The 922,746-nt window shown below is 62.8% G+C and carries 805 protein-coding genes, 12 tRNA genes, 3 rRNA genes, 1 other RNA gene, 8 pseudogenes and 2 riboswitches (2 of these 831 running past the window's edge); of the genes and pseudogenes, 486 read left to right on the plus strand and 343 right to left on the minus strand.

Annotated elements, in window-relative coordinates; genetic code table 11:
* On the minus strand, positions 1-441 hold the 5' portion of the coding sequence (locus B0G81_RS30365) for a hypothetical protein (protein WP_106280051.1). The gene continues 138 nt to the left of window position 1, outside the view; only the first 441 of its 579 coding nucleotides appear in the window; its start codon is at positions 439-441; its stop codon lies beyond the left edge, outside the window.
* 357 nt (positions 442-798) lie between these two features.
* A complete protein-coding gene (locus B0G81_RS30370; protein ID WP_116119290.1) occupies positions 799-1,857 on the minus strand; it encodes a sigma-54 dependent transcriptional regulator in 1,059 nt (352 codons plus the stop codon).
* Between the two features lie 371 nt (positions 1,858-2,228).
* Here B0G81_RS30370 and B0G81_RS30375 point away from each other — a divergent pair, with 371 nt between their 5' ends.
* From B0G81_RS30375 to otsA, 6 genes are all read left to right on the plus strand, one after another.
* The gene (locus tag B0G81_RS30375; RefSeq protein ID WP_106280054.1) at positions 2,229-2,546 is read left to right on the plus strand and encodes a DUF883 family protein; all 318 of its coding nucleotides are present in this window, start codon (positions 2,229-2,231) and stop codon (positions 2,544-2,546) included.
* A gap of 46 nt (positions 2,547-2,592) precedes the next feature.
* Positions 2,593-2,859: a hypothetical protein gene (locus tag B0G81_RS30380; protein ID WP_134140449.1), complete on the plus strand. Its 267-nt coding sequence runs from the start codon at positions 2,593-2,595 to the stop codon at positions 2,857-2,859.
* Positions 2,860-3,166: 307 nt separating this feature from the next.
* Positions 3,167-4,567, plus strand: coding sequence for a sigma-54 dependent transcriptional regulator (locus tag B0G81_RS30385; protein ID WP_106280057.1), 1,401 nt, complete (start codon positions 3,167-3,169; stop codon positions 4,565-4,567).
* A gap of 118 nt (positions 4,568-4,685) precedes the next feature.
* Positions 4,686-4,961 (plus strand): hypothetical protein, encoded by a 276-nt coding sequence (locus B0G81_RS30390; protein WP_134140451.1) that lies wholly within the window; start codon positions 4,686-4,688, stop codon positions 4,959-4,961.
* A 151-nt stretch (positions 4,962-5,112) separates the two neighbouring features.
* Positions 5,113-5,325, plus strand: coding sequence for a hypothetical protein (locus tag B0G81_RS30395; protein ID WP_134140453.1), 213 nt, complete (start codon positions 5,113-5,115; stop codon positions 5,323-5,325).
* A 212-nt stretch (positions 5,326-5,537) separates the two neighbouring features.
* The gene (gene otsA, locus B0G81_RS30400) at positions 5,538-6,974 is read left to right on the plus strand and encodes an alpha,alpha-trehalose-phosphate synthase (UDP-forming) (protein WP_116119294.1); all 1,437 of its coding nucleotides are present in this window, start codon (positions 5,538-5,540) and stop codon (positions 6,972-6,974) included.
* Positions 6,975-7,125: 151 nt separating this feature from the next.
* Here the strand turns inward: otsA and B0G81_RS30405 are convergent, their stop codons facing one another.
* The 5 genes from B0G81_RS30405 to B0G81_RS30425 all read right to left on the minus strand — a co-directional run bounded on the left by B0G81_RS30405 (position 7,126) and on the right by B0G81_RS30425 (position 11,751).
* On the minus strand, positions 7,126-8,583 hold the full coding sequence (locus tag B0G81_RS30405) for an MFS transporter (RefSeq protein WP_134140455.1): 1,458 nt from the start codon (positions 8,581-8,583) through the stop codon (positions 7,126-7,128).
* Positions 8,584-8,691: 108 nt separating this feature from the next.
* Positions 8,692-9,195: a YbhB/YbcL family Raf kinase inhibitor-like protein gene (locus B0G81_RS30410; protein WP_116142542.1), complete on the minus strand. Its 504-nt coding sequence runs from the start codon at positions 9,193-9,195 to the stop codon at positions 8,692-8,694.
* A gap of 160 nt (positions 9,196-9,355) precedes the next feature.
* On the minus strand, positions 9,356-9,802 hold the full coding sequence (vsr, locus tag B0G81_RS30415) for a DNA mismatch endonuclease Vsr (protein ID WP_116119296.1): 447 nt from the start codon (positions 9,800-9,802) through the stop codon (positions 9,356-9,358).
* A gap of 57 nt (positions 9,803-9,859) precedes the next feature.
* A complete protein-coding gene (gene dcm, locus B0G81_RS30420) occupies positions 9,860-11,140 on the minus strand; it encodes a DNA (cytosine-5-)-methyltransferase (RefSeq protein WP_134140457.1) in 1,281 nt (426 codons plus the stop codon).
* Between the two features lie 284 nt (positions 11,141-11,424).
* A complete protein-coding gene (locus B0G81_RS30425) occupies positions 11,425-11,751 on the minus strand; it encodes a hypothetical protein (RefSeq protein WP_116119298.1) in 327 nt (108 codons plus the stop codon).
* A gap of 175 nt (positions 11,752-11,926) precedes the next feature.
* On the opposite strand from B0G81_RS30425, the gene B0G81_RS30430 reads away from it, so the two are divergent.
* From B0G81_RS30430 to B0G81_RS30455, 6 genes are all read left to right on the plus strand, one after another.
* Positions 11,927-12,118 carry a CsbD family protein gene (locus B0G81_RS30430; RefSeq protein WP_012432185.1) on the plus strand — a complete coding sequence of 64 codons (192 nt, stop codon included), beginning with the start codon at positions 11,927-11,929 and terminating at the stop codon, positions 12,116-12,118.
* Positions 12,119-12,314: 196 nt separating this feature from the next.
* Positions 12,315-12,536 (plus strand): hypothetical protein, encoded by a 222-nt coding sequence (locus tag B0G81_RS30435; RefSeq protein ID WP_106280071.1) that lies wholly within the window; start codon positions 12,315-12,317, stop codon positions 12,534-12,536.
* Positions 12,537-12,759: 223 nt separating this feature from the next.
* Positions 12,760-13,467, plus strand: coding sequence for a glutathione S-transferase N-terminal domain-containing protein (locus B0G81_RS30440; protein ID WP_134140459.1), 708 nt, complete (start codon positions 12,760-12,762; stop codon positions 13,465-13,467).
* Positions 13,468-13,940: 473 nt separating this feature from the next.
* On the plus strand, positions 13,941-15,005 hold the full coding sequence (locus B0G81_RS30445; RefSeq protein ID WP_166679081.1) for an acyltransferase: 1,065 nt from the start codon (positions 13,941-13,943) through the stop codon (positions 15,003-15,005).
* Between the two features lie 125 nt (positions 15,006-15,130).
* Positions 15,131-16,204: a methyltransferase domain-containing protein gene (locus B0G81_RS30450; protein WP_134140463.1), complete on the plus strand. Its 1,074-nt coding sequence runs from the start codon at positions 15,131-15,133 to the stop codon at positions 16,202-16,204.
* A gap of 151 nt (positions 16,205-16,355) precedes the next feature.
* Positions 16,356-16,574, plus strand: a complete 219-nt coding sequence (locus B0G81_RS30455; RefSeq protein ID WP_106280077.1) for a hypothetical protein — start codon at positions 16,356-16,358, stop codon at positions 16,572-16,574.
* A gap of 892 nt (positions 16,575-17,466) precedes the next feature.
* Here the strand turns inward: B0G81_RS30455 and B0G81_RS43875 are convergent.
* Entirely contained in the window at positions 17,467-17,637 is a 171-nt protein-coding gene (locus B0G81_RS43875) for a hypothetical protein (RefSeq protein WP_166679082.1), read from the minus strand.
* A gap of 95 nt (positions 17,638-17,732) precedes the next feature.
* On the opposite strand from B0G81_RS43875, the gene B0G81_RS30465 reads away from it, so the two are divergent.
* Positions 17,733-18,473 carry a YoaK family protein gene (locus B0G81_RS30465; RefSeq protein ID WP_134143257.1) on the plus strand — a complete coding sequence of 247 codons (741 nt, stop codon included), beginning with the start codon at positions 17,733-17,735 and terminating at the stop codon, positions 18,471-18,473.
* 51 nt (positions 18,474-18,524) lie between these two features.
* Here B0G81_RS30465 and B0G81_RS30470 read toward each other — a convergent pair whose 3' ends face one another.
* Both B0G81_RS30470 and B0G81_RS43880 read right to left on the minus strand, forming a co-directional pair.
* The gene (locus B0G81_RS30470; RefSeq protein WP_134140465.1) at positions 18,525-18,761 is read right to left on the minus strand and encodes a hypothetical protein; all 237 of its coding nucleotides are present in this window, start codon (positions 18,759-18,761) and stop codon (positions 18,525-18,527) included.
* A 151-nt stretch (positions 18,762-18,912) separates the two neighbouring features.
* Complete coding sequence (locus B0G81_RS43880; RefSeq protein ID WP_166679083.1) at positions 18,913-19,083, minus strand: hypothetical protein; 171 nt, start codon at positions 19,081-19,083, stop codon at positions 18,913-18,915.
* A gap of 316 nt (positions 19,084-19,399) precedes the next feature.
* On the opposite strand from B0G81_RS43880, the gene B0G81_RS30475 reads away from it, so the two are divergent.
* Positions 19,400-19,633 (plus strand): DUF4224 domain-containing protein, encoded by a 234-nt coding sequence (locus B0G81_RS30475; protein WP_134140467.1) that lies wholly within the window; start codon positions 19,400-19,402, stop codon positions 19,631-19,633.
* Here the strand turns inward: B0G81_RS30475 and B0G81_RS30480 are convergent.
* The 14 genes from B0G81_RS30480 to B0G81_RS30545 all read right to left on the minus strand — a co-directional run bounded on the left by B0G81_RS30480 (position 19,630) and on the right by B0G81_RS30545 (position 35,907).
* Positions 19,630-25,392 carry a hypothetical protein gene (locus tag B0G81_RS30480; RefSeq protein WP_134140469.1) on the minus strand — a complete coding sequence of 1,921 codons (5,763 nt, stop codon included), beginning with the start codon at positions 25,390-25,392 and terminating at the stop codon, positions 19,630-19,632. The genes B0G81_RS30475 and B0G81_RS30480 overlap by 4 nt on opposite strands.
* Positions 25,393-25,400: 8 nt before the next feature.
* Positions 25,401-26,231 (minus strand): hypothetical protein, encoded by an 831-nt coding sequence (locus tag B0G81_RS30485; protein ID WP_134140471.1) that lies wholly within the window; start codon positions 26,229-26,231, stop codon positions 25,401-25,403.
* A 29-nt stretch (positions 26,232-26,260) separates the two neighbouring features.
* The gene (locus B0G81_RS30490) at positions 26,261-28,030 is read right to left on the minus strand and encodes a hypothetical protein (protein ID WP_134140472.1); all 1,770 of its coding nucleotides are present in this window, start codon (positions 28,028-28,030) and stop codon (positions 26,261-26,263) included.
* Entirely contained in the window at positions 28,027-28,467 is a 441-nt protein-coding gene (locus B0G81_RS30495; protein WP_134140474.1) for a Bbp16 family capsid cement protein, read from the minus strand. Before B0G81_RS30495 ends, B0G81_RS30490 begins: the two co-directional genes overlap by 4 nt.
* Before the next feature lie 9 nt (positions 28,468-28,476).
* Entirely contained in the window at positions 28,477-29,133 is a 657-nt protein-coding gene (locus tag B0G81_RS30500) for a hypothetical protein (protein WP_134140476.1), read from the minus strand.
* Positions 29,130-29,957, minus strand: coding sequence for a hypothetical protein (locus B0G81_RS30505; protein ID WP_134140478.1), 828 nt, complete (start codon positions 29,955-29,957; stop codon positions 29,130-29,132). The genes B0G81_RS30500 and B0G81_RS30505 overlap by 4 nt, the downstream gene beginning before the upstream one ends.
* A gap of 70 nt (positions 29,958-30,027) precedes the next feature.
* On the minus strand, positions 30,028-30,357 hold the full coding sequence (locus B0G81_RS30510; protein WP_134140480.1) for a hypothetical protein: 330 nt from the start codon (positions 30,355-30,357) through the stop codon (positions 30,028-30,030).
* A 179-nt stretch (positions 30,358-30,536) separates the two neighbouring features.
* Positions 30,537-32,663, minus strand: coding sequence for an AAA family ATPase (locus B0G81_RS30515; protein ID WP_166679084.1), 2,127 nt, complete (start codon positions 32,661-32,663; stop codon positions 30,537-30,539).
* Positions 32,664-32,730: 67 nt separating this feature from the next.
* Entirely contained in the window at positions 32,731-33,138 is a 408-nt protein-coding gene (locus tag B0G81_RS30520) for a hypothetical protein (protein WP_134140483.1), read from the minus strand.
* Positions 33,139-33,489, minus strand: a complete 351-nt coding sequence (locus B0G81_RS30525) for a hypothetical protein (protein WP_134140485.1) — start codon at positions 33,487-33,489, stop codon at positions 33,139-33,141. It abuts the gene before it with no gap.
* Positions 33,490-33,518: 29 nt separating this feature from the next.
* Positions 33,519-33,707, minus strand: a complete 189-nt coding sequence (locus B0G81_RS30530) for a helix-turn-helix domain-containing protein (protein WP_134140486.1) — start codon at positions 33,705-33,707, stop codon at positions 33,519-33,521.
* Positions 33,708-33,786: 79 nt separating this feature from the next.
* Positions 33,787-34,971 carry an integrase arm-type DNA-binding domain-containing protein gene (locus tag B0G81_RS30535; protein ID WP_134140489.1) on the minus strand — a complete coding sequence of 395 codons (1,185 nt, stop codon included), beginning with the start codon at positions 34,969-34,971 and terminating at the stop codon, positions 33,787-33,789.
* A gap of 162 nt (positions 34,972-35,133) precedes the next feature.
* Positions 35,134-35,208, minus strand: a tRNA-Arg gene (locus B0G81_RS30540).
* Between the two features lie 507 nt (positions 35,209-35,715).
* On the minus strand, positions 35,716-35,907 hold the full coding sequence (locus tag B0G81_RS30545; protein WP_007175738.1) for a rubredoxin: 192 nt from the start codon (positions 35,905-35,907) through the stop codon (positions 35,716-35,718).
* Positions 35,908-36,251: 344 nt separating this feature from the next.
* On the opposite strand from B0G81_RS30545, the gene B0G81_RS30550 reads away from it, so the two are divergent.
* The 5 genes from B0G81_RS30550 (at position 36,252) to B0G81_RS30570 (ending at position 44,227) form a co-directional block, all read left to right on the plus strand.
* The gene (locus B0G81_RS30550; RefSeq protein WP_134140493.1) at positions 36,252-36,653 is read left to right on the plus strand and encodes a DUF4399 domain-containing protein; all 402 of its coding nucleotides are present in this window, start codon (positions 36,252-36,254) and stop codon (positions 36,651-36,653) included.
* Between the two features lie 180 nt (positions 36,654-36,833).
* Positions 36,834-38,762: an ATP-binding cassette domain-containing protein gene (locus B0G81_RS30555; protein ID WP_134140496.1), complete on the plus strand. Its 1,929-nt coding sequence runs from the start codon at positions 36,834-36,836 to the stop codon at positions 38,760-38,762.
* Positions 38,763-39,115: 353 nt separating this feature from the next.
* On the plus strand, positions 39,116-41,101 hold the full coding sequence (locus B0G81_RS30560; RefSeq protein WP_134140500.1) for a DNA topoisomerase IV subunit B: 1,986 nt from the start codon (positions 39,116-39,118) through the stop codon (positions 41,099-41,101).
* Positions 41,102-41,181: 80 nt separating this feature from the next.
* Positions 41,182-43,506: a DNA topoisomerase IV subunit A gene (gene parC, locus B0G81_RS30565; RefSeq protein WP_134140501.1), complete on the plus strand. Its 2,325-nt coding sequence runs from the start codon at positions 41,182-41,184 to the stop codon at positions 43,504-43,506.
* A gap of 262 nt (positions 43,507-43,768) precedes the next feature.
* Positions 43,769-44,227 carry a CopD family protein gene (locus tag B0G81_RS30570; RefSeq protein ID WP_012432243.1) on the plus strand — a complete coding sequence of 153 codons (459 nt, stop codon included), beginning with the start codon at positions 43,769-43,771 and terminating at the stop codon, positions 44,225-44,227.
* 5 nt (positions 44,228-44,232) lie between these two features.
* Here the strand turns inward: B0G81_RS30570 and B0G81_RS30575 are convergent, their stop codons facing one another.
* From B0G81_RS30575 to B0G81_RS30600, 6 genes are all read right to left on the minus strand, one after another.
* Positions 44,233-45,441 carry a chromate transporter gene (locus B0G81_RS30575; protein WP_134140503.1) on the minus strand — a complete coding sequence of 403 codons (1,209 nt, stop codon included), beginning with the start codon at positions 45,439-45,441 and terminating at the stop codon, positions 44,233-44,235.
* Between the two features lie 167 nt (positions 45,442-45,608).
* Positions 45,609-47,963: an EAL domain-containing protein gene (locus B0G81_RS30580; RefSeq protein ID WP_134140508.1), complete on the minus strand. Its 2,355-nt coding sequence runs from the start codon at positions 47,961-47,963 to the stop codon at positions 45,609-45,611.
* Positions 47,964-48,456: 493 nt separating this feature from the next.
* Positions 48,457-49,347: a PhzF family phenazine biosynthesis protein gene (locus B0G81_RS30585; protein WP_134140511.1), complete on the minus strand. Its 891-nt coding sequence runs from the start codon at positions 49,345-49,347 to the stop codon at positions 48,457-48,459.
* A gap of 172 nt (positions 49,348-49,519) precedes the next feature.
* A complete protein-coding gene (locus tag B0G81_RS30590; protein ID WP_012432248.1) occupies positions 49,520-49,984 on the minus strand; it encodes a RidA family protein in 465 nt (154 codons plus the stop codon).
* Between the two features lie 98 nt (positions 49,985-50,082).
* Positions 50,083-51,279, minus strand: coding sequence for a PLP-dependent aminotransferase family protein (locus B0G81_RS30595; RefSeq protein ID WP_134140515.1), 1,197 nt, complete (start codon positions 51,277-51,279; stop codon positions 50,083-50,085).
* A 72-nt stretch (positions 51,280-51,351) separates the two neighbouring features.
* On the minus strand, positions 51,352-52,053 hold the full coding sequence (locus B0G81_RS30600) for a VOC family protein (RefSeq protein ID WP_134140517.1): 702 nt from the start codon (positions 52,051-52,053) through the stop codon (positions 51,352-51,354).
* A gap of 265 nt (positions 52,054-52,318) precedes the next feature.
* Here B0G81_RS30600 and B0G81_RS30605 point away from each other — a divergent pair, with 265 nt between their 5' ends.
* Together B0G81_RS30605 and htpG are read left to right on the plus strand one after the other, a co-directional pair.
* Positions 52,319-53,776, plus strand: coding sequence for a PLP-dependent aminotransferase family protein (locus tag B0G81_RS30605; RefSeq protein ID WP_106280189.1), 1,458 nt, complete (start codon positions 52,319-52,321; stop codon positions 53,774-53,776).
* Positions 53,777-53,970: 194 nt separating this feature from the next.
* Positions 53,971-55,869 (plus strand): molecular chaperone HtpG, encoded by a 1,899-nt coding sequence (gene htpG / locus B0G81_RS30610; protein WP_134140521.1) that lies wholly within the window; start codon positions 53,971-53,973, stop codon positions 55,867-55,869.
* 163 nt (positions 55,870-56,032) lie between these two features.
* Here the strand turns inward: htpG and B0G81_RS30615 are convergent, their stop codons facing one another.
* Complete coding sequence (locus B0G81_RS30615) at positions 56,033-56,314, minus strand: hypothetical protein (protein ID WP_116119356.1); 282 nt, start codon at positions 56,312-56,314, stop codon at positions 56,033-56,035.
* Positions 56,315-56,573: 259 nt separating this feature from the next.
* Here B0G81_RS30615 and B0G81_RS30620 point away from each other — a divergent pair, with 259 nt between their 5' ends.
* Positions 56,574-58,406 (plus strand): hypothetical protein, encoded by a 1,833-nt coding sequence (locus B0G81_RS30620; protein WP_134140525.1) that lies wholly within the window; start codon positions 56,574-56,576, stop codon positions 58,404-58,406.
* A gap of 26 nt (positions 58,407-58,432) precedes the next feature.
* Complete coding sequence (locus B0G81_RS30625) at positions 58,433-60,250, plus strand: tetratricopeptide repeat-containing glycosyltransferase family protein (RefSeq protein ID WP_134140528.1); 1,818 nt, start codon at positions 58,433-58,435, stop codon at positions 60,248-60,250.
* Between the two features lie 64 nt (positions 60,251-60,314).
* Here B0G81_RS30625 and B0G81_RS30630 read toward each other — a convergent pair whose 3' ends face one another.
* Positions 60,315-60,821: an OmpA family protein gene (locus B0G81_RS30630; RefSeq protein ID WP_134140531.1), complete on the minus strand. Its 507-nt coding sequence runs from the start codon at positions 60,819-60,821 to the stop codon at positions 60,315-60,317.
* Positions 60,822-61,061: 240 nt separating this feature from the next.
* On the opposite strand from B0G81_RS30630, the gene B0G81_RS30635 reads away from it, so the two are divergent.
* The 6 genes from B0G81_RS30635 (at position 61,062) to B0G81_RS30660 (ending at position 66,640) form a co-directional block, all read left to right on the plus strand.
* Positions 61,062-61,745 (plus strand): chorismate lyase, encoded by a 684-nt coding sequence (locus B0G81_RS30635; protein ID WP_134140535.1) that lies wholly within the window; start codon positions 61,062-61,064, stop codon positions 61,743-61,745.
* Positions 61,745-62,218: a DNA-deoxyinosine glycosylase gene (locus B0G81_RS30640; protein WP_106280202.1), complete on the plus strand. Its 474-nt coding sequence runs from the start codon at positions 61,745-61,747 to the stop codon at positions 62,216-62,218. The genes B0G81_RS30635 and B0G81_RS30640 overlap by 1 nt, the downstream gene beginning before the upstream one ends.
* Entirely contained in the window at positions 62,215-63,147 is a 933-nt protein-coding gene (locus tag B0G81_RS30645) for a spermidine synthase (RefSeq protein WP_134140538.1), read from the plus strand. Before B0G81_RS30640 ends, B0G81_RS30645 begins: the two co-directional genes overlap by 4 nt.
* Before the next feature lie 429 nt (positions 63,148-63,576).
* Positions 63,577-63,816 (plus strand): DUF3311 domain-containing protein, encoded by a 240-nt coding sequence (locus tag B0G81_RS30650; protein WP_106280205.1) that lies wholly within the window; start codon positions 63,577-63,579, stop codon positions 63,814-63,816.
* On the plus strand, positions 63,816-65,366 hold the full coding sequence (locus B0G81_RS30655; protein WP_116119362.1) for a sodium:solute symporter family protein: 1,551 nt from the start codon (positions 63,816-63,818) through the stop codon (positions 65,364-65,366). The genes B0G81_RS30650 and B0G81_RS30655 overlap by 1 nt, the downstream gene beginning before the upstream one ends.
* Positions 65,367-65,515: 149 nt before the next feature.
* Positions 65,516-66,640 carry an FUSC family protein gene (locus tag B0G81_RS30660; protein ID WP_181196523.1) on the plus strand — a complete coding sequence of 375 codons (1,125 nt, stop codon included), beginning with the start codon at positions 65,516-65,518 and terminating at the stop codon, positions 66,638-66,640.
* A gap of 130 nt (positions 66,641-66,770) precedes the next feature.
* Here the strand turns inward: B0G81_RS30660 and B0G81_RS30665 are convergent, their stop codons facing one another.
* The 5 genes from B0G81_RS30665 to B0G81_RS30685 all read right to left on the minus strand — a co-directional run bounded on the left by B0G81_RS30665 (position 66,771) and on the right by B0G81_RS30685 (position 72,485).
* Positions 66,771-67,184: a VOC family protein gene (locus B0G81_RS30665; protein ID WP_134140542.1), complete on the minus strand. Its 414-nt coding sequence runs from the start codon at positions 67,182-67,184 to the stop codon at positions 66,771-66,773.
* Positions 67,185-67,669: 485 nt separating this feature from the next.
* The gene (gene tal / locus B0G81_RS30670) at positions 67,670-68,623 is read right to left on the minus strand and encodes a transaldolase (RefSeq protein WP_106280210.1); all 954 of its coding nucleotides are present in this window, start codon (positions 68,621-68,623) and stop codon (positions 67,670-67,672) included.
* Positions 68,624-69,087: 464 nt separating this feature from the next.
* Positions 69,088-70,308, minus strand: a complete 1,221-nt coding sequence (locus B0G81_RS30675) for a benzoate/H(+) symporter BenE family transporter (RefSeq protein ID WP_134140546.1) — start codon at positions 70,306-70,308, stop codon at positions 69,088-69,090.
* A gap of 51 nt (positions 70,309-70,359) precedes the next feature.
* Positions 70,360-71,535 carry a VWA domain-containing protein gene (locus B0G81_RS30680; protein ID WP_106280213.1) on the minus strand — a complete coding sequence of 392 codons (1,176 nt, stop codon included), beginning with the start codon at positions 71,533-71,535 and terminating at the stop codon, positions 70,360-70,362.
* Between the two features lie 107 nt (positions 71,536-71,642).
* On the minus strand, positions 71,643-72,485 hold the full coding sequence (locus B0G81_RS30685) for a MoxR family ATPase (protein ID WP_012432267.1): 843 nt from the start codon (positions 72,483-72,485) through the stop codon (positions 71,643-71,645).
* A gap of 481 nt (positions 72,486-72,966) precedes the next feature.
* Between B0G81_RS30685 and B0G81_RS30690 the strand changes: the two genes are divergently transcribed.
* Together B0G81_RS30690 and B0G81_RS30695 are read left to right on the plus strand one after the other, a co-directional pair.
* On the plus strand, positions 72,967-73,335 hold the full coding sequence (locus B0G81_RS30690; protein WP_106280215.1) for a c-type cytochrome: 369 nt from the start codon (positions 72,967-72,969) through the stop codon (positions 73,333-73,335).
* 59 nt (positions 73,336-73,394) lie between these two features.
* A complete protein-coding gene (locus tag B0G81_RS30695) occupies positions 73,395-73,778 on the plus strand; it encodes a c-type cytochrome (RefSeq protein WP_106280217.1) in 384 nt (127 codons plus the stop codon).
* A gap of 127 nt (positions 73,779-73,905) precedes the next feature.
* Here the strand turns inward: B0G81_RS30695 and B0G81_RS30700 are convergent, their stop codons facing one another.
* The 3 genes from B0G81_RS30700 to rsxB all read right to left on the minus strand — a co-directional run bounded on the left by B0G81_RS30700 (position 73,906) and on the right by rsxB (position 75,991).
* Positions 73,906-74,340 carry a DUF1841 family protein gene (locus B0G81_RS30700; RefSeq protein ID WP_012432270.1) on the minus strand — a complete coding sequence of 145 codons (435 nt, stop codon included), beginning with the start codon at positions 74,338-74,340 and terminating at the stop codon, positions 73,906-73,908.
* A gap of 153 nt (positions 74,341-74,493) precedes the next feature.
* Positions 74,494-75,138 (minus strand): endonuclease III, encoded by a 645-nt coding sequence (gene nth, locus B0G81_RS30705; protein ID WP_134140550.1) that lies wholly within the window; start codon positions 75,136-75,138, stop codon positions 74,494-74,496.
* Between the two features lie 19 nt (positions 75,139-75,157).
* Positions 75,158-75,991, minus strand: a complete 834-nt coding sequence (gene rsxB, locus B0G81_RS30710) for an electron transport complex subunit RsxB (RefSeq protein ID WP_134140553.1) — start codon at positions 75,989-75,991, stop codon at positions 75,158-75,160.
* 242 nt (positions 75,992-76,233) lie between these two features.
* Here rsxB and B0G81_RS30715 point away from each other — a divergent pair, with 242 nt between their 5' ends.
* Positions 76,234-76,866, plus strand: a complete 633-nt coding sequence (locus tag B0G81_RS30715) for a TetR/AcrR family transcriptional regulator (protein ID WP_012432273.1) — start codon at positions 76,234-76,236, stop codon at positions 76,864-76,866.
* Between the two features lie 88 nt (positions 76,867-76,954).
* Here the strand turns inward: B0G81_RS30715 and phaZ are convergent, their stop codons facing one another.
* Both phaZ and B0G81_RS30725 read right to left on the minus strand, forming a co-directional pair.
* Entirely contained in the window at positions 76,955-78,232 is a 1,278-nt protein-coding gene (gene phaZ / locus B0G81_RS30720) for a polyhydroxyalkanoate depolymerase (protein WP_134140558.1), read from the minus strand.
* Between the two features lie 180 nt (positions 78,233-78,412).
* Positions 78,413-80,293, minus strand: coding sequence for a glycoside hydrolase family 15 protein (locus B0G81_RS30725; RefSeq protein ID WP_134140562.1), 1,881 nt, complete (start codon positions 80,291-80,293; stop codon positions 78,413-78,415).
* Between the two features lie 241 nt (positions 80,294-80,534).
* Between B0G81_RS30725 and B0G81_RS30730 the strand changes: the two genes are divergently transcribed.
* Positions 80,535-80,780, plus strand: a complete 246-nt coding sequence (locus tag B0G81_RS30730) for a hypothetical protein (RefSeq protein WP_116119369.1) — start codon at positions 80,535-80,537, stop codon at positions 80,778-80,780.
* 255 nt (positions 80,781-81,035) lie between these two features.
* On the opposite strand, the gene B0G81_RS30735 is transcribed toward B0G81_RS30730, so the two are convergent.
* Positions 81,036-81,188, minus strand: a complete 153-nt coding sequence (locus tag B0G81_RS30735) for a DUF3096 domain-containing protein (protein WP_007175701.1) — start codon at positions 81,186-81,188, stop codon at positions 81,036-81,038.
* Positions 81,189-81,420: 232 nt separating this feature from the next.
* Between B0G81_RS30735 and B0G81_RS30740 the strand changes: the two genes are divergently transcribed.
* Complete coding sequence (locus tag B0G81_RS30740) at positions 81,421-82,716, plus strand: lactonase family protein (RefSeq protein WP_134140565.1); 1,296 nt, start codon at positions 81,421-81,423, stop codon at positions 82,714-82,716.
* A gap of 206 nt (positions 82,717-82,922) precedes the next feature.
* Here B0G81_RS30740 and B0G81_RS30745 read toward each other — a convergent pair whose 3' ends face one another.
* Together B0G81_RS30745 and B0G81_RS30750 are read right to left on the minus strand one after the other, a co-directional pair.
* Positions 82,923-87,371 carry a DNA translocase FtsK gene (locus B0G81_RS30745; RefSeq protein WP_134140567.1) on the minus strand — a complete coding sequence of 1,483 codons (4,449 nt, stop codon included), beginning with the start codon at positions 87,369-87,371 and terminating at the stop codon, positions 82,923-82,925.
* Positions 87,372-87,633: 262 nt separating this feature from the next.
* Positions 87,634-88,173, minus strand: coding sequence for an META domain-containing protein (locus B0G81_RS30750; protein WP_134140570.1), 540 nt, complete (start codon positions 88,171-88,173; stop codon positions 87,634-87,636).
* Positions 88,174-88,426: 253 nt separating this feature from the next.
* Between B0G81_RS30750 and purT the strand changes: the two genes are divergently transcribed.
* The 6 genes from purT (at position 88,427) to B0G81_RS30785 (ending at position 95,659) form a co-directional block, all read left to right on the plus strand.
* Positions 88,427-89,641, plus strand: coding sequence for a formate-dependent phosphoribosylglycinamide formyltransferase (gene purT, locus B0G81_RS30755; RefSeq protein WP_134140574.1), 1,215 nt, complete (start codon positions 88,427-88,429; stop codon positions 89,639-89,641).
* 136 nt (positions 89,642-89,777) lie between these two features.
* A complete protein-coding gene (locus B0G81_RS30760; RefSeq protein ID WP_134143258.1) occupies positions 89,778-89,990 on the plus strand; it encodes a DUF6726 family protein in 213 nt (70 codons plus the stop codon).
* Positions 89,991-90,081: 91 nt separating this feature from the next.
* Positions 90,082-90,450, plus strand: coding sequence for an MliC family protein (locus B0G81_RS30765; protein ID WP_106280236.1), 369 nt, complete (start codon positions 90,082-90,084; stop codon positions 90,448-90,450).
* A 262-nt stretch (positions 90,451-90,712) separates the two neighbouring features.
* The gene (locus tag B0G81_RS30770; RefSeq protein WP_106280237.1) at positions 90,713-92,365 is read left to right on the plus strand and encodes an acetolactate synthase large subunit; all 1,653 of its coding nucleotides are present in this window, start codon (positions 90,713-90,715) and stop codon (positions 92,363-92,365) included.
* Positions 92,366-92,390: 25 nt separating this feature from the next.
* Complete coding sequence (locus tag B0G81_RS30775) at positions 92,391-93,827, plus strand: aldehyde dehydrogenase family protein (RefSeq protein WP_121306358.1); 1,437 nt, start codon at positions 92,391-92,393, stop codon at positions 93,825-93,827.
* A gap of 359 nt (positions 93,828-94,186) precedes the next feature.
* On the plus strand, positions 94,187-95,659 hold the full coding sequence (locus B0G81_RS30785; RefSeq protein WP_116119376.1) for a DEAD/DEAH box helicase: 1,473 nt from the start codon (positions 94,187-94,189) through the stop codon (positions 95,657-95,659).
* Between the two features lie 192 nt (positions 95,660-95,851).
* On the opposite strand, the gene gluQRS is transcribed toward B0G81_RS30785, so the two are convergent.
* Both gluQRS and B0G81_RS30795 read right to left on the minus strand, forming a co-directional pair.
* Positions 95,852-96,742 carry a tRNA glutamyl-Q(34) synthetase GluQRS gene (gluQRS, locus tag B0G81_RS30790; protein WP_134140577.1) on the minus strand — a complete coding sequence of 297 codons (891 nt, stop codon included), beginning with the start codon at positions 96,740-96,742 and terminating at the stop codon, positions 95,852-95,854.
* A 31-nt stretch (positions 96,743-96,773) separates the two neighbouring features.
* Positions 96,774-97,637 (minus strand): sulfurtransferase, encoded by an 864-nt coding sequence (locus tag B0G81_RS30795; RefSeq protein WP_106280245.1) that lies wholly within the window; start codon positions 97,635-97,637, stop codon positions 96,774-96,776.
* Positions 97,638-97,968: 331 nt separating this feature from the next.
* On the opposite strand from B0G81_RS30795, the gene dnaE reads away from it, so the two are divergent.
* Positions 97,969-101,550, plus strand: a complete 3,582-nt coding sequence (dnaE, locus tag B0G81_RS30800; RefSeq protein WP_134140579.1) for a DNA polymerase III subunit alpha — start codon at positions 97,969-97,971, stop codon at positions 101,548-101,550.
* Between the two features lie 36 nt (positions 101,551-101,586).
* On the opposite strand, the gene B0G81_RS30805 is transcribed toward dnaE, so the two are convergent.
* Complete coding sequence (locus B0G81_RS30805) at positions 101,587-102,348, minus strand: glycosyltransferase family 2 protein (RefSeq protein WP_116142498.1); 762 nt, start codon at positions 102,346-102,348, stop codon at positions 101,587-101,589.
* 202 nt (positions 102,349-102,550) lie between these two features.
* Between B0G81_RS30805 and msbA the strand changes: the two genes are divergently transcribed.
* The 5 genes from msbA (at position 102,551) to B0G81_RS30830 (ending at position 109,620) form a co-directional block, all read left to right on the plus strand.
* A complete protein-coding gene (msbA, locus tag B0G81_RS30810; RefSeq protein ID WP_134140581.1) occupies positions 102,551-104,344 on the plus strand; it encodes a lipid A export permease/ATP-binding protein MsbA in 1,794 nt (597 codons plus the stop codon).
* Between the two features lie 113 nt (positions 104,345-104,457).
* Positions 104,458-105,534, plus strand: a complete 1,077-nt coding sequence (locus tag B0G81_RS30815) for a glycosyltransferase family 4 protein (protein ID WP_116119382.1) — start codon at positions 104,458-104,460, stop codon at positions 105,532-105,534.
* 347 nt (positions 105,535-105,881) lie between these two features.
* On the plus strand, positions 105,882-107,009 hold the full coding sequence (locus tag B0G81_RS30820; RefSeq protein ID WP_134143259.1) for a glycosyltransferase family 9 protein: 1,128 nt from the start codon (positions 105,882-105,884) through the stop codon (positions 107,007-107,009).
* Positions 107,009-108,355, plus strand: a complete 1,347-nt coding sequence (locus B0G81_RS30825) for an O-antigen ligase family protein (protein ID WP_134140584.1) — start codon at positions 107,009-107,011, stop codon at positions 108,353-108,355. The genes B0G81_RS30820 and B0G81_RS30825 overlap by 1 nt, the downstream gene beginning before the upstream one ends.
* 5 nt (positions 108,356-108,360) lie before the next feature.
* On the plus strand, positions 108,361-109,620 hold the full coding sequence (locus tag B0G81_RS30830) for a glycosyltransferase (protein WP_134140586.1): 1,260 nt from the start codon (positions 108,361-108,363) through the stop codon (positions 109,618-109,620).
* Between the two features lie 16 nt (positions 109,621-109,636).
* Here the strand turns inward: B0G81_RS30830 and B0G81_RS30835 are convergent, their stop codons facing one another.
* Together B0G81_RS30835 and B0G81_RS30840 are read right to left on the minus strand one after the other, a co-directional pair.
* On the minus strand, positions 109,637-109,957 hold the full coding sequence (locus tag B0G81_RS30835) for a hypothetical protein (protein WP_106280258.1): 321 nt from the start codon (positions 109,955-109,957) through the stop codon (positions 109,637-109,639).
* Positions 109,958-110,042: 85 nt separating this feature from the next.
* Positions 110,043-110,591, minus strand: a complete 549-nt coding sequence (locus B0G81_RS30840; RefSeq protein ID WP_134140590.1) for an ester cyclase — start codon at positions 110,589-110,591, stop codon at positions 110,043-110,045.
* A 219-nt stretch (positions 110,592-110,810) separates the two neighbouring features.
* Between B0G81_RS30840 and B0G81_RS30845 the strand changes: the two genes are divergently transcribed.
* The 4 genes from B0G81_RS30845 to B0G81_RS30860 all read left to right on the plus strand — a co-directional run bounded on the left by B0G81_RS30845 (position 110,811) and on the right by B0G81_RS30860 (position 115,602).
* Positions 110,811-111,737 carry a recombination-associated protein RdgC gene (locus tag B0G81_RS30845; protein ID WP_134140592.1) on the plus strand — a complete coding sequence of 309 codons (927 nt, stop codon included), beginning with the start codon at positions 110,811-110,813 and terminating at the stop codon, positions 111,735-111,737.
* 244 nt (positions 111,738-111,981) lie between these two features.
* Positions 111,982-113,391: a DUF308 domain-containing protein gene (locus tag B0G81_RS30850; RefSeq protein WP_134140595.1), complete on the plus strand. Its 1,410-nt coding sequence runs from the start codon at positions 111,982-111,984 to the stop codon at positions 113,389-113,391.
* A gap of 348 nt (positions 113,392-113,739) precedes the next feature.
* On the plus strand, positions 113,740-114,657 hold the full coding sequence (locus B0G81_RS30855) for a transglutaminase family protein (protein WP_134140599.1): 918 nt from the start codon (positions 113,740-113,742) through the stop codon (positions 114,655-114,657).
* Between the two features lie 141 nt (positions 114,658-114,798).
* Complete coding sequence (locus B0G81_RS30860; protein WP_106280454.1) at positions 114,799-115,602, plus strand: transglutaminase family protein; 804 nt, start codon at positions 114,799-114,801, stop codon at positions 115,600-115,602.
* A 90-nt stretch (positions 115,603-115,692) separates the two neighbouring features.
* On the opposite strand, the gene B0G81_RS30865 is transcribed toward B0G81_RS30860, so the two are convergent.
* From B0G81_RS30865 to B0G81_RS30880, 4 genes are all read right to left on the minus strand, one after another.
* Positions 115,693-116,904 carry an MFS transporter gene (locus B0G81_RS30865; RefSeq protein ID WP_134140601.1) on the minus strand — a complete coding sequence of 404 codons (1,212 nt, stop codon included), beginning with the start codon at positions 116,902-116,904 and terminating at the stop codon, positions 115,693-115,695.
* Positions 116,905-117,048: 144 nt separating this feature from the next.
* Positions 117,049-117,522 carry a VOC family protein gene (locus B0G81_RS30870; RefSeq protein ID WP_116142486.1) on the minus strand — a complete coding sequence of 158 codons (474 nt, stop codon included), beginning with the start codon at positions 117,520-117,522 and terminating at the stop codon, positions 117,049-117,051.
* Between the two features lie 36 nt (positions 117,523-117,558).
* Entirely contained in the window at positions 117,559-118,026 is a 468-nt protein-coding gene (locus tag B0G81_RS30875) for a VOC family protein (RefSeq protein WP_134140603.1), read from the minus strand.
* 131 nt (positions 118,027-118,157) lie between these two features.
* The gene (locus B0G81_RS30880) at positions 118,158-119,768 is read right to left on the minus strand and encodes an SH3 domain-containing C40 family peptidase (protein WP_208328568.1); all 1,611 of its coding nucleotides are present in this window, start codon (positions 119,766-119,768) and stop codon (positions 118,158-118,160) included.
* A 265-nt stretch (positions 119,769-120,033) separates the two neighbouring features.
* On the opposite strand from B0G81_RS30880, the gene B0G81_RS30885 reads away from it, so the two are divergent.
* The 3 genes from B0G81_RS30885 to B0G81_RS30895 all read left to right on the plus strand — a co-directional run bounded on the left by B0G81_RS30885 (position 120,034) and on the right by B0G81_RS30895 (position 123,198).
* Positions 120,034-120,459: a TOBE domain-containing protein gene (locus tag B0G81_RS30885; RefSeq protein WP_134140607.1), complete on the plus strand. Its 426-nt coding sequence runs from the start codon at positions 120,034-120,036 to the stop codon at positions 120,457-120,459.
* Positions 120,460-120,645: 186 nt separating this feature from the next.
* Entirely contained in the window at positions 120,646-121,146 is a 501-nt protein-coding gene (locus B0G81_RS30890) for a GAF domain-containing protein (protein WP_106280276.1), read from the plus strand.
* A gap of 354 nt (positions 121,147-121,500) precedes the next feature.
* A complete protein-coding gene (locus B0G81_RS30895) occupies positions 121,501-123,198 on the plus strand; it encodes a GGDEF domain-containing phosphodiesterase (RefSeq protein WP_134140611.1) in 1,698 nt (565 codons plus the stop codon).
* Positions 123,199-123,255: 57 nt separating this feature from the next.
* Here the strand turns inward: B0G81_RS30895 and B0G81_RS30900 are convergent, their stop codons facing one another.
* The gene (locus B0G81_RS30900) at positions 123,256-123,471 is read right to left on the minus strand and encodes a DUF2945 domain-containing protein (RefSeq protein ID WP_134140616.1); all 216 of its coding nucleotides are present in this window, start codon (positions 123,469-123,471) and stop codon (positions 123,256-123,258) included.
* Positions 123,472-123,663: 192 nt separating this feature from the next.
* Here B0G81_RS30900 and B0G81_RS30905 point away from each other — a divergent pair, with 192 nt between their 5' ends.
* On the plus strand, positions 123,664-124,473 hold the full coding sequence (locus B0G81_RS30905) for a mechanosensitive ion channel family protein (RefSeq protein WP_134140621.1): 810 nt from the start codon (positions 123,664-123,666) through the stop codon (positions 124,471-124,473).
* Between the two features lie 151 nt (positions 124,474-124,624).
* Here the strand turns inward: B0G81_RS30905 and B0G81_RS30910 are convergent, their stop codons facing one another.
* A complete protein-coding gene (locus B0G81_RS30910) occupies positions 124,625-125,737 on the minus strand; it encodes a PHB depolymerase family esterase (RefSeq protein WP_134140627.1) in 1,113 nt (370 codons plus the stop codon).
* Positions 125,738-125,827: 90 nt separating this feature from the next.
* Positions 125,828-126,253: a CopG family transcriptional regulator gene (locus B0G81_RS30915; RefSeq protein ID WP_134140631.1), complete on the minus strand. Its 426-nt coding sequence runs from the start codon at positions 126,251-126,253 to the stop codon at positions 125,828-125,830.
* 502 nt (positions 126,254-126,755) lie between these two features.
* Between B0G81_RS30915 and B0G81_RS30920 the strand changes: the two genes are divergently transcribed.
* From B0G81_RS30920 to B0G81_RS30940, 5 genes are read left to right on the plus strand one after another with little or no spacing between them, the layout of a single operon-like run.
* Positions 126,756-128,162, plus strand: a complete 1,407-nt coding sequence (locus B0G81_RS30920; RefSeq protein ID WP_116119397.1) for a class I SAM-dependent methyltransferase — start codon at positions 126,756-126,758, stop codon at positions 128,160-128,162.
* Between the two features lies 1 nt (position 128,163).
* Positions 128,164-129,501 (plus strand): ATP-binding protein, encoded by a 1,338-nt coding sequence (locus B0G81_RS30925; RefSeq protein WP_134140636.1) that lies wholly within the window; start codon positions 128,164-128,166, stop codon positions 129,499-129,501.
* A gap of 7 nt (positions 129,502-129,508) precedes the next feature.
* Positions 129,509-129,913 (plus strand): response regulator, encoded by a 405-nt coding sequence (locus tag B0G81_RS30930; protein WP_116119399.1) that lies wholly within the window; start codon positions 129,509-129,511, stop codon positions 129,911-129,913.
* Between the two features lie 40 nt (positions 129,914-129,953).
* Positions 129,954-130,097 (plus strand): ATP-binding protein, encoded by a 144-nt coding sequence (locus B0G81_RS30935; RefSeq protein WP_134140640.1) that lies wholly within the window; start codon positions 129,954-129,956, stop codon positions 130,095-130,097.
* On the plus strand, positions 130,094-131,104 hold the full coding sequence (locus B0G81_RS30940) for a response regulator (RefSeq protein WP_134140645.1): 1,011 nt from the start codon (positions 130,094-130,096) through the stop codon (positions 131,102-131,104). The genes B0G81_RS30935 and B0G81_RS30940 overlap by 4 nt, the downstream gene beginning before the upstream one ends.
* 59 nt (positions 131,105-131,163) lie before the next feature.
* Here the strand turns inward: B0G81_RS30940 and B0G81_RS30945 are convergent, their stop codons facing one another.
* The 10 genes from B0G81_RS30945 to upp all read right to left on the minus strand — a co-directional run bounded on the left by B0G81_RS30945 (position 131,164) and on the right by upp (position 140,798).
* Positions 131,164-131,826, minus strand: a complete 663-nt coding sequence (locus B0G81_RS30945; protein ID WP_134140651.1) for a dihydrofolate reductase family protein — start codon at positions 131,824-131,826, stop codon at positions 131,164-131,166.
* A gap of 209 nt (positions 131,827-132,035) precedes the next feature.
* Positions 132,036-133,505, minus strand: coding sequence for a ribonuclease G (gene rng / locus B0G81_RS30950; protein ID WP_134140657.1), 1,470 nt, complete (start codon positions 133,503-133,505; stop codon positions 132,036-132,038).
* 9 nt (positions 133,506-133,514) lie between these two features.
* A complete protein-coding gene (locus B0G81_RS30955) occupies positions 133,515-134,144 on the minus strand; it encodes a Maf family protein (RefSeq protein ID WP_134140661.1) in 630 nt (209 codons plus the stop codon).
* Positions 134,145-134,405: 261 nt separating this feature from the next.
* Positions 134,406-134,876 carry a 23S rRNA (pseudouridine(1915)-N(3))-methyltransferase RlmH gene (gene rlmH, locus B0G81_RS30960; protein ID WP_106280297.1) on the minus strand — a complete coding sequence of 157 codons (471 nt, stop codon included), beginning with the start codon at positions 134,874-134,876 and terminating at the stop codon, positions 134,406-134,408.
* A gap of 70 nt (positions 134,877-134,946) precedes the next feature.
* Positions 134,947-135,405: a ribosome silencing factor gene (rsfS, locus tag B0G81_RS30965; RefSeq protein ID WP_116142475.1), complete on the minus strand. Its 459-nt coding sequence runs from the start codon at positions 135,403-135,405 to the stop codon at positions 134,947-134,949.
* Positions 135,406-135,409: 4 nt separating this feature from the next.
* Entirely contained in the window at positions 135,410-136,150 is a 741-nt protein-coding gene (locus tag B0G81_RS30970) for a nicotinate-nucleotide adenylyltransferase (protein ID WP_134140663.1), read from the minus strand.
* Between the two features lie 25 nt (positions 136,151-136,175).
* Positions 136,176-137,099, minus strand: a complete 924-nt coding sequence (gene hemF / locus B0G81_RS30975) for an oxygen-dependent coproporphyrinogen oxidase (protein WP_134140665.1) — start codon at positions 137,097-137,099, stop codon at positions 136,176-136,178.
* Between the two features lie 283 nt (positions 137,100-137,382).
* A complete protein-coding gene (purD, locus tag B0G81_RS30980) occupies positions 137,383-138,681 on the minus strand; it encodes a phosphoribosylamine--glycine ligase (protein WP_106280307.1) in 1,299 nt (432 codons plus the stop codon).
* Between the two features lie 252 nt (positions 138,682-138,933).
* Positions 138,934-139,662, minus strand: a complete 729-nt coding sequence (locus tag B0G81_RS30985) for a YebC/PmpR family DNA-binding transcriptional regulator (protein WP_106280309.1) — start codon at positions 139,660-139,662, stop codon at positions 138,934-138,936.
* A 485-nt stretch (positions 139,663-140,147) separates the two neighbouring features.
* Positions 140,148-140,798: a uracil phosphoribosyltransferase gene (gene upp / locus B0G81_RS30990; protein WP_012432337.1), complete on the minus strand. Its 651-nt coding sequence runs from the start codon at positions 140,796-140,798 to the stop codon at positions 140,148-140,150.
* 362 nt (positions 140,799-141,160) lie between these two features.
* Here upp and B0G81_RS30995 point away from each other — a divergent pair, with 362 nt between their 5' ends.
* The 15 genes from B0G81_RS30995 (at position 141,161) to B0G81_RS31065 (ending at position 157,168) form a co-directional block, all read left to right on the plus strand.
* Positions 141,161-141,940 carry an SDR family oxidoreductase gene (locus B0G81_RS30995; protein ID WP_106280311.1) on the plus strand — a complete coding sequence of 260 codons (780 nt, stop codon included), beginning with the start codon at positions 141,161-141,163 and terminating at the stop codon, positions 141,938-141,940.
* Between the two features lie 75 nt (positions 141,941-142,015).
* A complete protein-coding gene (locus B0G81_RS31000; RefSeq protein ID WP_106280312.1) occupies positions 142,016-142,405 on the plus strand; it encodes a methylglyoxal synthase in 390 nt (129 codons plus the stop codon).
* A gap of 49 nt (positions 142,406-142,454) precedes the next feature.
* Entirely contained in the window at positions 142,455-143,429 is a 975-nt protein-coding gene (locus tag B0G81_RS31005) for a quinone oxidoreductase (RefSeq protein ID WP_106280314.1), read from the plus strand.
* 258 nt (positions 143,430-143,687) lie between these two features.
* On the plus strand, positions 143,688-143,801 hold the full coding sequence (locus B0G81_RS31010) for a hypothetical protein (protein WP_007175652.1): 114 nt from the start codon (positions 143,688-143,690) through the stop codon (positions 143,799-143,801).
* The gene (gene kdpF, locus B0G81_RS31015) at positions 143,798-143,890 is read left to right on the plus strand and encodes a K(+)-transporting ATPase subunit F (protein ID WP_007583461.1); all 93 of its coding nucleotides are present in this window, start codon (positions 143,798-143,800) and stop codon (positions 143,888-143,890) included. The genes B0G81_RS31010 and kdpF overlap by 4 nt, the downstream gene beginning before the upstream one ends.
* Complete coding sequence (kdpA, locus tag B0G81_RS31020; protein ID WP_134140667.1) at positions 143,887-145,692, plus strand: potassium-transporting ATPase subunit KdpA; 1,806 nt, start codon at positions 143,887-143,889, stop codon at positions 145,690-145,692. Before kdpF ends, kdpA begins: the two co-directional genes overlap by 4 nt.
* A 68-nt stretch (positions 145,693-145,760) precedes the next feature.
* The gene (kdpB, locus tag B0G81_RS31025) at positions 145,761-147,845 is read left to right on the plus strand and encodes a potassium-transporting ATPase subunit KdpB (protein WP_134140669.1); all 2,085 of its coding nucleotides are present in this window, start codon (positions 145,761-145,763) and stop codon (positions 147,843-147,845) included.
* Positions 147,846-147,888: 43 nt separating this feature from the next.
* Positions 147,889-148,467: a potassium-transporting ATPase subunit KdpC gene (gene kdpC, locus B0G81_RS31030; protein ID WP_134140671.1), complete on the plus strand. Its 579-nt coding sequence runs from the start codon at positions 147,889-147,891 to the stop codon at positions 148,465-148,467.
* 172 nt (positions 148,468-148,639) lie between these two features.
* The gene (locus B0G81_RS31035) at positions 148,640-151,474 is read left to right on the plus strand and encodes a DUF4118 domain-containing protein (protein ID WP_134140673.1); all 2,835 of its coding nucleotides are present in this window, start codon (positions 148,640-148,642) and stop codon (positions 151,472-151,474) included.
* Positions 151,467-152,165 carry a two-component system response regulator KdpE gene (gene kdpE, locus B0G81_RS31040; protein ID WP_106280323.1) on the plus strand — a complete coding sequence of 233 codons (699 nt, stop codon included), beginning with the start codon at positions 151,467-151,469 and terminating at the stop codon, positions 152,163-152,165. The genes B0G81_RS31035 and kdpE overlap by 8 nt, the downstream gene beginning before the upstream one ends.
* A gap of 152 nt (positions 152,166-152,317) precedes the next feature.
* Complete coding sequence (gene sugE, locus B0G81_RS31045) at positions 152,318-152,638, plus strand: quaternary ammonium compound efflux SMR transporter SugE (RefSeq protein ID WP_116119413.1); 321 nt, start codon at positions 152,318-152,320, stop codon at positions 152,636-152,638.
* A gap of 267 nt (positions 152,639-152,905) precedes the next feature.
* Positions 152,906-153,517, plus strand: a complete 612-nt coding sequence (locus tag B0G81_RS31050; RefSeq protein ID WP_012432348.1) for a DUF4126 domain-containing protein — start codon at positions 152,906-152,908, stop codon at positions 153,515-153,517.
* Positions 153,514-156,099: an FtsX-like permease family protein gene (locus B0G81_RS31055; protein ID WP_208328569.1), complete on the plus strand. Its 2,586-nt coding sequence runs from the start codon at positions 153,514-153,516 to the stop codon at positions 156,097-156,099. Before B0G81_RS31050 ends, B0G81_RS31055 begins: the two co-directional genes overlap by 4 nt.
* A gap of 27 nt (positions 156,100-156,126) precedes the next feature.
* The gene (locus tag B0G81_RS31060; protein WP_106280327.1) at positions 156,127-156,540 is read left to right on the plus strand and encodes a group II truncated hemoglobin; all 414 of its coding nucleotides are present in this window, start codon (positions 156,127-156,129) and stop codon (positions 156,538-156,540) included.
* Entirely contained in the window at positions 156,533-157,168 is a 636-nt protein-coding gene (locus tag B0G81_RS31065; RefSeq protein WP_134140676.1) for a DUF924 family protein, read from the plus strand. Before B0G81_RS31060 ends, B0G81_RS31065 begins: the two co-directional genes overlap by 8 nt.
* Before the next feature lie 161 nt (positions 157,169-157,329).
* Here the strand turns inward: B0G81_RS31065 and B0G81_RS31070 are convergent, their stop codons facing one another.
* The 10 genes and pseudogenes from B0G81_RS31070 to B0G81_RS31115 all read right to left on the minus strand — a co-directional run bounded on the left by B0G81_RS31070 (position 157,330) and on the right by B0G81_RS31115 (position 164,928).
* Positions 157,330-158,076: an SDR family oxidoreductase gene (locus tag B0G81_RS31070; RefSeq protein ID WP_134140680.1), complete on the minus strand. Its 747-nt coding sequence runs from the start codon at positions 158,074-158,076 to the stop codon at positions 157,330-157,332.
* Positions 158,077-158,100: 24 nt separating this feature from the next.
* The gene (locus B0G81_RS31075) at positions 158,101-158,685 is read right to left on the minus strand and encodes a TIGR00730 family Rossman fold protein (RefSeq protein WP_106280332.1); all 585 of its coding nucleotides are present in this window, start codon (positions 158,683-158,685) and stop codon (positions 158,101-158,103) included.
* Positions 158,686-158,687: 2 nt separating this feature from the next.
* Positions 158,688-159,413 carry a TetR/AcrR family transcriptional regulator gene (locus tag B0G81_RS31080; RefSeq protein WP_106306725.1) on the minus strand — a complete coding sequence of 242 codons (726 nt, stop codon included), beginning with the start codon at positions 159,411-159,413 and terminating at the stop codon, positions 158,688-158,690.
* 202 nt (positions 159,414-159,615) lie between these two features.
* Positions 159,616-160,263 carry a diacylglycerol kinase gene (locus B0G81_RS31085; protein ID WP_134140683.1) on the minus strand — a complete coding sequence of 216 codons (648 nt, stop codon included), beginning with the start codon at positions 160,261-160,263 and terminating at the stop codon, positions 159,616-159,618.
* Positions 160,264-160,283: 20 nt separating this feature from the next.
* Positions 160,284-161,315 carry a glycosyltransferase family 1 protein gene (locus B0G81_RS31090; RefSeq protein ID WP_106280336.1) on the minus strand — a complete coding sequence of 344 codons (1,032 nt, stop codon included), beginning with the start codon at positions 161,313-161,315 and terminating at the stop codon, positions 160,284-160,286.
* A gap of 36 nt (positions 161,316-161,351) precedes the next feature.
* Positions 161,352-162,293, minus strand: coding sequence for a UDP-2,3-diacylglucosamine diphosphatase (locus B0G81_RS31095; protein ID WP_106280338.1), 942 nt, complete (start codon positions 162,291-162,293; stop codon positions 161,352-161,354).
* A 334-nt stretch (positions 162,294-162,627) separates the two neighbouring features.
* Positions 162,628-163,153: pseudogene (locus B0G81_RS31100) on the minus strand (RDD family protein).
* Positions 163,154-163,167: 14 nt separating this feature from the next.
* Entirely contained in the window at positions 163,168-163,923 is a 756-nt protein-coding gene (locus B0G81_RS31105; RefSeq protein ID WP_134140686.1) for a DUF3106 domain-containing protein, read from the minus strand.
* Positions 163,924-163,939: 16 nt separating this feature from the next.
* Positions 163,940-164,368 carry a DUF3619 family protein gene (locus B0G81_RS31110; protein ID WP_134140689.1) on the minus strand — a complete coding sequence of 143 codons (429 nt, stop codon included), beginning with the start codon at positions 164,366-164,368 and terminating at the stop codon, positions 163,940-163,942.
* Positions 164,365-164,928 carry an RNA polymerase sigma factor gene (locus B0G81_RS31115; protein ID WP_012432361.1) on the minus strand — a complete coding sequence of 188 codons (564 nt, stop codon included), beginning with the start codon at positions 164,926-164,928 and terminating at the stop codon, positions 164,365-164,367. The genes B0G81_RS31110 and B0G81_RS31115 overlap by 4 nt, the downstream gene beginning before the upstream one ends.
* A 362-nt stretch (positions 164,929-165,290) precedes the next feature.
* Here B0G81_RS31115 and B0G81_RS31120 point away from each other — a divergent pair, with 362 nt between their 5' ends.
* The 6 genes from B0G81_RS31120 to B0G81_RS31145 all read left to right on the plus strand — a co-directional run bounded on the left by B0G81_RS31120 (position 165,291) and on the right by B0G81_RS31145 (position 172,432).
* On the plus strand, positions 165,291-167,054 hold the full coding sequence (locus tag B0G81_RS31120) for an acetolactate synthase 3 catalytic subunit (protein ID WP_012432362.1): 1,764 nt from the start codon (positions 165,291-165,293) through the stop codon (positions 167,052-167,054).
* A gap of 127 nt (positions 167,055-167,181) precedes the next feature.
* On the plus strand, positions 167,182-167,673 hold the full coding sequence (gene ilvN / locus B0G81_RS31125; RefSeq protein WP_012432363.1) for an acetolactate synthase small subunit: 492 nt from the start codon (positions 167,182-167,184) through the stop codon (positions 167,671-167,673).
* A 121-nt stretch (positions 167,674-167,794) separates the two neighbouring features.
* The gene (ilvC, locus tag B0G81_RS31130; RefSeq protein WP_074763518.1) at positions 167,795-168,811 is read left to right on the plus strand and encodes a ketol-acid reductoisomerase; all 1,017 of its coding nucleotides are present in this window, start codon (positions 167,795-167,797) and stop codon (positions 168,809-168,811) included.
* A 132-nt stretch (positions 168,812-168,943) separates the two neighbouring features.
* Positions 168,944-169,582 carry a phosphatidylserine decarboxylase gene (locus tag B0G81_RS31135; protein ID WP_012432365.1) on the plus strand — a complete coding sequence of 213 codons (639 nt, stop codon included), beginning with the start codon at positions 168,944-168,946 and terminating at the stop codon, positions 169,580-169,582.
* A 23-nt stretch (positions 169,583-169,605) separates the two neighbouring features.
* Entirely contained in the window at positions 169,606-170,472 is an 867-nt protein-coding gene (gene pssA / locus B0G81_RS31140) for a CDP-diacylglycerol--serine O-phosphatidyltransferase (RefSeq protein WP_012432366.1), read from the plus strand.
* Between the two features lie 412 nt (positions 170,473-170,884).
* Positions 170,885-172,432 carry a 2-isopropylmalate synthase gene (locus B0G81_RS31145; protein WP_106280347.1) on the plus strand — a complete coding sequence of 516 codons (1,548 nt, stop codon included), beginning with the start codon at positions 170,885-170,887 and terminating at the stop codon, positions 172,430-172,432.
* Between the two features lie 131 nt (positions 172,433-172,563).
* Here the strand turns inward: B0G81_RS31145 and B0G81_RS31150 are convergent, their stop codons facing one another.
* From B0G81_RS31150 to B0G81_RS31160, 3 genes are all read right to left on the minus strand, one after another.
* Entirely contained in the window at positions 172,564-174,144 is a 1,581-nt protein-coding gene (locus tag B0G81_RS31150; RefSeq protein WP_134140691.1) for a SulP family inorganic anion transporter, read from the minus strand.
* An 87-nt stretch (positions 174,145-174,231) separates the two neighbouring features.
* Positions 174,232-174,870: a carbonic anhydrase gene (locus B0G81_RS31155; protein WP_134140696.1), complete on the minus strand. Its 639-nt coding sequence runs from the start codon at positions 174,868-174,870 to the stop codon at positions 174,232-174,234.
* Between the two features lie 226 nt (positions 174,871-175,096).
* Positions 175,097-175,648: a hypothetical protein gene (locus B0G81_RS31160; protein ID WP_116119424.1), complete on the minus strand. Its 552-nt coding sequence runs from the start codon at positions 175,646-175,648 to the stop codon at positions 175,097-175,099.
* A 183-nt stretch (positions 175,649-175,831) separates the two neighbouring features.
* Between B0G81_RS31160 and B0G81_RS31165 the strand changes: the two genes are divergently transcribed.
* The 30 genes from B0G81_RS31165 to B0G81_RS31310 all read left to right on the plus strand — a co-directional run bounded on the left by B0G81_RS31165 (position 175,832) and on the right by B0G81_RS31310 (position 204,206).
* Complete coding sequence (locus B0G81_RS31165; RefSeq protein WP_134140698.1) at positions 175,832-177,211, plus strand: branched-chain amino acid ABC transporter substrate-binding protein; 1,380 nt, start codon at positions 175,832-175,834, stop codon at positions 177,209-177,211.
* Positions 177,212-177,386: 175 nt separating this feature from the next.
* Entirely contained in the window at positions 177,387-177,659 is a 273-nt protein-coding gene (gene rpsO / locus B0G81_RS31170) for a 30S ribosomal protein S15 (protein ID WP_011487489.1), read from the plus strand.
* A 344-nt stretch (positions 177,660-178,003) separates the two neighbouring features.
* Positions 178,004-180,160, plus strand: coding sequence for a polyribonucleotide nucleotidyltransferase (gene pnp / locus B0G81_RS31175; RefSeq protein ID WP_208328570.1), 2,157 nt, complete (start codon positions 178,004-178,006; stop codon positions 180,158-180,160).
* A gap of 151 nt (positions 180,161-180,311) precedes the next feature.
* Positions 180,312-181,328, plus strand: coding sequence for an NAD(P)H-quinone oxidoreductase (locus B0G81_RS31180; protein ID WP_106280359.1), 1,017 nt, complete (start codon positions 180,312-180,314; stop codon positions 181,326-181,328).
* Positions 181,329-181,448: 120 nt separating this feature from the next.
* Positions 181,449-182,228 (plus strand): triose-phosphate isomerase, encoded by a 780-nt coding sequence (gene tpiA, locus B0G81_RS31185; RefSeq protein WP_116142450.1) that lies wholly within the window; start codon positions 181,449-181,451, stop codon positions 182,226-182,228.
* A gap of 82 nt (positions 182,229-182,310) precedes the next feature.
* On the plus strand, positions 182,311-182,688 hold the full coding sequence (gene secG, locus B0G81_RS31190) for a preprotein translocase subunit SecG (protein ID WP_095419939.1): 378 nt from the start codon (positions 182,311-182,313) through the stop codon (positions 182,686-182,688).
* Between the two features lie 113 nt (positions 182,689-182,801).
* Positions 182,802-182,886, plus strand: a tRNA-Leu gene (locus B0G81_RS31195).
* Between the two features lie 162 nt (positions 182,887-183,048).
* The gene (locus B0G81_RS31200; protein ID WP_013339872.1) at positions 183,049-183,408 is read left to right on the plus strand and encodes an NADH-quinone oxidoreductase subunit A; all 360 of its coding nucleotides are present in this window, start codon (positions 183,049-183,051) and stop codon (positions 183,406-183,408) included.
* Positions 183,409-183,471: 63 nt separating this feature from the next.
* A complete protein-coding gene (locus B0G81_RS31205) occupies positions 183,472-183,951 on the plus strand; it encodes an NADH-quinone oxidoreductase subunit B (protein WP_006052903.1) in 480 nt (159 codons plus the stop codon).
* Between the two features lie 21 nt (positions 183,952-183,972).
* On the plus strand, positions 183,973-184,575 hold the full coding sequence (locus B0G81_RS31210) for an NADH-quinone oxidoreductase subunit C (protein WP_106280363.1): 603 nt from the start codon (positions 183,973-183,975) through the stop codon (positions 184,573-184,575).
* Between the two features lie 9 nt (positions 184,576-184,584).
* Positions 184,585-185,838, plus strand: coding sequence for an NADH-quinone oxidoreductase subunit D (locus tag B0G81_RS31215; protein WP_134140702.1), 1,254 nt, complete (start codon positions 184,585-184,587; stop codon positions 185,836-185,838).
* A gap of 131 nt (positions 185,839-185,969) precedes the next feature.
* Positions 185,970-186,455, plus strand: coding sequence for an NADH-quinone oxidoreductase subunit NuoE (gene nuoE / locus B0G81_RS31220; protein ID WP_106280364.1), 486 nt, complete (start codon positions 185,970-185,972; stop codon positions 186,453-186,455).
* Complete coding sequence (gene nuoF / locus B0G81_RS31225; RefSeq protein WP_116142448.1) at positions 186,452-187,780, plus strand: NADH-quinone oxidoreductase subunit NuoF; 1,329 nt, start codon at positions 186,452-186,454, stop codon at positions 187,778-187,780. Before nuoE ends, nuoF begins: the two co-directional genes overlap by 4 nt.
* 131 nt (positions 187,781-187,911) lie before the next feature.
* Complete coding sequence (nuoG, locus tag B0G81_RS31230; protein WP_134140708.1) at positions 187,912-190,245, plus strand: NADH-quinone oxidoreductase subunit NuoG; 2,334 nt, start codon at positions 187,912-187,914, stop codon at positions 190,243-190,245.
* On the plus strand, positions 190,246-191,310 hold the full coding sequence (gene nuoH, locus B0G81_RS31235; RefSeq protein ID WP_116119428.1) for an NADH-quinone oxidoreductase subunit NuoH: 1,065 nt from the start codon (positions 190,246-190,248) through the stop codon (positions 191,308-191,310).
* A gap of 15 nt (positions 191,311-191,325) precedes the next feature.
* Complete coding sequence (nuoI, locus tag B0G81_RS31240; protein WP_012432383.1) at positions 191,326-191,814, plus strand: NADH-quinone oxidoreductase subunit NuoI; 489 nt, start codon at positions 191,326-191,328, stop codon at positions 191,812-191,814.
* A 183-nt stretch (positions 191,815-191,997) separates the two neighbouring features.
* Positions 191,998-192,687 (plus strand): NADH-quinone oxidoreductase subunit J, encoded by a 690-nt coding sequence (locus B0G81_RS31245; RefSeq protein ID WP_106306767.1) that lies wholly within the window; start codon positions 191,998-192,000, stop codon positions 192,685-192,687.
* A gap of 20 nt (positions 192,688-192,707) precedes the next feature.
* Complete coding sequence (nuoK, locus tag B0G81_RS31250) at positions 192,708-193,013, plus strand: NADH-quinone oxidoreductase subunit NuoK (RefSeq protein WP_013339863.1); 306 nt, start codon at positions 192,708-192,710, stop codon at positions 193,011-193,013.
* A gap of 17 nt (positions 193,014-193,030) precedes the next feature.
* A complete protein-coding gene (gene nuoL / locus B0G81_RS31255; RefSeq protein ID WP_134140713.1) occupies positions 193,031-195,112 on the plus strand; it encodes an NADH-quinone oxidoreductase subunit L in 2,082 nt (693 codons plus the stop codon).
* A gap of 14 nt (positions 195,113-195,126) precedes the next feature.
* Entirely contained in the window at positions 195,127-196,617 is a 1,491-nt protein-coding gene (locus B0G81_RS31260; RefSeq protein ID WP_116119430.1) for an NADH-quinone oxidoreductase subunit M, read from the plus strand.
* 24 nt (positions 196,618-196,641) lie between these two features.
* Complete coding sequence (nuoN, locus tag B0G81_RS31265; protein ID WP_106280378.1) at positions 196,642-198,114, plus strand: NADH-quinone oxidoreductase subunit NuoN; 1,473 nt, start codon at positions 196,642-196,644, stop codon at positions 198,112-198,114.
* A complete protein-coding gene (locus B0G81_RS31270; protein ID WP_007175603.1) occupies positions 198,114-198,410 on the plus strand; it encodes a DUF2818 family protein in 297 nt (98 codons plus the stop codon). The genes nuoN and B0G81_RS31270 overlap by 1 nt, the downstream gene beginning before the upstream one ends.
* A 41-nt stretch (positions 198,411-198,451) precedes the next feature.
* Positions 198,452-199,036: an NUDIX hydrolase gene (locus B0G81_RS31275; protein WP_106280380.1), complete on the plus strand. Its 585-nt coding sequence runs from the start codon at positions 198,452-198,454 to the stop codon at positions 199,034-199,036.
* A gap of 341 nt (positions 199,037-199,377) precedes the next feature.
* Positions 199,378-199,623: a hypothetical protein gene (locus tag B0G81_RS44865; RefSeq protein ID WP_106280382.1), complete on the plus strand. Its 246-nt coding sequence runs from the start codon at positions 199,378-199,380 to the stop codon at positions 199,621-199,623.
* A gap of 54 nt (positions 199,624-199,677) precedes the next feature.
* The gene (locus B0G81_RS31285; protein WP_116119431.1) at positions 199,678-200,202 is read left to right on the plus strand and encodes a DNA-binding protein; all 525 of its coding nucleotides are present in this window, start codon (positions 199,678-199,680) and stop codon (positions 200,200-200,202) included.
* Between the two features lie 228 nt (positions 200,203-200,430).
* On the plus strand, positions 200,431-200,856 hold the full coding sequence (locus B0G81_RS31290) for a DUF1178 family protein (protein WP_106280386.1): 426 nt from the start codon (positions 200,431-200,433) through the stop codon (positions 200,854-200,856).
* A gap of 48 nt (positions 200,857-200,904) precedes the next feature.
* Positions 200,905-202,101, plus strand: a complete 1,197-nt coding sequence (locus B0G81_RS31295) for an acyl-CoA dehydrogenase family protein (RefSeq protein WP_106280388.1) — start codon at positions 200,905-200,907, stop codon at positions 202,099-202,101.
* Positions 202,102-202,111: 10 nt separating this feature from the next.
* Positions 202,112-203,239 carry an acyl-CoA dehydrogenase gene (locus B0G81_RS31300; protein WP_134140717.1) on the plus strand — a complete coding sequence of 376 codons (1,128 nt, stop codon included), beginning with the start codon at positions 202,112-202,114 and terminating at the stop codon, positions 203,237-203,239.
* Between the two features lie 35 nt (positions 203,240-203,274).
* Complete coding sequence (locus B0G81_RS31305) at positions 203,275-203,733, plus strand: MaoC family dehydratase (protein WP_121306315.1); 459 nt, start codon at positions 203,275-203,277, stop codon at positions 203,731-203,733.
* Positions 203,730-204,206, plus strand: a complete 477-nt coding sequence (locus tag B0G81_RS31310; protein ID WP_134140719.1) for a MaoC family dehydratase — start codon at positions 203,730-203,732, stop codon at positions 204,204-204,206. Before B0G81_RS31305 ends, B0G81_RS31310 begins: the two co-directional genes overlap by 4 nt.
* Before the next feature lie 99 nt (positions 204,207-204,305).
* Here the strand turns inward: B0G81_RS31310 and B0G81_RS31315 are convergent, their stop codons facing one another.
* From B0G81_RS31315 to B0G81_RS31340, 6 genes are all read right to left on the minus strand, one after another.
* Positions 204,306-205,007, minus strand: a complete 702-nt coding sequence (locus B0G81_RS31315; protein ID WP_134140722.1) for a glutathione binding-like protein — start codon at positions 205,005-205,007, stop codon at positions 204,306-204,308.
* 153 nt (positions 205,008-205,160) lie between these two features.
* On the minus strand, positions 205,161-206,420 hold the full coding sequence (locus B0G81_RS31320; protein WP_134140725.1) for an acyl-CoA dehydrogenase family protein: 1,260 nt from the start codon (positions 206,418-206,420) through the stop codon (positions 205,161-205,163).
* A gap of 92 nt (positions 206,421-206,512) precedes the next feature.
* Positions 206,513-207,619 carry a phosphotransferase gene (locus B0G81_RS31325; RefSeq protein ID WP_134140729.1) on the minus strand — a complete coding sequence of 369 codons (1,107 nt, stop codon included), beginning with the start codon at positions 207,617-207,619 and terminating at the stop codon, positions 206,513-206,515.
* 21 nt (positions 207,620-207,640) lie between these two features.
* A complete protein-coding gene (locus B0G81_RS31330) occupies positions 207,641-208,357 on the minus strand; it encodes a histidine phosphatase family protein (protein ID WP_134140731.1) in 717 nt (238 codons plus the stop codon).
* An 11-nt stretch (positions 208,358-208,368) separates the two neighbouring features.
* A complete protein-coding gene (locus B0G81_RS31335; RefSeq protein WP_134140733.1) occupies positions 208,369-209,157 on the minus strand; it encodes an enoyl-CoA hydratase in 789 nt (262 codons plus the stop codon).
* Positions 209,154-210,719, minus strand: a complete 1,566-nt coding sequence (locus tag B0G81_RS31340) for a 3-hydroxyacyl-CoA dehydrogenase (protein WP_134140735.1) — start codon at positions 210,717-210,719, stop codon at positions 209,154-209,156. Before B0G81_RS31340 ends, B0G81_RS31335 begins: the two co-directional genes overlap by 4 nt.
* A 125-nt stretch (positions 210,720-210,844) precedes the next feature.
* Here B0G81_RS31340 and B0G81_RS31345 point away from each other — a divergent pair, with 125 nt between their 5' ends.
* Positions 210,845-211,492, plus strand: a complete 648-nt coding sequence (locus B0G81_RS31345) for a glutathione S-transferase (RefSeq protein ID WP_116142436.1) — start codon at positions 210,845-210,847, stop codon at positions 211,490-211,492.
* 106 nt (positions 211,493-211,598) lie between these two features.
* Here the strand turns inward: B0G81_RS31345 and B0G81_RS31350 are convergent, their stop codons facing one another.
* Positions 211,599-212,771 carry a pyridoxal phosphate-dependent aminotransferase gene (locus B0G81_RS31350; protein WP_134140738.1) on the minus strand — a complete coding sequence of 391 codons (1,173 nt, stop codon included), beginning with the start codon at positions 212,769-212,771 and terminating at the stop codon, positions 211,599-211,601.
* A 142-nt stretch (positions 212,772-212,913) separates the two neighbouring features.
* Positions 212,914-213,411, minus strand: a complete 498-nt coding sequence (locus tag B0G81_RS31355; protein WP_134140740.1) for a putative toxin-antitoxin system toxin component, PIN family — start codon at positions 213,409-213,411, stop codon at positions 212,914-212,916.
* Between the two features lie 57 nt (positions 213,412-213,468).
* Between B0G81_RS31355 and yaaA the strand changes: the two genes are divergently transcribed.
* Together yaaA and B0G81_RS31365 are read left to right on the plus strand one after the other, a co-directional pair.
* Positions 213,469-214,251, plus strand: a complete 783-nt coding sequence (gene yaaA / locus B0G81_RS31360) for a peroxide stress protein YaaA (RefSeq protein WP_134140745.1) — start codon at positions 213,469-213,471, stop codon at positions 214,249-214,251.
* A 33-nt stretch (positions 214,252-214,284) separates the two neighbouring features.
* On the plus strand, positions 214,285-215,439 hold the full coding sequence (locus B0G81_RS31365; RefSeq protein ID WP_134140747.1) for a M14-type cytosolic carboxypeptidase: 1,155 nt from the start codon (positions 214,285-214,287) through the stop codon (positions 215,437-215,439).
* Between the two features lie 111 nt (positions 215,440-215,550).
* Here B0G81_RS31365 and B0G81_RS31370 read toward each other — a convergent pair whose 3' ends face one another.
* From B0G81_RS31370 to B0G81_RS31385, 4 genes are all read right to left on the minus strand, one after another.
* Entirely contained in the window at positions 215,551-216,207 is a 657-nt protein-coding gene (locus B0G81_RS31370) for a hypothetical protein (RefSeq protein ID WP_134140751.1), read from the minus strand.
* Positions 216,208-216,375: 168 nt separating this feature from the next.
* On the minus strand, positions 216,376-217,050 hold the full coding sequence (locus tag B0G81_RS31375; protein WP_134140756.1) for an energy-coupling factor ABC transporter permease: 675 nt from the start codon (positions 217,048-217,050) through the stop codon (positions 216,376-216,378).
* A 112-nt stretch (positions 217,051-217,162) separates the two neighbouring features.
* Entirely contained in the window at positions 217,163-218,041 is an 879-nt protein-coding gene (locus B0G81_RS31380; protein ID WP_134140760.1) for a response regulator transcription factor, read from the minus strand.
* A 236-nt stretch (positions 218,042-218,277) separates the two neighbouring features.
* A complete protein-coding gene (locus B0G81_RS31385; RefSeq protein WP_106280423.1) occupies positions 218,278-219,492 on the minus strand; it encodes a DUF2863 family protein in 1,215 nt (404 codons plus the stop codon).
* 270 nt (positions 219,493-219,762) lie between these two features.
* Between B0G81_RS31385 and B0G81_RS31390 the strand changes: the two genes are divergently transcribed.
* The 9 genes from B0G81_RS31390 (at position 219,763) to B0G81_RS31430 (ending at position 233,228) form a co-directional block, all read left to right on the plus strand.
* Complete coding sequence (locus tag B0G81_RS31390; protein ID WP_134140764.1) at positions 219,763-220,878, plus strand: AI-2E family transporter; 1,116 nt, start codon at positions 219,763-219,765, stop codon at positions 220,876-220,878.
* Positions 220,879-221,365: 487 nt separating this feature from the next.
* Positions 221,366-222,896, plus strand: a 16S ribosomal RNA gene (locus B0G81_RS31395).
* An 80-nt stretch (positions 222,897-222,976) separates the two neighbouring features.
* Positions 222,977-223,053, plus strand: a tRNA-Ile gene (locus B0G81_RS31400).
* 85 nt (positions 223,054-223,138) lie between these two features.
* A tRNA-Ala gene (locus B0G81_RS31405) sits at positions 223,139-223,214 on the plus strand.
* Between the two features lie 300 nt (positions 223,215-223,514).
* Positions 223,515-226,396, plus strand: a 23S ribosomal RNA gene (locus B0G81_RS31410).
* Between the two features lie 207 nt (positions 226,397-226,603).
* Positions 226,604-226,717, plus strand: a 5S ribosomal RNA gene (rrf, locus tag B0G81_RS31415).
* The 16S, 23S and 5S rRNA genes sit together here with 2 tRNA genes alongside, the layout of an rRNA operon.
* Positions 226,718-227,099: 382 nt before the next feature.
* Positions 227,100-227,939 (plus strand): translesion DNA synthesis-associated protein ImuA, encoded by an 840-nt coding sequence (gene imuA, locus B0G81_RS31420; RefSeq protein WP_134140766.1) that lies wholly within the window; start codon positions 227,100-227,102, stop codon positions 227,937-227,939.
* Positions 227,839-229,647, plus strand: a complete 1,809-nt coding sequence (locus tag B0G81_RS31425; protein ID WP_134140769.1) for a DNA polymerase Y family protein — start codon at positions 227,839-227,841, stop codon at positions 229,645-229,647. The genes imuA and B0G81_RS31425 overlap by 101 nt, the downstream gene beginning before the upstream one ends.
* Positions 229,648-229,652: 5 nt before the next feature.
* A complete protein-coding gene (locus B0G81_RS31430; protein WP_134140771.1) occupies positions 229,653-233,228 on the plus strand; it encodes an error-prone DNA polymerase in 3,576 nt (1,191 codons plus the stop codon).
* A gap of 119 nt (positions 233,229-233,347) precedes the next feature.
* On the opposite strand, the gene B0G81_RS31435 is transcribed toward B0G81_RS31430, so the two are convergent.
* A complete protein-coding gene (locus B0G81_RS31435; RefSeq protein WP_134140773.1) occupies positions 233,348-234,268 on the minus strand; it encodes an SDR family oxidoreductase in 921 nt (306 codons plus the stop codon).
* 13 nt (positions 234,269-234,281) lie between these two features.
* On the minus strand, positions 234,282-234,521 hold the full coding sequence (locus B0G81_RS31440; protein WP_134140775.1) for a cation transporter: 240 nt from the start codon (positions 234,519-234,521) through the stop codon (positions 234,282-234,284).
* Between the two features lie 123 nt (positions 234,522-234,644).
* On the opposite strand from B0G81_RS31440, the gene cueR reads away from it, so the two are divergent.
* The 4 genes from cueR to B0G81_RS31460 all read left to right on the plus strand — a co-directional run bounded on the left by cueR (position 234,645) and on the right by B0G81_RS31460 (position 237,563).
* Positions 234,645-235,067: a Cu(I)-responsive transcriptional regulator gene (gene cueR, locus B0G81_RS31445; protein WP_116116426.1), complete on the plus strand. Its 423-nt coding sequence runs from the start codon at positions 234,645-234,647 to the stop codon at positions 235,065-235,067.
* A 304-nt stretch (positions 235,068-235,371) separates the two neighbouring features.
* A complete protein-coding gene (locus tag B0G81_RS31450) occupies positions 235,372-235,518 on the plus strand; it encodes a DUF3563 family protein (RefSeq protein ID WP_012432419.1) in 147 nt (48 codons plus the stop codon).
* A 230-nt stretch (positions 235,519-235,748) separates the two neighbouring features.
* Positions 235,749-236,099, plus strand: a complete 351-nt coding sequence (locus tag B0G81_RS31455) for a hypothetical protein (protein ID WP_134140776.1) — start codon at positions 235,749-235,751, stop codon at positions 236,097-236,099.
* Between the two features lie 420 nt (positions 236,100-236,519).
* Entirely contained in the window at positions 236,520-237,563 is a 1,044-nt protein-coding gene (locus tag B0G81_RS31460) for an ABC transporter substrate-binding protein (protein WP_106285037.1), read from the plus strand.
* Between the two features lie 172 nt (positions 237,564-237,735).
* Here B0G81_RS31460 and rlmJ read toward each other — a convergent pair whose 3' ends face one another.
* Positions 237,736-238,581 carry a 23S rRNA (adenine(2030)-N(6))-methyltransferase RlmJ gene (gene rlmJ / locus B0G81_RS31465; protein WP_134143263.1) on the minus strand — a complete coding sequence of 282 codons (846 nt, stop codon included), beginning with the start codon at positions 238,579-238,581 and terminating at the stop codon, positions 237,736-237,738.
* Positions 238,582-238,799: 218 nt separating this feature from the next.
* A complete protein-coding gene (locus tag B0G81_RS31470) occupies positions 238,800-239,771 on the minus strand; it encodes an aldo/keto reductase (RefSeq protein ID WP_134140778.1) in 972 nt (323 codons plus the stop codon).
* Positions 239,772-239,993: 222 nt separating this feature from the next.
* Between B0G81_RS31470 and B0G81_RS31475 the strand changes: the two genes are divergently transcribed.
* Entirely contained in the window at positions 239,994-240,791 is a 798-nt protein-coding gene (locus B0G81_RS31475; protein WP_106285035.1) for a 3-hydroxybutyrate dehydrogenase, read from the plus strand.
* A gap of 10 nt (positions 240,792-240,801) precedes the next feature.
* On the plus strand, positions 240,802-242,040 hold the full coding sequence (locus B0G81_RS31480) for a patatin-like phospholipase family protein (RefSeq protein WP_106285034.1): 1,239 nt from the start codon (positions 240,802-240,804) through the stop codon (positions 242,038-242,040).
* A 216-nt stretch (positions 242,041-242,256) separates the two neighbouring features.
* On the opposite strand, the gene B0G81_RS31485 is transcribed toward B0G81_RS31480, so the two are convergent.
* A complete protein-coding gene (locus B0G81_RS31485; RefSeq protein WP_134140779.1) occupies positions 242,257-243,456 on the minus strand; it encodes an amino acid aminotransferase in 1,200 nt (399 codons plus the stop codon).
* Between the two features lie 456 nt (positions 243,457-243,912).
* Here B0G81_RS31485 and uvrB point away from each other — a divergent pair, with 456 nt between their 5' ends.
* The 5 genes and pseudogenes from uvrB (at position 243,913) to B0G81_RS31510 (ending at position 249,709) form a co-directional block, all read left to right on the plus strand.
* Positions 243,913-246,006 carry an excinuclease ABC subunit UvrB gene (gene uvrB, locus B0G81_RS31490; RefSeq protein WP_134140781.1) on the plus strand — a complete coding sequence of 698 codons (2,094 nt, stop codon included), beginning with the start codon at positions 243,913-243,915 and terminating at the stop codon, positions 246,004-246,006.
* A gap of 333 nt (positions 246,007-246,339) precedes the next feature.
* Positions 246,340-246,888, plus strand: a complete 549-nt coding sequence (locus tag B0G81_RS31495) for an iron transporter (protein WP_116142416.1) — start codon at positions 246,340-246,342, stop codon at positions 246,886-246,888.
* Positions 246,889-247,051: 163 nt separating this feature from the next.
* On the plus strand, positions 247,052-247,384 hold the full coding sequence (locus B0G81_RS31500; RefSeq protein ID WP_134140785.1) for a cupredoxin domain-containing protein: 333 nt from the start codon (positions 247,052-247,054) through the stop codon (positions 247,382-247,384).
* 75 nt (positions 247,385-247,459) lie between these two features.
* Positions 247,460-248,306, plus strand: a pseudogene (locus B0G81_RS31505) (FTR1 family protein).
* Complete coding sequence (locus B0G81_RS31510) at positions 248,303-249,709, plus strand: 4Fe-4S binding protein (RefSeq protein WP_116116439.1); 1,407 nt, start codon at positions 248,303-248,305, stop codon at positions 249,707-249,709. The pseudogene B0G81_RS31505 and the gene B0G81_RS31510 overlap by 4 nt, the downstream one beginning before the upstream one ends.
* Before the next feature lie 291 nt (positions 249,710-250,000).
* Here the strand turns inward: B0G81_RS31510 and B0G81_RS31515 are convergent, their stop codons facing one another.
* The 4 genes from B0G81_RS31515 to B0G81_RS31530 all read right to left on the minus strand — a co-directional run bounded on the left by B0G81_RS31515 (position 250,001) and on the right by B0G81_RS31530 (position 252,378).
* Positions 250,001-250,264 (minus strand): hemin uptake protein HemP, encoded by a 264-nt coding sequence (locus B0G81_RS31515; protein ID WP_134140788.1) that lies wholly within the window; start codon positions 250,262-250,264, stop codon positions 250,001-250,003.
* A gap of 191 nt (positions 250,265-250,455) precedes the next feature.
* Positions 250,456-250,938, minus strand: coding sequence for an SRPBCC family protein (locus B0G81_RS31520; RefSeq protein ID WP_106285027.1), 483 nt, complete (start codon positions 250,936-250,938; stop codon positions 250,456-250,458).
* A gap of 24 nt (positions 250,939-250,962) precedes the next feature.
* Entirely contained in the window at positions 250,963-251,361 is a 399-nt protein-coding gene (locus tag B0G81_RS31525; RefSeq protein ID WP_134140791.1) for an OsmC family protein, read from the minus strand.
* Between the two features lie 138 nt (positions 251,362-251,499).
* Positions 251,500-252,378, minus strand: coding sequence for a pirin family protein (locus tag B0G81_RS31530; protein ID WP_134140795.1), 879 nt, complete (start codon positions 252,376-252,378; stop codon positions 251,500-251,502).
* Between the two features lie 122 nt (positions 252,379-252,500).
* Between B0G81_RS31530 and B0G81_RS31535 the strand changes: the two genes are divergently transcribed.
* Entirely contained in the window at positions 252,501-253,490 is a 990-nt protein-coding gene (locus B0G81_RS31535) for a LysR family transcriptional regulator (protein WP_134140798.1), read from the plus strand.
* 353 nt (positions 253,491-253,843) lie between these two features.
* Here the strand turns inward: B0G81_RS31535 and B0G81_RS31540 are convergent, their stop codons facing one another.
* From B0G81_RS31540 to B0G81_RS31580, 9 genes are all read right to left on the minus strand, one after another.
* On the minus strand, positions 253,844-254,263 hold the full coding sequence (locus tag B0G81_RS31540; RefSeq protein WP_116142413.1) for a biopolymer transporter ExbD: 420 nt from the start codon (positions 254,261-254,263) through the stop codon (positions 253,844-253,846).
* A gap of 16 nt (positions 254,264-254,279) precedes the next feature.
* Positions 254,280-255,011 carry a MotA/TolQ/ExbB proton channel family protein gene (locus tag B0G81_RS31545; protein ID WP_106285023.1) on the minus strand — a complete coding sequence of 244 codons (732 nt, stop codon included), beginning with the start codon at positions 255,009-255,011 and terminating at the stop codon, positions 254,280-254,282.
* A 26-nt stretch (positions 255,012-255,037) separates the two neighbouring features.
* On the minus strand, positions 255,038-255,775 hold the full coding sequence (locus B0G81_RS31550) for an energy transducer TonB (protein WP_134140801.1): 738 nt from the start codon (positions 255,773-255,775) through the stop codon (positions 255,038-255,040).
* A 258-nt stretch (positions 255,776-256,033) separates the two neighbouring features.
* Positions 256,034-256,270 (minus strand): (2Fe-2S)-binding protein, encoded by a 237-nt coding sequence (locus B0G81_RS31555; RefSeq protein ID WP_012432441.1) that lies wholly within the window; start codon positions 256,268-256,270, stop codon positions 256,034-256,036.
* 215 nt (positions 256,271-256,485) lie between these two features.
* Positions 256,486-257,373 (minus strand): glutamate racemase, encoded by an 888-nt coding sequence (murI, locus tag B0G81_RS31560; RefSeq protein WP_134140805.1) that lies wholly within the window; start codon positions 257,371-257,373, stop codon positions 256,486-256,488.
* Between the two features lie 143 nt (positions 257,374-257,516).
* Entirely contained in the window at positions 257,517-257,996 is a 480-nt protein-coding gene (bfr, locus tag B0G81_RS31565; protein WP_106285020.1) for a bacterioferritin, read from the minus strand.
* A 189-nt stretch (positions 257,997-258,185) separates the two neighbouring features.
* Complete coding sequence (locus B0G81_RS31570) at positions 258,186-259,709, minus strand: fumarate hydratase (protein ID WP_134140807.1); 1,524 nt, start codon at positions 259,707-259,709, stop codon at positions 258,186-258,188.
* 55 nt (positions 259,710-259,764) lie between these two features.
* Positions 259,765-260,334 (minus strand): TIGR00645 family protein, encoded by a 570-nt coding sequence (locus tag B0G81_RS31575; protein ID WP_219907300.1) that lies wholly within the window; start codon positions 260,332-260,334, stop codon positions 259,765-259,767.
* Positions 260,335-260,647: 313 nt separating this feature from the next.
* Positions 260,648-261,541, minus strand: coding sequence for a DMT family transporter (locus B0G81_RS31580; RefSeq protein WP_134140812.1), 894 nt, complete (start codon positions 261,539-261,541; stop codon positions 260,648-260,650).
* Positions 261,542-262,043: 502 nt separating this feature from the next.
* On the opposite strand from B0G81_RS31580, the gene acs reads away from it, so the two are divergent.
* The 5 genes from acs (at position 262,044) to B0G81_RS31605 (ending at position 268,504) form a co-directional block, all read left to right on the plus strand.
* Complete coding sequence (acs, locus tag B0G81_RS31585; RefSeq protein WP_134140815.1) at positions 262,044-264,026, plus strand: acetate--CoA ligase; 1,983 nt, start codon at positions 262,044-262,046, stop codon at positions 264,024-264,026.
* Between the two features lie 147 nt (positions 264,027-264,173).
* Entirely contained in the window at positions 264,174-264,548 is a 375-nt protein-coding gene (locus B0G81_RS31590) for a DUF4212 domain-containing protein (protein WP_134140820.1), read from the plus strand.
* 4 nt (positions 264,549-264,552) lie between these two features.
* On the plus strand, positions 264,553-266,571 hold the full coding sequence (locus B0G81_RS31595; RefSeq protein ID WP_106285015.1) for a sodium:solute symporter family protein: 2,019 nt from the start codon (positions 264,553-264,555) through the stop codon (positions 266,569-266,571).
* A 60-nt stretch (positions 266,572-266,631) separates the two neighbouring features.
* Positions 266,632-266,722: transfer RNA gene (locus B0G81_RS31600), tRNA-Ser, on the plus strand.
* Between the two features lie 510 nt (positions 266,723-267,232).
* Positions 267,233-268,504, plus strand: a complete 1,272-nt coding sequence (locus B0G81_RS31605) for a hypothetical protein (protein ID WP_134140823.1) — start codon at positions 267,233-267,235, stop codon at positions 268,502-268,504.
* Between the two features lie 84 nt (positions 268,505-268,588).
* Here B0G81_RS31605 and B0G81_RS31610 read toward each other — a convergent pair whose 3' ends face one another.
* From B0G81_RS31610 to B0G81_RS31620, 3 genes are all read right to left on the minus strand, one after another.
* Positions 268,589-269,167 carry a hypothetical protein gene (locus B0G81_RS31610; RefSeq protein ID WP_134140828.1) on the minus strand — a complete coding sequence of 193 codons (579 nt, stop codon included), beginning with the start codon at positions 269,165-269,167 and terminating at the stop codon, positions 268,589-268,591.
* Positions 269,168-269,687: 520 nt separating this feature from the next.
* Positions 269,688-270,263: a hypothetical protein gene (locus B0G81_RS31615; RefSeq protein WP_134140832.1), complete on the minus strand. Its 576-nt coding sequence runs from the start codon at positions 270,261-270,263 to the stop codon at positions 269,688-269,690.
* 282 nt (positions 270,264-270,545) lie between these two features.
* Entirely contained in the window at positions 270,546-271,142 is a 597-nt protein-coding gene (locus B0G81_RS31620) for a recombinase family protein (RefSeq protein WP_134140834.1), read from the minus strand.
* A 274-nt stretch (positions 271,143-271,416) separates the two neighbouring features.
* Between B0G81_RS31620 and B0G81_RS43885 the strand changes: the two genes are divergently transcribed.
* The 15 genes from B0G81_RS43885 to B0G81_RS31690 all read left to right on the plus strand — a co-directional run bounded on the left by B0G81_RS43885 (position 271,417) and on the right by B0G81_RS31690 (position 290,453).
* A complete protein-coding gene (locus tag B0G81_RS43885) occupies positions 271,417-271,563 on the plus strand; it encodes a hypothetical protein (RefSeq protein WP_166679085.1) in 147 nt (48 codons plus the stop codon).
* Between the two features lie 46 nt (positions 271,564-271,609).
* Positions 271,610-274,195, plus strand: coding sequence for an AAA family ATPase (locus B0G81_RS31625; protein WP_134140836.1), 2,586 nt, complete (start codon positions 271,610-271,612; stop codon positions 274,193-274,195).
* 27 nt (positions 274,196-274,222) lie between these two features.
* Positions 274,223-274,687 carry a hypothetical protein gene (locus B0G81_RS31630; protein WP_134140838.1) on the plus strand — a complete coding sequence of 155 codons (465 nt, stop codon included), beginning with the start codon at positions 274,223-274,225 and terminating at the stop codon, positions 274,685-274,687.
* Between the two features lie 82 nt (positions 274,688-274,769).
* The gene (locus B0G81_RS31635; protein WP_134140841.1) at positions 274,770-275,291 is read left to right on the plus strand and encodes a hypothetical protein; all 522 of its coding nucleotides are present in this window, start codon (positions 274,770-274,772) and stop codon (positions 275,289-275,291) included.
* A 323-nt stretch (positions 275,292-275,614) separates the two neighbouring features.
* On the plus strand, positions 275,615-276,283 hold the full coding sequence (locus B0G81_RS31640) for a hypothetical protein (RefSeq protein ID WP_134140845.1): 669 nt from the start codon (positions 275,615-275,617) through the stop codon (positions 276,281-276,283).
* Entirely contained in the window at positions 276,283-276,987 is a 705-nt protein-coding gene (locus B0G81_RS31645; protein WP_134140847.1) for a hypothetical protein, read from the plus strand. The genes B0G81_RS31640 and B0G81_RS31645 overlap by 1 nt, the downstream gene beginning before the upstream one ends.
* Positions 276,988-277,423: 436 nt before the next feature.
* Positions 277,424-278,167: a hypothetical protein gene (locus B0G81_RS31650; protein ID WP_134140851.1), complete on the plus strand. Its 744-nt coding sequence runs from the start codon at positions 277,424-277,426 to the stop codon at positions 278,165-278,167.
* Between the two features lie 508 nt (positions 278,168-278,675).
* The gene (locus tag B0G81_RS31655) at positions 278,676-279,611 is read left to right on the plus strand and encodes a M50 family metallopeptidase (protein WP_134140855.1); all 936 of its coding nucleotides are present in this window, start codon (positions 278,676-278,678) and stop codon (positions 279,609-279,611) included.
* Entirely contained in the window at positions 279,608-280,561 is a 954-nt protein-coding gene (locus B0G81_RS31660; RefSeq protein ID WP_132374016.1) for an IS5 family transposase, read from the plus strand. The genes B0G81_RS31655 and B0G81_RS31660 overlap by 4 nt, the downstream gene beginning before the upstream one ends.
* Before the next feature lie 1,287 nt (positions 280,562-281,848).
* Entirely contained in the window at positions 281,849-284,581 is a 2,733-nt protein-coding gene (tssI, locus tag B0G81_RS31665; RefSeq protein ID WP_134140860.1) for a type VI secretion system Vgr family protein, read from the plus strand.
* A gap of 39 nt (positions 284,582-284,620) precedes the next feature.
* Entirely contained in the window at positions 284,621-286,594 is a 1,974-nt protein-coding gene (locus tag B0G81_RS31670) for a phospholipase D-like domain-containing protein (RefSeq protein WP_134140861.1), read from the plus strand.
* Positions 286,587-288,260, plus strand: coding sequence for a DUF6396 domain-containing protein (locus B0G81_RS31675; RefSeq protein ID WP_243856651.1), 1,674 nt, complete (start codon positions 286,587-286,589; stop codon positions 288,258-288,260). The genes B0G81_RS31670 and B0G81_RS31675 overlap by 8 nt, the downstream gene beginning before the upstream one ends.
* A gap of 49 nt (positions 288,261-288,309) precedes the next feature.
* Positions 288,310-288,573: a PAAR domain-containing protein gene (locus B0G81_RS31680; RefSeq protein WP_134140863.1), complete on the plus strand. Its 264-nt coding sequence runs from the start codon at positions 288,310-288,312 to the stop codon at positions 288,571-288,573.
* 921 nt (positions 288,574-289,494) lie between these two features.
* Entirely contained in the window at positions 289,495-289,785 is a 291-nt protein-coding gene (locus tag B0G81_RS31685; protein WP_134140867.1) for a hypothetical protein, read from the plus strand.
* Positions 289,786-289,919: 134 nt separating this feature from the next.
* Positions 289,920-290,453, plus strand: coding sequence for a hypothetical protein (locus B0G81_RS31690; RefSeq protein ID WP_134140871.1), 534 nt, complete (start codon positions 289,920-289,922; stop codon positions 290,451-290,453).
* 141 nt (positions 290,454-290,594) lie between these two features.
* Here the strand turns inward: B0G81_RS31690 and B0G81_RS31695 are convergent, their stop codons facing one another.
* On the minus strand, positions 290,595-290,987 hold the full coding sequence (locus B0G81_RS31695) for a helix-turn-helix domain-containing protein (RefSeq protein ID WP_243856653.1): 393 nt from the start codon (positions 290,985-290,987) through the stop codon (positions 290,595-290,597).
* 140 nt (positions 290,988-291,127) lie between these two features.
* Between B0G81_RS31695 and B0G81_RS31700 the strand changes: the two genes are divergently transcribed.
* The 3 genes from B0G81_RS31700 (at position 291,128) to B0G81_RS31710 (ending at position 294,024) form a co-directional block, all read left to right on the plus strand.
* Positions 291,128-292,165, plus strand: coding sequence for a hypothetical protein (locus tag B0G81_RS31700; protein ID WP_134140873.1), 1,038 nt, complete (start codon positions 291,128-291,130; stop codon positions 292,163-292,165).
* Positions 292,166-292,448: 283 nt separating this feature from the next.
* Positions 292,449-292,949 carry a hypothetical protein gene (locus tag B0G81_RS31705; RefSeq protein ID WP_134140875.1) on the plus strand — a complete coding sequence of 167 codons (501 nt, stop codon included), beginning with the start codon at positions 292,449-292,451 and terminating at the stop codon, positions 292,947-292,949.
* A 169-nt stretch (positions 292,950-293,118) separates the two neighbouring features.
* Positions 293,119-294,024: a hypothetical protein gene (locus tag B0G81_RS31710; RefSeq protein ID WP_166679086.1), complete on the plus strand. Its 906-nt coding sequence runs from the start codon at positions 293,119-293,121 to the stop codon at positions 294,022-294,024.
* 221 nt (positions 294,025-294,245) lie between these two features.
* On the opposite strand, the gene B0G81_RS31715 is transcribed toward B0G81_RS31710, so the two are convergent.
* The 4 genes from B0G81_RS31715 to B0G81_RS31730 form a co-directional block, all read right to left on the minus strand.
* Positions 294,246-295,082 carry a hypothetical protein gene (locus tag B0G81_RS31715; RefSeq protein ID WP_134140879.1) on the minus strand — a complete coding sequence of 279 codons (837 nt, stop codon included), beginning with the start codon at positions 295,080-295,082 and terminating at the stop codon, positions 294,246-294,248.
* A gap of 421 nt (positions 295,083-295,503) precedes the next feature.
* On the minus strand, positions 295,504-296,136 hold the full coding sequence (yfcF, locus tag B0G81_RS31720) for a glutathione transferase (protein WP_134140881.1): 633 nt from the start codon (positions 296,134-296,136) through the stop codon (positions 295,504-295,506).
* Between the two features lie 128 nt (positions 296,137-296,264).
* Positions 296,265-296,993 carry a transporter substrate-binding domain-containing protein gene (locus B0G81_RS31725; protein WP_134140883.1) on the minus strand — a complete coding sequence of 243 codons (729 nt, stop codon included), beginning with the start codon at positions 296,991-296,993 and terminating at the stop codon, positions 296,265-296,267.
* Between the two features lie 179 nt (positions 296,994-297,172).
* Positions 297,173-297,925 (minus strand): SDR family oxidoreductase, encoded by a 753-nt coding sequence (locus B0G81_RS31730; protein ID WP_134140885.1) that lies wholly within the window; start codon positions 297,923-297,925, stop codon positions 297,173-297,175.
* A 315-nt stretch (positions 297,926-298,240) separates the two neighbouring features.
* Here B0G81_RS31730 and B0G81_RS31735 point away from each other — a divergent pair, with 315 nt between their 5' ends.
* From B0G81_RS31735 to B0G81_RS43890, 3 genes are read left to right on the plus strand one after another with little or no spacing between them, the layout of a single operon-like run.
* On the plus strand, positions 298,241-298,498 hold the full coding sequence (locus tag B0G81_RS31735; RefSeq protein ID WP_134140886.1) for a hypothetical protein: 258 nt from the start codon (positions 298,241-298,243) through the stop codon (positions 298,496-298,498).
* The gene (locus B0G81_RS31740) at positions 298,458-299,264 is read left to right on the plus strand and encodes an IS5 family transposase (protein WP_116146006.1); all 807 of its coding nucleotides are present in this window, start codon (positions 298,458-298,460) and stop codon (positions 299,262-299,264) included. Before B0G81_RS31735 ends, B0G81_RS31740 begins: the two co-directional genes overlap by 41 nt.
* Before the next feature lie 45 nt (positions 299,265-299,309).
* Positions 299,310-299,453 carry a hypothetical protein gene (locus B0G81_RS43890; protein WP_166679087.1) on the plus strand — a complete coding sequence of 48 codons (144 nt, stop codon included), beginning with the start codon at positions 299,310-299,312 and terminating at the stop codon, positions 299,451-299,453.
* A gap of 260 nt (positions 299,454-299,713) precedes the next feature.
* Here B0G81_RS43890 and B0G81_RS31745 read toward each other — a convergent pair whose 3' ends face one another.
* The 5 genes from B0G81_RS31745 to B0G81_RS31765 all read right to left on the minus strand — a co-directional run bounded on the left by B0G81_RS31745 (position 299,714) and on the right by B0G81_RS31765 (position 305,300).
* Positions 299,714-299,974: a hypothetical protein gene (locus tag B0G81_RS31745; protein WP_134140888.1), complete on the minus strand. Its 261-nt coding sequence runs from the start codon at positions 299,972-299,974 to the stop codon at positions 299,714-299,716.
* A gap of 714 nt (positions 299,975-300,688) precedes the next feature.
* Complete coding sequence (locus tag B0G81_RS31750) at positions 300,689-301,915, minus strand: phage/plasmid replication protein, II/X family (RefSeq protein WP_134140890.1); 1,227 nt, start codon at positions 301,913-301,915, stop codon at positions 300,689-300,691.
* 502 nt (positions 301,916-302,417) lie between these two features.
* Complete coding sequence (locus B0G81_RS31755) at positions 302,418-303,281, minus strand: helix-turn-helix domain-containing protein (protein ID WP_166679088.1); 864 nt, start codon at positions 303,279-303,281, stop codon at positions 302,418-302,420.
* Between the two features lie 181 nt (positions 303,282-303,462).
* On the minus strand, positions 303,463-303,807 hold the full coding sequence (locus B0G81_RS44870) for an AlpA family phage regulatory protein (RefSeq protein ID WP_243856655.1): 345 nt from the start codon (positions 303,805-303,807) through the stop codon (positions 303,463-303,465).
* Between the two features lie 323 nt (positions 303,808-304,130).
* Positions 304,131-305,300, minus strand: a complete 1,170-nt coding sequence (locus B0G81_RS31765) for a site-specific integrase (protein WP_243856657.1) — start codon at positions 305,298-305,300, stop codon at positions 304,131-304,133.
* A 301-nt stretch (positions 305,301-305,601) separates the two neighbouring features.
* Between B0G81_RS31765 and B0G81_RS31770 the strand changes: the two genes are divergently transcribed.
* Positions 305,602-306,735 (plus strand): acyltransferase, encoded by a 1,134-nt coding sequence (locus B0G81_RS31770; protein WP_134140895.1) that lies wholly within the window; start codon positions 305,602-305,604, stop codon positions 306,733-306,735.
* A 114-nt stretch (positions 306,736-306,849) separates the two neighbouring features.
* The gene (locus B0G81_RS31775) at positions 306,850-308,112 is read left to right on the plus strand and encodes an MFS transporter (RefSeq protein ID WP_134140897.1); all 1,263 of its coding nucleotides are present in this window, start codon (positions 306,850-306,852) and stop codon (positions 308,110-308,112) included.
* 18 nt (positions 308,113-308,130) lie between these two features.
* On the opposite strand, the gene B0G81_RS31780 is transcribed toward B0G81_RS31775, so the two are convergent.
* Positions 308,131-309,042 carry an EamA family transporter gene (locus tag B0G81_RS31780; protein ID WP_134140899.1) on the minus strand — a complete coding sequence of 304 codons (912 nt, stop codon included), beginning with the start codon at positions 309,040-309,042 and terminating at the stop codon, positions 308,131-308,133.
* A 126-nt stretch (positions 309,043-309,168) separates the two neighbouring features.
* On the opposite strand from B0G81_RS31780, the gene B0G81_RS31785 reads away from it, so the two are divergent.
* The 3 genes from B0G81_RS31785 (at position 309,169) to B0G81_RS31800 (ending at position 312,819) form a co-directional block, all read left to right on the plus strand.
* Positions 309,169-310,098 (plus strand): LysR family transcriptional regulator, encoded by a 930-nt coding sequence (locus tag B0G81_RS31785; protein ID WP_134140901.1) that lies wholly within the window; start codon positions 309,169-309,171, stop codon positions 310,096-310,098.
* Between the two features lie 93 nt (positions 310,099-310,191).
* On the plus strand, positions 310,192-311,283 hold the full coding sequence (locus B0G81_RS31790) for an asparaginase (RefSeq protein ID WP_134140903.1): 1,092 nt from the start codon (positions 310,192-310,194) through the stop codon (positions 311,281-311,283).
* A 339-nt stretch (positions 311,284-311,622) separates the two neighbouring features.
* Positions 311,623-312,819, plus strand: a complete 1,197-nt coding sequence (locus tag B0G81_RS31800) for an IS4 family transposase (RefSeq protein WP_134140905.1) — start codon at positions 311,623-311,625, stop codon at positions 312,817-312,819.
* A 112-nt stretch (positions 312,820-312,931) separates the two neighbouring features.
* On the opposite strand, the gene B0G81_RS31805 is transcribed toward B0G81_RS31800, so the two are convergent.
* A complete protein-coding gene (locus tag B0G81_RS31805; protein WP_134140907.1) occupies positions 312,932-313,909 on the minus strand; it encodes a chemotaxis protein in 978 nt (325 codons plus the stop codon).
* Positions 313,910-314,321: 412 nt separating this feature from the next.
* Between B0G81_RS31805 and B0G81_RS31810 the strand changes: the two genes are divergently transcribed.
* From B0G81_RS31810 to B0G81_RS31820, 3 genes are all read left to right on the plus strand, one after another.
* Positions 314,322-314,891 carry a DUF4142 domain-containing protein gene (locus B0G81_RS31810; protein WP_116116467.1) on the plus strand — a complete coding sequence of 190 codons (570 nt, stop codon included), beginning with the start codon at positions 314,322-314,324 and terminating at the stop codon, positions 314,889-314,891.
* A gap of 169 nt (positions 314,892-315,060) precedes the next feature.
* On the plus strand, positions 315,061-316,785 hold the full coding sequence (locus B0G81_RS31815; protein WP_134140909.1) for a tetratricopeptide repeat-containing glycosyltransferase family protein: 1,725 nt from the start codon (positions 315,061-315,063) through the stop codon (positions 316,783-316,785).
* A gap of 109 nt (positions 316,786-316,894) precedes the next feature.
* Entirely contained in the window at positions 316,895-317,920 is a 1,026-nt protein-coding gene (locus tag B0G81_RS31820; protein WP_134140911.1) for an aldo/keto reductase, read from the plus strand.
* Between the two features lie 261 nt (positions 317,921-318,181).
* On the opposite strand, the gene B0G81_RS31830 is transcribed toward B0G81_RS31820, so the two are convergent.
* Positions 318,182-318,925: an SDR family oxidoreductase gene (locus B0G81_RS31830; protein WP_134140913.1), complete on the minus strand. Its 744-nt coding sequence runs from the start codon at positions 318,923-318,925 to the stop codon at positions 318,182-318,184.
* A gap of 162 nt (positions 318,926-319,087) precedes the next feature.
* On the opposite strand from B0G81_RS31830, the gene B0G81_RS31835 reads away from it, so the two are divergent.
* Positions 319,088-319,999, plus strand: a complete 912-nt coding sequence (locus tag B0G81_RS31835) for a LysR family transcriptional regulator (protein ID WP_134140915.1) — start codon at positions 319,088-319,090, stop codon at positions 319,997-319,999.
* On the opposite strand, the gene B0G81_RS31840 is transcribed toward B0G81_RS31835, so the two are convergent.
* Complete coding sequence (locus B0G81_RS31840) at positions 319,912-320,979, minus strand: glutathione S-transferase family protein (protein WP_243856662.1); 1,068 nt, start codon at positions 320,977-320,979, stop codon at positions 319,912-319,914. The genes B0G81_RS31835 and B0G81_RS31840 overlap by 88 nt on opposite strands.
* A 229-nt stretch (positions 320,980-321,208) precedes the next feature.
* On the opposite strand from B0G81_RS31840, the gene B0G81_RS31845 reads away from it, so the two are divergent.
* From B0G81_RS31845 to rfbC, 22 genes are all read left to right on the plus strand, one after another.
* Entirely contained in the window at positions 321,209-322,132 is a 924-nt protein-coding gene (locus B0G81_RS31845) for a LysR family transcriptional regulator (protein ID WP_134140916.1), read from the plus strand.
* A 126-nt stretch (positions 322,133-322,258) separates the two neighbouring features.
* Positions 322,259-322,576, plus strand: a complete 318-nt coding sequence (locus B0G81_RS31850; RefSeq protein WP_106285001.1) for a single-stranded DNA-binding protein — start codon at positions 322,259-322,261, stop codon at positions 322,574-322,576.
* Positions 322,577-322,811: 235 nt separating this feature from the next.
* Entirely contained in the window at positions 322,812-324,368 is a 1,557-nt protein-coding gene (locus B0G81_RS31860) for an amino acid racemase (RefSeq protein WP_134140918.1), read from the plus strand.
* 265 nt (positions 324,369-324,633) lie between these two features.
* Positions 324,634-330,570 carry an excinuclease ABC subunit UvrA gene (uvrA, locus tag B0G81_RS31865; protein WP_134140920.1) on the plus strand — a complete coding sequence of 1,979 codons (5,937 nt, stop codon included), beginning with the start codon at positions 324,634-324,636 and terminating at the stop codon, positions 330,568-330,570.
* A gap of 1,039 nt (positions 330,571-331,609) precedes the next feature.
* Positions 331,610-332,275 carry an energy transducer TonB gene (locus B0G81_RS31870; RefSeq protein WP_134143267.1) on the plus strand — a complete coding sequence of 222 codons (666 nt, stop codon included), beginning with the start codon at positions 331,610-331,612 and terminating at the stop codon, positions 332,273-332,275.
* Between the two features lie 76 nt (positions 332,276-332,351).
* Positions 332,352-333,257 carry a MotA/TolQ/ExbB proton channel family protein gene (locus B0G81_RS31875; protein WP_116116482.1) on the plus strand — a complete coding sequence of 302 codons (906 nt, stop codon included), beginning with the start codon at positions 332,352-332,354 and terminating at the stop codon, positions 333,255-333,257.
* Between the two features lie 12 nt (positions 333,258-333,269).
* Positions 333,270-333,692, plus strand: a complete 423-nt coding sequence (locus tag B0G81_RS31880) for a biopolymer transporter ExbD (RefSeq protein WP_012432473.1) — start codon at positions 333,270-333,272, stop codon at positions 333,690-333,692.
* 24 nt (positions 333,693-333,716) lie between these two features.
* A complete protein-coding gene (locus B0G81_RS31885; RefSeq protein WP_011487696.1) occupies positions 333,717-334,145 on the plus strand; it encodes a biopolymer transporter ExbD in 429 nt (142 codons plus the stop codon).
* Positions 334,146-334,154: 9 nt separating this feature from the next.
* Positions 334,155-335,339, plus strand: a complete 1,185-nt coding sequence (locus B0G81_RS31890) for a tetratricopeptide repeat protein (protein ID WP_134140922.1) — start codon at positions 334,155-334,157, stop codon at positions 335,337-335,339.
* A gap of 298 nt (positions 335,340-335,637) precedes the next feature.
* A complete protein-coding gene (locus B0G81_RS31895; RefSeq protein ID WP_012432476.1) occupies positions 335,638-336,213 on the plus strand; it encodes a cupin domain-containing protein in 576 nt (191 codons plus the stop codon).
* Between the two features lie 302 nt (positions 336,214-336,515).
* Positions 336,516-339,260 (plus strand): TonB-dependent receptor, encoded by a 2,745-nt coding sequence (locus B0G81_RS31900; protein ID WP_134140924.1) that lies wholly within the window; start codon positions 336,516-336,518, stop codon positions 339,258-339,260.
* A gap of 291 nt (positions 339,261-339,551) precedes the next feature.
* A complete protein-coding gene (locus B0G81_RS31905; protein WP_134140926.1) occupies positions 339,552-341,480 on the plus strand; it encodes an extracellular solute-binding protein in 1,929 nt (642 codons plus the stop codon).
* A gap of 8 nt (positions 341,481-341,488) precedes the next feature.
* Positions 341,489-342,541 carry an ABC transporter permease subunit gene (locus tag B0G81_RS31910; RefSeq protein WP_134140927.1) on the plus strand — a complete coding sequence of 351 codons (1,053 nt, stop codon included), beginning with the start codon at positions 341,489-341,491 and terminating at the stop codon, positions 342,539-342,541.
* A complete protein-coding gene (locus B0G81_RS31915) occupies positions 342,495-343,610 on the plus strand; it encodes an ABC transporter permease (RefSeq protein ID WP_121308464.1) in 1,116 nt (371 codons plus the stop codon). The genes B0G81_RS31910 and B0G81_RS31915 overlap by 47 nt, the downstream gene beginning before the upstream one ends.
* Positions 343,607-345,274, plus strand: a complete 1,668-nt coding sequence (locus B0G81_RS31920; protein ID WP_134140929.1) for a dipeptide ABC transporter ATP-binding protein — start codon at positions 343,607-343,609, stop codon at positions 345,272-345,274. The genes B0G81_RS31915 and B0G81_RS31920 overlap by 4 nt, the downstream gene beginning before the upstream one ends.
* Complete coding sequence (locus B0G81_RS31925; protein WP_134140931.1) at positions 345,267-346,703, plus strand: TldD/PmbA family protein; 1,437 nt, start codon at positions 345,267-345,269, stop codon at positions 346,701-346,703. Before B0G81_RS31920 ends, B0G81_RS31925 begins: the two co-directional genes overlap by 8 nt.
* Entirely contained in the window at positions 346,703-348,064 is a 1,362-nt protein-coding gene (locus B0G81_RS31930; RefSeq protein WP_134143268.1) for a TldD/PmbA family protein, read from the plus strand. The genes B0G81_RS31925 and B0G81_RS31930 overlap by 1 nt, the downstream gene beginning before the upstream one ends.
* Before the next feature lie 4 nt (positions 348,065-348,068).
* Positions 348,069-348,650, plus strand: coding sequence for a GNAT family N-acetyltransferase (locus tag B0G81_RS31935; protein WP_134140932.1), 582 nt, complete (start codon positions 348,069-348,071; stop codon positions 348,648-348,650).
* Between the two features lie 4 nt (positions 348,651-348,654).
* The gene (locus tag B0G81_RS31940) at positions 348,655-349,203 is read left to right on the plus strand and encodes a GNAT family N-acetyltransferase (RefSeq protein ID WP_134140934.1); all 549 of its coding nucleotides are present in this window, start codon (positions 348,655-348,657) and stop codon (positions 349,201-349,203) included.
* A gap of 13 nt (positions 349,204-349,216) precedes the next feature.
* Positions 349,217-352,429, plus strand: a complete 3,213-nt coding sequence (locus B0G81_RS31945) for a multidrug efflux RND transporter permease subunit (protein ID WP_134140936.1) — start codon at positions 349,217-349,219, stop codon at positions 352,427-352,429.
* A 728-nt stretch (positions 352,430-353,157) separates the two neighbouring features.
* Complete coding sequence (locus tag B0G81_RS31950; RefSeq protein WP_134140938.1) at positions 353,158-354,153, plus strand: helix-turn-helix domain-containing protein; 996 nt, start codon at positions 353,158-353,160, stop codon at positions 354,151-354,153.
* Between the two features lie 110 nt (positions 354,154-354,263).
* Positions 354,264-354,815 carry a dTDP-4-dehydrorhamnose 3,5-epimerase gene (rfbC, locus tag B0G81_RS31955; protein WP_134143269.1) on the plus strand — a complete coding sequence of 184 codons (552 nt, stop codon included), beginning with the start codon at positions 354,264-354,266 and terminating at the stop codon, positions 354,813-354,815.
* A 66-nt stretch (positions 354,816-354,881) separates the two neighbouring features.
* Here rfbC and B0G81_RS31960 read toward each other — a convergent pair whose 3' ends face one another.
* Positions 354,882-355,772, minus strand: coding sequence for an EamA family transporter (locus B0G81_RS31960; protein WP_134140940.1), 891 nt, complete (start codon positions 355,770-355,772; stop codon positions 354,882-354,884).
* A 106-nt stretch (positions 355,773-355,878) separates the two neighbouring features.
* Here B0G81_RS31960 and B0G81_RS31965 point away from each other — a divergent pair, with 106 nt between their 5' ends.
* Complete coding sequence (locus B0G81_RS31965) at positions 355,879-356,784, plus strand: LysR substrate-binding domain-containing protein (protein ID WP_134140942.1); 906 nt, start codon at positions 355,879-355,881, stop codon at positions 356,782-356,784.
* A 104-nt stretch (positions 356,785-356,888) separates the two neighbouring features.
* On the plus strand, positions 356,889-357,518 hold the full coding sequence (locus tag B0G81_RS31970) for a GNAT family N-acetyltransferase (RefSeq protein ID WP_134140944.1): 630 nt from the start codon (positions 356,889-356,891) through the stop codon (positions 357,516-357,518).
* Positions 357,519-357,727: 209 nt separating this feature from the next.
* Here the strand turns inward: B0G81_RS31970 and B0G81_RS31975 are convergent, their stop codons facing one another.
* Entirely contained in the window at positions 357,728-357,889 is a 162-nt protein-coding gene (locus B0G81_RS31975; RefSeq protein WP_007182451.1) for a DUF1328 domain-containing protein, read from the minus strand.
* 401 nt (positions 357,890-358,290) lie between these two features.
* The gene (locus tag B0G81_RS31985) at positions 358,291-359,163 is read right to left on the minus strand and encodes a spherulation-specific family 4 protein (RefSeq protein WP_134140946.1); all 873 of its coding nucleotides are present in this window, start codon (positions 359,161-359,163) and stop codon (positions 358,291-358,293) included.
* A gap of 54 nt (positions 359,164-359,217) precedes the next feature.
* Positions 359,218-359,297: riboswitch (cyclic di-GMP riboswitch) on the minus strand.
* Positions 359,298-359,547: 250 nt separating this feature from the next.
* Between B0G81_RS31985 and B0G81_RS31990 the strand changes: the two genes are divergently transcribed.
* The 11 genes from B0G81_RS31990 to B0G81_RS32040 all read left to right on the plus strand — a co-directional run bounded on the left by B0G81_RS31990 (position 359,548) and on the right by B0G81_RS32040 (position 374,680).
* Positions 359,548-359,727 carry a hypothetical protein gene (locus B0G81_RS31990; protein ID WP_134140948.1) on the plus strand — a complete coding sequence of 60 codons (180 nt, stop codon included), beginning with the start codon at positions 359,548-359,550 and terminating at the stop codon, positions 359,725-359,727.
* A gap of 208 nt (positions 359,728-359,935) precedes the next feature.
* Positions 359,936-362,734, plus strand: a complete 2,799-nt coding sequence (locus tag B0G81_RS31995; RefSeq protein WP_134140950.1) for a sugar ABC transporter — start codon at positions 359,936-359,938, stop codon at positions 362,732-362,734.
* Positions 362,724-366,716, plus strand: coding sequence for a tetratricopeptide repeat protein (locus B0G81_RS32000; protein ID WP_134140951.1), 3,993 nt, complete (start codon positions 362,724-362,726; stop codon positions 366,714-366,716). The genes B0G81_RS31995 and B0G81_RS32000 overlap by 11 nt, the downstream gene beginning before the upstream one ends.
* Before the next feature lie 37 nt (positions 366,717-366,753).
* Positions 366,754-367,305, plus strand: coding sequence for a hypothetical protein (locus B0G81_RS32005; protein ID WP_012432521.1), 552 nt, complete (start codon positions 366,754-366,756; stop codon positions 367,303-367,305).
* An 84-nt stretch (positions 367,306-367,389) separates the two neighbouring features.
* Positions 367,390-368,823 (plus strand): PelD GGDEF domain-containing protein, encoded by a 1,434-nt coding sequence (locus B0G81_RS32010; protein ID WP_166679089.1) that lies wholly within the window; start codon positions 367,390-367,392, stop codon positions 368,821-368,823.
* Positions 368,816-369,826 (plus strand): hypothetical protein, encoded by a 1,011-nt coding sequence (locus tag B0G81_RS32015; RefSeq protein ID WP_134140955.1) that lies wholly within the window; start codon positions 368,816-368,818, stop codon positions 369,824-369,826. The genes B0G81_RS32010 and B0G81_RS32015 overlap by 8 nt, the downstream gene beginning before the upstream one ends.
* Positions 369,823-371,475 (plus strand): GT4 family glycosyltransferase PelF, encoded by a 1,653-nt coding sequence (gene pelF, locus B0G81_RS32020; protein ID WP_134140957.1) that lies wholly within the window; start codon positions 369,823-369,825, stop codon positions 371,473-371,475. Before B0G81_RS32015 ends, pelF begins: the two co-directional genes overlap by 4 nt.
* Positions 371,475-372,848 (plus strand): exopolysaccharide Pel transporter PelG, encoded by a 1,374-nt coding sequence (gene pelG / locus B0G81_RS32025; protein ID WP_134140959.1) that lies wholly within the window; start codon positions 371,475-371,477, stop codon positions 372,846-372,848. Before pelF ends, pelG begins: the two co-directional genes overlap by 1 nt.
* Before the next feature lie 102 nt (positions 372,849-372,950).
* On the plus strand, positions 372,951-373,862 hold the full coding sequence (locus B0G81_RS32030) for an endo alpha-1,4 polygalactosaminidase (RefSeq protein ID WP_243856664.1): 912 nt from the start codon (positions 372,951-372,953) through the stop codon (positions 373,860-373,862).
* Between the two features lie 249 nt (positions 373,863-374,111).
* Complete coding sequence (locus tag B0G81_RS32035; RefSeq protein ID WP_121308449.1) at positions 374,112-374,462, plus strand: hypothetical protein; 351 nt, start codon at positions 374,112-374,114, stop codon at positions 374,460-374,462.
* The gene (locus B0G81_RS32040; RefSeq protein WP_116142368.1) at positions 374,462-374,680 is read left to right on the plus strand and encodes a hypothetical protein; all 219 of its coding nucleotides are present in this window, start codon (positions 374,462-374,464) and stop codon (positions 374,678-374,680) included. Before B0G81_RS32035 ends, B0G81_RS32040 begins: the two co-directional genes overlap by 1 nt.
* 262 nt (positions 374,681-374,942) lie before the next feature.
* Here the strand turns inward: B0G81_RS32040 and B0G81_RS32045 are convergent, their stop codons facing one another.
* A complete protein-coding gene (locus tag B0G81_RS32045) occupies positions 374,943-375,560 on the minus strand; it encodes a LysE/ArgO family amino acid transporter (RefSeq protein WP_134140962.1) in 618 nt (205 codons plus the stop codon).
* A 97-nt stretch (positions 375,561-375,657) separates the two neighbouring features.
* On the opposite strand from B0G81_RS32045, the gene B0G81_RS32050 reads away from it, so the two are divergent.
* Positions 375,658-376,551, plus strand: coding sequence for a LysR family transcriptional regulator ArgP (locus tag B0G81_RS32050; RefSeq protein WP_116142367.1), 894 nt, complete (start codon positions 375,658-375,660; stop codon positions 376,549-376,551).
* A 35-nt stretch (positions 376,552-376,586) separates the two neighbouring features.
* Here B0G81_RS32050 and B0G81_RS32055 read toward each other — a convergent pair whose 3' ends face one another.
* From B0G81_RS32055 to B0G81_RS32075, 5 genes are all read right to left on the minus strand, one after another.
* Positions 376,587-377,213: a carbonic anhydrase gene (locus B0G81_RS32055; protein WP_134140964.1), complete on the minus strand. Its 627-nt coding sequence runs from the start codon at positions 377,211-377,213 to the stop codon at positions 376,587-376,589.
* Positions 377,214-377,401: 188 nt separating this feature from the next.
* The gene (locus B0G81_RS32060; protein ID WP_116116527.1) at positions 377,402-378,817 is read right to left on the minus strand and encodes a heavy metal sensor histidine kinase; all 1,416 of its coding nucleotides are present in this window, start codon (positions 378,815-378,817) and stop codon (positions 377,402-377,404) included.
* A complete protein-coding gene (gene irlR, locus B0G81_RS32065; RefSeq protein ID WP_106284967.1) occupies positions 378,814-379,497 on the minus strand; it encodes a heavy metal response regulator transcription factor IrlR in 684 nt (227 codons plus the stop codon). The genes B0G81_RS32060 and irlR overlap by 4 nt, the downstream gene beginning before the upstream one ends.
* Positions 379,498-379,519: 22 nt before the next feature.
* A complete protein-coding gene (locus tag B0G81_RS32070) occupies positions 379,520-379,906 on the minus strand; it encodes a hypothetical protein (RefSeq protein WP_243856665.1) in 387 nt (128 codons plus the stop codon).
* A gap of 395 nt (positions 379,907-380,301) precedes the next feature.
* Positions 380,302-381,708, minus strand: a complete 1,407-nt coding sequence (locus B0G81_RS32075; RefSeq protein WP_134140966.1) for an NAD(P)/FAD-dependent oxidoreductase — start codon at positions 381,706-381,708, stop codon at positions 380,302-380,304.
* 157 nt (positions 381,709-381,865) lie between these two features.
* Between B0G81_RS32075 and B0G81_RS32080 the strand changes: the two genes are divergently transcribed.
* The 3 genes from B0G81_RS32080 (at position 381,866) to B0G81_RS32090 (ending at position 386,173) form a co-directional block, all read left to right on the plus strand.
* Entirely contained in the window at positions 381,866-382,846 is a 981-nt protein-coding gene (locus tag B0G81_RS32080; protein ID WP_134140968.1) for a LysR family transcriptional regulator, read from the plus strand.
* A 280-nt stretch (positions 382,847-383,126) separates the two neighbouring features.
* Positions 383,127-384,713: a cytosine permease gene (locus B0G81_RS32085; protein ID WP_134140969.1), complete on the plus strand. Its 1,587-nt coding sequence runs from the start codon at positions 383,127-383,129 to the stop codon at positions 384,711-384,713.
* Positions 384,714-384,781: 68 nt separating this feature from the next.
* On the plus strand, positions 384,782-386,173 hold the full coding sequence (locus B0G81_RS32090; RefSeq protein ID WP_134140971.1) for an FAD-dependent oxidoreductase: 1,392 nt from the start codon (positions 384,782-384,784) through the stop codon (positions 386,171-386,173).
* A gap of 113 nt (positions 386,174-386,286) precedes the next feature.
* Here B0G81_RS32090 and B0G81_RS32095 read toward each other — a convergent pair whose 3' ends face one another.
* Positions 386,287-386,658: a cupin domain-containing protein gene (locus B0G81_RS32095; protein WP_012432544.1), complete on the minus strand. Its 372-nt coding sequence runs from the start codon at positions 386,656-386,658 to the stop codon at positions 386,287-386,289.
* A 212-nt stretch (positions 386,659-386,870) separates the two neighbouring features.
* Here B0G81_RS32095 and B0G81_RS32100 point away from each other — a divergent pair, with 212 nt between their 5' ends.
* Positions 386,871-388,307, plus strand: coding sequence for an aldehyde dehydrogenase family protein (locus tag B0G81_RS32100; RefSeq protein WP_134140972.1), 1,437 nt, complete (start codon positions 386,871-386,873; stop codon positions 388,305-388,307).
* Between the two features lie 23 nt (positions 388,308-388,330).
* On the opposite strand, the gene B0G81_RS32105 is transcribed toward B0G81_RS32100, so the two are convergent.
* Entirely contained in the window at positions 388,331-389,281 is a 951-nt protein-coding gene (locus B0G81_RS32105; protein ID WP_134140974.1) for a LysR substrate-binding domain-containing protein, read from the minus strand.
* Positions 389,282-389,399: 118 nt separating this feature from the next.
* Here B0G81_RS32105 and B0G81_RS32110 point away from each other — a divergent pair, with 118 nt between their 5' ends.
* Together B0G81_RS32110 and B0G81_RS32115 are read left to right on the plus strand one after the other, a co-directional pair.
* A complete protein-coding gene (locus B0G81_RS32110; RefSeq protein ID WP_134140976.1) occupies positions 389,400-390,572 on the plus strand; it encodes a M20 aminoacylase family protein in 1,173 nt (390 codons plus the stop codon).
* A 67-nt stretch (positions 390,573-390,639) separates the two neighbouring features.
* The gene (locus B0G81_RS32115; RefSeq protein WP_134140978.1) at positions 390,640-392,001 is read left to right on the plus strand and encodes an MFS transporter; all 1,362 of its coding nucleotides are present in this window, start codon (positions 390,640-390,642) and stop codon (positions 391,999-392,001) included.
* A gap of 180 nt (positions 392,002-392,181) precedes the next feature.
* Here the strand turns inward: B0G81_RS32115 and B0G81_RS32120 are convergent, their stop codons facing one another.
* From B0G81_RS32120 to B0G81_RS32130, 3 genes are all read right to left on the minus strand, one after another.
* Entirely contained in the window at positions 392,182-393,321 is a 1,140-nt protein-coding gene (locus tag B0G81_RS32120) for an IS481 family transposase (protein WP_134138426.1), read from the minus strand.
* Between the two features lie 816 nt (positions 393,322-394,137).
* On the minus strand, positions 394,138-395,391 hold the full coding sequence (locus tag B0G81_RS32125) for an MFS transporter (RefSeq protein ID WP_116116547.1): 1,254 nt from the start codon (positions 395,389-395,391) through the stop codon (positions 394,138-394,140).
* Positions 395,388-396,368, minus strand: a complete 981-nt coding sequence (locus B0G81_RS32130; RefSeq protein ID WP_134140980.1) for a PRC-barrel domain-containing protein — start codon at positions 396,366-396,368, stop codon at positions 395,388-395,390. The genes B0G81_RS32125 and B0G81_RS32130 overlap by 4 nt, the downstream gene beginning before the upstream one ends.
* A 450-nt stretch (positions 396,369-396,818) precedes the next feature.
* Between B0G81_RS32130 and B0G81_RS32135 the strand changes: the two genes are divergently transcribed.
* The 4 genes from B0G81_RS32135 (at position 396,819) to B0G81_RS32150 (ending at position 400,025) form a co-directional block, all read left to right on the plus strand.
* Positions 396,819-398,201, plus strand: coding sequence for an NCS2 family permease (locus tag B0G81_RS32135; RefSeq protein WP_116116550.1), 1,383 nt, complete (start codon positions 396,819-396,821; stop codon positions 398,199-398,201).
* A 278-nt stretch (positions 398,202-398,479) separates the two neighbouring features.
* Positions 398,480-398,905, plus strand: a complete 426-nt coding sequence (locus tag B0G81_RS32140; protein WP_106285950.1) for a metalloregulator ArsR/SmtB family transcription factor — start codon at positions 398,480-398,482, stop codon at positions 398,903-398,905.
* On the plus strand, positions 398,812-399,240 hold the full coding sequence (locus B0G81_RS32145) for an SRPBCC domain-containing protein (RefSeq protein WP_134140981.1): 429 nt from the start codon (positions 398,812-398,814) through the stop codon (positions 399,238-399,240). Before B0G81_RS32140 ends, B0G81_RS32145 begins: the two co-directional genes overlap by 94 nt.
* Before the next feature lie 47 nt (positions 399,241-399,287).
* The gene (locus tag B0G81_RS32150; protein WP_134140983.1) at positions 399,288-400,025 is read left to right on the plus strand and encodes a thioredoxin family protein; all 738 of its coding nucleotides are present in this window, start codon (positions 399,288-399,290) and stop codon (positions 400,023-400,025) included.
* Positions 400,026-400,146: 121 nt separating this feature from the next.
* Here B0G81_RS32150 and B0G81_RS32155 read toward each other — a convergent pair whose 3' ends face one another.
* Entirely contained in the window at positions 400,147-400,329 is a 183-nt protein-coding gene (locus tag B0G81_RS32155) for a hypothetical protein (RefSeq protein ID WP_012432554.1), read from the minus strand.
* 109 nt (positions 400,330-400,438) lie between these two features.
* Positions 400,439-401,344: an NAD-dependent epimerase/dehydratase family protein gene (locus B0G81_RS32160; RefSeq protein WP_134140986.1), complete on the minus strand. Its 906-nt coding sequence runs from the start codon at positions 401,342-401,344 to the stop codon at positions 400,439-400,441.
* A 106-nt stretch (positions 401,345-401,450) separates the two neighbouring features.
* Between B0G81_RS32160 and B0G81_RS32165 the strand changes: the two genes are divergently transcribed.
* The 8 genes from B0G81_RS32165 (at position 401,451) to hutG (ending at position 410,980) form a co-directional block, all read left to right on the plus strand.
* The gene (locus tag B0G81_RS32165; protein ID WP_134140988.1) at positions 401,451-402,347 is read left to right on the plus strand and encodes a LysR family transcriptional regulator; all 897 of its coding nucleotides are present in this window, start codon (positions 401,451-401,453) and stop codon (positions 402,345-402,347) included.
* Positions 402,348-402,719: 372 nt separating this feature from the next.
* Positions 402,720-404,243, plus strand: coding sequence for a histidine ammonia-lyase (hutH, locus tag B0G81_RS32170; protein WP_208328572.1), 1,524 nt, complete (start codon positions 402,720-402,722; stop codon positions 404,241-404,243).
* Positions 404,244-404,268: 25 nt separating this feature from the next.
* Positions 404,269-404,964 carry a histidine utilization repressor gene (gene hutC / locus B0G81_RS32175; RefSeq protein ID WP_012432558.1) on the plus strand — a complete coding sequence of 232 codons (696 nt, stop codon included), beginning with the start codon at positions 404,269-404,271 and terminating at the stop codon, positions 404,962-404,964.
* Positions 404,965-405,026: 62 nt separating this feature from the next.
* Positions 405,027-406,715: a urocanate hydratase gene (hutU, locus tag B0G81_RS32180; RefSeq protein WP_012432559.1), complete on the plus strand. Its 1,689-nt coding sequence runs from the start codon at positions 405,027-405,029 to the stop codon at positions 406,713-406,715.
* Positions 406,716-406,732: 17 nt separating this feature from the next.
* A complete protein-coding gene (locus B0G81_RS32185) occupies positions 406,733-407,356 on the plus strand; it encodes a HutD family protein (RefSeq protein ID WP_134140990.1) in 624 nt (207 codons plus the stop codon).
* A gap of 100 nt (positions 407,357-407,456) precedes the next feature.
* A complete protein-coding gene (hutI, locus tag B0G81_RS32190) occupies positions 407,457-408,692 on the plus strand; it encodes an imidazolonepropionase (protein WP_134140992.1) in 1,236 nt (411 codons plus the stop codon).
* On the plus strand, positions 408,689-410,095 hold the full coding sequence (locus B0G81_RS32195) for a formimidoylglutamate deiminase (RefSeq protein WP_134140994.1): 1,407 nt from the start codon (positions 408,689-408,691) through the stop codon (positions 410,093-410,095). Before hutI ends, B0G81_RS32195 begins: the two co-directional genes overlap by 4 nt.
* A gap of 69 nt (positions 410,096-410,164) precedes the next feature.
* Positions 410,165-410,980, plus strand: a complete 816-nt coding sequence (gene hutG / locus B0G81_RS32200; protein WP_134140995.1) for an N-formylglutamate deformylase — start codon at positions 410,165-410,167, stop codon at positions 410,978-410,980.
* A 256-nt stretch (positions 410,981-411,236) separates the two neighbouring features.
* On the opposite strand, the gene B0G81_RS43895 is transcribed toward hutG, so the two are convergent.
* Positions 411,237-411,377 carry a hypothetical protein gene (locus tag B0G81_RS43895; protein ID WP_166679090.1) on the minus strand — a complete coding sequence of 47 codons (141 nt, stop codon included), beginning with the start codon at positions 411,375-411,377 and terminating at the stop codon, positions 411,237-411,239.
* Positions 411,378-411,711: 334 nt separating this feature from the next.
* On the opposite strand from B0G81_RS43895, the gene B0G81_RS32205 reads away from it, so the two are divergent.
* Both B0G81_RS32205 and B0G81_RS32210 read left to right on the plus strand, forming a co-directional pair.
* On the plus strand, positions 411,712-412,377 hold the full coding sequence (locus tag B0G81_RS32205; protein ID WP_134140997.1) for a hypothetical protein: 666 nt from the start codon (positions 411,712-411,714) through the stop codon (positions 412,375-412,377).
* A 338-nt stretch (positions 412,378-412,715) separates the two neighbouring features.
* The gene (locus tag B0G81_RS32210) at positions 412,716-414,632 is read left to right on the plus strand and encodes a DUF3857 domain-containing protein (RefSeq protein ID WP_134140999.1); all 1,917 of its coding nucleotides are present in this window, start codon (positions 412,716-412,718) and stop codon (positions 414,630-414,632) included.
* A 53-nt stretch (positions 414,633-414,685) separates the two neighbouring features.
* Here the strand turns inward: B0G81_RS32210 and B0G81_RS32215 are convergent, their stop codons facing one another.
* From B0G81_RS32215 to glgC, 5 genes are all read right to left on the minus strand, one after another.
* The gene (locus B0G81_RS32215) at positions 414,686-415,837 is read right to left on the minus strand and encodes a branched-chain amino acid ABC transporter substrate-binding protein (RefSeq protein ID WP_134141001.1); all 1,152 of its coding nucleotides are present in this window, start codon (positions 415,835-415,837) and stop codon (positions 414,686-414,688) included.
* Positions 415,838-416,248: 411 nt separating this feature from the next.
* The gene (locus tag B0G81_RS32220; RefSeq protein WP_106285990.1) at positions 416,249-416,710 is read right to left on the minus strand and encodes a hypothetical protein; all 462 of its coding nucleotides are present in this window, start codon (positions 416,708-416,710) and stop codon (positions 416,249-416,251) included.
* 229 nt (positions 416,711-416,939) lie between these two features.
* Positions 416,940-417,806 carry a pyridoxal kinase PdxY gene (gene pdxY, locus B0G81_RS32225; RefSeq protein ID WP_116116575.1) on the minus strand — a complete coding sequence of 289 codons (867 nt, stop codon included), beginning with the start codon at positions 417,804-417,806 and terminating at the stop codon, positions 416,940-416,942.
* Positions 417,807-418,098: 292 nt separating this feature from the next.
* A complete protein-coding gene (glgA, locus tag B0G81_RS32230; protein WP_134141002.1) occupies positions 418,099-419,559 on the minus strand; it encodes a glycogen synthase GlgA in 1,461 nt (486 codons plus the stop codon).
* A 64-nt stretch (positions 419,560-419,623) separates the two neighbouring features.
* Positions 419,624-420,886 (minus strand): glucose-1-phosphate adenylyltransferase, encoded by a 1,263-nt coding sequence (glgC, locus tag B0G81_RS32235; RefSeq protein WP_134141004.1) that lies wholly within the window; start codon positions 420,884-420,886, stop codon positions 419,624-419,626.
* A 403-nt stretch (positions 420,887-421,289) separates the two neighbouring features.
* Here glgC and B0G81_RS32240 point away from each other — a divergent pair, with 403 nt between their 5' ends.
* Positions 421,290-422,423, plus strand: coding sequence for an alpha/beta hydrolase (locus tag B0G81_RS32240; protein WP_134141006.1), 1,134 nt, complete (start codon positions 421,290-421,292; stop codon positions 422,421-422,423).
* An 87-nt stretch (positions 422,424-422,510) separates the two neighbouring features.
* On the opposite strand, the gene B0G81_RS32245 is transcribed toward B0G81_RS32240, so the two are convergent.
* A complete protein-coding gene (locus B0G81_RS32245) occupies positions 422,511-423,506 on the minus strand; it encodes an LLM class flavin-dependent oxidoreductase (protein ID WP_134141008.1) in 996 nt (331 codons plus the stop codon).
* Between the two features lie 754 nt (positions 423,507-424,260).
* Between B0G81_RS32245 and B0G81_RS32255 the strand changes: the two genes are divergently transcribed.
* Both B0G81_RS32255 and B0G81_RS32260 read left to right on the plus strand, forming a co-directional pair.
* Positions 424,261-425,862, plus strand: coding sequence for a rhodanese-related sulfurtransferase (locus B0G81_RS32255; RefSeq protein ID WP_134141010.1), 1,602 nt, complete (start codon positions 424,261-424,263; stop codon positions 425,860-425,862).
* A gap of 105 nt (positions 425,863-425,967) precedes the next feature.
* Positions 425,968-426,288: a hypothetical protein gene (locus B0G81_RS32260; RefSeq protein WP_134141011.1), complete on the plus strand. Its 321-nt coding sequence runs from the start codon at positions 425,968-425,970 to the stop codon at positions 426,286-426,288.
* 185 nt (positions 426,289-426,473) lie between these two features.
* Here B0G81_RS32260 and B0G81_RS45445 read toward each other — a convergent pair whose 3' ends face one another.
* Positions 426,474-426,605 (minus strand): hypothetical protein, encoded by a 132-nt coding sequence (locus tag B0G81_RS45445; protein ID WP_279590509.1) that lies wholly within the window; start codon positions 426,603-426,605, stop codon positions 426,474-426,476.
* A gap of 152 nt (positions 426,606-426,757) precedes the next feature.
* Here B0G81_RS45445 and B0G81_RS32265 point away from each other — a divergent pair, with 152 nt between their 5' ends.
* Together B0G81_RS32265 and B0G81_RS32270 are read left to right on the plus strand one after the other, a co-directional pair.
* Positions 426,758-427,309 carry a hypothetical protein gene (locus B0G81_RS32265; protein ID WP_116116581.1) on the plus strand — a complete coding sequence of 184 codons (552 nt, stop codon included), beginning with the start codon at positions 426,758-426,760 and terminating at the stop codon, positions 427,307-427,309.
* 28 nt (positions 427,310-427,337) lie between these two features.
* Entirely contained in the window at positions 427,338-428,291 is a 954-nt protein-coding gene (locus tag B0G81_RS32270; RefSeq protein WP_106285970.1) for a patatin-like phospholipase family protein, read from the plus strand.
* Positions 428,292-428,315: 24 nt separating this feature from the next.
* Here the strand turns inward: B0G81_RS32270 and B0G81_RS32275 are convergent, their stop codons facing one another.
* Together B0G81_RS32275 and B0G81_RS32280 are read right to left on the minus strand one after the other, a co-directional pair.
* Positions 428,316-429,596 (minus strand): HipA domain-containing protein, encoded by a 1,281-nt coding sequence (locus B0G81_RS32275; RefSeq protein ID WP_134141013.1) that lies wholly within the window; start codon positions 429,594-429,596, stop codon positions 428,316-428,318.
* The gene (locus tag B0G81_RS32280) at positions 429,586-429,873 is read right to left on the minus strand and encodes a helix-turn-helix transcriptional regulator (RefSeq protein ID WP_208328573.1); all 288 of its coding nucleotides are present in this window, start codon (positions 429,871-429,873) and stop codon (positions 429,586-429,588) included. The genes B0G81_RS32275 and B0G81_RS32280 overlap by 11 nt, the downstream gene beginning before the upstream one ends.
* 506 nt (positions 429,874-430,379) lie before the next feature.
* Here B0G81_RS32280 and hisQ point away from each other — a divergent pair.
* The 10 genes from hisQ (at position 430,380) to astE (ending at position 441,100) form a co-directional block, all read left to right on the plus strand.
* Positions 430,380-431,069 carry a histidine ABC transporter permease HisQ gene (gene hisQ, locus B0G81_RS32285; RefSeq protein ID WP_134141015.1) on the plus strand — a complete coding sequence of 230 codons (690 nt, stop codon included), beginning with the start codon at positions 430,380-430,382 and terminating at the stop codon, positions 431,067-431,069.
* Between the two features lie 4 nt (positions 431,070-431,073).
* Positions 431,074-431,787 (plus strand): ABC transporter permease, encoded by a 714-nt coding sequence (locus B0G81_RS32290; protein WP_106285972.1) that lies wholly within the window; start codon positions 431,074-431,076, stop codon positions 431,785-431,787.
* Between the two features lie 81 nt (positions 431,788-431,868).
* A complete protein-coding gene (locus tag B0G81_RS32295) occupies positions 431,869-432,660 on the plus strand; it encodes an ABC transporter ATP-binding protein (RefSeq protein WP_106285992.1) in 792 nt (263 codons plus the stop codon).
* 25 nt (positions 432,661-432,685) lie between these two features.
* Positions 432,686-433,735, plus strand: a complete 1,050-nt coding sequence (locus B0G81_RS32300) for a GlxA family transcriptional regulator (RefSeq protein ID WP_134141017.1) — start codon at positions 432,686-432,688, stop codon at positions 433,733-433,735.
* 140 nt (positions 433,736-433,875) lie between these two features.
* Entirely contained in the window at positions 433,876-435,111 is a 1,236-nt protein-coding gene (locus tag B0G81_RS32305) for an aspartate aminotransferase family protein (protein WP_134141019.1), read from the plus strand.
* A 41-nt stretch (positions 435,112-435,152) separates the two neighbouring features.
* Positions 435,153-436,211 (plus strand): arginine/ornithine succinyltransferase subunit alpha, encoded by a 1,059-nt coding sequence (gene aruF, locus B0G81_RS32310; RefSeq protein WP_134143273.1) that lies wholly within the window; start codon positions 435,153-435,155, stop codon positions 436,209-436,211.
* A complete protein-coding gene (gene astA / locus B0G81_RS32315) occupies positions 436,208-437,248 on the plus strand; it encodes an arginine N-succinyltransferase (protein ID WP_134141021.1) in 1,041 nt (346 codons plus the stop codon). Before aruF ends, astA begins: the two co-directional genes overlap by 4 nt.
* 2 nt (positions 437,249-437,250) lie before the next feature.
* The gene (gene astD, locus B0G81_RS32320; protein ID WP_134141023.1) at positions 437,251-438,714 is read left to right on the plus strand and encodes a succinylglutamate-semialdehyde dehydrogenase; all 1,464 of its coding nucleotides are present in this window, start codon (positions 437,251-437,253) and stop codon (positions 438,712-438,714) included.
* 9 nt (positions 438,715-438,723) lie between these two features.
* Positions 438,724-440,064 (plus strand): N-succinylarginine dihydrolase, encoded by a 1,341-nt coding sequence (gene astB, locus B0G81_RS32325; RefSeq protein WP_106285977.1) that lies wholly within the window; start codon positions 438,724-438,726, stop codon positions 440,062-440,064.
* Complete coding sequence (gene astE, locus B0G81_RS32330; RefSeq protein WP_243856668.1) at positions 440,048-441,100, plus strand: succinylglutamate desuccinylase; 1,053 nt, start codon at positions 440,048-440,050, stop codon at positions 441,098-441,100. The genes astB and astE overlap by 17 nt, the downstream gene beginning before the upstream one ends.
* A 67-nt stretch (positions 441,101-441,167) precedes the next feature.
* On the opposite strand, the gene gstA is transcribed toward astE, so the two are convergent.
* A complete protein-coding gene (gstA, locus tag B0G81_RS32335) occupies positions 441,168-441,788 on the minus strand; it encodes a glutathione transferase GstA (protein ID WP_134141025.1) in 621 nt (206 codons plus the stop codon).
* A 126-nt stretch (positions 441,789-441,914) separates the two neighbouring features.
* On the opposite strand from gstA, the gene B0G81_RS32340 reads away from it, so the two are divergent.
* Positions 441,915-442,823, plus strand: a complete 909-nt coding sequence (locus B0G81_RS32340) for a LysR family transcriptional regulator (RefSeq protein WP_134141027.1) — start codon at positions 441,915-441,917, stop codon at positions 442,821-442,823.
* A 246-nt stretch (positions 442,824-443,069) separates the two neighbouring features.
* A complete protein-coding gene (locus B0G81_RS32345; protein WP_134141029.1) occupies positions 443,070-443,864 on the plus strand; it encodes an ABC transporter substrate-binding protein in 795 nt (264 codons plus the stop codon).
* Positions 443,865-443,958: 94 nt separating this feature from the next.
* Here B0G81_RS32345 and B0G81_RS32350 read toward each other — a convergent pair whose 3' ends face one another.
* Positions 443,959-444,717 (minus strand): acetoacetate decarboxylase, encoded by a 759-nt coding sequence (locus tag B0G81_RS32350; protein ID WP_106285981.1) that lies wholly within the window; start codon positions 444,715-444,717, stop codon positions 443,959-443,961.
* A 265-nt stretch (positions 444,718-444,982) separates the two neighbouring features.
* Between B0G81_RS32350 and B0G81_RS32355 the strand changes: the two genes are divergently transcribed.
* Entirely contained in the window at positions 444,983-446,353 is a 1,371-nt protein-coding gene (locus tag B0G81_RS32355) for an EAL domain-containing protein (protein ID WP_134141031.1), read from the plus strand.
* A 136-nt stretch (positions 446,354-446,489) separates the two neighbouring features.
* Here the strand turns inward: B0G81_RS32355 and B0G81_RS32360 are convergent, their stop codons facing one another.
* A complete protein-coding gene (locus B0G81_RS32360; RefSeq protein WP_134141033.1) occupies positions 446,490-447,947 on the minus strand; it encodes an HDOD domain-containing protein in 1,458 nt (485 codons plus the stop codon).
* Positions 447,948-448,050: 103 nt separating this feature from the next.
* Positions 448,051-449,865 carry a sensor domain-containing phosphodiesterase gene (locus B0G81_RS32365; protein WP_134141035.1) on the minus strand — a complete coding sequence of 605 codons (1,815 nt, stop codon included), beginning with the start codon at positions 449,863-449,865 and terminating at the stop codon, positions 448,051-448,053.
* A gap of 300 nt (positions 449,866-450,165) precedes the next feature.
* On the opposite strand from B0G81_RS32365, the gene B0G81_RS32370 reads away from it, so the two are divergent.
* The 3 genes from B0G81_RS32370 (at position 450,166) to B0G81_RS32380 (ending at position 452,841) form a co-directional block, all read left to right on the plus strand.
* Positions 450,166-451,503 (plus strand): EAL domain-containing protein, encoded by a 1,338-nt coding sequence (locus B0G81_RS32370; protein WP_134141037.1) that lies wholly within the window; start codon positions 450,166-450,168, stop codon positions 451,501-451,503.
* A 198-nt stretch (positions 451,504-451,701) separates the two neighbouring features.
* The gene (locus tag B0G81_RS32375; RefSeq protein ID WP_106285986.1) at positions 451,702-452,265 is read left to right on the plus strand and encodes a peroxiredoxin; all 564 of its coding nucleotides are present in this window, start codon (positions 451,702-451,704) and stop codon (positions 452,263-452,265) included.
* Between the two features lie 108 nt (positions 452,266-452,373).
* Positions 452,374-452,841, plus strand: a complete 468-nt coding sequence (locus tag B0G81_RS32380) for a hypothetical protein (RefSeq protein WP_134141039.1) — start codon at positions 452,374-452,376, stop codon at positions 452,839-452,841.
* 239 nt (positions 452,842-453,080) lie between these two features.
* Here the strand turns inward: B0G81_RS32380 and B0G81_RS32385 are convergent, their stop codons facing one another.
* The 8 genes and pseudogenes from B0G81_RS32385 to B0G81_RS32420 form a co-directional block, all read right to left on the minus strand.
* Positions 453,081-454,346 carry an IS256 family transposase gene (locus B0G81_RS32385; RefSeq protein ID WP_134141041.1) on the minus strand — a complete coding sequence of 422 codons (1,266 nt, stop codon included), beginning with the start codon at positions 454,344-454,346 and terminating at the stop codon, positions 453,081-453,083.
* A 545-nt stretch (positions 454,347-454,891) separates the two neighbouring features.
* A complete protein-coding gene (locus B0G81_RS32390) occupies positions 454,892-456,619 on the minus strand; it encodes a ShlB/FhaC/HecB family hemolysin secretion/activation protein (RefSeq protein WP_134141043.1) in 1,728 nt (575 codons plus the stop codon).
* Between the two features lie 115 nt (positions 456,620-456,734).
* A complete protein-coding gene (locus tag B0G81_RS32395) occupies positions 456,735-457,202 on the minus strand; it encodes a hypothetical protein (protein ID WP_134141045.1) in 468 nt (155 codons plus the stop codon).
* A gap of 120 nt (positions 457,203-457,322) precedes the next feature.
* Positions 457,323-457,670 carry a colicin immunity protein gene (locus B0G81_RS32400; protein WP_243856670.1) on the minus strand — a complete coding sequence of 116 codons (348 nt, stop codon included), beginning with the start codon at positions 457,668-457,670 and terminating at the stop codon, positions 457,323-457,325.
* Positions 457,661-458,041 (minus strand): colicin E5-related ribonuclease, encoded by a 381-nt coding sequence (locus tag B0G81_RS32405; RefSeq protein WP_243856671.1) that lies wholly within the window; start codon positions 458,039-458,041, stop codon positions 457,661-457,663. The genes B0G81_RS32400 and B0G81_RS32405 overlap by 10 nt, the downstream gene beginning before the upstream one ends.
* Before the next feature lie 65 nt (positions 458,042-458,106).
* A pseudogene (locus B0G81_RS32410) lies at positions 458,107-462,146 on the minus strand (hemagglutinin repeat-containing protein); the annotation flags it as partial.
* Positions 462,147-462,287: 141 nt separating this feature from the next.
* Positions 462,288-462,389, minus strand: a pseudogene (locus tag B0G81_RS45450) (ESPR-type extended signal peptide-containing protein); the annotation flags it as partial.
* A gap of 294 nt (positions 462,390-462,683) precedes the next feature.
* Positions 462,684-462,920, minus strand: a complete 237-nt coding sequence (locus B0G81_RS32420; RefSeq protein ID WP_134141051.1) for a hypothetical protein — start codon at positions 462,918-462,920, stop codon at positions 462,684-462,686.
* Positions 462,921-463,814: 894 nt separating this feature from the next.
* Here B0G81_RS32420 and B0G81_RS32425 point away from each other — a divergent pair.
* A complete protein-coding gene (locus B0G81_RS32425) occupies positions 463,815-464,570 on the plus strand; it encodes a hypothetical protein (protein ID WP_134141053.1) in 756 nt (251 codons plus the stop codon).
* Positions 464,571-464,836: 266 nt separating this feature from the next.
* On the opposite strand, the gene B0G81_RS32430 is transcribed toward B0G81_RS32425, so the two are convergent.
* The 11 genes from B0G81_RS32430 to B0G81_RS32480 form a co-directional block, all read right to left on the minus strand.
* Positions 464,837-465,775, minus strand: coding sequence for a S49 family peptidase (locus B0G81_RS32430; protein ID WP_134141054.1), 939 nt, complete (start codon positions 465,773-465,775; stop codon positions 464,837-464,839).
* 34 nt (positions 465,776-465,809) lie between these two features.
* Positions 465,810-466,637, minus strand: a complete 828-nt coding sequence (locus tag B0G81_RS32435; protein ID WP_134141056.1) for a hypothetical protein — start codon at positions 466,635-466,637, stop codon at positions 465,810-465,812.
* 154 nt (positions 466,638-466,791) lie between these two features.
* A complete protein-coding gene (locus B0G81_RS32440; protein ID WP_134141058.1) occupies positions 466,792-467,676 on the minus strand; it encodes a hypothetical protein in 885 nt (294 codons plus the stop codon).
* 180 nt (positions 467,677-467,856) lie between these two features.
* Positions 467,857-468,951, minus strand: a complete 1,095-nt coding sequence (locus tag B0G81_RS32445; protein WP_134141060.1) for an AAA family ATPase — start codon at positions 468,949-468,951, stop codon at positions 467,857-467,859.
* Positions 468,948-469,232 (minus strand): hypothetical protein, encoded by a 285-nt coding sequence (locus tag B0G81_RS43900; RefSeq protein WP_121308408.1) that lies wholly within the window; start codon positions 469,230-469,232, stop codon positions 468,948-468,950. The genes B0G81_RS32445 and B0G81_RS43900 overlap by 4 nt, the downstream gene beginning before the upstream one ends.
* 419 nt (positions 469,233-469,651) lie before the next feature.
* On the minus strand, positions 469,652-470,473 hold the full coding sequence (locus B0G81_RS32455; protein ID WP_134141062.1) for a hypothetical protein: 822 nt from the start codon (positions 470,471-470,473) through the stop codon (positions 469,652-469,654).
* Between the two features lie 160 nt (positions 470,474-470,633).
* On the minus strand, positions 470,634-471,863 hold the full coding sequence (locus B0G81_RS32460) for a site-specific integrase (RefSeq protein ID WP_121308411.1): 1,230 nt from the start codon (positions 471,861-471,863) through the stop codon (positions 470,634-470,636).
* Positions 471,864-472,156: 293 nt separating this feature from the next.
* A complete protein-coding gene (locus B0G81_RS32465) occupies positions 472,157-475,477 on the minus strand; it encodes an efflux RND transporter permease subunit (protein ID WP_106284521.1) in 3,321 nt (1,106 codons plus the stop codon).
* 3 nt (positions 475,478-475,480) lie between these two features.
* Entirely contained in the window at positions 475,481-478,615 is a 3,135-nt protein-coding gene (locus B0G81_RS32470; RefSeq protein WP_134141063.1) for an MdtB/MuxB family multidrug efflux RND transporter permease subunit, read from the minus strand.
* Between the two features lie 18 nt (positions 478,616-478,633).
* Entirely contained in the window at positions 478,634-480,031 is a 1,398-nt protein-coding gene (locus B0G81_RS32475; protein WP_134141065.1) for an MdtA/MuxA family multidrug efflux RND transporter periplasmic adaptor subunit, read from the minus strand.
* Positions 480,032-480,396: 365 nt separating this feature from the next.
* Complete coding sequence (locus tag B0G81_RS32480) at positions 480,397-481,233, minus strand: IclR family transcriptional regulator (RefSeq protein WP_116142306.1); 837 nt, start codon at positions 481,231-481,233, stop codon at positions 480,397-480,399.
* 742 nt (positions 481,234-481,975) lie between these two features.
* Between B0G81_RS32480 and B0G81_RS32485 the strand changes: the two genes are divergently transcribed.
* On the plus strand, positions 481,976-482,260 hold the full coding sequence (locus B0G81_RS32485) for a hypothetical protein (RefSeq protein ID WP_106284525.1): 285 nt from the start codon (positions 481,976-481,978) through the stop codon (positions 482,258-482,260).
* 34 nt (positions 482,261-482,294) lie between these two features.
* Here the strand turns inward: B0G81_RS32485 and B0G81_RS32490 are convergent, their stop codons facing one another.
* Positions 482,295-483,443 carry an MFS transporter gene (locus B0G81_RS32490; RefSeq protein ID WP_134141067.1) on the minus strand — a complete coding sequence of 383 codons (1,149 nt, stop codon included), beginning with the start codon at positions 483,441-483,443 and terminating at the stop codon, positions 482,295-482,297.
* A gap of 588 nt (positions 483,444-484,031) precedes the next feature.
* On the opposite strand from B0G81_RS32490, the gene B0G81_RS32500 reads away from it, so the two are divergent.
* Positions 484,032-485,495, plus strand: a complete 1,464-nt coding sequence (locus B0G81_RS32500) for a mechanosensitive ion channel family protein (RefSeq protein WP_116116613.1) — start codon at positions 484,032-484,034, stop codon at positions 485,493-485,495.
* Between the two features lie 287 nt (positions 485,496-485,782).
* Here the strand turns inward: B0G81_RS32500 and B0G81_RS32505 are convergent, their stop codons facing one another.
* Entirely contained in the window at positions 485,783-486,706 is a 924-nt protein-coding gene (locus B0G81_RS32505) for a LysR family transcriptional regulator (protein ID WP_134141068.1), read from the minus strand.
* 174 nt (positions 486,707-486,880) lie between these two features.
* On the opposite strand from B0G81_RS32505, the gene catA reads away from it, so the two are divergent.
* The 5 genes from catA (at position 486,881) to benD (ending at position 491,606) form a co-directional block, all read left to right on the plus strand.
* Positions 486,881-487,816: a catechol 1,2-dioxygenase gene (gene catA, locus B0G81_RS32510; protein WP_134141070.1), complete on the plus strand. Its 936-nt coding sequence runs from the start codon at positions 486,881-486,883 to the stop codon at positions 487,814-487,816.
* Positions 487,817-487,928: 112 nt separating this feature from the next.
* Positions 487,929-489,287, plus strand: a complete 1,359-nt coding sequence (locus B0G81_RS32515) for a Rieske 2Fe-2S domain-containing protein (RefSeq protein ID WP_134141072.1) — start codon at positions 487,929-487,931, stop codon at positions 489,285-489,287.
* Positions 489,284-489,772 (plus strand): benzoate 1,2-dioxygenase small subunit, encoded by a 489-nt coding sequence (gene benB / locus B0G81_RS32520; protein WP_134141074.1) that lies wholly within the window; start codon positions 489,284-489,286, stop codon positions 489,770-489,772. Before B0G81_RS32515 ends, benB begins: the two co-directional genes overlap by 4 nt.
* 38 nt (positions 489,773-489,810) lie before the next feature.
* Positions 489,811-490,833: a benzoate 1,2-dioxygenase electron transfer component BenC gene (gene benC, locus B0G81_RS32525; RefSeq protein ID WP_134141076.1), complete on the plus strand. Its 1,023-nt coding sequence runs from the start codon at positions 489,811-489,813 to the stop codon at positions 490,831-490,833.
* Positions 490,830-491,606: a benzoate diol dehydrogenase BenD gene (gene benD / locus B0G81_RS32530; RefSeq protein ID WP_134141078.1), complete on the plus strand. Its 777-nt coding sequence runs from the start codon at positions 490,830-490,832 to the stop codon at positions 491,604-491,606. The genes benC and benD overlap by 4 nt, the downstream gene beginning before the upstream one ends.
* Positions 491,607-491,640: 34 nt before the next feature.
* On the opposite strand, the gene B0G81_RS44185 is transcribed toward benD, so the two are convergent.
* From B0G81_RS44185 to B0G81_RS32560, 4 genes are all read right to left on the minus strand, one after another.
* Positions 491,641-492,063 carry a hypothetical protein gene (locus B0G81_RS44185; protein WP_208328574.1) on the minus strand — a complete coding sequence of 141 codons (423 nt, stop codon included), beginning with the start codon at positions 492,061-492,063 and terminating at the stop codon, positions 491,641-491,643.
* Positions 492,064-492,181: 118 nt separating this feature from the next.
* Entirely contained in the window at positions 492,182-492,382 is a 201-nt protein-coding gene (locus B0G81_RS43905; protein ID WP_166679091.1) for a hypothetical protein, read from the minus strand.
* Positions 492,383-492,778: 396 nt separating this feature from the next.
* A complete protein-coding gene (locus B0G81_RS32550) occupies positions 492,779-493,063 on the minus strand; it encodes a hypothetical protein (protein WP_134141080.1) in 285 nt (94 codons plus the stop codon).
* A 908-nt stretch (positions 493,064-493,971) separates the two neighbouring features.
* On the minus strand, positions 493,972-494,190 hold the full coding sequence (locus B0G81_RS32560) for a hypothetical protein (RefSeq protein ID WP_106284537.1): 219 nt from the start codon (positions 494,188-494,190) through the stop codon (positions 493,972-493,974).
* A gap of 449 nt (positions 494,191-494,639) precedes the next feature.
* On the opposite strand from B0G81_RS32560, the gene B0G81_RS32565 reads away from it, so the two are divergent.
* The 3 genes and pseudogenes from B0G81_RS32565 to B0G81_RS32575 all read left to right on the plus strand — a co-directional run.
* Entirely contained in the window at positions 494,640-494,834 is a 195-nt protein-coding gene (locus B0G81_RS32565; RefSeq protein WP_241974619.1) for a hypothetical protein, read from the plus strand.
* Positions 494,835-495,012: 178 nt separating this feature from the next.
* Positions 495,013-495,633 (plus strand): hypothetical protein, encoded by a 621-nt coding sequence (locus B0G81_RS32570; protein WP_243856673.1) that lies wholly within the window; start codon positions 495,013-495,015, stop codon positions 495,631-495,633.
* Between the two features lie 100 nt (positions 495,634-495,733).
* A pseudogene (locus tag B0G81_RS32575) lies at positions 495,734-495,961 on the plus strand (LysR family transcriptional regulator); the annotation flags it as partial.
* Positions 495,962-495,972: 11 nt separating this feature from the next.
* On the opposite strand, the gene crcB reads toward B0G81_RS32575, so the two are convergent.
* Together crcB and B0G81_RS32585 are read right to left on the minus strand one after the other, a co-directional pair.
* The gene (gene crcB / locus B0G81_RS32580) at positions 495,973-496,353 is read right to left on the minus strand and encodes a fluoride efflux transporter CrcB (protein ID WP_106284541.1); all 381 of its coding nucleotides are present in this window, start codon (positions 496,351-496,353) and stop codon (positions 495,973-495,975) included.
* A 78-nt stretch (positions 496,354-496,431) separates the two neighbouring features.
* Positions 496,432-496,493, minus strand: a riboswitch (Fluoride riboswitch).
* A 182-nt stretch (positions 496,494-496,675) separates the two neighbouring features.
* Positions 496,676-497,863: an ammonium transporter gene (locus B0G81_RS32585; protein WP_121308384.1), complete on the minus strand. Its 1,188-nt coding sequence runs from the start codon at positions 497,861-497,863 to the stop codon at positions 496,676-496,678.
* A 402-nt stretch (positions 497,864-498,265) separates the two neighbouring features.
* Between B0G81_RS32585 and B0G81_RS32590 the strand changes: the two genes are divergently transcribed.
* On the plus strand, positions 498,266-500,014 hold the full coding sequence (locus tag B0G81_RS32590) for a sensor histidine kinase (protein WP_134141088.1): 1,749 nt from the start codon (positions 498,266-498,268) through the stop codon (positions 500,012-500,014).
* A gap of 3 nt (positions 500,015-500,017) precedes the next feature.
* Here B0G81_RS32590 and B0G81_RS32595 read toward each other — a convergent pair whose 3' ends face one another.
* Complete coding sequence (locus tag B0G81_RS32595; protein WP_134141090.1) at positions 500,018-500,341, minus strand: hypothetical protein; 324 nt, start codon at positions 500,339-500,341, stop codon at positions 500,018-500,020.
* A gap of 142 nt (positions 500,342-500,483) precedes the next feature.
* Positions 500,484-501,065: a DJ-1/PfpI family protein gene (locus B0G81_RS32600; RefSeq protein WP_106284545.1), complete on the minus strand. Its 582-nt coding sequence runs from the start codon at positions 501,063-501,065 to the stop codon at positions 500,484-500,486.
* Between the two features lie 300 nt (positions 501,066-501,365).
* Here B0G81_RS32600 and B0G81_RS32605 point away from each other — a divergent pair, with 300 nt between their 5' ends.
* From B0G81_RS32605 to B0G81_RS32620, 4 genes are all read left to right on the plus strand, one after another.
* Complete coding sequence (locus B0G81_RS32605) at positions 501,366-501,839, plus strand: hypothetical protein (RefSeq protein ID WP_134141092.1); 474 nt, start codon at positions 501,366-501,368, stop codon at positions 501,837-501,839.
* Between the two features lie 87 nt (positions 501,840-501,926).
* Complete coding sequence (locus tag B0G81_RS32610; protein WP_116116642.1) at positions 501,927-502,382, plus strand: Rrf2 family transcriptional regulator; 456 nt, start codon at positions 501,927-501,929, stop codon at positions 502,380-502,382.
* Between the two features lie 145 nt (positions 502,383-502,527).
* Complete coding sequence (locus tag B0G81_RS32615; RefSeq protein WP_134141094.1) at positions 502,528-503,175, plus strand: NAD(P)H-binding protein; 648 nt, start codon at positions 502,528-502,530, stop codon at positions 503,173-503,175.
* Between the two features lie 190 nt (positions 503,176-503,365).
* Complete coding sequence (locus tag B0G81_RS32620) at positions 503,366-505,996, plus strand: mechanosensitive ion channel family protein (protein ID WP_134141096.1); 2,631 nt, start codon at positions 503,366-503,368, stop codon at positions 505,994-505,996.
* Positions 505,997-506,193: 197 nt separating this feature from the next.
* Here B0G81_RS32620 and B0G81_RS32625 read toward each other — a convergent pair whose 3' ends face one another.
* Complete coding sequence (locus tag B0G81_RS32625; protein WP_134141098.1) at positions 506,194-506,862, minus strand: cysteine dioxygenase family protein; 669 nt, start codon at positions 506,860-506,862, stop codon at positions 506,194-506,196.
* 144 nt (positions 506,863-507,006) lie between these two features.
* Between B0G81_RS32625 and B0G81_RS32630 the strand changes: the two genes are divergently transcribed.
* Both B0G81_RS32630 and B0G81_RS32635 read left to right on the plus strand, forming a co-directional pair.
* Positions 507,007-507,474: an Lrp/AsnC family transcriptional regulator gene (locus B0G81_RS32630; RefSeq protein WP_181196667.1), complete on the plus strand. Its 468-nt coding sequence runs from the start codon at positions 507,007-507,009 to the stop codon at positions 507,472-507,474.
* A gap of 200 nt (positions 507,475-507,674) precedes the next feature.
* The gene (locus B0G81_RS32635) at positions 507,675-507,884 is read left to right on the plus strand and encodes a hypothetical protein (protein WP_116116650.1); all 210 of its coding nucleotides are present in this window, start codon (positions 507,675-507,677) and stop codon (positions 507,882-507,884) included.
* Positions 507,885-507,910: 26 nt separating this feature from the next.
* Here B0G81_RS32635 and B0G81_RS32640 read toward each other — a convergent pair whose 3' ends face one another.
* On the minus strand, positions 507,911-510,466 hold the full coding sequence (locus B0G81_RS32640) for an FUSC family membrane protein (protein ID WP_134141101.1): 2,556 nt from the start codon (positions 510,464-510,466) through the stop codon (positions 507,911-507,913).
* 235 nt (positions 510,467-510,701) lie between these two features.
* Here B0G81_RS32640 and recC point away from each other — a divergent pair, with 235 nt between their 5' ends.
* From recC to B0G81_RS32655, 3 genes are read left to right on the plus strand one after another with little or no spacing between them, the layout of a single operon-like run.
* Positions 510,702-514,076: an exodeoxyribonuclease V subunit gamma gene (gene recC / locus B0G81_RS32645; RefSeq protein WP_134141106.1), complete on the plus strand. Its 3,375-nt coding sequence runs from the start codon at positions 510,702-510,704 to the stop codon at positions 514,074-514,076.
* Positions 514,073-517,765 carry an exodeoxyribonuclease V subunit beta gene (recB, locus tag B0G81_RS32650; protein ID WP_134141111.1) on the plus strand — a complete coding sequence of 1,231 codons (3,693 nt, stop codon included), beginning with the start codon at positions 514,073-514,075 and terminating at the stop codon, positions 517,763-517,765. Before recC ends, recB begins: the two co-directional genes overlap by 4 nt.
* Complete coding sequence (locus B0G81_RS32655) at positions 517,762-519,849, plus strand: AAA family ATPase (RefSeq protein WP_134141116.1); 2,088 nt, start codon at positions 517,762-517,764, stop codon at positions 519,847-519,849. The genes recB and B0G81_RS32655 overlap by 4 nt, the downstream gene beginning before the upstream one ends.
* A gap of 136 nt (positions 519,850-519,985) precedes the next feature.
* Here B0G81_RS32655 and B0G81_RS32660 read toward each other — a convergent pair whose 3' ends face one another.
* Positions 519,986-520,627 (minus strand): VC0807 family protein, encoded by a 642-nt coding sequence (locus B0G81_RS32660; protein ID WP_134141119.1) that lies wholly within the window; start codon positions 520,625-520,627, stop codon positions 519,986-519,988.
* Between the two features lie 153 nt (positions 520,628-520,780).
* On the opposite strand from B0G81_RS32660, the gene arfB reads away from it, so the two are divergent.
* Positions 520,781-521,185: an alternative ribosome rescue aminoacyl-tRNA hydrolase ArfB gene (arfB, locus tag B0G81_RS32665; protein ID WP_012432640.1), complete on the plus strand. Its 405-nt coding sequence runs from the start codon at positions 520,781-520,783 to the stop codon at positions 521,183-521,185.
* Here the strand turns inward: arfB and B0G81_RS32670 are convergent.
* Positions 521,182-522,516, minus strand: a complete 1,335-nt coding sequence (locus B0G81_RS32670; protein ID WP_243856674.1) for an EAL domain-containing protein — start codon at positions 522,514-522,516, stop codon at positions 521,182-521,184. The two genes, arfB and B0G81_RS32670, sit on opposite strands and share 4 nt — an antisense overlap.
* Before the next feature lie 514 nt (positions 522,517-523,030).
* Here B0G81_RS32670 and B0G81_RS32675 point away from each other — a divergent pair.
* The gene (locus B0G81_RS32675; RefSeq protein ID WP_134141122.1) at positions 523,031-523,321 is read left to right on the plus strand and encodes a putative quinol monooxygenase; all 291 of its coding nucleotides are present in this window, start codon (positions 523,031-523,033) and stop codon (positions 523,319-523,321) included.
* An 86-nt stretch (positions 523,322-523,407) separates the two neighbouring features.
* Here B0G81_RS32675 and B0G81_RS32680 read toward each other — a convergent pair whose 3' ends face one another.
* The 3 genes from B0G81_RS32680 to B0G81_RS32690 all read right to left on the minus strand — a co-directional run bounded on the left by B0G81_RS32680 (position 523,408) and on the right by B0G81_RS32690 (position 525,048).
* Positions 523,408-523,665: a hypothetical protein gene (locus B0G81_RS32680; RefSeq protein WP_007182306.1), complete on the minus strand. Its 258-nt coding sequence runs from the start codon at positions 523,663-523,665 to the stop codon at positions 523,408-523,410.
* Positions 523,666-523,920: 255 nt separating this feature from the next.
* The gene (locus B0G81_RS32685) at positions 523,921-524,160 is read right to left on the minus strand and encodes a hypothetical protein (RefSeq protein ID WP_106284560.1); all 240 of its coding nucleotides are present in this window, start codon (positions 524,158-524,160) and stop codon (positions 523,921-523,923) included.
* 249 nt (positions 524,161-524,409) lie between these two features.
* Positions 524,410-525,048, minus strand: a complete 639-nt coding sequence (locus B0G81_RS32690) for a YdcF family protein (RefSeq protein WP_134143277.1) — start codon at positions 525,046-525,048, stop codon at positions 524,410-524,412.
* A 346-nt stretch (positions 525,049-525,394) separates the two neighbouring features.
* On the opposite strand from B0G81_RS32690, the gene B0G81_RS32695 reads away from it, so the two are divergent.
* The gene (locus B0G81_RS32695; RefSeq protein ID WP_091794922.1) at positions 525,395-525,718 is read left to right on the plus strand and encodes a hypothetical protein; all 324 of its coding nucleotides are present in this window, start codon (positions 525,395-525,397) and stop codon (positions 525,716-525,718) included.
* A gap of 314 nt (positions 525,719-526,032) precedes the next feature.
* Here the strand turns inward: B0G81_RS32695 and B0G81_RS32700 are convergent, their stop codons facing one another.
* Positions 526,033-526,287, minus strand: a complete 255-nt coding sequence (locus B0G81_RS32700; protein WP_134141126.1) for a hypothetical protein — start codon at positions 526,285-526,287, stop codon at positions 526,033-526,035.
* Positions 526,288-526,572: 285 nt separating this feature from the next.
* Positions 526,573-526,974, minus strand: coding sequence for a transposase (locus B0G81_RS32705; protein WP_006052969.1), 402 nt, complete (start codon positions 526,972-526,974; stop codon positions 526,573-526,575).
* Between the two features lie 405 nt (positions 526,975-527,379).
* Here B0G81_RS32705 and B0G81_RS32710 point away from each other — a divergent pair, with 405 nt between their 5' ends.
* The 9 genes from B0G81_RS32710 to truB all read left to right on the plus strand — a co-directional run bounded on the left by B0G81_RS32710 (position 527,380) and on the right by truB (position 540,449).
* Positions 527,380-528,282 carry a LysR family transcriptional regulator gene (locus B0G81_RS32710; RefSeq protein ID WP_134141129.1) on the plus strand — a complete coding sequence of 301 codons (903 nt, stop codon included), beginning with the start codon at positions 527,380-527,382 and terminating at the stop codon, positions 528,280-528,282.
* Positions 528,283-528,586: 304 nt separating this feature from the next.
* Positions 528,587-529,813 (plus strand): pyridoxal phosphate-dependent aminotransferase, encoded by a 1,227-nt coding sequence (locus B0G81_RS32715; RefSeq protein WP_134143278.1) that lies wholly within the window; start codon positions 528,587-528,589, stop codon positions 529,811-529,813.
* Between the two features lie 368 nt (positions 529,814-530,181).
* Positions 530,182-531,378 (plus strand): SMC-Scp complex subunit ScpB, encoded by a 1,197-nt coding sequence (gene scpB, locus B0G81_RS32720; protein WP_134141130.1) that lies wholly within the window; start codon positions 530,182-530,184, stop codon positions 531,376-531,378.
* A gap of 64 nt (positions 531,379-531,442) precedes the next feature.
* Positions 531,443-533,317, plus strand: a complete 1,875-nt coding sequence (gene rluB / locus B0G81_RS32725; protein WP_134141135.1) for a 23S rRNA pseudouridine(2605) synthase RluB — start codon at positions 531,443-531,445, stop codon at positions 533,315-533,317.
* Between the two features lie 535 nt (positions 533,318-533,852).
* Positions 533,853-534,311: a ribosome maturation factor RimP gene (gene rimP / locus B0G81_RS32730; RefSeq protein WP_106284567.1), complete on the plus strand. Its 459-nt coding sequence runs from the start codon at positions 533,853-533,855 to the stop codon at positions 534,309-534,311.
* A complete protein-coding gene (nusA, locus tag B0G81_RS32735) occupies positions 534,308-535,783 on the plus strand; it encodes a transcription termination factor NusA (RefSeq protein ID WP_012432652.1) in 1,476 nt (491 codons plus the stop codon). The genes rimP and nusA overlap by 4 nt, the downstream gene beginning before the upstream one ends.
* Positions 535,784-535,876: 93 nt before the next feature.
* Positions 535,877-538,837: a translation initiation factor IF-2 gene (gene infB, locus B0G81_RS32740; RefSeq protein ID WP_116116663.1), complete on the plus strand. Its 2,961-nt coding sequence runs from the start codon at positions 535,877-535,879 to the stop codon at positions 538,835-538,837.
* 216 nt (positions 538,838-539,053) lie between these two features.
* On the plus strand, positions 539,054-539,419 hold the full coding sequence (gene rbfA / locus B0G81_RS32745; RefSeq protein ID WP_007182294.1) for a 30S ribosome-binding factor RbfA: 366 nt from the start codon (positions 539,054-539,056) through the stop codon (positions 539,417-539,419).
* A gap of 94 nt (positions 539,420-539,513) precedes the next feature.
* Entirely contained in the window at positions 539,514-540,449 is a 936-nt protein-coding gene (gene truB / locus B0G81_RS32750) for a tRNA pseudouridine(55) synthase TruB (RefSeq protein ID WP_134141140.1), read from the plus strand.
* Between the two features lie 120 nt (positions 540,450-540,569).
* On the opposite strand, the pseudogene B0G81_RS32755 reads toward truB, so the two are convergent.
* From B0G81_RS32755 to B0G81_RS32770, 4 genes and pseudogenes are all read right to left on the minus strand, one after another.
* Positions 540,570-542,144, minus strand: a pseudogene (locus tag B0G81_RS32755) (DHA2 family efflux MFS transporter permease subunit); the annotation flags it as partial.
* Between the two features lie 19 nt (positions 542,145-542,163).
* On the minus strand, positions 542,164-543,447 hold the full coding sequence (locus tag B0G81_RS32760) for an EmrA/EmrK family multidrug efflux transporter periplasmic adaptor subunit (protein WP_134141146.1): 1,284 nt from the start codon (positions 543,445-543,447) through the stop codon (positions 542,164-542,166).
* A gap of 81 nt (positions 543,448-543,528) precedes the next feature.
* On the minus strand, positions 543,529-545,037 hold the full coding sequence (locus B0G81_RS32765; protein ID WP_134141150.1) for an efflux transporter outer membrane subunit: 1,509 nt from the start codon (positions 545,035-545,037) through the stop codon (positions 543,529-543,531).
* Between the two features lie 49 nt (positions 545,038-545,086).
* Positions 545,087-545,602, minus strand: a complete 516-nt coding sequence (locus tag B0G81_RS32770) for a MarR family winged helix-turn-helix transcriptional regulator (RefSeq protein WP_106284572.1) — start codon at positions 545,600-545,602, stop codon at positions 545,087-545,089.
* 319 nt (positions 545,603-545,921) lie between these two features.
* On the opposite strand from B0G81_RS32770, the gene typA reads away from it, so the two are divergent.
* The 6 genes from typA to B0G81_RS32800 all read left to right on the plus strand — a co-directional run bounded on the left by typA (position 545,922) and on the right by B0G81_RS32800 (position 555,782).
* The gene (typA, locus tag B0G81_RS32775; RefSeq protein ID WP_007182288.1) at positions 545,922-547,748 is read left to right on the plus strand and encodes a translational GTPase TypA; all 1,827 of its coding nucleotides are present in this window, start codon (positions 545,922-545,924) and stop codon (positions 547,746-547,748) included.
* A gap of 380 nt (positions 547,749-548,128) precedes the next feature.
* Positions 548,129-550,990 (plus strand): 2-oxoglutarate dehydrogenase E1 component, encoded by a 2,862-nt coding sequence (locus tag B0G81_RS32780; protein ID WP_106284573.1) that lies wholly within the window; start codon positions 548,129-548,131, stop codon positions 550,988-550,990.
* Positions 550,991-551,129: 139 nt separating this feature from the next.
* A complete protein-coding gene (gene odhB, locus B0G81_RS32785) occupies positions 551,130-552,416 on the plus strand; it encodes a 2-oxoglutarate dehydrogenase complex dihydrolipoyllysine-residue succinyltransferase (RefSeq protein ID WP_106284574.1) in 1,287 nt (428 codons plus the stop codon).
* A 138-nt stretch (positions 552,417-552,554) separates the two neighbouring features.
* Positions 552,555-553,985, plus strand: a complete 1,431-nt coding sequence (gene lpdA, locus B0G81_RS32790; protein WP_134141154.1) for a dihydrolipoyl dehydrogenase — start codon at positions 552,555-552,557, stop codon at positions 553,983-553,985.
* Between the two features lie 89 nt (positions 553,986-554,074).
* Positions 554,075-555,172, plus strand: coding sequence for a cell division protein ZapE (gene zapE, locus B0G81_RS32795; protein ID WP_106284576.1), 1,098 nt, complete (start codon positions 554,075-554,077; stop codon positions 555,170-555,172).
* Between the two features lie 160 nt (positions 555,173-555,332).
* Entirely contained in the window at positions 555,333-555,782 is a 450-nt protein-coding gene (locus tag B0G81_RS32800; protein WP_134141159.1) for a transposase, read from the plus strand.
* 111 nt (positions 555,783-555,893) lie between these two features.
* Here B0G81_RS32800 and B0G81_RS32805 read toward each other — a convergent pair whose 3' ends face one another.
* The 4 genes from B0G81_RS32805 to B0G81_RS32820 form a co-directional block, all read right to left on the minus strand.
* Entirely contained in the window at positions 555,894-556,379 is a 486-nt protein-coding gene (locus B0G81_RS32805) for a DUF2147 domain-containing protein (RefSeq protein WP_116142184.1), read from the minus strand.
* Between the two features lie 257 nt (positions 556,380-556,636).
* Positions 556,637-558,346: a POTRA domain-containing protein gene (locus tag B0G81_RS32810; protein WP_134141164.1), complete on the minus strand. Its 1,710-nt coding sequence runs from the start codon at positions 558,344-558,346 to the stop codon at positions 556,637-556,639.
* A 286-nt stretch (positions 558,347-558,632) separates the two neighbouring features.
* Positions 558,633-560,024 carry a collagen-like triple helix repeat-containing protein gene (locus B0G81_RS32815; RefSeq protein ID WP_134141169.1) on the minus strand — a complete coding sequence of 464 codons (1,392 nt, stop codon included), beginning with the start codon at positions 560,022-560,024 and terminating at the stop codon, positions 558,633-558,635.
* Between the two features lie 178 nt (positions 560,025-560,202).
* Positions 560,203-561,684, minus strand: a complete 1,482-nt coding sequence (locus B0G81_RS32820) for a collagen-like triple helix repeat-containing protein (RefSeq protein WP_134141172.1) — start codon at positions 561,682-561,684, stop codon at positions 560,203-560,205.
* 656 nt (positions 561,685-562,340) lie between these two features.
* Here B0G81_RS32820 and B0G81_RS32825 point away from each other — a divergent pair.
* From B0G81_RS32825 to B0G81_RS32890, 14 genes are all read left to right on the plus strand, one after another.
* A complete protein-coding gene (locus B0G81_RS32825; RefSeq protein WP_134141176.1) occupies positions 562,341-562,529 on the plus strand; it encodes a Flp family type IVb pilin in 189 nt (62 codons plus the stop codon).
* Positions 562,530-562,667: 138 nt separating this feature from the next.
* Positions 562,668-563,168, plus strand: a complete 501-nt coding sequence (locus B0G81_RS32830; protein ID WP_134141180.1) for an A24 family peptidase — start codon at positions 562,668-562,670, stop codon at positions 563,166-563,168.
* Positions 563,074-563,664, plus strand: a complete 591-nt coding sequence (locus B0G81_RS32835) for a TadE/TadG family type IV pilus assembly protein (RefSeq protein ID WP_243856675.1) — start codon at positions 563,074-563,076, stop codon at positions 563,662-563,664. Before B0G81_RS32830 ends, B0G81_RS32835 begins: the two co-directional genes overlap by 95 nt.
* A gap of 100 nt (positions 563,665-563,764) precedes the next feature.
* Entirely contained in the window at positions 563,765-564,715 is a 951-nt protein-coding gene (cpaB, locus tag B0G81_RS32840; RefSeq protein WP_134141184.1) for a Flp pilus assembly protein CpaB, read from the plus strand.
* A 44-nt stretch (positions 564,716-564,759) separates the two neighbouring features.
* Entirely contained in the window at positions 564,760-566,166 is a 1,407-nt protein-coding gene (locus B0G81_RS32845; RefSeq protein ID WP_134141188.1) for a type II and III secretion system protein family protein, read from the plus strand.
* 132 nt (positions 566,167-566,298) lie between these two features.
* Positions 566,299-567,540, plus strand: coding sequence for a fimbrial protein (locus B0G81_RS32850; protein WP_134141191.1), 1,242 nt, complete (start codon positions 566,299-566,301; stop codon positions 567,538-567,540).
* A gap of 3 nt (positions 567,541-567,543) precedes the next feature.
* On the plus strand, positions 567,544-568,944 hold the full coding sequence (locus tag B0G81_RS32855; protein ID WP_116116696.1) for a CpaF family protein: 1,401 nt from the start codon (positions 567,544-567,546) through the stop codon (positions 568,942-568,944).
* Positions 568,937-569,965, plus strand: coding sequence for a type II secretion system F family protein (locus B0G81_RS32860; RefSeq protein ID WP_134141196.1), 1,029 nt, complete (start codon positions 568,937-568,939; stop codon positions 569,963-569,965). Before B0G81_RS32855 ends, B0G81_RS32860 begins: the two co-directional genes overlap by 8 nt.
* Positions 569,966-569,967: 2 nt before the next feature.
* On the plus strand, positions 569,968-570,990 hold the full coding sequence (locus B0G81_RS32865; protein ID WP_134141201.1) for a type II secretion system F family protein: 1,023 nt from the start codon (positions 569,968-569,970) through the stop codon (positions 570,988-570,990).
* Positions 570,991-570,999: 9 nt separating this feature from the next.
* Entirely contained in the window at positions 571,000-571,854 is an 855-nt protein-coding gene (locus B0G81_RS32870) for a pilus assembly protein (RefSeq protein ID WP_134141205.1), read from the plus strand.
* A 94-nt stretch (positions 571,855-571,948) separates the two neighbouring features.
* Positions 571,949-572,311: a DUF3613 domain-containing protein gene (locus B0G81_RS32875; protein ID WP_243856803.1), complete on the plus strand. Its 363-nt coding sequence runs from the start codon at positions 571,949-571,951 to the stop codon at positions 572,309-572,311.
* Between the two features lies 1 nt (position 572,312).
* A complete protein-coding gene (locus tag B0G81_RS32880) occupies positions 572,313-574,103 on the plus strand; it encodes a TadG family pilus assembly protein (protein ID WP_134141213.1) in 1,791 nt (596 codons plus the stop codon).
* Between the two features lie 10 nt (positions 574,104-574,113).
* On the plus strand, positions 574,114-575,505 hold the full coding sequence (locus B0G81_RS32885) for a sigma-54 dependent transcriptional regulator (protein WP_106284593.1): 1,392 nt from the start codon (positions 574,114-574,116) through the stop codon (positions 575,503-575,505).
* A 48-nt stretch (positions 575,506-575,553) separates the two neighbouring features.
* Entirely contained in the window at positions 575,554-576,282 is a 729-nt protein-coding gene (locus tag B0G81_RS32890) for a DUF2968 domain-containing protein (RefSeq protein ID WP_134141215.1), read from the plus strand.
* A 392-nt stretch (positions 576,283-576,674) separates the two neighbouring features.
* Here the strand turns inward: B0G81_RS32890 and B0G81_RS32895 are convergent, their stop codons facing one another.
* Complete coding sequence (locus B0G81_RS32895; protein WP_106284595.1) at positions 576,675-576,863, minus strand: hypothetical protein; 189 nt, start codon at positions 576,861-576,863, stop codon at positions 576,675-576,677.
* A 331-nt stretch (positions 576,864-577,194) separates the two neighbouring features.
* Between B0G81_RS32895 and B0G81_RS32900 the strand changes: the two genes are divergently transcribed.
* Positions 577,195-577,425, plus strand: coding sequence for a hypothetical protein (locus B0G81_RS32900; protein ID WP_106284596.1), 231 nt, complete (start codon positions 577,195-577,197; stop codon positions 577,423-577,425).
* Between the two features lie 20 nt (positions 577,426-577,445).
* Here the strand turns inward: B0G81_RS32900 and hfq are convergent, their stop codons facing one another.
* Positions 577,446-577,949: an RNA chaperone Hfq gene (gene hfq, locus B0G81_RS32905; RefSeq protein ID WP_106284597.1), complete on the minus strand. Its 504-nt coding sequence runs from the start codon at positions 577,947-577,949 to the stop codon at positions 577,446-577,448.
* 154 nt (positions 577,950-578,103) lie between these two features.
* On the opposite strand from hfq, the gene B0G81_RS32910 reads away from it, so the two are divergent.
* The 7 genes from B0G81_RS32910 to B0G81_RS32935 all read left to right on the plus strand — a co-directional run bounded on the left by B0G81_RS32910 (position 578,104) and on the right by B0G81_RS32935 (position 582,799).
* On the plus strand, positions 578,104-578,307 hold the full coding sequence (locus B0G81_RS32910) for a hypothetical protein (RefSeq protein WP_106284598.1): 204 nt from the start codon (positions 578,104-578,106) through the stop codon (positions 578,305-578,307).
* 50 nt (positions 578,308-578,357) lie between these two features.
* Positions 578,358-578,495 carry a hypothetical protein gene (locus B0G81_RS43910; protein WP_166679092.1) on the plus strand — a complete coding sequence of 46 codons (138 nt, stop codon included), beginning with the start codon at positions 578,358-578,360 and terminating at the stop codon, positions 578,493-578,495.
* A 14-nt stretch (positions 578,496-578,509) separates the two neighbouring features.
* The gene (locus B0G81_RS32915) at positions 578,510-579,040 is read left to right on the plus strand and encodes a sigma-70 family RNA polymerase sigma factor (RefSeq protein WP_106284599.1); all 531 of its coding nucleotides are present in this window, start codon (positions 578,510-578,512) and stop codon (positions 579,038-579,040) included.
* A complete protein-coding gene (locus B0G81_RS32920; protein WP_134141218.1) occupies positions 579,040-579,891 on the plus strand; it encodes an anti-sigma factor in 852 nt (283 codons plus the stop codon). Before B0G81_RS32915 ends, B0G81_RS32920 begins: the two co-directional genes overlap by 1 nt.
* Before the next feature lie 274 nt (positions 579,892-580,165).
* Positions 580,166-580,636, plus strand: a complete 471-nt coding sequence (locus B0G81_RS32925; RefSeq protein WP_134141221.1) for a hypothetical protein — start codon at positions 580,166-580,168, stop codon at positions 580,634-580,636.
* A gap of 92 nt (positions 580,637-580,728) precedes the next feature.
* Positions 580,729-582,306: an FAD-binding oxidoreductase gene (locus tag B0G81_RS32930; RefSeq protein WP_106284601.1), complete on the plus strand. Its 1,578-nt coding sequence runs from the start codon at positions 580,729-580,731 to the stop codon at positions 582,304-582,306.
* Positions 582,307-582,346: 40 nt separating this feature from the next.
* Positions 582,347-582,799 carry a hypothetical protein gene (locus B0G81_RS32935; protein ID WP_134141223.1) on the plus strand — a complete coding sequence of 151 codons (453 nt, stop codon included), beginning with the start codon at positions 582,347-582,349 and terminating at the stop codon, positions 582,797-582,799.
* Here B0G81_RS32935 and B0G81_RS32940 read toward each other — a convergent pair.
* From B0G81_RS32940 to B0G81_RS32975, 8 genes are all read right to left on the minus strand, one after another.
* The gene (locus B0G81_RS32940; RefSeq protein WP_134141226.1) at positions 582,796-583,878 is read right to left on the minus strand and encodes a DUF1571 domain-containing protein; all 1,083 of its coding nucleotides are present in this window, start codon (positions 583,876-583,878) and stop codon (positions 582,796-582,798) included. The two genes, B0G81_RS32935 and B0G81_RS32940, sit on opposite strands and share 4 nt — an antisense overlap.
* Positions 583,879-583,915: 37 nt before the next feature.
* Complete coding sequence (locus B0G81_RS32945) at positions 583,916-585,736, minus strand: AMP-binding protein (RefSeq protein WP_134141228.1); 1,821 nt, start codon at positions 585,734-585,736, stop codon at positions 583,916-583,918.
* 135 nt (positions 585,737-585,871) lie between these two features.
* The gene (locus B0G81_RS32950; RefSeq protein WP_134141230.1) at positions 585,872-587,173 is read right to left on the minus strand and encodes an acetyl-CoA C-acetyltransferase; all 1,302 of its coding nucleotides are present in this window, start codon (positions 587,171-587,173) and stop codon (positions 585,872-585,874) included.
* A gap of 149 nt (positions 587,174-587,322) precedes the next feature.
* Positions 587,323-588,258 carry a MaoC/PaaZ C-terminal domain-containing protein gene (locus B0G81_RS32955; RefSeq protein ID WP_134141232.1) on the minus strand — a complete coding sequence of 312 codons (936 nt, stop codon included), beginning with the start codon at positions 588,256-588,258 and terminating at the stop codon, positions 587,323-587,325.
* A 2-nt stretch (positions 588,259-588,260) separates the two neighbouring features.
* Positions 588,261-589,673, minus strand: a complete 1,413-nt coding sequence (locus tag B0G81_RS32960) for a 3-oxoacyl-ACP reductase (protein WP_134141234.1) — start codon at positions 589,671-589,673, stop codon at positions 588,261-588,263.
* A 158-nt stretch (positions 589,674-589,831) separates the two neighbouring features.
* On the minus strand, positions 589,832-592,330 hold the full coding sequence (locus B0G81_RS32965) for an acyl-CoA dehydrogenase (RefSeq protein WP_134141235.1): 2,499 nt from the start codon (positions 592,328-592,330) through the stop codon (positions 589,832-589,834).
* Between the two features lie 420 nt (positions 592,331-592,750).
* Positions 592,751-593,617, minus strand: coding sequence for a TetR/AcrR family transcriptional regulator (locus tag B0G81_RS32970; RefSeq protein WP_134141237.1), 867 nt, complete (start codon positions 593,615-593,617; stop codon positions 592,751-592,753).
* Positions 593,618-593,976: 359 nt separating this feature from the next.
* Complete coding sequence (locus B0G81_RS32975; RefSeq protein WP_134141239.1) at positions 593,977-595,197, minus strand: MFS transporter; 1,221 nt, start codon at positions 595,195-595,197, stop codon at positions 593,977-593,979.
* Between the two features lie 480 nt (positions 595,198-595,677).
* On the opposite strand from B0G81_RS32975, the gene B0G81_RS32980 reads away from it, so the two are divergent.
* From B0G81_RS32980 to B0G81_RS32990, 3 genes are all read left to right on the plus strand, one after another.
* Positions 595,678-597,009: a chloride channel protein gene (locus B0G81_RS32980; protein ID WP_166679093.1), complete on the plus strand. Its 1,332-nt coding sequence runs from the start codon at positions 595,678-595,680 to the stop codon at positions 597,007-597,009.
* Between the two features lie 302 nt (positions 597,010-597,311).
* Positions 597,312-599,810, plus strand: coding sequence for a glucose/quinate/shikimate family membrane-bound PQQ-dependent dehydrogenase (locus tag B0G81_RS32985; protein ID WP_134141242.1), 2,499 nt, complete (start codon positions 597,312-597,314; stop codon positions 599,808-599,810).
* Positions 599,811-600,154: 344 nt separating this feature from the next.
* Positions 600,155-605,665: an ATP-binding sensor histidine kinase gene (locus tag B0G81_RS32990; RefSeq protein WP_134141244.1), complete on the plus strand. Its 5,511-nt coding sequence runs from the start codon at positions 600,155-600,157 to the stop codon at positions 605,663-605,665.
* 60 nt (positions 605,666-605,725) lie between these two features.
* Here B0G81_RS32990 and B0G81_RS32995 read toward each other — a convergent pair whose 3' ends face one another.
* From B0G81_RS32995 to B0G81_RS33005, 4 genes are all read right to left on the minus strand, one after another.
* Complete coding sequence (locus B0G81_RS32995) at positions 605,726-606,067, minus strand: response regulator (RefSeq protein ID WP_166679094.1); 342 nt, start codon at positions 606,065-606,067, stop codon at positions 605,726-605,728.
* 209 nt (positions 606,068-606,276) lie between these two features.
* Complete coding sequence (locus tag B0G81_RS33000; RefSeq protein WP_116116718.1) at positions 606,277-606,924, minus strand: response regulator; 648 nt, start codon at positions 606,922-606,924, stop codon at positions 606,277-606,279.
* Positions 606,925-607,150: 226 nt separating this feature from the next.
* Entirely contained in the window at positions 607,151-607,279 is a 129-nt protein-coding gene (locus B0G81_RS45455; protein ID WP_258193729.1) for a hypothetical protein, read from the minus strand.
* A 54-nt stretch (positions 607,280-607,333) separates the two neighbouring features.
* Positions 607,334-607,792 (minus strand): hypothetical protein, encoded by a 459-nt coding sequence (locus tag B0G81_RS33005; RefSeq protein WP_134141248.1) that lies wholly within the window; start codon positions 607,790-607,792, stop codon positions 607,334-607,336.
* A gap of 1,242 nt (positions 607,793-609,034) precedes the next feature.
* Here B0G81_RS33005 and B0G81_RS33015 point away from each other — a divergent pair.
* Positions 609,035-610,057: a LysR family transcriptional regulator gene (locus B0G81_RS33015; protein WP_134141255.1), complete on the plus strand. Its 1,023-nt coding sequence runs from the start codon at positions 609,035-609,037 to the stop codon at positions 610,055-610,057.
* A gap of 114 nt (positions 610,058-610,171) precedes the next feature.
* Here the strand turns inward: B0G81_RS33015 and B0G81_RS33020 are convergent, their stop codons facing one another.
* Positions 610,172-611,086, minus strand: a complete 915-nt coding sequence (locus B0G81_RS33020) for an enoyl-CoA hydratase/isomerase family protein (RefSeq protein ID WP_134143281.1) — start codon at positions 611,084-611,086, stop codon at positions 610,172-610,174.
* 416 nt (positions 611,087-611,502) lie between these two features.
* On the opposite strand from B0G81_RS33020, the gene B0G81_RS33025 reads away from it, so the two are divergent.
* Positions 611,503-612,828 carry an epoxide hydrolase family protein gene (locus B0G81_RS33025; RefSeq protein WP_134141257.1) on the plus strand — a complete coding sequence of 442 codons (1,326 nt, stop codon included), beginning with the start codon at positions 611,503-611,505 and terminating at the stop codon, positions 612,826-612,828.
* Positions 612,829-612,966: 138 nt separating this feature from the next.
* On the opposite strand, the gene B0G81_RS33030 is transcribed toward B0G81_RS33025, so the two are convergent.
* The 4 genes from B0G81_RS33030 to B0G81_RS33045 all read right to left on the minus strand — a co-directional run bounded on the left by B0G81_RS33030 (position 612,967) and on the right by B0G81_RS33045 (position 618,207).
* Positions 612,967-614,505, minus strand: coding sequence for an efflux transporter outer membrane subunit (locus tag B0G81_RS33030; RefSeq protein ID WP_134141261.1), 1,539 nt, complete (start codon positions 614,503-614,505; stop codon positions 612,967-612,969).
* Positions 614,502-615,587 carry an HlyD family secretion protein gene (locus tag B0G81_RS33035; protein ID WP_134141263.1) on the minus strand — a complete coding sequence of 362 codons (1,086 nt, stop codon included), beginning with the start codon at positions 615,585-615,587 and terminating at the stop codon, positions 614,502-614,504. Before B0G81_RS33035 ends, B0G81_RS33030 begins: the two co-directional genes overlap by 4 nt.
* A 12-nt stretch (positions 615,588-615,599) precedes the next feature.
* Positions 615,600-617,072 carry an MFS transporter gene (locus tag B0G81_RS33040; RefSeq protein WP_134143282.1) on the minus strand — a complete coding sequence of 491 codons (1,473 nt, stop codon included), beginning with the start codon at positions 617,070-617,072 and terminating at the stop codon, positions 615,600-615,602.
* A gap of 460 nt (positions 617,073-617,532) precedes the next feature.
* Positions 617,533-618,207, minus strand: coding sequence for an antibiotic biosynthesis monooxygenase (locus B0G81_RS33045; RefSeq protein ID WP_106286481.1), 675 nt, complete (start codon positions 618,205-618,207; stop codon positions 617,533-617,535).
* Between the two features lie 93 nt (positions 618,208-618,300).
* On the opposite strand from B0G81_RS33045, the gene B0G81_RS33050 reads away from it, so the two are divergent.
* Together B0G81_RS33050 and B0G81_RS33055 are read left to right on the plus strand one after the other, a co-directional pair.
* Positions 618,301-618,507, plus strand: coding sequence for a hypothetical protein (locus B0G81_RS33050; protein ID WP_134141266.1), 207 nt, complete (start codon positions 618,301-618,303; stop codon positions 618,505-618,507).
* Between the two features lie 179 nt (positions 618,508-618,686).
* On the plus strand, positions 618,687-619,643 hold the full coding sequence (locus tag B0G81_RS33055; RefSeq protein ID WP_134143283.1) for a LysR family transcriptional regulator: 957 nt from the start codon (positions 618,687-618,689) through the stop codon (positions 619,641-619,643).
* 56 nt (positions 619,644-619,699) lie between these two features.
* On the opposite strand, the gene mug is transcribed toward B0G81_RS33055, so the two are convergent.
* Both mug and B0G81_RS33065 read right to left on the minus strand, forming a co-directional pair.
* Positions 619,700-620,266 carry a G/U mismatch-specific DNA glycosylase gene (mug, locus tag B0G81_RS33060; protein ID WP_134141269.1) on the minus strand — a complete coding sequence of 189 codons (567 nt, stop codon included), beginning with the start codon at positions 620,264-620,266 and terminating at the stop codon, positions 619,700-619,702.
* Between the two features lie 55 nt (positions 620,267-620,321).
* On the minus strand, positions 620,322-621,350 hold the full coding sequence (locus B0G81_RS33065; RefSeq protein ID WP_134141273.1) for a GlxA family transcriptional regulator: 1,029 nt from the start codon (positions 621,348-621,350) through the stop codon (positions 620,322-620,324).
* Between the two features lie 497 nt (positions 621,351-621,847).
* Here B0G81_RS33065 and B0G81_RS33070 point away from each other — a divergent pair, with 497 nt between their 5' ends.
* Both B0G81_RS33070 and ilvB read left to right on the plus strand, forming a co-directional pair.
* Complete coding sequence (locus B0G81_RS33070; RefSeq protein ID WP_166679095.1) at positions 621,848-624,679, plus strand: 2-oxoglutarate dehydrogenase E1 component; 2,832 nt, start codon at positions 621,848-621,850, stop codon at positions 624,677-624,679.
* A 312-nt stretch (positions 624,680-624,991) separates the two neighbouring features.
* A complete protein-coding gene (ilvB, locus tag B0G81_RS33075; RefSeq protein ID WP_208328576.1) occupies positions 624,992-626,857 on the plus strand; it encodes a biosynthetic-type acetolactate synthase large subunit in 1,866 nt (621 codons plus the stop codon).
* A 60-nt stretch (positions 626,858-626,917) separates the two neighbouring features.
* Here ilvB and B0G81_RS33080 read toward each other — a convergent pair whose 3' ends face one another.
* The 18 genes from B0G81_RS33080 to B0G81_RS33165 form a co-directional block, all read right to left on the minus strand.
* The gene (locus B0G81_RS33080) at positions 626,918-628,537 is read right to left on the minus strand and encodes an MlaD family protein (protein WP_134141277.1); all 1,620 of its coding nucleotides are present in this window, start codon (positions 628,535-628,537) and stop codon (positions 626,918-626,920) included.
* 156 nt (positions 628,538-628,693) lie between these two features.
* Positions 628,694-629,641, minus strand: a complete 948-nt coding sequence (locus tag B0G81_RS33085) for a DUF2950 domain-containing protein (RefSeq protein ID WP_134141280.1) — start codon at positions 629,639-629,641, stop codon at positions 628,694-628,696.
* Between the two features lie 23 nt (positions 629,642-629,664).
* A complete protein-coding gene (locus tag B0G81_RS33090; RefSeq protein ID WP_134141283.1) occupies positions 629,665-630,987 on the minus strand; it encodes a DUF3300 domain-containing protein in 1,323 nt (440 codons plus the stop codon).
* Positions 630,988-631,696: 709 nt separating this feature from the next.
* Positions 631,697-631,969 carry a hypothetical protein gene (locus tag B0G81_RS33095; protein WP_243856677.1) on the minus strand — a complete coding sequence of 91 codons (273 nt, stop codon included), beginning with the start codon at positions 631,967-631,969 and terminating at the stop codon, positions 631,697-631,699.
* An 883-nt stretch (positions 631,970-632,852) separates the two neighbouring features.
* Positions 632,853-632,939: transfer RNA gene (locus B0G81_RS33100), tRNA-Leu, on the minus strand.
* A gap of 319 nt (positions 632,940-633,258) precedes the next feature.
* Positions 633,259-633,471: a helix-turn-helix domain-containing protein gene (locus tag B0G81_RS33105; protein WP_134141286.1), complete on the minus strand. Its 213-nt coding sequence runs from the start codon at positions 633,469-633,471 to the stop codon at positions 633,259-633,261.
* Between the two features lie 52 nt (positions 633,472-633,523).
* Entirely contained in the window at positions 633,524-633,901 is a 378-nt protein-coding gene (locus B0G81_RS33110; RefSeq protein ID WP_134141290.1) for a hypothetical protein, read from the minus strand.
* Positions 633,902-634,318, minus strand: a complete 417-nt coding sequence (locus B0G81_RS33115; RefSeq protein ID WP_134141292.1) for a hypothetical protein — start codon at positions 634,316-634,318, stop codon at positions 633,902-633,904.
* Positions 634,315-634,884, minus strand: a complete 570-nt coding sequence (locus B0G81_RS33120; protein ID WP_134141294.1) for a hypothetical protein — start codon at positions 634,882-634,884, stop codon at positions 634,315-634,317. Before B0G81_RS33120 ends, B0G81_RS33115 begins: the two co-directional genes overlap by 4 nt.
* Positions 634,881-635,690, minus strand: a complete 810-nt coding sequence (locus B0G81_RS33125) for a hypothetical protein (protein WP_134141296.1) — start codon at positions 635,688-635,690, stop codon at positions 634,881-634,883. Before B0G81_RS33125 ends, B0G81_RS33120 begins: the two co-directional genes overlap by 4 nt.
* A 12-nt stretch (positions 635,691-635,702) precedes the next feature.
* The gene (locus B0G81_RS33130; protein ID WP_243856678.1) at positions 635,703-636,863 is read right to left on the minus strand and encodes a site-specific DNA-methyltransferase; all 1,161 of its coding nucleotides are present in this window, start codon (positions 636,861-636,863) and stop codon (positions 635,703-635,705) included.
* A 142-nt stretch (positions 636,864-637,005) separates the two neighbouring features.
* A complete protein-coding gene (locus tag B0G81_RS33135; protein WP_134141303.1) occupies positions 637,006-637,866 on the minus strand; it encodes a DUF2303 family protein in 861 nt (286 codons plus the stop codon).
* Positions 637,867-637,902: 36 nt separating this feature from the next.
* Entirely contained in the window at positions 637,903-638,247 is a 345-nt protein-coding gene (locus B0G81_RS33140; RefSeq protein WP_134141307.1) for a hypothetical protein, read from the minus strand.
* A gap of 21 nt (positions 638,248-638,268) precedes the next feature.
* Entirely contained in the window at positions 638,269-638,523 is a 255-nt protein-coding gene (locus tag B0G81_RS33145) for a hypothetical protein (RefSeq protein ID WP_134141311.1), read from the minus strand.
* A 228-nt stretch (positions 638,524-638,751) separates the two neighbouring features.
* Positions 638,752-638,955, minus strand: a complete 204-nt coding sequence (locus tag B0G81_RS33150; RefSeq protein WP_134141316.1) for a hypothetical protein — start codon at positions 638,953-638,955, stop codon at positions 638,752-638,754.
* Positions 638,956-638,967: 12 nt separating this feature from the next.
* Positions 638,968-639,291, minus strand: coding sequence for a hypothetical protein (locus tag B0G81_RS33155; protein WP_166679096.1), 324 nt, complete (start codon positions 639,289-639,291; stop codon positions 638,968-638,970).
* A gap of 166 nt (positions 639,292-639,457) precedes the next feature.
* A complete protein-coding gene (locus B0G81_RS33160; protein ID WP_134141325.1) occupies positions 639,458-639,688 on the minus strand; it encodes a hypothetical protein in 231 nt (76 codons plus the stop codon).
* 317 nt (positions 639,689-640,005) lie between these two features.
* A complete protein-coding gene (locus B0G81_RS33165) occupies positions 640,006-640,524 on the minus strand; it encodes a hypothetical protein (RefSeq protein WP_134141329.1) in 519 nt (172 codons plus the stop codon).
* On the opposite strand from B0G81_RS33165, the gene B0G81_RS33170 reads away from it, so the two are divergent.
* Positions 640,523-640,891 carry a Cro/CI family transcriptional regulator gene (locus B0G81_RS33170; RefSeq protein ID WP_208328577.1) on the plus strand — a complete coding sequence of 123 codons (369 nt, stop codon included), beginning with the start codon at positions 640,523-640,525 and terminating at the stop codon, positions 640,889-640,891. The genes B0G81_RS33165 and B0G81_RS33170 overlap by 2 nt on opposite strands.
* Positions 640,892-640,939: 48 nt before the next feature.
* Here the strand turns inward: B0G81_RS33170 and B0G81_RS33175 are convergent, their stop codons facing one another.
* Positions 640,940-641,497 (minus strand): hypothetical protein, encoded by a 558-nt coding sequence (locus B0G81_RS33175; protein ID WP_134141331.1) that lies wholly within the window; start codon positions 641,495-641,497, stop codon positions 640,940-640,942.
* A gap of 174 nt (positions 641,498-641,671) precedes the next feature.
* Between B0G81_RS33175 and B0G81_RS33180 the strand changes: the two genes are divergently transcribed.
* The 37 genes from B0G81_RS33180 to B0G81_RS43920 all read left to right on the plus strand — a co-directional run bounded on the left by B0G81_RS33180 (position 641,672) and on the right by B0G81_RS43920 (position 675,811).
* The gene (locus tag B0G81_RS33180; RefSeq protein ID WP_134141333.1) at positions 641,672-642,067 is read left to right on the plus strand and encodes an XRE family transcriptional regulator; all 396 of its coding nucleotides are present in this window, start codon (positions 641,672-641,674) and stop codon (positions 642,065-642,067) included.
* A 480-nt stretch (positions 642,068-642,547) separates the two neighbouring features.
* Positions 642,548-642,817, plus strand: coding sequence for a hypothetical protein (locus B0G81_RS33185; protein ID WP_134141335.1), 270 nt, complete (start codon positions 642,548-642,550; stop codon positions 642,815-642,817).
* Positions 642,814-643,071: a hypothetical protein gene (locus B0G81_RS33190; protein ID WP_134141337.1), complete on the plus strand. Its 258-nt coding sequence runs from the start codon at positions 642,814-642,816 to the stop codon at positions 643,069-643,071. The genes B0G81_RS33185 and B0G81_RS33190 overlap by 4 nt, the downstream gene beginning before the upstream one ends.
* Positions 643,072-643,204: 133 nt before the next feature.
* The gene (locus B0G81_RS33195) at positions 643,205-643,597 is read left to right on the plus strand and encodes a phage protein NinX family protein (protein WP_166679097.1); all 393 of its coding nucleotides are present in this window, start codon (positions 643,205-643,207) and stop codon (positions 643,595-643,597) included.
* On the plus strand, positions 643,534-644,706 hold the full coding sequence (locus B0G81_RS33200) for a hypothetical protein (protein WP_134141343.1): 1,173 nt from the start codon (positions 643,534-643,536) through the stop codon (positions 644,704-644,706). The genes B0G81_RS33195 and B0G81_RS33200 overlap by 64 nt, the downstream gene beginning before the upstream one ends.
* 46 nt (positions 644,707-644,752) lie before the next feature.
* Positions 644,753-645,034 carry a hypothetical protein gene (locus B0G81_RS33205; protein WP_134141347.1) on the plus strand — a complete coding sequence of 94 codons (282 nt, stop codon included), beginning with the start codon at positions 644,753-644,755 and terminating at the stop codon, positions 645,032-645,034.
* A 15-nt stretch (positions 645,035-645,049) separates the two neighbouring features.
* The gene (locus B0G81_RS33210) at positions 645,050-645,511 is read left to right on the plus strand and encodes a hypothetical protein (RefSeq protein WP_134141350.1); all 462 of its coding nucleotides are present in this window, start codon (positions 645,050-645,052) and stop codon (positions 645,509-645,511) included.
* A 16-nt stretch (positions 645,512-645,527) separates the two neighbouring features.
* A complete protein-coding gene (locus B0G81_RS33215; protein WP_134141354.1) occupies positions 645,528-646,577 on the plus strand; it encodes a tyrosine-type recombinase/integrase in 1,050 nt (349 codons plus the stop codon).
* 316 nt (positions 646,578-646,893) lie between these two features.
* Positions 646,894-647,637 (plus strand): terminase small subunit, encoded by a 744-nt coding sequence (locus tag B0G81_RS33220; RefSeq protein WP_134141359.1) that lies wholly within the window; start codon positions 646,894-646,896, stop codon positions 647,635-647,637.
* Complete coding sequence (locus B0G81_RS33225; protein WP_134141365.1) at positions 647,615-649,159, plus strand: terminase; 1,545 nt, start codon at positions 647,615-647,617, stop codon at positions 649,157-649,159. The genes B0G81_RS33220 and B0G81_RS33225 overlap by 23 nt, the downstream gene beginning before the upstream one ends.
* A gap of 32 nt (positions 649,160-649,191) precedes the next feature.
* The gene (locus tag B0G81_RS33230) at positions 649,192-649,383 is read left to right on the plus strand and encodes a hypothetical protein (RefSeq protein ID WP_166678907.1); all 192 of its coding nucleotides are present in this window, start codon (positions 649,192-649,194) and stop codon (positions 649,381-649,383) included.
* Between the two features lie 114 nt (positions 649,384-649,497).
* Positions 649,498-650,151: a hypothetical protein gene (locus B0G81_RS33235; RefSeq protein ID WP_134141368.1), complete on the plus strand. Its 654-nt coding sequence runs from the start codon at positions 649,498-649,500 to the stop codon at positions 650,149-650,151.
* Between the two features lie 26 nt (positions 650,152-650,177).
* Positions 650,178-651,887: a portal protein gene (locus B0G81_RS33240; protein WP_134141374.1), complete on the plus strand. Its 1,710-nt coding sequence runs from the start codon at positions 650,178-650,180 to the stop codon at positions 651,885-651,887.
* A gap of 247 nt (positions 651,888-652,134) precedes the next feature.
* A complete protein-coding gene (locus B0G81_RS33245; protein ID WP_166679098.1) occupies positions 652,135-652,272 on the plus strand; it encodes a hypothetical protein in 138 nt (45 codons plus the stop codon).
* A 22-nt stretch (positions 652,273-652,294) separates the two neighbouring features.
* Positions 652,295-652,543, plus strand: a complete 249-nt coding sequence (locus B0G81_RS33250; protein WP_134141381.1) for a hypothetical protein — start codon at positions 652,295-652,297, stop codon at positions 652,541-652,543.
* A gap of 3 nt (positions 652,544-652,546) precedes the next feature.
* Positions 652,547-653,242 (plus strand): glycosyltransferase, encoded by a 696-nt coding sequence (locus tag B0G81_RS33255; RefSeq protein ID WP_134141383.1) that lies wholly within the window; start codon positions 652,547-652,549, stop codon positions 653,240-653,242.
* Entirely contained in the window at positions 653,211-653,567 is a 357-nt protein-coding gene (locus tag B0G81_RS33260) for a hypothetical protein (RefSeq protein ID WP_134141385.1), read from the plus strand. The genes B0G81_RS33255 and B0G81_RS33260 overlap by 32 nt, the downstream gene beginning before the upstream one ends.
* Positions 653,560-654,348 (plus strand): hypothetical protein, encoded by a 789-nt coding sequence (locus B0G81_RS33265; RefSeq protein WP_134141386.1) that lies wholly within the window; start codon positions 653,560-653,562, stop codon positions 654,346-654,348. The genes B0G81_RS33260 and B0G81_RS33265 overlap by 8 nt, the downstream gene beginning before the upstream one ends.
* Positions 654,349-654,445: 97 nt before the next feature.
* On the plus strand, positions 654,446-655,486 hold the full coding sequence (locus tag B0G81_RS33270; protein ID WP_134141388.1) for a major capsid protein: 1,041 nt from the start codon (positions 654,446-654,448) through the stop codon (positions 655,484-655,486).
* A gap of 65 nt (positions 655,487-655,551) precedes the next feature.
* Positions 655,552-655,986, plus strand: a complete 435-nt coding sequence (locus B0G81_RS33275) for a Bbp16 family capsid cement protein (protein ID WP_134141390.1) — start codon at positions 655,552-655,554, stop codon at positions 655,984-655,986.
* A 69-nt stretch (positions 655,987-656,055) separates the two neighbouring features.
* The gene (locus tag B0G81_RS33280; protein WP_134141392.1) at positions 656,056-656,313 is read left to right on the plus strand and encodes a hypothetical protein; all 258 of its coding nucleotides are present in this window, start codon (positions 656,056-656,058) and stop codon (positions 656,311-656,313) included.
* Between the two features lie 29 nt (positions 656,314-656,342).
* On the plus strand, positions 656,343-656,672 hold the full coding sequence (gene gp10, locus B0G81_RS33285) for a capsid staple protein (protein WP_134141394.1): 330 nt from the start codon (positions 656,343-656,345) through the stop codon (positions 656,670-656,672).
* Positions 656,673-656,675: 3 nt separating this feature from the next.
* The gene (locus tag B0G81_RS33290) at positions 656,676-657,392 is read left to right on the plus strand and encodes a hypothetical protein (protein ID WP_134141396.1); all 717 of its coding nucleotides are present in this window, start codon (positions 656,676-656,678) and stop codon (positions 657,390-657,392) included.
* A 1-nt stretch (position 657,393) separates the two neighbouring features.
* Positions 657,394-660,444 carry a hypothetical protein gene (locus tag B0G81_RS33295; protein WP_134141397.1) on the plus strand — a complete coding sequence of 1,017 codons (3,051 nt, stop codon included), beginning with the start codon at positions 657,394-657,396 and terminating at the stop codon, positions 660,442-660,444.
* A gap of 56 nt (positions 660,445-660,500) precedes the next feature.
* Complete coding sequence (locus B0G81_RS33300) at positions 660,501-660,902, plus strand: hypothetical protein (protein WP_166679099.1); 402 nt, start codon at positions 660,501-660,503, stop codon at positions 660,900-660,902.
* 5 nt (positions 660,903-660,907) lie between these two features.
* Positions 660,908-661,345 (plus strand): hypothetical protein, encoded by a 438-nt coding sequence (locus B0G81_RS33305; RefSeq protein ID WP_166679100.1) that lies wholly within the window; start codon positions 660,908-660,910, stop codon positions 661,343-661,345.
* Between the two features lie 2 nt (positions 661,346-661,347).
* Entirely contained in the window at positions 661,348-661,938 is a 591-nt protein-coding gene (locus B0G81_RS33310; protein WP_134141403.1) for a hypothetical protein, read from the plus strand.
* Positions 661,939-661,946: 8 nt separating this feature from the next.
* Entirely contained in the window at positions 661,947-664,235 is a 2,289-nt protein-coding gene (locus B0G81_RS33315; protein WP_134141407.1) for a transglycosylase SLT domain-containing protein, read from the plus strand.
* Positions 664,235-671,068, plus strand: coding sequence for a hypothetical protein (locus tag B0G81_RS33320; RefSeq protein ID WP_134141409.1), 6,834 nt, complete (start codon positions 664,235-664,237; stop codon positions 671,066-671,068). Before B0G81_RS33315 ends, B0G81_RS33320 begins: the two co-directional genes overlap by 1 nt.
* A 1-nt stretch (position 671,069) precedes the next feature.
* Entirely contained in the window at positions 671,070-673,070 is a 2,001-nt protein-coding gene (locus B0G81_RS33325; RefSeq protein WP_134141411.1) for a hypothetical protein, read from the plus strand.
* Between the two features lie 11 nt (positions 673,071-673,081).
* Entirely contained in the window at positions 673,082-673,249 is a 168-nt protein-coding gene (locus tag B0G81_RS43915; protein WP_166679101.1) for a hypothetical protein, read from the plus strand.
* 64 nt (positions 673,250-673,313) lie between these two features.
* Complete coding sequence (locus B0G81_RS33330) at positions 673,314-673,508, plus strand: hypothetical protein (protein WP_134141413.1); 195 nt, start codon at positions 673,314-673,316, stop codon at positions 673,506-673,508.
* Positions 673,508-673,732 (plus strand): hypothetical protein, encoded by a 225-nt coding sequence (locus tag B0G81_RS33335; protein WP_134141415.1) that lies wholly within the window; start codon positions 673,508-673,510, stop codon positions 673,730-673,732. Before B0G81_RS33330 ends, B0G81_RS33335 begins: the two co-directional genes overlap by 1 nt.
* Positions 673,725-674,231 carry a glycoside hydrolase family protein gene (locus B0G81_RS33340; protein ID WP_134141416.1) on the plus strand — a complete coding sequence of 169 codons (507 nt, stop codon included), beginning with the start codon at positions 673,725-673,727 and terminating at the stop codon, positions 674,229-674,231. Before B0G81_RS33335 ends, B0G81_RS33340 begins: the two co-directional genes overlap by 8 nt.
* A gap of 1 nt (position 674,232) precedes the next feature.
* Positions 674,233-674,793: a lysis system i-spanin subunit Rz gene (locus tag B0G81_RS33345; protein ID WP_166679102.1), complete on the plus strand. Its 561-nt coding sequence runs from the start codon at positions 674,233-674,235 to the stop codon at positions 674,791-674,793.
* Between the two features lie 395 nt (positions 674,794-675,188).
* Positions 675,189-675,665 carry a hypothetical protein gene (locus B0G81_RS33350; RefSeq protein ID WP_134141421.1) on the plus strand — a complete coding sequence of 159 codons (477 nt, stop codon included), beginning with the start codon at positions 675,189-675,191 and terminating at the stop codon, positions 675,663-675,665.
* Complete coding sequence (locus tag B0G81_RS43920) at positions 675,662-675,811, plus strand: hypothetical protein (RefSeq protein WP_166679103.1); 150 nt, start codon at positions 675,662-675,664, stop codon at positions 675,809-675,811. Before B0G81_RS33350 ends, B0G81_RS43920 begins: the two co-directional genes overlap by 4 nt.
* Positions 675,812-675,841: 30 nt before the next feature.
* Here the strand turns inward: B0G81_RS43920 and B0G81_RS33355 are convergent, their stop codons facing one another.
* Positions 675,842-676,798: a tyrosine-type recombinase/integrase gene (locus tag B0G81_RS33355; protein ID WP_243856680.1), complete on the minus strand. Its 957-nt coding sequence runs from the start codon at positions 676,796-676,798 to the stop codon at positions 675,842-675,844.
* Positions 676,799-677,024: 226 nt separating this feature from the next.
* Positions 677,025-677,111 (minus strand) — tRNA-Leu (locus B0G81_RS33360).
* A 338-nt stretch (positions 677,112-677,449) separates the two neighbouring features.
* Between B0G81_RS33360 and rnr the strand changes: the two genes are divergently transcribed.
* The 6 genes from rnr (at position 677,450) to B0G81_RS33390 (ending at position 684,184) form a co-directional block, all read left to right on the plus strand.
* Positions 677,450-679,951 (plus strand): ribonuclease R, encoded by a 2,502-nt coding sequence (rnr, locus tag B0G81_RS33365; RefSeq protein WP_134141428.1) that lies wholly within the window; start codon positions 677,450-677,452, stop codon positions 679,949-679,951.
* A 186-nt stretch (positions 679,952-680,137) separates the two neighbouring features.
* Positions 680,138-680,881 (plus strand): 23S rRNA (guanosine(2251)-2'-O)-methyltransferase RlmB, encoded by a 744-nt coding sequence (gene rlmB, locus B0G81_RS33370; RefSeq protein ID WP_134141430.1) that lies wholly within the window; start codon positions 680,138-680,140, stop codon positions 680,879-680,881.
* 70 nt (positions 680,882-680,951) lie between these two features.
* Positions 680,952-681,647 carry a ribose-5-phosphate isomerase RpiA gene (rpiA, locus tag B0G81_RS33375; RefSeq protein WP_106283640.1) on the plus strand — a complete coding sequence of 232 codons (696 nt, stop codon included), beginning with the start codon at positions 680,952-680,954 and terminating at the stop codon, positions 681,645-681,647.
* 423 nt (positions 681,648-682,070) lie between these two features.
* A complete protein-coding gene (locus B0G81_RS33380) occupies positions 682,071-683,267 on the plus strand; it encodes a glycosyltransferase (RefSeq protein WP_134141433.1) in 1,197 nt (398 codons plus the stop codon).
* A gap of 57 nt (positions 683,268-683,324) precedes the next feature.
* Positions 683,325-683,765, plus strand: a complete 441-nt coding sequence (locus B0G81_RS33385; protein WP_241974614.1) for a type II toxin-antitoxin system HigB family toxin — start codon at positions 683,325-683,327, stop codon at positions 683,763-683,765.
* Positions 683,762-684,184: a transcriptional regulator gene (locus tag B0G81_RS33390; protein WP_106283637.1), complete on the plus strand. Its 423-nt coding sequence runs from the start codon at positions 683,762-683,764 to the stop codon at positions 684,182-684,184. Before B0G81_RS33385 ends, B0G81_RS33390 begins: the two co-directional genes overlap by 4 nt.
* A 203-nt stretch (positions 684,185-684,387) precedes the next feature.
* On the opposite strand, the gene B0G81_RS33395 is transcribed toward B0G81_RS33390, so the two are convergent.
* The 7 genes from B0G81_RS33395 to B0G81_RS33425 form a co-directional block, all read right to left on the minus strand.
* Positions 684,388-685,785 (minus strand): undecaprenyl-phosphate glucose phosphotransferase, encoded by a 1,398-nt coding sequence (locus B0G81_RS33395; protein ID WP_134141437.1) that lies wholly within the window; start codon positions 685,783-685,785, stop codon positions 684,388-684,390.
* 36 nt (positions 685,786-685,821) lie between these two features.
* Complete coding sequence (locus B0G81_RS33400) at positions 685,822-686,556, minus strand: Crp/Fnr family transcriptional regulator (RefSeq protein ID WP_006048767.1); 735 nt, start codon at positions 686,554-686,556, stop codon at positions 685,822-685,824.
* Positions 686,557-687,187: 631 nt separating this feature from the next.
* Positions 687,188-689,836 carry a glycoside hydrolase family 2 protein gene (locus B0G81_RS33405; RefSeq protein ID WP_208328578.1) on the minus strand — a complete coding sequence of 883 codons (2,649 nt, stop codon included), beginning with the start codon at positions 689,834-689,836 and terminating at the stop codon, positions 687,188-687,190.
* A gap of 40 nt (positions 689,837-689,876) precedes the next feature.
* Positions 689,877-690,941 (minus strand): DUF1839 family protein, encoded by a 1,065-nt coding sequence (locus tag B0G81_RS33410; protein WP_134141442.1) that lies wholly within the window; start codon positions 690,939-690,941, stop codon positions 689,877-689,879.
* Positions 690,938-692,002 carry an amino acid--[acyl-carrier-protein] ligase gene (locus tag B0G81_RS33415; protein ID WP_116116739.1) on the minus strand — a complete coding sequence of 355 codons (1,065 nt, stop codon included), beginning with the start codon at positions 692,000-692,002 and terminating at the stop codon, positions 690,938-690,940. The genes B0G81_RS33410 and B0G81_RS33415 overlap by 4 nt, the downstream gene beginning before the upstream one ends.
* A 1-nt stretch (position 692,003) precedes the next feature.
* Entirely contained in the window at positions 692,004-693,290 is a 1,287-nt protein-coding gene (locus B0G81_RS33420) for an acyl-CoA dehydrogenase family protein (protein ID WP_116141022.1), read from the minus strand.
* Positions 693,287-693,538 (minus strand): acyl carrier protein, encoded by a 252-nt coding sequence (locus tag B0G81_RS33425; protein WP_106283631.1) that lies wholly within the window; start codon positions 693,536-693,538, stop codon positions 693,287-693,289. Before B0G81_RS33425 ends, B0G81_RS33420 begins: the two co-directional genes overlap by 4 nt.
* 344 nt (positions 693,539-693,882) lie before the next feature.
* Between B0G81_RS33425 and B0G81_RS33430 the strand changes: the two genes are divergently transcribed.
* From B0G81_RS33430 to lepB, 7 genes are all read left to right on the plus strand, one after another.
* Entirely contained in the window at positions 693,883-694,416 is a 534-nt protein-coding gene (locus B0G81_RS33430) for a GNAT family N-acetyltransferase (protein ID WP_116116741.1), read from the plus strand.
* Between the two features lie 216 nt (positions 694,417-694,632).
* Entirely contained in the window at positions 694,633-695,466 is an 834-nt protein-coding gene (locus tag B0G81_RS33435; protein WP_116116742.1) for a class I SAM-dependent methyltransferase, read from the plus strand.
* Positions 695,467-695,568: 102 nt separating this feature from the next.
* On the plus strand, positions 695,569-696,774 hold the full coding sequence (locus B0G81_RS33440; protein ID WP_134141444.1) for a sugar phosphate nucleotidyltransferase: 1,206 nt from the start codon (positions 695,569-695,571) through the stop codon (positions 696,772-696,774).
* Complete coding sequence (locus B0G81_RS33445) at positions 696,749-697,339, plus strand: flavin reductase family protein (RefSeq protein WP_134141447.1); 591 nt, start codon at positions 696,749-696,751, stop codon at positions 697,337-697,339. Before B0G81_RS33440 ends, B0G81_RS33445 begins: the two co-directional genes overlap by 26 nt.
* A gap of 334 nt (positions 697,340-697,673) precedes the next feature.
* Entirely contained in the window at positions 697,674-698,399 is a 726-nt protein-coding gene (locus B0G81_RS33450; RefSeq protein WP_116116745.1) for an FCD domain-containing protein, read from the plus strand.
* Between the two features lie 147 nt (positions 698,400-698,546).
* Positions 698,547-699,545 (plus strand): Gfo/Idh/MocA family oxidoreductase, encoded by a 999-nt coding sequence (locus tag B0G81_RS33455; protein WP_134141452.1) that lies wholly within the window; start codon positions 698,547-698,549, stop codon positions 699,543-699,545.
* A 120-nt stretch (positions 699,546-699,665) separates the two neighbouring features.
* Complete coding sequence (gene lepB, locus B0G81_RS33460; protein ID WP_134141456.1) at positions 699,666-700,364, plus strand: signal peptidase I; 699 nt, start codon at positions 699,666-699,668, stop codon at positions 700,362-700,364.
* A gap of 20 nt (positions 700,365-700,384) precedes the next feature.
* Here lepB and B0G81_RS33465 read toward each other — a convergent pair whose 3' ends face one another.
* The 6 genes from B0G81_RS33465 to B0G81_RS33490 form a co-directional block, all read right to left on the minus strand.
* A complete protein-coding gene (locus tag B0G81_RS33465) occupies positions 700,385-701,044 on the minus strand; it encodes an amino acid ABC transporter permease (protein WP_134141458.1) in 660 nt (219 codons plus the stop codon).
* Positions 701,045-701,161: 117 nt separating this feature from the next.
* Entirely contained in the window at positions 701,162-701,956 is a 795-nt protein-coding gene (locus tag B0G81_RS33470) for a cystine ABC transporter substrate-binding protein (RefSeq protein WP_134141460.1), read from the minus strand.
* A 193-nt stretch (positions 701,957-702,149) separates the two neighbouring features.
* A complete protein-coding gene (locus B0G81_RS33475) occupies positions 702,150-703,172 on the minus strand; it encodes a quinone-dependent dihydroorotate dehydrogenase (RefSeq protein ID WP_134141462.1) in 1,023 nt (340 codons plus the stop codon).
* 122 nt (positions 703,173-703,294) lie between these two features.
* Positions 703,295-704,116 carry an arginyltransferase gene (locus B0G81_RS33480; RefSeq protein WP_106283621.1) on the minus strand — a complete coding sequence of 274 codons (822 nt, stop codon included), beginning with the start codon at positions 704,114-704,116 and terminating at the stop codon, positions 703,295-703,297.
* Between the two features lie 102 nt (positions 704,117-704,218).
* Positions 704,219-704,956, minus strand: coding sequence for a leucyl/phenylalanyl-tRNA--protein transferase (aat, locus tag B0G81_RS33485; protein WP_116141036.1), 738 nt, complete (start codon positions 704,954-704,956; stop codon positions 704,219-704,221).
* Positions 704,957-704,965: 9 nt separating this feature from the next.
* Positions 704,966-705,511, minus strand: a complete 546-nt coding sequence (locus B0G81_RS33490; protein ID WP_106283619.1) for an NUDIX hydrolase — start codon at positions 705,509-705,511, stop codon at positions 704,966-704,968.
* 243 nt (positions 705,512-705,754) lie between these two features.
* Here B0G81_RS33490 and B0G81_RS43925 point away from each other — a divergent pair, with 243 nt between their 5' ends.
* Positions 705,755-705,919 carry a hypothetical protein gene (locus tag B0G81_RS43925; protein WP_166679104.1) on the plus strand — a complete coding sequence of 55 codons (165 nt, stop codon included), beginning with the start codon at positions 705,755-705,757 and terminating at the stop codon, positions 705,917-705,919.
* Here the strand turns inward: B0G81_RS43925 and B0G81_RS33495 are convergent.
* A tRNA-Met gene (locus B0G81_RS33495) sits at positions 705,898-705,974 on the minus strand. The genes B0G81_RS43925 and B0G81_RS33495 overlap by 22 nt on opposite strands.
* Positions 705,975-706,214: 240 nt before the next feature.
* On the opposite strand from B0G81_RS33495, the gene B0G81_RS33500 reads away from it, so the two are divergent.
* On the plus strand, positions 706,215-706,712 hold the full coding sequence (locus tag B0G81_RS33500; RefSeq protein ID WP_116148415.1) for a heme-degrading domain-containing protein: 498 nt from the start codon (positions 706,215-706,217) through the stop codon (positions 706,710-706,712).
* Positions 706,713-706,716: 4 nt separating this feature from the next.
* Entirely contained in the window at positions 706,717-707,055 is a 339-nt protein-coding gene (locus B0G81_RS33505) for an SMR family transporter (protein ID WP_116116753.1), read from the plus strand.
* Positions 707,056-707,086: 31 nt separating this feature from the next.
* On the opposite strand, the gene B0G81_RS33510 is transcribed toward B0G81_RS33505, so the two are convergent.
* Together B0G81_RS33510 and B0G81_RS33515 are read right to left on the minus strand one after the other, a co-directional pair.
* Positions 707,087-707,479, minus strand: a complete 393-nt coding sequence (locus B0G81_RS33510; RefSeq protein ID WP_134141465.1) for a hypothetical protein — start codon at positions 707,477-707,479, stop codon at positions 707,087-707,089.
* 74 nt (positions 707,480-707,553) lie between these two features.
* Positions 707,554-707,745 carry a hypothetical protein gene (locus B0G81_RS33515; RefSeq protein WP_106283616.1) on the minus strand — a complete coding sequence of 64 codons (192 nt, stop codon included), beginning with the start codon at positions 707,743-707,745 and terminating at the stop codon, positions 707,554-707,556.
* 289 nt (positions 707,746-708,034) lie between these two features.
* Here B0G81_RS33515 and B0G81_RS33520 point away from each other — a divergent pair, with 289 nt between their 5' ends.
* A complete protein-coding gene (locus B0G81_RS33520; protein WP_134141467.1) occupies positions 708,035-708,313 on the plus strand; it encodes a hypothetical protein in 279 nt (92 codons plus the stop codon).
* A 176-nt stretch (positions 708,314-708,489) separates the two neighbouring features.
* On the plus strand, positions 708,490-708,774 hold the full coding sequence (locus B0G81_RS33525; RefSeq protein ID WP_134141470.1) for a DUF1488 domain-containing protein: 285 nt from the start codon (positions 708,490-708,492) through the stop codon (positions 708,772-708,774).
* A 242-nt stretch (positions 708,775-709,016) separates the two neighbouring features.
* Here B0G81_RS33525 and B0G81_RS33530 read toward each other — a convergent pair whose 3' ends face one another.
* Entirely contained in the window at positions 709,017-710,015 is a 999-nt protein-coding gene (locus tag B0G81_RS33530; protein WP_134141474.1) for an NAD-dependent epimerase/dehydratase family protein, read from the minus strand.
* A 135-nt stretch (positions 710,016-710,150) separates the two neighbouring features.
* Between B0G81_RS33530 and B0G81_RS33535 the strand changes: the two genes are divergently transcribed.
* Positions 710,151-711,077, plus strand: a complete 927-nt coding sequence (locus B0G81_RS33535) for a TetR/AcrR family transcriptional regulator (RefSeq protein WP_134141480.1) — start codon at positions 710,151-710,153, stop codon at positions 711,075-711,077.
* A gap of 46 nt (positions 711,078-711,123) precedes the next feature.
* Entirely contained in the window at positions 711,124-712,248 is a 1,125-nt protein-coding gene (locus B0G81_RS33540) for an enoyl-CoA hydratase/isomerase family protein (RefSeq protein WP_134141482.1), read from the plus strand.
* 96 nt (positions 712,249-712,344) lie between these two features.
* Here B0G81_RS33540 and B0G81_RS33545 read toward each other — a convergent pair whose 3' ends face one another.
* Positions 712,345-712,770 carry a hypothetical protein gene (locus B0G81_RS33545; protein ID WP_106307847.1) on the minus strand — a complete coding sequence of 142 codons (426 nt, stop codon included), beginning with the start codon at positions 712,768-712,770 and terminating at the stop codon, positions 712,345-712,347.
* A 504-nt stretch (positions 712,771-713,274) separates the two neighbouring features.
* On the opposite strand from B0G81_RS33545, the gene ssuD reads away from it, so the two are divergent.
* From ssuD to B0G81_RS33565, 4 genes are all read left to right on the plus strand, one after another.
* Positions 713,275-714,435 (plus strand): FMNH2-dependent alkanesulfonate monooxygenase, encoded by a 1,161-nt coding sequence (ssuD, locus tag B0G81_RS33550; RefSeq protein ID WP_106283611.1) that lies wholly within the window; start codon positions 713,275-713,277, stop codon positions 714,433-714,435.
* Between the two features lie 69 nt (positions 714,436-714,504).
* Positions 714,505-715,347: an aliphatic sulfonate ABC transporter permease SsuC gene (gene ssuC, locus B0G81_RS33555; protein WP_134141483.1), complete on the plus strand. Its 843-nt coding sequence runs from the start codon at positions 714,505-714,507 to the stop codon at positions 715,345-715,347.
* Entirely contained in the window at positions 715,344-716,345 is a 1,002-nt protein-coding gene (locus tag B0G81_RS33560) for an ATP-binding cassette domain-containing protein (protein WP_134141485.1), read from the plus strand. Before ssuC ends, B0G81_RS33560 begins: the two co-directional genes overlap by 4 nt.
* Before the next feature lie 49 nt (positions 716,346-716,394).
* A complete protein-coding gene (locus tag B0G81_RS33565; RefSeq protein WP_116116762.1) occupies positions 716,395-716,610 on the plus strand; it encodes a molybdopterin-binding protein in 216 nt (71 codons plus the stop codon).
* A gap of 23 nt (positions 716,611-716,633) precedes the next feature.
* On the opposite strand, the gene B0G81_RS33570 is transcribed toward B0G81_RS33565, so the two are convergent.
* Positions 716,634-716,927, minus strand: a complete 294-nt coding sequence (locus tag B0G81_RS33570) for a hypothetical protein (RefSeq protein WP_134141487.1) — start codon at positions 716,925-716,927, stop codon at positions 716,634-716,636.
* Between the two features lie 151 nt (positions 716,928-717,078).
* Here B0G81_RS33570 and B0G81_RS33575 point away from each other — a divergent pair, with 151 nt between their 5' ends.
* Positions 717,079-717,276 carry a hypothetical protein gene (locus B0G81_RS33575; protein WP_041758893.1) on the plus strand — a complete coding sequence of 66 codons (198 nt, stop codon included), beginning with the start codon at positions 717,079-717,081 and terminating at the stop codon, positions 717,274-717,276.
* A gap of 113 nt (positions 717,277-717,389) precedes the next feature.
* The gene (locus B0G81_RS33580; RefSeq protein ID WP_134141488.1) at positions 717,390-717,662 is read left to right on the plus strand and encodes a DUF6566 family protein; all 273 of its coding nucleotides are present in this window, start codon (positions 717,390-717,392) and stop codon (positions 717,660-717,662) included.
* 143 nt (positions 717,663-717,805) lie between these two features.
* Here B0G81_RS33580 and B0G81_RS33585 read toward each other — a convergent pair whose 3' ends face one another.
* Complete coding sequence (locus tag B0G81_RS33585) at positions 717,806-718,072, minus strand: hypothetical protein (RefSeq protein WP_106283605.1); 267 nt, start codon at positions 718,070-718,072, stop codon at positions 717,806-717,808.
* A 626-nt stretch (positions 718,073-718,698) separates the two neighbouring features.
* On the opposite strand from B0G81_RS33585, the gene B0G81_RS33595 reads away from it, so the two are divergent.
* The 7 genes from B0G81_RS33595 (at position 718,699) to B0G81_RS33625 (ending at position 725,787) form a co-directional block, all read left to right on the plus strand.
* The gene (locus B0G81_RS33595) at positions 718,699-718,944 is read left to right on the plus strand and encodes a hypothetical protein (protein WP_134141492.1); all 246 of its coding nucleotides are present in this window, start codon (positions 718,699-718,701) and stop codon (positions 718,942-718,944) included.
* Between the two features lie 116 nt (positions 718,945-719,060).
* Positions 719,061-720,062, plus strand: a complete 1,002-nt coding sequence (gene dusA, locus B0G81_RS33600; RefSeq protein ID WP_134141493.1) for a tRNA dihydrouridine(20/20a) synthase DusA — start codon at positions 719,061-719,063, stop codon at positions 720,060-720,062.
* A gap of 88 nt (positions 720,063-720,150) precedes the next feature.
* Positions 720,151-720,226, plus strand: a tRNA-His gene (locus B0G81_RS33605).
* Positions 720,227-720,319: 93 nt separating this feature from the next.
* Complete coding sequence (locus B0G81_RS33610; RefSeq protein WP_134141495.1) at positions 720,320-721,162, plus strand: hypothetical protein; 843 nt, start codon at positions 720,320-720,322, stop codon at positions 721,160-721,162.
* Positions 721,163-721,203: 41 nt separating this feature from the next.
* Positions 721,204-722,151, plus strand: coding sequence for a patatin-like phospholipase family protein (locus tag B0G81_RS33615; protein ID WP_243856684.1), 948 nt, complete (start codon positions 721,204-721,206; stop codon positions 722,149-722,151).
* A 107-nt stretch (positions 722,152-722,258) separates the two neighbouring features.
* Positions 722,259-723,272 (plus strand): acyltransferase, encoded by a 1,014-nt coding sequence (locus B0G81_RS33620; RefSeq protein ID WP_134141497.1) that lies wholly within the window; start codon positions 722,259-722,261, stop codon positions 723,270-723,272.
* Positions 723,273-724,908: 1,636 nt separating this feature from the next.
* The gene (locus B0G81_RS33625; RefSeq protein ID WP_134141499.1) at positions 724,909-725,787 is read left to right on the plus strand and encodes a sialidase family protein; all 879 of its coding nucleotides are present in this window, start codon (positions 724,909-724,911) and stop codon (positions 725,785-725,787) included.
* A 258-nt stretch (positions 725,788-726,045) separates the two neighbouring features.
* Here B0G81_RS33625 and B0G81_RS33635 read toward each other — a convergent pair whose 3' ends face one another.
* Positions 726,046-726,279 carry a hypothetical protein gene (locus tag B0G81_RS33635; RefSeq protein WP_134141502.1) on the minus strand — a complete coding sequence of 78 codons (234 nt, stop codon included), beginning with the start codon at positions 726,277-726,279 and terminating at the stop codon, positions 726,046-726,048.
* Positions 726,280-726,631: 352 nt separating this feature from the next.
* Here B0G81_RS33635 and B0G81_RS33640 point away from each other — a divergent pair, with 352 nt between their 5' ends.
* From B0G81_RS33640 to B0G81_RS33650, 3 genes are all read left to right on the plus strand, one after another.
* Complete coding sequence (locus tag B0G81_RS33640; protein ID WP_134141504.1) at positions 726,632-728,242, plus strand: sulfotransferase; 1,611 nt, start codon at positions 726,632-726,634, stop codon at positions 728,240-728,242.
* Positions 728,239-728,778: an adenylyl-sulfate kinase gene (cysC, locus tag B0G81_RS33645; protein ID WP_134141506.1), complete on the plus strand. Its 540-nt coding sequence runs from the start codon at positions 728,239-728,241 to the stop codon at positions 728,776-728,778. Before B0G81_RS33640 ends, cysC begins: the two co-directional genes overlap by 4 nt.
* A gap of 133 nt (positions 728,779-728,911) precedes the next feature.
* Complete coding sequence (locus B0G81_RS33650; RefSeq protein ID WP_208328579.1) at positions 728,912-729,562, plus strand: TRIC cation channel family protein; 651 nt, start codon at positions 728,912-728,914, stop codon at positions 729,560-729,562.
* Positions 729,563-729,621: 59 nt separating this feature from the next.
* On the opposite strand, the gene B0G81_RS33655 is transcribed toward B0G81_RS33650, so the two are convergent.
* Complete coding sequence (locus tag B0G81_RS33655; RefSeq protein WP_106283597.1) at positions 729,622-729,867, minus strand: hypothetical protein; 246 nt, start codon at positions 729,865-729,867, stop codon at positions 729,622-729,624.
* 205 nt (positions 729,868-730,072) lie between these two features.
* Positions 730,073-730,285, minus strand: a complete 213-nt coding sequence (locus B0G81_RS33660) for a DUF3820 family protein (protein ID WP_106283596.1) — start codon at positions 730,283-730,285, stop codon at positions 730,073-730,075.
* A 154-nt stretch (positions 730,286-730,439) separates the two neighbouring features.
* On the opposite strand from B0G81_RS33660, the gene B0G81_RS33665 reads away from it, so the two are divergent.
* Positions 730,440-731,492, plus strand: coding sequence for an NADP(H)-dependent aldo-keto reductase (locus tag B0G81_RS33665; protein WP_134141508.1), 1,053 nt, complete (start codon positions 730,440-730,442; stop codon positions 731,490-731,492).
* A 132-nt stretch (positions 731,493-731,624) separates the two neighbouring features.
* Here the strand turns inward: B0G81_RS33665 and B0G81_RS33670 are convergent, their stop codons facing one another.
* Together B0G81_RS33670 and B0G81_RS33675 are read right to left on the minus strand one after the other, a co-directional pair.
* The gene (locus B0G81_RS33670) at positions 731,625-732,908 is read right to left on the minus strand and encodes an MFS transporter (protein WP_134141510.1); all 1,284 of its coding nucleotides are present in this window, start codon (positions 732,906-732,908) and stop codon (positions 731,625-731,627) included.
* A gap of 63 nt (positions 732,909-732,971) precedes the next feature.
* On the minus strand, positions 732,972-734,375 hold the full coding sequence (locus B0G81_RS33675) for a M20 family metallopeptidase (protein ID WP_134141512.1): 1,404 nt from the start codon (positions 734,373-734,375) through the stop codon (positions 732,972-732,974).
* Positions 734,376-734,601: 226 nt separating this feature from the next.
* On the opposite strand from B0G81_RS33675, the gene B0G81_RS33680 reads away from it, so the two are divergent.
* Both B0G81_RS33680 and B0G81_RS33685 read left to right on the plus strand, forming a co-directional pair.
* Complete coding sequence (locus B0G81_RS33680) at positions 734,602-735,564, plus strand: LysR family transcriptional regulator (protein ID WP_134141513.1); 963 nt, start codon at positions 734,602-734,604, stop codon at positions 735,562-735,564.
* 317 nt (positions 735,565-735,881) lie between these two features.
* Entirely contained in the window at positions 735,882-736,304 is a 423-nt protein-coding gene (locus tag B0G81_RS33685; protein ID WP_116141074.1) for a hypothetical protein, read from the plus strand.
* Between the two features lie 82 nt (positions 736,305-736,386).
* On the opposite strand, the gene B0G81_RS33690 is transcribed toward B0G81_RS33685, so the two are convergent.
* Both B0G81_RS33690 and nodI read right to left on the minus strand, forming a co-directional pair.
* The gene (locus B0G81_RS33690) at positions 736,387-737,214 is read right to left on the minus strand and encodes an ABC transporter permease (protein WP_134141515.1); all 828 of its coding nucleotides are present in this window, start codon (positions 737,212-737,214) and stop codon (positions 736,387-736,389) included.
* A gap of 93 nt (positions 737,215-737,307) precedes the next feature.
* Positions 737,308-738,222 carry a nodulation factor ABC transporter ATP-binding protein NodI gene (nodI, locus tag B0G81_RS33695; protein WP_106283589.1) on the minus strand — a complete coding sequence of 305 codons (915 nt, stop codon included), beginning with the start codon at positions 738,220-738,222 and terminating at the stop codon, positions 737,308-737,310.
* A 296-nt stretch (positions 738,223-738,518) separates the two neighbouring features.
* Between nodI and B0G81_RS33700 the strand changes: the two genes are divergently transcribed.
* Positions 738,519-738,983: a universal stress protein gene (locus tag B0G81_RS33700; protein ID WP_106283588.1), complete on the plus strand. Its 465-nt coding sequence runs from the start codon at positions 738,519-738,521 to the stop codon at positions 738,981-738,983.
* Between the two features lie 164 nt (positions 738,984-739,147).
* Here B0G81_RS33700 and B0G81_RS33705 read toward each other — a convergent pair whose 3' ends face one another.
* From B0G81_RS33705 to lexA, 3 genes are all read right to left on the minus strand, one after another.
* Positions 739,148-739,810 (minus strand): DUF2939 domain-containing protein, encoded by a 663-nt coding sequence (locus B0G81_RS33705; RefSeq protein ID WP_134141517.1) that lies wholly within the window; start codon positions 739,808-739,810, stop codon positions 739,148-739,150.
* A gap of 101 nt (positions 739,811-739,911) precedes the next feature.
* Positions 739,912-740,256 (minus strand): hypothetical protein, encoded by a 345-nt coding sequence (locus B0G81_RS33710; protein WP_106283586.1) that lies wholly within the window; start codon positions 740,254-740,256, stop codon positions 739,912-739,914.
* A 105-nt stretch (positions 740,257-740,361) separates the two neighbouring features.
* Positions 740,362-741,012 carry a transcriptional repressor LexA gene (gene lexA / locus B0G81_RS33715; protein ID WP_012432789.1) on the minus strand — a complete coding sequence of 217 codons (651 nt, stop codon included), beginning with the start codon at positions 741,010-741,012 and terminating at the stop codon, positions 740,362-740,364.
* 314 nt (positions 741,013-741,326) lie between these two features.
* Here lexA and B0G81_RS33720 point away from each other — a divergent pair, with 314 nt between their 5' ends.
* The 6 genes from B0G81_RS33720 (at position 741,327) to B0G81_RS33745 (ending at position 747,803) form a co-directional block, all read left to right on the plus strand.
* Positions 741,327-742,367 (plus strand): sulfate ABC transporter substrate-binding protein, encoded by a 1,041-nt coding sequence (locus B0G81_RS33720; protein WP_134141519.1) that lies wholly within the window; start codon positions 741,327-741,329, stop codon positions 742,365-742,367.
* 161 nt (positions 742,368-742,528) lie between these two features.
* A complete protein-coding gene (gene cysT, locus B0G81_RS33725; protein ID WP_106283584.1) occupies positions 742,529-743,431 on the plus strand; it encodes a sulfate ABC transporter permease subunit CysT in 903 nt (300 codons plus the stop codon).
* Positions 743,428-744,456 (plus strand): sulfate ABC transporter permease subunit CysW, encoded by a 1,029-nt coding sequence (cysW, locus tag B0G81_RS33730; RefSeq protein WP_134141520.1) that lies wholly within the window; start codon positions 743,428-743,430, stop codon positions 744,454-744,456. The genes cysT and cysW overlap by 4 nt, the downstream gene beginning before the upstream one ends.
* The gene (locus B0G81_RS33735; RefSeq protein ID WP_012432793.1) at positions 744,456-745,514 is read left to right on the plus strand and encodes a sulfate ABC transporter ATP-binding protein; all 1,059 of its coding nucleotides are present in this window, start codon (positions 744,456-744,458) and stop codon (positions 745,512-745,514) included. The genes cysW and B0G81_RS33735 overlap by 1 nt, the downstream gene beginning before the upstream one ends.
* 94 nt (positions 745,515-745,608) lie before the next feature.
* Complete coding sequence (locus B0G81_RS33740) at positions 745,609-746,535, plus strand: CysB family HTH-type transcriptional regulator (protein WP_106283582.1); 927 nt, start codon at positions 745,609-745,611, stop codon at positions 746,533-746,535.
* A 224-nt stretch (positions 746,536-746,759) separates the two neighbouring features.
* Positions 746,760-747,803 (plus strand): asparaginase, encoded by a 1,044-nt coding sequence (locus B0G81_RS33745; RefSeq protein WP_134141522.1) that lies wholly within the window; start codon positions 746,760-746,762, stop codon positions 747,801-747,803.
* A gap of 135 nt (positions 747,804-747,938) precedes the next feature.
* Here the strand turns inward: B0G81_RS33745 and B0G81_RS33750 are convergent, their stop codons facing one another.
* The 4 genes from B0G81_RS33750 to gcl all read right to left on the minus strand — a co-directional run bounded on the left by B0G81_RS33750 (position 747,939) and on the right by gcl (position 752,591).
* Positions 747,939-748,340, minus strand: coding sequence for a DUF3597 domain-containing protein (locus tag B0G81_RS33750; protein WP_116141084.1), 402 nt, complete (start codon positions 748,338-748,340; stop codon positions 747,939-747,941).
* 556 nt (positions 748,341-748,896) lie between these two features.
* Positions 748,897-749,805, minus strand: coding sequence for a 2-hydroxy-3-oxopropionate reductase (locus B0G81_RS33755; protein ID WP_134141524.1), 909 nt, complete (start codon positions 749,803-749,805; stop codon positions 748,897-748,899).
* A 95-nt stretch (positions 749,806-749,900) separates the two neighbouring features.
* A complete protein-coding gene (gene hyi, locus B0G81_RS33760) occupies positions 749,901-750,710 on the minus strand; it encodes a hydroxypyruvate isomerase (protein ID WP_134141526.1) in 810 nt (269 codons plus the stop codon).
* Positions 750,711-750,815: 105 nt separating this feature from the next.
* Positions 750,816-752,591 carry a glyoxylate carboligase gene (gene gcl, locus B0G81_RS33765; protein WP_134141528.1) on the minus strand — a complete coding sequence of 592 codons (1,776 nt, stop codon included), beginning with the start codon at positions 752,589-752,591 and terminating at the stop codon, positions 750,816-750,818.
* 163 nt (positions 752,592-752,754) lie between these two features.
* Between gcl and B0G81_RS33770 the strand changes: the two genes are divergently transcribed.
* From B0G81_RS33770 to B0G81_RS33815, 10 genes are all read left to right on the plus strand, one after another.
* A complete protein-coding gene (locus B0G81_RS33770; RefSeq protein ID WP_012432799.1) occupies positions 752,755-753,669 on the plus strand; it encodes a LysR family transcriptional regulator in 915 nt (304 codons plus the stop codon).
* A gap of 152 nt (positions 753,670-753,821) precedes the next feature.
* Positions 753,822-754,556 (plus strand): RNA polymerase sigma factor, encoded by a 735-nt coding sequence (locus B0G81_RS33775; protein WP_134141530.1) that lies wholly within the window; start codon positions 753,822-753,824, stop codon positions 754,554-754,556.
* Positions 754,546-755,487 carry a zf-HC2 domain-containing protein gene (locus tag B0G81_RS33780; RefSeq protein WP_106283576.1) on the plus strand — a complete coding sequence of 314 codons (942 nt, stop codon included), beginning with the start codon at positions 754,546-754,548 and terminating at the stop codon, positions 755,485-755,487. The genes B0G81_RS33775 and B0G81_RS33780 overlap by 11 nt, the downstream gene beginning before the upstream one ends.
* A 290-nt stretch (positions 755,488-755,777) precedes the next feature.
* Entirely contained in the window at positions 755,778-756,152 is a 375-nt protein-coding gene (gene rpsF / locus B0G81_RS33785) for a 30S ribosomal protein S6 (RefSeq protein WP_006048823.1), read from the plus strand.
* A 51-nt stretch (positions 756,153-756,203) separates the two neighbouring features.
* A complete protein-coding gene (gene priB / locus B0G81_RS33790; RefSeq protein ID WP_035550556.1) occupies positions 756,204-756,503 on the plus strand; it encodes a primosomal replication protein N in 300 nt (99 codons plus the stop codon).
* A 2-nt stretch (positions 756,504-756,505) separates the two neighbouring features.
* Positions 756,506-756,781 carry a 30S ribosomal protein S18 gene (gene rpsR / locus B0G81_RS33795; protein ID WP_007182109.1) on the plus strand — a complete coding sequence of 92 codons (276 nt, stop codon included), beginning with the start codon at positions 756,506-756,508 and terminating at the stop codon, positions 756,779-756,781.
* A gap of 27 nt (positions 756,782-756,808) precedes the next feature.
* Positions 756,809-757,261 (plus strand): 50S ribosomal protein L9, encoded by a 453-nt coding sequence (rplI, locus tag B0G81_RS33800; protein WP_106283575.1) that lies wholly within the window; start codon positions 756,809-756,811, stop codon positions 757,259-757,261.
* A 133-nt stretch (positions 757,262-757,394) separates the two neighbouring features.
* Positions 757,395-758,780, plus strand: a complete 1,386-nt coding sequence (locus tag B0G81_RS33805) for a replicative DNA helicase (protein WP_074763850.1) — start codon at positions 757,395-757,397, stop codon at positions 758,778-758,780.
* Positions 758,781-758,918: 138 nt separating this feature from the next.
* Positions 758,919-759,545, plus strand: a complete 627-nt coding sequence (locus tag B0G81_RS33810; protein WP_012432805.1) for a DUF47 domain-containing protein — start codon at positions 758,919-758,921, stop codon at positions 759,543-759,545.
* Positions 759,545-760,555: an inorganic phosphate transporter gene (locus B0G81_RS33815; RefSeq protein ID WP_116116820.1), complete on the plus strand. Its 1,011-nt coding sequence runs from the start codon at positions 759,545-759,547 to the stop codon at positions 760,553-760,555. The genes B0G81_RS33810 and B0G81_RS33815 overlap by 1 nt, the downstream gene beginning before the upstream one ends.
* Positions 760,556-760,614: 59 nt before the next feature.
* Here B0G81_RS33815 and B0G81_RS33820 read toward each other — a convergent pair whose 3' ends face one another.
* The 12 genes from B0G81_RS33820 to B0G81_RS33880 form a co-directional block, all read right to left on the minus strand.
* Positions 760,615-761,421: an SDR family oxidoreductase gene (locus B0G81_RS33820; protein WP_134141532.1), complete on the minus strand. Its 807-nt coding sequence runs from the start codon at positions 761,419-761,421 to the stop codon at positions 760,615-760,617.
* Between the two features lie 358 nt (positions 761,422-761,779).
* Positions 761,780-763,006 carry a C40 family peptidase gene (locus B0G81_RS33825; RefSeq protein ID WP_134141534.1) on the minus strand — a complete coding sequence of 409 codons (1,227 nt, stop codon included), beginning with the start codon at positions 763,004-763,006 and terminating at the stop codon, positions 761,780-761,782.
* 205 nt (positions 763,007-763,211) lie between these two features.
* On the minus strand, positions 763,212-765,062 hold the full coding sequence (locus tag B0G81_RS33830; protein ID WP_134141536.1) for a PhoH family protein: 1,851 nt from the start codon (positions 765,060-765,062) through the stop codon (positions 763,212-763,214).
* Between the two features lie 353 nt (positions 765,063-765,415).
* A complete protein-coding gene (locus B0G81_RS33840) occupies positions 765,416-765,877 on the minus strand; it encodes a peroxiredoxin (RefSeq protein ID WP_073426815.1) in 462 nt (153 codons plus the stop codon).
* 142 nt (positions 765,878-766,019) lie between these two features.
* Positions 766,020-766,913 carry a polysaccharide deacetylase family protein gene (locus B0G81_RS33845; protein ID WP_134141538.1) on the minus strand — a complete coding sequence of 298 codons (894 nt, stop codon included), beginning with the start codon at positions 766,911-766,913 and terminating at the stop codon, positions 766,020-766,022.
* Between the two features lie 10 nt (positions 766,914-766,923).
* Entirely contained in the window at positions 766,924-767,970 is a 1,047-nt protein-coding gene (locus B0G81_RS33850) for a bifunctional UDP-4-keto-pentose/UDP-xylose synthase (protein WP_012432812.1), read from the minus strand.
* The gene (locus B0G81_RS33855; RefSeq protein ID WP_116116825.1) at positions 767,967-768,902 is read right to left on the minus strand and encodes a formyltransferase; all 936 of its coding nucleotides are present in this window, start codon (positions 768,900-768,902) and stop codon (positions 767,967-767,969) included. Before B0G81_RS33855 ends, B0G81_RS33850 begins: the two co-directional genes overlap by 4 nt.
* Entirely contained in the window at positions 768,899-769,951 is a 1,053-nt protein-coding gene (locus B0G81_RS33860) for a glycosyltransferase (protein WP_116116826.1), read from the minus strand. The genes B0G81_RS33855 and B0G81_RS33860 overlap by 4 nt, the downstream gene beginning before the upstream one ends.
* 6 nt (positions 769,952-769,957) lie before the next feature.
* Positions 769,958-771,109, minus strand: coding sequence for a DegT/DnrJ/EryC1/StrS aminotransferase family protein (locus B0G81_RS33865; protein ID WP_134141540.1), 1,152 nt, complete (start codon positions 771,107-771,109; stop codon positions 769,958-769,960).
* 248 nt (positions 771,110-771,357) lie between these two features.
* On the minus strand, positions 771,358-771,729 hold the full coding sequence (locus B0G81_RS33870) for an SMR family transporter (protein WP_106283566.1): 372 nt from the start codon (positions 771,727-771,729) through the stop codon (positions 771,358-771,360).
* A 25-nt stretch (positions 771,730-771,754) separates the two neighbouring features.
* Entirely contained in the window at positions 771,755-773,506 is a 1,752-nt protein-coding gene (locus B0G81_RS33875) for a glycosyltransferase family 39 protein (RefSeq protein ID WP_134141541.1), read from the minus strand.
* A 407-nt stretch (positions 773,507-773,913) separates the two neighbouring features.
* Positions 773,914-774,288, minus strand: a complete 375-nt coding sequence (locus tag B0G81_RS33880; RefSeq protein ID WP_116116829.1) for an Mth938-like domain-containing protein — start codon at positions 774,286-774,288, stop codon at positions 773,914-773,916.
* 404 nt (positions 774,289-774,692) lie between these two features.
* Here B0G81_RS33880 and B0G81_RS33885 point away from each other — a divergent pair, with 404 nt between their 5' ends.
* The 6 genes and pseudogenes from B0G81_RS33885 to B0G81_RS33910 all read left to right on the plus strand — a co-directional run bounded on the left by B0G81_RS33885 (position 774,693) and on the right by B0G81_RS33910 (position 781,162).
* Entirely contained in the window at positions 774,693-775,943 is a 1,251-nt protein-coding gene (locus tag B0G81_RS33885) for a pyridoxal phosphate-dependent aminotransferase (protein ID WP_106283651.1), read from the plus strand.
* Between the two features lie 98 nt (positions 775,944-776,041).
* Positions 776,042-777,374, plus strand: a pseudogene (locus B0G81_RS33890) (homoserine dehydrogenase).
* 8 nt (positions 777,375-777,382) lie between these two features.
* Positions 777,383-778,837, plus strand: coding sequence for a threonine synthase (thrC, locus tag B0G81_RS33895; protein ID WP_134141543.1), 1,455 nt, complete (start codon positions 777,383-777,385; stop codon positions 778,835-778,837).
* A 263-nt stretch (positions 778,838-779,100) separates the two neighbouring features.
* On the plus strand, positions 779,101-780,345 hold the full coding sequence (gene glp, locus B0G81_RS33900; RefSeq protein WP_134143289.1) for a gephyrin-like molybdotransferase Glp: 1,245 nt from the start codon (positions 779,101-779,103) through the stop codon (positions 780,343-780,345).
* 30 nt (positions 780,346-780,375) lie between these two features.
* The gene (gene moaD, locus B0G81_RS33905; RefSeq protein WP_012432823.1) at positions 780,376-780,633 is read left to right on the plus strand and encodes a molybdopterin converting factor subunit 1; all 258 of its coding nucleotides are present in this window, start codon (positions 780,376-780,378) and stop codon (positions 780,631-780,633) included.
* A gap of 52 nt (positions 780,634-780,685) precedes the next feature.
* Complete coding sequence (locus B0G81_RS33910; RefSeq protein ID WP_134141545.1) at positions 780,686-781,162, plus strand: molybdenum cofactor biosynthesis protein MoaE; 477 nt, start codon at positions 780,686-780,688, stop codon at positions 781,160-781,162.
* A 156-nt stretch (positions 781,163-781,318) separates the two neighbouring features.
* Here the strand turns inward: B0G81_RS33910 and B0G81_RS33915 are convergent, their stop codons facing one another.
* The gene (locus B0G81_RS33915; protein ID WP_134141547.1) at positions 781,319-781,861 is read right to left on the minus strand and encodes a group III truncated hemoglobin; all 543 of its coding nucleotides are present in this window, start codon (positions 781,859-781,861) and stop codon (positions 781,319-781,321) included.
* A gap of 304 nt (positions 781,862-782,165) precedes the next feature.
* On the opposite strand from B0G81_RS33915, the gene B0G81_RS33920 reads away from it, so the two are divergent.
* Positions 782,166-782,666, plus strand: coding sequence for an Rrf2 family transcriptional regulator (locus tag B0G81_RS33920; RefSeq protein ID WP_134141549.1), 501 nt, complete (start codon positions 782,166-782,168; stop codon positions 782,664-782,666).
* Between the two features lie 119 nt (positions 782,667-782,785).
* Positions 782,786-785,383: an ATP-dependent chaperone ClpB gene (gene clpB / locus B0G81_RS33925; RefSeq protein WP_106283557.1), complete on the plus strand. Its 2,598-nt coding sequence runs from the start codon at positions 782,786-782,788 to the stop codon at positions 785,381-785,383.
* A gap of 155 nt (positions 785,384-785,538) precedes the next feature.
* Here clpB and B0G81_RS33930 read toward each other — a convergent pair whose 3' ends face one another.
* Together B0G81_RS33930 and B0G81_RS33935 are read right to left on the minus strand one after the other, a co-directional pair.
* On the minus strand, positions 785,539-785,970 hold the full coding sequence (locus tag B0G81_RS33930) for a YidB family protein (protein ID WP_116116833.1): 432 nt from the start codon (positions 785,968-785,970) through the stop codon (positions 785,539-785,541).
* A gap of 218 nt (positions 785,971-786,188) precedes the next feature.
* A complete protein-coding gene (locus tag B0G81_RS33935) occupies positions 786,189-786,785 on the minus strand; it encodes a helix-hairpin-helix domain-containing protein (protein WP_134141551.1) in 597 nt (198 codons plus the stop codon).
* 315 nt (positions 786,786-787,100) lie between these two features.
* Here B0G81_RS33935 and B0G81_RS33940 point away from each other — a divergent pair, with 315 nt between their 5' ends.
* Both B0G81_RS33940 and B0G81_RS33945 read left to right on the plus strand, forming a co-directional pair.
* Positions 787,101-787,595 carry a MerR family transcriptional regulator gene (locus tag B0G81_RS33940; RefSeq protein ID WP_134141553.1) on the plus strand — a complete coding sequence of 165 codons (495 nt, stop codon included), beginning with the start codon at positions 787,101-787,103 and terminating at the stop codon, positions 787,593-787,595.
* Positions 787,547-787,996, plus strand: a complete 450-nt coding sequence (locus B0G81_RS33945) for a carboxymuconolactone decarboxylase family protein (RefSeq protein WP_134141555.1) — start codon at positions 787,547-787,549, stop codon at positions 787,994-787,996. The genes B0G81_RS33940 and B0G81_RS33945 overlap by 49 nt, the downstream gene beginning before the upstream one ends.
* A gap of 190 nt (positions 787,997-788,186) precedes the next feature.
* Here B0G81_RS33945 and B0G81_RS33950 read toward each other — a convergent pair whose 3' ends face one another.
* The 7 genes from B0G81_RS33950 to trxA form a co-directional block, all read right to left on the minus strand.
* Positions 788,187-789,566: an MATE family efflux transporter gene (locus B0G81_RS33950; RefSeq protein ID WP_134141557.1), complete on the minus strand. Its 1,380-nt coding sequence runs from the start codon at positions 789,564-789,566 to the stop codon at positions 788,187-788,189.
* 2 nt (positions 789,567-789,568) lie between these two features.
* Positions 789,569-791,326, minus strand: a complete 1,758-nt coding sequence (locus tag B0G81_RS33955) for a glycosyltransferase family 39 protein (protein ID WP_134141559.1) — start codon at positions 791,324-791,326, stop codon at positions 789,569-789,571.
* Between the two features lie 295 nt (positions 791,327-791,621).
* A complete protein-coding gene (locus tag B0G81_RS33960; RefSeq protein ID WP_007182076.1) occupies positions 791,622-791,888 on the minus strand; it encodes a type B 50S ribosomal protein L31 in 267 nt (88 codons plus the stop codon).
* Between the two features lie 239 nt (positions 791,889-792,127).
* On the minus strand, positions 792,128-792,961 hold the full coding sequence (locus tag B0G81_RS33965) for a M90 family metallopeptidase (RefSeq protein WP_134141561.1): 834 nt from the start codon (positions 792,959-792,961) through the stop codon (positions 792,128-792,130).
* A gap of 14 nt (positions 792,962-792,975) precedes the next feature.
* Positions 792,976-795,078: an MFS transporter gene (locus B0G81_RS33970; protein ID WP_347877469.1), complete on the minus strand. Its 2,103-nt coding sequence runs from the start codon at positions 795,076-795,078 to the stop codon at positions 792,976-792,978.
* Between the two features lie 223 nt (positions 795,079-795,301).
* Entirely contained in the window at positions 795,302-796,570 is a 1,269-nt protein-coding gene (rho, locus tag B0G81_RS33980; protein ID WP_006048863.1) for a transcription termination factor Rho, read from the minus strand.
* A gap of 239 nt (positions 796,571-796,809) precedes the next feature.
* Positions 796,810-797,136: a thioredoxin TrxA gene (gene trxA, locus B0G81_RS33985; RefSeq protein WP_006048864.1), complete on the minus strand. Its 327-nt coding sequence runs from the start codon at positions 797,134-797,136 to the stop codon at positions 796,810-796,812.
* Positions 797,137-797,578: 442 nt separating this feature from the next.
* Here trxA and ffs point away from each other — a divergent pair.
* From ffs to B0G81_RS34025, 8 genes are all read left to right on the plus strand, one after another.
* Positions 797,579-797,677, plus strand: an RNA gene (ffs, locus tag B0G81_RS33990) — signal recognition particle sRNA small type.
* Positions 797,678-797,903: 226 nt separating this feature from the next.
* Positions 797,904-800,588, plus strand: a complete 2,685-nt coding sequence (locus tag B0G81_RS33995; protein ID WP_134141565.1) for a DNA polymerase III subunit gamma/tau — start codon at positions 797,904-797,906, stop codon at positions 800,586-800,588.
* A 67-nt stretch (positions 800,589-800,655) separates the two neighbouring features.
* Entirely contained in the window at positions 800,656-800,982 is a 327-nt protein-coding gene (locus B0G81_RS34000) for a YbaB/EbfC family nucleoid-associated protein (protein ID WP_007182071.1), read from the plus strand.
* A 267-nt stretch (positions 800,983-801,249) separates the two neighbouring features.
* Positions 801,250-801,846, plus strand: coding sequence for a recombination mediator RecR (recR, locus tag B0G81_RS34005; RefSeq protein ID WP_106283547.1), 597 nt, complete (start codon positions 801,250-801,252; stop codon positions 801,844-801,846).
* A gap of 152 nt (positions 801,847-801,998) precedes the next feature.
* Complete coding sequence (locus B0G81_RS34010; RefSeq protein WP_106283546.1) at positions 801,999-803,240, plus strand: CaiB/BaiF CoA-transferase family protein; 1,242 nt, start codon at positions 801,999-802,001, stop codon at positions 803,238-803,240.
* A 74-nt stretch (positions 803,241-803,314) separates the two neighbouring features.
* Positions 803,315-804,352 carry an ABC transporter substrate-binding protein gene (locus B0G81_RS34015; protein WP_134141567.1) on the plus strand — a complete coding sequence of 346 codons (1,038 nt, stop codon included), beginning with the start codon at positions 803,315-803,317 and terminating at the stop codon, positions 804,350-804,352.
* Between the two features lie 124 nt (positions 804,353-804,476).
* Positions 804,477-805,289, plus strand: coding sequence for an ABC transporter ATP-binding protein (locus B0G81_RS34020; protein WP_106283544.1), 813 nt, complete (start codon positions 804,477-804,479; stop codon positions 805,287-805,289).
* 53 nt (positions 805,290-805,342) lie between these two features.
* Positions 805,343-806,167, plus strand: coding sequence for an ABC transporter permease (locus tag B0G81_RS34025; protein ID WP_134141568.1), 825 nt, complete (start codon positions 805,343-805,345; stop codon positions 806,165-806,167).
* Between the two features lie 146 nt (positions 806,168-806,313).
* On the opposite strand, the gene B0G81_RS34030 is transcribed toward B0G81_RS34025, so the two are convergent.
* A complete protein-coding gene (locus B0G81_RS34030; RefSeq protein WP_134141570.1) occupies positions 806,314-807,288 on the minus strand; it encodes an NADPH:quinone oxidoreductase family protein in 975 nt (324 codons plus the stop codon).
* Between the two features lie 224 nt (positions 807,289-807,512).
* On the opposite strand from B0G81_RS34030, the gene surE reads away from it, so the two are divergent.
* The 6 genes from surE (at position 807,513) to rlmD (ending at position 813,780) form a co-directional block, all read left to right on the plus strand.
* Positions 807,513-808,271 carry a 5'/3'-nucleotidase SurE gene (surE, locus tag B0G81_RS34035; RefSeq protein WP_134141572.1) on the plus strand — a complete coding sequence of 253 codons (759 nt, stop codon included), beginning with the start codon at positions 807,513-807,515 and terminating at the stop codon, positions 808,269-808,271.
* Positions 808,268-809,320: a protein-L-isoaspartate(D-aspartate) O-methyltransferase gene (locus B0G81_RS34040; protein WP_134141574.1), complete on the plus strand. Its 1,053-nt coding sequence runs from the start codon at positions 808,268-808,270 to the stop codon at positions 809,318-809,320. Before surE ends, B0G81_RS34040 begins: the two co-directional genes overlap by 4 nt.
* Before the next feature lie 5 nt (positions 809,321-809,325).
* Positions 809,326-810,270, plus strand: a complete 945-nt coding sequence (locus B0G81_RS34045) for a peptidoglycan DD-metalloendopeptidase family protein (protein ID WP_134141575.1) — start codon at positions 809,326-809,328, stop codon at positions 810,268-810,270.
* Positions 810,271-810,281: 11 nt separating this feature from the next.
* Positions 810,282-811,364 carry an RNA polymerase sigma factor RpoS gene (gene rpoS, locus B0G81_RS34050; protein WP_106283539.1) on the plus strand — a complete coding sequence of 361 codons (1,083 nt, stop codon included), beginning with the start codon at positions 810,282-810,284 and terminating at the stop codon, positions 811,362-811,364.
* 4 nt (positions 811,365-811,368) lie between these two features.
* Positions 811,369-812,145: a 3'-5' exonuclease gene (locus tag B0G81_RS34055; protein WP_134141578.1), complete on the plus strand. Its 777-nt coding sequence runs from the start codon at positions 811,369-811,371 to the stop codon at positions 812,143-812,145.
* Positions 812,146-812,361: 216 nt separating this feature from the next.
* Positions 812,362-813,780 carry a 23S rRNA (uracil(1939)-C(5))-methyltransferase RlmD gene (gene rlmD, locus B0G81_RS34060; protein ID WP_121307850.1) on the plus strand — a complete coding sequence of 473 codons (1,419 nt, stop codon included), beginning with the start codon at positions 812,362-812,364 and terminating at the stop codon, positions 813,778-813,780.
* 120 nt (positions 813,781-813,900) lie between these two features.
* On the opposite strand, the gene B0G81_RS34065 is transcribed toward rlmD, so the two are convergent.
* Positions 813,901-814,761 (minus strand): outer membrane protein assembly factor BamD, encoded by an 861-nt coding sequence (locus tag B0G81_RS34065; protein ID WP_106283536.1) that lies wholly within the window; start codon positions 814,759-814,761, stop codon positions 813,901-813,903.
* A 38-nt stretch (positions 814,762-814,799) separates the two neighbouring features.
* Here B0G81_RS34065 and B0G81_RS34070 point away from each other — a divergent pair, with 38 nt between their 5' ends.
* The 14 genes from B0G81_RS34070 (at position 814,800) to B0G81_RS45460 (ending at position 830,203) form a co-directional block, all read left to right on the plus strand.
* Positions 814,800-816,086, plus strand: a complete 1,287-nt coding sequence (locus B0G81_RS34070) for an RluA family pseudouridine synthase (RefSeq protein ID WP_134141580.1) — start codon at positions 814,800-814,802, stop codon at positions 816,084-816,086.
* Complete coding sequence (gene pgeF / locus B0G81_RS34075) at positions 816,083-816,940, plus strand: peptidoglycan editing factor PgeF (RefSeq protein WP_134141582.1); 858 nt, start codon at positions 816,083-816,085, stop codon at positions 816,938-816,940. The genes B0G81_RS34070 and pgeF overlap by 4 nt, the downstream gene beginning before the upstream one ends.
* Before the next feature lie 640 nt (positions 816,941-817,580).
* Positions 817,581-819,398, plus strand: coding sequence for a class I poly(R)-hydroxyalkanoic acid synthase (phaC, locus tag B0G81_RS34080; RefSeq protein ID WP_134143290.1), 1,818 nt, complete (start codon positions 817,581-817,583; stop codon positions 819,396-819,398).
* Positions 819,399-819,534: 136 nt separating this feature from the next.
* Complete coding sequence (locus B0G81_RS34085) at positions 819,535-820,716, plus strand: acetyl-CoA C-acetyltransferase (RefSeq protein WP_106283648.1); 1,182 nt, start codon at positions 819,535-819,537, stop codon at positions 820,714-820,716.
* A gap of 173 nt (positions 820,717-820,889) precedes the next feature.
* Positions 820,890-821,630 carry a 3-ketoacyl-ACP reductase gene (locus tag B0G81_RS34090; protein WP_106283532.1) on the plus strand — a complete coding sequence of 247 codons (741 nt, stop codon included), beginning with the start codon at positions 820,890-820,892 and terminating at the stop codon, positions 821,628-821,630.
* Positions 821,631-821,761: 131 nt separating this feature from the next.
* On the plus strand, positions 821,762-822,391 hold the full coding sequence (gene phaR, locus B0G81_RS34095; RefSeq protein WP_106283531.1) for a polyhydroxyalkanoate synthesis repressor PhaR: 630 nt from the start codon (positions 821,762-821,764) through the stop codon (positions 822,389-822,391).
* Between the two features lie 280 nt (positions 822,392-822,671).
* Positions 822,672-823,694, plus strand: coding sequence for a tRNA-dihydrouridine synthase (locus B0G81_RS34100; RefSeq protein ID WP_134141584.1), 1,023 nt, complete (start codon positions 822,672-822,674; stop codon positions 823,692-823,694).
* Positions 823,695-823,775: 81 nt separating this feature from the next.
* On the plus strand, positions 823,776-825,161 hold the full coding sequence (gene rimO / locus B0G81_RS34105) for a 30S ribosomal protein S12 methylthiotransferase RimO (RefSeq protein WP_116116855.1): 1,386 nt from the start codon (positions 823,776-823,778) through the stop codon (positions 825,159-825,161).
* A gap of 3 nt (positions 825,162-825,164) precedes the next feature.
* Complete coding sequence (locus B0G81_RS34110; protein WP_134141586.1) at positions 825,165-826,115, plus strand: sugar kinase; 951 nt, start codon at positions 825,165-825,167, stop codon at positions 826,113-826,115.
* A gap of 67 nt (positions 826,116-826,182) precedes the next feature.
* Entirely contained in the window at positions 826,183-827,367 is a 1,185-nt protein-coding gene (bktB, locus tag B0G81_RS34115) for a beta-ketothiolase BktB (RefSeq protein ID WP_134141587.1), read from the plus strand.
* A 47-nt stretch (positions 827,368-827,414) separates the two neighbouring features.
* On the plus strand, positions 827,415-828,071 hold the full coding sequence (locus B0G81_RS34120; protein WP_134141589.1) for a hypothetical protein: 657 nt from the start codon (positions 827,415-827,417) through the stop codon (positions 828,069-828,071).
* A 138-nt stretch (positions 828,072-828,209) separates the two neighbouring features.
* The gene (locus B0G81_RS34125; protein WP_134141591.1) at positions 828,210-829,394 is read left to right on the plus strand and encodes a cystathionine beta-lyase; all 1,185 of its coding nucleotides are present in this window, start codon (positions 828,210-828,212) and stop codon (positions 829,392-829,394) included.
* 177 nt (positions 829,395-829,571) lie between these two features.
* Positions 829,572-830,021: a hypothetical protein gene (locus B0G81_RS34130; protein ID WP_134141593.1), complete on the plus strand. Its 450-nt coding sequence runs from the start codon at positions 829,572-829,574 to the stop codon at positions 830,019-830,021.
* 50 nt (positions 830,022-830,071) lie between these two features.
* Positions 830,072-830,203: a hypothetical protein gene (locus tag B0G81_RS45460; RefSeq protein ID WP_258193421.1), complete on the plus strand. Its 132-nt coding sequence runs from the start codon at positions 830,072-830,074 to the stop codon at positions 830,201-830,203.
* 52 nt (positions 830,204-830,255) lie between these two features.
* Here the strand turns inward: B0G81_RS45460 and serB are convergent, their stop codons facing one another.
* Positions 830,256-831,095, minus strand: a complete 840-nt coding sequence (serB, locus tag B0G81_RS34135; RefSeq protein ID WP_134141595.1) for a phosphoserine phosphatase SerB — start codon at positions 831,093-831,095, stop codon at positions 830,256-830,258.
* A 434-nt stretch (positions 831,096-831,529) separates the two neighbouring features.
* Between serB and B0G81_RS34140 the strand changes: the two are divergent.
* The 4 genes and pseudogenes from B0G81_RS34140 to B0G81_RS34155 all read left to right on the plus strand — a co-directional run bounded on the left by B0G81_RS34140 (position 831,530) and on the right by B0G81_RS34155 (position 837,329).
* Positions 831,530-832,782, plus strand: a pseudogene (locus B0G81_RS34140) (cytochrome P450).
* A 132-nt stretch (positions 832,783-832,914) separates the two neighbouring features.
* Complete coding sequence (locus tag B0G81_RS34145) at positions 832,915-833,925, plus strand: Ku protein (protein WP_134141597.1); 1,011 nt, start codon at positions 832,915-832,917, stop codon at positions 833,923-833,925.
* A gap of 43 nt (positions 833,926-833,968) precedes the next feature.
* The gene (ligD, locus tag B0G81_RS34150; protein ID WP_134141599.1) at positions 833,969-836,983 is read left to right on the plus strand and encodes a DNA ligase D; all 3,015 of its coding nucleotides are present in this window, start codon (positions 833,969-833,971) and stop codon (positions 836,981-836,983) included.
* Between the two features lie 40 nt (positions 836,984-837,023).
* Complete coding sequence (locus B0G81_RS34155) at positions 837,024-837,329, plus strand: hypothetical protein (protein ID WP_116116864.1); 306 nt, start codon at positions 837,024-837,026, stop codon at positions 837,327-837,329.
* A gap of 39 nt (positions 837,330-837,368) precedes the next feature.
* Here the strand turns inward: B0G81_RS34155 and B0G81_RS34160 are convergent, their stop codons facing one another.
* Entirely contained in the window at positions 837,369-838,331 is a 963-nt protein-coding gene (locus tag B0G81_RS34160) for a LysR family transcriptional regulator (RefSeq protein WP_134141601.1), read from the minus strand.
* Positions 838,332-838,494: 163 nt separating this feature from the next.
* Between B0G81_RS34160 and B0G81_RS34165 the strand changes: the two genes are divergently transcribed.
* A complete protein-coding gene (locus tag B0G81_RS34165; protein ID WP_134141603.1) occupies positions 838,495-839,517 on the plus strand; it encodes a zinc-binding alcohol dehydrogenase family protein in 1,023 nt (340 codons plus the stop codon).
* A 354-nt stretch (positions 839,518-839,871) separates the two neighbouring features.
* The gene (locus B0G81_RS34170) at positions 839,872-840,429 is read left to right on the plus strand and encodes a DUF6013 family protein (RefSeq protein ID WP_134141605.1); all 558 of its coding nucleotides are present in this window, start codon (positions 839,872-839,874) and stop codon (positions 840,427-840,429) included.
* Positions 840,430-840,472: 43 nt separating this feature from the next.
* Here the strand turns inward: B0G81_RS34170 and fetB are convergent, their stop codons facing one another.
* Positions 840,473-841,279 carry an iron export ABC transporter permease subunit FetB gene (fetB, locus tag B0G81_RS34175; protein WP_134141606.1) on the minus strand — a complete coding sequence of 269 codons (807 nt, stop codon included), beginning with the start codon at positions 841,277-841,279 and terminating at the stop codon, positions 840,473-840,475.
* Positions 841,276-842,016: an ATP-binding cassette domain-containing protein gene (locus B0G81_RS34180; protein WP_134141608.1), complete on the minus strand. Its 741-nt coding sequence runs from the start codon at positions 842,014-842,016 to the stop codon at positions 841,276-841,278. Before B0G81_RS34180 ends, fetB begins: the two co-directional genes overlap by 4 nt.
* Before the next feature lie 193 nt (positions 842,017-842,209).
* Between B0G81_RS34180 and B0G81_RS34185 the strand changes: the two genes are divergently transcribed.
* Positions 842,210-844,711 (plus strand): AsmA family protein, encoded by a 2,502-nt coding sequence (locus tag B0G81_RS34185; protein WP_134141610.1) that lies wholly within the window; start codon positions 842,210-842,212, stop codon positions 844,709-844,711.
* A gap of 269 nt (positions 844,712-844,980) precedes the next feature.
* On the opposite strand, the gene B0G81_RS34190 is transcribed toward B0G81_RS34185, so the two are convergent.
* Positions 844,981-845,475 carry a hypothetical protein gene (locus tag B0G81_RS34190; protein ID WP_106283513.1) on the minus strand — a complete coding sequence of 165 codons (495 nt, stop codon included), beginning with the start codon at positions 845,473-845,475 and terminating at the stop codon, positions 844,981-844,983.
* A 414-nt stretch (positions 845,476-845,889) separates the two neighbouring features.
* Between B0G81_RS34190 and B0G81_RS34195 the strand changes: the two genes are divergently transcribed.
* From B0G81_RS34195 to B0G81_RS34205, 3 genes are all read left to right on the plus strand, one after another.
* Positions 845,890-847,509: an ATP-binding protein gene (locus B0G81_RS34195; RefSeq protein ID WP_134141612.1), complete on the plus strand. Its 1,620-nt coding sequence runs from the start codon at positions 845,890-845,892 to the stop codon at positions 847,507-847,509.
* Between the two features lie 79 nt (positions 847,510-847,588).
* Positions 847,589-848,095, plus strand: a complete 507-nt coding sequence (locus tag B0G81_RS34200) for a response regulator (protein WP_134141613.1) — start codon at positions 847,589-847,591, stop codon at positions 848,093-848,095.
* Positions 848,096-848,176: 81 nt separating this feature from the next.
* The gene (locus B0G81_RS34205; protein WP_134141615.1) at positions 848,177-850,150 is read left to right on the plus strand and encodes a response regulator; all 1,974 of its coding nucleotides are present in this window, start codon (positions 848,177-848,179) and stop codon (positions 850,148-850,150) included.
* A 107-nt stretch (positions 850,151-850,257) separates the two neighbouring features.
* On the opposite strand, the gene mscL is transcribed toward B0G81_RS34205, so the two are convergent.
* The 4 genes from mscL to mfd all read right to left on the minus strand — a co-directional run bounded on the left by mscL (position 850,258) and on the right by mfd (position 856,752).
* Complete coding sequence (mscL, locus tag B0G81_RS34210) at positions 850,258-850,704, minus strand: large conductance mechanosensitive channel protein MscL (protein ID WP_106283509.1); 447 nt, start codon at positions 850,702-850,704, stop codon at positions 850,258-850,260.
* An 88-nt stretch (positions 850,705-850,792) separates the two neighbouring features.
* Entirely contained in the window at positions 850,793-851,827 is a 1,035-nt protein-coding gene (locus B0G81_RS34215) for a threonine/serine dehydratase (RefSeq protein WP_134141617.1), read from the minus strand.
* A 54-nt stretch (positions 851,828-851,881) separates the two neighbouring features.
* The gene (gene argE, locus B0G81_RS34220) at positions 851,882-853,108 is read right to left on the minus strand and encodes an acetylornithine deacetylase (protein ID WP_134141619.1); all 1,227 of its coding nucleotides are present in this window, start codon (positions 853,106-853,108) and stop codon (positions 851,882-851,884) included.
* Positions 853,109-853,269: 161 nt separating this feature from the next.
* Positions 853,270-856,752, minus strand: coding sequence for a transcription-repair coupling factor (mfd, locus tag B0G81_RS34225; protein WP_134141623.1), 3,483 nt, complete (start codon positions 856,750-856,752; stop codon positions 853,270-853,272).
* Positions 856,753-856,873: 121 nt separating this feature from the next.
* Here mfd and ispD point away from each other — a divergent pair, with 121 nt between their 5' ends.
* Positions 856,874-857,590, plus strand: a complete 717-nt coding sequence (ispD, locus tag B0G81_RS34230) for a 2-C-methyl-D-erythritol 4-phosphate cytidylyltransferase (RefSeq protein WP_106283505.1) — start codon at positions 856,874-856,876, stop codon at positions 857,588-857,590.
* A gap of 46 nt (positions 857,591-857,636) precedes the next feature.
* Positions 857,637-858,116 carry a 2-C-methyl-D-erythritol 2,4-cyclodiphosphate synthase gene (gene ispF / locus B0G81_RS34235; protein WP_116141200.1) on the plus strand — a complete coding sequence of 160 codons (480 nt, stop codon included), beginning with the start codon at positions 857,637-857,639 and terminating at the stop codon, positions 858,114-858,116.
* Between the two features lie 87 nt (positions 858,117-858,203).
* Here the strand turns inward: ispF and B0G81_RS34240 are convergent, their stop codons facing one another.
* The 3 genes from B0G81_RS34240 to ompR all read right to left on the minus strand — a co-directional run bounded on the left by B0G81_RS34240 (position 858,204) and on the right by ompR (position 860,983).
* Positions 858,204-858,752: a peroxiredoxin gene (locus B0G81_RS34240; RefSeq protein WP_106283504.1), complete on the minus strand. Its 549-nt coding sequence runs from the start codon at positions 858,750-858,752 to the stop codon at positions 858,204-858,206.
* 111 nt (positions 858,753-858,863) lie between these two features.
* Positions 858,864-860,213, minus strand: a complete 1,350-nt coding sequence (locus B0G81_RS34245) for an ATP-binding protein (protein WP_028196599.1) — start codon at positions 860,211-860,213, stop codon at positions 858,864-858,866.
* A gap of 44 nt (positions 860,214-860,257) precedes the next feature.
* Positions 860,258-860,983 (minus strand): two-component system response regulator OmpR, encoded by a 726-nt coding sequence (gene ompR, locus B0G81_RS34250; RefSeq protein WP_033379433.1) that lies wholly within the window; start codon positions 860,981-860,983, stop codon positions 860,258-860,260.
* Between the two features lie 238 nt (positions 860,984-861,221).
* On the opposite strand from ompR, the gene B0G81_RS34255 reads away from it, so the two are divergent.
* The 3 genes from B0G81_RS34255 to B0G81_RS34265 all read left to right on the plus strand — a co-directional run bounded on the left by B0G81_RS34255 (position 861,222) and on the right by B0G81_RS34265 (position 864,698).
* A complete protein-coding gene (locus B0G81_RS34255; RefSeq protein WP_106283503.1) occupies positions 861,222-861,542 on the plus strand; it encodes a hypothetical protein in 321 nt (106 codons plus the stop codon).
* Positions 861,543-861,723: 181 nt separating this feature from the next.
* Complete coding sequence (locus tag B0G81_RS34260) at positions 861,724-863,361, plus strand: DUF1800 domain-containing protein (RefSeq protein ID WP_134141624.1); 1,638 nt, start codon at positions 861,724-861,726, stop codon at positions 863,359-863,361.
* A gap of 92 nt (positions 863,362-863,453) precedes the next feature.
* Complete coding sequence (locus B0G81_RS34265) at positions 863,454-864,698, plus strand: DUF1501 domain-containing protein (RefSeq protein ID WP_134141626.1); 1,245 nt, start codon at positions 863,454-863,456, stop codon at positions 864,696-864,698.
* A 49-nt stretch (positions 864,699-864,747) separates the two neighbouring features.
* On the opposite strand, the gene B0G81_RS34270 is transcribed toward B0G81_RS34265, so the two are convergent.
* Entirely contained in the window at positions 864,748-865,572 is an 825-nt protein-coding gene (locus B0G81_RS34270) for a squalene/phytoene synthase family protein (protein WP_134141628.1), read from the minus strand.
* A 338-nt stretch (positions 865,573-865,910) separates the two neighbouring features.
* Here B0G81_RS34270 and B0G81_RS34275 point away from each other — a divergent pair.
* Positions 865,911-865,997 (plus strand) — tRNA-Leu (locus tag B0G81_RS34275).
* A 123-nt stretch (positions 865,998-866,120) separates the two neighbouring features.
* Here B0G81_RS34275 and B0G81_RS34280 read toward each other — a convergent pair.
* Positions 866,121-866,804 carry an ureidoglycolate lyase gene (locus B0G81_RS34280; protein ID WP_134141630.1) on the minus strand — a complete coding sequence of 228 codons (684 nt, stop codon included), beginning with the start codon at positions 866,802-866,804 and terminating at the stop codon, positions 866,121-866,123.
* Positions 866,805-866,899: 95 nt separating this feature from the next.
* Complete coding sequence (locus B0G81_RS34285; RefSeq protein ID WP_134141632.1) at positions 866,900-867,514, minus strand: TetR/AcrR family transcriptional regulator; 615 nt, start codon at positions 867,512-867,514, stop codon at positions 866,900-866,902.
* An 85-nt stretch (positions 867,515-867,599) separates the two neighbouring features.
* On the opposite strand from B0G81_RS34285, the gene B0G81_RS34290 reads away from it, so the two are divergent.
* Positions 867,600-868,730 carry an MBL fold metallo-hydrolase gene (locus B0G81_RS34290; RefSeq protein ID WP_134141634.1) on the plus strand — a complete coding sequence of 377 codons (1,131 nt, stop codon included), beginning with the start codon at positions 867,600-867,602 and terminating at the stop codon, positions 868,728-868,730.
* A gap of 24 nt (positions 868,731-868,754) precedes the next feature.
* Here B0G81_RS34290 and B0G81_RS34295 read toward each other — a convergent pair whose 3' ends face one another.
* On the minus strand, positions 868,755-869,663 hold the full coding sequence (locus tag B0G81_RS34295) for a LysR family transcriptional regulator (protein WP_134141636.1): 909 nt from the start codon (positions 869,661-869,663) through the stop codon (positions 868,755-868,757).
* Positions 869,664-869,834: 171 nt separating this feature from the next.
* Here B0G81_RS34295 and B0G81_RS34300 point away from each other — a divergent pair, with 171 nt between their 5' ends.
* Complete coding sequence (locus tag B0G81_RS34300; RefSeq protein ID WP_134141638.1) at positions 869,835-870,539, plus strand: SDR family NAD(P)-dependent oxidoreductase; 705 nt, start codon at positions 869,835-869,837, stop codon at positions 870,537-870,539.
* 85 nt (positions 870,540-870,624) lie between these two features.
* Here B0G81_RS34300 and B0G81_RS34305 read toward each other — a convergent pair whose 3' ends face one another.
* The 9 genes from B0G81_RS34305 to B0G81_RS34345 all read right to left on the minus strand — a co-directional run bounded on the left by B0G81_RS34305 (position 870,625) and on the right by B0G81_RS34345 (position 879,050).
* A complete protein-coding gene (locus B0G81_RS34305; RefSeq protein ID WP_134141640.1) occupies positions 870,625-870,978 on the minus strand; it encodes a RidA family protein in 354 nt (117 codons plus the stop codon).
* A gap of 76 nt (positions 870,979-871,054) precedes the next feature.
* Positions 871,055-872,227 carry an FAD-binding oxidoreductase gene (locus tag B0G81_RS34310; RefSeq protein ID WP_134141642.1) on the minus strand — a complete coding sequence of 391 codons (1,173 nt, stop codon included), beginning with the start codon at positions 872,225-872,227 and terminating at the stop codon, positions 871,055-871,057.
* Complete coding sequence (locus B0G81_RS34315; protein WP_134141644.1) at positions 872,220-873,626, minus strand: FAD/NAD(P)-binding oxidoreductase; 1,407 nt, start codon at positions 873,624-873,626, stop codon at positions 872,220-872,222. Before B0G81_RS34315 ends, B0G81_RS34310 begins: the two co-directional genes overlap by 8 nt.
* Positions 873,616-873,996: a (2Fe-2S)-binding protein gene (locus tag B0G81_RS34320; RefSeq protein WP_134141646.1), complete on the minus strand. Its 381-nt coding sequence runs from the start codon at positions 873,994-873,996 to the stop codon at positions 873,616-873,618. The genes B0G81_RS34315 and B0G81_RS34320 overlap by 11 nt, the downstream gene beginning before the upstream one ends.
* A 7-nt stretch (positions 873,997-874,003) precedes the next feature.
* A complete protein-coding gene (locus tag B0G81_RS34325; RefSeq protein ID WP_134141648.1) occupies positions 874,004-875,140 on the minus strand; it encodes an FAD-dependent oxidoreductase in 1,137 nt (378 codons plus the stop codon).
* Positions 875,137-875,934, minus strand: a complete 798-nt coding sequence (locus tag B0G81_RS34330) for an ABC transporter permease (protein ID WP_134141650.1) — start codon at positions 875,932-875,934, stop codon at positions 875,137-875,139. The genes B0G81_RS34325 and B0G81_RS34330 overlap by 4 nt, the downstream gene beginning before the upstream one ends.
* Before the next feature lie 16 nt (positions 875,935-875,950).
* Positions 875,951-876,823, minus strand: a complete 873-nt coding sequence (locus B0G81_RS34335; protein WP_121307882.1) for an ABC transporter permease — start codon at positions 876,821-876,823, stop codon at positions 875,951-875,953.
* Positions 876,810-877,889 (minus strand): ABC transporter ATP-binding protein, encoded by a 1,080-nt coding sequence (locus B0G81_RS34340; RefSeq protein WP_134141652.1) that lies wholly within the window; start codon positions 877,887-877,889, stop codon positions 876,810-876,812. Before B0G81_RS34340 ends, B0G81_RS34335 begins: the two co-directional genes overlap by 14 nt.
* 93 nt (positions 877,890-877,982) lie before the next feature.
* Complete coding sequence (locus B0G81_RS34345) at positions 877,983-879,050, minus strand: ABC transporter substrate-binding protein (protein WP_134141654.1); 1,068 nt, start codon at positions 879,048-879,050, stop codon at positions 877,983-877,985.
* Between the two features lie 157 nt (positions 879,051-879,207).
* Between B0G81_RS34345 and B0G81_RS34350 the strand changes: the two genes are divergently transcribed.
* Together B0G81_RS34350 and B0G81_RS34355 are read left to right on the plus strand one after the other, a co-directional pair.
* Positions 879,208-880,176: a LysR substrate-binding domain-containing protein gene (locus B0G81_RS34350; RefSeq protein ID WP_134141656.1), complete on the plus strand. Its 969-nt coding sequence runs from the start codon at positions 879,208-879,210 to the stop codon at positions 880,174-880,176.
* Positions 880,177-880,271: 95 nt separating this feature from the next.
* On the plus strand, positions 880,272-880,949 hold the full coding sequence (locus B0G81_RS34355; RefSeq protein ID WP_134141661.1) for an alpha/beta hydrolase: 678 nt from the start codon (positions 880,272-880,274) through the stop codon (positions 880,947-880,949).
* A 16-nt stretch (positions 880,950-880,965) separates the two neighbouring features.
* On the opposite strand, the gene B0G81_RS34360 is transcribed toward B0G81_RS34355, so the two are convergent.
* Entirely contained in the window at positions 880,966-881,253 is a 288-nt protein-coding gene (locus B0G81_RS34360) for a hypothetical protein (protein WP_106283485.1), read from the minus strand.
* 291 nt (positions 881,254-881,544) lie between these two features.
* Between B0G81_RS34360 and B0G81_RS34365 the strand changes: the two genes are divergently transcribed.
* Positions 881,545-884,949 (plus strand): DUF2339 domain-containing protein, encoded by a 3,405-nt coding sequence (locus B0G81_RS34365; RefSeq protein ID WP_134141666.1) that lies wholly within the window; start codon positions 881,545-881,547, stop codon positions 884,947-884,949.
* Positions 884,946-886,481, plus strand: a complete 1,536-nt coding sequence (locus tag B0G81_RS34370) for a DUF3999 domain-containing protein (protein WP_134141670.1) — start codon at positions 884,946-884,948, stop codon at positions 886,479-886,481. Before B0G81_RS34365 ends, B0G81_RS34370 begins: the two co-directional genes overlap by 4 nt.
* Positions 886,482-886,507: 26 nt before the next feature.
* Here B0G81_RS34370 and B0G81_RS34375 read toward each other — a convergent pair whose 3' ends face one another.
* Both B0G81_RS34375 and B0G81_RS34380 read right to left on the minus strand, forming a co-directional pair.
* The gene (locus tag B0G81_RS34375; RefSeq protein ID WP_116119484.1) at positions 886,508-886,957 is read right to left on the minus strand and encodes a MarR family transcriptional regulator; all 450 of its coding nucleotides are present in this window, start codon (positions 886,955-886,957) and stop codon (positions 886,508-886,510) included.
* Positions 886,958-887,019: 62 nt separating this feature from the next.
* Positions 887,020-888,165, minus strand: a complete 1,146-nt coding sequence (locus B0G81_RS34380; protein WP_134141674.1) for a glycerate kinase — start codon at positions 888,163-888,165, stop codon at positions 887,020-887,022.
* 592 nt (positions 888,166-888,757) lie between these two features.
* On the opposite strand from B0G81_RS34380, the gene tig reads away from it, so the two are divergent.
* The 8 genes from tig to B0G81_RS34420 all read left to right on the plus strand — a co-directional run bounded on the left by tig (position 888,758) and on the right by B0G81_RS34420 (position 897,934).
* Complete coding sequence (gene tig, locus B0G81_RS34385; RefSeq protein WP_106283481.1) at positions 888,758-890,104, plus strand: trigger factor; 1,347 nt, start codon at positions 888,758-888,760, stop codon at positions 890,102-890,104.
* 190 nt (positions 890,105-890,294) lie between these two features.
* Positions 890,295-890,948: an ATP-dependent Clp endopeptidase proteolytic subunit ClpP gene (gene clpP / locus B0G81_RS34390; protein ID WP_007182010.1), complete on the plus strand. Its 654-nt coding sequence runs from the start codon at positions 890,295-890,297 to the stop codon at positions 890,946-890,948.
* Positions 890,949-891,131: 183 nt separating this feature from the next.
* Positions 891,132-892,403, plus strand: a complete 1,272-nt coding sequence (gene clpX / locus B0G81_RS34395) for an ATP-dependent Clp protease ATP-binding subunit ClpX (protein ID WP_007182009.1) — start codon at positions 891,132-891,134, stop codon at positions 892,401-892,403.
* Positions 892,404-892,605: 202 nt separating this feature from the next.
* Positions 892,606-895,029: an endopeptidase La gene (lon, locus tag B0G81_RS34400; protein ID WP_106283480.1), complete on the plus strand. Its 2,424-nt coding sequence runs from the start codon at positions 892,606-892,608 to the stop codon at positions 895,027-895,029.
* A 338-nt stretch (positions 895,030-895,367) separates the two neighbouring features.
* On the plus strand, positions 895,368-895,640 hold the full coding sequence (locus B0G81_RS34405) for an HU family DNA-binding protein (RefSeq protein WP_106283479.1): 273 nt from the start codon (positions 895,368-895,370) through the stop codon (positions 895,638-895,640).
* A gap of 81 nt (positions 895,641-895,721) precedes the next feature.
* Positions 895,722-895,797, plus strand: a tRNA-Val gene (locus tag B0G81_RS34410).
* Positions 895,798-895,833: 36 nt separating this feature from the next.
* Positions 895,834-895,910, plus strand: a tRNA-Asp gene (locus B0G81_RS34415).
* An 86-nt stretch (positions 895,911-895,996) separates the two neighbouring features.
* Positions 895,997-897,934, plus strand: coding sequence for a SurA N-terminal domain-containing protein (locus B0G81_RS34420; RefSeq protein ID WP_134141679.1), 1,938 nt, complete (start codon positions 895,997-895,999; stop codon positions 897,932-897,934).
* A gap of 96 nt (positions 897,935-898,030) precedes the next feature.
* Here the strand turns inward: B0G81_RS34420 and B0G81_RS34425 are convergent, their stop codons facing one another.
* Both B0G81_RS34425 and B0G81_RS34430 read right to left on the minus strand, forming a co-directional pair.
* Positions 898,031-898,372 carry a hypothetical protein gene (locus B0G81_RS34425; RefSeq protein ID WP_116141242.1) on the minus strand — a complete coding sequence of 114 codons (342 nt, stop codon included), beginning with the start codon at positions 898,370-898,372 and terminating at the stop codon, positions 898,031-898,033.
* A gap of 117 nt (positions 898,373-898,489) precedes the next feature.
* Positions 898,490-899,167: an arylesterase gene (locus tag B0G81_RS34430; protein ID WP_243856689.1), complete on the minus strand. Its 678-nt coding sequence runs from the start codon at positions 899,165-899,167 to the stop codon at positions 898,490-898,492.
* 28 nt (positions 899,168-899,195) lie between these two features.
* On the opposite strand from B0G81_RS34430, the gene B0G81_RS34435 reads away from it, so the two are divergent.
* Positions 899,196-899,882: an ABC transporter ATP-binding protein gene (locus B0G81_RS34435; RefSeq protein WP_106281089.1), complete on the plus strand. Its 687-nt coding sequence runs from the start codon at positions 899,196-899,198 to the stop codon at positions 899,880-899,882.
* A gap of 132 nt (positions 899,883-900,014) precedes the next feature.
* Here the strand turns inward: B0G81_RS34435 and pgi are convergent, their stop codons facing one another.
* From pgi to B0G81_RS34450, 3 genes are all read right to left on the minus strand, one after another.
* Entirely contained in the window at positions 900,015-901,637 is a 1,623-nt protein-coding gene (gene pgi, locus B0G81_RS34440; protein WP_134141687.1) for a glucose-6-phosphate isomerase, read from the minus strand.
* A 234-nt stretch (positions 901,638-901,871) separates the two neighbouring features.
* On the minus strand, positions 901,872-903,461 hold the full coding sequence (locus B0G81_RS34445; RefSeq protein ID WP_134141689.1) for an NAD(P)H-hydrate dehydratase: 1,590 nt from the start codon (positions 903,459-903,461) through the stop codon (positions 901,872-901,874).
* Between the two features lie 117 nt (positions 903,462-903,578).
* Positions 903,579-904,877, minus strand: a complete 1,299-nt coding sequence (locus B0G81_RS34450; protein WP_134141693.1) for an FAD-dependent oxidoreductase — start codon at positions 904,875-904,877, stop codon at positions 903,579-903,581.
* Between the two features lie 415 nt (positions 904,878-905,292).
* Here B0G81_RS34450 and purL point away from each other — a divergent pair, with 415 nt between their 5' ends.
* The 3 genes from purL to B0G81_RS34465 all read left to right on the plus strand — a co-directional run bounded on the left by purL (position 905,293) and on the right by B0G81_RS34465 (position 911,278).
* The gene (gene purL, locus B0G81_RS34455; protein WP_134141696.1) at positions 905,293-909,378 is read left to right on the plus strand and encodes a phosphoribosylformylglycinamidine synthase; all 4,086 of its coding nucleotides are present in this window, start codon (positions 905,293-905,295) and stop codon (positions 909,376-909,378) included.
* 333 nt (positions 909,379-909,711) lie between these two features.
* Positions 909,712-909,996 carry a helix-turn-helix domain-containing protein gene (locus tag B0G81_RS34460; protein WP_134141701.1) on the plus strand — a complete coding sequence of 95 codons (285 nt, stop codon included), beginning with the start codon at positions 909,712-909,714 and terminating at the stop codon, positions 909,994-909,996.
* A complete protein-coding gene (locus tag B0G81_RS34465; protein WP_134141705.1) occupies positions 909,986-911,278 on the plus strand; it encodes a HipA domain-containing protein in 1,293 nt (430 codons plus the stop codon). The genes B0G81_RS34460 and B0G81_RS34465 overlap by 11 nt, the downstream gene beginning before the upstream one ends.
* A 99-nt stretch (positions 911,279-911,377) precedes the next feature.
* On the opposite strand, the gene B0G81_RS34470 is transcribed toward B0G81_RS34465, so the two are convergent.
* The 5 genes from B0G81_RS34470 to B0G81_RS34490 form a co-directional block, all read right to left on the minus strand.
* Positions 911,378-912,157 (minus strand): peptidylprolyl isomerase, encoded by a 780-nt coding sequence (locus tag B0G81_RS34470; protein ID WP_106281103.1) that lies wholly within the window; start codon positions 912,155-912,157, stop codon positions 911,378-911,380.
* Positions 912,158-912,168: 11 nt separating this feature from the next.
* Positions 912,169-912,489 (minus strand): BolA family protein, encoded by a 321-nt coding sequence (locus tag B0G81_RS34475; protein ID WP_106307434.1) that lies wholly within the window; start codon positions 912,487-912,489, stop codon positions 912,169-912,171.
* Position 912,490: 1 nt separating this feature from the next.
* Entirely contained in the window at positions 912,491-913,021 is a 531-nt protein-coding gene (locus B0G81_RS34480; RefSeq protein ID WP_134141711.1) for a septation protein A, read from the minus strand.
* 167 nt (positions 913,022-913,188) lie between these two features.
* Positions 913,189-913,611 carry a peptide-methionine (R)-S-oxide reductase MsrB gene (gene msrB, locus B0G81_RS34485; protein WP_012432931.1) on the minus strand — a complete coding sequence of 141 codons (423 nt, stop codon included), beginning with the start codon at positions 913,609-913,611 and terminating at the stop codon, positions 913,189-913,191.
* Positions 913,612-913,708: 97 nt separating this feature from the next.
* Positions 913,709-915,265 (minus strand): protein adenylyltransferase SelO, encoded by a 1,557-nt coding sequence (locus B0G81_RS34490; RefSeq protein ID WP_134141716.1) that lies wholly within the window; start codon positions 915,263-915,265, stop codon positions 913,709-913,711.
* A 202-nt stretch (positions 915,266-915,467) separates the two neighbouring features.
* Here B0G81_RS34490 and B0G81_RS34495 point away from each other — a divergent pair, with 202 nt between their 5' ends.
* The 3 genes from B0G81_RS34495 (at position 915,468) to B0G81_RS34505 (ending at position 920,664) form a co-directional block, all read left to right on the plus strand.
* Positions 915,468-917,153, plus strand: coding sequence for a 3-(methylthio)propionyl-CoA ligase (locus tag B0G81_RS34495; RefSeq protein WP_134141721.1), 1,686 nt, complete (start codon positions 915,468-915,470; stop codon positions 917,151-917,153).
* Positions 917,154-917,313: 160 nt separating this feature from the next.
* The gene (locus tag B0G81_RS34500) at positions 917,314-919,398 is read left to right on the plus strand and encodes a 3-hydroxyacyl-CoA dehydrogenase NAD-binding domain-containing protein (RefSeq protein ID WP_134141723.1); all 2,085 of its coding nucleotides are present in this window, start codon (positions 917,314-917,316) and stop codon (positions 919,396-919,398) included.
* A gap of 87 nt (positions 919,399-919,485) precedes the next feature.
* Positions 919,486-920,664 (plus strand): acetyl-CoA C-acyltransferase, encoded by a 1,179-nt coding sequence (locus B0G81_RS34505; RefSeq protein WP_106281112.1) that lies wholly within the window; start codon positions 919,486-919,488, stop codon positions 920,662-920,664.
* A 114-nt stretch (positions 920,665-920,778) separates the two neighbouring features.
* Here the strand turns inward: B0G81_RS34505 and B0G81_RS34510 are convergent, their stop codons facing one another.
* Both B0G81_RS34510 and B0G81_RS34515 read right to left on the minus strand, forming a co-directional pair.
* Positions 920,779-921,282 carry an LEA type 2 family protein gene (locus tag B0G81_RS34510; RefSeq protein ID WP_134141725.1) on the minus strand — a complete coding sequence of 168 codons (504 nt, stop codon included), beginning with the start codon at positions 921,280-921,282 and terminating at the stop codon, positions 920,779-920,781.
* A 69-nt stretch (positions 921,283-921,351) separates the two neighbouring features.
* A complete protein-coding gene (locus tag B0G81_RS34515; RefSeq protein WP_134141728.1) occupies positions 921,352-921,726 on the minus strand; it encodes a hypothetical protein in 375 nt (124 codons plus the stop codon).
* Positions 921,727-921,904: 178 nt separating this feature from the next.
* On the opposite strand from B0G81_RS34515, the gene B0G81_RS34520 reads away from it, so the two are divergent.
* On the plus strand, positions 921,905-922,746 hold the 5' portion of the coding sequence (locus tag B0G81_RS34520; RefSeq protein WP_134141730.1) for a PLP-dependent aminotransferase family protein. It continues 655 nt past the right edge of the window; 842 of the gene's 1,497 nt are visible here — the first part of the coding sequence; it begins with the start codon at positions 921,905-921,907; its stop codon lies off the right edge, out of view.

Here is a 922,746-nt window from a genome sequence, read left to right on the forward strand (position 1 = left end):
GACGATTTCCTTGCAGTCGAGCGCGCCCGCGCTGATTGTGCGGCTGACAGTAACGCGGCCGTGCTCGTCGTCTTCGATCGGCATGGAATGGGTCACACTCCACGGGGCGATTGCGCCGACGTCGAGCGGCCCGGCGATTTTTGCGATGCCGTCCTGCGTATTCTTGTGAACCACGCGCTCCGAGTACTGGACGCCCGCACGCGCCGCGGCCACTGCGCCAAGACCGATGCCGGTCGCGACGGCCGCGTTGCTGGTGACTTTCGCCGCGAGCGCGGCGCCTGCGATACCGGCGCCGGCGGTCGCGCCTTCTGAATAGAGCGAGCTACAGCCGCTCAGCGCCGACGAGATCACCACGGCTAGAGCGACGAGCGCCGTTGCATTGGGACGTCCGCGCCCGGCTGTTCTTTTTGCCCATTCGGCCCACACCATACTTTTTTGCATTTCCCTGTCTCTGCTCCTGCAAGTGCCTTTCATTCGCGCTCGACAACCGTTACGCGAACGAGCAACACGCGTTCCCCACCTAGCAATGCGTGTGCCGCATTTTGCAGGATGCTATTTGTAATTGGCAGAGGGAAAATGCAAGCAATTGCAAAAGATGGTGCGAGACAAAAGGGTTTCTGTTTGGGCAGAACCCATTTTGATTGGCGGTGCGAACGGATTTGGTTTGCTTTTCAAGACGCACGAAGCACGCTTGCTTGCAGCGGTTGGCCAGCCGCTGAAGCTCGCGCGCACTCGATCACTCCGGCACGCGAGGCACGCACTCACGCCGCTTCACTCCATGAGTGCCGCGGCATAAGTTTATTGGTCGGGGTCTTCTTCGGCGCTTTCGTCGCCGTAAGCGCTCAAGCGGTTGTACAAGGTTTTCAGACTCACGCCGAGCGCTTTGGCCGCGCGCCGTTTGTCGCCGCCGCAATATTTGAGCGTGCCGAGAATGATCTGCTTTTGCGCGTCGGCGAGCGGTGTGCCGATCCATACGCTCATCGCGTCGCCCTGCGTCGTCGGCTTTTTCACGCGCGACGCGAGATGCGGATGCGGCAACTCCACGATCTTTTCCGCAAGAATGAATGCGCGATAGACCGCGTTCTTCAACTCGCGCACGTTGCCCGGCCATGACCAGGTGCGCAGCGTTTCGATCGAGCGCTTGCTGAAACTTTTGCTCGTGCCTTCCTGCTGATTCAGCAGCGCGAGGAAGTGTTGCGCGAGCAGTTCGCGGTCGTTCTCGCGCTCGCGCAGCGGCGGCGCGCGCAGCGGAAAAACCGCGAGCCGGTACATGAGGTCTTCACGCAGACCGTTTTCCTTGACGGCCACCGCGGGGTCGCGATTGGTCGCGGCGATCACGCGCACGTTGCCGCTGATCAGGTCGTTGCCGCCGACCCGATAGAAGGTGCCGGTTTCCAGCGCGCGCAGCAGCTTGACCTGGCGCACCGGCGCCATCTCGGTAATTTCGTCGAGGAACAGCGTGCCGCCGTTCGCGTGTTCGAAGTAGCCGACGCGGCCCTGGACCGCGCCTGTGAAGCTGCCTTTCTCGTGGCCGAACAGTTCGGCTTCGATGAGTTCGTCGGGAATCGCGCCGCAATTCACCGCGACGAACGGTGCATCCCTGCGGTTGCTTTGATCGTGAATCGTGCGGGCGATCAGCTCCTTGCCGGTGCCCGATTCGCCGATGATCAGCGCGGTCGCGTCAGTGCCCGCGACGCGCTCGATCTGCTGGTATAGATCCAGCATCACCGGCGACGAGCCATACAGCAAGCCGTACGATTTGAGTCCCACGATGCCGTCCGCGACGCGCTGCTTCGCCATTGCCGAAGCATTGCCTCCGCCGGTGACGGTGGGCGAGGCGAGGTCGATTGACGCCATAAACGGGGGTCCTGTGCAAATGAATGTGTTGTTACGGCGCGCAGGCCTGGAACGAGATTTACCAGCGAGGCCGCTATCTCTCAAACGTTGATTTAACCACTTTGGCACCGTTTTCGGCAAACGATCTGAGGGTTGGAAAACTACGTGGCGCCAGATCGGTCGAAAGTGCGCGGCTCGGGGTTTGCTTGCTACGAACAAGGCGAACTTACCGGGCACGGCGTTTGCGAGACCGATCCGACACGCGTGTGCTTTTTCATGCGATCGCATGGCATATGTTGCGCGACGGCGGCGATCGGCATTCGCCAATTTGCAGCGTTATGCGCACTCGCCGGAACGCACACGCAACGCCGAACTCAGACCAGGAGTGAATGATGACTGACACCACGCAACAGCTTGCACTCGGCGGCCAGAAGATTGTCGAGGATCTGCGAGTGCTGCTGAAGGACTCGGAAGAAATGCTGCGTCTTGCCGCCAATGTACCGGGCGAAGGCGTCGGCGCATTGCGCGACAAACTCGGTACGCACGTCGAAACCCTGCAATCGGCGCTTGGCGACGCGCAGCAGAACGCGCAGCGGCGTTATCGAGCCGCCACCATCAATACCGAACGCTACGTGCGGCACAACCCGTGGCGTTCGATCGGCATTGCCGCGGGCGTCGGCTTTGTGCTCGGCGTGCTCACTGCGCGCTAAGGCGCTTCACAGTTTTAATCCGCTTCATGACGACAAGGAGTTCACGATGGCACGACCCAAGATCGGCATCTTCGGCGCACTGATGGCGCTCGGCGGCTTTCTGGCAGTGCGCTACGTGCAGCAGCGCAACCGCGCCGCGCAAATCCCGGTGGCGCGCGAGTTGAACCGTTGGGAAAACGAGGGCGGTACGGTCGCGGCGCCGACGGCCAATCAGGCGACTACGGCGGGTAGCGCAAGCCCGAGCGCGCACGGCGCCAACGGCTCGGCTTACCCGAACGGCAATGGCGGCCCCTGGCCGTTCCCGCGTAGTTGAGCCACTTGTCCGCACTGCATCGCCGGCTCGCCGCAGGGACTGGCGGCGCCCGGTATGCATTGCTAACTTGTCTCTGTAAAGCCTTATAATAGGTAAATAAACAACAATGACGGTTTGGGCGGGTGGGTTTGCCCTCATATTGTTGCAAGATTGAATCAAGTCGTTCGGCTTGGCGTGTTGGGTTGGAGTTGGTGGGTGCTCACATTAGCGCCCGCGGCAACGGCTAGGCGACAGGTCGGCGGCACGCATTTCAACATGCGCCTTTGCATGTTTTCCCACACCCACGCTTGCAGGCTTTCGAGACGCGATGCCACATGTACTGATTGTCGATGACGATGCCGGTACCCGCGAGGCACTTTCCGCCATCATCGGGGAAGACGGCCTGACCACCGCCACCGCGGGCGATTTGCGCGAAGCGCGCATTCAACTGGTCCGGCAGATGCCGGACGTCGTTTTTACGGACCTGAAGCTGCCGGACGGCAGCGGGGTCGACCTGTTCGAAGATCTGGATCCGCGCTCCGGCGTGGAAGTGATCGTGATTACCGGCCATGCCACGGTGGAGTCGGCCGTCAACGCGCTAAAGATGGGCGCGACCGATTATCTGGTCAAGCCGATCAACATGCAGCGCGTCAAGGCGATTCTCTCGCGCTTGCCGCGCGCCGGCGACCTGAAGGCGGAAATCGGCACGTTGCGCGGCGAACTGCGCCGCATGGGCCGCTTCGGGCTGATGCTCGGCAATTCGCCGGCCATGCAGGAGGTCTACGACCAGATCGGCCGCGTCGCGCCGACGGCGGCCTCGGTCATGCTGGTGGGCGAGTCGGGCACCGGCAAGGAAGTCGCCGCGCAGACGCTGCACCAGCTCAGCTTGCGTCGCAAGCACGCGTTCCTCGCTGTGAATTGCGGCGCGATTTCGCCGAACCTGATCGAATCGGAAATGTTCGGCCACGAGCGCGGCTCGTTCACCGGCGCGGATCGTCAGCACAAGGGCTATTTCGAGCGGGCGAACGGCGGCACGCTGTTCCTCGACGAAATCACCGAGATGCCGATCGAGTTGCAGGTGAAGCTGTTGCGCGTGCTCGAAACCGGCATGTTCATGCGGGTCGGTACGACCAAGGAAATCGAAACGGACGTGCGCCTGATTGCGGCGACCAACCGCGATCCCGAGCAGGCCGTGCTGGAAGGCAAGCTGCGGCTCGACTTGTACCACCGGTTAAACGTGTTTCCGATCAGCCTGCCGCCGTTGCGCGAGCGGGGCAAGGATGTGGAACTGCTGGCCCAGGCTTTCCTTGACGAACTCAACGAACGCCACAGCACGAAGAAGCATTTCCCCGCCGCCGTGAAGGACATGCTGATGTCCTATCCGTGGCCGGGCAATGTGCGCGAATTGAAGAACTACGTGCAGCGCGCGCACATCATGTCCGGTACGGATTCGGACAGCACGGCGACGGTGCCGCTGCAGATCACGCTGTCGAAGCCCGCGGCCGGTACGGCGATCACGATTCCATTCGGCACGTCGCTCGCCGAAGCGGATCGTCAACTGATCCTGGCCACGCTCGAGCAGTGCGGCGGCGTGAAGACGCGGGCCGCTGAGATTCTCGGCATCAGCTTGAAGACGCTGTATAACCGCCTCGTCGAATACGGCAACGACGCGCGTGAAGACGGCGACGCCGCCGACGAGTCGCGCGCATTGGGCGGCGCGGACGCTTAACGCCGCCAGCGCCGCTGACACATCCGGCGCAACCAGCCGGTGCAACCAGCCGGGGGGCGCATCCGTGACGGCACAAGCCTTGCTGCGAGCCAGTGGAACGCAAACGAGGATAAATAATATGCCGGACTACGCTGCCGCCCCCGCGCTTCCCCTGCCGATTCACGCTCATCGGCCCGAGCCGATCGAGCCGCCGTCGCCGCCTCCGATTGCGCCGCCGAGTCCCGGCGAACCCGACACCATTCCGGTTCCAGGTCCCAGTCCCGATCCCAGTCCGCAACCGATCGAACCGATCGAGCCTGTCGCTCCGCCGATCGGCGATCCGCCGCCGCAGCCGACCCAAACGCCACAAGCCGGTCAGCGTCAGCCGTCGCAAACACTGCGTATGCAACTCTGACACGTTCTTCGGTTGCGCCGCAGTATGGCGCGCCGAATTTATGTATTTGTTACAAAGCCGGCGCATCTTTTACCGGCAATTTACCGTGGCGACCCCTAGACTGTATTGGTGCCGCCAATCTGGCGGCGGGCTTCCTGCGGAGGCGTGGATCATGAGACATCCAGCATTGCGACGTTCAGCACGCCATTCGAAGCGCGACTCCCGGCCGGCCGACAGCAAGGAAAGTCCGCCGGAATTGCACGATCCGGCAGGGCAGAACCGCGTCGCGCCCGATGCGCCGCCGGACGGCGAGCACAACCAGGGCGGCGTGCGTCAGGAAGGGCTGGAGTACCAGCGCGACCTCGGCTCGGAGCAGGATGCCTGAGCCGATTTGACGGTCGGTAAAAGGCCGTCTGGTTTCGTCATATAAAGCAGAAAAAATTTCTTCGCGGCCGAGTGGAGTCGCGTGTTTTTGCTCGTCGGTCACATTTGCATACATTTTTATTTCTGCGATTGTTAAAAACGGCACGCGATTTGCATGCACCTTTTCGACACATATCCGTATGCAACGAAACAACTGAACTAGGTGGAGCACCAATGAGCAGACTGATCGTGGTATCGAATCGTGTCGCGCCGACTCAGGAAGGCCGTCCCGCAGCGGGCGGTCTCGCTATCGGCGTGCTGGACGCGCTGAAGGAGAGCGGCGGGGTCTGGTTCGGCTGGAGCGGCGAAACGGTGAGTGAGCCCAGCGCTCCGGTGATAGAAAAACAAGGCAATGTGACGTACGCGACGGTGGGCCTGACCAAGCGCGACTACGACCAGTATTACCGCGGTTTTTCCAACGCGACGCTGTGGCCGACGTTCCACTATCGCAATGACCTGTCGCGCTACGACCGGCAGGAATACGCGGGCTATCAACGCGTCAACGCGACGCTGGCCAAGCAGCTCAAGGCGCTGCTCAAGCCCGACGACATCATCTGGGTTCACGACTATCATCTGCTGCCGTTCGCGCGCTGCCTGCGCGAACTCGGCGTGAAGAATCCGATCGGCTTCTTCCTGCATATTCCGTTTCCGGTGCCGGAAGTGCTGCGCACGATTCCGCCGCACGAAGAACTGGTCAAGGCCATGTGCAGCTACGACGTGATCGGCTTCCAGACCGATGCGGATCGCCAGTCGTTCGTCGACTTTATCGAGCGCGGCCAGCACGGCACCTCGAGCGAAGACGGCATGGTGCACGCGTACAACCGCTTCCTGAAGGTGGGTGCGTATCCGATCGGGATCTACCCGGATGCGATCGCGAAGGCCGCCGAGCAGTTCACCGACCGTAAGCCAGTGCGCAGCCTGCGCGATGGCATGCGCGGACGCAAGCTGATCATGAGCGTCGACCGCCTCGATTATTCGAAGGGTCTGGTGGAGCGCTTCCAGGCGTTCGAGCGGTTGCTGCTGAACGCACCGGGTTGGCACGGTCGCGTGTCGCTCGTGCAGATCGCGCCGCCGACGCGCGCCGACGTCACGACCTACCAGCGGATTCGTCAGACGCTCGAGGGCGAAGCGGGCCGCATCAACGGTCGCTTCGCGCAACTCGACTGGACGCCAATCCAGTACCTGAATCGCAAATACGAGCGCAATCTCTTGATGGCGCTCTTCCGTCAATCCCAGGTCGGCTATGTGACGCCGCTGCGCGACGGTATGAATCTCGTCGCAAAGGAGTACGTGGCGTCACAGGATCCGGCTGACCCGGGCGTGCTCGTGCTGTCGCAGTTTGCCGGCGCGGCCGAGCAGCTGCCTGGCGCACTGGTCGTCAATCCGTTCGATCTGTCGCAGATGGCCGAGGCGCTGGAACGCGCGCTCTCGATGCCGCTCGCCGAGCGTCAGGCACGGCATGCCGACATGATGGCGCCAATGCGCGAGAACAATCTGTCGGTGTGGCGCGATACCTTCCTCGCGGATTTGCGCAACGTCGCGACGGCATCGTCGGTGGCGGCCAAAGCGGTAAAGCGCGCTGACGTGACCGCGTCGTCGTTGCCGGAGTAACGGTCGCGCGGCTAGCGTTAGAGCCGCGCGTGCTGGTCACGTCATCTGATTGGCGGTGTGAAAGTAGAAGCGCAGGGCGTGGCTCGCACAACGTGAGCCACGCCCTTTTCGCATTCGTGCGGCTGAACAAAATCCCTTGCGCTGAACTCAGTTAGGCCGGCTGCGCATTGGCCCGGTGCATGACGCGCATCGTGCTGATCACCGCGGCGACCGCCGAAAAACACGCGGCCACGTAGAGCGCGATGGTCGGTCCATGTTGTGGCGCAATGCCGAAAATCAGCGCGACCAGCGCCGCGCCGAGCGTCTGGCCGGTCAGGCGCGCGGTGCCGAGCATGCCGCTCGCGCCGCCGCTGCGCTCGCGCGGCGCGGCGGACAGCATGGTGCGATTGTTCGGCGACTGGAAGATGCCGAAGCCGGCGCCGCACAAGGCCATGCGCCAGGCGATTTGCATGGCGTCCGGATGCGCGCCGAGTGTGGCGAGCAGCAGCAACCCGGCGGTCATCGCGGCAAGTCCGACGCCGCCCAGCCATCCCGACGACACCTTGTCCGACAGTACGCCCGCAATCGGCGCCGCGATGATGATCACGGCAGGCCACGGCGTCATGAGCAGACCGGTTTCCACCTGCGACAAACCCAGCGAGTCCTGCAGCATGAACGGCAGCGACACGAAGGCGAGCATCTGCGCGCAGAACGAACAGACCGACGTGCCGATCGAGAGCGCGAAGATGGGAATCCTGAGCAAATCGATCGGCAGCAAGGGCGCGGGCTGCGTCAACTGACGACGCACGAAGAAATAGCCAATCACCAGCGCGCCGAGCGCTTCCAGCGCGACGTAGCGGAATCCTTCGCCGTGGCCGAGTCCGTCGACGGCGAAGATCAGCAGGCCGAAGACGAACGCGTTCATCACCGCGCTCAAATAGTCGTAGGGCGATTCGTGGCCGGGGTTCATCGGCAGCGCCTTGAAGCCGCCGACGATCGCCGCGATGCCGATCGGCACGTTGATGGCGAACAGCCACGGCCATGAGGCGACCGCGAGTACGCCGGAAGCCACGGTCGGTCCCACCGCCGATGAAACCGCGACCACCATCGCGTTGATGGAGACGCCGCGTCCGAGCTGCGCGGGCGGATAGATCATGCGCACCAGCGCCGTATTCACGCTCATGATGCCGGCCGCGCCGAAGCCTTGAATCACGCGAGCGAGCGCGAGAGTCGGCAGCGAAGTCGACAACGCGCAACCGAACGACGCCACCGTGAACAGGATCAGCCCGGCCAGATAAATGCGCCGGTAGCCGATGCGGTCGCCGAGCGAGGCGAGCGGCAACAGCGAGATGGTGATCGCGAGCTGATAGGCGTTGACGACCCAGATCGAGCCGGCCGCGCTGGCGTGCAGGTTGCGCGCGATAGTCGGCAGCGCCACGTTGGCAATCGCGCTGTCGAGCACCGCGAGTGTGAGGGAGAGCGCGATAACCAGCATCGCCCAGTAGCGCTGCGGAATCGGCAAACCTTGTTCGGTGTCTTTGCGCAGCGATGTGTCGGGGGCGAGGGTGTCGGCCGCTTCGGCGGCGATGGTGCCGTCGGTGCTGTCCTTGCGCGGTGGTTGTGCGTGCATCGATTGTTCGAGTTGTAGTGGGGCGGTTCGCCGCTCGCGCGCGCCGCGTGCCGCTTTCAAGGAGCCGGCCGGCGCAGCCTGAGCGCGCCGGCCGGCGCGTCTTCCGCGTTATTTGAGTTCGTACAGGCCGGTGTGAGTGGTCGAGTCGAGTTCGTTCAGATGCGTCATGAAGCGCGCCACCGCGTTGGTGGTATCCGCGTTGATCGGCAGATTCGGCACCCGCAGCGCATGCAGACGGAAGATGTAGCGATGCGCCTTGTCGCCCCGCGGCGGCGCGGCGCCGCCGAAGCCGACCGTGCCGTAGTCGTTGCGCACCTGCAGCGCGCCTTGTGGCAGCAGCGAGCCGTCCGCCTTGCCGGCGTTGCGCGGCAGCGAACGGGCGTCACCCGGAATATTCACCACGACCCAGTGCCAGAACCCGCTGCCGGTGGGCGCGTCGGGATCGTGAACGGTGAGCGCGAAGCTTTGCGTGTCGGGGGGCGGCGCCTCCCAATGCAACGCGGGCGAGATGTTCTCGCCGTCCACGCCGAAGGCCTTGTCGTGATATTCGTGGGCTTTCGGCATGAAGCCGTTGGTGGGAAATTCGTCGGACCAGAGACGGAAATCTGCCATGGTGTGCCTCCCTTCTTGAGTGGTTCTGGGATGGTCGGGGCGTGCGGTTTTGCGGCCGGTTTGCAGGGCAGGGCGCCGTGCGGAAGTACCCCGAGTTAGCCAATCGAGTGTATCACCAGCGGCTGAAGATTCGTGCGGCCGGGCGGACTACAAGCGGCTTTCAGCCGCGTTCCTCGAAGCTCGGCGCGTCGCTCTTCAGCCACTCGACGAGCCGCTGCAAGACACCTTCGATATCACGATTGGCGCCACGCAAAGCGCATTCCCATACCACCGCGACGCGCCAGCCGCTGGCGAGCAGCGCCGCGCAAACCTTGTCGTCGTTGCTGCGATTGCGGCCGATCTTGTCGCGCCAGAATTCCGGCCGCGTTTGCGGCCATTTGAAAAGATGACAGTCGTGGCCGTGCCAGAAACAGCCGTGCACCAACACCACGGCGCGGTAGCGCGGTAAGACGATGTCCGGGCGTCCGGGCAGATCGCGCGCATCCAGCCGGAAGCGAAAGCCCTGTCGATGCAGCAGGCTGCGGATCAGAATTTCCGGTTTGGTGTTGCGGCCGCGAATGCCGGACATCATCCGGCTGCGGGTCGCGCTATCGACGATGTCGACCATCTCTTCTAGCGCTTGAAAAGCGGCTCGGCGCGCCGGCTATTCACACCGACTGACCGTTCACGCGTAGAGCGAGAGCGTTTGCTTCGAAGCATGGCGAGTGTCCTCGGCGAGCAGGGTTTGCACGTGCGGCAGCATGATGCGCGCCACTTCGCGCATTACCGGCATCACGACGCTGTTGCCGAACTGCCGGTAGGCTTGCGTATCGCTCACCGGGATTCTGAAGGTATCGGGAAAGCCCATCAGCCGCGCGCATTCACGCGGCGTGAGACGGCGCGGGCGCAGCGACTCGCCCTGATAGACCAGGATCTCGGAGCCGTCCTTGTGATAACGCGCCGACAGCGTGCGCGTCACGCTGGTCGGATAAGCCATGCCGAAGCCGAAACCGTTGCCCGCCGCGCGATGTTTCTCCGCGTAGTTCTGCAGGTAAGTCCAGAGATTCGGCGTGAGTGTGTACTTGGGTTGCACGCGTCGGCCGGCGTGGTCGAAGAAACGGTCGTGATCCCACGGCAGCACCGGCTCGCTGCCATCCGTGCGATGCAGAATCGAGCCGAGACGCGGGCCTTCTTCCGGCAGGCGCAGGTCGTCCCACGAAAACGAAGTGTTACCGCGAAAGCCGACGATGATGATCCGTTCCCGATGCTGCGGCGTGAAATGCTGGCCGTCGACCACGCGATAGTGCACTTCGTAGCCGAGTTCGTCGCGCAAGGTTCGCAGGATCACGTCGAAGGTGCGGCCCTTGTCGTGCGAGAGCAGGTTCTTCACGTTCTCCAACAGGAACGCGGCGGGTCGTTTGGCGGCGATGATCCGCGCGACGTCGAAAAAGAGCGTGCCCTGGGTCGTGCATTCGAAGCCGTGCGGCCGGCCCAGCGCATTCTTCTTGCTCACACCCGCGATCGAAAACGGCTGGCACGGGAAGCCGCCGAGCAACACGTCGTGGCTCGGCACGTCTTCAGCCGGAAACGAGACGATGTCGCCGATCAGCGCATGCTCGGCGCCGCCGGGATAATTCTCGCGGTAGGTCCTGGTCGAAAAGTCGTTCCACTCGCTCGTAAAGACGCAGTCGCCGCCATGCGCCTCGAAGCCCATGCGAATCCCGCCGATGCCGGCGAACAGATCGATAAAGCGGAACTGAGCGTCGCCGCCCACGCTGCCGCGGGTTCGCACGCGGTTTCGCAGCAGATCGCGCAAGGCCGGTTCAAGCATCGCCGGGCACTGCGTTTCGCCTTTTTCCCAGCGACGTACCGTCTTGATGTCCTTGCCGACATGCGCGGCGATTTCGCGTTGAGTGAAGCGGGCGCGCGCTTGCTTGAGCAGTGCGAGCGGTGCGGCGACGGTCACGGGTATCCTTGCTGGGAATTTTTGCGGACATTATGACCTAAGGTCGTCCCATTTCCCTATTTTTTGCGTAGCTTGGGCAGAAAATTTCGCACGTTTGAAACACTGCACAGGCGAGTCCACGGCTAAATGCGGCTGTCACAGTTGCGCGTGTACGCTTATAACGTGACGCGAATTCCCCGCGTTGCGACGTGTTGAGGCCGCGGCATGGTTCGCGGCCTTTTTTTATCGCGAGCAAATGGAATGCCGCCGGCCCGGAATAAACCGGAGTTCAGGCTCTCAGCCGGTCAGACCCGATGGCTGGCGCTGACCGGGTAGGGCGGCGGGAACAACGCGGCGGAGGCCGGCGCCAGTGCGTCCCAGGCCAGTTGAGGTTCGGCTTCGTACTGATCGAGCTGGAGCAGGAGGCTGTCGACCGTGCACAGTTGCGCGTGGGAAAGATTGCCGGCGTCAAGCAATTGGTACAGACGCTTGCGCCAATACCCGGCGGGCAGGATCGGGCCGCCCAGATCGCCGTGTAAAGACGGCCGCATCACCCGCGCAATATGGGTAATGTCGCGATCGATCAAAGCGGCTTGGGATGATCCCGAAACGGTGATGGCTGTGCGATCCATGGCGCCTCCTTGGCAGCTTTACGGCACGCCGCAGCGGGACTTTAGGCCTGTTTGAAAATATTTTCTTGCGATACGTTCTGAAGAAACCCAACCACGCGCGGGCACGGGCACACCCGTTGCTCACTACGGATACTGGCGTAATGTCGCGCCGGCATTCCAAATAGTGGAGCCGAACATGAACAAAGACCAGGTGAAGGGTGTGGCCGAGCAGGTTAAGGGCAAGGTCAACGAAGCAGTCGGCAAGGCCACGGACAACCCGGGCAAGGAAATCAAGGGCGATCTGCAACAAGGCGCGGGCAAGGTGCAAAAGGCCTATGGCGACGCGAAGGAAGACGCCAAGGACAATGCCAAGCGCAACGCGCCGTAATTTGGTTTGCGACGGGGGTCGACGGAAAGGGCGCTGCGGCGCCTTTTCCTTTTGCCGGTCCTTTCACGTCGCACACCGGACTTTTTCGGCCGATGGCGGATTTCGCCTGGGAGTAACCCGGGGTTGGGGTCGGGAGCATTCCGCATGCGGTGCGCCGCCTTTAGACTTGGCGCATCCAAATACGGAGACGGCGCCCATGACACCCGAAAAAGTTCTTTCGATGTTCGAACGGCAATACCTCGAGGGCAAAACGCCCGTCGACCTGGAACAGACCTGTGCGAGCTTCGCCAGTTGGCTCGCGGCCGCCTGGGATCTGCTCGACGGCGAGCAGAAGACGCTGTTGCTGAGCGTCGGCGCGTCCTTGTGGCGCGAAGGTTATAACTCGCGCGCCGGCACCGCGACCAAGGATCTGTGGTGAATGCCGGTTAGCGCGCACGTTTTGCGTTCGCGAGTCGCCGGTAACGTCGGCTGTAAAACCTTGAGTGCCGATATACGCGTTGGGCCGCGCCCGCACGCGTTGCGCCGAGTCGGTTTATATTTGGCGATCCTGGGTTGGGATCTTCGCCACCGGTCGTCCGGCCGGCAGCGGACGCCCGATTCTCTTTTCAGTCGCCGCATTCGCACAAGGGTTACACCGTCAGATGACCGACCTATCCGCTTTTCCGATCACGACGAAATGGCCTGCCGAGCATCCGGACCGGATTCAGCTTTACTCGCTGCCCACGCCCAACGGCGTGAAGGTGTCGATCATGCTCGAAGAAACGGGCTTGCCGTACGAGCCGCATCTCGTGCGCTTCGATACCAACGATCAGATGACGCGGGAGTTTCTGTCGCTCAGTCCGAACAACAAGATTCCGGCGATCATCGATCCGAATGGACCTGACGGCAAGCCGTTGCCGCTGTTCGAATCCGGCGCGATCCTGCTTTATCTCGCGGACAAGAGCGGCCAGTTGATTCCACAGAATGCCGCCGGCCGCTATGAGGCGATCCAGTGGGTGATGTTCCAGATGGGCGGCATCGGGCCGATGTTCGGCCAGGTGGGTTTCTTCCACAAGTTTGCCGGCAAGGAGTACGAAGACAAGCGTCCGCGCGACCGCTATATCGGCGAAGCGAAGCGCTTGCTCGGCGTGTTGGACCGGCAACTCGAAGGATGTGACTGGATTCTGGGCGATGCGTACTCGATCGCCGATATCGCGACGTTTCCTTGGGTACGCAATCTGATCGGCTTCTATGAAGCAGGCGATCTCGTCGGCATTCAGGACTTTTCGAACGTGACGCGCGTGTTGGCCGCGTTCGTCGCGCGTCCGGCCGTGGCGAAGGGACTGGATATTCCTAAGCGTCCGTCGTAATCGATTCATGCGGCCGGCTGCGAGTTTCGTCGGCCGGCCGCCATTAGGCTAAATCCGCCACGAGTTCTTTTGCGTGGATCTTGCGTTGCCTCTCTTGTCTTCTGTCGTTCGCGTGGCGGCGCGTCGACTGCGTCATCATTGTTCGCGAAGTCCTCAACCATGTGATCGACGAACGCCCGCACTTTGTTTGCGGCGGAGATAACAGTTCTCTTCGAATCGGCAATAGAAAGTCTGAGCGTAATTTGCACTGATCGCCCGGCGCTCGTTGCCATCCTCAGTGACCTTACGTAGAGCAGGTAGCTTTTACGACTATTGCCCAGCGAGAACGAAAACATTTCCGCGCAGTGGAGAAGCGAGATGATTTGTTGAACTTCTCGTAGCCGAATCCTTACCAACCGTTTCAGAGCTTATCGGCTATCAATACCCGCGCGGCGAGCTATCCGCCCCGCCTTCTCCAAACAGGCATGAGTCACATGCAACACACCCGGATTGCCGGCCTCGACGGCTTGCGCGCGCTTTCCGTCATCGCCGTATTTCTTGCGCATACGGGTCTCGCAGGCGTCGTGGGCGGCGGGTATGTCGGCGTCGACGTATTCTTCGTATTGAGCGGTTACCTGATTACGAGCCGACTGATCGCGGAGCATCACCGTAACGGCCGCATCGATTTGCCGAGATTCTACTGGCGGCGCGCTCGCCGGCTTTACCCGGCCTTGTTACTGATGCTTGCCGGGGTAACGCTTTATTGTCTGGTGTTTCCCGGTTCCTTGAAAGTGGGGTTCGAAGTCCTGCCCGCTTTCTTCTATGTGATGAACTGGGTCCGCGCGTTCGGCATTTACGACGCGCATCTCACGGGGCATACGTGGACGCTCGCGATCGAAGAGCAGTTTTACCTCGTCTGGCCGCTCATCCTGTTGGGCTTGTTGAAATTCTGGCCACGCCGGCTCGTGCTCGCAGTCGCACTCCTTGCGGTTGCAGTGATCGCGTGGCGCTCGTTTCTGATGTCGCAACACCTTTCGATGGCGCGCGTTTACTGTGGCTTCGATACGCATTCCGACGGGCTGCTGATGGGGGCTTTGCTGGCGGTGATGCCGCGCCAATGGACGGCTCGGGCCGGCAAGTTCTGGCCCCTTGCCGTAGCCATTCTGTTGATCGTGACGTTGAGCGAAAACGCACTCGAATTTACGTTGCTGGCGTGGGGTTACCCACTTACGCCGTTAGCCGCGGCGCTCATTATTGCGAAGGTCGTCACGGCGCAGCAGTCCGCGTTGGTGCGCTCGCTCGACATCGCTCCGCTGGCCGGGCTCGGGCGAGTTTCGTACGGGTTTTACCTGTGGCACTACGTTGTCCTGCAGTCGATGCTTTACGGTGGGCATGAGAGGATGGGCGCATTTTTCGGTCGTTTCTCTCACCCGAATATCGCCATGGTGACAATCACTTTTGTCATATCAATGGCGCTCACGTTGGTCTCCTGGTTTGCCGTCGAAAAACCGGCGATGCGATTGCGGTTTCCGTGGCGGCGAAACGCGGCGATGGCCTGAACGCGGCGATGGCCTGAGTCGGCGCCGCGGCGAGAAACGGAGTCAGCCGCGAGTTGATTGCTTCAGCGGCGGTGTACGACGTGCCAAGTTGCACTGTTGCCTGTTCTAACGCCGAGAGGTGGTTCATGAATCTGGTTACGACGCTGCGCCGCGGGCATCTGCTGAAACATACCGATCTATCGGGAGTCGGTCTTGAGATAGGACCGTATGATCAGCCGACCGTCTTCAAGTCGGAAGCAGACGTACGATATCTGGACTGGAAAGACAGGGAGCAACTGGTCCGGGAATGCACGCACCCGGACATGATCGCCGACATACCCGAAATCGACTACGTGGTTCATTCGAACCGGTACGGCGAGTACATCAGCGACAAGTTCGACTACGTTATCGCGAATCATGTGATGGAGCACGCGCCCAACATGATTCAATGGCTATCCGATCTATGCGACATGATGCGGCCCGGCGCAGTGCTATTTCTTGCCCTGCCCGACAAGAAGTTCAGTTTCGACAAATACAGACAGGACACGGCGTTAAGTCATTTCGTGGCCGAGTATGTCGCGAGTGTCGAGGACATCCCGCGTGAACATCAAATCGAATGCGAGATCTATTACGACGAAGCATTCGTCAACAAGCCGATGCACGTGGCCGATAAACTCGATATGAACCGTATCAGGCACAAGCTGCAGGCGCCTCCGCATGTGGGCATTCACAGCCACGTTTTCGAGAGCAGCACGATTGTTTCCAAAGTCCTGAAGCCGATCCTGATGATGGGTTTCTTCGAATTCAATCTCATCGATTTTGTGCCGGCGCGCGGCGAAACCGGCGGGGAGATGATCATTGTGCTTCGCAAGGAACCGCCTCGCGTTGAACTCACGACTGCGGAGTTCTACAGCGCCCCTGTGGATGCTGAGACAGCGGAGCGCCTCGCCGAAGCCGAGACAGCGCTTGCGGAAACGCGTCAGAAGTTCGTGGCGACGCAGGAGCAGGTTGCGACGATGCAAGAGACGGCTGCTGTCATGCAGGAGAAAGTTGTCGCGATGCAGGGCGAAATTGTCGCGATGCAGGAGCAAATTGCATCGAAGGATTCGACGATCAGGGCGCTGGAGTCGTCGACGTCGTGGCGGATCACGGCGCCGTTGCGCGCCGCGGTAACTAGGCTTCGAGGGCGTGGCTCGAAAGGGCGAAACATATCGTATTGAATGCGCGCGTGGGCTTGTCTTTCAATTCTCCACGTCTCATGGCCGTCCCGCGATCGACGCGGATCGCCTTCGCTGGAGATGCTGGCACTGGCAATACCGCTTCTTTGTGTGATATTTGCTGAGACATCCTTCACCATTTATCGGAGAGGCCATGAAACCGATCAAATTGCGCGTGCCGCGCGAGGAAGCGGCCGATCTGCCGGACGATCTCACGGCGTGGGCGAGCGTGTCCGGTATCGATCCCGGACTGACCGTGTTGAGCGAGCCCGGCTCCGCGACCGACCGTAGTTCGCCGGTCCTGTATCAGATCTACGTGAGTCAAAGCTTCTTCGAGCAGTTTCCGGAATGGCGCATGTATATCGAGCAGTAGCGGACCACGGTCCCAGGAAGTGTGCGTCGCCGCCGCGCGGTAGAAATGCCGCGACCTACGACCGTACTGCCGGCCGATTGCAACCATCATACGAAATCCCTGGTTATATTTGCCGATAGGTGTATGTAAGATAACGGTTCACATCAGCGCCCCGAGCGCGGTGTGTGTGTTTTGAGCCGCAGCATTGCTGCGGCTTTTTTTTGGCCGCTTTTTTGCGCAGTGGCTTTGAGCGCGAGTGGTGTTTTCCCTGGCGTTCAATCCTGGGGCACGCGGGTTGCGCGACGTTGACTGCATACGCGGACCGCCGCGTCGGGAGAGTGATCATGCCTTGCCAATCCTATGCACCGTATCGCGGGTTCGGAATCGACGTTCAGGTCACGACCGGGAAGACGTTGTGTTTGCACAATGTCGGACGCCGGTACAAAGTGTCCTGGACTATCAGTTCGTCCAGTCAGCCCGCACAAAAGGTTGCAAGTTTTCCAGAGCAACTGGAATTCGTGTCTGAGGTAGATGCGTTCAGGTATGCCGAGAAGCGTGCGCGGACGTTCATCGACTGCATGCTCTCGGGGAATTCGGCTGTTGGGTCCGGTCGTGACTGGGGTGGCGTTCGCGAGGAAGCGCCGCGCGTTTGACGTTGATGTCTGTGTTTGGCGGGATGCGAGCGTTCGGCGTGGCACGTGGGTGTTCGTGTGCCGGCGTGAGTGGACGATTTGGCTTTGTTTATTCGGGCAAGGATGGCGGGCAGGAAAAGGCCTCGTAGTGCGAAGGCTTGCGCGGGCCTTTTTCTGGGCAAATCTGGTAGATGCTGGACGCTATCTGGTCCGCTGACAGCCGCTGCCCGCGCGCTGGGGCTTTTTCATTTATGCCTGCGATTACGTGTGTATAGTCGCGATCAGCCCGACCCGTACGGTTCGTCATCCATCGCCCTGAGCAGATCACGTGGGAATTCATTCGTGGCGTCTTCGCGATCGGCCGAGCCGGCCGGAAGGTCTTCGGGATTCCGTTTCCCTTGCGCGCCTCTGGCCGGCGGCGAAACGCGATGCCGGATGCCGCCTTCACGCATGTTACGATCCTCGGCGTCAGGCCGTCCGACGGACGGTACGCACACGCGGCACAATTGAGCGTTCAATATGCCCATTAACTATCTTCGTGGCTTTACTGCACCTGAACGTTCGTGGCTTTACTGCACCTGAACGGACGGACGCGAGCAACCGTCGTTTGGGACGTTCGCTGGCATTTGTCGCCGGAGCGGCGAATGCGGGCGGATTTCTGGCCGTTGGTCAATACACTTCGCACATGTCCGGGATCGTCTCGTCGCTGGCCGATAATGCGGTGCTCGGGGATGCAAGCCTTTTCGTTTCCGGGCTCAGTTCACTTTTTTCGTTTCTTGTTGGCGCGGCTGCATCTGCCATCCTGATCAATTGGGGGCGTCGGCGGGATTTGCAGAGCATCTACGCGACACCGCTTGCGATCGAGGCAATTCTGCTGTTGTGCTTCGGGCTGCTGGGCTCCAACCTTGAACACCATCGGGTTCTTTTCGTGCCTGCGACCGTCTGCGTCCTGTGCTTTGTCATGGGCCTACAGAATGCGATGATCACGAAGATTTCGCGATCGGAGATTCGTACGACCCACGTCACCGGGCTGGTAACGGATGTCGGCATCGAACTGGGCAAGATGCTCTACTGGAATACGCGGTCGATTGCCGGGGAAGGGGCCGTCAGGGCGGACAAGCAGAAGCTCGCGCTGCTCGGTTCGCTGCTTCTTTCGTTTATTGCCGGTCTGGCGGGGGCCATCGGTTTCAAATATCTCGGATTTATATCGAGCGTGCCGCTCGCTATCGTTCTGCTCACGCTAACCGTTGTGCCTCTGGTCGATGACGTGCGTGGTACGCGCTGCTAGTGCGCCTTAGCGACCGTGCCCATGGCTCCCGCGTAAGTCCGAACGTCTCCATTAGCTGCGCGCCAGATCACCCGCTATCTGCCCGAGCGCGATCCGCTGCTGCCAATCGAAGCGCGCTCCATTTGCCTTGCGCCAGATGCGCCCCGATTCAACCAGGTGATCGGTGCGCAGCCAGTCGCCGGTGCGGGCCATCGCGACGAGTTGCGCGACGACGAGGTAGCAAAGTAGCTCAGCGCGTAAGTCGTCACCGAGGTTATTCGTTGGCGAAATCAAGTTCTTGTTGACCACCGAAATGAGCGGTGATCTTCCATTCGCGAACTTGGGATCTACTGGGACGCTATCTGGTCCCCTGACAGGAACTCAATTCGAGTCCGTGAACCTTACAGGATAAGGGTTTCGGACTCGGCAGCAAGAAATATACCCCCGGATATACCCCCGCTCACAACTGACAACGCCAGAACCCCGTGATCTGCCCGTCTTCGTTGTACGTCAGAACATCCCCGACGCGCAGCTTGTCGCTACGAAGGTGCTCAAGCATTTCGTTTGTTACTGGCACGAGCTGGTCGTTGGCACTCGGCGTATTGCGGCCGGCATAATTGGAAGTGTTCATTTGGATCTCCGTATGCATTGACGCCATGCCCGCTGCTAAACGGGTGAGCGACGATGACAGGGTTAGCAGACCGGGGCATACGGAACCCGGCAGACCGAAGTCTCCCCACCATCGCCGCCCATTGAAGGCGCGAAGTACAGACGAAAAAATACCGCCGTTGGCGGTAATCCGCCGCATGCATTCAGGCTGCTAAACCCGATCAACGTTGTTGCGTCGATGGATGAAGCATAGAGAAACCTGCGGCATAATACAAGAAAAATACGTTTATTTTCAACAGGTTAGGCGTTTCTGAACAACTGTACGGAGTTGCCCGACAATGAATCCGCATTTGCTATCGCCTGAAGACCTAGTCCACATTACGGGCGCAAAGCGTTACTCCAAGCAGCGCCGGTGGTTCAAGGAGCAATTCGGCATCGACGTTACGAGTCGGGATAACGGTAGCATCGTCATGGCGTGGGCAACTTTCGAAGGACTTCTCCTCAAAAAATGCGGCTTGCCCGTCGGGAACTCACCGGCCCCAAGACGTGAAGTAAAACTGTGCTTCGACTAGTGCGCGTCTGCGCGGCCTGACACGAGTCCGTGGAACCAGCCGGCGATGTCTTGCGGGCGCTGCTGACCGTCTGTCGCGTCCCACAGGAAACGACCGGTCGTCGTGGCCTGTCCAACGGGCAGGCCGAACGCATAGCCGGCCGCTTGCACCGCATGCGCGACAGGGTGCTGCACCTTGCCGCCCGTCGCCGCGTGCGCGCCGTCCTTGACCACGTTTGAGATCGCCTGCGCTGCCTGCGCGAGCGGCGTCGCGGAGAACTGCTGATCGTGTAGCAGCGTCGGCGCAATGTCGCGCACAAGAGGCACGCCGGCCAGGCCGAGCCCCGCCAGCTCTTTCGCAAAGTGTGCGACGAAGCTCTCGCTATGCGGCGTGCCCTTGATCAGCGTGTCCCATGCGGCGACAGCGGCGAAGTACCAGAACGACTTGGCGAGCACGCGGGCGAAGTCACCACCGGCCGCCTTGAAATCTCCCTGTTGCACGTTCCCGAATCCACTCACCACAGAACGTCCGATGTCGCGCTGGCGGTTATAGAAGTGATTGAAGAACGAGTAAAACATCGTGATCGCCTTCTGAAACTCACTGCCGCGTTGGATCGCCGCCTGGTCCTTCGTACCGCCGCCGCCGTGCGCGTTGCGCACCGCCTTGTCGGCGTAGTAGATCGCTTCCTGTTCGGTCATGTTCTCGTGCAGCCCCTTCGTGTAGGCGCCCATCCACGTTGGCATCGCCGACGCCATGTCGATCATTGAGATGCCGTAATAGCCGTAGCGGCGCGCTGCGTTGAGCGTCTTGGTCGCCGCGCTGACCGGCCCCGACTGGCTGTCGATCTGCACATTCCGGATCAGATCGCGCACGTCGCGGTCGACCTGCTCCATGCGGTGGCGCATCTCGCCGCTGCGCTCGAAGACGAAATCGCGCGTGCCGGCCATGTCCTGCCGGAACGCGTTGACGCCGGACGCCATCCACCGCGGGCCGATCTCGCCGACTGAGTTCAGCGCTGCGGCGCCGCCGTGTTTCAGGATCGTCGTCAGGCGGTAGCCCAGCCCGACCATCGTCGCGTTGGTGCGCGCGGCCCGGATGAAGTTTTCCCAGAATGCGACTTCGCGATTGTCCACGTTCCGGTCGTTCGCGATCGCCTTAAGCCACGGCGTGAACTGGGCATAATACTCGCGGCCGAGCGTGTTCTCGACGCCTTCGCGCACCTTCGAATCCGACAGAAAGCGGTGCGCGTCCATGATCGCCTCGCGATATGCGATGTCGTGGATCACCTGGCCGACGTGGCGCGGCAGCACTTCCATGCTCAAATAGAGCGGCGCCTTGTATTCGTCGATCCGCTCGTTCGTGTAGCCGTGCCGGGTCGTCGCCTTCGTGTAGTTCGCGGCGAACAGGTCAGCTTCGCGGCCTTTGTTCCGGTCCGCGGTGAAGCTGCGCAGCGGGTCATAGACGACCGGGTAATAGCCACCTTCATAGGTGCCGTGCGGCGTTCGCACGGCGCGCGGCTGAACCTTCGGTGGCGCAACGCCGGACACGCGCTTTTCGAGCGCTTCGATTTCCGGCCAGAGCGTGTCGATCGTGTGCCAGATGCGCTGCACGAGATCCCAGTCGCCTTTCGACATATGCCGGTTCAGCACGCGCTGCACGGCCTGATCCGACCAGCCTTTGCCTTCGAGCAGCTTTGAGTAGTTCGACTCGTTGCCCGTGTTCAGCGCCATAGCAATGACTTCGCTTTTCAGCATCGACGTTGGCTCGCCCGTCTTCTCGTCGCGCAACTCGGGCATCGTGTAGCGGTTCGAAAAGTCCTTCGTCACTTCGTCGGGCACTGCGTCGAACGCGTCCTTGAACTTCGCGGTGATGTCTTTGCGCAGGTCGTTCTCGCGCGCTTCGGCATCGGCGATGCGCCGGAAAACGACCCGATTGAACACGCCTTGCGGGTCGTGGTTGTCGAGCCAATCCATAACCTGTTCCATCTTCAGCAGCGACGCGTCGCCAGACTTCACGGCGCTCTTGAACCGCGCGTTCATGGCGCGAATCGCGTCGGCACCTTTGCCACCTTCGCCGGGGTTCAGTACGTCGTCGGGCGCGCGCTGCTTAAGCTGTTTCATCTGCGCAACAGCTTCTTCGCGGATCGCGTCGAATTCACGCGCGTCCTGGTTGTCGAGCAACGTCTGCTTCAGCCGGCCGAGATGGTCGATTGACCGTATCGAGTCGGCGAGGCCGCGGAACGCTTCGAGCGTCATATCCTTATAGTGGCCGCGCATCGCCTCGTTAAGCAGCGACGACGGGATTGCGGGCTCGAAACCCTGCGCCTCTTGCGACTGCACCCAATCGAGCAGCGAGAGCCGGCGCGCGCGTTCCTTCGCCGTGATGCCTGTGCGCAGATCCCACCGGTCGAGCAGGGCGTCGATCTGCTCCATGTAGTCGGCGCCGATCGCCGCGCGAGTCGTCTTGTTGCCGAACCGCTTCAAGTATTCGAGCGTGCGCTGCACTTCCTCGGCGGCGTCGGTCGCCACCTTGGCGAGCTGGTTATTGAGCAGCTGGTCGCGCTTCGCTTTCGCGGCGGTCGGAACATCGCCCGCCATGCGGGCCTTTTCGGCCTGCTTTGCCGCACGCGTCTCGGCGGCGGTGTACTGCGCCGGGCGCAGATTCTTGACGCGCGTGGTGGCGATCGTACGCTCGGCGGCGTCCTTCGCTGCGCGGGTAATCTCACGCACCGGTCCGGTTGCCTTGTTCAGCGCGCGGAACTCCGTTGCGATGAAGCGTGCGCGCGCCTCGTTGTGGATCGCGGCGTCGGCCGCGCGGCTCATAGCGTCGGGCGACGTGATGTCGCCGTGCTTTTCGAGCATCCGGCGATCGGTTACGGCCTGCACGACATCGCGGAACGGTTCAGCAGCGAGCAGATTGCGCACCAGCTCGTCGCCCGAGCCGAAGCCGAACAGGTCGGCCAGCGTGTCAGGGTGAACGCCTTCGGTCGCCGCGAGGCCATGTTTGCCCGTCGGCAGATAGCGCCAGATCGCCGCCTCGCCTTCGCCGTACATCTCTTTCAGGTCGGGCAAGGATAGCTTGGTGCTGCCCATACTCGTGTCTTCGAGCGTGCGGCGTTGCTTGTTGGTGCGGTCAGCTTCAATCAGCGAGCCGTTGCGGATGAACTGATCGGCCTGATAGATCGGCTCGGCTGCGATCTCGCGCTCAACTTCGGCTTCGGCTGCGTCGCGCTTCGCGGCGACATCACTTTGCACATTGCGCAGCGCGTCGGCCTTCTTTCCTTCAAGCCATTTCATGTCGCGCAGCGTGCGCGAGCCGAGCTTCTGAACCGCGTCGAGCGTCGCCTCGTTGCCTAGCTCACGGTACTGCGCATAGTCGTCGGGCGTCATGCCGGCTTCGTCGGCCGACTTGAACAGCGGCATGTATGCGCGGGCTGTCTCGGCCGACACGATGTCGTCGTTCGTGGCGAGCAGGCGATCGAACACGCCGCGCACTTCGGGCGACAGTTGCACCTTCAGATCGCCGATCGACTTGTAAACGTTCACGAGCCATGCGCGGAAGCGCTGGAACACTCCCTGCATTTCGAGCGACGGCGATTTGCCTTCGCGCAGATACGCTTCGAACCCGCGCGCAAACTGTTCGTGCATCGGGCGCTTCTGTTCAAGCGTCATCGCGCGCCACGCATCCGGCGTTGTGCCGAACCAGTCGGCCACGTGTTGCATGTCGGCCTTCAGCGTGTCAGGCCCATTCTGCGACACGTGATCGAGCACGTTCAGGAAGTGATGCCCACTTTCGTGCAGGAACGTCGACAGGTCCGCGCCCTTGAGCAGCGTGATCGTGCTCGGCCCGCTGCTCACATCGTCGGGAAACGACAGCTTGCCGCGCGCTTCCTGATCGAGCGCATTCGCGCCTGGCACGCCTTCGCTGATGCGCAGCGGATAGGCCGCGAACATCTGTTCCGGTGTCATGCCGAGCCGCCCGGCCGTCGTGCTGTAGAACGACTGCACAAGCTTAGAATAGGCGTCGTTGGTCTCAGCCGGAAAACGGTTTGCGGTGTCGAGCTGGTTGCGCACATTGTCGCCGACGACCTGCGCGCTCAACTCGTGCGCGGTCTGCATCTCGTCGGCGTTGAAAACGTTCTGCGCTTCGTTCCTGAACTGGTCGGCGTGCGACTGATAGAACGCCTGCGCCTCGTTCTGCGTCATGCCTTCAGGATCGGTGCGCAGATTGGGGATCAACTCGCCGGCCAGCTTCGGATCTGCGAAGTGCGTGGCGAAGTCTTCGACCGGGATGCTCACCTGGCCGTTCGTCTGAAGCGCCGTTTGCAACTGCTCGGCCACGTCGGGCAACTTCTGGTTCAGTTCGTCCGCGGTGATGCCCGACTGGTTGAGCGCGTTCGCGAGCACGGTGCCGTCGACATAGACGTTCTGGATCGGGCCGTTGTCGCTCGCCTGTTTAACGAAATCGCTGAACGCCTGCGGATCGCGCGTGCGCAGCTTCGATGTTGCCGCAGTTCCCACGAGGTTCGACAGGCTCGCCGCGTCGCTGGTCGCAATGTCGGCTTTCGCCGCATCGGTGAGCCATCCACCACCCGCGCGGCCTTGGCCCTGAAGCGAGAACATCGTATTGAGCGCGTAGTCGAATGCCTTCTGCGCGGTCGGGCGACTGTCGAACGGATTCGTTCCGTTCAGCGCGTCCATTGCGGCATTCACGCCCAGCACGCGGGCCGTCGTTTGCAGGATGGTGTTATCGGGCAGTGTGCGGCCGGCCACGCCGAAGACGCCGCCCATGGCCGCGCCGCTCGCTCCAGCACGTCCGATCGAGGCAAAGGCATCGGTGCCGCTGGTCTGGTTCAGCGAGTCGCCGACCGATGTCAGGGCGCTCGCGGTGCCGAGAGTGGCGGCTTGCCCTGCGACGTCCTTGACCGCGGCCTTGGCGAACGACTCGCCGGCCGCATGCTCGAGCAGCGATCCGCCGACGCGCTCGACGGCGCCTTCGGCGAGCTTCAGCGGTGCGCCCGTGATGAAGCCCGCGAGATTGCCGGCGCCGGCCGCCACGTCAGCGGTCGTGTTACCGCTCGGCGCTGCGTCGGGCGTCGCGCCGGCAAGGAACGAATGGAAGAAACCGCGTGCGAAAGAGACGGGCGCGGGATTCATACCGCCGACAGCTTCGCGCTGATCGTCGAGTGGCGTGCCGGTCTGGTTAGCGAAGACTTGGGCCGATGCCTGCGCGGCGCCAGCGCCCTGCGCGTTGCCTGTCTGGTCGAGCCCGACCAGGCTGCTCGCATCGGGGCCAATCAGGTTGCGCGCCCAATCTGCGATGCGCGTGCGCAGCGGCAGCGGGCTATTGTCGGGCTGGAAATAGCCCGTCGTGCCAGGGGCCAGCGGCACGCCGTTGCCGTTCGCCGCGGCTTCGACATTTGCCAGGTTGTGAACGTCGTCGTGCGCGATTAGCGCGTTGTTTTGGGACTGGTAGAACGCTGCGGTGGTCGGGAACTGCTTGGCAAGTGTCTGCCAGTCGGTGCCAGCAACGGCGGCTTTCTGCTTCACCTGATCCGGGAACGCTTTCACGCTGTCGACCGGCACGCCCGTTTGCCGGGCGAGTTGTTGCATCTCGGCTTCGTAGTCGGGATTCGCGCCGATCGCCAGCGCGACATTGCTTTGAGCTGCGCCTGCCGAGCTTTGCAGATACGCCGCGGCGGGCGTGGGTGCCGTAGCCGGCTGCGGCGTTACCGGGCCCGCGAAAGAGGTATCGGAATTCGGGACGATCAGATCGGCCATGTTTTTCCTTACGGCAGTTGGACGATGCTCAGATAAAGCTGCTTAGCGGTAGTGGCCAACGGCTGCGCACTACCACTGTTTTGCAACAGATTGATCGTGATAGTCTGTGCTGCACTGACGAAGACGTCGGCACACCCGGAAACGGTGTTGTCTGTCACGGTGGTGGCTGCGACCGGGGAATTGGCAACTGCCCATGCCGATCCATTGGCGATGATCGACATATCAAGTACGCCATTGTTAACACCGACCCCGTTCGTAACCAACTGCACGCATACGAGATAGTCTGCCGTAGTTGGCGCCGTGAAGACGCCAGTCGATGCGACGAAGTTGCTATTGGCGTCCCGCACAGTCGTCCAGCCTGTGATGGTGGTAGACGTCGTGTTCGGAATGCTTTGACCGGACGTGTTGGTGGCGAACACCTTCGCCAGCGAGTTGCCCTTCAGCGTGGTGAACGCGCCAGCCGCAGGCGTCGTACCGCCGATTGCGGCGTTATTGATCGTGCCACCCGAGATCGTCGGCGTGTTGATTGCCGCGGTGCCGATCGTCGCGCCCGTGCCGAATACAAGGCTACCCGACCCGGTTTCGTCAGAGATGACGGCGGCCAGCTGCGCCGACGTGGTTGCGGCGAACTGCGCGAGCGTGCCTGATAGCGGCGCGAGCGTTGGGATATCGGACGCAACGAGTTGCCGGAACGTCGGCACGCCTGCGGCTCCATTCGGTGCGGCAAAGACGTATTTCGCCGTTTGACTCGGCGCGCTCGGCGCGGTTACCCAGTTGATCAGCGACGAAGGAATGGTCGTCTGAGCGAACGCGGTCGCGGCAAGGAGAGTGGCAAACATCCCGATCAGGCATCTTTTCATTTTGTTGATCATGTAGTTGAGTCCGTGAAGAGGCCAATAGCCGAAAGGGCGTTCATCAAAGAGGCGGCCCAAGCTGCGCTACCTTTAACGCCAGTGATGGTTTGCTTGCTGGCCGGCGTTTGCCCGTAAAACGACAACGCGGGTGTTGAGCCCGACTTTTGCGCAGTGAATAAAATCGATCCAACGCCGGGCGCCCCACCCGCGATGAGGTTTAGTTCGCTACCTGTTTGCACCTGGCATAGGTTGAAGTTTCCGCCCGCGTCCAGTTGAATTCGCCCGCCCAATGCACGGCCAAACGCGTTAGGTTGAAAGAACATGTCCAAGGACTGGCTACCGCTCGCAGTGCCTGCAACACTCGCCGCGCCAATTTCGACGCCCGTAATCGCCGCGCCATCGTCGACAAATAGCCCCTTAACCCATCGTTTCGGCGGCGAAGCAAACGTCCCGAGCGGGCCCACCCATAATCCGTAGGTGCCCTGCGTAGGCTCGACGGTCGAGCCGCCCACCACGTTCACGCCGAACGCGGCCGAGGCAGCGTTAGAGAGGTTGATATCGATCTCAGCACCCCAGATCGTGCTCTTGAATCCGTTGTCGATTGAACGGCTGTTGAATCCCCACACAAGCGCGTTAGTGGCCTCGCAATCGGCCTGACCATAGATGGCAACGCCCGGCGAGTTCGCGCTGGCGTTTTTGGCATAGCCAGATACGCCCGTCATGTTTGCAAGCCCGACCGATGTCGAGGGAATATTGATAGCCCCCTCGATCGCGGAGACATTCGGGAATCCGCTGAAGCTGCGAGGACCGTAGCTGCCGATATCGACGCTGATACCGTTGAGGTTGTTGCCTGGGGTATTCGGCGAGTTCGCCCACGCAGAAAAACCACTTGGGTTGTACGCGAGAGAGATAGCGGGTTGAAACGCGCCAGCGCCCGAAACGTCTAACTTCGAGCCGTCAATAACGCCCGGTGCGATCGAAGCTTTTACTACGCTCGATTGCGCGGGGACAAATGCCGACAGGCTGGTGCCTGTGCGGATATACACGCGGGTGATGCCGACGGGTGGGGGCGCCTTAAAGGTCAACACGTTGCCGTTCAGGTTGAAGCCGAACTGCGGTGCGCCGTCCCACCACGCCCACACGTTCGCGGTAGAACCGGGCGCGCGCGACAGATTGAACACGGTGGTTGTACCGGCAACAAAGTCAGTACCCGCGAGAAAGCCGCGCTGCCCGTCGCTGCCAAGTTCATCGCGAAGATCACCCGCGCCGATGCTGGCAGGCAGCGGAAGCACAACGAGATTTCCAGCCGCGTCAAAACCGACGATCATGTTGGCGCGCCCGGCCGGCGTCGGCAGAGACGGCGCCGCACCTTCGCTTTCGTTCATGACGATCGCGCGTGACGCGATTTCTTCGAGTTGCTGGATCTGGATCGTCGAGCGGTCCGACATCTGCTCGACGATCTTGGGATAAAAGCCGCCGCTGTTCGTGATACTTGTCGGCTGTTCATAACTCAGGTCGCCCAGCGCCACAAGCTGGTATCCGGTCGGCATGGGGTTACCGCTGATCGGGTACGTGATACTGCCGCCCGGCGCGCCGGTCTGGTCAGTGTTGACCGAAACTGAAAAATCGGAGTCGAGCGTGAGGGTCGACGAAGTGCCGTTTGCGTTCACGAGCACGCACTTCACATCGGTCTTGTCGAAGATCGCGAACGTGAACGGGAAAACGGTCGTAATGCCGTTGCCGGCAAACGGTCCGGCTTTGCGAATGGTGTTGGAAATGGTCATACGCTGAACCCCTTCGCGAACTGATCGGTGGTCATCACCGAAGGCAAATCTTCTGCGATGCCGGCGAGAACAGAACCCGCGGTCATGGTGCCCACGACTGTGTAGATCACGCCGAGATATCGGCGCAGGCGCTGCGGCGGAATGCGCGTGGCTGCGAGCATCGATTTGGCCGTGAGGCTTGCGAGTGCAATCGGGCCTGAGTTCCAGTGCGTGATCAGGTTCGAACTCAATGCGGCGTCGTCAGCGGACACCAGCGAGATCGCTAGTGACGTGCCGCCCGCGAAGGTCTGCATACAGCGCACGAATAGCGCGCCTTGCGATGTCTGACCGATAAGCCCGGTCATCGCATTCGGCCCCTGGTCGATCACGTTCGACGAGTTCGCGGTGATCGTGATCAGCTGCGAGTCGCTGAACAGGGATTGGGTGTCGAAGAGCATGGTTGTTCCTTAGCCGCGCATCTTTGCGCTGCGAGCCAGTTGAGCAATCTTCAGCACGGTCTGCGGATCATTGCCCAGGCGCGACTGATCGAGCATTCGTGAGAGGCGAGGGTCACGCGCAATCATTTGCTGCGCGTCCGCAAGCGCGCTCTTCGCGTCATTACCGAAATGCTGGTTGAGCAGCTCAATCGCGGTGTTCGTGTTCGATGCGTCGCGCTCGGTCGTCATGGGTTCGGCCGTGAAGCGTGAGGCGGTAGCAACGAGTTCATGCGCGTCCTGCGGACTCGCGCCGAGGTCGGCGAATATCTCGCGAAACTCCGTCGCGGCCGCGGTCTTGATAGCCGGATCGAGCGCGACGTCCTTCATGCTCTCTTCGAGCTGGACGCTTGCGTACGTGCCTTGGGGCGAGAACATGCGGCGCAGTGGGTCGTCGCGCAGTTCGCGGATCGCATCGGGCAAGTCACCGCCTGCGGCCGGCGTCTCGGTTGCAGGTTTTGCTTCCGCTTCTGCCTGCGTGGCCTCTGCGGGCTTGGCGGCTTCGACAGGTGTCGACTGCTCGGCCGGTGCGCTCGTAACGCTGGACTTGCCGAACAGACGATCGGCGATCGCATTGAGGTCGGGGCCGCTCTCGGCCGGCGCGGCACTAGTGGTTTCGACGTCGCTCATTGCTTCGCGCCCCACACGACTTCCGCCGCGTCGCACGTGTACGGCGTGCCGTCCGCGTTTTCCAGCCCATCGACGACCTGCGGCAGGGGGATCGCAGGCTCGGCTTCCTCGACGGGATCAGGCGGCAGGATGCCGACTGACTTGTGCAAGTGATCGAGCGAATAGGAGATCGCGCGAGTCGACTTGGTGACGGCGGCGGCCAGACCGTCGCGATTGCCGTGCGCGAGATGATTCGCGTTGAGGAATTCGAGTTCGCCAGTCAGATCGAAACCGAGTTCACCGAGCCCGGCGTCTTTCAGCGCAAGTACGAGCGACGAGCGAAGTTCAGCGGTGAGCACACTGACGATTGCGCCGACGCGCTGTCCAAACATGACCGCGTGGTGGGCCATGTGAGGCGTGTCCGGTTCTGCACCCTGCGTGGCTTCGTAGATAGCCTGCAGTGTCGCGTCGTTCGCTGTCTCGAAGCCTTTGAGCGCGGCGGCCAGCATGTCGATTGCCGATTGCAACGCCTCGGCCTGTTGGGCTCGTGCGGCCGAGAGTTCGACGGCGCGGTCGCGGGCAGCTAGCCAGCCTGCGCGGCGAGCGTCGATAGCGTCGATGCGGTCAAGACGTTCAGCTTCGTGCAGTGCGCTTTCGAGCGCTTCGACCTTTTGCTGCCATACCGGCACAGCGGCTATCGCGGCGTCGAGTACGGCGTGAGCTTTGTCATCGGCGGGATTGCGGCTCACCGCGACGAGCGAGTCAGCGCGCGAGTTGCGCGCGAGCTGCAACTGGTGTTGCGCTTGCCCGAGTTTGGTTTTCAGGACAGTGGAACGACGTTGCATGGTGCACTCCCGATTGGATGATTCAAGAGTACCTGGCCGCGCGCGCGGCTCCTATTCCAGTCTCAATTGACTAACAGGTCGGTTTGTAAGTCGCGACGCCCCTTTCCCATTTGACGTGAAACCGCAACGCCACAGCGAGGCGCGGCGAGATCGCGCCGATGGAATCAGCCGCTCGATGCAGTTTCGTGATCGCACCGTTACGCGAGAGTCCAAGTCGGTCAGCGATCGGAATCGGGCGATAGGGGTTCGTGTACAGCTCCCACAGCATGAGCGTGCCCATCGTGCGGGGGACGAGTATTCCGTCGAAGTCGAGCATGGTGTCAATTTTGAGTTCATGCGCGCACTCGCGCGTATTGCTATCGGTTGCCTCGCGTGCGCGTGCGCGCGAAGCGTGACGCATTGACTTCCTCGCGCGCACGCGCGTATTGGTCCGGATTGCCTCGCGTGCACGTACTCGCGAAGCGTCTGAAAACCGCCGTGGGTGTAAAAAATCGCGTTTTCACCCCCAAAATCCCGAATCCGCTTTCCCCAATTCCCCATGCCTATAGGCATTTGGGGAATTTGGGGAAGATCAGCGGCTTATTCCCCATTTCCCCAAACGTCCCCAGGGGAAGGTTGGGGAATCTGGTGACGCACTTTCCCGTCGAACACGTCGAAGATTTCGAGTTTGCTGTCACCGCTGACCCAACGCCGAATGTGATAGCGCGCGTTTTTCGACGCGTTCGGGTACAACTCAAGCACGCGGTCGATCACCTGCTCGACGTCGACCCAGCCGTCGGGAGAGAAGTCGGCAAGCTCGATAACGGCATCGAGTGCGCGCGCGGCGTCTTTGCTCTGTGGTTTGTTTACAACAACTGGCTTGTCGTCCGAAGGCACCGCGACAGCCGAGCAAACCGTATCGCCGTCCTCGTCGACCCCGACTTCAACAGACGTGAGCGTGAAGCCGAACTCAACGCCGTCGACGTCATCTTTCGATTTGGTGAGCTTCAGACAGCGCCACTGTGTTTCCAGATGGCGAGTCACGGCCAGCTCGAAATCAGCCGCGGCACGCAGCGTCGACGACCCCCGCACGCCCTGATCCTTATCCTTCCCCGCGTGCGCGATCACGATCACCATGCAGCCCGTGGCACGGCCGAGCATCTGGCAGTTCTCGATGACCTGACTCATGTCCTTGGCCGAGTTTTCCTCGACGCCGGGGATCGAGCGCGACAGCGTGTCGATGAAGATCACACCGGGCTCGCCGGCCGCCAGCTCGTTGATGTCTTCCGCAGCCCGCACCCAGCCGTTCTTTGCATGCATGTTGATCGGCCGCTCACGGGTGTAGAAGGGCGTCAGCGCGTCGACGCCGTGGTGCAGGGCGTAGGCCTTGGCGCGGCGCCGGACCCCGTGCGCGCCTTCTGCGGCGATGTAGAACACGTCCCGTTGCTTGACCTTCCGGCCGCGCCACGGGCGCCCCTGCGCAAGGTGGTAGCCGAGATCAATCGCGGCGAACGACTTGCCGGCGCCCGACGACCCGTAGATGATCCCGAATTCGGCGTCAGGAATAACGCCCTTGATCAGGTCGGACCGTATCGCCTCTTCGGCGCGTTTGAGCGCGAGCTGGAACGAGTTGACGCGCTGGCCCTCCGTGTCAGTTTCTGGCTGTGCGTCGAAGTCCGCTTCACGGTCATCAGAAACCCCCAACTTTTCGCGGAACGCCGCGTCGGTTCGATCGGCGCAGTGAGCGTGCAGGCACTTGAAGTGCCCATCGTGATAGCCACCAGTGTGCGCAGGATAGTAGACCGTCGCCGAGTCAGCGCTAGGCCCGCTGTGCTCGTCGTCAAACGGGCAAATGATATGCAAGCCTTCGCCGGTCGAGCCACTCTTAAGCATGCCCGCGTTGTTCAGCGCCTGCGCTGTCGGATCACTCGCCGCGGCATTCGACAGCATTTGTAAGCGCGACGGTTTTTCGATGACAGGCACGTCCGTAATGTCGAGCGCAACCGAGTCGCGCGCCTTGCGCTCGAAGCCGTGGCGCACCGGCACGGGATCGGCCACGCCATCTTCGAAGATGGGATCCGCCGTGTAGTGAACCTGGATCGTGTCGAACAGTGCCTTGTCGACGGTGTAGCGTGAAGCGTTTGCCCACGCGCGCAGGGATGCGGAAGTTACCGGATCTTCGAGCCAGAACCACACGTGCGCCTTGAGCACGCCCTGGTTCTTCGTGTGGCCGGCGCTGCTCGATAGCTGCCAGTAGTAGCTCGCGCTGGCGAAAGCGCCAGGCAGGCAGCACAGAATGTATTCTTCGATCGATTCGACGGGCTCAGTGACCGGATCGGCTTCGAAAGGCTGATAGCCGTCGATGTCGATCAGCACGGTATGAAGCGCTTGATCGGCAAAGCAGTTCTTACGCCGCAACACCTGGCCGCGTTTGAAGTCGCGTCCGTTGTGTTCCAGCTGCGCTGCGTCGCCCAGGTAGCGCCCGCGGATCAGGCATTCGCGTGATCGGGTGGCTTGTACCGTTAGCAGGGCGGCCAGCGCTTCGATCCCCGCGACGCTGACTTTCCGATACCCGAAGTATTTCGGGTCGTCGTAGGCCGTGACTTCGCCGCTCCTGGTCCATTTCTTCGTCAGCAGATTCGACGAGTGTGCAAGGATCGTCAGTTCGTCGGTCGTCACAGATGCATGCAAGTCCTTGAATTCAGGACTCCTTTCGAGTACAGTCATATCGATGCCTTTTATTCGGGGTGTCAGCCATAGCTTTACTTTCAGCCCGCCACCGCGCGGGCTGTTTTTATTTCCACTTCTGCGCGAGCTTCCGTGCAGCCCTGTACTCTTCGAGTGACTGCACAGTGCCATCGCTGAAATGGATCGCACCGTCGGGCATCGCGATCACCGTAAAGCTGTCGATCTCGCCGTCGATTCCGATGGGCATCGTCTGATAAACATAATCCTTATAGCCGTCGACGCGGATGCGTTCATGCATCTCGACGGCGAAGGCGATGATGGGCTCGACGCTTTCGACGCCATCGTTATCGAAATAAGCGATCGTGCCCGGCGCGGCCGGAACTTGCAGCGGTAGGCCCACGCGCGCGATATGGGTGTGCCGGGCGCTTCGTTGCTGGATGCTCTCGACGGCATTCAGGTCATCAATAGAATGCGTCAGTTTTTCGAGGCCGGTCGGATCGTTTTGATTTGTCATTTAGAACATGCTCGCAGTAGGACTGAGAAAGAGATCAAGGGATGCGACCAGCTTGATCAGAGGCGCGAAGTCGTCGATCAGCGGCGCAAGCAGCGGCGCAGCGTCTGACATTGCGAGCTGGCGTGACTGACGCGGTAAGACGTGATCGATTGCCCGGATCAGCCGACGGGTCTCATCCTGGGCTTTGCCCATGCGCTCGATTGCGCCAGCGTCGTTTAGGAGCACCATGCCGTCGATCGCCTTCTGCGCTAGACAGAGCAGGTAGCGGACTTCAGACAAAGCGTCTTCAGTGCTGCCGCAGCGATCAAGGATCTGTTGCTGCAGTGCTCGGTCTGCCTGCGCGAGACGCACGATAGCCGCCGCGATCGGGGCTTTGTACGTCATGCTGCCACCTTCGACTCACGTTCCGAGATGAATGCTTCGATATAGGAAGCGCGCCATCCGGTCGTGCGCGAAGTGATTTTGATAGGGGGCGCCAAAAGCCCCTTACGGACCCATTTGTAAAGACAGTCCTTCTTTACGCCGAGGCGTTCGGCGACTTCGCGCGGGCGCAAAATTGAATCGTTCATGGCAATCCTAGGGCGGCGGTTGGTATAAGCCAGAATCCTAGGTGACGATTGCCAAGGTATGCGTACACTAGGCGTAGCCTTACATCAGTAGCAGACCATCGAGATAGGTCGCCCAGGCCTGCATCATCTTGCGCCTTTCGGGCAGAAACTCAGCGTAGTTATATGCCGCACGCACGGTGTCGCGGTCTCCGTGCGCGAGCTGGCGCTCAATCCAGTCGCGGTTATAGCCTTGCTCATTGAGCAGCGTTGAAGCCATTGACCGAAAGCCGTGACCGGTCATCTCGTCGGTGGCGTAACCGAGCCGGCGCAAGGCAGCATTGATTGTGTTTTCGGACATTGGGCGCTTCCGGCCGCGCACGCCCGGAAAAACATATCCATCGTCGCCGGTAAGCGGTTTGAGCTTTCGCAGGATCGCAACAGCCTGCTTAGACAGAGGCACGATGTGCGGCGTCCGCATCTTCATCTTTGCGCCCGGTATCCGCCACTCTGCGCCGTCGAGATCGATTTCGGTCCACTCGGCTTTGCGCAGCTCACCGGGGCGCACGAACACCAGGGGCGCAAGCAGAAGGGCGCTCTTCGTTATGAATGAACCGTCGTAGCCTTCGATCGCTCGCATCAGCGCCCCAATTTTTTCCGGGTCGGTGATGGACGCGTGGTGCGTTGTGACAACCGGATGCAGGGCGCCTAGGACGTCGGCCGCGACGTCGCGCTCCGCTCGACCCGTTGCGATGGCGTATCGGAAGACATGCCCGCAGTCCTGGCGAGCGCGATGCGCTGTCTCGTATACGCCACGGGCTTCGATTTTTCGCAACGCCGCTAGCAATTCCTGCGCGGTGATCTGCGAAATTGGCCGGCCGCCGATGGCTGGGAAAATGTCGCCGCGCATGCGCCGCTCGATCTTGTCGGCATACCCGGCCGTCCACTTTGGTTTCTGGCGGTCAAACCATTCAATTGCGATCGCCTCGAAGCTGTTCACGCTCGCTACGCTCGCAGCGCGCTTGGCCGCTTTTTTCGCCTCGGACGGATCTGCGCCCTTCGCCAGCAGTCTGCGCGCATCGTCACGGGCTTCGCGCGCGCCGGCCAAGGAAACGTCGGGGAAGACGCCAAGCGCAAGCAGTTTTTCCTTGCCAGCGAATCGGTATTTGAAGCGCCAGTACCGGCCGCCCGCCGCGGTGATCTCAAGGTACATACCTTTCTCATCGGCGAGACGGTAGGTTTTTTCTTGCGGTTTGGCAGCACGGACAGCGGCGACGGTCAGGGGCATGGGGGTATCTCGTAGAAAGGGGTGTTTTGTACCCCCGGATATACCCCCGTTTGAGGGTATCTTTTAAGCTTCTTACGGATTCTAAAAGATACCACAGAAACGACGAAGCCCGCGCGGGGCGGGCTTCTCGGCTACTTCGTTATTCTGGCTAATTTCGCTTTTTGGTCCCCCTGACAGGAATCGAACCTGTATCTAGCGCTTAGGAGGCACTTGTTCTATCCATTGAACTACAGGGAGATGGATATCTGCAATGGGACGACTGAGCCCTTGCTCCTATTGGCTCAGGCCTTGTCCCGTGGGCGTTTCCGGCTTTTATGCTTCTTCCTAAATGAAGCGCCGCGACCGCCCGCGAAGCCAGTTTACAGCAGTCTCTGCTACCGTTTCGCTACTGCGTGACCCTGTAGCCACGAAACGAGGCTTGGCACTGCAACAGTTCGGAACGAGGTAAACACGGCTTCAGTCCTGCCAGTCGGCAGTTGCTGGCGTGCCGCAGTACGCCAGCGAGGGCAGAGTATAACAAAATGCGATTAAATCTAGAGACGCCGCAATAGCCCGGACGCGGCGAGCGAGGTCGAGACCGGTGCTCACGGAACAGGGCGGCCACTTCTTCAGATCTAGCCGCGACAAAGCCGCCCCACAAAGCAAACAGCCCAGCAGTCAACGCCTGCTGGGCCGCACGAACCTCCAACGCCTGCAACGAACCAAAACAGTAAAGCAGCGTGCCGGCAATCCGACAAATCCGGCTCAGAACTCCACGACGGCGAACTCCGCCTTGCCCACGTCGCACAGCGGGCATCGCCAGTCTTCGGGAATCGCGGCGAAGCGCGTGCCCGGTGCGATGCCTTCCTCGGGCAGGCCTTCTTCCTCGTTGTAAATCCAGCCGCAAATCAGACAGACCCAGCTCTTATATTCAGTCACTTCAATTACTTCGCTCACGACGCACTCTTCTCTAGTTCAATGCAAAACCCGCTCAGTCTGCCCCTTTTTTGGGCACGGCGGCGACCCGCAATATTACCGGAATTCGTCAATCCGGCAGAAAACTCCCGATGCGGCAACGCCACAGAGCGCTCGCGTCAAGGCCGTACACGCTTGACGAACCCGGTCATACACAGCGTGTATGCTCTGATCCGCAGCTGATCTTTTGGACCGGCGCGCCGGCGCGCCCGGCATGAACTGCGACGATCGGCCTCAGGCTGCTCAGGCCACTCAGGCCACTGAGGCGCCGTCGTCGCCGGCATGGCCCGCGCGTGACTCTCGTTTCCCAAAAAAGGAGAAAAACGATGTTCAAGAACAAATGGTTGGTCGGTGCGGCATTGGCCGGATTGCTCGCGGTATCCGCCGCGGCGCAGGCCGCCGGCGTGTCGTTCGTGCAGCCGGCGGACGGCGCGACCGTCAGCAATCCCGTCCACGTGGTGTTCGGCGTCGACGGCATGAAGGTCGCGCCGGCCGGCACGATGACGGAAGGCACGGGCCATCATCATCTGCTGGTGGACGGCAAGCCGCTGCCCAAGGGCGAGGTCATTCCCGCGAACGACAAGTCGCTGCACTTCGGCAAGGGCCAGACCGAAACCGATCTGACGCTGCCGCCGGGCGACCACACGCTGACGCTGCAGTTCGGCGACGGCGCGCATCGGTCGTACGGTCCGGAAATGAGCAAGACCATCACGGTGCATGTGAAGTAAGCCGCCGCACGAGACAGCCGGGCGCGTGCCGACGTGCTCCGGCTTCTGGACCCCGCGCAGCGGGCTTGTTCGCGGTCCGCAAGCCGGCCATTCGATCTATCTCTTCCGGCATACGGGCACCCGCCCGCGCGCCCGGTACAATGGGCAGTTCCGACCCATCGCTGTCTTCTCCAATTCTCCATGTCGCTTTACACCATTACCGGAGCCCAACTGGCGTTCGGTCACGTCGCGTTGCTCGATCACGCGGATTTCTCTCTCGAAGCGGGCGAACGCGTCGGCCTGATCGGCCGCAACGGCGCGGGCAAGTCGTCGCTGCTGAAGATCGTCGCCGACCTGAGCAAACCTGACGACGGCCTCGTCACGCGTCAGCAGGGCCTGACTTCGGTCTACGTGCCGCAGGAGCCGGAGTTCGACACGGACGACACGGTGTTCGACGCGGTCGCCGCCGGCCTCACGCACGCCCGCGCGCTGCTGGACGAATACGACGCGGTCGCCAACCAGCTTGCCGACGAGCCGGAAGGCGCGGAGCACGACGCGCTCATGTCGCGCATGAACACGCTGCAATCGTCGCTGGACCATTCGGACGCCTGGAACTGGAGCACGCGCGTGGCGACCACGCTGCAACAGATCGGCCTGAACGGCGAGGCACGGGTGGGCTCGCTGTCGGGCGGCATGCAAAAGCGCGTGGCGCTGGCGCGCGCGCTGGTCGTACAGCCCGACGTGCTGCTGCTCGACGAGCCCACCAATCACCTCGACTTCGACGGCATCCGCTGGCTCGAAGACCTGCTGGTCTCGCTGCGCGCGGGCCTGCTCTTCATTACCCACGATCGCGCGTTTCTCGATCGCGTCGCCACGCGCATCGTCGAACTGGATCGCGGGCGTCTGCTCTCGTATCCGGGCAATTTCTCGGCATATCAGACGCGCAAGGCGCAACAGCTCGAAATCGAGCAAGTGGAAGCCGCCAAGTTCGACAAGCTGCTCGCGCAGGAAGAAGTGTGGATCCGCAAGGGCGTCGAGGCGCGCCGCACGCGCAGCGTCGGCCGGATCGCGCGGCTCGTGGAGATGCGCAACGAGCGCGCGGAACGCCGCAACGTGCTGGGCAACGTCAAGCTCGACGTCGGCCAGGGCGAGAAGTCCGGCAAGATCGTCGCCGAATTGACCGATGTGACCAAGCGCTACGGTGCGCGCACGGTGGTCGACAGCTTTACGGCCACGGTCATGCGCGGCGACAAGATCGGCTTTGTCGGTCCGAACGGCGCGGGCAAGACCACGCTGCTCAAGATGATCCTCGGCGAATTGGCGCCGGACGAAGGCACGGTGCGCATCGGCACGAATCTGCAGGTGGCGTATTTCGACCAGATGCGCGCGCAGCTCGATCTGGAAAAGAGCCTCGCCGACACCATCAGCCCGGGTAGCGAATGGGTCGAAGTCAACGGCCAGAAGAAGCACGTCATGAGTTATCTCGGCGACTTCCTGTTCGCGCCCGAACGCGCGCGTTCGCCCGTCAAGTCGCTGTCGGGCGGCGAGCGTAACCGTCTGCTGCTCGCGCGTCTGTTCGCGCGTCCGGCCAACGTGCTGGTGCTGGACGAACCGACCAACGACCTCGACATTCCCACGCTCGAACTGCTCGAAGAGCTGCTGACGGAATACGACGGCACGGTGCTGCTGGTCAGCCACGACCGCGCGTTCCTCGACAACGTCGCGACCTCGGTGATTGCGTCGGAAGGCGGCGGAAAGTGGCGCGAGTACGTCGGCGGCTTCACCGACTGGCAGATCCAGCGCGACCGTTCGCAGCAAATGGCGCTTGACGCGCAGAAAGAAGCGGGCAAAGACACGGCCGCGGCCAAAGACAGTTCCGCGGTCCGCAATGCGCCGCAACGCGCCGTGAAGCTGTCGTTCAAGGAGCAGCGCGAACTGGATGCGCTGCCGGAAAAAATCGCCGCGCTCGAAGCCGAGCAGAAAACGATAGGCGCACAACTCGAAGACGGCTCCGTGTTCGCCAAAGACGCGCAGGAAGGCACGCGTTTGACAGAGCGCTATGCGGCGATCGACGAAGAACTGCTGGTCGCGCTCGAACGCTGGGACGAGCTGGAAAAGCGGCGCAAATGAGGTGCGGGGGGCGGCGCGGGATTGGACCGCGCCACCGCCGTCCCTTATCCAGACGGCCAATCCCGTGCATCGTGAATTGCCGCGCGGATCGAAATCAGTAAAATACCCCGCGAACAGGCTTCCCCGGCGTTCGCACCAGCGTCGACGTTGCCCGCCCTGCTAGATGCGGGACAGGCTTCGAGCCGCCGTCGAGCGCGCCAACGGGAGGCCATGCGACAAACAGTTGCCCGCACGGCGGGCACCCCACCTAACCCCGTTGTTTCGTTTCGCTTTTTTTGAAAACTCAACGCATTGTCCACAGCTTTCTGAACAGGACCTGTGGACAACGATGAACCGACGCATCCGAGTCAACCATGTCTACGAAAAAGCCAAACGCCGCGTATAGCGAAGCGTCGATCAAGGTGTTGAAGGGCCTGGAGCCGGTCAAGCAACGGCCCGGGATGTACACCCGCACCGAGAATCCGCTGCACATCATTCAGGAAGTCATCGACAACGCATCGGACGAGGCCCTCGGCGGACACGGCCGGCAAATCACCGTGACGCTGCACGCGGACCATTCGGTCTCCGTCGAAGACGACGGCCGCGGCATTCCATTCGGTCTGCATCCCGAAGAAGGCGTGCCGGTCGTGGAAATCGTGTTCACGCGCCTGCACGCGGGCGGCAAGTTCGATAAAGCCGCCGGCGGCGCGTACACGTTCTCGGGCGGCTTGCACGGTGTCGGCGTGTCCGTCACCAACGCGCTGTCCACCCGCCTCGACGTCACCGTGTGGCGCGACGGCAAGATCGCCGAATTGAGTTTCGCCAACGGCGACGTCGCCAAGGAACTCGAAGTACGGCCCGCCACGAAGGGCGACAAGAAATCCGGCACGCGCGTCACCGCGTGGGCCAATCCCAAGTACTTCGATTCGCCGAACCTGCCGCTCGGCGAACTGCAACGTCTGCTGCGCTCGAAGGCGGTGCTGCTGCCGGGCGTCGAAGTCACGCTGATCAACGAGAAAACCGGCGAACAGCAAACCTGGAAATACGAAGACGGTCTGCGCGGCTATCTGCTCGAAGGCATGAACGGCAGCGATCTGCTGATTCCGCTGTTCGAGGGCGAGCGTTATGCCGAAAACTCGCGCGCCAGCGAAGAGACGTTCGCCGAAGGCGAGGGCGCCGCATGGGTCGTCGCGTGGAGCGAGGAAGGCACGCTTATGCGCGAGTCGTACGTGAACCTGATTCCCACGCCCGCGGGCGGCACGCACGAATCCGGCTTGCGCGACGGTCTGTATCAGGCGGTGAAGAGCTTCGTCGAACTGCATAACCTGCAGCCGAAGGGCGTGAAGCTGCTCGCTGAAGACGTGTTCGCGCGCGTGTCGTTCGTGCTGTCGGCGAAAGTACTCGATCCGCAATTCCAAGGGCAGATCAAGGAACGCCTGAACAGCCGCGACGCGGTCAAGCTGGTGTCGTCGTTCGCGCGGCCGGCGCTGGAATTGTGGCTGAATCAGCACGTCGAGCTCGGCAGGAAACTCGCCGACCTCGTCATCAAGCAGGCGCAGGCGCGCACGCGTGCCGGGCAGAAGGTCGAGAAGCGCAAGAGCTCGGGCGTCGCGGTGTTGCCGGGCAAGCTGACCGATTGCGAATCGACGGAAATCGGCCGCAACGAACTGTTCCTCGTCGAGGGCGACTCCGCGGGCGGCTCCGCGAAGATGGGCCGCGACAAGGAATATCAGGCCATTCTGCCGCTGCGCGGCAAGGTGCTGAACACGTGGGAAACCGAACGCGACCGGCTGTTCGCCAACAACGAGGTGCACGACATCTCGGTGGCGATCGGCGTCGATCCGCACAGCCCGGACGACAAGGTCGATCTGTCGAACCTGCGCTACGGCAAGATCTGCATTCTGTCGGACGCTGATGTCGACGGCTCGCACATTCAAGTTCTGCTGCTCACGCTGTTCTTCAAGCATTTCCCGCAACTGATCGAACGCGGACATGTGTGTGTGGCGCGCCCGCCGCTGTTCCGGGTCGACGCGCCCGCGCGCGGCAAGAAGCCGGCGCAGAAGCTGTATGCGCTCGACGAAGGTGAACTCGAAGCGATTCTCGACAAGCTGCGCAAGGACGGCGTGCGCGACACGCAGTGGTCGATCAGCCGTTTCAAGGGCCTCGGCGAAATGAGCGCGGAACAGTTGTGGGACACCACGATGAACCCCGACACGCGGCGCTTGAGCCCGGTGGCGCTCGGCGCACTCGACTACGACGCCACGGTCGCGCGCATGACGATGCTGATGGGCAAGGGCGAAGCGGCATCGCGCCGCAGCTGGCTGGAAGAAAAGGGCAACGAAGTGGAAGCGGATATCTGAGCGAGCGCTTTAGCGGGCAATTTTACCCGCGCCCTGACTTCGCCTGACAACTTCACGCCAAACACGGATACGGAATCTAGATGGACGACGATAACACTCTCGACCTTTTCACCGAGCCGCCGCCTCCCGAAGGCGACTTTCTCACGCTTGGCAATTACGCGGAGCGCGCGTACCTCGACTATGCGGTGAGCGTGGTCAAGGGCCGCGCGCTGCCGGATGTGTGCGACGGCCAGAAGCCGGTGCAGCGCCGCATCCTGTTCGCGATGAACGATATGGGGCTGTCCGACAACGCGAAGCCGGTCAAGTCGGCGCGCGTGGTCGGCGACGTGCTCGGTAAGTATCACCCGCACGGCGACCAGTCCGCGTACGACGCGCTGGTGCGTCTCGCGCAAGACTTCTCGATGCGCTATCCGCTGATCGACGGCCAAGGCAATTTCGGTTCGCGCGACGGCGACGGCGCGGCGGCGATGCGCTACACGGAAGCGCGCCTCACGCCGATCGCGAAACTGCTGCTCGATGAAATCAACCAGGGCACGGTCGATTTCATGCCTAATTACGACGGCTCCTCCGAGGAGCCGCGGCTGTTGCCCGCGCGCTTGCCGTTCGTCTTGCTGAACGGCGCATCCGGTATCGCGGTCGGATTGGCCACGGAAATTCCGTCGCACAATCTGCGCGAAGTCGCGGCAGCGACGGTTGCAATGATCCGTAATCCGAAGATCGAACACGCGGAATTGATGCAGCACATCGCCGGGCCGGATTTCCCGGGCGGCGCGCAAATCATTTCGAGCGACGCCGAGATTTCCGCCGCGTACGAAAGCGGCCGCGGCAGCCTGAAGGTACGCGCACGCTGGAAGATCGAGGAACTCGCGCGCGGCCAGTGGCAACTGGTGATCACCGAACTGCCGCCGAACACGGCTGCGCAGAAAGTGCTCGAAGAAATCGAAGAGCAGACCAACCCGAAGATCAAGCTCGGCAAGAAAGCGCTCACGCCCGAACAACTGCAAACCAAGCAGACCATGCTGGCGCTGCTCGATGCCGTGCGCGACGAATCGGGCCGCGACGCGCCGGTGCGTCTCGTGTTCGAGCCGAAGTCGAGCCGTATCGATCAAACCGATTTCGTCAACACGCTCCTTGCGCATACGAGCCTCGAATCGAATGCGTCGCTCAATATGGTCATGGTCGGCGGCGACGGCCGACCGCGTCAGAAGGGCTTGAGCGAAATCCTGCACGAGTGGATCGCGTTCCGCTTCGCCACGGTGACGCGCCGCACGCGGCATCGTTTGAGCAAGGTCGACGACCGGATTCACATCCTCGAAGGCCGGATGATCGTCTTTTTGAATATCGACGAAGTCATCCGCATCATTCGCGAATCCGATGAACCGAAGGTCGCCTTGATGGCCGCGTTCGGCTTGTCCGATCGTCAAGCCGAGGACATTCTTGAAATCCGGCTGCGTCAGTTGGCGCGGCTTGAGAAGATCAAGATCGAGAAGGAACTCGCCGAACTGAAGGACGAGAAGGCCAAGCTGGAAGAACTGCTCGGCAGCGAATCGGCGATGAAGCGTCTGCTCATCAAGGAAATCGAAGGCGACGCCAAGCAGTACGGCGACGAGCGCCGCACGCTGATCCAGCAGGAAAAGCGCGCGACGTTCGAAGCGCGCGTGGTCGACGAGCCGGTGACGGTCGTGGTGTCGCAGAAGGGTTGGGTGCGCGCGTTGAAGGGTCACGGACTCGACGTCGCGGGCTTCACGTTCAAGGCCGGCGACGGGCTCTATGCGGCGTTCCAGTGCCGCACGCCGGACACGCTGGTCGCGTGGGGCAGCAACGGCCGCGTCTATTCGGTCGCGGTGGCGACGCTGCCGGGCGGCCGCGGCGACGGTGTGCCGGTCACGTCGCTGATCGAGCTGGAGTCGGGCAGCCATCTGATGCATTACTACGCGGCGTCCGCGGAGCAAGCGTTGCTGCTGGCGTCGAGCAACGGCTTCGGCTTCGTCGCGAAGGTTGGCGACATGGTGAGCCGCGTGAAGGCCGGCAAGTCGTTCATGACGATCGACGCCGGCGCCGTGCCGCTCGCGCCAATGCCGATGCTGCCGGACGCGACGCACATTGCGTGTCTTTCGTCGGGCGGACGTTTGCTGGTGTTCGGCCTCGACGAGATGAAGACGCTCTCGGGCGGCGGCCGCGGCGTCACGCTGATGGCGCTCGACGACAAGGAAACGCTCGTACAGGCGCTCTCTATCAACCACGCGGGCGTTGTGTTGATCGGCACGCGACGCGGCGGCCGTGTCGATGAAGAGAAGGTGAGTGGCGCCGCGCTCGCGCCGCATATCGGCAAACGGGCGCGCAAGGGCCGCGCGCCTGAGAGCAAGATGAAGCTCGAAGGTATGCGTCCGGTGCTGGCCGCTTAACGAAGATTGACGTTGGAACATGGCAAGCGTCTGCTAGCATGCGAGACGCTTGTCGTGCGTAGTTCGTGCGTAGTGAGAGTACAAAACCGGGGAGCAGCATGGCCATCAAGGTGGACATGCTGCGATAACAACTACAAAAACGGCGCGAAAGCCACGAGCGTCATGGAACTGCGTGCGTAGTGCGCGGTCGAATGCGCTCAATAGCCGCTTGCTAATAGCACTCGTTATAAGCGGCGTGGCGTCGTCGGGAGAGGAAAACAACATGAACAAGGCTATCGAACTCGCGCTCTTTCTCCATTTGCTCGCGGTTGCCGTGTGGGTAGGTGGGATGGTGTTCGCGCATTTCTGTCTGCGCCCGGCCATTGCCGATCTCTCGCCGCAATTACGCTTGCCGTTGTGGGAATCGGTGTTCGGCCGCTTCTTCAATTGGGTCGCGGCCTCGGTGCTGGTGATTCTCCTCACCGGCGGCTTCCTGCTCATGCAATTCGGCGGCGGCCATGCCACCTGGCCGCTGCATGCCATGGCCGGCCTCGGCATCGTAATGATGCTGATCTTCGGGCATATCCGCTTTGCCGTGTTCCCGCGCATCCGCCGCGCGGTGCAGGCGCAAAAATGGCCGGATGGCGCACGCGCCGTCGGCACGATCCGCCGTCTGGTGCTGATCAATATCGTGCTCGGCGTGGTGACGATCGGCGTTGCGGTGCTGTCGCGCGGTTTTTAAGGCGTCTAGATCAGCGAGCCATACGCGAGCCACAGCCCGCACACCACCGCTACCGTCCCGTACACCAGGTACACCGGCACCTTCAGCTTGGCGAAGCACATGGCGGAGAACAGTGCGGTCAATAGATAGATCGGTTTGAACGGCACATGCGCGGCAATGCGTAGCACGGCCACCGCGAGAAATGCGGTGGTGACCGCGCGCAGAATCCGCATGCCGTGCTCGAAGCGCGGATTGGCCTTCAACTGATGCAGATGCCGCTGCGCCAGCACGACGAGGCACCCCGACGGTACGAACAGCGCGAGCGTGGCAATCAGCGCGCCCACCCAGCCATCCACCAGATAGCCGAAGAACGGCACCACGTTCAACAGCGGTCCGGGCGAGAGCGGTGACAGCGAAAACGCCAGCGTGAAGTCGTTATCGGAGACGCCGATCGCCGGCGTGACGAACAGCGTCTTGAGCACCGGCAGCGCCGAGAAGCCGCCGCCGAACAACGTCATGCCGGCGCCCGCCAGCCGCGGCCACAGTAGCGCCAGCTCATAGCGATGCGGCAACGGCATCGCGAACAACGCGAGGAAGACGGACAGAGCGCTCAGCATCTGCCAGTCGCCGCGCGCGAACGACACGACGACGCGCGCATTGCGCACCGGGCTCACGAACCACCCGGTGCCGAAGGCCGCCCCGAGCATGACGACATAAGCGGCCGGACTGCGCGCATAGAACAGCGCGATGCATCCCAGCACCGCCGCGCCCCATTCGAGCTTGCCGCGCACGAGCGCACGCGTCTGTTTGTACCAGGTGATCGCAATCAGCGTGGCCAGCACGACGCTGAAGTGAGCGAGCAAGGTTTGCGAGGCGGCGGCGCGCACGAACGGCGTGCGGTAGAAGATCGCGAATAGCGTCATCAGCATGAAGAAGGGCAGGACGCTGGCAATGCCCGCAACCCAGGCGCCGGCGCGTCCGCGCAGCGCATGCCCGAGTTGCACGGCGACGTTGCAGCCTACCGGGCCGGGCACCATCCAGGCGAGCGCGATCAGATCGGAGAAGGCGATGCGTGAGAGGCGTCCTTCACGCTCGACATAATGGTTTTCAAGTTGCGCCATGAGCGCGAGGCCGCCCCATGACAACGCGGACAGGCCGAACACGACCCGGAACAACGTCCACAGCGGTTCCCGTTCGCCTCGTCTGGCGGCATCGTGGCTCGTGATCGTCTGCATGGCGCCAAGAGCGCCCGGTACGCGGGCGCTAGTCCTTTGAGATCATCGTTTAGTGGTCCGACGCGGCCGGCGGGCGGCATCGCGCTGTGATGCAGTACAGCGAGAATGTAGCCGGTTTTGCGGCGCTGCGGGTGACGACCCGCGACGACCCGTAACGGGCGCCGCGCTCAGGTGTTGGTGCTGGATACGCTGCTGGTGCTGTCGGCTTCGTGCGCGATGCGGCGGCCCGTCATGCCGCACACGCCGAAGCGGTCCAGCAGCGCCGCAATCGCGTCCACCGGCACGGGGCGCGAGAATAGGAAGCCCTGTGCCTCGATATGACCGAGCGCGGCGAGCCACGCAATCTGCTCTTCGGTCTCCGTGCCTTCGACCACCACGGTGAGGCCGAGCGAACGCGCCAGATTGACGATCGCGGTGACCATCACGCAGACGCTGCGGTCGCCCGGAATTGCCTGGATGAACGAACGGTCCACCTTCAGCGTGTCCACCGAGAAGCGGTTCAGATAGGACAGCGACGAATAGCCGGTGCCGAAATCGTCGAGCGCGATGCGCACGCCGAGGCGCTTCAACGCGAAGATTTTCTCGGAGACCAGTTCGGGATACTCCATCATCGCCGTTTCGGTGATTTCGAGTTCGAGGCGGCGTGCGGAGATGCCGCTCTCCTCGATGGCGTGCGAGATCGTTTCGTACAGGTCGCCGCGCCAGAATTGCACCGCCGAAATGTTCACCGCGAGCGACAGCGTGTCGTAGCCCTGTTGCTGCCACAGCGCGAGTTGCCGGCAGGCGGTCTCGATCACGAAGTCGCCGATCGGCACGATCAGGCCGGTCGATTCCGCAACCGGAATGAACTCGTTGGCCGGAATCAAACCGTGTTGCGGATGATTCCAGCGCACCAATGCCTCGAAGCCGGTAATGCAGCGGCGCGTCAGATCGATCTTCGGCTGATAGGCGAGGAACAGTTGCCCTTCGGCGAGCGCCACGCGCAACTGCTGTTCCCACTTCATCAAGTGATCCGCGCGGTGTGACAGTTGTGGCGAATAAAACTGATAGCAGTTCTTGCCCGCGTCTTTCGCGCTGTACATGGCGAGGTCGGCTTTCTTCAGCAGGTCGATCTCGCTTTCGTTGGCGACCGAGTAGAGCGCGATGCCGATGCTCGCATGCAGCACGAACGAACTGCCGCGCACGTCGAACGGCTTGGCGAACGCTTCGGCCGCGGCTTCGGCAAGCGCGACGGCGCGCTTCTCGACGTCGTCGCCCTTGATCACGACGACGAACTCGTCGCCGCCGATGCGGCTCAGCGCACCGCCTTCGCCGACCGCGGCGGCGAGCCGCGAGGCCGTCATTTGCAGCACGATGTCGCCGGCATTGTGGCCGAGCGTGTCGTTGACGGTCTTGAAGTTGTCGAGGTCGATAAAGAGAATCGCGAGGCGGCCGAGGTTGGTCTGCTGCGCCACGTCGTGACGCAGTGTCTGCAACGTCGCGTAGCGATTACGCAAGCCGGTGAGCAGATCGTATTCGACCAGATGCGTCATCTCGCGCTCGCGGCCGAGCAGCTTGCCGATCAGGCCGGTGGCCACGGCGAAGAAACTCAGCATGGCGAACGAGATGAAACCCGCCATCATCAGATAGACGTTGCGCGTGTGGTTGTAGTCGGCGAATTCCTCGGCTTGCGAGAGACCCACCAGCACGCCGAGCGGATAACCGTCGATATGCCGGTACGACACGATGCGCGTGACGTTGTCGATCGAATCGACGTAGGTGCCCGACACATGTTCCGAGTTCGGATACGAGCCGCTCGCCGAGAACACGCCGTTGGCGGTTTCGGTGCTGCCGGTGCGCCGCGCGAGCACGGTGCCGTTGTCCGAGATCACCGCGATCACGCCTTCGCGGCCGATCGCCGCGTTGTTGTAGAAGTCGGTGGTGAAGTAGCTGGGATCTTCCGAGACCACCACCACGCCCGCGAACGAGCCGTCCGGATGATTCAGACGCCGCGTCATCTGCAGGGTCCAGTGGCCGGACACACGGCCGAGCACGGGCTTGCTGATAAACAACTGGTCGTCGTTCTCGTGTTCGTGGACCTTGAAGTGTTCGCGGTCGGACAGGTCGATGCGCTTGGGGTTGAGTTCCGCCGTGTTGGCGATCAGCGTGCCGTGTTCGTCGATCAAGGACACCTGCACCAGCGTCTCGCTTTGCACGACGCCTTTTTCCACCGTGCTCGCCAGATCGAAATGATTCGGCGTTTTCTCGAACTCGAATTTGACGAAGCGGGTGATCTGATCGACCTGGTGAATCGCCTTGACCGTGTGCTGCTCCAGCGCCGCGGAGAGTATTGCAGCAGAGGCCATGGCCTCGCGATACGTGGCTTCTTTCTCGACCGACAGGCGCGCGAAGATCACGGTCCAAAGCAGGATCAGGACCAATACGCCGAGCGCGGGAATGGCGAGCAACGCACGCCGGCGCGACACTGCGGGGTCGCGGCGGCCTTTGGCATCGCGCTGGTCGGAGAAGCGGGATTGGCTCATCGGGCGGCCCGTGCCTGGGTGCCGGCCGGTTGCAAACGAGCGAACGTCGACTGCGCTGAATTCATGGGTGGCTGCATGGTGACCAAGGTGCCGGAACTGCTGCGCAGAAGAAATAAGCGTGGCGCCGTGCCTGACCATCCGCAGGTCATCGGGTACGTCTTGATATTACTTAATGCCACTGGATTAAGGAAGAGGCCGGGCATCGGGTATACGAGGGCGCGGCCAGATGCCCGTTGCGACGAATTTGGCATCCTGTGCAATCGCTCTCGAGGCCGCCGCATCGCGGTCATATTCGGATATTTCATCGGGATTCGGCGGCGAGGCGCGCCAGCATTCAGGTGTGCCAGGCCTTTAACAGGCCTCTCCCGATGCGAGGCGCATTTAATAGTGCAAACGATGCGGCGTTTTGTGGTCAAGCGCGGCCAGGCAGGGCGAACCCTATGCCGCTTCCTGTTGCGTGCCCGGCGCACAAGCAAGGCAAGGGGCGTGCCGGTCAGGGCAGGCGAAACGTGCCGTCGACAATCGTCACCGACGAGCCGCCAATCCATGTCTTGCCGCGCGCGTCGTCGTAGTGCACCGAGACCTGGCCGGCCCGGCCCAGGGCGGTGCCTTGACGGGCTGAATAGTGCGTGCCCGGGCGCAACCGCTGGGCGCTCAGCAGGCCTGCAAGCGCGGCATTGGCGCTGCCTGTCACCGGATCTTCGCCGACGCCGAAACCGCCTCCGGCCATCAGGCAGCGCACCTCGAAGGTCGCCGGCCCGTTAGCCTCGTGCGGACCGTACACAGCGAGGCCGTGCGTACCCACCGAATGCGCAATGTCGGCGAGCGCGCCGGCATCGGGTGCTAACGCGAGGCATTCACGCGCCGAACTGACGCGCACCACGAGCCACGGCGCACCATTGTCGACCGCGCAGGGCGGCGCGCTGAAATCGATTGCATTGCTACGTAAAGCCGTAGACAGTGCCGCGTAGCGATCCTCGGCAAGCGGCGTGACGCGCGCGGGCGGCGCGGCGAAGGCCCACGCGCCGTCCGAGCCCGGCAGCGCCTCGAGTTCGACGAGTCCCACGCCGCATTGCTGCACGAGCTTGCCGGCCTGCTTCGGCTGATAACCGCTTTCGAGCAACGCGTGCGCGGTGCCGAGCGTCGGATGACCCGCGAACGGCATTTCGCCGAGCTTACTGAAGATGCGCACACGATAGTCGGCGGCCGGGTCGGTCGGCTTTACCAGGAACGTCGTTTCGGACAGATTGGTCCAGTGAGCGATGGCCTGCATCTGAGTCGTATCGAGTGCGTCGGCGTCGAACACGACGGCAAGCGGATTGCCTTTGAACGGCACCGACGTGAACACGTCGACTTGTTTGAAACGGACAGTGTGGGCGGGCATCGGGCGCAGTCCAGCGAATCAAACGAATGGATAGGATTGGCGGATTCTATCCGTTGACGACGTAACGATCCACCTCTCACAAATGCAAAACGCGCCGCGGGTGGCTGACACCTCGCGACGCGTTGCTGTCTCGCTGCGCCGGACGGCCGGCGGCTCCGACTGCGTTACCGCATTACTCGACTTCGGCGATCATCTCGATCTCGACGCACGCGCCGAGCGGAATCTGCGCGACGCCGAATGCCGAGCGCGCATGCTTGCCGCGTTCGCCGAACACGTCCGCGACCAATTCGGACGCGCCGTTGGTGACCAGATGCTGTTCGGTGAATTCGAGCGTCGAGTTGACGAGACTCATCAGCTTGACGATGCGCGTGACGCGGTTCAGATCGCCGACATGCGCGTGCAGCGTGGCGAGCAGGTCGATGGCGATCGAGCGAGCGGCGGCTTTGCCTTCTTCGGTGGTGAGCGTGGCGCCGAGCTTGCCGGTCCACACCTTGCCGTCCTTCTTGGCGATATGTCCGGAGAGATACACCGTGTTGCCGCTTTGCGCGCTCATCACATACGCGGCAGCCGGCGCGCCGGCGGTCGGCAGTTCGATGCCCAGTTCCTTGAGCTTGTCGTACACATTCGTTTGAGCCATGGTGTGTCCTTGGTCAGTAGTGGAATTCCGTGGATGCGGGCCGGGCGAAAATCATGCAAACGACGCGCATGAAAAACGCCCTCAGCGCGCGGCGGCGTTCAGAGCTTCGCGCGGATCAGCGCGCCGAGACGCGACACGCCTTCGTCGATTTTTGCCGGCGGCACCGTCACGAACGACAGGCGCAGCGTGTTGTGTTGCGGTTCGTTCGCGAAGAACGGACCGCCCGGCACGAACGCGACGTTCTGCGCGACCGCTTCTTCCAGCAGCTTCATGCTGTCGATCTGCGCGGGCAGATTCACCCACACGAACATGCCGCCTTCCGGGCGATTCCAGCTCACGCCTTCCGGCATGTAACGTTCGAGCGAAGCCAGCATCGCGGCGCATTGATCACGATACAGTTCGCGGATGGTCGGCACGTGCGTGTCGAGGAAGCCGTCCTTGATCACTTCGTACACGATGCGCTGCGTGAAGCTCGGCGTGTGCAGATCGGTCGCTTGCTTGGCCTGCACGAGTTTGAAGATCAACTCTTCGGGCGCGATGATGTAGCCGACCCGCAGGCCCGGCGCCAGCACCTTCGAGAACGAACCGAGATGGACGACGTGGCCCGGCGCCATCGACAGCATGGTGGGCAGCGGTTCGCCGGCGTAGTCGAGCGCGCCGTACGGGTCGTCTTCGATCACCGGGAACGGCGCGGTCTTCGCGAACTCGGCGAGCGCGCGGCGGCGTTCGACCGGCAGACGGCGGCCCGTGGGATTCTGGAAATTGGGTTGCGCGTACAGCAGGCGCGCGCCGGCGGTTAGCTCGGGCGTGAGGCCTTCGGGAACGAGGCCATGTTCGTCGGTCGGCACTTGCACGTAACGCGGCTCGTACATCGAGAACGATTGCAGCGCGCCGAGGTAGGTCGGCGTTTCGACCAGCACCGGGCTGCCCGGGCACACCAGCACCTTGCCGAGCAGATCGAGCGCCTGCTGCGAGCCGGTCGTGATCAGCACCTGAGTCGGACGGGCCTGCGCGCCGTTCACCGAATAGCGCTTCGCGATCCATTCGCGCAGCGGCAGGAAACCTTCGGTCGCGCTGTATTGCAGCGCCGCGGCGGGTTCGTCGCGCAGAATGCGGTCGGACGCGGCGCGCATGCGTTCGGCCGGAAAGGTAGCCGGCGAGGGCAGGCCGCCCGCGAACGAAATGACTTCGGGCCGCTCCGTGACCTTGAGAATCTCGCGAATCGCCGAGCTCGTGAGCTTGCGTGCGCGTTCGGACAACTGCCACGTGGGGGCTTTCAAGTCGCTTTGGTCCATGGTCTCCTCTGCTGGTACTGGAACCGGTCAAAACTTCGATTATCGCGCGAGTCGGCGACCCGCGCGCGCTGCTTATTTAAGGGTCCGTAGACCGTCGGGCGTTTCAAATTCGGCGATGAGCGCCGGCGCGCCTTCCGTGGGCTGCAACGCGATCAGATGCGTCGCGCCGAGCCAGCGCAGTTGCGCCGCCACCGTGTCGGCTTGCGGATGCAGGCCTTTCAAGGCTTTCAGCGAAATCCCGGTTTCCGGCAAGGACGTCGACGGATGCTTCGTCGTGTCCCACTGAATCAGCGAGGGCAGCACGCCGTCGCCGATGCCTTGCCAAGTGGGAAACGCGCCGTCGTCCGGCACCGTGAGGCCCCACGTGAAATCGCCGCGCGTCAGCGGCACGACGGGGGGAATGCGCTGCGGATACTGCGCTTGCCACGTCGGCAGGTGTTTCGGCCGCTCGACCCGGGCAACCCAATGCGATAGATACGGCCCGTTTTCGAGCCGCGCGTGTGTTGCCGGGTCGTCGAGCGCGAACAGACGGGGGCGCGGCGCACTGCCGTCGGCCGGCGCATTGTCCAAGGCTGCAGCTTGCGGATCGATCGCGATCACTTCCAGATACACGCCGCCCCACAGGTTCAGCAGGCGGTTATGCGTGCGCATCAGCGGATGCGCGCCGCCGCCGGACGGGGCGACGCCGAGCGTATCGGCGACGTACTGCGTGCCTTCGTCGAGGGTGCGGGCGGAAATGACGAGGTGATCGAGGCGGAGCGGATGAGCAGTCATGACGGAGCGGGGAAACGGTTTTCTGCGGTAAACCGGGGCGGGCCGGGTGTCGCGGCAACGCTGCCGGGGCCGTTAGCATAACCGTTTGCCGGATCGGCGGGCCATGCGGATGGTGTTTGGCAGGGTTTTGCCGGAGAGCGTAGGCGGCGTCGTAAAACCCGCTGTGCCGCCATCCCATCCTTCACTTGTCTCAAATGTAGCGACGCCGACCGGCACAGTAACGGTACAATCAATTCGATACTGTTCGGTACAGTTGGAGCCCGTCATGTCCGTCCCGCTTGCCCAGATTCCCACCCCGCACGACACTGCGTCGCTCACGCTGGTCGAGCAACTCGTCCAGTGGGCGCGCCGCCGCATCGAGGAGCGCGTGTTCCGCCCCGGCATGCGCATGCCGTCGATCCGCAAGCTGGCGCTCGACAAGGGCGTGTCGCGCTTCACCGTGGTCGAGGCGTACGAACGGCTCGTGGCGCAGGGTTTTCTGGAGTCGCGGCGCGGCTCCGGGTTTTACGTGCGCGAGCGGCTGGGCGGCGCGGCCAGCGCTACCGCCGAGATTCATCCGCACGCCGCGGCGCCGGCGCCGGCCACGATCGACGTGGTCTGGCTGCTGCGCAACATGCTGCACACCGGCGCGCGGCCCGAGCGCAGTCCTGGGCTGGGTTATCTGCCGGCGCGCTGGCTCGACGGCGACCTGATCACCAACGCGCTGCGCACGCTCGGCCGGCAGAGCGGCGCGCAGATGCTCGGCATCGGCACGCCGCAGGGTTTTCTGCCGCTGCGCCAGCAGTTGCAGACGCGGCTCGAGGAACTGGAGATCGGCGCGTCGCCGGATCAGATCGTGATGGTGTCCGGCATCACGCAGGCCATCGACCTGATCTCGCGCATTTACGTCAGGCCGGGCGATGCGGTGATCGTCGGCGATCCGGCGTGGTTTCAGATGTTCGGGCGTTTCGCGTCGCAGGGCGCGCGATTGGTGGGCATGCCATACACGCCGGACGGCCCGGATCTCGACGCGCTCGAGTCGCTGGTGCAAACCTGGCGGCCGAAAATGCTGGTGATCAATTCGGTGTTGCAGAACCCGACCGGCACGTCGCTCACGGCGGCCCAGGCGTTCCGCATTCTGCGCCTTGCCGAAGCGTACGATTTCATCGTTGTCGAGGATGATATTTACGGCGATCTGTGTCCACCGAGCTATCCGGGCACGCGCCTCGCGAGTCTTGACCAGTTGAAACGCGTGATCTATCTCGGCAGCTTCTCGAAGACGCTCGCGCCGAATCTGCGTGTCGGTTTCATTGCCTGCGCGCCAGAAGTGGCGACCGCGGTCAGCGACCAGAAAATGCTGGTCGGCATGACGAGCCCGGAACTGAACGAGCGTGTGCTGTACAAGATTTTGACCGAAGGCCACTACCGGCGGCATGTCGAACGGCTGCGCGTGCGGCTGGACGGCGTGCGCGAAAAGTCCGTGCGGATGCTGGAGAAGACCGGCCTGAAGCTGTTCCTCACGCCCATGGCCGGGATGTTTTTGTGGGCCGACACGGGCGTCGACGCCGACGCGCTGGCGGCCGCGGGTCACGAAGCCGGCTTTCTGCTGACGCCCGGCAGCCTGTTTTCCCCGCAACAGTCGTCGACCACCTGGATGCGCTTCAATATTTCCAACTGCGGCGATCCGGAACTGGCCACATTTTTGTGCCGCTATCTCGACAGCGTGGCGCGCCGCGCCTCTTGAAACCGCGCCGGCTTGCCCCCAATTAGGCGGACAATCCGGCGGGCCGCGCATCCAGCGGCCGATGCATCGGCCTAGTGCCGGCCCACCGGCCTGCAGACGGCAGGCCGACGGCAGGCCGAGGCCGCCGGCGAACCGCAACGCACGGCGCCGCGCCCGACTTGAACCCCCATTCGCAACAGAGAGGAAGTCCGACCATGGCACAAGAAACCATGAGCTTTCAGGCAGAAGTGAAACAGCTTCTGCACCTGATGATCCATTCGCTGTACAGCAACAAGGAAATTTTCCTGCGCGAGCTGATTTCGAACGCCTCCGACGCGGCCGACAAGCTGCGCTTCGAAGCAATCGAAAACAGTGCGCTGTACGAAAACGATCCGAATCTGCGGATTCGCGTGTCGTACGACAAGGCCGCGCGCACCATCACGCTCGACGACAACGGCATCGGCATGAGCCGCGACGAAGCGATCGCCAACCTCGGCACGATCGCCCGCTCGGGCACCAAGGAATTCTTCGGCAAGCTCTCCGGCGACCAGCAGAAAGATGCGGCGCTGATCGGCCAGTTCGGCGTGGGCTTCTATTCGGGCTTCATCGTCGCGGACAAGATCACGGTCGAAACGCGCCGCGCCGGTTTGCCGGCCTCGGAAGGCGTGCGCTGGGAAAGCGCGGGCGAAGGCGATTTCGCAGTCGAGCAGATCGAGCGTGCCGCGCGCGGCACGACCATCACGCTGCATCTGCGTGCGGATGAAGACGACCTGCTGTCGTCGCATCGTCTGAAATCGATCATCCAGAAGTACTCCGACCACGTTGCGCTGCCGATCCTGATGCAGAAGGAAGAGTGGGACGCGGAAAAGAGCGAGATGGTCACGAAGGACGAGGACGAGACCGTCAATCAGGCCAGCGCGCTGTGGACGCGCTCGAAGAACGAGATCACCGACGAGCAGTACAAGCAGTTCTATCAGCACCTCTCGCACGACCATCAGGATCCGCTCACGTGGACGCATAACCGCGTGGAAGGCCGCAGCGAGTACACGCAATTGCTGTACGTGCCGACCCACGCGCCGTTCGACATGTTCAATCGCGATTATCGCGGCGGCCTGAAGCTGTATGTGAAGCGTGTGTTCATCATGGACGACGCCGAGCAACTGCTGCCCGCGTATCTGCGCTTCGTAAAGGGCGTGGTCGATTCGGCGGATCTGCCGCTGAACGTGTCGCGCGAAATCCTGCAGGAAAGCCGCGACGTGAAGGCGATCCGCGAAGGCGTAACCAAGCGTTCGCTGTCCATGCTCGAAGAGCTGGCCAATTCGGATAACGAGGCCGACAAGGAAAAGTACGCCGGCTTCTGGAAGGAATTCGGCCAGGTGCTGAAGGAAGGCATCGGCGAAGACTTTGCCAACCGCGAGCGGATCGCGAAACTCGTGCGTTTTGCGTCGACGCATACGGAGACGCCGGAGCAGACCGTGTCGCTGGCCGACTACGTGGCGCGCATGAAGCCCGAGCAGACCAAGATTTACTATGTGACCGCCGACACCTGGCAGGCCGCGACCCACAGCCCGCACCTCGAAGTGTTCCGCAAGAAGGGCGTGGAAGTGCTGCTGCTGACCGATCGTGTGGATGAGTGGATTCTCTCGTTCCTGAACGAATTCGAAGGCAAGCCGCTGCAAAGCGTGGCGCGCGGCGATCTCGATCTGGGCGCGTTGAACGACGAAGAAAAACAGGCACAGGAAAAGGTCGGCGAAGAGTTCAAGCCGCTCGTCGAGAAGATGAAGGAAGCGCTGAAGGACAAGGCCAAGGACGTGCGTCTCACGTTCCGCCTCACCGATTCGCCGTCCTGCCTCGTTGCCGACGACGGTGAAATGAGCGGCTATCTGCAGCGCATGCTCAAGGCCGCGGGTCAGACGGCGCCGTCGTTCCATCCGATTCTCGAAGTGAATCCGGAGCACGCGCTGGTGAAGGGCCTGCACGCGGACAGCGCGAATTTCGACGACTGGTGCCATCTGCTGTTCGATCAGGCATTGCTCGCCGAAGGTGGCGCGCTGGACGATCCGGCGAGCTTCGTGAAGCGCACCAATGCGCTGCTGCTGGCGCGCGCGAATTGAGCGTGGGTCGAGTTTGATGCCGCGGCGTCGCACTGACGCTCGAGGTTGAAAAATGCGCTGCTTCGGCAGCGCATTTTTTTTGCCACGGCGTGTCATGGGGCGTCACTCGGCGTGACTTGGCGAAGTGCGCTTTGCTCCGCCTCGTCCGCTTCAGGGCGACCGGTCAACGCGCCGGCGCCGGCCCCTCGAGATGACGTACTTGCGAGAGCACGCTACCGGCCAATTCCTTGGCCTCGTGACAGGAAGTGTGATCTGCCAATACTTTCGCAGCGAGACTGCCGATAGCCCTGCTGGTCTGTTTCGACGTGTGATGTTGCGCCAGCGCTGAGCCCGCCAGTTCTTTCTCCAGTTGCGCGACGCCCGCGCGCCGTAAAACGACCGCAGCGAGATGAGCAATGCTGTCGGATGTTTCCTTCGATTTTCCAGTATTCAAAGCTTGCTCCATGTTGTAGTTGATCTATCGGATCGACTAACGGCGGCTACTCATAGTCGATTTGAATTAATTATGGTTAACTAACTAAACACAATCAACGGAATTAAATCGAGATTGGTTTATGAGATGTAAAAGCGCGGTTTTGTCTTATGCTCGCGCGATTTTCATTCGGATACTTGAAGGGTTATTTCCAGTCTTTAAGCATTGAAAGCACCAAGTCCTATTTTTGTGATTACGCCTTCGCATGCCAACCACAACACACTGAAATCCCATGTCCGATTCCGCTCTGGCAGTCCCTCTCGATTCCGTTCATCTCCTGTGGTCCATCCTGCGCGAGCAAGGTTTCGACGCCGCCGCGCGGCACGCAGTCGAAATGGCCGTGGCAGGCGCGACGGCGCAGTTGCACGCCGACCTGTGCGCGAGCGCCGGGCGTTTCGAAGAGGCGTATCACAGCGCGTCGCAGGCGCAGGCGTGCGCTAACGGAGCGCGCCATGGGCGAGTCGCGTTGTTCGCCGACGCGCTCGGCTATGCCGCCGTCGCGCAGCGAAACAGCGAGCGGGCGGTGGCCGCGCAGCCGGTCGAGACGACGATCGACTGGGTCGCCTGGCTGATGTCCACGTGCGGCGCGCACTCGGCGGCCGCGCGAATCTTGCGTGCCTATGAGCGTCGCGCGCCGCATGACGCGCGCGCGCCGTGGTGGTTGTCGATCGCGTTGGCGGCGCTGCCGGAGACGAGCGCGCGGGACGAGCGTCGTGCGGCGTTGTTGCGGGCGTATGCGCTCGACCCCGCGATCGATCCGGCGTTGCCCTTGCAACTCGTGCTGGCGTTGCGCGAGGTTCGCGATTGGCCGATGGTCGAGCGTATCTGCCGCGAATGTCTTGCGCGCAATCCCGCCGATGCGGAGATGGCGTGGCAGCTTAGTCACGCGCAATGGCAGTGCAACGACGCTGCGGCAGCGGAGACCACCATGCGCGCCGTGGACGCCGTCGCGCCCGGCAATGCGGACGTGCTGGCGGCCATCGGCATGTATCTGAACGAGCAGGCGCGCTATGAGGACAGCGAGGCGGCGCTGCGCGCGGCGCTCGCAATCGATCCGTCAGCGGTGCAGGCGGCGGTCGATCTGGCGGACCTGGAACTGCGGCGCGGCGATTGGTCGAGCGCGTGGCCGCGTTTCGAGGCGCGTCTTGCGCGCGAAGATCGCGAGCAGAACAATGTCGTCAGCGTCATGACGCGCTTGTGCCCGCGCTGGCATGGCGAAGCGCTCGCCGGCAAGACCCTGGTCGTGCACAGCGAGCAGGGCAACGGCGACGACATCCAGATGGTGCGCTTCGTCCCGCAACTGGCGGCACGCGTGCGTGACGAAGGCGGACGGCTGGTGCTGGCCGTGCGTCGCGCGCTGCAACCGCTGTTCGCTCGTTGCTACGCGAATTGCGTGTCGATCGAAGAAGGCCCGCTCGGCGCACCGGAGTACGCATTGCCGCTCATGAGCCTGCCGCTCGTGCTCGGTCTCGAACCGGAGCAGGTTCGCGGCGCGCCCTACCTGCAGGCCGATACAGCGAAGGCGGCGGCCTGGCGCGAACGGATCAGCGCGCACGCACCTGATGCGACGTGGCACGTTGGTCTCGTCTGGTCGGGCAGCCCGACGCATCGGCGCGACGCCATGCGGTCGATTCCGCTTGCGGCGCTGACGCCGCTGCTGGCGCTTCCGGATGTCGTCTTCCATCCGCTCACGCCCGGACGTCACGCCGATGTGACGGCGCTCGCCGCGCAGGGATATCGCCTGTGCGATCTGACCGGCGATTACATAGACGGCTTCGACGACGTGGCGGCGCATCTCACCGCGCTGGACGCGCTGGTGACGATCGACAGCGCGCCGTTGCATCTCGGCGGCGCACTAGGGCATCGCGTGCTGGCGATGCTCGATCACGTCTCGCATTGGTCGTGGGGCAACGACGAGGCGCAGCCCTGGTATGACTCGGTCGAGCTGTTCCGGCAGCCGCGGCCTGCGCAATGGGCGCCGGTGGTCGAGCGGGCCGCCGCGCGTCTGAAGACGATGATGGCGGCGAACCGGACGGCCCGAGCGGCGCAATCCACGCCAGCTTGAGTCACTCACGCAACTGATCCACGTCGATGCACGAACCCGATTTCTCTCTCCCCACCAGCGTCTCCAACGATATCGGTGCAATCAACGCGCACGCCGACGCCTGCTTCGCGGCAGGGCGTCATGACATGGCGATTGTCGACTACGAACGCGTTCTCGCGACGCAGCCGCACAATGTGCACGCGCTCCATCGCCTTGGCCTTGCCCTGTTTCGCGTCGATCGGCTCGACCGTTCGCGCATGTATTTCGATCAGGCATTGAATGTCGCACCTGAGCGCGCGGACATCTGGGAGCATCGCGGCTTGATCGCCGCGCTGGGCGGCGAGTTGATCGCGGCCGAAGCGTTCTACCATCGCGCCGTGGCTTTGAGTGGCGGCACTGCGAGCCTGCATCGCAATCTGGGCGATTGCCTGAAGCTTTCGAAGCGTCTCGTCGAAGCACGCGGACACTATCTCGAAGCGCTTGAACTCGAACCGACCTTACATCATGCCGTTCGCTCGCTCGCACGAATCAGTACCGAGCTCGAACGCTATCAGGACGCAGCGGACTACTGGCTGCGCGCGTGGTCGCTCGAGTCGACGCATCTGCCGGACGCGCTCGAATTGATAGCGGCGTTGTCGAAAGCGCGGCGCGGCGCGGAGATCGACAGCGTGCTCGCTGACCTGCGCATTCGCTTCGCCTCAGATGCGTCCGCGTTGCAACAGTTGGCCTTTGCATTGAACGAGGCAGAGCGTTTCAGGGACGCGATCAGCGTCGCCATTGCAGCGCTTGCCGTCGATCCTCTCAATGGCTGGCTGCATCACAACGTGTCGTTTGCGTTCAACATGCTGGGCGACTTCCCGGCCATGCATGCGCATGCCGTCGAAGCCGCGCGGCGGATGCCCGGTCATCCGCTGATGCAATTCAACCTCGCAGCCGCGCAACTGCGCGCGGGCGACTACGAAAACGGCTGGAAGCAATATCGATGGCATGAAGCCCTGCCGGAAAATCACGATCTGGTTCGCCCCGCTTACCCAGAATGGCAAGGCGAGCGGGTAACGGGCTGCCGCTTTCTGCTGGTCGGCGAGCAGGGGCTTGGCGATCAATTGCAATTCTTGCGTATGGCTGACTGGTTGCATCGGCGCGGCGCACAGGTCGACGTCTGGGTCGAGGCTCCGCTCGGCGAAGTGGCGCGAAGCGCGGCCGGCGTGCGTGCCGCGTGGACGAGCGCGCCGCCCGGTCCGTACGACTACTGGTGCCGCATGCTGAGCATGCCGGAGTCCATGAAGCTGGAGTTGCCGATGTTGCCACTCGCGACGTCTTATCTGCGAGCGGAACCGGCGCAGGTGCAACGCTGGCGGACCCGGCTCGACGCAATCGGTGCAGCCGATGCGCGCGATCGGCCCGGAAAACGCGTCGGCATTGTCTGGGCCGGCAATCCGGCGTACGAGCTCGACCGTTATCGGTCGATTCCGTTGCGCCAATGGCTGCCGGTTTTGCAGCAGACCGGCGTGCAATGGTTCGCGCTGCAAAAGGGCGAGACGCAGAACGACGTGGTGGCGTCGCATGCGGATAGCAGCGTGCACAGACTCGGGCCGGAAATCGGCACGTTTTCCGACACGCTGGCGATCGTGCAGTCGCTCGATCTGGTGATTACGGTGGACACGGCGGTTGCGCATCTGGCCGGCGCCTGCGGCACGCCCGTCTGGGTGCTGGTGCCCACGTTCACCGACTGGCGGTGGATGACGGCGCGCGACGATAGTCCGTGGTATCCGTCCGCGCGACTGTTCCGGCAGCGCGAGTTGGGGCGTTGGGATACGGTGCTCGACGAGGTGGCGCAAGCATTGCGCGATTTTGTCGCTGACTGAAAAACCGGGCGGTCTGACAGGCGCCCGGTTTTTTCAGTTGAAGGTGGCCGCGAAATAGCTTTGCTTACTTCTTGCCCATCAAGGTATCCATCGTCTCGCCACGCACGACGATCTCGGTACGGCGGTTCAGCGCGCGGCCTTCGGGGGTATCGTTGGCCGCTACCGGGTTGTTGTACGCGTTGCCCTTCGTGCGAATGCGGTCCGTTGCGATGCCGCGCGCTACGAGCGCATAACCCACCGCGGTCGCGCGCGCTTCGGACAGTTGCTGGTTGTATTCGAGCGTGCCGACGTTGTCGGTGTAGCCCTCGACCACAATCGGTTTCTTGCTGCGCTTGAGCAGCACGGCCGAACGATCGACGACTGCGGCCGCGTCGCCGCGCACATCGGATTTGTTGAAATCGAATAGGGCGGTTTCGGGCAGCTTGACCGCGACTCCGCCGGCGACCGGCGCCACCTCGATACCAACAGCCTTGTTCAACGACGTCTCCGTGTCGCGGTTCAGTTGCGCCGCGCAGCCTGTCACCAGCAGGACCGAGATCGCGCATGCGGTTGTGCTCAGAATGTTCTTCATCTTCGTGTCTTTTCCTTGGTTGTGCGTTCATGTGGCGCGCCGTTCGATTGCGGGCGGCCGGCTTTGCAAAGCACGGAGGTTTTATCGCGCGACGCGAGTCGTGGAGAATCGGAACTATCTGAAATCGACACGCCGATGAGAGCGCTTCGCTACCTCTGTCGTAATGGATGAAATCTGCTGAAGGGCGACACCTGGGCGGTGGCGAATGGCCCGACAGCCGCGCCGTTATAATCCGACACCATGTCCATCCGTTTCGATGCCGCCGACGCCCACTGGCGCGTCACGCCCCTTCCCGGCTTCAGCGCCGCCCAGAAAGACTGGCTGACCCGTGGCGGTTCACTGACTGCGCATCTGCGTGCGCTCGGTGCCGTCGCGGTACGCGTCACGCACGAAGGCGTCGCGCTGCCGTGGGCCGACGAGCGTGCCGCGCTCGGCCTCGTGTCGCGTGCGCCGGTCTGGGTTCGGGAAGTCGCGCTGTCGGTCGACGGCGTACCGTTTGTCGCCGCGCATAGCGTCGCGCCGCTCGCCGCGAGCGCCGGTGTCTGGCAGGCCATGCGGCGTCTGCGCACGCGGCCGCTGGCTGAGTTGCTGTATAGCGATAGCAGCGTGGCGCGTTCGTCACTGGTGAGCCGCAGGTTGACCGCGCGGCATCCGCTTCATGGTCTGGCCGCGCGTGAAATTGAAGGGTTGCCGCCGCACGCGTTGGTCGCGCGCCGCTCGGTATTCGAGCGCCATGGCGCGCCGCTGATGGTCACCGAATGCATGTTGCCCGCGCTATGGACGCATTTGGCGACCTTGTCCGGCGCGAGCCGGTCGGACGAGTGGCTCGCGCATCCACGGGTGCGCGAACACGGCCGTCCGCTCGAGCACACCGCATCGCGCGCGCATCCCGCGATGCGCGCGTCCGACGAAGGGAGCCGCTGATGCTGCGCGGTTTTCCTCCGGTCGCCGCCGCGGATACGCATACGCTGATTCTCGGCAGTTTTCCCGGCGAGGCGTCGCTCGCCGCGACGCAGTACTACGCGCATCCCCGTAACCAGTTCTGGCGCCTGCTCGGCGCCGTGCTCGACGAGCCGCTCGCCGAACTCACTTACGAGGAGCGTCTGCGCCGCCTGCTCGCGCACGGCATCGGCGTGTGGGACGTGCTGGCCGCCTGCACGCGCGAAGGCAGCCTCGATGCCGCGATTCGCAACGCCAGTCCGAATGATTTCGCTTCGTTGCGCGCGCACGCGCCGAAGCTCGCCAAAGTCTGCTTCAACGGCAAGACGGCGGGACGCTTTGCGCCGGTGATCGGCGCGGCGGGCTATGCCACCCTCGTATTGCCTTCGTCGAGTCCGGCGAATGCTATGCTCTCGTTCGACCAGAAATTGCGTCTTTGGCGCGACATCCTTACATGACGAAATTGATCAGGCGCGCTTCGGCTGAAGCGCGTGCCTTCCGCAACCGCGACGCTGACGCCGCCGGTGGAAAACAGAAAACGCAGAAATCGCAGAACGCCGCGCGCAACAAAACGCGCGTTTCGCACGACGACGATCTGCACGACGCGCCGCAAATCGAAGCGCCGCGCAAGCCGCGCTTCGCGCCGGTGACGTTCTCCGAAGAAGGCGGCGTGCGCTTTCTGCATTTCGGCACGGAGTGGGTGCAAGGCGCGATGCGTCTGCGTAAGCCGGATCACATCGAACTCGAATACGCGCAGCAGATGATGGCCTGGCTGCTGTTTATCGAAACGCCCAGGCGCATCGTCCAGCTCGGTCTGGGCGCCGCGGCGCTGACCAAGTTCGCGCATCGCTTCCTGAAACGCGCGAAGGTCGAGGCGGTGGAAGTGAACCCGGCGGTCGTCGTGGCCGCGCGCACGATGTTCGAGCTGCCGCACGACGACGCCCGTCTGACCGTGCACGAAGCCGACGCATGGGATTTCGTCAACGACCGCGCCAACCACGGCACGATCGGCGCGTTGCAGATCGACGTCTATGACGCGACGGCGCGCGGTCCGGTGCTCGACAGCGTCGGCTTCTATCGTGCGGTGCGTGCGTGCCTGACCGACGCGGGCGTGGTGACGGTGAACCTGTTCGGCGATCACCCGAGCTTCGTGCGCAACATGAAGCGTCTGAACGAAGCCTTCGACGGCCGCGTGGTCGCGCTGCCGGAAGTGCACGACGGCAACCGCATCGCGATCGCGTTTTCGGGCCCGGCGCTCGAGGTGCCGTTCGCGGCGCTGCAGGCGCGCGCCAAGCTGATCGAAGCGGAACTCGGCCTGCCTGCGCGCAAATGGATCAAGGGTCTGCAGGAATCGACCGGGCAAAACGGCGCCGCGTTCTCGATCTGATTGCAACGACCCATCCGGTCGGGCCGCGCAAGCCGGTCCGATACAAAGCAGTGCATGGACCAAGTGTCGCAGGTGGCGCGCCGTGCGCCGCGCGCCGTTGCGCCCACGCGACGTTCACGGCTCTCATCCATCGCGCATTGAACAGCCGGCCCTCTTCCTCGCGATGCGGGCCGGCCTGCCAGACCCAAGCGGCACGGCCTGATGCGCCTCGCCGCAGCGCTTTTACTCCTCTTGCTGGAACACCTCCGCGCCGACCTCGAAAGCGCGATCGTGCTGGGGTCGCCCCTGCTTGACCGCGCTCTCGCCGCTCCTATACTCTTTCGAAGCTTTCGGGGCGCCCGTGGGCATTCGCGGGGCCACCCCTCGCAGCGGGATCCACCACCCGTCAAACACGGGCCAACATTTCAATAATAGGGAAGAGGAGACGTCATGGCTCACGACGCCGACGCGAACAAAGCCAGCAAGCACTGGCTCTGGTTGCTGCTGTTGCCCTGGATCGCGATGATCTGGGTGCCGTCTTATAACAAGGTTGAACCGGTGCTGTTCGACTTTCCGTTCTTCTACTGGTACCAGCTCCTGTGGGTGCTGATCAGCGCAATCATCACGGCGCTCGTGTACTTCAAGACCAAGACGCGCTCCAGCGGCCGTCCGCAGGGGGGCGCACGATAATGAACGCCATCGCAACTTTCGTCTTCGTTCTGTTTTTCATCGGCGTCACGATTCTCGGCTTTATCGCGGCCCACTGGCGGCGCGGCGATCTGGCGCATCTGGAAGAGTGGGGCCTCGGCGGCCGGCGCTTCGGCACCATCGTCACGTGGTTCCTGCTGGGCGGCGACCTGTACACCGCGTACACCTTCATCGCCGTGCCGGCGCTGGTGTTCGGTGCGGGCGCAACGGGTTTCTTCGCGCTGCCTTACACGATCCTGATCTATCCGTTCGCGTTCGTCGTGTTCCCGAAACTGTGGAGCATCGCCAAACGTCAGGGCTACGTGACGTCGGCGGACTTCGTGTCGGCGCGCTATGGCAGCCGTATGCTCGCACTGGCGATTGCCGTGACCGGCATCGTCGCGACCATGCCGTACATTGCGCTGCAACTGGTCGGTATCGAAGTGGTGATCGGCGCGCTCGGTTTCGACACCAAGGGCTTCGTCGGCGATCTGCCGCTGATCATCGCGTTCGCGATCCTGGCGGCGTACACGTACACCTCGGGTCTGCGCGCGCCGGCCATGATCGCGGTGGTCAAGGACGTGCTGATCTACATCACGATCTTCGCCGCGATCATCGTGATTCCGCCGCAACTGGGCGGCTTCGGTCACATCTTCAGCGTGGTGCCGCCGGCCAAGCTGCTGCTGAAGGCGCCGGACGTCTCGAGCCTGAACGGCTACAGTGCGTACGCGACGCTCGCGGTGGGTTCGGCGCTCGCGCTGTTCCTGTACCCGCACTCGATCACGGCAGTGTTGTCGTCCAAGTCGGGTAACACGATCCGCCGCAATATGGCGATGCTGCCGGCTTACTCGCTGGTGCTCGGCCTGCTCGCGCTGCTCGGCTTCATGGCTTTGGCTTCGGGCGTGAAGGACATGCCTGAGTTCGCGCCTTACTTCAAGGCGTTCGGTCCGAACTTCGCGGTGCCGGCGCTGTTCCTGCATTACTTCCCGTCGTGGTTCGTGGGCGTGGCGTTCGCGGCGATCGGTATCGGCGCGCTGGTGCCGGCGGCGATCATGTCGATTGCGGCGGCGAACCTGTACACGCGCAACATCCACAAGGAGTTCGTCAACCGCAACATGACGCATGAGCAGGAGACCAATGTCGCGAAGCTGGTCTCGCTGATCGTCAAGGTTGGCGCGGTGGCGTTCATTCTCGGCCTGCCGCTCACGTATGCGATCCAGTTGCAATTGCTCGGCGGTATCTGGATCATCCAGACGCTGCCGGCCATCGTGCTCGGTCTGTACACGCGCGTGCTCGACTATCGCGGCCTGCTGGCGGGCTGGGCGGTCGGTATCGCAACCGGCACGTGGATGGCAATTTCGCTGAAGCTGGCCGGTTCGATCTTCACGATCCACCTGTTCGGCATGGCGATTCCGGGCTACGCCGCGGTGTGGTCGCTGATCGTGAATCTGGTGGTGGCGGTGGTGGTGAGCTTGCTGGTGCGCGCGGTCGGCATGCAGCGCGCCGAAGACCGTACCCGTCCGGAAGACTATCTGGACGTGGTCGAAAGCTGATCAAGGCATGCTTCATGTCGTGCCGCTCTACGCGGACGACAGCCTGGAAACAGCAACGCCCGCACACGAAAGTGTGCGGGCGTTTGTCTTGATGAGGCACTCCAGGGCAGGATAGCGGAACCGTCCTTCACCGTATCGAGCGCGCCGCCATGGCTTCTGCCGGTTCCCACACTGTGATTCCACGCCGCTCGGCGCTCAGCCGGATGGTTCGCGCGGTTACGTCGCCTTACTACCGCTATCGCCACGCCAAGGTGCTGCACAGCCTGCGTGTCGGGCTGGCCATGCTGGTGTCGATTCTGGCGACCACCGGCATCGACATTCCGCACGGCATCTGGTCGTCGGTCACTTTGCTGGTGGTGATCGGCGGCTTGCAGCATCACGGCAACATCCGCAAGAAGGCGGCGGAGCGGGCGGCGGGCACGCTGCTCGGGGCGTCGATCGGGCTCGCACTGATCGTGTTGCAGAACCTGACCGACTCGCCGCCGCTCACTTACGTGCTGATGTCGATCGCCGCGGGCATCTGCGCATGGTTTGCGATCGGCTCGTCGGGCTATATCGGGCTGTTGACGGCGATCACCATGTGCATCGTCGCGGGCCACGGTGACAACCAGATCGACGTCGGCTTGTGGCGCACGGCGAACGTGCTGATCGGCATTGTGATTGCGCTGGCGTTTTCGTTTGCGCTGCCGCTGCATGCCACCTATTCGTGGCGCTATGGGCTCGCGACCAATCTGCGCGAATGCGCGCGCATCTACACGCGGCTGCTGGAGGGCGAGACCATCAGCGAGGAAGAGCAGGTCAAGCGCTTTCTGGCGATCAACAAGCGGCTCGTGCAATTGCGTTCGCTGATGCCTTCGGTGGCGAAGGAAATCGAGGTGCCGCAGTCGAAGCTCGAAGAGATTCAGCGGCTGCACCGCTCGGTGCTCAGTTCGCTGGAGTTGCTCGCCACTGGTCCGCTGATGCACGCCGACGCCACGGCGCGCGCCGCGTACGCCGAGCAATGCGGCGTCGAGGTGCGCACCGTGCGCGCGATTTTGCTGGCGATGGCGCGCGGCCTGCGCTTTGGCCGGGCGACGCACTTCGGCATTCCGTCCGCGTCGGCGCTCGCGCAGACGCACGGCGACGCGGCGCTGAGGCTGCCGCCCGAATTTCAGGGGCCGTACTGGCTTGGACAACGGCTTGCCGAACAGGTGGACCGCCTGCGCGAGCGGTTGCTGGAAACCGAGCCGAACTGGAACATCGAACGCCGTGCGCGGCCCTTACTGAAGATTTGAGCCGGTCGGCGCCCACTCCCAGGGGCGCCGTGGTCGCCTGACCGAACCGAGCGCGGCAACCGCGGCAACCACCGCAATCACCGCAATCACCGCGAGCGCACGCGCTCATTGCCGTGCACGGCGCCGTGGCTCAACCTTCCGGCACTGTCACCATCCACATGAGACCGAAGCGGTCGACCACCATCCCGAAGCCTTTGCTCCAGAAGGTTGGCTGAAACGGGAATGTCACCTGGCCGCCGTCGGCAAGCGCGTTGAAGAACTGTTCGGCGGACTTGGCGTCGTCGGCGGTTAGAGAGAGGCTGAAGCCATTCATGGTGGCGGCGGGATCGCAATGACCGTCGGAGGCCATCCAGTCGGTCGAGCCCATGCGCACATTGGCGTGCATGATCTTTTCTTCGAGACCGGGTCGCGGCTGGTTTTTCGGATCGGGCGGCGCGTCCTTGTAGCGCATCTTGAGGGTTACCTGAGCGCCGAGCTTCGCGCAGTAGTAGTCGAGCGCTTCCTCGCACCGTCCATTAAAAAATACGTAAGGCTGAACCACCATGATCGTCTCCCAAGGGTAAGCGACTATCTCCCGACAAAGAACAACGGAAGGGCCAATGGTTATATGAAGTACCGCGACGGCGCGCGCAGCGCCGCCGGAAGAATGAGCGCCTTGTCACTGACGCGGAGTGTGCGAGGACACAGATTCCAGATGCGCCACTACCGCAACTGCGCGAGGGGCCCGCTTGTAGGCTGGCGGTGTGAAGCGGCTTTCTTTGCCTACTTTCTTTGCCGCGGCAAAGAAAGTAGGTGCCGCCCCGCACAGGGGCGACGCTAATAGACCACCATAAAGCGCCCATGCAGAGGATTCTAGACGCCGACCAGCGTCCAATTGTGACTAAATGTCGTAAGCCCAGCGACGCGCCCACCGCGCTTCAAATGCAACAGCAAACCGACGCCGCAGGCGAGTAAACGACACACGGCCCTGAACCGCAAAGTCCAAGGCCGCGTATACGCAGCGCCGACAAAAAGCAGCGCAACCGAACCTTACCGCAATGCTTCGATCAACTTCTCCAACTTAACCGCATCAGCGGCAAACGCCCGAATCCCTTCCGCGAGCTTCTCAGTCGCCATAGCCTCATCATTGACGAGAAACCGGAACGACGCTTCATCAACCGGCACGCGTTCAATATCCGCATCTTTAGCGCTATCCGGCGACAGCTTCCGCTCCACCTTTTCCGTGCTCTCATGCAGCTTCTGCAACAAATCCGGACTGATAGTCAGCAGATCGCACCCCGCCAGCTCGAGAATCTGCCCCGGCGTGCGAAAACTCGCGCCCATCACCTCAGTCTTGTAGCCGAACTTCTTGTAGTACGCGTAAATACGGCGCACCGATTTAACGCCCGGATCATTGGCGCCGCCGTCTTTCGCTTCGTCCCACGCGCTGCCGGCGTTCTTCTTGTACCAGTCGTAAATCCGCCCGACGAACGGCGAGATCAACTGCGCGCCAGCCTCAGCACAGGCCGCCGCCTGAGCGAGCGAGAACAGCAGCGTCATGTTGCAATGAATGCCTTCCTTCTGCAGCACTTCAGCCGCGCGGACACCTTCCCACGTGGAAGCCAGCTTGATCAGCACGCGTTCGCGGCCGATACCGTGCTCCTTGTACAGCGAGATCAGTTCGCGGCCCTTGGCAATCGACGCTTCGGTGTCGAACGAGAGGCGCGCGTCCACTTCCGTCGATACGCGGCCCGGAATGATCTTGAGAATTTCGGTGCCGAAGGCGATCAGCAACTGGTCGATGATTGCGCCGACCGGTTTCGACGCGTGAGCCTTCACGGTCTTTTCCAGCAGCGGCTTGTAGTCGTCTTTCTGCACCGCTTTCAGAATCAGCGACGGATTGGTGGTCGCGTCCTGCGGCTTGTACTGGGCAAGCTGCTGGAAGTCGCCGGTATCGGCCACGACGGTGGTGTATTGCTTGAGTTGATCGAGTGCGGTTGTCATGTTCGAGCCTTCAAGGCGCGTGCGCGCCGTGGTTCAGGAGAAATGAGGTTGCCACCGGTCTGAAACGCAAACCAGTTCCGGCGGCCGCGGGTCACGCTGCAGCGCTGCCCGTCATCGTGCCGAGGAATTTTGACGGAAAGCGCTGCCGGATGCTTCTATTCTATGGCGGATCGGCTGATGCAGTGTTGACACTTGCCCATGCCGATCCGTTCACATCGATTTCACGCGGCATTTTCCGCCGAACGATCCAGCGCTGACCGATTCTGCCGAGCGGATTTTACCGGCTGATTATTGCCAACCGATTTTGCCGGCAACAGGCAACAGGCGAAAGGCGGCGGGACGCCGAGCCGTTGTCTCGCGCAGCGGGCGCATCAAGCGCGCAGGGCGTTCAACACCCACTCCGCGGCAGCGCGGCTGTCGCCCGTCGCCGGATCACCAGGCCGCCGCCTCGCGCCGCAGGCGCATCAAGGCCGCCGCGCATTCAACACCACCTGCGTCAGCACACCTGCCACCAGGCCCCAGAAAGCCGAACCGATGGACAGCAAAGACAGCCCCGACGCCGTCACCATGAACGTGACCAGCGCCGCCTCGCGCTGCTTCAGGTCCTGCATCGCGTTGGCGAGGCCACTCATGATCGAGCCGAACAACGCCAGCGCCGCGACGGACACCACCAGCGCCTTCGGCAAGGCCGCGAACAGCGCGGCGATGGTCGCGCCGAAAACCCCGGCGATCAGGTAGAAGATGCCGCACCACACCGCCGCCATATAGCGCTTGTTGCGATTTTCGTGCGCTTCGGGGCCGGTGCAGATCGCCGCCGTGATCGCTGCAAGATTGATGCCGTGCGAACCAAACGGCGCGAGCAGCAACGAGGCGATGCCGGTGGTCGAAATCAGCGGCGCCGAGGGCGTGGTGTAGCCGTCCGCGCGCAACACGGCGATGCCCGGCACGTTCTGCGACGCCATCGCCACGACGAACAGCGGAATGCCGATGCTGACGCCGGCCGCTACCGAAAACGCCGGCATCGTGAACACCGGATGCGCCAGCGCGACGTGAAAGCGGCTGAAGTCGAGCAGCCCGAGCCCGCCGGCAGCCGCGGTGCCGACGATCAGCGTCGTGACGATCGCGTAGCGCGGCGCGAGCCGTTTGACGATCAGATAGGTGAAGAACATCGTCAGCACGAGCGCGGTCTGGAATTGCGCGGCGCGGAAAATCTCGATGCCGATCTCGAACAGGATGCCCGCCAGCAAAGCCGAGGCGATGCCCGCCGGAATCTTCTTCATCAGCGTGTCGAACCAGCCGGTCAGGCCGACCAGCGTAAGCAGCAGCGCGCAGACGATAAACGCGCCGATCGCCTCCGCATACGGCACGTGCGGCAGCGAGGACACCAGCAGCGCCGCGCCGGGCGTCGACCAGGCGATCACGATCGGCGCGCGAAAGCGCAGCGACAGCCCGATCGTGCAGACGGCCATGCCGATCGACAAGGCCCAGATCCACGACGAAATCTGCGCGTCGGATAGATGCGCGGCCAGGCCGGCCTGGGACATCAGCACGAGCGAACTGGTGTAGCCGGTCATCATCGCGACAAAACCGGCGACGATGGCGGACAGCGACGTGTCGGCGAAAGGATTGAGGCGCCCGGGCGGCGCGGCGGCCGGGGACAAATGGGGCGTGCTGGACGGACTCATGCAGATGCTTTCTTATCGAAGATGGTAAGGCGAAGGTAGAACGCGACCCGGTTATTTGCTCAGCATGCGCATGGCGGCCTCGAGGCCGGCGAGCGTGAGCGGGTACATGCGATGGCCGAGCACTTCGCGGATCGCGCTGACCGACTGCCGGTACGCCCACAAGCCTTCCGGTTCGGGATTGAGCCACGCGTGATGCGGGAAATGATCGGCGAGCCGGCGCAGCCACACCGCGCCGGCTTCGGCGTTGTTGTACTCCACCGAGCCGCCCGGCTGCAGGACTTCGTACGGGCTCATGGTCGCGTCGCCGACGAAAATCAGCTTGTAGTCCGAGGTGAATTTGTGCAGCACGTCCCACGTCGGCATGCGCTCGGCGTGACGGCGGCGGTTGTTCTTCCACAGGAAGTCGTACACGCAGTTGTGGAAATAGTAGAACTCCAGGTGCTTGAACTCGGCTTTGGCGGCGGAGAACAGCTCCTCGGTGCGCTTGATGTGATCGTCCATCGAGCCGCCCACGTCGAGCAGCATCAGCACTTTCACCTTGTTGTGCCGCTCGGGCACCATCTTCAGATCGAGCCAGCCGGCGTTCGCGGCCGTGCTGCGGATCGTGTCGGGCAGATCGAGCTCTTCGGCGGCGCCTTCGCGAGCGAAGCGGCGCAGGCGGCGCAGCGCGATCTTGATGTTGCGCGTGCCGATTTCCACCTGGTCGTCGTAATCGCGATAGGCGCGCGCTTCCCAGACCTTGACGGCGGTGCGGTTGCCCGCCGCGTCGCCGCCGATGCGCACGCCCTCCGGGTTGTAGCCGCCATTGCCGAACGGCGACGTGCCGCCGGTGCCGATCCACTTGCTGCCGCCTTCGTGCCGCTCCTTCTGCTCGTCGAACAGTTCCTTCAGGCGCTCCATGAGCTTGTCGAGGCCACCCATCGCCTCGATCTGCGCTTTTTCTTCCGGCGACAGGTCGCGTTGCAGCTTCTTTTTCAGCCAGTCGAGCGGGATGTCGAAGGCGAGCTCCGAAGCTTGCGCCACGCCTTTGAAATACGCGCCGAACGCCTGGTCGAACTTGTCGAAGTACTGCTCGTCCTTGACCAGCGTGATGCGCGCGAGATAGTAGAACTCGTCGAGCGACGGCGCGATCACGTTGGCCTTGAGCGCCTCGAGCAGCGTCAGGTATTCCTTCACCGACACCGGCAGTTTGGCGGCGCGCAGCGAGTAGAAGAAGTCGATCAGCATGCTGGGTCCTCTGCGGCGGCGGGTTGTCGGGGCGGCGCGCTTTTCAGTGGCGGCCTCGCGACCATCCGGCTCTTGGTCACGATCATCGGCGCTCGTTGAACGCTCGATCAACGGTTATTGCGGTTCATGAAGATCAGCCGCTCGAACAGGCTCACGTCCTGCTCGTTTTTCAGCAGCGCGCCATGCAGCGGCGGAATGATCTGCTTCTGGTCGGACGAGCGCAGCGCTTCCGGCGGAATGTCTTCGGCGAGCAGCAGCTTGAGCCAGTCGAGCAGTTCCGAGGTGGACGGCTTCTTCTTCAATCCGGCGACGTTGCGCAATTCGAAAAAGCTCTGCATGGCGGCCGCGAGCAGTTCCTTCTTGATGCCGGGGTAGTGCACCTCGACGATCTGCTGCATGGTGACCGGATCGGGGAACTTGATGTAGTGGAAGAAGCAGCGGCGCAGGAACGCGTCCGGCAGCTCCTTCTCGTTGTTCGACGTGATGATCACGAGCGGGCGCTGTTTCGCGCGGATCAGCTCGTGCGTCTCGTACACGTAGAACTCCATGCGGTCGAGTTCGCGCAGCAAATCGTTCGGAAATTCGATGTCGGCCTTGTCGATCTCGTCGATCAGCAGCACGGTTTGCTCGTCCGACTCGAACGCCTGCCACAGCACGCCCTTGACGATGTAGTTGCGGATGTCCTTGACGCGCTCGTCGCCGAGTTGCGAATCGCGCAGGCGCGACACCGCGTCGTACTCGTACAGACCCTGCTGCGCCTTGGTGGTGGACTTGATGTGCCATTGCAGCAGCGGCATGCCGAGCGCGGCGGCGACTTCTTCGGCGAGCATGGTTTTGCCCGTGCCGGGCTCGCCCTTGATCAGCAGCGGGCGCTTGAGCGTCATCGCGGCGTTGACCGCGAGCTTGAGGTCGTCGGTGGCGACGTACTGCGATGAGCCTTCGAAACGCATGGCGAGCTGCTCTTTTTTGGGAAAAAACCCAGTATAAGTCAGAAGGCCTGTTGGCCTGAAACCGCCTCGCGTAAGGTGTCTTCCGCGGTGGCGTGGCGTGAAGCGAGTGCGCACGCGGCGTCCGCGAGCGGGCCGAATGCTCGCCCGGCGCGCCCGGTGGGCGGGCGAGCCGGGCGAGAGCGGGCTGGGCGGGCGTCGGTTGCCGTGCTGGCCGCGGTATCGAACGGGTGCGCACCGGCGCAAGCAGCCCAGATGCAACGGCGGCCGCCATGCCCCGCGGATTGGCTGCTGCGAAGCAAAGCGGCGCTAGCCGTGGCTTTGCGGCGGCTGGACGCGCCGCCGCCCCGCGCGGTGGACGTTCGGCGCGGCGTCGCGGTACAATTAGCCCGATTTTTTTGGCCTGCGTGGCTACCCTATAAGAATAACGGCGCGGGCCGTTGCCTTCTGGTCGCCCGTTTCCCCTCAAGCCAGGTTACATGCTATGAATAAATTCGTTGGCAAAAACGTCGTGATCGCAGCGCTGTCGGTGCTCGCGGGCTATACGGCCAGTGCGCAGGCAGCGGATGTCGTCGGCAACGCGAAGGCGGGCCAGGGCAAGGTCGCGATGTGTATTGGCTGCCACGGCATCCCTGAATACCGCACGGCTTACCCTGAGGTCTACCGCGTGCCAATGCTCGGCGGGCAGAACCAGGCGTACCTCGAGAACGCCCTGCATGGCTACAAGAAGGGCGACCGCCATTTCGAAACAATGCGCGCCATCACCGCGTCGCTGTCGGATCAGGACATCGCCGACATCGCGGCCTACTACGCAGCACAAAATTCCTCTTCGAAGAGCAATCCCGACAAGTGACCGGCTGCGGCTCGTCCATCCAGTCACTCGGCTAATAAATTCGCGGGATAGGAGAATTCATGAATAAGCCCCAACAGGCACTCCACACGGTGTTCAAGGCTGCATGCGCGTCGGCGGCAGTGATCGGTCTGGTTGCAGCGAACCTCGCGCACGCGGCCGACGCAGGCAACGGCAAGGTGCTGTCCGACAGCCACAACTGCGCGGCGTGCCACGGCGTGAACCTGAACAAGCCGGTGAGCCCGGAATATCCGAAGCTCGCGGGTCAGCATTCCGACTATGTCTACTTTGCGCTGCGTCAGTATCAGATGGGCAACGGCAACCCGCATTTCGGTCGCAACAACCCGATCATGCAGGCGCAAGTGCAAAGCCTGTCGCAAAGCGATATGAAAGACATTGCGGCTTATGTCGAATCGCTGAACGGCGATCTGGTGCAGAAGAAGTAAGCGCGTCGCACCATCTTCGCGCTGCTTTCGGATTGAACGACACCCCGCTTCGGCGGGGTGTTGTGCTTTTGGAGCCGCGGTCTTTGCCCGCTCGCCCCCGCTCGCCCTTGTACGCGCGACGCCGGCCTCAATCGCGCGTGGCGCGCCGCTCGATGCGTTGCAGATACGCGTCCGTGTCCGGCGGCGTGCCGGTGCGCTGTGCTTCCCAGATGGTTTCGCCGAGGCAGTCCATGATCGCGTGCTGCGCTTCGTGGGTCGAGCCGAGGCGTGCGGCAAGCCGTTCATGCGCCGCGCGAATGCCGGGCGGCTGGTCGATCGAGAGCTGTTCGGTGATCGCCAGATGCATCGACAGATGCAGAAACGGGTTGGTCTGGCCGCGTTCGGGCGAGTAGTCCTGCGCCTGGGCGGCGTCGCCGTCGGTCAGGTCGGCGTGGTATTCGGGGTGTTCGACGATCCAGTCGGCGGCAATGGCCTCCAGCGGCGTCAGAATTTCGCCTTTGCGCTGCTTGCGCCAGGTGTCGGTGAAGAAGAGACGGACTTCGTCGCGGCTGGGATTGAACATCGTGAGACCGTTGCGTTGAGTGGGCGTGGGACGTGAGCCTGTGAAGGCGTCAGTTCGCGAAGCGGACGAGCCGACGAGGCAGGGCGTCATTTTACGCCGGGGCGGCGCGGGCTGCTGGCGGCGCTCCGGCGCTGCGCGAGGCGCCGGTTGCGCTTACAGATCCGGCGGCGGCGTTTTCGGCCGAAACTCGCACAGCGGCTCGATCACGCAATGCCAGCATTCAGGCCGGCGCGCCTTGCACACATAACGGCCGTGCAGGATCAGCCAGTGGTGCGCGTCCTGCTTGAACTCGGCGGGCGTGAATTTCTCCAGCGCCACTTCGACCGCGCGAACGTCCTTGCCCGGCGCGAGGCCGGTTCGATTCGCAACCCGAAAGATGTGCGTGTCGACCGCAATGGTCGGATGACCGAACGCCGTGTTCAGAATCACATTGGCCGTTTTCCGGCCCACGCCCGGCAGACTTTCGAGCGCTTCGCGATCCTCGGGCACTTCGCCGCCGTACTGGTCGAGCAGAATGCGGCAAGTCGCGATGACGTTCTTCGCCTTGGTGCGATAGAGGCCGATAGTCTTGATGTAGCCGGTCACGCCTTCCTCGCCCAGATCGAAAACCTTCTGCGGCGTGTTCGCGACCGGGAACATCTTGCGCATGGCCTTGTTGACCGACACGTCGGTGGCCTGCGCTGACAGCAACACGGCGATCAGCAGTTCGAACGGAGTGGTGTACTCGAGTTCGGTTGTCGGATGAGGATTGAGACTCTGAAGCGTCTCGTAGATGGCGCGGCGTTTGTTCGCGTTCATGCTGGGCGTGACGGTGCGGTTAATGCTTGTCGGACGGCGTGCCGGTGTCGTCCGCGGCGAGGCCGAGACGGCGGCGGCGTGCTTCGGCGGCGTCGATCTGCGCCTGCACATCCGCGCTCACGCGCTCGGTGTTGAGCGGGCCCTGGCCTTTGGCGGCCAGTTCCTCTTTCTTCTTGCGGGCACGTTCGAGCGCGGCCTGGATGATCGCGCGTTTCTTTGCATCGGCGTCGTCGGCGGCGGGTGCAGCCGATGGCGTCGCCTCGCTGGCCGCAGTTGTTTCGGTAACCTGAGCAGTGAGAGTGCTGCCTGCTCGCCGCGCTGCAGCACGTGCTTCGGCAGCCTCGCGCTCGCGTGCGAGACGCGCTTCGCGCCGGTCGTGGCGTGCGCGCGCGGCGTCGGCCTGCGCCTGGCTCCATGCATTCCAACCGGTCGCTTCACCCGTGACCGGCGGCAAGGCGATGCAGTCGACGGGGCAGGGCGGCACGCACAGGTCGCAGCCGGTGCAGAGCTCGACGATCACCGTATGCATCTGTTTCGGTGCGCCAACTATTGCATCGACTGGACAGGCCTGCATGCACAACGTGCAACCGATGCAAACTTGCTCGTCGATAACCGCCAACGGGCGCGGCCTTTCGACGCCATTGGCGGAATTGAGCGGGATGACCGGCTTGCCGAGCAACGCGGCAAGCCGCGCGATGCCTTCGGCGCCGCCCGGCGGGCACTGGTTGTAATTGGCCTCGCCGCTTGCAACGGCTTCGGCATAGGGACGGCATGCGGGGTAACCGCACTTGGTGCATTGCGTCTGGGGGAGCAGATCTTCGATGCGGTCTGCGAGGGTTCTGGTATCTGTCACGGTCACGGCGTGGGGCTCTGACTGGTGCTTTGGCTTGCGGCCGCACAGCTTGAACTAAATAGCACATTATCGCCGATTTCCCCAATTGCCATCCGCAATCCATGTGCCATAATCGAAGCGCTTTTTCGAAAGACCGCAGAAGGGTATTCCCCCAACCAGCCCGTTCAGTGCTGTCGGTGCAAGGCCCGAGGAGAGGCCGGCGGCGCGATCCGGATAACGCGGCTCACGAAGACGATGCCACCATGAATCAGCCGAAAATCAAAAGAGATCCTGAAGGCACACGGCGCCGCATTCTGCTCGCGGCGGCCGAAGAGTTTGCAAATGGTGGGCTATTCGGCGCGCGCGTCGATCAAATCGCTCGCCGCGCGGAAACGAATGAGCGCATGCTCTATTACTACTTCGGTAGCAAGGAGCAACTGTTTACCGCGGTACTCGAGCACGCGTTCAGCGCGCTCAACGAAGCGGAGCGTACGCTCGAACTCAATGGCATTGCCCCGGTCGAGGCCATCACGCGTCTCGCGCATTTTGTTTGGGATTACTACCGCGATCATCCCGAGTTGCTGCGTCTCATCAATAACGAGAATCTGCACGAAGCACGCTATATGCAGAAGTCCACGCGCATCCGCGAAATGATCTCGCCGATCGTCGCCACGCTCGGCGGCATTCTCGAACGCGGTCAACGCGCGGGGCTGTTTCGCACCAATGTCGATCCGCTGCGCTTCTATGTCACGCTGTCCGGCATGGGCTATTACATCGTGTCGAACCGCTTCACGCTCGAAGCCACGCTCGGCCGCGATTTCAGCAGCGCGAGCGAGCGCAGTGAAGTGATTCAAATGAACACCGAGTTGCTGCTCGCCTATCTGTTGCGGAAGTAACCTCGCGCCGCGCACCGAGGCTTCGGGATCCTCATAAACGACAACGGCCTCCGAAGAGGCCGTTGTTTATCGACTATGCGTGCGACGCTCAGGCTTCGACTTTTTCCTTCGCAACCTTCGGCGCCTTGTTGTGTTCGAGGATGAAGTCGCGCAACTGCGGATAGATGATGGTGCGCCAGCGGCGCCCTGAGAAAATGCCGTAGTGCCCGCACTTTTCCGCGGTGAAGTGACGCTTGTTCGCTTCCGGAATGCCAGTGCACAGATCGTGTGCGGCATAGGTCTGGCCGTCGCCGGAGATATCGTCCAACTCGCCTTCGATCGTGAAGAGCGCGGTCTTCGTGATGTCCTGCGGTTTCACCCGTTCGCCGGAGACGTCCCACGTGCCTTCGGCAAGGCTGAATTCCTGGAAGACCACGCGGATCGTGTCGAGGTAATAGTCGGCGTCCATGTCGAGCACGGCGTTGTACTCGTCGTAGAAGCGGCGATGCGCTTCCGCGTCGTCTTCGTCGCCGCGCAGCAGGCTCTGGTAGTAATCCCAGTGCGACGCCGCGTGGCGTTCCGGATTCATGGCCACAAAGCCGGTGTGCTGCAAAAAGCCCGGGTAAACCTTACGGCCCACGCCCGGATAATTCGGCGGCACCGTGAAGATCACGTTGTTCTCGAACCATTCGTACGAGTGCTGCGTGGCGAGCGAGTTGACCGAGGTCGGGCTTTTGCGCGCGTCGATCGGGCCGCCCATCATCGTCATGGTGCGCGGCGTGTCTTCACCGCGGCTCGCCAGCAGCGAGATGGCGGCGAGCACCGGCACGGTCGGCTGACACACCGAGATCACGTGCAGATTCTTCGCGCCGATGTGACGGATGAATTCCTGAATGTAGGCGACATAGTCGTCCAGACCAAACTCGCCGGCTTCGAGCGGCACCATGCGTGCGTCGATCCAGTCGGTCAGGTAGACCTTGTGATCCTGCAGCAGCGTTTTAACGGTGTCGCGCAGCAGCGTGGCGTGGTGTCCTGACAACGGTGCGCACAACAGCACGACCGGCTCATCTTTCAATTGGGTAACAGCGTCGCTGTCGTCGGCGAAACGCTTGAAGCGCATCAGGCGGCAGAACGGCTTCTCGATGATCGTCTGTTCGATGATCGGGATGTTATGGCCGTCTTTGACAATCTGATGAAGATTGAACTCAGGCTTTTCGTAATCTTTACCAAGCCGGTAGAGCAGTTCGTAACCGGCTGAGAGGCGCGTGGCGCCAGGCACGTAGGCCAAAGGGCTGGCGGGATTCGCAAAGGATTTCGATGCGGCCTGAGCCCAGGCGGTGAGAGGGCTCAACATCGCCCGTTGGAATTCGTGCAGTTGGTAGAGCATGGGTGCTCCGTTTTAAGCGGTTCGCATGGGGCTTCGCAAACACGCCTGTGGCGTTGCAGCGGGCCAAATTGTTTGTAGGCACATTGTTTTTCGGCCGACAGTCTCGTGGATCATATCGAACAAAGCGTACTTGTGCAATGCAGCATTTTGCGCGCACAGGGCACGCAAACTGTCATTAAATCATGCTACTGGCGATGTTGCCGCGCCGCTATCCGGGGTTGCAGCAGCATCAAGTTCCGTTCCTCCGGTGCCGTTATGGGAGGGGTGCCCGGTCGCCTGCGCCATGGCCTGTTCATGTTTCATCAGGTTCAGGCCGGTGTGGACCAGCGCCACGTGCGAAAACGCCTGCGGAAAATTGCCGACAAGACGCTTCGCAGCCGGGTCGTATTCCTCCGCGAGCAAACCGACATCGTTGCAGAGCGCGAGCAGCCGTTCGTACATCGCGATTGCTTCGTCGATACGGCCTTGCAGCGCCAGGTTGTCCACCATCCAGAACGAACACGCTAGAAACGTGCCTTCTCCCGGCGGCAGGCCGTCGTCGTATTCGGTCGTGCGATAGCGCATCACGAAGCCGTCGTGCATCAGGTCGCGTTCGATCGCCGCCACGGTGCCTTTTACGCGCGGATCGTTCGGCGGCAAGAAGGCGACTAGCGGCATCAGCAGCACGCTCGCATCGAGCTGGTCGGTGCCGTAGCACTGCGAGAACGCGTTGAGCGCGGGATTCCATGCCTTCTCGCAGACTTCCGCATGAATTTTCGCGCGGGTGGCGCGCCATTCGTCGAGCGGCCCGTCGAGCTTGAACATTTCCGCCGACTTGATGGCGCGGTCGTAGGCGACCCACGCCATGACCTTCGAGAAGGTGAAATGCTGCCGGCCGCCGCGCGTTTCCCAGATACCTTCGTCGGGTTCCTGCCAGATCGTGTCGAGGTGCTTCAGCAGCGCGCGTTGCACGTTCCATGCGGTGTCGTCCGCCTGCAGGCCGCCGACGCGCGCCAGATGCAGCGCATTCATCACTTCGCCATAGACGTCGAGCTGGCGCTGGCCGACCGCGTTATTGCCGATCCGCACCGGTTTCGCGTCCTGATAGCCCGGCAGCCAGTCGATTTCGAATTCGGGCAGGCGCCGCTCGCCGGCGATGCCGTACATGATCTGCAACTGGTCCGGCGCACCGGCCATCACGCGGCCGAGCCAGCTGCGCCATGCGCGTGCTTCGTCGTAGTAGCCGCCGCGCATCATCGCGAGCAGCGTGATGGTGGCGTCGCGCAGCCAGCAGTAGCGGTAGTCCCAGTTGCGCGTGCCGCCGAGCTGCTCCGGCAGCGACGTAGTGGGCGCGGCGACGATGCCGCCGGTCGGCTCGTAAGCGAGCGCCTTCAGCGTGATCAGCGAGCGGCGGATCGGTTCGGCCCAGCGTCCTTCGACCGTGCTGCGCGCCGACCATTCGAGCCAGTGATTCTCGGTGCGCGCCAGCGAGGTGTGCGCATCGCGCGCCGGCGGAATGCGCAGATGCGAGGCCGCATAAGCCAGCGAGAACGGCACCCGTTCGCCTTCGCTGACGGTGAATTCGGCGACTGTCTTCATGTCTTCGCCGCGCAACTCGACCGGCGTGCGCAACACGGCGGTGTCCGGTCCGACGATCGCCTTGATGCCGCTGTCGTGCTTCAGGCGGTCAACCCACGGAATCGAAAAGCCGTAATCGAAGCGCAGCACCAGTTCCATTTTCATGGGCACCCTGCCGCGTCTACCGACCACGAGCCGCACCATTTCCGACCAGCCGTTACCCGGCGGCATGAAATCGATCAGCGTGACGGCGCCCTCGGGCGTCTCGAAGTCGGTTTCGAGGATCAGCGTCTCGCCGCGATAGCGCCGGGTGATGGTCGGCGGCGTGTCCGAAACTGGCGAGATCAGCCAGCGGCCGTTTTCGGGCGTGCCGAGCAGGGCGGCGAAACAGGCGCCGGAATCGAAGCGCGGCCAGCAGAGCCAGTCGACGGATCCCTCGCGGGAAACGAGCGCGGCCGTATGGCCGTCGCCGATGAGCGCATAGTCTTCGATAAGTGCGGGCATGGGGAGCGAGTCAGTAGTGCGCGCGGCGAGTCGCGCCCGCGCGAGGTGTCGTTGAAGTGTCGTTGCCTTTACCCGACTGGCTGGATGCGTTTTGGTTCATCACGCAACGCAGCACAATGCGGGTTGGTAATTGTCAAATCAATGCCTACAATCAGATTTCATACCGACGCCCGGAGCTTTCCGGATTATGACCCAGCCCCGCCCATGGCGCATACAGACGCCGTTTCCGAGGACTAAAGCTATGCTGAACCCGTCGAAATCTGATTGCATCACGATTCTCTCGGCCGCCAGCGAACTTGCCGACGATTCGATGCTGCCACTCGATCATGGCCGCCTGGGTCTGACCCGCAACGGCTTGATGACAGCCGCCGCGTTTCTGGTCGAACGGGCCTGCTTCCGCCGTTACCAGACAGGCGACGGCCATTATGCCGTCGGCGCGCTGTCGCTGCAGGGACGGCTGCGTCTCGACCAGCTTTCGAACGGTTGACTGACGGCGCTTCATGCACACCGGACGGTGACGTCACCGCACTGACCGCAAACTCACCATGCATCGGCCGAACGAACAGTGCTTCGCCATGCCGTCCGGGTTCATCGCTTGCATCGAGCTTCACGGCCAGTCGGCGCGTGAAGCTTTCGCACATCTCATGTCCTGACTCGATGCGCGGCGCAGCCGGGCCGGCGCTGCGCCCGGTCGCGCGTTGCATGCTTGCGTAACCCTTGCGTAAGCGCTTGCCGCCGCCGCTCAGAAGTGCGACGACCCCACGCCGAAGATCCCAATGATGCCGATGATGATCAGATAGAGCGCGACGATGTAGTTCAACAGGCGCGGCATGACGAGAATCAGAATACCGGCGATCAACGAAACCAGCGGGCCCAGGCTGAGTGTGACGTTCATGAAGACTCCGTAGTGTGAGACGCGATTAAAAAAACGCCCCGTCAGGCGGGACAATTGCTACTCATGCTGCCGATTGCCGTCGGACCGGATGCCGGTCAACGGATTCGCTGCATGATGCGACACAACGCTTTTATACTTCTTTCGATAAGAACAACGCTCGACCGATTGCGCGGCAGACCAGCGACACCATGACAACCGATTCAACCAAATAACCGCTGTCCGAGGAGGTCATATGCTTCGTCGTCACCGAGCCGCCGCGATGCGTGCTGTTGCGGATTCCCGCTTGCCTTCTGCTGCTGATCCCACTTCACGGCGCGTAACGCATGCTCCACTGCGCTCCGCCCGCTCGATAATAAAAGGTTTCGTGCTCATGGTCTCGATTGTTGCTTCGCATGCGTTTGCGCAAGATTCCGGCCCGGCTCCCGCCGACGGCGTCTATGACATGCTGGTCGGCACCTATACCGGCCCAAAGAGCGAAGGCCTGTACGTCTATCGCTTCGACACGAAGACGGGTGAAGCGACACGTGTCTCGGTCGCGCAGACGGTCAACCCGTCCTACGTCGTGGTGAGCCGCGACCGCCGCTTCGTCTACGCGGTCAACGAAATGCCCGGCGACAACGGTCCGGCCACGCAGCGCGGCGGCATCAGCGCGTTTCGTTTCGACGCCGCGAGCGGCCAGCTGACGTTTCTCAACAAGGTCTCCTCGGACGGCAACGATCCGTGCTATCTGAGCCTTTCGCCGGACGGTAAGTATTTGCTGACCGCGAACTATTCGGTGGCCGCGGATCCCGGCGGCAGCTTCGCGGTGTTCCCATTGCAGGCTGACGGGCAGGTCGGCGCATCGGTGCTCACCGTGCATCACGAAGGCGGCGGCCCAGTGAAGGGACGTCAGGACAACTCGCACGTTCACTCCACGGTGTTCTCGCCGGATGGCCACTATCTGTTCGCGCAGGATCTCGGCGCGGACAAGCTGTACTCGTATCGCTACACGCCTGACGGCAGCCGCGGCCTGTTCGGCCCGACCGACTGGCGCTACAACCAGGAAAAGGCCGGCTCGGGTCCGCGCCATCTGGTGTTCGGCGCCGACGGCAACCACGCATACCTGACGAGCGAAATGGCCGCCACGGTCAGCACGTTCAATTACAACGACGGCAAGCTCACGCAGGTGCAAACGCTGCCGCTGACCGAACCCGGCTTCAAGGGCGCGGTGGGCGCGGCGGCGATTCATCTGTCGCCGGACGGGCGGTTTCTGTATGCCACCAATCGCGGCGACGCGAACGACATCGTGATCTTTTCGGTCGATCCCACCAACGGGCACCTGAAGAAGATCGGTCATCAATCGAGCATGGGCAAGTCGCCGCGTGAATTCGCGATCGACCCGACCGGCAACTGGCTGATCGTCGGCAATCAGAACAGCGATACCGTGTATGTGTTCAAGCGCGATCAGCAGAGCGGTTTGCTCGAAGCGAATCCGAAGCATTTCGAACTCGGCGCGCCGGTGGATTTCAAGCTGGTCTCGCCGTCTTGACACGAGATGCCGACGCCGCGGTGAAAGACGAGGCGCGTGATGTCGACGCGCCGCGCGCGGGATGAAAAACGGGCCGCTTTTGTGAAGCGGCCCGATTCCTTTTTTGTGGTCGATTTCGCGGCGAGGTTGTTTGCGCTTGCGTCTTGCGGCCCTCGGAAGCGCCGGCGATCAACTGCAATCAGCGGCGTTCACCGGCCAGTCGCCGCTTATTCCGCCGGCCCAGGCGCCAGCACTTCGCGGCTGCCGTTGATGCCCATCGCCGACACGAGGCCCGCGGTTTCCATCTGCTCGACGAGCCGCGCCGCGCGGTTATAACCGATGCGCAACTGCCGCTGCACCGACGAGATCGACGCGCGCCGCGTGCGCACCACGAAGGCGACGGCTTCGTCGTAGAGCGGATCGGCTTCCGCATCCGGCGACTCGCCGAACAGGTCTTGCGCCGCGCCGCCGTCGGTGGCCGGGCCGTCGAGAATACCTTCCTCGTACTGCGGCTCGCCGAACTGCTTCAGATATTCGACGATCCGATGCACTTCCTCGTCAGCGACGAACGCGCCGTGCACGCGCTGCGGATAGCCCGTGCCGGGCGGCAGGAACAGCATGTCGCCCTGGCCGAGCAGCGACTCCGCGCCCATCTGATCGAGAATCGTGCGCGAGTCGATTTTTGACGACACCTGGAAGGCCACGCGCGTCGGAATGTTCGCCTTGATGAGGCCGGTGATCACATCCACCGAAGGACGCTGCGTCGCCAGAATCAAATGGATGCCGGCGGCGCGCGCCTTCTGCGCGAGGCGCGCGATCAGCTCTTCGATCTTCTTGCCGGCCACCATCATCAGGTCGGCGAGTTCGTCGATCACGACGACGATCAGCGGCAGCGGCGCGAGCGGTTCGGGCGCTTCCGGCGTCAGCGAGAACGGATTGCCGAGCTTCTTGCCCTTGGCCTCGATATCGCGGATTTTCTGGTTGAAGCCGGCCAGGTTGCGCACGCCGACCGCGGACATGAGGCGGTAGCGCTTTTCCATTTCGCCGACACACCAGTTGAGCGCGTTGGCCGCCAGCTTCATGTCCGTGACGACGGGCGCGAGCAGATGCGGAATGCCTTCGTAGACCGACAACTCCAGCATCTTCGGATCGATCATGATGAGGCGGACTTCTTCCGGCGTCGCCTTGTAGAGCAGCGAGCAGATCATCGCGTTGATCGCCACCGATTTGCCCGAACCGGTCGTGCCGGCGACCAGCATGTGCGGTGCCTTCGCCAGATCGGCGACGACCGGATGGCCGGTGATGTCCTTGCCCATGGCGAGCGTCAACTGCGAATGCGAGTTCTGATAGACGCTGGCTTCGAGGATTTCAGAGAGGCGGATCGTCTGGCGCCGGGCGTTCGGCAATTCGAGGCCCATGCAGGTCTTGCCGGGAATCGTCTCGACCACGCGGATGGACGTGAGCCCGAGGCCGCGTGACAGATCCTTCATCAAGCCGACGATCTGACTGCCGCGCACGCCGAGCGCCGGCTCGACTTCGAAGCGCGTGATGACCGGGCCGGCCGACGCGCCGACGACCGTGACCGGCACCTTGAATTCCTGCAGACGCTGTTCGATCAGCAGGCCGGTTTCGATGAGTTTTTCTTCGGAGACCGGTTCGACGTCGATGTCCGCGGGCGCGAGCAGGTCGAGCGTGGGCAATTCGACCATCGATGCCGCGGGCGCGCGGAACTCGAAGCCGTTGGCGGGGCTGTGGCCGCGCAGCGGCGAGCGCGGTTGGACGGCGGGTTCAGTGGGCTCTGTGGCCTCGGTTGCTTCGGTTGCTTCTACGGATGGGGCCGCGGTTGTGAATGGCGCCGCGAGCGATGCCGATGCTGCCGGCGCTTGCGGCGGGATAGCCGCGTCGTTGGTACGTTCTTCAACGGCGAAAGATTCGTCGTCAGCGACATCGGATGCCACGGGCGCCGTCTGAACCGCAAAGCCCGGAAAGCGAACCACGTTCGATGCTTGAGGCGCGAGGCTTTGCGGCGGCACCGCGATGGGCAGGTTTGACGCATGCGCGTTAGCCGACGAGCCCGAAGCCTGCGGCGCGATGCTTTGCGGCGCCGCTGCGGTGCTTATGTTTGCCGCGTGCGCGGCGGCCGGTGTCTCCGAGACGTGCGGCATGACATTCTGCGGCGGCGTTGCGGCGGTTATGTTCGCCGCGTGCCCAACGGTTGCCGAGTCCGATGCTTCAGCTACGCCTGACAGGGCAGGGGCGTGCGCCGTTTCGGTTTCGACGGGCGTGGCGGACTCGACCGCGCGCGCCATGTTCAGCGATGGCATGGCGTCATGCGTCGGGCCGCCCTCGCTCGACACGCCGACGCGGCTAACACCCGGCAAGCTCGAAGACGAAGCCGTGTGTTGCGCCAGTACCGCGTCGAGTTCGGCTTCCCAAGGCGCGAGAGTTTTATCGATCACCACTTCAGCAGCCGACGCAGGCGCGGCGGGCTGCGGTTCGACGAACGGTGCTGCCCCTTTCACCTGTTCGGCAATTGCTGGCGCAGCGAACTGCCCGGCGACGCGCGGTGCGATGACTTCTGAATGGTCCGCAGGCTGGCTGAGCGTCCGTGCGGTTTCAACGCTCGGACTCGTGTGATGGTCGGCGTGTGTTGTCGCGACAGTCGGATCGTCTTCGAACGGCGTTTCATCCTCGTGCGCTTCGCTTGCTTGCAACTGCGCCGCGAAAACCTGGAACGGCGTCGGTGTAGCGGCCGGCGGCACATGCTGCGATCCAGGTGCAGGTGCAGGTGCAGGTGCAGGTGCAGGTGCAGGCGAAGCAATCGGCGCGTGCTCAACCACTGGCGCAGTTATTGGCGCAGACGTAGACACGGACACTTGCGCAGGCGCAGATGTCGGCGCTGGCGTAGCAACCGGCCCGTGCTTAACCACTGGCGCCGCCGTCAACGGCGGTCGAATAATCGGCGGCTCGATCGGCCACTGCACGACGGGCTCGTGGCTCACTTCGGGCGGCACCTCGACCACTGCTTCCATGCGCGGCGCGTCGGACGGCGCCTCTGACGCGTGATCGGCCGGCGCGTTGTCTGCAGCTTCAAGCGAAGGGCGATGCGCATCCGGCGTCAAAGCCGCTTCAGCCGCATCCGTTCGTTGCACATCGACAATCGACTGCTCAGGCTCGAACGACGGCGCCGCGTTCGGCGCATCCGTCACTTTCGCATTTTCCGAGCCGGTGCTGCGCGCAAGGCTCACGCCGGCAATATCGGTCCAGCGTGCGGCGTTTTCCGCGATGCTGCGAAGAGTCTCCTGGACGCTGGCAGGTGGCGTGACTTTCTGCGTCACCGGCATTGGACGCGTGTAGCTCGGTGCCGGACGGCTCGCTGCTCGCGTCGGCGTGACTTCGTTCGAACGCGGGGCGGGCGAGAAAGCTTGCCGCGACGCGGACGTGCGGTTGATGGGACCCGCCGAGGCCGCTGTGTCGTGGGCCATTGTCGAAGGACGGCCCGCGCCGGCCGCTGCGTTTCCAACTGAACCTGCGGCGGAATGAGAGCCCACGCTGCCCGACGCGGCCCGCGCTGTCGCTGACGCGTGCACGGCTGCCTGAGTTACCTTGGCCGCAGCACCCGCAGCACCCGCAGCACCCGCAGCACCCGCAGCACCCGCAGCACCCGCAGCACCCGCAGCACCCGCAGCACCCGCAGCACCCGCAGCACCCACAGCGCCCACAGCAAAAGCGCCCCCGGCCGCCGATCCCACGTGCCGTTGCTCGCCGGCCGAACGGCGTCCAACCTGCGACGCGCCAACGCGAGCAGAAGCTCCGGAAGCTCCAGACACCCCCGACCCTGCTGCCGCACCCGAGACCGATCCCGCCACCGATCCTGTTCCCGGCGCAGCCGCTCGCGACCCCGACTCGCGCAACCAACCGGCCGGCGCAACCGGTTCAGCCGGCATCCAGGCAGCCTTGTCCGCTTTGAGTGGTTGCGTTTGCATCGGCCCATGTCGCGGCGGTGTGGCCGCAGCGCCGGTGCGCAGCACCGGCTCGGCCTGGGTCGCCTGGCTACGCGGCGCGGCCGCGCCTGTGCGCCAACTCGCTGCACCGCTACGCGCCGCCGCATCCTTGCCCGCCACGCTCGCCGCGGCGCCAACCGCAGCCGCGTCGCGTCCACGCGCCGGCGGACGCCAGACCGTCGGGCGCGCGTAACGACCATTGGTTTTAGGCGCCATCGTATTGGTGGCCGGCGAAACATGCGACGGCAAACCGTCATCGACGCTGCGATGACGGCGCGCTTCCTCGTCTCGTTTCGCGAGACCGCGTGACAGGCCGAGGCCGAACGCGCCGTCGGCCCAGGCAGCGAAATCGCGCCAGCGGAAGTCGATCAGCCACGGCAGGCTGATGAAAAGCAGCGCGAGCGCCGCGAGGGGCGTGCCGATATGCCCGAGCAGATGGCCGAAGCCCGTGGCCAGCGCATGGCCGAAGCCGTTCACGCCGGCCACGCCGATCAGCGATGCCTCGAGTGTGCAGCTCGCCACCAGCACGCAGACAAAGCCGAGCCACAGCCGGATCGTGCCGGGGCCGCGCAGACCCGCGCCGCCCGGCAGAACCGACTTCACGAGACGCCACAAAAGAGGAATGAACCAGACGGCTGACCCGCCGAACCAGCCGAAAACTACCGTGTGCATACTAGACATCAACGAATGACGGACGCGCAAAAACGCAATCCGTCGAGTTTAAACCGGCGAAGCCCGATGCTTCGAAGGCAGACGCAAGTATGCTGGCGTCCAATTGAAAAACAGACCGGCGCGCGGCGTGCCGTCGGTGAAAAACAACGGCTGTCGGGACAGCCTTCACCCGTCATATGGACCGTCCGGCACGCGGCGCCGCTGTGCAGCCCGCTTCGGTCAGCGGCGCGCCAAGGTATCGACGGGAGGATCCGCGACGCGTTCATTTCGTGCTGCTGTCGAAGGTCAGCGTGTCGCCGTTGTCGAGCACCAGTTGCATCTGCTGCGGCGCGCGCATCTGCACGCCGGTGCGGTCGATGTGCGTGAGCGCATTGAGATACGCCCCTTCGATCTGTCCGCCCGGCGTCGCGCATGCCATGCGCGTGCCGCCGAGCGTGCCGAAGCTCAGCTTGCCATCTTTCAGCGCGTACGAGCCCATGTAACGGTTGCAGCCGGAAAAGCCGCTGGCGTGGCGCTGGCCGGTCGAGGTCGAAAGCGTGAGGGTAATCGGCGCGCCCTGGTCGGCGGACGGAATCGCGCGCGCCGTGCCGTCGGCCTGTTTCCAGGCGCTCAACACCCAACTGGTGTCGTCGAGCAGTTGCGCGGCGGCGGGATTGAATGGATCGGGCGCGGCGGCTTGCTCGTCGGGATGTTTCGGGATCGCACAGGCGCCCAACAGCGCGGCGACGCTCAACGCGGCAATGGTGGTGCGCAAATACGGGGTGAAGCGCGCAATACGTCGCGCGGAGGAGCTTTGGAGCATGGCGTCGTTCCTCTTCAAACTGGCGAAGGCGTAAGGGTAACGCACTAAGCTCGCCGCACGCGAGAGCAACGGCACGCGAAAGCGCTGATTCGGAGCGCCGCGGCGCCCTTGCGCGCCGCCTTCTTGCTACGCCGTTGCCCTGCACGCGTGAAGCATGGTGCGGCCGCCGCGAGCAAGGCGCGGCGAGGGGCCCGCATGTTAACATCGTGCTCTACCCAATCCCACCCTCATCCGACTTTTATCTGGAGACCTCATGCAGATCGGCCAACGGATCGGCACACCCCTTTCTGAATTCGCCACGCGCGTCATGCTGCTCGGCGCCGGCGAGCTCGGCAAGGAAGTGATCATCGCGCTGCAGCGGCTGGGCGTAGAAGTGATCGCCGTCGACCGTTACCCGAATGCGCCGGGTCACCAGGTGGCGCACCGCGCGCACGTGATCGACATGACCGACCGCGCCGCGTTGCGCGCGCTGGTCGAACAGGAGCGCCCGCACCTGATCGTCCCCGAGATCGAGGCAATCGCGACCGACGCGCTCGCGGCCATTGAAAGCGAAGGTCTCGCCGAAGTGATCCCGACCGCGCGCGCCACGCAGCTCACCATGAACCGCGAAGGCATCCGCCGTCTCGCCGCTGAGGAACTCGGCTTGCCGACCTCGCCGTACGCATTCGCCGATTCGCTCGACGAACTGCGCGCGGGCATCGCCAAAGTCGGGTATCCGTGTGTGGTGAAGCCGGTCATGTCGTCGTCGGGCAAGGGGCAGTCGGTGCTGCGCAGCGACGCCGACGTCGAACCCGCATGGCAATACGCGCTGGCCGGCGGCCGCGTGAACCACGGCCGCGTGATCGTCGAAGGCTTTATCGACTTCGAATACGAAATCACGCAATTGACCGTGCGCGCCATCGATCCGGCGAGCGGCGAAGTCAGCACGTATTTCTGCGACCCGATCGGCCACGTGCAAGTGGCCGGCGACTACGTCGAATCGTGGCAGCCGCAGCCCATGAGCCCGCTCGCGCTGGAACGTTCGCGCGAGGTCGCGCACAAGGTAACGGCCGCGCTCGGCGGCCGCGGCCTGTTCGGGGTGGAACTTTTCGTGCGCGGCGATGACGTATGGTTTTCGGAAGTGAGTCCGCGTCCGCACGACACCGGTCTCGTCACGCTGTGCTCGCAACGCTTTTCGGAATTCGAATTGCATGCGCGCGCGATTCTCGGTTTGCCGGTGGATACGTCGCTGCGGGCGCCGGGTGCGTCGGCGGTGATTTACGGCGGGCTCGACGAGGCAGGCATTGCCTTCGAAGGCGTCGCCGCGGCATTGGCGGTGCCGAACGCGGACTTGCGTCTGTTCGGCAAGCCGGAGAGTTTCATCAAGCGCCGCATGGGCGTGGCGCTCGCCACCGGCGAGAACACGGACGAAGCCCGTTCGCGCGCGAAGCAGGCCGCGGCGGCGGTGCGGCCGGTGTCGGCAAAGTAAGTCAGCGCGACGCACGGGCGAATCGCTGTAGTGAGGCGATTCGCCACGCGCTGCCCGGCCCGCGTGCCCGGCACCATTGCCCGCGCGCGCAATCTGAATGATCGGGCTCGTTGGGCTCATCGGAGTAGAGCTACGTATGGCGCTGGAAATCCGCAACACCACGCGGCGCGGTTGGACCGGCCGTCTCTGCGCACTCGGCGTGCTGCTCGCGCTGTGCGCGGGATTGTCGGGGTGCGGCCTCGCGGCGGCGCCGTGCCGGGTCGCCTCGGCAGGCTTGAAGATCGTGCCGCTGGTGGGGCATGTCGCCGCTGCGCCGACCGACGCGTGCGCCGACGTGATCGATCCATAACCGATCCGTCGTCGGACGTTTAGCCGCAGCGCGAGGCGCAAGGGGCGGCGCGTGACCCGTGTTAGATTGGTAGCAACGATCGAGGCATCTAATGAAGAAATGGCTTGTTGCAGTCGCCACGGCGGCGGGTCTCGCGGCGCTATACAGCGAGGCGTGGGCCGCGCCGTTGCAGTTCTCCGAGATTCAGACCAAAAACCGTCAGACGCACAAATACACCTGCGCGACCGGCAAGATCCTGCAAGTCACCTACTGGAACACGGCGAACGGCCAAAGCTTCGCGCTCGTTCCGGTGAAGGGCAAGCAACTGCTGTTCGTCAACACGCTGTCGGCGTCCGGCGCGAAATATCAGGCCGGCAGCTACACGTGGTGGACCAAGGGCCCGCGCGCCGACCTGTATGACGCCATGGCCGGCCAAGACGCGCCGCCCATGCTTTCCGACTGCATCGCCATCAATCGCTGAGTGCGACATACGGCGGCATTCCCCACCCATGTCGCCGTTTCTTCTTTCCCCCTGCCTTGCGGCGTTGTCCGTCGGCGCACACCGTTTCCATTCGAGTAGTAAGCTGTCCCGCATGGCATTGCCGCCGTGCCGCCGCGTCATGCCATCGTAGTCATGCCGGGCATTGCCGGCGTCGTTTTCGATCGTCCGTTTTTGATCGCCAGTTTCCGGGCCCCGGCGACGGGGTCGCGGCCCGCGTCCGTATCATCAAGCGAGACCCTCAATGAAAGCATCGGACCTGTTCGTCAAATCGCTGGAAGCCGAAGGTGTCGAGTACGTGTTCGGCATTCCCGGTGAAGAAAATCTCGATCTGCTCGAATCGCTGCGCCGCTCGAAAATCCGTCTGATCCTCACGCGTCACGAACAGGCGGCTGGCTTTATGGCCGCCACGTACGGCCGTCTCACCGGGCGCACGGGAGTGTGTCTGGCCACCCTCGGGCCGGGCGCGACCAACTTCGTGACCGCCGCGGCCTACGCGCAACTCGGCGGCATGCCGATGCTGATGGTCACCGGGCAAAAGCCGATCAAGTCGAGCAAGCAGGGACATTTTCAGATCGTCGACGTGGTGCGCATGATGGAGCCGCTCACCAAGTACACGCGTCAGATCGTATCGATCGCCAATATTCCGGCGATGGTGCGCGAAGCGGTTCGTCAGGCGGAGGAAGAGCGGCCGGGCGCCACGCACCTCGAATTGCCCGAAGACGTCGCGCATGAAGAAGGCGACGGCAAGCCGATTCCGAAGAGCTACAGCCGCCGTCCCGTCGCCGAGGAAAAAGCCGTGGCGCGCGCGGTCGAGGCGATCACCAGTGCAAAGCATCCGTTGCTGATGATCGGCGCGGGCGGCAATCGCAAGACCACCACCAAGATGCTGCGCGAGTTCGTCGACCAGATCGGCATTCCGTTCTTCACGACGCAGATGGGCAAGGGCGTGATCGACGAATCGCATCCCATGTGGCTGGGCAATGCGACGCTCTCCGACGGCGACTTCGTGCACCGCGCGATCGACCACGCGGACTGCATCATCAACGTCGGTCACGACGTGATCGAGAAGCCGCCGTTTTTCATGCGCAGCGGCGACGCGGGCGAGAAAACGGTGATTCACGTCAACTTTCTCGGCGCGGAAGTGGACACCGTGTACTTCCCGCAGATCGAAGTGGTCGGCGATATCGCCAACGCGGTGTGGCAACTCAAGGAAAGCCTCAAGGAGCGGCAGGAGCATTGGGACTTCACGCGCTTCAAGGAAATCAAGGAGCACTTCGAGGCGCATCTGGCCAAAGGCCAGCACGACGACCGCTTTCCCATGTATCCGGTGCGCGTGGTCAACGACGTGTACGAGACCACGCCGGTGGACGGCATCGTGTGTCTGGATAACGGCATGTACAAGATCTGGTTCGCCCGCTACTACCGCGCGCACGAACCGAATTCGCTGCTGCTCGACAACGCGCTGGCGTCGATGGGCGCGGGCTTGCCGTCCGCGATCGCCACCAAAATCGTGCACCCGGACCGCAAGGTCATGGCCGTGTGCGGCGACGGCGGCTTCATGATGAACTCGCAGGAACTGGAAACGGCGGTGCGTCTGAAACTGGATCTGGTGATCCTGATCGTGCGCGACGACGCCTTCGGCATGATCCGCTGGAAGCAGGAAAACATGAACTTCCCGGACTACGGCATGACGCTGAGCAATCCGGATTTCGTCGCGTATGCCGAGAGCTACGGGGCGAAGGGGCACCGCATCGAAACGGCGGGGGAATTCGCGCCGCTGCTGCGCGAATGTTTCGCGACGCCCGGCGTGCATGTGATCGATCTGCCGATCGACTATTCGGACAACGAGCGCGTGCTGAATCGCGAAATCAAGCGGCTTTCGGCGCAATTGTGAAGGCATCGGATCAAGGAGACGCGTCATGTTGCAGAAGACTTACCCGTACTACCTGGCGAACGTTGCGGTGGCCGCCAACACCGACCTGGAAGTCACCGATAAATTCAGCGGCGAAGTCGCGACCCGCGTCGCGATGGCCGACGCCGCCGCGATCGACAAAGCGATCGGCCATGCCGTCGACGCCATGCCCGCTTTGCGCGCCTTTCCGCCGTTCAAGCGCCAGGCGGTGCTCGAACATTGCGTGAAGCGCTTTCGTGAGCGCTACGACGAGCTGGCGCTTGCGCTGTGCATCGAAGCCGGCAAGCCGATCAACGACTCGAAAGGCGAGGTCACGCGCCTGATCGATACGTTCAAGGTGGCGGCGGAGGAATCGGTGCGCATCGACGGCGAGATTGTCAATCTGGAGATATCGCCGCGCGCCAAGGGTTATCACGGCTATGTGAAGCGTGTGCCGATCGGCCCGTGTTCGTTTATTTCGCCGTTCAATTTTCCGTTGAACCTGACCGCCCACAAGGTCGCGCCGGCCATCGCGGCGGGCGTGCCGTTCGTATTGAAGCCGGCGAGCCGCACGCCGGTTGGCGCGCTCATCATGGGCGAGATTCTGGCGGAAACCGATTTGCCGAAAGGCGCGTTCTCGATTCTTCCCGCCCATCGCGACGGCGCCGATCTGTTCACCACCGACGAGCGCTTCAAATTGCTGTCCTTCACCGGTTCGCCCGCGGTGGGCTGGGATCTGAAGAAGAAAGCCGGTAAGAAGAAGGTGATCCTGGAGCTGGGCGGCAACGCGGCCGCGATCGTCGACGGCGATCAGGGCGACAAGCTCGACTATGTGGTCGACCGGCTCGCGTTCGGCGCGTTCTACCAGTCAGGGCAGAGCTGTATCGGCGTGCAGCGGATTCTGGTCCATGCAAAGGTCTACGATGCGCTGCGCGAGAAGCTGATCGCGAAGACGAAGACGCTGGTGATGGGCGATCCGAAAGACGAGAAGACCTTCGTCGGGCCGATGATCTCCGAATCGGAGTCCAAACGCCTCGCCGGCTGGATGGAAAGCGCGGTGCAGGCGGGCGCGAAGATCATCGCGGGCGGCAAGGTGGACGGCGCGATGTTCGAGGCCACGCTGCTCGAAGGCGTGAAACGCGACACGGATCTGTATCGCAAGGAAGCTTTCGGGCCGGTGGCGATCCTGGAGCGCTTCGACGATTTCGGCGCCGCGCTCGCAACCGTCAACGACAGCGATTTCGGGCTGCAAGCGGGCGTGTTCACGGATTCGCTCGCGCATGCGCATCGCGCGTGGGACGAACTCGACGTGGGCGGCGTGGTGATCAACGACGTGCCCTCGTTCCGGGTCGACAACATGCCGTATGGCGGCGTGAAGGATTCCGGGCTAGGGCGGGAAGGCGTGCGCTACGCGATCGAGGACATGACCGAGCTGCGCTTGATGGTGATGCGCGAGACGTGGTGAGGCGCCGAACCCACACGCTGTCACACAACTGTCGTCCCCACGAACTACGCTGCGAGCGGGGCGCACCATGGCTTTGCCGCGATTCTCCGGCGGCTGCGGAGCGTCTCGGCGGCTGGCTTTCGCGGGCGTAAGCAGAAAGCCGCCGCATGCGCCATGAGTGTTTTTGCTGAAGTGCTACAATACCGGCCTTTCCGGCGGGTGTTTCCGCCGGCCGGAGCCGGCCGCAATTTTTCCCGCCGTACCGACAGTACCAACGGGTCCCGTGCGGAACGCCGTGGCTCCGCCTTCATCACAATGCCCTCTGCGGTTCCGACCGCTGCCGCGCGCACGCGCGAAGCGCATTTTTAGCGAAAGCCACCATGTCCGACACAGCCGTCACGCCCAGTACTGCGACTTTTGATCAATTCGGCCTCGCGCCCGACATCCTGAAAGCCGTCAAAGAGTCGGGCTACACCATCCCCACGCCGATCCAGGAGCAAGCGATCCCTGTCGTGCTGGCCGGCCGTGACATGATGGGCGCCGCGCAAACCGGTACCGGCAAGACCGCGAGCTTCTCGCTGCCGATCATCCAGCGTTTGCTGCCGCAGGCCAGCACGAGCGCTTCGCCCGCGCGTCACCCGGTGCGCGCGCTGATCCTCACGCCGACCCGCGAACTGGCCGACCAGGTCGCCGCGAACGTGCAGGCGTACGCGAAGCACACCGCGCTGCGCAGCGCGGTGGTGTTCGGCGGCGTGGATATGAATCCGCAATCCGAGCAACTGCGCCGCGGCGTCGAGATTCTGATCGCCACGCCGGGCCGTCTGCTCGATCACGTGCAACAGAAAACGGCCAATCTCGGCCAGGTGCAGATCCTCGTGCTCGACGAAGCCGACCGCATGCTCGACATGGGCTTCCTGCCGGATCTGCAGCGCATCCTGAACCTGCTGCCGAAAGAACGTCAGACCCTGCTGTTTTCGGCCACGTTCTCGGGCGAAATCAAGAAGCTTGCCGCCACGTATCTGCGTGACCCGCAGACCATCGAAGTCGCGCGCAGCAACTCGACCGCAACCAACGTGACGCAGGTCGTGTACGAAGTCGCCGAGGGCGACAAGACCGGTGCGGTCGTGCAACTGATTCGCGAACGCGGTCTCAAGCAGGTGATCGTGTTCTGCAACAGCAAGATCGGCGCGAGCCGCCTGGCGCGCAGCCTCGAGCGCGACGGCGTGGTCGCGACCGCGATTCACGGCGACCGCACGCAGAATGAGCGGATGCAGGCGCTCGACGCGTTCAAGCGCGGCGAGATCGAAGCGCTGGTGGCAACGGACGTCGCCGCGCGCGGCCTGGATATCGCCGAATTGCCGGCGGTGATCAACTTCGATCTGCCGTTCAATGCGGAAGACTACGTGCACCGGATCGGCCGTACCGGCCGCGCGGGTGCTTCGGGCGATGCGTTGTCGCTGTGCAGTCCGAATGAGCGCAAGCAGTTGGCCGATATCGAGAAGCTGATCAAGCGTCCGCTGGATGTGCAACGCCTGACGGTGGAAGCGCCGGTGCGGCATCACCATGAAGAACGGGCGCCGCGTCGCGAGCGCAGCAGCGAGGGCCGTGAGGATCGCGGCAGCCGTCGGCGCACGGGTGCGTCGTCGTCGGGTTCGTACGACCGGCCGCATCATCATCGCGCGCAGCCCGTGGATGATTTCTTCCTGAAGCCTTATGAGCCGTCGCCTTCTTCGGTTCGCAAGATCGAGGAGGCCGCTGCTTCCGCCGCGCCGCAGAAGGCGGCGTCCAAGCAGCCGCTGGCAGCGCTGCTGGGCGGGTTTGGGATGCCGCGGAAGTCGTCCTCGTCTACCTGATTTGTAGTTCGCTGCTTGCGGCTCGGTTTATCTCAAGGGACCGGGCTCGGGCGCAAGCAGGGCGCCGTTTGAAGCGCGGCAAAATTTGAAGCGTGTCGAATACTTACGCCGCACCGCACGCCGTGCCGGTTGCCGCAGCCGGTTTGCGCAATGCGGGCCGCGCACGGCAAGATTTTCAGACGCGAATCGCGTTCACGCTTTCGGTAAGCCCATCCGTTTTGACCATGCTGCCGTGGCGGCAGCATAAAAGCCGTCTAGCGTCGTATAGGTCGCAGCGTTTCCCAGATCGAGCCCAAGATGCCGTGCCGCGGCGCTCAGCGCTTCAAGCGGCTTGTCATGGTCCAGTGCTGTGGCTCCGTTCTGCTTGCTGAGTTTTTCGCCCTCCTCATTCGTGACGACGGGCACATGCAGATATTCGGGTGTCGGCACGGCCAGGCAGCGCTGCAAATAGATCTGCCTGGCCGTTGAATCCATCAAATCCGCGCCGCGCACGATGTGCGTGATGCCCGCGTCCGCGTCGTCGACGACCACCGCCAGTTGATACGCCCATTGGTCGTCCGCGCGCTTCAGCACGAAGTCGCCGACCTCGGTGGCCAGATTTTGAGTCTGTTTGCCTTGCCAGCGGTCTTCGAACGTGATGATCGCCGGGTTGCCGTCCGGCACGCGCAAGCGCCATGCGCGCGCCGGTTTGCCGTGCAGGCCGTTGCGGCAGGTGCCGGGATAGGCGAGCGTCGTATTGCGCGTGTGCGCGTTGAGCAGCGAGTCGGCGATTTCCTTGCGCGTGCAGCCACATGGATAAATCACGCCCGTCGCTTTCAATTGCTCCAGCGCTTCCTGATAGCGCGCCATCCGCGTGCTTTGCCAGGCAGGCGGTTCATCCGCATGCATGCCGAAGCGTTGGAGCGTGGCGAGGATGTCTTCCGCGGCGCCGGGCACTGTGCGCGGGCCGTCGATGTCTTCAACGCGAACGAGCCATGCGCCGCGATGAGCACGTGCGTCCAGCCAGCTTGCGAGCGCGCTGACCAGCGAGCCGAAGTGCAATGGCCCGGTGGGCGAGGGCGCGAAACGTCCGCGATAGGTCATGGGCCAGTGGTGGCGTGGTACGCCGCCGCCATCACGCGGCGCGCGCCGCCTTGCCGTCCGGATGGCATTCCGGACACGTCTTGCCCGCCACGTACAGCGGCGATTCTTGCGCTTGCGGCGGGACCACCGCGCGGCAGCCGAAGCATTGCGTGGTCTTGCTAGGCTCGAGCTGCGGATTGAGCGCGGTGCGGTAGTCGAATACGAAGCAGTCGCCGTGATAATGCGCGCCGCCCACTTCCTCGAAGTACTTCAGAATGCCGCCTTCGAGTTGGTATACGTTCTCGATGCCGACTTCCTTCATGTGGATCGCGGCCTTCTCGCAGCGAATCCCACCCGTGCAGAACGACACGACCGTCTTGCCTTCCAGGTCCGCGCGATTGTGCTCGATCACTTCGGGAAACTCGCTGAATTTCGTAATGCGGTAATCGAGCGCGTTGTCGAATGTGCCGACGTCGACCTCGAACGCGTTGCGCGTGTCGAGCATCACGACTGGACGGCCCTGGTCGTCGTGACCGCGGTCCAGCCAGTTTTTCAGCGTGGGCGCGTCGACGAACGGCGCGCGGCCGAGTTCCGGCCGGATGGCCGGCTTCTTCATCGTGATGATCTCGCGCTTGAGCTTGACCAGCATACGGGTGAACGGCTGCTTGTCCGACAGGCTTTCCTTGAACTGCAGATTCACGAACTTGCCTTCGAACAGCGCGTCGTGGCGAATGTAGTGGATGAAGGCGTCGGTGTTTTCGCGCGTGCCGGCGACGAACAGGTTAATGCCTTCCGGCGCGAGCAGAATGGTGCCCTTCAGGCCGAGCGCATTGCAGCGTTCCGTGACGAACGGGCGCCATGCAGCGGTGTCTTCGATAGTCGCGAAATGATACGAAGAGAGATTAACGATACTCATGAGTGTCCAGCGGTAAGAAGTGACCGGCCTCGCGGAAAACGGGGCGCATTGGGCTGCCCGCCTTCAAACGCCATGCGGCGCGGCCACCTCGAATAGGGCGAAACCCGTATTATCCCTCAACCCGGCGCTTTACCCGACTCGGCCGAATGGGCAAGGGTTTGCGGTAGCGCAAATCGTTCGTCAACTTGCTGTCGATTCGCTCTGCGCGAGCGTCCGCTCGCGTGCCCGGCCAACGTAGAAGCGCCTGTGCAAGCGGCTTGCCAGTATGTGTCCTAAGCCCATCGGCTAACGCGCTGCTTTGGCCTGAAAACTCCGGAAGGGTGGAGTTACAATGTCGCCCATGTCAGATCCCCGCTTCGTTCATCTCCGCGTTCACTCCGAATTCTCGATTGCCGACGGCATCGTGCGTCTTGACGACATCGTCAAGGCCGCTGCCAAAGACGGTCAGGGCGCGCTCGCCCTCACCGATCTCGGCAACGCCTTCGGCCTCGTCCGTTTCTACAAGGAAGCCCGCGGCAAAGGGGTCAAACCCATTGCCGGCTGCGACGTCTGGATCACCAATCCGGACGACCGTGACAAGCCTTCCCGTTTACTGCTGCTAGTGAAAGACCGGCGCGGCTATCTGAATCTGTGCGAACTGCTCAGCAAGGCCTCGCTCACGAATCAGTATCGCGGCCGCGCAGAGGTCGAGGCGAGCTGGCTGGAATCCGGTCTCGGCGAAGGGCTGCTCGCTTTGTCCGGCGCGCAGCAGGGCGACATCGGTCTCGCGCTCGCGGCGGGCAACGAAGAAGCGGCAAAGCGCAACGCGTTGCATTGGGCGAAAGTGTTCCCGGGCGGCTTCTATATCGAGTTGCAGCGCTGTGGTCTGCCCGGCGGCGAGCAGTATGTGCAGCAGGCGGTCGCGCTCGCGGCGTCGCTGAAATTGCCGGTGGTCGCCACACACCCCATGCAGTTCATGACGCCGGACGACTTCACCGCGCACGAAGCGCGCGTGTGCATTTCCGAAGGCGACATTCTGGCGAATCCGCGCCGCTCAAAGCGCTTTACGTCCGAGCAGTACTTCCGCACGCAGGAAGAGATGGCGGCGCTGTTCGCGGACATTCCGTCGGCGCTCGCCAACTCGGTTGAAATCGCCAAGCGTTGCAACCTCACGCTCGAACTCGGCAAACCCAAGCTGCCGCTGTTCCCGACGCCCGACGGCATGTCGCTCGACGACTACCTCGTGCAGCTGTCGAAAGAGGGGCTCGAAAAGCGTCTCGAGCAGTTATATCCCGACGCGGCCGAGCGCGAAGCGCAACGCGAAACGTATTACGCGCGCCTCGAATTCGAGTGCGGCACGATCATCAAGATGGGCTTTCCCGGCTACTTCCTGATTGTGGCGGACTTCATCAACTGGGCCAAGAACAACGGCGTGCCGGTCGGACCGGGCCGCGGCTCGGGCGCGGGTTCGCTGGTCGCGTACGCGCTCGGCGTGACCGACCTCGATCCGCTGCGCTACAACCTGCTGTTCGAACGTTTCCTGAATCCGGAGCGGGTGTCCATGCCCGACTTCGACATCGACTTCTGCCAGCACGGCCGCGATCGCGTGATCCAGTACGTGAAGGAAAAGTACGGTGCGGACGCCGTGTCGCAGATCGCCACCTTCGGCACGATGGCGGCAAAGGCGGCGGTGCGCGACATCGGGCGGGTGCTCGACCTCGGCTACATGTTCACGGACGGCATTGCCAAACTGATTCCGTTCAAGCCGGGCAAGCACGTCACGATTGCCGACGCGATGAAGGAAGAGCCGCTCCTGCAGGAGCGTTTCGACAACGAAGACGAAGTGCATCAGCTGCTCGAACTCGCGCAGCGCGTGGAAGGGCTGACGCGTAACGTCGGCATGCACGCGGGCGGCGTGCTGATCGCGCCCGGCAAGTTGACTGATTTCTGCCCGCTATATACGCAGGGCGATGAAAGCGGCGTCGTGAGCCAGTACGACAAGGACGACGTCGAAGCCGTCGGCCTCGTGAAGTTCGACTTTTTGGGTCTGACCACGCTCACGATTCTCGACTGGGCCGAGCGCTATATCCGCCGTCTCGATCCGTCGAAGCAGGACTGGTCGCTCGGGCAGGTGCCGCTCGACGATCCGGCGTCGTTCTCGATATTGAAGAAAGCGAATACGGTCGCCGTGTTCCAGCTGGAAAGCCGCGGCATGCAAGGCATGCTGAAAGACGCGCAGCCTGACCGCTTCGAGGACATCATCGCGCTGGTCGCGTTGTACCGTCCGGGCCCAATGGATCTGATTCCGAGCTTCTGCGCGCGTAAGCACGGCCGGGAAGTGGTGGAGTATCCGGATCCGCGCGTCGAATCTGTTCTGAAAGAGACCTACGGCATCATGGTCTACCAGGAGCAGGTGATGCAGATGGCGCAGATCATCGGCGGCTACTCGCTGGGTGGCGCCGACTTGCTGCGTCGCGCGATGGGTAAGAAGAAGGCCGAAGAAATGGCCGAGCATCGCGAGTTGTTCCGTCAGGGCGCCGCGAAGAACGGTCTGACCGCGGAAAAAGCGGACGAAATCTTCGACTTGATGGAGAAGTTCGCGGGCTACGGCTTCAACAAGTCGCACGCGGCCGCATATGCGCTGCTCGCGTACTACACCGCGTGGCTGAAGGCGCACCATCCGGCGGAATTCATGGCGGCGAATATGTCGCTCGCCATGGACGACACGGACAAGGTCAAGATCCTGTTCGAAGACTGTCTCACGAACAAGATGGCGGTGTTGCCGCCGGACGTGAATCTGTCCGCGTACCGCTTCGAGCCGGTTGCCGAGCCTGACGGCAAGCGTTCCAAAACGATCCGTTACGGCCTTGGCGCAATCAAGGGCAGCGGCCAGAACGCAATCGAGGAAATCCTGCGCGCGCGTGAAGAAGGACCGTTCATCGACATCTTCGATTTCTGCAACCGGGTCGACCGCCGCATCGTCAATCGCCGCACGGTCGAAGCTTTGATCCGCGCCGGCGCGTTCGACACCTTGCATGCGAATCGCGCGCAACTGATCGCGTCCGTGTCGCTCGCCATGGAAGCCGCCGAGCAGGCGAGCGCCAATGCCTTGCAGGCCGGTCTGTTCGACATGGGCGACGCGCCCTCGCAAGGTCATGAACTGGTGGACGAAGCGGAGTGGCCGGAAAAGAAGAAGCTGCAGGAAGAGAAGGCCGCGCTCGGCTTCTACCTGTCGGGCCATCTGTTCGACGCCTACAAGGGCGAAGTGCGCCGCTTCGTGCGCCAGAAGATCGGCGAACTGAAGGAAGGGCGCGACAAGCTGATCGCGGGCGTGATCGCCTCGCTGCGCACGCAGATGACCCAGCGGGGCAAGATGCTGATCGCGTTGCTCGACGACGGCACCGGCCAGTGCGAAGTCACGGTGTTCAACGAAACGTTCGAGGCGCACAAGCAGCTGTTCAAGGAAGACGAACTGCTGGTCGTGCAAGGCCAGGTGCGTAACGACGCGTTCACGGGCGGCATCCGCTTCACCGTCGACACGGTCATGGACCTCGGCCGTGCGCGCTGCCGTTATGCGGAGGCGGTCAAGGTGCAGATGAACGGCAATGCGGACGCGCTGGCGTTGCGTCGCGTGCTCGAAGCGCACAGCGCGGGCAAGGACGAACCGCAAGCTGTCGCGGCGCCGGCGGCATCATCGCGTGGGGGAAATGGCGGTGGCAACGGCGGCGGCCGTAATGGCGGCGGCTATGGCGGAGGTGGCCAGCGTCAGGCGGTACAGATTCCGAACGGGCTCGCCGTGCAGGTGGTCTATCGCAGCCAGAATGCGGAAGGTGAAATGCGCCTGGGCGACGCATGGCGCGTGAAGCCGACCGACGAACTGCTCGCAGCGTTGCGCGGCGAGTTCGCGGGAAGCTCGATCGAGATCGTCTATTGATCGGTGATGCTGCCGGCGCGGCTTACGTCCCAGAACCTACCGCCGCGCCTTCTCCCCCAGCCGCGCCAGCTTCAAAAACCGGTAATACACCGTCTCCGCATTGAACACCGCGATCATAAAACCGGCGCGGCCGTCCAGGAAACCGCGGCGCAGCAGGTAAGTCCGCACGAACGCCCACGCGCCGCGCCCGAGCGCCTTGCCAAAGCTGCCGCGTTGCCCCGCCGCGTGACGTTGCTGGGCGCCCGCCGTCGAATATGCGTCGAGCTTGCGCAACACGCCTTCGAAGTCCTCGTAGGAGTAATGCATCAGCTTGCCGTCGAGTCGCTGCGCCGGCGTGTCGAACACCAGTCGCTCATGCACCAGGTCGTCGGAGAATCGCGCGGCGCCGCGTTTGAAGAGGCGCGGAATCCAGTCCGGATACCAGCCGCTGTGATGAATCCAGTGGCCGCAAAAGCTCGACAGCCGGTCCACCGCGTAGACCTCCGCAGTGGGAGTCGTCATCGCGGCGCGAATCGCGGAGGCCAGTTCCGGCGAGACGATCTCGTCGGCATCGATCGAAAGAATCCAGCTTGTGCTGAGCGCGTCGACCGCGCGATTCTTTTGCGGGCCGAAGCCCGGCCAATCGGTTTGCTCGATCACGCGTGCGCCGTGCGCGCGGGCGATCTCGGCGGTGCCGTCGGTGCTGCCGCCGTCGATCACGACGATCTGATCGGCGAAGGCCACGGCTTGCAGGCATTCTGCCAGCCGCGCCGCCGCGTTTTTGGTGATGATGGCGACGCCGAGGGTGGTTTCTTGCATACCTGAAGTAGCGTGGTGGGCGGGATGACGGAACAAGTCGCGCAAGCGGAATGCGCCAGGCGAGTTGCACGAGGAGTATACACAGCCGGTTCTCAACCGCCGACGCTCACCCCCAAGCGTTTACAATGCTCTTTTTCGATATTCCGCCCGGTCGGCTTTCCGTCCACCGCGCGGCTGCCGTTCCGCCTTCTCAGAGGATTCCTTGAGCGCGAAGCCAACGTTAAGCAAACCCATCGGTTCAGGCGAGGCGTCGTCGGCCGCCGTCGTCTTTAAACGACTGTGGCCGTATATCCAGCCGCTGATCTGGGTTCTCCTCGGCGCAATTGTCGCGATGGCCGTCAGCGCCGCCACCGACGCGGCGATCCCCGCCTTGCTCAAGCCTCTGCTGGACAAGGGCTTCGGCGCGCACGCCAACGACAAGACCAAGTGGTTCGTGCCGGCCGCGGTGATCGGTCTCGCCCTGGTTCGCAGCCTGTCGCAATACGCGTCCGGCTATCTGCTCGCCTACGTGACGAACAAGATCCTGCTCGACCTGCGCCTGAAGATGTTCAGCCGCATGATTCACACGAGCGTTGCGTTCTTCCAGCGCGAAACCGCGAGTACGGTCATCAATGCGATCGTCTTCGAGGTGAACCAGATTCTCAACGTGCTGCTGAGCGTGCTGGTCACGCTGGTGCGCGATTCGCTCACAGTTGTCTTTCTGCTCGGCTATCTGTTCTATCTGAACTGGCGTTTGACGCTGATCGTCGCGGTGCTGCTGCCGGCCATCGGCTGGCTGGTCGGCAAGATCAACCGCCGCTTGCGCCGTCTGAATCGTGAGCATCAGTTGCTGACCAACGAGCTTTCGTACATCGTCGAAGAGTCGGTGGGCGGCTACAAGGTCGTCAAGGTGCACAACGGCGAGCAGTACGAGATGGACCGCTTCGAGGCAATGAGCAAGCGTCTGCGCGGCTACGCCATGCGCATGACCGTGTCCGGCGGCCTCGCGCAGCCGTTGACGCAGTTCCTCGCGTCGATTGCGCTCGCCGTCGTGATCACGATCGCGGTGGTGCAGTCGTCGTCGGATCAGACCACGGTCGGCGGCTTCGTCGCCTTCGTCACGTCGATGCTGCTGATCATCTCGCCGCTCAAGCATCTGATGGACGTGAACCAGCCACTGCAACGCGGCATGACGGCGTGCGAACTCATCTTCGGTCTGATCGACGAGCCGTCCGAACCGGCAGGCGGCGGCAAGCCGCTTGAGCGCGCGCGCGGTGAAGTGGAATTCCGCGGCGTCTCGTTCAACTACAGCGCCAACGCCACGCACAACCGCCACACGCTCGACCAGGTGTCGTTCAAGGTGGCGCCGGGCGAAATGGTCGCGCTCGCGGGCCCGTCGGGCAGCGGCAAGACCACGCTGGTGAATCTGCTGCCGCGCTTTTTCGATCCGACCGCCGGCCAAATTCTGGTCGACGGCGTGGCGATCCCCGAATACGATCTGCACGCGTTGCGCAGCCAGATCGCGATGGTGAGCCAGGACGTGGTGCTGTTCAACGACACGGTCGCCAATAACGTCGCCTACGGCCAAACCGCCGATCCCGACAAGGTCAAGGCGGCGCTGCGCGCGGCCAACCTGTGGGACACCGTAGAGGCCATGCCGAAAGGCATCGACACATTGGTCGGCGACAACGGCTTGATGCTCTCGGGCGGCCAGCGGCAGCGCCTGGCAATCGCGCGCGCGATCTACAAGGACGCCCCGATCCTGATCCTCGACGAGGCGACCTCGGCGCTGGATTCAGAATCCGAGCGGCACGTGCAAGCCGCGCTGGAAACCTTGATGAAGGGCCGCACGACACTCGTCATCGCGCACCGCCTCTCGACCATCGAGCGCGCCAACCGGATTCTCGTTATGGAAGCGGGGCGCATCGTCGAGAGCGGCAGCCATCGTGAACTGCTGGCGCGAGACGGGCTGTACGCGCATCTGCACCGCATCCAGTTCCAGCAGACCACGGCCTGACGCGCGCGACACGTCGATCCGCCATTCGGCTTTCCATTCACGCGGTCCGCTGGCCCGGACCGCGCACGACTTCCCCCTTAACATTTGACGAGGCGCAGGCGCGCGCGGTCTGAATGAAGAAACTTGGACTCTCCAGTAACGCCCTGCGGCACAGCGGCGGGCTCGAGCGCTACGCCATGGATCTGGTGCGTGGCTTCGCCGCGCTCGGCGTCGAACCGGCTTTCTTCGCGCGCCGCTTCGACGCGTCGTTGCCCGAATTCAAACTGGTCGAGCCGCACCGTATCAACGTCTCGTTCCTGCCGGGCAAACTGCGCGATCGCTGGTTTTCGTGGCGCTTGCGCGCGGCGCGGCGCGCGGCGCAGGTCGATGTGCTGATCGGCTGCAACCGCGTGGACTCGTCGGAGCTGGCGATCTGCGGCGGCACGCATCTTGGTTTTCTGCGGGCCACGGGGCGCGCGCAGAAGCCTTCGGACGGCTGGCAGATCGCGCTCGAGCGCCGTCAGTACGAGCGCTCGAAAGTGGTCGTGGCGCATTCACAGTTGATGCACGACGAACTGCGCGAGCTGTACGGGGTCGACGAAGCGAAGATTCGCGTGCTGTATCCGCCCGTCGATGCCACACGTTTCGCGCCGACCGACGCCGCCACGCGCGCCGCGTTGCGCCACAAATATGGTTTCGCCGACAACGAAATCGTCCTGTTATTTCCGTCGAGCAGCCATGAGCGCAAGGGCTTGCCGCTCATCGAAGCCGCGCTGCGTGACACGTCGCTGCCCGTGGTGGTGGCCGTGGCGGGGCGGCCGCCCGCGCGCACATCCGAACGGCTGCGCTATATCGGCTACGTGAAAGAGCTCGCGGAGTGCTACCAGGCTGCGGACTTCACGATCCTCGCATCGACGTATGAGCCGTTTGGCCTGGTCGGCATCGAATCGGTGATGTGCGGCACGCCGGTCATTTTTCCGTCGAGTATCGGCTGCTGCGATGCGATCGCGCCGCACGCGAAGTTCGTTTTCGCGCCGGACGACCTCGCCGACCTGCGTGCCACTCTCGAGCGGGCAGTTCGCGCGCATCGCGACGGCACACGTCGCGCACCGTCCGAACTTGCCCGCGACGCGGTGCTTTACGACGCAAGTGTGGCCGCTCACGCAAGCGCGCTGTTGACGCTGGCGCGGCAGATCGACGCCGCGCGTTAGGACTCGCCGCTGCCTTGCCGTGTAAGGCGCGGGCGGCCCTGCTGGCGCGGTTTTGCGTCGTTCGGCGGCAGGGCCACATGTTATAATTTCGAACTACCAACGCTCGAACTCAAATCGAGCGGAACGCCCCATTTTATTTCATCGAGCTTTCCATGCCGGCCTGGACAGGCGGCGGGCCAAAGGCGCCGCGTCCCGAGCCGCGCCAGCCCGTCGTGACGGGACCGTCGCCGCTGCACTGGAGGCCTTCGGGAAGAATACCGCTGGAGATTGTGCATGGCGAACGCGACCTCACGCCGAGTATCGGCGTACTGCAAGATCGCGGCGGGAACCCACGCGCCGATGAGCCTATGAGTCGGCTTGCCGGGCGTCTTCGTATTTTTGCGCGGGCTATCCCGCGACTGCTGATCAAGCCACTGCGCCGCGAGTCGCGGCATCCGCGCCGTATCCTGATTGCGCATCATCTGTTGCTGGGCGACACGCTGCTGCTCACGCCGTTGCTCGCCAAGTTGCGCGAGCAATACCCTCAGTCGCAGATCGTTCTCGCCTGTCCGAAAGCGATCGTGCCGCTGTACGCCGGCCGGCCCTTCGACGTCACGGCCTTGCCGTTCGATCCGCGCGATTCGAAGTCCGTGCGCGACGTTCTACTTTCCGGCCCTTACGACCTCGGCATGGTGCTCGGCGACAATCGTCATAGCTGGCTCGCGCTGGGCGCGGGCTGCCGCTGGATCGTCGGACACTCGGGCGATCGGCCGGCCTGGAAAAACTGGCCGCTCAACCGCAGCGTGCCGTATCCCGACACGGCGGCGGCCTGGGCCGACCTCGCCACGGAACTGATCGACGGGCCGCCGCCGCGCGCTTATCGCCCGGCCGACTGGCGCGCGCCGCAACACGCGGCGCTGCCCGAGCCGTCGCTGCTGACCCAGCCTTACGTCGTGCTGCATCCGGGCGCGAGCACCAGCGTCAAACGCTGGCCCAACGCGCGCTGGCGCGAGCTGGCGCAACGCGTGGAAGCACTCGGCTATCTGCCGGTATGGACCGGCGGTCCGGGCGAGGCGGAACTGATTCGCTCGATCGACCCGGACCCGCATCATCCGAACCTGGCGGCACGGCTCGGCCTCGGCGAGTTGTGGCATCTGTTTGCCGGCGCGCAAGCCGTGGTTTGTCCCGATACCGGCGTCGCGCATCTGGGGCGTCTGATTGGGGTGCCCACGCTCGCGCTGTTCGGGCCGGGCAACGCGCTGATTCACGGCGCGGGCCGCTATTGGCGCGAGGTGCCCTTCGTGCCGATTACGATCGCTGACATGCCGTGCCGCGATCAGCCTTTTATTTTCCGCCGAGAGGTAGCATGGGTGCGACGCTGTGATCGCAACGAGACAACCTGCGTCGCGTGGCGCGGCGACCATGCCGACTGCATGGGCCGGCTGTCGGTCGAGTCGGTATATAACGCATTGCAAAATGTTCTGGTGAAAGTGTAATGACTCACACGGCTGCGCGAGTGGAGCGCGTGTTCTGGGTTGCCTGTCCGGTCATTCTGTTCGTGGTGATGTTCGGCCACATGACGGCGATCGTCTTCAACGCGCTCGCCCTGATGGCGCTCGGCGTGGCGGCGGCGGCCTGGTCGCCCGAGCGGCCCTCGCCGCGGCACTGGCCGCTGGCGCTGCCCATCGCGGGCTGGGCCGGCTGGAGCCTCGCCTCGGTCGCGTGGTCCATGTATCCGATGATCAGTCTGCACGCGTGGTGCGACGAAGTGCTCTATCCGCTGGTGTCGTTCTGGGGCTTCTGGCTATTCGGCACCCAACTGCGGCGGCCCGAGCCGGTGGTGGCTGTCAACTGGATCGCCTGCGTGGCGGTCGCCGTGATCAGCGCGCTCAACTGGGGGCATTTGCAACCGCCCACCGCCAATACCTTCCCCATGCATTTCTATAACCGCGTCGGCCACACCAGCACGCTCGCGGTATTTGCCATGGCGCTGTTCGCGGGCTTCATGCTGCGGCCTCGTTGGCGCGTGATCGGCGCGAGCGGCATCGTGCTGTGCCTCTTCATTGGCCTCGCAACGCTCAACCGGTTCTTCTGGCCGGCCGCCGCCGCGACGCTGCTGGTCGCGTTGTTCCCGCTGTACCGGCGGCGCCTGCCGCTGGCGTTGCTGGTCATTGCCGTGGTGGGCGCGGCCGGCGTCGGCACGCTCGAACTTAGCTCCCGCCTGCGCACGGCTGCTCTGCCTCCTTCCGTGCAGCAGCCGCACGATCTGGCGATCGACGGTCATCCGGTCTACGTGCCGGGTTCGCTTTCCGCGATCGGCGACACGGTATCGGCCGACACGCGTCCGAAGCTATGGGCGTTCTATATCCACGAGGCCGAGCGCCACCGGTGGATCGGCGTGGGTTTCGGCAAGCCGCTGCCGGGTATCGTCTATCGCAGCGAAATGCCGGCCAGTTTGCTGGCGGTCGAACCGCAAGCGCTGACGCATGCGCACAACCTGTTCATCAACACGTGGTTGCAGACCGGGTTCGTCGGCGTGGTGCTGCAGACCGTGCTGTTGCTGTGCCTCGTTTTGCGTTTCTGGCGGCTGCGGCGAGTCAAGCCCTGGCAGTGCGCCGCGGGCGTTGCGCTGGTGGCCGGTATGATCGCGAAAAATTCGACCGACGACTTCATGTGGCAGACCACCATGCTGGCATTCTGGGCTTTTGCGGGCCTGCTGCTAGGTTGCGCGGAACAGGCGCGCGCGCCGGGCGCAGCGTCGAGCGGGACCGCACATGGGCAATCCACGGTGGCACGCAGTGAACAGCGGCGCGAAGCGCCAACGGCCAAGTTGGGCGAATAACCAGGATGACGAACGTGAACCCCCGCTCTATCGAAGCCGACCGCACCCCGCTGCGCATCCTGTTTCATATCAACGATTTCGGCAAAGGCGGCACCGAGACCGCGTTGCTCGCCTGGCTGAAGACGCTCGACCGGCGCCTGTTCGCGCCGAGCCTGTCGGTGGCGTATCCGACCGACGACCTGGCGTTCTGGCGCGCGCAGTCCATTCCCGAAGACGTTCCCGTCCACGTGCTCGCCTCGTCGAAATGGATGTACGCGCTGCATGACGCGGCGCGCCGGCGCAAGCTGGGCACCGGCGAGAAGTTACTGCACAAGCTGTCGACCTACGGCGCGATCCGGCCGCTGCTGGCGTTGCGTATGCGGCATCTGGTCAAGCAACACGATCTGGTTTGCGATTTCGATTTTTCGCTGCGCCATATGGCGGGCAGTGGCAATGTGCCCTGGTTCGGCGTCAACCATTTCAGCCTGGCAGCACGGCTCGGCGGCAAGAGCGCGCGGTACATCGCCCGGCGCGTGCGGCATTACGCGCGCTACTCGGCGATCACCGTGCTGATCCCCGCCATGCTGCACGAGGCACGGGAACTCTTTTCGACAACCGGCGTGGAGATGGACATTGTCGAGTTGCCGAATGTGATCGACGTCGACTCGCTGCGGCAGGCCGCGCGCGCGGAGATCGAACGTCCGGCTGAGTCGTTCATCGTTTCCGTGGCGCGTCTGGACGAAGGTCAGAAGGACCACAAGACCCTGTTGCGAGCCTACGCCCAGTTGCGCGAGCGCGGCCGCTGCGAGGCGGCGCTCGTTCTGATCGGCGAAGGGCGGGACCGGCGCGAGCTGGAGCAACTCGCCGACCAACTGGGGATCGGTGCATCGGTACAGTTTCTTGGCTTCTGCGCCCATCCGTTGCCCTATATCCGGCAGGCAGAAATGCTCGTGCTGAGCAGCCGCTATGAGGGTTGCGCCGTGGTGCTCGGCGAGGCGATGGCGCTCGGCACGCCGGTGCTGTCGACGGATTGCCCGACCGGTCCGCGAGATATGCTGGACGGTGGCAAGGCCGGCCTGCTGGTGCCGATCGGCGACGTGGACGCCATGGCGCTCGCCATCGAACGCCTGCTGACGGACACCGAACTTCGCCGCAGCGTCGCGCAAGCCGCGCTGCAAAAAGTCGAGACGTTCACGCCGCCACGCGCCAATCAGCGGATGCTGGAACTGGCGGAGCGCCTGCTGGCGAAGCAGGGCTCGCCGTCGGGCGTGCTGGAGCCTCGCTGAAGCGCAAGCCCGAGATTCACACGCCGCCAGTCACCAGCGGCAACACTGTCAGGTCTGGATGCGTGCCATCCACAATGCTGCGGCCCACGTGCACGGCTTCATACACGGCTTCGTCCTCGCCGGCAAAGCTCTCTTCGCCGTCGGGGTGAAACGGCACCGCATGGCCGGGAATGGCCGGGTCAGCGCCCGGATGGCAAACGTAGCCGATATACGTGTAGCGCTGATTCGCCGCGCTCGGCGTGTGCCCTTCACTGGGCGGGTTCTTCAGAAACGGCGCTACGTGAATCTCGAATCCCTCGTACTCCACCATCTGCCAGGCTGCGGTTTGATCGGCCATGGCCGCCTCCGTCTAGTCACGCGCTTGTCAAAAAGTCTAGGTGATTTCAATGCGAAGCGCGCTCAAAACGGCTACGGCTAAACCACTACGGCTTGATGGCGCCGAGTTGCTTGAGCAGCGTCAGATTGTCTTCGAGGTGCCAGTTTTCGACAATGCGGCCGTCTTTCACGCGATATAGATCGAAGGCCTGGAAATCGACGGTCTGGCCGTTGCCTTTGAGGTTCTGGAACTGCCCGGTGAAATGACCATGGAAATGCAGATGAACCGAGGCGCGATCGCCGGCCACCACGAGATCGTCGATTTCCGCGTGCAGGTCGGGCACGGCCGCGCGAAAACCCTTCGACGCCTGCAGCGGACCGTCAGGACCTTGCGGGCGTCCATCCGGCAAGGTGCGGTCGATGAAGGCGGGCGAGAGTGCGAGCTTCGCGTAGGCCTCGTCGCCGGTATTCCAGAAGGCGGCATAGCGGCGGGCGGTTCGCACGACTTCGGCGCTTTGCGCCGAGTTCGACGCGACGGCGACGTGGTGCGGCACGGGCAGGTCGGCGTCGCTGGCGGCGTGGGCGCTCAAGGCGCCAGCGAGGCTCGCGGCGATCAGCACGTGGCGGCCGATTCGCGAGATGGATGAGGTGGACATGGTGCGCTCCGGAGAGAGTTGAAGTGGATGAAGCGTATTCTCCGGAGTAAGGCCGTGTTTGATAATCGGTCTTTCGCTTAAAGGATTATCTGTTTTTATTTGAAAATGATCGCGACGCCGTGAAGGCTTGGGCGACGAAGTAACAGAGTCCTTCCAGCCGACCACGCGACATCTATCGTCAGATAGAATGGTGCGCTTTGCCCGTACACGACTCCGCCCATGTGGTTCAAAAACCTTCAGCTTCACCGTCTTCCCGCTCCGTGGTCCGTCACTCCGGAACAGATGCAGAAGTGGCTCGCGCCGCACGCGTTCGCGCCCGGCAACAGCGTCGAGATGCAAAGCCATGGCTGGGCATCGCCGCGCGATAACGACTCGCTGATCTATTCGCTCAATGGCCAGATGTTGCTGGTGTTTCGTGCCGAAAAGAAACTGCTGCCGGCGTCGGTCGTCACGCAGGTGACCAAGGAGCGCGCGCTCGAACTCGAAGATCAGCAGGGCTTCAAACCCGGCCGCAAGCAGATGCGCGAACTCAAGGAACAGGTCACCGACGAACTGTTGCCGCGCGCTTTCAGCATTCGTCGCGACACGCGCGTGTGGATCGATTGCAAGAACGGCTGGCTCGTGATCGACGCGGCTTCGCAAGCAGTCGCCGATGAAGTGCGCGGCCTGCTCGTCAAGTCGATCGATCAATTGCCGCTCGGCACGGTGCGCGTCACGCATTCGCCGGTCGCGGCCATGACCGAATGGCTGCTGTCAGGCGAGGGCCCCGCCGGCTTCACGCTCGACCAGGACACCGAGTTGCGTTCGCCCACCGAAGGCAACGCGACCGTGCGCTATGTGGGACATACTTTGGATGCCGAAGATATGCGCCGTCATATCGAAGCCGGCAAGCACTGCATGCGTCTCGCGATGACGTGGAACGACCGCGTGTCGTTCGTGCTGACGCCCTCGCTGACGATCAAGCGCATCGCGCCGCTCGACGTGCTGAAGGAAGCGAGCGACCCCACCGCGCAAAACGACGACGAACGCTTCGACTCCGACGTCACGCTAATGACCGCCGAGCTCGACCGCATGCTGAGCAATCTGCTCGATGCGTTGGGTGGCGAGCAGGGCGGTGAGGCGATGCCCCAAGCCAGGGCGGCGTAAGCGGTTTCTGGTTTTTTGCCTGATTGCGGGCCGGCGCGTTGAAGTCATTTCCGCGCCGGCCTTTTTTGTGGCCGATCGATCTGGGCGCGAAAGCGCATCGGCATGAGCGGCACAAAGATGCACGAGCGAGACGTGGCAAATGTGCGCTGTCGCTTCGTGGGTCACGCCGGAGCCTCGCGCGCCCGCGCCGCCAAAGTGGTTAAGATGGCGATCAGCAGAACGCATCAGTAACGGAGGACTCGCGATGGTTCGTCTGGTCATGATTCTGTTGGGCGTCGATTATCTGCGCACGCGCTGGCGATCGTTGCGGATCGCCGGTTACATCAGTTTTCTGCTCGGCGTGTTCGTGTTCACCGACGCGCTCGATAGCGCGCTCTATTTTCCCATCACCCCGTTCGTCTCGTTGCTGTTGCTCGAAGGCCTTGCCACGCTGGCCGTCGCCTGGACCGGCATGGGCGGGCAACGCACGCTGCGCTATGTGAAGGGCATCGCGTTCACCACTGCCGCGGCGCTGATTCTGATTGGCCACGAGCATGGCAATTTCATTCTGTCGATGATCTTCGGCACGCTCTTTTTCGCCGATGGCCTCCTGCAGATCGTCGCGGCAAGAGTGGTCCGCTTTCGCACATGGCGGCTCGCGATGATCGGCGGCGCCGTCGAAATCGCGCTGGCGATTTTCTTCTATCAACCCTATCCGACCCACTACGTGGGCACGGTGCCGTACTGTGTCGGACTTGGGCTGATCTTTGGCGGATGGAACATGATCCTGCTGAGCACGCGGGTGCGGCGGCTCGCGTCGAACCCGGCGGTCGCCGCCGGCGACTCCGCGGCCGACGCCGGCATTGCCGCCGCGAGCGCGCTGGCCGCCAGCCGTCTGATCGCGCACGAATGGGACGGCCCGCCGGCCGCCGACGAAGCCGCGTTGACCGTGCATGTGTGGACGCCGGTCGGTTCGGCCAAGGGCGAGGCGCGCCGGCAATTGATCGTGGATCGCTATATCGCGGCGGTGGATCGCAACGGCGTGATATCGACCGGCCATGCCGCGCTCGAATCGCCCGAGGGCGTCTATATCAGCCTGTATCCCGGCGTCGAGATCGATCGTTCGCCGGACGATTTCGCGCGACTGCTGCGTGCCACGCGCGAGAACGACATGCCGGGGCTATTCCAGCCCGATTACCCGACCGAAGCGAAAGCGTGGTGCCCGTCGACGGTTCAGGTGCGCATCCGCAACTACGATCCGGTTCGCCTGAGCCGCTTCTGGGAGACATATCGGCAGGACACGACTTACAACCTCACGCACCGCAACTGTTCGAGCAGCGTCTCGCGCGCGCTGGAAGCCGCGATCGAAGGCGCCTCGTCGCGCGTGTGGGGCAATCTCGGCGGCTGGCAGCCGTTTTTGCGCGTGATCTCGACGCCGGAACTGTGGGTCGCCGCGCAAGTGCGCAAGCGAGCCGCGACGATGGCGTGGACGCCCGGCCTCACGCTCGACTACGCGCGTGCGCTGAGCATGCTGGCCGACCCGCGGCCTTCGGGCTGGGTCAAGATGGCACGGCTCGCGGTGCGCAGAATGGTTCGCTCGCGTCAGCGGTGGCGCGAAGAGGCCCGTCACGCGCACGTTGCCGACGACGCGGCGCGCGGCACAGTGCGCGAATGACGCGCGCCGGGTGCATGCACTGCCTAACTTCGGCGTCGCGGCAGAAACGGCAATCGCATCAACGGCTTGCGCTTTTTGCCGGATAGTTATGCACAGATTTGCGAACAGATTCTGTTGATAACTTCCCCGCGCGATGCCGCGGCCAAATGAGTACTTTCAACCAATATGGCGGGTGTATGCTCAACCCGTCAGTTTCTGTTTGAGAGCACTCGACCACACCGCAACCCGGCCGTGGCTCATTGAAGATCAAAACCGCGCCGCGCGCTTTTTGTCCGCAGCGGCAGCGGCTTTTTACAAGCGCGAACGCGATGGACACGATGAACCCGGCGGCATCCATCGGGCGGTCGGATGAATGAGCCGCAGCGTTTCACGGTGCGCCACGTCAGCGTCTACCGTTACTCGGAACCCGTGCGCTTCGGCGAACATCGCATGATGTTCCGGCCGCGCGCGAGCCACGATCTGCGGCTCGTCACGAACAAGCTGGTGATCACGCCCGAGCCGTCGCGGCTGCATTGGCTGCACGACGTGTTCGACAACTCGGTGGCGGTCGCAAGTTTCGCGGGCAAGGCGAGCGAATTGCGCTTCGACAGCGAAGTGACACTCGAGCACTTCGAAGCGCCCATGCCCGATTATGCGCTCGAGCCGTATGCGGTGAACTGGCCGTTCGCGTACACCAACGAGGAAGCTTCAGATCTCGTGAACGCGCGCAGCCGCCAGTATCCGGACAGCGACGTGGACGAATGGGCGCGCCGCTTCGTGCCGATCTTGGGCAGTTCTGCGAAGACCGGCGGCAAAGGTGGCAAAAGCAGCGCGGGCAGTGGCGGCACGATGGCGCTGCTGCGTGCCATGACGCTCGAAATCAAGAGCACGTTTTTCTATGTGCGCCGCACGGAAAAAGGCGTGAACCGTCCCGGCGACACATTGCGCAGCCGCAGCGGCAGTTGTCGCGATTTTGCCGTGCTGATGATGGACGCGGTGCGCTCGCTCGGCCTCGCGGCGCGCTTCGTGAGCGGCTATCTGTTCGTGCCCGAGCACGACGCCACGCAAGGCGGCGGCGCGACGCACGCGTGGTTGCAGATTTATTTGCCCGGCGCCGGCTGGGTCGATTTCGATCCGACCAATAGCATCGTCGGCAATCGCCATCTGATTCGCGTGGCGGTGGCGTGGAACGCCTATCAGGCGCTGCCGTTGTGGGGCACGTGGCATGGCGCGCCGCATTCGTTTCGCGGCTTGCAGGTGGACGTGAGCGTGACCGAAGGCGAATGACCGCCAAGCAACGCGAATAAGACGAATGAACGCGCGCCGAAAATCACGGCGCGTCGAATCGAAACGTGTTTGCGGGAGTGACGCTGCGGGCGGCTCGCCGTGCGCGTCAATTGAATGTTTCAACTGGAAAAGGGCGCTGCGATGAAATTGCGCGTTGGCTACGAGCTGGTCTATGAGTGCGTGCAACCGACGCCGATGTTGCTGATGTTGAACACCCACTATTCGCACGCGAAAGAGGTGCTGAATCCTGATGTGCTGGTGGTCGATCCGCCGGTGCCGATCAGGCAGTATCGCGACTCGTTCGGCAATCTGTGCAGCCGGCTGGTGGCGCCGCCGGGAAAAATCTCTTTTTCGACGAGCGCGGTGCTGGAGGTGTCGTCCGAGCCGGAGATGCGGCCGCCGTACACCGAACAGCATCCGGTGGAAATGCTGCCCGACGATACGCTGGTCTTTCTGCTCGGCAGCCGCTATTGCGAAACCGATCTGCTCTCCGAATTCGCGTGGCAGACCTTCGGCAAGCTGCCGCTCGGCCGCGGGCGCGTGGATGCGATCTGCGACTACGTGCACAACCACATCGTGTTCGGCTACGACTTTGCACGGCCGACCAAGACCGCCTGGCAGGCGTGGCAGGAGCGCAAAGGCGTGTGCCGCGACTTCGCGCATCTGGCCGTGGCGCTATGCCGCGCCATGAATATCCCAGCGCGTTATTGCACGGGCTATATCAGCGACGTCGGCCTGCCGCCGCCGTACGCGACGATGGACTTCGCCGCATGGTTCGAGGCCTACATCGGCGGATGCTGGCAAACCTTCGACCCGCGCAACAACGCGCCGCGCACGGGACGTGTGCTGATGGCACGCGGCCGCGACGCCGCCGACGTCGCGCTCAGCAATGCGTTCGGGCCCACGCAGTTGTTGAAGTTCGCGGTGGTATGCGAGGCGGTCTAGCTGTGTTGCGGATAAAGACCTCAAGCCAACCGGGCGCTGCGTAGCCCGCGCCCGCTATTGATCAGGGCATTCGGGCAAGCCAACGCGGCTTCATTCCCCGAGCGCCAGTGCGCGCTTCCGCCTTCTCACCAGCGCCGCGCCGACCGACACCGCCGCGCCGATGCCGCCCATCGTCAGTGAAAGAATCACGATCAGCGGGCCGGTTCGCGCGCGCGCCGAGAACACGCCGACCAACAGACCCGCGAGGGGCTGCGTCATGTTGTTCAGAAGGATCACCACGCCGGTCGTCTTGCCGTAGTCCTGGGGCGGAATGATTCGTTGCCGCGCGCTGCGGATGTAGACGTTGAACATCTTGTCGAAGCCGACGATCAGCAGAAAGCCGAGCGCATAGCCCCACGGTGCCGCGCTCGCGCCGGCGATTACGCCGCCCGCGCAAATCGAGACGAAGGCGACCAGTCCCAGCGTGCGCGCCGGCCATGCGGCGCGTGCGATCGTCAACAGGATCAGCACCGTGGCGACGGCGCCCGCTGTTTGCAGTCCGGCATAGTAGCGATTCGATTGCGCGTGAAGGCCGGTCACCATGGCCGCGGACGTGGCGAGTGTCACGCCGATCACCAGATTTTCGGCGGCGGCGAGCAGCACGACTTTCTTCAGGCCCGGCAGCACCAGCACATGACGCAGCGCGATGCGCAGTGGCAGCGTCCAGTGGCCCGGCGCCAGAGGCGGCGGCTCGGCGGCGCGAAAACCGCTGGTGCGTTGCCACAGCAGCAGAGCGGCATCGGCGAGAAGAAACAGCATGCCGGTTACGCCAACCACCCATTCCCAACGCCACAGGCCGAGCAGCAGCGCGGCGAGCATCGGACCGAGCACGAAGCCCAACTGGTCGGCCAGCTGCGAGTAGGCGAGCACGCGCTGGAACTGCTGCGTGCTGAAGATCTGCGGCAGCATGACTTCACGTGCGACGAGGCCCTGGCTCGTCAATACGCCGCACACCGCCGAGAGTGCGATCAACCAGCCGATGCCGCCGAACAACGCATAAGCGAGTATGCCGCCGAAGCATGCCAGCGCCCGCACCGCCTGGCTGACGCGCATCAACCTGAGCGGCGAGATGCGATCGCACAACGCGCCGAAGAAAGGAAACACCAGATAGCGCGGCAGCGTTTCGATAAAGAACGCGAGGCCCGACCACGAGACTTGATGCGTGGTCTGGAAGACGACGAGCGGCACGAGAAACAGCAGGACCTGATCGGCGAGACGCGCGACAAACAGCGAGCAGAAGAAAGCCTGATGGTTGACGCGCACCGTTGATGTCCCGCCGTTAATGGGTCGAGACCGATCCTATCAAAGATGGAGCTCTCGCGCCCTTCGTCCGCTCGCTGCGCTGTGAATGCACAGCGCATGCAAGCAGCCCGCGCGCCGACGGCGGCGCGCGGTCAGGGGCGCACTTCAATCGCCGCGATAAGCCGCTTCGAGCGGCGCGATATCGAGCTTGACCATGCTCATCATCTGTTTCATCACGCGGCTCGCCTTGACGGTGTCCGGGTCGCGCAGCATCTCGCCGAGTACGTCGGGCGCGATCTGCCACGAGACGCCGAACCGGTCCTGAAGCCAGCCGCATTGCCACTCCTTGCCGCCGTCCAGGAGTTTCGTCCAGTAACGGTCGATTTCCTCTTGCGACTCGCAGTGCACGAACAGCGAAATTGCCGGTGTGAAGGGAAACTGCGGGCCGCCGTTCAGGGCCATGAACTCCTGGCCCTCGATCTCGAACGTGATGGCCAGCACGTCGCCCGCCGGCCCGGGTCCGGCGTCCGTGTAATGCATCGTGGTGGCAATGCGGGAATCGGAAAACACGGACGTATAGAAGCGGGCCGCCTCTTCGGCATTGCCGTCGAACCACAGGCACGGCGCAATCTTTTGCATGACGTTTCTCCTCCTTCTCACCGAACGGACGGCGCCTTACTTCATGCAGTCCATCATGGCTTTCTGGATTTCTTCCGGGCTCAGGTCGCGCTTGTGCGTGGCCAACGACCAGCTATGGCCGAACGGGTCTTTCACCTGGCCGTACCGGTCGCCCCAGAACATGTCGGTGACGGGCATGACGACGGTCGCGCCGGCGTCGACGGCCTGCTTGAAGCTGGCGTCGACATCTTCCACATAGTGGTGAATCGTAACCGGCGTGCCTTTCAGCGTGTTCGGGCCGAACGACTGGTGCTCGGGCCATTCGTCGGTCAGCATCAGCATGGAATCGCCGATCTTCAGCGTGGCGTGCATGACCTTGCCGCCGGGGCCGGGCAGGCGGACCTGTTCGACGGCGTTGAAGGCCTTGGTGTAGAACGCGATGGCGTCCGCGGCGTTGGCGCAGATCAGATACGGGGTGAGCGAGTGCATCCCGTCGGGGATCGGTTTGACAGCGTTGCTGGACATGACGGCGACTCCTTGAAGTAACAGGTTCGTGAGTTGAAAGACCGACTCGGTCGAGTCAGGTCTTCAACGTTACGACGGTTACGTGACCGATGAATCGACACTCCGGGAAAAATATTTTTTAGGCGCGCGTCTCAACCGGCCGGATTGTCCTCGTCCGGCGGCGCGGCGGACGGCGCCGGCGTGCCGCCACGCGGCGCGCCGAGGATGCTGATCTGGAACGTCGGCGTCGCCGCGAGCGATTGCAACGTGGCGTCTTCGGGAATGTGTTCGAACAGCGGCAGAATCACCGAGCCGCCGATCACCGCGCGCCGGCTGTCGTCGGCGGGCCGCAAGCCCCATACGTCCTGGTAGACGACCGGCACCGCGTTGCCGTTGCGGGTGGTGTTGCCGATATACAGCATCACATGCCCACCGATGTAGATCAGCGTGCGCAACGGCTCGCCGTGCTGCGCCAGATAGTCGAGCCGCTGCGCGGGCGTGGACGACGACAGGTCGATCATGCGGCCGGCGCTCATCTGCGTGGACGAATGGCGCGGCAGCCAGACGCCGAACGCGGCGAAGATGCTTTGCAGTTCCGACGAACAGTCGTTGTAGAGCCCGCTATTGCCCCAGCCGTAGGGACGGCCGATCAGCGTTTTCATCAGCATCGCCAGATGGCGCGGCGTGGCGGCGAGCGGCGCCGGCGCGATTTGCGCGTCGCTCAGGGCGGCGGTGCGGATCAGCGCCCGGCCGTCCGCGTCGCGCGCGGGGACGAGTATTTGACGCGCCGCTGCCGGCTCGGTTGCGGCGCCAATGTCTCTCGCGGCAGGCCTGGTTTGCGCCGGCCGAGCGGCGTTGGCGGGCACGATCGGCAGCAGCGTGCCGGCCGGCGCGTCGAAGCGGAACACGCCGCGGTTGTCGCGCACTGGCGCCGACGCCACGATCACCGCACCGAGCGCTTTGCCCGTTGCGGCGCGCCACGTATCGACGAAGCGATCGTCGGCCATGCCGACGCCGTCGCTGCGCACCCAGCCTTGCACGTCGGGCGTCTGCACGTAATGCCACGCGCCGTCGACACTGCCGCCGAGCACGTAAAGCGGCGTGCCGGGACGCACGGCCGAGATCTGCAGGTTGTCGAACGGATAGCCTTCGCCGGCCAGGCGGTGGTCGTAGAACGACGGGTCGGTGGTCGGCAGTTCGCGCACCATCAGATTGTTGGTGGCGATTGCGCGGCGCTGCGGCTGATAGACGGCCGTCTGCGTGAACTGCGCGACATTCATGTTTTGCGCGATGGCGTCGATCCACGCCTTGTCGTGCGGCCGGAAATTTTCGCCGTAGCCGATGTCCGCGCCGCTTTTGCCGGCGTTATCAAACCTGGCGATGCGCCGCTGCTGCAACGCGGCAATGTCCGCGCCTTGCTGGCGATAGACGCGCATCGTCACGAAACTGGCATTCCACGGCGAGGGCGCCGCGGTGCCGGTGCCGAAGTAGCGCGCGTAGAGCGCCTTGAAGTGCGCCTGCTGTTCCGCCGCGCTCAGGAACGGCTGGTCGTAGCCCGGGCTGTCCGGTTCGAGCCAGTGATCGACGTTCTGGTCGTAATGCGCGATGGGGAACAGCGTGACGGTGTCGAGTTGGGTGTGCGTGTCATGCGTCGGCGACGGGTTGCTGCACGCGGTGATCGCGGCGAGCATGGCGCATAGCGCGGCGCCGCGACGGGCGCTCGGCCAGGCGGCGGCAAGGCGGGATGGAACGGCAACGGGCATAGGGTTCGGCGAAGAAGGTCCAGGGCACGATGATACGGTGTCGGCGCATTGTGCGGCACGTTCGACCGGCGCCGCGCTGTGCACGCCCATGCATAATGCTTATGTGGTTTCATTGGGCGTTCGCATTGTTGATGGCGGCTGCGCGATACCGCGCTCTACGCGCAGCTTTCCGCAACCGGCGAGCATTTCACGACACTCACCGCTCAACCCGACAGATGGCTTCCAACCAACGTTCGTACGAGGTCGCCTGAACAAGGAGAACAACATGCAAACCAGCGCGCGCAATCAATTCGCCGGCGAAATCACCGAACTCAAGCATGGCGCCGTGAACGACGAAGTCACGCTGCGCACCCAGGACGGCCTGGAGATCGTCTCGATCATCACCCATGGCAGCGCAACGTCGCTCGGTCTCGCGGTGGGCAAACAAGCCTTTGCGCTGGTCAAGGCGTCGTCGGTGATCGTGATGGTCGACGTCGCGAAAAATCAGGTGTCGGCGCGCAATTGCATCGCCGGTACGGTGTCGGCGCTCACGAGGGGCGCGGTGAATTCCGAAGTGTCGATCAGCGCGGGCGGCGCGCAGATCGCGGCGATCATCACCAATGAAAGCGTCGATCGCCTCGCTCTCGCGAACGGCAAAGCGGCGACGGCGATCTTCAAGGCATCGAGCGTGATCATCGGCGTCGATCAGTAGTCGTCGTGTGGTTTTCCCGTTGGTTTCCGCCTTGCGCGGAGGCGGGCGGGTCTGACGGAACCGGAAGGAGAGCGAGCGTTGCTGTGTGCCTGGCGCCGTGCGTGTGCGCGCCGTGAAGGAAACGGCGGCTTGCTTTAAACTGCACGACTCGCTGTTCCTCCTTCCGCTTTCATCACGGACGCCGTCATGTTCGAAGTCTCCTCCGCCTCGCATCTGCCCAAAGCCGCGCACTACGAAGAACTGGTCGCGCAGGCCCGCTCGCTGCTCGCCGGCGAAACCGACTGGATCGCCAACGCCGCGAATTTTTCCGCCTTCGTGTTTCATTCGCTCAGCGATCTGAACTGGGCCGGCTTCTATTTCCACGACGGTCGGGAACTGGTCGTCGGACCGTTCCAGGGCAAGCCCGCGTGCGTGCGAATTCCACTCGGCAAGGGCGTCTGCGGCACGGCCGCGCAGACCCGCGAGACGCAGGTGGTGCGCGATGTCCACGAGTTTCCCGGCCATATCGCCTGCGATTCGGCCTCGCAATCGGAAATCGTCGTGCCGCTTGTCGCCCCGGACGGCACGCTGATCGGCGTGTGGGATGTGGACAGCCCGAGCGTCGCGCGCTTCGACGAAGAAGACGCGAAGGGCATGGAAGCACTGTGCGCGGTGTTCATCGAAGCAGCGCTTCCGCGCGCCGCGTAAAAAACGGAACCGCGGCCGTATGCTTTTCCGTACATAGAGTTGATGCAGTTCCGCGGATCGGTCGGCGGGTCTCATCCCGCCATCGTTCTCTCTAACGCGCTCGAGACGCTCACGAGCGCGACGAACCGCCACCAGGTTCTGGCGACACGCATGCGTTCCGCCACCGCTGCCACCGCCAGCCCGCTGACATTTCAACGTCCCCCGCCGCGGCCAATTCGGCGGGGGCGCGAAAGCCGTTATCATACGCACGGTTGCCCGCAACATCGGACCGGAATTTCGGGGCTACTGGTTGCGCCCGCGCGTCAAGAAACGCTCGATCGCTTTCACTACTCAGGAAAATCAAAGGCCGGCGCGATGCACATCCCCCTCTACGCTGAAACGCGTACGCGCGATGCCGCGCTTGCGTCGGCGCCTTATGGCATGTTTACCTGCACCGCGGACGGCACGTTCGACTCCATCAACGCCGCTTTCGAGAAGCTGACGGGATTGGCGGCTGAAGAACTGATCGGTCGCCGCACCTTCGAGTCTTTGTTCGATCCAGCCGAACTGGCCAAACGCCGCGCCGAATTGCCGCCGCTTGCCATGGTGACTTCGCGCTATGAAGGCGAGTGGAGCTTTTTGCGGCGCAACGGTACGCCGGTTCGCGTGGTGCTGGCGTTGGCGCCGCTCGTCACCGGGCCCGCCCAGGCTGCTTGTGCGGCGCTGTACGTGGGCATCGCCATCGACATGACGCGTTACGCGCAATCGGAAGCGCGTCTCTGGTACGTCGCGCATCACGACGGCGTGACCCGCCTGCCGAATCAAACGCTATTCACCGAACGGCTGGAACTGACGATCGCGCGTTGCGAGCGTAGCGGCAGCGGTTTTACCGTGCTGATCGCCGAGCTCGATCATCTGCGCAAACTGCGCGACGCGCTCGGCTTGCACGCGGCTGAACTCGTGCTGCAGATTGTTGGTGAACGCTTGCGCGGTCTCTTTCCAAACGACGGCACGATCGCTTCGATCGGCGGCACGCAGTTCGCGTTGCTGGTCAACGAAACCGGCCCGGCGGCCGATGCGTTCGCCGCCGAAGCGCTAGGCCGCATCGCCGAGGCGATCGACTACGCCGGCACCGCGTTGACCATTACCGCGAGCATCGGCATCGTGGCTTATCCGGCCGACGGCGGCGATGCGCCTACGCTGATGCGCCGCGCGGGCGTGGCGCTGTCGGCGGCTTCGGCGGTGAACGGCAATGCGGTGCGGCGGTTTTCCACGGCGCTCGAAGGCCAGGCCGCGCGCCGCTTCGAACTGCAGACCATGTTGCGCGACGCGATCGAGCGTCAGCAACTGCATCTCGTGTATCAGCCGCAGGTTACGCTTTCCAACGGCCACATTGCGCAAGTGGAGGCGCTGCTGCGCTGGAACCATCCGCAACGCGGCCTGATCAGTCCCGTCGAATTCGTGCCGGTTGCGGAGGAGGCGGGTTTGATCGAGCAGATCGGCGAGTGGGTGATCCGCACCGCGTGCCGCGACGCCGGCAAGTTGCTGCGGCTGACAGGCAACTTGCCGCGCTTCGCGGTGAACGTCTCGCCGCAGCAGTTCCAGCGGCACAATCTGTTCGAAACGATCCGCGAGGCATTGGAAGATGCCGCGCTCGACCCCTCGTATCTTGAAGTGGAAATCACCGAGGGCGTGCTGCTCGGTGACACCGAGCAGGCTTTGCAAACGCTTTTTGCCCTGCGCGATCTGGGCGTGGAAGTCGCAGTGGACGACTTCGGCACCGGCTATTCGAGCCTCGCTTATCTGACGCGTTTTCCGCTGAACCGTTTGAAAATCGACCGCTCGTTTGTGATGCGCATGAGCACCGATCCGCAGTGCGCGGCCCTGGTGGGCGCCATCATCGCGATGGCGCACGCGCTCAAACTGCGCGTGACGGCCGAAGGCGTCGAAACGGCCGAGCAGGCCGCCCAACTCGAAGCGCTCGGTTGCGATGAAGCGCAAGGCTTCTGGTTCTCGCGACCGGTTACTGTCGCAGCACTGCGTAATCTGCTGAGGCCTTTGGGCACTGTTTGAAGCCGGGTTGCCGGCAGCATGGATCGCCGTGCGCGCGGATGTGCTTAGCCATCCGTATCAATTCTTCAATCGATGCAACGCGTCGCCGCGATGAACGGCATGCTTGCCACTCTTCTCGCTTTGTACCTCGTAATGTGGGTCGGATGTCGAGGCATCGACGATTCTGCCATCCACGGTGGTATGGGTAGAAATGACACGCACGACTTTGCCGCGCGTGACGCCTTGCGGCGTGTTCCAACTGACACGGTCGCCAGACTTCAGATGTTGGGACATGTGGCGCTCCTTTTTGCCGGACCAAGGGCAGCAGTGAAACTGCCTCGCTGATCAGGCTTCGCATGATTCGCACAGGTACTGTTCGCACGGGTGAGCAAGCCGCGTGCCTTCGCACGTGAAATGTAATGGGTGGGAACGTATCCTGCTTCGGTGCGTCAGCGTACTTACACCGTAACGGAGCGAAGACTCGTGATGAACGATCTCTTAACCCGACTCTTTCACTTCCAGCCGTCGTTGCTCGTCACGCTGACGCACGACGCCCTTCATATCGTGCTGGCCGTGCTGATCCTCGCGATCGGCTGGTGGCTGTCGAACCGCATCGGCTCCATGTTTGCGCGCACGCTCGCGCGTACGCATGCTGACCCGACGCTCGCACCGATGCTGGCCGCCATGAGCACCTGGGCCGTGCGGGTGCTCGTATTCATCGCGGCGCTGAGCGAAGTCGGCATCGCCACTGCGAGCGTGCTCGCGGTGCTCGGCGCCGCCGGTCTCGCGATCGGACTCGCGCTGCAAGGCACGCTGCAAAATATCGCGGCCGGCATGATGCTGTTGATGCTGCGTCCGTTTCGCGTCGGCGACGTGATCGAGGGCAGCGGCGCGGCAGCGGGCATTGTGCGCGAAGTGGGGCTCTTCACCACGCGCATCGAACGCGGCGACGGCAATGCCGTGTTCGTGCCGAACAGCCAGATCTGGAGCAATCCGGTGATCAACTACAGCAGCGGCGGCACGCAGCGCATCGAGGTCGAAGTGGGCCTCGCGCAGCGCAAGGACGTCGACGCCGCGATCGGCGAGTTGAAGAAACTCGTCGCCGACGAACCGCGCGTGCTGAGCGGCGCCACGCTCGCGCCGATCGTCACGGTCGCCGACTATCCGGACGATGGCGGCGCGACGCTGCGCATCGCGGCGTGGGTGCGCACGCCGGACGCGTCGCTGACCAGCGGCGACCTGCACGAGCACGCGCAGGCCGCGCTCGAACAGGCCGGTTGCCCGGTTGCGGCTTAGGTCGCGGCGCTGTCTTTAGCGGGGCCTTTTACTGTCCGTCAGCGCCGGTATAGAGCGAGGCGTCTGGTGTCATCAGGCCACCGTCTCTACAGCAAGCCAGCTGTTACTCATGTTGAACGCGATCGGTCTCGCTCGACGCCGCGGTCCATGCTCAATGCGTACGCGGATGGGCGAGAAAGAATCGCACCATTTCCGCGGCGGCGTCGGGGCCGGACGGGTCCGTGTACGAACCGCGCTGACTGCCGCCGGCCCACGCGTGACCCGCGCCGTGAATCGACCACGACTCCGCTTCCACACCGTTCGCCGCGACATGCCGTTGCCGCGTATACGCGCGCCGGCCGCTTGCAGCGCCTGATTCCTCGCTGACGGTAGTGGTGCCCGCGTCGAAGGCCGCGACGATCTCGGCCGCATTCGACGGATGGACGGTCGTGTCAGCGTCGCCATGAAACACGATCAACGGACGTTGCGGTGTACCATGCGCGCGTTTGCGTTGCGCCTTGCCGCCCTTCATCGCGCCGAGCGCCGAAGGCAAGTCCTTCGCGCAACCGTAGGCGAGGCCCGAATGCACGCCGGCCGCGGCGTAGAGATCGGGCGACGTCTTCAGCGTGATCTCCGCCATCGCGCCGCCCGCCGACAGACCCGCGACATATACGCGCGCCGGATCCACGCGATAGCGGCCCATCACTTCTCGCGTGATGCCGGCGATCAACGACGGCTCGCCCTGATCGCGTAGTTGATCGGCAGGCTTGAACCAGTTCCAGCATTTCGAATGATTGGCCGCTTGCGCCTGATTCGGATACACGACGATAAAGCCATGACGCTCGGCCATTTCGTTCATGCGCGTGCCGGCGGCGAAATCGTCCGCGTTCTGCGTGCAGCCGTGCAGCATGACGATCAGCGGCAATGGTTCGCTGTTGTAGACAGCCGGCACGTAGAGTTTGTACTGGCGTTGCCCGGCTGCGTTGCTGAACGTGTGCGTGCTGAAGGTGCCCGGCGAGTCGGCGTCGAAAGCCGGCGCGGCAGGGGCGTGCGGAGCGGGGCGCGCCTGGGTCTGCGCCTGGGTTTGCATCTGCGACCACGCTTGCGCCCATTCGCTCGCATTCGACGGCGTGTTCGATGTCCGTACGTGGTCCGCGCGGGCCTCGTTCGCTTTGCCGCCCGCGAGCGCGCGCTGAACCGCCGCGGTGGCTTCCTGCGGGCCCTTCGTGCGCAATAGCTCGAAGGCGTCTGTCATCGATTTCAGGAAATCTTCGTTCATTTTCATGATGGTTTGCAGTGGCCTGTGTGGGGCGTGGATGAGCGAGTCGACTGATGAGTCGCTGCTTCAGCCACGGTAATGAGTCGAGCGCCGCGCCTAGCTGATGCGGCCGGCGAGCGCCGCCTTGACCGCGGGCGACGCGTGAAAGGCGCCGAGCACCACCACCGATGCAATCGTGGCCGCCGCGAGTTCGGGCGGCACATCGGCTGCGATGCTGGCGAGGCCTAGCACGTGAATGTCGAGTCGTTCGTGCGCGGCCTGGGCCGCCTCGAGGTCCTGCCGCGAGAAGTGCTGCATGCCCAGCACCATGGCGCGCCGGGTCACCGTCTCCGCGACGACCTGGGCATGCACCGCGATCTGGTTGCGGATCGCCGTGCGGATCAGGTCGGTGCGGTTCGAGTAAAAGCCTTCTTCGACCAGCAGGTCGATCTGGCCGAGGTCGATCGGACCCAGATTGATGGTGATTTTTTCGGTCTCGCCGCCTTTGGGGCGTGAGGCGTCGACGAGCTTGAGTTTCGGCATTTGCACTCCCGGTGGCATCCGTAGACCATCCAAATAACATCCAATGGGATGGTTATACGCTTGTCGGCGGAGCGCGGTCAAGGAGGGAATTGGGGGCTCGTTCGGGAGTCGCCCGGCAGTTGGCCGATGAATTGGCGTGAGACGACAGCATTCTTTTTTATCAGTAGAATGCTGCAATCGCAAAGGGCCGTATTGTCCCGAAGCCGGCCTTCAGGGCCACCCGGCTAACAAGTCTCACTGAAGCCGTGGTGTCATTAGCACGCGCGCTGTCGCGAGATGAGCGGACAGGTCGAATGCATAACTTGTCCGGCCAATGCAGTTCGGGAGGAAGGGGTACGCCACCCGGAAAACGGGTTGCTGCGGCGACAACTGAAATATCCATGGCGACGCTTCGTCACCGGGACCTGAGGAAACCATAGACGCTGAACCGGCCGACCTGCTGGCCTGGTATCGCACCAGATTCCAAACCAACTTCTCGTGGTACTTTCCTGGCCGCCATACTGTGTATTCCAAAACGCAAATCGATCCGGTAGTGAGCTTCCTCAACTCGCAGGGCGAGCAGGTGCGGGGCACGATCATCAATCTCCAGCGAAAGTCCCTGGTGATGGAGGTCTACAACCCGTACTCGATCGTCCAGGTCAGTGAGGTACTGAGCGACCTGTCGGTCAAGATGGGCGTGGAACACGCCTATTCGGGCAAGGCGGTCGTGATCAGCATGGTCAACACGGGCCTGACAGCCATTGTCTCAGTCACGCTGATCGCCGAGTGGCGGGAACTGAGTGGCGGCGTGCTGGAAGCGCGCGCGGTCGGGGAAGAGGCGCGCCGGTTCTCGCAGGACTGGGCCGAGCGCTTCAAGATCCGTCGTGACTACCAGATCGCGGTCAACCAGATCCGGGCTTTTCTCTCAGACATGTCCCGCTGGGTCGAGCAGGCGGACCTGGCCGACACCATGCCGAAGGATGGCAAAAGCCTGCGCGAGGATTTCTTCCTCGAACTGGCATCGCCGCTGATGGAAAGGACCAAGGTCTACTTCGACGAATTCGAAGGCGAGGCGCGCCTGGTCGACGAAGAACTGGCGCCGGCACACCGTGCCTTTGCCCAGGCCGCGCTCCATCCGCTGCTGCTGCGTTCGCCCTTCGTCTTCCGCACTTTCACCAAGCCGCTGGGCTATGCCGGCGACTACCAGATGGTCAACCAGATGCTCGACGATCCCCGCCAGGGCCCGAGCACGTATTTCCAGATCGTCAACGCGGCCTTCCTGCAGACGGCCGTGGCACGCGCGCACCGCAACCGCGTCGAGTTGCTGGTGGACTACCTGACCCGGCTGGCCAATGAAGCGCGCGCCGCGCGGCGGCCGTTCCGGGTCCTGAACGTGGGTTGCGGCCCCGCTCAGGAGATTCAGCGGTTCATGCGTGAATACGACGAACCGGAGTGGCTGACGTTCGAACTGCTCGACTTCAGCCAGGAGACACTGGACTGGACGCGCGACCGCCTCGCGGCGATTGCACAGGAAACGGCCAGGCGCATGACCATCAGCTACACGCACGACTCGGTCCACCACCTGCTCAAGCGCCGGATGGATGCGGACGCGCCGGACGTCCGCGAGTTCGACGCGGTCTATTGCGCCGGCCTGTTCGACTATCTCTCGGACAAGGTCTGCGCTCGGCTGAACCAGCATTTCGCCAGCCGCACCAGACCGGGCGGCCACCTGCTGGTCACCAATGTCCACGCCGACAACCCGGAGCGCCTCAGCATGGAGCACGTGCTGGAGTGGTACCTGATCTATCGCAACGAGGCACAGATGGCCGAAATCATGCCGGAAAACTGTGGCGAGCCGCGCCTGTACACGGATGCGACCGGGGTGAACGTATTCGCCGAGGTAATGATCGGCCGGCAACAAGTAGCCTGAGATGACGACATCCCTGGCTGGGCTGCGTTCGAACTATCGTGAAGAACTGCGCGACTACCGGTTGCTGTGCAGCAAGGCTGGCGGCCTGACCGTGATCGTGCTGGTGCTGATGGGCGTGGCGCTGGACTATGTCGTGTATCCGGCCGAGCAGAAGCGCTTTGCCATCGTTCGGGTGCTGACCAGCGCGGCCATCGGCCTGGCATTGCTCTCGCTGTACACGGAAACGGGCAAACGCCAGGTGCAGGTCATCACCTTCTTCTGGCTGCTGCTGCCGCAGGCCATGATCTCGTGGATGATTTATGTCACGCAGGGCGGGGAGTCGCTGTTCTATGCCGGGCTTATGCTGACGATCTTCGCGGTCGGGATCCTGTTCCCCTCCGGCTACTGGCAGACGCTGGCATTCGGCCTCGCCACCGTCTTGCTCTACTACGTCGCCTGCGCGGCGCATCCGGGCGGCATACAGAACCCAAGCAAGTTTCAGTTCCAGCTCATCCTGATCTTCTTCTGCGCGTTGGCCAGTTCCATTTACACCTACTTCAACGAGAAAGGCCGCTTCCAGCTTTTCCGGCTGAAGGACGAGGTAGCGCACAAAAACGAGCAGCTCGCGCTGACCAATGAAAGCCTGTCGCAGATCAAAGGCCAGTTGCTGCAGCAGGAGAAGATGGCTGCAATCGGTACGTTGTCCGCAGGGCTGCTCCACGAGGTCAACAACCCCGTGAACTTCTGCCTGATGGCCATCGAAATAGCCATGGAAGAACCGGAGGTCAAGGACAGCCCGTCGCTGCAGGAGTGCCTGACGGACGTCAAGCAGGGCATGCACCGCATCCAGCATATCGTGTCGGACCTGAAGACCTTTGCCTACCGCAAGCCCGGTGCGGCGGCAGACGACGTGCCGTTCCTGTTCGAGAAGGCACTTGACTCGTCGATCCGGCTGAGCGCGCATGAACTGCGCGGCGTGAGCGTTACGCGCGAGCTGCCCGGCGATACCCTCGTGCTGGGCGACGAAGCCGCCATCATCGGCGTGCTCATCAACCTGTTTTCGAATGCCGCGCTCGCCATGCACAAGGCCGGCACCGTATCGCCGAAAGTCCATGTCACGGCGCAATGGCGGGACGACCGGCTGCACGTGAATGTGCGCGATAACGGTCCGGGGATCGCCGCGGAGAATCTGGCGCGGGTGTTCGAACCATTCTTCACCACCCGCGAAGTCGGCCAGGGCTTAGGCCTTGGTCTGTCCATCAGTTATGCGGTGGTGGAGCGGCACGGCGGCACACTGTTTGCGGAAAGCCAGTTGGGCGAGTGGACGGCGTTCAACTTCGACCTGCCGCGTCTGGAGTGATGTGGAAATGAGAGAGACCCAACAAGCGCGGCAGACCGTCGTTTATGTCGATGACGAGGAGTTGGCTCGCAAGTACTTTGCGCGCTCGGCGGGTCGCGATTATGACGTGCTGCTCGCCGGCAACGCGGACGAGGCCATGTCGATCCTGCGCCGCGAAGGTGCGCGGGTGACGATTTTGGTGACCGACTTCCGCATGCCGGGCCGACACGGCGACGACCTGCTGCGGCAGGTCTCGCAGGAGTATCCGCATATCGTCCGAATCCTGGTGACGGCCTATGCGGACAGCAACGCGCTCCTGGGCGCGGTCAATTCCGGCGAGGTATTTCGAATCCTGGAGAAGCCGCTAGGCGTGGCCACGGTCCGCGAGGTGCTGGCATCCGCGGCTACGGCCCCGGTGTCGCGCCCGAAGTGATGCAGCGCATGCCGGTCGGCCCGTTATCACGAACGCGGGCGTGAGCGGCTGGGACATGATTTTCTGCAACCGCGTCATGCAGTCCTGCGGCGAGCGTATCAGGGGCGCGTCCGCGTTCGGCGCCGGCATGACCGTGACGCTGGAATTCCCAATTTTCAAGGATCGAATCAGGAGTTACCCATGAGCGATACGATTGCCAACCAGACACCGCCACCGGCGATTCTATTCGTCGATGACGAAGCCACCGCGGTCAAATATTTCGAGCGCGCCATCGGTGCAATCGCGCCGGTCGTGACGGGCGCCTCCGTGGAGGACGGCAAGGCAATGCTGGATGCCCACGCCGGCAGCCTCGCTGTGCTGGTGTCCGATCAGCGCATGCCGGGCGAATATGGCAACGAACTTTTGCGCTATGCGCGCGAGCGCTATCCCCACATCGTCCGAATCCTGACGACGGCTTATTCGGAGCTGGACCAGACCGTCGAGGCCGTCAACCAGGGCCAGATACATCGCTATATCAAGAAGCCGTGGGACATCAGCGCGCTGCGCATGGAGATGAAGCAGGCGCTGGAGTTGTCGGGACTGCGCAAGGAACGCGACCAGCTCGTGCGCGAGAAGCTGAGCGTCCTGCAGACGCAGACCGTGGCTACTCGCATAGGCATCGTGCAGACGTTGTGCGTCAGCCTGATCGGGCCAGGGCGCTTTCAGCCGGTGGAGACCTATCTGGCCGGTGCCGATCTGGCCGGTACGCGCAACGTGGAGCCGGACTGGCAGCGTATGGATTACGCCGATCTGGTACGGGTCGAGAGCGAATGCAGCGGCAGTTTTGGCCATGCGGTTGGCACGCGCCTGGCGGAACTGCGTACGCGGAATGCGGGGCGCAGCGCTGCCGATGCGGTGCAAATTTTCGCTGACGTTCTCGGCGCCACAGTACGCGGCGATGGCGATGCGCTGATCTGGACTTCGCCGGCCACATTGAGTGAGTTCCTCACCCGGCCCGTGGCTCAGGCTGTATCGGCGGAGCACGCTGGCTGGCTGGCTTGCCTGCTGTGGCTGGAAGAAGCTGGCGGCGCCCTGCGGTTCGCGCGTGAAGGTGAGACCATCGTCTGCCGCGCCGGCACACGCGCCGCCAGTTTTGCGGCCGACCGCCTGGCGCTCTGGATCGAGCGGTTCTCGGAGCGGGCGTTCGACTAGGCGAAGGAGACGATCCGCTGTGCGAGAACCCACGCGTGACCGGCCGCGGCAATCAGTGCTTAGACGTGCGCGCGCCCCTGACGCCGCAGGACCATGTGCGTGGCTTTCTCCGACGCTACGAATTCGACGCATTCGTATCCTAGAGCCCGCAAGTCAACCCCTTCGAACAGCCGTTCTCCTCCGCCGAGCAGGACGGGTGCGATAGCAATGTGCAGTTCGTCAATGAGGCTCTCGCGAAGATACTGCTGAATCGTTTTCGCTCCACCGCCGATGCGCACGTCCATTCCGCCGGCCGCCTCGCGTGCCCTTTCGAGCGCTTCGCGAATGCCGCCCGTGACGAAATGGAACGTCGTGCCGCCTTCCATCTCGATGGGTGGACGTGCATGATGCGTCACGATGAAGACCGGAACGTGATACGGCGGATTGTCTCCCCACCAGCCTTTCCAGCTCATGTCCGGCCAGGGCCCGCGAACGGGGCTGAACATGTTTCTGCCGAGAATCCAGGCCCCGACATTCTCAAAACCGCGAGCCGCGAAGCCGTCGTCCACCCCGGTCGTGCCGCCGTCCTTGCCGAATAAGGCCCGCTGGAACGTGCGTGTTGGAATCAGCCAATGGTGCAGATCCGTCCCGCCAATGCCCAGCGGATTGTCGATGTCCTGGTTTGGGCCTGCTCCGTATCCGTCGAGCGAGATGGTGAAGCCGTTAACGCGAACTCGTGTCATCTTGTGTCTCCGCTTGGACGCCTAACTATTCGTTCTGGGACAGTGCCGTGTAGGAACTCTACAAGTGGCGCGTCTGGACGTGTTTGTTTGCAGGCGTTGAAGTGTTCAAGTACGACGGGTATTGCATTCGGGAAGGGAAGAACGGTAGCCAGAGGAGAGGCTGGCTGCCGATCTATTTATAGATGTTTGTTCTAAGCGAAAAAACACTTTCACATCAGCACAATATCGTACTGCTCCTGGCTCAAATTCGACTCCACCTGCAGCGACACCGGCTTGCCGATGAAATCAATCAGCATTGCCAGATGCTGCGATTCTTCCTCGAGAAACAGGTCGATCACCTGCTGCGACGCCACCACGCGAAACTCGCGTGGATTGAACTGGCGCGACTCGCGCAGAATCTCGCGCAGCACGTCGTAACACACCGTGCGTGGCGTCTTGACCTGCCCCTTGCCCTGGCAAACCGGACAAGGCTCGCACAGCACGTGAGCAAGAGATTCTCGCGTACGCTTGCGCGTCATCTCCACAAGGCCGAGTTGCGAGAACCCATTCACCGTCGCACGCGTGCGATCGCGCGACAACGCTTTCTTCAGTTCGCCCAACACCTGATCGCGATGCTCGACGTTCTCCATGTCGATGAAGTCGATGATGATCACGCCGCCCAGATTGCGCAGACGTAATTGCCGCGCAATGGTGTGCGCGGCTTCGAGGTTGGTCTTGAAGATCGTATCGTCGAAGTTGCGCGCGCCGACGTAGCCGCCGGTATTCACGTCGATGGTCGTCATCGCTTCGGTCTGGTCGATCACGAGATAACCGCCCGACTTCAGATCCACCCGGCGCGACAACGCGCGCTGAATTTCCGCCTCGATGTTGTACAGATCGAAGAGCGGCCGCTCGCCGGTGTAGTGGTGCAGCTTCGACGACACCGCCGGCGTGAACTCGGCCGCGAAATCCGCCAGCATCTGATACGTCTCGCGCGAATCGACCTGAATGCGCGACGACTCGTCGTTGACGAAATCGCGCAGCACGCGTTGCGCGAGATTCAGATCCTGATACAGCAGGCTGGTGGGCGGCATGCGCTGACCTTGCGACAGAATCGTCGCCCACGTCTTGCGCAGATACGCGACGTCGCCGGCCAGCTCCTCGCTAGTGGCATCTTCGGCGATGGTGCGCACGATGTAGCCGCCTTTTTCGTCGGCGGGCAGCACCGCGGTCAGACGCGCACGCACGGCTTCGCGCTCGGCTTCGCTCTCGATCTTCTGCGAGATGCCGATATGCGGCTCCTGCGGCAGATACACGAGCGTGCGCCCGGCGATGCTCACTTGCGTGGACAGTCGCGCGCCCTTGGTGCCGATCGGATCCTTCACGACCTGCACCATCAGCGTTTGCCCCTCGAAGACGATTTTTTCGATCGGCTGATGCGGTGTCTGATGCTGGGGCTCGCCGGCAATGCGCGGGTGCCAGATGTCGGCGACATGAAGGAACGCGGCGCGTTCGAGACCGATGTCGATGAAGGCGGACTGCATGCCCGGCAACACGCGTACGACCTTGCCGAGATAGACGTTGCCGACGCGGCCGCGCGACAGCGTTCGTTCGACGTGAAGTTCCTGGACGGCGCCTTGCTGGACCAGCGCGACGCGCGTTTCCTGCGGCGTGACATTGATCAGGATTTCTTCATTCATGGTGTTATTTTAGAAGTCGATGCGCGCTGCACGCAGGAGGGCAGCGGATTCAAAAAGCGGCAAACCCATGATACCTGAATAGGACCCGTCGATATGCTCGATAAACTCCGCGGCGCGCCCCTGCACACCGTACGCGCCCGCCTTGCCGAGCGGCTCGCCGCTCGCGGCATAGCGGCGGATCGCGTCTGCGTGCAGTGCAGCAAAACGCACCTTCGACACGGATAGCGCGGCCGGCAGTAGCGCGCCTTCGGCATCGACCACGGCCACGGCCGTCAGCACTTCGTGAGCGCGTCCGGCGAGGCGCTTGAGCATCGCGACGGCGTCGTCGGCATCGACGGGCTTGCCGAGAATCGCGTCGTCGATCGTGACGGTTGTATCCGCAACCAGAATCGGCCGCGCGGCATGGCCGCCGGCCACGAGGCGCGCGCGCGCCGCATGCGCCTTGGCGACGCACACCCGCTGCACGTAGTCGTGCGCGCGTTCACCGGGCAGTTCGGCTTCGAGTGCTTCGGCGTCTTCATCGGGGCGCGGCAGCAGCAGCTCGAACCGCACACCGAGCTGTTGCAACAACTCCTGGCGGCGTGGACTTTGCGAAGCGAGGTAGACGAACGGATGCAGCGAAGCGGCGGACGTGGACATGAACAGGTCTCGATGAAGCGGATTGCGTGAGGGCGCGACGGGTGTCGAGCGTCGATCAGTGCGGTGGGAAACCAGCGGTGCGAGCATGACGACGCGTGCCATGCGCACGTTGTTGTGCACGCCAGCATGCACGTCGGTTAGCGCCGCAAATGCGACCCGAAAAACACGGCGAAGGCGCGACTGCAACATGCGACGACGACGCGCGACTTGGCGTCGCGACCACCAACCGCGCCCGCGCATTCTCAGCGCCCCCTCATTCGCTCACACGCGATGATAGGGGTGATTTTGCGTGATGGTCCACGCGCGGTAAAGCTGTTCGGCAAGCAGCACGCGGACCATCGCGTGCGGCAAGGTCAGGCTGGAGACGCGCAGCAGCATATCGGCGCGCGCTTTCAACTGAGGATCGAGTCCATCGGCGCCGCCGATCAGGAACGCCACGTCGCGGCCGTCCTGCTGCCAGCCGGGCAGGGCGCCGGCGAGCTGCATGGTGGTCCAGTCCTTGCCGCGTTCGTCGAGCGCGACAATGCGCGCGTTCTTCGGCAACGCGGCTTCGATTTTCAGCCGCTCGGCGGCCATCACGCTTTCCGCGGGCCGTCCCGACGAACGCTGCTCGGGTTTGATTTCGCGCAACTCGATGCGCAGCTCGGGCGGCATGCGCTTCGCGTATTCGTCGAAGCCGGTGGCGATCCAGTCCGGCATCTTGTGGCCGACGGCGAGGATATGCAGTTTCATGACGGATCGAAGATCGCGAATGTCATCGCGGACCGGAACGGTGTGAGTCGCCCAAAGCCCGCCGGCTGACTTACTTGCGGCGCGCGGCCGTCTTGCGCGCGGGCTTCTTCACGGCCGGCGCTGCTTCGTCTTCGTCCTCGTCTTCATCGGGTTCGCTCGAACGCGCGCCGCCAAACGGGTCCGGCGTGGACAGCTTGATGCGCACCGGCTTGTCGCCCCAGATTTCCTCGAGGTTGTAGTACTGGCGCAGGGCCGGTTGCAGGATGTGCACGATCGCGTCGCCGCAATCCACCAGCACCCATTCGCCGATGTCCTCGCCTTCGGTACTGATGATGTCGCCGCCGTTTTCCTTGACGCTCTCGCGCACGCTAGAAGCGAGCGCCTTGGTCTGGCGATTGGAGGTGCCGCTCGCGACGATCACGCGATCGAACAGCGCGGTCAGGTGGCTGGTGTTGAACACCTTGATGTCTTGCGCCTTGACGTCTTCGAGAGCGTCGACGATCACGCGTTGCAGTTTGCGAATATCCATAGGGTTACCGGTGGTACAGATGATGTTGAAGAATATAGTCCCACACCGCGGTGGGGACATGGCTCGCCGCCTGGTCTTGCTGTTCGTCGCCCGCGAGGGCGAGCCGCTGGCTCACCTGTTCGCGCAGATGCGCGCGAATGTCGGTGGCCGAAACGTTGAACGCAAGCGTCGTATCGATCAGCAAGTGGCCGCAGGGCGTGGCTTGCAGAACGTCGGCGCGGGCACGGCGCGCGTCGATTTCTTTTGCGACCACGGGCGGAATCGACGCGAGGTCGAAGCCGGGCCGCGTGGCCGCGCAAATATGCGCAAAGTCGAACAGGCGCCGCCAGTCGTGCCATGTGTCGAGATGCACCAATTGATCCGCGCCGATCAGGAGCGCAATCGAGGCGTCCTCACCTTCGCGTTCACGCCAGCGTTGCAGCGTGTCGACCGTGTAGGTCGGGCCGTCGTGCTCGATCTCGTCGGTCGCGACACGCACGGTCGCGCCCGGCAGCACCAGCTCGCTGGCCGCCGCGCGCGTCATGGCCAGCCGATGCACGGCCGGCGAGACGTCGGCTTTCTGCCAGGGCTGGCCGGCCGGCAACAGCACGAGTTCGGTCAGATGCAGCACATGCGCGAAACGCCGCGCGAGCGCGAGGTGGCCGTTGTGGATCGGATCGAAAGTGCCGCCGAGCAGTCCGATCCGGCGAGGCAGGGCAACAGGATGAGCGTTCGGCTTCAGGTGAAGATCCTTTGTCGTGACGATGCGCGGCGCGGTGCGGGCCTGAGCCTCACACCCACTCGCGCGGCACGAGAAAATCGCTATAAAGACGCGCTTCCGGCGTGCCCGGTTCGGGGTGCCAGTTGTAGCGCCAGTTCACCACAGGCGGCATGGACATCAGGATCGATTCCGTGCGCCCGCCGCTCTGCAGCCCAAACAGTGTGCCACGGTCGAAGACCAGATTGAACTCGACGTAGCGCCCACGCCGGTACGCCTGGAAATCGCGCTCGGCCTGACCATACGGAATGTTGCGGCGCTTTTCGATGATCGGCAGGTACGCTTTGAGGAATGCGTCACCCACGCTTCTGAGCATCGCGAACGATTGATCGAAGCCCGGCGCCGAGAAATCGTCGAAGAAAATCCCGCCGATGCCGCGCGCTTCGTTGCGGTGCTTAAGGAAGAAATACTCGTCGCACCAGCGCTTGAAACTCGGGTACAGGTCCGCGCCATAAGGTTGCAGCGCGTCGCGGCAAGTGCGATGGAAATGCTGCGCGTCTTCCTCGTAGCCGTAGTACGGCGTCAGATCCATGCCACCGCCGAACCAGAACACCGGCTCTTCGCCGGCCCTGGTCGCGATCAGCAGACGCACGTTCATATGCACGGTCGGGCAGTGCGGATTGTGCGGATGCAGCACGAGCGACACGCCCATCGCTTCGAAACCGCGGCCGGCCAATTGCGGACGCGCGGCGCTCGCCGAACCCGGCAGGGCGTCGCCGGCCACGTCCGAAAAACCGATGCCGGCCCGCTCGAAGAAGTTGCCGCCTTCCAGAATCCGCGTGTAGCCGCCGCCGCGCAGCTTCTCGCCGGGCCCGCGCTGCCATGCGTCGGTGGCGAACGGCGTGCCGTCGAACGCGCCGAGCGTGTCCGCGATATGCGTTTGCAGGCCTTGCAGCCAGCTGCGCACGGCCTGTGCGTCGTAGCTCGAATCGGTCATGAATGCAGATGCTGAGGGCGGCACGCTCGTCGTGCCGCGGGTTCATCGTGAAGGGCGACGGCCGGGCCGGCGTCAGGGGGAACCTGCGAAGGCGCGGCCATACGGTTTTTCGCTTCGGGCGGAATACTGCCGCCGCGTCGGGCTTCGGTCAGGCCACGTCGGGCCTGCGTCGGTTCATATCGGCCCAGGTCATGCCGCGGGCGTGGATAGCGAAGCGAAACTCGCCGCGAAAACCCGCAGTGTAGCGCCGTTGGCGCCGCACGCGGGCGAGTGGGGTCGTGGCTTAGTGCTTGCCGTCGGTCTTGACGTCGTGCTTGCGATTCAACGCACGGTAGCCGATGTCGCGGCGATACTGCATGCCGTCGAACGAGATCTGGTTGATCGTCTCGTACGCGACCGACTGCGCGCTGCGCACCGAATCCGCCAGTCCCACCACGCACAGCACGCGGCCGCCGGAGGTGGTCAGCTTGCCGTCCGCCAGCGTAGTGCCGGCGTGGAACGTGACCGAATCCGCGGTTTCAGCCGGAATGTCGTTGATGCGGTCACCCTTGCGCGGCGTGTCCGGATAGTTGTACGCGGCGAGCACGACGCCGAGCGCGGTGCGGCGATCCCACTCCAGTTCCACCGTATCCAGCGTGCCGGCAATCGCCTGCTCGACCACCTTCGAGTAGTCGCCCTTCAGACGCGCCATGATCGGCTGCGTTTCCGGGTCGCCCATGCGGCAGTTGAATTCGAGCGTTTTCGGGTTGCCTTGCGCGTCGATCATCAGACCGGCGTACAGGAAACCCGTGTAGCGGATGCCTTCCTTCTCCATGCCGCGCACGGTGGGCAGGATGATTTCGCGCATCACGCGGGCGTGCAGTTGCGGCGTGACGATCGGCGCGGGCGAGTAGGCGCCCATGCCGCCCGTGTTCGGACCCTGGTCGCCGTCGAGCAGACGCTTGTGATCCTGGCTCGACGCGAGCGCCAGCACATGCTTGCCGTCCACCATCACGATGAAGCTCGCTTCCTCGCCGGTGAGGAATTCCTCGATCACGACACGCGCGCCGGCGTCGCCGAGCTTGTTGTCCGACAGCATCATGTCGACGGCGGCGTGCGCTTCTTCCAGCGTTTGCGCGACCACCACGCCCTTGCCCGCGGCGAGGCCGTCGGCCTTGATGACGATTGGTGCGCCCTTGGCGTCGAGATACGCGTGCGCGGCGGCGACGTCGGCGAAGGTTTCGTATTCGGCCGTCGGGATCGCATGGCGCTTCATGAACGCCTTGGCGAAGTCTTTCGAGCTTTCGAGCTGGGCGGCTTCTTTGGTCGGCCCGAAAATCTTCAGACCGCGTGAGCGGAACAGATTGACGATGCCGGCTGCCAGCGGCGCCTCCGGCCCGACCAGCGTGAAGGCGATCTGTTCCTGTTCGACGAAATCGGCGAGCGCAGCCGGCTCGGTGATGTTGACGTTGCGCAGACGCTCGTCCTGGGCGGTGCCGCCGTTGCCCGGAGCAACGTAGACGAGCTGAACCCGCGGCGATTGCGCGAGCTTCCATGCGAGTGCATGTTCGCGACCGCCGGAACCGACGACGAGTAACTTCATGTGAATCCCCGAGACTTAAAAACCATAAACGGCTGACGCAGCACGCTCAGCCGTGGAATGACAGCAAGGTTCGCAAGGAGCCCGCAGCAGCCGGTGGCGGCGCGCAGGGCACAGTACGAACCCGGGTGGTCGCGCGATGTGAGGCCACACGCACGCCCGCTCAGCAACGACACGAGGGCCGGCCGGCGGCGCGGGCGTGGGTGCATGCAAGTGCAAGTGCAAGTGCATGCGCCACGCGCTGCCGTGGCACGCTCATTCGTCGGCGATCGCGGCGTTTGTATAGACTTCCTGCACGTCGTCCAGATTCTCCAGCGCGTCGAGCAGCTTCTGCATTTTCACGGCGTCTTCGCCGGTGAACTCGACTTCCGTCTGAGGTTTCATCGTCACCTCGGCCAGTTCGGCCTTGAAGCCGGCGGCTTCCAGCGCCGACTTCACTTTCGGGAAATCGTTCGGCGGGCACAGCACTTCGATACTGCCGTCTTCATTCGTGACGACGTCGTCGGCGCCGGCTTCGAGCGCGGCTTCCATCAGTTTGTCTTCCGCCGTGCCGGGCGCGAACAGGAACTGGCCGACGTGATCGAACATGAACGACACCGAGCCGTCCGTGCCCATGTTGCCGCCGTTCTTCGAGAACGCGTGACGCACTTCCGCCACCGTGCGCGTGCGGTTGTCGGTCATGGTGTCCACGATCACCGCCGCGCCGCCGATGCCGTAGCCTTCGTAGCGGATTTCTTCGTAGCTTGCGCCGTCCACGCCGCCCACGCCACGCTGGATCGCGCGGTTGACGTTATCTTTCGGCATGTTGGCGTCGTACGCCTTTTCGACGGCGAGCCGCAGGCGCGGGTTCGAGTCGATGTCGCCGCCGCCCATGCGCGCCGCGACCTGGATTTCCTTGATGAGCCGCGTCCAGACTTTGCCGCGCTTGGCGTCGGCCGCTGCTTTCTTATGCTTGATGTTGGCCCATTTCGAATGACCCGCCATACCTGTTCTCCATCGCGCGCGCCGGTGGGGCGCACGCATTGTGCAATTGTCGTTGCGATGTCGGGCGCTTGCTCGTGTTCGCGCGCCTGTGCGCGCGTTCGCGGTATTGTGCGCCTCGCTGTCAAACCGCCCGCTGCCTGACTGTCCGGCTCAACTGTTCGTGGCCAACCCGCCGTGGCTGTGCGTATCGAGCCTGATCGCGGCCAGCCGGGCCCGGTTGGCGGGACCGCGAGTCGGCAGCGCGATTGGGACGGGGCGGTGCTGCTCGCACGCGGCAAACGCCGCGCCGGCCTGCCAGGCCCCGCGAAAGGCGCGATGCGCCAGGCGGTGTGGTCGACGGTAATGCGAATTGAGCCGCTCTTTGAGCGGATTCGAATTTTATCACGCCGCAGGGGCGCGGCAGAGGACGAGATAGCGGCGAACGCCGCGAAAAGTGCGTGATGACGGCGGCCGGCGCGCGCCGTCACGCGCTTTTCAGGCCGCTTTCAGTTTTTCGTGCCGAACAGGCGGTCGCCGGCGTCGCCGAGACCCGGCACGATGTACGCGTGCTCGTTCAGATGCGAATCGAGCGAGGCAACATACAGCTTGACGTCCGGATGGGCGTCCTGGAACACCTGCACGCCTTCGGGCGCGGCGACCAGCGCGAGGAACATGATGTTCTCGCCGGCCACGTTGCGGCGCTTGAGCACGTCGACCGCATGCACCGCGGAGTAGCCGGTCGCGACCATCGGATCGCACAGGATGAATACGCGGTCTTCGAGGTCGGGCAGACGCACCAGATATTCAACCGGGCGATGGTCTTCGGCACGGTACACGCCGATGTGGCCCACCCGCGCCGACGGCACCAGTTCCAGCAGGCCGTCCGACATGCCGATGCCGGCCCGCAGCACCGGTACGATCGCCAGCTTCTTGCCGGCGATCACCGGCGCGTCGATCTCGACGAGCGGCGTGGTCAGGCGGCGCGTGGTCATGGGCAGATTGCGGGTGATCTCGTAGCCCATCAGCAGCGTGATTTCACGCAGCAGTTCGCGGAACGTGCGAGTCGAGGTATCCCGGTCGCGCATATGCGACAGCTTGTGCTGGATCAGCGGGTGATCGAGGATGAAGAGATTGGGAAAACGGCTGTCCTGGGTCATGGCGGGTGCGCACGGGGCGGCTAGAGGGATCGGTTCGGCGCGCCGCGCGGCCGGGAAACCGGCTGGCTGGCGGACGCGCCACGGCGCAAGTTTACCGAAAGAGTGCCGCCGGAAGATACCGGAGATTGCAGCGGCCCGCCGCAGTCCGGCACCGATTCTTCTAGAATCGGGGAAACTTGCCGCGCGAGGGTCCGGGAGATCTCGCCAAGGCCGAGGCCGGGGGAGAGCCCTCGAGGCGGTGCGCGGTTTCGCCAGAATGCGGCCCCGGACCTGTCGCTTTACGCCAGGCCTCTGAGGAACGTAAGAAAACTTGCGGCGGCCCGGTGTCTCGCACGCGGCACAACTTCACGAGGAGCACACATATGGACATGGGAATCGCAGGACGCACCGCGCTGGTCTGCGCGGCCAGCAAAGGCTTGGGGCGCGGCTGCGCGGAAGCGCTCGCCGCCGAAGGCGTCAACCTGACGATCGTCGCGCGCACCGCCGAGACGCTGGAGGCGACCGCCGCCGAGATTCGCAAGCAAAGCGGCGTGGAAGTGAAGACGGTGGCCTGCGACATCACCACGCCGGAAGGCCGGGCTGCGGCGCTCGCCGTCTGTCCGCAGCCGGACATTCTGGTCAACAACGCGGGCGGCCCGCCGCCGGGCGACTTCCGCGACTTTACGCACGAAGACTGGATCCGTGCGCTCGAGAGCAACATGCTCACGCCGATCGAGCTGATACGCGCGACCATCGACTCGATGAGCGCGAAAGGTTACGGGCGCATCGTCAATATCACGAGTTCGGCGGTGAAGGCGCCGATCGACGTGCTCGGGCTGTCCAATGGCGCGCGCTCGGGGCTGACCGGTTTCGTCGCGGGACTGGCGCGCAAGGTCGCGCCCACCGGTGTGACCATCAACAACCTGCTGCCGGGGCTGTTCGATACCGACCGCATCGGCGTCACGTTCGCGGCGCAAGCCAAGGCGCAGAACATTTCCGTCGACGAGGCGCGCAAGCAGCGCACGAAGACGATTCCCGCCGGCCGTTTCGGCACCCGCGAGGAATTCGGCGCTGCCTGCGCGTTCCTGTGCAGCGTGCATGCCGGCTATATCACCGGACAGAACTGGCTGATCGACGGCGGCGCCTACCCCGGGACGTTCTGAACGGCACGTCCTAAAGCATCACCACAAGCACCACCACAACAACGACAATCACAACGGTTTCAGGAGTCTTACGTCATGACCACCCGCATCGCGCTGATCGCGCACGATCACAAGAAGGACGATATCGTCAAACTGGCCGGCGAATACGTCGACACGCTCAGGCGCTGCGACATCGTGGCGACCGGCACGACCGGCGGGCGCATCGCCGACGCGCACGGCCTCGTGGTCGAGCGGATGTTGTCCGGTCCGCACGGCGGTGATCTGCAGATCGGCGCGCAACTCGCGGAAGGGCGCGTGGACATGGTGATCTTCCTGCGCGATCCGATGACGCCGCAGCCGCACGAGCCGGACATCAACGCGCTGGTGCGCGCGTGCGACGTGCACAACATTCCGTGCGCGACCAACATTTCGACGGCGCGCATGGTGCTCGACTCGCTGACCTTGCGCCTCACGCAACAGGTTTGAGCTGTCGCTTCCGGCACGCCTGAATCAAAACCAACCTCAAGGAGACGTGATGGTCAAAGCAATCCGATTCGATAAAACCGGCGGTCCCGAAGTGATGAAGTGGGTCGACGTCGAAGTCGGCGAACCGGGCGCGGGCGAGATCCGCGTCAGGCAGACGGCGGTCGGGCTGAACTATATCGACGTGTACTTCCGCACGGGTCTCTATCCGTTGCCGTTGCCCGGCGGTCTCGGCATGGAAGCGGCCGGCGAAGTGACGGCGCTCGGCCCGGGCGTCAGCGGTCTGAAGGTGGGCGATCGCATCGCGTACGTGGGACGTCCGCCCGGCGCGTATGCGCAGGAGCGTGTGCTGCAGGCGGCGCAGGCGGTGAAAGTACCCGACGCGTTGAGCGACGAGCAGGCCGCCTCGGTGATGCTGCAAGGCCTCACCGCGCAATATCTGCTGCGCCGCACGTATCCCGTGAAAGCCGGCGACACGATCCTGATCCAGGCCGCGGCGGGCGGCGTCGGTCTGCTGGCGTGCCAGTGGGCGAAGGCGCTCGGCGCGACGGTGATCGGCACGGTCGGCTCGGATGAGAAAGCGGAGATCGCCAAGGCGCACGGTTGCGATCACGCGATCGTCTACACGCGCGAGAACTTCACCAAACGCGTGCGCGAGATCACCAACGGCGCGGGCGTGCCGGTGGTGTACGACTCGATCGGTAAAGACACGTTTACGGGCTCGCTCGATTGCCTCGCGCCGCTCGGCATGTTCGTGAGCTTCGGCAACGCGTCGGGGCCGTTGCCGCCGATCGATTCGTCGGAATTCGCCGGACGTGGCTCACTGTTCTTCACGCGTCCGACGCTCTTTACCTACATCGCCAAACGCAGCGATTACGAGGCAATGTCCACCGAGTTGTTCGATGTGCTGGTGTCGGGCAAAGTCAAGACGAGCATCAATCAGCGTTACGCTTTGTCCGACGTTGGCCGCGCGCATGCGGATCTCGAAGGGCGCCGCACAACGGGCTCGACGGTGCTCCTGCCGTAACGGACGACGATGACCTGAGCGCGATAGCGACGGCCGTATAAAAACGAAGCTCATTGACGGACGCGCCCAAGCCCTGGTCAAACCGGCGCCGCACGCCGCAAAGCCTGACGCAGCCCACCCAAGGCTGTTCCATCGCAGGATGGAACAGCCTTGTTCGTTTACGCGATTTTTATACACGCCACTCCATCTTTGACCGGGCCTTTACACGGATCGGCATAACGTTGCGGCTATCCAAAGTCCGTGTAATGGAGAACAAAAATGGATGTGCTGTATGTCGGGGGGCTGGTGCTGTTTGCCGCGCTGACCTTCGCGTTGATTGCCGGCTGCGAGAAGTTGATGCAGTTCCGCCGTGGGCAGGGAGCGCGCTCATGAACTGGATTCTGTGGTTATCGGGCGCGGCGACCGCGCTGCTGTTCGCCTATCTGGTCTATGCGCTGTTGCGCGCGGAGGACATTGAATGAACTCGAACAATGTCCTGCAAGCGGGCCTCTTCATCGTCGTGCTGCTGGCAGCCGCGGTGCCGATGGCCCGCTATCTGAGCGCCGTGATGGACGGCAGTTCGCGCGTGGTCCGCTTCGGCGGTCCCGTCGAACGTCTGCTGTATCGCATCGCGGGCGTCGATCCGTCGAAGGAAATGAGCTGGAAGCACTACGCGATCGCCACGATCGCCTTCAACGTGCTCGGCGTCGCGTTTCTCTACCTGCTGTTGCGCGTGCAAGGCTGGCTGCCGGGCAACCCGCAGCAGTTCGGCCCGATGACGGTCGACGGCGCGTTCAACACGGCGATCAGTTTTGTGACCAACACGAACTGGCAGGATTACACGCCCGAGCAGACGGTAGGTTATCTAACGCAGATGCTCGGTTTCACCGTGCAGAACTTCTTCTCGGCGGCCACCGGCATCGTGGTGGTGATTGCGCTGATTCGCGGCTTTGCGCGTCACACGGCACAAACCATCGGCAACTTCTGGGTCGATCTGACCCGCGTGACGCTGTACGTGTTGCTGCCGATGTCGGCGATCGTCGCGGCGCTGTTGATGAGCCAGGGGGCGATTCAGAACTTCAAGACCTATCAGGACGTGCCGACGCTGCAAACCACCACGTACGCCGCGCCCAAGCTCGACGCGCAAGGCAACCCGGTGAAGGACGCCAAGGGCAATCCGGTCACGGTGGATACGCCCGTGAAGACGCAAACCCTCGCCATGGGCCCGGTCGCGTCGCAGGAAGCGATCAAGATGCTCGGCACCAACGGCGGCGGCTTCTTTAACGGCAACTCGGCGCATCCGTTTGAGAACCCGACACCGTTCTCGAACTTCCTGCAGATCTTCTCGATCCTGATTATCCCCGCGTCGCTCGCGCTGGTGTTCGGCCGCATGATTGCGGACCGCAAGCAGGGCGTGGCCGTGCTCGCCGCCATGACGATCGCGTTTGCGGTCTGCGTGTTCGGCGAGATCAGCGCGGAGCAGGCCGGCAATCCGGCCATTGCCGCCTTGCATGTCGACCAGTCGGCTAACGCGCTGCAATCGGGCGGCAATGCGGAAGGCAAGGAGACGCGTTTCGGCATCGCGCAATCGGGCATCTTCACGGTCGCGACCACCGCGGCTTCGTGCGGCGCGGTCACCAACACGCACGACTCGCTGACGCCGATCGGCGGCCTCTATCCGATGCTGCTGATGCAGCTCGGCGAAGTGATCTTCGGCGGCGTGGGTTCCGGCATGTATGGGATGCTCGTATTCGCGATGCTGGCTGTGTTCGTGGCGGGCCTGATGATCGGCCGCACGCCGGAATACGTGGGCAAGAAGATCGAAGCGTACGAGATGAAGATGGTGTCGATCGTCGTGCTGCTCACGCCGCTGCTGGTTCTGGTCGGCACGTCGATCGCGGTATTGAGCGACGCGGGCAAGGCGGGCATCGCCAACCCCGGCGCGCACGGTTTCTCCGAAATCCTCTACGCGTTCAGCTCGGCGGCCAATAACAACGGCAGCGCATTCGCGGGCCTCACCGTAAGCACGCCGTTCTACAACTGGCTCACCGCAATCGCGATGTGGTTCGGCCGCTTCGGCACGATCATTCCGGTGCTCGCGATTGCCGGTTCGCTGGCCGCGAAAAAGCGCATTGGTGTAACGGGCGGCACGTTGCCCACGCATGGACCGCTCTTCGTCGTGCTGTTGCTCGGCACGGTGCTGCTGGTCGGCGCGCTGACTTATGTGCCCGCGCTCGCGCTCGGTCCTGGTGTCGAACATCTGATCATGATGGGCGCCCATTGAGGCGGCCCGTCGGGATGGCACACGCGGCCAACGACTGAGCAGGCGCAAACGGGAAATTCGAGGATTCAATGACTGAACATAATGCAACCCGGTCCATGTTCGACCCAGCGCTGCTGCGCCCGGCGATCGTGGACTCCTTCAAGAAGCTGACGCCGCGCACGCAGTTCCGCAATCCGGTGATGTTTTGCGTGTACGTGGGCAGCATTCTCACGACCATTCTCTGGATCGCCGCGCTCGGCGGCCAGGCCGAGGCGCCCGCGGGCTTCATTCTCGCGGTCACGCTGTGGCTGTGGTTCACGGTGCTGTTCGCCAACTTCGCGGAAGCGCTCGCCGAAGGCCGTTCGAAGGCCCAGGCGGCGTCGCTGCGCAGCGCGAAGAAAGACGTGATGGCCAAGAAGCTGAACGAGCCGCATCCGAAGTCGCCGATCCGCATTCTGACGGCTTCCGATCTGCGCAAGGGCGACGTGGTGCTGGTCGAAACCGGCGACGTAATTCCGGCCGACGGCGAAGTAATCGACGGTGTGGCGTCGGTCGACGAATCGGCGATCACGGGCGAATCCGCGCCGGTGATCCGTGAGTCGGGCGGCGACTTTTCGTCGGTGACGGGCGGCACGCGCGTGCTGTCGGACTGGATCGTGGTGCGCGTCACGGCGAATCCGGGCGAAGCGTTCCTCGATCGCATGATCGCGATGGTGGAAGGCGCGAAGCGTCAGAAGACGCCGAATGAAATCGCGCTGACGATTCTGCTGGTCGCCTTGACGATCGTGATGCTGCTCGCCACCGCGACGCTACTGCCGTTCTCGATGTTTTCCGTCGAAGCGGCGAAAGCGGGCCACGTGGTGACGATTACCGCGCTGGTCGCTCTGTTGGTGTGTCTGATTCCAACCACGATCGGCGGTTTGCTGTCGGCGATCGGCGTGGCCGGCATGAGCCGCATGATGCAGGCGAACGTGATCGCAACCTCGGGTCGCGCCGTGGAAGCCGCCGGCGACGTCGATGTGCTGTTGCTCGACAAGACCGGCACCATCACGCTCGGCAATCGCCAGGCTTCGCAGTTCGTGCCGGCACCGGGCTTGACGGAAGAAGCGCTCGCGGATGCCGCGCAACTGTCGTCGCTTGCCGACGAAACGCCGGAAGGCCGAAGCATTGTCGTGCTGGCGAAGCAGCGCTTCAACATCCGTCAACGCGATATGGCCTCGCTGCATGCCACGTTCCTCGGGTTCACCGCGCAAACGCGCATGAGCGGCGTCGATCTGCCGGGCCGCGAAATTCGCAAGGGCGCGGCCGACGCGGTGAAGAACTACGTCGAAGCTAACGGCGGCCGTTTCCCGAATGAAGTGAGCAACGCCGTGGCCGACGTCGCGCGGCGCGGCAGCACGCCGCTGGTGGTCGCCGAGAAAGGCGAGCAGGGCGCGCGCGTGCTCGGCGTGATCGAGTTGAAGGACGTGGTGAAGGGCGGTATCAAGGAACGTTTCGCCGAACTGCGCAAGATGGGCATCAAGACCATCATGGTGACGGGCGACAACCGTCTGACGGCGGCGGCGATTGCCGCGGAAGCCGGGGTCGACGATTTCCTCGCCGAAGCCACGCCGGAAGCGAAACTCGCCACGATTCGCGCGCACCAGGCCGAAGGCCGCCTCGTGGCAATGACCGGCGACGGCACCAACGACGCCCCGGCGCTCGCGCAGGCCGACGTCGCGGTGGCGATGAACACCGGCACGCAGGCCGCGAAGGAAGCGGGCAACATGGTCGACCTCGATTCGAATCCGACCAAGCTGATCGAGATCGTGGAGATCGGCAAGCAGATGCTGATGACGCGCGGTTCGCTCACCACGTTCTCGATTGCCAACGACGTCGCCAAATACTTCGCGATCATTCCGGCCGCGTTCGCCACGACTTATCCGGCGCTGAATGCGCTCAACGTGATGCATCTGGCCACGCCGACCTCGGCGATCATGTCGGCGGTGATTTTCAACGCGCTGATCATCGTGCTGCTGATTCCGCTGGCGCTCAAGGGCGTGCGTTATCGCGCGCTGGGCGCGGCGATCCTGCTGCGCCGCAATCTGCTGATCTACGGTTTGGGCGGGATCATCGTGCCGTTTATCGGCATCAAGCTGATCGATATGGTGCTCGCCGCGTTCGGTTGGGTCTAAGCGCCAGTTCGCCAGTTCGCCAGTTCACAAGGAATCATTCATCATGAAAAATCTGTTCCGTCCGTTGATCGTGATCTTCGCGGTGCTCGCCGCCGTCACCGGCCTTGCTTATCCCGCCGTGATGACCGCGGTCGGTCAGGCGGCCTTCCACGATCAGGCCAACGGCAGCATGCTCGAGCAGGACGGCAAGGTGGTCGGCTCGAAGCTGATCGGCCAGCAGTTCGATGCGCCGCAATACTTCTGGGGCCGCCTGTCGGCCACCAGCCCGATGCCGTACAACGCGCAGGGTTCAGGCGGCTCGAACCTCGGCCCGACCAATCCGGCGTTGCTCGACGAAATCAAAGGCCGCCTCGACGCGTTGAAAGCCGCCGGCACCGATATGTCGAAGCCGGTGCCGGTCGATCTGGTGACGTCGTCGGGCAGCGGTCTCGACCCGGAGATCAGCCCTGCCGCAGCGGCTTATCAGATCGAACGCGTCGCCAAGGCACGCAAGCTCGCAGCGAATGACGTGCAGGCGCTGGTGGATCGTTATACGAGCGGCCGTCAGTTCGGCATTCTCGGTGAGCCGCGCGTGAACGTGCTGCAACTGAACCTGGCGCTGGATGAGATGAAGCACGGTTGATCGACGTAACGCAACAGCGCTTCGCTTCACAAAGGCGGCGTCCGCGCGACTCCGCCTTTGCCTTTTGACGGCGCGACGCAATAGACGCAACAGTGCCCGCTATTTGCGGCCGCGCCGACGCCGTGCCACCATGCATACACCGACGCTCGTCCAACGATGAAAACCATTGAGCATGAACCGCCCCGATCCCGATGAGTTGCTCGACAAGCTGCAACGCGACGAAGAAAAACGTCAGCGAGGCAGGCTGAAGATTTTTTTCGGCGCGTCGGCGGGCGTCGGCAAAACCTATGCGATGTTGCAGACCGCGCGCCGCCGTCATGACGAAGGCGCGGACGTGGTGGTCGGCATTGCCGAAACGCATGGGCGCACTGAAACCGCGGCGCTGCTCGACGGTCTCGACGTACTGCCGCTCGCGCATATCGAATATCGCGGCCGCAAGCTCAACGAGTTCGATCTCGACGCCGCGCTGGCCCGCAAGCCGGCGCTGATTCTCGTCGACGAACTCGCGCATTCGAACGTGCAGGGCGCGCGGCATCTGAAGCGCTGGCAGGACGTGTATGAGCTGCTCGACGCGGGCATCGACGTCTATACGACGGTCAATGTCCAGCACCTCGAAAGTCTGAACGACGTGGTCGGTCAGATCACCGGCATTCGGGTCTGGGAGACGGTGCCGGACCGCGTGTTCGACCGTGCCGACGAAGTCACACTGGTCGATTTGCCCGCCGAGGAATTGCTCGACCGGATGCGCGACGGCAAGGTGTATATGCCGCAGCAGGCCGAGCGCGCGGTGCGCAACTTCTTTCGCAAAGGCAATCTGATCGCGCTGCGCGAGCTGGCGTTGCGCCGTACCGCGGATCGCGTCGATGCGCAAATGCACGAGTACCGCGCTGACCGTTCGATTCAGCGCATCTGGCAGGCGCGCGAGCGCTTGCTGGTGTGCGTCGGCCCCGGCCCGGAAGCACCGATGCTGGTGCGCGCGGCGGCGCGCCTCGCGGCCAGCCTGAAGGCCGACTGGATCGCCGTCTATGTGGAAACGCCGGCCTTGCAGCGTCTGCCGGATGCGCGCCGCGAACGCACGCTCAATGCGTTGAAGCTCGCCGCGGAACTCGGCGCCGAAACCGCCACGCTCGCGGCCGCCGACGCGGCTGTCGCGTTGATCGGCTATGCGCAGGCGCGCAACGTGTCGAAGCTGGTGGCCGGCGCGTCGGCACGCACGGGCCTGAGGCGCTGGCTGCGTCGTCCGCTCGGCGAACGGATCGCCGAAAAGGCGGGCGATCTCGATCTCACGTTGATTCGCGCCTCGTCCGAGCGCGACGGCGGCGAGCATCGGCATCTGTTGAACACGACGGCGAACGCATGGCGCGAGGCGCTGAGCGCGGCGCGCGAGCGCCGCTCGCCGCCGCGCGCCTACGGCTTCGCGCTGTTGATCTGCGCGGCCATCACGCTGCTGGCGAGCCAGTTGATCGACCATATCGATCTGACCAATCTCGTCATGCTGTATCTGCTCGGCGTGATCTTCGCGGCGGTGAAGCTGGGGCGCGGGCCCGGCGTGCTGCTGTCGTTCATGAGCGTGGCCGCGTTCGATTTCTTCTTCGTGCCGCCGCGCATGTCGCTGTCGGTCTCCGATACGCAATATCTGCTGACCTTCTTCGGCATGCTGCTGACCTCGCTGGTGATCAGCCATCTCACCTCGAGCCTGCGCCGCGAGGCGAGCGTGGCGCGGCGCCGCGAGCAGCGCACCGGCGCGATGTACGCGATGGCGCGCGAACTGGCCGCGGCGCTGACCATGGAACAGATCGTCGGTATCGGCAGCCGTCATGTGAGCGAGGTGTTCGGCGCGCGCGTGGCGATTCTGTTGCCGGACAGCGCCGATCAGGTGAAGCAGAAGATCGAGGATCCCGACGCGGCGATCACGCTCGAAGGCGAGATGCTCGATAGCGATGTCGGCCAATGGGTCTACGATCAGCAGAAGCCGGCCGGCCACGGCACCGACACGCTGCCGGCCGCCGCCGCGCTCTACCTGCCGCTGAAGGCGCCGATGCGCACGCGCGGCGTGCTCGCTGTGGTGATGCGCAACGAAGGCGAGCTCGACGTGCCCGAGCAGCAGCGCATGCTCGACGCGTTCGCCGCGCAGATCGCGTTGGCGCTGGAGCGGGTGCATTACGTCGATATCGCCCGCGATGCGCTCGTCAGCATGGAGTCGGAGCGCTTGCGCAACTCGTTGTTGTCGGCGATCTCGCACGATCTGCGCACACCGTTGACGACCATCGTCGGTTTTTCGTCGATGCTGGAGCAAGCGCCCGAGTCGCAGCCCAACCGCGAGTTGGTCGAAGCGATTCACGAGGAAGCGCTGCGCATGACCGGCATTGTCACGAATCTGCTCGACATGGCGCGCTTGCAGGCAGGCAGTCTGCAACTGAACCAGCAATGGACGCTGCTGGAAGAGACGGTAGGCGCCGCGCTGCGCGCGTGCAAACGCGTGCTGGCGGATCATCCGGTGCAGGTGAAACTGCCCGCCGATCTGCCGCTCTTGCACCTCGACGCCGTGCTGATGGAGCGCCTCTTCTCCAACCTCTTCGAGAACGCCGCCAAATACACCGCGCCGGCCACGCCGCTGACGATCGGCGCGCAGCGGCTCGACGCGGACGGCAAGTCGTTCGTGCGCGTGAGCGTCGACGATGGCGGCCCGGGCCTGCCCGCCGGCATGGAAGCGCGCGTGTTCGAGAAATTCACGCGCGGCGAGAAGGAATCGGCCAAGCCGGGCATCGGCCTGGGACTCGCAATCTGCCGCGCGATCGTGGAAGCGCACGGCGGTACAATCGGCGCGCTCAATCGCGTTGCGGCGGACGGCCGTGTCGAGGGCGCGCGCTTCTGGTTCACGCTGCCGGTGGAAACACCGCCCGACGCACCCGATGCATTGGAAAACGAAGGCGCCGATTCCTTGACCCACGCCGACACCGGCAGCGATTCAACTCTTAATTCGCTTTCCAAGCCTAGTCATGAGTGACCCGAGCATCACCGTCGTCCTGATTGAAGACGAAAAGCAGATTCGCCGCTTTGTGCGAACCGCGCTGGAGGGCGAGGGCATCGTCGTGCACGATGCCGAAACCGGCAAGCAGGGTCTCGTCGAAGCCGCGACGCGCAAGCCGGATCTGGTGATCGTCGATCTCGGCCTGCCTGATACCGACGGTCTCGACGTGATCCGCGAATTGCGCGGCTGGAGCGAGCTGCCGGTGATCGTGCTGTCGGCGCGCACCCAGGAAAGCGAGAAAGTCGCCGCGCTCGATGCCGGCGCGGACGACTATCTCACCAAGCCGTTCGGCGTGTCCGAATTGTTGGCACGGATTCGCGCGCACATGCGGCGGCGCAATCAGGGCGGCGCGAACGAAACGCCGCAAGTGCGCTTCGGCACGGTCATGGTCGATCTGGCCTTGCGGCAGGTGAGCCGCGATGGCGCGGCGGTCCATCTGACGCCGATCGAATACCGGCTGCTGGCGACGCTCGTGCGCCACGCCGGCCGGGTGCTGACGCATCGCCAGTTGCTGCGCGACGTGTGGGGGCCGTCGCATGTCGAGAGCCATCACTATTTGCGCATCTATATGGCGCATCTGCGCGGCAAGCTGGAGCGCGACCCGGCGCAGCCTGAACACATCGTCACGGAGACGGGTGTCGGATACCGGCTGGTGGGCGCGATTTGAGCATGCGGCGACAATTTGCCACGGCGGCACGCGTGTCTCCGCAGCGAGCGGCCGCCGGCGGCCTCGGGCGATGTTGGTATAATTACAGATCGTAAGGACGACCTTGCGGTTTCACAAACGGGGACGGCCCCATCTGACCATGGAGCTGTCTTATGTCCTGGATTCTTCTGTTGATTGCCGGTTTGCTCGAAGTCGCGTGGGCAGCCGGTCTCAAAACCTCCGAAGGTTTCACCCGCCTCTGGCCGTCCGTGTTCACGATCGTGACGGCGCTCGGCAGCTTTGTGCTGCTCGCCATGGCCATGCGTCAGTTGCCGCTCGGCACCGCGTACGCGGTATGGACGGGGATCGGCGCGGTCGGCGCGTTCATCTTCGGGATCGTGATGATGGGCGAGGCGCTGAGCGTCGCGCGAGTCGCCAGCGCGGCGCTGATCGTGATCGGATTGATCGGCCTGAAGCTGTCTTCCGGGCACTGAGTCCCGCACTTCAAACCGCCGCCGGGCGTCATCAGCCATCTGTCTGCGCCCGGCCCGCACCTCCACGCACCCCCATTAAAGCCGCCCATTTATTCGCCGCTCTGCGTTCTGCGAATTAACGTGGCTATAATGAGATCGAATCCAACCTGAAATTGTCCGCGGCCCATTTGGCGCGACCGGCTTGGCGCGGGTCTGACGACTTCGATGCGCGGCCCCATTTGTGGCCCGTCGAAACGCCCGGCACGCACAGCGCGCCTGGAGGCGGCCATGCTTGAATCACTTTCGCTCGCGGCGGGGCTCTCATGGGGCAGCGGCCTGCGCCTCTATCTGACAGTCCTGCTGGCCGGCGTGTTCGCCCGTCTCGGCCTCGTCCATCTCCCCGATACGCTGTCCGCGCTGTCCTCGCCGTGGGTCATCGGCGTGGCGGGCGTGCTCACAGTCACCGAATTCCTCGCCGACAAAATCCCCGCGTTCGATTCGCTGTGGGACGCGGTCCATACCTTCATTCGTATTCCGGCGGGCGCTGTGCTGGCCGCCGGTGCGCTCGGCCATGCCGATCCGGCGCTGCTGACCGTGGCCGCGCTCGCGGGCGGCACGCTCGCCGGCACGGCGCACCTCGCCAAGGCCGGCACGCGCGCATTGATCAATCTGTCGCCGGAACCAGTGTCGAATGTGGTGACCTCCACCGCTGAAGACGGGCTCGTGTTCGGCGGCATGCTGCTCGCGCTGTTCGTGCCGCTGGTGTTTCTGGTGCTGATGATCGGTTTTTTGATGCTGGCCGGCTGGGCGTTGCCGCGTCTTTGGCGCGGGGTGCAGGGCGGTTTTCGTGGTATGGCGACGCACATGGTGTCGCGCTTCGCCAGGAGCAGGCACGATTGAGCGATACGGTACGGGGTTCCGCCGCGCGCAGAGCGTTACCGACGACGACGCGCCGGTTCGGTGGCATGGATCTGGTGCGCCAGTCCATTCGCATGACGTCGCGCGACTGGCGCGCGGGCGAGTTGACGATGCTTCTGCTGGCGTTGGTGCTGGCCGTCGCGGCGCTGTCGAGCGTCGGCTTTCTGGCCGACCGCTTGCACCAGGGGCTCGAGCGCGACGCGCGGCGCATGATCGCCGCCGACTTCATCGTGCGGGCCGATCATCCGGTCGATCCGCAATTCGCCGGGCAAGCCAGGGCGCTCGGCCTGAATACCGCCAGCACGGCGATCTTTCCCAGCATGATCAATTCGACCGGGGCGCAGCCGGTCTCGCGGCTCGCCGCCATCAAGGCGGTGTCGCCGGGTTATCCGCTGCGCGGCGCGTTGCGCATTGCGTCGGCGCCGGGCGCGGCGGACCATCCTGCGCGCTCGATTCCGCCGCCGGGTGTTGTGTGGGTCGATCAGGCGCTGCTCGACGCGTTGAAGGTGCATGTCGGCGATAGCGTGAAAGTCGGCGGCCGCAACTTCACGATCGGCGCGGTGATCACGCGCGAACTCGACCGCGGCTTCTCGTTCGTCAATTTCTCGCCGCGCCTGATGCTGCGCGCCGACGACGTGCCGTCCACCGGTCTCGTCACCTACGGCAGCCGCGTGACGTACCGCCTGCTGGTCGCCGGCGCGGACGAGTCCGTCAAGCGTTTCGCGCAATTTGCGCATGAGCGCGTGGACGGCGGCAAGATGCGCGGCGTCGCGCTCGAATCGCTGCAGGACGGTCAGCCGCAAGTGCGCCAGACGCTCGATCGCGCGAGCCACTTCCTCACGCTCGTCTCGCTGCTCACCGCGTTGCTGGCGGCCGTGGCGATCGCGATGGCCGCGCACAGGTATATGCGCCGTCATCTGGACGGCTGCGCGGCGATGCGTTGCCTCGGCGTCAGCCAGTCGACTTTGCGTGCGCTCTTCACGCTCGAATTCGTCGGGCTCGGGTTGATCGGCGGTGCGCTGGGCGTGGCGCTCGGTTTTCTGGGGCATCTCGCGCTGCTCACGTGGCTCGGCAGTCTGATCGACGTCGCGCTTCCCTATCCGACGGCATGGCCGGCGCTCGAAGGCATCGCGGCCGGCCTCGTGCTGCTGCTGGGCTTCGCATTGCCGCCTCTGTTGCCGCTCACGCGCGTGCCGCCGGTGCGCGTGCTGCGCCGCGAGTGGGGCGAAGCAGGGCGCACGGCGTGGGCGGCTTACGCGCTCGGCATCGCGCTATTCGCCGCGCTGCTGATCATCGCGGCGGGCGAGTTGAAGCTCGGCGGAATCGTTGCGGGCGGGTTCGCGGGCGGGATGCTGGTGTTCGCGTGCATCGCCCGGCTGGCGCTGTGGGGCGCGGCGCGGGTCGTGCGCAGCGAGCGCGTGAATGCGAGCATCGGCTGGCGTTACGCGCTGGCGTCGCTCGAACGGCGCAGCAGCGCCAGCGCATTGCAGATCACCGCGCTCGGCATCGGCCTGATGTGCCTGTTGCTGATCGCGATGACGCGCAACGACCTCGTGGCCGGCTGGCGCAAATCGACGCCGCCCGATGCGCCGAACGAATTCATCATCGACATCCAGCCCGACCAGCGCGACGCCGTCACGCAGTATCTGAGCACGCACGGCGTGCCCGGCACGGTGCTCGCGCCGATGGTGCGCGGACGGCTTACGGCGATCAACGGCAAGCCGGTCAACCCCGATTCATTCAAGGGCGACGACGCCAAACGTCTGGTGGATCGCGAATTCAATCTGTCGTACACCACCGAGCTGCCCGACGACAACCGCCTCGCCGCCGGCACCTGGTACGGCGACACGAAAACGCCGCAGATTTCGATCGAGCAGGGCCTTGCCAAACTGATCAACGTGAAGCCCGGCGACATGCTGCGTTTCGACGTGACCGGCTTGCAGATCGACGCGCCGGTCACGAGTGTGCGCAAGCTCGACTGGGGTTCGTTCAAGGTCAACTTTTTCGTGCTGATGCCGCCCGCGGCATTGCAGGATTTCCCGGCGACGTTCATCACGAGCTTCCATTTGCCGCAGGAAAAACAGTCGACGGTCGACGGCCTGATCGCCGCCTATCCGAACCTCACGGCCATCGACACCGGCCCGATTCTCGCGCAGGTGCAGCGCGTGTTGCAGCAGGTGATCGGCGCGGTGCAATTCCTGTTCGCGTTCACGCTGGCGGCGGGCGTGCTCGTGCTGTACGCGGCGCTCGCCGGCACGCGCGATGAGCGTATGCGAGAATCCGCGCTGCTGCGTGCGCTGGGCGCCTCGCATCGACAGGTGCGGGCGGTGCAGATCGCCGAATTCGTCGCGGTGGGCGCGCTGGCGGGCTTGATGGCGGCGGCCGGTGCGCAGGCCATCGGCTACGTGCTGGCGACGCGGGTGTTCGAGTTTTATCTGAGCTTCAATCCCTGGCTGTTGCCGGCGGGCGTTGCCGCCGGCATCGCGTGCGCCGGCGTGGGCGGCTGGCTGAGCCTGCGGCATGTGCTGGCGCGGCCCGCGCTGCAATCGCTGCGGGACGCGTGATTATTTCTTATCGGTTAGTGAGCAGGTATGAGTGATTTGAACGACGAAGTGTCCGCGGCCCAGCCGACGGCCTTCGAACTGGTGGGCGGCGAAGCGCGTGTGCGCGAACTGGTCGACCGCTTTTACGACCTGATGGATCTCGAAGCGGACTTCGCCGGCATCCGCGCGCTGCATCCCGAATCGCTCGACGGCTCGCGCGACAAGTTCTTCTGGTTCCTGTGCGGCTGGTTAGGCGGACCCGATCACTACATTAGCCGCTTCGGTCATCCGCGTTTGCGCGCGCGGCATCTGCCGTTCGCGATCGCGTCGAGCGAGCGCGATCAGTGGCTCAGATGCATGGCGTGGGCGATGGAAGACGTCGGCCTCAGCGAGCCGCTGAGGGAACGGCTTCTGGGCTCGTTCTTCGAAACGGCTGACTGGATGCGCAACCGGAATGGCTAACGCGTCGGGCTCGGCATCCGGCGCGGCATCGCCGGACTACGCTGACTTGCCTCAGGAAGGGCGCGAGGTCCTCGACTGCTGGTTCGGCGTACCGGGCGCGCCGGAATACGGCACCGAGCGCAAAGTCTGGTTTTCACGCGATGCGGCTTTCGACGCGATGCTGCGCGAGCGCTTCGGTGCGCTGATCGACGCGGCGCGTGAATCCGCCCTCGATAGCTGGATGCAAACGCCACTCGGCGCGCTGGCGCTTGTCATCGTGCTGGATCAGTTCTCGCGCAATTGTCATCGCGGCACAGCGCGCGCGTTTGCGGCCGATCAGAAGGCATTGCTCGTCGCCCGGCAAATCGTCGCCAGTGGCGCCGACCGCGAGTTGCCCACCGTGCACCATCGCGCGTTCGCCTATCTGCCGTTCGAGCACGATGAAACGCTCGAAAGTCAGCGCGAGTCGCTGCGTCTATTCAGGCAACTCGAAGCTGAGCCGGGTGGCAAATCGTACTACCGGTTCGCGGTGCGGCACGCGGAAATCGTCGAGCGTTTCGGGCGCTTTCCGCATCGCAATGCGACGCTCGGGCGTCCCTCGACGGCTGAGGAAATCGCCTTTCTGCGCACGCCCGGTTCATCGTTCTAGGCGCGCGGCGCCGGTACTATTCGTCGATCACCGCTCTCGCGGCCCTTGGGGTAAGCACGCAAATCACGCCAGTTCGTTCGCGTTACTCGCGAAAGGCAAAGCGGGCGCTCGTGCATGCATGCGGCCGGTTATAACGGGAAAAGCGGGAAGCGGGCGGGCGCCTAGCGTCCGCCGGACACGTCGAGCAGCGCGCCCGTCACATACGAGGCGGCATCGCTCAACAACCAGACGATGGTCTCGGCCACTTCATCAGCCGTGCCGGGGCGGCCCAGCGGCGTGGTCGCGCCGAGCTGCGCGGCGCGCTCGGGTTTGCCGCCGCTCGCATGAATCTCGGTGTCGATCAGGCCGGGGCGCACCGCGTTCACGCGCACGCCGCGCGGGCCGAGTTCCTTGGCGAGTCCGAGCGTCATTGTGTCGACGGCGCCTTTCGAGCCGGCGTAGTCGACGTATTCGTTCGGTGAACCGAGACGCGAAGCCGCCGACGACACGTTGACGATCACGCCGCCCGCGCCGCCGCGGTCCGTCGACATTCGCCGTGCGGCTTCGCGCGCGCAGAGATACGCGCCGAGCACGTTGACGTCGAACATGCGTTTCAGGCGCGCGACGTCCATATCGGCGAGCTGGCTGGACGGCGCGACGATGCCGGCGTTGTTGACGAGCGCGTCGATCCGGCCGAACTTCTGCTCAAGCGCGTCGAACATTGCGAACACGTCTGCTTCATTCGCGACGTCGCCCGCAATCGTCAACGCCTGGCCGCCTGCGCGCTCGACTTCGGTGGCGGTGTCCTGCGCGGCAGCGAGATTGCGCGCGTAATTCACGCCGACGGACCAGCCGCGCGCACCCAGCAAACGCGCCGTCGCGCGGCCAATGCCGCGGCTGCCACCGGTGATCAGAACGGCTTTCGTCATCGCAACCTCGACGTTAAGGGAAAGTCAGACCGCGTCGCGCTTGATCGCCCACTTGTCGGCGACGGGCGGCTGATAGCGTTGCAGCTTGCCGATCAAGGCGACAGGATCGGCGTCGATCTGCAGGATGTCGAAATAGGTCTGGCGCATGAAGCCTTCGTCGACCGTGTGCTGAAGCATGTTGATCAACGGATCGTAGAAGCCGTCGATATTCAGCACTGCCACCGCCTTCTGGTGATAGCCGAGTTGCGCCCACGTGTAGACCTCGAACAGTTCTTCGAGCGTGCCCGCGCCGCCAGGCATCGCGACGAACGCGTCGGACAGGTCGGCCATCATCTTCTTGCGATGATGCATGTCGGGCACCACATGCAATTCGGTCAGGCCGTTATGGCCGACTTCCTTGTTGACCAGCAGCTCGGGAATCACGCCGATCGCGCGGCCGCCTTCTGCCATCACCGTGTCGGCGATCACGCCCATCAGGCCGACCTTGCCGCCGCCGTACACCAGTGCAAGATCGGCTTGCACCAGCGCGCGGCCGAAGGCGCGCGCCGCTTCCGCATACAAGGGTTTGGCTCCGTTGGAAGAGCCGCAATACACGCACACCGACTTCATGCTCAAACGTCCTTCGGTTCGTTGCGGGGCGCGGCGCCTTCCTTGGGCGGCAGGTAGTCGTAAAACTCGCGCTTGGGCAACTTGCCCGACACGAGGTCGTCGAAAATCTGCCGTGAGCGGCCGCGCAGATAAGGCGCCATCAGCGATACGATCTGCACGCTCACCTGATGCAGTTCCGCGCGAATCGCTTCCTGCTCGTTGTATTTGCGCGGATTCATCACGAACTGATACGAGAGCCAGTACGTGCCGATCACGCCGACGTTGGTGGCGATCACATGAAGCTCTTCCGGCGTGACGACCATTTCGCCGTCGGCCACGAGCTGTTCGCAGAACTGGCTTGCAAAACGCACCTTGTGGCTGATGATCTGCTTGAAGTGCGTTTCGAGCGTGCGATTGCGCGCCAGCAGATCGTTCAGATCGCGATACAGGAAACGATAGCGCCACGTGAAATCGACCATGTACTGCAGATACGACCACATTTCGTCGATGGTCGCGCGGTGGTCTTCGGGGAAACGCAGACGCTTTTCGATCTCCTGCTCGAACTGGCTGAAGATGCTGTTGATGATGTCGTCTTTGTTGCGGAAGTGGTAGTACAGGTTGCCTGGACTGATTTCCATTTCCTCGGCGATCGTCGTCGTCGTGACGTTCGGCTCGCCGATTTCGTTGAACAGTTTCAGCGACAGTTCGAGAATCCGTTCGCGCGTGCGGCGGGGAGGTTTGGCTTCCATGTCGTCCGGCCCTGGTTACGCCGGGGGGCACACGGCGGCGTGCCGCTCTTCGCGTGATCCGCCCGGACGCGGTTGGTGTATCGGACGATTATAAACCGAGCGTTCTAATCTCAAACGGATAGTCAGGGTTTTCATTCCCGCGACCATTTCGCGCGTCGCTCGAACCCGCTTCCACGGCGCTAAAACAGCGTGTGGCGCGGCTTCACAGCCATGCCTGAACCCAATGCACGACGAGCGGCCCGACGATCAACAGCCACGTCATCAGGCACATGCCCAGCGCGACCATCACGGCCGCGCTGCCGAGATCCTTCGCGCGGCGCGAAAGTTCGTGGCGTTCGAGTGAAATCCGGTCGATGGCCGCTTCCACGCTCGAATTCAGCAACTCGACGATCAACACGAGCAGCACGGAGCCGAGCAGCAACACGCGCGACACCGGCTCGACCGGCACCAGCACGCCGCAGGGAATCAGGATCGCCGCGAGCGTGAGCTCTTGGCGAAACGCGCTTTCCTCGCGAATCGCGACGCGAAAGCCGGCGAGCGAATTTTTCATCGCGTGCCAGGCGCGGGTGAGGCCGCGATTGCCTTTGTAGGGATTGAAAGGCAGTGGCGCGAGCGGATCGTCGGGACTGAGCGGTTCGTTCTGCGTGTCGTGTTGGGTGCCGTTCTGTTGCGCGCCGTTCGCAATGCTCGCGCCGTTCGAACCATGCGCGTGATCTGCATGATTCAGCGTGCCTGGTTCGCTCACGTCGTCGAACGGTTCGATGCTCGCGGTGTCGTTGGCGTTGCTGGTTTCGACGGCACGCAGCGCGCCGTTCGACGCGCGCCCCACGGTGGATGGTCTGGTTCGCATGGACGGCTCGGCACGCCGCATCACGCGGCGGCGCTTTCCTCGCGATACGAGGCGCGCGGCAGCGGTTTCAGATGCGCGGCGAATTGCTCGGAGGCCGCCGCCCACGAAAAGCGTTCGGCCCACGCGCGCGCATGATTGCGATCGATCTTCAAGGCTTCGAGGCAGGCTTCGCGCAGGTCTTCATGCATCGCGCCCGCGCCGCCGTCGCCGAGTACATCGATCGGACCGGTGACGGGATACGCCGCGACCGGCGTGCCGCAGGCGAGCGCTTCGAGCAGCACGAGTCCGAATGTGTCGGTGCGGCTCGGGAACACGAAGACGTCTGCCGCCGCATAGACCTTCGCCAACTCGGCCTGGGTCAGCACGCCCAGATAATTCACTTGCGGATAGCGCGACTTCAGTTCGGCCAGTGCCGGACCTTCTCCGGCAACCCACTTCGAACCGGGCAGATCGAGCTTCAGAAAGGCCTCGACGTTTTTCTCGACGGCCACGCGTCCCACGTACAGAAAGATCGGCCGCGCGCTATTGAGCACCTTCGAGTCCATCTGGTGAAAGATGTCCAGGTCGACGCCGCGCGTCCACAGCACGACGTTGGTGAAACCGAATTTTTCGAGGTCGCTCTTGACGACCGGCGTGGGCGCCATCACGGCCAGTGACGGCTTGTGAAACCAGTGCAGGAACTTGTAGGTCGCGGCGAGCGGAATGCCGAAGCGCGCCTGCACATACTCCGGAAAACGCGTGTGATACGCGGTGGTGAACGGCAGCTTGTGCTGGATTGCGTAGGCGCGCGCGGCCATGCCGAGCGGACCTTCGGTGGCGATGTGCAACGCGTCGGGCGAGAAGGCGTCGATACGCTCGCGCAGTTTGCGGCGCGGCAGCAGCGAGAGGCGGATCTCCGGATACGTCGGGCAAGGGATCGTCTTGAATTCGAGCGGCGTCAGCAGATCGACGTGATGGCCGAGCGCGCTGAGTTCGCGCGTGGTGTTTTTCAGCGTGCGCACGACGCCATTGACCTGCGGTTCCCATGCGTCGGTGACGATCATGATCTTCATCGGTTTCGGCCCAATAGAGAAGTTAACAAGCAGGGACTACGCGGTTGCCCGGGCCTTTTGCACGCCCACTTCCGGGGAGCGCATCACGGTCCAGTAGATCACCTTGAGTTCGCCCTCGTACGTCTCGACGAGGGCCGACAGACTTTCGACCCAGTCGCCGTCGTTGCAATACAGGACGCCGTCGATATCGCGTATCTCGGCTTTATGAATATGCCCGCAGACCACGCCGTCGCAGCCGCGGCGGCGCGCTTCGTCGGTCATCACGCGTTCGAACGAGGAGATGAAATTCACCGCGTTCTTCACCTGATGCTTGAGGTACTGGGACAGCGACCAGTACGGAAAACCGAGCCGGCTGCGGATCCGGTTGAACCAGCGGTTCAGGATCAGGATCATGGTGTAGAGCGTGTCGCCGAGATAGGCGAGCCACTTGGCGTGCTGGATCACGCCGTCGAACAGATCGCCATGCACGATCCACAGACGCTTGCCGGCGAGCGTGGTGTGAAACGCCTCGCCGCGCACGTGGATGTCGCCGAACGCGAGGTCGCAGAACTGGCGCGCGGCTTCGTCGTGATTGCCGGGCACGTAGATCACTTGCGTGCCTTTGCGCGCCTTGCGCAGCACCTTCTGCACGACGTCGTTGTGAGCCTGCGGCCAGTACCAGCCTTTCTTCAACTGCCAGCCGTCGATGATGTCGCCCACGAGATACAGATACTCCGACTCGTTGTGACGCAGGAAGTCGAGCAGATAGGGCGCCTGGCAGCCGCTCGAGCCGAGATGGATGTCGGACAGCCAGATGGTGCGGTAGCGATGCGGCTCGGCGTGATCGTCGTCGTGCTGGCCGGTATGGGCGTCGAGCGGCAGTGGCGCCACGGGCAACGGCAAGCCGTGACTAGGGTTGGGTTCCGGGCGGAACGCGACGGGGTCGACGCTCGGGCCGGTCTGGCGGAACAGGGAAGTCGCGGACGTTTTGGGGTCCATGGCTCACGCGTCGAGTTGCGGTGCCCGTATTGGGCCGGGTGTGCGTGACTGTGCCGTGACAGTCATGAGAAGTTCTTATTACTGCGGGGCGGGGAGGCGGGGAGCGGAAAGAGTGATGACCGCGCTGGGCGTAGCTCGCGCGGCGTGGTGACTGGCTATGGGGTGATGATCGAAAGATCAGCACGACTGCCACCGGCGCGGCGCCCAGTGTTGTGGCGGCCCGACAGCAAAGCGAATTAGCCGGCCGGTCGGCACGGCCGCGAACGGCATGATGTGCCTGGCGTGACGGCGGCCCGACAGGCGGGTGACATCCCGACCGGGAACCCGGCGCGGGTCAGCGCAAGACGCTGACGACTCGCGTGCCGGCGAGGCGGTCGTGCAGGAATTGGCGCTGCGGATCGAAACGGCCGGTGGCCGCCCACAGCAGGAACCAGATGCCGGCGATCATCAGCGTCTGCGGCAGCTTGAGTCCGAGCAGCGGATGCAGCGCCAGCGGCGGCAAAAAACCACAGCCACGCAAGCGCGTAGCGGGCAATGGCGCGGCCGGTGGAGAGCGGCGCGCCATCGGCGGCGACCACGCGCAGACGCCAGGTTTTCATGGGTAAGGTCTGGCCGCTATGAGTCCAGAACCAGACGAAGTACAGGCCGAGCACGAGGCCGATCCACGCGGCCAGCAGGTTGTGATGAGTCAGGCCGTTGCGCTGCTGCGTCAGCGTGCTGAACAGATAGCCGGCGACGAACACTACGCCGAACAGGATCAGCGCTTCGTAGAGCAGCGCCGCGAGGCGTCGGCGGACGGTGGGTGCGTTGCCGTTGCTGCTGTCAGCGGCGATGGTCTGGCCCGCGAGCGGTTGGGACACGGCGGCGCTCGGGCTCAGGAGCCGTTGAAAATCGACGGCGCTTCGGCTGGCGAAACCGGCAGCGGCGTAGCAGGCACGAAGCTGCCGGCGGCGGGAATCGGCGGCACGGCGACGGGGCTCGGCAGCGAAGCCGCGGCGGCGCTGGCCGCTGTCACGTGGCTTGCGCCGTGCTCACGCGCGTTGACGAGCCGATCGATCCCCTTGATTTCAGTGCGGCCTGAGGGCGGCGCGCTGACCACGCTGGGGCGCCGCTTGCGTTCGCTGGCGGCAAGGCGTTCTTTCTGCTCTTCCGGTAACTGCTGATAGGCTTTCCACGCGTTCTGACGGGTTTCGCGCGGCAATTCCTTCGATACCTGATAATTTTCACGCGCGACGCGCCGCTGGTCGGGCGTCATGCGGGTCCATTCAGTCATGCGGTCGTGCAGGCGTTTTTGCGCATCGGCCGACATCTTCGGGTAACGCGACGCGATCTTGACCCATTTTCGCTTGCGTTCTTCGCTGAAGGAGTCCCATTGGGCCTCGAACGGCGCCAGCGCCATATGCTCGGCCGAAGTCAGCCGCGACCACGCCATCGGGCTGTTGCTGCCGGGCAGGCTGGGCAATTCGACGGCAAGCGTGGGCGCGGGCGCCTTGGCGGTGACGTTGCCGCCCGCAACAGGCGCGCTGGCCGGAGACGGGCTCGGATAAAAGCGCGGATAAGTCGCGGCAAACGACACCAGGGCCGCGATCGTGCATCCGAAAACAACGGCCAGGCCGCGCTTGTAACTCACCCGAAGAATCTCCCGCTCAGTGGGCGCGTGAAAGGTACGCGTTGAAACCGTGGTCGAGATAGGCATTGAGCGGCAGGTCGTCGCTTAGCATGGCAGCATCGATATCGGCGAGTTCGGCGGTGCGTTGCTGATCTTCCCAATAGGCAATGCCCACGAGGCTGATGACCAGCGCGGCCAGCGGCCACGCAAGCGCGAAGCGGCGCAGCGGCGACCGGCGGCGCTGCGGCAGTTCGACCGGCGGCATGCCGGCTGCCATGCCCGCGCCGGCGAAGGCCGGCACGAACACCGGCGCGCTCACGGTTTCGGGCTTCTTGCGGGCGAGCGCGGCACGGCGCGCCGCGGCGAGCCGATCGGCGGTGGCGGACGGAATGCTGGCAGCGTTTTCGTCGAGCGCGCGGCGCACCTGGCGGGCGAACTCGAGTTCTTTAGTTTCTAGGGAGCTCATAGCGTGATTCCTTTGGCCTTGAGCGCTTGCGCCAGCGTGTGGGTGGCCCGCGAGCAGTGCGTTTTCACACTGCCTTCGGAGCAGCCCATAGCGGCGGCAGTCTCGGCGACATCCATATCTTCCCAATAACGCATGAGAAACGCCTCCCGTTGACGTGCCGGTAACTTTTGGATCTCGTCGTCGATTAACTGCAGGACCTGTTCGCGTTCGAGCTTCTGTTCGTTGCTCTCCGAGCCCGCCGAGCCCTGCTGGGCTTCGAAGGTTTCGAGCGGGTCGAAATCTTCGTCGTCGGCGTTGCCGAGCGACGAGAACAGACTGACCCAAGTATTGCGTACTTTGGCACGACGGAAATAGTCGTGCATCGCATTCTGCAGAATACGCTGAAACAGCAGCGGAAGTTCGGCCGCCGGACGGTCGCCGTATTTTTCGGCGAGCTTGATCATCGCGTCCTGCACGATATCCAGCGAGGCGTCGTCGTCCCGCACGGCGTAGACCGTCTGCTTGAATGCGCGCCTTTCGACGCCCGCCAGAAAATCGGCGAGTTCCTTGTCTGATGCCATCCGTTGGGGGTCGGCGCAGCGAGCGTGCGCGTAATCGGTCGAAAAATGTCGTAAAACTCGCGGATGCTAACAAACTTTTGCGCTGCTGGGGCGAAACGTGATGCACCTTGCATGTCTACAACAAGATTTCGGTCGCTTCTGGTGAGCTAGCGAGATTTGACTGATGGCGGCACGGCAAGATTTGCTTGACCGCGCGGGCGTCTGCAGATATCGTCGCTGGTTCGCAACATAAGTGACTTGTCTCAATTGAGGTGTGGCCCAAGAAGCTCACCTGTCAACTGGACGCGCCGCTTGAACCCGAGCCACAAGCCCGGCAGAGAGCACCCGATCAAATTTTTGCCGAAATTTCGAAAGGTGAATTAATGAATATGCCCAGCGCGGAATTCTCCACGTCGGATACGACACCCCATCCTGAAGCTGACTCTATCGGCGCCACCGTGCTCATGAAGGCACTGGCCGACGAAGACGTCGAGTTTGTGTGGGGCTATCCCGGCGGCTCGGTACTCTACATTTACGACGAGCTGTACAAGCAGGACAAGTTCCAGCATATCCTCGTGCGCCACGAGCAGGCCGCGGTCCACGCCGCCGACGCTTACTCGCGTTCCACCGGCAAGGTCGGTGTATGCCTCGTCACCTCCGGCCCCGGCGTCACCAATGCGGTGACCGGCATCGCCACGGCATACATGGATTCGATTCCCATGGTCGTGATCAGCGGCCAGGTGCCGACTGCCGCGATCGGCCAGGACGCCTTCCAGGAGTGCGACACGGTCGGCATCACGCGTCCTTGCGTGAAGCACAACTTCCTCGTGAAGGACGTGCGCGACCTCGCCGCCACCGTCAAGAAAGCGTTCTTCATTGCCCGTACCGGCCGTCCCGGCCCGGTGCTGATCGACATTCCGAAAGACGTGTCGAAAGCGCCTTGCCAGTACGAACCGCTCAAGACTGTTTCGCTGCGCTCGTATAACCCGGTTACCAAAGGCCACTCCGGGCAGATCCGCAAGGCCGTGTCCTTGCTGCTGTCGGCCAAGCGTCCGTATATCTACACCGGCGGCGGCATCATTCTCGCGGATGCATCGCGCGAGCTGAACCAGTTCGCCGATCTGCTCGGGTATCCCGTCACCAACACGTTGATGGGTCTGGGCGGCTACCGCGCGAGCGACAAGAAATTCCTCGGCATGCTCGGCATGCACGGCACGTACGAAGCCAACATGGCGATGCAGCACTGCGACGTGCTGATCGCGATCGGCGCGCGTTTCGACGACCGTGTGATCGGCGACCCGGCGCACTTCTCGTCGCGTCCGCGCAAGATCATCCACATCGACATCGATCCGTCCTCCATCTCCAAGCGCGTCAAGGTCGACATTCCGATCGTCGGCGACGTGAAGGAAGTGCTGAAGGAGTTGATCGAGCAGTTGCAAACGGCCGAGCATGGCCCGGACACCGCGGCGCTCGCCGACTGGTGGAAGGACATCGAAGCCTGGCGCGCGAAAGACTGCCTGAAGTTCGACCGCAAGAGCGACATCATCAAGCCGCAGTACGTGGTGGAAAAAGCGTGGGAACTGACCGACGGCAATGCCTTCGTGTGTTCGGACGTCGGCCAGCACCAGATGTGGGCGGCGCAGTTCTATCGCTTCAACAAGCCGCGCCGCTGGATCAATTCCGGTGGCCTCGGCACGATGGGCTTCGGCCTGCCGGCGGCGATGGGCGTGAAGATGGCGCACCCGGACGACGACGTGCTCTGTATCACGGGCGAAGGCTCGATCCAGATGTGTATCCAGGAGCTCTCCACCTGCAAGCAGTACGAGACTCCGGTGAAGATCATTTCGCTGAATAACCGCTATCTGGGCATGGTGCGCCAGTGGCAGCAGATCGAATACAGCAAGCGCTATTCGCATTCCTACATGGATGCGCTGCCGGATTTCGTGAAGCTCGCCGAAGCGTACGGCCACGTCGGCATGCGTATCGAACGCACGGCGGATGTCGAGCCGGCGCTCAAGGAAGCGCTGCGCCTGAAGGATCGCACGGTGTTTCTCGATTTCCAGACCGATCCGACCGAAAACGTCTGGCCGATGGTTCAGGCCGGCAAGGGCATCACCGAGATGCTCATGGGTTCGGAAGATCTATAACGACGGCGCGTTGAGTTAAAAAACGCGGTGCCGGCTTCGTCATGCGCGCCTCCATGAAAGGCGATAAGCGGACGAAGCGGCGCGAACCGTTCGCAGACATCGACAAAACATCTGGAAGAAGCGAATCATGAGACACATCATTTCCGTCCTGCTGGAAAACGAACCGGGCGCGTTATCACGCGTGGTGGGTCTGTTCTCGGCACGCGGCTACAACATTGAAACCTTGACGGTGGCTCCGACCGAAGACCGTTCGCTGTCGCGCATGACCATCGTCTCCATTGGCTCGGACGACGTGATCGAACAGATCACGAAGCATCTGAACCGCCTGATCGAGGTGGTGAAAGTGGTCGACCTTACCGAGGGCGCCCACATCGAACGCGAGCTGATGTTGATCAAGGTGAGGGCGGTCGGCAAGGAGCGTGAGGAGATGAAACGGATGTCGGATATTTTCCGCGGCCGCATCATCGACGTCACCGAAAAGACCTACACGATCGAACTGACGGGCGCGAGCGACAAGCTCGATGCCTTTATCGAAGGGCTCGACGCCACAGCGATTCTCGAAACGGTCCGTACGGGCGGCTCGGGGATCGGTCGCGGCGAGCGCATTCTGAAGGTGTGACGCGCGAGCGTTCAACCGTCTCGATCCAGGCCGGGCCGTGCCTGCACCAACCCGGCCACGCAACACACTATTTGCAGCATTTGAATTTCATTGAATCATCGAATTTAGCCAAGGAACCGACATGAAAGTTTTCTACGACAAGGACGCTGACCTCTCCCTCATCAAGGGCAAGCAAGTCACCATCATCGGCTATGGCTCGCAAGGCCATGCGCACGCGCTGAACCTGAAGGAAAGCGGCGTGAACATCACGGTCGGTCTGCGCAAGGGCGGCGCATCGTGGAGCAAGGCTGAGAACGCCGGCCTGCAAGTCAAGGAAGTGGCGGAAGCCGTCAAGGGCGCGGACGTGGTCATGATGCTGCTGCCGGACGAGCAGATCGCCGAAGTCTATGCGAAGGAAGTGCACGCCAATGCCAAGCAAGGCGCAGCGCTGGCATTCGCACACGGCTTCAACGTTCACTACGGTCAAGTGATTCCGCGAGCCGACCTCGACGTCATCATGATCGCGCCGAAGGCACCGGGCCACACGGTTCGCGGCACCTATTCGCAAGGTGGCGGCGTGCCGCACCTGATCGCTGTCGCGCAGGACAAGTCGGGCGCAGCACGTGACATCGCCTTGTCATACGCAGCGGCGAACGGCGGCGGCCGTGCCGGCATCATCGAAACGAACTTCCGCGAAGAAACGGAAACCGACCTGTTCGGCGAACAAGCCGTGCTGTGCGGCGGTACGGTCGACCTGATCAAGGCCGGCTTCGAGACGCTGGTGGAAGCGGGCTACGCGCCGGAAATGGCGTACTTCGAATGCCTGCACGAACTGAAGCTGATCGTCGACCTGATCTATGAAGGCGGCATCGCGAACATGAACTACTCGATCTCGAACAACGCCGAATACGGCGAGTACGTGACGGGTCCGCGTATCGTGACGGCTGAAACGAAGAAGGCGATGAAGGCTGTGCTGACCGACATTCAGACGGGCGAGTACGCGAAGAGCTTCATCATCGAAAACAAGGCTGGCGCACCGACGCTGCAATCGCGGCGCCGTCTGACGGCTGAACACCAGATCGAAACGGTCGGTGCCAAGCTGCGTTCGATGATGCCGTGGATCGCCGCGAACAAGCTGGTCGACCAGTCGAAGAACTAAGCTGCTTTTCCAGCTGATGTCCGGTGCGGCGCTATGCCGTAACAGCCGGACAGATCAAAAAGCCGTCCAAGGGTGCTGAACCCTGGGCGGCTTTTGCTATCCTACGGTTTTACAAAAACACAGAAGCCATTCATGAATTACCCTCATCCGATCATCGCGCGAGAAGGCTGGCCGTTCATCGCCATCGCGGCCGTCGTTGCATTGCTGGTTCACTTCATCGCGGGGTTCGGCTTTTCATGGCTGTTCTGGCTCCTCCTGATCTTCGTCGTGCAGTTCTTCCGCGATCCGGCACGTCCTATCCCCACGCAGGCGAATGCCGTGCTGTGCCCGGCCGACGGCCGTATCGTCGCGGTCGAAACCGCGCATGATCCGTATGCCAATCGTGAAGCGCTGAAGATCAGCGTGTTCATGAACGTCTTCAACGTCCACTCGCAGCGCTCGCCGGTGGATGGCGCGATCTCCAAGGTCGAATATTTCCCGGGCGCGTACCTGAATGCCGCGGTGGACAAGGCTTCGACCGAAAACGAGCGCAATGCGGTGGTGATCGAAATGGCCGGCGGCCAGACGGTGACTTCGGTGCAGATCGCCGGTCTGATCGCGCGGCGCATTCTTTGCTACGTACGGGCAGGTGAGCCGCTCACCCGTGGTCAACGTTACGGATTTATCCGCTTCGGTTCGCGCGTCGACGTGTATCTGCCGGTGGGCAGCCGTCCGCGTGTGTCGATCGGCGAGAAGGTTTCGGCGTCGTCCACGATCCTCGCTGAACTATAAAGCGGCACCAAGGAGGTTTCCGAATGGCCGCATTCAAACCGCGTCGACCCCGTAACAGCGGACCGCTTCCGCGTCCGTTCCGCCGTAACAAGCCGATGGTGACGGAGGCGGCGGTCGACAGCCGGCGCGCCCAGCGTCAGCAGTTCCTGAGAAAGCGCGGCATTTATCTGCTGCCGAACGCCTTCACCACGGCCGCGCTGTTCTGCGGCTTCTTTGCCGTGGTGCAGGCCATGAACGTGCGTTTCGAGGTCGCGGCCATCGCGATTTTCGTGGCGATGGTGCTCGACGGCATGGACGGCCGCGTCGCCCGCATGACGCATACGCAAAGTGCGTTCGGCGAGCAGTTCGACAGCCTGTCTGACATGGTCTCGTTCGGCGTGGCGCCGGCGCTGGTCATGTACGAGTGGATTCTGAAAGACCTCGGCCGCTGGGGCTGGCTCGCGGCGTTCGTCTACTGTTCGGGCGCGGCATTGCGTCTCGCGCGGTTCAACACGAACATCGGCGTGGTCGACAAGCGTTTCTTCCAGGGCATGCCGAGCCCGGCCGCGGCGGCGCTGATCGCCGGTTTCGTGTGGCTCGCTACGGACAACCGCGTGCCGCTCAAGCTGGTGTGGTTGCCGTGGGTTGCTTTCGTGCTGACGATTTACGCCGGCGTGACGATGGTGTCGAACGCGCCGTTCTACAGCGGCAAGGCGCTCGACGTGCGGCATCGCGTGCCGTTCGGGGTGATTCTGCTGGTGGTGGTCGCGTTCGTGCTGGTGTCCTCCGACCCGCCGCTGATGCTGTTCGGCCTGTTCGTGCTGTACGGCTTGTCCGGCTACGTATTCTGGGGTTATCAGGCGGTGCGGGGCAGGGCGAATCCGGCCCGGTCGGTGTCCGTCGACCGGTAACAGCCGGTAGCGAGCGGTTTGCGCGCGCTGCCAGGCACGGCATGGAAAACGGCGGCCTTCAGGCCGCCGTTTTGCTTTCGGCGAGGCCGCACCGCGGCGCTCCGCGGGCCGTCTCACGCAGGTCCGGCGCTAATTGCACGGCAGCGGGAATGTCGCTATAGTCGTTGGATCAATGCGTCTACATTCCTTGCCGAGCCGCGCAACGAGTCTCGACACGCGGCGCGCCGCTGACCGTGCTTATGCTGGAGCGTGCGCCGCGCGGACCGTCGCGCCGAACGTCACGCTTTTGGTCACGCTGATCGTTTTTGTCCCCGGTTCGCTTCGTCCGTGATCGAGCGTCGCCAGTGGTAGCGCAAACAGCCAATTCCAATATCCCCTCCCCATAATTGAACGACTCCGCAGGAGACTCGACATGTCCGACAAACTGATCATATTCGACACCACGTTGCGAGACGGCGAACAATCGCCCGGCGCGTCGATGACGAAAGAAGAGAAAATCCGTATCGCGAAGCAACTCGAGCGGATGAAAGTGGACGTGATCGAAGCAGGCTTCGCGGCAAGCTCGAACGGCGACTTCGATTCAATTCACACGATCGCGAGCCTGATCAAGGACAGCACGGTCTGCTCGCTCGCGCGCGCGAACGACAAAGACATTCAGCGTGCGGCCGACGCGCTCAAACCCGCCGATCACTTCCGCATCCACACGTTCATTGCAACCTCGCCGTTGCATATGGAAAAGAAGCTGCGCATGACACCGGACCAGGTGTTCGAGCAGGCGAAGCTGGCCGTGCGTTTCGCCCGCAAGTTCACCGACGACGTCGAGTTCTCGCCCGAAGACGGCAGCCGCTCGGATATGGACTTCTTGTGCCGCGTGCTGGAAGCGGTGATCGCCGAAGGCGCGACCACGATCAACATCGCCGACACAGTGGGTTACGGCGTGCCGGAGTTGTACGGTCAGCTCGTCAAAACGCTGCGCGAGCGCATTCCGAACTCGCATAAGGCGGTGTTTTCGGTGCATTGCCACAACGACCTCGGCATGGCGGTGGCGAATTCGCTGGCCGGCGTGCAGATCGGCGGCGCGCGTCAGGTCGAGTGCACGATCAATGGCCTCGGCGAGCGCGCGGGTAACACGTCGCTCGAAGAAATCGTCATGGCGGTGAAGACCCGCAAGGATTACTTCGGCCTCGACATCGGTCTCGATACCACGCAGATCGTGCCGGCCTCGAAGCTGGTATCGCAGATCACGGGTTTCGTCGTGCAGCCGAACAAGGCCGTGGTCGGCGCGAACGCGTTCGCACACGCATCCGGTATCCATCAGGACGGCGTGCTGAAGGCGCGCGATACCTACGAAATCATGCGCGCCGAAGACGTAGGCTGGAGCGCGAACAAGATCGTGCTCGGCAAGCTGTCGGGCCGTAACGCGTTCAAGCAGCGTCTGCAGGAACTGGGTATCGCGCTGGACAGCGAAGCGGAATTGAACACGGCATTCGCGCGCTTCAAGGAACTGGCCGATCGCAAGTCGGAAATCTTCGACGAAGACATCATCGCGATCGTCACGGAAGAATCCGCCGAGGCGCAGGAGAGGGAGCACTACAAGTTCCTGTCGCTGTCGCAACATTCGGAAACCGGCGAGCAGCCGCACGCAAAGATCGTGTTCACCATGGAAGGCAAGGAAGTGACCGGCGAAGCGCGCGGCAACGGCCCGGTCGACGCCACGCTGAACGCGATCGAAACAGAAGTGGGCAGCGGCTCGGAACTGCTGCTGTACTCGGTGAATGCGATCACCACCGGCACGCAGGCGCAAGGCGAAGTGACCGTACGCTTGTCGAAGAGCGGACGCATCGTCAATGGCGTCGGCACCGATCCGGATATCGTCGCGGCGTCGGCGAAGGCGTATATCTCGGCGCTCAACAAGCTGTATTCGAACGCGGACAGGTTGAATCCGCAGCGTTCGGAGTGAGCGGCGTGGCAGCCGCGCGCTAACGGCGTGACGGCGTAGACGTCGTTGTACCGTTGTCGTTATCGTCGGCGTATGAATCGGAAAAGCCCCGTGCCTTGATTGGCACGGGGCTTTGTTCATTGCGAGCAGCGTTACTCCGTCGCCGCGCGCCGCACCGACCAGCCGCGTGACGCGCGCGCCTGTGCCTGCACCTGATGCCGCACTTCGACGGCGATGCCGCGGCGCGGCGCATCGGCCACGAACGTGTCGAGCAGTTCGCGCACATCGTGATCGACGAAATCGGCGCGCGTCGCATCGACGATCACGGTGGCGCCGTCGGGAATCTGTTGCAGGTAGTGCTTGAGCGGCACCTTGCCGAGAAACGACACGTCCTTGCGAAACGACAGCAGATAGTGGTCGCCATGTTGCGCGAGCACGATCGGACTGCGCAGATTCGCATACAGCGCGAGCAGCACACTGCACAGAATGCCGAGCACGATGCCGATCAGCAGATCCGTCGCGAGCACGCCGACGAGGGTGACGATAAACGGCGCGAACGGCGCAAAGCCCTGTTTCGCGATGGCGACGAACAGCGACGGCTTGGCGAGCTTTATCCCCGTGAAGATCAGAATCGCCGCGAGACAGGCGAGCGGAATCAGGTTGATGACGCTGGTGAGCGCAAACACGCTGACGAGCAGCAGCATGCCGTGAATGATCGCCGAGAGCCGGCTTTGCGCGCCCGCATGCACGTTGGCTGAACTGCGCACGATCACCGACGTGATCGGCAATCCGCCGATCGCACCGGCAATCAGGTTGCCGATACCTTGCGCCTTCAGTTCGCGATCCGGCGGCGCGGCGCGTCGCTCGGGATCGATCTGCTCGACGGCTTCGAGGCTCAGCAGCGTTTCGAGGCTCGCGACGATCGCCAGCGTGATGGCGACGCGCCAGACATCGGGATTGATCAGTTGCGCGAAGTGTGGCCCGAAGTCGGCCCATTCGAGAGCGACCCGCAACGCGGCGAACGATTCCAGCGGCGGCAGCGCCACGCGATGTTCGGCGGGCGGCGCGAGCGACGGCGCCAGCACGCCGAGCAGCAACGTCGCGCCGATCCCCAGCAGAACGACGGCGAGCGGCGCCGGTACGCGGCGCACCAGTGCGAAGCGGCGAAATGCGCGAGTCTCCCAGCCGATCAGAATCGCCAGCGACAGCACGGTGATCACGCAAGCCGCCAGCGAGATCGAACCGAATGGCGTGGCAATCGCCGCTGCTGTCTGCGCGGTGGCTTGCGCACCGGACGCTGCATCCACGCGGGACAGTCCCAGCGCGAGCGGAAACTGCTTGACGATTAGCAGCACGCCAATCGCCGCGAGCATGCCCTTGATCACCGGCGACGGCACATAGGCTGCAAAACGGCCGGCCTTGAGCATGCCGAAACCGAACTGGATTGCACCGGACAGCAGCACGGCCGCCAGGAACGCGGAGAAACTGCCGAGCTGCGCGATCCCATCGACGACGATCACGACAAGGCCCGCCGCCGGTCCGCTCACGCTCAGACGTGAGCCGCTCAGCACGGCCACCACCAGCCCGCCTACGATGCCCGAGACGAGCCCGGCAAACGGTTCGACGCCCGATGCGTTGGCGATGCCCAGACAGAGCGGCAGGGCGACCAGAAAAACGACCGTGCCTGCCAGCAGGTCGCGCTGAAATGTGGAGAAAAAAGCTCGAAGGTTCATGGTGTCGGTGCAGTAAGGAGTGGCGCCTGGTATGCGGCGAAAGCTGAACCGGATCGGATTCGCATAAGGTCTCGCGCGGCTATCGCGCTAGGCTGCCGCGCTGTGGGCGGCGGTCGCGCAGGTCATGGCGTCGTCGGCGTCGTAGCCCGACGTGAGGACCTTGAGGCGGCCGTCTTCGAGCGCGAAGATCCAGCCGTGCACGAGCGGCGTCGGATCGGCGTCCCGCACGACGGGGTGTGCGCGCAGCCCGCGCACCTGTTCGAGCACGTTCAGCTCGGCGAGATGATTGACACGCTCACGTTCGCTCTCGAGGTCCTGCAGTTCTTCGCGATGCGCGTTGGCGAGCGAGCAAAGCGGTGCGATCCGCCGATTCACATGCGGCAGGCTCGGCTCGGGCGGCAGCAGCGCGGCGCGCACACCGCCGCATCCGTAGTGGCCGCAGACGATCACGTGGCCGACCTTCAGCACCTTCACCGCATATTCGAGAACGCTCGCCGAATTGTCGTCGTCGGGCTGAAAAAGGTTGGCGATGTTGCGGTGGACGAACAGGTCGCCCGGCTCGCAATGCGTAATGGTCTCTGCGGGCACGCGGCTGTCCGAGCAGCCGATCCACAGTACGTGGGGATTCTGACCTCGCGCCAGATCACGGAAAAACTGGGGGTTGCGCACGGCGGTTTCATGCGCCCAGGCAACATTGGCGACTAGCAGGCGTTTGGGACGGTTCATCGAGAGCGGCTCCGTAAATGGGGCGTATTCATTCGGCGCCGAAATTCACGGCTAAGCCGTGCGGCCTCATGTGAGGCCAGCGCCGAATCAATGCTTACGAAAGCCTTTCTATCAAAAAATAAATCGTCTGTGCACGAAATAATATTCGCCGCGATGCGCAATAAATAAAAAAAAGCCGCCCGAGAAGGCGGCTTCGTAGATTCATGCGGATTGGTTCGCGGGGCGCTCAGAAGAGGCTTCGACGATCCGGATCGTGCAACGGATCGGGCGTTTTCTGCGTGAGCCGCACGATGCCCTGCTCGTCGAAATAAAAGCTGTACATCATGTACCAGACGTTGTCTTCCAGGTAGCGATAGGTCCAGACTTCGCGCTTCATCAGCGGGAAATACGAGGTTTCGACCGGTCGGCCAAAGTTCACCAGCACGTCGCTCTTGGTCCATTTGCCGATTTCGGCGCGATAGAACTCGTTCGGTTGCAGCACCTGGCGCACGTTGACGATCTTGCCGGCCGCGTCGATGTCCGCTGCGGTGGTGGTTTCGCCCATCGGCTGGGTCGGCCACATCAGCCGCTTGCCGCCGTTCGGCAGGTCGTAGCTTTCGCGCGGCGGGCCGAGGCGCGCGACGATGGTCGATTCGTCCGCGCCCTGGGTGTATTGCTGCCACGGCTGCACGCAGCCGGCGAGCGCCAGCGCGCTCAGGCAAACAAGCGCCGCGCGGCGCAGGCGCCCTGCGGCCGGCGCTCCGATCGAGGCCGCCGTGCTGTGATGGCGGTTGAACATGTATTCCTCCGATGGCGTTTGAGTAGCGGTTTTTATCATCGAGACGCATTATTTTGACACGCGCTGCGGCAAAAGATTGCGCTGCGTGCAGAGCCGGCCCGGCAATACGACAACGCTTGCGCCAGCTTGCTTATTCCATGTTGAACGACCTATGATCCGCGCTTTCACCAGGCAGGCGGGGCGATGACGATGGCGAAGTGGCAACGGAGCGCGGCAGCGGCGCTGGCGGCAGTGTCGATGGCCGTAGCGGCAGCGGTTGCGTATGCAGCAAGCGAGCCGGGCGCGACGGCGACTAACCAGGCGGCTAACGCGGCGGCCGGCCCAGCGGCTAGCCTGGCGGCAAACGCAGCGGCAAAACCCGCGAGCAAAGCCGCCGGCGCGCCGATCCAGCTGGCGCTAATCGAAGGCATGTCGGGCCCGTTCGCCAACGCGGGTGCGGCGGTGGAGCGCAACCTGCGCTTCGGCGTCGAACAGGTCAATGCGCATGGCGGCGTGAAGCTCGCCGACGGCGCGCATCCGTTCGAACTGGTCGTGCTCGACAGCAAAGGCGGCACCGAAGAAGCGCTCACGCAACTGCGCGCGGCCGCCGACCGCCGTATCGGCTACATCATGCAGGGCAACAGCTCGGCGGTCGCCGCCGCGCTGATCGGCGCGATCGACAAGCAGAACCGTCGAGAACCGGGCAACCGCGAACTGTTTCTCAACTATTCCGCCGACGACCCGGCGCTGACCAACGGCAACTGCAGCTTCTGGCATTTCCGCTTCGACGCGCACGCGGGCATGCGCATGGATGCGCTGGCCGACGTGATCCAGCGCGACAAGGCCGTGAAGAAGGTCTATCTGCTGAACCAGGATTACAGCTTCGGGCACGACGTCAGCAGCCTCGCGCGCTCGACGCTGGCGACGAAGCGTCCGGACATCGCGGTCGTCGGCGACGAATTTCATCCGATCGGCCGCGTGAAGGACTTCGCGCCGTATATCGCCAAGATCCGCGCGAGCGGAGCGGACGCCGTGATCACGGGCAATTGGGGCAACGATCTGACGCTGCTCGTCAAGGCCGCGCGCGAGCAGGGGCTGGACACGAAGTTCTACACCTTCTACGGCAACAGCCTCGGCGCGCCGGCAGCGTTGGGCGACGCCGGCGTCGGTCACGTGATTGCGGTGGCCGACTGGCATCCGAACGTCGGCGGCGCGGCGTCCGACGCGTGGTACGCGGCCTTCCGGACCCGTTTCCCGGCCGCGCAGGAGGATTACTCCGTGCTGCGCATGCCGCTGATGCTCGAAACCCTGGCCGCGGCGATGACCCGCGCCGGCAGCGCCGACCCGACGGCAGTGGCGAAAGCGCTGGAAGGAATCCGCTTCGACAACGGCTTTCACGCCTCGCGGATGCGCGCCGACGACCATCAACTGATTCAGCCCCTTTACGTGATGGAGATGGACAAGGCCGGCACGCCGGGCGTGCATTTCGATAATGAAGGCTCTGGCTACGGGTTTCGCACGGTGCTGGCGTTGCCGCCCGAGCGCACCGTCTTGCCGACCGTCTGCAAGATGAAGCGGCCGTAATGCGGATCGGGCGCGCGCCATCGCCCGGCACAGCCGGGTTCGCGGCCGGAATCGGCTGTGCTACAATACGCGTCCCGTTATGAGGCAAGCCTGTATCCAGGGCGTGTCAAATACGGGTAACCCACGGCACGGCCTTTCTTCCGTGACCGCCTGTCTAGTTCTTAAGGAAATCGACATGTCCGCAGTTGAAACAAGCAAGAAGTCCGAAGTCGTTGCGCAATTCGCACGCGCAGCCAACGACACCGGCTCCCCCGAAGTTCAGGTCGCGCTGCTCACGACCCGCATCAACGAACTGACCGTTCACTTCAAGGCACACACGAAAGATCACCACAGCCGCCGCGGTCTGCTGCGCATGGTGAGCCGCCGTCGTAAGCTGCTCGACTACCTGAAGGGTAAGGACGCGGATCGTTACCGCGCACTGATCGAGAAGCTGGGTCTGCGTAAGTAATCGGCCAGTCGTTCAGCAAGATGCCTGTGTCAGTTCCACTGATACAGGCATTTTGTTTTTGCACGGTGCGCTTCATGTGATGCGCGCCGGCTGTTCTCCGCAGTAGCGTGCCGGTTCATGCGGCGGGAGCAGCGAAGCAGTAATCAGGCAGTAGAGCAGGCAGTAAAGAAGGGATTCACGGCCGGGCTTCAGGGGCGGAGCTTTGTGTCATTCCAGCGGTTCGCGCGTACTCATCGTAAGGCGTGGTTCTCTGGAATGGCATAACACTACTCTTCCCATGCGGCGCCGGTCCTGGCGTTGCCGCGCCGCTTCTGGTCCGCGCGGCATTACGAAGAGGAAAAGCAATGACTATGTTCAATAAGATCGTCAAAGAATTTCAGTGGGGACAACATAAGGTTCGCCTCGAAACCGGCGAAATCGCTCGCCAGGCGAGCGGTGCCGTGATCGTCGACGTCGAAGATACCGTGGTGCTGGCCACCGTGGTCGGCGCCAAGACCGCCAAGCCGGGTCAGGACTTCTTCCCGCTGACCGTCGACTACCTCGAAAAGACCTACGCCGCCGGTAAGATTCCGGGTGGCTTCTTCCGCCGTGAAGGCCGTCCGTCGGAAGGCGAAACGCTGATCTCGCGCCTGATCGATCGCCCGCTGCGTCCGCTGTTCCCGGAAGGCTTCTACAACGAAGTTCAGGTCGTGATCCACGTCCTGTCGCTGAACCCCGAAATCCCCGCTGACATCCCCGCGCTGATCGGCGCGTCGGCGGCGCTCGCCGTGTCCGGTCTGCCGTTCAACGGCCCGGTCGGCGCAGCACGCGTGGCCTACATCAACAATGAATACGTGTTGAACCCGACGCGTCCGCAAATGAAGGAATCGGCGCTCGACCTGATCGTCGCCGGTACGGAACGCGCGGTGCTGATGGTGGAATCGGAAGCACAGCAACTGAGCGAAGAAGTGATGCTCGGCGGCGTGGTGTTCGGTCACGAGCAAATGCAGATCGCGATCGACGCGATCCACGATCTGGTCCGTGAAGGCGGCAAGCCGGAATGGGATTGGCAACCGGCGGCGAAGAACGAGCCGTTGAACGCACGCGTGACGGAACTGGCGCAAGCCGACCTGCTGGCTGCGTATCAACTGCGCGACAAGCAAGCCCGTTCGGCCAAGCTGAAGGAAGTCTACGCGGCGACGTCGAAGAAGCTGGAAGAAGAAGCTGCCGCGGGCGGCACGGTGGCGGCCGACAAGGCAACCGTCGGCAACGTGCTGTTCGATATCGAAGCGAAGATCGTCCGTACGCAGATCCTGAACGGCGAACCGCGTATCGACGGCCGCGACACGCGCACCGTGCGCCCGATCGAAATCCGTACCGGCGTGCTGCCGCGTACCCACGGTTCGGCACTGTTCACGCGCGGCGAAACGCAAGCGATGGTGGTGGCCACGTTGGGCACCAAGGGCGACGAGCAGAACATCGACGCGCTCGAAGGCGAGTACCGCGAACGCTTCATGCTCCACTACAACATGCCTCCGTTTGCGACCGGCGAAACGGGCCGCGTCGGTTCGCCGAAGCGCCGTGAAATCGGTCACGGCCGTCTGGCCAAGCGCGCGCTGGCTGCATGCCTGCCGAGCGCCGACGAATTCGGCTACTCGATCCGCGTCGTGTCGGAAATCACGGAATCGAACGGTTCCTCGTCGATGGCTTCGGTGTGCGGCGGCTGCCTCGCGCTGATGGACGCCGGCGTGCCGATGAAGGCGCACGTCGCCGGCATCGCCATGGGCCTGATCCTGGAAGGCAACAAGTTTGCCGTGCTGACCGACATCCTCGGCGACGAAGATCACCTCGGCGACATGGACTTCAAGGTGGCGGGCACGGAACAAGGCGTGACCGCGCTGCAGATGGACATCAAGATCCAGGGCATCACCAAGGAAATCATGCAGGTCGCCCTCGCGCAAGCGAAAGAAGGCCGTATGCACATCCTGAGCAAGATGACCTCGGCGGTGTCGGGCGCGAACACGGTGCTGTCGGACTACGCACCGCGCATGATCACCATCAAGATCAATCCGGAAAAGATCCGCGACGTGATCGGCAAGGGTGGTTCGGTGATCCGCGCGCTGACCGAAGAAACCGGCACGACGATCGATATTTCGGACGACGGCGTCGTCACCATCGCCAGCACGAGCAGCGAAGGGATGGCCGAAGCGAAGAAGCGTATCGAGAACATCACGCTGGAAGTCGAAGTGGGCCAGGTGTACGAAGGCACCGTGCTCAAGCTGCTCGATTTCGGCGCGATCGTGAACATCCTGCCGGGCAAGGACGGTCTGCTGCATATTTCCGAAATCGCCAACGAGCGTATCAAGGACATCAACGACTACCTGAAGGATGGCCAGCAAGTGAAGGTCAAGGTCATCCAGACGGACGAAAAGGGCCGCGTGCGTTTGTCGGCCAAGGCGTTGCTGAACGAAGGCGCGAATGGCGCAAGCGGCGCGCCGCAAGGCGAGCCGACGCCGCAGTAATGCGGTAGCGGAACAACGGCCGGCAGCGCGAATGCGCGCCGGCCGTTTTTTATGAAGGCTGCAGGGTGGATTGCGTTGCAGGTAATTAGAAACGGGTACTCTACCTGTTCATCCCGGCATGCAACGCAATCCAATCTTGGAGTAGACGCAGATGAAAGCGATCGAAATCACCGAATTCGGAGCGCCGGAAGTCCTGAAGCTGGCTGAGCGGCCCACGCCGCAGCCTAAAGCAGGCGAGGTGCTGATCAAGGTGGCCGCATCCGGCATCAACCGTCCGGACGTGTTCCAGCGCAAGGGCGGCTATGCGCCGCCGCCGGGCGCGTCGGATCTGCCGGGGCTGGAAGTGGCGGGCGAAATCGTCGAAGGAAACATCGACGAGAAGAACAACCCGTTCGGTCTGAAGGTAGGCGATCGCGTGTGCGCGTTGCTGGCCGGCGGCGGCTACGCGGAATACGCGGTCGCGCCGTTGCTGCAATGCTTGCCGGTGCCGGCCGGATTGTCCGATGTCGAAGCTGCTTCGCTGCCCGAAACATTCTTCACGGTGTGGAGCAATGTGTTCGACCGTGCGCAACTCGGCAAGGGCGAAGGCGCGCCGAACGAAACGCTGCTGGTGCAGGGCGGTTCGAGCGGCATCGGCGTGACGGCGATCCAGATTGCGCATGCGCTCGGCTTTCGCGTGTTCGCAACCGCGGGCTCGGACGAGAAGTGCCGCGCATGTGAAGCGCTCGGCGCCGAGCGCGCGATCAACTACAAGACTGAAGATTTCGTCGAAGTGATCAAGTCGCTGACCAACGATCGCGGCGTCGACGTGGTGCTCGACATGGTGGCGGGCAGTTATGTGTCGCGCGAACTGACGGCCTTGGCGGACGGCGGCCGTATCGTGCTGATCGCGCTGCTGGGCGGCGCGAAAGCGGAGCTGAATCTGAACGAAGTGTTGCGCCGCCGTTTGACGGTGACGGGTTCGACGCTGCGTCCACGGCCGATCGAATTCAAGGCGAAGATTGCCGCGCAGTTGAAAGAGCACGTATGGCCGCATCTCGAAGATGGGCGCATCAAGCCCGTGGTGCATCGCGTATTTCCAGCCGCGCAGGCTGCCGATGCGCACACGCTGATGGAGAGCAGCACGCATGTCGGCAAGATCGTACTGTCTTGGGGTCAGGACGCTTGACAGGTCGGTTTGACCCGATCCACCCCACGCAGTAAAATTGCGCGTTTTGCGCACGCCGCATGAAACCGAAAGGCGGACTGTAAGCGCAAACGAAGTCCGCCGCCAAGACAAGACGAGACGATGTCGAAACAACGAGCCAAGCTGGTAGTCGGTAACTGGAAGATGCACGGGCGCCTCGCCGAGAATGCCGCGTTGTTGCAAGCGGTGGCACAAGGCGCGGGCGAATTGCCGGCCGACGTGCGCGTCGGCGTCTGTGTGCCGAGTCCGTATCTCGCGCAGTCTCAATCGTTGCTGGACGGCAGCCGCGTCGTGTGGGGCGTGCAGGACGTATCAGCGTTCACGCACGGCGCCTATACCGGCGAAGTGGCCGCGCCGATGGTGGCGGAGTTCGGCGCCACGCTCGCGATCGTCGGGCACTCGGAGCGCCGTGCCTATCATCGCGAAAGCGCTGAACTGGTTGCGGTCAAAACGCAGCGCGCGCTGGAAGCGGGTCTGACGCCGGTCGTTTGCGTCGGCGAAACGCTTGAGGAGCGCGAGGCCGGTTCGACCGAGCAGGTGGTCGGCACGCAGCTGGACGAAGTGCTGGCGAAATTGTCGGTGCAAGAGGCGGCGAAGCTTGTCGTCGCGTATGAGCCGGTTTGGGCGATCGGCACCGGCAAGAGCGCAAGCGCGGAGCAGGCGCAGGCGGTTCATGCGTTCCTGCGTGCGCGTCTGGCGGCAAAGGGCGCGGCGGTGGCGGATGTGCCGTTGCTGTACGGCGGCAGTGTGAAACCGGAGAACGCGGAAGAACTGTTCCGCCAGCCGGATATCGACGGTGGCCTGATCGGCGGCGCGTCGTTGAAAGACCAGGATTTCCTGGCGATCTGCAAGGCGGCGGCCGCAACGAGCGTCGCCGGTTGAGCAGGGCGCCTTGGCGAGGATGACCCCATCCCGTGCAACACGCAGTGTGTGGCGCGGTTAAATAAAGACTCAGGTGAGTGTGATGCTGTATTTGAAAACATTGATTATCGTCGTTCAGCTGTTGTCGGCACTTGGGGTGATTGGCCTCGTTTTGCTGCAGCACGGCAAAGGCGCCGATATGGGCGCGGCTTTTGGTAGCGGCGCGTCGGGCAGTCTGTTCGGTGCGACCGGTTCGGCGAACTTTTTGTCGCGTACAACCGCGGTGCTCGCAGCGGTGTTTTTTGTCACCACGCTGACGCTGACTTACCTCGGCGCGTATCGTGCGAAACCTTCCGCAGGCGTGCTGGGCGCGGCTGTCACTGCACCGGTCGCGGCCTCGGCTGCGTCGGCACCGGCAGGTGGCTCGGCTGTTTTGCCGGCCTCGGCTGCGTCCGTCCCGGCGACCGACGTGCCGAAATAAATTTTCGTTCAAACGTGCTTTTGTGCGTTGAACAATCTGTTTAGACCAGTTACAATCTAAGTCTTGAAGCGATTCGCGGGTTTTATAAGTTGTTTTCCCGGATTGCATGCAGTGCCGACGTGGTGAAATTGGTAGACACGCTATCTTGAGGGGGTAGTGGCGAAAGCTGTGCGAGTTCGAGTCTCGCCGTCGGCACCAAAATGTTATCTAAATGCCAGCCGCTTGCTTCGCTTCGGCTGGCATTTTCACTTCTGGCGTGCGGCTTGCGTTGGGCTTGCGGCATGTGCGTTTCGGAAGTGATTTCGCGTCAGGAGTGCTATGCTCCTGACGGCACTCAGAACCAACCGATTGAGGATAGTCTTGAACCTCGCAGCCTATTTCCCCGTCTTGTTGTTCCTCGTTGTGGGCACCGGTTTAGGCGTAGCACTGGTCAGTATCGGCAAGATCCTCGGTCCCAACAAGCCCGATACCGAGAAAAACGCACCGTACGAGTGCGGCTTCGAAGCATTCGAAGATGCGCGCATGAAGTTCGACGTGCGCTATTACCTCGTCGCCATTCTCTTCATCATTTTCGATCTTGAAACCGCGTTCCTGTTTCCGTGGGGCGTCGCCCTGCGCGACATCGGCTGGCCCGGCTTCATGGCAATGATGATTTTCCTGCTCGAATTCCTGTTGGGCTTCGCCTATATCTGGAAGAAAGGCGGCCTCGACTGGGAATGATGGATTAATCGCCGGTTTGCGTGGGTGGCCAAGGCTTGCCGCCCCGTCTGGAGTGGAAAGCAAATGAGTATCGAAGGGGTCTTGAAGGAAGGGTTTGTCACCACCACAGCTGACAAACTGATCAACTGGACGCGCACCGGCTCGCTGTGGCCGATGACGTTCGGTCTTGCGTGCTGTGCGGTCGAGATGATGCATGCGGGCGCTGCCCGTTATGACCTCGACCGTTTCGGCGTGGTGTTTCGTCCGAGTCCGCGTCAGTCGGACGTGATGATCGTCGCCGGCACGCTGTGCAACAAGATGGCGCCGGCTCTGCGCAAGGTCTACGACCAGATGGCCGAGCCGCGCTGGGTGATCTCGATGGGCTCGTGCGCGAACGGCGGCGGCTATTACCACTACTCGTATTCGGTGGTGCGCGGCTGTGACCGGATCGTGCCCGTGGACGTCTACGTGCCGGGTTGTCCGCCCACGGCGGAAGCGCTGGTGTACGGCGTGATCCAGCTGCAGGCCAAAATTCGCCGCACCAACACAATCGCCCGTCAATAAGGCCAACGCCTCCCCCACAATATGGCAAGCAAACTCGAGACCCTGAAAGCGAACCTCGAGGCGGCCTTTGGCGGCCTCCTGCTGAACCTCAGCGAAGCAATCGGTGAGTTGACGATCGTCGTGAAGGCTGGCGACTACCTCAACGTGGCAACGCGTCTGCGCGACGACCGCTCGCTCGGTTTCGAGCAATGCGTGGATCTGTGCGGCGTCGACTATCAAACCTACGCCGAAGGCGCTTACGACGGTCCGCGTTTCGCGGCCGTGCTGCATTTGTTGTCGGTGCAGAACAACTGGCGCCTGCGCCTGCGCGTGTTCGCACCGGACGACGAAGTGCCGATCCTGCCGTCCGTCGTCGAAATCTGGAATTCGGTCAACTGGTACGAGCGCGAAGCATTCGATCTGTACGGCATCGTCTTCGAAGGCCACCCGGATCTGCGCCGCATCCTCACTGACTACGGTTTCATTGGTCACCCGTTCCGCAAAGATTTCCCTGTCTCCGGTTATGTCGAAATGCGTTACGACCCGGAAGAGAAGCGCGTCGTCTATCAGCCTGTGACGATCGAGCCGCGAGAAATCACGCCGCGCGTGATCCGCGAAGATCGCTATGGCGGTCTGAAACACTAAGAGAACGCCATGGCAGAGATCAAGAACTACACGCTCAACTTCGGCCCTCAGCACCCGGCAGCGCACGGTGTGCTGCGCCTCGTGCTCGAACTCGACGGCGAAGTCATTCAGCGCGCCGATCCGCACATCGGCCTGCTGCATCGTGCGACTGAAAAGCTCGCCGAAACCAAAACATTCATCCAGTCGGTGCCGTACATGGACCGTCTCGACTACGTGTCGATGATGGTCAACGAGCACGGCTATGTGATGGCGATCGAAAAGCTGCTCGGCATCGAGGTGCCTGTGCGCGCGCAATACATTCGCGTGATGTTCGACGAAGTCACGCGCGTGCTGAACCACCTGATGTGGATCGGCGCGCATGCGCTCGACGTCGGCGCAATGGCGGTGTTTCTGTACGCGTTCCGTGAGCGCGAAGACCTGATGGACGTGTACGAAGCGGTGTCCGGCGCACGGATGCACGCGGCTTACTATCGTCCGGGCGGCGTCTATCGCGATCTGCCTGACGCAATGCCGCAATATAAAGCGTCGAAGATTCGCAATGCCAAGGCATTGGCGAAGATGAACGAGAACCGTCAGGGTTCGCTCCTCGACTTCATCGACGATTTCTTCACGCGTTTCCCGAAGTGCGTCGACGAATACGAAACGCTGCTTACCGACAACCGGATCTGGAAGCAACGTCTGGTCGGTATCGGCGTGGTCAGCCCGGAACGCGCGCTGAATCTCGGCATGACCGGCGCGATGCTGCGCGGTTCGGGTATCGAATGGGATTTGCGCAAGAAGCAACCGTACGAGGTCTATGACAAGCTCGATTTTGACATCCCGGTGGGGGTCAACGGCGACTGTTATGACCGATATTTGGTACGCGTCGAAGAAATGCGCCAGTCCACACGCATTGTGAAACAGTGCATTGAGTGGCTGCGTAAGAATCCCGGCCCCGTGATGATCGACAATCACAAGGTTGCGCCGCCGTCGCGCGTGGGCATGAAGTCGAACATGGAAGAGCTGATTCACCACTTCAAGCTCTTCACGGAAGGCTTCCATGTGCCGGAAGGCGAGGCATACGCCGCGGTCGAGCATCCGAAGGGCGAGTTCGGCATCTATCTGATTTCCGACGGCGCCAACAAACCGTATCGCCTGAAGATCCGCGCACCGGGCTACGCGCACCTGTCCACGCTCGATGAAATGGCGCGCGGTCACATGATCGCCGACGCCGTGACGATCATCGGCACGCAGGACATCGTGTTCGGCGAAGTGGATCGCTAGGACGTATTCATCAGAGCGCGCCTTCAGATTGCACCGAAGCGCGCGTCAAGCAAAGGAACGCCGGGTCTGTCGCATCATGCAGCGCGCGACAGGTTTTCGTTCGGTAGGAATTGAAAGAGTCGTGTCTGAAAATGATCTCAGCTGAAGGCCTGAAAGAAATCGATCGCGCGATCGCGAAGTATCCCGCCGATCAGAAACAGTCCGCCGTGATGTCGGCGTTGGCCACTGCTCAGGAAGAGCATGGCTGGCTGACGCCCGAACTCATGCAGTTCGTCGCGGACTATCTCGGCATGCCGGCAGTCGCCGTGCAGGAGGTGGCTACCTTCTACACGATGTACGAGACCTCGCCGGTCGGCAAATACAAGATCACGCTCTGCACCAACCTGCCGTGCCAGCTCGGCCCGGACGGCGGCTCGGACAGCGCTGCTGAATATCTGAAGCAGAAGCTCGGCATCGACTTCGGCGAAACCACGCCCGACGGCAAGTTCACCCTGAAAGAAGGTGAGTGCATGGGTTCGTGCGGCGACGCGCCGGTGATGCTGGTGAACAACCATCGCATGTGCAGCTTCATGAGCCGCGCGAAGATCGACCAGCTGCTCGAGGAACTTTCGAAATGACGTCTTTACACGATCGTCACATCAAACCGCTGATTCTCGCCGGCCTGAACGGCGACAACTGGCATCTCGAAGACTACGTGGCGCGCGGCGGTTATGCCCAGCTGCGCCGTATTCTTGAAGAGAAGATTCCGCCGGAGCAGGTGATCGCCGACGTCAAGGCGTCGGGTCTGCGTGGCCGTGGCGGTGCAGGCTTCCCGACCGGTCTGAAGTGGAGCTTCATGCCGCGTCAGTTCCCTGGCCAGAAGTACCTCGTCTGCAATTCGGACGAAGGCGAACCGGGCACGTTCAAAGACCGCGACATCCTGCGTTTCAACCCGCATTCGCTGATCGAAGGCATGGCCATCGGCGCGTACGCGATGGGCATTACGGTCGGCTACAACTATATTCACGGCGAGATTTGGGAAGTCTACAAACGCTTTGAACAGGCGTTGGACGAAGCTCGCCGCGCCGGGTTCCTCGGCGAAAACATCATGGGTTCGGGCTTCTCGTTCGAACTGCATGCGCACCACGGTTACGGCGCCTATATCTGCGGCGAAGAAACCGCGCTGCTCGAATCGCTGGAAGGCAAGAAAGGCCAGCCGCGCTTCAAGCCGCCGTTCCCGGCGAGCTTCGGCGTGTACGGCAAGCCGACCACGATCAACAACACCGAGACGTTCGCCGCAGTGCCGTTCCTGCTCGCAATCGGCCCGCAGAATTACCTCGAAATCGGCAAGCCGAATAACGGCGGCACGAAGATTTTCTCGGTCGCCGGCGACGTCGAACGTCCGGGCAATTACGAAATTCCGCTCGGCACGCCGTTTTCCACGCTGATGGAACTCGCCGGCGGCATGCGCGGCGGCAAGAAGATCAAAGCCGTGATTCCTGGCGGCTCGTCGGCACCGGTGATTCCGGGCGACATGATGATGCAGACCGACATGGACTACGACTCGATCGCCAAGGCCGGCTCGATGCTCGGTTCAGGCGCGGTCATCGTCATGGACGAGACGCGTTGCATGGTGCGTTCGTTGTTGCGGCTGTCGTATTTCTATTACGAAGAATCGTGTGGTCAATGCACGCCTTGCCGCGAAGGCACGGGCTGGCTGTACCGCGTCGTGCATCGTATCGAGCATGGGCTCGGCCGTCCGGAAGATCTGGATCTGCTGAACTCGGTTGCTGAAAACATCATGGGCCGCACGATCTGCGCGCTAGGCGATGCAGCGGCCATGCCGGTTCGCGGCATGCTCAAGCACTACTGGGACGAGTTCGAATATCACGTCGCCCACAAGCATTGCCTCGTCGGCGGTCATGCCGGCGCAGCGGCGGCGTCGGAAACCGTAGCGGCTTGAGTCTGCGAATCAGTAATCGGATAAGCAGATAAGCACGCAGAAGAACACGTCATCCGCGGGATTCATCGCCTGAAACGGGCGATGAACGGGCGAACGATTGAGCGGTAACAGGTTAAGGAAGATTGACCATCATGGTTGAACTTGAAATAGACGGCAAGAAAGTAGAGGTGCCTGAAGGCAGCATGGTGATCCAGGCTGCGCATAAGGTCGACACGTACATTCCTCACTTCTGCTATCACAAGAAGCTGTCGATTGCGGCCAACTGCCGGATGTGTCTGGTCGATGTCGAAAAGATGCCGAAGGCGGTGCCCGCATGCGCCACGCCGGTATCGGCCGGCATGATCGTGCGCACCAAGTCGGACAAGGCGGTGAAGGGCCAGCAAGCCGTGATGGAATTCCTGCTGATCAATCACCCGCTGGATTGCCCGATCTGCGATCAGGGCGGCGAGTGCCAGTTGCAGGATCTGGCCGTGGGCTACGGCAAGTCGGGATCGCGCTATAGCGAAGAAAAGCGCGTGGTGTTCCACAAGAACGTCGGCCCGCTGATCTCCATGGAAGAAATGTCGCGCTGCATTCACTGCACGCGTTGCGTCCGTTTCGGTCAGGAAGTGGCCGGCGTGATGGAACTCGGCATGCTGGGCCGCGGCGAGCATTCGGAAATCACATCGTTCGTCGGCAAGACGGTGGATTCGGAGCTGTCGGGCAACATGATCGATCTGTGCCCGGTCGGCGCGCTGACCAGCAAGCCGTTCCGCTACAGCGCCCGTACGTGGGAACTGTCGCGCCGCAAGTCGGTGAGCCCGCATGATTCCGTCGGCGCGAACCTCGTTGTCCAGGTGAAGAACAATCGCGTGATGCGCGTTCTGCCATTCGAAAACGAATCCATCAACGAATGCTGGATTTCGGATAAAGACCGCTTCTCGTACGAAGGCCTGAACAGCCCCGAGCGTCTGACCCAGCCTATGCTCAAGCAAGGCGGCAAGTGGGTCGAGACCGACTGGCAAACCGCGCTCGAATATGTGGTGAAGGGACTGAAGGGCATCAAGGGCGACCACGGCGCGAATGCGCTGGCCGCGCTCGGTAGCGCCCACAGCACCGTCGAAGAACTGTTCCTGTTGAAGCAATTGGCGCAAGCGGTCGGCACGCCTAACGTCGACTTCCGTCTGCGTCAGTCGGATTTCTCCGCACCGGTCAGCGGCACGCCGTGGCTCGGCACGGCGATCGCCGATCTGTCGAACGTCGACGCCGCATTGGTGATCGGCTCGGATCTGCGTCGCGATCATCCGCTGTTCGCCGCGCGTCTGCGTCAGGCCGCGAAGGGCGGCGCGAAGCTCACGCTCGTGCAATCCACTAACGACGATGCATTGATTCCGCAAGCGGAGCGCGTGGTGGCAGCGCCGTCCGCATGGCTCGAGGCACTCGCTGGGATCGCCGGCGCGGTGTCGGAAGCGAACGGCGTGGCACTGCCGGAAGCCTTCGCCGGCACGCAGCCCGCGGATGCGCACAAGAAAGTCGCCAAGTCGCTCGCCACGGGCGAACGTCGCCTGGTGTTGCTGGGCAACAGCGCGGTTCGTCATCCGGACTTCGCCGTCATTCACGCAGCCGCCCAATGGATCGCGGACGCGACCGGTGCGACGCTGGGCTTCCTGACGGAAGCGGCCAACACGGTCGGCGCGCATCTCGTGAACGCGTTGCCGGGCGAGGGCGGTCTGAACGCTCGCGAAGTATTCGAGCAACCGCGCAAGGGTTATGTGCTGCTGAACGTCGAACCGGAGTTCGACACGGCCAATCCGGCGCAGGCTTTGGCCGCGCTGAAGCAGGCTGAAATGGTTGTCGTGATGTCGCCGTTCCAGACTGGCGCGGAATACGCCGACGTGCTGCTGCCGATCGCTCCGTTCACGGAGACGGCCGGCACGTTCGTCAACGCCGAAGGTACGGTGCAGACGTTCAACGGCGTCGTGCGTCCGCTCGGCGACACGCGTCCGGCATGGAAGGTGTTGCGCGTGCTGGGCAGCCTGCTGGGCCTGCCCGGTTTCGAATTCGACACCTCGGAAGAAGTGCGCGCGGCCGCTCTCGGCGACGGCGGACTGAATTCGCGTCTGTCGAACAAGACGGGCGTCACGGTTGCACGCGGCAAGGCGGCGAAGGCAGCGGAAGGCAAGTTCGAACGTATCGCGAACGTGCCGATCTATCACGCCGATGCGCTGGTGCGTCGCGCCGAGTCGTTGCATCTGACCGCTGCGGCGCGTGCGGCGAATATGGTCGGCTTGCCGGCCGGGCTATTCGACAAACTGGGTTTGAAGGAAGGCGACGCGGTGCGCGTGCGCCAGGGCGAGCAATCGGTGCAGTTGCCGGCCGTGCGCGACGCTAATCTTGCGGAGACGGTCGTCCGCGTATCGGCGGCTACGCCTGCCGGTGCAGCGCTGGGCAGCCTGTTCGGTGAACTGGTGGTGGAGAAGGCGTAAATGAGCTTGTTCGATACGATCAACTCGGGCGGCACCCAGCTTCTCGGTGTGGCATGGCCCACGGTGTGGGCACTGGTGCGCATCCTGGTGGTGGCCGTCGTGATCCTGCTGTGCGTGGCTTACCTGATTCTGTGGGAGCGTAAGCTGATCGGCTGGATGCACGTGCGTCTCGGCCCGAACCGCGTCGGTCCCGCAGGTTTGCTGCAGCCGATCGCCGACGTGCTGAAGCTGTTGCTGAAAGAAGTGATTCAGCCGGCGCAGGCGAGCCGCTGGATCTACCTGATCGCGCCGATCATGGTGGTGGTGCCGGCCTTCGCGGTCTGGGCGGTGATTCCGTTCCAGGCGGGGGCGGTGCTTGGCGACATCAATGCAGGTCTGCTGTACGCGATGGCGATCTCGTCGATCGGCGTGTACGGCGTGATTCTGGCGGGTTGGGCGTCGAACTCGAAGTATGCGTTCCTCGGCGCGATGCGCGCCGCGGCGCAGATGGTCTCGTACGAAATCTCGATGGGCTTCGCGCTCGTCGTCGTGCTCATGACCGCCGGCACACTGAACCTGTCGGGCATCGTCGCTTCGCAGGAGCATGGCATCTTCGCGTCGTACGGCTTGAACTTCCTGTCGTGGAACTGGCTGCCACTGCTGCCCATGTTCGTCGTGTACTTCATCTCGGGCATCGCCGAAACGAACCGTCACCCGTTCGACGTGGTGGAAGGGGAGTCGGAAATCGTCGCGGGCCACATGATCGATTACTCGGGTATGGCGTTCGCGCTGTTCTTCCTCGCCGAGTACATCAACATGATCGTGATCTCGGCATTGGCTGCAACGCTGTTCCTTGGTGGCTGGAGCGCTCCGTTCGGGTTTCTGTCGTTCATCCCGGGCATCTTCTGGCTGGTCCTCAAGGTTTTCTTCCTGTTGTCGGTGTTCATCTGGGCGCGTGCCACATTCCCGCGCTATCGCTATGACCAGATCATGCGTCTGGGCTGGAAGATTTTCATTCCGGTCTGCGTGGTGTGGCTGGTGGTGGTCGGCTTCTGGATCATGTCGCCGTTGAACATCTGGAAATAAAGGGCGGATGAACCCATGACCGCAATCCAAAACTTTTTCAAGACCTTCTTCCTCACGGAACTGCTCAAAGGCCTCGCGCTGACCGGACGTTATACGTTCCAACGCAAGGTGACCGTGCAGTTCCCGGAAGAGAAGACCCCGATTTCGCCGCGTTTCCGCGGCCTGCACGCGCTGCGCCGCTATGAAAACGGCGAAGAGCGCTGCATCGCCTGCAAGCTGTGCGAAGCGGTGTGCCCGGCGCTCGCCATTACCATTGAGTCGGAAACGCGCGCGGACAACACCCGTCGCACCACGCGTTACGACATCGACCTGACCAAGTGCATCTTCTGCGGTTTCTGCGAAGAAAGCTGCCCGGTCGATTCGATCGTCGAAACGCACATTCTCGAATATCACGGCGAGAAGCGTGGCGACCTGTACTTCACGAAAGACATGCTGCTGGCCGTGGGCGATCGCTATGAAGCGGAGATCGCGGCGAACAAGGCAGCCGACGCACCGTATCGTTGAAGCGCTTTATCCAGTTAAAGCAGTAAAAGCAGCAATCACGGCCTGTTGTCGGGCCGGGCGCCGCGGCCCGAACGCCGCGGCACGGCGCACCTGTGCGGCTGTTCTGGCGGTATGCCAGCGGTATGCCAACCACAAGTGCCAAAGAACAATGCCTGACGATGGCCTAACGATGAACCGGTAATCATGGAATTCACGACCGTACTGTTCTACATCTTCGCGCTGCTCCTGGTGGTTTCAGGGCTGAAGGTGATCACCTCGCGCAACCCGGTGTCGTCCGCACTGTTTCTGGTGCTGGCGTTCTTCAACGCAGCCGCGATCTGGATGCTGCTGCAGGCCGAGTTCCTTGCGATCCTGCTGGTGCTGGTCTACGTCGGCGCGGTGATGGTGCTGTTCCTGTTCGTCGTGATGATGCTGGACATCAACATCGACGTGCTGCGTAAAGACTTCAAACGCTTCGTGCCAATGGCCACGCTGGTGGGCGCGATCATCGTGATCGAAACCGCGCTGATTCTCTGGCACGGTTACGGCGCGACCGCCACGGCGCTGCGTGACACCACGGCCGCCGCGAACGGCATGGGCGACTGGTCGAACACGCGCCTGATCGGCAAGGTCATCTACACCGACTACATCTTCGCGTTCGAAGTGGCCGGTCTGGTGCTGCTGGTGGCGATCATCGCGGCGATCGCACTGACCACGAGTCATAAGAAAGACAGCAAACGACAGAACGTCAGCGAACAGGTCAAGGTACGCGCTCAAGACCGCGTGCGCGTCGTGAAGATGAAATCGGAAAAGACCGCGGCAACCGTCGCGGCGGAAGAAGCCGCGGCAGCGGCAGCAGCAGCGGCCGACTCGGCACCAGCCAAGAACAGCTGAGCGGACAGGAGATAGAAATCATGTTGACCCTTGCCCATTACCTTGTCCTCGGCGCGATCCTGTTTGCGATCAGCGTCGTCGGCATTTTCCTGAACCGTCGCAACGTCATCATCATTTTGATGGCGATCGAATTGATGCTGCTCGCGGTGAACACCAACTTCGTCGCGTTCTCGCATTACCTCGGCGACGTGCATGGTCAGATCTTCGTCTTCTTCGTGCTGACGGTTGCAGCGGCGGAAGCGGCAATCGGCCTCGCGATTCTGGTGACCCTGTTCCGTAGTCTCGACACGATCAATGTCGAGGATCTCGATCAGCTCAAAGGTTAATTTCAGGAAAAGCGGTTATGTCCACGATACTCAATGAAAACCTGCTGCTGGCGATCCCGCTGGCACCGCTGGCCGGCTGTCTGGTTGCCGGTCTGGCCGGAAAAGCGGTAGGGCGAGCCGGTGCGCATTCGGTCACGATCCTCGGCGTCGCGATCTCGTTCATCCTGTCGGCCATCGTCTTCTTCCAGGTACTGGACGGCGCGAGCTTCAACGCGACCATCTACGAATGGATGTCGATCGGCAAGACGAAGTTCGAGATCGGCTTTCTGGTCGACTCGCTGACGGCCATGATGATGTGCGTGGTGACCTTCGTGTCGCTCATGGTGCACATCTACACGATCGGCTACATGGCCGGCGAGGACGGCTACCAGCGCTTCTTCTCGTACATCTCGCTGTTCACGTTCTCGATGTTGATGCTCGTGATGAGCAACAACTTCCTGCAGCTGTTCTTCGGCTGGGAAGCGGTGGGTCTGGTGTCGTACCTGCTGATCGGCTTCTACTTCACGCGTCCCACGGCAATCTACGCGAACATGAAAGCGTTCATCGTGAACCGCATCGGCGACTTCGGCTTTTTGCTGGGTATCGGCCTGCTGTTCGCGTTCGCCGGTTCGATGAACTACGGCGACGTGTTCGCGAAGCGCACCGAACTCGCGGCACTGACCTTTCCGGGTACGGACTGGGGTCTGCTGACGGTGGCGTGTATTTGCCTCTTCATCGGCGCGATGGGTAAGTCGGCGCAGTTCCCGCTGCATGTCTGGCTGCCGGATTCGATGGAAGGCCCGACGCCGATTTCCGCACTGATTCACGCGGCAACCATGGTGACGGCCGGTATCTTCATGGTCACGCGCATGTCGCCGCTGTTCGAACTGTCGGATACGGCGCTGTCGTTCGTGATGGTCATCGGCGCGATTACCGCGCTATTCATGGGCTTTCTCGGGATCATCCAGAACGACATCAAGCGCGTGGTGGCGTATTCCACGCTGTCGCAACTGGGTTACATGACGGTCGCGCTGGGCGCGTCGGCCTACTCGGTCGCCGTGTTCCACCTGATGACGCACGCGTTCTTCAAGGCGCTGCTGTTCCTCGGCGCGGGTTCGGTGATCATCGGCATGCATCACGATCAGGACATCCGCAACATGGGCGGCCTGCGCAAGTACATGCCGATCACGTGGATCACGTCGCTGGTCGGTTCGCTGGCGCTGATCGGCACGCCGTTCTTCTCAGGCTTTTATTCGAAAGACTCGATCATCGACGCAGTGAAGCTGTCGCATCTGCCGGGTGCGGGCTTTGCGTACTTCGCGGTGGTGGCGAGCGTCTTCGTGACCGCGCTGTATTCGTTCCGTATGTACTTCCTGGTGTTCCACGGCGAGGAGCGCTTCCGCGGTCCGAAGCATCCGGAATCGCCGATGGGCATCGAAGCCGCGGCACATGCACATGACGCGCACGGTCACGACGCGCACGCCCACGATGCGCACGGCCATGGTCACGACGACCACGCTCACGAGCCGCACGAAACGCCGTGGGTGGTCTGGCTGCCGCTGGTGCTGCTGGCGATTCCGTCGGTGGTGATCGGCGCGATCGGCATCGGCCCGATGCTGTTCGGCGACTTCTTCCAGCACGGCGTGGCGTTCGACAAGGTGATCTTCATCGGCGAAAACCATCCGGCGCTGCATGAGATGGCTGAAGAGTTCCAGGGCTGGGCATCGATGGGCCTGCACTCGGTTGCTGGTCTGCCGGTCTGGCTGGCGCTCGCGGGTGTTGTGGTCGCGTGGTTCCTGTACCTGGTTCGTCCGGACCTGCCGGCTGTCATCAAGCGCGCGTTCGGCCCGATCTACACGCTGCTCGATAACAAGTACTACATGGACAAGATCAACGAAGTCGTGTTCGCGCGGGGCGCCGTGGCAATTGGCCGTGGTCTCTGGAAAGAAGGCGACGTCGTGGTGATCGACGGCATCGTCAACGGCAGCGCACGCTTTATCGGCTGGTTCGCCGGCGTGATCCGCTTCCTCCAATCCGGCTACATCTATCACTACGCGTTCGCCATGATTATCGGCATGCTGGGGCTCCTGACCCTGTTTGTAACGCTCGGCGGCAAATAAGGCGAAGGACACTAATGCACGCTTATCCGATTCTCAGTATTGCGATCTGGTTGCCGATCCTCGTCGGCCTCCTGGTCCTGGCCATCGGTTCCGACCAGAACCCGGCTCCCGCGCGCTGGATTGCGCTGATCGGTTCGGTCGTCAGCTTCCTCGTGACAATCCCGCTGATTACCGGTTTTGATTCGAGCACCGCCGATCTGCAGTTCGTCGAAAAGGCGAACTGGATCGAGCGCTTCAACATCACGTACCACCTGGGTGTCGACGGCATCTCGATGTGGTTCGTCGTGTTGACCGCATTGATTACAGTGATCGTCGTGATCGCCGCGTGGGAAGTGATCACGAAGAACGTCGGCCAGTACCTCGCCGCGTTCCTGATCCTGTCGGGCATCATGGTCGGCGTGTTCAGCGCGGCCGACGGCATGCTGTTCTACGTGTTCTTCGAAGCGACGCTGATTCCGATGTACATCATCATCGGCGTGTGGGGTGGGGCGAACCGCGTGTACGCGGCGTTCAAGTTCTTCCTGTACACGCTGATGGGCTCGCTGTTGATGCTGGTCGCGTTGCTGTATCTGTACATCGAGACCGGCACGTTCGACCTCGCTACGTGGCAGCATGCGCAGATCGCCATGACGCCACAGGTGCTGATATTCATAGCGTTCTTCATGGCCTTCGCCGTGAAGGTGCCGATGTGGCCGGTTCACACGTGGTTGCCTGACGCCCACGTGGAAGCGCCGACCGGCGGCTCGGTGGTGCTGGCCGCGATCATGCTGAAGCTGGGCGCATACGGTTTTCTGCGCTTCTCCCTGCCGATCACGCCGGACGCGAGCCACTTTCTGGCGCCGGTCGTCATCACGTTGTCGCTGATCGCGGTGATCTACATCGGCCTCGTGGCAATGGTGCAGGCCGACATGAAGAAGCTGGTCGCGTATTCGTCGATCGCGCACATGGGTTTCGTCACGCTCGGCTTCTTCATCTTCAACCAGCTCGGCGTGGAAGGCGCGATCGTGCAGATGATCTCGCACGGCTTCGTGTCGGGCGCGATGTTCCTGAGCATCGGCGTGCTGTACGACCGTATGCATTCGCGTCAGATCGCCGATTACGGCGGTGTCGTCAACGTGATGCCGAAGTTCGCGACGTTCGTGATGCTGTTCTCCATGGCGAATTGCGGCCTGCCGGGCACCTCCGGTTTCGTCGGCGAATTCATGGTGATTCTGGCGGCTGTCCAGTACAACTTCTGGATCGCGGGTGGTGCGGCAGTTACGCTGATTCTGGGTGCGGCCTACACGCTGTGGATGTACAAGCGCGTGTACTTCGGCGCGATCGCCAACGATCACGTGAAGGGTCTGCTCGACATCAACCGTCGCGAATTTTTCATGCTGGCAGTGCTTGCCGCACTGACGCTGTTCATGGGCCTGTATCCGAAGCCCTTTACCGATGTGATGCACGTATCCGTGGAAAACCTCCTCGCCCACGTTGCGCAGTCAAAGCTGCCGTTGCCTCAGTAACGCCGAGCGAGGAATTTAGAGACCATGCAAAACGCCCCTATGACTGCTCTGTTGCCCGACGCGCTGGTGATGCTCGCCGTTGTCGTCGCGTGGCTCAACGACACGTTCGTCGGCCAGGCCGGTCGCCGTACCACGTACTTCATCGCGTTCTTCTCGACGCTGGTCGCCGGCGTCTGGTTCGCGATGAACGCGTTCGACCCGCAAGTGCGCTACTACTTCGGCCATATGTACGTGGTGGATTCGTTCGCCAACGTGATGAAAGCCGTGGTGACGCTCGGCTACGCTGTGTCGATCGTGTATTCGCGCCGTTACCTCGAAGATCGCGGCCTGTTCCGCGGCGAGTTCTTCCTGTTGGGTATGTTCTCGCTGCTCGGCCAACTCGTCATGATCTCCGGCAATAACTTCCTGACGCTGTATCTCGGCCTGGAACTGATGTCGCTGTCGCTGTATGGTGCGATCGCCCTGCGTCGTGACGCGGCGCCGTCGAACGAAGCGGCCATGAAGTACTACGTGCTGGGCGCGCTGGCTTCCGGTTTCCTGCTGTACGGCATCTCCATGCTGTACGGCGCGACCGGTTCGCTCGACCTGAACGAGGTGTTCAAGGCGATCGGCACGAGCCACTACGACCCGAGCGTGCTGCTGTTCGGCGTGATCTTCATCGTGGCGGGCGTGGCGTTCAAGATGGGCGCGGTGCCTTTCCACATGTGGGTGCCCGACGTGTACCAGGGCGCGCCGACGGCGATGACACTGATGGTCGGCGGTGGCCCTAAGGTTGCCGCGTTCGCCTGGGGTCTGCGTTTCCTGGTGATGGGCCTGTTGCCGCTGGCGGTGGAATGGCAGCAAATGCTGGTGATTCTCGCGGCGCTCTCGCTGATCGTCGGCAACATTACCGGTATCGTGCAACGCAACGTCAAGCGCATGCTCGCGTATTCGGCGATCTCGAATATGGGCTTCGTGCTGCTGGGTCTGCTGGCCGGTGTGGTCGACAGCAAGACCACGGGCGCCGCCAATGCATACGGCTCGGCGATGTACTACAGCATCGTCTACCTGATCACGACGATGGGCACGTTCGGCGTCATCATGCTGCTGGCGCGCCGCGATTTCGAAGCGGACACGCTCGAGGACTTCAAGGGTTTGAATCAACGCAGCCCGGTGTTCGCGTTCGTGATGATGATCATGATGTTCTCGCTCGCCGGCATTCCGCCCGCGGTCGGCTTCTACGCGAAGCTCGCGGTGCTGCAGGCCACCATGAACGCCGGCTTGACCTGGCTGACGGTGCTGGCCGTGATCACGTCGCTGTTCGGCGCGTTCTACTACCTGCGTATCGTCAAGCTGATGTATTTCGACGATCCGCAAGACAAGTCGCCCATTCTCGCTGACACCAGCACGCGTGCCTTGCTCGCGTTCAACGGTGTGGCCGTACTGGTGCTCGGTATCGTGCCGGATCCGTTGTTGAAGGCCTGCCTGCAGGCTATCCAGCACACGCTGCTGCTCTGATGTCGGCAGCGGGTTGGTTTATCGTGCTGTTGGCGCTGGTCGGCGCCAACCTGCCGTTTCTGAATCAGCGCCTCTTCGCCGCCGTGCCGTTGAAAGCGGCGAAGAAAAGCGCCTGGATCCGGATTGCCGAATTGATCGTGCTGTACTTCGTGGTCGGCGCGCTTGGGTTTCTGCTGGAAGCGCGCGCGGGTAACCGCTTTGAACAGGGTTGGCAATTCTACGCGATCACGTTCGCACTCTTCGTGGTGTTCGCGTTCCCTGGCTTCACCTTCCAGTATCTCGTCAAACGCCGCTGACGGCGTCTCGCCGTCGGCGCACCCTGTCCTAAGGTCCGCATATGGCTGAACTTCCCGATCACGACGCCGCGCTCAAAGAGACCTGCATTGAGAGCAAAACGATCCATCAGGGACCGTTTCTGACGCTCAAATGCGATACCGTTCGCCTGCCGGATGGTAAGCACGCCACGCGCGAATATGTTCAGCATTCCGGCGCCGTCATGGTGATTCCATTGTTCGACGACGGCCGCGTGCTGCTCGAAAGCCAGTATCGCTATCCGATGGGCAAGGTCATGGTCGAGTATCCGGCCGGCAAGCTCGATCCGAACGAAGGCGCACTGGCCTGCGCGATACGTGAACTGCGGGAAGAGACGGGTTATAGCGCGCGCGAGTATGTTTATCTGACGCGCATTCACCCGATCATTTCCTATTCGACCGAATTCATCGATATCTATCTTGCGCGCGGTTTGACCGCCGGCGAGCGCAAGCTCGACGAAGGCGAGTTTCTCGAACTGTTCACGGCGACTGTGCCGGAGATGTCCGAGTGGGTACGCACGGGCAAGGTGACTGATGTCAAGACGGTGATCGGCACGTTCTGGCTGGAGAAAGTGTTGTCGGGTGCGTGGCCGTTGGCGGAGCCTGAATAACGCTGCAGCGAAGAACACGCGCGCGCTGCTAGCCGCTTCGGAAGTCTGAGAAAAGCCCTTGTTGGTCTGAGACCGGCAGGGGCTTTTTTCATTGCGACGCGTGCGAAATTGCGCAATTGCCGGCATGTTGGCCGGCGTCTTAAAAGTGTGTCGTTTGCCTTATGCCATTCGACAGTCTCGTCCCGCGGCCTTTGTCCCTCTAGTATCGACCTTCGAGATCGACTTCCACTGTTCGTTTTATTTCGGATGACGAAGTGGTGGTGGGCGCATTTTGATTTTGGGTATGGATCAGGTTGTCACTTGACAACCTGATCCATACCCGCTAAATTGGAGGACATCAGATGGTTCGAGGAACCCATTCCAAGAAAGAGGTTGAGGCCGCGTTGGTGTACGCCGAGAAAAACGGCTGGCGTGTTCAGGGTGGTGGCAAAGGTCACGCTTGGGGACGGATGTACTGTCCTGATAAAGACGCGGAGTGTCGGTGTGGCGAGTTCTGCATATCGAGCGTCTGGAGCACGCCGAAGAATCCCGGCAACCACGCCAGACATCTGAGGCGCATCGTCGACAACTGCACGGCTCGCCGGTAGCAAATCCGTTCTTTGGGCGAAAGCTTTGGGACTGAATGAAGGCAGGAGTAATTTATGGAATATGTATTCACGCTGAAGTACGGTCTCGCGGTTGAAGACTGCGATCTTGACGCGATCGTCGAGCGTCTGGGCGAAGCCGGGTGCGACGACGCCACCGTGGGTATCGGGCAACCGGGCCGCATCTCGCTGTTTTTCACTCGCGAAGGCGAGTCCGCATTCGAGGCGGTGGTCAGCGCTCTCCAGGACATCAAGCGGGTGGTGCCGTCCGCGCGTCTTATCGAGGCCGGCCCCGATTTCGTCGGACTGACTGACGTCGCGGAAGTCGCCGGCGTGTCGCGGCAAAACATGCGCAAGCTGATGCTGAGTCACGCAATCGACTTTCCGCCGCCGGTCCACGAGGGCAGTGCGTCGGTATGGCATCTGTCGGACATCCTTGACTGGCTCGCTGCGCGCGGTGGCTATGAAATCAAGCCAGACGTGTTCGACATTGCGAGAGCGGTCAAGCAGATCAACCTCGCGAAAGAGGCACGCGAGCTCGAGCCACGGCTTGGCCGTCAACTGGAATGTCTCGTCGCGTAAAAGCGCTACGGCAGGCAGCGTGCTAAGCCGCGCAAGCGTAGGTGATCGGCAAGCCTGTTTGCCTTCAGGAGCGCCTTCGGCAGGCCTTTGCGCAAAGCGTTAAAATCGCCCACCGCGTTCGGATTGTCCGCAACTTCCGGCGCCGGTACCTTTGTCCGTAAAAATTTACGAACGACCGTTCACAAATTTACGTTTTGCGCTAAACTGGCACGCAAGCCCTGATTCCACATGAAGGTCCTCGATTTACAGTGTCCGCATGGCCATCGGTTCGAAGGCTGGTTCGCTTCGACTGATGACTTCGAATCGCAGCAGTCCCGCAAGCTCGTCGAATGTCCGATCTGCGGTGCGAACGAGGTGAGCCGTTTGCCGTCGGCCCCGCGCCTGAACCTGTCGGGTGCGACCGAAACGAAGGCGCCGGCGGGCGCAGGGGAAATGCAGGCGCGTGTCATGCGCGCCTTGCGCGAGGTACTGGAAAAGACCGAGAACGTGGGCGACCGCTTCGCCGAGGAAGCACGGCGCATTCACTACAATGAAGCGCCCGCACGCAATATTCGCGGTGTCACGACACCGGAAGACGCGAAAGCCTTGGTCGAAGAAGGCATTGAAGTGATGCCGCTGCCGGTCCCGGCTGCCTTGAAGGAACCGCTGCAATAGCGCAGTGGCTCGCTGGCGGCGGATGGTGGCGGCCAGGAGACACGACGCATGGATCTGGACTATTCCGCTGCTGATAACGCGTTCCGCGCAGACATCCGCGCCTGGCTCGAAGCGAATCTGCCTCGTGAGCTGAGCGACAAGGTACTCAATCACAAGCGTCTTGCCCGCGAAGACTTCGCAGGCTGGCATAAGCTGCTCGGCACGCGCGGCTGGTCGGCGATCGCGTGGCCGAAAGAGTATGGCGGCCCGGGCTGGGACGCGACCCAGCGGCATATCTGGGACGAAGAGTGCGCGCGCATCGGCGCGCCGTCAGTGCTACCTTTCGGCGTCTCCATGGTGGCGCCGGTTCTGATGAAGTACGGCAACGAGGCGCAGAAGCGTCACTATTTGCCGCGCATTCTCGACGGTACGGACTGGTGGTGTCAGGGTTATTCCGAGCCGGGCTCGGGTTCGGATCTGGCCTCGCTGCGCACACGCGCCGAGCGCGTCGGCGACCATTACGTGGTTAACGGTCAGAAAACGTGGACCACGCTCGGCCAGTACGCCGACATGATGTTCTGCCTGGTGCGCACGGACAGCGGCGCCAAAAAGCAGGAGGGCATCTCGTTCCTGCTGATCGACATGAAAACGCCTGGCATCACCGTCCGGCCGATCATTACGCTCGACGAGGACCACGAAGTCAACGAGGTCTTTTTCGAAGACGTGAAGGTGCCGGTCGAGAATCTGGTTGGTGAAGAGAATCGCGGCTGGACTTACGCGAAATATCTGCTCGGCCACGAGCGCACCGGCATTGCGCGGGTCGGCCAATCGAAGCGCGAACTCGTTTTTCTGAAACGCCTAGCGCTGAATCAGAGAAAGAACGGCAAGCCGCTTCTGCAAGACCCGGTGTTCGCCGCGAAAGTCGCGAGCCTCGAGATCGAGTTGATGGCGCTCGAAGTCACCGTGCAACGCGTCGTCGCTAATGAAACGGGCGGACGCGGACCGGGACCGGAAGCGTCGATGCTGAAGATCAAGGGCACGGAAGTGCAGCAAGCACTGACCGAACTGATGTTCGAAGCAGTCGGGCCGCTCGCCGCACCATTCGACGTTCCGTTCCTCGAAGGCGAACGCGAACACAGCCTGGCCGGCGATGACGATGCCGCGCCTCTCGCCGCGTACTACTTCAACTTCCGCAAGACGTCGATTTACGGCGGCTCGAACGAAATTCAAAAGAACATCATCGCGCAGATGATTCTCGGACTCTGAGGAGCGGCGCATGGACTTCACTTTCAACGACGAACAGCAGCAATTCGCCGACGCGCTGCGCCGCTATTTGGACAAGAACTACGGGTTCGAAGCGCGCCAGGCGATCGTGCGATCGGAAACCGGCGTGTCGGACGCGCATTGGGCCGCGTTTGCGGAGCTGGGTCTCACAGCGTTGCCGGCGCCGGAAGCGCAAGGCGGCTTTAACGGCGGACCGATCGACATGCTGGTCGTGATGCAGGAACTCGGCCGTGCGCTGGTCGTCGAGCCTTATTGGGCGACTGCGGTCGGTATCGAGGCGTTGCGCCTTGCAGGTAGCGACCAGGGCGAAGACGCGTCGCTGCTCGAACGTGCTGCTCAAGGCGAGATCAAGCTGGCCATGGCATTTCACGAACCGCATGCGCGTTACGACCTGTTCGCGGTCGAGACAAGCGTAAGCGGGCAGGGCGAGCAGCAGACATTGAGCGGCACGAAGTCTGTGGTGCAACACGGCGGCCAGGCGGATCACTGGATCGTCCCGGCCAGGCTGAATGGCGAGATCGCGCTCTTCGTCGTGGCGCGCAATGCGGCCGGCGTCAGGATTACGGACTATCGCACGATCGACGGCCAACGCGCCGCCACACTCGAGTTCAACAACACGCCCGCGCGCCGGCTTGCCGGCAAGCACGCCGGCGCCGCTGCGCTCGAACATATTGCGGACTATGGCACGGTGCTGTTGTGCGCCGAGGCGATCGGCGCGCTCGACGCCCTGAATCTCGCCACCGTCGACTACACCAAGACACGTCAGCAGTTCGGCCAGCCGATCGCGCGGTTTCAAGCCTTGCAGCATCGCATGGTCGAGATGCTGATTCACGCCGAGCAGGCGCGCTCGGTCACGTATCTGGCCGCGATGCGCTACACGAGCACGGATGCGGACGAACGTCGCCGCGCGGTTTCCGCCGCGAAGGCGAGAGTCGGTCAAGCCGCGCGTTTCGTCGGCCAGCAGGCGGTTCAGTTGCATGGCGGCATGGGCGTCACGAATGAGGTGGCCGCGGCGCATCTGTTCAAGCGGCTTGCTATCATCGAAACCACACTGGGCGATGTCGATCACCATCTCGCGCGGTTCGCCGCGCTACCTGGCTTCGTGACTGCCGAAGCCTGATCGGACGTTCGAATCGGATACATGGAGGTGCGAGGATGGGCTTGAGTTACGAAGACTTCATAGTCGGCACGAGCATCGAAATCGGCAAGCACACGTTCACGCGCGAAGAGATCGTCGAGTTTGCACAGAAGTTCGATCCGCAACCGTTTCATCTGGATGAGGCCGCAGCCGCCGAGTCGCCATTTCGCGGCTTGGTCGCGAGTGGCTGGCATACCTGCTCGGTCATGATGGGCATGCTGGTGCGCAACGCGTTCGCGGGTTCCACGTCGATGGGCTCGCCCGGTATCGACGATATCCGCTGGTTGAAGCCGGTGCGTGTCGGTGACACGATCACCATGATGAACGCCGTGCTCGACAAGCGCGTCTCGGCGAGCAAGCCGGATCGCGGCATCGTGTCGACGCAGTGGGAAGGCATCAATCAGCATGGCGAAACGGTGATCACGGTGCGCTCGAAGGGGCTATTCGGCCTGCGTAATCCAGGCGCCGCGTCATGACGGGCAGCGCGGCGCCCGCCGCAACCTGCGGCAGCGCGGCGGCATTGCGCGCGTTGGTGGGCGGCGAGCCGCTCGTGAGCGAATGGCTGACGGTGGATCAGGCGAGCGTCGATCGTTTCGCCGAAGCGACCGGTGACCATCAATGGATTCACGTCGACCCGGAGCGGGCGCGGCGCGAGTCGCCGTTCGGCGGTCCCGTGGCGCACGGTTTCCTGACGCTATCGTTGATTCCGGCGCTGCTCGGTAAGACGGTGGCGCTTGAGCAGCGCATGGGCGTCAATTACGGATTGAATCGCGTGAGGTTTACGTCGCCGGTGCCTGTCGGCTCACAGTTGCGCGCTAAATTCGCGGTCGAATCCGTTACGGAAGTCGATAACAACGGTGTGCAAGTGGTGTGGAACGTGAAGCTGGAGCGGCAGGGCAGTGAGCGGCCGGTGTGTATCGCGGAGTTCATTACGCGGCATTATTTCTAGCGTTTCGGCTTCGCATGCGAGTTAAAAAGCGCGAGCCGGCATGAATGCGGTTCGCGCTTTTTCACAGAGGCAAACGCAGATTCAGACGTGGCTGCACATTCAATGTTTCGCGTATTGCGTCGCACCGAACAGTATTTCCTTCGCCTTGTCGTCCATGAGCGGTTGACGCGCGGACGCCAGCACTTCAACCCCGCGCACGACCGCTGGACGTGCAGCGATCTCTTCATGCCAGCGCTTCACATTCGGAAACGCATCGAGTTCCAAACCCTGGTTTTGCCACGAGCGCGTCCACGGGAACGCGGCGATATCCGCGATCGTATAGTCGTTGCCCGCGAGATACTTCGTCTTGCCGAGTTGCGTGTCCATTACGTCATAAAGGCGCTTCGTTTCGTTCGTGTAACGGTTGACCGCGTATTCAATCTGCTCCGGCGCGTAGTTGCGGAAGTGGTGAGTTTGCCCGAGCATCGGACCCAGACCGCCCATCTGAAACATCAGCCACTGCAGCGTGGAATAACGCGCGGCCGGATCAGTCGGCAGAAACTTGCCGGTTTTCTCGGCGAGGTAAATCAGGATCGCGCCCGATTCGAACAAGGCGAACGGCTGGCCGTCGGCCCCCTTGGGGCCCTCGGAATCGACGATTGCCGGGATCTTGTTGTTCGGGCTGATGGCGAGAAACTCGGGTTTGAACTGGTCTCCCGTGCCGATATTCACGCCGTGAACGTTGTACGCGAGGCCCGTCTCTTCGAGCATGATGTGAATCTTGTGGCCGTTCGGGGTTGCCCAGCTATAAACGTCGATCATCGTAGTTCCTTTGTCTCGTGAAAGCGGCGCCTCGAAGGGCGCCGCTATTGACGAAAATTAGAGCATAGATCGCGCGATGCTGCTGGCGGCGCTGCAAGTCAGTCGCGGCTTCGCGGCGCCGCGCTGAACTTCCGGGCTGGGCTCAGCCCAGCATCAAACCCGCGTGATCGGCGTCTCCACACGAGCCGCCGCGCCCGCGTCCATATAACGCGCGAGCTCGAGCTTGGCGATCGCATTGCGGTGCACCTCGTCGGGGCCGTCAGCGAAACGCAGGGTTCGTGCCGACGCGTACGCATACGCGAGCGGAAAATCGTCGCTGACGCCGCCGCCGCCGTGTGCCTGAATCGCCCAGTCGATCACCTGACACGCCATGTTCGGCGCAACGACCTTGATCATCGCGATCTCGCCGCGCGCGCCTTTGTTGCCGACAGTGTCCATCATGTAGGCCGTTTTCAGCGTGAGAAGACGCGCCTGCTCGATCATGCAGCGCGCTTCGGCGATACGTTCCTGCGTGACGCCTTGCGCGGCGACCGGTTTGCCGAACGCGACACGGTGCAGCGAACGTTTCGACATGAGTTCGAGCGCGCGTTCGGCAAGACCGATCAGACGCATGCAGTGATGGATGCGTCCCGGCCCGAGTCGGCCCTGCGCGATCTCGAAGCCGCGGCCTTCGCCGAGCAGCATGTTGCCGACCGGTACGCGCACATTCTCGAGCGTGATTTCCATGTGCCCGTGCGGCGCGTCGTCGTAACCGAACACGGTGAGCGGACGATGCACGGTGATGCCGGTGGCGTCGGCGGGAATCAGGATCATCGACTGCTGCTGGTGACGCGGAGCTTCCGGATCGGTCTTACCCATGACGATATAGATCTTGCAGCGCGGATCGCCTGCGCCGGACGACCACCACTTGTGGCCGTTGACCACGTAGTAATCGCCGTCGCGCACGATGCTGGTCTGGATATTGGTCGCATCCGACGACGCCACTTCAGGCTCCGTCATCAGAAACGCCGAACGGATCTGACCTTGTAGCAGCGGTTCGAGCCACGCGCGCTTGTTGTCGTCACTGCCGTAGCGCTCGATCGTTTCCATATTGCCGGTGTCGGGCGCGTTGCAGTTGAATACTTCAGGCGCCCAGGGCACGCGGCCCATGATCTCGCACAGCGGCGCGTATTCGAGATTCGTCAAACCGGCGCCGCGCACGGAGTCGGGCAGGAACAGATTCCATAAGCCGGCGTCGCGCGCTTTCTGCTTGAGTTGTTCGATCAGTTCGGTTGGCAGCCATGCGTTACCGCTTTGGCGATTGCCTGCAATCTCTGCATAGAATGCCTGCTCGTTCGGATAGATGTGCTCGTCGAAGAATGCGAGCAGCTTTTCGCGCAACGCCTGAACCTTCGGGGGGTAATCGAAATTCATGTAAGACCTCGCGAATGACGGGTAACGGACGACGTTTGTTCGGAGCGCAGCAGAACGCACAACCCGATGTGCGATTCAGCACGCGATGCCAGTCAGCGCACTTTCTGCGCGTAGCGCCAGGCGAGTTCGGCCATCGGCTTCGCGCGGCGGCCGGCATCGAGCGCCTGAGCGCTGGCTGCCGTACCGTCGACGACGCGTTTCATGATCCCTTGCAGGATCGCGGCAATGCGAAACATGTTGTACGCCAGATAGAAATTCCAGTCGCCGTGAATCTCGAGGCCTGTGCGTTGGCAATAGCGCTCGACGTATTGGCGCTCGTCTGGAATGCCGAGGGCCGTCCAATCGAGGCCCGCGATGCCGCGGAATTGCGCCGGGTCCACGTGCCACGCCATGCAGTGATACGCGAAATCGGCGAGCGGATCGCCGAGCGTCGACAACTCCCAGTCGAGCACGGCGAGCACGCGTGGCTCCTCGGGATGAAAGATCAGATTGTCGAGCCGGTAGTCGCCATGCACGACCGATGCGCGCTCGCCCGTTTCGGCCGGCATATGCTGCGGCAGCCATTCGATCAGGCGCTGCATAGCGTCGATAGTTTCGGTCTCGGATGCGATGTACTGCTTGCTCCAGCGGCCGATCTGGCGCGCGAAGTAATTGCCTGGCTTGCCGTAGTCGGCGAGACCCACGGCCGCGACGTCGACGCTGTGCAGCGCCGCGATCACGCGGTTCATTTCGTCGTAGATGGCGGCGCGTTCGGCGGGCGTCATGCCCGGCAACGATTGATCCCACAGCACGCGGCCCTCGACGAACTCCATGACATAAAACGCGCGGCCGATCACGCTTTCGTCCTCGCACAAGGCGAGCATCTTCGCGACCGGCACGTCGCTGTCGGCGAGTGCGTGCATCACGCGGTATTCACGTTCGACAGCATGCGCCGACGGCAGTAACTTCGCCGCCGGCCCCGGTTTGGCGCGCATCACATACGAGCGGGACGGCGTGAGCAGCTTGAACGTCGGATTGGATTGACCTCCGGCGAATTGCTCCAGTGTGAGGGGGCCGGAAAATCCGTCGACATGTTGGGTCAGCCAGGCGGCGAGCGCGCCGGTGTCAAAGCGTTGCCGCTCGCTGACGGGGCGCGTCCCTTCGAAATCCGAATAATCCGGTTGGTGTTCTGGTTCGCCGGTCTGTGTGGCTTGCACCATCTGTCTCCTCCAGTTCGGGGTTCAGCTACGCTTGTATTGAATGAACTGTGCGTAGAGCATTTCCATCGTGGTGTTGCGGACGTCGCGATGCAACGGCGACGGCGGTGAATAGTTGATCGTGCGCAGCACCCAGTCACGCGGCTCGGCGCCCACGTCGAGCGCGTTGATGCAGCCGGTGGCTTGCGCCAGATGGCCGAAGAACGTGCGGCCGCCGGCCGTAAGAGCATGCGACAGGATTGCCCGGTTCACGCCGCCATGCAGAACCAGCAGCACGGTGTCCCACGACCTGTCTTCGCGCAGCGCCGCGACCGCCGGCAAGACGCGATCGAACAGCGCGCCGATGGTCTCGCCGTCGAGAAACCGCGTGCTTTCCGGCACGATACCGTCGAACACGCCAAGAAACGCCGCTTCTATGTCCTGCAGCGGAATATTGCTGAGCCTGCCGCCGCGAATCTCTTCCCAGGCGGGTTCGATTTCGAGTTCGATCTGCTGGCCGGTCTCGGCCAACACGCGCCGCGCGGTTTCGATGGTGCGCGGCAAACCGCTGACGATCACCCGGTCGAAACGGACCTGCTGTTGCGCGAACACGCGGCCCGCCGCGCTGGCCTGCTCGCGGCCGTTAGCGTTCAGCGGCACGGTTTCGGGATCGATCGCGCGGCCGGAGTCGTCGAAGTACGTGACGTCGCCGTGACGCATCAAAAAGATGCGGCGGCGCTTGGGCAGTTGATAGTCGGGCATCGTTCCTTCGTTCACTTATAGACCGGCGCGCGTTTCTCGAGGAACGCGGAAATCCCTTCAAGCCCGTCACGGTGATGCAGCGAGGCGACAAAACTGTCGCGCTCCGCCACGAGATGATCGGCGAGCGGCTGCGTGCCGGCTGCGCCGATCAACCCCTTGATGCGCGCGACCGAGTTGGGCGAAATCTTGCCGAGCTCGTCGGCCCAGGCGACCGCGGCGTCGCGCACGGTGCCGGTCTTGACCAGCTTGTTGACGACACCGAGTTCATGCAGGCGTGTCGCCCCGACCGGTTTGCCTTCGATCAACACTTCCGTGGCCAGTTGACGCGGCAGGGCTTGAGCGAGAAACCACGACCCGCCGCCGTCGGGCGTCAGGCCGACGCGTGCATACGACATGACGAATTTGGCTTCGTCCGCGGCCGCGATCAGGTCGCAGGCCAGCGCGAGCGAGAATCCCGCGCCGGCCGCGGCGCCATCGACGGCGGCGATCACCGGCTTCGACGAAAGACGCACCGCCGAGATCCATTCGCCGAGCAGATCGATGCTCTCCGCTTGCACGGACGGATCTTTCGCGCGGTTCTCCAGCAAGCGGTTCAGATTGCCGCCCGCGCAGAAGAAGTTGTCGGCGCCGGTGATCACGACGGCGCGAATCGACGGATCGCGTTCCACCGAGTCGAGCGCCTCGATGCCGGCGGCGTACATGTCCGGGTGCAGCGCGTTGCGTGCGCCTGGGTTCGAGAGCGTGAGGACTAGTGTCGATTCGCTTTCGGTGGGGCGCGAGGTCAGCAGTTCGGCGCTCATTGTTGTGTCTCCTGAGTCTTCGTTTCGATGTCGGCCGCGTCGCGCTGGGTCAACGACATGCCAAGTTGCGCTCGCCGCGCGAGCCATGGAGACGGACGATAGCGCGGATCGCCGAGCACACTGAACATGTTGCGCAGGATGGCCAGGATCGTGGTCGAACCGAGCGCGTCGCCGAGGGCTAGCGGGCCGCGCGGGTAGCCGAGGCCGAGTGTCACGGCGAGGTCGATGTCTTCCGGCGTGGCGATCTGTTTTTGTGCGATATCGCAGCCGATGTTGACGATGGTCGCCACCACGCGTTGCGCGACGAAGCCGGTGGAATCGCGGATTACGGTGACGGGCACGCCGTCGGCGGCAAAGAGCGCGTGCGCCGTGTCACGCGCGCTGCGCGCGGTGGCGGGCGTTGTCATCAGCGTGCGGCGTTGCGCGCCGACCAGCGGGAAGAGCGCATCGATCGCGACGACGCGGGTTGCGTCCAGCGCTTCATCGACCGCGGCCGTGGTCACATCGTGACCGAACGGTGTGACGACGATCAGCGAATTCGCTGCGGGCGTGGCGCCGTCGTCGAGCTTCACACCGGCTTTCTCGATGAGTTGCACGACCGCGTCGCGGGCTTGCGGATAACGCTTGCTGACCCAGACGCTTGCCGGCAGTCCGGTCGGTATGGGCGCTTCGGCGGCCACTTGCTGCTTGCCGTCTTCGTAGCGATAAAAGCCTTCGCCCGTCTTCCGGCCGAGCAGTCCGCCGGCGAGCCGCGTGCCGGTAATCGGCGACGGCGTGAAGCGCGGCTCTTCATAGAACTGATGGTAGATCGACTCCATCACCGGATGCGAGACGTCCAGCGCCGTCAAATCGAGCAACTCGAATGGGCCGAGGCGAAAGCCGGCCTGCTCGCGCATGATGCGATCGATGTCGGCGAAACTCGCCACACCTTCACCGGCCACGCGCAAGCCTTCGGTATTCATGCCGCGGCCCGCGTGATTCACGATGAAGCCGGGCATATCTTTCGCGCGCACCGGCGTGTGACCCATGCGGCGCGCGAGATCCATCAGCGCGTCGCCTGCCGCGGGGTCGCTGCGCAGACCGTCGATCACCTCGACGACCTTCATCAACGGCACGGGATTGAAGAAGTGATAGCCGACCACGCGCGACGGGTCACTGCAGCCGGCGGCAATTGCCGTAATGGACAACGAAGACGTGTTGGACGCCAACACGCAGCGGCCGCTCACGACGGTCTCGAGTTCGCGGAATAGCGCCTGCTTCACGTCGAGTTTCTCGACGATCGCCTCGACGACCAGATCGCAGCCGGCCAGTTCGCCGATGCTCTGCGCGCCGCTCACGTTCGCGAGCGCCGCAAGCGAGCGGGCCTGATCGAGCTTGCCTTTAGCCGTCAATTTGGCGAAAGTCTCGGCGAGGTAGTCGCGCGCGGCGCCGATCGCAGCAGGGTTAGTGTCGTACAGACGCACACTGAGACCGGCCAGTGCGGCGATCTGGGCGATACCGCGGCCCATTGCTCCGGTTCCGACAATGCCGATAGTCTCGATGCTGAAATTGCGAGAGGTCATTGGAAACTCGACTCCATGGTTATTTTAGAATAGCACGATCGTGCAATTTACTGGATGATTGATCGAAGGCCGCTGTTGTGACGTCGATGAGCGGTCGCAGACAACTTAAGGGAAGGAGACACCCAATGATCAAGCTGTGCGGTTTCGCGCTCTCTAACTACTACAACAAAGTGAAGTTCGTGCTGCTCGAACACGACATTCCGTTCGAAGAAGTGTCCGTGAAGCCGAGCCAGGACGAGGCCATGCTCGAGCATTCGCCGCTCGGCAAAGTGCCTTATCTGCAGACTGAAGACGGCGATCTGAGTGAATCGCAATGCATTGTCGAGTATCTGGCCGCGCGCTTTCCCGACAAGGCGATTTTCTCCGCCGACCCATGGGAAGCGGCCAAAGAGCGCGAACTGATCATGTTCGTCGACGTGCATCTCGAACTGACGGTGCGCAATCTCTACAAGGAAGCATTCTTTGGCGGCACCGTGACCGAGGCGACCAAAGGGCGTGTCGAGAAACTGCTCCGGCATCACATTGCCGGCTTCAAACGGATCGCGAAGTTCGGGCCGTATCTGAGGGGCGAGCGTTTCAGCGTCGCGGATACGGCCGGCTATGTGAGTTTGCCGCTGGTGGGCATGGCGACGCAGACCATCTACGGCAGCGATTTTCTGCTCGACGCAGGGATCGACTGGAAGAGCTATATGAAAGCCATCAACGTGAGACCTGCCGCGCAGCGTGTGACCGAGGACCGCAAGGCGTATGTCGCGGCGTCGCGCCCGGTTTGATGGGCGCGGCCCGGAACCAGGTGAACCGGGGCGTGCCGCGCACGCCCGGGCCGCTACGCGCGATGGCGAGGAACGTTGGTTCGTTCTCAGCATCGCGCAGGACATGCTAGAGGCGCGCCAGCCGCTCGAGCGCGGTGGCCAGCGTGCTTTCCTGCTTGGCAAAGCAGAAGCGCACCACGCCCGATTCATGGGCCTCGTGATAGAAGGCCGAGACCGGAATGGCCGCTACGCCGATCTCGCCGGTCAGCCATTGCGCGAATTCGGCTTCGGGCAAGTCGCTGATCGCAGAATAATCGACGCACTGGAAGTATGTGCCCGTGCACGGCAACAGTTTGAAGCGTGAGTTCGCGAGGCCGGCGCGGAAGAAGTCGCGCTTCTTCTGATAAAACGCGGGCAGGCCGAGATATGGAGCGGGGTCGTTCATGTAATCGGCGAGGCCGATCTGCATTGGCGTGTTGACCGTGAACACGTTGAACTGGTGCACCTTGCGGAACTCGGCGGTGAGCGCGGCGGGCGCGGCCACGTAGCCGACCTTCCAGCCCGTTACGTGATACGTCTTGCCGAAGCTCGACACCACGAAACTGCGATGCGCAAGTTCGGGATAGCGCGCCACGCTCTCGTGCGGCGCGCCGTCGTAGACCATGTGCTCATACACTTCGTCGGACAGGATCAGCACGTTGGTGCCGCGCACGATCTCTTCGAGCTTGCGCATGTCTTCCGCGCGCCACACCGTGCCGGTCGGATTGTGCGGCGTGTTGATCAGCAGCAGCCGCGTTTTCGGCGTGATCGCGGCGGCGAGCTTGTCGAACGGGATTGCGTAGTCGGGGGCGTCGAGCGTGACGAACACCGGCTTGCCGCCGGCCAGTTCGATGGATGGCAGGTAGCTGTCGTAGGTCGGCTCGACCACGATCACCTCGTCGCCCGGGTGGACCGTGCAGAGAATCGCGGTCAGCAACGCCTGCGTCGCGCCCGCTGTCACGGTGATCTCAGTGGTGGCGTTGTAGCGGCGGCCGTACAGCTTTTCGATCTTGTCCGAGATCGCCTGACGCAGCGGCGCGACGCCGGCCATGGGCGGGTACTGGTTGTGGCCGTCGCGCATGGCGTTCGCGACCGCATCGACGATGCGCGGATCGCAGTTGAAATCGGGAAAGCCCTGACCCAGATTGACCGCGCCTTTTTCGGCGGCGAGCGCGCTCATCACGGTGAAAATCGTCGTGCCGACGTCCGGCAGGCGAGACGGAAACGTGGGACTCGAAGGCGTGTCGTGCGGTGCATTCATGGCGCTGTCCGGAGCGTGGGCAAATGGGTTAGACAAAGGCGTCGGGTGAAACGGGCGAAGCCTGATTGTAGGGAATCGCGGCGCGCTGTGCGCACCATGGAACTCACGTTAGCCGTCTGGCCAGGGCCATGCGGCTGGCGGGTCATGCGGTTAAAGGCTCGCCGGCCGCGTTCAGCGACATGCCGATGGCGGCGACGAACGGCGCCGGTTGTGCGATCTGAAACCCGAAGTCGCGTGCAATCCGCTTGGCCAGCTTCAACACGGCGCGATCCTTCGAGACCAGCCAGTCGGCCTGCGCGGCGTGCGCAAGCTCGAGAAACTTCTGGTCGTCGCGGTCTTTGCATTTGGGCAAGGGCCTGGCATCTTCCGCTTGCGCTTCGGGTTCGACCAACTGCGCGAGCCGTGAAACGACCGCTAGCGCCGCGGCCTTGTCCACATTCCGATGCACGAATTGCGGATAGTCGAGCACATAGGTAAGTTCGGCGAGGCAGCGTGCGTCAATCAGCGCGGTCAGCGCGCCGCTTTCGAGCGCGGCCGCGATCGGCCGCGTGTGCGGGTCGTCGAACACGAGAATGTCGATCCACACATTGGAATCGAGGACGACACGCAAAGCGTCGGGTGAGGCATGGGAACCGGGCATTCGTTACAATCTGGCTTTCGTCTTTGACCGCCAGGCACGGCGTGCCTGCAAGCCTCTATGATAATCGTTCTGTCGCCGGCGAAATCGCTCGACTACGAAACCCCGCCTCACGTCAAAAAGCACACGATCCCCGATTTTGTCGACGACGCGGCCGAATTGATTGGCGGATTGCGTCGTTTGTCGCCGCAGCAGATCGCCTCCCTGATGGACATTTCGGATCAACTCGCGCACCTCAATTTCCAGCGTTACGCGGAGTGGTCGCCCAAGTTCGGCACGCACAACGCCAAGCAGGCGGTACTGGCGTTCAACGGCGACGTGTACGAAGGCTTCAATGCGAAGACGCTCTCGTCGGCGGATCTGGACTATGCGCAGAATCACGTGCGCGTGCTGTCCGGCCTGTACGGTTTGCTGCGGCCGCTCGATCTGCTGCAGCCGTACCGGCTCGAAATGGGTACGCGTTTCGCTAATCCGCGCGGCAAGGATCTGTACGCGTTCTGGGGCGAACGGATCACGCAGGCACTGAACGCGCAACTGAAGAAGAACGCCGTGGCGTCGCGCATGCTGGTGAACTGCGCATCGGGCGAATATTTCAAGTCGGTCAAGCCGAAGCTGCTCGAAGCGCCGATCATCACGCCCGTTTTCGAAGACTGGAAGGGCGGCCGCTACAAGATCATCAGCTTCCATGCAAAGCGCGCGCGCGGTCTGATGGCGCGCTATGCCGTGGAGAATCGCCTCGACAGGCCTGAGCAACTGAAGGACTTCGACGCCGACGGCTATGCGTTCGACACCGAAGCCTCGAACGATTCCACTTACGTATTCCGCCGCCGCGTCGCTGACTAAGCGTCGCCACGCGGACAAGCAGGGAAGAACATCATGACGTTATCGATTACAAGCAACTTCGACGCGGGTGCGATCGAAGTGCTCTCCTGCGAAGAAGCAGGCAACATCCGCTTGCGCGTGCGGCCGGACAGCCATGCCGAGTTCGCGCAATGGTTTTATTTCCGCTTGTCGGGCGCGGCGGGCGAACGCTGCGTGATGACTTTCGAGAATGCGGCCGCGTGTGCCTTTGCCGAAGGCTGGCGCGACTATCAGGCGGTGGCGAGCTATGACCGCGTGAACTGGTTTCGCGTGCCTACGTCGTACGACGGCCGCGTGATGACGATCGATCACACGCCGGATTTCGACCGTATTTACTACGCGTACTTCGAGCCGTACAGCGAGGAACGCCATTCGGAGTTTCTCGGCGCGGTGCAGCAGATGCCGCAGACCACGCTCACCGAATTGGGCGCGACCGTCGAAGGGCGGCCCATGTCGCTACTTACGCTCGGTACGCCGCAAACCGGCGACACGCCCAAGAAGAAGATCTGGCTGATCGCGCGCCAGCATCCAGGCGAGACGATGGCCGAATGGTTTATCGAGGGTCTCGTGAAGCGGCTCGCGGGTTGGGGCGATTGGGCGGGCGACCCGGTCGCGCGCAAGCTTTACGATCACGCGGTCTTTTACATTGTGCCGAACATGAATCCGGACGGCAGCGTGCACGGCAATCTACGCACGAATGCGGCCGGCGCGAATCTGAATCGCGAGTGGATGGCGCCGGATGCCGCGCGCAGCCCCGAGGTGCTGGTGGTGCGCGACGCGATTCACGCCACTGGTTGCGATCTGTTCTTCGATATCCACGGCGACGAGGCGCTGCCTTACGTTTTCGTGGCCGGCTCCGAAATGCTGCCGGGTTTCACGGAGCGGCAAGGGCAGGAGCAGAAGGCGTTCATCGAAGCGTTCAAGCAGGCGAGCCCTGATTTTCAGGACAAGTATGGCTATGCCGCGAGCAAGTATCGCGAGGACGCACTGAAGCTGGCGTCGAAGTATATCGGCAACGAATTCGGCTGCCTGTCGCTGACTTTGGAGATGCCGTTCAAGGACAACGCCAATCTGCCCGACGAACGAGTGGGCTGGAACGGCGAGCGCAGCGCCGCGCTCGGCGCTGCAATGCTGCAGGCGATCTTGCGGCACGTGGAAACATTTGCCTGAACGTCGCCGCACATAAAACGAGGCACACACTTCACAGTGTGTGCCTCGTTTTTCATTAGGGCGCGTGGTTCACTTGGCGCACTGGCAGGCGGACGCCGCCAGCGTGACCCGCTAATAAGTTTTCTTCTTCGCCACGGCCTTCTTCGAAGCTGCTTTGTTCGAGCTCGGTTTCGATGATTTGCCCGAGCTTGGCTTGGACGACTTGGTGGTGGCTTTCTTCGTTGTCTTGCCGCTCGCCGAGTGCTTGCCTTTGGCGCTCTTGTGCTTGCCCGACGATGCACGCGACCCCGACGGTTCCGAACTGCGCGCGCGGGCCGGCGGCACCGGATCGTTCCAGCTGAACGCGAGCATCTGCGCGCCGACGTAGCCGCAGCGGAACTTGAGATCCGCGGGATCGCCGCTGCCGCTCTGGCGGATGCCGAGCCCTTCGACGGTGACGATATTGTCTACCTTGACGCGCTGCTTGCCCTCGTCGAACGAATCGTTCCACGGCGTGACCGACGCATGCGCGCTGTCGAACGAACTAGGTGGAAATTCGACGTGGTCGAAGGCGGTTGACGTGCTGGCGACAAAGTTGCCATGGGCGGCGCAGTCCGCAACGAGCGGGTCCGCGTGCAGGTCATTGACAAATTTGTTGACGAGATCGTTGTGCTGTTCGAGTTGATCGGCGAATGCGGGAGCAGAGCATATGAGCGAGAGACTCGCCGCACATGTTGTCAACCGGCCGACCAGCCGCAGCAATCGGCGCGGTACGTTGGTGCGATCCATCTAGTTAGTTAGACGCTAATGAGACATGAGGCACGTAAGATGCCCGGCAAGAGGGTGGAGTTCAATCCTGACACAAATATTTTCCTGTTGGGAGTGTGTGGGCCCGGGCGGCTCGACGAAGCCGAGTCGCTGTTCGCCGTCAATACGCGTTCGGTGCCCGCGCGAGTGTCAGGTGCGTGGTCCGCCCAGCCGGTATCTCCGGACATCATAGGTGGTGACCCACGCCGGACGGTAGACCGAAATCAACGCCGTGGACATGCCGGTGAACCACGATTCCCCGGTGGCAAGCAGGAACACGCTGAATGCGTAGCCCGCGGGCACCACGGTCATCGAACCGTCGGCGAGCGCGATATGAATGCCGAGGGCGGCGGCCGCCGTGAGCGACACGGCGACGGCCGGCGAAACAAAGCCCTGGCCGAGAATGAACATGAAGAGATTGCGTGGCAGCCACGCGATGCTGATGCGCTGAAGCAAAGTGGAAATGCCGACCGGCAGTGCACCGTACACGAGGAACGTAAGTGCGATGCCCTGCCATGGCGCATCGAAGACGACGGCGGCAAGACCCGTGACCACCGCCATGGCGATCAGCGCCAACGCCCAGTCGAACAACGTGACGACTAGCGTGGCGCCGAGCAGATGCATGACCGTGCCGTCGTCGAGCCACGCATTACTTGCCCACAGCACCGACACTGCGACGATGATCGCAAGCCAGACATGCTGCAGTGTGCCGTCCTGAAGTCGTTTGAAAGGATTTTTCCACAGCGCGAGCGCGACCACTATCGCAGTGGCGATCCAGCCACCGACAGCGACCCAGAACGGAAGCGGTGTGTAGAGGAAACCCATGAGTCTCATATTACTCGTTGGACGAGAAAAGGTGTGAGCGGATTCCATGCCAGCAGGCGCAAACGCTGCCGGAAAGTGCTCACCCGGATTCCGTTGCGCGCGCCGGCGGCGTTCATCCAGGGCCTGGTGCGAGCGGGTCCGGTGCGGGTCCAATGGACGGCGCGTCTCCATACGGTGCGCCTGGTTCTGCCGCCATGGGCAACAATGCAGCGGTGTCGTTAGCCGGCAACGGATACTGGAAGCGCCGCCGCGCGCGACGCCGTAGCGGTACCACGCCGGGCTGGCCCATGATCGGGCGCACCGGGCCGTCGCCGCCGTTGCGCAGCACCTGCAAATGGTTCGACAGCCAGCCGTTATAGAGCGCGACCGCGGCCGCGCGATTGGGCGCGCCGAGCTGCTGGAATATGCTGGTCAGATGGATCTTGACCGTGCCTTCGCTGATGCCGAGCGTGCGCGCGATCATCTTGTTGGTGCTCCCCATGTGGACGCAGCGCATGATCTGCTGCTGACGGGGCGACAGTACGTTGGCCAGTCTGGCGCGACGCGGCGGTGGGCTCTTTTCGTCGAACGGCCGGATAGTGATGTCCGGTGGCAGCGGAGGATCGAGCGCCAGCGCGCCAGGCGGCACGTAGTGACCGCCCAGCAGCACCATTTCGAACGCGCGCACGATCAAGCAGGGATCGGTGTCGCGCGGCACGACGCCGAGCACGCCTTCGTCCATGAGATCTCGCACGGCGGTCGGCGAGATCTGGTCGGACAGCACGGCAATGCGCAGATCGGGGTAATGGCTGAGCAGATGGCGAATATCGGCGATCGACATCCAGTCCTGCCAATCGACCAGCAGCAGGTCGGGCCGCTGACGCTTGAGCGTGCGTTCGACCTGACGCCAGTCTTGAGCTTCGTTGAAACGCGCCAGGCGGTCGATTTGCCGCAGCAGTGCTTTGAGCCCGTCACGTCGTTCCGCGTCTGAGTTGAGTATCGAGAATCGCATGCATGTCTCCAGATGAGTCGGGCGAAGTGGCGCGATGCGTGCGCACGGCGCGTGAGAGCCGGATGCGTTCGCGATGCGTCGCCATACCTATGATGACAAATTCCCTTCTGTTTGACGGCCTGTCCAAAAGGCATAAGAGGAATGACGTAAAACCGGGCGAGCACAAAAAAAGCCCCGCGCGCGGCGGGGCTTTTCAACGTCGACTCCGACGCGCAAAAATGCGCCGGCGAAGAGGGTCAATGGAAGTGCGGCTGCGCGGGTTCCGCGTCCTCCGGCATTTCGGCGTGGACGATTTCGCCGAGCGGATCGGCATACAGCGGTACGCCGCAGTCGTCGCAATATTCCGGCTCGAAGCGGCCGGCGTGGCGGCGCACTTCGGTCACCCCGGTTTCCTTGAGCAACGCGACGATTTCTTCGAGCGGGTCGTCCGAAGCGGCGGTTTCCTGCGGTTCTTCGTCGATGCCGGGTTCGCCGTTCTCACGGCCGTACAGCGGCCACACGACGCCGTAGATCACGTCATTGCTGCCGCGGCGCGTGAAGCCGACGCGGTATTCGTCGATACGGCGCTCGCCGAAGCCTGCGACGACGGCGCGCAACTCCTGCGGCGCGGCGCCGATCGTGTCGAACAGATAGCGCACGGCAGTGCGCACTGTATGAGGACGCACGCGTTCGTCGGCGTCGCGGCAGGCCGAGTAATAGGCGTCCGGCAGCAGGCACTCGAATTCGCAGCCCGGCAACACCAGCGACAGATTGGCGCCGCCTTGCGTAGCCCATTGTTCAAGGCACTGCCCGCGTTCGATCCGGTTGCCGTGTTCTTCTTCCTGCCAGCGGAATGTCGGTTCGCCGACCGGCGCCGCGACCACGGCCAGCAGGAAGCGTGGGTCGGCCAGTATCGGCGAGGTTTCTGGCAACTCGCCGAAATTCAGTTTGACGTTGCCGCCAGCCATGGCTGCCTGCGCGAGTTGCTGGGCAATGCGCCAGGTTTCGACATGATGACGCGGCAATTGATCGATGCTGTACAGGAACGGCGCCAGGGCGACCCGCGTGTTGGTCGCGAGCACGTGCGCTTGCAGATGTGCGCGCAGGGCGTCGGCGGCATCGGCCTTGAGCGGGCCGGACGGGATCATGTAGCGCGTCCACGCGAGCACCGGCGCGGCGATCAGCAGCGCCTCGTAAGGCACGCCTTCATGTTCGACGATGAACGACTCGCTATGGGTTTCCGCCATATCGGCGAGCGCCCCGTAGGCATCGGGATGATTTTGCTGCAGATGGTCGAGCGCGGCATCCAGCGTGGTCTGGTTGGCGTTGCGAACGATTTTGGCCAGCAGCGCATCGAGCTTCGCTTCCCAGAAGCGGTCCTCGGTGCGGCTGCCCGACGCGAAAAGCGCGAGCGAGAGACCGACAAGCTTGTCGGCATCGGGGGGGAGACGTTTGGCGATTCGCGAGCGCATAAATCCGGAAATTGGGGTGCACAGAACCTTATATTCTAGTCTTTTCTATGCCGCCATATTGTTTGGCCGGCAATGCCGGATGAATTAAGACGTTTTTACACTAAAAATCAGAGCTGCCGAGCGGACCTATTTGGGCCTTTGCATGGCGACCTGACCTGATGATATAAGACGCCCCGGGCGCATGACTCGCTCCTATACTGACCCTTTCAGGGCGCTTCGACAAACCTACGTCCGCTCGTCACTGGAGCTTGGCGTAACAGGAGATTCATCGTGAAATCGGACCAACTGATCGAACGTCTTGCCGCGGTTTTCGCGCTGATTATTCTGGTGGGCGGCTCGCTGCTGGTGCTGGCGCCCTTTACGACCGCGCTGCTGTGGGGCGCGATTCTCAGCTATAGCTCGTGGGGCTTGTACCGGCGGCTGACCGCGGCCCTGGGCGGCCGTCGCAAAGGGGCCGCCACCTTGATCGTGTTGATCATTCTGATTGTGGTGCTTGGCCCGTTTGTGTACGCGGGCTTTGCCTTTGGGGCGCACGTGCATGAGATCGTCGCGCTGGTGCAGCGGCTCTTCGAGGCCGGCTTGCCGGATTTGCCACCGTGGGTTGCCCGGATTCCGCTGGTGGGTTCTAACGTCGAGGCATTCTGGGAGCGGCTCACAAGTAGCAATTCGGAACTGATCGCGCAATTGCGTACGCTTGCGGCGCCCGCCGGCAAGTGGATTCTGGCGGCCGCGATTGCTATTACGCACGGTCTCGGACTGCTGGCGTTGAGCATCGTGCTGGCTTTCTTTTTCTACACAGGGGGGGAGGGCGCGGCCGCCTGGCTGACTGCGGGCATGCGGCGTATTGCCGGCGAGCGCGCCGATTATCTGTTGGCACTCGCCGGCAGCACGGTGAAAGGCGTTGTCTACGGAATTCTCGGCACGGCGCTCGTGCAAGGTATTCTGGCTGGTTTTGGATGCTGGATCGCCGGTGTGCCGGCGCCGGCGTTGCTCGGGTTGGCGACATTCTTCCTGTCGGTGATACCGGGCGGCCCTGTTGTCGTCTGGTTGCCCGCGGCAATTTGGCTGTACCACGGCGGTGCGACGGGGTGGGCGATCTTCCTGGTGGTGTGGGGCGTACTGGCCGTCGGCATGTCCGACAATGTCATCAAGCCGATCCTGATCGGCAAGAATAGCGACATGCCTCTGATTCTGGTGATGCTAGGTATCTTGGGCGGTGCATTTGCTTTTGGATTCCTTGGGGTTTTCATCGGACCGACTTTGCTGGCGGTCGCGTATACCGTGCTTCACGACTGGACGATCGGCGCGCCCGCTGCGCGCGCCTCGACGCCCGACGTAAAGGCGCTCGTTGTCGATGAGCCGGGCGCCGTAAAAGAGGTGCCCTGAATAAATTCCAGATAACGCTTGCAAGGCGGGTTCGGGCTCGCTAGAATCTCGCTCTTTCGTGCTTCGGACAACGGGCACGGGAGGCGGGAGAGCCAGCAGTGGCAAGGCTTTCAGCGAAGCGGGCAGGTTCAGGAAGTTAGAAAAACCTGTTGACGGCGTAGCGGAAGTTCTTCATAATCTCGTTTCTCTGCTGCTGATGCAGCGACGCAGAACGAAGCGGTGCCGGGTGGTTGTGATGTTGACGACTGGCGGTACGGGTTCGGTGGTGAATGCGTACTCGATCTTTAAAAATTAACAGCCGATAAGTGTGGGCGCTTGATGCGCGACACGCCGGCGGGCCCTTCGGGATCTGCCGGATGAAGCGAAAGTATCAAGTCTCACACAGTAATGAAAGGAAGGTTTTTCCATTGAAAGATGGAAGGATCATTCGTCAGTACGTTGAGTGAGCGACCGGTTGGTAAAACAACCGAAAAACAGTAACAGGTTTGAACTGAAGAGTTTGATCCTGGCTCAGATTGAACGCTGGCGGCATGCCTTACACATGCAAGTCGAACGGCAGCACGGGAGCAATCCTGGTGGCGAGTGGCGAACGGGTGAGTAATACATCGGAACGTGTCCTGTAGTGGGGGATAGCCCGGCGAAAGCCGGATTAATACCGCATACGATCTGCGGATGAAAGCGGGGGATCTTAGGACCTCGCGCTACAGGGGCGGCCGATGGCAGATTAGCTAGTTGGTGGGGTAAAGGCCTACCAAGGCGACGATCTGTAGCTGGTCTGAGAGGACGACCAGCCACACTGGGACTGAGACACGGCCCAGACTCCTACGGGAGGCAGCAGTGGGGAATTTTGGACAATGGGCGCAAGCCTGATCCAGCAATGCCGCGTGTGTGAAGAAGGCCTTCGGGTTGTAAAGCACTTTTGTCCGGAAAGAAAACCTCTTGGTTAATACCTGAGGGGGATGACGGTACCGGAAGAATAAGCACCGGCTAACTACGTGCCAGCAGCCGCGGTAATACGTAGGGTGCAAGCGTTAATCGGAATTACTGGGCGTAAAGCGTGCGCAGGCGGTCCGCTAAGACAGATGTGAAATCCCCGGGCTTAACCTGGGAACTGCATTTGTGACTGGCGGGCTAGAGTATGGCAGAGGGGGGTAGAATTCCACGTGTAGCAGTGAAATGCGTAGAGATGTGGAGGAATACCGATGGCGAAGGCAGCCCCCTGGGCCAATACTGACGCTCATGCACGAAAGCGTGGGGAGCAAACAGGATTAGATACCCTGGTAGTCCACGCCCTAAACGATGTCAACTAGTTGTCGGGTCTTCATTGACTTGGTAACGTAGCTAACGCGTGAAGTTGACCGCCTGGGGAGTACGGTCGCAAGATTAAAACTCAAAGGAATTGACGGGGACCCGCACAAGCGGTGGATGATGTGGATTAATTCGATGCAACGCGAAAAACCTTACCTACCCTTGACATGTATGGAATCCTGCTGAGAGGTGGGAGTGCCCGAAAGGGAGCCATAACACAGGTGCTGCATGGCTGTCGTCAGCTCGTGTCGTGAGATGTTGGGTTAAGTCCCGCAACGAGCGCAACCCTTGTCCCTAGTTGCTACGCAAGAGCACTCTAGGGAGACTGCCGGTGACAAACCGGAGGAAGGTGGGGATGACGTCAAGTCCTCATGGCCCTTATGGGTAGGGCTTCACACGTCATACAATGGTCGGAACAGAGGGTCGCCAACCCGCGAGGGGGAGCCAATCCCAGAAAACCGATCGTAGTCCGGATCGCACTCTGCAACTCGAGTGCGTGAAGCTGGAATCGCTAGTAATCGCGGATCAGCATGCCGCGGTGAATACGTTCCCGGGTCTTGTACACACCGCCCGTCACACCATGGGAGTGGGTTTTACCAGAAGTGGCTAGTCTAACCGCAAGGAGGACGGTCACCACGGTAGGATTCATGACTGGGGTGAAGTCGTAACAAGGTAGCCGTATCGGAAGGTGCGGCTGGATCACCTCCTTTCTCGAGCGAACGTGTCAGTTGCGTAAAAGCAATGCGTTGAGCGCTCACGCTTATCGGCTGTGAAATCAGAACAGACTCAGGGGTCTGTAGCTCAGTCGGTTAGAGCACCGTCTTGATAAGGCGGGGGTCGATGGTTCGAATCCATCCAGACCCACCAAAGTCTTGTCTGGTGTGCTGATCGCCGAGTTTGGCGACTAAGACCCCTGGGTATCAATGCAGGTAGAGATTATCTGTTCATGACTGGGGGATTAGCTCAGCTGGGAGAGCACCTGCTTTGCAAGCAGGGGGTCGTCGGTTCGATCCCGTCATCCTCCACCAATCCTCAATGCGTAGCGTTCTGCGGGTAGTAAAAGCAGAGCACTGTGCATTGGCGATTGAGCCAGTCAGAGTGATATGAAGCAGAGCTTTATATCGGCTGTCGTTCTTTAACAATCAGGAAGAAGTAGTAAAGAGATTCACGAAAGATCACTTAGAGATGGGTGGTTGAGTAGGTGAATCAGGGTTGTGATTGTATCAATGTATGAAAAGAGAGATCGAAAGATCGCTTTTGGAATACGGCGCAACACGAATACTCAACCTGTAGCGGCATGTGAATCGGGAGAGACACACCCGTTATAGGGTCAAGCGAACAAGTGCATGTGGTGGATGCCTTGGCGATCACAGGCGATGAAGGACGCGGTAGCCTGCGAAAAGCGGTGGGGAGCTGGCAAACGAGCTTTGATCCACCGATATCCGAATGGGGAAACCCGGCCCGTATGGGTCATCCGTAGCTGAATACATAGGCTACGCGAAGCGAACGCGGTGAACTGAAACATCTAAGTAACCGCAGGAAAAGAAATCAACCGAGATTCCCAGAGTAGTGGCGAGCGAAATGGGACCAGCCTGCATTCTTTATCTGAACTGTTAGCCAAACGCTCTGGAAAGTGCGGCCATAGCGGGTGATAGCCCCGTAGGCGAAAACAGATTGGAAGAACTAGGTATGCGACAAGTAGGGCGGGACACGTGAAATCCTGTCTGAAGATGGGGGGACCATCCTCCAAGGCTAAATACTCGTGATCGACCGATAGTGAACCAGTACCGTGAGGGAAAGGCGAAAAGAACCCCGGGAGGGGAGTGAAACAGATCCTGAAACCGCATGCATACAAACAGTCGGAGCCTTTGAAAGAGGGTGACGGCGTACCTTTTGTATAATGGGTCAGCGACTTACATTCAGTGGCAAGCTTAACCGATTAGGGCAGGCGTAGCGAAAGCGAGTCCGAACAGGGCGATTCAGTCGCTGGGTGTAGACCCGAAACCAGGTGATCTATCCATGGCCAGGATGAAGGTGCGGTAACACGTACTGGAGGTCCGAACCCACTAACGTTGAAAAGTTAGGGGATGAGCTGTGGATAGGGGTGAAAGGCTAAACAAACCTGGAAATAGCTGGTTCTCTCCGAAAACTATTTAGGTAGTGCCTCGTGTATCACCTTCGGGGGTAGAGCACTGTCATGGTTGTGGGGTCCATTGCGGATTACTACGCCATAGCAAACTCCGAATACCGAAGAGTGCAATCACGGGAGACAGACATCGGGTGCTAACGTCCGGTGTCAAGAGGGAAACAACCCAGACCGCCAGCTAAGGTCCCCAAATATTGCTAAGTGGGAAACGAAGTGGGAAGGCTAAAACAGTCAGGAGGTTGGCTTAGAAGCAGCCATCCTTTAAAGAAAGCGTAATAGCTCACTGATCGAGTCGTCCTGCGCGGAAGATGTAACGGGGCTAAGCAATATACCGAAGCTGCGGATGCACATTTATGTGCATGGTAGGAGAGCGTTCCGTAAGCCTGCGAAGGTGCACTGGAAAGTGTGCTGGAGGTATCGGAAGTGCGAATGCTGACATGAGTAGCGATAAAGGGGGTGAAAAGCCCCCTCGCCGTAAGCCCAAGGTTTCCTACGCAACGTTCATCGGCGTAGGGTGAGTCGGCCCCTAAGGCGAGGCAGAAATGCGTAGCTGATGGGAAGCAGGTTAATATTCCTGCACCATTGTTAAATGCGATGGGGGGACGGATCGCGGAAGGTTGTCCGGGTGTTGGAAGTCCCGGTCCTTGCATTGGAGAAGGCGCTTTGGCAAATCCGGGCGCAGGATTCAAGGGTGCGAGGCCATTCACTTCGGTGAAGAAGCAATCGGAAGTGGTTCCAAGAAAAGCCTCTAAGCTTCAGTTTAACAAGACCGTACCGCAAACCGACACAGGTGGGCGAGATGAGTATTCTAAGGCGCTTGAGAGAACTCGGGAGAAGGAACTCGGCAAATTGGTACCGTAACTTCGGGATAAGGTACGCCCCTGTAGCTTGATGCCCCTGCGGGCAGAGGGTGAAGGGGTTGCAATAAACTGGTGGCTGCGACTGTTTAATAAAAACACAGCACTCTGCAAACACGAAAGTGGACGTATAGGGTGTGACGCCTGCCCGGTGCCGGAAGATTAAATGATGGGGTGCAAGCTCTTGATTGAAGTCCCGGTAAACGGCGGCCGTAACTATAACGGTCCTAAGGTAGCGAAATTCCTTGTCGGGTAAGTTCCGACCTGCACGAATGGCGTAACGATGGCCACACTGTCTCCTCCCGAGACTCAGCGAAGTTGAAGTGTTTGTGATGATGCAATCTCCCCGCGGCTAGACGGAAAGACCCCATGAACCTTTACTGTAGCTTTGCATTGGACTTTGAACCGGTCTGTGTAGGATAGGTGGGAGGCTTTGAAGCGTGGACGCCAGTCTGCGTGGAGCCGCCCTTGAAATACCACCCTGGTTTGTTTGAGGTTCTAACCTTGGTCCGTAATCCGGATCGGGGACAGTGCATGGTAGGCAGTTTGACTGGGGCGGTCTCCTCCCAAAGTGTAACGGAGGAGTACGAAGGTACGCTAGGTACGGTCGGAAATCGTGCTGATAGTGCAATGGCATAAGCGTGCTTAACTGCGAGACCGACAAGTCGAGCAGGTGCGAAAGCAGGTCATAGTGATCCGGTGGTTCTGTATGGAAGGGCCATCGCTCAACGGATAAAAGGTACTCTGGGGATAACAGGCTGATACCGCCCAAGAGTTCATATCGACGGCGGTGTTTGGCACCTCGATGTCGGCTCATCTCATCCTGGGGCTGTAGCCGGTCCCAAGGGTATGGCTGTTCGCCATTTAAAGAGGTACGTGAGCTGGGTTTAAAACGTCGTGAGACAGTTTGGTCCCTATCTGCCGTGGGCGCTGGATATTTGAAGGGGGCTGCTCCTAGTACGAGAGGACCGGAGTGGACGAACCTCTGGTGTACCGGTTGTCACGCCAGTGGCATCGCCGGGTAGCTATGTTCGGAAGAGATAACCGCTGAAAGCATCTAAGCGGGAAACTCGCCTTAAGATGAGATATCCCCGGGGCTTCGAGCCCCTTGAAGGGTCGTTCAAGACCAGGACGTTGATAGGTCAGGTGTGGAAGCGCAGTAATGCGTTAAGCTAACTGATACTAATTGCCCGTAAGGCTTGATCCTATAACAGGTGTGTTTTGCGATGATCGTTAGTGCTTCAGCACTGACGGGCATCCCACCCCCGAAGGGGGCAAGGACACTCAGGTTAAGTGATCGTGTTGTGCCAGAAACAACACAACCCCAACAGCTTTACCTCTGGTGAGCATCACCAGAAACTACTTCTTCCCGATTGGCTGCATTGCTCCACGAGCAGTGCAGCAACAAGTCATGCCTGATGACCATAGCGAGTCGGTCCCACCCCTTCCCATCCCGAACAGGACCGTGAAACGACTCCACGCCGATGATAGTGCGGATTACCCGTGTGAAAGTAGGTAATCGTCAGGCTCCCCAGCAGCAAACAGAAACCCCACCCCGAAAAGGTGGGGTTTCTGCGTTTACAACCCCCGCCGTATAACCCCCTTCACTCCCGCCCCATCCGCCGCGCATCCGCGTAGCCCGTCAGTTCCAGATACGCCCGTCCGGCATCCACACCTTCACGCCGCAGGATCCGTCGATTGCGAGGTAGGGGTCGGCAAACCCGTCTTGGCGGATGGAGCTAGCCAACGATCTCAGTCGGTTGCCAGTGCCCTCCCCGCGCCAACTTGTCAGCATCCCTCTGTCTTAACATTCATCCCAAAATACTGTATAAATATACAGTAAAAACTCGTCACCTCATGCTTGCTCGATGCCGGCAGGGCGGAGCATTCCCTAATTCAAGAGCGTGTCTATGACAGCAGCAATTCAGCTTGCGACGACCGCCCTGACGTCCCAATTACGGCGTCAGGTATGGCAGGGCAATGAACTTGCCGAGGCAGATTCGCGTGTGATTTCCAGCGGCTATGCCGCGCTGGATCGGGTGTTGCCGGGACAAGGTTGGGCAGCTGGCGGTCTGACGGAATTGTTGATCGAGCATGGTGGAGTTGGTGAAGTACGTCTGCTAGCCCATGCATTGTGTCATCTGACGAAACACGTCAAGCGGCATGTCATGCTCGTGGCGCCTCCGTATCAGCCGTGCGCCGCCGCATTGAGAGCTTGGGGTGTCGATGTCGAGCGAATCTTATGGGTCCGCTCGAGTGAAGACCAGGCCTTGTGGGCCGCCGCTCAGGCCTTGAAGCAGGACGGCATCGGCGCGGTCCTGGTTTGGCTGCCGAATGCTCGTGCCGACAAAGTCAGGCGTCTGCAAGTGGCGGCTCAAGAATCGGCATCGCTGGCATTTTTGATTCGGCCTGTCGAGGCCGCCACGCAATCTTCCCCGGCGCCATTGCGAATGATCTGCGAGCCGCTGCTGCCGGCCAATGCGCAGACGATCAATCGTCGTCAATGGCTGCAGGAGATTGGTTTGTCGATCGACATCTTCAAGCGTCGCGGGCCGCCGCTAGCCGAGCCTCTTCGTCTCGTTTTACCTTTACAAAGCGTCTTGTTGCCGGAAAACGGAGTCGGTGGCCATCAAGGGCCAGAGATCAAACATGCTGTGGATCGCAGTCACATTGCCACTCTTGTCGCTGGAAGCGGTGAAGCCTCTCGCGCCGCTCCCGGATGGTTCGCTCGCGAAGCCGAATCGGCGTGAATCGAGCGATGAGACAAGCCAACTTCACGATGCCGACAACATCGTCGAAGAGCGCTGTTACGCGCTAGCCGACCACGCGCACATCCTGATGCCGGATTTCGACGCACTGCGTGCCGGCGTGCACGCGGGGCATTCGCGTTCGTATGCCTTGGCGTTGGCGCCGGGGCTCGAACTGCTTGCTGCCGATGTCGCCCGCGAAACTCAGGCATTCGAAGCCATAGCGCTTGCCTTGCTGACGTACACACCCAAAGTGTCGCTTGCCGACGCGCACACCCTGCTGCTGGAAGTCGGCTCCGGGTTGAGGTTGTTTGGCGGCTTGCGCGCGTTGTTGTCGCGGGTGTCTGCCACTGTGGCGGAATTCGGCTATACGGCGCGCATCGCCTGTGCGCCGACTGCCTGGGGCGCGTGGCTATTGGCGCAGGCCCGCGCCGTTCGGCAGAAGAATCGTTGGCACGTGGTCAAGGAGACCTCACTCGCGCGTGTCCTCGATGGCTTATCCGTATCGCTGCTGCCGGTCACGCAAACGCATCGCGAGGCGTTTGCGCATGTCGGCTGCGCGACGCTGGCCGATTTGCGTCAATTGCCACGCTCCGGTGTCGTGCGACGTTTCGGCGGCGGCATTCTTGATTTGCTGGCACAGGCGTACGGCACGCGCCCGGATCCACGCGAATCGTTTCGTGCGCCGGCGTCGTTTCATGCGCAACTGGAGTTGCCCTCCCGGGTCGATAACGCGGATGCGTTGCTGTTCGCCGCGCGTCGACTGATCGTGCAGTTGGCCGGCTGGCTGAGCGCGCATCATGCGGCGCTCAGCGGCTATACGTTGCTGCTCGAGCATGAATTGGCGTCGCGTCATGCACCGAAGACATCAAGCCTGAAGGTCGCGTGGGCCATACCGTCACGCGATGCCGAGCATCTGATCTGGTTGCTGCGGGAAAAATTGAATCAGACCGTGCTGGCGGCACCGGTTATCGAGTTGAAGCTGATAGCGGATCAAATCGGCGAATATGCCGGCCAGTCGGACACCTTGTTTCCCATGCCCGAATCCGATGGCGATTCGATTGCGCGTCTGCTCGAACGCCTGAGCGCGCGATTGGGACCGGAGAATGTGCTGCAGATGTCGGTGCAGGACGATCATCGTCCCGAGCGGGCAATGCGCGTCGAAGCCTACGAGGCGCAAGCATTTTCGCGCAAGAAGCGTTCGCCGGCGAAAGCCCGGACAAAAATTAAAGCAGACAACGCCTGGCTGACCGATGCATTGCAGCACGCCGCATCGGCGGAGGAGGGGGGCGCGGACGGAGATGCGCTTGCGCGAGCGACACAAGCGACACAAGCGACACAAGCGACACAAGCGACACAAGCGGTCCAACAGCCCAACGAAACCGCCAACGCAAGAAAACATCACCAATCCGGCGCGCAACCGGCCAGTACCCAAACTTCGCTCGATCTACCCGACAGTGCGCTGCCGTCGCAGCCTCGCCCGTTCTGGATGCTCGACAAACCGCTGCGCCTGATGATGCGCGACCAGCGGCCGATCTATCGTCGGCCATTGAAAATGCTCACGCGCACCGAGCGGATCGAAGCGGGGTGGTGGGACGGCAACCGGGTGGAGCGCGATTACTATGTCGCGGCCGACGACCGGGGCCACATGTTCTGGGTATACCGCGAACGCCTTAGCGGCGAGTGGTATCTGCAGGGTTTGTTCGGCTGATTATCATGTCACTAACCCAGCCGTCGTTCCTCGCGCAACAGCCACTCGCCACTCAGTTGCCGGCGTATGCGGAATTGCATTGTCTGACTAACTTCTCGTTTCTGCGGGGCGCATCGCATCCCTATGAACTCGTCGAACAGGCGATGTCGCGCGGCTACAGCGCGCTTGCCATTACCGACGAATGCTCGTTGGCCGGCGTCGTGCGCGCTCACACGGCGTTGAAGGAAATCAAAGAGGAGCGGAACCGTCAGCAGAAAGAGCGCGAGGACAGGGCCAAAGCTGCGCAATCGGAAGCGCCTTCGGAAGACGCGACAAAAATCGAAGCGTCGCAGCAGGAAACCACGGAAGCTGCGGAAACTGAGGCACTAAAACCCCTCCCTCACCTGATCATCGGCAGCGAACTCAATCTGACCGACGAAACCGGCGAACCCTTCTGCACCCTGGTTGCGCTTGCAACCAACCGCAACGGTTACGGCAATCTTTCCGAACTGATCACGCTGGCTCGATCACGAGCGGACAAGGGCAGCTATCGCCTTAGCCCATCCGACTTCACCGATTCACTCCCCCATCTCGAGCATCTAAAAACCTTACCCGATTGCGTCCTGATGCTCGTGCCGCAGCGCGCGGCGACGCTCTCGCATACGCTGCGTTGCGCGCATTGGCTCGCCTCGTTCGCTGCACAACGGGCGTGGATCGCGCTCGAACTCTGGCAAACGGGCAGCGACGATCTCCAGATCGACGCCTTGCGCATGATTTCAAAAGCGAGCGGTTTGCCGCTGGTCGCGGCAGGCGGCGTTCTCATGCATGCCCGATCGCGCAAGCCGTTGCAGGACACGATGACCGCCATCGGCCTCGTCACGCCGCTATCGCAATGCGGCCATGCGCTCGAGGCGAACGCGGAGCGGCACATGCGTACACGTGTGCGGCTTGGCAAACTGTATCCGCGCGATACGCTGGAAGAAACGCTGCGTATCGCCGCGCTATGCCGTTTCTCGCTCGACGAACTCAAGTACGAGTATCCCGAGGAACTGGTGCCCGCCGGCGAGTCGCCATCGAGCTATCTGCGCAAGCTGGTCATGGCCGGCGCGATGGAGCGCTGGCCCAAGGGCATGGACCTGAAGCGAATCGGTCAGATCGAAAAAGAGTTGGGGCTGATCGCCGATCTGAAATACGAAAAGTATTTTCTGACGGTGCACGATATCGTGAGTTTCGCGCGCTCCAGAAACATTCTCTGCCAGGGGCGAGGTTCAGCGGCGAATTCGATCGTTTGTTATTGCCTGCACGTCACGGAAATCGATCCGGTGCAGATGAACATGCTGATCGAGCGTTTTATCTCGCGCGCACGCAACGAGCCACCTGATATCGACGTCGATTTCGAGCATCAGCGGCGCGAAGAGGTGATTCAATATATTTACACGAAGTACGGCCGTCATCGGGCGGCGCTGACTGCATCGCTGATTACGTATCACGCACGCAGTGCGCTGAAAGACGTTGGCAAGGCGCTGGGTCTCGAGGTGTCCTTGATCGAGCGGATCAGCAAGTCGCAACAATGGTGGGACGGCACGGATGCGGTTGCCAAATATCTCGCCGAAGCGGGCTTCGACGCCAACTCGCACATCACGCAGAATCTGATTCGCCTCACGAAGGAGTTGCGCGCATTTCCGCGTCATCTGTCGCAACATGTCGGCGGTTTTGTAATTGCGAAAGACAAGCTGTCGCGACTCGTGCCGATCGAGAACGCGACGATGAAAGACCGCAGCGTGATCGAGTGGGACAAGGACGATATCGACGCGCTCAAACTGCTGAAAGTCGACGTGCTGGCGCTCGGCATGTTGTCGGCGATCCGGCGCGCGCTGGAATTCGTCGCGTTGAGGCGCGGCTTTCCGAAGTTCAGGGTGCAGGATATTCCGCGCGAGGATCGAGCCGTCTACGAAATGTGCGGCCATGCCGATACGATCGGCGTATTCCAGATCGAATCGCGGGCGCAGCAAAGCATGTTGCCGCGTCTGAAGCCCAACAAGTACTACGATCTCGTAATCGAAGTGGCGATCGTGCGGCCCGGGCCGATTCAGGGCGGCATGGTGCATCCCTATCTGCGCCGTAAGCAGGGGCTCGAGGCGGTCGACTACGCGAAGGATGAATTGCGTCCCGTGCTCGAACGCACGCTCGGCGTGCCGATTTTCCAGGAACAGGTCATGCATCTGGCGATGGTTGCGGCGAAATATACCGGTGAGCAGGCCGATCAGTTGCGGCGCGCGATGGCCGCATGGCGGCGCAGCGGCAACCTGGCAAAGTATCAGAAGGATTTGAACGAGCGGATGCTCAAACGTGGTTATGAACAGGAGTTCATCGACCGTATCTGCAAACAGATCGAAGGCTTCGGCGAATATGGTTTTCCGGAGAGCCACGCGGCGAGCTTCGCGCTGCTCGTCTACCTCAGCGCGTGGTTGAAGCGCTATGAACCGGCTGCTTTTCTGGCGGGTTTGCTGAACAGTCAGCCGTTGGGGTTTTATTCGCCGTCGCAACTCGTTCAGGATGCAAAGCGTCACGGCGTCCAGGTATTGCCGCCCGACGTGACGCTGAGCGATTGGGAGTCGACATTCGAAAGACGTGGTCATGAAGGAGAGCGGATCTCAGCGGACGAAACCTGTTTGCATCGTCAGCAGGCCGTACTATCCGCGCAGCAATTGCGCGATCTTTCGCTGCGGCGTCTGACGGTGAGCAGGACGGTCCGGCGCGCGGCACAGCGATTGACTGCCCGCGTGTTTCAACCGTCGAACACGTATGGCGCGCGCGGCCCCGCTGTGCGCATCGGCATGCATCTGATCAAAGGCTTCTCGCAAGCGGCCGCTGAACGCATCATGGCCGCACGGAACGAGACACCGTTTACGGATGTCGACGATCTGGGCCGCCGCGCGGCCCTGACGCGGCGTGATCTCGAAGCGCTTGCCGCGGCGAATGCGCTGGTCAGTATCGCGGGACATCGGCGCGAGGCATGGTGGGCCGTGACGGCGCAGCACACGGTGCCCAAACTGCTGCGCGATGCGCCGATCGCCGAAGCGCCGCTGACATTGCCGCAGGCAGCCGAAAGCCGCGAAATCGTCGACGACTACGCGAGTATTGGCCTCACGCTCAATCGACATCCGCTTGCGCTATTGCGTGCACGCCTTGCAAAGCATCGTTTTCGCACGGCCGCGGAACTCGCCGCGTGTCAGCACGGCACGCTGGCGCGAGCGTGCGGCATTGTCACCGTGCGGCAGCGTCCGGGCACGGCAAACGGCACGGTGTTCGTTTCCATCGAAGACGAGACCGGTTCGATCAACGTGATCGTCTGGCCGTCGCTGGTGGAAAAGCAGCGCAAGGTTCTGCTGGGCGCATCGTTGCTGGCGGTCTACGGTGTTTTGCAGCGCGACGACGGCGTAGCGACCGGCGGGGACAATGCCGGCAACCGAGTGAGCGCGAATCAGGCTAAGGCGAAACGGAAAAACAAGGGCGAGGTGATCCATCTCGTCGCTCATCGCCTCGAAGATCACAGCGAATGGCTGGGTGAATTGGCCACGGCGAGCCGCGACTTTCATTGAGGGCGGTTCGCGGTAGCCAAGCGCGCCGGCTCGACGTAGGACCGTCGTGCCGACGCGCATCGACCGAATAACACATGGGCGACTTGCCGCGTTCAGATCTGGCTGTCAGACAAAACGTTCTACGCTTGTGCGGCGCCGCGCCACGGAAACGCCGCTAACACTTGGCGAATCGCCGTATCGAACGGTGTGCGCCGGCCTATGCCGAGCGCTTCGAGGCGGGTCGATGCCAGGTGGCAGTTATGAGGGCGAGGCGTCGAATCGGTCGGCACAGGTTGCGGCGTCAGATGCGCGTCGAGTTGCAGCGCTTCGGCGAGGCGCAAGGCGATCTCATACTTGTTCATCGGTTCGTCGCCGGACCATTGCACGATGCCGCGGATCGCATCGCCTTGCACGTGCCGTTCGAGCATCTGCCGGATCACGAACGCCACGTCCGGCGTGAAGGTGGGATAGCGGATCGCCCACGCATCCATGACAGCGGGTTTGCTCCCGGTCGCGGCCGACCCGGCGATCGCCGGCACGAGACTCGTCACCGCCGACTCCGCCCAACTGACAATGGGCCCGTACAGCAGCGGCAAACGCAGCACGCAGCCTAGGTCGGTCGATTCAGTCAGCGCTCGCTCGCCCTCAAGCTTGCTGTGCCCATAGGCGTTGAGCGGCGCGGCCACGGAATCGTGCTGGTAGGGCGGGTGCGTGCCGTCGAATACGTAATCGGTCGAGATCGATAGCGTCCATGCGCCGCGCCGGTTCGCCGACGTGGCAAGGGTGCGCACCGCATCCACATTCAGCGCGCGGGCCAGCGCGGGGTCATGCTCGCACACGTCCGGCCGACGCTCTGCCGCGGCGATCACGAGCGCATCCGGCGCTTCGCGCTCGACGAACTGCTCGACCGCCCGCGTGTCGCGGATATCCAGCGCGACCTTGCCCGGCGCCGGCCGGCTGAACGCTGTGGCGACGACTTGCCAACCGGTCTGCCGCGCCAGTTCGTCGACGAGCGCGCGGCCGAGCAGCCCGGATGCACCAATGACGGCAATTTTGAACATGACGTGAACTCGCTTAACGGGCCGCGCCGGACGAGCTGCTAGTCGTGCCGTTTGCGACGCTCGTTACGGTGTAGCCGGCTTCGTCGATGGCAGCCTTCAGCGTCTCGGCCGGTTGCGCCGATTCCACGGCGACGCGCCCGGACGCCAGATCCACGCGGACTTGCGCGGTGTCATCAAGTTCGCGGATTGCATTCGTGACCGCCGTCACACAATGCTGGCAACTTATGCCTTCAACCTGAAATTCGATCGTCATCGGGATTGCCTCGAAAAATTGGATAGTGCGACCGTTGAATTATGCCTGCCGATACGCAATTCCGTGGATGACCTTCCCACCATGGGAAGGTGTACGATCGACGCACACACTGGAGAAACGGCCATGAATATCGGTGAAGCGGCCCGCGCGTCGGGCCTCACGGCGAAAATGATCCGCTACTACGAGAGCGTCGGTTTGCTGGCGGCGAAATCGCGTACCAGCGCCAACTACCGCGTATACGGTCCGCAAGAGGTTCACTCGCTGCGCTTCATCCGCCAGGCGCGCCGGCTTGGCTTTCTGATCGAAGACATTCGACGGCTGCTGGCACTGTGGCACGATCGCTCGCGGGCCAGCGCCGAGGTGAAAGCCATCGCCTTGGAGCATGTCGCGGAACTTGATCGTCGCATCGCCGAACTGACCGACATGCGCGACACGTTAGCGCACCTCGCCGACCATTGTCACGGCGACGAGCGTCCTGATTGCCCGATCATCGAACGTCTTGCCGACACCGATCTGGTTTCGGGGCAGGGTTGTCATCCTGTTTGAGATTGTGTTTTGCGGAAGGTGCAACCTTTTGCTGTGATTTATCGCAACCGCGACCGTATTTGCACCGCAATCGTGCATAAAAATATGGGGCGGCATGAGCTAGAGCGACAAATTGAAGTCAATCCGAGTTAAATCAATCACTTGACCGCACCACGCGCGTGCACCATTCCAAAACGGAATGCACGTCATGCGGGCATTTCACTAGTCAGGTTGCACTATAGGGCTATAATCCGGGTTAACCCTTTTACGGGAAATCCCTGATGCCCAATCCACCGGGGATTCAATCTGATCCTTGGAGAACATCATGTTTGCATACGTACTGGAAAAGCTGAGCACCTGGTTTGAAACCGCTGAACGCACCCGTCGTGAAGCCTACCTCGCATCGTCGTCGGATATCGTCCAGCTCGAACAACGCATCCGTTCGCTCGAAACCAACGGCTACTCGCTGTAAGTTTCATCGGCATCGCGTTTGATCCGGCAGCGCTCATTGCGCAGCCACGGCAGTAAAAGCGTCAAGCCCCGTCTATACGGGGCTTTGTCACATCTGGACTACGAGAATTGCAGTCGGGCGGCGTTTGAATGCTACGCGTGGCGAATATCGACTAGCCTCGCGGCGACCGTCGCGGTAAGGTAAAGCGTTTTCCGCGAAATCCGGCTTTCCCAAACTCAACCGGTCCGCCCATGCCATCTGTCCGCCCGCTCAAATCCATTCTGGCCGTGACCATTGCAGCCTCGCTGACCTCGATCTTCGCCGGGTCGGCTGCTTATGCTGCGTCGACCAGCGCGCGTAAGCCGGTGATTCTCGACTCGCAGAACGGCATCAACGACGGACAGAGCGGAACCGTTTTGCAGACCGCGCCGCTTTCGCATCAGCCGATCGTCGAAGCGCAGCCCATTGCGACGCCGGCCGAACTGGCACCGAATTCGTCGATCCCTATCGTCGTTGCGCCTTATATCCAGTTGCCAGCAGGCGGAGGTACGCCGCCGCCGCGACTGCAACCGCCGCCCCGCCCGGCGCCTCGGCCGCAATAGGCGCTCGCTTTCCGTTTCAGATCCAGCCGGTGTATGCGGCGGACCGCCACCGCCGCCGTATCGTCCACTGCGTGGACCTTGGCAAAAGCTGGAGACGCGAGCGCTTCCGGCAGTGCTTTTCCATTTCAGTCAATGCCTGTCCGTGCATGGTCAGCTCGTCGACACACGGGCGCTCGCGCGAGCGCCTATCTGATTGACCCAATTCCCCTTTTCGATCAACGCTCACAGTGCGCTCCTGGGCGCGAGCGCAGACACGACTCATGCGCCGACGCGTCGCGTGCGCCATTGGGGTTTGGGCGCATGGCGCACGCGCAGCCGTCCGACGACAATCATCGCGCGCGGTCTCTCCCCAGCGACTCGGACGAGACATCGAGCCCGGCCCGACCGCATCGAATGAAAAACAGAACGAGGAGACATCGAATGCCGACTACTCAATGGATGCGGCAGGCCGCCTGCGCCTGCGTCACGCTGCTTGCACTGGCCGCGCTGCCTGGCGCCGCGCTTGCCAAAGACACACCGGAAAAACCCGCGCTGACCATGGCAGTCGGCGGTCTGCCGGGCCTCTACTATCTGCCGGTGCTGGCCGCGCAACAGTTGGGCTATTTCAAGGACGAAGGCCTCGACGTCACGCTAGAGGATTTCGCGGGCGGATCGAAAGCATTGGAAGCAGTCGTAGGCGGCAGCGCCGATGTGGGCGCCGGCGCATTCGAGCACACGCTGTTCATGCAGGAGAAAGGGCAGCATTACCGGGCGTTTGCGTTGATGGGGCGCGCGCCGCAAATCGTCGTTGCCGTGCTGAAATCGAAGGCCGATCAGTTCAAGACGCTCGCGGACTTCAAAGGCGCGAAAGTCGGCGTGAGCGCGCCGGGTTCGTCGACGGATCTCGTGCTCACCGTGGCTTTGCGCAAAGCCGGCGTGCAGCGCAACGAAATTTCGGCGATCGGCGTGGGCAGCGGCGCCTCCGTGCTCGCGGCGGTAAGCGGCGGCCAGATCGACGCGCTCTCCAACGTCGATCCGATGATAACCAAACTGGCGCGCAGCGGCGCGATCAAGGTGCTGGTCGATACGCGCACCGTGAAGGGCACGCAGGAGGTGTTCGGCGGAACGATGCCGGCGGCGACGCTGTATGCCTCGGACAATTTCATTCAGAAGTATCCGAAGACGACGCAGGCGCTCGCCAACGCAATCGTGCGCGCGGATCACTGGCTGCAGTCAGCGAGCGATGCCGATCTGCTGAAGATGGTGCCGCCGGCCTATCTGCTCAACGACTCTGCGCTTTATGTCGAGGCCTTTCACAACGTGCGCGACGCTTATTCGCCTGACGGCTTGATGCCCGCGGACGGCCCGGCGACCTCGTTGCGCGCATTGTCCTCGTTCGATAACCGGCTCGATCCGAAAAAGATCGACCTGAACGCGACATATACCAACGACTTCGCCCGCAAGGCCGCGGCCCAGCTGAAGTAATCGGCGGCTTGGGCTGACTGAGCACCCGGACCGGCCGCGCGCGTCGGGCGCGCGTGGCGGGCGAAAACAACGTTAGCCCGGCTCGGCGAACTGCGTGCGGCTCAGTGGCCGCGAAAGCGTGAAGGCTGCAAAAAGCTCGCGGCCAACAAAATCTCGTAGCTCAACACAAAACTCAGTCGCCGCGATACTCCACCTTAAACTGCGCAGCCTTATCTTCGCCAAGCGCCTTGACGAGCCAGGGCATCTGGTCCTTCAGCGTTTTTGCCAGCGTATACGGCGGGTTCAGAATGAACATGCCGCTGCCGAAGAGCCCAAAACCATCCTCTGGCGGATTGCTGACAGTCAGGCTCACGTGCAGCCAGTTCTTATCCTGCAGTTTCTTCAACTGCTCGGGGAAGCGCTGCGACTCCGGGCGCCTCACCTGTGGATACCACACGGCATACGTGCCGGTCGGAAAACGCTTCAGGCTTTCTTCGACGCAGCGCAGCGTGCGAATGTAGTCACGCTTGTCCTCATACGATGGATCGAGCAGCACCAACGCGCGACGCGGAGCCGGCGGCAGCAAGGCAAGAATGCCGTCGAAGCCGTCGCCCGCGTACAACATGGCGCGACGGCCCGCGTCGCGGAAATTGTGGCGCAATACGTCGATTTCGGTGGTGTGCAGTTCGAACAGGCGCATGCGGTCCTGTTCGCGCATCTGCCGCCACGCGATATACGGCGAGCCGGGATAGAAGCGCAACTGACCGTCCGGATTGAGCGCGCCCACTTCGTCGACATAGTCCGCGAACATCGGCGGCAGGTCGTCGCGTCCCCACAGTTTGCCGATGCCGGTCCGGAACTCGCCGGTCTTGGTCGAGTAACCTTCCTTCAGCGAGTAGACGCCGGCGCCCGCATGCGTGTCGATATACCAGTAGGACTTGTCCTTCTGGCCGAGGTAGCGCAGGAGCTGCAACACGACGGCGTGTTTCAGAACGTCGGCGTGATTGCCTGCATGAAAGGCGTGGCGATAGCTGAGCATGATGAGGAGACGCTGAAAGAGGGCACGCCGCTCCAGGGCGGATTCGGCGATGCGGATGCAATGCGGCTGCACAATGGGCATACGGCGCCGGTGTGCAGCGCGGTCGCGTATTGTACGCGACGCCGCGTTGCGCACCGTGCATGACAGCGGGTTGCACGCGTGACGCGACCATGGCCGCGAGGCTGCCACGGCCATGTTACGCGCTCACGCGAGTCCGGTCAGTCGTGCGCGTCGCCGATAATTTCCTCGATTCGCGTTTTGATCTCCGGCGTGATGCGCTCGGCCACCTCGGCGGACTTCATGTTCTCGCCGATCTGTTCGACCCGCGATGCCCCCGTGATCACCGTGCTGACATTCGGGTTCTTCAGAATCCAGCCGATCGCAAGCTGGCCGATCGTGCAGCCCAACTCGTCCGCCACTTTGCCGAGCTTGCCGACCACGTTGTTCTTGCCCGCGTCGGTGACCTGCGTGCGCAGCCAGTCGTAGCCCTGCAATTGCGCGCGGCTGTCGGCCGGCACGCCGTCACGGTATTTGCCGGTCAGCAAGCCGGATGCAAGCGGGCTCCAGGTGGTCAGGCCGAGGCCGATATCCTCGTAAAGCCGCTTGTATTCCTGCTCGACGCGGTTGCGATGGAACAGGTTGTACTGCGGTTGCTCCATGACCGGCTTATGCAGATGATGCCGCTCCGCGATGTCGTAAGCGGCGCGGATTTCATCGGCGTTCCATTCGGACGTGCCCCAGTACAGCGCCTTGCCGCGGGTAATCATGTCGCTCATGGCCCAGACGGTTTCCTCCACGGGCGTGTTCGGGTCCGGACGATGACAGAACACGAGATCGACATAGTCGAGTTGCAGCCGTTTGAGCGACGCGTCGATTGCGTTCAGCAGATATTTGCGGTTCAGCGTGTGGTACTGGTTCGGCGCTTCCGCGAGTCCCCAGAAGAATTTCGTCGACACCACGTACCTCACGCGCGGCCACGCCAGTTCCTTGAGCGCCTGGCCCATGATTTCTTCGGATTTGCCGCCGGCGTACACCTCGGCGTTGTCGAAGAAATTGACCCCCGCGTCGCGCGCGGCCGCGAGCGATTCGCGCGCCGCGTGGGTGTCCACCTGATTGCCGTACGTGACCCACGAGCCGATGGACAGCTCGCTGACCTGCAGGCCGGAACGGCCCAGACGTCGATAATTCATGCATGCCTCCTTGTTGGTGATGCCACCGGAATCCCGCCGAAAACGTCCAGTTTAAAGAGATACGTTTCGACGTGCTTTTAACCGGTGGAGTTCACACGGTTCATGCACAATAGCAGCGTTGGCCGCAGTGCAGCATTCAGCCGAACGGCCTATGCCGTTTGGCTGACTTCACGCCGCCCGCGGCCCGTGGTCTCATTGTCATCAACTGCATGGAGGTTCTGGATGTCGTCAACGAACACGAATCTGAGTGGCAAAGTCGCCGTGGTTACCGGCGCCGCAAGCGGCATCGGCAAGCAGATTGCGCTGACTCTTTCCGCAGCAGGCGCGGCTGTCGCGATCGCCGACCTGAATCAGGACGGCGCGAACGCCGTCGCTGAGGAAATCAAAAAGGGCGGCGGCAAGGCAATCGGCGTGGCGATGGACGTCACGAACGAAGACGCCGTCAATCAGGGCATCGACAAAGTGGCCGCGGAACTTGGCTCGGTCGATATTCTTATTTCCAACGCCGGCATTCAGATCGTCAATCCGATCGAAAACTACTCGTTTTCGGATTGGAAGAAGATGCAGGCAATCCACGTGGACGGCGCGTTCCTGACCACCAAGGCGGCGCTCAAACACATGTACAAGGACGATCGCGGCGGCATCGTGATCTACATGGGCTCGGTCCACTCGCACGAAGCGTCACCGCTCAAATCGGCTTATGTCACGGCCAAGCATGCACTGCTGGGACTCTCGCGCGTGCTCGCCAAAGAAGGCGCCAAGCACAACGTGCGCTCGCATGTGGTGTGTCCGGGTTTCGTGCGCACGCCGCTCGTCGACAAGCAGATTCCCGAACAGGCCAAAGAACTGGGCATTAGCGAGGAAGACGTGATCAAGCGCGTCATGCTGGGCGGTACGGTCGACGGTGTCTTCACCACGGTGGAAGACGTCGCGCAAACGGTGCTGTTCCTGTCTACCTTCCCGACGGCGGCGCTGACCGGCCAGTCCTTTATTGTGAGCCACGGCTGGTACATGCAATAAGGAGGTGCCTATGGCGCAACGCAATCTCAAGCGGGCGCGGGTCGGCGCGCCCGGCGACGGGGAAGGCGAGGGCGCCGGTCCGGCGCCCTCCGCGCATCCCGGCCGGCACCTCCATTTGCCCAAATACGAAACCGTCGCCTTGATGCTGCAAGGGGGCGGCGCATTGGGCGCCTATCAGGCCGGTGTCTTTCAGGGACTTTACGAAGCGGGGATCGAGCCGAACTGGCTGGCGGGCATTTCGATCGGCGCGTTGAATACGGCGGTCATCGCCGGCAATCCGCCCGAAAAGCGGGTTGAACGGCTGCTGCAATTCTGGGAAACGATTTGCCAGCCCGCCTTCGGGCCGCCGTTGCCTGCGTTTATCGAGCACGCGCTCTTCAATTCCAGCGACGCCATACGCAAGGCCTTTACGGCAACGCAGGCCGTGGGCGCCATCGTCGAGGGGCAGAAGGGCTTTTTCGTGCCGCGCTTTCCGCCGCCGTTGCCCACGGTGTCCGGGCCGCCGCAATTGGCCAGCTACTACGACACCACGCCGTTGAAGGCCACGCTCGAAGCGTTCTGCGATTTCGACCGGATCAATTCGAAGGAAATGCGCGTCTCGGTGGGGGCGGTCAATTGCGGCACGGGGAATTTTGCGTACTTCGATAACACCCATACAACGCTGAGGCCCGAGCATTTCATGGCGTCAGGCGCGTTGCCGCCCGGCTTCGCGGCGGTCGAGATCGACGGTCAGTACTACTGGGACGGCGGCTTGATGTCGAACACACCGCTTTATGAGGTGATCCAGTCCACGCCGCGTCGCGACACGCTCGCCTTTCAGGTCGATCTCTGGAGCGCGATCGGACCGGTGCCGGACAACATCACCGACGTCCAAGGGCGCATGAAAGACATTCAGTATTCGAGCCGCACGCGTCTCGTGACCGATATGCTGCAGCGGTCGCAGCGTTTCCGGCACGTGTTGCGTGAAGTGCTGGATCGCGTGCCGTCCGATCAGCGTGACGATCCGTGGTGCAAATTGGCCGAGGATCTGTCGTGTTCGAAGCGCTACAACGTGGTGCATCTGATCTACCGGCACAAGGAATACGAAGGGCACTACAAGGACTTTCAGTTCGGCCTGTCGACGATGCGCGAACATTGGCAAAGCGGTTTGGAAGACATCCGCCATTCGCTCGCGCAACCCGAGTGGCTCGACATGCCGGATAACGACGCGGGCTTTGTCACGCACGATATCCATCGGGATGCGCGCTGAAAGAGCGACGAGCCTGAGCGCCGCGTGACCGAAGCGGGTTGCTGCAATTGTGGCAGTCCTTGCGGTATCGAAAGCGGCTTTGTTCTAGCAACAAGCAGCAGGCACGTTGCAAACTGCAATCGGGCCACAAATAGAAACGGCGCCCTGAAAAGGGCGCCGTTTCCTCAATCATTCGCAGCAGAGCGCGCGCAATGAATGCCCGCGCCCGCCAACACCTTACTTCAGCACGTGAGCGACCGCACTGGCCACCACGTCGAGGTTGCGCGTATTGAGCGCAGCCACGCAGATGCGACCCGTGCTCACGGCGTAGATGCCGAACTCTTCGCGCAGACGGTCCACTTGCGGCGCCGTCAGACCCGAGTACGAGAACATGCCGCGTTGCGCGTTCACGAAGCTGAAATCGCGATCCACGCCGCTAGCCTTCAAGCGTTCGACCAGCCCGTTACGCATGGCGCGAATACGGTCACGCATTTCAGCCAGTTCAGTTTCCCACGTGGCGCGCAGTTCCGGCGAGGCCAGCACGGCCGCGACCACCGAGCCGCCATGCGTTGGCGGGTTCGAGTAGTTCGTGCGGATCACGCGCTTGAGTTGCGACAACACGCGAGCGGCTTCGTCCTTGCTTGCCGTGATGACCGACAGCGCGCCGACGCGCTCGCCGTACAGCGAGAACGACTTCGAGAACGACGACGACACGAACACGTTCAGTTCCGACGCAGCGAAGAGACGCACGGCTGCAGCGTCTGCTTCGATGTTGTCGCCGAAACCCTGGTAAGCGATGTCGAGGAACGGCACCAGATTGCGCGCCTTGACCACTTCGACAATCTGCTTCCATTGCTCGACGCTCAGGTCCACGCCGGTCGGGTTGTGGCAGCACGCGTGCAGCACGACGACGGTGCCCGCTGCGTAGCTGTTCAGCGCGCTCAACATGGCGTCGAAATTCACGCCGTGGGTGTGCGCGTCGTAGTACGGATACGACACGACTTCGAAGCCTGCGCTTTCGAACAGCGCACGGTGGTTTTCCCAGCTCGGATCGCTGATCGCGACCTTCGCGTTCGGGTTCAGGCGCTTCAGGAAATCCGCGCCGATCTTCAGCGCGCCCGTGCCGCCCAACGCCTGCGCCGTCACGACGCGGCCGGCTGCGATCAGCGGCGAGTCGTTGCCGAGCAGCAGTTTCTGCACGGCGGCATCGTAAGCGGCAATGCCTTCGATCGGCAGATACCCGCGCGGCAGCGCAGCTTCGACGCGAGCCTTTTCGGCGTCGCGCACGGCGCGCAGCAGCGGAATCTTGCCTTCTTCGTTGAAGTACACGCCGACGCCAAGGTTGACCTTGGTGGTGCGCGCATCGGCGTTGAAGGCTTCGTTCAGGCCCAGAATCGGGTCGCGGGGAGCAAGTTCGACGGCGGAGAACAGAGACATGATGGGTGGGCAGCAGTAGTGAGAAGAGGGCGGCCTCGATCGCGGACGGCCAAGCCAGCGGCGTCCGGCGCAAAACTCGGACACGCTGTGGGCGGTGGCGACCGGGCGCAGCTTCGCATTGTAACGAATTCGCGACCGTTTTTCGGACGGCAACGCCGCTCGTAGGGAATTTTTTGCTTGAAAAACAGGCACTCCGGCGCCACTTGGCAACAACGGGGCTCCCCGCCAAGCTGCCGGGAGAAAGCCGGAAAGCGGCCCGCAGCCGGCGAAATCAAGGCTCGTGGCGGCAGTGCCGTCGTCGTGCGCCAATGCCGTGCGACTGTGCCCAAAGGGCCACACCATTGCGTCCGCATCTGCCCGCGCGACTCCCCAAAACCCTACGCAGACGCGCTCGATCTTCGATTCACGCAACCCGTTAGAATAGTTCTTTGCCCCCAAGGCCCGGTACCGCCCCCCATGTCCGAACAACATCTGACTGAAGCCGACGAAACGCTGGACGAATCCAAATTTGTCCGGTTCGAAGGCTCGCCGTTCCAGCTCTACCAACCGTATCCGCCCGCCGGCGATCAGCCCACGGCGATCGACACGCTCGTCGAAGGCGTCGAAGATGGCCTCTCGTTCCAGACGCTGCTCGGTGTCACCGGTTCCGGCAAGACCTTCACGATGGCCAATACGATCGCGCGGCTCGGCCGCCCGGCCATCGTGTTCGCGCCGAACAAGACGCTCGCCGCGCAGCTTTATTCGGAGTTCCGCGAGTTCTTCCCGCGCAATGCGGTCGAGTACTTCGTCTCGTACTACGACTATTACCAGCCGGAAGCGTACGTGCCGCAGCGCGATCTGTTCATCGAGAAGGACTCGTCGATCAACGAGCACATCGAGCAGATGCGGCTGTCGGCCACCAAGAGTCTGATGGAGCGGCGCGACGTGGTGATCGTCGGCACGGTCTCGGCGATTTACGGTATCGGCAACCCGTCTGAATATCACAAGATGATTCTGACGCTGCGCACCGGCGACAAGCTCGGCCAGCGCGACATCATCGCGCGGCTGATCGCCATGCAGTACAACCGCAACGAGGCCGACTTCCAGCGCGGCTCGTTCCGCGTGCGCGGCGACACGATCGATATCTTCCCGGCCGAGCATGCCGAGATGGCGGTGCGCATCGAGTTGTTCGACGATGAAATCGAAACCCTGCAACTATTCGATCCGCTCACGGGCCGCGTGCGTCAGAAGATTTGGCGCTTCACGGTGTATCCGTCGTCGCACTATGTGACGCCGCGCGATACCGTGGTGCGCGCGGTCGAAACGATCAAGGCCGAACTGCGCGAGCGGCTCGAATTCTTCTATAGCGGCGGAAAACTGGTTGAAGCGCAGCGGCTCGAGCAGCGCACGCGCTTCGACCTGGAAATGCTGCAGGAACTCGGCTTCTGCAAGGGCATCGAGAACTACTCGCGGCACTTTTCCGGCGCGGCGCCGGGCGAGCCGCCGCCTACCCTGGTCGACTATCTGCCCTCGGACGCGCTCATGCTGCTCGATGAATCGCACGTGCTGATCGGCCAGCTGAACGGCATGTACAACGGCGACCGCGCGCGCAAGGAAAATCTGGTCGACTACGGTTTCCGCCTGCCGTCGGCGCTCGACAACCGCCCGCTCAAGTTCAACGAGTTCGAACGCAAGATGCGTCAGGTGGTGTTCGTGTCGGCCACGCCGGCGGACTACGAGCAGAAGACAGCAGGTCAGGTGGCCGAGCAACTGGTGCGTCCGACCGGCCTCGTCGATCCGGAAATCGAGGTGCGCCCGGCGCGCAGCCAGGTCGACGACGTGCTCGGCGAGATCAACGAGCGCGTCAAGGTGGGTGACCGCGTGCTGGTCACGGTGCTGACCAAGCGCATGGCCGAACAGTTGACCGAGTTTCTGGCCGACCACGGCGTCAAGGTGCGCTATCTGCACAGCGATATCGACACCGTGGAGCGGGTGGAAATCATCCGCGATCTGCGTCTGGGCACCTTCGACGTGCTGGTCGGGATCAACCTGTTGCGCGAAGGGCTGGATATTCCGGAAGTGTCGCTGGTCGCGATTCTCGACGCGGACAAGGAAGGCTTTCTGCGCGCCGAGCGCTCGCTGATCCAGACCATCGGCCGGGCGGCGCGCAACGTGAACGGCAAGGCGATTCTCTACGGAGACAAGATCACGGACTCGATGCGCCGCGCCATCGACGAAACCGAACGGCGGCGCAACAAGCAGATTGCCTTCAACCTCGAGAACGGCATTACGCCGCGCGGGGTGGTCAAGCGTATTCGCGACATTATCGACGGCGTGTACAACGTCGACGACGCCCGCGCCGAACTGAAGGAACAGCAGGCGCGCGCGAAATTCGAGGACATGTCCGAGAAGCAGCTTGCCAAGGAACTCAAGCGTCTCGAAAAGCAGATGATGGAGCACGCCAAGAACCTCGAATTCGAGAAGGCCGCGCAGACCCGCGACCAGCTCGCGTTGCTGCGCCAGCGCGTGTTCGGCGCGAACGTCGGCGATCACGTGTCGGGCGTCGATTAAGTCGTCCGCGCGCTTGGGGCGCGGCAATGCGCCGCGCCCGGTCGATCCATGCCGGGCACTCGCCCGCCATCGCCTCAGTTCCTCCCACCGCTTCCTTAAGTCTGCCTTAAGACCCTGCTGCCACAAGGCTTGCAGCGCGCTCTCATTTGTTCTCCCTCGCGATCAATGATAAACTCGACCAATATTGAGAATGGTTCGCATTAACGTTCGTAACGGCCAGCCCGCCGGCGAGCGATCGGGGCGCTCACGCGCCGCAGCCGCTGCATCGCAAGGCGTGCGCGACGCACTGTTCCAATGGGTTCGATTCCAGTCTGATAAAAACAAGGAGTTTCAATGCGGATTTCTTCATTTGTGCGTGGCGGCGCGGCAGCGGTGGCCGCGGTCGCGGCTTTCTCGGCAGCGGCGGCGGAATATCCCATCGGCAAGCAGCAGATTCACGGCGGCATGGAAATCAACGCGGTCTATCTGCAGCCGATCACGATGGAACCCGAAGGCATGATGCGCAAAGCCTCGGATTCGGACATCCACCTCGAAGCTGACATTCACGCGGTCAAGAACAATCCGACCGGTTTCGCGGAAGGCGACTGGATGCCGTATCTGCAAGTGCACTATGAACTGACGAAGGCCGGTTCGACTCAGACGCAAAAGGGCGACCTGATGGCGATGGTCGCCAACGACGGCCCGCACTACGGCGACAACGTCAAGCTGCAAGGCCCGGGCAAGTACCACCTGAAGATGATCGTCGAGGCGCCGATGCAAACGGGCCATATGGCCTTCGGCCGCCACGTCGACAAGGAAACCGGCGTGGGTCCGTGGTTCAAGCCGATCACCCTGGAATACGACTTCGCCTATGCCGGCATCGGCAAGAAGGGTGGCTACTGATCGCCGCGCATCATCACGCGCGAGCACGCTTTGCCGCGTGGCCGCGCGTGCGCTGGCGATCAACGAGTGATCAATGAGCGACCGAACGAGGCTGAACAAGCCAGTGCAGCAGACGGCGCGTCGGCGGTCGACCGCCAACGCGCTGCGTTTTCCGGAAGGGCTAATGAGAATCAACCGAAAGATCGCGACCTTCGCCGCCACGATTTTGCTGACAAGCGCGGCCCATGCAGCCGACCTGCCGACCTTCAAGCTGGAAATGAACGACGGCAAGCTGAACCCGGCACGCATCGAAGTGCCGGCCGGGCAGCGTATCAAGATCGAAGTGCGCAACACGGGCAAGGGCGCGGCCGAGTTCGAAAGCGTGCAGTTGCGTAAAGAAAAGGTGCTGGCGCCGGGCGCGGATTCGTTCGTCGTGATCGCGCCGCTCGAACCGGGCGAGTACAAGTTTTTCGACGATTTCCACCAGCAGGCGCAGGGCGTCATCGTCGCGAAGTAAGGGCTTGGGACGCGAGTGCAGGTCGTGAACGGCCCGTCGTTCGCACAAGCAGTAGAAGGGCAGAGGGAGAGCTTGATGGGACAGATTCTATTCATCGTGTGGCGGGAAAGTGTCGAGGCGCTGCTGGTCGTCGGCATCCTGTACGCGTGGCTGAAAAAATGGCGATGACGACGCGCGCCGCGGTTTGCCGTACCTGTGGGGCGGCGTGGCGGCCGGTTTGATTGCGGCGGTAGCGCTCGGCGCCGCGCTGGTCGGTTTCACCGAAGTGCTCTCCGGCGACGCGCAGGATTATTTCCAGACCGCGATGGTGCTGGTCGCCTGCGTGCTGATCGTGCAGATGGTGCTGTGGATGAAGCAGCACGGCCGCACGCTCAAGCGCGACATGGAACAGTCGCTGCAGAAAAGCCAGCGCGATTCGAACTGGTGGGGTGTCGCGTTGCTGGTGGCCCTGGCGATCGCGCGTGAAGGCAGCGAGACGGTGATCTTTCTGTACGGACTCGGCTTCGGCCAGTCGGGTCACGTGGACGCCAGCCAGATGCTCGCGGTCGTGATCGGCCTGGTGCTAGCGTTCCTGACCTTCTACGCCCTGCAACTGGGCGGCAAGATCTTCTCGTGGCGGCTCTTTTTCCGTATCACGGAAATCATGCTGCTGTTCCTCGGCGCGGGTCTGTTTCAGACCGGTGTGGACAAGCTGATCGATAAGGAAATCCTGCCGACCATCGTCGACCAGATGTGGAATTCGTCGGCGATCCTCGACGATTCGAGCACCTTCGGTTCGCTGGTCGCCACGCTCACCGGCTATCGCGCACACCCGGCGTTGATGAATCTGATCGCCTATGCGGTGTACTGGGGCGTGGTTTATCTGCTGCTACGCCGGGCGAATCGCAAGCCGGCACGGCAAACCGCCGGGCGCGCGGCATGAGCACGGTCATGACCCGTCCGGGCCGCCTCGCGGCGGCCGGGCAGTGGATGCAGCGTCACGGTGCCGCGATTCGCGGCATTCAGTGGGTCGTGGTGGCGGTGTATGCGTTTCTGATTCTGGTGCCGGCAGTCATGCCGCTGCCGGACGACACGGCGCACTTGTGGAACAACCTGACGCTTGCCGCGCAGTTCGTGTTCTGGGGGATCTGGTGGCCGTTCGTGTTGCTCTCGATGGTCATGCTCGGCCGCGTCTGGTGCGGCGTGCTGTGCCCCGAAGGCGCGCTCGCCGAATTCGCCAGCAAGTATGGGCGAGGCTGGGCGATTCCGCACTGGATGCGCTGGGGCGGCTGGCCGTTCGTCGCGTTCGGCATCACCACCATCTACGGACAGATGGTGAGCGTCTACCAGTATCCGAAGGCCGTGCTGCTGGTGTTAGGCGGCTCGACCTTCGCGGCGATGATCATCGGCTTGCTCTACGGGCGTGAGAAGCGCGTCTGGTGCAAGTATCTCTGCCCCGTCAACGGGGTTTTTTCGCTTCTGGCGCGGCTTGCGCCGTTCCACTACAAAGTTGATGAAGAGGCATGGCGCCGTTCGTACAAGAACGGCGAGCATGGGCATCGCGTGATTCCGATCAATTGCGCGCCGCTCGTGCCGTTGCGCAACATGAAGGGCGCGTCGGATTGCCATATGTGCGGCCGTTGCAGCGGCCACCGCGACGCGATTGCGTTGACGTGGCGCGCGCCGTCGTCGGAAGTGGTGCAGTTGGGCGACAAGCAGGCCAACCCGTGGGACACCGCGTTGATCCTGTACGGCCTGCTTGGTATCGCGATCGGCGCGTTCCACTGGACCGCGTCGCGCTGGTTCGTCGATCTGAAGATTTTCCTCGCGAACTGGCTGGTCGATCACGACATCACATGGCCGCTCGACACCAACGCGCCGTGGTTCCTGTTTACGCATTACCCCGAACAGAACGACGTCTTCTCGTGGCTCGACGGCACCATGCTGATCGGCTACATCCTCGCCACGGCGCTGGTGTACGGCACCGTGCTGCTAGTGCTGCTGATGGGCGCGACGCGCATGCTGGGGCGCTTCGATGGCGTGCGTCTGCATCATTTGACGCAAGGACTGATTCCGATTGCCGGCGCCGGCGTGTTTCTCGGCCTGTCCGCGACCACGCTGTCGCTGCTGCGCGCGGAGCATCTGTCGTTGTGGTGGGCGTCGGATATGCGTATCGCGATTCTGGCGATTGCCAACCTGTGGAGCGCATGGCTCGCCTGGCTCGTGACGCGCCGCTACAGCGAGCGTTTCGTTCAACGCGGCCTCGCGATGGTGTGGTTCGCCGCGGCACTCGCCGTGGTCGACAGCGCCTGGTGGCTGATGTTCTGGGGCTGGGCTTCCAAGTAACTCATTCGACGCATTGACGCGCTTGCAGTAGTCCGCGCCTGCCCAAACAAAAAGCCGTGGAGATGAAATTCATCCCACGGTTTTTTCATTTTCCGCATGATCGACGCACGTTCAAGCGTGTCGCCGTATCGAGTGAGAACCGAAAAAAGCGGCCTGGCTTGCTGCGACGGCTGGCTTGGTGTCTGCACGAAGGGGTCTAGTTCTCACGTGCAAGCCGTCGTGGCTGGCTACTGCCCAACACCTCTCTGGGAGGTGGTCCCCACAATACCCGGTACTAACTGCTATTCGTTCCTACTTCGTCAGGATCAGCTTGCCTAAGCGCGTTGCCCGCAGCTGGTAGGTCTCGCCGTTATGGACGATGCTGACGTGGCTATGTCCTTGCAGCAACGCGTCGCTGTGAACGACTCGCTGCGACGTCTCGCCCGAACCGTTGGTGCGATCCGCCGCGCCGGGCTTCTGGCCGGTCACCGTTGCCGTCGACGTTTTCGGACGGCTGGTCAGCGCGGCAGCCGGGCGGCGCAGGCTGAGTGTGGAAGGGCGCGTGAGATCGGTCATTCGTTTTAGCTGTTAGTCGATTCGATGGACTAATTCTAAATGATAACTATTCCTATTTACAAGAAAGAGAAATTGATCGGATTTTAGTTTCGATAGTGAGAGAGGCTTTAAGGCGGGACAGGGTCGGGACAACGACCGCCTGGTCGTTCGGCGGTCTTACGCTCTACGGCGGGCAGGGATGCCCGCGATGTTCAATGCAACGTGCCGGGCTCCTGCTTCGCCTGCACGTATTGACGAATCAGCCGAACGGTATCGATATCGTTCTCGCGATACGCCGACTTCACGATCTCCTGCGTCTGATGCGCGTCGGGATCGGTCGATTCGGGCAGCGTGGTCGCGTATTCGAAACGAAGGAACAACTGCAGCTCGTCCGGCTGCTCGATGGTCATGGTGAGCGAGCCGCCCACGTAGTCGGCCGTCGGCAGAATGTCGTAGCGCACGCTCTGGCTTTCCTCGAGCGTGACGCGGTCGCGCACCGTGGCCTGGCCGTAGTGCAATTCCCGTTCGAGTACATTGCCTTCGCGCGAAAGAATCGTGCAACTGTCGAGCCCCATCACGAACAACTGCGGCTGTTCGGCGCGCAGCACGAGACCTTCCCACAATTGCGCGCGGGTCATCGATTCGACAAACGGATTCAACGGGTCGTTGATCTGGATAAGGTGTTCGAAATTCAAAACGACAGCTTCCTATGAAAGCGTTTAAGCGACGGCGAGCCCCGAACGGATCGTGATCGAATGCGTGAGGATCCTGTGAACCGGGCACTGGTTGGCTATTTGCAAAAGCCGTTCCCGCTGCTCGTCGGACAGATCGCCTTCGAGCACGATCTTACGGTCGATGGTCGTGCCCGCGTCGCCGGTTTCGAGCGACAGCGTCACGCGCACGTCAGCGAGCGGCCAGTCCTTGCGCTGAGCGTACATCTTCAGCGTAATCGACGTGCACGCGCCGAGGCTCGACAGCAGCAGCGACACGGGCGTCGGCCCGCGATCACCGCCGCCGAGCGACTCGGGTTCGTCGGCCAGCCATGTGTGCTTGCCGTCGTCGAAAAGAACCTGGAAATTCGTCGAGCCGATGTGGGCGGTGACGGTGGACTCTGCCATGCGCGCTCCTGAACAGGGACGGAAACTGCCGCGCGCCACGGCCCGTTATCAGTGAACGGCGTGGCGCGCGGCCTGAATTGCTATTGTGAACGAATTTACCGGCCTTCGCGCCTTAGCTGCGACACGCCCGCTGGCGATTCAATGCGTGATCGCGCCCATGCGCCCAGCCTGATAGTCGACGACGGCCTGGCGGATCTCGTCTTCCGTGTTCATCACGAACGGTCCGTAGCGCACCACGGGCTCCTTCAGCGGCACGCCGCCTAGCAGCAGCACCTCGAGCGGCTCCGCGCCGGCGGTGAGCGTCACCGAGTCGCCATCGTTCTGAAACACGACCATTTTCTGCGCGTCGATTTCCTGACGCGCTTCGCCTTCGCCGTAAAAGCCCTTACCGGACAAGCTGTACGCAAACACGCGATAGTCGTCCGGCACGGGCTGCTGGATCGTCGCGCCCGGTTGCAGCGAGAAATGCTGGTACAGGATCGGCGTACGCGTTTCGATTGCTGCTTTAACGCCGAGCGCTTCGCCGGCGATCACCTTGACGCGCACCTTGCCGTCCGCGGATGTCGCCACGGGAATGCTCGCTGACGGCATTTCCTGGTAGCGCGGCGCGATCATCTTGTCGCGACGCGGCAGATTCACCCAGAGCTGCAGGCCGTGCACACGTCCGCCCGTGCGCACGAACGACGGATCCGGCATCTCGCTGTGCACGACGCCCGCGCCCGCGGTCATCCATTGCACGTCGCCGGCGTGCAGGGTGCCGGAGTGGCCGGCCGAATCCTTATGGCCGAACTGGCCCTCGAGCACGTAAGTGACCGTTTCGAAGCCGCGATGCGGATGGTCCGGTGCGCCTTTTGCCTCGCCCGGCGCGTAGTCGATCGGACCCATTTCGTCGAGCAGCAGGAACGGATCGAAGTCCATCAACAGGCGGGTCGGAAACGGGCGGTGGACGATAAAGCCGCCACCCTCAGTCGTGCGAACGGCCGGAAACGTACGTTCGATCGTGCGGGTCGTGCTCATCAAAGTCACCTCAAAAAATCGGGAATAGCGTTATTTTTGAAACATGGAGCTATTATAGGGACCGTTTTCGGGGGTGCCAGCCGTCCTCACGCAATGGATTGTTCTATTACTGGAACGATGAGATGAAGATCGATTCACACAATCTGAATGACCTGATGTATTTTTCGCAGGTCGTCGAACACGGCGGTTTTTCCGCCGCCGAACGCGTGCTGGGAATTTCCAAGTCGCGCCTGTCGCGCCGGCTGACCGAACTGGAGGCGTCGCTCGGCGTGCGGCTGCTGCAGCGATCCACCCGCAAGCTGGCGTTGACCGAAGCCGGTCAACTGTTCTACCAGCATTGTCAGGCGATGTTGAGCGAGGCGCAGGCGGCCGTCAACGTCGTCCAGCAACTGCGCTCGTCGCCGCGCGGCACGGTGCGCGTCAGCGTGCCGGTCACGGTTTCGCAGACCATCCTGTCGCAGATCCTGCCCGAATTCATGCATCGCTATCCGGAAGTGCGCGTGGTGATGCGCGTGACGAACCGCGTGGTCGATCTGTTCGAGGATTCGATCGACGTCGCGCTGCGCGTGCGCTCCGATCCGCCCGAAAATGCCAACATCGTCGTGCGGCCGCTGTGGCGCACGGAACAGATGCTGGTCGGCGCGCCGAGCCTGTTGCAACAGAATGCGCCGCCGTTGCTGCCGGCCGACCTGAACGGTTTCGAAACGCTCGACGTGCCGACCGGCGACGGGCGCCACGTCTACAACCTGATCGCGCCCGACGGCACGCGTCACGCGCACGAACACGAGCCGCGCCTCGTGACCGCCGATCTGATGACGATTCGTGAAGCGGTGCTCGCCGGCGTCGGTATCGCGGCGTTGCCGGAGATGATGTATGGCGCTGCGCTGCGAGCGGGGCAATTGTCGCCGGTGATGCCGGGCTGGACCTTTCCGACGCCGCAGTTGTACGCCGTATTCGTGTCACGCCAGGGAATGGTGCCGGCCGTGCGTGCCTTTGTCGATTATCTGGTCGAGATGCTCGATCCCGACGAGGGTAAGCACATCATGGGCGAGTGTCCGGCGCGCGAGGAAAAGGTCGTTCTTGCGCAGCCGGTGTTCGCGATCGCGTCATAGCAGTTCTCACGGGCCGTGGCATCGCTTTTAGCATTTAAGCGTGGCCTGTCATGAGTACTTTCAATGGCTGTTTGCTTGATTGCGCGGGCTCACGGGCATATAGTGAAATCCCTTCGCTAAGGAGTCTCTTATGCGGAAACTCATGGCCGCTATGATAGCCGGCCTGATAGGGCTGACCGCGCTGTCCGTGTCGATCACGGCTGTCGCATGCGGTGATTCGAGTAGCTATCAATCTTCGACCGATGGCAAATGATCCCGCCGCCCGAAGGCGCCGAGTGCGCACAAAAAAGGCCTTCATCTGACGATGAAGGCCTTTTACTTTTTGGCCCTTGTTTCAAGGGCTTTTCACCACATTACCTGCTTTTCGGCTGGGTCACGAAGCCGATCTTAGTGAGGCCGCCGGCCTGTGCGGCCGCCATCACTTGCGCCACTTTCTCGTACGGGACCTTGCGGTCCGCGTCCAGATGCAGCTCAGGCTGTGGGTTCGCTTGCGCGGCTTCGGCGATCTTCGCGCTCAGCGCGGCTTCGTCGACCTTCTTGTCGTCCCACGTGACGTTGCCGTCCGCGTCGACTGTGACCGTGACTTGCGCGGGCTTGGTGTCTTCCTTCTGACTGCTTGCGTGCGGCAGATCGATTTTCACCGCGTGACGGATCACCGGAATTGTCACCATGAAGACGATCAGGAGAACCAACATCACGTCGACGAGCGGCGTCATGTTGATTTCGTTCATCAGGCCGTCGTCATCGTCGCCGGCGAAGGGGCTCATTGCCATCGGAATGCCTCGTCGATCAGTTCGTGCGTGCGGCCAGGCGCAAGCCGTCGCCGCGCTTGGACGACGACAGGCGCGCGCCCGTCACGAAGAATGCATGCAGGCCATGCGCAAAGCGGCTCAGTTTGGCGACCACGGCCTTGTTGGCGCGCGTCAAGGCGTTGTAGCCGAGCACCGCCGGAATCGCGACGAACAGGCCGAACGCGGTCATGATCAACGCTTCGCCGACCGGACCCGCGACCTGATCGATCGACGACTGACCGCTCGCGCCGATGGCCAGCAGCGCGTGATAGATGCCCCACACCGTGCCGAACAGACCGACGAACGGCGCCGTGCTGCCGATCGACGCGAGAATCGCAAGACCGCTCTGCATGCGCGCGACGCTTTCGTCCATCGTGTCTTTCAGGCAGCGCGTGACCCAGTCCGACACGTCCATGCGGTCATGCAGATGGGGCTGCGTCTGATGATGATGATCGGCCGCTTCCTGGCCCGACAGCGCCAGCGCGAGGAACGGATTGTCCTGCGGCGTCGACGAACCTGCGCCGAGCTTCTTCACGCCGTCGGCGAGATCATCCGAATGCCAGAACGCCTGTTCGGCATTCTTCGTGAGGCGGTTCAGGCGCATCACATTCCAGCCTTTGATGACGATCACGCTCCACGACATCACCGACATGATCAACAGCGCGAGCGCGATGCCGCGCGTCACGAAATCCCCTTGCGCCCAGACGTGCGCCAGTCCGTAGTTTTGCATTGCAATTCCTTTTTTTAAAAGCTGCCTCAATCGTTCAGATTGAAGTCGTAACGCTGGGTGGTCGGGACCCGTACCGGCTGCCCGTTCTCAAGATAGGGTTGGCAGGCGCTCGCGCGCACCGCTTCGAGCGCGGCGTCGTCGAGGCGGCTGAAACCGCTGCTCTTTTTCAGAGCGACGTTTTCGAACTTGCCGGTCACGCCGACCACGAGACTCACGATCACCGCGCCAGTCTCGCCGCGGCGCCTGGACAGCGCCGGGTAATCAGGCTTGACGATATTGCACGTGAGGTGCGATATGTCTTTGGGCGCGCTGACCTCCATCGTCTGACGGCCGATCGCCGGCGCAGCAGGTGCGGGCGGCGCAGCCGGTGCGGCAGGCGCGGGCGGCGTCGGATCGGGTGCGGCGACGGGTGTGGGTGACGGCGCGGCGGCCATCGGCAGAGGCGTGGGCGTCGGTTTGGGCGTGGGAGTCGGTTTCGGCTGAACCTTCGGCTTGGTGCGAACCGGTGGCGTCGGCGTGGGTGGCGGCGGCGCGATCGACTGAATCGCGACCGGCGCGGCAACCGGCGCCGGCGGCAGCAACTGCGCGGTCATGACGCGCGACTCGAGCACGGGCTGCACGGGCTCATGACGCAGGGTCATGACCACGGCAAGCAGCGCGACGTGAATCGCTGCAACCACGGCGGTTGCGGTCAGGACGCGGGAGTTCAGTCGGGTAGACGAAGCCGGCACGGCGCCGGCTGAAACGATAGGCGAGGCCGGCATGTTAACGTGGTGGCGCGCTGTCGATGCAGCGCGTCAGACAGGACATCGTCATGTTCGAAAAATCAGCAGCGAAATGAACAAAGTAGTCACGAAACCAATCAGCAATTCCATCTCGAACTCCTGTGACGGGTGAGCGGGTAGCTGGCTGGTACGAATACTGGCTTGCTGACGGCAGTGGGATAACGCTGGAACAGCGAGAACGACATTGGGCGCGAGAGGTGCCCGAGGCGCGGAGTGAGCCGCGCCTTAAGGGCTGTATTAGGCCGCTTTGCGTTCGTAAAACGTCAGCGGTACAGCTTGCGGGTGATGCTCGAAACCACAGCGGCTCGCACAGACGCCGCTTTTCATCATGACGTCGCGCACGGAATCGGCGCACTTGCCGCAGCAGGATGCGACGCCGAGCTCAAACTGGAGCTCGTCGAACGAATCCATGCCTTCCTCGATCGAAGCACGGATCTTTCGGTCAGAAACAGACTTGCAGACACAGACAATCATGGCGGGCGTCATAGCTAACGTTAATGCGAATTATTATCATTTTGTTTGGGCCGTTTGGCAAGCGTCCTGCGTGATTTTTTGTAACAAAACCAGACTCTTAGAAGGGTTTCGTCTATGGAGCGATGGCGCGCGTAGTTGGCGGGCGGCGCGGGAAATGGCCTAAAAAGCCGCCGAAGAACCGCCCGGTGCCCTGAAAAAACGGGCTTGGGCGGCAGTTACGCGGCTTGGGAGTCCGGCGCTGCCGTGCGGCGCGAGGGAATGGACACCTGTTCGACCGTGGCGTCGATATGCAGCAGGGTAGCGGCCAATTGCTGCTGATGTGTGCCGTCGCCCGTGGAAAAAAAGCGGGGCAGAACGGTGGCCGCACTTTGCCGCGCCGCGCGCAAACCATGCTGGTCGAGCACGCGTTCGAGCTGCCGCGCAATGGCGACGCTCGTGTCGATCAGCATCAGTCGATCGCCGACGATATCGCGAATCGCCGCGTCGAGAAACGGGTAGTGCGTGCAGCCGAGCACCAGCGTATCCGCGCCCGCGTCGAGCATGGGCTGCAAGTAGCCGCGCAGCAGCTCACGTAACTCGGCGGAGCCAACGTCGCAGCGTTCCACGGCCTGCACGAGCCCATGGCCCGGCTGACAGAGAAAGCGGCAATCCGCGGCATAGCGTTCGAGCAGCGCCTGAAAGCGGGCGCTGCGCAGGGTCACCTGTGTGGCGAGCACGCCGGCCACACGGGTTCTGGATTGCAGCGCCGCGGGTTTGACGCCGGGTTCGACGCCGACCAAAGGAATAGGCAGCTTTTCGCGAACCATCGCGATGGACTGCGCGGTAGCCGTATTGCAGGCGACCACCAGCGCCTTCGCGCCTTGCTTGACGAGCCATTCGCCGATGGCGAGCGTGCGGTCGGCGATGAAGTCGTCGTCGCGCTCGCCGTAGGGCGCGTAGAGCGAATCGGCGACATACAGGATCGCTTCGTCAGGCAGTTGCGCCCGGACCGACCGCAACACCGACAAACCGCCCAGCCCCGAATCGAAAATGCCGACCGGTGCGCGCGATCCGGCGCCCGACGTGAACGTTCCTGTATTCGCGGAGGAGGATTCTGCGGGCATAGACGGAGAGGACGCGTGCGGCACAGCGCTCAAGGGAGACTCGGAAAAACGGCAAGGTGCGCAAGTATATCGCCCGCGCGGCGTGGGTCATCGCAAATAAGCTGAGCCATGAACGGCGCGCGGGTGGATGCGGCTTGGAACGATCAGGACTCGACCGAGCCCATTGCGGTTTGCTGGTAGTTCTGGATGCCGACCTTGTCGATCAGGTCGATTTGTGTTTCGAGCCAGTCGATGTGTTCTTCGGTGTCGTCGAGAATCTTCGTGAAGATTTCACGCGAGATGAAATCGCGCACCGATTCGCAATACGCGATCGCTTCTTTACAGGTGCTCTGCGAAATCTGTTCGAGCTTCAAATCGCATTCGAGGATTTCTTTCGTTTCCTCACCGATGAGCAATTTGTGCAGGTCTTGCAGATTCGGCAGACCGTCGAGCATGAAAATGCGTTCGATGAGCCAGTCGGCGTGCTTCATTTCGCCGATCGATTCGTCGTATTCGTGCTTGCCGAGTTTCTCGAGACCCCAGTGCTTATACATCCGCGCATGCAGGAAGTACTGATTGATGGCGGTCAGTTCGTTCTTCAACTGCGAGTTGAGATATTCGATGACCTTCTTGTCGCCTTGCATGGTGTGTCCTTATAGGGGCTTTGAATTTCCCAGAACAATAAACGGCGAAACGCAAAAAGCCAAGGCAAAAAATCAGATTTACGCCTGATTTCAGAGGGTTTTTCGCGTGATGCGTACCGTTCTCATTTCATCATAAAAAAGCCGGGGTTTGAGGCCCCGGCTTTGAATTATTCAGCGGATGTCAATAGTTCAAACCGTCGCGACTGGAATCTTGCCGATCTTTGCTTGCCATTCCTTCGGCCCGGTTTGATGAACGGAAGTGCCGTTCGAATCGACGGCCACCGTCACCGGCATGTCCTGCACGTCGAACTCATAGATCGCTTCCATGCCGAGGTCTTCGAACGCGAGAACCTTCGCGCTGCGAATCGCCTTCGACACGAGGTACGCCGCGCCACCCACCGCCATCAGATACGCGGCCTTGTGCTTCTTGATCGCCTCGATGGCGACAGGACCGCGTTCCGCCTTGCCGATCATCGAGATCAGGCCGGTTTGCGACAGCATCGTCTCGGTGAACTTGTCCATGCGCGTTGCCGTGGTCGGGCCTGCGGGACCGACGGCTTCGTCGCGCACCGGATCGACCGGGCCGACGTAGTAAATCACGCGGTTCGTGAAGTCGACCGGCAGCTTCTCGCCCTTCGCGAGCATGTCGGCGATGCGCTTGTGAGCGGCGTCGCGGCCCGTCAGCATCTTGCCCGACAGCAGCAGCGTCTGGCCCGGCGTCCACGCAGCGACTTCTTCCGGCGTCAGCGTGTTCAGATCGACGCGCTTGCTCTTCTCGGTGTCCGGTTCCCACTGCACCTTCGGCCATGCGTCGAGCGACGGCGCTTCGAGCTTGGCAACGCCCGAACCATCCAGCGTGAAGTGAGCATGACGCGTAGCCGCGCAGTTCGGGATGATCGCGACCGGCTTGGACGCGGCGTGCGTCGGCGCGGCCATGATCTTCACGTCGAGTACGGTGGCGAGACCGCCGAGACCTTGCGCGCCGATCCCGAGCGCGTTGACCTTCTCGTGCAGTTCAACACGCAACTCTTCGATCCAGTCCTTGGGACCGCGTGCGATCACGTCCTGAATGTCGATCGGATCCATCAGCGATTCTTTCGCCATCACCATCGCTTTCTCAGCGGTGCCGCCGATGCCGATGCCGAGCATGCCGGGCGGGCACCAGCCCGCGCCCATGGTCGGCACGGTCTTGAGGATCCAGTCGACGATCGAATCCGACGGATTCAGCATCGCGAACTTCGACTTGTTTTCCGAGCCGCCGCCCTTGGCCGCGACCTGCACGTCGACGGTATTGCCCGGCACGATCTCGTAGTGGATCACGGCCGGCGTGTTGTCTTTCGTGTTCTTGCGGCCACCTTCCGGCGGGCTCACGATCGACGCGCGCAGCACGTTGTCCGGGTTCAGGTAACCGCGGCGCACGCCTTCGTTGATCATGTCGGTGACGCCCATCGTCGCGCCGTCCCACCGCACGTCCATGCCGACCTTCACGAACACCGTGACGATGCCGGTGTCCTGGCAGATCGGGCGCTTGCCTTCGGCGCACATGCGGCTGTTGGTGAGAATTTGCGCGATGGCGTCTTTCGCGGCGGGGCTCTGTTCGAACTCGTAGGCGCGGCCGAGTGCCTGGATGTAGTCGAGCGGATGGTAATAGCTGATGTACTGAAGCGCATCAGCAATGCTCTGAATCAGATCTTCCTGTTTGATGACGGTCATGGCTAGCTCAGTGGGGACGGTGGCGCTTGTTGTCGGACTCGCCGGGCAGGGCGGGTCAGTCGCGCGCCTTCAGGGGAGTGGAACCTTTAGCGGAGCCCACGGCGTGCAAAACGGCGGGCTCTTCGAAATGCTTTGGATGCGTGTGCGTGGTGAGGCGGTCGACCAGCGCCATCACGAGCGCCGAAACAAGGAACGCGACGTGGATGATCACCTGCCACATGATCGTATGCGTCGAATTCTGGTCGGGGCTGATGAAGGTTTTCAGCAGATGGATGGACGAAATGCTGATCAGCGCCATCGACAATTTGACTTTGAGGACGCCGGCGTTCACGTGATCGAGCCATTCCGGTTCGTCCGGATGACCCTCGACGCCGAGGCGCGACACGAACGTTTCATATCCGCCGATGATCACCATGATCAGCAGGTTCGAGATCATGACCACGTCGATCAGGCCGAGCACGACCAGCATGATGTTGGTTTCGTCGAGCGTCATGGAAGCCGTGACGAGATGCCAGACTTCCTTGAGGAACAGCACGACGTAGACGGCCTGGGCCACGATCAGGCCCAGATAGAGCGGCAACTGCAGCCAGCGGCTCATGAAGATGATGGAAGGGATCGGGCGCATCGGGCGGCGCTGATGGGCGAAGTCGGATCGCGGAGCGGTCATGGGCAAGAGTCAGACGAAACGCAGGTGACGGAACATGGACTAAATGCGCGGACTATATGCAGCCTGTGCGCGGCAGACCAGGCGCGCAAACCCCGGAGTGGACGGCGCGACCCGCGGCCGGAGAAGACCGGAAAAGCTCGCATCAGGCGCGCTATTGTACAGCGCCGGGTGAATTTGCTGCGTTGCGGCGGGCAGGATGGCGGCGCTGCGACAGGCGGGGCGCTCGACCCAGTACCTTGCGAACGGCGGCTGGCGGCCCGCACTTAAACAGTCACGACGCCACGGGCGGCACCCGTTTAACCTTCAGGCTGGCCAGCCCGATCCCCGTGACCACGCAGGCGAGCGCGATGCCGTGCGCGAAGGTGGGCCGCTCGCCGAGAAACGCGATGCCGTAGATCGCGGCCGCCACGGGCAGCACGGCGCTGAACACGCCCGCGAGACTGCCCGGCACATGACGGATGCCCTTCATCCACAACCAGAACGAAAAGATGCTCGCCGACAGTCCGTACCACAGCACCAGCGTCCAGACGCTGAGCGGCACCGCGCGATAGTCGAAGTCGAGCAGCGCGCTCGCGCCGAGCGGCAGCATCAGCAGAAGGCCGAAGAGATGCGTGTACGCGCAGATGTCGATCGGTGCGAGCGTTTGCGTGAGACGCCGTGACAGGATGATGTAAAGCGATTCGCAGCACACCGCGCCGAGCACCATCAGGTTGCCCGCGAACGAAGTCTCGCCGCCCGAACTCTGATCCACGTGCGCGAGATTGATGACAACCACGCCGACGATCGCCAGTGCGATCGACGCAAGTGCCCGACCGTTCGGACGCTCTTTGAGGATGAGCCACGCGAGCAGCGCGACCACCGCGGGGATCGTGCTCATGATGACGCCGGCCGCGAGCGCGCTCGTGCGTTGCACGCCGCCGAGCATCAGCAGCGTAAACCCGAAGGTGCCGAACAGGGCCTGCAGGAAAAGGTTGAACCACTCGTCACGCTTCACGCGGCGCAGTCTGGACACGCGCAGAAGCGGCCACAGTACGACTATCGCGATTACGAAGCGCAGTAGCGCGAACAGCGGAACGGGGAGGAACTCGACGATCGATTTACCGATTCCGACATTGCTGCCGACCAGCAGCATCGAGGTGATGAGAAGCAGGGAGTAACGATTCAAGCTGGAATCCGGACGGCTAGTTCAGTTAGCATTGTAAGAGGCCGTGCGAGCCAGCGTAAAGGCGCGCCACGGGTATGCGAGGTTCGCACGGCGTCACGGCATGCGGCGTGTTCGGTCCGCGCTGGGTCTATGCGCGGGCTCGGATACATGATCGTCGTGGAACGCGTAGCATGCGTTGCTTCGCGCTGCATGCGTCGCTCGCTGCTGGAGTCACAGGAGCGGCGTTAGGGTTTTCGCTGGCTATCCGGCGCGTTGCGCGTAAGTGGCTGGTAAGTTGCAGCGCTTATGTTTGAGCGTGAGGGCGGAACGTCGTCTGACATGCATTCATGCTGCGGTGCCGCATGAGTCATCGGTGCAGACGGACGGCCCGTGGCGCAATGATCGGCGATCGGCGCGCGAGGGTTGGAGACAGCGCCGCTCGTTGCGGCGTCAACAAGACAGAGGGCGCGCAATCGGCGCGCCGGCACAGGTTTTACGTTTCATCTTCACCAAGGGGTTGTCGATGTCTGCGATTGAATCGGTTCTTCACGAACGCCGTGTTTTCCCTCCCTCCGCTGAAGCAGCGGCAGGTGCCGCGATCTCCGGCATGGACGCGTACCGCGCGTTGGCCGCCGAGGCGGAACGCGATTACGAAGGTTTCTGGGGACGCCTCGCTCGCGAGACGCTAAGCTGGAACACGCCCTTCACCAAAGTGCTCGACGAATCGAACGCGCCGTTCTACACGTGGTTCGAGGACGGCCAGATCAACGCGTCGTATAACAGCATCGACCGTCACGTCGAGGCCGGCAACGGCGAGCGCATCGCGATCATTTTCGAAGCCGACGACGGCACCGTTACCAACGTCACGTATCACGATCTGCTGCAGCGTGTATCGCGCTTCGCGAACGCGCTGAAGAAGCGCGGCGTGAAGAAGGGCGACCGCGTGGTGATCTATATGCCGATGTCGATCGAAGGCATTGTCGCGATGCAGGCATGCGCGCGGATCGGCGCGACGCATTCGGTGGTGTTCGGCGGCTTCTCGTCGAAGTCGCTCAACGAACGGCTGGTGGACGTGGGCGCGGTCGCGCTCGTCACCTCGGACGAACAGATGCGCGGCGGCAAAGCCTTGCCGCTGAAGAACATCGCCGACGAAGCGCTGGCAATGGGCGGTTGCGAAGCAGTCACGAGCGTGATCGTCTATCAGCGCACCGGCGGCAAGGTCGCATGGAACGAAGGCCGCGATCTGTGGATGCACGAACTCGCGCAGGCCGAATCGGATCAATGCGCGCCCGAGTGGGTCGGCGCCGAGCATCCGTTGTTCATCCTGTACACGTCCGGTTCGACGGGCAAGCCGAAGGGCGTGCAGCACAGCACCGGCGGTTATCTGCTGTGGGCCGCGCAGACGCTGAAGTGGACCTTCGACTGGAAGGCGTCCGACGTGTTCTGGTGTACCGCTGACATCGGCTGGATCACCGGCCATAGCTACATCACGTATGGTCCGTTGACGCTCGGCGGCACGCAGGTCGTGTTCGAAGGCGTGCCTACGTATCCGAACGCCGGCCGCTTCTGGGACATGATCGCGAGGCACAAGGTCTCGCTGTTCTATACGGCGCCGACCGCGATCCGCTCGCTGATCAAGGCTGCTGACGCCGACGAGAAAGTGCATCCGAAGAGCTACGACCTGTCCACGTTGCGCATCATCGGCACGGTTGGCGAGCCGATCAATCCCGAAGCGTGGATCTGGTATTACGAGAACGTCGGCGGCAGCCGTTGCCCGATCGTCGATACGTGGTGGCAAACCGAAACCGGCGGGCACATGATCACGCCGCTGCCGGGCGCGACACCCCTGGTGCCGGGTTCATGCACCTTGCCGCTGCCGGGCATCATGGCCGCGGTCGTCGACGAAACCGGCCAGGACGTGCCGAACGGGCAGGGCGGCATTCTGGTGGTGAAGCGTCCGTGGCCGTCCATGTTGCGTAACGTGTGGGGCGATCCGGACCGCTACAAGAAGAGCTACTTCCCCGACGAACTCGGCGGCAAGCTGTACCTTGCGGGCGACGGCGCGGTGCGTGACAAGGACACAGGCTACTTCACGATCATGGGCCGTATCGACGACGTGCTCAACGTGTCGGGCCACCGGCTCGGCACGATGGAGATCGAGTCAGCGCTCGTGTCGAACCCGCTCGTCGCGGAAGCCGCTGTGGTGGGGCGCCCGGATGCGACGACGGGGGAAGCCGTGTGCGCGTTCGTCGTGCTGAAGCGCGCGCGTCCGGAAGGCGAGGAAGCGGTGAAGCTCGCCAACGAACTGCGCAACTGGGTCGGCAAGGAGATCGGTCCGATCGCCAAGCCGAAGGACATCCGCTTCGGCGAGAACCTGCCGAAGACGCGTTCGGGCAAGATCATGCGCCGCCTGTTGCGTTCGCTCGCGAAGGGCGAGGAAATTACGCAAGACGTATCGACGCTGGAGAACCCGGCGATTCTCGATCAACTCGGCGAGTCGCTTTAAGCTTGCATGGGTCTGTGTAAAGGGCAAGGGTTTGTCGACGGCATACCCTTGGTCGCACGCAGATTGCTGGTCATGAAGCCACGTTGTTGAAGCCACTGGGCGGACAATCCCGATTGCCTGGCCGGTGGCTTTTTGATACATAGGCGCATGGCCGCGCCGCATCACTCCTCTCACGCCACGCTCAATCCCTTGCCCGAACCGCCCGCGGTCTCGGCAGCGATGGCGCGCGCGCATCAAAAGTATTGGCGCTTCAACCTCGCATTGATCGCGACGTTGATGACCTTGGGCTTCATCGTGTCGTTCGTCTTGCCGCTGATGGCGCCCGCTCTCGCGCAGGTGCGGGTCGGCGGCTTCAGGTTGCCGTTCTACTTCGGCGCGCAGGGTGCGATCCTGATCTATCTCGCGCTCATCGTCGTGTATATCGTGCTGATGCAGCGCGCCGACCGCCAGTTGAAACGCGCCTTTGACGCGGACGCAAGCGCCAGCGTCGGCGCCGACGCGTCCGTCGCGCGCGGAAACTGAGCCGATGAAGCTCACGAACCGGCTGATCTCCTCCTACGCCCTTTACACGCTCGGCTTCCTGCTTTTCATTTATGTGATGTGGCGCATCGAGCGCACCACCGGCCCCGGCGTATGGATCGGCTATGTGTTCCTGTTCGTGCCGATCGCGGTCTATGCGGTGATCGGCCTGCTGTCGCGCACGTCCGATCTGGTCGAATACTACGTGGCCGGGCGGCGCGTGCCGTCGGCCTTCAACGGCATGGCGACGGCGGCCGACTGGCTTTCAGCAGCCTCGTTCATCGGCCTTGCTGGGTCGATCTATGCGACCGGATATGACGGTCTCGCGTATCTGATGGGTTGGACCGGCGGCTATTGTCTCGTCGCGTTCCTGCTCGCGCCGTATGTGCGCAAGCTCGCGCGCTACACGATTCCCGATTTTCTCGGCACGCGTTTTTCGAGCAACGCCGTGCGCGGCCTTGCCGCGCTGGCGGCGATTCTGTGTTCGTTCGTTTATCTGGTCGCGCAGATCCAGGGTGTCGGCCTGATTGCGACGCGGTTTATCGGCGTGGATTTCGCCGTCGGCATCTTCTGCGGACTGGCGGGCATTCTGGTGTGTTCGTTTCTTGGCGGCATGCGCGCCGTGACGTGGACGCAGGTCGCGCAGTACATCATCCTGATCGCGGCGATCCTGATTCCGGTGTCGATGATCGCGCACAAGGACGGCCTTGGCTGGGTGCCGCAATTCAATTACGGCCGCTTGATGGAACGTGTCGAAGGCCTCGAAAAGCAGGTGCGCGACGCGCCGCTCGAGCAGACCGTGCGCGACGATTATCGCCGCCGTGCCGCGCTGATGCAGATGCGGCTCGACACCTTGCCGCAATCGTTCGTCGACGAGAAACTGCGTCTCACGCAGGAAGTCGCCGATCTACGCCGCCATAACGGCCCGCTGCGCGAGATCAAGGAGCGCGAGCGGTCGCTCGAACAGTTTCCACGCGATGCCGCCGCCGCGCAGATCGTGTGGACCCAGCGACGCGATGAAATGCTGATGCGCGCGGCCGCGCCCGTGCCGATGCATGAGCCGTTCCCCGCCGTGAGTGATGAAGACCGACGCATTCACGAACGCAATTTTCTTTCGCTGCTGCTGTGCCTGTCGCTCGGCACGGCGAGCTTGCCGCATATTCTGACGCGCTATAACACGACGACCTCGGTGGCCTCGGCGCGACGCTCCGTCGGATGGACGCTGTTCTTCGTCGCGCTGTTCTATCTGACGGTGCCGGTGTTGGCGGTGCTGATCAAGTACGAGATATTGACGAACCTGGTCGGCCATCACTTCTCCGACTTGCCGCAGTGGCTCATGCAATGGCGCAAGGTGGAGCCGAGCCTGATCAGTCTTGCCGATACGAACGGCGACGGCATCGTGCGCTGGAGCGAGATTCAGATGCAGCCTGACATGGTCGTGCTTGCCGCGCCGGAGATTGCGGGGCTGCCGTATGTGATGTCGGGGCTGATCGCGGCGGGCGCGCTGGCCGCGGCGCTTTCCACCGCGGACGGTTTGCTGCTCACCATTGCCAATGCCTTGTCGCACGACGTGTACTACCACATGGTGGATCCGAATGCGTCGAGTCAGCGGCGCGTGACGATCTCGAAGATTCTGCTGCTGGGGGTGGCGCTGTTCGCGTCGTATGTAGCGTCGCTGAATACGGGAAACATTCTGTTTCTGGTGGGCGCGGCGTTTTCGCTGGCGGCTTCGAGTCTGTTTCCGGTGCTGGTGCTGGGCGTGTTCTGGAAGCGCACCACGCGGCTCGGCGCGGTGGCGGGCATGGTGGCGGGGCTGGTGGTGTGCATCTATTACATTGTCTCCACGTACCCGTTCTTCACGCAGATGACGGGTTTCGCCGGCGCGCGGTGGTTCGGGATCGAGCCGATCAGCTCAGGCGTATTCGGCGTGCCGGCGGGGTTTCTGGTGGCGATCGGCGTGAGCCTGATCGACCGGAAACCGGACGCTTACACGCGGGCGCTGGTGGACTATATCCGGCATCCTTAGGCCGGTTCGCGCATGGGTATGGCGCGGCGCGCGAAGTTTGCTATAATTCGGCTCCCCGCCGGAGAGATGGATGAGCGGTTTAAGTCGCACGCCTGGAAAGCGTGTATAGGTTAATAACCTATCCGGGGTTCGAATCCCCGTCTCTCCGCCAGAAATGAATGATAAGCCGTTGAATCCAAAAGAGATTCAACGGCTTTTTGTTTTTTGACGTGCAAAACGACTATCAAACCAATCCGGCGAACTCTTTTTGCCGCGTAGCATATGAATCACATACACATTGGAATCACATACACATTGGAATCACATACACATTGGAATCACATACACATTGGAATCACATACACATTGGAATCACATACACATTGCTTGCGCAAATGGTTCGCGGTCGCTACGCTCCTCCGAATGCTTGCATAAAGCGATTGATCCGCGAACGTCGGACGCTCGCGTAACCTACGTGGAGGGATGCGCCCTGAGGGAGCAGCCTCACCGGGAGATCGACTCGGGGGATTCGGTCAAAGTGGGATAAAACAAATTGCTGCTGGCAAAAAACCGAAACCTAGCCCGCTGAGGCTCCAGATTTTGGTCGAACTTTCACAGAAATTGAGCCCTGAAACGGGCCGTTTCGACAGCGAAAAAAATAGTGCTCTTGCAGACATCTGAGATGACGAAATCCCATACCCAGACCCCGCAGCCCAAAAAAGGCGCACCCAGAGCTTTGATCTGGACGCTCATTGCCGGGGTCGGTTTCATTGCCGCGATCCTCATTGTTATTAGCGTTGAAACTCTCACGAGCAAAGAAAGCACTCTGCTGGGCACGCTCCTTACGCTACTTGCAGTAGGAATCGGCTGGGGCATCTCTCATTACTATGCTTCGATGGACAAAGCGGCGGCAGTGGCTGAAGTTCGCGAGTTCGAGCAGCGGAACCTTAGAACATACGCACTCAAGGCTGCGGAAAAGGTCACAAACTTATCGAAGGAGTTAAGCAGGCTTTCGACTTATTTGCAGGAAGAGTTGCAGTACACGGAATATCGGAACGCCGAAGAGGAGCTCTTTGCAAAGGAGGAAAGGATCGAAAGCGCCATCCATATTCTGGGTTCACTTCGGTCTATCAACGACACGAGCTTGAGCGATTGGCAAGGGGTAATCGGCGCGGAGTTGGACGAGCAAAGACAAACTGAAGAGGTGCGAGCCGAGGCCCTCGGCGAATTGACGGATCGGCTCGCAGCCCTCGAACGTGCCTCAACGGAAAATGTTCCTGTAACAGAGGACCTTGAAATAAAGGCGCTTAAACGCGAAGTTCGGGCTCTTGCCGCAGACATCAACGGAATCTCGTTCCGTCCTAAGAAGGCCCGGCCGCCCTACCAAGAAGTAGTCGCGCTTTGTCCAGTCTGCAACGTAGATGTGAGCTTTCGGCTTCGTGAGCGAGATGGGGAAATCAAAGCCGTTCAATGCAAGCACTGCGAGTCAAACCTGATCGCTGAGTACCGCGAAGATAAAGGCGTTATCGTACGCCAACGACAAGAACTTCCTGAACCCATCCACTGTCCAGAGTGCAACTTTGAATTTTCCGTTGACTTGGATGAGTGGCCGTCAGCCTCCTCGAATGCCACATGTCCTCAATGCCAAGAACCAGTTCGGGTATCACGAGCTGACGCTGGCAAGGACCTTCGTGTTGTGCCTCGGCAGCCCAAGGCACTCCAGCCAGTCACACCTGAGATCATCGATCGAGTACGGCAAGCGCTTCCGACACAGCCTTGGCCAAAGGGGGTACACCAGTCCGTGGCGGCGCAGTTGCAACTCAGGCCGCAAACAGTTCAAAAGGCAATGCAGCATCTCATCCGCACTGGCGAGTTCTCGGATCAGGTCGACGGCGTTTTGTGCACGACCGCAGAGAAGCTCGAGCTGATACGATCGGCTGGTCAGTATCTATGACGCGTGTCGATCATCTATACGGCACTCGAGCTACGAGCGATAAGCATTTCATCGAATAGCAATAGATCGACCACGCTCCAACTCCTACGGAGCGATGCGTGTCTTGTGTGCCTGCATCGCCGCCCACAAGCGGTCCAAGACGTCTGGGGCCGGCTTTGCCTTCGCGACAACGCCGACGCTGGTGAAGGCGTTTAGGCGCAATTTATCCAGCCGTTCCCGACTCAACAAGATTTCATCAAAGAATCCTTCCTGCTCGACCAGTTGGAACCATCCGCTATTCCGGCCCGCTTCGATAAAGAACGTCACACTTTGCCCGTGCTGCAACGTCGCGGGCAAGCGCGGATTCTGCGCGTACTGAGCCGGAGAATCCACGTTCTGATAACCGGCAACCTTTGCCCGGCGCGACGGCTTCCACGAAAAGCCTTCGACGGTCGCGGGCGTAATGCCCAGATTTACTATATTAATGCACAGGAATTCAGGCCACGGTGGCCCGGGCAATCCTCCGCCGAGTAGAATTCTCAGCCCGACTGTCAGCCGAAGTTCGGGTTTGGGCTTTCGATTGGCAAGCCAAAGGGAAACGATGACCGCACCGCATGTCCCGATGGCGGATGCAATTTGCGCGCAGTCGACGACGTACTTCCACCACATTGGTTGATCTAGCATGTTCGCTGGCTTCTCTGATCGTCGATTTTCTGTGGTTGAGTGCGACCAGTGTATAGGCAACGCCGACTCCACTTGTGGCGGTGCGGTCGAACGTCATCGTTACGCGAGCTACTTGTCCTTCGCACTCACCGCAGCCATTGCAATCGCAGTTGCCACCGTCACGCCTATTTTCAGCGCAGCTTTCCCAACCTCGGCCGCGACATTGCTGGCTGTTTCAGTGCATGCAGGGCACAGTTCATGGTCGTAGACCGATGTTCCCTTTGCATAGTCGTGGCAACTCGGGGAACGACACAAGTAAATCGTCTCTCGACATTCAGGGCAGCGACATTTGTCTCTGCGAACGGTGTTCTCCTCGATCACGTCGGGTTCAACTGCGTTCGAGCAGAATGGGCACTTACCTTTTTGTTTTTTTGTCATTTCCAGACCCCACGGCGAAAAGAACTCGCTGTCAATACCACGGAGAAGTACGGACCTGTAGTTTTTGGATGCTGCTGCGACTACCGCATTTAAATCGACGAGGCTAACCGTGACACAAGATGCACAGCTTGCGTCGATCCTTGGGGCGACGCCACAGCTTCAAATCGAGTTCTGCACGATGCAACCTCAACTGTCGCGCGAGCAAGCTCGCGCTCGCCTGAAACGCCGAATTCCTTTCCTGATCAAGGGCGCCTATCGTTGTCCAGTTCAACTTCGTCATCGCGCCATGCTTTCTGCATCGTTCGAAGGCCATCAAGCCTTCTGCGACATGGCGGTCCAAGGGAATCTCAAGCAGCTTGTCAAACCGATTCAAGCTGTATCGTTTCCGGATTTCGAAGTCTCTGGAACACAAATAGAGAAAAATGTTTAAGAATTTGCGCGCATGCCCCCAGCTCTTGCTTTGCAGTTTGCCGCTCAACGCAGCAGTCCACCGCTCCAATACTGTCTCGAAGTCTGCAGGACTAGCGAGTTCGCTTAGAGTCGCAAGGTCGATGCGAATGAGAAAGCCTTGCGCGGCGATGATCGTGCCTTCCGGCTGGCCGCGCGCAGATGAACTTGTTACCGTGATCCTGCTCAGTCGCTCTCGATATAGGGAGAGCCTGTGCTCATCGTTCTTCATAGGGTGATCGTCTGGCGGACTGATGAGGAAGGACTGACTGATATAACGGCACAACCTGCGCCATGCTTTAACCTTTCTTCGCGTAAATGTCGTTCAGCAGTGATTGGCTCCACTAGATCGGTGCACTAGCATTGGGTTTCTTGCGGCGACCACGTAACATGGTGGACGAGCGCGCGACCGGAAAGGGGATGGGGGATACCTTCGATCGATCTGAACTGCCATGGGCCGTAGTAGCAAGCACCCACTCGATCTCGGTGTGCTTGCTCAATGCATTGCACTGATTCAGTCATTAATTTCGGCACACGCCCGCTTTACCGTCGCCGCTGCAACGCCGAACTTCTCGGCGGTTTCCCGGATGCTTGCTCCGGTTTCCGCGCGCCACGCCTTGATGGCGGCGTAGTCGTGGGATCGGGCGCGCCCCTTGTATTTCCCTTCTGCCTTCGCGATCGCTACGCCGCGCCGCTGCATTTCGGCACGGTTCAGATAATCGGCTTCGCCCTGCGCGGACATGAACGCAAGAACCGCGTCGCGCATCGCTTTATCGATGGCGTCCTCGGCGTTACCGTCAAACACCATCCCGTTGAGCGTACATTCAACGCGCACGCCAAGGTCCATGAGCCGACGCATAGTTCGATACAGTTCGTCGTAGCGACGACTGATGCGGTCGAGCCAGCGCACGATGAGAATGCCGCCATGCCGTAGATCGTGCTCCGCTTTGCGCCACTGTTCCCGCTCGCCGGGCGCGACGTGATAGCCGCTCACGCCCTCGTCAATGAAAACGTCCTTGTCCTGCACGCCGTGGGCTTTGGCGTCATCGTACTGACTCACTGAAGACTGGCCGTCTGTGGTGGAAATCCTCCCGTAATAGAGTTTTCGCATGGTTTCGATTGGCTCTTTTGAATAGATGGCTCAATTTTACCATAGCTCAAATTGACGGTTGATCCTAATGAGCCGGTAGAACCCGGCGCAGCCCATGGCGCGACAGGGTGTACCGAAATGAGCCATCGTCGCGGGCTAGTGCGAGAGGGCGTTGACGGGTGCTTATCTGAGTTCGACTATCAATCGTTGTTTCGCTTGTCAATCGCGGCGCAAGGACATACGATCATCGCAAGTCGGTAGAACCGACCGAACAAAAATATTCTGAGAGGCGACCATGGCAACAGGCAAAAAAGCCGCGTCTGACGCGGCGAAGATTCTGCGCGATCCGAAGGCCTCGAAAAAAGAAAAAGAGGTGGCGGCTTCGGACCTGTCCGGGCGCAAAGGCGCGACAAAGGCGAAACCGAAAACTAAATCGCGTTGACGCGGTTCGGCACAGCGTGCCGAACACGGAACTCCTTGGGGGCAAGATGAGTAAGACGTCATTTGAGGACTGGCTGGCCGAGCGCCCGCGCTGGATGCAAACGGCAGCAGCGCGGTTGCTCGGATCGCAGCGCCCACCGGAAGACAAGGATATAAACATCCTTGCCGATCTCTGCCTCGCTGAGGCGTCAAAAAATCCCGCGGCTGTATTCGAGGCGGTGCCCGCAGGCGCATTTACCGCTGCGGTCGCATCGCTGCATGTCAGGTTGTCCAAGATCGAGAAGGTGAGTGGAGTTAACGCAATCCGGCAGGATGCAACGCTCGATCTCGACAATAAAGATTTCGCGATTGTCTATGGCCCGAACGGTGCCGGGAAGTCCGGCTTTGCGCGGCTGGTGAAAAACGCGTGCGGCGCGCGAACGCGCACAGACCTTCTTCCCAACGTCTTCTTAGCGAAGCCCATTCCGCCTTCAGCAGAATTCGTTGTGGTGCAGAATGGTGCGACCGAGCCCGTTGAATGGACGGCAGCAGCAGGGCCAGCCGCAAAGCTCCGGCATATCCACGTTTTCGATTCTGCCGTCGCCGCATCATACGTCAACGATAAAAATGTTGCGTCTTATGAGCCGCGCCGCATGCGGTTCATCTCGCGGTTAATCGAAATATCGGAACGGGTGGCCGCCGAGTTATCGCGGCGGAAGAACGCGTTGCCGACAAAGCTTCCGCTAATGCCGCCGGACCATACCGACACGAAAGCGGCGGTATTCTGGGCCGCGATTAAACCTGCGACAACGCAGGCTGCCGTTGATGCCGCGTGCGTTTGGACGGCAGCGGACGCGGACGAGCGCCTCAAGATCGAGACGAGCCTGAAGCAGCAAGACATTTCCGGTCGTCTGAAAGAACTGGAGCGCCAGAAGAAGCTCCTCTTGCAGCTTGCAAATGAAGTGAAGAGCCTTCGTGATGCGCTGTCCGACGACACGCTGCTTGCGGTTCTGAATGCCCGACGTGACGCGGCCGAAAAGCGGAAGGCGGCTACCGACGATGCCGAGCGCGTATTTGCTAATGCGCCGCTCGATGGTGTTGGTAAACAAAGCTGGCGCCTGATGTGGGATCAGGCACGGCAGTATTCGGAAGAGTTGGCTTACCCAGATAGGTCCTTCCCTGCTGTCGATGAAAGCGAGGATAAATGCGTCTTGTGTCAGCAGCCGCTTGATGATGTGGCGCGTGCCCGGCTGTCGAGCTTCGAGACGTACGTGAAAGGTGGACTTGAAACTGGGGCGAAGACTGCGGAAAAGTTGCGTGACTTCTTGATCAAGGCTTTGCCTGTATTGCCGTCCGTCGCCAAATGGCGCTTGGATGTTGGGCTCGTGAAGATCGAGGCAACCGACGCTGACAGCTTGCTCGAGGCTATTCAGGCTCGCCGCGCAGCGGCGGAGACAGCCGCTGTCGTTGCCGACATGCCGCCAGTCGGCTGGGTGCAGTTGGATGAGGGAATCGCCGCTCTCACGGCATCGCTGGTGAAAGAGGAGGCGATCCTTACTGAGTTGCAGAAAGATGGGAAGAAGGCCGAACATGAAAAGACGCTGAAGGAGCTTCGCGCGCGTGAATGGATGATGCAACAGAAGACTGCTCTGGAAGCAGAAATTGTGCGGAAAGGCATCATCAGTAACATTGACGAAGCGATCCGCTTGACGGGCACGAATGCTCTCACCCGCAAGAAAAACGATCTCACGGACGAGGAGCTTGCGAAGGGCTATCAGGAAAGATTTCTCGCCGAGATATCGTCGCTTGGCGGAAAGCGTCTACTCGTCAGTCCAGAGCCTTTGCAAGAGGGCAAGGGCCGAATTTCGTTTGCGCTTAAGCTACGCGACACGAAACAGAACGCCGCAGCCCATGCCGTTCTGAGTGAGGGAGAAAGCCGAATTGTTGCGCTGGCAGCCTTCCTCGCCGATATCACCGGCTCGGGGCAGTCGACGCCGTTCGTTTTTGATGATCCGATTTCATCTCTCGATCAGGAGTTTGAAGAGCGCGTCGCTGATCGGCTGGTTAAGCTGTCGCGCACACGGCAGGTGATCGTTTTCACACACAGACTTTCATTGCTGGCCCTTCTAGAAGATGCGTTGGATAAGGCCAGCAAGAATGCGGCGACCACGGGCGGTGATTCCCCTACACGAGCCTTCATATCACTGCGGCGGCTGGGCACGCTGGTGGGCGTCGTGGATACGCTTGATGTAAGGCGAGAACGGCCCGACAAGGGCTTCGCGAAGCTGCGCGACCATCGGTTACCCGCTTTACGCAAGCTTCTGGACGCGGGCGATGTAGGGTACGACAATGATATGAAGGCGGTTTGCGGCGACTTCCGAATACTCGTCGAGCGGTCTGTCGAGAAGGTTATGTTGAGTGGATTGATCGAGCGCTTCCGGCGCTCCGTCCAGACCCAGCAGATTCGATCGCTGGCGAAGATCACGCCGGACGACTGTGTGCTCGTCGATCAGATGATGACGAAATATTCACGCTTTGAACATTCGCAATCGGACGAAGTCGACGCGAACCTTCCAGGAGTTGACGAGCTTGCCGACGATCTCAAACTTATGATCGATTGGATTGGGGAATTTGATAAGCGCGCAGCGGCGTAGGTCAGAGATGGGCACAGTGATCGGCAAATGCGAATACTGACCTACAAGCGAACTCACACGGGTGATCCAGATCGTTCGGGGCGATTCGGTATCAACGACTGCATGGGGAGGATTCGTGATTTTCATTTTGATGCCGTGATCGGTGTGGGAGGCATCGGTGCCGAACCAATGAGTTTAGGAATCGCGCAGAAATTGACTTGGATCGGCGTCGGTCCTCGACGCAGTTCGGACAACAAAGGTCGCCGTGGCGACATCGTTACGTTTGACCGCTTCCTGTTGATGGACGCCGAAGGCCTGGAATTGAGAAGTGTTGCGCCAAACCTCGCAGGACGCATGTATCACGGACGAAGCCGATTCGTGCTTGACTCATATTCCGATGCGGAACGCGTCGAAGCTCTTGCCCTCCTGAAGTGGGCCAGCAATGTAACGGTGACTCTCCCAATGTCTCGGAAAACTCACGGTCGGTGTCGTCCCAACGTTTGCTCTTGCTGACGTCACTAAAGATAGGCGGTGCTTGACCAGTCTCCGCCCGATTTCTGGCGCTCGAAGACACTGCGACAGCTAAGGAAATGAAATGAGTCTTGATCGCGAATACCAGCATGAACTTCTGAAGCAACTCGCCGAAAGTTATCCGCTTCCATTCGATATTCGCCAAATTGCCCGTGCGTGGGACGACGCCGCCGAGTTTCGATATGCAGCAAATATGTGTTACCTCGAGGAACACGGACTCGTGGAAGCGAACGTTACATATGGGCTCGATCACCATCTGTCGTTCTCACTGCCCAAGATTACGGCCCGAGGTCTAGACTTTCTCGCGGACGATGGTGGATTGTCGGCAATACTCGGTGTAGTCACCGTCAAGATTCATGAGGAATCCCTTCGTGCCCTTTTGCTCGTCAAGGCCGAAGGGCTTCCCGACTCGACCCCTGAAGAACGATCCGCGGTGGCAGAGGCAGTTCGAAATCTCCCAGCTCGATCAATCCAGACAGTCGCAGATAAATTGATCGCTTTGGGCGTCGAGCATCTACCAACGGGCGCGCACCAACTGCATATCTGGTTGGATCAAGCAATTTCGTCGCTGCGTGGTGCGGTCTAACGGATGGGCCTAGAGCGTCGACAAGGGAATTCCGTTCGACGTGTCGAAGCGGGGCACTTTATCTTCGACATCCTATCCAAGCGCTTCGAGCATCTTCGTCTCGATGCTGGGCGTCGAGACGAGTGTGCTCCCCGCAATCTTGGCTCTGCGTACACTTCGGACCGCCAGCGTGCCACATCCTGCCAACGATGATGATGGAACCACGAGTCAGGATGCTAAGATTGCTGGCCGCATATAGGCGACGATTGCTTGCAAAGGCGCGACTGTCGCGACCTGCTATTCACTAGAAGGACATACCGCGCTAAGCGCGTTGAGGATGACGTATGAGCAGCATGCCGACAATCCGGGTCTTTCAAGACCTTTCGGTCATTGCCGTAGACAAAGACGCTCCGGCACTGCGTGACAAACTGATTGCAACAGCGCGGAAGCCTTGGTTCCACGATCCCGAAGCAGAGTCGCGCATCGTTGGCGCAAAATTGCTTCCCGGCGAAGGGATGGTCGCGTTTAGGCGCGAACGCGACCTCGATGCCGAAGCTGCACTTGTGACCCTTTGGCCCAACGGCGCGGGTGGCTACAAAGTGACAAACATCGTTCCGCGCGAGGCAAACTCGCTGAGTGAGCAGCAGTACAACGTCATCCTGCGAGACTTTGCAGAGACAGTTGTAAAGGCTGCGGCTCCGGATAGCTCAATCGAATTGTCCCCGGACCACGAAGGTCCGCTCGACTGGACCAGCCAATCGGCTGCAAACGCGCTATGGGAATTTTGTGCCTCGGCAAATAAGGCAACCGGAGCCAGCCATCCGAGCGACCGACAAAGCTGGATGCATTTCCTTGTCATGCAGCACGAAACGGGACATGGAAGACTCACCCCTTCCCGTCTTGCGCAGTGGTTAGTGAAAGCGGACAAGTGGCCGGAAGACGTCGCGAATGATCTCGCGATTGAATACGAATCGGCCATCGAACTCCTCGACTATTACGATGGACACAAGTAATGGGGCTCGTCGCATCTGAAGTGCAACGATTGGTCGCGCTCGGTGCGCCCGTCCTTTGCGCTGATACCTGTTCCATCTTGGATATCATGCGTGATCCGACGCGCGAGGAAGCTCGATCGCATAATTTTCAGGCCGCACTAGACTTGGTCGCCAAAATGGCGAGCCATGGGAAATTGGTTAGCCTCTTAGCACCACAAGTACAACGAGAGTTAAATGCAAACACGGCGGAAGTTGAGGACGTAACAAAGTCCAAAATATCCAAATTTAAACAACAGGCCGATAGAGTTTTTGCAATTGCCCGGATTTTCGGCGTCACGGGAACGGTCGAACTTAGTGACCTTCCTAGGTTTGCGGTAGGGGCTCGCTCTGCGTTTGACCGCTGGATCGCGGCGTCAACGCCTACCGTACAGAGCGCAGGCGTTGCCGATCGCGCAATTGCTCGCATGGATATAGGCAGGACGCCGGGGAAACCTGGTGGTGGCCTGGTGAAGGATTGCATCGTCATTGAGACGTATCTCGAAGCCGTGACCGAATTGCGGGACGCGGGCTTGAAGTCTAAGATAGTCTTCCTCTCGTCCAATACGAGAGACTATGCGGGGAGGGATGACTCCGGTCTCAACCACGATCTCAAGGCCGAATTTGATCCCCTCGAAATTGTTTACGCAAGCAATGCCAGCCACGCAAAAGTTCTGCTCGGGGTCTAGTCAGTCGAACAACCGGACGACAACGGTTGCCAGAACCACAAGCCACTCCCACACCTCGTGATCACTCGGGGCCAGAAAGACGATGCTATGAACGGAATCAGACACTCCCCTGCAGTGCAGCCGTGTCACGAGCGAAACGGTGAGAGTGCGCAAGGGTGTGCCAAGCATTAAAACGGACGGTCGCATTGGTCGCGGCGGTCTGCTTTGCGTTGTGTAACCGGTGTTTGTTCATAGGGCGTGAACGTCGGATATCATTGCAACCGACCGACGGCAGGTGAAGAGTTTCATTTGATTTGACGAGGGGAAGACACGCAGTTAATGCGCCGTTAGCTGCTTTCGACCCGGACTTGAATGCAACCACAGTCAACATGACCGTGTCGAACAACCGAATATTGCAGGGGTGCCACTTATGTCTGGGTTTTCACTGGAAATCCGAATGCAGTTATATATGGCTGCGGGATGTGTTTGTATGCGTGAAGGCTGCAACAACAAGCTCGTCGCCCCAATAACTCCAGGAAAGCAATTGATCATCGGTGAAGGCGCTCACATTGTCTCGGGAGCAACCAATGGTCCACGTCATCGAGTGTTGGCTGCCTACGATACCTTTGAGAATGGCATTGCTCTTTGCGCTAACTGCCATCGCGAGGTTGATAATCGTCAGCTTGCAGGTACTTATACCGAGAACGTCTTGCGTGCCTGGAAAGCCCAAGCAGTTGTCGCTGCGAGCCAAGGTATCGGCAAGCCCGTCATCACTGGGGGCTTCAATCGTCGTGACGAGTGGGCGATTGTCGATAGCTTCCGGGAGAAGTTGGGCACGCTCCTGGCCGAACTTTGGCCTTTTACCGACGGCTGGGAGATTTCCGATGAGGGGTTAAATCAGATCAGTACAGGAAGTCGTGGATTTGATCCGTTCAGCCGCTGGGGACAACGCCATCCGCTTAGGTCGGTCGATCCAGGATATGCCCCGCGCCAAGACGCGATTATCGAATGCCTAGAAACGCTTCAGGCAATCGTTCGAAGGAAAAAGTGGGACTACTCTAGGACGAATACTCCTCGTATCAAACGCTTTCTTCCTGAACTGACTATTCGTAGCAACGAAGATCGGGAATACGCTGCCGAAATCGCAAACGGAATCGCAGTGTTCAAACGTCTTGCCCAAGAATTTATCAACGGCCATTGACAGGCACAACGACCAGTTTGCTGATCTCATTTCTAACCGGCGGGACCGCGACAAGCCGCTAGAGGCAGCTTTCCGATCAGAAATGTATCTTCTACCGTGGCTTACTCTGCGGCAGCGCCAAATGAACACACGAGGTATCTGCAAGCCCATGCGGGAAACGCTTTTCGCATGTTCTGGCGGCAAGTGTGTTTTCGCGTTGAGCGGTCGTTTTGAAACAAACCGTGAAATGAAATGGGTCCGTGCGAGGCGTCATGGCAGCCTGAAAACGGCCAAAACGAGGCAGTCAGGGCCGCATGATTCATTCACTGGATGAGCTGGCGCGCGATGCCGATGATCTTTTGACTAAAGCAGAGTCATGGACACCGTCGAACTCGGACAAAGAGCTGAAGACCGCAGGCGAGGAACCGGGGGAACGAATCCGGGACCGAGCCGTTAGCGTCATTCGATGTGAAACCGCGGAATCGTTGAGAATTGCTTAACCCTTAACGGCTCACTAAAAACCAAAACTATGAGTCAACCAATCCGAATCTCCGAAGTAGCCTATCAGTGCTTCCATGAGGCTGGCCACGCTGTTGCAACATATTTGTTCGGGGGCAGCGTCGCGTATATGGAACTACTCCACGACAATAAGCAACGCTCAGCAGTGACGCGCGCTATTCGACCGCCTGAATCGAAACAATTGATCGCACTGGCTGGCTTTGCAGCCGAGTATCTACTCTTTAAAGCGGGCCTGCTCGTTGCTCAGAATGGCACTACGCTCACTGAGGCGGCGTTCATCGACCAATCGATGAAGAACGCTCGCGACGACAGGATTTCATACTTCGGCAACGACTATTCGCTATCTGATGGCACTTGGCCTAAACATCTAGACGAACGGTTCATGAGAGTTGCGATGTATCGAGTTGCTCCGCAGCTCGAGCTAAAGCTTTCCCAGCTGGACGAATTGGCGAAGACCTTGGAAACGCAGGGGAAGGTGGAGCAAGACCAGATCGAACGAATATTGGAAATTGCTGTCGATGTTAGGCAGCGGGGATATGCTATAGCGAAGCGCGACGCCGCGCCGAGCAAGCTAGTCACCGGAAATATCCGGACCTGCATCGCGTTCTATGGTAAGGACGATAAAAACGGCGTGACATTCCTTAGCCATTTTGATAGACCGTGCAGCGTTTTTGGTCTTTCCGAACTGATAAAGGACCTGAAGCGGTCTGGCTGCGACTTGCGCCAATGTAAGCTATACACGGTTTCAGGAGTATGGCCTTACACGCAGATAATTCTGTTCCTGATCGCGGGGGTGATTGCCGCCGATCCGAATTTTTGCCCAAACTTGGCGCACTGGTGGCGATATATAGTGATTGGCACACTAAGGAAAGTCTGCAAAAGTCCTGGCGTTGAAGTCTGGTTGGCCTATCCTGGGAGAACGCGAGTTAAAGGAGTTCGTCGATGACACAGCTCGGTCTTGGTCTGGATCTTTCAACGAAACGTACGCGCAAGCGGGAATTTCTCGATGAGATGAGGCGCGTTGTGCCATGGTCAAGGTTGATTGCGTTGATCGAACCGCACTATCCGAGGGGCAAGACTGGAAGGCCACCATTTCCGGTTGCGACGATGCTGCAGATCCACTTCATGCAGCAGTGGTTTGGTCTGTCAGACCCTGCGATGGAAGAGGCGCTTTATGACGTGCCGCTGTATCGCGAGTTTGCGGGGCTGAACGAAGGTATGACGCGTTTGCCGGACGAGAGCACGATTCTGCGGTTCCGGCACCTTCTCGAAACGCACGGCCTGGCCGCGCAGATGCTCACGCTGGTCAATGAGATCCTGACCGAGAAAGGCTTGATGTTGAAGGCAGGGTCGGCGGTCGACGCGACCTTGATTTCCGCACCCAGTTCGACGAAGAACGGCTCCGGTACACGGGACCCGGAGATGCACCAGACGAAGAAGGGAAATCAATGGTACTTCGGGATGAAAGCCCACATCGGCGTGGACGCGGAGTCGGGTCTGGTCCACACCGTCATTGGTACGGCGGCCAACGTCCACGACATCATTGCGGCCGAAGCGCTGTTGCACGGCCAGGAAAAGGATGTGTACGCTGACGCCGGATATCAGGGTATTGAGAAGCGCTGTCAGGCGAACCCGGTACGCTGGCATGTAGCGATGCGACCAGGCAAGCGTCGACAACTGGACCTGAACAATCGTCTGGACGCGATATACAACCAGATTGAGCGTCTGAAGGCTGGCGTGCGCGCCAAGGTTGAACATCCGTTCCGCGTGCTCAAGCAGCAGTTTGGCTATACGAAGACGCGGTACCGGGGATTGTTGAAGAACACCGCGCAGATCACGACACTGTTTGCGCTGGGCAACCTCTGGATGGCACGCAAGGCATTACGCAAGGCGTGAAACGCTCGGAGGTAAAGGCCGTGAGTCTCGGCAAACGGAGGTCGTCATACCTGAAAAGCCAGACGAACAACCTGCCAGCAGACGCTTACGGCTGATACGCCCCAAGTGTCAAAAAATCAGCGCTCTGAAAACGAGTTGTGCAGACCTTCCCTAACTCTTAGTGCAGTGTACTTTGCAGGAACGTTGCCATTCCTATACTTGTACTGGTTCGTAAAAACCGGGAGCTTTCGAAATTGCCCAAAATTCCTCGGTTATAAGGCATGGCTACCGGCGTGGATAAGAACCCGCGTGCGCGTGGACGCGAAAGAAGGTGTTGAACCGAACGTCGAGACATATCGAGAAACGCAAAGTGGACGCTGGTTGCCTCTGCCTGGAGGCTGCAGAGAATTGACAAAGGCTAAGGGCTCAGTTTGATAACGTCGAGTTCTGGAGGGGGCATGCACGGGGAGAGTGCATCGCAAGGCGTGGCCATCAATTCAAAAAATGTATGACCACGCCTTCCGTAGACATTGTTGAATCTGTCACCGTTGTATCAGCCGAAGTGTCAACTCGCGACACGCCGCACATGAGATCAACGAATTCGTGACCAGCGCCCAGCGTCGCCGTGGTGACAGCCGCATCCGGGCTGTACCTCTTCCGGCCCCCCCGCGCGCGCATGGGTAGTACCGTCAAGCCACGCGATGCCGAGCATCAGCACGCATGGCGCAACCAGTTTCCACCGGACGGGCGGTCCCAGGCGCACCGGCCGTTCAACGAGCGCGGTTGTTAGCCACGCCAGCACGACGCTCACGACGACAATGCCGGTCCGCACGCCCACTGGCGGTTCGCAAACAGAGCGATAGCAGCTGCGATTTCCCGTTGTTCAGAATGTACTTTGCACCGGATAAGTCGACTTCCGCATACAGACACCTGAAGTTGGACCACGACTTGAACCCCGCGAGGCGGCGTATTCTAGGGCCACGCCCCCGCTGTTGCCGTGAGCCGCACACACCTCGACTGAGATTTATCTACCCAGCATAAAATCTGTTAATTCATGTCATGAAGTTGACTTGAAGTTGCAGCGCGGCTGATATGATCAGACTAGGCCCTTCCTTTTTCGTGTCCGGTCAGCTCGCCGGGAATGGTCCTCTATATTTCGTCAAACCTACACCATGGCTCGGGGTGTGCCGGTGCCATCGTGAACCTCGTATCGGGGAATCGAGATAGCCAGCAATCGATCGGCTGCCGGGTCATCAAAATCCTCGGTCGCTCACGACAAAAAACACGTTAAAAGTAACTGGGGTGGAAATGAATGCGCAGGATATTGTGAGAGCCATTCAGAGCGGACTGATCCAGCAGGACCGTTTGCTGAAACTGGATACACCGCTCGGGAACAGTGTGCTGTTACCGCAGCGGGCGGCGGGCTGGTCGCGAATCGGGCGACATTTCGAATTCACGCTCGACGTCCAGTCAACAAACGGCAATATCAAGCTTAAGAAACTGATCGGCCAGCCAGTAACCCTGTGGCTTCAGCAGGCAGATAAATCCTATCGCCCCTTTCACGGCTATGTGTTCGGCGTGCGGAGACTGGGATCAGATGGCGGATTAACCAGCTATTCGATCCGTTTTGCCTCGTGGATGAATTTCCTCAAATTCCGCCGCGACCAGCGTATCTGGCAGGATAAGTCCGCCGATGCCATCCTGACCGATGTGTTCAATACCCACCCCCAGGCGAAAGGGCAGTTTCAGTTCAAACTCTCGACACCGTTACCGCCGAGGTCTTATTGCACGCAATATGAAGACGACTGGAATTTTGCTCATCGGCTGATCGAAGAGGAGGGACTGTTCGGCTTCTGGACACAGAGCGAGGACGGCAAGTCGCATACGCTGACGATTACGGACCGGCTTGACACGTTTGAACCGCTCGCCCCGCAGACGGTGCAGTTTTCCCGTTACGGTACGAGCAGCGAACTGGACGCGTTGGTTCACTGGTCGAGCGAACGCACCCTGCACAGCGCGGTGCTGACAACCCGTACAGCCGACTACAAAAGCCCGTCGTCGCTCGCCAATCCGAAAGGCACCAGCATCCCCACGGTGTCGCACGAATTGCCGGACGAGCTGGAAGTCTACGAATACACAGGACCCTATAGTTACCTGAAGCAGGAACGCGGCGAGCACCTGTCGAAGATTCGCATGGAGCAATGGGAGTCGGAGGCGAAGCGGTTTTACGGTGTCGGCGGTGTGCGCGGCATCGATGCCGGTCGCTGGTTCGAACTCACCGGGCATCCCGAGCACGACCCCGACGCCGCCGACAGGCGGCAGTTCGCGATCATCGAGACGGTGTGGCTGATCGAGAACAACGTTCCGGCGTCGAGTCACCATGCGAACTTCCCGCACAGCTTGCAAAACCGGATAGCCCAAGCGCGTGAAAGCGCCCAGGACAGTCCGGCTTCCAGCGTGCCGCACGCAGATGGCTCGGGCGGTTTTTTCCGCGTCGAGATAGAGGTCCAGCGCAAGTCCGTGCCGTTCCGCAGTCCGTTTGAACATCGCAAGCCGGTCATGCAGTTACAGACGGTGACCGTGGTGGGACCGGGCGGACAGGAAGTTTATACGGACGAACTGGGCCGCGTGAAAGTGCAGTTTCATTGGGACCGTATCGGTCAGCGCGACGACCGGAGCTCGTGCTGGGTGCGTGTTGCGCAGCCGTGGGCGAGCGGCGGCTTTGGTGGTATCCAGCTGCCGAGAATTGGCGACGAGGCGGTCGTTTCGTTTCTCGACGGCGATCCGGACAGGCCTCTCATCACGGCGCGCGTGGGCAACGGCACGAACCGACCGCAGTGGAACCTGCCCGATCAGCACATGCTGTCGGGGTTCGTCAGCAAGGAAATCGGCGGCAGCCAGAACAACGTCTGGCTCAAGGACGACACCACCGGTCAGGTGCAAACGCAGATACGCAGCGATCACCTCGAATCGGGCCTGCACGCGGGCTATATCACGCGGGTAAGTGAGCCGTCCGGTCGTGCCGAAAAACGCGGTGAAGGCGTGGAGCTGCGCACCGATGGGAATGCGGCCGTGCGTGGTGCGCGCGGGCTGCTGCTGACGACTCATCCGCGCTCGGGCGCAACCGGAGACGCATTCAGCGTTGATGAGGTGAACCTCCAGTTGGCGAGCGCCCAGGATACGGCAGCGAGCCTCGCGCAGTCGGCTCAGACAGCGGGGGCACAGGATGGCGAACAGAAGGCGGTCGCCAGTACCCTGAAAGCGCAGGCGAAGGCCATCCAGGGTGGCGGTGCGCTGAAGCAGTTCGAGCAACCCCATCTCGTACTGGCAAGTCCCGCTGGTGTCGCCACCAGCACGCCGGAGCAGATTCACCTGAGCAGCGGCAAGACTACCTCGGTCACGACCGGCGCGCACGTATCGATCAGCACGGGCGGTGGCTTCTTCGCCAGCGCGCGAAAAGCATTTCGCCTGTTCGTCACCGAGGCGGGCATGCGGCTCATCGCGGCTGCAGGTGACATCGATGTGAAGGCGCTGAAGGACAGCATCAATCTCCTCGCGAAGCTCAATGTCACGGTGACCGCCACCAAGATCACGATCAGCGCGCAGCAGGAAGTCGAGATCAACGGGGGCGGCAGCTATACCCGATGGACGTCCGGGCAAATCAAGCATGGGACGTCCGGTGGCTTCGAGGTGCACTCGGCAAACCGGACGTTCACCGGGCCGGACAGCGTGAGCACGCCGACTATTCCGGCCTTGCCGCCTGAGAAGGAGCAGTTGCATTTCGCGCTCGGAGCGTTGCCGGGCGAAGCACATCAGTTCGCTAGTGAACCCTTTGACCTCTACAAGGGCGGCGCAAAGATCGGCGAAGGCGTCACCGACGAATTCGGGCGTGTCGTCGTGAAGGATCATCAGCCCGGTACGCCAGCGTACCAGGTCAAGCTCGCCAACGGCAGTCACTACGATCTGAACGTCAAAGATGCCCTTCAGGGCGATCCGGACCATGCCGACCAGCGGACCAATCGTGGCGAACGGCTGGCCTGATACGTTACACCCAGACACACTGATGACAAGGACCCGAAAGTGGCCGACAGCACCCTGAAGTCTCAGAATCCGACAACCGTCGCGATTGACGAACAGGCCCGTACCGCACAGGGATCGGTGCAATGGCTACTGGAAAAACGCCAGGACATTGCCCCGATTACCTACGAGAACACTCTCGATTTCATGATCTGTGGCGAAGATGGATTCAGATCGATCGCGAAGGACCTGAAAGACGCGAAATCAACCGTGGAGATCATCTGCTGGGGGTTCGACCCGGGTATGGAACTCGTGCGCGGCGGCGACACGTGGCCGCGTGGCCAGACCTACGGTGAATTGCTTGAAGAGATCACGACCCGCAAGGAGAACCCGGTTACGGTCAGGCTGATGGTCTGGTACGCCGAAACCGCCTCGGCCAAACAGAACAATGTACCCGGCTATTCCGACAACGGTCACAATCCATTCACGAATCCGGCCGCCTGGGCGGTCGGTACGTCATCGTCTCCGTACGAGAGCAAGAAGCGCCAGGAATACTGCATCCGGTGGTGGAAAGACAATCTGCCGAAAGGCAACGTCAGCGGGAAGAATCCGCGCCTTCAGGTTGCATTCCGCTCCATCGAGACCGCGGATGCCAAGCACGCGCTGGCCGACGAGGAAGACAAGCCGGTCTACGTGGCGGGGAATCCGACTGATGAAACCGGTCTGATGGAGAATTATCCAACGCACCATCAGAAACCGATTCTGATCGACTATGCCTACGAGGAAGGCCGTTACGCAGTGGGTTATGTCATGGGGCTGAACTCAGTGACCGACTACTGGGACACCACCGCCCATAAGATCGACGATCCGATACGGGAGGCGTTAGCCAAGGGCAAGCTCAAGGACGAGCAGGCGCATGAGGAGGCAACGCAGGGACAGCCCGCGACGAAGGGCTACGTGCATGGCAGACCTTACCAGGACTATGCGTGCCGTGTGGTGGGTCCCGCGCTCAAGCGGTTGCATCACAACTTTGTGAGCGACTGGAATATCTTCGCGCCAGACCATAAGGTCGATGAGCTGACCGACGTCCCGGCCAACATCCCGAAGGCGCCCAAAAATCCAGCTCACGGTGTGCAGATCGTTCGCACCCATCCGCGTGAGAACGACAAGACGATCAAGGAACTGTACTATCAGGCCAGCAGTTTCGCCCGTAACTACATCTATATCGAGAACCAGTATTTTTTCTATTCCGCATTCGCACGTCATCTGAAAGAGACGCGACAAACGTTCTGCGAGGCGTGGGCGGCAAAGTCTGGTAAACCCGTTTCACAGATGCCGATGCTACATCTGTTCATCGTCATCCCGCATCCAGAAGACGACGGAATGATTCCACGCACGTATGACATGCTTACCGAGCTTGGCGCGAGCGATGGAATGTCGGACCAGAGAAAGTACGTGGATGACGGCAATATCAGCCAGAATTATGCGGACGCAAAAACCATCACCGATACCGTCGACACGCCCGACGGTCCGATAAGCACCCAGCGCAAGGTACTGGATCGCCCCAGCGCGCAGCAGCTTGCGGCCACCTATGGACTGAAAGTGAGTGTCGCCCGGTTGCGCTCGAGCGGGCCGCACGGCAATGGCATGGCGTACCGCGAAATCTATATTCACTCCAAACTGATGATCATCGACGACGTGTTCCTCACGGTGGGTAGTGCGAACTTGAACCAGCGCAGCATGTCGTCAGACAGCGAAATAAATATCGGCGTGACCGGACTGGAATATGCCGGTTCGCTACGCCAGAACGTTTTCAAAATGCATTGGGGAGCCACTATTCCCGATAGCGATGGTCTTGCCCATATGCCTGACGTATTTGAAGCATGGAACAGGCGTATGGCCAAGAACCGCAATGTCTGGAAAGGGGGAACAGAGGCTCTCACGGGCTTTCTGCTGCCCTTTGAAGATCACCGCGCCACGAACACGATGCACGCGTCAGTGACCATGCCTTTTTCGGGAAACTCGGAATATGCCTGACGTGTATCAATTCCGCGCAGCATTTATTGCCCTCGTTCTGCGATTTCTGGTCGTCAGCCTCGGTATAGTGGCCGCCGACTCGCACGCCAGCCCCTTCACTGCCCTCACCAGCAAGCTGAGCACCGCCATGTCCGACCTGCCACGCTACGAAAAACTGCTGCCGTTCAATCCACACCGCAAAACCTTCACTTGCGTGTATCAGGACCAGCACCTGCCCTCGGTCGATCCACAGAGCGAACTGTGGTTCCAGCAGGCGCTGGCGCTCGATGACCCGAATATCTACGCCACAAAACGTGATTACCCGAAGATTTACCAGTTGTACACGCAAGCGGCCGAACGCAATCACTGGAAGGCTATGCTCAATCTCGCCTCGCTGATCCTGAGCGACAATCCGGGCGTTCCGGAACACGATCCGGAAGCAGCAATTCGCTGGGTGGAGAAAGCGATGAAACTAGGCGTGCCCGACGCGTACGACATGATGGGCACTTATCACCAGAACGGAATAGTCAGGGGAGGAAGTGCTACCAGCGCCTATGCTTTCTTCCAGCGTGCCGCTGATATGGGTAGCCCATCTGCGCAGGTCTTCCTTGGAACAAAGACGGATGCTGCATATGACGATCCGGGAGGTGAATTCTGGGGTAACGAACTCGTTGCAACGCAGATGCTGGAATGCGCTCTTGCTCAGGGATACGGAGATGCAGCCGATGAACTGGGTCTTCTATATGCTCGGTCGCATACTGCAGAAGGTAAGGCGCGCGCACTCAAGGTCCTGCACGACGGCGTGAAGCTCGGAAGTGCGAAATGCGCACATAGTCTAGCACCAGAGTTTCGTGGCCTCGATCTTGCCGACGGCACCAATCTCGTTGGACACATTGACAAGGCGCGTGCCGAACGGTACAGCAAGCTTGGCGACGCGCTGGAATTTTACGGTGGCCGTCTGAAGCTTCCTAATCTCGACAAGGTATTGCCCCTGCCTCCGGCCCCATTGCCCAAATGGGACGGCAATGTGCAGACATTGATCGACGGCGCAAAGGCCGTGACACCACCGCCCAAACCGCAACAAGGCGCAGCGCTGCAAGGACGTGAATTCATTCCACACGGATACGCTGTGTCGTCAGTGGAACAAAGCGCGATGGCGGTTGCGGGCAACCAGATCGTGCCGCGCGACGGCTACTGGCTCGCGCTGTACGGTCCAGCATCTGCTCCCAAGACCCAACTGATTCCCGCCCGTCGGAACACGCCGGAGCGCTACCAGGCGGGTGAGCGCTTCGAGGCATCGTCATCCGACTGGCTCGCCCCTGACCAGGTGCAATGGCATTACCTCGGTGAAGCCTATGTCCTACCCCCACAGCGGGACGATCTCCTGAAGCACATGATTGACGTAGGATTCCTGCGCGAGATTCCGCAACCGGCTTCGCAAGTCAGGTGCAGTGGACAGCAGCGCTGTCCGCGAACCGGCATATGGGAAGGCCGTGTTGCCAGTGATCATCCGATGGCCGTGCTGTACAACCGGTGGGATCAGCAGGCGTTTGTCGAGAAAGATCACGCATTTCCGCATCCCGGTGAGCGTTTCATCGATGCGGCGATCGTCGATGTGCAATGGACGTATCTCGGCAATCCGAACGCGGAAACTGGGATGCCCGGTGTACGTGAGATCGATTTGTGATTAAGTCGGACCGGCAGACCGTAGCACCGGCCAAAGTGGGAGAAAGTTGATGGTTCGTCAGGTCATTGTGGTTGGCGATACGCTGGCCCCGCACGGAGGCACCGTATCGACCGGTTCGAATGCCGACATCGTGGACGGCAAACCTGTTGCCCGCAAGGGCGATACAGTCGAATGCAAGCAGCACGGTACCCAGACGATCGCGGAAGGTGACGGGAACAGTATGTTCGGCGGTGCACCGGTTGCACTGCATGGACATCATGCGACGTGCGGCTGCACGCTGCTGAGTCGCTGTTCGACGGTTACCATGCTTTGACCTCGGGCGCGGTCGGTCATCGCAGCTTGAATGGGAATGCGCACGCGAACATCGATGGTGGGCGCGGCCAAGGCAGATCACGTCGGAGACTGGTGCGCGCAGCGCCATTTCCTCGCCCATGTCAAGCGCGAGACGACGCGTCGCAGACGCCGCTACGAACCCGCGAATACGCAGGAATCCTAGGTTTTTATTTTCGTGTCACAGCCAACTGGCACGAATGACTACTGTCCAGCCTTGCTTGGGTCGCATAGCACGCACGCCGAAGCGTCACAGCAAGGTCCAGCCTAAGTTTCGGGCTGCCAAACACCTAAAATCGCCTGAAATTGTTTGGTTTGCACAAAAAATGGGCAGCTCGCCCGTTTTTCCTGCCGAGAATGTGCCCGGAATGGGATGTTGCATTGCAATATTAATTACAAAGCTTTCATTGTCGCCGAGCCGAGGATATGAAGCCGCTGACGTTTCGACTCCATGCATTCCCCTTGGCGTGGAAGGGGTAGCCCGCTGGTGGGGCTGCAATCCGGTCGGAGAGCGACTTTTGCGTCTGAAGTCCCGAGGACAATCCCTCGCGACACCCGGATCGGCCAAAATAGCGGGCCGGGACGGCATTTGACGGTCCCTTTTTACTGATTCAGCCGTTTGTGTTACATTTTACCGAAAGATGGTCGATTTTTGGTGATTTTTAGTCACTTATGAACAAAAATGCCGGTTTTGAGGCGTTTGCCTAACTCCCGCAGGTCATTTGATCATCAACCTCGACTCCCGACATCTTCACGCTCGGTAACCGCCCTCAATAACGTCTCCGCTGAGCCGAAACGCACTGCTGCAGCCTCGCGTTTCAGCTTTTTCACCAACTTGAGCCTTTGATACCGGAACTCAGCCGGGGATGATGCTCGCATAAAACATTCAGGATGCCTGATCATTATGAAAAGCAACCGTAGATTTCTTTTTCCGCTAGGCCGCACCCTGATGACGCTCGGCGCGCGCGAACTGATGCACCGCACTGGAACTCAACCCTTCCAACTCCTGCTGCGACACCAGTGCGGCGACTGGGGCGTGCCGGACGCAGAGGATCGCGCCACCAATGATCGTGCCGTGATTGAGGGCGCGCGTGTTCTCAGCGTGTACGAACTGGGGGACAGCAGGGAAAAAATCTGGATCATCACTGAAGCCGACCGGGGCGCAACTACTGCACTTCTACCGAGCGAGTATTGACCGTGGGCTTCGTCGTCCAGCGGTTTCATCCGTTCATTCGTCCCGGTCTATGTCTCGGCACAGTCCGATCGAGGATTGCTGTCCATAGCCAGCAAAGTCGCCTCGATGCGGCGTGTGTGATGCACTGCCTTGTAATGGTGTTGCAGATTGCTGGCATCATCGACGACCCGTCGCGGATTGCCACGAGGCGGCGACGGCTCGAAGCCATGATTTGGCGCAAGACGGCAGAGGTCTTCCTGAACGGCATGACGCTCTCCGAACTCGCAGAGTTGATCACCAAGCTCGACTGCGGCCTGCGCACGAAGGCGCTTGAACACGGCTCACACCGCGAAGTCGTCGCCTTCGTCGAACGCGAACTCACGCGGGGGCTCCTGGTTATCTGCTGCGTGCGCGCGGTCGGCGACGCGCAGACTCATGCGGTTCTTGTGATCGGCGTTGAGGGGTGTCAGACATCGCGGCAGTTCGACGGCCGCACGCTGCTGATCCTCGATCCGGCGGAAGGGCCACCTACAGCGATGGCAACGTGCAATGCACGGCTTCACTACGCGGGCAGGCACTCCGGCGAGTTGCCACGCTACGCGAAGTACGCCACAGCCAGCGCGACGTATTCGGTGGTGCTGAACGGAGCGGTTTCGGTTGACTTTGACGGACCGACGAAGCCCCCGTAGTGGCACCAATCTACCGCGGCGCTCTACGCCAACGCTGAGGTGCAGTACGGCAGTGACACCTTCTGGGCTGCTTTAGGCAAGACGCTTCTGGACCGTGCAGGTACGAGAGAGTTTCGGCGCCCACCCGGCAACGGACAACGATCACGTTCCTTTTTTGCCCGATTTCATAGCTACTCGCTGAGCACGCCGTCCGTGTGTAGTTTCCAGAAGGGCAAGAGCGTCGTCGACCAACCGCTCAACGATTTCCTGTTGTGCAGGAGTTAGGGACGAAAGCTTTTCATGGACTCTCGATGCACGGTCATGCGAGCTGACACCGGCCGTACTGAACAGGTCCGCGAGCCGACACTGAAGACTGTCCGCGATACCCGCGAGACGCTCAAGGCTAGGAATCAGGGTTCCGCGTTCCATCCGCGAAAGCGACGACTGTTCGATCCGGATCAACTCGGACAACCTTTCTTGAGTCATGTCGAGCGCCTTCCTGCGCGCCGCGATGGCCGCCCCGACCGACCGCGCAAGCTCATCTATGTTGCTCAAGCCTGAAGTCCTCCTCGTTTGACGGGGGAAGTGTCAGTCGCCACCGCACTACGAGAGAAGGACGTAATAAGGAATATTATTCCTCATATAGAATATTCATGCGAAGTAGACGGACTTTTGATCACAACCGGGGAATTACCATGATGAAGCTCACACGCATTTTTATTGTTGCTGGCGCCTTTGCTGCACCGGCTGCGCATGCCCAGATCAGCCAGATTTTCGGGACGATCCATACGGGCCAGTACGCCGTGACCCAGGCGAAGCAGTCGCTGCCGCAGCAAGGAGCGGCACAGCAGCCAGTGCCGCAATCCCAACCGGCCGGCAACGGTTCTGACAGTCCGACACAGGCAGTTACGCAGCACCTTGGAGGTTCAACGCCGAGCGCGTCCACCAACGGCAACCCTCCCTTCGGCATGTTGTTTGGTTGCGCTCAACCCGCCCGGACTCCGCTACTATCCGCGTTTGCTCTCCATGACATCAAACTCGGCGACGTTTGCGCACAACCCGAACTAACGACGGGCGAGCCCCAAGGCATGGTTAGCGGGGTGGAAAACGACATGAGACGGCTCGCGCCAACCGACAATATTGCGGTCACACGATTGACCGGTAGCAACACTACTGTGTCGCTGGCGACGTTGCGCGCAAGTGCCCGCCCGCCGGAACTCGCAAAGTCGGTCGTTATCGCAGTCGAAGAACATGTGAAGGCGGCCGACGTGACGAACTCGCTGCAACCCGGCAATTCTTTTCGCGTGGCGCTTGAGCAGCGGTACGGCAAACCTTCCACAGTGATTGGCGCACGCGAGAAGCTCGCTGCGGATCACAAGACGGCTGCGAAGGGCATCGAGAGTCGGGCAAAAGCACTCGGAATCGAGAGCCGTGAGGCAATCACCAAGAGCGTTGTGGTTGAAGACCGGATCACGCAGCAATGGGTCGCATGTCATCCTGCGGATACAGTCTACGCATTGCGCTGGGCTAACCCGGACGGCACGGTTCTCGTAGCAAGCCTCGCAGACGGTGAGTGCGGCGCGCGCCCGTCCTTTGATCTTTCGCTGATGCCCAATCTTGAGCTGCCGAAGGAATCGCAGTTCCTCATTGCGCAGTGGACCGAGCCCGCTCTCGCATACAGCAAGGCGCAGACCCAAGCTCGGTCAGTCAGCGCATCGACACCGAAATTCTGATCAGAATCGGACAACGGGGCAGCGGAGCGCAGTGCGTTTCACTGCCCCTCGAAAGAGTGGCCTATCCAATTGGATATACAGATGAATCACCAACGAAAACGTACTCGCCTCGCAGCATCTTCGTACACCTTCGCCGCGCTGCTACTGGTCCTTGCAGGATGCTCGAAAACTTCCCCGACTGCAGAGGCCGCTCCGGCATCGTCGCCGGCCGTGTCCGCATCAAGTCCGGCACCGTCAGCTTCGTCGCCTGCGACACCCGAGACACCGAACGCGCAGGCCGCAAATGAAGACGCAGGCGAGAACGAGGCCGACGAGAGCGGCGCGGGGGTCGGCTCGGTCGTGGTCAGCGAACCGGGAGGCGATCAAGCGTGCAGACACGCCTTTCGGCAAGCTCAGCGCCAACGATAACAACGTACTCTTGCTTGACGGCAAACCCGTCAGTCCGCGGATTCAGGCCAATAACTCGCTGAGTTTCGCGGCTCAGGTGGCCCTCAAAAACCACCGCGCCGTACTGATTCAGAACAATGGCGGGACCGCTTGCCCCGCCTTGTATCACTGGATCATTCTGTCTGAAGGCAGCTACGTCGTCAGCCCGGAGTTCGGTTCGTGTTCCGATCTGCCGAAGGTCTCGACCGTATCCGGCAGGCTGATTGTGACGATGCCCGATTTTGTCGGAGATGCTGCCTCGGAGGCGGAGCGGAAGCGCGTTGCAAAGAGGACGAAAAAATACGTGTACGACGGCAGGGTCGTGACCGAGAACGGCAAACCGGTCCGTGGCGGCTGACGGATCGGGGACGACTGCCGAGCGTCAAGGTGCTTCCATCATCTGATTTCCGATTGCTGCGTGGACATATGCAAGCTCGCTGAAGCTGGCGACGCGCTTCGGCAGGGCATCTGTACGACAATCTTTCCTTGTCGCGATGGCACAAAGAGGCCCGATAGCGGGCAAAGTCATGAACAATCCGAAGATGCCGCCGAACGAGGCCGCACTCGATGTAACGTTGTGGGAAACGGGGCGGGCTGTCCTGAATCCGGGTGCTGACAATGACATGCCGTTAATTGTCGTCTCCACGAGTGCGCGCGTAGGTCTGAACAGTGCGTTGACCGCAAATCGTATAGAAGGAGACATTCGCTACTTGTACGCATTGCCGACGACTGCCGGAAGGTCACCTCCAATTCCACCATTCGACAGCGCTATCGCTATTTCACTAGCTACGTTCGTAGAGGTGGGACTGGTGTTCATCGCCGTCGACCCGCAAGTCGAAGGCGACCTTTCCGTCGCGTCCTCGGTCTCGCGTGTCGCGCGCGAAGCCGGCCTGTTCGTGGTGGCGCTCATTGCTCAAACAGCAGAACCTTCGTCCGACGGCCGGATGCACGAACGCGATCTTCTTCGAGCATTTGACTCGGTGATCGCTCTACGGGCCTCATGGCCAGAGGCAAAACCGCTTGCGTGCAACATCATCAGGCATATTGCGGGTGGACTGAAAGTCGCTCCGCCTGTTTGCACCGATCTCGCTGACGTGCAAGGAATACTCAGGGGAGCCATCGTATCGGTCGGCGTGGGGGAGGCTGAGGGATCAGCCAGCGCTGGTGACGCGGACCGTGCATCGGGCGCAGCAACTCGTGCGATTGTGGATGTCGGGCGTTCTCGCATAGCAGCCGCGACGGGTCTCATCGTAGCCATCGCAGGCAACCATTCGGTGCGTCTCTCCGAGATATCGCGCGTGACGCATCTGGTCGGCGATCTGGTCGAGTCCGCTGACGCGCTCGTGATTCCAACGGTACACGTGGATGCAAGAGCACCTGACGGATTCCGTGTGTTGGTGTTTGTGGCGTACCGTTCCCACAGCCTCATGTAAGGAACGACCGGCAAGGATCGACCCGTTTCGGCCCTTCGGGCCGCCGCCCCGTCAAGGGCGGCTTCCAAAGGTACAACGGTCGTTCCTGCGGCCGTGTCTGCCGTCTAGCAATCGGCGGTTGCGCCCCTATCGAGTCAGCGAAGATGGGCAGATACCTATCTCGTTTGATAGGTAGGGCCAAACAAGATGATGACGTCGCCGCGCGATGCGACGATGAACCGTTACTTCTCAAAGCATGAGGCAAGCAAGTTTGAATTCGGGTTCTTGGGTGTGCTCATCGTTGGCAGCCATTTTTCCGTAGATTCATTCCGCTGCTGCCGGAATTCTGGGAGATTGTTTGCCCACGTCTGTGAGTCGAGGGACCACTGCGCCTGAGTAAGGGAATACGTAGACTCAAATCGAATCACGCCTTTATTGTTCTCTGCCTTAATCCTTAGCGCCGAGGTGTACAAGCCTATATATACGCTGTTCGGATCATCGCTAAGAATTACCTGCGTAAAAATTGAAAATGATTCTTCCGAACTGGCGTAAGAGAGCGCTGCAGTCACAAGATTTTCTACACCATTCTTGATCGTATCGATATCTTGGTCGGCCACGCCCTCAAAGCGGTTCACAAAGGCAGCGATCAAGTCGTTCGCGTTCGTGCTTGAGCAATCGATAGGATCTGTCCTCTGAGACACCAAGGTTAAAAATGGTGCAGTGTTCAACTCGTCAACGAAAGCGCTGAAATGCGCGTTATCTCCGGCATAGGCTCCGCCACCCTGGGGTGGCTGCGCAAGCGGATCATATCCTGCCTGTACTCTAGCCGACGTTAACGTGGCCTGAATGCCCTCGTAGATCGTCGTGGGTGGTCGAGATTCCGGATTATCGACGCCCGCGGCTGCATTGGCCGCCGCTGCGCTACTATCGGCATTCTGTCTATAACTGTCCGTTAGTTGTGCCCCCTGTGGATTCTTGATCTGTCCCGGGTTTCCGTCCAAGCGAAGGCCGGAGGAAAACGGGTTAATGTGCGCTCCAACAACGCTGGTCATGTCATGCTCCACATTTAACGCTTTCACGTAAGCAGTCCGCAGGAAATGCGCCGCAGTCGACTCGCCAATGTTCAGAGTTTGTAATGGAGGTTGGCGTGGGAACTGCGGGTTTGTGCGGTCCCGTGACCACGACGGCCCTTCCGCAAACGCGAGGTGGGTCAGCAATGATCATACGAATAATGGCGGAGCCAGTACATCGGAACAACCTGTCGATGTTGCTAGGTAGGCAAATCCTCGGCCCTGCGGCCTCGCGGAATGACAATCCCGGCAGTCTCATCAATTCTGTCTTTCCGGTCTCCCTCGACTCGCCTTCAGGCTCAAGAATTCCCGGCATCTTCATCCAAAGCCAAGCGAAGCGGTCGCCCGAACGTCCAGTCGCTGGCAGAGGCAAACGTCGCTTGATGGCCGGCTGCCGTCTCACGCGGGAGTCCGACCAATCCGCACGTGGTCAGAGCGGAGGTCGGTCCAGCAAAACCCACTGCTGCACTGACGCCCGTTCCCATTGACGCGTCGCATACGACGCTAGCTTGGCGGGAACTTCATCGCCATTCATGACAAGGCGATTCAACATCAACGCCAAATCTGCGTCGGCGATACACCAATCACCGAAGAGGTTAGATGCATCCTGCAGGAGAAGCCGGTCGGCTGCAAAGTACAACTTCCGCACTGCCAACTCCGCGGCGGTAGTAAGAGTCGGAGCCTCTTTTTTATAGAACACAACCTCCGTCGAGCGCTCCTGACGGATGGGCAACAGGTCGCTTCTGAGCCACGCCTGGAGTTGGCGCGCCCTCGCGCGGAGATGTCGGTCCCGCGGATAAACGAGCGTTTCAGGGAAAGTTTCGTCCAGGTACTCAGTAATCGCCGATGACTCGGATAGCGCGAACTCGCCATACGCTAATGTGGGTACGCGCTGAGTCAACGATTCGAAGGCGTAGCTCTCTTCACGATTGGCGCCACTCCCAAGGTCAACCGTGATCAGCTCGAATGGCAGTTGTTTTTCTCGGAGGGCCACGAACACACACATCGCATACGGGCTTGCGAACTGTGCATCGGCATATAAACGAAGCTGGGCCTCAGGCATGGCGCTATCCCTGCTGGTTAGTTAACGTTGAGGCTCGACGATAGCGAGCCAGAGGGGGAACTGGGCAATTGTCAGCGATCTCGGACCTGATGTCGAACGGCCGCTTCTGGCCGAAGCCCGTCCCCCACTCAACGAGCGAGGACCGGATCGATCTCATTGCGTGTCAGCCCGAATTTCGCCATGCGAGCGCGATGGTCTGGCGAGCCCAAATATGAACGAAGCTGCGAGTTCACCGCATTGCGCAGATCGTTGTTTCGTTTGCCAAACGAGAACGCCCCGAATGGAACCTCTTGTCGCTTGCCGTTCGTTTCCGGTTTGTGCTCCACAGCCTCAAAGATCGAACCTTTGATACGATCCGCCATTATGCGGTTTCCCAAGGCTGTGCTCGCATACGCGTCGATCGCCCCCGAGCGAACGGCATCGATCGCCTCGGCCTGATGCTCGAAGATTGCTATCTGATTCTCACGGACACCTGATGCTCTCGCCGAGTCGTGTTGCACCTGTCCGGCAATGATGCCAAGGCGCGCATCGTCGCGTTTGGCGAGTGACGCATAACTGTCGAGCGCCTTCGGATTCCCAGCCCGAACCAGGAACCCGTCCCCTATCGCCCACACTGGCACGCTGAACGCGACCAGATTGGCACGGTCTGGCGTAACAAACAGCGGAACATTCATATCCCAGCGGCCGGTTTCAACGCCGGGCAACAGTTCACTGAACGTCGTTGGATGATGCTCGATCCAGGTAACTCCTATCGCTCGAAGAACTACTTCTGCGAGGTCAATATCCGCGCCAATTGCGGTGCGGTCTTCCGTCCAGCCGAACGGAGGTTCGTCGATGTACGCAATCGTTACCTTCATCGCTGTTCCTCGCGAAATGTGAACGGCCATCAACTTTGGAGCCGATTGTTGACGAATCTACTTGCGTGCGCGGACGTCGCTTTTTGGCCGCCCAGAGACAGATCGCGTGCGGATCGGATCGATCGCTAGACGGACGATCAACGTGCAGCGGGCGCGGGCGGTGCTTCGTCGCGTTTTGATTACGTGAGATTCAAACCGCCGTCCGAGAGCAAAATTTCGCCCGTCAGATAATCCGAAGCGATCAACAAGGCAACCGCCTGAGCAACATCATCGGGGCTTGCGGCTCGCCGCATCGGTGAACGCTCCTTCCAGAGTTGCTGAGCTGGCGTCCACTCTGCCGTGAGAGGTGTATCGACCAAGCCTGGCGCGACAGCGTTTACGCGGATGTCAGGGGCAAGTGAAAGCGCAAGCAAGCGCGTCACATGGTTTAACGCTGCCTTGGTTGCTGCGTAAGGGATCGATGCACCTTTAGGTCGCACTCCGGCATGCGAACTCACGTTCACGACGCACCCCGCCTTTCCTCGCGCGGCAGCTTCACGCAGCGCCGATTGCGCTTCGGCTACAAGACGAAACGGCGCGACAACATTGACTTCGTGCAACTCCTGCCAAACGTTCGGCGTGACAGCCGCCAGATCGTTATGGGGGATCACTCGACTGATACCGGCGTTATTGACCAGAACGTCGAGTCGGCCCCAAACGCCGATTGCCTCGCGGATGAGATTCACTCTCTCTGCATCGTTGGCTAGATCGGCTTGCACGTACGCGGCGGAGCCGAGCTCGCGGGCCAACACGAGCCCCGCATCGCCGGAACTGCGCGAATGGAGAACAACAGAGAATCCATCCTTTGAAAGCCGTCGCGCGATTGCAGCGCCAATCCCGGAGGTCGAACCGGTTACAAGAGCGACTGGGGCATAGGTCTTCGCAGTGGCCATGCGATCCTCGAAAGGCCATTCGTTGATTGGCGATTGTCGGCGATTCAGGGTCCTGTGTCGAATGTTTCAAAGTGGCCGAACTGAGGCGAACGGTAACCGGCTCAGGTCGACCCACTGCCGCCGGTCGCGGCGTCAGTGGGTCAACGGCTGGTAACAGAGTGGTCCGGTCATCAGAGCCGGCCTCTCGGGGACAGCAGATCGGCCTCATAGATAGCTTCGTGCGGAAGGGCACACTGGGGCTCGGGGAAACGGGTAAGATCGCGCGTAGAACCTCAATGGAAACGGCTACGCCGGCGCAAAAACGTTACGAGACCCATGAAAAGACTGCTCGCTTTCATCACCCTCGCCGCATTGTGCGCGACCGCACAGGCCAGCTTCTTTCTCGACGGCAACGCCTATCGCCAACTCAGTGGTCCGCAGAAGCTCGGTTACATCGCAGGCAGCATTGACGGACTACTGTCCGCGGGCGCGATGGCGCGTGTGAAGCTAGAGGGTGTTAGGCACTTTTTGTCGGACCTGGTATCCTGGTGGGATGAAAAAACGCAGGCCTTACCCAACGGATGTATCGGATGAAGAGTGGTACTTCGCCGCTCCGTACCTGACCTTGATGAACAAGGACGCACCGCAGCGCCGCTACGAACTGCGTGAGATGTTCAACGCGCTTCGCTGGATCGTACGCGCGGGTGCACCGTGGCGTTTGTTGCCCAATGACTTTCCACCGTGGGAACTGGTCTACCAGCAGACGCAACGCTGGATTCAGGCCGGCTGTTTCGAGGCCATGGTGAATGACCTGCGTTCGATCATCCGGATCGCCCAGGAGCGTCGTGGTCAACCCAGCGCGGTCATTCTCGATGGGCGGACCCTGCAGTCGACCTGCGAGAGTGGACCTCGCGCCGGTTACGACGGCTACAAACGCAAACGTGGCAGCAAGGTCCACATGGCGGTTGATACGTTGGGGCAATTGCTTGCTGTGCATGTTACGCCGGCCAACGAACAGGAACGTGCGCAGGTCGGAGAACTGGCGCGTCAGGTTCAGCAGGCCACGGGCCAGACGGTCAAGGTGGCGTTCGCCGATCAGGGATATACCGGCGAAGAGCCTGCGCAGGCAGCACTCGACGAAGGAATCGAGCTTCAGGTAATCAAGCTGTCGGAGGCGAAAAAGGGCTTCGTGCTGTTGCCGCGCCGCTGGGTGGTCGAGCGCAGCTTCGGCTGGCTCAACCGCTTCCGCCGGCTGGCCAGAGACTACGAGCGATTGCCCGAAACCTTGGCTGGTTTGCACTTCGTCGTATTCTCCGTGCTTATGCTTGTCCACTTTGCAGCCCTTAACAAAAGTGCCTAACACCCTCTAGGGCGCGTTGACCAGCTCGATCAATGCCTTGCGACTATGCGCGCCAATTCGATACAAGTCAGAGCCATTATTGATCGTTATGTCGAAGCGAACCCCGAATACTGGGGCGATGGCATGACCAATACCGTGTGGCTGGCGATGCGTGATGCCTGTCAGAAAGCGGGCTCGCCACTCGATTGAACCTCTGGCCGTTCCTCTCTGCGTTGTGCTGACGCGCACCTAAGAAACGTCGATCTTTTTCGAATCGACGCTACGTCCGCCTCAGCCACTTACATTTGAAATCGGTGCAACTGGAAGGGTGAGGAAAGGCTTCAATGCTTGAATAGAGCCCTCTTTCGCGCGCAGGCCGCTTTCTCGAATACAGAGCCTGATTTGGCGCCCGCAACCACCAACGTAGTCGGTGACGGGGACTCGGGCGTCACTCGTAGCCTGTCTACATATCAGTAGCAGTTGGTGTAGACCTGATTGCCGTAGCGCTGCGATGTGCAATTGCGCGTCGACGTGTGGCCTTGGGCGTCGTTGTAAGTCTGATTGGTATAGGCCGTGTTGCCGTATTGCTGCGACGTGGAATTCATCGACTGGCCATTCGGACCGGAGTAGTTACCGTAGGTCGTGTTGCCGTATTGTTGCTGCGAGCCTTGCCACTGTGCTTGGGCCGCCATCGCCGGCAGAATGGCAGCAAGTAGAATTAACTTCTTCATTTGGTTCCTCGTCTTAATAGTAGTTGTCATCGAAATCTGTTTGATTTTATTGCGCGCTGAAAATAGCAGCAAGGCGTCGTATGTGCGGTAGGCAGCAGCTGATCGCGAATCCACCGACGCTCGCAGCATGAAAGTCCGCTGCTTGATGCGTAGCGGCCGCTCGAGTGACCACATGACTGAGATGGCGAGTGCCGGCTAGTGGCCGAAGCTTGCCGGTCGTAGTAGAGAACAAGCCCTCGCTAAGCGGCGGGCGGCGATCGCCCGCGCCAGCATGTCTCCCGCAGGTCGATTCAGACCTGCCCGCGAAGTTGCTTTGTTCGACGGCTGACTGCTTGCGCATCGTTCGGCTACCCGCTTACGGAATGAGGCACGGCAAGTATAGTACGTCGATCGCTCGGCGCGAGCCGCGAGCCGCGAGCCGCGATCGAGCACCTGCAACGAGAGATCGATGTTGTGAGAATGGTTCCCCCGCCTGAAACTCCACGAATGCTTCCGTCGGAAACAACCCGGTCCGACGCAGCGCCGCGCATGCGTCCTTTCACATCGGTTCCGGCTGCCACCAGCTGATGAGTTCAAGAAGTGCTTCGCTCGCGCTGCTTGAGTGAAACATTACGCGGCAGCCATGTTGTTTCGGAAATGTGCGGTCCATTGATGCGCTTGCCTTGCCCTACCGAACAGCGGGCCGGGGGCGTTCGAGCCCCGGCCCGCAGGTGATTAATCGTCCCAACGCGATGCTCTTACCCGCAAAGATTCTGCACGGCGGGCGCTTCGACCGCCGTGCGATGCGGCAGGTGAGCGGAATGCAGTGGTCGCAGCGTCCGCGGCCAGACCGTCGGCTACGTCTCCACGGTGACGGCGGGCTTCGTTATTTTGCGGTTGATCCATGGCTGAATTCGGCGAGGCAAACCCAGCAGTGGGATAGTCGCGGACCCAGGCAGGAAATGCACCGAGACAATTGTCCCGCGCAAAAATCTCAGAAAGAGGCAGTGGCTCGATAGTCGGGCGATTAAGAAGAATATCGATACCGGTTTCAGCCTTGATCTTGGCGCGGTGCGTTGCCAACGTGCTTTCTGCGAACAGTTCGTTGAGTGGTGAACCTGCGCGCCAGAGTTCGAGCGTGTGTCTCAAGGTACGATTGCTAACACCGGAAATGGCGTCACGCAGCACGTCGATCGATCTGTGCGACTGGAAGCACAGGCGATCCAGCTCCTTGAAATAGACGTCCTGAACGCATTGCAGATTCCAGGCGGAACCGCGGTTAAGGCCATTGTTCACGAGGTACGCCCCACGCAACTTCAGTTCCGCACGAATACTCTTGCTGGCCATGTCCGACAGCAGAGGCCAGATTTCATCAGCCGCGTCCCCAGCAACGGCTCGCAAGTGTTTTTCGGCTTGCTTGCGCTTGTCGCCCAACTCCTGATGCTTGTCGTAGAAGGTCCAGATTGCATTGCTGCGAGGCGCTTCCATGCGGCTCCCGATGCCCGATTTGAACCAAGCCGTGCGAAAGGCCGTGTCCATGTTCCGGTGCAGGTAGGTGCAGAGCATCTGGCTGCTAACGTTCTCGGGGAGCGGGAAGCGATGGGTAAGGTCGATCATCGTGATGTCGTATTCACCCGCTTTCCACATCGCTTCCTGTTCGGGATCATAGGGCAGTTTCATCTTGCGCAGCACACCGCAAATCAGCGCGAAGCACAGTAGGCGCACACTGTTCGATCCGAACACGTTATGCCCTTGAAGCGGTTTCAGCGGGCAGCAGTGGATCGCGATTTTCGTTCCCTTTCGCAAAGACATGACGTCGATGAGGCTGCCGCCGTCCGAAAGGCGAATCTGCTTAGAAAATTGCATCGAAGACTCGCTGCCCGACCCTTCGATGCGCTTGATGCGCTCGTTGCCAAAAGGTTTGTGGTCGAACGGAAATTCGATGTGGATGAGATCGATCATGGATACGGTACCGGCTGAAGGAAGTGGTTAGCTGCGAGTTGCAGCAGGAGACTTGCTTCAGCCTTTACAGTATTCGGTAGGGTAGTAATCTGGGGTATATAGACTAGTATCGTGTGCGGCAGTAGGGGATGGAGCGAGGCAACTCACCGCGCACTCAGCGACAGATTGGTGACGCCCCTGCAGTCTTGCATCGCTTGCATCCTCATCACTGATCGGGCCAAATCGATGCAAGCGATGCAAGCGATGCAAGCGATGCAAGCGATGCAAGCGATGCAAGCGATGCAAGCGATGCAAACGCGTTGATTTCCGTCAGAAACTCGCCCGGTTTTGGACGAGCATCAAAAGCAAGCGGCTCTGGCTGCGGGGGACCTGGTGGGACAGTCAAACCGATGCTCGGTTCATGCTTGAACAGGTGCTCGAAAAAAAAAGGGTTGCGCGGGGCAACCCTTAAGATGATTCATGGCAGCGGGATTCGTTTTTTCGTGCAGGTCATCGGTATCCGCTAGTCCGGCAACGGCACGCCGTTCTTCATCTCCCGCAACTTCTTGATCGTACGCGACACAGTAGCAGTGCTGACGCCCAGTTTGTCCGCGATGGCTTGCAAGCTCTTGCAGCTCTTCGCAAGTTCACCCACAGCCCGGTCGCGAGCTGACGACGAAGTGAAGGGTGTTTCCGTGGCCGTCCACCGTCCGTCGCTAAGATAGATGTCGTACATAGACTTGTCGATGCCTAGCGCACGACCGTCGGCCAGCGCGGGGACTTCAACAGAGAAAGTTACGACGCTGTCACTGTCAGGATCAGGCTCGCACGCGTCGACCTCAATGTATTCGTCCGCGAATTCGTGCAGCTTCGAGTTTGCATGGCCCATCGTGCACACCACAAAGACGATGACGAGAACACCGCTACGTTCGCCTGCAGCCGCATAACGCTCAAACGCCTGAGCCATGTCGGTCGTAACCGGCAGTCGGCACGGTTGTGCCATCGTGATGCACGAGTACTGTCCCGAGTCGATCATTGGAATGGCCACAGCCTGCCCTTCATCGCTGCACCAGTCGAAGTTGTCCTTTCTTCCGACCACGTCGACGCTAAATTGGGCGGCGGAATCCGGCGCATTCTCCCAGCGCGTGAGCCCCGTAACGGCAGACAGCTTGCGTTTACTTCCCGAGTGAAGGGCGTGCACGTTGGCGAGCGAAGGCATCGGCAGATGACCGACGCTACCTTCGGTTCGGGCTTCAAATTCGATAAGGGGTCGAACGTACGGTAAGAGATGCGGACGAAGCACCGCAACCAGCAGCAGGCCGCTACCAATTGGCTCCTGAGCGACCGCGCCGGTAGGGCTGACGGCGGAACGGCGACCGGCAGACATGGGATCGCTCTGACGGCGTTGAGCGCGGTTAGGACGTGTAGCCCAGGACTTGGTCGGTGTTTTCGGGCTAATCGACCTCGGCGGTCGCAGCGGTTCTGCTTCAGCAGTAAGTCGATTGTGCGGACGCAACTTCTCGCGGTCGGCAGCTCCTAGGGCGTCGGGTCGGCCCTTCTTGGGGAATTCACGACGCATCCCGACTCTCCTTTTCGCGCGCCTCGATGTAGGCGAGAACAGCGCAGATTCGCCACCCGCGAACGCGAGGCGAAAGATGCAGCGGAGCCGGAAAGCGGCCTTCGCGTACCATTTTCAGCAGCGTTGTTCTGCCGAGACCCGTTATCAGGAGAACCTCGGGTAAGCGAGCAATACGGTCAATAGGAGCTGCTTCGGCGACAGGCGCGGACATGCGACCGTACTCGTCGTTATGTTTGCGGGCCATCACGCTGCTGTTCGGTTCAGACTTCGCCGTTTGCGGTGCCGCGACGAACGGCGGCAGCGCACGAGAAATGCGCAGGTGCTTCAAAGCCATATTTTATTTACCTGAAAAACGCCAACTCGCATCTGAAGATGCGATGGCAGACGTAAAAACGGATAGGTAGATCAGGGTGCGTCGAAAGACGCTAGTCGTGTAAGCGACGGCTCAAATGGCCAGCCGCATTTCTCGTCGTTTAACACAGCGTCTAGGTACCGCTGCGTTTCGCGCCGCTTAAGGGCGCTGCACGGCAACCCCGGGGGCTGTCGGCATACGGCTCCAATCCAGTAGATTCGAGGAGTCGCAGAACCGTCTTTGTACAGGCGAATTGACCGGGCGTCAATCCTCCAACTTTCGCTGAAATCTAAGCTGCTGTTTTGCTATGGGTGCGCGTCGGGCCGTGCGTAAGTCGCCCAGTCCTGCATCAAGGCCGCGCGCTTTGTGAATAGGTCTCCTCGCGCATATGCTGCTTCCGCCTTGTCCTTGATGCCGTGCGCGAGCGCCGCCTCGCAGACTTCGCGTGGGTAATGAGTTGTCTCGCCCGCCCAGTCGCGGAACGTCGATCGAAAGCCGTGAACGGTAATGTCAGTGCGTCCCATGCGCCTAAGCAATTCGAGCATGGCCATGTTCGACAACGGCTTGCCGTACCGGGCGCCTGGGAAGACATAGTCATTCTGTCGGATCGCTTCCTGCGCCTTGATTATCTCAATCGCACGAGCTGACAACGGCACTCGATGCTCTTTGCCCATCTTCATCCGTTCGGCTGGAATCGTCCAGACGCCTGTATTCAGATCGAACTCCTGCCAAGTCGACGCGATTACCTCGTTTGTTCGGGATGCGGTCAGAATGACTAGCTCGAGCGCACGAGCAGCTGCGCCGTCCTGCGCGCGAACCAGTCCTACGAACTTTCCCACCTCGCCGTAGGGAAGAGCGGGGTGATGCGCCACCTTTTGAACCTTAGACCGCTTCGGCAACAGATTGTCAAGGTGACCTTTCAGTCTGGCCGGATTTTCACCAGATCGATACCCGCTCACAGTGGCCCAGTCAAGAACAGATTCAATGCGGCCGCGAACCCGCGTCGCTGTTTCGGTTTTGGTCGTCCAGATCGGTTCGAGCACCTTCATGACAAGTGCCGTATCAATCGCTGATACCGGCAACGAATTGAAGACGGGGTAGGCGTACGTCGTGAGCGTGTTGATCCACTGATCAGCGTGCTTTGCATTTTTCCACCCAGAGCGGTGCGCAGCTATGTATTTTTCCGCGCACTTTTCGAAAGTCATCTCGCCAGTTGCCGCGAGCTGAGCTTGGCGTTCGTCTTTGCGAGTATCGATGGGGTCTTTGCCGTCAAGAAGTAGCCGGCGACAGTCCAAAGCCTTGGCACGGGCTTCGGCGAGCCCAATGGTGTGGAGCGGGCCAAGTCCCATGCCGCGTGCTTTTCCCGCGCGCATGTATCGGAAGAGCCAAGACTTCGCGCCGGTGGAAGTGATTTGTAAGTAAAGGCCGCCCCCATCCGCGTACAGGCCCGTCTTCGTAGTCTTGTTGATCTTCAACTGGTTCAGTTTGTTAATGGCTCTTGGCATCTCGAACTATCAAATTGACTATCAAATGGATGCCGGATTATACCGTCTCGAAACGAACGTGGGTGAACTTGATTTTTGTGGAAGACCAATGCGGGAGCGGGGTTGACGGCTGGCTGCGAATTTCGCCGATCGCTAATCAAACGGACCGTCTCTCCGCCAGGACCGAATGATAAGCCGTTGAATCCCCAAGGATTCAACGGCTTTTTGTTTTCTCGCCAGCCTTGCTGGCATCTCGCCGACGCAAACATTCTGTAATCTGTAGAATGCGCGGATGGAGACACATAGCATCCGAGACGCAAGCTCTTTGCGCTACGTGACCGGCCTCGATGGACTCCGAGCCATCTCGATGATGCTGGTCGTTCTATTCCACTACACGAGCTATTTTTCCAGCGGCCTCTCAGAGTTGGGCGGCGCATGGTCCGGCATCGTGCGTATCGCGTCGACCGGCTGGATAGGCGTGGACGTGTTTTTCGTGATCTCGGGCTTTCTCATCACCACGACGCTATTAAAGCGGCCCGTCAATTCAGTCGCGTCCTACGCAAAATTCATCCAGCGCCGGGCCGTCCGGTTGCTGCCGGCCTACGTCGCGAGCCTGCTGATATTCACGCTTGTCGCGCTGCTGATCGACCCGCATAGCAAGGTGTTGAAAAACGAGTACCTGCTATGGACATTCACGGCCAGTCTGCAGTCGCTGTTCGGCGATCGAGTCGCGCTGGCCGATCAACATTTCACCATGGCGCATTTCTGGACGCTGGCCGTGGAATGGCATTTCTATATTGTCTTCCCGATTCTCGTCGCCCGTTTCCATTCGTACTTTCGCCCGGCCTTGGCGCTCCTGCTGGTGGCGATATCGTTCAGAGTGGCGTGCCATTTTGCCGGAATTTCCGATAACGGCATCTATACTTTCACGCTTTGCCGGATCGACTCGATTGCAGTAGGCTGCCTGCTGGCGCTCGTGCCTTCCCACCTTCGTTTCAGGCAGTCCGCAGCGGCAGGCGTACTCGGTGCGGCGATGTTCATGGCGATCTGGATTGCGTTGGCATGTTCAAATGTCCCGTTCAAAACCCTGGCGTGGCTTCAGACGTTCGGATATACGCTGCTAGCCGTGTCAGTCGCATTGATGATTTACCGGGTCATCCATTCCTCTCCGCGTTCGCCGATCGTGCGTGCGCTGGAATTCAAGCCGCTTGCCTCAATAGGGCGCGCGAGCTATAGCCTGTACATCTGGCACGTGCCTTTTTATCCCGCCATTGCGCTGCTGGCGCAACGCAATTTCGCGGACATCCGGCTTGCGTATCTGGTCGCGGTAGCGGCCGGCGTCGTGGTGACGGCGGCGCTCGGCGGCCTCTCGTATCTGCTCGTCGAATCCCGATTCACCCGGGCGCGTCCGCCGGTTCTCGCCTGAAGGCACCGAGCCGTTTTGTCGCTGCCGGCGCCGCGCGAGGCCGTAAACCAAAACAAATCATCTTGCTCTAAACTGGCGGCCGTCCAAGCCCGCCCAGTCAACAGCACGAACACCATGCCTCCAGCGCCCGCCGAACCGCCCGGCTCTTCATCCGTTAGTTTGCCGAAACACCCCGCCTTTCAACGTTTCTGGTGCGCTCGCATCCTCTCGTCGCTGTCGTTCCAGATGCTTGCGGTGGCAATGGGTTGGCACATTTACGCGCTCACGCATAGCGCCTTCGCACTCGGCCTCGTCGGCCTCGCGCAATTTCTGCCGATGTTCGTGCTGACGCTCGTCGTCGGCCAGGTCGCCGACCGTTACGACCGCCGCCGTATCGCGGCCATCTGCCAAAGCCTCGAAAGCGTCGCTGCGTTGTTATTCGCTGTCGGCACCTTCGGCGGCTGGATCAGCGCACCCATGATTTATGTGCTGGCCGCATGCGTCGGCGCGGCGCGCGCCTTCGAATCGCCCGCGGTCGCTTCGCTATTGCCGGGCGTCGTGCCGCGCGGGCAGTTGCCCAAAGCGACGGCATGGGCCACTTCGGCGAATCAGACTGCGCAGATCGCGGGCCCGGCGTTGGGTGGTCTGCTCTACGGCATCGGCCCCGGCGCGGCCTATCTCGCCTGCACGCTGTCATTCGCGGCTGCGGTCGCAGCCGTGTCGGGCATCTCGCTACAGGCGAAGCCGGCAAACCGCGCACCCGTCACGCTTGAATCGGTGTTCTCGGGCATTGCCTTCATTCGCCGCGAACCGGTGATTCTCGGCGCGTTGTCGCTCGATCTGTTCGCCGTGCTGTTCGGCGGTGCGACCGCGCTGTTGCCGATCTTCGCGCGCGATATCCTGCACACGGGGCCGCTCGGACTCGGCCTGCTGCGTTCGGGCACCGCCATCGGCGCACTCGCGGGCACTATCTGGCTCGCGCATTTCCCGCTGCGCAACCGGCCGGGCGCGGCGATGTTCGGCGGCGTGATCGCGTTCGGCGCGGCCACGGTCGTATTCGGTCTATCGCATCAATTTCTCGCGTCGCTCGTCGCGCTGATGGTGCTCGGCGCCTCCGACACCATCAGCGTGGTCGTGCGTCTGTCGCTCGTGCAACTGCGCACACCGGAAGAAATGCTGGGACGCGTCAGCGCGGTCAACTCGCTTTTCATCGGGACGTCGAATCAATTGGGCGAATTTGAATCCGGCGTGACGGCGGGGTGGTGGGGCGCGCAACCGGCCGTGCTGGTGGGCGGCGTGGCGACCATCGCGGTCGCTTTGCTCTGGATGCGCTTCTTCCCGGAACTCAGACGCACGCGCTCGCTGGAGCGCGAAGCGGACCTGGCGCCGAGCCGTTGATCGACGCAACACCCTGCTTCAGGCCTGCGCGGCGCTCACGCGCAGCGCGGTCCATCGCACCGTCGCCAGAATCGATGCCGCAACGATCAATGCCCCGCCGACCCACGCGGTCACGGAAATCCGCTCGCCCAACCAGATGCAGGCAAACAATGCCCCAAACGCCGGTTCGCTGCCCATCAGCAACGAGACGCGCGTCGGGCTGCTGCGCTTGATCGCGAAGTTCTGCGCGAAGAACGCGAACAGCGTGCACGCGATCACCAGATAACCGACATAGCCCCAGAACGCCGCATGATCCGCAATCGAGGGCACACGCTGCCACTGCTGCGGCGCGAACAGCCAGGCGGCCGAGGCGCTGCCGAACGCCACCACGCCAGACTGAACCGCTGTCACCGACAGCGGCGGCAGCGCCGAATCGCGCATCACGCGTTTGGTCACACACACCGTCAACGCTCGCAACAGCGCGGCAAGCAGAATCAGCGCGTCGCCGGGATTGAGGCTCAGTTCACCGTCGCCGGCGAGCAGCCATGCGCCCAGCAGCGAAAGCGCCACCGTCAGCCATTCGATGCGGCTCGGCTTGCGCTTGAGCAGCAACCATTCGACGAGCGGCGTCAACACCACGCACAAGCTGATCAGAAACGCGGCGTTGGCCGCACGCGTCATCAGGATGCCGAAGGTTTCGCACAGAAAGATGCCGAGCAGCAGCACGCCGGCGACCAGCACGCCGCGCAGCGTGCGGGCGTCGGCCGCGCGCAGGTGGCGCAGGGCAGGTGACAGGATCACGAAAGTGATGCCGAAGCGCAGCGCAAGCAAACCGAGCACCGGATAAAACACCAGCGCGCTTTTGACGACCCCGTAACTGGTGCCCCACACGACGGCGACGGCGAGCAGCATCAGATCGGACAACATGAGCAGGCGTTCTTGTTTCGACATGGACGGGCCTCCAGCTAATAAGGCCGTATTGTCGAACTTTGCGCCAAGCGTGATAATCGGGTCTCGACGCACAGCATTTGTGTCGAAAACGCATCAATGCATAACCACACTCACGGACCCGGAACGATGACCCCAAGCGAGCTTTTCGCCTTGCTGCCGGACATGGCGGTTTTTGCGCGCGTCGTCGACGCCGGCAACTTCTCGGTGGCGGCGCGGCAACTCGGCAGCACGCCGTCGACGGTCAGCCGTCAGATCAAGCGGCTCGAAGACGCGCTGTCGAGCCGGTTGCTGGAGCGTTCCACGCGCACGGTGCGGGTGACGGAATCGGGCGCTCAGGTGGTGCGATTCTGTCGCGACATGGTGAGCGCCGCGTCGGGCGCGGTCGACGCCGCCGGGCAATTGGCGGGCAGGCCGCAAGGCAAGGTGAGCGTGAGCGCGCCGACCCAGTTCGCGAGGTCGGTGATCCACCCGCTGATTGCCGGCTTCTTGCGCGCTTACGACGAAGTGGACCTGCAACTCCTGTTCACCGATCACGACGTCGACCCGCTCGCCGACGATGTCGATCTGGTGATCCGCCTGACCGAGCATCCGCCACAGGGACTCGCGGGGCGCCGGTTGGGCGCGGTGCGCTGGCTGCTGGTGGCGACGCCGGCGTATTTGCGTGAGCGCGGCACACCGGCGCAGCCACGCGATCTGCAGAAGCACGCCTGCATTCACCTGGGCGAGACCGCCGACGACAACCGTTGGCGCTTTCGCCGCGGCACGGAGACACAGAGCGTCGACGTGAAGGGTCGCTACATTGCCAATCATGCCGGCGCGCGACTCGAAGCCGCGCTGCAGGACTTCGGCATAGCGTGTGTACCGGAATTTGCAGCCGTTGAATCGCTGCAGAGCGGCGAACTCGTGCAGGTGCTGCCCGACTGGAATCTCGAAGCGCGCGCCTACGTCGGTTCGGTGTGGCTGCTGTATCCACCGAATCGTTTTCTGCCGCCGAAGGTGAGGGCATTGATCGACTACCTCGTCGAGCATCTTCACGACACGCTCGATACCGCATGAGAACCACCGCGCGCGCGACGAAAGTGGAATCGCCCGCGTAATTCATGATTCAATGCAGTCCCAGTGATTCGATCGATGACGAGGAGAACCAGCATGAGCACGCGCGAAACCGGGCCGATTGCGGCGACTGTCTACCGTGGCGCTTCGGTTGAGAACACACATGTGGCGCACGTCGCGGTGGTCGATGCGAGCGGCCGCGTATTGGCGTCATTCGGCGATCCGTCACGCGTGACGCTGGCGCGTTCCGCGGCGAAGCCTGCGCAAGCGTTGGCGGTGTTAGAGACCGGCGCACTGGAGCGTTTCGGTTTTGACGAAGCCGACCTTGCGCTGATGTGCGCCTCGCACAGTAGCGAAGCGCGCCACATCGAACGCACGCGGCAGATGCTGGCCAAGGCGCAGGCGAGCGAAGCCGATTTGCGCTGCGGCGGCCATCCGCCGTTATCCGACGCCGTCTACGTCGACTGGCTCAAACGCGACTTCAAGCCGGACGGCGTATGCAGCAACTGCTCCGGCAAACACGCGGGCATGCTGGCCGGCGCGCAATCGATCGGCGCATCGATGGAGGGTTATGAGCGGCCCGATCACCCGATGCAGGTGCGCGTAAAACACACGGTCGCGGACGTCTGCGATTTACCCGACGAAGCGGTGCAATGGGCGACAGACGGCTGCAATCTACCAACACCGGCTTTTCCGCTCGATCGCCTCGCACGCCTGTTCGGAAAACTGGCCGCCGCACAAGACGACGTATCGTCGAACGCACGGTCCGTCACAGCGCGCACGACGGCGCTCGCCCGAATCTACCGCGCGATGACAACGTATCCCGAATGGGTAGCGGGCGAGGGCCGTTTCTGCACGCAGCTGATGCGAGCTTTCGACGGCGCGCTGGTCGGCAAGGTCGGCGCGGACGGCAGCTACGCGATAGGCGTCCGTGCATCGGAGCAGACAAAGAAGGCGGGCGCGCAAGGCGCGCTGGGCCTGGCGATAAAAGTCGAGGATGGTAACGCCGGCATACTGTACGCGCTAGCCGCGGAAGTACTCGCGTTACTAGACATCGGAACGCAGGAGCAACGAGCGAAACTCGCGGCGTTCCACGCCCCGAAGATGTTGAACACAATGGGCATCCAAACGAGCCGAATAACATACTCGATCGCACTCACCCGCGCACCGAACGCCGCCGCTCGCTGAACGACCGCAACGGCGCGCGCAGCGCCGCCGGAAGAATGACGCCCTTGTCACCGAGGCGGAATGTGCGAGAGCACAGATTCCAGATGCACCACTACCGCGGCTGCGCGGGGGACCCGCTTATGGGCTGGCGGTGTAAAGCCGCTTTCTTTGCCTACTTTCTTTGCGGCAGGCAAAGAAAGTAGGTGCCGCCCCGCACAGCAATGCTCTCAACTTAAGCCTCGAAGGGCTTGTAAACGAGGCATGGCTCCGGTAAACTCGATCGCATAACTCACTGATAAATCAACGATATGAACTCAAATACGAGCGTCCTCAAGGCTTCTGGCTGAGTTCTCCGAATTCCTGTTCGATCCGGCGCTCGCCGATCGCGTGCGTCGTTCTCCCACCGCCTTTACCCGCAATCGCACACTGACCTTGCCGCGCATGGCCGCGCTGATGATGTCGGGCATGTGCGCCAGTGTGCAGGCCGAACTTGACGCGCTATTCGGCGCACTGGGAAGCCGCGGCGGGCGCACCCGCGCTGTGAGCGCACAGGCCTTCAGCAAGGCGCGACGGGGCGTGTCTGCCGAACTGTTCGAGCTGGCCCGCGCCCGCCTGATCTCGCTGGCCCAACCCCATATCGATTCGATGCGCTGGCACGGCCTGAGGCTGGTCGCCGCTGATGGCAGCCGCCTGCGTGTGGGCACGCGTCGCGGCCATGAACTGCGCGCCGATCACTACGCGTTTGCGCTATTCCTGCCGGGTTCCGAACTGACCCTGCACGCTGCACTTCATCCCGCCGACGGCGGCGAGCGGCAGATGCTGTTCGAAGCCCTCGATGTGCTGCAACCGCATACCGACCTGCTGCTGCTCGATCGCGGCTATATCGGCAACGCGATGGTGGCGGCGCTCGCACAGCGCGAAATCCCGTTCTGCATGCGCGTCGATGCGCGTAACTGGAAATGCGTCAGCGCCTTTGCCCGCAGCGGTAAAGCCGAGCGTGTGGTGACACTGGACGCGCCCAGCGAACTGGATGCCCGCGACTATGAACTGGCGCGTACGCCCACCACTGTTCGCCTGATCCGCGACGTCACGCCGGGCGGTCGCGTGCGGGTGCTGATGACCTCGCTGCTCGATGGCGGGCGTTATCCGGCGGCATCGTTCGGCGCGCTCTATCACCAGCGCTGGCGGGTCGAGGAAGCGTTCAAACGACTCAAGCACCGGCTGCGGCTGGAAGCCGTCACAGGCCTCGATTACCTGGCGTTACAGCAGGACTTCGGCGCAAAAATCCTCGCCGACAACCTGTTCACCCTGCTCAGCGATCTCGATGCGCCGCACGACGACAGACATGCCAGCCGTCCTAACCGGGTGTATGCACTGGGCGCACTCAAGCCCATCCTCGGCGCGTGTCTTCTGCGCATCCAGCGCTGCCTGGACGGCCTCGCCGGTGTGCTGGAAATGATCCAACAGACCCGATGCCGGATACAGCCCTCACGCTCCTATACAAGACCACCCAGAAAAGCCAAGCCCCACTTCCATCTCGCGTACAAACTCGCATGATCCAGCGGAGCTTAAGTTGAGAGCATTGCCCCGCACAGGGGCAACGCCAATAGACCACAAAGAACTCAAGGAAAGGCCAACAAAACTTAGGAAAACAGACAAAAAACCCCACTCAAGCAGCAACCCCACACCCCACAACCCCAACCGCATTCCGAATAGCATCCGCCAACTCCGCCGCAGCAAACTTCGCCACATACCCATTAGCCCCAGCATTCTTCACATGCGCCTCATTAGCAGCACCAGTAAGAGAAGAATGAATAATGACTGGAATATCCCTCATCCGCTCATCAGCCTTGATCTGCCGCGTGAGCATAAACCCATCCATCTCAGGCATCTCAAGATCCGTCAAAACAAGCGCAATGCTATCCTTGACACGAGTCCCATTAGCCTGCGCCTCACGCGCAACCTGCTGCAAAGTATTCCAAGCCTCTTCTCCAGTCTTGGTCATCACATAATCCGCGCCGATAGCACTCAAAGCCTGCTCAATAAGCTTCCGGGCAAACCCGGAATCATCCGCAGCAAGAATCTTCGCCCCGCGCGGAATCCCCAACGCATCACCAACCGAAGTCGGATCCACACTAGGATGCTGTGACGGAAACACATCCCGCAAAACCTGCTCGACATCGATCACTTGCGCCAAGCGTGAATCCCCGGTATTCCCATCGATCCGCGCAATGCTGGTAACCAGATTGCCCCCCGCCGCACCTTCGGCTGACAACACCTGATTCCACTCCAGCCGCACAATATCGTCGACCTCTTCAACCGCAAACGCCTGGGTCGATCGCGCAAACTCCGTCACCAGCAAAATATTCAGCCCGCGCGTGGGCTCACACCCCATCAGCCGCGGCAAGTCGATTACGGGAATGATCTGGCCGCGAATATCCACCGCGCCCATCACGAACGGCGACGAACCGGCGATCGGCGTAACCGTCGGCATCGTCGAGATTTCCCGCACCTTGAAGACGTTGATGCCATAAAGTTCGTGCGCGTCGCTACCGGGCACCGAGCCCAGGCGGTACAGCAACAACTCGAACTTGTTGGAACTCGTCAGATTGCTGCGTTCATCGTTCGCGCGGTTTTCTACTGCCATCGAATCTCTCCAGGATTGCGGTGCGTGTGATGCGCCATCCAACCGTGTCCTTCGATCCTGGCGCGCGCCCTACCTTTCTGTTATCGGCGCGGCGGACGGAAAGTTCAGCGATTCCGCACGGTTTTCCTTACATCCTCTGGTTAACACGCAACCGATATCGAGGACGCGAGGCGACACGAACACGTTGGCCGCAATACAGGCCTGTCAAGGCATTGATATGAAGGTTACCTGCCGTTACAGAAGCGACAGCGTCGTATCACATGCCGCGCGGCGTGCCTCATAGAATTCACAGCGATTAAAGCGTGGCGCCGTCAGCGGCCCGCAAGCTGACTGCAAGGAAATCGCGTAGTCGGCCCGACGCCTGGGACGCACACGCATCGTCGTCGTTTCGCTTCCACCCCAAGGAGAACGTATGATCCGCTTGCCTCTCGCCACTATCACCAGCGCCTGCATGGCTGGACTGCTCGTCGTCGCCGGCGCGGCCAACGCTCAAACAACGCCGGCGGCACCGGCAACGGCCGCGGCAGACGCCGGCCGTCTGCATGCCGCCGACCAGACGTTCATCGCGGACGGCACCAAGGCCGTCGCGACGCAACGCGACGCCGCGCGCATCGCGACCTCGCGCTCTACCGACCGCGACGTCAAGGCCTTCGCGGAGCGCGTCTCCACTGACAACGCGAAAATCTCCGACGCACTGCGTGCGGCGAGCCCACGCGGCGTCGACGTGCCGAAGAACGATCCCGACGCAGCCGTGCTCGCGAGCATCAACAATCTGCGTGGCGCCGATTTCGACAAGGCGTATATCGAACAGGTCGCGCTCGCCGGCGAACAGAAAGCGCTGTCGGCATTCCAGGCGGAAATCGCGTCGGGCCGCGACGAGCAGTTGAAGGATGCGGCGAAGAAGGCATTGCCGACGATCCAGGAACACTACGCCATGGCACAGGATCTCGCCAAGCGTAAGCACCTGCCGACCGCCCAGTAAGCGGTTGAACGCGCGTCACGTTGCGGCGTGACGCGCGGCCGTCCGGATGCATGGTTTTCGGCGATAATCGGCTTTGCTCTTTCGAGTCCGCTGCGCGCCTGGTCTTGCACGGTGCCCGCAACCCGAAAGCTCTCACGATTTTCACGCGCATTCGATCGAAGCTCTCCGCATGAGCAAGCCCGCCAATTTGCCGCAACAGTTGGACCATATGCTTCGGCAAGCCGTCGCGCTTCAACAGAACGGCGCATTCGCCGAGGCCGAAGAACTCTATCGCGAGATTCTCGAACTCAAGCCCCGTCATTTCGACGCGCTGCAATTGCTCGGCGCGTTGGCGCTGCAAGCGGGCCGCCTGCAAGAGGGCGTCGAGTTGCTCAGAAAAGCGCTTGCCATCAACGCGAAACAGGCGCCGCTTCATTCGAATCTCGCCTATGCGTTGAACGCCTTGCAGCGTTTCGACGAAGCCCTCGCGAGCGCCGATCGCGCACTGGCTTTACAGCCGCAATTCCCCGACGCCCTGAATAACCGCGGCAACGCGCAAGCCGGTCTGAATCGTCCGCTCGATGCGCTCGGCAGTTTCGATCGTGCGATTGCACTGACGCCGGATTTCGCGCCGGCCTGGAACAATCGCGCGTGCGTGCTGCGCGATCTAGGGCGTCCCGCCGATGCGCTCGCAAGCTGCGATCACGCGCTCGCGCTGCAACCGAATTATCCCGACGCGTGGAGCAATCGCGGCAATGCGTTCAGCGACCTGAATCAGCCGGAGGAAGCGGAACACTGCTACCGTCGCGCGCTCGAGTTGGCACCGGTATTCGCCGATGCCTGGAACAACCTCGGCCTCACGCAGATCGATCTCAACCAGCACGCGCTCGCGCTCGTGAGTTACGAACGCGCACTAGCCGTGAATCCTGATGCTGCGGAAACGCATTGGAACGAAGCACTGTGCCTGCTGCAAATGGGACAGTTCGAAGCCGGCTGGCAGAAATATGAATGGCGCTGGGAGCGCAGCCGCATCAAGGCGAGCCGGCGCAGTTTTGCGCAGCCGCTGTGGCTGGGCGATTTTTCGATCGATGGCAAGACGATTCTGTTGCACGCGGAGCAAGGTCTCGGCGACACGCTGCAGTTCTGCCGCTATGCCGCGCAAGTGTCGAAACTCGGCGCGAAGGTCGTGCTCGAAGTGCCGCGCGAGTTGATGCGTCTCATGGCCACGCTCGACGGTGTGGACCAATTAATCGAAGCCGGCCAAACACTGCCGTCGTTCGATTGTCACTGTCCGCTGCTGAGTCTGCCGCTCGCATTCAGGACCGGCCTCGACAGCATTCCATCGGCAACGCCCTATCTTTTCGCGGACGTCGAAACGGTTCGCCAATGGCGCGACCGCCTTCACGCCCAAGCAGACGCGCGCCTCAAAGTCGGACTCGTGTGGGCGGGCGGAAACCGTCCGCATGTCGCGGAACTGCGCAAGAACGACGCGCGCCGTTCGATCGCTTTCGCGCAACTCACGCCGCTTCTCGACGTGCCGAACGTGCAGTTCTTCAGCCTGCAAAAAGGGCCGGCGGCGCGGCAACTCGACAGCGCCGCGCGGGGCGAACATGTGATCGACTACACGGAAGAACTCGACGACTTCGCGGACACCGCGGCATTGGTGGCGAACCTCGATCTGGTGATTTCCGTGGACACGTCCACCGCGCATCTGGCTGGCGCACTCGACAAACCGGTCTGGATTCTGAACCGCTTCGACACCTGCTGGCGGTGGATGCTGGAGCGCACGGATACGCCCTGGTATCCGCGCGCCCGGTTGTTCCGGCAACCGGCGCTCGGCGATTGGGACAGCGTGATGCAAGCCGCGCGTGATGCGCTGAACGCATGGGCAGTGGGCGCGGCGCATTCACGATAAAGACCCCGTTCGCACCCGCCACGATCCCTGCTCGCTGGCCGACGCGATTGCTCTGACGCGCGTAGACTGAACGTCCGTTTATCGACGGCTAAGCCATGGGGAGTTATCAATGGAATACAGACATCTGGGTGCGTCCGGTTTCAAGGTGCCGGTGCTGAGTTTCGGCACGGGCACGTTCGGCGGCAAGGGCGAGTTCTTCCAGGCGTGGGGCGCGACTGACGTCGCCGAAGCGCGGCGTCTGCTCGACATCTGCTTCGATGCCGGCGTCACCATGTTCGACACCGCGGACATCTATTCGACCGGCGCGTCCGAGTCGGTGCTCGGCGAGGCGCTCAAGGGCAAGCGCGACAAGGCGATCATCTCGACCAAGGCGACCTTCCGTTTCGACGACGGCCCGAACAGCGTCGGCTCGTCGCGTTTCCATCTGATCCGGGCCGTGGACTCGGCGCTCAAGCGTCTGCAGACTGATTACATCGATCTGTTCCAGTTGCACGGCTTCGACGCCAGAACGCCGATCGCCGAAGTCATGTCCACATTCGACGATCTGGTGCGCGCGGGCAAGATCCGCTACACCGGCGTGTCGAATTTTTCCGGCTGGCATCTGATGAAATCGCAGGACGTGGCGGATCGCTACGGCTATCCGCGCTATGTCGCGAATCAGACCTACTATTCGCTGGTCGGCCGCGATTACGAGTGGGAGTTGATGCCGCTCGGCGTCGATCAAGGCGTGGGCGCGGTGGTGTGGAGTCCGCTCGGCTGGGGGCGCCTCACCGGCAAGATCAAGCGTGGCCAGCCGCTGCCCGATTCGAGCCGCCTGCATAAAACCGCCGGCATGGGACCGCCGGTGCCGGACGAATATCTGTTCCGCGTGCTCGATGCGATCGATGAGATCGCGGCGGAAACCGGCAAGACCGTGCCGCAGATCGCGCTGAACTGGCTGCTGCAGCGGCCGACAGTGTCGACCGTGCTGATCGGCGCGCGCAATGAGGAACAGTTGCGGCAGAACCTCGGCGCGGTGGGTTGGAATCTGACGCCCGAGCAGATGGCGAAGCTCGACGAGGCGAGCGCCGTGCGTCCCGCTTATCCGTACTGGCATCAGGAAGGATTCGTGGAGCGCAATCCGAAGGCGGTGTAAGCGGGCCTTCGCCCGAAGGCAGGCTGGCTGAACATGCCGAGTTCGAGCGGATGCAACTGGATGCCCTGCGCTTTCGCGAACTCGCGCATCGTCGCGTAGACGATATGTCCGGCTTCGGCGAGAGACTATGCGCCGAGTTTGCCGATACCCGTAGCGGCGCCCGTCACGAAGGTGATCTGCTTCTGCATTTTTTTTCTCCGATCGATGAGAGTGGGGCGGCTCGCCGGAGCCCGCCCCCAGACAAAAAACGTATCGAGCGCGTCAGGCAATGCCGCCGTTGGCGCGCAGAATCTGGCCGTTGACCCAGCCCGCGTCCGAACCCGCGAGGAACGCCACCACCGATGCGATGTCGCCCGGCTGGCCGAGGCGTTGCAGCGGCGGCATCTTCGCGAAGGTCTGAATCTGTTCTTCGGTCTTGCCGTCGAGAAACAGCGACGTCGCGATCGGACCCGGCGCCACGGCATTGACGGTGATGCCGCGGCCGCGCAGTTCCTTGGCGAACACATGCGTGAACGCCTCGACGGCTGCCTTCGTCGCGTTGTAGATCGCATAGCCCGGCATGTTGAGCGCCAGCGTGGTGCTCGAAAAATTGACGATGCGGCCGCCGTTGTTCAGGCGCGCCGCAGCTTCGCGCAAGGTGTTGAAGGTGCCGCGTACGTTGATGTCGAAGGTCTGGTCGAAGAGCGCGTCGCTGGTGTCGGCGAGCGGCACGGTCTTGAGCACGCCCGCGTTGTTGACCAGCACGTCCACCTTGCCGAGCCGCTGTTCAGTGAGTTCGAACAGCCGGCGCACCTCGTCGGCGTTCGATACGTCGGCTTTCACCGCGATGGCTTTGGCGCCGGCCGCCGTAAGTTCGGCGACGAGCTGCTCGGCTTCGGCCGAGCTGGATGCGTAATTGACCGCGACGGCGAAACCGTCCTTGGCCAGACGTTGAGCAACCGCTGCGCCGATGCCGCGCGATGCGCCGGTGACGATTGCGACCCGAGCGTTGTTGAGCATGTTCACGATTCGCTTCCTTGAGTCCGATGAGTGGGTGAGATGAATCATGGACGTTTTCGACACCTGGATAATCGGGTTAGACTGGGTATCACCATTCCATTTTCTTTAACAATAGGCCGCGCCGACCTCCCGACTGACGTCACACGCAGGCAACAACAGGCACCGACCATGGATCGTTTCGAGGAAATGCGGGTTTTCATCCGGATCGCCGAGCGGCAAAGCTTCACGCGCGCTTCGGATGATCTGCAGATCCCGCGCGCCACCGTCACCAACCTGATGAAGCGCATGGAGCAGCGGCTCGGCGCGCGGCTGCTCGAACGCACCACGCGCACGGTGCGTCTCACGCACGACGGCGAGGCGTACTACCGCCGCTGCGTGCGTCTCATTGCCGACATGGAGGAGGCCGAGGGCTCGTTTTCGAACCTCGCGCCGAAGGGTTTGTTGCGGGTGAATTTGCAGGGCACGCTGGCGCGGCATTTCGTGGTGCCCGCGCTGCCGGCGTTTCTCGCGCGCTTTCCGGGCATCGAACTGACCATCGGCGAAGACGACCGGCTCGTCGATCTGGTGCGGGAAGGCGTGGACTGCGTGTTGCGCGCGGGCAATCTGCAGGATTCGTCGATGGTGGGGCGCCGCGTCGCGCAACTGGCGCAAGTGACGGTCGCGAGTCCGGCGTATCTCGCCGCGTTTGGCGAGCCGGCCGAGCCCTCGGCGCTGTCCACGCATCGGGCGGTCAACTACGTGTCGAGTGCGACCGGCAAGGCCGTGCCGCTCGAATTCAGCGTGGCGGGCCGCGAGGTGGCGATGGTCCTGCCGTCGGCGGTATCGGTGAGCGGCACCGAGCTCTATACCGGCTCGGCGCTCGCCGGGCTCGGCATCGTGCAGGTGCCGCAATACCGGGTGGCGGCCGAACTGGCGACGGGGCGGCTAAAAATCATCCTTGCGGACTTTCCGCCGCCGCCCATGCCGGTGTCCGTGCTGTATCCGCAGAACCGTCAGTTGTCGTCGCGGGTGAGGGTGTTCGCGCAGTGGCTGCGTGATATTTTCGAAGCGGCTGCGGCGACGTCGGGCGGCGCGCTGTGAACGCGCTCGCTTAGGCCGCCGTGCGGCGCGGAGAAATCCTGAACCGGGCCGAGCGGCACGATGCCGGTCGGGTTGATGCCGCGATGGCTCTCGTAATAATGCTGTTTGATATGCGCGAAATCGACGGTCTGCGCAATGCCGGGCAACTGGTAGATGTCGCGCGTGTAGGCGGACAGATTCGGGTAATCGGCGATGCGGCGCAGATTGCACTTGAAGTGGCCGACATACACGGCGTCGAAGCGGATCAGTGTCGTGAACAGCCGGATATCGGCTTCCGTGAGCTGCGCGCCAGTCAGATAGCGCTGTGTGGCGAGTTGCGCTTCGAGCCAGTCGAGCGTTTCGAACAGCGGCGTAACGGCTTCTTCGTAGGCTTGCTGCGTGGTGGAAAAGCCGGCCTTGTAGACGCCATTGTTCAGCGTGTCGTAAACGCGCGCATTGATCGCGTCGATTTGCGGACGCAACGGCGCCGGATAAAAATCGCCGGGCTTCGTGCCGATGCCGTCGAACGCCGAATTCAGCATGCGAATGATTTCCGACGATTCGTTGCTGACGATCGTGGCCCGTTGTTTGTCCCACAGGATCGGCACCGTGACGCGGCCGCTGTAGTGAGGATCGGCAGCGGTATAGACCTGGTGGAGCAGCTTTGCGTGATTGACGCTGTCGGGCACGACGCCGGGGCCGTCCGCGAAGGTCCAGCCGTTCTCCAGCATCAGCCAGTGCACGACCGAGACGTCGATCATTGCTTCGAGGCCCTTGAGCGCCCGCATGATCAAGGTGCGATGCGCCCACGGGCAGGCGAGGCTCACGTACAGGTGGTAGCGTCCCGCTTGCGCTTCGAAGCCGCCGCTGCCGCTCGGACCCGGCGAGCCGTCGGCGGTGACCCAGTTGCGGAACGCCGCGTCCTTGCGCACGAAACGGCCTCCGGTCGAGTGGGTGTCGTACCAGCGGTCCTGCCATTTCCCGTCCACTAAAAGTCCCATGTCGCTGCTCCTTGTGCGTGCGCGTCGGCATGCTACGGCCGTGCGCAATGAATGTTCCAGACGCGGCGCCGGCGGCGTTTGCGGTGACGCGTCGGCGGCTCGTGCGGCTTTTCCGAAAGCTTACGCGAACTGTGCTCGCCGCCGACGTTGCCGTCATATCACCATAGTGGACTGGCGTCGACGCTTTGCCGTACCATCGTTTCGTCGAACTCGTTCGAAGGAATGGAACATGTTGTCGGAAGACGAACTGGCTTTGCTCGACGCGATTCGCGAGACCGGCAGCCTGTCGCGCGCGGCGGCGCGTCTCGGCAAGGCGCCGTCCACGGTCTCGCACGCCGCCCGGCAACTGGAGACGCGCTTCGACGCGCTGCTGTTCGACCGGCGTCGCTACCGCTTGCAACTCACGCCCGCCGGCCAGCTTCTCGCGGATGAAGCCGCGCGTCTGATGCTCGACATGTCGCGCATGACGCAGCGCGTGAAGCAGATTGCGAGCGGCTGGGAAGACCGTCTCTGGATCGTCACGGACGAGATCATCGAATTCGAACTGCTGATGCCGGTGGTGCGCACATTCGATGCGCTGAACTCCGGCGTCAAGCTGCGCTTTACGCACGAAGTATTGAGCGGCACCTGGGAGGCGCTGCGCGACGGCCGCGCGGATCTGATCGTGGGCGCGACCAACGAGCCGCCGGCGATTCCCGGCCTGCGCTGGTTCGAACTCGGCGTGATGGAATGGGTGTTCGCGGTGTCGCCGCGCCATCCGTTAACGGCCGTCGAGGGACCGCTCGGCCGCGAACGAATCCTCGAACATCGCGCGGTGGTGGTGGCAGATTCATCGCGTGCGACGGCGGGGCGTGCTTACGGTTTGATCGGCGGACAGGCGTCGCTGGCCGTGCCGTCAATGCGCGCAAAAATCCTGGCGCAGCGCGACGGCCTGGGCGTGGGCTGGTTACCGCGTCAGCGCGTCGCATCGCTATTGAAGCAGGGCGAACTGATCGAAAAGGCCACGGCCGATCCGCGCGAACCGAACGTGCTGTACGTTGCGTGGCGCGGCGATCATGAAGGGCGCGCATTGCAGTGGTGGCTCGAACAGTTGCGCCAGCCGCGGCTGGCGAAGCGCCTTGTGCGCGGCGTCGATATGACGATCGGCGCGTGACGCCCACGCCGTTGGTTCGCGCCTGAGCGGCGTTTTTATGCAGCCACAGCCGCTTCTCGTGGGATCATACGCGCCGTGCTGGGCGATTCTGCTTTCCGCACGGTACGCAACAAGAGGAGCAGGGCGATGATCGATGGACTGGTGGGCGGGCGGTTGTACGGCGAGGCGCAGATTCGCACGGGGCAGAACGGCAGGCGTTTCGTGACCTGCAAGGTGCGCGCGGCCACCAACGACGGCGACACGATTTTCGTCAACGTAATCGCCTTCGACGACGACGTGCAAACCGCGCTGCTCGCATTGAGCGACGCGGACAGCGTCGCGCTGAGCGGCACCTTGACGCCGAAAGTCTGGACCGACAAGAACGGGCTCGTCAAACCGGCCGTGGACATGGTCGCCCACAAGCTGCTGACGGCTTACGAAGGCCGCCGCGAAGCGGACGAATGAGCGCTGCCCGGCGGCTTGCCGCCGGCGTCCCTCAGATACTCGACGAAGCGGTCCGCCACAGGTTCCGCGTCGCCGCTCCGGCGCACTGCGCGATGATCAGATCGGGAACACGAGGTAATTCGTCGGTCGTGGTTAACCCCATGTCATAGTCCGCCCACATAATGTCATCCTCAACCGCGCAAAAGCCGCCTACCATCAAGGCGGGCGGCAAAAAAAAACGTCGGGGGAATTCATCATGAATCGCTATCGTTCGCTTGGCGTAGTGACGGGCGCGGCGCAGCTCGCCAGCGCCGATGTTCTGTGCCGCTTGACCGCTGCCTGGGACCGGCCAGGCGCGGCGCGGCCCTACGATCTGATTCTCGAGCAGCGGTCCTGGCAAGGGCCGGCCTCGCAGAGCGAGGCGAACGTCCAGTTCAAGATTCACGTGTTCGACACCATGCGCGCGTTTGAAAAGCGCGGCGTCGAGGCAATCGTGCTGCCGTGTTTCCTGAGCCATACCTTCATCGATGAACTCTCGGCGAACGTCGTCGTGCCGGTCGCCAACATCATGACGGCGCTGTCGGCGCACGTGCTCCGCGCGTTTCCGTCGGTGCGGCGGATCGGCGTGCTGACTTCGGACGTCATCCGCGATAACGGTCTTTTCGAGCGTTATTTCGACGCCACGCGGTTCGACGTGCTGCATCCACGCAACGAGGCGGGCGTCGATTGCGTGACGAGCGCCGTCTATGGCGATGAAGGCATCCGCAACGGCCGTCTCCATGGAGGCCCGGTCGAGTTGCTGCGCGCGGCGTGCGCGGACCTCATCGCACAGGGCGCGGAAATCATTCTGCCGGGCCTCGCTGAAATCGCGCTGGTCGCGCGCGCGCTCGGCCGACTCGACGTGCCGCTCGTCGACGCCAATCTGGTCTACGCGCGCTATGTCGCGGCAGCTCAGTTTTCGCAGCACGAGCGGCGCTTCAAGGTGGGCGTGTTGGGCGGCGTCGGGCCGGCGGCAACGGTCGACTTTCTGGGCAAGCTGGTGCGCAATACGCCCGCCGCGTGCGATCAGGACCACATCAAGATCATGGTCGAGCAGAATCCGCAGATTCCGGATCGCACGGCCGCGCTGCTCGGTAACGGGGACGACCCGACGCTCGCACTGTATGCCGCCTGCAAGACGCTCGAGGACGGCGGCGCGGATCTCATCGCGATTCCGTGCAATACGGCGCATGCGTTCGTCGAGCGGATCCAGCCGTCGCTCAGCATTCCGATTGTGAATATGCTGACCTGTACCGTGGATTATCTGCACGAGAACTTTCCGGGGCTGCGTGAAATCGGCGTGCTCGCCACTTCAGGGACACTAGCGAGCGGCGTCTATGAAAGGTCGCTTGAAGCGCGGGGGCTCGTGCAGGTTGCGCCCGGCGAGGCGGCGCAGGCGCGGCTGATGAATGCCGTCTATGGGCCGAAAGGCGCGAAGGCGGGCTTCACGTCGGGCGAGTGTTGCGACGATCTCGCCGCTGCCGTCGACGATCTGGTTGCGCAAGGCGTGCAGGTGATCGTGCTGGGCTGTACCGAGTTGCCGCTGTTGCTGCGCGATGCGACGCTGGCGCGCGCGGGTGGCCTGGTCGTCAGGCTGGTCGATCCGACCGAGGTGCTCGCCAGACGGTGCGTGGCGTATGCGCTGGGGGAAAGCGGTGCGCTGGATGCGACGCCGGCAGCTACGATGCTGTCAGTGGGCCGATCAGCGCGGAAAGCGTTTGGCGTCAACCGCGACGCGCTCGGGCCGACCTCTCGCCGGCTTGCAAAAGCCTAGCGCGACAGAGGCACCCACTCCCGCACCGCTTCAAGCGGCTCTAAACCCTTCTCGTCCCGATCGGCACAACGCTTGCTGCCGTGCTCAGCGGCGCGCGTTTTTCGCCGCCGGCCACCGCCTGACGCGCCTCCCAGGCACCGCCCTGCCGCGTCGTGGAAAACTGTATAAATATACAGTATAGTATCCCGTTGCGAGCAGGGCTCCGGCGTGCGTCTCCGCCGGCCGGCCGCACCGAACTTGCGCGGTCGCGAGGCGTCCGTGAGAGGTGGTCCACTCATTCAGACGGTCGGAAAAATTGGCATCTAACGGCAAACACGGCACAAACGGCACTATCAGGATTCGCGGCGCACGCCAGCACAACCTCAAGAACGTCAACCTCGACGTACGAACCGGCGAAATGACGGTCGTCACCGGCCCGTCCGGTTCCGGCAAGTCGAGCCTCGTGTTCGACACGCTGTATGCGGAAGGGCAACGGCGCTACGTCGAAACATTCAGCGCTTACGCCCGGCAGTTTCTCGACCGTATGGACCGGCCGCAAGTCGACCGTGTCGACGGCGTGCCGCCGGCCATCGCGATCGACCAGACCAATCCGGTGCGCAGTTCGCGTTCCACCGTCGGCACCATGACGGAGCTCAACGATCACCTGAAGCTGCTCTACGCGCGTGCCGCCGAACTGTTCGACCGCAAGACGGCTCATCAGGTGCGTCACGACACGCCGGAAACGATCTACGCGGAGTTGCTCGAACGCACGGCGGAGAACGAACCGAAACTCGTCGTCACGTTCCCGGTCGAGTTGCCGGAATCCGCGTCGGAGCAGGAAGTCGAGCAATGGCTATCGGCCAGCGGCTACACGCGCGTGCAGGCGCAGCGCGAAGTCGATTCGCCTACCGGCAAGCGCAAGCTGCTCGACGTGGTGGCCGACCGCTTCCGGCTTCGTTCGGTGGACAAGCAGCGGGTGGTCGAGGCAATCGAGGCCTCGCTCAAGCGCGGCGGCGGGCGCGTCAATATTTATGTGCTGCCGGCTTCGTCGGAAGGGCCGGAAAGTCAGGAAGCCGAACCGAAAATCTGGCGTTTCTCCACCGGCTTGCACAGTCCGGAAAGCGATCTGCGCTACGCCGACCCGCAGCCCGCGCTGTTTTCGTTCAACTCGGCGTACGGCGCGTGTGAAGTCTGCCGCGGCTTCGGGCGCGTGATCGGCGTCGACCTCGGGCTGGTGATTCCGGACGCGCGCAAGACGCTGCGCGACGGCGCGATCAAGCCCATGCAAACACCCGCATGGAAGGAGTGCCAGGACGATCTGATGCGCTACGCGGCGAAAGCCGATATCCGTCGCGGCACGCCGTGGGGCGAGTTGACGGACGCCGAGCGCGACTGGGTCATCAACGGCTCGCCGGACTGGAACGGCAAATGGCAAAGCCACTGGTACGGGGTCAAACGCTTTTTCGAGTATCTCGAATCGAAAGCGTACAAGATGCATATTCGCGTGCTGCTGTCCAAGTACCGCAGCTATACGCCGTGCGAAACCTGCGGCGGCGCGCGCCTGAAAACGGAATCGCTGTTGTGGCGCCTCGGCAGCAAGGCGAACGCGGACGAGGTGCTGCCGCCCGGCAAGCGTTTCCTGCCGCGCGGCGTCGACTGGACGCGCGGGCAACTCGAAGCGTTGCCGGGTCTGACCGTGCACGATCTGATGCTGATGCCGATCGAGCGCATCCGGCGCTTCTTCGACGAAATCAGCTTGCCGAGCGCCTTGCTCGACGACGCACTCAAACTGCTGCTCGCCGAAGTGCGCACGCGCCTCAAATATCTGTGCGACGTGGGCCTCGGTTATCTGACGCTCGACCGGCAAAGCCGCACCTTGTCGGGCGGCGAGGTGCAGCGGATCAACCTGACCACGGCGCTCGGCACCTCGCTCACCAAGACGCTCTTCGTGCTCGACGAACCGAGTATCGGTCTGCATCCGCGCGATCTGAACCGCATCGTCGAGGCCATGCACCGGTTGCGCGATGCGGGCAATACGCTGGTGGTGGTCGAGCACGATCCCTCGGTGATGCTCGCGGCGGATCGTCTGATCGACATGGGTCCGGGGCCGGGCGAGCGCGGCGGCTCGATCATTTACGACGGCGTGCCCGAGGCGATCCGTTCGTCAGGCACGCTCACTGGCGAGTACCTCGGCGGCCGGCGGCATGTGGCCGACGCGGCGCATTGGTCGCAGCGGCCGGTGGATGCCACCACGCCGCGCATCGTGCTCGAAGGCGCGACCGAACACAATCTGAGCGATGTGACGGTGGAGATTCCATTGGAGCGGCTCGTCTGCGTGACGGGCGTGTCGGGTTCCGGTAAATCCACGCTGCTGCAAGACGTGCTGTATCCGGCCATGGCGCGGCACTTCGGGCTCGCCACGGAATCGCCCGGCGCGTTCAGAAGCCTGAGCGGCGCCGATCAGGTCACCGACGTCGTGTTCGTCGACCAGTCGCCGATCGGCAAGACGGCGCGCTCGAATCCCGCGAGTTACGTCGGCGCGTTCGACGAAATCCGCAAACTGTTCGCCAAGGCGCCGCTCGCACAGCAGCGCGGCTACGGCCCGGGCATGTTCAGTTTCAATTCGGGCGAAGGCCGTTGCCCGACCTGCGGCGGCTCGGGTTTCGAACATATCGAAATGCAGTTTTTGAGCGACGTGTACCTGCGTTGCCCCGATTGCGACGGGCGCCGTTATCGCGCTGAACTGCTCGAAGTGAAGATCGAACGTGACGAACCGGCGCGCGCGCTGAGCATTGCCGACGTGCTGGAGTTGACGGTGAGCGAAGCCACCTCGTACTTCGCTAAAGACGCCGAAGTATTGCGCGTGCTGCAGCCGATCGTCGACGTGGGCCTCGAATATGTGAAGCTCGGCCAGCCGGTGCCCACGCTGTCGGGCGGCGAAGCACAGCGGCTCAAGCTCGCCGGTTTTCTCGCGGAATCGGCGCAGGCGCGGACCGCGCGCAGCGCGAAGCAAGCGGTCGCGAAACGTTTGTTCATGTTCGACGAACCGACCACCGGCCTGCATTTCGACGACATCGCCAAGCTGATGCAGGCGTTCGGCAAGCTGCTCGCAAGCGGTCATTCGCTGATCGTGATCGAACACAATCTCGACGTGATCCGCGCGGCCGACTGGTTGATCGACCTCGGTCCCGAAGGCGGCGACGGCGGCGGGCGCGTGCTGTGCGCCGGCACGCCGGAAGACGTCAAAACATGTCCGGAGTCGCATACCGGCGAAGCGCTGCTGCAATACGACCGCGCCATGGGCGCGGCGGCCGAACCGGCGTCGCAAGGCATTCCGCTGCAAAAGGCGCTGAGCGCCGCGCGCGCGCGCCGGGCGATCGAAGGCGAGGACGTGGTGCGCATCGTCAACGCGCGCGAGCACAATCTGAAATCGCTGGACGTGGACATTCCGCACGGCAAATTCAACGTGATTACCGGCGTGTCCGGCTCGGGCAAGTCCACGCTCGCCTTCGACATTCTGTTCCACGAAGGGCAGCGCCGTTACCTCGAATCGCTGAACGCCTACGCGCGCTCCATCGTGCAGCCGGCGGGACGTCCCGAGGTCGACGCCGTGTACGGCATTCCGCCGACCGTCGCGATCGAACAGCGGCTCTCGCGTGGCGGCCGCAAGAGTACCGTGGCGACCACGTCCGAGGTGTGGCACTTCCTGCGTCTGCTGTACGTGAAGCTTGGTCTGCAGCATTGCATTCACGACGGCACGCCGGTCACGTCGCAGAGCGTCGAATCGATCGCGGCGCAGTTGCTGCGCGACCACAAGGGGCAGCATGTCGGTTTCCTTGCGCCGCTGGTCGTGAATCGCAAGGGCGTCTACACGGATCTGGCGAAGTGGGCAAAAGCGCGCGGCAATACTCATCTGCGTGTGGATGGCGAATTCGTGCCGGTGGACCCGTGGCCGAAGCTCGACCGTTTCCGCGAACATACGATCGAGTTGCCGGTGGCCGATCTCGTCGTGTCGCCGGACAATGAAACCGAACTGCGTCGGGCGCTCGATCAGACGTTGGAAGTCGGCAAGGGCGTGATGCATCTGCTGGCGCCGTTGGACGGGTTGCACGACGCGATCAGCGGTGGCCGCGCCACGGCGAAACTCGGCGCGGTGAAGGTGCTGTCCACCAAGCGCGCGTGTCCGACGTGCGGCACGAGTTATCCGGAACTCGATCCGCGCATGTTCTCGTACAACAGCAAGCATGGCTGGTGTACGACCTGCGTCGGCACGGGCCTCGCGCTCACGCGCGAACAACGCGCGGTGTACGACGATACGATCGTCGTCGACGACAATCGTGGCCGCGAACAAAGCCTGCCGTCGGAAGAGCAGGAGCCCGAAGGGCTTGTCGACGAACCGTGTCCGGATTGCGCCGGCACGCGTTTGAACCCCACCGCGCGCGCGGTCACGTTCGGCGCGCAGGCGATTGTCGATGTCGCGCAATGGACCGTGTCCGACACGCGCGCCTGGGTCGACACGCTGGAAATGACCGGTCGCGATGCGGAAATCGCGCGTGACGTGGTGAGCGAAATCGGCAGCCGTCTGCAGTTTCTCGAAGAAGTGGGGCTCGGCTATCTGAGTCTCGATCGTGCGGCGCCGAGCCTGTCGGGCGGCGAAGCGCAGCGCATCCGGCTTGCCGCGCAGCTCGGCAGCAACCTGCAAGGCGTCTGCTATGTGCTCGACGAACCGACCATTGGTCTGCATCCGCGTGACAACCAGATTCTGCTGAACGCGTTGCGCAAGCTCGGTGACAAGGGCAATACGCTGGTGGTCGTCGAGCACGACGAGGACACGATCCGCCGTGCCGATCACATCATCGACATTGGGCCGGGCGCGGGCAAACGCGGCGGCACGCTGGTCGCGCAGGGCAGTGTGGCGGATCTGTCGGCGCAGCCCGATTCGCTGACCGGACAGTTTCTTGCACAACCGATCGTGCATCCGCTGCAGCCGCGTCGCGAAGTGGTCGCGCCGGGCAAGCGCGCGGCCGCGGTGCCGGAGAACTGGCTGACCGTGCATGGTGGCAAGCTGCATAACCTGCGCAACGTTACGGTCGGCATTCCTTTGTCGCGACTCGTCGCGGTCACGGGCGTCAGCGGCTCCGGCAAGTCGACGCTTGCACGCGACGTGCTGATGACCAATCTGCTGGATGCCGTGGGGCGTTCGGTGTTGTCATCGCCGGCCACGCGGCGCGCGCGCGCCGCGGCCGAAGAAAAACCGGCAACGAACCGGCGCTCCAGCGTGCTGGCGCGCACGGCGCCGCGCGCGCCCTTGAACGTAACGCATGCATGGCAGGGCTGCGATTCGATCACGGGCTGGGAAACCATCGACCGGGTACTCGAGGTCGATCAAACGCCGATCGGCAAGACGCCGCGTTCGTGTCCGGCCACCTACATCGGCGTGTGGGACGCGATCCGCAAGCTGTTCGCCGGCACGCTCGAAGCGCGCGCGCGTGGCTACACGGCCTCGCGTTTCTCGTTCAATACCGGCGAAGGCCGTTGCCCGGCTTGCGAGGGGCAGGGCGTGCGCACCATCGGCATGAGCTTCCTGCCCGACGTGAAAGTGCCTTGCGATGTGTGTCACGGGCAGCGCTTCAATCCGGAGACGCTCGCGGTCACGTGGCGCGGCAAGAATATCGGCGACGTACTGACCATGGAGATCGACGAAGCCGTCGAATTCTTTGCGCCCATCACGAACATTGCTCATCCATTGCAGTTGATGAAAGACGTCGGGCTCGGCTATCTCACGCTGGGTCAACCGTCACCCACGTTGTCCGGCGGCGAGGCGCAACGGATCAAGCTCGTCACCGAATTGAGCAAGGTGCGCGACGACATCACGCGGCGCGGGCAGAAGCCGCCGCATACCTTGTATGTGCTGGACGAACCGACCGTGGGCCTGCATATGGCCGACGTCGCCAAGCTGATTAGCGTGCTGCATCGTCTCGCGGACGGCGGCCATAGCGTTGTCGTCATCGAGCACGATCTGGATGTGATCGCCGAGGCGGACTGGATCATCGACCTCGGTCCGGAAGGCGGCGTAGGCGGCGGGTCGATCGTCGCTGCTACGGATCCCGAAGGCTTGTCGCGCATTGCGGCGAGTCACACGGGCGCCGCGTTGCGGCCGGTTCTCGCGCGATCATCGCGCGACAACAACACTGTCGCGGCGGGAGAGGGCACGAACGGCTAATGCAGCAGAGCGGCGCGATCGAGGGCGCGCCGCTCCTGCCTGCTCGTTTATTTGTTTGTTGAACCCGCGGGAGTTCGCCGAGGCGTGATTCATGTCACTCTGGCGAGGCCATTCGGTCCGCGCGGAATTGCTCGGCTTGTCACGTTCACGTCGCGCCGACCTCGCTTGTCCCCGCCATCCTTCGCTTTGTCGGCTTAATGTAATTTATTGGAATTGTTTTGTAATTCAATTCAGCGTGTAATTGGGATGCGTATAAAGAGTGTCGTAAATACCGCTAAAAATATTTTTAAAGGTTTCTTCCCTTCTGCTATCGTCTCGCCGTCGGCGGCGGTCATACCCCCGCGCCGGATTACCACGACAACGTCCTGCCCACGATCCACGCAAGTCACGCTGCGAGGGCGTCTAAACGCCTGCCCACTGGGACCTCCGCATTCCGGTTTAGACGTTCGTCCGGTAGTTTTTCGTGCATCGATGCACGCCGGAAGTGCAGTAAATTCCCAATTGTCGGGCAGAAACATCCGAATGCTTATCTGCTCCACAAACGCTTATTCTTTTAAAGCGGCGCGAATTTGGCATGAGTTAGAGTTACCTCTCTAAACTAAGTATGCCGTCATCAAAAAAAGTTTGACCGTACATTTTTTGTCCTGCTATTGTTGCCTCCCATGAAACGCGTGTGACGTTTGCGCAAAAAGTTCCAGGCGCTACGAGTTATAGAGATCAGGTTCTCTCCAGCGTTCATGCAAGGCAGAAGCGAACGGCTCAAATTTAATCTATTAGTAGTTCTACTTAGATCGGTTATTCGGCTCGCATGACGCACGGCCACCGTCTTCCAGAGAGGCGTCCGTGTCGTCGGATCGGAGCCGGGCAGTGTCACGTCCGTTTTGGACTCCGAATCAAAGACCACTGGTTGCCAGATGGTTGAAGTGAATGCTGTTTGCGGCAGGTAAGCGCACTGCAGTTACAGAAATGGACGGTTCACGCCGGAGGAGTAAAGGTGGGTACGAAAGTCGAAGGGCATTTTCCGGCAGCAGCGGCCCGTATGGAGAGGCCAGGGCGCCCGCGCGAGTTTGGGCGCAAGCAGCAAAACCCAGTACGCCGCTTTGGCGGCATCGCAGTTGTTCTGCTTCTGCACATCGTGCTGATTTATGCGCTGATCAACGGCCTCGCCACCAAGGTCGTGCAGGTCATTCAGCATCCGATCGAAACGAAAATCATCGAACCGGTGAAGCCGCCGCCTCCGCCGCCATTGCCCACGGTGCAGTTGCCGCCGCCGAAGTTCGCGCCGCCGCCGCCATTCGTGCCGCCGCCGGAAGTGCAGGTGCAGACGCCGCCGCAGCAGCCGACTATTACGCATCAGGCCGCACCGGTCGTCTCGGCGCCCGCGGTGGCGCCACCCGCACCGCCGGCGCCGCCCGCGCCGACGAAGCCTGTGAGCACCGAAGTCGGAGTGGTGTGTCCGAACTCGGATCAGATCCGTTCGTCGATCCGCTACCCGAAGGAAGCGCAGGAAAACAACGTGACGGGTGATGTTGTTGTTGAATTCGTCGTCGACCCGCAGGGCCATATTACGAATGAACGCGTTGCCAAATCCTCGGACGACTCCTCACTGGATCGTGCCGCATTCAACGCAGTCAAGCAGTTCACGTGCGTTTCCCAAGGCCAGGCTGTCCGTGTGCAAGTTCCGTTCTCGTTTAACCTGAACTGAATTCACAGGCTGTTCGGTACCGGTAGCGATTTATCAGTCTTAGTTTAGAAGTTGTACTAATGAACTTGGAGCAGGCATGAAGAAGCGTACTCTCGCCGCACTGGCGGCAAGCATGTTGATCGCCGTGACCACGGTGGATTTCGTTGCACCGCAGATGGCCCACGCGCAGGCCAGCGACGCCGCGGCGTCGGCTGCCGCGGCACCGGCCACCGCCGCGCCGCAAACCGCCAGCGCGGCCGCCGACGAAGCAGTGCCGCCGCCGGCACCGGCTACGTCTGAAACGGTCAGCAACCCTTATGGGCTCAGCGCCCTCTGGAATAACGGCGACTTCGTCGCCCGCTTCGTGCTGATTCTGCTGGTGCTCATGTCGATGGGCAGCTGGTACATCATGATCACCAAGTTCGTCGAACAGTTCCGCGCGAACCGCCGCGCGAAGAGCGCGGACGAGCAGTTGTGGACCGCGCCGTCGCTGGTGGAAGGCGCAAAGCTGCTCGACGAAACATCGCCGTTCCGCTTCATCGCCGAAACGGCTATCGAAGCGGGCGAGCATCACGAAGAAGCACTGCTTGAGGCCGTGGACCGCAACACGTGGATCGATACCTCGGTCGAGCGTGCGATCACCAATGTGTCGAACCGGCTGCAAGACGGTTTGGCGTTTCTCGGCACGGTGGGTTCGACGGCGCCGTTCGTCGGCCTGTTCGGTACGGTGTGGGGGATCTATCACGCACTGACGGCCATCGGCATTGCCGGCCAGGCGTCGATCGACAAGGTCGCGGGTCCGGTGGGCGAGGCGCTGATCATGACGGCGATCGGTCTTGCGGTGGCAGTGCCCGCGGTGCTCGGCTACAACTTCCTGGTTCGTCGCAACAAGTCGGTGATGGAGCGTGTCCGTGCATTCGGCGCACAACTGCATACCGTGTTGCTGGCCGGCAGCCGTCGCCCGGCGCGTGCTACGGCTCGCGAAGCGTCGCTGGTTCAATAAGCGGAGTCCGTCATGGCAATGAGCGTTGGGCAGGACGACAACGACGAGGTCATCTCCAGTATCAACACCACGCCGCTCGTCGACGTGATGCTGGTTCTGCTGATCATCTTTCTGATCACGATTCCGGTCGTGACGCATACGGTGCCGGTGCAATTGCCGAAGGAGACGATTCAGCCGCTGCAGACCACGCCAAAGAGTATCGTCATCGCGGTGAATCGTGACGGCGACTTCTTCTGGAACGAGAAGCAGGTCGATGCCCCGACGCTGCTGGCGCGTTTGAAGACCGTGTCGGTCATGACACCGCAGCCGGAAGTGCACGTTCGCGGCGACCAGAGCGCGCGTTATGAGTTTATCGGCCGGGTCATCACCGAGTGCGAGCGCGCCGGTATCGCCAAGGTTTCGTTTATCACTGAGCCGCCCGCACGCGGTGGCTGATTTTGAGCCCGAAAGGAGCCAAAAATGGGAATGAACGTATCGTCGGGCGGCGGCAGCGAACCGGATGTGATGGTCGACATCAACACCACGCCGCTAATCGACGTGATGCTGGTGTTGCTGATCATGCTGATCATCACGATCCCGATTCAGACGCACGCCATCAAGATGAATCTGCCGGTCGGCAATCCACCGCCGCCGATTACGCAGCCTGAAGTGGTGCAGATCGATATCGACTTCGACGGCACCACGACCTGGAACGGCCAGCCCGTGCCGAATCGCGCGGCGCTCGAATCCAGACTCGCGCAAGTGGCCGCCGAACCGGTTCAAGCCGAGATCCATCTGCGGCCGAATAAGCTGGTGCCGTACAAAGATGTCGCGGAAGTCATGGCGTCCGCGCAACGGCTCGGCGCGACCAAGATCGGCCTGATCGGCAATGAGCAGTACATGCAATAGGGAAGGGCAATGCAAACGATTCACCACCGCTTCAAGCGCGCCGTCATCGCGGCCGCTCTCGCGCTGCCGCTCGCCGCTCATGCCGCTGACACCTTGCGGCCGGACGTGGCGAAGCCGCTGAATGCCGCGCAGGATCTGTATCGCGCGCACAAGTTCAAGGACGCGCTGACAAAGATCGATCAGGCGGCGGCCGTGCCCGGCAAGACGCCGTACGAAAGCACCATGATCGAGCAGATGCGTGGCGCGGCCGCGGCGGCGGCGGGTGAAACCGGCGTGGCTTCTCAGGCCTACGAAACGTTGCTGAGTTCCGGCAAGCTGAGCGGCGCGGACGAACAGCGCACGTCGGCGGCATTGGCGGGCATCTACTTCCAGCAGAAGAACTATGCGCAGGCGGCGAAAGTCGCGCAGCGCTATCTGAAGACCGGCGGCAGCGATCCGGACATGCGCACGCTGCTGGTTCAGTCCTACTACCTGTCGAACGATTGCGCGAGCGTGGTGAGCCTGCTCAAGCCCGGCATCGATGCACAGGTGCATGCGGGTCACGCGCCCGACGAATCGCAACTGCAATTGCTCGGCACGTGTGCGCAACGCGTGAAGGACGATGCCACGTACCGCAGCACGCTCGAGAAGCTGGTTGCCTATCATCCGAAGCAGTCTTACTGGGACGATCTGTTCTCGGCGATTCGCAACAAGCCGGGCTATTCGTCGAAGCTCGATATCGACACGTATCGCCTGCGCCGCGCTACCGGATCGCTCTCGACCGCCGACGACTATATGGAAATGACCCAGTTGGCGATCGTGGCGGGCACCACGGCGGAAGGCAAGCAGATTATCGATCAGGGCTTTGCGTCGGGCATTCTGGGACGTGACGCGCAAGCGGAGCGCGAAAAACGTCTGCAGGCGCTCGCGGCCAAACGCGCGCAAGCGCCCGCCGATCCGGCAAATCCCGTTGCCCCCGTCGACATGGGTTTCAACCAGGTTTTCGCGGGGCAGGCGAAGCAGGGTCTGGCGGCGATGGATGCCGCGATCGCCAAGGGTGGACTCGACCATCCGGACCAGGCGCAGCTGCATCTCGGCGAGGCGTACTACATCGCGGGCGACAAGGCTCGCGCGGTGCAAACCTTCCGTGCGGTGAAAGGCACCGATGGTTCAGCCGACCTCGCACGTTTGTGGGTTCTGGTGGCGTCGAAATAAGAGCATTCCGCTCCCTTCAGGTTCTCTCAGATGAGGCGCGTCCCCTCACGGCGGACGCGAGGGAGTGCGCGCGTTCCAATTAACGTGGGCTCGTCTTCGATGTCGATGTGTGGTTGCAGCCGCAACTATCAAAAGGATTGTTGGGAGCGGGCAAAGTCTTCTGGATAACAAATTGATGCGGTTATCCATGGCGGACCGTCAGCAGGGTTATCAGGGACGTTTTAGGGAGAACGTTGCGCTCGACGAAACATAATTTGCATATATCAAACTATTTTTGACTACGGGATTCTGTCTTGCTATGGTCTTGCCACTCAATAACAAGGCACATGTTGCAATCTCTATAGGAAGCAAAATCCGCGCGCTGCGCCAACGGCTCAGTCGCACGCTGGATGAAGTGGCAACGACCGCGGGTATTTCCAAGCCCTTTTTGTCGCAGGTGGAACGGGGTCATGCAACACCTTCGATTACCTCGCTAGTCGGTATTGCGCGAGCTTTGGGTGTCACGGTGCAGTACTTCGTCGACACGCCGACCGAAGACAAGTCGGTGCGCAGAGGAAGCGAGTTGAAGTACTTCGGATTTGACGGAACCGCCAATCTGTTTGGAAGGCTGACGAACCTGTCGGTCGGCGGCAAGCTGGAAGTGATCCTCGTCAGGATGCCGGTGGGACAGAACCCGTCGGAAGTCACAACGCATGCCGGTGAAGAATTCTTGTATGTGATGAGCGGTCAGATCTCGCTCACGCTGGAAGGCACAACGTTCGTATTGCAGGCAGGCGACACCGCGCATTACGAGTCTACGGTGCCGCACTCCTGGTCCAATACCGCGCGTGAAGAAGCGGTGGTCGTGTGGGTCGGGACGCCGAGATTGTTTTAGTGCCACAGGCCGCGCTTTAGAAAAAGCAGTCACTCGATATTTGTAAGCATTACTTAAGTGTGTGCCCGCGATTTGGGAAGCCGGACCGACGCATGGCGGAGCCCACTCGCGCGGCAGTAGATATGTAATCGATTGGAAAGCGCTGCGCATTCCGATTGCAATAAATTAGTAGTCCGACGCTGACTTATTTGAAGTTGCTTTAACGGAACGCGGCGCAAGATCGCCGTATATCGAGTAGAGCGGTTCACGAGACCACTCTTCACATACTGCTGTGGCCTTACTGACGAGCGAGAAGGGGAAAAATGAAACAAAGGGCATTGGCGCTGGCCATTAGAAGAATAGTCTGGGCTGAACTGGCGTTGTCGGCCGCAATCGCCGTACCGGCGTTTGCGCAAAGCCAGCCGGCGACCACCGGCACCGCGGCAGGCGCGACGACGACGGAAAGCACCCCGGCAACGGGCACGGCCGCCACACCGTCTGCGGACAACACCACCGCGACGCCGACGGGCAAAGGGGTCCAGCAACTCAAGAAATTCGAGGTGACCGGGTCGCTGATCCGCACGGCGGACAAGGTCGGCAACACGGAAGTTCAGACCATCACGACCAAGGAAATCCAGCAAAGCGGTTATACGACCGTGGCCGACTTCCTGCGCGGCACGTCCGCGAATTCGGGGAGCAGCTGGGGTCAAACGACAATGAATAGCTCCGCGCAAGGCGGCGGCGGTATTGCATTGCGCGGTCTGAGCGAGAAGTACACCCTGGTGCTAGTGGACGGGCAACGGGTAGCGAATTACGGCAAGGCGGTGAACTTCACCGACACGTTCTTCGACGTGAATTCGATCCCGCTCAACATGATCGACCACATCGACATCGTGAAGACCGGTGCGGTCTCGGTGTATGGTTCGGATGCCATTGCGGGCGTGGTCAACATCATCACCAAGAAAGACTTCCAGGGCTTGCAGATCGATGGCCAGCTCGGCAAGGCGCAGCATCCGGGCGACGCGCAGGGCAACTTCAGCGTGCTCGGCGGTATCGGTGACCTGAATGGCGACCGCTTCAACGTGACAGCCGCCGCGAGCTACTACCGCGACACCGGCTCGTCGCTCGGCGATCGCGACATGACCGCGGGTCAAGACTTCAGCCAGTTCCCGGGTGGTCTCGCGGGCCCGCTCGGTCCGAACCAGCAGTCGTACTGGACCACGGCCGACGGCACCAACATGGCGCTCAATCCCTGTCCTCCGGGCAGCGTGTCGGCGAACGGCGCATCTACGTGTAAATCGAATCCGGCCAGCACCACCTCGCTGGTGCCTGCGATCACGCGCCTGAACGCGAAAGTGCGCGGCACGTTCAAGATCAATGACGACATGCAGGCTTACGCCGATTTGTGGGTGAGCCGCAACGAAACCGTGCAGAACGAAGGTCCGGCCGTGCTGAGCAGCCAGACCAACGCGTTCAACCCGGCCACCGGTTCTGCGTTGCCGATCTCGCGCACGGTCTCGGGTACCAATCCGTACAACCCGTTCGGCGTGCCCACGCTGATCAACTATACGTTCCCGAATACCGTCTCGGCGGATACGGTGTCGACGTTCTGGCGCGCATCGACCGGCGTGAAGGGCTCGTTCACCACCCCGAAATTCGGCGATTGGGATTGGTCCGCGGATTACGGCCATTCGCAGAGCACGGTCGACACGACCTACGGCAACGCGATGAATGTTGCAGGCCTCGAGAACATTCTGCAGAACGGCGTATTCAACTTTTCGAACCCGTCGGCCACGCCGAACGGTTTGAACGGCGTCTTCCAGAACGACTATGAGCAGGCGATCTCGAAGCTCGACAGCGTCACGGCGAAGACCTCGACGACCAACCTGTTCACGCTGCCGGGCGGTCCGGTCGGTGTCGGTTTTGGTACGGAATTCCGTCACGAAAGCAACATCATCAACTCGCGTACGTATAGCGCGCTCGGCATTACGGCGCCGGCCAACGTGCAAACGGTCGACGGTGAGCGCAATGTGGCCGCCGTCTACTATCAGGTGGATATTCCGATCATCCACAACCTGACGTTCACGCAGGCGGGCCGTTACGACCACTACAGCGATTTCGGCGGTGCGTTCTCGCCGAGCTTCGCGTTGCGCTTCCAGCCGGTGCGGGCTCTCACGGCTTTCGCATCGTATAGCCGCGGCTTCCGCGCGCCGACGCTGGTCGAAAACTCGCAGGCAACCTATCTGGCTCACCAGAACCTGGTGGACCCGAACGACCCGAGCGGCACGCCGACCAAGCACTTCACGACGGAACAGGTCAACGGCAATCCGGCGCTGCAGCCTGAGCGCACCAAGAACTACAACATCGGCTTCCAGCTTTCGCCGGACTCGTCGACGGATATCGGTGCGGCGTTCTACAAGATCCACATTGACGGTGTGATCGGCACGGACGATCCGAACGCGGTGATGGATGCGAACAACCCGTCGAACGTGATCCGCAATCCGGACGGCACGGTGGCGTACATCAAGGAACAGTTCGTCAACCTCGGTTCGCTCGACACCGACGGCTTCGACATGAACTTCCGCAAGTCGGTGGGCACGAAGTACGGCACGTTCACGCTGGCGGGCGATTGGGCCTATGTGTGGCACTTCAAGCTGAATAGCCCGGGTGCGCCGACGCAGGACTTCGCCGGCAACAACCTCGCGCTGTTGCAACCGTTCGGTGCGTCCAATCCGCGCTGGAAGGGTAATACCAGCCTCTCCTGGGATTACCGCAAGCTGACCACCACGCTGACGTGGCAGTACACCGGCCCGTACACCAACGCGGTGGCGTCCGAGTTCGGCGACGGCGGCACGCTGTCGGTGGCGTCGTATAGCCAGTTCAACCTGATGGCCACGTATCGCGGCTTCAAGAACTGGACGATCTACGGCGGCATCAACAACATCTTCGATCGCAAGCCGCCGTTCGACGTCGAGTGGCAGGCCACCCCGGATATCACGGGCTACGACCAGTCGCTTTACACTAACATCGGCCGCTTCTTCCAGGTCGGCGCGTCGTACCGCTTCTGAAGTCCTCGATGTTTGTGATGCACCCGCTGTCTGTCCAGGCGGTTGGCCGCTCCGGCTTCCATTGTTGGTGCCGGAGCGGCGCAAATTTGTTAGCGATGTACCGAGGCATGCCGGCGTGCACAATGCTCGTTCAGAACCAAGGCGAGCGGCGGCGAGCGGCAACGAGTTAGCGCGCAGAGCAGCGCTAGCGGGAGAAAGCTACGAGAGCGAAGGCGTCATGCCGGCACTCTTGCCGATTCGATTTACCGCGCGCCGGCCTGAAGCCGGCGCGCGTTCTTACGCATTCCGAAGATGAGACTTGTGAAGTTTCACTGGTCGCGCGCCGTGCGAACTGCAGCGGCCGCGGTGCGCCTGCCTGGCAATGCCGCGCGAATCGCGCTGTGCACAGGGGCGTGTCTGGCATTGGGCGCGGTCTGCGCGCAGGCGCGGCCCTCGATTGCGCAGTACGACGAGCCCAAATATCCCGCCGGCTTCACGCACTTCGACTACGCGGATCCCACGGCGCCGAGCGACGGCAAGCTCAGCTTTCAAAACTTCGACGAACTGCAGAGCTACGATTCGCTGAATCCGTTTCTCGTGCGCGGCGCGCCCGCGCCGGACATTCAGCATCTGATGTTCGATACGCTGATGCAGCGCAGTTGGGACGAACTCGCTTCCGAGTACCCGCTGATCGCCGACGATGTCGAGGTCGCGCCGGACCTGGGTTCGGCCACCTTCCACATCAATCCCGCCGCGCGCTTTTCGAACGGCGATCCGATCACCGCGGCCGACGTCAAATACTCGTTCGACACATTGACGAGTCCAAAGGCCTCGCCGCTCTTCAATGCGCAGTTCTCGGTCATCAAAAGCGCGACCGTGATCGACAAAAACACGATCCGCTTCGAATTCAAGCACGCCGAACGCGACGCAGCGCTGATCGCCGGCGATTTACCGATCTTCTCGCCGAAGTGGGGCATGCGCGCGGACGGCACACGTCTACCGTTCGACCAGATCGCGAACGAACCGCCGATCGCGAGCGGCCCGTATCTGATCGAGTCGCGCAAGAACGACAAGCAGATTACTTATCGCCGCAACCCCGATTACTGGGCCGCGAATCTGCCGTCGCGGCGCGGCATGTTCCGCTTCGCGAGCATCACCTTCAAACTGTATCGCGATCATTACACGCAACTGGAAGCGTTCAAGGCCGGCGACACCGACGTGCTTGTCGAATACAGCGCAACGCAATGGGCGCGCAAATACGTCGGCAAGAACTTCGACAACGGACTACTAAAGAAAGGCGAATTCGCCGACGGCCCCGCGCAAATGCAGGGCTTGCTGATGAACCTGCGCAAGCCGATGTTTCAGGACCCGCGCGTGCGTCACGCGCTGACAATGGCATTCGACTACGACTGGATGAACCGCATGATGTTCTACGGTCAATACCGGCGCACCAGCAGCTATTTTGCGGCGAGTCCGTTCGGTGCGACCGGCATGCCCGGTCCGAAGGAACTGGCCTTGCTTGAGCCGTTGAGGGCCGACGTGCCGCCGGAAGTATTCGGCTCCATGTTCAAGCAACCCACGACGATCGCGCCAGATTCCTTGCGCGGCAACTTGCGCGTGGCGCGCGATCTGCTGGCGCAAGCGGGCTGGCACTATCGCGACGGCGCCTTGCGCGACGCCAACGGCACGCCGATGACGATCGAGATCATGGACGATCAGCCCGGTATGGATCGCCTGATCCTGCCGTATATGCAGGCGCTCGGCATGCTCGGCATTCAGGCGCATATGCGCGAGATCGACAGCGCGCTGTATCAGAAGAGGCTGGATAACTTCGACTACGACATGACCACGTTCATCTATCCGCCGGTGACGATTCCCGGCGCGGAATTGACGCGCCGTTTCGGCAGCGCGGCGGCGTCGGAAGTCGGCTCGGAAAACTATCCGGGTATCCGCTCCAAAGCGGTCGACTCGCTGATTCACTCGGCGCTCTCCGCCGACAATCTCGACGACCTCGAAGCGGCAACCCGTGCACTCGACCGCGTGCTGATCTATTCGTTCTACATCGTGCCGGAGTATTACGCGCCGGGCGCGCGGATCGGCTACAAGTCTACGCTCGGTCATCCGGACAAAGTGCCGACGACGTATGTATACGAAGACTGGGTGATCGACTACTGGTACAGGAAAACGCCGGTCGCCCAGACCGCATCTTCCACCGCGGCTAAGGCCGCCACGGCTCACTGAGGCACAGCATGCTTGCCTACATTCTCAGACGCTTGTTGTTGATGGTGCCGACCCTGCTCGGCGTGGTCACGCTGACCTTTGTCGTCACGCAGTTCGTGCCGGGTGGGCCGGTCGAACAGGTGATGACGCAACTCCGCCACGGCGCTGGCCGTGGCGGAGAGGCGGGGGCGGGCGGCGGCGGTTATCACGGCAGCCAGGGCGTCGATCCGCAGCAGTTGGAGCAGATCAAGAAACAGTTCGGCTTCGACAAGCCGCCGCTCGAACGCTATCTGCTGATGCTCAAGCACTATGCAACGTTCGATCTCGGCCAGTCCTACTATCAGCACGACAGCGTGTGGGACGTGATCAAATCGAAGCTGCCCGTGTCGATCACACTCGGCTTATGGACGGTGCTGCTCACCTATCTGATATCGGTGCCGTTGGGGATCGCGAAAGCGGTGCGCAACGGCTCGCGCTTCGATACCGTCACGAGCGTGCTGGTGCTCACCGGCTATGCGATTCCCGGTTTCGTGCTCGGCGTGCTGTTATTGATGTTATTCGGCGGCGGCACGTTCTGGCAGGTGTTTCCGATGCGCGGTCTCACCTCGGATAACTTCAACGATCTCAGCGCGTTCGGCAAACTGCTCGACTATCTGTGGCACATCGTGTTGCCGGTCACGGCTTCGGTCGTCGGCAACTTCGCGATCGTCACCATTCTGACCAAGAACACGTTTCTGGAGGAAATCGGCCGGCAATACGTGCTGACCGCGCGCGCCAAGGGCGCACCGGAGCGCGACGTGCTGTGGAAACACGTGCTGCGCAATGCGGCGATTCCGCTGCTCACCGGTTTGCCGGCGGCCTTCGTCGGTGCGTTTCTGAACGGCAATCTGCTGATCGAAACGCTGTTCTCGCTCGACGGCATGGGCCAACTGTCGTACGACTCCGTGATTCGCCGTGACTATCCGGTCGTGCTCGGTTCGCTGTTTCTGTTCACGCTGATTGCCCTCGTAACCAAACTCATTGCTGACGTCTGCTATGTCCTCGTCGACCCCCGCATCCAATTCAACCGCCTGGACCGCTGATGCGGCCGGCGCGGCGCACGCGGCGTCGCCGTCTCCGTGGCGGCGTACGTGGCTGCGCTTCAGGCGGCAGCGTCTCGGTTACTGGAGCCTCGTGATTTTCGTGTCGCTGTTCGCCATCAGCCTGCTCGGCGAGGTGTTGTCCAATGACCGTCCGTTGCTCGTCCGTTACGACGGGCACTACTACTTCCCGATCGTGAAGGACTATCCGGAGACGCTGTTTGGCGGCGACTTTCCGGCGCGTGCCAATTACCTCGATCCGTATATCCGCTCGCGGCTCGAATCGAATGGCAACTTTGCGATCTATCCGCCGAATCATTTCCACTACGACACGATCGACTATTTCGCCGCGCATCCGTATCCGGCGCCGCCCACCGCGAGCAACTGGCTCGGCACGGATCAGTTCGGGCGCGACGTGCTGGCGCGGCTGCTGTACGGCTTCCGCTTGTCGGTGCTGATGGCGCTGGCGCTCACGGTTTCCGGGGTGGTGGTCGGCGTGCTGACTGGCGCGGTGCAGGGTTTTTACGGCGGACGCACCGATCTGATCGGTCAGCGCCTGATCGAAATCTGGAGTTCGATGCCGGACCTGTACCTCCTGATCATCTTCGCGTCGATCTTCGAGCCCACGTTGTGGTTGCTCTTCATTTTGCTGTCGATGTTCGGTTGGCTCGTCCTGTCCGATTACGTGCGCGCTGAATTCCTGCGCAACCGTTCGCTCGATTACGTGAAGGCGGCACGTACCATGGGTCTCACCAACTGGCAGATCATGTGGCGTCATGTTCTGCCGAATAGTTTGACGCCGGTGATTACCTTCCTGCCGTTCCGCATGAGCGCCGCGATTCTCTCACTGACCAGCCTCGACTTTCTTGGCCTCGGCGTGCCGCCGCCGACACCTAGCCTCGGTGAACTGCTGCAGGAAGGCAAGAACAATCTTGACGCATGGTGGATCTCGATGTCGGCGTTTGCCGCGTTGGTGATCACGTTGCTGTTGCTGACCTTCATGGGCGACGCATTGCGCAATGCGCTCGACACGCGTTCGCGCGGTTCAGCTTTCGGCGGAGGTCCGCGATGACCGCCACTCAGGCGTCGATCGCTCGGCCGTTGCTGGAAATCGATCGTTTCTCCGTGCGTTTCGGCGACAAGGTCGCTGTGCATGAACTCAGCCTCTCAATCGCACGCGGTGAGCGCGTGGCGCTGGTCGGCGAATCGGGCTCGGGCAAGAGCGTCACCGCGCTGTCCATTCTGCGGCTCGTCGAGCATGCCGAATTGAGCGGCCGCATGTTGCTCGACGGCGAGGACCTGCTGCAAAAAACCGAGCAGCAGATGCGCGGTCTGCGCGGCGCCGACGTCGCAATGGTGTTTCAGGAACCGATGACGGCGCTCAATCCGCTCTTCACGATCGGCAAGCAGATCGCCGAGAGCCTGCGTCTGCATGAAGGTCTGAGGCCGAATGCGGCGCGCGAGCGCGGCATCGAGTTGCTCAGGCGCACGGGCATTCCCGAGCCGGAGCGGCGCATCGACAGCTTTCCGCATCAGTTGTCCGGCGGCCAGCGGCAGCGCGCGATGATCGCCATGGCGCTCGCCTGCCGTCCGCGTTTGCTGCTCGCCGACGAACCGACTACCGCGCTCGACGTCACCGTGCGCCAGCAGATTGTCGATTTGCTGATTTCGTTGCAGGAACAGGAAGTGGCCGAACGCGGCATGGCCGTGCTGTTGATTACGCATGACCTGAATCTGGTGAAACGTTTTGCGCAGCGCGTCGCGGTGATGGAAAAGGGCGTGCTGGTCGAAACCAATACGACCGAAGCGCTATTCGCGAGCCCGCAACATCCGTACACGCGGCGGCTGCTCGACAGCGATCCGCAACGCGCGGTCGAACCGGTCGAGGCGGGCGCGCGCCGGCTGCTCGAAGTGCAAGGACTGGCCGTCGATTACCGCACGTCGGCGAAAGGCTGGCGGTCCATGTTTGGGCGCTCCACGTTCCGTGCGGTGCACGATGTCGACCTGAGCGTGCGGCGCGGCGAAACGCTCGGCATTGTCGGTGAATCGGGTTCGGGGAAATCGACTTTGGCCGCGACCGTCCTCGGTCTGCAACAGCCGGCCGCCGGCCATATTCATATCGACGGTTTGCCGCTGTCCACGCTCAAGACGGCGAACTCGCGCCGCGCGCTGTATTCGCGCATGCAAGTCGTGTTTCAGGACCCGTTCGGCTCGTTGTCGCCGCGCATGACGGTGGAGCAGATCATCGGCGAGGGTTTGGCCGTGCATCGGCCGGAAGTGGATGCGAAGGCACGGCGCGCGCGCGTCGGCAGCCTGCTCGAAGAGGTCGGCATGCCGGCCGACGCGATGCTGCGCTATCCGCACGAATTCTCCGGCGGCCAGCGTCAACGTATTGCGATTGCGCGCGCACTGGCCGTCCAGCCGGAATTGATCGTCCTCGATGAGCCCACCAGCGCGCTCGACGTGTCGATCCAGAAACAGGTGCTGAATCTGCTGACAAATCTGCAGAAAAAGTACAAGCTAAGCTATCTGTTCATTACGCACGATCTGGCGGTGATGCGAGCCATGGCGCATCGCGTGATCGTAATGAAGTCGGGACGCATTGTGGAGGCGGGCGACACACTCGATGTGTTGCATGCGCCGTCGCATCCTTATACCCAGTCGCTGCTCGCCTCGTCGCTCAATGTGCCGGAGCCCGGCACGGCCGCGACTCATACGGGACCTGCCAATGATTGACGAACGTTGGGCGCGGGCCGCCCAAACGCTGAAAAGCCGCGCGGCGTTCTGGTCGCTGCGCATTGTGGACGAACAGGTCGACGACCACGAGATTCGCAACGACATCGCGCAGCCGCTGCGCACCGTGCGCGATCGCGGTGCGATGCTGATCGCGTGGGTGGGCGCGGGGGCGGGTTATGCCGCGACTGCGAATCTCTCGGCGGCCGGTTTGCAGGCCGCGCTCGATTTAGCCACCGCACGCGCTGAGGCGAGCGCGGCCTTGTCGCTGATCGACCATCGGGAAGTCGCGCGACCCGCGGCGAGCGGCCAGTACGTGTCGCCGAATGCGCAACGCGCATTGCCGAACCGTGCCGAATGGCTCGAGCTTCTCGGCGCGGAATGCGCGGGCGCGAACCTCGATGCAAAAATCGTCGAACGTGTGGCGGCAGTGCAGATCACGCACACCGATCAACTCTACATCACCGGCGACGGTGTACGTATCGACCAGCAGTTCCGTTTCGTGATGCCGCAATTGAGCGTCGCCGCGCACGCGAACGGCGATACGCAAGTGCGCACGCTGGGCGGCAACTACGGCACGCTCGGCCAGGGCGGTATGGAAGTGCTGACGCGTTTCGGCTTCGAAGGCTCGGGCGCGCGCGTCGCGAACGAAGCGCTGCAATTGCTGGCCGCGCCGAATTGCCCATCGGGCAAGCGCGATCTGTTGCTGATGCCCGACCAGATGATGCTGCAGATTCACGAATCGATCGGCCATCCGCTCGAACTGGATCGCATTCTCGGCGATGAACGCAACTTCGCGGGCTGGAGCTTCGTCAAGCAGGACATGTTCGGTTCGTATCGCTACGGCTCGGAACTGCTGAACGTCACCTTCGATCCGTCGCTGCACGAAGAAGCCGCAGCCTACGCATTCGACGACGACGGCACCGAAGCGCACAAGCAATATCTGATTCGCAACGGCGTGCTGGAACGTCCGCTCGGCGGCGCGTTGTCGCAACAGCGCGCACGCATGCCGGGCGTCGCGAACTCGCGTGCTTCGAACTGGAACCGGCCACCCATCGATCGCATGGCGAATCTGAATATCGAGCCGGGCGAGAGTTCGCTGGAGGCGATGATCGGCAATATCGAACATGGCATTCTGATGCGCACCAACACGTCCTGGTCGATCGACGACCATCGCAACAAATTCCAGTTCGGCTGCGAGTTTGGCCAGTTGATCGAAAACGGCAAGCTCACGCAGGTCGTCAAACAGCCGAATTACCGCGGTATTTCCGCGAATTTCTGGCGCAGCCTGAGTGCGGTGGGCAACGCGAGCACGCGCGAAGTGTATGGCACGTCAATGTGCGGCAAGGGCGAGCCGGCGCAGATCATTCGCGTCGGCCATGCGTCGCCGGCTTGCGTGTTCAGCAACATCGACGTGTTCGGAGGCGCATGATGAGCCAGTTCATCTCTTCGCGCGCCGCCACGTCGGTGGATTGGGAGCGGCATTTCACTTTGCTCGCCGATGCGATCGAGCGCCTGCAGCAAGGCGGCGAAACCACGCTCAGTTCATTTGCCGGCGAGCAGTCCGACTTCATCCGTTTCAATTCGGGCAAGGTGCGGCAGACCGGCAGCGTGTCACAAGGCAAGCTGACCTTGCGTCTGATCGACGGCGCGCGTCAGGCCTATTCCACGCTGACGGTATGCGGCGATCTGCAACAGGATCTCGATGAAGTGAGCGCCGCGCTCGCCACCTTGCGCGAAGGTCTGCGCGATGCGGCGGACGACCCGCATCTACTGTTCGACACGTCGAAATGGCAGCGCACCACGCAGCGCTCCGGCAAGCTGCCGAACCCCGACGGGCTCGCGCACATCGTTGCGGAATGCGCGCGAGGGCTCGACTTCGTGGGCTTCTATGCGGGCGGCACCATCGTGCGCGGTTTCGCATCGACGAACGGCAGCCGCGGCTGGTATGAAGTGGACAACTTCAATTTCAGCTGGTCGCTGTACGACCCGAGCGGCCGCGCGATCAAAACCACCTACGCCGGCGACGACTGGAGCGATGCCGTGTTCGCGGGCAAAGTGGAACAGGCCGCGACACGTCTTGCCGTTCTGGCGCGCACGCCGCGCACATTGGCGCCGGGACGTTACCGCTCCTATCTGGCGCCCGCCGCGCTCGCGGAACTGCTCGGCGTCACCGCATGGAGCGGCTTTTCCGCTCGCGCTCAGGCGAGCTCGCGCAGCGAGTTGTACAAGCTGCATGTGGGAGAAGTCGTAGTCGACCCGCGCGTGACGATCAGCGAAGATCTCAGTCTCGGCATCACGCCAGGATTCAATGACGACGGTTACCTGCGTGACAGCGTCCCGTTGATCGAGGCCGGCCGCAGCGCCGAACGCCTGACCAACGCACGCAGCGCACGCGAATACGGTTTGACGCCGAACGGCGCGTTGGCCAGCGAATCACCGGCCGCGCTCTCGATGCAAGCGGGCGACTTGCTGGAAGAAGAGGTGCTCGCAAAGATCGACACGGGTCTCTACATCGGCAACCTCTGGTACGTGAACTTCTCGGACCGCATGAATTGCCGCCTCACCGGCATGACGCGCTTCGCGACGTTCTGGGTCGAGAACGGAGAAATCGTCGCACCGCTGGAAGCCATGCGTTTCGACGACAGTCTGTACCGCTTGCTCGGCAGCGAACTCGAACAACTCGGCGCGCAAGCGGAACTGCTATTGAGCGATTCGACATGGGGCGAGCGCGCCACGGGCGGCATGCAATTGCCGGGCATTCTGGTGAGGTCATTCGAATTGACGTTATAAGCCTATGGATCAACACGAAAAAACAAAATCAAAACCTGAGAGCTTGCCCGAGGGCCTGACGCTGCGCGCGTTGCGTGTGGCCGACGCGGAACAGTTTCACGCCATGCTGCAATTGCCCGTGGCGATGAACGGCAATCCGCAGGTGCCGTTTCGGACCGTTGCCAGCACACGCGAGCACCTGGAAAAATTCGAGGCCCCTGGCATCGCGATCGCGGCGACGGTCGGCGACACGCTGGTCGGTCAGGCCAGCCTCAGTCCTTTCAAGGGACGCCGCGCGCATGCCGCCTCGCTCGGCATTGGCGTGCACGACGCGTGGCAGCGGCGCGGCATCGGTCATGCGCTGATGGCGGAGCTGCTCGATCTGGCGGACAACTGGCTCGGTCTGCGCCGCGTCGAGTTGCATGTCTACACCGATAACCGCACGGCACTCGCGCTATACCGCAAGTTCGGCTTCGAGATCGAAGCGCATCAGCGCGGTGCCATATTGCGTCGCGGCGTACTGATCGACTGTTACTTCATGGCGCGGCTGCGCGAACCGGCGCCGTGGATGTCGCCGCCATCTGTCGCCCGTCTCGCAGCGGAATAAAACCATGAACGAAACAAGGTTGCGGGACGACGCCGTACATTACAAATGTATTATGGTGCGCGCGTTCGAATCGTCGGACATGGATGCGTTCGCCGAGATCATGAGCTTGCCTGGCGTGCGGCGCGGCACGCTGTCGGTCGGCTATCGCAGTCCTGAACAACTCGCGGCGTGGCACGAGCGGAGCCTCAAAGGCGGCGTGAACGTGTGCGCGGTTATCGACGGACGCGTGGTCGGCCACGCGGGCCTGGAGGTCCACCGGTCGAGCCGCGCGCACTGCGCGCATTTAGGCGTCGCCGTGCACGACGCGTATCATGGCCGCGGTGTCGGCACCGCGCTTTTGCAAGGCTTGATCGACTGCGCGGATGCGTCGCTCGGCTTGCGCCGCATCGACCTCACGGTGTTTGCCGACAACGCGCCGGCCATCGCGCTGTATCGCAAGTTCGGCTTTGTCGAAGAAGGCCGCTCGCGCGGTTTCGCCATGCGTGACGGTGTGCTGGCGGACGCGCTGCATATGGCCCGCCTCGTCGACGCACCGCGCCTCCAGACAATCTGAACGGATTCATTGAGTGCCATTTTTCTTCATCGACCGCCCGGTCTTCGCATGGATCGTCGCGCTCGCCATTGTCGTGGCGGGCGCGCTGGCTATTCCGCAACTGCCGGTGGCGCAGTATCCGCGCCTTGCGCCGCCGCGCATTGTGATATCCGCCATGTATCCGGGGGCGTCGACTGAAGTTGTGGACGAGAGTGTCGGCAGCATCATCGAGGAGAGTCTCGATGGCGCCGACAATATGATGTACTACCAAACGACCAGCGACAACCTGGGCGAACTCGAAATCGACGCGACCTTCGCGCCCGGCACCAATCCGGATCTCGCGCTGGTCGACATCCAGAACCGGCTCAAGCAGGTCGAGCCGCGTTTGCCGCAACAGGTGGTGCAGCAGGGCATCAGCGTATTCAAGGCGGCCAACACGTTCCTGATGCTGGTCGCGCTGAGTTCCACCGACGGCACGCGCGACTCCGTGCAATTGAGCGACTATCTGAGCCGCTACGTGTTGCGCGAGTTGAAGCGCGCGCCCGGCGTGGGCTCAGCCCAACTCTGGGACGCCGACGAAGCGCTGCGCATCTGGCTCGACCCGATGAAGCTGCGCGAATACGGCCTCGGCGCCGCCGAAGTGAATGCCGCCATCGCCGCACAGAACGCAACCGTGACGGCGGGCACGCTCGGCGACGCGCCATTCGTGCCGGGCCAGCAATTGACCGCCTCGGTGAGCGTGAAAGGCCAGTTGATCTCGCCGGCGGAATTCGGCCAGATCGTGCTGAAGGCGCGGCCGGACGGCTCGGCTGTGCGCCTGCGCGATGTCGCGCGCGTCGAACTCGGGCGTGACAACTACTCGTACTATTCGCGCCTGAATGGCAAGGCTGCTGCAACGGTCGGGATTCAACTCGGGCCGCGCGGCAACGCGCTCGAAACGTCGAACGCGATTCGCGCGCGGCTTGCCGAACTGGCGAAAGGCTTGCCTTCGGGCGTCGCCATCGAAATCCCCTTCGACAACGCGCACTTCGTGAAGATCGCCATTCACGAGGTGCTCGTCACGCTCGCGGAAGCGGTCGTGCTGGTGTTCTTCGTGATGTGGCTGTTCCTGCGCGATCTGCGCTATACGTTGGTGCCGACCGTCGTGATTCCGGTCACGCTGATGGGCGCGTTTCTCGCCATGTATGCGTGCGGTCTGTCGATCAACGTGTTCACGATGTTCGGCCTCGTGCTCGCCATCGGCATTCTGGTCGACGACGCGATCGTGGTGGTGGAGAGCGTGCATCGCGTGATGGAAGAAGAGGGCTTGCCGCCACGCGAGGCCACGCGCAAAGCCATGTCGCAGATCGGCGGCGCGATTGTCGGCGTGACGGCGGTGTTGACGGCGGTGTTCGTGCCGATGGCGTTCTTTCCCGGCGGCGTCGGCGGAATCTACCGGCAATTCGCGGTGGCGATGATCGCGTCGATGCTGGTGTCGTCGTTCATGGCCTTGTCGTTGACGCCCGCGTTGTGCGCGAATCTGCTGAGGGCGCACACGCAATCGGTGCGTCAACGCGACGCGCGCCGCGGCATTCGCGGTTTCGCGGCGCGCGCGGCGAGCCGTTTCACGTCCGGCTTCGATCGCGCCGCGCGTGGTTATCGCGGGTTGACCGCGCGCACGTTGCGCCGTATCGGCCCCATGCTGGCCATCTACGCGGTGCTGGTCGGCGTGTGCGGCGTGCTCTACTGGCAGATGCCCGGCGGTTTCCTGCCAAGCGAAGACGAAGGCCAGTTGCAGGTCATGATTCAATTGCCCGCCGGCGCCACCCAGGCGCGCACGCTGGCCGTGGTGCAACGCGCGGAAACGATTCTCCATGCCGAGCCCGCAATCGCGAACGTCACGAGTGTGATCGGCTGGAGCTTTTCGGGCAGTGGTCAGAACGTGGCGATGGGATTCGTCGAACTCAAGGACTGGGGCAAGCGCGATATCGATGCGCTGGCCCTGCGCGACCGGCTCAACGCAAAGTTCGATCAGATTCTGGACGGTAGCGTCGAGGCTCAATTGCCGCCTTCGGTGCCGGGACTCGGGCATTCGGACGGGTTCGTGTTCCGCCTCGAGGATCGCGGCGGCGTGGGGCTCGACGCGCTGAAGGCCGCGCGCGAGCAACTGTTCACGCAGGCCAAGGCGAGCCCGGTGCTGGCCTCGGTGCACTCGGAAGATCTGCCTGACGCGCCGCGCGTCGAGCTTATCGTCGATCGCGCGAAGGCTTATGCGCTCGGAGTGTCGTTCGACCGCATCGCGGACGTGCTGGGCAGCACCTTCGGCTCGACCTATATCGACGATTTCCCGGCCGGCGGCCGCATGCGCCGCGTCATGATCGCCGCCGACGCCGCGGCGCGCATGACCGAAGAGGATTTGCTCGCGCTTTCCGTGCCCAACTCGACGGGCGGCATGGTGCCGCTCTCGGCTATCGCAACGCGTCAGTGGACGATCGGCCCGGTGATGCTGACGCGCTACAACGGCTATCCGTCGCTCGACGTGAGCGGTCACGCGGCGCCAGGCTACAGTTCCGGCGCGGCCATGGCGGAGCTGGAGCGACTTGCGGCTTCCCTGCCGGTCGGCGTGAGCTACGACTGGGTCGATGCCGCGCGCGAGGAAACCGCGGCCGCGAGACTCACGCCGCTGTTGATCGGCCTGTCGTTGCTGGCGGTGTTCATGGCGCTGGCCGCCCTGTACGAAAGCTGGACGATTCCGCTTGCCGTGCTGATGGTCGTGCCGCTCGGCGTGATCGGCGCGGTTGCGGCGGTGCTGTTGCGTGGCATGCCTAACGATGTGTACTTCAAGGTCGGCATGATCACGGTGATCGGCCTCGCGGCGAAGAACGCGATTCTGATCGTGCAATTCGCCCGCGATCTGTACCAGGGCGGCATGCCGTTGACGCGTGCGGTGACCGAGGCCGCGGGCGCCCGGTTCCGGCCGATCGTGATGACCTCGGCGGCGTTTCTGCTGGGCGTCGTGCCGCTCGTGGTGTCGAGCGGCGCGGGTGCCGAAAGCCGCCGCTCGATCGGCACAGGCGTCTTCGGCGGGGTGCTGGCTGCCACGCTGTTCGGGCTGGTGTTCGCGCCGGTCGCGTTCCATGCGGTCGCTTCGCTCACGCACGGACGGCGGCGGCTGGCGGCACTGCATCGCAGGCGCGCCGAGCGGCAGGGCCGCCGTGCCGCGACCGGGATCGAACGCGAGTCGCTCGACGAGTCGCCGACGGCCTGAGCGTTCGGATAGCTGCGTCGTGACCGGCGTGGTGCGCTGGGCGGCGCCGTCAGGCGCCGGCCAGCGCAACTTCAAACGCGCCCGATTCTTCGGGCGCGACAAGCCTTCAATCCTCCGATGTTTATAGTTATTGTGCACTGCAAGCACGAATTGTTCATACGTATAAAACCGCCAATGTTTCAATATAGAAACATTTTCGGACGTTCGAAAAACGCGTTTAGAAACGATTAATAGCGATCGATTCGTTAAATGCAGGCCGATTGCACCCGGTGGCCAATAAATTCTCGATTTGCGAATAAATCGGCTATTGAATGGTCATTATTTGCGAGGTTTGTATTTCAAGTTTGAAACACTTTTGGATGCCGCTTTGCCATACGCAGGTCATAATCCGGATGCGTTGCGGCGCCCCGGCACGCGCTCCGTCAGTGCCTGGAAAGCCTTGCTAGCAACGGTTTGGCGGCGAGCTGCCGGGAGCGCCGGGTGTGCGCGGCTGCGGCGCGGACTCATCCCGCCGTTGTCATATCAAACGCGAGATAACGGTTTTCTTCATACATTCTATTTCTCGACAGTAATTTGTTTTTCAAATTTACTATAGCGATCCATTCCGCTACCATCACGCTTAATCCGTTAAGCGGCCAGCTGCGATTTCCGCTGGCAATAATCATTCCGTCATAACGGCGGCTAACGGCGATCGGGGTCCACAATGTACGACAGTTTGGGGAAATATCATGCCGCACATGCACCTTGATACTGCGAGGATCACCTGGTTACATACGCCGACGCTGAACGTGCGTAGTGCGACGCGGCGCATCGGCGTGTTGCTGTTCGACGGCTTCTGGCTGCTCGGCCCAGGCACGGTGGTGGAGATGTTCCAGACGGCGAACGAACTCTCGGGTTCGCGCGCCGGTGAAGAGCAGCCCTACGAAGTGCAATTCCTTTCCATGGACGGCGGCAGCGTCGCCAGTTCTTCTTCCGCGCGAATCTGGACGGACCGTATCGACGCGCGCTTCGCCAGCGGTTTCGACGTGTTGTTCATCGCGGGCGGCTACGGCGCGCATGTGGCCGCGCGCGACGAGCGGGTGCTCGGCTGGCTGCGCGCGGTGCAATCGCGCACGCGTGCGATCGAAACGATCGGCGAAGGACGGCTCGTGCTGGAAGCGGCCGGCCCGACGGATGGCGACGGACCGCAGGTGAACCGCTATCTCAGCAGTGTCACGGGCGAGTCCGCGCTCAACGCGTCCAACGACCGTAACGACTGTGCCCGCAGCGCGCTCATGTTTATCAAACGCGATCTCGGTGCGGAGCTTGCCCGCAGCGTCGCCGACCGCGTGATGCCCGGCATGGCTGCCACCTGGGTGCCGCTACCGGCGGAGGGCGGCACGCTCAGCGTGGCCGAGAAGATCCGCGCGGCGGCGCGCTGGATGGAGGCCAATTGCGACCGTCCGGTTTCGGTGGCCGACGCCGCGCAGGTCGCGGCGATGAGCGAGCGCAATTTCCTGCGGCGTTTCAAGCATGAAATGCAGGTCACGCCGTCGGACTATCTGCTGCAGGTTCGCTTGCGCATTGCCTGCAACTTCCTCACCGAGACCGAATTGCCTGTCGACAAGATCGCGCGGCGCAGCGGTACGGGCAATGGCGATCGTCTCGCGAAGATTTTCCGCAAGCGCATGGCGCTGTCTCCAACCGAATATCGCGCGCGCAGCCGCGTGGCGAGCGAGGCGTAACATCATGCAGGCGCCCGAGCCGGCGGCGGGGCGCCTTACGACACGTGGACGCGTTCTCCGTCGTGGCGGCAGCGTTTTCGCCGGTCAGGCTTCTTACGAGCACAGCGGCAATGGGCAACAAGGTGATCGCAACGACATTGCCGGAGGTGAAACTCATCGAGCCCGAGGTGTTTTGCGACGAGTTCGGCTTCTGCTTCGAGAGCTTTAGCGCGGACGAGTTTGCCGACGACGTCTCGCAAGCTTTTCAATGGGTGCAGGACCGGCATTCGCGTGCGGTGCGTGGCGTGTTGCGGGGCTTGCACTACCAGGTGCAACGCCCTCAGGGCCGGCTCATGCGGGTCGTGGTGGGCGAAGTGTTCGCCGTCGCTGTCGACGTGCGGCTCAATTCGCCGAACTTCGGCAAGTGGTGCGGGGAGTATCTGAGCGCGTCCAATTACCGGCAAATCTGGGTGCCTCCCGGCTTCGCGCACGGTTTCGTGGTGCTGTCCAATACCGCCGAGTGTTTGTGGAAGACCACGGAATACTGGTTTCCCGAACTGGAGCGCTGCATTCTGTGGCGCGATCCCGACATCGGCATCGAGTGGCCGATCGATTTCGAGCCGACCCTTGGCGCGAAGGATGCCGCGGGCCGGCGTCTGTACGAAGCGGAAAACATCGCCTGAGCCAGGCGCACGGTCTTGCGCGCCGAGGTGTGCGCCGAGGTGCGCACACGACCGTGCCGCGGATTTTCAGCGCGCCACCATCACGGCGCCGACGCTTGCGGTCACCACCAGCAGCGTGCCCATGATCTGCAGAATCCCCATCGGCTGATGCAGTACGACGAAGCCGGCCAATGCGCCGATCGCCGGTTCGACGCTCATCAGGATGCCGAATGAAGCGGCCGGCATGTGCCGCAACGCCACCATTTCCAGCGCGTACGGCAGCAGCGGGACCAGCAGCGCGAGGCCCGCTGTCGCCATGACCTGGGCCGCCGCTACATGCAGACCGCTTTGCGCCAATCCGAATGGCGTAGCCACGAGTGCCGCCGCGATCAGCGACACGGACAGTCCTTCGAGTCCCGCGAACAGGGTGCCGGTCTTCTTCATCAACACGATATAACTGCCCCAGCCGAGCGCCGCGCCGCAAGCGAGCAGCACGCCGAGCGGTTCGCCGATCCAGCCGGCGCGATCGCGCGAGAGCAGGATCACGCCGACGATTGCCAGCGCGGGCCAGAGCAGTGCGCGCGCGCGACGCACGGCGAAGGTCGCGACGGCGAGCGGCCCAAGAAAGTCGATCGCGACCGCGAGTCCTAACGGAATGCGCTGAAGCGCCGCGAAAAAGCACAGCGTCATGCCCGCCATCGCCGCGCCGAGCACGCCGGCGGCGGTCCAGTGCGCGCGCGAGTAACTCATCAAGCGCGGACGCACCAGCAAGGCGAGCACCAATGCGGCCCAGCACAGACGCAGCCAGGTGGTGCTGAGTGAACCGTACGTGGCCATCGTCGGCGCGGAAAGTGCGGCGCCGAACTGCACGCACGACATCGACAGCACGCACAGCAGGGCCGCCCCGGCCGCGCTGCGAGCGGGTTTCACGCTGGTTTGCGCGGGATTCAACGCGGGTTGGAGAGTGGTGTCCTGCATGGTTGTCGGCGAGTTGGCGTTCGGTCGGGGTTCGTCATCGCTATCTTATCGGTGCTCGCGGTATTAAGATAAGTTGATATTTCTTATGCCGACTTCAAGAATCGTTATGACCCGAGATCTCGACAGCAGCCTGCTGCGCGCCTTTGTCACCGTGGCGGAGACGGGCGCGGTCGGCGTGGCGGCGACGCGCCTCGCGCGCACTCAGGCCGCGGTGAGCATGCAACTGCGCCGGCTCGAAGACGAACTCGGGCAGCGCTTGCTCGACCGCTCGCCGCGCGGCGTGCAACTCACCGAAGCGGGACATCTGCTGTTGCCCTATGCCCACACGATACTCGGCGCGGGCGCCGATGCGCGCCGCGCGTTGAGCGCGGGGCAGGTGTCCGGCACCGTGCGGCTCGGCATGCTGGAGGACATTGCCGTCGGCCGATTGCCGCGGGCGTTGCGGCGCTTTTCGATTGCTTATCCGCAAGTGGCGTTGGAGATCGTCGTCGACAGCAGTGCGGCGCTGTCGAACCGGCTCGCGGATGGCAGCCTTGATGTAGTGGTCGGCGATCCGGCGCTGGTCGACGCGGCGCCGCATCTCACGTGGAAGCAGCCGCTCTTCTGGGTCGGCGCGCGCGGTTTCAATCGCGACGCACAGGTGGCGTTGCCGGTGGTGGCGTTCGGCGACGCGTGCCTGTGGCAACAGCAGGTGTTGACGGCGTTGCGGCGCGCGGGGATCGCGTGGCGCATCGTGTGCACGAGCACGAGTCTGCCGGCCGTGCAATCCGCGGTTGAAGCGGGGCTCGGTGTGTCCGTGCTGCTCGACGGCAACATTCGCTCGGAGTCCATGCGCGTGCTCGGCCAGGCCGACGGTTTGCCCGACGCGCCCACCGCGGACTTCGGTCTCTTCATGCGCGAGGTTTCCGGCGCGCAGGCGGCCGCCGTGCAAACCTTGCAAACGTTCCTCTGCGAGGAATTGCATCTCGGTCTGCGCGAAGGCGAACCGCAGCTTGCGCCGGCCTTAAGCTAACGCGTCCGCAGCGGCTCTCATGTGAGTTTTTACGACATTTTTTCTTGAGACGCACCCACGCGAAATCTACACTTCGGGCATCTTGATACCGCGAGGTGCTCAACGTGAAGCGACGTGCAGCGAAGCAACAATCCGTTCGTATCGACTACGTGTATCACGGTGTGGGCCGCGCCGAATTGCGCCGCTTCGATCCGGCGCGCGATTCGTTCGTCGCATTGACGGCGCTGTTGCATCGGGCCTTCACACCGCTCGGCGCGATGGGCCTCAATTGCACGTGCGTGGATCAGACCGTCGAGACGACACGCCTGCGCGCAACGCGCGGCGATTGCTATGTGGCGGTGTGCGACGGGCGCATCGTCGGCACGATGACCCTCTACGCGACAGATCGTGGATCGGCATGCGAGCTATACCGGCGCGACGGTATCGCGAGCTTGCGCCAGTTCGCGGTCGAGCCCGCGTGGCAGGCGCGCGGTATCGGTACGTTGCTGATTGCCTTCGCCGATCATTGGGCCGCGACGCGCGGTTATGCGGAGCTTGCACTCGATACGCCGCAACCGGCCACGCATCTGATTGCGTTTTATCGCGGGCAGGGGTTTCGCATCGTCGATTTCGTACGCTTTGATGGCAAGAATTACGACAGTGCGATCCTGAGCAAGCCGTCGGTGGCGACGCGTACGCTCGCTAACTGGTCGCATCGGTTGACTGCGCGTACGCCGATTGCGCGCGCGGCGTGAAGACAAGGAAGGTCCAACGAAGCGATAAAGAAAACGAGGAAGTGGTGCAGTGCAATGCGTGGGTGAAAACGTCTGGATGCAGGCTAGCCTGAAGTGAGAACCCCGGCGCGGTCAGCAACAATTGCAATACGGTACGGCAAGTATTGCAACGGAGTGCCGGTTTGCGCGCCGGGGCAAGTGTGATTCAACCTAGACAGTCGACGCGTTCATCAGCGTCGCATCACGCCCATCAGCAAGGTAACGAGGAAGATCACCACGAAGATGAAGAACAGGACCTTGGCGATTTCAGTCGCGCCTGCGGCAATGCCGCCAAAGCCGAATACCGCGGCGATGATCGCGATGATGAAGAAGATTGCAGCGTATCGAAGCATGGGGCCTCCCACCGATGGATTGCTGGATTAAATGGAAAACGGCGACTCGTTGTGGGCACTGCGTGCTTTGACGGGTTATTTGCCGGCGAGCGGAATAGAGCAATAGGTGTGCCCAGACCGAACGCACCAGAGGGAGACCGTGCGCATGGTGGCGGCAGCTTCGCGTTTCTGCCCGGCCGCGTGATGCACGGCGTCAAGATCGATCTGCCGCTGCGGAGACAACCCGATCAGGTGAAAAGCGATCCGCTATACCGCGAGTACGTTCTGCGGTTGTCGAAAGGGAGGGTGTGTTCTGGTCACGATCGCGATCACGACGCGGCGGCTGCGTCGTTCACGAACTGCCGCGGCCGGCCACGCCGGCCGCGGCAAACGTCATGTCGATGTCGATATAAATCAGCTCATCAACGCGCGGCGGCGCCCGTGACTTCATCGTTCCAGTAGGGCGGTAATGCCTTATACGGATTGCCGCCGGAGAGCGACGTGACATACACGCCACCCGCGCCATGTGTCTTCGCGTATTGCACGACACCCGGCAACTGGGCAGCGGTCGCGCCGTACACCATGTGCACGAAGCGGCTCTTCGGATAGGCGGCCTGCCAGCTCATCGGCTGATATTTCGCGTAACTCTTCGCGGTACTTTCGAATACGACGAACTGGTCGGCCGTCGGCAAGCTCGCGTAAAGCTCGGGAATGTTGGTGCCCGGATTGGCCGTCACCGAGTAGGTGGCGTTCAATCCTTTGATGTAGTTGTAGATCGACTGATAGAACTGAATGTGCGACATCTGGCTGTCGGACGTCATCTCGTCGATGAAGAAGCCGTCCACCTTATACATCGCGACGTAGGCGTTGATGTCGGTCACGACCGCGGAAAGCGAGCGCTTGCCGTACGAGGTGGAGATATAGCCCAGCACCTTGCCGCCGGCGGCGCGAAGCTTGGCGGCGGCCGCCGCGTAGTTGGGATCTTCCTTGGCGCCAGGGCCGCTGTTGGGATTCAGGATGGCCGTGGTCGGCACCTTGCGCGCCGAGGTCACGAGACTGTTCCAGTTCGCAACGCTGCTGGTGGCATTGAAGTAGGAAGGTACGACGAGACTGGTGGTTGTCGTGATTGTCGTGGTGGCCGCGAAGGCGGTGCCGTTCAGGCAACCCACAACTAGCAGGCCCGCGATCAGTCCGGCCCGTTTCAGACTTCTACCTGTGCGGCCCAAAAGACGGATTGCTTCCGCCGATTCCGAAGCCACAAACGCAACTGCACCCATTCCCCGATTGTCCAGCATGTAGCCTCCTGACGCGGTGTGGTCACCGCTGTCGATTGGCCCGCCGTGGATACGGCGGGCAACTGGCAAACTCCCGCGAGGGAGTCCCTGTAGTTTTGCGTCGCCGGATCGCTCCGGGTTTGCCCAAACTGCGCTTACGGCATCCCCTGAATTTTCTTTAGGGGGCCGATTTATTTATTCGCAGCATTCGAATCGAATGCCCGAGAAGGATATCGGAAAATTAATTTCTGTCTACGAATTTCGGTACTTATTGCTGGGTGCGGTGTCGACCCGAGCCGGCAAGCAGTCATATGCGCGTGTTAGGCGGGCCTTAAAAAGATTTGGACGATTTGAAAAGTACCGCAGCGCACGTTTGTAATTTAATGATCGGAAGAATTGCCGCCGATGCGCCTGATCGAACACTCTGCGGCGATTTTCCAACACGTTGCCGATTCGCTTGACGAATTAATTTCAGGCCGCGCCGTCATTACTATCCGGCTCGCAGAGGCGCGCAATCGTTTGCCTTTGAATTCAAGCGGATGCATTTGCCTTTATTTAACTATTGGAATTCACGCAACGGCATAAGCGAGCTTGAGACACCCCATGTCATGTGATATCTTCCACCGCCTTACCAGTAAACAAACAAAAAGTCGGTATCGCATCCGCCGCAACGCTACTTTTGCGCGATGTAAATAATGCCGACGGGCCGGCTAGAAAATCCGCAAGCGGAAACTTTCTCCCCGTAGGGAGAACGCCGCTCGCGTTCAGACTGAACGGGGAAAAGATTTTGGCGATGAAGAAGCGGACCCGGGCATGCGCCGGCGGGGACTCTTGCGGGGTTGTCGAACGTGCGGGCGAGAGATTTCTTACGCGAACCTTGATTGCGGTAGTGCTTGGCGCGGCCGGCATTGCACCGCTTGCGGCACACGCGGTGACTCAAGCAGCGACGCAGGCTGAAGCTGCACCGTTGCAGTCCACTGCGGCGGCTCACTCCGCCGCGTCTCAACCCAACCTCGCTTTCTTCTATGCAGCCAATCCGCCTGTCGGCGAATTGCAAGCATTCGACGCCGTCGTGATCGACCCCGCCACGGGTTTCGAACCGGCGGCTCATCCGCTGGCGCACACCACGTGGATCGCGCGCACCAGCGGCGCCGAGTCCGCCGGTTCGGCCGAGGCGTTCCTCTCCAGTCAGATCGAGCCGTTGTGGCAGCGCGGCTACCGTGGCTTCCTGCTCGACACGCCCGTGGCTGTGGCCGCAGCCGGCCGCATTCATCAAGCTCATCCGGACGCGCGCCTCGTAGCGGGCGGCGCCGACGTCATGCGCAATGCGCTGCCGGTGGCGAAGTCGCTCTACGCGGTAGTCGGCGATTCGCTGGTGCGCGGTATCAACGACAGCGGCCAGCTTCTGGAAGTCTCCGAAGCGTTGCGCGCACAACGCATTGCGGATGCACGCGCGTTCACGCAACAAAGCGGTGTGCCGGTGGTGTCCGTGGAATATTGCGCGCGCAACGACCGGCAATGCGCCCGCGACACCGCCGCGCGCGTCGTGTCGGCCGGCATGCTGCCTTACGTGACGAGCACGGCACGCGACGTGGTCGGCATCGGCAAGATCGAGGTCCTGCCGCGCAAGATTCTCGTCGTGCAAGACCGCGATACCAAAGATCCACTCGATCTGAGCGCCGGCGTGCGCGATCTGGCCACGCCGCTCAACTATATGGGTTACGACGTCGAGTACGCCGACTTCTCGTCGCGTCTGCCCGACGCCATTACGCCGGACCGTTACGCCGGTGTCGTCGCGTGGATCCAGCGCGGCGCGGTGCCGGATCCCGAGGCGTGGCAGCGCTGGGTCGCGGCTCGCATGGCAGATCACGTGCCTGTCGCCTTCCTCGGCGCGTTCGGCTTCGACGCGGCCGGTTCGGCAGGCGCGGCGCTCGATCTGCAAGCCGTGGGCGGCACGCTGGCCGCGCCGGTCACCGTGGTCAAGAGCGACCCGATGGTCGGCTTCGAAATCAGCCCGAAACCCGAGCCGCGCGATCTGCAAGGCGTGCGCGTGGGCTCGCGCAGCCAGCCGTTGCTGCGTGTTTCGGCCAACGGCGTGCTGGTCGATCAGGTCGCGCTCACACCGTGGGGTGGCTACGCGCTCAGCCCGTACACGGTGGCTTCGCTCGACAGCATCGAGCAGGAACGCTGGGCGATCCAGCCTATGGCGTTCATGAAAGCGGCACTGCATTTGCAGGACATGCCGTCGCCGAGCGTCACGACTGAAAACGGCCGGCGTCTGCTCATGTCCCACGTGGACGGCGACGGTTTCGCCTCGCGTGCCGAATTCCCCGGACCCGACTATTCCGGCGAAGCGCTATACCAGCAGATCTTCACCCGCTATCAGGTGCCGATGACGCTCTCGGTGATCGAAGGCGAAGTGGGTCCCAAAGGGCTGCATCCGGATATCTCGCCGCGTCTCGAAGAGATCGCGCGCAAGATGTTCGCGCTGCCGAACGTCGAGATCGGCACGCACACGTACTCGCATCCGTTCCAGTGGGAGCAGGTGGACAGCAAAACCGGCGCACAGGTGGATCGCGGAGGCGGCGACGCGGCGTTCTCGCTGAACATTCCGGGGTATCACTTCAATATCGACCGCGAGATCACCGGTTCGATCGACTACATCAACACGCGCCTCGCGCCGCCCGGAAAGAAGACCGTGCTGCTGCAATGGTCGGGCGACTGCCGTCCGCCGGGTTTCGTCGTGCGCAAGGTGTACGAAGCCGGGGTCTACAACTTCAACGGCGGCGACACGGTCATCACCCGATCAGCCAATAGCTGGACCAATATCGCGCCGATCGGCGTGGACAAGGGGCCGGGCGCTTATCAGGTGTATGCGCCGAATCAGGACGAGAACGTTTATACGAACGACTGGCAAGGGCCGTTCTATGGCTTCACGCGCGTGCTCGAAACTTTTTCGATGACCGACAAGCCGCTGCGCTTCAAGCCGATCGACATCTACTACCACATGTATAGCGGCACGAAAGTGGCCTCGCTGCGCGCGCTCGACCAGATCTTTTCGACGGTGCTCAAGCAGCCGGTCATGCCGGTCTACGTGAGCGAGTACATCCGCAAGGTGCTCGACTGGCACACGTTCGCGGTGGCGAAAGAAGTGGGTCCGCAAGCCGGCGAGTGGCTCGTGCGCGGTAATGGCGAGGTGCGCGAATTGCACTGGCCGCAAGCAACCAAACCGGTGCTGGCCGACGCATCGGGCGTGACTGGTTTTGCAACGGGCCCCGACGGCACCTATGTCCATATCGACGGCGGCAGCGCCCGCTTTGCGATCGGCGCTGTCGCGAACGCGGCGCCGTATATCGGCGAAGCCAACGGTTTCGTACGCAATTTCCAGCGCACGGCACAGGGCATGCGTTTCGAGTTCGCCGGTCACTACCAGCCGTTCGTCAAGCTGGCCAACGCGCAGCAGTGCAAGGTCAGCGTCGACAGGCAGGCTGTCGACACGCGTCGTGAAGGCGAACTCCTGCGTTTCGATACGCGGGCTAACGTCGGATCCAAATTGAACTACCAGTCGATCGAGGTCGCTTGTGGTCGATAATCGCCCTCGCATCGCGCCCACCTGGCTCGTCCTGCTGCTCGCGGGCGTCGTGTTGATCACGCTCTATCTCGTGCATCCACGCGGCGGTCTGCGCAGCCGGATGACGTCGACCGACGCGCCGAGCGATCTCAGCATCGCGTATCTGGAAGCATGGCTGCGCGTGCAGCCTGGCAACCCGGAAATTCTCTCGGTGCTCGGCACGCAGTACGTGCGTCTGGGCCGCAATGAGGACGCGCGCCGTATCGCTGCCCGCATGGAGGCGATTCCGGACGATCACCTGCGCCGCGCGGCGCAGTTGCTTCGTCTGACCGTCGACACGCGCGAGACGTTCGCGCTGCCCGCCAACGATCCGGGCCGCGAGGCCGCGCTCGGCCGTTTGCGCACGCAGCTCACGAATGCGGCTGCGCTGACGTGGTCGAATGCCGATCTGCAGATGCTGGCTGAAGCAGCCGCTTCGGTGAATGCGCAACAGCTTGCCGGGCAGCTCTATGCTCGCCTCGCCGAACAGGATCCCGCGCAGCAAACGCGCTGGAACCGCGAAGTCGTGCGCTTCGCCATGTATGGCGGCGACTATCGCGGCGCGGCGAACGGCTGGTTCCGTTTGCAAGCCGGCGCGGCGACGTTCGATGCGAGACGTCAGTGCTTTATCGAAGGCATCAAGGCCTTGCAGTCGGGCAGTCTGCTCGATGACGCGCTTGCTGCCGCCGATCAACACGGTGCCGAATTCAGGCACGATCACGAAACGCTCGTGGTGCTGCTGAATCTGGCGCGCGCGGCGCATCGTCCGGATCTCGTGGACCGTTACGCGAAGGCGCTGGCCGGCTACGCGCAGGCTCAGCCTGAAGAGGACGGCGCGCTGCGGCTCGTCGACTTTATCCGCGAGCGTGCAAGTGAAGAGGGCACGCAGGGGCAGTACACCTATATGGATGGTCCGCAAGTTCGGGGCGGTTTTGCCATGCGCGCGAGTACCCATGGCTCGCGCGAGGTGCATGTCGTGCGCGTCGCGGCGTCCATCGCCGCGCCGGCGTCGGCGAAACCCGCTGCTGCGGCGCCCGGCGCAACGGCATCAGGCGCCGCGGCTGCGCCGGCTGCCGCGTCGAACTCCACTGCTTCCAACGACGTGCCGGGCCTCCTCTATCAGTCGTTCCTCGAATCGGGCGATCTGCCCAACGCTCAGCGCGTGGCGGCGGAGCAGGTCAGCAAGAACCCAGGTTCGCCGATCTGGACCAGGCGCCTCGCTCAGGTCGCCGAATGGAATCACGCGTCGCCGCTCGCCTTGCAGATGTGGCTCGCGTACGCTCAAGCCACGCACGACCCCGAAGGCTGGAAAAACGTGATGCGCCTCGCGCCGATGCTCAACGACGACAACGCCTATCTGGCCGCGTTGATCCAGGCATCGAATGCTTCGCCCGGCGACCTGAAGTTGGTCGACTCCGTAGTCGCAGCTTACGAACGCCTCGGCCGTCCTGACGACGCGCTGGCATTCCTGCGCGGCCGCCAACGCAATTCGCCGGCGCAAGCGATCGACGCGCGTCTGGGTCAGCTCGCCGAGCGCTCGGGTCACGACGACGAAGCGCTGGCCTACTACCGCAAGCTGAACCAGCTTTATCCGTCGAACACGCAATACGCGCTGCGCACGGCGAGCCTTCTGTATCGTCACGGCGACTACAAGGGCGCGCTCGACACGCTGCTCGCCGCGCGCCGCGGCGCAAGAGACGACGACGTGCTGTTCTGGCGCAACGCCGCGCAGCTCGCGCGCCTGCTGCAGCGTGACGACATCGCGAACGACGCCTACAAGCATTTGCTGGCAAGCGGCCAGGCGGCGCCTGAGGACCTGAGCGCGATGACGTACTTCTACGACGCCTATCCGGTCGACGCGGCGCGTACGTCCGAGCTGCAGTTCCATCGCGATCACTCGCAGCGCGCGCTGCAGAGCGCGATTCACTATTACACCGATGCCGGGCAATACGACCGCGTCGACGCCTTGCTAAAGAGCCTGACGCCCGAACAATTGGCGGCTGGCGAAGCCGACCCGGCATTCCTGCGCGTGCGGGCCGAATACTACCGCCAGATCGATCGTCCGTTCGACGCGCTGCACGATTTGCAACACGCTGTGTCGCTGCCCGGCGCGACGCTCGACTTGCGCGCCGCACTGCTCTGGACGCTGGTGGACTACGGCAGCGAAGCGCAATTGCGCGAGGCGGTCGCCGAATGGCGCGATGCGCCCGCGCAGGCGCCCGTTTTGTGGGGGCCGCTTGCCGCCGCGCAGATGCGTTTGAACCGGCCGGAAGCGGCGCTCAAGTATCTGCGCCTGCAGTCGGCCTCGATGTCGCGCGATCCGTTGTGGCAACTCGCCTACGCCGAAGCGCAGGAAATGGCGGGGCGCAGCGATCTCGCCTGGTCGATCCGCCGCAACGTCTGGCGCCAGATGCAGCGGGAAGAGGCCGAGGTTCGCGCCAACAGTGCGCAAGGTCAGATCGTGCTGCGCACGCGCGCCTCGCAGGGCGGCGAAGTGCGTGAGCAGATGCTCGGCCGCCGCGTCACGCTCGCGTCGATCTTCGAAAACGCGGACGTGTCGAAGGCTTTCCTGATCGATCTGCTCGTGAGCGACGCGGGCCGCAACGACAACACCGAAGCCCGCCGCACATTGCTCGGCGACGCGGCCGGCCTGCCGCCCGCGCAGCCCGTGAAGACGCAACCGGCGAAGTCGCCGGATCAGGCGCAATTGACTTCGTCGGTGGCGCGCGACGTGGCGCTCGCCTGGGCGATGTCGCATGAAGCGAGTCCGCTGGCGAAGCGCTGGCTGGCTCGCCAGTACGCCGACGTGCTGATGCAGCCTTCGGAACAGTTGATCGCGATCGCACTCGCTGAAAACGACAAGCCCGCGATGGAGCGTCTGCTCGACCAGCAAGGCGCACGCTTGCCGCTCTACAACCGTATCGATGCTTCGATCGCGGTGGATCGTCCGGGCGCGGCGGAAAACCTCGCGTTTCAGGGCCTGGAAGGCGCGCCCTACGATTCGGAGTTGCACAGCCGCCTGCAGCAAACCGCGCTGACCTGGCCACAATCGCTCGACGCGACCGTGACGAGCTTCGTCGAACATCCGCTCGACTATATCGAGCAGACGTTGGCGGGCAGCATCAAGGTCGCCGATCTCTACATGGTCGGCGTGAACGGTGTCCAGCGGTTTCAGCACTCGACGGATGAGTCGCAACTGACCAACGTGCCTTCGGTGGATCGTTCGGTGGAGTTTTACGCGCGCCGTCAAACGTACGACACCGCCTTCATGGTGACCGCCGGCCGCCGCGAAGCACTCGACAGTTTCTACAGCGTGTCGGTGGGCGCGGAGTGGGGCAGGAACTCGCCGCTGTCGATCGCGCTGAAAGCGGGCCGCAATCAGACGGCACGCGAATCGCAGGCACTGCTGGTCGGCGGCATGAAGGACAACGTGGTCGGCACGATCACGTATCGCGCGACGCAGCATCTGTATGCGACGGGCACGGTCGAAGCCGATCGTTTCTATAGCCAGGCGCGCAACTACCTCGGCAGCGGCGTGCTCTCGACGGGTGAGATCGGTTATCGGATCCGCACGAACTATCCGGACTTTACGGTACGTCTGATCGGTACGCATGGCGACTACGGTGCGAGCGGCTCCGCCGACGGTCTGATTTCGCGGCTGATTCCGGCGAGCGCCGGGCCGGTCGATGCATCGACCTTCGTCCCGCAGACGTACTCGCAATACGGGGCGTTCTTCGGTTTCGGCAACGATCTGATCGACCAGTACACGCGCGCATGGCGGCCGTTTCTCGACGTCGGCGTGCTGCACGACTCGTTCCAGGGTTGGGGACCGTCGATCAGTCTCGGCCTCGCGGGCACCGTGTTCGGCGGCGATCACGCGGCACTTTTTTTCTCGCATCAGCGCGTCTCGCGTCTCGGCACGCCGGTGACCCAGATCGGCGCGCGCTATAGCTGGTTTTATTGAACCGGATTTCGCATAGTTATCCCAAGGAGAATTCTTCATGTACGGCATTAAACGATTGGCTCGTACGAGCGCCTGGTGTGTCGCGGCAGCCGCGCTGGCCCTGATGGTGAGCGCCTGCGGCACGGTGCGCCAGACCTCGGGCCCCGCGCTCGCGCGCGGCGACAAGGTGGCGGTGGTGTCGATCGCCAACTACACTGAAACGCCGGATGCCGGTCACAGCGCCGAGTCGATCGCGGCCAACACGCTGCGCGCGGGCGGGATCGCCGATGTGCGCATCGCGCCGGCCGATTCGAACCGCAACTCGCTGTTCGATACGACGCAGCGCGCCGACAGCGACAAGGCCCTCGAATGGGCGCGTTCGCAGAACGCCCGCTATGTGCTGTCGGGTGCGGTCGAAGAATGGCGCTACAAAACGGGCGTGGACGGCGAGCCGGTGGTCGGCGTCACGTTCGAACTGATCGACGTGTCGAACGGCGCCGTGGTGTGGAGCGCGACGGGCACGCGTACGGGCTGGAGCCGTTCGGGTCTGTCGAGCGTGGCGACCTCGCTGATCGCCAAGGTTCTGTCGCCGTTGCAAGCGCGTCAGTAAAAGCATCGATAAGCATATCCCCAAGGTTGCCTGTTTGCGCCCGAAGTGCGGGCCGCCAGCCGCAACCCGACATGTGAAAAGGAAATGGCCGTGAATACCGCAGCCGTGGAAAACAACCCGGGCGCCTCGAAGCCGCGCCATGCGCATCCGTTCGGCAATCTCGGACGCGTGCGCCGCTTTCTGGCGCCCGCGGTGGCGCGGCCGTTCGCGATCGTGGAGACCGTCGTGCTCGTGCTGGCCGTATTGGCCGTGGCCCGCTGGCTTCATCCTGAAGACCCGCTGTTGCTGCACAATGGTTTTCCGTGGCTGTGGCTGGCGTCGCTGCTGGTGGCCTTGCGCTACGGCAGCCTGCTCGGCCTGCTGAGCGGAGCGTTGATGCTCGGCGCGTGGGCGCTCTTTTATCCGCACGGCGGCCCGTTCCCCACACTGTATTTCGCGGGCGGTTTGATCCAGACGATTCTCGCGGGGCACTTCGGCGATACGTGGGGCAGCCGCGCCGAGCGCGCGTCCTCGCTGAACGATTACCTGAACGACCGTCTCGTCGCGCTGACCAACAGTCACTATCTGATGCGGCTCTCGCACGAGCGGCTCGAAAAGGATTTGCTGTCGCGTCCGACCACGTTGCGCGATTCGATTACCGAGTTGCGCCGACTGTCGGTCGCCACGGATACGGCACTTGCCGTGCCGGCCGCGGGCAAGGAAAACGATCCGCCGGGCGGCGATCCGCTCAGCGGCGCGAGCGGTCTGCTCGAATTTGTCGCGCAAGCCTGCCAGATCGAAGTCGCAGCGTTGTATCCGGTGCATCACGGCAAGCTCGGCGCGCAGGCCATCGCGCGGATCGGCGATCCGTTCGAACTCGCCGTGCATGACGAACTCGTCACGCATGCGCTGAATACGCTGAGCGTCGCGCATCTGAAGAACGAAGACACGGTAGTGGCGGTCAGCCAGTACCTGGTGTGCGCGCCGCTCGTATCGGCGGACGGTGAACTGCGCGCGCTGCTCGTCGTCAAGCGCATGCCGTTCCTGTCGCTCAACTTCGACAACCTGCAATTGCTGCTGGTGCTGCTCGGCTATTACGCGGACGGCGTCGAGCATTCCGCATTCGTACAGCGCATTCTCGACCGCGTGCCGAACTGCCCGTACGAATTCGCGCTCGACCTTAGCCGCCTGACGCGTCTTCAACAGAAGGCGGGCGTGGCGTCGTCGCTCGTGGCGCTCGCGTTTCCGCGCGATGAAGAGGGCGACTCGCTGTTCGAGCACGTCATGCGCCGCCGCCGTTCACTCGACGTGATGTGGCCGGTGCAGACCGCGAAGCAGTCGGTGCTGGTGAATCTGATGCCGGCCACCGATACGACCGGCATCGAAGGTTATCTCGCGCGGATCGAAGCCAGCCTGACGGCCCAGTTCAACACCGACCTGGAACGCGCGCGCGTCGGCGTTCATACGCTCCACCTCGAGGGCGGCGAGCCGGGCGCGGCGCTGATGCGTCTTCTCAAACGAAGCGGCCTCGATGTCTAAGACCCTTTCTCTCATCGTCGGCGCGCTCTCGGCCGTGGTGGCCGTGATCGTGCAATATCTGGCGATCGCGAGCCTGCTGCAACCGGCCGTCGCGATCGATCCGCTGCTGCGCTTTTTCGCGTTGCAGGCGTTGGCGGGACTCGCGGAGGCGGTCGCGTTCCGCTCATGGCTGCCGTTGAATTATCGCGAGCCGCGCGGCGTTACGTTGCTGTTCCTGTGGCTTGCCTGCACCGTGGTGCCGCTGTTCGGCGGCCTCGTGGTGCTGATCAGTTGCGTGTGGGCGGCGCTCTTTCCGGGCAGCAAGGAGAGCGATCAACTCGCCGATGTGCCGCGCCCGGAATTCGTCACTTACCTGGTGTCGCGCGTGTCGCACGGCGGCGGCGCGCGTCTGCAGGCGCGCCTCGCCAACACTCAGGTGTCGCCTACCGACCGGCTGTCCGCGCTGGTGGCGATCCAGAACATGCCGACCCGCACCACGGGCACGTTGCTGCGCGAGTTGCTTGCCGATCCGCTCGAAGACATTCGCCTGATCGCTTACGGCACGCTGGATCACGCCGAAAACGAGATCATGCAGAAGATCTTCCGCACCAGCAAAGCGCTGGAGGCGGCCGATAACGACGCCGAGCGCCGCGCGCTCAACCGCCTGCTCGCCGAGTTGTACTTCGAACTCGTGTATCAGAACCTGGTGCAAGGCGCGGTTTACCGCCATACGTTGCAACAGGCCGACCGCTACGCCCAGGCAGCGCTCGAAACCGATCCAAGCGATGCCGCGCTGTGGCTGATTCGCGGCCGTCTTGCGCTGGCGAACGGCTTGCCCAATGCCGCGCATGAATACATTGGCCAGGCGCTCGCACTCGGTTTCCCGCGCGAACGGCTGGTGCCGTGGCTCGCGGAAGCCGACTTCCTGCGCGGCGACTACGCTCGCGTCAAGCAGCTTCTCGCATCGCTGGGCAATGCGGCCGCGTTGCCCACACTCAAACCGGTTGTGAAGTACTGGTCATGATGAAAGAACTCCCGATCCGCCGTGCCGCCGATGCCGATGTCTGCCTGCTGCTCGAAGGCACGTTCCCGTTCGTGCGTGGCGGCGTGTCGAGCTGGGTCAATGAAATGATCCGCTCCTACCCGGAGACCCGCTTCGCGATTGTGTTCATCGGCAGCCGGGAACAGGACTACAACGGCGCCGCGTATGCGCTGCCGGACAACGTGGTGCATATCGAAACGCACTTCCTGTACGAGCAGGTCGTGGCGGATTTTCAGCCGCGTGCCGTTGCCGGCGACACCGCGGCGTTCGCGCGCTCGCAGAGATTGCACGACGCCTTGCGCGATCCGCGCGGCGGGCTGGATGTCGGCGCTCTGATGGCGAGCATGATTCCGATGCTCGGGGCGAATGGCGCGCTGAACGAAGAGCAGTTCCTGTCGAGCCGCGCGGCCTGGGACACGATCGTCGATCAATATCAGAAGTACTGTACCGATCCGTCGTTCACCGATTACTTCTGGACCGTGCGCATCATGCACAAGCCGCTGTGGCAGCTCGCGCGCGTCGCGGAGAAGCTGTTGCCGGCGAAGGTCTATCACACGGTATCGACGGGATACGGCGGCTTTCTCGGCGCATTGATGCATTACCGCACGGGCCGTCCGCTGCTGATCTCCGAGCACGGCATTTATACGAAAGAACGCAAGATCGACCTGTTGCAGAGCCAGTGGATTCGCGACAACCGCGGCGTGTTCGAACGCGATATTTCTCGCGTCAGCTATTTCCGCGAACTGTGGGTGCGTTTCTTCGAAGCGATCGGCAAGCTCGCGTACGATGCCGCTGACGACATCGTCGCGCTGTACGAAGCGAACCGCCAGCGCCAGATCACGGACGGCGCGCGCGCCGAGCGCACGCAATGCATTCCGAACGGCATCGACGTCGACGCGCTCGCGCCGCTGATAGCCGAACGCAAGCCGCGCTCGCACCGCGTGGTCGCGTTGATCGGCCGCGTGGTGCCGATCAAGGACATCAAGACCTTCATTCGCGCGATCTTCATTGCGTCGCGCACCATGCCGGATCTCGAAGGCTGGATCATCGGGCCGGAAGAGGAAGATCCCGCTTACGCGCTCGAATGCCGCGCGCTCGTGGAGAGTCTCGGCTTGAGCCGCAATGTGAAATTCCTCGGCTTCCAGCGCATCGACGACATGATGCCGCAGATCGACGTGATCGCACTGACCTCGATCAGCGAGGCGCTGCCGCTGGTGGTGCTGGAAGGTTTCGCGGCCGGCGTGCCGGCCATCACGACGGACGTTGGCTCGTGCCGTCAACTGATCGAAGGCGCGGACGAGGAAGATCGCGCGCTCGGCTCGGCGGGCATGGTGGTTCAACTCGCCGATCCGGCGGCCTTCGCGCAAGCCGTGCTGGCGCTGCTCGCCGATGAAACCCGCTGGAAGGACGCTCAGCAGGCCGGCCTCGCACGCGTGCGCCGCTATTACACCAGGAAGCAGATGATCGACAGCTATCGCACGCTGTATGAGCGTCTCGCCGCCATGCCGGATCGCGAGCGCAACTATACGGCCGCCGATGCGGCGCGCTGCCCGATGCACCACGGCACCCAATCAAAGGCGGAGCCGCACGCGGGTTCGGCGCAGCCCGTTCAATCGCAGGAGACACGCTGATGGCGGGTATCGGCTTCGAATTACGCAAGATCATGCGCCGCGACACGCTGGTGGGCGTGGCGCGCGCTTACGCCTACGCGGGCCTGATCAGTTCGGGACCGTTGATCCTGTCGATCTTCGGCATCCTGATCATCGGGCTGATCAGTCTGACCTCGGTGATTCCGAGTTTCGCGATCGTGCAGTTTCAGGTGTCGGTCACGTATCTGATCGCGCTCAGCCTGATTCTGACCGGGCCGCTGCAACTGTCGTTCACGCGCTTCATCTCCGACCGGCTGTTCGAAAAGCGCGACGACCTCGTGCTGTCGAACTATAACGGCGTGGTGCTGGTGTCGTCGGTGCTGGCGAGCGTGGTCGCGCTGGTCGCGATGCTGGTGAGCTTTCGCGAGGAGCCGCTGATCTACCGTTTGCTGATGATTACGGGCTTCGTGGTGGTCAGCAATATCTGGATCGCTGTGATCTTTCTGTCGAGCGTGAAGCAGTACCGGCAGATACTGATGGTGTTCGCAGTCGGCTATGCATGCGTGGTGTGCCTCGCGCTCGCGTTGAACGGCTATGGACTGGTCGGCCTGCTCGGCGGCTTCGTGGCGGGGCACATCGTGCTGCTCGCCGGTCTGTCGGGTCTGATTTACCGCAACTACCGCAGCGAGCGTTTCGTTTCGTTCGAAATGTTCGAGCGGCGCTTCGCTTATCCGAGCCTCGCGCTGGTCGGTCTGCTATTCAATATCGGCGTGTGGCTCGACAAGTTCATGTTCTGGTACGCGCCGGGCACGGGCACGCACGTGATCGGACCGCTGAACGCGTCGGTGATTTACGACATTCCGATTTTTATCGCCTACGTGTGCGTGATGCCCGGCATGGCGACGTTCCTCGTGCGCATCGAGGCGGATTTCGTCGAGTACTACGATGCCTTCTACGACGCCGTGCGCAGCGGCGCGACGCTGCGCCATATCAACGAAATGCGCGACATGATGGTGGGCAGCGTGCGGGCCGGCCTGTATGAAATCATCAAGGTGCAGGCGGTCGTGCTGCTGCTGATCATCGCCTTCGGTGAGCGCGTGCTCGGCTCGCTCGGCATTTCGCCGCTGTATATGCCGCTGCTTGTTGTCGACGTGGTGTCGGCGAGTCTGCAGGTGTTGCTGCTCGGTCTTCTCAACGTGTTCTTCTATCTCGACGGACGGCGTATGGTGCTGCGGCTCACGGGCGCATTCGTCGTGCTGAATGGACTCTTCACCGGTATCACGCTCAGGCTCGGGCCGGATTTCTACGGCTATGGATTTGCGCTGGCACTGCTGGTCGTGGTGGTGGCAGCCGTGAAGGTGCTGGACCGCAAATTCATGTCATTGGAATACGAAACGTATATGTTGCGGGGTTGAAGGGCGATATATCGTTTCCGTGGCCGATCGACGGCATGATCGCGGAACAGGTCTTCTTGCCGTCGACGGCGTTGCCTGAATAACATGACAGGGGAGCCGGATTTGTCCGAGCACGATCACGACCGACGTTTCAGCCTGCGTGCGCTGCTGCGTCATGTCAGCCGGTTCGCGCGCATGGCCGTGCTCGGCGCGCTGGCTTCGGTGCCGCACGCGCAGAGCGCGGCGCACGCGCCAGCGGGTCCGTCGGTAGCGCTGTACTACGGCACGAATCCGCCCGTCGAGGAACTGGCCGCATTCGATATCGTGGTGGTCGACCCCGACGCGCACTTCGATCCGCGCGCTCACGCGAGCGCGCATCCGGCGTGGTTCGCATATGTGAGCGTCGGCGAGGTGAACCCGCATCGCGCGTATTACCGCGCCATGCCGCGGCAGTGGCTGCCAGGCGTCAACGAGGCATGGGCCTCCCATGTGATCGATCAGACGGCCGCGCAATGGCCGGCGTTTTTCGTCGACAAGGTGATCGCGCCGTTATGGAAAAAGGGCTATCGCGGCTTCTTCCTCGACACGCTCGACTCCTACCACCTGATCGCCAAAACCGATGCCACGCGCGCCGCGCAGGAAGCGGGGCTGGTGCGGGTCGTCCGCGCGATCAAGAAGCGTTATCCCGACGCGAAGCTGATTTTCAACCGCGGCTTCGAAATCTTGCCGCAGGTCCATGATCTCGCCTGCATGGTGGCGTTCGAATCGCTGTATCGCGGTTGGGATGCCGGCAAGCAGCGTTACACGGAAGTGTCGCAAGCCGATCGCGACTGGCTACTGATGCAGGCGGCAACGATCCGCGATCAATACAGGCTGCCGGTGCTGTCCATCGACTATTGCCCGCCCGCCGACGGCGCATGCGCAGCCGCCACCGCGGCACGGATTACGGAGGCCGGCTTCGTGCCCTACGTCACCGATAGCGGACTTGCGACAATCGGCGTGGGTGCGGCCGGAACCGGCAACGCACGGCCGTGACAAGCGGATTGAATCAAGACGGCTTCTCTGCCTGCCAAAGCCCACTCACAGTTTGCTAGTCGCTCGCCATCCAGGCGGCGGCTAGGTTCTCATCCTCAGTACGCATGGGCGTCATGCCCGGAGCGCAAACTGCTCTGCGACGATCATTGGATTGCGCAAAAACCTGTATGAATGTACAGTACCCTGCATGAAATCTCGTCGCGCTGCTGCAACGGCGGCGGCGCGTGCGGCGGAGCATAGGGAGAGAACATGTTTCGATTTTTGGGCTTGGGCATCATGCTGTGCGCGGCGGCTTCAACGGCAATGGCCGGCGAGCACTATGTCGAGGTCTGGAACCCACCGGAAGCGCGAGTTGGCAAGCCGCATTGCGCAGTCGTTGCCCGTCGGCCTGTCGCGAGTCGGCACATCGTTCCCCACGCAATGAAAGCTCGCACGCGCACCGCGCCGGCGCCGGTTGGGAGACTCGTCGCGAAATCGGATCGGCGCGAAAGCGTGCCCGCACATGCACCGGACATGTCCGAGATTCCGCGGCAGATCACGCCCGAGGGCAATGTGCTGCGAGTCAGCTCGGGAGGTGTCACGCCTGGGGTGACACGTTAATGGAGTCCCAGACTTATCACGGCTACACCGTCTGGGGTCACGCCATCTTGCAGCAGGAGGACATTTTGCAGCCCGAGCGGTACGGCGCTAGCGGAACCATCACGCTCGCCGGCAAGCTGGTCGAAGCGTCGGGCATTCTCGCCTACTTCGATACCGAAGACGAAGCGCAACGCGCGGGTCTCGAATGGGCGCGTGCGTGGATCGACGGTCACGGGTGAGCAGCGCGAATCCGATGCGCGGACTTCTGACTCGTCGAGCGCGACCACCGGCCGCGGTAAGGCGTTCATCGCACGCATGTGGAAAGCGTTTTTCGTAAGCTCGAATGTTCTACGCGCGCCGCGCCTACATTGAAGGCGTCCGCGCTCGGGTGCATCCAGGCGGGAACGCTATATACGGCTCGCCGTGGCGCAGGGCGCTTCGTACTGTCGGGCGTGCTGTGTGCTCACCGACATCGTGCAACGACGACCGCGCCCACGCCACTTACCGCAACTGCGTCACCGCGAGCAGGAGCACCATGCTGCCGATCGCGCCATCCAGCACGCGCCATGCCGTCGCCCGCTTGAAGAGCGGCGCGAGAGCGCGCGCACCGTAACCCAGACCGATAAACCAGATTCCGCTGACGGCCATCGCACCCAGCGCAAAGGCGACCCGCGCGCCTTCGGGTTCGCGTGCGCCGGCCGTGCCGATCAGCAGGAATGTGTCGAGGTACACGTGCGGATTGAGCCATGTGAACGCGAGCGTCATCAGAATGATCGGCACGGCGCGCTGCACGGGCGCCGCGCTGACGTTCTCGCCATCCAGCACCGCATGCTCCGGCCGCACCGCGCGTCGCAATGCGTTGATGCCGAACCACGCCAGATAGGCGAGCCCGACATACAGCATCGCGTGGACGAACAGGGGATAGCGCTCGACCAGCAGCGATGCGCCGCCCACGCCCGCGCCGATCAGAATGAAATCCGACAACGCGCACAGCACGACGATCTTGCCGACATGCGAGCGCATGATGCCCTGACGCAGCACGAAGGCGTTCTGCGCGCCGATGGTCACGATCAGGGATGCGCACAAGGCGGCGCCGTGGGAAAAAGACAGCCAATTCATAATCGATCCAGTAGACGGGAGCCGCGAACGAAGCTAGTCTGCGGGTTTGCCGATCATAAGAGAAGCTAATTCACTTAATGCCGATTAAGGAACGCTAATGCTCGACTATGCGTTGCTCGACGCGCTGGCCGCCGTGGTGCGCCACGGCTCGTTCGACCGTGCCGCCGGCGAACTGAATGTGACGCCGTCCGCGGTATCGCAGCGGGTCAAACTGTTGGAGGAGCGCGTGGGCAGCGTGCTGGTGAAGCGCGGCCAGCCGTGCGTCGCGACCACCTCGGGCGCGCTGCTGTGCCGCCACACCGAACGCGTGCAATTGCTCGAAGCGGAACTGACCGGCCGGCTGCCGGCGCTGCCCGGCGCGCTGGTCGAACCATGGCCGGCGCTGCGCATCGCCGTCAACGACGACAGCGTGGGCACCTGGTTCATCGACGCGGTCGCACCATTTTGCGTCGAGCGGGAGATGTTGCTCGATCTGGTGATCGACGATCAGGACCACACCGCGCAGCGGATTCGCGACGGCAGCGTGCAGGGCGCGGTCACCACGCAAGCCGAGCCGGTGCAGGGTTGCCGCTCCACGCGTCTCGGCCGGATGCGTTATCTGGCGGTCTGTTCACCGGACTTTCTCGCGCGTCACTTTGCCGACGGCGTGACGCGCGAGAGCTTGCGGCGCACGCCCTGTGTCGATTTCAATCCGAAGGACCAGTTGCAAAAGCGCTTCATGCGCCGCATCACGCGCGCGGAAGTCGATCCGCCGTTGCACTGGATTCCGCACGTCGCCGGTTTCTTGCGCGCCTGCGTCACGGGTCTCGGCTGGGGCATGTGCCCGGAGCGCATGATCGCCTCGCATCTGACTAGCGGCGAACTGGTGGAGATCGCGCCGGGCAAGCATATCGACGTCGATCTCTACTGGCAGAGCTGGCGTTTGTCGATCGGCTGGCTCGACGACTTCGGCGCGATGCTGCGCAAGCGGGCGACCGAGTTTCTGGACTGACCTGCAGGGACGCCGACCGGTTGGCGCAGAGGCAATCAGCCCGCTACGGCCTCGGCATTGGTGTCGTAGTTCGCGGGCCAGGGCGTGTCCGTCAATGTCTTCAAACGTCCTTCGTGCATGGAGAAGATCCAGCCGTGAATCCGCACCGGGCGCGGTGCGCGCTGAATCAGCGACATGGCTTGCAGCGCCTGCACTTGCGCCAGCACGTTGAGCTCGGCGAGTCGATCCGCGCGCGCCTCGAAGCTCGGCAGCTCGCGCAATTCGGCGGTGTGCAGCGCGCACAACCGGCGAATTCCTCCTATGCGGCGATTGACGTTCGGCAACTCGGGCGCGGGCGGTCGCAATGCCGCCTGCACGCCGCCACAGCAGTGATGCCCGCAGACAATCACATGTTCCACCTGCAGCACGGTGACCGCGTATTCGAGCACGCTCGACAGGCTCTCGTCGTTATCGGCGACGAGATTCGCGATGTTGCGATGTACGAAAATCTCGCCGGGCTTCGCCCGCGTAATGGCTTCCGGCACGCGGCTGTCGGAGCAGCCGATCCACAGCACATTCGGTTGCTGATTGCCGGCGAGGCGCCGGAAATAAGCGGGATCGCGGGTGATGATTTCGTCGGACCAGGCGAGGTTTTCGACGAGCATGTGTTTCGGAGATGTCATGAACGGGCTTCTGTTGATGCAATATTCGCGTTGGGGAGTGCGCTTGTGCAATGTTTCATCGACCCCTCTGCGGGTTGATTGGGATGACTGAGCAATATCGAACAGGCACGGACATTGTGCGGGACGCGGGATGAGACCGTAGTGATCACCGCATGATAGTTTTGTCATCGTGCGGGCGCGTGCTTCGCCTAGCTGATAGGCGGATGCTTCGGAAAGCGCAGGCTGAAGGTGGTGCGCAAGTGCGGTACGCTTTCCACGCTGCATTCGCCGTCATGTTCGTCCATGATCGACTTGACGATGGCGAGTCCGAGGCCGGTGCCGCTCGCCGAGTTATGCCGCGATGGATCGACCCGGTAGAAACGGTCGAAGATGCGCTCCAGATGCGGCGTCGCAATGCCGGCGCCGGTGTCCGACACCGATATGTGCGCATGGCGCCGGCGTTCCGCGCATCGCACGTCGACAATGCTGCCGCGCGGCGCGTGGGTCAACGCGTTTGAAATCAGGTTGCTGAGCGCCCGCTGCACCATCAGCACGTCGCCTTCGAAACGCGCGTTGCCCGAGACGACGATCTCGACGCCTGCGTCGGCGGCCATGACTTCGTAATAGCCGGCAATGCGCAGCGCTTCGGCGCCGGCATCGACACACTGCAGCGTCAAGCGGTGGCGAACGCTGTCCGCGCGCGCGAGAAACAGCATGCTGTCGATCAGGCGCGCGAGGCGCTGGCATTCGTCCACGCTCGATTCGATCACGCTGCGATATTCGTCGGCGGAGCGGGGTTGAGAGAGTGCTACTTGCGCTTCAGCCAGTAGATTGGTGAGCGGAGTGCGCATGTCGTGCGCAAGGTCGGACGAAAATTGCGTGAGACGCGTGAACGACTCATGCAGGCGCGCGAGCATCCGGTTGAACGCCCGGCTCAGTTCCTTCAGTTCACCGGGCATCTCGTGTTCGGGCAAGGGCTCCGCAAGATGGCGGCTGGAAATCTGCTCGGCGCGCGCCGTCAAACGGGCCAGCGGCCGCAGTCCGAAGCGCGCGATCGACCATGCAAGCAGCGCATTCACCAGCGTGCCCGTCACGATCACGACCAGAACGTTGAGCGCGTAAGCGCGCAACAGCGCGCGTTCGCCGCTCGCGTCGTATTGGACGACCACTCGCACCTGCGTGCCGGCGCCATCGCCGAGCGGCGCCATCGCCACCAGAAAGCGCAGCGGCAGATTTGCGATCGACACGCGCACCGGCGCGAGGTCGGTGCTGACGGTCATCGTTTGCGCATTCGGCCAGTAGCCGTTGGTGCGGATGAGCGGTGCGCTGTGCGCGTCGAATAGCGCGATATCGAGGTTCTGATGACCATATAACTGGTTGTGCCATGTCTCGCGATCCGCGCTGACCGCCTGGATACTGGGCATGGTGTGGAGACGCAATTGCAGCGCGGCGAGGGTCGTGGTCATCTCGCGAGCCGACGCCGCTTCGATACGCGTTTTCAGGCCGTGATACAGCAATACGCCATTGAATATGAGTAGCACTGAGGTCGAAAGTGCGAACAGGATCGACAGCCTCGCGCGTAAAGTCCGCGGCACGAGCAGCGCCGCGAGTAGACGTCGAATCATGGCTGCGCCGGGCCGCGCTCTTCCAATACGTAGCCCATGCCTCGCACGGTGTGGATCAGCTTGGGTTCATAGTTGTCGTCGACCTTTGCGCGCAGACGGCGGATCGCGGCGTCGACGACATTGGTGTCGCTGTCGAAGTTCATGTCCCACACCTGGGAAGCGATCGTCGAACGCGGCAGGATTTCGCCCTGACGGCGCATCAGCAGCCATAGCAATGCGAATTCCTTGGCCGTGAGCAGAATCATGTCGCCGTGGCGCGTGGCCTTGCGGCGCGTCAGGTCGAGCACCAGATTCGATACTTGCAGCGAGGCGGCGTCGCGGGTTTGGCCGCGTCGCAGAATGGAGCGCACACGGGCCAGCAGTTCGGCGAAGTCGAACGGCTTGACGAGATAGTCGTCGCCGCCCATGTTGAGGCCGCGCACCTTGTCGTCCACCTCGTCGCGCGCGGTGAGCAGCAGGACCGAAGTCGAATGAGTGCGGCGCAGGTTTTTCAGCAACGTCCAGCCGTCCTGGCCGGGCAGCATGACGTCGAGCACGATCAGATCGTAGTCCTCCGTCAACGCCCGGTGCTGGCCGGTCACGCCGTCTTCCACCCAATCGACGATAAAGCCCGCTTCGGTCAGGCCTTTCCGAAGATACGTGCCGGTTTTGATTTCGTCCTCGACGATCAGGATGCGCATGATGTTCTTTCAGTGCTGCCGGTCAGCGGCCGACGCGGGTGGGCGCGCATGACGCGGACGCATTGGGTGCATCGAGTTCGTGATGCGCTGCGGCGGGTGGACCGGAGGGCCGCGGCATGGTGCGCGTCATCGTGGAAAATACCTCGAGCGAGAGCAGGCCTCGCTCGATGAACGGCTCCTGCGTACCCGCCGGCGGTCCATATGCCGAAGGACAGGCGGGGTCGCCGCCGTCGAACAGCCCGTCAGGTTGATTCCACCAGAACGCCAGCGAACTGAGCGCAATGACGAGCAGCGCGGCCCCGAGCGAGACCGGATGATCGATACGCAGTCGCTCCCAGCGCTCCGGGACGTTCGCGCCGAAATGCGTGATGCGCGTCGTCAGGCTTCGCATTCGTTGAAAGTGGCGCATACGGTTCACTTTGAGGACGGGACGCACCTATCGTACGGATACCTGATCGCTGCCAGCATGAGATAAACATGACAATTCCGTCATATATGTCGTGTGCATCTTTTGTTGCGGTGCGTGACACGCGTGACAGGATCGTCATGGCGCGATCGCGTTCAGCGAGTGGCTCCGACCTGGCATGAGGACTGGATCGAACGGAAACGGAGGTTGGATTGTGCGGAATGCGAGGGGGGTGACAGGCGTCGCCGATACGGCGCCGAAGACGTGAAGCGCGAGCGGGCCGTGGCGCGCGCGTTCCGCTGCGGACGCGTTTCAGATGCGGTGGATTGAAGCAGGGAACAGGCCGCTCACTTGCCGAACCGATCGCATCGGCCGGCGCGTGAGCAGCGAAGTGTTATTTAGTGCAGACGGATCACCGGGTGCACGCGTCTGCGCAGCCAGTGGCTCGCCGAATCGAGCGCCATGCGCGCGAAGCCGGTCAGCGTCATCACGTGCCGCCGATAGATGAGCTTGTAGACCGCGGTGGCCAGCCATCCGTCGACGAACACCGGCTGCGTCAGCAAGCTGCTGCTGAGGCTGCCTATAGTGCCTTCTCGCCCGAAACCGACCAGCGTGCCGGCGTCGCGGTACACGAACTCGGGCAGCGCTTCGCCCGCAATCCGGCACTTCAACGCACGCGCAAGAAACAGCGCCTGCTGATGCGCGACCTGCGCGCGCGGCGCGAGGAACGCGCCGGCGTCGTCGGCGGGACAGGCCGCGCAGTCGCCGAGGCCGAATACGTTTGTGTCGTTCGTGCACTGCAAGGTGCGATTCACCTGAATCTGCGCGTTGCGATTCACCGCGATGCAGTCCAGCGTGCGCAACACAGGCGGTCCCGAGATGCCCGCCGTCCAGATCGCGATGTCGCTGGCGAGCGGAGCCCCGCCGTCGGTCAGCACGGCGTCGGCGCGCACTTCGGTGACGCGTGTTGCGCTCAGCACGTCCACACCGAGACTGGCGAGCATGCGCTGCGCGCGCGCTGAAATCGTTTCGGACAAAGCGGGCAGCACGCGCCCGCTGCTTTCGATCAAACGGATGCGGAAGTCGCGTGCCGGATCGAGCGAGAAGGGCGTGTAGCGATTCAGCAGACGTACCGTGTCGCGCACCGCGGCGGCGAGTTCGACACCGGTCGCGCCCGCACCGATGATGTTGATCGACACCGGCGTGTCCGCCTGCGCGGTCCGCGCCCGGCGTGCGTGATTCGCACGCAGACAGGCATCGAGCAGCTTGCGGCGGAAAGCTTCCGCATGCGCGACCGATTCGAGCGGCAACGCATGTTCAGCGGCACCGGGCACGCCGAAATATTGCGTCACGCTGCCCATGGACAGCACCAGCGTGTCGAAAGCGATCTGACGCGACGGCAGAATTTCGCGACCGTCGGCGTCATGCAATGCACTCAGCGTGATATGCCGCTCCGCGCGATCGAGCGCGGTGAGTTCGCCCTGTTCGAATTCGAAGCCATGGCGTTGCGCCTGCACTGCGTATTGCAGTTGATGGGTCGCGGGATCGAGCTGGCCCGAAGCGGCTTCGTGCAGCAGGGGCTTCCAGAAATGCGTGGGCCAGCGGTCGACCAGCACGATCTGCGCGAGACCCGCACGCCCGAGCGATTCGGACAGACGCGTGGCCAGCCCGAGCCCACCCACGCCACCGCCGACGATCACGACCCGATGCGCCGCCGTCTTGTCCGTGCGTTGCGCGGACTGCGCGTGGTGCGCCCGTTGCGCCTGTTGCGTTGTCGTGCCTGCCGGCTGATCGATTGCGGCCATGATCGCTATCCTCCTGAGGTTGTTCGTGCCGGGCCGGTGCTGGCGCCGCGTTGCGCGCGATTCCATACATTTCCCGGCTCATCTGTCAGGCCAGTATAGAATCGGCGGAAACCGCAGCACAATTTAATGTTTATACGAAACATATAGGTTTTCACTTATGTTAAAAGCCGCGACGTTTCGTCAGTTGAAGACCTTGCATACGATTGCGAAGCTCGGCAGCGTGTCGCGCGCGGCCGAGGAATTGCGGCTCACGCAACCGGCTGTTTCGCTACAGGTGCGGCTGCTGGAAGAGGCGGCGGGCGCACCGCTCCTGCAGCGTGTGGGCCGTGGCGTGCAGTTGACCGCGGCCGGTGAGATCCTCGCCCGCTATGCGCTGGAGATTCTCGACCTGTGGAACGGCGCGGCCGACGATCTGGCCGCGTTGCACGGTGAGCAGGGCGGCACGCTGCGCATCGGCGCGATTACCACCGCCGAGTATCTGATCCCGCCGTTTCTGGTGCGATTCACCGAATCGCGTCCGCAAGTGAAAGTGCAGTTCAAGGTCGGCAATCGCGCCGACATCATCCGTATGCTGGCGACGCATGAAATCGATCTCGCGGTGATGGGTAGCGCGCCGCGCGAATTGCGCACGGCGGCGACCGCGTTCGCCAAACATCCAATGGCATTCGTCGCCTCGCCCGCGCATGCGCTGATGAAGAAAAAACGGTTGTCGCTCGACGATCTGCAAAGCGCGAATCTGTTCGTGCGGGAACGCGGTTCGGGCACGCGTTCGACCGTCGAGAATCTGTTTCGCCTTGCGGGCCTCAAGCTTCATATCGGCTCTGAACTATCGAGCAACGAGGCGATCAAGCAGCTGGTCGAAGCGGGACTCGGTATCGCTTTCTTGTCGCTGCACGCCTGTTCGCTGGAGTTTCAGGCGGGCTTGCTCGCGTTGTTGCCTATGTCCGCCAATCCGATCGAACGCGACTGGTATGTGATGCACGTTTCGGACAAACGCCTGCCGCATGTGGCTGGGCTGTTCCGCGATTTTCTGATCGAGCACGGCATGTCGGGCGCGGTGCGGGTGCCGCTGCCTGCTGTGGCCGCCGCCAAAAAACGCCGCCAGGCGCGCCAAGCGGGCGGCGCGGACGCGGCGTAGAGCCGGCAAAACGGCGTGGGGATTCCCGCTACTCGCTTCGACGTTTGCGCTTCGCCAGTGCTGCGGGAAGTCCCTATACGGCCTTTCCGTTGCCAACGGAGCCTTACCGAACAGGGCTTTCGACTTACATCGCCGGAGATCGAAGTAAAGGTTGGGCAGACGATATTTTTGCCCGCGCCGATTGTCTTTACAGTGGCGTCCAGACATCTGAGAAAAGTGGACGCCGCATCCCCGTGGCGAGCCATTGTGATTGACCTGGCCGTTACAGGAGTCGGAGACAATGAGCAGCAACAGCATCACTCAAGTCGAAACGTTCGGTTTCGAACGCATTCCGGATCGCTCGCGCGATGCGCGGCCGATCGATCTGTTCCGCTTGCTGTTCGGCGGGTGCAACACCTTTTCCACCTCCGTGCTCGGCAGCTTTCCGGTGCTGCTCGGTTTGTCGTTCAAGGCGGGGGTCTGGTCGATTGTGCTCGGCGTGCTGATCGGCTCGTGCATTCTCGCGCCGATGAGCCTGTTCGGTCCGCGCAACGGCACCAGCGACCCGGTTTCGTCGGGCGCGCATTTCGGCATTCACGGGCGGATCGTCGGCTCGTTTCTGGCGGTACTGACAGCAGTGGCGTTTTTCTCGCTGGCGGTGTGGAGTTCGGGCGATGCGCTCGTGGGCGGCGCGAATCATCTGCTCGGCTTGCCGGTCAACTGGATGACGCTGAGCTTCGCGTACGGCCTGTTCGCGGTGCTGGTGCTGACCGTATGCGTGTATGGCTTTCGCTTCATGCTGTGGGTCAACAAGATTGCCGTGTGGGCGGCGAGCATTCTCTTCGTGGTCGGTCTGTTCGCCTTCACCAAGTCGTTCGATGGCGCATACGCCGGCAAGGTCGCGCTCGGCTCGGTGGGTTTCTGGCCCGCCTTCGTGAGCGCCGTGCTGGTCGCGATGAGCAATCCCGTATCGTTCGCCTGCACGCTCGGCGATTGGGCCCGCTATATTCCGGAGAACACGCCGAGAAAGCGCACGATCCTCGCGGTGATGCTGGCGCAACTGGCCACGTTCGTGCCGTTCTTCTTCGGTCTTGCCACGGCGACGATCATCGCCAGCAAGGCGCCGGATTTCATCGCGTCGAATAATTACGTGTGCGGTTTGCTGGCCATCTCGCCGAACTGGTTCTTCCTGCCGGTGTGCCTGATCGCAATCATCGGCGGCATGTCGACGGGCACGACCGCGCTGTATGGCACCGGCCTCGATATGTCGAGCATGTTTCCGAAATTCCTGAACCGCGTGCGCGCCACGTTGCTGATTGGCAGCCTCGCGATCGGCTTCATTTTCGTCGGCCGCTTCGCCTTCAATCTGGTCGAAAGCGTGTCGACGTTCTCGGTGCTGATCAATGTGTGCAGCTGCCCGTGGATGGTGATCATGATCATCGGCTTCGTCACGCGGCGCGGTTTCTATCTGTCCGACGACTTGCAGGTGTTCAATCGCGGCGGCCGCGGCGGTCACTACTGGTTCACGCACGGCTGGAACTGGCGCGCGATGGGCGCGTGGATTCCGAGCGCGGCGATCAGCCTGTGCTTCGTCAATCTGCCGGACCAATTCGTCGGTCCGTTGGGCCAGCTCGCTGGCGGTCTCGACATCAGCATGCCGGTTTCGCTGACGCTCGCGGCCGCACTGTATATCGCTTTGTTGCAGTGCTTTCCGGAACCGGACGGCGTGTATGGACCGCAAGGCCGACGTTGGCTGCGTGGTGGTTCGCAGCACAATGTGACCGTGCATCCCGTGGTGCCGGCGACTAAGCTTAAGGTAGTCGCGCAGTCGCGGGCGCGTGCGGAGCGCGAGCGTGAGGCAGAACTGGATACGCAGGACGCGGGTTGAAACACACGCTAACGTGTGCGGCTTCGCGCAGTACGAGCAATGGTATTTAATTTGAGTAGGCAAACAGCATGAGCGAGTCAGTAAAGCGCGCGTTTGAAGGGGTAAAACTGTTTCCGTTCTGGCTGGACAATCCGCGCGCGCCGGCTGTCGAACGGGAATTGATCGGTCCGACCACCGCCGATCTGGTCGTGGTGGGCGGTGGCTTCACCGGCCTCTGGGCCGCGATTCAGGCGAAAGAAGCCGACCCGTCGCTCGACGTCGTGCTGGTCGAGGCGGGTAAGGTGGCCTATGGCGCCTCGGGACGTCCGGGCGGCATCATCTCGACTTCGGTGATGCACGGCCTGCCGAATGCGACGCGCGTCTTTCCGCAAGACCTGGATGTACTCGAAAAGCTCGGGCAGGAGAATCTCGACGGCTTCAAGGAATCGTTGACGCGCTACGGTATCGAGGCGGACGTCGAATGGAACGGCGAGATGACGGTCGCGGTCGATCCGGGCCACCTTGGTCATCTGAAGGGCGATTACGAGCTGCACGTCGCCCATGGACACGACGTGGTTTTACTCGACAGCAAAGGCGCACGAGAGCAACTCGATTCGCCGCTTTTTGCCGGGGCGATGTGGTCGCGTAATCGCAGCGGCACGATTCATCCGGCGAAGCTCGCATGGGGTTTGAAGGCCGCCGCGCTGAAGCTCGGCGTGCGTCTGCATGAACATTCGCCGATCACGCGTCTCGAAGATTGCGGCGCGACGATGATCGTGCACACGCAGGCGGGCCGCATCGAAACGCCGCGCGTGCTGCTCGGCACGGGCACCGCGGACGTCGGCGTGACCGACATCAAGCGCCGCGTGATGCAGGTGCGCGATCACATCATCGCGACGGCGCCGTTGAGCGAAGAACAGATGGCGCGCATTGGCTGGAAGAACCGTCAGGGCATTTACGACACACGTACGCAGCTCAATTACTTCCGGCTCACCAAGGACAATCGCATCATCTTCGGCGGACGGGTGAGTTATCACTTCGGCGGCAATCCGAACCCCGCGGAAGATCGCGACGAAAGCACCTATTACAAGCTAGCCGAAGCGTTCTATCGCACGTTCCCGCAACTCGACGACGTGCGCTTCACGCATGCGTGGGGCGGCCCGATCGATTACTGCTCGCGCGGCGCGGTGTTCGCGCGTCGGTATCACGGCGGCAAGAGCGTGTTCGTCGCCGGTTATACGGGCTTTGGCGTGGCGGGCAGCCGCTTCGGTGCGAAGATGGGCCTCGATATGCTGTGGAATCGCGAGACGGTGATCACGTCGCTCGATATCTCGCGCAAAGGGCCGTCGTACATTCCGCCGGAACCCGTGCGCTGGATCGCCGCGAAAATTACCTTCAACGCCTTCGACGGCGCGGATGATCGCGGTGGTTGGCGTCGTCTGTGGATCAATTCGATCAAGGCGCTGGGTTTTCCGATGTAATGCGAAGGCGTCCGCGCAATGTGCGTGGACGCAGTTCTTTTCTCGGGCATAAAAAAACCGCACCTTGAAAGATGCGGTTTTCGATGAAGCAGCAGTGCAATGCAGTACTCGAATCAACCGCAGTACACGATGCTGTACTTCTTGGTCGCCACCGGCATATGCCACGTGCCCGAGAAGCCTTTGTGCAGGATGAAGGCGTCGCCGGCGGCATAGCGTTCGCTGCGGCCGTCGTCGCTGGTGATCACGACTTCGCCTTCGATCAGCACGCACACTTCGTGAATGGGCAGGTCGGCCAGCTTCAGCGTGCCCGCATCGCATTGCCATACGCCGGCGGACAGCATGTTGGTGGCGTCGGAGTAAGCGTTGAGGGCGTGCGGTGCCTTGGCGCCGTCGAGAATGACGTCGGCCGGATCGTGCAGCGCCGGGTTCAGACCGGAAGCGCCAGGGCCTTTAGCGTCGATGCGGGTGAAAGTAATGTTGCTCATGTGTCTCTCCTGGTTGATCGGATCGAAGTCGCACTCGTTGAGACGAGGCGAAAATTGGATTCGAAGCCGGAGTCTGAGCCAAAGCTGCGTAGCGATGAATTTCGATTTGAAGACATTCAGATTGAGCGGCGTCGATGTATAGCAGGCGATGCCGCCGCGGGTGCGATTTGCTCCGCGTCTGACCTGAAACTTTCATATAGAGGACAAGCCCCATGCAACACGCCAAACAGTTTTATATCGACGGTCAGTGGGTCGATCCCATTGAGCAGACCAAAGCCGGCACGCTGGACGTGATCGATCCGTCCACCGCTGCCGCGTTTGCGCAGATTTCGCTCGGCAGCGCGGCGGATGTCGATCGCGCCGTCGCCGCCGCGAAGCGCGCGTTTCCCGCCTACAGCGAAACGACGATCGCGCAACGCATCGACTTGCTGCAAGCGATCCTCGACGTCTATCGCAAGCGCTATGACGACATGGTGCATACGATCAGCCGCGAGATGGGCGCACCGCTGCAGTACGCGAACGATGCGCAAGCCTGGACCGGCGTCGCGCATCTGGAGACGATGATTCGCACGCTCGACACGTTCGAGTTCGAGTATGTGAAGAGCGGCATTCTGATCCGCAAGGAAGCGGTCGGCGTGTGCGGGCTGATTACGCCGTGGAACTGGCCGGCCCTGCAGATCACCACCAAGGTCGCGCCCGCGCTCGCGGCTGGCTGCACGATGGTGCTCAAGCCTTCGGAACTGGCGCCGCTGTCCGCCATCATCTTCGCCGAGATTCTCGACGAAGCGGGCGTGCCGGCCGGCGTGTTCAATCTCGTGAACGGCGAAGGCCGCACGGTGGGCGAAGCGATGTCGTCCCATCCGGATATCGACATGGTGTCGTTCACCGGTTCCACGCGCGCGGGCGTGCAGGTCGCGAAGGCCGCGGCGGATACAGTCAAGCGCGTGCATCAGGAACTGGGCGGCAAATCGGCCAACCTGATTCTCGAAGACGCCGATCTGAAAGAAGCCGTGATGCGCGGCGCGCGCGCGTGTTTCGACAACAGCGGCCAGTCGTGCGATGCGCCCACGCGGATGTTCGTGCCGCGTGCGCGCGAAGCCGAAGCGCTGGCGTATGCGAAAGAAGCCGCGCAAGCATTGAACGTCGGTCCCGCGGATGCGAAGGGCACGGACCTCGGCCCCGTGATCAGCGAACAGCAGTTCGACAAGATCCAGCGGCTGATCGGCGTGGGCATCGAAGAGGGCGCGACGCTGGTGGCCGGCGGCGCGGGCCGCCCCGAAGGATTGAAGGACGGCTACTTCGTGCGTCCGACGGTATTCGGCAAGGTCACGCCCGACATGACGATCGCGCGCGAGGAAATCTTCGGGCCGGTGCTGTCGATCCTCGCCTACGACTCCGAAGACGAAGCGATCGCCATGGCCAACGACAGCCTTTACGGTCTCGCAGGCTACATTCAATCCGGCTCGATCGAGCACGCACGTGCGGTGGCGAAGCGCCTGCGCACCGGCACGATCTATCTGAACTACGCGGACTACAACCCCGAGGCGCCGTTCGGCGGCTTCAAGCAATCTGGCAATGGCCGCGAGTACGGTGAGTTCGGTCTGGAGGACTTTCTGGAGATCAAGGGCGTGGTCGGTTACGAGGCTTGAATCTCTACCGCGCGGCGAAATCACTAAAGCAGCAACTCGATCGAATGAAACAGCCGGCGCTGCTCGGGCTCTTGCGAGCGCGCCCCTTCGTCGATCACTTCACGCAGGCATTCGAGAAAGCACGCGGCCGCCGGACTCGTCGGCGCGCCGCGGCGTGAGGTGATGCTGACGATGGTTTCATCGACCGTCTCGCGCAGCGGCAGCGCCCACAACTGCTCCTTCGCGAGCGTCACTTCGACGAGCGGCCACGGAAAAATGCTGAGCATGTCCGTGTGCGCAAGCAAACCGAGTACGACCGCCAGCGAATGCGCGAGCAGAATGGTATGCGGCACCTGCATGCCACGCTTGCGGAACACATTGTCCGAGATCGACTCGCGACTCGCCGGATCCCAGTTCAATATCCACTCCGCGTCTTCCAGTTCGAGCAGCGTGCGGCAACCGGCCTTGGGATGATCGCGCCGCGCGACCACGGCCGAATGCGTGGAAAACAGCGGTACGTTGTGAAACTCCGATTGCGGCGACGCCGGTGGCGGGCGGCCGATTGAAAAGTCCAGGCTGCCGTCGCGCAAACGCGGCTGAACGACCGCGAGCAAACCCTCGAAGAACTCCAGTTGCACTTCCGGCATGCGCTGCCGGAAGCGCTGCACTGCGGGCGGCAGAAACGTCAACGCGACCCATGGCGTGACGCCGATCGACAGCTTGCCGGCCGCTGCGCCGCGAAGTGCTTCGATCTCCGCTTGCGCCCGCTGGAGTTGTCCCAACACCAGACGCGCATGCACGACCAGCGCGCGACCGAACTCGGTAAACGCGACGCCGCTCGCGCTGCGTACCACCAGCGGCGCTTGCAGATCGGCTTCCAGTTCGCGCATCGCCTTGGTCACGGCGGCCGGCGACAGGTCGAGCGAACGGGCCGCGGCCCGGATACTTCCAGTATCGGCAACGGCCGCTAAGGTGCTGAGTTGATGCAGTTTCATCTGACGAGGCGGTCGGTAAGGTGGCAACCACGAGTTGCTGCCGCAACGATTCTACGCCTGCCACTGGAATTTCGGCATCGTTATGCTGGGTTCACGCTTTCAATGACGGAGACATGACGTGAACACCATGGCCATTCCGGCGGGCATCGCCGAACTCGAAGACGAAATGATCGCGCTGCGCCGCCAGATCCACGCGCATCCCGAACTGGCTTACGAAGAGTTCGCCACCGGCGACCTGGTCGCCGAACGTCTGCAGGAGTGGGGCTACACCGTGCATCGCGGGCTGGGTCAGACAGGTGTTGTCGGTCAATTGAAAGTAGGCAATGGCACGCGCAAGCTTGGGCTGCGCGCCGACATGGACGCGTTGCCGATTCACGAAACCACCGGCCTGCCGTACGCGAGCAAGCTGCCTGGCAAGATGCACGCATGCGGACACGACGGCCACACGGCCATGCTGCTTGCCGCCGCCAAACACCTGGCGCAGGAAAAGTGCTTCGACGGTACGTTGAACCTGATTTTTCAGCCTGCCGAAGAGGGCCTGGCCGGCGCGAAGAAAATGCTCGAGGACGGCCTGTTCGACAAGTTTCCGTGCGACGCGGTGTTCGCGATGCACAACATGCCGGGCTATCCGACCGGCAAGTTCGGTTTCCTGCCGGGCTCGTTCATGGCTTCGTCGGATACGGTGATCATCAAGGTGACCGGACGTGGCGGTCATGGCGCGGTGCCGCATAAGGCCGTCGATCCAGTGGTGGTGTGCGCGCAGATCGTGCTGGCGTTGCAGTCCATCGTGTCGCGCAATATCGCGCCGCTCGATATGGCGATCATCACCGTCGGCGCGATTCACGCGGGCGAAGCGCCGAACGTGATTCCTGAAACCGCCGAGATGCGCCTTTCCGTGCGCGCATTGAAACCCGAGGTCCGCGATTATCTGCAGGAACGCATCACGGCGGTGGCTTGCGCTCAGGCGGCCGTGTTCGGCGCGCAGGCGCACGTGGACTATCAGCGTCGCTATCCGGTGCTCGTCAACGATGCGGCCATGACCGGGCTCGCGCGGCAAGTCGCGCTCGACTGGCTCGGCGACGATGGCCTGATTGCCGATATGCAACCGCTCACCGGCAGCGAAGACTTTGCGTTCCTGCTCGAGCGTTGCCCCGGCAGCTACCTGATCATCGGCAATGGCGATGGCGAGGGCGGTTGCATGGTCCACAACCCTGGCTACGATTTCAACGACGCTTGCCTCGCCACCGGCGCCGCCTACTGGGTGAGGCTCGCGCAGACGTTTCTGGCCTGAGGCCGCAGCGTTTGCATAAGCGGGCAAAACCGCCGCGCATCAGCAGGAAGACATCAAGGAGACACAGATGGACTATTCCGCCGCACCGCAACCCGCCGGCACCGACGCGTTGAGCATGCAGAGCACGACGGCCGCGCAGCCTGTCGAACGTACGAGCCACGCCAAGGCGATTGCCGCGATCACGCTCGGCAACGGCCTCGAGTTTTTCGACTTCACGATTTACAGCTTCTTCGCGACGATCATCGGCAAGCTGTATTTCCCGGTGGAAGGGCAACTCGCGCAACTGATGCTGGCGGTCGGCACGTTCGGCGTCGGTTTCATCATGCGGCCCGTGGGCGGTATCGTGCTTGGCGCGTATGCGGACCGCGCGGGCCGCAAGGCCGCGATGAGTCTCACGCTGTGGCTGATGACGCTGGGCTCCGCGATCATCGCATTTGCGCCGACGTATGCGGCGATCGGGGTTGCCGCGCCGTTGCTCGTGATTCTCGCGCGGTTGATTCAGGGGTTTGCTTTGGGGGGTGAGGTCGGTGCGTCGACGTCGTTGCTGCTGGAGTATGGAAGCAATAAGACGCGCGGGTTCTACGGCAGTTGGCAGTTCGTGAGCCAAGGGTTGAATACGGTGTGCGGGTCGTTGTTGGGCGTCGCGTTGGCGGCGGCGCTCTCGACCGCGGCGCTGGAGAGTTGGGGGTGGCGCGTGCCGTTCGTGATCGGCATGGCGATGGGGCCGATTGGGATCTATATCCGGCGGCATTTGAATGAGACGCTGCCTGGTGTGGAAGATGGCGCCGCGGGTTCGCAGCCAAGTTCACAGCCTGCCTCGCAGCCGGTGCGCAAGTTGTTTCGCGACCATTCGCGAGTGATCACGACGGGTGTGTTGACGACGATCGGTGGGACCGCGGCTAACTACATCGTGCTGTTTTATCTGTCGACCTACGCGATCAGGATTTTGCATTTGCCGATGTCGTCGGCGTTGTGGGCCGCCTGGACCGCTGCCGTGGTGACGGTGATCTGTTCGCCATTCGCCGGCGCGTTGTCCGATCGCGTTGGACGCAAGCGTGTCTTGTGGATTTCGCGCGTGTTGCTGATTGTGGCGGTGTATCCGGCATTCATGATGATCAATGCTTCGCCTACGGTGCCGGTTCTGTTATCCGTGGTCGCCGGATTGGCCGTGCTTGTTGCTTTTACCGCTGTGCCTAATATCGTTATGTTGCCGGAGATGTTTCCTCGCGAGATTCGCGCCACTGGGATGTCGATTGTCTATTGTCTCGGGGTTTCTATCTTTGGTGGGTTTGCGCAGTTTTTCGCTACTTGGTTGATTCAGGTTTCTGGCAGCAACCTCGCGCCGGCTTGGTATCTGATTGGGTGTGGGGTGGTTTCTTTGTTGCCGTTGCCGTTTATGCGGGAGACCGCGGGGCAGGATATTGGTTAGGTTTTTTGCCGGCGTGGCGGGTTGGGGTGTGTTCTCGCTGGTGTTGGCCTTTCCGTGCTTTGTTAGCGGTCTATTAGCGTTGCCCCTGTGCGGGGCGGCACTTACTTCTCTTTGCCGGCCGTGTATGGACCGGAGACATGGGTAACAGGTGTGCGGAGACATGGGTAACACATGATCCGCTCATTCCTGCTGGTTCAGGTTGATGGTTCCGAAACGGTGATGCGCAAAAAACAGGTCGTAGCAGCTCTCTTCATCGACGCGCTCGCGGATGGCTACGGGCAGGTTCTGCAATGCGTTCGATACCTTGAATCGCCGGTTCCTGAAGCGTAGTTCACCGTTCCACTTCACGCACTGCACGTGGTCGTTTGCGCCGTACTCGATCGGCGGCAGGATTTCGGGGTAGGCGCGTGGACTCGGTCGATAGCGCGTGCCCGGGGTCGCCATGTCCAGCGCCTGATGCGGGCGTTGATGGTTGTAGACCGGGCGCCACTCATCGAACGCCTGCTGGGCGCTGGGCAGGTCCCTGAAATGGCGCCCGGCGATCACCTCGGCCTTCAGCGTGCGGTGAAACCGCTCCTCCTTGCCGTTGGTCTGCGGATGCGCCACGCGGCTGTGCGACAGTCGCACGCCCAGCCGGATGAGCCAGATAGCCAGTTCGGTCAACTGGCCCGGCTGGCTGGGGCTGCCCCACGGCGAACCGTTGTCCGCGTTGATGCGCAGCGGCAGCCCGTAGCGGCGGAACGTGCGCTCCAGATGATGCTGGACGATCCGGGTGTCGGTGCAGATGCAGGCATCGAGTGTCACGTTGTAGCGCGAATGATCGTCCAGCATGGTCAGTGGTGAACAGTGCCGTCCGTCCTGCAGGTCGAACCAGCCCTTGAAATCCATCTGCCAGAGATCGTTGGGCTGCGCATGCTCGAAGCGCTGCCAGGCCGTGGCGGCATCGGAAGCGGCCGGGTCGATCAACCCGTGGCGATGCAGGATATCGGTCACAGTGCTGGGAGCGGGCACGTCCGTGTGACCCAGATCGCACAGACGTCGGCTGATCTTGCGTCCACCCCAGGCCGGATGCGCCCGCCGCAGTTCGACCACGCGCTGCTCGACCGACGCTGTCGTGCGTGCCGGACTCTGCCGGGGCCGTCGCGAATGATCCGTCAGCGCGGTGGCTCCGCCCTGCGCGTGGCGATCGAGCCACTTGTAGCCGGTCTTCGGGCTGATGCCAAAGCGCCGGCACAGTTCACGACGGTTGGCGCCTTCCTGCGAGGCCAGCTGAACGAATTCCAGACGCAGATTCATGGTGTCTCTCGGGTTCCAGGGCATAACCGGCTCCAGGCGATTCGCTCGCCCAGAGTGTTACCCATGTCTCCGCACACCTGTTACCCATGTCTCCGGTCCATACACCGGCCGCAAAGAGAAGTAAGCAAGAGAAAGCGGCTCACACCGCTAATTCTTAAGCGGGTCCCCCGCACAGATGCGGTAGTGGCACATCTGGAATCTGTGTTCTCGCACATTCCGCTTTCGTGACAAAGCGCTCATTCTTCCGGCGGCGCTGCGCGCGCCGTCGCGGTCGTTCAGTACCGTTGACGGCTTTGCGGTTGAGCGTCTCGTCGAGACGTTGGCAGTTTTCTCGCGGGCAACTCTTAGGGCGCGCGGTCGGAATGTCTATTTGTGCGTGACCCTTCAAACTGCCATTTTTTGCTGCCTCGTCTACTCTTTCAACGTGGTACCGGCCGCCCCCGCGCGGATAATGCAGGAATCCATACAAACCGATCACGCGTCATCCGATGCAAACACCGCGCCGATCGAAAAACAGTGGACCAACCTCGAGCGGCTCGCAGCTGAAGCACCGCGACGGCGCGCGTAGCGCCGCCGGAAGAATGAGCGCCTTGTCACTGACGCGGAGTGCGCGAGAACACGGATTCCAGATGCTCCACTACCGCGACTGTGCGGAGGACCCGCTTAAGAATTAGCGGTGTGAGCCGCTTTCTCTTGCTTACTTCTCTTTGCGGCCGGCAAAGAGAAGTAAGTGCCGCCCCGCACAGGGGCAACGCTAATAGACCACTAACAAAGCAAGGAAAGGCCAACACCCGCGAGAACACAACCAACCCGCCACGCCGGCAAAAAACCTAGCCCCAATCACCGCACCGCCGACTCCCCTCCATCCGCCACCGGCGCCTCATCCTCAGCCGCCGCATCGCGGGTTTCGGGCATCGCCGCCCACACCAGCAAAACAGCCAACGCGCCAGCCGCAGCCAACCCGAAAAAGCTGACAGCATTGCCGAAACGATCGGCGATGAAACCCGCAGCGGTAGTACTCAACGTAGCCCCAATCCCGGCCGCCAGCCCAAATAACCCGATACAGAGGTTATAACGCCCCTTACCGCCAGCCACATCGGCGGCAATCAACGGCAGCATCACGCCGAACACCGCGGCACTCAACCCGTCGAGCATCTGCACCGGCACCAGCAAATAAGGGCTGCTAATCCCGGCAAACAACAACGCCCGTATCGGCAACGCCGAAAACCCGAGCAGCAGAATCGGCCGACGCCCCCATCGCTCGGCCGAACGTCCGACCCACGGCGACATCATCGCCACGATCGCCTGCGGCACGATGATGCACGCCGCGATCACGAGCTGCACGTTGTCGCCCATGCCGGCCGTCACTTCGCCGGCCGCGAGATTCAGCATCGCCGCATTCGACAAATGAAACAGCACGATGCACGCCGCGAACAACAGCATCCGCTTGTCGCGCAGCAACTCGCGCAGACTCTCGCGCCGCTCGATCTGCTGCGGCGTCGGTCCGGCCTTGGGAAGCTCGACGGTGTCGGTGCGTTGAATCATCGTCAGCGCGAACAGCGCGGGCACGGCGAGCGCGGCGGTCAGCCAGAACACCGCGCGCGGCGAATAGTATTCGCCGAACACGCCCATCAGCCCGGCCGCGACCGCGCTGCCGATCGACGCCCAGCGCGCGTTGCGCCCCAGCCGGTCGCCGAGATTCGCGCGTCCGACCAGCGCGAACGAGATCGCGGCGAGCGCCGGCGTCAGCATGCAACTCGCGAAGCCGTGAAAGACTTCGGCGGCGATCACCGGCAGCACCGTCGGACTGACGGCGAGCAGCACCGCGCTCAGGATGATCGCGAAGATCGCCCAGGCCGCGGCGCCTTTCTTGTTGCGTAAGGCATCGACAGCGGCGCCGCCGGGCACCTGGCTCACCATCGCGCTGATGGTACCTACGGAGAGCGCCATGCCGATCTCGCCCTGCGTCCATTTATGCGAGGCGAGATAGGAGGCGATGAACGGTCCAAATCCCGTTTGCACGTTGGCGACGAAAAAATTCAGCCAATCGAGCGCGCGCAAGCTGCGCGCCGTTACCAGAGTGCGGCCTGTCATCGGGCCGCCCGTGCGTTGGACACCGCCGTGGACGTAGCCGCGGCGGCCGGCGCCGCAACAGCGGCGGGCACGGAAGCAGGAGCGGGCGACGGTGGTGGCGCCGGCGACACCGCGCGTATCGGTTTGTCGCTCGCGTAGGGCGGTGTCGCGTTGATCTGCGCATCGCTCAGATCGATGAGCGGATGCAATTCCTTGTCCTTCGTGACGAAACGCAGCGCCGACCAGTTGGCGGCAATCGTGCGCCGTTCGGTGCTGACCATGCCGTTGACGTCGAGCACGACCGCCTGCGGTTGCGCGTTGGCATCGATCAGCACGTCGATCACGCGGCCTACCTTGGCGCCGTTCGAGCGCTCGACAGTGGCGTCGATCAGCGGCAATTGCACGGCAACCGCGGCCGCCTTGGCCGCGTTCGCCGGAACCGCGGCGGCATTGAGCGTAATGGGAGCGGTTTTCGCCGTTGGCGTGAAGCGGAACGCGTTCCACGGGAAGGTCACCTTGCGGTCGCCGACACCCAGGAAGCCTTGCAGGTTCACGACCATCTCGCGCGGCTTGCCGCCGGCGTCCGCGATCAGATCGACCGCGCGCCCGACCACCTTGCCATCTGGCTTTCGCACTTCGCTATCGAGCAGCGCGTGCGCCTCATTGCGCTCGATGGTGCGCAGCACGATCAGCGGCGGAGGCGGCGGCGGAGGCGGCGGAGGCGTCGTGACAACAGGCGGCGGGGGCTCGACTTTGTGCGGCTTGACGACCGGCTTCTTCGGCCTTTTCGATTGCTCGGGTTCGGCCGCTTCGGTCTCGACAGGTTCGGGCGCGGAGGCGGCCACGGGCGCGCTGGCGGGCTCGACGGGCATCACCGTGGCTTCGACGATCGGCGCCTGCTGCGGGCCCCACAGCAGGCTGCAACCGGACAGCGCGAACAGCGCGAACACAGCGAGAAGCAAGAGACGCCAGGCAGGACGCGAAAAACCGCCGCTCATCAAGAAAGACTCCATGGGCCGGTGCGGGCGGGCGCAGTGGGCCGCCGCAGTTAGACAGGTACGGGCCAGAGTGTAACCCGCGGCGTCGGGCGGCCCCGGTTTGCAGGCGATCTGACAGGTTGCCCCAAGCACGGTTTGTGCCGCGGCTGGCCGATTGACCGGCTCGTCGAATTCCGTTTTCAGGCGTGAAAGCCCTCAAAAGCCTTTGAGATCTATGTGACCCACCGTAGGTGTAAACGCGCGGGCCGCAAAGCTGCTTTGGCGTCCGCTAAAGGATATAAGCATCGCGACATGTCAGGCATGCCATCCATGCGATGGGAGATATATTTGTGTTGCCCTACATTTCGAGACAGCAGAAAGACTCACTCACATTAAACCAACGCAACGAGACGACCCTGATGGCGGCCGCACCGCGACCGCTTCAGCGCGCTGATAAAGGAGGCACTCATCATGATGGAACCCCACGCCCAACCGATTTCTGACGTCGGCGCCGAATCATTCGACGGAAAGGGCTTTCTCGACCGCTACTTCGAAATCTCGTCACGCGGCAGTTCGCAGCGCCAGGAAATCGTCGCGGGTATCACGACCTTCCTCGCGATGGTCTATTCCGTGTTCGTCGTGCCGGGCATGTTCGGCAAAGCGGGCTTCGACACCAGCGCGGTGTTCGTTGCCGTCTGTCTGACCACGGCGTTCGGCTCGCTGCTGATGGGCGTGTGGGCGCGCCTGCCGATCGCGATCGGCTGCGCGATTTCGTTGACCGCGTTCACCGCGTTCGGCCTCGTGCTCGGCAAGGGTCTGCATCCGAACGTCGCGCTCGGCGCGGTGTTTCTGATGGGCGTGGTCTTCACCGCGATTTCGGTGACGGGTGTGCGTTCGTGGATTCTGCGCAATCTGCCGACGGGCATCGCGCACGGCACGGGGATCGGCATTGGCCTGTTCCTGTTGCTGATTGCCGCCAACGACGTGGGCCTCGTGGTGAAGAATCCGGGCGCGGGTTTGCCGGTTGCGCTCGGCAATATCACGGCGCTGCCGGCCATCATGTCGGTAGCGGGTCTCGCGGCCATCTTCGGTCTGGTACGGCGCCGCGTGCCGGGCTCGATCCTGATCGTGATCGTGGCGATTTCGGCGATCGCGTTCGTGATCGATCCGGCCATGTCGTTTCACGGCGTGTTCGCGGTGCCGTCGCTGAGCGCGCCGGGTCACGCTTCGCTGATCGGTGCGATGGACATCAAGGGCGCATTGTCCATGGCCGTGCTGCCTAGCGTGCTGGCCCTCGTGATGACCGCGGTGTTCGACGCTACGGGCACGATCCGCGCCGTTGCGGGACAAGCGGGGCAACTCGATGAAAACGGCCGCATCATCAACGGTGGCCGCGCCTTGACGGCCGACTCGCTGAGCTCGATTTTCTCCGGCCTGCTCGGCGGCGCGCCGGCTGCGGCGTATATCGAATCGACGGTCGGCGTGGCGGCAGGCGCGAAGACCGGCATGGCCGCAGCGGTGGTCGGTCTGCTGTTCCTCGTGGTGATGTTCTTCTCGCCGCTCGCCGCCCTCGTGCCTTCGTATGCAACGGCGCCCGCGCTGATGTACGTGGGTCTGCTGATGCTTTCGAACGTCAGCAAGCTGCATATGGACGACATGGTCGACGCCATGTCGGGCCTGATGTGCGCGGTGTTCATCGTGCTGACCGCCAACATCGTGACGGGCATCATGCTCGGCTTCGCGACGCTGGTGATCGGCCGCGTGGTCAGCGGCGAATATCGCAAGCTGAACGTGGGCACGGTTGTCATCGCGATCGTGCTGGTCGGTTTCTATCTCGGCGGCTGGGCGATCTGATCGTTATGTCGTGAACTGGGGCGCTGCCTGGGTCTCGCCGGGTCGCCGTATCGGACTGTTGAATTTGTGCTGGAAAGCGAGAGCAGGGCGGTGCGTTTCTGGCTGCTTTGCTTGAGCCTGTAGTCGTTTGTTCTCCACCTTTGACGCGGCGCGTTGCAGGCTTGATCTGCGGCACGCCGCGTATCTTTTTGCCGTGCTCCCCACGTTACGTTTCGCGTGCTTTACGAAAACGCGCACCTGTCCTTGACTTTAGTTGCTTCGTTTCTATACTTAACCTCATGGTTAAGTTTAACGAAGCGCTCCTGGATCGCACCTTTGCCGCGCTGTCCGATCCGACACGGCGTGCGTTGCTCGCGCGTCTGTCGTCGAAGGATCTGTCGGTCAGCGAACTCGCCGAGCCGTTTGCGATGTCCTTGCCCGCTGTGATGAAACACCTCGACGTGTTGAGCGAGGCGGGTCTGATCACGCGCAGCAAAACCGGCCGCACAGTGGCGTGCCGCCTGTCCGCCGGGCCCATGGAAGAAGCCATGGAGTGGCTTGGCCGCTATCAACGCTTCTGGTCCGAATCACTCGATCGTCTTGCCGCTTTCGTCGAAGAGGAACAAGCTCCATGTCCACCCAGCCCAGCCTCACCCTCCAGCGGCGGCTCAACGCCGCGCCCGCCAAAGTCTTCCGCGCCTGGACGGAACCGGCGCAATTCATGACGTGGATGCATCCGGGCGGAGCGGACGTGGTGCGCGTGGAAATGGATGTGCGCGTCGACGGACGTTATGTGATCGTCTATCGCAAGCCGGACGGTAACGAGGTCGAGGTCGGCGGTGTGTATCTGGAGGTGGTGCCCGACCGCAAACTCGTTTTCACATGGGTGTGGCGCTACAACCCGGAGCATGAATCGCGGGTCACGCTGCTGCTGGAACCGGACGGCGACGCCACATGGCTCACGCTCACACACGAACGTCTCGCCGACGACGCGCAGTGCGACGATCATCGCCGCGGCTGGGCCGATGGGATCGATTCGCTGGAACGCTACATGGCGTGAGTTCGTTTGTTGTCGTTAGTCTGCTCGATGCAGGAAAGGAGACGCATATGGAACCGCAACACCGTACGGGATCGAGAGAGGAATGGCTGGCCGCCAGCAAGGCATTGTTAGCCGAAGAGAAAGCGCACATGCGCGCGGGCGACGAACTCGCGCGCAAACGCCGCGCGCTGCCGTGGGTCAAGGTCGACAAGACGTATATGTTCGACACGCCGCAGGGTCGCAAGACGCTGGCCGATCTGTTCGATGGACGCAGCCAGTTGATCGTTTATCACTTCATGTTTGGCGCGGATTGGGAAGAGGGCTGCGTCGGCTGCTCGTTTCTGTCGGATCATATGACGGGGATCGTCACGCATCTGGAGCATCACGATGTATCGTACGTGACGGTGTCGCACGCGCCGCTCGCGAAGATCGAGGGTTTCAAAAAGCGCATGGGCTGGACCTTCCCGTGGGTGTCATCGGCCGGCAGCGATTTCAATTTCGACTATCACGTGTCGTTCACGCCCGAACAGTTGGAGAGCAAGAACGCGTTCTACAACTTCACCGAGCAGGACGTCGGCATCGACGAGCAACACGGCCATAGCGTGTTCTACAAAGACGGGAAGGGCGACGTATATCACACGTATTCCGTCTATGGCCGCGGTGACGAACGCTTCATCAACACCTACGCGCATCTGGACGTCACGCCGAAGGGCCGCAATGAAGATCACAGTCTGACCGATTGGGTCAGACATCACGACCGGTATGAAGAGAAGATGCAAGGCGGCTGCGCCGCATGTGGTTCTTGATGGGGTGCAACGCCAGCCTCGATCTGCGCGGTTAGAGGGGGACGTCATGCACCTTGACGTCCCGCTTCGTAAAACAGCGCGAACATGTGTCGCGGCTCGATGGAACGGCTAGCACCCAGTTTCAAAGCGACATGTCGAAGGCGGGCCGGAGAAACAGTTCGATCGCCATCACGACGAGTCCCATCGCGGCCGCTGACAGCGTCAGCGTGCCGTATTCGTCGTAGCGTGCATCGTAGAGACACGCCACGACGAAGAGAATCGCCAGCAGATTAGTTAGCCAATCGAAATTCAGCGCCAAAGTCATCGATCAAATCCGGGCTCATGTGCGGCTCGGATTGTCGAATCGCACCATCAGGTGAGCGCGATTCTATCGAGTCGAGCTTACGGATTCGCAACGACAACGCTTACACTAATTACGCCCTGGACATCATGTCGTGTTCGATCCAATCGATCACCGACGTGCGCTTCGGTTCCCATCCAAGCAGCTTGCGGGCGCGTTCGCCGCGCACGCGGCTATTCGAGCCGAGGCCGTACGAGGCCATTTCGTAACCCCATTCTTTTTGCGCGTCTTCGAGCGGCCAGTCTTGCGGCTCGCCGAGCTTCATCGCGCGTGCAATCGCAGCGCTCATGTCGCGGAACGACGCCTCGCCGCTTTCGACGAAGTAGAAGGTGCCGGCCGGCGTTTTATCCAACGCGAGGCGATACAGTTCGGCGACATCGTCGATAAACACGTTCGACCAGATATTGCCGCCGCTGCCCACATGACGCACCACGCCGCTCTTCTGCGCCTGACGCACGAGACGCGGCAGTTGCACGCTCGCGCTGCCCGGCACCACGCCATGGCCGTAGATCAGCGTGTTGCACAACACGGCCGAGCGGATATTCAGCTTGGCCGAATTGAGCACCAGCAGGTCGATCGCGACGCGCGCCACTTTGTCGGGAGTCGGCTCGGGCAGCGCGTCTTCGTGATAGATGCGCGCCTGACCCGCTTCGCCGCCCGATGCATCGCCGACGATGCTCGAACCGCTCGTATGCAGAAACGTTTTGCCGGAGCCGGCGAGTCCGTCGATCAGCGCCTTCACCGCGCCTTCATGATCGCTGCTCGCGGCGTTGATGACGGCGTCGGCGGCTTGCGCTTCGGCGATCAGCAACGCGCGGTCGTCGAGCGTGCCGATCACGGGTTCGATGCCGAGGCGTTGCAGCTCGGCGCTATGTTCGGGGTTGCGGATCAAACCGCGCACGGAGTGGCCGGCGCGCGCCAGATGCGCTGCAATCGAACCACCGATAAAACCGCTTGCACCTGTGACGAAAATCTTCAAGACGTTCTCCTTGATGAGAAACACGATGACATGCACGCAGTATCCGCCGACTTGATTCTCGCAAAAACCGTGTTAGTCTCAAATCAATCTTGATTTCAAATCAACAATGAAAACTTCGACGGACGAGTTGCTGGTGTTCGTCACGGTGATCGACAGCGGCTCGATCACCGCGGCAGCGGAGAAATTGAATCAAACGGTCTCCGGCGTGAGCCGCGCGCTCACGCGCCTCGAAAAGAAACTCGACACCGCGCTGGTGCGGCGCACGACGCGCCGTCTGCAACTGACCGAGGAGGGCGAGACCTTCCTGCAGCGCGCGCGAGCAATTCTGGACGCGATGGAAGAGGCCGAGGAGTCCGTCACGCGCGGACGCGCGCGGCCCTCGGGGCGCCTGCGTGTCGATGCCGCGTCGCCCTTCATGCTGCATTGCGTGGCGCCGCATATGACGGCGTTTTCGGCGCTGTATCCGGAGATCAAACTGGAATTGACCAGTAATGAACGGATCGTGGACTTGCTGGAGCAGAAGGTGGACATCGCGATCCGCATCGGCGAATTGCAGGATTCGACCTTGCATGCGCGCGCCCTCGGCACCAGCAAGCTGCGCGTGCTCGCGAGTCCGGCGTATCTGGCCGAATACGGCGAGCCGAAATCGGTGGAAGCGCTGCGCGAACATCGGCTGATCGGTTTTACGGCGCCAGAGCATCTGAATCGCTGGCCGTTGCGGGAGGGGCGCAAGGGCGGCGCGGAATCGCTGAAGATCGAGCCGGCGATCACCGCCTCGAGCGGCGAGACATTGCGGCAACTGGCGCTATCGGGCTGGGGCATCGCCTGTCTCGCCGATTTCATGAGCGCGGCCGACGTGCGCGAAAAACGTCTCGTGCCGATTCTCGGCAACGTGCTGGCGGACGAGCGGCAACGGGTGAGCGCGGTGTATTACCAGAGCGCGTCGTTGGCGGGGCGCGTGCAGTGCTTTCTGGATTTCATCGCGGCGCGTGTGAAGCTTTAGCGATGCTGTTTCATCACTAGTCCGATCAGCAAAAGCCTGCGGCTCGCCTGGGCGCGCCGGCTTTTTGCGTCGTATCGAGTTGCCTCTTCTATAACGCTTTTATTGGCGCCAAACGCGCCGTTTCTGGGCGGAGATGTTTTTGTCCGTCTCGCGCCTGCCATTTTGAACGTGTATATACAAGCAGAGACACGCGGGCGGTGGGAACACCATCCGCAATGCGCAGCCGCACGAAATTGCGGCAGTGGCAAGATCCACGCCAAGCTTGCGTTTCGCCCTAATGGAAACCCCTAGGCCAAATCCTCAAAAAACAAGTTGTATATACAAGCCGACGCCGCTAGACTTCTCTCAAATTGTATAGACAGGACGACAACCATGATGACTCTGAAGCCCGGCTACCTGACCCTCGCGCAACTGCGCCAGATCGCTCGCGAACACGTCGCGTTGCAGCTCGATCCCGCCAGCCACGCCGCGATCGACGCGTGCGCGAAAGCCGTGGCCGACATCGCCGCGAAGGGCGAGCCGGCCTACGGCATCAACACGGGCTTCGGGCGCCTCGCCAGCACGCACATCCCACACGACCAGCTCGAACTGCTGCAGCGCAATCTGGTGCTCTCGCATGCGGTCGGCGTGGGCGAGCCGATGTCGCGTCCGGTTGTGCGTCTGCTGATCGCGCTGAAGCTATCGAGCCTCGGCCGCGGTCACTCCGGCATCCGCCGGGAAGTGATGGAAGCCCTGATCACGCTGTACAACGCCGACGTGCTGCCGGTCATCCCGGTGAAGGGTTCGGTCGGCGCATCGGGCGACCTCGCGCCGCTCGCGCATATGTCGGCCACGCTGCTCGGAGTCGGCGAAGTGTTCGCGAAGGGCGAGCGCATGCCGGCCACCGAAGGCCTCGCGCTCGTCGGCCTCAAGCCGCTCACGCTGCAAGCCAAGGAAGGTCTGGCGCTGCTGAACGGCACGCAAGCTTCGACCGCGCTCGCGCTTTACAACATGTTCGCGATCGAAGACCTGTACCGCACCGCGCTGGTGTCGGGCGCGTTGTCGGTGGACGCGGCCATGGGTTCGGTCAAGCCGTTCGACGCACGCATTCACGAACTGCGCGGCCACCAAGGTCAGATCGATGCGGCTGGAGCGTACCGCTCGCTGCTGCAAGGCTCGGGCATCAACGTTTCGCACGCCGATTGCGACAAGGTGCAGGATCCGTACAGCCTGCGCTGCCAGCCGCAAGTGATGGGCGCGTGTCTGGATCAGATGCGCCACGCCGCCAACGTGCTGCTGCTCGAAGCGAACGCCGTCTCCGACAATCCGCTGATTTTCCCGGACACTGGCGAAGTGCTGTCGGGCGGTAACTTCCACGCAGAGCCGGTCGCGTTCGCCGCCGACAACCTCGCGCTCGCCGCCGCCGAAATCGGCGCGCTGGCCGAACGCCGCATCGCGCTGCTGATCGACGCGACGCTGTCAGGTCTGCCGCCGTTCCTCGTACGCGACGGCGGTGTGAATTCGGGCTTCATGATCGCTCACGTCACGGCCGCCGCGCTCGCTTCGGAGAACAAGACGCTCGCGCATCCGGCATCGGTCGACTCGCTGCCCACGTCGGCGAACCAGGAAGACCACGTGTCGATGGCCACGTTCGCTGCGCGCAAGCTCGGCGACATTGCTGAAAACACCGCGAACATTCTGTCGATCGAACTGCTCGCCGCCGCGCAAGGTGTCGATCTGCGCGCGCCGCACAAGACCAGCCCGAGCCTGCAGAAAGTGATGGACGCAGTGCGCAAGGACGTCGCGCATTACGAACTCGATCACTACTTCGCACCGGACATCGCCGCGGTCACGCGTCTCGTGCAGGACGGCACGATCGCGAAGCTGAGCCCGCTCTCCTTCGCGTCCGAACAGTAAGCAGTCAGCGAGGCACAGCAAGCCAATGAACGCACCGGCCTATCAGGGCATCAAGGACTTCATCCTCGCGCGCATTCATGCGGGTGAATGGGGTGAAGGCGACCAGGTGCCCTCCGAGAACGAGCTCGCGCGCGAATTCAATGTGGCGCGCATGACGGTCAACCGCGCGTTGCGCGAGCTGACTTCGGAGCAGGTGCTTACGCGTGTGCAAGGTTCGGGCACCTTCGTGGCCCGTCCCAAGTACGAATCGACGCTGGTGGCGATCCGCAGCATCTCCGACGAAATCGTGGCGCGCGGTCATCGTTATCAGGCTAACGTGCTGCACATCGGCGCGAGCATCGCCGACGAAGCGCTCGCCGAGGAAATGCAGGTGAGCGCGGGCAGTCCGGTGTTTCATTCGCGCGTGTTGCATTTTGAAAACGACGAGCCGGTGCAACTCGAAGAGCGCTGGGTCAATCCGGCGGTTGCTCCCGAGTACGCTTTGCAGGACTTCACGAACACCACGCCGAATCAGTATCTCGTGCGCGTCGCGCCGTTGCAGCGGGTCGAGTACCGCATCGAGGCATTGGCCGCCGATGGCGACACGCGCGAGTTGCTGACCATGGACGAACTCGAACCGTGCCTCGTGCTGCATCGGCGCACGTGGTCGCAAAGCCAGGTCGCTTCGATCGCGAATCTCTGGCACCCCGGCAGCCGTTATCGCTTCACCGGACATTTCTGACATCGCCGTTTTTGCCGTACCCGAATCTTTTTCGACCATCTTCAAGCATTCCGAGGGCCATCATGAACAACCCGAAACACATCGACCCGCGTCTCGATCCCACCCGCACGATCCGCGCACCGCGCGGCGCGGAGAAGACCTGCAAGACCTGGATTGCGGAAGCCGCGTACCGGATGATCCAGAACAATCTGGATCCGGAAGTCGCCGAGCATCCGCATGCGCTGGTCGTGTACGGCGGTATTGGCCGTGCCGCGCGCAACTGGGATTGCTTCGATCAGATTCTCAAGTCGCTGAAGGATCTCGAAGAAAACGAAACGCTGCTGATTCAATCGGGCAAGCCGGTCGGCGTGTTCCGCACGCATGCCGACGCGCCGCGCGTGCTGCTGGCGAATTCGAACCTGGTGCCGCATTGGGCAACGTGGGAACACTTCCACGAACTCGATCGCAAGGGCCTGATGATGTACGGCCAGATGACGGCGGGCAGCTGGATCTACATCGGCAGCCAGGGGATCGTGCAGGGCACCTACGAGACGTTCTTCTCGGTGGCGAACCAGCATTTCAACGGCGATCCGTCGGGCCGCTGGATTCTGACGGGCGGCCTGGGCGGCATGGGCGGCGCGCAACCGCTGGCGGCGACCATGGCCGGCTTCTCGATGATCGCGGTGGAATGCGACGAGACGCGCATCGACTTCCGTCTGAAGACGCGTTACGTGGACAAGAAAGCAGCCACCCTCGACGAGGCGCTCGCCATGCTCGAGGAAGCGAAGAAAGCAGGCAAGCCGGTGTCGATCGGCCTGCTCGGCAACGCAGCCGATGTGTTCGCTGAATGCGTGACCCGTGGCATCACGCCGGATTGCGTGACCGACCAGACCAGCGCACACGATCCGATTCACGGTTATCTGCCGCAAGGCTGGAATGTCGAAGACTGGCGCGAGCGTCAGAAAACCGTGCCGGACAGCATCGTATTGCCGGCCAAGCAGTCGATGGCCAAGCAGGTCCAGGCCATGCTGACGCTGCAGGAACGCGGCGCCGCCACGCTCGACTACGGCAACAACATCCGTCAGATGGCGCTGGAAATGGGCGTGGAAAACGCTTTCGATTTCCCGGGCTTCGTGCCGGCATATATCCGGCCGCTCTTCTGCGAAGGCAAGGGCCCGTTCCGCTGGGTCGCGCTGTCGGGCGATCCGGAAGACATCTACAAGACCGATGCGAAGGTCAAGGAACTGATCCCCGACGATCCGCATCTGCACAACTGGCTCGACATGGCGCGCGAACGCATCGCGTTCCAAGGCTTGCCGGCGCGGATCTGCTGGGTCGGCGTGAAGGACCGCTATCGTCTGGGCCAGGCGTTCAACGAAATGGTGAAGAACGGCGAGCTGAAGGCGCCGATCGTGATCGGCCGCGATCACCTCGACACCGGTTCGGTGGCGAGCCCGAATCGCGAAACCGAATCGATGAAGGACGGCTCGGACGCGGTGAGCGACTGGCCGTTGCTCAACGCACTGCTGAATACGGCAGGCGGCGCTTCGTGGGTGTCGCTGCATCACGGCGGCGGTGTGGGCATGGGCTTCAGTCAGCACTCGGGCGTCGTGATCGTCGCTGACGGCACGGATGCAGCGAAGGAGCGTCTTGGCCGCGTGCTGTTCAACGATCCGGCGACGGGCGTGATGCGTCACGCGGATGCGGGCTATGAGCTCGCGCAGGAAACGGCGCGCGAGGCAGGGCTGAATCTGCCGATGCTGGGCCGTTGAGCGTGGTGTTTCAAAGCATGCCTGTCGGCAACGGCACAAGCCTCACGCTGATTCGCGGCGCCGACCTCGTGGCGGCGCCGTGGAAGAACGGCGGCGGTGTCACGCGCGAAGTGGCGGCGTTTCCCGAAAGCGCGGGGCTCGATGCCTTCGTGTGGCGGGTGAGCGTGGCCGATGTGGCGCAAGCCGGGCCGTTCTCGCGCTTTGCCGGCATCGATCGCACGCTTGTGCTGTTGTCCGGCGCGGGCATGTTGCTCGACGAAGCGGGCGGCGCGCAGGGCATGCTAGGTGTGAAAACGCACGCGTTGACGCAAACGCTCGTCATGGCTCGCTTCGCCGGCGAGGCGCAAATCGACGCGCGTCTGGTCGATGGCGCGACTCGCGACTTCAACCTGATGGTGCGGCGTGACGCGGCGCAGGGTGAGGTAGAAGTGTGGCGCGGCGCGACGCAACACACGCTTTCCGCCGACGCGGTCCTGCTGTATTGCGCGGAAGGTTCAGTGTCGGTCACAGCAGGCGACGCTCAACCGCTGCCGCTCGTAACTGGCGACACGCTGCGCATCGACACGCCGGGCGCACTCTCATGCGCGGTTGAAGGCAAGGGCGCGTTGCTCGCAATCAGCATCCGCTACACGCAACGATGACGACGATTCGCGTGCGTGCTCGCCGCCGCTTATGTCATGGCAGCCGCGGCTCGCGCACGCGAACCACCACAGACACGCAACAAGCTGCAAAGAGCACGCGATGAAGCAAACCGTCTGGCATCACCTGAAACTTTGCCCGCAGGGCGATCCCCAACACACGCTGCCCGACGCCGCGATCGCCGTTGAAAACGGCACGATCGTCTGGCTCGGCGCGGCTTCCGCATTGCCCGCCGACTACGCCGCGTGGCCGCACGAAGATCTGCACGGCGCGTGGGTGACGCCGGGGCTCGTCGATTGTCATACGCATCTCGTGTACGGCGGGCAGCGCGCGGACGAATTCGCGCAACGCCTCGCGGGCGTCAGCTACGAAGAGATCGCGCGGCAGGGCGGCGGCATCGTCTCCACGGTGCACGCCACGCGTGCCGCGGACGAAGCCTCGCTTTTCCGCCAGTCGGCCGCGCGCCTCGAACCGTTGCTCGCGGAAGGCGTGACCACGGTCGAGATCAAATCCGGCTACGGCCTCGACCTCGCCAGCGAGCGCAAGATGTTGCGCGTCGCGCGGCAATTGGGCGAACGTTATCCCGTGACGGTCTACACGACGTTTCTCGGCGCCCACGCGTTGCCGCCCGAGTTCGCCGGCCGCGCCGACGCGTACATCGATGAAGTCTGCAACACCATGCTGCCCGCGCTCGCCCACGAAGGCCTCGTCGACGCCGTCGACGTGTTCTGCGAGCGCATCGGTTTTTCGCTGGAACAAAGCGAGCGCGTCTTCGTGGCAGCGGAACGTTACAGGCTGCCGGTGAAAATGCATGCCGAGCAATTGTCGAACGGCGGCGGCACGGCACTCGCGGCGCGCCATCATGCGCTGTCCGCCGATCACCTCGAGTTTCTCGACGAAGCCGGCGTCGCCGCGATGAAGGAAGCGGGCACGGTGGCCGTGCTGCTGCCGGGCGCGTACTACTTCATCCGTGAGACGCAGTTGCCGCCTTTGGAATTGCTGCGGCGCTATCAGGTGCCGATCGCGATTTCGACCGACAGCAACCCCGGCACATCGCCCACCACTTCGCTGCTACTGATGATGAATATGGCCACCACGTTGTTCCGCATGACCGTGCCGGAAGTGCTGCAAGGCGTGACGTCGCATGCAGCGCGCGCGCTCGGCAAGGCGGATCGCCACGGCTTGCTGGAAGCGGGACGCGCGGCCGATTTCGCGGTGTGGTCGGTCGACTCGCTGGCCGAGCTGGCTTACTGGATTGGACGTCCGCTATGCGCGCGAGTCGTGCGCGCGGGCGAGACCGTTTATACGCGGCGTGAATTGAGCCAGGGCCTGAAATGACTGAATCGCACAAGCAATCGAATCGATCGCTGTTCGCCGAGTACGCATACCTGCCGGATGGCTGGCGCCGCAACGTGCTGCTGGAGTGGGACGCAACCGGCACGCTCACCGCCGTCACGCCCGATACGCCGACGCCGCCCGCCGGCGCGCAGAAGGCCGTGGGTCCGGTACTGCCTGGCATGCCGAATCTTCATTCGCACGCGTTTCAGCGCGCGATGGCCGGCCTCACCGAATATCGCGCATCCGGCGCGGGCGCTACGGATAACTTCTGGAGCTGGCGCGATCTGATGTATCGGTTCGCCGCGCGCATCACACCGGAAGGCCTGGCGAGCGTCGCGCAATGGCTGTACATCGAAATGCTGAAAGCGGGCTATACGTCGGTGTGCGAATTCCATTACGTGCATCACACGCCGCAAGGCAGCCGCTATGCGAATCAGGCGGAACTCGCGCAACGCGTAGTGGATGCGGCGTCGGCGAGTGGCATCGGCATGACCATGCTGCCGGTGCTGTATCAGTACAGCGGCTTTGGTTCGCGTGCGCCGCGTGAAGATCAGCAGCGCTTCATCAATACGCCGGAGCGTCTGCTCGATCTGCTCAGCACGTTGCGCGCGGCGCGCCCCGAGACTGGCGCGTTGCGTTATGGCGTGGCGCCGCATTCGCTGCGCGCCGTCTCCGCGGAGTCGTTGCATACGCTGCTCGGCGGTATCGAGGGCACGGCGCCCGTTCATATCCATATCGCCGAGCAGACCGCCGAAGTCGATGCCTGCGTCGAAACCGAAGGCGCGCGTCCGGTGCAATGGCTGCTCGATCGTTTCGATGTCGACAGCCGCTGGTGCCTCGTGCACGCCACGCATGTCGATGCGAACGAAACCCTGGCGCTCGCGAAGAGCGGCGCGGTGGCCGGTTTGTGCCTGACCACCGAAGCCAATCTCGGCGACGGCATTTTTCCGGCGCAGGAATATCTCGACGCGCAAGGGCGCATCGGCGTGGGCTCGGATAGTCATATCGGCGTCGATTGGCGCGCGGAACTGCGTTTGCTCGAATATGGCCAGCGTCTCACGCGCCGGCAACGCAACGTGCTGGCGTCGGCGCAGGCCACGCATGTCGCCGATCGTCTGTTCGACGCCTCGCTCGAAGGCGGCGCCCACGCAACGGGTCGCGCGGTCGGCGCGCTGCAGGCGGGCCGCCGCGCCGATTGGCTCGTGCTCGACGCGGATCATCCAAGCATCGCTGAGCATGCGCCGAACGCCTGGCTCTCGGGCGTTGTATTCTGCGAGCATGGTGAAACGCCGATTCGCGACGTCTACGCGGGCGGCGACAAGGTCGTCGACAATCGCAGGCATCGCGATGAAGAGGGCGCTTACGCGCGCTATCGCGTGGCGCTGGCGGACCTGCTCAAATGAATGGCGTGCCAACGTTCCGCGCATTGACTCGCTGAACCGGCCCTTCGACTCTATCGATTCCGGACTGACATGACTGCTTCGAACACTCCGCCGGTCTTCTCGCTGCATCAGGGAAGCCTGCCACTGCTCATTTCGATTCCGCATCTGGGTACGCAAATTCCGGCCGACATCGCCGCGACGATGACGCCCGCCGCGCAGCGCACCGACGATTGCGACTGGCATCTGGACCGTCTCTATGCGTTCGCAAAACGCATGGGCGCGTCGATTCTCGCGCCCAGCTACGCGCGCTATGTGATCGACCTGAACCGTCCGCCCGACGGCGCGAATCTGTACCCGGGCCAGGACACCACCGGTCTGCTACCCGTCGATACGTTCGACAAGGAACCGTTGTATCTGGACGGCCATCTGCCGGACGAGGCCGAAGTCGCGCGCCGTCGCGAGGCTTACTGGAAGCCTTACCATGAGGCGCTGCAAGGCGAGCTCGCAGCGCTGAAAGCAAAACACGGCAAGGTGCTGCTGTGGGAAGCGCATTCGATCCGCTCGCACGTGCCGCGTTTTTTCGAGGGACGTCTGCCCGATTTCAATTTCGGCACCTCGAACGGCGCGAGCGCGGTGACGGGACTGGCCGAGGAGATGGCCGCTACTGTCGAGCGATACGACGGCGGCTATACGGCTGTCGCCAACGGGCGCTTCAAGGGCGGGTATATCACGCGCGAGTATGGCCGGCCGTCGCAAGGCGCGCATGCACTGCAACTCGAACTTTCGCAGATCACGTATATGGAAGAGCACTTGCCGTATGCGTATGACGAATCGCTGGCCGCGAAAGTGGAACCTCTGCTGGAAGCGCTCGTCGTGAAAGCATTGGAACGCGTCAGGACGGCGTGACACGCCGCTCGTTTTCTCTTCTTTTCCACGCGCTTCAGGATCGCCACGCAAGCTGCGCGGCACGGTGAAGCGCGTCGGCTGACACCGCAAAGGTGTAACAGCATGTGTCCGTGATTGCATGCTGCCGTTTTCGCGCAGAACGTATAGAGCGCGTTGAAGCAATCTGCCTGCTCCGCATCGACTCGATTGCGAAAAAAAGCCCCGCATTTAGCGGGGCTTTACGATGTGCCGTGCCGGTCAGAGCGTGGCACCGCCATTAATGGCAGCGTTTTTCCCAGTGATGATGAACGCGCACCTTGTGGCACTCAGGATGATGATGATGCTCATAAGCTTGTGCGGGAGCGATGGCGCTCAGGGCTGCGACGGCTGCGGCGATGGCGAGGACGATCTTCTTCATTACAGAATCCTTAAATCGGTGTTGGGGTACAAACGGTTCAGCACGGGGCGTGCCGCGACCGCCCGCAAGCATGCCACATCGCACGCGTGGAGCGGAGGAACGCCGAGCAGATGCAGGTGTCAATTCAGCACGACGATCGTTGCGAGCCGCCACCGGCAATGGATGGCGAGCAACGCCGCGCAATCGCGCAGTGGCGTGTATTTACGACAGATCGGCGCTCACGCAACGGCATTCCGGGATTGCGCGCCATGCGGTGAAGCGTCTACCCTTTCAAAACGATAACGCGCGCAAGCGTGTGATCTCTACAGCGGGCAAAAAGATGGAAGACCCAGCGATGGAAGATTCCGACGAATTGCTGCTCCCGGTCTGGCGAGCAAACCTGGTGCTGTTGACTCGCGAGGTCGGCGCGGCGACGCGACTCGCGCGCATGATGACCTTCTCCGCGAGCTATCTGAAACTGATGTTGTCGGGCCAGCGCGAATTCAGCGAGGAATTCGTGCGCGGCATCGAAGCGGTCACGGGACTGCCGGGCGGCTGGATGAACGTGCCGCATACCGAGCAGGACGTCCCGCTCAAGGCGCGTGAAGCGATCGACAATGAACAACCGCTCGCGCGGTTTCGGGGCACGGCGCATCCGGTGCGAAAGAAGTCGGTGCTGCGGCCGCCCGAACCGATCTTCGGCCAGCCGGGGCCGGCGAGGCGCGTCGAGGAAGAAATCCTCGACGCGGAAGCGCATCGGCGTCAGGCGTACTTTCGCAAGGTCCGCGATCTGGCGATCCAGGACGTGCGGCGTTTCGAGCGGCATCTGACGCACGCGCCGGTCGAACTGGCAACAATGCGCGCCAAGGTGGAGGACGTGATGGCCGCCGCCGATCTCGACGACCCGATCCAGGCCGACCTCGCGGGACGGCTGGAGCAGATCGAAAAGCATCGGCATCTGCTGCTCAGGCACGTCGAGCGATTGCAGGCTTTGCTTGGGCAACTCGGCGAGACGGAATGAGGCGGCGCGCCGCGAGCTAGTACTCGCTTACGCCGGCTGATAGGCACTCCTGCGGCGGACGTGAAACTCGGCCTTGAGTGTCCACATCACGCCGTCCTGCGCGAGCGCCTCGCCGGTCCAACGGAACGAATCCCGGGTGATGCCGATAGAGGTTCATCGAATCGGCGTGCCGTCGCATCGATCGGCGTCGGCGCAGCGAGCCGGAACGCGCGGCCATCATGTGCTAAAACCACGATACGGACTCAGCCGAGGTGCATCTTGGGGAAAATTGCCGTCACGCTGCAGCGGGCGCTTGCCCGCAGTCGACAGGATGGCGCGCGGGGCAGGGCGCGGCGCACATGACGCGGTGCATGGCGTTTGTTCTCAGGCTGGCCGGTGGGTCGGCGCTGGGCGCGTGCGTCGCGTTGAGCGCGTTCGCCGACGACGGCGCGGCTACCGCATCCGGCGACGATCGCGCGCCTTCCACGATCGAGCGCGACGTCCATCTCTTCACGATCCAGAAAGACGGCTCCGTCGAGGAGCATGACGACACCGTCTTGCGCGCCAACACGACGAGCGGCGTCGACGATATCGCGCAACGCTACGTGTGGTTCAACAAGGACATCGAGCAGGTGCAGTTGCTGGCCGCCGAAACGATCGACCTGAACGGCGTGGCGCATCCGGTCGGTCCCGAGGCGATCCGCGACGTGCAGGAGCCGCGCTCGGCAGGCGCGCCGAGTTTCGAGGACGGCGTGTTGCGCACGGTGATCTTCCCGGGCGTCGAGCCGGGCTCGCGCGTGCATCTGGCGTTCCGCAAAACGCGCACGAAGCCCTTGCAGGCGGGCACCTTCGCCTACCTCGTCGAGCCGACCCGCGACCCGGTCGAACTGCAGCGCCTGATTTTCGATCTGCCTGCCGACGTGCCGCTTTACGCCGACGCGCGCGGCTACGTCGCCGTGCCGCCGGTCACGGCAAACGGCCGTACCCGCTACGAGTTCGACTACCGGCACGGACCGTATGCGCCGCTCGAAGCGGGCGCGGTTGGCTACGCGAACTGGGGCGATCGCCTGATGGTATCGACAGTGCCGGACTTCGCGAATTTTGCCGCGCGCTATCGCGGCCCCGCCACCGACGCGACGACTGGCGATCCGGCGATTGTCCGCCTCGCGCAAGCGCTGAGCGCCGGCACTGACGATCCGCGCGTGAAGGCGCAACGGCTCTACGACTGGATGCGTCTGAATATCCGCTACGTCGCGTTGTTTCTCGGCGAAACGGCGGCGATCCCGCACAAGGCGACCGACATCCTGCGCAACCGCTATGGCGACTGCAAGGACCACGTCGCGCTCTACGGTGCGTTGCTGGCCGCGGTCGGCATCCATAGCGAGGCGGTGCTGCTCAACCTCGGGCCGTACTACAGTTTGCCGGACGTGCCCGGCTACGGATCGAGCGCGATCAACCATGCGATTGTCTGGATTCCTGAGTTGTCGTTGTATGCGGATACGACGGCGGGCGGCACGGCATTCGGCTATCTGCCTCCGAGCGTGATGGACCGGCCGGTATTGCTGGTCGGCGAGGGCGTGCTGTCGCGCACGCCGGCCACGCAGTTGCGCGAACGCAGCGCGCGCGTGCAGATCGACATCGATGAAAACGGCGCGGCGAATTACGCTTACCGGGTCGAGGACGCGGGTTTTACCGCCGAGATCGAGCGCAATACCTTTCGGCGCTCGACGCGGCAACGCACGCAGCAGATCGCCGCGAACCGTCTGTTGCAGACGGGTTTGCACGGCACGACGCAATTGCGCACGGCGGATCTCGGCGCCACGACCGGACCATTCGCCACGTCGATGCAAGGGAAGGTGGAGCACTTCGTCTGGACCGATGGCACCACGGCCGTACCCGCGTTGACGAGTTTCTCAGGCGGGATGGGCTCGCAGGTGCAGGCGTGGCTCGCGGAGCCTGCGAGGACTCAGCCCTGGACGTGCATCGGCGGAGAGTTCGACGAGACCCTGGAAATGACGCTGCCGCGCTTCGTACGAGTGACGGATTTGCCGTCCGACACGGCGGTGCAAGACCGCTTTCTGACCTTTTCATCCAGCTACGTCTACGATCCGGCCGCGCGGGTCTTGCAGGTCAGGCGGCACCTGCGCGCCGCCTTTGATCATCAGATGTGTTCAGCGAGTGAATTCGCCGGGATGCACGACGATCTCGTGCGAATCCAGAGAGACCTCGATGCCGAACTGGTGGTCAAGGTCGCAAATTCGAAGAAGCCACAGTGATTCCACCGGCACGGGCGCAAACGGGCAAGCCCGTGCCGGAATCGGAACCTGGCTTAACTTCCGCTCTTGGTCACGATGGGCACCCACGCTCCATTCTTGACCTGATAAAGCGTTGACGCGCCGCTCTTCAACGCGCCGGTGTTGTCGAAGGAAATCCTGCCGGTTACGCCTTCGAAATCGATGGCCTTGAGCGCGGGCCTGTAGTCGTTCGGCGAGCTGGACTTGGCCTTCTGCATCGCCTTGATCGCGGCCCACGCGCCGTCATAGCCGAACGGCGCATAGGACAGGATATCCACGCCGAAACGCTTCTTGAACTTCACGGAGAAATCCTTGCCGCCCGGCAATTGTGCGAGGGGCCGTCCATATTCCCAGGCCATCACGCCTTCAGCGGAATCGCCCGCAAGCTTGATGAAGTCCTGATCCATCACGCCGCCGCCGCCCACCAGTTGCGCGTTCATGCCCAGTTGCTTCATGCGCTTGGCGAAGCCCGCGGCCTGCGTGTCCAGGCCGCCGAAAAAGATCAGATCGGCATTGGTCGATTTGATCTTGGTGATCTGCGTGCTGAAGTCGACCGCTTTATTGTCGGTGTACTCACGCGCCACGAGATTGCCGCCGTGCGCTTTGACGGCTTTCTCGAACTCGTCCGCCTCGCCCTGGCCGAATGCGGTGCGGTCGTCGATGATCGCGATGCGCTTGGCCTTGGTCACTTCCACGGCATAGACGCCTGCGTTGCCGGCGTTCTGCGCGTCGGTGGAAATCACCATGAAGGTGTTCGCGAAGCCGCGTCCGGTGATGATCGGATTGGTGGCGGCCGGGTCGATCACTGGAATGCCGGCCTGCTCGTAGACCTGCGAAGCGGGAATCGTCGTGCCCGAGTTGAAGTGGCCCACCACGGCCGACACGCCCGCGTCGACCAGTTTCTGCGCGGCTTGCACGCCGATGCGCGGGTCGGCCTGGTCGTCTTCGGAGACGATCTGGAATTGCGCCACCTTGTCGCCGATCTTGATCTTTTGCGCGTTGGCTTCCTCGATTGCGAGCCGGACGCCGTTTTCGAGGTCCTTGCCGTAGCCGGCGTTGGCGCCGGTCAGCGGGGCGGCGAAGCCGATCTTCACCGGCAGGTCGTCGGCGAAGCTGGCCGGCGGCGCGATGGCGAAGATAGCGCCAACGAACAGGGCAAGCGGTTTCAGCGTGTAGCGAAGACTCATGGTCTCTCCTTCCATCGACAGTTTCAGGTAGTGAAAGCGGCAAGGCGGTAACGCTGGATCGACGCGCGCGCATGGACTTCGCATGGCGCGCATCGAGAGACTACGAATGATCGGTCGCTTTGAACAATGCGGGAATGCGCGCACTTGCGCGCATTCGCGTTCAAGCGGCGATCAATCTGGCGCGAATATAGAAAGCCAAATTGGCACCGTCTTGGCAGTTCGAGGCGCTTTGAATGAGCATTTCGGCATAACCCGCGCAGCGCGTTGGCTGGCGGCGTCCCGGCGCGGGCGCGCGGGTGCGGATTGCTGCATATGAACAATGCGCGGGCAGCGTGGCCGCCGCGCTGTGGCGGAGCAAGGTCGCTGCCGCCTGTCGGAGTGGAAACTCGTAACGGCTTCGAAACCAGCCGTTCAACGCTCGCCTTGCTGGCGCAACAACTCCTCGCGCAGACGCAGAAGCGGCGCCTTGGTGTCTTCGTCGGCCCATGTGTCGAGATCGTCGAGGGCGCGCTGGCAGCCGTCGAGTACAAGGTCGATATCCACCGGCACGCCGTTGTTCAGCGCGAATTCGATGGTCTCGGCGAACTGCTGGCATTCGTCTTCGCCGTACGAGATGTCGAGGTTGTCCGCGATCACTTCGGCGATATTGCTGCGCGCCTTGTCGTCCGGCGTCACCATGTCGACGATGCCGCGCGCCACCGCCGGCGAATAGTACAAAGCGATGTCGAGCCACTGCGCGGGATCGAAGTCGGCCTGGTCGAACTGGCTCTCGAAGAACTCGATCGCTTCCTGTTCGTGCGCCTCGTCGGCGTCGACGCTGATGCACAACTGCTCAAAAAATTCTTCCCGCTCGCTGCGGATATAACCGTCCATCGATGCCTCGTCTGCTGAAAACTGAATGCCGGATACCTGAAAAAAAATGCGGTGCGGGCGGGCAGGTGCCTGTCCACGCGGCACGCATTATAGGACGGCCGGCTGACAGTCGAGAGACGCGGCGCGAATCGATTGCCGCGACGCGCACAGGAGACGGTTTGCGTGGGCTGCTCGAATCTGCGCTTTTCTAGCGCTGAGGATTGCCTGAAACCTCTTGCGCGCCCGCCACCTACGCCGTATCCGCCACCCACGCATCGAACCACTCGCGCGGCTGCGCGATTTCGTTCTGTGCGGCCACCAGTTCGAGCTCATAACGCCCGGCCTGCCAGGTCGTCTTGACCACCGCGTTCACGGCGGCGAGCGTGTGCTCGAAGGCCGCGCGAATCGAATCGCCGAGCAGCGTACGCGCGACGAACACCGCGCTCGTCAGATCGCCCACGCCCACCGGTTGCCGCGCGAACGGATAGAGCGGGCGTTGCGCCATCCACGATTCGCGCTCGGTGACGACCAGCATGTTGAAGCGGTCGGCGGGACTGTTTCGATCGAGCAGATGCTTGACCAGCACCAGCTTCGGCCCGCGCGCGATGAGCTCGCGGCATGCCGTCACGGCTTCTTCCAGCGTTTCGATCTCGCGTCCCACGAGGCGCTGCAATTCGGTGTGGTTCGGCGCCATGGCGTCGGCCATCTCGGGCATGGTGCGCACGAGAAACTCCTGGATGCCCGGTTCCACCTTGCAGCCGCTCGCCGCGCCCATCACCGGGTCGCAGAAGTACCAGGCGCGCGGATTGACGGCCTTCACGGCCTTGACGATTTCGAGCACCGACTGCGCCTGTTCGGGCGTGCCCAGATAGCCGGATAGCACGGCGTCGCAACGCGGCAGCATGCCGATCGCGCCGATGCCGTCGACCAGATCTTCCATTTGCGAGCCGTCGATCGCGCTGCCGGTCCAATGGCCGTATTGCGTGTGGTTCGAGAACTGCACGGTATTGAGCGGCCAGACGTTGACGCCGAGCCGACGCATCGGAAACACCGCCGCGCTGTTGCCGGCGTGACCGAAGACGACATGTGACTGGATGCTCAGAACGCTTTTGGTCATGGTATGGCCCGCGCAACGGGTCTGCGCGATCAATGAAAACGGGAAGGGTGCACCGCGGCGGCGATCCGGCAAGCACCGGACGCCTCATGTGGCAGGAATGCTTCAGATGGTGCAGGAAACCCGCACGCGCTGCATTGTCAGGAAACAATACATGACTTTGCCGCGCGCGAGTCGATCCGTCCCCGAGTTGTTGCGCCGAACCATCACACGCGCACGCGGCGGAGGACGGCTGCGAAGCCAGCCCCGGCTCGCGAAATGCTGCGGGCCTGCTTGCTCAACGGCTTTTTCGAACTCATGCGAGCTCGCGGTACAACGCCAGATAACGCTCCGCCGAGGCGCCCCAGCCGAAGTCCTGGCGCATCGCGCGCCGCTGGGCCGCCTTCCATTCGGTACGGCGCCCATAGAGGGCGAAGGCGCGGCGGATGGCTGCGCCGATTCCCTTCGGTTCGAATCGTTCGAACACGAAACCGGTGGCGAGGTCGTCGGCGAGATTTTCGAGCGACGCGTCCACCACCGTGTCCGCGAGACCGCCCACGCAATGCACGAGCGGCAGCGATCCATACGCCAGCGCATACAGTTGCGTGAGGCCGCACGGCTCGAAACGCGAGGGCACCGCTATCACGTCGCTGCCCGCGACGATCGTATGCGCGAGCGTTTCATCGAATCCCAGCTCCACCGCCACGGACTCGGGGTGCGTGTGCGCCACGCGTTTCAAACCGTTCTCCAGCGCCGGGTCGCCGGTGCCGAACACGACCAGCTGTCCGCCGTGTTTGATGATTTCCGGCACGGCTTCGAGCAGCAGGTCGAGGCCTTTCTGCTCGGTCAGCCGGCTCACCACGCCGAACAGCAGCGCGTCGCTTTTCTGCGCGAGGCCGAAGCGTTTTTGCAGCGCGTCCTTGCACGCAAGCTTGCCGGCGAGCCGCGTCGCGGTGTAGTGGTTCTCGAGCAGCGTATCGGTGCCGGGACACCAGACCGTGTAGTCGACGCCGTTCAGAATGCCGCTCAGATCGTGCGCGCGATGGCGCAGCAAACCGTCGAGGCCGCCGCCCTGGGCGAGCGTCTGGATTTCGCGTGCATAGGTCGGGCTGACCGTGGTGATGCGGTCGCTGTAGTAGAGGCCCGCCTTGAGAAACGACATTTGCCCGTAGAACTCGACGCCATGCACGCTGAAAAAATCGTCCGGCAGGCCGAGCTGACCGAACTGGTGCGCGGGAAATACGCCTTGATACGCGAGGTTGTGCACCGTGAAGACGCTGCGGGCGAAGGACCTGCCATGCTGGCGTTCGGCCGCCTTCAGATAGGCCGGCGCGAGCCCCGCGTGCCAGTCGTGCGCGTGAACGATCTGCGGCGACCACGCCGGGTCCAGTTGCTGCGCAAGTTGCGCGGCGACCCAGCCGAGCAGCGCAAAGCGCTGCGCGTTGTCGCCGTAGGGCACGTGCTCGTCATTCAAATACGGATTGCCGCGCCGGTCGTACAGCGTGGCCGCGCGGATGACGTAGACGACCAGGCCGTTCGACGCCAGCGTGCCCCGTTCGAGCGTGACGCCCGGCGCGTCGAAGCGGCGGCCCAGTTGCGCGACCGGCGTCAGGTCGGTCAATCCGGCAACGACCGCCGGAAAGCCTGGCAACAGGACCCGCACATCGGCGCCGCGCTCGATCAGCGCGGGCGGCAACGCGCCCGCGACGTCGGCGAGACCGCCCGTTTTGAGGAGGGGATATAGCTCGCTTGCGACGTGCAGGGCGCGAATCGTCATAGGCTCAGTCTCTGTCCTGTTGGTTCGGGTTGGGCGCGGCTGAGCCGGCGGCAGCCGGCCCTGACTAGATCTTCTGCCGCAGCGCCTCCGGCGTGACCAGCACGACGCCGTCCTCGGTACGGTAGAAGCGCTCGGCGTCGCTCACCGGATCTTCGCCGATCACCGTGCCCTCCGGTATCGCGCAGCCGCGGTCTATCACCACTTTCTGCAGCCGGCAGCTCGCGCCGACGGTGACCTGCGGCAACAAGACTGCCTCATTGATGTTACAGAATGAACTCACTTTGACATCCGACGAAAGCACCGAGCGCGAAATCTGCGAGCCCGAGATCACGCAGCCGCCGCACACGATCAGATTATTGCCCGAGCCTTGCAGCCCCTTCATGTCGCGCACGAACTTGGCGGGCGGCAACTGTTCCTGGTACGTCCAGATTGGCCAGTTGCGGTCGTAGAGATCGAGCGTCGGGATGGTGGAGGCGAGGTCGAGATTGGCGGCCCAGTAAGCGTCGATCGTGCCGACGTCGCGCCAGTACGGCTCCACGTTCGGATCCGACGACACGCACGACATGCTGAACGGATGCGCGATCGCCATGCCTTGCGTGACCACACGCGGCAGGATGTCCTTGCCGAAGTCGTGATCGGTGTCGATGGTGGAGATGTTCTCTTCGAGCAACGAATACAGGTAATCCGCGCTGAACACGTAGATGCCCATGCTGGCCAGCGCCGTATCCGGGCGGCCGGGAATGCAAGGCGGGTCGGCGGGCTTTTCCAGGAAGTCGGTCACGCGGCGGTTTTCATCCACGTGCATCACGCCGAAGGCCACCGCCTCCATGCGCGGCACCTCGATACAGCCGACCGTGCAATCCGCGCCGCTCTCCTCGTGGTCGGCGATCATGCGCGTGTAGTCCATCTTGTAGATATGGTCGCCCGCCAGCACCACCACGTATTTCGGCCGGATCGAGCGGATGATGTCGAGGTTCTGGAACACCGCGTCCGCGGTGCCGCGATACCAGTGCGCGCCTTCCACACGCTGCTGCGCGGGCCACAAGTCGATGAATTCGCCCATCTCGCCGCGCAGGAAACTCCAGCCGCGCTGCAAGTGGCGCAACAGCGAGTGCGCCTTGTATTGCGTGACGACCGCGATGCGGCGGATGCCGGAGTTCAGACAGTTGGAGAGCGCGAAATCGATGATCCGGTATTTGCCGCCGAAGTGCACCGCCGGCTTGACGCGTTTGTTGGTAAGCGGCCCGAGCCGCGTGCCCCGTCCGCCCGCAAGGACGATGGCGAGGGTGGTGCGTTGCAGATCGTTCAGCCGTGCCGGAGTGTGCATGTCTGTCTCCTGATTAGTATGCCCCGGATGCGTGGGTCGCTTGTTCTCCACTGATGAATCGTGCTGCGCGCCGGCTCCGTCTTCGCGGGCCCGTCTGCTAGTTCTAGCACTGATTTGCCGCGGACGAGTAGTCTGAATTGTGCCCATGCCGCGCGAGCGCCCATCTTGCGCACGATCACCTGTTGCACCGCGGCGATCCGTGCGCCACGACACATATAAAGCGTGCGGTGCCGAGCCGCAATATGCGTGCCACGAGCGCCGCGCCGCTGTCAGCCGGCGCCGGCGGCGGCAGAGTCAGGCGGCGCGTCGTAGAATCGTGCGCTCCCGGCCGGGGTTTCGGCGATGGTCGCGCCGTGCGTTTGCCCCGCATACCTCCTGTGCTTTTCCCTTCAGAAAAAACTCGATGAATTTTCGCCGCCTGTCCTTGTTCGCCATGTTGAGCGTTTGTGCGCTATTCGCCGCTTCCGCGCCCGCCGTTTTTGCGGCTTCCGCCGCCACGCCTGCGAGTGCCGCCGCGTCCGCGGGCGTCGACGCACGGAGTCCGGGCAGCCCCGCCGCTTCAGCCGCCACGAGCGTCGCGGGCGATACCGGCCCGGCGTATGGCCCCGAGTTACAGGGCTTCAACTACCCGGCACCGGTCAGCCAGTACGACTTCACCTCGCAAGGGGTGGCGCTGCATATGGCGTACATGGATATCAAGCCGGCCAAGGCGAACGGCCGCACAGCGGTGCTGCTGCACGGCAAGAACTTCTGCGCAGCGACGTGGGACGTGACCATTCATCGGCTGAGCGATGCCGGCTTTCGCGTGATCGCGCCGGACCAGATCGGCTTTTGCAAGTCGAGCAAGCCCGAGCACTATCAGTACAGTTTTCAACAGCTCGCGCGCAATACGCATGCGTTGCTGGAATCGCTCGGCGTGACCGACGCGACGGTGATCGGGCATTCCACCGGCGGCATGCTGGCGATCCGCTACGCGCTGATGTATCCGAGCGAGACGCAGCAACTGGTGCTGGTCAATCCGATCGGCCTGGAAGACTGGAAGGCGAAGGGCGTGCCCTCGCTATCCGTCGACCAGTGGTACGAGCGCGAGTTGAAGACGACCGCCGAAAGCATTCGCCGCTACGAGCAGTCGACTTATTACGCGGGGCAGTGGCGCGCGAACTACGAACCGTGGGTGCAGATGCTGGCGGGCATGTATCGCGGTCCGGGCAAGCAGATCGTCGCGTGGAATTCCGCGTTGCTGTACGACATGATTTATACGCAGCCTGTTGTTTATGAACTCGGTCAGGTGAGCGTACCGACGCTGCTGCTGATCGGCCAGAAGGACACCACGGCGATCGGCAAGGACGCCGCGCCTCCCGACGTACGCGTGAAAATCGGCCATTACCCGGAACTCGGCAAAGCCGCCGCCAAGGCAATTCCGCACGCGACGCTCGTCGAATTCGCCGGACTGGGGCATGCGCCGCAGATGCAGGATCCGCAGGCGTTTCATAAAGCACTGCTGGACGGTCTCGCGGCGGTGCCGGCGAACCATTGAATTGATGACGCGGTCGAGTCGCGCCGATCGACAAACAAGGGCGGCCACCGGCTACCCTTTTTGCATTCGTCGACGAAGTTACCGGTCTTATTTGCCGCCCGCCAACTCCTCACGCACTTGCGCGCCGATCTCGAATGAGCGCAGCCGCGCCTTGTGATCGTAGATCTGCGCGGTGAGCATCAATTCATCCGCACCGGTTTGCTCGATGATCGACTTCAAGCCTTCGCGCACCGTATCGCGATCGCCCAGCGCCGTGCAGGCGAGCGAGTGCGCCACGCCGTTCAATTCCATCTCCGACGCCTCGAGCCGTTCGACCGGCGGTTGCAACTGACCCGGCGTGCCACGTCGCAGATTGATGAATTGCTGCTGCAGCGAGGTGAAGAGACGCTGCGCTTCTTCATTCGTATCCGCGGCGAACAGATTCACGCCGACCATCGCATACGGCTTGTCGAGCGTAGCCGACGGACGGAATTGCGAACGATAGACCTGCAACGCCGTGAGCATGTAATCCGGCGCGAAATGCGAGGCGAAGGCGAACGGCAGACCGAGCGCCGCCGCGAGTTGCGCGCTGAAGAGCGACGAACCGAGCAGCCACAGCGGCACGTTCAGGCCTGCACCCGGCACGGCGCGAATGCGCTGCCCTGGCACGGGGTCGGCGAAATAACGCTGCAATTCGACGACGTCGTCAGGGAACGAGTCCGCGCTGTTTTGCAAGTCGCGGCGCAACGCGCGCGCAGTGCTCTGATCGGTGCCGGGCGCGCGGCCGAGGCCCAGGTCGATACGGTCGGGATAAAGCGACGCGAGCGTGCCGAACTGTTCGGCGATGACAAGCGGCGCATGGTTCGGCAGCATGATGCCGCCCGAGCCGACGCGGATCGTTTTCGTACCGCCCGCGACATAGCCGATCACCACCGCAGTCGCGGCGCTGGCAATGCCCGTCATGTTGTGATGTTCCGCGAGCCAGAAGCGGCGATAGTTCCAGTTTTCCGCGTGCTGGGCGAGGTCGAGCGTATTCCTGAACGCGTCAGCCGGCGTGGCGCCCGCGGTGACCGGCGAAAGGTCGAGGACCGAGAAGGGGATCATTGTCTGTTCACTTGTTGTTTCCGGCGCTGTCGCGCGATGGGGCATTCTCGCAAAGCTTGCGCTTTTCTGCTGACGGGGTCGCGATGTCCACGTTCATGAAAGGGGGTTTGCTCGCGCGGGCGTGGCAAGGGCGAAAACGCCGAACTGGAACCGCTCAGGCGTTACATGCAAACCCGCATCGCAGCGCGAGCGAGCAGCGGGTGGCCGATATCTTCGCACGTGGCGCCGTGATCGAAGGGCGTGCCGATGTGTCGCACTGTTGTTGACCGACACCTTCAACGCCGCACTCGCTCGTGGTGCGTAAGCGCCGTCGATCAGCGCCATCCAAACCTGCCTTCTCAAGCTTAAGTATCGATGATCCGAGCCCTGAGGCCCGACCGCTTGCGCGCGTTCGCCGGCCGGATTACAGCGCTCGTCGCGATCACACCGTGCGGAGCCTGATGCGCGTGCCGCGTGGCGCGGAAATTGCGCAGCATCACCGTATTGCCGAAGGCGGCACGCTAAAAAAACAGCGCGGCCAGGCAGTTCGACGCCAGCGCGGCGGATGTGATGTCGCCGCGCATCGGCGATATTCATCCTGTGAGCGACGCTTTTAGTGACCGTACGTTGATCAGCATTCACGTGTACGGTGCAAATATCGGTGCGCTGACACGGTCCGTCTATCCGGGCGGTGCGCCCGCAAGCCGCCTATCTCCGGCTACGCGAACGACGTGTTGCCGAACATCTGGAATGTGGCAAAGGAGTCCTTCATCTCATGAGTTTCGTTCAGGCATTTCGTACCCGATCATTCGAAGACGTGCGCCGCACACTGCTCGATCGCGAGGAAATCGCGCTCGTGGACGTGCGCGAGGAAGATCCGCACGCGCGCAGTCATCCGCTGTTTGCCGCCAATTTGCCGCTGTCGCGGCTCGAACTCGACGCGCCCCTGCGCTTGCCGCGCCAGGCCGTGCCGATCGTCGTATTCGACTCCGGTGAAGGACTCGCCGAACGTGCCGCGCGTCGTCTGGGCGAGTTGGGCTATACCGACGTCGCCTTGCTCGAAGGCGGTTTGCAAGGCTGGCGCGAGGCTGGCGGCGAGCTGTTCCAGGACGTCAACGTGCCGAGCAAGGCGTTCGGCGAACTGGTGGAAAGCGTGCGGCATACGCCGTCGCTCACGGCGCCGCAGGTGCAGGCGCTGCTCGATCAGGAAGCGGACGTGGTGGTGCTCGACGCGCGCCCCTTCGACGAATATCAAACCATGAATATTCCCGGCAGCATCAGCGTGCCTGGCGCGGAGTTGGTGCTGCGCGCGCGTCAGCTTGCGCCGAATCCGGCGACGCGGATCATCGTCAATTGCGCGGGGCGCACGCGCAGCATCATCGGTGCGCAGTCGCTGATCAACGCGGGCCTGCCGAATCCGGTCGCAGCGCTGCGCAATGGCACGATCGGCTGGACGCTGGCCGGCCAGGCGCTGGCGCACGGCAGTTCGCGCCGCTTCGAGCCGATTGCCGACGATCAACTGCGTCTGGCTGCTGCCGATTCCGCACGCGCCGTGGCGGATCGAGCGAGAGTGGGCCGCACGTCACGCGACGAAGCACGCCGCTGGGCCGGCGAAGCGGTACGCACCGTATATCGCTTCGACGTGCGTACGCCGGAAGAATACGAAGCGGGCCACGTGCCCGGGTTTCGCAGCGCGCCGGGCGGCCAGCTCGTGCAGGAAACCGACATGTTCGCGCCGGTGCGCGGCGCGCGCGTGATCCTCGCGGACAATGACGGCGTGCGCGCGAACATGACCGCGTCGTGGCTCGCGCAGATGAACGTCGAGGTGTACGTCGTCGATGGTTTGATGGCGGCGGACTTCGGCGAGAAGGGTGCGGCGCCCGCGGTCCGCCATGCGCCCACGCCGCCCGACGCCGATGAGCTTACGCCGGCGGGCTTGGTGACGCTGCTGCAATCGCGCGGCACCGCCGTGCTCGACTTCACCAGCAGCGCGAACTATGTGAAGCGTCATATTCCCGGCGCGTGGTTCGTGATTCGCAGCGAACTCGAGAAGGCGCTGCACAAGCTGCCGGATGCGCAGCGGTATGTGGTCACTTGCGGCAGCAGCCAGCTCGCGCGCTTCGCCGCGCCCGACGTTGCGGCATTGACCGGCAAACCGGTGCAGGTGCTGAGCGGCGGCACGGCGGCGTGGATCGAAGCGGGCTTGCCGGTCGAGAGCGGCGAGACACGCATGGCGTCGGCGCGCATCGATGGTTACCGGCGGCCTTATGAGGGCACCGACAACGCGCGCGAAGCAATGAACGCGTATCTGGAATGGGAGTATGGTCTCGTCGCGCAACTCCGGCGCGATGGCACGCATGGGTTTCGCGTGATCTGAGCGCGTCAGGCCGCGCGCGGCGCGCGTGCTTGCCTGAACCGCCGCGCGTGAGCGCGTCGCGCCGCGCAAGAAAATCTCGCATATTTGCTTAGCAGAATAACGCGTTTGTCTTATACAAAGGCCTGCCTTATTGTCGATGGCAAATCCACTCGTTGCCGCGACGTGCGCGTTGCCCATGACCACCTCCCGTTTTTGTTTCGCAATCCGATCTGTTCTGGAGCGCGCGTTATTCGCAACGCCCGGCATTGCGGCGCTCGCAGCATCGGCCTTGCCGTGCGCGACGGATTCACACATCGCAGAATGACTCGGCGCTGCAGGCGGTGGGATGCGCTGCCTTTGCGTCGATTTCGCGCGCTTGAAACGCGCCGTCAAAAAGGTGCTGAGAACCTCGCGGCCCAGCGCAAATCATCTGCCGATTTGGTGTAAACGCGCTCTCGTCTAATCCCGCCAATGCGTTTAGATTAGTCACACTTGGAAGGCTTATCGAGGGACCAGGGCGGCCAATCAAGCAGCGGTTTGCCATTCCGGCGATGGCGCAAGGTGAGCAGCCAAGGTTGCTCACCGCTTCGTCCGGAACCAGACCGCTGCGCGTCGTCCGCGGTGCTTCGTTGTCAGGCGGCCGAAACGGCCGCTTCCACTTTCCGGTTGACCGTATCGACCGACCCGGCGACGCTTTGCACAGCGTCGCCTTTTTGCTTGTGGCGACGGTTTTTAACGTGCTTCGCCGCGTGAACACCCGCCATCGCCGCCTCTTGCCTCCGCCATCGTGTACGACGGCCCACACCGCCGTGCCGCGCCCGCTCGCGGTTTTCCTCGTGCGCGGTTATCCTGTAGCAGACACTACACAACGGGATGCGCGCCTTCGCGGCCTGCGTCCGTACAGGAAAAACTCGCTGTGAGCCTCAAACTGCTGACTGTCGCCATGCTGGCCGCGTGCGTTGCGTTGACCGGTTGCGACGACCAATCGAGCGACCGCGCCGTGCAAAAACTCAAGGAATTCTTCAACGCCGTCAAACCGGATGCGTTGCTGCTCAAGGACATGACGCCGGGCGTCACGACCGAAGCGCAGATCCGCGACCAGATGGGCAAGCCGGAAACCGAGCGCACGTTCACGGACGGTTCCAAACGCTTCGAATATCCGCGCGGCCCGCAAGGCCTGAATACGTATATGGTCGACATCGATCGCGACGGCAAATTGCAGGCGATCACCCAAGTGCTGACGGCGGCCAACTTCGCGAAAATCCGCATGGGTATGAGCGAGGACGAAGTGCGCCGGCTGCTCGGCAAGCCCGGTCAGGTGGCGGTGTTTCCGCTCAAACCGGAAACCGTGTGGAGCTGGAAGTGGCGCGAAGGCGGCGTGACCGAAGAAGGCATTTTCAACGTGCATTTCGACCAGTATCAGAAGGTGTACACGACATCGCGCTCGGACGTGATCCGGGGACGGTAGAAGTGAGAAGACACAAGCGGGGAAGAAGATGATTCGTCGACGTCGATACAGCCGGATCGGGCTGGTGTTAGGGGGCGGCGCCGCGCGCGGCTGGGCGCATATCGGCGCGATTCGAGCGTTGCACGATGCGGGCATCAAGCCCGATGTGATCTGCGGCACGTCGATCGGCGCGCTGGTGGGCGCGGTATACGCGAACGGCGACCTCGACTGGCTCGAGGAGTGGGTCTCGCGGCTCACGTGGCAGACGGTGGTGCGCCTGCTCGATCTGCGGCTCTCGGGCGGCCTGCTCGGCGGCCGCAAAGTGATCCAGCTCTTCGCCGATAAATTCAATGGCCGCTCGATCGCGCAACTGAACATGCCGTTCGCGGCCGTCGCCACCGAACTCGATTCGGGCCGCGAGAGCTGGTTGCAGGACGGCAGCGTGGTCGACGCGGTGCGCGCCTCGATTGCGATTCCCGGCATTTTCACGCCGGTGTGGCACAACGGCGTCTGGCTGGTGGACGGCGGCCTGAGCAACCCGGTGCCGGTTTCGGTGGCGCGGGGCATGCGCGCGGACTGCGTGATCGCCGTCGATCTGAACAACGACATTCTGAACGGCCGCGATTTCGGCGGCGCGGTGGTGGATACGCCCGCCATCGATCCGACGGCGCCGCCGCCGCTCGCGCTGCGCCGCAACGGCAAACCCTGGCCGAAGTGGCTCGCGCCCGCCGACGCACGCACCACCGACGACGTGCGCGTGCCGCCCGCGCCGAGCGCCCGCGTGCCGTCCATGCTGAGTTCGATCGCGCAGAGCATCGACATCATGCAGGTGCGGATTACGCGCAGCCGCCTCGCGGGCGAGCCGGCGGATATCCTGATCCAGCCGCGTCTGGGCGGCATGGGGATTTTCGACTTTCACCGCGCGGCGCCGGCCATCGAGGAAGGGCGCGCCGCGGTCGAATATATGCTGCCGGCGATCCGCGCGAGGCTGGGGATCGATTAGGGAGATGCGGCACCGCGGCCGAGTCTAACGGAGCAACGCCGCAAGCGTCGGCGGCGCATTTTCAAATACGAACGGATTGAGGAACTGGCGCCGCCACATCAGATTGCGATCCACTTCGCTCAATTGAGCCTCGGCGCAAACCGGGTTCCACCGATCGCAGATCACCTCGATCTGATGCTCGGCCAGCGCAGCGGCTTCGTCGGCGGAGAGCAGAAATAGCGGCGCCGCCTTCAGGCAGGTTTCAATCCTGCTGAAGCGATCATTGCCGACGATCAGCATGGCCTGGGTGGCTTCGTTGCCGGCTCGCGCCTGTGGACAGATGTCGTACGCCGGCGTGAGCGCCAACTCCTTTCCATTCCAGTAGGCTGCGTGGTTGCGCGCATGGTCGTCGGTATTGCCGCACAGCACGTTGAAGAGCATGCGCGCGAACAGTTCTTTGAGCGTAGCTTTCGGGGCACTGAAGCGATGGCGGATCAGCGTGGCGAAGTCCTCATAACTTGCATAGCGCGCCATCATTTCGTCGAGCCCGAATAGCGTCAGCGCCGATACCATCGCGCGGCGTTGCCAGCCGTCTGCTGCTCGCACGCGGTCGAACCGTTCCACGAGCAATACATCCTTGCCGCCGACATGCTTGAGCGTGACCGGCGCGGCGTGAATGCCGACTTCGGACGCAAGACGCATGGCAATGTATTCGGCTTTCACGACGCTGTAGACGTCGCTTTGGGAAGAAAACTTCGCGATGAATTTCCGGTTGTGCGTGGTGATCAGCGCTTTGGGACGCGCGCCGCCGATCGAACTTCCATGAAACAGCGCGCGCTCGAGATCGGGACTCAGCGGCACGCCTCGTTCGACACTTGCAACTGCGTTCAATAGATCGCTGAAGGATGCAGTGGCCGTTTCCCGAGGCACGTACTCGGTTGGCGACAACTGGAAGTCCAGGGCCCCGATTCGATCCGAGCCCGACTCGAGCAGATACGTCAACTCGTCGAGGTCGGCGGTGCCGATCTGGGAACCCCGCACGCCAAGCTTGCGACTGATGATGACCCGCCGGCCCCACGCGTCCGGGGCTCCGTCGCGGATGCTTCCCGGAATCGATAAACCGTCGGACAGAGGGATCGTCCCGCGTTGCAGCGGCAGCTCGGGCGCATAGAGCGGGATGGCGTCGTCGCGTCCGAGGTAACTTTGGCCGTAGTTGAAGAGAATCCGGTCGCCGACGACGGCCAGGCGCCCAGCGACCACGGGTTCGGCTGCGCCCGGGAGCCAGAACCAGACAAAGGCTTCCTTATACGAGGCTTCAGAAATCATCTTTTGTTTCGATGCGAGGTGCGCGCGCGGCGCGTGGCAGCAGCGTCAACATGTCTGCGTTGGCCTGAATCGCATTTGCCAGACTCGTGCGGTCGGCATCGAAAAGACGTACGCCGACCACGGCGGCTGCTTCGAACACCGCACCGATCGAGCAGGATGGATCGCCTTTCTCGATCCGCTGTATGAGGCTGCGGGACAATCCTGTGCGCTCGGCTAACTGGACCAGGGGGATTTTTCGTTCGAGGCGCGCGCGGCGAATCAATTGCCCGAGCAGCAAGGCAGCTTCCAGACTGTAGCGCGAGGCGGGACGTGTCACCGAGTTAGGCATAAGAGCGGTATGGTTCATATATGAGTCACAAAGGGCCTTCGTGACTCGTTTGTGAACCATTATGGGTCAGTTTAAAGCGAAAAACAACGAATGACTCGTATATGATCCACGAAGGCCCTTCGTGGATCATATACGAGTCGCCGAAGCCATTTCCGAGCGGCCTATCGCCTCGCGCCGACCGCCCGTGATCTATCGAAAAAGCGACCCGAAACTTGCTAATTCGCGGCGGCGCTCGCCCCGCGCGTCCCGCCTTGCCAACGCCAATTCCCTGCAAAACCAAGCCCTGCAAGCCGCACCGCGCGCCACAGCACGTCTTGCTGCATCGCAACAAAGCTTCCGCCCGCCTTTGAGAAATTAATTTTCGCTTGCGAGACTGCGCGCCATGCTGGACGAGTGGGGCAGATACAAGCCGACGCCGTCCGAGACATCCTCAAACAACCTGGATGGAGACACGCGTGTTCCTATATGGCTTTGGTCCGGTGTTGCTGGCCGGCACGATCCAGACGATCGAGCTGTCCGTCCTGTCGCTGGCGGCCGCCGTGCTGCTCGGCCTCGCGGGCGCGGCGGCGAAACTCTCGTTCAACCGCCCGCTGCGGGCAATCGCGACCGGCTACACGACACTGATCCGCTCGGTGCCCGACCTCGTGCTGATGCTGCTGCTGTTCTACAGCATCCAGATCGCGGTCAACAATCTCACCGACGCGCTGAATCTGCCGCAGTTCGATATCGATCCGTTCGTGGCCGGCGTGCTGACGCTCGGCTTCATCTACGGCGCGTACTTCACCGAGACCTTCCGCGGCGCCTTTCTGGCGGTGCCGCGCGGCCAGCTCGAAGCGGGCAGCGCCTACGGCATGAGCGGCGTGCGCGTGTTCACGCGCATCCTGTTCCCGCAGATGATGCGTTTCGCGCTGCCGGGCATCGGCAACAACTGGCAGGTGCTGGTGAAGGCGACGGCGCTGGTGTCGATCATCGGTCTCGCCGACGTGGTCAAAGCCGCGCAGGACGCCGGCAAAAGCACCTTCAACATGTTCTTCTTCATCCTGGTCGCCGCGTTGATCTATCTGGCGATCACCACCGCGTCCAATCTCGTGCTGATCTGGCTGGAAAGGCGCTATTCGATCGGCGTGCGGCACGCGGAGCTCTAAGACCATGATCGACATCCTCAATCAATTCTGGCGCGCGTTCCTGTACTGGGACGGCCAGCGCATGTCCGGGCTCGCCGTCACGCTGTGGCTGCTGGTGGCGTCGATCGGCATCGGCTTCGTGCTGGCGATTCCGCTGGCGGTGGCGCGCGTGTCGAAGAAGCGCTGGCTCTCCACGCCGGTGCGTCTCTACACCTACGTGTTTCGCGGCACGCCGCTGTACGTGCAACTGCTGCTGATCTACACCGGCATGTACAGCCTTGAATTCGTGCGCTCGCATCAGGTGCTGGACGCGTTTTTCCGCAGCGGTTTTCATTGCGCGATTCTTGCCTTCGCACTGAACACCTGCGCGTACACCACGGAGATTTTCGCCGGCGCGATCCGCTCGACCTCGCACGGCGAAGTGGAAGCGGCGCGCGCCTACGGCATGAGCTGGTTCACGATGTACCGGCGCATTGTGATACCGTCCGCGCTGCGCCGGGCCTTGCCGTTGTACAGTAACGAAGTGATCCTGATGCTGCACGCCACCACGGTCGCGTTTACGGCCACGGTGCCGGACATCCTCAAGGTGGCGCGCGACGCGAACTCGGCCACCTACCAGTCGTTCGATGCGTTCGGCCTCGCGGCGCTGATTTACCTCGTGGTGTCGTTCGCGCTGGTGGCTTTGTTCCGCCGCGCCGAGCGTCATTGGCTGGGTTACCTGGCGGTGCGCACGCATTGAAACGCGCCGTGTTTGCACAGGATGGCGCGCGCAATGTGTGCCGTCACGAAGATTGATCCGTATTTTCAAAGGGAGAGCATCTTGCTCCACACGACTCAAACCGAAGCTTGCAAGCTCGCCGTACAGGACATCCACAAGCGCTACGGCGATAACGAAGTGCTCAAGGGCGTGTCGCTCAATGCGAACAAGGGCGACGTGATCAGCATCATCGGCGCGAGCGGGTCGGGTAAGAGCACCTTCTTGCGCTGCATCAATTTCCTCGAGCGGCCGAACGCGGGGCAAATCGTCGTCGACGGCGAGATGGTGAAGACGAAAACCGATCGCGCCGGCAATCTCGAAGTCGCCGATCACAAGCAGTTGCAGCGCATCCGCACGAAGCTCGCCATGGTGTTCCAGCACTTCAACTTGTGGGCGCACATGAATGTGCTCGAGAACATCGTCGAAGCACCGATTCATGTGCTGGGTCTGAAGCGCAAGGAAGCCGAAGACCGTGCGCGCGAATATCTCGAGAAGGTCGGTCTCGCGCCGCGCCTCGAAAAGCAGTATCCGTCGCATCTGTCGGGCGGGCAGCAGCAGCGTGTGGCGATTGCCCGCGCGCTGGCTATGGACCCGGACGTGATGCTGTTCGACGAGCCGACTTCCGCGCTCGATCCCGAACTGGTCGGTGAAGTGCTGAAGGTCATGCAGAAGCTTGCCGAAGAAGGCCGCACGATGATCGTCGTCACGCACGAAATGGGTTTCGCGCGCAACGTGTCGAACCATGTGATGTTCCTGCATCAGGGACGTACCGAAGAAGAGGGCTTGCCCGCCGAAGTGCTCAGCGCGCCGCGCAGCGAGCGGCTCAAGCAGTTCCTGTCCGGCAGCCTGAAGTAACGCGCGGCTCGCGCGGACTCACTCGATGCCTCGCACGTCCAGCCCGGCTCGCACCACGCAGGTCGCCATCGTCGCCTTGCCGCCCGTGTCGATGTCGGGCGTCGGGCCGATTGTCGACGCGCTCAATCTCGCCAATGAAATCGACGGCCGCGCGCTGTACCGCGTGCAGGTGTGCTCGTGGGACGGCCGCGCGGTGCCGCTCGCGGGCGGCGCGCAGTGGCCCGCGGACGCCGCCTTCGGCGACGCGATTGCATGCGACTGGCTGATCATCGTCAGCGAGCGCTTTCAGCAATTCGCCGACTATCGCCTCTTTCTCGCCAGCCTTTCGCGCGTCGGCCAGCGCACGCCGCTCGTCACCGGCATTCATCACGGCGTCTGGTGGCTCGCCATGGCAGGGCAGTTGTCCGGCTATCGCGTGAGCGTCAACTGGGAAACCTATCAGCAGTTCTCGGAGCAGTTCGAGCGCTCCATCGTCACGCAGCAGATCTTCGAAATCGACCGCGATCGCGCCACTTGCGCGGGCGGCCAGGCGACCGTCGACTTCATGCTGGCGATGATCGGCCGCGAGCACGGCCCCGAACTCGCGGACCGGATTGCCGACACGCTCGGCGTCGGCGTATTGCGCGCGGGCGAGGAGCGTCAGCGCATCCCGTTCGTGACCGCGCCGGGCGAGCGTCATCCGCGCCTGAACGACGCGTTGCTGCTGATGGAAGCGAATATCGAAGACCCGCTCACCACCGACGAGATCGCCGGTCTGGTCGGCGTGTCGCGGCGGCAGTTGGAGCGCCTGTTTCGCCAGTATCTCGGCTCGATGCCGTCCAAATACTATCTGGGGCTGCGGCTTTCGAAAGCGCGCACGCAATTACAGCGCACCAGTAAGTCCGTCGTGCAGATCAGTCTCGCTTGCGGGTTTTCGTCGGCGGCGCACTTTTCGAATGCGTACCGCGAACGCTTGGGTGTCACACCGCGAGAGGATCGTCGTAACTGGATCGACAAGCAGACGGGCGCAAGCGGCGCGGCGGCCAGCGAGCCGCGGCCGGGTGCGCTGATCGAGCGGCCGGATCAGGCGGATTGAAGCGAACGAGCGGGTGGCCCGGGCTCAACCCCGGCCGATTCGCGTGGAACCTCATAGAAAGCGTCGCGTATGCGCAAGACGTATCGCGTGCGGTTTCCTACACTACCTGTATTACCTCTCACCTGTAACGAGGATTTGCCATGAACGACCTGACAGTGACACGCCAGACCTTCGACGAAGTCATGGTGCCGGTGTTTTCGCCCGCCGCCTTCGTGCCGGATCGCGGTCTCGGCTCACGCGTCTGGGATACGCAAGGCCGCGACTATATCGACTTCGCCGGCGGCATCGCCGTCACCGCTCTCGGTCATGCGCATCCCGAACTGCTGAACGTGTTGCACGAGCAGGGCGGCAAGCTGTGGCACATCGGCAATGGTTACACCAACGAGCCGGTGCTGCGCCTCGCCAGACGCCTCGAAGACCTGACATTCGCCGACCGCGCGTTCTTCGCCAACTCGGGCGCGGAAGCGAACGAGGCCGCGCTGAAGCTGGCACGCCGCGTCGCGTTCGACCGCCACGGCGCGGATAAATACGAAATCATCTCGTTCACGCAGTCGTTCCATGGCCGTACGTTCTTCACGGTCAGCGTCGGCGGCCAGCCGAAGTATTCGGAAGGCTTCGGCCCGGTGCCGGCCGGCATCACCCACTTGCCGTACAACGACATCGAAGCGGCAAAGAAAGCCATCGGCGCGCAAACTTGCGCGGTGATCGTCGAGCCGATTCAGGGCGAAGGCGGCGTGATTCCGGCGGATCCGGCGTTCCTGAAAGCACTGCGCGAAGCCTGCGATCAGCACGGCGCACTGCTAATTTTTGACGAGGTACAAACGGGTGTGGGCCGCAGCGGCTATTTCTACGCGTACGAGGAAACCGGCGTGACGCCGGACATCTTGACCACCGCGAAGGCGCTCGGCAATGGATTCCCGATCGGCGCGATGCTGACCACCAACGAACTGGCCGCGTATTTCAAGGTCGGCGTGCACGGCACGACGTACGGCGGCAATCCGTTGGGCGCGGCGATCGCTGAGAAGGTGGTCGAGTTGGTCAGTGACACGAAGCTGCTGGAAGGCGTGCGCTCGCGCAGTGAAGCGCTGAAAGGCCACTTGGCAAAGTTGAACGAACGCTTCGGTCTGTTCACGGAAGTGCGCGGCCGGGGTCTTCTGATCGGTGCGGAATTGACCGATGCATTCAAGGGCCGCGCGAAAGATTTCGTCACGGCGGCAGGCCAGCACGGCGTGATCATGCTGATGGCCGGTCCTGACGTGCTGCGTTTCGTGCCGTCGCTGATCATGCCGCTCGACGACATGAACGAAGGCTTCGAACGACTCGCCAAGGCCATCGAAAGCATTGTCGGCGCGAAGGCCGAAGCGGCGTCGAACTGATCCACGGCATTGATCATGCGTCACATTCAACAGGAACGATGATGCTCTTTGTACGCCCAGGCCGCCTCGCCGATCTCGACGCGCTCGAACATATGGCGCGCACCGCGCAACCGGTGCTGCATTCCCTGCCGCACGACCGGGGTGCGCTCGAAGCGCGCGTCGCGTTATCGGAAGACTCGTTTCGCGCGGAAGTCGATTTTCCGGGCGAAGAGTTCTATCTGTTCGTGCTCGAAGATGCGCAGAGCGGCAAGCTGATGGGCACGGCGAGCATTGTCGCCGCGGCCGGTTATTCGGACCCGTTCTACGCATTTCGCAACGACGCGCTGATTCATGCGTCGCGCGAACTGCACGTGAACCGCAAGATTCACGCGCTGACCATGTCGCATGAGTTGACCGGCAAGAGCCGCCTTGCGGGCTATTACATCGATCCGTCGCTGCGTGGCGACGCCGCCGCGCATCTCATGTCGCGTGCGCGAATGATGTACATCGCCGCCAATCGCAAGCGCTTCACGCCCGAGGTGTTTTCGCTGCTGCTCGGCGTGACCGACGAGAACGGCGTGTCGCCGTTCTGGGAAGCGGTGGGGCGCAAGTTCTTCGGTCGCAACTTCGCGGACATCGAGATCGAATCGGGTGGCCGCAGCCGCACATTCATCGCCGAAGTAATGCCCACGTATCCCATCTATGTGCCGTTGCTGCCCGAGGCGGCGCAGCGCGTGCTCGGCGAGCCGGATTCGAAGGCCTTGCTCGCGTATGACATTCACCTTGAAGAAGGCTTCGAGACGGATCGTTACATCGATATTTTCGACGCGGGTCCGGTGTTGACCGCGCAGGTGGATCGCAGCGCTTGCGTGACGCGCAACGAAACGCGTGTGGTGCACGAGAACGATGCGCCCGCCGACGGTTCGACGTATCTGATCGCGCATAACGGCGCCGATGGCGAATTCCGCTGTGTGCTCGGCGAATTGACGGCAGGTAAAGAAGCCGGCGCGTCGTTGCCGCACGCGGCGCGAGCGGCGCTCGGCGTCGAAGAAGGCGACACGGTGCGCTGCGTGCCGCTGCACCAGCCGCATCAGGATGAACAATCGGGAGAGGCACGATGATCGTCGTTCGCGTTGTGCAACGAGGCGATGTGGACGCGCTCATGCGGCTTGCGCAGGAAACCGGCCCGGGTCTCACCACCTTCAAGCCGGACCGCGACGCACTGGCGGCACGCGTGGAACGCGCGCGCCGCACGATGGAAGACAAGGCCGAGCCGCATGAAGCCGGCTACTTCTTCGTGATGGAAGACACCGACACGGGCGACATCGCCGGCGTGTGCGGCATCGAAACCGCAGTCGGCCTGCAACAGCCGTTCTACAACTACCGCGTGAGCACCGTGGTGCACGCGAGCCAGGACCTCGGCATCTGGACGCGCATGCGCGCGCTGAATATCTCGCACGACCTGACGGGTTATGCCGAAGTGTGCTCGCTGTTCCTCAGCCCGCGTTATCGCACGAGCGGCGTGGGCGGTTTGCTGTCGCGCTCGCGCTTCATGTTTCTCGCGCAGTTTCGCGAGCGTTTTCCGCAGCGTCTGTGCGCGGAATTGCGCGGCCACTTCGACGCCGAAGGCACCTCGCCGTTCTGGCGCGCGGTCGGCTCGCATTTCTACCAGATCGATTTCAATGCGGCGGACTATCTGAGTTCGCATGGCCGCAAGGCGTTCCTCGCCGAGTTGATGCCGCGCTATCCGGTGTATGTCGAGCTGTTGCCGGAAGAGGCGCAGGAGTGCGTCGGCCTTACGCATAACGACACGATTCCGGCGCGCCGCATGCTCGAATCGGAAGGGCTGCGCTACGAGAATCACGTCGATATCTTCGACGCGGGTCCGGTGCTCGAATGCCATATCGCCGACTTGCGCACGGTGCGCGAGAGCGTGGTGGTGCCGGTCGAGATCGCGGCGTCCAGCACCTCGGGCGCGCCGCAGGATGGACCGAAATCGATGGTGTCGAATACCTCGTTGGGCGATTTTCGCGTCGGCGTGGTGGCGGGCGTGCCGCAGGACGGCGTATTCCGTCTGAGCGCGATTGAAGCCGCGGCACTCGACGTCAAGGCAGGCGACCTCGTGCGCGTGCTGCCGCAGAAACACAAACAGGGATGATCATGAGCGAGCTTTTCATCGACGGCGAATGGGCCGCCGGCACAGGACCCGCATTCGCGTCGCGCAACCCGGGCACGGGCGCGACGGTGTGGGAAGGCAACAGCGCCTCGGCGGACGACGTCGACCATGCGGTGCGCAGCGCGCGCCGCGCCTTCGCCGCGTGGTCGGCGTTGAGCCTCGACGAGCGTTGCGGCGTGGTGCGCCGCTTCGCCGCGCTCGTGACCGAGCGCAAGGAAGCTCTGGCTGAAGCGATCGGCCGCGAAACCGGCAAGCCGTTGTGGGAAGCGCGCACGGAAGCGGCTTCGATGGCGGCCAAGGTCGAGATCTCGATTCAGGCCTATAACGAGCGCACCGGCGAAAAGCGTTCGGCGATGACGGACGGCACAGCCGTGCTGCGGCATCGTCCGCATGGCGTGGTGGCGGTGTTCGGGCCGTACAACTTTCCGGGGCATTTGCCGAACGGGCACATCGTGCCGGCGCTGATCGCGGGCAATGCGGTTGTCTTCAAGCCGTCGGAACTCGCGCCCGGCGTGGCCGCGCTCACCGTGCAGATCTGGCGCGACGCGGGCTTGCCCGCGGGCGTGCTGAATCTCGTGCAAGGCGAGAAGGACACCGGCATTGCGCTCGCGAATCATCGGCAGATCGACGGTCTGTTCTTCACGGGTAGTTCGGATACCGGAACATTGCTGCACAAGCAGTTCGGCGGCCGCCCGGAAATCGTGCTGGCGCTCGAAATGGGCGGCAACAATCCGCTCGTGATCGGCCCGGTGGCCGACGTGGATGCCGCCGTGCATCACACGATTCAATCGGCGTTTCTGTCGGCGGGTCAACGCTGCACGTGCGCACGCCGCATTTTTGTGCCGAACGATGCGGGCGGCGATCGCTTCATGGAACGCTTGACCGAAGTCACGTCGCGCATCACGGTTGGCGAATACAACGCCGATCCGCAACCGTTCATGGGCGCGGTGATCTCGGCCCGCGCGGCGTCGCGGCTCGTTGCCGCGCAGGAACGTTTGCTGGCTGACGGCGCAAGCGCTTTACTGAAGATGGAACAGCGCGACCCGAAGCTCGGCTTCGTCACGCCCGCGATTCTCGACGTCACGAGCGTGAAGAATCTGCCCGATGAAGAACACTTCGGTCCTTTGGCACAAATCATCCGCTACGGCAGCTTCAATGAAGCGCTGGAGCAGGCCAACGACACCGAGTTCGGTCTCTCCGCCGGCCTGCTCGCCGACGACGAAGCGCTCTGGACGCATTTCCAGCGCACCATCCGCGCGGGCATCGTCAACTGGAACCGGCCGACCAACGGTGCATCGTCGGGCGCGCCGTTCGGCGGGCCGGGCCGCTCGGGCAATCACCGGCCGAGCGCGTACTACGCAGCCGACTACTGCGCGTTCCCGATGGCATCCGTCGAAAGCGCGCAACTGCAAATGCCCGCGAGCGTCTCGCCGGGCCTTCAATTCTAAGGATCGACGATGCAAGCCACTGAAGCCAATTTCGACGGCCTGGTCGGCCCGACCCACAACTACGCGGGACTCTCGTTCGGCAACGTCGCGTCGCAGAACAACGAGAAGTCGGTTGCGAATCCGAAGGCGGCGGCGCGGCAGGGCCTGCGCAAGATGAAGCAATTGGCCGATCTCGGCTTTCATCAGGGCGTGTTGCCGCCGCAGGAGCGTCCGTCGATGCGTCTGTTGCGCGAACTCGGTTTCTCCGGCGACGACGCCACCGTAATCGCGCGCGTGGCGAGAGACGCGCCCGAACTGCTGGCCGCCGCGAGTTCGGCTTCGGCGATGTGGACCGCGAATGCGGCGACCGTGAGTCCGTCCGCCGACACTCACGACGGCCGCGTGCATTTCACGCCGGCCAATCTGTGCAGCAAGCTGCATCGCGCGATCGAACACGAGTCGACGCGCCGCACATTGCGCGCGATTTTCAACGACGCCGACCGTTTCGTGGTGCACGAGGCGTTGCCCGGCACGCCCGCGCTCGGCGACGAAGGCGCGGCGAATCACACGCGCTTCTGCGCGGACTATGCGGCACGAGGCGTCGAATTCTTCGTGTATGGCCGCAGCGAGTATCGGCGCGGGCCGGAGCCGAAGCGCTTCCCGGCGCGTCAAACCTTCGAGGCGAGCCGCGCGGTCGCGCATCGTCATGGCCTTGCGGAATCGGCTACGGTGTACGCGCAGCAGAACCCGGACGTGATCGACGCGGGCGTGTTCCATAACGACGTGATCGCAGTCGGCAATCGCAATACGCTGTTCTGTCATCAACTGGCATTCGTCGAACAGAACGCGGTATACGACGAACTGCGTTCGAAGCTCACCGGCCTGAAGGCGGACTTCAACGTGATCGAGGTGCCGGACGCGCAGGTGAGCGTGGCCGACGCCGTCACCTCGTATCTGTTCAACAGCCAGTTGCTGACGCGTCCGGACGGCAAGCAGGTGCTGGTGGTGCCGCAGGAATGCCGCGAAAACCCGCGCGTGGCGGCATATCTCGACGATCTGGCATCGCATGCGGGCCCGATCGACGACGTGCTGGTGTTCGATCTGCGCGAAAGCATGAAGAACGGCGGCGGCCCGGCGTGTCTGCGTCTGCGTGTCGTGCTCGACGACGCGGAACGCGCGGCCGTCACGCAAGGCGTGTGGATCAACGACACCTTGTTCGGCCGACTCGATACGTGGATCGAAAAACATTATCGTGACCGCCTCGCGCCCGCCGATCTGACCGATCCGCAATTGCTCGCCGAATCGCGCACCGCGCTCGACGAACTGACGCAGATTCTCGGTTTGGGCTCGCTGTATGACTTCCAGCGCTGAGCGCGATATGCCGGTTCCGATGCTCGACGATTTTCTGGCCTATACGCTGGCGGGCACGCGACCGGCCGCGAATGAAACACAGGGCACGTGTGCCGGCGGCGTGCGCTGGTCGTGGCTGGACGACGGCGTGCTGTTGATGGAGCCGGCGGCGCAGGAAGAGGGCGTGCGCAGCGTGCTCGTCTCCGCCGGTGTGCACGGCGACGAGACCGCGCCGATCGAGCTGCTGGGTTTTCTGGTGCGTGACATCGCGCAAGGCACGGCTGCGCTGACTTGCCGCCTGCTGGTGGTTCTCGGCAACGTCGACGCCATGCGCGACGCGTGCCGTTATCGCGACGACGATCTGAACCGGCTCTTCAGCGGGCGTCATCTGCAAGTGCCGCAGAGTTATGAAGCACCGCGTGCCGCCGCGCTCGAACAGGCGGCGACGCAGTTCTTCGCGGCGGCGTCGGGTGAGCCGGGCGCGCGCTGGCATATCGACATGCACACGGCGATCCGCGCGTCCGCCTTCGAACAATTCGCGTTGCTGCCGCATACCGGCAAGCCGTTTTCGCGCGCGATGTTCGACTGGCTCGGCGAGGCGCGTATCAGCGCGGTGCTGTTGCATACCACCAAGGGCAATACGTATTCGCATTTCACCGCGCAGGCGTGCGGCGCCGAAGCGTGCACGCTGGAACTCGGCAAGGTGCGTCCGTTCGGTCAGAACGATCTGACGCGTTTCGCCGGCGCCGATCACGCGGTGCGTCATCTGCTGGCGGGCATGCGCGGCGAGGTTCGTGCGGATCTGCCGCGCGCTTTCACGGTGATCGATCAGATCACCAAGCAAAGCGCCGCGTTCGAATTGCTGGTCGCCGCCGATGTCGCGAATTTCACGCCGTTCGCGAAAGGCACCGTTCTCGCGCGCGACGGCGAATACCGCTATGTCGTGCAGCACGACGAGGAACGGCTCGTGTTTCCGAACGCGACGGTCAAGCCCGGTTTGCGCGCCGGGTTGATGGTCGTCGAGACGACGCAGGACACGCTCTCGAAGCTCGTGTAGTTCACTACTGTGCAAGACCCTAACGTTGCGCGCCAGGGCGCGCAACGTTTCTCACGTTCGCGGCCGTTTAAGCCGCGTTCGCGCGGATCAAACCTTCCGCCACCATCGCCTGCCGCACCTTCGGCCGTGCCGCAACGCGCTCCAGATACGCCTCCAGCTTCGGATAGGCGCCAAGATCGATCGACAGCATGCGCGCCCAGCTCAGCACGGTGAACGCATACGCATCGGCGACGGAGAACCGTCCCGTCAGATAGTCGCGTGCCGCGAGCACCTTGTCGAGTTCGCTAAAACGCGTGGCGAGTTTCGCGCGGCATTCAGCCTTCGTCGACTCGGCCGTCTCCTGATGCCAGAGCCACGGGCTGAACGTCTTGTGCAATTCCGTGCTGATATACGTGAGCCAGCCGAGCGCTTCGAGCCGTTGCGGCGATCCCGCGGGCGGCAGCAGATCCGACTCGGGCGCAAGATCGGCGACGTATTGCAGCAGCGCGGCGCCTTCGGTGTGGCGCGAGCCATCGGCGAATTCGAGGAGCGGCACATAGCCGCGCGGCGAGATCGCGTAATAGTCGTCGCCGTTGGCGAGCTTGTGCGTTTGCAGATTGACCTTGATGCCTTCGAAGTCGAGATCCGCTTCGCGCAATGCAATGTGAACCGCCAACGAACAGGCGCCCGGCGAGTAATAGAGTTTCATGGTTTCACCGCTATAAATGAGGATAAAGTCCCGGCAGGTGCCGGTGGCAAAGCTGGTCGGCCGACAAGTCCATGTGGTAAAAGTAGCCCGGATCGCATTCCGGATAAACAGGCGGCTTGCCAAACCATGCGTGCAAAAACGCAATACGAACTGACTTCGGCGGATACGCAGACCATTCTCGCGCTGGTGCGCGCCGGCACGCTCGCGGAAGCCGCGCAGCGTTTGGGTATCGACGCCTCGACCATCTTCCGCTCGGTGCAGCGGATTGAACGCGGGCTAGGGCAGCGTTTGTTCGAGCGCTCACGCAGCGGCTATCACGCCACGCCGCTCGGCGCGCAACTGGCGCGTCACGCCGAGCGCATTGAAAGCGAACTCGCGGCGGCGCGCTCGACGGTGCAGACGAGTAGCGATCGCGTGTCCGGCAGCGTCCACGTGACGACCACCGATACCGTGCTATACGGCCTGCTGTTGCCCGCGCTGCATGATTTCGTGGCGCTGCATCCGGCGTTGTCGTTCGAGCTGACGGCGACCAACAGTCTCGCGAGTCTCACCAAACGCGACGCCGATATCGCCGTGCGCGCCACGCGCCGCGCGCCGGATCATCTGGTCGGCAAGCACGTGGGCCCGCTGCGTATCGCGGTGTTCGCCGCCAGGAGCCGCGGCATCCAGGCGAGTGATGTCGATGCGCTGGCGCGTTGCGACTGGGCGGCCCTGGACGCCTCGCTCGGCGACCATCCTTCCGTGCTCTGGCGCAAGCGTCATTGCCCGACAGTCGAGCCGCGCTACAAGACCAACAGCGTGATGGCGGTGTTCGAACTCGTGGTGCGCGGTTTTGGCGTCGGCATCTTGCCGACCTTTCTCGCGCGCGGCCGCGACGATCTCGTGCAATTGACACCGCCGCTCGACGAAGCCGAGTCGCAGGTGTGGGTGCTTGCGCATCCGGAATCGCGTCATTTGCCGCATGTGGCCGCCGTCTATACGCACCTGTCGCAACAACTCAGCGGCGACTTCGCAGCCGGCGACGGCGCGCTCTAACACGTTCGGCTTTGCCTGAACGCGACAGCTATTTACACCTTTGCGCGTGAGCCCAAGGCGCGTGCGTAGCGACGCGCCACGCGGCGCGCCCGCAGGCGCGGCAAACGCAGCCTGTACAATCGCGGCCTCGCGGCTGTTGCGCTGCACCACACCGGCCGCACGAGTTTGAAGCGCAATTTTGGCCGGGCAATCATGCTTGCCCGAAGTCGGCTACGTCTTATTCAATACCGTAGAGGAACACCCGTAATGAAGATGAATTGGCGAAACATGGCTGCGCTCGCGCTGTTCGCGGCGGCTTCGGTCACGGCCGGCACCGCAGCGGCGGCCGATATCAAGGAAGTGCATTTCGGCGTCGAGGCGTCGTATGCACCGTTCGAATCGAAGTCGCCGTCGGGCGAGCTGCAGGGTTTCGACATCGACGTCGGCAATGCCGTGTGCGCGAAGCTGAAGGCCAAATGCGTGTGGGTGGAGAACTCGTTCGACGGTCTGATCCCGGCCTTGCAGGCGCGCAAGTTCAACGCCATCAACTCGGACATGACGATCACGGATCAGCGCCGCCAGGCGATCGACTTCACGGATCCGATCTATACGATCCCGAATCAGATGATTGCAAAGAAGGGCAGCGGTCTGCTGCCGACGCCGGCATCGCTCAAGGGTAAGCATGTCGGCGTGCTGCAAGGCACGATTCAGGAAACCTACGCGAAGGCGCGTTGGGCGCCGGCCGGCGTCGAAGTCGTGCCGTATCAGACGCAGGATCAGATTTACGCCGACCTCGCGTCGGGCCGTCTCGACGCCGCGTTCCAGGACGCGGAAGCCGCGTCGAAAGGCTTCCTGAAAAAGCCGCAAGGCGCGGGCTTCGAGTTCGCCGGTCCGGCCGTCACCGATGAGAAGCTGCTCGGCCCGGGCGTCGGCTTCGGCGTCCGCAAGGGCGACAAGGCTCTGAAGGACGCGCTGAACCAGGCGCTCAAGGAACTGAAAGCTGACGGCACGATCGACCGTTTCGCAGCGAAGTACTTCGATGTGAAGGTGGTGTTGAAGTAACGCGCGTCTTAAGTGATTCGTTGTAGCTGATGCAAACGGCCGCTAATCGCGGCCGTCTGCATTTGAGGCGTTGCGAGAGCCGACCGCCAATCGATCAACGCACGTTTGCTTCCGGCTGATCGAGATAATCGAACACGACTTCGCCGAGACCGAGCGTGAGATCGGCAAGCAGATGGCGTGCTTCGACGATCTCCAGCACCGGCAATTCCGCGACCGGCGCGAGCGCGTGCGGCGCCAGTTCGAGTGCGGCCGGGCCGGTCCATGCGCCTTTCAGATCGATGTCCTGCAGGTAGTAGCGCACCAGTTCGCAGATACGCGGCGTGCCGTCCACATGCGGAATCACCTTGAGCAAAAAGTTCGGCGTTTCGAGGCGCTTTTTCTGCTGCGCCAGATCGAGTTGCCGATGCTTGTAGCCCATGGTGCCGGTGGCGATGCGCACCGGGCCGTAGTCGAGCGTGCCGACAAGCGTGTCGGTATGCACGGCGAGCACCGGGTTCGCGAGCTTCTTCGGAAAGCCCCACAGTTCGCGGCCGCCGGCAATGGGCGGATGGTCGTCCAGATACATGGCCAGCGTGTAGCCGCCCGCCACGCCCTTGTACGACACCGGGATCACCTGGCCGCTTTCCGTGTAATCGCCGAAGCCCGTCGAATCGGGCATGCGGATGAACTCGTAGTGCACCAGCGGCTCGCCGATCTCGAGCGGCTCGGGCACCACGGCGCGCAGTTTGTCCGGATCGGTGCGGTAGGTGATGATCAGAAATTCGCGGTTGATGAACCGGTACGGACCCATGGGGAATGCCGGGCTCGTGATCGGCATGGCGAAGGCATTTGACAGCACGCTTTTGACGTCCATGTTTTTCCTTGGTGGTTAAACGCGGGTGGAACGCTTCTGCACTGCACAAGAGTATCGGCGATTTTGCGTCGCCTCGCTTTCAGACTGATCTCCAATTATTTCCAGATATTGCCTCACGGACGTGTCCACGCATGGCGGCCTGCGCTAAAATTGCCGAGCCCATCGCGGGCGCTACAGCCTTCATGGCTTGAGACGCGCGCTGGCGGTGCGGCGAAAATCAAAATACAGCAGTCAGCGCCGGGGCGGCGCTTAGCGGGGGAGTGCAATGACCACCATCGCAGTCGAGAATCCGGGCCACACGGGTGCAACGGACAATGCGCAATTGAATGCCAGTTTCGCGCGGCAGCCTATTCTGAATCGGGACGGCATGCTGTGCGGCTACGAGATCAAGGTGCGGGCACCGGAATGGTCCGCGCAGACGGCGGACACCGCACATGCCGCGGGGCATGAGAGCAGCGATGCCGGCGCGTCATCGCACCGCGCGCCCGATCCGGCGCAACGCGTGGCGCAAGCCATCCTTCACGGCCTGCTTCAGGGCAATGTGCGTGGTGCGCTGACCGGGCATCCGGCTTATGTGGACGTCAGCCGCGAGATGCTTTTCGACGAGGCGATTCTGAGCTTGCCCGCCGAGCGCTTCATGCTCGAATTGGCGCCCACCATCGAGATCGACGACGCGCTGGTGGCGCGTATCGTCCAGTTGCACGGGCGGCGCTATCGCTTCGTGCTCGACGAGGTGACTCAGCCCAACGAAGGCTTCGCCAGACTGCTGCCTTATGCCGAAGTCGTCAAGATCGATTTCATGCACGCGCCACGCGCGCTGCTGCCGAAACTGGCGAGCGTGCTCAAGTCGGCGGGCAAGCTGCTGGTCGCCTCGGGCATCGACGCGCAGGCCGATTTCGAAACGGCGCATGGACTCGGCTTCGATCGCTTTCAGGGCTACTTCTTCGCGCGCGCGCAGAACTCGGCGACGCGCCGTGTCAGCGCGCCGCGCCATGCGTTGCTGAACCTGCTGCAACTGCTCTCGGGTGATCCGACCGTTGCGCAGCTCGAAGCCGAACTCAAGCTGAACCCGGTGCTGGTGATGCATCTGATGAAGCTCGCTAATTCGAGCGGGCTGGCCGTCGGCCACAAGGTCACGACGCTGCGCGAAGCGATCAACGCGACCGGCACCAACCGCATCGCGCGCTGGACCCAGCTGCTGCTCTACGCCGACGGCCGCAAGGTCGCGCTCGAGGACGATCCCCTGCTGCAACTCGCCGCGACCCGCGCGCGCTTCATGGAACTGGCGATCGAGCGTCTGCCCGAAGCCGGCCGCGACGAAGCCGACGCGGCGTTCCTGACCGGCGTATTTTCATTCGTCGACGCGGTGTTCGGCGGCTCGCTCGAAAGCACCTTGAACGTGCTGACGCTGTCGCGTCCTATCCAGGCGGGCATTCTGCATCGGCAGGGCGCGCTGGGGTTGCTGCTGAGCGCGGTCGAAGCGCTCGAATGCGGCGCGTGGGATGAGATCGACGCGCTGTGCGAACGCTTGCAGCCGTTGACGGTGGAAGAGGTGGCGGAACTGGGTCTGGTGGCCGGCGCGTGGGCCGGCGTCGCGGACCGCAGCGCGCAAGGTCTGGAAAGAATCGAGGATTGAGTTCAGCGATTCAGCCGGAGACCGCTGCATGTCAGGCGTGGCGGTCCCGGCGGGACTGGCTCAATTTCAACTTGGCGTCGGGCAAACACAGAACAGGTGAGAGTGAAGCGTCGTGATCAACGATCACGCCAGGTCTTCACATCATCTCCATTTCCCGCATCTGCCCCAGGCCGAAAAAACGGCCTAACTCCTTGGCCAGTTCATTCAACACGCTCATCTCTTTCTGTGAGATGCGCCGTGGCTCCTGACTATGCGACCAGTCGCCGTAGAGCAGCGCCACCGTCGTGTCGCTTTCATCGACGACTGGCAGCAGCACGAAGGCGCGGGCATCGTCGAAGGAGCGGCGGAACCATTCGGGCAGCCGCGCGACCATCTTCGGATCGCGTGCGTTCTCGATGAAGATGCCCACCGAGTTCGCGATCGCCAGATGAAACACGTCGGGTTCGAAGGCGGTACTGAACGTTAGTTTCGGCAACGCGGCGTCGATCTTCGGGCCGAGACCGAGGCGCGCCTTGAAGGTGCCGTTGCTGTGCTTGACGAACACCACGGTGCGCGCAAAGCCGAGGCCGGCTAGCAGCGTTTCCGCGGCCATCGCCAGCGCCGGCGCGAGCGGACTGCCGCCCGGCAGCCCGCGCAGATCTTCGACGCCCACCGCGATACGCGCCTCGGGATTGAGCGCCTCGCGCGCGATCGCATCCGCATTCGCGCGCAGTTCGACGATTTCGCGCATCACACCGTCGCCGCCTTCTTCGCGGGCGAGCGCCACGCTCATTTCGAGCAGCACTTCGGGATCCGTGTTCAGCGCGCCGCAATATTCCTGCGCCAGTTCGGCGATGCGTTCCTCGCGCTCCCAGTCCGGCATGTTCTGCTGGGTGAGCACGTCGGCGACCGCCGTCGAGTAATTGGTGATGGCGCGCAGCCACTGCACCTGGCGCGGCTGCGTGACGTCTTGCGGGTCGAACTCGCCCATGCCGGAGCGGATCATGTCGGGCAGCCGCCAGCGCACGGCGGCTTCGGCGCCGATTTCGTCGAACGTGACGCCGAGCACCAGCACGCAGGCATCGGCTTCGAGCGCGCCGTCGTCGATATGGCGGCGAATCTGGTCCCATTCGGCGTCGAGATAGAACACCACCAGCAGTTTGCCGATCTGCCGCATCAGCGTGCAGACCACGGCTTCTTCGCCGGCGCGCAGATCGCCGCGCTCGGTCAGCTTGCGCGCGACGCAGCCCGACAGCAGCGTGCGGTTCAGTTCGAGTTTCGCGTCGATGCGGCGCGGCGCGCTGTGATGAAAGTGATCGACGATCTTCAGGCCGACCACGAGATGGCCGACCGCGTCCATGCCGAGCACCATCAGCGCGCGCGACACGGTCGTGATGTTGCCGCCGAACGCCATGTACATGGCGGAGTTGGCGAGCCGCAGCACTTTTTGCGTGAGGGCGAAGTCCGACAACACCACCTGCACGAGTCCGGTGAAGTCGAGGTCGTCATTGTTCATCGCCGCCATGGTGGAGCGCAGCGACTGCGACAGCATGGGGAAATCGCCGCGCTCGCTCATTCGTGTCCAGAGCCGGTCGAGCACCGCCGCCTTTACCATGTGAGTCCCGCCAAAGCCATACATGTTCCAATGAGTGCCACGCCGGCCAGAGACCGGCTTGTTCCGCTGCATGATTCAAGACATGAGCGCTTCGCCTGCATGGCTAGGCGCTGTGCAAATGAAGCGTGCGTGCTTCGAAACGCTGCGCGAGTTCGTCGGAGGGCAGCGCCTTGCAGACGAGCCAACCCTGAATGTGGTCGCATCCCATCTCGGTGAGCAGGGTGCGCTGCGCTTCTGTTTCGACGCCCTCGGCCACCAGCTCGAGATCCAATGTCTGAGCGAGGCCCACGACGGCACTAACGATTGCCTGATCGTTCCGGGAGGTTAGCAGATTCTCGACAAAACTCCTGTCGATCTTGAGCTTGGCCAGCGGGAAGCGTTGCAGGTAAGCCAGGCTCGAATAGCCGGTGCCGAAGTCGTCGACCGCGAAGCGAATGCCCATGGCGGTCAGTTCTTCGAGCAGACCCTTGGCATGCGCGGGGTCGTGCATCAGCAGGCTTTCGGTGATCTCGAACACGAGCCGGCGCGGATCGATGCCGGTCAACTCGATCGCCTCGCGCACGGAGTCCTTGAAGCGCGGATCGCGGAACTGCTGCGGCGACACGTTCACGGCCACGTATTGCAGCGAGATGCCCTTCGCATCCCACTGGATCAATTGCATGCAGGCCACCTTCAACACCCAGTTGCCGAGGAAGTTGATCAGGCCGATCGACTCAGCAAGTGGGATGAACATGGACGGCGGCACCAGCCCATGCACCGGATGCAACCAGCGAATCAGCGCTTCCACGCCGACCACGCCGTGCGTGCGGCTGCTCGTGATCGGCTGGAAATGCAGCGAGAACTCGCCGTTGCGCACGCCGTCGTAAAGGTCGGCCTCCAGCTTCAGGCGTTCCGCGTCGGCGGGGTTGTCGTCGGGGACGTAGAAGGCGAGCGTGTTGCCGCCGGCCGCCTTGGCCTGCAGGAGGGCGTGGTCGGCCCAGCGCAGCAGATGGGTGTCGTGGGCGGCGGTGTCGTTGGCGTGGCGCACATCCGGATAGAGCGCGATGCCGATGCTCGCCGACAGATGCACCTGCTGGCCGTTGAACACATACGGCTGCTGGATCGCGGTCAACAGGCGCCGCGCCAGCGTTTCGGCGGCGGCCGCCGCGTCGGTGCGGCTGGCGGCGGGCTTCACGAGAATCGCGAACTCGTCGCTGGCCACGCGCGCCACGGTCTCGCTCGGGCTCGTCATGTTCAGGATGCGGCGCGAGGTGTCGCGCAGCATTTCGTCGCCGGCATCGTAGCCGAGCGCGCGGTTCACGCGCTGATAGTCGTCGAGGTCGAGCAGCAGCAGCGCCGCCGGCGTGCCGTGCGCGTCGGCTTGCTGCTGGGCGTCGAGGAGCGCCGGAATCAGCGCCGACTGGTTGGCCAGATTGGTCAGGCGGTCCAGATGCAGCGCCTGGGTCAGACGTTCTTCGGTGGCGCGCCAGGCGGACACGTCGAAGCCGGCGATCGCATAACCCGCGGTGCCGTCGTGACTGCTGCGCACCACGCGCAGCTCGACTGTGATCGGATAAGTCAGCGACTTGATGAGGCTGAGCGTGGCCTTCTCGACGTTGCCCGAGACGGCGGCGCGCGTCAGCAGGGTGTCGAGGCGCGGCACGTCGGCCGGCGCCACGAGGTCGTGCAGCGTGATGGTCTCGAGATACTCGCGGTGATAACCGATGAAGCGCAGGCTGGCTTCGGACACATAGATAAAGCGCAACTCGTCGTCGACGTGCGCCAGCAGGTCGACGGCGCCGACCACCTGTTCCAGTTGCGCAGCGCGGCTTGCGGCCGTCTGCGGCTTGCCGTCCACGCGCCGGCCGAACGCACGAAGCCGGTCCATGACCGTGCGCAAGGAGCCCCGGCGGGGCGCGGTGATCCTGTTCGCTTCCATGTTTATCGCTGGCAACCTGTATTCGTCTGCAGGCGGGCGGCTCACCTGCCCGCCAATCAGGGCGGTCGGGAGGTATCACGCCGCCCCATCAGAACGAGATAACGACCTTTGCGGCGAAATCTTTAGCGCCCGGCGCAAAAAACATCCGGTAAGGAAACGCTTGCACGGCCTGGCGGCGGCGCGGGAACGATTCAGTTAAAGTGCGGCTGTGCGACGTCCGTTAATAGGACAAACCTGTTGTGCAGTACCGGCTGAGACGTCGCTGCTGCGTAGCTTACCGAAGACTTCCCCCGATGCTCCATGTCTCAACGCCATCAAGCCAAGGCCACTGCCCGGCATAACGAGGTGCTCGACGCAGCTGCCGACGGCGCCGAACCGTGGCCCGCCACGCAATTCGTGTATCTGGGCCGTCAGCCGATCCTCGATCGCGACGGCGCGCTGAATGCTTATGAATTGTTGTTTCGAGCCGGCGCGCATAACTACGCCGAAGTCACCGACGACGCCCAGGCGACCGCGCAGGTGGTGGCGCGGGCGATCGGCGGGATCGGCGTGCCGACGGTGTTGGGCCCGCATCGCGGTTTCGTCAATATCGACCGTGCGCTGCTGTTCAACGACATCGTCCATCTGATGCCGCCCGAGCGCTTCGTGCTCGAAATCCTGGAGACCGTGAAATTCGACGCGCAACTGGTCCGCCGTCTGGGCGAGTTGCGCCGCGCCGGCTTTCAGGTGGCGCTCGACGACGTGAGCGAACTGTCCGACGAGCTGAGCGGCGCGCTGCCGCATGCCGACATCGTCAAGATCGACTTTCTGCAGACCGACCGCGCCGTGCTGCCGAAGCTGGCGTCGCTGGTGCGTGGGCAGGGCAAGACGCTGATCGCGGAGAAGGTCGAGACGCGCGAGGATTTCGCGCTCGCGCGGGATCTCGGCTTCGATCTGTTTCAGGGCTACTTCTTTGCGCGGCCGCAGGTGCTGGCCGCGCCGCGCAACCGTTCGCTGCGGCCGGGCCTGATGCGCCTGCTGGCGTTGCTCGCGCGCGATGCCGGCATTGTCGAACTCGAAGCGGAACTCAAGCTGAACCCGAGCGTGGTCGTGCAACTGCTGCGCCTCGTCAATTCGGGTGCATTCGGGCTGGGACGCAATATCGCGTCGTTGCGCGAGGCGATCATCGCCACCGGCACACGGCAGATCGCGCGCTGGGCGCAGCTGCTGTTGTACGCCGACAGCGGCGAGCTGCCGTGGCGCGCCGATCCGCTGGTGCAACTGGCGGGCACGCGCTCGCGTTTCATGGAGCTGGCCGCGGCTTGGCTGCGTCCCGCCGACGACGAATTCGCCGATGCCGCCTTCATGACCGGAATTTTTTCGCTGATCCACGTGGTGCTGGGCAGCACGCCCGGTGCGGCGCTGGAGAAACTCAGCCTCGCGCCGCAGATTCGCGAGGCGATCGTGTCGAGGCGCGGCGAGCTCGGCACCTTGCTGCGGCTCGCCGAGGCGGCGGGCGAGGGCGTGGACGCGGCATCGATCGCACTGGGCCCCGACGCGCCCGCCGGCTTCGTGGCCTTTACGCCCGACGTGCTGGCCGAGCTGAACCTGTCGGCCGCTGCCTGGTTCGGCGCGCATATCGAGGAAGCGGTCGCCTGACGGGCGGGGCGGCGGCGTCGCGGGCTTGCAGTTGCTTGCCGTGGCGCGTTCATGTCAGCGACTCTGCATCCTTCAGGCCGGTTCTTACGTACCTTGTGAGTACGTGGTCCAATAGCGGAGTTGGCCGGCATTCTCATGAACGCGGCGGCCCTGGGTTCTTTGGACGAACCGCGTGCATCCACGCCTGGAGAAAAGCAGATGAAGAAGAAATTCATATCGGCGGCACTGGCCGCAGCCGTGTCGGTGGGATTCGCCATGCATTCGCTTACCGCCTCGGCGACTCTCAAGCCGGGCGACGTGGCGCCGTCGTTCACCACTCAGGCTTCGTTGGGCGGCAAGACCTACACCTATTCGCTTGCCGACGAACTGAAGAAGGGGCCGGTGGTGGTGTATTTCTATCCGGCGGCCTTTACCACGGGCTGCACGATCGAAGCCCACGAGTTCGCCGAAGCGGTCGACGAGTACAAAAAATACGGCGCGACGGTGATCGGCGTGTCGCACGACAACATCGACACACTGACGAAGTTTTCGGTGAGCGAGTGCCGCAGCAAATTCCCGGTGGCGGCCGATGCCGATTCGAAGGTGATCGGCCAATACGACGCTGGCATGCCGATGCATGCTTCGATGGCGAATCGCGTGTCGTATGTGATCGCGCCGGATGGCAAGATCATTTACGAGTACACGAGCCTGTCGCCGGAGAAGCATGTCGAGAATACGCTGAAGGCCGTGAAGGATTGGGCGGCGGCGCATAAGCAGCCTTGAGGTTAAGCGGAGCGTCTGCGCAATTTTCGCAATGGTTTTTTGCGGTGTTCCTGCGGCGAGCGGTGAGCATCGCTCGTGCTAGGCTGCGTTTTTTCTTGTGAGCTTGCGATGCCGATTGTCGTTGCGTTGATTGCGCTGATCGCGCTGGGGTATGGGGCGGTGCGGGCGTTTGATGCCTTGCAGGCGGATTTTGGGTTGGGGGTTGCTGTTGGCGTTGCTGTGCTGGTGGGTTTGTTGCTGATTGCCGCGTTGGGTTATTGGTGGTGGCGTCGCAAGGAAGTGGCTTCCAACGTCCGTGACGGAGATTGGACTCATGAACTCAAGGGGAGTTGGGGGGGGGCCGTGCGGCTCGCTGCCGATAAGCGGCTTTGTGAGATTCGGTTGGGCCAGGAGCAGGGGGCCTATATTTTTGCCGACCTGCTAGGGGCGGAAGTGCAGCGGCCTGGCGCGCAGTGGCAGGTTGTTTTGAAAGTCAAGGATCCTAAGCATCGGGTTTGGGTTTTGCCCATGCGGGATGAGAGGCAGGCTCGGCAATGGGCGAGGGTTTTTGAGCTTGCTGTGGGGCAGAGGCTTTAGGTTTTTGGTTTTTTGGTCTCTGGAGTTGGCCTTTTCTTGATTTGTTTGTGGTCTATTAGTGTTGCCCCTGTGCGGGGCGGCACTTACTTCTCTTTGCCGGCCGCAAAGAGAAGTAAGCAAGAGAAAGCGGCTCACACCGCTAGTTCTTAAGCGGGTCCCTCGCGCAGCCACGGTAGTGGTGCATCTGGAGTCAGTGCTCGAACCTGTCCGCATTTTTGTGTGCGAGGCGGTTAGCGGAGTTACCCGCGTGCGTTGGTAAAACGCTCGCCAAACAGAATAGCGAACTGGTTCATGGCGGAGGACCAGTCGAATGCCGCCCGTACAGACTTCGTCAGCACGTTGCGCAATGCCAGCCACAGTAGCTTGATGGCGGCCTCGTCGTTGGGGAAGTGGCCGCGGGTCTTGATGATCTTGCGTAGTTGCATGTTCAGACTCTCAATGGCATTCGTGGTGTAGACGACACGGCGTATGTCGGGCGGAAACACGAAGAACGGTGTGACGTTCTCCCACGCCCGTCGCCACGACTGCACGATGGTCGGATACTTCGCACCCCATGGCCCTTCGGCAAAGGCCTCCAGGGCCTGCTGCGCGGCCTGTTCGTTCGCGGCGGCATAGACCGGGCGCAGCGCTGCGGCGACGCTTTTGCGGTCCTTGTAGCTGGCGTATTCCAGGCTGTTGCGGATCAGGTGCACGATGCAGGTCTGCACGGCCGTGCGCGGGTACGCCGTGCCGATCGCCTCGGCCAGCCCCTTCAGGCCGTCGACCACCGCGATCAGGATGTCCTGGCAGCCCCGGGTTTTCAGTTCATTGAACACCTTCAGCCAGAACTTCGCACCTTCGGTCTGCTCGATCCACAGGCCGAGCACGTCGCGCTGGCCGTCGGCCTGAATGCCCAGCGCCAGATACACCGCCTTGTTGCTCACCACACCGTCGCCACGGATCTTCACGCGCAGCGCGTCGAAGAACACCACCGGGTACATCGGCTCAAGCGGACGGCTTTGCCAGGCAAGCGTTTCGGCCATCACCTCATCGGTGACCGAGCTGATGAAGTCGGGTGAGACCTCGGTGCCATAGCTCTCGGCCAGAAACGCCTGGATCTCGCGCACGCTCATGCCGCGCGCGTACATGGCAATGATGCGTTCGTCAAAGCCCGTGAAACGGCGCTCGTGTTTGGGAATCAGGATCGGCTCGAAGCTGCCTTCACGGTCGCGCGGCAGATCGACCCGCACCGGGCCACGCTCGGTGATGAGTGTCTTGCCGCTGGCGCCGTTGCGTTCATTGGTCTGCTCCGCAGGCTTGGGCTGGCCGGGCCGGTAGCCCAGATGCATGTTCATTTCGGCGCCCATCGCGCGTTCGATGAGCGCCTTGTTGAACGCCAGCATCAGGTCCTGAACCTCGGCGGGCGTCATCGGACCCTTCACCAGTTCATCCAGCAGCGCTTCAGGCAGTTCAGGCAGCGGCCCGCGGGCCGCTGCCTGAGACGCGACGGTGCGTTTCTTTTTCATCGGCATATCCATGACCTTGATCCCTCATGATATGCCCCGCCCACGAAATTAAGGATAGGTCCCAGTGCTCTCGCACATTCGGCGTGAGTGACACAGCAGTCATTCTTCCGGCGGCGCTCCGCGCGCCGAAGCGCCGTTCATAACGCCCCCCGTACATTCAAATTGACAGTGCCCACGACGCTTTTGCTGCCGCTGTTTGACGTGCTGCGCTCACCAAAACCTTAGGTTTCCCAGGCATACCCGTCCGCGACGCACGCAGTGCGGAGCGGGAGCTGATGAGCCCTTGGTCACTGGCGCGGAGTGCGCGAAAACACTGATTCCAGATGCACCACTACCGTGGCTGTGCGGGGGACCCGCTTAAGAATTAGCGGTGTGAGCCGCTTTCTCTTGCTTACTTCTCTTTGCGGCCGGCAAAGCAATTATCTCCGTACAACCCTTATGGATAGGCGCTTTCAGCGATTAATGCAATTCGCTACCCTCAATCCTACCCCCAATACAATTTTTGACGCATTGACGCAAAGTTACGAGCTGTCCGGCGCTTTCGCCTAGAACTGCGCGGTCATTTGAAAGCCGACCGTTGCGCGTGCGGTCGGAAAGCCTGACGGCTTGTAGATCGGTGTTCCGGCGAACAGGTCGTAGGACAGGCCTGCAATCTTTGCGGGCACACCACCGCGAATGCCGATCACCGCGCCCGCCAGTTGCGTCCCCGCCAGAAATGCCGTGTTCGGCCCGAACACGCGCCCGTAGTCGATCCCCGCATACAACGTCTGACCCGTCTGGAAGACCGGCCACTGCAGTTCGTTGCGCCAGTAGAAGCCTTTCTCTGCTGCGAGCATCGTTTCGCCGTCGAAGCCTCGCACCGTGTAGCGACTGCCGATGGTCAGGTCGTCCAGATAGAACAGCGTGTCGTTGGTGAACTGGCCGTGAACCGTCGTCACGTAGCGGAAATTCTGTGTTGCGACGGCGAACGGCACCGACAGGTTCGCGTCGAGCACGGCCATGTGAAAGCGGTACGTCGGGCCGTCCGGGTACGGGTTGGGCGTCGCGCCGAGTCCGCCGATGCCCTGACGGTATGCAAGCGTGCCGTCGAACTGCGCCGCGCCGAAGTAATGCCGGTCGGTCGCGCCGAGTTCCAGAAACGTGTTGTTGCGCGCCTGTGTCCGAATGCTCGCATCGTCCATGAAGCTGTCGCCGAAACGCTTCGATAGCTGCGCATATCCGCCCAGCACGTCGTTCTGGCCACGCGAGAGAACGCGTGCGATGCGCAGCGCGGCCGTCTGTGAATTGCCGCTCGATACGACAGTATCGTTCACGACGGCGATGTTCTGATAGTACGTGTTGGTGTTGCCTGACAGGGTCGCCGTCCAGTAGCCGAACGGAATGGAATACGAACCATTGAATCCGTGCGAGCCGAGTGCCTTGTTGCCGAACGACAGATCCTGATTCGCGCCGACCGTGAACACGTCATTGAGCCCAAGCGGGTTATCAATGCCAAGGCTGACATTGCCTTGCCACTTGCCCGCCGACGACGTGCCCGAGTTATCGACCGAAGCGACGAACGTCCAGGGCTTCGCGCGCCTCACTGTCACGACGACATCGCTTTCGCCGGGGATGTCGGTCGGTTCGATCTTCATGTCCACGTCCTGACTTGCAACGCGCTTCATCTGCTCCAGACCTTGCTCCAGATCGCGCATGTTCAGCAGGTCACCGCCGCTGACCGGAAACGCGTTTTTCCACGTTCCCCACATGGAAGGATCGGCCAACCGGACCTGCCGAACCAGACCCGGCACGAGCGCAAACGACAACGTGCCCGCCGTCAAGTCCTGCTGCGGCACGAGTACACGCGTGGTTACATAACCACGGCCAAGAACCGCTTGCTGCAATCCCTTTGTGAGCGCGTCGATACCTGCCTTGCCTATACACTGCCCTTTGTAGTGGTCAAGCCACTCGCGTGCAAATGCGAACGGATCGAGCGGCAGTGCGGACGCGCCTTTCGTGTGCGCCGCGGCTGACAGTGTGCCGGGCACGTCGAGCGCGAACCGGTCGATGCGAAAGCACGGCGTTTCAGCCGGAAGCGCCGGAAAGGCTTCGACCTTCTGCAAGGTCGAGCGCACGGCCGGCGCCTGTACTGCCGCTTCGCGCTGCTGTGCGTCGCGCCGCTGCTGCTGGTTCTGTTCGGTTTCGATACCGCCGAGGCTTTGCCCCTGCACATTAAACGCGAGCGCGACCATAGCCGTGAGCGGCAGCGCCGCCAGGCTCTTTATGATTTTCATACTGTGATCGTTGTGGCAGGGCGCAAAAAAAGGATCGCACCCAGAAATTTTTTAACTTTGTAGTGTGCGGAGTTGGCGGGCGGCACATGGCCGCCCGCACTACGTCTACCGAAACTCAGGCCTTGCCATCTGCCGATGCCTCGCAAAAGCTTCCAATAGTGACGAATACTTCACCTGAATCTTCCTCAAAAAAGGCACTCGCCTTGGCCGCAGAGTTGGGAAAATTCTGGCTAAGTTTTCCGTTCCATAGTTCCGTGATGATTGCAGCGAACTGCTGAGCCTGACCGAATGAAATTCCCTGAAAAATGTCGGTCAGTTCAACCATATTTACCCACGCTTGCGCTTGTTCCGGTTTCATTCCACTTCTTCGATACTTCCGATATCTCGCTTCGTCAAACCATTCAGCAACGACTATTACGTTGTCGAACATAGTCATTGTCGGAGCAAACAAACGCGCCATACAGAGTGCAAAGTCCGGTGGCAGAGCGACCTTTGCGGTGACAGCATGTATGAAATCCAGAGCGGAGAACTGCCCGTTATTTGCTTTGACGAAATCGTCGTACTTCCAGTTTTCGATAGTCATCTTATCGTTTGCACGCCAGTGCAGCGATGACACGCGCAAACGCAACTCGGTCGTTCTCGGAAAGAACCATCGCCTTCTCTGCGAGGTCCGGCGCTTCAATATCAAGCCTGCTAGATGTGTTCATTCCGTATTTTCGACGGAAGAGGCAGTGATGATGAAGGTGTCGTGCTCCGGCTGTTCGGAGATGATGAATTCAATGGCAGCAAGATTGTTTTCGTGAGCGGCTTGCATGTTAGTCGATATCGTCGAACTGTCCCAGATGCAATCAACCCGCGCTTCAAAGCCGGGGTGGTGCCATATCCCACCTTCGATACGTGAAATAGCAAGTCCTCTTTTGGCAGCTTCTCTACATACCGCAATAGCGGCATCAGTGCTTAGTCGCATTACTACGCTGCCACAGAGCTCAAAAAAATCTTTTGCTGCTTCATACCGCTTTTGACGATTGATTTCCATAATGTTTACTTCCATTTAATACGACTATCCGGAATCCAGTCTGGATCGTTTTTCCCGCTAACCTGTACTACCTCGCCAGTCCTGTCGTTTACAACGACATAGCCAGTCGGCGATCCGTAAACGGATGCTGTATCGCTCCGAGGCAGTCCGTCAGGAGTTTTCGCCGCAGACCGATTGTCAGTGGTTGTCCCTACAGGACCGGCATCGACCACCGCTTTGATATCGTTAGCTGTCCAACCGCGACCAGGCAGTTGGCTTCCAATCTTGCTGTCGACTATGACCTTACCATTTATCGCCGACGCTCCTGCGATGAGTCCATTAGCAGGCACGGTTGCCGACTGCGCTTCAGCGCCCTGTGGCACTTTCGCACCGGTTTGACCAAGCATCGCTTTCTCGCGGTCAAACTGCGCGCGAATCTCGGCGGCTTGCCAGTGCTGCCACCGAAGCCCACGCCCGCGCTGACGCCGTTGCTGTTAGCGCTGTAGTGCGACTGGTTCTGGATATCGCTATACGTGAGCGTGCCGGTCGTCAGGCTGTTCTTCGAAGCATCCGCCGCGCTAGATATCACGCCGCCCGTCAGGCCCGTATTGCCCTTGACGTTGACGTTGAATCCGCCATCGCCCGCATTGATACCGGCCTGTTCGTTCACGCCCGCATAGTGCGAATCGGCATGGCCGTTCTGCGCGCTGAAACTCGCGCTGCCGCCGCCCTGGCTGATGGTGAAACCGCCGCTCACGCTGCTCTGGTGCGCGGCGCTGTTCGTCACGTCCTGAACGCTCGTGATGTTCAGGTTGCCGCCCACGTCGGCCGCGATCTGCTTGCCGTTGATCTGCGAGCCGATGATATTCGTATCGCCGACCGATATCACCCTGACGCTGTTCGCGCCGTTCACATGCGAAGCATTCTGGATTGACGCGTCGCTGTTCGCATCGCCATGCGCGTTCGCCATCGCAGCAGAGACGCCGAAGCCGCCGCCCAATGTGTACTGCACGCCGACACTCGCGCTGCTGGAACTGTTCGAGCTACGCGTCGAATCGGTGTCGGTCGTGTTGATGACGTTCACCTTATTCTTCGCTGCGAGAATGACATCGTTCGCGTTCACGTTCGATCCGGCGATAGTCAGGTCGCCGTTCGTCGCCACGAGTCCGGCTGTGCCGCCTGCCTGCACATTGGAGCCGCGGTGCGTCGTCTGGTCTTCGGACGACTGGCTTTCGCTCCTGCTTGATCCAATGCTGACCTTGATGCCGATGTCGGGCTTACCGTCCGGTGTCATACCGGCTTTGGTTAAGCCCGCCAGACCGATATCGCCCGCTGCGGCGATACTGTGCAGCGCCGCCGCACGGTCGTTGCCCGTACTGGTCGAATTCTTCGCCGCCTGACTTTCCGAATACGCGTTATTGATCGCGTCGCCGACCGAACCCGCCAGGCCTATCGTGAGGCCGCTGCTGCTGGTCTTCTGCGTCTGCGCCTGGTGCGAGGTATCGGTTGCCGCGTCGATGATGACGTTCGCCGCCGTACCCGCGAGATTCCCGCCCGCGACGAGGTCGCTGCCTGTGACGTGCAGGGTGTTGCCCGCATTGATTGACAGGTCGCCGTTGATCGACCCGACCGTGCTCGCGTTGTTCTTGACGCTCGATGCCTCACTGGTCGTCGCGAGTTTGTTGGTGCCAATCGTCACGTTCAGGCCGCTCGTTCCCAGGCCCGTACGCGTTTCCTGATAGCTGCTGGACGACTGCATGGTGTCCTGCGTCGTCGTGATGCTCACGTCATGCGCAGCATTGAGCGTCACGTCGTTTGTCCCGACAATCGTGCTGCCTTTCACGTTGATGTCGTTGCCGCTCGCGATTGTCACCGCGTCTGCGGAAACCATGCTGCCTTGTGAGAGCGTGGCGCTGGTGTTGCTCGAACTCGCCACTTCCTTGCCGCTCACGACATTACTGTGCTTGTGCTGCTCCTGCGTATTCTCGACGTGCGTTTCCGTTGCCGCGCCGATGTTGACGTTGCCCGCCGCTGCAAGGGTCGCGGTTCCCTTGTCGAGCGTGACCGCGCTGCCTGTGACGTTGATATCCTTGCCCGATGCCACGGTCAGCGAATTGCCCGCGTTGAGCGTGGTTGCGGTAAGCGTGTCGTCCGAGCGGTGCAGCGATTCCGAATAGCTGCCGTGGCTGTCGCTGCCTGAACTGTTGCTATCCGTCGTTGAGGTCGCCTTGGCGGCCTGCAAGGTCACGTTGCCGTTCGCCGCAACGACGCCACCGCCGCCAAGATTGATATTCGCGCCGGTCGCCGTCAGGTCGCCGCCGACGCCAATCTGCGAAATGCCACCGACCTTGATGGAACTGCCGGTCGTCTGGTTGATGTCGGTGTTCGACACGCCGTTCGCACGCTCGACGATCTTGTGTTCGCCGGTCTGTACCGAGCCGATATCGTAGTTGCCGCCCACGGCCATACCGAGATTGCCGCCGACGTTCAGATTGCCCGCGTTCTGGTCAACGTTGCCGCCCGTCACAATGACCGCATTGCCCGCCACGTTCAGGTTCGCAATGGGGCCAAGCGTGGTCGTGGTGCGCGTCGCACCGGTCGCGCTGACCTGGTCGACAGTTTTGACCGCCGTATTCAGCAGCAGGTCGCCGCCTGCGTTCAGCGCGAGACTGCCGGCGTTCACGGTGGCCGAAGTCAGGTCGACGTTACCCTTGGTCGTCAGCGACATAAGCCCGCCGCTTTGCAGCGTGCCGAATGCGTTACTGATCTGGTTGCCCTGGATCGACAGCGCATTGCCTGCCTGTATCGTGCCGCTATTCGTGAACGTCTGCGCGTTCCGGATGTCGATGTCGGTCGCCGCAATCAGCGGCCCGTTCATGTTCTGCTGGCTGGCCTTCGCGAGATAGACGACCGGCACCAGCACGGACTGACCATCCACGACTTCCGTCTGCATGATGATGACGTTGCCCGTAAGTGCCGCCACCTGTTCAGCCGACAGACTCATGCCGAGCGGCAGATCGAGCGACTTCGACAGCGACGCGCCCGCCTCCAGCAGCGACTGATACATTCCCTGAAGATCGGTATAGGGACCGAGTACCGCCTTGCCGGTCAGCGACGTAATCTGGTTGCGTACAAGCTGCTGCTCGTAGAAGCCATCGCCCAGGCGCTTTTCGGTCGTCTGCGGATTCAGGCCAAGCTGTTGCAGGTAGTAGTCGCTCGAAATGAACGTCTTCTGGTTCGTGAATGCCGGGTTCGTTTCGATCAGGTAAGTGACGCCCGGTGCGGTCGCGGGGCTGAACAGTCCGCCTTGCGGAATCGAGAGGTTTTGCAGTACGTTCTGCGCCGTGGCGCTCGCAATCGCCGGATTGACCATGCTGCTGCCGCCATTCACCGACGCCGCGCCAGATTTCCCGCCGCTCGCGTTACCGCTCACTCCGTTGATATTGACGCCAGACATGGCCTGACCCGGTGCGAGACCGAGCGAAGGAATGCCGGCGTTGCCCGCCGTGTTGTCGATGCTGATGCCGTTGCCCGAGAGCGTGCCGCCCGCGACAAAGCTCGACTCATGGGACGGCAGCGCGTAGTTGCGGATATCGGCGGGTGCTGCCTGCGTGTAGCCGCCCGGAGTGGAGCCCGTGAACGGCGCATCGCCAAACGGCAATGTCCAGTCCGCAATGCTGTGGTCGTAGTTCGTGTAGTGGTAGTAGCCTGAATACGTGACCTGCACACCAGGCGCCGTCTGACCCTGCCAGCTATTCTGGTCGAGCGAGACGGGCGCTGCGATGCTGCCGACCGCCGCGACCGCGCTCCAGTAATTCTGGAACAGACCGACCGACGAGGCATCGAGATTGCCTCCGGCGATGATCTGTCCTTGCGGGCTGATGCCTGCAATCAGGTTCGCGACCGCTACACCGGTATAGGTCGTGTACTGGTAGCCGCTGTTCCACTGAGCGTGTTGTAATCGACGCTGTTTGCGCCGGTCACCACGTTCAGACTGGTCTTCGCGTAGACCGCCGCATTGGCCTGCACGGCGCGAGACAGCAAATCAACCTGATCGACGTTCGACGCGTTCAGACCGGCGCCGCTGATCGCGATGTTGCCGCCCGTGACATTAAAGCCAGACACGGAGCCGTCCGCTGCATAATTCGGAATGCCGGTTGTCAGCGTCGCGCGGCTCGTGTTGATGAATGTCCCACCGTTGACGGAAATCCCTGACGGATTTGCCAGAATCACGTTTGCGCGTTGGCCCGCGACTTCGAGCGCGCCGTTGAACTGTGACGCGCTCGCGCTATTGACCTGGTTGACGATGATCTTCGCGGCCTGTCCCGGCGCGAAATTCGGATTGCCGTTAATCATGCCGCCGAGTTGCGACTGAACCATCGTCGGCGAGTTGTTCAGGATGGCGCCGCGCTGCTGTACGTCGAACTGGTTGTAGGTGTTGACCGACACGCCCGCACCAGACGGACGGTTGATATTCACCTGACCCACGCCGTTCGGCGCCTGGATGACGGACGGGGCGTGCGCGCCGCCCGGTACGATCTGCGCGGCCGTCCACGACGGCAGCGCACCGAGTAGCGCGAGGGCGGCAAACGCAATCTGCCGCAAGGTGAATAGCGCGGTATGACCCGCTGGATTGCCGTGGCTGAAAACCTTGGTCTGCCCGTTTTCTTTTGCTGTCGCCGTGGCGGTTTCCTCGACGGCGACAAGCATGTTTCTCAGCCGGCTGAATACGAGCCGGTAATTATTCCTGTTCATCTGGCCTGTTCGTTATGCTAATTTGTATCGCCGGGTAAACTAGCGCCAGATGAAACGGAAAGCTCGAACTGACGGTCAGTCTTGCGCTGGAAGCAACGCTTCATGTCAAATCGGATTTGTCCTATCGAACATTGGCCGGATATGGAATAGCCAGAACAGGCAAGAAAAAAAGCCCGCGCAAGGCGGGCATAAAAAGGCTATCGACGCAAGGTACGAAAAGCGGTCAGCAATGTGGCGCGCAGAAGTGTCTGTGCCGGTCGCCTGTGAATGTTGCGGTTTATCTAGCGTGTCACGTCATCGGCTGAGCCGTTGTGCGCTGCTTGCGCAGCGGGCCATACGAACATCGGACAAGGCACTCTCGAACAGACCGAAAATCGACACCTGCCCAACTGTGTCGAGTCCAGTGAACTGCTCGGCGACTTCTTCAAGGCTCAAGAGTCCCGCCAGAGCCTGCAACTGGTCAACGCGAATGACGGCGGCATCGAATGCGGCATCGTTTTGCTGCCGGTCTGCGTGCAGAAATTCAGCCATGACGCACCTCAGTTGCGCTGTTACAAGGCTCAATTAAGGCGCGTGCTGAGACGCGGCGCGCATTGATGGACTCAAGAAAGGCGAATTGCGTCAGCCTGGAATGCGCGGGGATTGCATGCATGATGCGGCTTCCTTTTGCGGGTTGCATGACCCGGCTCCGACGCCAATCGGGTGGCCGGGCACAAGGCAGGGTTGGCGTACCGGCGCAAAAGGAAACCGGCGAGCGCGAGCGCTCCCCCACCAAGGCCCGACCATAAGAGGCGCAAGGTGTGCGGACGCAAAAAAACCGCCAGTCGGCGGTTGTCCGCCTTTTGCTTTCCGGGACGCCAATCCCGCATCGCTGCTGTTTCAGCGACGCTCAAGTATAGCGCTCCGCCGGCACGGTGCAAGAGCAAACGCAAATCCGAAGTTCGCGCACGAGGTCTACAAGGTCGGGACAGGCCGCTTCACCGACGGGAAAGCGTGCTTCATAGATACCTATCGAGTCGTTGATGACGAGCGACACGTACTGTTTGTAGCTGTCTATCGCCGTGTGTGCATTCGAGATGCGAACCCTGCCAAGCCAAACCCTTCCGATTTGGATCGGTATTCACGACCATCTTTGTGACTGGTTTGCGACGCTAGCTTCGTGCGAACGGCATCACCTTCTGTCTTTTAATAAGGTCGCTCTGCTTGAGACCCGCGCGTCCGCGATGAATGCGTCCTGTCCCTCACAGCTAGCGCCACGCCGGATGGTTTGCAAAGGCCGCTGCAAAGTGCAAAGGCTTTTGCAAATCCATAACTAGAGGAAAGACGTGGTGCGCAATTGCCCGCGATTTAAAAAGGCTTGGAAAGTACCTTTGGAATGCCATAGAGTTCAACCTCTGACGCTTAACCTTCACCCTTAAAGGTTCCATGGCTATCGCACGTCCTTACAAGCGCACATGCCGTCAGCTTGCCGATGGGAGTTATGCCGGCAACGGCAACGGCCGTTACGTGGTGCATGAGGCATACGCGCAGGCGCCCGAGCACTACATTCGGGCATTCCAGATCATTCAGAAAGACTTGCAGGCGCTATTCGATTACGTCGAGCCGTCAGACGGAAATCTCGGATGCCATTCCTACCGCATTCCTGAACTTCTTCTTCGTTCATGCATTGAGGTAGAGGCAAACTGCAAGGCGATTCTCACCGAGAACGGCTTCGTACTGCCTCGATCTCCAAACATGGGCGTCTACTCAAAAGTAGAGGTTTCCCACATGCTGTCGGGCTATGAGGTTGCGGTACCTACGTGGCACGGCAATGACGCGCGTAGAAAGCCGTTTCGCAACTGGGCAAACGCGGATGCAACGGATCGGTTTCTACCCTGGTATCAAGCCTATAACGCGACCAAACACAATCGGGCGACGGCCTTCGAACAAGCGACGTTCGAACACATGCTCGATGCTGTCTGTGCAGTTGTCATTTTGCTATCCGCACAGTTTCATACCGAAGACTTTTCGAACGACAATACTCTCTCTGCTGTCGGCCAAAGTCGGGACGGATTGGAGACTGCAATCGGTGGGTATTTTCGCATCGGCTTTCCAACGTGGCCCGACGAGCAGAGGTATGAGTTCGACTGGCACCAACTCCAAAATAACGGCGAGCCGTTCGCCAGCTTTCCGTACGCGTGACTCGACAGCGGGTTGTCACCGGGCCGTCGTCATAGCCTTCGCCAGTTCCGCACCAAAGACGCGATTGAAGTTAGCCGACACGACAGCCTGCGCTCGATCACCGTAGTGCAGGATGCTCTCCGGAAATTTCTAATCGCCGCTCGCGAACGTTTTTAGCGCGCGAAGATAGTCATACCGCCCGCACACGCGGCGTCGATATGCCGCTCGGATGCGCCAATACGTTGGGGCGTCAAGTAGCCGCCGTGGACGCAGAGCGGCGCGCATTGTTACCACAGCGCTGCCTTCAGTTCTGCGCAATACGCAAGCTGTCCCCACGACCGCCTGCGTTCGGACGGTGGGCGCGCGGGTGCGACGTTGCGCACTGTTCCCAGTGACGGCTTTCCCAGTTCCTGTCGCAAAGCCAGAAGCGCTTCATCCGGCGGCATCACGGCGTCCGCCAGTCCGGCACGGACGCTGGCCGCGCCAAGGTACGTCCCGCCATCCATGTTACGTACCTGCGCGTTAGACAGGCCGCGATTGCGCGCCACCGTCGCCGTAAGCATCTTGCCCACGGCGTCGATATCCGCTTTGATGCGCCGGTACGCCTCACGTGCGAGCGGCCGGTACTCGCTACCGTCAGCCTTGCGCTCGCCGGAAGTAATCAGCGTGACCGCGATACCTGCATCGGTGAGCGCCTTCGAGAAGTCCACATGCGCGACGAGCACGCCGACGCCACCAGTGCCGCCCGTGCGCGGTACCGTGACCTGTTCACATGCGGAGGCGATGCAATATGCAGCGCTAAAGGCGCACTCGTTACAGACCGCGAGTAGCGGCTTGCGCCGACGCGCCGCGCAGATCGCATCGGCGAGGTCCAGCAGGCCCGCTATCTCACCGCCGGGACTGTCGATATCGAGCACAATGGCCCGCACGGCAGAATCGGCGAGTGCGAGACTCAGGCTCGCGCGGATACCGTCGTAGCCCGTCACAATGTCGGCGCCGGCCATCAGGCACGGCGCCGCTGTGCCGGTCTTGCTTAACAGCATCCCCCGCACCTGAATGACCGCAATGCCCGTGACCATCGCATACGGCGGTCGAGGTCCGACTTGCGCAACGTCCGCGTCGACCCTGCCACCAATAACCGCGACGCGGGGTGTCGCACAGGCGGTCGCCGCGATGGCTGCGAACCTGCCTGGCTCGATCGCGAGCGGCGTGTTGAGCAGGCGCATTGCGAGGTGCTGATAGCCAGGCGTCACAGATGCCTCAGCGAATGACGGTTTCGCCAGTGGGCCGGCTGCGTGGACCGCTTTCGGTGATCACCTCGGACTTGACCCGATAAGGCTGCGGGCGCTTGTCCAGACGAACATAGCGTACATGCGAGCGTGTAGCCCGCAGCGCTTTCGCGACGGGTTCCATCGCCGCATGCACCGCAGCCTTCGCCGCCTCGGTCTGTACGGTTGTCACCAGCAGCAGGTTTGGCGCGTCGTCGCTACCGCCGCAGTGCGGAAAATAACGCATCAAGCTTCGGCGCGGATCCGACAGGTGGGCGCTTATCATGAAATCCTGCACGGAGCGGATCGGCACAATACCCGTTAGCGCAACAATTTTCGCGTAGACGGCTCGCACTGGCACGAGGCTTACATCGAGTTCAGCTGCGAGCGCATCCAGCACTCTCCCAGCGATATCGGCGGCATCGGTGCTCACAATTCGGATTTCGACGGAGATCTCTTCATCGATCACCGCCGCCTGTTCTTCCAGAGCGTCGAGCCGCGCCCGCAACCGGCGTTCAAGCAGTTCCGCTTCAACTTCCTGTTTCGCGAGCGCAGCCAACGCTGCTTCATGCCTTTCGAAGTCAATGGGCGCCGGTTCCGCCTCGGCGCCGACCAGTTCAATCTCTGCGCCCGTCGCCTCGGCCTGGAGGGCGGCCACCGTATCGTGCGCGTGCGTGATCTCGGCCGGCAGCGACTCGATCCGCGCGACCAGTCGCCGCTTTTTTTCAAGTAGGGCGTCAAGTCGCTGGAATGACTCGCAAGGAACGACTATTTTCGCGAGGGCGTTCGTGTCCGCACTCGTATTCGGGGTGTCAGTCATGACGATTGCTCCTTTTTTAGCACTTCAAGTTGTCGGCGATCGGCGCAGGCAGTGCCATGGTTTGCCAGTCGCCTGCCGGCTATAGTTCTCCTGATGTAGCGGGAAAAACGTCCTCACACAGGTTCTATTCAAAGACCGGATGGAAAATAGAATGTCAAGGCGACGATGGCCTGCCTAGCGCCCGTTTCCAGTCACCCATGATTCGCTGCATCGACTCCGACTCGACGCGCTCGATTTCGACCATGTGATTCCACGCGTCGATATCAAGATGCTGGACAATCGAGTTCCGGACGCGCCTGCGCAGATCGTTCGAATTCATCGCGTCAACTTCCCAGCACTTCTCACCGTACTTGCGGATAAACCATCGATAGCGCGCATCGCTTTTTTTGGTCTCAGCCAGAAAGTACGGCAGCGCGTCCGAAGAGACGTCGACATGCGTGAGCGCGATACGGCATAACTGGAACCTGCCTGGATCGGCGCCGTAGCGCTCCAGCCGGTCTGGCAGGTCTTCCTCGCTCATGAACATTCCACTCGGGTCCCAGTCGCCGACATAGAGCAGCACGGTCGGCTTCTCACGGTGGTTGATGGATCCGGCCATGTCGTTCGTCGCGGTTGCGCTGGCAAAGCCATGCATCACCCGGAACGGCACACCAAATTCTTCAAGTACCGCCGCCAGTACGCCGCGTACCGTACCCTTCTCACTGACCAGTTCGACGTTATATGGCTGGTCCTGCCAGTAGTCCTTGCGATACTGACCGACCAGCGATTGAATGAAGTGCGCGCCGTCGCTCCATTGCGCGACCTGTTCGACCTCACGCGTTTCGTCAACAATCCAGCTCCATTCAATCTGGCCGTGCTCGCGCGCCCACGTGAGCAGGCGCGACACGTTGCCGGTTTCATTCCTGCCCATGTTTTCGATAAGCCCGCGTGTGAAAAGTTGGTAACAGACGCTGCGCACCGTCGTTGGCTTGATTTCTTCGAGCACGCGGACCGCCGCGTCGACAAGTTTGACTGACTGGATGTGCAGGCCGCGTCCCATGATTTCGCCTCCTTGTGTCCAGTTGGTTGACGAAGTTAATAAGGTAAATAGGTTAAGTAGCTCAACAACTCATACGGTCTGGTAAGCATTGCTAACCTGTTTAACCGAAGTAACCTACTTAAAAAAATAAACACTATTGATCTACTTAACCTTCTTTCTACTGCTGCTACGCCACTACCGCTAGGCAGCGGTATCGACGATCTGCCGCCCCATTACCGTAAGCGTCAGCATGCCTCCCGGTCTGCGAACCAGGCCAGCCTCCAGCAGACGTGGCACCATCTTCGACACAGCCGCGTAGCTAACTCCGAGCGCCTGCGCTACCTGGTTCTGCAATCCGGCGCCGTTCGCGATCGCCCGCAGATAAGCCAGTTGCTCGTCCGTGACCATCGCGTCGGCATCACATATGAAGCGGAATTGCAGATCTTCGCCGAGACGCAGCATGAACCGGCTGTCCGCTATGTCGCGACCGGTCGTGTGAAGCACGCGCCGGTCGTCCGCTTCCTTGCGAAGTACGAACAGCGCATCGGCACCGCCGGCTACCGCAGTGCTGCCGCCGATCTGCGAATACACGTCGCCGAGATCGCTCTTGGTGGTGTGACCGACGCAGACAATCGACATTGCCCGCTCGTTCGCTTCGTGGGCGAGCCACGCCAGTTCTTCGCCCTCCTGTTCGTACTGGTCCTGCCTCTTGTCGAGCGGCGGGCGGAATTTAGGCCAGGTATCAGTGACGAGCATTTTCACCGGCATCCGGTCGAGAGCAGCCGTCAGCGCGTTGCGGTTGCCGCGTCGCCACTCGAAAGTCCACGCGAGATTCGGCACGTGCGCTGTGTCAATGCCTGCCTGCTGAAGCCGGTCATGCACACGCCAGCGCGCGTTTTCCACATCGATATACCAGCACCGGCCCGCATCCACATCCCGGCCCCACAACGGCTGACCACTCGCCACCGCGACGGTCATTTGCAACGCGAGCAGTGATTTGCCTTGTTTTGGCCGTCCAGCGAGATAGGTAAGCCCAGTGGGCAGCAGGCCATCGATCACGAATTTCGGCCGCGTGGGCGGCGCCGCAAGCAGTGTGTCTGTCATCACGATTTCCGGCTCCCATATCTCGATGGTCTTGCCGCTGGCATCTGGCATCTGCCCGTTCGCTTTCGCGATTGCCTTCGCTGCACGCCGCTGGGCAACCTCACGCTGTTCGCGCCGGTTGCCGTTACACTCGATCTGGGTCGCGTACCACGCTGCATCAACCGAACCCGGTACGTCGCGTTCAGCATTCATAGTTCACCCCGCGCAGCACGACGCTCGACGGCCTCTCGCAAACAGACGCGGGCATGTTCCTCAATCCAGTCGCGATGCTCGATCCAGTTGGCTTCGCTCATACAGGCGCGGCAGCTTTGGAGTTCACGTCCAATCAACTCTTCGAAGTACTTCCGCAGCGATTGCGTCGTCCAGATGCGCGGCTTGTCCGGACCATGCGTGACCCCTGTTGTGTTCGACCTCCCGTCCGACGTTACTTGAGAGCCCGCTACCTGGCGGACGCTTCCGTCCCTGGCGTTCATGCCGCGCCGCCGGCGGACGGACGGGTCGCTTTCATGGTGTGCTCCCGCCTGAGCCGGTCGCCAGGACCTGCCGGATCTCGCCGACTTTCCATCGCGTCGAGCTTCCAAACTTGTGGGGCTGCGGCAACAGGCCGAGTTCGACGCGCCGCCAGACGGTTGAGACTGATACACCAAACAACGCGGCGACCACCCTGACACCGACAAGGCCGGCGCCAGGCATCTCGTCAAAGCAGGTGAGAGCAGGCGGGAGAGTTTGTGGCTTCATGATGTACGCGCTCCGTATGGTCTGGCGCGATACAGGAAACCCTAGGTCCAGTCGCACCGCGCTAACGTGAAATAGCACAAGGCGATATGAATATAGACTCGCAAAGATGGCCGTTTTGCCAGTTGGCAAAAGTTGTTGCCAACTGGCATGTCACTCAACGTTCAAGCAGCGATAGGCCCGCGCTTATGCTGTTACGAACGCTCGTCGAACTCATTCCGCGTGTGTTCGCATCGGGAAGTGCTTCCATGATTTTTGCAACGGCGTCACCGATCTGCTTTGCGTTCGGTTTCCCGCCACGCCTGTAAATACCGGCCTTTTCCGAAAGCAATAGCGCCAGCACACCAATCTGCTTGAGCAGCGTCTCACGCTCCCGAGCCCCGATCGTCACTGACGTGGCCGGCATTGGCGGCGATGCCACTAGCGCAAACAGATCCGCAGATGCAATCTGCAAATCAGCGCTCGGTGCGGGTAACTCAATGTCCGCGATGAAGTTGCTTACATCGAATGACGCTGGGTCGCTGTTAGGGAGGCGCCGCACCAGCTTGAGGATCGTCTCTCCGTCGTCATCGTAGACGAGATGGCCATAGAGCAAATGGATCGAGCTGTGCTGGGTATCGGCACCGGGCCCGGACACCAGATCGCTCCGATCAACGTTAGCGAATCGGTGCCGCCCGGTCAGCACACTCACGGTTTCGTCGCCATCGAACCAGACTTCGCTGCCGCGTTTGAGCAACGCAAGCTGGTCCGGCGAAGGTTTTTCGATTAACGGGAAGAATGGATTTTGCGATGGATCGGTGAAATAGATGCATCCCGGATTTATCCGCACGGCATAGCGACCGCGTGCGTCAATCCACGCAGTCAGCTCGCCCGCGTTGATACGGTCAAGCACGTCGCGCTCGGTAATGGGCTCCTCGCACATGCGCTGAAGGAGTGCTGCGGCTTCCGCCACCGTATACCACTTCTTGAAGGAACTCATCGTCTGGCCCGCGCAGCTGCCCTGTTAGGGGCGCCATCGAGGCGGACAGGGCAACTCCGCCACGGCGCTTAAGAACGACAGCGTAGCAGGTTGCCGCGAACCTGGGTGCCACCGCGCGCGACGGCTTGCGCCGCACAACGACAGCCGCTCAAGTCCCCATTCAGGCCGCCTGTTCCAGCGGCAGCACCGTTGCGGGCTGTGCGAAGGGTGCGTCCAGGAATTCGGCCCACTGCTGCATCAGTGGTATCCGCGCCTCAAAATGGCGCGTGCGTTCGTAAGCCTTCTGCACGTCACCGCGCGAGTCGTGAGCCAACACGGATTCAGCCACCCGCTCTGACGCGCCCGCACTTTCGGTCAGCCAGGTCCGTAACGAGCTTCTCGCACCATGAACCGTCAGTTCCTCGCGCGCATATCCAAGGTCCCGCAGCAGGTCGCGCAACACGGTGCCTGTAATCTCCTTGCCCTTGACACTATCGAAGAGCCTGTCGTCGGGCCTGTGCGAACCCGGCAGCCGGCGCAGCAGGTCACAGGCGGCGTCGCTCAATGGCACCGAGTGGGCGCGCCCGGCCTTCATCCTGGTCTCAGGGATGTTCCACACCTTCGCGGCGAGATCGACCTCACGCCAGGTTGCGCCAGTCGCCTCGGCGCTGCGCGCGCCGGTCAGCACAATGAACGCCATCGCCTTTGCTACCGGGCCGCTATTCGAACGCAGTTTCTTCATGAAGGCGGGCATCGCCTGCCACGGCAGCGCAGCCCGGTGTCCCGCTTTTGCCAGCACTTTCGGCAGCAGGTTTTGCAGGTGATTATCCCAGCGAGCAGGGTTCTCCCCCGCGCGATGACCACCCGAGGTGGCCCACGCGAGGATCGCTTCGAGGCGGGTTCGCAACTGCACGGCTGTCGGATTTCTGGTGAGCCAGATCGGTTCAAGCACGCGAAGGATATCGCCTGTCTCGATCTCCGAAACATCGAGACGGCCTATCGGCTGATCGGCGTACAGCCGGATCGTACTGCGCCACTGCTCCGCGTTCGTCGGGCTCCAGCCGGCTTCGCGCAGTTCGATATATTTCGCCGCCGCCTCCCTGAAGGAAAGACGGCGCTCCTGCGCGCGCTGCGCCGTTTTGCGGGCGTGCTGCTTCTGGCCCAATGGATCGATACCTGCCGCCTTCAGACGGCGCGCCTCGGCCGCCTTTTCGCGAGCCTCGCTCAGCGAGACGGTTGGATACCCACCCAGGCCCATCTCGCAGGATCGCCCGCGCAACTGGTATCGATAAATCCATGACCGGCTGCCGCCACGCGCGACTTGCAGGTGCAAGCCGGCGCCGTCGGGGTGATAGCCCGGCTTGGTGATGGTCCTGACGGCGACGGCTGTGAGGCGGTGGATGCTGCGCATCTTGTTCGTTCCGGAATCAAAATCTGCGCAACTTTACCCCCAAATTTACCCCCATGCAAACGTGCGATGAGTTGAAACGACATGGGTCGGATTGATACGAAAATCTGGACATAAATCTTTTTAAATCAATACTTTATGTGTCTCATGTCGCCTCATTCGAGAGCGGGCCGTATCACGCTTGTATTTGCGGCGGCAAAGAGAAGTAAGTGCCGCCCCGCACAGGGGCAACGCTAATAGACCACAAACAAATCAAGGAAAGGCCAACAACAAAAAATCACGCACCACAACAAACATCAACTAGCAGCCGCCCCAGCCCGCCGACCCTTCCGGCCCTCCCACCTGACCCGAACCCGATCCATATAAAGATACACAACCGGCGTCGTATAAAGCGTGAGCATCTGACTAACAATCAACCCACCCACAATAGCAATCCCAAGCGGCGCCCGAAGCTCAGCCCCTTCCCCGCGCCCAAACGCCAACGGCAACGCCCCCAACAAAGCAGCAAACGTCGTCATCATGATCGGCCGGAACCGCAGCAAACAAGCCTGATGAATCGCATCCCGCGAGGACAAACCATGCCGCGAAGCTTCAATAGCAAAGTCCACCATCATGATCGCGTTCTTCTTCACGATGCCGATCAGCAGAATCACCCCGATCAACGCGATGATGCTGAACTCCGTCTTGAACAGCAGCAATGCCAGCAACGCGCCCACGCCCGCCGAAGGCAGCGTCGACAAAATCGTCAACGGATGGATATAGCTTTCATACAGCATCCCCAGCACGATATACACGGCGGCCAGCGCAGCCAGAATCAGAATCGGCTGATCGGACATCGACTGCTGGAACGCCTGCGCGGTCCCCTGGAAACTGCCGTGGATAGTCCCCGGCATGCCGATCTGCGCCATCGTGTCGTAAATCGCCTGAGTCGCCGTCGACAGCGAAACGCCCGGCGGTAAATTGAACGAAATCGTCGAGGCCACGAACTGGCTCTGGTGGTTCACGGAAAGCGGCGTGCTGCCCGGCCCGAAGCTCGCGATCGCCGACAGCGGCACCATCGTTTCCTTCGCCGTCGAGACCGCCGCGCCCGACGACGCGCTCGACTTGCCGCTCGCCGCAATCGAGTTGATCGCCTGATTGCGCGCGGAGTCGGCGGCAATGCTCGCCGCGCTCGAAGCGGTCGTGCCCGCCGTGCCGCCCGTCGTCGCGCTCGTGGACGTGGTTGTCGCGGCGCCGGTCTCCTTCGTCACCGTGCCTGCCGGAGCGTTGGTGGTCTGCGCGCCGCTCGCGCTGCCGCCCGACGTGCTGATGTAAATCTGCTTCAGCATGTCGGGACTCTGCCAGTACTTCGGCGCGACTTCCATCACAACGTGATACTGGTTCAACGGGTTATAGATCGTCGACACCTGGCGCTGGCCGAACGCGTCATACAAGGTGTTGTCGATCTGCGCCGGCTTGATGCCAAGGCGCGCCGCGGTGGCGCGGTCGATCGTCACCATCGCTTCGAGGCCGCCTTGCTGCTGGTCGGAATTCACGTCCGCGAGTTCGGGGCGCGCCTGCAGCGCCTCGGTGAGCTTCGGGCCCCACAGGTACAGGTCGGGCGTCGAATCGGCCAGCAGCGTGAACTGGTACTGCGCGTTCGATTGCCGTCCGCCGACGCGAATGTCCTGCACCGCCTGCAGGAAAGTCCGCGCGCCGGCCACGTCGCCGAGCGGCTCGCGCAGTTGCTGGATCACCTGATCGGCAGAGGCCTTGCGCTCGGACTTCGATTTCAGCGTCACGAACATGAAGCCGGAATTGGTCTGCCGTCCGCCGGTAAAGCCGGCCACGCTTTCCACCGCCGGATTCTTGCCGACGATCTCCATCATCTGCGCGAACTTGCCTTTCATGGACTGGAACGAGGTGGACTGATCGGCCTGAATGCCGCCGATCAGCCGGCCCGTGTCCTGCTGCGGAAAGAAACCCTTCGGCACGATGATATACAGCCACACGTTCAGGCCGATGGTCAGCAGCAGGATCGTCACGATCAGGCGCGGATGCAGCAACGCCCAGCCGAGCGTGCGCTCGTAACCACGCTGCATCGACGCGAAGCCGCGTTCCAGCCAGCGGCCGAAACGTCCTTCTTCTTTCTGCTCGTGCGGCTCGCGCAGAAGGCGCGAGCACATCATCGGCGTGAGCGTGAGGGAGACGATCAGCGATACGCCTATCGCGAGCGAGAGCGTAAGCGCGAATTCGCGGAACAGGCGGCCGACAATCCCGCCCATCAGCAGAATCGGCAGGAACACGGCGACCAGCGAAATGCTGATCGACAGCACGGTGAAGCCGACTTCACGTGCACCGAGGAAAGCCGCTTTCATGCGCGGTACGCCATTCTCGATATGCCGCGAGATGTTCTCCAGCACCACGATCGCGTCGTCGACCACGAAGCCGGTCGCGATGGTCAGGGCCATCAGCGAGAGGTTGTCGATCGAGAAACCGAGCATGTACATCGCGCCGAACGTGCCGATGATGGAGATCGGCACGGCCACGCTGGGGATCAGCGTGGCGCGCCAGTTGCGCAGGAACAGGAACACCACCATCACCACCAGCGCGACCGCGACCACCAGCGTGAACTCGGTGTCTTTCAGCGAGGCGCGGATCGTGGTGGAGCGGTCGGCGGCCGGCGCGATGTCGACGTCCGCAGGCAGCGACGCGTGCAGTTGCGGCAGCATCGCCGTGACACGGTCGATAGTGTCGATGATATTCGCGCCCGGCTGGCGGTACAGGATCACCAGCACCGAACGCTTGCCGTTGAAGAGGCCGAGGTTGCGCAGATCTTCGACCGAATCGACCACCTCGGCCACGTCGGAGAGCTTCACCGCCGCGCCGTTGCGATAGGCGATGACCAGATCCCTGTATTGCGACGCCTTGCTGGCCTGGTCGTTGGTATAGATCTGCACGCGGTTCGGGCCGAATTCGATCGAGCCTTTCGGGCTGTTCGCGTTGGCCGCGGCGAGCGCCGCCCGCACGTCTTCGAGACCGATGCCGTAGTGCGAGAGCGCATTCGGCTCCAGCTCGACGCGCACGGCCGGGTTGGCCGAGCCGCTCACGTCCACTTCGCCGACGCCGTCCACCTGCGACAGCGACTGTTGCAGCACGGTGGCCGCGGAGTCGTACAACTGGCCGGCCGTGAGCGTTTTCGACGTGAGCGCGAGAATCAGAATCGGCGCGTCGGCCGGATTGACCTTGTGGTACGTCGGATTGCTGCGCAAGCTCGCCGGCAAGTCGGCGCGCGCCGCGTTGATGGCGGCCTGCACGTCGCGCGCGGCGCCGTCGATATCGCGATTCAGGCCGAACTGCATGGTGATGCGCGTCGAGCCGACCGAACTCGACGAGGTCATTTCGGTGACGTCGGCAATCGAACCGAGATGCCGTTCGAGCGGACTGGCGACACTGGTCGCCACGGTATCCGGACTCGCGCCAGGCAGAGAGGCCTGCACCGAAATGGTCGGGAAATCGACCTGCGGCAGCGGCGCGACCGGCAGCTTGGTGAACGCGAAAATGCCGGCCAGCGCGATGCCGATCGCCAGCAGCGTGGTGGCGACCGGGCGGGAGATAAACGGACGCGACAGATTCATCGCTCAGTTCCCTGCATCGCTGACGGGCGGCGTGGCGCCTTTGGACGGCCCGCCGCGATTGAAGCGCTCACGCGCGCGGCGGCCGAGCGAGTCGAACGCGAGGTAGATCACCGGCGTGGTGAACAGCGTCAGCAACTGGCTGACGATCAGGCCACCGGCAATCGCGATACCGAGCGGACGGCGCAGTTCCGAGCCTGCGCCGGTGCCGAGCATCAGCGGCAGCGCGCCGAGCAGGGCGGCGAGCGTGGTCATCAGAATTGGCCGGAAGCGCAGCAGGCACGCCTGGTAGATCGCTTCGCGCGGCGGCTTGCCTTCCTCGCGCTCGGCGTAGAGCGCGAAGTCGATCATCATGATCGCGTTCTTCTTCACGATACCGATCAGCAGCACGATCCCGATGATGCCGATGATGTCGAGATCATGCCCGGTGATCAGCAGCGCCAGCAGAGCGCCGACGCCGGCCGAAGGCAGCGTCGAGAGAATCGTGATCGGATGGATGAAGCTCTCATACAGTACGCCCAGCACGATATACATCGTGACGATCGCCGCGAGAATCAGGAACAGCTCGTTCGACAACGACGCCTGGAACGCCAGCGCCGCGCCCTGGTAGCGCGTCTGGAACGACGCGGGCAAGCCGATGTCCTTCTCCGCCTGATCGATCGCCTTGACCGCCGCGCCGAGCGACGAACCCGGCGCGAGGTTGAACGACACGGTGGTGGCCGGGAACTGGCTCAGATGCGTGACGAGGAGCGGCGCGGGCTTTTCGATGAAACGCGCGATCGACGACAGCGGCACCTGGCCGCCCGTGGAGGTGGAAGAGGGCAGATAGATCGACTTCAGCGATTCGGTGTAATGCTGCATCGCCGGTTGCGCTTCCAGAATCACGCGGTACTGGTTCGACTGCGTGAAGATGGTGGAGATGATGCGTTGGCCGAACGCGTCGTACAGCGCACTATCCACAGTGGCCGGCGTGATGCCGTAACGCGATGCGGTGGCGCGGTCGATTTCGATGTAGACCGACTGGCCGTTGTCCTGCAAGTCGGTGGCGACGTCGGCGAGTTCGGGCGACTGCTTCAGCCGTTCGACCAGCTTGGGAACCCACGTAGTGAATTCGCCGATGTTCGCATCGGTCAGCATGAACTGGTACTGCGTCGGGCTGACGGTCGAGTCGATCGTCAGATCCTGCACCGGTTGCATGTACAGCGACGCGCCGGCGATATGCGCCACGTCCTGCTGCAACTGGCGGATCACTTCGCTCGCGGTGTTGCTACGGTCGTCGCGCGGCTTCAGATTGATCAGCATGCGGCCGCTGTTCAGCGTGATATTGCTGCCATCCACGCCGATGAACGAGGTCAGGCTCTCCACGTCCGGATTCTTCAGGATCTGCGCGGCAAGTTCCTGCTGACGCTCGGCCATCGACGCATACGACACCGACTGCGGCGCCTGCGTGATCGCCTGAATCACGCCGGTGTCCTGCACCGGAAAGAAGCCCTTCGGAATGAACACGTACAGCACGCCGGTCAGCACCAGCGTGAGCACCGCAACGACCAGCGTGGAGCGTTGCCGGTTCAGCACCAACGTGAGCGCGACCGCGTAACGCGCGATCACCCAGTCGATCGCGCGGTGCGCCTTGGCTTCGAAACGATGGCTCTCATGCGGCGGCGCGTGACGCAGCAGTTTGGCGCACATCATCGGCACGAGCGTGAGCGACACGACCGCCGAAATCACGATCGTCACGGCAAGCGTAATGGCGAATTCGTGGAACAGGCGGCCGACCACGTCGCCCATGAAGAGCAGCGGAATCAGCACGGCGATCAGCGAGACCGTCAGCGAAATGATCGTGAAGCCGATCTGTTTCGAGCCCTTCAACGCGGCTTCGAGCGGGGCTTCGCCTTCTTCCACGTAACGCGCGATGTTCTCGATCATCACGATCGCGTCGTCCACCACGAAGCCGGTCGCGATGGTCAGCGCCATCAACGATAAGTTGTCGAGCGAGAAGCCGCACAGGTACATCACGGCGAGCGTGCCGATCAGCGAGAGCGGCACCGAGAGGCTCGGAATGATGGTCGCGTAGACGTTGGCGAGGAACAGATACATGACCAGCACGACCAGCACGACCGACATGGCCAGTTCGAACTGCACGTCGCGCACGGACGCGCGGATCGTGGTGGTGCGGTCGGTGACGACTTCCACGTCGAGCGCGGCGGGCAGTGCCTGTTGCAACTGCGGCAGCAGCTTCTTGATACTGTCCACCACCTGGATCACGTTCGCGCCCGGCTGGCGCTGCACGTTCAGAATGATGGCGGGCGTGCCGTCGACCCACGCGCCGAGCTTGGTGTTCTCCGCACCCTGCACGATGTTGGCGACGTCGGTCAGCATCACCGCGCGGCCGTTCTTGTACGCCACCACGGCGCTCTTGTAGGCGTCGGCGTCGGTCAACTGGTCGTTCGCATTGATCGTGTAATTGCGCGTGGGACCGTCGAAGTTACCCTTCGGCGTGTTGACGTTCAGGTTCGAAATCGTGGTGCGGAGGTCGTCCAGGTTCAGACCGTACGCAGCGAGCGCGCGCGGGTTCGCCTGAATCCGCACGGCCGGGCGCTGGCCGCCCGACAGGCTCACCAGACCCACGCCCGCCACCTGCGAGATTTTCTGCGCGAGCCGCGTGTCGGCCAGATCCTGCACCTGCGTGAGCGGCAGCGTCTTCGAGGTGATCGCGAGCGTGATGATCGGCGCGTCGGCCGGATTGACCTTGGCGTAGATCGGCGGGGCGGGCAGGTCCGACGGCAGCAGGTTGCCGGCCGCATTGATGGCGGCCTGGACTTCCTGCTCGGCGATATCGAGCGGCAGGTCGAGGCTGAACTGCAGCGTGATGATCGACGAGCCGGCCGAGCTTTGGGACGACATCTGATTGAGCGACGGCATCTGCCCGAACTGACGCTCGAGCGGCGCGGTGACCGATGACGTCATCACGTCCGGGCTCGCGCCCGGATAGAAGGTCTGCACCTGGATGGTCGGATAGTCGACCTGGGGCAGCGCCGAGAGCGGCAAGAAGCGCAGCGCGACGAGACCGACCAGCATGATCGCCGCCATCAGCAGCGCGGTGCCGACGGGACGCAGGATAAAGGCGCGAGATGGATTCATGCGGTAAGTGCCGTGCCTTTATTGCGAGGCTTGCGCCGCGTGTTTGCCATGATGCGCGTGGGCGCCGGATGCGCCCGACGCAGCGGCCGCGCCACGGGCGCCCGAGGCGCCTGAGGCACCACGAGGCTTGTCGGCCGGAATCGTGATTTTCGCGCCTTCCTTCAGACGGTCCGAACCGTCGATCACGACGCGCTCGCCGACGGCCAGGCCGGACTTGATGCTGGTGCGCTCGCCATCCACGGGGCCGAGCTTGACCGGGCGCACCGTCACGGTGTTATCCGCCTTCACGACGTACACGAACGGGCCCATCGAACCGTTGAGCACCGCCGGCGTCGGCACGATCACCGCGTCCTTGATCGTATCGACCAGCAGGCGCGCATTCACGAACTGATTCGGGAACAGCAGGTTCTTGCTGTTCTGGAAGATCGCGCGCAGCTTGACCGTGCCGGTGGTGGTGTCGATCTGGTTGTCCAGCGTTTCGAGCATGCCGCCTTCGAGCGACGTGGTGTTGCTGCGGTCATACGCGGTGACCGAGAGCTTCGCGCCCGACTGGGTCTGCTGGATGATCTGCTGAAGGTTGTCTTCAGAGGTCGTGAAGATCACGCTGATCGGCTGCAGTTGCGTAATTACGACGATGCCGTTGGTCAGGCTCGGCGTGACGTAATTGCCCGGATCGACCTGGCGCAGACCGACGCGTCCCGACACCGGCGCGGTGATGCGCGCGTAGACGAGGTCGAGCTTGTAGGTGTCGATATTGGCTTTGTCGGACTTCACCGTGCCTTCGTATTGACGCACCAGCGAGGCCTGCGTGTCCACCTGCTGGCTCGCGATGGAGTCTTGCGAGAGCAGCGTCTGATAACGCTTCAGGTCGAGGCGGGCGGTTTGCAGCAGAGCCTCGTCGCGGGCGAGCGTGCCTTGCGCGTTATCCAGCGAGATCTGGTAGGGGCGGGGGTCGATCTGGGCCAGCACGTCGCCCTTCCTGACCATCTGGCCTTCCTTGAAATACACGTCCTGCAACACGCCGCTCAATTGCGGCAGCACGGTGACGTTGGCCAGCGGCGTGACCGTGCCGAGTGCGGTCAGCACCACAGGCATTTCGCCCTGGGTCGCGGCCGCCACGTGAACGGGCTGCGGCATATTGCCCATCGCTGCACCGCGTCCAGCGCGCCCGGCGCGGGCGCCGCTCGCATCGCCCGCGCTCGCTGCGCCGCCGGGACTGCCCCACGGATGCCAGCGCCACAGCACGACCCCGAGGATGACCAGTGCGGCGATGATCAGCGCGATATTGCGGCCGCGATGCCGCTTCACCATGCCTGGCGGCGGGTTCGGTGTGCCGGTGGGGCCGCTGCGGGAGGACGGTTGGGAAGCCGGAGGAACAGGGCGTGTGGTTTCCGAATGCTGTTGTTGTTCGTCCATCGGTTCGGTCAGGTGACTGGCTTGGATGTGAGCCGCGTGCGCGTTCGCGCCGTTTCGACAGTTCGGCGGAGCGGCACGCGAATGGCATGACAGGCGGTTTCGACAACGGGTGCACCGCGCTCGTTCCGCGCGATCCTACCCAAGGCGCGGGACAGCGATGTTAGCGCAATGCGGCGTCGAAACAGGCGGCCGGAACGTTATCGAAGGAGAAAACCGCAAGCCGGGCGCGCGTCTCGCGACAGGAAGGCATGATCCTACGTCGCGGACTCTGTAACAGTCCACCCGCGTATTTTTCTGTTGATTACGAAGGTTACAGGATTGCTTGCAAAAGCCTCCGCCGCTCGCCGGCGAGCCCTGCGGCCGCTTCAGGTATCCAGGCGGCGCCCCGGCGTGCCGCCGATCTCCAGCACGATTCTCGCGACGCACTCGAGCAGCGCCGGGGCGGCTCGCGAGATCAACCAGTCGCGTGGGCATTGGTCGGCTGAACCGCCGCAATTGACCGCATAGCGTTCGCCCGACGGTCCTGTGAAACCGAGTGCGATCGCGTTGAGTCCGTCGTGCCATTCGCCCGTTGCAATCGCGAAGCCGCGCTCGACGGTTTCCTGCAATGCGCTGTCGAGCCGGCTGCTGAGGTGGCCCCAGTCGTCGCCTTCAGCTGCCTGCAAGCCGATCAGCAATTTTTCCCGCTCCGGTGCTTCGAGCGCGGCCAGATAGGCGCGGCCGACGGCGGTGCGGCTCAGATTCATGCGCGAGCCAATCTCAAGGCGTGACACCAGCACTGCCGAACGCGGCCGGATCGCGTCGATCACCACCATGTCGAGGCGGTCGCGCACGGCCAGATGAACGGACAACGCCGTGCGTTCGGCCAGCTCGATCAGGAACGGCCGCGCGCGAGCGCGGATATCGAAGTTGCGCAGGAAGCCGTTGCTCAGCTCGAGCACCGACGAGGTCAGCACGAAACGCTCGCTGTCGGGCAGCCGGAACAGAAAGCCCGCGCTGACCAGCGTCGCGGTGATGCGCGAGACGGTGGGCTTGGGAATGCCGGTCAGTTCGGTCAGTTCGCGGTTGCTGAGCGGCGCGTCCGCGGCGGCGACCGAGCGCAGCACGGTCAGGCCGCGCGCGAGGGCGGTGACTTCGTCGCCGGAGCCGTCTTTGTCTCTGGTCGGGTCCGCGGCAGCTTGGGAGCGCGTGGGTCGGTTCATGTGTTTTTTTGGAACTTTATTTCAATTTCTTTCTTCGTAGGCCAAGCTGGAGCCCTCTCTCAAAGCGCCGGCGGCGGCCCCAACATGGGGCATCGAAGTGATTTTTCATCGGAAGATTCATTGTATCGGAATATTTTTCCGCCACGAACGAAGCCTCTTTAGATTTTGCTTGACTTAGTCAGCATAACCATAAAAAATGGAATCTCATTTCGAAAGACGGTTTCAGGTTCCGCATTTTGAAGTTCCGAACCTGCCGTGGCCCGCACAATGTCTGTGCCGAGTGTCTTCTCATAGTCCACCGTAACGGTCTGCGCGCTCTGTACAGGCGCCGCATCGCAGGCCCAACTTTCGAATACCGTCTCTCAGGTTCTAGCACGGCCCTCGGAATGGCTAGAACTTTTTAAGGCGTCACGGCAACGTGACGCCTTTTTTTTTCGTATGAGCGCACACAAAGTTTGCTTCCGGAAGCTCTTCCAATTCTCTACCACGCATCCTTCCAGTGGGCGCTGGTGAACTTCAACTACACAACGCAGCCGCCGGTCCAGCTCGGTGAGCGTGTTCATGTCTCGCGCGACTCCCTGAGCGTGTCGTAATCAGCCTCTAAAACCGGCGAGATTTTCCGATTACCGCCTGTTACAGAATTGACAATCCGGCTGCACCTGCTACGGCTTGGCCCCCCTACAATCCGCCTCGTTCGTCGTTGTCTGGCATCCGCCAGAACCGGGCAGGACTGGAGAACTTCATGAAGCGCGCTACCCTTTTTCTCGCGGTGGGAATTCCCGCTGCCTGTGCGTCCAGCGCGGCTTTCGCTCACGCGGACATCGGCGTTTATCTGGGCGTTCCTGGTCCCATGTATGTCGCGCCACCCCCGGTCGTGTACGAGGCGCCGCCGCCAGTGGTCTACGCGCCGGCCCCGGTCTATGGCTACGGATACCGCTATGAAGGCGACTACGGCGACGAGCGCCGATGGCATGACCACGGTCGGCACCGTGGATGGGAACACCATCGCCATGAAGACGACGACTGATTTGTCACTCGCGGCTCGTCAAGTAGCCGCCAGGTCATGTCCTGCTGTCGCGTGTCAATGGCCGGGTCGCCAGCGCGAACAGCGTTGCGATACAGAATCCCGCCCCGGCATAGAACGTCGTACTCGCTCCGAAGCGGTCCCAGAGTTGACCGGCAACGACACTGGCGACAAGCATCGCTAGTCCGCTCATCAGGTTGAAGAAGCCGAATGCAGTGCCCTTCAGCTCGGGCGGTGCCGATTGCGCGACCATGGTCGCCAGCAGACCTTGAGTCAACCCCATATGCAGCCCCCAGAGGGCTACCCCGAATATCACAACCGGCCATGAGTTGCCATGAGCCAGCACGATGTCAGATGCGACGAGCACCAGAATGCCGGCGGCCAACAGCCTGGTGTGACTCATCGAGTCAGCCAGTTTTCCGAATGGGTACGCCGACAGCGAGTACACGACATTCATTGCCACCATGACGAGAGGCACGAGGGCTATCGGGATACCACCCTGCATCGCACGCAACACCAGGAAGGCTTCGCTGAAGCGTGCGAGCGTGAAGACTGCACCGACACCGACGACCCACCAATAAGGCCCGCTGAGTTTCTTCAGGCTGTCGAGCTTAATCGGGTTGACGCGCTTTGCTCCCGGCTGCCGTGCAGGTTCCCTGATACCGAAAGCGAGTAACGCTACGGCAACAAGTCCCGGCGCCACCGCGACCCAGAATACCCGACGGAAGTTGTCCGCCCACAACAGCATCAGGGCGACCGCGAGCAACGGTCCAACAAAGGCGCCGATTGTGTCGAGCGATTGCCGCAGGCCATAGGCCACGCCACGCAGATGGGCGGGAGTGATGTCAGCCACGAGCGCGTCGCGCGGCGCACCCCGAATGCCTTTTCCCACCCGGTCGACCACACGTGCCGTCAATACGATGCCCGCGGTGGGCGCCAGCGCAAACAGTGGCTTGCTTAACTCTCCCATGCCGTATCCGATGACCGCGAGCCACTTCCGGTTACCAAGGTAGTCGCTCAGCGCCCCTGAAAACACCTTGACGATGGGCGAAGCCGCCTCTGCCGCGCCTTCAATCAGGCCGACCATCGTGGCGCTCGCACCGAGACTTGTCACGAGGAACATCGGCAGAAGGCTATGGATGATTTCGGACGAGATGTCCATGAACATGCTGACGAAGCCCAGCATCCAGATGCCGCGTGGGATCTGGCTGAGCGTACTGGCACGCGGGGGGGAATCTGTCTGCACGTGTCCTCGGATGAGTAATGGACTGTGTCGATCCCAGTATTGTCACACCGCCGGGCAATGGTGATAAACGCAATCAGCCCGAGAGACACACGGCACAGTCAGGGCGGGAGTTCTCGGACTCTGACCCGCCCGCTGTGTCATGATGGCAAGTGTGACAATGCAAACGCGTGGTCACCTGACCCGGAGCACGCACCGGAATTACTGAGAACACTCGCCGAATATCTGGAGCGGTCGCTCGATAAAGCCACGAGCGTAGCGATGATGCGACACACGGCCAGTGCCAGGGCCGATTATCCAGGCGACCCTGCAGGTCCGAGCGAAGCCCTGAAAACAGATTGGCACGATTGCAACTTCGCTCGCAAACGACATGCTCGAATGGACCTCTTCGGATGCGAATCATCTGCATATCGGCGGCAGGGGTCTTTTCCGCAGATTAGCCGCAAGTCATCACTCGCAAGTTGAACCTGCAGCGGTTGTGAGTCGTAGACGAAGAGATATCCTCCCAAGGTCGCCTGCTGAGGAACGTCTGTGAAATATCCACTGATTCTGGGATTCGGTATCGTCGCTCTCGACATCATCGTGTGGCGTTTCCGACTCCCTGCGCATGAGTTGGCTCGGCTCCTGATACGGCTTACGCTTTTTTCGGTGTTGAGCTGGGTACTTTTCGCGTCCGGCCTGAGCCCATTCACCCAGGCGCCCTACGCGGACGCCGTCGAATTGCACTGGGTCGGGCAGGTGCTTGAAATAATCTGGTGGCTGATGGCAGCGCGTCTGCTTACGCTTTCGCTCGATACGCTGCTACTACCAAGCGCCTGGCGACGGCAGCGGCTATTCTCGGACGTATTCGGCGCGGTGGTATTCCTCGCTGCGGTCGTGGCCGCCCTTGGGTTTGTCCTCGAGCTGCCGGTGCGCGGCCTCGTTGCTACGTCGGGTGCCCTCGCCATTGTGCTTGGCCTCGCAATCCAGAGCACACTCAGCGACGTCTTTGCGGGAATCGTACTCAATACCACGGAGCCGTATTCTGTTGGCGACTGGGTGGAGATTGACGATGTTGAAGGCAAGGTCGTCGAGATGAACTGGCGCGCCACGCATCTGCTGACCGGTCAGGGCAACACCCTTATTGTTCCCAATGCCGTCGCCGCAAAGGCAAAAATATCCAACAACAGCAGGCCGACGAATGTTCACGGCCTCTCGCTGGTCCTGGAGATTGAGCCGGAGGCACGGCCGAAGACCGTGCTCGACGCCTTGAGCCGCGCCCTGACCGGGTGCAACGCCATCCTTGACGTTCCCGCTCCCTCCGCTCGCATGAAACGCACCACGTTGAACTCGGTGCAATACGAGGTGGTTGGCTTTGTCGACGATATGTCCAAAAAACTATCTGCATCTAACGAGCTTTTCGATCTCTGTTATCGGCATCTCGCGGCATCAGGTGTGGCACTGCGTGCACTGGGGATGCCCGCGCCAACCGCTACCGCACATGACGCCAAGGAAGCACTTCTAAAACGAGTGAATCTATTCGAAAGCCTGACAAGCGATGAAGTCACACGGCTTGCAGCGCGACTTTCCAGACACGAATACCAGGCTAATCAACAGGTCCTGGCGTCTGAAACGGTCCCGGATAGTCTGTCCATTGTCCACTCCGGCGTACTGGCCGTTACCTATACTGAGTCGTCTGGCGCGCGTGAAATTGCCCGTATCGGGCCGGATGAAACATTTGGCGAAACGGGGCTGCTCGCCGGACTTCCTATGCACGTTTCCATTGCGACACTTACCCCTTGCCTGCTATATCAGGTAAGCAAGGAGGATATGACTTCGTTCCTGAAGGAGCATCCGCAAGTGGCGAAGCAGATGTGTGAACTGCTGGCCTATCGTCAGAATGCAATCAGCAAGCTGATGACACCGATTCCTGCGGAGCAGGAGACAGACCATTCAGTTTTCCAGTGGCTTTTCGACAAGGTTCGGCAACTGCACTCTCTGCGTAACGATTCGTGAGTCCCTTCGTCGCACACGGAAAATAGGTTTCCACTTCAGGAAGCTGCGCTATAGGCAAGACGTTTTCCCGGTCGAGCACTCCGGTAATCTTCTAATCTGTGTAACCGTATGCGTGAGATTTTGTTGTGCGGCTCTGAATATCTCGAGGGTAGTCGACCAACCGCCGCAGGCATTTCGTCGCAACGCGCGCATATTGGAGTAAAGGGGTTGCTGAAGTATCGCGTGCCCAATAACGGGCTGTCGGACACCGTCGACGTCTGCTCCCAAACCCCGGTGCATGGCGGATATCACCGCCCCGAATCGTTACGGGGTGCAAAGCTTATCTTTTCCTCCTCGTACAGCCGATAGATGAGTTCAAGCATTTCCCGAATGTCGCGCGACTCGTCGAGCGCACGCATGCTCATGATGATTGGCGATACCAGAGTAGGGTCGTCCAGTTCCTTGTAGCTCACATCGTCGCGCTTCAGGCCGTACACGCTACTTGGAACGACAGAAATGCCTTCCCCCGCTGCTACGAGGCCTAGCGCAATCTGCAACTCCCGCACTTCATAGATCCGGCGCGGCTTGAGACCGCGGTCTTCGAATGCCGACAGCACCTGGTCTGCATAACTGGGGCGCGGCGCCTTAGGGAAAATAATCAGCGTTTCGTTGACCAGGTCGCTGAGAGCGAGGACGGGTTTGGCTAGTGAGAGTGGATGGCCCTCCGGGAATGCAACGATCATCTTCTCCTCGCGAAGAATCACCCGGCGGATGTTGGCGTCCTCGTGCCGAATACGACCGAACCCGACATCGATCTGACCGTCTTTTAGCGCTCGGATCTGGTCCATTGTCGACATCTCGTGAAGGCTGAGTTCGACGGTAGTGTTCTCGTCGCGGAAGCGCCGGATGATTTTGGGCAGCATTCCATACAACGTCGAACCCACGAAACCGACAGAGAGGCTGCGCTCGATGTTACCCACGCGCCGCGTCATGGATTCGAGTTCGGACGTCTGGGCCAGTAACTGCACGGCGTGCGCATAGAAGAACTTACCCGTCTCGGTGAGCTTCAACGGACGCGAATCACGCTGAAATAGCTGCACCTCGAGTAGCTCTTCGAGCTGCTGGATCTGCCGGCTCAAAGGCGGTTGCGCCATGTTGAGCCGCTGTGCCGCGCGCGTGAAATTGCGTTCCTCGGCTACGGCGACGAAATAGCGAAGATGCCGCAGTTCCATGTCAATACCTCACAGATATAGACCGATACCAAATCAGTGTTGGACGGCGCCTTCCCGGGTCAATTATTCTGCATTCACACTCTGTTTCAGCACTCATTATACCTCTCAGGCATATTCTGGAGGGCGCTAAACCGAGGGTTTACCCGATCAGAAAATAGAGATTCAGGAGAAGACATGAGCGTCAAAGTGTTCGATACGAAGGAGGTGCAAGACCTGCTGAAGGCCGCTACCAACGTGGGTAGCCAGGACGGCGGTGCTCGCGCAAAGCAGATAGTCAATCGACTGCTCGGCGACCTGTTCAAGGCCATCGACGACCTCGACATGACGCCCGACGAAATCTGGGCCGGCGTCCACTACTTCAACAAGCTCGGCCAGGACGGCGAAGCCGCGCTGCTGGCTGCCGGCCTCGGTCTGGAGAAATACCTCGACATCCGCATGGACGCGGAGGATAAGGCGGCTGAAATTACTGGCGGCACGCCGCGTACCATCGAAGGTCCGCTGTATGTCGCCGGTGCGCCGGTGCGCGATGGCGTGGCGAAAATCGATATCGATCCGGACGATGACGCCGGCCCACTGGTTATCCGCGGCACGGTAACCGGCCCGGATGGCGAGCCCGTAGCGGGCGCGTTGGTCGAATGCTGGCACGCGAACTCGAAAGGCTTCTATTCGCACTTCGACCCGACCGGCGCGCAGAGCGACTTCAATCTTCGCGGCGCCGTCGGCACCGGCTCCGACGGCAAGTACGAGTTCCGTACGCTCATGCCAGTCGGCTATGGCTGTCCGCCGCATGGCGCGACCCAGCAACTGCTGGACGTGCTCGGCCGCCATGGCAACCGCCCCGCGCATGTGCATTTCTTCGTCACCTCGGACAAGTCCCGCAAGCTGACGACGCAAATCAACATCGAGGGTGATCCGTTGATCTGGGACGACTTCGCTTACGCCACTCGCGAAGATCTGATTCCCCACGTGGTTGAAAAGACCGGCGGCATTGCGCTGGGAATGAAGACCGATGCGTATAAGGAAATCCAGTTCGACATCGAGTTGACTCCGCTGATTCAGGGCAAGGATAACCAGCTCGTGCATCGTCTGCGGGCGTCTGCCAACGCCTGAGCGCTGAACGCGGCCGCTGCGTCGTACCACTGCTGCCGCCCAATCCTTCGCAAGAATCTTTCGACACCGATGCGCGTGCTCCATGAGCTGAAGCACGCGTAGGAGAGCACTCATGTCCGCAACTTTCGACAAAACTTCGCAACTCGATGAACTGCTGCACACCGCGGTTCAGGACGACAAACAAAACGGCGTATTCCGTTGCCGCCGCGACATCTTCACGAACGCTGAATTGTTCGAGCTCGAAATGAAGCACATTTTCGAGAGCAACTGGGTCTATCTCGCGCATGAAAGCCAGATTCCCAATAACAACGACTACTACACCGCCTGGATTGGCCGTCAGCCTGTCGTGGTCACTCGTGACAAAAGCGGCGAACTGCACGCGGTCATCAATGCCTGCGCGCACAAGGGCGCGATGCTGTGCCGTAAAAAGCACGGCAACAAAGGCACTTTCACGTGTCCTTTCCACGGCTGGAGCTTCGCCAACACCGGCAAGCTGCTGAAAGTGAAAGACGTGAAGACCACCGAATATCCGGTGCAATTCAATACCAACGGTTCGCATGATCTGAAAAAAGTCGCACGTTTCCAGAGCTATCGCGGCTTCCTGTTCGGCACGCTCAACGCGGACGCGATTCCGCTCGAGGACTACCTGGGCGAGACCCGGGTCATCATCGATCAGATCGTCGACCAGGCTCCGGACGGGCTGGAAGTGTTGCGCGGCAATTCCTCGTATATCTACGACGGCAACTGGAAGATGCAGATGGAGAACGGCTGCGACGGCTACCACGTCAGCACCGTGCACTGGAATTACGCCGCCACGATGGACCGGCGCAAGGTCGAGGGCACCAAGGCCGTGGATGCAAATAGTTGGAGCAAGTCGGTCGCCGGCGTGTACGGGTTCGAGCACGGCCACATTCTGCTGTGGACCAGGACGATGAACCCGGAAGTGCGACCCGTCTATCAATACCGCGACGAAATCAAGGCACGCGTGGGCGAGGTGAAGGCGGACTTCATCGTCAACCAGACGCGCAATCTTTGTCTGTATCCGAACGTGTTTTTGATGGACCAGTTCAGCACGCAGATTCGCGTCGTACGTCCGATCAGCGTGGATAAGACCGAAGTCAGCATCTTCTGTTTCGCGCCGAAGGGCGAGAGCGCATCCGACCGGGCTACGCGCATTCGCCAGTACGAAGACTTCTTCAACGTCTCGGGCATGGGCACCGCGGATGACCTCGAAGAATTCCGTGCCTGCCAGGCGGGTTATGCCGGCACCACTGCAATGTGGAACGACCTGTCGCGCGGCGCGCCGCTGTGGGTCGAAGGGGCCGACACGAACGCAAAAAATATGGGTCTGAAACCGCGCATTTCAGGCGAGCGAAGCGAAGACGAAGGCCTGTTTGTGTGTCAGCACGAGTACTGGGTCCATGTGATGCGCGACGCACTCAGGAAGGAACGAGGGGAGGCTTTGGCATGAGCTTCGATCACCAGAAAATTTGCGCCGCGCTGTTCCGCGAAGCGCGCCTGCTCGACGACCGTCAATGGGACGACTGGCTTGCCTGCTATACCGAGGACGTGACGTACTGGATGCCGGCGTGGGATGACGATGACCAACTCACCGACGACCACGAGAGTCAGATTTCGCTGATGTTTTACCCGGACCGTGGCGGCCTGGAAGATCGTGTGTTCCGTATCAAGACCGAGCGCAGCAGTGCCTCGATGCCGGAACCGCGAACCAGTCACAACGTGACCAATGTGGAAGTGCTGGCCGAGCGCGAGAACGAAGTGGACGTGCGCTACAACTTCAACACGCTCAGCCACCGTTATAAAACCACCGACCAGTTTTTCGGCACGATGTTCGTCACTCTGCGCAAGGTCAACAATGAACTGTTGATCTGCTACAAGCGCATCGTATTGAAGGACGACTACATCCGTCAGGTACTCGACGTCTATCACGTTTGAGCGCAAACACCGCGGAAATGAGAAGTACAGGAGGCAAGATGTCCAGCTACAACATTGCACTGAATTTTGAAGACGGCGTGACCCGCTTCGTGACATGCAAGGCGGGGGAGAAGGTGCTCGACGCCGCCTTCCGCGCAAAAATCAATCTGCCGATGGATTGCTCCGACGGCGTGTGCGGCACCTGCAAGTGCCGCGCGGAGAGTGGAAGCTACGACCTGGGCGACGACTACATTGAAGACGCGCTGAGCGACGATGAAAAGGAAGGTGGTCTCGTGCTCACCTGCCAGATGGTGCCGCAAAGCGATTGCGTCATTGCGGTGCCGGCATCTTCCACTGCATGCAAGACCGAGCAGAGCAAGTTCGCCGCGACCGTATCGAAGGTCGAAGCGCACAACGATGCGGCCATCGTGCTTGAACTGGATGTGGATGCCACCGCGCCGGTATTTCTGCCGGGCCAGTATGTCAACATCGACGTGCCTGGCAGCGGTCAGCACCGTTCGTATTCTTTTTCGTCGGCGCCGGGCGAATCGAAAATCAGTTTTCTGATCAAGAAAATTTCCGGCGGTGTGATGAGCACGTGGCTCGAATCCGCGCAGGCAGGCAACAAGGTGGAACTGACGGGACCGCTGGGCAGCTTCTATCTGCGCGCGGTTGAGAGACCCTTGCTGTTCCTCGCCGGCGGCACGGGCCTGGCACCGTTCCTTTCGATGCTTGAAGTGCTGGCTCGCACGAATTCGCAGCAGAAAGTCCATCTGATTTACGGCGTAACGCGAGACCTCGACCTCGTGCAGGTCGATGCAATCGAAACCTACCTGGCGAAGTTGCCGAACTTCACTTACAGCACGGTCGTCGCTGACACGGAGTCGACCCATCCTCGCAAAGGTTGGGTGACGCAGCATATGCCGGCGGAGGCCGTCAATGACGGCGACGTGGACGTGTACCTGTGCGGACCCCCGCCGATGGTCGACGCAGTGCGTAAGCATTTCGACGACAACGGTGTGAAGCCCAACAGCTTCCACTACGAGAAGTTCACGCCTAACGCCGCCCCGAGGACCGCATGAGCACGCAACGATTCGCCGGCAAGGTCATGGTGGTCACCGGCGCCGCGCAGGGCATCGGTCGCGCGGTGGCGCTTCGCGCAGCCGCCGAAGGCGGCAAGGTGCTGTTCGTGGATCGCGCGGAGTTCGTGGCGGAGGTCGCCGCCGAAGCGCGTGGCGCAGAAACAGCCGGGTTTGTCGCCGATCTCGAGGCGTACGAAGGCGCCGCGTCGGCGATGGCCTTCGCCGCGCGCACGTTCGGCGGCATCGACATTCTGATTAACGGCGTGGGGGGCGCGATTCGCATGCGTCCCTTCGCCGAGTTCGAGCCTGCGCAGATCGATGCGGAAATCCGCCGCTCGCTTATGCCGACGTTGTACGCATGCCATGCAGTCTTGCCGTACCTGCTCGAGCGCGGAGGCGGGACCATCGTGAACGTGTCCTCGAATGCGACTCGCGGGATCCGCCGCGTGCCGTATTCGGCGGCCAAGGGCGGTGTCAATGCGATCACGCAGTCGCTGGCGATGGAATACGCGGAGCACAACATCCGCGTAGTCGCCACTGCGCCGGGTGGGACCGATGCGCCGCCGCGACGTGTGCCGCGCAATGCTGTCGGCGACAGCGAGCAGGAAAAAATCTGGATGGGCGAAGCGGTGAAGCAGGTCACTGAATCGACCTTCCTGAAGCGCTACGGCAGCATCGACGAACAGGCCGCGCCGATCCTGTTCCTCGCCTCGGACGAGGCGGGTTATATCACCGGCACGGTGTTGCCAGTAGCCGGCGGCGACACGGGTTGATTCGTCACGCTTACCGGTCAACGGGCTCGCGCAATCAGCAGGGCAGGCGGCAACGCGCAGCTCGCGTTGTTCGCGGGAGCATCGGCTGGCGTGCCTCGTGAGACGAAGCCTCCTCGAGGCTCTCGTAAATATACATAGCGACACTGCGCCGCTGCAGCGCGTCCCTCAGTTTCATGCGAAGGAAACTGCTGGTCGTGTAACGCGTCACGTCCGAGCAATATCGGCCGACCAGGCCGTTCACCATTTCAGAATAGGCATCGATGACTTCGGGCGCGATCGTCGGCGGCGGCCGAGTCGAGGCACAGCTATTCCAGTGCCACGGCGATTTCGCTCCGTCGTAAGAGTACGCCTCTCGCGCGGTCTCTTTTCGAACCTTGTGGGAGTCGGCCGCGGGTTGCGCGAGCACATCGCGTTGCCTTTGCGCGGCGCGCTGCTCAGCACAGAACAGGTGCTTCACAGCTCACTTCCGTGCATCCGACAAACACAATCGCCCCCCAACCAGGCGGCCCGCAAATGCGCGCCGGGCAAAAGCTCGACTATCGGGCGTTTGCTCTGTCCGGCATGCAACTTGCGTATCAAATGCGCAGCATCATCAGCAAAACCTCGTCTTCGTCGCTGACTCGGCGGGTGGATGCAAACGTCCCGGCTATATTCGTTTTATTCGGGAGAGCCAGTTCACGAGCATTCGCTTTTGCAGCCAGAAATCGCAGGAGGGCTTCATGCTTCGGTCCACGCCAGTCGTCGCCAGCAAAACCGTCGGCGATGAGGAGATTCACGCTGAGTTCCTCAGCGATACGGGACGACTGCGAATCATCGGCGGCGCGACAGTGCGAGCAGAATGGTTTCCGCCGCATTCCTGGTTCGCCATTGCGTCGGTTGCGGGATACAGCCGATGGGGTACGCGGCCGGATGAGACGGACTTGCTGCGGCTCATCGAAAACTTCATGCGCTTGCCAGTGCAATTGGCGAAATGAAGAGGCGACGAGCGTAATCGGCTATTACGCCTTCCGGCTGGCCCGAGTAACGTTTTTCTGGCCCGGCAGCGGCGCGAATTGTCGGTATGTGAAGCCGGGCGCGGGCAGCGGCATTCCCACCTGAGGTAGCGCGCCATTCAAACATGTTGCCGGGCGCGCAGACGATGAACCGCCTCGCGCCGGCAAACTTTCAGGCATTCATTGCACTGTTTTATCCGGCACAGTGTTGTAGTTGGGAGTCATGCCGGGCATATCCTGATGCGCCGTGTCCGCGCTCTTGCTCATGTCGCCAGGAACCCGGTTCCAGGGACTCGAGACGGGCTCGCTGTGGTACGTCATGCCTGCGGTCGCGGCACCGTGAGCACCGCCGCCGCCAGACCCGCCATTGCCATTCCCGCCAGCCTGCGCAAGCGTCGCGGCGCACGCGCAAAGCGACACGATAGCGACACGCGCAAACAGAAGTTTCGTCGCCGACTTTTCCATGGTGATTCTCCTTTGATGCAGACGCGTGCGTCAGCCGCGCCGAAGTCTCGTATGCCGCTAAAAGCTGACCGGTTGCGCAGCGGCGATTCGCAAGCAGCTACTCCAGCGCAATCAGGGCGGACATTGGCTGCGTCCCGATGCGAGGCATGCAGATGAGTCGTGGCCCGGCACCGAAAATGACAGCGTTACGCCGAATTCGAGCGCCTGAGGTCGATTGCGTGTCCTGTTACTTCGGCATCGGCAGACGGCGCGACAGCGACGAACATAGACCCGTATTTCAAGATGTATTCCTCCAGAGTTGCCACGCGTAATCGCGCGGATCTGACTGCATATACGAGGAATACTCGCGACTGGATTCGAAAAGGGTGTGCGCCTGTTCACGCCGCGTTGCTGCGCGCCAATTCTCCTGGACGGTTACCGCGCCGCAGCGCGACCGTCATGCTCGCGCGAGGCGAGTCGAATCGTTGGCGGGACAACGCGATGTATTGTCATATTCAGTTGCTATACAGGATGGGCAATCCACGAAGGAGGTTGATTTGGACGTTCGAAAGTCAGCGTTACACGTCGAGAGCATAACGAAGCATCCATTTGAGAGCTGCTTCGTCGACCTGGGTGGGCACTCCGCAGAACGAGCCCTCACCGTGCTTACCGCGGCGGTGCATGCCGCTCAACGTGAAATGAATGCCTTTGATTGGATTACTCACGCACTGCCCGGTGCCACTCTCAAACCGGCCCTGGCATTCGGCACGGTTGGCGAGTTGTACCGCTCATACACGAGGCCCGCTGAACTGGGGCGCTTGAAAGGCGTACTGCGCTCCTGACAGCGAATTGGATCGGCGTCGCGGTAGCTCGCACGTAAACGAGCAGCGCAAGGCTGCGGCGTTCGCGCCTGCTTTACGGCTGGCGGTTCAATACGCACTTGCGACACGCTTCACATAAGCGTCGACTTGCATGTCGATTAACGGCGTCGCCGTCACTGCGACGGCCACGTCATCCGACTCGGGCAGCAACCCGACAAATGCTGCGATGCCGGCGCCGCAGACCACCACGACAGAGATGGCAGCGGCGGCGACAAGTGAAGACGCACGCAGCGGAATGGCATTAACGAAACCCTGCAAGACGCACATGATGGCAACCTCCGTTGAGGCAGCCATATTTGCAACGATCGTGCCGACGGAGAGGTCGTTTCCGCAGAGCCATTCGAGTCGGGGCTGCAAGCCTTGTTGATGCCGATTTGGCCGGGCGAAGGCATGATCCGATGTTGGGTTCAGGCGAACATTTCAGTTTGTCTGCTGCCGTCGGGGCCAACACTTGCGCGAACCGCATGCATGGATAGGGCGGCAATCGTCGGTTCAGAGGTGATGTACGTTAGAACTCAGTCGCGTCGTCGAGCCACCGACGTCGGCAGCGTTGGAAAGTCTTGCGCTAAACTCTTCGAACAATCGACCACGGTGACTAATCGACCACGGTGACTCATGGGGCAAGTTTCATGGACCGTACTGAATTCCTCCAGGCCACTCGACAGCTAGCAGCAGCCGCCGAGATTCTAGCCAGGGCGGGTCCTAAGGATTCGCGATTGGATGCGTCGCAAATGCTCGAATTCTTTCGCCGGTACGACCGTCCCGGTCCCGAGGCGAGTGCCGTCGTAACATCTGACGACGATCTGTTCGTTCGCACAGGCAAAGCGGCGCTGACGATGGCAGGGCGCAATGAGTTCGCCGCGTCGCAAGCTCTCCTCGAGCAGGCGAGGTCTCTTTTAACCCTGACATGAAATCAGCGACTGCGAGCCAGATTCGGTAAGCTGCTTCGAGTGCCACCTCATGCGGCGGCACTTTGAACGGTCTCGTGACCCTGCCGCAGGCATAGGGAATTTCGCTCGCGAGCTACCGCACTTTTAACAAGGCAACGACATTCAAGGAGGGCCGGTGCATTTAAAGCGATTTCTGCCAATGCTGCTGTCAATGGCGGCTTTGGGTCCAACCGGAGCATGGGCAAGCGATATTCAATGTGCAACCACGCGACAACCGGCTGAACGCGTCATATGCGACCACGCCATCCTGAACAACGAATACGACGATATCTCCGCGCAACAACAGGCTCTGTTGAGCAGCGGCAAGCTTTCGCGCGAACAGGTCGCTCAGTGGCGGCAATTGCGCAACGCATGCAGCGACGTTCACTGCATTGATACGGTATTCGCCAAGTGGAAGGCGTTGGCCAGATCGGCCGAAGCGAGTTCTAACGCCGCACAGGCTCCGGCCATGGCTTCATCCACTGACAGTGCTCCTGTTGGTCCGATTGGGGATGCCGTTCCCGCGGTCGCATCTCAGGCGTCCCCGACGTCGGAGGCCTCTCTCGTGCGCCAGGGGAGTGCCGCCGGTGTGGCGCTCCCGAAGCCGGTTGAAACGCCGAGCTCTTCGCCTGCTGCCGCTTCCGCTGCTTCCAGTCCGGATGAAAGGCGCGGCACGATGGGCATGAGCGCCGGTCTGATAGTGGCCTTGCTTGTCGCGCTTGGATTCGCTGTGCTCTTCAGGCGCCGGGCGAAGAGTGGTGGAAAACCGAGGGATCGCTAAATAGCTCAAGGCGCAAGCTCCATGCGTCTCAACCGTAGCCAAGGAGCGCTTCAGCTCAAAATTTGATGGACCGGAACCGGCGTCGCTATGAGCGTCGATTTTGTCGCCAGCCCACTCGCAATACGGTGCCGATAGCGGCCGGGTCTTCGGATTCGGCCGTACGCGCGCCGCTGACCAGTTGAACATCGCGCAACCCGCGCTGAGTCAGGCGCTCACGCTCACCAAAAAGGAACCGGGCGTCAAGCTGTTCAACCCGACGCGGCGTGGCGCGGACCTGACCGCCGCCGGACTGGCGATCGTCGAAGACGTGCGGGTGAGCGAATCGAGACGGGTGCGCCTTCAGCGCGACAGCAGCGACACCGTCGCAATACCGAGCATGGTCATCAGAAGCGACGCGGCCACGTGAATCACGATCTCGCCCGCCGCCCAGCCGAGCCGGCCGTCCTGGAGGCGCTGCACCACTTCCGCTGAAAAGGTCGAGAAAGTCGACAGGCCGCCCATCAAGCCGGTGATGACGAAGAGCCGCCATTCGGGCGCGATCTGCGGCGCCCGCGCAAAGCCTGCGACCGCGACGCCGATCACATATCCGGCAATGACGTTGGCGGCGAAAGTGCCGAGCGGCAAGCCGCTGAAGACGCCGTTCAGGCGAATGCCCAGAAACCAGCGGAATAACGAACCGAGCGCGCCGCCGATGCCGACAGCGAGTATGGACCAATACATGAGAGGAGGCCTGGCAAAACCGGAGGGTCGACAAACCGGGCAGAGCGAGGAGCACGACGCCGACTCCGCGTTCATCCGGACGAAGCAGGCATCATCAGCCACGAGGGCGGTTAAGGGAGAATGCCATCTCCAGCGCGGAAGTCTAACAGCGGCGCGCGCATGCGGGGACAGGTCGGGGCGTTCGCAAACGGGTTGCTGCGGAGTCCGGCCCGATGGAATGCCGCAGGTTGGGCGCCGGCGCGATCCGTGCGCCGGAGCTGAAAAGCCACCGGCGCGACGCGTACGCGAGACGAAAGCGCCGACCGGCGCTCGCGGTCGGATTTCACTCCGAGGTCGCCGAAATCTTATGGATCGACAGATCGGCGCCGTTGTATTCGTCTTCCTGATCGAGCCTTAGCCCCACCGTCAACCGGATCGCACCGTACACAAGCGTGCCGCCGAGCGTCGCGACCACGATTCCTCCCAGCGTGCCCACCAGTTGCGCGCCGAACGAAACGCCGCCCAGACCGCCAAGCGCGCGCAGGCCAAAAATGCCTGCGGCGATGCCGCCCCACGCGCCGCACAAGCCGTGCAACGGCCACACCCCGAGCACGTCGTCGATGCGCCAGCGGTTCTGCACGCAGGTGAACATATAAACGAACAGCACCCCGGCGATGCCGCCTGTCACCAGCGCGCCGAGCGGATGCATCACGTCGGAGCCCGCGCAGACCGCCACCAGTCCGGCGAGCGGCCCGTTGTAAGTGAAGCCGGGGTCGTTGCGGCCCGCGAGCCACGCGGTCAGCGTGCCGCCGACCATCGCCATCAGCGAATTGACGGCGACGAGGCCGCTGATCTTGTCGATGGTCTGCGCGCTCATCACGTTAAAGCCGAACCAGCCGACCGCCAGCACCCAGGCGCCGAGTGCGAGGAACGGAATATTCGAAGGCGGATGCGCGGCGATCCCTCCGTCGCGATGATAGCGGCCGTGACGGGCGCCGAGCAGCAACACGGCCGGCAACGCGACCCAGCCGCCGAACGCATGCACGACCACCGAGCCGGCGAAGTCGTGGAACGGCACACCGAACACGTGGGCAAGCCAGTCCTGGACGCCGAAGCGGTTGTTCCACGCTATTCCTTCGAAGAACGGATAGATGAAGCCGACCAGCACGAACGTCGCGAAGAGTTGCGGGTTGAACTTCGAACGTTCGGCGATGCCGCCGGATACGATCGCCGGAATCGCGGCGGCGAATGTCAGCAGGAAGAAGAAGCGCACCAGTGCATAGCCGTTGTGCGCCGCCAGCGACTCGGCGCTGCCGAAGAACTGCACGCCGTACGCGATGGTGTAGCCGATAAAGAAATACGCGATCGTCGAGACCGAAAAGTCCACCAGAATCTTGACCAACGCGTTGACCTGATTCTTTTTGCGCACTGTCCCAAGTTCGAGAAACGCGAACCCTGCGTGCATGGCGAGCACCATCGCGGCACCGAGCAAAAGAAAGAGGGTGTCGGTGCCAGTTTTCAGACTTTCCATCGATATGTCCCGCGTATGCCAAAAAAGCGGGCATTGAACGCAAGAAGCGGGCCAAATTTGTGCGCGAGCCGCGTCGGAAAGGTGCAAATCGGCACCGGTGAAGGGATTGCTCGTGCATTTCGAGCAACACGGACGTCGTCGCGGCCGCACCTGAGTTCGCACAAAACGCACAATTAATGTGCATATGATCTCCGTGACGAAAACTACGAACCAAATCGGGGCGAATTATTCGATTTGATTTACGTTTAGGTCAGAACACTGACGTTTTGCGTACGACTGCGGTGCACGCTGGCGGCGCAAACCTGGCCGATGGCGGGCGCGCTTTGTTTTCCTGCACAACGCCGACATAATGTCCCGTCCCCGAGCATGATCTGTCGGGCCACCGACCCCCAATGCGCACGCATGAGACTGACCACTAAAGGCCTGTTGCTGATCGCGATTCCGGCCCTCTTCGAGTTGTCGCTATTGTCCGGACTGGTCAAGGCGCAAGCGGATGCGACACAGGCGGAGCGCTGGGCTGTCCATAGCCAGGACGTGCTGCGCCAGACCACCGCGATTCTCGAACCGGTGCTGGGCGAGTCGGTTGCGCTGCGCGGCGCGGTGCTTGCCAACGACGCCCGCTTTTCCACGCCCGTGTCGGTGTGGATGGACGTCGACCGGCGTATCGATCAATTGGCCGAACTGGTCGCCGACAATCCGGCGCAAGTCGAGCGCGTAGTTCAGGTGCGCCAGTCGGTGCAGGCTTACCGGCAATGGTCGGATCGCATCCAGGACCTGCTGCATTCGGGCCGACGGCGCGACGTGCTTGCGCGCTTCCGCGACCTTGCGCCGTCCGATGTGCTCGACCGCTTTCGTCAGCAAATCGCGGCGTTCCAGACGGAAGAGCGGCGTCTCGACACATTGCGTTCGAATGCGGCCGACGCCGCCCGCGAGCGGCAGCAGACCCTGGTGGTCGCGGCCGTGCTGGGCTCCCTGCTGTTCGTCGCGCTGGCTGTCTGGTTGTTCACGCGCGGCGTGCGCGGCCGGCTTGCGCTCCTCGCCGACAACGCCGGGCGCCTCGCGGGCAATGAACCGCTGGCGCCCATCGGCCCTGGCCGCGACGAGATCGCGCGTCTCGATCTGACCTTGCACGAGACCAGCCGGCGCCTGCTCGAAGCCGAGCGCATAGAGGCGCGCTTCCGGGCCGATCTTGCGCGCCGCACTGGCGAACTGGCGCGGATCAACGAGACCTTGCGTCAGCAGACCCAGGAAAACGAAATGTTCATCTACAGCGTGTCGCACGATCTGCGTGCGCCGCTGGTGAATCTGCAAGGCTTCTCGAAGGAGCTGATTCGTTCGTGCGACGAACTTCGCGCCGCCGTGCGCGAGTCGTCGCTCGCGGCCGAGACGCGGCAGCGCATCGAACGGGTGGTCGACGAGGACATCGGCGAAGCGTTGCATTATCTGCAGACGGCGGTGCTGCGCGCTTCGCACATCATCGACGCGTTGTTGCGGCTGTCGCGCGTCGGCCGGGTCGAGTATCGGCAGCAGAAGGTCGAGGTGCGCGATATCGTGCCGCGCGTCATCGACGCGATGCAAGCCTCGATCCGCGCGCGCCGCGCTCCGGTCAGCGTGGGCGAATTGCCCGCCGTGTGGGGCGATCCCACTGCGCTGGAACAGGTGTTCGCGAACCTGATCGGCAACGCGGTGAATTATCTCGACCCTTCGCGGGAAGGCCGGATCGAGATCGGTACGACGCCCGCGCCGCCGGGTGTGCACTCGCTGCGGATCTTTTACGTGCGGGACAACGGCCTGGGGATTCCGGCGGTCGCCTTGCCGCGGCTATTCAACGCGTTTCAGCGCTTGCATGGCAATGTGGCGGCGGGTGAGGGCATCGGCCTCGCGCTCGTGCGCCGCGTGGTGGAGCGGCACGGCGGGCGTGTGTGGGCGGAGTCTAAAGAAGGCGTGGGCACGACGTTCTATCTGTCGCTGCCTGAGGCCGAGGCGCGGATCGCGCAGCAGGCGGTGGGCACGTCGGCGCCACCAGTGGTGACGAGTGCTCAAGTCATTCGCGAGGCCCGCCCGGGCGTGGAAGATCGCGATCGCAGGAGTGGGAGTGATGGCGGCGCCGCACATGTGGCGGACGCGCGGCCCGGCATCAGTACGCCGTAGCCGTTACGCGGTAAAGAGACGGCGTGGCTTGAGCATTTTTCTACCGCGAATCGACCAGTAGCAGCCGCACGCTATCAGGATCGTAACGCCCGTCAGGGCTTCCAGCGGCGCCGGATGCAGACCCGGCAACCCGTCCAGGGCGAAGAGGCCGCGCGCGGCGAGCAACAGCGCAGCCCATACCGAACACGCGGCCTGAACCAGCATGCGCGTGCCCGCCAGACGGCGCGCGCGGTTTTCGCGCGACCAGTTGGCCGGCGTGCGTCCGCAGAAAAAGGCAATTGCCATCAACACGACGGCGAGAATGACGATCCAGTCGGTCAGTTCCATTGAAAAAGCTCTCCCAAGTCAGCCGGCGACTATAGAAAAGCCTTGCGCTACGAACTATCGGACGAGTCTCAATTACGGGAAGTTTTGGCGAGCGCGCGTTGCCGCAAGGACAAGGCGCTCGCCGATGGATCAGGCAGACAGATCAGAGTTCGATGCGCGTGCCGAGCAGCACGAGGAATTGGCGCAGCCATTCGGGATGCGCGGGCCACGCCGGTGCGGTGACGAAATTGGCGTCGGTGATCGCGGCGTCGACGGGAATGTCGGCGTATTCACCGCCCGCCAGCTTTACTTCGGGCGCGCAGGCCGGGTAGGCGGAAATGCGTTTGCCGCGGATCACGTCGGCGGCGGCCAGCAGTTGCGCGGCGTGGCAAACGGCCGCGATCGGCTTGCCGGCTTCGGCGAATTGCCGCACGAGTTCGATCACCTTGTGATTGAGCCGCAGATACTCCGGCGCGCGGCCGCCGGCGATCGCGAGCGCGTCGTATTGGCGCGGGTCGGCGTCGTCGAAGGTGGCGTTGAGTGTGAATTGATGGCCGGGCTTTTCAGTGTAGGTCTGATCGCCTTCGAAATCGTGAATCGCGGTCTTGATCCGGTCGCCCGCCTTCTTGTTCGGGCAGACCGCGTCGACTACATGGCCGACCGCCTGCAGCGCCTGGAACGGCACCATCGTTTCGTAATCCTCGGCGAAGTCGCCGGTCAGAAACAGAATCTTCTTTGCCGCCATCGTATGCCTCCAATTGATCAACGGAACACAGCGAATGAGCTGCGACGCTCACTCGTTGACGCACATCAGCTCAGGGAGTCTACTCCACTACGTTTGACAGAACCGCGACGGATCATGCGGTGGACACGACCGGACGCGCGCGTCCGGGCCGTGGAACTCAGCGCCGGCGTAAGGCTCGGCGCGCGGCGCTGCTTAGAGCGAACCGCCTTCCAGGCGCTCGTTAAGGCGCGTGCAGCGCAACGGCGTATCATTGGCGCGTTTTCGCATTCGGAAGCCGCTCGACGCGGCTCACACACAATCATGATTTTATCCATCCGTTCATCCTTGCTGCGCCGTGCCGCGTTCGTTGCCGTCGTGTTCGGCGGCCTCGCCGCCTGTCAGAAGAACGACGCGTCCGCCGGCCAGGTTGCCGGCAAGCTCAACGACGCGGCCCAGGTCGCCGGCCAGAAGCTCGATCAGGCGGCCAGCTACGTCGGCCAGCAGGTCGACGCGACCAAGTCCGCCGCGCAGCAGAACCTCGACTCGGCCTCGGCGCCCACGATCAAGATCGACCCCAACGCGTTGGCTTCGACGGCGCAAGCGAACCTGCAAAGCGCGGCGAGCGCCACCAATGCGCAACTCGGCAAGGCCGCGTCGCTGACCGGGCAGGGGCTCGAATCGGCGGGGCGCAAGCTCCAGGAATGGTCGGCGCAAAGCTCGGCGTCGTCGACGAGTGCGGCGGCTTCGTCGTCATCGGACGATTCGGGCGATGCGCAAAAGCAGATGGACAAGTGACATGCCGGCTGGCTCGCCATATCGTTTGACAGTCGGATTAAATGTAATTACTATGGTTACACATTGTCGTCGCCGGGCGGGTTTGTTGTGAACACGAGCAGCCGGTTTGCATTCGCGGTGCATGTGCTCGCGCTGCTGTCGTTGCAGGAGGGCGCGCCGTTGTCGTCGGACATGATCGCGGGGAGCGTGAATACGAATCCCGCGCTGATCCGGCGGCTTCTGAGCATGCTGGCGGAAGCGGGCCTCACCACGTCGCAGCTCGGCGCGGGCGGCGGCGCGCTGCTGGCCCGGGCGCCGGAGCAGATCACGCTGCTCGAGGTGTATCGTGCGGTAGACGACGCGCAACTGTTCGCGTTGCATCGCGAGGAGCCGAATCCGGCGTGCATGGTCGGGCGCAATATCCAGGGCGTACTGCGCGGCATCATCGACGAAGCGCAGCAAGCCATGGAAGCCTCGCTCGGCGCGCGCACGCTGGCCGACGCCACAGCCGACGTGGTGCGTGCCGAGAAGCAGCGCGAACGCAAGAAGCGCTCGCACGGGTGACGTAGCAGAAAAGCAGTACGGAAGGGCGCGTGGCGGTCAATCGCAACATGCGCCTCTCAACGAACGGGGGGCTCAAGCCCCTCTTTTTTCCGCGTTATATGTAATCGGTGTAGTTACATATATGCTAACGACAGGAGCAGTGAAAATGAGCAAACAGTTGAAGATCGCATTGTTCGGCGCCACCGGCATGATTGGTTCGCGGATCGCCGCCGAAGCAGCCCGCCGCGGGCATCAGGTGACGGCGCTGGCGCGCAATCCGGCGCGCGTGCCGACCGACGTGGCGAATCTGAAAGCGGCGCAAGCGGATCTGCTCGATGCCGCGAGCGTCGGCGCGGCGGTGCGCGGCCACGACGTGGTGGCGAGCGCCTATGCGCCGCCGCAAGACGATCTCGCGGCGCTCGGCAAAGCGACTCGCGCGCTTATCGAAGGCGTGCGCGCGGCGGGCCTGAAGCGCCTCGTCGTGGTGGGCGGCGCGGGTTCGCTCGAAGTGGCGCCGGGCAAGCAACTGGTCGATTCGGAAGGTTTTCCTGACGCCTACAAGGCCATCGCGCTCGAGCATCGGAAAGTACTCGACGACTACCGCAGCGCGACCGACCTCGACTGGACCTTCTTCGCGCCGGCCGCGATCATCGCGCCGGGCGAGCGCACGGGCAAATTCCGCACGGGCGCGAACGCGTTGCTGGCCGACGCCGAGGGCAATAGCCGCATTTCCGCGGAAGACTACGCCGTTGCTTTCGTCGATGAACTGGAGCAGGGCCGTTTCATCCGTCAGGTCGCAACGGTCGCTTATTGAGCCGGAAACGAGGCTGAACGGGCCGTGCGCGGGAACTGCCAACGCCAACGCCAACACGACGTCAGGATTCGCGCGCGGTCCTCACAACGCTTGAGCCCGCGCAAGCGTCCTAACATTCGGTTACGCAAGTTCGGTCGCTCCCGATAAAAGTGCGGATACACTGGCGTCTCCCGTTTTCTTACGGATTGCCATGCAGTCATGCCCGTCGCGGCGTGAGTCCGAGGCTGCGCCGTCCAACGGCGGGCAGCTGGCGACCCACGCCGCCTTTCATTTTTCTTCTGACCGTAGCGCATGCGACACCCGCCGTGGCGCGCGCCCGCCACTCGCCGCACGGTTCGGCGCATGGGCGGCCGCAGTTTTTGTCGCGCTGATCCTGAGTGTCGTCGGCTGGTTGCCCGCGAACGCGTTTGCCGCGGGCGCCGCCACCGGCACGCCCGTCATCCCGGCCTTGCAGAGCCTGATCAACAGCGCGACGGTCTCGGCGACCCCCGCGTCCTCCGCTTCAGGCGCATCGGCCGCGGAGGAGGCGTCCGCGCCGTCGCCGGCCAGCCAGGCGGAATTGGCGCGCTCGCTCGATAGCGTGATCTCCACGCTCGACAACGACCGCCAGCGCACCGCGCTCGTCGCCCAGCTCAAAAAATTGCGCGACGTCTCGCAAAACGTCGCGCCGCCCGCGCCTGCGCAGCCGAGCGCCGGCCTGCTCGGCGCGATCGCGTCGGGCATTGCGTCGTTCGAATCGGACGTGCATCAAGGCCGTACGCCGGTCCGCTATTGGGGCGGCCGCTTCAACGCGGCCGGCAATGAGCTCTACACGATCGTCTCCGGGCAGGGGCACGAGAGCTTCGGCCGGATTCTGTTTTCGATGGCGGCAATGCTGGCCGGCTGGGGTGCCTGCGCCGGCGCGCTGATCTATGTGCAGCATCGCCTGTACCGGCGCTTCGGCATTGTCATGGGATTGCAGCCGAATCCCACCACGCGCGAACTGCTGATCTTCGCGCTGCGTCGCGTCGGCCCCTGGATCATCGCCTTCGTGGCCGCGCTGCTGTTCGTGCGCGCCATGCCCGACGCGCTCGGCCGTACGCTCGGCATGGTGGTCGCGTATGCAATCGTCGCGGGCGCGGCGTTTTTGGCGATCTGTCTGATCATGTTTTCACTGTTCGGCTCGGGGCACCGGCGGATCGCCGTGCGCCTGCTGATCGATCATGCGCGGCGCGTGCTGTTCGTGGTCGGCGTGTGCGGCGCGCTCGGCGACGCCGCCGTCAATTACGACGTCGCCCATCAACTCGGCTCGAACCTCGCCGCCTTGATTTCGACGGCGGCCAACATGACGGCCGCTGTGCTGACCGGCTATTTCGCGCTCGCGTTTCGCCGGCCGGTCGCGCATCTGATCCGGAACCGGCCTTATGAGCAGCGCACCAATCACAAGGCCGCGACCGACGCCTTCGAGGTGCTCGCCGCGCTGTGGCACGTGCCCGTGCTGGTGCTGGCCACCGCTTCGGTGGTCGCGACGCTCGGCGGGTCGGGCTCCAGCGAGAACGTGCTGCAGATTTCGGTGGTAACCGCGGCCCTGCTGGTGCTGGCGTTTTTCCTGTCGGCCATCGTGCTGCGTCTGACGCGTCCGCGCAGTGCGCGCGCGCGTCGCCGCTCGCCCTATCTGACACGCTTGCTGCGCTTTTTCGGCACGCTGCTGACGCTCTTCATTTGGCTGTTCTTCTTCGAGCTCGCCGCGCGTTTGTGGGGCGTGTCGCTCGCCGCGGTGGTCGAGGAAAACGTGGCCGCGCGCGGGATCGCGCATGCGGTGACGGCGATCGTCGCCACCGTGTTCATCGCCTGGCTGTTGTGGATTCTGGTCGACACGGCGATCACCGAGGCGCTCAATCCCGCCGGGCCGCGCAACAAGGCGCGTGCGCCGAGCATGCGCGCCCGCACGATGCTGCCGCTGGTGCGCAACGTGCTGCTGGTCTCGATCATGACGATCGCCGGCATCGTGACGGCGGCGAATCTCGGCATCAATGTCACGCCGCTGCTGGCGGGCGCCGGCGTGATCGGCCTCGCGATCGGCTTCGGCGCGCAGTCGCTCGTGACCGACCTGATCACGGGGCTGTTCATCATCATCGAGGATACGATTTCGGTGGGCGACTGGATCGACGTGGACGGCGGCCATGCGGGCACGGTCGAGCATCTGTCGATCCGTACCGTGCGGCTGCGCGACGGTCAGGGCGCCATTCACGCGATCCCGTTCTCACAGATCAAGATCGTCAAGAACCTCTCGCGCGACTTCGCGTATGCCGTGTTCGAAGTGCGCATGTCGTTCACCACCGACGTCGATCAGATCACGCAACTGATTCGCGAAGTCGGCGCGGATCTGATGGCCGACTTCCGCTACCGGCGCGAGATGCTGGGGCCGATCGAGGTGTGGGGGCTGGACCGTTTCGATCCGAACTGGATGGTCGTGAAAGGGCAGATCAAAACGCGGCCGTTGCAGCAGTGGAGCGTGGCGCGCGCCTTCAATCTGCGTCTGAAGCTCAAGATGGACGAAGCGGGCATCGAGATTCCGGTGCCGCAGATGCGTGTGTACACGTCGTCGAAAGATAGCGAAGGGCAGCCTTTGCAGGACGATGAAGTGTCGGGATTCGCGCATCCGCATGAGCATGAGCATGCGCAGGCTGGCGCGGCGTCGGCGGCGCGGGCGGTGCATGCGCCGCTCGCCGTGGCACGCGATGTATCGCACGAACCGCGGCCGGCGCCGCCGCCGACCGGGCAAACCGCGCCGATTCCGCCGCAGATTCCGACGGCAGGCGAGGCGGGCGGGAAGAGTTGATAGCTGCCGGGAGCGGGAAGTTGGTCTTTCGTGCCCGCGTCGTGTCCATGCGAGCGTACCGAGGTCACACGCTACTTCTGGATGTCCTGCTTGCGACGAGGCCGCGCGGTTCACGCTGGACGTGAGTTTCAGCGGGCATGCCAGGCGTGCCCGTTTTGCGTATCACAAGGTTCGGGGCGCCCGTGCCGCGTGTCGTTTCAGGCCAGCGCCGGCACATCCGCCGTACGCACGATGTCATTGACGTGTGTCGCGATCTGCGCGCCCGCGACGCCGTAAATATGCAGCGAAACGGCCGGCGCTTCGCTGCGATTACCCAGCTGATGAATCCCGCCACGCCCGCCTCGCACGAACGACACCGCGCCCGCTTTGCGCGCTTGTGTGCGCGTGGCGCTCGCGCAATGCTGCGCGCCGTTCCATTCGAATACTGTTTCGCTCAGCGTGCCGTCCACCACGGCGTAGCCGCACCACGTGTGGTGCGCATGCACGGGGCTCGCCTGTTGCGGCAACCACACCAGCGCGGCGATCGCGTAACGGCCGTGCGGATCGGCAGCCAGCAGATGACGCCGGTATTTCTCGACCGCGCCTTCGCGTTGTGCCGCCGTGAGCAATTCCGGGTTTGCCGCCGCCTCGGCGAGCGCCACGCGCATGCTGCGCGCGAAAAAGGTCGAATCTGAAGGTTCGGGGAAATGGGCGCAGGCGTCGAAAATCGCGTCCAGGGTGTCGCAGAGGCGCGCGAGCGGCGCGTTGCGCACGGCGCGCGACAACATGTCCACCTGCTCGCACGAGGCCGCCTGAGCCGCGTCGACGGGTAGCAAGCGTTGGGCTGGGAGGCATTCGAGGGATGCGGAGCGAAGGTCTTGACTCATGATGATCAGGCAGCGGTTGGGCTGCTCATCGGTTGTTTTCGGATAGGGATATTTATACCGGTTTGCCTGGAGAAAGAGTTTCCATATAATTCCCTCTGGAATCTGAAAAGTAGAATAATTTCCTATGGGGATGTCATGACGGGAATGGATATCATCGACCGGAAGCTGCTGGAGTTGCTGCAAGCGGACGCGACCATGCCGATCGCCGAACTGGCGCAACGCGTGAATCTGTCGCAAACGCCGTGCTGGAAGCGGCTGCAGCGTCTGAAAGAGGCGGGCGTGATCCGCGCGCAGGTCGCGCTGTGCGACGCGCGCAAACTTGGCGTGGGCACGACGGTGTTCGTCGCGGTGCGCACCAATCAGCACACCGAGGAGTGGGCGCGAACCTTCACGCATGCGGTGCAGGAGATTCCGGAAGTGGTGGAGGTGTACCGGATGAGCGGCGAAACCGATTACCTGCTGCGCGTGGTGGTGTCCGATATCGACGACTATGACCGTGTGTACAAGCAACTGATCGCCGCAGTGCCGCTGTACGACGTGAGTTCGAGTTTTGCGATGGAGCAGATCAAGTATTCGACGGCGTTGCCGGTGAGACCGGCCATGGTGAGGTAGGCGGGGCAGCGGGTGCGCCGTTTGCTGCTTCTCAGACAGCGAATCGTACGACGCAGCCGGCGGCAGTCGAGGCTCTTCCGCAAGCTCACATACCCATGCCATTGAGCCCGCCCGCTGCAAGCTGTGTGCAAGCTCAGTGGGCGTAGAATGCCGCCTTCCCAGACACCATCCGCGACTGCTTCGCGAACCGAGCCCGCCTCATGAACAAACCGCCGCGCAAGAAGAACCCGACCTTTGGCATTGCTGCGTTCATCGTGGTCGCGGTGTTGCTGGTGATCGCCACACTCTTCTATAACGCCATCAAGGAAAAGCACGACTTCGACCGCCAGAATGCAGAGGCGCCGTCGATTTCGTCGGGTGCGGCCGCAGCGGCGACTGCCGCCAAACCGGCAAGCGGCGTTGCTCAATAGGGCGACGCGCACGTCGACGCCATTTTTCACTCGTCCGGCAGGCGAATCACGCTCGCATCCTTGCGAATCTGCGCCGCCGCTGACAGCATCTGCTTGCACTGATGCGCAAGCAATTTCATGTCATGCACGGCATCCGCCGAATAGTCCGGCGATTTCTCCGTTTCGACCACCATTGCATCGAGTTCGCGGCCCAGCAGTTTGATCTGCTCGCTTTGATCGGCGGCCGGCGCGGTGCCGGTTTCAGCCTCGGTGAGATTGTCGCGCACGACGCTCAGCGCGCGCTGCAGCGGTTGCAGCGAGACGCCGTCGACCTGCTGTTGCGCCGAAGTACGCAGCAGCGGCGCGGCCGCGGTGATCTGCGAGGCGAGCACGTGGCTGCGCACCAGCAGGCCGTTCAACTCCGGCACGAACTTCTGCGCGGACTTCGGTTCGAGCATCATGCGCTGAAATGCCTGGCCCAGATTGGCGAACGCCACGTGAACGTTCTTGCGGGCGAGCCGGTAGCGGTAGTCGCGATCGAGCGCAGTCGCCGCCGCGGCAGCGGCAGCGGAGGCGCCGGAGACGGGCTTCGCGGTCGGGTTGCTGACCGTGGTCGTGCCCGCACTGGCGCCGGAGTCGGGAATTGGTTTCGCCGTTGCGCCAATGGACGCTGTCGCCGCCGCATTAGCGACACCGTTAGCGCCAGCGTTCGCGCTGCCGCCCGCACCAGCGCTGGCGTGACCGTTTGCAACGCTGCTGCCGCCGCGTGCCCCGCCACCGGCCGCCGCCAACACAGGCTTGCCGAAGTCGATCGCCGGATCGGCCATCGCCGCCGCCGGCGCACGCGCCCCGGCTTCGGTCACGGTAGCGACCACCGCGGCGGCCGGCTTGCCGCTCCACCACCAGCTCGCTTCCAGATACTGCCGCGTCGCGTTGATCATGTTGTTGACCAGCTTGCCCATCAAGCGATATTCCCAGTACGGGAACAGATGGCTCGCCGCGATCGCGATCGCGCAGCCCACCACGGTGTCGATCGCGCGCTCGCCGATTATGCGCATGCTGCCCGGCGCGAGCAGATGGAACATCAGCAGCACATATGACGAGGTGAACACCACGCTCGCCGTGTAATTGAACAGCAGCAGGCTATAGCTCATCACCATCGACGCGAACATCACCACCAGCAGGATGTGGGGCTCCTTGACGAAGATCATTAGCGCGATACTCGCCGCGCAGCCGATCAGCGTACCGACAATCCGCTGTCCGTTGCGCTGTTTGGTCAGCGAATAGCCGGGCTTCAGAATGATGACAGTAGTCATCACGATCCAGTAGGCGTTGGTGAGCGGCAGCAGCCGCCCGAGCCAGAAGCCGACGGCGACGGCAATCGTTACGCGCAACGCGTGGCGGAAGCTCGGCGAGGCCATGGTCAGATTCGAGAAGATCTGCCCGAACGGCACGCGCCGGCTCGATACGAAACGCGTGAGCGCCTGATCGAGCCGCAGTTCGGTCTCGCTCGTGCTGGGCTCGCTGGAGAGACTCTTGCGCATCTTGTCGATCAGACGCGTGGCGCTCCAGACGCGCCGGAAAGTCGACGAGATCGCCGAATAAGCCTCGTGGTTTTTTGCCGGCAGATCCTGCTTGCGCATCAGCTCGATTTCGAACTCGATGGCGCGCAATTCCGCCTTCACGTTCACGCGCCCACGCGGCGCCTGGTTCTGCAGTACCGCGAGGCCGATCTCTTCCAGATCGGCAGCCGCCTTGCGAATCAGATCGCGGTAGAACACCAGCAGATCCGAGCCGCCGAAGGTGGTGCGCACCAGCGGGTAATCGGTATGGGCGCCAACGAACAGCTCGTGAAGATCGACCGTGTTGATGAAAAGATTGAACAGCATGGCGCGGCGTGGTTCGAGCTTGCCGCTCTTGAATCTGGGCAGATTGCGCAGCACGATGTCGCGCGCGGCGTCCTGGCGCTCCACCGCGGTGATCTGCTTGTCGACCAGGTTGCGATAGCACTCGTCGAGATCGTTATCGAGGTCGTAGAACTCGGCGCGCGCCAGCAGATAGTCGGCGCACGCGAACACGCTTTCGGCCAGCGCCTGCTGTTCGATGCGATGCATCATCCAGCGGCTCACGAAGGTCGACCAGTAGGTGTACCAGAGGCCGCCCACCAGAATCCACGAAGCGTTGACGAGCGCCTGCATGGGCGTGAAGTGCTCTTCCAGCGTCATGATCATCATGAACAGCGTGGCAAAGCTGATCTGAGGCCAGCGGTTGCCGTACACGACGATCAATGACAGCAGGAAGGTGAGCGGTACGACCGTGCACCACAGCGCTACCGCGTTCACGGTGGCGAGCCCGGTGGCAAGCGCGGACAGGAAGCCGATCACCGTGCACGCCAGCATCTCGTTGTGCTTGTACTTGAGCGGCCCCGGCATATCCACCACGCACGCGCCGAGCGCGCCGGTCGCGATCGTGAAGCCAAGCTCTCGATTGTGAAACACGATCAGACACAGAACCGCCGGTAACGACACGCCGACTGCGATGCGCAGGCCGCCATAAAAGTACTGGCTGTAGAGGAATTTTTTTATTTCAACCGAATAACGCATCGACTGCCTGGATTCCATTCACTGAGAAAACCGCGGTTGATGGGGCGGACCCGGGCAAACCCGGGGAGCCCCGGGGCAGCCCCGAACTGCCGTCGAGTCTAACTGATTTTATGGCTGATCTGACCTCGTCCGTTCGGCCAGGTTCTGCCCTGGGGATGCGTTTGTTATGCTGTCGCTTCAATGTCTGTCGCGGCTTGGGGCGTTCCGCCCGTGCCGCTCGCAAGCCCCAGGATCCATGCTCCAGCTCTTCTACTCGAATCGCTACGAAACCCTTGTCGGTGCGCTGCTCGACGACCTGGCACAGGCGCCGTCCGATCCGTGGACCGCGCAGCCGGTGATCGTCCCGAGCGCGGCGGTGCGGCGCCGGCTCGAACTGGATATCGCCGCGCGCCAGGGCATCTGCGCGAATGTCAACTTTGGTTATCTCGCGCAATGGCTATGGGCGCAGATCGGCGGCGTAATCGAGGTGCCGAAGCATTCGCCGTTCGCGCCGGACCGGCTCGTGTGGCGTTGCTACCGGCTGTTGGGCGAGGCTGACGAAGCGCTACCATGGAATGAGTCGCCGCGTCTACGCACGTATCTGGATGCAGCGGACGCGTCGATGCGCTATGAACTCGCGCGCCGGGTGGCGACCGTGCTCGACCACTATCTGACCTATCGCCCGGAATGGCTGCTGCAATGGCAGAAGGGCGGCTCGATCTTCGCGAGCGGCGCGGCTGACGACACCGGTCCGCGCCTTGTCGGCGCGAGTGAAGCGGCGCGCGAGGACGAGCGTTGGCAAGCGGCATTGTGGCGGGCTGTGCTGACGGAACTCTCAGGCGACGCGCAAACGCCCGCGGCTGCGTTGCCGCCGGCTTATCGTTTTCTCGACGAAATCGGCACGCTCGACCTCGAGGCGATTTCGAATGCGCAGTGGCCCGAGGCGGTCAGCGTGTTCGCGCTGCCGACCATGCCGCCGTTGCATGTGGCGTTGCTGCGCGCGCTCTCGCGTTGGATCGACGTGCGGCTGTACGTGATGAATCCGTGCCGCGAGTTCTGGTTCGACGTCGTCAGCGCGGGGCGCGTCGAAGCGCTCGACGCCGCCGGCCAGCTCGACTATCAGGAAGTCGGCCATCCACTGCTTGCCGAGTGGGGCCGCCAGACCCAGGCGCAGTTGCACATGCTGCACGAGTTGACCGAGAGCGCTGCTTCAGGCGAGGCCGGCGATTTCACTGAGAACCCGGAGCCGAGTTGGCTCGCCGCCGTGCAGAACGGCATTCTCAATCTGCAGGACGAGACTGAGGCTGACGAATTGCCGATCGAGAGCGGCATCGAAGTTCACGTCTGCCACAGCCTGTCGCGCCAACTCGAAGTGCTGCACGATCGTCTGCTCGGCTGGTTCGACGAGCTCGACGACCTCCAGCCGTCCGACGTGCTGGTCGCCGTGTCCGACCTCGCGGCGGCCGGTCCTCTGATCGACGCCGTGTTCGGCACGACGCCGCCCGGCGACACGCGCCGCATTCCGTATCGGATTACCGGCTTGCCACCGTCGCAGGCCAATCCGGTTGCACGTTTGCTGCTCGATTGGCTGGCCTTGCCCGAGCGCACCGTGGGTGCGCCGGATCTGATCGAATGGCTGCGCGTCGACGCGATTGCGGTGCGTTACGGCATTGACGCCAGCTCGCTCGAAGCCGCGCAGGAATGGCTGGCGGCGGCGGGGGCGCGTCGCGGGCTCGCGCCGGTCGAGCCGTCCGGCGAGCATGTGCCGATTGCCCGTCACACGTTCGCGGATGCGCTCACGCGTCTCTATCTCGGCTACGCGATTCCGGACGGCGGCGAACCGGTCGATGCCTGGCTGCCGGTCGAAGGCGCGGACGGTTCGGAAGCGGAATTGCTCGGCCGCCTGTCGCGTTTCGTGGACGACATCGAGAGCTTCGCGGCGAATTGCGCGATCGAGCGCACGCCCTCCGAATGGACGCAACTGCTGCTCGAAACGCTGGCGCAATGTTTTGACGGCGGCGTCGAGTTCGCCGATTCGCTCGCCGCCGTGCGCGATGCGATCGACAAGATGGGCGACGCGATGCAGGCCGGCGCGCAGGAAGTCGCCATGGCCGCCGCGGTGGTGCGCGGCGCACTCACCGAGGCACTCGACGACCCCGCGCGCGGCGGCGTGCCTTGGGGCAGCGTGACGTTTTCATCGTTGACGAGTTTGCGCGGCTTGCCGTATCGCGTCGTCTGCCTGCTCGGCATGGACGACGGCGTGTTGCCGAGTCTTGCGCGCGCCGACGAGTTCGATCTGATGGCCGCGTTCGGCAAAGCCGGCGACCGTCAACGGCGTGACGATGAGCGCAATCTGTTCCTCGATCTTTTGCTCGCGGCGCGCGATCGTCTCTTCATCGCTTATACGGGCCGGAGCATTCGCGACAACGCGCCGTTGCCGCCGGCCGCGCTGGTCGACGAATTGCTCGACCATCTCGCGCAGGTGTCGGCGGGCGAGGGCGCGAGTCCCGCTGAAGTCGAGAGCGCGCGGCATGCGTTTATCGTCGATCATCCGTTGCAGGCGTTCGCGTCGGACTATTTCTTGTCGCAATCCGGGCTGTTCAGCTACGACGCGGATCGCGCCGAACTGGCCACGTTGCTGGCCGCGCCCACGCACGCCGCCGCGGCGCCGTTCTTCGATCGACCGTTGCCTCCCGAAGAACCCGCGCCGATTGCCTTCGACGAATTCGTGCGTTTCTGGCGGCATCCTGCGCGCGCGCTGTTGCGCGACCGCTTGGGCATCGTGCTGTCGGAAGCACAAGGCGAACTGCTCGACACCGAGCCATTCGACCTGGATTACGCGGGGCGCGATGCATTGGCGGACCGTCTGTTGCCCGTGCTGCTCGACATCGACACGGACGATGACGTCGTGTTCGAACGCGTGCGCCGCGTGGCGGCAGCGAGCCCGGAATTGCCGGGCGGCGCGACCGGCGCGGTGTGGAGAGCGCGCGAACTCGGCGCGTTGCGTCAACTTGCCGACAGCGTGCGCCGCGAGGTGGCTTCGGGTGTCGAGCGATTGCCATTCATGCTCGACATCGTGCCGCGTTGGCCCGACAGCGCCGGGATGGCCGGTGCGCTGTTCGGCCCGCATGACGCGCAGCTCCGTCAAGCCGCCGAAACGCCCCTGGAACTGCACGGCAGTCTGAACCTGCTCACCGAAACAGGACAAGTGATTTTCCGCTACGCCAAACCTACCGCCCGCGACTATCTCTCGGCATGGCTCGCGCATCTGGTCTATTGCGCCGCGCAGCCAAACGGTCCGCGCCGCACCGTATGGCATGGCAGCGGCGAGAGCTTCGAGCTCGCGCCGGTCTCCGCGCCGCTCGACGAACTGGCGCCGCTCGCCGCGTTGTTCAAGGCAGGCCGCATGCTGCCACTGCGCTTCTTCCCGAAGAGCGCATGGGCCAAGGTCAGCGAAAGCGATTCCGCGGCGCAGGGTGTGTGGATCAACGACCGCGTGCGCGGCGAGTCCGACGACCCCGCCCTGCGCATCGCATTGCGCGGCACGCCGCTCACGCTCGACGAGCCGTTCGGCAGCCTCGCCGCGATCGTGTTCAAGCCGCTCCTGCAACATCTGCGGAGCGCATCATGAGCGACGCCACGAAGCATCACGCGCTGGTCGCCGAAGAGCTCGACGTCTTCGCCTGTTCGCTCGACGGCGTGAATCAGATCGAGGCGTCGGCAGGCACCGGCAAGACCTGGAATATTTGCGCGCTGTACGTACGGCTGCTGCTCGAAAAGAACCTGAACGCGGATCAGATTCTCGTCGTCACGTTCACGAAGGCGGCGACCGCGGAATTGCACGAGCGCATACGCGGGCGCCTCGCGGAATTGGACCGCGCCATCGACCTGGACGACGACGGCGGCGACCCGTTCATCCGCCGTCTCTTTGAAACGACGCTGGCGCCGGAGCGGGGCATCGCGCGCGAGAACGCGTTGAAAGTGGTGCGGCGCGCGCTGCGCACCTTCGACCAGGCGGCGATCCACACCATCCACGCATTCTGTCAGCGCGCGTTGCAGGAAGCGCCGTTCGCCGCCGCCATGCCGTTCGCCTTCGAAATGGAAGCCGATGATGCGGCCTTGCGCTTCGAAATGGCGGCTGACTTCTGGCGTGAGCAGGTGGAACCGGTGGCGCACGCACATCCTGCGTTCGCCGCGTGGCTGGTGGCCAAACGCGCCGGCCCCGCGTCACTCGACGAACAACTCGCGCGTCGGTTGAAAAAGCCGTTGGCGCAATTGCGCTGGGGGAAGGTCGAGGCGAGCGGCGCAGGTGCCGATCCGCAAGCCGGCTTCGACGCTGCCTGCGAGCTCTGGCATGCGGAGCGCGACGCGATCGTCAGTTTGCTGACGCAGGCGCAAGACCGTCTGAGCAAGACATCGCACAAGCCCGATCATGTGAGCGCCGCGATCGCCGCATGGACCGAGTACTTCGCGCAGGGCGATTGTCATGCGCCGCCGCCGAAGGCCGCGTTGAAGCTGACGGCTTCGGCGTTGAAGAAGGCCACCAAGGTCAAGTTCGAGCCGCCCGAACATGCGTTCTTCGAGCATGCCGAAGCGTTGGCGGCGGCCGTGGTCGCGGCCGAAGCCGCGCAACGCGCGCGCTGGCTCTCGCTCGTGCAGACCTGGCTCGACTACGCACCCGCCGAACTGGTGGCGCGCAAACGCACGCGCCGCGTGGTGTCGTTCGACGATCTGCTGTCCAACCTGTATCGCGCGCTCGCCGCGCATCCATGGCTGGCCGATGCGTTGCGCACGCGTTATCCCGCCGCACTGATCGACGAGTTTCAAGACACCGATCCGCTGCAGTTCGCGATCTTCAGCCGGATCTTCGCACCGGCCGGTCCGCTGTTTCTGGTCGGCGATCCGAAGCAGGCGATCTACAGTTTTCGCGCGGCGGATCTGCATACTTATCTGGCGGCGCGCGAGGCGGCATCCGCGTGCTACACGCTGGCTGTGAATCAGCGCTCTACCGCGCCTATCGTCGAGGCGTGCAACCGGCTTTTCGAAGCCAACCACCAAGCGTTCGTGCTGGAAGGTCTCGACTATCAGCCGGTGCGCGCGGGCGAACGGCGCAGGCCGCCGTTCACCGATCCGGACGCGAGCGCCGGCGACTTCCGTATCTGGACCTTGCCGCAAGGCGACGCCGCGTTGACCAAGCGCGAGGCCCAGCGCGAAGCGAGCGAAGCGTGCGCCGCCGAAATCGTGCGCTTGTTGCGCGGCGCGCGCGAAGGCGCGGTGACGATCGGCGACGAGACGCTCGCGCCCGGCAACATCGCGGTGCTGGTGCAGACGCACAAGCAGGGCAGTCTGATCAAACGCGTGCTGGCCGCGTGGGGTGTCGGCAGCGTGGAATTGGCGCAGGCGTCGGTGTTCGCGACGCTCGACGCCGAGCAGATCGAGCGTGTGCTGGCCGCCGTCGATACGCCCGGCGATCTGCGCCGTCTGCGCGCCGCGCTGGCCACCGACTGGCTGGGTCTCGACGCCGCCGCGTTGTGGCGACTCGAGCAGGTCGCCGACGCGCCATCGGTCGCCGACGATCCCGCGCACGCCGCCGACGCGATGGGCTGGGTCGAGCGTTTCTTGCGCTATCGCACGCTGTGGCACGAGCGCGGTTTCGCGGTGATGTGGCGCACGCTGATGCGTGAGCTGCGCGTCGCGCAACGGCTGGTTGCCGCGGCGGATGGCGAACGTCGTCTGACGAACGTGAACCATCTGGCCGAACTGGTTCAGGCGCGCGCCGCAACGCAGCCCGGCATCGCGCCGACCTTGCGCTGGCTCGCCGCGCAGCGCACGCAGGGCGGCGGCGAAGACGCGCAGTTGCGTCTTGAGTCCGATCGCAACCTCGTGCAGATCGTCACGGTCCATAAATCCAAAGGGCTCGAATACGCGGTGGTGTTCTGCCCGTTCCTGAACGACGGCGGGCTGCGCGAGCCGCCGTCGTCCGGTTTGCCGGATGCGCGCGAGTATCACGACGACATGGGCGACGCGGTGCTGCACTACGGTTGCAACGACGAAGAAGCGGAGCACGCATCGCGCTACGCAGTGCGCGAACAGGCGGCGGAACGGGCGCGGCTCGTCTACGTGGCGTTGACGCGCGCGGTCTATCGCTGCTATCTGGTGGCCGGTACGTATCAGTCCTCGCGCTCCACCAAGGAGTCGCGCCGCAGCGTGTTGAACTGGCTCGTGGCCGGCGAGGGTCATGAGTTCGGCGACTGGCTCGCCGAGCCGCCCGACGAAGCCGCATTGTCGGCGCGCTGGCAGGCGCTGGCGGGCGGCCCGATCACGCTCGCTGCGCTGCCGAGGCCGGCGCGCCGCGTGCCGCTCGAAAGCCTTCAGGACCGCAGCGCGCGCATGCAGGCGCGAGCCAATCGCAGGCCGTTGCGCGATCAGTGGCGCATGGCGAGTTTTAGCGGGCTGATCGCCGCCGGCAGTAAGAGCGAAGAGACGCACGCGCCGGTGGAAGAGGTGCGTCCCGATCACGACGAGATTGCCGATGCGCTTGTCGTCGTGCCCGCGCCCACGCCTCAGGCTACGGCCTACGCCGAGGACGACATCCTCGCGTTCCCGCGCGGCGCCGCTGCGGGCGACTGTCTGCACCGCATGTTCGAACTCGCTGATTTCACCGAGCCGCATACATGGACCGACGCCATTCGCGGCGCGTTGCGCGAGCGTCCGGCGCCGGCTGTGCCCGAACTCGCCGCACGCCTGCCGGCGATGATGCACAACCTGCTCAGGGACGTGGTCACCACCGAACTGCAGCCCGGCATGACGCTCGCCAAGCTGAACCCGCGCCGGCGCCTGAACGAGCTCGAGTTTCTGTTCGCCGCGCCGTCGCTGGATTTCCCTGCGTTGCGCGAACTGCTGATCGAACATGGCTATCCCGACGTCGCGCTGGAACCCGGCGTGTTGCGTGGGTTTGTCAAAGGATTTATCGACATGATCGTCGAGTACGACGGGCGTTTCTGGATCGTCGACTGGAAGTCGAACCATCTGGGTGACACCGCCGCCGACTACGCCGCGGCTCCGCTCGAAGCGGCCATGGCGAGCCACGCGTATCATCTGCAGGCACTGCTTTATACGGTTGCGCTGCATCGTTATCTGAGAACGCGGGTGCGCGATTATTCGTACGACACGCATATCGGCGGCTATCTATATCTGTTCGTGCGCGGCGTGCGCCCGCATTGGCGCGATGCCGATGGTCCAGCAGGCGTGCATATGCGGCGTCCCGCATTCGAGCTGGTCGCGCTGCTCGATGCGGCCATGATCGGAGGTGCTCAATGAGCACGTTCGAACAGAGCGCATCGGCGCCGCCTTTGCTCGACGACATCGGCGTGAGTCTGCCCGCGCCGGCGGATTTCAGTATTGCGCTCGCCGAAGGTTTCGCGCGCCGCATCGGTGCGCTGGCGCGGCGTGGCGGCGCGTCGGCCGAGGCGGTCAAGTGGGCGGCGCGGAGCGCGTTTGCCGCGAGCCGCGCGACGGCCGAAGGGCACGTATGCGTGCCGCTTGCGGTGCTGGCGCGACGCTTCGAGGCGTCGAGCGCTGAAGTGCGCGCCGCGCTGTTCGCCAGCGGTATGGCGAGCGATGGTTCGCAAAGCTCGGCGGCGTTGCGGCCGCTGGTGGTCGATGGGCAAGGGCGGCTGTATCTGGCTCGCTACTACGACTACGAGCGGCGGCTTGCGCGCGCGTTGGTGGCGCATGCGCGGGCGGGAGAGGGTGTCGGGCGATTGGCCGATGCCGGGACACTCCACCAGCGTCTCCTGCGCTACTTCGGTCCGCCGAAGGACGACCAGGTCGACTGGCAACGCGTCGCGGCGGTCATGGCGCTGTCCGGGCAACTCACCATTGTCAGCGGTGGACCGGGCACCGGCAAGACCACGACCGTGGTCGGCGTGCTTGCCTGCCTGCTCGATGCCCGCGCGGATCTGCGCGTCGCACTCGCGGCCCCCACGGGCAAAGCCGCGCAGCGCATGCAGGAGGCCTTGCTCGCGCGCGCCGGCGATTTGCCGCTCGAACTGGCCGCGCGTTTGCCGCAGACGTCGTACACGTTGCACCGTCTGCTCGGCTCCGGGCCCGGAGGACGCTTCCGGCATCATCGGGACAATCCGCTGCCTTACGACGTCGTCGTGATCGACGAGGCGTCGATGATCGACGTCGCCATGGCCGCGCATCTGCTCGACGCCATCGCCCCGCAGACTCGTCTCGTGATGCTCGGCGACAAGGACCAGCTCGCCGCCGTCGAAGCCGGCGCGGTGTTCGCCGAACTCAGCGCGCGCCCGGCTTTCACGCAAGGTGGTTTGCGGCGCATCGCCGATGCGCTCGGCATCGACGAAACGCAACTCACGCAGGCATTGCCCGGCGCATCGCGAGGCTTCGGCGGAGAGCCCGCGGATTTTTTCGCGCAGCCTGATGCACCCGACGGCGATCTGTTTGCGCACACGGACTCGCCTGGTGCTTTCGACGAACTGCCCGTTGGCGACCTTTTCGAAAGCGTCGCGCCACCACCTTCGCACGTGGCCGCCGCGTCGCCCATGCAGAACCCGCTCGCCGATTGTGTTGTCTGGCTCGAGCGCAACTATCGGTTCGGCCTGGAATCGCCCATTGGCCGTCTGTCGCTCGCGATTCGCCATGGCTCGGCGAGTGCCGCGCTCGAAGTTCTGCGCACAGATCCGACAGAACCGTGCGCTGCGGCGCTTCACGAAGATACGCACGCGACGCTTGCCGAGCGCACCGTCGCACGGCTCGCCACAGGTTTCGCGCCGTACGCCGACGCGCTTGCCACAGCGCTGGCAGCCGAAACGCCCGACCCATTGCCACTGTTCGACGCGTTGAACCGTTTTCGCATTTTGTGCGCGACCCGTTCCGGACCGCGTGGCGTCGATCAGGTGAATGCGGCGATGGCGGCGCAGGTGCGGCGCGCGGCGGGCGTGACGCTGGCGGTGGGCGTGCAGTGGTTCGCCGGCCGTCCCGTCATGGTGACGCGCAACGATTACGCGCTCGGTCTCTTCAACGGCGACATCGGTATTGCGCTGCCGGGCGCGAACGGCGCGTTGCGCGTGTATTTCCGGACCGGCGACGGCGGCTTGCGAGCGGTATCGCCGGCCGCGCTGCCGCCGCACGACACAGCGTTCGCGCTCACGGTTCACAAATCGCAGGGCTCCGAGTTCGAGCACGCGGTGCTGATGCTGCCTTCCGTATTTAGCCGGGTGTTGTCGCGCGAACTGGTGTACACGGCGATCACGCGCGCGCGTGAACGGGTCGAAGTGATCGGCGCGCGCGCCGTGCTGGCGCAGGCGATTGCGACGCCGACACAGCGCGACTCGGGGTTGGCGGCGCGGATAGCGGAGATGCGGCGTGGGGCTGAATAGCGGATTCGGACGGCGGGAGGCTGCTTCGCGAGCTGGTCGCGCGGGTTAGGCTGCAGGACGGCAGGACGGCAGGACGGTTGGAAGGCGGAAGGTAGATTGGCGCCACGGCCCAAGCGCCCACTTCGCGCCGAACCCCTCAACCAGCCGCGCCACCCGACTGCACACGCGCCTCGACCCGGCCAGGCATGGTCTTCCGATACCAGAACGTCCACAACGCGAGGCCGCCATAAATGCCGTAGCCGATAAACGGCGATACCACGAGGAAGCGCTCGATCGGCCACGTGAGCGCCATCCACGCACGCAACGCCGTCTCGCCGGTCAGGCCGACGCCCCACACCAGCGTCATCAAGCGCATCGCGCTGACGAGAGCCGGCCGCTCCTGCCACAGGGCCTCGAAGCGCGCCGCGCCCCCTTCCATTTCGCGCGCGACGGTGGCGCGCGCGAGATAAAAGATCAGCGGGCGGCGCATCGGCAACGAGAGCAGAAACACCACGCCGATCGCGCCGGATACCAGCGACTCGCGCAACAGCAGCATGCGCGGACTGCCCCCGAGCGCCATGGCTGCGACCGAGAGTACGATGCCGGCCAACACCATCACGCTGAGCGCGTCCACGCGCCGAAACCGCACGAGTTCGATCAGGCTCCACACGATCGGCGGCACGGCTGACGCGATCAACGCGCCGGTCTCGCCCAGATACGGCAGCGCAAGCCGGTAGGCGAGCCACGGCAACAGAAAGTTGACAGCCAGTTCCAGCACAAACCCTGGGCGGAGCTTCATGTGAATTTACGCTGTAAGCGAAAAACGCAGTATCGATGAACTACCCGCCTCGACGCAAATAGTTTTTCGCATTGGCAGTCGCGCTCGATAGTCCGTAGTCGGTGATCGGTCACGCGCTGTGTACACTCATGTTTTCCGATTCAAGCTCGTGTCATGACATCCCGCTATCCGATCCCGCCGAACGAAATCGAACTGACCGCGGTGCGCGCGCAAGGAGCGGGTGGCCAGAACGTCAACAAGGTGTCGAGCGCCATTCACCTGCGCTTCGATGTGCAGGCATCGTCGTTGCCGGAAGTGTTGAAAATGCGCCTGCTCGCGCTGTCCGATCACCGGCTCACGCGCGACGGCGTGGTGATCATCAAGGCGCAGGAGCACAGGACGCAGGAGATGAACCGGGCGGCAGCGCTGGCGCGGCTCGATGAACTGATCGAAAGTGTCAGCGTCACGCGCAAGCCGCGCGTCGCAACCCGGCCGACGCGCGCGTCGAACCTGCGGCGTCTCGACGGGAAAGCCAAACGCAGTGAGATCAAATCCGGCCGCGGCCGCGTCGACGACTAGCGCTTGCTGCCGCGTCCCGAAGGACCGGGTCCAGAAGGGCGCGCCACGGCGGTCGTGGCGGTCGGCACGAAATCGACGCACAACACATGCGGGCCGTCGTGCTCGAAGGCGAGGGCCGCGGTGTAGCAGTCCTGACCGTCGGCGAGCGAATAGTGCGGGCCCATCATGGCGACGCGTCCCGGCGCGGCGAGCGCGTGCTTGAAGTAGGCGCGCCGCGACCAGTTGCTGCGCGTATCGGTGTAGAGCGGCGCGAGCCGTAGCGGAGGCGGCGGCACCGAGGCGGCCGTCACGGAAGGCAGAGTTTGCTCACCCAGCCCGTTGGTGACGAATACGCGGCGTGCCTCGCGCAGATGCCAGACCTTTTGCGCCGCCTGGCGCAGATCGCCGGTGGCCTTGTAGGTCTCGGCGGCACTCAGCACGGCTTCTGCGAACCCTTCAAAACCGAGCCGCTGGTGGCCGGCATGCTCGCGTTCGTACTCCGCGAACTTGCTCCACATCGATTCGATCACCGCCGGCACCTTGGCGCAGGCCGCCTTCACGGAACTCTTCGGCTGGCCGAGCCAGAAACCCTGCACGAAATCGACATCGGCCTCCATCAGGATCATCAGCTCTTCATCGGTTTCGACGCCTTCGGCCAGCACCAGCGTGCCGGACTGATGCAGCATCGAGACCAGATGGCCGATCATCGAGTCGTCGCCTTCGCGCCTGCCGGCGCGCGCGACCAGTGAACGGTCGAGTTTGACGATGTCCGGGCGGAAGCGCCACACGCGGTCGAAATTCGAGAAGCCAGTGCCGAAGTCGTCGATCGCGATCAGGAAATCGCGCGGCTGCGACGCGGCGAGCATGCTGGCGACTGCGGATTCGTCGTCGGCGGGCTGCTCGAGCACTTCGATCACAATGCGTTCCTGCGGCAGACCGAAATGCGACGACAGTTCGTCGATGAACGCGCGTTGCGGCCAGCCGGTTTCGAACACCTGCGGGCGCGTGTTCAAAAACAGCCAGCCGGTGCTGATGCCTTGCTCCATGAAATTCGCCACATGCAGGCAGCGCGCGATGCGGTCGAGTTCGCGGGCGTCCGCGGCCGAGCGGGTGCCGGAAAACAGCACGTCGGGCGAGACCGGCAAACCGACCGGATCGAAGGCACGCAGTAAGCCCTCATAGCCGACCACGCGCTGGTGCGTCACCGACAGCACCGGCTGGAACACGCTATGCAAAGTCAGCGCGCGCCACGTCGCGGTCCAGCCGGACTCGTCCCGGACCAGATGCGGGAGCAGGCCGCTCAGGGTCAATTCGCTGACGGATGGCATAAAGGCGGGTAAGAGAGCGGACATGGCGACATCGCGGCAAACGGGTGACGGGACGCGCCAGGCAATGCGACGCGCAACGGATGCACGGCCCACGCGTGCGCAGGGCAGCTCGGATACAGCCCGGGAACGCGGAGAGCGATGCCAGCCATGCTGGACTCCGGCGAATTAGTCAAAACCAGTCTATCAGTTTGCAATTCGCGTGAATGTGCGGGTAATCACAGACGCAGGGTCATATCGGCGGTGATGCCGATCTCCACGCCGACCGGCCGTCCGGCGTGAGTTTTGCGCGCGTTTGCCGCGCAAACCCGGTTGCGCCTCGCGCAATCAATCGCCTGTATGAAACCGAGCGTAACAGGGCGGCGAGCGGACACCCGCCAAACTCCAGGCAAGGACGGTACTCAGACGGAAGGATGCTGAACCGGTTATGAGTCGGTGCAGGCGATGCCTGAACGCGCGCGCCGCTCATTTGCGCGCAGGCCGCCTGCAGCTTTGACGAGCGCCCGGTATGCTGCTGCTTTTCGTGAAAAGGAGGTCAGGCATGTCGGAAATCGCGGTGGTCGCAATCTCGGTGGCGAAGCCGGGCTATGAAGAGCAACTGCGGCAGGCGCTCGAAGGGCTGGTCGGGCCGACGCGCAACGAGCGGGGAGCGCTTCAGTACGATCTGCACCGCGACCTGCAGGAGCCGCGCCGGTTCGTGTTTGTCGAGCGTTGGGAAAACCAGGAAGCGCTCGCGATGCATGCAAAATCGGCACACATCGAGGCGTACAGGAAAGCGGTGGCAGACTGGGTGGAACACGCGGAGATTCGCGGCGTGTCGAAAATCGCCTGAACCTTCAGGCGAATTGCACAACGAAGAGCGCGCTGCCGGGCACGAGCGGCCCGGCGCGACGTTCGCCGTTTGTGCTGTTTGTGCCGTTAATGCGTGGCTTGCGGAACGTCGAGAATCAGGATGATGGTCCAGTCGGCGTCGCCGTCATGGTGATACTGGCGTTCCGCGACGATGAACGGCTGTTGCTTGCCGTCCGGGCCGAGAAACAGCACATCGCCTTCCATCGGCAGGCATTCGACGGGCGGCAGCGCCAGAAACGCTTCCTGACCGCCGCGCGGCATCAGTTTTTCGATTTTGCGAGATGCTGCTTCAGTCCATTCGATATCAAGCTGAATGTTGCTCATGCTGTCCTCCGCACCAAGGTGCGCACGGGTTAGGGGATTCCGGCCAGGCGCCGGTCGGTGCGCGACTTTAGCACACCGCCCGCCGGGCGCCGCAAGGCTCGAGCCGCCGGCGCGGGCCGGCTCGGCGCGCCGCGCTGCTCCGCGTCTGGCGAGTCTTTCGCCAACCCATTAAACAACAAAAAGCCGAAGCCGGCGGCGCCGGCTTCGGCTTTTGCTCGCTCGCGGCGGGGCCGCGGGTGAGTTGGGTGGCTATGCTTACGAGCCGGCGTCGGCCTTGGGCGCTTTCTTGTGATGCATGCTTCCCTTGTGGTGCTTCATCGGCATGGCCGGTGCGCTGTCCATTGCTTGCTGACGGTTTTGCAAATCTTGCGCACGCTGCTCGACGTCGGCGGCCTTGGCCGGATCGGTGCTCATCATGACGCCGTTGTCCTGCGCATAGGCCGCGCCCGTTACGGCACTGAGGGAAACCAGGATCGCCAGGGACACTTTCTTCATTGCTACCTCCGCAGAGTGGTTGTGGACCTGAGTACTTGCCTGTCCAAACGGAAAGACAATGCATTCTAGCCAGCAATATCCGCTCCAACAGAGGGTTTTGTGACTCCAATGACAATTCGTTACATTTGGTTACGTTCGGGGTGCCGATTGCGATGCGTGTTGACTGGCGCGGGAGGTCGTCACGACGTATCACCACTCAGGCACATGGTTGGCATCTCTAAATAATCGTTTTGTCATGCGACTCGAATTTCAGAACCAGCCAATCGCGCGATAGACGTGAAATTGCGCGATGCCAATCAATTCGTGCAACGCGATCTCCGCGCTCGCCAGATTGTCATATCGCGGGAGTACACCAAGACGTGCGCCGATCGCGTTCGAGATCATCGGCTGCGGCGCGAGGCCGAAGCGGTGGAAGTCGAGCAGAGCGCGCGGCATCTGATAGGCCGAGGTGATAAGGATCAGCGAATCGTAACGCGAGCCCTGCAGAATGCTGGAGACGTTGCGTGCATTCTCGTAGGTCGTGCGGCTGCTGTTTTCCAGCACGATGTCGGCGCGCGGCACTTGCCGACGCAGCAGGTAAGGCAGATACGTGTCGGCTTCGGTCGCGCGATGCCGCTGCGGATTGCCGCCGCTCACGATCACATGGCACGTATGGGCCGCGCGTTTGCAGGCGGCGTAGTACTCGGCGCTCGCCGCAATGCGCGCCAGCACGTCGCGTGGAGGCATGAGGACGTGGTCGTCGCCGTAGATTGTGCCGCCGCCCAGCATGATGATCGCGGTGCGCGGCGCGAACGTGGCCGGCGTCTCCGTCCGCCAGTGCGGCTGCGCCAACCGTAGCAAGGGTGCGGTGAGCCAGCCTGAGGCGAGCAGCCAGAAGAAGGCGACCATGCAGATGGCGAGAGGGCGGCGGGCGCCCTTCCATAGCACGATTGCTGCAAAAAAAAGCGCTAATAAAGTGAATAGAATCAATTTAAATGGGGTAACGTATGTCTTTCGGGACAAATCCATGGGCTTGCTATCGCGCCGCAGCGGTTGCATCGTCGGCTCGTGGACAGAACGCTAACATGCCGTTCAGACGGGGGTTCCGAAACGAGACCAGGCAGCACCTGGCGGAATTCGACTGCACACGTTGCAGTCAGCTTCCAGCCAAGGGCGGGTGCTACGCGCGTCACTGGTGGCGCGGTGACGTGTTGGGCATAAATGTGTCATAGCTGCACTTTAAGAAAGAAGTGAGATGACCACGTATTCCAACGAAGCGGTACTTGAAGCGCTGCGGCGGGCGCAATATCGCCAGGTCCCATGGGCTAGAAGGCCGGGTGTTTTCCAATATCTTCGCGCACTAGGCTTGATGGACACCGTTCGGCAGCGCACTGTCGCGCCGGCTCCGGGCTTTCACGCACCTGTCGATATCGCCGTGCTCACGGAGCGCGGCAGAGCCGAGTTTGCACGACTCGCCCATGACGAACGTCTGCTCAGCTGGACAGCGCAGCGCATGAACGACTACGTCGTCGCCACCGCCGACACGCGGCCTACCGCCGCGCTCGAAGTCCGGCCTTAGGTCAGGCGGGCTGGCAGGCGTTGTTACCGGCCGCCTCGAGCGGCTGGCGGCGTCCCCATTGCTCGGTCTTCGGTTCATTGCGCTGCGTTGCGCCGTGTGTCGTGCGTGCCCGCGGGCGGTGCGATTTGCGTAAGGACAGCGCAAAAAAAAGCCCGTATCGCGAGGATACGGGCGTACCGGAATTACTACTGCCACGCTGTGCTAATGGCGTTAAATCAGACTGGTACGACGCGCGGTGGTTCCCCCAATTACTCAATATGCGCTGCGGAACTTCGCCGGCACTGCGCACGGCCGCTGCGCACGTCCGGCTCCGCCTAACGCCGGCGTGTCGGATCCGGGCGAGGCGGCTCCGGCCGCGTACGCACATTGCTGGCGATATCGCCACGCAAATCCCCACGTGGCGCCGGCGGTGTGAAGTCGCGGGCGCGGGTATCGCTTTGCTGCCAGGCTTCGATGGTAGCCGGACGATCCGGCCTCCAGTTCCAGGCCTGTTGGCGCTCTTGAGCGAGCGCCGGTGCGGCCATTGATGAAACGACAATGCCGCACAGAAGCAGTGACATTGGTTTCATGCTGAGCTCCCGTCAAGCCGATCAACAAGGCCTGTTTGCATACATATAAGGTATGCCCAGTCACGAAAGCACGCTGTAAGTAATAGTAAATGGATGTTTCACCCGCAACGATGGCGCCGCTTCAGACGTCTGAAGCAGCGCGCAAGCTGGGTGCGGCGGGAAGGGACGACTGTGTTGGGCGCGCCGGGAGCGGTGCCCATATCAGGCAGGCGTGCACGAAGACGCGCGACCTGGGTTTGATACATGCCGGGCGCCCGCAGGCGCCCGGAGGAAAAGCAGTATGCGTCAGGCCATCTTGACCGGCGCGCGCCACGATTCCGGATTGGTCCAGAATGCGCCACGCAGGCGGTCACGGCTCGGCGGTGCCGGCGGTTTCGCGGCGGTCGCGCCAATCCGGCCGCGCAGCGAAATTTCACGGCCGCTCGTGCCGAGTCGCTTAACTATTTCGGCGAGCGTACCATCGGCTTGCCACTCGTCGAAACGGCGGCGGCAAGTCGGCGGCGACGGATAGCGGCCCGGCAGTTTGGACCAGCCTTCGCCCGTCGACAGCACCCACAGCACGGCGTTGACAACCGCGCGCGCTTCCACGCGTGGCCGACCGCGCCGTTCGCTCCGTGCGGGCTCCGCACAGAACAACGCCTCGACCAGCGCCCACTCGTTGTCTCTCAAATCGTCGAACAGCATCATGTTTCACCTCAGCGAAGCTAACTCCGGTGCGCTGCCCCGCGCCGCGCACTCTCCATGCACTCGATAGGCGAGTGCCAAGGAGGGTCGGGCTTGCCACGGTCTGCTATGCAGTCAGAATCATGGCGCCGACCCTTGTGTGCATGTAAATGCAGGAAGTGTGCCAAGTTGAGTCCAACCGCCTGAAAGCCCTGTGACAGCGGGCCAGCGCGGGCGCTAGCTAGGGGCGTATAAGAATCCAAAAAACCCATCTCGCAAATCGGGACAATCACCAATCTTGTGCAATCAGGCCCGACCAGCGTGCGTTTGCGCCTTATTGCTGCATTGCAGCGAACCTGCGAAAAGGAGGTGGGTACTGTCTTTAGCCTTACAATGCGCATCAAATGATGCAATTGATGAGGTCGGTAAATGAATGTCACGCTGCGCCAGCTAAGGGTTTTCATCGAGGTCGCCCGTCTGCAGAGCTTCAGCCGCGCCGGCGATGAAATCGGCCTGACGCAGTCAGCAGTCAGCCGCTGCGTGCGGGAACTGGAGAGCGAGATCGGCCTGAAGCTGATCGACCGCACCACCCGGGAAGTGCAACTCACGGATGTCGGCGCCAACCTGGTGTCGAGCGTGTCGCGTCTGCTGACCGACCTTGACGACGCGCTGCGCGAAATCCGCGAAATCGGTGAACAGCGCCGCGGGCGCGTGGTGGTGGCCGCCAGCCCGACGGTGGCATGCCGGCTCATGCCGCGCGTGGTGGCCTCGTGCGGGCAGCAATTCCCCTACATCGCGCTCGGCTTGCGCGACGACGTGCAGAGCGACGTAGTGCGCAAGGTCAAGTCGGGCGAGGTGGACTTCGGCGTGGTCATCGGCCCGTTTTCCGCGGACGACCTGCTAAGCGAATCGCTGATGACGGATTCGTTCTGCATCGTTTCGCGCGACGATCATCCATTAGCGGCGCAGGAGCAGGTGGCGTGGACTGACCTGGACGGCCAGCAGCTCGTAATGCTCGATTACGCATCGGGCAGCCGGCCGATCATCGACGCGGCGATGCAGGAATACGGCGTGAGCGCCACGGTGGTGCAGGAGCTGGGGCATTCCGCGACCGTTTTTGGGCTGGTCGAGGCGGGTGTCGGCGTGAGCGTGCTGCCCTGGCTGGCCTTGCCGCTACCTGCGGGCGCGGCGCTGGTAGCCCGGCCGCTCGAGCCGCGCGCGGAGCGTACGGTCGAGCTGGTGCGGCGGCGCGACCGCTCGCTGTCGCCGGCGGCGGAGGCGGTATGGGGACTGATTCGCCAGTTGCCGGGGAGGGCGGAGGATTTGAACTAGTTCGTGGTTGTCGAAGGTGCGCGATGTTCCAGGGAGTGGCGAATGCGCGGCCGCGTAGGGAGTGCGATGTTCCCGTGGGTAGAACGCGCGGCGGCGCGACGAGTGCGATACCCTGGGCTCGGGCGGTGCGACGGGGCGACCGGCGCGGCTCTCGAAGCATGGCGCCTGGCCGCGCCCCATCTGCGACCAATCGTCCGCCACGCATTCTCATCCGGCGGTTTCGCGTTCCCGAAAAGACGCACCAAGCTAAACTATCGCCTCTGCTGAAGTTCAACCCATGCCCTTCACCCGTCTGGAAGACTCGATGAGCGAATCGGACCTGCCTGTGCCATCCATCCCGAACGCGCGCGATGCCGTGCGCGCACTGCGTCCTTCGCAGATCCGCGAAGTCGCCAACGCCGGTTTCGGCGTCGCCGACGTGCTGCCGTTCTGGTTCGGCGAATCCGACCGCGTCACGCCCGCCTTCATCCGCGACGCCGCTAGCGCGTCGCTCGCGGCCGGCGCGACGTTCTACACGCACAACCTCGGCATCGCTCCGCTGCGCGCCGCGCTGGCGGGCTATGTCAGCGACCTGCACGGCGCGACGTCGGCGCAGCACATCGCGGTGACGAGCGCGGGCGTGAATGCGCTGATGCTCGCGGCGCAACTCGTAGTGGGCGCGGGCGACCGCGTCGTCGCGGTCACGCCGCTCTGGCCGAATCTGGTCGAGATTCCGAAGATTCTCGGCGCGCATGTCGAAACGGTCGCGCTCGGTTACGGCGAGCGCGGCTGGCAACTCGACCTCGGGCAACTGCTGGCAGCGTTGACGCCCGACACGAAAATGCTCCTGATCAACTCGCCGAACAATCCGACGGGCTGGGTGATGAGCCGCGACGAGCAGCGTGCCGTGCTGGCGCATTGCCGGCGCCACGGCATCTGGATCGTCGCGGACGAGGTCTACGAACGCCTTTACTATGCGGACGCCGAGCCCGGCGCGGCCGGGGCGCCCTCGCGCACGGCGCCGTCATTCCTCGATCTGGCCACCCGAGACGAACGCGTGATCTGCGTCAATTCATTTTCGAAGGCCTGGTTGATGACAGGCTGGCGGCTCGGCTGGATCGTCGCGCCGGCCGCGTTGATGGACGATCTGGGCAAGCTCGTCGAGTACAACACTTCGTGCGCGCCGGCCTTCGTGCAGCAGGCGGGCATTGCGGCCATCGAGCAGGGCGAGCGCTTCACGCAGGAACTGGTGCGCGATCTGAAGGCGTCGCGCGACCATCTGGTGAGCGCGCTCGCCCCGATGCCCGGTGTCGACGTCAAGGCGCCGCCCGGCGCGATGTATCTGTTTTTCTCGATGCCGGGCGCCTCGCGCAGTCTGGAGCTTTGCAAGGCGATGGTGCGTGATGTCGGGCTCGGCGTGGCGCCGGGCAGCGCGTTCGGTCCGCAAGGCGAGGGCTTCGTGCGCTGGTGCTACGCCTGCGACACGGCGCGGCTGGACGCCGGCGTCGAGCGCCTGAAACGGTTCTTGAGGGAACATGCAACGGCACAATGAACACGTGGCGGAAAAGGTGGCCGCCTGAAGCTATTGAGCCAACCAGGCGAAGATCGGCGAAAAAAAGGGTTTTTACCAAATTAAGCCCGCTTTTTCACTAAAGCACGTCCGCGAGGCCGTGGTTGGAAAATGCGCGGGGGATTTCGTCTTTACGCACTGATTGTTTTTGCGTAATATGGCGCTCAGTCACGCGGTTCCCTTCAGGAATATCGCTGCTCCGTCCGGCTGGGTTTGGTTCGATTGTCTGTTTCGCCTCCCCCCGGTGCGTGCTCCCATCAATATGACCGATCAGAATCGGGCGAGCGCGTCTTCAGTTCCACATCGTCTGTTTGATCCGGTTCTTTGACCACAGGGTCTGACCTAGCTGCATGAATACCCAAGAGGCGAAGATCGTCCTCGAGACTGCCTTGATCTGCGCGCAGGAGCCGTTAAAGCTCGGCGAGTTGCGCAAGCTCTTTGCCGACGGCGTGTCGGCAGACACCGTTCGGACGTTGCTCGAAGACCTCAAGCAGGACTGGTCTGGGCGCGGTGTGGAGTTGGTCGGGCTGGCGTCGGGCTGGCGATTTCAAAGCAAGCCCGCGATGCGCTCGTATCTGGATCGTTTGCATCCTGAGAAACCGCCGAAATATTCGCGCGCGGTACTCGAAACGCTCGCGATCATTGCATACCGGCAACCGGTGACGCGTGGCGACATTGAAGAGATTCGCGGCGTCACGGTGAATACGCAGGTCGTCAAGCAGCTCGAAGATCGCGGCTGGATCGAAGTGATCGGTCATCGTGACGTGCCGGGTCGCCCGGCACTGTACGCGACCACGCGGCAATTCCTCGACGACCTCGGGCTGACGGCGTTGGACGAATTGCCGCCGCTCTCCGATCCGTCGGCGCAGTTGAACGCGGATCTGCTCGGCCAGCACGCGATCGAGTTCGCCGACGCCGATGTCGCGCAGGTTTCGGCTCCGGAAGAAGAGCAGGTGGATTCCGGTGTGATAGTTGAAGCAGGCGCTGTTGCAGATGAGCTTGTGAGCGCAACTGCCGATGGCGAGCCGGAGAATATTCCGCAAGCCACGAGCGAAGCGCCGCAATCCGACTCCGCCGACGCAGTTGGCCATGCCGCTGACAGCCCGCTTGGAGCACTGAACAAGGCGTCAGGAACAGAAATCGCTGACAAGCTTGCTGAAGCGCACGAGACGCAGCACGCTGAGCCGGTGGAATCGGCACAGGCGACCGACAGCGCAGTGGAAGTCGCCGCGCAAAACGCATCGGCATCATCCGGAGCGCATACGGACGCCGCTGCCACGCCGGCCGCGCGGGAACAGACTGAGGCTGCGCACCCGGCGAACGTTGTACCGCAGACCGGCGTCGCCGAGTCCGCAGAGAATCACGATCCGGTCTCCCAGGCCGATCCGGCAATACCCGCGCACGACTCGGGCGTACTCCGCAATACGGAGCACGCCGCCGAGCCGAACCCGACCAAGGCGGCGCACGGCGATCCTCTGGATCGTCGCGATGCGGCGCAGGACGCAGGCATTCTGACCGACGACGAACCCGAGTCGCGCAGCGCCTGACGTAACCGAACTTTTTTTGCCACGCCCGCAATGGGCGTGCGCGACCTGACATTTTGAGGTTGTTTTGACACATACCCACGACACCGATTCGTCCGAATCCGAGCGCGCCGTGCCGTCGGCGCGCGCTGACGAAACGCGCACCAAGCAAGCGTCGGCAGGCGAGGGCGAACGCCCGGCGCAGACCACGGAAGCAGACGGCGAAGACCGTCCGCGCCGCGGCCTGCGTCGCGGCCCGCGCAGCCTGATCGCCCGGCGTCGCGCCGGCGCGAAGACGAAGGGCGCCGAAGGCGCGCCCGCGCAAGGGGCGCCGGTCGTCACCGAGGCGCCGCCGGACGGCGAAGTCGTCGCGCAAGTGCGTATGCCGCGCAAGGACGCGGGCGCCAAGGGTCAAGGGCCGCGCCGCAATGCGGGCGGCGCGAAGCGCGAGGGCGCACCGCGTGACGGTGCGCCGCGCGAAGGTCAGCGTGAAGGTCAACGCGAGCGTCAGCCGCGTGAAGGCGGCCAGCGTCAGAACAGCCGCCGCGGCGGTGAAGCGCCGGCGGCCGCGGCAGTCGCGGGTCAGGACGATCTGTTCTCGTACGTCACATCGCCCGCGTTCGACGCGGACAACAGCACCACCGGCGGCGTGCGCGCGCCGATGCTGCGCCGTGGCAAGCCGGCCGCGCCCAAGCGCGTGCTCGCCGCTGACGACGACGCGCCGAAGCTGCACAAGGTGCTGGCCGAAGCCGGCATGGGTTCGCGCCGCGACATGGAAGAACTGATCGTCGCCGGCCGCGTGTCGGTGAACGGCGAGCCGGCTCACATCGGCCAGCGCATCATGCCGACCGACCAGGTTCGCATCAACGGCAAGCCGGTCAAGCGCAAGCTGGCCAACAAGCCGCCGCGCGTGCTGCTGTATCACAAGCCGACCGGCGAAATCGTCAGCCACGCGGATCCGGAAGGTCGTGCGTCGGTGTTCGACAATCTGCCGCCGATGAAAACCGCCAAGTGGCTCGCGGTCGGCCGTCTCGACTTCAACACCGAAGGTCTGCTGATGCTGACCACGTCGGGCGATCTGGCGAACCGTTTCATGCACCCGCGTTATAGCGTCGAGCGTGAATATGCGGTGCGCGTGGTCGGCGAACTGGCCGAAGGCATGCGTCAGAAGCTGCTGAACGGCGTCGAGCTGGAAGACGGCCCCGCGAACTTCCTGCGTATCCGCGACGGCGGCGGCGAAGGCACGAATCACTGGTATCACGTCGCGCTCGCCGAAGGGCGCAACCGCGAAGTGCGTCGTATGTTTGAAGCGGCCGGCCTGATGGTCAGCCGCCTGATTCGTACCCGTCACGGCCCGATCTCGCTGCCCAAGGGTCTCAAGCGCGGCCGCTGGGAAGAGCTCGAGGACAACCAGGTGCGCGCGCTGATGGCGTCGGTCGGCCTGAAGGCTCCGGCGGAAGAAAAGGGCGGTCGCCGGGAAGCGCCGGAGCGCAAGCAGCCGGATCCGATGCAGACGTCGATGGGCTTCATCGGCCGCGAACCCGTGCTGATGTCGCATGGCCGTTTCGACCAGCAACAGCCGCGTGGCCAGGGCCAGGGACGGCGAGGTGCGGCGGGCGGTGGCTTCGGTGGTGGTGCGGGCTCAGGTTTCGGCGGTGGCTACGGCAATCGCGGCGGCGCGCGCGGCGCCGGTGGGTTCAGTGGCCCGATGGGCGGCGGCGCGGGCGGCCCGCGTGGCGGCCGTGAAGTCGATGGCAATCGCGCACCGTCCGGCAGTGGCAACCGTGCGGCTGGCGGCGGCAAGCGCGCCGGCGGCAGCGGCGGTCCCAATCCGGGTAGCGGCGGTGGCAATCGCGGGCCGGGCGGGAATCGCGGCGGTGCCGGCAACCGTGCGGGCGGCGGCAACGCCGGCGGCGCCAATCGTAGCGGCGGCGCCCCTCGCGGCCGTTCGCGCGGTCGTTAAGCACCACGCCGGTCATGCGTGGCGGTCAGCCGCGGATCTTTTTCAAGGATCTTTCGCCAGCGACCGGCAGAGTCGATCGACGAAAGGCATTAGCCCGGCGCCGCTCACATTTCATGTGACGCATAAAACCGCGGTGTAAAGAGAAGTGGGGGCGGATTTCATCTGCCCCGCTTGTCCGGTGCGGGTTCAGGGCGGCGTCAGCCGCCTTGCAAAAGCCCCGAAGCGCCGTCATATCGTTGAAAGATTCCCATGAAATCAAGCGGAAAAGCGCGTTGGGCGGCGTTCTGCGGTTTGCGTTTGTCCCGAAAAATGGCTACAATCGCGGAGTCGCTGGGCGTGCGGCTTTTTATGTGCGGCTCAGGTGCGACCACCGGCAATAAGATGATGGGCGTTTAGCCCATTTTTTTTTGCCGCGCAGTTCTCAGTGGTTCGGCATCTCGGGTAGCACGAACGTGCGCCGGCTTGGCGCGCGGCCCGCATTGGTTGTTTGCAAAACAAGCGGCAGGCTCGCTGCGCGAACATCTAAGAGGGCACTGTGCAACTGACGGAACTGATTGAAACCACGGTCGTGGGACTCGGCTACGAGCTCGTCGATCTCGAGCGCACCGGGCGCGGCATGTTGTGTATCTATATCGACCAGCCGGCCGGCATCGCGATCGAAGACTGCGAGAAAGTCACGCGTCAGCTCCAGCACGTTTTGACGGTCGAAAATATCGATTACGAGCGGCTTGAAGTATCGTCGCCGGGGCTCGACCGCCCGCTGAAAAAACTGGCGGATTTTGAACGCTTCGCAGGCAGCGAAGTGGTAATCACATTGAAAAAGCCATTGGACGGACGGAAATCGTACCGGGGCATCCTGCATGCTCCGCAAGACGAGACGATCGGTCTGGAATTTGAAGGGAAGGAAGGCGCCGCGATGCTCGATTTCACGCTCGCGGATATCGATAAGGCACGCCTCGTTCCGAAGTTTGACTTTAGGAGCCGCAAACAATGAGTCGCGAAGTGTTGATGCTGGTGGATGCGCTGGCACGCGAGAAGAACGTCGACAAAGACGTGGTATTTGCCGCGCTCGAGGCGGCCCTCGCTTCGGCCTCCAAGAAACTCTTCGAAGAAGACGCGGATATTCGCGTCCAGATCGATCGTGAAAGCGGCGAACACGAAACGTTTCGACGCTGGAAAGTGGTGCCGGACGAAGCCGGTTTGCAGGAGCCGGATCAGGAAATCCTGCTGTTCGAAGCACGCGAACAGAAGCCCGAGATTCAACTCGACGAGTTCATCGAGGAACCGGTGCCGTCGATCGAGTTCGGCCGTATCGGCGCGCAGGCCGCCAAGCAGGTGATCCTGCAGAAGGTGCGCGACGCTGAACGTGAACAGATTCTGAACGACTTCCTCGAGCGCGGCGAGCACATCATGACCGGCTCGGTGAAGCGTCTCGACAAGGGCAACTTCATTGTCGAAACCGGCCGTGTCGAAGCGCTGCTGCGCCGCGACCAGCTGATTCCGAAGGAAAACCTGCGCGTGGGCGACCGCGTGCGCGCCTACATCGCGAAGGTCGATCGCACCGCGCGCGGTCCGCAGATCGAACTGTCGCGTACGGCGCCCGAGTTCCTGATGAAGCTGTTCGAGATGGAAGTGCCGGAAATCGAACAAGGCCTGCTGGAAATCAAGGCGGCCGCGCGCGATCCGGGCGTGCGCGCCAAGATCGGTGTGGTCGCGTACGACAAGCGTATCGATCCGATCGGCACCTGCGTCGGCATTCGCGGTTCGCGCGTGCAGGCGGTGCGTAACGAGCTCGGTGGCGAAAACGTCGACATCGTGCTATGGTCGGAGGATCCCGCACAGTTTGTGATCGGCGCGCTCGCGCCGGCAGCCGTCCAGTCGATCGTCGTCGATGAAGAAAAACATTCGATGGACGTCGTCGTAGACGAAAACGAACTGGCGGTCGCGATCGGCCGCAGCGGCCAGAACGTGCGTCTTGCCAGCGAACTCACCGGCTGGCAGATCAACATCATGACGCCGGACGAATCTGCGCAAAAGCAGAATCAGGAACGTGGCGTTTTGCGTGACCTGTTCATGGCGCGTCTCGATGTCGACGAAGAAGTCGCTGACATCCTGATCGACGAAGGCTTTACGAGCCTCGAAGAGATTGCCTATGTGCCGCTCAACGAAATGCTCGAAATCGAAGCGTTCGACGAAGACACCGTCCACGAACTGCGTAATCGCTCGCGCGACGCGCTGTTGACGCAGGCAATCGCGAATGAAGAAAAGGTCGAAAATGTAGCGCTCGACCTGAAGAGCCTGGACGGCATGGACGCCGACCTGCTCGCCAAGCTGGCCGAACATCAGATCCAGACGCGCGACGAACTCGCCGAGCTGGCTGTGGATGAACTGGTCGAGATGACCGGAATGGAAGAGGATGCCGCTAAGGCGTTGATCATGAAAGCACGTGAACACTGGTTCCAGTGAGAAATGACCATGGCGCACTAAATTGAAGCGGCCGTCAGGCCGCATGACCCGATGCTAACCGCAAGGAATCGGTCCTTGCACTAAGAGGAATGAATGGCGAGTAACAACGTAGCCCAATTTGCCGCGGAACTGAAAATGCCTGCAGGCGTGCTGCTTGAGCAGCTGCAGGCGGCGGGCGTCACAAAAGCGAGCGAAGACGATAGCTTGTCCGAAACGGACAAGGCGCGTCTGCTCGACCACTTGCGCAAGTCTCACGGCTCGACTGATGCTGACAAGCGCAAGATCACGCTGACGAAACGGCATACGTCGGAAATCAAGCAATCCGATGCGACGGGCAAAGCTCGCACCATTCAGGTCGAGGTGCGCAAGAAGCGCACTTTCGTCCGCCGCGACGAAACCTCCGCTGAAAACGGAGATGCATCGAATCATGTGGCTGAGGCCGACATCGACGATCTGGAACTCCAGCGTCGTGAAGAGGAAGCTCGTCACGAAGCCGAGCTGCTCGAAAAGCAGGCTCAGGAGCTGAAGGCGCGTCAGGAACAACTCGAGCGCGAAGAAGCGGAACGTCAGGCGCGCGAAGCGGCTGCTGAAGCCGAGCGTCGTCGCGCCGAAGAAGAAGCCGCGAAGAAGCGTGCTGCGGCCGAGGCGGCAGCTCGCGAGCAGGCGCAGGCTACCAAGCCGGCACAAGCTGCGCAGCCTGCGGCCGCGAAGGCTGAGCCGGTCGCCGCCAAGGCTGCGGAGCCGGCGGTCGCCAAGCAAAGCGAGCAGGATGACGAGCGCGCCGCAGCAGAGCGCGCCGCGCAACGCGAAGCCGCAAAGAAAGCAGAAGACGCAGCGCGTCAGGCTGCTGAAAAAGCGCGTGCCGAGCAGGAACAGATCGCCAAGCGCCGTGCCGCGGCTGAAGCCGAAGCGCGCGCGATTCGCGAAATGATGAACACGCCGCGCAAGGCGCAGGTCAAGGCGCCGGAACCGGCACCGAAGCCCGCTGAGCCGGCCAAGGCCGCGGAAGCGAAGGGCACGCTTCACAAGCCGGCGCGTCCGGCTGGTGAAGCACCGGCGCGTCCGGCAGCCAAGAAGCCGGCAGCTGCGGCTCCGGCAGCCACGACCACGCCTTCCGCCGGCGACAAGAAGAAGCCGGGCGGCGGCAAGGGCGGTTGGCAGGACGACGCCGCGAAGCGCCGCGGCATCAAGACGCGTGGCGATACGAGCGGCGGTGTCGATCGCGGCTGGCGCGGTGGCCCGAAGGGTCGCGGCAAGCATCAGGATCAGAACACCACGTTCCAGGCGCCGACCGAACCGATCGTGCGTGAAGTGCACGTGCCGGAAACCATCACCGTCGCCGATCTGGCGCACAAGATGGCCGTGAAGGCGTCGGAAGTCATCAAGTCGATGATGAAGCTCGGCCAGATGGTCACGATCAACCAGATGCTGGACCAGGAAACGGCGATGATCATCGTCGAGGAACTGGGTCACCACGCGGTTGCGGCCAAGCTGGACGATCCGGAAGCCATGCTGGTCGAAGGCGAGATTTCCGATGCGGAATCGTTGCCGCGTCCGCCGGTCGTCACGGTCATGGGTCACGTCGACCACGGCAAGACGTCGCTGCTCGACTACATCCGCCGCGCCAAGGTTGCAGCGGGCGAAGCGGGCGGGATTACGCAGCACATCGGCGCTTACCACGTCGAAACGCCGCGCGGCGTCATCACGTTCCTCGACACGCCGGGTCACGAAGCCTTTACGGCCATGCGTGCCCGCGGTGCGAAGGCAACGGACATCGTGATTCTGGTGGTTGCAGCCGACGACGGCGTGATGCCGCAGACGAAGGAAGCAATCGCCCACGCGAAGGCAGGCGGCGTGCCGCTCGTCGTCGCGATCAACAAGATCGACAAGCCGGATGCCAATCTGGAACGCGTGAAGCAGGAACTCGTCGCGGAAGGCGTCGTGCCGGAAGAATACGGCGGCGAATCGCCGTTCGTGCCGGTGTCGGCCAAGACCGGCGCGGGCATCGACGATCTGCTCGAAAACGTGCTGCTGCAAGCCGAAGTGCTGGAATTGAAGGCACCGGTCGAAGCGCCGGCCAAGGGTCTCGTTATCGAAGCCAAGCTCGACAAGGGTAAGGGTCCGGTTGCAACGATCCTGGTCCAGTCGGGTACGCTGAACCGCGGCGACGTGGTGCTGGCAGGTAGCGCCTACGGTCGCGTGCGAGCCATGCTCGACGAAACCGGCAAGCCGACCAAGTCGGCGGGCCCGTCGATCCCGGTCGAAATTCAGGGTCTGTCGGAAGTCCCGCAGGCAGGCGAAGAAGTCATCGTCATGCCGGACGACCGCAAGGCGCGTGAAGTCGCACTGTTCCGTCAAGGCAAGTTCCGCGACGTCAAGCTGGCCAAGCAACAGGCCGCGAAGCTCGAGAACATGCTGGAGCAGATGGGCGAAGGCGAAGTGGCGTACATGCCGCTCATCGTCAAGGCCGACGTGCAAGGTTCGCAGGAAGCGCTGGTGCAGTCGCTGCTCAAGCTTTCCACCGACGAAGTACGCGTGCAGATCGTGCACGGCGCCGTGGGTGGCATCAGCGAGTCCGACGTCAACCTGGCAACGGCCTCGAAGGCGGTCATCATCGGCTTCAACACCCGTGCGGACGCGCAGGCGCGCAAGCTGGCGGAAGCCAACGGCGTCGATATTCGCTACTACAACATCATCTATGACGCAGTGGATGAGGTGAAGGCCGCGATGTCGGGCATGCTGGCACCGGAGAAGCGCGAAATCGTCACGGGTACGGTCGAAGTGCGTCAGGTCTTCAAGGTACCGAAGATCGGCGCGGTGGCCGGCTGTATGGTCACGGACGGTTTCGTCAAGCGCTCGTCGTCGGTGCGCGTGCTGCGCAACAACGTCGTCATCTTCACGGGCGAGCTCGATTCGCTCAAGCGCTTCAAGGACGACGTGAAGGAAGTCCGTCAGGGCTTCGAGTGCGGTATGTCGATCAAGAACTTCAACGACATCGTCGAAGGCGATCAGTTCGAAGTCTTCGAGATCACCGAAGTCGCGCGTACGCTGTAATTCACGCGGCACGGCTCTAGGGGCGGAGCGGGCTTTAACGCCCGCTCCGCCCGTTGTTTTTGGGGCCACACGTTTTGTTCGTGTCCGTCGCGCAGAGCGCCTGCGTGCGAGTTTCTTCAGGTCATCCCGGACCGTTTGAATGCCGCGAGGACAAAGCCCGAAACGCAGCGGCGCGAACCACTTTTTTGCATCCGTCACAACGGGTCACATCACACCATGCCTAAAAAACGTTCTTCACCCAATCGCAACGTGCAGATCGCCGATCAGATCCAGCGCGATCTGTCCGAGCTGCTTCGCGAGGTCAAAGATCCGCGCATCGGCATCGTCACGATTCAAAGCGTCGAATTGACGCCGGACTACGCGCACGCCAAGATCTATTTCACGACGCTCACTGGCGATCCGCAGCAGACGCTCGAGGCGCTCACGCACGCGGCCGGCCATCTGCACAATCAGCTGTTCAAGCGCCTGCATATCCACACCGTGCCGACGCTGCATTTCCATTACGACAAAACGATCGAGCGCGCCGTCGAGATGTCGCGTTTGATCGACGAAGCCAACGCCAATCGCGCGAAAGAAGACTGAACGCGCTGTTTGCCGCGGCGCTCGCTGCCATGCCTGAGCCGCCATGCGCTCAGTGCTGTTTTCCGCACCCTTCGAAGACTTTCGTCTTTCTGACATGACCGCACCTCAACGCCCCCGCGTGCCGCGTCGCGCGCTCGACGGCGTGCTGCTGCTCGACAAGCCGCTCGGCCTGTCGAGCAACGACGCGCTGATTCGCGCGAAGCGTCTCTATCTGGCGAAAAAGGCGGGCCACACCGGCACGCTCGATCCCTTGGCCACAGGCTTGCTGCCGCTCTGTTTCGGCGAAGCCACCAAGTTTTCGCAAGACCTGCTCGAAGCCGACAAGACTTATGAGGCGACCATGCGCCTCGGTATCCGCACGACCACCGGCGACGCCGAAGGCGAAGCGATCGACACGCGTGAAGTCACGTGCGACGAAGCGGCGGTTCAGGCGGTTCTACCGAAGTTCCTCGGCGAAATCACGCAAGTCCCGCCAATGTATTCGGCGCTCAAACGCGACGGCAAGCCGTTATACGAATACGCGCGCGCGGGCCAGACGGTCGAGCGGGAAGGGCGTCAGGTGACGATCCTCGCGCTCGAGATGCTCGCCTGCGCGCTGCCGGACGTAACGTTTCGCGTGACGTGCAGCAAGGGCACGTATGTGCGCACATTGGCCGAGGATATCGGCGAAGCGTTGGGCTGCGGCGCGCATCTGGTGGCGCTGCGGCGCACCGGCGTCGGCGCACTGACGCTCGACAATTCGGTGACGCTCGACGCATTGTCCGACGCAGCCGAAAGCGAACGCGATGCATGGCTGCAACCGGTCGATGCGTTGCTGTCGACATTCCCGCTGGTGCGGTTGAACGAAGACGAGACCCGCCGCTTCCTGCACGGCCAGCGGTTGAAACTGTCCGAACTGACCATCACGGGCGATGCGGTGAATGCGCCGCGCGTCCGGGTGTACGCGGCGCAAGGGCGTCTGCTTGGCGTCGCCAGACAAGGCGAGGGTGTGCTGGCTCCCGAACGGCTGGTCGTCACGACGGCGAGCTGAAAACCATGCAGGTGGCAAGCGCGCGACAAACGCGCTGCAAAGAAAAAGGCGGGACCGCTCAGAAGAAGCGGTCCCGCCTTTTTTATATCGTTCTGCCGGATACGGACTTGCGCCGAAAACTCAGTGCGCCGCCGCGGCCGCCGCGCCCGCGTCGCCGCCAGCACGTTCTGGCTTCGTGATCCAGATCAACGCGATCAGCGCGATAAAGATGCCGGCGGACACGAAGAACAGGTCGTTCACACCGAGTTGCGCGGCCTGCTGCGTCGCCATCGTGTTGAACAGTCCGTATGCCTGCGGTTGACTGAAGCCCGCCGCGCCCATCTGCCGGATCGACTGGTCGAACACCGGGCTGTATGCGTTGGCCTGTTCGGCCAGTTGCGCGTGATGCATGATCGTGCGGTGGTCCCACGCCGTCTGGAAAATCGATGTGCCAATGCCGCCGCACATGATCCGCACGAAATTCGACAGGCCCGACGCCGCCGGAATCCGGTTGCCCGGCAGTCCCGACAGGGTGATCGACACCAGCGGGATGAAGAACCCGGCCATGCCGATCCCTTGAATCAAGGTAGGCACCAGCAGCGAAAACGTATCGACGCCGGTCGTGTAACGCGAACGCATCCAGAAACATAGTGCGAACACGAGGAACGACAGGGTCGCGATATAGCGCGGATCGGTGCGCGGCAAAATCTTGCCGGTGATCGGCGACAGCAGCACGGCGAACAGGCCGACCGGCGCCATCACCAAGCCGGCTTCGGTCGCGGTGTAGCCGATGTCGGTTTGCAGCCACAACGGCAGCAGCACCAGATTGCCGAAGTAAAGTCCGTAGCCGATCGACAGCGCGACGGTGCCGCCGGTGAAATTGCGCCGGCTGAACAGCGACAGGTCCACCACCGGGTGCTCGGCCGTCAATTCCCACACGATAAAGAACGCGAGCGCGATCACCGCCACCAGCGCCAGGACGACGACGGTCGTCGACGAAAACCAGTCCAGATCCTTGCCCTTGTCGAGCATGACCTGCAGAGAGCCAACCCAGACGATCAGGAGGCCTAGACCGACACCGTCGATCGGCGCTTTTCTGATGACCGAATCGCGATTGCGGAAGATCGTCCACGTGGCGACGGCGGCAATCGCGCCGACCGGAATGTTGACGTAGAAAATCCACGGCCACGAAATGTTATCCGAGATCCACCCGCCGAGAATCGGGCCGGCCACCGGCGCGATCAGCGTGGTCATCGCCCACATGGATAACGCCATGGGCGCCTTGGCGCGTGGATAGCTTGCGAGCAGCAGCGTTTGCGACAGCGGAATCATCGGACCGGCCACCGCCCCTTGCAACACGCGCGAGGCGAGCAGAAAGGGCAGGGTCGGCGCAAGGCCGCACATCCACGACGAGATCACGAACAGGATGATCGACGCCATGAACAGCCGCACCTGGCCGACGCGTTCGGTCAGCCAGCCGGTGAGCGGCACCGAGATCGCGTTGGCGACCGCGAACGAGGTGATCACCCACGTGCCCTGATCCGACGACACGCCGAGGTCGCCCGAAATCGAGGGAATCGACACATTGGCGATCGACGTGTCGAGCACGTTCATGAAAACGGCGAGCGACACCGCGATGGTGCCGATCACCAGTTGCGCGCCCTGGAGCGGCGGATGAGGGACTTGCGCCTGAGCCTGAGCCATTAAAGAAGCCTTGTCTGAATCGTCGCGTGCCTTACATCACCTTCGCTGCGACAGGCTTCGCGCCGTCGGCCTGGGGCGACTTTTGCGAGCCGCCGTTCGGACCTGCGTTTTGCGAAATGATGCGGGCGATTTCCTCGTCAGCCTGGTCGCCGTACTTCTCGAACACGTTGGTCTGGTAGACCGTGTTCGGCGCCTGGCCGAGCTGGCCGCCGTTGTCGTCCTTGATGCTGACGTCGGCTTGCATGGACAGGCCGATGCGCAGCGGATGCTGCTCCAGTTCCTTCGGATCGAGCGCGATCCGCACCGGCAGACGCTGCACCACCTTGATCCAGTTGCCGGTCGCGTTCTGCGCGGGCAAAAGCGAGAACGCCGAACCCGTGCCCGCTGAGAAGCCGACCACCTTGCCGTGATACACGACCGACGAACCGTACACGTCGGCCGTCAGTTCGACCGGCTGGCCGATGCGCATGTGCTTGAGTTGCACTTCCTTGAAATTCGCGTCGACCCACACGCCGCCGAGCGGCACGATCGCCATCAACGGGGTGCCCGGTGAGACGCGCTGGCCGACCTGCACCGAGCGCTTCGCCACGTAGCCCGTGACCGGCGCCGGCAGGTTGTTACGCGCGTTGTTCAGGTACGCGTCGCGGACCTTCGCGGCGGCCGCCTGCACGTTCGGGTGATTCGCGATCGTGGTGTTGGCGGTCAGCGCGCGGTTCGAGTTCAACTGCTGCTGGGCGGCATCGACGGCGGCTTGCGCACTCTTCACGGCGTCGCGGGCATGCGAGATTTCTTCCTGCGACACGGCACCGGTTTGCGCGACCGTCATACGGCGCTTCAGGTCGTCCTGGGCGCGCGACAGGTCGGCCTGGCGCTCGGCTACTTGTGCCTGGTATTGATTGTCGTCGGCGAACAGGCCGCGCACCTGGCGCACCGTCTGCGCGAGGTTCGCTTCGGCCTGATCGAGCGCGACGCGGGCGTCGGCCGGATCGAGCACGACGAGCGGGTCGCCCGCCTTCACCGTTTGCGTGTCGTCCGCGTTCACGGCGACGACCGTGCCGGTAACTTGCGGCGTGATCTGCACGACGTTGCCGTTCACGTACGCGTCGTCGGTGTCTTCATGGAAGCGCGCGACGAGGAAGTAGTAAAAGCCGTAGGCGATCGCGGCGATCAGGATCACGATGACGAGCAGCGTCATCATGAGTTTGCGTTTGCCGTTGTTCGCCGAGGGTTGTGCCGGCGGCTGCGGGGCCGACTGGGTCGGCTGGGTCGGCTGAGTCGGCTGAGTCGTAGCCGCGGGCTGTTGGGTGGTGCTCATTAATGTGCTCCGGGTTCTTTCAGACGTCGTCGTTTATTCGGATGTTCGTGCGTGTGTTCGATCTGGCCGTGGTTCGCGCGCTCAGTTCGCCGCGGTGGTCGCGGCGGAGGCCGATGCCGGAGCGTCGGTCGGCACCACGAGGCCGGTCTGCGTTGCGTCGAAGCCGCCGCCGAGCGCCTTGATGAGGCCGATCTGCATGTCGCGGCGGCGCATCTTGAGGCCGGTTACCGTCTGGTCGGCGGCAAGGCGGTTCTGGTCGGCGGTCAGCACCTGCAACTGCGGCGACAAACCGGCCTTGTAGCGGATCACAGCCAGCTCATATGCCTTGGTCGATGCGTCGAGCGCGCGTTGTGCGTCGCCTTGCTGCTGGTCGATCGAACGGATCGAGGACACTTGCGTCGCGACGTCCGAGAGGGCGCTGATCAGCGTCTGGTTGTAGTTCGCCACGTCCAGGTCGAAGTCGGCGAAGCGGCCCTTCAGCTGCGAGCGCAGCGCGCCGGCGTCGAAGATCGGCAGGTGAATGGCCGGGCCGAATTGCATCTGGCGACTGCTGGATTTAAGGAAGCGGCCCCAGCCGAACGCGTCGAAGCCGAAGCCGGCCGCGAGGTTCACGTCGGGGAAGAATTCGGCTTTGGCTTCCTTCACGTCGTGCATCGCGGCTTCGACTTGCCAGCGCGCGGCGACGATATCCGCGCGGCGCGCGACGAGATCAGCAGGCAGGTTGTTCGGCAGCGCCACGACGTTGCCGTTGGTCAGCGCGGGCTGCGCGATCTGCAGGCCGCGATCCGGACCCTTGCCGAGCAGTGCGCCCAGTTGATAGCGCACGACCGTGATCTGACCGTCGAGGTCGGTCAAATTGGACTGGCTGGTCGCAATGTTGCCGTTCGCGGTTTGCCGTTCGACATTGGTGTCGAGGCCGGCCGTCACGCGGCCGTTGGTGATGCGGCCGATATCCTGGCGGTTGGCGATTTCGCGCGCGGCGATGTCGCGGAACGCGTACAACTGCGCGAGCTGGTTATACGTGCTCGCCACCGACGCCGCGAGCGTCACGCGCGCCTGCTGCATATCGGCCTCGGCGGCCTTTTCCTGCGACACGGCCTGACCCAGCCGCTCACGATTCTTGCCCCACAGATCCAGATCCCACGACGCACTGGCCAGCACGTTGTTCTCGCTATACCAGGTGCCGCCGTACGGAGGCGGGTAGAGCGCGTTGGCCGAGAACAGTTCGCGGGTCCACGAATAGCTGCCGTTCACCTTCGGGTACAGCGCCGCGCGCGAGCTCTCGATATACGACGAGGCCTTGGCAAGACGCGCTTGCGCCTGCGCGATCGACGGGCTGCCTTCCAGCGCTTCGGCGATCAGCTTGGGCAGTTGCGGGTCGCCGAACTGGTTGGCCCAATCGAGCGACGGCCACTGGCCGCCCTGACCGGCGAGGCTCTGGGCGGACTCGTACTGAGCGGGCGACGAGATCTGCTTGTCGCTTTTCATACCGAAGTAGTTCGCGCACCCCGTGAGGACGAGCGCCGTCACCACGGCGGCGACGGCGGCCCGGCTCGAAAGCGCGGGCGCGGACAGGGAAAGGGATTTCATCGCTCGACTCTTTGAGTGGAATGTAATGATGGACACTGCAAGCAATTTCTTACGATTTGCTGTCAAAATTGCTTGCTGCATCACGGGTTAGTCCCGTTTGATCGCCGGAGTTGACGAGCACGCGACGCAGCATGCTCTTCAGAAAACCCACTTCTTCCGGGGTGAAGCCGCCTAGCAGACTGTCCAGCACGCCGGTGAAAATAGCCGGCATTTTGGCGGCGATGGCGTGACCTTCCGGCGTCAGCGCGAGGCGCACGACTCGTCGGTCTTCATTGCTGCGAACCCGCGTCAGCAGACCGCGTTTCTCCAAGCGGTCGATCAACCGCGTGACGGCGCTCGCGTCGATGCCGTATTCGCGGGCCAGTTCCGCCGCCAGCAGGCATTTGCCGCTGGCCACCATAAACAGGATGCTGCCCTGCTGGCTGGTGATGCCGAGTTCGGCCATGCTGCGCTGGGTGACCAGGTTCGACAGGGTCGATTTCACTCGCGAGATCAGATAGCCGACGCTTTCGCCTAGCTGGTATTCGCTGATCTCCGGTGGGGGTGTAGCGGACGGCTCCGTCATGATTCTCGTGCGAATGCAATGGTTGACTAGGCAGGATTATAGAGGTCGGTTGGTTGACGCGGCAAGTGTTATTACAGCTTAGGCAAGGAACTTTCTCCGCTCAAGTCATAATCCGCGTGATTTTGCGTAGGATTTCGCCCGCCTGCTTACGTTTCATTTCTGACGGCCGCCGCGCCGCCGACCCCGGCCCTATCAGGGAATACCAGAAAGCTTCATTTGCACGTGCTACAATATTGGGTTCCCAAAAGTGCGCTTTGGGCTTTGTTGGTTTCGTTCACACAATGCTGCTGCTGGCGCACTCAACTGTCTCCAGGTTCCTATGACTCGCGCCCTACGCAACATCGCCATCATTGCTCACGTCGACCACGGCAAGACCACGCTCGTCGACCAGCTCCTCCGCCAGACCGCCACGTTCCGTGACAACCAGCAGATCGCTGAGCGCGTGATGGACTCGAACGACATCGAAAAAGAACGTGGCATCACGATCCTTTCGAAGAACTGCGCGGTCGAGTACGAAGGCACGCACATCAACATCGTCGACACGCCGGGCCACGCCGACTTCGGCGGCGAAGTGGAGCGCGTGCTGTCGATGGTCGACTCGGTGCTGCTGCTGGTCGACGCCGTCGAAGGTCCGATGCCGCAAACGCGCTTCGTGACCAAGAAGGCGCTGGCGCTCGGCCTGAAGCCGATCGTCGTGATCAACAAGGTGGACCGTCCGGGCGCGCGTATCGACTGGGTGATCAACCAGACGTTCGACCTGTTCGACAAACTCGGCGCCACCGACGAACAACTCGACTTCCCGATCGTCTACGCATCGGGCTTGAATGGCTACGCAGGCTTGACCCCGGACGTGCGTGAAGGCGACATGCGCCCGCTGTTCGAAGCCGTGCTGCAACACGTGCCGGTTCGCCCGGCCGATCCGTCGGCTCCGCTGCAACTGCAGATCACGTCGCTGGACTACTCGTCGTATGTCGGCCGTATCGGCGTGGGCCGCATCACGCGCGGCACGATCAAGCCGGGCATGTCGGTCGCCGTGCGTTCGGGTCCTGACGGCGCGATCCTGAATCGCAAGATCAACCAGGTGCTGTCGTTCAAGGGTCTCGAGCGCGTGCAGGTCGACTCGGCTGAAGCCGGCGACATCGTGCTGATCAACGGTATCGAAGAAATCGGCATCGGCGTGACCATCTGCGCACCGGAACAGCCGGAAGCGCTGCCCATGATCACCGTCGACGAACCGACGCTGACCATGAACTTCCTCGTCAATTCGTCGCCGCTGGCCGGCCGCGAAGGCAAGTTCGTCACGAGCCGTCAGATCCGTGACCGCCTGATGAAGGAACTGAACCACAACGTCGCGCTGCGCGTGAAGGAAACCGGCGACGAAACCACGTTCGAAGTGGCAGGCCGCGGTGAACTGCACTTGACCATTCTGGTGGAAAACATGCGCCGCGAAGGCTACGAGCTGGCCGTGTCGCGTCCGCGCGTGGTGATGACGGAAGTCGACGGCGTGAAGCACGAGCCGTACGAAAACCTGACGGTCGACATGGAAGACGGCCACCAGGGCGGCGTGATGGAAGAACTGGGCCGCCGCAAGGGCGAAATGCTCGACATGGCGTCGGACGGTCGTGGCCGTACGCGTCTCGAGTACCGTATTTCGGCGCGTGGCCTGATCGGCTTCCAGTCGGAATTCCTCACGCTCACGCGCGGCACGGGCCTGATGAGCCACACGTTCGACTCGTATCAGCCGGTCAAGGAAGGCGCGGTCGGCGAGCGTCGCAACGGCGTGCTGATTTCGCAGGACGACGGCGCGGCAGTTGCGTACGCACTGTGGAAGCTGCAGGATCGCGGCCGTATGTTCGTGTCGCCGGGCGAGCCGCTGTACGAAGGCATGATCATCGGCATTCACAGCCGTGACAACGACCTGGTCGTGAACCCGATCAAGGGCAAGCAGCTGACCAACGTGCGTTCGTCGGGTACGGACGAAGCGGTGCGCCTCGTACCGCCGATCCAGATGTCGCTGGAATACGCAGTCGAGTTCATCGACGACGACGAACTGGTCGAAGTTACGCCGCAGTCCATCCGTCTGCGCAAGCGCTACCTCAAGGAACACGAGCGTCGCAGCGCGAGCCGCAAGGGCGCGGTGGACTAAGCAGGCGGACATCGGCTTTGGCCGGTGCAGCGCACGCTAGCAGTCAGGCAAAAGCCACCTTCGGGTGGCTTTTGTCGTTTCCGGCCTTCCAGTCGTCGCCGATATGCCGCGCCTGGCGCCGCTTTGACCGTTTGTCCCCGATTTCCGCAGAAGACTGTTGCGACTCCCGAAAGTGGCCCGAAAGCCCGTCGCGACGGGCTTCAGCGGCAATCCGTCTGCTATCTGCACTATCCGTTCTGTGATATGCTCCCCGGGTGCAAAGTTTTAGGTCCTTCCAAGCAAGACTTGATTCGCGCAATCCGCTAAACGGTCAGGCCGTGTCGCGGAAGGTTCTGTAACCCGCTATTTCTCGAGAAACTCGAAGAAAGGTGAGCGTAAAAATGATGAAGCAATTCCAGTCGAACTCTTATCTGTTCGGCGGCAATGCTCCGTACGTAGAAGAAATGTACGAAGCGTATCTCGATAATCCGGCGTCAGTGCCCGAGAACTGGCGCAGCTATTTCGACGCGTTGCAGAACGTCCCTGCATCGGATGGCAGCAATGCCAACGACGTGGCCCACGGCCCGATCGTCGAATCGTTTGCACAACGGGCCAAGGCTAATGCCTTCATCCCGCGCACGGCAGCCGGCGGCGAAGATCTCGCTACCGCTCGCAAGCAGGTCTATGTGCAGTCCCTCATCGGCGCATATCGCTTCCTCGGCTCGCAATGGGCCAATCTCGATCCCCTGAAGCGCCGCGAACGTCCCGCTATTCCCGAACTCGAACCCGCGTTCTACGACTTCACCGAAGCCGACATGGACCAGGAGTTCAGCGCCACGAATCTGTATTTCGGATTCGAGCGCGCGTCGCTGCGTGAGATCGTCAAGGCACTGCGCGACACGTACTGCGGCACGATCGGCGCCGAGTACATGTACATCAGCGATCCGGAACAGAAGCGCTGGTGGAAAGAGCGGCTCGAGTCGATCCGCTCCACGCCGAACTTTTCGAACGAAAAGAAAAAGCACATCCTGAATCGCCTGACGGCCGCTGAAGGCCTCGAGCGCTTCCTGCACACCAAGTACGTCGGCCAGAAACGCTTCTCGCTCGAAGGCGGCGAAAGCTTCATCGCGTCGATGGACGAAGTGGTGCGTCATGGCGGCGCCAACGGCGTTCAGGAAATCGTCATCGGCATGGCTCACCGTGGCCGTCTGAACGTGCTGGTCAATACGCTCGGCAAGATGCCGGCTGACCTGTTCGCCGAATTCGAAGGCAAGCACCACGACGACCTGCCGGCCGGCGACGTGAAGTACCACAAGGGTTTCTCGTCGGACGTCTCGACCGAAGGCGGCCCGGTTCACCTGTCGCTCGCGTTCAACCCGTCGCACCTCGAAATCGTCAACCCGGTGGTCGAAGGTTCGGCCAAGGCCCGTATGGACCGTCGCGGCGACGACAGCGGCCTGCAAGTGCTGCCGGTGCAGATCCACGGCGACGCGGCTTTCGCGGGCCAGGGCGTCGTGATGGAAACGCTGAACCTCGCGCAAACGCGCGGTTACGGCACGCACGGCACGCTGCATATCGTCATCAACAACCAGATCGGCTTCACGACGTCGGACCCGCGCGACTCGCGCTCCACGTTGTATTGCTCGGACGTCGTCAAGATGATCGAAGCGCCGGTGCTGCACGTGAACGGCGACGATCCCGAAGCGGTCGTGCTGGCTACGCAACTGGCTATCGACTTCCGGATGCAGTTCCACAAGGACGTCGTTGTCGACATCGTCTGTTTCCGCAAGCTGGGCCACAACGAGCAGGACACGCCGGCAGTCACGCAGCCGCTGATGTACAAGACGATCGCCAAGCACCCGGGCACGCGCGCACTCTATGCTGAAAAGCTGGTGCAGCAAGGCGTGATCACCGCGGAAGAAGGCGAGGAGTTCGTCAAGGCCTACCGCAAGGCCATGGACGAAGGCCACCACACGGTCGATCCGGTGCTCTCGAACTACAAGAGCAAGTACGCGGTGGACTGGGTGCCGTTCCTGAACCGCAAGTGGACCGACGCTGCGGACACCGCAGTGCCGCTCGCTGAACTGAAGCGTCTGGCCGAGCGCGTCACCACGGTGCCGGAAAACTTCAAGGTTCACCCGCTGGTCGAGCGCGTTCTCAACGACCGCCGCGCGATGGGCCGTGGTGAAGCGAAGCTCGACTGGGGCATGGGCGAACACCTGGCTTTCGCGTCGCTGGTTGCGTCGGGTTATGCAGTGCGCCTGACCGGTCAGGATTCGGGCCGCGGCACGTTCACGCACCGTCACGCGGTGCTGCACGATCAGAACCGCGAACGCTGGAACGACGGCACGTATGTGCCGCTGCAGAACATCGCCGAAGGTCAGGCGAAGTTCACGGTGATCGACTCGGTGCTGTCGGAAGAAGCGGTGCTGGGCTTTGAATACGGTTACTCGACCGCTGAACCGAATACGTTCGTCGCGTGGGAAGCGCAGTTCGGCGACTTCGTGAACGGCGCGCAAGTTGTGATCGACCAGTTCATCTCGTCGGGCGAAGTGAAGTGGGGCCGTGTTTCGGGTCTCACCATGCTGCTGCCCCACGGCTATGAAGGTCAAGGTCCGGAGCACTCGTCGGCACGTATCGAACGTTTCCTGCAATTGTGCGCAGACCACAACATGCAGGTCGTTCAGCCGACCACGCCGGCGCAGATTTTCCACCTGTTGCGCCGTCAGATGATCCGCCTGTTCAGGAAGCCGCTGATCGTCGCCACGCCGAAGTCGCTGCTGCGCCACAAGGAAGCCGTGTCCGATCTGTCGGAACTGGCAAAGGGCGCGTTCCAGCCGATCCTCGGCGAAGTCGACGAAGCCATCGACGCGAAGAAGGTCAAGCGCGTGATCGCCTGCTCGGGCCGCGTGTATTACGACCTGCTGGCGCATCGCCGCGAATCGAAGTCGAACGACGTCGCGATCATCCGTATCGAACAGCTCTATCCGTTCGCGCACAAGCAGTTCGAAGCGGAAATGAAGAAGTACGACAACGCGACCGAAGTGGTCTGGGTGCAGGACGAGCCGCAGAATCAGGGCCCGTGGTTCTACATCGAGCACCACCTGAAGGACGGCATGAAGGAAGGGCAGAAGCTGGCATATAGCGGACGTCCGGCTTCGGCCTCGCCGGCAGTCGGCTACTACGCGAAGCACTACGAGCAGCAGAAGGCGCTGGTCGAAGGCGCTTTCGGCCGCCTCAAGAGCGCGTCGATCGCTAAATAATCACAAGAGCTGAACCGGGAAAGCGCAGGGCGCTTTCCCGTGCCGCATCTGAAAGATCAGCGCGGCAGTCAAGGTTCGCAGGCGGTGACGGGTCCATGGATCGCGCGCCGTCACCCGATACGTATTCAGGATATTCATAATGGCTATTGTTGAAGTCAAGGTTCCCCAGCTTTCCGAGTCGGTCTCGGAAGCCACGATGCTCCAGTGGAAGAAGAAGCCGGGCGAAGCGGTTGCTCAAGACGAAATTCTCATCGAAATCGAGACCGACAAGGTCGTGCTCGAAGTGCCGGCACCCTCGGCCGGCGTGCTCGCGCAAGTCATCGCGAACGACGGCGACACCGTCACGGCGGATCAGGTCATCGCCAAGATCGACACCGAAGGCAAGGCAGGCGCCGCCGCTGTCGAAGCTGAAGTGAAGCCCGCTCCGGAAGCCGCACCGGCACCTGCCGCTGCACCGGCTCCGGCGGCTCAAGCTGCATCCGCAACGGGTGCGAACACCGCTGCTTCGCCGGCTGCCGGCAAGCTGATGGCCGAAAAGGGCCTGGGCGCGGGTGATGTGTCCGGCACGGGCCGCGACGGCCGCATCACCAAGGGTGACGTGCTGACCGCGGGAGCCCCGGCTGCCAAGGCCGCACCGGCACCGGCTCCGGCCGCCGCACCGAAGGCCGCGAAGCCGTCGCTGCCGGACGTCAAGGCACCGGCTTCGGCTGACCAATGGCTGAAGGACCGTCCGGAACAACGCGTGCCGATGTCGCGTCTGCGCGCGCGTATCGCCGAGCGTCTGCTCGAGTCGCAGCAAACCAACGCCATCCTGACCACGTTCAACGAAGTGAACATGGCGCCGGTGATGGACCTGCGCAACAAGTACAAAGACCGCTTCGAAAAGGAACACGGCGTGAAGCTCGGCTTCATGTCGTTCTTCGTGAAAGCCGCGGTTCACGCGCTGAAGAAATTCCCGCTGGTGAACGCGTCGATCGACGGTAACGACATCGTCTATCACGGCTACTTCGACATCGGTATCGCAGTCGGTTCGCCTCGCGGTCTGGTGGTGCCGATCCTGCGCAATGCGGACCAGTTGAGCCTCGCCGAAATCGAGAAGAAGATTGCTGAATTCGGCCAGAAGGCCAAAGACGGCAAGCTGTCGATCGAAGAAATGACCGGCGGTACGTTCTCCATCTCGAACGGCGGTGTGTTCGGTTCGATGCTGTCGACCCCGATCATCAACCCGCCGCAATCCGCGATTCTGGGCGTGCACGCCACCAAGGAACGCGCTGTGGTCGAGAACGGCCAGATCGTGATCCGCCCGATGAACTACCTGGCGCTGTCGTACGACCACCGCATCATCGACGGTCGCGAAGCGGTGCTGTCGCTGGTCGCCATGAAGGATGCGCTGGAAGACCCGGCGCGCCTGCTGCTCGACCTGTAAGCGCGGCTCGGCTGGCGTCGGCTTGCCTTAGCGCAAACCGACGCCATATAAGCATCACGTCTTTCGCATTCCGCAGTACAGGAACGCCGTGCGCCACGAAGCGTGGCCGCGCGCCGTTCCGCCATCAAAAGGATTGTCATGTCCAAAGAATTTGACGTCGTCGTGATCGGCGCAGGCCCTGGCGGTTACATCGCCGCCATCCGCGCAGCGCAGCTCGGCAAGACCGTCGCATGTATCGAAAAATGGAAGAACCCGGCCGGCACGCTGAAGCTCGGCGGCACGTGCCTGAACGTGGGTTGCATTCCGTCGAAGGCGCTGCTCGCGTCGTCGGAAGAATTTGAAAACGCGTCGCATCACCTCTCTGACCACGGTATCTCCGTGGAGAACGTGCAGGTCGATATCTCGAAGATGATGGCCCGTAAAGAAGGCATCGTCGAGAAAATGACGAAGGGTATCGAATTCCTGTTCCGCAAGAACAAGATCACGTGGCTCAAGGGTCACGGCAAGTTCACCGGCAAGACGGACGCCGGCGTGCAGATCGAAGTGAGCGGCGAAGGCGAAACTGAAGTGGTCACGGCTAAGAACGTGATCATCGCCACGGGTTCGAAGGCACGCCATCTGCCGAACATTCCGGTCGACAACAAGATCGTCGCCGACAACGAAGGCGCGCTGAGCTTCGACTCCACGCCGAAGAAACTCGCCGTGATTGGCGCGGGCGTGATCGGTCTGGAACTGGGCTCGGTGTGGCGCCGTTTGGGCGCGGACGTGACCGTGCTCGAAGCGCTGCCGGAATTCCTCGGCGCGGCTGACCAGGCGCTCGCGAAAGAAGCGGCGAAGCAGTTCAAGAAGCAGGGTCTGGACATCCATGTCGGCGTGAAGGTCGGAGAAGTGACCACGACCGATAACAGCGTGACGATCAACTACACGGACAAGGACGGCAACGCGCAGAAGCTCGAAGCCGACCGCCTGATCGTGTCGATCGGCCGCGTGCCGAACACGGACAACCTCGGTCTCGAAGCGATCGGCCTGAAGGCCAACGAGCGCGGCTTCATCAACGTGGACGACCACTGCGCGACCTCGGTGCCCAACGTGTACGCGATCGGCGACGTGGTGCGCGGCCCGATGCTCGCCCACAAGGCGGAAGACGAAGGCGTGCTGGTCGCTGAAATCATCGACGGTCAGAAGCCGCATATCGACTACAACTGCATTCCGTGGGTGATCTACACCGAACCGGAAATCGCGTGGGTCGGCAAGACGGAACAGCAGCTCAAGGCCGAAGGCCGCGAGATCAAGACGGGCCAGTTCCCGATGATGGCGAACGGCCGCGCACTCGGCATCAACAAGGCGGAAGGCTTCGTCAAGATGATCGCCGACGCGAAGACCGACGAAATTCTCGGCGTGCACATCATCGCCGCGGATGCATCGGACCTGATCGCGGAAGCCGTGGTGGCGATGGAATTCAAGGCGGCGTCGGAAGACATCGGCCGTATTTGCCATCCGCACCCGTCGCTGTCGGAAGTCATGCGCGAAGCAGCACTCGCCGTGGACAAGCGCGCGCTGAACATGTAATTCCGCGCACGCCTGACTGACAGTACTCCGGCATTACCACGAAGGCGGGCGGGTTCACTCCCTCCCGCCTTTCTATTTGCAGCAACACGATGAACGTCACCGAATACTACGAAAAAGAACTGCAGACGCGCGGCTACCAATCGGATCCGGCGCAGCGCGCGGCGGTCGACCGTCTGCAGCGGTGCTATGAAGAGTGGGTCGAATACAAGTCGCGCCGCTCGAACGCGTTCAAGAAGCTGATCATCCACCCGGACCTGCCGCGCGGCGTGTACATGTGGGGCGGCGTAGGGCGCGGCAAGAGCTTTCTGATGGACAGCTTCTACATGATCGTGCCGGTGCAGCGCAAAACGCGTCTGCATTTCCACGAATTCATGCGCGAGGTGCATCGCGAACTGGAAGATCTGAAAGGCCAGGCCGATCCGCTCGACGAACTCGCGCGCCGCATTGCCAAACGCTACCGGCTGATCTGTTTCGACGAATTCCACGTGTCGGATATTGCCGACGCGATGATCCTGTACCGCCTGCTCGACAAGCTGTTCGAAAACGGCGTGCAGTTCGTGATGACCTCGAACTACGATCCGGACACGCTGTATCCGGACGGCCTGCATCGCGACCGCATGTTGCCGGCGATCGAACTCATCAAGCAGAAGCTCGACGTGATCAACGTCGATGCGGGCATCGACTACCGGCAACGCACGCTGGCGCAGGTCGAGGTGTATCACACGCCGCTCGGCGCCGCCGCCGACAAAGCCTTGCGCGACGCGTTCGCGCGTCTTGCCGCGGTGCCCGACGAAAGCCCGATCCTGCACATCGAAAAGCGCGAGTTGAAGGCGCTGCGCCGCGCTGACGGCGTGGTGTGGTTCGACTTCGCGACCTTGTGCGGCGGACCGCGCTCGCAGAACGACTATCTGGAACTGGCGAGCCGCTTTCACGCGGTGGTCCTCTCCGGCGTGCCGCAGATGTCCGCGCGCATGGCCTCGGAAGCACGCCGCTTCACGTGGCTGATCGACGTGTTCTACGATCACAAGGTGAAGCTGCTGATGTCCGCTGCGGTGCCGCCCGATCAACTGTATACGGATGGTCCGATGGCTAACGAGTTCGCGCGCACGGTGTCGCGCATCGTCGAAATGCAATCGAAGGAATATCTCGACACGCCACGGCGGATCGTCGATACGTCGCTGACCTGAGGCGCCGCATGCCGTGGCCGGCGGCGCTTTTGCGATAGATCACGCGCCGTTCACCGACAGCGCGGCGTCGTCCGGCGTAATTTCAAGATTCGGATTGGTCTTATATTCCGTGCGCGGACGACTGGATATCTTTTGTCAAGGTTTTGACAAAGGAGAAACCATGAATCCTTACCGTGATATCAACGACGAAGAATGGCAACGTGTCGCACCGTTGCTTCCCGAATTACGTCCGCGCTCCGAACTGCGTGGCCGGCCGCTCGCCAATACGCGCTCGGTGCTCAATGGCGTCCTGTGGGTCATGTACAGCGGCGCCACCTGGTCCGCCATGCCGCGCAAGTACCCGTCCTACCAGACCTGCCATCGCCGCTTCAAGGCGTGGTACGAATCCGGTGTGCTCGACCGCGTCATGGAGCAACTGTTCGGCGCGGCGAGCGAAGAGCTTTGCGGCCTGATGGAAGCGCGCATGCGTACGCACGTGAACGAGAAGCCGAAGAGCGGTGAAGCCGAAAAGGCTCCGGTTGTCGCACCAGCGGTGTACAGCCCGCCCACCAGCCAGCCACTGCCGTCCTCGCCGTTCCCGTTCCATTCGCCCTTCAAACACGCTGCATGACCCACACAGCGCAGCGTCTTCCAATAAAAGAAACGGCCGAACGATTGCGATCGTCGGCCGTTTTTTATCGTCCCATGCGGGCTCTGTAACGAGCCCCGAGCTACCCGTGCATCATTGCTGACGAATCCACGTCTGCGAGCGGCCCAGCAGCGACACGCCGATATACCCTCGCACGACCAGTTTGTTCCCACCGTCTTCCAGGTGCATCTTGCACTTGTAGAGCTTGCCATTTTCCGGGTCGAGAATCTGCCCGTGATCCCAGGCGTCGCCGTCCTTCTTCAGATCGCTAAGGATCGTCATGCCGAGAATCGGCTGATCCTTGCGCGCATCGGTACAGGCCGTGCAGCGGCGATCCGGCTGGTCGTTTGCGCCGAGACCCTTGATGACCTTGCCGCTGAGCGCGCCGCTGCCGTCCTGCGAGATCTGCACGAGCGCTTTGGGCTGGCCCGTATGATCGTCGATGGTTTGCCAGGTGCCGACCGGACTGTCGGCCTGCGCCATGGCCGTCACGGCACTGGCGAGCAGGACGCCGGCGAGCGCCGCATGTCGGGCTGTGCGAAGCGCGACTGCGCGCGCGCGGTGGGTGAATTGCATCATTGTCTTCCTCCTTGATTAAAGACGGCGCGATCATGGTCGCGCGGCGTTATTGGCATCTCGGGCGGTCCTCAGATCACGGCCGCCGTGATGCCTTGCATGGCCCCTCAGGTTCGACTTCTGCTGCCCTCGTGTGCCGCCCGCGGCTTGTGGATTGCTGCTTGCCCGCCGCCGGCGACACATCGTCAGCGCAGAATACGTGAAAGTGCGCGCGTCGTTTGATAGTGGATACTCTAATCAGGACGCGGCACTTCCACCGATCAATTCAGCTGATACGAAAACGTCGCGTTGATGCGCGGACTACGCGACGCGCTTTCCACCGGCGCGTCGCCGATCGCTTTGGCCACCGAGAGATCCAGGCTGTAGTACTTCGCGTCCGAGATGCGGAAGCCGAACGCGATCGACGAAAGCTTCGAAGGCGAGGGCGTGCCCGCATGCAGATAGACGCGCGCCATATCGAACGAAACGTAAGGCGTGAGCGTGCGCAGATAGGTGAAGCCCGGCGTGAACGCACGGTTGACTTCCAGTATCGCGCCCCAGCCCGAATCGCCTGATGCCTCGCCCGGCTGATAGCCCTGCGCGAAACGCTGCGCGCCGAACGAAATCTGCTCGGAGGTCGGCAGCGATACGCCGCTGTATTGGCCTGTCAGCGAGACCGCCGTGCCGATCTTCAACGGCCACTCGTTGGTTTGCGAGAAGCTCGCGCCGGTGCGCACGAAGTTGATCGACGCCGGATTGGTGACGGGCGAGCCCGGCACATTCGAGTCGCCCGACTTGGACGCGCCCAGAATGTCGAACGCTTTCGCCACGTTGACGCTCGCGCGGCGGACCTGGCTCGTCTGCACGCTGGTGTAATCGGCCTGCAACTGCATGACTCGCACTTGCGAGCGGAAGCCGATCTGGGCGCCGGTGTCGTGGTTGTGGTAGCGATCCTCGTCGTGCGACGCATAGACCGACGCCGTGCCGATCACGCTTTGCGTGTTGCTCAACAGGATCGGATACGCCAGCGAACCGCCGATCTTGTCATTGATGACCGTGCGTTCGATGGAAGAGGGCAGGCCGGGATTGTCGGTCGGATTGCCGCGATAGTGCGAGGCGTCGATCTTCGCGATCAGCCCGTTGCTGCCGATCGGCACCGCGCCATGCGCGGCGAGATAGGTGACGTTGTCGCGCCCCTTCGGCAGCAAGGCCGACACGCTCAACTGTTCGCCGAACGAGGTCAACCCGTTTTCAGTGGCGGTCAGAAGCCCCTGCACGCCGGGGTGATTGAAGTCGATGCCGGTGCTGACGTCGAACGGTTTGCGCTCCACGTTCAGTTCGAGCGTGGTGGCGCCGTCGGTGTTCTGCGGCGGCGGCACGTTGGCCGCAACCTTCACACCCGGCAGCAGGCCGAGCACGTTGATGTAGCGCTCGAACGTAGCGCGCCGCAACGGTCGGTCGGCGGTGATGTGATCGGCAATCGCGCGGATCTTGTCTTCCACGGCGCCGGCCTTGCCCGTCACCTTGACCGCGGACACGTAGCCTTCCACCACCGTCACGCGCACCACACCGTCTGCGAATGTCTGCGCCGGAATGAAGGCGAACGAGAGCGCGAAACCGCGGTCCTGATAGAGCTTCGTGACACCGTTGGCGACCTGGATCAGATCGCCGATCGTCGTGTCCTTGCCGACGAGCGGCGTGAAGCGCTGCGCGACATCGTCGAAGGGAATGGACTTCACGCCCTCCACCTGCACGCGCGAAGGCGTGATATGGCGCGCAAGCAATTCTTCGAGTTGAGGGGCTTGCGGCGCGACCTGCACGGTCACGTTCGGGCCTTTGTCGGGCGCCTTGATCTGCGGCAGCGAGTCCAGCGGATTGCCGCCGACCGCCGAGCCGCCAGGGCGGGACTGCGCATGCGCTTGCATTGGCAGAGTGCCCGCCGCAAACGCTGCGAGTACCACGGTCCCTAGGCTGCTGTACCCGAGTTTCATCGGATGTTCCTCGTATATCGTTCTTGTGTGTCGCGGACGCACCGCCTGGCCGGGCGGGTCGCGAGCGCTTATATGCGGCTCGACGTGTAGTGCGATGCTTATGTGTATTACGTCACGTACCAAGTGGGGCTTGAGCGCTCTGGGCAACCGCGCGAAGCACGTGACGAGTCGGACTGTTAGTGCGCATTGCGTCACTCGCTGCGGCTTGCATCATTCAATGAACAGCCGCGCGGCAGTTCTCACCGGGTGGCTGATGCACGCCGCAGCGATTGAATAGTTAGGCTAACTACTTATGGTTCACCGGCGCCAGGCCACCTAGCAGGGTCGTCAGGCCGCTCGTCGCCGTGCCCGAGCCGCTCGTCGAACCTGCGGCCGAGCTGAGCGTGCCGGTCAACTGGCCGACCAGCGCGGTCACTGGCGCGAGCGCCTGGCCGCTGCCGCCCGAACCCGAGCCGCCGTTCGTGACGCCGGAGAGCGCGCCCGGCAACGTCGACAACGGATTCGATGCGTTCCCCATGCCACCGAATGCCGAAGTCAACGAGCTCAGTGGCGAACCGCTCAAACCCGAGGAAGTCAGCGAACCCAGCGGCGTGCCGCCGAGCGCCGAGGTCAGCCCGGCCAGCGGTGTGCCGCCGAGCAGCGTCGACAGTGAGCCGAGCGGATCGCTGCCGAGCCCAAGACTCGCCAGCGAACTTTGCAGCGGGCCGAACGGATTGCTGCTGGCGGGCGGCCCATTGGCGACGCTAACGCTCGTGGCGCCGACGAGGCTCGTCAGCAGTCCGGGAATCGGTAGCGCGCCATTCGGGCCATTCGGATTGACCAGGCCGCCTGCGTTGGTGACGGTGTTGCCGAGCGAGCCGGCCAGCGTGCCGAGATCGCCGCCGACCGGATTCTTCGTGGCGCCGCCCACTTGCGAGCCGGCGGAACTCAATGCGCCGCCCACTTTCGCGAGCACGCCGCCGAGGGGCGCGCCGAGGCCGGTCTGCGTACCGACCGCTTGCGTGACGAGTCCTGCCGTCGTCACGATCGGCGTGATGGCGGTGCTGATCGGTTGAGTGATCTGCTGCACGGGCACCGAGCCGAGCGCGTTGCCGAGCGTCGCGCCACCGGCGTTGAGTGCGCCCGCAGCGGTGGAGAGCGTGCTGGCCAATGGTGTCGTGAGCGGCGCCAGCGGCGCGAGCTTGCCGCTGCCGAGGCCGCCGACGGCAGTGCTCAACCCTTGCACGACGCCGCTCGTCGAACCGACCACCGAGCCGAGTCCGGCGACCGTGGTGCCGACCGGATTGGCCGTCGTGCCGGTCTGGCCGACGCCGTTGCTGACGGCGTCGGCCAGCGAGTTCAGCGTGCCGCTCGTACTCGACACTGCGTTGCCGAGTCCTTGCGTGACTTGCGGGCTGAGGCCCGGAATGGTCTGCGAGGCGATCGCCGTGCCCAGGTCGCTGGTGGTCTGCGCGGCCGCGGTGGCGACGCCGGTCGTGCCCGTCTTCGCGGTGGTGCCGCTGCCGGTATCGGTCGAACCCGAGCCGCTGCCGGTGCTTGAGGTGGTGGGCGGCGCGCTGACGGTGCTGCCGCCGCACGCCGCGAGCAAGCCGGCGACCGCCACGGCAATCAATGGCGCGCGCAACGACAACACCGTCGCGCACGTCGCAGGGAGAGAGAAAAAACGTTGAATGGACATGTGTGCTCCTCTGTGTCTTCTGGATGTCGTGTGCGTTGATATCAGTGCGCCGTTGCAACAGATGTCTGAGCGGCGCGGCCCAGTTCAGCCAGGTTTCGGGAAGCGCCGGGGCGCGGCTGGCGGGCCGCGTTCCGGCTGGGTCTCGCTCAACGTTTTTCGCTGTTCCCGAGAGGGCTGCTTACTTCTTGCCCAACCCGCCGAGCAGGCCGCCGACGAGCGACGTCACTGGTGCGAGCGGATTGTTCGACGTGCCTTTGCCCGTGCTGGTCGACAGCGACAGGCCCGCGCCTGAGTTGGTGGGCGCGGCGGCGGTCGTGGTGGTCGGCGCGGCGCTCGCCGTGCTGGTGACGCCGCCGAGTGCGCCGGTGACACCGGACAGCAAGCCGGTGACCGGTGCGAGCGGGCCGCTGCTGCCGCCGGCCGCGCCGGAGAGGCTGCCTGTCACGGTAGAGAGCAAGCCGGTGACGGGAGCGAGCGGGCTGCCGCCGCTCGATGCGCCACCGACGGCGCCAGTCAAGCCACCGAGCGCGCTGGTGAGCGGCGCGAGCGGGCCGCTGCCGGCGCCACCGGTCAAGCCACCGAGCGCGCTGGTGAGCGGCGCTAGCGGGCCGCTGCCGGCGCCACCGGTCAAGCCACCAAGCGCGCTGGTGAGTGGCGCAAGCGGATTGCCGCCGCTGCCGCCCGTGAGCAACCCGCCGACCGAAGCGACCGTCGTGCCGGTGTCGGTGACCGTATGGCCGAGTGCGGCCGTGACCGGGTTGCCGCCGGTCGCGGTCAACAGGGCGCCGGCCTTGCCGAGTCCGCCGCCGACCGTCGAGAGCAGGCCGTTGAGCGGCGCGCCGAGACCCGTAGTATTGCCGACCGTTTGCGTGGTCGCGGCGACCATCGACGTGATCGGCGTGATGGCGGTGCTGAGCGTTTGCGTGACTTGCTGGACCGGGCCCGTCGAGAGGGCGGTGGTGAGCGTGCTGCCGCCGTTGGCGACCGCGCCGCCGAGCGTGTTGACGACGCCGCCGAGCGGCGTGGTGATCGCCGACAGCGGAGCGAGCGGACCGCTGCCGAGACTCGTCACGAGGTTGCCCGTGTCGGTCACTGCGCCGCCGACATGATTCAGCACACCGCCCACGCTAGAGACTGTCGTGCCGACCGCGTTGCCGCCGGTGCCGAGTTGGCCGGGCCCTTGCGACACGCCGTTGCCGAGTGTCGAAACGGCCGAGCCGACTTGTTGCACGATGCCGCCGGCGGACTGGGTGGTTTGCGAGCTGACGCCGGGCAACGTCTGCGAACCGATCACGGTACCGATGCCGGTGACCGCCGAGCCGGCGTCGCTAACTACACCGCCCGTGTTGCCGACTACCGTGCCGAGCGCGTTGGCGACGGGCGTCGTGCCTGTACCCGTTCCCGTGCCTGTTCCCGAACCGTTGCTGCCCGTGGTCGTGTTCGCACCTGCGCCCGCACCCGAGCCCGAGCCCGAGCCGCCCGCACCCGTCGAGCCGCTGCCGGTCGTGGAAAGTGTGCCGCCGGCGGAGCCGCTGCCGCTGCTGCCGGTGCCGGAACTCAGGCTCCCGGAGCCTCCGCAAGCACCAAGAGAAAGCATCGCAGCCACGCCGGCTGCAATCAGGGTTGCCCGTACTGTCGTGTTGGTCGTTTGAATGTTCATGTCGCCCTCGCATCGCATGTGTTATTGGATGTTGCTGCGTGCCTATCTCTGCACGAGCCGTGCCATTTCGGCTGAACAATGCGAGGACTTTTTCGGAGCGAGCCGCGGCGCTATATGCGATAAGGCTTTGCGAGGAACTGACGGAGCGTGCGCTAAACCAGATTGCGCTCACATAAGGCACTGCGCGGCGCATTCGCGCGACCGGCGTAACGTAACGAGCCCCGCGCGCCGTTACGATGTACGGCGTAACGCGGGCGGGCGAAACTGGTGGGCGCGCTTGAAACGTTCTGTTCAAACGAATAATTAGTGGAGCGAATCTAACTCATGGTTATTCCTATGTGCTGCAACGCACGAACTGCCGTTAACTAGAGTGAATGGTAAAAATGCATACGGGATGAGATTCGGCGCAGCGGACAATTGCTTAAAAATGATTGTTCGGCTATAAAACCAGAAAGCATTGGAGATTGATCACGGAGGTGGGTTATCGAACAGACAACTCATGCGTGGGTGTTTTATTGAAGGGCGGCTGCAGGGCATGGCACTGCGATGCAATAAACGAGACTGGGAATGAGAGCTCAACGGTCCGCGCATCCAAGGCACATGGTCGAGAATTGCAGAACGTATACGAACGAAATAAATGAAGTTCGAGGGTTCAAATGAAAAAATTCGCACAACGCTTTCTGGCCGATAACAAAGGCGTAACGGCTATCGAATATGGCCTTATCGCAGGCCTCGTCGTGCTCGTGATCGCTACCGCGGTGACGAATGTCGGCACGAACGTCTCCAATGTTTTGCAGCAAGTCGCGGATAAAATCTCGCCGTCCACCACGAAGACCGGATCGTAAAGGCAAACCGTAAGCGCTGCGCGAAGCAGCCGGCGTTTCGACGTCCGCCCGCTTCGTGGGCGTAATAACGCATCGCTGAATCGTTAATGTGGATTGCATTGCAATCCACATGGCGCAGCTTCGCCTGTCGAGTTCGAGATGAATGTTTCCGTGGGCATGTTGTTATTTATCGCGTGGGCAGTGGCTGTCGCAATTAGCGATTGCCGTTGGCGGCGTATATCCAATTCAGTAGTTGTCGCCGGCCTGGCGGCGGCATTTTGCTGCGCGTTTTTTCAATGCGGGCCTTTCGGCATTTCGCTGACTCAGGCAGGCATTGGTGCAGTAATCGGTCTTGCTGTATTGCTGCCGTTTTTCGCGCTCGGCGTGATGGGCGCCGCGGATGTCAAAGTCTTCGCCGTTCTCGGCGCATGGTGCGGCATGCACGCGCTGCCCGGTCTATGGATGGCCGCGAGTCTCGCGGCCGGTCTGCACGCAGCGTGGCTTCTGATTACCACCCGCACGCGGCTCGCCGGCCTGGTCCGTCGATCTGGCGCCACGTTCGAACTTGCCGGCAAAGCAGCCACGCCTTACGCTGCGTGTCTCACCGTGGCCGCGAGCGGCTGGCTCGTTCTGCACGGCATGGCGGGAAGCGTTCGATGAAAACCGTCATGACACCACGCGCGCGCTCGCCGCATCGGCGCATCAACGTGCGCCGCGCGCGCGCGCGCAACGCGGCGCCACGGCCGTCGAATTCGCGCTGGTGTTCCCGCTGTTCTTCACGATCCTGTACGCGATCGTCACCTTCAGTCTGATTCTCGTCGCGCAGCAGAATCTGACAATGGCCGCGGAAGAGGGCGCACGCGCCGCGTTGAACTGGCAGAGCAACACCTCGATGCAAAGCGCGTTGACCAATCGCGGCAACGCGGCCTGCGCGGCGGCGAAACTGGTAGCCGCGACGCTCGTGCAGTCGATGCAATGCACGCCGTCTTCCAAGGCATGCGGGCCGAACAGCGCGATGCAATGCGTGAATGTCCTGGTGAGCTACGACTACCAAACCAATCCGCTGATACCGAGCTTGCCATTGCTGGGGTTCGCGCTGCCGAACACGCTCACGAGCAGCGCCACGGTCCAGCTCAATCCGGAGAACATACAGTGACGCACGCGCCGGCACCCGGCTCCCTCGACCTCCTGGTCCGTCCACGTGTGATCGAACGCGCGCACGGCATGGCATTGTTTAACCGAAGCAGTCAACCTTCATGCCGAATCTGACCAAAATTCTGGCCGGCGTCCTGATCGCGGTCGCGCTCGTGCTCGGCCTGTTCGCGTGGTCGCTGTCGCACCGCCCGGCGCCGGTAGCCGTCACGCCCGCCACGCAAGCAAGCTTCCCAGTCGTGGTGGCGACTCACACGCTGCCGGCGGGCAAAGCCATCACCGTGAACGATGTGCGTGTGCAGTCGCTGCCGATCAATCCGAACGGCGCCTTCACGGACCCGGCGCAACTGGCCGGCCGCGTGCCGAACGCAGAGATCGGCGCGGAATCGCCGGTGCTGGAAAGCCAGTTGTCCTCCGGGCTCGCCGAGCGCGTCGAACCGGGCGAGCGCGCGCTTGCTGTCCGGGTAGACGAAGGCAACGCGGTCGGCAACCGCTTGCGGCCGGGCAATTTCGTCGACGTGTTTTTCACGCTCAAGCGCGACGGCAGCCTGGGTAACGGCGGTGAAATCGATCGGACCCAGGCGCGTTTGCTGATGTCGAAGGTGCGCGTGCTCGCGTTCGGTAATGCGACCGCGAGCGGCGACAGCGCCGGCGATCCGAACGGCATGGTCCGCACTGCGGTGCTGGCGGTGCCGGTCGCCGATATCGACCGGTTGACGCTCGCCGAGAGCGCCGGCCGCCTGATCTTCGCATTGCGCAATCCCAAGGATCCCGAAGTAATCGACCAAACCGTGCTGCCGGCCTATCCAGGCGTGCTGAAGACGGCGGCGCATGCGGGCGCGGCCGAGCCGCTGCGGGACTCGACGCGCGCCGCAGCCGGCGTCGCGCTCGACACGTTGTCGGGCACCGCCAATGCGAGTGTCGCGGGCGCCGCCGCGAGGCCGTCATTGCCGCATATACCGCTGCCGCCCACGCGCGTGGCGGGCAATACAAACAGTACAAAAAGCGGTATCGAAGTGATACGGGGTGGGCGCGCCGAAACGGTCGCCTGGTAAGCAGTGGTTCCAGGAGCGGACGGCCAGTCGCGTCCAATAACTACATGACAGAACGGATTTTTGTTTTCAGGAAGGCGGCGTGCGTGGGCCTGGCTTTGCTGGCCGTATCGGCGGCGACCGACGCAGCCGGTCCGGCGCAGCGGGGCCAAGCCGCGCCAGCGGCGCAGCCGGCTCAGGCCGCGTTTGCCGCGCCGGCGCAAAGCATCGACCTGACGGTGGGCGCGCAGCGGCAACTCGCGGTCGGCCACACGTTGCAGCGGATTGCGATCGGCGATCCGTCGGTGGCCGACGTGCTGATCATCAAGGGCGACAAGCGCGGCGGCGTGCTGCTGGTCGGCAAGGCCGCGGGCACCACCAACCTCATGCTGTGGGCGCGCGATCGTGACGCGCCGCTGCAATACACCGTCAACGTCACCACGCCGGCGGCTGCGTCGCTGCTCGGCGCTGATACGCCGGCCGTCAAGGTGCTCGGCGGCACGGCGATCGTGTCCGGCACGTCGGCGACGATGGAGGCGCACCAGCGCGCCGTGGTCGCGGCGGAGGGCTCGCTCGGCAAGGACGGTGCGGTATTCGATACGTCGACGGTCGCAAGCCGCGCGGTCGTGCAGGTGGATGTGCGGGTCGTCGAGTTCAGCCGTTCGGTGCTCAAGGAAGTGGGCTTCAACTTCTTCAAGCAGAACAACGGCTTTACGTTCGGCTCGTTCGCGCCGTCGGCGTTGAGCTCGGTATCGGCGACGGCGGGACAGGCGCCGAGTATGACGGCTGTGACGCCGATCTCGTCGGCGTTCAACCTGATCTTCAACTCCGCTACGCACGGCCTGTTCGCCAATCTGAGCCTGCTGGAAAGCAACAACCTCGCGCGGGTGCTGGCCGAGCCGACGCTCGTGGCCTTGTCCGGCCAGAGCGCGAGCTTCCTCGCCGGCGGCGAGGTGCCGATTCCGGTGCCGCAGGCGCTCGGGTCGACGTCGATTGAATTCAAACCTTATGGGGTGGGACTCACGCTCACGCCGACCGTGCTGAGCCCGCAGCGCATCGCGCTCAAAGTCGCGCCGGAGGCGAGCCAGCTGGACTTCGCCAACGCCGTGACGATCAGCGGCGTGTCGGTGCCCGCGTTCACCACGCGGCGTGCCGACACCACCGTCGAACTCGGCGATGGCGAGAGCTTCGTGATCGGTGGGCTGATCGATCGCGAGACGGCGTCGAATGTCTCGAAGGTGCCGTTGCTCGGCGATCTGCCGGTGATCGGCACGTTCTTCAAGCAACTGAACTATCAGCAGAACGAGAAGGAACTGGTGATCATCGTGACGCCGCATCTGGTCTCGCCGCTCGCCAGGGGCGCGACCTTGCCGTCGACGCCGGGCGAGCAGTCCGAGCAGCGCAACGGGCCGGTGTGGCGTTCGCTGATCGGCGGCGTGGTGGCGCGCGATTCGTCGCCGGGATTTTCCAGGTGAAGCCGGCAGGTGCCATCGCGGCGCGGCGGCTGACTACAGGTGTGAGCCGGCGCGCGCGCGAACTGCGTGCACCCACCGGCAAGCAGTACGACGTGGGGGCTTTGCCGCCTATGCGGCATAAGGACGTGCAACATGAACGCGAGAACGCATTCATTGACTGAAAGGGCGGTCACCGATTATTTCGTGTTCGCGTCGCTGGCCGACGAACACGTGCATTGGCTCGCCGATACGCTGGCAGGCGCCGGCGTGGTCGAAGCGGCCACGCTCGATCCGTCGATGCTGATGCAGCGCATCGCGACGCTCAATCCGTCGCTGGTATTCGTCGATTTTTCAGGCGGCCGTGCCGCGGCGGCGAGTGCTGCCGCGAGCGCGGTACGCACTGCTTATCCGGGCATGCAGATCGTCGCACTGGGCTCGCTCGCCGAACCCGAAAGCGCGTTGGCGGCGTTGCGCGCCGGCGTGCGCGATTTCATCGATCTGTCGGCGCCGGCCGGAGACGCGTTGCGCATCACACGCCAGGTGCTCGACAATCTCGTCGAGCCGGTCAGCCGCCATGGCCATGTCACCGCGCTGCTGGGCGCACGCATCGGCATGGGCGTGAGCACGCTGGCCGCGAATCTCGCGGTGCTGCTGCAGCGGCGCGACATCGCGCAGGGCCGGCAAGCCGCCTTGCTCGATCTCGGCCTGCCGGCCGCCGACGGCTCGCTGCTGCTGAACACGCGCAGCGAATTCAACTTCGTCGAAGCCGTGCGCAATCTGCGCCGCTTCGATCAGACCTTCGTCCATACCGCGCTGTCGCATCACTCGAGCGGCCTCGCGCTCACCACGTTGCCGCCGAATCTCGCCGACATGCGCGAGGTCTCGTATTCGTCGTCGATCGGTTTGCTGAACCGTCTACGCGCGTTCTTCGACCAGCAGATCGTCGACCTCGGCGGCTTCACCAATAGCGAGTTCATCGCCCATGTCGTGCAGGCCGCCGATGAAACCTGGCTGCTGTGCGACCAGGGCGTAGCTTCGATCGTGTCGGCCGTCGGCGTGCTCGACGCGCTGCGCGAAGAGGGCGTGGATACCGCGAACGTGCGTCTGATCGTCAACAAGTTCGACGCCGATCTCGGCCTTGCCGCCGCGCAGATCGCGCAGCGTCTGGATATTGCGCTGCTCACCGCCTTGCCGGAGCGGCGCATCGCGCTCGGGCAGGCGGTCAATCAGGGACATCTGCTGGTCGATACCGCCGCGCGCGATCCGTATGTGCGCGCACTCGAGCCGTTGATCGAGCGGCTCGGCGGCGGCGAGCGCGCGGTGGCGAAGGCACGTGGCAAATCGGCACTCGGCGCGCTCAGGCGCTTCATTCCAACTACTCAAAAGCGGTCATAGACGATGGCAAAAGAGATCGAATTTGCCGACGACGCGGCTTCGTTCGCGCACAGCCAGCAGTTCCAGGACATCAAGAACGCGGCGCACGAACATCTGCTCACGCGCATCGAAGAGCTCGGCTCCGAGTTCGGCCGCTGGTCGCGTAACGCGATCAACCAGTTCGTCGATCTGGAGATGGACAGCTTCGTCAGGCTGCGCCGGATACCGATCAACGAGAGCGAGGTTCGCCTGATTGCCGAGGCGCTGACCAAAGAGCTCGCGGGCTTCGGTCCGATCGAGGATCTGCTCGCCGATCCGGCCGTCGAAGACATTCTGATCAACGGCTACAACGACGTGTACGTGTCGCGCCACGGCATTCTCACGCGCATCCAGGTGCGCTTTGCGGACAACGCGCATCTGCTGCGGATCGTGCGGCGCATTCTCGCGCCGATCGGCCGGCGTCTGGACGAATCGAATCCGATGGTCGATGCGCGTCTGCCGAACGGCGGCCGCGTGAACGTGGTGATCGAACCGCTGTCGATCGACGGCCCGATCGTCTCGATCCGCAAGTTCCGCAAGGATCCGATGCGGCCCGACGATCTGCTCGGCAACGGCACCTATAGCCCGGAAATCGGCGCGCTGCTCGAAGCGGCGGTGGCGGCGCGCTGCAACGTGCTGGTGTCGGGCGGCACGAGTTCGGGCAAGACCTCGCTGCTCAATGCGCTGGCCTTTCACATTCCCGAGCCGGAACGGGTCGTGACTATCGAGGACACCGCGGAACTGTCGCTGAACCATCCGCATGTGGTGCGGCTCGAAAGCCGGCCGGGCGGTTTCGACGGCTCGGGAATCGTGACGATTCGCGACCTGCTGCGCAATACGTTGCGGATGCGGCCGGACCGCATCATCGTCGGTGAAGTGCGCGGCGGCGAAGTGCTCGAAATGCTGCAGGCGATGAACACCGGCCACGACGGCTCGATGGGCACCGTGCACGCCAGCTCGCCGCGCGAATGTCTGTACCGGCTCGAAATGCTCGCCGGTTTCGCGGGCTTCCAGGGCACCGAGTCAAGTCTGCGCCGCCAGATTGCCAACGCGATCGACTTCATCGTGCAGATCGGCCGGCTTTCCAACGGGCGTCGGCGGATTCTTTCGATCACGGAAGTGACGGGGCTGTCCGACAACATCATCGCGACTCAGGAGCTGTATCGCTATGAGCCGATCCTGACGGCCGAAGGCGATGAACTCGACAACTGGGTGTCGCTCGGCATTCACCCGCACTCGCCGAAGCTGGCGCGTTTCCGTCAGGCGCTGGGCGGCGGCGAGGCAAGTCATGCGTTCGGCAATGCGGGCTTCGGCGGCTCGGGGGGCGGGTTTGGCGGCGGCGGTGGCTTCGGTGGCGGTGGGTTCGGCGGAGGCTTCAATGTCTAGCGCGGTTCTGGTCTTCGCGGCGCTTGCGCTGCTCTGCGCGGCGCTTGCCTTGCTGCTCTGGCAGCGCGGCGCGCAACGCAAAGGCCAGGCGAGCGCGGAACGTTATATCGACAGCCGCATGGCGATGCCGGCCGGCGCTGCCGTGGGCGGCATGGGCGGCGGCGCGGCAAGCACTGCGCGCGTCGCCCCCGCGCGCGTCGCGGCGCAGCACGCCGTGATCGCGCCGCAGGCACCGCCGGCCGATGCAGGCTTGCTCGCGCGTTGGCGCTACGGCCAGGCACGCGTGCGCTTCATGGTGCAGCACGCGATGGCGCGCGCCGGTATTGTCAATGCCAAAGGGCCTGCCGCGATCGCCGGCACGATCGTGGTGCTGCTGTGCGGCTGGGCCGCCATGATGGGTGGCGCGCTCGCGGCCTGCGTCGCGTTGCTCGCCTGCGTGATGTTCTTCTATTTTCTGCTGACGATGCGAGTGAACAAACGCCGTCAGCAGATCGTGCGGCAGTTGCCGCTTTTTCTCGACGGCATCGTGCGGCTGATCACGCTCGGCAACAGTGTGCCGGCGGCTTTCCAGGCCGCGCTGCAAACCACCGAGGCGCCGCTGCGCGAATGCCTCGACTACGTGTCGCGGATGCTGCGCACCGGCGTCGAAATCGATCGCGCGCTCTCGCAGGTGGCCATGATCTACGGCGTGCGCGAACTCGAACTGGTCGGCGCCGTGCTGCGTCTGTCGGTCAAATACGGCGGCCGCGCCGACGTGATGCTCGAGCGGATGGCTTCGTTCATGCGCGATCTCGAACACGCCGAGCGCGAGCTGGTGGCGATGTCGTCGGAAACCCGGCTGTCGTCGTGGGTGCTGGCCATGTTGCCGATCGGCATCGGCGGTTTTCTGATTCTCTCCAATCCTAAGTATTTCGCTTCGATGTGGTTCGACCCGATGGGGCGACAGCTCGTCTATCTGGCGTTCGTGCTGCAGGTGGTCGGGGCGTATCTGCTGTACCGCCTCGCGAATCTGAGGAATTGACGATGCAGACCCAACAACTCGCCGCGCTTGCACTGGCTCTGACCGCGCTCGCTTTGCTGCTGATCGCCGGCCTGGTGCTGGCGCGCGTGGCGGCAGCGCGGCGCAGCGAACGCACGCTGCGCAACGCACTCGACGAGCGCGCGTTGCAAAGCGCGGCGCTCGCGGCCGCCGCGGCGCGTGGGGCAGAGGGCGCGCAGGGTGGTGCGAAGGCTGGCGCAAACGCTGCCGTGCGCAGCGCGCCGCCGGCGGGTTTCAAGGGCCTGCTCGAACGCTTCGCGCATACCGGGATTCGCTGGCTCGACACGCCGTTCGGCCGCCAGGTCGTCGCTGAAGAAGACCGCCGGCTGCTGGAGCAATGCGGCTTCGTGGATACGCGCACGCGCGGCCTGTTTCTGCTGGCGCGGCTGCTCGGCGCTCTGGTGCTGCCGGTGCTCGCCGGCACGCTGGCGAGCGCCCATCTGGACGGAGCCCGTTATGTGGCGCTGGTGATCATCGCCGTGATGGCGGGCTTCATGTTGCCGAAGTTCGTGTTGCAGCGGCGTGCCGGCAAGCGCCGTCGCGCGGTGGTCGACGAATTGCCTTTGCTGGTCGATTTGCTGCGTCTTCTGCAAGGCGTGGGGCTGTCGCTCGATCAGAGCTTGCAGGTGGTGGTCAACGATTTTCGCGGCATGCTGCCAGTGCTCGCCGGCGAACTGGAAATCGCGCAGCGTCAGTTCGCTGCCGGCCGCACGCGTGAGCAGTCGCTGAACCGGCTCGCGTCGAGTTACGACAACGAAGATCTGCGCGCCGTGGTGCGTTTGCTGGTGCAGGTCGACCGGCACGGCGGCGCCGTGCAGGAACCGCTCAAGCAGTTCGGCGACCGCCTGCGCGAGGCGCGCCGCGCGATTCTGCGCGAACGCATCGGCCGGCTCGCCGTGAAGATGACGGGCGTGATGATCGTCACGCTGTTGCCCGCGCTGATGATCGTCACGGCCGGACCCGGCGTGCTGGCTGTCCAGCATTCGCTGGGCAAGGTGAAGCACTAAGGATTTGCCATGACTCACAGTCTCTCATTCGATTCCGTTAAACCGGGCGCGCGCTGCGCGGCGGCGCTGGCCGCGTTGTCGCTGCTCGGCGCGTGCGCGTCCAAAGACGTCATGGGCTATGGCGTCGGGCCGCAGGCGGAACGCGCCGTGATGGCGCAGCAGGCCAGCAAGGATCCCGCGCCGGACACGCCGGGCATGTACCTCGGCCTGATCGATCAGATGCAATCGCAAGGGCTGTACTTCGCGTCGCTCGCGCATATCGACGCGTACGACAAGCAGTACGGCGCAAGCCCCGACTCGATTCTGCTGCGCGCCGACGCGCTGCGCATGACCGATCAGCCGGCCGCCGCCGCGAACGCATACGGACAACTGCTGAAGACGCCGCTCGCCACGCGCGGCTACCGCGGTCTCGGCCTGATCGCGGGCGCGGCCGGCGACTTCGGGCGCGCCGCGCAGGAATTGCAGCAGGCCGTCCAGCTCGCGCCGACCGATGCCACGACGCTCTCGGACCTCGGCTATGCGCGATTGCGCGACGGCGATGTGGACGGCGCGCGCGTCCCGCTCATGAAGGCGGCGGAACTCGACCAGACCAATCCGAAGATTGTCAGCAACGTCGCGCTTTATCTGCTTGCCAATGGCAACCAGGCGCAGGCGCTGGCGGTCATGAACCAGCAGAAGCTCGCACCGGACGTGCGCGCCGCGATCCGCAGCGATGCGGCGAAGGTGGCCGCGGCGGCGCGCGTACAAATACGCGGAGCGCCGCTGCAACAAGACTCGGGCGCGCTCGGCGCGGGCGCGCGCACGGTCGCGAGCGCGCAGGGCATCGAGCCCGCGCCGCGTCTGTTGCAGCGGTTCGCGCAATGAGCGCGCGACGACCTCGTGGCGATGCATCAGGGAATCAAGGAATCAGGGAACAGCAATGAGAAACACAACAACGAAGCGGGGCTGGAGCGCGTCGATGCCGTGCCGGTGGTTGGCAACGGCTGCGGCGGCCGGTGCGCTGCTGGGCGCGTCCGTCTCGGCCATGGCGCAGACGGGCGAAATGACCCCGGCCGATCAGAGCGCGCCGCCGGCAGTGCAAGCCAGCGAAGTGGGTCACGCGACCCGCGCATGGCGCGACCTGCAGAGCAGCAACACGGAAGCCGCGCCGGCGCTGCCGATGCTCGGCGCCGAAGCCGGGCTGGCCTACCGCCGCTACATGGAATCGTTCAAGAGCAAGATTCCCGATCTGTACGGCTCCGCGTTGAACGCGGGCAGCGGCGGCAATGGTGCGATGGCTGTCAACAGCGGTCTCGGCGGAAGCGGCGGCGGATCGAACTGACATGCGCCAATTGCCTTGCGCCATGACCCGTGCCGCGCGCTACGCGCATCCTCTGTGGATGCGGCGCGCGGGCGCGCGCCGTCAGCATGGCTCGGTCGCGGTGGTCGCGGTGATCTGGCTGAGCGTGGCGATCGCGGCGCTCGGCGCGCTCGACGTCGGCAACGTGTTTTTCGCGCGCCGGCAGTTGCAGCGCACGGCCGATCTGGCGGCGCTGGCGGCGGTCCAGATGATCGGCTCCACGGGCGGCTGCGCGACCGCTACCACGGCTGCGCAGCAGAACGCGGCGGCCAACGGTTTCACGGCCGGCGGCACGACGACCATCAATACGACATGCGGCCGCTGGGATACCAGCAAGAGCACCTATTTCGGCACTAGCGGCAATCCGCTGAATGCGGTGCAGGTGACGACGACCCAGGTCGTGCCGTATTTCTTCGTCGGACCAAGTCGTAATGTCTCGGCGACGGCCACCGCGTTCGCTTCCAACATCGACGCGTTCTCGCTGGGGACCGGCATTGCGTCGATCAATACGCAGCAGTCGGCGCTGTTGGATGCGATTCTTGGCGGCTTGCTGAAAACCAGCGTGTCGCTGAGCGTAGGCGATGCTCAAAGCCTCGCCACGGCGCACATCAAGCTGCAGGATCTGATGGTTGCGCTCGGCGCGTCGACCATGCAGGGTTTGCTCGGCACGACAGTGAGCTTTCAGCAACTGATGGTCGCCATGGTCACCGCGTTGCAGACGGGCGGCGACACCATCCATGCGTCGATTCTGCAGAAGGTGGCGGTGGCTATTCCCGGCGGGCAGAACATCACGATCGGCGACGGCGGCGCGTCTTCGCCCGGGCTGCTCGCGCTCGGTCTCGCCAATCCTGATGCCGCGGCGACCGCGACGGTCAACGCGTTCGATGCTCTGCTGGTGGCGGCGCAGATTGCGCAACGCAGTCCGGACGGGACCAAGGGCAACGCGCCGGTGATCAATGTGGCGACGGGTCTCGCGGGAGTGGCGGGGATTTCGCTGCAGGTCATCAAGCCACCGGTGCTGGCGGTCGGCGAGGGCGGCATGTTGCCCAATGGGACGTATCGCACGATGGCGCGCACGGCGGTGGTGAACGCGAGCGTGAATCTGCTGCCGCTGACGTTCGCGCCAATCAGCCTGAATCTTGGCATCGGCTCGATCAGCATTTCCGCCTTGAGTACACCGATCATGCTTTCGCTGACGAGCGCGCAGGGCACAGCCGCGCTCAGTTCGGTCGACTGCGAGTCGACCAGGGCAGCGACCAATGCCACGATTCTGGTGCAACCGAGCGTCGCGACGGTCTGCGTGGGGGCGAATCCGGCTTGCGGCGGAACGATCAATGTCGCCGACGTTACGGTATGGACCCTGCCAACCGGCACGAACGAACTCACGAAAATTGCGATCAACGGAACGGAGCAATTGCCCTTGGCGCCGCCTTCGTCCCAGCCCGTTACGTTCAACGGCGCATTCGGCAGTTTCGATTCGTCGGTCACCATCAATTCCAATGCCGTTGGCAGCGATGCGTCGACGCTGACCGCGCAGCTACTCAAGGTGTTGCCCAACACACTACAGGTGACCGCCTTGGGACTCAATCTGACCGCGGTGATCCAGCCTTTGCTCTCCGCCCTTGCGCCGGTGCTGTCGGCTGCTCTACAACCTGTCTTCGCGCTGCTCGACGCGGTGCTCGTGCCCACGCTAGCGCTGCTCGGCGTTCAGGTCGGCACCGCCACCGTCCACAACATGTCGCTGACGTGCGGCGTTTCGCAACTGGTCAACTAGCCAATCCAAGATGAGAACCACCACCAAAATCGAGGAACTCGATATCTACGTCTGGGAGGGCAAGGCCGACATCGTCGACCGGGTCGCGCGCTGCATGGCGAGCTTCGATGTCGAAGTGATCCGTGCGGACGACATCGCGATCTCGCCCGAGCGGACCGCGCTGCGGCCGTCGCTTGCGATCATCAGCGTGTCGGTGATCGACAGCGGCGCGCTGATCCTGCGCGACTGGCAGGCCGCGCACGGCATTCCGGTGGTCTGGGTCGGCGCCGCGCCGCGCGAGCACGATCCGGCCGCCTATCCGTCCGAGTACTCGCATATTCTGCCGCTCGACTTCACCTGCGCCGAACTGCGCGGCATGGTCATGAAGCTCGTGCTGCAAATGCGCGCGCACAGCGCCAAGACGCACGAGTCCGATGCGATGATCGCCAACTCGGAGTGCATGCAGGCGCTGCTGCACGAAGTCGACACCTTCGCCGATTGCGACACAAGTGTGCTGGTGCACGGCGAAACCGGCGTCGGCAAGGAGCGCATCGCGCAACTGTTGCACGAAAAACATAGCCGCTACGGACAAGGCCCGTTCGTCGCGGTGAACTGCGGCGCGATTCCCGACGGCCTGTTCGAATCGCTGTTCTTCGGTCACTCGAAAGGCTCGTTCACCGGCGCGGTGGTTGCGCACAAAGGCTACTTCGAGCAGGCCGACGGCGGTACGCTGTTTCTCGACGAAATCGGCGATCTGCCGCTCTATCAGCAGGTCAAGCTGTTGCGCGTGCTCGAAGACAGCGCGGTCACGCGCATCGGTTCGGCGACGCCGGTCAAGCTCGATTTCCGGCTGGTGGCGGCGACCAACAAACTGCTGCCGCAACTGGTGAAGGACGGCACGTTTCGCGCCGACCTTTACTACCGGCTCGCCGTGATCGAATTGAAGATTCCGTCGCTGGAAGAGCGGGGCGCCGTCGACAAGATTGCGATCTTCAAGGCGTTCATCGCGCAGATCGTCGGCGCGGAGCGTCTCGCGGCGTTGCCCGATCTGCCGTACTGGCTTGCCGACGCTGTCGCCGACACGTATTTCCCCGGCAATGTGCGCGAGCTGCGCAATCTGGCCGAACGCATCGGCGTGACCGTGCGGCAAATCGGCGCGTGGGATGCGGCGCGCCTGCAACGGCTTCTCGCGCTCGCGCGCACCACTCAGCCGGTGCCGGCGGAGAGCGTAGCCGAGGTGCTGGTGGACCGCAGCAAATGGGACATGGCCGAGCGGAATCGCGTGCTCGCCGCGCTCGACGCAAACGGTTGGCGCCGCCAGGATACGGCGCTCTATCTCGGCATTAGCCGCAAGGTGTTATGGGAGAAAATGCGCAAGTATCAAATTTTCGACGAGGAGCCCGAAACGCGGGAAAGTGAGTAATAATGGGATGGTTGTACTAAAACAAAAAACTGTTCGAGCATAAATTACATGGACCGAAAGTCGAAACTGCGACAGATTGCGCTCGCCGCATTGATCGCGATGGGCACGGCGCAAGGCGTCAACGCGCAAGCTCTGCAGAACAGCGGCGCAAGCGGCGGCGCCATCGGCGGTGTCGTTTCCCAGCCAGGCACGACAGCCGCGTTGCCGGCTACCTCGCCGGCGGGACAGGCGCAGACTTCCGCCCTCACGTCGGACGAAGCGAAGCAGTCCGCGGCAGGCAACGTGGCGGAATTGCAGCAGATGATCCACGGGTCGGATCTAAGCGAACTGCGCACCACGTATAACGGCAGTTACGGCGCGAGCTTGCTGTTTTACGGCAAGGAAATGACGTACTACGTGGCGCTGTTCCAGCAGAAAAATTTCTGGCGTGTCATCAAGACGCAGGACGCGACACGTGCGGACATGATCTACAAGGATTTCGTGCGTCAGACGGTGCAACTGTCGGACGTCGAGATTCGCCGCACGCAACTCGAAGCGCAAAAAGCGTTCACGGAGCGGATGATCGCGTTGCAGCAGGACAATGCGAACCGCTTGCAGGCGGACCTCGATGTCGCGCGTCAGCAGCAGAGCATCGTGGCGACCCAGCAGCAGCAAACTCGCGCCGAAGCGACTTCGCTGGCTCAGCAGAAGGCTTCCGCGCAAGATCAGCTGCGTGCCGCGCAGCGCCAGGTGCGCGATCTGCAACGCCAGTTGGAAAGCGGGTTGCCCTCGCGCTGAGCGTTACGGGCTGAAGAGCATCCGGTGGGCAGGGCGGCGCGGTGTTGACCGTTTCGCTCGGCTTCACCGCAACGATGGCTCGTTGTTCAACTGCATTCGTGCAACGCGCATAGTTCGCGAGGCCCACGCGAACGCCATTGCTCGTTCACGCACTCGCCGGATTTTCCATTCCTGCAGCAGTAATAGCCACCCACGTTTATCAGGCGCGTTCGCGCGAAGTCTCACGCGCGGCAGGCGAGCGGCTCGGCGCAAATCTTCCCAATTGTTTTGCACGCGCACTAGCGGTCGCGCTTAACGCACCGCCTCCACCCGCCCGATGGCGATAGCGGCGGCCACGCTTTGGCTGCTGCTTCGTTTTCCCTGTGCTCCGCCAGCCGATAACGCGGCCAGCTCTAATGCCGCTTCTTTCCCTCCGAAGCCCCCTCCTTGTCCGACGCGTGATGCGGGTCTCCCACGTCGACGGCGATCGGATCGCTGGCGGGGAAGCTTTCCTCGAGCGCCTCATCAAGACGGTTGTCGTCGGATTCGGCGGGCGCTTGCGTTGCCGCGGGAGGGGATTCGTGTTGCTTCTTGCTGGTCATGACGTGCTCCGTGAGAAGAGAGTCTGCAAACCAGCATAGCGCAAAGCAGGCTTCGGCGAACATCGGCTGAACGGTCCAAGACCGTGCGCCGTAAGCGCCCGCTGCAAACCCGTGAGCCGAACGATGCGCGAACCGGTGCGGGTTTATCAGCCGAAACTTAAAAACCATTGCGCATCAACTCGTTTTCCGTGTGTCGACACAGTGCGGCGCGCGAAAGAAAAGCAGGCACCGGCTGCGTGGGCCGGTAGACCGCAACGCATGCCGCGAACCGGCAATGTCGCGCTCGGGAGGGGCGCAACCAGAACCCGTGAACAACAAGGCAGCGAATAACATGAACCGGAAAAAAACCGCGTGCGCGTCGCAGCGCCTCAACGCGTCGCACGTCGTGGAAGCTGAGCTGGAACACCTGGATTGGGCAACGAAGCAACCGGCGCAGCGCTGGCTGGACGCCGTGTATTGGCGCCGCCGCGTGCTGGCGGTCAAATGCGGATTTGAACTGACAGACCTGCAGGTGATGCGTCTGGAGAAGATATTGCAGCGGCTCGGCCATTCGCCGGAGTAGCCGAGCGCCGCCGCGGCGGCTTACTCGCTGCCGCCATTACCGCCATGATTGCCGCCACCGTGGTTACCGCCGCCGTGGTTGCCACCGTCGCCGCCCGTGCCGAACAGACGCCGGCGGCGCGTAACGACCACGGGGCCGTCCGACGTGCCGCTGCTTCGATCCGACGCAGGCCGGTCCGAAGACGGCGCGCCATACGACTCGCGCGGTTCACGCGGTTCGCGCGGCTCACGATGATCGCGCGGTTCACGCGAGCCGTGCGGGCCACGCGTGGTGTGCTCGCCGTGCGCGGGACGCCCCGCGCGCGGAGCCGGACGCGTGCCGGTGTCGAGCTGGATCGTCGAGATCGCGCGCTTGTAGATGCCTTGCAGGCCGACAGGCGTGCGCAGCATCACCAGATACTGATCGAACGACTCGATGCACCCGGTCAGGCGGATGCCGTTGACAAGGTAAATCTCGACGCGCTTTCGTTCTTTGCGCGCAGCGTTCATGAAGTCGTTTTGCGGATGCGATTCTGCGGAAGCCATGGACAATTCAGGTTAGAAAGACGGTTGTTCGCCGCGATTCTACCCTGTGTGGGGGCGGAACGCGTCGGCGGGCGAACTGCGTCCACTATAACGGCTTGTGGGCGCATAAGCATCTGATAACTATTGACTGTAACGTTGAGTTACGAATCTGCGGATGAATGCCGCGTTCTTCCGCCACGCGCGGCCCTGCGCGGCGCGGATGGCGGAAAAAGATGGCGGGCGCGGTGTATCGGATGGAATAAAGCGCCGCCCGACCGCGTTATATCAGGCATGGCGACACTGCATCGTGCGCGTCGCCGATCGGCTTGTGCCGGCCGCACCGGATGTTCGGGCGCTCATCCGCAAGCTTCTCGCATGAGAGCCGAGTCAGGCGCGAAAGCGCCAGCTCTGACCGACAGGAGACTCACCATGAAAGTATCGCGCATCCTTTCCGCTGTTTTCGTTCTGCTGGCGCTGGCGGGGGGAACCCTCGCGACGAGCGCGTGCACGTCCGCGACCGATAGCGGCGCCTCGAGTTCGAGCGGCGGCGGCAGCGGCGGCTACTGAGCGCCGCTCGCCGGGTGAATTTCGAAGCCGAAGTGATTTCGTGGCTCCCGCAGCTGCGCCGCTACGCGCGCGCACTGACGGGCGACCGCGCATGGGCCGACGACCTCGTACAGGATACGGCGGAGCGCGCGCTCGCCCGTTGGGCGGCGTTCCGGCCGGACAGCAATTTGCGCGCATGGCTCCTGACGATCCTGCGGCATCTCTACATCGATCAATTGCGCGGCCGCCGCGAGATTGCCGTCGATGAAGAGAGCGCGCCCTGGCGCAATCTCGAAGCGCCGCAGGGCGAGGTCGACGGCCTCGTGCTGCGCGATCTGCAACGCGCGTTGTACTGTCTGCCCGTCGAACAGCGTGAAGTGCTGTTGCTGGTCTGCGTGGAGGAGCTGTCTTACCAGGAAGCGTCGCGCGCGCTCGGCGTGCCGATCGGCACGGTGATGTCGCGGCTCTCCCGCGCGCGCGAACACATGCGCGCGTTGCTGACGGAGGGACCGGCGCAGGGGCCGGCGCGTAAAAGTCCACCGTTGAAAGTAGTGAGAAACCCGTGATGAACAGCGACGACTACGATTCCAGCTTGCCCGAAGGGCTCGATCTGCGAGCGCTGTCGGCGTATGTCGACGGTGAATTGCCAGGCGCGGAGCGTGCCGCGATCGAGGCCCAGCTGGCGCAGCATCCGCAGGCCGCCGCGCGCGTGGCCGCTTGGCGCGCGCAGAAAGCCGCGTTGCGCGTGCTGTGCGGCGCGCCGCAGCGCAGCGAGCGCGATGAGCGCAACGAGCGTCATGAACGCGAGGCGGCCGATGAACCGGCCTTCATCGTGTTGCGGCGCAGGACCGCCTGGTGGCAACGCGCGGGCGTCGCGGCCTGCTGGCTCGCGGCCGGCGCCGGGCTCGCGCTCGCCCTTGGGCCGCTCGCGCCGCGTCTGACCGGCGGCGCGTGGGGCGGTCTGGGCGGCAGCCCGCCGAGCTTCGCCGAGCGCGCCGACATCGCTTATGCGGTGTACACGCCGGAGCGGCGGCATCCGGTGGAAGTCGCCGCGAACGAAGAAGAGCATCTGATCAACTGGCTCTCCAAACGGCTGAACCGGTCGCTCTCGGTGCCGTCCTTGCAGGAATACGGCTACTCGCTGGTGGGCGGCCGGCTGTTGCCCGGCGAAGCGGGTCCGGCGGCGCAGTTCATGTACGAGAACACCAGCGGCGCGCGGCTCACGCTCTACGTCACCGGCATCTCGCGCGACGAAACCGCGTTCCGCCTGTTTCGCGACGGCAACCGCCGCACCTTCTACTGGGTCAGCGACGGCATGGGCTACGCGCTCTCCGGGCCGATCGCGGAAGGCAAGCTGCGCACGATCGCCATCGACGTGTGCAGCGCGCTCGGCGGCAAACCGGAGTCGTGGCAGTAGGGCGTGTGCGAGTTCGCGCCACGCGACTGTCGTGTCGGTAGGCAGAGGCCGTGCAACACCCGGTAACAGAACCGGCGTGCGCTTGCGCCGCGCGGACGGAATAGCGTCGCGCGGCGCTGCGTTTACTTGTTGCTGGATCGTGCCGTTCCCGCGTGCGTACATGGGTACGTGGCAAGGTCTTCAGCGAGGCAAACGACGGCGTCTTCACAGTGCCGACACGGTTCTTGCGGTCGCAACGCCGGTGCGCATCGGACAGCATAAAGGCAGCAAAATCATGCTCACATTTCATCAATTCGGCAGCGGGCTGTATGGCGGCTTAGCTTGTGTGTGCCTGTGCGCCGCGTGCGCGGCGCCGGTCGAGGCGCAAGCGGATGCGCCGGTGTGCCGGTTCGTGGCGGGGCAGGCGGAAATCGACGGCGTCATGCAGCAGATCACCGGCCGCGCATGCCTGCAACCGGACGGCACGTGGCAGATCGTCGAGGACGATGCCGCCGCGCAGGCCTTGGCGGATGGCCCGGTCTACTACTACGATCCATGGTATTGGGGGCCGCCGGTGGTGTTCGGGGTCGGCGTGTCGTTCGTGTTCGTCGACCGCTTTCATCATTTCCATCATATGGATCATGTGCGCTATGTGCATGGCGTGCACGGATCGTTCGGCGCGGGCGGACGCGGCGGTTGGCACGGCGCGGCGCCCATGCACCCATGGGGCGGCATGTCGCACGGCGGCGGAGGAATGCGCCGCTGACTCGTGTCGCTGATTCGTGCGAATGACTCGCCGCCAATGACACGTGCCGCTGACTCACTGCCGCGGATTCGCGCGGCGGCCAGGGAGACGCTTTGATTCGTAACTTGCCGCCAAAAGTGTCCGCCGCGCAGTTCGACCGCGCGCTCGCCGGTTGGCGTTCGATCGTCGGCGAGCCGCAGGTGGTGACCTCGGCGGACGGCCTCGCCGCGTATCTCGATCCGTTCGCGCCCGGCGAGCGCGAAGCGTTTTCGGCAAGTGCCGCCGTCTTGCCCGGCTCCGTCGATGAAATCCGCGCGGTGCTGCGCATTGCCAATCAATTTCGCATTCCGCTGTGGACCGTTTCGACCGGACGCAACTTCGCGTATGGCGGCGCCGCGCCGCGTCTTGCCGGCTCGGTCGTGCTCGATCTGCACAGGATGAACCGCATCATCGAAGTGAACGAGGCCATGGCGTACGCGCTGGTCGAGCCGGGCGTCAGCTACTTCGATCTGTACGCGCATCTGCGCGACAAGGGCTACAAGCTGTGGGTCGATCCGCCCGCGGCCGGTTGGGGCAGCGTGGTCGGCAATACGCTCGAACGCGGCTTCGGCTATACCGCGTACGGCGATCACGCGGCGTCGCAGTGCGGCATGGAAGTGGTGCTCGCCAACGGCGATGTGTTGCGCACGGGCATGGGCGGCATTGAAATCGGCACCGCGTGGCAGTTGTACCAGCCGGGCTATGGACCGTCGTTCGACGCGATGTTCATGCAGTCGAATTACGGCATCGTCACCAAGCTCGGCGTCTGGCTGATGCCCGCGCCGCCCGCGTATCTGCTCGGCGAAATCCAGTTTCAGCATGAAGCGGATCTCGAAGCGATCGTGGAGATCTTGCGGCCTTTGCGGCTCGATGAAACGATCCGCAATCACGCGGTGATCGAGGGTGGTTTGCGCCGCGCGGCTGGCTTGTCGGCGCGCGCGCAGTGGTACGACGGACCCGGCGCGATGCCCGGCAGCGCGGTGGACGCGATGCTCGAGAAGCTGAATGTGGGCCGCTGGAATCTGCATTACGCGCTTTACGGTACGCCTGAATCGATCGACGCGCGCCATGCGATCGTGCAGCGCGCGTTTGCGCGCATACCGCGGGCGCGCTTTCTGGCGGCGCGCTACGCGGGCGATGCGCAGCCCACGGCCGGCGGCGACCGCAACCTCGCCGGCATTCCGGCGATGAGCGCGTTTCGCATGCTCGACTGGCGCGGCGGCGCGGGCGCGCACGTGGACTTCGCGCCGGTGTGTCCCGCGACCGGGCGCGACGCGTTGCGTCAATACACGATGGTCAAGGCCCGCGCCGCGGAATACGGCTTCGATTACTACGGCGGTTTTACGGCGGGCGTGCGCCATCTGCATCACATTTTCGCGGCGATCTTCGACCGCGACGACGCGAACCAGGTCGAGCAGGCCGGCGCGCTATTGCGTTCGCTGATGAGCGACGCGCGCGCGGCGGGCTACGGCGAATACCGCGCGCATCTCGCGTATATGGATTTTGCCGCGGCCCAGTACAGCTTCAACGACGGCGCGTTGCTGCGGTTCTCGGAAACGATCAAGGACGCGCTCGACCCGAACGGCATTCTCGCGCCGGGCAAGCAGGGCATCTGGCCGGCGGCGTGGCGCGACCGGCGCGGCTATACCTGAGGGCGCGGCCGCAAACGAGGCATGACGACAGGAGCGATGCATGGACCGGCGCACTTTCATGATGACCGGCGCTTGCCTCTCGACCGCGGCAGGCAGCGCGTGGCCGTGGCTCGCGCATGCGGCGGCGCGTAGCAATACGGTGGCGGTGGTCGACTCCACGCTGGCGTTCGGCGCCGCATTCGCCGGCTATGCAGCACACCGGCAGTTGCCGGTTTTCGAAACCGGCGACGATATCGGCGCGCTTTGGTACACGACACTCGCACCGCTGCTTTGCGCAACGCCGACACGTACACCCACACCCACGTTCCTGTCGGTTTCGCTAATCGGCCTCACGCGCGCGTCCGACTACTTCGTGCTGAACCAACTCGCTAGAAGCGCGGGACAGGTGATCGAAAACGAACACAGTCACGAGCAAAGCGCGGGCTCGGACAGACAGCATGGTCACGTCGCATTCGCCTTCGCCTTCGCGCCGCGCGTATTGCACGAGAGCTAGAAGCTGTACGCCTTGTTCTTCGGATCGAAGGTCGAGTCGTCGAATGTTTTCGGCGTGATGGTTTCGAACACGATCTTCTCGAAGATCTTGCCGTCGTTGTCATAAGACTCGACGGTGCGGAAATATGGATGCCGCAGATCGAGGCCGAGCGTTTCTTTCTTCGCGTAGAACTGCGGCTGGCCGGTCGGCGTTTCGAAGGTGAACGCCACCACGCGCACGCCGTCGACCGTTTTGACTTCCACCTGGGTCGAACGCGGCAAGCCGGCCTCGATGTATTTTTTGCCTTCGCTGAGGTACTGGTTCGCGATGTATTCCGTGCCGAGATCGCGCACCTGATGGTTCGATTGCGCGCGGGCGAGGGCGCCGGTCAGCGAGGTCCACACCGGCATCACATTCATGATGCCGCCCAGATGCCCGTACATCTCATCGGTCCGTTTGGATTCGTCGTAGATGATTTCCTGGCCGGCACGCGCACCGTCGGGCAGCCATTTCGCGTAGATGCGCAACGGGTCGTGCGCGACGCGCACCAGCATGTGATCGGGCTTGTCGGGCCATTGGCCGTGAATGCGTTCCGAGCGCGCCATGGTGAACTCGTACGACGGATAGCCGTTCGGCCCTTCCTTGATATAGCGCGGCAACGCGAGTGGATCGAGCGACTGGAACAACGCGACCAGTTGCGCGTCATTGAGCTTTTCCATCGCGCCGCTTTGTTGCGCGGCGCGCAGCCACTTGACCTGCTGATCCAGCGTCAGCTTGCCGACCTGCGTGGAGGGCGTGGACGGCGCCTTGACGCCGCTGGCGCTGTCAAGCGAGGGCGGCGTGTCGTCGTTTTGCGCGAACGCCACCGGCGTGGCCAGTGCGGCCGCTCCCGCCACCAGCGCCGCGATCAGGAGCTTGCGCGACGGCACGCTTTGCAACGACGCACGCAAGCATGCGAATAAGTCCGCACGCAAACCAGCGGTCCGCGGCGGCGAATGCGACGACAGCGACGAATGCGACGACAGCGACGAAGGCAACAAACCGGCGAGGCGCATGAAGACGGGCGTGCGGCGTGATCGTGCGGACAGGCGGTGCTTCATGAATCTCTCCGAAAGGTGACGCGAAGCGCCTTCCCTGTCAGGCAGGCTTTTGCTTCGCGAGTTCCTCGTCGCGCAGGGCGCGGCGCAGAATCTTGCCGACATTGGTTTGCGGCAGCTCGTCGCGGAACTCGACGAGCTTCGGCACCTTGTAGCCGGTCAGGTTCTTGCGGCAGTGGGCGATCACCTGTTCCGCCGTCAGGGAAGGATTGCGCTTGACGATGAATACCTTCACCCGTTCACCCTGCGCGGCGTCGGGCACGCCGATTGCGGCGACTTCGCGCACGTCCGGAAGCGCCGCGATCACGTCTTCCACCTCATTCGGATAGACATTGAAGCCCGACACCAGAATCATGTCCTTCTTCCGGTCGATCAGCCGGATAAAGCCGCGCGAATCCATGACGCCGATGTCGCCGGTGGCGAGCCAGCCGTCGTCGTCGATCACCTTGGCGGTTTCTTCCGGACGATTCCAGTAGCCTTTCATCACCTGGGGTCCCTTCACGCACAATTCGCCCGCCTCGCCGATGTTCGCCCAATGGCCGTCGTCCTTCCTGAAACGCACTTGCGTGGACGGGGCGGGCAAACCGATCGAGCCTTCGAAGTCACGCATATTGGAGAGGTCGACCGGATTCATCGACACGATCGGTGAGCATTCCGTGAGCCCATAGCCTTCGATGATCGGCTTGCCGGTCACCGCCTTGAAGCGCTCGGCCACCGACTTCTGCGTGGCCATGCCGCCCGCCATCGCCAGCTTGAGATCGGAGAAGTCGCGCTTGCAGAATTCCTCGTTGTCGAGGAACGCGTTATAGAGCGTGTTCACGGCGGTCATGCCCGTGAATTTTTCGTGACGGATGATCATCATCACGCGCTTCATGTCGCGCGGATTGGCGATCAGAATGTTGCGCCCGCCCAATCCCATGAAGATCAGCGCATTCACCGTCAACGAATAGATGTGATAGAGCGGCAGCGGCGTGAGCACTGTTTCGACCTCGCCGGTCAGTTGGCCTTCTGACCACGCCTTGGCCTGCAAGAGATTCGCAATGATGTTCCTGTGCGTGAGCATCGCGCCCTTGGCGACGCCGGTCGTGCCGCCTGTGTACTGCAGGAACGCGATGTCGTCGTGGGTGGGCCGCACGGGCGTCAATGGCCGCGAGTAGCCCGTTGAAAGCGCGTCGAGCAGCGGCACCGCCTTGGGCAGGTTGTACGCGGGCACCATCTTCTTCACGTGCCGCAGCATGAAATTGAGCAGACGTCCCTTCAGATTCAGGCCGTCGGCGAGCAGATCGCCGAGTCCCGTCACGATCACGTTCTGCACTTTGGTGCCGGGTAGCGCGTCTTCGACCGTCTTCGCGAAGTTCTCGAACACGATGATGGTTTGCGCGCCGCTGTCCTTCAACTGATGCGCGAGTTCGCGCACCGTATAGAGCGGATTCACGTTGACCACCACGCCGCCGGCCTTCAGTACGCCGAACAGCGAGACCGGATACTGGAACGTATTCGGCAACATGATTGCCACGCGTTCGCCCGGCTTCACGCCGATGCTCTGCAGATACGCCGCGAACGCGGTGGCCTTGCGGCCGAGTTCACCGTAGGTCATGCTCGCGCCTACGCTCACATACGCGACACGCTCGCGGAACTGCGCGATGCATTCGTCGAAGAACTGTACGACCGACTCGTATTTCGACACGTCGATTTCACGCGGCACATCCGCCGGATAGGACGCGTACCAGATGCCGTCGGTGTTGGGCGCGTGGTGCGGCGCGTGAGCCTGCGCCTGCGCGAAGGCCGGCGCCGGATCCGCTGCGTTCTGCGCCGCCGATTCGCCGCCGGGCGCAAGCGTGGTTTGAGTGGGCTGGGTCATGGTCGTCTCCTGAAGCTGTGGCTTCATCTCTTTGTGTGCCGGCCCGGTGGCCGGTCATCGAAGCAATCAACGCGAGTGTGGCAGCGTGTGAAGCAAAAGCATGCGGCGAAGCAAACACTGAAACGCATGTCAGGTTCAGCGTTCCAGAATCGCGACCACCCCCTGGCCGCCCGCCGCGCAGATCGAAATCAGCCCGCGCGCGGCGCTGGCCGGTTTGTCGAGTTGCGCAAGCATTTTCGCGAGGCCGGCGACGATGCGTCCACCCGTCGCCGCGAACGGATGGCCGGTGGCGAGTGAACTGCCGTTCACGTTCAATTTTGTCCGATCGATCGCGCCGAGCGGGCCCGGTAAGCCGAGCTGCGTGCGGCAATACTCGTCATCCTGCCATGCCGCGAGCGTGCACAACACCTGAGCGGCGAACGCTTCGTGGATTTCATACAGATCGAAGTCCTGCAACGTAAGCCCGGCGCGCGCCAGCATGCGCGGCACGGCGTAGGCGGGCGCCATTAGCAGGCCTTCTTTCTTGTCGAAGAAGTCGACGGCGGCGGTTTCGGACCAACTCAGGTACGCGAGCACCGGCAGTCCATGACGCGCGGCCCATTCTTCACTCGCGAGCAGCACGGCGGAAGCGCCGTCGGTGAGCGGCGTCGAATTGCCCGCGGTCAGCGTGCCGGCGTCGCGGTCAAATACCGGTTTCAGGCTCGCGAGTTTTTCGAGCGTGAGGTCGGAGCGCAGATTGTTGTCGCGCGCGAGACCGCGGTACGGCGTCATCAGATCGTTGACGAAACCGCGCGCATACGCCTCCGTGAGCTTGCGGTGGCTGTCGTAGGCGAGCACGTCCTGGGCCTCGCGGGAGATGTTCCAGCGCTTGGCCATCAGTTCGCAATGCTCGCCCATCGAAAGGCCCGTGCGCGGTTCGCCGTTGCGCGGCAGAAGCGGCTTGAAAAACATGCCGGGCCGCAGCTTGCTCAGCGCGCTGACGCGTTGCCCGGTGCTCCTGCCGCGATTGGCTTCGAGCAGGATCTTGCGCATCCGCTCGTTGACGCCGATCGGCGCATCGGAGGTCGTATCGACGCCGCCCGCGATGCCCGCTTCGATCTGCCCCAAGGCGATCTTGTTGGCGACGAGAATGGCCGCCTCGAGTCCGGTGCCGCAGGCCTGTTGCACATCGTAAGCGGGCGTTTCTTTGGCAAGCGTGGTGGACAGCACGGATTCGCGCGTCAGATTGAAGTCGCGCGAATGCTTGATGACGGCGCCCGCAGCGACTTCGCCCAGACGTTCGCCGTGCAGGTTATAGCGGTCGATCAGCCCTTGCAGCGTGAAGGTCAGCATGTCCTGATTCGACGCGGTCGCGTAGGCGGTGTTCGAGCGGGCAAACGGAATCCGGTTGCCCCCGACGATGGCGACTCGGCGTACGGCTGGCAGCGGGTGGGACATGCTCGGCTCCTTCGGGTCGTTCCCTGAGTATTGAATGGTGCGAATGGTCTAACAATGGTCTGACGGCCGGTCGCGACGGCCCTGATTCAACAACGATTCAGCCGCCCGCAATTCCACGATTCCACGACTCGGCGCACGACGCGCGCACCTCATTGCAACCTCCATTGCATGCGGCCGCGCAAGTGCGGTTTCTGCCCCGCGATATCGCGCACTTCGATGTCGCGTTCGATCAGCGAAGGCGACGCGCTCCACAGCGACGCCTCGCCGGGCAGCCGCATCGGCAGTTTGAATTCGGCGCTGAGGGTGGCTTCCGCAAGCGGCTTCGGCGGTTGCAACGCGGAGGCGGCGCGCGCCAGCGTCCACATGCCATGCGCGATCGCGCGCGGAAAGCCGAAGGCCTTCGCGGACAGCGCGCTCAGATGGATCGGGTTGTAGTCGCCGGACACGCTCGCGTAGTCGCGGCCCAACTGCGACGCGAGTTGCCAGCGCGCGACGCGTTGCAGCGCAACGGCTCCGGGTTCGAGCGGATCGAGCACGCTGCCGCTCGCCGGCACGCCGCGTTTCAGATAGACGCTGTCGCCGTCCCAGACCGCTTCGCCGCGCCGGTACATGCGCGTATGCAGCACGAACGCCTGGCCTTTGTCGTGGCGCAGCAGCGCGCCGAATTCCACCTCGACGCGCAGCATCTCCTTGTAGGCGAGCGGCCGGCGCAAACGCACATGGTTGGCCAGATGCACGAGCCCGAGCGCCGGCCATGGAAACGCCGGGTCGGTCAGCATCAGCAGATGCAAGGGAAAGGCGAGCAGATGCGGATACGTGAGCGGCACGCCGTGCTCGGGAATAAAGCCGCACACGCGCGCATAACGCCAGATCGGCCCGGGGTCGAGGGCGACGGCGGGGCGCACCAGCCGCAGCGGCGGCAGATGCGTCTCGCGCCCGCGTTTGACGAGGCCGGACAACGCGCGCGCATAGAGCTTGGCGGGCGCGGGCAAGGTCTCGATCACGACGGTCTTGGGCCGCACCGCATCCGGCCGCGCCGGGTTCGATAGAGGACTGCCGTCGAACGGATCACCGGGCTCAGCCATGGTCACGCTCCAATCAGGCTTTGTCCGCACACGCGCACGATCTGGCCGCTCACGCCGGCCGATCCCGGATGGGCGAGCCACGCGATGGTCTGCGCGACGTCGACCGGCTGGCCGCCCTGGCTCATCGAATTCATGCGGCGTCCGGCTTCGCGGATGGTCAGCGGAATCTTCGCGGTCATCTGCGTTTCGATGAAGCCGGGCGCGACCGCGTTGATCGTGATGCCGCGCGCACGCAGATGCGGCGCCATGCTCTGCACGCGGCCGATCACGCCGGCCTTCGACGCGGCGTAGTTGGTCTGGCCGAGATTGCCGGCAATGCCGCTGATCGACGACACGCCGATGATCCGGCCGCCGTCGCGCAGAATGCCAGCGGCGAGCAGGGCGTCGTCGATCCGCTCCTGCGCGGACAGGTTGATGTCGATCACGCTTTGCCACGCGGCCGCGGTCATCTTCGCGATGGTTTTGTCCTTCGTGATGCCGGCGTTATGCACGACGATATCCACGCCCTGTTCGTCGAGCGCGGCCGCGATCTGCGCGGGCGCTTCGGGTGCGGCGATATCGAAGGCGAGGGCGGTGCCGTTCAACTGGCGCATGGTTGCGTCGAGCGCGTCGCGGGCCGTCGGGATGTCGATGCCGATCACGTGCGCGCCTTCGGCGGCGAGCACGCTCGCAATCGAGGCGCCGATGCCGCGCGCCGCGCCGGTCACGACGGCGCGCCGGCCCGCGAGCGGTTGCTGCCAATCGAAGGCGGGGGCCGTCTCGCCGCCCGCGCCGGCAGCGACGCGCACGACCTGGCCCGACACATAGGCCGAGCGCGGCGACAGAAAGAACCGCAACGTCGCTTCCACCCGGTTTTCCGCGCCTCGCTCCACGTACACGAGATTCGCGGTGATGCCGCGCCGCGCTTCCTTGCCGAGCGAACGCGTGAAGCCTTCGAGCGCCCGTTGCGCGGTCCATTGACGCGGCGTCGCGCAGGTCTCCGGCGGCCGTCCCAGCACGATGATGCGGCCGCACTTGCCGAGCGAGCGCAGCGTGTCGTGAAAGAAGCCGTGCAAGGGTTCGAGCTGGGTGCTGTCTTCGATGCCGCTCGCGTCGAACAGCAGGGCCGCGAGTTTGCCTTGCGAACCGGAGTCGGCCGCTTCGAAGCGGCCCGTCATGAGGCCGTGGCGGTTGGCGAGCGGCACCCACAAGCCGGCGCTTTCATGCGCGACGCTCGTTACGCCGATGCTTGCCACGAGGTTCGCGAGCGCGTCGAGCAGATGCGGTTCGCGGCCCGCACCGAGCGCGACCAGTCCGCCGAACTCGGGCTGATCCGCGCGATAGCGGCGCAGCACCTCGGGCTTCGGCAGGCCGACCGAGCGCGCGAGGCGCGCGCCGAACGGCGAGTTGACGAAGTTCAGATAAGAGTCGTTCATATTATTAGTCGCTCCGCTGGCCACGCCCGAGGGAAGTGCCCTTGAGAGACGCCCCCGCAGGAAGTCTCTCTGAGGGACGTCGAACGTGTGTCAGTGTGCACCGAGTTCGACGCTCGCGGCGCGCCTTCCCCGCATGTTTTTTTAAGCCGGCGCCGAACTCAGGCCGCGAGCTCCAGCGCCTTTTCCAGCGCCTCCTTGCGCTTTTGCAGGTTGGCGAGCATGTCGAAGTCGGCGGGGAAATCGTCCACCTTCACGACTTGCGCGCCGTAACGCGCGTAGTCGTCGAGCACGCGCCGGTCGTCGGCGTCGAGCAGGCCTTTTTTCTGTGCGGTGTCGGTCCAGGCGGCTAGTTGCGGCAGGCTCTGCGGCATCGGTTCGAGCAGCCCTTGCTTGACCGCGTCGCGCAGCTTCTGCTCGATCTGCGTGAAGCGCGGATTCAGTTCGAACACCAGCTCGCCGTAGCCGAGCGCGTCGACATCCGGATGTGGCACGTACGAATCGGATACCAGACGTTCGCGCGCGGCGCCTGGCGTTTGCATCAATGCGGCGATCTCGCTGCCGAGCTGATCGGACGGCTCGCGGTGCGGCAGTCCGAACGGAAACGCGAGCACGCGCACGAGGCCCGCGGCGAGCCGGTTCGGATAGTTGGCGAGCACGCCGTCGAGCGCGTGTTGCGCCTTGTACAGCGAGTCCTCGACACCCCAGCGCACCAGCGGCAGGTCTTCTTCCTGACGGCCTTCGTCCTCGAAACGTTTGAGCGTGGCGGAGATCAGGTAGAGCTGCGACAGCACGTCGCCCAGACGCGCGGAGATGCGCTCGCGGCGTTTCAGATCGCCGCCGAGCACGAACATGGAGACATCGGCGAGCAGCGCGAACGCGGTGGAGAGCCGCGTGGCCGCGCGATAGTACGCATGCAATGGCGCATGCGCCGTGCGCGGTTTGGCGATGAACGCGCCGCCCGTCACGCCATAGACGAAACTGCGCACCACGTTGGAAAGCGTGAAGCTGACGTGGCCGAAGAACGCCTCATCGAAATCGCGCAGCGCCTTGGCGCGATCCGTTTCGCGCGTGGCGGCCATTTCCTTCAGCACATACGGATGACACCGAATCGCGCCTTGCCCGAAGATGATCAGGCAACGCGTGAGAATGTTCGCGCCTTCCACGGTGATCGCGATCGGCACCTGCTGATAGGCGCGCGCGAGAAAGTTCGACGGCCCCATGCAGATGCCCTTGCCGGCGGCGATATCCATGCCGTCGTTGATGACCATGCGGGCGCGCTCGGTAATGTGATATTTGGCGATCGCCGAGATCACCGAAGGCTTTTCGCCGAGGTCCACCGCGTGTGCCGACAGGCGGCGCGCGGCGTCCATCACGTACAGATTGCCGCCCATGCGGCCGAGCGCTTCCTGCACGCCTTCGAACTTGCCGACGGCGGTGCGGAACTGGCGGCGAACCGCGGCGTAGGCGCCGGTGCCGCGCACGGCGATCTTCGCCATCCCCACGTTCGACGAAGGCAGCGAAATCGCCCGGCCCGCCGCGAGACATTCCATCAGCATGCGCCAGCCGTTGCCGACCTGGGCGCGGCCGCCGATCACCCAGTCGAGCGGAATGAACACGTCCTTGCCCGAGTTCGGACCGTTCTGGAACACAGCGTTCAACGGCCAGTGACGGCGGCCGATGTTCACGCCTGGATGGTCGGTAGGAATCAGTGCGCAGGTGATACCCGGTTCGTCGTCATTGCCGAGCAGATGCTCGGGATCCAGCGCGCGAAACGCGAGGCCGAGCACGGTCGCAATCGGGCCGAGCGTGATATAGCGCTTGTCCCATGTGACGCGAAAGCCCAGCGTCTCGCGGCCTTCAAACCGACCCTTGCACACGATGCCGACGTCAGGAATCGCCGCCGCGTCGGAACCCGCATACGGGCTGGTCAATGCGAAGCACGGTATTTCCTCGCCGCGTGCGAGGCGCGGCAGGTAGTGGTTTTTCTGCTCGTCGGTGCCGTAGTGCATCAGCAGTTCGGCGGGGCCGAGCGAGTTCGGCACCATCACCGAAACGGCGGCGGCCGAGCAGCGCGTGGCGAGCTTCATGATGACCTGCGAATGCGCGTAGGCGGAGAACTGTTTGCCGCCGTACTGCTTCGGAATGATCATGCCGAGAAAGCCGTGCTCCTTGATGTACCGCCAGGTTTGCGGCGAGAGGTCCTGCCAGACCATGGTGGTTTCCCAGTCGTTCGCGAGGTCGCACAGCTTTTCGCATTCGACGTCGAGGAACGACTGTTCTTCCGCCGTCAGCGTGGCCGGGCCGTAGCCGAGCAGCTTGTCCCAGTGCGGACGTCCCGAGAACAGTTCGGCGTCCCACCAGACCGTGCCGGCTTCGATCGCATCGCGCTCGGTCGGCGACATCTCCGGCAGGATGTTGCGGAAAATGTCGAGCACGGGCTTGGCGAACCATGTGCGCCGCAGCGGTTTGAGCGCAAGCACGAGGGCGGGGAGGACGAAGACAATGGCAAGCAGCGTGGTGGCCACCGGCCCTGCCGCTCCGCTGACATGCGCGGCCGCCACCCAGACGATCATGAAGGCAAGCCACCATGCCGCGCGCGCCTGAACATAGACGAGCGCGAAGGCGGCAATCACTAACACCAGGATGAACCACGGCATGACGTTTCCTCCTCTTTCGATGGTGCGTGCGGACGCATCCACGCAGCGCGGATGGTTCGCGTTCTATTGATTTTCTGCTTCACGCTCGCGTTGCCTCGTCGCGCGTACCGCGTTTGCGCGGCGTGTGTGCAGTTGGACAGCGCGGCGTTGCTTAGGTGCGTAACTTAGACGTGCTGCTCAGGTATGCGGCGTTCATCATGTTCGGCTGCCTTCCTGCTGAGGGTTGACTGAGTACTTGTTGCCTGTTTCGCGCTGACCTGCGGCGTAGGGATTGCCGGTTGGCTACGGGTTCGATATTGCGGCATGCTAACCATCTTGTGACTTGCTCGCATGGCGAGGTACTGATTCGCTCGCCTGCTCGCGCAGGCACCGCATGCGGGCAACGGCTGATAACGGCGCGTTGCCCGCAGCGTTAGATCGTCAAGCCGCGCCGTGCAATGCGTGCTGGCGCGAACCTGCCTCCAGGGTGCCGCCGCGATGCTCGCCTTCCGATACGGCCGGCGATGTCGGCTCCGATCCACCCTCTGTGCGTGCCGCGCTCGCAGTTTCAGCACCGCCGATGCCGGCGCACTCCGAGCCGCCTTCGCTGGCGTCGCCAAGGACTGCGGCGAATGCGGCCAGTTGCGTGCCGTCAGGCAACGGTGCCTTGAGCGCGGCCACCATCAGCGAAGCGAGGCGGGCAATGAGTTGCAGGTCGTTCATCGACTTGCCTTGCGAGAACTCGGAAAGCAGGCTGTCCGTGTCGGTGCCGGCCAGCACGCCCGACAGCGCGCCGATCGCGAAGTGCAGACGCCAGCCCAGTTCCTCGCGCGGCAGATGCGGCAGCGCGCGCTGAAAGGCATCGAAAAAACGCACCGCCACAGAAGCGTAGTGTCCGTTGAGAAAATCACGAATGAACGACGACGGGTCGGTATAAGCGCGGCCGAGCAAACGCAGAAACGCCTTGCCGCCTACCCGCGGATCGCGCGACAGGCGCAGCGCCGGAATGAACATCGCGCCGAGCACATGCTCGCAGGTCAGGCGCTCGCCGAGCAGGTTATCGAAGCGGTCGAGCAGCTTGAGCCGCTCCTGGTTGAGATGGTCGAGGCGGCGCGACAGCATTGAGTGAATCAGCGATTCCTTGCTGCCGAAGTGATAGTTCACTGCCGCGAGATTCACTTCGGCGCGCGAAGTAATCTGGCGCAACGACATGGCCTCATAACCGCAGTCGATGAAGAGTGTTTCGGCGGCGTCGAGGATGCGGGACTTCGTATCGCCGGCATGCCGGCCTGTTGTGCGAACTGCCATGTTGCGTCTCCCAGTTGCCGGGCGTCCGGCCCGCAAACAAGCGATTCAAATATTGATTTGAAACGGCCGTTTTTTTCAGGATAAGAAGAAATGATGTGTGCGATCAAGGGGTCACAGTCGACTAACTCCTCTAGAAGACCTGACGAAGGTCCGTCTTTCCATGCGCGCGGCACGTCAAACCGCGCGGAAATAAAAAAGGCCGTTCCGATGGAAATCGGAACGGCCTCGTATTGCTTGCTGCCCTGTTTGGCCCTGCGTTTGCTGGCTGACGCGTACTGTGCGTCGCGGCGGTTCGAGCCGCCTTTGCTGTCTATTGTGCCCGATAATGCGCCGGCAAAATAGCTGTTTGGTTCGAACGCTTAAAGCTGCGCCGCGACCTGTTTCGCGGACTGCGTCATATCGATGCCGCGGCGCTCACGGCTGAACGGAATCAGCGCGGCGATCACCACGGCCACGATGCCGATCACGACGGCCATGATGAGCGCGTAGTTGTTGCCGTGCGCTTCGGCGGCGCTCGCCTGCAACGGACCGTTCACCGACGCGATCAGATTGCCGAGCTGATACACGAGGCCGGGGAAGGTCGCGCGAATTTCATCGGGTGAGATTTCGTTCAGGTGTACTGGAATCACACCCCACGCGCCCTGCACGGAGATCTGCATCAGGAAGGCGCCCACCGCGAGCAGCACCGGCGTGGTCGAGAAAGCCCACAGCGGCAGCACCGGCAACGCGATCAACGCCGCAATGAAGATCGCGCGCTTGCGGCCGATCTTCTCCGACAAGGCGCCGAAGAACAGCCCGCCGCAAATCGCGCCGATGTTCAGCGTGATCGTGATCCACGACACGGTGTGCGCGTCGAACTGATGCTGCACGCGCAGGAAGGTCGGATACAGATCCTGCGAGCCGTGCGAGAAGAAATTGAACGCGGTCATCAGAATGATCGCGTATAGCGACAGCTTGACATTCTGCCTGAGCGTGGCGACGAGACCCGGACGCGCTTTCTTTTCGAGTGTCTTGAAGGCGGGCGACTCCGGCACGTGCGCGCGCACGTACAGCACGAGCAAGGCAGGCAACACGCCGACGAAAAACATGCCGCGCCAGCCGATGTATTGATAGAACACGCCGAACACGACCGAAGCGAGCAGATAGCCGCTCGGATAGCCGGCTTGCAGCAGACCCGAGACAATGCCGCGCGATTTCGGCGGCACGGTTTCCATGGTCAGTGCGCCGCCGACGCCCCATTCGCCGCCCATCGCGATGCCGAACAGCGCGCGCAGCACGAGCAGAGTGGCAAGATTCGGCGAAAAGCCGGACAGCAATTCCAGCAATGAGAAGCACGCGATGTTGACCATCAGCGTGGGACGGCGGCCGTACTTGTCGGCGAGCCAGCCGAAAATCAGTGCGCCGAGCGGACGCATCACCAGGGTCAACATAATACCGAAGGCGACTTCGGGAATTTTTGTATTGAACTCCGCCGCAATATCTTTCAATACGAACACCATTAGAAAGAAATCGAATGCGTCGAGTGTCCAACCCAGATAGGCAGCGATCGTGACGTTTCTCTGTTCCCGTGTCCAACTCATTGATTGTTCTCCTGGTTCTCCATTCACCCATATTCAACGACCGGTGGCTCCGCAGCCCCGCACGCCCCCGGGCGTAAGCTCCGAGCGAGTGTACGCCGACTGTTAAACGCTTGCATGGATGAAGGCGCGTTTATCCGTATTAATCCCTGGGACGGAGTTCACGCAGAATAGCGGCGTGTGCATCGTGTCGGGTAAATGTAATTGGTGTATTAACCGCGCGTGCAATTTCGTTTGTTATTTGTAATCCATTTAGAGTTTGATTTCGCGCTAATCCGGTCACTTTTACGCGGACGTATATGTGAGCTGTCGGTCGAACGAGGCGACGCGGGTTGCAATGCAAGCTTTGACAGTGCCCGGAAAGGCTCTCTGTTCGATATATGCAGCATGCGCATCAGTCGAGCTGAAAAATCAATTGGATTCATGCTGCGGCGCGGAATAAGATGGTCGCCATCCTACTCATTCCGCTTTTGTCGACGCACCATGTCAGTCAAATCAATCACTTCCGAGCGTGTACGCCGCGAGCGGAGTCCATTTGCCGTGGTCGCCGCTGTCACGCTGCTTACAGGCCTCGGTGCCGGGCTCGGCGGCATGCTGCTCGCGCTGCTGCTGCACGGCATCCAGCATCTTGCCTACGGCTACAGTGTGACGCAGGTGATCAGCGCCGAGAGTTTTCTGCAGGGCGTCAGCGCTGCCGCGCCCGAACGCCGCCTGCTCGTGCTGACCATCTGCGGCCTCGTCGCGGGGATCGGCTGGTGGGCGCTGTATCGGTTCGGCCGGCCGCTCGTGAGCATTCGCCAGGCCGTCAAGTCCGACGATCCGCAAATGCCCGTCATGAGCACGACGATTCACGCGGTGCTGCAGATCGTCACCGTGGCGCTCGGCTCGCCGCTCGGCCGCGAAGTCGCGCCGCGCGAAATCGGCTCGGCGTTGGCCGGCTGGCTGTCGCGCCGGGCGGGTCTGTCGGTCGCGCAGAGCCGGATCATGGTGGCGTGCGGCGCAGGCGCCGGTTTGGCCGCTGTCTACAACGTACCGCTCGGCGGCGCGGTGTTCGTGCTCGAAGTGCTGCTGGGCACGTTCGGCTGGCCCGCTTTGGTGCCGGCCATCGTGACCTCGTCGGTGGCCGCGCTGGTTGCGCAACTGGGATTGGGCAACGAGCATCAATACCTCGTCCCGTCGATGACGTTGAGCCCCACGCTGGTGGTCTGGTCCGTGGTGTGCGGTCCGATTTTCGGCGTGGCGGCGTGGAGCTTCGCGGAACTGATGAAGCGCTCGCGCGCGGCGGCGCCGAAGAACTGGCGCTTGCCGGTGTTGTCGCTGCTGAACTTCGCGATGATCGGGGTCCTCGCGATGCATTTCCCGCAGTTGCTCGGCAATGGCAAGGGACCTGCGGGGCTGGCATTCGACGGCGGCCTGACCATCAGTCTCGCCGCGATGCTGCTGGTGTTGAAAGTGGTGATTTCGGCGAGCAGTTTGCGCGCGGGCGCCGAAGGCGGGCTGCTCACGCCGGGACTCGCTAATGGCGCGTTGCTGGCGATCGTGCTTGGCGGCTTGTGGAGCCTCGTGTGGCCGGGGGCGTCGCTGGGCGCATTCGCGGTGGTCGGCGCAACGGCGTTTCTCGCTGCCTCGATGCAGATGCCGATCACGGCCGTGGTGCTCATGTTCGAATTCACCCGCGTGAGCCAGGACTTTCTGATTCCCGTGTTGTTTGCCGTGGGCGGCGCGCTGCTGGGTTTTCGTGCGTGCGCGAAGTGGGCGCCCGCGTTGCAGTCAAGCTTCGGGTTTGGCTGGAGTGATGCAAGCAGGGCGCGATAAGGCATGGTCGGCTCATCGTGACGCGGACGGCGAAAAAACGAAAGGAGAGCGAAAGGAAAGCCGGCGTGCGCCCCGCATTGATATACGCCAACTAGAACGACCGCAGGAGCGGTACGTTCTCGAAGCTCGCGACTCGGCGTGCTTCGTCCCGAGCGACGAGCCCGCGCGCCGGCTAATCGCGAATGCACAGTTACAGCAGATTAATGCGCACCTTCTGATATGCTTTTTCCCGTGCTCCGGCGTGGGAATTCGGCGTCGGTACCGACGGCAGGCGGTATCCACTCAAGAGGGTTGCGATCATCATGACCAGTCAGTCGAATTCCCGGGGCGTCATCGGCGTCATCACCTTGCTCTTCACCGTGCTCACCGCGCTTTATTTGTTGATCGGTGGCGCGTGGCTTCTTGCGGTCGGCGGCTCCGCCTACTATCTCATCACGGGCATTGTGCTGCTGGGCGTGGCCTGGCTGCTGTGGCGGCGCAGTCCCGCCGCGCTGGTGCTGTATGCGCTGGTGCTGATCGGCACGGCGATCTGGGCATTGATGGAGTCGGGTCCCGACTTCTGGGCACTCGCGCCGCGCTCCGGCGTGCTCGTTATCTTCGGCGTGTGGTTGCTGCTGTTCGTGAGTTGGCGGCTCGTCGGCGAGCGCAAGCTGGGTGTGGTGTCACTCGTCGTCGCGCTTGTGGCATGGGCGGGCGTGCTGGTGTACGCGAACTTCAACGATCCGCAACTGGTCAACGGCACCTTGAGTGCTTCCGCGCCCGCGAGCGGCGCGGGCGCCGGCAGCGGGATCGACCCCGCCGACTGGCCCGCCTATGGGCGCACCCAGGAAGGCACGCGCTACTCGCCTTTGCAGCAGATTACACCTGAGAATGTGAAGGATCTCCAGGTGGCCTGGACCTTCCGCACGGGTGACATGAAGGGGCCCAACGATCCTGTCGAGATCACCGACGAAGTCACGCCGATCAAGATCGGCGATCTGCTTTACCTATGCTCGCCCCATCAGATTCTGTTCGCGCTCGACGCGAAGACGGGCACGCTCAAATGGAAGTTCGATCCGAGGCTGAAGTCCGATCCGTCGTTCCAGCACGTGACTTGCCGCGGCGTGTCGTATGTCGATTTGTCGGCCAGCACAGCGGCGGCCGCGCCCGCGGCGGCGCCGGCGAGTGATACCACCGCAGCAGCAGCGGCACCGCCGAGTGATGCCACCGCAGCCGCTGCCACGTCTGCGAGCGATGCCGCCTCAACCACTGCCGCGCCAGCGAGCGATACCACCGCAGCCTGCACACGCCGCATCTACCTGCCGGTCAACGACGGCCACCTCTACGCGCTCGACGCGCTCACAGGCCAACGTTGCGACGGCTTCGCCAACCACGGCGACCTCGACCTCCAACACGCCCAGCCGGTCACGACAGCGGGCATGTACGAGCCCACCTCGCCGTCTATCATCACCAGCAAGGTGATCATTGTGGCGGGCTCGGTCGAGGACAACTTCTCGAACCGCGAGCCGTCGGGTGTCATTCGCGGCTTCGACGTGCGCACGGGCGAATTGCTCTGGGCATTCGATCCGGGCGCGAAGGATCCGAATCATATTCCGGGCGCGGGCGAGCACTACACGTGGAACTCGCCCAACTCGTGGGCGCCCGCTGCCTACGACGCGAAACTCGACATCGTCTATCTGCCGATGGGTGTCACGACGCCGGACATCTGGGGCGGCACCCGCACGCCGGAGCAGGAGCGTTACGCCAGCGGCCTGCTCGCACTCAACGCTTCGACCGGCAAGCTCGCCTGGTTCTACCAGACCGCGCACCACGATCTGTGGGACATGGACCAGCCGTCGCAGCCCACGCTCGCCGACATCACGGGCAAGGATGGCCAGACCGTACCGGTCGTCTACGCGCCTGCTAAAACCGGCAACCTGTTCGTGCTCGACCGCCGCACCGGTGTGCCCGTCGTGCCGGCGCCCGAAACGCCCGTGCCGCAAGGCGCCGCCCCCGGCGACCACGTATCGCCGACGCAGCCGTTCTCGCAGCTCACCTATCGCCCGTCGAAGAAGCTGACCGACGCCGACATGTGGGGCGCAACGATGTACGACCAGCTCATCTGCCGTGTGATGTTCCACAAGCTGCGGTATGAGGGCACGTTCACGCCGCCGTCGCTGCAGGGCACGCTCGTGTTTCCGGGCAACCTCGGCATGTTCGAGTGGGGCGGCATTGCCGTCGACACCGATCGCCAGATCGCCATTGCGAACCCGATCGCGCTGCCGTTCGTCTCGCGTCTGATTCCGCGCGGCCCCGGCAACCCAATGGAGCCGGTGCCGGGCGCCAAGGGCAGCGGCACGGAGTCGGGCATTCAGCCGCAATATGGCGTGCCGTACGGCGTGGTGATCAACCCGTTCCTCTCGCCGCTCGACTTGCCGTGCAAGCAGCCGGCGTGGGGCTACATCTCCGCGATCGATCTGAAGACCAATGAGATCGTGTGGAAGAAGCGTATCGGCACGACGCGCGACAGTTCACCGATTCCGCTGCCGTTCAGGATGGGCATGCCGATGCTGGGCGGCCCGATAGTCACCGCCGGCGGCGTCGCGTTTATCGGCGCGACGGCGGACAACTACATCCGCGGGTTCGACGTCAACAACGGCAAGCAGGTCTGGGAGGCCCGCCTGCCCGCGGGCGGCCAGGCCACGCCGATGAGTTATTCGATCGACGGCCGTCAGTACGTGGTGATCGCGGCGGGCGGCCATGGCTCGTTCGGCACGAAGCTCGGCGACTATGTGATTGCCTACGCGTTGCCACAGCAGTAAGGGGTACGCGCCGCCGCGGTTGCTCCAGTGCGGCTCGCCGGAAGGCGCCTGCCTCATGCAACGGCATGCCGCGCGCGCGGGAAGCGCGCCGCGCATGCCGTTTTTCTTGCGGTCCTTCTTTGCTTCGCGCCGGCTGCTGTTCAATAACTGGGACGGCCGCGCACGCGATAGCCGGGAAGGCGCGAAGCGCGGACAATAATTTCTAAATGGAATTCGCAGCCTTACAGCAACCTCTTTACGTGGGATCGAAGTGAACGCTATGCGCCAAGCTCCGGTCGACCGCGTTCTGCGTGGGACCGGAGCCAGTGCCGAAGCGCTGGTTCCGCTCGACAGTGGAGTCCGCCGTGGATCTCACCGGATACGAGTTGGAGCCGCTGCACGACGACGGCGACTTCTCTCTCTATCGCGCCAGGAGACCCCGCCATGCCGTCTCGGTGCTTGCGCTGGTCGTCACGCGCCCGGCCGCGCAGAGCATCACCCGGCTCGAGCACGAATACGGATTAGCCCCGCTGCTCGATGCCAGCTGGGCAGCTCGGCCGCTCGCGCTGTACCGGCGCAGAGAGCCGCCCATGCTGGTTCTCGACGACGACGGCGGCGAGCCTCTCTATCGCTTGCTGGGCCGTCCGCTGGAGCTCACGCGCTGGTTGCGCATTGCCGTCAATCTGGCGCGGGTCATCGGCCACGTTCACCGATGCGGGCTCGTTCACAAAGACATCAAGCCGGCGAATGTGCTCGTCGACGGGAACGGCAACGTACGGCTCACCGGCTTCGGCATCGCCTCGCAATTGCCGCACGAACATCAGCCGCCCGCGCCGCCGGAGATCGTGGCCGGGACCTTCGCGTACATGGCGCCGGAACAGACCGGCCGTATGAACCGCTCGATCGACACGCGCAGCGATCTCTACTCGCTCGGCGTCACCCTGTACGAGATGCTCACCGGCGCGCTGCCGTTCACCGCATCGGACGCGATGGAGTGGATTCATTGCCACATCGCGCGCAGGCCGACACCGCCAGGCGAGCGCGTCGACGCTCTGCCGAAGCCGGTCGAAGGGATCGTGCTGAAGCTCCTCGCCAAGGCCGCCGAGGACCGTTACCAGACCGCGGCGGGTGTCGAAGCCGACCTGCGGTCGTGCCTCGTGGCATGGGAGGCGCACCATCGCATCGAAGCGTTCCCGCTCGGTGCGCACGACGCATCCGACCGCTTGCTGGTGCCCGAAAAATTGTACGGACGCGAGGCGCAGATCGAAGCGCTCGTGACCGCGTTCGATCGTGTCGTGGGCAGCGGGGCGGTCGAACTGGTGCTGATCTCGGGCTATCCGGGCATCGGCAAGTCGTCGGTCGTCAATGAGTTGCACAGGGTGCTGGTGCCGCCGCGCGGCCTGTTCGCGTCCGGCAAGTTCGACCAGTACAAACGCGACATCCCTTATGTGCCATTTGCTCAAGCCTTCCAGACGCTCGTACGCAACCTGCTGAGCCAGAGCGACGCGGAGGTCGAGCCGTGGCGGCACGCGCTGATGGAGGCGCTGGGGCCCAACGCTCAGTTGATGGTGAATCTGATTCCCGAACTTGCGCTGATCATCGGCGAGCAGCCGCCGGCGCCCGTGCTGCCGCCGCAGGATGCGCAAAACCGCTTCCAGATCGTATTTCGGCGTTTTCTCGGCGTCTTTGCGCGGCCTGAGCATCCGCTTGCGCTGTTTATCGACGACCTGCAATGGGTCGATACGGCGACGCTGGATCTGCTCGCGCATCTGGTCACGCATCCGGACGTGAAGCACGTTCTGCTGGTCGGCGCGTACCGGGACAACGAGGTGGACGCATCGCACCCGTTTGCGCGCACGCTCGAGTCGATCAGCCACGCCGAAGGGAAGGTGCAGCAGATAGAACTCGCGCCGCTCACAGCGGAGAACGTCACGCAACTCGTCGCTGATTCGCTTCATTGCGACAGCGCGACTGCCGGCCCGCTTGCGCAACTGGTGCACGAGAAGACGGGCGGCAATCCATTCTTCGCGATCCAGTTTCTGACCGCACTCGCCGATGAAGACCTGCTCACCTTCGATCAGCGCGCCGCGGCGTGGCGCTGGGATCTGCCGCGCATTCGTGCGAAGGGCTTTACCGAGAACGTCGCCGATCTGATGGCCACGAAGCTGAGCCGCTTGCCGGCGCCCACGCGCGACGCATTGGGGCAACTGGCGTGCCTCGGCAACATTGCCGAAGTGATCGCACTGACGTGGGTTCAGGGCGGTTCGGAAGAGACGATGCACGCGAACCTGTGGGAAGCCGTGCGGATGGGGCTCGTTTTTCGCCTGGCCAATGCCTATGCATTCGCACACGACCGCGTGCAGGAGGCCGCTTATGCGCTAATCCCCGCCGACGAGCGTGCCGCCGCCCATCTGCGGATCGGCCGGGCGCTGGTGTCGCGGACCCCGTCAGAAGCGCTGGAAGATGCCATCTTCGACATCGTCAACCATCTCAATCGCGGCGCCGCACTGATCGTGACGGAGCCGGAGCGCGAACAGGCCGTTGCGTTGAATCTCATCGCGGGGCGGCGCGCGATGAATTCGACGGCTTACGCGGCCGCGCGCAGCTATCTGGCGCAGGGCGTGGCGCTGCTGTCGCCCGATGCATGGACGCAGCGCTACGACAGCACGTTCGATCTCTATCTCGCGTTTTCGGAGTGCGAATATCTGGTCGGCGATTTTGCGAAAGCCGACGCGCTGGCCGACATGATGCTCGCGAGAGCGCGCTCCAATCTCGATCGTGCAAAGGTCTTCAGCCTGCGGATCGAGTTGTATCAGCTCGCCGGGAGATATGACGAGAGCTTCATGGTCGCGCTGGTTGCGCTGCGCGATTTCGGCATTCTCTTTCCTGAGACCGATCAGGACATCCAGGCAGCACTCGACCATGCATTGCGGGACGTTCACGTCAATCAGGCCGGGCGCGCCATCGGCGAACTGGTTGAAGTGCCGGTGGCGACGGATCCTTCGATCCGTGCGATCGTCAACCTTCTCCTTCAGGCGATGAACTGCGCTTTCGCCGCGCGGCCCGCGTTCTATCCGCTCATTACCCTCAAGGCGGTCAACCTTTCCTTGCAGCACGGCAATACCGAGAACTCCAGTTTTGCTTACGGCAATTACGCGTTGATGCTGGTGTCCCTGATCGGCGATATCCCCACCGCGGTGCAATTTTCAGAGATGTCGCTCAAGCTCAACGAGAAGTTCGGCAATCGGCGCCTGAAAGGCAAGCTGTTGCATCTGTACGGCGCCCATGTCAATTTCTGGCGCTGCCACATTGCAGCTAATCTGCCGGTTCTCGAACGGGCCACCGCTGCGTGCCTGGAAGCGGGCGACCTGGTTTTCGCAGGCAACGTCGCCTTCAACGCGGTTTGGCAGACGATCGAGAAAGGAGCTACCCTCGAAGACGTGCAGACGCTCGCGGAAAAGTACGCGGCGCTCGCGCGCGAAAGTCACAACGACGCGGTGTATGAGTTGATCCGGGTCGAGCGGCAATTCGTCATCAGTCTTCGCGGCAAGACGACCGAACCGTTGAACCTGAACGACGAGACGTTCGACGAAGCAGCCTGCTTCGAGGCCATCATCAAATCGAATTTCGGCTGCGCGATCGGCGTGTATCGCATCATCAAGGTCATGCTCGCTTTTCTCGATGGCCGGTACGCCGAGGCATTGGAGGCGGCCGGCCGGGCGGAGGCGGTCCTCAGTTCCGTCATGGCATTGGCGATCGAACCGACCTTTCACTTCTTTCATGCGCTCATCATGACGGCGCTTTTTCCGCAGGCATCCCCGGAGCAGCAGCAAGTCTATAAGCCCGTTCTTGCAGCGAAACTCAGGAAGCTCGAAAGATGGGCTGAGCACTGCCCGGAGAACTATCAGAATCGCTACGCGCTCGTTTGCGCGGAGCTCGCGCGCGTGGAGGGCCGCGATCTCGACGCCATGCGCCTTTATGAACAAGCTGTCCACTCCGCTCACGAGAATGGCTTTCCACACCACGAAGGCATCGCCAACGAACTCGCCGGTCGCTTTTATCTAGGCAGCGGTCTCAGGACGAATGCCGATGCGTATTTGCGCAACGCGCGTCATTGCTTTGCCTTTTGGGGCGCGGAAGGCAAAGTCGCGCAACTCGACGCGGAGTTTCCCCGCCTTGCCAATCAGGACGGGAGGACGGCGACGTCGACGCTCAGCTTCGATTGGCGGCAGTTCGACGCCGCGACGCTGCTCAAGGCGTCGCAAGCCCTTTCCAGCGAGATCGAACTGGATGGCCTGATCGAGCGCCTGATGACGATAGCGCTGCAGACCTCAGGCGCCGACCGAGGCCTGCTAGTCGTGCCGCAGCAGCCGGACGGCTACCGGATCGAGGCGGAGGCGCGCATCGATGGACGCGGGATCGCGTTGAACCGGCCGCCGCTTGCCCATTGCGCAGTTCCCGCCGCCATTCTGCGTTACGTGATGCACACGCAAAAGAGCGTCATCATCGACGATGCCTTGACACCCAATATGTTCTCGCAGGACAGCTACCTGGCAAGTGGCGCGACACGCTCCCTGTTTTGCTTGCCGCTGGTCAGGCAGGGCACACTCAGCGGCCTGCTGTATCTGGAGAACACGGCCACGTCGCACGTTTTTACGGCACGCCGCTCCTCGCTGCTCGATTTGCTGGCGTCACAGGCGGCCATTTCGCTCGAGAACACGCGTCTTTATGCCGATCTTCAGGAGCGCGAGGCAAAGGTTCGGCGGCTGGTGGATTCCAATATCATCGGGATCCACATCTGGGATTTCGAAGGCAATGTTGTCGAAGCCAACGACGCTTTTCTGCGCATCGTGGACTACAGCCGGGACGATCTTGTCTCAGCGCGTATCCGCTGGCCCGATCTGACTCCGCCTGAGTGGCGTGATCTCGACGAACGGGTGAGGGCGGAATTGACGACCACCGGAAGCGCCAAACCGTTCGAGAAAGAATACATCCGCAAGGATGGCAGCCGCGTGCCCGTGCTGGTCGGCGCGGCAGCGTTCGGCGACCGCGAGGGGCAGGGCGTCGCTTTCATACTCGACCTGACCGACCAGAAGCAGGCGCAACAGGACGTGCGCGACAGCGAACGACGATATGTCGGACTCCAGATGGAGCTCGCGCATTCCAATCGCGTGGCGACGATGGGCCAGCTATCGGCGTCGATTGCCCACGAGGTGAAGCAACCCGTTACCGCAACCATCGCCTACGCCAGCGCGGCCTTGCGCTGGCTGGCGGCGCGCCCGCCGAATCTGGACGAAGTGCGTGAGGCGCTCAAGCGGATCGTCGCGGATGGCGGCCGCGCCAATAACATCGTCGACCGCACGCGCGCTTTCTTTAAAAAGGAGCCGCAGCGAAAAGACGGCCTCGACATCAACGAAACCATTCTCGAGTTGATCGCCTTCATGCGCAGCGAAGCTCGCAAGCATGGTGTCGAGCTGACCGTGCAACTGGCCGATGGGTTGCCGCAGATTCAGGGCGACCGGGTGCAGTTGCAGCAAGTCATGCTGAATCTGATGATCAACGCCCTTGAAGCGATGAGCGCCACGGATATCCGCGAGCGAGTGCTTCTGATCCGATCCGGCAGGTCCGGCGTCGACGAACTCTGCATCAGCGTGGAGGATTCTGGGCCGGGTCTCGACGCAGAGCATCTGGAAGGCGTTTTCGAAGCGTTCTTTACGACCAAACCCAACGGGCTGGGGATGGGACTGCCGATCTGCCGCTCGATCGTGGAAAGTCACGGTGGACGGCTATGGGTAACATCGAACGCAGCGGGAGGCGCCACGTTCCAATTCACGTTGCCCGCGCAAGGCAACCTGGCGCATCCGGGCAGCGCCTAGCGCGCGACGCGACCGCCACCGCGACGCGCACGCTGAAGAACCGACTGATTTTCAGCCGACTCACTTCTGCAATATCTCGCCGATCAGCGCGAGTAGCCGCGCATCATCCACTGGCTTCGAGAAGAAGCCGGAGGCTCCGCTAGCTTCGGCTCGTTCGAGAAGCGCTTGCGTCGCGTAGGCGGTAATGAAAATAACAGGAACAGGCCGCTTCCATAGCTTGATCGATTCAAGCAGCGCAAAACCGTCCATGCCGGGCATGTGAATATCCGCGACAACAAGTTTCAGTGCCGAGCGGCGCGTATCACCTAGAAGATGGCTGGCGGACTCGTAAACAATCACTTTCCAGTTTGCCGAACGAAGCAGACTGGATGTCGCCATCCGGACGAATTCGTCGTCGTCCACTACCCCAATAACTGCAGGAGAGCGCTTTGTTCTCATCTCGAGTCCGCAGGGCATCGAAAGGATTCAGAAAGGCTGAATCCTCTAGGCAAATTACAGGCCTACGGAACCGGCGACAATAAGACCTTAGAATGGTTTTAGTGACAGTTCGTATTAGACGCGGCTCGACCTGGCGCGGAAAGCGCGCGGTGAATCCGCATATTGCCGACGCCTCAGTGCAACGGCAGAACCTGTTGCAACTTCCTGACGACATCAGGCACTGAGCGCGCCTGCAGCTTATGCATCGCTTGCGCGCGATGGATCTTGACCGTCACTTCGCTCAGGCACAGGAGGTCGGCAATCTGCTTGTTCAACAGTCCGTCGGCGACCAACCTGATGACTTCCCGCTCGCGCGCTGTCAGCGAGTCATAGGTTTGACGGATGCCCGCCACGATCCTCTCCTGGCGTTTCAATTCGCCATCCCTTTTGAGCGCCGCGGCAATCGTGTCGATCAGATCCTGGTCCCTGAACGGCTTGGTCATGAAGTCGAAAGCGCCTGCTTTCATTGCCTTGACGGACATCTCGATGTCGCCATGCCCGGTCAGAAATATGACCGGAAATCGAATACTTTCCTTGAAGGGATCCTGCTGCAACGTCAGGCCGCTCGTGCCGCGCAGACGCACATCGAGAATGAGACAACTCGGCACGTCCGGCATGTCCGCGGCGAGAAAATCGTCGGCCGATTCGAATGCTCTCACGTGAATGCCAACCGACATGAGCAGGGAAGTTAGGGCGCCGCGAATGGACTCGTCATCGTCGACTACATAAACAAGCGAGTCCGGCAATGATTCTCTTCCCGCCCCAACATTGTCATGTTTCATCGCTCGATCTTCGAAAAGTTCGTCACGCTAAGCTGACGCCGATACTTTTCGTATAGTAAGCAATGCTCGCGCTTATCGCTACCTGTTGCGCATGGTCTTCGCTGGTTTCATTCCGTCGCTGTTATTTCGTTGCCGGGAAGCCTGGGCGGTCATCCGCAACGATGCTGTTTCTTCTGATGAATCGAGTGATGCTCGTGAAAGAAACACCCCGGATTGGCGGATTGAATCACTGCAGGCAGACGCGGCTCAGATCCACTGTCCGCCGGTACACGTTCTTGTTGAGCCATGGCACGAAGGTGTACTCGTCGTAGGCGTTGCTGCCGACATAAATCCAGTTGTGCAATACGCGAGACATATTCACCTCCTCAATCAAGTGCGTCGACGCGCAACCGCATTCCTGTCGAGGACGCTATCGCTCGCGTGAAAGTTTGTCTCGCGACGATGCGACGGCGAATGCCAATACGCACGCGGCCTTGCTGGAGCATTCGATCGAAGAAAAGATTGCTATCGCGAAGGAATGGTTGAATTCCATCGGTAGTGCGGGTGCGATGGCCAACACGCTCGCACCGCAGAGAAACGCAAACGTTCCGCGAGCGAAGCGTGCTTTGGCAACGGCAGCGAGACCGGTGCCGACCACGAGAAGCTTCGACAGGAGCAGGGCAAGCAGCCCGGCGTGAGCGTCGGTGCCGTTTAACTCCAGCGGCGCTTCAATGAGGGACCATCCACAGACGACAAGCACGAGTATTTTGAATACCCGCTCGGAGAGCGCATTCACGGTAGCGCTGTCGCTATGTATTTGGAGCGCTGTCGACTGGAGTGCATCGCCGTGCAAGCCGATCCCTGAATCTGCTGTTTCTCTTGCATTCACGACTCGCCCTCCAGGTGACGGCGCGCGAGACAGCCGTCTTGCCATGAAATTAAGGTACACGGCCTTGCAGATGAAAACCATTGTGCGAAAGGGTGGAGTTGCCTCTGAAAAAGCGTGGTGAACTCATACGGCCGTATATCCGATGGGACCGAAATCTGGTCTCGCGGATATCGACACGAGCAGACCGCGCGCCATCCGTGCGCAAAAACGAAGGCGGGGAAAGAATCGGGCCAATGCCGGAAACATTGCCGAGGAAAAAGAAAAAGCCCTTTTCCTGCGCGCGCATTCTGTTGAACCTTCAATGGCCGTATCATGGCTTCGGAGCAAACACGCAGACGCATGGATTGAGAGATGGACAAGCGGTAACCGTCCTTGGGCGTTTGAGTCACCGACCGTCTGTTCGGGTGCTTACCGTGTTGTTGCCGGCGGTGGCGTCCCATTCAACGAGAGTGAAACATTACGTTTCGATTCATAAGGAGCGCGGCCATGCTGGTTAGCCGAATCGACCCGTGGAGTCAAACGATACGACTGTTGTCGTCCGGATTTCGACGCGCCAATGTGGACGCTGGTGCGCAGTCCGTGCCGGAACGCGCGACATCCTGTGGTTTCGAGGCGACGCCAGATACGAGTCACTTACCTCATCTGAAGGTAAGTCTGATCGAGCGGACTACCTCGCTCACCGTGACCATTGCGTGGCGCGATTCCACGAGTTGCTTTTACGGCGCACAGGTCTGGCGGGTCGCGAACGCCAAGGTGTCAGGGACATGCGTGTTGAGCGGGCAACGGATCAGGCGCGGGGACCGCATATTCCATCCGCAGCGCTCGAAACCCTCGCCGGTCAATGCCCGCGCGATGATCCTCGAATCGGCCCTCAATGCGCTAGAGCCGTTGCAGATAAGCCCGATCTAGATTCTTTCATTTGCTAGTCGATTCGCTCCTGTATTTTCGCCCTCCCGAAGCACCACGACATCTCGCCACCACATGAAGCGTTGCGATCGCCGCGTCCTGAGACCGCGCAAAAGTTACCGGACGAGCATTCAGGCCGGATAGGTGCGCGCATCCGAACGTATTAGGCGGGCACGCGAGTGCACGATGCGTTACACCATATCGAACGATGGTGCCCCGCAGCGTTCGCGCTTACGCTTCATTCGTTCTCCGGCTGTTTGAATTGTCTCCCCGGTGACGATTCGAGGCATCTGGATTCTCTGCTCTACATCTCTACATTGACTAGTGAGGTGCGAGATGGACCAGCTTTACATGTTGCGTGCATTCGTTGCGGCCGCGCGGTATCAAAGCTTCAGCAAGGCTGCGGAGTCGCTGAACGTGACCACGGGGTCGGTCTCAAAGGCGATCGCCAAGCTCGAAGGGTGCATTCAGACGAGGGTCTTGCTCAGGACGACAAGGTCCGTTTCCTTGACTGAAGCGGCGCAACCCTACTATCAGAGTTGCTGCCGCTTGCTCGAAGAACTCGACGAAGCGAATCGTCGCATTACACGCTCGCGTGAAGTCGATAGCGGAAAGCTGCGGCTGATCGTGCATCCGATGCTGATGAGCGAAACGTTTTCGCGCCTGGTACGCGGCTATCACGCCATTGCCCCCAATGTGAATCTGATCGTCTCCGTTCAGGAGGGGGCCGCCAACCTGTACGACGGCCGGTTCGATATGGCGATTCTTCCGCCGCATCTTGTCGAGCAGTCTGCCGTGATTCGCCGTACGTTGTCGAAGTCGCTGCGCATCTTCGTCGCAGCGCCTGCCTATCTCGAGCAGTATGGAACTCCCGAAATGGCCGCCGAGTTGAGTCGCCACTTTCTCCTACTGGACATGGATTCACGGAAGAAGGGCGTGGACGTCGTGGAACTGCTCGAGAACGACACACGGGTGAGCGTGTCTCCCATGTCGTCGATGGACGGAAACGAAATCTTGCTCAGGGCAGCGGCCCTCATGGGGACAGGCATTGCCGCATTGCCTGAAACGATGGTGCGTGAGGATATCGAAGCCGGGCGGCTTACGCATATCTTGCCGCTGTGCACGACATTCGACAGCAAGGTTGAAATCTGTCTGTTCTACTCGCACAGGGAACTGCTTCCGGCGCGGCTCAGGACATTCGTTGATTATTGCACGCAGTTCTTCAGATCGTCGGCTCGATACGACGTCAAGGATGCAGCGACTGTTTTGCCGTTGAATGACTACCGCGAAGATTACAGCCGGCGGCCAGTTGAGGCTCGGCATGCGCGGCCATCGCCGTTCGAATCGGTAGGCCGGTGACCCAGGCAGCGTTGGAATGAAGGTTCTTCTGCGCTGACCGGATCGACGTAAGCAAGCAGCCGCCGAAATAAAACCAGGCGGCTGATGGCACGACAAGCTACGAGGCGCGTGGAATTATCTGTCTGGTTGATTGACCTGGCCGGTGTACCGGTCGAGATGAATCTCCACGTCAGGATTCTTCTGCAGTCCGAGTTCCATTAGCTTGCTGATATCCCGCTGTGCAGCAGGACGTTGTACGGAGGTAATGAACGCTTCCCACTGTGGCCCAACCTCGCTATCGGGAGGGAGAGTGGCAACGTTCACGAAGTGCTTGATCTCCCCGATGGTTTGCTTGTCGAAGGATGCGATGCGGCGAGCCAGCGCATCGACGAACTCATCCAGTTCGGCATCCGGAAAGGAGCGGTTGACATAGCCGTAGCGTTCGGCGAGTTCGCCGTTGATGTCGTTACCGCTCAGCAGTATTTCCAGTGCGCGGCCTCGCCCCATCAGACGGGAAAGGCGGGACATCGGTCCGCCGCCGGGAACGAATCCGGCGCCCACTTCGAATTGCGAGAGCACGGCTTTTTCACGGCTGGCGAAGCGCATGTCGGACGCAAGGGACAATTCACTGCCAACGCCCGTAGCCCGGCCCCGGATAGACACGATCGACACCACGGATGAGCGGCTCAGACGCGTGAGCATATCGGGTAGCGGGGGCATGCCTGTGGGACCGGGCGGCATGCGCGTCGTGACTTCGAGAGGCGGTACGAAGTCGTAGTGAGTCAGGAAGAAACCGGGTACTGCGCTATCGAACACCACGACTTTCAGTTCAGGATCGTTCTCTATCTGCGTGATCACGCTATTCAACTGCGGTATGGATTCCGGACCAAAGATATTGAAAGGAGGGTGGTCGATGGTGACGCGCCAGTATGCCGGCGTCACGCGCTTGATTGTGAACTCCGGCTTCGTGCCGGCTTCCGGTTGCGCATTTCGATTCGCGGCGGTGCTTGCCTGGTCGCTCTGCGCGATTGTCGATTGGGTCTGTTTCATGTTGCTTCCTTTTAAGGCTGAGGAAAGTCGCGGAAGAAGGAATGCACGGGGCATCCGGTCCACACGAATTAGTGTAGGCAGCCGTTCGGCAGATACCAATGAGCATGACTGCACAGTCAATCAAGAATCAGGGCGAGATATTGAGCGATGCGAAGGAATGCTGGATTTGTTCGCGGCCGACACAACTGTTGTTCTAACCTGACCGTTTACCCGGCGGGCGGGCTTCCACACAATCGGAACAACTACCGCGAACTACGGTTTGCGGTCGGTCGAAGCGATAACGATGCGAGGCCTGCCAACCGGCTGCCTCTACAGGCGGCTCAATTGGACAATCGTGAAGGTGCTTGCCCAAAATATTGCGTTGCTGCCGCACTCATCGCTTCGCCTCATTGGACTCTTTGCCAACAGGAGCTTGTATGGCAGACAATATTCTTCCCCAGACCCCGTCGCGCCGGCGGTTTATCGGCGTGGCCGCGGCGGCCGCCGTTGCGGGCTCGTTGAGTCGACTCGCTTTCGCGCAGACGAGTCAACCAATCACGGAAGTCACGAAGTCGAGTGGCGGTGACAAGGCTGCCATTCGTCCACTTCGTGTGCACGCGCCGGAATCGCAACTCATCGAATTGAAGCGGCGCATCAAGGCAACCAGGTGGCCCGACCGCGAGACGGTAACGGATGCGTCACAAGGCGTGCAGCTCGCGACCATGCAGAAGCTCGCGCGGTATTGGGCGACCGACTATGACTGGCGCAAAGTCGAAGCGAGGCTGAACACGCTGCCGCAGTTCGTCACCGAGATCGATGGGGTCGACATTCATTTCATCCACGTTCGTTCGAAGGATGCCAATGCGTTGCCGATTATCGTCACGCACGGGTGGCCCGGTTCGATCATCGAGCAGTTGAAGATCATCGGTCCGCTGACCAATCCGACCTCCCAAGGCGGAGCTGCGTCGGATGCATTCGATGTGGTGATTCCGTCGCTCCCCGGTTACGGGTTCTCAGGCAAACCGACAGCGACCGGTTGGGATCCCGTTCGGATCGCACGCGCCTGGGTCGTACTGATGAAACGGCTCGGCTACACGCGATATGTGGCGCAAGGCGGCGATTGGGGCAATGCTGTCACGGAGCAGATGGCTCTGCTGGCACCGCCGGAACTGCTCGGCATTCACACCAATATGCCGGCAACTGTGCCGGACAACGTCGCACAGGCACTCAAGCTCGGAGAGCCGGCGCCAGCAGGTCTCTCGCCCGATGAAAAGCACGCGTTCGATCAGCTCGACTATTTCTACAAACACGGCTTGGGCTACGCATTGGAGATGGCGAACCGCCCGCAGACGCTGTACGGCATCGAGGATTCGCCGGTCGGTCTCGCCGCGTGGATGCTCGACCACGATTCGGCCAGCCAGGCTTTGATCGCGCGCGTGTTCGACGGCCAGCCCGAAGGGCTCACGCGAGACGACGTGCTCGACAACGTGACGCTCTATTGGCTCACGAGCACGGCGATCTCGTCAGGCCGGTTGTATTGGGAAAACAAGCTCAACTTCTTCGCGCCCAAACACGTTGCCATCCCGGTTGCCGTCAGCGTCTTTCCGGATGAAATCTACGCTGCCCCGCAGAGCTGGACAGTGAGCGCGTATCCGAAGCTGATTCACTATAATCGCCTGCCCAAAGGCGGACATTTTGCGGCCTGGGAGCAGCCGCAAGTTTTCTCGGAAGAGGTTCGCGTGAGTTTCCGGTCGCTGCGTTGAAAACAGGAATATAGGTGATGCTGCAACGGTTGGCGGGGTCGTAAAGATGCATGCTCGCCGGCCTCCTGTTTGCGGGAGGCCGGCGACGGGAACATGGGGTTCATAGACACATCTTGTTGTACGCGGCAGGGCACGGTTTCAATGACGACTGTCCTGCCTGGCATACGTTGACTCCCATCCACCACCCAGCACCTTGCACAGCGTGATGAGGTTCGCGTCGGCTTCAGCCCTGCTTTGCTCAAGATTGCTCTGCGCTTCAAGCAACTGTCTCTGCACATTCAGCACGTCGAGGAAATCGACCGCACCCGCCTTGTACCGTTGCTGCGCAATCGACAGCGCGCGCTGGTTCAGACCGACAACCGTTTTCAACCGGTCGCGCCGCCGCTGTTCGGCGTCATAGACGACCAGCGCGTCGTCCACCTCGCGCCATGCCTGAAGCACGGTGTGCTGGTAGACAATCGCCGCCTCCTGCTGCTGTGCCTCGCGCAGATGAAGCGTGCCCTTGAGACGTCCGCCTTCGAAAATCGGCAGCGTGATCGACGGCCCCACGACAAACTGGCCGGACGCCCAGTCGGCGAGATTCGACAGTTGCAGGCTCTGGAACCCGGCGCTGCCGTTCAGCGAGATGCGCGGATAGAAGTCGGCCTTCGCCATGCCGACCGTCGCGGTGGCCGCATGCAGCTGGGCCTCGGCTTTGCGGATGTCGGGCCGGCGCTGCACCAGTTCGGACGGCACGCCGATCGGCACCTGATCGGGCAGTGCCGGCACATCGCGCGGCTCGGCGAGCACCGCTTGCAACGCGCCCGGTTCCTTCGCCAGCAGCACGCCTATCGCGTTGATCGTGGTCGTGCTGCGCGATTCGAGTGTCGGGATCAGGCTTTCGATCGACTCCGCCTGGGCCATCGCGTTGGCCACGTCCAGGTCCGTCGTGACGCCTTCATGCACGCGGTTCTGCGTGAGCTTCGTGGCGTCATGGGCGATGTCGAGGTTCTGTTTGGCGATCTGCAGCAGCGCCTGCGTGTCGCGCAACTGGATGTAGTCGCGCGCGAGTTCGGCGCGGGCGGACAGCAGGATCGCGTTACGGTCCTCGTACGAGGCATCGGAGAGCGCCGAGGCGGCCTCGACACCGCGTCGCACGCGGCCCCAGAAGTCGAGCTCCCATGACGCGTCGAAGCCGAACTGGTACAGGTCGTAAGCGGGCGAGCCCTTGGCGCCCGGCAACGGCGCGACACCGAGCGGCGCGCTGCCCGAGGCCGACTGCGTCTGACTTGCCGTCGGCGTGACGCCAAGCAGCGACAGGATGCCGTTCGGACTGCCGCGCTCGCGATTGTAGGAGGCGGCGCCAGTCAGCGTCGGATATTCATCGGCACCGGCAATGCGCTGTTGCGCCCGGCTTTGCCGCAGACGCGCCGAGGCCGCCGCGACATCCAGGTTTGCGTCGGTCAACTGCTGTTCCAGCGAGTCCAGTATCGGATCGTTGAACAGCGTCCACCATTGCGACGTGAACCCGGATTCGACGGCCCTGCTCGCGGCCTGCGCGCTCCGGGTGCGGTTGAACACATCGGGCGTGGCCGTCTGCGGAGCTTCGAAGTTCGGGCCCACCAGACAGCCCGTGAGCAGGGAGCACAGCAGCAATGCGAGCGCCGGCGTGCGCAGGGAGAAGTCGCTCGCGTTCATTTCGCGTCCGCTCCCGCGATCCGCGCGATCCGTGCATCGGCATGCTTGCCGACGGCGACCTCCGTTTCCACCGACAACCCGACGCTCAATGCAGACGCGGCCTGCTGTCCGTGATCGATGGTGATCCTGACCGGCACGCGCTGCACGATCTTGGTGAAGTTGCCCGTTGCGTTGTCGGGTGCGATAGGCGCGAAGCTCACACCCGTAGCGGGCGCAAGACTATCGACGTGTCCGCGGATCGTCACATCAGGCATGCTGTCGACCTTGATCCGCACGCTGTCGCCGGGGCGCATCCGGGCGAGCTGGTTCTCCTGGTAGTTGGCGACGATATAGGCGTCCGACAGCGGGACGATCGCAAGCAGCGGTGCGCCGGTCGTCACGAATGCACCGACACGTGCCGAGCGCCGTCCGACCTTGCCGTCGATGGGCGCATGAATCTCCGTGTACGACAGGTTGAGTTTCGCCTGTTCGAGCATGGCTTCGGCGTGGGCCAACGCACCCGCCGCCTTGTCGCGCTGTGTCTTCAGAACGTCGAGGTTCTGCCCGGTCGCCACGAGTGCGGCGCGGTTGCGCGCCTGCTGCGCGAGTTCCTCGGCCAGCGCGCTCGCGGCATGCTGCTGCTCCTGTGTCGTTCCCGCACCGGTCTCCGAAAGATTGCGGTAACGCGCGGCGTTGGCGCGCGCGAATTCGAGCGTCGCATCGTCTGCGCGCAGCGTGGCGCGCGCCTGATCGACGAGCGCGGGCTGCCGTGCGATTTCGGCTTCATAGTTCGCCACCGCTGCTTTGGCGGCCACCACGTCCGCCTCGGCACTCATCAACGCGGCGCGAAAGTCGCGATCGTCGATGCGAACCAGCAATTGACCGGCCTTGACCTGCTGGTTGTCTTCGACGAGCACCTCCGAAACCTGACCCGCGACACGCGGTGCAACCAGCGTGAAATCGGCCGTCACATACGCATCGTTCGTGGTCTCACTGGATGAACTGGAAAACAGCCCTATACAGGCCAGCACGGCAGCGCCGAGTATGACCGCGAACGCGGCAAGACGAATCGTTCCGGGAGAAAATCGGGTAGCGGATGACATGGATAGCGTCGCTTAACGGGAGGAGGGCTGCGTCGTGCTCCAGGGCGGATAGACCCGCACGGGCAACACCGGGATAACGAAAAGAAAGGCGACGGCGATGCCCGCCATCACGCGATAGAGATCCGCCGATGTGAGCACGACGGCCTGCTCGTGGATCCGGTGTGCGAGTTCACCGAGACCGTGAGCGGCATCGAGGCTCTGGCTCGTGACCAGCGCGTTGTTGCCCAGGTGGTCCACCAGCATGCCCGAATGAAAATGCTCGCGCGCCGTGCCGAGCCCTTCAATGAGACCGCTTGCCGCGGCGCCGGAAAATGTCTTGACTGTGTTGAACATGGCCGAGGCAAACGGGCCTTCCGTTGGCGGCAAACCGGTCGTGACGCCCATCAGGATTCCCATGATGACCATCGGTTGCGCGAGGATCTGTAACGACTGAAGCCAGTAGAAATTATTGCGAATCCAGTCGGAGGTGACGAAGCTCCCCAGAAAGCAGGAGATGGCCATCAGGCAAAGTCCGGCGGCCATGACCCAGCGGTGGTCGACCTGCTGGAGATTGAGCAGCGCGGCGGTCGCGGGCAGCGCAATCAGAAGGGGAATGGCCACCAGCAAAAACAGCGGCGTGGTTTGCAGCGGCCTGTAACCGTGAATCTGTGCGAGATACTGACTGGGTATGGCGGCCACGCCCACCAGCAGGATTACCGCGCCCACCAGGGTCAGCAGCCCATGCGCGAAGTTCCTGCGGGCAAGCAGCTGAAGCCTGAAAAACGGCACAGGATGAAACCACTCGTTGACCAGAAACGCCGCGAGCAACAGCGTCCCGCCGCAAAACATCGTGGAGATAAAGGTGGAGTTCAGCCAGTCGAGGCGATCACCCTGCAGCAGGCCGATCACGAGCATGGCGATGGCGGGATACCCGAGCAGGAAGCCGGTCCAGTTGAATGAACGCAACCGTTCGAGTCTGGCGGGATCCGCCGGCAGTCCCTGATAGATTGCCACGCAGCTGACGAGTCCCAGCGGCACGATCTGCCAGAAGGCCATTTGCCAGCCGATATATTCCGTCCACAACGCGGCGAGAGGCGTGCCGAGCGCCGGTCCGAAGGTCGCGGTCAGCGCATAGCCCGCGAGCCCGTATAACTTGACCTTCGGCGGCAGATAACGCAGCGCGACGATGATCAGCATTGGCGGCAGACAGCCGCCGGCGACGCCCTGCAGCGCGCGCAATACATAGAGCGTCAGCAGGTTCGGTGCAAACGGGCAGAGCAATCCAAGGACCATCACGGCGAGCACGGCGCCGATCGTGAAGCGCCTGAGCGTGAACGTCACGCCGAACCATGGCGCGAATACCATGGTGGCGACGTTGGTCGCTTCGAACAGGGTGGTCAGCCAGGTTCCGTCGTCCCGTCCGATCGAGAACGCGCCGCGAATATCCGCGAGCGCGACTGCGGTGACCTGTTCGTTCAATATCGCCAGCAGAGAGGCCAGCAACATGCCGAGCAGGCCGATGGCGAGGCGTAGGGGCAATGTCGCTTGGGTCGGCGCTTGCTGTACCGGAGTCCCCGAGGCCGGCGTCGACGATGGCGCGAGCTTCGTTTCTCCTGTTCCAGTTATCGGTGGGTTGGCGATGTTCATAAGGGTCCGGCTACCAGTGTTCATTGCGGCATGTCGTTGGGAAATCTCCGTGTTGCGCCCGGCGCTCGCAAAGCATTGCTGCCGCGCATTGGGTTTATGAATTCTAGGAGGAGGCCCGGCTTTCTAACAGCCGATACAGGTCGCGTATCAGGCCATTTCATGCGCAAATCTGGCCAATGTCAGCCTCGCTGAAAAGACCAGGACAACACACTCACCCCGAGTTGATGAATCTGCTCTTTAGACGGAACAGATTTCATCAACCAGGGGCAGCGCGAGCAGTTGCATCGTGACGAGATGCCGGTATTGCCCTACGTCCGGCTCATGCCTTGGGCTGCACCTCTGCGAAGTATTGAGGCGCTTCGCGGCGATCGAACATTCCGTACTCCCGGACAACGCGAATGTGCCGCAAGCGCACGGACTTCGGCAGCGTCGTATTGCGCTCGAAGGCTTCAGCGGCCGCAAGGTCGTCCCACGTCGCTACCGCAATGACGTCGCCCGGCGTTATCAGCGCGTCGAATGCGTCCCAGGCGACGAGGCCGGGTGCCTTCGTATCGAGTCCGAGCGCCTGAGCAACCGCCTCCGCACCCGCCTGCTTGACCCAGTCCGGCGCGTGTTGCGCATCGAGTAGCGTAACCGCCTTGCCAAGTCCCGTTTCGGTTGCATCGAGGCGTTGCTCGACCAATGTCTGCCCGGCCGGCACGCACGTATCCGCGACGGTCTGGCCAATGCGCAGCCGATAGTCGGCAAACACGCGGTCGCGCGCCGCCTGCTGCACCTTGTGATGGTTCGTCGTCACTCGCCAGCGAACCAGCGACTTCTCATCGCGCCAGCTTGATAGCGAGAGCAGCCATCCCTGGCGTGTCAGGCTCGCGTAGCGGGTGTTGTCGACGAAACCATCGATCGCATCGAGCTCCGGGCGCAGCATCCTGGCCATGCCGAGATAGGCGTCGAATTGTTCGGATAACGGATTGACTTCGAGCATTGCAGAAAACATGGATTCCTTGGTCTGGTTGAGGACGCCTGGCCGTGTGGCAGGACATGGAGTCGCAGCGATGCAGTCGATTCATCACCATGTGACTGCCGCGCGATGGGTGAGCTGATTGTCGGAGAAGCAGAGGGTTTCTTGAAGCACCAGCAGGCCGCGTATTGGGCCATTCCATGCGCGAATTCTGCCAGGCTGTCGTGGATAACCAGGCGCCGCGCCGATCCGGAAACAGTCACTTTCCGTTTGCTCAACAAAGCCAATGCCAGCGGGAAGGAATATCGCAAAGGCCGTTTTCGTTTGCTGGTTTAAAGAGTTCGAAATTGGGCCATTTGTGGTCTTCTTCGTGCCAACCACATAAAGAGCGCGTCTCCATGCAAGGCATGGCGCTTAATATCGCGGCATCTCCCTGGCGTCCGATGACGCGACGTCCCTATAACGAGGGCGCAGGTCTAGCGGCAAGCTGCAAACACATTGAAGTTGGAATCAGGATGGACAGATTACGTGAGATGGAGGTGTTCGTAGCCATCGTCGACGGAGGCAGTTTTACCAGCGCGGCGGACAAACTTGGCATGTCCGCCCCCGCGGTGTCGCGGGCGCTCACGTCGCTCGAAGCCCGTTTGGGTGCGCAACTGCTTGCGCGAACAACCCGTTCAGTCAGGCCGACCGAGGCGGGTATGTCGTACCTCGATGCCTGCCGCAAGGTGTTGGATGCCGTCACGGACGCGGAAGCCGATGTCGCAGCGTGTCAGGACAATCCGGTGGGCACACTGACTATTTCCGCGCCGGTGCTGTTCGGCCAGCGCTTTATCGCCCCGTTAATCGATGCGTACGCCCAGCGTTATCCGGACGTCAGCATCAACGCGGTGTACGTCGATCGCACCACGCGACTTCTCGAGGAGGGCGTGGATGTCGCCATCCGCATCGGCCACCTGGGCGATTCGTCGATCTATGCTATTCCGCTGGGTTTTGTACGACGTCGAACCTACGCGGCTCCGGCTTATCTCGCAGCGCATGGCGAACCGGTTCATCCGAGGGAGCTTGCGGATCACCACTGCGTGTCCCTCACGGGCGTGACGAATCCGCAGGAATGGACGTTTTACGAGAATGGCTCGCGGCTATCGGTCCGGGTTCAGCCGCGAATGACCGTCAATCTGGCGCCCGCGGCCGTGATGGCCGCCGTCGATCGGGTGGGAATAACGCAACTGTTTTCCTACCAGGCGGCGCCCGAGGTACTCAATGGAACGCTGCTGCCGGTCTTGACGGCATTCGAACCCGAATCGACACCTGTCAACTTGCTGCATGTGGAGCGGCGCGGCGCGAGCGGTAAGATTCGCGCCTTCGTGGAGTTCGTGACCGAGACCTTGCGCAGAAACGTGCATCTTCAACAACATATGGAGACAGCGACGGCTCTGAATGAAACTTCTGGAATTTTGCGTTCTGTGTAATAGGGTGTCCGAATTCGCGAGTCTTTTTATGCGGGCTCGCCGATACTGCGAGTCGTTCAAGCCGACCTGACCGAGCCCGCCGGCGCGACGGCAAGACGAAGTTCGCGGTAGGCAGTCACCAGCGCATCGAGGCTGAATGTCCGGTTCAGGCCGCTGGGATTGGGCAGCACCCACGCGCGGGCCCCGCCGAATGCAGTGGGCTGCGGCCCCCACTCGATGTCGCGGCTGCCCGACATTGCGCTGAGCGCCATCTTGCCGAGGAAGGCCACGCATTGCGGCGCATAGCCTTCGATCTTCCGCTCGAACTCCGTCGCGGCCGCCTTGAATTCCCATGAGGACAGCTGGTCCGCTCGCGCCGTCGGACGCGAGACCACCGTGGTGAGACCACAACCGTGCTGCAGAAGCGTGTAGTCGTCGTCGGGCCCGATCTGTTCGGGAGTGAAACCCGCCAGATGAATGGTCCGCCAGAACCGATTGCCTCGGCCGGCAAAATGACGGCCGGTCGACGCCGCTTGCACGCCGGGATTGATACCGCAAAATACAACGGATAAACCCGGCTCAAGGAGATCAGGAAGAGATTGATGCAGATGGGCGCGAGTCACGGAGGGTGTAAGTCTGTTCATTACATAGAGTACATTCGAGGCGTCGGGCGGCAACAAACCTGCGTGGATCCGCGATCTAGTCGACCAGTTCCAGTTCCACTGTTTCGATCTGTTCTTCCACGTCGCTCGCTACCCGCTGCTGGCCGGCCACCGTACCACGGAATCGTTGGCGATACTGTCTGGGCGTGACGTTGAGGCGTCGGAAGAAAGTGGCTCGCATATGCGTGGCACTGTGAAAACCACAATTGAACGCCACGGTCTTCAGAGGGGCATCGGTCTCTTCGAGCAGTTTCCTCGCGGTGTCGACGCGAACCTGTTCGACAAACGCCGACGGCGTCACCTTCGCATACTTCGCGAACAGGCGCGAGAAGGTACGGCGGCTGACCGACACAGCGCTGGCAAGCTGTTCGATCGACAGCGCATCGGTTATGTGCTCGGTCACGTAGCGCAGCACCTTGCCGACTATCGGATCCTGGTCCTTGCGCACTCCCACGTAAGGACTGTACTGAGACTGTCCGCCTTCCCGCTGGATGTAGACCACCAGACGTTTCGCAACCCGCACCGCCAGTTCGTGCCCCCAGTCTTCGGCCACGAGCGCAAGACACAGGTCGATGCCCGCCGTCACGCCGGCTGAGGTGAACAGGCGTCCATCGCGGATGAAGATCCGGTCGGGCTGCACAGAGGCCTGCGGAAACTCGTCGGCGAGCCGGCTTGCATCGGCCCAGTGCGTGGTCACTTCCTTGCCGTCGAGCAGCCCGGCGCGCGCGAGCACGAATGCTCCGTTGCAAACGGAACCGAACCGGCTTGCGCCGCCTGCCTGGTCTTGCAGCCACTTCAGAAATTCGGGCCGTGGCTCGACATCCGGCAAGCGTGGTCCGCCTGCCACCAGCAGCAAATCGAACGGCGTGTCGAAGTCCGTATACGCGTGGGGAACCGTGAGTTGCATCCCGTTCGAGCAGGCCACGGTGCCGGCCTCGTTTGCTACGAGAACGACCTCGTATTGCTGGTGCTCGGGCAAAAATGTGTTTGCTTCCGCGAATACGTCCAGCGGGCCAGCGACATCCAGCGCCTGCACATCATCGAATATAACAATGGCGACTTTCATGGCGTGACCCTCGTTCCTCGTTGCTGGCGTTCATGCGCGCGTCCGGTGAGCGGTTTGCCCGCCGGTTCGCGACACAGGTGTCTCTTCGCTGCACCTACTATAAGAGCGAAGCGCCACGGGATAAATGCGCTGGGCCGAAATTCACTTGTTACACCAGGTGAGGGTATATAGACCACGCAATATTGCCAGGCAGCGCGCAGACACGTTCGTTCGCCGTCGCGCATGGCGCCACCGGCTACGTGGCCCAAACCTCATCTTTATTGGCCAGCGACGGCGCTAACCATGCACACAGTCGCTGCGCCGACTACCTATGCTTGTTCTCATCAATGCGGCTGGGAACGTGGAGCCCTGGCGCACCAGAGAATCTGTCGCCGGCGAAATGCACGTCCGTCCCTAGCCCCTGGTTGCGCGCCGGACTGGCCACGATGGGGCGACAGCCGCCTCACACATGCCACGGTCGAAGTTCGGACCTGACGCGAATGGAGGACAGATTCATCATGCTGACGGAAAAAATTCAAAGCTCTTTTCTGTTCGGGGGCAATGCGCCCTACGTCGAGGAGCAATATGAACTCTACCTGGCCGACCCGGCATCGGTCGCGCACGAATGGCGCGCGTATTTCGATGCGTTGCGCGAAACACCCGCCATCGACGGCAGCGATCGCGACGACGAGCCGCACGCGCCCGTGGTTTCCACCTTCGTCGATCTGGGCAAGCGCTCGCGCGCCACGGAGATCAGGCTCGACGACGGCCTGGCGATCGCCAGAAAACAGGTGGCCGTGCAGTCGCTGATTGCCGCGTTCCGCTTGGTCGGCACCCGCAAGGCGAAACTGGACCCGCTGCTGTGGACGCCGCCACGGGCTTCGGTCGAACTGACGCCGGCGTTCTACGGTTTGTCGGCAGCCGATATGTCCACGCGATTCAGCACCGCCGACACGTTTCTATTCGACGAAGACGCCACGTTGCAAGACATCGTCACGGCACTCGAACAGACCTATACGGGCGCACTCGGCGCCGAGTTCATGCATTTGACGGATGCGGGCGAACGCCGTTGGTGGCAGATGCAACTCGAGTCGACCCGCGCAAAACCTTCGTTTTCGGTAGCGGAGAAAAACCGCTTTCTCGAACGTCTGACGGCTGCTGAAGGACTGGAGAAGTACTTGCACACGCGCTATGTCGGGCAAAAGCGCTTCTCGCTGGAAGGCGGTGAATCGTTGATCGTGTTGCTGGATGAACTCGTCCGCTATGGCGCATCGAAGAAGGTCAACACGGTGGTGATGGGCATGGCGCATCGCGGGCGTTTGAACGTGCTGGTGAACATTGTCGGCAAGCCTTTGCGCGCGCTCTTCGACGAGTTCGAGGGCAGGAGCGGCGACCCTTTGCCGGCCGGCGACGTCAAGTATCACAAAGGCTACAGCAGTGTCACGCAGACGGACGACGGGCCGGTCGACGTCGTGCTTGCGTTCAATCCCTCGCACCTGGAAATCGTCAACCCGGTCGTGCAAGGCATGGCTCGCGCGAAGGCAGACGCTTCGGATGAAGGCGACAGCAGCGGCGTGCTGCCCGTAGAAATTCACGGCGACGCGGCAATGTCCGGGCAGGGCGTCGTGATGGAGACGTTAAGCCTGACTTACACACGCGGACACGGCACGGGCGGAACCGTCCACGTGGTCGTCAACAACCAGATCGGCTTTACGACCTCGGATCCGCGCGATACGCGCTCGTCGTTCTACACCACCGACATCGCGAAGATGATCGAGGCGCCGGTTCTGCACGTCAACGCGGACGACCCGGAAGCGGTGGCCATGGCGGTGCGCCTCGCGCTCGACTATCGCACGGCGTTCGGGCGCAGCGTGGTGATCGATCTCGTCTGCTTTCGCAAGTACGGACATCAGGAACAGGACACGCCCGCCATCACGCAGCCTCTCATGTACCGTGCAATCGCCAGCCATCCGGGCGTGAGGACCGTGTATGCCCAGCGGTTGATCAAGGAAGGCGTGGTGACGCCGGATCAGGTCAAGGACTACTTCGACGCGCAGCGCGAAAGTCTCGAACACGCGAGAGAGAGCAACGCGGTCGAGGCGGCCGTTCAGCCGGACGACATACCCGCATGGCCGACGTTTCTCGAAGATTATGCCGGCCCGGTGCAGTATGGCCCGCCGTTGCCTGAGCTGGTGCATGTGCTGGCGCAGCAGGTCTCGACCGTTCCGGACGGCTATGAGTTGCATCCGCTGGTCGGCAAGATGATCGCAGCACGCCGCGAAATGGCCGCCGGCAAAAAGCCGCTGGATTGGGGCATGGGCGAGCACCTGGCATTCGCCTCGTTGCTGGACGCCGGGATCGATGTCCGCCTGAGCGGGCAGGATAGCGCGCGAGGCACGTTCAATCATCGACATGCGGTTCTGCACAATCAGACGCGCACGAGCCGCTCGGCGGGCGTCTACATTCCGCTGGAGCATATCGGCGAGGGGCAAGGCCGGTTCACCGTGACGAACTCCATTCTGTCGGAGGCGGCCGTGCTGGCTTTCGAATATGGCTACTCGACGGTGAACCGCAATGCGCTCGTTATATGGGAAGCGCAGTTCGGGGACTTCGCGAATGGTGCGCAGGTCGTGATCGATCAGTTCATCGCGGCGGGCGCCGCAAAGTGGGGGCAACTCAGCGGGTTGACGCTGTTCCTGCCACACGGACAGGACGGGCAGGGACCGGAACACGCGTCGGCGAGGCTCGAGCGATATCTGCAACTTTGCGCGCAGGACAACATGCGGGTCGTCCAGCCGACCACGCCCGCGCAACTGTTCCACTTGCTGAGAATGCAAGCGGCTGTCTTCGATCGCCGGCCGCTCGTCGTGATAACGCCCAAGTCGCTCTTGCGTCATCCGGAAGCCGTCAGCACGCTCGACGATCTCGCCAGGGGTGGGTTCCGCGAGATCCTGGCGGATACGCAGGCCGAGGCGTCGCGGGCGTCGAGTGTGGAGCGCGTGATCGTGTCTTCAGGCAAGGTCTATTTCGATCTGCTGGAACATCGCCGCTCGTCGGATGCTGCCGATACGCCGCTCATCCGCGCCGAACAGTTGTATCCGTTTCCGTGCCGGCAACTCGCCGCGGAGTTCGCGCGTTATCCGAATCTGAAGACGGTGGTCTGGTGTCAGGAGGAGTCGCGCAACCAGGGCGCGTGGAGCTTCGTCGAACCGCAGTTGCGTGAGATCCTGCCTTCGTCCGCGCAACTGCGGTACGCGGGGCCGGCGGCTTCCGCATCGACCGCGCCCGGTTATCACGCGGTCCACGCAGCGAGGCAGGCAGCGCTGATTTCGAGTGCATTCGCGGGCTGACGGCGGATACGTATTGCGGTGATGCCGGCGCATCATCGCAATGGCTCAAATCCGGCCTATCCTGGCCCGGATACAAGCTCTTTTATGCGTGTGCGCAGCCTCGATCGTTGTCAGAATGAATAAAGCCGTTTCTCACGATACTTCCAGACGCACATCATAAAAGTGCTAGATGGGTTGCGCTTTGTACGGAGAACCCGTCGAAGCAATCGCCCATAGGCTGGTAAGGAACATACGCTGTTCTCGAGTTGGAAGGGAAATCGTCCTTAAATTGGCCGCTGATATTTTCAGCGCCCGTTTCCATGCGAGTCAGCCATGACCCAAAACCCAAACGTTGCTTTAGACGCTCTCATGAAACCGCCGGCTGCCGGCGAATTGATGTCGGGTGCCGACATCATCCTGCGCGTACTTAGCGAACAGGGCGTCGATACCGTATTCGGCTATAGCGGCGGCGCAATTTTGCCGACGTACGACGCCGTGTTTCGCTTCAACGAAATGCACGCGCAAACGCCCGAGCGCCAGATCAAACTCGTCGTGCCCGCCAATGAACAGGCCGCCGGCTTCATGGCCGCCGGTTACGCGCGGGCGAGTGGAAAGGTCGGCGTATTCATGGTGACGTCCGGCCCCGGCGCGACGAACGCGGTGACGCCGATCGCCGACTGCAACGGCGATTCGATCCCCGTCGTCCTCATATGCGGACAGGTGCCTCGTGCCATGATCGGCACGGATGCATTTCAGGAAGCGCCTGTCTTCAACATCATGTCGGCGTGCGCGAAACAGGTTTTTCTGGTGACCGACCCGGCGAAGCTCGAACAGACGCTGCGGACTGCGTTCGAAGTCGCGCGCACCGGCCGTCCAGGTCCGGTCGTCGTGGATGTGCCGAAGGACATCCAGAACTGGACGGGCACTTATCGCGGGCGAGGTACGCTGGAATTCAGAGGCTATTCCGACCGTCTTCGAATGGTGGCGAATGGCGCCCGCCTCGACGAGGACAAGCGCACCCGCTTCTTCGATCTGCTGGCGCAAAGCAGGCGGCCGCTGCTGTATGCCGGCGGCGGCATTATCACGGCCGGCGCGACGGCTGAACTGCGTCAGTTTGCCGAGCGTTTCGGCATCCCCGTGGTGACCACGTTGATGGGTCTTGGCGCCATCTCCGTGAAGCACGAACTGGGACTCGGCATGCTGGGCATGCACGGCGCAGCGTGTGCGAACTACGCGGTGGAAGATTGCGACTTCCTGATCGCGGTGGGCGCTCGCTTCGATGACCGGGTCGCCGGTGCCCGGCCTGATGCCTTTGCGCCCAGAGCGCGGTATGTCGCGCACATCGACATCGACGAGGCGGAAATCAACAAGGTGAAACGCGCGCACTGGACGCACGTCGGCGACGCTAAGGATACCTTGCTGTCATTGATGAAGCATGGACCAGCGGCGCCGCGGACGGTGGAATGGCTCGATCGTATCAAGGAATTGAAGCGGGTCTACGGGATGAACTACGACCGCAATAGTCCGGCAATTCAGCCGCAATTCGTCGTCGAAAAGCTCAGTGACCTGACGGGCGGTCGAGCGATCGTCACCACGGGCGTCGGCCAGCATCAAATGTGGGCGGCGCAGTTTTTCGACTTCGTGGAACCGCGCAGTTTCCTGACTTCGGGCAGCATGGGGACCATGGGTTTCGGACTGCCCGCGGCTATCGGCGCTCAATTCGCGCGGCCGGATGCGCTTGTCATCGATATCGACGGTGACGGCAGCATCCGCATGAATATCGGCGACCTGGAAACGGCCACCACTTACGGCGTGCCGGTCAAAGTCCTGTTGCTCAACAATCTCGGTGACGGGATGATCCGGCAATGGCAGCGTCTCTTTTACGACGGACGCCTGTGCGTGAGCGACAAGTCGCTGCATCGCAAGGATTTTGTCATGGCGGCACGGGCCGACGGATTTGAGTTTGCGCGTCGCGTTGCAACCATGAGCGAACTCGAGGAGCAGCTCAAGGCCTTTGTGGAATTCGACGGACCGGCCTTCCTCGAAGTGATGGTCGACGAGAACGCCGATGTGTTTCCGATGGTGGGGCCGGGGCAAAGCTACGCGAACATGGTCACCGGGCCGTTTATCCTGTCCCGGCCGGAGCCGGAAGCCAAAGGGAAGGGCGCGGGGCGTCGGGCGGCCACGGATATGTTCTAGCCATACGAGACGCACGCCGTCGCTGTCACGCGAGCCAGGCAGAGGAGGGCCGCGAGGAAGTCATGGCTTCTCTCCTGGTTTGCCGCGCACCAGCGACTCCGGATGGCGCTCCAGATAGTCCGCCAGCGCGTTCAGCGATTGGAGCGTGCGGGTCAACTCCTGCAGAGCCTGATGCACATCCGACTGCATTGGCGAGTCCTGCTGCAAAGTCGCCTCGGCCGAGCCGAAGGTTTGCCGCGCGGCGGCGAGCGTGTCGCGCGCCTGCGGCAGGACCTCGTTGTTCAGCCGGTTGAACAGCGCGTCGGCGTTTTTCAGCGACGTGTTCAGATTCGAGCCGATCTGATCGAATGGAATCCGATCGAGTTTCTTCGCAATGTCGGCCACCTGCGTCTGCAACGCGTCGAGCGTGTTCGGAATGGTCGGCAACTGGATCGGCTCGCTGTTGGTGTCGAACTTGACGGGCGCGGCGTTGGGGAAGATGTCGAGCGCGATATACAACTGGCCCGTCAGCAGGTTGCCGGTGCGCAATTGCCCACGCAGGCCGCGCTCGACGAGGCGCCGCAATAGTTCGTGGCTGGCCGCGCTACCCGCCTCGGGCATCGTCGCGCCACGGGAGCGCCGGCGCAGCCGGTCGGGGTACAGATCCAGCGTTACCGGCATGACGAAGCTGCGCGCGTCCGGATCGTATTCGACGCCGATGTCCGTCACCTGGCCCAGCACGATGCCCCGGAAGTCGACTGTCGCGCCCACTGACAGCCCACGCAGCGACTGATTGAAGATCATCACGGCGCGTACCGGCGCGCCGTCCGGCGCGCGCATGGCATCCACTTCGTCGGCGGCGAGCCGGAAGCCGGTTTTCTCCGCGGCGAGTGTACCCATCGGCTGGCCTGGTGGCGTCTGGAATGCGAGGCCGCCGACCAGAATCGTCGCGAGCGACTGCGTGTTGACGACGAAGCCGTCCGAATCGAGCCGCACATTGACGCCGCTCGCATGCCACCAGCGCGAATTGGTGCCGACGTACTGATCGTACGGCGCGGCGACGAACACCTGCATCGTCACTCCCGTGCCGTCCTTGTCGAGCGAAATACCGTAGACCTGGCCCACCTGCACGCGCCGGTAGAAAATCGGTGAGCCGATGTCGATCGAGCCGAGCGAATCGCCATGCAGCGTGAAGCGATGGCCTTTCTGGTTTGCGGTGATGGGCGGCGGCGCCTCCAGTCCGACGAACTCGGTTTGCGTTTGCGCGGAGCGGCCGACGTCCACGCCGATATACGCGCCCGAGAGCAGCGTGCCGATGCCCGATACGCCGGCGGCACCCACGCGCGGGCGAACCACCCAGAAGCGGGTGTCCTTGACCGCGAAGCGCTCCGCCTGCTTGGTGAGTTGCACGGCGATCTGCACGTGGGTCCGATCCGGCGACAGTGTGATCGACTTCACCGAACCGATTTCGACGTCCTTGTACTTGACCTGGGTCTTGCCGGGTTCGATGCCTTCGGCGTTGTCGAAGACGATCGTGATCGCCGGACCGCGCTCCGTGACCGCCTTGATGACGAGCGCGAGACCGATCAACGCCGCGATCAGCGGCACGACCCAGACGAGCGAGGGCAGCCAGCTGCGCCGTGGCGTGATGTCGGGATCGGGCAGCTCGGGCGGCAGGGCGGGTCCTTGTTGGCTACTCATGGCGAGGTTCCGAAGCATGGCTGCGGCTTGCCACGCGGGTCGGCGAGCGGGCGCGGGGCGGGCATGGATCGAACCGCCTCGTCATGCCTGGCCTAGTCCCGGGCGCCGTGCACCTGGTGCCGCCTGCGGGTGGCACCGATGGTGCCGATGCCGCGCTCAGGGCTGCACGGCCTCCCACGACGAGTCCGGATCAAACGATTTGAGCGCGGCAGCGGCGCGCGCCGACTGCGGGCCGAGGTTCTTCTGGTAGATCTGCCCATCCTGATTGACGATAAAACTCATCACGCCCGTCTTGCCATAGTCGGCGGGCCACGCGACGAGGCCATAGCCTTTCGTCAGCGTACCGTTCTCGACGTAGTCCTGACTACCGCCTTTGGCATGCGGTCCTTGCGCGGTCAGGATGCGGAAGTGATAGCCATGATAACCGTCTTTCGAGACGGACTCGGTGTGCGGCATCGTCGCGGCGAGCGGGCCGAGCGGACTCTCCGCTTCACCCGGCGCGCTCGGCCAGTACAAGCCGTCGCGCTTTCCCGGTGTGCTGAGAATGCGCTGCGCGTAATGCTGGGTCAAGCCTTGATAGGCGCGTTGCGCGTCGAGATAGGCGAGCGAGGTCTGCATCGCCGCGCGCTCGTTGCGGCCGATGCGGCGCGTCGCGATCTCGTCGCGGCCGGCTACGGGATCGAAGCGCCAGCCTTTGGAAGTCTGCACGAGCGGAATCGGCAGCGACCAGCCGCTGGTGCCGACCGTCAGATGCTTGCTCGCGTGACCGCCGACCGGCGCGGGATCGTCGACGATCTGGTGTCCTGCCGACCACGCGCCGAGAAAGTCGTAGATGTCCTCTTCGCCGACGTCTTTGGTCGGGATAAAGTGGGTGAAGTCGTTGCCGAGCACGTGCTGCATCGCGCCGTGATCGTTGCTGGCGAGCGCGTCGACAAACGCGTTGGCCGCGGCTTCGGGCGTGGGGTAGACAGCTTGCGCATGCGCCGCCGATGCGCCGAACACAAGCATGGCAAGCGCGAGCGCGGCAGCGACGAGACGCCGGTTGAGCGCGGGGGCGCCGGCATGAGGTGCGCCGGCGGTATGGAACATGCGGATGCGGATCATGAGCGGCTCCTGTGAGATCGGTTTCAACGTTGCCGGCCGAAGTGACGCTGACCGCCGCCTGCGCCCAGCCCACCGCCGGCGCGTTGTCCGCCGCCGCCCGCGCCGAAACCGCCGCCACGCTCGCCCGCGCCTCCCGCGCCCAGATTGCCACCACGTTGCTGAGCACCGCCATTCGCGCCGAGGCCGCCGCCGCGGTTGTTCGCCTGCGCCTGCCGGCTGGCTTGCCCGCGCTGCATGTCCCGCTGCGCGTCGCCGCCATTGCCCGCGCCGCGCAAGGCGTTGTCACGGTTCACGTGCTGCGCGCTGTCGCGCAGGCTGCCGGTCGAGTTGCCGCCCTGGTGGATGCCCTCCACGCGCTGGCTGGCAGTGCCGCCCAGATTCTGGCCAGTCCTGTTCTGCAAGGTCTGCTGCGCCTGCGCGCGCGACGTTGCCGCTGCCGACGTATCGCGCCCGCGATACGCATCGCGTTGCGCGCTGCCCACGTTGGCCGAGGTATTGCGGTTGAAGGTCGAATTCCGGTTCCAGTTGGTCGTGCTGCTATTCACGTCGAGCCGCCGGTTCACATTGATGTTGTTGTATTGATTCACGTTGATGTTGACGCTGTGATTGTTCCAGTTGACGTTGCTCCACAGCGAACTGGTGATGGCGACGCCGACGCCGAACGCGAGGCCCGCGGCGAGACCGCTGGCCACGGCATAGCCCGGTGGAGGCGGCACGTATACGGGCGGGTAGGCCGGATAGGGCCACGCGCCGTAGACGACCGTGGGGTTGTACGTCGGCACATAGACGACCTGCGGGTTGACCGGCACGATCTGGATCGTGCTCTGCTCGACCACCACTTTCTGCTGCGGGTTGGTCTCCAGGTTGCCGGCCTTCTGCGCCTGTTTGCGCAGCCGTTGCACGGAGTCCATCACGTCGTCCGGCTGCGCGAGGAAGGCGTTGCCGAGTTGCGTGACCCAGTCTGGTTTGGACGCCATGGTGGCCAGCACCTGCGGAAACGCCACCAGCGATTGCACGCTCGGGTCCCAGGGTTCCGACGCGACCGCCTTCACGGCGTCGTCGCCCTGGAGTTTCGGATTGGCTTTCGACCATGCCGCCGCCGCCGGCACGTCCTGCGGAAAGGTGGAGGCCATCAGCACTTGTGCGAGGAGGGCGTCGGGGTAGAGCGCGATCGGCGCGGTCAGCGAGTCCAATTGCTGATTCGAGATCTTCGCCGGCGTCTGCGCGGCAGTTTGTGCATGCGCGACCGGGACCGCGACCTCGAGCAAAAGCGGCGAGCCGGCCAGTGCGGTCAATGCGGCCAGAAGAATTCGCGATCCTCTCTGGTATGCCCTGGAGCGTTTCACGATCAGGTCTCCCCTGTTGGAAGTTGTTTGAGGCGCAGCGCTGCGCTGTGTGAGACGTCGACGCCGTGACCGTGCCGCGAAGCGGCCGGTCGCTTGAGACGGGGTCGATCACCCGTGCGGCAACCGGTGATGCAAGGCCCCTCGAAAAACGGACTTCAAATGGACTCCGAATTGTGTAGCGGGCAACGTGTGGCTGATCGTCCGGGCCATGCATTCGTGGCACGTTCATGACGACACACTAAACCGCGCCCCGCGCGCGCAGAGAGCGTGATGCGTGCGTGCGAGACACCGTGCATCTTACGCAATGGCGACTACTAATAAACCTTTTCCGCGAACATGTGCAAACTTTTGCTCAAATAAATTCTAGTTGAATTTCTTTTGCTCATGGATTAATGGGGCGATGCTTGCTGGGTTTTTTCGGCGTTTGGCGCTTCTGACAAGCTCCTTGCCTTGCGCGCAATATCCATTGGGATCGCTGCAGTCGCGGCGCATGGATCAAGTCTTGCACATAAGTTGCATAAGTTGCATAAGTTAGTTATGCATTGGGTCATAACGTTCTCAAAAAAAAGCGTGCGTGCGACCGGACAATGAAACGGGCTAGAGTCATTCGATCCAGTTGAAAAGGCGCTTCCGTTGACGCGTGATGCGGCGGCGTCTCGCTCAGCCCGGTTGATTGACGCCGCCGCCGGCTTCTCTGGACATCCGCATATCACCACCCGCGACGCGGCTCCGGCGCTACAGATCGTCGCCGACGAACCAGCGCAATAGGGGGCGGCTGCGCCTGCAAAGCATCGCGAATCTCGCGAGAGCACGCCTCACGTTTGCCGCGATACGCGTCGAGGCCAGCGGCATAGAAACTTTGCAGCGCGCCGCGTTGCGCATTCAGGCTCGCGCGGAAAGTCTCATCGGCATGCAGCAAGGGCGGCTCGCCGCGCAGCGCGAGCAGATGCGTCAACGTATCCGCAAAACTGTTCTGCCGCACTCACGCCGCATATTCGATGCGCGGCGCGATCCGCGGCCCACCCAGTTTGATCGGTTGCATCGAACCATGCGCCCGACCGGGTGCGGGTCGACAAGAAGAAGGGCCGTGGCACAACCGAGGTGATCGAAGCGGCGTCACAACCGGGCGAGGACGCATGGCTGCGTAACTTGAACACATCGGCCGCCGTGTTTCTGCAACAGCGTTTTGAACAGGAATCCTCAGGGAAGTCGGGAGGCGCGCCGTGAAGCGATTTTGTACGGCGTTGCAATGCTGGTTGCTTTATTCGCGGCTGCATCCACGCCGGCCGATCCCGCGCCGCGCATCATGGCGCGCGCATCTCGAACGTTCAGCGTGTCGAGCGTGCGCTAACTCGCGCGTGGCAACGCTGGTTGGCCAGCGATACGCTCACCTGGCGCAAGCTCGCGGCGGCCGCGCGCGAAGGAGAGTGGCGGCGGACCATTCCGGCCTTGGATGCGTGGATTGATAGAGCAGGCGACTTCGGCCGTCCCGCGCGGTACTCGCCGGAGTGCGGATCGGACGCGGACCAAGGGAAAGGAGGACAGCTTGGCGGGCCCGCTGAACCGATATTAGGCGGCCGTCGATTTCCACGCGCACTGTCGCGCGCTGCATCACTTTTCGAACGATATGAACCGTCCCTTAAAGGCTCAGGATTACCCACTGCTTGCAAGCGAGCGGTTTCCGCTGCCCATTCGTCGCGTTTGAAGTCGAGCCAGCGCTGGGCCATGCGATGAAAGGCAGCCTTCGACTGCGCAAAAATCGCCGATCCGTGGAACGCAAAGAATCTATAGAAAACAAAAAACCCCGTAAGACGTTGATCTTACGGGGTTTCTCGAACTGCTTCGGCTTACGCCGGAACTACTGATGGTGCCCAGGAGAGGACTCGAACCTCCACGGTGTTGCCACCGCTAGGACCTGAACCTAGTGCGTCTACCAATTCCGCCACCTGGGCACGTCTTCAAGCTAGACCGCTATTTTAGCGTGGTGATTTAGCGTGTCAATCCCCGCCTGCAAACTAACTCCGCTTCAATCAACCGCCCGGATATCGCTTGCAGTAAAGCGATTCTTCACCACTCGACAACCGTCCTGCCAACCGCTCAATCCACCCAATAATCCGCGCTGTTAAACAGCGGCGTATCACCAGGCTTCACACAAAAAGTAAAGCCGCTCGTAAGCGGCTTTACTTTTGAATCTGGTGCCCAAGAGAGGAAGCCGAAATCTATATGGGACAGGGCTCTGATGGTCTGTGCGTAAAAAAATGGGGAGAGAAATCACTCCGCCATCAAAAGCCGGTCAACCTGCTCAATCGGGATCAGGCCGCATCCGTTGAACGAAAGCTTGCCAGCTTTCATCAGATTTCGCACGGTGGGCCGGCTCAAACCGAGCATTTGTGCAGCTTGCGTAATCGTCACCTGGACGGGGCGCGGGTGACGCGCGGCATAAAGCTCGACGGCGCGTACTGCTGTTTTCAGTTCTTCAGTCATTTGATACCCCATGGTTCCCGTGTTGTACGAATAACCCGTTTCGCTGCCTCAATCACCGCGGCCTCGCCATCATGCAGAGCGCTGCGCGCCGCGCGATATCAGCTTCGTAGCCAGTGAGTTGGCCGGTCAGCACCGAGAACGTTCGCGGCGCCGCGATGGTGGCTGGGTCAATCTCGGCGGCGCGCTTCGCCTGCTCGATGCGGTGCGGGGCGGCATTCTCGGTCCCCGCCAGCAAGAATTGCGAGATCTTTTTGCCGGGGAATTTCACTTTGGTGATCACCCCCTGATCAGCCATGGACTGCAAGAGGGGTTTCACATCGGCGGCGAAGACACCGAACTTCGCAGCGATCGCGTACGCGGCGTACGCATAGCCGGGGCGCATCACGGCGAGGATTCGTTCGGGCGTGGGAATAGCGGTGGCGTAAGGCATTTACCCCTCCTGCATTGGCTGTTGAGATAGGGCGGCACCTGACTCCGGTTCGTCATAAACGCAGCTCAATTCCCAGTCGCCGACGATCGGCTGCATGCGCTCTCTCAGCTTGTCGTCTGTCGCCATGGACGCGAGAGCCCAGCCAGCGCACAGATCGGTCGGGATGCCTTTAGCATCGAACTGCTGGTGACAGTGGAACGGTGTGCCGTCGACGACACACTTGAGGGCGTCCATGACAGTTGGGAAGCAGCCATTCGGCATGGTGCCCGCGGTGAATGCGCAACTCTTGCAACGGCGTGCGTGATTCGGGAACTTGGCGCGCGCTTCCTGCTCGGCCTTGTCGGTGAGTCGTGCAAGCTGCTCGCCCAGCATGCGACCCTCAGGCGATGGGCGATTCGGAGTGAGTTTCTCGGTCACGACGCCTCCTTCTGTTGAAACAGAGCGGCCGGTGCTGCGGGCAGCGGCATCCAGTGCGAAGGGCCTCCCGGGCCATCAACGGCGCGATTGAGCATCCACGTAACGCCATCATTCGTGTCGATAAATTGCCACGGCCACGCCCAACCCGGCGTGAATTTCGCCTGCGACACCCCATCTAGGCCAAAACGGATCAGGATATTCGTCCCATCCTTCGGCGCCGTCTCAATCGGCTGCCACGCATCACTAGCAGTGGGGGCAGCGTAAAGCGGGCGCTTCTCATACTTCAGGCCGGACTGCTTGCCGTAGAAGTCGGCATCGGATTCGAGGCGCGTGTACGTCCATACATCGCTATCACCAATCCGCAGCATCCACGCCACCGCCCCCACAGTCGCCTGAGCGCTGGCAGCGGCTTCGAGTTCACGGATGCGCGCGGCTTCTTGCTGCTCGATCAGGTCGGCGGCCATCTTGAAATCGTGGCGTGCCCAAGGCGTGAGAGACATGCGCTCATTTCGGCGCAGTTGCTTAATCAGTTCCTCGCTTACCGATCCGGTGTCTTTTGTGGTCATTTCGGTTCCTTTGCGCGGGCGGCGTCCATCATTGCGCGCGTTTCATCGGCGGCATTTTTTCGCCAGTTTTCCGGGTCTCGCATGTAGTGGCGCAGCATCCAATCCAGCGTCGCTGCCTGCTCGGATTCAGCCTTATTTGGAATCGAGTGGCCGCCGGCACGCAACGCCTTCGCATACTCGATGCATTGGAAGCAAATCAATCCGAGAATCCATTTCAACTCGTCAGTGAACTCCGCCGGGTAACTCAACGTCACCGCCGCGTCTGCGACTGGCCGAGTGGCTTGCGGAGTGGCGCGATCCAAGCCTGCACGAACACCCGCGTCGAATGCTTCCTGCTCGGACGGCATACGCCCTACGATGTTGACGTGCGCCGCTGCGAATCCCGCGAACGTCTGAGGTGATTTCACCTCCCGCTCGTCTGTCGGCGCTACTGGAGCGGGAGCGGCGGCGTATGTACGCTTTGCCCATTCGCTGAATTTTTCTCCGGGCAAACGTTCTGGCACACCCCCACTCGCGCTCTGGTCTGCACTGGTGGCGAGAGCAGCTATCTGGTCTTTGTGGTCGAGGAAGTGGCGATACGCGCCTTCGGAAAATCCTTGCCTAATCATGGCGGCGATTCGCGTCGCGCGCTCGTCGGGGTCGGCGATGGCAGCGAAATGTTTTGCGATTTCATTCAAGCGCACTTCTGCCGCCCAAGTCGCGGCCATCGTGTCGAGCGCGGCCAAGCCCTTGTCGAGCGCGCGGCGCTGGTTCGGCGTCATCTGGTTGAGCATTTCATCGTCCGCTTCGGGTTGGTTGGTTTTCATGGCAGGGGTCCTTTAGGCGGTGGCGAAGAGGTCTTGCTGCATGCTGGCAAGACGCTCGACTTCTTCGGTGCGCGCCAGTTCGTGACTGATGCGCGCGCGGGCGATGTCGATGTATTCCGGCGTCATGTCGATACCGATAAACCGGAACCCTTCACGCATTGCGGCTTTGCCGGTGCTTCCCGAGCCCATGAACGGGTCCAGCACCAAGCCATTCGGCGGCGTTACCAAGCGGCAGAGGTAAGCCATCAAGTCAGTGGGCTTGACCGTAGGGTGGAAGTTGCCGTTGCGTTCCGGCCAATCGGCCGTTTCGCGATCCCGCATCGTCGCCTCGGTCTGCACAACCGGCGTCTCGCTGCCGCCGATGCCTTCGTTGCGATCGGCGCGCGATGCCTTAGCGCAGTAGAAAAAGCGGGCTGCGGTCCCGGCGTCGAGTCGCCGCGCGCCCGGTTTCATCGCGAAGTTGGTACCGCCGTTGTCTGTATAGACGCGCTCGGCGCTTGGCTCATGGGCGCGGTTCATTGCACCGTAGACGTTCTGTGTCGTGCGTGCGCCGGCCTGGTAGCTGACGTCGGCCAACTGGCCTGGCGCGTCAGGGAACCGCTCGAGTACTTCGTCCGATCCGTCGTGAATCACGTTCGCTGGCCAGCGGCCGAGGCCTTCGCCGATACGACAGCCGTAGATGTTCAGCGCGCCGGTACCGTTAGCCAGCACGTTAGCCAGCAGAGTGCCGACCATCGGCTTGCGCGCCATGCAGATGGGTTCATGAGCGGGCTTGATAGCCGAGCCCCAGCCAGCGTGCTCGCCGTGCAGGTTGCGCGACTTTGGGAACCCGCTGCCGTAGATCCACATGATCTGGTCGCGCACCTCGAAGCCGGCGTCCTCGATCGCGCAGGTCATCCGGTGGTAGGTCCGGGAACCAGCGAATGCAAGCAGATGGCCGCCCGGCTTGAGTACTCTCAGGCATTCCTCCCAAAGCTCGACGCGCTGCGCGATGTCGCCGCCGTCCCAGACCTTGCCCATAAATCCCTTGTCGCCGATGCGATGTCGGCCATGCGGCATTTCCGGATTGTTCGTGCGGGCGTGGCCGCCGCGCGAGGCTTGCGTCAGATGGTAGGGCGGATCGGTGACGATCGAGTCAACCGACGCGTCGCCGAGCGTGCGCAGCACGTCCATGCAGTCGCCAAGGTGCAACTCAAATCGATTACCAACTTCGCTCATATCGTCTCTCTCAGCATGTCGCCGAAAAAAGACCGGCCCCTACTGGCGCCGGCCAAACACACACCGCGCGCCAGGGCATGCCGCACGGATTCGGGGGTTACTCGCCGCTAAACGGGTCGCCGAAGAAGAAAGGCGAGCCGGTTTTTTCCTTGATGGTGCTGATGACGGTCGTGGCTGCTGCTTCGAGCACCTTGTCGGCCCGGATCAGTTCGAACCAGAAGCTAAGCTTGCCGTCGCGTACGCGGTAACGCAGGCGCGCATCGATCTGGTACGCATCACCGTTCCAGAAGACCGGCACGCCGATCGAGAATCGTTCGAACACCTGCATCTTTTGCAGGGTCTGCGCGTCGTCGTCCTGGACGAACGACAGATTCACGCCACCGTTTTGCAGGCGGACCGAGCTTTTGAAGCGCATGTCCTGCACCGCTTCGAACGCGAGCGCCATTTCGAGCATCGCGGAGCCGCTCGGGAGATTCGAACCTTCCGGACTGGCAATGTCCTTCAGGTTTTCTTCGATGAACGCGCCAAACTCGACCTGCGTGAACGGCTTTTTGTTGACGGCATTCCAGCGGCGCCACTCCTCGCTAAACTCGGGAGTGAAGAATGCGCGGTGATCACGCCACGCTGCGGCGGCTGCATCTTCGCCGTGGTCATTGATGATGCCGGTGAAGGCGATCTTGCCCTGCACGTAGTCAGCGAGACACCAAACCGTCGAGTCAGTGAGCGAGCCATGGCGCTTCACGTAGTCGATGAAGCTCTCAGCATCGCGCACGCGAACGACTGCACGCTTGCGCAGCGGCGCGGCAAGCGTCTTCGACTCGTCTTTCTCGGCGAGCGTCCAGCCCGGCGGCAGTGCGATGCGCTTCATCGCAGTTGCGGTATTCGAACCGATGTCGATCGGCTGCTTGATCTCGCGCGCGAGGGTCTCGGCAAAGTTGTCGGATTCGTTGAGTTCCATAGTGATAGGTCGGTCCTTCGGGTGGTGGGAGGGTGGTTAGGCCGTCTTGAGTGCCGACGGCGGAGCGTCCGAAGCGCCTTCGACGCGCTTCAGATCAAGCTTTTGCTGGCGGGGATCGTCCGCGATCAGGTTGCCTTCCGGCGTCGCGAACAGCATTGCTTCCATCGGTTCGTCGGCCGGCTTCTTCAGCGTGACCTTGCCGGCGATGTGCATGGCGCCGCCGCGGGTGGCTTTCTTCACCGCGATGACGAGCGTCAGCGTTCCGGCTTTGCCGCTTGCGTCGACGGCGTTGACCAGCTCGGCCATCTTGTCGCTAGCGAGGTCGATGAACACGCCACCGCCGATGTGGCGAAACGTGTCCGTGATGGGTCTTGCGCTCATAAGTCCCCCATGGGGTTGTGGTTAGTCGAGATCGTTGGCGGCGAGCCGCTTGGCATCGACGCCTGCATTGCGCGGCTCGGGAAGCGGCCGGCGTGCTGCCGGAATTCGTTGCGCCGTGGCGGCGCGGGCGCGCGGGTTCGGATCGATCTGCGCGCGAACGGCGGCGAGCAGGGCGGCGCGTACTGCGGGGTGGACCTTGTCGGGCGTGCCAACGCATCCCTGCGCCTTGAACTCGCGGGCGAGCATGTCATCGGTGATGGGGATGGCGGCGCGCATGGTTAGCGACTCCGGCGACGGGCGGCGCGCAGCTGCGCACGCAACAGGCGGTAACCTGCCCAGCGGGAAAGCGAGCCGTTGGCGATGTCTTCGACGATTTGCCAGAGGGTTCGCATCAGGTACCCCGCGCCGTAGCCGCGCGCCCGTTGTGTGCCCCGACCTCGTCGCATTGCTGGACGGCAACGAGCACGACGAACACGCGGGCCCAAAGGATCAGCAGGGCCTTCATTACCAGGCACCCGCGAGTCGGCAGATCGCTTCGGTGATGAACGGCGCCAACAGAAGCACGGCGAAGCAGATCAGCGGGCGCTTGGTGGTGCGGCGGGCGTACTGGGCGAGCTCAGCGTCACTCATGCCACCGCGCGCGTAGTAGTCCAGCTCGTCGGTAGTGCGGGATTCGGCCGTAAAGCGGAAGGCGGTGCGGGTTGTCATGGCGCGCCTCACTTAACCGTTCAGGCCAAGTTGCTCGGCCTCGAGTTCGCGATAGACCGCGAGCGCTTCAGCGTTCACAGCTGCGCTGATGCGTCTGGCCTCGGCACGTGCGGCGACCATGCGCTTCTGCCAGCGAACGCCTTCGGCGGCGCGGATCGCGTCACGCACGAGCTTGCGACCCTTGCGCTCACGCTTGGCTGTTGCCTTCGCGATCATCTGGAAGTCGTGGGCGGTGCGCGGCCGGTTCGTCGCGACGGAGCGGGAATGGCGCGTCCTGCGCGGCAGATCGATTACTGGTACCGAATCGAGGGGGCGACCGAAGATGGAGCCGAACACGGCGGCGACTGCCGCACTGGTACTGATAGCAATACGACGATTGAGCATGGTCTCTCCGTATGTGATGACGGTGCGTCGAGACAATGCTACTACAAGTAGATCTTAAGTCAACTATTGGTAGTAGATTTGTGGGGCGAAGAAAAGCCCGCGGGCGGCGGGCTGTTTTTTATCGGCGGTTTGCGAGCCGGATCAGAATGTCACGGCCAAAGTGAATTACGATAAGTAGCGCGATGGCGAAAATGAACTTTCCGACATCGTTCCAGACAGTCTGTATGCGTTCCCCGATGGTGTCGCCGGCGCCAGAACTGCAAAGTCTGATCAGCACCCACACTGTGGCGCCGACCAGACACAGCGTCACCAGTGCCTTCTTCCTTCCATCCGGATCATTGAATGCCATCGATCTATCCACTTTTCCGCATCATCTGGAACGTTTCGGCTACTGCACGAAGGAGGGCTGAGGTGAGCCGGTACGCGTTCGAGTGCGTAACTCCATCCATTTGGTAACTAACCTTTCCACCGCGTCGCAGTTCGATGCGTATCGATGCGATTACATCACCCGTTGGGGGGAGTTCGATCACTTTCGCCGGCTTGTCCGCAGTTCCGCGATGGCGTGTCCGGATATTTGTGATGGTGGCCGTGTTGCTGGTCTCTACAGCTGTCGTTTGCATTTATATAGGCTCCAGATTTTGAGTATCTGGACGCACGCATCGGCTCTCATCCCGATAGTTTTTTTACGCGGTCCAGATCTTCATCTGAATCCGATCTATTTAGCGCCCGTTTCAATTTCAACGCAACGTCTAGGGTCATCTGCATCGCCTCGATCAGTCCATCCGGCAGGTCTCCATCGCGCTCAGCCTGGACCACTTCCAAAACGAAACGTCTCACAGAGTACCTGACATCCGTCAAATCCTCGGCGCGATTAGTGGCGTTTTTCCTCGCTTGATCAGGGAATCGCAGCTCGGCGGCACTCTTGCCCAACGCCGCAGCCAGCGCGTCCAATTTCGCTGCGTCTGGCAATTGGAAACCGTTCCGGTAGCGGCGCACCATTTCGCCCTTCACGCCCGCGCCGTTTATCTGCATCAGGTCAGCAACCTGATTGTTTGTGTAGCCGAGCTCAACGATCGCCGCGTCTACCGCAGCGCCGAACTCCGGATATTTGACCTCCATAACCTGATGTTTTCTTCCAGTTTCTACCGTAGGTAGCAATTTATCAGTGACGAAGACTTGGGTCATGGCAATTATTAGTAGCTTGTTAAAAGCTACTACCGGTAGTATTCTGCTGGCTATGGAACGCACAGCTACCTCTCTCGACACGGCGGCGCTGCCCGTCGGCGCTGGCGAAGTTGCTCGCGCGATCGATCATCTCGGCGGCGACAGTGCTGTCGCACGTCTACTCAATCTCACGGCTTGGGCTGTGTCGAAGTGGCGCCGCCGGTTACCCGAGCGGCGAGTGCTTTGGCTTGCGGAGCGGACAGCGTGGAAGTTCACACCGCATCAACTGTGCCCCGAGCTGTATCCGCATCCGGACGACGGATTGCCAATTGAATTGCGCGGGGTCGTACGTACTGACTGCAAGTCAGTAGCTGCAGCAGCGGCATGAGGTTAGCGACGTGCATGTGATCTCCTTTTATTGGACTAAGTGATGAAGCTATCGAGCCATCCAGCTGTGCGGTCCGTTGTCCGCGTCGTCTTCAGTGATCGCGCGGCCGGGCCGTTCCATCGCTTTGAACTTGCCGGTCAGGTATACGAAGCGGCACTCCGGGCAGACAAGGTTGAGCGCGCCATGCTCTTTCTGTCGCTGCAGCAATCCGCGTTTGCCGTTTTCTACGCACGTCGGGCAGCGGTGGTGCACAGGTTCGCCGTCGGCCTCGGCCGCTTTCAATCTGTATGCGAACACGTCCTCGGAGAGCGCCACCAGCTCGTATCGCGCAAGGTCCTGCTTCTTCAGTTGCAAATCGCGAATCTCATCTTGGGCGGCCTTGCCGGCCTCCTGCAGCGCGGAAATCTTTTCAACGAGCGCCACATTCTTCTCTTGAGCCTGAAGTACGGCGAAGTTGAGTTCCCGGAGGCGGTCGTCAAGGGCTTGGGCGGCTTCTTTGATTTTCGACTTGTCACCGATGTCTGCGGCGGTCTTCACGGCTCCAACCGCTGTACTGACAGCACTCATCAAGGGCGATACGTACGGCAGAAATTCATTAAGGCTCACGGGGATGCCTCCAATAAAGGATCGGTCGGTGTAGGAACCTCCGATTCTAAATTGGGTTGAGTGCATCCCCACCTCTTTGCAGTAACTATTGGTCGGCCCAAAAATTTTGGCAGCCGAGCAAGTGCAAATTCAAGAACAAAAGCGATTGTTTATCGCAATAGGGAATACCTCGCTATGGGAATTATCCGCCTGTTCCAGACCGTTACGCGGCCTCGACCTGTAGTGCCGAAACGTACGGATCTCGTCTTTGTGCCACCCGAGTTAATAGCGCAGTGCGCGACTTACCGCGATGCGTGCCGTCTTGCGTGGGAATGGCGAGAGGTCAAGAACCTGACGAAGCTGGGCGTTGCTGAGCGCTGTGATCTTCGCGCGTGTTTTGTGACGGACTACTTCAACGAAGAACCGAAAGACCGCAAAGGTCGCCGGCGGCGCGAGCTGCCCGCCGACAAGATCGATGCGGTGGAAGAGGAGTTAGGCAACAACGCGATCAGCCAGTACCTCAATCGGAAGAAGGGCTTCCGGATCTGGGAAGAGGTCAAGGCCTTCGCTGATCGCATGGTTGCCGCTTAACGATTGCGCTACACGACCGTATTGCACATGCGGCGGGTTCGCCTGACAGGCAGGCAACCCGGCACCCGAACCGGTCTTCACGACGGTAACCCCGCGCGACAGGGAAATGTGCTGAGTCGATGACTGCCGGGGAAAGACCGGCAAGAACAACAGGACCGGAAGGTGATCGCTATGAATGCTTCGGGGAATCCGGCGCCTAGGTGCCGGGACTGTCAACACGTACGTCCCGATAACGGGATCGTCTCGCTTTTCGGTCTCCTGCCGTCCAAATGGTTCCTCGCTGAGTGTGCGCGGCCGACCACTGCGCGCGGCATGCCTGTATTCGTCGAACGCGCTATTGAGCTTGATACGCACTGCGGCGCGGCGGCGCGCTTTCACCTTCCCAAGCCAACTGGAGCGACCCGTGGACGCTGACCTTCTCACGTTCGGCATGGTGGCGTTCGTCGCCCTGTCGATCATCTTCTGCCTGAGGAACCCCCGATGAGTTTGCATCACGAAAACTTTGTCTGGCCGATCGAGCTTCCAGGGCTGAAAAAGCTTGTGCTCGCGTTCATTGCGCGCGAAGCGAAGCTGCCCACCGCCGAAGGCTTCCTGACGCACCAAAACATCGCGAAGTCGTGCGGCATGAGCGAGTCGGCGGCGCGCAAGTTCGTTGGTGAGCTGGAGCAGGAGGGCTATTTCGTCCGCATGCGCGTGCCAGGCCGCGGCGTCTCGTATCGCCTGACACTTCCGCAGATGGTGGCGCCATGAATGCACTCAACCCGAATCACGAAGTCACCCAGCACGCGCAGAGCAACTGGCAAGCGCTGATGGCTACGCTGCTATGCCAGATCGGCGAGTCGGCCACGCTGACGATCGCCGACATCGAGCGCCTCAATATGCGTTTCCCGGGCGATCAGCCGGTGGTGATGGTGCATTACCACGCTGACACGATCGAGCTGCGCCTTGTATCGCGCACCGAAGGCGAGCGGCTCGCGCGCGAGCATGGTGGGTTGCCGCAATGAATTGCCTTCAAGAGGGATTCTGGTTTCGCGTGGGCAGTGAACTCGGCGCGTTTGCGGTCGGTGTGTCAGCTGTCCTGATCCTCGTCGCGGTCATCTGTGCGATTTCGTTCGTGGGGTCGCGGCGATGACCCCCATGCGAGTAAGTGACCTGTCGGGCGATCTGCTCGACTATTGGGTGGCACGTGCTGAAGGCATCGAACACGGCCCGGATCTGCGTGCAATGCGACCGGGCAGCGTGCTGGTCAGGGTGTGGTCCAAGGAGGGTTTCACCTTCTACACGGCCTATACGCCGTCGACGGACATTGCGCAGGCGTGGCCGATCATCGAGCGCGAGCAGATCTCGATCTGCTACTCCGGCATCGAATGGAACGAGGCCGTTGGAAAGCTTGTGAAAATCGCCCCGTGCCAGTGCGTTGCAATGTGCAAGGCTGTAATGGGCGTTTCGACGGTCGTGCTCGAGGCATGCATGCGCGCCTACGTTGCCAGCAAGTTCGGCGAGACGGTGCCCGAGGAGATGGTGGTATGAGGGCGGCGGACGTACTGCGTGAATTGGGCCGTCCAATCGCCTATTACCCCTTCCTCAGCCGCTACCTCGGCGGCGTCAATGCGTCGGTGTTCTTCTGTCAGATTTTCTACTGGCAGGACAAGGCAGCGAGCGAGCTGGGCGTTCATAAAACCGTCGAGCAGCTTGAGGAAGAAACAGGCCTCTCCTACGAGGAGCAGCGTACCGCGCGGCGCGCGCTTCGATCCAAGGGCGTTCTAATCGAGACCGCAAAGCGTATCGAGCACAAGACCTATTTCCGCATCGACGACGACGCGCTCGAGCGGCTTCTGTCGTCGACTCCGGCGACCGAAAAACAGCGTTCGAAAACCTCGGATACCAAGTCGGGAAAGTCCACTTCCCGAAATGGGGAAAGTCCATCTCGGGAGATAGGGAAAGTCCATCTCGCGAACGCGGGAAACCCTGACTCGCGGGATGGGCAAACCCTTGCTCGCGGGAGTGCAGATCCCCATTCCGTTAACAGTACAGAGACTACAACAGAGACTACAGCAGCAACGCGCGCGACCGACGCTGTGGATAAGTCTATTGCTGCTGCTGCTGAAAATGAGAAACCGAACCCAAACCCCGAGCGCGAACTCACCGACTTGCTGGTGTCGCTTGAGCGAGCCCGGGGGAAGGAACTGTCGATCGACCGGAGCCGCGACCGCGTCCATGTGCTGACGTGGTTAGGCAACGGCGTGACGCTCGAGCGATTGCGGGCCGCGCACGCTTTGGCAGTAGCGGCGCGTGGCCGCGACGGCGACGACCGGCCGACGTATGCGGGCTTCGTGACGACGTTTATCGACGCGGAAGCATCCGTAGCGACCACGCCCGCCGTCACGTTCGATCGCGCCGAGTGGTATCGCTCGCCGGAAGGCGTCAATGCGCGAGCCGCTGAGCTGCCCTTCCGTCCATGCAAGCCCGACGAGAACTGGCTGTACTACCGTGTGCTTGTGGCGAAGGCCTCCCGCGAGCAGCGGGCAATCGGTTTCGTGCTGGCCGACGCCGAGCGCTTCAACCAGGTCGATCTGTACCAGTTCGCGCGCAAGACGATCGGCGACGCGCTGATGCCTGTGGACGACTACGCGTCATGAGCGCGATTCGTCGCGTGAAAGGTGAGCACATTCGGGAGGGGTTCTGATGCAATCGAAGAACAAGCGCAAACCAACCGTGAGCGAGCAGGCCCACATCGTCGCCGTCAAGGAAATGGATTGCGGCGTATGCGATCTTTCCGGACCGTCCGAGGCCCATGAGATCGAGCAGGGTCAGTGGTTCACTTCGATTCCCTTGTGTCCGGACTGCCACCGTGGCGCTTTCAACGGCATCCACGGCCAGGCGCGGATCTGGAAGGTGAAGAAGCTCGACGAGCTCGCGGTGTTGAACCAGACCATTGCAAAGATGCTGTACGGCCGCGCGGCGTAAGTGCGCGACTGATTGATGACCAGACAAAAGGACCGTGATATGGGCATGCTGGGGGCGTGGATGCGTGACGGGGGGAGGGTGCAGATGGGCGCAGTGCATCCCGCGCGGCCCGATCTGGTGCCGGATGTGCTGCTTGACTGGTACGAAGTGCAGGACTCGTATCGTCCGAAGCTTGGCTTCGACCGCGCGACGCGCAATTCGAAAGACTTCCGAATTAGCCGGCAGTGGATGGAGGAAAACGATTTGGACGATGACATCGACGCGCAGCTGCGCGCGGGCCGTGCCGAGGTAGTCGAGAAGTGTGTCGCCTCGCTTGAACTGCAATTCCGCGTTGCGATCCAGACCGAGATGCGAAACCGGCTCGCGGGCGCATCAGTTTTCGCGAATGGGCGAAGCAGCGGCCAGCACGAAACAGACTTTCGCGCGGCCTGCGCGCTGCTCAAGCCGATGCTCGCGGCTCACGGTCTGTTGGACTGACCGCGAGGCGCTGCGGATGGGACCAAGCCTCTTTCAAGTAAAAAAAATCTGGCACTACCGGTTTCAAATCCACGGTGCCCGTGTTCAACGAACCACCGGTGAGGCGTCCAAGCGTAAGGCGGAGCTGATCGCGGCGCGCGCGTACGACGATGCCCAGCTGGCCACGCGTGGCATGGAGCCGATCCCGGTCCTGCGCGAACTGGTCCAGCAGTGGCTCAAGGTGCATGAGTCGACCGTAAGCGACTCGCACCTTCGCGGCATGGAGCAGTTTGGCCGGCTGCATCTTTATGACCTGGCTGATTTGCGGCTCGATCAGATCACGACCGCGCTCGTCGAAGCTGCCCGGGTCAGTCATCTGGACAGTCACGCTCCCTCGACCGCGAACCATTGGGCTCGCTTGCTGCGTCTGGTTTTCAAATGGGCGGTACGTCGCAAACTCATCGCCGAAGTCCCGTGGATTCTCAAACCCCTGAAGGTTCAGAAAAAGCCGCGCGCCATGCTCCCGGCCCGGCAGGCACTCGATTGGCTCGACGCGATAGATGCGCAGCAGCGCCCGGCGATCTCGCGAGCGATCCGTCTGATGCTGGGTCTCGGGCTGCGCGAGGTGGAAGCGCGGACCGCCCAATGGGAGTGGATCGATTGGGAGCGACGGACCTATACCCCGGGCCGCACGAAGGGGCGCGAAGCGGTTCCTGTTCCGATGCCCGACTGGCTGCTTCACTACCTTGCACCGCTTTGCGCATCATCCGGGCTGATCGTGGCGAACCGTCGTGGTCATGGATTCGCCGCAGGCTTCACGAGCAGATACATCAAGGCGGCCAATGCAATGACCGGTGTCGAGGGCCTGACGCCTCATCGTTTGCGCGGCACGTTCGCGACGATGCTCAGTGAGGCCGGCGTTCCGGTTCAAACCATCCAGCGGGTGCTTCGCCATAAGAGTGTGCTCACGACCATCGGCTACCTCGAGGTAGACATCGAGCAGGCCGTGCGCGGACAGGATCAGGTCGCTCGCAAGCTTGGCTTTCATCGCGACGATGGATCGGTCCGCAGTGGCGAAGACGGGTGAAAAAGTGGCGAGCGCAACCATCCAGCCCCTCGAATTTACTGAATCGGCAAATAACAAAGAGTTGTCACCAACTGGATATCCGCGCATGGTGCCAACCAGAAAATTGTTGACGGTTCGTGATCCATTGCCATATGCTCTTTTTGTGGGACGTTTCGCACGTCCATAGAAAACGCAAAGCCCGCTCTAACCCAGCGGGCTTTTTGCATTCCACCGTGTCTCCTTCAGGGATTTTTTAGCGAGGGTCCCTGAACTTGAAGCGCCCGTTCCGGCTTTTGCTGGCGCGGGCGTTTCCTTTTTCTGGACCTGAAAACGCGCCATGGCAAAGAAACTGACCGAACAGCAGCAGCGCTTCGCTGACGCGTTCCTCGTCAGTCTCAATGCGACCGCTGCGTACAAATCGGCTGGTTACAAAGCGAAAGGCAACGCTGCCGAATCGGCGGCGTCGCGGCTGTTAAGAAACGTTCAGGTAGTCGCATATCTCGCCGAGCGGCGCGCGGCGCGCATCGAGCGGACCGACATCACGCAAGACGACGTGCTGCGCGAGCTGCGCGCCATCATGACTGCGGACACGAACGAGATCGTTCAATACCGCCGCCTGTGCTGCCGTTTCTGCTATGGCACCGACTTCAAATATCAGTCGACGCCTGCCGAGCAGGAAAAGCGCAGGCGCGAGCACCTTGTGGAATCCGGGAAATTGCAGGCGCAGGGTTTGAAGCCCGAGCAGATCCCAGCGTTCGACGAGCTGGGCGGGATCGGCTTCGATAAGCGCCGAGATCCGCATCCGGATTGCCCCGAGTGCTTTGGCGAGGGCCACGGAAGCATTTTCGTCAAAGACACGCGCAAGTTGCCGCCCGCGCTCAAGTCGCTTTACGCGGGCGTGAAGCTAGGCAAAGACGGGCTCGAGGTGAAGCTGCATTCGAAGGACAACGCGACGCAGCTGGTCGCACGCCACCTGGGCATGTTGAAGGACAAGGTCGAGATCGAAATCAACGACAAGCTCGCTGAACGACTCGCGGCCGCACGACGTCGGCGTGCCAATGGCGACGAAAGCGGAGCTTGAAGAGCAGCTAATTGACGAGATCGGAGCCTTTGCGAACGACCCGCTTGGCTTCGTTCTTTTCGCGTTTCCGTGGGGCGAGGGTGAGCTAGCGAAGCATCCGGGCCCTGACGAGTGGCAAATCGATTTGTTGCGTTCGATCGGCGAAGGCCTGATCACCGCGACCGAGGCGATCCAGATAGCTATCTCTTCTGGGCACGGCATCGGCAAATCGGCGTTTGTGTCGTGGCTGATCTTGTGGGCGGTAGCAACGTTTGAAGACACGCGCGGCGTGGTGACGGCGAACACCGACACGCAGCTGCGCACGAAGACATGGCCGGAGCTGATGAAGTGGCACCGGCTCTGCATTTGCGAGCACTGGTTCACGGTCACCGCGACCGCGATCTTTTCGAAGCAGCCGGCACACGAAAAGACCTGGCGCGTGGACATGGTGCCCTGGTCGGAGACGAACACCGAAGCGTTCGCCGGCCTGCATAACCAGGGCAAGCGGATCCTAGTGATCTTCGACGAGGGCTCAGCGATCGCCGACAAGATCTGGGAAGTGACGGAGGGCGCGCTGACCGACGAGGATACACAGATCATCTGGTTCGTCGCAGGCAACCCGACGCGGAACACCGGCCGGTTCCGCGAGTGTTTTGGACGTATGAAACATCGCTGGCTGCGCCGACAGATCGATTCGCGAACTGTGCGAATGACCAACAAGCGGCAGCTGGCTAAGTGGGTAGAGGATCACGGCGAAGACAGCGACTTTGTCCGTGTGCGTATCAGGGGCGTGTTTCCAAGGGCGGGGACCATGCAGTTCATTTCGAGTGAGTTGGTCGAGCAGGCACAGAAGCGCGAGGCGGTGGCGGGTCTGCATGACCCTTTCATCATCGGCGTGGACGTCGCTCGCTTTGGCGATGACCGCTCAGTGATCGCATTCCGTAAAGGCCGCGACGCGCGTACGACGAAATGGATCGAGTGCCGCGGGCTCGACAACATGCAGCTGGCCGCACGTGTCGCCGTTGAGTTTGACCGGTACCGCGCTGATGGCGTGTTTGTCGACGAAGGCGGTAATGGCGGTGGCGTGGTCGATCGCTTGCGCCAGCTTGGCTATCCGGTCATCGGCGTGCAGTTCGGGTCGAAAGCCGACCGCTCGATGCCTGGCACCGAGCTGGTGACGTACTTCAACAAGCGCGCCGAGATGTGGGGCGAGATGAAGGAGTGGCTGAAGGGCGGTGCCATCCCTGATGACATCGAGCTAGAGCAGGACCTGATCGGCCCGGAGTACTCGTTCAAGTTGCTCGAAGGCAAAGACGCGATTCTGCTCGAGTCGAAGAAGGACATGAAGGATCGCGGGCTTGCATCGCCGGACGCTGGCGACGCGCTCGCACTGACATTTGCGTATCCGGTCATGCCGCGTGCCGATGCTGGCCGTGCTGGCTATCCCGGTGGCGTGCAGCGCGGCCACGCGGCAACGGACTATGACCCGTATGCCGAAGCACACACGAATCAGGTCCAGACGGACTACGACCCGTACAACTGATGGAGCAACACATGGGCTTTGGAAAACCTTCGATGCCGAGCACAGCCGCGCCGCTTCCGCCGCCGCCGGCACCGACTGCGCAATCCGCGACGGGTGCCGATGCAGCCAAGTCTGCGCAGCAGCGTGCGGCTCTTGCGGGTGGACCGTCCGGCACGATCATCACCGGCGCATCGGGCTTGACCAACACCGCCAGCACGACGACCAAGACCGCGCTGGGTAGCTGATATCCGGCCTGATGGCCTAACCGAGTTCCGCGCGGAGAGCGCCCCACGGGGATTAATCGCTGCGATACACCGACAGACGGCTTGTCGCGCGGAACACACCAGATGGAGTTGGACATGTCGACGTTGAAGGAAAAGCTGCAGAAGCTGAAAGACATCGTGGCGCGCGCCATCGATTATGCGAATCCGGTCGAGCTGATCGAGAAGGCGCTGCATGGCCTGGTAGAGCATGCGGTCGAGGAGATTGACGCGTTGAAGGATCGCGTCGCTGAGCTCGAGCAGAAGCTGCAGCAGCTGGTTGACCCGACAGCCAGCGTGGCAACGGAGGCTGGCGCGGCCGCGACGGGGGAGTCTGCACAGGGTGCATCGACGGGTGCTGCGACGGTGGACCAGACTGCATCGCAGAGCCAGACGAATCTTGGCGAAGCGACTGGTACAGCCTCTGACGTGAGAAACGTCGGTGCCGCTGGTGGTGAAGCGGGAAACGGTGCCCCTGCCGCCGTGGATTTGTCATCCGCACCGGTCCCGGCCGCTTCGACTGCATCGTCTGCGGCCGCGTTTGGCGCTGACGCGGGAAACGCTGCCAGCAGTGCCAGCGCCGCATCGGCGGACTTCTCCACTGGCGACGCCGCGGCTATCCAGTCGCCTGCCCTTGGTGCGGCAACGTCCACGCAGCCGGGGGAAAGCGATGCGAGCGGTGCAGCTGCCGCGTCGTCGACGGGCGATGCTGCTGTGGGTGAAGTGGCGCCCGCGCAGTCGACCGCATCGTAACCAGCTGCTGACCGGAGACCGCGCGCATGGGAGCCACGCCGAAGATTCTGTCCATGATGCTTTCGCAGACCGAGATTGTCCGGCTGCGTGCGCACGTGGACCAGCGCTTGGTTGGCTTGCGCGTGGAACGGTATTCGTGGTGGCAGCACTGGCGCGAGATCGCCGAGTACCTGCTGCCGCGTCGCTATAACTGGCTCGTCACACCAAACAAGGTCAATCGCGGCAGCCCCATCAATCAGCGCATCATCGACAGCTCGGCAACGAAGTCATGGCGCACGCTCGCGTCGGGGATGATGTCCGGCATGACGTCGCCGGGCCGCCCGTGGTTTCGCCAGACCCTCGAAGATCAGGATCTGGCCGAAGCGCCGGGCGTGAAGCTATGGCTGGATCAGGTCACGAAGCGGATGGAGCGCGTGTTCGCTTCGTCCAACTTCTACAACGGCATGGCGACGCTGCACGGCGATCTCGGGTCGTTCGGCACGGCGCCGATGATCATCTATGAGGACTTCGAGTCCGTCATCCGTTGCTACAACCCGTGCGCCGGCGAGTACTACCTCGCGATCGGCCCGCGCGGCGACGTCGACACCTTCTATCGCGAGTTCGTCTATACGACGTACCAGTGCGCGAAGGAGTTCGGCGTTCAGAACTGTTCGCCTACCGTGCAGCAGGCGATTCGCACCGGCGGCGCCGCGCTCACCCGCGAGATTGTCATTGGTCACGCAATCGAGCCGAACGAAGATTTCCTGCCTGGCGCAATGGGTTTTCGCGGTGCTGCGTACCGCGAGATCTTTTGGGAGCTTGGCTCCGCTGAGATCGAAGTGCTGCGCCTCCGCGGCTTCAGCGAGCGCCCCTTCATCGCGCCGCGCTGGGATGTGTCCGGCAACGACGCATACGGCCGCAGCCCGGCCATGGACGCGCTCGGCGACATCAAGCAGCTGCAGATCGAGCAGAAGCGCAAGGCGCAGGCGATCGACAAGCTGGTCAATCCGCCGATGGTCGGCGACGTGCAGCTGAAGAACCAGCCCGCGTCCCTGCTGCCTGGTGGCGTCACGTACGTGAACATGACCAACGGCAACGTTGGGTTCAGGCCTGCGTACGAAATCAACCCGCAGATCCAGCACCTACTCGCCGACATCGAAGACGTCCGCAAGCGCATCGGCGATACGTTCTTCGAAGATCTGTTCATGATGATCAGTCAGCTCGACACGGTTCGCACCGCGACCGAGATCGACGAGCGCAAGGAAGAAAAGCTGATCCAGCTGGGCCCGGTGATCGAGCGCTTCGACAACGAGGCGCTCGATCCGTCCATCAACCGGACGTTCAACATCATGCTGCGCAAGGGTCTGTTGCCTCCGATTCCGGACGCGCTGCGCGGCCAGCACATCCAGATTGAGTACATCTCCATGCTCAGCGAGGCGCAGAAAGCTGCTGCGACCGCGAGCGTGGAGCGCTTCGCCCAGTTCGTCGGCAACATCGCTGGCGCCGTGCCGGACGCCCTCGACAACGTTGACTGGGACGAGATGATTGACGAATACGCCGAGATGCTTGGCGTGTCGCCGAAGATCGTCGTGCCGCTGGCCAAGGTGTTGCAGATCCGTGCGCAGCGCGCGAAGCAGCAGGCCCAGCAGGCACAGGGCGCGAATGCGATGGCCGCCGTGCAGGGCGCGCAAGTGCTTTCGAACACGGACGTTGGCGGCGGCGTCAATGCGCTGCAGAAGCTGACCGGGAATGCTTGATCGATGCGGGTTCTTGCCGACCGCGAGATCGCGGCGCTCGAGCGGGTCGCGCAGGATCGAACGCTGTTCGTTGACGGGCATACAGCCGCGTCGCTTGTAGCGCGAGGGTATTTGAGGCGTCTGGACTGTTCGACGCAGGTCACATGGGAATTAACCGATGTCGGGCGTCAGACGCTCGACGACGCAAGCGGGGGAAGCAATGCCAGACATTCCAAGCGCAATACCGGCCGCCGTGATGCAGGCGGCAATGCAACAGGCTCAGCCAAACCTCGCCGACGCGGCCAAGCAGTCAGGTGGAAAAAAGAAAAAGCCGGCGGGTAAGACCGCCGCGCAAACCATGTATCCGTCGCTCCCGTCCGCTCAGGACGTGGGCGCAGTTAGCTGAAACCCACGAAGGAGGGCACGCAATGCCGGACCAAGCAACAGCCACCGACACCGCACAGAACGGGTGGCTGATCGAGATGAACGATGCAGGCGTGAAGTCGGCGCTGTCGCTAAGTGAGGGCCGCGTGATCGGTCGCGCGCTCGGCGCGTGGTCGCCCGACAGATCGCTCGCGCTGCGCTTCGCGCGCCAACAGGACGGCCAAGACTTCGTCAAAGCTTTCCTGCGCAACGAAGCACCGTTCATCAACGTCGTGCCTTATGCGGGAGCCTGACACATGCCGAAAATCGAACTTCCGTATGAAGGCTCGTTCGCCGAGAACCGTCCGAAAGGCGTCGCGATCTGCGTGCCGTCGAACGATATGGTGCATGCCGACTTCGCGATGTGCCTCGCCGCGCTGACCTATTCGACCCGCATGCCGATCGCGATCCTGAACACCAAGGGCTCGCTGGTCGTCACGAACCGCAATGCACTGGTCGACCAGGCTGCCGCGCTCAATTGCGAATGGCTGCTGTTCCTCGATTCCGATCTGCTGTTCCCGCGCGACACGATCCCGCGTCTGCTGGCCCACGACAAAGACATCGTCGGCGCGACCTATTGCAAGCGAGTCCCGCCGTATGAGGTCCTCGGCCGCACGCTCGACGGCGAGCGCCTCGAGGCAGCGAGCGGACTGGTCGAGGTCAGCGGCCTGCCGACTGGTTGCCTGCTCATTCGCCGCAGCGTGTTCGAACACCTTCAGCGTCCGTATTTCCGCACGCCAGCGCACGAAGACAACGAGGTCCCGGGTCTGCCGGCGCACATCGAGGGCGAAGACTACTACTTCTGCCGCGTCGCGCGCGATGCTGGTTTCAGCGTGTGGCTCGATGTGGATCTGACGATGCAGACCGGCCATATCGGCCAACAGGTTTTCCAGATTCCCAATCATGAGGAAGTGATCGCAGATGCCGAAGGACGAATCCAGCTCGCGCACTGACCTCGACGACGGCGCCGAAGCTGGCGCCACTGAGTTCAATGCCGGCGATGCAAACAAGGTAGGCGAACGGCGCTCGAAGGCGAAGCAGCTCGACGACCGCCGTCGCAACGGGCTGCGTCAGATCATGGCGACGCCGGATGGCCGCGCGTGGATGTGGGCGTTGCTCGGTGACTGCGGAATCTTCCGTTCGTGCTTCACCGGCAACTCGACCACGTTTTTCAACGAGGGCAAGCGCGAAATTGGTCTGCCGATCATGGCAGACCTGACCGAGCACTTCACCGAGCAGTACCTGTTGATGGCGAAGGAGGCCAAACAGAATGTTTAAGCGACTGATGCAACGCTTCGTGCTTCTCGAAGGCGAGGGCGCGAGTGACGCGCCCACTGGTGGTGCTCCTGCTGCAGCGCCGACGCCCGCACCATCGCCAGCACCGGCGCCCGCGCCAACTCCGTCGCCTGCGGCGGCACCTACGCCGCCGGGAAATCTGGTCGCTGATGCAGTTGCGCCGGCGGCCGATGCAACTGCCGCCGCTGCCGCAGCCAAAGCCGACGGCGCGGAAAAAGCTGGCGAGGCCGATGCGGCCGGTAAGGAAGGTGGCAAAGAGACCGGCGAAAAAACGCCCGTCGAATATACAGATTTCAAGTTGCCCGAGGGCGTTGAGGTCGACGAAGCGAAGCTGAACGATTTCAAGGCGAAGGCCAGCGAAGCTGGTTTGACCCAAGAACAGGCTCAGCAGCTCGTCGATCTGCACGCCAACACACTGAAGTCTGCGACCGATGCCAGCACGCAACTCTGGTACGACACGCAGAAGCAGTGGCAGGAAGCGGTGATGAAGGACCCGGAAATCGGCGGCAAGAACTTCGAGCCCATGAAGGCAGTCGTCGCGAATGCGATCGATGTCATCGGTGGAGAAGACGCCGCGAAAATCCGGCAGGCCTTCGAATACACCGGCGCCGGGAACAACCCGGAAGTGATTCGTTTCTTGTATCGCCTCGGGCAAACAATCGGCGAGGGCGGTTCAGTCGCGAGCGGCGCACCAGCTGCAAGCGGCCAACCGAAATCCGCAGCCGAAAAGCTGTACCCCTCGCAGTCTCAAACCAACCAGTAATCCTGTTCGTTCGCTGACTCGGGCACACACTTAACACTGCCTAAACCGCGACCAGACAGATCGATAAGGAGAGCGCTATGAAGATCTAGGAGCTTGAATGGCAACGATCGGAGCACTCGCCCTTACCTACGCGGATTGGGCAAAGCGTGTCGACCCGGACGGCAAGATCGCCGTGGTCGTCGAAATGCTGTCGCAGAGCAACGAGGTCATGGATGACATGCTTCTCGTTGAGGCAAACCAGGCATCCGGCCATAAGACAACTGTTCGCACGGGCCTGCCGAAGGCAACGTGGCGGATGCTGAATTACGGGGTGCCGAAGGGTAAGAGCACCACCGCGCAGATTATCGACAACATCGGCATGCTCGAGGTGTATAGCGAGATCGACAAGTCGCTGGCTGACCTGAACGGTAATAGCTCGGAGTTCCGTCTGTCGGAAGATCAGCCGTTCATGGAAGGCATGAATCAGCAGATGGCGTCGGCGCTTTTCTACAGCAACAGCGCCGGCACGCCTGAGCAGATTCTCGGCCTCGCGCCGCGGTTCAGCACGGTCAACACGGCGAACGCAGCGAGCGCGCAAAACGTGATCGATTGCGGCGGTACCGGCTCGACCAACACGTCGATCTGGCTGGTGTGCTGGGGCGCCAATACCGTTCACGGCATTTTCCCGAAGGGTCAGCCGACCGGTCTGCAGCATCGCGACCTGGGCGAGTGGACGCTGCAGGACGGCAACGGTGGCCAGTATCAGGGCTACCGCACCCACTACAAGTGGGACATGGGCATCTCGGTTCGCGATTGGCGTTATGTCGTCCGCATCTGCAACATCGATGTGGTCAACCTGATCAGCGGCACGGCGCCGAACCTGATCAACGCTTTGATCCGTGCGGTGCACCGTCTGCCGACGCAACCGCGCGCCGCTGGTCCGGTGCAGACGTCAGATGCAAAGAACGGCATGCCTCAGGTTCGTGCCGCTTTCTACTGCAACCGCACGATCAGCACGTATCTCGACATGCAGGCGGTCAACAAGCAGAACGTGCTGCTCAAGCAGGACGAGTGGGACGGCAAGCCCGTGCTGACGTTCCGTGGCATTCCCGTGCGTACCTGTGACGCGCTCGTATCGACCGAGGCTCGTGTCGTTTAAGCGCGCCCGATCGTAGCGAACTGTTGAACCAGCAGGCCTAGGACGGCCCGCCACCGGAGATAGACATGCTTCTCGATGGAAACCTTCTGTTCGATACGCAGAGTGCAGTCACGAACTCGCGCGCGTCGACGAACGTACTTGACCTGGGAGCCGCGCGCGACATGGGCGTTGGCGACGATCCGTCGCTCAAGCTGCTTGTGTTGTGCCCGACGGCTTTCACCACCACCAACGCTGCGACGCTGCGCGTGCAGTTTCAGGCCAGCACGGACAGCGTCACATGGAACACGATCGCGCAGTCTGATGATCTGCCGGTTGCGTCGCTCGGAGCCGGCGCCAAGATCGCCAAGATGGACGTGCCGAACAACGGCCTCACACGCTACCTGCGCCTGAACTACCTCGTCAGCACGGGTGTGTTCAGCGCTGGCGCCGTGACGGCCGCAATCGTGCTCAGCCGCGATGACAGCCCGCAATACCAGGCGAACTACAACGCCGCGAACTAATCGGCGTGCCGGGGCGGCGTTGCTGCCAACCGCCCCGGCTTTTCCCGGCAGCGCACCTAAGGAATCGACATGCCCGACCCACTCGACAAGACTCAGGCTGGCGACTCGCAATCGCGGGAATGCCCGCGTTACGAACTCACCGAGCAAGCCTATCTGCGGACCGAGAACGACAACTTCGAGCGGCTGCACGAAGAAGGCGCAACTATCGAATTTCGTGGCGTTCCGGGCTACCACATGGTGCCGTTGAACGACGCAGCGAAGGCGATGATCGCGAAGCACAAGCCGAAGCAGTTCGACTTCAACAAGCTCGCGCCACTGACGGCGTAAGCGCACCAACGTAAGCGGGAGCTGCCCACATGAAGCTCGTCAGCATGGAGCGTACCGAGGCTGAGAAAAAGGCCGCGGAAGATCGCTGGAAAGAGCAGGCCGACGAAGGTCCGGACTATCCGTACGGGCTGTGCATCAGCCTCGGCAGCGACGAGCTCGCGAAGCTCGGCATCAAGGATCTGCCGTCAATTGGTGCCGAGATGAGTCTCACGGCGACCGTGAAGGTGACGAGTGTGAGCAGCTCCGAATCGGAGCGCGGCGACGGCTATAAGTCGGTCAGCCTGCAGATCACGCAGATGGCTCTCGACGACGGTAAAGGTCCGTCGGCAGCCGAAAAACTGTACGGCGCGAAGGAGTAACGCGTGTCGACCAATCAAGTCCAGATCTGCAATCTTGCGCTCGCGGCGGTGGGCACACGCTCGACCATTGCGTCCCTCGACGAGGGCAGCGGCGAATCGAATCAGTGCTCGCTGCACTATGACGTCGCGCTAGAGGCGGCGCTGCGCGGTGTGCATTGGAACTTCGCGCGCAAGCAGGTGCAGCTCGCGCTGATCGCCGACGCTACGCAGGGCCAAGCGGTACCGCAGCCATGGACGTACGAGTACGCACTCCCGGCGAACTGCCTGCTAGCGCGTTTCGTGCTGCCGCAGATGGCAATCACCGGTGCACCGTTTCCGGTCGCACAGCAGCGTCCGGTGCCGTTCATCATCGGCTCGGATGAGGACAGCGACGGCAACGACATCACGGTGCTGCTGACGAACGAGCCGCTGGCGCAACTGGTGTACACAGCACGCATCACGAATCCGGCAATTTACGATCCGTCGTTCGTTGACGCGTTCGTGCCGGTGCTCGGCTCGAAGCTGGCCATCCCGCTCACCGGTGATAAAGGCACGCGGCAGACGCTGATTCAGCTCGCCCAGGCTTTGCTCAATGGCGCACAGGTCAGTAACGGTAACGAGGGGCTGACGGTCATCGATCACCAGCCGGACTGGATGCGCGTACGCGGTTTCGCCGCTGACTGGATTCCGGACGGATCGCAGTGGTTCAACGCGCCGATCGCGCTCACACCTTACGACTGATATGGGCCAACCAGTTATCCAGCCGTCATTTGCCGCCGGCGAGTTAAGCCCGGCGCTATGGTCGCGTGTCGATCTGGACAAATATCACGTCGGCGCGGCGCTCATGCGCAACTTCTTCGTCGACTTTCGCGGCGGCGCATCGAACCGCGCCGGCACCGCTTTCACCGGTCCGTGTGTCAGCGCAGCGACGGCGAACCGGCTGATCCCGTTCACGTTCTCGACGGTCCAGACGTATTCGCTGCTGTTCGGCAACCACACGATGCGCGTGGTGATGAATGGCGGCTTTGTGCTCGAGCCGATCGTCACGGTGCAGTCCGTGTCGAATAGCAATCCGTGCACCGTCGGAGCGACCGGGCACGGCTATAACAATAGCGACACAGTCGAGTTGTATGTAGGTGGCATGGCGTCGCTTTATGCACGGCTCTTCATCGTTCAGAACGTAACCGCCAACACCTTCACGCTGACCGATCTGTTTGGCAACCCGGTCGACTCGACGACGGCAGGTACGTTCACCAGCGGATACGTCGCGCGTGTGTTCACTGCCGTCAGCCCGTACGCAGCGGCCGACCTCGCCACACTGAAGTATGTGCAGAGTGCCGACGTCATGACGCTGACGCATATCGGCTATCCGGCATACCAGCTGACGCGCACGCAGCATTGGGTTTGGACCTTTACGCAGATCACGTTTCAGTCGAAGACGCCCGCACCGACTGGCATCACCGTCACGGCACCGATCGCACCGAGCTCATTCAACATCTCGAGCGTCGGGCAGGCCAATCCCGGCACATTTACCGTGCCCCGCAACGACTTTGCCAATGGGGACCAGGTGATCGCGACCATAGCGCCGGATGGGGCGGGCAGCACGTGGAACGCGTCTATGAACGGCAACGCGTACACGATCACGTCGGCGATGACAGACGGTTCGTTCGCGCTTCAGAAGGCGGATGGTACGCAGCTAGACACGACGACATTCGGAACATTTCCGGGCGGCAGCTTTACACACGCTGCGACCGAATATTCCTATGTCGTGACCGCGGTCGGCACAAATGGGACGACGGAGAGCCTGCCATCGACTGAAGCCCAGTGTTCCGGCGCCACGCTGTCTCGCGTGAGCGGCGCGCGCAATATACTCGCGATCCCAGCTCAAGCTGGACCGACCATGTTCAATATCTACCGGACAGCGGAAAACGCCGGAGGCGTTCCGCCCGCAGGTTCGCTATTCGGGTTCGTTGGTTCGCTTACCGCTCAGTCGACAGATATGACGTTCGTCGACAACAACATCACGCCGGACTTCTCGAACTGTCCGCCGCAGGGCAACAACCCGTTTGCGAGCGGTAACAATCCGGGCACGAGCACCTATTTTCAGCAGCGTCAGGTGTTCGCCGGTATGGCGAACCAGCCCGACGGCATCTCGCTGTCGAAGTCGGGCGACTTCCTGAACATGGACTACTCGAGCCCATCGAAGCAGGATGACGCGATTCAGGCGACGATCGCTTCGCAGCAGGTCAATGCCATCAAGCACCTGCTGCCGATGACCTCGCTGATTGCACTGACGGCGAGCGGCGCTTGGCGTATCGACGGCGGCACGCAGTCGAGCGTGATCACGCCATCGCAGTTCGATGCTGTGCCGCAGGCCTACAACGGCTGTTCGGACGTCCCGCCGATCGTCATTAACTACGACATCCTGTATGTGCAGGCGAAGGGCGCGACAGTGCGCGACCTGTCGTACAACTTTTACGTGAACATCTACACCGGCAGCGACATGACGGTGCTTTCGAAGCATCTGTTCGACGGTCACCAGATTGTCGAGTGGGCCTATTCGGAGGAGCCGTACAAGGTCATCTGGGCGGTGCGCGAGGACGGCATTCTGCTGTCGTTCACCTACATCAAGGAACAGGACGTTTATGCATGGTGCCGCCACGACACGGACGGCCTGTTCAAGTCGGTTTGCTCGATATCCGAGGGTAATGAGAACGCGGTTTATTTTGTCGTCCAACGGATGGTCAACGGCCAGCTGGTGCAGTACGTCGAGCGCATGGCAAGCCGCATCATGGGCGGCGATCCGTCGGTCGGCGTGCCGGCGGATCTGAGCAAGGCATGGTTCGTCGACTGCGGCCGCCAATATCCGCTGACCTACCCGGCAGCAACGCTTTGGCCGACAGCCCTGTCGGCGACGCCTGGTATCTACGGCGCGAACGTGGTCAATGGTGGCCAGAACTACACCAGCCCGACGGTGGTGGATGCGAGCGGCAGTGGCGCTACGTTCGCCGCGACGGTAGTCGCCGGAGTCATCACGGCCATCGCAGCGACCACGCCCGGTGCCGTCGCAACCCGGCCAAACCTTGTTATATCCGACTCAACCGGGTCGGGCGCGACCGGCACCGCCATCGTGCAATCTCGCGTCACGATGAACGCGGACACGGCGGTGTTCGGTGCGCAGCACGTTGGTGCCATCCTGCGTGCGGCTAACGGTATGGGCACTGTCGTTGCCGTGCCGTCCGCGAAGCAGATCATCGTCAATGTGACGACTGCGCTCAGCTCGTTGTGGCCGCTGTCGTCGGGCGAGTGGTCGCTAACGGTGCCCGTCAGCACTGTCAGCGGCATGGACCATCTCGAAGGGCAGACCGTCGCGCTGCTGGCCGACGGCAACGTGCTGCCGCAGCAGCAGGTCATCAAGGGTGCCGTGACGCTGCAGCGTGCCGCCACATCGGTCGTCGTCGGGCTCCCGTATCAGGCGCAGCTCAAGACTCTGTATCTGGATATTCAGGGTGGCCCGACGATCCAGAGCAAGCGGAAGAAGGTGAGTGCGGTCACGGTGCGCATGCTGAACAGCCGCGGCATGAAGGTCGGGCAGACGTTCAGCACCCTGCACGAGTTCAAGGAGCGCAACACCCAGCCGATGGGGCAGCCAATCCAGCTCATCACCGGCGACGAACGGATCACGCTCGATCCGCTCTATGACCTCACCGGGCAGATTTGCATTCAACAGGATGATCCGCTGCCGTGCACCGTGTTAGGCCTGATCCCCGAAATCACTGTGGGAGATAGCTGATGGAATCGCGCGTCGTCCCTGCAAGGTTTGAGCACGCGGTCGCAATGGCGCCGCGCATGCGTGCGGCCGACTGCGCCGAGTGTTGGGCCATCGCGAACGTTGAGCCGCTTGAGGCGCTCCGTATCTCGCTCGAGTGGTCGCTGTATGCCTGGACGTGGCTCGTCGATGAGCAGCCCGCGTGCATGTTCGGCATCGGGACGACCTCGCTGATTGGTAATGCTGGATCACCGTGGCTATTGTCGACGGACCTCGTGGCCGAGCACCGCGTCACGTTCCTGCGCGGTTGCAAGCCATACCTCGCGCACCTGCGCGGCAAGTTTCCGTATCTGCACAACGTTGTCGACGCGCGCTATGTCACGTGCGTGAAGTGGCTCAAGCGCCTTGGTTTCGTTGTGCACGACGCTGAGCCGATCGGCCCGGCAGGCGCGCTCTTTCACCGCTTTGAAATTGGGGAATGAAAAAGATGGAAGTCGTTGCTGGCGACATGATCGGTTACGTGAACCGGCTCGAGGCGGAAATCAACAAGCTGCCTCAGGCCGAGTGTCCGGTGTGGCATCACTTCGCGCCCGGTCTCTATGCGCGGCAGATGTTCATTCGGGCGGGCACGGTCTTGACCGGCGCCGTGCATAAGTCAGAGCACCTCTGCATCGTTTCTGGCGATATCGATGTGACGACCGACGAAGGCGTGCGCCGCATCACAGCGCTGCAACTCATCATCAAGTCGAAGCCGGGCGCCAAGCGCGCGGGCTGCACCTATCGCGACACGTTTTGGACCACGGTCCACGCGACCGACGAGACAGACCTCGAAAAGCTTGCGATGGAACTTTTCGAATCCACCAACCAGCAACTACTCGGCGGTAGCGAGAACGTGCAGCTTCTAAACAATCGGCTGGAGGGCTAGTCATGTCTGCGGGACTTTCAGCAGCAGCTATCGCGTCAATCAGTCTTGCCGTCTCCGCAGTAGGTGCGGGCGTTTCCGCGTACGGAGCAGTCCGACAGGGACAGGCGGCCAGCGCTGCAGCCAGCTATCAGGCAGAGGTCGCAAAGAACAACCAGATCGTCGCAAATGCGTACTCAAAGCAGGCAATGGACGATGGTGAGAATCAGGTCGCGGCGAAGCAGCAGCAAACCTCGCAGATGATTGGAGCCGAGCGCGCGGCGATGGCCGCGAACGGTGTTGATCTAGACAGTGGCAGTGCGCTGCGCATCCAGGGCGACACGGCGAAGTTGGGCGACGTCGACGCCATGACCATCCGTAACAACGCGGCTCGCCAGGCGTACGGCTATCAGCTGCAGGGCCTGAGCTATAGCCAGCAGGCGAGCCTCGACGAGGCCTCGAGCTCGAACGCGCAAACAGCGGGCTATGTCAACGGGTTCTCGTCGATTCTCAGCGGTGCGTCCAGTGTTGGCAGCAAGTGGGCACAGTACAAGACGAACGGTCTGTTCAGTAGCGGATACGACTCGTCGTTTGATAACCCAGCTGATTACGGTTGATTCAGGTCATGCCACAAGTTCCTCTCCAGACGACCCAGACGCAATTTGGCCAGGTGCACGCGGCCTACGACAACGCGAGCGCCTCTCCCGATGCGTTCGGCGCACAAATCGGCGTGGCGGCGCAGCGCATCGGAGCCGCGACCGATCAGGTGTCAAACACGATGGCGCAAGCGGCTGTCGCGTTTCAGGGCCTACAGAACGAAACGCTCGCGAAGAACGCTGATATTCAACTGGCGTCGAAGCTGACCGATCTGCAGTTCGACCCGCAGAATGGCTATGGCACGAAGCTCGGCAAAGACGCGGTGGATGGCTATCAGGACTATCAGCAGTCCGTTCAGCAGGCCTATCAGGACGCCCGCTCCGCTCTGCCGAACCCTGCCGCTCAACGCATGTTCGATAGTGCCGGCGTGAAGCGGGTCGAATACGCTCTGTCGAGCGGCGCCCAGCACGCGGCCCAGCAAAACAAGATCTGGCAGGTCGGCACCGCTGATGCGCGCGCTAACTTGGAGATGAATACTGCCGCGAACTATTACAACGACGATAACCGCTTCGGACAGGCGGTCGCGACCATCAAGGATGAAGCGCTGCAGATGGGTGAGTTGCAGGGCTGGTCGCCGGAGCAGGTCGCGGCGAAGCAGTCCGACTACGTCAGCAAGGCGTGGCAGCAGCGGATCATGCGCTATGCACAGAACGATCCGGTCGCTGCGCAAAACATGTACAGCGATAACCAGCAGCAGATCAGCGCTGCGGACCGACCGAACCTTGAGCACTATCTGAAAGCGAATGTGCGGCCGGTGCTCGCGCGCAACATCGTCTCGAACATCATGCAGGGTGGCGCGACGATCAATGGGTCCACGATCGACGCTCTGCACGCAGCAGTTCAAAACGCCGAATCCAGCGGTAACCCGTCTGCTGTCGGCCCTTATGTTGCTGGGCAAGGAACCGCAAAGGGCGACATGCAGGTTATGGATGCCACCAACTGGAGTCCCGGTTACGGCGTTCGTCCGGCCGCTGACAACAGCCCTGCGGAACGCTCGCGTGTTGGCAACGACTATCTGGACGCGATGGGGGCGCACTACGGCGGCGATCAGACGCTTGCGCTGGCGGCATACAACTGGGGCCCCGGCAACGTTGACAAGCTGGTTCAGGCATCCAAGGCGTCTGGGGTGCCGCTCAATGACGCTTCGTTGGTTGCGAAAATGCCGGCGGCGACGCAGGCTTATATCTCGAAGATCAACGCGGCCGTACCGCCTAAGGCCGGCACTCCGCCGACAAGTGATGACCCTCGCGCGCATCTCGCCGACTGGCAGGATCAGGCCAGCACGCTCGCTACAAGCCTTTACCCGAACGACCCCACATTCCGCGATGCAGTCGTCGGAAATTTGTTCAACGAGACGAACAAGATTGTGGCCGGTCAGCAGGGTCAGCAGATGGCAGCGCGTGACTCGCTTGTTTCGGCTGCGATCGGCTCGAGCGGCAGTGGCAAGCCGACAACTCTGAGCGACCTTCTGTCCACGCCGGATATGAAATCGGCTTGGGCGATGCTGCGCCCCGAGCAGCAGGTCGGCATCATGGACCTCGTCGACCATAACGCGAAGAACACGGATCCGCCCGTCAATCAGGCGTCGCTCGCGACTTTCTACAAACTGAAGGGCGAGGCAGCGAACGATCAGACGGCGTTTGCGAATGAGGATCTGACGAAGTATTTCGGCCAGCTGCCTCACAGCATGACCGAGCAGCTCATCAACCTGCAGGCCGCCGCGACCGGCCGCGCTGAGCGAGACCAGACGAAGGCCTTGAACCTCGAGCATGCGATGGCTGTCGCGCGCGCGCCCCTTCAGGCTGCTGGCGTGCATATCCCGACGGCGAAGGATTCGCCGGACAAGGCGCAGGACTACAACACGTTCACCGGTCGCCTGTCGCAATCGCTCGATGACTTCTATTCGGCCAACAAGCGCGCACCGAATGACGGCGAGCTGCGGGACATGGCCAATGGTCTGTTGCAGCAGGGCGTCGACAGCAGCAAATCGTCGGGCCATTTGTGGTGGTCGGGCCCTGCGCCAGCGCGTGCCTTCCAGACCGATCCGGGCAACTTCCAGATTCCCGCACCAGATACCGAGAGGGCGAAGATCGTCGGCGCCTTCCAGCAGGTGCATCCGGGCCAGACGCCGAGCGACACCGTCATCAACCAGATCTATACGCAGTCGCAGCTCACGGCGAAGAAGCCACGTGGCGGCCGTGCAGCATCAGCGCCGGTGACCTCGACCGTCGATAACCCCTTCGCGAACGACCGTTAATGCCAGATTACGCCGACATCATCCAGTCGATGGAAAGCGCGACGCCGCAGGGCACCACGCCTGCCGCGGCGCCTGCCGCTCCGCAACCTGCAGAGAGCGCTAATCCATACGCCGACATCGTGCGACAGATGGGAGATGCGACGCAGCGCACCGCCACCGACAATCTGCTCGCAGCTCAGACCTCGAAGCCAGACACGGCGGCACGCGCGATGCAGGTCGCGCCGCAGGTGGGCGTGCCTGCGCCGGCCGTCGAAGCCAATCTGCCGATGTACGAGCAGCAGGCGCAGCTGCAGCAGAACCGCCAGATCATGCAGACGAACCCTGTGCTCGCCCAGTGGGTCGCAGCGAACCCGCCGGCGGCACGGGTGGCGCAGGACGACTTCGATAACCTTGACATGGTATCGAAGGCGCTAGCTTCCCTGAAAAGCGGCGCGGTGTCCGCGATCGCGCAAAACCAGCTCGGCCGGCTATATAACACGAAGCAGGGCGCTGGCGTGGCAGGTATGGCGACGCCTGACACCGACCAACAGATCAAGCAAGCCGAAAACACACTCGCGCAACAGCCGCACGCCCAAGGCCTGTATGGAACGGCCCAGACCTTTAGCTCGTTCGCTGCGGGTCTAATCGACAACATCGTTTCCGGCGCACCCGAAGCTGCAGGCGGCGCGGCGATCGGTGCCGGCGCAGGCGGCATCGGCGCTATCCCGGGCGCGATCGCTGGCGGCATTGTCGGCATGAAGGCTGACATGGCGCGAGTTAGCGCCGGCCTTACCTACCGTGCACTTACAAACGTGCGCGATGACGGCGGCGGTGAGCTGTCCGAGCCATCCAAGCAGATCGGCGCATTGATCGCGGGCGCGCTTACCTATGGCGTAGCCGGCATTGGTGGCGGCGCGGCGGCAAAGGTCGGCAGCGAAGCGATTGCGCCTTTCGTCTCCGAAGCGGTCAGCCAAGCGATGACGCGTCCGACGGTTGCTGCGGCGCTCCGCACGGCTACGCTTGCGGCGGCCAAGGGTGGTGTGCAAGGCGCGGCATTGAATGCGGCCATGGACGGTGCGCAGATCCTGGGCGAAGAAGCCGCAAAGCAGATCAGCCCAGGCGATTTCCATACCGTTTTCAACGATGACGCGACGCGCCAGCAGGCGATCACGCGGCTAGCCGACGCCGCTGAGTCGGGCGCGTTGTTGTTCGGTGGCATGCACGGCGTCGGCGCGGGCGTGCACTTCGCCGGCGACATGCTGAAGGTGCGGCAGGCCCAAGCCGACATGCAGAATTTCCAGCAGCTGCAAGACGGCGCGGCCGACAGCGCGACGCGCGCACGTTCGCCAGACGCATTTGCCAGTTTCATGCAGTCGCAAACAAACGGCACGCCGGTCGAGAGCCTGTTCGTGCCCGCCGAGCGCATCGCTCAGCTGTATCAATCGAAGGGCGTCGATCCGACCACCGGCGCCGATCCACTGTTCGGCTGGATGCCGGACATGCGAAAGCAGATGGACGAAGCGCTGCCGCTCGGCGGTGACGTGGTTATTCCGACGGCGGATTACCTGACGCACATGGCCGGCACCGACGTGTCGCGCGAGCTGCTGCCCGACATCCGCGTGCGGCAGGACGGCATGTCGCTCAACGATGCGAAGACTTTTCAGCAGTCGGCGACCGACGGCCTCGCGCGCGACGCGCAGCAAATGGTCGGCGTCGATGATCCGGTTCGCCAGATCTATGACGACATCACGAAGCAGGCACAGGACGCCGGTTACACGCCGGATGCCGCGCAACAGTACGGGTCGCTATTTGCAGCCCGCTATACAGCCCGGGCGGAACGGCTCGGCGTTGACCCGATGCAGCTGTATCGCGAGGCCAGTGTCGAGATTCGACCCGGCGATGCGCCGGAGCATGCTTCGTTCGAACAATCTGGCAAGAGCCGCAGCGGCGCGGAAGCGCAGCGCGCGCGGCTCGAAGAGTCGGACCCGTTCCTCGGATTTCTGGGTAAGCACGGCGTCGCGCTCGATCACAAGAGCGATATCACTGGCGAGAAGGGTCGCGCCGGAAATCGCCTGATCCCAGGCTATGGGCCGATGTTCCGCAAGAACGGGGTGGCGCTTGATGACCTTGCGCAACGGGCCGTCCAGGAGCACTACCTCACGAAGGCCGACATCGACGCGGAAGATGATACGGGCGGTACACGAAAGCTCGCGGACATGATCCAGCGGGCCCACGGCGGTGAGGCGATTTTCCCGATTGATCGGCAGCACGAGGAAGCGCAACGTCGCGTGGCTGAGGAGTGGGAGAATCATCAGCCGGAACCGACCGGTATCGCCGACCTCGAGCTGAAACCCGAGGATTTCGCCGATGCGGGTCTTTTCGAAGGCGAAGCCGATCCGCGCGCCGTCGATTCGCTCGTTGCCGCGCTGCGCGACAAACTCGGTGATGACGACGCTGAAGCGAAGCTTGAAGAACTCGCGAAAGCCCATGAGAATAGTGGTACCGGCGATTTTGCCGACGCTCTCAAATCGGAACTGAGCAATGGCGAAAACAAAGCAGAACAGCAAACCGAAGGAACCGGACTTGAAGGATCTGGACCTGTCGACGATTCCCGGCATGGACAAGCTGACACCGGAGCAGCAGGCGGCGACGGTGAAGGTGGCGGCGGCGCTAATGGCGAAGCACAACGCGAATCGTCAGGCGAAGGACAGCGACGAGGCGTAGCCAATTCCGCTCCCGGCGACGGTGTTCGCGGCAGCATCACATTGGGTAACGGAAAGGCGCTGATCGAGCTGTTCCGCGCGCGCGATCTTTCGACGCTGCTTCACGAATCGGGTCACCTCTGGCTCGAAGAGTTGCGAGCCGATGCCGCGCGACCAGACGCGCCGAAGCAGTTGCGCGATGACTTTGCTGCCGTCCGCGCGTGGATGGGCCTGGAGGGCGATGAGCCGGTGAAACCCGGCTTCGTTCGTATGTACCACGGCGGCACAGAGTACTCCGGTGGCTCGCGTTGGCTAACGCCCGATCGCAGATACGCCGAGGGATATGCAACGAAGGACGGCCGCACGGAAAAGGTCTACTACGTCGACATTCCCGAAGACAGCCCCCACCTGAAGAAGGCCTTCGACGACGAGGGCACGTCCTTCAAAGCGCCTTACATTCACTTCGACGCGCCGGAAGACATTGCTAAAAATCTCCGCGAATCGAAGGAAGCCGGCGGTGACATAAAGGTCGAGCACCACGAGCAGTTCGCACGGGCCGCTGAAGCGTACTTCATGGAAGGCAAAGCGCCCAGCAGCGCGCTCGCTTCCGCTTTCTCCAAATTCAAGTCCTGGCTGACCGCGATCTATCGCTCGGTTTCCCAACTCAACACGCCGATCAACGACGATATCCGTGGCGTGTTTGACCGCCTTGTCGCCACCGATCAGGAGATCGAGAACGCGCGGCGTGCGCAGCACTTGCGCGCGGCGTTCGACGATCCGGCGACCGCAGGTATGACGGAGCGCGAGTTTGCCGAGTACCAGAAGACCGTTGCGAGCGCTGGTACGGCCGCCGACAGCGCGCTGCTGCCGAAGGTCATGGAGCACGTGCGGAAGAAGCGCACGACCGACTATGAAGCCTATCGCGCCAAGGTGAAGGCTGAAGTCACACGGGAGGTCGATGCGCGTCCGGACATTGCCGCGCTTGAGACGTTGCGTACCGGGCAGCTGAGCGACGGCGCCGAGGGCATCAAGATCGGCAAGCTCTCGGCGAAAGACATCGACGCGGCGTACGGCGAGGGCACGTCGGAAAAAATGCCGAAAGGCACAACAGTCAAGCGCGGCGGCGTCCATCCGGACGACATGTCCGACGTGCTCGGGTTTGGCTCCGGCAACGAGCTGGTAAAGGCGCTGACCGCGCTCGAGCAGCAGGAACGCGATATCCGGCAGACGCCTGACGAACGCCGCACCGCGCGCCAGTACATCATCGACCGCCGCACCGACTTTCGCATGTCGGAGGAGCGACCGGACATTCTGACAGACGGCTCGATACGCGATGAAGCGATCGACGCTATCCACAATCAGGAGATGCAGAAGGCGCTTCAGATCGAGCTGCGCGCGCTCGGCCGGCGGATCCACCAGGAGGCGTTTTCCGCTGACGACGTTCGCCAGTGGGCGAAAGACCAGATTGCCGGAAAGACAGTGCGCGACGTGCAGCTGACGGGCAAGTACTCCCGCGCGGAAGCAATCGCTGCGCGCCGGGTCGAGCAGGCGCTCGTTGATGGTGACCACGCCGGCGCATATGCGGCGAAGCGTCAGCAGGTTCTCAATCATCATCTGTTCGTTGCGGCGCGCAACGCTGCCGAAGAAATCCAGTCGGGCGCGAAGGAACTGAACCGATACGCGGAAAAGCGCACGATCAAGGGCATCTCGCAGGAGTATCTCGACCAGATCCACGCGCTGCTCGACCGTTTCGACTTCGGCGATGCGTCCCAGAAGGAGATTGGCCGGCGGCGCTCGCTGCGCGAGTGGGCCGATCGCAAGCAGGCTGACGGCGAAGAGATCTACGTGCCGACCGAGCTGCTGAACGAGGCCTATCAGAAGCATTATTCGGAGCTCACGGTCGACGAGTTCCGAGGCCTGCGCGACACCGTCGAAAACATCGCGCACATCGGCAAGCTGAAGCAGACGCTGCTTGACGGGGCCGACGAGCGCGACTTTGATTCGGTCGTTGCTGAGGCCGTCGCCACGGCCGACAAGCTGCCGGCAAAGAGCATCCCGCTCGAGCGAAACCCGGGCGAGGGCGGCCGAGGGCTCGATCGCGTCAATGCGAAGTGGCTGAACGCCAAAACCAGCTTGCGCTCGCTCGACGCATCGATGCTCAAGATGGAGCAGGTGTTCGACTGGCTCGACGGCCACGATTCCAACGGCGTGTTTAACCGCGTGGTGTTCCGCCGCCTGGCTGACGCTGGTGTCCGCGAAAACGATCTGCGCTCGTACGTTGTGAGCCAGATGCGCGCGCTGCACGACAAGCTGCCCGCCGAGGTTACAAAAGACTGGCTTAACCGGTACGAGCTGCCCGAGCTGAAGGATTCCCGCACTGGCGAGCCGTCACGCATGCTCAAGAAGGACATCATCGCGATGGCGCTGAACGTGGGCAACGACAGCAACTTCGCGAAACTGATGGAAGGCGAGGGCTGGACGCGCCAGTCGATCTGGGCCGTCCTAAATCGGCATCTGACGAAGCCAGACTGGGACTTTGTCCAAGGATCGTGGGACCTGATCGAAACGCTTTGGCCGCATATCGAGGCGATGGAAAAGAGGCTGTCCGGCGTTGCTCCGGACAAGGTCCGGCCGACCGAAGTCGCCACGCCTTTTGGGCGGTACCGCGGTGGCTACTACCCGGCGATCTATGACCCGCTGCGTGCGTACGATGTCGAGCTGAACCGTCAGCGCTCCGGCGATCGCCTGTTCGAAAACAACTACACCCGCGCGACGACCGACAAGGGGCACACGATCGAGCGGATTCAGGACTACTCGCGCCCGTTGTATCTGAACCTCGACGTGCTGCCGCGTCACCTGACCGGCGTCATTCATGATCTAGCCTATCGCGAAGCGATCATGGACGCCGATCGCTTTCTCGGCGACGAGCGCGTGCGCGAAGCAGTCGAGACGACGATGGGGCGCGAGATATACAAACAGTTCCGCCCGTGGTTGCAGGCAATCGCCAACGACAAGGTGTACGACCAGCGCGGTCTCGCGTGGTGGGACCGTGCCGCGCATTTCGCGCGGACCAACGCGACCATGGTCGGCCTCGGGTTCCGTTTCACGACCATGATGATCCACGGCGGTAGCGCGCTGTCGAACTCGATCGGCGAGATCGGCACGCGTTGGATGATGTCCGGCATTCACGCATTCGACACGCCGGCCAAGTGGGCGGCAACTCGCGACTTCGTGTTCGAGCGATCTGGCGAGATGCGCAACCGTATGAACGAGGTTGATCGCGACGTGCGCGACGCGCTGCGTGAAATGGAAGCCCACGGCAACCGCAACCCAGCGCAGAAGGCATACGACGGCGCCCGCCGGTTTGCGTACTACGGCATCTCGATGCTCGACATGGGGTCAGCGATGCCGACGTGGGTCGGCGCGTACAACAAGGGCCTGCACGAAGGACTCTCAGAGCAGGACGCTGTCTATTCGGCTGATAAGGCGGTTCGCAACGCGCACGGCGGTGGCGGCTCCAAAGACCTCTCAGCGATCCAGCGCGGCCCCGAGTTTCAAAAGCTTTTTACGATGTTCTACAGCTTCTGGAACCACTTCTATAACCGGCAGCGCGATATCGGTCGTCGTGCGGGTCAGGCGCTCGATGCCGCACGCCAAGGCGACTATCGGCAGGCAAGGGGCGATTTCGCAATGGTGATGGCGCGGTCGTGGTTTTACTTTGTGATTCCCCAGCTTGTGCACGCTGCCCTCAAGCCCGCGGCGAGCCAGAAGCAAGCAGAGCAGCAATCCTGGCCTACTTGGGCGGCCGAAGAGATCGGGCTAGGTCTGATGTCCGGCATTCCGGTGTTTCGCGATATCGCCAACTCGGCAATGTCCGGTCGCGACTACGAGGCGACGCCGGCCGCGCAGATGGTGAACAGCGTCCTCAAGTCTGGCAAAGACATCGCGGCCGCAACCGGACTATCCGATCACGACGTGTCCGACAAGTGGGTGAAGCATGCGGTGCAAAACGCTGGATATGTGTTCGGCCTTCCGACAGGGCAAGTGTCTGGCAGTGCGCAGTTCGTCTGGGACTGGGCGCACGGTGACCAAAACCCGAAAGACATCTCGGACTGGCTGCACGGGCTCGTCTACGGCAAAGTGAAGGAGTGACATGACTATCTCGAGCACCGCCAACAAGGCGATCCGCTACGGCAATGGGGTAGCGACCAGCTTCCCGTACGGCTTCCTGATCCCGAACCAGAGCCAGCTGACAGTGATCGTCACTGATCCACTGGGCAACCAGACAACGCTCTCTCCGTCTCAATACAGTGTCTCGGGCATTGGCAACAAGACCGGCGGCGCGGTGACCTACCCACTTTCCGGTGCAGCGCTGGCAGCGCTGTGGTCGATCACGATCCTTCGCACGCTGCCGATCGTTCAGCAGACGGACATCGTCAACCAGAACGGTTTCTATCCGGATGTAGTCGAGTCTGCGATGGACTATCAAACGATGACGCAGCAGCAGCTAGCTGAGATACAAAGCCGCTCGCTCGTCTTTCCGGTTGTCGACGACCAGACTGCGATCAGTCCGGTGATGCCGGCGGCGGCGGTGCGCGCCAATAAGGCGATGGCATTCGATGCTCTTGGCCAACCAACCGTGATGGTGCCGGTCTCGGGCAGTGCGGCTGATGTTCTGATTATGCTGGCGGGCTCGGCTGGCTCCTCCATGGCCGGCTTCATACAGTACGGCGTTGGCGCGATTTCACGCACCGCGCAAGACGAATTGCGGAACGTCATCAACGTGGCGCAATTTGGGGCTCTCGCAAACGTAGCTTCCGATCAGGCTCCCGCCATTCAGCTCGCAGATACGGTCGCCACTGCACTGGGATGGGAACTCGAATTCGAGAAGGGCCAAACCTATCACGCAAGTGAGCTCTATCTTTCTTCGCCCCGTATTAACTTCAACGGTGCCACGCTCCTTAAAACATCAACGACCAGTCTGGGATTTGTGAACTGGGGCAACGCCGCAAACAAGACTGTAGGCATCACTGACGGCCTTGTTCGCAATGTCACCATCGACGCAAACGGCCAGAACAACGTTGTCAATCTTCGCCTTTACGGGAATCACACGCGACCGAAGATCCGGAACCTGCGGCTCTTGAACTCCGATTTTTACGCGTTCGGTGTTGGCTCGCTAACGGGTCCCGGAGACAAGCTCGACCAGATCAACGGTCTCGACATCGACGGCGTGTATGTCGAGTCTTATCGGGGCAACGCCGCGTTGGGCTGGGGTTACAGCATGGGCCTCGAGTTTTTCCCTGGCGTGACGTGTTATGACTGGAACATCCGCAACGTCAAGACCAAAGGCCTCGTCGTCAACAAGGTCCACGCGACGATCGGTGTAAAGCTCCACAACATCGACTGCGAGGCCACCGCGGAATTCAATCCGCTATCGAGCGCGTACTTTGAGATCAACAACTGCGACGACGTGGACGTGTCGTCGACGTGCAGGTTCCGCAAACCAGGCACGACGTACTGGGCTTGCAAGATAGCCGGTGATCGGATCACGGGGTATGGCGGGACCGCGACCAGCAACAATTTCCAGGCGTATGCGGACCAGATGGCGGTCGGCGGGGCCGCGAGCGTGACGCTGGGTAACGATGCGCGGGTAACAGGTAGCTTTAACATCCTCGGGGCGAGCCAGAGCCTGTATCTCAATGGCACCTTTACTGGCGAGATTGCTACTGCAAATGGGCAGACCCTCGCCACCCTGGATATGACCGGTGCGCGGGCGCAAATTCTTCGGCTTAACACCGGCACCATCACTAACTTCCGCTGGTCTGGCGGCCGCTGGTCGATGAACGGGAACAACTCACAGTTCATAGGTGTGACATCCGCGCGCATTACGCACGTCGAGATTCTGCTGACAGGCGCGCCGCAGCCCTATGCCATCGATGTTGACGGTACGACTGCAACAGATTTCCGACTGTCCCGATGCACGATGGATGGCGCTGGCACATGGAACAGACCGCTTTACATTTCAAACGGCGGGGTGATGCGCGTCACTTCGAACGACATCACCAATTTCACATCATCGACGTTGCTCGCATCGGGCAGTCAGGCGCTCACGACCGTTGCGAACAATATGGTCAATGACGTGCTCGTTCCTTAAGGGGAAGGCAAATGGACATTCCGGATTTCGAATTGGTTATGCAGTTGGCGGCGCCGTTGGTAGGGGCGAAAAACGCTGCCGGGCTGCTCGCATTGCGCGATCAGCATGCGTCGCAGACCGGCGACGAGTTGCAGTTTGCGCTTTACGACCGCCTGACGGAACTGGCGCAGCAGGCGTAATGCGGCCCACGCAGGCTTAGGGCGAAGACAAGCAAAGAGTCAATAAACGCGCGGGGGATAACGAATGGAAGATAAACGAAACCTGACCGATGAGGACGTAGCCGCGATCGCGAAACAAATCGAGGACGGAATCCTTCAGCGCTTCCAGCTCAACGTCGGACGCGGCGTACTGGCGATCGCGTGGAAGTGGATTTTGACGGGGCTTGTCCTGCTGGCCGCGTACGGTGCCGGCGGCGGCTTCAAGAAATGGGGGGCGTGATGTCAATTCGCCCCGTTTCATACTGGCGCACCGCGCACAAGCGCAACAGCGTACGCGCGCTGATTGTCGGCATAGTCGCGCCGCTTCTGACCGCCATATGGTCGACGTTGCCCGAGAGTATGGTCAGTCGTCTTCCGTTGTGGGCGGCGCTGCTCGTCAGTGCAGCGATTGCAGCGCTCGGCCTGATCGGCGCATACACGAAGCAGGGAGGCCTTGATGGCTGACGTCAAGCGTACGGGCCGACGCTCACTTGCCGCAGTCGTGGGCGCTGCGTGTGCCACTGCTTGCATCACTTTTACGAGCTCGCATGAAGGCGTGTCGCTCAAGCCCTATGACGATCGACTCGCTGGCAACGTACAGACCGTGTGCTTTGGTGAGACGCAAGTCGAAATGCACCTCTATGCGTTGACCGAGTGTAAGCAGATGCTCGATGGCAGTCTGGCTGGCTATGCCGATGCGGTGCGCACCTCGACGCCCGGTTTCGATTCGCTCACGCAAGGCCAGAAGGTCGCGGCAATTGACCTGGCTTACAACGCCGGCCTCGCCAATTACCGCGGCTCGACATTGCGCCGACGTTATATCGCCCGCGACTTTCCCGGCGCATGCAATGAGTACCTCAAATGGCGGTTCGCTGGCGGCCGCGATTGCGCGATCGCCTCGAGCGGCTGCTCCGGAATCTATCGCCGTCGCGTCGCCGAGCGCGCGGCTTGCCTTGGAGAATGATATGTCGCCGTATCTAATCACCGGCTTGGCCGCGGCCCTTTTCGGAGTCGCTATCGGCGTCGGCGGCGCGCATGAGTTTGATGCGAACCACTATGGCGCGCAGCTCGGCGCTGAAAAGGCCGCGCATGCTCGGGACAACGAGCAACACGCCAACGACCTGAACGCCATATCGAAAACCGCGCTCGATGCAGAGCAACGCGCCATCGATGCCCACACCGTGGCTGAAGGAAAGATCGCCACGCTCGACGATCAACTCATGATGGAGAAGCAAGCCCATGAAGCCGACAACGCTAAAAATCGTGCTGCTATCGCTGACGGTACTCGCCGGCTGCGCATCGCAGTGTCCAACTTCCATCCAGCCAGTGGCAACCAAGCCAGTTCCGCCGCCAGCGCCAGCGGCGTGGGCGATGGTTCCAGTGGCACAGCCGAGCTATCACCAGCGTTTGGAGCTGCTCTTTTCGGAATCGTCGACGATGCCGACAACGACGCCCGCGAAAAAGTAGCGTACCTGCAAGGCTATGTGTGCACGATCCGGCCGGAGACGGACAGTTGCATGCATTGATTGACGTTCCTCGAGGAGAACCAGATGCAAGAATCCGATAACACAGTGCCGTCGTGGCCGTTCAGGGCCAGTGGCAAAGGGCAGGCGATCGCAGCGACGACCACCAGCGCCAAGATTACAATCGCGGCCGGTGAGTTGCTCGAGGGAGCGCTAGTTGCGAACTTGTCTTCGTCATGGGCATGGGTAAGCTTTGGGCAAGGCGGCAGCGCGACGGCGGCATTCCCCACCGCTGGCAATCCTAGTCCCGGCGTCCCTCTCGCGCCCAGCTCCGCGATGACGGTCCGTCCACCTAGCGCACCGTCCGACTCAAGCGCGCAGGATGCCATTTTCGACACCGTAGCGGTGGTGCTACAGTCAGGCACCGGCACGATCCTTGTCACTCCGGGGATCGGCCTATGACGGCCATCAAGAACACAGCCGGGGGTGGCCATGGCGTCCCGCAGATCATCGCGCAGTCCGCTGTTTCGTCGTCGGTAACTGGGACGCTCGCCGAAACCACGCTTGCCACGATCGCACTGCCGGCGCTTCAGGCCAATAGCATCGTTCGGATCACGCATGATCATACCTTTACGAACAATGCGGATACGAAGACCATCACGGCGCGCATCAACGGCACCAGCGTGGGTGCCTACAACATTGCGTCCAACGCGACCTCGTCGATGCAGCGGCGCCTGGCGAATCGCAATTCGAAGAGCTCGCAACTTGTTACACCGGCGACCGCAGGCACGTCGTTTGGATCATCGACGTCGGGCTATCTGACGGCAACCATCGATACGTCGGTCCCGACGACGTTGACTCTGACCGGCACGCTGGCGAACGCGGCGGACACGATCACCCTCGAAAGCTACATAGTGGAGGTTTTGAACCCATGATTGCGATCCCTGTGGCGACCGACGATAACGGCACGCTCTACCCCTCCGATCCGATCCCGCCGGACGCGATAGCGGTCGTGTGCGACGGCACGAACTACACCGTCTATCAGCCGGGCGACACGCTTCCGTCTGTGGCGCCCCAATGAAAAAAGCCGCCTTTAGGCGGCTTTGCTGTTTCAGAGGCGTGCCGCGATTGCCTCGGATGACTCGCGGTAATAGACCTGTTGCAGGATGCGCAGGTCTTTGTGTCCGCTGATCTTTGCCAGTGTCATCACGTCGACCTTGCGCGAGAGACGTGTGAGCGCCTCGGCGCGCGAGTCATGGAAATGCAGATCCTCGATCAGCAACTTGTCGCGGGCCTTGCGAAAGATCGCGTCGAGAGTCCCCGACGAAACGGTAAAGCACTTCTCACGGGACGCAACCGGGCGCAATAGCCGGATCGCATGCTTCGATAGCGGCACCTCGCGCGGCCTGCCTGTCAGGTATTGCATCTTGTGCTCGACCACCGCGACGCGCCGCGTCAGGTTGAGAGTGCGCGAACCCAAACTCAATATCTCGCCCGCGCGCATCGCCGAGCGCAGCCCAACCAGAAACGCTAGAGCCACCTCCTGACTTTTCGTCACCGGCGCATGTCCGCTTCGATAACCCAGCGCGCGACAGATCAGCCTGACCTCAGGCGGCGACACGCGACGTATCCGAGGCGGCGTATCGGCTGGCAACCGGAAGCCGTCAAACGGGCTGTGATCCAGCCAGTGCCATTCCTTTCGGGCGATATTGAATGCATTACGCAACCAGTTGATATCCCGCTGAACGGACGCAGGGGTGACGCCTGATACCTGCTCGCCGTCAGGATCAGCGAATCCCTTCAGGCGCGCATCCCGCCATCTGGCGAGGTCGGGCGTCTTGACTTGCGAGAGCGTAAGACCGGCGATATCGGGGAAGTCTCGAATGAATGCCTGGATGCGCAACACCTCGGCGCGCTCGCCGCGCTTCTGTGGGGAGATTTCCTCCCCATAGCGCTTGAGCATCTGACCGACGGTATGCAGGTCACCGGCCGGCGTGGTTTTTCGCTTGCGGAGTTCAATCTCGCGCGCGCTCGACCATGCTTTCGCCTCGCGCTGCGTGCGGAACACTTTGGAATCTCGTTCGCCCGACACATATACCTGCGCTCGCCAACCGTCTTTGTGCGGGGTGATTGAGGCCATCGTGGGGAGGTCCGTGCGGAGAAAATGGGGACCCGATTATACGAACAATGCCGGTTAACGGCAAAACCGTACTGTATGGATGATCAGAGGAGGGGGATTAAGTGACTGATTTTCCGGGCTTTCTCAAACATCGGGAAAGCCCGGAAATGTGTCTTGGTGCCCAAGAGAGGACTCGAACCTCCACAGTGTTGCCACCGCTAGGACCTGAACCTAGTGCGTCTACCAATTTCGCCACCTGGGCAGGTGATGAACAGCAAAGAACGCCATTATAGCGACAGATTAGAGACTGTCAAGCGTTTCTCAAAACTCACTTAAACATCGTCGTGGCGAGCGTGCGCACGTCCGCGGACAACCGCCCGGCATCTATTGACAGGGCCGCTTGGCGCGCAAGACGGGTGTTAGAATGCCTCGCAGTAGTTCGTTGGCACGGTGCACACGCCCGTCGGACTCAGCCTTGAACGAGCCGGACCCGAGCAGTTTTTTTCTGTGCATTTGCAGGTGCAATTCAAGCGCAGCTGAAGCGCAACCGGAGCGCACTGTAATCGCTTCCCAAGCCGAGCCACATCGCGATCGACGTCCATGCAACGAGAAAAAATCATCGACAAGCCCTTGAGCAAATTTCCGTACCCGATTCCAAGCCGCGAGGAAATCCTCGGCGTTCTGCGCACGAGTGAAGCGCCGCTTGCCGCGAACGACATCGCCGAAGCCCTGTCGATCAAGCGCCAGGAGCGCGAAGGATTTTTCAAGCGCCTCGGCGCGATGGAGCGCGACGGCCAGATCCGGCTCGATCAGCGCAATCTCTATCAGCTGACTCATCCGTCGAACTTCGTCGCGGGCCGTGTGCAAGGCCATCGCGACGGCTACGGCTTTCTGATTCGCGACGACGGCCAGGACGACCTGTTCCTGCCCACCGCCGAAATGCAGAAGGTCATGCACAACGACCGCGTGCTCGCGCGCATCGTCGGTTATGACCGGCGCGGCCGTCCGGAAGGGCATATCGTCGAGGTTACGGATCGCGCCAACAAGCGCGTGATCGGCCGCCTGCTCAACGAGAACGGCGCGCTGATCGTCGCGCCCGAAGACAAGCGCATCGGCCACGACATTCTGATCCAGCAGAACACGAAGAAGGCCAAGGTCGGCCAGGTAGTGGTGGTCGAGCTGACCGATTTCCCGAGCCGTCATTCGCAGCCGCTCGGCCGCGTGGTGGAAGTGCTCGGCGATATCGACGACCCCGGCATGGAAATCGAAATCGCGGTGCGCAAGTACGGCGTGCCGCACGAATTCAGCCAGGCCGCGCTCGACGAAGCCGCGCGCCTGCCCGACGAAGTGCGCCCGGTCGACGCGCGTCATCGCATCGATCTGCGCGACGTGCCGCTCGTCACGATCGACGGCGAAGACGCCCGCGACTTCGACGACGCCGTGTACTGCGAGCCGGTTCAGGTCGGCCGTGGCGAGGGCTTCCGCCTGATCGTCGCGATCGCGGACGTCTCCCACTACGTGCACCCGAAGAGCGGGCTCGACGCCGACGCGATCGAGCGCAGCACCTCGGTGTATTTCCCGCGCCGCGTGATTCCCATGCTGCCGGAGAAACTGTCGAACGGCTTGTGCTCGCTGAACCCGCACGTCGACCGTTGCGTGCTGGTGTGCGACATGATCGTCACCGCGCGCGGCGAAGTGAAGGCCTATCAGTTCTATCCCGGCGTGATGCACTCGGCCGCGCGTCTGACCTACACGGAAGTCGCCGCGGTCCTGAAGAACACCAAGGGTCCGGAGGCCACGCGCCGCGCCGCCTTGCTGCCGCAACTGCAGAATCTGTACGGCGTCTATAAATCGCTGTTCGCCGCGCGCCAGAAACGCGGTGCGATCGACTTCGATACGACCGAGACGTACATCGTCTGCAATGCGCAGGGCAAGATCGAACAGATCATTCCGCGCACCCGCAACGACGCGCACAAGCTGATCGAGGAATGCATGCTGGCCGCGAACGTCTGCGCGGCCGACTTCCTCAAGCGCAACAAACATCCGGGGCTGTTCCGCGTGCACGCCGGCCCGACTGCGGAAAAGCTCGAGAATCTGCGCACGTTCCTGCGCGGCATGGGCCTCACGCTGGCCGGCGGCGACAAACCGCACGCGAGCGACTACGCGGCATTGATGGCGCAGATCCGCGAACGGCCCGACGCGCAGATGCTGCAAACCATGCTGCTGCGCTCCATGCAGCAGGCGGTCTATAGCCCGGACAACATCGGCCACTTCGGTCTCGCTTACGAGGCGTATGCGCACTTCACGAGCCCGATTCGCCGTTATCCCGATCTGCTCACGCACCGCGCGATCTACGCGATCCTGCAGGGCCGCAAGTATCAGCCCGAGCCGCCGCAAGGCGTCGAGTTGAACACGGCGCTCTCGCCGCGCGCTCGCGCCATGCAGCAGGCCGACGACGAAAAACGCGGCCGCGTGCGTGGCAACAACGTGGCCATCTGGGAAGAGCTCGGCCTGCATTGCTCGGCCAACGAACGCCGCGCCGACGAAGCCTCGCGCGACGTCGAAGCCTGGCTGAAGTGCTACTTCATGCGCGACAAGCTCGGCGAAGAGTACGGCGGCATGGTGAACGGCGTGACGTCGTTCGGCATCTTCGTGCAGCTCGATTCGCTCTTTATCGAAGGCCTCGTGCACGTCACGGAACTCGGCTCGGACTACTTCCAGTACGACGAGATCAAGAACGAGTTGCGCGGCGAGCGCACCGGGATCCGTTATCGCCTGTCGGACCGCGTGCGCGTGCAGGTGAGCCGCGTCGATCTGGATGCACGCAAGATCGACTTCCGGCTCGTGCGCGACACGCCGATCAAGCCGCCTCTGGTGCGTGGGCCGTCGGCCGACAAGTCATCCGGTGAAAACGGTGGCGCGCGTGTGCGCGCGTTGCCGCCGGTGGAAGGTGGCGCGGCATCGCCGGGCGCGCGCCGCAAGAAGGCCGCGCCCGCGCAAACCGCGGCGGTCAAGGAAGCACGCGCGGCGCGCGGCGCGGCGAAGAAGCACGGCGCCGCGACCAAATCGGCACAGAAGCCGCAGGCACGCAAGAAGCGCTGAAGCGGCCTGCTTGCTCAAACCGCGCGCATCGGGCACATAGCAACGTGCCGGTTGCGCGCGGTCTGCGTTTCATCGCCGTCAGGCATTCGAACACGGCAGCCGCGGCATCGGAACAGAAGCACGCAGGCTCGTATTCATCACAGTAGCGCGCGTCGAACGTGCGCTCAATCAAAGGTTGCATCAGTCATGGCACGTCTCAAGGTTTTATACGGTTTCCACGCAGTGACCGCACGTATGCGGCATGACGCGTCGACGGTCGAAGAGGTCTATTACGACGCCACGCGCAAAGACCGTCGCATGACCGAATTTCTGCACGCGGCGAAAGACGCCGGCGTACGTCTGATCGCCGCCGACGAAACGCGTCTCTGGGGCCTCGCGCATACCGAGCGTCACCAGGGCGTGGTGGCGCGCGCGGGCGACATGCCGCTCGCGCAGAACCTGGCCGAACTGCTCGACGGCATCAACGGTTCGCCGCTGATTCTGGTGCTCGACGGCGTGACCGATCCGCACAATCTCGGCGCCTGCTTGCGCGTTGCCGACGCCGCCGGTGCGCACGCGGTGATCGCGCCGCGCGATCGCGCGGTGGGCTTGAACGCAACGGCCGCCAAAGTTGCAAGCGGCGCGGCCGACACCGTGCCTTACATCACCGTGACGAATCTGGCGCGCGCGCTGCGCGAGTTGAAGGACGCCGGGGTGTGGGTCGTCGGTACGGCCGGCGAGGCCACCAAGAGCCTCTACGACACGGAGCTGGACGGACCGGTCGCATTGGTGATGGGCGCCGAAGGCGAGGGCATGCGCCGCCTCACGCGCGACACGTGCGATGTGGTCATGCAGATCCCGATGGCGGGCACGGTGGAAAGCCTGAACGTGTCCGTGGCGAGCGGCGTGTGTCTGTTCGAAGCGGTGCGCCAGCGGGCGGTGAAGAAGTAATCCCGACACCACCCGCGCTAGTCTGCCGCTCCGGTAAACTAGCGCTTTTTACTGCTTGCCTGCCTTTTCCATGACTCAAGACGAACTCAAGCAACTGGTCGGCCAGGCCGCCGCCGACTACGTGACCGCCACCGTGCCCGAAGGCGCGGTGATCGGCGTCGGCACCGGCTCCACCGCGAACTGTTTCATCGACGCGCTGGCCGCCAACAAGGCGCGCTATCGCGGCGCGGTGTCGAGTTCGCTCGCCACCACCGCGCGCCTGCAAGCGCACGGCATCAAGGTGTTCGACCTCAACGAAATCGATTCGCTGCCGGTGTACGTGGACGGCGCCGACGAGATCGACCACAGCGGCGCGATGATCAAGGGCGGCGGCGGCGCGCTGACGCGCGAGAAGATCGTCGCGTCGGTGTCGGACGTGTTCGTGTGCATCGCCGACGCCAGCAAGCTGGTGGAGACGCTCGGCAATTTCCCGCTGCCGATCGAAGTGGTGCCGATGGCCCGTACGGCGATCGGCCGCCGCGTCACGGCGCTCGGCGGCGTGCCCGTGGTGCGCGTCACGAAGGAAGGCGCGCCGTTCATTACCGACAACGGCAACGAAATCATCGACGTCAAGGGTTTGCGTATCAGCGACCCGCGCACGCTGGAAATGCACGTCAACGCATGGCCGGGCGTGGTCACCGTGGGGCTGTTCGCTGGACGTGGCGCCAATCTGTGTCTGCTCGGCACGGACACCGGCGTCGAGACGATCGAGTACAGCAAGGGCTGAACCACGCTGCCCGAACATCGCGCGCGGGCCTGGATCGACCGGCTCGCGCGAACCTCGAATGCATGACTCGCGTCTTCCTCACTAGCGTGCGGCCTGGCTGCTGACTGCTCACCGCATCCGCTGTCTATATCACCTCACTGAAAATTCCATTCGCGCATCGCCCAATGCTTGTCCCGCAAGACGTTGTGCCGACGCCATGACATCCCCCAGTTTGTAGGGAATGAACGAGTGCCGAAGCGTCGATCGCCGGGCGCATTTGAAGGCGAAGTCATGGGATCCGCAGATTCGCAATAGGCGAACGGCGATGCCTATTATTCGCGAGCTGTCGCGCGTCGAATGTGGGCACGCGCACGCACAGCAAACGTCGCGCCACATACACTCGTTGCTAGGCACAAAAGGCGTCAATTAAAAAACGAGGGGATCATGAAAGTGGCGATCGTGCACGACTGGCTGGTCGCGCCGGGCGGCGCGGAGAGGGCGCTCGAGCAGATCATCGAATGCTTTCCCGACGCCGATCTATTCAGTCTCGTCGACTTCCTCGCAGACCGTAAGCCGCTACGCGGCAGGCCGGTGACGACTTCATTCGTTCAGCGACTGCCGTTCGCGCGACGCCACTATCGAGCTTACTTGCCGTTAATGACGCACGCCGTCGAACGCCTCGATCTGTCCGTCTACGATCTGATTATTACGAGTTCTCCTGCGCTCGCCAGGAGCGTGCCGGTTAGACCGGATCAGAGGCTCGTCAGCTTTGTGCATTCATCGACGCGCTTCGCGTGGGATCTGCAACATCAGTCCCTACGCGAAGCGCATCTAACGCATGGGCCGAAGTCGTGGGCGGCGCGCATCTTACTCCACTATCTGCGCGGCCGGGAATCGCAACCGGCGAACGGCGTCGACCGTTTGATCGCGGACTCGCATTTCGTTGCACGTCGTCTGATGAAAACCTGCCGTCTGGATGCGGCCGTGATTGCGCCGCCCGTCGACGTGCATCAATTCGAATTGTGCGCGCGCAAGGAAGATTTCTATCTGACTGCTTCGCCGATGGTGCCGTACAAGCGCATCGATCTGATCGTCGAAACTTTCAATGCCACACCCCACCGTCGGCTGGTCGTGATCGGCGACGGTCCGGAGATGGCGTCGATTCGTGCCAAGGCCGGTCCCAATGTGACGATCCTCGGCGATCAGCCCTTCGAGGTGCTGAAGGACCATCTGCAACGCGCGCGAGCTTTCGTGTGCGCCGCCGAGGAGGACTTCGGCATCGTCGCACTCGAAGCGCAGGCATGCGGCACGCCGGTCATCGCATTCGGCAAGGGCGGCGCGCTCGAAACCGTGGTGCCGATCGGCGAGGCGCATCCAACCGGCGTGTATTTCGAGCGCCAGACGGTGGTGTCGATGCTCGACGCGATCGATCGTTTCGAGCGGCAGCGCGACCAGATCACGCCGGCGGCATGTCGCGCGAACGCTGAACGCTTTTCGCCGGTGGCATTCCGGCGCGCGTTCATGGCCGAGGTCACGCGGACGATCGTAGCGGCGAGCCGGCGCAGAACAGCAGTTGGGGTCGCTGACATGGTCGAAGGTGATCACGTCAGCGGTCTTTGCATGTTGACGGGACGACGCTAGGCAGCAAGCGGGCGTCTCATTATTCGCATATTGCGAACTTCGCAAGATGCGAATAAAATGCTTTCGTCGTACTGCGGTAAGCAGCAAAATAGCCGTTCGGACTATGCCATCCGGCCGGCTATCGGTGTCGATCCGTCCCGTTTAGCCTTGCACGTAGAGCGCGCACATTCAGCGCGCGAACACGTGCGAGGAAATCCGATGCGGGTCATTTCAAAGAAAGCGTTGCTGGACTTCATAAAGAGACATCCGGGGGCGCGCAGTGCGCTATTGACGTGGTACTCACTGGCGCAGGCGTGCCTCGCGTATGGCTATAACGACCTGAAGCAGACGTTCGCCGGAGTGGACTACGTACCGCCTCAATACACGGTTTTCGACGTGGGCGGCAACCGGTTCCGGATCGTTGCGGCGATTCACTACAACAGGCAGTCGTTATTCGTTCGTCATGTACTGACGCACGCGGAATACGACCTTTGGACGAGGAAGAATCTAAACTCATGAATGCCGATCGCCTTCCGGGAGCTTTTCCCGACATCGCTCAAACGTGGGCCGCGCTGCAAACGCAGTTGCCGATCACGCCCATTCGCAACGAGCAGGATTACCAGACCATGGTGCGGCTCGCCAACTCGCTCGCTGATCATCTGAACGGCAACGAAGAGGATCCGCTCTCGGATCTGTTCGCGATCGTGACCGACCTGATCGAAAGCTGGGAAGCGCACAACGTGACGATTCCAAAAGCGGAGCCCCGCGAGGTATTGCGGCATCTGCTGGAAACGCACGGACTGAAGCAGAAGGACCTGATAGGTATCGCGTCACCCACGGTGGTGAGCGATATTCTTGCGGGCCGCCGCGCCATCAGCAAGAAGGTGGCCAAGGCGCTGGCCGTGCGTTTTCATACCGACGTCAGCGCGTTTCTGTAAAAGGCGCGCAGCGCCGGCCCGGCGCCGCGCGGTACGCGGTGCTGGCCGGCAAGCTTCCCGTTGCTCACCTCGTCCATTCGACACCGAGCCGGCGGCATGTTTCAGGCCGTCGTCTTCGGTACTTGCCGTATTGGTGTCGCTGCGTTTTGCCGAGAGAAATCAGCTCCGAGCCGCGTGTTGCAGGTCGAGACGGATTGGGGCAATCAGAACGCGTTGCGGCCGACAAAGCCCTTGAAGATCGTGATAAACACGATCTTCATGTCGAACCAGAACGACCAGTTGTGAATGTAGAAGAGATCGAACTTGACGCGCGCTTCCATCTTTTCCACCTTGGTGGTGGCGCCGCGATAGCCATTGACCTGCGCCCAGCCGGTGATGCCAGGCTTGATCCGGTAGCGGTGCATGTAGCCGTACACCTGATCCTTGTAGAGGTCGTCGTGTTCCACTGCATGCGGACGCGGGCCGACCACGGACATCTGCCCGAGCAGCACATTGAGAAACTGCGGCAGTTCGTCCAGACTGGTGCGGCGCATGAAGCCGCCGAGCTTCGTGACGCGCGCGTCGTTGCGCGAGGCCTGGGTGAGCTGGCCCTGCGCTTCATGATGCACGGTCATCGAGCGGAACTTGTAGATCGCGAACGGCTGGCCGTCCACGCCCTTGCGCGTCTGACGAAAGAACACCGGTCCCGGCGAGCCGAGCTTGATGCCGATCGCAAGTATCACGAAGAGCGGTGCGAGCGCGAGCAGCGCGGCCGCCGCGAACACGCGGTCAAAGATCAGCTTGGGCCACATCTGCGGCGATGAGAACGGCGTCGCGCTGAGATTCAGCGTCGGTAAACCCACGACATCGACCAGCGCGTGATTGAAAAGCGAGAGGCTGCGTACATCGGGAATGAAGCGCAGATTCACGAAGTCATGCCGGAACATGCGTGTGAACCGGTAGATCGTATGTTCTTCCGACAGCGGCAACGCAAGCCACACTTCGTTCACGTGATCTTCGCGCACCTTGGCGGCGAAGGCGTTCAGATCGGTCAGGACCGGCAGGCGGTTCAGCCGCGCGCCGTACGTCTGAACCGTTTCCAAACCGGTGTGGCAGCTCGTATCGAGCATGCAGACGGGTTTGAAGCCGGCTTGCGGCGCATGTTCGAGATGGGCGAGCAGTGTACGCGCGAAACCCGGTGCGCCGACGATCGCGACGGTGCGGGAATTCATCCCGCGACGCCGCACCATGCGCAGCACCGCATGCACGAGGCACTTCGTAACGATGATCAGTGCGCCGGAAATCAGCGTCGAGTAACCGAACCACAAGCGCGACACCGCATCCATGCGATGCAGCGTGAACGCCAGCACGAGTGCGGTGAAGACCACCACCATCCACGCGGCCGCCACTCTCGCCAACATCGAGGGCAGCGGTTTGCCGCGCCAGGTTTCATACACCCCGAAGCCGGGGAACAGCAACAGCAGGAGGACGCAGTTAAAGGCAATCAGAAGCCGTTCGGTGTCCGACAGCGGGATCGGCGTCGAGAACCGCATCCTGTGAGCGAGCAGCCCTCCCGCAATCACGAAGAGTACGTCGAGGAATCGCGCAGTATTCCTGAACATATTTGACTCTATACATTAGTCAGACGAACCAGAACTTTACTCGACGGTCTCAGCCTGACGCAGACGCGGCAGAAGGCGGTCGAATTCGCGCTTGACGAGGCCGTAGCATTCGCAGGCGCGTGCTTCGAGTCCTTTACGGTCGAGCACCTTGATATGGCCGCGGCTGTGATGGATCAGGCCTTCGTCGTGCAACTTGCCGGCCGCTTCGGTAATGCCTTCGCGGCGCACGCCCAGCATGTCGGCGATCAGCTGCTGGGTCACGGTCAGATCATTCGATGCCACACGGTCCACTTCGATCAGCAGCCACCGGCACAGTTGCTTGTTGAGCGCGTGATGGCGGTTGCAGGCAGCCGTCTGCGCGACTTGCGTGAGCAGGGCGTGCATGTACAGCAGCATCAGGCGGCGCAGGAAGTCAGAGCGGGCGAATTGCTGCTTGAGTGCCTGTGCGCTCATGCGGTAAGCGAAGCCGGCGCATTGCACCTGCACGCGGTTCGGCATGGTCTCGCCGCCCGTGAGCACCGGCACGCCGGTCATGCCTTCGCGGCCGACTGCGGCGATTTCGACCGAGCTGCCGTCTTCCATTGTCGAAAGCATGGAGATGATGGCCGTGGTCGGGAAGTACACGTGATGAATCCGCTGACCGGAGTCGCACAGCAATTGCTCGGTGCGCAGATGAACCAGTTCGAGATGGGGAGCCAGTGCCTGCCATTCATGGGACGGCAATGCGCCGAGCAAATGGTTACCGTGCAAATCGGATTGAAGTGTCAACATGATCGGTCCTCGCGTGAAAGTCGCGCTCCGCGTGACTTTCTGTCTTTGATCCGATGCCCGCATCCCTTATGAACAGCGTGCTGCCTGGCTAGCAGCGCGGGATGAACAGGATCGGCCCCGTATTGGCCTTTGTCGTGCCGCCGCCGTTGTTGTGAATCTCTCTGCGGTGGCGCGGTGTTGCGCTCTTCTATTAGCGAGGAGCGTGCCAGCGGGAGGCAAACCGAGGACTGGTGCGGGGTAACGCACTAAGGCTTAGCGCCGCGCGAAGGCAAACGGAGCTTTTTGTTTCATATCTGCACAACGTCCTCGCCGCCAGCGAGCGCTCCGCAGGCGCTGCCTGTTTTCCGCAAGTCCTTGATGGAATTGGGTTGGCGGGTTCTGGGAGGGGCTGGACGGCTCCTGTCTCAGCGCTGAATCGGCCCGTTGGTGTACGTTCTCACGCGGCGTCCGGGATGTGCCGGAATTGATTCAGATGTGTTCAACAGGCTTGGTACGGTGCCGCACGGATGATGATTTTGGCGAGTCAAAAGTCTGAGAAAAACCAACAGTGATTCTGCAGATCAGACAGGTGCGGGCGCGCTGCGCGAGGTTTTACGCGCCTCGCGAAGGAGTAATTAGATCAGGGAGACAATCAGCCGTAGAAGATGGCGGATATCGCATTGACCGCGCGGACTTTTCCTGCGGGCGACGCGTATGTTGCATCAGCTTTAACCGCGCCATTCGATGCCGATGCAACGAATCTCTCCTGCGGCGTGAACGGGATGAGCGGCACGATGCATGGCCGGTTCGGCGGCAGATGAAACCAGTCCCGCGCGGCCCTGTAGTGTGTGTCAACGATATGAACGAAGCGCACAAAACGCTTCGCTTCGATCACGAGTTGCCAGCTGTCGCCGTTGCGCTCGAGAGTCACCGTCATGCCCAGATCGTGGCGCTCGCTCACGCGCCGCTCCGGCAGATGAAACGCTTCCGCAACGATCCGGCCGCTCGTCTGTTCGCGCAGCGTGGCGATCGTCACGTCGTGCGCACGCGGTCCGAAGCGGTACGCGTGGGTGAAATCGAAAAACTGGCCGAGGCATGCCGCCGCACTGAGACGTTGCACGCTGTGCGGCGCCAGTTCGACTTCACGACTGGCGGAGGCCACCTTGACGCTGCCGTCGCGCAGGCAAACGAGTTCCAGTTGTGCGCGCAGCGGTTGCGCACGTTCGTTCAGCAAATGGATATCGAGGCCGTTAAGGCCTTCGTCGGTGATGCTGGCCTGAATGGGTTGCAGCGCTTGCGCGAGCCCCTGCAGGGCGCTTTTAGGCCGTCCAGTGGCGTCGATCAAGCCCCAGCCCGCTCCGGGGCGCAAGTCCTGAAGCTGCCAGACCAGCGCGCCGCCGCAGGTTGAACCGGCGCGGCGCCATTCGGCGAACACGTCGCCCATCAATTCGGCGACCACCGCGCGCGACAAGTCCAGATAACGCTCAGGGTCTTCGTAGCGCAAGCGTGCCGGTTCGACACCGTATAACGTCTGCAGATAATGATCGCGCACGTCGTCGAAATCCCAGCCGGCACCTGGGTCGCGCGGCACCGCGGCTTTCCAGCGCGGATCGTGCAGATGAATTGTGCCGAGCGCGCCGTGCAGCGTGGCGTCGTCGGGCACGTTGGCGAAGGCGAGGCATTCTGCGGCGAAGCGCACCTGCGAGCGGCGCACGTCGTCGAGCGGACGCTGATAGGCGCCCACGCCGTAGTAGTGAGTGATGCCCTCATTAGTTGAAAACGGCCACACGCCCCCCGAAGGCGAGTTGGCGACATACAGCACGTCGGACCGTTCGCGCGCCACGATGGCCGGCAGTTGTTCAGTAAAGAGTGGTTGCGCGCGCATCGAAGGCGGCAGGCCGAACATGGCCGCCTGCTGATCGACCTCGCTGCCGCCGCACAGCACCGCGAGCGAAGCGAAACGTCGTGTGCGCGTTAAGAATTGTGTGGCTTCGCGCTCGATCGACGCGCTGAATGCGGCATCGTTCGGATAGTCGAAATTCGCCAGGGCGAAGTCTTGCCAGATGAGTATGCCGTACTCGTCGGCGAGCGCATAAAAAGCGTCGGACTCGTAGACCATCGTACCGCCCACGCGCAGCATGTTCATGCCCGCATCGCGAGCCAGCGTGAACGCGTGGCGCAGTTGCGCCTCGCTGCCGGCGAGCGTGACGAGGTCCGCGCTGGTCCAGCATGCGCCTCGGCAGAACACCGGCAAGCCATTAACGCGTAGGGTGAAGCCCATGCCGTCCGCGCCGTGGTCCACTTCAATCGTGCGGAAACCGACCGAACCCAATCCGTGAGATGTCGCGTGCCCGTCATCGAGCTGCAACGTCAATGGATATAAAGTGGGCTCGCCGTGCGTATGCGGCCACCAGCGCTCCGCACCCGGCACGCGTACGCTGCCGGTCAGTGTATATGCATCGCTCCATTGCAAAGACGAAACAGCGTCGCCGCATTTAAGCGAAGCGCGGCAGGCCGTGTCATCGTGCGGATGAACGAAACGTAGCGTGAGCGTAACAACACCAGAAGCAACGCTAGAAGCAAGGCCGTCGTCGGGATCGAGCCGGCTCGACACGTCGACGGTATCGAAAGCGTGGGGCGCGTCGCTCAGCAGTTCGACAGGACGCCATGGGCCGACCGCCTGCACCGAAGGACACCAGCCGGGCATGTGGCCGAGCAGGGTGGTGCGCACGTTGCGCAAGGTGGGTGGCGACACGAGCCGCGGACGCCAGCGCGCGCGTGAACGTTTGGCCGTCAACGCCGGCGTGAGCGAGCGGAAGCACAGCGCGAGCGTCGCGCTGCCGTTTAGTTCGATGTCCAGATCGTGCGCGACGAACATCGAATCGGAATCGAGACGCTTCGCACCGTCGAGCCAGACTTCGGCGATGCTGGCGAGGCCATGCAGACGCAAACGACGGCGGCCGGTGCCTTCGAGCCTCACGCGATACCAATGGTCGTCGAAGGCGAGCGGTGGTGGATGCGCGATGTCCAGCAGACCTGCGGCACGACGCGCGCTCGCGACGGTGCCGGGCACTTGCGCGGCGAGCCAGCCGTGCGCGGGCAAATCGGCGGGCGACGCGCACGCGCCTGCGGGCGTGCTGACGCACTGCCAGCCGGTGTCGAGGCGCAGCGGCCAGAGCGTGTGCGATACGGCTGGCAATGCGCCATCGGCACCGGTTTGCGCGGCCTCGTCGGGCGCGGGCGCGAGCAGATCGCTCGCGCCGCCTTCATCAGGCACCAGGTCCATCGTCAGTACATCCACGGCAAGTCCCCGAGAAGTCCGCGACGCCGCGCAAGGCCTGTTACAGCACGAGCGCGGCGAGCGGCGGCAGCGTCTTTTCGTAAGCGCTTTCGATCACGTCAAAGCAGTCTTCGCACAGATCGCGGCGCCCGCGGGTAATCGCCCGCACGAGCCGGAACTGCATCACCATCGACTCCGACGCGATGCTCTGCGCCGCTGCCGGAATCGACGCCGGCACCTCGAAGCCTTGCGCGGAGAGCCACGTCAGATACTTCGAGAGAAACTCGAAGTTCGCGCCGAGCTGCCGCATCAGGTTGAACGAGTACGGGTGGAAGAACTTTTCGCCACGCTCGAGCAGCGTCTCGAGATGCGCAGGAAAGGCGACACGCCACTGCGCAATCGGATTGCTGAGCGGCCGGCGGTGCAAGTGCGCGCGCAGCAATTCTGCCGACGCTTCGGCAAGCGCGGTGCCTTCCAGCGCGGGCCGCGACTGCTTGGCAAACTCCACATACGGAAACAGCAGATCGGCCTGCTGCTGGAACTGCGGCAGCTTGCGGAACACGCCGTCGTAGTCTTCGCCGTCGAGCAGGTGATAGCCGGTGTTATGGAAGTAGCCGAGACGGCGCGCGTCCGGATCGATGAAGTCGATGCCCACCGTGGTCTTCGGATGCTCGCGCCGGTACGACGTGGCGCGCGTATTCGGCAGGTAGTAGCCGTCCACTTCCACCAGCACGGTATGGCCGCGCAAGGTCTGCGCGAGCACGCGTGCTTCGAGGGAATCGTAGATGGCCAGTTCCTGCACCTGGGTACCGTAGAGCCGTTCGAGGTCTTCGAGCGGAAACTTGAAGAACGTGAACTGGTCGCCTTCGAAATCCTGCGTGACGGTAAAGCCGAGCGCCGCGCGCGGCTCGAGTCCGAAGCCGTGCAGCAGTTCGATCCACAGATCGACGTAGCAGTTGGTCTCCTGCCATACGCGCTCGCCCTGATGCAGCGCATGCGGTGCATGCTCGCGCAAACGCGCTGCGGGAGCGGAAACCGCGCCCCCCGTGGCGGGCAGATCGACGTGGCGGTTCAGCGTAAACGCGCCATTCGCGCCGTTTGGCGCCGGTGTCAGAGACGGGTTCATACGCGCTCTCCGGAACCTTGCCGCGTTTCGGTGGACACCGTTTGCATGGTTTCCATGCCATGCGCCACGCGTGCTTCGGTATCGCCCCACAGCAGCGCGCGCACATCGTCCGGCCACGCGTTCACGTCGAGCCCATGATGACGGAATAGCGCGAGCGTGATCCGTTCCATGCCGAAACCGACGCAGCCCGTATGCGCGATCGTGCTGTCTTCGCACTGGATCTTCCAGATCGCGCCGAAGTGTTCCATGTGATAGTTGAACGACAGGCACGCGGTCTTGCCGCGCGGATCGGCGACCGGGATCAGCAGTTCGAACTTGAGCGCCTGGGCGCGCTGGCTATCGGCGACGATCTTGCCGCCGCGGCCGAAGAACGGGTCGTTGGCGAGATCCACTTCGACCGGCAATTGCAACAGATTGATGAGCAACGAGCCGCGATCGATCCACATCTGCCGGAACGCCATGACCTGTTCCGCGTTGCCGAGGCGCACGTATTCGCGCTGGCGGAACATCTGCATGCGGCCCGGATCGAGCGACGGTTCGTGACGGAAGCAATACGACAGCACGTCGATCGTGCGGCCGTTGGCGGGCAACGGACCGCGCCGCGCCATCACCGGATAGATCGGGTAGCAGGCGGCTGGCGTGAGCACCACACGGGTCGGTTTCTGCTGCGCCATCCAGTCGTCGGCGCGGTCGTCGTCGCGTTCGGTCATGGCGTCGTCGAGCGCGCGCAACAGGCGCTGGTGGCCCATGTCGTTGCCGCAGAACGAGTGGATGGTGCCGGCCAGATTCGGGAAGCTCTTCAGATACTCGCTGTCTTCAAAGTCGGTGCGGCGCATGGCGGGCGGAAAGCGCAGCAGTTCGGGCTGCTGGTCCGCGCCCAGATGCGTGATCGCCACGTTCAGCCGGTCCACCACGTCTTCGAAAATCTGGCTGCGGCCATACAGGCCGTTTTCGCCGGTGTCGATCAACAGGCCTGCGGCCAGCAGTTCATCGCGAAAGCTCGGCGCTTCGGCTGCCTGAGCAGCGGCGGCAAGGGCGGCGGTATCGGTCATCGTGTTCATATCAGGCTCTCCCCGGGGCGGCAGGTCGTTGCGCGAGCAACAGGCTCGCGGTGTTCTGCGCGATGCGGTCGTTATTGATCATCAGCGGCGCCGAATGCAGGTCGCGCAAATGGCGCCCGACGCTGTACGGCGTGCCGTTCTTGTAGCCCGCCATGCCGCAGATCATCAGCACTTCGTGCACGACCTGCAGCGCGGTGGTGGAGATGCTCGTCTTCAGTGTGTTCATGTCGGAGGCGAAGCCGAGCATGGCCGCGAGCGGCGCATCGGCTTGCGAGCCGCCGTTACGCGCGTGATGAGCGGTGCGCGCCGCCTCCAGCGCGACTGCGAGGCGCGCCTGCATCATCTGCAGCAGACCGACCGCTTCAGCGAGGCGCAAACCGGCTGGCGGAACCACGCCTGGCTTCGCACGCGCCTGCGCACGGAAGAACGCTTTCGCGCGATTCACCGCGTCGGCGGCGACGCCGGTCCAGACCGAGGCCCACAGCGTGTGCGAGACCGGCAGCATGGTTTGATCGGCGATCTCGGCGAACGGCGTTGGCAGGATCTGTTCGGCCAGACCCGTGGCGACGAGCCGGAAGCCCTCGCTGCAGGTGCCGCGCATCCCCATCGAGTCCCAGCCGCCGCGCTTTTCCAGTTGCGTATCGGCGCGCAACGCGACGATCAGCACCTGGTCGGCGGCCGCCGATTCAGCGGTGCGGCGGGCGGTGACGAGAATGCCGTCGGCGTGCGCGCCATACGAAATCGTCGGTGCGAGCTTTTCGATGCGAAAGCGCGCACCGTCGAGTTCGACCGAGCAGGCGCTGGTGCGCATATTGCCGCCGATGGTTTCCTCGGAAGTCGCCGACGCCAGCAGCCATTGCTGCTTGACCAGTTGCACGAGCAACTGTCGATGCCATACCGCATCGCTGCCATGCGCCTCGATACACGCCACCTGGATCTGGTGCATCGCGTACACCATCGCGGTGGAGGCGCAGCCTTGCGCGAGCGTTTCGCAAATCGCGCCGACGTCCGCGAGCGACAGGCCGGCGCCGCCGAACTCGGCCGGCACCAACACCGAGAGCAGGCACTCGCGCTTGAGTGCCTCGAACGCTTCGCTCGGAAAGCGCGCCTCGCGATCCACGGAGTCCGCGAACTGCGCGGCCACCGCCGCACAGCGTTGCGCGGCGGCGCGCCAGCCCGGTTCGGTTTCGACCGCGGTCAAGCCGAGCGACGTGTCGGCGCCTTCCGCCGCATTGTGCGCGTGCCTAGAGGCGGGCTCTGCCGCCGCATCCAGCAGCGGGGCGTTCATGCTGCCGCCTTCGCCTGTTGCAGCTCGGTGATTGCCGCGGCCATCGAATCGATGCTGGAGAACAGGCGCCGCGTCAACAGACGGTCCGGAATCTCAATGCCGAATTCGTCTTCGATTGCCAGCATCAGATGCACGGTCGCGAGTGAGGAGAGGCCTGCGGCGTAGAGGTCGGCGTCGTCGGCCAGCGTTTGCGCCGGGACGTCCAGGCGAGCGGATTCTGAAAGGATGCGGCGCAAGGCGTTTTTCATGATGTGGTCCCCTAGTTGTTCAACGTTCTCGGATGGTGCGGACATCGATCGCACGTGATCGTTTTTGTGTCCATTGTCACAACGCATGCCAGCGTGGTCCTTGTGCCGGGCGCGGCGCGTTCAGATTGACCGCGTGCGGTTACTGGCGGCGTGCCGTGATGCCGTGCCCCGACGTCCGTATTTAAGAATTGTCAAAGCCCAGCGTCAGTGCGATGGCGCACGGAAACGCGCGATTCACGGACGTACCGTGTAGCCATCACAACGGGCCAGCCCATGCAGCGAGGCCGTCAAAGCCGGCGCGCGGTGCTCGGCGTCGTTGAACTTATTGACTGCTGGGGAAGGCGATGAACTGGAAAACGCTGGAATTCGATCAGCTTTCGGCGCGCGAGTTGTATCTGGTCTTGCGTGCGCGCAGCGCGGTGTTCGTGGTCGAACAGTCGCACGTTTGTCTCGACGCCGATGGCCGGGACGAAAACGCGGTGCATGTGTTCGCGGTGGAGGACATGTCGCGGCCCATGCCGATTCTGGCCTACGCGCGCTTGCAACCCGGCGACGCGGAAGATCCGGAGATCACCATCGACAAGGTACTGACGAGCCCGCTGCGGCGCGGCGACGGCACCGCCGAACTATTGCTCGAACGCGTGCTGCAGGCGATTGCCGACCGCTGGCCGGGGCATGCCGTGCGTGTGAGCGCACCGCTCGGTCTGCGCGGTTTCTATGAGCAGTTCGGTTTTCGCAAGACAGAAGGGCCATATCTCGAACATGGTGTGCCCTTCATTGGCCTTACACGTCAGGTGCGCGGCAGTCAGCCGCTTTTCGGCGGACGGCGCCGTGAGCGCGACAGCGCGGTGCTTGTCAATACGTTCGAAATGCTGTGATCGCGTGGATGCTCCTCACGCCCGTCAGCGCTGACGTGTACGACGTGCATTCGCCGTTGCGTCGGACTCCGAGACAATGTGGCGGGACGTACATATCGATCATGCAGCGTTTGTTGTAATGGCTTGAAAGCGTTCGCGCAGGTTTCGTTTATTCGGGGAAAGCGTAATGCATGCGCAAGGATTGTCCCAGCGCACATACGCTTAAGGGGAGCGTTTGTGAACAGTCAATCCAAGTTGGATCGTGTCAACCGAGTTGCATGGAATTCGTCTGATGCCGAACGCGTGATGACGTTCGGTAAAACCTACTCCGACCCCGGCGAGCAGGCTGCGTTCAATTGGCTCGCACCGCGTTGCGCGGGCCAGCCCTTACTCGATATCGGGATCGGCGCCGGCCGCACGATTCCGCTGATGACGGCCATCTCCGCCGACTATATCGGTGTCGACTACACCCAGAAACTGCTCGATCTCGCCAAGGCGCGCTATCCCGAACGCGACCTTCGACATATGGACGCACGCGACATGTCCGCGCTGCCTTCGGATCATTACGCGCTCGCCGAGTTCAGCTGGAATGGTATCGACTGCGTCGACTACGACGATCGCGTGAAGATTCTCGAAGAGATGTATCGCGTGGTGCGGCCCGGCGGGTATGTGCTGTTTTCGTCGCACAACCGCGGCGGCCCCGGCTACCGCGAGAATATCTGGCAGCTGTTGCCGCAATTTTCGTTTAATCCGCTGAGACTCGGCTGGCGCACGCTGCGCTCCATGCGACGCTTCCAGCTCGGCACGCTGAACTATCTGCGCAACGTGAAGCTGAATCATGATTACGGCGGCTACGCGGTGAAGACTGCCGCGGCTCACAACTTCGGCATTGTGATCGTCTACACGACGCTGCGGGAGCAGCGCCGGCAACTGGCGCAGGTCGGCTTGCAGATCGACGCCGTGTTCGGCAGTAGCGCGGGCGATCGCATTCCCGACGAAGTGGAAGAGAGCGACGCGTGGTGGTTTCACTTCATCGCGCACAAGCCGCTCGCCGCCTGCCGCTTCGACTGACGACGGCCACGGGAAAAGCACGACTGTAGGCGGAGCACGGCAATACGCACGACAACATAGAACAATGAACCGGGCCAGTTGGACCGGATAGGGGACCCGCACATGAATCGCATCGTAGAACCAGGCAATCCGCTTGCGTCGGTCGGGGGCGTCGGCGAAACGGCCACGCGTTTATCCGTGCAGCCGGTGATTCTCGCACAGGGCTCGGGCACACGATCGTCGCCGTTATCGCGCGAACGCGATCCTAAACGCTCGGTGGACCTCACGGGCGACGCGTCACGGCTCGAAACTACGCTGAGCCGTCTCAACGCGTCGTTCGCCGTCGCGCAACACACTACACCGTCATCCATCGCGCGATCCTTTGCGGTGCCGCTGGTGATCTGCTGCGAGGACCTGCATCAGCAAACGCGCGAATCCGGGGAGCGGCTCGCACGCTCGGGCCGGCCGGTACGCATGGTGCTCGAACCGATGTCGCGCGATACCGCGCCCGCGCTCACCGTTGCAGCGCTCGCCGCGTGCGCGCCGGCTGTGGAGGGCGACGATCCGCTCATCGTCGCGCTGCCTGCTGACTACCTGATTGCCGATCACGTTGCGTTCGGCGCGGCGCTCGCTGAGGCGCTCGAGCACGCGACGCGTGGCGCGATCGTCACGCTCGGCGTGCCGCCCAAGCGCGCGGAGACCGGCTGCAGCTATATCCGTACGGGAATGGCGCTCGGCAAGCGGGGTGCGCGCGCCATCGAACGGCTGGCCGAAAAGCCCGATCCCGAACTGGCCGAACGCTATGCCGCCTCAGGCAATTACTGGTGGAACAGCGGCATGGTCGTGGCGCGCGCTTCGGTGTGGCTCGCGGCCGTCGCGCTCTGCCAGCCGGCGATCGCCGAGGCCTGCGCGGCCGCGTTCGAGCATGCCATGGTGGATGGGGACGGCACGCTGCATCTGTCTCGCGATGCGTGGGCCCTGTGTCCGTCCGCTTCGATCGACTGTGCGGTAATGGAGCGAATCGGCACCGACGCGCGGCTCGCAGGCGTCGCCGTGCCGTTGGTTACGGGACACGCCGAGACGAGCGCACGGGATCCGGTGATGCGGGTCACGCGCGGCGAGGAATGCTTCATGCTCGCGGCGAAAAACCCGTCGACATATGTTCCTCCCGGCATCGCGCATCGGCTTGAAAAGCTGGCCATGACGCCGCGAGAAATGATCGAGGTCCAATCAGGCGGCTACCCGGGTGAAGACGACATCGTGCGTCTCGAAGACCCGTTCGCTCGCAATCTGGAGAGCGCTCATGCACGCAAAGCTGCATCACGCTGAGACGCCGCACCTCGTGCAGGCGTCTTTCGACGAGCGGCGTTTTCGTCACGCGTTGGGACGCTTCGCGACCGGCGTCGTGGTGATCTCGACCGGCAGCGGCGACGATCTGCATGCGATGACCGCCAACGCCTTCATGTCGGGTTCGCTCAAGCCGCCGCTGATCGTCGTCTCGGTCGGGCACCGGGCGCGCATGCACGAGCGTCTGATGGATAGCGCGCTGTTCGGCGTGAGCGTGTTGTCCGAGGCGCAGGAGCCGCATAGCCGTCACTTTGCCGGCGAGCCGCAGAGCCGGCTCGCGCCGCGCTTTGTGGCGGTCGAGGGGCTCCCGGACGTGGTGCTGCTCGAACATGCGGCGGCGCGTTTCGCGGCGCGCGTGGTGGACCGGCACCCTTGCGGCGACCATACGCTGTTCGTCGGCGAGGTGCTGGTGTTCTCGCTCGATGAACACGCGCCGCTGATCTTTTTCGGCGGGCGTTACGGATCGGTGGCGGCGCCTGAGTCGATGCAGCGATCGACGGCGGTGTCCGCGCAGGACTCGCCGCCACTCGCCGCGAGCGCCTCCTGATGCGCGCGTCAGCCGTCATTTCCCGCCAGTTCCTTTCCGCCGACGCGTGGTGGATCAGACAAATCGTCTTGCAACGTGCGTCTTCGCACTATGCAAACAGTGCAATGCAGGCACGCTTGAGACGCAAGCTTATGGCCCATGGAAATATGCGGCGTTACAAGAAAGAAACAATTCTTCAGAGGGATAACCCTGTTAGGACGTTTCCCGACTGGCGCAAGCGTTTCGAAGCTAGCAACGTATCGTAGAAGAACTAAGTGACGTCAATAAAACGAGACATAAGGGCCGCACGATCAACAGGCTACGCGGGGGCAAACACCGCTTCGGGGAGAGTTTCATGGAACAGGCAAACAAAGATCGATCGCTCGTGAGCAAAGTCATGGACGGACTGGTCACGGGCATCGTCGAAGAGAAATACGGTGCCATACTGCCACCGCAGGATGTGCTGTCGAAGGAGTTCGACGTCAGCCGCACCGTCATGCGCGAGGCGCTGTCGATGCTGCTCGCGCGCGACATGCTGGACGTGCGGCCGAAAATCGGCACGCGCATCCGCTCGATGAGCGATTGGCGCATGATCGACGAAGACGTCGTGAACTGGCGTTTTCGCGCGAAACCCGATCCGCTGTTTTTGCGCGACGTGATCGAGTTTCGTATCCTGATCGAACCGCGCGCCTCGGCGCAGGCGGCCGCGCGCGGCAGCGCGGCGGATATTGCCGCGATCCGCGAGGCGTTCGAAGCATTCCGCGCGATCCGGCCGGGCGAGCCGGGCTATCAGGAAGCGGACGAACTGTTCCACACCCGCATCGTGGTGGCGAGCGGCAATCAGTTCTTCAAGCAGATGGCGGCGATCATTCGCGGCGCGCTATCCACTGTCAATCCCATCGTGACCGAAAGGGACGGGGAGGGACTATGGGAAAAGGCGGTGAAAACCCATCAACGTGTGGTCGAAGCGATCGAACGGCGCGATCCGAAGGAAGCGGAACTCGCCTCGCTTGCAATGATCGACTACACCACCGAAGAAATCAGCGGCCAGTTTTCCCCGGAACCGCCGGCACACAGTTGAGCGTCGCCGCTGCAGCGGCACGCTGGGTCTTTAATCTTTCCTTGTGAGACTGTGCGATACGAGAGGGCGCGCGTTCACGCCCACGCGAGAGCGTGCGGCATGCGCGACAATAGCGCCTGTTCTGATCTGCATGGACTCGAAGGAACGATGACAATCGCAACGCAGGAAATCCCCTCGGACGGCACGATCCGCTGGGGAATCGTCGGGACGGGCCGGATTGCCCGTCGCTTCGCACAAGGCCTCGCTCACGTGCCGCACGCGCAACTGACCGCGCTGTGGTCGCGCCGCGCGGAACCGGCTATGGCATTCGCCGGGGAATTCGGCGGCGAGGTGTGCGCGAGTTTCGACGCGCTGCTCGCGAGCGGTATCCACGCGCTCTACATCGCCACCGTTCAGGACAGTCACGCCGACTACGCGATCGCCGCGCTGCAAGCCGGCCTGCACGTGCTGTGCGAAAAACCCGCCACCATCAATCAGCCGCAGCTCGAACGCGTGCTCGATGCCGCGCGCGCCGCGCAACGGCTATTCATGGAAGCCATGAAGCCGCCCTTTTACCCGCTCTACAGAAAGTTGCGCGCGCATCTAGATGCCGATCCGATCGGTGCGGTCGGTCTGGTGCGGGCCGGCTGTTCGGTGCCGGGCGTGCCGGACGATCATCCGGCGCTGTCGTTCGAGCACGCGGGCGGCGCGCTGCTCGACATCGGCATCTACGAGATGTTTCTCGCCGTCGACTGGCTGGGCGCGCCGCTTGAGGTGCAGACACTGGGGCGGCTCGGCGCAACCGGCGTCGATACGTTCGCGAGCCTGAACAGTCAGCACGAGGGCGGCATCGCCCAGTTGTTTTGCGGGCTCGATCTGCACGGCAAGGGCGACGCGCTGCTGATGGCCAAAGGGGGCCACGTCACGATTCACGAACCGTGGTGGAATCCATCGCGCGCGACGATCCGTTATACCGACGGACGCGTGGTCGAACTCGACGAGCCGTTCGAAGGCGGCGGCCTGAACTACGAGACCGCGCACTTCTGCGAACTGATCCGGGCGGGGCAGACGGAAAGTCCGGTGATGCCGCATGGCAAGTCGCTGCAGATGATCGCGATGGCCGACGCGGCGCGCGCGGCGCTCGGCTTGAAGTTCGCCGGAGAGTAGCGTCGCCGGCGTTGCCGCATTGCGCGCGGCAGCGGTGGTAGGATTCGCGCGGGCATGCGGAGAGAGAAAACGCTCCACGTGTCCACCGCTTTCGAATTCCTTCCAATGGAGCCGCCTGCCATGCGCATGCTCGGAAAACTGTGGCGCGACAACAAGAGCGTCGTTGCGTTTCTCTTCCTGATGGTGTTGTTTCGCAGCGCCGTCGCCGACTGGAACGTCGTGCCGAGTGGCTCGATGCTGCCGACGATCCGCGAGGGCGACCGGATCTTCGTTGACAAGATGGCCTACGATTTGCGCGTGCCGCTCACGCATATCGCGATCGCGCATCTGCACGATCCGCAGCGTGGCGATATCGTGACGATCGATTCATCGGCGGCGCGTGAGTTGATCGTCAAGCGTCTGATCGGCTTGCCCGGCGACAGCGTGGCGATGCGCGAGAACGTGCTGTACGTGAACGGCGTGCGCGCCGATTACCAGCCGCTCAAGCTCAAGCCGCTGCCCGGCGACGCCGCATCGCCCGGCGATTATCTAACCGAACGCTTCGACGGCGTCACGCATTCCGTGCGGCTCGCGCCGCAGGCGCCGAGCCCGCGCGATTCGTTCGGGCCGGTGGTCGTGCCGCCCGGGGAGTATCTGATGCTCGGCGACAATCGCGACGACAGCGCCGATTCGCGTTACTTCGGCTTCTTTCCACGCAAGGAACTGATGGGCCGCACGCGCCGCGTCGCGTTTTCGCTCGACCCGGACCACTACTACACGCCGCGCTTCGAGCGCTTTGGCGCGCCGCTGGATCCGGCGTCTTCTGTCGCCCGCCGCTAAATCAGAAGCGCGCGGGGTGCTCAGTGGCGCGACGGCAGCGCAAGGCGCCGTTCGTACCAGCGTTGCACGCTCTCGAGCACCTGACACAACCCCCAATAAACGGCGGCCGCGGCCAGATACAACGGCAGCGGCTGATAGGTCGACGCGATGATCTCCTGCGCGCTGCGCAGCAGTTCCGTGACGGTAATCACCGACACCAACGAGGTGTCCTTGATCAGGCTGATGAGACTGTTCGACAGACTCGGCACGGCAATGCGCAACGCTTGCGGCGCGATCACGTAGCGCAGTGTCTGGCGCCGCGAGAGTCCGAGACTGTAGGCGGCGAGCCATTGACCGTTCTGAATCCCCAGGATCGCGCCGCGCATGCTCTCCGACAGATACGCCGCCACGTTGGCGGACAACGCGATCACGCCGGCCGGCGTCGGATCGAGCGATATGCCGAAACTCGGCAAGCCGTAATAGATCACGAAGATCTGCACCAGCAGCGGCGTGCCGCGCATCACACTCACGTAAATACGCGCGATCCAGTTCAGCACGCGGTTGTGGCTGACGCCCATCAACGCCAGCACGGCGCCGGCGATCAGGCCGAAGATCATCGACAGAACCGCGAACTTGACCGTCAGGACGGCGCCCTGCGCGAGCACAGGCAGCGATTCAACGAGCAGGGAAGTGGTGGACATGAGCTGAGCGGTGGGCGGGTTAGGCACGCAAAAAAAAGCGCACATCATAAACGTTGCTGTAGAAGCGCGAAGGGCGGCATCGTCGACGATGCCGCCCTTCCTTTCAGTCAGCGCGCACTACTTGATCGGCTTGCTGACGTCGATGCCGAACCACTTGTCCGAGATCTTCGCAAACGTGCCGTCAGCTTCGAGCTGGGTCATTGCGTCGTCGATCGCCTTGGCGAACTTCGGGTTGCCCTTCCTGAACGGAATGCCGGAAGGATTGCCCGCGCCGACATTCGCTCCCGTGCGCAGCGGCAACTGCGAGTTCTTCATCAGGTAAGCGAGCATCAGGCGGTCGTTGAGCGCCGCGTCGAGGCGGCCGGCGGCCAGATCGCGCAGATATTCGGGCGCGCCCGGGTACGTCTTCACGTCGATGCCCGGCACCGACTTCGCCATGTCCATGTAGTTCGTGCCCAGACCGACGCCGAGCTTCTTGCCCTTCAGGTCGTCGAGCGACTTGAACTGGCGCGTGTCGTCCTTACGCTGGATTAGTTGCGCGGCCGAATACGTGTAGGCCGGCGAGAAGTCGAGCGCCTGCTTGCGTGCGTCGGTGATGCCGACCTGGTTGACGATCACGTCGAACTTGTTCGCCTGCAGACCGGCGATGATGCCGCTCCATTCCGTCGTCACAAATTCCGGCTTCACGCCGAGCTTGGCCGCGACAGCTTTCGCGATGTCGACGTCGTAGCCGACCAGCTCGCCCGACGGCGCTTTCGAATTGAACGGCGGGAAGGTGCCTTCCAGACCGATGCGCAGTGTGCCGCGCTGCTTGACCTGATCGAGGAGGTCGTCGGCGTGGGCGGCGACCGCGGTGAACGACGCGCCGATCAGACCGGCGACGAGAATCTTTTTAAACAAGCCAAATTTCATCGAGTTCCTTTTTTGTTCGTCCGGCGTTTTAGCAGACGAAAGCATAGCAAAGCAGACTATCGAAATCTAAATATCGTTTGTTTATGTCTATATTCCGGGCGCGGGGCGCGCACGCAGGACGGAGCACACCGAGGGTGCCGCACCGCGCGCCGCCGTAGGGCGGGCGCTGGCGCGGCGTTCAGCGCAACCGGGTTCAACGCAGCGCTTGCGCGCATTCCGCGACCAGCGCCGGTCCGCGATAGATAAACCCGGTATAGAGCTGCACCAGCGACGCGCCGGCCGCGAGCTTGGCGCGCGCGTCCTCGCCGGAAAAAATCCCGCCGACGCCGATGATCGGCACCGCTTCGCCGACTTCCGCGCGCAGCTTGCGGATCACTTCGTTCGACGCGTCGAACACCGGCTTGCCCGACAGGCCGCCGGCTTCGTCGCCGTATTGCATACCGGCGACGGCCGTGCGCGAGAGCGTGGTGTTGGTGGCGATCACGCCTTCGAACTGGTGGCGCAACAGCGTGTCGGCGATCGACTTGATCTGTTCGTCGTCGAGGTCCGGCGCGATTTTCAGCGCGAGCGGCACGAGCTTGCCGTGCATGTCGGCGAGACGCTGCTGCTTCTCCTTGAGCGCCGCGAGCAGCGCGTCGAGTTCGCCCGCGCCTTGCAACTGGCGCAGATTCTTCGTGTTCGGCGACGAGATGTTCACCGTCACGTAGCTGGCGAACGGATAGACGCGTTCAAGACAGTACAGGTAGTCTTCGGCGGCGCGTTCGATCGGCGTGTCGGCGTTCTTGCCGATGTTCAGGCCGAGAATGCCGCGATAGCGCGCGGCCTGCACGTTCTTCACGAACTGGTCGACGCCCGCGTTGTTGAAGCCCATCCGGTTGATCACGGCATTCGCCTGCGGCAGACGGAACATGCGCGGGCGCGGATTGCCCGGTTGCGCGCGCGGCGTCACCGTACCCACTTCGATAAAGCCGAAGCCGAGCGCGGCGAGGCCGTCGATGCAGGCGCCGTCCTTGTCGAGGCCCGCGGCGAGTCCCACCGGGTTGCGAAACGTCAGCCCCATCACGGTGCGCGGCGCATCCGGCACGCGCGGCGCGAGGGCGCCGGCGAGACCGGTGCGGCCGGCCGCGCCGAGCATGCGCAAGGTGAGATGGTGAGCGTCTTCCGCGTCCATGCGAAAGAGTTGGGCGCGTACAAGCGGGTAGAGGGAACTGAACACGGGACGAAGCCGGGCGGCCGGAAAATGGGAACCCGCTATTTTACCGGCTTTGCGCTTTTAATGAGACCGTCTGACGGGATTGGGCGGCGGCCTGAGCGGATCGCCTGCTTGCCGTGACGCGGCTACGGCTTGAGCGGCGGGCGCTTGCCGTGTATCGCGAGATCGACCGGCGGCAGATCCACGCCGGTGGGATCGAGCACGCGCCAGGCGCCGTCGATCAAACCTTCGAGCGGACGGAAATTCGCCTTGTACGCCATCTTCGGACTCTCGCGAATCCAGTAGCCGAGATACACGTAGGGTAGCTTGAGACTGCGCGCCTGCTCGATCTGCCAATAGATGTTGTAGGTGCCGAAACTCGTGTTCGGCAGCCCCGGTTCAAAAAACGTGTAGACCGAAGAGAGCCCGTCGCCGAGGATATCGATCATGCTGATCATGCGCAGAATGCCCGGCGCATCCGGCCGGTCCGGCAGCGGCTCGCGGAATTCGACCAGCCGCGAGTTGATCCGGCTCTGCAACAGGAACTGTTCGTATTGGTCGCGGCTGTCGCGATCCATGCCGCCGCCCGCATGCCGCGCCGACTGATAGCGCATGTAGAGCGCGTAGTGCTCTTCGTCGTAATGGAGCGGCGCGACGGTGGCGACCAGTTCGCCGTGCTTCTTCCAGACGCGGCGCTGCGTGCGGTTCGGCTCGAACTGGTCCACCGGAACGCGCACCGGCACGCAGGCGCGGCAGCCGTCGCAATATGGCCGGTACGTGAACACGCCCGAGCGCCGGAAGCCGGCCTTGACGAGGTCGGTGTAGACGTCGGAGTTGATCAGGTGACTGGGAGTGGCGACTTGCGAGCGCGCGATGCGGCCGTCCAGGTAACTGCAGGGATAGGGCGCTGTTGCATAAAATTGCAGCGCCGAAAGCGGGGAAAGAGGCAGCTCGTTGGGATGAGTCACGTTGGCAGCTCTCGAAGCGTCTCTGGTAATGCAAACCCGGCGCCCTGCGGTCGACGACCCGCGGCTCGGTGGGCGAGGGATCCGGATTCGGCCTGATTCTTCCTACGACGCTGGCGCGACGACCTCGAGCAACGCGGTCTTGTCGAAGCGCCAGGGAATCGGCGGCGCCGCGACCGACGCGCGAACATGCGCGATGAACGCCTTGCGCGCTATCTCGCGACCGCCTAGCGACGCCAGATGCGACGTGTTCTGCTGGCAGTCTATCATTTCTATTTCGTGACGGCGCAAGTGTCCGACAAGCGCGGCCAGCGCCATTTTCGACGCATCCGTGACCTCCGCGAACATGGATTCGCCGAAGAACATTTTGCCGAACGACACGCCGTACAAACCTCCCACGCGCTTGCCTTCGAACCAGGTCTCGATGCTGTGCGCATCGCCCACACGATGCAGCGACGAGTACGCTTCGACTACATCAGCGGTGATCCAGGTGCCGCGCTGTCCGCGTCGCGGCGCCTGCGCGCAGGCGCGCATCACGGCGGCGAAATCATGGTCGACGCGGATTTCCCACGCGTCTTCGCGCAGCACGCGCCGGAGCGTTTTGCGCAGCGACGGCGCGACCTTGAATTCGGCGGGGCGCAGGATCATGCGCGGATCAGGACTCCACCACAACACCGGCTGGCCGTCCGAATACCAGGGGAAGATGCCGCGCCGATAGGCGTCGATCAGCCGTGACGGCAGCAGGTCGCCGCTGGCGGCGAGCAGGCCCGGCGCGCCGCTGGTCGCGCCGAGCGCGCGTTCGACGGGCGGAAACGGGTCGTCAGGGCCGAGCCAGGGAACCATGCGCGCCGCTCAACCTTCGCGCAGCGAGCGGAAGATGTCGCCCGTGTGCAGGCCGAAGCTGCCGGCGGCGCGGTCGGCGAAAAAGAAACGCAGGGTCTGGCCGACGGTGGGAAAGGCAATCTCGTCCCAAGGAATTTCATGTTCTTCGAAGAGTTTCACTTCGAGGCTTTCTTCGCCGGCGGCAATGTCGAGATCGAGCAGACGCGCCATGTAGAACAGATGAACCTGATGCACGTGGGGCACGTTCAGCAGCGAGAAGAGGTTTTGCACTTCGACGCGCGCGCCGGCTTCTTCCAACGTTTCGCGCGATGCCGCTTCGGCGGTCGTTTCACCCATTTCCATGAAGCCCGCGGGCAGCGTCCAGTAGCCGTAGCGCGGCTCGATCGCGCGGCGGCACAGCAGCACCTTGTCGTCCCACACCGGAACGGTGCCGACCACGTTGCGCGGATTCTGATAATGCACCGTGCCGCAACTGCCGCATACGAAGCGCTCGCGGTTGTCGCCGGGCGGAATGCTCAGGCTGACACCCTGGCCGCAGACAGAACAGAATTTCATAGGAAGGGGACGAGAAAGGGTGACAGGAGTTTATCACCGGGGCGAAGTTTTTCTCAGGTCGCAAAATCACGGCGAGCGGGATTGGGTGGGCGACGAGGCTGGTGCGGAGGAACCAGCGCGCAAATCGCGCACGGCCCAACCGTTTGGTTCGGAATCCCGAGCATTTCGCGCGTGAGGGCCGATCCGTGGGCGCGCATGGTGTCGCGGACGAATGATCCGTGTTGCAAGCCGATGCTGGGATGGATGCTGAAAGAACAGCAATACAACGCGGGTGGTGCGCTACGCGGTGTAAAACTTGTCAAACCGTTTGGGGAAAACAAAAAAGGCCTGCCGGTTTGGCAAGCCTTGAATGTTGTTTTCGACGTCTCCAACCGACTTGATGAACTTGGTTGCGGGGGTAGGATTTGAACCTACGACCTTCGGGTTATGAGCCCGACGAGCTGCCAGACTGCTCCACCCCGCGTCCGTCGAAGAAAAGATTATAGAACAAAGCCAGTAGGGTTGCAATACCTATTTAAGAGCCGGCTTCAATCCACGAGACATGCGTCGGCGCGTGCGTGAGTGCCGAAGTCGCTGCGCGCATGGCTTGCGTCGCATGCCGGAAGGCGCGCGTAAGGTGCTGCGCTAGAATTCAGTTTCCCCTCGCGACGCTGCCTGCCCGCACGGCGGCGCGCGCTCCACCTCTTACCTCGCTCTGAACTCCATGGATATCGCTCACGACCTGCAGGTGATTGCCGCTCAGGAACACACGCTGGTGTTCCCACAATTCGACGCCGACCGCGCGTGGCAAGTCGGCGCCTATCTGCACGAGGTCGCCAAGGCGCGCGGTATCCCCGTCGCGATCGACGTGCGCACCTTCGGTCAGCCGCTGTTCTTCAGCTTGCTCGACGGCGCGACGCCGGACAATATCGATTGGGTGCGCCGCAAGAGCAACACGGTCGCGCATTTTCGCCGCAGTTCGTACGCGATCGGCCTGAAGTTGCAGCAGGCCGGCGGCACGCTCGCGGACAAGCACGCTTTGGCTGCCGCGGAATATGCGTCGCATGGCGGCGCGTTTCCGTTGACGGTGGCGCACGCGGGCGTGATCGGTTCGATCACGGTGTCCGGTCTGCCGCAGCGCGCCGATCACGAGCTGGTGGTGGAAGCGCTGTGCGCGCATCTCGGCCACGACTACAGCAAGCTCGCGCTAGCAAAGGCCTGAGCCGATGCGGCTGCCTCCTTATGCCTTGCTCGGCATTGCGATCGTGGCCGAAGTGATTGCGACCTCCGCGATGCGGGCGTCGGAGGGCTTCTCGCGGTTCCTGCCTTCCGCCGTGGTCGTAGTCGGCTATGGCGTGGCGTTCTATTGTCTGTCGCTCACGCTGAAGAGCATTCCGGTCGGCATCGTCTACGCGGTGTGGTCCGGCGCCGGCATCGTGCTGATCACGCTGGTCGCGGTGCTGCTGTACCGGCAGGTGCCCGACGTGCCGGCCGTCATCGGACTCGGGTTGATCATTGCCGGCGTTGCCGTGCTGAACATGTTTTCGAAGATGCAGGCGCACTGAGCCGTTGCATCGGCACCGGCGCCGCAGCCGTTTATTTGCAGCGCACGATCATCGAGCGGTTTTTCACGTTGGCCGAGACGACATTCGTGACGCTGCCGCCCGCCGTGCCGCCTTCGTCATTGTCTTTGGAGACGATGTCGTAGCCCGTCGCGCCGCACGCCTTGCCGGCCTGCACGTAGCACGAAGCCCAGCTGGAAGCGGCGTCGGCGCCGCTGCAATTCACGGCGAAGCCGGTCTGGCCGTTCGGCAGGTTGATCAGCGAGGTGGTGTTCGACGATGCGCAGCCGGCAAGGCTCGCCGCGCCGAGCAGCACGGCGGCGGGAAGGGCGGCCGCGAGCAGGCTGCGGCGAACGAAAGCCGGCGCTGCGCCGCTTCGAAGGCGGTTGAAGCGGCCGGCGCGGCGCAGTTGCGTCATGAAATGCATCGTGATGTTTCCTTTCAGATTGATATTCGGGTCGCCACGTGGATCGGGAACGCCTGTCGACGCTCGAGATAAGCTCAGGGTGTTTCGATCGTAATGCCCGCCGCGCTGACCATCCGGCGGCTTTGCTCGCCTTCTTTGGTGGCTGCGTCTTCCCAGATGCTGATGGCTTTTGGAATGTCGATGCCATGGCTCTCGGCGTACGCAAACCAAGTGTTCGCCGCATCCGGTTCGGGCAATTCGTGGCTTTGCAGAAAATATTTTCCCATATTGCGCTCACTGAACTCGAAAAGGCGTCGTCGTGGCAGCACGGACCGTGCCGATGATCCGGTTCGACCGGAGCGGGCCGAACAAGTGCGAACGGCTGCATCGCCGGGTCGCGCTGCAGAACTAATCGGCTCGCGACGCGCCTTACTTACTGGTTGGCCGTGCACCGGCGCGCGCGCCGCTTTCGCACGCACGGACGCAGCCGGCGATATGCAGGTCGACGCACGGGCAGACATATCGCACGCGGTTCGACGCGGCGCCCACTCATGAATTGCAACAAGGAGAACGAATATGGCTGAACGGGTCAGCGGCCCTTACCGCGGTTATTACATCAGCGCCACCGCGCGCCTCGTGCCGGCGGCCGACGCGCCGGCCGCGACCGCGGGCAACGCGAGCGGGACTTACGTCGGCTCGGTGAGTCTGGCTGAACACGGTCCGGACGATCCTCACCGCATGGAAACCTTGCTCGAACTCGGCGACGGCCAGCGCTTCGGCAGCGAAGAGGAGGCGCTCGTCTTCGTCGAGCAGGCGGCGCGCGATTACATCGACCGCCTGCTGGGAAGCGCTTGATGGCGGTGCGCAAGGTGAAGAAAAGCGTCGCCGGGCCTGTCGGCAAAACCGCTGATGAAAGCGCTGCGGCAGGGTGGACCTCGGTCCGGCCGCGCGAGTACCATAACGACGTTCTCCGGGGCCGGCCGGTTATCGCCTGCGCCGGTTTCCCGTCGGATCTTTCTGATGAGGCAGCCATGGAAATTCGGTTTCCCGCGGACGCGCCTGCCTACCGCGACTCGAATCTGACCGTTGTCTTTCCCGCGCTGGTGGACGGCGAACCAGTGCCGTGCGCGATCTCGGTCGAAGCGCTCGAAGATCACTTCGGCGCCTACTCCGAGGACATGGAAGGCTGGATGCGCGCTTTCGACGCCGGACGTCCGCGCATCGAAGCGGTCGCGCGCGAGCACTTGCAGATCAGCAACGGCACGCCTGTGTTGCTGAAGAGTGGCCACTTTCCGCCAGGCAACGTGGCGGGGTAGTCGCGCTGCCCGAGTGAGCATGCGGTCATGCGGACTCCGTCGCAACGGCAGCGGGTTGGCGGGGCGGACGCGCTGCGGCGGTGAGCAATCCGCCACAGAGCGGGCCGTGCGAGCCACGGCGAGTTCGCATGCGCTGACCCGATGCGCCGGACGCTGCACAATATCGCGCAACTCGCCGCACAACTCGCAAACGCAACTCGCAAACGCCACGCGCGCAACCCCGACGACCTCTGCGCTTTCGTTCAAGCCGCGCTCGCCGCGCTTCCGTTTGCTCCCGCATTTGCCGATGCCGCCTCGCGCGCGGCATCGAATGCATGGCGAATGCCTTCTTCGTAAGACGTTCTGGCGATCGGGCCGATCAGTTCGGTCAATGCCGAGTCATCGAGCACGAGCGGTTCGGTCATCAGGTAATTCATTTCCACCAGTTCCCGCATCAACGGGTTGAACAGACCGAACACGCGCAGCAGGGTCTTGCCGGCGACCATCAGCTTCGGTTGGCGGCCGGCTAGCGCATAAGCCTGCCGCGCCACTTCGCGTTGCGTGATGGTGCCCGCGCCGGCGAGGTGCCACCAGCGTCCATACGCCTCGGGCGTGCGCGTGAGCTTTTCGACCACCGGTCCGATGTCCGGCAGATAGATGAATTCATGCGGCACATCCACCGGGCCGATCACCTGCGCGCGCTTGCCGGTCGCCGCGGCTTCGAACATGCCGTTCAGCAGACTGCGCTCGATCTTCGGGCCGTAGAAGTCGGGCAGGCGCAGCACGAGCGCCGAGAGACCATCGCGTCCATGTGCCGCCAGCACCAGATTTTCCTGCGCGAGCCGCATTTGGCCCTTGAACGTGTGCGGCTCGCGCGGATGATTTTCGCGGATCGGATTGCCGCGCGCGCGGCCGTACGGATACACCGTGCCGATCAGAATGAAGCGTTCGACGCCCGCCGCCGTCACGCCCGCCAGCGTTCTCTCCATGAGCGGCGGATGTGCGGCGAACTGATCGTAGGGCACGCCGACCAGATAGATCACCGTCTGCAGATCCTGCGACGCCGCGCGGATCGAAGCGGGGTCGTCCGGATTCCACGTGACGATCTCCGCGTGCGGATCGTGGCCGAACGCGGCCTCGAGCGGCTCGCGCGAGCGGCCGACCACCCGGTAATCGCGGCCCGCCGCGCTGAGCGCCGCTGCGATGATCTGACCAGCTGCGCCCGCGGCGCCGAATAAACCCACCTTGCCCGTGACTTGCATGACGACTCCTTGAAGCGGCGCCGTGTCGCGTCCGCATGGATTGTGACTGATGATATAAAATTTAATGAACACTGTTCAGTGAACAGTGTTCAGTTTAATTTGACTTTTCAGTTTGTCAACCCGAGAATGTTCGTCATGGGAATCGCTGAACGAAAGAACCGCCAGAAACAGGCACTGCGCGAACGCATCCTCGATGCCGCGCGGCGCATCGTGATGCGCGAAGGTTTTGCCGCGCTGTCCATGCGCAAAATCGCCGACGCCATCGAATATTCGCCGGCCACGCTGTACCTGCATTTCGCAAGTCGCGACGAGATCGCGCAAGCGTTGTGCGCGGAAGGCTATGCGCAACTGCTGGAGACATTCGTGCCGCTCGCGGGCATTGCCGATCCGGCGGAGCGGCTCAAGGCGCTCGGCCGGGCCTACGTGGCGTTCGGTGTTGCGCATCCGGAAACGTACCGGCTGATCTTCATGGAAGATCCGAGCTACACCGGCGCGGCGCTGGGCGGCGCGGCGAAGGGTAAGGTGGTGGCGAATCCGGCTAATGCCGGTGCGGCGCTAAGCGGTGCGGCGGCGGGCGCCGCAGTGCAGAGCGCGGATCCGAAAACCACGGCGGCTGACGGAGCAAACGGCGAGACGGCCGTTACCGGAGACGATCCCGGCGAGGCCGCGTTGCACATCATGATTTCCGCGCTCGAAGAACTCAAAGCGGCGGGGCGTCTGTCGGCGTCGATGGACGTGGCGGTGTGGGCCGAGGCGTTCTGGGCGAACTTGCACGGCATCGTCGCGCTGAATCTGACGTGTCCCGTGTTCCCGACCGCGCCGCTCGACACGTTGGTGGGCATCGCGCTCGACGCCTGGTTGGGCGCATCGCACGCAACGCAAGCGCCGGGCGCCGCGGTCACCGCTGGCGCACGCAAGAAAAAATCCCCTGAAACGCGTAGCGGGTCGCCGGCGCAACCGGACAACGATCCCGCCGCGCAGCCTTTAGCTAAAAAACCGGCCAAAGCCACAGCGAGCGATGTCGCCGCTCCGGCCGCGAGGCGCAAAAGCACAACTGCGTGATAACGTTCAACTCCACCTCAATTTGCGCGGTTGCGCTTAGCTCACCATGTCCATTTCCGCCTCGCCCGCCGTCAGCGACGAAGTCGCGACTTTCGTAGCCAACCGTATCGGTTTCATCGAACTGGACAGGCCAAAGGCGCTCAATGCGCTGTCGACCGGCATGATTCGCGCGATGCACGCGGCGCTCGATCAGTGGCGCGAAGATCCGGACGTGCTCGCCGTCGTGGTGCGCAGCCGGCACCCGCGCGCGTTCTGCGCGGGCGGCGACATCCGCTTTCTTTATGAGTCGGCGCAGCGCGGCGAACAGGATGTGCGCGACACGTTTTTCATCGAGGAATACCAGCTCAATCACGCCATCTTCACCTTTCCAAAGCCGTATATCGCATTGATGAACGGCGTCGTGATGGGCGGCGGCATGGGTATTTCGCAGGGCGCGCATCGCACCGGCGGTCTGCGAGTCGTCACGAATTCGACGAAGATGGCGATGCCGGAAACTCGCATCGGCCTGTTTCCGGACGTCGGCGCGGGTTGGTTTCTGGCCCGCACGCCTGGCGCGATCGGCCGCTATCTGGCAGTGACCGGCGAAACGATCGGCGCGGCCGACGCGCTTTACGCGGGCCTCGCCGACGCCTATATCGACGACGCGGCCTTGCCCGCGCTGGTCGACACCTTGCGCAGCGAACGTTTCGAGCGCGGCGCGGACGTGGTGGCGTGCATCGAACGCGCGGCGCTCGCGCATCAGGTCGTGCCGCGGCCGGAGGCGTCGGCGCTGGCGAACGGGCGGGCGCTGATCGATCGTCACTTCGCGTTGCCCGACGTCGCGCGGATTCTTGCTTCGCTCCAAAGCGAGCGCGAAGCCGCCGATTGGGCCGAACAGATGATCGCGGTCTTGCGCGAACGCTCGCCGCTGTCAATGGCGGTGTCGCTGGAAGTGGTGACGCGCGCCGAGGGTTCAATGGCCGACGTGCTGCGTGGCGACCTCGATCTGACGCGCTCGAGCTTTCTGCACGGCGACACGATCGAAGGCATTCGCGCGCGCATCATCGACAAGGACAACGCGCCGCGCTGGCGCTTCGCGCGCATCGAGGACGTGATTGCCGCCGACGTCGAGAAGATGTTCGAGAGCCCTTGGCCGGCGAACGAACATCCGCTGCGGGATTTGCGCGGCTAAACCCGAAGAATTGAAGCCAGGCGGGAAGCTATGACGCGCGTAACGCGCGGCATAGCGCCGTTTGTCAATGACCAGCGGCCAAACCGCCCAAGCCGTTTATTCCTCGTCTTCGCTCGCCATGAACGCGCGCATGAACACCAGCGCGCCCCAGCCCCACATCGCATTCGCAGCGAACCCCACGGAGAGGCGCGGCAGCATGTTGCCGCTCGGCCAGATTCCGCGCAGCGGGTCGATCACGAACACGCTCGCCGCCGTCAACGCAATGCCGCCGAACACGAAGGCCGGCACCCACGGCGCACGCCGATGCGGCGCGACGCGCAACAGCCACGCCATCAGCACGGCCCAGAACGCGCTCCAGATCGCGTTGGCAATGAACTCAGGCAAGCCGAGCGGTAAAAACGGCGCAGTCGAAAAACCGGTCGGCTCGATCATCCCGGCTGCGTGCAGCAGCGCCAGCGTCGATTCGTGGAAGAACAGGGAAGCCAGAAAACCGGCGACGAACGGCAGGATGAGTTTTTGCATGCATTGCACCGCCAGGATACAGGCGGCGTGGTTCGCATGGCCTGTACCGGATTATTCGGAAAACGTGCGCCATTATATCTAGACGTACCCCTTTTCCAGCGTACACGCCGCGCAACATCCGTATGCTTTAGCGTCGGGCTAATCACGAAAGTGGAAAACCTAAGCTAAAAAAAATCGTTCAAAAGCCGCAGCCCGATCCATAGACTGTTTCTCCATGCAGACGGCGTTTGCCGCTGTCGCCGTTTAATCGAGCGCATGACGCGCACGTTTGGTCGAGGGAAGCCGTCGCGATGTCCTGCCTGATGCCGATCTTGATCCGCCGCATGGCGCACGCGCGCCGGCCGGTCCGTTGTCGCCGCTAGCGCGCAACGACACCGCATTTTTCCGTCTCTTTGCGCTGCACTGTCCGGCTGTGTGCCGGAGGGATGCGCGCGGCCGGCGTGTGCGCGATCGCTCGACGCACCGTCTTCATTCAATCCAGTTTCGTCCATGCAGGAGCAGCAAATGAATGTGTTCTGGTTCATTCCGACTCACGGCGACAGCCGCTATCTCGGTACGTCCCAAGGCGCACGCGCAGCCGATTACGACTATTTCCAGCAGATCGCCGTCGCCGCCGATACGCTCGGCTACGAGGGCGTGCTGCTGCCGACGGGGCGCTCGTGCGAGGACGCATGGGTCGTCGCGTCGAGCCTGATCGCCGCGACCAAACGCCTGAAGTTTCTGGTGGCGATCCGCCCGGGCATCTCGTCGCCGGGTCTGGCCGCGCGCATGGCGGCGACCTTCGACCGGCTGTCGAACGGGCGTCTGCTGATCAATGTCGTGACCGGCGGCGATGCCGCGGAACTGGAAGGCGACGGCGTGTTCGTCGACCACGACACGCGCTATGAAATCACCGACGAATTCCTGCACATCTGGCGCAAGCTGCTGAGTGCCGCGCATACCAACGACGCGATCGATTTCGAGGGCAAGCATCTGAGCTCGAAGGGCGGCAAGGCGTTGTATCCGCCCGTGCAGAACCCGCATCCGCCGCTGTGGTTCGGCGGTTCGTCGCCGGCCGCGCATGAGATGGCGGGCGAGCATATCGACACCTATCTGACGTGGGGCGAGCCGCCCGAAGCCGTGGCGAAGAAGATCGCCGACATTCGCGCGCGCGCCGCGGCGCATGGCCGCCAGATCAAGTTCGGGATCCGTCTGCACGTGATCGTGCGCGAGACCGAAGAAGAAGCGTGGGCCGCCGCCGACAAGCTGATCAGCAAGCTCGACGACGAGACCATCTCGCGTGCCCAGGCCTCGTTCTCGAAGATGGACTCCGAAGGCCAGCGCCGCATGGCCGCGCTGCACGGCGGCAAGCGTGGCGGCCGCGCGGAACTCGAGGTCTATCCGAATCTGTGGGCGGGTGTGGGCCTCGTGCGCGGCGGCGCGGGCACGGCGCTGGTCGGCAATCCGGAGCAGGTGGCGGCGCGCATGAAGGAGTATGCCGAACTCGGCATCGACACCTTCATTCTGTCGGGCTATCCCCATCTTGAAGAGTCGTATCGCTTTGCCGAACTCGTGTTTCCGTTGCTGCCGAATCGTCGCAACAAGGTGTCGAATGGACCGCTGTCAGGGCCGTTCGGCGAGATCGTCGGCAACAACTATCTGCCGAAGGCGGCGAGTTCGAGCTAAATCTCGAGCCTGGTGCACGTGCCGCACCGGGCACGCTCGGTCATCGACAAGCAATGAGGAACGCGAAACATGGCTGAATCCACTGTGAGCGCCGGGCGGCACGAAGGCGCCGAGGCCGGCGCGGCTTTGCACACGTTGCGCCGGATCGGCGCGCATCTTGCGCCGTGGCTCGCGCCGCTCGCGATTCTGCTGGCGTGGGAATTCGCCGCGAGAAGCGGCGTGCTGTCGACGCGTGTGCTCCCTGAACCGCTCGCGGTCGTCAAGGCCGCGTGGTCGCTGATCCAGTCCGGCGAAATGTGGGCGGACGTGAAGGTCAGCACATGGCGCGCCGTGTCGGGTTTTGCGATCGGCGGCGGCATCGGCCTCGTGCTCGGACTCGCGACCGGCTTGTTCAAGCCCGCCGAGATCGCGCTCGACTCGACCGTGCAGATGATCCGCAACATCCCGGCGCTGGCGATGATTCCGCTCGTGATTCTGTGGTTCGGCATCGAGGAGGAGGCGAAGGTGTTTCTCGTCGCGCTGGGCGTGTTTTTCCCGATCTACGTGAACACCTTTCACGGCATCCGCTCGGTGGACGCCAATCTGATCGAGATGGCGCGCAGTTATGGCGTGAAGGGTTTCGCGCTGTACCGGCACGTGGTGCTGCCTGGCGCGTTGCCGTCGATTCTCGTCGGCGTGCGTTTCGCGTTCGGGCTGATGTGGGTCACGCTGATCGTCGCCGAAACCATTTCCGCGCAATCGGGCATCGGCTACATGACCATGAACGCCCGTGAATTCCTGCAAACCGATGTGGTGGTGGTCGGCATTCTGCTCTACGCGGCGCTCGGCAAACTCGCCGACGTGCTGGCGAAAAGCCTCGAACGCGTCTCGCTGCGCTGGCATCCGGCTTATCAACGAGGAGCGAAATCATGAGCGCCACGATCTTGTCCGCGTCGTTCGGCGGGATTGCCGGCAGCGATCTCGAAGCCGAGTTGGCACACGCCCGCAACGTCGATCATGACGCGTACGAAGCGGCTGCTCTCGAATATGCCGATGCGGTGCGTCATCATCGGCCGCGTGTCGATGCGGGACTATCGGCCGGCGCGCTGTCACGCAACGGCGCACGCCGTGCCGCGGATTATTCGGTGGAGTTGCGCGGCGTGGGCAAAAGCTACGGCGAACGCCAGGTGCTGTCCGACTTCAATCTGTCGATCGAGCGCGGCAGTTTCGTGGCGATCGTCGGCCGCAGCGGCTGCGGGAAATCGACCTTGCTGCGCCTCGTCGCTGGATTGGAAAAGACCAGCTCGGGTGTGCTCGAAAAGCGCACCGAAGACGGCGGGCCAATCGACACTCGCATCATGTTCCAGGACGCGCGCCTGCTGCCCTGGAAGAGCGTGCTGCAAAACGTGATGCTCGGCCTCGGCCGCGGCGCGCGTGAGGACGCGCGTGCCGTGCTCGCCGAAGTCGGCTTGCTGGAGCGCGCCAACGATTGGCCCGCGCAGCTTTCCGGCGGTCAGCGTCAGCGGGTGGCGCTGGCGCGGGCGCTCGTGCATCGGCCGCAACTGCTGTTGCTCGATGAACCGCTCGGCGCGCTCGACGCGCTGACGCGCATCGAAATGCACGCACTGATCGAGCGCCTGTGGCGCGAGCATCAATTCACCGCGCTGCTGGTCACGCACGACGTGCACGAAGCCGTGGCGCTCGGCGACCGGATTTTGCTGATCGAAGAAGGGCGCATCGCGCTCGATCAGCCGGTGCCGCTCACGCGTCCGCGGGCGCGCGCGTCGGCCGGTTTCGCCGCGCTCGAAGAGCATGTGTTGCAACGCGTACTGAAGACGGCGCCGAATGACGACGCGCTGTCCCATCACGCGTACGACGCACGTGACGAAGGCCGTCTCAGGCGGCCGACAGAGGTCCGTTGGGCCGTCTGACATTTGCTTGCCTGACTGTTTCTAAATCGCTTTTCTGGAGTCAATCGATATGGGCATTTCCGCAATCAACGTACGCAATCAGTTCAAAGGCAAGGTCAAGGAAATCATCCGCGGACCGGTCGTGTCCGAAGTCGATGTGGATACGCCGTTCGGTATCGTCACTTCGGTGATCACCACGCGCTCCATCGACGAACTCGAGCTTGCGGTCGGCTCGGAGGTGATCGCGCTGGTGAAGTCGACGGAGGTGTCGATCGCGCGGCTCTGAGGTTCTCGCAATTCAGCCTCGCGCTATTTCGCGTTCGCGCCGCTGGCGGGCGGCTCGTGCGTCATTTTGTCGTTGGTCGGCTTGCTCGGGCGCTTGATCGGCATGTTGTCGGGATTGCTTGAGCCGCCTGAGCCGGAAGCGGCCTCGGGCGGCTTGGCCATCGACGAGTTGTCGTTTTGCGGCGCTGTCTGCGCCGGCTTTTGCTGCGTTTGTGCCGGTTTCGCCGTCTGTGCGAATGCCGCCATGGTGCCGCTTATGCCGAGGCCTGTCGCCAGCGCGACGCCCGTTGCCCATACCGCCCATCTGCTTCGCTTCATATCCGTCCTCCCGGGCGATATCGCCTTACGGTTCGGCGCCGCCGCGCGCTGGTTGAATCACGTTTTCCACGCATTTCGCGTGCCGCGACGCGCCCCTGCATACGTCCCCGAAACTTGCTAGGATGAATTGAGCATGCAGACGGAGACGGCCATGTCAAAGTCATTGAGTCCCGAAGCGGTAGAAGCCTTGCGGCGTCTGAACGACGTCGGTGTCGGACAGGATGCGCCGAAGCTGGCGCAGTCCGTGACAGCCGAATTGCTGGCCGGCGGCCTCGTCGCCGAGGCGAGCGGCGGCGACGTCGAAATCACCTGCAACGGTCGGCAATATCTTTCGGGCGATTGCGATTAATCGTCAGCGCGAGGGCGGCCTGACGTTCGGGCCGGATCGATCCGCGAGCCGTCGAGCGTGCTCGCCGGGACAAGTCTGGCCGTCGCATTGGCGGCGCCACTATGGAGGCGAAGATGGAGCCGAAGGGCCTGGACATGGGGGACTACCAGGAGCGCTATCAGGACTACGACATCGAGGTCGCGGTCGAACAGGTGCTGACGGGCGTCAAAGCGCATTTTCGGGTGTTGCGGGGTGAGGCTGTGGTGGTCGACTGGCGGCTCGTGCATATCGACACCTTATGGTGCACCGAGCATGCCGCAGCCGAGGCGGGGTTCCGCGCGGCGCGCGAAGTGATCGACACGGGCGGCCTCGACGCCGCGCCGCACGTGCCTTCCGCACTTGGGTGAAAGTGCGCACGCGTCCGACTAAGCCGGCTGTCCCGATGCGGTCGCAATGATGTAAACGCAACTGGGCGCCGGCATCCATACTGCATGCGCGGCGCCCAGTTTCCCGGTTGCCCTCGTGAGGCAGCCGGTTCAACGGCAACTGCTTAGTGGCCGAAGAAAACCGATTGCGGGCCCGAAACCGGCTCTTTGGCACCCGATTGCGACGACACGTTGTTCACGCCGCCGTAGGCATTCGATTCAGCGTTGGCACGTTCAGCTGCCACGGTTTGTGCGTTCTGTCCTTGTTGCGAAGCCGGTGCGCCGACCGACGGACGATACGACGGCGCCGGGCCGTAGCCGCTAGCAAAAGCGGGAGCGGCGATCGAGGCAGAAACAGCAACCAGCAGGGCGGCGATGAGCTTGGTCTTCATGGTGTGACTCCGATAACGTTTCGACTTCAATTCAGGAAGGCGTCGCAGGGGGCAGTGAGATGTGTCTGCAACGTCGATGGAAGGCAGTGTATACCCCTACTATCGAAAATTTGTATCGATAATCTGAAAGTACTGTTCTTGGATTTGAAATAATCGGCTGGAAGCAGGCGGAGCAAGCGTCCGCAGTGGTTCGACCCCACGGGCCAGTGGTTTGGGACGTCAAAGACCCGGGTAGCGGTGGGGGTTAATCGCCATGGATAGCATGGCGCGAATCGAATTTCGTTTGGATTCGTCGCCTTGGAGGACGCCTCGATGGACCTGTGGATTCAGCCGTGCGCGGACTGCTTCGAGCTGTATGGCCTGCCTTCCGCGCATCTCCCGCATGACAACCTGACGTTGAACAGTCGTGGGGCGGTGAAAGGCGGGCGCGCGGAGGAGCATTACACGTGCGCGCGTTGTCGAGCGGCGTTCGCGCGTGTCGTTGCCGGTGAACCTCGACAGCAGGTATGGCTGCTGTTGAACGCCGGGCAGCATTGATGGCCTGACCGTCGTGCGAGGGGCAACCGTTTCACGTGCTCTCGTGAATCCGCTGTAAAGTTTTCGGCGCGGCTGCCGAAAACGGGAGCATGAAATACTTCTTCGACTCCAGGCTTGCCGATCGATACGGCTATGGGATGGCTGTGTATATCGCCGCCGAGACTTCCGATCTGCAGCGCGCCATCGATTTGACCAACGCGCGACGCTTGCGCGCCGGCCGGCACCTGCTCGAAGACGCGCGTATCGAGGACGTGCTTTCCGCCATGCTCAATACCGGCTTGCTGAAGGCTAAAACGGATGAAGGCGGAACAAACGTTTCGGGGGCGACTCGCTGAAGCTCGGCGGGTGGTGTTAAACAACTGAAGCGTGGGCGACGAGTATCGCGCCCCGGCCGGCGGATTTGCGCCTTGCGGTAAAATCGGTGTTTTGAATCAAGCCGTCCGACCGCCCCATGTCTTCACCGCACACTCCCAGCCCGCGCCGCGTATCTGTGGCACCCATGATGGACTGGACCGATCGTCATTGCCGTTCCCTGCATCGCGTGATCTCTCGCCATACGTGGCTTTACACGGAAATGGTGACGACCGGCGCGCTCTTGCACGGCGATGTGCCGCGCCATCTCGCCTTCACGCCCGAAGAAGCGCCGGTCGCTCTGCAACTCGGCGGCAGCGAGCCCGACGACCTCGCGCGTTCGGCGAAGCTGGGCGAGCAATGGGGCTACGATGAAATCAATCTGAACTGCGGTTGCCCGTCCGAACGCGTGCAGCGCGGCGCATTCGGTGCGTGCCTGATGAACGAGCCGCAGCTCGTTGCCGATTGCGTGAAGGCCATGCGCGATGCGGTGTCGGTGCCGGTCACCGTGAAGCACCGCATCGGCGTGGATGCCGTGGAAGAGTATGAATTCGTGCGCGATTTCGTCGGCACGATTGCGGACGCCGGTTGCAACGTGTTCATCGTGCACGCTCGCAACGCGATTCTCAAGGGCTTGAGCCCGAAGGAAAATCGCGAGATTCCGCCGCTCAAATACGAGTACGCGTATCAGTTGAAGCGCGATTTTCCGCATCTGGAGATCATCATCAACGGCGGCATCAAGACGCTCGACGAAGTCGAGACGCATCTTCGACACGTCGACGGTGTGATGCTCGGGCGCGAGGCTTATCACAATCCGTATGTGCTGGCCGATGTCGATGCGCGCTTCTATGGGGCGACGCAAACGCCGCTCACGCGCGAGCAGGTCGAAGCGAAGTTGATCGAGTATTGCGCCGCTGAGATGGCGCGCGGCACGTATCTCGGCGCCATCACGCGCCATGCGCTCGGACTCTATCGTGGGGAAGCGGGCGCGCGTGGCTGGCGTCGCGTGTTGTCCGATAGCAAGCGTCTCGCCGCGCGCGATCTGACCATCTTCGATGAGGCAAGACAGCATCTGCGCGAGCCGATCGAAATTTTTGAATAAAGGACTAGGCAAACGAGATTCTTGTTCGTATAATCTCGTTTCTTCATCGACGAGCCAGGTTTTACGGCAAGTCAAGCAGATGTCAGTGGTGGCTGTAGCTCAGTTGGTAGAGTCCAGGATTGTGATTCCTGTTGTCGTGGGTTCGAGCCCCATCAGCCACCCCAAAGAATTTTGCAGTATCAAGCACTTAAGCATCGAGAGCCGTTCCGGATTATAAAATTCGGAACGGCTTTTTTGTTTTCGGAACGGGGGTCCCGATGGGCGGCAAGAGAACGCGGCGTACAACCACAAAAAGAATCTTCGCGGAAAAGGCGACATTCGAGTCTCGAGGCAACTCGGACTTCGGCACAAAACGGCTGCTTGGCAGCGCGGAAGGAAGCGGTACAACACTGATCTATAAGCCCACCGGTGACGACGGATCGATCGCTGAATTTCGGCCTATCGCGTCGATGGACCGTGAGGTGACGCTTTACAAATACCTCCCGCGTCGATATGCCGAAGATCTTGTGCGAGACGGGTCTACGCGGGTGGGGACGCTGTACGACTTCAGACGGATAGAACTTGGCGCTGGTGTGGCGGACCCGAACGAGGGACAGTTGAGGGTCAATCGAAAAATTGGCGGTCAGCTTCACTATTTCCCAGCGGGAACCCAAGAAGCAGAGGCGATGAAGTTTTTCGGCATTTCGGGTGAGGGCGCGGTCCAAAATATTAGTTTTCGACGGGATATTGAGCATCCAGGCGTCTTCGTCTGGTGCTGTTCTACTGAGTTCTCCGCAGATGTCGAAAGCTCGTTAGAAGGTGCTGACGCATGCGTTGAGATTCGCAATGCTGGACTTTTTTTTGACGAACTGACGCGTGCGATCCATGCGGTGAGGCCAGTTGAATTTCTGGGTTTCAGGAAGGTCACCTATACCCCGCGCAATCAGAATTGGGAATCTTATTCGCCAGATATGTCCGCAGCGTTCGTGAAGGATCCGGGGTCGTACGGCGCTCAGAACGAAGTTAGGGCTGTATGGCGTTCACTCGACGGGAATCCTATAAAGGCTGAGTTCCCACGCAGCGCCGCCCTCACTGAATTCTGCGCAATTCGCGAGCTATAAGGACCTCGATGTCGCTTTGAGCGAATAAGGCGGGGCGGCAGTTGAAAGTCATTCTGTTGGGCGCGCGGCTTTTGCCTTACGTCGGTCGTAATGGCGACCGGCATCAACACCGCGCTATCGATACAGCCGTCGACGTCGACCACGACGCCAGCGGTTGCGAGCGGGACTATCGCATCATGAGCAAGCCGATCCGCGTGGCATTCAGCGGATCGGGCTTCAAGGTGCCGGCGCACGTCGGCGCCTTGCAAGCGATCGCCGACGCCGGCTACCAACCCATCGAGCTCGCGGGGACGTCAGGCGGGAGCATTTGCGCGGCGCTCCATGCTGCAGGCATGTCTCTGTCCGACATGAAGACGCTCGCGCTCACGCACGACTGGTCGAACATGATGTCGTTCAGCCCATTCGCTGCGCTGCGCATGCGCGGGTTCTGCGACGGCAAGACGTTACTGGCATGGATGCGGGATCACACGGGCGGCAAGACGTTCGCCGAACTGGCCATCGACCTGACGGCCGTCGCGTCGAACATCGCGAACGAGGGGGCTTTCGACTTCTCCCGCGCGTCGACGCCTGACGTTCCGGTCGCGATCGCTGTCCGCTCGTCGACGTCGATCCCGTTCGTCTTCGAGCCGGTGGTGGTCGGCGCCGCGTTGCTATCGGACGGGGGAATGGTCAACAACATTTCGGTGGATCGCCTGAAGGTGGATGCGGTGCCGCGGCTCGGAGTGCAGCTCGTGAGCATGGAATTGCCACTCAAGCCGAAGGTTCAGCTGTGGCCGCACCAGTTCGCGATGCGACTGATCGACCTGATGCTATCCGCGTGCGAATCGACGCATGTCGGTGCGGCGCAGGCGGCCGGCGCATGTATGGCGTTCGTCGAGACGGGCTATGCGTCGACGCTCGACCGTAACATGCCGCTCGAGATCCGGCAGTGGTTGTTCCGCGATGGCTACGCAGCAGCTACCGCAGCGATCAAGGCGATTGAGGCCTGAATGGCGGTCAGAGCTGACATTCGCGGGCCGCTTAAATAACTTGACACAATTTGCAAGTTTCCGTAATACGTAAGCCGCGCAAGCGGTTTATCTATTTCGGAGTGGTTATGTCAGGTGGTAAGGAACGGATCGGAGGCCTCGACGGCCTTCGCGCGTTGTCGGTGCTGGCGGTCTTCCTCGGGCACACAGGGCTTGTGCCGGTGCCGGGCGGCTTCATTGGCGTCGACGTGTTTTTTGTTCTGAGCGGATTTCTGATCACGCGTATCCTGACGGCCGAGTTCGCGGCGTCGCGCGATATCAGCCTGATGGCATTTTATGCGCGCCGCGCACGCCGTCTTTATCCGGCGTTGATTCTCGTGCTCGTGGGCGTTGCGGTCTACATCTGGAGTTTTAATGCGCCGCAGTCCGCCGAAATGGAAACCCTGCCGGCGCTGTTCTACGTTATGAACTGGGTACGTGGCTTCAAGATCTACGATGCGGCATTCACCGGCCATACCTGGTCGCTGGGGATCGAGGAGCAGTTCTATCTCATCTGGCCGATCATGCTGCTCGTACTTTTGCGCATGTCCGCGCGCCACGTTGTGCACAGCTTGTTCGCCCTGATCGGGGTCGTGATCGTCTGGCGCTGCTACCTGATGAACGTCCACTACATTCCGGCGCGCGTCTATTGCGGCTTCGATACGCACTGTGACGGCCTCCTTGCCGGCGCTCTTCTGTCGATGGCGTCGCGGGAGACGGCGCGCAAGCTCGGCGCATTCTGGCCGCTGGCCGCACTTTACGTGGCCGCAGTGCTGGTCAGTAAAGCTGGCGCGCACGTCGCGTATTCCGAGTTCGGTTTTACGCTGACCGCGCTCGCCGCAGCCAGTCTGATCGCGAAGGTCGTGACCGATCAGGGCGGCGCTGTCGTGCGCGTGCTGAACACTTGGCCGCTCGCCGCGCTGGGCCGTGTGTCCTACGGGTTCTACCTGTGGCACTACGTCGTAATTCACGTCCTGCTGTATGGGGGGGCACGACAGTATCATGGGCTGGTTTGGCAGCACGCCTTATCCGCGAGTCGCGATGGTGGCCTCGGCATTCGTTGTGTCGCTCGCGCTTACGCTGCTGTCGTGGTTCGCGCTTGAGAAGCCGATCATGAAAATTACTTGGCCGACAAGGCGCGAGCATGAAACGACTGGCGCGGTCCATTCTTAAGTTTCTCCTGTCGCCGGAAGGTCCGGCGTACACCTTCCCTGACGGTGTCGAGATCGCGCAGGCAGACGCGTAGGTGTCACGGGTGGCGTACCCCGAAGGGTACGATGCGGGGGAAGCCTGCACGGACGGCAACCCTTATCCGGCGAAAACCGTACAGGCCCGCTCATGGGAACGGGGTTTCAAGGAACGTCAGCGCTATGAAATGAACATCTGGTAGCTGTATCGCTTCCGCTGCATGTTCGACCCGGCATTTCGACTACCAGATTGGATTAAGACCGAATGAGTACCCAGGGTGGCCCCACGGCCTGCAGTTCGCTGAGCGCGGCTTTCGCGCGCGTACGCGCGTAGCGGAGGTGTGAAAAAAATAGGCGTGTTTGGTTCCGACCGGGGTCACGCGCGTGTGGCATGCGTCTTTTTATGGACTCGGAAAACACTGCGCTTCTTCGGCTGCCGCCCAAGACTGGCGAGGGTTGCACGGTCGAAGTAGTGCACTTCGCTCCATTTGGGCCGCGGTCCTCGATGTACTTCGCCTAGGCATCGGCCAGCGTCACGTATGTGGGTGGCGTGTAGGCAAATAATGTGACAATGAATCACGTCGGTCAGCAGGATTGTGTAGGCATAAGTCACCAAAAGTACTGTCACAGCTAGGATTTCGTAGATTTCAGTTAACGCGGATAGACATGGGATGTCTAGGATTGTGATTCGTGTTGTCGTGAATTCGAGCCCCATCAGCGACCCCAAAGAATTTTTGCAGTATCGTTCGCGATATAAGGCAGTTGAAGATTGAAAGCCGTTCCGGATTAAAAATTTGGAACGGCTTTTTTGTTTTCGGAACGGGCTCCGGATAGGCGGAAAGAAAACGCCGCGTATAACCACTAAAATACTTCGCGGAAAGCGGTATTTGAGGCGTGCCCAGGCCACTCGGTTTTCGGCAAAAAACGTCTGCTCGGGAGCGTTGAAGGGCGCGGGGAAATATTAGTTCATAAGTCTACTGGTTGAGGCATCGACCGCGGAACTGCGGCCTACCGTGCCCCATGGACCATGAAGTGACGCTTTACAAATACCTCGCGCGTCGACATGCGGAGGATCTTGTGCGAGACGGGGCTACCCGAAAGGGGACGCTGTACGAGGACGACCTCGCCGTCGACGACATGCCGCAGGCCCGCGATATCTATCCGTATCCAATGACACGGCGCTTCACCCGACCGCCCATAGCTTGCGCGCACCGGCGCCACCAATCAGCGACCTGATACGAACTACGAACGATTCGGCACGTCGGCCTCGATCCGAAGAACAGCGCAACCGTTGCGCGCGCAGGCTGTCCAGGCGCGCTCGCTCGATCGAAAATACCATTCCAAATCCGGCAAACGCTGTTTGACGACGGCCACGCCGCCACAACGTCAGCGTGGAGAAACACGCTGACACTGCAATACTTCAGTTTAAACCGCCGACATTACAAATAAATTTCCGAAAATAAATCCGGCTTACTCCGAAAAAAATATTCGGATCGGTTACCATTCGCCGTCTCAAAATACCAGTTGCTAACCATGCCAGCGGTTTAATCGTATGATTTTTCATCTGTTGTCATATTTCAGACATATAACTTTCGTTATCCTTTCTTTTTCGCTGATTCAAACTACCGCTGGCCGTGAAAATAATTCTGACGCAATCCTTTCGGCAGATATTATAAATCCTCCGCAGAAAATCGCGTTTTGTCATGCTTCGACGATTGCCTTTTCGAAAGGGCATTTGGTGGCGGCGTGGTTGGCTGGCAGCAAAGAGGCCGCTAATGACGTTGGTGTTTGGGTAACGCAATACTCCGGAAAACAATGGGGTGCGCCAGTCCGGGTCGTAGACGGACGTTCGCCTGACGGTGAGGCTCTAACAGTAATTAATCCAATTCTTTTTTCTCCCAGGCACGGTCCGTTGATGCTGTTTTATAGTCGTGGGAAATTGCCGGCGGATTGGCATCCTTTCCGGATGACCTCGCTTGATGGGGGAACCTCCTGGTCGAAGCCGGCTGCTCTTGGCCCTGGTATATCTGGGCCGGCAAAAGATAAACCCGTCGAGTTATCAAATGGAATTGTAATAGCCGGGAGTAGTACCGAACATGACGGATGGAAAGTTCATTTCGAACGGTCCACGGATGGAGCGGCTACCTGGGAAGTCGAATATCCGGCGGCGAGCCCGCGTGCAATTCAGGCAATTCAGCCAACAATTCTCGACCATCGTCACGGCCAGTTGCAGGCGCTAGTCCGGACAAAAAACGGCTTTGTATTCAGCACCAGGTCGAGTGATTGGGGAAAGACGTGGACTGCTCTTTCGCCGGTGGATATTCCCAACTCAAATTCGGGTTTGGACGCCGTGACCCTGATCGACGGGCGCGACGTGATCGTCGCCAATCCGCTACTTACGTCGAAGGTCGTTGGGACCGCCACAGACTAACGGTCCTCATTTCATCTGATCACCAGACTTATCACGAAGTTCTTGACCTTGAGAACGAGGCAAATCAGGAATTTTCTTATCCGGCCGTTATCCAGTCGCCGGACGGGCTGGTTCACGTCACGTACACATGGAAAAAGATTCACATAAAACATGTCGTGATTGATCCAAGCCGAATCCATTAATCCGATCAAACTTCGCTTCTGCGTCTGAGGCGCTGTGAGAAATCACAGCGCCGTTTCTGTTTTTGGGTTTGCGTGTTCAACGCCCATGTCCCCCATGGCCGCCACCGCCGCTGCTCCATGAACTTCCCCCGCCGCTGGCGCTGCTGCCGCCGTGAGATCCGCCATATCCGCCGCCGTGCCAGCCACCGCCGCCGCCGTAGTCAGGGTAATACGGTTGTGCATAGCCGTAGTCGTATCCCGGCGCGACTGCGCATCCGGTCAAACCGGCCGTCACCGCCAACAGTGCCATTGATGCAATGAGCCTGCTCACGATTTTCTCCTTCGTATGTGATTGAGAAAAAACGCGTGCTCAAGAGTTCAGCGGCATTTGTGTCCGCAAATTACCGTTTGCGCATGCTATGGCGTGCCAATCCGGCATGCATGGCGATCGAAGACCGTAGCAGTGAGGCGCGGTGCGAAGCTTTCTAGACCTTCCATGCATGCGACGCTGTAACAGTTAGTTAAATTTTCGAAACGAAACTGTAGGGCGCGACTGTTAAGTTTGCTTCAGACAATTACCTTCGACTCCCGACCGTGCCGCTTGCTTGCCGGGCTGGATGAAAAGATCGCACTCGCCACTGTCAGGACCGCTCGATGCGAAGCCTGCAAGAATCCAGCCGTCAATGAAGCAAGATCCACAGCCGGCTGCCGCATCGGAATTGCGCGCCGAAGCCGACGCCTGCGCCGCGCTCGGCGAACTCGACGCCGCGCTCCAACATTACGAAACCGCCCGTGCGCTCGATCCCACCGACGCGCTCGTCCAACAGCGCTTCGCGGCCACTCTCGCCGCGCTGAACCGTTTTCCCGAAGCCGTGGTCCGCTATCACGAGGCGATCGCGCTCGATCCGCACGACACGGATTCGCATCACGGCCTCGGCTGGACGCTCGAGCAGATGCATCGTCTCGAACAGGCGGTGGACGCCTATCGCGAGGCGACGCGTGTGAATCCGCAAGCCGACGGCTCGCACAACAACTTAGGCAACTGCCTGCAGGCACTCGGCCGTTTCGACGAGGCACACGAAGCGTATCGCCGCGCTATCGAAGCCGCGCCGCAAGTGCCGCTGTACTACCGCAACTTCGTGCAATCCAGGCGCCTCGCCGTCGACGATCCGGTGTTCCTCGCGATGGAGCGTCTCGTCGGCGACGCCGGTTCGTTCACGCCGGCCGATCAGGCGGAGCTTCACTTCGCGTACGGCCAGGCGCTGTCCGATGTGGGCCGCAACGACGCGTCGTTCGAACACTTCCTGAAGGGCAATGCGCTGCACCGCGCCGGCGTGCGTTACAACGAAGCGGAAACGCTAGGCCTGTTCGCCCATTTGCCCGAACTAATGACTTCCGATCTGCTGGCGGCAAAGCGCGGTCTCGGCGACGTATCGCAGACGCCGGTTTTTATCATCGGCATGCCGCGCTCGGGCTCGACCCTGATCGAGCAGATTCTCGCGAGCCATCCTCAGGTGTTCGGCGCGGGCGAGCGCACGGAATTCGGCGAGGCGCTGGTGAGCTGCATTCGCCGCGATCCGGGTGATCCGTTGCGGATCGATATCGAAGCATTGGAAAACGTCGGCGCCGTGCCATTGCGCACGCTTGGCGCGGACTATCTGCGCCGCATGCGCAACGCGCTGCCGGAACTTCAGAGCCTGACTCCAAACGACGCACGCAATCCGGCTGCGAACTACACGCACTTCACGGACAAGTATCCGTTCAACTTCATCAACCTCGGCCTGATCCATCTCGCGTTGCCGAATGCCCGCTTCATTCACAGCCGCCGCGCGCCGTTGCCAACCTGTCTGTCGATTTTTTCGCGGATCTTTCACGACGTGCCGTTCAGCTATGATCTCGGCGAACTGGGCCGCTACTATCGCGCGTACGACGCGTTAATGGCGCACTGGCAACGCGTGCTCCCCGAAGGTGTGATGATCGAAGTCAAGTATGAGGAACTGGTCGACGATTTCGAAGCCAATGTGCGCCGCCTGCTCGCGCATTGCGCGCTCGACTGGGACGAACGCTGTCTGTCGTTTTATCAGACCGCGCGCCAGGTGAATACGGCCAGTTCCGCGCAGGTGCGGCGTCCGCTGTACAAGACCTCGCTGCAGCGCTGGCAGCCGCGTGACGCGTTGCTGCAACCGTTGTTCGACGGCCTCGGCGCGGTGTTGGCGCCGGCGCATCGCCAGGAGGCCGGCGAGGTCGGCGAGGTTGGCGAGGTCGGAACAAGCGGCACGGAGCATCGCTCATGAGCGCGTCGCGTGGCGCCGTGATCTGGATGACGGGACTTTCCGGCGCGGGCAAATCGACGCTCGCCAACGCGTTGCATGACCGCCTGAAGGAAGCGGGGCACGCCGCGATCGTGCTCGACGGCGACGTGCTGCGGCGCGGACTGAACGCCGACCTTGGCTACGCGCCCGAGGACCGTACCGAGAACTTGCGGCGGGTCGCGCATGTCGCGGCGCTGTTCATGCAGCAGGGCTTCGTTGTGATTGCCGCGGTGATTTCGCCTGAGCATCGGCATCGGCGCTCGGCGCGTGAAATCGTCGGCGACGGTTTCGTGGAAGTGTTCGTGAATGCTCCGCTGAACGTCTGCGAAGCGCGCGATGCCAAAGGGCTTTACGCTCGCGCGCGGCGTGGCGAGATCCCGCATTTCACAGGAATTTCCGGACCTTTCGAAGCACCGATTGCGTCGGATGTCGTGATCGAGAGCGACCGGATGCCGATCGACGAGTCTGTCGATCGCCTGCTTGCGCATCTGGTCGCGACGGGGCGTCTGAGCGGTTAGCGCGCGTCGTCCTGAAGCGTCGCGCGCCACGCGCAGCGCGTAACCGTACACGCAGATTTTTCACCCCGCCCGCCGCGTTTCCCTATACCGTTTCGATTTCTCGTGGACAGAAAGCAGAAAGGGTGAAGCGTCGATGCCGACATTGTCGATACGAAAAATCAGACTGAACGTCGAAACACTGGTGCTGGCAGCGGACCTGGCGGGCACGGTGGTGTTCGCGGTCGAGGGTGCGCTCAGCGCGATCCGCGGCGGTCTCGACCTGTTGGGCGTGATGGTGATTTCGTTTGTCGCGGCGCTCGGCGGCGGCGTGATCCGCGATCTACTGATCGGCGATTCACCGCCGAACGCGATCCGTGACTGGCGCTATCCGGCGCTGACCTTCGTCACCGGGTTGCTGACCTTTGTGTTCCATTCGACGGCGCAGCAGTTTCCCGTTGCGCTAGTCACCATGCTCGACGCGGCGGGCCTCGCGCTCTTTGCCGTGGCGGGTGTGGAAAAAGCGCTGCTGTTCGGGATCCGTCCGTTTATCGCCATGTTGATGGGCACACTCACCGGCGTGGGCGGCGGCGTGATACGCGACGTGCTGCTGGCGCGCGTGCCGCTCGTCCTGCACGCCGACATCTATGCAACGGCCGCGTTCGCGGGGGCGTTCATCGTGGTTGTGGCGCGCCGCGCCGGTTTGTCGCCGGGCCCGGCGGCGCTGGCGGGCGGCGCGGCGTGCTTCGTCTTGCGGATGCTCGCCGTGACCCATGGCTGGCATCTGCCGAAGGTGTCGCCGGTTTGAGCGATGAGCGGCGTCGTATGCACGCGCTCAGGCACGGCGCGCTTCGAAGCCGCTTCGCGTTACCGTAACCACCCAGCCGAATGATGCAGCGCCGGGTACACGCCGATAATGAACGCCGCATAAATCGCTGCCATGGTCACGCCGGCAGCGGTGCCCCAGATGTCGCGCGAGGCGGGCCCCTGACGGAAATGCAAAGGCAGTCCGACGACGAGATAGCCGATCAGGAAGAAGATGATCACCGCCCTGACAGGCGAGAGGTCGTGGCCGATAAATTCGAGCAGTGCGGACAAGCTGAATTCAGACATGGACGGACAGGCAAAATGACATGCGGACGATGGCGCGAAGCATGGAGTTCGCGCGAAGACCTACGTGGATTAAAGTCCATTCGGCGGCCAAGGTACAAGCAAAATACCGTGTAAATTTGTGCAGGCCGGCATTGCTTGCACGATGCCTACAGGGCGACTTTCATCCACGCTTCAGGCGCTTCCCATCGCTTTCACCGCGAGGCGATCAACGCTTGCGCAAAGGCTCGAGCAGCGACTTCAACCCGTTGTGATCGATCTCGTGCATTAACGCCAGCAGCCGGCCGATTTCGCCGGGCGGAAAGCCCTGGCTAGCAAACCAGTTTAGGTAATGACCGGGCAGGTCCGCAATCACGCGGCCTTTATATTTCCCGTAAGGCATGACGCGCGTGACCAGCAGTTCGAGATGTTCGGGATTCATGGCAGGCAGGTCGGCGCAGGGAAGCCGCAGCGAAAGATTGTGCGCGAAAAAATGGGTGACGCGCGCTGGAGCGGCATTTTAGCGCGCCAGGCAGAGCTCGGGCGGACATGGTAACGTCAGCGCTTTTCGTCAACCAATCAACAGGACAAGTTCGATGGAATACCGCAGACTCGGCGACTCCGACGTGCAGGTTAGCCTGATCGGTCTCGGCACCATGACGTGGGGCGAGCAGAACACGGAACAGGAAGCGCACGCGCAGCTCGATTACGCACTCGATCACGGCATCAATCTGATCGACACCGCTGAAATGTACCCGGTGCCGCCGCGTGCCGAGACGCAAGGTTCGACGGAGCGCTATATCGGCACATGGCTCGCGCGGCATCGCAGCGCGCGCGAGAAAATCGTGCTCGCCACCAAGATCGCCGGCCCGGCGCGTCAACCGCACAACCCGACCCATATTCGTGGCAAAGGCAACCAGTTCGACCGCAAGAATCTGACCGAAGCACTCGACGATAGCCTGAAGCGTCTGCAAACGGACTACGTCGATCTGTATCAGCTGCACTGGCCGGATCGCAGCACGATGACGTTCGGCCGCCCGGCGTATCCGTGGGTCGACGACGCCTATACGGTGCCCATCGAAGAAACGCTGTCGGTGCTCGCTGAATTCGTCAAGGCGGGGAAGGTGCGTCACATCGGCGTGTCGAACGAAACGCCGTGGGGCGTCGCGCAATTTCTGCGCGCGGCCGAAAAGCTCGGCTTGCCGCGCATCGTCAGCATTCAGAATCCGTACAGCCTCGTGAATCGCACGTACGAAGCGGGGCTGTCCGAATACGCGCATCGCGACAACATCGGCTTGCTGGCTTATTCGCCGCTGGCCTTTGGCTGGCTGACGGGCAAGTATGAAGGCGGCGCGCGTCCGGCCGGCGCGCGCATTTCGCTGTTCGAGCGTTTTCAACGCTACAGCAAGCCGCAAGCGGTGCTGGCGATCACGCGTTACGTGGAGTTGGCGAAGCGCTACGGTTTGTCGCCCGCGCAATTCGCGCTCGCGTTCGTCAATAGCCGGCCGTTCGTGACGAGCAATCTGATCGGCGCGACTTCGCTCGATCAGTTGAAGGAAAACATCGCCAGCGTCGAGGTGAAGCTCTCACCGGAAGTGCTCGCGGAAATCGATGCGCTGCACGAGTTGCAGCCGAATCCGGCGCCTTGATGCGCGAGTGTTGCACGCATGGCTCGAGTGCGGATTGAGTCATGCGGCAATTCGAGTGCCCCGGCTGCGTGGTCGGGGCGTCCGCGAGGTGGTGAGGGTTCGCCTCGGCAATTCTTCCACCTCAAGTATCTTTCAGCGGATTTTCAACTTCCCGCGCACCGCATAAAGCGCGAGCAAACTCGCCACCGCACAGAACATCAGATAGAAGCCAGGCGCGAGCTTATTACCACTTGTGTCGATCAGCCACGTGATCACGAACGGCGCAAAACCGCCGAACACCGTCACGCCGATGTTGTAGCTCACCGCCAAACCGGTCGCGCGCGTCTGCGTCGGGAAAATCTCCGACATCAACGCGGGCAGCGCACCGAAATACGTCGCCTTCAATACGCCGATCCAGATCAGCGCGAGCAGCATCGTCACGAACGAGGGATGCGCGTTCATATACACAAAAGCCGGATATACCGTCACCAGCATCAGCACGGCGGCCGTCGCCATGATACGGATGCGTCCGAGGCTGTCGGACAGATGACCCGCGAACGGCGTCAGCACCGTGAGCACCACGCCCGTGGCGAGCGTCGCCGCGAAGCCGGTCGAGGCAGGCAAGTGCAGTTGCTTGATCGCGTAGGTCGGCATGTACAGGATCATGTAGTTGGCCGCCGTCGAAATGATCAGCGAGCCGACCGCCAGCAGCATGCGGACCTTCTGCGTACCGAACAGATCGCGTAGCGGCGTGCGGGCTTTGGGCTCGGCACTGAACTCGGCGCCTTCATCCACGTAACGGCGGATATAGAAACCCACCGGGCCGATCGCGAGGCCGAACAGAAACGGCACGCGCCATCCCCATGATTCGAGTTGCGCGCTCGTGAGCTGGCTCGTCAGCAGCGCGCCGAAACCGGAAGCGAGCAGCGTCGCCATACCTTGGCTCGCGAACTGCCAGCTACCCATGAAGCCACGGCGCTCGGGCGCATGTTCGACCAGAAACGCAGTGGACGCACCGAACTCTCCGCCCGCCGAAAAACCTTGCACGAGCCGCGACAGCATGATGCCCGCCGGCGCCCACAGACCGATCACCGCATACGACGGCATCACGGCGATCGTCAGGGTGCCGATCATCATCAACGCGATGGAGAGAAGGAGCGACGCCTTGCGTCCGGCGCGGTCCGCGAGCGAACCGAGCACGAGTCCGCCGAGCGGCCGGATCATGTACGAGATGCCGAAGGTGCCGAGCGTGAGCATCAGCGAAATGGCTTCGGTGCGCGCCGGAAAGAACAGCTTCGCGATGGTCACCGCGAAGAATCCGTAGACGACGAGGTCGAACCATTCGAGCGCGTTGCCGATCGACGCCGCGAGAATGATGCGATGGACCTTCGCGGCGGACGGCCGCGCGGCGCTGGCTTGCAGTGTGGACGTGCTCATCGTGGACGTGCCTCGTGACGGATGCGATAACGGCGTGATGCGCCCGATTCGTGCGGGCGTCGCTCAGATAGCGGGGGTGTTTGTCGCGCGCGGCGAGTTTTCGCCGAGATCCCAGAAGAGGCCCGCCATGATCTGCAGACCTTCACGCACGACCGGTCCGAGCAGATGCTCGTTGGGCGCGTGCTGCGAACAGGCCGGGTACGAGTGCGGCACCCAGATGGTCGGCAGGCCGAGCGTGTCGGCGAACACTTCGTTGGGCAGCGTGCCGCCCAGATTCGGCAGCACGGCGGTCTTCTTGCCGGTGGTCTGTTCGAGCGAGGCAATCGCCCACGTGACCCACGCATCGTCCGGGTTCAGACGCGTGGCGGGGGCGCCGCGCTCAAGGTCGATCTGCACTTGCGAGAAGCCGTGCGCATCCAGATGCTTGCGCAGATGCCGTTCGAGGTTGTCCCAATCGGTGCCGACCACGAAGCGCAACTGGCAATGCGCGAACGCCGACGACGGAATCGCATTGACCGGGTTCTCCGGGTTGCCGGCCTTGAACGCGAGTATTTCGAAGCTGTTCCAGCCGAACACGCGCTCGGGTGCGGTAAGGCCTGGCTCGCCCCAGTTTTCGTCGACGTCCGGATCGCCCGGGCCGCCGCCTACCGTGATATCGGCGAGCGCACGGCGCACCGCCTCGGGAATCGGCGGCGGGCGCAAACCGTCGACGGCGATCACACCGCGCGCGTCGACGAGGCTCGCCAACGCATTCGCCAGTACCGTCGCCGGATTGCGCAGCAGGCCACCCCAGTTGCCCGAATGATGCGCGCCGTCGCGCAGATTCAACGACAGCCTGAAATTCACCGAACCGCGCGAGCCGAGGAACACGGTGGGGCGGCGCGCGGCGAGACGTGGACCGTCGGAGGCGATCAGCACGTCGGCGGCCAGTTCTTCACGGTGCGCGTGGCAGATCGCGTCGAGTCCGGGCGAGCCGGTTTCCTCGCCCATCTCGATCAGCAGCTTCGCGTTGAAGCCGAGCTTGCCGTCGCGCGCGGCCAGCACGCTCGCCAGCGCGGCGAGGTTGATGCTGTGCTGACCTTTGTTGTCGGCGGTGCCGCGGCCGAACCAGCGTTCGCCTTCGACGGTCACGGCCCACGGCGTCAGCGGCGCGCGCCACTGGCTGTCGTAGCCGCGCACCACGTCGCCGTGGCCGTAGATCAGCACGGTGGGAAGATGGTCGCCCTCGTGGCGCTGCGCGATCAGGAAAGGCCCGAAGCCGTCCACCGGATTGGTGACGATGCGCGTGCTGAAACCGAGGCTTTTTGCTTCCGGCGTGATCTCGTCGGTCAGATACGACAGCAGCGTGGCGGCGCGGTCGTCCTCCTGACTTTCGGTGCGAAAACCGACGCGGCGGTTGAGGGTTTCCAGAAAGGCGCCGGATTCGAAATGGTGGGTGGCGTGCTCGATGGCCTGAGTGCGGCTCATGCGTGTCTCCAATGCGGGCAAATGTGGGGGCGGGCGGCGCGTGGTCGTTTGTCTGATGACGCTCGACGCGGCCTGCATCTTCGAACCGATTCTAGGAGGCCGTTTTTTTTGTCACAATGATCGTCTTTCGAAGCTTGCGTTGCCGAAAAGGCAAAGCTCGCCGCGCGTACAGAAGGCGCTTGCGGATATCGGCGCGCCTGCGCTGACGTTGAATGGGACATCACACATGGCACTTTCGCTGCATGGCATCGCGCTGCGCTATTTCGTCGAAGTCGCGCGCACCGGTTCGCTCAGCGACGCGTCCGCGCGGCTGCATGTCGCCGTCTCGGCGATCAGCCGGCAGGTGGCGCGGCTCGAAAGCGATCTCGGCGTCGCGCTATTCGAGCGGCGTCCGCGCGGCATGGCGCTTTCCGAAGCCGGCGAGCGCCTGCTGGCCTACGCGCAGCGCAGCCTGCTGGAGGCGGAGCATGTGATGAAAGAGATCGGCGGCCTCGAGACCCTGCACGGCAGCATGATCAAGGTGACGAGTTCCGAAGGTTTCGCCGCCGACTTCCTGCCCACCGCGATGGCGAGTTTCCGGGTTCAGTATCCGGGCATCGACTTCACGCTCTCGGTCATGTCGCCGGGCGAGGCGACCCGTCAGGTGCGCGACGGCGACGCCGACCTCGCGTTGACCTTCAGCCTCGCGCCGGAAAAGGGCGTGAAAGTCGAGCACACGGAGCGCGCGCCGGTGCTGGCGCTGCTGCGCGCCGATCATCCGCTGGCCGCGCGCGCAAAGGTGTCGCTCGCCGACTTGCAGCGCTATCCGCTCGTGCTGCCCGAGCCCGGCACGACGATTCGTCAGTTGATCGACATTACCTGCGCGCTCGAAGGCGTCCTGCTCGAACCCGAGCTGACCTGCAACAACAGCGGCGCCATGTATCGCTACGCACAGAAGTCCGGCGCGATCATGTTCACGGGTCTGCTGTCCGTGCGTGACCGTTACGCCGGCGATGGTTTCGTCGTGATGCCACTGACGCATCCGCAGATGCGCCAGCGCAGCATCCAGGTGCAGACCATGGCGGGGCGTGAACTGCCGCAGTCGGTGAGGGCGTTCCGGGATCATCTGATCGCGGAAATCGCGGGTGTGAAGCCGGCGGATGCGACGGCCTCGAAGGCCGCGCGAAAGCGCGGCAGAGCCAAGGGCTGACGGCCGCTGTGGCTGGAGAATCCACGCGGCATCAGGCCGGCGAGACTGCGATCACGACGGCCCGCGCACGACCAACCAGGCCGGCGGCATGCGTGCGATAGCGATCGATTCGCGACCGATTGAAAGGCAAATGTTGCAGCCGGATCGCGAATCACGACCTAAACTGTGGTGGACGGGGTGGGCTGAAAGCGCCGCAGTGCATGACCGGCAATGCTGCGGTGCATGGCGATGGTAGGATTCAGCCCGAAAAATGGAGAGCGGCGCGCGCTCGAATTCGCGCGCCGTCCACAACAGAGCGATAGGACCCAGGACATCGAATGGCGCAACAAAAAACAAACCCAAAACTTGAGCAGGCGCTGACGCGCGGGGATCTGGCCATCCGTCAGGCGAATTCGGCGCGGGCCACGGCATTGCTGCGCGCGTTGGGCAAGATGATCGTGGACGCGTCGGCCACTATCGGCGTGGAAGCCTTCACCCTGATTCCCGACGGCGACAAGATCTACGATCCGGCCGATGGGCTGTGGCCGCAGGAACTGCAGGTCTCGCTCGATGGCCCCGTCGAAGAGGCCGATCCGGATGAAGTGCGCACGGTCCGCCTGATCGCCGACGATCCCGGCACGGTGTTCCGGGTCGAGTGGCAGCGCGCCGACGGCAAGATCGGGCGCCAGGACGGCGGCCCGTTCGCCACGGTGGCGTTTATCTCCGACGTGGACATTCCGTGGACGGATGACGAGGACTGAGCGGGCCCGGCTCGCGGCACTGATGTTTCGTCGGGCGCGGCGATCAGCGCCTGGCGTTCGTTATGGTTGACGGCCGGAAAACCTACTTCATCATCCGGCGGCGAAACAGAATCGCCGACACGATAAACCCGCCGAGCGCATACGCGGCCAGCACAGCGATATGCAACAGCGCATTATCGACGGGCCGACCCAGCATGGCCGGCCGCATCAGGTCGACCGCATGCGCCAACGGCAACATCTGGGTCGCGCCCCGCGCGACGGCAGGCAGCTGCGAGACCGGAAAGAACACGCCCGATAGCAGCAGCATCGGCGTCAATACCAGCGTCTGGTAAAACATGAAGAAGTCGTACGAAGGCGCGAGCGCCGTCACGACCATCGCGATGCTCGCGAACGCAAGCCCGGTCAGCACGATGACCGGCAAGGCCAGCAGCATCGACGGGAAATTCGCGTAGCCCAATGCGCCTGCCACCAGCATGATCGCGGCGCCCGAGAGCACTGACTTGCTGGCTGCCCAGATCACCTCGCCGAGCACGATGTCGCCGAGCGTCAGCGGCGTATGCATGATCGCTTCCCAGGTGCGCTGCACATGCATGCGCGAGAAGCCCGAATACATCGACTCGAAACTCGCCGACATCATCACGCTCGAGGCCACTGTGCCCGCCGCGAGAAACGCGATATACGACACGCCGTCGACATGGCCGACCATCAGCCCCAGCCCGAAGCCGAGGCCGAACAGATAGATCATCGGGTCGGCCAGGTTGCCGAACATCGAGGCGATCGCGAGTTTCTTCCACACCAGATAGTTGCGGCGCCACACCGCGATCCAGTTGCTGGCGTTCGCGGGGAAGGCGGCGAAGGTTTCCTGATTGGATGGCGTGTCGCCGGCGGTTTCGTAGGTGCGTGCGTCCATTGCGTGTCTCGTGCGTGTCCCTGCGTGGTTTCTGTCAGGGCGTCGTTATGGTTGTACCGCGTTGCGTGCGATGCCGGTCTCGACCGATGCGCTTCAATCCTGCATCTCGCGGCCCGTGAGCCGCAGGAACACATCTTCCAGATTCGCCGGTCGATGCAGATAGCGCAGATCCGCGCGCTGCTTGAGCCGCGCATGCACCGGCTGCGCGTCGTTGACATAGCAGAACAGCGTCTCGCCGCTGATCTCGGTGCGCTCGACGAGCGGCGCCAGTTCATCGCGCAACGCGACGGGATCGGGTCCGAAGATCTCGATCACATCGCAACCGATCTCGGAAGCGATCAATGCGCTCGGCGCGCCTTCGGCGATCTTGCGTCCTTCCTCGATCACGCACAGCCGGTGGCAGAGGCGTTCGGCTTCTTCCATGAAGTGCGTGGTCAGCAGAATGGTCTTGCCGCGCGCGAGCAGCGAGCGCAGCCGCTCCCAGATCAGATGCCGCGCCTGCGGATCGAGGCCGGTGGTCGGTTCGTCCATGATCAGCACATCGGGATCGTTGACGAGCGCGCGCGCCAGCGTGAGGCGCCGCTTCATGCCGCCGGACAACTCGCTCACGCGCGCGTCCGCCTTGCTTTCGAGCCGCGCGAATTCGAGCAGCGAAGGCGCCATCGCACGGCATTGCGCGGCGCTCAAACCGAAGTAGCGGCCGAACACCAGCAGGTTCTCACGCACCGTGAAGTCGGGATCGAGATTGTCGAACTGCGGCACCACGCCGACGCGCGCCCGTGCCACGCGCGCGCGGCCGGGGATCGGCTCGCCGCACAGACGGATCGTGCCCGCGTCCGGCGCGGCGATGCCGAGCAGCATACGCAACGTGGTGGTCTTGCCCGCTCCGTTCGGGCCGAGCAGGCCGAAGCATTCGCCGGCGTTGACATGAAACGACAGTCCATCGACGACCGTTTTTTCGCCGTAGCTTTTTTTGACTTGATGAAATTCGATGGCGGCTTCGGGCATGGATCGAACGAGTCTCCAAGGAGGGCGTGAATGACGTGAATGACGTGAGTGGCCGGGGGAGGCGGCCTATTCTAGGGCATCGGCGCGACACTGTTGGTTCGCCCCGACAATCCGAAGCCGGTTTCTTGCACTGCGGCATCGACGCGCGGAGACCCTCCCAGCGGCTCGCGCACCTGTTTAGGGCGTGGTTAGAGGGTGGTCAGCGCACACTTAGCGTTTTCCATCCCTTGCAACCTGAATTGCGGCGCACCATGATTAATTGAGAATCGCGCGTCCCGCGCGAAGGGAGAAAAATCATGGCGAGCTACCAGAAAATCCTGCTGTGCTACGACGGCTCGCGCGAAGGCCGCAAAGCACTCCGTTGCGGCGCCGACTTGGCGTTGGATCTGAAAGCGGAAACGCATTTGCTGTCCGTCGTTGACATGCGCTCGAGTATTGCGCAAAGCGCGGGCCTGCTGACCGACGTGGCCTGCGGCAGTTTCGAAAAGACCGCACGCGACATCCTGCAGGAAGGCGTTGATTGGCTCACCGAGCGAGGCGTCACCGCACAAGGGCATTTTGCATTCGGCCATCCGATCGATGAGATCGCCACTCTCGCCAATGAACTGCATGTCGACCTGGTCGTGGTCGGCCACCGTTGCCGCACGGGTTTGTCGCGATGGTGGATGGGCGCGGGCAATACGCCGCTGCTCGACCGTGTCTCGTGCAGCATTCTGGTGGCGTGTTCTTCGGCGCAGGAGCAGCAGCAAGCGGCGGCTTGATGCGCATGTCGGCCATTGAGGGCGGTTGGCTGGGGGTCGGGTACTCCGGCCTCACTACCCGATGGCCTTGACGTCATAACGAAGTCGCTGCACGACTCGTCACGACTCGCCGAATAATTGGCGCGATCAAGGGATCCGCGCCATACAAAGCCGACGTGCCGCGATCACTCGTTCAGATTGACCGCGGCCAGCTTCCACGTGAATATCCCTTCGCGCCGAAAGATCGCCGAGTAACGCGCGTCGCCGGCGCCATGCTGGTACGTGACGACAAACTCGTTGAGCCCACGATAGCCCGCCGTGGTCTGCGGCGGTTGCGGGGGCGTGGTGTTGGCATTCCCGTTCGCCGCGTTGCCGGCAGGAGGCGCTGCCGGTGCCGGTGCGGTCGCGGCGGCGTCGGACGGATTGTTCGCGGCCGGCGGCGCGGGCGGCCGCTCACCCGGATCGCCGCGCGGCGGCATGCCGTTCAGCAAGGCCGCGACACCGTCCGGTGTGGCATAGGCATCCACGAGCGGGCCGATCAACGCGACGCCGATCATCGCGCCGATGGCGGCCAATGGATTGCCGTTGCTGTGCGCGCCAAGCCGGCGTGTCAGCAGGCCGGCGACCTGTTCCTTCAGGCTCTCACGCAACGCAGGGAAGTCGACGTACTGATTGACTGTTTGCGCGTCGCGCGCATCGGCCGCGCGTTTGAGATTGTTCAGCGCGATGTACGGCGACGCATAAGCAAACCCCAGTGCGGCGATCACCACGCTCACGATTAGCGTGACGATCAGCGGCTTTGTGGCGCCGCCTCTGCTGCCGCGTTGGGTATGTTTCGGAACTGCCATCGAGTGGGACTCTCCATCAGGTGTGATCTAACGTGGACCGCGGCCACGCGAAAACGATCCCACGCAATGCAATCTCTCGCCGCCCGCTCAAGACAGGGTCATCACGACTCGAACACCGCGCCATGGACGTTGGCTTCGTCGGCGATGCAGCGGTCGATCATGCGGCAAACCGCGTCCATCGTGCCGACCATGATGAGACGCGACGGCCCGTGATAGACCCGCACCGGTGCGCGACGCGCGGGTTCGGCCGTATTCAGGCCGGAATTCAACGACACGCGGGCAAACGCCGGCAACGACGAAGGCAAGCTCGACGCAGCCTCGGGCGAGTCGAACAGCGACGGTGTGCTGCGCGTGGCCGCCTCGATCAATGAGCAGGGCACCAGCTTGCGAAGGTGACGCAGACGACCGAACTGGCGAAAGGGCAGCAGGCGGGCAAGACGTTCCATGAGACTCTCCAGACGATGCAACGTTGATGCGGCGTTGATGCAGTGTCGATGCGACATTGACGCGGCTTTTTATTCTGTTGAACGCGCAAAAGGGTTAGAACTGGGTTAGAACTCGCCGGGGCGGATCAGCCCCACGGCGATACCCTCCAGCGCGAACTCCGCACTGCCGGTTTCAACGAAGATGTTTTCGTAATCGGGGTTCTCGGCGATCAGTTCGAGCCCGTTCGGCCGGCGCTTCAGGCGCTTGACCGTGACGTCGTCGCCGAGCCGGGCAATGATGATCTGGCCGTCTTTTGCTTCGCTGCGCTTTTGCACCGCGAGCAGGTCGCCGTCGAAGATGCCCGCGTCGCGCATGGACAGTCCGCGCACCTTCAGCAGGTAATCGGGCTTGCTCGAGAACAGCGCCGGGTCGCACGCGTAGTGCTGCGAGATATGTTCCTGCGCGAGGATCGGGCTGCCGGCGGCAACGCGCCCGATTAGCGGCAGCGACAGTTGCATGATGCTGGCGTGCGGCAGCGTGAACTGGTGCGGCGAGTCTTCCGGACCGGCCAGCAGGCGAATGCCGCGCGATGCGCCGGCCGCGAGTTCGATCACGCCCTTGCGGGCGAGTGCGCGCAGATGTTCTTCTGCCGAATTGGCCGAGCTGAAACCCAGCTCGGCGGCGATCTCCGCGCGGGTGGGCGGAAAGCCGGTGCGTTCGATAGCCCTGCGGATCAGATCGAAAACCTGCTGCTGTCGTGCGGTGAGTTTGGTCATGGCGCCACTGTATGTATGAACAGGTGACTGTATTTTTATACAGTATTCGGCGCAATTCAAGCTTTACTTTAAGTTCGGGGCGAAGGGCGGCGTTCCAGCGCCGTCAAACGATGCTTTAACAGCCGTTTTCGTTCAGCAACGCCTTATCCAGCTGTCGTTACCACTTTTGAGTATTAAAAAATGAAGAAACATTATTTTTAATGATGAAAGCCCTTCGATAGACTGGGCCTCCAGTTGACGTTCATGTGCACGTGACCGCGACACAAGAAAAGACACCACACGCTGTTTCAGCGGACAACGCGGAGAAAGTTGACATGAATCACCAAGGTACGGGGCTGGCAGGCAGGACGCAGAAACTGATCGCGGCGCTCGCATTGAGCGCGGCGGGCGCGCTCGGTGTGATGGCGCAGGCGCACGCCGCCGACACGACGCTGCTGAACGTCTCCTACGACCCGACGCGTGAGCTGTATCAGGACGTCAACCAGGCGTTCGGCAAGGAGTGGAAGGCGAAGACGGGCGAGACGATCACCTTCAAGCAGTCGCACGGCGGCTCGGGCGCCCAGGCGCGCTCGGTGCTCGACGGTCTGCAGGCCGACGTGGTGACGCTGGCGCTCGCCTATGACATCGACGCACTGGCGAACAAGGGTTTGCTGGACAAGGGCTGGCAGAAGCGGTTGCCGGATAACGCCTCGCCGTACACGTCGACGATCGTGTTTCTGGTGCGCAAGGGCAACCCGAAGCACATCAAGGACTGGGACGATCTGATCAAGCCGGGTGTGTCGATCGTGACGCCGAACCCGAAGACGTCGGGCGGCGCGCGCTGGAACTACCTCGCGGCTTGGGCGTACGCCGAGCATCAGCCGGGCGGCAATGATCAGAAGGCCAAGCAATTCGTCGGCAAGCTGTACAAGAATGCCGGCGTGCTGGATTCCGGCGCGCGCGGCGCGACCACCAGCTTCGTGCAACGCGGCATTGGCGACGTGCTGATCGCATGGGAAAACGAAGCGTTTCTGTCGCTGAAGGAATTCGGTCCGGAGAAGTTCGAGATCGTGGTGCCGTCGGTGAGCATTCTGGCCGAGCCGCCGGTCGCGGTGGTGGACAAGGTGGTCGACAAGCACGGCACGCGCAAGGTCGCCGAAGCTTACCTGAACTTCCTGTATAGCGAGCAAGGCCAGGAGATCGCGGCGAAGAACTTCTACCGTCCGCGTTCGAACAAGGTGCCGGCCGAGCTGACCGCCAAGTTTCCGAAGCTGAAGCTGTACACGGTGGACGATTCGTTCGGCGGCTGGACCAACGCGCAGAAGACGCACTTTGCCGACGGCGGCGTGTTCGATTCGATCTATCAGCCGCAGTAACAGGCCCGCTGCCGGCATCGGCAAAGGCATAGGCATAGGCACAGGCATAGGCAGCACGACGCGGCGACGCGTCACTCCCGAGCGCGCCCCATGGGGCGCGCTTTTGGCCGCCAGGGCCCGGCGGCCGGCAATACGAGCATCAACCTGAACGAGTAACGAGCATGACGACGTTGACCTTCCGAAAACCGAGCGCGTTGCCCGGTTTTGGCCTGACACTCGGCATCACGGTGGCTTATCTGAGCCTCGTGGTGCTGATTCCGCTTGCGGCGACCTTTCTCAAGACCGCCACGCTCGACTGGAGCCAGTTCGTGCGCGCGGTGAGCTCGCCGCGCGTGCTCGCGTCGTATCGGCTCACCTTCTTTTCCGCGCTCGGCGGCGCGCTGATCAATGCGGTGTTCGGCTTTCTGGTGGCGTGGGTGCTGGTGCGCTACACGTTTCCGTTCAAGCGCATTGTCGATGCCGTGGTCGATCTGCCGTTCGCGCTGCCCACCTCGGTCGCGGGTATTTCGCTCGCGGCCGTGTACGCGGGCAACGGCTGGATCGGGCAGTTCCTCGAGCCGCTCGGCCTGAAGATCGCGTTCACGCCGGCGGGCGTGCTGGTCGCGCTGACCTTCATCGGTTTGCCGTTCGTGGTGCGCACGGTGCAGCCGGTGCTCGAGGAGTTCGAGCGCGAGCAGGAAGAGGCGGCGGCGTGCCTGGGCGCATCGCGCTGGCTGACGTTTCGCCGCGTGGTGTTGCCGGCGGTGTTTCCTGCTCTGCTGACGGGCTTCGCGCTGGCATTCGCGCGCGCGCTCGGCGAATACGGCTCGGTGATTTTCATTGCCGGCAATGTGCCGATGAAGTCGGAAATCACGTCGCTGCTCATCATCACCAAGCTCGAGCAGTACGACTACGCGGGTGCGACTGCGATCGCGGTCGTGATGCTGGTCGTGTCGTTCCTGATGCTGCTCTTTATCAATACCTTGCAGTGGTATCTGCAGCGCCGCACGAGTCGTGGGGGCGCGGGCCCGGCGCCTGCTGCCGCGAGTGTCGCGGCGATCGGTGTCGGCGGAGGTGCGCAATGAGCCGCGATTCCGTGAAGAATGCAGGTACTTCCGCAGCCGTGGCCGTGGCGCCGCGCGCGCCGCTGAACGTCGCGCGCCGGCCCGATCCGGTCACCGAACCGCCTGTCGTGCGCTGGATTCTCACCGGCGTCGCGCTGCTGTTTCTCGCGCTGTTTCTCGTCGTACCGCTCGCCGCCGTGTTCTATCAGGCGTTGAACAAGGGGCTCGGCTTCTATCTGGAATCGCTCGCCGATCCGGACGCGCTCTCGGCGATCAAGCTCACCGTGATCACCGCCGCGATCGCGGTGCCGCTGAACCTCGTGTTCGGCCTCGTGGCTTCGTGGTGTATCGCCAAGTTCGAGTTCCGCGGCAAGGCGCTGCTGACCACGCTGATCGATCTGCCGTTCTCGGTGTCGCCGGTGATCTCGGGCTTGATCTATGTGTTGATGTTCGGCGCGCAGGGCTGGTTCGGCCCGTGGCTGCAGGACCACAACGCGCAGATCATTTTCGCGGTGCCGGGCATCGTGATGGCAACGATCTTCGTCACGTTCCCGTTCGTCGCGCGTGAACTGATTCCGTTGATGCAGGCGCAAGGCAACGACGAAGAAGAAGCCGCGCACGTGCTCGGCGCGTCGGGCTGGCAGATCTTCCGCCGCGTCACGCTGCCCAACGTCAAATGGGGCCTGCTGTACGGCGTGATTCTGTGTAACGCGCGGGCAATGGGCGAGTTCGGCGCGGTGTCGGTCGTGTCGGGCCATATTCGCGGCCAGACCGACACGATGCCCCTGCACGTCGAAATTCTCTACAACGAATACAACTTCTCGGCGGCGTTCGCCGTGGCGTCGGTGCTGGCTCTGCTCGCGCTCGTGACGCTCGGCCTGAAGCTGCTCGCCGAGCGCCATATGTCGGCGGAACTGTCGGCCGCGCGCGACGTGCCCGCATACGCGGGTCCCGTTACGCCTGCGGCCAATGCAACAAGCGCAACACACACAACGCAAACAACGCATGCACCGCAGCAACACCCGCTCAAGCAAGGAGAGCTGTAATGGGTATCACCGTTCGTAACCTGCAGAAGCGCTTCGGCGATTTCGTCGCGCTCGATAACGTCTCGCTCGACTTTCCGCCGGGCGAACTGGTTGCGCTGCTCGGGCCGTCGGGTTGTGGCAAGACGACCTTGCTGCGCGTGATCGCGGGACTCGAATACGCTGACGGCGGCCAGGTCGTGCTGCAGGGCCAGGACGTGGCGACGGTCGGCGCGCGCGAGCGGGAAGTGGGCTTCGTGTTCCAGCATTACGCGCTGTTCCGCCATATGACGGTGTTCGAGAACGTGGCCTTCGGCTTGCGCGTGAAGCCGCGCAAGGAGCGCCCCTCGGAAGCGGTGATCCGCGAGAAGGTGCATGAACTGCTCAAGCTCGTGCAGCTCGACTGGCTCGCGCAACGCTATCCGTCGGAGCTGTCGGGTGGCCAGCGGCAACGTATCGCGCTCGCGCGCGCGTTGGCCGTCGAACCGAAAGTGCTGCTGCTCGACGAACCGTTCGGCGCGCTGGATGCGAAGGTGCGCAAGGAACTGCGCAGCTGGCTGCGTCGTCTGCACGACGATCTGCATATTTCGACGATCTTCGTCACGCACGATCAGGAAGAAGCGCTCGAAGTGGCCGACCGTATCGTCGTGCTGAATCGCGGGCATGTGGAGCAGGTGGGCAGTCCGCAGGACGTGTACGACCATCCGCAAACCTCGTTCGTCTACGAGTTTCTCGGCGCGGCGAACCGTCTGCATGGCAACGTCGATGCAAGCGGTTTCGTGGTGGACGGCGCGGCGCTGCCGGTTTCCATCAAGGCCGATTTCAGCGGCCCCGCGTTCGCCTATGTGCGTCCGCACGATCTGCAGTTGTACCCGCAGGCGTCGGGACATCGCGAAGGCATCGTCGTCGACGTGCGGCGCGTGGTGACGCTGGGTGGCTCGGTGCGGGTCGAACTCGCGGGCCGCGAGGGCAACCTGCTTGAAGCCGAACTCGATCGCGAAGCGTGGCGCGATCTGCAGCTCTCGATCGGCGATGGCGTGACCGCGGTGCCGCGCGCCTTGCGTGTGTTTCCAGCGCAGTGAGCGCAGCGCAGTCAGGCGCGCAGCGACAGCAACACGACCCGGCGTTTCAAACGAACTCAAATAACTCAACTCTGGCCGAACCGGAGACATCAAGATGAATTTCCAGCAATTGCGCTTTGTGCGCGAAGCCGTGCGTCAGAACATGAATCTGACCGAGGTGGCGAACGTGCTGTACACGTCGCAGTCGGGCGTATCGAAACAGATCAAGGATCTGGAGGACGAACTCGGCGTCGACATTTTCATTCGACGCGGCAAGCGCCTCACGGGCCTCACTGAGCCGGGCAAGGCCGTACATCAACTGATCGAGCGGATGCTGCTCGACGCGGAGAATCTGCGCCGGGTCGCGCGCCAGTACGCCGATCAGGATAGCGGCCACCTCGTCGTGGCGACCACCCATACGCAGGCGCGCTACGCGTTGCCGAAGGTGATCCGTCAATTCACCGAGGTGTTCCCGAAAGTGCATCTGGCGCTGCGTCAGGGCAGCCCGCAACAGATCGCGCAGATGATCATCAACGGCGAAGCGGACATCGGCATCTCCACCGAAGCGCTCGACCGTTTCCCGGATATCGTCACGTTCCCGTGCTATTCGTGGCATCACGTCGTGGTCGTGCCGAAGGATCATCCGCTGGTGGGCCGTCCGAATCTGACGCTCGACGAAATCGCGGAATTCCCGATCGTCACATACGATCAGGACTTCACGGGCCGCTCGCATATCGACCAGGCGTTCGCGAAGGCGGGCGCGTTGCCCGACGTCGTGCTGACCGCAATCGACGCCGACGTGATCAAGACCTACGTCGAACTCGGCATGGGCATCGGCGTGGTCGCGGCGATGGCCTACGATCCGAAACGCGATACGGAACTGGTCGCGCTCGACACGCAGCATCTGTTCGAGGCGAGCACGACGCGGGTCGGTTTGCGCAAGGGCGCGTTCCTGCGCGCGTACGCGTACCGGTTGATCGAGATGTTCGCGCCGCAATTGAACGAAGCGGATATCGCCGCGCAGTTGCGCGAAGCGGTTTGATAGATGCGCCGGATCGTCGCGGTCCGGCGCAACGCCGAACGCTGCCGCACGAATTCAGCGCGGCGGCCGGTTAGTGTGAACTTCATGCGGGCTGCGGCTGGCCCTGGTGCAGACGCCACGCAAACGTGTGGCGCCAAAGCGCCGGCCTCATGCAACCCCGAATCGAACGGACATCCGTTTTTTCACGCATGGCGGCGCGCGGCGCATCGCTTACAATCGCCGCCATGAATACTTCGACTTCTTCTTCCGCTATACCTTCAAACGAAGGCGCCACGTCATTGCTGCCGCGCATCGTCGTGCTGGCGACCGGCGGCACGATTGCCGGCGCGGCCGCGAGCGCCACCAACACCTCGGGTTATCAGGCCGGCGTGATCGGCGTCGAGCAATTGCTGGCCGTGGTGCCGGCCTTGTCGACGGTGGCGCGCATGGAGAGCGAGCAGATTGCCAGCGTCGACAGCAAGGACATGGCGATGCCGCTTTGGACCACGCTCGCGCAACGCATCAACACGCTGCTCGCCGACGACGAGATCGACGGCGTGGTGGTCACGCACGGCACCGACACGCTCGAAGAAACCGCCTACCTGCTGCATCTCACCGTCAAGTCGGACAAGCCGGTCGTGCTGACGGCGGCCATGCGCCCGGCCTCGGCGCTGTCCGCCGATGGCCCGCTGAATCTGCTGAACGCCGTGACGGTCGCCGCACAGGCGAGTTCGCGCGGGCAGGGCGTGCTGGTGGCCTTCAACAACAAGATCCATAGCGCGCGTGACGTGGTCAAGACGAGCACCTATGCGGTCGACGCGTTTCACTCGCCCGAAATCGGCGCGCTCGGCTGGGTGCAGGACGGCCGCGTCGAGTTCCAGCGCGGCGTTGTGCGTCCGCATACGCTCGCAACCGAGTTCGTGATCGGCGCGACGTGGCCGCATGTGGAAATCGTCGTGAGCTACGCGGGCGTGTCGCGCATTGCCGTCGATGCGTTGGTTGCCGCGGGTGTGCGCGGCATCGTCGTGGCGGGCACGGGCAATGGCTCGATTCACGCCTCGGTGCAGCAGGCGCTCGCCGATGCCGCCTCGCAAGGCGTCGCGGTGGTGCGTGCGTCGCGCGTGGGATCGGGGCACGTGATGCGCAACGGCGCGGCCGCCGACGACGCACTCGGCTTCGTCAGCGCGGGTTCGCTGAATCCGTACAAGGCGCGCGTGCTGCTGATGCTGGCATTGGCCGCGGGCGCCACGGGGCCGGTGGCGTTGCAGAAGACTTTCGATACGTACTGACCGATGCAGCGCTGAGCAATTCAGCGCATGACGCCCAAATGACAACGCGGCGCCCAGGTCATCGACCGGAGCGCCGCGTTGTCGTTTCAGCTTGCGGTTTATCGCTAGCGCCGAAAAGGCGACGCCTGCACGCTGTTAGTTCGCCAGATCTGGCGGCAACTTCCCGCCGTTTGCTGCCAGCGCCACCATCACCTGTTTATGCAGCCAGATGTTCATGCTTGCCGAATCGTTCGTGTCGCCGGTGTACTTCAGCTCCCTGGCGAGTTCCTTGCGATGATCGAGGCTGCTGTCGACGCCGAGCGCCTTCAGCGTGTCGACGATCGACGTGCGCCAGTTCAACGTTTGACCGCTCTCGCTCACGAACTGGTCCATGACGACAGCGACGTCGACGTCGGCCAGCGGCGCGGGCGCCGGGGTGGCCGACGGTGCAGCAGCTTGCGCCGCGGCCGGATCCGGTGTCGGCTCGACAGCGGGCGCGGGCTGGTCCGGTTTCGCTTTGCCAAAGAGCTTATGTACGATGTCACCAAAGATGCTCATTCTGAATCCTTTGCAGAGGGGTTACTGGCGCAAGCACATTCCGCTCACGGGTTGAACACTGGTTGGGAATCGGGCGAATGAAACAGCGGGCACGCGTTGCCATGACCAGCAAGCCGCACTTGGACGCCGACACGCCCGCAACCAGACTCAACGAGTGTAGGAGAAAAGCGCGGACCGATGTGTCAAAAAAGGTCGAGCAAAGGGGACGGAGTTGCAAGCAAATGCAAGCAGACTTGCGAGCATGCGTACTAGGGGAGCGGCAAAGTGACATGCCGGTGAGCGGCGTGCGTGACGCACCCGCTGCGAGAGTTTGGCCGAAAAAGCATAAACATCGCTAGACATTGAAATCCGACAGCCGGACACCCGACGACGACGTCTGACCGACCAAGGCTTCCCCGGCGCCGCCGGGTGCCGCTGCGGACCCCACTTGCCGCTCTCAGCCCAGAGCGGCACGATTTGCCCGTTCCGCCGTGCTGCCGCACGACGAACCGGGCGCCCCACCTGCGACTGCCATGACGTTGATAGTGCAACGATCAGGGCAGTCCGTATCACTGCCTCAAGCCCCCTTGGCTTCGCTGCCCGGCGCTTGCGCTACTTCGAAATTCGCCATGATTTCGAGCGCGCGCACCATTGCCGAGTGATCCCATGCCTTGCCGCCGTTCGCCGCGCACACGCTGAACAGTTGCTGCGCGCTCGCCGTATGCGGCAGGGCGATGCCGAGCTTGCGCGCGCCGTCGAGTGCGAGGTTCAGATCCTTCTGGTGCAGTTCGATGCGGAAGCCCGGATCGAACTTGCGCTTGGTCATGCGCTCGCCGTGCACTTCGAGAATCCGCGACGAAGCGAAGCCGCCCATCAGCGCCTTGCGCACACGTTCCGGATCGGCGCCCGAGCGCGAGGCGAACAGCAGCGCTTCGGCCACGGCTTCGATATTCAGCGCGACGATGATCTGGTTTGCGACCTTGCAGGTCTGGCCCGCGCCGTTGTCGCCGATCAGCGAGATGTTCTTGCCCATCAGTTCGAACAGCGGCCTGGCCGTGGCGAACGCCTTTTCCGGGCCGCCCACCATGATCGTCAGCGACGCTTCACGCGCGCCGACTTCGCCGCCGGAAACCGGCGCATCCAGGTAGTCGACGCCGAGCGCATTGATCTTCTTCGCGAAAGCTTGCGTGTCGAGCGGCGAGATCGAGCTCATGTCGATCACGAGCTTGCCTTGCGAAAGGCCGGCGGCGACGCCGTCGTCGGCGAACAGTACGTTGGCGACATCAGGCGTGTCCGGCACCATGATGATCACGATGTCGGCGGCCTGCGCGACAGCGGTCGAATTGGCGACGACGCTCGTCGTTTTGCTCAGATCTTCCGGCACCGGGTACGCGCCATTCACGAACAGCGAGTGACCGCCCTTGATGAGGTTGCGCGCCATGTGCGCGCCCATGATGCCGAGGCCGATAAAACCGATCTTTGCCATGTGTCTAAATCTCCAGTGTTGTTTGGGGTCCCTCGTGGGACTTCCTTCGGGGCGTCGAGCGCCTGATCCCGCCCGGCAATGAGGCTATGCGACGCTCAGGCGGCGGCGTGCGCCGCGCCGCGGGTTTGCCCGGCCACGCTCTGCACCCAGCCGAGGCCGGCGGTGGTTGTCGTGCGAGGTTTGTATTCGCATCCGACGTAGCCGTCATAGCCGAGCGAGTCGAGCAGATCGAACAGGAACGGGTAGTTGATTTCGCCGGTGCCCGGTTCATTGCGGCCCGGGTTGTCGGCGAGCTGGATGTGCGCGATTTGCGGCAGGTTCTTTTTGATGGTCGCCGCGAGTTCGCCTTCCATGCGTTGCATGTGATAGATGTCGTACTGCAGGAACAGATTGTCCGAGCCGACTGCGCGGATCACGTCGAGGCCTTCGGCCGAACGGTTCAATGGGAAACCCGGAATGTCATAAGAATTGCACGGCTCGACCAGCAGCTTGATGCCGGCCTTCTTCAGTTCGCCCGCGGCGAAGCGCAGGTTGTCGACGATGGTTGAGCGCGCCTTGTCCGCATCCACGCCGGCCGTCGGAATGCCGACGAGGCAGTTCAGTTGCGGCACCTTCAATGCTTTCGCGTATTCGATCGCGCGGCCGACGCCTTCCTGGAATTCGCTCACGCGATGCGGCAGGCACGCAATGCCGCGTTCGCCGGCTTCCCAGTTGCCCGCAGGCAGGTTGTGCAGCACCAGCTTCAGGCGGTTCTGCTGCAGACGCTCGCTCAATTCAGCGATTTGAAACGGATACGGAAACAGAAATTCGACGGCGTGAAAGCCCGCGTCCGCAGCGGCCGCAAAGCGGTCGAGGAACGGGACTTCGTTGAACAGCATGGTGAGATTCGCTGCAAATTTCGGCATGGTGCGTCTGTCTCTCTGGTCGGTCAGTGGAATAACTTCGTGAGGCGGTTCGGTGTCGCTGAACCGCGCTCACGTGATGCTCATCTTTTCGCTGCGTCAGGCCACTCAGTCGAGCATGCTGATCGCGGTCGGTGCGTCTTCGCGCTTCGTGGCCAGTTCTTCGAACTCGTTGATCGCGTCGATTTCGGTGCCCATCGAGATGTTGGTCACACGTTCGAGAATCACTTCGACGATCACCGGCACGTTGAATTCGGAGAGCATCGATTGCGCTTTCAGCAGCGCGGGCTTCAGTTCTTCCGGCTTGAACACGCGGATCGCCTTGCAACCCAGACCTTCGGCGACCGCGACGTGATCCACGCCGTAGCCGTTCATCTCCGGCGCGTTGATGTTCTCGAAGCCGAGCTGCACGCAGAAGTCCATGTCGAACGCGCGCTGCGCCTGGCGGATCAGGCCGAGGTACGAGTTGTTCACCACCACATGCACATACGGCAGCTTGAATTGCGCGCCGGCGGCCAGCTCTTCGATCATGAACTGGAAGTCGTAGTCGCCCGAGAGCGCGACGATCGGACGCTGCGGGTCAGCCGCACGCACGCCGAGCGCTGCCGGAATCGTCCAGCCGAGCGGACCCGCCTGGCCGCAGTTGATCCAGTTGCGCGCCTTGTAGACATGCAGGAACTGCGCGCCGGCGATCTGCGAGAGACCGATCGTGCTCACGTAGCACGTGTCGCGGCCGAACACCTGGTTCATCTCTTCGTAGACGCGTTGCGGCTTCATCGGCACGTTGTCGAAGTGCGTCTTGCGATGCATCGTGCGCTTGCGTTCCTGGCAGTCGGCGACCCACGCGCTACGGTCCTTCAGCTTGCCCGCGGCCTTCCATTCCTTGGCCACTTCGACGAACAGTTCGAGCGCGGCCTTCGCGTCCGACACGATGCCCAGATCCGGGCCGAACACGCGGCCAATCTGCGTCGGTTCGATGTCGACGTGCACGAACTTGCGGCCCTTCGTGTACACCTCGACGCTGCCTGTATGACGGTTCGCCCAGCGGTTGCCGATGCCGAGCACGAAGTCGGAGGCGAGCATCGTCGCGTTGCCGTAGCGGTGCGAGGTTTGCAGGCCGACCATGCCGGCCATCAGCGGATGGTCGTCGGGAATCGCGCCCCACGACATCAGCGTCGGGATCGCCGGCACGCCGATGGTTTCAGCGAACGTGACCAGCAGATCTTCCGCGGCCGCGTTCAGCACGCCGCCACCCGAGACGATCAGCGGCTTGTCCGAGTTGTTCAGCAAGGTGAGCGCAGCTTCGATCTGCTTGCGCGTCGCTTTCGGCTTGTAGACCGGCAGCGGTTCGTACGTGTCGATGTCGAATTCGATTTCGGCGAGTTGCACGTCGATCGGCAGGTCGACCAGCACCGGACCCGGACGGCCCGAGCGCATCAGGTGAAAAGCCTGCTGGAACACGCGCGGCACCAGCGCCGGTTCACGCACGGTGACGGCCCACTTGGTGACCGGCTTGGCGATCGATTCGATATCGACGGCCTGGAAATCTTCCTTGTACAGACGCGCGCGCGGCGCCTGGCCCGTGATGGCAAGAATAGGAATGGAGTCGGCCTGAGCCGAGTACAAACCGGTGATCATGTCGGTGCCGGCGGGGCCCGACGTGCCGATACACACGCCGATGTTGCCCGGTTGGGCGCGCGTGTAGCCTTCGGCCATATGCGACGCGCCTTCGACGTGGCGGGCCAGCACGTGGCTGATGTTGCCTGCCTTGCGCATGGCCGAGTAGAACGGGTTGATCGCTGCGCCCGGAACGCCGAATGCGGTGTCGATGCCCTCTTTTTCGAGCACCAGCACCGCTGCGTCGACGGCTCTCATCTTGGCCATGAATGTCTCCTGAATGTCTTGGGAATGGGCGAATTAAAAGTGTTGAGTGCACTTTAGGCCTGACGGAAAGGTTTGATAAGATCAGTCCGGGTCGCTTATTTCGAAACAAAAAGTATGGAATGGCCCGCGGACTGGCATCAGGACTAGCAGCAGGGAGACAAAAATGGATCGCTTCAAACAGATCGAAACCTTCGTGCGTGTCGCGGATGCCGGCAGCCTGGCGGCGGCCGCGCTGGAGGAGGGCGTGTCGCCGGTGATTCTGGGTCGCCGCATCGACGCGCTGGAAAAGCGTCTCGGCGTCAAACTCATGTACCGCTCGACGCGGCGGCTGGTGGTCAGCGAAGACGGCGCCGCGTTTCTCGAGCGCTGCCGGGGTCTCCTCACCGAATGGGATCAGGCGGAAAACGAGCTTAGCGCCGGGCGGCGCGCCGTGAACGGCCATCTGATCGTGTCGGCGCCGGCCGCGTTCGGGCGCAAGCACGTCGCGCCGCTCGCGCCGGTGTTTCTCGCCGACAAGCCGGAATTGCAGGTGTCGTTCAATCTGACCGACCGGGTGGTGGATCTGGTGCGCGAGGGTTACGACCTGTCGATCCGTATCGGCGGCGCGGTCGATCCGAACTTCGTCGCGGTCAAGCTGGCGTCGAACCGGCGCGTGGTGTGCGGCACGCCGGAGTATTTTCGCCAGCACGGCCGGCCGAAAACGCTCGAAGACCTGCCGCAGCACAACTGTCTCGCGTTCAATCTGCAAGGCGGACAGAACCGCGGCTGGTATTTCCGCCGCAACGGCAAGCTGGCGACGGTGCGGGTGGGCGGCACGCTCGATTGCAACGACGGTGAATTGCTGCACCGCTGGGTGTCGGAAGGTCTCGGCCTCGGCTGGCGCTCCACGTGGGAGATCCAGCAGCAGCTGGCGCGCGGCGAGCTGGAAACCGTGCTCGACGAGTTCGCGCTGCCCGACTATGACATTCTCGCCGTCTACCCGCAGCAGCGGTACGTGCCGGCGAAGGTGCGGTACTTCATCGATTATCTGAAAGAGGTCTACGCCAGCGAGGATTACTGGAACCGCCCGGCTTACTAACCCTGCCGCATCCGGGCGCGCCGGCGCTTCGGCCAGATTTTTTGCGGATTCCGGGGGGCGTCGGGAATAAACTCGGCAAATGGCCGGTTATTCGTTGCAGAGAGTGTCCCGACGAGCTAAATCGCATAGCCGCAATGCCCTGGAGGGCCGAGGTGGTCCAGACCGATTCAGAACCTGTCCGCGCGCACGGCGAGTCCGAAGCAGCGCGGAGCCGGCGCTTTCAGCAGATGGCGCTGCCGCACCTCGATGCCGCGTACAACCTTGCGCGCTGGTTGTGCGGTAACGCGAGCGATGCCGACGACGTCGTGCAGGAAGCGTTCATGCGCGCATTCCGCTTCTTCGACACGTTTCGCGGCGACTCGGCGCGCCCCTGGCTGCTGGCGATCGTGCGACGCACCTGGTACACGGAATGGCGACGACGTTCGTCGTCGCATGAGACGGTGGAGTTCGACGACACCATGGACGACGCCTCGTTCGAAGGCTGGAGCGTCGGCGGTGCCGATCCGCAGGCGCTCCTGATCCGCGACGAGGACACGAAGCGCGTCCACGAGGCGCTTGCGCAGTTGCCGGTCGAATATCGGGAAGTGCTGATGCTGCGGGAGCTGGAGGAAATGGGTTACAAGGAGATCGCCGCGGTGGCCGACGTGCCTATCGGCACGGTGATGTCCCGGCTCGCGCGGGGGCGTCGCAAGCTTGCCGCGTTGCTCATGGAGAAACAGGGGGGCGGAAGCGCGTCGCACCGGTCATCCGCGTGCGCGGCGGCCGGCCCAGGCAGATCGGCTACGGCGAGCGTGACCCCATTGCGGGCGTCCGCCAACGGCCGGCCGCTCAACACACCCGGCGGCAGTGCCGCCGGCAACGCTCAGGAGACGCCAGATGGACTGTAACGAAGCGCGGCCGCTCCTCGACGCGAACGCCGATCACGAATTGCCCGCGCCGGACGCCCGGCGCGTTCAGCAGCACATCGAGAGCTGCGACGCCTGCCGGCGCGAAAGCGAGAACCTTCGAGCCTTGAGCGGCGCGGTGCGCGCGCTGCCTTACCATCGTGCGCCGCAGTCGCTGCGCGAGCGGATCGTCGCCGGATTGCCGTCCGTCGACGAGCCGGTTGCGGCGGCCGAGGCGCCGGTTGCCAACGTCAAGGCGCCGCCGCGCGAGCAGGCGCGGCGCGGCTGGCTCGAGCGTTTGCTGGCCGGTATGCGTGCGCCGCAGGGTGGCTTGGGCTGGCCGACGGGCGCTGGCACGGGCGGCGTCGGCGGTGGCGCGGTGGGCTCAGGCGGCGTGTTCGGGCGCGGCTGGCTGACGGTGCTGGTGCTCGCGCTGTGCGCGGCGGCGGCTGGCGTGGCGCTGAACCTGCGTCGGCCGGCGGACTTCGGGCCATTTACCGACGAGCTGATAGAGAGTCACGTACGCGCGCAGGTCTCGGGACGTGACATCGACGTGATTTCGACGGACCGGCATACGGTCAAGCCGTGGTTCAACGGTCGGCTCGACTATTCGCCGCCGGTCGAGGATCTCGCGGCGAACGGCTTCGCGCTGGAGGGCGGCCGCCTCGATTACCTCGCGCATCAGCGGGTGGCCGTGCTGGTGTACCGCTACCAGAAGCATGTGATCGACGTGTACGTCTTTCCGCAGACCGCCTCGAGCGGCACGGCGCCGGCGACGCTCGGCCGCGAAGGCTACTCGATTGCGCACTGGAACGCGGAAGGCATGACCTGGTGGGCAATCTCGGACGCCGCGCCGGATGCGCTGAAGGGGCTCGAAGTGGCACTGAAGGCGCGTCTGCAAAGCGGCAGCGAGCGCACGGAAACTGGCTCGTAGACTGCAAGCCGGCGTGCGGGGCGGCCCTGGCGGGCGGCACGTCGCCGGGGCTTGCGGGTGCGGTTGCTTCGCAGATTTCGTCGCGCGTTTCAGGCCGCCAGGCGTAAGAAACTGTCTGCATATCGCGGTGTCGGCGCCTAAACCTTTGAAAACACACCCGATTCGCGCCTCGCAATAACGGGATATCTTGCAGCCCGGCCCTAATCGGGTTACACTCTTGGGCTTCTCACTTGCCACACCGGTTCGACGCCCGGGTGGCTTTAATCCATAAGTCAGCACAAGGAGTGAATATGCGTCATTACGAAATCGTATTTATCGTGCACCCGGATCAGAGCGAGCAAGTGCCCGCCATGATCGAGCGTTACAAGTCCACGATCACCTCGCACGGTGGCCAGATCCACCGTATCGAAGACTGGGGCCGCCGCCAACTGGCCTACATGATCGAGAAACTCGCGAAGGCTCACTACGTCTGCATGAATATCGAATGCGACCAAACCACGCTCGACGAGCTGGAACACGCATTCAAGTTCAACGACGCTGTTCTGCGTCACCTGATCGTCAAGATGAAGAAGGCCGAGACCGGCCCGTCGCCGATGATGAAGGAAGTGCAGCGCGAAGAAGCCAAGAAGTCGGCTGCTACGCAACCGTCCGAAGCGCAGGCTTAAGACACACTATTTAAGCTACCAGATCAAAGCGTCGTTCTCGTCGAAGGCTACATGAATCGGCTGCAACTGACGGCCAGCGTCGTTGAACGCGAACCGGTGCGATATACCCCCGCCGGCGTTCCGATTGCAGGCTGCACGTTGCACCACCGCACGGAAGTCGTCGAAGCCGGCATTACCCGGCAAGTCGAACTGACCATGCAGGCAGTAGCCGCAGGCGAGGCGAGCGGTAAGCTGGAAAGCTGTCAGATGGGCGTGGAAACGCTCTTCACAGGCTTTCTGGCAAAAAAGCACCGCAACGCAAGAACTCTGGTATTTCACATCACAGCATTGCAGGACATTGGAAAGGACTGAACATGCCCCGCCCGACTGGTAAGAAATTCGACAAGCGTCGTCAGCAACAAAATCCGCTCTTCAAGCGCAAGAAGTTCTGCCGTTTCACGGCCGCTGGCGTCGATCACATCGACTACAAAGACCTCGAAACGCTGAAGGACTTCATCGGCGAAAACGGCAAGATCACGCCGGCGCGTCTCACGGGTACGAAGTCGCACTATCAACGCCAGCTGGATACGGCAATCAAGCGCGCACGTTTCCTCGCGCTGGTGCCGTACACCGACCAGCACAAGGCCTAACCCGACGACGCGATAAGGAGTCTCCGAATGCAAATTATTCTTCTGGAAAAAGTCGTCAATCTGGGCAACCTGGGCGATATCGTGAAGGTCAAGGACGGTTACGCACGTAACTTCCTGATCCCGAACAAGCAAGCTCGCCGTGCAACGAAAGAAGCTTTGGCTGAATTCGAAGTGCGTCGCGCAGAACTGGAAAAAGTCGCCGCTGAAAAGCTGGCTGCAGCTACCGCTCAAGGCGAAAAGCTGGGTGGCTCGACCGTTCAGATCAATCAGAAGGCTGGCGTCGACGGCCGTCTGTTCGGCTCGGTGACGAACGCGGACATCGCTGAAGCCCTGGTCAAGCAAGGCTTCGCAGTGGAAAAGGCGCAAGTGCGTCTGCCGGAAGGCCCGCTGAAGCTGGTTGGCGAGCACGCAGTTCAGATCTCGCTGCACACCGACGTCTTGGTCGATGTGACGGTGGCTGTGATCGGCGAACACGTCTAAGCATCAGGTAGTATTTGCCAGGACGTTGCTGGCGAAGGGCAGGGGCCGGGTAACCGGCCCCTGCCTTTTTTGTGCCTGTTTTTTTGTTTTTCCCGCTCGCCGCGGCCGCTCGATTACCCGATAATTCCTCTCCATGAACGCACCGTCCAAAGATCCCCAACTCGAGTCGCTGAAAGTCCCGCCGCATTCGATCGAGGCCGAGCAATCGGTGCTGGGCGGCCTGCTGCTCGACAATGCCGCGTGGGACCGCATCGCCGATTTCCTGTCGCAGAGCGATTTTTACCGCTACGACCACCGCATCATCTTCGAGCACATCGGCAAGTTGATCGCGGCCACGCGTCCGGCCGACGTGATCACCGTCTACGAGGCGCTCGGCACCTCGGGCAAGGCGGAAGAGGTCGGCGGTCTGGCTTATCTGAACGCGCTCGCGCAGAACACGCCGAGCGCGGCCAACATCCGCCGCTACGCGGAAATCGTGCGCGATCGCGCGGTATTGCGCCGGCTAGTCTCGGTCGCCGATGAAATCTCGGCAGACGCCTTCAATCCGCAGGGCAAGGAAGTCCGGCAGTTGCTGGATGAGGCCGAATCGAAGGTTTTTTCGATCGCCGAAGACGGCGCGCGCGGCACGCAGGGTTTCCTCGAAATTGGACCGCTGCTCACGCAAGTTGTCGAGCGGATCGACACGCTTTATCACACCGCCAATCCGAGCGACGTGACCGGCACGCCGACCGGCTTCGTCGATCTGGACCGCATGACTTCGGGCATGCACGGCGGCGAACTGATCATCGTCGCGGGTCGTCCGTCGATGGGTAAAACGGCATTTTCGATGAACATCGGCGAATATGTGGCGGTCGAGTACGGCTTGCCGGTCGCGGTGTTCTCGATGGAAATGCCGGGTTCGCAGCTCACCATGCGTATGCTCGGCTCGGTCGGACGGCTGGATCAGCACCGTATGCGAACCGGGCGCCTCACCGACGAGGATTGGCCGAAGCTCACGCACGCCGTGCAGAAAATGAGCGAAGCGCAGATTTTCATCGACGAAACCGGCGGTCTGAACCCGATGGAATTGCGCTCGCGCGCGCGCCGATTGTCGCGCCAGTGCGGCAAGCTGGGGCTGATCATCATCGACTATTTGCAGCTCATGAGTGGGTCGTCGTCAGGTGAAAACCGCGCGACCGAAATCTCGGAAATCTCGCGCTCGCTGAAGAGTCTCGCCAAGGAACTCGACGTACCGGTGATCGCCTTGTCGCAGCTCAACCGCGGTCTTGAACAGCGCCCGAACAAGCGGCCAATCATGTCCGACCTGCGCGAATCCGGCGCTATCGAACAGGATGCCGACGTGATCCTGTTCATTTACCGCGACGAAGTGTATAACCCGGACAGCCCGGACAAGGGCACGGCCGAAATTATCATCGGCAAACAGCGGAATGGTCCCATTGGTCCTGTTCGGCTCACGTTCCACGGTCAATTCACGAAGTTCGACAATTTTGCGGGCGCGCAAAATTTCTACAGCGACTAGAAACGCAATTCGCGCAGAAGTGAAGCTATAACTGGAGCGTCGTTGTAACGGCGCTTTCACAAGTGCGGCCGGGGTCTCGCAACGGTACAATGTGGCGGTTTTATGTCAGCCATAATGTGACCAATTTTCGGGATCCCAATGTTCGGTCGATTCATGCCCACCGAGGGCAAGTTCTTTGAAATTTTCAATGCGCACGCAACGTGCATCGTCTCGGCAAGCCGCGAACTCGAGCTGCTGATCGACAACCTGCAGGACGCCGAGACTCATAAGCAAAACGTGCAGAAAGCCGAGAAGGCCGCTGACAAGCTCACGCACGAAACCATCGACCTGCTGCACAAGACGTTCATCACGCCGCTCGACCGTGACGAGATCCACAAGCTGATCACCACGATGGACGACATCCTCGATCTGATGGAAGACGTCGCCACCGCCATTTCGCTGTACGACGTTCAAGCCGTGACCTCCGAGGCGAGCCAGTTGGCGCACATCTGCACGGCTACCTCCGAGCGCGTGCAGTTCGCCGTCAGCCTGTTGTCCGACATGAAGCAGGCCAGCCAGATACTGAAGGCCTGCGAGGACATCGACCGTCTGGAATCGGAAGCCGACCGCGTGCTGCGCTCGGCCATGTCGAAACTGTTCCGCGAAGAAGACAACGTCAAGACCCTGATCAAACTCAAAGCGATTTACGAATTGCTCGAAACGATCACGGACAAGTGTGAGGATGTAGCGAACATCATCGAAGGCATCGTGCTGGAAAACGCATAATGCAATCGATACAACTCGCAATCTGGGTCGTCGTCGGCCTGGTGGCCGTCGCGCTGATTTTCGACTTCATGAACGGCTTTCACGACGCGGCGAATTCGATCGCCACGGTCGTCTCGACCGGCGTGCTGAAGCCGCAGCAGGCCGTGGCTTTCGCGGCGGCCTTCAACGTCATCGCGTATTTCGTGTTCCACCTGAAAGTGGCCGCAACCGTCGGCAAGGGCACGATCGACCCGAACATCGTCGACCATTACGTGATTTTCGGCGCGCTGGCCGGCGCGATCGGCTGGAACATCATCACCTGGCATTACGGCATTCCATCGAGTTCCTCGCATGCGCTGATCGGCGGCCTGGTGGGCGCGGCGCTCGCCAAGTCGGGCTGGGGCTCGCTCAATTTCGACGGCCTGATGAAGACGGTGGCCTTCATCTTCATTTCGCCGCTGCTCGGCTTCGTGCTCGGCTCGTTCTTCATGCTGGCGGTGTCGTGGATCTACTTCCGCACGCCGCCGAGCAAGGTCGACCGGCGTTTCCGGCGCCTGCAACTGGTGTCGGCGGGTTTGTACAGCCTCGGGCACGGCGGCAACGACGCGCAGAAAACCATCGGCATTATCTGGATGCTGCTGATCGCGACGGGCTATGCGTCGTCGTTCGCGGATGCGCCGCCGCTGTGGGTGATCGGCGGCTGCTATCTTTCCATGGGTATCGGCACGTTGTTCGGCGGCTGGCGCATTGTCCGCACGATGGGGCAGAAGATCACCAAGCTCAAGCCCGTGGGCGGTTTTTGCGCGGAGTCGGGCGGCGCGATCACGCTGTTCACTGCATCGTGGCTCGGCATTCCCGTGTCCACCACGCATACGATTACCGGCGCGATCGTCGGGGTCGGCGCGACGCAGAAGCTGAGCGCGGTGCGTTGGGGCGTGGCCGGCAATATCGTGTGGGCGTGGATTCTGACGATCCCGGCTTCCGCGGCGCTCTCCGGCGCCGCCTGGTGGCTCGGCCACCGTTTCCTGTAAAACCGCGCGGCGGCGCTGCCCGCCGCGCTATCAAATTGTCCGGATTCGTAGCGCGCCGTCTAGATGAGCGGCGCGCTAGCACCGTCCATCGGGACGATTGCGCCCGTCACATAGCTCGCGCGGCGGCTCGCCAGAAATAGCGCGACGTCGGCGATTTCCTCCGGTTTGGCATAGCGGCCGAGCGGCACTTTGGCCTGCCCGCGCGTGAGCGCTTCCGCGCTCTCGATGCCTTGTTGCGTTGCTTCCAGCTTGACGGCTTCCTCGACACGCTCGGTCAGCGTCGCGCCGGGATTGATCGCGTTGATGCGGATGCCGTAACGCGCGTAATAGTGGGCGAGGCCGACGGTGGCGAGCATCAGCGCGGCGTTCGCGGCGCCGCCGGCAATATGGATATCGCTCGCGATCTTGCCGCCCATGCCGATAATGTTGACGATCGTGCCGGGCTCACCGCCGTTGCCGGACTTGGCGCGTTCGGCCATGCGGCGCAGCACTTCCTGCTGGGGATAGATGTAGGGGAAGTACTTCGCTTCCATGGTGGCGCGGAACGCGTCGGCGTCGAGCGTTTCCGGATCATAGCGGCGCGCGGCGCCGGCGCTGTTGATCAGTATGTCGATCGGGCCGACTGCGGTGCTGACTTCCTCGACGATATCGGCGGCGCTGTGCGGTTCGTGCAGGTCGGCGCGGGTCCGGTGCACGTGCAGGCCTTCCTGCTTTAATTGCTCGTAAGCGCGCGCGAGGTTGGCGGGATCGCGCGAGACGATCGCGACTTTGGCGCCCTCGAGCGCGAACGCGCGGGCGCACGCGAACCCGATTCCCTTGCTGCCGCCTGTGATCAACACCACCTTGTCTTTGAGCCCGAGATCCATCGTCATCACCTGCTGTCGGAAGAATATCGATGACGATAGCAGATCGGCGGGGGCGGTGTCGTGTGCGGGATCGTGGTGAGGGGAGGATCGTGAACGGCGGTGCGTCACTTGTTGTTCGTGCATGGACGGCTGGTTGTATAACGAAATATCGACGCCAGGCGGCGCGATTTGGGCGTGGTCTGAAGTGCTGAGGGCGAGTCGTGATGCGCTGGGCGGTGGTGCGCTGGCGTGATGTTGTTGAACGGCTGAGCGTTAGTATCAGGTCCGCGCATCCTGGCTTGCCGCGGCCTACATCGCGTCGTATCGACACGGAAGGGGCTTGATCCACACCTGTTTGCGCCAAACCCACGTCACGGCGTCAGAAATTGCCGTTGGCAAAGCGCGCGATCGGGTCGTCGTTGGTTTGCGTGGGCGCGGGCATTCCGCGCGCGACCGTCGAAGCCCGCATGATCTGCACGCTGCCGTTGTCGTCGGCTTGTTGCGCCTGGCGAGCCTGGCGCGCGGCGACGGACGCGGGCGGTGGCGGCTCGAACGCGTCGGCGGCGGCGTCGATTGGATCGGGCGCGCGGGAGCTCGCCATTTGCGGCGCCGTGCGTGAAGCGGCCGCCTGTTGCTGAGCGGGTGCACCGGCGATGCCGTCATAGGCGCTGGCTTGAGCGGCCGGAACCGGCGTCGGCGACACCGCGCCTGCCGCACGCGCCTGCATCTGCGCCGCGCTCAGTCCCGGCGGTGGCGGTTCGAACGGATCGGCTTGCGGCGCGGCCGCGGTCGTTGCCGATTGCGTCTCGGAGGGAGACGGCACGCGTGACGTTGCCGCGACGCGGGCTGTCTGCTGCGACGGCGATTGGGGTTGCAGCGCGCTAGCGGCATAAACCGGCGGCGCCTGTGAAGCAGTCTTCGCCGACGTCGGCGCCACGGTCGCCGCCTTACCTGCATACGCCGGCACACCCGCAGCCGCCGCATAAGCTGGCGCCGTCTGCGCCACGCGCTCGGGCTGCGGCGCCGCCGCCTGATAACTCGGCGTATCGAACGGCGCCGGTGTCGCTGCCGGCGCGGCCACGCGGCGGATCCCGTCGAAACGCTTGGCCCAATACGGATTGGTCAGATAGTCGAGCCGCACGGTACCGCCGGTCGACGGCGCGTTGACGAAGCGCAGCTTGCCCACATAAATGCCAACGTGCGAATGCGCGCGCCCCGTCGTATTGAAGAAAATCAGATCGCCCGGCGCGATCTCGTCCGGTTCGATCGATTCGCCGCGCCCGCTCATATCCGCCGTCGTGCGCGGCAGATTAACGGATGCCGCGCGCGACACCACATAGCGAACCAGTCCGCTGCAATCGAAGCCGCTATCCGGCGTATTCCCGCCCCAACGGTATGGAATGCCGACGAGACTCATCGCCTGAATCGAGATTTCCTCGCGGCCGATGCTGTGATCGACGAAGTTCGGGAAGCCGGGCGGCGGAGCATGATAAGCGCCGTTCGCCACCACGACCGAGCTGCCCGCGCGCGACGACGTTTTCTGCGGCGCGCCGGCACAGGCGGCGAGCAGCAGAACGGTCAGCAGCGAAAAGGCGAGTCGGCGCATGAAGACGAGGAGAGCGGTAAACGCCCGTTTAACGGCGAACGATGTCGGGATGGTAGCCCTTGGAACCTCGCTCCGGCAAGAATTCTTGACAAATTACTTGAAGTTCGTGCGCTAAGTGTTGCCCGACGAGGACGTACAGTCAAGAAAAAAGCCGCGCCCGGATTACTCTGGACGCGGCTTCTGGCTGATTCTAACTAGTTGAAACTTAAAGAATTTCCGAGGCGTAGTCGGCAAGGCGCGAACGCTCGCCGCGCGCCAGTGTCACATGCCCGCTGTGCGCCCAGCCCTTGAAGCGATCGACCACGTACGTCAAACCCGAACTGCCTTCCGTCAGATAAGGCGTATCGATCTGCGCGATGTTGCCGAGACAAATGATCTTCGTGCCCGGACCCGCGCGCGTGACCAGCGTCTTCATCTGCTTCGGCGTCAGGTTTTGCGCCTCGTCGATGATCAGATACTTGTCCACGAACGTGCGGCCACGCATGAAGTTCATGCTCTTGACCTTCAGGCGCGAACGGATCAGCTCCTGAGTCGCGGCACGGCCCCACTCGCCGGCTGCGTCGTCGGTTTTCTGCAGGACTTCGAGGTTGTCGTCGAATGCACCCATCCACGGCTGCATTTTTTCCTCTTCCGTACCCGGCAGGAAGCCGATGTCTTCGCCGACCGGCACCGTCGCTCGCGTCACGATGATCTCGTTGTAGCGCTTGTCGTCCAGCACCTGCGCGAGACCGGCGGCGAGCGCGACCAGCGTCTTGCCGGTGCCGGCCTGACCGAGCAGCGTGACGAAGTCGATCTCCGGATTCATCAACAGGTTCAGCGCGAAGTTCTGCTCGCGGTTGCGCGCCGTGATGCCCCACACGTTGTTCTTGTGGTGGCCGTAGTCGCGCAAGGTTTGCAGCAGCGCCGTCTTGCCGTTCAGTTCGCGCACCAGCGCGTGAAACGCCGGCTCGCCGTTCTGCGGCTCCAGATAGACAAACTCGTTGACCAGCATCGAGGCGCACAGCGGACCCGTGACACGGTAGTACGTCGTACCGGTCTTGGTGTCCTGCCAGCTCTCCATGCCCTTCGCGTGCTTGGTCCAGAAATCCTGCGGCAGCGCGCGGATGCCGGAATACAGCAGATCGCTGTCTTCGAGCACCTGGTCGTTGAAGTAGTCTTCAGCGGGCAGGCCGAGCGCATGCGCCTTGATGCGCATGTTGATGTCTTTCGACACCAGCACGACCTGGCGATCCATCCGGTCGCGCTGCAGCGCGCGCACCACGCCGAGGATCTGGTTGTCGGCCTTACCTTCCGGCAAACCTTCCACCGGCTCGATGGCGTTGAGCTTGGTCTGGAAGTACAGACGCCCGGACGCCTCGCGGCTGCCCAGCCGCGCGAGCGAAATCCCGTCGGATATGTTGCCGGCGTTCGCCACCAGCGCGTCGAGCGTGCGGCTCACCTGGCGAGCGTTGCGCGCGACTTCCGACATGCCTTTCTTGTGGTTGTCGAGTTCCTCCAACGTCATCATCGGCAGATAGACGTCGTGTTCCTCGAAACGGAACAGGCAGCTCGGATCATGCATCAGCACGTTCGTGTCGAGCACGAAGAGCTTCTGCATTTCAACCGGCTCGGTGCCCGCACCGCGTTTCTTGGTGGTGCCGCGCGTAGCCGGCGCGGCAGCCGTGGGCGTGCTCGCTTCAGCCTGCTTCGCGCTCGGCGCGCGGGCCACGACCGGCTGCGCGGCCGGCTCGGCTTGCGGACGACTCGCGGGAACCGGTTGCAGCAGTGCGGCGGTCTGCTTCGTTTTGCGACCACGCGCCGGAGCAGCCTGTTCAGCGGATGCGGACGCAACAGCGACCGCCGACGATGCCGGCACCGGCCGCAAAGTGGTCGCGGCATTGGCGGCGTGTGCCATCGGCGTGGCGACGTTCGCGCGGCCGTAGTCGGCCGACTCTGCGGATTCCCCAACGACCGCCTGTTTCTTCGCGACCGAGCGCGCCGGGCTGGCGGCTTTGGCCTTGTATTCGTCCGGCGGCAGGAGATTGCCGAGCTTGCTGGGGGGGGTAGGCAAAGGCATGGTTTCCCTCGAATTAATCGGGTCACATATCGTGCGCCGCCTGTCGCATTCTGCCGGTGCCAGTGAGTGCGCACGCAGATTGCGCCCGGAGGCGCGCATTCGGTCTAGAGATGCCGGTTCGCCTGGTCTTCGATCGGCTCCTTAACGGATGCGCGTGGCCGAGTGAAAGAACGGCTCCGCGCAATTAAAAAAGCCGCCGCCCCGGCGTACGGGGCAAGCGGCTCGCCTACAGTGCTCGCGTTGCACCTCGCGACTCCGACGGAACCCAGGAAACGGGAAGCGGCCGTCAAGTCTGGCGCAGCGGCAAAAATTGGGTGTGTACAGGCACTCATTGCAACCCAATATAGCGCGCCTCAAAGCGCTTGTACAGCCTCCAGAATATCGTCGACGTGGCCCGGCACTTTCACGCCACGCCACTCCTGGCGCAGCACGCCTTCAGCGTCGATGAGGAACGTGGAGCGTTCAATTCCCCGTACCTCTTTGCCATACATTTTCTTCATTTTGATGACGTTGAAGAGCGCGCACAGCGTTTCTTCAGGGTCCGAGATCAGCGGGAAGGGCAATTCGAGCTTTGCCTTGAAGTTGTCATGCGAGCGCAGGCTGTCGCGCGACACGCCGAGGATTTCCGCGCCGGCCTTCTTGAACTTCGGATACAGATCGCGGAACTGCAGACCTTCGGTCGTGCAGCCCGGCGTGTTGTCCTTCGGATAAAAATACAGCACCACCTTCTTGCCCCGCAGCTTGGACAGCGTGATCTCGCCGCCGGTAGCGGGGGCGGTGAAGTCGGGGATGGGTTGGTCGACTGCAATGGGCACGAGGTTCTCCGGTTGTGATGGCCTGCGCCGGATGACTGCGGCGGCGTCGGCCTGGCATCGAGACTTTGGGGGAGGGGCGGCCGGCGCGCGGCATGCTCTCGCGCGGCGGCAGGTCTGTCAGGGCCGGCTGCGGATCGGCCAGTCAGGGCTGGACAATCAACTCGCCGGAGCGCCCTTGAATTTCGCCCCATGTAACAGGGTACGATGGCAGCGTACTGCGGTCTAGCGTCGCGTAGTAATCACCCATCGTCGCAAAGGTATGGCCCTGCGCGCGCCAGCCCTCCAGAAGCTGCTCGAAGATCGGCGCGAGCTTTTGCCCTTCGAGTTCCGCGTGCAGCGTGAACACCTGGTCGTGCGGATTGTTTTCCGTGTGCTTCAACATCCACGCCGCGACGTTGTGCGTTTCGACACCGTCCACACCGAGCACTTCGTCGAGCGTGGGCAGCGTGGTGGGCATCTGCACGTGCGTGAGCGTGCGGCCGCCGACCACCGGCAGATACGGCGAGTGGCCGCGTCCGTCGGACGCGTAGCGCATGCCCCAGGCGTCGATCTGTTCGAACGCGTGGCCGTTCATTTGCCAGCCTGCCGCGCCATGCGTGACCGGCGGCGCGCCGAACACCTCGACGAAACGGTCGTGGCTTTGCTGCATTTGCGCCGTAGTCCATGCGCGGTCTTTCGAGCGCACGTTGTCCTGCCAATACACGTGGTCCCACGTATGAATGCCGCATTCGAAGCCGGCTTCGTGGATCGCGCGCATCTCCGCCGACGCCTTGGCGCCGATGTCCGGGCCGGGCAGCAGCACGCCGTACATCAACTGCTTGACGCCGTAGTGCTCGACCACCGAAGTGCGCGACACCTTCTTCAGAAAGCCTGGTCGCAATACGCGGCGCATTGCCCAGCCGGTGTGGTCGGGCCCGAGGCTGAAGAGGAAAGTGGCGCGCGCCTTGAAGCGGTCGAAAATGCGCGCGAGGTTCGGCACGCCTTCGCGGGTGCCGCGCAGCGTGTCGACGTCGATCTTCAGGACGATGCGAGCCAAGGATCAGCCCTTATTGCTGTTCGACGAGCGCGCGCGCTTCGCCGACATGGCCGCGATACGCTTCGAAAATCTTGCGCAGCGCTTCGTCGAAGGTCGACTTCGGCGCCCAGTCGAGTTCCTGCATGGTGTTGTCGATCTTCGGCACGCGGTTCTGCACGTCCTGGTAGCCCGCGCCGTAGTACGCGCCCGACGAGGTCTCGACCAGTTGCACCTGCTTGGCCGTGTCCGCGTATTCCGGGAATTCGGCGGCGAGCGTCAGCATCTTGTGCGCGAGTTCACGCACCGAGAAATTGTTGGTCGGGTTGCCGATGTTGTAGATCTTGCCCGTGGCGACACCGTCTTTATTCTCGATGATCTTCATCAGTGCGCCGATGCCGTCGTCGATATCCGTGAACGCACGCTTTTGCGCGCCGCCGTCCACCAGGCTGATGTTCTCGCCGCGCACGATATGGCCGAGGAACTGCGTGACCACGCGCGAGCTGCCTTCCTTCGGCGTGTAGATCGAATCGAGGCCCGGGCCGATCCAGTTGAACGGACGGAACAGCGTGAAGTTCAGGCCTTCCATGCCGTAACCCCAGATCACGCGGTCCATCAACTGCTTGGAGCAGGCGTAGATCCAGCGTGGCTTGTTGATCGGGCCGTACGACAGTTGCGATTCTTCCGGATCGAACTGCTCGTCCGTGCACATGCCGTAGACCTCGGACGTGGACGGAAACACGAGATGCTTGCCGTATTTGACGGCCGAACGCACGATCGGCAGGTTCGCCTCGAAATCCAGTTCGAACACGCGCAACGGCTGCTTCACGTACGTGGCGGGCGTGGCGATCGCGACCAGCGGCAGGATCACGTCGCACTTCTTGACGTGATATTCGACCCACTCCTTGTTGATCGTGATGTCGCCTTCGAAGAAGTGCATCCGTTCATGATTGATGAGGTCGCCCAGACGTTCGGTCTGCATGTCCATCCCGAACACTTCCCAATCGGTCGTTTCGAGAATGCGCTTGGACAGGTGATGGCCAATGAAGCCGTTCACACCCAGAATCAGGACTTTTTTCATTGATGACGGGGAGTTTGGATGAGCTGGGCAAATTCGGCCGGAGTGACGACAGCCTCGCTGCCGTCGTGCTGGTGCCGCAATTCGTGGATGGCGATCGCGCGGCCGTCGCCGCATATCGCGAAAACGGCATTATCGCTTACGTGCAGGCCCGGGGGCAAATCCGAACGAAGCGCGCCGGGCGCGGCGAGGCGCGCGCGCGCGACGACGAAACGCCGCCCGCCGAGGTCCGTGAAAGCGCCCGGGTAGGGCGGCGCGACCGCGCGGATCAGGTTGTAGACCTGCTGCGCCGTTTGCGTCCAGTCGATGCGGCCGTCTTCCGGCTTGCGGCCGCCGTAGTAGCTGCCGTGCGCGAGGTCGTTCGGCAGACGCGGCGCCTCGCCCGCCAGCAGGGACGGCAGCACGCGCCACAGCGTTTGTTCGGCGGCCACTGTGACCTTGTCGAACACTTGCGCGGCGGTGTCGTCGGGCAGGATCGGCACCGGCGTTTGCGCGAGGATCGCGCCCGCGTCCGGCTTGGCGGCCATTTCGTGCAGCGTCGCGCCGGTTTCCGTTTCGCCGTGAATCACCGCCCAGTTGGTCGGCACGCGGCCGCGGTATTTCGGCAGCAGCGAGCCGTGCATGTTGTAAGCGCCCCGTGCGGCGAGCGCCAGCACGTCCACCGGCAGCATGTGGCGGTAGTAGAACGAGAAGATGAAGTCCGGGCGCGCGGCGCTTACCGCGGCGCGCAGCTCGGCACTCTTCGGATCGTTCGGCGTGACGACCGGAATGCCGTGCTCGGCCGCGACCGAGGCGACGCTGTCGAACCAGATGTTTTCGCTCGGGCTGTCTTCGTGCGTGACGACGAGCGCCACGTCCACGCCGCGCGCGAGCAGCACTTGCAGACAGCGCACGCCGACGTTGTGATAGGCGAATACGACGGCGCGTGGCTTCATGGAGTCGGGCCCTGATCGAGGAGCGGCGCGGCCTGCACCGCCTGCACGACGGTCTGGCGCGGCGCTTCGGTCACGGTCGTGCCGTCGCGCTGTTCGAGAATGGTCTGCACGAGATAGCGCGGACGCGCGCGCACCTGCTGATAGATCCGGCCGATATATTCGCCGAGCAGGCCGAGCGCGAAGATGATCACGCCGAGCAGGAAGAAGGTGATAGCGAACAGCGTGAATACACCTTGCACTTCCGCGCCGATAATGAAGCGCCGAATCAGCAGCAGCACGAACAGCGCCGCGGAGCCGAGCGACAGGATCACGCCGATGAACGACAGCCATTGCAGCGGCACGACCGAAAAGCCGGTCACGAGGTCGAAGTTCAGGCGGATCAGCGAGTACAGCGAGTACTTCGATTCGCCGGCAAAACGCTCTTCGTGCGCGACCTCGATTTCGACCGGATTCTGCGCGAAGGTGTACGCGAGCGCCGGAATGAACGTGTTGATTTCGCCGCAGCGATTGATCGTGTCGACAATGTGCCGGCTGTACGCGCGCAGCATGCAGCCCTGGTCGGTCATCTTGATGCGGGTGATGCGCTCGCGCAGCCGGTTCATCACGCGCGAGGCCTTGCGGCGCCACAGGCTGTCCTGGCGCTGCAGGCGAATCGTGCCGACGTAGTCGTAGCCTTCACGCATCTTGTTGACCAGCTTGCCGATTTCTTCCGGCGGATTCTGCAGGTCGGCGTCGAGCGTGATGACGATCTCGCCGCGCGATTGCTCGAAGCCCGCCAGAATCGCCATGTGCTGGCCGTAGTTGCCGTTCAGCAGGATCACGCGAGTCGTGTCGGGGCGCGCGCGGAACTGTTCGGCGAGCAGGGCGGCGGATTTGTCGCGGCTGCCGTCGTTGATGAAGATCACTTCATAACCGGCGCCGAGCGCGTCGAGCGCCGGATACAGGCGCGCGAACAGCGCGGCCAGACCGGCTTCCTCGTTGTACACCGGGATGATGACCGACACTTCCGGCGTATCCGACGCTGCAGCGCGATGTTCCGAATAAATCATTTCCGCTTATTTTCCGTATTGTTCGCAAATTTCATTGACCGCGCGGCACACGCGCTCCACGTCGCCTTCGTTCATCAACGTGAAGAGCGGTAGCGTGACGTTGGTCGCGCCGAACTTCTCCGCATGCGGGAACATGCCTTCCTTGAAGCCGCGCGCGCGATACAGCGAGAACAGGTGGATCGCCGGGTAGTGCACGCCCGAACCGATGCCACGTTCCTTCAATTGACCCATGAAACCGGCGCGGTCGATCGACAGTCTGTCGAGCGGCAGCGTGATCTGGAACATGTGCCAGTTGCTGTTTTTATAGTCAGCAAATGGCAGGCCGACTCCCAGTTTGAGCGCCGCGCCGCCTTCCAGACCCGCGAAATACGCGCGCACGAGCTTCCTGCGCTGCGCGAGGAAGCGCTCCAGATGCGGCAGCTGGCCGAGGCCGACGCGCGCGGCGACGTCCGTCAGGTTGTACTTGCCGCCCAGCACGTCGCAGTCCATGCCGTCGAAGCCGGTGCGCGTGATGCCTTGCAGCCGGTACTTCTGGGCGAGGATCGCTTCTTCCTCGTTGTTCAGCACCAGCGCGCCGCCCTCGATGGAGGTGAGGTTCTTGTTCGCGTGAAAGCTGAACGAAACCATGTCCCCGAGCTTGCCGATGCGCTCGCCGTTCCATGTCGAGCCGAACGCTTGGGCGGCGTCTTCGATGACGCGCAGTTTGTGCGCGCGGGCGATTGCGTAAAGACGGTCCATATCGACCGGCAGGCCCGACAGGTACACCGGAATCAGCGCCCTGGTGCGCGGTGTGATGGCTTTTTCCAGCAGGTCGAGGTCGATGTTGCGCGTGACCGGGTCGATGTCGGCGAACACCGGCGTCGCGCCGACTTCATAAATCACGTTGCTGGTCGACACCCACGAGGCCGGTGTGGTGATGACTTCGTCGCCTTCGCCCACGCCGGCGATACGCAGGCCGATTTCCAGCGTTGCCGTGCCGGAATTGAACGTGCGCACCGGACGTCCGCCGCAGAACTCGGAAAGCGCCGCTTCGAACTTCTGGTTCTGTGGACCGGTGGTGATCCAGCCGGAGCGCAGCACGTCGGCGACGCCCTGAATCGTTTCCTCATCGATCTCGGGTTTGACAAAGGGCAAAAACGGGACTGTTGACTGGGTCATGAATGCTTCGCTCGATTGAAAGAGGCGCAACCCGCAGGGCGCGCAGGACACCACACACTACGCGCAAAACCCGGGGCCGCGGCAAAAAAGGGCGCAACCGCGCAGCATACCGTGGTCAACCTTACGGATTCCTTAGACGGCCGGGCTGTCCGCTTACGGAATCTTTTGCCGTCTGGATCTTCCCAGCCGGCGCCGGCGATAAACAGTAATAAATTGTGCCCTGCACACCTTGCCCCGGACCGCGGCGCCTAGCTGCGCGCCAGCACCACCACGCCGACCAGGATGATGCCGATGCCGATCAGCTTCTGTACCGACAGCACTTCGCCGAACAGGTACCACGCCGCGAACGCATTGACGATGTAGCCGAGAGACAGCATCGGATAGGCGATCGACACGTCCACCCGCGACAACCCGATGACCCACACTGCCACGCTGATCACATAACAGGCCAGGCCGCCGATGATGGGCGGCTGGGTTGCCAGGCGAAAGGCGATGGGCAGGATGTTCGCACGGGTGAATTCGAAGTGTCCAACGGCATTCGTACCGGCTTTGAGCAGCAACTGCGCACCGGCGTTCAACGTGACGCCTGCAAGAATGCAAAAGAGGGAAATCGGGTTCATCGAACGGTTAGATCCTGATATGGGGTCATTGTTGTGCTTTTTCTACCGGCGTCGACGCAGGCGCTTCGGCGGCGGCCGGGCCGGCCGCCGTGGGCATGGCCGTCGGCTTTTCCACCACCACGCGGCGCGAGTCGCGGGCGATCACCCGCATCGGCAGGCCTTCCTTGAGGAGACGGTCGTAGGTGCCCGGCGGTATCAGGGCAAGTGCATAGCGGTCGGCCTTCCAGCGCTCGACCCAGGCGTCGATGGAAGGAATCCATTTCTGCGGCTCGACGGACACGCCGAACGCGAGTTCGTCAGGGTGCTCGACCATGATCATGGTGTGGTCGACATAGAACGGCATGGTGTGGTCGAGTACGCCGACCGAGTAGAACGGCGTATCCGCCGGCAGCTTCGCGATCTCGGTCTTGATGGCCGGCGCGAGCGGCGCGCCGGAGCTCAGGCGGCCGAACACGTCGTGACCCGTACCGGCGATGGTGCCGAGCAGCAGCCAGGCCGCGCCGAAGGTAGCGACGGCGCCGAGGCTGCCGCCCCGGCCGCGGCGGTTCAGCCACAACGCGGCCAGCGTCAGCACGAAGGCGACGGCAAGCGCCGCCAGCACCCACGTGCGGTATTCGGCGTACAGCTCGGCCGGATTGCGGGCGCTGCCGAAGCGCGCCATGAACAACGCGGCGAATGCGGCGACTACGAGAAAAAGTGCATAGCCGGCGAGGTGGCGGCGCAACTGCTCGCGCGTGACGAGCGGCAGATACATGCCGATCAGGAGCGCGATCGGCGGCGCGATCGGCAGCGTGTAGGACAGCAGCTTGGAGTGCGACGCGCTGAAGAACAGGAAGATGAAGACGGTCCACGTCAGCATCAGCGTGACCGGTGCGAAGCCGTTCGGCTGGCGCGGCAGACGCCACGCGTGGCGCACGCTTTGCAGCGTCACCGAAAGCCACGGCAGAAAGCCCACGATCAGCACCGGCACGAAGTAGTAGAACGGCCCCGGACGGTTCTGCTCAGGCGTCAGATAGCGCTTGAACTGCTGAACGATGAAGAAGAAGTTCAAGAACTCCGGATTGCGCTGCTGCACCAGCACGAACCACGGCGTGACGATCGCGAAGAACACGATCAGGCCGCCGATCAGATGCAGGCGCTTCCACACGGCCCAGTCGCGCGCGATCACCGTGTACAGCACGAGCACCGCGCCTGGCAGGATCACGCCGACAAGGCCTTTGGACAGCACGGCCAGCGCCATCGAACCCCAGCACACCCACATCCAGCCGCGCACGCTGCCGGTCGGGAGGTTGGGGCGCTGCGCGAGCAGCAGCGCGCACAGCGTCAGCTCCATCCAGAACGACAGGCCCATGTCGAGCGTGTTGAAGTGGCCCATCAGGTTCCAGTACGGCGACGTTGCCAGCACGATCGCCGCGAACACGCCAGTCGCCGCGTTGAACACCCGCGTGCCGGTAAAGCCGACCAGCAGCACGCCGGCAAAGCCCGTCAGCGCCGTGTAGAGCCGCGCCTGCCATTCGCCGACGCCGAACCACGCGAACGTGAGCGCGTTCGCCCAGGTTTGCAGCGGCGGTTTCTCGAAATACTTGTAGCCGTTGTAGCGCGGCGTGATCCAGTCGCCGGTGACGAACATTTCGCGCGCCATTTCGGCGTAGCGGCCTTCGTCGCTAGGCAGCAGATGGCGCCAGCCGAGCGGCACGAACCAGATCACGGCAAGGGCCAGCACCAGCAGCAGAATCGTAGTGCGGTTGAGCGGTAGCCTCGTCGGCGTATCGTTCATGGATTTCAACCTTTGTAGCGACGCCGCGCAGGCGGCGAAGCGGTGTTGTTTGGAAATGGCGACCGGTCGGGCGCGGCTGTTAGCGGGGCGGTCGGCGCTTTGCCAGACGGCCACTCCCGCGGCGCGCGAGCATGAGACTGTCCGCGCCGCGTTCTGGTTGCCTTGGCACGCGCCGTCAGCTTCGACGGTGGCGCTGCGGCACCTTCCGTCAACAGATCCTTCTCGACTCGCGCAGGCGTGCCAAGGCTGCCGTTCCAGCAATCAATGGCGCGCAGTGTACGTGATCGGCCGTGACTCGGCCAGGGCGCGCAGTTCGGCCCGGCGGCGCCGATGCTTCCGATACGGACGCGCAGCGGCCTCGCACGCGCATCGCAAACCGCGCGCGCGAGGCCGGCGCCGACTTGGCTCTAGGCCTCGATCAGCAGCGCGGCCGCGACCTTGCGGCCCTCGGCCATCAGAATGTTGTAGGTGCGGCAGGCGGCTTTGAAGTCCATCGTCTCCACGCCGATGCGCTTCGCGGTGAGCGCGGCGGTCAGGCGCGGGTGCGGAAAGCGCAGCCGTTCGCCACTTCCGAACACGACCACTTCGGGCGCGGAGTCGACCAGCATGGCGAAGTGCTCTGCGCTCAGCTGCTCGAAAGAGGAGACGGGCCAAGCAATGACCGGCGCGTCCGGCAGCACGAGAATGCTGCCCGAGTGGCGCACCAGATTGATTTCGACATAGTCGGCGCCGTAGCCGGTCACGGTGTTGAGGGCGCCGCTCGAATCCTGATGTAGTTTCAAATTGGTTTTCCGAAGTCGTCGTGAGACATCATGCGTGTGGCCGGCCTGACCGATGCAGCGGAGCCAGGTGATTCGACGCGAGCGGGACACGCGCATGGGGTGCTAGCGGGACAGAAGCGGCCGAAAAGGCTTGCCGTTGCGGTTGGTGCATTGCGGAAGTCGGCCAAAATCCGCTAAATTATAACTTTTTAGCCGCCTTGCGGCGCCCCTCGCTCATGTGCCGCCACAAGCCGCGCGGAGTCCACGGGTGCGGCCCACCGGCTACCCGCCTGGTTTTGCCCGCTTTCGGCCGCTTTCGTCTGCAATTGTCTGTGTGGTTCTTCTCGCCGCTGTTCCAGTGCCATTGAGCGCCGGTACGCCTGAGGAACGCACGCCTGTTCGCCCCCGCCATCAACCAGGATGAAGTGCCCGCCGTGAAACCGATTCTCAAATCCAACAAGTTGTTGAATGTCTGCTACGACATTCGCGGGCCCGTCCTCGAACACGCGAAGCGGCTCGAAGAAGAGGGCCACCGCATCATCAAGCTGAACATCGGCAATCTCGCGCCGTTCGGCTTCGACGCGCCGGACGAAATCATTCAGGACATGATCCTGAACCTGCCGGGCTCGTCGGGGTACTCCGATTCCAAGGGTGTGTTCGCCGCGCGCAAGGCGATCATGCATTACACGCAGCAAAAGGGCGTGCACGGCGTCGAACTGGACGACATCTATATCGGCAACGGCGCCTCCGAGTTGATCGTGATGGCGCTGCAAGGTCTGCTCAACGACGGCGACGAAGTGCTGCTGCCCGCGCCCGATTACCCGCTGTGGACCGCCGGCGTGAGCCTGTCGGGCGGCACGCCGGTGCACTATATCTGCGACGAGTCGAATAGCTGGATGCCCGACCTCGACGATATTCGCGCGAAAATCACGCCGAACACGCGCGCGCTCGTGGTCATCAACCCGAACAACCCGACCGGCGCGCTGTATTCGGACGAACTGCTGCTCGGCCTGATCGAAATTGCGCGCCAGCACGGCCTCGTGATCTTCGCCGACGAGGTCTACGACAAGATCGTCTACGACGGCAAGAAGCACACGTCGATGGCGGCGCTCTCCGAAGACGTGCTCACGGTCACCTTCAACAGCTTGTCGAAAAGCTACCGCTCGTGCGGTTACCGCGCCGGCTGGATGTTCATCTCCGGCCTGACGGCCGGCGAGAATCGCCGTCACGCCAAAGACTACTTCGAAGGGCTCGGCATTCTGGCGTCCATGCGCCTGTGCCCGAACGTGCCCGGCCAGTACGCGATCCAGACCGCGCTCGGCGGCTATCAGAGCATCAACGACCTGATCGTGCCGAGCGGGCGCCTGTACAAACAGCGTGAACTCGCGTATGACATGTTGACGGCGATCCCCGGCGTGAGCTGCGTGAAGCCCGAAGCGGCGCTGTACATGTTCCCGCGTCTGGACCCGAAGATTTATCCGATCCAGGACGACCAGCAGTTCATCCTCGACCTTCTGCTGGAAGAGCGCGTGCTGCTCGTGCAGGGCACCGGCTTCAACTGGCCGACGCCGGATCACTTCCGCGTCGTGTTCCTGCCGAACGTGGACGATCTCGCGGATTCGATCAACCGCATTGCGCGCTTCCTCGACGGTTACCGCAAGCGTCACTCTGCCTAGCGCACAATAGAGCGTACGACGCGGCTCCCACCGCGTCGCGCCGTCCGCCGGGCGCCACCCGTTTCCCTTTTAATCATCTACTCGAAAACACACGCTGCATGGAACCGATCAAAGTTGGACTGCTGGGCTTCGGCACGGTAGGCAGCGGCACCTTCACGGTACTGCGCCGCAATCAGGAAGAAATCAAACGCCGCGCGGGCCGCGGCATCGAGATTGCGCGCATTGCCGTGCGCAATCCCGCCAAGGCGACCACGGCGCTCGGCAGCGAAGCGAGCACCGTGGCGCTGACCGATGACTTCAACGCGGTGGTCGACGACCCGTCGATCGATATCGTGGCCGAAATGATCGGCGGCACAGGCGTGGCGCGCGAGCTCGTTCTGCGCGCGATCAAGAACCGCAAGCACGTGGTCACGGCCAACAAGGCGCTGCTCGCGGTGCACGGCACGGAGATCTTCGAAGCGGCGCGCGCCAACGGCGTGATGGTGTCGTTCGAGGCGGCGGTGGCGGGCGGCATTCCGATCATCAAGGCGCTGCGCGAAGGGCTGACGGCCAATCGCATCCAGTACATCGCGGGCATCATCAACGGCACCACGAACTACATCCTCTCGGAAATGCGCGATCGTGGGCTCGATTTCGCGACCGCGCTGAAAGCCGCACAAGAACTGGGTTACGCCGAAGCCGACCCGACCTTCGATATCGAAGGCGTGGACGCCGCGCACAAGGCGACCATCATGAGCGCGATCGCGTTCGGCGTGCCGGTGCAGTTCGACAAGGCTTACGTCGAAGGCATCAGCAAGCTGGCGGCGATCGACATCAAATACGCCGAGGAACTCGGCTACCGTATCAAGCTGCTCGGCATCACGCGCCGCACGGATAAAGGCATCGAATTGCGCGTGCATCCCACGCTGATTCCGGAAAAAACGCCTGCTGGCGAACGTGGAAGGCGCGATGAACGCGGTCGTCGTGCACGGCGACGCGGTCGGCACCACGCTTTACTACGGCAAGGGCGCGGGCGCCGAGCCGACGGCTTCCGCCGTAGTGGCCGATCTGGTCGACGTGACGCGTCTGCACACGGCCGACCCGGAGCATCGCGTGCCGCATCTGGCGTTCCAGCCGGACAGCCTGTCGAGCACCCCGATCCTGCCGATCGACGAAGTCACGAGCGGCTACTACCTGCGTTTGCGAGTGGCGGACGTGACGGGCGTGCTGGCCGACATCACGCGCATTCTGGCCGACACCGGCATTTCGATCGACGCGCTGCTGCAGAAGGAATCGGAGCAGGTCGACGCGAACGGCAAGGGCGAAACCGACATCATCCTGATTACGCACGAAACGGTTGAGAAGAACGTCAACGCCGCGATCAAAACGATCGAGGCGTTGAAGACCGTTGTCTCGCAAGTCACGAAGCTGCGCATGGAAGCGCTGAACTAGGCCGAACTATGAACTACCTCTCCACGCGCGGCGCCGGAGCCGGCGAGCGCCATACCTTTTCCGACATCCTGCTGGGCGGTCTCGCGAAAGACGGCGGCCTTTACCTGCCCGCCGACTATCCGCGCGTCACGGCTGACGAACTGACGCGCTGGCGCACGCTGCCGTATGCGGACCTCGCCTTCGAGATCCTGTCGAAATTCAGCGACGACATTCCCGCCGAAGACCTGCGCGCGCTCACCCGCAAGACCTACACGGCGGCCACGTACTGCAACGTGCGCGACGACGAAAGCGCCGCGCAGATCACGCCGTTGAAGACGCTCGGCGTCGAAAACGGCGCGCCGTTGTCGCTGCTGGAACTGTCGAACGGTCCGACGCTCGCGTTCAAGGACATGGCGATGCAGTTGATCGGCAACCTGTTCGAATACGCGCTCGCCAAAAACGGCGAAACCCTGAACATTCTCGGCGCGACTTCGGGCGACACCGGCAGCGCCGCGGAATACGCAATGCGCGGCAAGAAGGGCATCAGCGTGTTCATGCTGTCGCCGCATAAGAAAATGAGCGCGTTCCAGACCGCGCAGATGTACAGCCTGCAGGATCCGAACATCTTCAATATCGCCGTGGAAGGCGTGTTCGACGACGCGCAGGACATCGTCAAGGCCGTCTCGAACGATCACGCGTTCAAGGCCAAGTACAAGATCGGCACGGTCAACTCGATCAACTGGGCGCGCGTCGTGGCGCAGGTCGTGTACTACTTCAAGGGCTACTTCGCGGCCACGAAGTCGAACGACGAGCGCGTGTCGTTCACGGTGCCGTCGGGCAACTTCGGCAACGTGTGCGCGGGTCACATCGCGCGCATGATGGGTCTGCCGATCGAGAAACTCGTCGTCGCGACGAACGAAAACGACGTACTCGACGAGTTCTTCCGCACCGGCATTTACCGCGTGCGCAAGGCGGCCGAGACGTATCACACCAGCAGCCCGAGCATGGATATTTCGAAGGCGTCGAACTTCGAGCGTTTCGTGTTCGATCTGCTCGGCCGCGATCCGGCTCGCGTGCTGCAACTGTTCCGCGATGTCGAAGAGAAGGGTGGCTTCGACCTTGCGGCAAGCGGCGATTTCGCGCGCGTGCGGGAGTTCGGATTCGTGTCCGGCAGCAGCAGCCATGACAGCCGCGTGGACACGATCCGCGATGTGTTCGAGCGGTACGACACGATGATCGACACGCACACGGCCGACGGCCTGAAGGTGGCGCGCGAACATCTGCAGCCGGGCATTCCGATGATCGTGCTGGAGACGGCGCAACCCATCAAGTTCGGCGAGACGATCCGCGAAGCGCTGTTGCGCGAGCCGGAGCGGCCGGCGGCGTTCTCGGGCCTCGAGTCGTTGCCGCAGCGTTTCGAAGTGCTGCCGGCGGACGTGCAGCGCGTGAAGGACTTTGTGGCGGCGAACGCGGGCGCTCATTAAGTCGGCGTCGCGTTCGACAGGAAGCGTGAGCGCGTTGTCCACGGCTCATGCGACCTGTCCGGCACGCGCCACGCGGCACGCGGCACGCGCTCGACGCTAGACGCTAGACGACGCTTGCCGCGAACCCTCGTGGCAAGCACTCAAACTCCAAAAAATCCTCCCATAACGCCGGGCTGCCCAGGCTATCGACTTCGACCGCTACAATATTCTTTTAGTCAGCGGCCCTGAGATCAGAGATGTCCACACCCACGCCCCGCGCGCCGATGCTCGCCACCGCCGAAGCCCTGGCGACTCTCCTGAGCGCAGCGAGCCCGATTGCCGGCACGGAGTCGATCCCCACGCTGGAAGCGCTGAACCGCGTGCTCGCGGCCGACGTCACGTCGCCGCTCGACGTCCCACCGATGAACACCAGTTCAATGGACGGCTACGCGATCCGCACGGTGGACCTGGCGGCGCAGGGCAACAGCCGTTTGCCGGTCTCGCAGCGGATTCCCGCCGGTCACGCACCGGAGCCGCTGAAGCCCGGCACGGCCGCGCGCATCTTCACCGGCGCCACGGTGCCGCCCGGCGCCGACGCGATCGTGATGCAGGAGCAGACCGAAGCCGCCGGCGCGGACGTCACCATCCTGCACAGTCCGCAACCGGGCGAATGGATCACGGCGCAGGGCGCGGATATCCGCAGCGGCTCGGTGATTCTTCCGGCGGGCACGCGGCTAACGCCGCAGGCGCTGGGACTGGCCGCCTCGGTCGGCTGCGCCGAGCTCGCGGTGCGGCGGCGCGTCAAGGTTGCCGTGTTCTTCACGGGCGACGAACTGACCATGCCTGGCGAGCCGCTGAAGCCGGGCGCGATCTACAACTCGAACCGTTTCACATTGCGCGGCCTGCTGGAGAAGCTCGGCTGTGAAGTCACCGACTACGGCATCGTGGCGGACAAGCTCGACGCAACGCGCGCGACACTGCGCGAAGCCGCCGAGGCGCACGACCTGATCCTGACCTGCGGCGGCGTGTCGGTGGGCGAGGAGGATCACGTGAAGCCTGCGGTGGAAGCGGAAGGGCGGCTCGCGATGTGGCAGATCGCGATGAAGCCGGGCAAGCCGCTCGCGTTCGGCGCGGTGCGCCGTGCGGCGCAGCGTGGCCAGGCTGCGTCGGAGTCCTCGGTTTCGGCTGAAACCTTTTTTATCGGTTTGCCGGGCAATCCCGTGTCCAGCTTCGCCACCTTCCTGCTGTTCGTGCGGCCGTTCATTCTGAGCCTGGCCGGCGTGCAGACGGTCGCGCCGCGCGCGCTGTCGCTGCGGGCGGATTTCACGCAGAGCAAGGCCGACCGCCGCAACGAATTCCTGCGCGCGCGCATCAACCCGGCCGGCGGCCTCGATCTGTTTCCGAACCAGAGTTCGGCCGTGCTGACGTCGACAGTGTGGGGCGACGGCCTGATCGACAATCCGCCGAATCATGCGATCAGCGCCGGCGAGACCGTGCGCTTCATCCCTTTTTCCGAATTGCTGAACTGAGCGAGGCCGGCCACCGCCGGCGGCATCCCGATGAAGATTCAACTCCGATATTTTGCGAGCGTGCGTGAAGCGCTCGACCTGGCCGACGAAACCGTCGATCTGCCCGACGGCATCGCGACCGTCGGCGATGTGCGCGCGTGGCTGCGCGTGCGCGGCGGCATCTGGGCCGACACGCTGGCGGAAGGCCGCGCGCTGCGCATGGCTTGCAACCACGTGATGACCGGCGCCGGGACGCGCGTTACCGAAGGCTGCGAAGTTGCGTTTTTTCCGCCTGTCACCGGCGGCTGAACCAAAAAACGCCACAACGCCACAACGCCACTAAACCGCATAGGAGCCTTAGATGCCCGTTCGCGTCCAGACGGAAGACTTCGACCTCACCGCCGAGGTCGCCGCATTGCGCGCGCGCAATCCGAAGATCGGCGCGGTGGCCTGCTTCGTCGGCACCGTGCGCGATCTGAACGACGGCAACACCGTCGAAACGATGGAGCTCGAACACTATCCCGGCATGACGGAGAAGTCGCTGGAAGCGATCGTCGTGAGCGCGCGCGAGCGCTGGCCGGGCATCGAGGTGTCGATCGTGCATCGGGTCGGCAAGCTGTCTCCGCTCGACCAGATCGTGCTGGTGGCGACCACGGCGATGCATCGGGGGGAAGCCTTCGCATCGTGCGAATTCGTGATGGATTATCTGAAGACCCAGGCGCCGTTCTGGAAAAAAGAGAAGACTGAAGCCGGCGAGCGCTGGGTCGATGCCCGTGTTACCGACGACGCGGCGCTCGCGCGCTGGGGCATCGAATCGGACAATCGAACGACGGAATAGGGCGCGGGTTTGGGCATGGGAGCTGGCGAGTCAGAAAGCGTCCTGGCGCATCTCACGCCGATCTGAAGCGCTCCTAAGTCTGGGACGACGCTCGCCACGGTTACTTCGTGCCGCCGTACCGTTTCAAAGCGGCTTATCAACCTGAACCGGGCTGGCTCACTCGTCCGGCGTCCGGCCGACGATTCGTGTCGGAAACGGCTCGCCGGGCGGCCGCGCCGCGTGGCCATTCTCGCCGTCGCACGGATGCCGTTTTGGCGCGATGCGGTCCAGCAGCGCCTGTTGTTCCTCCGGAATCTTGTAGTCCCAGCCGAAACGGCTCAGTTGCAGACTCTGCGCGATACGCAGCGCCGGTTCCATGAAGCGCACCGCCGCAGCCGGCTGATAACGCGATTCGACCGTATCCAGAAACAGATACAGCCAGCGGCTGAAGTGCTGTGGCTCGACTCCCTCGAGCGGCTGGTGCGCCTGCTGCACGTTGCCGCGGTATTGCTTCGCGCCCAGCACGAGGCTGCCCCAGAAGGTGCACATCTTGGGCAGATGGTCGTCCCAGCGGCCCGCCAGTTTCGCGTCGAATATCGGGCCGAGCAGCGTGTCGGCTCGCACGCGGTCGTAGAAGCCGTAGACGAGATCGCGGATATTCGCCTCGGTGGGCTCGGCGGCGCGCTCGACCACTGGCGCGGCAGGGAAAGACGGGTTCATGCAGATTCCAAAAAATGCAGCGATTCACTGCATATCGCCACATGGCGCCGCACAGCGTCGGAAATAGCCTCAAATGGAGCCCGAACGTGCGGAAGTAGGATGCGAATACCCCGCTTTTCGTAAGAATGCCCCAGGCAGGAAACGTTACCATTAATGCCGATTCACGCACTCCGCCTGTCTGCGCAGAACTGGAAAATATGCGTGGCGCCTGCATCTTAGGGCGAAGCGACGGCCCACGGCAACCCTCGCATCGACGCGGTTATCCCCCGGATCGCGGCTTGCGCTCATTGCACTACCTGCACCCATGAGACTGACCGACTATACGGATTACTCACTACGTGTCCTGCTGTACCTCGCCGTTCGTGGCGAAGGGTTGTCGACCATCCAGGACATTTCCGACGCGTACGGCATTTCCAAGAACCATTTGATGAAGGTCGTGCAGCAGCTCGGCGAACTCGGCTGTGTCGAGACCGTGCGCGGCCGCAACGGCGGCCTGCGGCTCGCGGAGCAGACGAATGCGCTGACGGTCGGCGAAATCGTGCGCGCGACGGAGAGCGACTTTGCGCTGGTCGGTTGCTTTCCGGACCAGCGCGGCGAGAGCCGGGGCTGCGTCATTACGGCGCAATGCCGTTTGCGCGGCGCGCTCGAGGCGGCGCGCAATGCCTTCCTCGCCGAGCTCGATCGCCATACCATTGGCGAGATGGCGCAGCCGCACGGCCCGCTGGCCGCGCTGCTCGGCTTGAGCAACGTGATTCCGATCACGCCGGTCTCGCCGGCCAACGGCGACGCGGCGTCGGCGGCATGAATGCGCCAGGCATTTCTCGCGCGTCAAATGTTAAATAGTTGTCGCTTGGGGCAAAAAAACGCTTGAAACCTGGATAAAACGCCTCATTTTGGTGGTAATCGAAAATTGGAGGTCTCTTGATGAGAATCGACAAGCTCACCACTAAATTCCAGGAAGCCCTGGCGGATGCCCAGAGTCTGGCCGTCGGCCACGACAATCAATACATCGAACCGGTTCACGTCCTGTCGGCTCTCGTCGCCCAGCAGGATGGTTCGGCGCGCTCGCTGCTCTCGCGTGCCGGCGTGCATGTGCAGGCGCTGCAAACGGCGCTCGGCGACGCCATGACGCGTCTGCCGCAAGTGCAGGGCACGGACGGCAACGTGCAGATCGGCCGCGAGCTGACCGGTCTGCTGAATCAAGCCGACAAGGAAGCCCAGAAGCTCAACGATACGTTCATCGCGAGCGAGATGTTCCTGCTCGCGGTTGCGGACGACAAAGGCGAGGCCGGGCGTCTCGCGCGTCAGCACGGCTTGTCGCGCAAGTCGCTGGAAAGCGCGATCGTCGCGGTGCGCGGCGGCTCGCAGGTGCATAGCCAGGACGCCGAAAGCCAGCGTGAAGCGCTGAAGAAATACACCATCGATCTCACCGAGCGCGCGCGGGCCGGCAAGCTCGATCCGGTGATCGGCCGTGACGACGAGATCCGTCGTTCGATCCAGATCCTGCAACGGCGCACCAAGAACAACCCCGTGCTGATCGGCGAACCGGGCGTGGGCAAGACCGCGATCGTCGAAGGTCTGGCGCAGCGTATCGTCAACGGCGAAGTGCCGGAAACGCTCAAGGGCAAGCGCGTGCTGTCGCTCGATATGGCGGCCCTGCTGGCCGGCGCCAAGTATCGTGGCGAGTTCGAAGAACGCCTGAAAGCCGTGCTGAGCGACATCGCGAAAGACGAAGGGCAGACCATCGTCTTCATCGACGAAATTCACACCATGGTCGGCGCGGGCAAGGCTGAAGGCGCGATGGACGCGGGCAACATGCTCAAGCCGGCGCTCTCGCGCGGCGAACTGCATTGCGTCGGCGCGACCACGCTGGACGAGTATCGCAAGTACATCGAAAAGGATGCCGCGCTCGAACGCCGCTTCCAGAAGGTGCTGGTCGACGAACCGTCGGTCGAAGCGACTATCGCGATCCTGCGCGGTCTGCAGGAAAAGTATGAGCTGCATCATGGCGTCGATATCACCGACCCCGCCATCGTGGCCGCAGCGGAACTGTCGCATCGCTACATCACGGACCGTTTCCTGCCGGACAAGGCGATCGACCTGATCGACGAAGCCGCTTCGAAGATCAAGATGGAAATCGACTCGAAGCCGGAAGAAATGGATCGGCTCGACCGTCGGTTGATCCAGTTGAAGATCGAGCGCGAAGCCGTCAAGAAGGAAAAAGACGAAGCGTCGCAAAAGCGTCTGCAACTGATCGAGGAAGAAATCGAGCGGCTGAATCGCGAATATTCGGACCTCGAAGAAATCTGGACCGCGGAAAAAGCTGCGGTGCAGGGCAGCGCGCAATTGAAGGAAGAGATCGAAAAGACGCGTGCGGAAATTACGCGCCTGCAACGCGAAGGCAAGCTGGAGAAGGTCGCCGAGTTGCAGTACGGCAAACTGCCGGGGCTCGAAGCGCAGTTGAAGGAAGTGACCAAGGCCGAGGCGAGCGAGCAGAACAATCCGACCCGTCCGCGCCTCTTGCGCACGCAGGTCGGGGCGGAGGAAATCGCTGAAGTCGTGTCGCGTTCCACCGGCATTCCGGTGTCGCGCATGATGCAGGGCGAGCGCGAAAAGCTGCTGCAGATCGAAGAGAAACTGCATGCGCGCGTGGTCGGTCAGGACGAGGCGATCAGCGCGGTCGCCGATGCGATCCGCCGTTCGCGTGCGGGTCTGTCGGATCCGAACCGGCCGTATGGTTCGTTCCTGTTCCTCGGTCCGACCGGGGTGGGCAAGACGGAGTTGTGCAAAGCCCTGGCGTCGTTCCTGTTCGATTCGGAAGATCATCTGATCCGTATCGACATGAGCGAGTTCATGGAGAAGCACAGCGTCGCGCGTCTGATCGGTGCGCCGCCGGGATACGTGGGCTATGAAGAAGGCGGTTATCTGACCGAAGCCGTGCGTCGCAAGCCGTATAGCGTGATCCTGCTCGACGAAATCGAGAAGGCGCACCCGGACGTGTTCAACGTGCTGCTGCAAGTGCTCGACGACGGCCGCATGACCGACGGACAGGGCCGCACCGTGGACTTCAAGAACACGGTGATCGTGATGACGTCGAACCTCGGTTCGCAAGTGATCCAGTCGATGGTCGGCGAGCCGCAGGACGCGGTGAAGGACGCGGTCTGGGAAGAAGTGAAGCTGCACTTCAGGCCCGAGTTCCTGAACCGGATCGACGACGTCGTCGTGTTCCATGCGCTCGACCGCTCGAATATCCAGTCGATCGCGCGGATCCAGTTGCAGCGTCTGCACGAGCGGCTGGCCAAGCTCGATATGCAACTGGTGGTGTCGGATTCGGCGCTCGAGCATGTCGGCAAGGTCGGCTACGATCCGCTGTTCGGCGCGCGGCCGTTGAAGCGCGCGATCCAGCAGGAGATCGAGAACCCGGTCGCCAAGCTGATTCTGGCCGGCAAGTTCGGTCCGAAGGACGTGATTCCGGTCGAACTGGAAGAGGGCAAGCTGGTATTCGAACGCGTCGTGCATTAAGCGAAACGCGTTCGCTTCGGAGAGACGGAGCGGCGGCGGTCGAGCCGTTCCTGACGATGTAAAAAAACGGCAACGAAGGTGACTTCGTTGCCGTTTTTTTTGCCCGCTGATTGCGCTGCAAGCGGGCATGTGGGCAGCTGAGGCCGCCCGTGTCGTTACGCGTTGCCTTTGCCGAACAACGCCGACAAGCCGCCCAGCGCGCCGAGCACGGTCGTGGCGTTCAGCTTGCCCTCAGCCGGCACTTCGCCTTCCGGCGTGGCCGCATTGACGACATGCGGCAGAATCTGCGACAGCAGTCCGGTGACCTGATCCGGTTGCACGCCGGCCTTCGCCGCGAGGTTGGTGACGGTTTCCGAGCCGAGCACGCTGTGCAGCGCGTCGGGCGCGATCGGCTGGTTTTCGCCATTGCTGACCCACGACGTCACGACGTCGCCGAGACCTTTTTCCTTGAAGCGGTCGATCAGGCCGTTCAGGCCGCCCGGCTGGCTGTTGACGAATTCGAGCGCAGCCGCGATCAGGGCTTGCTGGCCACCACCGCCTTCGGGGGATTTGCCAACCAGGGAACCGAGTGTGTCGAGTAGGCTCATGACAGTCTCTCTTGAATGCCGACACGTGCTCGACGGGTCAGCGGGTGAAAACGCCGCGCGGTTGCGCGGCGCTGTGGAAGGAAGGCGGGCGGCGGCGAGACGGCGCCGACGGTGCATTGGTGTGGCCGCCACGCGCATAACCCTTAGGACGTTGCGCTGCCGCTGCCTGATCCTGTTTCGTACTCCGTGTGATTCTGTCCGGTCCTCTTTCCGTGCTGTCAGGCGCCGCCCGAGGCCGCCGCAGCCGATGCGGCCTTGCTCTTCTTAGCTTTCTTCTTCGAAGCCTTGCTGTCGGAGGCACTGGCCGGCGCCGCCGCGGCCGTGGCGGCCGGCGCGGATGCCTCCGCCGCGTCGGACGCCGCAGCCTTGCTCTTCTTCTTCGACTTCGATGCCTTCGCGCCGGAAGCCTCCGCGGGCGCTGCCGGCGTCGTGGTCGCAGCCGTGGCTGGCGCCGCGGTCGTGGCCGCAGGCGCGGCGGCTGGCGCTGCCTTCGTCGTGGCCGTGCTGCCCGGCTTCGCGGCGGGCTTGGCGCCGCTCGGCGGTGTGGACGAACCGTTGATCGTCAGGCCGGCCGCTTCGAGATTGGTCACCGATTTCGTGCCGATGCCCTTGACGCGCGTGGCGAGATCGTCGGCGTCCTTGAACGGGCCATTCTTCGTGCGTTCGTCAATGATCGCTTTCGCATGCACCGGGCCGATACCCTTGACCGATTCGAGCGCCGCCTGATCGGCGGAATTTACTTCGACGGCCGCCGCAAATCCGGCCGACAGCGACAAAGCCAAAGCAAGGCAAAGCATTAAAAGCTTCTTCAGCATGGCAAGCACTCCATTGTGGGCAAAAAAGTTAGCCGCGAAGGGACGACCCGTACAAAGCTCGGACGACAGCAGCCTGTCAGCTTTCGCTGCGCTTAAGCATAGAACAAATTGCGCGCCCTTATTTGCGAACGCGGACGATTTATACCGATCGATTTACGACAAGTAAATCAGTGTGAACAAGATTTAAACCTTTTGCCTCGTTATTAGGCTGTTGTGAGCTTATCGATCAAAACCTCACGCCGTAAAAAATGACAGCGCGGACAAATGACAGCACTTGACTTAGAGTGCACTCGAAGTCCTAACCTGAGTTCCGTCATGTCGAATATCTCGAAAGCACTCACCATCGGGCAGGTCGCTGAAACGATCGGCGTTTCGACGCATACGCTGCGCTACTACGAGCAGGCCGGGCTGATTCGCGCCGTCGGCCGCACGCAGGCGGGGCATCGGCTGTATTCGCCGGCTGATCTCGACTGGCTGCGGTTCCTGATGCGCCTGAAGGCGACCGGCATGCCGATCGCCGGCATGCAGGCGTTCGCCGCCTTGCGCGCACAAGGGCAGCCTACGGTGGGCGCACGCCGCGATCTGCTGGTGGCGCATCGGGATGCGGTTTTGGCGCGGATCGCCGAGTTGCAGAGCAACCTCGGCGCGATCGTCGACAAGATCGCGTACTACGAAGCGGCTGGGCGCGCACCCGCCGCGGAGCATTCGACAGGACAGACCGACGAAACCCAGGCGCACTCACATTCGGAAGAGGACTCACCATGGACCACGCACACAACGACCGCTACACCCGAGGCTGGGACAAACTGAAGCAGATTGACGGCTCGGCCGGCGAACAGGTGATCGCCGCGCTGGCGCCGATCGCGCCGGATTTCGGCCGTCTGCTGATCGAATTCGGCTTCGGCGATATTTACAGCCGGCCGCAACTCGATTTGCGCGCGCGTGAGATTGCCACGATCGCATCGCTGGCCACGCTCGGTTGCGCGCAGCCGCAGTTGAAGGTGCATATCGAGGCGGCGTTGAACGTCGGCTGCACGCGCGAGGAGATCGTCGAGGTGTTCATGCAGATGGCGCTGTATGCGGGCTTTCCGGCGGCGCTGAATGCGTTGTTCGCCGCGCGCGAGATTTTCGAGCGCCATGACCAGGCGGTGAATGGTGCGCAAGCGGCTAACGGGGCGCAGGTGCTGGAGGAGCAAGCACACGCGGGTTGATATCCGCGAGGCAAGGGCGACAGCAAGGTAGGGCGGGCGGCTGCATTGCGTGGCCGCTTTTTAATTGTGATGCTAACGCAACTAACGGTCTGTTATTGACGATCCCCACGACAACGGGACGGTGGGTGGAGACCAAACTGCAGTTCACCAGCGGGAAACCCGCGCATTTCGCCGCTGGGCAGCAGCCCCGTCAAGCCGCCGAATCGACCCGAAGCGCCGCCTCGGCATGCAAATAGCGCTTGCTCACCACCCGCCAGTACATCAGCAAGCCGATGCCCGCAATCGCGAGACTCGCGGTATTCGCTACCCAGAAGCCGCGCGCGCCGGTCAGCCATTCCGGCGTGCCGCCGGTCACGTTGAAGCCGAGCACATAGCCGCCACCGAGCCCCACACCCCACAGCGCCACCGCGTAGATCACGGTCGGCACAACCGCCACTTTGTAGGCGCGCAGCACGAACGCGGTGGTGATCTGCAACGCATCGAACAGGTGATAGCACACGACGATCAGCACCAGCGGCGACGCCGCCGCGACGACTTGCGCATTCGGCGTATAGCCTTCGATGATGTACGGCCGCAGCACCAGCACGACCGCGCCGTAACAGCAGGCGATCGCCATCGCCATCACGATGCCGTGACGCGACAGCGTGCGCGCCGCTGCCGGACGATGCGCGCCTAGTGCCTGCGCGACCAGCGTCGACGAAGCGATGCCGATCGACAATGGCGTCATGTACAGCACCGCGCCGATATTGCCGGCGATCTGATGGCCGGCGAGCGTCGTCGTACCGAAGCGCGCGATGAAGAGCGCCATGAACGTGTAGGAGGTGACTTCGATCAGATACGACAGGCCCATCGGAATGCCCAGCCGCAGTTGCGCCGCCTGGCGCCGCCAGACTGGCCAGCAGAACTGCGCGAAGATCGCGAACGGTTTGAACACATCGACGCGCGTCAGCAGCAACATGCCGAGCGCGGCCAGCCCCCAGTTGATCGTCGTGCTGGCAAGCGCGCAACCCGGCCCGCCGAGCGCCGGCACGCCGAACCCGCCGAAGATGAACCACGTGTTGAGCGGCACCTTGAGCAGCAGCGCGCCGATTTGCAGGATCATCACGAGCCGCGGTTTGCCGACCGCATTGGTGATCGAACTGTAGACGCGAAAAGCGAGCCCGGCCGGCAAGCCGAAGGCCAGAATCCGCAGGTACGCGACGGTGCGCTCGTGCAGCGCATCGGGCACGCGCGCGACCTGCAACACCGGGCCCGGGAAAAACAGGATCAGAAAGCCGATCACCGTCAGTGCGAGTGCGAGCCACAAGGCCTGGCGAACCTCCTCGCCGATCTCGATGTAGCGGCGCGCGCCGTAGAGTTGCGCGGTAATCGGTTGCAGCGCGGTCAGAATGCCGGTGAGGCCGATATACACGGAGATATAGACCGACGAGCCAAGGCCCAGCGCCGCCAGATCGACAGCCGAGTAGCGGCCGACCATCGCCGTGTCGATCACGCCGAACGCGATGATCGCCAGTTGCCCGATCAGCACCGGCCACGCGAGTCCGGCGATTTTCCGTACGTCGGCGAACATGCTCAGTCGGACTTCTTGTGCCAGTTGCGGCGCTTGACGACCGGCGGCTTCGGACGGTCGATGCGCACGTACAGGCGGAAGCGTTCGTCGCGGTCGGCCACACGGCGGCCTTCCCACACCAGCTTCCAGACGAAGTCGGACATCGCGCTCGGCTCGCCGTAGTCCTGCGTATCCTGACGCAGGATCACGTCGCAGTCCTGGTCGAAGGAGAAGTGCATGTCGCCGAAATACGCGAAGGTCGCGATTTGCGCATTGCCGAGGCGCACCGGCGAGATGCAGGTGTAGTCGTCCGGCAGATGGGCGGCGATCTGTTGGGCGACGTCCTTATAGGTCCGGCTGTAGTTGACCACAGGCAGCCACAGCGTCATGAGCAACACCCACATCAGGGTGGTGCCGGCGCTCGAGAGCACCACGCTGCGCCACAAGACTTTCGGATGGCGTGCGAGCCGCCACTGCACCAGCACGAACCAGCAGACCGTCACGGCGACCGCGCACGCGAACGACAGGATCTTGAACTGCGGCGCGAAGCCCGGCGCGAGACGCGCGAGATTGCGCGCGAGCGGATGCGGAAAGCCGGTCAGCCCCGCGATATAAACCAGCCAGACGAAGCTGCCGAGAATCGTGAAGCTCAGGAGCGCGAACCAGTCGATCGCGTTGATCGCACCGCGCTTGAGCGTGGGCAGCGCGAACGCGGCCAGTACCGCGAGCGGCGGCAGCAGCAGCATGTAAAGCCGGTTCGATTGATGGCTCTGCAGCACGACCAGCACGAACAGTGGTCCGATCACCGAAAGCGGGATGGCCACATGCGGCGCGCGCCGCAATCCCGACCAGCTGAACCACGCCCAGAGTGCCAACGGCCACGCGGGCCACGTGAAAAGCGGCAGGTTTTTCAGCGCGTAGCCGGCCACCGAGCCGGGTGGCCCGGCGAACGAGCTCAAGCTGACGTGCACCCATTGATTGAGATACCAGACGGCGTCGTCTGGGAAGGCGGCGAGCGCGGCGATGGGCCACGCCACGGACAGCACGAGCGCCACCGGCAAACCCGCCAGCAGCAGCCAGCGCGAGCGCGTTTCGCGCACGATCAGGGTCATCGCCAGCGTGCCGAGCAGCAGCGCGCCGACCAGCACCGGACTGCTGGCCAGCGTGACGAGGGCGATCGCGAGCCCCCAGATCAGCGCGCCCTGAATCGGCTTGTCGATCATGCGCACGAGCCCGTACACGAGCATCGCGATGCCGAAGAACTGCGCGAGTTGCGGCGTGGTTTCGTGGCCGCGCTCGGCAAGGCCGAAGCAGGCAAGCAGGATCAGCAGCGCACCGTCGGCGAGCGTGCGGCCGTAATCGCGCGGTTCCGGCTCGCCGCCGAACGCGTATTTGAACGGCTGGACTTCGGCGCGCCGGCCGAGCAGGTAAGCGGCGTACCAGACGAACGCGCAGCCCGCGCAGAACATCAGGCCCGTGAAGACGCGCGAGGCATTGCTCGCATCGACCCACGGCGTGAGCAGGCGGATCGCGCTGGCGCCGAACCAGTAGCCGAGCGGGCCGTCTTCAGTGAGGTATTTGCCGACCAGATTCGGCAGCAGCCAGTCGTGCGCGCCGCCGTTCGCCATGGTCCACATGACGCCGAAGCCGGCTGCATCCTCGTTCTTCCACGGATCGCGGCCGAATAGTCCGAACGATGCGTAGACGATACAGATGGTCAGCAGCAGCCAGCGCGGCAAGGCACTGGTCGCTGAGGCAGTGAGGCGAACGGCAGGTCTCATGCGGTGTGTGGATATCGGATAAGCGGTGCAGCCGGGACCGGACGGCATGTCCGGCTCGAATGGCCAGTTTGGAGCATCCGGCATTGTAGTCGTGCCGTGCGATGCGCGTCACGGCCGGTAACGGCTCGCAACGTGGTTGGGAAAGCTGTAACACGGTTTGGGTGGCGCGCCGTGCTCGTAGCTTTTCGCCGCCGCATTGGCGATGGATGATCAGCCGGGCGACAAAAAAGGGCAGCTCGCGCTGCCCTTTTTGCTCCTGCTTCGCTGCCGGCCAGAGCCGGCGACGAGCCAAGTGTTACTTCGCTGCTACCTTGCCGGTAGCGCGCGAGCCGAACTTGTTGCGGAACTTCTCGACGCGGCCTGCCGTGTCCATGATCTTTTGCTGGCCGGTGTAGAACGGATGCGATTCCGACGACACTTCGATCTTGGCGAGCGGGTAGGTCTTGCCTTCGAATTCGGCGGTTTCACGCGTCTGGATGGTCGAGCGCGTCACAAACTTGAAGTCGTTCGACACGTCGATGAACAGAACTTCGCGGTAATCCGGGTGAATGCCTTCTTTCATGGTCTTTCCTTTAATCTGGCGGTAGCCAACCCGCGTGCGGCCGTATTCGAACGAACCGCATCTAGGCGCGAGCCACTTGCCTATGGTCGAAAAACGGCGATTATGCCAGAAAATCAGTCCCTTGACGACTTTTGCCGCGGCTTTTTGCTAGCGGCACGCGCCGTTTTCACGGCTGTCCGGCTCGCTTGGTGACCGGCTTGCAGACCGGGCAGCAACCCTTGCCTGACGGGCGTTGCGCATCAGACGGGTGTGAACGTCAAGCCGACTCGCGCGGGATCCTGCCGGTAATAACGCGCAAGTAGCCGATACAACTCCGGATACTCGGCTTCGAACGCCTGCGGCTGAACGAACAGCGCCTCGCTGCAAACGGCAAAAAATTCCGACGGATGATCCGCCGCGTACGGATCGATCAGCGAGTCGCGCTCGAAGCGCGCCCAGCGGCGCTCCGGCACCGCGTCGACTTTCGCGCAGAAGTGGTCGTAAGCGTGGTCGAACACGTCGGCCCAAGCCTGCGAATCGAGCGGCGCGTGCCAGCGGCGCATGAGCGGCGGGTGGCCGTCCGCTTCGCCGTTCAGCATGTCGATCTTGTGCGCGAATTCGTGAATCACGACGTTGTAGGCGTCGGTGCCGTCCGTCATTTGCGCGTCTTCCCACGACAGCACCACGGGGCCGCCTTCCCATGCTTCCCCGCTCGCGTCCTGTTCGACTTCGTGCACCACGCCGTCCTCGTCCTCGACCGTCTTGCGGATCACGAATTCGCCCGGATAGACGATCACGCCGACCCAGCCTCGGTACAGATCGAGGCTCAGGTTCAACACCGGCAGACATGCCTGGGCGGCGATCGCCACGGTCATCGCGTCGGTCAGTTCCAGTTCGTGCGCGGTCGAAAATTCCTTTTGCGCAAGGAACAGGCTCGTCATTTCGCGCAAACGCATGAGGTCCGGCGCGGCGAGGTGCGCGAGGAACGGCAGGCCGTCGAGCGTGGCTTGCCAGAGCGGATCGCCGACCGCGTAGTCGCGCAGCGCGCGCTCGCGCCGGCGTGTGCCGAACCATTGAGTCAGTTTCGAGAGCATGGCCTGAAGCAACCCTAGTCGATCTGTTTTTGCCACGCGGCAAACAGGCCGCCGCATATCGCCACGCCGATCAGGAAATAGAAGCCGTCCAGCGAGGTCAGAAAGCTGGCTTGTTGCGCGACGCTGCGGCTGAGTTCCACGAGCGCCAGCGAGTGCGCCTCGGAGGGCGAGCGGCCGGCGGCGGCAAAGCCTTTCGTCAGCGTGGCGAGCGAGTTCTGGAACACAGGATTGTACGGATTCACGAACTCCGCGAGGCGAGTTTCGTGCAATGCCTGGCGATGTTGCTCGACGATGATCACGGAGGCCGTCGCGAACGACATGGTCAGTTGCCGCACGATGTTTTTCAGCCGGTAGCCGTGGCTGAATTCTTCAATGGCGAAGATTTTGAATGTCAGATTGGCGACCGGCAGCACGATGAACAGCAAAAGCAAGCCGCGCGACAGCAGCGGCAGCATCAACGCCGCTTCGCCGGCGCCCGGTGACATGCGCGTCATCAAAGCCGCGGCGAACGCGGCGACCGCGAAGCCGGACACGATGATCCATTTTTTGCGCGGCAGCAGCTTCGCGTAACGCAAATAGACGAACAGGGCGCTCGCCGAAATCAGCGACGTCGTGCCGACCAGTTGCCCGGTGTTTTCGACCGGATAGCCGAGCCCGCTCTCGAGAAAGCGCGAGATCAGATAGCTGAATACCGTCGAGATGTAGTAATAAAACATGTAGAGCACGAGGCCGACCTGGAAGACCTTCTCGCGCAGCGCATGCAGGCGCACGAGCGGCGCGGGATGATGCCACTGGTGATAGGCGAACCAGCCCAGCGCGACAATCCCGGCGACGCTCAGCAGAATCAATCCGGGCGATGCGCTGAACAACTGGAAGCGTACCTGCTGCATCACGATCTGCAGCGCGCCTTGGGCTAACGCGAAGAGCACGTACGGCCAGAAATGCGCCGAGCCGCGTTCCTCCGGCAAACGGTTGCCGGAGTCGGGCAGCGCGAGCAAGGCCAGCACGGCGAACAGCACGCCCACGGGCGCCGTGCACGCGAACAGCGCGCGCCAGTCGAAATGCCCGACCAACTGGCCGCCGATCAGCGGCGCCAGCGCACTGCTCAGGACGATCAGTATGAGAAACGCGCGGGTGGCCGCCGGCCGTTGCTGCGGCTTGAAACTCATCTGGATCAGGATGCGGCAGGTGCCCATCATCGGGCCGATGAAGTAGCCTTGAAAGCCGCGCGCGAACGCCAGTTCGATCGACGATTCACACAGCGCCGCGGCCACGGCGCCGGCGGCATAGAGCAGCATGCAGCCGGCCACGTAGCGCCGGTAGCCGAAGCGTTCGACCCACCATTGCTGTTGCAGGATGCCCAGCACCGCCGCGACCGCATAGGCGCTCGACGCCCACACCAGTTCATCGGGCGACGCATTGATGCCGCCGGCGATATAGCTGGTGAAAAACGAGAAGATCGAATTGTCGAAATAATCGAGGCCGGTAACGACGGCCAGCACCCAGGGGAAGAAATCGCCGCGCAGTTTTTCGACGCTGAACAACGACACGCGGGGCGATGCGGTGCTCATGAGGATTCGCCCGGCGTGGACTCGCCCGGCGTGGCGTTGTCCGGTTCTTTGGCCCGTTTCGAAGATGTCGCGCTGCGTGCCTTGGCGCGCGCGTTGCGGCGCTGTTCGAGCAACGCCTCCGTTCTCGCCGGCAAGGCGCCGCTTGAGGTAGTCGAGGTCGGGGCTCAGTTCCGCGCGCAGTTTCTGCGCTTCCTTCAGTTCGCGGCGCACGCTTTCGATGCGCGCGTCGAGCGCCGCGACCTGCTGCTCGATGGCGTCGTGAATCTGCTGCAGCGATTCGGTGGAATAGCGGTGGCCGCCGTCGACGGATTCGAGCGGACGCTTGAGCATTTCGGTGACGCTGTGCAGCGAGAAGCCGAGCGAGCGCAAACGCAGGATTCGGCCGAAGCGCTTCAGATCGTCCTCGTCGTAAAGCCGGTAACGGCCTTCGCTGCGCGTGGGCGACACGAGACCGCGTTCCTCGTAGTACTTCAGCGTGCGCGGGGTGACGCCGAGACGTTCGGCGGCGTCGCGCACCGTCAGCAGAGTGGGTGAGTCCTTGGACATAGGCGTGGGGCAGATATGACGGACCGGCTGTATTGTACTTCAACGTGTACGTTCACGTATAGGTTGGCACGGCGGGCGAACGGTGCGTTGGAAACCGGACGTGGCCTGTGCGCCGTACGCGGGCGGCAAATCAAAGGGCGAAAAAAAGCCGCTCGTTTGCGCCGAGCGGCTTTTTCATGCGATGCGTAAACTGCGATTGGGACGGCTAGATCAGCCCAATTCCTTAGCTGCCGCCACCACGACGCATCATGTCGAAGAACTCCGAATTGCTCTTCGTCTGACGGATCTTGTCGAGCAGGAATTCCATCGACTCGACTTCGTCCATGTCGTGAATGAACTTGCGCAGCACCCAGATCTTTTGCAGCACTTCGGGCTTGATCAGCAGTTCTTCGCGGCGCGTGCCGGATTTGTTCAGGTTGATCGACGGATAGACGCGCTTTTCAGCAAGACGGCGCTCCAGGTGCACTTCCATGTTGCCGGTGCCCTTGAATTCTTCGTAGATCACGTCGTCCATGCGGCTGCCGGTTTCGATCAGCGCCGTGCCGATGATGGTCAGCGAACCGCCTTCCTCGATATTGCGCGCCGCGCCGAAGAAGCGCTTCGGACGTTGCAGCGCGTTGGCGTCGACACCACCCGTCAGCACCTTGCCCGAGGCCGGCACGACCGTGTTGTACGCACGCGCGAGACGCGTGATCGAGTCGAGCAGAATCACCACGTCGTTCTTCATTTCGACGAGGCGCTTGGCTTTTTCGATCACCATTTCGGCGACTTGAACGTGACGCGCGGCCGGTTCGTCGAACGTGGAGGCGATCACTTCGCCCGCCACCGAGCGCTGCATTTCGGTCACTTCTTCCGGGCGTTCGTCGATCAGCAGCACGAACAGCACGACATCCGGATGGTTCTGCTTGATCGCGTGGGCGATGTGCTGAAGCATCACGGTCTTACCCGACTTCGGCGATGCGACCAGCAGGCCGCGCTGGCCTTTGCCGATCGGAGCGATCATGTCGATGATGCGGCCCGTGACGTTTTCCTCGCCACGCATTTCACGTTCGAGCAGCAGCACCTTGTTCGGGTGCAGCGGCGTCAGGTTTTCGAACATGATCTTGTGCTTCGACGCCTCCGGCGGCTGGCCGTTGACCTTGTCCACCTTCACCAGCGCGAAATAGCGTTCGCCGTCTTTCGGCGTACGCACTTCGCCTTCGATCGTGTCGCCCGTATGCAGGTTGAAGCGGCGGATTTGCGACGGGCTGATATAAATATCGTCCGTGCTGGCCAGGTACGAGGTTTCCGGCGAACGCAGGAAGCCGAAGCCGTCCGGCAGCACTTCGAGCGTGCCGTCGCCGAAGATCGTGTCGCCCGTTTTGGCTCGTTTTTTTAGAATGGCGAACATCAATTCCTGCTTGCGCAGGCGGTTCGCACTTTCGATCTCGAGGCCATTGGCCATCTCGATCAATTCGGACACGTGCAGAGTCTTAAGCTCGGATAAATGCATACGGAGAACCCGCAGGAGAAGGTGCGACGAAATGAAATCTGGGAGGAGAGTGAGCGGAACCGCTCAAGGACTTACACGTCTTTTCGACGTTTTGCGGATTCTAGCATAGCACACGCCAGTTTCCGTCGGTGCGACGGCATGGCATCTTTCTTGTTAAGCGTGTTGTCGCCCGACAACACGCTTAACACAACGCGCCCGTGGCTTTCGAAGAGGCCTCGCAGCGCGTTGCTCTGACCGCTTTACAGGTTGCCGTCGAGGAACGCGGTGAGTTGCGACTTCGACAGTGCGCCGACCTTCTGCGCGGCGACAGCGCCGTTCTTGAACAGGATCAGCGTGGGGATACCGCGCACGCCGAACTTGACCGGCGTCGATTGATGTTCGTCGACGTTGATCTTGGCGATTTGCAGACGATCGGCGTAATCCTTCGCGACTTCGTCGAGGATCGGCGCGATCATTTTGCACGGACCGCACCATTCAGCCCAGAAATCGAGCAGCACGGGTTTATCGGATTTCACGACGTCCTGTTCGAACGATGCGTCGCTAATATGCTTGATTTGTTCGCTCATTGTATGAATACCTCTATCGGTTCGAGGCCCGCCTGAATTGCTCGCCACGATACGTCAAAACCTAAGGAAACTTCCGTTCGCTTTGCCGCAACCGGAACTTTGCCGACACACGCCGGAAAAGGTGTGAACCTGTTTCGGAGTATGCGGAAGGCTCGCGCTTGCGGGTCATCCGTACGGCAGTTTAGCTTAATTCGCTATGCGTTGCCGGGGCCGATAGTACTCATCAGGGCAGTGGGGCCAATGGCTGCCGACGAAGTGCCACCGTGATTCATCAAACCATGACGCAACCTATCTGGTGGCTTGCCGGCCAAACTCAAGTGGCTTTCGCCGGCCTCGCTGCGAGATCGGCTATATGGTGCGCAAGTAGCGATTCGGCGCGCCGTTGACGATTTGCTCGTATTAACAGTCGCACGACGGACCAAGCGATGATAGAATGTTTCGTGACGGGCCTCCTCGCATGGAGGGATGGTCAACCTGGTCAGGTCGGGAACGAAGCAGCCACAGCCGTTTTCCACCAGTGCCGAGGGTCGGGCTCGTCACCTTCCTTTTCTGTTGTTCTTGTTTTCTCCGCGGGTTCTTCCGCAAACGCATTCCATCTCTGTTTACCCTGAGCGCAGCGGCGTGCAGCCACGCATTCTGATGTTTCTCGCGCGCTTCATCTATTTTTTTCTATCGGTCCGTTAGCCGCTTCCAATGAAGTGACGGCATGCGTTCGCGAGCGGTCGCGAATCGGTTTTGCGCGCCATCGTTACTGATACAATTTCCCGATGACCTATCAAGTTCTCGCACGCAAATGGCGGCCGAAGGATTTCGCTTCGCTCGTCGGACAGGAGCACGTGGTGCGCGCGCTCACGCACGCGCTCGACGGCGGCCGTCTGCACCATGCCTATCTGTTTACCGGCACGCGCGGCGTCGGCAAAACCACGCTGTCGCGCATCTTCGCCAAGGCGCTGAACTGCGAAACCGGCGTGACCTCCACGCCGTGCGGCGTGTGCCGCGCGTGCCGCGAGATCGACGAAGGGCGCTTCGTCGATTATGTGGAAATGGACGCGGCGAGTAATCGCGGCGTCGACGAAATGGCGGCACTGCTGGAGCGCGCCGTCTACGCGCCGGTGGATGCGCGCTTCAAGGTCTATATGATCGACGAAGTGCACATGCTGACCAACCACGCCTTCAACGCCATGTTGAAGACGCTGGAAGAACCGCCTTCGCACGTCAAGTTCATTCTTGCCACGACGGATCCGCAAAAGATTCCGGTCACGGTGCTGTCGCGCTGTCTGCAGTTCAATCTGAAGCAGATGCCCGCCGGCCACATCGTCTCGCATCTCGAACATATTCTCGGCGAAGAGAAGGTGCCGTACGACGCCCAGGCGCTGCGCCTGCTCGCGCGCGCGGCCGACGGCTCGATGCGCGACGCGCTTTCGCTGACCGATCAGGCGATCGCCTATTCGGCCAATCAGGTCAATGAAGAAGCCGTGCGCGGCATGCTCGGCGCGCTCGACCAGAGCTATCTGATTCGTCTGCTCGACGCGCTCGCGGACGGCGACGGCGCCGCGGTGCTATCGGTCGCCGACGAGATGGCGTTGCGCAGCCTGTCGTTTTCCACGGCACTGCAGGATCTGGCGAGTTTGCTGCATCGGATCGCGTGGGCGCAGTTCGCGCCGTCGTCGGTGCTGGACGAGTGGCCCGAGGCGACCGACTTGCGCCGCTTCGCTGAAGCCTTGAGCGCCGAGCAGGTGCAACTGTTTTATCAGATCGCGACGATCGGCCGGAGCGAACTGGGTCTCGCGCCGGACGAATACGCCGGCTTCACCATGACGCTGCTGCGGATGCTCGCGTTCGAACCGGCGCCCACGGGCGGTGGCGGTGGCGCCGTGGGTTCGGCGCGCGCGTCTGGCCAGGCGGGAGCGAGTGGGGCAAAACGTGCCGGTGCGCCGGCCGTGGCGGCGCAGCAGGGTGTGTCGGGAGCGCCGGCGAGCGCGACTGCAAGCGCTGTGTTGACGGATTCGCGTGGTGCGAGCGTGAACGCCGCTGCGCCGGTTCGCGAAACGCAGCCGGGCAATGCTGCGGCATTGGAGAAGGGCGCCGCGGTTCAGCCGGCGCAGCAAGCCAATAGCCCAATTGAAGTGCCGCCTGCTGATAACAGCGTTCAAGCTACGTCGCCGGATTCTGGTCCAGGCGAGGCAGCAGAGCAATCACCTGGCGCGGAACCGGCGGTCGTCGGCGAGTCGATGCCGGTTGTTCACAACGTGAATTCGGCGCAGTCGCAGCCGGTGGATGAGGCAGCCGCGGCATCCTCGTCGCCGGTCTCGTCTGCGGCCACGGCGGCCGCCGCCTTGGCACCGTGGGATGACGCGCCTACCGACTCGGCGGCGAACGAAGCTTCCGTAACCGTCGGCCTCGATGGTTCGGCCGCCACCGAAGTTCCCGCTGTGGCGTCCCTCGCCGACTCAGCGCCCGCGACTTCGCTAAGCGCACCCGCGGCTGCGGCGCTCGCTCGCACCGAGCAGGCCGCCACCACGGCAGCGCCGGAAGAGCCGTCGCCCGCGGCCGACAGCGCACCGCGTCGCGCAGGCGGCGCGAGCGCGGCGCTCGACGTCCTGCGCAGCGCCGGTTTGAAAGTGTCCTCGGACCGTGGCCGTGCGGGCGCAGCAGCGGCCGCAAAACCTGCCGTTCCCGCTACGCCGAAACCGGCCGCGCCGCGCGTCGTCGTTCCCGTGCCGACGCCGGGCGCACCGCGCCGCGCACCGCAGGAGGCAGCACCGGCGCCTCGCGCGTCCGCCTCTTCAGCGCCCGCGCAGCGCCATGGCGCCGAGCAGAACGGCGCGTCGGTGCCACCGTGGGACGACATGCCGCCCGACGAATACATGCCGCTCACCGCCGCGGACGAAGGTTATTACGGCCTGCCCGACGACGGCTACATGCCCGTGTTCGACAGCGGCCCGGATGATGTCCGCGTGAATACGTCCGCAGCGTCCACGCCGGCGCCGGTGGTCGATCAACGTCCGCTGCTGCCGCCCGCGGTGCCCCTCGATCCGCTCGGTTTCAAGGGCGACTGGCCGGCGCTGGCCGTCGACTTGCCGCTCAAGGGCATTTCCTATCAGCTGGCGTTCAACAGCGAACTGATGGCGCTCGAGGGCAACACGCTCAAACTGAGCGTGCCGGTGCCGCAGTACGCGGAAGCCTCGCAGGTCGCTAAACTGAAAGCCGCGCTCGCCGACAGGCTTGGCCAGGCTGTCGACGTGCTCGTCGAAGTCGGTCCGGCGCGCCGCACGGCCGCCGCGCACGACGCCGCCTTGCGCGCGCAGCGCCAGCAGGAAGCGGAGCGCGAGATCGGCGCCGATCCGTTCGTGCAGTCGCTGATCCGCGAGTTCGGCGCGAGCATCGTGCCGGGCTCGATCCGCCCGATTACTCCGGACGCCGGCGCGAACGGCGCGCCGTCGGTCCACTGATTCGCAGCGCAACACGTTGTAGCGCGCCCGATTTCCGAAATTCACGCTATCAAGAAGGAGCATGTCCATGATGAAAGGCCAACTCGCCGGGCTGATGAAGCAAGCTCAGCAGATGCAGGAAAACATGAAGAAGATGCAGGAGCAACTCGCGCTGATCGAAGTCGAGGGGCAGTCGGGCGCCGGTCTCGTGAAGGTGACGATGACCTGCAAGAACGACGTGCGCCGCGTATCGATCGACCCGAGCCTGCTCGCCGACGACAAGGACATGCTGGAAGACCTGGTCGCCGCCGCGTTCAACGACGCCGTGCGCAAGGCCGAAGCCACCGCGCAGGAAAAGATGGGTGGCATGACTTCGGGTCTGCCGTTGCCGCCGGGCTTCAAACTGCCGTTCTGAACGCGACGACGCCGCGAGGCGGCGGGTCAGGCGCCGCGGCAATTGTCGCCGCGGCGTGAACGGAACGTGTGAGTTGCATACACTGCATATGCCGCCGGTGCTGCACTCGCTGCGCGCTTGTTCCGGCTTGACTCGACCGGCGTTCGTTCGGCTGAGGCGTGCAACGTGCGCCCTCGGGCTGGCCCTCGCCGCAATGATGGAAACCGATCGTATCAACCGCATCGCCACCCGGATTGCCGGGCACTACCCACTTCGACGCCGATCCGCATGAAACAACCTTCCGCCTTGTCGGCGCTCGTCGAAGCGCTGCGCGCGCTGCCCGGCGTCGGGCCGAAGTCCGCGCAACGCATGGCTTACCACCTGATGCAGCACGATCGCGACGGCGCCGAAAAACTCGGCCGCTCATTGCTGTTCGCCACTGAGCATCTGAAGCACTGCGAGAAGTGCAACACCTTCACCGAGGCGCAGATCTGCGAAGTCTGCCTCGATGAGGAGCGTGATGCCACTTTGCTGTGCGTCGTCGAAACGCCTGCCGATCAGATCATGCTCGAGCAGACCATGACCTATCGCGGCCTCTATTTCGTGCTGATGGGACGTCTGAGTCCGCTCGACGGCATTGGGCCGAAGGAGATTCATTTCGACCGGCTGGTCAAACGCGCATCGGATGGCGTGGTCAAGGAAGTCGTGCTTGCCACTAATTTCACCAACGAAGGCGAGGCGACCGCGCACTACCTCGGGCAGACGCTCAAGGCGCGCGGCTTGGCCGTGACGCGTCTCGCGCGCGGTGTGCCGGTGGGCGGCGAACTCGAATACGTGGACGCCGGCACCATCGCCCGCGCCATGCTCGACCGGCGTTCGATGTAGCACAAGGGGCTCGCCGTATGGCGACGCGCGTTAGCGCGGAACAGCTTTGCATGGGGCGGGAGTAAGGCGCTAAAGCGCTAACTCCCGCCGACAGCCTTGCATGGGACCGGAGTAAGCGCTGAAGCGCTAACTCCGGTCGACAAAGGAGACACATGAGCGCTACCTCTGAATCAGGCGCGAGCGCCGCGCCGCAAGATAAAACCGGCCCGCTCGCCGGCGTCAAGGTGCTGGAACTCGGCACGCTGATCGCCGGCCCGTTCGCCGCGCGTTTTCTTGGCGAGTTCGGCGCCGACGTCATCAAGATCGAAGATCCCAAGGGCGGCGACCCGCTGCGCAAATGGCGCAAGCTCTATCCGGAAGTCGGCGGCACATCGCTGTGGTGGGCCGTGCAGGCGCGCAACAAGAAATCCGTCACGATCAATCTGAAGGCCGAAGAGGGCAAGGAGATCGTGCGGCGCCTCGCGAAAGAAGCGGATATCGTCGTCGAAAATTTCCGGCCCGGTTTGCTGGAGAAACTCGGGCTTGGTTATGACGTGCTGTCGGCGGAAAATCCCGGTCTCGTCATGGTGCGGCTCTCCGGTTACGGGCAAACCGGCCCGTATCGCGACCGGCCCGGCTTCGGCGCGATCGCCGAATCAATGGGCGGCTTGCGTCATATCACCGGCTACCCGGACTTGCCGCCGCCGCGCATCGGTATCTCGATCGGCGATTCGATTGCCGCGCTGCACGGCGTGATCGGCGCGCTGATGGCGCTGCATCACAAACAGGTGAACGGCGGCAAAGGACAGGTTGTCGACGTCGCGCTGTACGAGGCCGTCTTCAACATGATGGAAAGCGTGGTGCCCGAATACGGCGTGTATGGCATGGTGCGCGAGCGCACCGGCGCGTCGCTGCCGGGTATCGTGCCGTCCAATACGTATCCGTGCCGCGACGGCAGCATCGTGATCGGCGGCAATAGCGATCCGATCTTCAGACGCCTGATGATCGCGATCGAGCGCGAGGATCTCGCCAACGATCCGGCGCTCGCGCATAACGACGGCCGCGTGCCGCGCACCCAGGAAATCGACGGCGCGATCGCCGCCTGGCTCGCCACGCGCACCATCGACGAAGCGCTCGCCGTGCTCAATGCCGCCGACGTGCCGGTGGGCCGCATCTACAGTGTGGCGGACATGTTCACCGATCCGCAGTTCATGGCGCGCCAGATGATCCAGCGTTTCAAATGGCAGGACGGTAAGGAGATCACGTTGCCGTCGGTCACGCCGAAGCTCTCGGCCACGCCGGGCGAGACACGCTGGCTGGGCCCGGAACTGGGTGAACATACCGATGAAGTCCTGCAATCGCTAGGTTATGATGCAGACCACATTGCAAGGTTGCACGCGCAACAGATCGTTTGAGCAGCACACGCGGCGCCCACGAGCGCCGCGCTAAAAAGATAAACCGGACCACGAAAGTTTGGAGACTCCAGCCCATGCAACGGAGAAGTTTTCTCGCCGGCACCGCCGCACTCGCGGGCGCCACGCTCGCCGCCACGCCGCTCGCCTTCGCGCAGGGCAAACCTGAAACCAGCAAGGTGGCGATCGCCGTCGGCGGCAAGAACCTGTTCTACTACTTGCCGCTCACCATCGCCGAGCGCCGCAATTACTTCAAGGACGAAGGGCTCGACGTCGAAATCTCCGACTTCGCCGGCGGCTCGCAGGCATTGAAGGCGGCCGTCGGGGGCAGCGCGGACGTGGTGTCCGGCGCGTTCGAGCATACCTTGCTGCTGCAGGCGCAAAAGCAGATGTTCCGCGAATTCGTGCTGCAAGGGCGCGCGCCGCAGATCGTGCTCGCGGTTTCGAAGAAGACCATGCCCAACTACAAGTCGATTGCCGATCTGAGGGGCAAGAAAATCGGCGTGACCGCGCCGGGCTCGTCGACCTCGATCATGGCGAGCTTCGTGCTGGCGAAAGCCGGGCTGAGCGCGAAAGACGTCGCTTTTATCGGCGTCGGCGCGGGCGCCGGTGCGATCGCCGCGTTGCAGTCGGGGCAGATCGACGCGATCGCCAATCTCGACCCGGTCATGACCAAGCTCGAGCGCACCGGCGAGATTCGCGTGGTGTCGGACACGCGTACGCTCGCCGACACGCGCAGCGTCTTCGGTGGCGATATGCCGGCGGGGTGTCTCTACGCATCGCAAAGCTTCATCACGAAGAATCCCAACACCACGCAGGCGCTGACCAACGCGATGGTGCGCGCGCTCAAGTGGCTGCAAACGGCGACCGGCAGCGAACTGATCAACACGGTGCCGGAAGGCTACCTGCTCGGCGACCGCGCGGTGTATCTGGACGCGTGGCAGCACGTGAAGGAAGCGATGTCGCCCGATGGTCTGATGCCGGCGGACGGTCCCGCGACGTCGCTGAAGACCTTGCAGGCATTCGACCCGAACGTGCAGGGCAAGCCGATCGATCTGTCGAAGACGTGGTCCAACGACTTCGTCAAGAAAGCGCTGACTACCGTCAAGGTTTGAGTCGAGCGGGGGCATCCGGACTGTGAGGCGACGCAGCGCGCGTCGCCACCGCCCGATCCCGGCGCCGCGTACGATGACGTGACCTGATCACATACCAATCCGATCTTTCGAAGCGAGCTGAACGATGACCGTTGCCGCACTGGCGCTCGAGAACATCACCTGCACGTTCGCCGCGCGCGACAATCGCGCGCAGCGTTACACGGCGGTGAAGGACACCACGCTGCGCATCGCGCCGGGCGAGTTCGTCTCGGTGGTCGGGCCGACCGGTTGCGGCAAATCCACACTGCTGAATGTCGGCGCGGGTTTGCTAGGACCTTCGTCGGGCACGGTCAGCGTGTTCGGCGAGCCGCTCAAGGGCATTAACCGGCGCGCCGGCTATATGTTCCAGGCCGACGCGCTGATGCCGTGGCGTTCGGCCATCGACAACGTCATGGCCGGCCTCGCGTTCCACGGTGTACCGCCGGCAGAAGCGCGCGTCAAAGCCGACGAGTGGTTAAAGCGCGTGGGCCTCGGCGGCTTTGGCGATCGCTATCCGCATCAGCTATCGGGCGGCATGCGCAAGCGCGTCGCGATGGCGCAGACGCTGATTCTCGATCCGGACATCATTCTGATGGACGAGCCGTTTTCGGCACTCGATATCCAGACGCGTCAGTTGATGGAAAACGAGTTGCTCGACCTCTGGGCCGCCAAGCGCAAAGCGGTGCTGTTCATCACGCACGATCTCGACGAAGCGATCGCGATGTCCGACCGCGTGGTGGTGCTTTCGGCCGGGCCGGGCACGCACCCGATCGGCGAATTCACGATCGACCTGCCGCGTCCGCGCGACGTCGCCGAAATCCGTTCGCATCCGCGTTTCGTCGAGTTGCATGCGCAGATCTGGAGCGTGCTGCGCGACGAGGTGCTCAAAGGCTATCAGCAGCAACTCACCGCCGTATAAACGTAAACGCGTCACGTATTGGCGTCAATCAATCGTCCAAGGCAAACCGAGTCATGTGGAAGACGTTGCGCCCGAACCGGGCGAATCTGGTGATCTGGCAATGGCTGCTGCTCGTGCTGTGCTTCGTGTTCTGGTACGTGCTGACCAGCCCGACGCTGCTGCCGCCTTTCTATTTCGACGACCCGAACAAGGCCGCGTTCTTTTTCGGCGAGCCGCAGAAAGTGCTGCAACGGATCTGGGAGTGGTTCGTGGGCGGCGAGATATATCTGCACCTGTGGATCACGCTGGTCGAGACCGTGCTCGCATTCGCGCTCGGCACGGCGCTCGGGCTCGGCGTGGGCTTGTGGCTCGCGCTCTCGCCGCTGGCGAGCGCGCTGTTCGATCCGTACATCAAAGCCGCCAACTCGATGCCGCGCGTGATTCTCGCGCCGATCTTCGGCGTGTGGTTCGGGCTCGGGATTTGGTCGAAGGTGGCGCTCGGCGTCACGCTGGTGTTCTTTATCGTGTTCTTCAACGTCTATCAGGGCGTGAAGGAAGTCAGTCCGGTCGTGCTCGCCAACGCGCGCATGCTCGGCGCGAACGGCAAGCATCTGCTGCGCTTCGTCTATTTGCCTAGCGCGATGAGTTGGGTGTTTTCGAGCTTGCATACGTCGGTGGGACTGGCGTTTGTCGGCTCGGTGGTGGGGGAGTATCTTGGCTCGGCGCGCGGCGTCGGCTACCTGATTCTGCAGGCCGAAGGCACCTTCGATATCAATACCGTGTTTGCCGGGATTCTGGTGTTGACCGCGTTCGCGCTGATTCTGGATGCGATCGTCGGCATCGGCGAGCGGCGCTTGATGAAGTGGCAGCCCAAGACCGGCGACATGGAAAAGCTGTAGGACAGAGCGGCGCGCGTTCGATACGCGCGAAGCGCAATGCTCGACACGCAACGCACCACGCTTAGCGAAAAAGAAACGACGCGCGAGTTGGAAAACCGCGCGTCGTTTCTTTTGGTTGCTACGAGACCGAATCGGTCAAACGAGGACTAAGGCGTCACCACCACCTTCCCGATCACGCGACGCTCGGCCATATCCCGTAACGCACGCCCCGTATCATCGAGCGAATAGCGCGCCGACACATACGGTTTGAGCTTGCCTTCACCGATCCACCGTGTCATCTGTTGAAACGCCGCGTGATTGTGCTGCGGTTCGCGCTTCGCAAAGTCGCCCCAGAACACGCCGACCAGACTCGCGCCTTTGAGCAGCGTCAGGTTGAGCGGCAGCTTCGGAATCTCGCCGTTGGCAAAGCCGACCACCAGATAACGCCCGCGCCAGCCGATGCTGCGAAATGCGGGCTCCGCATACACGCCGCCCACCGGATCGTAGATCACGTCCGGGCCTTTGCCGTCGGTGAGCGTCTTGACGCGCTCGCGCAGATCTTCGGTGTTGTAGTTGATGGTGGCATCCGCGCCGTGCTTGACGCAGGTCGCGAGTTTCTCGTCGCTCGACGCCGCCGCGATCACGCGCGCGCCGAGCGCCTTGCCGATTTCGACCGCTGCCAGCCCGACGCCGCCGGCCGCGCCGAGCACCAGCATCGTCTCGCCCTCCTGCAACGCGCCACGATCGACCACGGCGTGATGCGACGTGCCGTACGCCAGCGTGAACGCCGCGGCCAGCTCGAAGTCCACATGGTCCGCCAACGGTACGCACGCCGCGGCCGGCGCGAGCGCCTGCTCCGCGAAACCGCCCTGACCTGTGAAGGCGACCACGCGCGAGCCGGGCTTGAACTGCGTGACGTCGGCGCCGACCGCGCGCACCACGCCCGCGACTTCCGAACCGGGCGTGAAGGGCAGGGGCGGTTTGAACTGGTATTTGTTCTCGATGATCAGCACGTCGGGAAAGTTGACGGCCGCGGCTTTCACGTCGATCACGACATGGCCTGGCGGCGCTTCGAGGTCCGGCAGGTTTTCGACGACCAGGGTCTCCGGCGGCCCGTATTGTTTGCAGCGAATCGCGCGCATCGTGTCTCCGTTTCGATCAGGGGTTCGCAAGTATTCTGAGTGTAAAACAATCAGCACGACCGTGCGTTTTTATTGCCTTGCGTGCGCTCGGCGAGTGCTCGATGCATGTTCGGCCGCCGACTCGCGCCAGCCTTTCACGATCCCGACGCGTGCGCATTGCATACGTCGCGCGCACGGCCCGCCGTGTCGTTCGCGCGTCTTCTTTCCTCGGTTACAATCGCCGCATGCGAATCCTACTCAGCAACGACGACGGTTATCTGGCGCCCGGCCTTGCTGCGCTTTACGAAGCGCTCAAGCCGATCGCGGACGTCACCGTGATGGCACCCGAGCAGAATTGCAGCGGCGCGTCGAATTCCCTGACGCTGTCGCGGCCGCTCTCGGTACTGCGCTCGGCCAACGGTTTCTATTACGTGAACGGCACGCCCACCGACTCGGTGCACATCGCGTTGACCGGCATGCTCGATCACACGCCGGACCTCGTGGTCTCGGGCATCAACAACGGTCAGAACATGGGCGAAGACACGCTCTATTCGGGCACCGTCGCGGCCGCCACCGAGGGCATCATGTTCGGCGTGCCGGCCATCGCGTTCTCGCTGGTCGACAAGGACTGGGTGCATCTCGACGACGCCGTGAGTGTCGCCGCTGAAATCGTCGCGCACTATCTGCAGCAGCCGTTGCCAGGGCATCCGCTCCTGAACATTAACATTCCGAATCTGCCGTACGAACAACTCGGCGACTGGCGGATCACGCGTCTCGGCAAACGGCATCCGTCGCAGCCGGTGATTCGCCAGACCAACCCGCGTGGCGAGCCGATCTACTGGATCGGACCGGCGGGGAGCGCGCGCGACGCGAGCGAAGGCACCGACTTTCACGCTGTCGCCAACGGCCACGTGTCGATCACGCCGTTGCAGCTCGACCTGACCCACACGCAAATGCTGCCCGCAGCGCGCGACTGGGCGCGCGCCGGCGGCGGCGCTTCATGACCAGCGAGCGCGCCAAGCGCTTTCCGCTCGGCCTCGAGGATCTGGTGCGCGAACCGCGCCGGCCCGAAGGACGCCCAGGCGAAATCCGCGCGGCGGCGCTCGCCGCGAGCGCGGCACTGAACGCGCGCCAGCAGCCCGCGAAGAATGCGCCGCCCGGTTCCGCGGGTAAATCCCAATCCAGGCAGGCAAGGGCGCAGCCCGCGGCGCAGCTGAAACCGCAAGCCAAGCCTTCGGCGGCGACGCCGCCGAAGCCGGTGGCCGCGCCATCCGTTAAAACGCCGGCCAAGCCGGTCGTTCAAAGTTCGACGACACGCACCGCGCCGCAGTCGGCGACATCGGCCAAACCGGCGGCCCGATCCAACGAGCGCAGTGCCGCGCCGAATGTCGCTTTGAACGGCGCGATGGCACTGACCTCGGAACGGGTTCGCGAACGGATGGTCGAACGCCTGCGTGCGAACGGCGTCACCGATCAGCGCGTGTTGAACGCGATGTCGGTGGTGCCGCGCCACATGTTCGTCGACCCGGGTCTCGCGGTTCAGGCCTACGAAGATGCGGCGTTGCCGATCGGCCACCACCAGACGATCTCCAAGCCGTCGGTGGTGGCGCGAATGATCGAGCTGGCCGCCGCCGGCCGCGTGCTGAACAACGTGCTCGAAATCGGCACCGGCTGTGGCTACCAGGCGGCCGTGCTGAGCCAGGTCGCGCGCGAGGTTTATTCGATCGAGCGCATCAAGCCTTTGTCCGAACGCGCGAAGACGAACTTGCGTCCGCTGCGCATCCCGAACATTCGCCTGCATTACGGCGACGGACGGTTGGGACTGCCAGCGGCGGCGCCGTTCGACGCGATCGTGATCGCCGCGGCGGGGCTGGACGTACCGCAAGCATTACTTGAACAACTCGCGATCGGCGGCCGTCTGGTCGCGCCGGTCGGCTCGCAGGACGGCCAGAATCAGGTGCTGACTCTGGTCGAGCGCCTCGGACCCGCGCAGTGGCGGGAGTCGCGGCTTGATCGCGTTTTCTTTGTACCCTTAAAATCCGGAGTGATTTGACACCGATGAGTATGTTGCGCGCGATGCAAAGAACCACACTGAATGTCCCCATGACCGTAACCCAGCGTAGCGTGTGCGTGCTCGCCTTGTCCCTGTTGATGACGGCTTGCGCATCCAGGCTCGATCAGGCGCCGGTCGTCGACCGCTCCGGCGGCGGCGTGCTCGGCACGCAAGCCGCGCAGCCGGCCGTGCCGCTCGGACCGCCGCCGCCTGGCTACTATCGCGTGAAGCCGGGCGACACGCTGTACCGGATCGCGTTGGAGAACGGCCAGAACTACCGCGACATTTCGGCGTGGAACAATCTGACCAACCCGAATCAGATCGAAGTCGATCAGTTGCTGCGCGTCGTGCCGCCGGGTGCGAACACCGCGGCGCTGACGCCGGGCGTGTCGACCGCGCCGATCGGCAGCGGTGGTGCGGTGCAAAGCGCACCGCTCGGCAGCACGTCCGCGTCGGCGGGCGGGACTGCTGGCGCAGCCGGTGTGGCGGCGCCGCCCATCTACGGTTCTACGACGAACAACGCGTCGCTGACGCCGCCCGCCACGCCTGGCGCGGCCAGCGATTCGAACGCAGGCGCGTCCGGCAACGTGGCGTTCGCGTGGCCGGTGCGCGGACCGCTGCTCGGCACGTTTAACGACTCGACCAACAAGGGCGTCAATATCGGCGGCGCTGCCGGCGATCCGGTGAAGGCGTCGGCGGACGGCCGCGTGGTTTATGCCGGAAATGGGCTGCGTGGTTACGGCAATCTCATTATCATCAAGCATGATGCAACTTATCTCACGGCGTATGCACATAACCGCTCTTTGATGGTAAAAGAGGGGGACGCGGTGACGAAGGGGCAGAAGATCGCCGAGATGGGCAATAGCGATTCCGACCGTGTGATGTTGCATTTCGAAGTTCGCCGGCAGGGTAAACCTGTCGACCCACTGAAGTATTTGCCGCCGCAATAAGCGATACGACCATGCCGAAATCGAAGCGCCGCCCGCCGCAAGCCGAGTCTGAGACGATCAGCCACGCTATGTCCGCTTCGGTGGAGGAAAGCGGCGCTTCGGAAGTGGAAGAAGAAGTCGCGGAGGAGCGCGATCTCGACGAACGCCAGGGCGGCGCGGACGAAGCCGGCGAGACCCGTGAAGGCGCGAGCGAAGCCGCGCCGGACGCGGACGATTTCCGCGCGCTGCTGCAAGCCGAGCTGACGGCCGACACGATTCAGCACTACCTGAACCGTATCAGCGTCAAGCCGCTTCTCACCGTCGAGGAAGAGCAGAAGTATTCGCGTCTTGCCAAGGCGGGCGAATTCGAAGCGCGGCAAGTCATGATCGAGCGCAATCTGCGGCTCGTCGTCAGCATCGCGAAGGGCTATCTGAATCGCGGCGTGCCGCTGCTCGATCTGATCGAGGAAGGCAATCTCGGCCTGATGCACGCCATCGAAAAATTCGATCCGACGCGCGGCTTCCGGTTTTCCACTTATGCCACGTGGTGGATCCGCCAGAGTATCGAGCGCGCCATCATGAATCAGGCGCGCACGGTCCGTTTGCCGGTGCACGTGATTCGCGAGCTCAACCAGGTGTTGCGCGCCAAACGCCATCTGGAAAAAAATTCGATGAATTCGGGCGAGGCCGCCGAGCGCCGCGATGCCAGTATCGACGACATCGCCTATCTGACCGGCAAGACCACCGACGAAGTCACCGACATCCTCGCGCTGAACGAGCACACCGCGTCGCTCGACGCGCCGCTCGATCTCGATCCGGCGAGCAGCCTGCTCGATCTGCTGTCCGACGACCAGAGCCAGTCGCCGGATGCCGAAGTGCAGCACCGCGAACTGGAAACGCTTACGCGCGCGTGGCTGGCTCGCCTGTCGGACAAGCATCGTCATGTGATCGAGCGGCGCTTCGGCCTGAATCACATCGAACCCGCCACCCTCGAAGAGCTGGCCGACGAAATGGGCCTCACGCGCGAGCGTGTGCGCCAGATCCAACAGGAAGCGCTCGTGCGGTTGAAGCGCTTCTTCGCCTCCAACGGTGTTCGCAAGGACGCCGTTCTATAACCTGATGACACCGATTCTTGTTTTCGACATCGAGACGATTCCCGATGTCGCCGGCATTCGCCGCCTCGAAGATTTGCCCGCCGACCTGAGCGACGCCGAAGTCGCCGAGCATGCGTTCGCCGCGCGCCGCGAAAAAACCGGTAGCGATTTCCTGCCGCATCATCTGCAACGGATCGCGGCGATTTCCTGCGTGTTCCGCGACAACAATGGTTTCCGGGTGCGCTCGCTGGGCACGCTGGAAGACGGCGAGGCGGCGCTGGTGCAGTCGTTTTATCGCGTGATCGAGAAGTACACGCCGCAGCTCGTGTCGTGGAACGGCGGCGGCTTCGACCTGCCGGTGCTGAACTACCGCGCGCTCGTCAACGGCATTCCCGCCTACAAGTTCTGGGATCTCGGCGAGGACGACCGCGAGTTCAAGTGGAACAACTACATCAGCCGCTATCACGCGCGTCACACGGATCTGATGGACGTGCTCGCCATGTACCAGGCGCGCGCCAACGCGCCGCTCGACGCGCTCGCCAAGATGTGCGGCTTCCCAGGCAAAATGGGCATGGACGGCAGTCAGGTGTGGCACGCGTATCAGCAAGGGCGCATCGAGGAAATTCGCAATTACTGCGAGACCGACGTCGTCAACACGTACTTGCTCTATTGCCGCTTCCAACTGATTCGCGGCGCGTTTTCGCCCGCGGAGTATGCTGACGAGATCAACCTGGTGAAGAACGCGCTGGCGCTGGAAACGGCGCCGCAATGGGCCGAGTATCTGGCGGCGTTTGACCAGTAAGCCGCTTGCGGCCGGGGTGTGACGCGTTTGCCCTGCGGCGGATTGCAGGGCCGCGGCGGTCCTTTTGGTCAGGATGCAAGGCGCTTCGTCGTCCGCGAACTCGTGTTGCGCTCGGCCTCGACCCGCGTGGGGCCGTTCCCGCCGCGCCGAATGAAGGGCAGGCGCGGCGCTTCGTCTACAATCTCGCCTTTCCCCAAGTTTGTCAGGAAGTCGCAGGTGTCCCGAACTGCCCCCCATCGCCGCGCGCCGAAGCGCTCCAAGACGCCCCCGCCCGCGCCGGCACACGTTGTCACCGGCAACGAGCCGGTCATCGAAATCGTTTCGCTCGACATGGAAGCGCGCGGCGTCGGCCGCACCGAAACCGAAGACGGCACGTCCGGCAAGGTCATCTTTGTCGAAGGCGCGTTGCCCGGCGAGCGCGTCAGTTATTCGACGCATCGTAGCAAGCCCAAATTCGAGCAGGCCGAAGTGGTGCAGGTGTTCCGCGAAAGCGTGATGCGCACCAAGCCGAAGTGCACTTACTTCGATATCTGCGGCGGCTGTTCGATGCAGCATCTCGACATTCGCGCGCAGGTGGCCGTCAAGCAGCGCGTGCTCGAAGACAACCTGCAGCATCTGGCGAAGCTGCGCCCGGAAACGGTGTTCCGGCCGATTCATGGGCCGTCCTGGGGTTATCGCTACCGTGCGCGTCTGGCCGTGCGTTTCCTGCCGGAAAAGGGCGGCATGCGAATCGGCTTCCATGAGAAGAAGAGCAGCTACATCGCCGACATGAAGACGTGCGAAGTGCTGCCGCCGCACGTGTCGGCCATGCTCATGCCATTGCGTTTCATGGTGCGCAAGCTGTCGATCTACGACCGCATGCCGCAGCTCGAACTGGCGGTCGGTTCGTCCGTCACGGCGCTGGTGGTGCGCAACCTCGAGCCCATCACGGCTGCGGACGAGCAGGTGCTGCGTGATTTCGCCGACCAGCACAAGGTGCAGTTCTGGTTGCAGCCGGGCGGCCCGGACACGGTCACGCCGTTTTATCCGCTCGACGTACAGCTCGACTACACGCTGCCGGAATACGACATCCGCATGCCGTTCAAGCCGACCGATTTCACCCAGGTGAATCACGCCATCAACCGCGTGCTGGTGAGCCGCGCGCTGCGCTTGCTGGCGCCGGCGCGCACGGACCGGGTGCTCGATCTGTTCTGCGGGATCGGTAACTTTACGTTGCCGCTCGCGCGGATCTCGAGGGAGGTCGTGGGGATCGAAGGCAGCGAGGTGTTGACCTCGCGCGCGCTGGCCAATGCCGGGTTGAACGGCGTGGCGGGGCATACGTCGTTCGCGTGCCGCAACCTGTTCGAAGTCACCGCCGACGACATGCGTGCGCTCGGCCACTTCGACAAGTTCCTGATCGATCCGCCGCGCGAAGGCGCGCTGGCCGTCGCCAAGGCGCTGGTGGAGATCGCGCAGAGCGGCGCTGGGCCGCTGCCCAAGCGCATTGTCTACGTCTCCTGCGCGCCGGCGACCCTCGCGCGCGATGCGGGTCTGCTCGTGCATGAGGCGGGCTATCGGCTGGTGGGCGCGGGCGTGGTCAATATGTTCCCGCACACGTCGCATGTGGAGTCGATTGCGTTGTTCGAGCGGGATTGAGGGGCGCTGGCGCGGCCGCGTGGCGCCTCGGCGACGTAAGGCAACGCAACGCACAAACAGAAACGCCACGACTTCCGTCGTGGCGTTTTTTTCCTGCTGATTCTCAATACGCGGTGAAGCTTAGAACTGCCACCACGACTTTTCCGTACCCGGCCGTGCATGACCCGTGATGTACGGGCTGTCGGGGAAGGTGCCGGCCAGCACGCGCTTCGTGTCGTCGGCCAGTTGCGGCTGGTTCAGCTTCTGATACGACAGCATCATGATATGCAGCGCGTCTTCGATAGCCGGTGCGTTCTTGTATTGCGTGAGCGCCAGTTGCGCGCGGTTGATCGCGGCGACATAAGCGCCACGGCGGTAGTAATAATCCGCTGCGTGAACTTCGTGCGACGCCAGCGCGTTCACGATATAGCGCATGCGTTGCGCGGCGTCCGGCGCATACTTGCTGTTCGGGTACTTGTCCACCACGACCTTGAACGCGTCGTACGACTCACGCAGCGACTTCGGATCGCGTTCGCTCATGTCCTGGCCGGAGAAGCGGCCGAACAGACCGAGGTCGTCGTTGAAGTGGATCATGCCTTTCAGGTAGTACGCGTAAGCGATGTCCGGGTGATCCGGGTGCAGCTGGATGAAGCGGTCGATAGCCTGGTCGGCGGCGGCGTTTTCGTTGTCTTTCCAGTTGCAGTACGCAACGTTGATCTGCGCCTGTTGCGCGAAGTGGCCGAACGGATCGCGCCCCTCGAGCATTTCGAAGTACTTGGCGCACTTGCCGTAATCACCACCGGTCAAGGCGTCGTTCGCCTCCGTATATAATTTGTTGTTGTTCCACGTTGCCGTCTCGTCGGTCTTCTCCGGCAGGCCGTGGCAAGCCGCAACAACGGCGACGGCTGCGGCGCACGCAATGTATCCGGCCACTTTCCGGGCCGCCTTCTTGATGGCCGCCAAATTGATCGCCGCTTTAGTAATGGTGTTCAAGGCTCGCATTTTCCAGTCTAGCTTTACGTCCAGGTGACCCAGACTCAATGACCCGCTCAAATACTCCAGGTGCCGCAACCGGCGCCGGGAATAGCAACAAAGATTATAGCGTAAGCGCTGACCCCTCCGACGCGTTGGGCGTCGATTCCCTCGACGACGATCTCGGCAGCGACGCGCTCAGTGCCGCCGCTCTGCCCAGCGATGTGCCGACCGTGGCGAGCCGCGTGGCGGACGAAACGCCGCGCAGCGTCGCCGTGCCCGACGAGTTGGCCGGCGAGCGCCTCGACAAGGTGCTCGCGCGGGTTTTTCCCGAGTTCTCGCGCAATCGCCTGCAAAGCTGGATCGAGGCCGAGCGCGTGCGGATCGACGGCAAGCCCGCGAAAATCCGCCAGCCCGTTCCGCTCGGCGCGACTATCGAACTCGTGCCGGATCTGCTGCCCGAGCAACTGGCGTTCACGCCGGAGCCCGTGCCGCTCGAAATCGTCTATGAAGACGACACGCTCGTGGTCATCAACAAGCCGGCCGGCATGGTCGTGCATCCGGCGGCCGGCAACTGGAGCGGCACGGTGCTCAACGGCCTGCTGTACCGCTACGGCGACGCCGCGGCGGGCCTGCCGCGCGCGGGCATCGTGCACCGGCTCGACAAGGAAACCTCGGGGCTGATGGTGGTGGCGCGCACGCTCGAGGCGCAGACCGACCTTGTTCGCCAGTTGCAGGCGCGCACGGTGAAGCGCCGCTATCTCGCGCTGGTGTGGGGCAACATGCCCGAAGATGGCACGATCGACGCGCCGATCGGCCGCGATCCGCGCGAACGCACGCGCATGGCCGTGGTCACGAGCGCCTCGGGCAAGCCCGCGCGCACGCATTTCCGGCGCGTCGATTCGGCGATCTGGCAGCGTCAGCCGGTCACCGCGATTCATTGCGATCTGGAAACCGGGCGCACCCATCAGATTCGTGTGCATTGCGCGCATATCGGTCATCCGCTGCTCGGCGATCCGGTGTACGGGCGGGCCCGCGGCAAGCGCTCGGTCACGCCGCTGCCCGACGGTTTCGCGCGCCAGGCGCTGCATGCGTGGCGCCTCGGTTTGATTCATCCGCGGACCGGCCGCACGATGCAATGGCGGGCCGATGCGCCGGCCGACATGGAAGCGCTGTCGGCCGCGCTCGGCCTCGGCCGCGACGACGCGGGCGAGTTCGACGAGACGTACTACGAGGAAGACGACTACGACGCGTCGCTCGACGAGGACGCCGGTGAGGACGCCGATGAAGACGGCGCCGTGGATCACGGCGACATCGACGAACACGACGAACACGACGAGGACGATCACGCATGACCGCGCCCGAGCTGAGCTTTGCCGATGTCGTGCAACCCGCATGGAATGTCTCGCCGCGCGTGCGCGCGCTCGTCACGACCCGCGACGGCGGCGTGAGCGAAGCGCCGTTTGGCCGCTGGCAAAATGGCGTGGACTTGCCCGGCGGCCTGAATCTGGGCATGAAATCCGGCGACGATCCGGCAGCGGTCGCGGCGAATCGTGAACGTCTGTTGAAGCTGGCCGGCGTGAGCGAGGCCGCGTGGCTCGAACAGATTCACGGCGCCGGCATCGTGCGAGCGGAAGACGTGCTCGCACAAGCGCATGCGAACGGCACGCCGACGCGCGCCGATGCCAGCGTCACCGATCGTCCCGGCACCGTGTGCGTCGTGATGGTGGCCGATTGCATGCCGGTGCTGTTCTGCGACGAAGCGGGCCGCGCGGTCGGTGCGGCGCACGCCGGGTGGCGCGGACTGGCGGCGGGCATCGTCGAACAGACGGCAGCGCGCGTCGCCGAACTTGCCGGAGTCGAGGCGGGCGCATTGCACGCTTATCTCGGTCCGTCCATCGGTCCTGACGCTTTCGAAGTCGGCGCAGATGTGCGTGACGCCTTCATGAACGGCGTGGACGCCGTACAACGCGAGGCGACGGCAAACGCCTTCGTCGAGCACCCGCGCAATCCCGCGAAATATCTGGCCGATCTTCCGGCGCTGGCGCGGTTGCGTCTGCAGCGGCTCGGCGTGGAGCGCATTGTCGGGGGCGATCTCTGCACGGTCACACTGCGTGAGCGTTTCTATTCCTATCGCCGCGATCGCGAGACCGGCCGCATGGCCGCATTGATCTGGCTGGACGCACAGGCGCAGTCGATCGCGGATTAACCCTCAACAGGCGTCGGGCGCGGCGATTTTTTCGCGATGTCCAATGCACCTATGCCCGCATGCATGACATCGACACGGCGCGATGTCATGCATGCGGGCATGCTTGTCTGAGCATTGCCATGTCTTGCACGACCCTTGCTCGCGAGCACCCGTATGAGGGTTTATTCGGAGAAGCCCGAGCGTTTTTGCTGCACTGCCGGAATTCCGCGCGCTGGCGTAAATCTGCCGCCAAAACTGTCCGCGCGCGAACGGATAAATGCACATAAGCCTATGCAATTTGGGAGCTTTTTCCGTTCTCGTGTGCGTCGAATTACGCATGTTCCAAAAGCGCGATCTTCTACACAGGGAAAACGATAATTAAAAAACTATCGCACTGCGGCAAAATCGGGAACAAGCATTGACATGCCTTGCGATGGGGAGCAAGAATGTTCCTCACGGCTCCTCGTACAAGGGACAGGGCGTGACGAGGTCGCGAGCTCTTGCTCACGTGCGCACGAACCTGCCTCTCAACCCGTCCGCAAGGACTTACCGGTCAAAAGCAGGTATGGCAGCTTCACATTCCTCAGCTTCCCCCAGCACGGACTCCTCCACGGAGCACACGCAGCAGGCCGGTACGAGCGGTGCAACACCGGCCGCAGGCATGCAGCAGTTTATCGACGCCTGGATGAACGCATGGCGTTCGCCCGGCGGCAGCAACATGCCTTTCGCCATGCCGCAGATGCCGCTGCCAATGCCTCAAATGGGCTTGCCGCAGGGTTTTCCTCAGATGCCATCGTTTCCCGGCATGCCGGACTTCAGCAAGCTGGCGGCGGGATCGATGCCCGGCATGCCGTCCTTCGCCGGCCTGAATATCCCGACCGCAGCCATTCCCTCGGAGCGTCTGCAGAAGTTGCAGGCTGATTATTCGCGCGAGGCAATGGAGCTGATCCAGCAAGCCACTACGTCAGCCACTCAGGCGCCCCAGCTCAAGGACCGCCGCTTCAGTTCCGACGCATGGAGTTCGGCGCCGGCCTATGCGTTCACCGCGGCGTGGTATCTGTTGAACGCGCGCTATCTGCAGGAAATGGTCGACGCGCTCGACACCGAACCCAAGGTGCGCGAGCGCATTCGTTTCGCCGTGCAGCAATGGACCGCGGCAGCCTCGCCGAGCAACTTCTTCGCCTTGAATCCGGAAGCGCAAAAAACCTTGCTGGACAGCAAGGGCGAGAGCCTGCGCCAGGGCGTGATGAACCTGCTCGGCGACCTGCAGCGCGGCAAGATTTCGCAGACCGACGAATCGGGTTTCGTGGTCGGCGAAAATCTCGCGAACACTGAAGGCTCGGTCGTGTTCGAAAACGAGCTGATGCAGCTGATCCAGTACAAGCCGCGCACGGCGACCGTGCGTGAGCGGCCGCTGCTCATCGTGCCGCCTTGCATCAACAAGTTCTATATTCTCGATCTGCAGCCGGAGAACTCGCTGGTCGCTCACGGGCTCGATTCGGGACACCAGGTGTTCCTGATTTCGTGGCGCAACGCCGATCAATCTATCGCGCATAAAACGTGGGACGACTACATCAGCGAGGGCGTGCTTGCCGCCATCGATACGGTTAGCAAGATCAGTGGCCGCGAGCAGATCAACACGCTCGGGTTCTGCGTCGGCGGCACGATGCTCGCCACGGCGCTGGCAGTGGCCGCCGCACGTGGCGAACATCCGGCGGCGTCCATGACGCTGCTCACCGCCATGCTCGATTTCTCGGACACGGGCGTGCTCGACGTGTTCGTCGACGAACAGCATGTGCAGATGCGCGAGCAGACCATTGGCGGCAAGAACGGTACGCCGCCGGGGCTGATGCGCGGCCTCGAATTCGCCAACACCTTCTCGTTCCTGCGCCCGAACGATCTGGTGTGGAACTACGTCGTCGACAATTACCTCAAGGGCCGCACGCCGGTGCCGTTCGATCTGCTGTACTGGAACAGCGACTCGACCAGCCTGCCGGGTCCGATGTATGTCTGGTATCTGCGCAATACGTATCTTGAGAATCGTCTGCGCGAGCCGGGTGCGTTGACCACTTGCGGCCAGCCGATCGATCTGTCGAAGATCGACGTGCCCACCTTCATCTACGGTTCACGCGAAGACCATATCGTGCCGTGGCAATCGGCGTACGCGTCGGTGCCGCTCCTTAGCGGGCCGTTGAAGTTCGTGCTCGGCGCGTCGGGTCACATCGCGGGTGTGATCAATCCGCCCGCGAAGAAAAAACGCAACTTCTGGATGCTGGAAGGCGACGTCAAGACGCTGCCGGAGAACCCGGAAGAATGGCTTGATCAGGCTACCGAAGTCCCGGGCAGCTGGTGGCCTGAATGGACCACGTGGCTCGATCAGTATGGCGGCAAGAAGGTGAAGCCGCGCGCCACGGCCGGCTCGGCTGAGTTCCCGGTGATCGAAGCGGCGCCCGGGCGTTACGTGCGGCAGCGGGAGTAGGTTAGAACGCGCTTCATGGCGCGGTTGTTTGCGATGTGAGTGAACGTCTGATTGAGTTGACGCGTGACTAAGAGCAACGAGATTTTTAACTTGACGGGCAGCGGCGCATGAGGCCGACCGCCCGGAGGAAATGGAAATGACTGATGTTGTGATCGTATCGGCCGCTCGTACGGCAGTGGGCAAATTCGGCGGGTCGCTGGCGAAAATCGCCGCACCCGAACTCGGCGCCACGGTAATTCGCGCCGTCCTCGAGCGGGCCGGTCTGAAACCGGAGCAGGTTAGCGAAGTGATCATGGGTCAGGTGCTCACGGCCGGCTCGGGTCAGAATCCGGCGCGTCAGGCTGTGATCAAGGCCGGTTTGCCTACGGCCGTGCCCGGCATGACGATCAACGTGGTGTGCGGCTCGGGCCTGAAGGCGGTGATGCTCGCAGCGAACGCCATCATCGCGGGTGACGCGGATATCGTGGTGGCCGGCGGTCAGGAAAACATGAGCGCGGCGCCGCATGTGCTGCCGGGTTCGCGCGACGGTTTCCGCATGGGCGACGCGAAGCTGGTCGACTCGATGATCGTCGACGGCCTGTGGGACGTCTACAACCAGTACCACATGGGCATGACGGCGGAAAACGTCGCCAAGGAATACGGCATCACGCGCGAGCAGCAGGACGCGTTCGCGGCACTGTCGCAGAACAAGGCGGAAGCCGCGCAGAAGGCGGGCCGTTTCGACGACGAAATCGTGCCGGTCGAAATTCCGCAACGCAAGGGCGAGCCGCTGCGTTTCGCCACCGACGAGTTCGTGCGCCATGGCGTGACGGCTGAGTCGCTGGCCGGCCTGAAGCCGGCGTTCTCGAAGGAAGGCTCGGTCACGGCGGCGAACGCGTCGGGTCTGAACGACGGCGCGGCGGCGGTGCTGGTGATGTCGGCGAAGAAGGCTGAAGCGCTCGGCCTCAAGCCGCTCGCGCGCATCAAGGCATACGCCACCTCGGGTCTCGATCCGAAAGTGATGGGCATGGGTCCGGTGCCGGCCTCGCGCCGCTGTCTGGAACGGGCGGGCTGGACGCCGGCCGATCTGGATCTGATGGAAATCAACGAAGCGTTTGCCGCGCAGGCGTGCGCCGTGAATCAGCAAATGGGCTGGGACACGTCGAAGATCAACGTGAACGGCGGCGCGATCGCGATCGGCCATCCGATCGGCGCGTCTGGTTGCCGGGTTCTCGTCACGCTGCTGCACGAAATGCAGAAGCGCGATGCGAAGAAGGGTCTCGCGTCGCTGTGTATCGGCGGCGGCATGGGTGTGGCGCTGGCGCTCGAGCGCGCCTGAGCAGGGGCGCGAGGCGGGCGCCGGTCATGCGCCGGATGAAACGTTGCCGCGCGCCGTGGCGCGCGGTCAGCGGAGGCCTCGTCAGCCGGTCGCCCGGCGGCAGTGGAGATGAAGTACAGGCGAGGGAAGAGGCAGCCAGTCGGCGCCTCGAAAACGATAACGGAGTGTAGTTTATGACACAGCGAATTGCGTACGTAACGGGCGGGATGGGTGGCATCGGCACGAGCATTTGCCAGCGGCTGCACAAAGAGGGCTATAAGGTGGTCGCGGGCTGCGGCCCAAACTCGCCGCGCCGCGTGAAGTGGCTCGAAGAGCAAAAGGCCTTGGGCTTCGATTTCGTCGCGTCCGAAGGCAATGTCGGCGATTGGGAGTCGACCAAGTCCGCGTTCGACAAGGTCAAGGCCGAAGTCGGCGAGATCGACATTCTGGTGAACAACGCCGGTATTACGCGCGACGTCGTGTTCCGCAAGATGACGCACGAAGATTGGACGGCGGTGATCGACACCAACCTGACCAGCCTCTTCAACGTCACCAAGCAGGTGATCGACGGCATGGTCGAGCGTGGCTTTGGGCGCATCATCAACATTTCGTCGGTGAACGGCCAGAAGGGCCAGTTCGGCCAGACCAACTACTCGACCGCGAAGGCCGGCATTCACGGCTTCACGATGTCGCTGGCGCAGGAAGTGGCCACCAAGGGCGTGACGGTCAACACCGTGTCGCCGGGCTACATCGGCACCGATATGGTCAAGTCGATCCGCCCCGACGTGCTGGAAAAAATCGTCGCGACGATCCCGGTGCGCCGTCTCGGCCAGCCGGACGAAATCGGCTCGATCGTGGCATGGCTGGCATCGGAAGAATCGGGTTTCTCCACGGGCGCTGATTTTTCGCTGAACGGCGGTTTGCATATGGGCTGAGTCACCGGCGCGCCGCTCACAAGGCAGCGCGCTACGGCTCAGATGGTTCGGCGGCGTCTCGACTGCGCAAAGGCCCGATTGCGCAGTCGCTGACGCCGTTTCCACGCTCAACTTGCGCTCAAGGGCGTTACATGACCACTACTACAAAGAAAACAGCCGAACGACTGATCAAGAAATATCCGAATCGTCGGCTCTACGATACCGAGACAAGCACGTACATCACGCTGACGGACGTCAAACAGCTCGTGCTGGATCAGGAGGATTTCAAGGTCATCGATGCCAAGAGCAACGAGGACCTGACGCGCGCCATCCTGTTGCAGATCATTCTCGAAGAAGAGAGCGGCGGCTTGCCGATGTTCTCCTCGTCGATGCTGTCGCAGATCATCCGCTTCTACGGTCATGCGATGCAGGGCATGATGGGCACGTATCTGGAAAAGAATATCCAGGCCTTCATCGACATTCAGGCGAAGCTCGCCGACCAGTCGAAGAATCTGTACGAAGGTAAGGCGATGAACCCCGAGGTCTGGTCGCAGTTCATGAACATGCAGGCGCCGATGATGCAGGGCATGATGACCAGCTATATCGAGCAGTCGAAAAACATGTTCGTGCAGATGCAGGAGCAGATGCAGAACCAGGCGAAATCGATGTTCGCCACGTTTCCGTTTACGCCGGGTGGCGCGGTCAGTGCCGGCAATCCCGGAAGTGCTCCAACCAATCCGCAGGGTAGCCCGGAAGTTGATCCGGAGGCGGAGAAGAAATAGGGCGATCAGACGAGCGAGGTGTCGCGGCGTTGGGGTGTCGTCGGGAAGCGCCCCAGAGTTTTGACGCTTCGTATGCGCGGCCTTCGCCAGGACACTGAGCGGCCGGCCGCGGCCGATCCGCTGCCGGCGCGGTACAATCGTCGGCTGCGTGTGTGGGGCATTTCCTCGGAGAGGGCGCTCTGGCCGCCAACTTCATCCCCATTCCGACCGTCGATCTCATGTTTTACGGACGTCCCGTTTATCCTCAGGAAACGCGCCATTTCCCGGCGCCCATTTCCGCATGAGCCGCCTCTATCTCGCCCCCATGGAAGGTCTCGCGGACTACGTCTTGCGTGACGTGCTGACCGGCATCGGCGGATTCGACGGATGCGTCTCCGAGTTCATTCGCGTGACGGGCTCGGTGCTTCCCACCCGCGTCTACGAGCGGGAAGCGCCGGAGGTGCTCGACGGAGCCCACACGCCTAACGGCACGCCGATGGTCATCCAGTTGCTCGGCAGCGACCCCGAATGGATGGCCCTGAACGCGGCCCACGCGGCCACCTTGTCGCCGCATGGTATCGATCTGAACTTCGGATGTCCCGCCAAGGTCGTGAATCAGCACGGCGGCGGAGCCATGCTGCTGGCCGACCCTGAACAGTTGAACCGGATCGTGTCGGCGGTACGCGCCGCGGTGCCGCCCGGCATCGCGGTGACGGCAAAAATGCGCCTCGGCGTGTCCGACACGTCGCTTGCAATTGATTGCGCCACCGCGCTGGCGGAAGGCGGCGCGGCCTCGCTCGTCGTGCATGCCAGAACGCGGGATCACGGCTACCGGCCGCCCGCCCACTGGGAGTGGATCGCGCGTATCGACGACGCCGTGGACGTGCCGGTGATCGCGAACGGAGAAGTCTGGACGGTGGCCGACTGGGAGCGCTGCCGCGCGGTCAGCGGTTGTGCGGATGTGATGATCGGACGCGGCGCCGTCTCGGACCCTTTCCTGGCGCTGAGAATTCGCGGACTGATGGAGCGCTCGCCATCCGACGGGGACTGGCAGGACGTGCTGAGTCACATCGTCGGTTATCTGCGGAAATTGCAGGCCCGTGTCGCTTCCCGGCACGAGCATGGGCGCGTAAAAAAGTGGCTCAGCTATCTGCAGCGGACCTGGCCGCAGGCCGCCGAGTTGCATGCGGCGATCCGCCGGGTGCAGGATTCGCAGGAAATTCTGGAAGTGATCGAGCGTGCTTTGGGCGTCGGTCAATTAACGGCGACACATCAATCCGGGCACCTTTCACAGCGCGATCCAGCCGACCTCGCGGTCGTTTGAGGGCGAAAATTCAAAGACTTACGAGCGGCAGCCGTGGCGAACCGCTACAATTCAAGGTTTAACGTCTTCAAGCGGTCCCCCATGTCTGCCACACCCACGATTGTCCCGACTGCCACGCCCAAGGTCGGATTCGTTAGCCTGGGCTGCCCGAAAGCCCTGGTCGATTCCGAGCAGATCATCACTCAATTGCGCGCCGAAGGTTACGAAATTTCCGGCACGTACGACGGCGCGGACCTCGTGGTCGTCAACACCTGCGGCTTCATCGACGAAGCGGTGCAGGAAAGCCTCGACGCGATCGGCGAGGCGCTCAACGAAAACGGCAAGGTGATCGTGACCGGCTGTCTGGGCGCGAAGAAAAGCGCGAGCGGCTCGGGGCTGATCGAAGAAGTGCATCCTAAAGTGCTGGCCGTGACCGGCCCGCACGCGCTGGGCGAAGTGATGCAGCACGTGCACACCCATCTGCCGAAGCCGCACGATCCGTTCGTCGACCTGGTGCCGGCCGCCGGCGTGAAACTCACGCCGCGCCATTACGCGTACCTGAAGATTTCCGAAGGCTGCAATCATCGCTGCACGTTCTGCATCATCCCGTCCATGCGCGGCGACCTGGTGTCGCGTCCCGTCGCCGACGTGATGCTCGAAGCGGAAAATCTGTTCAAGTCGGGCGTGAAGGAACTGCTGGTGATTTCGCAGGACACGAGCGCGTACGGCGTGGACGTCAAATATCGCACGGGTTTCTGGAACGGCAAGCCGATCAAGACGCGCATGACCGACCTGGTCGGCGCGCTCGGCGAACTCGCCGCGCAATACGGCGCGTGGGTGCGTTTGCACTACGTGTATCCGTACCCGAGCGTCGACGAAGTGATTCCGATGATGGCCGAAGGTCCGTACAAGGGCCACGTGCTGCCGTATCTCGACGTGCCGTTCCAGCACGCGCATCCGGAAGTGTTGAAGCGCATGAAGCGTCCGGCCAACGCTGAGAAAGTGATGGAGCGCGTGAAGAAATGGCGCGAAATGTGCCCGGATCTGACCATTCGCAGCACGTTCATCGCCGGCTTCCCCGGTGAGACCGAAGAGCAGTTCCAGACGTTGCTCGACTTTATCCGCGAGGCGGAACTGGATCGCGTCGGCTGCTTCGCCTATTCGCCGGTCGAAGGCGCGACGGCCAACGAACTCGACGGCGCGTTGCCTGACGAAGTGCGCGAAGAGCGCCGCGCGCGTTTCATGGAAGTCGCCGAGGAAGTATCGGCAAAGCGTATCGCGAAGAAGGTCGGCAAGACGCTGAAGGTGCTGGTCGACGAAATCAATGCCGACGGCGGCATCGGCCGCACCGCGGCTGACGCGCCGGAGATTGACGGCGTCGTGTATATCGCGCCGGCTGCCAAGGCGTCGAAGCGCTACAAGGTCGGCGATTTCGTGTCGGTGAAGATCACCGGCGCCGACGGTCACGACTTGTGGGGCGAGGTTTAATCGATGACGCCCAGCACGACCGCAATGCCGCAGTCTAGGCGTCCCGAAATCCTCGCGCTCGGCGAGGCGATGATCGAATTCAACCAGTCGGCCAAAGACCAGCTGAACTATCTGCAAGGCTTCGGCGGCGATACGTCGAACTTCTGTATCGCGGCTGCACGGCAAGGCGCGCGGACCGGTTTCGTGTCGGCGGTCGGCGCGGATCATTTCGGGCGTTTGCTGGTCGATCTGTGGGAGCGTGAACAAGTAGACACGTCGCTGGTGCGCATCGATCCGCAGGCGTCCACGGGTGTGTATTTCGTGTCGCACGGCCCGAACGGCCACGCGTTCGATTATCTGCGCGCCGGCTCGGCCGCAAGCCGCTACGCGCCGCACGATCTGCCGCTCGACGCGATCGCCGCAGCCAAGGTGATTCATCTGTCGGGCATCAGTCTCGCGATCAGTCTCAGCGCGTGCGACGCAGCGTTGGAAGCGATCGCGCATGCGCGCGCCAACGGCGTGCGCGTGAGCTTTGACACCAATCTGCGTCTGAAGCTGTGGCCGCTCGCGCGGGCGCGCGCCGTGATGCTCGAAGCGATCCGTCAGACCGACATCTGCTTGCCGAGTTGGGACGACGTCACCGACCTCACGGGCCTGACCGGCCGTGACGAGATCGTCGATTTCCTGCTGTCGCACGGCCCGAGCGTGGTTGCACTGAAGCTCGGCAAAGAGGGCTCGTATATCGCGACGCCGAACGAGCGGCGCGTCGTGCCGGGCCACGTCGTCAATGCCGTCGATGCAACCGGCGCGGGCGACTGCTTCGGTGGCGCATTCATCGCGCGCATCGTCGCGGGCGACGATCCGTTTGCCGCGGCGCGTTACGCGAACGTCGCCGCTGCGCTGTCCACGCAAGGTTACGGCGCGGTCGCGCCGATTCCTTCGCGCGCGACGGTCGAACAACTTCTGGCGGGCTGAATACGCGCGCTACAGAGCGCCACCCGCCGAGGCAAGATCATCTTGAGAGACTAAAGAGGAGCGAGCGATGCAACGGGACGTAGTGGTGGTAAGCGGTGTGCGTACGGCAATCGGCGGTTTCGGCGGCAGCCTGAAGGATTTTTCGCCTACCGATCTCGGCGCACGCGTGGTGCGCGAAGTGCTGGCGCGCGCCAATGTGTCGGGCGACGAAGTCGGCCACGTGGTGTTCGGCAACGTCGTGCACACTGAACCGAAAGACATGTACCTGGCGCGCATGGCCGCAATCAACGGCGGCGTTGCGCAACATGCGCCGGCGTTGACGGTGAACCGTCTGTGCGGCTCCGGCCTGCAGGCTATCGTGTCGGCCGCCCAAAGCGTGCTGCTCGGCGACGCCGACATCGCGATCGGCGGCGGGGCGGAAAACATGAGCCGCGCGCCTTACTCCATGCCGGCCGCGCGCTTCGGTCAACGCATGGGCGACGCGCGCCTCGTCGACATGATGGTCGGCGCGCTGAACGACCCGTTCCAGTCGATCCATATGGGCGTGACCGCCGAGAACGTCGCGCGCAAATACGACATCTCGCGCGAAGCGCAGGACGCGCTCGCCCTCGAATCGCATCGCCGCGCGGCCAACGCGATCACAAGCGGGTACTTCAAACAACAGATTCTGCCGATCACGATTCCGTCGAAGAAAGGCGACGTCGTGTTCGACACGGACGAACACGCGCGCATGAACGCGTCGGCGGAAGATTTTTCCAAGCTGAAGCCGGTGTTCGCGAAAGAAAACGGTACGGTGACGGCGGGCAATGCGTCGGGCATTAACGACGCCGCCGCGGCGGTCGTGCTGATGGAGCGCAGCCTCGCCGAACAGCGCGGCATCAAGCCGCTGGCGCGGCTGGTGTCGTACGCGCATGCCGGCGTCGATCCGGCGTACATGGGCATCGGCCCGGTGCCGGCCACGCGCCGCGCGCTCGAGCGCGCCGGGCTGACGGTCGCCGACCTCGACGTGATCGAGGCCAACGAAGCGTTCGCCGCTCAGGCCTGCGCGGTCAGCAAGGAACTGGGCTTCGATCCGGCCAAGGTCAATCCGAACGGCTCGGGCATTTCGCTCGGCCATCCGATCGGTGCGACCGGTGCGCTCATCACCGTCAAGGCGCTGTACGAGCTGCAGCGGATTGGGGGGCGTTATGCGCTCGTTACGATGTGCATTGGCGGCGGGCAAGGCATCGCGGCGATCTTCGAACGGATCTGAAGCGCGGCACGTCGGCCGTAAGTAGTATCGAGTAAAGGAAAGGAAGGATGCGGGAATTGAAAGCGATGAAGGGTGCGGTGCGCCGGCGCGGTTGGTGGGTGACGAGCGCTGCCGTATTGCTGTGTGCCGGCGCGGCGACGATGCTGCCCGCGCAGGCATGGGCGGAGAGCGACGCGGTGAAGGCGTTGGCGGCACCGCCGCCGATCCAGTTGCCACTCAAGCCGAGCCCCGAATTCGCGAAGTTCCCGCGCTACGCCGGCATGCTGGGCTCACACCAGATCGTGCTGAAGCTCGGCCCGAAAAGCGACGACCCGTCCGGCGTGCACGGCGAGTATCAGTTCACGGACACCGGCGCGGTGATCCTGATCGCGGGCGACCGGGATGGCGATACGCTCGAAGTCGAGGAATCGAACGACGGCACGCATATCACCGGCAACTGGGTCGGCAAGTTCGCGGCGGACGGCTCGGTGGCGGGCGAGCGCATGAACGTCGACGATTCCGACCCGCAGCCGTTCGACCTGAAGCCGCTGGCGGCAGGGCAGTCGGTCCCGCCTCCGGGCGCACCGGCGACCGCAGCCGCGGCCGCGACGAACGAGGCTACGGCGCAGCCTTCCGCGGGCGCCGCCACGGCGCCGGCTTCGAGCGCCGCCACTGCCGGCGGCCACGCCGTCGGCGGCGTCAGCAACCTGCGAACCGGCGAGTGAAGCCACAGCCCCGTGGCGCCCAACCGCTCGCGCGCTGTGTCGCGAGCGAAATCCCGCAGGCTCGTCTACTCTTGCGTGGGCGGCGCGCCCTGACACCGCGCGCCCTCCGTTCCCGTCCGCTTCTCACCAGAATTCACCATGACCCAATCCAAACTCCAACGCGAACTGCAAACCCGCATCGTACGTGCCGAGGACCAGCTCACGCCGGGCTTCGAATCGTTCTCGATGCCGGTCACGCGGGCGTCGACGGTCGTGTTCCCCGATCTCGCGACCATGCGCGCGCTCGACTGGAAAAACGATGCGCAATGGCGCTACGGCCTGCATGCCACGCCGACGTCGCTCGCGCTCGCGCAGCGCCTCGCCACCATCGAGGGCGGCAATCATGCGTTGCTGCAGCCGTCGGGGCTGTCGTCGATCTCGAACGTGTACTTCGGCATCGTCAAGGCCGGCGACGACGTGCTGATTCCCGATAACGTCTATTCGCCGAATCGCGATCACGGCGACTGGCTGGCGCGCGATTTCGGCATCACCGTGCGCTACTACGATCCGATGATCGGCGCGGGAATCGCCGCGCTGATCCAGCCGAACACGCGCCTGATCTGGCTCGAAGCGCCCGGCTCGGTGACCATGGAAGTAGCCGACGTGCCCGCCATCACCGCGGCGGCGCGCGCGCGCAACGTCGTCACCGCGATCGACAACACGTGGTCGGCGGGGCTCGGTTTCCGGCCGTTCGATCACGGCGTCGACATCTCGGTGCAGGCACTCACCAAATATCAATCAGGCGGCGGCGATGTGCTGATGGGCGCGACCATTACCGTCGATCGCGAACTGCATCTGAAGCTGAAGGCGGCGCGCATGCGCATGGGGATTGGCGTTTCGTCGGACGACTGCTCGCTGATTCTGCGCAGCCTGCCGAGCATGCAACTACGCTTCGAGCAGCATGACCGCGCGGCGCTCGGCCTGGCCAAATGGCTGAAAACGCGGCCGGAAATTGCCGCGGTGTTGCACCCGGCGCTCTCCGACTGTCCTGGCCATGAGTTTTATAAGCGTGACTTCACGGGCGCGGGCGGGCTGTTTTCCGTCGTGTTCGACGGCCGCTACAGCGCGGCGCAAATCGACACGTTCTGCGAGTCGCTCGAGCTGTTCTCGCTCGGCTGGAGCTGGGGCGGTGCGCACAGTCTCGTGATGCCGTACGACGTCGCGTCGATGCGCACGGCGGGCCAATGGCCGCACGGCGGGACGCTGGTGCGGTTCTATATCGGCCTCGAAGCCGAGGCGGACCTGCGTGCGGATATCGAGCAGTCTCTGGCGGCGCTCGGATAACGCAAGGTCGACTTTTTTCGTTGGAGAAGTGAGCCCATCGGGACATGTTCCCGGTGGGTTTTTTTCTTGTCAAGATAGCCAGTAAGCCTAACCATTCGGCCGAATGTTCGGCGTGCGGTCTCGACGCTACGACGGTGCGCATCCCAACTTACGGTTGCCGCACTATGGTGAGCTTCGATGAATCTTTTCTTCTGGGTGTTGCTGAATCTCGGCGTGCCGATCATCGGCCCGATCTTTACGCTAGTGCTCGTCGCGCCCGCGCACGGCTGGCACGTCGCAAAGGCGTTGATTGCCGGCTCGGTGAAAGACGGCCAACTGTTCTGGTGTGCGATCGGCTTGTGCGCGTCGGCGTTATATGAAGTGGTGACGGCGCTGGCGCGCGGAAGTGCCGAGGCGCCGGTTCTGGCGTACTACGCAGCCGGATTGTGCGTGGCGGCATTTACCTGTTCCAGCCTCGTGATGTCGGGTCTGGTCAACACGCATTACGAACGGACCAGGACTAAGGCGTCGCCGCGAAACAAACCATTTGCTGATGGAGCTTTCTCGCGCATGGAGATAGCTATGTCAATCCTCTTCGCTTGCGGCGCTGCCTTTATATTGGCATTCCTACATGTGCACCTGAGATAGATTTTTTAGATAGTGCAGCATTTATACTTGTCTTCTCAAAGGAGGCATTCGTGAAAAAAATGACAATGTGGCTGACAGTAGAGGAAAACTACGCGCGCTTTCTGAAGTGGTGTGGGATTATCGGTGTCGTCGATTTCGCCAGCATGCTGGCGTTAATCGCAGTGGACGTTCTGAAAAAATGACATCACTGCCGGCGCTGGCCGCCATTGCGTCGGCCAGCGCATCCAACCGGCATCAGAACAGCCGCAGCAACCCATCCAAGCCGACATAGTTGAACGCCACGCTAGCCGCTTCGCGCACCACCGGCTTCGCACGGAACGCAACGGAGAGCCCGGCTTCGGCCATCATTTTCAGATCGTTGGAGCCATCGCCCATGGCAATGGCGCGGCTCGTTTCAATGCCCAGTTGCGCGCATGTTTCGCGCAGCGTGCGTGCTTTGACATCGGCGTTGACAATCTCGCCGACCACCTTGCCGGTCAGTTTGCCATCCACGATTTCAAGCGTGTTGGCGCGAGTGAAATCAAGGCCCAGACGTGCCTTCAGTTTCTCGGTGAAGAAGTTGAATCCGCCCGACACCAGCAGCGTTTTCAACCCGGCCGCCTTCGCGCCAGCCAGCATGCGCTCGGCGCCCGGCGAGAGTTGCAGCCGCTCTTCGTACACACGTTCCAGCGCGCTTGCGTCGAGGCCTTCGAGCAGCGCCACGCGGCGCGTCAGGCTTTCGTTGAAGTCCTTGATTTCGCCGCGCATCGAGGCTTCGGTGATCGCGGCCACTTCCGCTTTCAGTCCGCAGAAGTCAGCAATCTCATCGATACATTCGATCGTGATTAGCGTCGAATCCATGTCCATCGCAACTAGCCCGAAGTCGCGCAACTGGCGGCCAGCTTCGACAAACGCGTAGTCCAGTTGATGGGTGCCGCAATAGACGTCGAGGTCGGCGCGCTGGGCGATGTCGGCGTCCGCAATGCGAATCGCGTTCGCGTCGACGACGCTGGCGTGCGAACCGCGCGCCAGCGCGACGAGTGCTTTGTGATGGTCGGCGGATAGGGGCGCGGGGCTTTGAATGACGAGGTTCATGGACGACGACGCAGTAACGCGGAAAAGGACGGCGCGCGGCGCGCGCGGAAAATCCCGCTATTGTAACGGTTCGCCGGTTGGCCTTGCCGCTGGCGATCCGCTCGGAGAGCGGGACGGCTGCGCGCCTTTGGCAATCCGCGGCGAACGCCGCGCCGCATCTCGCATCGCACCGCGCCTTCGGCAATCGGTAGCGGAGCGCCAGGCTTCGCAGTGCACCGCACTTTTGGCAATCCGCAGGAAACGCCAGGCCACGCCACGCCCCACCTCGCAGCGCACCGTGCAATCCTGCGGCGCCCAGTTCATACTGGCGCATCGAACGACGCTCCGCAGCCGCTGCGCGCACCGACCGTCGCATCCGCCTCTTCGCGGCGTGCAACGTCCGCCACGTGAACGCACCGGCATTCATGACGAGGCGCACCACTACGGAGACACGCATGCCCCCGGCGACCGCCAGCGACGCATCCGCTCTTGCTCGCGACTTCGATTTGCGCCACCTCGATCCCGCTTTCCACGCCGATCCCTATCCGGTCTATCACGCATTGCGCACTCACGAACCGGTCAAGCGCATGCCGGACGGCTCGCTATTTCTGACGCGGTTTCGTGACGTGCAGGCCGTGTATCGCGACGCGAAAACCTTCAGTTCCGACAAGACCGTCGAATTCAAGCCGAAGTACGGCGACTCGCCGCTCTATGCGCATCACACCACGAGTCTGGTCTTCAACGACCCGCCGCGCCACACGCGCGTGCGCAAGCTGATCGCCGGGGCGCTGACGGCGCGCGCCATCGCGGCGATGGAGCCCGGGCTGGTACGCCTCGTCGACGGCTTGCTCGATGCCGCCGCCGCACGCGGCCGGATCGATCTGATCGGCGAGTTCGCGTCGGCGATTCCGGTCGAGATCATCGGCAATCTGCTGGATGTGCCGCACGCGGAGCGCGAGCCCTTGCGTGACTGGTCGCTCGCGATTCTGGGCGCGCTCGAGCCGTCGCTGACCGCAGCGCAGTTCGAACGCGGCAATCGCGCGGTGGACGAATTCGTCGGCTATCTGCGCGATCTGGTGGCGCGGCGCCGGCGCGCGCCCGGCGACCCGCAGCATGACGTGCTGACGCGTCTGATTCAGGGCGAGGAGGGCGGCGAGCAGCTATCGGAAGCGGAGTTGCTGCAGAACTGCATTTTCATTCTGAACGCCGGCCATGAGACGACCACCAATCTGATCGGCAACGGCCTCGTCACGTTGACGCAGTGGCCCGAGCAGCGCGCGGCGCTGCTTCACGAGCCGTCGCTGATCGAATCCGCGGTGGAGGAATGCCTGCGTTTCGAGAGTTCGAACCAGCTCGGCAACCGCATGGCGACCGTCGACACGGAGATCGGCGGCGTCGCGGTGGCGCGCGGCACGCCGGTCACGCTGTGCATCGGCGCGGCCAATCGCGACCCGGAGCAGTTCACGGATCCGGACCGCTTCGACATCGCCGCGATCCGAACCGGCATCTGGCATTCGGCTTCGGCATCCATCAGTGCGCCGGCTTGTCGCTCGCGCGGCTCGAGGCGCGCATCGCGATCGGCCGCTTCGTGCAGCGTTTTCCCGACTATCGCCTCGATGGCGAGCCGACGCGCGGCGGTCGCGTCCGCTTTCGCGGCTTCGCCGAAGTGCCGCTGGAACTTGTACCGGCCGCCAGCCGCAAGGCGTAGCTTTTGCCGTGCTGACGCAAGACTTACAGCCTGTGCCGGCGCCCGTCGTACCGCGCCGCGCGCCGGCGCTGCCCGCAAAGCCGTGGCACGCTTGCTGCTTCGTGTCAGGTCTTAGGCCCAGGGGAACGCACGATGGCACACATGATCTGGAAAGGCGCAATCAGCTTCGGCCTCGTTCACGTGCCGGTGCAGTTATATCCGGCGACGCAGTCCGAGAAAGTCGGCTTCAATCTGCTGGATAAGCGCACGATCGATCCGATCGGCTACAAGCAGATCAACAAGCGCACCGGCAAGGATGTGACGCGCGATAACATCGTGCGCGGCTTCGAGTACGAGAAGGACAAGTACGTCGTGCTCTCCGACGACGAGATCCGCTCGGCGAACCCCGAGTCGACGCAAACGGTCGATATTCTGGCGTTTGTCGACGCCCCCGATATCTCGTTTCTCTATCTCGACACACCTTATTTCCTCACGCCCGACCGCAAGGGCGAAAAGGTCTACGCGCTGCTGCGCGAAGCCATGAAGGCGTCCGGCAAGATCGGCGTGGCGAGCGTGGTGCTGCACAACAAGCAGCATCTGGCGGCGCTGATTCCTGTGGGTCCGGTGCTGGCTCTGAACACGCTGCGTTGGGCCGCGGAGGTGCGCGATTTCGACGAATTCAAGCTGCCGGCCGATGGTGTGAAGGCGGCGGGCGTGTCCGCGCGCGAACTCGACATGGCGAAGAAACTGATCGACGACATGAGCGACAAGTGGGACCCGTCGCAGTATCACGACACCTTCCGCGACGACATCATGGCGCTGGTCGATCGCAAGATTCGCGCGGGCAAGACCGAGGAAATCACCGAAGTCGAAGCGCCGCACGAGTCGCGTCAATCCGCCGACATCCTCGATCTATCGGATCTGCTCAAGCGCAGCTTGGGGCGCGGCAAGAGCAAGCCGGCGGCGGGCGGCCGCAAGCGCGCCGCGGACGACGACGGCGATGAGGCCGATGCGGATGCGGAGGCCGAGACGCCGGCCCGCAAGAAGCCACGCACGGCTCGCTCGGCGAGTAAAACAACAACGCGCGCCGGTGGCACCAGCGGCCGCGCGAGCACCAAAACCTCATCGACGCCGGCGGCCCGCAAACGTCGCGCGGCGGCCTGATCGTCGGCATCGCGCCTGAGCCACACACGACGACGTCATCGCCATGAACGACAGACTCGATCTCTACAACCGCAAGCGCCGCTTCGACGACACGCCGGAGCCGGCGGGCACGCGCGCCAGGCGCAAACCAGGCGGCCGGAAAACGACCGTCCAGGCAGCCGGCGAGGCGCTCTCATACGTGATTCAGGAGCACGACGCACGGCGCTTGCACTACGACTTCCGGCTCGAACTGAACGGCACGCTCCTGTCGTGGGCGGTGCCGAAAGGGCCGAGTCTCGATCCGTCGGTGAAACGACTGGCGGTGCATGTCGAGGACCATCCGGTCGAATACGGTTCTTTCGAAGGCGAAATCCCGCCGGGCAACTACGGTGCTGGCAGTGTGATCGTGTGGGATCGCGGCACGTGGGAACCGGTCGGCGGCGCGTCGGAAGCGGCGCGTTCTTACGCAGCCGGCAAACTCAAATTCCGTTTGCATGGCGAAAAACTGCGAGGCGGCTGGACCCTGGTGCGCAGCCATATGCGCGGTAGCGCCGACAAGGAGCAATGGCTGCTGATCAAGGAACGCGACGACGAAGCGCGCGACGAGAGCGACTACGACATTCTGAAGAAGCGTCCAGGCAGCGTGCTCAGCGGCAGCGCTTCGTCGGGCAAAGGCGGAAAGCAAATGACGAAGTCAGCGGCAACCAGGGGCACACGCAAAACTGCGGCAGCCACTGCGGCCGTTTCTGATACGACGTCATCCGCAAAACGAACCGGCAAGACCGGCGCGAAAGCCGCTTCATCCAACGCCGATCCCAGGCGACCGGACATCGTGGCGACGCGCAACGCAGAGTCGCTGCGCGAACTCGCCGCCGCGCCCTCGATCGAGGGCGCCGTGAAAACCCGCTTGCCCGCGACCTTCAAGCCGCAACTGGCGACGCTCGTCGATGCCGCGCCGCCCGGCGACGAATGGTCGTATGAAATCAAGTTCGACGGCTACCGTGTGCTGGCCCGAATCGATCGCGACGCGAAGGCGGGCGCCGTCAAGGTGTTCACGCGCGCCGGCAACGACTGGACCGCGAAGTTCAGCAAACAGGTCAAGGCGTTCGAACAACTCGGCATCGAAAGCGCATGGCTCGACGGCGAAGCCGTGGTGCTGGACCAGAACGGCGTACCGAATTTTCAGGCGCTGCAGAACGCGTTCGATGCGAACCGTCCACAAGACATCATCGTCTACCTGTTCGATATACCGTTTCTGAACGGCTACGACTTGCGCGGCGTGCCGCTCGAACAGCGTCGCGCGATACTGCGCGCCTTGCTGGAAGACGTCGACGACAGCGTGCTGCGTTTCTCGAACAATTTCGACTTCAGCGCGGAAGACCTGCTCAGAAGCGCGTGCGATATGGCGCTGGAGGGCATCATCGGCAAGCGGCGCGACAGCGGCTATCTGTCGGGACGTTCGTCGACGTGGATCAAGTTGAAATGCCGCCGGCGTCAGGAGTTCGTGATTGGCGGCTATTCGGAACCGTCCGGCAGCCGCGCGGCGTTCGGCGCGCTGCTGCTCGGCGTATACGACAGCAAAGGCAAATTGAATTACGCAGGGCGTGTGGGCACCGGCTTCGACGCGGCGCTGCTGCGCTCGGTCAAGAAAGAACTCGACGCGCACGCGACCGAGCGCATGCCGTTTGCGGCCGCGCCGCGCGAGCGCAGCCGCACGCCGGTGCATTGGGTCGAACCGGTGCTCGTAGCCGAATGCAATTTCGCGGAATGGACGAGTGACGGCATCGTGCGTCAGGCGTCGTTCGTGAGTCTGCGCAACGACAAGCCGGCGCGCCAGATCGTCAAGGAAACACCTCGCCAGGGAGCCGACGTGCAACAGCAAACCGATTCCATCTCCGACGACGCGCCGAAGAAACGTGCGGCGCGGAAAACTTCCGCCAGCACGGTGGCCGCCTCCGGTGAAGAGAAGACTGGCGCGGCGAAATCGAAGGCCAACGCGAAAACGGCGGACGCGAATGAGGCCAGCGTAAAAAGCCGCGACGCAGAGAAAGCCGGCGCAAAGGTCAGTGCCGCAAAAACCGCCGCAACGAAATCCGCTGCAACGAAATCCGCTGCAACGAAAACCTCGGCCGCCAAAACCAAAGCCACCAAACCCGCACCCGCAAAAACAAACACCGCTGCGCCGCCCGCCGAAGTCGCCGGGGTCCGCATCTCACATCCCGACCGGATCATCGACAAAAGCAGCGGCGCGCGCAAGATCGATCTCGTGCAGTACTACGAGTCGGTCGCCGAATGGATGCTGCCGCATCTGAAAGACCGTCCGGTGTCGCTGGTGCGTGCGCCCGAGGACATCGGCGGCGAGCTGTTTTTTCAGAAGCACAGCCAGAAGCTGTCGATTCCGAATGTCACGCAGCATCCGGACCTCGATCCCGGGCATCCGCCGCTGATTACCGTCGATACCATCAAAGCGCTGGTCGGCGCCGCGCAAATGGGCACCGTCGAATTTCACACGTGGAATGCCGTCGTGTCGAATATCGAAAAGCCCGACCGCGTGGTGTTCGACCTCGACCCCGATGCGGCGCTAGGTTGGGAACGCATGATCGAAGCCGCGCAACTCACGCGTTCGCTGCTCGAAGAACTCGGCCTCAAGTCGTTCTGCAAGACGAGCGGCGGCAAGGGCTTGCATGTGGTCGTGCCGCTCGCGAAGCAGGCCGGCTGGGACGAAGTAAAGGACTTCTCGCAAGCCGTCGCGCAGCACATGGCGGCAACGCTGCCGAAGTATTTCAGCGCAAAGATGGGCGCGCAGAATCGCAAGCAGAAAATCTTCGTCGACTATCTGCGCAACAACCGCGGTTCCAGCACGGTCGCGGCATTCTCGGCGCGGGCGCGTCCGGGCCTCGGTGTATCGGTGCCGCTCGCGTGGGACGAGGTCGCCGGCACCAAGGGCGGCGATCAATGGACTATCGAGAATCTGCACGAACGCCTCGCCGACCTCAAAAGCGACCCGTGGGCGGACTATGCGAAGACGCGTCAGCGCATCACCGCAGCCATGAAAAAACGTCTGGTCGATGCGCAATAAACTCGGCCGGACCCGATTCAGAACGATAAGGAGCAATACCATGAAGACTTCACCGCAATCGTCCGACGGCGACAAGCAGGCGGACCGGCACGCAAAAAAGCAGCCCCAATCGATGCAGGAAGCCGCCGCGCCTCTGCCTCATGAAGCCGATCAGAATCCGGAGTCGCAGCATGAGGACGGCCCGCGCCAAGTCGGCAAGCAGGCGCATCGCGACCTCGAACGCGGTCTGAAAGATACCGACCGCCGCGGCGGCGGCGAGTATCAGCAGAAGACGCAGAACGATGCTCACACCGACGTCAACTCCGATGACAAAGGAACCGGCGGCGCACGCGGCAACAAGCACTAACCATGCGTCGGTTTGAGCGCGGTCGCCGGCGCTTCGGTCTCAAACCGGCTCTCTGTCCCAGTAAGGCGGATCGCCAAAATGGGCCGCCACAAATTCGATGAAGGCGAGCGTCTTCGGCGGCACGAACGAACGGCTCGGGTACACGCCCCAGATCGCCACGCTGTCGGCGAGCGGATAGCTGTCCAGTACGCTGACCAGTTCGCCGCTGCGCAAATACGGCGCGACGTCCCACGTCGATTTGAGTGCGATGCCGAATCCAGCGAGCAGGGCGTCGCGGATCACTTCGCCGTTGTCCGTGACGAGGCGCCCGCTCACGCGCACCGTGAGCGGTCCGGCCGGCGTCACGAAGGACCAGTCGCGCTGGTCCGACAGAATCATGCACTCGTGCTCCGCGAGGTCCGAAGGATGATGCGGCGTACCGCGCGCGGCAAGGTAAGCGGGCGCGGCGCACAGCACCCGCCGGTTCACCGCGAGGCGCCGCGCCACCAGCGACGAATCCTTCAGCGCGCCGACGCGGATCGCCACGTCGATACCCGCATCGACGAGATCGACCAGTTGATCGGTGAGCCGCAAATCGACGCTCACGCCGGGATAGCGGCGCAGAAATTCGCCGATTACCGGCGACACGTGCTGCCGTCCGAACGACGACGGCATCGAGACGCGCAAGCGGCCCTGCGGCTCGGCCTGCGCCCGGCCCACCGAGGCGCGCGCGGCGGCGGCCGCGTCGAGCAGGGCTTCGGCGCGCGTCATGAAGACTTCACCGTCCTGCGTGAGGCTGATGCGGCGAGTGGTTCGGTGCAGCAAACGCGCGCCGAGCAGCTTTTCCAGTTGCGCGATGCGGGAACTGGCCACCGCCGCAGATAAACCAAACTCGCGTCCGGCCGCCGACACGTTGGCCAGCAACGCGGCGCGCACGAACAGGGCGACGTCGAGCAGATCGAGCCGCTCCCGGTCGCCCGGTGGCGTGCGCTCGGACGAAACCTGAACAGGAGGCGAGTTCATTCTTCTGAAATTCCAAAAAATGTTTCAGTCATTATGACGGTTTTAAAAGAATAAGAGCCGCCGTAGGATGACGCCAATGGAATCGCCGACGCGCAACCGGCACCACCGGGCTGTCGCAAAGATGGCGATCCTTTCACTCTGATTTGAACCAACAGGAGCATGTATGAAAGCCGTCGGTCTCTATCGCTATTTGCCGATCGATCAAGCGGAAGCCCTGGTCGATGTCGAGATTCCGAAACCGGAAGCCACTGGTCGCGATCTGCTGGTCAAGGTCGAGGCGATTTCCGTCAATCCGGTGGACGCCAAGGTGCGCGCGCCGAAAGACACGCTCGAAAAGACGCCGCGCATCCTCGGTTGGGATGCTGCCGGCACCGTGGCCGCGGTCGGCCCGGACGTCACGCTGTTCAAGGTCGGCGATCCGGTGTTCTATGCGGGCAGCATTACGCGGCCGGGCGCCAACAGCGAGTTCCATCTGGTCGATGAACGGATCGTCGGGCGCAAGCCGGCGTCGCTCGATTTCACTCACGCGGCCGCGCTGCCGTTGACCGCGATCACCGCCTGGGAAGCGTTGTTCGACCGCCTCGGCGTGTCGCCGCAAGGCGCGGACGAAGGCCGCAGCGTGCTGATTTTCGGCGGCGCGGGCGGGGTCGGCTCGGTCGGCATCCAACTGGCGAAGCAACTCGCGAAGCTGAAGGTGATCGCAACCGCGTCGCGGCCCGAATCGGCGAAATGGGCCACGGAGCTGGGCGCGGATCACATCGTCGATCATTTCGGCGACGTGCCCGCGCAACTGAAAAAGCTCGGCATCGACCAGGTCGATTACGTGTTGATGTTCAACGACACCGACAAGAACTTCCCGGCCGCTGCCGAGGTCGTCAAGCCCCAAGGCAGCATCTGCACGATCGTGGAAAACAGCCAGCCGGTGCCGGTCGAACTGCTGAAGGCCAAGAGCGCCGCCTTTCATTGGGAGTTCATGTTCACGCGCTCCATGTTCGGCACGCCGGACATGATCGAGCAGCACAAGCTGTTGACGGAAGTCGCGCGTCTCGTCGATGCGGGCACGCTGCGCACGACCGTCGGCCAGAGCCTCGGCACTATCAACGCCGCGAATCTGCGCCGCGCGCATCAACTGCTTGAAGAAGGGCGCGCGATCGGCAAACTGGTGTTGACGGGTTTCGAGGCTTAAATAGCGTTTTACCTGAAGCGGGTTGCAACGGAAAACGGCCGGCGTCGCAGCAATGCGCGCCGGCCGTGTTCATTTGATGCACATCAAACTGTGCTATCCGGTGCGTCGATCTGCGGCAGTGCGGCGCGACGTGCGCTTTTGGGCGCGAGCGCCGCGACACGCGCAGAAAACGCGTCGCCGCAAGCGGGTTAACACCCGATTCGCAGGCAGCGCGCGCAGCGCCGCTTGGCGTTAGACTGGCAGGGCAGCATGCTAAAACAGTTGCGTGTCTCGCGGCCCGGCATCATGAGCCAGGCAGTGCGCGATCAATAGCGCTGAAGCGGGCGCGCAGCGGCACAACAACGAGGTGACAGTATGAGCTTCAGACTCTCCGCCGTTTCAGTTGTCGCTTCTCTCGCATGCGCGCTCGCGCCCGGCATGCTCGTGCCGGTGGCTCGCGCGGCCACGCCGATCACGGTCACGTCCCAGTCCGCCCTCGACGGTCCCATCCGCTACACGGTGCGCGTCACGTCGAAACAGTTCGGCAATTCGCAGGAAACCCGCACGATCCGCTCCGGCGAATCGGACGACTTCACATGGAAGACGGTGCCACCTGGCGGACCGGTTCCCGCGACGGATGCGTGCCCGAACTATGCGTCGCTACCGACCGACACCAACGGCGCGATGATCCGGCAGACGCAAATCCGTTTCGCGCCGGTGGTCGCCGGCGACGGCACGGCGACGGTGCAACTGAGCTTCCAGGCGCAGACGCCGAAGGGCGTGAAAACCGTCACGAGCGGCGGCAAAACGCTCAAGTGTCCGAACGACGTGAGCGTCAGCCAGATCGTGCGCTTCACGATGCCGGTCAACGGCAGCACGAAAACACTCACGCTCAGCGACGGCACGGAAGTCGCGATCAGCGCGAAGCGTTGAGTCCGGCGCGTGATGGGAGCACGGCGGCGGTCCTGAAGGCGGCTTAGCGCCGTGCCACGGTCCGCTCCACGAGCCGCGCCGACAGAAACCGGTGCTCGGCGGAAAAGAGCCGCCGGTAGGTGAGCAGCACCGCCCCCACGGTCCCCAGCGTTGACGACGCGGCGATCAGGAACATGATCACGATCTGATAGCGCACCGCCTGCAATGGCGATTGCCCGGCCAGCACCTGGCCGGTCATCATGCCGGGCAGGCTCACCACGCCGACCACGGCCATCTGATTGAGCGTCGGCATCATGCCCGCCCGCACCGCCTGGCGCGCGGGCGCCTGTGCCGCTTCCCAACGCGTCGCGCCGAGCGCGAGCGCCATGTCGACGCGATCGCGTCGCGCGGTCAATTCCTCGGTCATGCGTTCGATGCCGAGCGACACGCCGGTCAGCGTATTGCCGAGGATCATGCCGAGAATCGGAATCGCATATTGCGGCTCGTACCACGGGTGAATGCGAATCACGATGAACAGCCCGACCGCGGCGACCAGCCACGAACTGACCCAGATCGACAGCACGCTATCCGCGCGTTGTCCGCGATACGTGCGGTTGCCGCGTTGCGCGCCCGCGAAGCCGGCGATCAGCGTCATCACGATCATCAGCGGCAACACCACGTACCAGCGGTCGTACTGGAACACCCAGCCGAGCACGTAGCCGATCGCCAGCAACTGCACGACGGTGCGCACGGCGGCCCACGCGAGCTTGCGTTCGAGATCGAGCTTGAGCGCCACCGAGACGGCACCGTTCACGACGATCAGCAACGCGGCGATCGCGACATCCCACAGACTCAGGTTTTGCAGTGTCATTGGCCGGATTCCTGGTGGTACTGATGCGCGGGCGGTATCTCGGGCCATGCGTCGGTCCGCGCGGTTTCGTCGAGCACGCCGGCGCGCATGGTCAGATGCCGCGCGCTCATGCGCGTGGCTTGCGCCGGATCGTGGGACACCCAGATCGACGCATGACGAGCGGGATCGGCGTCGAACCATGCGTGCACCAGTCCTTCGATCGCATGCGACGACTCCGGGTCGAGCGAGGCAGTCGGCTCGTCGAGCAACAGAACCTCGGGCGCGAGTTGCAGCACGCGAATCAGCGCGGCGATCTGCGCCTCGCCGCCGGACAACTCGCTTGCGCGCTTGTCGAGAAAGTCGTCGCCGCGGCCGGCCTGAGCGGCGAGGCTCGCTGCTTGCGCGCGATCGAAGCGCACGTCGCGATACGTGCGCAACTCGAACGGGTAGCGCAGATTGTCTTCGACGCTGCCGTCGAGCAGCGCGGGCCGCTGCCGGATATACGCGACGTTGCGCCGGTAGCGCGGAATGGCGGCGCGTTCCACCGGCGCGCCATGCCACATGATGCGTCCCGCATCGAGCGGATCGAGCAGCGCGAGGGCGCGCAAAAACACGCTCTTGCCCGAGCCGGACGGTCCGGTGATCGCGACACGGTCGCCTCCCTGTAAACCGAAGGTGGTCGGCTGCAGCAAGGTCTGGCCGCGCACGGCATCGCGCCGGACGATGCCTTCGGCGAGGACTAAGGGAACATCGGTCATGTTTGAATTTGTAATGGGGGATGCGTAAGGTTGAGGCTCGCTGCAACGTGTGTGTGCGTGCAAACTGCGCTCAACATGATAAGGCGCTGATAAAACGCTAATAAAGCGCCAGCGGCATGGCGCTGGTGGTCAATGATCGGGCACGCAACGTGCTGCTCGTTGTTCAACGTAAAAGAATTAGCGGAGCCTCTCAATGGCAGTGTCGAGCACGACAGGACGACGAATCGGAAAAATCATCGCGTGGCTGTTCGCGATTATCGTCATTCTGATTGTCGCGCTGACTATTTTCATTCTGACGTTCGACTGGAACCGGGCACGGCCTTATATCAACGACAAGGTCACGCAAGCGATCGGCAGGCCGTTCGCCATCAACGGCGATCTGAAGGTCGGCTGGCGGCATCCGGTCGGCGAAACCGGCTGGCGCGGCTGGGTGCCGTGGCCGCGTTTCTCGGCGGCCAATATCACCGTGGGCAATCCGGACTGGACGAAGCAGCCGCAGTTTGCCACGCTCGACGAGATCGACTTCCAGGTCAAGGTGCTGCCGCTGCTCGCGCACGATATCGTGATTCCCACCATCAACCTTGTGAATCCTTCGGTCGACCTCGAGCGCGTGCTCGACGGTCGCAACAACTGGACCTTCAAGCTGGCGGCGTCGAGCGCGCCTTCGGAATGGAAGCTCGAACTGCACGATATCGCCTTTGCCAAAGGCAATATCGCGCTGTCCGATCAGCAGAAAAAGGTCGATCTGCAGATGGCGATCGACACGCTCGGCCAGCCGATTCCGATCGGCGAAGCGATGAAGCAGCAGGAAGCGGCGTCGCGCAGTTCGTCGGCGCAAACCATCGGCAAGTCGGGTGCGAACAAGCTGACTCAGCAGGCGAATGCGCAAGCGGCGTCGGAAGCTGCGGCGGCGTCCGCGGCGGCAGCTTCGGGCGCGTCGTCGACGGATATCAGCGCGTCGGGTACCACGGCGGCCACGGGCGCCTCGGGCGGCCTGGTCGCGGGCGGCTCGAAAGGCGCGAGCGAAGCCGTCGTTGCAGGCGCGAGCGGTGCAGTCGTGGCGTCCGCGCCGGCCTCGGCTTCGGGCGCGAGCGAGGCACAGACGCAAGCCGGCGCGAAGCAGGAAATCCCGCCGTACGCCATCGGCTGGACCGTCAAAGGGACTTACAACAAGACGCCGGTGTCGGGCAGCGGCAAGGTCGGCGGTGTGCTCGCGCTGCAGGACGCGAACCGGCCCTTCCCGGTGCAAGCCGATGTCAAGGCGGGTGATCTGCATATCGGCCTGGTCGGCACGATCACCGATCCGGCGCATCTTGCCGCGGTCGATCTGCGCCTCTGGCTGCAAGGCAATAGCATGGCGCGCCTCTATTCGCTGACTGGCGTGACGCTGCCCGACACACCCCCGTATGCAACCGAAGGACGGCTCGTCGGCCAGTTCAAGTCCACCGGCAACGTCTTCAAATATGAAAATTTTACAGGACGGGTAGGCGGCAGCGATATCAACGGCTCAATGACCTATACGGCGCGTGAACCGCGTCCGCTGCTGCAGGGCGAACTCGTGTCGCATCTGCTGCAATTCTCCGATCTGGCGCCGGTGATCGGCGCGGATTCGAACGCCAGCAAGGCCAAGCGCGGCGACGCGGCGGCGCAGCCGTCCAACAAGGCGCTGCCGGTCGAAGAATTCCGCACCGACCGCTGGAAGGCGATCGACGCCGACGTGAAGTTCACCGGCCGGCGCATCGTCAAGGACGTGAATCTGCCGATCACGGACCTGTACACGCACGTCGTGATGACCGACGGCGTACTCTCGCTGGAACCGTTGAAGTTTGGCGTGGCCGGCGGCACGCTCGCTTCTGACATTCACCTGGACGGCAGCGCGACGCCGCTCAAGGGCCGCTTCGCGACCTCGGCGCGGCATCTGAAGCTCAAGCAGTTGTTCCCGAACTTCAAGACGATGCAGAACGCCCTTGGCGAAATCAACGGCGACGCCGCGTTGACCGCCACGGGCAATTCGCCGGCGGCGCTCGCGGCAACATCGAACGGCGAGGTCAAGGCGCTGGTGACGGACGGCACGGTGAGCCGTCTGCTGATGGAAGCGGCCGGGCTGAACGTGGCGAACGTCGTGTATGAAAAGCTGTTCGGCAATCGCGATGTGAAAATCAACTGCGCGGCCGCCGATTTTGTCGCGACCAACGGCGTGCTGGAATCGCGTGTGTTCGCGCTCGATACGGACGACGCCGTGATCGACATCGACGGCAACGTGAATCTGCGTGATGAGTCGATGGACCTCGGCGTGCATCCGCATACCAAGGGTTTCCGTGTTTTCTCGCTGCGCTCGCCGCTCTACGTGAAAGGCACCTTCAAGGACCCGCACGTCGGCGTGAACGCGGCCGCGCTGGCCTTGCGCGGCGGCGCGGCGGTCGGCCTCGGCCTGATCAATCCGTTCGCGGCGCTGATTCCGTTGCTCGCGCCGAGCAACAACAAGCCGTTGCCGTGCACGCAGATGCTCGCGCAGATCCGCCAGGCCCCGACGGCGCCGCCGCCGGGCGTAAAGCAGCAGCCCAAGTCGGCCATTTCTCTGGATGGCGCGCCGGTCAACAAATCATCGGACGGCGCTTCGTCGCCGGCTACGACGGATAAGAAGAAGCCGGCTGCGGTGTCGCCCGCCAGCGCGGCTACATACAAGGGAAGCTGATGCCTTTCGTCCTGCCTTCGGATTGGCTGAGCTGGAGTTTTGGCGGCGGCCTGTCGTTGATCTTTTTGTGGCTGATCAGTGTGCCGCCCGGGCGCGACGATTTCGACGATGTCACGAGCAAACGAGACACGGCGAACGTTGCACACGCGCGCAGACAGATCACCTGAGAGACAAGTCGAATCAAGGAAAGGTGATGGCGCAACACCGTGTGACGAACTGTGTGAACAGACGGTGTTGCGAGCGTGAAGCGCAGCCGTAAAGCTAAAGGTCTACCTGAGCGAGCGCGGCGCGGCGTCTCCAGCAGCATCCTGACGACGCACCCCGCGACGCGCACCGCCTACGCGAGTCGCGCCGAATTCCGTCAGGATCCTGGCGCGAGCCCGGCTGGCAAACACCAGAAAGCCGAAGCCGTCGGCCTCATACCAGTAGCCGCCGTTCTCGAGACCGTCGAGCGGCTGCTCCAGCGCATTGGTAATGGATTCGATGCAACGGCGCCGTAACTCGGCGGGTGCCGGATAGGGCGGTTGTGCGCCACGCACACTGCACAGGAGTACATCGAGTCCCGGCAGCACGTGCGCATAAAGGACCGGCTCGTCTTGCGCGCGAGCACGCGCAATCTTGGTGTCGAGCTGACCGAACGGCTTGAAATGCCGTAGTACCGCGAGGAACGACTCATCGCCGTCCACCTTCGCGCGTCTACGCTTTTTCGGGAAGGACATAAAAATTCGCCTGAAAAAGAATTGCAAGAAACGCAGCGTCCTCATGCGACCACTCCCGGCTTCGCGCGCCGCACGTCGATCTTTTATAGCATACGACAAGGTCGGATTCACGGTGATTCGACAACAACGCCGCCCCACCGCCTCCCGCACGAATCATGCCGAACCGCCTCGCCGCGCGCTTTCGCTTCCCAGCCCACCTGTTTCCATCATAGACGCACGTGGCGTCGAAAAATCATCTCATACCAATAAAAAAGTCATTTTTGTGTGGGGCGGCGCATCTTGCCGGCACGTTGAAATATCTCGAATTCACGTCGATAATGGCCCGTCCGGCTGCCCTACACCGAGCTCGCCGATATCACACCGCAATGTCCCGCCGGCGCGGCGCTGCGTGGCCGGTCACGCGCACCACCGCGGCTTGATCGACCGCTTGAGCGACCCTTTGCGACCCTTCGGGCGAACATGAAACTATTCACCAAGGGTCTGCTGCTGATTGCAGTGCCGAGCGCGGTCGAGCTGGCGCTTCTTGGGGTCGTCTTCGATACCCAGGAGCAGACAGCGCAGGCCGCGCAGTGGGTCACCAACAGCAAGCAGATTCTCTATCAGTCGTCGGCCATCGTCGATCCGCTGCTGCGTCAGACGGCGCGGGTTCGCACGGGCATGGTGATCGGCGACGCGTCGCTGATCGACCGCCATACCGTGTGGGTCGATCTGGGCGACCGGCTGTCGAATCTCGAGGTGCTGGTCGCCGGCACGCCGCAACAGGTCGAGCGCGTGCACAAGATGCAGCGGGCGATCGACGCGTACCGCACACAAACCGTCGCGATCTCGCAGGCGCTGCGCGAAGGGCGTCGTCCGACGTCGTTTGCGGCGCTGGAGACTGGCGCGTTGCCACAGCAGATCGCCGTGTTTCGCGATGAACTCGCGGCGTTCGGCGACGAGGCGTCGCGGCTCGACGCTGAACGCTCGGCCGCGCTCGCGCGGCGCCGCGACCGTCAGCAATACGCGCTGATCGGCGCCGTGCTGGGCTCGATGCTGATCTGGGCCGCCACCGCGGTGGCCTTTGCGCGCAGCATCGGCCGGCGGCTTGAAGTGCTGACCGAGAACGCCGAGCGTTTAGGCAGTGGGCGCACGCTGGCGCCGGCGCTGTCGGGTAAGGACGAAATTGCCGCGCTCGACACCGTGCTGCATCAAACGGGCGCACGCCTGCGTGCGGCGGAAGCCGAGCAGGCCATGCTCAAGACGCGGCTCGAAGCGCGCGCGCGGGAACTGGCGGGCGTCAACGAGGAACTGCGTCAGGAGACGCAAGATAATGAAATGTTCATCTACAGCGTATCGCACGATCTGCGTTCGCCGTTGGTGAATCTGCAAGGCTTCTCGAAGGAACTGCAGGTCTCGTGCGACGAGCTGGACAGCGTCGTCGAGGCGGCAAAATTGCCGCCAGCCGAGCATCGACGCATGGCGCATATTCTCGATGGCGAGATGCGCGAGTCCTTGCAATATTTGCGCACGGCAGTGACGCGGGCCGCGTCGATCATCGACGCACTGCTGCGTATTTCACGCGCGGGCCGGCTCGAATACCAATGGCAGCGTGTGAGCGTCGGGCGCGTGGTGGGCCGGGTGGTCGACGCGCTCCAGGGTGCGATCGGGCAGCATGCCGCGGTGGTGACCGTGCGCGATTTGCCGCCCGCATGGGGCGACCCCGGCGCGATCGAACAGATTTTCAGCAATCTGATCGGCAACGCGCTGAATTATCTCGACCCGGCGCGCAACGGGCGCATTGAAGTCGGCGCGCTAGAACCCGAACCGGTCGAGCCGGCCGAGGCAGGCGAGCCGCGCGCGGTCCGCATGCGCACGTATTATGTGCGCGACAATGGCCTTGGCATTCCGGCCGCGTATATGTCGAAAGTGTTCCGGGCGTTTCAGCGCCTGCACGGCGACGTCGCGAACGGCGACGGCATCGGTCTCGCGGTGGTGCGTCGCACGGTGGAACGGCATGGAGGCCGCGTGTGGGTCGAGTCGGCGGAGGGCGCGGGGTCGACGTTTTTCGTGGTGTTGCCGGAACAGCCCGCGCGTCTTTGAACTTGAGCAGGCAAAGAGGGCGGCGGCGCGGATAATCACAAGCGGCGGGCATCAACCCATCGTTGAGCACGGAGAGCATATGAATCACGGGGAAACGGTCAGCATCGTACTGATCGAAGACGACGACGGCCACGCCACGCTGGTCGAACGCAATTTGCGCCGTGCCGGGATTTCGAACGGTTTCGTGCGCTTTCGCGACGGCCAGCAGGCGCTCGATTATTTCTTCGGCCCGGCGCCGTCAACGGCCGACGCCGCGAGTTCCCCGGCCGATCCCGCTAACAGCGCTGTCCCCGCGCGTGAAGATTTGATGAATTTCGTCGTGCTGCTCGATCTGAAAATGCCGCGGGTGGACGGCTTCGAAGTCTTGCGGCGTCTGAAAGAATCGCCGCAGACGGCCGCCGTGCCGGTGATCGTCCTGACCACGACCGACGACCCGCGCGAAATCGCGCGTTGCTACGAACTCGGCTGCAATGTCTACATCACCAAGCCCGTCGAATACGATGCGTTTATCGAAGCCGTGCGCCGCCTCGGTTTTTTCCTGCAAGTGGTCAAGCTGCCTTCAGGGCATCGTCTCGCGGCGCCGTGATGGAAGGTTCGCATGAAGCCGGCCGAAAGACGCTCGTGACAAGATAGACCACTTGTTGACCCTAGCCAGAGAAGACTCCGCATGACCGAAGAAGTGTCCGTGCCGCCCGCCGCCTACGTGCTGGTCGTCGATGACGACGAAGGCATCCTGCGGCTCGCGCGCAAGTCGCTCGAGCGCGCCGGCTGCCGGGTCGCAATCTGCGCCGGCGTCGAAGCGGCCCGTGAACGGCTCGCGGCAGGCGGCCCCGACTTGCTGGTGCTCGACTACCAACTGAGCGGGCCGGAAACCGGGCTGGACTTCTTTCGCCGTCTGCGCGCGGAAGGCGTGCGGATTCCCGCCATCCTCGTGACCGGCTTTACCGACGAATCGCGTGTTATCGAAGCGCTGCGCTCGGGCGTGTCCGACGTCGTGCCGAAATCCGGCGATTACCTCGATTACCTGCCCGAAGCCGTCGAACGGGTGCTCTCGCAAGTGCGCCTGCAGCGCGCGTCGGACGAAGCCTTACTGCTGCGCGATCGCGAGCAGCATTACCGCACCTTGTCGGAGGCGTTGCCGCACCTTGTCATGACCTGCAATGCCACGGGCGACTGTGATTTTCTGTCCAAGCAGTGGTACGACTACACGGGCGTCGCTGAAAGCTGTTCGTACGGTCTTGCCTGGCTCGATGCCGTGCATCCGGACGACCGCGAAGAGATTCGCCGTAGCTGGCTCAAAACGGTGTCGGGCAACGCCGGCGACTACCGGCACGAGTTGCGGATTCGCCGTTACGACGGCGAATATCGCTGGTTCGACTTGCGCGTGGTGGCGATGCGCGACGCCGAGGGCAACGTCAGCAAATGGTTCGGCAGTTGCACGGACATTCATTCTCAACGCGAGGCGGCCGAGGAGCGCGAACGGCTGCTGGCGTCGGAGCAGGCCGCCCGCCAGACCGCCGAAGAAGCCAATCGCGCCAAAGACCGATTTCTGGCCATGCTGTCGCACGAATTGCGCACGCCGCTCACGCCGGTGCTAGCCGGCGCCAGCGTGTTGGAAATGATTCCGGGTCTGCCCGATCAGGCGCGAGCGAGCGTGCGCATGATCCGTCGCAACGTCGAACTCGAAGCGCGGCTGATCGACGACCTGCTCGATCTCACGCGCGTGGCGAACGGTAAGCTGCGGCTGTCGCTGGAAACCGTCGACGTGCACGACGTGATAGACAGCGTGCTCGAACTGTTTCGCAGCGAGATTCAGGTCAAGCAGCAGGACGTGCACGTCCATAAAGACGCGCAGCATCATTACGTGCTGGCCGATCGCGCGCGGCTGCAGCAGATGCTGTGGAACCTGATTCGCAACGCCGCCAAGTTCACGCCGGACGGCGGCCATATTTATGTGCGCACGCGCGACGAACGCATGCACGTGCAGATCTCGGTCGAAGATACGGGGATCGGCATCGAGCCCGACCAGATCGGCAAACTCTTCAACGCGTTCGAGCAAGGCAACCAGAACATGACGCGGCAGTTCGGCGGCCTCGGCCTCGGTCTCGCGATCACGAAGGCGTTGACCGACGTGCACGGCGGCACGGTGACCGCGCAAAGCCCGGGCGCGCACTGCGGCGCGACCTTCACGATTACCTTGCCGACGGCCGCGGCGCCGCAGGTGACTTCGCCGGTCGTGGTGCCCGACGAAGTGCATTCGGGCGGCCTGCTGAACATCCTGCTGATCGAAGACCATGTGGACACCGCCGAAGTCATGGAGCAACTGATTCGCAGCCTCGGCCATGAAGTCACGACCGTGGGCCGGGTCGACGATGCATTAGCCGCCACGCAATCGCAGACCTTCGATCTGATCGTCAGCGACGTAGGATTGCCCGACGGTACCGGTCTCGACTTCATCAAAGCGTTTCGCGAACACTCGGACGCGCCCGCGGTCGCATTGACCGGCTTCGGCACCGACGAAGACGTGCGTCGTTGCCTGAGCGCCGGTTTCACCTCGCATCTGACCAAGCCGGTCAATTTCAGTCAGCTCGAGACGATGATCGAAGTCGCGGTGACTCAGAAGGAGCAGCGGGACGCGTGAGCGTCGAGGCCGCCGGCATTGGCCCAAAGAAGGCAAAAAGGCCTGTTGCGATCGGGATCGCAACAGGCCTTTTGCTTATGACTGACTTCCGCTGACGCGCCGGAAAGTTAGCGCGGTGAGTTCTTTAACGAATCGCGGATTTCACGCAGCAGCAGCACGTCTTCCGGCGTCGGCGGCGGTTCCGCCGGCGCGGCTTCGGCCGGCTTACGCAAATTGTTGATGAACTTGACCATCAGGAAAATGATGAACGCGAGAATCACGAAGTTGATCAGCACGGTGATGAACGAGCCGTAACCGAATACGGCAACGCCCGCCGTTTGCAAGTCTTTATACGACTCGGGGCTGCCCTTGAAGGTGGGCGGAATGGGACCGAGGCGAACGAACTTATTGGAGAAGTCGAGGCCGCCGGTGGCGAGCCCGACAACCGGCATGATCAGGTCTTTAACAATTGAATTGACGATGGTGGAGAACGCGCCGCCGATGATCACACCGACTGCCAGATCCATCACGTTGCCCTTGAGGGCAAATTCCTTGAATTCCTTGACCATGCTCATAGAGGTTCCTCCCAGAAGTCGATATTCGAATGATACCAACCTGAGAAAGATAGGCTAGTCTTTTGGCCAGAACGGCGAGGATTGTTTTTTATTGTGGAAACAGTGGCTCGCTATGCCGTGCGTGTTCTATATGCGCGGCAAACGTGACTGGGTCTGTATTGGTGCCGCACAACAGTACGCCCACGCGTTTGCCTTGCAGCTGTTCGCGCAACGGGCCGAGCAAGCCGGCGGTCGCCGCGGCGCAGGCCGGCTCGACGGCGAGCTTCAGTTGTCCGAACAAGGTCAGCATGGCCGCGCGCAATTGGTCATCCGATACCGTGACGAGCTGATCGATATGCCGCCGGCACAATTCGTAGCTGTATTCCTCGGTATGCGGCGACATGAGCGAGTCGGCAATGCCGTGCATCTGGCGCATCTTGACTGTGTGATTGGCGGCGAAACTCTTGCCCATGACATCCGCGCCTTCGGGTTCCACGCCATACACATGCACGTTCGGATTCGCCAGGCGCATGGCGGTTGCCACACCCGCCGCGAGGCCGCCGCCGCCGATCGGCACGATCACCGCTTCGAGATCCGGTGTTTGCGTGGCCCACTCGTAGCCGAGCGTGGCCGAACCCAGCACCGTCCGATAGCCGTTGAACGGATGCACGAAATAGCGGCCTTCTTCGGCCTCGATCCGGCGCACCAGTTCGAATGCCTCGGCAATGTCCTGCGCGAACACGATTTCGGCGCGGTATTGCCGGCACAGCGCCACGCGCGCCGGATTGGCCGCGTGAAACAGCACGACCTTGGCGCCGATGCCGAGGCGCATGGCCGCATACGCGACCGCCACCGCATGATTGCCGCCCGACACGCACGTGACGCCTGCGCTGCGCTGTGCTTCGTCGAGTGCGAGCAGGTTGGTGAACGCACCGCGCGCCTTGAAGCTACCGCCCGCCTGCAACAACTCGAACTTGAAATTCACCACCGTGCCTTCGAGCGACGGAAAGTCCGCCCTGTCGAACACCGGCGTTCGCGCCACCCACGGCGTCAACGCAAAGTGCTGTGCGGCGATGTCGTCGAGCGTGGGGATCGGCTCGCCGTCGATCGTATGGTCGGTGTGTTGCGGCGTGGCGGTGGACATGGCGTTGGCGTGCGTGGCTCGGTATGGGTAAGACTCGTTCTACGTGCGCCGGTTTCAGTGCGCGTGCGCGTTGACCGACATGCTGTGAATGAATTTGTGCAGGAAACGCTCGCACGCCACCAACTGATCCAGCGCGACGAATTCGTTGGGCTTGTGCGCCTGCTCGATGTTGCCGGGTCCGCAAACAATGCTTGGAATGCCCGCCAGCGAGAACAGACCGGCTTCCGTGCCGTAGGCCACCTTGCGTTTGTCCTGATCGGCGGTCAACGCGCGCACCAGTTGCGTGACGGCAGCTTGTTCAGACGAATCGAGACCCGGCGCCGCGGCGATCTTCGTGATCTCGATTGCCGCCGATGGATGCTCGCGCAACATTTTCGGCAGCAGCGTTTCGCGTGCATATTGATCGATGCGCGCGAAGATCGGCTCGGGATCGAGCGTGGGCAGGTTGCGGAACTCGAACTGGAACTTGCATTCGGCCGGCACGGTATTGATCGCGTTGCCACCGACGATCGTGCTGGTTTGCGCGGTGGTGAAGGGCACGTCGTACAGTTCGTCGAACGGGCCTTGCTCGCGGAATTGATCGGCCATGTCGCGGATATAGCAGATCAGCCGCGCGGCGTATTCGATCGCGTTCAAACCCTTCGGCGTTAGCGACGAATGCGCCGCCTGGCCGCGCACGCAGCACTGGTAGGCATTGATGCCTTTGTGCGCCACGATTGGCCGCATGCTGGTCGGCTCACCGACGATGCAGCCGTCCGGCTTCACGCCGCGCTTCATCAGGTCGGCGATCAGGAGCGGCGCGCCGGCGCAGCCCACTTCTTCGTCGAAGGAGAGCGCAAAGTGAATCGGCTTGGCGAGTTTGGTGCGTTGCATTTCCGGCACAAGCGTCAGCGCCGCGCCAATGAAACCTTTCATGTCGCAGGTGCCGCGGCCGTACAGATTGTCGCCGCGAATTTCCGGTTTGAACGGATCGCTGTCCCATTGCTGGCCGTCAACCGGCACCACGTCGGTATGGCCCGACAGCACCACGCCGCCGTTCGTTTCGCCGTCGTGCGCGGGGATCGTCGCGAACAGGTTGGCCCATTTGCCGCTTGAGTCGTGCGTGAGCGTGGCCTCGACGCCGACCGCACGCAATTCGTCGCGCACCGTTTCGATCAGACCAAGATTCGGATTGCGGCTGACCGTGTCCATCGACACGAGGCGGGTGACCCACGGGAGCGAAACGGGCGAAGATGAGGTGGACTGCGGCGTGGACTGCGCTGTTTCAGCGACATGAGACATGACAAGACTCCGGCATTTGAGTCTTTCGATCATACCCAAAAAAAAGACGCCCGTATGCTGCGGTGCGTGTTTGCGCACCGCAGCATGAATGGGAAAAACGCTAGACGTACCCCGGTTTTCGACGCTGCGCTAGCGCTGCCGCTGCCACATATCGCACGAACTCATCGCGCGGCTGCGCTCGCCGCAGTGCCGCGGCTCGGCGTGCCGAGCGCGCGCAAGGTTTCCTTGACCGTGGCGATACGCACCGCCAGATCGGGGCTGCGCGTTTCGATACGCAGCTTGTCCTGACCCGCGAGCTTGATGTGCTTGTGTTTCTGCACCATCTCGATGATCCGCATCGCGTCGATGGGCGGGTTGGGGATGAACTGCAAGCCGATCACCGCTTCGCCGGCATCGATCTTCGAAATGCCGAGCGGTTTGGCCGCCAGCCGCAGACGATGCGTCTCCACCAGTGCATGCGCTTGCGGCGGCAGCTTGCCGAAGCGGTCGATCAGTTCTTCCTGAATGCTGTCGATCGAATCGTTGTGCTCGCAATTAGCCAGCCGCTTGTAGAGCGACAGACGTTCTTGAACATCGCCGCAATAGTCCGCGGGGAGAATCGCCGGCGCATGCAGGTTGATCTCGGTGGTCGCGGCGAGCGGCGCGGTGAGGTCCGGCTCCTTGCCTTCCTTGAGCGCCTTCACCGCGTCGTTCAGCATGTCGGTGTAGAGCTGGAAGCCGATCTCGTGAATCTCGCCGGATTGTTTATCGCCGAGCACTTCACCCGTGCCGCGAATCTCGAGGTCGTGCATGGCCAGATAGAAGCCCGAGCCGAGTTCCTCCATCTGCTGGATCGCCTCCAGCCGGCGCTGCGCCTGTTTGGTCAGCCCTTGCGGATCGTGAACGAGCAGATACGAATACGCCTGGTGATGCGAACGGCCCACCCGGCCACGCAACTGATGCAATTGCGCGAGACCGAACTTGTCGGCGCGATGAATCAGGATGGTATTGGCGCTCGGCACGTCGATGCCGGTTTCGATAATCGTCGTGCACAACAACACGTTGGCGCGTTGCGCAACGAAGTCGCGCATCACGCGTTCGAGTTCGCGTTCGTGCATCTGGCCGTGCGCGACCGCGATACGCGCTTCGGGCACCAACGCCTCGAGCATCTGCCGGCGATTCTCGATCGTCTCGACTTCGTTGTGCAGGAAGTAGACCTGGCCGCCGCGCTTCAACTCGCGCAGCATGGCTTCGCGAATCACACTGTCTTCCTCGCGGCGCACGAAGGTTTTGATCGCGAGGCGCTTCTGCGGCGCGGTGGCGATCACGGAGAAATCGCGCAGGCCTTCGAGCGCCATGCCGAGCGTACGCGGAATCGGCGTGGCGGTCAGCGTGAGCACGTCCACTTCGGCACGCAAGGCCTTCAAGGCCTCTTTCTGACGCACGCCAAAACGGTGTTCCTCGTCGATGACCACCAGTCCCAGCCGCTTGAATTGCACGTCGGACGAGAGCAACTTGTGCGTGCCGATCACGATATCGACCGTGCCTTCGTTGATCTGCTGGATTGCCGCGCTGACTTCCTTGGTGGATTTGAAGCGCGACAGTTCGGCGATCCGCACCGGCCAGTCGGAGAAGCGGTCGCTGAAAGTCTGCGTGTGCTGCTCGGCGAGCAGCGTAGTGGGCGAGAGCAGCGCGACCTGTTTGCCGCCCATCACCGCGATGAACGCCGCGCGCAATGCCACTTCGGTCTTGCCGAAGCCGACATCGCCGCACACGAGGCGATCCATCGGCTTGCCGCTCGTCATGTCGCCGATCACGGCAGCGATCGCCGCGGCCTGGTCCGGCGTTTCCTCGAAGCCGAAGCTCTCCGCGAACTTCACGTAGTCTTTCGGTTCGAGCGCGAACGCGTGGCCTTCACGTGCTGCGCGGCGTGCGTAGAGATTCAGCAGTTCGGCCGCGGTATCGCGGATCTGTTGCGCGGCCTTGCGCTTGGCCTTTTCCCACTGGCCGGAGCCGAGCGAATGCAGCGGCGCGCTTTCCGGATCGGCGCCGCTGTAGCGCGAGATCACGTGTAGCTGGGCGACAGGAACGTACAGCTTGCTATCGCCCGCGTATTCGAGGTGCAGGAACTCGGTCTCGCCCTCGCCGAGATCCATGGTGACGAGTCCCATATAGCGGCCGATGCCGTGCTGCGAATGCACGACCGGATCGCCCACCTTGAGCTCGGACAGATCGCGCACCATCGAATCGACGTTGCTCGCCTGTTCCTGACGGCGGCGCCCCGCGCGACGCGCGAGCGGACCATACAGCTCGGTCTCGGTGATGATCGCGATGCCGTCGACCGGCACCGCAAAGCCGTTGGCGAGTGGCGCGACGCCCAATGAAAAGCGCTCGTCGCTCGTCAGCCAGTCCTGGAAGCTGTCGCTCGATACCGGCCGCAGATGATTGTCGGCGAGCAATTGCAGCAGCGTTTCGCGCCGGCCCGCCGATTCGGTGGCGAACAGCACGCGATTCGGCGTGGTGTCGAGATAGGCGCGCAAGGCCGAAACCGGATCTTCCGCATGACGGTCGATCGCGAGATTCGGCAATGGCGTGGACCAGCCGCCGCCGGCGTTCGCAGGCAATGAGAGCCGCGCGAACGGCTTGGCGAGCGTGAAGAAATCCTCGTCCGACAGGAACAGACGCTGCGGCTCCAGAATTGGCCGGTCGCGGTCGTGCGAGAGGAAGTTGTAGCGCTGCTTCGTGTCGTTGGTAAAGCGCCGGATCGCCGCTTCGAGATCGCCGACGAACGCCAGTTGCGCGCCTTCGGGCAGGTAATGGAACAGCGTGGCCGTGTCTTCGAAAAACAGCGGCAGGTAGTATTCGATCCCCGCCGACGGCACGCCGTTGCCGATGTCCTTATAGATCGACGCGCGGCTCGGGTCGCCCTCGAAGGTCTCGCGCCAGCGGCTGCGGAAGGCGGTGCGGGCGGCTTCGTCGAACGGAAACTCGCGGCCGGGCAGCAGGCGCACGTCTTTCACCGGGTAGAGGCTGCGCTGCGTATCCGGGTCGAACGCGCGGATCGAGTCGACCTGGTCGTCGAACAGGTCGATCCGGTAGGGCAAGGGCGAGCCCATCGGATAGAGATCGAGCAGCGAGCCGCGCACGCAGTATTCGCCCGGACGCACCACCTGGCTCACGTGTTCGTAGCCGGCCAGCGTCAATTGCGCCTTGAGTTTGGCTTCGTCGAGCCGCTGACCTTGTGAAAAGGAGAACGTGTAAGCCGCCAGGAACGAGGCGGGCGGCATCCTGTACAGCGCCGTCGTGGCGGGCACCAGCAGGATGTCGCAGCGGCCTTCGCCGAGATCGTGCAGCGTGGCGAGACGCTCCGAAACCAGATCCTGATGCGGCGAAAAGGTGTCGTAAGGGAGCGTTTCCCAGTCCGGCAGCAGACGCACACGCGCCTCGGGCGCGAAAAAGCCGATTTCCTGCGCAAGACGCTGCGCATCGACGGCGCTTTCGCACACGACCGCGAGCAGCGGCACCTGCTCGCGATAGGCGAGATGGTAGCGGGCGATCAGCAGCGCGTCGGACGAGCCGTGCGTGCCGTCGAAGGCGAAACGCTGGCCGGCCTTGACGAGCGCGACGGGCGGGGAGTACTGCGATGATGCGGCGATGTCTGGCATAGAAGAGAAAAAGCGGCCTCAGGCTCACACGTGACCGGCAAGTTTACGCGCGTCGGGGCGTGGATGCGAAGGACCTATTATAAAATCCATCCTTTACTTTGACTTCGCGGCATCCGCACTCGTGACTTCCCGTCTATTTGCCCTGATTCCGTGCGCTGGCACCGGCAGCCGTTCCGGCGCCGCGATGCCCAAACAATATCGCACTGTTGCCGGCCGCGACATGTTGCACTACTCGCTGGCGGCCTTCGACGCCTGCAGCGAGTTTGCGCAAACCCTCGTCGTGATCGCTCCGGACGACGCTCATTTCGACGGCCGCCGCTTCGGCGGCTTGCGTTTCGCCGTGCGCCGCAGCGGCGGGGCCTCGCGCCAGGCATCGGTGCTCAACGGCCTGCATGCGCTCGTCGAGTTCGGCGCGCGTGACGACGACTGGGTGCTGGTACACGACGCGGCGCGCCCCGGCATCACGCCCGCGCTGATCCGCACGCTAGTCGGCGCGCTGAAGGACGACCCGGTGGGCGGCATCATGGCCTTGCCCGTGGCGGACACGCTGAAGCGCATCGACGCGGCTTCTTCCGATGGCCGGATCGCCCGCACCGAGGCGCGCGACGGCTTGTGGCAGGCGCAGACGCCGCAGATGTTCCGCATCGGCATGCTGCGCGAGGCGATCCTGCGCGCGCAGGCCGACGGTCACGACCTGACCGACGAAGCGAGCGCGATCGAATGGCTGGGCCACGCGCCGAAGCTGGTGCAGGGCAGCTTGCGCAACTTCAAGGTGACGTATCCGGAAGACTTCGATCTGGCCGAGGCGATTCTGAGCCGGCCGGCGGCTGCGTCCTGACTGGACGATTTCAATTTTAATTAGCGGGCTTGAGGACTTGACGCATATGGATTTCAGAATTGGGCAAGGGTATGACGTGCATGCGTTGGTGCCGGGACGCCCGTTGATTATCGGCGGCGTGACGATTCCTTATGAGCGCGGTCTGCTCGGCCATTCGGATGCCGACGTGCTGCTGCACGCCATTACCGACGCCATTTTCGGCGCCGCCGCGATGGGCGATATCGGCCGGCATTTTTCCGACACCGACGCGAAGTTTGCCGGCGCAGACAGCCGCGTGTTGCTGCGTGAATGTTTCGCGCGCGTGAAAGCGGCGGGATTTTCCATCGCCAACGTGGATAGCAGCGTGGTCGCGCAGGCGCCGAAGCTGGCGCCGCATATCGAAGGCATGCGCGCCAATATCGCCGCCGATCTCGGTCTGCCGCTCGAGCGCGTCAACGTCAAAGCCAAGACCAACGAAAAGCTCGGCTATCTCGGCCGAGGCGAGGGCATTGAAGCTCAGGCCGCGGTTCTGCTGATCAAGAACTGAGCCAGGTTTTACAGGGCGCGCGCAGCAACGGCAGTCCAGTCGCGCCGCGCGCATTCAAAAGCGCGGCGGCCTTTTCACCGGCACGACTCAGAGCGTGGCGCCGCCGATTGGGCGGTTGCAAGCGCACAGCTCGTCCGTTTGCAGGCCGTCCAGAATCCGCAGCACTTCTTCCGGATTGCGGCCCACGTTCAGATTGTTCACCGACACATGCTGGATCGTGTTGTCCGGATCGATGATGAAGGTGGCGCGCAGGGCGACACCCGCTTCCTGGTCACGCACGCCGAGCTGATCGATCAACTCGCCCTTCACGTCGCCGAAGGAATAGTGGTTTAGCCTGTTCAGGTCCTTGTTCTCGCGGCGCCATGCCAGCTTCACGAATTCGTTGTCGACGCTGCCGCCCATCAACACTGCGTCACGTTCCTCGAAATCCCTGACCAGCTTGCCGAACTCGACGATCTCCGTCGGACACACAAACGAGAAATCCTTCGGGTAGAAGTAGATGATCTTCCATTTGCCCGGAAACGACTGCTCCGTGATCTCTTCGAATGCCGAAATGCCGTTCTCTTCATGATGGTTGAAGCCCGGCTTCGCCGCCGTGACGGTGAATGCTTCAACTTTATCGCCGACCGTTTTCATGCGAGTGCTCCTTCGTGCGTCGGAAAACAGCATGTCTGAAGCGACTAACTCGTCGCAACGAACGCGTTACACGTTATCTGCTTTGGCCGCTATCGGGCGATGCCCGTTCCGTTAGGCGCCCTTGGCCAGCGGAAATTCGATGGTGACTTCGAGACCCGGTCCAGGCGTGCGATTGCGCAAGCGCAGCGCGCCGCGGTAACGGCCCACGAGGCGTTGAACGATGGCCATGCCAAGGCCCGTGCCGTTCGCTTGGGTGCGCGCCGAATTCACACGGTAGAACGGCCGTGTGACGAGCGATAACTGGTCTTCCGGAATGCCGGGCCCTTCGTCGACCACCGAGAGCTCGACCCGCGAGTGCGACACACGCGTTTCCAGAATCACGTGCGGAATGCCGTCGCCGTCGCTCAAGCCATATTTGCGCGCGTTTTCGAGCAGATTGCCGACCACCCGGCGCATGTCGGTCTCGTCGGCCTCGATCACCGCCGACGGCGCCAGCCGCGTGATCAGGCGCATGCTGTCTTCGCTCTGCATGCGCGCGGCCAACTCGCCCGCGATCACGGACAGATCGACAGGCTCCGGCACGCGCTGCACCGGGCGCGCGTAATCGAGGAAACGGCCGATGATCATGTCCATCTGCTCGATATCGTCGACCATAGCGTCTTTGGTGGCCTGGTCCGACGGGCTCATTTCGGTTTCGAGCCGCAGCCGCGCGAGCGGAGTGCGCAAGTCGTGCGAGATGCCGGCAAGCATCAGCGCGCGGTCGGCCTCGAGCTGTTCGAGGTCCTGCACCATCTGGTTGAAACTGCGATTGGTTTCCGCGGCCACGCCCATGCCGCGCTCAGGCAGCGGCTCGGGCGACTGCCCGGAGCCGACCTTGCGCGCGGCCATGGCGAGGCGAGCGAACGGACGGTTCACGAGACTCGTGATGAAGGCCGCGCCGAACAGCGACAGCGCCAGCGCGAACACGCCCCAGCCGGCCCATTGCAAACCGGTGGCGTTGTCGAGCTGATCACGGTCGAGTGCGACCCAGTAGTCGTCGTCGTCGATCTTGAAGCTGATCCACACGCCGGGGATGTCGTTCACGCTCTGGGCAATCACGGTGTCGTCGCCGAGGCGGCCGCGAATGTCGTGTTCGATCAGCCGGTTCAGCGACTCGTCGGGCTGGAGCTTGTACTTGTCGGTGGTTTCGCGCGGATACACGCGCACCCCTTCATTGCTTTCCAGATCCTGCAGCAGGGCGCGCCGCAGGTCGGGATCGGAATAGAGGAGTGCGGTGCGCGTGAGCTTGACGATGGCGACGAGCTGCAGCGCCACGCGCTGCGCGCGCGGCTCGCGTTCGATCACCCGGAAGCTCTGGAACCACGCGGCGAGACTGACTGCGATCAACAGCGCGATCAACAGAAAGGTCCGCCAGAAAAGGCCGCCGAACGCGAGCGTCAGGAGGCGCCGGTCGATCCGCATGGGCCCTTCTTATCTGAAATCAAAAACTGGAGGTGAGAACAAACTCAGGCTGCACCGTCGGGGATGAACACGTAGCCCAGACCCCAGACGGTCTGGATGAAACGCGGGCTGCCCGGATCGGGTTCGATCAGCTTGCGCAGACGCGAAATCTGCACGTCCAGACTGCGGTCGAACACTTCGTACTCACGGCCGCGTGCGAGCTCCATGAGCTTTTCACGCGACAGCGGCTGGCGCGGATGACGCGCGAACACCTTGAGCACCGAGAACTCGCCCGTGGTCAGCGGAATTTCCTGGCCGGCCTTGGTGAGCGTGCGGGTGGCGAGATTCAGCGCGAACTCGCCGAACTCGAACACCTCGGTGGTTTCGGACGGCGCGCCCGGCAACTCCGACGGCGACTGGCGGCGCAGCACCGCGTGGATGCGCGCGACCAGCTCGCGCGGGTTGAACGGCTTGGGCAGATAGTCGTCCGCGCCCATTTCCAGGCCGACGATCCGGTCGACGTCTTCACCCTTGGCCGTCAGCATGATGATCGGCGTACGGTCGTTGCTGCCACGCAGGCGGCGGCAGATCGACAGACCGTCTTCGCCCGGCAGCATCAGATCGAGCACCAGCAGATCGAAGCGCTCACGCACCCAGAGCTTGTTCATGGACGGCGCGTTCTCGGCGACATAGACGTTGAAGCCCTGTTCGCCGAGGTAGCGGCGCAGCAGATCGCGCAGGCGTGGATCGTCGTCGACGACGAGGATTTTCGAAGGGTTTTTGGTTTCCATGGTCGGCATCTTAGCGCGATTAGAAAGGGGTGCGCGTTTGCATCATTTAACGGGTTACAGTCAGTTACAAAATTTACCCGCACTGTGGCACGACGTAAAGCGGGGGCAGGTAGACTCCTTTACTGAATGCGGCTGTTCGGTGGATACTTCACACGACTAAAACTCTCGCACCCGGCTCGTTACCGGGGTTTGTATACGCATTTGAGGTAGCCGGTTGCCGCGCCACGAAGGGAACAACATGAAGGGAGGGGTTTGGCCGAATGTGCGCCTAAGCGTGATTGCACTGGCGGTAGCCGGTACGCTGGCAGGCTCACTAGGACCAACGCTCGCCCATGCCCAGCCTTCCGCCGACAGAGCCATGAGCCAGCGCGCGCCCAGGCAGGGCAAGGCCAACCGCCACGACCCGAGCACCGACCATCCCGCATCAGACGTCATGTTGCGCACCGCAGTTCCCCCCGATCTCGATCAACGTCGTCGCGACGGTCATATGACGCCCGACGAACGGCGCCTGTTACGGCAGCACATCGAAGATGCTGTCCGCGAACTCTACAAACGGTAGCTATTATCGTGCCAGCCCTCGGCACGCGGTTCACGTTTCTTCCCTGCGTGAAAGAATTCGTTGCACTTTCCCTGTCCACTTTCCCCGTTCAATCTGCCGCTGAGTCGTCAGAACAAAGCGCGCGATGTATGCAGTGCACGCGCAACGCCTCTCCATGACATCGCGGCAACCTCGATGACCGATGATGAAATTGCACGCGCGTGGTAGTTGTGGCCGCAAGTTTGCAGCGTCGGCGATTGCCCTGGCGGTGGTGGCACTAAGCGGCCCGGCGGCCGCGGTGCAGCCTGGCGCGACTCGTGTTCTACACATCAGGCACGCTCTGCCGAGCGCCGACGAGCAGGCCGCTTCGCAGCATGAACAAAGCATCCTCGATCCCGACGATGCGCGCTTCTTCCTGACACGTGTCGGCTTCGCGCCGGACAGCGCCGAACTCGCGCAATACGTTGGACTCACGCGAGCGCAGGCCGTCGATAAAGTACTCGCGAGCGCGCGGACCGAGGCGGTCACGCCGCTACCCGACTGGGTGCTCGAACCGGTTCCGACTCGCGAGACGAAGAAAGCGTGGACCGACGATCAACGTCGCGAAGAGCAGCGACTGCGCGCGCAGCGTTACGAATTATTACGCTCATGGTGGGTGCGCGAGATGTTGATCACGCCGTCGCCGCTCACCGAGCGCATGACGCTGTTCTGGCATAACCACTCCACCTCGGGTCAGGACAAGGTGCCGTATCCGCAGCAGATGGCGCAGCAGAACATGCTGTTGCGGCGCAACGCGCTCGGCAACTTCGGCGAGTTATTGCACGACGTCGCGAAGGATCCGGCGATGCTGCAATACCTCGACGGCGCAAGCAATCGCAAGGGTAAGCCCAACGAAAATTTCGCCCGTGAAGTGATGGAGCTGTTCACGCTCGGCGAAGGACACTACACGCAGCGTGACGTGTCGGAGGCCGCGCGCGCCTATACGGGCTGGAGTCTCGATCCGGACACGCAGGCCTACGTGTGGCGCGCCAACCAGCACGACGACGGGGAGAAGACTGTGCTCGGCGAGACAGGGCCATTCGACGGCGATCAAGTGCTCGATATCCTGCTCGCGCGGCCGGAAACGGCCACCTTCGTGACCGCCAAACTGTGGCGCGAATTTGTCTCGGACACGCCGGACCCGTCGCGCGTCGAACCGATCGCGGCGCGGTTTCGCGCGAGCCACTACGATATCAAGGTCGCGCTGCGCGGAGTGTTCCTGAGCGAGGCGTTCTGGAACGACGGCGATCGCGGCGTCCTCGTGAAGTCGCCGGCGGAGTTCGTGGTCGGCACGCTGCGCGCGTTCGACATCGGCTACGACAACACGGCGCCGTTCGCCTCGCAAATCCGCACGCTCGGCGAGAACCTGTTCTATCCGCCGAACGTCAAAGGATGGCCGGGCGGCACGACATGGATCAACAGTTCCACGCTGCTTGCCCGCAAGCAATTCGTCGAGCAACTGTTCCGCGCGACCGAGGCCACCGGTCCGCGGCGTATGACCAATCCCACGGCCACAAGGATCGCCGCGAGCGGCACCATGCCCGACATGCAGCCGGCTCCCACGCTGCAGCGGGCGATGGCGCGCGCCGCTCAAAGCGGCAAAGGTGGCGTACGCTTCGACATCGGGACATGGCTCGCGCACTACAGCACCGTGCCGACGGCCAGGCCGGGGTTGTCGACCGAGTTGCAGTTGCAGCATGCGGTCCTGCCGCTCACGCCGGTCGATGCGATCGAAACCGGTTCGACGGCGAGTGCGTATCTGGAGGCGTTGCTGATGGACCCGGCGTATCAATTGAAGTGAGCCGCTGAAATAAGCACGCGCAAGGCAGCTAACAAGAACGTGTCCGTCGACGGCGCTACGACTCGCGCCGCGGCAATCGAACGAGGTGCAGGATGAAACGACGCAGCTTTCTTTCGATGAGCGCGGCCGCGAGCGCGACCCTCTGGCTGCCGCGCGCATTCGGCGCGCAGATGGCGGCGCCGGGCGCGTCTTCGGCACGCGGCTACGACAACCTGTTGATTCTCGTCGAACTGAAGGGCGGCAACGACGGTTTGAATACGGTGATTCCCTTTGCCGATCCCACGTATTATCAGTTGCGCAAGAACATCGGCGTCAAACGCGAACAGGTCATTCAACTCGACGAACGCACCGCGCTGCATCCGTCCTTGCAAGCGTTGATGCCGCTATGGCGTGACCAGCAACTGGCGATCGTGCAGGGCGTGAGCTATGCGCAACCGAACCTGTCACACTTCCGCTCGATCGAAATCTGGGACACCGCGTCGCGTTCCGACCAGTATCTGCGCGAGGGGTGGCTAACGCGCGCATTTGCCCAAACGCCGGTGCCCGCCGGTTTTGCCGCCGACGGCGTGGTGATCGGCAGCGCCGAGATGGGGCCGCTCGCGAACGGCGCGCGCGCTATCGCGCTGGTCAATCCGGCGCAGTTCGTGAAGGCTTCGCGGCTTGCCACGTCGGTATCGCTGCACGAGCGCAATCCCGAGCTGGCGCATATTCTCGACGTCGAAAACGATATCGTGAAAGCCGCCGACCGGCTGCGCCCCGCGCAAGGGCAGACGCCGATGAAGACCGTGTTTCCCGGCGGCGCGTTCGGCAGTTCGATCAGAACGGCGATGCAGGTGCTGGCAGCCGGCGAAGTTCCAAAAGACGTTGCGTCGCGCAATGCGCAGCAGGAATCGCCGCAGCGAGGCCAAGGCGTGGCGGTGATCCGTCTCACGCTGAACGGTTTCGACACGCACCAGAACCAGCCAGGTCAACAGGCGGCGCTGCTCAAGCAGCTCGCGGAAGGATTGATGTCGATGAAGTCGGCGCTTGTCGAGCTTGGCCGTTGGGACGATACGCTGGTGATGACCTATGCCGAGTTCGGCCGGCGTCCGCGTGAGAATCAGAGCAACGGCACCGATCACGGCACCGTGGCGCCGCATTTCGTCGTGGGCGGACGCGTGCGCGGCGGCCTATACGGCGTGCCGCCGGTGCTCGCGCGGCTCGACGGCAATGGCAACTTGCCGGTCGGCGTCGATTTCCGGCAGCTTTACGCCACCGTGCTCGGGCCTTGGTGGGGACTCGACGCGTCGACGATCCTGCAGCAGCGGTTCGAACCGCTGCCGTTGTTACGCGCATGACGACGTGCTGAACGCGCCTCGCGTGAAGCCGACGCGCCAGTAGCTCAGTTCACTTCGCGCGCCACGCGATCCAAAGCTTGCGAATCGGCGTCAGCGCGATGCGCTGATGCAGAACGTGATAGCCGTCGCGTTCGATTTCATCCAGCAAGGCCAACGCCAAGGCCGCCTGCGCGACGAGCGTGCGCTGCGAGCGGCGCTCGCCGGCGGGCACGGCGCCGAGCGCGGTCTGCAACGCGTCGCGAGCGCGCTTGGTCTCGAAGCGCATCAACTCGGTGAACGCGTCGCTATATTTTCGATTGATCAGATCCGCGGCGGTCACATTGAAGCGCTGCATTTCGTCGATGGGAATGTAGATGCGGCCGTGGCGCGCGTCATTGCCCGTTTCGACCACGAACTGCGCGAGCAGCAGCGCCTCGCCGAGCGCCGCGGACCAGTTCGACGCCTGCGCGGCATCTTTCGCCGTGACGCGCGCGACGAGCGACGCGAACGTGCCGCCAACGCCTTGCACATAGCGCCGCAGATTCGGATAGTCGAGGTAGCGCGCCTGGTCGAGATCCATCTCGAAGCCGGCGAGCAAGGCCTGCAGCATCGGGTAGTCGGCCTTCACGTCGGGCAGGTAGGCGGCCAGCGCCTTGGACACCGGATGCGACGGCGAGCCCGACGCCAGCGCGGCGAGCTCGTTCTGCCACCACGCGAGTTTGGTGCGGCCGATGGCCGGATCGCTGGTCTCCTTGACCGTTTCCTCGAACTCGCGGCGCAGCGCGAACAGCGCGGTCAATAGCGGCTGGCTCGCTGCGGGCGCCTGCCGAAGTGCATAGTAAGTACTCGATCCGGGCGGCGCCGCTTTCTGCTGGCAATATTCGTCGAAATTCACGGGATTGGTTTTAGGGAAGGGCGGGCGAAGAGGGCGCACGCTGTGCGTGCGTCAAGCCAAAAATTGTAGCATCGGCGCCGTCCGGACAGATGCCGGGCAAATGCAGACAAGCGCGAATCAATCGGTTAGAATCTCGCGCTTACGCTTTCGGGCGCGTGTTTTCGACGCGGCTGACAGCACGCGGAACAACAGGCAGGCGCAGTGTGTCATGCCCGCCTGCGCGGGCGGTGGCGGGGTTGAAGTCGTTGGAACCCGCGTAGAATAAAAGGCTGTTGCTGGAATTGCGGCGAGTTGTATCGCTTGCGAGACCGCAGTGGTCCTGCCTGCAGTAAAAATTCGCGTGAGTGGCGAAATTGGTAGACGCACCAGGTTTAGGTCCTGACGCCAGAAATGGTGTGCCGGTTCGAGTCCGGCCTCACGCACCAGGAAATAAGGCCACGTTCCGTAAAGGAACGTGGCCTTTTCTACATCCGCGGCGCGCCCACATGCGCCGCGACAACACCTCCGCTTTCCGCAAGCGCTGCGCCATCACCCCGTTCTTCCCACCGCTACAGGTGGTCGCCGCTCTGCCCGGACAGTAGGGCGTCATGCACGATCGGCGCCTCGAGCAGGCAACCGAACTCGCGGGTAAAGTCGACAGAGACCCGTGCGTGGACCGCGCCCTGCTTATCGAAGAACCGCTGCGTCCCTTCAAGCGTGAACACCCCTTCATGCCAGATGTTCGGGTGAATGTAGAGCCCTTGCTTGCCGTCGAAGCGGAAGCACACGAATTTCTCCGGCGCGATGTCGTCGCCGGGTAATGCCAGGGGAACGTAGAACGGGCGATGGTCCAGCGGAAAGAACAGTTGGCCGCCATCCGGATGGTAGTTCGCGTGCCACAGCAACATGCGCTCCGGTGTGTGCGCGCTGTCGTCGCGCGCGGCTTCAGGCTCGGTTGCGTAGGCAAGAACGTAGTGGCCGCCCACAGCCTCGTTGCGGCCGTAGAGGATGTCGCCGCGCCATTCGCTTACGAACGTGCCTTCGGTGGTGCCGGCCTCATCGCCGGTTCCGGGGTCGATGGGGCGCGAGCCCATCGACGGCCACTGCACGATCTCGATCGGACACTCGCTCGGGTTCGCTACGAGTCGGCCAAATCCATCGAGCGTTGCCGGCGTGGCGTCGACCACGGGCATCGATACGCGCCGGAGCCCGGCTGGAAGGGCGGGGTTGAGGTAGTCGATCTTTTGGGACATCGGCACAGTTTGGAAGGGGCGAAAATCTCGATTGTAGACGCTCGTACAAGGCGCTTGCCGGGCTTTATGCCCATGCAAGCGGCCCGGCGGTCCGCTCATGCATAGCGTGCGAGGAACATGTCAGCGGCCGATTCCGCGACCCGCTGTTGCTCCAGTTCGCCGAGCGGCGCCTGGCCCATCGTCACCTGCGGCCAGAAGGCGAAAGCCTTCACCAGCGCCTGCATCTGCAGCGCCGCGAAGAGCGGATCGTCGGACTTGAGACGGCCGTCGGCGGCGGCAGCGCGGATCCACACGGTCAGGTCTTCCTCGCGTTCGCCGAGTCGGGCGACCATGTCTCGCGCCCGCTCGGGTGAATGAATGCCGGCGGCGATCGCCACACGTGCCAGGGACAGAAAGGACTCGTCGGTCAGCAGCCGCAGCTTGCGGCCCAACAGATCGAGCAACTGCGCGCGCAAGGGCTGGTCGGCGCGGTAGGCGGGCGCATCGCCACTCTGGCTCGCGTCCCATAGCCGATGGAGAATCGCCGCAAAAAGCGCTTCCTTGCTGGGGAAATGGTTGTAGACCGTACGTTTCGAGACGTTCGCGCGGGCGGCGATACGGTCCATGCTGGTCGCGTCGTAGCCGGCCGCGAGGAATTCCTCGATCGCGGCGCCGACGATGGCGACACGCTTGCGGTCAGTCAGGCGTTGGTGAGTGGTACTTGGATCCATCGAGAGATTTTACACCGGGTAGTTTACTTTTCTCGAAAACAAACTACACTGCCGAGTGTACATTTTTCTTTGGACGGCCTATCTCATGACGTCGCTTCCCGCTCTTGTGAGCCGCGTGCTCGGCTTTACCGCCGCGCGTCGCGGCCGCGCGTTGTCCAGCACCTCGCCGCAGCACGACGGCGAACGCTTTCGCAACGTCAAGCCGCGTCCCACTGAAGGCCTGCGCAAGACGCTCGGCATTGTGTGGAACGTGTTGCTCAACAAGCCGAGCGGCACCGTGCCGGCCGAGGCATTGCCCGTCGACGCGCTGACGCGCGCGCAGCTCGATGCGGCGCCCGACCGCAGCCTCTACCGGCTCGGCCATTCGACGATGCTGCTGAAGCTGCGCGGCCAGTTCTGGCTGACCGATCCGGTGTTCGCCGAACGTGCCTCGCCGTTCCGGCATCTCGGCCCGAAGCGCTTCCATGCGCCGCCGATCGCGCTCGCCGATTTGCCGCCGTTGCGCGGCGTGATCCTGTCGCATGATCACTACGATCACCTGGATCGCGAAACCGTGCTCGCGCTCGCCGAGACCACCGGCGTGTTTCTGACCCCGCTCGGCGTCGGCGACCGGCTGATCGAATGGGGCATCGACGCGTCGAAGGTGCGGCAGTTCGATTGGTGGCAGGGCACCGAGGTCGACGGTGTGCAATTCACCGCTGCGCCCGCGCAGCACTTTTCCGGCCGCAGCCTGTTCGACGGCAACAGTACGTTGTGGGCGTCGTGGGTGATCGTCGACGATGATCTGCGCGTGTTCTTCAGCGGCGATACCGGCTACTTCGATGGTTTCAGGACGATCGGCGAGCGCCTTGGGCCGTTCGACGTCACGCTGGTCGAAACGGGCGCCTACGATGCGCAATGGCCGTACGTTCACATGCAGCCCGAAGAAACGGTGCAGACGCACATCGATCTGCGCGGCCGCTGGCTCGTGCCGATTCACAACGGCACCTTCGACCTCGCCATGCACCGCTGGCAGGAGCCGTTCGAAAGGGTGATGGCACTGGCCCTTGCGCGCGGTGTCTCGTTGTCGACGCCACGCATGGGCGAACGGCTGGATCTGAGCGCGCCGCATCGCGGCGAACGCTGGTGGCGCCACGTCGGCGAGACCGTCGCTGTGCCAAAGTCCGCGTGGCGACTGTGTGCCGCGCGCAATGCCGGAGACACGGAGTCTTCATGAGCTCTTGCGAGCTTCCGCTTGCGTTCAGAACGGCACCTGCCGACGACACACGTCGAGAACCAATTGCCGAAACCAGCGATGAACCGGATCATTCTCTAAACGGGGATGCCACATCTGGGAAATCGTAAAGCGATCCGTCGTTACGGGAAGCTCAAAAGAGTGGACGGATTCGCTCTGCTGGGCGTTCACCAAAGATGCAGGCAGGAGCGCGACCAGATCGGATGCTCGCGCCACTGCCAATGCGGCCGGAAAACTCGGCACGACCGCCATGGTTGCTCGTTCCAATCCCAGCGAGGCAATCGCTGCGTCGAGAGACTCGATTATCTGGCGACCGTGCGGCGCGACCACGTGGCCAAATGCTGCGTATTGTTCGGTAGTCACGTCCTGTTTCATCTCAAGGGGATGCCCCTTTCTGACCACACCCACGTAGCGGTCTCGAAACAGCGCCCGCACGCGTATTTCAGGTCCCATCTCCTCCAGCACGCCGATCTCGAGATCGGCCGAACCATTTCGCAGAAACTCCGCGCTCTTTTCCGATTTGGAGGAAAAGTGCAAACGCACGAGCGGCGCAACCGCGGTCACTTCAGCAATCAATGCTGCGCCGAAGGCTTCCACGAAAGCTTCATTGGCACGAATCCTCAGGGTTCTGCGCAGCGTTGAAAAATCTGCTGCCGTCGACGACGGACAAAGCAACGAACGCGCCTCGAGAACAATGTTTTGTGTGTGCTCACGAATCGCTTCGGCATGCGGAGTCAGCACCATATCGCGCCCCGCCCGGACCAGCAATGGATCGCCGGTCGCGGCGCGAAGGCGGGTCAGCGTGCGGCTCATCGCGGATGCGCTGAGATGCAGCGATCGAGCGGCACGTGTGACGTTTTTCTCGGTCAGCAACGCATCGAGCGCGAAGAGTAGATTGAGGTCCGGTTCTGGCATCGCTTGATCGTGGTAAGCAAGGTGAGGTAGGGCGTCCGATGCATATATTAAGTGCATTCAGTGCGGCTTCCGCCATGCCGGATGAACCGCTACATTGGTTTGCGTGATCGAGCCGAAAGGATCGCTCTCGTTACTCAGGTTCGAGAGCAGCTTTGTTTATCGAGGATGCCAATGCAAGACACACCTTCGCAGAAAACCGTTCTCCTTATCGGCGCCTCGCGCGGCCTTGGCCTGGCGATGGCCGAGGAGTTTTTGAAGCGCGGCTACCGAGTCATCGCTACCGGGCGAGCTGCCTCTACAGAAAGGCTTCAGCATCTTGCCAACGCTAGCGCTGGCGCGCTCGGAGTGGAGACTATGGATATCACGATTCCCGGGCAGGTCGCAGCGCTGCGCGCCCGGCTTGAAGGTCGGCGTGTCGATGTGCTTTTCGTGAACGCCGGTGTGAAGAACGACGATCGTGAAACGCTAGCAGACGTCTCGACCGAGGAATTTGTGCGCGTGATGGTCACGAACTCGCTGAGTCCGATGAGGGTCATCCATGCGTTTCAGGACCTTGTCCCGCCGACTGGAACGATCGGTGTCATGTCGTCGGGGCAGGGCAGTATCACCAATGCCACCAACGCAAACTATGAAGTCTACCGAGGGAGCAAGGCCGCGTTGAACATGTTCATGCGTACCTTCGCGGCGCGTAGCGCGAGTTATCCGCGCAGCCTTCTGCTCATGGCGCCCGGATGGGTGCAGACAGACATGGGTGGCCCTACGGCGCGCTTGACCATCGAGGAAAGCATTCCGAATCTCGTCAATACCATCGAGGCTTACGAAGGGCGCGCCGGTTTGCATTACCTCGACTATCTCGGACGCGCCGTGCCCTGGTGACGGGCCGCTCGCCAACCTGATGGATTGGGCGGCGAGGCATCGGCACGCCGTGATCAGCACGGCGCGGTTGCGCTAACTGCGTTACTCAACCCAGCGCCACGACCGCGATCTCCACCAGCAGCTCGGGCGCGGCAAGCTTTGCTTGCACCGTCGCGCGCGCCGGTGCGTGACCTTGCGGCACCCACGCATCCCACACTTCGTTCATGCCCGCGAAATCGCGGCCAATGTCCGCGAGCCAGACTTGTGCGGAAACGAGGCGCGTCTTGTCGATGCCCGCCTTCTCCAGATAGCCGTCGATTTTTTCCAGCACCTTCGCGGTCTGGAGTTGGACGTCCGGGGTGTGATCGGCGGAAGTCTGGCCGCCGACGAACACGAGGCCACCTGCTTTGACGACGCGGCTCATACGCTGGTTGGTGTCGATACGAACGATATCGGTCATGACAATCTCTCCATTTGAACAAAGGCGAACGAAGCCGCCGCGCGCATCGACTGAAGGGCGCGACGGAAAAAATCGGTTAGCGCGTAACGAGATGCGAAGCGCCAGGGCGGGAAGCCGCCGCTGTGCGGCCAAAACGATCGATGGCAAACGCATCGAGCGAAAGCGAGGGTTTGCCGTCCAGCATCAGTTCGGACACGAGTTGACCGCAACCCGGCCCAAGCTGAAAGCCGCTGCCGCAGTAGCCGAACGAGTAATACAGATTTGCCGCCTGGCGGCTCGCGGAAATGACCGGCAGTTCATCTTCGGTAAAAGCTTCGACACCGGCCCACGCGCGGTTCACGCCGAGATCGCGCAGGTGAGGAAACAGGTCGGTCACGGTTCGCGCGCTACGCACGAGGCGGGCAAAATCGACTTCGCCATGACGATTCGCCAGATCGGCAATGCCGATCAGTTTGCCGCCGATCACCACCGTGCCGTTGTCGAACTGCTTGAAGGACAACGGCCGGCCTGTTGCGCCGAGCGTCGCGCGGCAGAAGGGCGCCACACGTTGCGTGACCATCAGCATCAAACCTTCGGGATGCACCGGCACGCTCTCGCCGACCTGCTTCGCCAATTCGCCGGACCATGCGCCCGCGGTGACGAGCAACTGGTTCGCGCTGAACGTGCTGTGCGGTGTGACGGCGAACCATCTTGTGCCGCGCTGCTCGATGCGCCGCACCGGCGTGCCTTCCAGAAAACGTGCGCCGAGCCGCTGCGCGGCGAGCCGGAATGCCGTGGTGGTTCGATAAGGCAGTGCGTAACCGTCGCGCTCGACCCAGATGCCTCCCGTGACATGCCGCGCGAGCGCCGGTTCGAGTTCGAGCACGGTGTCGCGATCGATCACTTTCTCGTGCGTGAATCCATGCGATTCGAGCAGCGCCACGCGCTGGCGGCACGCGTCGAGTTCGTCATCCGTTTCGGCGATCTTCAACTGGCCGGATGCCACGAAGCCGCCGTTCTCGCCGAGCAGATCGCTCATGCCGTGCCAGATTTCCCGCGACATCAGCGCGAGCGGAATCTCGGGCAACGGGCGGCCCAGCGTGCGCACGCCGCCCGCGTTCACGCCCGACGCATGACGCGCCACATAGTCGGCTTCGAGCACGATTACCTTCGCACCGCGCCGCGCCAGATGGAACGCGCTGCTCGTGCCGTGCAGGCCGCCACCGACAACGAGCACATCGGCTTCCTGGATGTCGGTCGTGTCACTCACCGGCGAGTTCTCCAAGCGTGAGCGGCTTGATCGGTGAACGGATGCGGTAGTAGCCGACTTCGGCGGGCGAGACGCGGCGCGCATCGGCGATCACTTCGGTCACCGTGAGACCGCACATGCGTCCCTGACACGGACCCATGCCGCAGCGTCCGAACGACTTCGCCTGATTCGGTCCGACGCAGCCGAGTTCGACGAACTTGCGCAACTCGCCCGCGGTGACTTCCTCGCACCGGCAGACGATGGTCTCGTCGCGCGGAATGCGGTTGATGTCGCGCGGACGATACAGGCTGTCGAGAAACGGCCGGATGCGCATGACGCCGGCGAGCGCGCGGCGATGTGCGACGGCTTCGGCATCGCGTACCTCGGCCGTAAGCGCGCCGAGCTGCGCGGCCGCCGCGAGACCCGCGAGCGCGCCCTGCAAAGCCGCCGCCTGCGCGCCGCCGATGCCCGCGCCATCGCCCGCGACGAAGATGCCGGGCACGTCCAGTTCACCCCACGCATCCACTTTCGGGGTGAAACAGAGTTGTGCGTCGTCCCAGCGGTGCGTGGCGCGCAGCGCCTGCGTGAATTGCGTGTTCGGCACGACGCCCTGATGCAGCAGGATCACATCGGCTTCGATACGATGCGCGGTGCCTTGCGTCGTGAAGTGCAGCGCGGCGGCACGCTCGACATGATCCGTACCGATGCGCGCTTCCACAAGCAGATTGTCGGCGGCCTCGAAGATCGGCACGTTCGCTTCGCGCAGCGTGCGAATCAATTGCAAGCCTTTGCTCAGGAACGGCCACGCGCGCAGCGCCGCCAACGCATGACGCTTCGCGCGCCAGCGGTCTTCATGGCGCGTGGTGTCGACCAGCGCGCGGATCGGCACGCCGGCGCGCACGTATTGCCAGCCGAGCAGATACAGCAGCGGCCCGCAGCCCGCGAGCACCGGCGGCGCGGCGGGTACTTCGCCCGCGCTCTTCAACAGGATCTGCGCCGCGCCCGCTGTCAGCACGCCGGGCAGCGTCCAGCCGGGAATCGGAAAGGGCCGCTCCAGCGCGCCGCTGGCGAGAATCACGCGTTGCGCGTCGAAGCTGCCGATCTTGCCGTCCCGCAGATAATTGACGCCGCGCTCGCGCGTGACTTGCCATACCGTCGCACGGGTCAAGTGCCGCGCGCCGGAAGCGGCGAACGCTTCGGCGATGGCGGCGCCCGCCGCGTAGTCCGGCCCGAGAATCTCCTTGCGGCGCGCGTCGGCGCGGCCGATGGCGCGATAGATCTGGCCGCCCACGGCGTCCTGTTCGTCGATCAGCACCGTTGAGAGGCCGGCGCGCGCCGCGCGCGTCGCCGCGCTCATGCCGGCGGGACCGGCGCCGATCACGACGACGTCGACGGCTTCGGAAGCGAAATCAGCGCTCATGGGCATTCTCCAGCGGTGCGTCGGCCGGGGCAGTCGCGCCCAACGGCGGCAGATCGCGCGCGCCTTCCTGCGAGCGGATGCGCATGCCGGCTTTGACTTCGACCATGCAGGCCTGACGGCTCGGCATGCCGTCGATCTCGACAAGGCAGTCGAAGCACGCGCCCATCATGCAGAAGGGCGCGCGCGCTGCGCCGGAGACGGGCGTCGCGCGAAAGCGCGATACGCCCGCCGCAAGCAAGGCTGCCGCGACCGAGCAACCGCCCGGCACGGACAGCGGCCGGCCGTTGAACCAGATGGCGACGTGCGTGGCGGCCGAGCCTTGCGCGCCCGACAGCGGCTTGAATAGCGTGTGAGTCGATTGGGTAGTCATGTCGGATTCAATGAGCGGGAGTCAGTTCACCGGCGTGCTCGAAGCGGCGCGCGGAAAAATGGGGCAATTCGTCGGGCATCGGCGCGCCCATGATCCACGGCGCGACGCGCAGCGCATGCGCGGCCGCCAGCGTCACGCCGCTATGGCAGGTCACGACGAACGCGCCGGGGTGCGCCGCGGAGTGGTCGTAGATCGGAAAGCCGTCGGGGCTATAGACGCGCAACGCGGCCCACATGCGCACGAGGCGTACGTGCTGCAACATCGGGAACGCGCGCACGCCACGCCGGGCGATGTCGGCCAGCACGTGCGTGGTCGTGAAATCGTTGAAGCCGACTTCTTCCATGGAATCGCCGAACTGCACACTGCCCTCATCGGTCTGGCGCACGTTGAGCGTCGGATAGTCGAGAAAGCGCGCGACGCGTTCGCTCACCAGCACTTGCCCGCGATTGGGCGCGACCGGTGCGTCGAGTCCGACGAACGGCGCGAGCGCGCGATTGCCGAGTCCCGCGGCGAGCACCACGCGCGACGCGCGATACGTCCCGCGTCTGCCGTGCACGACGAAGCCCTGTGCTTGCGGCTCGATGCGCTCGGCGCGTTCGCCCGACACGAGCCGAACGCCCCGCGCCTGCATGGCGGTATGCAGGCCGCGCAGCAGCTTGAGCGGATTGACGTGACCGTCCATCGGCGAATAGCTCGCGCCGATCACCGCCGGGCCGATGTGCGGAATACGCGCGCGGACTTCGGCGGCATCGAGCATCTGATACGGGTAATCGCCCAGTTCGGCTTGCAGCGTCGAGAGGCGCTTGTCGCGTTCGGCGAGTTCGTTGTCGTTGAAGCAGAAGTGAAAGCCGCCCGGCTGGCGCAACGCCACGTCCACGCCGGTTTCGTCCAGCAGCGCCTGTGCGAGTCCCGGCCAGCGCGTGGCCGAACTGCGCGACCAGCGTGCATAAGGCGACAGGCCATAGCCCTTGCCCTGAATCCAGACGAGGCCGAAATTGCCGCGCGACGCACGCAGGCCGCCGTCGTCCTCGTCGAGCACGGTGACGCGCGCGCCTTCGCGGGCAAGCCCGTAGGCCACGGCCGAACCGACGAGGCCGCCGCCGAGCACCAGCACGTCGGGGCTGGCGGTGCTAGTCAATGTCATCGGGTTTCTCCGATCAGAATGCGATCCAGTCCGACCATGCGGTCGAGCAGGATCATCAGAAGGACCGTGCCGACGATCAGCACCGCCGACACCGAAGCGACCAGCGGATCGATCGTCTGCGCGATCTGGTTGTACATGGCGACGGGCAGCGTGGTCGTGCCGGGCGTTGCGACGAAGATGGTCATGGTCAGTTCGTCGAAACTCTGGATGAACGAGAGCACCCAGCCGCCCGCCACGCCGGTGCGGATCATCGGCAGGACCACGCGGCGAAACGCGGTGAAGCGACTCGCGCCGCAGGAGAGCGCGGCGCGCTCGGCATCGCGGTCGAGCCCGACGGCCGACGACAGCGCGAGGCGCAACGCATACGGCAGCACGATGATCACGTGCGCGCAGACCAGCGACCAGAACGATCCCGACAGGTGCAGCAGCGACAGAAAGCGCAGGAACGCGATGCCGAGCACGACAGCGGGAATCATCATCGGCGAGAGGAAGAAGCTGGTGAGCGCGGCGCGGCCTGGGAAACGATAGCGCGCGATCGCCAGCGCGGCGGGCACCGCGAGCAGCACGCCGATGCTCGCCGCCGCGAACGCGAGCCGCACCGACAGCCAGAACGCCGCGACGATGTCGCGGTTCTCGATGATCGCGCGGAACCAGCGCAGCGACGCGCCATCGAAAGGCATCGAGATAAAGCCTTTGTCCGTGAAGGCCACCAGCATCACCACCACGAGCGGCGCGAGGATGAAGGTCAGAAAGAATGCGTTGTAGACGAGCCCGAGAATGCCGTTCTGTTTCATGATCGCTCTCCCTCGCTCAATCGAAGATGTGCTGGAAGCGGCGCTCGGCGAGGCGGCTGCAGCCCATCACGATCGCCACGTTGGCGATCAGCAGCAGCACGGCGATGCTCGCGCCGAGCGGCCAGTTGAGCGTGCCGAGGAACTCGTCGTAAGCGGCGGTGGCGACCACCTTGAGGCGCCGGCCGCCGATCAGCGCCGGCGTGGCGAACGCCGATGCCGACAAGGCGAACACGATGATCGAGCCCGACAGCACGCCGGGCATGATCTGCGGCAGCACCACGCGGCGAAACACCGCGAACGGCGAGCCGCCGAGCGAGCGACCGGCCCATTCCACTTGCGGGTCGAGTTTCTGCATGGTCGCCCACACCGACATCACCATGAAGGGCACCAGCACATGCGTGAGCGCGATGATCATGCCGGTCATGGTGAAGACGAGGCGGATGGGTTCGTCGGTCACATGCAGCGCCTGGAGCAGGTTGTTCAGCACGCCGTTGTTGCCGAGCAGGATCTGCCAGCCGAGCGTGCGCACCACCACGGAGATAAGCAGCGGACCGAGCACGACCAGCAGACACAGCGACTGCCACGGCCGCTTCATGCGCGCGAGCACGATGGTCTCCGGCACGCCGAGCACGATGGACAGCAGCGTGACGGCGAAGGCGAGGCCGGCGGTGCGCAGAAAGATCGTGCCGTAGTACGGATCGCTAACCACTTCCCAATAGTTCGCGAACGTATAGGCGGCGGTGACGCCGGCCGTATCGCTGAACACGCGGAACGACAGCATCAGCGTGAGCAGCAGCGGCACTAACAACAAGCCGACGAACAGCAGCAGCGCGGGCCCCGACAGCAGCCACGGCGCGGCGCCGGGACGGGCGTCGTCAAGCGTGGCCATGAGTGCTCTCCGGAGTGTCTTGCGTGAGCACGCGCAGATCGTCGTCGGTCCATGCGAGGCCGACTTCGTGGCCTTCCTCGGGCGGCGGCGCGCCGTGGTTCGGCTGCGCGACGCGCAGCTTGCCGAGTTCGGTGTCCACCTCGAGCAGCCATTGATTGCCGACGAACACGCGCGTCGCGATGCGGCCGCGCAGGCGCGCCTCGCCATTGGCCAGATGAACCTTTTCCGGGCGGATATAAACGTTCACCGTGCCGTCGACATGACGGCCTTCATGCGGCACATGCAGTGTCGTGCCGGCGACGGCGACTTCCGCGCAGCGCGGATTGCGACGCAGCACTTCGCCCGAAAGCGCGTTGGTGCGGCCGAGGAACGTCGAGGCAAACGGCGTGGCGGGGCGCTCGTACGCGTCATACGGCGTGCTGAGTTGCGCAATCGCGCCGCGATGCATCACCGCGATGCGGTCGCTCATGGTCATCGCTTCGACCTGATCGTGCGTGACGAGTATCGTCGTGATGCCGAGGCGCTTCTGGATCGCGCGCAGTTCGATGTGCATCTCTTCGCGCAGCTTGGCGTCGAGGTTGGACATCGGTTCGTCGAGCAGCAGCAGTTCCGGCTGCATGGCGATGGCGCGCGCAATCGCCACACGCTGACGCTGGCCACCCGACAGTTCCTTCGGATAGCGGTGGCCGAGGCCTTTCAGGCGCACGAGGGAAAGCGCTTCGGCGACGCGCTCGTCGCGTTCCTTGCGTTTGACCTTGCGCATCTCGAGCCCGAAGCCGACGTTGCCCGCCACCGTCATGTGCGGAAACAGCGCATAGCTCTGGAACACCACGCCGATGCCGCGCTTCTCGGGACGTTCGCTGGTGATGTCGCGGCCATCGAGCAGAATGCGGCCGGTGGTCGGCGTGACGAAGCCCGCGACCATTTGCAGCGTGGTGGTCTTGCCGCAGCCCGAGGGTCCGAGCAGCGACAGCAATTCGCCGCGTTCGACCGCGAGATCGAGTTGATCGACCGCCGTAAAATCGCCGTAGCGTTTCGTGATGCCTTGCAGAGTCAGGAAGGCCATGCGCCTCGCTCCTTCATCAGATCGCGCGTCGCGCGAGGAACCCGCTGGTGCCGCGCCTGGTGCCGCGCTTGGGTCCGCGTTTGGTGCCGCATTTCAGCGTTCGACCGAACGGTTCCAGCGCTCGGTCCATTCGGTCCGGTGCTGGTTGATCGTGGTCCAGTCCATCGCGGTCAGCTTCGAGATCTGCTCGGGACCGTAAGGCACGCGCGCGGCGATCTCAGGCGTGAGCTTCACGGTCTTGTTGACCGGACCCAGACCGATGCCTTGGGCCTGCAAGGCCTGCACTTCCGGGCTCAACAGGTATTGCACGAACTGTTGCGACAACTGCGGCTGCGCGTTCTCCGCAATCGCGCACGCCGCCACCTGCAAGGCGACCGCGCCTTCCTTCGGGTAAATGAACTTGAGCGGGAAGCCGGTGTTCTGCAAGGCGACCGCGCGGCCGCTGCCGTACGGCGCGAGGATCACGTCGCCGGACTGCATCTGGCCGTCCATCTCGCCGGGCGTCGGCGCCCAGGACAGCACGTTCGGCGCGACCTGTTTGGTCATCGCGGCGAAGCCAGGGTCGATGTTCTTTTCGCCACCGCCGGAAAGACGCGCGAGCATCACGAGCGTATGCAGGCCGTAGGTATTGGTGATCGGCGGCACGCCGAGCTTGCCCTTGATGCGGCTGTCGGTGAGCGCCTTCCACGAGTCGGGCGGCGGCAGGCCGGCCTTCTTGAAGGCCTCCTCGTTATAGCCTATGCCGGTCGCCACCATGCCGACGCCGATCGCGCTCGGTCCGATCTTCGCGAGCGGGTAGACGTCCTTCATCACGGGCGCGTCGTCGAGCTTCGCGCACAGGTTGAGCTGCATCGCCTGGTACATGGGGCCGTCGTCCATCACCGCGACGTTGATCTGCTGATGACCTTTCTGCGCCTGCAGCTTGGCAAGCGTATCGCTCGAATTGCCGGCGACGTAGACGATCTTGACGTTATGCGCCTTCTCGAACGGCGGGATGATCTTCTGCCGGTAGAGCTGCTCGTTCGAGCCGCCGACGTTGGCGACATAGAGCGTGGTGTCGGCCTGCGCGAGGAGCGGAGCGGCGAGGGCGGAAGCGGCGAGAAGCGCCGCGAAGGCGGGGTGGGACGAGGCGGACAGGCGGCGATGCAACGCTCTTTTCATGACGACGATCTCCAGTTCCGGTGTGGGGACGCGGGCTTCGCTGCCCGTCGTTGGAATGCAGTGTCGCGCCGGCTAGCCATGCCGTCCAATACGAATAAAATACCTATCCATGCATGGATGATATGGATTGAAGGGTGTTGTCTAAGGGAGAATACGGATGAATCTCAAGCACATCGAGGCGTTTCGCGCCGTGATGGTGTCGGGGTCAATGACCGCCGCGGCAAAGGCGCTCTTCACGTCGCAGCCGAACGTGAGCCGTCTGATCGCGCAACTCGAGCGCGATACGGGGCTGCAACTCTTTCAGCGCAGCGGCGTGCGGCTCATTCCCACGAGCGAGGGCGAAGCGTTTTTTCGCGAAGTGGAGCGCGCGTTTGTCGGCTTGCAGGGCCTCGCGAATGCCGCGGCGCAGATTCGCAATCTCGGCAGCGGCCGTCTGCGCATCGCGGCAATGCCTTCAGCGGGCATGACGCTGGTGCCGCACGCCATCAAGCGTTTTGTCGCGCGGTTTCCGGACGTCACCGTGTCGCTGCACGTGAATACGTCCGGCACGGTCAATCATTGGACGGCCTCGCAGTTCTGCGATCTGGGTGTGGCGGTGTATGTCAGCGAGGCATCCGATTGCGAGGTCGAACAGCTATCGGACGTGGCTGCCGTTTGCGTGATGCCGGCGGCGCATCGGCTGGCGGCGAAGCGCAGTATCAAGCCGGAGGATCTGGAAGGCGAGCCCTTCATTTCGCTGTGTCACGGCGACGGCACGCGCACCTTGATGGACGAAGTGTTCCAGCGCGCGGGCGTGCAGCGCGTCATGTCGATCGAGGCGCAATACGCGGCGATGTGCTGCGAGATGGTCCGCCACGGCATGGGCGTGACGCTTGCGCATCCCATCGTCGCGCGCGACTTCGCCGGGCCGGAAATCGTCATTCGCCCATTCCTGCCGGCCACGCGCTTTCAGACCTATCTGCTGTTTCCTCCGCACAGGCCGCGGGAGCGGCTGGCGTCGGCGTTTGTCGAGGTCTTGCGGGAACTGCATGAGGAACTGCTCGCCGAGGTCGTGGCGCCGGCGCGGAGTCGGGCAGGACGCGGGCGCGCGGGGTCGCGGGCCGACGCGGGAGGGGACAGGCTTTGAAGATGCCCGGTGCGCCTTGTCTCGCCTGGCGGTATATCCTGCTGGTACTCTTTCCGATCCTCTGACCGTTTTCTGAAACCGGGTAATCGCGATACATGACCGAGCAACCGCCCACCATCGAAATTGAAAGCGCGCCGAATCCCACGTTCGCCGTGATCCTGATGCACGGTCTCGGCGCCGATGCCAACGACTTCGTGCCGCTCGTGCCCGAACTGCGTCTTGGCAACGCGCCTGCCGTGCGCTTCGTGTTTCCCAACGCGCCGGAGATTGCCGTCACCGCGAATAACGGCTACGTAATGCGCGCGTGGTATGACATCCGCTCGTTTCAGAACATCAATGAGCAGATTGACGAAGCGGGTATCGAATCGTCTTGCGCAACCGTGCGGCAATTGATCGACGCGCAGAACCGCCGCGGCATTCCAACTTCGAACATCTTTCTCGCGGGTTTTTCGCAAGGCGGGGCGATGACCTATTCGGCGGGGCTGACGCATCCTGAGACGCTTGCCGGTTTGATCGTGTTGTCGGGTTATGTGCCGTCGACGGGCTTTATCGACAGCCGTTTTAGCGCGGCGAACCGTGGTACGCCTATCTTTGCCGCGCATGGCATGTACGACGACGTGTTGCCGATCCAGTTAGGAGAGGCCGCGCGCGACTTTGCGATCGCGCGAGGCTGCAAGGTGGACTGGAGCGCGTATCCGATGCCGCATTCGGTATGCGCGGAAGAGATATCGGCGCTGCGCGCCTGGCTCCGCGCGCTGCTCGCGTCTTCCTGAAACAGCCCGGCCGCGCTCAGGCGTCCGGCGTTTGCGCAGGCGCTTGCGTGCCGGGCAGGTCCGCTTGCGCGGCGCCTTCGAGAAACCGGCGGGTCGACTCGAACGCCTGGAGCATCGGCTCGGGCCACGGCGTTTGCAGCATGACCGCCTGATGATTTTCGAACGCCGACGACAACAGCTTCGCCAGCTCAGGCGAACGCAGATGGCGCAGCAGCACGCTGACCGCAATCGCCGTGGCCTGGCTCGCGCCGGCCGTCTGAAGTTCCGAAGCGGTGAGGGCCGCGACCTGTTTGTTGATGTCCACTGCAACTTCCTTGGATGAAATGTGGGAGAGGATGGCCCGACGGCCGGTGGCGAATTTTGACATGGTTGGCTGCTTGCCGTGAGCGCACGCCGATACGCGGCTGTGTGCGGTCGGAAAAATCATCAAGCATTTTTGCATAGGCGCCATTCACTTTATTGTTGGCTCAAAAGCGCGATTTGCATGGTATTCTGCGCGCCGATTTTCGCCGTATCGTTTGCGTAATACTCGGGGATTAATCGGTGCATCATTAAATAAATCTCGCTACGGAACACAATAAAAAAGAGGGCTGCGATGAGCGTGATATTGACTGTGCTCGGCGCGGTGGTCGGCATGCTGGCTGCCTTGTCGAACGATTTCTCGATTAGACTCGGCGCGTTGCTGGGTGCGGTGGCTGGTTTTGCGTTTTCGCGTCTGCTGCAAAAGAAGTCCGCGGATGCCGCGACGCCGTCCGCGGCGAAACCGGCCGCCACTGACAGTCGGAGTCCTCCGGGCGAACTGGCGGTTCGCGTCGAGCGGCTCGAGCGGGAGATCGTCGCGTTGCGCGGCGAGATTCGTCAGTTGCGAGCGGGCGGCGTCGAGGGCGCTACGGATGCTGATGCGCAGGTCGCCGACACGGCGGCGTTTGGGCGGTCGCCGTCGGATGCCGCGTCAAGTCCTTATGCGATCCCGCCTGCCAATGAGCGGACGATAAGTCCGCCGCCCGAGGTGCGGGCGATGCCGCTCGCCGCCGCGCGCTTATCGACTGGCGCCGAAGCGATGGCTCCGGCCGCTCAGCGTGCGGTGAACGCGGACGGCGCAGCAGACGTACCAATTGCCCTCGGCGTACCCGGCGCCGCTGCAGTCGCCCCGGCCGCACAACCCGCTTCCGCGACAGCGTCCGCGTCGCAGCCTCCCGTTCCACCTTCACCACCCGCGCCTCCTCGCGGCCCTGGTCTCGCCGAGCGTATCTTCAAAGCGGGCCGCGACTGGCTTCTAGGTGGCAACACGGTCGTGCGGGTCGGCATCATCGTGCTGTTTTTCGGCTTCGCCTTCCTGCTCAAATACGCCGCCGATAACAGCCTGCTGCCGATCGAATTCCGCCTTGCCGGTGTGGCGCTCGCCGCGACCGCCTTGATCGTGCTCGGCTGGCGCATCGGCGAGCGCCGCGGCGCGTATGGGCTGGTGCTGCAAGGCGGCGGCGTCGGCGCGCTGTATCTGACCGTCTTCGCGGCCACGCGGCTTTATCACTTGCTGCCGGCGGCCGCGGCCTTTCCGCTGATGGTCGCGATCTGCGCGCTCAGTGCATTCCTGGCGGTCCGGCAGAACGCTTCGTCGCTGGCCTTCATGGGCAGCGCGGGCGGTTTTCTCGCGCCGATATTGCTGTCGACGGGCGGCGGCAGTCACGTCATGCTGTTCAGCTACTACGCGCTGCTCAATGCCGGCATCTTCGCGATCGCCTGGTTCAAGGCGTGGCGCCCGCTGAATCTGCTCGGCTTCGTGTTCACGTTTTCGATCGGCGCCGCGTGGGGCGCGATAGCTTACCGCCCCGAGTTGCTCGCCAGCACCGAGCCGTTCCTGATCCTGTTTTTCCTGATGTACGTCGGCATCGCGCTGCTCTACGCGGTACGGCGCGAAATCGCCCTCAAGCATTACGTCGACGGCACGCTCGTGTTCGGCACGCCGCTGGTGGCGATCGGCCTGCAAGCCGCGTTGATGAAGAACACCGGGTTCGGACTGGCATGGAGCGCGGTGGCGCTGGCCGCGTTCTACCTCGCGATCGCGGGCTGGCTGTCGCGGCGCCGGGAACGCCTCGGCATGATGTTCGAGGCCATGCTCGCACTGGCGGTGATCTTTGCCACGCTCGCCGTGCCGCTCGCGTTCACCGGACCGACGACGAGCGCGACCTGGGCCATCGAAGGGGCCGCGATCAGCTGGCTCGCCGTGCGTCAGCGGCGCCTGAGCGCTTTCGGTTTCGGCCTGCTGCTGCAACTGGCCGCGGCGGGCGCCTACGCGGTCGGCACGATCGCGCAGACTCACGACGCGAGCGCCTTGCCGGCCCTGAACGGTGCCTACATCGCGTCCGTGCTGATCGCGCTCGCGGGCATTTTCACGGGATGGCGTTTGCACGGCCGCAGCGAAGCAGGCGAGTGGCACGTGTGGATGCCGCGGATCGGCCTCGTCGCCAGCGTGTGGGGTTTGTCGTGGTGGACCTTCGGCGGCCTGTACGAAATCCATGCGTACGTGAGCGCTCGTCCCGGCGTAGAACACGGCCGTTTCGAGACGGCCGGCGTCGCGCTCTTCGCCGTGCTGACAGCTTGGTTGGCTCACGGCGCGCGCCGCGCGCTGCGCTGGCCGCTCGCCGAATTGCCGGCGCTGGCGTTCGTGCCGGTTCTCGCGCTCCTCACCGTCGAGCTTTTCACGTTAGGTATGGCGCCGGTGAGCGGCTACGGCTGGCTGGTTGGCGCGCTCGCCGCACTCTCGGCGTACGGATTGCTGTGGCGCCAGCAGCGCGACGTCAGCGATATCGTGCTCGCGCCGCTGCATACGCTGATGTTCTGGACGGCCGGCGCGCTTGCCGCGCTCGAAGGCTATTGGGCTTTGCGGACTTACGTGCCCGAAGGCGCATGGAGCTGGAGCGCGTGGGCGTATGGCTTCGGTGTGCCGCTGCTGTTGCTGGCGGGCGCCGGGCACCGTCTGCGCTGGCCGGTCGCGCGCTTCATGCGGGCGTATCAGGTGTGGGCCGCCGCGCCGCTCGCCGTGCTGCTGTGGGCGTGGAGTATCGCAAGTGTGTCGAGCGACGGCAGCGCCGCGCCGCTCGTGTGGCTGCCGATCCTCAATCCTCTCGATGTCGCCCAGATTCTCGCGTTCGTCGCCGGCGCTGTGTGGCTGCGCAGACTGCGTGCGTTGGGTGTGCAATGGCATCCGCGAGCGTTCGATTATCTGGTGCTCGCCACGCTGTTCCTGTGGCTCAATGCGCTGCTGTTGCGCACGCTGCATCATCGTTTTCACACGGCGTACGATGTCGGTGCGGTGCTCGCCTCGTTCAGTCTGCAGCAGGTGTTTCTGGTCGGCTGGAGCGCGTTTGCTTTTGCCGGGTTGTGGCTCGCGCGGCGCGACAGTATCGTGCGGCTGTGCGCGATCGCGTCGACGCCGCTCGTGCTGGTGATGTGGATATGGACGTTCTTCGCGAACCTGACGCAGGACGGCGGCGCATGGGCGCGTCTGCCGTTGCTCAATCCGCTCGACCTGGTGCAGGCGGTGGTGTTCGCGCTGGCGGCGTTCTGGCTCATGCGAATTCATCGGTTGGGCGTGCCGATCGGCGAATATCGCATGCCGTTGCAAGTAGCGGCCGGTGCGACCGGATTCGTCTGGCTGAACGCGATGCTGCTGCGTACGCTGCATCATTGGACCGGCGTGCCGTACGAGTTCGAGACCATGTCACACTCGATGCTCGTACAGGCTTCAATATCGGTATTCTGGACGGTGTGCGCGCTTGCCATGATGATCTGGGCGACGCGCCGGGCGAGCCGGATGTTCTGGTTCATCGGCGGCGCGCTGCTGGCGGCGACCGTGGTCAAGCTGTTCCTGTTCGATCTGTCTCACGTGACCGGGATCGAGCGGATCGTTTCGTTTATCGGCATCGGTTTGATGTTGTTGCTGATCGGCTACTTCTCACCGTTACCGCCCAAGGCTCTGGTCGTGGAATCCAAGCAATGAAGCGTGCCTTTACATTCACCGGCTGGTGTTTTGCGATCGCGGCGATGTGGGCGTCCGCGCCCGCCATCGCCGCCGACGACTTCGCGCAGCATTTCGCGCTGCAACTCGAAGAAGGCGCCGCGTACTACAGCGTGACGCTGCCGGCCGCCGTCTACGCGGCGAGCCAGCGTCACGATCTCGGCGACGTGCGTGTCTTCAACGGCACGGGCGAACCCGTGCCGTATTCGCTCGATGCGCCGCGCGAGCCGCCGCGCACGCCGCCCACGCTGCGTCCGGTGCGCTGGTTTCCGTTGCCGCCCGCTGCCGCCAGCAGTTCCGCCGCACCGCTCGGCGTGACGATCGCCGCCGACGGTTCGCTGCGCGCGACCTCGGCGCCGCCGTCCCGCGCGCAACACGACACGGACCTGATCGACCTCGGACGCGCGTCACATGCAAGCCGGGTGACCGCGTTGCTCGTGCATCTGCGCGACGACAATTACCAGGGACGCGTCACGGTCGAATCGAGCGACGATTTGCGTCATTGGCAACCCGCCGGCGATGCGCAACTGCTGAAGGTCAGCTACAACGGCAGCACGCTGAGTCAGGACCGGATCGAACTGGACGGCAATCGCGCGCGCTACCTGCGTTTGCGCTGGCTCGACGGCACGCCGTATGTCGAGTCGCTGGACATGGAGATTCAGCCGCTTGCCGCCGACGCCGCGCAACGCGCGGAGCGGGCATGGCGCGAAGGCATCGTCGCCCACGCGGGACCGAAACCCGGCGAATATTTTTTCAGTACCGGCGGCCCGTATCCCGTCGACCGGTTGCGCCTGAACCTGCCTCAGCCGAATACTGTCGCGCCTGCGCTCGTCTATTCGCGCACGGGCCTCGATACGCCATGGCGCGAAGTGGCAGGCGCGACATTGTTCCGCTTGCACAACGGCGAGGTGGAGCAAAGCAATCCTTCGCTCGAATTGACGCCCGACACGGATCGTCAGTGGCGTGTAGTGGTCGACCCGCGCAACGGCGGACTCGGCAGCGGCACACTGACGGTCGCCGCGGGCTGGCGCCCGGCGGTCCTGACGTTCGTCGCGCGTGGGACCGCGCCCTTCACCCTGGCGGTGGGTAGCGCGACGACGGTGTCGTCGGCGGCGAGCCGGGACGATCTGCTGATGGGCGCCTCAACCGTCCCCGCGACGGCGCACCTGGGTGAGGCGCTCTCACCCGAGCAGGCCGCGAGGGCGCAGTCCGCGAGGGATCCGGATGCGATGCGCCGCTATTTGCTATGGGCGGCATTGCTGCTGGCCGTGGGTGCGCTTGCAGCGATCGCGTGGCGACTCGCGCGTGGTGCTCGTGTGCCGGCGGGCGGTGCGCCGGGTGTTGGGCCCGGCGCGTCTGCGGGATCTGGCGTTGCGGGTGCGGCGGCGACGGGCGCTGCGGGTGCGGCGGTGGAATCCGGCCGCGCGGGCGCGGCGGCTAGTGTGTCCAACCCGGCGCCCAACCCGGCGCCCACCGCGGGCGACGCCGACGAGCAGGGCGAAGGCAAGCGCTGAATTCAGCGCCGCCTACGGCGCGCAGGTCATTCCTCGCGCGCCGTCATCGTGCCGATGATCTTGTCGAGCGCGTGACCGAAGTCGAGCTTTTCCTGCTCGTCGAGACAGTCGAACATGTCGCCGTTCCATTTGCGCGCGATCGGCATGACCTTTCGATACAGCGCGCGGCCTTCGGGCGTCAGCGACACCAGCACGACGCGGCCGTCCTCGGCGCTCGCCTCGCGTTTCACGAGTCCTTGCCTGATCAACGCTTCGGCGGCGCGGCTTGCCTGGCTCTTGTCGAGATTGGCATGCCTTGCCAGTTCCATGATCGAGAACGGCCCGAATGATCCCACCGACGCAATCACGCGCGCTTCAGGCAAGGTCACGCCGAGCTTGGTCTGATAGCGTTCGCTGATGCCGCGTTCGGCGAGTTTGTTGAGGACATGCAGACGGTACGTCAGGAACTGTTCGAGGCCGGCTTTGGCGTCCTTCATGGTCTTCCCGTAGTGTGTGAGCGGTCGCGGCGCTGTGATTGTTGCCGCAACCGCCTTGCCGGTCAACGCGTGCCGTATTTCAGGCGCGTCAACTGTTCGGCTTCGTCCGCCAACAGCCGCGCCGCGTCGCGAATCGCGACTTCGAGCGTGATCGGGCCGGGCGCCGGCGAGAAGCAGCCGCTGAAATATTCGGCGAGGCGCGGCAACGCGGCTGAGTCGACTCCGCCGGACAGGAGCGTGGCCGGCACGCCTGCTGCCTGGGCATGACGGCAGGCGATAAAGGGCGCCTTGCCGTGCAGCGTTTGCACATCCGAACGGCCTTCACCCGTGATCAGCCAATCGGCGCCTTCGAGCGCGGCGTCCAGACCGATTTGCCGTGCGACGGTTTCCGCGCCCGGTTCGAACTGCGCGCCGAGCATATGCAACGCGAAGCCGAGGCCGCCGGCCGCGCCCGCGCCGGGCAGTTCGCGCGCCGTGCGGCCGAGCGCCGGTTCGAGCAGATCGGCGAAGCGGGTGAGCGCGGCGTCGATCGTGGCAACCTGCTCCGGCTTCACACCCTTTTGCGGACCGAATACCGCAGTTGCGCCGTGTTCGCCGGTCAGCGGATTGTCCACGTCCGACATGCCGACGAACTGCGTGTTCGCGAGACGCGCGTCGAGTTGCGACACGTCCACTCGTGCGAGGCGCGCGAGTTGTTCGGGCGTGGCGTCGAGCTCGTTGTCCTGTGCGTCGAACAGCTTGAGGCCGAGGCCGGTCAGCAGGCCCGCGCCGCCGTCGTTCGTGCTGCTGCCGCCGAGCGCGACGAAAAAGCGCCGCACGCCGGCGTCCATCAGCGCGCCGATCGCCTCGCCCATGCCGCGTGTGCTGCGCGCCTCCACGGGCACGCCCATTCCCACCGGATCCGTAATGCCGACGACCTCCGCCGTTTCGATGATCGCGCTGCCGTCGGCGAGCAGGCCCGTGAGCGCTTCGCGCACCGGACCGGCGGCGCCGCGCACGCTGAGCGTGCGGCGTTCGCCGCCGCTCGTGAGCATGGCGTCGAGTGTGCCTTCGCCGCCGTCGGCCATCGGGCAGATGCGCACTTCCGCGGCGGGACGGGCGCGCTTGATGCCCGCTGCGATGGCCTGCGCGACCTGTTCCGCGCTGAGCGAGCCTTTGAAGGAATCGGGAGCAATGACGACGACGGGCGAGGACGGCGAATTCGGCATGGTGTCTCTGAGTGGTTGGAATCGTTGCGAGGGCGGGTGAAACAGAGAGATGAAGGCGCAGCCCCAAGCGCGTCCATTAGCTTATCAGCATGGGCGCGCCGACTGAATATGTCGAATGGCATAGCCGGCATTGACGGCGGCAGGGCGCCTGCGCGGCGGGGGCTTCTCTTCTTGTCGAGGGCTGGTGATTGAATCGAAGTCCGCGGGAGTTCGTGCAGACAAGCTAAAGCAAAGTCGCTAGGAAAACTTCGTGCAGACAGGCGCAGCCCAGCAGCGGCGCCAGAGCCAAGCCGCACTGGAACAGTGCGCAAACGGGTACGAAACAGCACGGAAAGCGGCCGGAATCCGGCCAAAACCTCGACAAAAACGCGCCCATTCATCGAATCCCCGGCTAGGCGCGCAAATAGTTTGCTAAAATATTCGGCTCTTTGGACCCAACCGTGCTGCCGGCGGCCTGCAAGCCCGCGGCGCAGGCGCGCAATCGAAGCGAAGCGACCTAAACGCGACCAAAAAACGCGACGTCGCACGAGATCGACAAGCGGCACGGAGAAGATAACTGATTCGCTCGAATAATTTTAGGACGATTGAAGCCATGGCTAACGTTGTTGAAAACCTCGGCAAGCTCGAACGCCGCGTCACGATTTCCCTGCCGAAGGACGCCGTGCAGAAGGAAGTGGACTCGCGTATCCGTCAACTCGCGAAGAACGTGCGCATGCCGGGTTTCCGCCCGGGCAAGGTGCCGCTCAAGATGGTGACGCAACAGTATTCGGGCCAGGTGGAAGCCGAAGTGCTGAGCGACAAGGTCGGCAAGGAATTCTTCGACATCAGCCGCACCGAAAACCTGCGCGTCGCCGGTCAGCCGAGCTTCGCGCCGAAGTCCGACGCCACTGAAGGCGACTACGCGTTCGACGCGACGTTCGAGGTGTATCCGGAAGTGAAGCTGGGCGACGTCGCCACGGCTGAAATCGAGCGCACCACGACCACCATCAGCGAAGCGGAAATCGACCGCACGCTGGACATCCTGCGCAAGCAGCGCGTGCACTTCCACGCTCGCGGCGAAGCCGGTGAGCACGGTGACGGCGGCGGCGACACGGCAGCGAAAGAAGGCGACCGCGTAACGGTCGACTTCATCGGCAAGATCGAGGGTGAAGTGTTCCAGGGCGGCAGCGCCGACGACTTCGCGTTCGTGCTGGGCGAAGGCCGCATGCTGCCGGAATTCGAAAAGGCCGCCACTGGCCTGAAGGTCGGCGAATCGAAGGAATTCGATCTGGCGTTCCCTGAGGACTATCACGGCAAGGAAGTCGCCGGCAAGACCGCGCAATTCACGATCACGATGAAGAAGATCGAGTGGCCGCACCTGCCGGAAATCGACGCTGAATTCGCGAAGTCGCTCGGCATCGAAGACGGCGATCTGACCAAGATGCGCGCTGAGATCAAAGACAATCTCGAACGCGAAGCAAAGCGCCGCACGCAGGCCATCGTCAAGAACCAGGTGATGGACGCGTTGCTGAAGATTTCCGAACTGGACGTGCCGAACGCTCTGATCGAACAGGATCAGGAACGCCTCGTCGCAATGGCGCGTCAGGATCTGGAGCAACGCGGCGTGCCGAACGCCAAAGATGCGCCGATCCCGGCTGCGATGTTCAAGGAACAGGCCGAGCGCCGCGTCAAGCTGGGCCTCGTGCTGGCCGAGCTGGTCAAGGCCAACGACCTGCAAGCCAAGCCGGAGCAGATTCGCGCCGAAGTGGACGAGTTCGCGAAAAGCTACGAAGACCCGAAGGAAGTCGTCCGCTGGTATTATTCCAACCAGCAACGTCTTGCCGAAATGGAAGCGTACGTCGTTGAAGCCAACGTCGTCGATTTCGTCCTCAGCAAGGCCAAGGTGACGGACAAGGAAGTGAGCTTCGAAGAACTGGCAAGCGCAACGGCGCAAGCGTAAGCGTCGCTGCAACGGCGTGCCGGCTGTCGGAGCGACGGCCCGCACGCCGTTTTTTTGTGCCGTAGTTGTGTATTGCGTTTTTGTTTCGTGTTGCACGGCGCGCATGCACTGATCGCACTTGAATACGGGGTTGTCGGCCGCACCTGTCCAGCATCTAATATTTAGAATATTTCAGACAAGGATCTACTGCATGACCTTTCGCGCTCAAATGCTGGACACGTTGACCTCCCAGTCGTCGCGGGATCTCGAAGCGCAGGCGCTCGGACTGGTGCCGATCGTCGTGGAAACGAGCGGCCGGGGCGAGCGTTCATACGACATCTATTCGCGTCTGCTGAAGGAACGGATCGTGTTCCTGGTCGGTGAAGTGAACGACCAGACGGCCAATCTCGTCGTCGCGCAGATGCTGTTCCTCGAAAGCGAGAACCCCGACAAGGACATCAGTTTCTACATCAACAGCCCGGGCGGTTCGGTTTCGGCGGGCATGGCGATTTATGACACGATGCAGTTCATTAAGCCGGATGTCTCTACGCTGTGCATGGGTCTTGCGGCCAGCATGGGCGCGTTCCTGCTGGCAGCCGGCGCGAAAGGCAAGCGTTTTGCTCTGCCGAATTCGCGCGTGATGATTCACCAGCCGCTGGGCGGCGCGCGCGGCCAGGCGTCGGACATCGAAATTCAGGCGCGCGAAATCCTGTATTTGAAGGAACGGCTGAATCATCTGCTCGCGCATCACACCGGCCAGCCCGTCGAGCGTATCGCACGCGACACCGACCGCGACAACTTCATGTCCGGCGACGATGCGCAAGCTTACGGCCTCGTCGACCAGGTAGCGCACAAGCGTCCTTGAAATGGTGCGTTTTTGCCCTGAAATGGGGCAAAAACGCAACCGGATCGGTTGTGAAATAATCAAACTTCGTCCGAGTGCCTGCGGCAAACGCCGTCACCTTGGCTCAAGCCCGGCCCCGCGCAAACTGCGAGGCCAGGGCAAACGGCGTATCATGTAATCGAGTGTCCGGAGGCTCACACATCTATGGCGGACAAGAAAGGTTCTAACAGCGAAAAGCTGTTGTATTGCTCGTTTTGCGGCAAGAGTCAGCATGAAGTCAAGAAACTGATTGCCGGCCCGTCGGTGTTCATTTGCGATGAATGTATCGACCTGTGCAACGAAATCATCCGTGATGAGGCTGCAGGCGCGGGCATCGAGGCGGGCTTGTCGAAGTCCGATCTGCCGAGTCCGCAGGAAATCCGTGAAATCCTCGACCAGTACGTGATCGGTCAGGAACGCGCGAAGAAAATTCTCGCGGTCGCGGTGTACAACCATTACAAGCGCCTCAAGCATCTCGACAAGAAAGATGAGATCGAGCTGTCCAAGAGCAACATCCTGCTGATCGGTCCGACCGGTTCCGGTAAGACGCTGCTCGCGCAGACGCTCGCGCGCCTTCTGAACGTCCCGTTCGTGATTGCCGATGCAACCACGCTGACAGAAGCCGGCTATGTCGGTGAAGACGTCGAAAACATCATTCAGAAGCTGCTGCAAAACTGCAATTACGAAGTGGACAAGGCCCAGCGCGGCATTGTCTACATCGACGAAATCGACAAGATTAGCCGCAAGTCCGACAACCCGTCGATCACCCGCGATGTTTCGGGCGAAGGCGTGCAGCAGGCTTTGTTGAAGCTGGTCGAGGGCACCATGGCGTCGGTGCCCCCGCAGGGCGGCCGTAAGCACCCGAATCAGGACTTCATCCAGGTCGACACAACCAACATTCTGTTCATCTGCGGCGGCGCGTTCGACGGCCTCGAAAAGGTCATCGTCGATCGTACCGAGAAGACTGGCATTGGCTTTGGCGCGAGCGTGAAGAGCAAGCAGGACCGCGACGCCGGCGAAGTGCTGCGCGAAGTGGAGCCGGAAGATCTGATCAAATTCGGTCTCATTCCCGAATTGATCGGCCGTCTGCCGGTGGTGGCCACGCTCGGCAAGCTCGACGAAGTCGCGTTGATGAAGATTCTCGTCGAACCGAAGAATGCGCTGGTGAAGCAGTACCACAAGCTGTTCAACATGGAACGCGTCGAGCTCGAAATTCGTCCGGCCGCGCTGCAAGCTGTCGCACGTAAGGCAATTCGTCGCAAGACGGGCGCGCGTGGTTTGCGCTCCATCCTGGAACAGGCGTTGCTTGATGTGATGTACGACCTGCCGCAAATGAAAGGCGTTAGCAAGGTCATCATCGACGACAACGTGATTGACGGCGACGGCAAACCGCTACTGATCTACGAAGACGCGCCCAAAGTGGCGGGTTCGAACTGATCGGCTTGCGGGTTCTGCAAAAAAAGCCGTTCATGGCAACGTGAACGGCTTTTTTCGTTTATCGTGTGGTCAGGCTGGTTGTTTTCACTATGGAGTCACTGAACCTTCGGAGTCACTGAACTTTTCCCACACGCGGAGGCTTGCAATCTTTTCTGCTGGCCTCACCTATCGAACGAACTGATTCCACTCATGGGGAAATGAAATGTCAGGAACCCAACTCCTTCCGCCGGAACGCATTACGCTCCCGCTGCTCCCGCTGCGTGACGTAGTCGTCTTCCCGCACATGGTGATTCCGCTCTTCGTAGGCCGCCCGAAGTCGATCAAGGCTCTCGAAGCAGCGATGGAAGGCGGCAAGCACATCATGCTCGTCGCCCAGAAAACGGCTGCGAAAGATGAGCCGACCGAAAAGGACATGTACGAAGTAGGGTGTGTTGCCAACATCCTGCAAATGCTGAAGCTGCCCGATGGCACCGTGAAAGTGCTCGTCGAAGGCTTGCAGCGCGCGAAAACGCTTTCCATCGAAGAACAGGAAACGCAGTTCTCGTGCGAAGTCATGCCGCTCGAACCCGACCACGCCGACAGCGCTGAAACTGAAGCGCTGCGCCGCGCGATCGTGTCGCAGTTCGACCAGTATGTGAAGCTGAACAAGAAGATTCCGCCGGAGATTCTGACGTCGCTGTCGGGTATCGACGAAGCGGGTCGTCTGGCCGACACGATCGCGGCGCATCTGCCGCTCAAGCTCGACCAGAAGCAGCACATCCTCGAAATGTTCCCGGTGATCGAGCGACTCGAGCATCTGCTCGCGCAACTCGAAGCCGAGATCGACATCCTGCAGGTCGAAAAGCGCATCCGTGGGCGTGTGAAACGCCAGATGGAAAAGAGCCAGCGCGAGTACTACCTGAACGAACAGGTCAAGGCGATCCAGAAGGAACTCGGCGAAGGCGAAGAAGGTGCGGACCTCGAAGAACTCGAGAAGCGCATCACCGCTGCTCGCATGCCGAAGGAAGCGAAGAAGAAAGCCGACGCCGAGCTGAAGAAGCTCAAGCTGATGTCGCCGATGTCGGCCGAAGCGACCGTCGTGCGCAACTACATCGACACGCTGATCGGCTTGCCGTGGCGCAAGAAGAGCAAGGTCAACAACGACCTCTCCAATGCGGAACGCGTGCTCGACGAAGACCACTTCGGTCTCGAGAAAGTGAAGGAACGCATTCTCGAGTATCTCGCGGTCCAGCAACGTGTCGACAAGGTCAAGGCGCCGATCCTGTGCTTGGTTGGGCCTCCGGGCGTCGGTAAGACGTCGCTGGGTCAGTCGATCGCTCGCGCCACGAACCGCAAGTTCGTGCGTATGGCGCTCGGCGGCGTGCGTGACGAAGCCGAGATTCGCGGTCACCGTCGTACGTATATCGGTTCGATGCCCGGCAAGATTCTGCAAAGCCTGACCAAGGTCGGCGTGCGCAATCCGCTCTTCCTGCTCGACGAAGTCGACAAGATGGGCCAGGATTTCCGCGGTGATCCGTCGTCGGCTCTGCTCGAAGTGCTCGATCCGGAACAGAACCATACGTTCGCCGATCACTACGTCGAAGTCGACTTCGATCTGTCGGACGTGATGTTCGTGGCGACGTCGAACTCGCTGAACATTCCGCCGCCGCTGCTCGACCGGATGGAAGTGATCCGTCTGTCGGGTTACACGGAAGACGAGAAGGTCAGCATCGCGCAACGTTATCTTTTGCCCAAGCAAAAGAAGAACAACGGCCTCAAGGACGGCGAGGTCGATGTGACGGAAACCGCGATCCGCGACATCATTCGTTACTACACGCGTGAAGCGGGCGTGCGTTCGCTCGAGCGTGAAATTTCGAAGATCTGCCGTAAGGTCGTGAAGATGCTTCTGCTGAAGAAGGCGGAAGGCGCGGTGAAGGTCGACGGCAGCAATCTCGATACGTTCCTCGGCGTGCGCAAGTACGACTTCGGTCTGGCCGCGAAGGAAAATCAGGTTGGTCAGGTCACGGGTCTTGCGTGGACGGAAGTGGGCGGCGATCTGCTGACCATCGAAGCCGCGGTAATGCCGGGCAAGGGCAACGTGATTCGTACGGGTTCGCTCGGCGACGTGATGAAGGAATCGGTCGAGGCAGCCCGCTCGGTGGTTCGTTCGCGTTCGCGCCGTCTCGGCATCAAGGACGAAGCGTTCGAGAAGCAGGACATTCACATTCACGTGCCGGAAGGCGCGACGCCGAAAGACGGTCCGTCTGCCGGTATCGCGATGACGACCGCGCTGGTGTCGGTGTTGACCGGAATTCCGGTGCGCGCCGATGTCGCAATGACGGGCGAAATCACGTTGCGTGGCGAAGTCCTGCCGATCGGCGGCTTGAAGGAAAAACTGCTGGCGGCGCATCGCGGCGGTATCAAGCTGGTGCTGATTCCGGAAGAAAACGTCAAGGACTTGACGGAGATTCCGGACAACGTGAAGAACGCGATCGAGATCGTGCCGGTCCGCTGGATCGACAAGGTGCTCGAACTGGCGCTCGAACGTGTGCCGGCGGCGTTGCCCGAAGAGGAGCCCAAGCCTGCTGCGCCGGTTGCAGCGGAGCCCGGCAAGGACGCTGCGGCAACGGAAGTCGTGAAGCACTAAGGCAGTCGTCAACGAAGCTTTTGCTCGAAGAAAACCGCGGTCTCGGCCGCGGTTTTTTATTGTCCGCGCGACTTCCGTCAGGCGTCTCGCGAGGGGCGTTTTCCCACCTATTGAGTAAAGCGGCATGCGCCCGCCGACTGGTTGTGCGTGCATCCATTCGCGGCAACATTTTGTTATAGGAAGCCGCCTCGAAATCCTCGCAAATCAGGCTCAACCCCGCTTGACACAAGGGTTTCGGCCCATTCTAATGATTGCGCCCGGCGTTGCCCGCCGGCCGCGTGATGCCAGGCGTTAATAAAGCGCCGTCACGATTGCCATAAACATTCTCGGGGGTTGGGATGAACAAGACGGAATTGATCGATCACGTTGCGCAGCAAGCCGACATTTCGAAGGCAGCGGCAGGCCGTGCACTCGACGCAGTGATCGATGGTGTCAAAGGTACGTTGAAGAAGGGCGGTTCGGTGACGTTGGTGGGTTTTGGCACGTTCGCGGTCGGCAAGCGCTCCGCGCGCACCGGGCGCAATCCGCGCACTGGCGCCGCCATCAAAATCAAGGCGGCGAAGGTCCCCAAATTTAGGCCTGGCAAAGCTCTGAAGGATGCGCTAAACTAATGGGCTTGCTGCTTGAGGGACGTCGATAGGCGAAGATCGGGCAGCAGGTAGAAGCAGGAAAGCAGCACTGAATCATGAAACGGGTGCTTAGCTCAGTTGGTAGAGCGGCGCCCTTACAAGGCGTAGGTCGGGAGTTCGAGCCTCTCAGCACCCACCAGTTTCAGATTCGGTTAAGTGTTCCAGCGCAACATAAGGAGTGGTAGTTCAGTCGGTTAGAATACCGGCCTGTCACGCCGGGGGTCGCGGGTTCGAGTCCCGTCCACTCCGCCAGTATCCTCGAAAGGCGAACTCCGGTTCGCCTTTTTTATTGCCCGCTGTTGTAAGATCGGGCGTTCTGTTTTTGGCACTCCTCACGCATGCTCGATTTTTTCCGCAATCACAAACGCCTGATGATGTTCATGCTCATCCTCGTCATTGTGCCGGGGTTGGGTTTTGTGGGTATTCAGGGCTTTCGCGGCTTCTTTGACGAAAGTGCAAATGTCGCGAGCGTCAACGGTCACAAGATCACGCGCGCTGAATACGACAACGCGATGCGTCAGCAACTCGACCGCGCCCGTCAAATGCTCGGCGCGCAGTTCGATATGAAGTCGTTCGACACGCCGGAACGCCGCGCGCAGATGCTCGATGGTCTGATCGAGCAACGCGTGCTGGCCGATGAAACACAGCGCCTGCATCTCACCGCGTCCGACGACGCCGTGCGCCGCGTGTTGATGAACGATCCGGTGATCTCGTCGCTGAAGAATCCTGACGGCACGATCGACGTCGACCGCTACAAGCAGTTGCTCGCCATGCAAGGCATGACGCCCGACCAGTACGACGAGCGCGTGCGCTACAGCATCGCCACGCAGCAGTTGCCGGCGAGCATTCAAGGCAGCGCGTTCACGTCGAAAACGCTCGCACAGCATCTGACCGAACTCGCGGAGCAACAGCGCGAAGTGCAGGGCATTGCGTTCCATCCGCGCGACTACGCCGCGAAGGTGCAGCCTACCGACGCGCAACTGCAAGCGTATTACGACGCGCATCGCAATGAATTCGCCACGCCGGCCACGGCCACGATCCAGTATCTCGTCTTGTCGCCGGCAACGCTCGCCGCTTCCGCGCAGCCTACCGACGCCGATCTGAAGAAGTACTACGACGACAACATCGCGCACTACCGCACTGACGGCCAGGTGCGGGCGAGCCACATCCTGATCGCAGCGCCGAAAGACGCGAGCCCGGCCGACAAGGCCAAGGCCAAACAGAAGGCCGAAGAGTTGCTCGCGCAGATCAAGGCGCATCCGGACCAGTTCGCGCAGATCGCGCAGCAGAATTCGCAGGACCCCGGTTCAGCGTCGAAGGGCGGCGATCTGGGCTACTTCGGGCGCGGCATGATCGCGGGCGGCCAGGCGTTTGATGACGCCGTGTTCGCGCTGAAGAAAGACGAAGTCAGCGGCATCGTGCAGACCGACTTCGGCTATCACATCGTCAAGGTGACGGACGTGAAACCGGCGGTCACGAAGCCGTTCGACGAAGTGAAAGATCAGATCTCGAAAGACCTGAAGACGCAGTTGGCCACCAAGGCATTCACCGACGATTCGGAAGGCTTCACGTCGATCGTCTATGAAAAAGCGAAGAGCCTGCAACCGGCCGCCGACAAGTACAAGCTGCAAGTGCAGACCGCCACGGTCACGCCGCAGCCGGATCCGAAGCTCGCGCCTGACAGCCCGCTGAACAACGCGAAGTTCCTCGCCGCGGTGTTCGCCAATGACGCCACGACGGCACGCAACAACACGCAGGCCATCGACGTCGGCGGCAACACGTTGATCGCGGCGCGCGTGACCGACTACAAGGCCGCGGCAGTGCCGGCGCTCGACGCCGTCAAGGACGCGGTGCGTCAGAAGGTGATCGCGGTTCAGTCGGATGAAGCGGCTCACAAGGACGGCGTGGCCAAACTGGCCGAGTTCGAAAAGTCGAAGGCAACGACGGGCTTCTCGTCGCCGTTGAAGGTGTCGCGCAACGACGCGCAAGGCGTGCCGCCGGCCGCATTGAGTGCAATCTACAAGGCGGACGCGCAAAAATTGCCGGCTTACGTCGGTGTGGATCTCGGCGACGACGGTTATGCGATCTATCGCGTGAACGCGGTGGTAGCGGGTAACACGGTCGATCCGCAACGTCTGGCTGCAGCGCAGCAACAGATCGCCCAGGTCGATGCGCAGTCCGAAGCAGAGGCCTATGTCGAAGCAGTGCGCGCGCGTTCGAAGGTGAAGTTCTACGGTTCTCTCGACAGCAGCAATGCCCAGGCGAGCGGCGAGTAAGACTGCCCAAACGCAAAAAAGCCCCGCGGAATGCGGGGCTTTTTCATTTGACGAGTGCAAGCTCGTCAAACGGTCAGCTGCGACACGCTGTGAGCGTTACAGGCAGCCGCTGATCGCGCTTGTGGCGTTGCTGCCGCCAGCGCCACCGGCGCGGAAGCCGACCCACGTACCCTTGCCGGAGTACGACGGACGTACGACAGCGGCGGCGCCATTGGGCGGCTGCTGACCCGGGACATACACATCCATGGCTTGATCGTTAGCCAATGTGTCTTGCGAGACGACCTGTTGCTGCGAGCTGTCGGCCCACTTCTGCGCGATGCAGGTAGCGACGGCCTTCGGCGGTTGCTGGCTTTCGCCTACGGACTGAACGCCAGCGGGCGGTTGAGCGGCGCAGGCAGAAATTGCCACGGTCAAAGCGATTAACGGTAAATATTTCACGTTATCTCCTCAAAAGTCGCTCAAAATCGAGCCGGTTACGCGGGATTACGAAAGTGTCAGAGAGAACTTACCGATCCGCGTTCCCACAGTTCTGGAAACAAGTTGTTAGCAGATTTTTCAGTGCGGCGAACTTGTGCGAAGGAGTGGCTTGACTGCGGGCCACACGTTGTTAAGTAGCACTGGCTGTGCCTGCTGGGTGGGATGGATCTGATCGGCCTGGAACATGTCCGGTTTGTCGGCGATGCCGGCGAGCAGAAACGGCACGAGCGGCACACGCAGTTGCTTCGACAGTTCGCCGTACAAGCCGTGGAACTTTTGCGTGTAGTCCGGGCCGTAATTAGGCGGCACGTACATGCCCACCAGCACGACCTTCGCGTGACCTTGCTGAGCCTGCTCGATGATCGTGCGCAGGTTGTCTTCGGTGGTGGAGAGCGGCACGCCGCGCAAGGCGTCGTTGGCGCCGAGTTCGACGATCACGATGCTCGGCTTCAGGCGTTGCATGAGCGCCGGCATGCGGGCTCGTCCGCCGCTCGTGGTGTCGCCGCTAATGCTCGCATTGGCGACGCTATAATCGATTCGCTCGTCGGCGAGGCGCTGGCGCATCAACGCAACCCAGCCCGTGTCGCGGGGCAGTCCGTATTCGGCGGAGATGCTGTCGCCGAGCACGACGATCACCGGCTTGGCCGGTTCGGGCGCGTTGGCGGCCCGCGCCGTGAAGCTCACGGAAAGAAACAGGGTGGCGGCCACAGCGGCGCAGCCGCATGCCGTTGTCAACCCCGTGGCGCGAGACGTCATGGCACGCACTTTCAACCTACGCTTCACCATGCTAAACAAAACTGATCCAGTCATTGAAGTGCGGGGTTTGTGCAAGAAGGTTAACGATGCAACAGGCGAACTGACGATTCTCGACGACATCGATCTTGCTATCGATGCCGGCAGCAGTGTGGCGATCGTCGGTGCATCCGGGTCGGGCAAGTCTACGCTGCTCGGCTTGCTCGCAGGATTGGACAGCGCGAGTTCGGGCTCGGTTCGGTTGCTCGGCCGCGAACTCGGCGAACTGAATGAAGACGAGCGCGCCGCATTGCGCAGCGGCTCCGTCGGCTTCGTGTTCCAGTCGTTTCAACTGATGCCGCATTTGACCGCACTCGAGAACGTTACGTTGCCGCTGGAGTTGCTAGGCGGCATCGGCACGCGCGAGGCCGCAACGCGTGCGCGTGGTTTGCTTGAGCAGGTAGGTCTTGGCAAGCGCACCAGTCACTATCCGAAGCTGCTGTCCGGCGGCGAGCAGCAGCGCGTCGCGCTCGCACGCGCGTTCGTCACCCACCCGGCGATCCTGTTCGCGGACGAACCGACCGGCAGTCTCGACGCCGCCACGGGTCACGCGGTGATCGATCTGATGTTCGAGATGAACCGCGCGAACGGCGCGACGTTGATTCTCGTCACGCATGACATCGAACTGGCGCGCCGCTGCGATACGACAGTGACGATCGAGGCGGGACGTCTCGCCTGAGCGAGCGTCGAGCGTCGAGCGTCGCGACAAAAGCAAAGCGGGCCGCAAGGGCCCGCTTTTTCATGGTGGCTTCCGGTATCGGGCAACCACGCCATTCAAATCAAGCAGCGCGAACCACCGCGCCGCTCACCATCACTTCTTCAACGCCGCCCGCGCCCGCGCGATCAATGCCGACGTGGAAGAATCATGCTTCTTCACATCGGCACTCGGCGCCGTCAGATCGGCTTCGACCACCTTGCCGAGAATCTTGCCCAACTCCACGCCCCATTGATCGAAGGAGTTGATGTTCCATACCGTCCCCTGCACCAGCACCTTGTGCTCGTACAACGCGATCAATGCGCCGAGCGAACGTGCGGTGAGCGCCTCGACGAGCAGCGTGGTGGTCGGACGGTTGCCCGGAAACACCAGGTGCGGCGCCAGTTCCGGCTTGTCCGCGCCGGCCACTTTCTTCGCTTCTTCGAGCGTGCGGCCGACCATCAGCGCTTCGCTTTGCGCAAAGCAATTGGCGAGCAGCTTCGGATGATGGCTGACGAGCGGATGCTCCGGCGTCAACACGGCGATAAAGTCGATCGGCACGATCGTCGGGCCCTGGTGCAGCATCTGGAAGAACGCGTGCTGACCGTTCGTGCCCGGCTCGCCCCACGTCACCGCGGCGGTCGGGTAGTCGACCATCGCGCCATCCAGACGCGCCGACTTGCCGTTGCTCTCCATTTCAAGCTGTTGCAGATACGAAGGCAGGAAATGCAGCGCCTGCGAATACGGCGCGACCAGGTAGCTTTGCGAGCCGAAGAAGTTGCGATACCAGATGCCGATCATGCCGAGCAGCACCGGCAGATTCTTCTCGAGCGGCGCGTCGCGGAAATGCTGGTCCATCTCGTTGGCGCCGGCGAGCAGTTCGTCGAACTGCTGCGGTCCGATCGCGATCATGATGGACAGACCGACGGCCGACCACAGTGAATAGCGTCCGCCGACCCAGTCCCACATCTCGAAGACGTTCTCTTTCGCGATGCCGAACTTGACCACTTCCGCGGGATTCGCGGACACGCCGACGAAGTGCTTCGCCAGCGCGCTTTCCGGGCAGCCTTTCTCGATGAACCAGTCGCGCAGCGAGCGCGCATTGGTCATGGTTTCGAGCGTGGTAAAAGTCTTGGAGACGATGATCGCGAGCGTCTCTTCGGGATCGATCTGCTGCATGACGTTGTACAGATCGGCGCCGTCCACATTGGACACGAAGTGCGTGGTGATCTCCGGCGTGGCCAGATGATGCAGCGCATGCACGACCATCTTCGGCCCGAGATCCGAGCCGCCGATGCCGATGTTCACCACATAGCGGATCCGCTTGCCGGTATAGCCTTTCCACTCGCCGCTGCGCACCTGGCCGGCGAACGCGGCCATCTTGGCGCGCTCGGCCTGCACTTGCGCGTAGAACGGCGCTTTCGGGTCGGTAGCGCGCAATGCCGTGTGCAGCACGGCGCGGCCTTCCGTCGGGTTGACGATGTCGCCCGCGAACATGGCGTCGCGGCGCTTCTCGACGCCGGCTTCGCGCGCGACTTGCACGAGCAGTTTCAGCGTTTCTTCGGTGATGCGGTTCTTCGAGAAATCGGCCGCGAGACCGCCGCCCGCGAACGCAAAGCGTTCAGCACGGGTAGGGGCGGGATCGTTCTCGGGGGCGAACCAGTCGCGCATGTGCGCATTGCGAATCTTGTCGTAATGCGTTTGCAGCGAGGACCAGGAGGGGAGCGAGTTCTGGGTCATAGCGTCCGTCTAACCAAGTGGCACGAAGAAAGGCGCGCGCGTGAAGCGCTGCCGAGGATGATGCAACGATGCTGTTAGAGCGATGCCGCGCGGCCGGGTCCGCCGAGGGTGGCGATAAAAATTCGCCGTCACCCATCGTGGCTCCGACGCGCGGCGCAGTCAGTCAGTATAACGGCGTTGCGTGACGGACGGCAGCGGTTTGGGCGGTCCATCCATAGGTTGGGACGGACAGCTTCAGCACTCCGCTGCCGGATAGAACAAGCGGTTGAGCAAGGTCCGCACCATCGGCGCCAGTTCGCCCGCGGTCAGGCCGGCGGGACCGTGGCCTTGCGCGCTCAGCGTGTCGGCGGCGAGGCCGTGCAGATAGACGCCCGCGAGTGCGGCTTCGTAGCGCGGCAGATGCTGTGCGAGCAGCGCGCCGATGATGCCGCCGAGCACGTCGCCGGTGCCGCCCGTCGCGAGCGCGGCGTTGCCGGTCGGATTGATCGCGAGGCGCCCGTCCGCGGCCGCGACGACGGTGCCTGTGCCTTTGAGCACCACCACGGCCGCGTAGCGCGCGGCGAGTGAGCGCGCCGCGGCGAGGCGGTCGCGCTGCACGTCCGGCGCGTCGGTGCCGAGCAGGCGCGCAGCTTCGAGCGGGTGCGGCGTGAGGATGCACGGATCGCCTTGCACGCCGCGCGCGGTGACATCGGCGGCAAGCGCGGGGTCCTTCGAGATCAGGTTCAGCGCGTCCGCGTCGAACAGCTTGGGGACGTCGAGTTGCAGCACGTCGTGCATCACGCGCGTGGCGCGTTCGCGATGACCCATGCCGCAGCCGACGGCGAGCGCGTCCATTTGGTCGAGCGGGAGATCGTCGACGGCATGCAGCATGAGTTCCGGGTGCGGCGGATCGTAGGGCGGGGCGCCTTCGCCTAGCAGCGCGACGTGCACCTTGCCCGCGCCGGTGTACAGCGCCGCGCGCGAGGCGAGGATCGGCGCGCCGCACATGCCGGTGTCGCCGCCGACCACGGCGAGGCTGCCGAAGCTGCCCTTGTTGGTCGCGAAATCGCGCGGCGGCAGAAAGGCGGCGAAGAGTTCGGGGGCATTCAGTTGCACGGCCGTGCGGCCGCTCGCGTCGACGCCGATCGGCGCGACCGTGACGGCGCCCGCGAGATCGCGCCCTTGCGCGGTGAAGAGCCCGGGTTTGGCGCCGATGAAGGTGATCGTGTGGGTGGCATGGACGGCGGCGCCGGCGCCATTGCCCACAACTGTGCCGGTGTCGCTGTCGAGGCCGCTCGGCACATCGAGCGCCAGCACGCCGCCTTTGCGCGGCCGTGCTTTGGCGCGTTGCGAAAGCTGCCGGGCGACGGCCGCGAACACGCTTTCGAGCGGACGCGTCAGGCCGATGCCGAACATGCCGTCCACCAGCCAGCGGTAGCCGTCCAGCGAGGCGGGCGGCGCGCTGGTGATCGCGACGCCGGCCGCGCGGGCCGTGTCGAGCGCCCAGCGCGCGTCGTCCGGTTTCACTTCGACCGGCATGCACAGCTCGACGGCGATGCCGGCCTGGTGCAGTTCCGTCGCGAGAACCAGCGCGTCGCCGCCGTTGTTGCCCGGCCCGGCGATGAGCCACACCTTCTGCCTGGATTTCTCGATCGACGTATCGCGGGTGATCTGCTCACGCAGGAAGCTCGCGGCGGATTTCCCGGCGCGCGACATCAGCGTGTGTTTCGGCAAGGCGGTCGCCGCTTGGGATTCGGCGATCCGCAGGTCGGTGAGCGTAAGCAAAGGCAGCGCCCGGTTGTGCGGGCTGATGAGCGTCGGCGGCGTGTGGTCGGCTTCTGTCATGGCGAGGCTTGGCGGTTCGCCCGGCGGCAGGCGAAAAAGCTGGGGGAATCGCTATGGTAGTGCCGATGAGCGCCCGGCGGGCGCCTCTTGCGGCCCGCTCGTGCGCGGGCCGGCGAATTACCTGAACCGATCCGCGCGCAGCGCGGCCAGTGTGTCCGTGGGGACGTCCGGCGTGCCGCCCGAAATCAGGTCGGCCACCAGCTTACCCGACCCGCAGGCGAGCCCCCAACCGGCGGGGCCGTGGCCCACATTGACGAAAAGACGCGGATGCAGTGCGTTGCCGATCACCGGCAAGCCGTCCGGCGACAGCAGTTTGACGCCTTCCCACGGCAAGGCCACGGAGATTCGCGCGGCGCCCGGAATCCAGTCGTGCGTCGCCTGGCCGAGCAGGGCGAGGGCTTCCTTGGTCACCGCTTCGCCCAACGGCTTGTCGATCTGGCCGGCGCTTTGCAAGACCGCGCCGCCCGCAATCCGCAGCCGATGGTTCATGCGGCTGATCGCGATCCGCTTCACCGCATCCACGATGGCGACGTGCGGTGCGCATTCCTCATGCGCGATCGGTGCGACCAGCGTGTGCAGACGCAGCGGATGCAGCGGCAAGCGCAAGCCGAGACGCTCGAGCAGCGGCAGGCTGCCGTGGCCGGCGGCCACGACCACCGCGTCGGCGTGGATCACATCGACTTCGCGTGAACGGGAGGTCGCGCCCGGCTGCGGCGCCAGTTCCACCGAGGCGCGCTGGCCGTCCAGACGGATCGACGAGACTTCGCAGCCCAGCATGAATTGCACGCCGCCCTGCGTATCCAGCGTCTGCTTGATGAGCTTGGTGAAGAGCGGCGCATTGGCTGTGCGCTCCTGGTCGAACAGCACGCCGCCCGCGAATTCCGGCTCGGTGCGCACGGAGTGCTCGAACGCGGCGCATTGTTCGGGTGTCAGCTCGTGGTGCGGCACTTCAAAAAGGTTGAGCAGGCCGCGCGCGGGCCGCAGCTGGTCCCATTCCTGCTCGGAGCGCACCAGATAGAGCAGGCCGCTGGTCTGTTCGAACTCGAGGCCGAAGCGCGCCTCCATGTCCGCCATGGTGTCGCGCGACAGCTCGATCAGCGGCCGCAGCAATCCGTATTGATGGCCGAATGCATTGGGTTCCTGCAGCTCGACGAGCTGCTTGACGAACTGGCGCGCCGAGCCGGTGAAGCCGGCCTTGTTGACGACGCCGTTTTTGGCGTTCTGGCGGCTAGCCATGAAAGTCGGGCCGAACCAGACGTCGAGCGGAGTCGGCAGGACGGTGCCGCCGTGTCCATAGGTTGCGCCCTGCGCAACCGTGGCGTGGCGCTCGACGACGCATACCCGATGGCCGGCCGCGCGCAGTTGATAAGCGGTGGCGACGCCCGCAATTCCGCCGCCGATGACGATGACATCCATGTTCTGATTCGATTTGCCGACGGGACGCCGAAGCGGCGCTTGCCCGTTGAGCGTGACATGCGGCGCGCCGTGCCGCCTGCGTGGCCGCTCGCGCCGATCTGGTGAAAGGGCGAATGATAGCAGTCAAACCGCTGGCGCGGCCACGCGGGCGCAACGCCGGAGCGCCGGCGCGATTGGCGCGGTGGGCGCACCGGAGGCCGGCCGAAAGCCGCCCCGAAGCCGCCCGGAACCCACGCGGAGCTTGCGCCAGGCCCCCGCGAAACTATCTCGAAACCTGCCCGAAGCCGCACCGCCAGGCCCGCTGGAAGCCTCTTCCCGGGGTATAATCCCGGACTTCCTTTGCGCCTCACGTCGCCTTCACGCGCGACTCATCGGCATCACTCATCGGCATCATTAGCGACGCAACGTCAAGTCCATGGCCCACTTCTCGTGTTTCCCCGGCGCTTCGGCCCTTTCCGATTTCCGTCAAACCCGCCTGCTCGACACGCTCACGCGCATCGATCCGAACATCACCGGCGTGCGCGGGCAATATCTGCACTTTGTCAACGCGCAGACGCCGCTCTCCGCTGAAGACAACGCGAAGATCGAAGCGCTGATGCACTACGGCGATCCACTCGAAGAAACCAGAGAGCGCGGCACGGCCGAGACTTTTCTCGTGGTGCCGCGTTTCGGCACGGTGTCGCCGTGGGCCAGCAAGGCAACGGATATCGCGCATCTGTGCGGCCTCACGCAGGTGCGCCGCATCGAGCGCGGCGTCGAGTACACGGTCACCCTGAAAAGCGGCCTGCTGGGCGGCAAGAAAGCACTCTCCAACGAAGCCCGCGCCGCTGTCGCGGCGGCCTTGCACGACCGGATGACCGAGAGCGTGGCGCCGTCGCGCGACCACGCGCTGCATCTGTTCGACGAACTGCCGGCCAAGCCGCTGCAAACCGTCGACGTATTGAGCAACGGCCGCGGCGCGCTGGAAACGGCGAACACGGAACTCGGCCTCGCGCTCGCCGACGACGAAATCGACTACCTCGTCGAGGCCTTCACGAAGCTCGGCCGCAACCCGACCGACGTCGAACTGATGATGTTCGCGCAGGCCAACAGCGAACACTGCCGCCACAAGATTTTCAACGCGGACTGGACCATCGACGGCGAAAAGCAGGATATCTCCCTGTTCAACATGATCCGCAACACCGAAAAGCTGAATCCGCAGGGCACGATCGTCGCGTATTCGGATAACTCGGCGATCATGGCGGGTGGCATGGCCGAGCGCTGGTTCCCGCGCACGCCGGCCGAGCTGGGCGCGAGTGAGCTGCCGGAGCACTACCGTCGCAGCAATGAACTCACGCACACCTTGATGAAGGTGGAAACGCACAATCACCCGACCGCGATCTCGCCGTTCCCGGGCGCCGCGACCGGCGCCGGCGGCGAAATCCGCGACGAAGGCGCGACCGGCCGTGGCGCGCGTCCCAAAGCCGGTCTGGCGGGCTTCACGGTGTCGAATCTGGAATTGCCGGACGGCGTCGAGACGTGGGAAAACGCGCGCGACGCCGCGCAGCCGCTCGCACATCGCAATCCGGACGACAAACACGAAGCGTACGGCCGCCCCGACCGCATCGCCTCGCCGCTGCAGATCATGATCGACGGCCCGCTCGGCGGCGCCGCGTTCAACAACGAATTCGGCCGGCCGAATCTGGGCGGCTATTTCCGCGCTTACGAGCAGAACGTCGCGGGTCTGGTGCGCGGCTATCACAAGCCGATCATGATTGCCGGCGGCATCGGCAATATCTCGGACCAGCACACGCATAAGCACGATCTGCCGGAAGGCTCGCTGCTGATCCAGATCGGCGGTCCGGGCATGCGCATCGGCATGGGCGGCGGCGCCGCAAGCTCAATGGCGACCGGCACCAACACCGCTGAACTCGACTTCGACTCGGTCCAGCGCGGCAACCCGGAAATCGAGCGCCGTGCGCAGGAAGTCATCAACGCGTGCTGGCAGCTCGGCGAAAAGAACCCGATTCTGAGCATTCACGACGTGGGCGCGGGCGGTCTCTCGAATGCCTTCCCGGAAGTCGTCGACGGCGCCGGCAAGGGCGCGCTTTTCGATCTGCGCAAGATCCAGTTGGAAGAGAGCGGCTTGTCGCCGCGCGAAATCTGGTCGAACGAAGCGCAAGAGCGGTACGTGCTGGCCATCGCGCCGGCCGATCTGCCGGCCTTCGCCGCCATGTGCGAGCGCGAGCGTTGCCCGTTCGCCGTGATCGGCACGGCCACCGCCGAGCGTCAGCTCAAGCTGATCGACTCCGAACTGAACGACGACAACGCGCACCAGCCGGTCGACATGCCGATGGAAGTACTGCTCGGCAAGGCGCCGCGCATGCATCGCGACGTCAAACGCGTCGAGCGCAAGCTCGAACCGGTGGATGTGACCGGCATCGCGCTGTCGGATGTTGCGACTAGCGTGCTGCGTCATCCCACGGTGGCGAGCAAGTCGTTCCTGATCACGATCGGCGACCGCTCGGTGGGCGGCACGACCGCGCGTGACCAGATGGTCGGCCCGTGGCAAGTGCCGGTGGCCGACGTCGCGATCACCACGATGGACTACGCGGGTTTCACCGGCGAAGCCATGACGATGGCCGAGCGCACGCCTTTGGCTGTCATCAATGCGCCGGCTTCGGGCCGCATGGCGGTCGGCGAGGCCGTGACCAACATCGCGGCGGCGCCGATCGCGTCGCTCGACAAGCTCAAGCTGTCGGCGAACTGGATGGCCGCGTGCGGCGCGCCGGGCGAAGACGCCGCGCTCTACGACACGGTCAGGGCGATCGGCATGGAGTTGTGCCCGGCGCTCGGCATCAGCATTCCGGTCGGCAAGGATTCGCTGTCCATGCGCACCAAGTGGGAAGACCGCGGCGTGGCGAAGGAAGTGGTCGCGCCGGTCTCGCTGATCATTTCGGCGTTCGCGCCGGTTCAGGACGTGCGCCGCCACCTCACGCCACAACTGCGTCGCGCCGGCGAGGTGGGCGAGTCCGTGCTGATCGCGATCGACCTCGGCCGCGGCAAGCATCGTCTCGGCGGCAGTATTCTCGCGCAGGTCACGCAGCAGGTCGGCGACACGGTGCCGGACGTGGACGATCCGGAAGATCTGAAACGTTTCTTCGCCGCGATCCAGGCGCTGAATCAGGACGGCAAGCTGCTCGCGTATCACGACCGCTCGGACGGCGGCCTGTGGGCGACGGTGTGCGAAATGGCATTCGCGGGCCACGTGGGCGTGTCGCTGAATGTCGACATGCTGGTGCTCGATCCGAACCACGAATCGGATTACGGCGACGCCAAAGACTGGGCCAAGCAGACCAGCGGCCGTCGTGAAGACCGTACGATCCGCGCGCTCTTCAGCGAAGAGCTTGGCGCCGTCGTCCAGGTGCGCGCATCCGAGCGCGACGCGGTGCTCGCAGCGTTGCGCGAACACGGGCTGTCGGCGTGCTCGCATGTGATCGGCAAGATCAACGAGCGCGACACGATCGAAATCTATCGCGACGCCAGGAAGATTTACGAAGCGCCGCGCACCGAATTGCATCGTACATGGAGCGAAGTGAGCTGGCGTATCGCACGTTTGCGCGACAACCCCGCGTGCGCCGACGCCGAATACGACGCACTCTCCGACGCGGCCGATCCGGGCATTTCTCCGATCCTGACGTTCGATCCGGCAGAAGACGTCGCCGCGCCGTTCATCGGCAGGGGCGCGCGTCCGCGCGTGGCGATCCTGCGCGAGCAGGGCGTCAACTCGCACCTCGAAACGGCCTATGCATTCGACCGCGCCGGCTTCGACGCGCACGACGTGCACATGAGCGATCTGCTGGCCGGCCGCGCCAATCTGGCGGACTTCGCCGGCGCGGTGGCGTGCGGCGGCTTCTCGTACGGCGACACGCTGGGCGCCGGTGAGGGCTGGGCGAAGGCGATCCGCTTCAACGCGCAACTGGCCGACATGTTCGCTGCCTTCTTTGGCCGCGAAGACACGTTCGCGCTCGGCATCTGCAACGGCTGCCAGATGATGAGCAGCCTCGCTTCGATGATTCCGGGCGCCGAAGCCTGGCCGAAGTTCACCCGCAACAAGTCGGAGAAATTCGAAGCGCGCTTCTCGCTGGTCGAGGTGCAGGCTTCACCGTCGCTCTTCTTCAACGGCATGGAAGGCTCGCGCATTCCGGTCGCGATCGCCCACGGCGAAGGCTACGCGGACTTCTCGCAGCAGGGCGATGCGTCGAAGGTTGCGGTGGCGATGCGCTATGTCGATCACCGTGGTCAGGCGACCGAGCAGTATCCGTTCAACCCGAACGGATCGCCGAACGGCATCACGTCGGTGACGACGCCGGACGGCCGCTTTACGGTGCTGATGCCGCACACCGAGCGCGTGCATCGCGCGGTGCAGATGAGCTGGCACCCGGAAGGCTGGGGCGAAGGCGCCACGGACGCCAGCCCGTGGCTACGCGTGTTCCAGAACGCACGCCGCTGGTTGGGATGATGACGTGAGACGGCTGCCGCGTAGTGCTACGCGGCAGCTTGCTCGCGCCGCGGCCGCGCGCTTGTGCGAGGTGGAAGGACGGCGGATCGCGACGCGCGTCCGTCCGCCTGCGCGGCGGCTCCCAGACTGACAATATTTAGTTCGTATCCGCTCGGGTACGGCCACGCTCATATTCCCGCATTTGTCCATCTTTCGTACCCGATCGGGTACGGAGCGTCCCTATTGCCGCCTCGGCGTGCCGACTCGTATCCGCTCGGGTACGAAACCGGCTCCGTACGGCAGTCTCGTGGCATAATGTTCCCGAGCGGGTACGAACGTACACGAGGGCGAGTGATGGAGTCCAAGGTTTTCATCGGCAACATGACGGAGTTAGGCGATCTCGTGCGGGCGTCCAGGCTCGCGCAGGGGTTGACGCGCGACGACGTCGCCACCGCGAGCGGCCTGTCTCCCAAGTTCATCACGCACATCGAGGCAGGTAAACCCACGGCGCAGATCGGCAAGGTGCTGCATCTTCTCAGCGAACTGGGCATCACCCTGCGCGCCGAGGTTTCCGTGGACATTCCCGCAGACGTCTCCAATAAAGCGTCCCATCGCCGCCGGAGTTCCCATGGCCGCTAGAACGCTGGTCGCGTATGCGAATGGCCGGCGCGTGGGCGTCGTGAGCGATGACAGCGGTGTCTGGTCATTCGCCTACGACCAGGGCTGGCTGGGCCGTGAGGACGCGTTTGCGCTTTCACCCGCTTTCCCACTGGTAGCCGAGCCTTTCGTCGACGGGTCGAGCCAGCGGCCGGTGCAATGGTTCTTCGACAACTTGCTGCCCGAAGAGGAAATGCGCAGTGCGCTCGCGCGTGAGGCCAAGGTCGATGCGAGCGACGCGTGGGGCCTGCTCGCCTATTACGGCCGGGAATCGGCCGGCGCCTTGACGCTGCTCGCAGAGGGCGAACAGGAGGCGCCTGGCGGACTGCAGCCGTTGTCGCAAGCGAATCTGGAGGCACGCATTCAGGCGATGCCGCAACATGCGCTCACCGCCACGGCGCCCAAACGCATGTCCGCGGCGGGCGCCCAGCAGAAGCTGCTGCTGACCTTGCGAGGCAACGCGCCGCACTACGAACTGCTGGAGCCCGTGGGCAGCGAGCCGTCCATGCATCTGCTCAAGCCCGACATGCGCAGCACGGGTTATCCGCATTCGGCGATCAACGAGTTTTTCTGCATGAAGCTGGCGCGCGCAATGGGCGTGCGTGTTCCGCCTACGCACTTTTTACGTGTGCCTTCGGCCTGTTACCTGATCGATCGTTTCGACCGTGACACGAGCAGTGAGCCGGCTCGGCGGCTGCATACAGTCGACGCCATGCAGTTGTTGAACTACGATCGCAGCTTCAAGTATCAGAACGCGACCGCGCAGGTGCTCAGGGATGCCATCGAGCAAACCAGCACGCGGGCAGTGGCGCGTCTTGATGTATTCCGCTGGGCGATCTTCAACGTGCTTATCGGCAATGCCGACTCGCACCTGAAAAATCTCTCGTTCTTCGTTACCGCTCGCGGTTACAGGCTGGCTCCGTTCTACGACCTGGTGAGCACGGTCGTCTACCACACGCCGACCTACCAGCCGCAGCAGCGGGACCGCTGGCCGCACTGCGACCTGACCATGCCTGTCGGAGACGCCACGCAGTTCGCGCACATCAACCGAAAGAACATGCTCGCCTTCGGCGAAGCGCTTCGTCTTTCGCCGAAGGGTTCGGAAAGATTGCTGGACGAGATGCTGGCCATGCTCGATGCCCGCGTGGCGCAGACCCGGCGCAGCGTCGACGAAATCGCGCAGCCGAATGCCGGCGAAGTCCGCTTGCTCGATTCGATCGTTGCGATGCCGCTTGCCGAGATGAGCCGCGCCTTGCGCAAGTGACCGCGGGCGCTTTCGTCCGACCGGGCACAGTTAATCCCAATGAAAAAGGCGCTGTTCAGTCATTGACTGAACAGCGCCTCGAGCAGAGTCGAACTCAGCTTACTGAATCTTCGCGTTCTTACGCAAACCTTCCTCGAACGCCTGCAGCTTTTCCTGCTGGATCTGCTGCACGATCTGCGGGCGCACTTGCTCGAGCGGCGGCGGCGTGATGTTGCGCACGTCGTCGACACGGATGATGTGCCAGCCGAATTGCGTGTGCACCGGCGTGTCGGTCATCTGGCCTTTCTGCAGATGCGTGGCCGCGTCTGCGAATTCGGGCACGTAGGCCTTCGGGTCCGACCAGTCCAGATCGCCGCCGTTCTTGCCCGATCCCGGATCCTTCGAGAATTGCTTGGCCAGATCCTCGAAGCTCGCGCCGGCCTTGATCTTCGCGATCAGGTCCTTGGCCTGCTGCTCGTTGTCCACGAGGATGTGGTGCAGGTGATATTCCTTGCCGCCCGCGTCCTTGATCAGCGCGTTGTAACGCGCGGTGACTTCGGCGTCGCTCGGCGTGTTGTTCTTCACGAAGTCTTCGATCAGCGCGCGCAGCACCACGGTTTGCTGTGCCACGGCGATTTGCGCCTTGATGTCCGGACGATTTGGCAGACCGCGGCGCAGCGCTTCCTGCATGAGGATCTCGCGGTTCACCAGTTCTTCGCGCACGGCCGTTTGCAGTTGCGGCGTATTTTGCTGGCCTTGATGAACCAGCTGGTCGATCAGCGCATCGGCGCGCGCTTTCGGAATCGGCGTGCCGTTCACGACGGCGATGTTCTGTGCGAATGCAGGTGCGGCTGCACATGCAGCCAGCAATACCCAAAGGCGGGTTTTCTTCAAGGTCATCGAAAATTTTCCTAGCGGGGCAACAAAGCGAATTCTTCGGGCGTATACGCCGTGATGGCAAGGGCATGGATGCCGCGCTGCATGGCATCGGCCAGCGCATCATACACCATGCGATGCCGCGCCACGCGGGCCTTGCCGGCGAATGCGGCAGCCACGATCGTGACACTGAAATGACCGCCGGCGGAGGCGCCGGCGTGACCGGCGTGCTGCGCGCTGTCGTCGGTGATCTGGATGGAAGCGACCGGCGCCAGTGCGGCGGCGAGGCGTGCCTCGATCAGTGCGGCGCGCTCGGCGGTGGTGGCGTGCATGAATACATCGGCGTCGCTCGTCATGTCATTCTTCCTTCATATACTTCGACAACCACAAACTCTGCCCGACGATGAACACCACCAGGCAGCCGGTGGCGCCGAACAGCTTGAAATTGACCCACTGGTCGGTGGTGTAGTTGTACGCGACGAACAGGTTCACCAGTCCGAGCAGCAGGAAAAAGATCGCCCAGACGACACTCAGCTTGCCCCAGATCGCGTGCGGCAGCGTGATCTGCTTGCCCATCATCGCTTCGATCAGGTTCTTGTTGAAGGCCAGTTGCGAGACGATCAGCGCCACTGAAAACGCCCAGTACAGCACGGTCGGCTTCCATTTGATGAAGGTGTCGTTGTGCAGCACGAGCGTCGCGCCGCCGAACACGGTCACGACGCCGAGGCTCACCCACAGCATCGGATCGACCTTGCGGTGGCGGAAGGCCACCCACGCGATCTGCACCAGCGTGGCGACGATCGCCACTGCCGTCGCCGTGAAAATGCCCCAGATCTTGAAGGCGACGAAGAACAGGATGATCGGGAACAGATCGAACAGGAATTTCATTATCTGGTCGGGAGGTCGGAAATTGAGCGGAGAGTGAGCCGGAGACTATAAGGGCGCAGTGCGAAGCGTCGGGGCGACCGCTTCGCAAGCTGGATGAAGGGTGTCGCGGCCGGCGCGCACCTGATGGTGCGGACGCCGGCCGGCAACGCGCCGGACTCCGCGCTGCGTTACTTGGGCTCGAATTGTAACGCAGCTGAATTGATGCAGTACCGCAGGCCGGTCGGCGCGGGTCCGTCTTCGAAGACGTGGCCCAGATGCGCGCCGCAGTTCTTGCATTCCACCTCGATGCGCAGCATGCCGTGCGAGCGGTCGGTTTTCTCCTTGATCACTTCGCCGTCGATTGGCTTGAAGTAGCTCGGCCAGCCGCAACCGGCATCGAACTTGGTGTCCGATTCGAACAGCGGCGTGCCGCAACAGACGCAGTCATAGATGCCGCGGTCCCAGTGGTCGTGGTAGCGGCCGGTGAACGGGCGCTCGGTGGCGGCGTGCCGCGTCACCTGATATTCGATGTCGGAAAGCTGCTTGCGCCACTCGGCGTCGTCTTTCTGCACGGCGGGGGCGTCGGTCTTGAGTTCGTCGGGTTTGTTCATGGTCGGTTCCTGTCTCGGGCTTGTTTTGGGGGCAGCTAGACGGTGAGCGGATTCGGCTCAATACATCACTACGCACAAACAGAAGTCGTTTAACGCGTCACGACGAGCAGCTCACTTCCAGCGAGTTCGCCCAGTCCGGCGGCAGACCGGCATATGCTTCGTGCTCGGGCTGTTCGTCGAACGGACGGCGCAGTACGGCCGCCAGTCGTTCCACTTCGGAAAAATCCTTCTCTTTCGCGCGGCGGATCGCCGTTTCCGCCAGATGGTTGCGAAGTACGAATTTGGGGTTCACACGGTTCATTGCAATGGCGCGCGCGGCGTCGTCGCGTGTTTCTTCGGACAGCCGGGCGCGGTAGTCGTTCGCCCAGGCGTCGAATGCGGCGCGGTCGAGAAAAAGATCGCGCACCGCTGTGTCGCCGCTCGCGTCGTGCTTCGACACGCGCGCCAGATTGCGGAAGGTCAGCGTGAAATCCGCACGATTGGCGTGCATCACTTCGAACAGGCGATTCACCAGCGTATCGTCGCCGGGGCGTTCGGTTTCGAGGCCGAGCTTGGCGCGCATGCGCCGCTCCAGCGCTGGGGCAAAGCGATCCTTGAAGCCGCCGAGCACACGTTGCGCGTCTTCGATCGCCTTGTCGCCGCGCACGCTTTCCTCGTGCTTTTCGCCCAGCAGCGGCAAGAGCCCTTGCGCGAGGCAGAAGAGGTTCCAGTAGGCGATCTGCGGCTGCATCTTGTACGCGTAACGGCCTTGCGAATCGGAGTGATTGCAGATGTAGCCGGCGTCGAAGCCGTCCATGAAACCGAATGGACCGTAGTCGATAGTGAGACCGAGGATCGACATGTTGTCGGTGTTCATCACGCCGTGGCAGAAGCCGACCGCTTGCCAGTCGACCATCAGGTCGGCGGTCGAGATGACCGCTTCATCGAGCAGCGCGAGATACGGATCGTCCGCTTCGCGGCAATGCGGATAGAAACGCTCGATCACATGATCGGCGAGCGCACGCAGCGCGTCGGTGCGATCGTTCGAATAGAAGTGCTCGAAGTGGCCGAAGCGCACGAAGCTCGGCGCCACGCGCGTGACCACGGCGGCCGTTTCGACGGTCTCGCGCCGCACCGGCTGATCGGAGCCGATCACGCACAGCGCGCGCGTGGTCGGAATGCCGAGGTGATGCATCGCCTCCGAACACAGATACTCGCGGATCGACGAGCGCAATACCGCGCGGCCATCGCCCATGCGCGAATAGGGCGTGCGCCCCGCGCCTTTGAGCTGTAATTCGAAGCGCTGGCCGTTATGTTCGACTTCGCCGAGACCCAACGCGCGGCCGTCGCCGAGCTGGCCGGCCCACACGCCGAACTGGTGCCCGGAATAGACCGACGCATAGGGGAGCGCCGCGGCCGGCCACTCGCGCGTGAGGTTGCCGGAAAACAGTTCGGCAAAGCCCGGATCATTCTCGACACCCGGCTCCAAACCGAGCAGCGCGGCGGTTTCGGTGGAGAACCCGACGAGGTACGGCGCATTGAGCGGCGCGGCCGGTAAGCGCGTCAAAAACACGCTGCCGAGCCGCGCGAACGCGCTCTCGTGCAGTGTGGTGAGCGCATCGGAAAGGGCCGTCAAAGGCCCGGATAACCCTGCAATGCTTGGGGAAAACGACATGTTGAGCGCCTCTGGATTAACCGATATTGTAAGTCCGCGCCCGCGGAGCTGCTGGCCGGCCGTACAGCTGTCCCGTACCGATCCTGTCCAGATCCTGTCCAGATCGATCGCCGGCCTTGCGCTTTTCGCCGAAGGCGCGACAAGGCGCGCCCCCCGAGCTGCAAAACCAATTGAAACGATCGAGCCGAGGAGACCACTCTTTATGACGACGCCGCTGCTTGGCCAGATGATGGACGTGCCGCTCACCGTGCCTTCGTTGCTCACACACGCCGCGCGGCATTTCGGCAGCACCGAAATCGTGTCGCGGCGTATCGAAGGCGACCTGCATCGCTATACCTATCGGGATTGCGAGAAGCGCGCGAAGCAGCTTGCGCGAGCGTTGATCGCGCTCGGCGTCGAACCCGGCGAACGGGTCGCGACGCTTGCGTGGAACGGCTACCGCCATCTGGAAGCGTATTACGGCACGACCGGCTTCGGTGCCGTGTGCCATACGATCAATCCGCGCCTCTTTCCCGATCAGATCGCCTACATCGTCAATCACGCCGACGACGCCTACGTGCTGTTCGACACCACCTTCGCACCGCTCGTCGATGTCCTCGCGCCGCAATGCCCGAAGGTGCGCGGCTGGATCGCGCTCGCCGACGAAGCGCATTTGCCCGCCATGCAGACACCCGCGCTCAGCTACGAAACGCTTGTCACCGCGCAGGACGGCAATTACGAGTGGCCGCCGCTCGACGAGCGGCAAGCCTCGTACCTGTGCTACACATCCGGCACGACCGGCAATCCGAAGGGCGCGCTGTATTCGCATCGTTCGACGGTGCTGCATGCGTTCGGCGCGTCATTGCCGGACGCCATGAGCCTCTCCGCGCGCGACTGCGTGCTGCCCGTCGTGCCGATGTTTCATGTGAACGCATGGGGCATTCCGCACGCCGCGCCGCTGACCGGTGCGAAGCTCGTGTTTCCCGGCAAGGACCTGGACGGCAAGTCGCTGTACGAATTGATGGAGAGCGAACGCGTCACGTACTCGGCCGGCGTGCCCACCGTGTGGCTCGGCCTGCTCAACTATCTGCGCGAGGCGAAAGTGCGGTTTTCGTCGCTCAATCGCACGGTGATCGGCGGTTCGGCCTGTCCGCCGGCCATGCTGCGCACCTTCGAGGACGACTACGGCGTGCAGGTGATCCATGCGTGGGGCATGACCGAAATGTCGCCGCTCGGCACGCTGTCCAAACTGACGTGGGAACAAAGCCAGCGTCCGCTCGAAGAACAGCGCGCGTTGCTCGAAAAGCAGGGGCACGTGCTGTATGGCGTCGATATGAAAATCGTCGGCGACGATGGCCGCGAACTACCTTGGGACGGCGTGGCGTTCGGCGATCTGCACGTGCGCGGACCGTGGGTGATCGACCGCTATTTCCGCAAGGACGACTCGCCGCTCGTGGACGGCTGGTTTCCCACCGGCGACGTCGCCACCATCGACCGCGACAGTTTTCTGCATATCACCGACCGCTCGAAAGACGTGATCAAGTCAGGCGGCGAATGGATCAGTTCGATCGACATCGAGAACGTGGCGATCGCGCATCCCGCCGTGGCCGAAGCGGCGTGCATTGCGTGCGCGCATCCGAAATGGACTGAGCGGCCGCTGCTGGTAGTCGTCAAGCGGCCCGGCTTCGAGGTCACACGTGAAGAGTTGCTGGCCTTCTACGACGGCAAGGTCGCCAAATGGTGGATTCCCGACGACGTCGCGTTTGTCGACGAACTGCCGCACACGGCGACCGGCAAGCTGCAGAAGCTCAAGCTGCGCGACATTTTCCGCAATCACGTGCTGCCCTCGGCGCTCGAAGACGAAAAGGACTGTCCGTTGACGCCGCTTGCCAGGGGAAACCCCGCCTAAAAATAAAAAGACGCGAATTGAACGAGCGTGCTTTTTTGTGTATTCTGCCTGCTGACCCCGGAAAAAACAGACAATCGGTCGGATCGTTGATCCGACTCGATGAACCGGATGGGCGGCATCTGTTGCCGCCCTCACGCATGGATCGCATGGAGGCAGGCAGATGGCAGTGGACTACACAACTCATGACGGCGTGGCCGTCATCACGCTAAACAATCCTCCCGTGAATGGCCTCGGCCTGTCGACGCGAGCGGGTATCGTCGAGGGCATCGAGCGCGCGCAGAACGATCCGGCCATCAAGGCCATCGTGCTGACCGGTGCGGGCAAGGCCTTCTCGGGCGGCGCCGACATCACCGAATTCAATACACCGAAAGCGACCCAGGAGCCGACGCTCGCCACGGTCATCAAGACTGTGGAAGGCAGCGCGAAGCCGGTGGTGGCGGCAATTCACAGCGTCGCGATGGGCGGCGGTCTGGAGTTGGCGCTCGGCGCGCATTACCGCATCGCCGCGCCTGGCGCGCAGATCGCGCTGCCGGAAGTGAAGCTCGGCATTCTGCCGGGCGCGGGCGGCACGCAGCGTCTGCCGCGCGCCATTGGTCTCGAAGCGGCGCTCAATATGATCGTCTCCGGTGCGCCGGTCATGTCGGAGAAACTCGCCGATTCCGGTTTGTTCGATGAACTCGCGCAGGGCGATCTTGCCGAAGCGGCGCTCGCGTTCGCCCACAAGGCCGGCGCGAAAGAAGGCCCGCATCCGAAAGTGCGCGACCGCAAGATCGAGCATCCGAACGCTGCCGGTTTCATCCAGTTCGCGCGCAATACCGTCGCCACGATGGCGAAGAATTTCCCCGCGCCGCTGAAATGCATCGATGCCGTGGAAGCGGGCGTGCAGAAGGGTTTCGACAAGGGCCTCGCGTTCGAACGCGAATGCTTCATGGCGCTCGTGCAGACGCCGGAAAGCCACGCGCTGCGTCACGCGTTCTTCGGCGAACGCGCGGCCAGCAAGATTCCCGACGTGCCGTCGGACACACCGGTGCGCGACATCGGCCAGGTGGCCGTAATCGGCGCGGGCACGATGGGCGGCGGCATCGCGATGAACTTCATCAACGCGGGCATTCCGGTCACGCTGCTGGAAACGAAACAGGAAGCACTCGACCGCGGCCTCGCCACGATTCGCAAGAACTACGAAGCGACCGTCAAGAAGGGCAAGCTCAAGCCTGAAGCGCTCGAACAGCGCATGGCGCTGATCACGCCCACGCTTTCCTACGACGACCTCAAGAACGCCGATCTGATCGTCGAAGCGGTGTTCGAAGAACTCGGCGTGAAAGAACAGGTGTTCAAGCGTCTCGACGAAGTGGCAAAGCAAGGCGCGATTCTCGCCTCGAACACGTCGACGCTCGACGTCGACAAGATCGCCGCTTTCACGAAGCGTCCGCAGGACGTGGTCGGCATGCACTTCTTCAGCCCGGCCAATGTCATGAAGCTGCTCGAAGTGGTGCGCGGCAAGCAGACGGCGAAAGACGTGCTCGCCACCGTCATGAAGCTCGCCAGGAAAATCAAAAAGACCGCCGTGGTCTCGGGCGTGTGCGACGGTTTCATCGGCAATCGGATGATCGAGCAGTACATCCGCCAGGCGCTCTTCATGCTCGAAGAGGGCGCGCTGCCCGCGCAGGTCGACAAAGCAATCGAGAAGTTCGGCTTCGCGATGGGTCCGTTCCGCATGAGCGATCTGGCCGGCAATGATATCGGCTGGGCGATCCGTAAGCGCCGCTACCAGGAACAGCCTGACCTGCATTACTCGAAGATCGCCGATCGTCTCTGCGAGACCGGGCGCTTCGGCCAGAAGACCGGCGGCGGCTGGTACGACTACAAGGCGGGCGACCGCAGCGCGTATCCGTCGAAAGTGGTCGACGACATGATCGTCGCGTTCTCGAAGGAAGCCGACGTCGAGCGTCGCAAGATCAGCGACGAGGAAATCGTCGAACGCCTCGTATTCGCGCTCGTGAACGAAGGCGCGAAGATTCTCGAAGAAGGCATTGCGTCGAAGGCGTCGGACATCGACATGGTCTATCTGACCGGCTACGGCTTCCCGCTCTATCGCGGCGGCCCCATGCTGTACGCGGACACGGTCGGCCTCTACAACGTCGAGCGCGCGATTCGCCGCTATGCGGCGCGGCCGAATGGCGATGCGTGGCAACTGGCGCCGAGCATCGCGGAACTGGCGGCCAAGGGCTGCGGGTTCAACGGCTGAGCTACAGCGCGGCTGAATTGACTGAGGTGGCGCTGTGCGGCGAATCGCTCGCGCGCCATCATCGATATCTGGAAGTAGGAGACATGCATGACTGACGCCGTAATCGTATCGACCGCTCGTACGGGTCTCGCCAAATCATGGCGCGGCGGTTTCAACATGACGCACGGCGCGACGCTCGGCGGCCACGTCACGCAGGCCGCCGTCGAGCGCGCGAAGCTCGATCCGGCACGGGTCGAAGACGTGATCATGGGCTGCGCCAATCCGGAAGGCGCGACCGGCATGAACATCGCGCGGCAGATCGCGTTGCGCGCCGGTTTGCCGGTCAGCGTGCCGGGCATGACGGTGAACCGTTTTTGTTCGTCGGGATTGCAAACTATCGCGCTGGCTGCGCAACGTGTGATCGCCGGTGAAGGCGACGTGTTCGTGGCCGGCGGCGTGGAATCCATCTCGTGCGTGCAGAACGAGATGAACCAGCACATGCTGACCGAAGGCTGGCTCAGCCAGAACAAGCCGGAAATCTACTGGTCGATGCTGCAGACCGCGGAGAACGTCGCGAAACGTTATTCGATCTCGAAGGAGCGCCAGGACGAATACGGCGCGCGTTCGCAGCAGCGGGCAGCGGCCGCGCTCGAAGCCGGCAAGTTCAAGGACGAGATCGTGCCGTTGACGGTGCTCGCCGGCGTCGCCGACAAAGCGAGCGGGCGTCTCTTCACGAAGGAAGTGACCGTTAGCGGCGACGAAGGCATTCGCGCCGACACCACGCTCGAAGGCGTATCGAAGATTCGTACCGCGCTGCCGGGCGGTGTCATCACCGCGGGCAATGCGAGCCAGTTCTCGGATGGCGCGTCGGCTTGCGTGGTGATGAACGCCAAGGTGGCGGAGCGCGAAGGGCTGCAACCGCTCGGTATTTTCCGCGGCTTCGCGGTGGCCGGTTGCGAGCCGGACGAGATGGGTATTGGCCCGGTGTTCGCGGTGCCAAAGCTGCTCAAGCAGGCGGGTCTGAAGGTCGAGGACATCGACCTGTGGGAACTGAACGAAGCGTTCGCGGTGCAGGTGCTGTATTGCGCCGACAAGCTCGGCATTCCGCAAGACCGTCTGAACGTGAACGGCGGCGCGATCGCGGTCGGCCATCCGTATGGCGTGTCGGGCGCGCGGCTGACCGGCCATGCGCTGATCGAAGGCAAGCGGCGCGGCGCGAAGCTGGTTGTCGTGACCATGTGCATCGGCGGCGGGCAGGGCGCAGCGGGTTTGTTCGAAGTGGTGTGACGCGGCTCGAAGGGTAGTGGACGGCGGGTGCCGTGTGGTTCGGCGCGAAAGCGCTGAACTATGCGGCACCCGTTTTCTATTCGCGCGTGGCGCAGGCTGGCCCGATGATCCGCTTCAAGGCAAAGCCATGCCGGCCGACGGCAGGCTCAAGCTGCCCTGATCGATGAATCGCGTCGTGCCCGTCAGCCCGCCCGCGAGCTTGCCGCGCAGAATGTACGGAATCTGTCCCGACTCGGTGGCGCCCACGAAGGCGAAGGCCTGGCGAACCGCGGCGAAAGCGGGCACGGTCAACGGCACATTGACGACCGTTTCTCCGTAGCGCGGTATGGTGCCGACCTGATCGCTCACACCGCTCGCGAACGGCTTGCCGTTCAGTTCGAGATCGAGCGACACGCCGTTGAAGCTGACCGCGGAATCGTTGGGATTCTGCACGCGCAGTTTGACGTTGAAACGCATCTCGAAGCCTTGGCTATCGATCGGTTCGATGCCGGCCACGTTCACGCGCACCGGGTCGCCGCCGAACAGGCCGGCGCAACCGTTGAGCGTCAGTGCGACGAGGGCGAGAAACGTAGCCAGACGAACGGAACGGCCAGACAGCAGCGTACGAAAGAAGGACATGACCTGCACCTCGAAAGAAGCGGCTTGGTCATGCATTGTACCGGGCCATGCCGTGCGTCAAACGGCATTTCAGACCGCGCGCCGCAGCCGTGTTTTGACGAGACTGGCTAGTTGCTGCAGAGCTTCACGAATCGGACCTCGACCGTTCTTCCGCGCGCGCCACGGCTGCACGACGAACGCCGCAGCGTTTGCATGCGCGGCGCTGATCGACACGACGCCGCGTTGCGGCGTCACGAAGCACTGTCCTTCGTGCAACGCGATCGACGTGACCGGCACGGCGTCGCCCAGCCATGCGAGCGAGCGATCGCGATAGTCGAGTTGCAGATCGCCTTCCACCGCCACGATCGAGGTCCGCGCGCGCAAATCGTGCACGGCCAACTGACCGGCGAAGAGGCGAACAGGCGCGCCGCGTGCCGGATCAAAGCGGGATTGACAGACTGACATGGCGGTTTCCCTTAAAGCGTTTCCATGCCATACAGCTTATTGAGTCCGTTCACGTGACAACAGCCGCAGCCACCGGCAATCTGAACCGGTACAGCAACGCGTTTCAATGCGCTGTGTCGGTCGGAATCGAACGAATGTGTATCTGTCGCGCCGCGCGAAATGTCCGCACCATCCGCACATGGCACAATCCATCCTGACGCGGCAGGCAGCGCCTGCGGACCGGCTGCCGGACAGCCAACCTCTCTACCGGCAATTGGCTGATCAATACCGCCGCGCGATTGGCGGCGGCGTGCTGCGTCCAGGTGACCGCATGCCGTCGATACGTGCCTTCATGCAGCGCCACGGCGTCAGTCTCGCGACGGCAACAGAGAGCTATCGAGTGCTGGAACGCGACGCGCTGATCGATGCCCGGCCGCGCGCCGGTTACTTCGTGCGTGTGCCACCCACCGCGGCGTTGCCGGTCGCGTCCGAACCCGACCTGGCGACGCTGCCCGGCGCCGCGCAGTTCGTCGGTATTCACTCGGTGATTTCCTCGATCGTGGCGACATTCCAGCGCTATCCGAACGCGCTGAATCTCGGCGGCGCGACGGCATCACCGGATCTGTATCCCACGGACGCGTTGCAGAAAGCCGCGCTGCGCGCGTTGCGCAAGCGGCCTACCTTGCTGACCGCCGCCGGACACGACCAGGGCGATCCGGCCTTGCGCGCGATCATTGCGCGCCGCGCGCTCGACGCCGGCATCCAGATCGGCGCCGACGACATCATCATGACTCACGGCGGCATCGAAGCCGTGAACCTCGCATTGCGGGCGGTGACGCAACCGGGCGACACCGTTGTGGTCGAGTCACCGTGCTTTTTCGGGCTGCTGCAGGCGCTCGAAAGCCTCGGCTTGCGCGCGCTCGAAATTCCGGCCAGTCCGACCACCGGCCTCGCCATCGAAGCGCTGGCGTTCGCGCTGCACACGCATCCCGACATCAAGGCCGTGGTCGTGGTGCCGAACCTGCAAAATCCGCTCGGCAG

It is taken from the genome of Paraburkholderia sp. BL6665CI2N2 (assembly GCF_004366535.1).
In the GTDB taxonomy this organism is placed as follows: Bacteria; Pseudomonadota; Gammaproteobacteria; order Burkholderiales; family Burkholderiaceae; genus Paraburkholderia.

Bases quoted from the DNA above. Each gene is read 5' to 3' on its own strand.
- B0G81_RS31615 (WP_134140832.1), bottom strand. From the start codon at position 270,263: ATGAAGAACGATGAGCACAGGCTCTCCCTATATCGAGAGCGACTGAGC.
- B0G81_RS32505 (WP_134141068.1), bottom strand. From the start codon at position 486,706: ATGGAACTGCGGCATCTTCGCTATTTCGTCGCCGTAGCCGAGGAACGC.
- B0G81_RS30660 (WP_181196523.1), top strand. From the start codon at position 65,516: ATGGCTTCTGCCGGTTCCCACACTGTGATTCCACGCCGCTCGGCGCTC.
- thrC (WP_134141543.1), top strand. From the start codon at position 777,383: ATGAACTACCTCTCCACGCGCGGCGCCGGAGCCGGCGAGCGCCATACC.
- phaZ (WP_134140558.1), bottom strand. From the start codon at position 78,232: ATGCTCTACCAACTGCACGAATTCCAACGGGCGATGTTGAGCCCTCTC.
- B0G81_RS33740 (WP_106283582.1), top strand. From the start codon at position 745,609: ATGAATTTCCAGCAATTGCGCTTTGTGCGCGAAGCCGTGCGTCAGAAC.
- B0G81_RS31320 (WP_134140725.1), bottom strand. From the start codon at position 206,420: ATGAATTTCGATTACCCCCCGAAGGTTCAGGCGTTGCGCGAAAAGCTG.
- B0G81_RS32150 (WP_134140983.1), top strand. From the start codon at position 399,288: ATGGAACCGCAACACCGTACGGGATCGAGAGAGGAATGGCTGGCCGCC.
- B0G81_RS32490 (WP_134141067.1), bottom strand. From the start codon at position 483,443: ATGCTGGGCTTCGTCAGCATGTTCATGGACATCTCGTCCGAAATCATC.
- B0G81_RS30675 (WP_134140546.1), bottom strand. From the start codon at position 70,308: ATGAGTCCGTCCAGCACGCCCCATTTGTCCCCGGCCGCCGCGCCGCCC.
- B0G81_RS31010 (WP_007175652.1), top strand. From the start codon at position 143,688: ATGGATGTGCTGTATGTCGGGGGGCTGGTGCTGTTTGCCGCGCTGACC.
- B0G81_RS32425 (WP_134141053.1), top strand. From the start codon at position 463,815: ATGGCTATCGCACGTCCTTACAAGCGCACATGCCGTCAGCTTGCCGAT.
- B0G81_RS33465 (WP_134141458.1), bottom strand. From the start codon at position 701,044: ATGTCCACCACTTCCCTGCTCGTTGAATCGCTGCCTGTGCTCGCGCAG.
- B0G81_RS30560 (WP_134140500.1), top strand. From the start codon at position 39,116: ATGTCTACGAAAAAGCCAAACGCCGCGTATAGCGAAGCGTCGATCAAG.
- rng (WP_134140657.1), bottom strand. From the start codon at position 133,505: ATGAATGAAGAAATCCTGATCAATGTCACGCCGCAGGAAACGCGCGTC.
- B0G81_RS33535 (WP_134141480.1), top strand. From the start codon at position 710,151: ATGGGAATCGCTGAACGAAAGAACCGCCAGAAACAGGCACTGCGCGAA.
- B0G81_RS33560 (WP_134141485.1), top strand. From the start codon at position 715,344: ATGAGCGCCACGATCTTGTCCGCGTCGTTCGGCGGGATTGCCGGCAGC.
- dnaE (WP_134140579.1), top strand. From the start codon at position 97,969: ATGTCGCCCATGTCAGATCCCCGCTTCGTTCATCTCCGCGTTCACTCC.
- B0G81_RS33655 (WP_106283597.1), bottom strand. From the start codon at position 729,867: ATGTCTGAATTCAGCTTGTCCGCACTGCTCGAATTTATCGGCCACGAC.
- B0G81_RS33580 (WP_134141488.1), top strand. From the start codon at position 717,390: ATGGAGCCGAAGGGCCTGGACATGGGGGACTACCAGGAGCGCTATCAG.
- B0G81_RS31620 (WP_134140834.1), bottom strand. From the start codon at position 271,142: ATGCGAAAACTCTATTACGGGAGGATTTCCACCACAGACGGCCAGTCT.
- B0G81_RS31065 (WP_134140676.1), top strand. From the start codon at position 156,533: ATGGCTAACGCGTCGGGCTCGGCATCCGGCGCGGCATCGCCGGACTAC.
- B0G81_RS32375 (WP_106285986.1), top strand. From the start codon at position 451,702: ATGAAGAAGAAATTCATATCGGCGGCACTGGCCGCAGCCGTGTCGGTG.
- B0G81_RS31060 (WP_106280327.1), top strand. From the start codon at position 156,127: ATGAGTGATTTGAACGACGAAGTGTCCGCGGCCCAGCCGACGGCCTTC.
- ilvN (WP_012432363.1), top strand. From the start codon at position 167,182: ATGAGACACATCATTTCCGTCCTGCTGGAAAACGAACCGGGCGCGTTA.
- rpiA (WP_106283640.1), top strand. From the start codon at position 680,952: ATGACTCAAGACGAACTCAAGCAACTGGTCGGCCAGGCCGCCGCCGAC.
- rnr (WP_134141428.1), top strand. From the start codon at position 677,450: ATGCAACGAGAAAAAATCATCGACAAGCCCTTGAGCAAATTTCCGTAC.
- B0G81_RS32850 (WP_134141191.1), top strand. From the start codon at position 566,299: ATGAACGCGAGAACGCATTCATTGACTGAAAGGGCGGTCACCGATTAT.
- cysC (WP_134141506.1), top strand. From the start codon at position 728,239: ATGAGCGCGTCGCGTGGCGCCGTGATCTGGATGACGGGACTTTCCGGC.
- B0G81_RS31365 (WP_134140747.1), top strand. From the start codon at position 214,285: ATGACGTTATCGATTACAAGCAACTTCGACGCGGGTGCGATCGAAGTG.
- B0G81_RS33015 (WP_134141255.1), top strand. From the start codon at position 609,035: ATGGACCAGCTTTACATGTTGCGTGCATTCGTTGCGGCCGCGCGGTAT.
- B0G81_RS34515 (WP_134141728.1), bottom strand. From the start codon at position 921,726: ATGTCAGTCTGTCAATCCCGCTTTGATCCGGCACGCGGCGCGCCTGTT.
- B0G81_RS31605 (WP_134140823.1), top strand. From the start codon at position 267,233: ATGACGAAATCCCATACCCAGACCCCGCAGCCCAAAAAAGGCGCACCC.
- B0G81_RS32290 (WP_106285972.1), top strand. From the start codon at position 431,074: ATGATCGACATCCTCAATCAATTCTGGCGCGCGTTCCTGTACTGGGAC.
- B0G81_RS31260 (WP_116119430.1), top strand. From the start codon at position 195,127: ATGCACGCTTATCCGATTCTCAGTATTGCGATCTGGTTGCCGATCCTC.
- B0G81_RS30805 (WP_116142498.1), bottom strand. From the start codon at position 102,348: ATGCAAGAAACCACCCTCGGCGTCGCCATCATCACCAAAAACGCGGCG.
- B0G81_RS34205 (WP_134141615.1), top strand. From the start codon at position 848,177: ATGACCGAAGAAGTGTCCGTGCCGCCCGCCGCCTACGTGCTGGTCGTC.
- B0G81_RS33930 (WP_116116833.1), bottom strand. From the start codon at position 785,970: ATGAGCCTACTCGACACACTCGGTTCCCTGGTTGGCAAATCCCCCGAA.
- B0G81_RS31905 (WP_134140926.1), top strand. From the start codon at position 339,552: ATGAGACTTGTGAAGTTTCACTGGTCGCGCGCCGTGCGAACTGCAGCG.
- pdxY (WP_116116575.1), bottom strand. From the start codon at position 417,806: ATGACCAAAAGCGTTCTGAGCATCCAGTCACATGTCGTCTTCGGTCAC.
- B0G81_RS30490 (WP_134140472.1), bottom strand. From the start codon at position 28,030: ATGACCATTTCCAACACCATTCGCAAAGCCGGACCGTTTGCCGGCAAC.
- B0G81_RS34375 (WP_116119484.1), bottom strand. From the start codon at position 886,957: ATGAAGGACGCCAAAGCCGGCCTCGAACAGTTCCTGACGTACCGTCTG.
- B0G81_RS31610 (WP_134140828.1), bottom strand. From the start codon at position 269,167: ATGCTAGATCAACCAATGTGGTGGAAGTACGTCGTCGACTGCGCGCAA.
- B0G81_RS30860 (WP_106280454.1), top strand. From the start codon at position 114,799: ATGAAATTGCGCGTTGGCTACGAGCTGGTCTATGAGTGCGTGCAACCG.
- B0G81_RS32935 (WP_134141223.1), top strand. From the start codon at position 582,347: ATGGACCGGCGCACTTTCATGATGACCGGCGCTTGCCTCTCGACCGCG.
- B0G81_RS32270 (WP_106285970.1), top strand. From the start codon at position 427,338: ATGATTCGTCGACGTCGATACAGCCGGATCGGGCTGGTGTTAGGGGGC.
- B0G81_RS34320 (WP_134141646.1), bottom strand. From the start codon at position 873,996: ATGACTACCCAATCGACTCACACGCTATTCAAGCCGCTGTCGGGCGCG.
- B0G81_RS33640 (WP_134141504.1), top strand. From the start codon at position 726,632: ATGAAGCAAGATCCACAGCCGGCTGCCGCATCGGAATTGCGCGCCGAA.
- B0G81_RS32245 (WP_134141008.1), bottom strand. From the start codon at position 423,506: ATGATCCCCTTCTCGGTCCTCGACCTTTCGCCGGTCACCGCGGGCGCC.
- B0G81_RS32430 (WP_134141054.1), bottom strand. From the start codon at position 465,775: ATGCGCCTGCTCAACACGCCGCTCGCGATCGAGCCAGGCAGGTTCGCA.
- B0G81_RS45445 (WP_279590509.1), bottom strand. From the start codon at position 426,605: ATGGCGGGTGTTCACGCGGCGAAGCACGTTAAAAACCGTCGCCACAAG.
- B0G81_RS31325 (WP_134140729.1), bottom strand. From the start codon at position 207,619: ATGGTGCAAGCCACACAGACCGGCGAACCAGAACACCAACCGGATTAT.
- B0G81_RS31890 (WP_134140922.1), top strand. From the start codon at position 334,155: ATGCAAACGATTCACCACCGCTTCAAGCGCGCCGTCATCGCGGCCGCT.
- B0G81_RS30430 (WP_012432185.1), top strand. From the start codon at position 11,927: ATGAACAAAGACCAGGTGAAGGGTGTGGCCGAGCAGGTTAAGGGCAAG.
- B0G81_RS31655 (WP_134140855.1), top strand. From the start codon at position 278,676: ATGAGTCAACCAATCCGAATCTCCGAAGTAGCCTATCAGTGCTTCCAT.
- B0G81_RS31295 (WP_106280388.1), top strand. From the start codon at position 200,905: ATGGATCTGGACTATTCCGCTGCTGATAACGCGTTCCGCGCAGACATC.
- B0G81_RS31570 (WP_134140807.1), bottom strand. From the start codon at position 259,709: ATGACCGTCATCAAACAGGAAGATCTGATTCAGAGCATTGCTGATGCG.
- B0G81_RS34365 (WP_134141666.1), top strand. From the start codon at position 881,545: ATGAGCGTGATATTGACTGTGCTCGGCGCGGTGGTCGGCATGCTGGCT.
- B0G81_RS32655 (WP_134141116.1), top strand. From the start codon at position 517,762: ATGAGCACGTTCGAACAGAGCGCATCGGCGCCGCCTTTGCTCGACGAC.
- B0G81_RS34340 (WP_134141652.1), bottom strand. From the start codon at position 877,889: ATGGCCTTCCTGACTCTGCAAGGCATCACGAAACGCTACGGCGATTTT.
- B0G81_RS31550 (WP_134140801.1), bottom strand. From the start codon at position 255,775: ATGCCGGCCTCGCCTATCGTTTCAGCCGGCGCCGTGCCGGCTTCGTCT.
- B0G81_RS33065 (WP_134141273.1), bottom strand. From the start codon at position 621,350: ATGAAAGTCGCCATTGTTATATTCGATGATGTGCAGGCGCTGGATGTC.
- B0G81_RS30875 (WP_134140603.1), bottom strand. From the start codon at position 118,026: ATGTCCAGCAACGCTGTCAAACCGATCCCCGACGGGATGCACTCGCTC.
- B0G81_RS31430 (WP_134140771.1), top strand. From the start codon at position 229,653: ATGTCACTAACCCAGCCGTCGTTCCTCGCGCAACAGCCACTCGCCACT.
- B0G81_RS31775 (WP_134140897.1), top strand. From the start codon at position 306,850: ATGCCTCCAGCGCCCGCCGAACCGCCCGGCTCTTCATCCGTTAGTTTG.
- B0G81_RS30635 (WP_134140535.1), top strand. From the start codon at position 61,062: ATGTCCATCCGTTTCGATGCCGCCGACGCCCACTGGCGCGTCACGCCC.
- B0G81_RS31440 (WP_134140775.1), bottom strand. From the start codon at position 234,521: ATGACGATCGAATTTCAGGTTGAAGGCATAAGTTGCCAGCATTGTGTG.
- B0G81_RS30485 (WP_134140471.1), bottom strand. From the start codon at position 26,231: ATGTTTGCCACTCTCCTTGCCGCGACCGCGTTCGCTCAGACGACCATT.
- B0G81_RS32615 (WP_134141094.1), top strand. From the start codon at position 502,528: ATGAGCAAACAGTTGAAGATCGCATTGTTCGGCGCCACCGGCATGATT.
- B0G81_RS32800 (WP_134141159.1), top strand. From the start codon at position 555,333: ATGAATCCTTACCGTGATATCAACGACGAAGAATGGCAACGTGTCGCA.
- B0G81_RS33150 (WP_134141316.1), bottom strand. From the start codon at position 638,955: ATGACAACCCGCACCGCCTTCCGCTTTACGGCCGAATCCCGCACTACC.
- B0G81_RS30760 (WP_134143258.1), top strand. From the start codon at position 89,778: ATGGCGCTGGAAATCCGCAACACCACGCGGCGCGGTTGGACCGGCCGT.
- B0G81_RS33035 (WP_134141263.1), bottom strand. From the start codon at position 615,587: ATGTCATCCGCTACCCGATTTTCTCCCGGAACGATTCGTCTTGCCGCG.
- B0G81_RS33130 (WP_243856678.1), bottom strand. From the start codon at position 636,863: ATGGACGTGCTGCGCACGCTCGGCGACGCGTCGGTTGACTCGATCGTC.
- B0G81_RS31435 (WP_134140773.1), bottom strand. From the start codon at position 234,268: ATGTTCAAAATTGCCGTCATTGGTGCATCCGGGCTGCTCGGCCGCGCG.
- odhB (WP_106284574.1), top strand. From the start codon at position 551,130: ATGGCTATTGTTGAAGTCAAGGTTCCCCAGCTTTCCGAGTCGGTCTCG.
- B0G81_RS31910 (WP_134140927.1), top strand. From the start codon at position 341,489: ATGCTTGCCTACATTCTCAGACGCTTGTTGTTGATGGTGCCGACCCTG.
- B0G81_RS32925 (WP_134141221.1), top strand. From the start codon at position 580,166: ATGCTCACATTTCATCAATTCGGCAGCGGGCTGTATGGCGGCTTAGCT.
- B0G81_RS32405 (WP_243856671.1), bottom strand. From the start codon at position 458,041: ATGCTTGGTCAAACCGGTGCGAAAGTGCCACAGGGCGCTGAAGCGCAG.
- pelG (WP_134140959.1), top strand. From the start codon at position 371,475: ATGGCGGGTATCGGCTTCGAATTACGCAAGATCATGCGCCGCGACACG.
- B0G81_RS33210 (WP_134141350.1), top strand. From the start codon at position 645,050: ATGACCAGACAAAAGGACCGTGATATGGGCATGCTGGGGGCGTGGATG.
- cpaB (WP_134141184.1), top strand. From the start codon at position 563,765: ATGCCGAATCTGACCAAAATTCTGGCCGGCGTCCTGATCGCGGTCGCG.
- B0G81_RS34255 (WP_106283503.1), top strand. From the start codon at position 861,222: ATGAAGGGAGGGGTTTGGCCGAATGTGCGCCTAAGCGTGATTGCACTG.
- nuoG (WP_134140708.1), top strand. From the start codon at position 187,912: ATGGTTGAACTTGAAATAGACGGCAAGAAAGTAGAGGTGCCTGAAGGC.
- B0G81_RS32470 (WP_134141063.1), bottom strand. From the start codon at position 478,615: ATGAATCCATCTCGCGCCTTTATCCTGCGTCCCGTCGGCACCGCGCTG.
- B0G81_RS31515 (WP_134140788.1), bottom strand. From the start codon at position 250,264: ATGACCGATCTCACGCGCCCTTCCACACTCAGCCTGCGCCGCCCGGCT.
- B0G81_RS33275 (WP_134141390.1), top strand. From the start codon at position 655,552: ATGCTTCTCGATGGAAACCTTCTGTTCGATACGCAGAGTGCAGTCACG.
- B0G81_RS33040 (WP_134143282.1), bottom strand. From the start codon at position 617,072: ATGTTGCTGGCCTCTCTGCTGGCGATATTGAACGAACAGGTCACCGCA.
- B0G81_RS30385 (WP_106280057.1), top strand. From the start codon at position 3,167: ATGCCACATGTACTGATTGTCGATGACGATGCCGGTACCCGCGAGGCA.
- tal (WP_106280210.1), bottom strand. From the start codon at position 68,623: ATGACAACCGCACTCGATCAACTCAAGCAATACACCACCGTCGTGGCC.
- htpG (WP_134140521.1), top strand. From the start codon at position 53,971: ATGGCACAAGAAACCATGAGCTTTCAGGCAGAAGTGAAACAGCTTCTG.
- B0G81_RS31215 (WP_134140702.1), top strand. From the start codon at position 184,585: ATGGCAGAGATCAAGAACTACACGCTCAACTTCGGCCCTCAGCACCCG.
- B0G81_RS30645 (WP_134140538.1), top strand. From the start codon at position 62,215: ATGACGAAATTGATCAGGCGCGCTTCGGCTGAAGCGCGTGCCTTCCGC.
- B0G81_RS32955 (WP_134141232.1), bottom strand. From the start codon at position 588,258: ATGGCTGAGCCCGGTGATCCGTTCGACGGCAGTCCTCTATCGAACCCG.
- B0G81_RS32670 (WP_243856674.1), bottom strand. From the start codon at position 522,516: ATGTCCGCTCTCTTACCCGCCTTTATGCCATCCGTCAGCGAATTGACC.
- B0G81_RS32385 (WP_134141041.1), bottom strand. From the start codon at position 454,346: ATGAAAAAGAAACGCACCGTCGCGTCTCAGGCAGCGGCCCGCGGGCCG.
- B0G81_RS32810 (WP_134141164.1), bottom strand. From the start codon at position 558,346: ATGAAACTCGGGTACAGCAGCCTAGGGACCGTGGTACTCGCAGCGTTT.
- B0G81_RS33305 (WP_166679100.1), top strand. From the start codon at position 660,908: ATGGAAGTCGTTGCTGGCGACATGATCGGTTACGTGAACCGGCTCGAG.
- B0G81_RS32395 (WP_134141045.1), bottom strand. From the start codon at position 457,202: ATGACTATCGAAAACTGGAAGTACGACGATTTCGTCAAAGCAAATAAC.
- B0G81_RS31300 (WP_134140717.1), top strand. From the start codon at position 202,112: ATGGACTTCACTTTCAACGACGAACAGCAGCAATTCGCCGACGCGCTG.
- B0G81_RS33755 (WP_134141524.1), bottom strand. From the start codon at position 749,805: ATGGCAAAGATCGGTTTTATCGGCCTCGGCATCATGGGCGCGCACATG.
- B0G81_RS32340 (WP_134141027.1), top strand. From the start codon at position 441,915: ATGCGTGCAAAAACGCAATACGAACTGACTTCGGCGGATACGCAGACC.
- B0G81_RS31925 (WP_134140931.1), top strand. From the start codon at position 345,267: ATGATTGACGAACGTTGGGCGCGGGCCGCCCAAACGCTGAAAAGCCGC.
- B0G81_RS31455 (WP_134140776.1), top strand. From the start codon at position 235,749: ATGCCATCTGTCCGCCCGCTCAAATCCATTCTGGCCGTGACCATTGCA.
- pssA (WP_012432366.1), top strand. From the start codon at position 169,606: ATGGCCGCATTCAAACCGCGTCGACCCCGTAACAGCGGACCGCTTCCG.
- B0G81_RS33575 (WP_041758893.1), top strand. From the start codon at position 717,079: ATGTCAAAGTCATTGAGTCCCGAAGCGGTAGAAGCCTTGCGGCGTCTG.
- B0G81_RS30700 (WP_012432270.1), bottom strand. From the start codon at position 74,340: ATGTTCAATCCCAGCCGCGACGAAGTCCGTCTCTTCTTCACCGACACC.
- B0G81_RS31310 (WP_134140719.1), top strand. From the start codon at position 203,730: ATGACGGGCAGCGCGGCGCCCGCCGCAACCTGCGGCAGCGCGGCGGCA.
- B0G81_RS33430 (WP_116116741.1), top strand. From the start codon at position 693,883: ATGAACTGGAAAACGCTGGAATTCGATCAGCTTTCGGCGCGCGAGTTG.
- B0G81_RS31690 (WP_134140871.1), top strand. From the start codon at position 289,920: ATGGTGTTGCAGATTGCTGGCATCATCGACGACCCGTCGCGGATTGCC.
- B0G81_RS30785 (WP_116119376.1), top strand. From the start codon at position 94,187: ATGTCCGACACAGCCGTCACGCCCAGTACTGCGACTTTTGATCAATTC.
- B0G81_RS30455 (WP_106280077.1), top strand. From the start codon at position 16,356: ATGAAACCGATCAAATTGCGCGTGCCGCGCGAGGAAGCGGCCGATCTG.
- B0G81_RS33260 (WP_134141385.1), top strand. From the start codon at position 653,211: ATGCCGAAGGACGAATCCAGCTCGCGCACTGACCTCGACGACGGCGCC.
- tssI (WP_134140860.1), top strand. From the start codon at position 281,849: ATGAATGCGCAGGATATTGTGAGAGCCATTCAGAGCGGACTGATCCAG.
- B0G81_RS31205 (WP_006052903.1), top strand. From the start codon at position 183,472: ATGAGTATCGAAGGGGTCTTGAAGGAAGGGTTTGTCACCACCACAGCT.
- B0G81_RS34170 (WP_134141605.1), top strand. From the start codon at position 839,872: ATGAGCTTCAGACTCTCCGCCGTTTCAGTTGTCGCTTCTCTCGCATGC.
- hfq (WP_106284597.1), bottom strand. From the start codon at position 577,949: ATGGCTTCCGCAGAATCGCATCCGCAAAACGACTTCATGAACGCTGCG.
- B0G81_RS34180 (WP_134141608.1), bottom strand. From the start codon at position 842,016: ATGACCGATGTTCCCTTAGTCCTCGCCGAAGGCATCGTCCGGCGCGAT.
- B0G81_RS33545 (WP_106307847.1), bottom strand. From the start codon at position 712,770: ATGCAAAAACTCATCCTGCCGTTCGTCGCCGGTTTTCTGGCTTCCCTG.
- B0G81_RS31810 (WP_116116467.1), top strand. From the start codon at position 314,322: ATGATCCGCTTGCCTCTCGCCACTATCACCAGCGCCTGCATGGCTGGA.
- B0G81_RS32900 (WP_106284596.1), top strand. From the start codon at position 577,195: ATGAACCGGAAAAAAACCGCGTGCGCGTCGCAGCGCCTCAACGCGTCG.
- B0G81_RS33330 (WP_134141413.1), top strand. From the start codon at position 673,314: ATGGAAGATAAACGAAACCTGACCGATGAGGACGTAGCCGCGATCGCG.
- B0G81_RS31680 (WP_134140863.1), top strand. From the start codon at position 288,310: ATGGTTCGTCAGGTCATTGTGGTTGGCGATACGCTGGCCCCGCACGGA.
- B0G81_RS31425 (WP_134140769.1), top strand. From the start codon at position 227,839: ATGCTGTGGATCGCAGTCACATTGCCACTCTTGTCGCTGGAAGCGGTG.
- mfd (WP_134141623.1), bottom strand. From the start codon at position 856,752: ATGCCAGACATCGCCGCATCATCGCAGTACTCCCCGCCCGTCGCGCTC.
- B0G81_RS30550 (WP_134140493.1), top strand. From the start codon at position 36,252: ATGTTCAAGAACAAATGGTTGGTCGGTGCGGCATTGGCCGGATTGCTC.
- nuoL (WP_134140713.1), top strand. From the start codon at position 193,031: ATGTCCACGATACTCAATGAAAACCTGCTGCTGGCGATCCCGCTGGCA.
- B0G81_RS34505 (WP_106281112.1), top strand. From the start codon at position 919,486: ATGACTGACGCCGTAATCGTATCGACCGCTCGTACGGGTCTCGCCAAA.
- upp (WP_012432337.1), bottom strand. From the start codon at position 140,798: ATGACCCAGGACAGCCGTTTTCCCAATCTCTTCATCCTCGATCACCCG.
- B0G81_RS34470 (WP_106281103.1), bottom strand. From the start codon at position 912,157: ATGACCTTGAAGAAAACCCGCCTTTGGGTATTGCTGGCTGCATGTGCA.
- B0G81_RS32675 (WP_134141122.1), top strand. From the start codon at position 523,031: ATGTCGGAAATCGCGGTGGTCGCAATCTCGGTGGCGAAGCCGGGCTAT.
- B0G81_RS33335 (WP_134141415.1), top strand. From the start codon at position 673,508: ATGTCAATTCGCCCCGTTTCATACTGGCGCACCGCGCACAAGCGCAAC.
- B0G81_RS32640 (WP_134141101.1), bottom strand. From the start codon at position 510,466: ATGCGTTATTCGGTTGAAATAAAAAAATTCCTCTACAGCCAGTACTTT.
- B0G81_RS33440 (WP_134141444.1), top strand. From the start codon at position 695,569: ATGAATCGCATCGTAGAACCAGGCAATCCGCTTGCGTCGGTCGGGGGC.
- B0G81_RS32635 (WP_116116650.1), top strand. From the start codon at position 507,675: ATGAACAAACCGCCGCGCAAGAAGAACCCGACCTTTGGCATTGCTGCG.
- B0G81_RS33215 (WP_134141354.1), top strand. From the start codon at position 645,528: ATGGGACCAAGCCTCTTTCAAGTAAAAAAAATCTGGCACTACCGGTTT.
- B0G81_RS30630 (WP_134140531.1), bottom strand. From the start codon at position 60,821: ATGAAGAACATTCTGAGCACAACCGCATGCGCGATCTCGGTCCTGCTG.
- B0G81_RS33385 (WP_241974614.1), top strand. From the start codon at position 683,325: ATGCTTTCGTCGTACTGCGGTAAGCAGCAAAATAGCCGTTCGGACTAT.
- vsr (WP_116119296.1), bottom strand. From the start codon at position 9,802: ATGGTCGACATCGTCGATAGCGCGACCCGCAGCCGGATGATGTCCGGC.
- B0G81_RS32710 (WP_134141129.1), top strand. From the start codon at position 527,380: ATGAATGTCACGCTGCGCCAGCTAAGGGTTTTCATCGAGGTCGCCCGT.
- B0G81_RS32305 (WP_134141019.1), top strand. From the start codon at position 433,876: ATGAACGACCTGACAGTGACACGCCAGACCTTCGACGAAGTCATGGTG.
- bktB (WP_134141587.1), top strand. From the start codon at position 826,183: ATGCAACGGGACGTAGTGGTGGTAAGCGGTGTGCGTACGGCAATCGGC.
- B0G81_RS33490 (WP_106283619.1), bottom strand. From the start codon at position 705,511: ATGAAATTCTGTTCTGTCTGCGGCCAGGGTGTCAGCCTGAGCATTCCG.
- B0G81_RS31995 (WP_134140950.1), top strand. From the start codon at position 359,936: ATGAAGAAGCGGACCCGGGCATGCGCCGGCGGGGACTCTTGCGGGGTT.
- B0G81_RS31120 (WP_012432362.1), top strand. From the start codon at position 165,291: ATGAATATGCCCAGCGCGGAATTCTCCACGTCGGATACGACACCCCAT.
- B0G81_RS32570 (WP_243856673.1), top strand. From the start codon at position 495,013: ATGCTGCTGTCAATGGCGGCTTTGGGTCCAACCGGAGCATGGGCAAGC.
- rpoS (WP_106283539.1), top strand. From the start codon at position 810,282: ATGCCGAAATCGAAGCGCCGCCCGCCGCAAGCCGAGTCTGAGACGATC.
- B0G81_RS32765 (WP_134141150.1), bottom strand. From the start codon at position 545,037: ATGAAATCCCTTTCCCTGTCCGCGCCCGCGCTTTCGAGCCGGGCCGCC.
- B0G81_RS33525 (WP_134141470.1), top strand. From the start codon at position 708,490: ATGGAAATTCGGTTTCCCGCGGACGCGCCTGCCTACCGCGACTCGAAT.
- B0G81_RS34215 (WP_134141617.1), bottom strand. From the start codon at position 851,827: ATGTCCACCGCCACGCCGCAACACACCGACCATACGATCGACGGCGAG.
- B0G81_RS31630 (WP_134140838.1), top strand. From the start codon at position 274,223: ATGCGAATACTGACCTACAAGCGAACTCACACGGGTGATCCAGATCGT.
- B0G81_RS30995 (WP_106280311.1), top strand. From the start codon at position 141,161: ATGGACATGGGAATCGCAGGACGCACCGCGCTGGTCTGCGCGGCCAGC.
- dusA (WP_134141493.1), top strand. From the start codon at position 719,061: ATGTCTTCACCGCACACTCCCAGCCCGCGCCGCGTATCTGTGGCACCC.
- yfcF (WP_134140881.1), bottom strand. From the start codon at position 296,136: ATGCCTGAGGCCCAGCTTCGTTTATATGCCGATGCACAGTTCGCAAGC.
- B0G81_RS30830 (WP_134140586.1), top strand. From the start codon at position 108,361: ATGACGAACGTGAACCCCCGCTCTATCGAAGCCGACCGCACCCCGCTG.
- B0G81_RS30530 (WP_134140486.1), bottom strand. From the start codon at position 33,707: ATGAACGATTCAATTTTGCGCCCGCGCGAAGTCGCCGAACGCCTCGGC.
- B0G81_RS33585 (WP_106283605.1), bottom strand. From the start codon at position 718,072: ATGAAGACCAAGCTCATCGCCGCCCTGCTGGTTGCTGTTTCTGCCTCG.
- tpiA (WP_116142450.1), top strand. From the start codon at position 181,449: ATGTCGAAACAACGAGCCAAGCTGGTAGTCGGTAACTGGAAGATGCAC.
- B0G81_RS32595 (WP_134141090.1), bottom strand. From the start codon at position 500,341: ATGGAACTGACCGACTGGATCGTCATTCTCGCCGTCGTGTTGATGGCA.
- B0G81_RS31000 (WP_106280312.1), top strand. From the start codon at position 142,016: ATGACCACCCGCATCGCGCTGATCGCGCACGATCACAAGAAGGACGAT.
- B0G81_RS32055 (WP_134140964.1), bottom strand. From the start codon at position 377,213: ATGACATCTCCGAAACACATGCTCGTCGAAAACCTCGCCTGGTCCGAC.
- hutC (WP_012432558.1), top strand. From the start codon at position 404,269: ATGAACGCACCGGCCTATCAGGGCATCAAGGACTTCATCCTCGCGCGC.
- phaR (WP_106283531.1), top strand. From the start codon at position 821,762: ATGACCACTACTACAAAGAAAACAGCCGAACGACTGATCAAGAAATAT.
- B0G81_RS33910 (WP_134141545.1), top strand. From the start codon at position 780,686: ATGCCCGTTCGCGTCCAGACGGAAGACTTCGACCTCACCGCCGAGGTC.
- B0G81_RS30600 (WP_134140517.1), bottom strand. From the start codon at position 52,053: ATGACTGCTCATCCGCTCCGCCTCGATCACCTCGTCATTTCCGCCCGC.
- B0G81_RS30940 (WP_134140645.1), top strand. From the start codon at position 130,094: ATGAGCGATACGATTGCCAACCAGACACCGCCACCGGCGATTCTATTC.
- B0G81_RS34190 (WP_106283513.1), bottom strand. From the start codon at position 845,475: ATGAGGACGCTGCGTTTCTTGCAATTCTTTTTCAGGCGAATTTTTATG.
- recC (WP_134141106.1), top strand. From the start codon at position 510,702: ATGCTCCAGCTCTTCTACTCGAATCGCTACGAAACCCTTGTCGGTGCG.
- B0G81_RS31270 (WP_007175603.1), top strand. From the start codon at position 198,114: ATGTCGGCAGCGGGTTGGTTTATCGTGCTGTTGGCGCTGGTCGGCGCC.
- B0G81_RS33450 (WP_116116745.1), top strand. From the start codon at position 697,674: ATGGAACAGGCAAACAAAGATCGATCGCTCGTGAGCAAAGTCATGGAC.
- B0G81_RS33870 (WP_106283566.1), bottom strand. From the start codon at position 771,729: ATGAACCCGATTTCCCTCTTTTGCATTCTTGCAGGCGTCACGTTGAAC.
- rimO (WP_116116855.1), top strand. From the start codon at position 823,776: ATGTCTGCCACACCCACGATTGTCCCGACTGCCACGCCCAAGGTCGGA.
- B0G81_RS31635 (WP_134140841.1), top strand. From the start codon at position 274,770: ATGAGTCTTGATCGCGAATACCAGCATGAACTTCTGAAGCAACTCGCC.
- scpB (WP_134141130.1), top strand. From the start codon at position 530,182: ATGAATACCCAAGAGGCGAAGATCGTCCTCGAGACTGCCTTGATCTGC.
- B0G81_RS33265 (WP_134141386.1), top strand. From the start codon at position 653,560: ATGTTTAAGCGACTGATGCAACGCTTCGTGCTTCTCGAAGGCGAGGGC.
- B0G81_RS31790 (WP_134140903.1), top strand. From the start codon at position 310,192: ATGAGCACGCGCGAAACCGGGCCGATTGCGGCGACTGTCTACCGTGGC.
- B0G81_RS33680 (WP_134141513.1), top strand. From the start codon at position 734,602: ATGGCACTTTCGCTGCATGGCATCGCGCTGCGCTATTTCGTCGAAGTC.
- B0G81_RS31845 (WP_134140916.1), top strand. From the start codon at position 321,209: ATGTTGTCGGAAGACGAACTGGCTTTGCTCGACGCGATTCGCGAGACC.
- B0G81_RS33195 (WP_166679097.1), top strand. From the start codon at position 643,205: ATGCGAGTAAGTGACCTGTCGGGCGATCTGCTCGACTATTGGGTGGCA.
- B0G81_RS31895 (WP_012432476.1), top strand. From the start codon at position 335,638: ATGGTCTTGCCACTCAATAACAAGGCACATGTTGCAATCTCTATAGGA.
- B0G81_RS30820 (WP_134143259.1), top strand. From the start codon at position 105,882: ATGAGTCGGCTTGCCGGGCGTCTTCGTATTTTTGCGCGGGCTATCCCG.
- B0G81_RS33255 (WP_134141383.1), top strand. From the start codon at position 652,547: ATGCCGAAAATCGAACTTCCGTATGAAGGCTCGTTCGCCGAGAACCGT.
- B0G81_RS31050 (WP_012432348.1), top strand. From the start codon at position 152,906: ATGCTTGAATCACTTTCGCTCGCGGCGGGGCTCTCATGGGGCAGCGGC.
- B0G81_RS30370 (WP_116119290.1), bottom strand. From the start codon at position 1,857: ATGGCGTCAATCGACCTCGCCTCGCCCACCGTCACCGGCGGAGGCAAT.
- B0G81_RS30685 (WP_012432267.1), bottom strand. From the start codon at position 72,485: ATGCGTTTCGAAGGCTCATCGCAGTACGTCGCCACCGACGACCTCAAG.
- B0G81_RS33745 (WP_134141522.1), top strand. From the start codon at position 746,760: ATGAATACTTCGACTTCTTCTTCCGCTATACCTTCAAACGAAGGCGCC.
- astB (WP_106285977.1), top strand. From the start codon at position 438,724: ATGCAAGCCACTGAAGCCAATTTCGACGGCCTGGTCGGCCCGACCCAC.
- B0G81_RS32620 (WP_134141096.1), top strand. From the start codon at position 503,366: ATGCAGTCATGCCCGTCGCGGCGTGAGTCCGAGGCTGCGCCGTCCAAC.
- rpsO (WP_011487489.1), top strand. From the start codon at position 177,387: ATGTCCGCAGTTGAAACAAGCAAGAAGTCCGAAGTCGTTGCGCAATTC.
- B0G81_RS33030 (WP_134141261.1), bottom strand. From the start codon at position 614,505: ATGAACGCGAGCGACTTCTCCCTGCGCACGCCGGCGCTCGCATTGCTG.
- B0G81_RS32860 (WP_134141196.1), top strand. From the start codon at position 568,937: ATGTCTAGCGCGGTTCTGGTCTTCGCGGCGCTTGCGCTGCTCTGCGCG.
- B0G81_RS31875 (WP_116116482.1), top strand. From the start codon at position 332,352: ATGAAGAAGCGTACTCTCGCCGCACTGGCGGCAAGCATGTTGATCGCC.
- glgA (WP_134141002.1), bottom strand. From the start codon at position 419,559: ATGACGATTCGCGCCCTGCACGTCGCAAGCGAGCTATATCCCCTCCTC.
- priB (WP_035550556.1), top strand. From the start codon at position 756,204: ATGAATCGGCTGCAACTGACGGCCAGCGTCGTTGAACGCGAACCGGTG.
- hutI (WP_134140992.1), top strand. From the start codon at position 407,457: ATGAAGCAAACCGTCTGGCATCACCTGAAACTTTGCCCGCAGGGCGAT.
- B0G81_RS33170 (WP_208328577.1), top strand. From the start codon at position 640,523: ATGGCAATTATTAGTAGCTTGTTAAAAGCTACTACCGGTAGTATTCTG.
- B0G81_RS30845 (WP_134140592.1), top strand. From the start codon at position 110,811: ATGTGGTTCAAAAACCTTCAGCTTCACCGTCTTCCCGCTCCGTGGTCC.
- B0G81_RS34420 (WP_134141679.1), top strand. From the start codon at position 895,997: ATGCTCGATTTTTTCCGCAATCACAAACGCCTGATGATGTTCATGCTC.
- B0G81_RS33610 (WP_134141495.1), top strand. From the start codon at position 720,320: ATGGGCGGCAAGAGAACGCGGCGTACAACCACAAAAAGAATCTTCGCG.
- B0G81_RS34010 (WP_106283546.1), top strand. From the start codon at position 801,999: ATGAGCGCTACCTCTGAATCAGGCGCGAGCGCCGCGCCGCAAGATAAA.
- aat (WP_116141036.1), bottom strand. From the start codon at position 704,956: ATGGTTCCCTGGCTCGGCCCTGACGACCCGTTTCCGCCCGTCGAACGC.
- B0G81_RS30840 (WP_134140590.1), bottom strand. From the start codon at position 110,591: ATGTCCACCTCATCCATCTCGCGAATCGGCCGCCACGTGCTGATCGCC.
- B0G81_RS45455 (WP_258193729.1), bottom strand. From the start codon at position 607,279: ATGTCTCGCGTATTGCACAACTGGATTTATGTCGGCAGCAACGCCTAC.
- B0G81_RS32695 (WP_091794922.1), top strand. From the start codon at position 525,395: ATGACCACGTATTCCAACGAAGCGGTACTTGAAGCGCTGCGGCGGGCG.
- B0G81_RS34480 (WP_134141711.1), bottom strand. From the start codon at position 913,021: ATGAAATTCCTGTTCGATCTGTTCCCGATCATCCTGTTCTTCGTCGCC.
- B0G81_RS30405 (WP_134140455.1), bottom strand. From the start codon at position 8,583: ATGCACGCACAACCACCGCGCAAGGACAGCACCGACGGCACCATCGCC.
- B0G81_RS31815 (WP_134140909.1), top strand. From the start codon at position 315,061: ATGAGCAAGCCCGCCAATTTGCCGCAACAGTTGGACCATATGCTTCGG.
- nuoE (WP_106280364.1), top strand. From the start codon at position 185,970: ATGATCTCAGCTGAAGGCCTGAAAGAAATCGATCGCGCGATCGCGAAG.
- B0G81_RS30515 (WP_166679084.1), bottom strand. From the start codon at position 32,663: ATGACTGTACTCGAAAGGAGTCCTGAATTCAAGGACTTGCATGCATCT.
- zapE (WP_106284576.1), top strand. From the start codon at position 554,075: ATGAACGTCACCGAATACTACGAAAAAGAACTGCAGACGCGCGGCTAC.
- B0G81_RS33050 (WP_134141266.1), top strand. From the start codon at position 618,301: ATGGGTGAGCTGATTGTCGGAGAAGCAGAGGGTTTCTTGAAGCACCAG.
- B0G81_RS33530 (WP_134141474.1), bottom strand. From the start codon at position 710,015: ATGCAAGTCACGGGCAAGGTGGGTTTATTCGGCGCCGCGGGCGCAGCT.
- B0G81_RS31315 (WP_134140722.1), bottom strand. From the start codon at position 205,007: ATGATCGACGTTTATAGCTGGGCAACCCCGAACGGCCACAAGATTCAC.
- B0G81_RS32355 (WP_134141031.1), top strand. From the start codon at position 444,983: ATGACCACCATCGCAGTCGAGAATCCGGGCCACACGGGTGCAACGGAC.
- B0G81_RS30520 (WP_134140483.1), bottom strand. From the start codon at position 33,138: ATGACAAATCAAAACGATCCGACCGGCCTCGAAAAACTGACGCATTCT.
- B0G81_RS32910 (WP_106284598.1), top strand. From the start codon at position 578,104: ATGAATGCCGCGTTCTTCCGCCACGCGCGGCCCTGCGCGGCGCGGATG.
- bfr (WP_106285020.1), bottom strand. From the start codon at position 257,996: ATGCAAGGCGACAAGAAGGTCATCGAATATCTCAACTCGCAGTTGAAG.
- B0G81_RS33850 (WP_012432812.1), bottom strand. From the start codon at position 767,970: ATGAAAAAAGTCCTGATTCTGGGTGTGAACGGCTTCATTGGCCATCAC.
- B0G81_RS31075 (WP_106280332.1), bottom strand. From the start codon at position 158,685: ATGAAGTCGGTGTGCGTGTATTGCGGCTCTTCCAACGGAGCCAAACCC.
- B0G81_RS32585 (WP_121308384.1), bottom strand. From the start codon at position 497,863: ATGGAAAGTCTGAAAACTGGCACCGACACCCTCTTTCTTTTGCTCGGT.
- B0G81_RS31990 (WP_134140948.1), top strand. From the start codon at position 359,548: ATGCGCCTGATCGAACACTCTGCGGCGATTTTCCAACACGTTGCCGAT.
- B0G81_RS34330 (WP_134141650.1), bottom strand. From the start codon at position 875,934: ATGAAACAGAACGGCATTCTCGGGCTCGTCTACAACGCATTCTTTCTG.
- B0G81_RS31290 (WP_106280386.1), top strand. From the start codon at position 200,431: ATGAAGGTCCTCGATTTACAGTGTCCGCATGGCCATCGGTTCGAAGGC.
- B0G81_RS33140 (WP_134141307.1), bottom strand. From the start codon at position 638,247: ATGAGCGCAAGACCCATCACGGACACGTTTCGCCACATCGGCGGTGGC.
- B0G81_RS32770 (WP_106284572.1), bottom strand. From the start codon at position 545,602: ATGACGGAGCCGTCCGCTACACCCCCACCGGAGATCAGCGAATACCAG.
- B0G81_RS33220 (WP_134141359.1), top strand. From the start codon at position 646,894: ATGGCAAAGAAACTGACCGAACAGCAGCAGCGCTTCGCTGACGCGTTC.
- B0G81_RS33310 (WP_134141403.1), top strand. From the start codon at position 661,348: ATGTCTGCGGGACTTTCAGCAGCAGCTATCGCGTCAATCAGTCTTGCC.
- fetB (WP_134141606.1), bottom strand. From the start codon at position 841,279: ATGACACTGCAAAACCTGAGTCTGTGGGATGTCGCGATCGCCGCGTTG.
- B0G81_RS33415 (WP_116116739.1), bottom strand. From the start codon at position 692,002: ATGAACACGATGACCGATACCGCCGCCCTTGCCGCCGCTGCTCAGGCA.
- B0G81_RS30985 (WP_106280309.1), bottom strand. From the start codon at position 139,662: ATGGCGGGTCATTCGAAATGGGCCAACATCAAGCATAAGAAAGCAGCG.
- B0G81_RS30680 (WP_106280213.1), bottom strand. From the start codon at position 71,535: ATGCTGATCGACTTCTTCTACTCGCTGCGCGCCGCCAAACTGCCGGTG.
- B0G81_RS33960 (WP_007182076.1), bottom strand. From the start codon at position 791,888: ATGAAAGAAGGCATTCACCCGGATTACCGCGAAGTTCTGTTCATCGAC.
- B0G81_RS30475 (WP_134140467.1), top strand. From the start codon at position 19,400: ATGAATCCGCATTTGCTATCGCCTGAAGACCTAGTCCACATTACGGGC.
- B0G81_RS30695 (WP_106280217.1), top strand. From the start codon at position 73,395: ATGAATAAGCCCCAACAGGCACTCCACACGGTGTTCAAGGCTGCATGC.
- B0G81_RS33045 (WP_106286481.1), bottom strand. From the start codon at position 618,207: ATGTTTTCTGCAATGCTCGAAGTCAATCCGTTATCCGAACAATTCGAC.
- B0G81_RS30690 (WP_106280215.1), top strand. From the start codon at position 72,967: ATGAATAAATTCGTTGGCAAAAACGTCGTGATCGCAGCGCTGTCGGTG.
- B0G81_RS33970 (WP_347877469.1), bottom strand. From the start codon at position 795,078: ATGTCCAAGGACTCACCCACTCTGCTGACGGTGCGCGACGCCGCCGAA.
- B0G81_RS33380 (WP_134141433.1), top strand. From the start codon at position 682,071: ATGAAAGTGGCGATCGTGCACGACTGGCTGGTCGCGCCGGGCGGCGCG.
- B0G81_RS32045 (WP_134140962.1), bottom strand. From the start codon at position 375,560: ATGAATTGGCTGTCTTTTTCCCACGGCGCCGCCTTGTGCGCATCCCTG.
- B0G81_RS32105 (WP_134140974.1), bottom strand. From the start codon at position 389,281: ATGAAACTGCATCAACTCAGCACCTTAGCGGCCGTTGCCGATACTGGA.
- B0G81_RS34280 (WP_134141630.1), bottom strand. From the start codon at position 866,804: ATGTCCCAAAAGATCGACTACCTCAACCCCGCCCTTCCAGCCGGGCTC.
- rsfS (WP_116142475.1), bottom strand. From the start codon at position 135,405: ATGGATATTCGCAAACTGCAACGCGTGATCGTCGACGCTCTCGAAGAC.
- kdpE (WP_106280323.1), top strand. From the start codon at position 151,467: ATGAGTGACCCGAGCATCACCGTCGTCCTGATTGAAGACGAAAAGCAG.
- B0G81_RS33350 (WP_134141421.1), top strand. From the start codon at position 675,189: ATGACGGCCATCAAGAACACAGCCGGGGGTGGCCATGGCGTCCCGCAG.
- moaD (WP_012432823.1), top strand. From the start codon at position 780,376: ATGAAGATTCAACTCCGATATTTTGCGAGCGTGCGTGAAGCGCTCGAC.
- B0G81_RS33425 (WP_106283631.1), bottom strand. From the start codon at position 693,538: ATGAAAAACGCCTTGCGCCGCATCCTTTCAGAATCCGCTCGCCTGGAC.
- B0G81_RS33820 (WP_134141532.1), bottom strand. From the start codon at position 761,421: ATGGATCTCGGGCTCAAAGACAAGGTGGTGTTGATCACAGGCGGCAGC.
- B0G81_RS30885 (WP_134140607.1), top strand. From the start codon at position 120,034: ATGCAAACCAGCGCGCGCAATCAATTCGCCGGCGAAATCACCGAACTC.
- B0G81_RS31835 (WP_134140915.1), top strand. From the start codon at position 319,088: ATGGATCGTTTCGAGGAAATGCGGGTTTTCATCCGGATCGCCGAGCGG.
- B0G81_RS32805 (WP_116142184.1), bottom strand. From the start codon at position 556,379: ATGATGCAATTCACCCACCGCGCGCGCGCAGTCGCGCTTCGCACAGCC.
- B0G81_RS32015 (WP_134140955.1), top strand. From the start codon at position 368,816: ATGTCTAAGACCCTTTCTCTCATCGTCGGCGCGCTCTCGGCCGTGGTG.
- B0G81_RS30825 (WP_134140584.1), top strand. From the start codon at position 107,009: ATGACTCACACGGCTGCGCGAGTGGAGCGCGTGTTCTGGGTTGCCTGT.
- B0G81_RS33190 (WP_134141337.1), top strand. From the start codon at position 642,814: ATGAATGCACTCAACCCGAATCACGAAGTCACCCAGCACGCGCAGAGC.
- B0G81_RS31710 (WP_166679086.1), top strand. From the start codon at position 293,119: ATGAACAATCCGAAGATGCCGCCGAACGAGGCCGCACTCGATGTAACG.
- B0G81_RS43895 (WP_166679090.1), bottom strand. From the start codon at position 411,377: ATGAAGAAGATCGTCCTCGCCATCGCCGCAGCCGTCGCAGCCCTGAGC.
- B0G81_RS33540 (WP_134141482.1), top strand. From the start codon at position 711,124: ATGTCCATTTCCGCCTCGCCCGCCGTCAGCGACGAAGTCGCGACTTTC.
- B0G81_RS34090 (WP_106283532.1), top strand. From the start codon at position 820,890: ATGACACAGCGAATTGCGTACGTAACGGGCGGGATGGGTGGCATCGGC.
- B0G81_RS32940 (WP_134141226.1), bottom strand. From the start codon at position 583,878: ATGAAGCACCGCCTGTCCGCACGATCACGCCGCACGCCCGTCTTCATG.
- B0G81_RS32880 (WP_134141213.1), top strand. From the start codon at position 572,313: ATGCGCCAATTGCCTTGCGCCATGACCCGTGCCGCGCGCTACGCGCAT.
- murI (WP_134140805.1), bottom strand. From the start codon at position 257,373: ATGCCCGCAGAATCCTCCTCCGCGAATACAGGAACGTTCACGTCGGGC.
- B0G81_RS32445 (WP_134141060.1), bottom strand. From the start codon at position 468,951: ATGAATGCTGAACGCGACGTACCGGGTTCGGTTGATGCAGCGTGGTAC.
- benC (WP_134141076.1), top strand. From the start codon at position 489,811: ATGTCCAGCTACAACATTGCACTGAATTTTGAAGACGGCGTGACCCGC.
- B0G81_RS33000 (WP_116116718.1), bottom strand. From the start codon at position 606,924: ATGAAACATGACAATGTTGGGGCGGGAAGAGAATCATTGCCGGACTCG.
- B0G81_RS30915 (WP_134140631.1), bottom strand. From the start codon at position 126,253: ATGCCGAAACTCAAGCTCGTCGACGCCTCACGCCCCAAAGGCGGCGAG.
- surE (WP_134141572.1), top strand. From the start codon at position 807,513: ATGCGAATCCTACTCAGCAACGACGACGGTTATCTGGCGCCCGGCCTT.
- hutU (WP_012432559.1), top strand. From the start codon at position 405,027: ATGAACAACCCGAAACACATCGACCCGCGTCTCGATCCCACCCGCACG.
- crcB (WP_106284541.1), bottom strand. From the start codon at position 496,353: ATGTATTGGTCCATACTCGCTGTCGGCATCGGCGGCGCGCTCGGTTCG.
- kdpA (WP_134140667.1), top strand. From the start codon at position 143,887: ATGAACTCGAACAATGTCCTGCAAGCGGGCCTCTTCATCGTCGTGCTG.
- B0G81_RS33470 (WP_134141460.1), bottom strand. From the start codon at position 701,956: ATGAAATTTGGCTTGTTTAAAAAGATTCTCGTCGCCGGTCTGATCGGC.
- B0G81_RS32970 (WP_134141237.1), bottom strand. From the start codon at position 593,617: ATGGCAGTTCGCACAACAGGCCGGCATGCCGGCGATACGAAGTCCCGC.
- B0G81_RS30745 (WP_134140567.1), bottom strand. From the start codon at position 87,371: ATGCACACGGTAGTTTTCGGCTGGTTCGGCGGGTCAGCCGTCTGGTTC.
- B0G81_RS31700 (WP_134140873.1), top strand. From the start codon at position 291,128: ATGATGAAGCTCACACGCATTTTTATTGTTGCTGGCGCCTTTGCTGCA.
- rplI (WP_106283575.1), top strand. From the start codon at position 756,809: ATGCAAATTATTCTTCTGGAAAAAGTCGTCAATCTGGGCAACCTGGGC.
- B0G81_RS32460 (WP_121308411.1), bottom strand. From the start codon at position 471,863: ATGCGCAGCATCCACCGCCTCACAGCCGTCGCCGTCAGGACCATCACC.
- rpsR (WP_007182109.1), top strand. From the start codon at position 756,506: ATGCCCCGCCCGACTGGTAAGAAATTCGACAAGCGTCGTCAGCAACAA.
- pelF (WP_134140957.1), top strand. From the start codon at position 369,823: ATGATGAAAGAACTCCCGATCCGCCGTGCCGCCGATGCCGATGTCTGC.
- B0G81_RS30575 (WP_134140503.1), bottom strand. From the start codon at position 45,441: ATGCAGACGATCACGAGCCACGATGCCGCCAGACGAGGCGAACGGGAA.
- B0G81_RS32360 (WP_134141033.1), bottom strand. From the start codon at position 447,947: ATGGTAAAGGCGGCGGTGCTCGACCGGCTCTGGACACGAATGAGCGAG.
- B0G81_RS31625 (WP_134140836.1), top strand. From the start codon at position 271,610: ATGAGTAAGACGTCATTTGAGGACTGGCTGGCCGAGCGCCCGCGCTGG.
- B0G81_RS31985 (WP_134140946.1), bottom strand. From the start codon at position 359,163: ATGCTGGACAATCGGGGAATGGGTGCAGTTGCGTTTGTGGCTTCGGAA.
- gstA (WP_134141025.1), bottom strand. From the start codon at position 441,788: ATGAAACTCTATTACTCGCCGGGCGCCTGTTCGTTGGCGGTTCACATT.
- nth (WP_134140550.1), bottom strand. From the start codon at position 75,138: ATGAACGCGAACAAACGCCGCGCCATCTACGAGACGCTTCAGAGTCTC.
- B0G81_RS32350 (WP_106285981.1), bottom strand. From the start codon at position 444,717: ATGGACGTCAAAAGCGTGCTGTCAAATGCCTTCGCCATGCCGATCACG.
- B0G81_RS33230 (WP_166678907.1), top strand. From the start codon at position 649,192: ATGCCGAGCACAGCCGCGCCGCTTCCGCCGCCGCCGGCACCGACTGCG.
- B0G81_RS34240 (WP_106283504.1), bottom strand. From the start codon at position 858,752: ATGAAAACGGTCGGCGATAAAGTTGAAGCATTCACCGTCACGGCGGCG.
- B0G81_RS31380 (WP_134140760.1), bottom strand. From the start codon at position 218,041: ATGCGATTCTCGATACTCAACTCAGACGCGGAACGACGTGACGGGCTC.
- B0G81_RS44870 (WP_243856655.1), bottom strand. From the start codon at position 303,807: ATGGCTTTGAAGCACCTGCGCATTTCTCGTGCGCTGCCGCCGTTCGTC.
- B0G81_RS34245 (WP_028196599.1), bottom strand. From the start codon at position 860,213: ATGCGGATCGACCGGCGCCTCCTGACGCTCGCGTTCGGCGGCCTTTTC.
- B0G81_RS30375 (WP_106280054.1), top strand. From the start codon at position 2,229: ATGACTGACACCACGCAACAGCTTGCACTCGGCGGCCAGAAGATTGTC.
- B0G81_RS30735 (WP_007175701.1), bottom strand. From the start codon at position 81,188: ATGAACGTCACACTCAGCCTGGGCCCGCTGGTTTCGTTGATCGCCGGT.
- B0G81_RS33780 (WP_106283576.1), top strand. From the start codon at position 754,546: ATGGACTGTAACGAAGCGCGGCCGCTCCTCGACGCGAACGCCGATCAC.
- B0G81_RS33300 (WP_166679099.1), top strand. From the start codon at position 660,501: ATGCGTGCGGCCGACTGCGCCGAGTGTTGGGCCATCGCGAACGTTGAG.
- infB (WP_116116663.1), top strand. From the start codon at position 535,877: ATGGCGAGTAACAACGTAGCCCAATTTGCCGCGGAACTGAAAATGCCT.
- B0G81_RS32700 (WP_134141126.1), bottom strand. From the start codon at position 526,287: ATGAAACCAATGTCACTGCTTCTGTGCGGCATTGTCGTTTCATCAATG.
- B0G81_RS31770 (WP_134140895.1), top strand. From the start codon at position 305,602: ATGGAGACACATAGCATCCGAGACGCAAGCTCTTTGCGCTACGTGACC.
- B0G81_RS34185 (WP_134141610.1), top strand. From the start codon at position 842,210: ATGGCAGTGTCGAGCACGACAGGACGACGAATCGGAAAAATCATCGCG.
- B0G81_RS31750 (WP_134140890.1), bottom strand. From the start codon at position 301,915: ATGATCGATCTCATCCACATCGAATTTCCGTTCGACCACAAACCTTTT.
- B0G81_RS32855 (WP_116116696.1), top strand. From the start codon at position 567,544: ATGGCAAAAGAGATCGAATTTGCCGACGACGCGGCTTCGTTCGCGCAC.
- astA (WP_134141021.1), top strand. From the start codon at position 436,208: ATGATCGTCGTTCGCGTTGTGCAACGAGGCGATGTGGACGCGCTCATG.
- B0G81_RS32120 (WP_134138426.1), bottom strand. From the start codon at position 393,321: ATGCCCTGGAACCCGAGAGACACCATGAATCTGCGTCTGGAATTCGTT.
- B0G81_RS32095 (WP_012432544.1), bottom strand. From the start codon at position 386,658: ATGAGCAACATTACTTTCACCCGCATCGACGCTAAAGGCCCTGGCGCT.
- ssuD (WP_106283611.1), top strand. From the start codon at position 713,275: ATGAATGTGTTCTGGTTCATTCCGACTCACGGCGACAGCCGCTATCTC.
- B0G81_RS30770 (WP_106280237.1), top strand. From the start codon at position 90,713: ATGAAAGCATCGGACCTGTTCGTCAAATCGCTGGAAGCCGAAGGTGTC.
- B0G81_RS31165 (WP_134140698.1), top strand. From the start codon at position 175,832: ATGACGATGGCGAAGTGGCAACGGAGCGCGGCAGCGGCGCTGGCGGCA.
- catA (WP_134141070.1), top strand. From the start codon at position 486,881: ATGAGCGTCAAAGTGTTCGATACGAAGGAGGTGCAAGACCTGCTGAAG.
- B0G81_RS31685 (WP_134140867.1), top strand. From the start codon at position 289,495: ATGAAAAGCAACCGTAGATTTCTTTTTCCGCTAGGCCGCACCCTGATG.
- B0G81_RS31705 (WP_134140875.1), top strand. From the start codon at position 292,449: ATGAAGACGCAGGCGAGAACGAGGCCGACGAGAGCGGCGCGGGGGTCG.
- B0G81_RS32440 (WP_134141058.1), bottom strand. From the start codon at position 467,676: ATGGGACGCGGCCTGCACATCCAGTCAGTCAAACTTGTCGACGCGGCG.
- B0G81_RS31965 (WP_134140942.1), top strand. From the start codon at position 355,879: ATGACCCGAGATCTCGACAGCAGCCTGCTGCGCGCCTTTGTCACCGTG.
- B0G81_RS43890 (WP_166679087.1), top strand. From the start codon at position 299,310: ATGCGCGCCAATTCGATACAAGTCAGAGCCATTATTGATCGTTATGTC.
- B0G81_RS32475 (WP_134141065.1), bottom strand. From the start codon at position 480,031: ATGGACGAACAACAACAGCATTCGGAAACCACACGCCCTGTTCCTCCG.
- B0G81_RS32705 (WP_006052969.1), bottom strand. From the start codon at position 526,974: ATGATGCTGTTCGACGATTTGAGAGACAACGAGTGGGCGCTGGTCGAG.
- B0G81_RS33565 (WP_116116762.1), top strand. From the start codon at position 716,395: ATGGGCATTTCCGCAATCAACGTACGCAATCAGTTCAAAGGCAAGGTC.
- B0G81_RS30535 (WP_134140489.1), bottom strand. From the start codon at position 34,971: ATGCCCCTGACCGTCGCCGCTGTCCGTGCTGCCAAACCGCAAGAAAAA.
- rho (WP_006048863.1), bottom strand. From the start codon at position 796,570: ATGCATTTATCCGAGCTTAAGACTCTGCACGTGTCCGAATTGATCGAG.
- B0G81_RS30595 (WP_134140515.1), bottom strand. From the start codon at position 51,279: ATGGACCAAAGCGACTTGAAAGCCCCCACGTGGCAGTTGTCCGAACGC.
- B0G81_RS33675 (WP_134141512.1), bottom strand. From the start codon at position 734,375: ATGAGCCGCACTCAGGCCATCGAGCACGCCACCCACCATTTCGAATCC.
- B0G81_RS33270 (WP_134141388.1), top strand. From the start codon at position 654,446: ATGGCAACGATCGGAGCACTCGCCCTTACCTACGCGGATTGGGCAAAG.
- B0G81_RS34460 (WP_134141701.1), top strand. From the start codon at position 909,712: ATGGAGTCCAAGGTTTTCATCGGCAACATGACGGAGTTAGGCGATCTC.
- B0G81_RS43925 (WP_166679104.1), top strand. From the start codon at position 705,755: ATGCTGAAAGAACAGCAATACAACGCGGGTGGTGCGCTACGCGGTGTA.
- B0G81_RS31785 (WP_134140901.1), top strand. From the start codon at position 309,169: ATGACCCCAAGCGAGCTTTTCGCCTTGCTGCCGGACATGGCGGTTTTT.
- B0G81_RS30740 (WP_134140565.1), top strand. From the start codon at position 81,421: ATGCTTCGTCGTCACCGAGCCGCCGCGATGCGTGCTGTTGCGGATTCC.
- B0G81_RS31450 (WP_012432419.1), top strand. From the start codon at position 235,372: ATGTTTGCATACGTACTGGAAAAGCTGAGCACCTGGTTTGAAACCGCT.
- B0G81_RS31950 (WP_134140938.1), top strand. From the start codon at position 353,158: ATGCCGCACATGCACCTTGATACTGCGAGGATCACCTGGTTACATACG.
- B0G81_RS32865 (WP_134141201.1), top strand. From the start codon at position 569,968: ATGCAGACCCAACAACTCGCCGCGCTTGCACTGGCTCTGACCGCGCTC.
- B0G81_RS31840 (WP_243856662.1), bottom strand. From the start codon at position 320,979: ATGGGACTTTTAGTGGACGGGAAATGGCAGGACCGCTGGTACGACACC.
- B0G81_RS33390 (WP_106283637.1), top strand. From the start codon at position 683,762: ATGAATGCCGATCGCCTTCCGGGAGCTTTTCCCGACATCGCTCAAACG.
- B0G81_RS32345 (WP_134141029.1), top strand. From the start codon at position 443,070: ATGAAGATGAATTGGCGAAACATGGCTGCGCTCGCGCTGTTCGCGGCG.
- B0G81_RS33325 (WP_134141411.1), top strand. From the start codon at position 671,070: ATGACTATCTCGAGCACCGCCAACAAGGCGATCCGCTACGGCAATGGG.
- B0G81_RS33080 (WP_134141277.1), bottom strand. From the start codon at position 628,537: ATGAGTAGCCAACAAGGACCCGCCCTGCCGCCCGAGCTGCCCGATCCC.
- B0G81_RS32760 (WP_134141146.1), bottom strand. From the start codon at position 543,447: ATGAGCACCACCCAACAGCCCGCGGCTACGACTCAGCCGACTCAGCCG.
- B0G81_RS33225 (WP_134141365.1), top strand. From the start codon at position 647,615: ATGGCGACGAAAGCGGAGCTTGAAGAGCAGCTAATTGACGAGATCGGA.
- B0G81_RS31535 (WP_134140798.1), top strand. From the start codon at position 252,501: ATGAAGATCGATTCACACAATCTGAATGACCTGATGTATTTTTCGCAG.
- B0G81_RS33705 (WP_134141517.1), bottom strand. From the start codon at position 739,810: ATGGCAGTTCCGAAACATACCCAACGCGGCAGCAGAGGCGGCGCCACA.
- B0G81_RS34100 (WP_134141584.1), top strand. From the start codon at position 822,672: ATGAGCCGCCTCTATCTCGCCCCCATGGAAGGTCTCGCGGACTACGTC.
- B0G81_RS34445 (WP_134141689.1), bottom strand. From the start codon at position 903,461: ATGACAGAAGCCGACCACACGCCGCCGACGCTCATCAGCCCGCACAAC.
- B0G81_RS32275 (WP_134141013.1), bottom strand. From the start codon at position 429,596: ATGATTTCTGAAGCCTCGTATAAGGAAGCCTTTGTCTGGTTCTGGCTC.
- B0G81_RS31660 (WP_132374016.1), top strand. From the start codon at position 279,608: ATGACACAGCTCGGTCTTGGTCTGGATCTTTCAACGAAACGTACGCGC.
- B0G81_RS31935 (WP_134140932.1), top strand. From the start codon at position 348,069: ATGGATCAACACGAAAAAACAAAATCAAAACCTGAGAGCTTGCCCGAG.
- B0G81_RS33105 (WP_134141286.1), bottom strand. From the start codon at position 633,471: ATGACTGAAGAACTGAAAACAGCAGTACGCGCCGTCGAGCTTTATGCC.
- B0G81_RS32005 (WP_012432521.1), top strand. From the start codon at position 366,754: ATGTACGGCATTAAACGATTGGCTCGTACGAGCGCCTGGTGTGTCGCG.
- B0G81_RS30835 (WP_106280258.1), bottom strand. From the start codon at position 109,957: ATGGCCGATCAAACCGCAGCCTGGCAGATGGTGGAGTACGAGGGATTC.
- nuoK (WP_013339863.1), top strand. From the start codon at position 192,708: ATGTTGACCCTTGCCCATTACCTTGTCCTCGGCGCGATCCTGTTTGCG.
- B0G81_RS34345 (WP_134141654.1), bottom strand. From the start codon at position 879,050: ATGAAAAGAGCGTTGCATCGCCGCCTGTCCGCCTCGTCCCACCCCGCC.
- B0G81_RS32300 (WP_134141017.1), top strand. From the start codon at position 432,686: ATGCCTCGCACGTCCAGCCCGGCTCGCACCACGCAGGTCGCCATCGTC.
- B0G81_RS31885 (WP_011487696.1), top strand. From the start codon at position 333,717: ATGGGAATGAACGTATCGTCGGGCGGCGGCAGCGAACCGGATGTGATG.
- B0G81_RS32185 (WP_134140990.1), top strand. From the start codon at position 406,733: ATGCCTGTCGGCAACGGCACAAGCCTCACGCTGATTCGCGGCGCCGAC.
- B0G81_RS33950 (WP_134141557.1), bottom strand. From the start codon at position 789,566: ATGTTCGCCGACGTACGGAAAATCGCCGGACTCGCGTGGCCGGTGCTG.
- B0G81_RS31470 (WP_134140778.1), bottom strand. From the start codon at position 239,771: ATGAATTATCGACGTCTGGGCCGTTCCGGCCTGCAGGTCAGCGAGCTG.
- mug (WP_134141269.1), bottom strand. From the start codon at position 620,266: ATGAACAGACTTACACCCTCCGTGACTCGCGCCCATCTGCATCAATCT.
- B0G81_RS31350 (WP_134140738.1), bottom strand. From the start codon at position 212,771: ATGAATGCACCGCACGACACGCCTTCGAGTCCCACGTTTCCGTCTCGC.
- B0G81_RS31005 (WP_106280314.1), top strand. From the start codon at position 142,455: ATGGTCAAAGCAATCCGATTCGATAAAACCGGCGGTCCCGAAGTGATG.
- pnp (WP_208328570.1), top strand. From the start codon at position 178,004: ATGACTATGTTCAATAAGATCGTCAAAGAATTTCAGTGGGGACAACAT.
- rpsF (WP_006048823.1), top strand. From the start codon at position 755,778: ATGCGTCATTACGAAATCGTATTTATCGTGCACCCGGATCAGAGCGAG.
- B0G81_RS30480 (WP_134140469.1), bottom strand. From the start codon at position 25,392: ATGGCCGATCTGATCGTCCCGAATTCCGATACCTCTTTCGCGGGCCCG.
- B0G81_RS33955 (WP_134141559.1), bottom strand. From the start codon at position 791,326: ATGAGACCTGCCGTTCGCCTCACTGCCTCAGCGACCAGTGCCTTGCCG.
- B0G81_RS30570 (WP_012432243.1), top strand. From the start codon at position 43,769: ATGAACAAGGCTATCGAACTCGCGCTCTTTCTCCATTTGCTCGCGGTT.
- B0G81_RS33400 (WP_006048767.1), bottom strand. From the start codon at position 686,556: ATGTTGACACTTCAATCCGATTTGCACGGTAACCATTTGCTCGGCGCA.
- B0G81_RS33965 (WP_134141561.1), bottom strand. From the start codon at position 792,961: ATGCTCTCGAAACTGACTCAATGGTTCGGCACACGCCGGCGCGAGCGC.
- recR (WP_106283547.1), top strand. From the start codon at position 801,250: ATGAAACAACCTTCCGCCTTGTCGGCGCTCGTCGAAGCGCTGCGCGCG.
- B0G81_RS31355 (WP_134140740.1), bottom strand. From the start codon at position 213,411: ATGCCCGGTTCCCATGCCTCACCCGACGCTTTGCGTGTCGTCCTCGAT.
- ompR (WP_033379433.1), bottom strand. From the start codon at position 860,983: ATGGAAACCAAAAACCCTTCGAAAATCCTCGTCGTCGACGACGATCCA.
- B0G81_RS32205 (WP_134140997.1), top strand. From the start codon at position 411,712: ATGGAAGATTCCGACGAATTGCTGCTCCCGGTCTGGCGAGCAAACCTG.
- B0G81_RS31555 (WP_012432441.1), bottom strand. From the start codon at position 256,270: ATGATTGTCTGTGTCTGCAAGTCTGTTTCTGACCGAAAGATCCGTGCT.
- B0G81_RS31860 (WP_134140918.1), top strand. From the start codon at position 322,812: ATGAATCGCTATCGTTCGCTTGGCGTAGTGACGGGCGCGGCGCAGCTC.
- B0G81_RS31915 (WP_121308464.1), top strand. From the start codon at position 342,495: ATGTCCTCGTCGACCCCCGCATCCAATTCAACCGCCTGGACCGCTGAT.
- B0G81_RS43880 (WP_166679083.1), bottom strand. From the start codon at position 19,083: ATGAACACTTCCAATTATGCCGGCCGCAATACGCCGAGTGCCAACGAC.
- gluQRS (WP_134140577.1), bottom strand. From the start codon at position 96,742: ATGACCTATCGCGGACGTTTCGCGCCCTCGCCCACCGGGCCATTGCAC.
- B0G81_RS31725 (WP_134140883.1), bottom strand. From the start codon at position 296,993: ATGAAGGTAACGATTGCGTACATCGACGAACCTCCGTTCGGCTGGACG.
- typA (WP_007182288.1), top strand. From the start codon at position 545,922: ATGACTCGCGCCCTACGCAACATCGCCATCATTGCTCACGTCGACCAC.
- B0G81_RS31345 (WP_116142436.1), top strand. From the start codon at position 210,845: ATGATCAAGCTGTGCGGTTTCGCGCTCTCTAACTACTACAACAAAGTG.
- B0G81_RS32135 (WP_116116550.1), top strand. From the start codon at position 396,819: ATGATGGAACCCCACGCCCAACCGATTTCTGACGTCGGCGCCGAATCA.
- clpX (WP_007182009.1), top strand. From the start codon at position 891,132: ATGGCGGACAAGAAAGGTTCTAACAGCGAAAAGCTGTTGTATTGCTCG.
- B0G81_RS32895 (WP_106284595.1), bottom strand. From the start codon at position 576,863: ATGACCAGCAAGAAGCAACACGAATCCCCTCCCGCGGCAACGCAAGCG.
- recB (WP_134141111.1), top strand. From the start codon at position 514,073: ATGAGCGACGCCACGAAGCATCACGCGCTGGTCGCCGAAGAGCTCGAC.
- B0G81_RS33690 (WP_134141515.1), bottom strand. From the start codon at position 737,214: ATGGACGCACGCACCTACGAAACCGCCGGCGACACGCCATCCAATCAG.
- B0G81_RS31510 (WP_116116439.1), top strand. From the start codon at position 248,303: ATGAGCACGGTCATGACCCGTCCGGGCCGCCTCGCGGCGGCCGGGCAG.
- B0G81_RS34380 (WP_134141674.1), bottom strand. From the start codon at position 888,165: ATGCCGAATTCGCCGTCCTCGCCCGTCGTCGTCATTGCTCCCGATTCC.
- rfbC (WP_134143269.1), top strand. From the start codon at position 354,264: ATGGGCAACAAGGTGATCGCAACGACATTGCCGGAGGTGAAACTCATC.
- B0G81_RS33055 (WP_134143283.1), top strand. From the start codon at position 618,687: ATGGACAGATTACGTGAGATGGAGGTGTTCGTAGCCATCGTCGACGGA.
- B0G81_RS31650 (WP_134140851.1), top strand. From the start codon at position 277,424: ATGCAGTTATATATGGCTGCGGGATGTGTTTGTATGCGTGAAGGCTGC.
- B0G81_RS34295 (WP_134141636.1), bottom strand. From the start codon at position 869,663: ATGCCAGAACCGGACCTCAATCTACTCTTCGCGCTCGATGCGTTGCTG.
- B0G81_RS34200 (WP_134141613.1), top strand. From the start codon at position 847,589: ATGAATCACGGGGAAACGGTCAGCATCGTACTGATCGAAGACGACGAC.
- B0G81_RS31110 (WP_134140689.1), bottom strand. From the start codon at position 164,368: ATGAGCTCCCTAGAAACTAAAGAACTCGAGTTCGCCCGCCAGGTGCGC.
- benB (WP_134141074.1), top strand. From the start codon at position 489,284: ATGAGCTTCGATCACCAGAAAATTTGCGCCGCGCTGTTCCGCGAAGCG.
- msrB (WP_012432931.1), bottom strand. From the start codon at position 913,611: ATGAACAAACCCGACGAACTCAAGACCGACGCCCCCGCCGTGCAGAAA.
- B0G81_RS33865 (WP_134141540.1), bottom strand. From the start codon at position 771,109: ATGACCCAGTCAACAGTCCCGTTTTTGCCCTTTGTCAAACCCGAGATC.
- B0G81_RS34195 (WP_134141612.1), top strand. From the start codon at position 845,890: ATGAAACTATTCACCAAGGGTCTGCTGCTGATTGCAGTGCCGAGCGCG.
- B0G81_RS31460 (WP_106285037.1), top strand. From the start codon at position 236,520: ATGCCGACTACTCAATGGATGCGGCAGGCCGCCTGCGCCTGCGTCACG.
- B0G81_RS33180 (WP_134141333.1), top strand. From the start codon at position 641,672: ATGGGAATTATCCGCCTGTTCCAGACCGTTACGCGGCCTCGACCTGTA.
- imuA (WP_134140766.1), top strand. From the start codon at position 227,100: ATGACAGCAGCAATTCAGCTTGCGACGACCGCCCTGACGTCCCAATTA.
- B0G81_RS30450 (WP_134140463.1), top strand. From the start codon at position 15,131: ATGAATCTGGTTACGACGCTGCGCCGCGGGCATCTGCTGAAACATACC.
- mscL (WP_106283509.1), bottom strand. From the start codon at position 850,704: ATGAGCATGGTCAAGGAATTCAAGGAATTTGCCCTCAAGGGCAACGTG.
- B0G81_RS33830 (WP_134141536.1), bottom strand. From the start codon at position 765,062: ATGCCTTTGCCTACCCCCCCCAGCAAGCTCGGCAATCTCCTGCCGCCG.
- cysW (WP_134141520.1), top strand. From the start codon at position 743,428: ATGAGCCGCGATTCCGTGAAGAATGCAGGTACTTCCGCAGCCGTGGCC.
- aruF (WP_134143273.1), top strand. From the start codon at position 435,153: ATGCTCTTTGTACGCCCAGGCCGCCTCGCCGATCTCGACGCGCTCGAA.
- parC (WP_134140501.1), top strand. From the start codon at position 41,182: ATGGACGACGATAACACTCTCGACCTTTTCACCGAGCCGCCGCCTCCC.
- B0G81_RS43885 (WP_166679085.1), top strand. From the start codon at position 271,417: ATGGCAACAGGCAAAAAAGCCGCGTCTGACGCGGCGAAGATTCTGCGC.
- B0G81_RS33320 (WP_134141409.1), top strand. From the start codon at position 664,235: ATGCCAGATTACGCCGACATCATCCAGTCGATGGAAAGCGCGACGCCG.
- B0G81_RS32420 (WP_134141051.1), bottom strand. From the start codon at position 462,920: ATGGCTGAATTTCTGCACGCAGACCGGCAGCAAAACGATGCCGCATTC.
- B0G81_RS30395 (WP_134140453.1), top strand. From the start codon at position 5,113: ATGAGACATCCAGCATTGCGACGTTCAGCACGCCATTCGAAGCGCGAC.
- B0G81_RS32945 (WP_134141228.1), bottom strand. From the start codon at position 585,736: ATGACCCAGCCCACTCAAACCACGCTTGCGCCCGGCGGCGAATCGGCG.
- B0G81_RS33855 (WP_116116825.1), bottom strand. From the start codon at position 768,902: ATGAAGCCACGCGCCGTCGTATTCGCCTATCACAACGTCGGCGTGCGC.
- B0G81_RS32685 (WP_106284560.1), bottom strand. From the start codon at position 524,160: ATGAAGAAAGTGTCCCTGGCGATCCTGGTTTCCCTCAGTGCCGTAACG.
- B0G81_RS32820 (WP_134141172.1), bottom strand. From the start codon at position 561,684: ATGAACATTCAAACGACCAACACGACAGTACGGGCAACCCTGATTGCA.
- B0G81_RS30625 (WP_134140528.1), top strand. From the start codon at position 58,433: ATGCACGAACCCGATTTCTCTCTCCCCACCAGCGTCTCCAACGATATC.
- B0G81_RS32885 (WP_106284593.1), top strand. From the start codon at position 574,114: ATGAGAACCACCACCAAAATCGAGGAACTCGATATCTACGTCTGGGAG.
- B0G81_RS31930 (WP_134143268.1), top strand. From the start codon at position 346,703: ATGAGCCAGTTCATCTCTTCGCGCGCCGCCACGTCGGTGGATTGGGAG.
- B0G81_RS31035 (WP_134140673.1), top strand. From the start codon at position 148,640: ATGAACCGCCCCGATCCCGATGAGTTGCTCGACAAGCTGCAACGCGAC.
- B0G81_RS33185 (WP_134141335.1), top strand. From the start codon at position 642,548: ATGAGTTTGCATCACGAAAACTTTGTCTGGCCGATCGAGCTTCCAGGG.
- B0G81_RS32660 (WP_134141119.1), bottom strand. From the start codon at position 520,627: ATGAAGCTCCGCCCAGGGTTTGTGCTGGAACTGGCTGTCAACTTTCTG.
- cueR (WP_116116426.1), top strand. From the start codon at position 234,645: ATGAATATCGGTGAAGCGGCCCGCGCGTCGGGCCTCACGGCGAAAATG.
- rlmB (WP_134141430.1), top strand. From the start codon at position 680,138: ATGGCACGTCTCAAGGTTTTATACGGTTTCCACGCAGTGACCGCACGT.
- B0G81_RS32980 (WP_166679093.1), top strand. From the start codon at position 595,678: ATGTCAGTCAAATCAATCACTTCCGAGCGTGTACGCCGCGAGCGGAGT.
- B0G81_RS30890 (WP_106280276.1), top strand. From the start codon at position 120,646: ATGTTCGAAGTCTCCTCCGCCTCGCATCTGCCCAAAGCCGCGCACTAC.
- B0G81_RS31375 (WP_134140756.1), bottom strand. From the start codon at position 217,050: ATGGGTTTCCTCTACACACCGCTTCCGTTCTGGGTCGCTGTCGGTGGC.
- B0G81_RS31180 (WP_106280359.1), top strand. From the start codon at position 180,312: ATGAAAGCGATCGAAATCACCGAATTCGGAGCGCCGGAAGTCCTGAAG.
- B0G81_RS30765 (WP_106280236.1), top strand. From the start codon at position 90,082: ATGAAGAAATGGCTTGTTGCAGTCGCCACGGCGGCGGGTCTCGCGGCG.
- B0G81_RS33770 (WP_012432799.1), top strand. From the start codon at position 752,755: ATGGATCGCTTCAAACAGATCGAAACCTTCGTGCGTGTCGCGGATGCC.
- B0G81_RS30425 (WP_116119298.1), bottom strand. From the start codon at position 11,751: ATGGATCGCACAGCCATCACCGTTTCGGGATCATCCCAAGCCGCTTTG.
- B0G81_RS33145 (WP_134141311.1), bottom strand. From the start codon at position 638,523: ATGCGCGCCGCCATCCCCATCACCGATGACATGCTCGCCCGCGAGTTC.
- B0G81_RS32080 (WP_134140968.1), top strand. From the start codon at position 381,866: ATGTTAAAAGCCGCGACGTTTCGTCAGTTGAAGACCTTGCATACGATT.
- B0G81_RS32220 (WP_106285990.1), bottom strand. From the start codon at position 416,710: ATGGACGGTTATATCCGCAGCGAGCGGGAAGAATTTTTTGAGCAGTTG.
- B0G81_RS33395 (WP_134141437.1), bottom strand. From the start codon at position 685,785: ATGTTCAGGAATACTGCGCGATTCCTCGACGTACTCTTCGTGATTGCG.
- truB (WP_134141140.1), top strand. From the start codon at position 539,514: ATGACCGCACCTCAACGCCCCCGCGTGCCGCGTCGCGCGCTCGACGGC.
- B0G81_RS31155 (WP_134140696.1), bottom strand. From the start codon at position 174,870: ATGAACCGTCCCAAACGCCTGCTAGTCGCCAATGTTGCCTGGGCGCAT.
- B0G81_RS30640 (WP_106280202.1), top strand. From the start codon at position 61,745: ATGCTGCGCGGTTTTCCTCCGGTCGCCGCCGCGGATACGCATACGCTG.
- B0G81_RS34155 (WP_116116864.1), top strand. From the start codon at position 837,024: ATGAAGACTTCACCGCAATCGTCCGACGGCGACAAGCAGGCGGACCGG.
- B0G81_RS32040 (WP_116142368.1), top strand. From the start codon at position 374,462: ATGGAGTCCCAGACTTATCACGGCTACACCGTCTGGGGTCACGCCATC.
- B0G81_RS33345 (WP_166679102.1), top strand. From the start codon at position 674,233: ATGTCGCCGTATCTAATCACCGGCTTGGCCGCGGCCCTTTTCGGAGTC.
- B0G81_RS43900 (WP_121308408.1), bottom strand. From the start codon at position 469,232: ATGAACGCCAGGGACGGAAGCGTCCGCCAGGTAGCGGGCTCTCAAGTA.
- B0G81_RS34430 (WP_243856689.1), bottom strand. From the start codon at position 899,167: ATGACGTCTCGCGCCACGGGGTTGACAACGGCATGCGGCTGCGCCGCT.
- B0G81_RS34145 (WP_134141597.1), top strand. From the start codon at position 832,915: ATGGCACACATGATCTGGAAAGGCGCAATCAGCTTCGGCCTCGTTCAC.
- B0G81_RS30880 (WP_208328568.1), bottom strand. From the start codon at position 119,768: ATGCCCGTTGCCGTTCCATCCCGCCTTGCCGCCGCCTGGCCGAGCGCC.
- B0G81_RS33020 (WP_134143281.1), bottom strand. From the start codon at position 611,086: ATGAAACAGACCCAATCGACAATCGCGCAGAGCGACCAGGCAAGCACC.
- B0G81_RS31675 (WP_243856651.1), top strand. From the start codon at position 286,587: ATGCCTGACGTGTATCAATTCCGCGCAGCATTTATTGCCCTCGTTCTG.
- B0G81_RS33720 (WP_134141519.1), top strand. From the start codon at position 741,327: ATGAATCACCAAGGTACGGGGCTGGCAGGCAGGACGCAGAAACTGATC.
- glp (WP_134143289.1), top strand. From the start codon at position 779,101: ATGCTCGCCACCGCCGAAGCCCTGGCGACTCTCCTGAGCGCAGCGAGC.
- B0G81_RS31475 (WP_106285035.1), top strand. From the start codon at position 239,994: ATGTCGTCAACGAACACGAATCTGAGTGGCAAAGTCGCCGTGGTTACC.
- B0G81_RS31735 (WP_134140886.1), top strand. From the start codon at position 298,241: ATGAAAAGACTGCTCGCTTTCATCACCCTCGCCGCATTGTGCGCGACC.
- B0G81_RS32130 (WP_134140980.1), bottom strand. From the start codon at position 396,368: ATGAGCGGCGGTTTTTCGCGTCCTGCCTGGCGTCTCTTGCTTCTCGCT.
- B0G81_RS33650 (WP_208328579.1), top strand. From the start codon at position 728,912: ATGCCGACATTGTCGATACGAAAAATCAGACTGAACGTCGAAACACTG.
- B0G81_RS34020 (WP_106283544.1), top strand. From the start codon at position 804,477: ATGACCGTTGCCGCACTGGCGCTCGAGAACATCACCTGCACGTTCGCC.
- B0G81_RS32715 (WP_134143278.1), top strand. From the start codon at position 528,587: ATGAGCGAATCGGACCTGCCTGTGCCATCCATCCCGAACGCGCGCGAT.
- B0G81_RS30590 (WP_012432248.1), bottom strand. From the start codon at position 49,984: ATGGCTCAAACGAATGTGTACGACAAGCTCAAGGAACTGGGCATCGAA.
- phaC (WP_134143290.1), top strand. From the start codon at position 817,581: ATGCAGCAGTTTATCGACGCCTGGATGAACGCATGGCGTTCGCCCGGC.
- B0G81_RS30930 (WP_116119399.1), top strand. From the start codon at position 129,509: ATGAGAGAGACCCAACAAGCGCGGCAGACCGTCGTTTATGTCGATGAC.
- B0G81_RS33915 (WP_134141547.1), bottom strand. From the start codon at position 781,861: ATGAACCCGTCTTTCCCTGCCGCGCCAGTGGTCGAGCGCGCCGCCGAG.
- B0G81_RS30495 (WP_134140474.1), bottom strand. From the start codon at position 28,467: ATGCTCTTCGACACCCAATCCCTGTTCAGCGACTCGCAGCTGATCACG.
- B0G81_RS34025 (WP_134141568.1), top strand. From the start codon at position 805,343: ATGTGGAAGACGTTGCGCCCGAACCGGGCGAATCTGGTGATCTGGCAA.
- B0G81_RS33025 (WP_134141257.1), top strand. From the start codon at position 611,503: ATGGCAGACAATATTCTTCCCCAGACCCCGTCGCGCCGGCGGTTTATC.
- B0G81_RS33135 (WP_134141303.1), bottom strand. From the start codon at position 637,866: ATGGAACTCAACGAATCCGACAACTTTGCCGAGACCCTCGCGCGCGAG.
- B0G81_RS31870 (WP_134143267.1), top strand. From the start codon at position 331,610: ATGGAGAGGCCAGGGCGCCCGCGCGAGTTTGGGCGCAAGCAGCAAAAC.
- B0G81_RS31370 (WP_134140751.1), bottom strand. From the start codon at position 216,207: ATGGATCGCACCAACGTACCGCGCCGATTGCTGCGGCTGGTCGGCCGG.
- B0G81_RS32960 (WP_134141234.1), bottom strand. From the start codon at position 589,673: ATGAACGACTCTTATCTGAACTTCGTCAACTCGCCGTTCGGCGCGCGC.
- B0G81_RS33595 (WP_134141492.1), top strand. From the start codon at position 718,699: ATGAAATACTTCTTCGACTCCAGGCTTGCCGATCGATACGGCTATGGG.
- B0G81_RS32560 (WP_106284537.1), bottom strand. From the start codon at position 494,190: ATGTGCGTCTTGCAGGGTTTCGTTAATGCCATTCCGCTGCGTGCGTCT.
- B0G81_RS32155 (WP_012432554.1), bottom strand. From the start codon at position 400,329: ATGACTTTGGCGCTGAATTTCGATTGGCTAACTAATCTGCTGGCGATT.
- B0G81_RS43875 (WP_166679082.1), bottom strand. From the start codon at position 17,637: ATGCGTGAAGGCGGCATCCGGCATCGCGTTTCGCCGCCGGCCAGAGGC.
- B0G81_RS33240 (WP_134141374.1), top strand. From the start codon at position 650,178: ATGGGAGCCACGCCGAAGATTCTGTCCATGATGCTTTCGCAGACCGAG.
- B0G81_RS31095 (WP_106280338.1), bottom strand. From the start codon at position 162,293: ATGGACCCCAAAACGTCCGCGACTTCCCTGTTCCGCCAGACCGGCCCG.
- secG (WP_095419939.1), top strand. From the start codon at position 182,311: ATGCTGTATTTGAAAACATTGATTATCGTCGTTCAGCTGTTGTCGGCA.
- B0G81_RS31385 (WP_106280423.1), bottom strand. From the start codon at position 219,492: ATGCGCTCGCGAATCGCCAAACGTCTCCCCCCCGATGCCGACAAGCTT.
- B0G81_RS32625 (WP_134141098.1), bottom strand. From the start codon at position 506,862: ATGAGTCAAGACCTTCGCTCCGCATCCCTCGAATGCCTCCCAGCCCAA.
- B0G81_RS31590 (WP_134140820.1), top strand. From the start codon at position 264,174: ATGGCCGCGCCGCATCACTCCTCTCACGCCACGCTCAATCCCTTGCCC.
- irlR (WP_106284967.1), bottom strand. From the start codon at position 379,497: ATGCGCATCCTGATCGTCGAGGACGAAATCAAAACCGGCACGTATCTT.
- B0G81_RS31545 (WP_106285023.1), bottom strand. From the start codon at position 255,011: ATGCAAAACTACGGACTGGCGCACGTCTGGGCGCAAGGGGATTTCGTG.
- B0G81_RS34475 (WP_106307434.1), bottom strand. From the start codon at position 912,489: ATGACGAGCGACGCCGATGTATTCATGCACGCCACCACCGCCGAGCGC.
- B0G81_RS33660 (WP_106283596.1), bottom strand. From the start codon at position 730,285: ATGAATCCCGAACATCTCGAACTGCTGGTCACGCGCGTCATGCCTTAC.
- B0G81_RS33200 (WP_134141343.1), top strand. From the start codon at position 643,534: ATGCATGCGCGCCTACGTTGCCAGCAAGTTCGGCGAGACGGTGCCCGA.
- rlmJ (WP_134143263.1), bottom strand. From the start codon at position 238,581: ATGCTCAGCTATCGCCACGCCTTTCATGCAGGCAATCACGCCGACGTT.
- uvrB (WP_134140781.1), top strand. From the start codon at position 243,913: ATGTCCGAACAACATCTGACTGAAGCCGACGAAACGCTGGACGAATCC.
- B0G81_RS33735 (WP_012432793.1), top strand. From the start codon at position 744,456: ATGGGTATCACCGTTCGTAACCTGCAGAAGCGCTTCGGCGATTTCGTC.
- B0G81_RS31820 (WP_134140911.1), top strand. From the start codon at position 316,895: ATGGAATACAGACATCTGGGTGCGTCCGGTTTCAAGGTGCCGGTGCTG.
- B0G81_RS30650 (WP_106280205.1), top strand. From the start codon at position 63,577: ATGGCTCACGACGCCGACGCGAACAAAGCCAGCAAGCACTGGCTCTGG.
- B0G81_RS31335 (WP_134140733.1), bottom strand. From the start codon at position 209,157: ATGAGCGCCGAACTGCTGACCTCGCGCCCCACCGAAAGCGAATCGACA.
- B0G81_RS31305 (WP_121306315.1), top strand. From the start codon at position 203,275: ATGGGCTTGAGTTACGAAGACTTCATAGTCGGCACGAGCATCGAAATC.
- B0G81_RS34045 (WP_134141575.1), top strand. From the start codon at position 809,326: ATGAGTATGTTGCGCGCGATGCAAAGAACCACACTGAATGTCCCCATG.
- benD (WP_134141078.1), top strand. From the start codon at position 490,830: ATGAGCACGCAACGATTCGCCGGCAAGGTCATGGTGGTCACCGGCGCC.
- nuoI (WP_012432383.1), top strand. From the start codon at position 191,326: ATGACCGCAATCCAAAACTTTTTCAAGACCTTCTTCCTCACGGAACTG.
- B0G81_RS33165 (WP_134141329.1), bottom strand. From the start codon at position 640,524: ATGACCCAAGTCTTCGTCACTGATAAATTGCTACCTACGGTAGAAACT.
- B0G81_RS31485 (WP_134140779.1), bottom strand. From the start codon at position 243,456: ATGTCTCTGTTCTCCGCCGTCGAACTTGCTCCCCGCGACCCGATTCTG.
- B0G81_RS30955 (WP_134140661.1), bottom strand. From the start codon at position 134,144: ATGTCCACGTCCGCCGCTTCGCTGCATCCGTTCGTCTACCTCGCTTCG.
- B0G81_RS34015 (WP_134141567.1), top strand. From the start codon at position 803,315: ATGCAACGGAGAAGTTTTCTCGCCGGCACCGCCGCACTCGCGGGCGCC.
- B0G81_RS34285 (WP_134141632.1), bottom strand. From the start codon at position 867,514: ATGGATCCAAGTACCACTCACCAACGCCTGACTGACCGCAAGCGTGTC.
- B0G81_RS30945 (WP_134140651.1), bottom strand. From the start codon at position 131,826: ATGACACGAGTTCGCGTTAACGGCTTCACCATCTCGCTCGACGGATAC.
- B0G81_RS30655 (WP_116119362.1), top strand. From the start codon at position 63,816: ATGAACGCCATCGCAACTTTCGTCTTCGTTCTGTTTTTCATCGGCGTC.
- gp10 (WP_134141394.1), top strand. From the start codon at position 656,343: ATGAAGCTCGTCAGCATGGAGCGTACCGAGGCTGAGAAAAAGGCCGCG.
- B0G81_RS32100 (WP_134140972.1), top strand. From the start codon at position 386,871: ATGCAACACGCCAAACAGTTTTATATCGACGGTCAGTGGGTCGATCCC.
- B0G81_RS31960 (WP_134140940.1), bottom strand. From the start codon at position 355,772: ATGCAGGACACCACTCTCCAACCCGCGTTGAATCCCGCGCAAACCAGC.
- nuoH (WP_116119428.1), top strand. From the start codon at position 190,246: ATGAGCTTGTTCGATACGATCAACTCGGGCGGCACCCAGCTTCTCGGT.
- B0G81_RS32165 (WP_134140988.1), top strand. From the start codon at position 401,451: ATGAAAACTTCGACGGACGAGTTGCTGGTGTTCGTCACGGTGATCGAC.
- B0G81_RS31755 (WP_166679088.1), bottom strand. From the start codon at position 303,281: ATGTCTGCCGGTCGCCGTTCCGCCGTCAGCCCTACCGGCGCGGTCGCT.
- B0G81_RS31160 (WP_116119424.1), bottom strand. From the start codon at position 175,648: ATGTTCAACCGCCATCACAGCACGGCGGCCTCGATCGGAGCGCCGGCC.
- B0G81_RS31500 (WP_134140785.1), top strand. From the start codon at position 247,052: ATGAGAATCAACCGAAAGATCGCGACCTTCGCCGCCACGATTTTGCTG.
- B0G81_RS30585 (WP_134140511.1), bottom strand. From the start codon at position 49,347: ATGCCCGCCCACACTGTCCGTTTCAAACAAGTCGACGTGTTCACGTCG.
- B0G81_RS34110 (WP_134141586.1), top strand. From the start codon at position 825,165: ATGACGCCCAGCACGACCGCAATGCCGCAGTCTAGGCGTCCCGAAATC.
- B0G81_RS31900 (WP_134140924.1), top strand. From the start codon at position 336,516: ATGAAACAAAGGGCATTGGCGCTGGCCATTAGAAGAATAGTCTGGGCT.
- lpdA (WP_134141154.1), top strand. From the start codon at position 552,555: ATGTCCAAAGAATTTGACGTCGTCGTGATCGGCGCAGGCCCTGGCGGT.
- hemF (WP_134140665.1), bottom strand. From the start codon at position 137,099: ATGACCGATTCGAGCTACGACGCACAGGCCGTGCGCAGCTGGCTGCAA.
- B0G81_RS33805 (WP_074763850.1), top strand. From the start codon at position 757,395: ATGAACGCACCGTCCAAAGATCCCCAACTCGAGTCGCTGAAAGTCCCG.
- lexA (WP_012432789.1), bottom strand. From the start codon at position 741,012: ATGACCAAACTCACCGCACGACAGCAGCAGGTTTTCGATCTGATCCGC.
- B0G81_RS30500 (WP_134140476.1), bottom strand. From the start codon at position 29,133: ATGAGCGACGTCGAAACCACTAGTGCCGCGCCGGCCGAGAGCGGCCCC.
- B0G81_RS32690 (WP_134143277.1), bottom strand. From the start codon at position 525,048: ATGGTCGCCTTCTTCTGGCTGCTCGCCTCAGGCTGGCTCACCGCACCC.
- B0G81_RS30750 (WP_134140570.1), bottom strand. From the start codon at position 88,173: ATGCTCCAAAGCTCCTCCGCGCGACGTATTGCGCGCTTCACCCCGTAT.
- trxA (WP_006048864.1), bottom strand. From the start codon at position 797,136: ATGAGCGAACAAATCAAGCATATTAGCGACGCATCGTTCGAACAGGAC.
- B0G81_RS32985 (WP_134141242.1), top strand. From the start codon at position 597,312: ATGACCAGTCAGTCGAATTCCCGGGGCGTCATCGGCGTCATCACCTTG.
- clpB (WP_106283557.1), top strand. From the start codon at position 782,786: ATGAGAATCGACAAGCTCACCACTAAATTCCAGGAAGCCCTGGCGGAT.
- B0G81_RS33625 (WP_134141499.1), top strand. From the start codon at position 724,909: ATGATTTTTCATCTGTTGTCATATTTCAGACATATAACTTTCGTTATC.
- B0G81_RS33445 (WP_134141447.1), top strand. From the start codon at position 696,749: ATGCACGCAAAGCTGCATCACGCTGAGACGCCGCACCTCGTGCAGGCG.
- nusA (WP_012432652.1), top strand. From the start codon at position 534,308: ATGAGTCGCGAAGTGTTGATGCTGGTGGATGCGCTGGCACGCGAGAAG.
- kdpF (WP_007583461.1), top strand. From the start codon at position 143,798: ATGAACTGGATTCTGTGGTTATCGGGCGCGGCGACCGCGCTGCTGTTC.
- B0G81_RS32400 (WP_243856670.1), bottom strand. From the start codon at position 457,670: ATGGAAGTAAACATTATGGAAATCAATCGTCAAAAGCGGTATGAAGCA.
- B0G81_RS33935 (WP_134141551.1), bottom strand. From the start codon at position 786,785: ATGCTGAAGAAGCTTTTAATGCTTTGCCTTGCTTTGGCTTTGTCGCTG.
- rbfA (WP_007182294.1), top strand. From the start codon at position 539,054: ATGCCTAAAAAACGTTCTTCACCCAATCGCAACGTGCAGATCGCCGAT.
- B0G81_RS33750 (WP_116141084.1), bottom strand. From the start codon at position 748,340: ATGAGCATCTTTGGTGACATCGTACATAAGCTCTTTGGCAAAGCGAAA.
- B0G81_RS32605 (WP_134141092.1), top strand. From the start codon at position 501,366: ATGATTTTATCCATCCGTTCATCCTTGCTGCGCCGTGCCGCGTTCGTT.
- B0G81_RS33505 (WP_116116753.1), top strand. From the start codon at position 706,717: ATGCGGCTGCCTCCTTATGCCTTGCTCGGCATTGCGATCGTGGCCGAA.
- B0G81_RS34055 (WP_134141578.1), top strand. From the start codon at position 811,369: ATGACACCGATTCTTGTTTTCGACATCGAGACGATTCCCGATGTCGCC.
- B0G81_RS31495 (WP_116142416.1), top strand. From the start codon at position 246,340: ATGCGGATTTCTTCATTTGTGCGTGGCGGCGCGGCAGCGGTGGCCGCG.
- B0G81_RS34350 (WP_134141656.1), top strand. From the start codon at position 879,208: ATGAATCTCAAGCACATCGAGGCGTTTCGCGCCGTGATGGTGTCGGGG.
- B0G81_RS30605 (WP_106280189.1), top strand. From the start codon at position 52,319: ATGTCCGTCCCGCTTGCCCAGATTCCCACCCCGCACGACACTGCGTCG.
- B0G81_RS32825 (WP_134141176.1), top strand. From the start codon at position 562,341: ATGAAAAAATTCGCACAACGCTTTCTGGCCGATAACAAAGGCGTAACG.
- B0G81_RS30895 (WP_134140611.1), top strand. From the start codon at position 121,501: ATGCACATCCCCCTCTACGCTGAAACGCGTACGCGCGATGCCGCGCTT.
- sugE (WP_116119413.1), top strand. From the start codon at position 152,318: ATGTCCTGGATTCTTCTGTTGATTGCCGGTTTGCTCGAAGTCGCGTGG.
- B0G81_RS33160 (WP_134141325.1), bottom strand. From the start codon at position 639,688: ATGGCATTCAATGATCCGGATGGAAGGAAGAAGGCACTGGTGACGCTG.
- B0G81_RS32830 (WP_134141180.1), top strand. From the start codon at position 562,668: ATGAATGTTTCCGTGGGCATGTTGTTATTTATCGCGTGGGCAGTGGCT.
- B0G81_RS33510 (WP_134141465.1), bottom strand. From the start codon at position 707,479: ATGCATTTCATGACGCAACTGCGCCGCGCCGGCCGCTTCAACCGCCTT.
- B0G81_RS32435 (WP_134141056.1), bottom strand. From the start codon at position 466,637: ATGACTGACACCCCGAATACGAGTGCGGACACGAACGCCCTCGCGAAA.
- B0G81_RS33070 (WP_166679095.1), top strand. From the start codon at position 621,848: ATGCTGACGGAAAAAATTCAAAGCTCTTTTCTGTTCGGGGGCAATGCG.
- B0G81_RS44865 (WP_106280382.1), top strand. From the start codon at position 199,378: ATGGTTCGAGGAACCCATTCCAAGAAAGAGGTTGAGGCCGCGTTGGTG.
- B0G81_RS30850 (WP_134140595.1), top strand. From the start codon at position 111,982: ATGGTTCGTCTGGTCATGATTCTGTTGGGCGTCGATTATCTGCGCACG.
- B0G81_RS31730 (WP_134140885.1), bottom strand. From the start codon at position 297,925: ATGGCCACTGCGAAGACCTATGCCCCAGTCGCTCTTGTAACCGGTTCG.
- B0G81_RS34085 (WP_106283648.1), top strand. From the start codon at position 819,535: ATGACTGATGTTGTGATCGTATCGGCCGCTCGTACGGCAGTGGGCAAA.
- B0G81_RS34435 (WP_106281089.1), top strand. From the start codon at position 899,196: ATGCTAAACAAAACTGATCCAGTCATTGAAGTGCGGGGTTTGTGCAAG.
- B0G81_RS32115 (WP_134140978.1), top strand. From the start codon at position 390,640: ATGGACTATTCCGCCGCACCGCAACCCGCCGGCACCGACGCGTTGAGC.
- clpP (WP_007182010.1), top strand. From the start codon at position 890,295: ATGACCTTTCGCGCTCAAATGCTGGACACGTTGACCTCCCAGTCGTCG.
- B0G81_RS33665 (WP_134141508.1), top strand. From the start codon at position 730,440: ATGGAATACCGCAGACTCGGCGACTCCGACGTGCAGGTTAGCCTGATC.
- B0G81_RS34450 (WP_134141693.1), bottom strand. From the start codon at position 904,877: ATGGATGTCATCGTCATCGGCGGCGGAATTGCGGGCGTCGCCACCGCT.
- B0G81_RS33825 (WP_134141534.1), bottom strand. From the start codon at position 763,006: ATGCGCCGACTCGCCTTTTCGCTGCTGACCGTTCTGCTGCTCGCCGCC.
- B0G81_RS31940 (WP_134140934.1), top strand. From the start codon at position 348,655: ATGAACGAAACAAGGTTGCGGGACGACGCCGTACATTACAAATGTATT.
- astE (WP_243856668.1), top strand. From the start codon at position 440,048: ATGACTTCCAGCGCTGAGCGCGATATGCCGGTTCCGATGCTCGACGAT.
- B0G81_RS30905 (WP_134140621.1), top strand. From the start codon at position 123,664: ATGAACGATCTCTTAACCCGACTCTTTCACTTCCAGCCGTCGTTGCTC.
- B0G81_RS32370 (WP_134141037.1), top strand. From the start codon at position 450,166: ATGTCTCAACGCCATCAAGCCAAGGCCACTGCCCGGCATAACGAGGTG.
- B0G81_RS32920 (WP_134141218.1), top strand. From the start codon at position 579,040: ATGAACAGCGACGACTACGATTCCAGCTTGCCCGAAGGGCTCGATCTG.
- B0G81_RS33685 (WP_116141074.1), top strand. From the start codon at position 735,882: ATGGCGCAACAAAAAACAAACCCAAAACTTGAGCAGGCGCTGACGCGC.
- B0G81_RS31150 (WP_134140691.1), bottom strand. From the start codon at position 174,144: ATGAACCTTCGAGCTTTTTTCTCCACATTTCAGCGCGACCTGCTGGCA.
- B0G81_RS32815 (WP_134141169.1), bottom strand. From the start codon at position 560,024: ATGTCCATTCAACGTTTTTTCTCTCTCCCTGCGACGTGCGCGACGGTG.
- B0G81_RS33455 (WP_134141452.1), top strand. From the start codon at position 698,547: ATGACAATCGCAACGCAGGAAATCCCCTCGGACGGCACGATCCGCTGG.
- B0G81_RS30725 (WP_134140562.1), bottom strand. From the start codon at position 80,293: ATGCCCGCACTTATCGAAGACTATGCGCTCATCGGCGACGGCCATACG.
- B0G81_RS33125 (WP_134141296.1), bottom strand. From the start codon at position 635,690: ATGAAAACCAACCAACCCGAAGCGGACGATGAAATGCTCAACCAGATG.
- nuoF (WP_116142448.1), top strand. From the start codon at position 186,452: ATGACGTCTTTACACGATCGTCACATCAAACCGCTGATTCTCGCCGGC.
- otsA (WP_116119294.1), top strand. From the start codon at position 5,538: ATGAGCAGACTGATCGTGGTATCGAATCGTGTCGCGCCGACTCAGGAA.
- B0G81_RS34465 (WP_134141705.1), top strand. From the start codon at position 909,986: ATGGCCGCTAGAACGCTGGTCGCGTATGCGAATGGCCGGCGCGTGGGC.
- B0G81_RS31330 (WP_134140731.1), bottom strand. From the start codon at position 208,357: ATGCCCGACTATCAACTGCCCAAGCGCCGCCGCATCTTTTTGATGCGT.
- B0G81_RS32215 (WP_134141001.1), bottom strand. From the start codon at position 415,837: ATGAGTCTTCGCTACACGCTGAAACCGCTTGCCCTGTTCGTTGGCGCT.
- B0G81_RS32210 (WP_134140999.1), top strand. From the start codon at position 412,716: ATGACGCGGTGCATGGCGTTTGTTCTCAGGCTGGCCGGTGGGTCGGCG.
- B0G81_RS34000 (WP_007182071.1), top strand. From the start codon at position 800,656: ATGATGAAAGGCCAACTCGCCGGGCTGATGAAGCAAGCTCAGCAGATG.
- B0G81_RS34125 (WP_134141591.1), top strand. From the start codon at position 828,210: ATGACCCAATCCAAACTCCAACGCGAACTGCAAACCCGCATCGTACGT.
- B0G81_RS31340 (WP_134140735.1), bottom strand. From the start codon at position 210,719: ATGACCTCTCGCAATTTCAGCATCGAGACTATCGGCATTGTCGGAACC.
- B0G81_RS30900 (WP_134140616.1), bottom strand. From the start codon at position 123,471: ATGTCCCAACATCTGAAGTCTGGCGACCGTGTCAGTTGGAACACGCCG.
- B0G81_RS31210 (WP_106280363.1), top strand. From the start codon at position 183,973: ATGGCAAGCAAACTCGAGACCCTGAAAGCGAACCTCGAGGCGGCCTTT.
- B0G81_RS33340 (WP_134141416.1), top strand. From the start codon at position 673,725: ATGGCTGACGTCAAGCGTACGGGCCGACGCTCACTTGCCGCAGTCGTG.
- B0G81_RS32630 (WP_181196667.1), top strand. From the start codon at position 507,007: ATGGATATCATCGACCGGAAGCTGCTGGAGTTGCTGCAAGCGGACGCG.
- B0G81_RS33205 (WP_134141347.1), top strand. From the start codon at position 644,753: ATGCAATCGAAGAACAAGCGCAAACCAACCGTGAGCGAGCAGGCCCAC.
- B0G81_RS33410 (WP_134141442.1), bottom strand. From the start codon at position 690,941: ATGAACCCGTCTCTGACACCGGCGCCAAACGGCGCGAATGGCGCGTTT.
- B0G81_RS34335 (WP_121307882.1), bottom strand. From the start codon at position 876,823: ATGGCCACGCTTGACGACGCCCGTCCCGGCGCCGCGCCGTGGCTGCTG.
- B0G81_RS33420 (WP_116141022.1), bottom strand. From the start codon at position 693,290: ATGAACGCCCCGCTGCTGGATGCGGCGGCAGAGCCCGCCTCTAGGCAC.
- B0G81_RS32195 (WP_134140994.1), top strand. From the start codon at position 408,689: ATGACTGAATCGCACAAGCAATCGAATCGATCGCTGTTCGCCGAGTAC.
- B0G81_RS31275 (WP_106280380.1), top strand. From the start codon at position 198,452: ATGGCTGAACTTCCCGATCACGACGCCGCGCTCAAAGAGACCTGCATT.
- B0G81_RS30555 (WP_134140496.1), top strand. From the start codon at position 36,834: ATGTCGCTTTACACCATTACCGGAGCCCAACTGGCGTTCGGTCACGTC.
- B0G81_RS31080 (WP_106306725.1), bottom strand. From the start codon at position 159,413: ATGGAAGCCAAACCTCCCCGCCGCACGCGCGAACGGATTCTCGAACTG.
- B0G81_RS34405 (WP_106283479.1), top strand. From the start codon at position 895,368: ATGAACAAGACGGAATTGATCGATCACGTTGCGCAGCAAGCCGACATT.
- B0G81_RS32480 (WP_116142306.1), bottom strand. From the start codon at position 481,233: ATGAACCGACCCACGCGCTCCCAAGCTGCCGCGGACCCGACCAGAGAC.
- B0G81_RS31850 (WP_106285001.1), top strand. From the start codon at position 322,259: ATGATCGATGGACTGGTGGGCGGGCGGTTGTACGGCGAGGCGCAGATT.
- B0G81_RS33245 (WP_166679098.1), top strand. From the start codon at position 652,135: ATGCAACAGGCTCAGCCAAACCTCGCCGACGCGGCCAAGCAGTCAGGT.
- B0G81_RS33995 (WP_134141565.1), top strand. From the start codon at position 797,904: ATGACCTATCAAGTTCTCGCACGCAAATGGCGGCCGAAGGATTTCGCT.
- B0G81_RS33940 (WP_134141553.1), top strand. From the start codon at position 787,101: ATGTCGAATATCTCGAAAGCACTCACCATCGGGCAGGTCGCTGAAACG.
- B0G81_RS32590 (WP_134141088.1), top strand. From the start codon at position 498,266: ATGAGACTGACCACTAAAGGCCTGTTGCTGATCGCGATTCCGGCCCTC.
- B0G81_RS30870 (WP_116142486.1), bottom strand. From the start codon at position 117,522: ATGCAAAAGATTGCGCCGTGCCTGTGGTTCGACGGCAATGCCGAAGAG.
- B0G81_RS34370 (WP_134141670.1), top strand. From the start codon at position 884,946: ATGAAGCGTGCCTTTACATTCACCGGCTGGTGTTTTGCGATCGCGGCG.
- B0G81_RS30380 (WP_134140449.1), top strand. From the start codon at position 2,593: ATGGCACGACCCAAGATCGGCATCTTCGGCGCACTGATGGCGCTCGGC.
- nuoN (WP_106280378.1), top strand. From the start codon at position 196,642: ATGCAAAACGCCCCTATGACTGCTCTGTTGCCCGACGCGCTGGTGATG.
- B0G81_RS33235 (WP_134141368.1), top strand. From the start codon at position 649,498: ATGTCGACGTTGAAGGAAAAGCTGCAGAAGCTGAAAGACATCGTGGCG.
- B0G81_RS30390 (WP_134140451.1), top strand. From the start codon at position 4,686: ATGCCGGACTACGCTGCCGCCCCCGCGCTTCCCCTGCCGATTCACGCT.
- B0G81_RS32070 (WP_243856665.1), bottom strand. From the start codon at position 379,906: ATGCGCCACTTTCAACGAATGCGAAGCCTGACGACGCGCATCACGCAT.
- B0G81_RS33860 (WP_116116826.1), bottom strand. From the start codon at position 769,951: ATGATTTATTCGGAACATCGCGCTGCAGCGTCGGATACGCCGGAAGTG.
- B0G81_RS32950 (WP_134141230.1), bottom strand. From the start codon at position 587,173: ATGTCCCACCCGCTGCCAGCCGTACGCCGAGTCGCCATCGTCGGGGGC.
- nodI (WP_106283589.1), bottom strand. From the start codon at position 738,222: ATGCCCGAAGCCGCCATCGAATTTCATCAAGTCAAAAAAAGCTACGGC.
- B0G81_RS31525 (WP_134140791.1), bottom strand. From the start codon at position 251,361: ATGGCAGAGTCCACCGTCACCGCCCACATCGGCTCGACGAATTTCCAG.
- B0G81_RS34065 (WP_106283536.1), bottom strand. From the start codon at position 814,761: ATGCGAGCCTTGAACACCATTACTAAAGCGGCGATCAATTTGGCGGCC.
- B0G81_RS34130 (WP_134141593.1), top strand. From the start codon at position 829,572: ATGAATCTTTTCTTCTGGGTGTTGCTGAATCTCGGCGTGCCGATCATC.
- B0G81_RS31070 (WP_134140680.1), bottom strand. From the start codon at position 158,076: ATGACGAAAGCCGTTCTGATCACCGGTGGCAGCCGCGGCATTGGCCGC.
- B0G81_RS31920 (WP_134140929.1), top strand. From the start codon at position 343,607: ATGACCGCCACTCAGGCGTCGATCGCTCGGCCGTTGCTGGAAATCGAT.
- B0G81_RS30440 (WP_134140459.1), top strand. From the start codon at position 12,760: ATGACCGACCTATCCGCTTTTCCGATCACGACGAAATGGCCTGCCGAG.
- B0G81_RS34030 (WP_134141570.1), bottom strand. From the start codon at position 807,288: ATGCGCGCGATTCGCTGCAAACAATACGGGCCGCCGGAGACCCTGGTC.
- hyi (WP_134141526.1), bottom strand. From the start codon at position 750,710: ATGCCGAAATTTGCAGCGAATCTCACCATGCTGTTCAACGAAGTCCCG.
- B0G81_RS31975 (WP_007182451.1), bottom strand. From the start codon at position 357,889: ATGCTTCGATACGCTGCAATCTTCTTCATCATCGCGATCATCGCCGCG.
- B0G81_RS34510 (WP_134141725.1), bottom strand. From the start codon at position 921,282: ATGTCCTTCTTTCGTACGCTGCTGTCTGGCCGTTCCGTTCGTCTGGCT.
- B0G81_RS30620 (WP_134140525.1), top strand. From the start codon at position 56,574: ATGTCCGATTCCGCTCTGGCAGTCCCTCTCGATTCCGTTCATCTCCTG.
- B0G81_RS33710 (WP_106283586.1), bottom strand. From the start codon at position 740,256: ATGGAACGTCTTGCCCGCCTGCTGCCCTTTCGCCAGTTCGGTCGTCTG.
- B0G81_RS30715 (WP_012432273.1), top strand. From the start codon at position 76,234: ATGAATCAGCCGAAAATCAAAAGAGATCCTGAAGGCACACGGCGCCGC.
- B0G81_RS33110 (WP_134141290.1), bottom strand. From the start codon at position 633,901: ATGCCTTACGCCACCGCTATTCCCACGCCCGAACGAATCCTCGCCGTG.
- B0G81_RS32845 (WP_134141188.1), top strand. From the start codon at position 564,760: ATGACAGAACGGATTTTTGTTTTCAGGAAGGCGGCGTGCGTGGGCCTG.
- hutG (WP_134140995.1), top strand. From the start codon at position 410,165: ATGACTGCTTCGAACACTCCGCCGGTCTTCTCGCTGCATCAGGGAAGC.
- B0G81_RS32550 (WP_134141080.1), bottom strand. From the start codon at position 493,063: ATGGAAAAGTCGGCGACGAAACTTCTGTTTGCGCGTGTCGCTATCGTG.
- B0G81_RS32085 (WP_134140969.1), top strand. From the start codon at position 383,127: ATGAGCAGCAACAGCATCACTCAAGTCGAAACGTTCGGTTTCGAACGC.
- B0G81_RS43915 (WP_166679101.1), top strand. From the start codon at position 673,082: ATGGACATTCCGGATTTCGAATTGGTTATGCAGTTGGCGGCGCCGTTG.
- B0G81_RS34500 (WP_134141723.1), top strand. From the start codon at position 917,314: ATGGCAGTGGACTACACAACTCATGACGGCGTGGCCGTCATCACGCTA.
- B0G81_RS31805 (WP_134140907.1), bottom strand. From the start codon at position 313,909: ATGGCAGTAGAAAACCGCGCGAACGATGAACGCAGCAATCTGACGAGT.
- B0G81_RS31745 (WP_134140888.1), bottom strand. From the start codon at position 299,974: ATGAAGAAGTTAATTCTACTTGCTGCCATTCTGCCGGCGATGGCGGCC.
- B0G81_RS33920 (WP_134141549.1), top strand. From the start codon at position 782,166: ATGAGACTGACCGACTATACGGATTACTCACTACGTGTCCTGCTGTAC.
- B0G81_RS33520 (WP_134141467.1), top strand. From the start codon at position 708,035: ATGGCTGAACGGGTCAGCGGCCCTTACCGCGGTTATTACATCAGCGCC.
- B0G81_RS30435 (WP_106280071.1), top strand. From the start codon at position 12,315: ATGACACCCGAAAAAGTTCTTTCGATGTTCGAACGGCAATACCTCGAG.
- B0G81_RS31285 (WP_116119431.1), top strand. From the start codon at position 199,678: ATGGAATATGTATTCACGCTGAAGTACGGTCTCGCGGTTGAAGACTGC.
- B0G81_RS30505 (WP_134140478.1), bottom strand. From the start codon at position 29,957: ATGCAACGTCGTTCCACTGTCCTGAAAACCAAACTCGGGCAAGCGCAA.
- B0G81_RS33085 (WP_134141280.1), bottom strand. From the start codon at position 629,641: ATGATCCGCATCCGCATGTTCCATACCGCCGGCGCACCTCATGCCGGC.
- lon (WP_106283480.1), top strand. From the start codon at position 892,606: ATGTCAGGAACCCAACTCCTTCCGCCGGAACGCATTACGCTCCCGCTG.
- acs (WP_134140815.1), top strand. From the start codon at position 262,044: ATGTCTGCGATTGAATCGGTTCTTCACGAACGCCGTGTTTTCCCTCCC.
- B0G81_RS31090 (WP_106280336.1), bottom strand. From the start codon at position 161,315: ATGAAGATCATGATCGTCACCGACGCATGGGAACCGCAGGTCAATGGC.
- purL (WP_134141696.1), top strand. From the start codon at position 905,293: ATGGCCCACTTCTCGTGTTTCCCCGGCGCTTCGGCCCTTTCCGATTTC.
- B0G81_RS31640 (WP_134140845.1), top strand. From the start codon at position 275,615: ATGAGCAGCATGCCGACAATCCGGGTCTTTCAAGACCTTTCGGTCATT.
- B0G81_RS30910 (WP_134140627.1), bottom strand. From the start codon at position 125,737: ATGAAAATGAACGAAGATTTCCTGAAATCGATGACAGACGCCTTCGAG.
- B0G81_RS32870 (WP_134141205.1), top strand. From the start codon at position 571,000: ATGACTCACAGTCTCTCATTCGATTCCGTTAAACCGGGCGCGCGCTGC.
- ispF (WP_116141200.1), top strand. From the start codon at position 857,637: ATGGATTTCAGAATTGGGCAAGGGTATGACGTGCATGCGTTGGTGCCG.
- B0G81_RS33515 (WP_106283616.1), bottom strand. From the start codon at position 707,745: ATGGGAAAATATTTTCTGCAAAGCCACGAATTGCCCGAACCGGATGCG.
- cysT (WP_106283584.1), top strand. From the start codon at position 742,529: ATGACGACGTTGACCTTCCGAAAACCGAGCGCGTTGCCCGGTTTTGGC.
- pgeF (WP_134141582.1), top strand. From the start codon at position 816,083: ATGACCGCGCCCGAGCTGAGCTTTGCCGATGTCGTGCAACCCGCATGG.
- B0G81_RS31145 (WP_106280347.1), top strand. From the start codon at position 170,885: ATGTCCGACAAACTGATCATATTCGACACCACGTTGCGAGACGGCGAA.
- B0G81_RS33815 (WP_116116820.1), top strand. From the start codon at position 759,545: ATGCAATCGATACAACTCGCAATCTGGGTCGTCGTCGGCCTGGTGGCC.
- B0G81_RS32485 (WP_106284525.1), top strand. From the start codon at position 481,976: ATGAAGCGCGCTACCCTTTTTCTCGCGGTGGGAATTCCCGCTGCCTGT.
- B0G81_RS33570 (WP_134141487.1), bottom strand. From the start codon at position 716,927: ATGAAGCGAAGCAGATGGGCGGTATGGGCAACGGGCGTCGCGCTGGCG.
- B0G81_RS31115 (WP_012432361.1), bottom strand. From the start codon at position 164,928: ATGGCATCAGACAAGGAACTCGCCGATTTTCTGGCGGGCGTCGAAAGG.
- B0G81_RS34160 (WP_134141601.1), bottom strand. From the start codon at position 838,331: ATGAACTCGCCTCCTGTTCAGGTTTCGTCCGAGCGCACGCCACCGGGC.
- B0G81_RS31645 (WP_134140847.1), top strand. From the start codon at position 276,283: ATGGGGCTCGTCGCATCTGAAGTGCAACGATTGGTCGCGCTCGGTGCG.
- B0G81_RS32240 (WP_134141006.1), top strand. From the start codon at position 421,290: ATGAATTTTCGCCGCCTGTCCTTGTTCGCCATGTTGAGCGTTTGTGCG.
- kdpB (WP_134140669.1), top strand. From the start codon at position 145,761: ATGACTGAACATAATGCAACCCGGTCCATGTTCGACCCAGCGCTGCTG.
- B0G81_RS33315 (WP_134141407.1), top strand. From the start codon at position 661,947: ATGCCACAAGTTCCTCTCCAGACGACCCAGACGCAATTTGGCCAGGTG.
- B0G81_RS32075 (WP_134140966.1), bottom strand. From the start codon at position 381,708: ATGGCCGCAATCGATCAGCCGGCAGGCACGACAACGCAACAGGCGCAA.
- B0G81_RS43910 (WP_166679092.1), top strand. From the start codon at position 578,358: ATGAAAGTATCGCGCATCCTTTCCGCTGTTTTCGTTCTGCTGGCGCTG.
- B0G81_RS32600 (WP_106284545.1), bottom strand. From the start codon at position 501,065: ATGGCGGCAAAGAAGATTCTGTTTCTGACCGGCGACTTCGCCGAGGAT.
- ilvB (WP_208328576.1), top strand. From the start codon at position 624,992: ATGACCCAAAACCCAAACGTTGCTTTAGACGCTCTCATGAAACCGCCG.
- B0G81_RS30445 (WP_166679081.1), top strand. From the start codon at position 13,941: ATGCAACACACCCGGATTGCCGGCCTCGACGGCTTGCGCGCGCTTTCC.
- B0G81_RS30855 (WP_134140599.1), top strand. From the start codon at position 113,740: ATGAATGAGCCGCAGCGTTTCACGGTGCGCCACGTCAGCGTCTACCGT.
- B0G81_RS33810 (WP_012432805.1), top strand. From the start codon at position 758,919: ATGTTCGGTCGATTCATGCCCACCGAGGGCAAGTTCTTTGAAATTTTC.
- B0G81_RS32515 (WP_134141072.1), top strand. From the start codon at position 487,929: ATGTCCGCAACTTTCGACAAAACTTCGCAACTCGATGAACTGCTGCAC.
- B0G81_RS34315 (WP_134141644.1), bottom strand. From the start codon at position 873,626: ATGAGCGCTGATTTCGCTTCCGAAGCCGTCGACGTCGTCGTGATCGGC.
- B0G81_RS32465 (WP_106284521.1), bottom strand. From the start codon at position 475,477: ATGAATCTGTCGCGTCCGTTTATCTCCCGCCCGGTCGCCACCACGCTG.
- B0G81_RS34355 (WP_134141661.1), top strand. From the start codon at position 880,272: ATGACCGAGCAACCGCCCACCATCGAAATTGAAAGCGCGCCGAATCCC.
- argE (WP_134141619.1), bottom strand. From the start codon at position 853,108: ATGTCTCATGTCGCTGAAACAGCGCAGTCCACGCCGCAGTCCACCTCA.
- B0G81_RS32145 (WP_134140981.1), top strand. From the start codon at position 398,812: ATGTCCACCCAGCCCAGCCTCACCCTCCAGCGGCGGCTCAACGCCGCG.
- B0G81_RS30580 (WP_134140508.1), bottom strand. From the start codon at position 47,963: ATGAGCCAATCCCGCTTCTCCGACCAGCGCGATGCCAAAGGCCGCCGC.
- B0G81_RS30795 (WP_106280245.1), bottom strand. From the start codon at position 97,637: ATGAGTATCGTTAATCTCTCTTCGTATCATTTCGCGACTATCGAAGAC.
- B0G81_RS33500 (WP_116148415.1), top strand. From the start codon at position 706,215: ATGGATATCGCTCACGACCTGCAGGTGATTGCCGCTCAGGAACACACG.
- B0G81_RS30925 (WP_134140636.1), top strand. From the start codon at position 128,164: ATGACGACATCCCTGGCTGGGCTGCGTTCGAACTATCGTGAAGAACTG.
- B0G81_RS32035 (WP_121308449.1), top strand. From the start codon at position 374,112: ATGTTTCGATTTTTGGGCTTGGGCATCATGCTGTGCGCGGCGGCTTCA.
- B0G81_RS32965 (WP_134141235.1), bottom strand. From the start codon at position 592,330: ATGCCGTGGTTCATCCTGGTGTTAGTGATTGCCGCCTTCGCGCTCGTC.
- ilvC (WP_074763518.1), top strand. From the start codon at position 167,795: ATGAAAGTTTTCTACGACAAGGACGCTGACCTCTCCCTCATCAAGGGC.
- pgi (WP_134141687.1), bottom strand. From the start codon at position 901,637: ATGACCCAGAACTCGCTCCCCTCCTGGTCCTCGCTGCAAACGCATTAC.
- B0G81_RS34495 (WP_134141721.1), top strand. From the start codon at position 915,468: ATGACGACGCCGCTGCTTGGCCAGATGATGGACGTGCCGCTCACCGTG.
- glgC (WP_134141004.1), bottom strand. From the start codon at position 420,886: ATGCACACTCCGGCACGGCTGAACGATCTGCAACGCACCACCCTCGCC.
- B0G81_RS34300 (WP_134141638.1), top strand. From the start codon at position 869,835: ATGCAAGACACACCTTCGCAGAAAACCGTTCTCCTTATCGGCGCCTCG.
- ssuC (WP_134141483.1), top strand. From the start codon at position 714,505: ATGGCTGAATCCACTGTGAGCGCCGGGCGGCACGAAGGCGCCGAGGCC.
- B0G81_RS33945 (WP_134141555.1), top strand. From the start codon at position 787,547: ATGGACCACGCACACAACGACCGCTACACCCGAGGCTGGGACAAACTG.
- B0G81_RS31085 (WP_134140683.1), bottom strand. From the start codon at position 160,263: ATGCGAACCAGACCATCCACCGTGGGGCGCGCGTCGAACGGCGCGCTG.
- kdpC (WP_134140671.1), top strand. From the start codon at position 147,889: ATGAAAAATCTGTTCCGTCCGTTGATCGTGATCTTCGCGGTGCTCGCC.
- hutH (WP_208328572.1), top strand. From the start codon at position 402,720: ATGATGACTCTGAAGCCCGGCTACCTGACCCTCGCGCAACTGCGCCAG.
- B0G81_RS30615 (WP_116119356.1), bottom strand. From the start codon at position 56,314: ATGGAGCAAGCTTTGAATACTGGAAAATCGAAGGAAACATCCGACAGC.
- B0G81_RS32125 (WP_116116547.1), bottom strand. From the start codon at position 395,391: ATGACAGGCCGCACTCTGGTAACGGCGCGCAGCTTGCGCGCGCTCGAT.
- B0G81_RS31135 (WP_012432365.1), top strand. From the start codon at position 168,944: ATGAATTACCCTCATCCGATCATCGCGCGAGAAGGCTGGCCGTTCATC.
- B0G81_RS32140 (WP_106285950.1), top strand. From the start codon at position 398,480: ATGGTTAAGTTTAACGAAGCGCTCCTGGATCGCACCTTTGCCGCGCTG.
- astD (WP_134141023.1), top strand. From the start codon at position 437,251: ATGAGCGAGCTTTTCATCGACGGCGAATGGGCCGCCGGCACAGGACCC.
- B0G81_RS31480 (WP_106285034.1), top strand. From the start codon at position 240,802: ATGGCGCAACGCAATCTCAAGCGGGCGCGGGTCGGCGCGCCCGGCGAC.
- B0G81_RS33700 (WP_106283588.1), top strand. From the start codon at position 738,519: ATGGCGAGCTACCAGAAAATCCTGCTGTGCTACGACGGCTCGCGCGAA.
- B0G81_RS33280 (WP_134141392.1), top strand. From the start codon at position 656,056: ATGCCCGACCCACTCGACAAGACTCAGGCTGGCGACTCGCAATCGCGG.
- B0G81_RS33250 (WP_134141381.1), top strand. From the start codon at position 652,295: ATGCCGGACCAAGCAACAGCCACCGACACCGCACAGAACGGGTGGCTG.
- B0G81_RS31740 (WP_116146006.1), top strand. From the start codon at position 298,458: ATGAAAAAACGCAGGCCTTACCCAACGGATGTATCGGATGAAGAGTGG.
- B0G81_RS30815 (WP_116119382.1), top strand. From the start codon at position 104,458: ATGAAGAAACTTGGACTCTCCAGTAACGCCCTGCGGCACAGCGGCGGG.
- B0G81_RS30730 (WP_116119369.1), top strand. From the start codon at position 80,535: ATGCTGAACCCGTCGAAATCTGATTGCATCACGATTCTCTCGGCCGCC.
- B0G81_RS32455 (WP_134141062.1), bottom strand. From the start codon at position 470,473: ATGAGTTCCTTCAAGAAGTGGTATACGGTGGCGGAAGCCGCAGCACTC.
- B0G81_RS32380 (WP_134141039.1), top strand. From the start codon at position 452,374: ATGCCGATTGTCGTTGCGTTGATTGCGCTGATCGCGCTGGGGTATGGG.
- B0G81_RS34260 (WP_134141624.1), top strand. From the start codon at position 861,724: ATGATGAAATTGCACGCGCGTGGTAGTTGTGGCCGCAAGTTTGCAGCG.
- B0G81_RS32060 (WP_116116527.1), bottom strand. From the start codon at position 378,817: ATGATTCGACGTCTACTCGCGGCGCTGCTCGTGCCGCGGACTTTACGC.
- B0G81_RS33295 (WP_134141397.1), top strand. From the start codon at position 657,394: ATGGGCCAACCAGTTATCCAGCCGTCATTTGCCGCCGGCGAGTTAAGC.
- rlmH (WP_106280297.1), bottom strand. From the start codon at position 134,876: ATGAAACTGCATATCCTCGCCGTCGGCCACAAGATGCCGGACTGGATC.
- ligD (WP_134141599.1), top strand. From the start codon at position 833,969: ATGAACGACAGACTCGATCTCTACAACCGCAAGCGCCGCTTCGACGAC.
- B0G81_RS32010 (WP_166679089.1), top strand. From the start codon at position 367,390: ATGGCCGTGAATACCGCAGCCGTGGAAAACAACCCGGGCGCCTCGAAG.
- B0G81_RS33620 (WP_134141497.1), top strand. From the start codon at position 722,259: ATGTCAGGTGGTAAGGAACGGATCGGAGGCCTCGACGGCCTTCGCGCG.
- B0G81_RS34290 (WP_134141634.1), top strand. From the start codon at position 867,600: ATGACGTCGCTTCCCGCTCTTGTGAGCCGCGTGCTCGGCTTTACCGCC.
- B0G81_RS32780 (WP_106284573.1), top strand. From the start codon at position 548,129: ATGATGAAGCAATTCCAGTCGAACTCTTATCTGTTCGGCGGCAATGCT.
- B0G81_RS32365 (WP_134141035.1), bottom strand. From the start codon at position 449,865: ATGGAAGCGAACAGGATCACCGCGCCCCGCCGGGGCTCCTTGCGCACG.
- B0G81_RS32255 (WP_134141010.1), top strand. From the start codon at position 424,261: ATGAGTTTCGTTCAGGCATTTCGTACCCGATCATTCGAAGACGTGCGC.
- purT (WP_134140574.1), top strand. From the start codon at position 88,427: ATGCAGATCGGCCAACGGATCGGCACACCCCTTTCTGAATTCGCCACG.
- B0G81_RS34165 (WP_134141603.1), top strand. From the start codon at position 838,495: ATGAAAGCCGTCGGTCTCTATCGCTATTTGCCGATCGATCAAGCGGAA.
- B0G81_RS34070 (WP_134141580.1), top strand. From the start codon at position 814,800: ATGACCCGCTCAAATACTCCAGGTGCCGCAACCGGCGCCGGGAATAGC.
- gcl (WP_134141528.1), bottom strand. From the start codon at position 752,591: ATGGCCAAGATGAGAGCCGTCGACGCAGCGGTGCTGGTGCTCGAAAAA.
- B0G81_RS31575 (WP_219907300.1), bottom strand. From the start codon at position 260,334: ATGCGCCCGATCCCTTCCATCATCTTCATGAGCCGCTGGCTGCAGTTG.
- B0G81_RS31245 (WP_106306767.1), top strand. From the start codon at position 191,998: ATGGAATTCACGACCGTACTGTTCTACATCTTCGCGCTGCTCCTGGTG.
- B0G81_RS32680 (WP_007182306.1), bottom strand. From the start codon at position 523,665: ATGAGCAACATTCAGCTTGATATCGAATGGACTGAAGCAGCATCTCGC.
- B0G81_RS30410 (WP_116142542.1), bottom strand. From the start codon at position 9,195: ATGGCAGATTTCCGTCTCTGGTCCGACGAATTTCCCACCAACGGCTTC.
- B0G81_RS32890 (WP_134141215.1), top strand. From the start codon at position 575,554: ATGGACCGAAAGTCGAAACTGCGACAGATTGCGCTCGCCGCATTGATC.
- B0G81_RS34325 (WP_134141648.1), bottom strand. From the start codon at position 875,140: ATGACATTGACTAGCACCGCCAGCCCCGACGTGCTGGTGCTCGGCGGC.
- B0G81_RS32390 (WP_134141043.1), bottom strand. From the start codon at position 456,619: ATGAAAATCATAAAGAGCCTGGCGGCGCTGCCGCTCACGGCTATGGTC.
- B0G81_RS31540 (WP_116142413.1), bottom strand. From the start codon at position 254,263: ATGGCAATGAGCCCCTTCGCCGGCGACGATGACGACGGCCTGATGAAC.
- B0G81_RS31880 (WP_012432473.1), top strand. From the start codon at position 333,270: ATGGCAATGAGCGTTGGGCAGGACGACAACGACGAGGTCATCTCCAGT.
- B0G81_RS32975 (WP_134141239.1), bottom strand. From the start codon at position 595,197: ATGAGTTGGACACGGGAACAGAGAAACGTCACGATCGCTGCCTATCTG.
- yaaA (WP_134140745.1), top strand. From the start codon at position 213,469: ATGATAATCGTTCTGTCGCCGGCGAAATCGCTCGACTACGAAACCCCG.
- lepB (WP_134141456.1), top strand. From the start codon at position 699,666: ATGCGCATGCTCGGAAAACTGTGGCGCGACAACAAGAGCGTCGTTGCG.
- B0G81_RS34265 (WP_134141626.1), top strand. From the start codon at position 863,454: ATGAAACGACGCAGCTTTCTTTCGATGAGCGCGGCCGCGAGCGCGACC.
- serB (WP_134141595.1), bottom strand. From the start codon at position 831,095: ATGAACCTCGTCATTCAAAGCCCCGCGCCCCTATCCGCCGACCATCAC.
- B0G81_RS31780 (WP_134140899.1), bottom strand. From the start codon at position 309,042: ATGTCGAAACAAGAACGCCTGCTCATGTTGTCCGATCTGATGCTGCTC.
- B0G81_RS43920 (WP_166679103.1), top strand. From the start codon at position 675,662: ATGATTGCGATCCCTGTGGCGACCGACGATAACGGCACGCTCTACCCC.
- B0G81_RS33875 (WP_134141541.1), bottom strand. From the start codon at position 773,506: ATGAACGATACGCCGACGAGGCTACCGCTCAACCGCACTACGATTCTG.
- B0G81_RS32090 (WP_134140971.1), top strand. From the start codon at position 384,782: ATGAGCGAGTCAGTAAAGCGCGCGTTTGAAGGGGTAAAACTGTTTCCG.
- B0G81_RS32050 (WP_116142367.1), top strand. From the start codon at position 375,658: ATGCTCGACTATGCGTTGCTCGACGCGCTGGCCGCCGTGGTGCGCCAC.
- B0G81_RS34120 (WP_134141589.1), top strand. From the start codon at position 827,415: ATGCGGGAATTGAAAGCGATGAAGGGTGCGGTGCGCCGGCGCGGTTGG.
- B0G81_RS30665 (WP_134140542.1), bottom strand. From the start codon at position 67,184: ATGGTGGTTCAGCCTTACGTATTTTTTAATGGACGGTGCGAGGAAGCG.
- purD (WP_106280307.1), bottom strand. From the start codon at position 138,681: ATGAAGTTACTCGTCGTCGGTTCCGGCGGTCGCGAACATGCACTCGCA.
- tig (WP_106283481.1), top strand. From the start codon at position 888,758: ATGGCTAACGTTGTTGAAAACCTCGGCAAGCTCGAACGCCGCGTCACG.
- B0G81_RS33120 (WP_134141294.1), bottom strand. From the start codon at position 634,884: ATGACCACAAAAGACACCGGATCGGTAAGCGAGGAACTGATTAAGCAA.
- arfB (WP_012432640.1), top strand. From the start codon at position 520,781: ATGACATCCCGCTATCCGATCCCGCCGAACGAAATCGAACTGACCGCG.
- B0G81_RS31530 (WP_134140795.1), bottom strand. From the start codon at position 252,378: ATGAGCACGACCCGCACGATCGAACGTACGTTTCCGGCCGTTCGCACG.
- B0G81_RS34040 (WP_134141574.1), top strand. From the start codon at position 808,268: ATGACCAGCGAGCGCGCCAAGCGCTTTCCGCTCGGCCTCGAGGATCTG.
- B0G81_RS34305 (WP_134141640.1), bottom strand. From the start codon at position 870,978: ATGACCGATATCGTTCGTATCGACACCAACCAGCGTATGAGCCGCGTC.
- B0G81_RS32875 (WP_243856803.1), top strand. From the start codon at position 571,949: ATGCCGTGCCGGTGGTTGGCAACGGCTGCGGCGGCCGGTGCGCTGCTG.
- B0G81_RS34490 (WP_134141716.1), bottom strand. From the start codon at position 915,265: ATGTCGTTTTCCCCAAGCATTGCAGGGTTATCCGGGCCTTTGACGGCC.
- B0G81_RS33670 (WP_134141510.1), bottom strand. From the start codon at position 732,908: ATGAGCACGTCCACACTGCAAGCCAGCGCCGCGCGGCCGTCCGCCGCG.
- B0G81_RS30510 (WP_134140480.1), bottom strand. From the start codon at position 30,357: ATGCGTCACGCTTCGCGCGCACGCGCACGCGAGGCAACCGATAGCAAT.
- B0G81_RS30775 (WP_121306358.1), top strand. From the start codon at position 92,391: ATGTTGCAGAAGACTTACCCGTACTACCTGGCGAACGTTGCGGTGGCC.
- B0G81_RS31595 (WP_106285015.1), top strand. From the start codon at position 264,553: ATGAAGCTCACGAACCGGCTGATCTCCTCCTACGCCCTTTACACGCTC.